Source organism: Paenibacillus cineris (assembly GCF_018333335.1).
GTDB classification, from domain to species: Bacteria; Bacillota; Bacilli; order Paenibacillales; family Paenibacillaceae; genus Paenibacillus_AQ; species Paenibacillus_AQ favisporus.
Genome location: NZ_BORU01000001.1, coordinates 2,129,408 through 3,052,153, shown reverse-complemented (window position 1 = coordinate 3,052,153; position 922,746 = coordinate 2,129,408). Strand labels below are relative to the sequence as shown.

The following is a 922,746-nucleotide window of genomic DNA, read 5'->3' as shown; positions in this document are numbered from 1 at the left end:
TCAGAGTTTATTGTAGGAAAAGCCTTAGCCAATGTAAGAAAACAGTGCGTAATCGCAACGAAGGTAAGCGCTCATCATCTACGGCCCAAAGACATCCGTACGGCCCTGTGGCAAAGCTTGTTCCGGCTGAATACGGACTATATCGACTTGTATTACATCCATACGCCCAGTAACGACATCCCAATCGAGGAAACTATGGGAGAGCTGAGCAAGTTGAAAGAAGAAGGCGTAATTCGTGCAATCGGTGTCTCCAATTTCTCTCTGGCTCAACTGAAAGAAGCCATGCAATATGGACGGGTTGACGCGATCCAGCCGGAGTATCATATGCTCCAGCGCAGCATTGAAGACGAATTGCTTGACTATTGTTTGCAAAACGACATCAGCATCATGAGCTACAACTCCCTCGCTAAGGGGATTTTGACCGGAATTTTCCACAAAGGCAAAGAGGTTACGGATTTTCGCAAGGAGAGGCCTTTATTCCAATCAGAAAACCTGCGGAAGACGGAGGACCTCATCCGTCTCTTAGGGGAAATCGCAGCAGCCAAAGGTGCCACTCTCTCGCAAATCGCAATTAGCTGGTTGCTAGGCCGGAAGGGCCTGACCTCGGCCATCGTGGGCACACAGAACGAGAAGCATTTCTTTGAGAACCTGCATTCCACTGACATAGAATTGACCGAAGAGGAAGCGACCAAGCTGGACGACTTAAGTAAACAGACACTAAAAAATCTCGACTAAACATCTAACCATTTGTTCAACGTAGGCATCGGATTTTCTTATAACTGCTGAATGTATTAATAAGGCGACCAGGGGTTGGTTGCCTTTTTTTTATTATGGAATGAAGATCTAGATTTAAATCAAGCATTGAAATTAATTAAAGGCTAAGGGAGATGTTTGAGAAAGCAAACAAGCAGCCACCAAGGGAGAGGAGAGGACACGCTGATTAAAGTAGATTCGTAAAACGACAAGAACATACACTCTTAATAGCCGCGTAGACGCGGCTTTTTTGTTTTAACTGATATATGTTCTTGAAAAATTATTATTATCAGGTTAATTATTTGTCGATCTCACGATCGTCGTTGATCAAGAAATGAGGGTGTTAAGAACACAAGTCACCGAGATGATCGAACAAGAACTCATGGAGAGGCTCCGTTAATTTCGAGCTGCTTATGCTGCTGATTTTTAAGGAAATAAAAAAACACCTCTTCAGCATATTGGAACAAGCAAACGCCATATATTCTGCGTATAATCCGATTCATTGGCCTCTAAGAAGGAGGGATATATTTGCCAGACGTATTTGTAGAACGGTCATTAGACGAAATTCGATTCTGGTCACGTATCATGAAGGAACATTCGTTTTTCCTTCGATTAGGTTTTAGAAGTGAAGATACACAACTAATTAACGAAGCTAACCAATTCCAAGCCATTTTTGAAGATATCGAAAGAAGAGCGTATTCATTTTCTGTAAACACAGATCCTCAAACCATTAGGGAATTCAACGTAGAGGTACACAATGCAGCGGCTCATATTTGGGCTTTTAAAAGAAAGGTATTGGGGCTAATCCTGCAGTGCAAGTTGCCAGGACAGAATAATTTTCCTTTACTTGTTGATCATATTAGCCGGGAAGCCAACTATTTTAGAAACCGACTGGAAGAACTGAATTCCGGAAAGCTTGAGCCTTTACATGATGCCATTATTGATGAGAATGTTTTCTTCCTCAAAATCATGGCTGATCACGCTAAATTTATAGGACACCTTCTAGATCCTTCGGAAAGAAAGCTTGTTGAACAAGCTAGAGAGTTCAGCCATGAATTTGATACCCTTATGTACCAAGCGATCGATTTAAGTTCAATGCGACCCCAATCCCAGACGATTCCATTATTGAGTCAGTTTGTTGATGAGAACCGGGTCTCCGTTAAGTCATTACGGGATTTTAAGAAGACAGCCCGAGATTTAATCGAGGAATGCCGTATAAAAAGTATCATTCATCCCCTGCTGGCAGATCATGTATTTCGGGAAGCTGAGAGGTTTTTGTTCATTCTGGATATGTTTGAACGGTCGCTATCCGGTGAGAAGGTAAACAAAAGGGAAATATTGTTCTAACTCTATTGTTTGATGGCAGCCCTATCGTAAAACAAATCCTTTCATAATATAATCTAAATGGATTTGTTGCTTAGGCGGATCATGAAGCAAAATGTTATAGATAAACACTCGAAAAAGGTCACCGTAATGGTGGCTTTTTTTGCTGACTGTATAATGAAAAGATCATAGTCATCTTATGTTTTCAAAGCGGATTTATGGTTTGAACTTACTATGAAATTATTGCAAGACGACAAGAACATGTATGATTAGCTGTAATTGATATTGTTATCAATTAAAAAGCAAGATGCCATAACCAACTCCATAATATACCAAAAAATCACCGGCACATATGCCGGTGATTTTTTGTTGATACACTTCATTTATTGATTTTTGCCTGGTGTCAAGAGGAGTATACGAAAGTAAAAATCAGTATATAGAACCGCGGGGAGCTTCTTTCTATACTAGGATTATGAAAGCCAGCAGTGCAATTTGCAGCGAAAACTAAAACGAAATATACCGGAGGGGTAAAATGTGAAGAGCAAAAAGGCACTTGCTATCGTCTCCTTGACGCTTGCATTGGCGATGTCAGGCTGCAGCAGCAAAACGTCGTCTGAGACAAACCATTCATCTGGAAATGCCAAGGAACCGATCGAAGCGACAGGCACAGGAAACGGCAATGATATGATAGAAGTTTCAACGGTTTCGCCAAGCGATCCTTACTTGAAATTTGACGAAGGTGAAAGCTTCGACAAAAACTCAGTTTATGATGCTTATGAAAAAGATATCGGTGTCAAAATTACAAACAAATGGGTTGCGGATATAAGCCAATTTAAAGAGAGGGTAAAAATAGCCATCGCATCCAACGATCTTCCGGATTTCTTGCCTGTAAACGCTACACAGCTTAAAGAGCTTACGGAAGCGGATATGATCATGGATTTGACCGAAATTTATGATCAGTATGCTACGGAAGAAACGAAAAAGTTTCTGACCATGGACGGCGGCATGCAAATGAAAACAGCCATGATCGACGGGAAAATGATGGGGATTCCGAGCTCATACAACCCATTCAACTATCAATTTTTGTTCGTTCGTATGGACTGGCTGAAGGAGCTGGGCCTGCCTGAACCTAAAACAATGGATGATTTCTTGAAAATTGCCGAAGCGTTCAAAGCGAAGAACCCTGGCGGCACCAAGGAAGCTTTCGGTATTGCGGTCAGCAAGAGCCCATTTAGTATAGAGACAGGCGTTACCGGTCTGAGAGCTTTCTTGAACGGCTATCATGCTTATGAAAACATTTGGATGGAAGACGGAAACGGCGGTTTGATGAACAGTGATATTCAGCCCGAGATGAAGAAGGCGCTTGCAGCGCTGCAAGACATGTTCAAAAAAGGGTTGATCGATCCTGAGTTTTCGGTCAAAGATACGGAAAAAGCTGCTGAGCTCATCTACGACGGCAGCATCGGCATGGTATTTGGCGCTTCCTGGACACCGGCGCAGCTTGCGAAAGGGGCTGTGAAAGACGGCAAGGTTGTTCAAGAATGGGGTGTGTTCCCGATCCCTTCAATTGATAACAAGCCTACATTAAATCAAATTGGTCTTGGCGTTGATGAATACTATGTTATCTCTAAACAAGCTAAGCATCCGGAAGGCGTGATCCGTTTGTTAAACCAATGGATCGTTGTTGACAATCATCCGACAGAAGAGCAGAAGGTATACACGTATGGCAAAGACCCTGTGGAAAAAGGCAACAACTACTGGCTGCTTAACCCGCTTCGTGTAGGCAAACAGTCTGACAATAACGGCGAAATCCTGCCTAAAGCCATTGAAAACAAAGACGAAAGCATCCTTGAGACAGTAGACCAAAAAACGCGTTATGCACGCGCCATGCAATACGTTGAAGGCGATACAAGCATGTGGTGGGAGTATATAATCTCTGGTCCTAATGGAGCCTTTTCGCATATTCCAGAAATTCAAAAGAACAAGCAATACCTGCAAAACAAATTCTACGGGGCGCCTACTCCGACGATGGCAGACCGTCAAGAAATTTTAACGAAGAAACGTGATGAAATATTCATCAAAATTATAATGAACCAAGTATCCGTAGACGAGTTTGATAAATTCGTTGCAGAGTGGAAGAAGCTTGGCGGCGATGAAATCACGAAAGAAGTTAACGAGTGGTATAAATCGCTTAAATAGGATCTGCAGCGCAGGGAGGGATTGAATCGATGCAATCCCTCTTTTTTTCTGGAATAACCAGGTTCTTGAGCAAGGTATGCACAGCTTGAAAAGTGAATCAGCGAGGTGAAGGTATGTATAGTCTGATGCGAATGTGGAAGAAGGAATGGCCGCTTCATTTGATGCTGTTGCCGGGTTTGGCTCTGATTATTATTTTTAGTTACGTTCCGATGACCGGAATTATGATGGCTTTTCAAAAATATGTGCCGAATAAAGGACTGCTCGGCTCCCCGTTTATCGGGTGGAGGAACTTCCAATTGTTAATGGATTATCCGGATATCGGCCGTATTTTTTTTAACACGGTATATATTGCTGTTATGAAAATCGTAGCCGGTTTGTTCGTGCCGATTGCCATTGCCATTTTGCTTAATGAATTGCGTAGAGAGTGGATGAAAAGAACGTTCCAAACCCTGGTCTATCTGCCCCATTTTTTATCCTGGGTGCTGCTGAGCGGTATTTTGATCGATATTTTGTCTCCTTCCTCCGGCATATTGAACCAGGTGCTTGGATGGTTCGGTATGAAGCCGATCTTCTTTCTTGGCGACAATAACTGGTTCCCCTATGTCATGGTCGTCTCCGATGTATGGAAGGAATTTGGATTTGGCACCATTGTATATTTGGCAGCGCTGACCGGAATTAACCCTACGCTATATGAAGCCGCTGAAATGGATGGCGCGGGACGCTGGAAACAAACGCTTCACGTGACGCTGCCGGGCATGATGCCGATCATCGTTCTGATGCTTACACTTAATATCGGGAATGTGTTGAACGCCGGATTTGATCAAATATTTAACTTGTACAGCGCGCCGGTTTATGAAAGTGCCGATATCATTGATACTTTCGTCTACCGCATGGGGATCCAGCAAGCCCAGTTCGGATTTGCCACAGCTGTCGGCTTATTGAAATCAGTCGTATCTTTTATTTTCATTTCCGTATCCTACGTACTCGCATACCGACTAGCGAATTACCGCATTTTCTAAGAGAATGGAAAAGTCGGTGATTCAGAAAGGAGACAGACCGTGGTCATGAAACCGTCATTTGGAAGAAGGGCTTTTCTAGTTAGCAATCTACTCTTTCTTGTTCTTGTATCTCTCTTATGCTTAATGCCGATTATTCATATTTTGGCGATTTCCTTTAGCTCGGGTTCGGCGGCAGCAGCCGGCAAGGTTGCACTGTGGCCTGTAGAATTTACAACGGCAGCTTATGATAATGTGTTCGGTAAGCCTGAATATTTAAGAGCCTTTGGCGTTTCTATAGAGCGGGTTGTAGCAGGGACGGCATTAAGCATGCTGTTAACGATTGTTACAGCTTATCCTTTATCCAAGGACCGCAATGCGTTTCGTCTAAGAACCGTTTATGCCTGGATCTTTGTGTTTACAATTTTGTTCAACGGAGGGCTTATTCCTACTTATTTGACCATTAAAAGCTTGGGACTTATTGATTCTCTCGGGGCGCTGGTGTTACCTGCGGCGATCAATGTGTTCAACGTCATCCTGCTATTGAACTTTTACCGCAATTTGCCCAAGGAGCTTGAGGATGCTTCGCGGATTGACGGAGCCGGGCATTTTGCAACACTTTGGAAAATCTATGTTCCGCTATCGTTGCCTGCACTGGCGACTACGGGGCTTTTCACGATGGTAGGGCATTGGAATAGCTGGTTTGATGGCATGCTCTATATGAATCATCCGGAAAATTATCCGCTGCAAACCTTTTTGCAAACCGTTATTATTAAGATGGATTTTCGATTTATTAAATCAGAAAATGTGGAACTCATGCTCAAGCTGTCTGACCGTACAAGCAGGGCGGCACAAATCTTCGTTGCGGCTTTCCCGATTCTTATTGTCTATCCATTCTTGCAGCGGTTTTTCATTAAAGGCATTGTAATGGGAAGTGTAAAAGAATAGGCAGGAAGGTCGTAGATCTCGGGCACAGGAGAACAAACGATGAAAAGTATATTCTTTTTACAGGATTCCTCTATATTCAAAAAAATAATGGCCGCCTTTTTGGCGGCCTTGCTGCCGCTTATGGCTATTACCTGGATGATGAATGAGCAAGGGGCCGATCATATCCGCAGTGAAATATCCGATTCGATTTTGAATACGACACGGTTTTATCTAGACTCTCTGGATCAGGAAGCAGACCGGATCAGCCGATATTTACCCAACTACGTCATGGACAGGGACTTAATGGAAGTGGCTGCGACAGGTGAGCAGATGAACTTCTATGAGCGGTCTTATAAAATATTGGATATTCAGCACCGCTTGGATTTAATGAAAAATTCCAGTCCGTTTATTCGTGAGTCGAAGGCGTACATTCCGCAGATCGATCGCACGGTGCTGAGCAACAGCTATGAAACCAAGCTGAATGCGGAAGAATATGAAGCGATGCAGCCAGACAAGAAGCTGTATACGGGGCCTTTTATTTATTGGCAGGACCGGTTGTTTATTACGATGCAGTACCCTGCAGGCAAAAAAGACCCGCTCTATGTGGTAGGCGTAGAGCTCTCAACCGGCAAAATTAAAGAGACCTTAGCGCAAATCGGCAATAGCAGGGGAGGACAGACCGTATTGTTTAATCTGGAGCGCGATTGGGAAATCAATAGCGGCCCCGACCTTGAATTGCATGATCTGATGAAGCAGCTGGCTTTTGAGAAGCAGGCAGCGAACGTGGATGAAGGGTATGATACGATCCATTATAAAAGTAAGCGATTTCTAACTGTATTCAAATATTCCAGTCTCTGGAATTGTTACATGGTAACGAGCATTCCGGAAGAGATGATTCTCGGTTCGCTGCAGGTATATAAAGCTTTATTTTGGTGGGCCTGCGTGCTTGCCGTTATTATTGTATTTTTCTTTACCTACTTTTTAATCCGGTTAATCTACCGTCCATTGATCAAGCTGGTGCGTTCTTTCCGCCGCATGCAGCAAAACGAGCTGGAGCCGATCCTGATCGACCGCAGGAAGGATGAGTTCGGCTATTTATACCAGGCTTTTAACGATACGGTGAAATCTTTGAAAACACTGATTGAGGAAAATTATGAGCAGCAAATTCGCACGCAGCGTTCGGAGCTGAAAAGATTGCAATCGCAAATTAATCCTCATTTTTTATATAACTGCTTTTTCGTGCTTTGCCGTTTGATTAAATCCGATACCCAGAAGGAAAAAGCCTACCAGTTTTGTTTATACATCGGGCAATATTTTCAGTTTATTACTCGCCATAATGATGACGACATTCCGCTGGAGATGGAGCTTGAGCATTCCCGCACTTATGTGGAGATGCAGTCGATCTGTTACGGGGATCGAATACAAGTGCTGTTTGACGTCGATGCCCAGCCGATTGAAGTGCCCCGATTGATTTTGCAGCCTATTATTGAGAATGCTTATAAGTACGCGCTCGGCAATATGCTGGGCACGGGTGAGTTATGGGTGCACAGCAAGCTGCGAAATGATGCTTTGTACATATATGTAGAAGATAACGGCGAGTTCATTACGGACGAGGAGATCGAAGCGCTAGGCAAGAAGCTGCGTTATTCAACAAACCAGATGGAGGAGACAACCGGCCTGTTTAATGTTCATCGCAGAATTCAGCTTCGTTATGGAGAAGAGTTTGGGATTACCGTATCGCGCTCTGAGCTTGGCGGGCTTCAAGCTATTATTAAACTGAGCATGAGCTAAGGAGGAATCGCCATGTACAGGCTTCTAATCGTAGATGATCTGCCGATTATCGTTGATGGTCTTCTGGAGTTGTTCGAGAAGACGGACCATTTGGAGCTTGAAGTCATGAAAGCCTATTCAGGCGATGAGGCATTGGAGGTACTATCTCATCACCGAATGGATATTGTGATTTCGGATATTAAGATGTCTGGCATAGAGGGTATTGAGCTGCTGCAGGAAATAAAATCGCAGTGGCCGAAGTGCAAAGTTATTTTATTGACAGGGTACAATGATTTTCACTATGCGAAGAGCGCCCTAACGTTTGGGGCTTTTGATTATTTGCTGAAAGTGGAAAGCGACGAGAAGATTATTCATACCGTTAAACGGGCGATAGAGGAAATTGAAGAGGAACAGGATCAGGCGCAAATGATCATGCGGGCCCAGTCCAAAATGAGAAAAGCGCTGCCCTCCTTGCAGAAGGAATATATTTGGGGCTTATTTCAAGGCAAGATGATGACAGAGCAGCAGCTTCGGGACGCTTTTGCGGAAATGGACATTCCGCTCGACGCATCGCTGCCGGTCTATTTGCTGATTGGCCGGATCGATGCCTGGAAGGAAATATTCACGGCGCCGGACAAGGCTTTGCTCGCTTACGCTCTTCAAAATATCGCCGATGAGTATTTATCCGCCCATTTGCGCTGCTCCTCCGTCGTATTTGACATGAACAAAATGGTATGGATCTTTCAGCCCAAAGCCAGTCCGGAGCTAACGGCAGATACCGGTACGATGGAATGGACCCGGGCATATCGCTATGTGAGCGGCAATTTGGAGGCAATCCAGGCTACCAGCAAAAAGCTGCTGAGTCTCTCCGTATCTTTTCTCATTGGCAGCGAGGCCGTTCCATGGAATCGGCTGTCGGATCGTTTTCATGCGATGAAATACGGTCTTATGCAAGGCCGTGGCTTGTTCCATGAAATCATTATGACCGATCAAGATATTCAGAAGTCCGAAGAAAAAGAGAGGGCAAAAAGCTATCATGACGGCATGTTCCACGCTCGAGTACAGCTGCTGATGAGCTGTCTGGAAAATAATCACCGGGAGCAGTTCAATAAACTGTTTGTTGAATTGACAGACAGCTGGAAAGATCCGGATACTCCGGATGGTCGAAAGGTTGAGCTGTACCATTCACTATCTGCGGTATTTCTGGCGCATTTGCACAAAAATAAAGAGATGCGAGATTACATCAATACCCAGATGAATTTGGATTTGCTGTTCCGCCAGGAGAAAACCGCTTCATGGACGGAGCTCATTCCTTACTATTGGCAAATTGCGGACTGCTATTTTGAATGGAATGCGATCAGGGGAACAGAGCTGCCCGCAGAGGTCGTCAATAAAGTGCATCGCTATATAGAGGAGCATATTGCGGATGATATATCCCTTACCGCGCTTGGAGATTATGTCAGTTTGAATCCATCCTATTTATCAAGGCTTTACAAGCAGATCACGGGCATTGGACTTTCTACATACGTAAATGATTACCGCAATGTCATGGCAAAGGACATGCTGCTCAATACATCCATGAAGGTTAATGAAATTGCCGCCAAGCTCGGCTACAATTCAGCGCTTGCTTTTATCCGCTTCTTTAAGAAGCAAAATGATATGACACCTCAGGATTTTCGTACGGCCCGTGCCGAAACGATGCAGCAAGGTCAATAAATGTATATGGGATGTAATCAATGATCTCTTTTGATGCGCGGGGTCACCCCTTACAATGAAATCATGATCGATGCCATTGTATAGGCAAGGGGGAAGAACATTGAAAGCATTAACGGCTGTACTATTAGGCGCAGGCAGCAGAGGAAGATACATCTATGGACCATATGCGGAAAAATTCCCGAATGAGCTGAAGTTTGTTGCAGTTGCCGAGCCGGATGATGAACGCAGACAACATTTTGCCGAGACTCATCAAATCGCTGAAGAGCATGTTTATCATTCATGGGAACAAGCATTCGAGCAGGGGAAAATAGCCGACGTAATGATCATCTGCACGCTTGATCGGATGCATTATATACCCGCATTGAAAGCGCTGGAGCTTGGCTACCATGTCATGCTGGAGAAACCGATGTCACCGAATGTGCGGGAATGCATCGAACTGGAGCAAGCTTCCCTTAAGCATAAGCGTTTGCTGGCGGTCACGCATGTACTTCGTTATTCCCCGTTCTGGTCGGGCATCAAGAAATGCATCGAGGATGGGGAGCTGGGGGCAATCGGCACCATTCAGCTGACAGAGAACGTAGGCTATCACCATATGATTCATAGCTACGTACGCGGCAACTGGCGCAATTCCGAGGAAACAAGCCCGATGATTTTGGCTAAATCCTGCCATGACCTGGACCTCATTTCCTGGCTGATGGATGAGCCGTGCACAGCGGTCAGCTCCTTTGGCTCATTGCTTCATTTTAAAGCCGAGAACGCGCCGGAGGGGGCAGCCGACCGCTGCATCGATGGCTGCGAGGGAGAGAGGGAATGTGCCTTTTCAGCGATTAAAATGTATTTGGAGCAGCCTGCCGATCATTGGGCGCGCTATATGACGCACGATTTATCACAGGAAGGCATTATCCGGGCCCTTAAAGAAGGACCGTTCGGCCGCTGCGTTTATCGCTGCGATAACAATGTTGTCGACCATCAGGTCGTCAATATGGAATTTGCCAGCGGTGCCAACGCTAGCTTTATTATGTCAGGATTAACCAAGAGCGCTACACGCCGTGTGCAGATTATGGGCACGCAGGGTGAGATCATTGGCGATATGGATAAAGGCTCATTTACGCTGTACCGCTATACGACGGGAGAAGAGGTTGAAATTAAATGCAGCGTTCAGGGAGACGGACACGGCGGAGGGGATGAGCGCATGGTGAGTTCCTTCCTCCAAAATGTTCATAAGTTTGATCGCAACATGACCCAAGGCCTTACATCGGCTACAGCTTCCTTGCAAAGCCATTTGATGGCCTTCGCTTCCGAACGATCTCGTCTGCAGCAGGGCAGAAGCATCAAGCTGACAGAGATGTATCAGAAGGAAGAAGCGGGCGTTTGATTGTTGAAATCTGTGAGACGATGTAGGAAAGCCTAATATTCAACAGAATCACTCGCTGCGAAGTAATCATGGCGGACATCCGCGGCGTCCGGGCTTGGGAAGTGTGTGCCCCGGATGCTGCGTAAGTTCGCGAGTAAAGAAGGAAATGGGAACGAGAATTTTGTTTTTTTGAAAGCGGTTTCAATAAAAGGCATGTTCCGAACTCCGTGAAAGGGGGGATCCATTCGTTTGACGAGATAATATAAGGCTTTCCATCAAACCAAATCATGCATGGAGGGACCAATGAAGAAAACAAAAATAAAAGCCCTTTCAGTACTGCTAGCTGCTGCCGTTATGCTTACTCCTGTCGTTCAACCGACAGCCGCGCTCGCCATACCCGAAGCTCAGGACATCATGCATGCTTCAGCTGTCGGGCCAAATGATCTGCCGCCTCAACTGCAAGAAGAAAATGGCGATAAGCCCCCAAATGTCACCGATGCCGTTTACGGCGAGGATCCCGGTACGCCCCCACAGGTGCCCCAAGAGGATGAAGCCGCTAGTCTGATGGCTGCATCCTCCACATTCAGCGGAACCAATTTGGCTCTGAATAAACCGGTTTTCGCTTCCGGCAACGAAGTGGACTATTTGAATCCGGAGCTTGCCGTGGACGGGAAAGGAAACACCAGATGGTCTTCCGCAATAGAAGATGACCAGTGGTTTTACGTTGATCTTGGCGAACCGCAGGATATCGACCGCGTCGTCATTCGCTGGCAAACCCCTGCCGACACTTACAAAATCCTCGTGTCAGTTGACGGTGAGAACTGGGAGAACGTCAGGGATAATGACGGCATTATTCAATGCAAAGGCGGCGTCGAAAGTATCGACTTCTCTGTGCGAGAGGCAAGGTACGTAAAATTCCAGGGTGTTAAACGGGCGCCTGTCGAAGGTACGCTGTACGGATACTCTTTTTATGAGTTCGAAGTGTACCAATTACATGATTTGCAAACGCTCATCGACAATGTCTCTGCGTCATTGAAAGTCCAGCCTGGACAAACGAAACTCGATTGGTCGGATGTGGACGTGCCCGAGGGTTATCAAGTCAGTCTGTATGGAAGCGACCGCCAGCCTGTTATCGACCAGGACGGTCAAATCCGTACACCGCTGGTGGATGCCAAAGTCAATCTCATCGTACAAGTGGAAGATGAGAAGGACCCGAACCGGAAGCTGATTTCGGGGAATATTCCCATCGTGGTGCCGGGACTGCATAAGCAAACTCCGGACCGGAACGCCGAACCGGACGTCATTCCGTCCCTGCAGGAATGGTACGGGGATACCGGCGAGTTTAGGTTGAAAAACTCTTCGCGTATCGTCGTGAATCCACAAGACGAATCCGCTTTGCGGAATGCGGCCGAGCTGACCCGCCGGGATTTGCTGGATTTGACCGGGGATGATCTCAAGATTGTGGCCGGCAAACCGAAAGCCGGTGATTTGTACTTGTCCATCGATCCATCCCTGACAAGGCTCGGCGAAGAAGGCAACCGGTTCAAGGTCGGCGATTACGTTTCGATCGCTTCCGTGTCCGCCAAAGGAGCGTTTTACGGTACGAGAACCGCGCTGCAAATCATCAAGCAGCATCCGGACCGGACGATTCCGAGAGGCGAAGCCATGGATTATCCGAAATACGCCCAGCGCGGATTGATGATCGATGTCGCGCGCAAGTTTTATACGATCGATTTTCTCCGAAATTACGTGAAATTGTTGTCCTGGTACAAAATGAACACATTCCAAATCCATTTGAACGATGACGTCGGTACACCGTTTGCGGACGGCACGACGGCCGCCTTCCGTCTCGAAAGCACCACCTATCCAGGGCTGGCAAGTCCGAACGGCCATTATACGAAGCAGGAATTTAAGGATTTGCAGCTGCTGGGCATGGAATACGGCATAAACATCATTCCGGAAATCGATACGCCGGGACATTCCCGAGCATTCACTTCCTACAATCCGGCGCTTGGAAATGACCGGGGGCTCGATATTACCAAACCGGAAACCGTTCAGTTCGTCAAATCTTTATGGGATGAATATGTGGAAGGAAATGATCCGACGTTCATCGGTCCGGACGTCAACATCGGTACAGACGAATACGGCGGAAATACCGAAGTGTTCCGCGGTTATATGGATACGATGATCAAGCATATCAACAGCAAAGGCAAACATCCGCATTTGTGGGGCGAACTTACACAACATAACGGCACGACGCCGATCAGCACCGACGCTACCATGAACATATGGCATGAACCTTATGGTTCTCCGCAGCAGGCAGTGGATCTCGGCTATGACGTCATCAACACCCAAAACGTATTCCTGTACATCGTCCCTACTCTATACGGCGACTATTTGAATTCCCAATTCATCTACAATGAGTGGGAGCCGGTGAAGTGGGAAACGACGACACTTCCTTACGGCCACCCGCGCGTCAAAGGCGGTATGTTCTGCTTATGGAATGACGTGTCCGAAGCCAACGGCCTGTCGATGGACGATTCGCATGAACGTTTGCTTCCGGGAATTCAAGCAGTTTCGGAAAAAATGTGGACCGGAACGAGGGATGACCGATCCTACGAGAAATTCGAGCAGCGGGCGAAGGCAATCGCCGATGCGCCAAACGCCGACATGTCCCACAAAATCACCGTAAGCAACAATGATAACAAAGTCATTTCGTATCTTTTTGAGAACAAATTCAAGGACGAATCCGGAAACCGCTTTGACGGCAAGGGCGTGAACGTCAATATAACGGAAGGAAAATACGGCAATGGTGTTCGACTGAATGGCGGGAAGAGCTACATTCAAACGCCGATCGATGCCTTAGGTTTCGGCTGGACGGTTTCGATGTGGATCAAACCTGACAAAAACAACCCCGATAACGCTGTATTGATGGAATCTCCGGCCGGAACGCTAAAATTGAAACAAGGCAGCAGCGGCAAGCTTGGTTTCACAAAGGAGCATTACGACAGTACGTTTAACTACTCGGTTCCGGAAGGCAATTGGACGCATATCACGCTGAAGGGCGACAAAAAAGGCGTGACACTGTTCGTTAATTTAGACGAATACGTGGAAAGGCTGGAGGAACAATATCCGAAATTAAATACGCTTGTGCTGCCGACGCTGCGGATCGGAAGCGAAACGAATGCGTTTCAGGGCGTATTGGATAACGTCATGATCTACAATAAACCGATCGAGCTGCTGAGCGGCGATAATTTGGCGCTCCATCAGGCCGCGGAGTCGTCCGAACTCGAATTCCCGTATTACTCTTCTGACAAGGCGGTTGACGGGGATATGTCTCCACTGTCCAGATGGTCGAGTGCATACGTGGATGACGCGTGGTTTATCGTCGATCTGGGCAAGCCAAAAGACGTCGGCAAGGTCATCATCAAGTGGCAAGGAGCCTACGCCGAAAAATACCAGCTGCTCGTATCTACGGACAAAACGAATTGGACGAATGTGTCCGGCGGTGACGGAGTGATCACCTCTAAGGGCAATCTTCTGGATATCATTACGTTCGATCAGCAGCAGGCGCGTTACGTCAAATTCCAGGGTGTGAAACGTGCCACCGTATTCGGAAACTCCTTCTTTGAATTCGAGGTGTACGGACCCGATCATATTCAGGAGTATAAGCAGCTGATTGCGCAGGTGGAAGATCTTCTGAAGAAAATGGACGACGGAACGCTGCGTAAACTGCTGCTGCAGGTGCTGAATCGTTATCCGTACGACGCGACAGCCGACCTGGGGCCGCTGCGAGATTTGGTGAACGGCATGCACTCCAAATGATTTTATAGAGTTCTTTGTGAGGGATGAGATACCTTCTTTGACCAACTTGTGCATCATCAGGGAAACGAAAAAACGACAACCGGCATAAAGGCTGTCGTTTTTTCGATTTGCCTATCGTGCTGCTATTGCGGTACCCGCAGCGGGGCGAGCCGTGCATTCCCGACGAACTCCTGCACGACCTCATTAAACTTGTCGCGTTCGTCGTAGAATGAGCCGTGGCCGCTGTACATGAACGGCACAAGCTGCGAATGGGGGATTAACCGCTGCATCTCCTCCGCCTGGCTGAATGGAATGACCTGGTCGTGAATGCCATGAACGATCAGCGTTGGAACCTGGATGTGTGACAGGTCGGCGGTTAAATCAAAGTCCCGCAGCATGACGATGATCGCGGCCGTCGACCACCCGGCAGCCTGCATGCCCATCTGAACAAACCAGTCCGCGAATGGCTTGCTGATGTACCGGAAGAAGAAAATGTCGGTCACGCCGCGCATCATGTTTGCCCGGTCGTTTAACGACTGCTTCAGCAGCTGCGCTGCCGTCTCTTTGGTGAAACCGCGCGGCGCGGCCGCGTCGATCAGTACGAGTTTGGATACGCCGCCGCCATTGTACCGCACGACGTATTTGATCGCGATCGCTCCACCGGTCGAATGCCCGGCGAGCACGAAGTCTTTCAGCTGCAGCGCATCAACGACGGCGCGAATATCGTCCGCAAGTCGTTCTAAATGATATCCACCGTAGGGTCGGTCCGACTTGCCGAAGCCACGCCAGTCGATGCCGATGCAGCGGTAACCCATGCCCGGCAGCACGTTGAACTGATATTCGAACTGGTCATGATTAAGCGGCCAGCCATGAAGAAACACGATTGTTTTGCTTCCTGCGGGGTTGATGTCCTCCACATAGAGTTGTACCCCCGGCTCAACTGTCACATAGTATCCCACTGTCCATGCCTCCGTAAATCAAAATCCTTTCCCGATAGGATACGCGCCCAGCGCCCAAACGTGAATACCCTGTCGTGGTATAGCCGCATGTCGGAAGCATGGCAGAACCGTGCGGTGTATTTTTCGTTCCACTAATGGCTGGATAGACCAATAGCGAGAAGTGGCTGCCTTGCAGGAGACAGCCTTTTTTATGGGCAAAAAAAGGAGCCGCTGAGGGCTCCTTATTCATTATGAAATGTATTCTTGATGAATTCCTGTTCCTCTTTCTCCGTAAGAACGCCTTTCGCTTTCCCGATCGACCCATTTTCGATCATCCAAAAAAAGTTGTGATCCTCATCGACGGTTGAAAAGTCGCCGGCCTCCCATTTCTTCGCGATATCGAGCATCCTTGCGTAATTGATCCAACTCGTCCCCTTGACTTGAATGATCTGTTCCAGCAGCTGCACCCGTTCCGGCGTCATTTCGATTGAGATCCACTTTTCCTTGGCCTTTACCTTTTGATGGGTCATATGGTGCATGATGTTGACGACGTCACTCTCTGCAACAACGATCTCGGGCTTTAAAGCGTCCTTCAGCAGTAGATCAACTTTGTCATTGTCATCTGTGCGAAGGTTCCCAAGGTCGGTTCGGGTTTGCCCAGGTTTCGGAGAAGGTGCAGGAGTCAGATTCTCGGCTTGTTTACGATCATCCGGGTCACTCACTAGAGCATCTATGAAGTGTTTGACAAAAAGGCCAGTTCCAACAATGACGGCAATGGCTGCCACGACAACAACCGTGATAACCCATTTCTTTTTAGTGGACATTTCAAGATTCTCCCGTTAAGTTTGTGTACTTCGTACATAAATACACTATAGATTTCGGACTATATCCCGTCAATAGCCTGGGAACTTAGAAAAGAAGCTGATGATGTAGCTCTTAAAGTCAATGGAGAGCGCTGTAAGAACGCAGATTTGTTGGGTCAGGCAGGTCAGAATTGTGGATTTCGTTATCGGGCTCTCTAAACAGTATCATATTATGACATGATTCATCGTTATGATTAACCCATCAAGAAAAACAAATGATTTGATCAAATCAAAAAAAGGAGCTGGGATGATGGCAGCATTTATTCTTGAGGAGAAAGACCGCTTAATCGTGGTAGGGATTGGAACGGAACTGAAGAGCGAGTACACGGACTATGCGGGCATGAACAAGGAGAAGGAAAACTTCCGGCGAACCGTGGAGCAGGATGGAAGGCTTGACACTTTAAAGGCTGTCGCTGCGAACGACTACATCTTCGCTGTAAACGAACTGGTAAACGGCAAGCGGATGTATTATGTCGGTGTCATGACAGAAGCATCGTTATCGGAAGAACACAGAGAGATCCAATTCCCTAAAGGACCATACCTCGTCATCAAAGGCGAAGGGAAAACGGCAGACGATTTAAGTCGTACGCTTACCGGCATTGCCTTTGGTCAAATCTTACCCGAAGCCGAAAACTTCGCGTATGTCGGCGGGCCCAACGCCACGGTCGAGATGGGGCACCATGACAACCTTGTACATGGGGAAATGTGGATCCCGGTTGTGAAGAAGTAAATAAAACAAAAATAAAACCTTAGGAGGAATGGAAATGAATACGATTACCAGTAATGAAAAAATAACGAAGGTTGAATCCCGTCGGATCGGAAAGACGGCCGCTTATTGGACTGTCACCATCATTCTCGCATTCTCTATTGCATTAAGCGGGATCGGGCAATTGATGCGATTGGGTGGCAATGTCGATTTAGTGACTCATATTGGTTTCCCGTTATATATTACTTACATTCTCGGTACTTGGAAATTGCTTGGAATCCTTGCGATCGTCATACCAGGCTTCCCCCGTCTTAAGGAATGGGCTTATAGCGGTATCTTTTTTCTAATGACAGGTGCGGCCTTGTCTCATGTGTTCGCTCATGATTATGGGGTTGGTGGATTCAATGTAATTCTTCCGCTTTTCTATGCCGCGCTTGGCATGGCCTCCTGGGCGCTGCGTCCGAAAAGCCGCAGACTCTAATAAAGGCGTGACATGACGCAACCCCATTTATGATCCGATAGACTTCCCCTGCCTAATATTAGGTAGGGGAGCTGCGGGAGAGGACAATTGGTTTTCCTCTAAACAGTATCATGTTTTGACATGATTTATGGTTATGATAAATCAAGATTGATCCAATTCCCAAAGGGACAATACCTCGTCGTTAAAGGCGAAGGGAAGTCGGCTGATGAGTTGAGTAATACGCTTACTGGGATTGCCTTTGGTCAAGTTCTGCCAGCAGCCGAACATTACGCTTATGTTGGCGGACCCAATGCAACGGTTGAGATGGGGCAGCGAGACGGATTTGTATATGGGGAAATGTGGATTCCGGTTGTCGAGAAGTAAGGAGATTAGCAAGAGGTATAAAGAGCTTACTTATAACGCTAAAAAACCCCGTTTCTATGTAAAGAAGCGGGGTTAGTTTATTTTTCATTTCTATAAATAATCTCACTAAAAGGTTGAGTAATATCTGTACCGCCTATCAGTTATCGCCAGCTTCTTTACCGGCCTTGCCAGCGGCCAAATCGTCCGCTGACGTATCTTCCGAAATGGAACCATCCTCCGTGGAGGAGGATGAAGCATCCTGCGATACCTCTTCATCCTTGACCGGCTTCAGCGTCAGCTGGACGGAACGCTTACCATTCTTGTCCGTGACGAGCTGTTCGCTGACGTATCCTTCGCCTTGGACGGTAACCGAGCATTTCAGCAAGGTCAAAATATCCAGCGCATCGCGCAGCGATTCGCCTTTTAGGTCCGGCACCGTCATTTTATCTGTCTCCTCCGTGAGCAGATAGATACGCTGACCTGGGCTCATCGGCGTTCCCCCTGCCGGGAACTGCCGGATGACCGAGGCACCATTGCCAATGGACTCAAAATCGACACCGGCGTTCAGCAGCTTTTGTTTGGCGTCCTTCACCGTCAGCTTCGTCAGCGTCGGAGCCGCAGGACGTTCCACCGTCGTTTTGCCATCGGAAGTTTTTTTGGTGTTTGACTTCGGCACACCCATGTAAGGCAGGGCCTGAGACACGATTTTCTTAAAGATCGGCGCCGCCACCACGCCCCCGCCGACATCCGGATCATTCGGCTGGTCCACAATGACAATAAGGGCGATTTTCGGATCGTTCACTGGCGCGAAGCCGATAAAGGAGACGACGGATTTCGAATAATCCGGTAATTTGTCGGGACCGTATTTAACTGCGGTACCTGTTTTACCAGCGACGCGGTAACCTTCAATATATGCGTGTTTTCCGGTACCGATCGCCCGGTCTGCCACAACCTGCTCCAGATAGCTGCTCGTTTCCTTGGCGGCTTCGGGGGAAATAACCTGCCGGACGACCTCGGTATTGGTGGATTTGATAACTTTACCATTATCCGGATCTGTGATTTCTTTAATGATATGAGGTTTTAAAAGCTTTCCACCGTTTGCCACCGCGCTGATCGCCGCCAGCTGTTGAATCGGCGTCACGGACACACCGTGGCCGTAAGAGGCAGTTGCCACTTCGACCGGACCCGGAAGGTTGATCGTTTTGGATATTTCGCCGGGAAGTTCAATTTCTGTCTTCTGGCCGAAACCGAAGTCGTTGATATATTTCAGCAGCCGGTCTTTCCCGAGCATTTCCGAGCCCAGCTTGACGAAGGCGACGTTACTTGAGCGTTTCACGCCCTCCAGGTACGTGATCTGCCCCCAACCCGAGCGGACAATGTCATGAAGGGGCGTATGAGTCCCTTTGACGTAGATTTGTCCGGACTGGTAGAAGGCGTTCGGGTTAAACAGTTTCTCCTGCACCGCACCGGCGAGTGTCACGATCTTAAACGTGGAGCCCGGCTCGTACGTAGCCTTCACGGCATAGTTGAAAAAGTCCTTCTGATCCGTCGATGGGTCCCAATACGTATTCGGGTTGAACGTCGGCAGGTTCGCCATCCCGAGAATTTCCATCGTTTTCGGATCCGCTGCAATGACCGTCATGCTGATCGGCTTGTACTGCTCATACGTTTCTTTCATCGCATCTTCGATATAATACTGGATCGTATCGTCGATCGTCAGCTTTACATTTTTACCATTAACAGCCGGCTTGTACACCATATTTGCTTGGGGAAGCTGGTCTCCATGCCGGTCGCTTTCGTATTTCATTTCTCCGGGGGTACTTTTGAGGTAATCATCTATGGATGCCTCAAGACCGGCGACAGCCATACCGTCCCGGTCGGTATAACCCAAAATATGAGCCGCAAGTGTTCCCTTCGGATAATACCGCTTCTGCTCCTTAAGCAAGCCCAGCCCGGTCTCCATACCTTTTTTTTCTTTCTCAAGCTGGTCCATTAACTCTTTGTTGAAATCAGCGATCTGAGCCTTTTTCGTTTCGTTAATTTTCCACCCTTCATTCCTGACTTCACGGTTTTTATGGTATTTGCCTTTTTCGTCCTTGGCTGTTACAAGTGCCTTAAGCTCGCTTTCATCCTTGCCCAAAATGCTGTGCAGTCCCTCGACAATCTCGTCCTCCAGCCCGTTTTCGTGGATGACAGCGGGATTGACGATGACTGTATAAGCTGGCACATCGGATGCAAGAACGTCGCCGTTCCTGTCCGTGATCATGCCGCGGGTTGCCGGAATCGGGACCTTTTTCGTCCACTGGAATACCGCCCGCTCGTGCCAGTCCTGTCCTTTGACAACCTGCAGCGTAAATACCCGAATCAACAGAACAACAAAGAGAAGGGTAATAAATCCTCCTATGAGCAGCGCGCGAAGCTTTATTCTTTTAATCATACTCAGCCCTCACAAGTTCTGTACCCCCAATGTAAATGTTAAATTTCTCTCCGTGTTTCTTACGAATATCCTTTTGTGCCTTCCACGTCTGGCTTTTGAAATTGCTTTCAGTACGGTTTAATTTCGTCATCATATCACCCCAGGACAATTTTAATAGAAAAACCCCTAATTGGCTATACTTGGAAATCAAGTACTATCAAAGGCGCACGGAGATACAAAGGAAAACTGCCTCCAGGTATGAAGGGATGTAATAGCTTGTATCCGTAAGAACATCAAAGTTTTGGGAATCCTTACTAAATACATGGAGGTTATGGTATACGGAACATTTTAATTCAACAAATAGTATAGAATAGTCTAGTGCTCGCGTATGCGATTGAAACATTCATACTCGCTATAGCGTTGTTAAATGTGAGGTGATGATTCATGATCAAATGGGTGTTAATATTAGCAGCTGGGTTGGTTTTGCTATCGGGCTGCAGTGAGAAGTCGGGCGGATCTATAGACAATACGACCACTCCTTCCACTGCTCCTGCACTAGGGGAGACGACTTCACTGCCATCGAAGCCGAAAGCGTTCCCCGCTGTGTCTGACCCTTATGATGCTGACAAAGCAGCCGCGAATGGTGATATCGTGAACGTTCATGGGAAGATGTACAATTTAGAGAAGTGGAAGCTGTTTCTGGGGAATCTCGACATGGGTGTGCCGAATCAGGTGCGCATTACACAGTACACGGATGAAGGCGACCCAATCTTCTATGAACTGGTCTATGATGGGGCCGAGGCAATTGTGTATACGTATGACAATTCGAGGGACGGGTTTGGCAGTGATGCAGGTCGTCCAAGCACGGTGTGCCGTGGTATTGAACTCGAGAAGAATAAAGAGTACGGGTCTCATTACAAGCTAACCGGGTGCGATAATGAAACTAGCGATACGTTCTGGTTCACGGATGTAGAGGAGGAAGCTGAGCAGGGCAGCCAATAAACACATAAAATACATTACGGACGGAGCCAGATTTGAGTTTAAAAATGGGAGGGGAAAGCATGAAAGATCAGCGTTCAACCTACAATATCCAAAGTGCTGTATTAGGGTTTCAAGAGGAAATCGAGCGGTTGAAAGTACAAGCAACGATGGGTTGGCAGAAAGAGTTACGAGCCTTAAAATGGTACGGATTGCAAAATGGTATGAGTGTATTGGAAGTTGGCAGCGGACCTGGATATATAACTGAGCAATTACTTAATAGCTTACCCGACAGTCATATTACCTCTCTCGAGATCGATAGTACTTTACTCGAACAAGCAAAAAAATTACTAAGTGACGTCCCACCTGAACGAATAAAATTTGTGGAATCGTCGGTTTATCATACGGATCTACCCAATGATTCTTTTGACTTTGTAGTAGCAAGATTAATTTTTCTCCACTTAAACAATCCACTTGAAGCGGCACAAGAGATTTATCGAGTACTAAAGCCTGGTGGGAAACTAGTAATCATTGATATTGACGATGGAGTGTTTGGTACGGTAAACCCAGAAATCCCTTCATTACATAATATATTAAAGAAAATCTCGGATTATATTGCACAGAAAGGTGGAAATCGATTCATAGGCAGAAGTCTACCACGTCTCTTATTAAAGAGTGGATTTATTGATATAGATATTGATTCAGTAATTCAACATAGCGATGTACATGGTATTGATGGGTTTAAACGACAAATGGATAGGAACCGTTTTGTACATTTTTATAAAAATGGTGTAATAAATTCAGATGAATTTGAACAAATGAAACTGGCTTCTGAGGCCATTAATAATAATTCGCCTGATGCATATGTGATGATGAATTTTATTACTGCATGTGGTACAAAGCAGAATTATTAAAAAATGAATAGCAACCAATTGAGCTGAACGGGAACCGAATAGCTTAAGTGGATTTCGCCTGCAGATGATACTGGACATTTGGCTGGCCTCTCCAGCGATTATCAGTCCGGGCAATTCTACCGGCAGTTGAATAAAGCGGATGTGCCCATTCAACCAACGCTTGATAGGATGACGTTTTTGGAAATGTTATGCTGTTATCGACAGTGCGCACTGTACATTTTGTTTAATCGGAGGTAGGTATACGATGCTCGATTTACGTAAAATTGGAGCTTATATTCGAAGCTTCGCAAAGACCGGGATCTGACACAATTGGAACTTGCCGATCAACTGAATGTAAGCCATCAAGCGGTATCGAAATGGGAACGAGGCGACTCGCTACCGGATATCGGAACGCTTCCACAGTTGGCTAGATTATTCGGCAAAACGGTTGACGACATTTTAAATGCAGGAGATCACACAGAAATTCGGGAGCACCAGCACCTGGGAACGATCGTGGAGGAGATCGCAGAGAACAAGCCGGAACAAGTTGCAGAGATGGTTAATGCCGGTGAGGTGGAGCTGGAAGAGCTTGTAGAAGTAGCGCCGTTTGTAAAAGCAAGCGCTTTGCATAAGGTGACTGAACGATTAGACAGCAGCGTCCTTAAGTTAGACGTGATCTTGAGTCTGGCGCCGTTCCTCGGAACAGATACATTGGATGAACTGGTTCGTCAAGTAGAAGGAAGCGAAATTCTGTGGGACGCCATTTCAGGACTTGCTCCGTTCGTTAGCAGTGACACATTAAACCGACTGGTGGATAAATCGATTGACGGCTCCTTAGAAGTGCATCGTCTTGTTGAAATTGCTCCGTTTCTTGGAAGAGAACAAGTAGATCGGTTGGTACAACATGTCGAAGAGGGTGGCTTGAGCTGGCATTTGGTCCAAGAGCTGGCACCTTTCATCAGCAAAGAGACATTAAATCGTTTGGCAGATCGGGTTGTAGACGGCACCATCGATGCGAACCGGATCGTTAGTCTCGCACCTTTTCTGGGCAGGGAAAATCTCGAGAAGTTGATTGCTGGAATCGAAGTTGAACATCTTAGCCCGGATTTGCTGGCGAGTCTTGCTCCTTTTATCGATCAAGGGACATTGAGCAGAATGGTAACAAACTTATTAAATAAAGTAAAATAGCCGCGGAGGTCGGAGCTTATTGATCCAGAGACCGTCGGCGATACCTAGGGGTACCCGCTTGAAATCCAATTTTTTCATCGATTTTGGATCATTGAACCAGCAAGGTGCTGGTTGGTCAACTAGGTAACCACGTTAAGTTAACGGGGAGCAATACGACGGCATCCGGACAAAATCATCGGCTGCCGTCGCAATGTTAAAAAGGCGTGATCGTACAACATTCGGTTGACAAAGATGTCACGCGTTGAATATAACAACTGGTGCTACAACCGCATAAACCAAGGTAGATCCTGCGTCTCAAACAGATCCTAAATCGTTTAACTTTGCTTACTGTCGGTGGATGAAACTACTTGAATTCGGTATTTTATATCCTTGATCGAATCTGGGTATATTGCGGGTTCCATTGCACTACGCAAACCATTTTGAATGGCACGATCCCATTCCATTTCATTCTCCTGTAAGTATTTATATACCTCATTCGGGAGATCAACGACTAACTGGACCTGTTTAGGATCCCGGGCGGGATTGATTTTAGGCAACCACTCAAGCTCGTTTTCAGATGCATTGATATGGACTGGTTTTTTACGGGATTTAGGCAGGGGTGAGACCCTTTTTGATCGGACCTTATCTTTTTTGTTCGCCATAATCCTTTTCCTCCTTACTCACATTGGATAAATCAGTCTATGCATCCGATGGGATTTTGGGCCGGGCGAGAGGGCTCTTATTGTAACCATGGCATGGACGGGGCACATGAGGAAGTTGCGGATGCAGTGTCACATCTAACGAAAGATAATGACATAAAAGGCCTCCCCCTTAAAGGCATAGGAAGAGGAGAGGCCTTCACATTAATTTGAAATCGGATGGATAAAATGGCACAAGTTATAGGTGTGGTTTTGCCTCAGCTTGATTTTGTTATTAAAAGCTCTATAATTATGTTTAATAGATTAAACCAATAAACCTAAGGGGTGAATGGCATGAGCCAGCAAACGGAGGATATTCTACAACAATTTAAAGATTGCATCCCTCTATTGGAAGTGCTGACCGATGTAAACCGTCAAGCTATGATTATGCTGTTAGCACAGAACAAATCGGGACTTAATGTGAATACAATAGCAGGGCATATCAATTTGTCCAGACCGGCGGTATCCCATCATTTAAAGGTATTGAAACAGTCTGGTTTTATTAAATCCGAAAAAAAAGGTGTAGAAAACTACTATGTGTTGACTGTCCGTAAACCACTTGAACAACTCAAGTCATTAATTACGGCCGTTGAAGACGAATGCGATGGTCTCAGTGATTAGCCAAAAGAGTTAAGTTCTAGTGAGCTTTTTTCAGCATTTGGTTCAATCGTTTAAACCAATAATCATAAGGAGTGGTATGAAATGAAGGCTATGACCATTAACAAGTACGGAAAAAATGTTCCATTAGTCATGACAGAACAACCAATGCCGAATATCGGAGAACATGATGTGCTAGTAGAAATACATGCAGCCAGCTTAAATCCTATTGACTATAAAATTAAGGAAGGGAAAATGAAATTATTATTGAATTACAAGTTTCCTCTAATTTTGGGGAATGATTTCTCAGGAGTTGTAGTCAAGGTTGGCAGCAGGGTCAATACTTTTAAACCAGGAGATGAAGTTTTCGGAAGACCACGCAAGAACCGGATCGGAACTTTAGCTGAGTTTATTGCTGTTCATGAGGAAGATATTTGTCTGAAGCCGGAAAATCTCACCTTTGAAGAGGCGGCATCGATACCGCTGATTGGACTTACGACTTACCAAGCATTTGTTGATATTTTAAATCTTCAAAAAGGCCAAAAAATCTTGATTCACGCAGGTTCTGGAGGCGTAGGAACCTTCGCTATCCAACTGGCCAAGCTGATGGGTGCATTTGTAGCTACAACTGCAAGTGAAAAAGGCTATGATTTGGTCAAATCGTTGGGGGCTGATCTAATTATTAATTATAAAAAAGAGAATTTTGAAGAAATCCTTACCGGATATGACGCGGTTTTTGATACTTTAGGTGGAGAAGCTTTGGACAAGTCATTCCGCATACTGAAACCAGGCGGACAAATTGTATCCATTTCCGGCATGCCGAACGCCAGATTTGGAAGAGAGGCGAAACTGGGTTGGGTGAAAACAACCATTTTGTCGATAGCGAGCCGTAAGATCAAAGCCCAAGAGAAAAAGAGCCAATCGGCGTATCACTTCCTATTTATGAAACCGAGTGGAGAACAATTAAAGGTTATAAAGGGGTATATTGAAGGCGGACTTATTAAGCCTATTATTGATAAGGTGTATCTTTTGAAAGATGCAGCGCAAGCATTTCATTACCTGGAAAGCGGAAGGGCCAAGGGGAAAGTAGTTATTAGTTTAAAGTAATGTACGATGACAAGAACTATAAATATCCATGCACAAGTTACAAAAATCCATTCCACGCCTAATCCATTAAACATAAACTATTGCTATGGTTTGACTAGTAAAGTGGAGGGTGTAGATGGATTACATACAACATTTAAGGTCAATGGTAGGGAACGAGAAGGTCATTATGGTTGTTGCGGGTGCAATTGTTTTTGACAAAGAAAACCGAGTCCTGATGCAGAAACGTTCGGATAATGGTCAATGGGGTTTTCCTGGCGGGTTTATGGATTTAGGAGAGAGCGTTCAAGATACAGCAAGAAGAGAAGTTTATGAAGAGACGGGACTTACATTAGAAGAACTTAAGTTATTCGGGATCTATTCTGGCCCTCAGTATGACAAGACATTTTCTAATGGCGACCAAGTCTCACTTGTCCTAATATCATTTGTTTGTGATCAGTATAGTGGCAAGTTAGTTGAAAGTAACGAGGAGTCGATTCAAAATAAATTTTATTCTCTTAAAGAATTACCAGAGAATATATTCACCGAACATAGGATGCTTATTGATGATTTATTATCGAATAAACTGCTACCGATTATTGGTTAAAGTAGGGTAAGCCGAACTAAAAGAAAATTCAGGAGCGAGACGCAGCTTAAGTTCATTGCAGGAGAAATTCAGACATAAGAAGCACTCAATCTGACCACCGGCTTGCAATACACGATAGCTATTGGGATAAATAGCATCCATTTCGTTATTTTTAGAGCCAAAGATTCTTACTAATTTCATTAAAGGGCAGCCTGCCATAGGACTTTTTCGATTTTAGTGCGTTCTATCTTTAGACGATACAGTCTATAGAATTTCTATGGAGGAGTGGCCGATGCATGGCAAAGACGCAATTGGAGGATATCGCCGTACGTTTACGCAACGCCCGTATTAACCGTAAACTAACGCAAATGGAAGTATTTCGTTTGACGCAGATCAACAATAAAACCTTGAGCGCGTATGAAACCGCAAAGACCGAACCGGATCTGGTATCGCTGTCCAGGCTGGCCGACCTGTACAAGGTGTCCACCGATTGGATTATTACCGGATTTGAGTTCAAAGGAACAGGCAGGTCAGAAGATGCAGAGGCCGAAATTGGCCGGCTCAAGGACAAGCTTAAGGCACGGGAGCAGATCATCCGGGGAATCCGGGAACTCGTCTCGGAGTGAAAATCAAATAATAGTTAGCCTTAATTGAAATGAATTACCAATACAAGGTGGGCGGTTATAACACAGAGGTGAGGATAAATTTGCTGCGTACTTTACATCTATTCATAGTATTGGTTCTGATTGCGTCCGTTACCATTATTGCGGGCTGCCAAGGGGAAAGCAATAAGGATACTTTTCCTGAAGTCGGACAAAGTTTGTCCAAAAGTATGAAACAAATGGATAAACAACCTGGCATACTTTTAACGGGGTTCGCTGCCGACCCCAAAGTGAAACAATATAAAGTTGGAATTGAATATGATCCGGGTCAAATAAGCAAAGAACAATTAAAACAGATTGTTACTGATTATCTCAGCCATGCGGCTTCAAATTTGTCGCCTCCCAACAATTGGGAAGAGATGCTTGAACCATATCAATTGCGCATTGAAAAGTTAGGTGATGCTCAAAAAACGCCCGTGATCGCTGAAAAAGAGATCGGCTCAACAGAAATAAAATGGTTTTTTGAATAGAATAACACTGCTTTACAGATTAAACTAAGGGACGATAGCCCGTCGATGGAACTCACCCTCCCAATTGGGCAGACGCATGTGGCATCTTATCATTATGGCTTCCATTATGAAGTATACTCTTGCTGGCAATGGACAACGCTTAAGGTTAAATAACTATTTTCTTACGCGGGAGGTCATCGCTAATTGAAATTTGAACTTGGACGTTGCTTGCTGAATGAACGATTGATGGAATCCGGAAAGTCAGCGGAATGGCTGGCGAAAGACTTGCTTTTTAAACCGGAACGGGTTTATGACTTTATGGAAAACAAAAGAGTGATGCCACTCAAAATTGCCATATCGATCGCAGATTCCATCGGCTGTGATGTTCGTGACTTGTATGAATTAATTCCAAACGAATAAGAAGTAAAGGGAGAATAAGAGGGTCTAGCCATGGGCATTAGGAATGATCTGATTGAAGGTGTTTCTGGCATCGGCAAAACTTCGGTCTGCATAGAATTGCAGCGGCGCGGCTACCATGCCATTCATGGTGACCGTGAATTGGCTTATCAAGGCGATCCGGAAACGGGGATACGGACGGATGGTATCACGCATGAGCACCACATTTGGCATGTCGATAAAGTAAAAGCTCTGGTCACCAATCAGGATGAAGCGGCAACATTTTTCTGCGGTGGTTCTAGGAACTTTTCGGAATTCATAGATCTATTTGACGGCGTGTTTGTCCTTGATGTCGACCTTGACACATTGAACCGGCGGCTTGACGAGCGACCGGAGAATGAGTGGGGTGGAAAGCCATCCGAACGGAAACTCATTACGAGATTGCACCAAACGAAAGAAGACATTCCAAAAAACGGAATTATCATTGACGCCACCGCGCCGATCGAGCACGTCGTTGACGAGATCATCTGTCATGTCAAATAAAATAATCGTCGACGAGAGTAAATTACTAACACTTACGGATTGCCGTAGACCAATACACCGTCGCACCTGGATACGAATTGTCATAACGATTGCATAACGCTGATGGTAGGTTCAACTATAGTTATTCTATTATTGACTGAATCGAGATTAACCGTTGCGCCAATTGGCAAAGCAACTTTATAAAAGCCATGACCTGTGGCAAGGTTCGTTATCAGCGGCTTACCGAGAGGTACAACAAATTCGTTGATTAAATCCTCATAGGATTTACCATAAGCCGCCTGGCAGCCTGAGCACTCGCCCATAATAATGCCGATGCAGTCACGAAATTTTCCGGCAAGCTTTAAATGATTCAAGTACCTGTATACGGTATTGGTAGGTTCGTGTGTTTCTTCAAGTACGAGAATTTTATCCCTTGTATCGATTTCGAAAGGCGTGCCCAACGTATCGACAAAGGAGGTCAGATTACCGCCCACAAGCTGCCCTGTAACGTTGCCCGGAACACGGCTGATCAGTGGCATCCCCGGTGGATTGAAGAGGGTCCGGGTTGATGAATACACGGATGTCGCAGAGAAAAACTGATCGAAATTATAAGCGGGCGTATCGGGTTTGAAGTCAATGAGCAGCAGACTATGGAATGTTATTAAATCTACATATTGATGCATTACGTTTAATAGTACCGTTATATCGCTGTAACCTGTCACAATTTTTGGGTTATTGCGGATCACCGTATAATCAAGGTAAGGAAGAATTCCCGCCACTCCTGTACCGCCTCTGGTGGGTAGGATCATTTTAACCCGGTCGTCTTGGAACATCATCATCAAATCAGAAGCCCGCTGCTCGTCTGTGCCGGCAAGAAACCCGTTTTGTGCATATACATATTGACCTAATACAACATTAAATCCCATTGCTCTCAAAATTTCGATCCGTGCATTAATTACGTCTGCAGCGAGCGGACTCCCCAAAGTAACGACTCCAACAGTATCGCCCCTCTGCAGCATTGGCGGACTTATCGGCATGTGCTGATCTTCCTTCCTGAAAATAGAAGAAGCCATTGTCATATCATATCTTTAGAGTATATTGGCAAAATCCCAAGCACAGTACTAAAAAGGAACATGAATGAACGAGAAACCCTCTTTCTTCATTTCCGGCCATGCTCCTCGAGCACACAGCCTTTCTCCAGAGGCGGCACCTGTTCTTTGTTGGATTGGCCCCCATGCTCTCCCTTATAATTAGAATGATATGGAAGTTGAATTGCGATGAAGGTGGTGGGGAATTCGATGAAAATCGCGGTAGGGTTTGTACACGGTATTGGAAAGCAAAAAGAACATTTTCATGAGGCGATGGCAGGGCTCATTAGCAAGCGGTTAGGTGAAATATGTCCGGCGGTGGAGCTGGTCAGCAAGGGAATTTATTGGGCGGATATCACGGACCGGCTGGAAGATGAGCTCAAGGAAAAGCTTGCGCCTGACCATCTGCACTGGAACAAGTGGATCGATGCTCGGGGGTACACCATCAGCTTTCTAGGTGACGCGATTGCCTATCAACCGCTGCCCCACAAAGCAGGTGACGATGATCGGAACTACATCTACACCGCAATTCACGAACGATTTTATGAAAAGCTGCAGGAGCTCGCGCAGTGCACAGGACCCAGCGCCCCGCTGTGCATCATAAGCCACAGTCTTGGCACGATCATCGCGAGTAACTTCATATACGACCTGCAAAACGGCAGGCTGCCAAGCGGCAAGCTTGCATCAATAAGTGAGAATCCTTCTGCACTCGTTCGTGGCGATACGCTAACACATTTTTACACAATGGGCAGCCCGATCGCGATCTGGACGATGCGGTATAACGACTTTGGGAAGCCGATTTCGTTTCCTTCACCTGCTCTTTTGGCCGAGGGGCTCCCATACGGCGAATGGGTTAATTTCTACGATAAAGATGATGTGATCGCCTATCCGCTCAAGCGTCTAAGCGCGGAGTATGATGCGGCCGTGACAGAAGATGTGGAGGTCAGAAACCCGGGTTTTCTGGCCAGCACCCCACTTAATTCACACGGCGGGTATTACCGTTCGAAGACGGTCATCGAGCGGATTGCCAAGTCGCTTGCAGACCTTTACGACCAAACAACCCGACAACCGATTCGTTAAGTGCCAGCGCCGGCAACCGGTAATGAACGGCTAAGCTATTCTAACGATGGCCAAAGGCGCTATCCATCTCCGCCGGTCCGGCCGTTCATTCGGAATTCCGTCGGCGTGAGACCTGTCTCCTGCTTGAATTGATAACTGAAATAGTGAAGGCTCTTAAAACCGAATCTTTCCGCGATCCATTCCAGCTTCTCGCCCTGCAGAAGCGCGAGCTTCGCCCGTTTGATCCTTTCTCTGATAATAAAATGCTTCGGTGTCACCCCCATTTCATGTTTGAACAGCTTGGTGAAATGTACCGGATGATAGCCGCACAAACTCGCAAGTGCGGCAACCGACCAGTTTATGCCGGGCTCATCCTGCATCGCTTGAATGGCCGGTTCGATCTTGTTCCTCGAACCCTGTACGGAGTCGTTCCCGAGCAGCTGCCGACAGATCAGCGTAATCGCCTGCATCATAAGCGAACGCAGTGTCAGCGTATATCCTGGGAGCTCGGATTCGTATTCATGAACCATTTTAGACAGGATCGGTTCAAGTCCGGCAATGGTTAGCAGGGTTGGAATCTTGACTTCTCCGTAAGACGGTATATGAAAAACGGACAGTTGTGGGGCACTGAACGAACCCGGATCGCCATATTTGATTTGGAGTCCGGGATGGACGGGCAAAGGAGAAGAGGTGTGCCAATGGAAATGGACGCTGATATAATCAGTCGTTCGAATAGCCGTCAGCTTCGTTAGGCATTCCGGACCGTAACAAACGCATTCTCCCGGCCGAATGGCTACTTTTTGTCCTCCAATCTCGAGCTCTGCGCAGCCGGACACGACATAGAAAAGCTGATTGTCGGGGATCTTCCGATACCCCCAGTCCGTTCCCGCCTCTGCCGTTGCCCTGGCAGAAAAATTGACCGTTGGCGTAATCCTGTCTAATGTTCCAGTATACATGACCAATCTCCTCCGTCTGAGGCTTAAACTTGCAAATACTCAAAAAGATGATGGATTTCGGAAAATACAACAATGAGCACACCATCTATGATAAACCTATAGGAAGGCGTTTACATCCATCATTATAAAACGGGCGGGAGCGTGAGGTAAGTTGCTGAATGCAAATCAATTGGCCGAATTCGAGAAAAACGGTTTTGTGAAGGGCGGCATTGTCTTAAACGACGAGGAAGTGGAGCGACTGCGAGAAGAGCTTGATTTAGTCATGGAAGGGAAGTCGGTGAATAAACCGGTACTGAACCGAAACATGCTCGCGGAAAGCAGCGATTCCCTTCATGAGGGGATGAAAATGACGGTCAGTGAGAAAGTGGTGCAAATCGTCAACATTTGGATGGCCAGCGACGCTTTTTTTCAGCACGCCGCTCACCCAGTCATTTGTGAGGAGATCGCCCAGCTGTGCGGCACCGATACGCTGCGGATATGGCATGATCAAATCCAATACAAACCACCTGTCTCCGGCGGTCCGACACTCTGGCACCAGGACCACCCGCTTTGGCCGATCATTCAGCCCGCGGACTTGGTCAGCGCTTGGGTCGCGCTCGACGATGCGGTCATCGAGAACGGCTGCATGTGGATGGTGCCCGGCAGTCATAAGTGGGGGAATCATCAACACGATTTGGCGAACACGCCCGATTTCATGCCTTACCATCGTCAGCCGGAGCTGCTGCCGAAGGAAGCAAGAGTGGAAGCGGTTCCGTTTGAAATCAAGAAGGGGCAGGTTGGCTACCACCATTGCCTCACTTGGCACGGAAGCCCCCACAACCGTTCGGAGCGCAAACGGCGGGCAATCGCCGTTCACTACATGCCGGGACATACCCGTTACGAACCGGACGGCAGCCATCCGATGCTGTCATATGTCACGGTTAACAAAGGGGACATTCTGATGGGCGATCATTTCCCGGTCGTCTATTCATCAGCTGCCAACGGGTGATGAAGGCTTGGTAATAGAGGTTGAAGGGGCACTCGAAATCGGGTGCCCCTTTTCCTTGGAAGATCCGATCTGGCGAGGGTTATTTTTCAATCCATATTGTTTTTATTCTCTAGATAATGGTAAAATATATAGGAACGTGTGTTTGTTTTTTGCGTTTTCCACAGATAGGGGGAATAGGCGTGGTTGGAATCGTTGAAAAAGAGCCATTTTCGGTATTAGGAAGCAGGATTGCAGACGAAGTTCCCGAATGGATTCCGCCATTATGGCAAGAAGTAAATCATGACTATATTGAGATAAGCAACCTCGCCATCCGTCATCTTGTGCAAGCGGCTCCCGAATGTTTCGTTAAGGAGTCGATGCGTTCATGATCGAATTGACAAACCGCCAGGCAAGACAATTTCTGTTATTGAAGCACGGGCTCCTAGGTGAATATCAATTTGCTGGAAAGGAGGGAGTATTGGATTTTGTGCGGCAGGTCGGCTGTATTCAATACGATCCCATCGATGTTTGCGGAAAAAACGCCGAATTGGTGCTGCAGTCGCGAATCAAAGGATTTACCAAGAACATGCTCGACGAGCTGCTGTATAAAGATAGACTCCTGATCGACTATCCTGACAAGAATCTGGCTATTATACCTCTCGAGGACTGGCCGTATTTTGAGCGGTACAGGCAGGCCGCCCGACAACATGCCAAGCGCTACCCCGGAATGGAAGAGTTGACTGAGCAAGTGCGGGTTCACATCCACAATCACGGTGCACTAAGCTCGGATGATCTACAATTGGATGGGAATTTCTCGTGGCAATCGGCCATCCACTGGAGCAGCGGAAACAATACGTCCCGGTCGGTGCTGGAACAGATGTACTCGACAGGCGAGTTGATTATCCATCACAAAAAAGGAACACGTAAATATTACGATATTGCCGAGAAATACATACCGCCAAATCTGTTGAATGCGCCGGAGCCGCTGATGGCCGAGCTTGATCATCACAAGTGGCGGGTACTGCGCCGGATCGGTGCTGTTGGCCTGTTATGGAATCGGGCATCCGATGCTTGGCTGAACATATGGGGATTGAAAGCGGTGCAGCGTAACGAGGTTTTCCGGCAGTTGTTGGACGAAGCTCGTATTGTTGCTATTGCCGTAGAGCAATTGAAGGATACGCTGTACTGCCGCGCAGAGGACTTGCCGCTCATTGAAGCCGTCCTGCAAAATCCGAATCCGAAATTTCGCTGTGAGCTGATTGCCCCGCTGGACAATTTGATTTGGGACAGAAAGCTGATCAGCGAATTGTTTGGCTTCGATTACACCTGGGAGATTTACACGCCCGCAATCAAACGGAAATTCGGATATTATGTGCTGCCTCTATTATACGGAGAAAGCCTAATCGGACGAGCCGAAATCATCGCGGAGCGAAAAACCGGAACACTCGTTGTTAAAAACATATGGTACGAGAACGGCATACAGCCAACAAAGCAGTTGCGAACAGCAATGAACCATTGTTTCCAACGTTTCGCATTTTTCAACGGATGCGGGACGATTAGTGAGGTGGAAATATGAATAACGAAGTGATATTGCGAGACGTGAATAAAGAGGACTTGCCGATCTTTTTTGAGCAGCAATTGGACAAGACTGCCAACCATATGGCTGCCTTTACTGCCAAAGATCCAACGGACAAGATCGCCTTTATGTCTCACTGGCACAAGATATTAGACGACGATCGGATTATAAAAAAGACCGTGCTTTTTAACGATGAAGTTGCGGGGCATGTTTCGAGTTTTGAACAGTTCGGTGAACCAGAAGTCAGTTACTGGATCGGACGAGAGTATTGGGGAAGAGGTATTGCAACTAGATCCCTTTCTCAACTTCTTGAGTATGTAAGCATTCGTCCTTTATTTGCTCGTGCAGCAAAAGATAATACAGCTTCTATTCGGGTATTGGAAAAATGCGGATTTAAGATTTGTGGTGAAGACAAGGGGTTTTCCAATGCACGCGCTGAGGAAGTCGAAGAATATGTTTTAAAGCTGCCTATTAAGGCAGAGTAGCAATCTCAATATTTCTCAGCTAACGGAATACGTTAGCTCAATGAACATTGAAGGCAGCCGCCCCCAAAAGCCGGCTGTCTTTTTTCCTAACTTACAGAAAGATAGAACATGTCTGTTGCCATTAAAAATAACAGCGTTTGCAAAAAAAGACAGATTTGAATTAGCCATTGCAACAGTTGAAAAAAGTGGCTGAAGTTGAACAAAACAAGCGAACCCACAGTATCCATCACGATAGATCAATTTAACAAGAACCAGGCACTACATCAAATTTTCATCATATATAGGTGATATCCGTTTAGATTTGATGAGGAGGATATCATGCAGCCTATGTTACCTATGGAAAAGTATTTTGGACAGTTTGAGCTAGTGCATGCTTTTTATGGGGCTATGCCTACTGGTGTCAGTGTTTCGGAAACCGGTCGTATTTTTGTATGCTTTCCGAAATGGGGAGACGACGTCCAATTTACTGTTGCGGAAATTGTAGAGGGTGAGTTGCAGCCTTATCCCAATTTAGAAACCAATTTGGTTAATACTGCGAATATTACGATGTCTTTTGTCAGTGTCCAAAGCATCGTTGCTGACGGAAGAGGAACCCTTTGGGTACTGGATACAGGGGCACCAAATTTTTCTGAACCTATTCAAGGGGGAGCAAAATTAGTTGCTGTTGATTTAAGCACGAACACAATAAGGAGAGTTTATACCTTTACTGAAGATGTTGTTTTGCCAACAACTTATCTGAATGACGTCCGTTTGGATTTTCGGGTAGGCAGAGCAGGCTATGCATATATAACGGATTCTTCTTCCAGAGGGCCAGGGGCTATTATCGTCGTGGATTTAGATAATGGAAACGCGTTTAGACGATTAAATGGGGCAGTATCAACTTCACCTGATTCTCATTTTTTACCAAAAGTAGAGGGTAGAATTTTGATGAATCGAAACCCGGACGGTTCAACTTCCCCTTTTAGAATGGCTTCCGATAGTTTAGCGATTTCTGTTGATGGTAAGGTTTTATTTTATGCTCCGTTAACCAGCCGTCATCTGTTCTCGATCTCAACAGAAGCCCTAAGAGACAGAAGGATACAGGACATGAATTTATCTCAAAATGTGCAGTATTGGGGAGAAAAAGGTGCGTCTGATGGAATGATCACCGGCTCAAAAGGAACCGTTTATGCAGGAGACTATGAAAATAATAGCATCCGGAAAATCTTACCGAATGGCGCAATGGAAACCATCGCGCATGATCCGAGAATTTTATGGCCGGATACTTTTTCGATTGGCCCCGATCAATACTTATATGTCATTGTGAATCAACTACATCGGCAGGCGAGATTTCATTATGGGAAAGACCTGCGGGAAAAACCATATAGTTTACTTCGGTTCAGAATTGATGAATTCCCTGCTCCTACCTTCTGATAATCATCGTAAACGAGCAAAAGACTGATTTTACTCACAGCATATCCTCATTGTAAAATCTTACCGATGTTTGTAAGGAGTAAGGAGGGGTGGTACATATGTAACAAACAGGGGTAATCCTCTGTATTCACTGAGTGATGAATATATCGAAGCTCCTCATCCGGAATTTTTGGTGTTGTGGCCTCATCGAAGCTTGTTAGCAAGAGAGGGAATAAAAGATTCAGTGCGACGAGAAGGAGAACGCCTATGACGGCCGTTCTCCTTTGAACTGACTTACATATATGCCAATTGAATGTCAATAAACTGAACGACGATTTGGCAAATTTCACCTGCTTGATCGTATCCCCAATAAACCGGATAAGCGCCATCGCCGAAACCGGATTGAAACATGGGGACATGGTACTCGGTATCAGGGATTGTCCAGTTTAGCCAATCGCCACCACTGCGTTGATACTGTGGATTTTCGCGATAACTCTTGGCAAACAGGGCTGCAAAATAATCATCGTAAAGATTGCCATCAGGATGTGCTTGATGCCACCGACTAGCAAAGTCGCAAAAAGCTTGATGCGCCTGCTTATCGCAAATACATGCCAGACCGGCATCTACATTGAAGCCAAAAAACTCTCCGTCCCCCATCCCTGAAATATCTTCATGTCCAATCAGAGCTTCCTCGAACCGGACGGCAGGAACATCGGAAAAACGCAGACGAACAGCGGCATAACGGGCACAGTCACCATCCTCGTCCGGCTTCACCACACAGGCTTCGGCTGAGTACGTTCCAACGGACGCCGTTTGGAAATAAGGCTGCTCCTTTATACTCCCCAAATAACATAGCGGATCGCGGACAAGAATTTGGCCGGTAGGAATGGAGGTGGGACCAAAATCTATAACTGCCAGCTGCTTGCCTGCCATTTCAGGCAAAATAAAATAATCATTCAAATCTACAGGGCATTTCAATTTGTGACGCTGCTGCTCCCACTGGGACAGCCATTCACTTGTTGGGATCATGGGCATTTACCTCCTGATATAGGCTTGTAAAAGTAGGGCGTTTTGAGGGTATTGAAGTTACAGGCATTAACACTAAAGTGGCATCCTCCCTATGTTAGAACAGCAACTCGACTTGAATCAACTGCACTTTGCTAAGATGAAGATGACGATGTGGCTTTTGGGGCTATTCGTCTTAGGTACAGAAAGGCACACAAATTGGATATAGCCGCCACCACGGCAAGCCCCCAGAATAAGTTGGCATACGTCTGGCTAGGCGGAAGATGCTTTTGCCATTCCATTGCACTGGACATCACCGCAATGCTGAATGCGCCGCCGATAAACTGCATCAGTTGGTACAATCCCGTTCCTGAACCCATCTGAGAAGAGGGGAGTATACACGAAATTTCGTTAGATACGCTGCTGCTAATGATAGCAAAGCCTAAATTCATCAGCATGTACACAAAAACATTGGCCACCCAAAATTGGGTGCCCAGTCCTGCGAATAATACAGCCGCCAATAATACGAGCATAGGAGTCGTACGCAGCATTCTGCTGCTTCCCCGCTCGTCGATCATCGCCCCGACCCTCCTTGATAGCAATGTAGACAAAATAGCACCTGAAAAAATAACAAATCCGGCATGACTTGCACTCAAACCAAAATGTTTCAATAGCATTTGCGGTAGCAAAAAAAGCGTTGCAAAGTTGCATAAATAGGCTAAGACCCCGATGAAAGCAAGCATTAGATAGGTTCTGTTAGCTAGTAATGACGGCAGCAAAAACGGATGCTTCGCTCGGCGGATATGCAGAGTAAAGACGATTATCCCTGAAATTCCGATCAACAAGGCAACGGGATGATAGTTGGTGAAAAATAGCAGGAGACCTGCTGTACCTGCACTCAGTGTCACTGCCCCCATTACATCGAAAGACCGTTTGGACATCGACTCTTTTGGAATCAAACACATAAGCAGCGGGGCAATGCACAACAGCGAGGATGTAATGGCAAAAAGATATTTCCATCCGAGATATTGCACCACAAAGCCGCCAATGACCGGGCCAAGTCCAAAACCCAGTGACACGGAGGACATGATGAACGTCATCGATTTCCCTCTGCGTACCTGAGGTATGTAACGGGATAGGAGCACTATGGACAGGGAGAGTGCCGCCCCGGCCCCGGCAGCTTGCACGATGCGGGCAGTTAGCAGCACCCAGAAATGGTTACTCAGCATCGCCCCAACCGAGGCGCCTCCCGTCAAAACCAGACTCATGCCGAACAATCGGTTAAGCGGAACCAAATCAGACAACCGGCTGTAGGTGATCGAGGAGATGGCGAACATAATAGAATAGCCGGTGACGGTCAACGAAACGATAGATGAAGGTAGGTTGTAATCATGGCTTAAATCGCTTAATGCCAAATTAAACATGGCCGTATTCATTGTGACTAACACAACAGTAATGCAAAGCAACGTAATAATAAAGCCTTCACGGGGAAGCAAGAGAACTTCATTTTTCTCGGTCTTCGTATTGTGGAGAGCATCCTCCATGAGATTTCCTTCTTTCCTTCTTATATTGTGAGAGGTTACATATCTAGCGATCTAATGCCTACTTCTACTCATTGAACACTCCTCCTAAAAGGTTTATTTATTCCAAACCCAGCGCTATTTCATTTTGGAATGGCTTGCTGTACAATAAAGAGACCGAACGGTATCTTTTATATTATCAGGATTCTAGTAAATGACAAGGCCAGAATTGTATAATTTATTTAAAACCATTGAAATAAAAGAGGTTCATACGGAGGAGCACATGAAAAAAGGGGATCGAACACGGGAATTTATTATTATGAAATCGGCTGAAATTTTTAACCAGAGAGGATATGCCGGCACATCGCTAAACGATATCATTAACGACACAGGAATTAAGAAGGGGGGCATCTATCGACATTTTGCCAGTAAAGACGAGATCGCGCTGGAAGCTTACAATTACGCTGCCGGCATGGTCAACAGAAAATTTTCTGAGGCGATCGACCAAGAGCAGTCTGCTTCAGGAAAGTTAATGGCTTTTTTTCGTGTCTATGAGGATGTTGTAAACAATCCACCATTTATCGGCGGATGTCCTATGCAGAATACAGCTGTAGAAAGTGACGATACGCATTCAGAGCTTTGTGGTCGGGCAAGACAAGGTTTGCATACGTTCTTGGATATGATGAAAAGTATCATTCGTGACGGCATTCAAGCTGGGGAGTTTAGAGAGGATCTGGATGTGGATGCGCTAGCATCATTTGCATTCTCCTTGTTGGAGGGAGGGATTTTGCTGAGCAAGCTGGATGGAGATAACAAACACATGCTAATGAATACAAAAATCTTCTCGTCCTATTTGCAGCAGTGCTGCTTAAAGACACATTAATCTGGTGTCTGGCACATCGCATTGGAGTAGGCTGCTGTTTTGGGTAAGAAGAAGTGTTAAATAAGCTGTTATAAAAAGGGCGTACCGAAACCGCAACGCAGTGCAGTGGTACGTCCTTTTACTGGGAGATGAAACCTGACTCATGTATGTGATCTAAAACTATTCCTTACTTTTGAGCAATTTTAAGGTAACGATAAATGGTGGCTTCCTGATGTTTTTAGTCAGCATGATCCGTCTCCTATCCTTGCGCTGTGGGGCGGACCACGATTTCACTGACATCCACGTTATGGGGCTGCTCAATTGCGAACGCAATAGCTTTAGCGATAGAGTAGGGGGATAACCCAATATTCTGATAAGCTTCGAGTTTGGCTTTCATCTCTGGGTCCCTTATAGCGTCCAGAGCATCCGATTGCATGGATCCAGGTGTGTTTGTGAATCCGGGTGAAACAATCGTTACGCGAAGCTTATCGCCGGCCTCTTGACGCAGACCTTCTGAGATCGCACGAACGGCAAGCTTTGTCCCTGCATAAACCGACATATTAGGCAAAATCCGATAAGCTGCCGTGGAAGCAATGTTAATAAAATGTCCTGAGCCCTGATTCCGAAAAGTGGGTAGTGCCGCTGCTATCCCATATAGAACTCCTTTAACATTGATGTCAATCATGTCTTCCCACTCCTGGACCCGCAGATCGTCAAAGGGAGACATGGGCATGAAACCCGCATTATTAATAAGAACATCAAGCTTGCCGAATTTCTCGCTTGCCAATTGGACAAGGTTTGAAAGGTCTTCGGACCGCTTCACGTCAGTAACGAGATAAGCAGCCTTACCGCCAGACTTCTCAATCCGGTTAGCTATTGCTTCAAGCTGATCCGATCGCCGCGCGCCAAGTACAACTTGGGCTCCTCTCTCGGCAAGCAGCATTGCAGTTGCTTCACCGATTCCGCCACTTGCGCCTGTTATTACAATGACTTTATCTTGTATTCCGGACACACTCACCACTTCTTTCTTCTATAATATATGTCTCTTACACATTTCATTTTAAGAAAAGTGGCGGTTCAACCGGTAGATCATTCATGCCCGTTCCTTGCCTAATCCCGCCAGAGAAGTATAATGGGTTTAACTGATTTTTGAACAAAAGAGGTTGGTGCATAAACTTGAAAGAGCTCATTTCCGAGTTAGTCCAGTACATGGATCGTCTTACACCGATGGATGGCGTACACAGCATGGCAATTCCTGAGCTTTATTTCAGACGTCAATCTCAGCAGTCACGGCCAGTTTACAGTAGCAGCCATCCTTCCCTTTACATCGTTGTCCAAGGTTCTAAAACGGTGGAATTAGCCGAGGAAAAATATAATGTGGACCCAGGTAGCTATTTGGTCTCTCCGGTTCATCTGCCTGTGATCGGACAAATTACTGAAGCATCGCCAAGCCATCCGTACCTAAGTTTACAACTGACCTTCGATCCGGATCTTCTTCTCGATATATCGAAAACATCCAGTCCTTCGAAGAAGATGACGACTGAACGAGGAATCCTGCTCAATTCGTCAACCTCGGACTTGCTTAAAGCGGTTTTACGCCTTGTAGAACTTCTGGATACCCCCTCTGATATTGAGATGCTGGCTCCCTTGATCGTTAAGGAAATATTTTATAGGGTCCTTCAAGGCGAGAAGGGAGAGCTGCTGAAGCAATTTGCCGTGATCGGAAGCTATGCTCAATGTATATCCGAAGCCATACAATGGATCAGAAATCATTATTCCGAGCCTCTAATCATTGAAGAGCTGGCTAAGACGGTCAAGATGAGTCCGAGGAGCTTGCATAGACATTTCAAGAAAGTAACGGCCATGAGTCCGCTTCAATATCAAAAGATCATTCGCTTGCAAACAGCAAGACGACTGCTGCTTACGGAAAACCTGGATGCAGCTAACGCAGGATTCCGTGTTGGATATGAAAGTCCTTCACAATTTAATCGAGAGTACGCCCGGTTATTTGGACGTCCCCCGATAAGGGATATTCATGATTTACGTGAATTCTCCTTCAAGAACATAAACACTTAACAGCCCAGCCGCATTGATGCGGCTTTTTTTAGTTTCTGTTGAGGTAACGAAGGGTAAGCTCCATCTGTCAGATAACTAGGACTCATGCAGCTGCCCGGACTCCTTGTGACGCCAATTTACGAATACCAAGGACAATGCAATTAACGTGAGGATAATCCCAAGTACTCGAAATCCCTCGAAGCTGAAGTTATCTCCCATTACGCTGCTAATGAGTAATGAGGAGAGAATGGTTCCCAGGTATCTTGAGGTATTAAATATTCCAGATGCTACACCTATAATTTCTTTTGGTGAACTTTGGAATAAGGCCGCTTGCATAGCGACACTGTTTAACCCGTTGCTAATACCGAATGCAGCTAAAGCCACACACACACTGATAACCGGTGAAGTCTGATCCAGTGTCATGATCACGATCCATACGGACCCAAATGTCATCAGCACTCCGGACATAAGCAGTGCTGGTCGAGGTCCTGATTTATCGACCCATCGTCCTGCCATCGGAGAAGCAACGAGCGAGCATAAGCCTAAGCTTAGCATGAGCATCCCGGTATGGAACTCGCTGACATGACGTACGATTTGCAAGTAGGACGGAAGTCCGAAAAAGAGAGAGTAAAAAAGCAAGTTAACGACCATGAATTCGACATTGACCCAAGTCATTGCAGGATATTTAGCGAATGTGCGTAAAGGAATAAAGGGTGCCTTCGCTTTTAACTCATGTCGCACGAAAGCTGCCAGTCCAACGAAGCCAATCAGCCCGACAATAACGTTACTAAATGAAATTTGACCAGATGATTTTGCGGACAATAATCCAACGAGCAGAGCAACCAGACCCACAGTGAATAGCAGAACTCCTGGCGCATCAATCAAATCAGACCATCTGCGAAAGGACATGTTGCGAGCAACGGATGTCATAGACGGAACATCATTAGGAATATGCCTCCAAGCTAATAAAAAGCTTGTCACTACGAAGGGGATATTAACCAAAAAGATAGCAGGCCAGCCCCACCAGTGAATGATGACCCCGCCAATAAAGGGGCCAATCGCTGCCGCTCCGGATAGGAATATGGACAAGACTGACAGTGCAGTCGCTTGTTTCTCCCTAATATGAATTCGCACAATGGCCATTCCAACCGCAACCATCATGCTTGTTCCGATGGATTGCACAATGCGGAACACGATGAGCCAACCAAAGTTTAGGGATAGTGGAGCTAATAATGATGCAACGAAGGATACAACAAGCCCGCTAAGAAATATCCTCCTCCGACCGAATAAATCGCTGGCTTTTCCCATGATAGGTTGAGCGATAGCACTTGCAATGTAGAAAGAAAAAATGATCCAGGATACCACTGTATAGTCGAGTTGGAACACATGTTGTAGCCTTGGGATAGCAACTGAAACCATTGAAGAATTTAATGGGTTCAATAGAATCCCTAGTCCAACGGAGATCATCAACCACCTATTGCGAATACTCATTTTTATCCCTCCGATCTGTATGTTAGTGTCATCATCGTACTTGAAATCATTTATTTATTCCAACGCATTTTATGTTATGATTTCATTGACTCAAAGGAATGAAAGGAGAGTGTGAAATGGAACTTCTTCAACTGAAATATTTTCTCGAGGTAGCTCGTTTGGAACATATGACTGAAGCAGCACGAAGTCTGCATGTCACTCAATCGTCACTAAGCAAAACGATTGGGCGCTTGGAGGAGGATTTGGGGGTCCCGTTATTCGATCGAATAGGGAGGAAACTGCGATTGAATGAGTTTGGAAGCAGATTCTATCGCCGTGCTGAAAGGGCGTTGTTTGAATTGGAACAGGGGAAGCAGGAGATTAGCGATGTGTCCAGACAAGAACATGGCACACTCGAATTGGCGGTGACCACCGCAAGCACATTGCCACAGATCCTTCGAGAGTTTCGGAACAAGCGTCCCGATATCCAATTTCATGTGCAAATGCTCACCACGCAGGAAATGGTTACGCTTCTTCATAGAGGAGAGGTTGATTTTTGCTTGTCCTCACCGCCTATACAAGGGGAAGACATTGAATGTCAAATCATGTTCATCGACCCGATTCTTGTAGCTGTTCCCCAAGGGCATCGGCTTGCTAACCGAAACAGCATATCTTTGACTGAGCTAAGGGATGAATGTTTTGTTGGTGTGAAAAGAGGCTACGGTACTCGTGATCTGGTGGATTCTATATGCAAATCGGTTGGATTTGAACCTACATATGTGTATGAGGGTGACGAACCTGCAAGGCTAAGTTCTTTAGTAGAAGCGGGAATTGGCATAGCCTTTATACCGAGTACGGCAAGGTATTCTGGGGAACATATCAAATATCTCAAAGTAGAGAATCATGAATTGGTACGGGAGATAGCTTTGTTATGGCACAGGAGTCGGTACATTTCGCGGGCTGCTCTCGAATTCCGTGAGGTAGTTGTGGAATATTTCGGGACGTTATCCAAACAGACAAATTAATTATCCTTCATAAAACCCAGAGAAGCAGTTCACCATCATGATCGTCTACTTTTGTTGAACTAGCGGGCAGGTTAGATTAAACAAGAATGCCCAGAAACGTTGATGAATTAGACCGCTACATTGCATATAATGAAGGTACTGCCCTTCGGGGAGATCGTTAAAGGAGGACACGATGAACGAGAAAGCATTTGACGAACCATTATTTGCAAGCTTGAAGCCGGGCTTAACCTCGTTCTGTTACCGAATGCTAGGCTCCATGGACGATGCGGAAGATGCTGTTCAGGAGACGAGTATTCGGGTCTGGCAGAGCTGGAGCACGTTCAGACAGGATTCCTCGTTCAAAACTTGGGTCTATCGGATTGCCTCCAACCTGTGCTTGGACAAGCTGAGGCAATCCAAACGCCGCGCGCTTCCCGTTGACCTGTTCGACCCGGCCGTCGCCATCGTCGAGCCGCGCCACACGCTGCCAGACTCTGCCTGGATCTGGCCGTCTTCCGACTTTGGGGGCAATCCGGAGGATCGACTCGTCCGCAGAGATACCCTTCAACTGTGCTTCATTGCTCTCCTGCAGACCTTGCCTCCGCGGCAGCGTGCGGTACTCATTTTAAAGGATGTATTTGAATGGTCCTCCAAGCAGATCGCAGAAACGTTGGCGATGTCGCCGGCAGCTGTGAACAGCGCCTTACAGAGAGCACGTGAGACGATGGACCGGGCGCAGCTTCGCTCGGATGAGCTCAGCAGCATGGACGTTCAACCGGAGCAAGAGCTGCTGTCCCGGTATGTGGAGGCCTTCGAGCAATTCGATATTGCTGCGCTCGTAGCGCTGTTCCACGAGGAAGGCTGCATGTCGATGCCGCCCTTCGAGATGTGGATCCACGGCAAGGAAGATTTGTCCGCCTTCTATTCGCTTACTCGCTGGCATTGCGAAGGTTCGCGTTTTGTGCCCATTACGGTGAATGGCGGTTATCCGGCGTTGGCCCAGTATATGCCGGACAAAGACGGCTCCGGCCTGGTTCCCTGGGGCATCCACGTCATCGAAATCAAAGAAAATCAAATCCTGCACGTTCAAAACTTCATCAATACAAAATTATTTTCGCGATTTGGGCTGCCTGAGCGACTCGACCGATGAATTTTGTATTTGGCATTCGTCTATATCATTGAGATTAACCAAACGACGAATATGATGAGAGAGGTGTCCAATCCAATGGAAACGAATCAACCAACGAAAGTAACTGTACAAACCGTCATTCAAGCTCCCGTCGAGAAAGTATGGCGCTATTGGTCCGAGCCGGAGCACATCACGAAGTGGAATCAAGCGTCCGAGGACTGGCATGCGCCGAGAGCGGAAAACGATCTACGGGTTGGCGGCAAGTTTTCGACACGGATGGAAGCGAAGGATGGCAGCATGGGCTTTGATTTTGGCGGCGTCTACGATGTTGTGAATCGGCATGAGGCGATCGGCTACACGATGGAAGACGGAAGAAGAGTAGATATTGCTTTCGTCGATCAAGGGAATGAGACGAAGGTCATTGAAACGTTCGACGCGGAAAGCTCCAATCCCGTTGAGTTCCAGCAAGCAGGCTGGCAAGCGATCATGGACAATTTCAAAGCCTATACCGAACAAAACTAATCATCGCGAAGAAGACGCCGGGGAAGATGCCCGCCGTCTTTTCTTTTTAAACCCTGGTATGAGCATGCTCCCCGTTAGCCTTAACCTTGTGCCGCATCCATGTTCATGTAGTTAATGGCCCACAGATGGCCGTCCAAGTCCACGAAGCCCCAATGATACATGATCCCATGATCTTCAGGTTCAGCGTGCAATTTCCCGCCCAAGGAGAGCGCGGTATTCACGATTTCATCGACCTTTTCCCGGCTCTCGAAGGCCAGCGCGATCGTCATCTGCGCATACTTGCTCGTATCGACGATTTCCCTCTCCGTGAGCGTAGTAAAGAATGCTTGATTGATCAGCATGACCTGCAGGTTGTCGCCGATGATGATGGCTGCCGAGTTCTCGTTATCGGGGAATTGCGGATTGAGATCGAATCCGAGTCCAGTGAAGAACGCTTTCGATTGTGCTACGTTTTTTACAGGCAGGTTGAAGCTCGTGAATGCGGACATTAATGCCATTTTTAAAACTCCTCTTCGTCAAATTAGTTTGTGTTCGTTTACGCCTTCGCTTATATAGACGACAGCCGATCCGGGAATTCATCGGTCTGAATACAGACTCATTCTTTAAAATAGGGCGTAATCCCGCTTGAATATAAGTTCTCCACTAGCTTGAAAAATTGTTCTGACGATAAATCCTTTTGACGCTGGATCCAAAGACGAAATAAAGAAAGGGACGTTGTCAGGTAAAACTCAATGAAGTATGGCGTTAAGGTATGGTTTTGCGGAACGTTTAATTCTAATTGCCCCACAATGATTTCTTTTTTTAAGCGTTTTATAAACCGGGCGCTTCCATAATCTCCTAAAAGAGCATTAAGAACCAGGAGATGTTCTCTTTTGTCCAAACAATAGAGCGTATCTTGAAACGTATGCATCGAGAGCTCTTGATTCGCCAATTCTTTTTTCATGTCATTCAATAAGTCATTTTCAACCGAGTCTAACAATTCGTAAATGTCAGTAAAGTATTGATAAAAGGTGCTGCGGTTATAACCTGACTTATTCGCAATTTCCTGAACCGAAATTTTCTCAATCGGCTTTTGGCTATATAACTCACAAAAAACTTCTATAAACGTTTGTCTTGTTTTCTCCGTTATTTGCGGTTGCTTTTTCATGTTACCCTCCTACTAGCCAATAAAAATATCATCCGACAAATTCTAAAATACTGATGGTTGATCAAGGAATAATAAAGATTTATGATCACATCATACAACACGTTGTCTGATTGTCCAAAGGAAATGTTAATAAGTAGGGGTGGTTTTCATGTCAGCAAAACAAGATAGAATTTTAATTTTTGGTGCAGGTGTCATCGGCAGTATGTACGCAATGAAGTTTATTGAAGCAGGGTTTGATGTTACCCTACTTGCCCATTCGAAAAGATTTAAATCATTAAGCGAAAATGGCCTGCAGTATAAAGAACAAGGTTCAGTTAAATCGATACAAGTGCAGGTCATTGATACGCTCGAAAATGATGATATTTACGATTTTATTTTCGTCACCGTTCGTTATGACCGGTCCGAATCAGCGTTGTTAGCGCTAAAAGATAATCAAAGCAAACATATCGTTACGATGACTAGTAATTCAATTGGGTTTTCTTCGTGGCTGGATATCGTAGGGGATCGACTTTTACCCGCTTTTCCCGGCTTTGGCGGACAGATTAAAGATGGAGTATTGCATGCTCGATTTCTACCAAAGATGATAGCGGCAACTGCATTTGGAGAAGTGAATGGTGAAGTGACAGAACGTATCAAAAAACTCGCAAAATTATTTAAAACAGCAAAGCTTCCCTACGTTATTAAAAAGGATATGCAAGCTTATCTCATCACACATTCGGTATCCGACATTGCCATGTTGGGCGTTATACATTCTGAGAATAAAATAATTGACAAAAAAACAGTCAGAACCAGAAAGACGGCACGCCAAATAACAGTCACTTTAAAAGAGTATCTAAGGGCCATACAAAATGCAGGCGTTTCAATTGATCCACCCATGCTTAAAGTGGTGCTTAAATTTCCAAACTTATTATTGGATCTGTTCTTTATGACATGGCTACGAACTAAAATGGTTCGCGATATGATGTTACCGGACTATGCGAATCGTGCTAACCATGAGATTGTGCAGCTGAGTCATGACTTAATGAAATTTTTAAGTCAAAAGGATATCAAATCGGCTGCGCATTTATCTGAATAGATGGAAGACGACAAGAACATGGTTGAAGATAGCAATCCAAAAGAACTTGGAAACTTTTGCTGTGATACTATTAAAAATACCAGTCGTCCGTTGATCGAAACTTGAATGGAATTTCTTACAAATACAACGCTAGGAGGCTTAAGCATGAATGGGAAAAAATGTGGTTACGAGAAAGTAAATGGATTAAACATGTATTATGAAATCCATGGGAGTGGTAAACCACTAATTTTGCTCCATGGCCAGTTTGCGACTGCCAGCATGTTCGATCCCATATTACCGGAGTTGGCTCTTCACCGCCAGGTAGTATTAATTGAACAGCAAGGCCATGGTCATACCGCAGACATTAACCGCCCCTTAAGTTTTGCTCAAATGGGTCGTGACACCGCTGAACTTGTGAGTCAGCTAGGAATCACGGAAGCAGATGTGTTTGGATATAGTGCTGGTGGCACAGTTGCACTGCATCTGGCGAAGTCTAATCCTCACCTTGTTCGCAAGCTGGCACTAGCCTCGACTATTTATAGTATGGATGGCTATTTTCCCTATATCGTCGAAGGCATAAAGCATGCTTCTGCCGAATCTTTTCCATTACAGATGAAGCAAGAATACGAACGTGTAGCCCCCCATCCTGATAACTGGTCCAAACTTATTGCCAAAGGTGCAGAAATGGCGAATAACCCGAATACAGAGGATTTTCTTGAGCCGACGCAATTGCAACAAATTACCGCACCCGTTCTGCTTGTCATTGGAGACAGAGATATTATTCGCCCAGAGTACGCCAATGAAATGGCAGAGCTGCTTCACACCAACCTCATCGTAGTGCCTGGAGATCATGTTTCGTATATTTCTGCTCAACCTCAGATTTTGCTCGGTCATCTAATAAAATTTTTCCAGTTACCCCATAACCAGTAAAGCCTAAAGCCTATGGTATCACCGCAGCGGCTTCTGATATGTCCGGGTTAAATCCGGCGATGGGTAGAGAGCCTTGGTCGTCATTCTTTATTATTTAATCTGCCGATACTCTGAAGGGGAAACACCGGCGATGGATTTAAAGACAGAGGAGAAATAATGTTGATCGGCGAAATTCAGCTTGTTTGAAATTTCGTTAATGCTGAGATGGGTATTCAGTAAATATTGCTCGGCCAATTCAATTTTATGTTTGCGAAAATAGGCGTAAGGCGTGATCCCGTACGTTTCCCGAAACATCTTGATCATATGATTTTTCGAATAGCCGAGTTGTTCACACAGATCGTCCAAATCCACTTTATTCTCGATATTGCCGTCCAGATACGACTTGATCTGCTCGGATATGGTTGGGGCTTTATGTTTTAAATGGTTCTTTAAGCGCAATACGATTTTAAGAAGAAGGACGGTTACTTCGTCTATAAAACTGGGATAGTCCATATGTGTGGCCGACGAAAGACTAATGATTTCATTCATATAGGAGAGAATGTTGCACTCCTTGATGAGATACGTATTTTCAGGGAGATATTGTTTGAATAAAGATTCGGCAAAATCACCATTAAAAATAATCCAAATTTTAATCCAGGGCTGATCTTCGCTGGAATAATAGATATGGTCGCTGTTTTTAGTCAATATGTAAACGTCGTTTTTCTGAGGGTACAGCGTTTGGGAATTGATCTCTAGAACGCCGCTGCCGTCGATGATGTATTCAAACGAATACAGGTTTTCTCCATGGCGTTCGATCCGGTAATTCTTATCACAGTAAGAGATGCCCGACATGAGCACATTGAGTGGAAGCTTGGAATCATTAAGATGCCAAAAATTGAAAATGGTTTCGTTCATCATGATAATCCTCACATTTACAATGATAAATCCTATTAAATTACGTTTTGGAACATGATAAATTATACACTAAGAAACGCATTAATGGGAGGAATCCATATGAATCTTCGTGCACCAGCTGTTCCGCTGATTACGGTTGATCCTTATTTTTCCATCTGGTCGATGGCAGACAAGCTCAATGAATCGGACACCAAGCATTGGACGGGCAAGCCACACCGGATGACCGGCACTGCGCTTGTAGATGGAAAAGAATATGTTTTCATGGGCGTTAAGCCGGATAGCCTGCTCATGGAGCAGACAAAATTGGATATTCATGCATTGTCAAGCCAATACGAATTTGCATGTGATGAGATTCGGTTAACCGTTACGTTCACGACTCCATTGCTGTTGGATGATTTGAAGCTCATGTCCAGACCGGTGTCTTATATTCATGTGACAACCGAGTCGAACGACGGGAAAAAACATGACGTCACAGTTGCCATCACTGTAGATGGAGAGCTATGCCAAAACTTGAAATACGAGTTTCCGACCGTGTACACGGATCTGAGCGAACCTGGTTTTACTTGCGGCAAGGTGGGCAGCAGCATTCAGCATCCGTTAACCAGATGCGGGGATGATCTTCGAATTAACTGGGGCTACGTCTATCTCGCATCCAATCATAGCGGCGCTTCAGTAAGCGCTTCCGAAGATATAAACCTCTACGGAACCGTAAATCATGCCATGGGGCTATCGATCGTTCTGGATACGGAGCAGAATGCAGAAGGGCTTTTTGCAGTCGGCTATGACGATATTAAATCGATTGAATATTTTCACGAAAAGCTGGATGCCTATTGGAGAAAAGACGGAGAGACGATTGAAGAGGCGATAAAGCAGGCGCTAAATGAATATGATACGTTGTATGAAAAATGCGAACGGTTTGCTGAAAAATTGTATCAAGACGCCTCAGCATCGGGAAGCGAAAAGTATGCAGACCTGGTATCCCTCGCTTACCGGCAAGCGATTGCCGCCCACAAAATCGTAGCGGGTCCGGATGGAGAAGTTCTGTTCATTTCCAAGGAGAACTTCAGCAATGGCTGTGCGGCTACGCTTGACGTGACTTACCCATCCATTCCACAATTTTTGCTATACAATCCCGAATTGGTGAAAGGGATGCTTCGGCCGATATTTAAGTACGCATCAACCGATGTTTGGCATTTTGACTTTGCTCCCCACGATGTGGGCACTTACCCGCTTCTGAATGGGCAAGTATACAGCAACGGAACTACGCCCGACTGGCAAATGCCGGTTGAAGAATGCGGCAATATGTTAATATGCGCTGCGGCTGTTGCGATAGCGGAGCAGGATGTTTCATTTGCGCAAGAAAACTGGGGACATCTTGAAACTTGGTGTCAGTACTTGATCCAAAACGGCATCGATCCGGATAACCAGCTGTGTACGGACGATTTTGCAGGGCACCTGGCCCATAACTGCAACTTGTCGCTAAAAGCGATTATGGGTATCGCCAGCTTTTCTATCTTGAATCGCATGGCAGGAAACGAGGAAAAGGCAGAGGAACTCATGGAACTCGCCCGATCGATTGCGGAGCAATGGAAGTCTATGGCTGCAAACGATGACGGTACGTTCCGTCTGGCATTCGATCGCCCCGGCTCTTTTAGCATGAAGTATAATGCCATCTGGGATAAAATCTTCGGCCTGAACTTATTTCCTGAAGATACGTTCAAGGCAGAGACGCAAGCCTATATCGAGAAGCATTCGGGTACCTACGGCCTTATGCTGGACAATCGCAACACCTACACCAAATCCGATTGGATCGTGTGGAGTGCCGCGCTCTGTGAAGACAAGGATGATTTCAATACGATCGTCGATCGGTTATGGCTCGCTTACGATCAATCGGAGAGCCGCGTTCCGATGACCGATTGGTACCAGACGACCGACGCGAAGATGGTTGGTTTCCAGAACAGATCGGTACAAGGCGGGTTATTTATCAAGCTTCTTATGGATAAGGAGATTTGCAAGCTTCAATCGTAGTCAACGACTTGCATTAGAATAGCGAAATAGTCAAATCCCCCTTTGAGTATTTATTCTGAAGGGGGATTTGCTGTCTTCAGATGAAAAGGTAGATATCAGCTGGAAAATCACATTGCGTGCCAAGAAAGCCAATGGTGACAACGTTGATTTGAGTTAGAGATCCGCGTTCCAATAATATAAACTGACCAGACGCTAACCAAAGGTAGCTTGGAATAATAAGAGGCTTTTTTCTAATTTGATGACATGAAGCATAAACATAAACAAAGGCGAACCTTTAATTCTAAGTAACAGATTCATTGGAGGCTGATGGGATGATGACCGAAGGAGATTGGGTATTTGCCAGCTACAGAGGGCAGAAGGTTACCGGCTTCTTGTTGCTGATGCGGGAATCCACGGTTTTGGTTCAAGCCACAATTCCACATGATTTGGGAATTATCGAAGTTTCTGCGGATCGGATTTCTTGGAATAACAACGCTGTAATATGTATCGACGATTTACCGGAACTTATAGATCTCTCCTTGGATTGGAAAGATAAAGAGTGGTTTGAGAAGTGGACACACGAACTATCGTTATGTAAGCGGTTAACGGATCAAAATGTATCGATGAGGTCGTGAATGAGCTGGCCCGGTGTTAAACCGATGCTATATCTGAGCTGCAGGCGTTAAGCTAACGGACAGTTCGTTGAATGAGTTGTAAATTTAACATTTTAAAGGAAGAGCATTTCTTTATAATGAGAAATGCTTTTTTGTTTTTATAAAAACGATATTAATTTATTGTAAAACAATAAATTATGTGGCAAAGTAAAAACTGACATCAAATAAGTGAGGTGCACTTATGAAACGAGGAACAACACTCTTTTTGAAGATGGCTGTTATTATGATTGGGATACCCATTCTCGCATTTTGCATATTTTTAGTGCCTAAGATCGGGAATTTTGCTGGAGAATTGTATCCCAAAATAGCTTATATGAAATCTCTCGTTTTAATGGATATGTACGCAGCAGCGATTCCATTTTACTTTGCTCTGTATCATGCCTTTACACTTTTAAGCTATATTGACAAGAACCAGGCGTTCTCGGAATTATCGGTAAAAGCATTAAAAAATATAAGATACTGTGCCATCACAATCAGTACCCTGTACCTGTTAGGTATGCCACTCTACTATCTCTTGGGAAGGAGAGTTGACCCTCCAAGTTTCATACCAATGGGATGGGTCATTATTTTCGCCTCTTTGGTGATCGCCGTGTTTGCTGCGGTTCTCCAAAGACTTTTACAAGAAGCGATTCATATAAAATCAGAAAATGATTTAACGGTCTGAAGTGGAGCATATGGCGATTTACTTGGGCCCAAATATTAATCCCTTTACTTAAACGATGATCGAGGCGTATAATCCGTTAAGACATCGGAGTAAGGAGAGGGAAATTGATGATGAACAACGGGTTGGTTAATGCGATTATCGCGTATATCATGTGGGGGGTTCTCCCGCTTTATTGGAAGTTGTTTAACGATGTGCCGGCAGGCGAGATACTGTCACATCGGGTTGTCTGGTCGTTCGTCTTTATGGGTATTTTCGTCGCAGTCCAGCGTCGCTGGGGTGACATGAAACGGATTGTGTCTAGCCGCTCGCTCCTGCTGTCGCTCACCGCTAGCGGACTGCTGATCGCTGCCAATTGGCTCATCTTCATCTGGGCGGTCAACAACGACCATGTCGTTGAGACAAGTCTTGGCTATTATTTGAACCCGTTGGTGAACGTGCTGCTTGCGGTTGTCTTCCTTCGTGAGAAGCCAAACCGTGGCCAATGGCTCGCGATTGCCATTGCTGGCGCCGCGGTGCTCATCATCGCCATCGACTACGGACGGTTCCCATGGATTTCAATCTCACTGGCCGCGACGTTTGGCTTGTACGGCCTCGCGAAGAAGAAGATCGGACAAGACGCTTCTGTAGGCTTGCTGTCGGAGACAGCTGTAGTCCTGCCCGTTGCGCTTGGCTACTGGATCTATTTGGCCGCCGTGGGAAAAACGACAGCATGGACGCTGCCTGTGTCCACTTTCGTCGAACTGCTTCTTTCCGGCGTGGTAACAGCGCTACCGCTGCTTTTCTTTGCGCGAGCGGCCGCCCGGATGGCCCTGTCTACACTCGGCTTCGTACAATATATCGGGCCGACGATCATGCTGTTACTGAGCGTATTCGTGTTCAAAGAATCGGTCTCGCCGGTTCTTCTCATCGGCTTTGCGCTCATCTGGACAGCGCTTGTCGTATACGCTACAGCATCGGTTCGCGGCACGAAACTCGCGAAGGCTCGATGACGGCGGCAAAATGTCTACCCGGTAACGTTATATCAGCCATTTCCGTCCGCTGGGGGGGAGATGGCTGTTTTCTGTTCGGGGTTAAACGAACTGCGTACAATTCTTACGTGTTATTGACAAAAATAAATACCCCATATATAGTGTAGTCATCTACATGAATTCAAGGAGAAACCTATGCCAAGCGTTTTCGAAATGTACCCCTATAGCCTATACATCAAAGTCATTGCACAACGGGTCCGGGAAATCATCGACCAGCTTCTGAAAGACCACGGCTTGAATAGCTCGCAAGCGATTCTTCTCTCGCATATTCATCAATCCATAGAGGAGCATATAGAGATCAATCGAAAGTATCTTGAAAAAACAATGGCTTTAAGCGGTCCGTCTGTGACGAATTTATTGAACGGTTTGGAAAAGTCCGGATTCATTACGCGTAATAGCAACCCTAAGGATGGACGCAACCTCCGTATTGACATAACAGATAAAGCCAAACAATTTCTTAGCGAGAGGAGTGATGCCTTCTCGAAATCTGAAGAATTGATCACACAAGGGATGTCTGATGCCGAAAAAGCCATGTTTGTTTCATTGCTGACCCGTGCTTTTGAAAACGTCGAAAAATAGCCGCCGAATGGATGAGTTTACCACATTTGATTATTTTTTTGAACAAATATGTAGACGGCTACATAATTTTATTTTAAAGTTCAGGAGGTTTCCATAATGAATGATCAACCAAGCGGACTGGAGCTATCCAGAATCGGACTCGGCTGCGGCCATATGTCCAATGTCAATGAAGCTGTCAAAAGTGCAGGCGTTGCTGCTATTCATACCGCTTTTGAGAGTGGAATCAATCATCTCAACACTGGGGACTTTTACGGTGCCGGCCGAAGCGAGATGGTCATCGCCGAAGCGCTCAAGGGGTACAAAAGGGATGACTATTTTATATCACTGAAGTTCGGTGCATTGAATACGCCAAGCAGCTCCTTGTACGGACTGGATGTTTCCCCCCAACATGTTAAAAACTATCTTGCCTATTCGCTCGCACGACTCAATCTTGACTATATTGATCTGTATCAGCCCGCAAGAATCGATCTGGGTATTCCTGTAGAAGAAACGATCGGCGCCATCTCCGATTTGGTTAAGGCTGGTTATGTCAGACAGATTGGAGTCAGCCAGGTTGACGCAGAGACGTTGAGAAGAGCGCATGCGACGCATCCGATCAGCTGGGTGGAAGTCGAATACTCGCTTTTTAACCGAAGCATCGAGAAAGAACTTTTGCCGACTGCGAGGGAATTGGGCATCGGCGTTGTTGCTTTTGGGGCATTGGCTCATGGTCTTCTTGCCGGCCAATGGACAGATGAGCGGATCGAAAAGAGCAAGGGCGGCTATGTTCCGTTGTTTTTTGAAGAGAATATAGGAAAGAACGTTGCCCTGGCCAAAAAACTGGAAGAGATCGCCGTAAAAAAACAAATGACGTTATCCCAACTGGCGTTTGCGTGGATATTATCCAAAGGGGAAGACATCATACCGCTTATCGGTACCGTATCGCCGGTTCATCTTCAAGAAGCTTTGCGATCACTCGATATTCATTTGACCGAAGAAGATATCAGGGAAATAGAAGACGCAATACCAGAACAGGAGATCGCCGGCGCTACTTTTCCCAATATACAATTTAGAAACGGGAAGACTGTTTCCGTATAAACACGATCATACAAATGAAAGGATGTTGTTTGTTATGATTATCGTTACCGGAGCCAATGGGAAATTGGGGCGGGCCGTGGTAGAACAACTACTCAAGCGTGTACCAGCCGAGGAGATCGGTGTCAGCGTCCGCGATCCGAATCAATCACAAGAGCTTCGAGAACGTGGAGTTCGTGTCCGTCGGGGCGACTACGACGATGCCGAGAGTCTGCACCATGCTTTTGAGGGGGCGTCACAGGTTCTCATCGTTTCGTCAAGCATCATGGGCGAGGCTGACATCCCGCATGGCATTCAGCAGCATCAAACCGCGATTGACACGGCAAAGAGGGCAGGAGTTACTCGGGTGCTATACACAAGTCATATAGGTTCTTCCCCAACATCACACTTCGCCCCTATGATTCACCATGCGGCTACGGAAAAACTGCTGAAAGCTTCAGGTATGACCTTCACATCGCTCCGTAATGGCTACTATGCCGCATCGGCACTCCTGTTGATCGGTGGAGCCATAAAAACAGGGGAACTGATCGCTCCTGAGGATGGTCCGGTTGCCTGGACAGCCCACTCCGATTTGGCCGAGGCTGCGGCGGCAATCATCAGCGAGCAGAAACTGGATGGCATAACCCCCAATCTTACGGGATCCGAGGCCATTGACATGAAAGGGATTGCGTCAATCGCTTCCGAGGTCTTGGGGCGGACCATCCGCCGAATCGTTGTGTCGGACGAAGAGTTTCGAGACCGCATGATGGCTCAAGGCGTGCCGGAAGCGAGTATAAATATGCGGATGGGGATGTTTCTGGCAAGCCGGCAGGGCGACTTCGCACAAGTCGATCCGGTTCTGGCTGATTTGATCGGCCGGCCTCCGAAAAGTTTTAGAGAGGTTCTGAAAGAGTCGATTTCTCAACAGCAAGTTTGATTGCGTTAAAAATGAAGGAGCAGTTTTGCCGGCGCCGGCGGCAGCTGCTCCTTTATTTAGCTGATGGGCAGAAAAGTTTAAAGATTAGATAGATCATTATTGTAAATGAATTTTGTTCCCAAAGAAAAAACAAAATCGGGATCATGAACTTACTTAAGCAACTCTTCCAACTGTTCTTCGGTTCCCGAGTTTTCAAGTGGCGTGAACACCCTCATTGCAAAAGCGCTGCTTTCAGAAATTGTAAACGTATGGTAACGGAAAGTCAGCTGGCCAGCTTCAGGAAGATGGATTATTTGTTCTCCTTCCAAAATACCGGAAACATCTTGTCGATCCCATAACGTCCTGAACTCCTCGCTCCTGTCATATAACTTGTCGAATAGCTCTTGGAACCACGAATCGTTCATGTACAAGGCAAACCGATTTCTGAAAAAAGCCACCATCGTAGAGGAGACATTCTCCCAGTTAACGATGCGGGACTTGTTGTCTTCGACCTCGAAGACGCGCCAGAGCATATTTCTTTCGAGCTCCGGGGCTCGGTTTAAGTCTCCACACAACGTACCCGATATTCGGTTCCAAGCAAGAACGTTCCAGTGCCTGTCGATAATGTAGGCCGGGTAAGTTCCCATTCTGTCCAGAATCCGCTGAAGGGAAGTGGGAACGGAATCATCCGCTTTCGGCTGAGGAAGTGAGGAATGATTGGCCAATACGAACAGATGGTTACGTTCGTCGCTGCTAAGCCGTAATGTTCGTACCAAGCTTTCCAAGACTTGCTCAGACACATGAATGTCCCGGCCTTGCTCCAGTGCGGTATACCACTGCAAGGAGATGCCTGATAAGCTTGCCACTTCCTCCCGTCTTAAGCCCGTTATGCGACGGCGCGATGTTTCAACCAGCAACCCCGCCTCTCTTGGGGATAAACGCAAGCGGCGTGACCGGAGAAAGTCAGCCAATTGTTTACGTCTTCTTTCATCATTCATCACGAAGTTCCCTCTCCATATGGTGATAGAATTTATAGCAGTATAAATTCAGATCTATTTGTTGGTACTATGACTCATTATAATCTACTTATCTTCCGTCGTGAAGGAGAGTCGGAGATAAGACAAGCTCTATCGAAATTCGCATTGAGCAGCTGTTCGCGGCTGAAGAGAATCATATTGCAAGGTCGGTCCAACTATCGAAAACGAAGGAGAATATTATGGTGAAATCAGAACAGATCGAACGTAGGCATTGTTTCAAGGGAAAGCGTGTTGTTGTTCTTGGAGGAACGTCCGGAATTGGGTTTGCGGCAGCCGAAGCCGCTGCACGGGAAGGGGCATCCTTGGTCGTAGTGTCCAGTCAAAAAGAAAGAGTGGACCGTGCTGTTTCACGTTTGCCTGAAGGTACCCAGGGATATGCGGTTGATATGACAAATGAGGAACAAGTTCGTCAATTTTTCAGCGAAATCGGGGAATTCGATCACTTGGTCTTTACTGCCGGCGATCCATTGATGGTTGAAAGTCTGGACGCCACCGACGTCGACACAGCGCAACGATGGTTTAACGTGCGATACTGGGGAGCGTTTATGGCCGCCAAATACGGCAGCCGAAATATCAGACGGGGAGGGTCAATCACGTTGACTTCCGGTGTTGCCGGAGTTCGTCCACAGAAGGGATTTACTGTCTCAGCCAGCATATGCGGCGCCGTTGAGTCGCTCACCAGGGCGTTGGCCGTCGAGCTGAGCCCGCTTCGCGTCAACGCCGTTTGCTTTGGACTTATGCGCACCGAGTTGTGGGGCGATATTCCTGAGGAACAACGGAACGCAATGTATGAACATACTGGGAAATCATTGCCTGTTGGGCGAGTCGGTGAACCGGAGGACGGCGCTGAGGCGTTTCTCTACTTAATGCGCGAGAAATATTCCACCGGTCAGATCATTGTCGTAGATGGCGGTTCTACGCTGGTTTAAGTTACTTGAAATATGAACGGTGAACGTAAGCCTCTTCCATAAAAACCCACCCGGAAGAGGCTTTACCTCAAATTATCTCCGCTTTACTCTTACACAAATCGTTAATTCCCTACGATGTATCGTTAGCTAGAGGGCTCCTGGAAAGTAATCGGAATAAGCATTCAAGTGTTACTTTAACTTTCAGGCGAGAGCATTGGCTGAAGGGATATAACGGGTCACAACAAGAAGAGCCCCTGGAAAACCGGCTCTTCATCATCACTGCCAATTCCGCTTATAAAGCACAACGTACGCTAACGGGCAGGATAGCGTGATGACTTTCTCGAAATACTTCATCTAAGATTATCTGCCCATACCGTTGAAGCAGAGTGAAACAAGGAGGAAAAGATAATAGAGTTTATGAAAAATCAATTAGAACAAGACATTATTTCAACAGCGGAGAGCTTTGCGGAAAATTTTTCGGATCGGGGTCATTTTGATTTTAGTATTCAAAGTCTACGAAAGCTAGACGATATTCTCGAAGAGTTATGTGATTATAAACTGGATAACGACGCATTGAATTCTGTTTCATCTATGGCTGGAAGCTACATCTTTGAAGTGGCAAGAAGGAATTATGGAGGCCAATACTATTGGGTACAGGATAGAGACCAACCGGTTTTGGTTACCGGTGAGCCTGATTATTCAATTTCTATATTTGCATTCGATAAAGTTAAAGGCAGAATCCAGAACGGTAAAGAAGATGAGATTCCATATTATTTTGACGGCTATATTGAGGCAGTTAAAAAAGGTAAGAAAACCGGATACCGTGCTATTATAGTTTAGAACTCTTGATCCCAATACAGTACAAGAGTTCGTGGTTACATTCGATATGGATGTGCAAGCGAACAGTCGCAGCAATAGGCAGAGAAACTAGTACCTCATTACATTCAGGGCTTTTACACTGACCCCGATTCATGATCGGGGCTTTTTTTGTTTTGTATGGATGATTGCGTAGACAGTAAGCGTCTTACTAATTTGAAAGGGAGATGTAAGGAAAGTCGATAGCTTAGGCCAGCCTCGCAGGATAACATTGGAGCAAACGAAAAGATTTTCTTAATGGAGGAATCGAGATGAGGCTGTTTGAACTGTTGCTTTTGTTGTCAAACATCGGCTTGTTTATCATAACAGTCCTATTGAAAGAAGGACGGCGTAGAGTTCCAGTATTCGTTGTAAGCGGGATCGCCACACTTGTACTGGTCATTCATTGGACGGTGGAAGGATACAGAGTTCAGCTCTTATTCTCATATGGTATAACGGTCATGTTTTTAGCCATATCAGGTTATCGTTATTTTAATAAAAAAGGCCCAAAGAAAATCCCGCAATTCATGTTGAGTTCCGTTTATACCGCAATAGTAATCATGCTGGTCGTCACAACGGGTCTCATGTATGCTTTTCCAGTGTTTAAACTACCTGAGCCGACAGGCAATTTTAAGGTGGGTACTCAAACTTTTCACCTCGTGGATACAAAAAGGGATGAGATTTTCGACGAAGCTAGAGATCGTAAGAGAGAATTGATGGTTCAGGTATGGTATCCAGCTCAAGCAGGTACTGGCAAATACGCTCCCTTTATTCCCAATACCCCGATTTTACGTTATATGGCTGCGAACTATGGCCTTCCCGGGTTTACATTTCAACACCTGAAGTATGTATCCAGTCATGCTTATTCAGATGCTGATATTTCTTCGGCACAGACATCATACCCGCTGATCCTTGCGAATCCCGGCAACGGTTCTTCCAGGTTCCTCCACACGTCGCAAGCCGAAAATCTCGCGAGCCACGGATATATCGTAGCGGTGATCGACCACACCTACAATACATTTGCAACCGAGTTTCCGGACGGTCGAATCACGACCAGCACAACCGACCATTTATTCTCGCCCGACCATGATTACGCGACGGAAAGAGAGAATCGCGACAAGTTGGGAAAAGTGTTAACCGACGATGTGGCTTTTGTGCTGGACCAATTCGAGCTCATCCAATCGGGGCAGATACCAAGTCAACTACATGGGAGGATTGATCTCGGTCATGTCGGAGTGTTCGGTCATTCCATCGGCGGAGCGACGGCCTATGATGCTGCTTACGATCCGCGCATTGCGGTGGGAATAGACCTTGATGGAGGGCTTTATCGTCTGCGTGACAAAGAGGGGCTGCGAAAGCCATTTTTATTCATCAACTCGGAAAGCTATTTCGAACAATTAACAAGGGTGATGAATAACCGGGCCTACACGGATGAAGAGCTTAACCGTATGGGGTCAACAAGAGAGTGGGAGGATCAAGTAGCGGCGGATAAAAAGGTGGAGCTTGAACGGATGCGCGAAACGGTCGAGGAGGGGGGACAAGTCCTCTATATCGAGAATACGGAGCATTTGAATTTTACTGACATACAGTTCATTTCTCCGATTTTTAAGATGCTGGGCATTACAGGGGAAATGGCGCCGGAAAGAGCGAACACCGTTATCAATGCCTATTTGCTGGATTTCTTCGATATGTATTTGAAAAATCAAGGCGGAATCTTAATGAAAGGAGCGGATAGCCGCTTTCCGGAGGTGAACCGGATGCGATAATGAAGAAGGGAAATCCATCTAGGATCTCCCTTCTCTGAACTGCATGTTTTAGACCAGTAGCCTGCTAAACGCAAGGCTTAGAAGTTAATTACCAAGCGTAAATGCCTTTCTCATCCAGAAACTCGCCGTTATGACGTTTGCCATCGATGGCATAACCCACGATAATGGCAGCAGCAGCTTCCTTGGATTTACCGCCTGCGGCATTGCCGTTGAGATCGGTGGTTGTAAACCCTGGCGTTACCGCAAATACTTGAGCGCCGCTGTTTCTAACTTCATATGCCATCGATAAGGTCATGGCATTGTTTGCCGTTTTGGAGGAATTATAATCAAAAGCGTTTAGAGTGGATTCCGCATTTTGCATATGATCCAGGGAGGCCATGTCGGTTGAGACGTTGATGATGGTTCCTTCGTTGTTCTTGATCAACGGGAACAGACGCTGGTTCAAACGGAAAGTACCGAAAAAGTTAACTTCAAAGGCGTTCCGCAAATTCTCCTCTTTAGTATCCGTAAACGAGCGTGAGAATGCACCAGGCATGCCAGCGTTGTTAATCAGCAGCTTCAGGTCAGGATAGTTTTGTTGGATCGTATTGGCAGCTTGTTCGATAGACTCTAAGGATTCCATATCTACTTGTACAAATTCTACGTCGAGCCCTTTGGAAGTCAACTCAGATACGGCTGCTTCGCCGCGTTCGGTGCTGCGGGCACCTAGAATGACTTTCCAGCCGGCTTCACTCAGCTGCTTAACGATTTCAAATCCGATTCCTTTATTGGCTCCGGTTACGAAGGCGGTTTTTTTCATTCAAATCCCTCTTTCTGTATAATGGTTATGCTACCTGATTTATAAGTTACTATGCTACACTTAGTGTAGGTCAACATAAACTTTTTTATAAATGAGGGGTTATATGCTTACAATCGGAGAAGTAGCAAAATCAGTCGGAATCAACATCGGTGCGATCCGTTTTTATGAGAGAAAAGGACTGCTGGAACCGGCTGCGCGCAGCGAGCAGAATAACCGTTTATATACGGAGAACGAGTTGAATTGGCTGGTGTTTATCAAATGTCTGCGTGAAACCGGAATGAGTGTGGAAGATATCAAAATGTATTATGACAAGGTCAAAGAGGGTACCTCGACCCTTCCGGAACGAATTCAGCTGATTCAAGACCAGAAGCAAAAGCTGCTGGATGACATTGAAGCGAAAAAAAACCAGCTCGTCCATTTGGAGCAAAAGCTGGAACGGTATTATCGCGGGGAAAATTATTAGAACTCTGGGGTGAAAACCAGTATAAGAAAGATACCTTTTGAGGGAAATGAATAAGGAATGGATACGAGCTTTTAGATAAACTGCCCCTAGACTTGAACGTAACTGTTCGAGCGCTAGGGGTTTTTTATTAGGGAGAGCTATTCGGAGGGTTCTCAAGAGTTTTCATCATAAGTGGAACATGAAGCAGATCTGTTCAAATATCGACTCGGGCGAAAGGCCGCGGACATCTCTTTGGATAGAATAAAAGTCACGGCTAAGCACCATCTGGAGCATATCGGCTTTAAAAACACTGTCACTGTCTGCACTTAATGTCTCGGAAGCTGCCATCTTATCGAATAACGACACAAAAATTTTGTTCAGCTCATTGTAGATGGGGCTGCTTGTCCGCGACTTGGGTCGGTTTGTCTGCGAGGAGTCCTCGACGCCGATCAAGAGCTGCGATTTCTTCTCCCGGAACCGGATGAACAAACGGATAAAATATTTCAATTGCTCTTGCGCCGGCTCCGTGCGGTGTTGCTCCAGGTAGGACTCGTATTCTTCGAATAGAAGGTCGGCGCTGTCGCGGATCAAATCCAGGCACAATTCACTTTTGTTTTTGTATCGGCGATAGAGCGTTCCAGGCCCGACCTGCGCTTCCGATGCGATCTGGTTCATGCTGACGGCTTCTACACCATGCTGTTCAAACAGCCGAAGCGCCGCATCCAAGATGCGCTGACGATTCGCCGCCGCGTCGCGGCGTTCGAAACGGGGTGGGGATGTATCGGTTTCTTTCATCTGTACATCACGTCCTTGAATTCGATTTCGATCACGGTTGACAAGTGGAGATGTCTCCGCTTAATATGAAGTGGAGGGTTCTCCGCTTAATCATATCATATGGACTAGGAGTGTTCAACGAATGACACAGATCAATTCTGCTTTGTTAGTTATGGACTTGCAGAACGCTATTGCCGGGCACCTTGGCGACAAGCAAGCGCTGTTCCCATACAAGATAGCGCTGGAAGCCGCACGCAATCACAACATTCCGGTCATCTTCGTGCGAGTTGCCTTCCGCGAAGGCTATCCGGAGATCAGCCCGATGAACCGAATGTTCGCGAGAGCGGCTCAATACGGCGGCATGACGGTGAACGACGAGACGACGCAAATTCATCCGGAGCTGGCGCCTCAGCCAGGAGAGCCGATCGTTACTAAGAAGCGCGTCAGTGCCTTCGCTGGCAGCGATCTGGAGATGATTCTTCGCGCTAAGGGCATCAACCAGCTTATTCTGAGCGGCATCTCCACGAGCGGCGTTGTACTGTCGACATTGACGGAAGCAGCGGATAAAGATTATCAGCTTACCGTTCTATCCGATGCTTGCTTCGATCCCGATCCAGAAGTGCACCGCATTCTGCTCGAGAAAGTATTCACCAAACGGGCGGATGTTGTGACGGTAGACGCGTGGGTCGATACTTTGGTGTAAAGAAGGCGCTTTTGTAATGCAGATATGGAAAAGAAATTTATGGGTCTGCTGGTTCGGCATGTTTATGACGGGTGTAGGCATGAGCCAGATCGCGCCTGTTTTACCTCTCTTCATTAAGCAGCTCGGCGTTGAGAACGCATCCTGGATCTCCCAATTGTCCGGCATCGCATTCGGTGTGACTTATATTATCTCCGCCATATTCTCGCCCATCTGGGGACGCGCGGCTGACAAATACGGCCGCAAGCCTATGTTGCTCAGAGCAAGCCTTGGCATGGCGATCGTCATCGGCTGCATGGGCTTCGCGCCGAATGTCTACTGGCTGATCGGCTTAAGGTTGCTGCAAGGCGTCATTACAGGCTATGGCACGGCCTGCACGACGCTGATCGCGACCCAGACAAGCAAGGAACATTCGGGTTGGGCTCTGGGCACGCTATCAACGGCCAACATCGCGGGCTCCCTGCTCGGACCGTTGATCGGCGGCTTAATCGAAGAGCATTTCGGGATGCAGAACATTTTCTACATCACAGGTGGCTTCATGTTCATCGCCTTCCTGACGACCTTATTCTTCGTGAAAGAGACGTTCGTCCGTACGGAAAAAAAGGTGCCGAGCTTCAAGGAAGTCTGGGCTCAAGTTCCGCAGCCAAGCTTAACGATCACCTTGTTCGTTACGTACTTCGTAATGTCGATCGCCACGTATTCGGTCCAACCGGTGCTTACGGTCTTTGTCGATCAGATTGCACATGATCTGGGCCACGTCGCATTGATCTCAGGAGCGATTTTCTCGGCTTCGGGATTGGCTACTATCATTGCTGCTCCTCGGTTGGGGAAGCTGTCAGATAAGATTGGGGCACATCAGATCATGCTTTTCACGCTGCTCGTGGCAGGTATATTGTTCATCCCGCAGGCGTTCGTCCATAATCCTTGGGAACTGATGGCGCTTCGCTTCCTGCTAGGATTGGCGGCAGGCGGGCTAAATCCATCGGTTAACGTCTTACTGAAGAAGATCACGCCGTCCAATCTGACCGGCCGCGTGTTCGGATTGAATATGTCGGCTGCCTATCTCGGCGTCTTTGGCGGTTCGGTACTTGGCGGTCAAATCGCAGGACATCTCGGCGTCCGTTATGTTTTCCTTGTCACTGGCGCATTGCTCTTAATGAATGCCGTTTGGGTTTACTTTAAAGTGTACGGCGAGCTGCAGAGGGAGAAATTGCTAGAATAACGCTAAGAAACAAAGCACAAACAAGGGGCCAGAGTCGCGACCCGATAAACGAAAGGAGCGCATGAAATCATGCAGATCAAGTGGTATGGCCATTCGTCATTCCAGTTCAACTCGGACGCCGGAACCAGGATTCTTATCGATCCTTATTACAAGTTCCTCGGCTACCGCATGCCGGTCCCGATCGAATCGGACATCGTCGTCGTGACCCACGATCACAGCGATCACAATAAGATTCAAGCCGCCTCAGGCGATTATTTGGTCGTGAACGAGCCGAAGGAGTACAGCATAGGAGACGTGGATATTAGCGGTTTCCACACGTTCCACGACAAGGTGAATGGTCAGAAAAGAGGCCCGAACATCGTGTTCCGCTTCCGGATGGACGGATTGACGATCTGCCACTGCGGGGATCTAGGGCATCTGCTAACGGAGGAGCAAGTGAACGCCATCGGCCCGGTGGATGTCCTCTTCGTTCCCGTGGGTGGAAGGATGACGCTGGACGGAGCGGAGGCGGCTCAGGTGATGCGGCAATTGCAGGCGACCGTGGCGATTCCGATGCACTACAGCACGAAGGCGCTCGGCCTACTCGGGCGATTGTTCTTCGCTAAGGAGGATAAATTTCTCCAGGCTGTAGGGGCGAAGACGACTCACGTTCAGACGCTGAACTTGTCCAAGGAGAACGTGCCCCAATATGCCGGGACCGTGACGATGGAGTATAAATAGCAGCCAACCAGCTTCCGCGCGGAAGCTGGTTTTTTCCTTTTCTCCTCAAGCTTGGCTGCTGTCTTCGAATGAACTATGCGAGGTGCTGGACGCCCGTCGACAAGAACATATATGCCTTTAGTTGCTTAGCCATGGTTTTTTTGTGATTTGATATATGTTGTTGTCAAAACCCCATGTAATCATGTAATCCAAGGCACAAAAGTAATAACTAACGTTCTTTACATATGCGTTGTTATTGGGTTAAATTAACTTATCCATATCAGAAATGGAGGTTAATAAATGAGTAATAAAGCAGCTTCAAGATATGATCAGACAGCAGAAGCAATACTAAAGTATAAAGAATTCGATGAACAACGCCTTCTTGAGCCAATAAGTGAAGGGAAGTGGTCAGTCAAGGAAATCATAGGACATCTATATTATTGGGATAAGTTCATTTTACAGAATCATGTCCCCTATATGAATGAGGGTTCCAACTTGAACGCTTTCCCTAATCATGACTCACATAATAGAGAAGCCATCGAATACATAAGTGTTTTTACAACAACTGGTTCTTTAATAGATGAGTTTGTCCTGAATCGAAGAATATTAATTAAAGCGATATCTGGAATCGACAGTAATGCTAAGTTCACAATTGGTTCTGGAAAACGTCAGTTTACAGTGGATAAATACTTGAAGATATTCATTGACCACGATTCTCATCACCTTAAACAAATGAATGAACGACTAAGCTAACGGGATACCACAGTTGAATAACTTACAAGTAAGAAGCTGCCGGAAGCTGATCGGCAGCTTCATTTTTGAGGTATCACATGATCCTGATGTATTTGCCATGCAGAAGTAAAAAACATTTTTGAGGGTGGGGATAATCCGAAAAATGAACCAGCAGCATTAAAGTAAGAAAACAAGAATAAGCGAACAATAAAATTGTCTTACCTGGAAACGATTATTTATATTGTGTTAATCTGGCTAGTAGTGAACTCAATATAGAGAGGGGGATGTTACTTGAAAAGAACCGTCTTATATATAGAAGATAATGAGAAGATAGGCAGTTTGGTGAAAGAAGAATTGGAAAAGCGAGGATTTTCAGTTCAGTGGCTGCTTTCTGGTGAAGGAGCCGAGAAAGAAGTAAATCAGCATGAGATCGTTATATTGGATATCATGTTACCTGGTTTAGATGGTTTTACTGTGGGAAAACGATTAAAAAAGGCAGCTCCTGCTGTTCCTATTTTGCTGTTATCCGCTCGAACATCGATCGATGATAAGGTAGATGGCTTACAATTTGCTGATGACTATTTAACGAAACCATTCCATACGGATGAATTAGTTGCAAGATTGGAAGTATTAATCCGTCGAAGTGGTGTCACACATTCCGAACGCATTTTATTAGGAAATCATATTGAAGTAGATCCGGAAGGCCAAATGGTATTTGACAAACGCACAGGTGAAGAAATTATATTGACGGGGGAACAACATCAAATTTTAATGTATTTCTTACGCCATCCTAATCAAGTTTTACCTAAAGAACAAATTTATGAAGCAATTTGGCAAGAAGCTTATATAACTGGTGATAAAACAGTAATGGTGCATATCCGTCGGCTACGTCAAAAGTTGGAACGTAATCCAGATTCCCCAGAGATTATCGAAACGTTGAAGGGAATAGGCTACCGGGTGAAACTATGAAACAGAACAGATCATTATTTCGTCGGTTTCTAAAAGTACATTTTCTATTTATCTTTCTTCCTCCGATAATGCTGATTTTCATCAGTGCGTTTTTTGGGGTTTCAAATACACATGAAAAAAATGTGAATACGTTAAATCTGTTTTACAATTCCGTGCTATTGTTTGGTTTTATTATGGTCGCATTTGTTATATTATCTTGGCTGTTCTTCTTGAAACTTCAAAAACGTCTCGCTCACTTACAGGAAGTCATGTCATCTTCAGCTAAAAATAACTCATTTCCTAAACCCATATCTGTTCAAGCGGATCGTATGGATGAGATAGACCAGTTAGGAAGTTCTTTTAATTGGATGATTCAGCAGCTTGAAGACAGTCGCAAGCGGGAATATGAAGAGGAGTTATTACGACATCGACTCATTGCGAATTTATCTCACGATTTACGAACACCACTTACTATTTTGAGAGGACACGTCACCAGATTAAATAAAGAATCTATAAGTTTAGAAGGACAGAATTCATTAACAGAGATAAATCATACGATTACTAGAGTCGGAGATCTAATGGATGATTTATTTTCCTACACATTGCTTACATCAGGGAAACATCCTTTTCAATCCACTTCAACAGATATTGGACGTTTAGTAAGAGCATCTGTTGCTGCGTGGTATCCTCTATTTGAAGAAAAAGAAATTCAGCTCGATGTTGATTTACCGACAGAGGAGACTTTTTACTGGGAAGCAGATCCTAAATGGATGACACGAGTTCTGGATAATTTATTTCAGAATATTATTCGCCATGCAGCAGAGGGAAAATATATAAACATTGTGGTCGATGTAGAAAAAGAACAGATTATTATTGCAGACAGAGGTCCAGGTATGGATAACTCATCCTACGAGGGCGGAGCGGGGATTGGTTTATCGACTTCGAATTATATGTTAAAAAAAATGAAGCTGAAAGCTGATTTTACATCCAATGAAAATGGAACAAGAGTAGCTATTGGCAGAGCTTAACCTAGAGTTAACCCAGAAGTAAACAGCATGATAACCGAGATGTAACCTTGCTTCTTTATAATTGGACCATAACAGAAAGGAAGTGTTATGGTTGCTTATCATTAATAACTTAGTCAAACATCGCGGAACTCAAGAAATCTTATCAGGTATCAGTTTTAAAGCTAGACCAGGTAGAGTAACGGGTTTTTTAGGTCCAAATGGGGCAGGTAAAAGTTCTACACTACGGATCCTTCTTGGGTTAGATCGTGCCACCTCAGGAAATGCACTCATTGATGGAAAGCCATTCGCAGAGTTACATAATCCTCTAACAATAGTAGGTGCCGCACTTGATGGATCTGGAGCTCATCGTATGCGAACAGGACGGGCGCACTTGCGTTGGATGGCACATGCCGCAGGATTGTCTCGCTCACGTGTCGAGGAAGTGCTGGATATAGTAGGTCTTACGAATGCAGCCGGAAAAAGAGTCGGGAAGTATTCCCTCGGTATGGGGAGAAGACTTGGTATGGCAGCTGCACTCCTTGGAGATCCAAAAATATTGGTTCTAGATGAGCCCGTAAACGGCCTCGACCCGGAAGGAATTCGCTGGATTCGGACGTTTTTACGTGAACGTGCTGCGTCTGGTAATACGGTGTTACTATCCAGTCATCTCATGGGAGAGCTTGCAGAGACTGTTGATGATGTGGTGATTATTCATCACGGAAAAATCGTTGCAGATGGAACATTGGAAGAAGTAATAGGTAACCATTCAACGCTAGAGGAAGCCTTTTTTGCCCTGACATCTGGACTTGCAGGTGATGTTGTATGAGAGCGTTCAACGCGGAATTATCTAAATTGTTCTCCCTGCCGGGCATTTGGCTTGCCTTACTTATTGGAGCAGTAGCCCCAGCGGTCATTGCTGCTTTGGATAGTACCGCACAAAAAGAAGAGATTATAGCTGGAGTTAGCACACGGCTATCGGAAGTTGGCTACATTGGATTAGGTCTTGGTGTACAAGGCGTCATTATTCTCGGTGTGCTTGCCGTCAGCAGCGAGTATTTGGCAGAGGGCAATGAATCCGGTGGAGGACAGCAGATTACAACAAGTTTAACGGTTGTTTCATCAAAGATTCATTTTTTGTTGGCAAAAGCAGGCGCTGTGACAGTGATCAGCATATTGCTTAGTGTTGTGGCTATTATGACAACGGTGTCTGCTACGCATCTTGTTCTTGGCGAGTACACCCCTGCATTTGAATGGCCTAAACTGCTCGGTGCAGTTTGTTACTGGGCATTCACTGCTCTTTTAGCATTTGGGATTACTGTTCTAACAAAGCATGGCATGATCCCGCTTGCTGTGCTCATCATAAATACATCCTTTGTATCATTCAGTTTCCTGCTTTCTAAGGTTACAAAGTTGGCGTTATACTTACCGGATCGGGCCGGCTTTGAAATGTTTATGTTTCTGAGCAATAGATTTCTCACCCCGTTCACAGGCGGTTTAGTCATGTTTGCCTGGGTCGTCGTTCTTCTCATTGCTGCAGCTATCGTATTCCATAGAAGGGACGTTGCATCATGAGTTTCCCTTCGAGTAAAGAGATAACACGAATCCTAGGCGCTGAACTGGATAAATTAGTTACACTACCTTCAATATGGCTCACTCTTACAGGTACATTCATTCTTAATTTACTGTTAGCTGCAGCTTTTACTTCTGTTGGTCTACAAGGGGCAGCAGGAACGCAAAGTATACTGAATATAGGACTTGCTTCTATGAGATATCTTCAAGCAGGGTTCATTATTCTTGGTATACTAGCTACTTGTTCGGAGTACACTGGTGGACAGATTCGAACTACTTTAACTACGATACCTTGGCGGGGGGTTCAATTATCCACGAAGCATTTCGCATTGGCAATTATAACTATTCCTGCGGCATTTATTATGGCTGCTTCAGGTGTTCTATATACTTTTACGATGATGAGAGACACAGCAGTAGTGATTGAAATAGACACGATGATAAAAATACTATTAGGTGCAACAGGTTATCTAACATGTACCACACTTCTTAGTGCAGCTATAGGTGCTTTATTTAGAAGAACCACTCCTGCTTTAGTTGTGCTGCTTGGTTATTATTTCGTTGTCAGTCCATTGACGAGAGATTTTCCTACTATTAGAAATTACTTTCCAGATACAGCAGGATATTATATGTATATGCCGCCTTCCACTGATGAAATAAATGTCCTTACACCCATGCAAGGGGCAGGTATTTCAATGTTATGGACACTGATCTTTATTACAGTAGCTATTGTACTTTTCCGTAAACGAGATGCCTAAGTTTTAGGTTTAAGATGAAATATGATGAAAGGCAGCCTACTATGAACAAATTTATCGAAATTAAGGGTGCACGGGTTCATAATTTGAAAAATATCGATCTTCGGATTCCACGGGGTAAATTGACCGTGATAACCGGAGTATCCGGCAGCGGGAAATCAAGTCTTGCATTCGACACATTGTATGAGGAGGGCAAGCGCCGATACCTTATGTTTTCGGGTACGCAGTTTATGGTGGATGCCGCACCGACCTTTGATCAAATCACAGGTCTAGCCCCTACCGTCGCAGTGGAACAAAGAATTATTCGCCAATCCAATCCACGTAGCACGGTTGGAACGCGGACAAAGATTGGCAATATGCTCGCCGTTTTATTTGCTACATATGGCAAGAGAGATCCCAATTACGACGATGGGCTTTCCCTAAGCATGGACATGTTCCTGAGGAACTCACCGAAAGGAATGTGCGTAAAGTGCTTAGGTAATGGAAACGTGTATTCCATTGATGAAGATAAAATATTCTCTGATGGAAGAACACAGTTAAAAGATCTATTAGTCGAACGGTTGCTATATCGGGGAGGAGCCAGAAAGAGGTTGGACGAATTTTGTTCATATCATGGACTGACTGTAACGCAACCGCTTCATACTTTGAACCATGAACAACTGTTAGCTTTAAAATATGGAGACCATGGAAAGACAAGTTTTCAGGGTGTCATTCCTTGGCTGTTGAATGGATTTAAATATGGTGAAATTAGCGGTAGGCAAAATGGCATTTTATCTGAAGCGTACGGAAAGAAGGAACCGTGCAACAAATGTGGAGGAGCCGGCTTGGGTGAACAGGCAATGCATACAACAATAGCCGGAAAAACCATAACAGATCTGGAGAATATGTATATTAGAGATTTGAATGATTTTTTAACAAAGGAAAACTCTGAGTTATTCGGTATGACGCTGATCAACGAGATTCATCTTAAGTTGGATTGTATGATTGATGTGGGCCTTCACCATCTTTCATTGTCGCGACCTGTCCCAACCTTGTCGGGTGGCGAAATACAACGTTTGTTCCTCGCTTCCTCTATCATTGCTCAGATGGATTCCATCATCTTTATATTCGATGAGCCAACCATTGGTTTACATGAAATTGAGAAAGCAAAGCTCATTCAAATTATTCAAAATCTGGTTAATCGGGGGAATACGGTAATTGCTGTTGAGCACGATGAAAATTTTATGCGCGCTGCAGATTATATCATTGATCTAGGACCTGATGCTGGAATTTTTGGAGGTCATCGTATCTTTCAAGGCAGCTTCGACGATTTTATGACCAGTGAATTATCGAGAACCTCGCCATATCTAGCCGATCAAAAAAAGCTGCAGGTAAAGCAAACATATTCTAAGGTAAACAAGGAAAAAATGCTGACGATTGAAAATGCATGCCTACATAATCTTCGCCACTTAACTGTACAAATCCCCCTCGGGGTAATGGTAGGGATCGCGGGGGTATCGGGCAGTGGAAAATCGAGTTTAATCTCAGGCACTTTGGTCCCTAAACTAAAAGAGTTTCTTACAATTACAGATGAAGACGAAGAAACGGTATTTTTATCCGATGTAAGGGTAAGTGGAATTGAACATATCAAGAAATGCTTGGTCATTGATCAAAAACCTATAGGAAGGAGCAGAACCTCTTGTCCGGCTACTTACACGGGGATATACGATCGGATACGAAAAATGTTTGCAAGCACGTCTGATTCAATAGAGAGAGGATATGGAGCAGGATTATTTTCACTGAACTCCGAAGGTGGATGCCGTCAATGCAAAGGTGATCAAGTGATTAAATATCATGTGGGCTTTGGAAACTATATCGAACAAAATTGTGACGCTTGCGGGGGAACAGGCTTTATAGAAGAAGCCATGGAAATAACGATTGAAGGCAAAAATATACGGCAAATCCTCGAAATGAGCGTATCGGAAGCGATAGAATTTTTCGGAAATGAGGAAAGTGCCGCATATGATAAGAATATCTGCCATTTACTTTTCACTCTTGAACGAGTAGGACTGGGGTATATTAAGCTGGGGCAGCAAACTCCGACCATTTCCGGCGGGGAGTCTCAAAGAATTAAACTCGCTAAAGAGCTTGGCAAGCAATCGGGTAGGGATCGTTTGTATATTCTCGATGAGCCTACAACCGGCTTATCTTTTTCAGATAGTGAAAAACTAATCAAACTGATGTTGGAATTAACAGAGAATGGGAATTCGGTCATTGTGACTGAACATGACCCCGCTGTGTTAAGCAATTGCGATTATATTATAGAGTTGGGACCAGGAGGCGGCAGTGATGGTGGGTTTATTATTGCACTCGGATCCCCAGAGCAGTTGAAAAGAAACGAAAAATCGATCATCGGCAGGTATTTGAGATGAATATAGAGTGGCAATATTCCACGCCCCAGGCGGAAGGCATGGATGCAGAGATGTTAGGCGACCTTGATTATTTTATTAAACAAAAGCGATATCGGCTTGTCAACAGCGTCCTTGTTGTGAAAAACGGGAAAATTGTTTTTGAACGATATTACAACAAGTATAATGAAAATACCAGAAATCATATTAAATCGATATGGAAAAGCATTCTTTCTTTACTGACGGGGATTTGTCTCGATAAAGGCATGATTCGAAGCCTGGACGAGCCAATCGGCGATTACTTGCCCGCGTTTCAAAGGGGTGTCCATCCTTATCATAAGGCCATAACGATTCGTCATCTTCTCACCATGTCATCAGGGATTTTCTGGAACGGCGGCGTTCATTATCATTGCCCAATGGTCGAGCAAATGAAGCGGACGAGGGATTGGATCGCACATGTCGCAGATGTTGCGATGAAGGACTATCCTGGAAGCAGCTACGTGTATAAAGAATGGGATGTGCTATTGTTATCTGCTATTATTGGAAATGCTTTCGGAAATACATCCTATGAACTGTGTGAGCAGCTTTTATATAAGCCTCTAGGAATATCGAGTGGAAGATGGGCTGAAAGCCCTTGTGGTGTATCGTATACCGTGATAAAAGGAGAGGAACATTCTAATTTATCTGCCAGAGATCTTGCGAAGATAGGACTTCTAGTTCTAAACAAAGGCATTGTAGAAGGCCAACGGATTGTTTCTGAACATTATATTAAGGAAATGCTTAGGCCAAACGACAACAACAGCTCATACGGATATTTGTGGTGGATACTGGAAAATGGCTATGCATGCAGGGGATTCGGCGGTCAAGAGATAAATATCCTCCCTAAGCAAAACATGGTAACAGTTATCCAGGCTACCCCCACTCCATCAAGCAAAACTTATGGAGATATTCATAAGGAGATTCTTGAGAAATCTGTAGTTTGATTTAGCGCAGTATGTGTTAGCAAAATGGGGAAACAACAATCTAAAACAACACTGCAGCAGCCGGCTGCTAAACGGCTGCTGTTTTTGTTGAACTAACGAGCCGGATAGTTATAAAACACGATCTCAACGTTCCGAAAAAACTTGATTTAATAAGTAGATCTTTGCGCTATATAATTAATTATTATTCAAGATTATTGAGGAGAGCAAGAGTATGGATATTTTCCGTTTTGATAAACAGGTCGGAAAGCAAGAATAAGATATTAGTCGAGATGAAATGGTTCTGAAATCCGCATTGAGTTAACCGGAACCGCTAGCTCACTGAAAACATCTGGAGGCTGCTGGCTTTTTGGTCGGCTGCACATCGCTCCCTTTAATCGAACATACATTTTGTGTATATTTAACACACACCAATCAAAGGAGGTTAAATATGAGATCAATTGATTTAACAAGAGTTTCCTTCAACAAGTAATAGTTAGAGGTGTAGAAAATCTATGAACGTATTTTTTAAAGGAACAAAAATGGTATATGTATTGCTCATATTGTTAGTAATGATTACAGGATGCACCACTAATAAGCCTATATCTCCATATGAAAATCAATCTCTATCTAATCAACCTCAAAATACGAAACCTATAGAAGATGCTGTAAATGAAACACCAGCTGCCGAAGTGAAGAACATACCAACTAACAAACCGATTGATTATGATCCTGCCTGGCCGGATCGTTCGGTGAAATCTTCTAACGGGCATCTTGTGAACAGTTGTGTTCCTGAAGAGCTACGGAATAAAGCAACTACATTAACAACCAGTGATGGTGTATATCTGTCGGCACTTGTGCTTGGCAGCGGAGATAAAGGAGTCCTGCTTGCACACGAGCAAGGCTATAACATTTGCTCTTTTCTTGACATGGGAACAGAGCTGGCTGATAGTGGATATCTCGTTGTTATTCCTGAATATCGTAATCATGGTGCTTCACAGAATATTCCGGAGGATAATCAGAATATAGATCGTGATGCAGATGCTGCCTTAAGCGAACTCAAGCGATTGGGGGCAAAAGGAGTGTTTTTGGCAGGAGCATCATGTGGCGGTAGTACAGCAATCATTGCTGGCGTTCGTCAAGCGCTGCCTATTGAGGGGCTGATTGTTCTTTCTTCTCCTGCACAATGTGGACCACTTGATGCCATTCCAAGCGTGGAGAAGATAAAAGCACCATCCGTGTTTGTTTTTTCACCTGGCGATTATGGAGGCTCCATTGAAAAAGAAGTGCGCAAATTATATCAAGCATCCGGAGCAACGGATAAAGAGCTGATTGTGGATGAGAGTGGTTATCACGGAACAGATATGTACCACAGGGGAGAGCACGGTGATGTATTAAAGTCCAGGCTTATTGACTTTGTTAAAAAGGTATTTAATTAAAGTAAATCAGGCGTAGTGTTGTAAGACGACAAAGAACATACATGATTAAAAGCCGCTTAAGAGCGGCTTTTTTTGTTTTAACGGCAGATTTATGATGCTTGTATGGCTAACCCGTTATGTCTCCACACCAGCGAGTGATACCTTCATTTATTTTTTGCATTGGATTCGCCTCAGATAGAGAAATCGCCCAGGCAATATGTCCATCCGGACGAATAAGTGCCGTGTGGACGTCGTTCCAGTCCGCGTCTGCCTCAGCCAAAGATGCATGTAATACTTGAAGGTTGCTGTACGTTTCCCATTGGCCGCTAATCTGTTCATTAGAATGGAACTGCAGCAGAAGAAAAGTACCTTTGTTTAGGAGCGGATAGGAGTTAATCAATTGCCCGTCTTTCAGGTTTAAGCAGAGATCTTTGAACCGTTTCCCGTTTAAAGGATGGGAAGGCGCTTCGGCGTCGGGTGCATAATGTACGTCCATGGCGGAAATCTGTGCAGCGATTTGATAATTAGCCTCCGGTATTTGAATCAGATCAGCCAGCATGCTTCGCAGTTCCGTGATGGGAGGAGTCACGTCCAGAAGCAGGGTTTGGACCTCGGTATTCCGGAGCAAGGCCGTATTCCATGGAAAACGTTCGGTATGATAACTGTCCAATAGCCATTTCGGAGCCCAGCCTTTGATGGCTCCTGCAAGCTTCCAACCTAAGTTCATCGCTTCTTGTAAGCCGACGTTCATTCCTTGTCCACCAGCCGGAAAATGAATGTGCGCCGAATCTCCTGCTAAGAACAATCGACCATTCCGATAGCGACCCGCCTGCCGCGTCGCATTTCCGAAACGGGACATCCATTTTACATCGTTCAATCCCAGGTCGCTTCCGGTCGTACGGATGAGTGATGAACGAAACTCTTCCAGTGTAACCTTCTCATCCTTAGAGATGTTGCGTCTCTCCATATCGATAATCAAGACCCGATAGATACGATCATTGATTGGCATGATGCTGACCAAACCTTTTTCTGTAATTCGGGATATAACACTCATAGGAGCCAAATCAGATAGAACGGCATCTCCCAGAATAGCCGTAAAGGTCGCATCTGTACCTTCAAAGGATATATTTGCAGATTTGCGAACCAAACTTCTGGCTCCATCCGTACCTACCACATAAGCTGATCTTAACGTTGTTTCTCCATGAGGTCCGGCGATCTTAACGTCGACCCCATCCTCATCCTCATGCACAGATAGAGCCTCAAACCCTCTCCAGACCTCTGCGCCAAGGCTAAGAGCCCATTCCTCCAGCGCCTTCTCCGTCTCACTCTGCGGTAAAAAGAGAGTGTGATTGGAAGAAGAATCCAGCACAGAGAAATCCAAAGGGGTTTCTAATCCGGCAAAATGTCCTCTCGAAAGTAAGCGGCCTTTACTGATTAGTTGTGATTTCACTCCACGCATATCTAATATTTCAAGGGTTCGTGGATGTACGGTAAGCGCACGTGAATACGGGGTTGTCTCTTTTAATCGCTCAATGACGCAGACCTTTACACCGGCTAATGCCAATTCTCCAGCTAACATCATGCCGACAGGTCCGCCACCGATAAGGATGACTTCATATTTCATATCAATAACCTCTTTTCTTAAACATTATGGGAAGATTACGATAGCGTCTATTTCGATAAGCCATTCAGGATCGGCTAGTGCTTGAACGCCAATATAGGTACTTGCTGTCTTCGGCCAGTTAGAGCCAAACACATGAAATCCGGCGTCAAAAATAATCGAAATCAATGCCGGGTGGTGGTTTACCACAAAAATGTTCATTTTTGCAATGTACAATGGATCCGCTCGCACGGCTTCCAATGCATACTTAAGATTGGTGAACACTTGAATCGCTTGCGCGTAATAGTCCCTTGAACCGACCAATGCGCCTGTTTCATCTACAGCAACCTGACCTGAGATGAAGGCCAGTTTAGAGGCAGTAGTTACCACGACATGGGAAATGACAGATGTAACTTGATCCGTCAATGTCTTGGGATTCACGATTTCCATAGGCAGGCATGAACCTCCTTCATTAATTATTGTTTCACTTGAATCTTTTTCGGTACTTATAAAACAGGACGTTATAAAAATTATATATAATTATTGTTTCATGTGAAACAAAATAATTGTACATGGTCACTCTTTATCCTGTCAACCCCAATCTCAATATGCGAGTAAGTCTATATTTCTCTGGAAACAATCTGTGATATGATGTGGCAAATAAGTCGAGGAGCCATTGTGAAGGACTTCCTAAAATGCTTGTCGAATGTGTTCCTATTCGAGCCCTTCTGAAGAGGTGTTGAGACCAATGCTTAGGAAACCATCGGACAAGGATCTAGAAAAGTACTTCCAGGATATTGAGGAAATATTACGAGAGCAGCAAGGCATGACCTTCAAATTTATAAATGAAGATGGACGGTTTGTTCATACTTATTGCGCTGGACAATTAATGTCCAAAATGGGTTTGGAGGAAAGAGACGTCATTGGGAAAGAACTTAAGGACTTTCTCCCCGCTGGGAAAGCGGCAGCCAAGGAACGGCACTATGTTAAAGCCTGGGAAGGAAATGAAGGAGTCACGTATGAAGGGGAAGCGAAAGGCATCTATTATTTGGCATCTCTGAGGCCAATTCGACGAGATGGTAAGGTCATTGAGGTTATTGCCTCATGCGTGGATATTACGGAACGGAAAAAGGCGGAACAAGAGCTGGAAAGAACTAAGAAATTGCTGGAATCGATCATTGATGACTCGGCAGATGGTATTTGTATCATAGATACAGGGGGAAATGTGATACGTGTAAACCATTCATTTGAAATGTTATATGGTTGGTCTGAAAATGAGTTGATTGGCAGGCAGTTGCCCATTGTCCCGCCGGAGATGGAAGATGAATTCAAATCCATTACCCAAGAAATCCAAGGTGATATGCTGGCAAAGACTTTTGAGACGGTTCGGCAGAATAAGGCCGGAGAGTTAGTACATGTTTCTATAACCCTTTCTCCAATTAAAAATGGCTACGGCGAAATTATTGCATTGACAGGCATTACCCGGGACATCTCTGAGCGCATAAAATCTGAAGAATTTTTCCGGAAAGCAGATAAATTAAATGTTGTTGGACAATTGGCCGCAGGGCTAGCACACGAAATCCGCAATCCTTTAACATCACTAAAGGGCTTTCTTCAGCTTATGAAGGAATCTGATAAGAGAAGAGTCGAGCACTGTGAGATTATGTTATCTGAGGTCGACCGGATGAATAGTATTATCAATGAGCTATTGATATTCTCCAAGCCGCAGCCGAAGGTTTTAAAAAGGAACGATATAGGTACCCTTTTGTATAGTGTAATAAATTTATTAGAAGCCCAAGCTACAATGAATGGGGTTCAAGTTTACATAGAAATACATGGAGATCTTCCTCCAATTTGTTGTTCGGAAGTGGATATTAAACAAGTGTTCGTCAATGTATTAAAAAATGCAATTGAGGCAACTCCGAATGGTGGCAAAATTCAGATCGTCGCCTTTGAGCAATTGAATGAGCTCATGATCCGTATTAAGGATGAAGGTGTTGGGATACCTACTGACAGCCTTCATCGGTTAGGGGAACCCTTTTATACGACAAAAGAACAGGGGACAGGGCTTGGTTTAATGATGTGCTATAAAATTATTCATGACCACAAAGGGAACTTGAGCATCCGAAGCGCACTTAATCAAGGAACCACGGTCGATATCGAATTACCTGTTACGGACTAACTGCTCTGGAATATCGATACGGTGGTTTGAGTTTAACAGTAAAAATAGTTTAAGGAAAATAGAGGCGAGAACTATAGCTGAAGTGTATTACGATAAGAGCATAAACGATTTTCTTATGTTCCCTTCTTCTCCAGCAGCGCCAATTTATTGTCTAGCATCCGAGCGAGAAGAGATTGCGATTGTTCCAATTCTCTTTTCCTATGGTCCATTTCCTTCATCTTCTTACGCAAAAATTCAATGGCCCGGGAGAGCTCAAGTTTGTTCCCGTCTTCTTCCTTCAAAATAACTTTGATTTCCCTTATCGTAAAACCCGCAGCCTGAACCCTTTTAATCAGTAAAAGGTGTTCGACCGCTTCCTCGGTATATTCACGATAATTATTGTCCCTGCGCTCAACGTGGCGTCTATCCAGCAATCCTTCCTTCTCGTAATAACGAATGGTCGGCGGATTTAACCCGGTCTTCTGCGCCAGCACATGAATTTTCATACTTCCTCCCGCGTAAGGCTTGACCTTCAAGTATACTTTATAGTTTATACTTTAGAGGTCTAATGGAACCTTGTCAAACCTATTGGCACAATAGTCGACCAGAAGGAGGAGCTGTGAATGAACGCTCAGAAAAGGAATTCACCGACCAGAGCTGTAGTTTTGGGGGGCGGTGGCGTGACGGGGATCGCATGGGAGGTTGGTGTCTTAGCGGGTCTGCTCGAATCCGGAGTAGACCTCCATCGAGCTGACGTGATCATCGGAACGTCCGCCGGTGCCTTTGTCGGAGCAGCCTTGGCCAGTGGATACGACATGAATAATCTGTTTGCCGCCCAGTCGGAGGCGAACGCGGCCGAGTTACCGGTCGCCGCTTCCGATGAATTGAGGCAAGCGTGGTATAGGGCATTTGCCACGGGAGGAAGCGATCCGCGAAAAGTCGGGGCAGAATTTGGCCTTATCGCCAAAAATACTCCCTCCCCCGTGTCGCCTGAACAGCGGCGCGCCGTGGTCGAGAGTCGCCTTGTGACCAGAAAATGGCCGGCGAATCTTAAGGTGACCGCCATCGATGCCGATACCGGGCAACTTCATACTTTCGATCATCAATCGGGAGTTTCTTTGCTCGATGCCGTGTCAGCCAGCGGAGCCGTTCCGGGAATTTGGCCGCTTGTATCGATCGGTGACCGCTCCTGGACCGACGGAGGAATGGTGTCCACGACCAATTCAAGGCTGGCTGAAGGTTACGATCGGATCGTGATTCTCTCCCCGATGCCAAATGGTTATGGCTCCATCCCGGGAGCGGCGGAGGATGCGGCAAGCATGCGTACAAACACGGACGTTTATCTCATAACTCCCGATGAACGCAGCGTTGTGGCCATCGGCCCGAATCCATACGACCCGGCCCGCCGCAGCGTAACAGCGATCGCCGGACGGGCGCAGGGATGGTCTATAGCCGAAGCCGTTCTGACTATTTGGTAAGAGGGCGTTTCTTTCTGTCCTAACGGACAAGAGGGTGCAAAAGATGGCGGCGATTTCGCTCGTTCATCTTATTTATAAAGTACAGCTGACAAGGAAAGGTGCTCATCTTGCGAATCCATCGAAGCATTAAGCTATTTCAAGGGCCGATTGATCTGTACGTCTTGTTTACGGGAAATAAGAGGACCTTAACGGCATTTGGGCCAAGCTTGGAAGCGCCGCCGCAAGAAGAACAGAAGACAAGGGGAAAACAAGTGGATACTCGGGAACGATTGGTCGAGGTTTACGAACGTATCCTAATGCTATTCAAATTGAATGGGCAGGAATTCTCTGGGTCACTCAGTGTTATGTCAGTTATTTGATTCGAACTATGGAAAAAGCCAACTCATTCATCTGAGTTGGCTTTTTCCATAGGCATGGTTTGACTACATAATAGTCAAGACATCACGATCCAGCCGTTTTAGCTCTAAGAAGGCTCATTACGCTAACGGGGAGGATAGTTCTACTATAATGTTTTTTTAACTATACATTGCATCCAGATTATGTTGAAATAATGAGTGAATGGGCTTAAATATGATATTTGTGGTTGATGGACTTGGGGGAATGGGAAATGTCATTTATCAAAGGAATAGAATTATGCCGTCGATTTCATATCGAAATCGTTGAGCCTGTAATGACGGACAAATACTCGTTCTTGTCTTATTCATCGGCTCTAATTGGTCCCGGTAGCGAAGTGCTCGGATATGATACAGAAATGTCGACTGATCACGATTGGGTTCCCCGGGTATATCTTTTTCTTAACCAACCAGATATCGGGTATTCCGAACACATACAATCAACACTGCAAGAACGAGCTCCAGAACGGTTCTATGGCTTTCCTGTAGATATAGGGAGGAGCGTACTTACCACGGTGCCGGGGTTCATTGAAAGTTACCTTGCTGTAAGCAATATTGAAGAGTTAGAGCCTGTAGATTGGCTAACCTTTCCTTCGCAGTCACTTCTCGAAATAACACGGGGGGAAGTTTATAGGGATGATAACGGTCAACTTTCCACATTACGCAAACGATTCGAATATTACCCTCACGATATTTGGTTATACCTTATGGCATCCAGTTGGCAGCGAATCGGTCAAGAAGAACATCTGATGCATCGTTCGGGTTTTATAGGGGACGAACTTGGCTCAGCTATTATTGCTTCTCGCCTTGTCCGCGATATTATAAATCTCTGTTTTCTCATGGAGCGTCAATATGCACCTTATCCAAAATGGTTTGGTACGGCATTTAAACGTTTGAAATGTTATGATCAATTACTTCCTTACCTTTGGACTGCTCAAACGGCAGTTACATGGAGAGAACGCGAGTGTGCTTTGAATAATGCTTACAAACATCTATCACATATGCACAACGGACTAAAGATCACTGAAAAGATTCCCGATGAAGTTTCATACTTTTTTGATCGTCCTTTTAAAGTCATGAGGGGTGAAGATGTTGCTTGCCTCATCGCAAATCAAATTGTCGATACAGACATTCGGCAGTTATCCAAAAAACGTTTGATTGGTAACATTGACCAGATCACAGACAACACTGATTTCAGGAACATGAATAAGTGGTCTGAGGGAGAAGGAGTTTACGCAAGAAAAGCTTTGAAAAAACTATTTAAGCCCGGTTTGTAATTTAAATCCAAAAGGCTTCCACGGTGACCGTTAAGAGCCGGGATGAGGCGCTGCAGGCTGTGCTTTCCAGAATCGACCCCTGCGGCACTGTGCAAGAAGTTTTCGAATGGCACGTTGGTCGCTGATTCCATTGAATATTATAAGCAGAATAAAACTTGCCCGATGCCATACGGCCAATCGATGACGCTGCTTATGATGGTGGAGAGTTAGAAGCATGTGTAGCTGTTGTGGCTGCATTGCGGTATTGGCTGGGTGAGAATCCAACCATATGCTTAAACATTTTATTGAAGAAACTTAAGTCCTCGTAGCCGACATCCTGGGCAACTTCCATAATTTTGCGATCGGACTGCTCCAGCAGCTGCTTCGCCACTCGAATGCGTGTCTCGTTGCGGAATTCAGTAAATGTCTTGCCGATATATTGCTTAAATTTGGTTGAGAATCCGGTCTGACTCATCCGGCACATCTCGCTGACCTGAGCAAGCGTTAACGGCTGTGCGTAATGCTTGCGAATAAACTCGCTGATGTGCAGGATGACCTTCTCGTCAGACGATAATTCCTGCAGGGGGGAATGTTTCCGGTCGTGATGGCAGCGGCTCAAAAAAATAAAAAGTTCAATCAGGCGCGTCTTCGTCAAAATACGATATCCAAGCTTTTTCTCTTTGAAATCGAGAATCAAGCGATGGAGAAGGGATTCCATTTCGATCTGTTCATAAGGCTTCAACCGGAGATGCCCTTGAAAACGTACTGTCTTTCGAAGAAAGGGTTCCAAGTAGAAGAAGTCTACGAAGGAGGCGACATCGGCGAGCGGCTCCAATTCGCGCCGTAACAACTCGGGTTGAAAGAGCACGTTATATACGACCGGGAGATGCGTATGGCCCGCTCGATAAGCATGCTCCTCATTCGGCTCGATCATGAAAACGTCGCCTTCCGCAATATTGTAGTACTCTCCCTTATAGTAATGCTCTCCTTGTCCTTGGGCAACGTAAGCAAGCTCGATGAATTCATGCGAATGGGAGGGGACGATCTCCCCCGAGCTGAATCGGTAGAGAGCGGCATGAAACAGGAAATCTTGGCTTTCTAGGAACTTTCCGCTGTCCATTCGTGTCATGTGATCATCTCCAATATTTAACAATAGGGCTGTTCATGACTAAATTATAACGCGTTGCAGGCAAACCGATAAGACAGAAAAGGCGGGCTAGATCGAATGACCCCGCCCGCTTTCGTGTCTATGTCTGTTTGGCGACCAAAGGAAATAAACCGCCCCCGAACGGTTTCCCTCCCTCAAGACCTGCATGGTCTGTTACTAGGTGGCTTTTGCCGCTGTAAATGGTTCCGTCCGGCATGTAAATGATTGCCAATACACGTCTTGGTTCGTCGCTTTGATTCGCGTGTGCGAAGTGGAAGGTGAGACCATGGTGGAACGTGCAGCTGCCTCGTTTCAACGGGACCTTCACCGGCTTCGTCTTCTCCAGCTCTGTTCCTTTGATCTGATCATATAAGTCCTGAGGGTCTGCTAAGTTAATCCCCCGCAGCGTGCCCACCTTATGGGAGCCAGGAACAAACATCATGCAGCCGTTATGTTCGTCGACATCATGCATTGGAATCCAGACAGACAAGGCGCCGGGTTCAGTCATCGGCCAATACGGAAAATCCTGATGCCAGGCCGTCGGCTTGGAATCCTGCGGCATCTTCCATAATCCGTGGTCATGGAAGAGGCGAATGCCGCTCGCGCCGCTTAGCTTCATTGCCATCTTAGCCAACTTGGGGTGAAATGTGTAACGGCTCATACCGCCATGATCGCGCCAAAGGTTTACCTTCTGGTTTAATACCTTGTAGTAGCTTTCGCCTTTGACAGAGGTGGCTACCGAATGATTACTTTCCTGTGACATGGCTTCCTCCAAAAACTCGGATAATTCATTCATTTCTTCTTCCGTTAGGGCATTCTCGATTTCAACGAAACCATTCTCCTGATAAAAATCAATTTTGCTTTGCGGTAACAGTACTTCCATCGCGATAACTCCTTCCAACGTATAGGGTGGTCATCTTTGATAACACATTACCAGAGGAATATGTTCTGATTCTTGGTTTTTTCTACAATACAGTAAGGTTATTTTTCAAATAGCTGCATGTGCAAGCAGAAAAAAACGCTCATTAAATGAGCGTCAACCAATCAATGACTACAACGGTTATTGATAACAAAGATTAGTTACTATCCGTTCGTTCACTTATTTTCTTATTTGCCTGCATATCTTCAAGCAGCTTGTTATATTTTTCGGTTGCCCGCTGGTATGCGTCGGATCCTAGAAATAAGCAGGTCGGTGGATTGTCGGATTCTACCAGCTCGATAAAAACTTCAGCAGCCTTTTCCGGATCACCAAGCTGCTTGCCATGATTTGCAGCAAATTGTTTAATACCTTCGTGGAGAGGAAGATAATCCGCTATTTTATAATCCGCGACAACAAGAGATTCGGCTGAGTTAAACTCAGTTCTAAATCCCCCCGGCGCAACAACCGTTACATTAATGCCCATAGATCTAACATCCTGGGCTAACACATCAGACATCCCAATAATAGCCGACTTTGTGGCAGCATAAATACTCCATCCCGTGTGTGGGGCAACTCCAGCGATGGATGAAATATTAATGATGTGGCCATAGCGTTTCGCCCTCATGTAGGGTAAAACACTTTGGATCACGTAAATACTGCCAAACACATTAACTTCGAAGTTTGACATGATTTCTTGTTGTGAAAGTTCCTCAATTGCTCCTCCAATTCCGTATCCGGCGTTATTGACCGCCACATCGATTTGTCCGAAATATTCGTATGCCAATTTCACGGATTGATCAATAGACTCGGAACTTTTTAGATCCACTTGCAGTGGCAAAAAACGACCCTCGCGGACCTGGCCAACAGCTCGTTTCAGCTCATCTAAGTTTCTTGATGTAGCAGCGACCCGGTAATTGTTACTTAATAACTTTTTTACAAGAGCAAGTCCAAGACCTTTCGAAGCTCCTGTAACATACCATACCTTTTGATCCAGCAATGATATCTCATCCTTTCATTTAAGATGTGTTTATTATGTATCAGCACCTGCTCTGACCTGTATAAGAAAACTTTCAACATGATGCCTATTCTTGTCATACTATTAACAAACACAATGCTTTACTTTATATTTAAAAGCATGAGAGACATCATATTAGAACAGAGGTGTTCCGTGTGACCGAAATCGCTTTGCAACAACAAGAGTTAGCGGGACTCATCAAAAAGTTTACCGGAAAAGATGGGGACCATAAAACCCTGATTCCTTCACTCCATCTCATCCAAGACTCCAAAGCAATGGTCCCAATATGTAGAATTCAAAAGCCCTCCTTATGCATTGTGGCCCAAGGTGAAAAAATAATCATTCTGGGCAATGAAAGTTACAAATACGGGGTTAGCGATTATTTAGCTGTGTCTTTAGACGTGCCTATATCGGGACAGGTGATCAAACCTTCGCCGGAAGCTCCCTTTTTGTCAATCAGGCTTGATCTTGATGCAGGAGAGATTTTTGAAATCATGAAGGAGACCCATCTGTTTCCAGAAAGCATAGAGCATTATCCGAAAAGTTTATTTGTTGGTAAAATGAACATTAATCTTCTTGATGCAGTGATTCGGCTAGTAAGACTATTGGATACTCCAAAAGATATTTTAGCGCTAGCACCATTAATCATTAAGGAAATCATATATAGGTTACTTACTGAAAAGGAGGGGGATGTTTTCAAGCAAATTGCTACATCTGGTAGTCATTTTGCAACGATTGCAGAGGTCGTAGAACGGATTAAAACAAACTTTGACAAACCTTTACGCATTAATGAATTAGCGCAGATCGCCAATATGAGTACTTCATCTCTGTATCGACATTTTAAGCAAGTCACTGCGATGACACCCGTTCAATATCAGAAACAGCTGCGATTACAAGAAGGGCGGCGACTTTTAATAACTGATAAATACAACGTCGCAGATGTCGCATTTCATGTCGGCTACGAAAGTCCTTCTCAATTCAGTCGCGAATATGCCCGATTATTTGGGTGTCCTCCGACTACCGATATTTTACGAATGCAGTCCACAACTAATTTGTCTACTAGTTAAAAGATCAGTTGATTAAATATATTATAAGTTGTTGTATAACAAGTATTCTTCATTGGGCTAATGTAAAAGGCTTTCATCATTGATATATTGGGGAGAGGTTGACGTTCATGTTGGCTGAGCGATTTATTAATGACAATCTTGGAAAGTGTTTGCTTAACAGGGATAATTACCGACCGTTTCCTACAATCGAAGACCGAAATCAATGGAACCAGCTACCATTGAATCTTAGGTCTTTTTGGATCAATGAAGCCACAAGTAAGCTTCATTATGCATGGCCTACTATAACTGCCACTCAATATATGGATTATAGCAGAACGGGTAATCGGGTCGATTTTGACAATGCTTCGTGGAAAAGAAGAGAGGTGCTGGCTTCTTTAGTCATCGCCGAATGTTTTGAAAATCAGGGACGCTTCATGGATGATATCATAAACGGAATATGGTGTATATGTGAAGAAACATTCTGGGGGATCCCTGGCCACGGTTATATGATGAAGAGGCAGGATCCACTTCCAGACATATCGGATCAGATCATTGAATTATTCTCTGCCGAGACGGCCGCGCTGCTTGCATGGACTTATTATCTGCTGAAAACCAAATTGGATGGAATAAGCATTATGGTAAGCGAGCGTATACAGCACGAGGTGAAAAGGAGGATTCTGGATCCTTATTTACAGCGGAATGATTTTTGGTGGATGGGTTTCAATCAGGAGAAGATGCTGAACAATTGGAATTCATGGTGCAATTCAAACTGCTTAGCGGCGTTTTTGCTGTTGGAAGACGACCCCAATCGACGGGAAGCAGCGGTGGTCAAGGCGATGCGAAGCTTAGATATGTATCTACATAGACTCCCTTCAGACGGCGGTTGTGAGGAAGGCCCGAAGTATTGGATGTATGCCGGAGGAACGATTTTTGATAGTCTGGAACTTCTTCACGGCGTTTCCGGCGGTAAAATTGATGTATACCAAGAACCTCAAATTAGGCAATTAGGATGTTATATTTACAAAGCTTTTATCGATGATTCGTATTTTGTCAACTTCGCTGACAGCCAGGCACAAGTCCATATCCCCGCGGAACTTACATATCGGTATGGACGCCGCATTGGAGATTCGAGGTTGTGTGAGCTTGGAGCAAGGGTCCAGAGAATGAAGCGGGAAGAAGGGACCCGCTTAGAGTTTTCATCCATGTTTCGCCTTTTGCCGGCTTTATTTAATTATACGGAAGTAGAGCAATATTCCGGAAAATCTCCTTATATTCGAGATGCATGGTTTGACAGCATTCAAGTCATGGTGGCACGAGAGCAGGAGGGTTCGTCCAAAGGGTTATTCCTAGCTGCCAAGGGCGGGCATAATGGTGAAAGCCATAATCACAATGACATTGGACAATTCATTGTATATTGTAATGGCTCCCCGATGATAATTGATCCCGGATTATTGGCCTATACATCTAAATCGTTTTTCTCGGAGCGGTATACCCTATGGGCGATGCAATCCGGATATCACAATCTCCCTATGGTAAATGGCGTTCATCAACAGGACGGAAGACAATTTAGGGCCGATGAAGTCGAGTATAACCTGAATGATAAAGTTACATCGTTATCCATGAATCTCGCGGGAGCCTACCCCGAACTCGCCGGAATAAGAAGCTGGATACGATCAGTTCATTTCTATCGTGATTTGTCCCCGAATATTGAAATCAGTGATAATTTTCTTCTAAATCAAGTGACGGATGATATCACACAGATTCTAATAACGCCTCACCCTCCTCAGAGCAAAGAAAATGGATATATTATCCTTCAAGATAAAAATTACAATAGGGTAAAAATACAATATGACAGCGAAATGTATGCGTACTCAGTAGAGAAAATTTTACTCGAGGACGAAATCATGAGAGAGATATGGGGAGATGCCTTGTATCGGATGAAGCTTACAGCCATTATACCCGCCGATCGGGGTGAGTGTGTAATCAGGATAAGCAGATAGTGGCATGAAGTAATCTCACTATACTAACGGAGACTTTAGTTAAACAATAGAGGAGCATATCGCCGTCGGCGACTGCTCCATTTTTTATTACGCTAATAGGTTTTTTGATGATCCTGTAGTGCTTATCTTCGTCAGACGCTGCCTACCAAATTGGCCAAAAGAGCCAGTCCAGAGAACAACTACGATCGATTGCCGTCGTTTGCCCTCCAAAGCCCTATCGTCGAGCAGATGGTTCCTCATAGCTTTGCAAACCAGCATCGCGTAAAGTTCTTCCGACATAGCCTAACTCTCGACGTGCAGCGGTATCGTTGACGGTGAACTCACGCCCAATCATGCGTATCATCGATTGCGAGATCGGCGGATCGCCGTCTTTCCGATTGACGGCCCAGATCGTGTCGAACAGCCGGCCAATGGCAGAGACGAGCCAGTAGGGCATCGAACGCACCTTATCGATGGACAGGCCCTGCAAGTTCGCAAGCGAGGCGACGAACTCACGGAAAGTGTGCCCTTCCTGGTCTTTGATGAAGAAGGCACGGCCGCCTTCTCCGCGTTCAAGAGCGCATTGTATGGCTTCAATCACATTGTCCACATGGCAGGTTGAAAAAGGGTAATCGCCACGGTCGATGAACGCGAACTGTCCAGATCCGACTGCTTCGGAAAGCGCTCGGCTAAACGGATCACCAGGCCCCCAGATAGCCGGTGGGCGAAGCGCGATCGTGCGAAAGCCGGGTTTGTTGGCTGCCAGAACCAATGAATCGGCCCGTGCCTTGCTCGCCAGGTAGGCGGAGAAGTGGTTCGGGAAAGTCGGCGCGCTTTCATCGGTGTCGCGGATGAGCGTACCGCCGTTATCCATGTGGATCCCCGCCGCGCTGATGTAGACGAATGTCTTCGCACAGGCGGACTCGGCTGCCTTCAGCAAGGCTGCGGTGCCATCGATGTTGGTACGGAAGAAGGGTTCGCGAGGCCCTGAAAAGCGGAAAAGGGCGGCAGCATGCACAACCGCATCGATCATCGGTAACACGATTGGCGTGCTGCTTTCGAGATCGGCATCGACCGGCCTCGCACCCATGGCCTTGAGTATGGCGTGAGATGATACAGAGTGTGTGAGGGCGAATATCTGGTGACCATCCTCCACGAGCTTCGGGATCATGCGGCTGCCGAGCAAGCCGGTGCCTCCCGTGACGAGAATTTTCATTGTGAGTGATCATCCTTTCGGTTCGGAATTCAGGAGAGACCGCATGGCGCCGCCGCGGATTTGCTCAAGAACCGCAGAAGTGGGAGGTTCCACCTTGCGCAGCGATCTGTAACGTGAAGCAGGGATGCAGCGTCCCAGCCTTCGCAGAGCGCTATCACCGAATCGGCATCATCGTATTGTGGGGTGCATCCTTCATAGAATTTTCCTTCTCTCCATCTTTTGAATATTTATCTAGCGATCTTAGCGAAGTGCTCCAGCGTACGAACCAATTGGGCTGTATAAGACATTTCGTTATCGTACCAAGCTACGGTTTTCACCAATTGCTGGTCACCGACGGTCAGAACATTCGTCTGCGTGGCGTCGAAGAGCGAACCGAATGTGATGCCTTTGATATCGGAAGATACAATTTCGTCTTCCGTGTAACCGAAAGTTTCTGGATCGGAAGCTTCTTTCATCGCATCGTTAACTTGCTCAACCGTTACCTTGGTATTCAAAACGGCAACGAGTTCAGTCACGGAACCTGTTGGTACAGGTACACGTTGAGATGCCCCATCCAGTTTGCCCTTCAGTTCTGGAAGAACCAGGCCAATGGCTCTTGCAGCACCGGTGGAGTAGGGAACGATGTTCTCCGCTGAGGCGCGAGCAGCTCGGAAATCGCCTTTTGGATCCGGAGCGTCAAGCGTGTTCTGGTTACCCGTGTATGCGTGAATGGTCGTCATCAGCCCGGATTGGATACCGAACTTGTCGTGCAGAGCTTTAGCCATAGGGGCCAGGCAGTTGGTTGTGCAGGAAGCGCCGGAAATGACGGTTTCCGTTCCGTCCAGGGTGTCATGGTTCACGTTGTATACGATCGTCTTCATGTCGCCTGTAGCAGGGGCGGAAATGACGACTTTCTTCGCTCCGCCTTTCAGGTGAAGCTCGGCTTTTTCTTTTGTGGTGAAGAAGCCTGTACATTCGAGAACAATATCAACGCCAAGCTCACCCCAAGGAAGATCTTCAGGATTCCGCTTAGCAAAACCTTAACCTCTTTGCCGTTTACTTTGAAGGTTCCGTCATGGACTTCAATGTCACCGTGAAAAGTGCCTTGCGTCGTATCATATCTGAGCAGATGTGCTAACATTTTAGCGTTCGTAAGGTCGTTAATTGCTACAACCTCGACGCCTTCCACATCTTGAATTCGGCGAAAAGCGAGTCGTCCGATTCGTCCAAAACCGTTTATACCTACTTTTACAGTCACTGAAAAATCCCCCTATAAGTTTTATTTATTCCAACAAGCCGATGCCTGCAATGGAATAAAAATGACCCAGCGCTATTTCATTCTGGAATGGCTTACTGTATAATGCGAAAAGAGACCGATCGGTATTTTTTATATTAGCATGATATGAGTGAATTGCAAGGACGAATTGGGTAATTCGTTTAAAACAAATGAAATAAAATACGGTTCATACGGAGGAGCTCATGAAAAAAGGGGACAGAACAAGGGAACACATCATTATGAAATCGGCTGAAATTTTTAACCAGAGAGGATATGCCGGTACATCGCTAAACGATATTATTGCCGACACAAGAATTAAGAAGGGGGGCATCTATCGACATTTTGCCAGTAAAGACGAGATCGCGCTTGAAGCCTACAATTATGCTGCCAGTATGGTCGCCAGTAAATTTTCTGAAGCGGTCGATCAAGAGCAGTCTGCGTCAGGAAAGTTGGTTGCTTTTTTTCGTGTCTATGAGAATGTCGTCGACGATCCGCCATTTATTGGCGGATGTCCCATGCAGAATACAGCTGTAGAAAGTGACGATACTCATTCGGAGCTTTGTGGTCAGGCAAGGCAAGGGATGCATACCTTCTTGGATATGATGAAAAGTATTATTCGGGACGGCATTCAAGCTGGGGAGTTTAGGGAGGATCTGGATGTGGATGCGCTAGCATCATTTACATTTTCCTTGTTGGAAGGAGGGATTTTACTCAGCAAGTTGGATGGGGATAACAAGCACATGCTAATGAATACACAAATCTTCTCATCCTATTTGCAGCAATGCTGCCTAAAGACCTGTTAATCTGGTGTACTGGCACATCGGAAGGGAATTGGGCAGCTGTCTTATGCAATAGCCCAAACGGGTGGTTTTTGTATTTTTCACGGAGTTGTAAGAAAGAATTGATTTTTACTTGAACGTTTAGAGGAGAAGGTGTGACCACGATTGCAAGGCTAAACGTCGAATATATAATAAATTTTAAATATCAGGTTTTGTAATCTTTCAACTGCATTTCTCACACATTTGGGGAAATGCCAACTTACTATGTGAAAAAGTTCTCTTTTTATTCACGAAGGAGCAGAGCATAAGTTAGCCCCCGTAGGTCGTAAGGTTTTACGTCTAAACCTGATGTTTTCATTTTTTATTTTGTGTACAGGAACAGCGTGGAAGGGAGGAAGTTAATATGGGAATCGATACGGTGCTATGGAGTAAACTCGTGACTGGAATGACACTAGGATTCCACGCTATTTTCGCGACACTTGGCGTGGGTATTCCATTAATGATTTCACTCGCCGAGTTTATCGGTATTCGTAAGAAAGATGTTCATTATATTCTAATGGCAAAGAGGTGGTCACGAGGGTTCGTTATCTCTGTTGCAGTAGGCGTAGTCACAGGAACAGCAATTTCGTTACAACTCTCCTTGGTATGGCCCAATTTCATGAAACTTGCGGGAAATGTTATTGCGCTTCCGTTGTTTATGGAAGTGTTCGCCTTCTTTTTTGAAGCCATTTTCCTTGGGATATATCTGTACACGTGGGAACGGTTTAAAAACCCGATGATGCATTGGTTACTAACGATTCCTGTTGTCGTCGGTGCAGGGATGTCAGCAGTATTTATCACGACGGTTAACGGATTTATGAATCAACCAGGGGGATTTACGTTTGAAGCTGGACAATTCACGGCCGTTGACCCCGTTCAAGCCATGCTGAGTACGGCAACATTCTCCAAGGTGTTTCATGTATTAAGTTCGGCCTATTTAACAGGAGCTGCTCTGCTGGCAGGTGTTGCTGCATTCGCAATACTTCGAAAAGGGGTTTCAGCATACCACAAAAAAGCCTTAAAGCTGATGATGGCTGTCGTTTTATTGTTCAGTTTAGTAAACACATTAGCCGGAGACGTATCCGCTAAGTTTTTGGCCGAACATCAACCTGAAAAACTCGCGGCTGCCGAATGGCATTTTGAAACGGAAAGCGGCGCAGATTTGATATTTTTAGGGTGGCTTAATGCTGAGCATGAAATTATAGGAGCACTCCACCTTCCCAAATTTCTGAGTTTCTTGGCTTTTGGAGATTTCAATGCAGAAGTAACGGGTCTTAATGAGTTTCCTATCGATGAACAACCATCACTCGTGGTTCATTATTTTTTCGATTTAATGGCAACCATTGGATTTTTATTCTTAGGCATTTCCTTTCTGTATTTCCTATTTGTATTTTGGAAAAAGCGTAACGAACTCAACAAGTGGATACTGCGAATGATTGCATTAGGAGCACCGCTTGCTTTTTTAGGGGTTGAACTGGGGTGGTTTTACGCAGAACTCGGCAGGCAGCCTTGGATTATCCGAGGATATATGCGTGTAGAGGAAGCGGCTACGACATCCCCAAGCGTCAGGATCCTTTTTTTCTTTTTCCTTCTACTATACATCGTATTGGGAACCGTTAGTGTTCTTGTGCTTCGTCGCATGTTCTATAACAATCCGGCTGAAGTTGAGATGGAGACGTGGACGCAGCGTGCAAGCGACAAATCAACATTGAAGGGTGAGCACACATGATGAATTACGAATTGATTGGAATTTCCGTGCTCTGGTTGTTTTTGTACGGATATATCATCATCGCTTCCATTGATTTTGGCGCAGGTTTCTTTGCCTTTTATGCTCGTTTAACCAAACAGGATCATGTCATCAATAAACTGATTTCTCGTTACTTATCGCCAGTTTGGGAAATCACGAATGTATTTTTCGTTTTTTTCTACATTGGCATCATCGGCTTTTTCCCGGAAACCTCCTATTATTATGGATCAGCCATGCTTGTCCCAGGAAGTCTTGCGGTCATTTTGCTCGCTATACGCGGTTCATTCTATGCATTTGAAAATTATGGCTCCAAACATAATATGGTTTATCTGTTTCTGTATGGAGCAACCGGAGTGCTTATTCCTGCTTCCTTGTCAGTGGCGCTGACATTATCCGAAGGCGGATTTATCTTGAAACAAGGAGAGACGGCCTCGTTGGATTACTGGGCACTCTTGAGCAGTCCACTGTCTTGGAGCATCGTTGGACTGGCTATCGTATCTGTTTTATTCATTAGCGCTGCTTTTCTCGCTTTTTACGCTTCGCGTGCTGAAGATCATGCTGCATTAAAATTGATGCGAACCTATGCGCTTTTTTGGAGCACGCCTACAATCGTTATCGCACTGACAGCATTTATTTTTTTGGGTCAGCACAATGAGCGGCATTTCCAAAATATGATGGATTTATGGTGGCTGCTCGCGCTCTCCGTTGCCTTTTTCATGATTGCCATGTGGTTATTATACCGAGGAGGCCGTTACGGGATGACGTTTATATGCATCATGCTGCAATTCTTCTGTGCTTTTTTTGCTTACGGCATTGGGCAATATCCTTACATTCTTGATCCATACATCACCATTCAAAGTAGTGTCACCTCTTCGTCTATGGGCTTCGCACTGGTTGTGGCATTTATCGGTGGTATGTGTCTCTTAGTTCCTTCATTGATCTTGGTCTTCAGGCTTTTTCTGTTTGATGCGGATTATGTGAAAGGAAACAAATAGAGTAGTACATTGTTTCTTACGGGAATATTCCCTCAAGGCCACTTTCCGGAAGGAGGAGAGTTTTTACGTGAAGAGAAATAAAAACCTCATTGCTCAACACATGTCTGCACAACGAAAATATGTTGTTCTTCTTGGCATCATATCCTTTGCACTTGGTACAGCCATTGTTGGTCAGGCTGCGTTGCTTGCAGAAGCCATTCAGCGAATCTTCGTGGAAAAAGCCTCTTTCTCATCCGTGGCTATGATCCTTGGCATGCTTTTGGCGATGATGGCATTACGCACATTGTTATCATTTGTCAATGGGAGAATTGGTCTTCATATGGCTGCCACGGCAAAGACCAAGATGCGTGAATCTGTTTTGCAAAACTTGACCCGTGTTTCCATGGGTTTAAGTCTTCAGGGACAGACGGGAGAGAGGGTCAGCGTAGCATTGGATGCAGTAGATGAGGCGGATAGTTATTTCAGTCAATACATCCCGAAAATGGTGGAAGCGATGATCATTCCCATTTTGGTCCTGATCGTTACATTTACTCAACATGCCAACTCAGGTTGGATCATGATGTTTACGGCTCCGTTTATTCCGATATTCATGATCCTGGTGGGGCTAAAGACGAAAAATAAATCGGAAGAAAAATATGCGCAGCTGGCCAACTTTTCCGGTACGTTTTTGGATTCCCTTCAAGGGTTGGTTACATTGAAAATATTCGGGAGAACTCAGCGTCAGCAACAGGAGATAGAGCGCAGTAGTCTCAACTATCGTGACACAACCATGGATATTTTGAAAATCGCATTCATGAATACGTTCATGTTGGAATCCATTGTGATGCTTAGTATCGGTATTGTCGCCCTTGAGTTGGCCATTCAGTTGGTTGTTTTCAAATCAATGGCGTTTCACACGGCTTTACTCGTTCTGTTACTCGTTCCAGAATTTTATAATCTCTTAAAAAATACAGGCACCGCTTTCCATAGCGGGCAGACAAGCATGGGAGCGATCCGTAAGGTTGAGAGTATGCTTGAGAAGAATAGAGTAGACGCGCATGTAAGCGATAGTAACGATCGGATGCCAAAATTTCAATTGTCCCATGCAAAGCCACTTCAAGTCCCCCCTTCGATAGAACTGAAAAATGTACGATTTCAGTATGCTCCTGATTCATTTGAATTCCACTCGGGAAGTGTGTTTATTAAACCGGGGGACAACATTGCCATTGTTGGTAAGAGTGGAGCCGGTAAAACGACACTGCTTCATCTTATTGCCGGTTTGCTGAAACCGGATTCGGGGATCATTCTGGTTAATGGAAACCCACTCTCTCATGATCATGAAGAAGAATGGTTTAAACATGTTAGCTCCATCACACAGCACCCTTACATTTTTGCTGGTACATTCGCAGAAAATATTGCGATCGGTGCGGGTAGGGAAGTTTCTAGGGCAGAAATCGAGAAGGCCGCAGAGGAAGCCGGACTTACAGCGGTTGCAGCACAATTGGATAAGGGGTTTGATACATTCGTTGGCGAAGGCGGACGTGGACTATCGGGTGGCGAAAAGCAACGTCTTGCCCTGGCACGCGCATTTTTGAAGCGGCCTGCCATCATATTGTTCGATGAGCCTACAGTAGGGCTCGATTGGCGCACCGAAAGCATACTGCAACGTTCCATTTCCACATTGTCGAAAACGTCTACCATGATTACTGTGGCACATCGTTTATATACGATTCAACACGCCACCAACATTTTGTTTGTAGACCATGGATCGATCGTGGGTTCAGGGTGTCACGACGAACTTCTGAAACGCTTGCCCCAATATGCTGAAATGGTCGCTGTTCAACAAAAAGGAGAATTAGCATGAGTGAGCTGGCTATGTTATCGAAAGCGATGTTTCAAGAGCGGAAGGATATTATCTTTTCGATAATAGGAGGGTTTATTGCTGGAATAGCCGGTGTAGCTCTCTTTTCCGCAAGCGGGTATCTGATTTCTCAAACGGTATTTGCGCCACCGCTCTATACATTGATTATCCTTACCTCTCTTGTGAAATTTCTAGGTTTTCTCCGGTCGGTGAGCCGTTATGGAGAACGATTGTATACCCACCGGGCGACGTTCTCCATCCTCAGCCGTTTGCGAACTTCCTTTTTTGCTAAGCTCATCCCTTTGACACCTGGAATACTGAATAAAAATCGAAGTGGGGACTTACTTGCACGGATCGTTGGAGATGTAGAAAGTTTACAACACTACTTTCTGCGCGTTGCATATCCGCCGCTTATTGTAATTATGGTGTTTTTGGCAACGGTGCTTTTTACAGCTTCCTATTCCTTCTGGATAGCTGGTTTGCTGGTATTGGGAATGTTGATGACTTCACTGGTCGTCCCTGGAATCGTTCTGTTGGGACAACGAAAAATTCATGAGCGGGTCCGTGAGCAGCGATCGAAACTGTCCACGGAAATCACAGAAACACTTTATGGATTTCGTGATTTAAAGATCTATGGGCAGTTGGCACAGCGGGAGGAGCAGCTTCAGCGCTATTCAGCTTCATTGGCAGCTGAACAGCAACGAGCTGCTGTCCAATTGTTACGGGGACAATCCATGCATGTTTTTGTTACATTTTTTGTTGCTTGGGGTGTGCTGACGCTCAGTGCCTATTTGATTCTGGACGGAAGACTTGCTGGCGTATTTCTTGCCATGCTGGTCATGGCCACGCAAACCGTTTTCGAAGAGGCAGCTCCTTTGGCCGTATTACCTGCATATAAGCAAGATAGCGAACATGCAGCCAATCGGCTGACGGAAACAATACCATCTCAAGCTGCAACATTACGATCAAGTAAGTCTGAGTCTTTGCCAACCGATATACCTGTATCCATTGAAATAAGCAATGCTACTTTTCAATACGAGGGGGAGTGGCGGCCAGCACTATTGAATTTCTCACTGCATCTTGCTGCAGGTTCTAAAACAGCGATTGTTGGGCCGAGCGGGTCAGGAAAATCTACATTAATCGAGTTGTTGCTCAAACTGCGAACAACAACATCGGGGAATATACGCATAAACAAAGTCTTGATTAACGAATTGGATGAGGAAAACATCTGGGAATTGACAAATGTAGTGTTGCAACAAAGCCATTTTTTCAAAGGGACGCTTCGTGAAAATCTGTTGGAGAATGCAGATGAACATTCTGACGAGGAGCTAATGGAGGTACTTGCTAAAGCCCAATTACCAAATGTTTCGCTAAACCAGGTGGTTTATGAGAAAGGTGAAAACTTATCCGATGGAGAAAAACAGCGTCTTGCCTTAGCACGAGCCATGCTGCGCAAAAGACATCTGTGGTTGCTGGACGAACCAACGTCTTCTCTGGACTATGTAACCGAGCAGCGCGTTCTAAAGCAATTGTACGAGCAAGCGAGCGGAGATACACTTCTTCTCATTTGTCATCGCCTGACCGGTTTAGAGAAGATGGATCAGATTGTCGTCATGGAGCAGGGCGAAATTGTGGAGATCGGTTCATTTAAGGAATTGATGGAACAGAAGGGATACTTTTATAAATTGAAACAGATTGAACTACAGATGATTGGTGAATCTGGGGTTTAAACCGCTTGAGCTCCTGTAAGCTAACTGGTTGATTCCGTTCACTCAGGCGTAGGAGGGCGATTAAAAATGATAACAAACCATAGAAGAGTTTTACTGGTTGATGACGAGACACGCATTCGCAACATTCTACGAATGTATTTGGAGTTCGAAGGATTCATAGTCGAAGAAGCATCGAATGGTACACAAGCCATCGAAAGATATGGTGAGAACCACGCAAATTATGATTTGATCGTGCTGGATTGGTTACTGCCTGACATGAATGGGATCGAGATTTGCAAGTGTATGAAACAAACACAACCTGATATTCCGATTCTGTTGTTATCTGGGCGATCGGAAGAAAAGGACCGCATTGAAGGTTTTGAAGCCGGAGCAGACGATTACGTCATCAAGCCATTTAGCCCGAGGGAAATTGTGCTGCGTATCCAAAACATGATAACCCGTGTATATTCTCCCAGTCCCTATGTTTCTGAAACCGGTGATTTGCTAAATAACGGTTTTAAGATTGGTGAAATTGTGCTTTATCCTTCAGCACGCCGTGTTATGGTGAAACAAAATGAGGTCCATCTGACTCCGAAAGAATATGATCTGCTCTATTTCCTGATCACACATCAAGAAAAAGTTTATTCTCGTGAAGTATTGCATACTGAAATTTGGAAGTCATCGCACAGAGAGATTTACGACCGGCGTACAGTAGATACCCACATTAAACGCCTGCGTGATAAGCTATTCTCCTATTACCCGGAAGGAAATGGATGGATTCAGACATTATGGGGACATGGGTATATGTTCAAAAAAATTTAATTTTTGGGATATCAAATATAAAAAATGCATAAAAAATGTTTGCCGAAAAAGACAAGAACATGTATGGTTAACTTAATTATTAATTACCAAATGCGGTGAAGAGGACAAGTAGATCAGGAAACGCCGTTCAGAGAACTGCCGGTTGGTGCGAGGCAGCGGATATCCGAATCAAAAATCACCTCAGAGCTGGCCTCCGAATTATAGTAGATGGGCCCGGGATTCTACCGTTACAAAGAAGCATCGTTGTTGGACGATGGCTAAGAGGGCGCTTATTATAAACGTCAATCAGGGTGGTAACGCGGAGCAACTCCGTCCCTAATGGGATGGGGTTTTTTTGCGTCTTCATAGAATATTTATTAAATTGGAGGGTTATCGAATGAGTAAATTGATGTTACAGTACGTATGACATTACGGCAACTTGAATTTGATGATGCTGAAGCATTGGGTAGGGATTGGTGTAGTTTAACAGGCTGGGTTAAAGATCAGGAATTGAGCAGATGAAAGGGTGATATTGCAATGCAATTCAAGTTGTATACGGATGTGCATGAGTTTTACAATGACACCTATGATGTGCTGATGCGTCATGAAGCACAAAATTTGATTCCTCTTGGCAATATCATCATTGGGCATGAAGGAAAAGACAAAACAGACTGGCGTGACCCTGTAAATTGGCTTATGGCAACTATTTCGGATGCTAAGGGCGTACAGCTTACCGCCATAATGACTCCGCCACACAATATTACGCTTTATGCAACAGACAACATCGTTAACCCGGATGCGATAAACTGTCTGATAGACGGGCTGAAAGACCGTGAAATTCCAGGTGTGATAACTGAAAAAACCTTGGCAGAATATTTTGCCAAAGAATATACCTTGCGCAAGGGAATAACCTTTAAAACCACCATGAGCCAACGTATCTATGAACTTACGGCAGTAAACCCAGACATTCAAAAGGTTGGTATCGTTCGATTGCTAAATGAAAAGGACATTCACTTTTTCCCATACTGGGCTGAAGCATTTTATGCAGCGGGGAGTTATGGCAAAACAGAAATGTCCATCCCGCAAAATGCAGACCCTTACCTCTACCGAATAGCATCAAAAAAGCTCTATATTTTAGAGGACAACGGGATACCCGTTTCTATGGCAGGATATACAAGGGAATTGCAGACGGCTATTGGCGTGGCATTTGTATATACCCCTCCATATGAACGCAGGAAGGGTTACGCTACTTCAATTGTGGCACAAATAAGCCAACTTGCATTGGATAAAGGATTTACTAAGTGCGTCTTATATACAGACCTAGCAAATCCAACGTCTAATAGCATCTATCAAAAGATAGGCTATATGCCAATTTGTGATTCGCTCCAGTTAAAATTTGAATAGTACAATGATGCGGACAGAACTTCTGCTACCTTAGAAAATAAGAGCATCATATAGAGTTATCATGAAATCACTTGGAGTTATAGGGGGAAACACATTCTATGTTAGGCGCTGAGATCAGCATAATGGAGTATTTTACGGAGCAAAACATCGAACTCCTTTTGGAGCGTTTCCGCTCGCTGGGGCCGCTGCCCGGCATTCTGCTAACTTTTCTAAAGTCTTTCGTTCCGCCGCTGCCTACTATCATGATTGTCGGCGCCAATGCCGCCATCTATGGATTGTGGCTGGGTTTTTTATATTCGTGGATCGGCCTTGTAACGGGCAGTTTTCTTACGTTTTGGCTTTTTCGCAAAGCGTCGGATACACCATTTATTCAACGCTGGGCGGTCAGGCCCAAAGTACGGATGGCCATGGTATGGGCGCAGAGGAACGGGTTTAGCTTCGTTTTTCTCTTAAGCATGCTCCCGATAGGACCGTTCGTAGTTATAAACATGGCCGCGGGATTAACGCGAATGCCGACATTTTCCTTTGCGGCAGCCGTAACTCTAGGCAAAGGTGTCATGGTATTCTGCGTTTCCTATATCGGAATGCATCTGTCCGATTTTATTGCCCAGCCCGTCAAGTTAATCGGAGTAGCGTTGTTTATTGCGGCTTCCATATGGTTGAACCGGAGGCTGCAGGCCTATTTTACGTCCTCGGCAGCTGTGGCATCCGAGCCCTCAAACACTATGGAATAAAGCGGGGAGAGAACTTGGAGATAGATTATAAATATTAGAACAATGAAGGGGTATGCTGCCAGATTGATTTGGTCATGTAAGACGCAAGAACATACACGCTTATTAGCCGCGTACCGCGGCTATTTTTATTCAAACGATAAATGTTCATGTCAGCTTCACTTGTTCTAAAATGTTGTATCGAAGCCGCAGATCGCGCTAAAATGGCTTTACATGTAATGCTAAAAAAACGGGGGCTTCGCCGTGACGATGAAATGGATCGACTTGTCCAGGAATGCGATAGATTTATACGAGCAGAAGCATACAGGCGGACATCTCGTGTCCGAGCATTATCACCAGACGTACCAGCTGCTATTTGTGCTGGAGGGAGAAGGCGCTATCCGGTTGGAAGGGGGAGTTCGGAAGCTGGCGGTCGACGATACGGCGCTGATCGTTCCGTATTCCGTCCACTCCGTCATGTCCGACTTCAGGCTGACCTTGTTAGTGTTGGCGTTTGACGAGGCAGTGCTCGATCCGGATATGAGGGCGCAGCTGCTCCACGCATACTTTCCGGCCTCCTGCCTGATGAAGCCGGGATTGTTTGCTGCGAGCGAACTGCGTCAGCTGCTGAGGAAAATGCTGTTCGAGCAGTCCAGGGAGCTGTCGCCGCTCGTCCGGCTTTCGCTCAAAGTCCAGCTGTCTCAGTTGCTGCTCTTGCTGGTTCGATCGGCCGGAACGGAGGCTGCCGGAGCGGGCACCAGCTCCAACAAGCTGCGTGCCGAGAAAATTCGCAGCTATATCGATTCGAAGTATTTTGATCCGCTGACCGCGGGGGACATCGCCTCCAAGCTGGACATCAGCACGCGGCATGTGAACAACATCTTCAAGGAACGGTATAACATGACACCGATGCAATATTTGACCGAGGTACGCATCCGCGTCGCCCAGAAGCTGCTGGTGGAAACCGGTAAGGACATTATATCGATCTGCTTCGAAGTCGGCTACGATTCCGTGTCTACGTTTTACCGGTCTTTCAAAGCGGTCGCCAAGCTGTCGCCAAAAACGTACAGGGAGCTGAACGCGCCCACGCAAGCTGAGTAGGCAGGGAGCTTTATTGAAACATATTTTCCCCTTCATCCCCCATCGGATAAGCGCCGGCGGGGGTTTTGTTTTTTGCTCGAATAATTCGCTTCCAAAATTGAGAATCGTGTTCCCGTAATCGTAAGAAAAGTGGTTTCGCATCGACTACAATACGGTTATACGAAGCGAAGGGAGCGATGAATGTGACAGTTCGCAACATCGGCATTATTATGAACGGCGTTACCGGACGGATGGGAACCAACCAGCATTTGATCCGTTCGATTCTTGCGATTCGCAAGCAAGGGGGCGTCGCGCTGCCGGGCGGAGACGTCATCATGCCCGACCCGATTCTGGTCGGCCGGCAGGAGAGCAAGCTGCAGGCGCTGGCCGCCGCCCACGGCGTCGAACGTTGGAGTACCGATCTTGAAGCATGCCTCGCCGATCCGTACTATGAAATCTATTTCGACAGCCAGACGACGGTGCGCCGCGCCGAAAGCATCAAGCAGGCGATCGCCGCGGGAAAGCATATTTATTGCGAGAAGCCGACGGCCGTTGACATTGAAGGGGCGCTCGAACTGGCCCGCATCGCCGCCGAGGCCGGGGTGAGAAACGGCGTCGTGCAAGACAAGCTGTTTTTGCCGGGATTGCTCAAGCTGAAACGCTTAAACGACTCTGGCTTCTTCGGGCGAATTCTGTCCGTGCGGATGGAGTTCGGCTATTGGGTGTTCGAGGGCGACTGGCAGCAGGGTCAGCGGCCATCGTGGAACTACCGCAAAGAAGACGGCGGCGGTATTATCGTCGACATGTTTGCACACTGGCGCTATGTTCTCGAGAATTTGTTCGGGGAAGTGAAGGCTGTTTCCTGTCTTGCCGCTACACATATTCCGAAACGTCTTGATGAGCAGGGCGTTCCGTACGAATGCACGGCGGACGATTCGGCGTACGCCACATTTGAACTGGAAGGCGGCATTATCGTGCAGGCCAACTCGTCCTGGGCGGTGCGCGTAGACCGCGACGATCTGCTCACGGTTACGGTCGACGGCACCGAAGGCAGCGCCGTGGCGGGTTTGCGGGACTGCAAGACGCAGCATCGGGTCAATACGCCGAAGCCGGTATGGAATCCGGACATTCCGAACCCGTTCCAGTTCCGTGACCTATGGGTGGAGGTGCCGGACAACGCGTCATACGACAACGCGTTCAAGGTGCAATGGGAACTCTTCTTGAAGCATGTCGTCATCGGCACGCCGTTTCCGTGGGATTTGCTCGAAGGCGCGAAGGGCACCCAGCTTGCCGATCTCAGCTTGCAGTCGTGGCAGGAACGCCGCTGGATCGACGTGCCGAAGCTGAGCCTACGTGAGTAGCGGAAGGCCCGGCTGAATTCAAGATTCGACGTCGAGTAAGCTTCATAGCTATACTTCGTGATCAAAAGCCGATTTTTTAATTACCTCTTAAGGAGGGGAATACAGATGACCCAATCGCTGCTCCTCCCCCGCGCAGGGGGAGCGTTGTATGAATATACTCCGGGCAAAGCAGGCTCGTTCTCCGTGCCGGCCAAGCCGTTTACGGGCCGCATTGCCTTCTCGGCCGCCCATGTCGTCTGCGATCCATTTGCGGACGCAGATCCGCTGTATCATTCGCAGATTGATTGGAACTCGACGCTCGCCTACCGGCACCATTTGTGGTCGCTCGGTCTGGCCGTGGCGGAAGCGATGGATACCGCGCAGCGCGGCATGGGCCTTGACTGGAACAGCTCGAAAGAGCTTATCCGCGCTTCGATCGCGGAAGCGCGCTCAGTCGGCGGCAAAATCTCCTGCGGCGCGGGAACCGACCATCTGTTTCCGGGACCGTCGGTCACGATCGCCGACGTGGAAGCCGCCTATGAAGAGCAAGTCGGCTTCATCGAAGGCGAGGGCGGTCAAGTCATTCTGATGGCGAGCCGCGCACTTGCCGCTTGCGCAAAAGGGCCCGAGGATTACGAGCGGGTGTATGGTCGCATTTTGGGACAGGTAAAACAGCCGGTCATTCTGCATTGGCTTGGCGACATGTTCGATCCCGCTCTGGCCGGCTATTGGGGATGCAAGGACGATCTGGACGACGCGATGGACGTTTGTTTGCGCGTCATTCGGTCAAACGCGGACAAGGTCGACGGGATTAAAATCTCGCTGCTCGATGCCGGTAAAGAAATCAAGATGCGCCGGCTGCTGCCGGAAGGCGTCAAAATGTACACCGGGGACGACTTCAACTACCCTGAACTGATCAAGGGTGATGAGCAGGGCTACAGCCATGCGCTGCTCGGCATATTCGACGCGATTGCGCCGGCCGCCGCCCAGGCGCTTCATGCGCTAGACGCAGACGATCTGGTCAGTTATGAGGCGATAATGGAGCCTACCGTTGCCTTGTCGCGTCATATTTTCCAGAAGCCGACGTACGCCTATAAGACGGGAATTGTGTTCATGGCCTATCTGAACGGCCACCAACCGCATTTCCGCATGATCGGGGGAGCGGAGGGATCTCGCTCGATCGTCCATTTGGCCGAGCTGTTCGTGCTTGCCGACCGGGCCGGGCTATTGGCCGATCCGGAGCTTGCCGCCGAACGGATGAAGCCTGTCTTGGCGTTGGCGGGTATTCGGCCGTAATCATTTATAGAGATGTTTGAAAATCCGGGAGGGATCAGTATGGAACCGCTTCGTTCCATAGACAGACTCAGCTTGAACCAGATTACGACCGATCGGCTGAATATGCGTGAGGCCGTGGAAGCATGCGTTCGCGCCGAAGTGCCTTGGATCGCGCTGTGGCGGCATAAATTGGCCGAGACTGGCCTGGCCGAGAGCAAGCGGCTTGTGCGGGACGCGGGCCTGCGCGTCTCCAGCCTGTGCCGTGGGGGTTATTTTCCGGCGGCCACCGCGCCTGCGCGCAAAGAGCGGATGGACGACAATCGCCGCGCTGTCGAGGAAGCGGCCGAGCTCGGCACCGATGTGCTCGTGCTCGTTTGCGGACCGGCGCCAGACCGGGATATCGATTTCGCCCGCAAGACGGTCGAAGAAGCGATCGCAGAACTTGTGCCGTTCGCCCGCTCGCACGGAGTCAAGCTCGGCATCGAACCTTTGCATCCGATGTACGCCGCTGAACGCTCCGTCATCAATACGCTGGCGCAAGCCAATACGCTCGCGGAGCAGCACGACCCGCAAGACGTCGGCGTCGTCGTCGATGCGTTCCATGTCTGGTGGGACCCCGAGCTGTACGCGCAAATTGAGCGGGCCAGGGGGCGTATACTCGGCTTCCACGTCTCCGATTGGATCGTGCCGGTACCCGACCTGCTGATGGGCAGAGGAATGATGGGGGACGGCTTTATCGAGTTGCGCCGGATGCGTCATGCCGTTGAAGCGGCCGGTTACGTGGGGGCGATCGAGGTGGAAATCTTCAACCGGCAGGTATGGGATATGCCGGGAGACGAGGCGCTGACGCTCATCAAGGAACGTTATTTGCAGCATGTATGAATGATAAATTTGCAGCTTTGGCGGGCCGGGAGAATCGTTCCCGGCTCGTCAAGGCATAGCTTTGGAGGGAAGGAATGTGAAGATTTGTCGCACCGCGCTGATCGGGATCGGGGGATTCGGCGCTGAACATGTGAAAGTCATGCAGAAGCTGGTCGAAGAGGGTAGCCTGCAGGTTGCTGCTTTTGCGGAGCCGAATGTCGACGCTCATCAGGAGTCTTACGACAAGCTGACCGCGCTTGGGGCCGTCCATTATATGGATTACTTGCAGATGCTCACGCTGCATCCGGATATCGATTTCGTCGTCATCGTCACACCGATCTCCTCCCACAAGCCGATGTGCATCCAGGTGATGCGGATGGGCTTTCACGTGCTGGTGGAGAAGCCCCCGGCGGTAACGATTCAGGACTTGGACGAGATGATCGCGGTGCAGAGGGAGACCGGGCGCTTGTGCCAGGTGAACTTCCAGAATACGTCGGGCCAGGCGTTCCGAACGCTGCTGGAAAGGATCGGCTCCGGTGTGCTCGGGCAGGTGGAGCATGTAGTCGGCATTGGCATGTGGAAACGGCTTCGCTCTTACTACGATCGAACCCGCTGGGCTGGCAAACTGGTCAGCGACGGCCAGTATGTGCTGGACGGGACGTTCAACAATCCGTTCGCCCACTTGCTGCACCATAGCTTGCTGGCGGCCGGAGGAGGCGCCGCAGACTTGTACCCGGAATCGGTGCAGGCCGAGCTTTACCACGTCAATGACATCGATGGGGACGATGTTTCCTGTATTCGCGCCGTTATGGCTAACGGTGTGAGCGTTCATTTTTACGCCATGCTTTGTCACGAAGTCAGCGAAGTGCCTTCGATTGCCGTGTATGGAACGCGAGGGGAAGCGCATTGGAATTACCAGAACAAGCTGACCATTCGCGCACAGGACGCCGAAGAGGATTTGGCGTTTGGTCCGACCGATTTGATGTGCAGCATGTATCTGAACCTGATGGAAGCGATTGAAACCCCGGGGAAATCACTCTTCTCGCCGCTCAAGGCAAGCCGAGGCTTCGTGCTGGTATCCAACGGCGCCTATGAGTCGGCTCGCGCCGTTCGTGCCATTCCCGGCCGATTCGTGACCGAGCGGGAGGATGGAGATTCCACGGTGCGCTTGCTGCCCAGCTTGTCCGAAAAGATGAGAGACGCGGCAGCAAAGCGGCAACTATACAGTGAATATCCGCTTCCTTGGGCGACACCGACCCGGCTGTTCCGGATGGAGGGCTACAGCCGATTCGAGCTGCCTGCCAATATGCGCACAAATAACGGTGAACCGACCAATTAGAGGCGTTCCTCTAGGGTTCTTTTTACAATGTCGAGGTTTAATCTAAAGATAAACCCTAAATCAATAGTTTCACGAGGCAACTCCACTTTTCATTGTTTTTTAGATTCCAAAACAGTTAAAGATGGGGGTTCTTGTTGCGAGGGGAAGCCGATAAATGTTACATATATTAAAAATTCATTTTATGTATTTTGGAGGCATGATATCTATTTAAATGAACCAGGACCAAATGGTCTCTGGTTCTTTATTTTTTTACCTGACTAATTGCTCACTCTACAGTTTACATACAACTACCTTTTTAAGTTATTACCAAATTGATTTAAGGGAGTACATTTTTTTATTTAATCCTGAAGGTAAAATGATAAACATGAGAGCTCCTTATTACAGGCGGAGGGATGGGAAAAATGAAAGCGGTTTTAGACAGCTCCCGAAAGTATGGCGCAGCAAAAAGGAAAAATAACTTTCTGTACTACATCAGAAGAGACGGTCTGTTATATTTTCTTTTGCTGCTGCCTATGGCGTATATCCTGATTTTCAAGTATGCACCCATCTATGGCCTTGTGATGGCATTCCAAGATTACAACATTTTTGAAGGAATTAGAGGGAGCGAATGGGTAGGACTGGATGTGTTCCGGTTTATTTTTGAGCAGGACAGCTTCTACCGTGCATTGAAGAATACGCTGGTCCTGAATGTTCTGGACTTGATCGCAGGTTTTCCAGCGCCCATTCTTCTGGCGATTTTGCTAAATGAAGTAAGACAGGCAAAATTCAAGAAAATGACCCAGACCGTGTTGTATCTGCCCCACTTTTTGTCCTGGGTTATTATTGGCGGTATGGTCTACCTGATGTTTTCTAACGGCGGCATGATCAACAATTTCCTGTCGAGCTTTGGTTTGGAGAAGATTGAGTTTCTGTCGCGGAAAATACCTTGGCTGATTACTTATATTGCCGTTGGCGTATGGCAAAATATCGGATGGGGCACCATCATTTATTTGGCGGCCATTACCGGAATCAATAGGGAGTTATATGAGGCCTCCGATATTGATGGTTGCAGCAGGCTTCGCAAAATGTGGCATATTACACTGCCTGGCATTAAATCAACCATCAATATTTTGCTGATTCTCCAAATAGGCAGAATGGTTTCTATCGGGTTTGACCGTCCCTTTGTGATGGGGAATTCACTGGTTAGCGATTACTCTGATGTTATCAGTACTTTCGTGTATAGAGTTGGTATTAGTTCGGGTGATTTCTCCCAGGCAACGGCGGTAGGATTGTTCCAATCCGTGGTCGGCCTGATCCTGCTGTTATCTGCAAACTTTGTTGCGAAAAAACTAGGCGAGGATGGGATATGGTGAGGGTGGCGAGCAATAGGGGCAAGATGAAAAAAATGACTGTAGCGGATATTGCCATCATTGTATTTATCGTGGCATTGTCCTTCACATGTATCGTACCGTTTCTGTACATGATTGCGCTTTCTTTCAGTTCCAACGAAGCGATTATTTCTCAAAAGGTAGGACTGTGGCCAGTAGACTTCACAGCAGAAACGTACAAAACCATATTGAGCGATATGGATATGCTTTATACGCTTGGATACAGTATTGTGCTAACGATATTTTACACTTTGGTATGCATGTTCCTGACCATATGTGCAGCGTATCCGTTAACGAAGAAGCGGCTGAAGGGAAGAAACTTTATTTTGACGGCGTTGGTCTTCACTATGTATTTCAGCGGCGGTTTAATTCCCTCCTATATTCTGGTTAAAAACCTGGGCATGATGAATTCGGTTTGGAGCCTGGTTTTGCCGGGTGCCATGAGCGTGTTTAATCTGATCATCCTGAAAACCTTCTTCAGCAATCTTCCTGAGAGCCTGGAGGAATCGGCAGCCATTGACGGGTGTTCGGATCTGGGCATTCTCATCAAGATTGTGCTCCCCCTTTCGTTGCCATCGATCGCCACATTAAGCCTTTTCTATGCGGTGGACAGATGGAATGGATTCCAGGATGCGTTGTTCTACATTACGAAAAAAGAGCTGTACCCTATGCAGATGAAGCTATACCAGATCATTTCGGCCAATCAGCAGTTGGATAGCCAACAAGGAGGAGAAGGAAGTGTCGGCTCCTATATTGTCCCTGAGTCTTTGAAAGCGGCCAGTGTCATGTTTACAACGATTCCGATTTTGCTGATCTATCCTAAACTGCAGAAGTATTTCGTGGATGGTGTGATGACCGGGGCTATCAAGGGTTGATGGGGAAACAGATTATGATGAAGGGGGGATCCAGGCCTCGCGGATGATTTAAGAGAATCAATCACAAGAACGAAAGGGTGGTTAAAGTGTATAAGGGCATAAAGAAGAAAGCAGCAATTCTATTTAGCACAGTGCTTCTAGCCGTAGGAGTGGCAGGCTGTGGTGGCGCAGGCAATAACAATGGGGAGACGGTATCAAAAGGGTCCAACGCATCGGAAACGGGCTCCGGTTCCCCGGTAACCTTGACAGTGGAAGTGTTTGACAGAGGTATTCAGGGACAACCGGACTTGAACAACAACGCGTGGACCAAATATGTCAATGAAAAATTCGGGAAGCCTAATAACGCCATTGTAAAATTTGTTCCTGTCCCCCGTTCCCAAGAAGTCGACAAGCTGAATGTGTTGATGGCTGCCAACGAGGCCCCTGATATTTCCTTCACTTATGACGGGAATACCGTAACCCGTTTCGCAAAAAGCGGTGGCCTCTATACACTGGATGAATTGTTGGAGAAGCATGGCCAGCAATTAAAGTCTTATCTGGGCGAGAAAGTTCTTTCCTACGGGAAATATGAGGGCAAACAAATCTCGATCCCAGGCAAGCGGACTCTGATCGCTTGGAACGGCATGTTTATCCGCAAGGATTGGCTAGATAAGCTGGGAATGCCTGTTCCAACGAATCGGGATGAATTATATAATACCCTCGTTGCTTTCCGTGACAAGAACCCGGGTAATGTGGATGGTGTCATTCCGTGGGCAACTGCGGCTTCCGGCATGAACTACACCTTTGGCAACCTGATTCCTTCGTTCTGGGGTCCGATGTCGGAGGAGGAATTCGTTACCACCACCAATTGGCTGAAGCCCGGCACCAAGGATGCTTATAAATGGCTGAACAAACTGTATAATGAAAAGCTGATCAGCCCCGACTTTGCACTGGATAAAACAACCAAACAAGCGGATGCCGATGTGACCAATGGCAAAGTAGGCTTCTACGCTGCCAACTGGGATTATCCACTTTCACAAAAAATTCGTGAACCACTGAAGCAAAATGCACCTGATGCCAACTATGTTGCTGTAGATACCTTCAAAAACGATGAGGGGAAATACCTGAAAGAGATGTACAATGAAAACGGGATTTTCTCCTTCATCCCGAAAAGCAGCAAAAATGCGGAGCTGGCCATAAAGTATCTGAACTGGATGGCTGATCCGGAGGTGATGTACTTCCTTCAGTTTGGTGAAGAAGGCGTCAACCATAAGCTTGTAAACGGCATCCCGCAAGGGATTGCGCAAACCGGCGAAAATATGCAAACGAGCAATCTGAATATGGATTATACTCTAATTGTAAACGGTGCAGAGCTGGGCGATACCGAAAAGAATGTCCGAACGTATGCAGCAGCCTTAGCAGCCGGAGATCAGAGCTATGAAAAACTGGCTGTCGATTCGTACAAGATCAACACGACGGATGGTTATACAGGCTTCTATTACGGTGTCTCGAACGAAGCTAGTATCAAGTACGGCAAAACGTTGGGTGACATGAACAAGCAGATGAGTGACAGGCTGGTCGTTGCCAAGCCGGCAGAGTTCGACGCCTTGTATGACAAGCTCGTGAAAGAATATATGGACGCCGGCGGTCAGGCTGTTCAGGATGAAAATATAAAGAATTATAGAGATGTCAAAGCACAGAGCAAGTAATCCATGGCATAAGGATAAACCAGTCTGTGGTTTATCCTTTTTTCGTTGCTGTTCCCGAATAATTTTGCTATTATTCGGGAGAATCCATATGTTCAGGAGGATACCCATGTACAAGGTCATGATTGTAGATGATGAGCCGTGGGCAATTAAAGGAATCCGCAACGCCTTCGATTGGGATAAATATGGATTTGAAATTATCGGACAATTTAAAAGCGCTTACACAGCATGGGATGCCATAAAAGCGAATGAACCCGATTTGGTATTTACGGATATCCGTATGCCTGAAATATCCGGACTGGATCTGATGAAGAGGGCCAAAGTAGAAGGGATGGACATTGAGTTTGTCATCGTAAGCGGATATGCGGAATTTGAATATGCCCAGGAGGCGCTGCGCTATGGCGCGCTGGATTATTTCCTGAAACCCTTGGATATCGATAAGGCTGACCCTTTCATTGCGAAGCTGGCCATGCACTTCTCCCGAAGAAGCACAGCACGAAACCAACTCCTTCTGGATGCACTGACCTCGGCGAATGAGGGCGAGATAAAGACCTTCCTACCGCTTCCCGATGATGCAGCTGTGTACTATTATCAGGTGTTGTCCATCTATTTCGAGGGAGAACATAAAAATATGAGGAACCTGCTTTCTTTGGAGGGAAAGCCTGTTCATGTTGTGGAAGTTGAAGCTGGAGCCCGAAAAATGCTAGTTGTCCTGATGACGGAGCATAGCGATTGTCTGGAAGGACTGTCGGGTAAGTGGGTTCTGAATAAGACGGGCATCCATGTTATGGGCGTCAGCAGCATCTCTAATCAACTAAAGCACATGAGCAAGCTCATAAAAGAAGCAGACCTGTCCGCTTCCCAGGTTTTTCTTGAAGAAGCTGGGGGCGTCGTTCACTACGAGCCGAAGCTTCATCTGGTGAAGCCATGTATCGATGAAATCCACCACATCCTTCAGGGAAATCAATTTGACGATGTGGATGCGTACATTAAAGGGCTGCAGGCATACTTCAGGGATCATCATCTGGGCATGTCTGAGGTTGTCTACCTGTGGAATCAAGCCGTCGGGATCCTTATAAAAGCATATTCAGAGGAATTGAAGGATATGGAACTGGAATTCCTGAATTATTCCGAGATCAAGGAACGATTTGAACACTTTGAGTCGCTATGCAGCTTTTTACATGAGGTTCTCGACTCCATCAGGATAGGAAACAGCCGCTCTGTACAGGAAGGGGACATCCAGTCCTGCTTCAACCGGATGATCCATTATATCAACCATCATTTTGAGCAGAAATTGTATTTGAAGGATTTATCTGCCCAGTTCTTCATTAACCAGGTGTATTGCTGTCAATTATTCAGAAAAAATCTGGGCAAAACCTTCTCTGAATATGTGTCGGAGCTGAGAATCAAGAAAGCCCGTGAGCTCCTGAAGCGGACGGATCTCTCCATTGAAGAAGTGGCCATTAAGGCCGGGTATGTCGATTATTATTATTTCAATAAAGTGTTCAAGAAGCATTGCGGGATGACCCCCACCAAATTCAGAAAAAGTTGATATGAACGGAGCGGCGGGCCATGAAGATCAGTAAACTGAAATTGAAGCATCAGATATGGCTTATCTTTTTCTTCTCAATCATCATTTTTACTGTGATGGAATTTTATTATTATTATAGTTTCTCTAATTTAACCCAGAAGAGAGCCGCCCATTACAGTAACCAGATGATAGAACAAACACGCCGCAAAATTGATTCTGCATTTAGTGATATCAGGGTCAGCACCAGCATTGCGGTCAATAGCAGACGGGTTCAGGAATTTTCTGTAGTGGATGATGATTACAAAAGGGCGTTTAATAGCGGTCCAAATGCATTGGATCTCATGGAATATATGAGATCCTTTAATTCGTATGTGGACGGAATTGTAATTAATGATATTCGGGGAAGACGGCTTTACAGTTTGGCATCGGCAAGCGGAGATATTTTTTTTCTCAATCGTTATGATACCTTTATCCAGAAGTATAAGGAAGATCCTTCGCTGCGGGACAAGGGGATGTTCACCTCAATTCTAAAAGACGACAGAACAGGAACGGAACAGTTCTTTTATATCGCGCCGATTGTGGAGGCCATCGGGGGAATCTATTTCTCCCAAATTACGGGTTACTGTACCGTTTTGGTCAATATGGACAAAATGCAGGGGCTAGTGGAAAATACGGAATTAACGCCCAACTCTACCTTGTACATTCTGAATAACCGGGATGAGGTGATTGCTTCCACCAATTCCAATGCCCGGGGTGCGTTATTCAGGGAAGTTCTGTCTATGGATAAGGGCATCCTGCTTAACGGGGTCAAAACAACGATCGATGGGGAAGATATTCTCGTCCAGGTTAAGGGTTTGGAGCAGGCAGACGGGTGGCGGGTTGTGAGTATGATTCCAGTGCAAGAGCTCACTGCAGACATGAACCCTATACGGAAAGTCAGCATTACCGTGGGGATTGGGATGATTCTAAGCATGCTTATCATGGGCAGTTTCTTAATGAACAATCTGATGCGTCCGGTGATGGGACTTGTTCTGGATATGAAGAGAGTGGGGAGCCGGGACATGGGCTTCCGCATTAAAGTCCGGTCTACCAATGAAGTAGGCATGCTGGCCTGTGACATTAACCGGGTAATCAATGAAAGGGAACAGATGGCTAGAGATATGATCAATACCCAGGCCAGATTATATGAATCTGAGCTGAGCCAGAAACAGGCGGAGTTTGCTGCCCTGCAAAGCCAGATCAACCCCCATTTTCTCTATAATACGCTCAATTGCATCAGCAGCATCGGATTGGAGTACGGAAGCAGGGAGATCGCGCAAATTGCATCATGCATGTCCAAAATATTCCGGTACAGCATAAGAAATGATGATCTTGTGCGGATAAGGGAAGAGCTGGACTGTATTCAGGCTTATATGAACATTATCGCCATCCGGTATGAAAATAAATTTATCATCGAGATCGATGTGGACGAGGGACTCTTGGAGATGCAAACCCCTAAGATGATTCTTCAACCCATTGTGGAGAATGCGGTCTATCATGGGCTTGAGCGGATGGATCAAGGGGGCCGGCTTCAAGTTACCGGCACCATAGATGCGCATGGGGACGTGTGCTTCCAAATCACGGATACCGGGAAGGGAATGGACCCGGAGCAATTGGCTTCCTTTCAGGCTAAGCTGGGCATGGCATCCCCGGAACCTGTACCAGATGGCCAACAGGCTGCAAGCATCGGACTTTCCAATATCCATAACAGGCTCCGGCTATTGTTTGGAGATGGTTACGGGATCGCCATACAAAGCCAGTTCGGCCATGGGACGACAGTGACCGTGAGGATTCCAAAGCTGTTAAACAACCGCAAACCTTCGGAAGAGTAAGGTTATGTCGATATCCGGACACACTACAATGTAATGTTTTTCTTCAGGACACATCCCTTAATCGGGGATTGTGTCCTTTTTTTCTTCGAATTTCCGGCGATAACCATCAGACGCTGAGAGGGTTAAGTATAATCCGAAGGTCAAGACACTTTTTCTAAAACGGTTACCAAAACAATTTAAGATAGTACATTTTTTAAATTTTCTCTAAAAGTAGAATGAGGACATGGCTGAAAAAATCAATGACAGGGGGATGGATGAAGTTGAAAGCGGTTTTATGGGATAGGAAAAGATTCAGGTATTTGCTGTTTTGTCTCGCCGTGCTGCTGATGCTGCCGCAATGGAACGGAGCGGCTATGGCGGCAGAGCAAACGCCAGATAGGGCGGATTTGGCATCCCGGCAGGAGGGAAAGGATGTGTCTGATTTCTACAATGTTATCATGCAAACAGGGGCCGACCCTTGGGTTTACAAGCATACGGACGGCTACTACTACAATGTCTTTGTCAATGCCAGCGGCATCATGATCCGCAGAGCGAAGACGATTACCGGCATTGAAGCGGGCGAGAGAAGCCTAGCCTGGACACCGGTTAAAGGGTCCATGTACAGTTCCGATGTTTGGGCGCCTGAAATGCACTATCTCAAAGATAACGATGGCCAATTCAAATGGTATATTTACTTCGCAGCCGACAACGGAACCAACGCAAACCACCGCATGTACGTGCTGGAGAACACCAGTGATAATCCGATGACGGGAACCTGGGAGTTCAAAGGAAAAATTACCGATTCCACCGACCGTTGGGCAATTGACGGCACAGTGCTGACTGTAAATGAGGATCACTATTTTATTTGGTCCGGCTGGGAGGAAACCGACGGAAGCTTTCAAAATTTATATATCGCAAAGATGAGCGATCCGCGGACCATCAGTTCGGAACGGGTCCTGATTTCAACGCCTGAATATGACTGGGAAACTTCCCCGGGGAGGATCAATGAAGGGCCCGAGGTCACTATAAAGGGCGACACCATCAATCTGATCTATTCGGCCAACGGAAGCTGGACAGACAGTTACTCCCTCGGATTGATCACGGCCAAGATTAGCGACGATTTAATGAACCCTGGCTCCTGGGTAAAGCGGGATAAGCCGATCTTTTCTAGCGCCAATGGTGTTTACGGCCCTGGCCACCATAGTATCGTCTCATCTCCTGATGGTGCGGAGGACTGGATCATTTACCATGCTGCCCGCTGGCCGGGGTCTGGCTGGACCCGCAAAGTCTACGCACAGAAATTCACTTGGAATGACGACAATACGCCGAACCTGGGAGCGCCGGTAGATCCAAACATACCGATTGCCATACCTTCCGGCGAGCCGATGCGGAAGCGGTATGAAGCGGAAAATGCGTTCCTGGTGAAGGATCCGAATGGAGAAACTTCTCCGGCTGTCCTGCGGGAAAGCACTGCATCAGGCGGTATGAAAATCGCGGGTATCAAGAACGCCAATGATTATGCCCAGATTACAGTAAATGTGCCGGAGGCGGGATTCTATAACATGTCCGTGCGCAATGCCAACGGCTCCCCCAATGCGGCGGATGCCTCCCATATATTGTCGGTCAACGGCAGCTCCGGTGCCAAATTGAACATCGTGTATTCTGGTCCGAATCGTTGGGGAGCCTCCACGGCGAAAGTCTTCCTTAAGGAAGGCGACAACATCATACGCTTCTCGAAAGGGAGCAATCTGGCCGAAATCGACAGTATGGATCTATTTAAGCTGGATACATCGGAAATTTTATTTGAATCCCCAGGATTCACCCTGGGGTTGAACGAAACCCGCAGCTTGCCCCTGTATACGGTAACGGGCGCTACCTATACCGCTATCGATACAGGAGCTACCTTCAGTTCTTCCGACACGAAGGTAGCCATTATTGATGAAGGGGATCAGATTCAGGCTGTCGGGGCGGGCAGTACGACGATTACCGCGACATATCATGGGAAAACAACAACGGCCGCGGTAACCGTAGTCGCAGAGCCCAGATCAGTGCAGTCTCTTGACATGAGCGGATTGGACCGCGTCCTGACCAGCGGACAGCGAAGCCTTCCATTGCAGTTAACTGCTCGCTATAACAACTATGAAATGAAGAATGTGACAGCTGATGCTCAGTATACCAGCAGCGATCCCGGGGTGGCCCGGATTGATACTGTCTCGGTCACCCCATCAGTATACGCAGATAAACCGGGTACAGCTCTTATTACAGCCGAATACAACGGCAGCAAAACGGCAATCCAATTGACGGTAATCGACGCTTCTGATGCGGTTCAGGTGGTTTCCGAAGTGAAGACTCCTTCGGGAGTGACTCCTGATCCGCCCAGCGTTGTGGATGTTGTATACAATAGCGAGTCGATGACGGCGGAAGTTGTCAGCTGGAAGCCGGAGGGGATGGACTTCAGCTCTCTTGGTACGGTTCAGGTGCCAGTCATTCTGAAGGTGGATGGCCGAGATATTCCTTCCACTGTACCCGTAGAAGTCGTTGCAGGATGGGGCCTTGATGACATTGTGAATCAGCACCGCAATAGACTGGCGAATTTCTCTTATCCGTTGGGCACTGGGTTAGGCAACTATAGCCAATCCAAGTATGACGCTTTTGTGGCCGAGGTGGATAAAGCAGAAGAGATGGCCTCCAACCCGGATCTGAGCAAAGAGCAGTTTGACGGGGTACTGGATAATCTCGCTCAGGCGGAAGAGGCTCTGTTAGGTTCGCTTAACAGCGTGCAGGATGGCGTTGTCTATAACGCTTACCGGGATTTCTCCGGCGATACGGTAGGCAAATACCCTTACGGTATCACCATTGAAGATCTGACCAATGGAGCTACCGCAACGGTAAAGGAAGAGGACGGTAATAAATTTCTTCGACTGACCACGACCGCTACCTCGGGCAAGGCAAACCTGTTCCTGCCATATACAGGGGAGGTAAAAGCGGAGGGGGATCAGCGCATCGTCATCGAGTATCGCGCCAGATTAAACAGCAGCTTCCAGTACGCCAATGGCGCCATGATGAGAAACGACAGCGGTACCGGCAATTATTCGATGGTCACTGCTTTTGATACCGGTAAGTTTATTGTACAGAACGGTGGATCCAAGAAAGCAGTCCAAAACGTGTCCTACAATACATGGTACAAAATCAAAATGGTGGCCAACTGGAATAACAAGACCTACACCGTCTACCTCGACGATGTTCCGGTAGCTACGGATTACAATTTCCGCCATACAGGCGGTGACAAGCTGATCGGACAACTGTTCGGGATCGACGGATACGCCAATGCCTCCATCGATTTTGATGATTTCAAAGCTATGGTCATAGGAGGACCAAAGGCCGCGCCAGAGGGTCTTGGGAAAGTCGATGAAACAGCGTCTGGCGCCAATGATGGACGCATCACCGGGGTGAATGATTCCATGGAATGGTCTTCAGATCATGGGGGCACCTGGTTAAATGTAGAAGGTGATACACTTGCCAATCTGCAGCCCGGAACGTACTGGGTTCGATACCGCGAAACGGACACGCATAAAGCAAGTCCTTATGTGGAGTTCACTATTACGGCTTTTAATCAATCGATTCCTGTCACCGGTGTGAGCCTGAACCAAACCAGTGCGCAATTGTATACCAACTATGGGAGCCCCTCTGTCCAGCTCACTGCACATGTAGAACCCGCTGAAGCATCTAATAAGACCGTGATTTGGAGCACATCAAACCCGGCTGTAGCTTCTGTGGATGAGCACGGACTTGTGAGTGCCCACGCCTCCGGCACGACTGTGATAAAGGCGACCACTGCAGACGGCAGTTACACAGCGTCTTGTGTTGTGACTGTCGGTGTATATGCGACCAGTGGCGGCAGCAATTCTGGCAACGAGCCTGCCAGTTCGACTGCCCCGCCTACGCCTGCCCCGATCACTAAGAATGGGGACGGCAGCACAACGACTATCGTCACAGAACAGAATACCGGAACAGTTACGGAGACCACCGTCTGGCCGAATGGCGACCGTAAAGTCATCACGAAGGAACGCAGTGGCACTCTGACCGAAGTAGTCACGAAGCAAGACGGCAGCAAAAGCGAGACCGTGAGCAAGCCGGACGGAAGCAGCCGTTCTGTCGTCACCGATTCGCAGGGTGTGAAGGTTGAGACAATTACGACGTCGCTAGGGGAAGTAACGGCCGAAGTTCATCTGCCCGAAGGCGTGGCACAAGCACGGATTACAATTCCCGTCAAGAAAGCCTCCGCCTCCACTGTAGCCTATACGGTCAGGGGTGACCGCTCCAGAACAATCATCGGGACCTCCGTAATGACGGAGAATGGATTGAGTATCCTGGTCAGGGGCGATGTAACAGTGAAGCTGGTAGACAACAAGATCACCTTTAAGGATGTGCCTGACCACCATTGGGCTGCGGAGTCGATTGCTTTTACTGCCAGCCGTGAACTGTTCCTAGGGACAGATAACGAGAATTTTGCCCCCAATGCATCCATGAGCCGCGCCATGCTCTTCACCGTGATGGCCCGGCTGGACGGTGCCGAGACCGAAGGGGGCTTGTATTGGTACAGCAAGGCGCAGGACTGGGCAGTGGCTACGGGGATCAGCGACGGCAGCGTTCCGGAGGCTGCTATTACCCGTGAGCAGCTGATCACGCTCCTGTACCGGTACGGGGGTCAACCTGCTGTGGGCGGCATCGGCAAGAGCTTTGCGGACAGCGGCGAGATTTCCGCTTGGGCAAAGGACGCTATGAGCTGGGCTACGGAGGCGGGAATCCTGAATGGCAAGCCAGGGAACCTTCTGGACCCTGCCAGTGTTGTCTCGCGGGCTGAAGTATCCACCATGCTCGCGCGCTTTATAGCTTGGCTAAAGTAATGCATCTTGTTATAAATCCGATTCACGGAAGTGTTGTTCCGATTGAACTGCGGATCTTGAGCGATCGCGACTCGAATATGTTGCTCAAGATCCGCTAAGGTTGTAAGACGACAAGAACATACATGCTTATAAGCCGCTAAACAGCGGCTTTTTTTGTTTTAAAGATATTTGGTCTTGTCCAAACCCGACGACAACAACATATATCTTCAGCCGAAAAAGATAAGAACAAATATGGTTAACAGTGGTTGAAGAGGATTCTCATTACAGATGTAGTTTTTAGCATTTTATAATACGTGGCTGAGCAGGCTCCAAAGAAGAACCGAGTACGATAAGCTGATGCCCGGAAAAACGGAGTAACAAATCTATAACTGGCTTCAGACATTAAGCTAACGGGCAGGATAGTGCTAATTAGTCTACAGGAATATCGACAAATTCAACCCCTAACTTTTATCGAAATTTTAATTTATATTGAATTTATGAACAATTAAAATACGGATAGGAGGGCGAGAAAATGAGTCAAGTCCGGAACTACTACGAGAATTCACAAAATAAAGAAAGCATAAAATCAATTTATAATACAGGTAATAATCTTAGTGCTAAGTATGAGGTCATGGGTAAATACGGAATATCAACAGAAATGTTTGAAACTTGGACCATAGATAAGCTTAACTTGTTGGGCAGTGAACGCGTTCTTGATATTGGAACAGGGAATGGGAGGTTCTCGATCCCCACCAGTAAAATTTTGAAGAATAATGGCGGGTTTATGGTTTGTTGTGACTTAACAGAGGGAGTTATGAATTCAGCACGTATTCAGGCAGAACAGGAAGGGCTACCTATCCTCCACATGATTGCTGACGCTGAAAAATTGCCGTTTCTTTCTGATGAGTTTGATGTCGTCATGGCTAATCACATGCTTTACCATCTACCTGATTTGAAAAAAGGATTGAAGGAAATTTGCAGAGTTTTAAGAAATACAGGACAATTTTTAGCTACGACTAATAGCAGCCGGGGGATGCCTGAATTCTTCGCACTGCATCAGGAGACAATGCATCAGTTACATATCCCATTTGAAATTAAAGACGATCCGATTCCTTTTTCCTTAGAAAATGGAGAGGCCATACTGTTAGAGCACTTTAATCGAGTAAAACTACTAACTTATGAGGCAGGATTCAAGGTAACAGATCCAGAGCCTGTGTTAAAATACTATATGGCAACTCAACTCTATCAAGGTCCTTTTCATGACATATCATTAAGCCGCGAACAACGGGAAGCAATTTCACACACTTTCCTTACTCTAACTAGACAAAAAATTGAATCCTGTGGTGGAGAATTGATCATTTCAAAACAAGTTGCGGCTTTTATTTGTGAATTGAATTAACTAACAGGAACGATAGCTCAATCGAAGACTTTTTCTCTAACAGGCAGTTTTCTTGATTCGTGATCATTAAAAAGTAAAAACACCAGCTTTTTAGTTTCAGTTCATAGGTCTCTCGCCGGAACCCCGGCGTACGTCGGAGGCTTCATGCACTTCAAGCAATGCCGACATCAGCGGCGACGGGGCGATTCACGAGGCTGGCCCTGACCAAGTCGATGCAGGTCGATTTCGCACCGTACGTACAACATCCTTTATATTTGCGCCAGACGTAGGCCGATCCGGAGGAAAATTATGAGGCACTGTTCCTTGCCTCCAACGAATCGAAGTTCATGATGGACTCGCCACTCTACATCGATGGCGTCATCGTCTTCAGAAAAAATGCTTAGGGAGGACCATAACCTATGAAACTGCTAACCTATCTTGAAGGCAATACATACCGCCTCGGTGTCGCTACCGAGGTAGGCATCGTCGACGTTGCGGCGGCACTTGGTGACGGCCCGGGACCGCGCACCGTGCACGAAGTGATCGAGGGCGGGGAGGATGCGATACGGACGCTGCAGCAAGCAGTTAACCGCACACTGGCGTCTTGCAGCGACGTCCTGCTCGGAAAATCGGGTCTCAAGCTCGGACCATGTGTTACACACCCGAACAAAATCATTTGCGTCGGCCTTAATTACCGCAAACACGCCGAGGAGACAAACGCGCCAATCCCGGAGTATCCGATTCTGTTCAGCAAATTCAGCAACACGTTGGCTGCTGACGGCGAAGACGTGCCGCTGCCGCGCACATCGCAGAAGGTTGATTACGAAGCTGAGCTTGTCATCGTGATTGGTAAGACGGCCAAATATGTCGCCAAGGAAGAGGCGCTGGACTACGTTTTCGGCTATTGCGCCGCCAACGATTTGTCCGCGCGTGACCTGCAGATGCGCACTCAGCAGTGGCTGCTCGGGAAGTCGTGCGACAAATTTTCGCCGATCGGGCCGTACCTCGTTACCGCGGACGAGGTCGGCGATCCGAACGCATTAGACATCAAGTGCATAGTAAACGGCGAAGTGCGACAGCATTCCAACACGTCGGACATGATTTTCCGCTGCGACGAAATCGTCAGCTACATTTCGCACCATATGACGCTCGTGCCCGGCGACATTATTTTGACCGGGACGCCGGAAGGCGTCGTGCTCGGCAAACCGCCGGAGAATCAGGTCTACTTAAAGGCCGGCGACATCGTCACGATTAATATCGAGAAGCTGGGCAGCCTCACGAACCGCATGATATCCGAATAAGCGCGCTACCAAGTTATGATGTAATCGCCAGTCACATTGCCTCACAGAGAGTAGCTCATCGATTAGGGTATTTTCCCGCATGGGTTTCTGATTGGCGATGCAATTTTGTAGGACTTGAACAGTAATTGTTTCTTTAAAAAGTTAAGCTGACGGGGAACGATAGCTGAATGAAGACATTTAAAAGGCAGCCGGCTTTTTGGATAGCTTGTGAATGGGGGGATTTCTTTGGTAGATGCATATTTGCCGCCAAAACATCAGATTTCAGTGTCGGCATTCATTGAGAATAATAAAGGTGAAGTTCTGTTAGTAAAGACTCATTGGCGCTCGGATACGTGGGAATTCCCTGGTGGAAATGTAGAAGAAGGTGAATCACTTGATGATGCAATTACTCGTGAAGTCCTTGAAGAGACTGGAATTCTGATACGTCCCATTGGTGTAACGGGAGTTTATTACAAGGAAACAAGCAATCTATTATCGGTGGTATTTAAAGCAGAACTCATTGATGGCCAATTAAAAATTCAGCCCGAAGAGATAATGGAAGCTATGTTTGTAAGGCTGACGGTGAGCAACATAGAACAGTACATTACTCGTCCTCATATGAAGTCACGATCATTAGATGCAATTCGGAGTAAGGGGTTCGTACCGTATGAATTTTGGAAGACAAAGCCGTTTCAACGGATTTCTCGCTTAGACCCTCACGGTGTACAACCTGAAGTGAAGCAAGCTAACGGGAAATGATAGCTCAATGAAGATAATTGAGGGCAGTCGACCTAAAAACTGGCTGCTTTCTCCTCAACTAACGGGCAGGATAACGGGGAGTAGGGGGCTGCTGTTTATTTTGTAAGCGACAGGAACATAGACGCTTAATTGCCGCGTAGGGGCGGGCTCATTAAGCTAGTGGTAGATTACATCAATGTCATTGGAACCTTATGGGACACCTGGTCGTTATAATGGATTGAGATGAAGGGAGTGATTAATGTGAAATTTTTTTGTACTAGCATATTAATCGTTGGATTGCTAATTTTATTTGGTTGTTCAAATACTTCAGAAAAAGATGCAGAAATCAGCCCAAAGTTTGTAAGTGAAGGAATCGAAATGCAAGGCATAGAAGGGAAAATCGGTATCTTGGGACCGGATTTCGTGGCGAATCAGGCTAATAAACATATGTGGCACTTATGGGGAAGTAAAACTGATTTGGCCGGGGAATTTAAAGTCGATGCCATGAATTAAAATCCGGTGAGAAGATAAATCCGTTTACTGCTGATATTCCTACATCCTTGTTCGGTCCAAATAACGGTGCAGATGCACATTTACCATCCTCAATGAGGCTACCGAAACCTGGCATTTGGCAGCTTAACGCTTATATTGATGAGAAGTTGTTCGGCAGTATTAATGTCGAAGTCAAATGATTATTGAAACTAAAGGGAAACGTTAGCCTCAATAAACCGCCTTTTCACCAAGGCGATTTTGCAAGGGATATCAGACTACCTCTGGGAATTCCAGGATCTGGAGCAGGCGCTCATCTTTTTCTGCGAACAATTTGTAGCTTCTGCGAACGGTTCGTCCGATTACAGCGCTCTGATCCGTCTGGTTACAATGGAAGCCGCCAATCTGCCAGCCTCGTTTTTAGAAAAGCTGGATAACGCAACGGAAGAGGGGATTACCAGGAGGTTTACCGAGTTTGGACAAACCGGACTGCTCGATGTGCCAGATCCTGTAATGGCTACAAAGCATTTCGCTGCTTTAACATTTTTATTGGTATTTGATCAACCGAGAAAAAACGGGACATTAGAGGAGGAACAAACCAAACGTATCATCACTGAAGGCGTGCGCGTCTTTCTTTGCGCTTATGGAAAACGCACCGTACAAAATGAAAATCAACCATCAAACTGATAACTTGCTAACATTCCCGACTAAGAACTTGGTTACATTCCCCATGATTTCATTGAAGTAAAAATTTAGTATGTGTGACTGGCGTAAACGTAGAGACCCACGAGGGAGCACAAATTGTCATATGCCGTACGCCTAGGCAGACGTAAAGGTTAGGTCTCCCTGGTTAAGCAGGATGGTCCAGAGAGAATGGCTCGATCTGATTTTTAAAAAGTCGAAACAGATGTGTGCTGGATTACCAATCAGATTCATTCAGGGAGGAAATAACATGCTATATGAGTTGCGAATCTATACGATTTACGAAGGTCGAATGGATGCCATTCAGGACAGATTTAAGGAGCATACGTTTAGAATTTTCACAAGACTGGGAATGAAGGTCGTGAATTTCTGGATAGATGCAACGGGCCAGAATAAAATATATTATGTGATGGAATATGAGGATATGGCGCAGCGTCAAAGGCTATGGGAGCAGTTTAAGAAAGACATCGAATGGATTCAAGTAAAACGCAATTCGGAAGAAAACGGAGGGCTCATCGTCGAAAAAATTGATGAATATTTTATGAATCAAGCTGAATTTTTCAGATTGGGAAATTGAACTATCGGGTAACGATAGTCGAATAAACGAACAGGAAGAGTTGCCGGTGCTAATTGGCAGCTTTATTACGCTAATGGGCAGTTTAGTTCATTTGTTATACTTGATCAATATAATTAGTGGGGCGAGAAGGAATGGGAATAAGAATAGCAACTAAAAATGAACTCCAATGGGTAAATGAACAGTATCAGAAAATAGGCTTTATGCCGAGTAATTTAGAAAATGAAAAAATTGCAATAGTTACACATCAGGATGAATTTGCAGGCGTTGGAAGGATTGTTTATCTTAATGCAGAAGAAGCTGAAATTGGCGGTATATATATATTGGATGAGTTCAGAGGATTATCGCTTGCAAATGAGTTAGTTGATTACTTGGTAAAGGAAACTAAAAAAGATAATTTAAAAGAAGTGTATTGTCTACCGTTTGAAGAGTTAAAGCATTTTTATCAAAAATTTGGTTTTAAAGAATTTGACTATGAGGGCAAACCAATTAACAATCATATCCTAAAGAAGTTTCAATGGTGTTTAGACACCTATGAGAAGAAGGTTTTATTACTTAAATTATAAATAATACAAAAGCCAGCTGTAAGACGACAAGAACATATACGCTTAAAAGCCGCATGGCAGCGGCTTTTTTTTGTTTTTAACGATAATGAGCCAAGATTGGCTCGTAATTTCTCTGAGACTCCGATCAGCGCAGCGGCCGCCCGGTATACTCCCAGCCCGCACAACGCGCTTGCAAGCCACTCGACTCCTCGCGCGAGGAACCACGTTCCCGGATACGTTTGGCAGATGGCGATGCCTCTCTTGAAAAGTTGCCAATGATTCTGTGGGCTTCTGCCGGTTTAAAGCAATATATCCCAAGGCCCGAAAAGTTCCCGACAACTCCAAGTCGTCTTTGTTGCTTTCTCAAATAGCGTGGCACTTTGGACCCAAGTGCTTTTTTATTATTGGGCTTTGATATATCAGTAATATTGTAGATTTGCGTAACGCTGTTCTTAAGTAACTTTGTAATGTAAAATTATACTAGTTATTAATGTATTGGAGCGCTCCTATGCGGACTGCGAACTTTACAACGAGGAGGAGAGACCGATGATCAAATCAAAAGCTCCCAAGAGACCGACAAGGGATGAATTTGTATTAGAGGAGATAGGCAATCAGCTTACAGAGGCTTATCAAGAAGGGTCAGAAATTCTACTTACTGTGTGGGGTTGGGATGAGCCAGTAAGGGGTCAAATAGATCAAATGGACTCTCGGACTGGAAAAGTACACATCAAAAAGGATGGAGTTATTACCAAGGTCCCTTTTATGGATATCATGGAAATTAACTATCCTAGAGATTAGATTTAGTGAAAGGGAAGATTTGATTTGATTGTAGATTTTAAATTTAGATTTCCATGCTTAAGCTTCATAGTCATTTTGTTAGGTACCATTACTTGTTTCATTGGATTATGCAGAAAAGATTTACAACTGAAAAGATAAATATAAAGACAAGTGCGGTCCAATGAAAAGGTTAATTGTTACTTTTAGAGTGAGTCGGATAGAGTTGATGAAATGTCAGTACCAATCAGCTATAAGGGTTCAATAGAACAAATGGTGAGAGTCGAATTGACATATTTTGATGGGATGGTTTTTAAAAGTGAAATCCATAGCCAGAAGAGGAGTAAGATAAATAAGTAGGTGTCCTGCGTAGGCTATCGCCGCATTAAGAATTGCCAAATGGAAGTTTACTTACGACGCTGAAAGATTGTTCGAAGCTTCGCGGATGCTAAAGCTCTCCATGGGTTTCGCTATTGCCGTTTGCGCGGACTCTCCAACGTCACGGAACAAGCGTTGATAACGGCCGCCGTGCAGAATATGAAGAAGATGATGATCCACCTGGATCGCCTGGAAAAGAGGGGGTAACCCTTCTTTTTTAGGCTTTTTAGCAACTGCAAATGAAAAAAGAGAAACCCAACGTCTCAAAGACATGGGTTTCTCGACAATCTGAGGAGCTCTCAATGAGCTCTTTTATTTCGCTATACGCCTACCTCTACATTCTTGACAACGTATCAATCATATTGCCCACTGGTTCTATCGTGCCAAGCGCTCCTTCCGGCTTCGTCGACAGCTCGCGGGCGAAATCGAAGCTGAAGACGTTTTACATCACGTAGATCAGCGCAATCGGCGACAAAATTGTCGGTCTCTATTAATAAAACATACGATAAAGGCAACCTCTAGAGGGTGCCTTTATTTACATGCTGAGCGAAGAATCGGGAAGCTTCGGGAGCGCACGATGCTTGTACAGTAGAACAATGGACTAAGGCTTCCTTTGAAGCGATTCGCTGAAAATGGCTATTGACAAATAATTTCAGGTTCCAATATGATGGTAGTGAAAACGTTTAACGTATATCGATTGCATTAAGGAGGGGATCTTACTTATTCGATTGCTGAAAGTGTGTGGGTTTATTGGTGCAAGCCAAAACGACAATAAGAAATACCGAGTTGAGCATGGAGAGGTTGAAGTGAATGGCGATTCAATATGGAATTCTTGCACTCTCCTGGATTGGCGGAATGGTCAAACGAGTCTGGACTGCTTGCGATCCAGCGCGCTTCACGGGCAGGCTACGATCTATTGGAGGTCTCACCGGTAAAGCCTGACACTTTCGACTCGATTTTCGCATATGGGTTGACTTTGCGACAAAAAGGAAGCGGTCTAATGTTTGCAACGACTTGACAGATCAATATTTTGAGGTGATCCCAAATGAGTGAAGTGAAAGTGAAAACGGTTCGAACGCCGCAGTTGGAAATTGCTTACGAAGAGGAGGGGGCGCCAGACGGCTTCCCTGTTATCCTGATGCATGGTTTCCCCGATGACGTTCGTGTTTGGGATGGGACGGCGTCAATATTGTCTTCGGCAGGCTACCGGGTATTGATGCCGTACTTGAGGGGTTATGGTCCGACTCGATTTATCGATCCGGATACGCCAAGGGTTGGGCAGCAGGCTGCATTGGGGTTAGATTTATTGCAATTCATGGATGCCTTGTGGCTCGAACGGGCGTCTATAGCCGGCTATGATTGGGGATGTCGAGCCTGTTGCGTCGCCGCGATCCTGAACCCGAAACGAATTCGAGCTCTGGTAGCAATCGGCGGTTATGATGTCCACGATGTGATGTCTCCTCCTAAGCCGGCTCCTCCGGCCCTGGAAGCAGAATGCTGGTATCAATGGTACTTTAATACGGAGCGTGGAAAAGCGGGACTGGAAGCTTATCGAAGAGAGATCTGTCGAAAGTTGTGGGAACGCTGGTCGCCTAGCTGGCATTTTGACGATCTTACCTTCGAGCGAACGGCCCATTCATTCGAGAATCCGGATTTTGTACAAGTGGTGATTCAGGAGTACAGGCATGTTCATCGAAATGATAACGGTGATCCTGCATTCGTCGAGACTGAAAAGTATCTATCGACATTACCGCAAATTGAAGTTCCGGCAATGGTGCTGCACGGAGATGAAGATACGGTCCACCCTCTCTTCCGATCGGAGGAACTGATGTCCAAATTTATCGAAGGCACGGAAAGAAGAGTCGTCCGCGGAGCAGGACATTTTCTGCCACGGCAGCGCCCTGATGCGGTTGCGGAAGCGTTAGAATCGCTGCATCTTCATCATCCCTCACTTGTAAAATCTCGGAGGTATCCGCATGTTTAAAGCAATTGCATTTGATATGGATGGAGTTCTTATCGACACACAATCTTCCGTCAAGGAATTTTGGAACCAGGTCGCCACTGGATGTGGCATCCGCTTGGAACCTTCGGATTTTGATCAATTTATCTATGGGTGTCAAGCTTCCTATACACTGGACCGTCTATTCCCTAAGCTGACTTCTATCGAACGTGCTGTGGTTCTTTCCAAACTTGAATCGTATGAAGCAACGATGACCTATCAGGAAATCATCGGCGTATCAACATTTTTGGCATCCGTACGCGAGGCGGGTGTAAAGACCGCGCTCGTAACGAGTGCTTCTCCGTCAAAGGTGAACGAGGTCATTTACCAGATGAAATGGCAGACTTACTTTGATGTAATCGTTACAGCCGAGCACATCGCTCAAGGAAAACCTGCTCCGGACTGCTATCTTCTGGCTGCCGAACGGTTGAACGTCGACCCCGGCAGTTGCATTGTGTTCGAAGATGCCAGAAGCGGTGTCCGTTCAGCGGTGGCGGCAGGAATGTATGTTGCAGGTGTTGGTCTGGATCGATTATTGAAGGGCGAGGGAGCGGCGGTTGTCGTCGATAACTTCAAATCCGTCAAGCTGGTGAGCAAGAATGGCGGGTCAAGTAAGAGCCATATTCATATTGGGGAAGTCAGCGTGCCAATTCGGACTTCTTATAACCGTACACTGGGTTCCGGAAAGGAATGACTGGATGACTACCATACTTACTGCGTAATGGCGATTCAAACACATGGGGTTATAGTCCCCATACAAATAACAGGTATCCCCGATCAGTCAGATGGCCTGACATTTTACAACAGTTACTGGGGCCTGATTTCTTAAGAGTAAATTCGGAATGACCGCTGAAGCCATCGCTAAGGGAGCCGGCGAGTTGGCGGACATCATCAAGGCAACCCCCGTTTGGAGCTTATGACAACCCTCCGGCCTTGATTCTCGTGGTTCCACTGTCTATCGGAAAATTGTGCGAGTCAACCAAATTGTTTTTTAGGTGCTCAGTTCCGATGGAGCGATTTGGTGAAGTGTTACAAATTGCGATCGAAATGTTGCGTATCATGGAAGCATCTTAAGAGTCATCCGCAAGCGGACGGACCAAACTTCTCAGCTAGACTCGGGTAGCAGTAGTTTGCCGGATGATTAGTTGCGGCTCGACAACGGATTCGCTTTGCGCAATCGTATCAAGCGTTCCATCGATAAAGCCGGTGAGCAGGTCGATTGCCGTAATGGCAAGTTCTCGCGCTGGCTGCTTCACGGTTGTTAGCGGCGGAAAGGAATCAGCCGCTTCTTCAATATCGTCAAATCCAATAATGGACAGGTCGTCTGGTATTCGCTTGTTTAGATACCAAGCCGCACGGATTGCGCTCAAGGCGTACTGATCCGACGCGCAGAACAGGGCCGAGGGAGCTTTGCGACATTCAAAGAGCGCTTTGGAACGTTCGAAAGCGGTAAACCGGTCGCGAGCGTCTAGAATATGGCTTTCGTCTGGCTCAAAACCACAGTGCTGCAAGTAATCTTTAAAGGCTCTCAATCGTGTTCTTACTCCACCGTGCTCTAGATTCCCAAGGAAACCTATACTGTGGTGACCCAGCTCGATTAAATGATCGAGAGCTAGATGAACGCCTTTGGCGTCATCTGTTCTTACCTGCGGAATTGGTAGTGAACTGTCCCCGGTAATCGATACAATGGGGGGACCGCTTTGTTTGCTGCGTTCCAGAAGAGAATGGGTGGACAGATTTCCAATTAGAACGAGACCATCGAACCAATGGTTTATCATGAAATGCAGCTGACGCTCTGCAGTATGCGCATCGTAATCGGCGTGTCCCATAAGCATCTCCATTCCTTTATCGTGAGCGGCTTTTTGCACTTCACGTACAAGAAGCGATAGGAAGGGGTCATGAATGTCGCGAATGATCGCACCGATGACTCCTGAGCGCTTTGATCGGAGAGCAGCGGCGAAGGGATTGATCTGATAACCGAGTTCTTGGGCCGACTGCAGCACTTTTTGCTTTGTCTTTTCACTGATCTTTATACTTCCATCGCGGCTGTTTAGCACTCGAGATACTGTCGCAAGCGAAACGCCGGCTTTGGCCGCCACATCGGCAATCGTAATATTAACCATTCATCTCAACCTTCCCGTGTATTCTACTTCTTTAGGATATCAAAAAGCTTTTAGATTGCAACATTATACGTATAACGTTTTCATTATTGTTCGGATATCTTTTTGATGTACAAGTAAAATGAAGCGAAAGAGCGAAAAAATGCGCAGAACAGGACAATATTGTAGGGGATTTTATGCTTATCGGAGCGATTGAAGCTGGAGGGACAAAGTTTGTATGCGGTATCCGTAATAAGCATGGAGTCATATTGGATAGTGCTGTTTTCCCAACAGAAACCCCGGATCTAACCATGAAGAAAGTGATCGAGTGCTTCCGACTGATTATTCGGTGTTGGATGAGTTTCTGCCGCACCATCATTATGCACGTAAACATGTTGCTTGCATCCTTGATATAGTTGGAGAACATGCCGGGGGGCCGTTGACGGGGGTGATTCAATGTAACTATAATGGTTTTATTGAAAGGGGGTGCATCGCATGATCATCGTCAGCCGTTATACGATCGCGCTTCATATTTTGACTTGGCAGGCTTTTTGGGTGGAGAAGGACGAACCGAGGAGAGCCGCTCACCAGAGGGGATCGGAGAAGCACAGGCCGGGAACAGCTTCTGGCTCGGAGAAGCCGAACGACCGAAGGACCTGAGTCATCGGAAAAGGGAATCGGTCGCAGGAGCCGTCCGAGGAAGCCGGTCTGCCGTTTGAATAAGCCGATTGGTGTTATTTTCTGCGGCGATCAATGCAACTGATTCAGTATCATTGAAGGGTAAGTGACAGTGGGATCCCCAGGCCGCTGTATTTGTTTTATAGGCCGACGGAGGGGGCGCATCTCGGTGTTCAATGCAACTGATTTGGTTATGTTGACGTTGAGAAGACCTCTGGTTCCAGCCGCGAATGAACCTGGTTATAGTTTTCATTGCGATGGCTTGAGAAGGGTCATGATCGGCGGCGTTGCATGTGTCGACGGCGATTGCCGGACAGCTGGTGACGGTGTTCTCGCTTGGTTATCAGTGTCGTCGCCGTTGCTGACGACACTGACCGGGAGGATAGAACGCAGGAGATTGTTGTTCGGTTTGCTGCTACTGCTTGCTGTTGGAAACGTGGTCTGCGGATTCGCTTCCTCGTACAGCCTGATGCTGACCGGACGGATCGTAGCCGCGTTGGGGACGGGCCTGTTCTCACAGGTGGCCGTCCCCACGCCTCCACTCTGGCCGGGCCCGCAAAGTGGGGGAGCGCGGTGGCGATCGTCATTGCTGGGCAGATCATCTCGCTGATCCTGGGCGTCCTATTCGGGACGTGGGTTACCATGACGTTCGACTGGCGCACGACGTTCTGGATCGTCTGAGGGGTTGTCCTGCACGCCGCGCTGGCCATCCGGCTGCTGTTCCCACATGTAGCGCCGAAATGCGTTATAGCGTATTTTTTGGACATTATAACAAACTAGCAGAGGAGATCCAAGATGCCTGTATTTTCGTTTTTAGTCTATATTTTAGTGAGCACCTTTACCCCGGGCCCCAACAATTTCATGGCGATGTTGTTTGCCCACCAGTACGGTTTTCGACGAACGATCCCATTTTGTCTAGGTGTTGGCGCCGGTTTTTTTGTCGTTGCGCTGCTGTGCAGTTACTGCAATCTGTTGCTTAAACATCTCATTCCCGGCATCCGGTGGTGGATGACGATTCTGGGAGCGGCCTATATGCTGTTTCTCGCCGTTAAAATCGTGTTCCACCGCAAGAAAGCTACGAGCAGCAGAGAGGACAAAAACAACCGCTTTCTGACGGCGGTGCTTCTGCAGTTTATCAATCCCAAAGGCATTTTGTACGCCTTAACGTCCGTATCGACCTTTATTCTCCCGTACCATTCTTCCCATCTGGCCTTGATCAGCGTCTCTTTGTTTCTGGCACTATTAAGCGTGATAAGCACCTTCTGTTGGAGCATGTTCGGCTCCATATTTCAGCGATTGCTGTCGGCGTACCAAACCCCGTTTAACGTCGCGATGGGCCTGCTTCTCGCATACAGCGCGGTTTCCATCTTAATCGAATAAAAGGCACAGTGCCCTGCATACCATCCACAGAAACTAGCAACACAGAGACTAGCACGCATAATGCGCCACTTTACTCAGCAGGATCAGGTAACGGCCCACTCTCCATTCTTATGTAAAAAGGAGGCGTCCCCGGCTCCTTCTCTATGTACGTTTTGATCCGCTTTACAGTGTTTCGCTCCAGTCATGCACCATGCTGCCATCCAGGAACTTCTCGTAGTCCATGGCGGCCATGCTTACGGTCCCGGCAGCGGAAATCGCTTGACGGAAGCGCACGTCCTGCACGTCGCCGCAGGCGAATACGCCCGGAATGTTCGTTTCGGTCGTTCCTGGCTTCACCTGGACGTAGCCGTTTTCGTCCGTCCGTCGAGGAACTTGGTGTTCGACGTGTGGCCGATCACCGCGAAGACGCCGGCTGGGTAACTGGACGTATATCATCCATGCTTGGCGGTTCCCATGCGGCGTGACGATAGAGAAGGCTTCACAGCTCATTGGTCATGCAAAACGGTATCGGAAATCGAACCGCTGTGGTCAGAATTTTTTGCACCGTCCAGGAGGTCTAGTGCTTGTTTGAAGATGAGCTTTAATATAGCGAAAAGGAGTGTTGATATGAACTTCCATATGCATGAAGCCTTTGAGATTTTGGAGCGCACGCCGGAAACCTTGGAGTGCTTCTTATCCGGTCTATCCAGGAATGGCTGTATGGCAATGAAGGGGAGGAAACCTGGAACACGCTTGAAGTCGTTGAGCACCTCGTTGAAGCGGAGAAGCATAACTGGATCCCGCGGATGGAATTCATTCTTGCGGAAGGGGAGAACAATCCGTTTCCCGTATTCGACCGCTATTCCCATTTGAAAGACACGTCCGAGAGAACCATTGAAGAGGCATTATCAGAGTTCCATACCCTCAGAATGGCGAACATACCCAAACTGAGGGCAGTCGTCAATCCTCACGATCTGGAAAAGACCGGTCTGCATCCGGAATTCGGTGTCGTGAAGTTAAGGGAACTCCTCTCTGCATGGGTTGTTCATGATTTTACGCATATGGCGCAAATGGTTCGGGTGATGGCGGAGAGATACCGGGCTGACGTTGGACCGTGGAGTGCATACTTAGGCATTTTAAAAAGGAGCTGATTTCTTCTGCTTTCGAAAAGTCAGGAAATTCATTGATAGATGGGTTCGACAGGGTCGAATTGCCTGATACCGGACGGAAGCAGTTGGAGGATTAGCTTTACTACAAAGATGCAGGAGGGAATATAGGTATGAACAAAATTCAGGAGTTTAAAGTACTACATCAATCAAACGAGCTTTTATTGTTAGGAGTCGCGTGGGACTTGTTTTCTGCGTTGTCTCTGGAGAAAGCCGGATTCAAAGCTATCGGTACAACCAGCTGGGGAATAGCGAAAAGCTTGGGTTATCCGGATGGTGAAAGAATTGAATTTGATACAATACTAAATCGCGTAAAAACGATATTGGATCATGTGAACATCCCTGTTTCTGCCGATATAGAGTCGGGTTATGGAAAAGATGAGAATACGATCGTCGAGAATGTATTGAGACTTGCCGATATAGGGGTTGCGGGGATCAACATAGAGGATTCTCGCAAGAATCAAGCAGGACTTAAACCATTGAACGAACAATGCAGGCTTTTGTCGAAAATCAGAGGGGCCCTAGAGAAGAGTGGATATAAAGATTTTTATATTAATGCAAGAACAGATACCTATTTGCTGAGTATGGATCCGTACAACGAAATGATAGTCCAGGCGCAAGCCTATGTGGAAGCCGGCGCAAGTGGAATTTTTGTTCCTGGATTGAAGGACGATAACGAAATTAAAGCGGCTGCAGAGCAAATTGCCGCGCCTCTAAACCTTATGTCTGTGCCAGGGCTTACAAGTTGTAAAAAGCTCCAAGAACTTGGCGTCAAGCGGCTAAGTCTCGGCGGCGCCTTATATCGGAAGCTTCAATCATTACTGGATACGTGCGCGGCTCAAATTTATGAATCTCAGGATACGTCTTTGCTATTCGATTAACTGAAGAAAGGATAACGTAAAAGTTCCACAACGATTTACTGATTGTGTGCGGCGGCTCACGAACGGCGCGAGCATCGTGCGGGCGTTCCATACGTCGACGTGGGAAGCTAAAATAGAGGGCTCGTGAAAGGCACTTCATTAGGTGCCTTTTCTATTCACTCTATAGATGATTCCTCCTATAGATGATTCCTCATCACAGATGTAGTTTTAAGCATTTTATAAACTGAGTGCGATAAGCTGATACCCGCATAAATGGAGTTACAAAGCCAAAATGCCTTCAGCATTAGGCTAAAGGGCAGGATAGTTCATATAAAGTAACGAATTGTTGATAATTCACATTTCTTCGAGAAAGGGATTCATTAAATGAAAAGAGTAGATGTTGCCTACGTGCTTCTCTTTGATGAACAAGAAAAAAATGTATTGATGGTCAAAAACAAGGGTATGAAATCTTCCTACTATACACTTCCTGATGGAACAGTTGAACGTGGAGAAACACTTGAAGAAGCTGCTATTCGTGAGGTAAAAGAAGAAACGGGCTTAGAGGTTGAAATAAATGGTATTTTCAGTGTAAGCGAAGCGTTTTTTGTAGATAGGGAACATCACACAATTTTCTTTACCTTTAGGGGGAATGTAATTGGTGGAGAAATAAATATCTCATTTCCAGAAGAAATTGAGGAAGTTACTTGGATGGAACCACAAAGAGCAGAGGAATACATACATATACCAAGTGAGTTAAAGGAACTTATAATTGGTAAATCATCAGCACCATATGTACTCAGAGGAACTATCAATCACAATTCTTAATACGGTTTGTTGAAGTAAGGGGAAACGATAGTTGAATAAACGAACAGGAAGAAGCTGCCGATCAGCACCAGGTACGTTAAATATCCAACTGGATGAACCTTACGATTTACCGAATAACGTAATCCACTTAGAAAAAAGGGAATACTGCAGAACAGTTTCAGTTAGTATTCAAGAATGTTCGATATTCGGAAGGATGGCAGTTATTTTAAGAACAGACGGGAACGCATCAGATAACGGTGACCATCCTGTAAGACGACAAAAACATACATCTTTAGTACCGCTTAGCTGCTGCTTTTTTTTCTTTTATATATAAAGGGATATGATTTAAAAATGTGAGTATGTCGAGGTGAAAAATGGAGACAGACTCGTATTTTGGATTCAATAGATGCTGAAATATATCGTGACTTAAAGTTAAAGCCTCTGAAGGAAAATCCAGAGGCAATAACGGTCAAGTACATAGTCACCCACTAGGCGCATCAGTAGCCGTGTTGTTCAATCCGTGGCAGGCCATACCCTACCACTTCTTTCCATATCAAGACGGTAGTCGGTATATTTGCGCACGAATAAGTCGCGCCCAAGCTGCTCTGCAGCCTGCATGGGTAAACCCGGATCGTGGATCACTTCTCCACGGCTATTGCTGACCCCGCGGACGACGCCGACGAACTCGGAGTGAGTGTATCGGGAAAATTCCTGAAGTTGATGAATGATTCCGAGCGTAGCTCCCGGGTACGTCTCCTCGGAAGATAACACAAGTCCAATGCGTTTGCCGGACATGCGCTGGATGATCTGCGCCGAATCGGGATGGGAAGCCGCATTGTAACAAAACGTGCGGTCAAAGAATGATTTCGTTTGGGCGGATAATCCGTACCAATAAACCGGGGAGCAGAACACGACTCCGTCAGCAGACAAATAGTCGTCGATAAACAACGAACGAAAGTCGTCAGCGATTGAACATTCTCCGTCAGGCTTCCGGCATATCCTGCAGTCGCGTAGAAAACTCGAAATGTAATCGTCTATAAACCTTATTGCCACCGTAGCTCCGGCTTTCTCCGCACCCCGACGGACCGCATCAGCCAGCTCGGAAGAGTTGCCGTTCCGTCGGGGACTTCCTATAAGAACAAGCACCTTTTGATTCTCTGTCGTTGAAGTCATCTTTTACTCCTTTCCACCTCCGGGTGTAAAGTCATTTTCCATAAGCAAATTGTAATCTAAATAATCCATACCGTATAATGATTGGTATTGATATATCCATCTTTAATATTGATGGGCTTTCGGAGGAATATAGATATGGAAATGATGGACCTTAAAGTGTTCATAAGCGTGGCAGAGGAAGGCGGGATTTCCCGCGCGGCGAAAAAACTGGATTATGTCCAGTCTAACGTGACGGCCCGGATTCAGAAGCTGGAGTCGGAAATCGGAGCCGATTTATTCCATAGATATCCCAAAGGGGTCCGACTGACGGAAAAAGGTGCCCAGTTTCGCGATTATGCGCTCGCGATCTTGAGCCTTGCCGACGAAGCAATTAGAGCGGTGCAGGAGAAGTCGCATCCCAGTGGACCTCTTGTTATTGGGGTGGTGGAAACCGTGACCTGCGGCAATTTCATGAATGTGTTGTCGGATTTTCAATCCTGCTATCCTGAAGTGTCGTTGTCATTGGTAACCGGATCCTCATCTGAGCTGCTGTCAATGGTGATGGACTGTAGGCTTGACGGAGCATTCGTGACGGGCGATATAGCGCCATCGCAGTTGATTTTCGAATATACGGTAAAAGATGAAATTATGCTTTTGACCAGCGGGATGGCTGGCGCGTACCCAGATTTATCGAGCGCAAGATGGGCGGTTTCTCCAATAGGTTGCCCTTTCCGAAGGGTGCTTGAGGAGCAGTGCGGGAATTTTGCGAAAGAACTTCATTGAAATTGGTTCGCTGGAAACGCTGATGAGCTGTGTCAAGTCGGGGCTTGCCTGCACACTGCTGCCGGCATCCGTCCTTAAAGGGGAGTACCGGTCGTTAGGGTCTTACCAGATACCGGAACGCCTTCGCTTTACGAGCACGAGTCTCGTTCGCCGAAACGACCGATTCAGCAGCAAAGCGTTTGCGGCTTTTGCCGAAATGGTACGCTTGAAAGGGCTGTAATTGAACGCGTCTTGACGAAAATGAGTTAATCTGCGGAGTTGTCGGCACACCTGTTTAAGGATCGCGCTCGGTTTAAATGATCTTTTCCCCATTGTTCGAGACAATCCAGAACGGGTCCAAGACTTTTCCCATGATCTGTAAGTGAGTATTCAACCTTAGGCGGAATTTCCGGAAAGACGGTCCGGTGAACGAGTCCGTGATTTTCCAACTCACGCAGGTGCTTTGTCAATATTTTTTGTGTAAGTCCGGGAATAAGCTTCGGAAATTCGCAAAAACGGACAGTCCTTTTTCGTAAATGACACAAAATTAGTAGACTCCACTTGCCGCCGATCATGTTCAGTGTGACGTAAGCGGCATAGTCGTTTTCCTCGTTTTTCACGGTTCTCCCTCCTGTTTAATACTTTCTTATTGGAAACTAACGCAATTAAAAGTGCCTACTTAACAAGCATGCATGTTCCCTTTATGGTAAGGATTGAAATTAATTTTATTTTTTATTATATAGGGAGGCTTCTCAAATGAACAAGAAGGTGTTCGTGACCGGTGCGACGGGCTATATCGGCGGGTCGGTCGCGCTCAAGTTGCGTCAGGCAGGTTTTCAAGTAACAGGGTTGACCCGAACAGACGAGGGAGCTGCCAAGTTAAGGGAATTAGGTATTTCACCATATATCGGCACTCTAAACGATTTCGAACCGCTCATACAGGCGGCAAAGGAAGCTGACATCGTGGTTAACGCTGCGGACTCGGATAACATCTTCGCGGTGACGACGCTATTAACGGCGCTTGAAGGAAGCGGCAAAACGTTCGTTCATACGAGCGGTTCCAGTATTGTCGGGGATAAGGCGGCGGGAGAATACGCCAGTAAGGTGTATCATGAAGAAATCATCGAACCACTTCCCGAAAAATTGGCGCGCGTCATGATCGACCGGACAGTGCTCGCGGCCGCCAATCGCGGCATACGTTCGATGGTCATTTGCCCTTCGCTGATTTATGGCACAGGTTATGGTATCCATAAGGATAGCATACAAGTTCCTTGGCTGATCGAGCTTGCATTGAAGCGTGGGGCAGCGTGTCATATCGGAAAAGGCGAGAATGTCTGGTCGAACGTTCACATCGACGACCTTGTCGAGCTATATCTATTAGCGATAGAGCGCGCGCCGGCCGGTTCTTTCTTTTTTGCCGAGCACGGCGAAGCCTCCATGAAAGAGATTGGTGAGGCGATCAATCGGGCATTCGAATTAGGGCCGGAAACGGAAATGATGAGTCTTGATGAGGCGATTAAGCAATGGGGCCCTGAAGCTGCTCATTTTGCTTTCGGTTCCAATAGCCGCATTCGTTCGACAAAAGCACGAAAAATGCTGGGATGGAATCCGAAAGGGACTGCGCTGCTCGAAGAAATTGAAAATGGGTGCTATAAAAAGTGACGTTCTGATATGAGCATAGGAGTCAAAAACGTTCAACATGCCAGGCATTCAGACTGCAAAGTTTGAATGCCATTTTTTTGTCAAAATGCATAGTTAGACGCAAATTTACTGTAAGATGACAAGATCATGCACACTTAAAGCCGCGTAACAGCGGCTTTGTTTGTTGTAACGATCTATGTTCTTGTAAAAAACCGACGACAAGAACATATATGGTTAATCGTGCTTGATAAGAAGTATCAACCACGGATGTGCTTGCCTGGGTAAATGCACGTTGTTCGGTTACCAGAAATATAAGGCATAAGGCAATGGGTTATTTCGTGCAGGTATTGGGGGATAGTTCTAAGCTTCCAAATATGCGTGGCTGAGCAGGGCGAAAGAAGAACCAACAGCGATAAGCTGCTGTCCGCGCTGACGGAGTTATATAGCTTATAGCTTTATCTGGGCTGCGTTCCGACAGATTGAATATATTGTAGATTTGTTTGCATTTCGAGAGCGGGGCGTGAGGATAGGTGTATGTCCATTGACAATATACCTCATCATCCAGTTGATGGAGGAATCTAAAGTGTCTGTGCTAAGATGAGTGTAAATTATGATTCAAGCTGGGGAACAAGGCTAGAAGGGGTGCACATTGAAGAAAATACTTGTCATTGACGATGAAGTCGCAATCAGAGATTTAATTGAGCTTGTACTGAGAAGAGAAAACTACGTCGTTCAAACGGCTGAAAACGGTAAAGTAGCCCTGCAGCTGCTCGATGCTTTTGGGCCGGACCTGGTGGTGCTTGACTTGATGCTGCCTGACTGCTCCGGATATGACCTGTGCAAGGAAATCACCGGGAAACGTGCTGTTCCTGTGATCATGCTCTCTGCCAAAAATGAAGTAATCGACAAGGTGTTGGGACTAGAGCTAGGGGCGGAAGATTACATGACCAAACCCTTTGACAATCGTGAATTGCTCGCTCGGATCAAGGTGATTCTGAGAAGAAACGAGAGCAGGGAGGAATCAAGTGAAGGAACAGAAGTGAAAGCTACACGCATCATTCATGAAGAGCTGACATTTGATCTGGAAAGCCGAAGGGTGCTGAAAAACGGTGTACCCGTGTCTTTAACGGCAAAAGAGTTTAAAATTCTGGAAACGTTACTCAAAAGACCAGACAAAATCTTTACCCGGGATGAGCTGCTGCAGATCGGATGGGGATATGACTTTATGGGAGACAGTCGAAGTGTGGATATGACCATCATGCGATTACGGAAGAAGCTGGAGGATAACGCAGACGAACCGAAATATGTCAGGACGATCTATGGATTTGGCTATCAGCTTGGAGGTGGCGAGGCCTGAAGTATGCAACCCGGTTACTGCTGAATTATTTATTTTTCTCCGTGCTGTCCTTTGGCATCATCATTTTTGCGGTGAATAAAGCCATCGATTACTACAGCTTCATTACCATTGAAAAACAGATGATGGAGAAGGCGGATCTGTCCGAGTTATCCTTTCGTGAGGTGTTGGCACAGCATAGATCATCGACAGGAGAGCCGCAGACAAAAGAAATCGTCAGACTTGCTCTGGAGAAGCTGAAAGCTTCAGGCAAGGAAGTACGTATATATGACAGCTCCAAGAAGTTGCTGGGCTTGGCTGTGGATGGCATCATCATTCATGATGGCAAACCTCTTATTTTTGAAAAGAATATTGAGAAAGCCCTGAGCGGCAGTTACGCCTACACCGTAACGGAAAATCATCTGCTTTATTTTGCCACTCCCATTCAGGATCAATACTACCAAAACGCTTATGTGTATGAGTTCGTGGAGGACATTTCCTACTTCTATGCGATTATGGATCAAATCCGTTATATCCTGTTTGCGGGTGCAGGCGGATTTATTGTACTGATTACGTTATCCAGTCTGTGGATTGCCCGCAACACAACCAAGCCGATTAAGCTGTTGCTTGGCGCCGCGCAAAGTTTCTCTAGACAGGAGTTTCGGAGAGTTCATCTAAATCGGAAGGATGAGCTGGGCATGCTGGCAGATGGGCTGGATTCCATGGGTCGGCAGCTTCATGATTACATTCAGTACCAGAAACAATTTGTCTCTAACGTATCTCACGAGTTAAAAACACCATTGGCAGCCATTCGTGGTTTCTCTCAATACTTGGTTGAAGGGGAGAACGAGAACAAGGAGCTGCAAAAAATCTATGCTCATCTGCTTCAGGAATCGGATCGGCTGACGCGCTTGATTAATGAATTGTTGTTGCTATCCCGATTCGACAAGGCTGGTTCTAACGAACTGGAAGTCGAGAGGACGGAAATGAACGGACTGATTCAGCAAGTCGCAACGAATATGGGTGCCAAGGCCAAAGACAAAGGAATCAAGATTATGTTCAGGGAGGCGGAAGCGGAACCGGAGGATAAGCTTCTGACGAGAGTCCACGCCGACGTGAATCCCATGCTGATGTCCCATGCGATCGCCAACCTTGTGGACAATGCCATCAAATATTCAGGCAGTCCATCGCTAATCGAATTGAAGTTGGAACATACGCCAAGCGAGGTAGTTATACGGATACGTGATCAAGGTATCGGTATCGCGGGTGATGAGCTGGAGAGAGTGCAGGAACGCTTTTACCGGGCGAAAAATGCAAGCACAGCGAACGGTTCAGGTCTTGGACTTTCGATTTGCAAAGAGATTGTAGAGCGGTTTAATGGATATATCGACTTGGAAAGTCAAGTCGGGGAAGGAACGACCGTTACGATTGTGTTACCCCGTGCGTAAAGACGCGCATAAATAGTTACGTTACAAGATTGATACAATTCTGTTATGAGACTAACAAATGCCTTTTTTATAATCACTTCATAAGAAGAAATCACACATTTATGGAGGGATCATGATGAAATGGATAAATAAAGCTGCAGCTGGTATCCTGCTGAGTATTTTACTAACGATGGCACTGACGGGCTGTCAGTCCAATGGTGCTAAGTCGCCAGAAGCGGCGCAGAACTCGGCTGAAAAAAACACGTCGAACGAACAGGCCGAAGGCGAAGGAGCATCAAATTCTACTGCGCCTGCTTCAGGAAATTCGGGAGGACAGAGTGCTGAAGCGATTAAGGAAGGTTCGATGGAGAAGGAAGGCAATGTGGTGCTGAAGGAGCTTGCTTTTGTCTATAATGAGCACACCATTGCAATTTCGGATACAGCGAATGAAGATCAGATGGAACAGATGCTGGGCAAACCCGATAATCTGAAATCTCATACGTACAGTGCCGGCGATGGAACAAACATGGATACGTTAATCGGTTTTACAGAAAAGGTGTATACGTATCCTGGTCTGGAGATTAAAACAATCAGTATACCGGAGGGGAAACAAGACTCCATCTTTCATATCGAAATGAAAGATCCTAAGTACGCGACAGTGCGAAACATTAAAGCAGGGGATAGCCTGGATATACTCAAAAACGCCTACCCTGAGGGGAAACTGCTTGGTGACGGAGCCCCTAATGAGGAGGATGAATTCCGTTACGAGCCATCCAATTATGTGGATGTGATGTCGTTTCATATCAAGGATGCTAAGGTGGAGAGCATTCAGATCTATAGCCTTCTGGATTAATATTTAGTGATCGATGTTGGTAAGCCATTCATACGATTCACCTTTAATACCTGCCCGGGAGAGGGGCAGGTATTTTCTCGTGTATAGACTCGCACATGTCGAAGGACAAGAACATAGCCCCATTGAGAGTCGCTATTATAGCGGCTTTTTTGATCCGATTACCGATTAGATAAGCATTGAACTATTAATTAAATTTATTAAGCTAACAGGCAGGGGAGTTTATTGATTTCACGAATACTGTACATATGAAGTTATTTACGAAGTTCGTAGATTAGACGTTATAAGAAACCGGCGCAAAGACGAATAACCAAGGTGCTTTTCCCGAAGGAGATGAGTTCAATGCTTTACATATTTAGTGGACTGCCGGGCACCGGAAAAACCACATTATCATCGGCTTTAGCAAGAGAACTAAAGGCTACGTATCTTCGGGTCGATGTCGTGGAGCAGGCTATGCGAGATGCTGGAAAGACCATCGAAGGGCCTGAGGGTTACATTGTGTGTTATGCCATTGCATCACAGAATCTTCAACTGGGCCTAGATGTGATTGCAGATACAGTTAACCCTATCCAAATTACGCGCCAGGCATGGCGCAACGTGGCCGATTCTCTCGGAATACCTTATGTGGAAATTGAAGTACTTTGCTCTGATTATATCGAGCACAGGAATCGAATCGAAATGCGTACAGCTGATATTCCAGGTTTTATACTTCCGACGTGGGAGCAGGTCAGAAATAGAGAGTATGATGTTTGGGATCGGGACCACATAGTCATAGATACAGCTCATCAAACTGTAGAAGAAAGTTTAAATACATTATTTAAACAATTGGAAGATAGAAGACTTTCTTGAACTAACGAATATCAGGTGGACAACCCTGCACCGTAACCGCATCGCGGCCGTTCCCTTCGGTCACTTAAGTCGGTGAGGGTTCGTGAACGCCTGAACGTTAGCCGAAAGAAGTTTTTAGTTTAGGAGGAGTCGATATGATATTAGAAAAAGTTATAAAAAGAATTGAAATACAAAGTGAATATAAGGATTTTGTTGATAAGTATGTGGATCATATCCTTAACGAATTTAAAGATAAGATTCATAGCATTTATATGTGTGGCTCGATTCCCAAAGGAAAGGCTACACCTTTTAAGTCAGATGCAGACTTTACTATTGTATGTGCAAATCCTGAAGATATTGATTACGAAAGATTGTCAAATATGAAAGACAGGCTTTTAGATGAATATCCCGTAGTAACTAAGATTGATACGACTATTTGCTCGATTGACGATGTATTAAGTAAACCAAATGAGTGGGGTTTTTGGGTAAAGATTATTTGTGTTTGCATATATGGTGATGACGTTGGTGAAAAAGTACCCCCGATTATGATTTCTCCAGAGTTCATTTTAGATTTAAATACAGAGACCAAGAAGGAAGTAGATCGTGTACATCGTTCACTTTCTAATGCTAGTGATAACACAATGAAGAATAGATATATTAAAGGTTACTCTAAGAGATTAATTCGTGCATTATACTCTTTAGTTTTAGAAGATACAGGTGTATGGCAAGATGACATTATTATGATGAAGAATGCCATATTAAACTATTGTGACATTGACTCCGCTTTAGTTGATTATCTGTATGCTTGTTACTTGGATAGTCATAATGTACTTGTTGAAGAGTTTCTGGGAATTGCAGATGAAGTATATAGCTATTTTGAGAACGCGTTAAATGCTATGGCTGCTTCCAGAAATTCCTTCGACTATCATGATATTGACGTTCCTGGTCACTCTGAGAAGTGAGTGACCACATCCAGTCCCCTGAGCCCGTCTGGACGTCACTGCATTAGTTGTTCGGCAAGCCTCACAACGATAAGCAGCGACTCTAAGGGGCCAGGACGTCGTCAATACAAAACGTTATCATAGTCCCATTGAGAGCCTCTATTATAGCGGCTTTTTTGTTTACCGTAATCGAATCATAATGTAACTTGCTCGTTCAAGCATACATCAAGAATCCATGGCCACGGACCGTAGCCCGCTTCAACGTTGATATGTCCCATTTTAGGCAACATCACGCAAGGAACCCCTAGGTCAAAGTACTGTGAAGCATCTTCCACCGAGCAATAAGGATCTGTTGACGATAAAACCAACAACGTTTTTTTCGCACCCATTCCGATCTCATGCATGTTTTCCGGTACAGGAAAAAAAGTCATCACTGGTTCATATTCCAAAAATGGCGAGGGTGGGGCTATAAGAATGGCTCGCTGAATTTTTCGGTTCGGAGTTGAAGCCGCGTAGTGGAACCACATGATGCACGCTAGACTATGAGCCACGACGATGACTTCTTCATCGTTTGGAATTTCTTCAAAGACAGAAGATAAATGATCGAGCCAAACATCCCTGTCAGGTTGATCTTTATCTGGAAAGTCAGGAAATCGGACGGTTTCACCTCTTTTTACTAGCTCTTGATGTAACCAAGTTTGCCAATGATCGGGGTCACTGCCGCCGACCCCATATAATAGTAGAAAACTTCTGCTCATGATGAGAGACACCTCCAAAATGGTCGTTGTGATCATTGTACACGATTCCTATCACTTTAATCTTCTTGTTCAAAGTGGCTTGTATGAGTTCCCACCCAACGTATGATTCAAAAACCATGCTCACACATTTGGAGGTAGCCAAACGGCATCCCCCTTTTTTGCATGACCTGGATCGACTGGACAGCATTCCGGGGATTGCCCGGCGACCCGCTGAGCAGATTCTTGCCGAGGGTGTCCCCACTGTATTCTACACTTGCCAGATGAAATCCTATGTTTTTTAGCATTCCCTCCAAAATCCACCCGAATGTTGAATATTCATCCCTGACATGTGCGCAAAATCGGCTTGATGAAAAATCAACGATTCGAGATCCTGAACAAGTTCGTTTGGTTTGTTTGAATCAGAAACGAGCGATATGAGTAACTGGTTAACTGAAAAAATAATGATGGATAAACATGATATTCAAAACCTAAATGATCAATGAAACTGGCTTACTGGCGTTATTGCTCCATTGTTTTGCTCACGGCTTATGAGGCCGTATCATTCCAAATTTCATCAGGTATCGTGGGCTTGGCGGACATCGGATCCACTATTCCCTAGAGCAGCAAACAGGGCTTTACAACACCTTATGTCGAATAAGAGAGGAAGTAGATCACTTTCTGAAAGGAGTCATTTGGTATGATTGTAATCCCTGATACGTTTATTAAAAGAATGCACGAACTCAACGGTAAGCAAGGCGTAACATGGGCGGAAGCGTTGCCTGGATTGATTGCCGACTGTGCAAGCCGTTTCGACTTTATCCCAGAAGCTCCATTTTCCGATTTATCCTATAACTTCGTGATCCGTGTAAAGCGCAGCAATGGGAAGCCCGCCGTCCTCAAATCATCTTTCAGGAAAGATGAGCTTTCTAGGGAAGTTAGTGTGCTTCGGGCTTATGAGGGCCGGGGGGCGATTCATGTCCTAGATGCAGACGATGAATGGGGCGTGGCCCTGCTAGAAGGTGCCGACCCTGGCACACCGTTGTCATCAATTGAGGATGATGCGCGTGCGACGGGTCTCTTTTGCGAAGTATTTCGCCGCCTTCATCTTCCTGCACCAACCAGTAGTCGGTACCCATCCATGAGGGAGCATTTTGCGGCAATCGAGCGATACCGCGAGCGATTCAACGACGTGAACATTGCCGGGCCACTGCCTAAGAACTGGGTGGAAAATGCTGAAGAATGTCTGTCGTATCTCATATCGACCACGAGTGAGAATCTTCTACTGCACGGCGATCTGCATCATGAAAACATCCTTCGCCATGGCGAGGAACAATGGGCTGTCATTGATCCCAAAGGCATCATGGGTGACATCCATTTTGATACTATCCAGTATCTGCTAAATTATGAGGATCGAGGTGGTGACTGCGAGCAGGTTCTGCGGAGCCGGATTGCAATCATAGCCGATCGTCTTGACCTGGACCCTCACCGAATCGCAATGTGGGGTGTGGCGCGAGGCGTGCTTGAGGCGTGCTGGGCGATTGAAAACGGAGGAACGGATTGGTACAGAGGGATACAAATAACGGAACGCTTTGCCAAGTGCCTGCATTGAGATCTATACAAAGTGGGGGGGTTACGCTAACGGGCAGGATAACGCAAAAGCAGGTTATATAGGACATCATGAGGAATATAACGTACATACCGTAAATTTTGGAGTTGGTCAAATGGAGACGATGTTATCAGAAGAAATGATCCGAGATGACTTAATAAAAACATTTCAACGCCTTTTCGATTTGGATGTGCTTGAATCTACTGTGATAAGACGAGGTTGGTTAAACTTAAAATGGAAAGTTACAACTGATTCAGGTCAATTTCTACTTAAACAATACAACAAAAACAGATATAGGATGTATAAACCAGAGGAGCTATTGCTTGCATTCTCTCAACAGGTTAGATTATTTGACAAAGGTCTTGCGTGTCCCAATTTGTTATCACACCATAAAAGTATATTACTTGAATCTGATAACGGAGAACTCTTCACGGTGATGGAATATTGCCAGGGCAAACTAATTCCACCAGGTAAAGCTAATGTACATCAAATATACGATTTAGGTCGAGAAACAGGAAAAATGCATCGATTATTAAACGATGGGACACTTAGTATTCAAAATAAACCACAATTTATCCCTCCAAGGCGTGAGGAACGCTTAGCACATTGGAACTCAGTTTGGGAACAGACAAAGGAAGCTGGTAAAACTGAATTGCTTTCTGATATAGAGACTCAACGAAGGGCAACTGAAGATATAGATATAGAAATACTCGAATTACTTCAATCAGGGTGGGCTCATCGTGACCTTTGGGTCGATAATCTATTATTTAATGATAGTCGACTAACTGCAATCCTTGATTTTGATCGGCTAAAATATGACTATCCGCAGTTAGATGTTGCTCGTGCTGTTATATCATGTGCGTTAGATGATAATTTAGATGTCTCCCTAGCCTCAGCATTTATGGAAGGATACAGCGAAGAACACACCGTAGTAAAGGGTTACTTAACAAACTCATTAAAGTTGTTGTGGTATATGGAAAGCACCTGGTGGATAAATGCTAACATGGATGAACATAGTATACCTCCCGCTCGCTTCGCAAAGGAAATGATTTGGCTTGCTGAAAATCAAAAGAATATGTCCGATTTGTTAGGGAATATTTAGATAATACCATTTTCTGTTAAGCTAACGGAATACAATAGTTCAAAACAACTCACAGCAGCCGGCAAGTAATCGGCTGCTGTTCTTGTTAAGCTAACGGGCAGGTTAACACAAATGAGATCGATCTCAAATTGATTAGGAAGCCAAGTTCCCCGACTAGGTGGCGCAGCGAGGCGCCGCTTCCTTCAAAAAAACAGCCAGCTGTGCGCCGGCTGTTTTTTTTGCCGAATAGTCCGCCGCAGAGGGTTTTTCGGGCCCCCGCAAGAATGGTCAACGCCAGGAAACGGGCGAACAAGAATGGGCATTTGCCAGAAATGGGCAGGGCATGTACCCTTGCCTTAAGACGCATGAAAGCGTTGACAATCACCTTTACCGATTCGAAGGAGGAATCCATGATGGACGTGCCTGCGGATAAGGTTACCGCGGCCGCCGAGGGCAAAAAAGCCGTCGGCTCCCCGCCCAGCCTCGTCTGGGGGGGCCTGAAGAGAGACAAGTATTTGTATTTGCTGGCACTTCCGGGACTGATTTATTTCATCGTTTTCCGGTACGTGCCGATGTGGGGGGTGATCATTTCATTCCAGGAGTATTCGCCCTATCAAGGAGTCCTAAACAGCCCGTGGGTCGGATTCGATCATTTCGCACGGTTTTTCTCGAATCCGGATTTTCTTCTGCTGTTCCGTAATACGATGGCGATCAATCTGCTAAGCCTGATCTTTTTCTTCCCCCTGCCGATTCTGCTCGCCGTGCTACTAAACGAAATTCGCGTTTCGTCTTACAAAAAAGTCGTGCAATCGATCATTTATTTACCTCATTTTCTGTCCTGGGTCATCATCGTCGGCATCACGTTTCTGCTTCTGTCCACCGGCGACGGCGTCGTGAACAAGCTGCTCGTCGCCTTCGGCTTCGATAAGGTCGATTTTCTAACGAACAAGAACTATTTCTGGGGACTGCTGACGCTCCAGTCCATCTGGAAGGACGCAGGATGGGGCACGATCATTTTCCTTGCCGCCATCGCGGGAGTCGATCCGCAGTTGTACGAAGCAGCCAAGATGGACGGAGCGAGCCGACTTAGGCAAATCTGGCACGTGACGCTGACGGCCATCCGTCCCGTCATCGTCATTCTGCTCATTCTGCGGATCGGTCATATGATGGACGTCGGCTTCGAGCAGGTGTTTCTGATGATGAACGGCGCCGTCTCCGATGTCGCGGACGTCTTTGATACCTACGTATACCGTCTCGGTGTCCGGCAAGGCCAGTTCAGCTTCAGCACCGCCGTCGGCTTGTTCAAGTCCGTCGTCGGCCTGCTCCTCGTCATCGGCGCCAACCGATTGGCCAAGAAGTTCGGCGAGGAAGGCGTCTACTAACCCATTTCACCTGCTGGAGGCGAACGTTCCAATGAGAGAAAGCTTGGGAGATCGCGCGTTCGGTGTCATCAACGTCATCGCGCTCGGCTTAATCAGCCTGATCACTTTCTTCCCGTTCTATTATGTATTCGTCGTGTCATTCACCGATCCGTCGGAATTTATCCGGAGAGGGCTGGTGCTGTTCCCGCAGCATTGGAGCCTCGTATCCTACAAATATTTGCTCTCCACCGATGCTTTCATGAGAGCTATCGGGAACAGCGCGTTCTTGGCGATCGTCGGTACCGCGCTGAGCCTCATCGTTACTTCAGGACTATCCTACGCGATATCCCGCAGAAGGCTGCAGGGAAGGCGGTTCATCATGCTGGCCATCCTGCTGACAACACTATTCAATCCGGGCATCATTCCACCGTATCTGCTTGTGCGGGATCTGCATCTGATCAACAGCATCTGGTCGCTTATCTTGCCGGTGCTGACAAGCGGCTGGTACGTGCTGCTGATGAAGGGCTTCTTCGACAGCATCCCGTCCAGCCTGGAGGAAGCAGCGCGGATTGACGGCTGCAACGATCTCAGCGTCTGGTACCGGGTCATCCTGCCACTGTCGCTTCCATCCATGGCGGCGTTCGGACTGTTCTACGCCGTCGCGTACTGGAACACCTTCTTCACGGCGCTACTGTATATTAACGATTTCGCGAAGCATCCGCTTCAGGTGCTGCTGCAGAACATGCTGATCGACGCATCCACCGCGGCGGGAGGGTCGGCCGCGGCTGAGATGATGTCGGAGCAGCGCATTCCGCCAGAGACGCTCAAGATGGCCGCCGTCGTTATCGCCACGGTACCTATCCTACTCGTTTATCCTTTCTTGCAGAAGCATTTCGCGAAAGGAGCTTTGGTCGGTTCCGTCAAGGAATAGACGAAGGCCAGACGATTAGAAGCAAAATAAAAAGGGGAGGTTCGCGTATGCGAAAAAGAAGGTTCAAGCTTGACAAAACGAAGATTACCGTTTCCTTGCTGTTCATCGCAGCCCTGCTGGTCGGCTGCAGCGGCGGAGGAGGCGGGGGAGGAGCTTCCGGCGACGGTCCGCTGAATGTCAGCATCATGACGATGTATTACACGCCGGAACCGCCGGGCAAGGATAACGTCGTCATCAAGGAAATCGAGAAGCGGACCAACACCAAGCTGAACATTACATGGGTCTCGCCGAACAACTATGCCGACAAGGTGAACGTAACGCTCGCCTCGGGGGACATTCCCGATCTGATGCTGCTGGATAACGCCTTCACCGCCCAGGTTCGGACGATGGTGGCGCAGGGAGCGTTGTGGGATCTCACCCCATATATTAAGGACTACCCAAATTTGATGAAATTTCCGAAGGAAACCTGGACCAATACAAAGCAGGCTGACGGCAAAAACTACGGAATTCCCCGGGTCCGTCCGGTCGAAGGCGGCGGCTTCGTTTACCTACGCAAGGACTGGATGGACAAGCTGAATCTCGAGGTTCCAAAAACAATCGACGAATTTTACGATGTCCTTAAAGCATTCGTTGAAAAGGATCCGGACGGCAACGGCAAGGACGACACGATCGGGTACGCCAGCTTCGTCGACCAATCCGGCATGGCCTCCCTCGGCCAGCTGCAGAACGTCTTCACAAAGACGAACGGCGATTGGTCGCTGGTAGACGGCAAGCTTGTGAACGTCAATCTGCTACCTGGTGTCCGAGACGCTCTCGTCTGGATGAACAAGGCGTACCGGGAGAAGCTCCTTCCCGAAGATCTTGCGACGCTAAAAAACTCGCAGGCGAAGGATTTGCTCAAGGCGGGCCGGGCGGGAGGCTTCCAGGATACGGTCGAAGCCGCCTGGGAACCGACGGAGGAGCTGCGGAAGACCGATCCAAAGGCGGACTTCCTTCCGCTTGTCTCTCTGAACGGCTACGTCAACCGTGATTCCGGCTTCTTCGGAATGTACGCGATTCCGAAGACCGTGCCCGAAGCGAAGATGAAGAAGCTGCTCGAGCTGATGGACTACGGCGCTTCTGACGAGGGCAGTGATTTGGCAAGCTTCGGCATCAAGGATGTACATTACAAGGAAGAGAACGGCGTGAAGGTGCCGACCGAACAGGCTAAGACCGATATCGTCGCACAGCAGGCGCTCGGCCAAATTTTCATCAAATACGACAAGTATTTGCGCGCCTACCGTTCGGGTATGCCAAGCGACATACTGGAGCGGAACAAGCAAATTATTGACGAGCGGGCCAAGCTGAGCGTGCCGGAGGTTGCGGTCGGTCTCAATTCCGATACGAATACCAAGGTCGGCACCGAGCTGGGCAAGAAAATTCAGGACATGAAGACGAAGGTCATTTTGGGGAAAGCGCCGATCGAAGAGTGGGACAGATTCGTTGGAGAACTTAAGAACGATCCCGACCTGCTTAAAATCACCGAGGAAATCAATGCGTCCTATCAGCAGCGGATATCCAGCTCCGAATAAAGGTTTGGAAAGCACCACCCTCTTTTTTCTAATTTGGAAAAAGAGGGTTTTTCCCTTTCATCCCACGAGAACCGTTTATTTTCGGGAGTAGGCCAGTTAAGGCGTTTCAGTCGGCAAGGGAAGGTTATCGGACCACGGTCCGGGCAGCTATTGAAAAAAAGAAAGGCAGGGAGCGTCATGAACCATTTCGTCCAAAGGGACTGGCCGGATCGGCCGCCGGCGATCAAAGGCCGTTTCTACCGAAAAAGCCTATTGATCGTGCTGAGTATCACATGCCTACCGACGGCAATTATTGGAATAACACTCTATCTACTCGGCAGCTCGCATATCGGCAAGGAGGTGACGAGTTCGAACGAGGCGCTACTCCTGAATGCGGTAAAGCGCATTAACGGCGATTTGAACCAGCTCGAACTGACGGCGACGCAGTGGGCGTTCGACCCGCGGTTCGACGGAAGTCTCAGGAACGTCGATCTGAAGGACCAATATACCGTTACACAAAACCTGTACCGCACCTTGACGGTTATGAAGGGCTTCTATCCGCTGGTCGATCAGGTGCATCTGTTCGTCGACGGCAAGTCGCCCGTCGTTGTCTCCGACTTCGACGGGATCGAAGCCGTCTCCAGCCCAGACGATCTCGCCGGCTACCGGGCGGTCATGTCCAGCAAGCAAGGCGCGTTCTGGCTGAACGGCTTCCCACGGGTCAACCGGTCGGACGATCATACGGTGGCGCTCGTACATAAGGTTCCGGGCATCGGCCAGCCTTACGGTACCCTGATTTTCTATTTGGACCGGGATAAGCTCGTAAGCCTGGTGCATGAGCTGTCGCTCGGCAAGGCCGGCAGCTCCTTCATTATCGACGAGAAGGGCCGCTTCGTCGTGACCGAAAAAGGGGCGGGCCTTCCCGAAGGAACGCCGTTCGAGACTGCGCTGGCTGCCGAAATCAAGCGGCGTGAAACGGGTTCCGGCACGTTCCTGTACAACTTTCAGGGCGAAACATATACCGTTACGTTCGGCGATTTTACCCGGCTGGGTCTGCATTGGACCTACGTCACTGCCGCTTCGCTTTCCTCGATGACGGCTCCGGTCAAAATGATGTCCAGGATGATTGTCGGTGTCAGTCTGTTCGGCTTTGTCGTTGCGCTTCTTCTGTCGTGGCTTGCCTCCAAGCGGATCTATCATCCAATCCACCGGCTCGTCGGTTTGTTCCATGACGAGAGACGTGCGCCCGATCCGCCCAGCGACGAGATCGGCTTTCTCGAGAAGCAGTGGCGCCACCTGAACCGGGAAAGCCGCGAGCTGCGGGAGAAGCTGGAGCAGGCGCAGCCCTGGATGCGTTCAAGCTTTTTGCTTCATCTCATACAGGGACATTATTATTCCTTCACGGAAGAGGAACTGCGAGAGAGGATGAACGCCTACGGCTGGAGCATGGACGGCAAGCGGTTTCTGCTCGTGCTCCTCCAGGTTACTGGGCTCAGCCGGCTGCAGGGGCGCTTCACGGACGGCGATGCTCAGCTCGTCTCCTTCGCGGCAGCGAATATTGCGCAGGAGTTGACCGCCGCTCGCGGCGAACAGGCGGATATCGTCAATTTCCAGGATCTATCCGTAGGCATCCTGTTGTCCTTCGGGCGGGAGGAGCCGGAGGAGGCGGCACGAGGCAGCGCCTTCCAGCTGGCGGCTTCGCTCGCGGAAACGATCTGCGCCGTGCTGAAGGTGCAAAGCACAATCCTGATAGGTCGGCCTCTGCCGAGAATTGCGGATTTGCCGGAATCATTGCGGCACCTTCGGCAAGCCGCCCGCTACCGCGATGTTCAGGAGGAGACGCAGATTCTTTCCCTGGAGGACCTTCTTCCCAGCATGGGAAGGGAGGCCGTGCCGTATCCGTTTGGCGCGGAGAAGGAGGTGAAGCAGGCAATCCGGATGGGGCTCCCCGAGGAGGCGGCCGCCGCCGTACAGTCTTTCGTGGAAATTCTCGTGCAGGAGGGAGGCAAGGAAATGTTCGTCCAGGACGGCGCGCTCCAGCTGCTCGGCAGCATCCAGCACGCAATTCTGGAAGCCGGCTACCAGCCGCGCGGACTGTACGGTGACGATGATCTGTACGCCGAGCTTCGCGGAATGCGGGATCCCGAGAGGATGACCGAATGGTTTCGTGTCCGCGTAATCAAACCATACGGGAAAGCGCTGGCCTGCGACAAGGCTTTGCATCAACGACGGCTCGTCGAGCGGGCGATGGAGTACGTCAAAGAGAATTACGACTCTGACGTCTCGCTGGAGCGCTGCGCCGAGGATTTGGGGACAAGCCCGTTCACGCTGAGTAAGGCGTTCAAACATATCGCCGACATCAATTTCATCGATTACTTGATCCAGCTGCGGATCGAGAAGGCGAAGGAGCTGCTGGACGACACCGACATGAAGGTTGGCGAGATTGCCTTGCAGATCGGCTATCAACCCTCTTATTTGAACCGGCTGTTCAAGAAGCTGGTGGGCGTTACACCGGGGCAATACCGTGAGCGGAAGGCGAATCTCGAGTGAACGCTTGCGATAAATAACGGCGATCCACCCCGCGGCTGCGCCCTTTTCCGAACAGTACGGGCGATGGGAGTTCGAATGCGTAGAGCTTGAGAAGTTCGCCATTTCATCAACAACGGGTGAAATATAGCTTAATGATGACCCGAAGACAGCAGACCACAAAGATCGGCACGGCAAGTCTCAATCGATTGCCTGCACCGTCTCTTTCCGCAGCCTTTTGATGTCACTGATCGGTGGGAGACCAAACAGCCTTGCGTATTCACGGCTGAAATGCGTAGGGCTCTCGTAACCGACACGATAAGCCGCCTCGGCGGAATCGGGGGATTCGGCTAAATAGCAGACGGCGCGCCTCTTGAAGGCGAATTCGTTTCAGGTACTGCAGCGGGCTCAGTGCAGTCAATTGCTTGAAGTAACGATGCAGCGACGAGGGTCCCATATGGGCCGTTCTCGCGAGATCATCGATATGAAGCGGCTGGGCATCCTCCAACTTGATGCGGGCGATGACTTTGGCGATCCGACACGTACCGCTGCCGGCGAGGGCAAGCTGCTTAAAGGCTCCGCCTTGGCTTCCCCTCATGATCCGGTAATAAATTTCACGGACGACCAGCGGCGCCAGAGAGGAATGTGCGAAAAATGGCTTGAACCGGTTCTTAGCTAACGGGCGGCGTAGTGACAGATTACAAACTCTTGTAAAAATACATGAAACAATACGAATCAAAATAATAATATAATATTTGTGTGAAATCGCTTTCGAAACGATGTGATACGGTATTCAAAAGAGAAGCATTCAACTCACAAGCCTAGAGGAAGCACCTAAGATCCGGTAAGTTTTTTGGTGGAAACATGCAAGGAACTTTACAAGCGTGTCAACTGGCATGGGTTTGGATTAGGCTACTGGCTGTCGAAATGTCAGCATAGGTACGATTGCAAAGGTAAATGTGTAAAGGAGGTTCTGCTTTGGGAAATGACTATACACCTATGGCATTCCAGTTGAAAACTGAACGACTCGAACTGAATATGTGGGAGGAATCCGATGCAGACTGGCTGAGGCATCTTATTCGTGAGCGTGGAATGGACATGCCTACACTCGAAGCCACTCGAAGCCTAATCATCGATATGCGCAAGAAAGCACTCGAAAATGGGATTTCCCTGCTCACTATTCGTCGCCGTGACGAGGGCGATTTCATCGGATACTGTGGCCTTATTATCGGTCGTACTACACTTGAAGAGCCTGAGATCGCATACGAACTGTTCCGCAGTGCTCACGGTAAAGGCTATGCGACTGAAGCAGCGTCCGCGGTCTTGGACGCCGCGATAGCCACCAAGCGCAGTCGGCTCTGGTCTACTGTGGGTGCATGGAATGCTGCATCCTTCCGAGTTCTCGAAAAACTAGGCTTTGAGCGGCAACATAGTACCTGGAAAGAGAATGGAGAAGAAATTGTTTGGAACAAGCGTGAACTTTAGAGAGATGGACAATTTAGGGCTTTGCTGTGAAAAAACTAATCGTATCTCATTGATCTCATTGTTTTCACGTTGGCTTCACTAACGGGATTGTAAAAACAAGATCAAAGGGCCATCCCTCAAAGGATAGCCCTAAAACTTGCCGTTACAGACAGTGCGGTGAACCGTATCACAGTAAATCATTAAGCTAACGGGAAACGATAGCTGAATAAACGATCAGGGAGAAGGCTGCCGATGCTGAGCGGCAGCTTTATTAAGCTAATGAGCAGTTTAATATATTGTGCTTATACAGTTGAATGGAGGGTCTGCCATGGGCATTAGAAATTATCTGATTGGAGGCGTTTCCGGCGCTGGCAAAACTACGGTCTGCAACGAATTGCAGCGGCGCGGCTACCATGCTATTCATGGTGACCGTGAATTGGCTTATCAAGGCGATCCGGAAACGGGTACCCCGACGGATGGCTTTAAACCCGAACACCACATTTGGCATGTTGATAAAGTAAAAGCATTGGTCGACAATCAGGATGAGGCGGTAACATTTTTCTGCGGTGGTTCGCGGAATTACCCCAAATTCATCAACCTCTTCGACGGCGTGTTTGTCCTTGAGGTCGACCTGGAAACCTCTCTCCGGCGGATTGATGAGCGAGTGGCGCTGGACCCAACTGAATGGGGTGGCAGACCAGAAGAACGGGAAATAAGTGCGCGCTTGCATCAAACGAAAGAAGGCGTTCCTACAAACGGGATTATAATCGACGTCACCGCACCGATTGCGCACGTCGTTGACGAAATCCTCCGTCAAATCGAGTAAATGAACGCCAACGACAGTAACTTACGGGCGCTCAAGGACAACCCGATACATCAGTGCACCCCGATACGAATAGCATCATCCACTTACGTAACGGGAAACGATAGCTCAATAAAGAATTTGAAGGCAGCCGGTTACTTAGATCGGCTGTCTTTTCTCAACTAATGGGTAGTTTTCAGAAGCAGGTGAAAAGGACCATTGATAAAGATGGTATCTCTACATTCGGTTATCAACGCGCTGGAAATCTAAGTTCAGATGAAAGGGAAAAACATGGACAGTACAAAAATCAAGCTGAGTGGGCACCAACACGAGCTTTTGAAGTCATAATGAAAGGGTGTCCCAAAAGTAAACTTGGAACCTAATGCAGCCCAAGACGAGAACTTGTACCGATTACCGATTAGATAAGCATCAAACTACATTTCACTGCACTCATTCATAAAGCTAACGGGCAGTTTATCACAGCAAATATTACGAAACCGGACAACGTCCTGCGAGTTATGACTAGATTAATTGCCAATCCCTAAGGGGCTCTTTTTTATTAAATCTTTTTTCTTGACCTTTACATTAATGTGAAGCTTTATAATTAAGCTAACGTTCCCAATCGATGAGGTGATTGTTTTGAAGATCGGAAAAATAAGAAAAATAACTGGAGTTAGTGCCCGTTCGATTCGTTATTATGAGGAGAAAGGATTGATCAAAACATCTCGTCAAGAAAATAATTATAGAGAATATGACGAAAAGACAATCGAATCCATTAACACAATTCAACTTTATTTAGGATTAGGACTGACAACTGACCAAATTCGGGACATTATCTTCTGTAGATTTCCTGAGCAACAAGAGCATAAAGAGAAAGACGTCTATTGTGAGGAATTGCTGCTTATGTATCAGTCGAAAATGCACGAGATTGACCAACAATTAGATGCTTTAACCAAAGCGAAGTTCAATTTGGCTGAAAAAATCGATCAGATGGTGCAAAAACGGGAGGAGGATAATAAATGACGATATTAATTGCTGGGGCAACGGGAACCGTAGGGCGGCATGTCGTGGATCAACTCCTTCAAAGGGGACAAAAGGTACGTGCATTGACACGTAATCCGCAGCAAGCCAATCTTCCTCATGGTGTAGAGGTTGTCGCGGGAGATTTAAGTGATCCAAGTACGCTAGTTTCTGCGTTGGTTGGCATCAGCGGCATGCATTTAATTACAACAGGTGCCGAATATGCCCCGTTACAAACAGGACCAGAAATCGTTGAGCTTGCTGAGAAGGCCGGGGTGCGAAGGGTTACAGTTTTGTGGAACGGAGAGAAGGGCCCTTTTGAGAAAGCGGTTGAGTCAAGCCGTCTGGAGTGGACTCAGCTTCAAGCTTTTGAATTTATGGCAAACGCACGGAAATGGGCGAACTCTATACGCTCCGAGGGGGTTGTTCGAGACCTGTTCGGAGGATCACGGATTGCTCCTGTTCATGAAGCCGATATTGGAAGAGTCGCAGCAGTTGCACTAACTGGGGAAGGTCATGCAGGTCAAATCTATACATTAACAGGGCCTGAGAGTTTATCGGTTCAAGATAAAGTTCGGATAATCAGTGAGGTTATTGGACGTGAAATTCAATTTATCGAAAGCTCTGAAGAAGAAGAACGTGAACAGATGAGGAAAATGGGTGTACAGGAGGATGCAATAGATTATGTGATTCGTTGGCACCTTAATCCGCCTAAATCTGCCTATACCGTTATGTCGACAGTGGAGAAAGTAACAGGACACAAACCGTATACGTTCGCAGAGTGGGTTAAGGAGAATGCAGAATTTTTTATCAATTCGGATAACGCTTGAATCTATTATTTTATTAGACAGATGTGTCAGAGCACACATCGCTGGTAGCGATACGTTCAACGATTCGTTCTGAATTGTTAAGCTAACGGGAAACGATAGCTCAGGCGGACTCCCGTATCCCGCATTAGCCTTGCATCCTGCTCCCACATCGACCGCTCCCAGTGCTGCGGGTAATAGTCAACACCCATTCTCATTTCATATCCACCCCTATATCCCAATACTGTCACATTAAATTATAGAGCACGCTTTCATTGTGAACCATGGTTATCAAGTCATGGAATAGCACGAAATAGACACTAGTGTGCACAAAAAAATGACGCACCAATCGTGCGTCATTTACGTTTTCATTCGTAGTTATTGATGGACTGTTGATAGAAAACACGTTCTCTCCATTGCGTGGGGGTCATATTAAAGTGTTTTTTAAACTGCTTTGAAAATTCCATCTGATTGTCATATCCGACACTATTGGCAACTTCTTTTATGGTCATGCTGCTCTTTTTAAGAGATTGCGAAGCCATCTCCATTTTAAGAGAAATAATAAATTGCTGCGTACTTATGCCGCAAATGCTTTTGAAGATGCGTGCCAGGTGACTGCGGTCTATGTTTAAAAAATGGGCAATTTCGGAAACGGCTATCCGTTTGTGCACATTGCTTCTTATATAGTTTTTGGCATAAGAGACATAGGTTTCTGCCGTATTCTCATCTTTCGTCAACAATTTGCCCTTCGTAAGCGCCGCGATAAACGGCCAAAAATGGCTCATGATCGTTTCAAAGTCGGTCCAGCCTAAATCGATTATATTCTTCAGCGCGTTTCCGACGCCGTTATCATCATTGATGACGTGGTTCTCGTTCGAGAAGCCTGTCACGGACATCATCTTCTCCGAGAAGCTGCCGTCAAACTCTATCCAGCGATACAGCCACGGATCATGGTCATCCGCCTTATAATAAGCCGTTTGTTTCGGATAGATCAGGAAAAACTGTCCCGCGTGTACTTGATAAACTTTTTTATTAATATGCAACTCGCCATGCCCGCTGTAAATGTAATGGATGAGATAGAAGTTACGCGCCGCGGGCCCGAAGGAATATCCGTTATCGCACTGCTGTTCCCCATATTGCATGGGATAAATATCGGATGAGATTAAAGGACTTTTAGCATAATAGAGTTTCATTGCATTCAGCTCCCGGAACTACTATATCACATTTCCCCATAATCACTCGATAAAAACACATTTATCTACTCCACTATTTATCCTATCATAACAATAAAAATGCAACTAGCGAGGAGGATTTCTTATGGAGAAAGTATCAGCTAAGGTTACGTCAAGGACAGCGCCGGACAAGATCACGGATCCCGACTACATGTTTCCGGCTTTCTCGAACGGCAAGGTGCTTCTGAATAAAAAGCAAGGACGCCTCCCTGCCATGGGCTGGAACAGCTGGAATGCCTTCGGCAGCAAGAACAACGAGGCTCTCACAAAGACGATGGCGGACACGATCGTCGATTTGGGACTTGCGGAGTTGGGATACCAGTATGTCGTGCTTGATGACGGCTGCTATAAATCCGAACGCGTCAACGGATTGCTTTCTAACGAATCGATTAAATTTCCAAGCGGCTTTAAGGCGCTATCCGATTACATCCACGGCAAGGGACTTAAATTCGGTATGTACAACGATATAGGGACACATCTTTGCGCAGGCTCCGCGGTAGGCACTTGCGGCTATGAGGATGTCGACACGAGGTCTTATATAGAATGGGGGGTTGACTTTATCAAGGTTGACAATTGCTACTACCTTTGGGATAACGCCACGTTCTCGGACTCTGCAAATGCCAAATATTCCTATGCCCCGAATATCAGAAGCATAACGGTTATGGGCGACAAACTGAATATTACTTTTAATGCGGTGAAGGACGGTGTGCTTCTAGGCCAGGGCGCATCCAAAAACAGTGGCGACTATGTAACAAACATCGGTACCTTCGATGGAACAAACGTGGGGACAACACCTGTGGGCGACCGCTGGGGAGAGCTGGCGTTTACCGTGAACGCGCCAGCTGGCGGAAACTACGCCATAACCGTCAATTACGCAAGCGGCGAGGAGAATGGCATGGGACGCTGGCTTCAGCTTGCGGTTGGAAGCGCAGAGAATGAAACCCGATATTTTGATGATTTGCTTCCCCTTACCGAAAGTACGGCTGCCTTTTCAGATTCGGAAGAAATAACGGTTTCCCTAAATGAGGGAGAAAACATCATCCGTCTTATGAACCATAGAAGGCAGGAAAATACCCTTAATTCCTATGCAGTTTTGCTGGAAGGCTTGAACAAGGTTGACCCTAACCATGATATTGTATTCTCCATCTGCGAATGGGGGAAAACGCAGCCGCAAAACTGGGGATATAAGGTTGGAGACTCCTGGCGCATTCTTAACGATATAACCTTCAGCGTCGGCTCCGATGGCAATCCGGGCTCCGCCGAATGGAGTTCAAACCATACCGCAAGCATAACCTCGCAATATAGCAAGGCGGTCATTATGGATGAGTTTGCCGGGCTTGATAAGGGGTGGAACGATCCCGATATGCTTGTCATCGGTATGAACGGGATCACGACGACCATGAGCAAAACGCATATGACGATGTGGTGCATGATGAATTCTCCGATTATGCTTGGAATGGATTTAAGACGGATTGCAAAGGGCGACGAGCTATGGAGGATTATTGCGAACAAAGAGGTCATCGCCTTGAATCAGGATCCCCTCGGTGTCCAGGCCAAAAGAATTTACTGCTCGATCGACTATGACAATCCCGATACGGCCTATATTGCGAATATCAACCGGGTTGATATTCTTGCTAAGCCTCTTGCGAACGGAGATATGGCCATATCCTTTATCAATCTCAGCGACTCGAAAGATACGAAAATGCACTCCGTTGATGTAAGCCGCATTATCGATTATCTTGGGCATAAAATGGTTGATGCTGAAAAATTCAAACATGCTACAAGCTATTGCCTAAAAGATTTATGGACAGGCGAGGTTACAACGAGGATATCAGAGACCTTTTCTGTTACAGGCATTGACGCCTATGACAATGTTACCCTAAGAGTTACCCCTGTATAGTAAGCTGATGATTGAGGATCTTGTTACTACCGAACAGTTTGTGACCATGGTCATTAGAAGCATAAAAGGCCATATAGAGCCAACGCGCGGCAGTTGGTCGTCAGGCTATATGGATTACGCGTTGTATAAGGGAATAATCGAGGACTATGATCTAACCAACATAAGCAAACCCATTGAGCGCCGTTCCGCTGCAAGAATCGTTCACGAGACCCTGCTGACAGAATTCGGAGAAAGAGACGAGCATGATTGGTCGGCGGCAGAATATCTTAGGGACTTGTATTCCTGCCGTACCTGCGTCATGCATATCGCGCAGATGTATGTAAAAGGTATAATGCACGGACGTGACCCATACCTGTTCGATACAGCGGGCAGCTTAAATCGTGTGGAAGCCGAGGAAGTTGTTGCGAGAATGCTTGATAGGGAGCAGCGTATGCCTCACACAGGGGGCAGAGTATTTCAAAGTAAACATCTGACCCCCGATGAAGCATGGGAGCTTATGGTGAATGACCCTACGACTATGCTAGTAGATGTGCGGACGAATGAGGATTATCGAACAGGGCATATCCGGGGAAGCATTTGTATACCGTTACAGGATATCTCCAATAACCCGTTCTCGGTATGCGTGCGAAAGGATACTCCATTAATCCTTTACTGTCAAATGGGGTATAAAAGTTCTATAGCGGCACAAGCCCTTATAGATGCAGGTTATAGCAGAGTTTATACGATTCCAGGAATAGAGCAGTATTCGTATCCTTTAATATAGGAGACCGGCTGCTTCCGCTGTCCTCATAATAACCCCCGTCTTTGTTTCGGGGGAATAGCATGGCAGGCTTCGAGGGTGCGGGATATGTGACGGGCTACGGCACGAATGCCGACGCTAATACTCGCTTCGTTGTCAGCGTGCTTGACGATGGTATGTATGGCGGGACGATTCGTTACGCTTCCGGCTATGGCGCCATCTTCTCTATTGAAGCGGAGGACGCCGTTGTCGCGGGTACTCCCGCAGGAGCCGAGCTTCCGTTGATTCGTGACGACGCGTTCGCGAAATATGCATCAAACGGGAAGTATGTCAACGGAATGAACTCTTACGACGGTGCGGAAAGATATCTCGAAATTGACGATATCGTAGTACCCGAGGACGGAATCTACAAGTTGGTTGTCCGATATGCCAATGGGGAAAGCGCGGGAACGCATGCCTATAACAACGATGTTGTGGAGAGATACGCTACGCGTAAATTAGCGTCAATGGCGGCGAGGCGGAGACCGTATTCTTCAAAAACACAATATCCTGGCAGCAATTTGCTACTCAAACGATAGACGTGGAATTGAAGAAAGGCGCCAATTCGATCAGATTCTCGAATAACAATACGTATAATGGCGGGTCTAATCCATATGGCGGCAATATTACGGGCTCGGTATACGCAAACGGACGATCGTTAGGGACATTCACGGCAGTCGATTCAGGAAATCGTAAAGTGGGACTCGAAACGGTGCCAATCAAACAAGCCCAATATGGCATTGCTTCGTACTTCGATAATTTAAAACTGACGAATACGAGTTCTAACGCAGTCATTTTCTCGGATACCTTCGAAAGTGCGGCATACAGCGGAGAACCCCAGTATTATAGGGCGTCGGAAAACAATTGGAGCGTCATGTCACGCCTGAAGAGACCGAAATTTCCCGCAAAGTAGGAGGCAACCGCAATCAAGCATTGCAAGGAATGACAACTGTGAGTTCCAGTTCATCCGGCAGAGATATTACTCTCACCTGGAGCGATACTTCCGTTCGCGAAGCCGGCTTTATCATTGAGAGGCAGAAAGTTGGAACTTCAGCTTGGACAGAGATGTGGCGCACGGAACCTAATGCTACGCAAGCGGTATTTCCTGATACAACAGAAGGCTCCGCTTACAGCTACCGCTTCAAGCCCATGCATTGGAATCCGGCTTTGGATTAACTAAAGGAATGGTTTCGGACCCCTCGGCATTCTTATTTGAGGGGTCCATTTTTGTGGAAATTGTTAAGCGCAAAATGCGGAAACATAAAATTGTTTCCATGCAATCTCATTAAGCTAACGGGCAGGATTGCGTGGCAGCAACACAGAATCAGTGAAGAAATAATAAAAAGGTGATTTATTTAAAGGGTACGTTTATGCAATTACTTTTTCAGTACAATTGGCAAGTCCGTGATGAATGATTTCAATTATTGAAGAGAATAGCAGAGGCAAAATTAATTTAGGAACGTGCAGGTGGGATGAGCAGTATTTTTTCGAACACTTTTTCTCATCGAACCTTGTGTCCGTCGTGTACGTTCCGGAGAGCATCCCTGAAGCAACGGACTGTAGGCAATTACCCTGATGAAGTAGCACAACTTGCCCACATCGGAACATCATGGTATACCTCTCTGAAGCTAAAATGTTATTTCAATCATATATGGAAATGAGTGATCGGCGAATGGAAGCGAACAAGGAACTGAGTATCAGCCAAGTTGCCAAGTATACCGGACTGAGCCCACACGCCCTGCGATTCTATGAGCGTGAAGGACTTCTGCTGTCCGCGCAGGTTATGCGCGGCGACAGAGGGCACAGGCGCTACAGTCAGTCAGATGTCGAATGGCTCGACATCTGTATCAAGCTTCGAGCTTCAGGAATGCCTCTTGCCCAGATCAAACGATTCGCAGAACTGGTTCGCCGAGGGCAAGGAAACGAACAGCAGCGTTTGGAAATCCTTCGGGAGCACCAACGGCGGGTAGTCGCTCAAATGGATCAATTAAAGGACTGCCTGGATCTCATAAACTGGAAAGTCGGTGTTTACGAAGAACATCTCAAGCAAGGCACCGCGCAGCACCTTTGGACTGGAAGTGATTCGGATGATGCGCCTTCTGATGCTTGATCTGGATTGACTCTTGACATAGAGTTCGCTCTAAGTTGTACGATCCAGATATGTCAAGTTAAGAAAGGAATGGTAACCATTAATCAACAACAGGATTCAAGAACGGCGCAGCATTCAATCGGCTCAGGATTCGGCTATCGCAGCACCGCTGAAGAGGCGCTGCTCAATCTCGATTTATCGGGGCATACGGCACTTGTGACTGGGGGATATTCGGGGTTGGGCTTGGAAACGACGCGGGCGCTTGTCAAGGCAGGAGCGCGCGTCATCGTGCCAGCTCGCAGGGCGGACACCGCAGAACAAGCTCTCTCTGGCTTACAAAACGTAGAGATCGAGGAGTTGGACCTCTCGGATCTTGCAAGCGTCCAAGCGTTCAGTCGTCGGATTCTCGGCAGGGACCGGGGTCTGGACATGGCTATTCTTAGCGCCGGGATCATGGCTTGTCCAGAAACGAGAGTAGGACTCGGCTGGGAGGCGCAATTCGCGATCAACCATCTCGGGCACTTCGCCTTAATCAACTCGATATGGCCAGCGTTAGTTGCCGAAGGAGGAGCGCGTATTGTATCCGTGTCATCGGGCGCCCATCACATTACCCCGATCCGATGGCATGACGTTCAGTTCGAGCAAGGTTATGACAGGTGGCAGGCGTACGGGCAATCCAAAACCGCCAACATCTTGTTCGCCGTTGAACTCGACAAGCGCGGTGCAAGTCAAGGGGTTCGTGCCTTTGCTGTTCATCCAGGCTCCATTCTGACTCCGCTCCAGCGCCATTTTTCGAAGGATGAATTGGTCTCGTTCGGCTGGATTGACGAGCATGGAGCGCCTGCGGATCCAAGCTTCAAGACACCTCAGCAAGGCGCTGCTACACAAGTATGGGCTGCAACTTCTCTCCAGCTCATAGGTCTAGGAGGGGTCTATTGCGAGGATTGTGACATCGCAGAAATCGCTCAAGAAGGAGTTCCGAACGGTGTCAAGGACTACGCTATTGATCCTGAGGAGGCTTTGCGATTGTGGAATCTCTCTGTAGAACTCACATCAGTCAACATTTCGGGATCATGAGAACGTCACTGTTCGAATGAAGAGCTGGAAGGCACGTATAGATGTAAAAGAGGCACGTTTGTTATTAAAGTCAAACGCTCCGCTCTGCATCTTCTGATGTATACCATCAACAAGAAATTTAGCGGTTTAACATAGAGCCTCTCGTAAAGGGGGGCTCTAAAAGTTGCCGTTACAGACAGTGCGGAAGACCGTATCACAAATAGTGGTAAAGCGGAGGGCGGATTTCCGATCGCAATGGGGAACGCGATAATTGAACTAAAAAAAATGTGCAGCCCGCGTAACCGATTCAAATGATAACGATGGTGTTGTTGTTCCAATTGAGAGAAGACGAATGGCCACACCAACTTATACGTTATGCGGTTAAGAAGCTTGCAGCTCGTGAAGAGGTTCGGTTAACGTTTATCCTCATCGCTTTCGTCATACATATGCTTGCCATTTACTTGATAATGGTGCCCCATTAGATTTTATTCAAGGAATGTTGGGATCACGAGAAGGCATCAACGACACAGATCTACGTTCAGTTATGCGGGGAACGTCGGCGGGAATTATATAGGCGGTACTTCTAGGGCCAGAGGCCCGCTGAACTAAAGGGTAGATTTGCGACGTACCGAATGAAAGCAGTGTTCTTCTCAATTGCTAGGAAAATGGTACAAGTGTAAAAATAAGTTTTAATGAGGTGATCTTGCCTGTGAATTATATAAGTCCGAATTGGAACACATCCGTACTCATTACCATTGATACGCAAAACGACTTTACATTGCCGAATGCTCCTGCCCAAATTAAGGGTACTATTGAAGTGTTACCGAAAATGAGGTCTTTGCTAGAAAAGTATCGTGAAAAAGGACTACCGATTGTCCATGTAATTCGTTTGTATAAAGAAGATGGTTCAAACGTCGATATTTGCAGAAAAAAAATGGTTGAGGAAGGTGCCAAGTTTGTCGCTCCAAATTCAGATGGTGCCGAGTTAGTCAGTGAAATCCGCCCATTAAACTATAATTCTTTGGATGCTGACAAGCTGTTGAATGGCGAGTTTCAGTCGATTGGGGAAAATGAATGGGTTATGTATAAATCACGTTGGGGTGCTTTTTACAAAACAGACCTGGAAGGTTTCCTCAAACAGCGTAATATCGACACCATTGTATTTACAGGGTGTAACTTTCCTAACTGTCCACGAACATCAATTTACGAAGCCAGTGAACGTGATTTTCGTGTTGTGATGGTAGCAGATTCCATGTCACAAGTTTACGAAAAGGGTATTCAAGAAATGAAGAATATTGGTGTTTATGTTTGTAATTTAAATGATGTTATGAGTTCATTAAAATAATCCATAGTTGAACTATCGGATACTTTTTCGTAATGAGCGGTTGCTTCGGCAGCTGCTTTTAACGCTTCATTTTATTGGTCGCAATGAATATTTCGCTGGGGAGGTTGTTTTGATGAATGTTGTGGTTACAGAATACAACGATAATTGGAGACAGCAGTTTAGCGAGGAATCTCATATTTAAAACGTTCCAGATCACGAAGGACGGAACGATCCATTTCGACGACCGTGAGGTTGCGCGGAATGCAATTCGGGAGCGGGGAAGTTCGCCCGCTAATATTGCCGATCGCGCTCTCGGTCTAGGGATGACTTCTTCCTAGCGCGGATAGCGTATTGCTGTAGGGTTACGACGGAGACGATAGTTCCATGACACAGGCTATATGAGTCTAATTTTCATCATCTATGGTGCCCAGCAGGGCAGGGGAGGCTAACGGGCAGGATTCAAACAAAAAATGTTCATGTATTCCCAATATCTGGTACTCTATTTAAACAAACAAATATTAGAGGTGTCGAAATGAACATAGATGTCAATAAAGCACTTGTAAAACGTTACTTGAAGATATGGAATACGGGGGATGTGACGATCGCCGACGAAGTTCTTTCCCCTACTTGGATGGATCATGCGCATCCAGAAGTAATTGGAACAGAAAGTGTCAAACAAGCAGTGCTGAAAGTTCGAGAAGTATACCCGGAATTCCGAATTACAATTGAAAGCATCTTGAGCGAAGGAGACCTTGTGGCAGTACGTGGCATCGTTGAGAGAGAATCCACATCACGAGTTATGTGGTTTGTGAGAATAGAGGATGGTAAAATGAAGGAAATGTGGACAGGTTCTGAGATGTAATGCCAGATTATCACTACGCTAACGGGATACGATAGCTCAATAAAAACAAGAAGCCAGCCGATCACTTTGACTGGCAGGCTTTACTCAACTAACGGGCAATTTATAGCGGACAGAATGTGGATTATGATCAAAAAAACCAGCTTCACTACTCGGAAGTATATCAACTGGAACTGTAGTCCATTTGAAATGGATAAAATAAGCTCGTCAATAAGCACAGAGGATGGCGAATTGAAAACATTGTCTAGATTGTACTTTGTGCTGATCCTGTCATTGTAGAGGGAACAAGACACACAAACGAACCTAAATCACCAGTCGCCGATTGGTTTCCGGCGACTGGCTACCTAATTTGAAAGGTGATTTGATCCCTGTCTCACAATTGGGGGTCAGTCCCCAACCGATGTAAGCAGGCTTTTTTAATTGTAATTACCGTGGTACAGCACAGCAATCGATTTATTTCTTGATAGGCTTTTTGCTGTCTATTTGATGGGGCTGCTTGGGTTGTAGGGAGAGTAGCCTAAGAAGTTCCAGTCAAAAGGAATGACATTTTCAGCTTGGATCACGCCATTAATTCGAAATTCGACCAGACGCTGTGCTCCAGGAAATCTCAACTTTTCTTCCCCACTAACCTCCCAAACAATTGATGATCGTCCAGTAAGTTGGAGCGTTCTGCCCATATTGAAATCGAGAAACAAGATTCCTGTATTGGGATTAATCTGAATATTGCCAAGCGTATTGAACAACATGTTCCCTCTGTAGTCGGGAAAAACCAATGCGTCATCATCCAACATTTTTATAAAGCCCGGATTGCCCCCGCGATGCGAAGCATCCGTTTTTCCTTCGGGGCCGCTGCTGGCAATAAAAAACGTATCTGCTTCGCGAATCCATCGGTTTTGTTCCGGGGTCAGTATCCCCAGTCTTCCGAATGTTTGCACAGGTCCGAGTCGACGATCAATCGGTGTCAGGCTCCTCATTTGAATATGTTTCGGACAATTTCCATAAATTTGTTCGACATCAACTCGTAGAGCATTTTCATCCGTAAACTCGGCATTCCCGTTAACCCGAACCCGAATTTGGTGTTCAAAGTCAATAACGATGAGACCTACATTGCCATTGTGTTTAATGTTTGAGATAAATGGATCTTGTAGCATAAATTGGGTACAAATCTCTATCGTCTTCGGATCCTTCACTTGGATCATGCCCGGGTATCCAGTGATCAGAGACGCCCACAATGAACCTGTCGAGTCCGTTGATGCTATAACCACAATAGATTGCTGCTCCAAGAACAAATCGAATCCTTGAGGAATAAAAGGTTGAATCATTCTCCCAATCGAATCGGCGGTCGCCTGCACACCAATTCTTTGCTGAACCATACGTTCACCCTCATGGAATACGCTCATCGACTTACTCCTCCTTCGCGGATTGCAGAATCATTGAATAACATCTAGGCCTGTGCTTTCTTTGGGCTGTAACGAACTGCACGGACAGCGATAAACACAAAACTTAGGACCATGAACAAGATACCTGCCCAGATAATCGATCTCGTCCCGAAATCGTTGATGAATGCCGCGCCAACAAAAGTACCGAAAGATATTCCAAGATTCCCGAACGCTATGAAGAGGCCGTTCGCAAATGTGGGCGCTTCGTATGCTGCGGTAGTAATCGAATTCTGGCAGAGGTTGAGCCCCAGCGTATACAACATTCCCCATACGGCAATCAATAGGGTCATTGGGATAGAGTAATCTCCTAACACATAGATCAGCAGGTAGAGGATCCCGAAGATAATCGGGTAAACCAATGCCGTTAGCATCGCACGCTTGTGCAGCAAGACGCCCGATAATATATTTCCAATGAATCCCGTTGCTCCAAAAACCAGCAGCATAAGGCTGATTTGTTTTCCGGACATGCCAGTGATTCCGTCTAGAAACTCTGCAAAAAAGCTGAAAGTCGCGTACATTCCGGCATTTAATATAATCATGGTGATGATACTGATCCATACAACAGGTTTGCGTAATACCCCTAATTGAGAACCATACCTCAGTTTTTCTTTTACAGGCATAGACGGAACAAAGATCAGTATGGCAATAAACGTAATCGCATTAATGATGGCAAAGAAATAAAGGGATGCTTGCAGTGTTAGAACGTCCGCGAGCAAAGTAGCGATGGGAGATCCGATGACCATTCCGGCAGTGACACCCATGAATATTCTGGAGTTTGCGCGCGTAACGTACTCTTTGCTTACGGAATTAGCCGCAGCAACGAAAGCAACAGAGAAGAATACGGGGTGCAAAAAAGCCGGGATAATTCTCGCGACGAGGAGCACCTCGAAGGTCGGTGCATAAACGGAAACAAACCCAGCAATTGAAAATAGTCCCATGACGAGTAACATGGACGTTTTGCTGTTTATTCCCGAGAGAAGCAAAGGCATAAACAGTCCGGAAATCGCCACCGCCAGAGCAAATAAGCTGACGAGTAAACCCGCTTGCGATAATGGAACGTCAAAACGGTTAGCCAGCTGAGGCAGAATACCAATAAAGCCCATTTCGGTGTTAATGATACCAAATACACCGAATGCAAGAATGAAGATAATAAATGATTTGTAACGAGACATGTTCCCACTCCTATGTTTTGTATTTATGTACCAATATATTAGTACAATAGAAATAAAACATAATGGCATGCTTGTTGTCAACAAAAAACTATTGTACTAATCTTTTAGGATATTGATAATAAGATCTTCCTGTGATATGCTTTGGCTATGAGAAAACCTTATCAACCTAATGTGAGCGATATTCGATTGTTGCCGGTCTTGAATGCGCTAAGTGACCCTCGGCGTATACAAATGGTTTTAACGCTAAATGATCTCGGCGAGCAGAATTGTGCAGTTTTTAAAGATTTAATGCCAAAATCCACATTAACTCATCATCTCAAAATCCTTCGGGAGGCAGGTGTGACTAAACTGAGGATCGATGGGACACAACATTTCTATTCGATCCGTATGGAGGAGCTAGAACAACTATTCCCTGGTTTGATGGGGATCGTCCTCAATGTGAAGCCTGAGCTCATTGAGTAGGAGGAGACAGGAAATCACAAAAAAGCTCAATGGAACAGCGGAAGGACACTACAACTGTTCCATTGAGCTTTTTGTATTGGATTTAATAGCCGCGGGAATCAACATTCCAAGCGATGTGTCGGGGGACAAGAACATAGTCCCATTGAAAGTCGCTAATTTAGCGACTTTTTTGTTTTATCGGTACAAGTTCTTGTCCCGAGTCGAGGACAGAACTTGTACCGATTACCGTAATGGACAAGAACATGAGCCGATTACCGATTAGATGAATATCTAAGTAATCCCAATGCAACTTCATTAAGCTAACGGGCAGGATACTTCGATAATAAGGAGGACATTTTAGGGTTAATATAGAATCTCCATTTAGGTGACATATGGTTTGATCGGGTTACTCCAATGGAGGTCAACTATGGTAATGATAAGGAAATGCACAATGTATGATGTGCCCCAAATAGCTGAATTATCTCGGTTATGGGCGGAAGAGGCTGTTACGTTCGCTTATCCTGCATCTAATGTTGAAAAGATCTCTAATCAATTAGGAGATTATTTTTGGGTTGCCGAACAGAAAAATCGAATAATCGGATATACGCACGGAGTAATTCAAACTTCCCAATATCCTATATTCCCTTTGAACTCTCAGTTTCTTGAGATTCACGAAGTTTATGTTCACCCCGACTACAGGGCAGATGGTATAGGGCATCAATTGGTCGACCGCATTACTGATGAAGCTGAAGCCAAGGGTGTAACTCATGCACTTGTAGGTTCATCGAATCTGGATTGGCAACGTATTGTCGGTTTTTATGAGCGGCACGGGTTCAAAATGTGGTATGTACAAATGTATCGTTAGACATGTATCTAAATTATGCTTTATAAGCCGTTAAGCTAACGGGAACAATAGCTCAATAAACAAGAAGCCAGCCGATCACTTTGATCGGCTGGTTTTTTCAACTAAAGGCACACATAGTTACATATGAAGGTCCCAAATATCCATTTATCCCCAATAGGGTTTTTGCTACAATTCGCTATAAAGGGGGATGAGCTTGAGTGAGGGGACAAAACAAAGACATACGAGTTGTTATTGGTGCAGGCGGATATAACAATAATCCCGAGTGGACGCAAACCGAAGAGACAGAGCTTAATTTATTACGAAGAGAACAGTGGTCTGACCGTTTTCAACCCAATACCATTACTGCAGTTTTAGCCGAACATGTATGGGAGCACCTAGACTTCGAAGAAGGTGTTAAAGCTGCAAAGGTTTGTTTTGAGTTCTTAAAACCTGGCGGGTATGTTCGATGCGCTGTTCCGGATGGTTATTTCCCTGATGAAGAGTACCAAAAAGGAGTACGAATCGGCGGACCAGGTCCTGCTGCAAGCCATAAAATAGTACATACCTATAAAACCCTTTCGGCGATGTTTGAAGAAGCTGGTTTTGAAGTGAATCTTCTAGAGTATTGCGATGAAAGTGGAGAATTTCTTTACACCGATTGGGATGAAAAAGAGGGTTTCATTTACCGATCGAAACGCTTTGATCACCGCAACAATGAAAACTCTTTGGGATTTGTTTCCCTAATTGTGGATGCTGTTAAGCCTACTTAAGCCGAGAATCGACACATCCCTTACAGAAGAATAGAAAAACCATGAGCAGTTTTCCAGTTCAGTTAAATTATAGATCAGTCATTCCATATATTAAGTTGAACCGTGCCCCCTTGTCAAGGACTTTTGGATCGACTAGTATATAATTAATAAAGATGGCCGCCAAGAGGTATGGTAAGTGGTAAGATAGAGGTAAACCATGAGATATTGGATGTGACAAGACCGTGATGAAGATAGTTCAACCCAAGTCCTTCTTCCTAAAAGGAGGAGATCAAGCGGTATTATTATTACATTCCTTTACAAGCAATACTCGTGATGTAAAAGAACTGGGGAAATTCTTAAACCTTCATGATTTTTCATGTTATGCCCCTGTTTATGAAGGTCATGGATTAACTCCTGAAGAATTAATTTCCACCAGTCCGATGGAATGGTGGAGGAGTGTAGAAAAAGGGTATCACTTCTTGATCAAGGAGGGTCATGCGCAAATTGCGGTTATAGGTATATCTTTAGGTGGAATACTTGCTTTAGACGTAGGAAAAACATTCAATGTTAATGGTATCGTAACCATGTCTGTACCATATAAAAAAGAAATGAGTTCCTTAAAAGATCGGCTAATCAAATACGCAAGAGCTTTTAAGCAATTTGAAGGAAAAGATGAAAAAGAAATATCCAGAGAAGTGGACGAATTGGAAAAGTCTTCAACTCCATGTTTAATCCATTTTAAAAGTTATATTGACAAGACCATGAAAGAGTTAGATAGAATTAATCAACCAATAAGGATCTTGTACGGAGAGTTAGACGAATCTTTGTATAAAGAAAGTGCACATTATATACATGATAGAGTGTCTACAAATAATAAATCAATTCACGGTTATCCTAATTCTGAGCATTTGATGACACTAGGAAGTGACCAGAAATTAATTCATGAAGACATACTATCTTTCCTCAAGCAATTAAATTGGTAAAAGAGGCCTCTCTTGCCGCCTGAAGTTCATTCTTCAGAGCGGAAAGAGGGGCCTTTTGTGCTGCAGTTGCACCTACGGCAGCACGATTTTGACCGGCAGCGGGAAGGGATCCCCGGTGATCTGCAGAATCGTATAAGATGCTGTCGGGGGACAAGAACATGGTCCCATTGGAAGTCGCTATTTTAGCGGCTTTTTTGTTTTATCGATACAAGTTCTTGTCCCGAACCAAAGACAAGAACTTGTACCGATTGCCGTAAAGGACAAGAACATAATCCGATTACCGATTAGATAAGCTTCAAACTACATTTCACTGCACTATAGTTCATTAAGCTAACGGGCAGGATAATTTGGTAAATGTTACAATTGGTTTAGGAAAAGTCCGAATATGGGAGGGTAAGAATGGTTCTCTTAATAATAATTGTATTAGTAATTGGACTCGCTGGTATTATCGGGAATTAATATTCGATGTTAAGGAAGATGGAGAGAATAATTGAAAAAACTCTTCGTGAGATAAGAGATAGAAAATAGGCAAAATTTGTTCCGCTAACGGGAATAGCTCAATTTTTTCGTTACGTTTATACTTCTGTAGTCGATATCATAATACGGTAGAACAAAGCTTCTATTTGCCTCATTTTTAAGGAAGATGGTGGTCTAGTTATGACGATTTTCTTATTTATTGGAATATATTTCATACCTATTTTGGGTTTTTTGTTTGTGGTTGCCTTGTTAAGAGCAATAAAAAAGATTGTGAAGGGAGAAGCCTATACTGCGGAAGTTTTCTGGAGTGGTTTGACTTTCGCACTCATAGTCTGGACGATCACATGCTGTATTTTACTTAGTAGCAGTTAGTTTTAAACTACCTGGGAACAATAGTTCAAAACAACAAACAGCAGCCGGGAAGTAATTGGCTGCCGCGGCTGGCGTTTGAGGCTTTTTTGTTTTATCGGTACAAGTTCTTGTCCCGATTGCCGTAATGGACAAGAACATAGTCCGATTACCGATTAGATAAGTATCTAACTGGGTTTCCATGCAAATTCATTAAGCTAACGGGCAGGTTAGTTTAATTTCCTTGTGAAAACAAGTGGAACATAATGTATTCATTTTACGTCTGCCTTATTAAAGGGAGGGATTCGATGTCTCGAAAAATTCTGCCGATTGTTTTCTCTATCGTAATGTTATTGAGTGCTTGCAGGTCAAATGAAGGCTCTTCGGAACCACAAATGGGTAATACTCCTCCTCAGCCAGAAGTCAACGTTAATGGAGAATCCATTCGGGTGTATCAAAGCTCATACTGTTGGGGAAACACTTGTGCCGATTATATAGGTCCAGAAGAAATGCTTAGGGATAAGGAAAAAGAAACAGTACTTGCGAATGCAACTATTAAGTTTAGATTTGAAGGAAAACAGCCAACTGAGATAAGCCTTTCCAAATATCATAATGGCGCACATTCTCAAGAAACAATAAATGAGAACTCCTTCCATGCTCCTGAAGAAAAAGGTGCTTATTACTATTCTCTTTCTGCAACTTGGCTAAAAGATAAGGAAAAGAGAATTTCTGAAGGTAGTTCAAGCTACGTATTTGTTATCGAAGTGCAAGATTAATTTGTTATTGTCGTTAAAGTGGCACTGTTCTCCAATTAAAAAATTCCATTAAACTATCGGGAGACGATAGCTCAATAAATAAACTAAACACGGTTGGTCCCCTTATAAGTCGCTTAGACTAGCGGCTTTTTTTGTATTTAACGAAAACTAAATAAATTTCTGCACAAACCGTATTGACATTAATTAACTACAGTTGTAGTATTAATTTGCAACTACAACTGTAGTTTGTAAAAATAAATAAAAATTTAATTATAGGAGAGGAGCATTACCAAGTGAAAGCAGCAACGAAAGTAGCAATCGCGACACTAAGCAGCATTTTATTAATGGGTTCTTCCGTCAGCCTCGCGGCGAAGACGCAATCCTCCGAGAAAGTCCAAGAAGCTGCTGTTAAAAAAACGGCCGAAGCAGCTAAGACTATATCTGCAGAGGAGAAAAAGTTTATCGAAAATGAGATCCAAAGAGTGAAGAAGTTGAGCCAAGAGTCTGGCGATATGTATGTCTTGTATTATAAATACCCCCAATTAAATAGCGGATTTGATATTAGTTATTGGGGAGGGATACATGAATTCACAACATACGAGGACTACTTGAAAAAAGCCTCTACCCTGAAGGGATCGATCTTGAAGCAGCCTGCGAACCTGCCAAAAGGATACAAGTTCTTAACAGCAGTCATTGAAGCTCCGATCGAAGGAAAGTTCGTTGATGAAGTAAGGGCCGAAGGTAAGAAGAGCGGAAAGCCCATCTATGTGAAAAAGATCGACTGGAAAGAGGCGGCAACGATCGGACTTAAATATACGAACGGAAAAGACACGCTGGGCTTTTCCAAGTATGCGGTAGATTCGAAGGGAAACATGAAGAAAGGCTTTTATAACGATACGCTGCCGGCACATGTCTTTCCAAAATACGTCTTTTGGAATGATGGCGGCAAATTCGAATACAGCATTTCAACCTCATCTGTGGATATGTCCAGGAAACAGAAGATTGAAATTTTAAAAGCAGCCGTGAAAAAATAACATATTAATTCAGCTATAGGTCTTCTCGAACAGGTGCTCCAAAATACGATTACATGGGTTCTTTTGGAGATCGTCATGACCGCAGACGTGCGAAACATTTTTGTGTGTAACAAAAACGAGAATATTACGCTCTCACATACAAGTTGACATTACTAAACTACAATTGTAGCATGTGTATTGTAACTACATATGTAGTTTGAGTACATTGACTTTGGAGGTTTTATGCATGAATCAAATACCACCGATTACGGATGCAGAACTGGAAGTTATGCGTGTATTATGGGCCAATCGCGACTGCCCTTCCAGCGAGGTCGTAAAGCAAATGACGGATCGAATGGGGTGGAGCCCCAATACGACCCGGACGCTCCTAACTCGTCTGGTGCAGAAGGAAGCAGCGGGTGCGAAACTGGAAAAGGGTTCAAAGCGCACCCAACTATTTTTTCCGATCATCAGCGAGCAGGAGTATCTGCAATCCGAAACCAAATCCTTCATGAAAAAACTCTATGGGGGAGCTTTAAAGCCGATGCTGGCTAACTTTCTGCAGGATAAGAAACTAAATGCACAAGAAATCGAGGATTTAAAGGCTCTGTTTGACGAAAACCGCAGCGACGGGGAAACAGAAGAGAGAGAGCCCTGATGAGTCTTACATTGCTTGAGAATGTATCGTCTTTTTTCGGCTGGGTGATTCGCGGATCGTTCATGGCCTTCATCCTGATTGTACTTGTCCTGATCCTGCAGTTTCTATTGAGAAACAAGATTGGAGCCAGATGGAAATATTGGCTTTGGCTTCCCGTGGCCATTCGTCTGCTGCTCCCTTGGGCCCCGGAATCCTCGCTTAGCCTATACAATGTTTTGTCCCTGGAGGCCATAGCGCCCGGTATTCATCAACAAACTCAAGCTTCATCGGGTTGGAAGGAAGCGGGGAGAAGAGGCGAGGCAATGGTTCATGTTGAGCGCTCTACAAACCCGGAAGCAAGCGGAACTTCGGAAGTACCTGTATTTGAATCGGGACCTGTGCAGGAGGGCGGATTTTGGTGGAATGGGTTCAAGCAAATAGGCTTCGCCAATACGTTGATGTCGGTCTGGCTGGCAGGTGTGCTGCTTTTTTCGGCGAAAACGGTATGCGACCAGCTTCGATTGAAACAAGCTCTGCGCACGGGTCGAAAAATAGATACGCCTCTTCTATCGGCCGTGTTTCACGAGACGAAACAGCAAATAGGCGTAAAGCGTAACGTGCAGTTTGTGGCCAGCGAGCGAATTCCCGGGCCTGCCGTGGTCGGTTTTCGCAATCCGGCGATCGTTATTTCGCCCAGTCTGCTCATTACGCTGAAAAAAGATCAACTTCAATATATTCTGGCGCATGAGTTCGCGCATATTCAGCGGCGGGACGTCGCCGTGAACTGGTTGATGCATATCATCCTGATCATTCATTGGTTTAATCCGTTATTATGGCTAGCCGTACGTAAAGCAAGACAGGATCAGGAGATGGCCTGCGATGCATGCGCCTTGAATCGGATGAGCCCGCAGCAAAACAATGCATACGGACAAACGATCATCCATGTGTTGGAGCATTATTCAGGAAACCAACGCCAACCGGGGCTTGCCGGCTTGTCCGCCACACATAAACAAATGAAAAGGAGACTTACGATGATTAAACATTTTCACAAAAAATCATACCGCCTGTCCATTCTGGCTATGGGGATGATTATTGCGCTTGGCAGCGTGACATTGGTTAATGCTAAGGAAAGCGATTCAGGGAGCGTAACACCGAAGGCTCCCGTGCAATCGGAACAGGATTCAAAAGCTGTTGTGAATCATGTGCCGGATATGATCTATCCCGAGGGAAATATAGACAGCGAGCTTTACAAGACAGAACTGGAGAAGGCGCGAAATAAAGCAGTAGCTGCAGCCAAGGCTCTAACTCCAGAGGAAAAAAAGTATATCGAAGATGAGACCAATAGAGTGAAGAAACTTAGTGAAGAGACAGGCGATATGTACGTTCTGTATCATAAATATAAGGATCCTAACAGCGGATTCGACCTAAGTTATTGGGGAGGGATAGAAACATTCTCTGCTTACGAGGACTACTTGAAAAGTGCTGCTACGCTCGAGGGCTCCATTCTGAAGCAGCCCGCCAACTTGCCGGAGGGATATAAGTTTTCCAAAGCAAGAATTGAAGGTCCAACCGAAGGAAAATTCCTTGATGAAGTAAGGGCCGAAGGCAAGAAGAGCGGTAAACCCGTCTATGCGAAAAAGATAGACTGGAAAGAGGCGGCAACCATCCGTCTTGAATATACGAACGGGAAAGATACGCTGGCCATTTCGAAATATACGTTGGACTCAGAAGGAAGCAAGAAAAAAGGTTTCTTTGAGGATGAATTACCGGCACATATCTATCCAAAATACGTTTTTTGGCATGAAGGTGGCTTCGAATACAGCATTTCAACCACATGGGATATGTCCAAGGATCAGAAGGTCGAAATTCTGAAAGAAGCGGTGCAGAAGTAATATTTTGAGCAAGCTTCGATCTTGCGCGGGAAAGCCCATGCAGTCTGGAAATTGGATTGCATGGGTTATTTTATAATGCTGTTCGAGTTATGTCGAGGGACAAGAACATAGAAAGTCGCTAATTTAGCGGCTTTTTTGTCTTATCGGTACAAGTTCTTGTCCCGAGCCCAGGACAAGAACTTGTACCGATTGCCGTAATGGACAAGAACATGAGCCGATTACCGATTAGAGAAGTATCTAACTATATCACCTACGACAGTACATTCATACGTTTATGTATTTTCTACCCATTTAGCATTTTCCACACAATATTTTCCTCTTTATAGATTCATGCGCAGGGTTAGGTAATTGTCAGCAGCAGAAAATCAACAGCCTATGGAAATATGTAGCTTTACTAAAAAGTAAAGCAGTTTTTATACTAAAGAGCCTACGAAGTCTGATGCTCGCTTGGAGTTGGTGAATTGCACAATAAACTAACCAACCACAGAGCGAATGACCGTAATGGCAATAAAATGAGGATCATGGTGATAGCAATCGTGATGGCCGTGATCAAGAGGGGGGGATTGAGCAGTAACCTGGCATCGATCGAGTTTTACGTATGATCTTTACTGTACCAGGCAAAGGAACTAGAGCATGAGCAGTTTTAAAGATGTATAGTCCCATCCTTTGACGAATCAATTTAAAGCGCTTTCAATAATCATAAGAAACGGGGGATTACATTAATGTCAAAAAGGATTGTTTACGCAAAAAGAAGCGCTATATCCATTCTTTCACTCATGTTGGTTATGGTATCGCAATGGTGGATCGCGGCTCCGGCAGATGCACGAGTGGACAAAGCGTTCGGAGAGCCGTTCTCCATCGGTTCCCCGATTGAGAACGTAGCTGTTTTTGACGCGGCTTTCGGAAACGAAGATGGCCGAGATGTCATGTATACGACTGTAACTGGCAAGCCGGCCATATTCCAGGTGGTAGATCTGGTGAGCAGGGAGGTGCTGCGCAAATTCACGCTTGAAGGAACCGAAAGCTCCTGGACGCATATCACTCTGCCGGACGGTACGGTCTATATTGGCGGTAACGGTAAGCTGTATACGTATTCGCCTGTAACGAAGGGGCTGCGCGACCTGGGCGGGATTGGAGAAAGTGTCGTATACGGACTGACGTATGACGAACAGGGCCGGGTATATTTTGGTTCTTATCCAAATGCAAAGGTTGGACGCTACGATCCCTCCACCGGCGAGATGAAGGATTACGGCAACGTAATGCCTGGTCAAAGTTATACCCGGGCCACAGCCTATCATAATGGATATCTGTATGCAGGTATCGGTATTCAGGGAAGCCTTGTAAAGGTGAACGTGGACACGGGGGAAAAGGAACAAATTCCGCTGCCGACATATGGTGGTGCGGTGGAGACTGCGCAAGTGTATCAGCTTGATGCAGCAGGTAAGTATATCGTAGCTGGCCTGAGCGGAGGGAATAACGCTCTGCTGTTCTATGACACGGAAGCCGGGGATTGGAGTGATACCTACTTTTTGGACAATAAGGGAATTCGATTATCGTTTGGCGAGCCGGGCAGCAACAAAGTATATTTCGTACAGAACAACCGGTTGATGGAGCTCGATCTCATCACAATGGACGCGGTCGACACCGGAATCGAATATACCACCTACCTTCGCAATACCGCGTGGGTCGAGATGACGAACGATCCGGAGCTCCCGGGAAAATCGCTGGCTACCGTCATGTGGTCGGGAGCGGTGGCTTACATGAATATGGAGACGAAGAAGGTCAAGTCGGTTACCTACCCGTTCTCCGGTAATCCGATTCCGATTCAGACGCTGGAGAAAGGGCCGGACGGCAAGCTGTACATGAGCGGTTATCCGGGTGGGAAAGGGGCTTCATATTCCCCGATTTCCGGTGAAATTGAAACCTTCTCTTTAGGACAGGCGGAAGGCATGGCTGCACTCGGTGACAAAATGTACTTCGGTCTTTATCCGGGAGGTTACATCCGGGAGCTGGATGTGAACCAGCCGATTCAGGATGGAGTCAATCCGAAGGAGATATATAAAATTCCTCACGAGGACAGACCGTTCGCCATGACGTCTGGCGAAGGTAAGCTGTTTATTGGCACGATTCCGGACTACGGAGAACTCGGCGGCTCGCTGACCGTATATGATCCGTCACGCGGTCCTGAACAAGGATTTACTGTCTATGAAGACTTTGTACACAACCAGTCGATCGTCGGCCTTGCCGTCCACAACGGAAAGCTTTACGGTTCGACTACCATAGCTGGCGGCCTTGGAATCGATCCGACGGAAACAGCGGCCAAAATATTTGTATGGGATATCGCCAGTGGAAGGAAGCTTCAAGAATTCATTCCCGCCATCCCGGGTGCATCCGTTCAACCTAACATGATTGGTGGACTAAGTATCGGTCCTGACGGATTGCTCTGGGCAGCGGCGGATGGAACGATCTTCGCCATGGATCCGGAGACAATGGATATCGTGAAAAGCGCCAATATTTATCCGTCCGTATCCAATTATGGAAGATGGCGTCCGGTTCACATCCGGTGGAGCGAAGACGGCTACATGTTCACGACGCTTGCGGGCAGGATAACCGTAGTTGATCCAAAAGATCCCGAAGCTGCGGTCACGCTCTCGTCAACGCAATTGATGACACTTGGCGAAGACGGGCATATCTATTATTCAGATGATACATTACTTAAAAAAATCGAAGTGACGAAGGGAAGCGGAGCTGTTCACATCCCGATCGAGCTCCCTCTATTGAACAGAAGCTTTGACCAGCCTCTTGATTCCGGCGTGATCCCGGGCTGGAGCTCCTTGTTTAAAATAACGCCAAACGTGTCTTTTGGGCAGAGTGATGAGCAGACCGTAAGCGGGCCGAGTAGCCTGAAGATAACGGATACTTCCACGACGGAAACGGTCGCGGTCGCATCCGATTCCGTTCCCGTGAAACCGGGTACGGCGTATTCGGCGAGATTCCATGTTTACTTGCAGGAAGGACGTACCCTCGCTTCATTGAATTACTATGATGCCAACCATAAGCAAGTCGGCGGGACTTCGCTTCAAATTACCGCAGGAAACGGAAAATGGCAGCAGCTTGAGATGAGCACCGTTGCTCCGGAGAATGCAGCTTACGTCAGGCTGGTCTTTTTCTGTTCCCAGTTATGGATGACGAAGGCGTATTATGATGATGCATCCATAACCTATATGGAGACGGTCACGCCGGATCAGCTGCCGGAATTAATCGAATCTCGAATCGATCAAGGTGAGATACAATACCCGCTGTCGAAGCAGCTTTCTAATGCAATTCGTCAAGCACTGTTTCACTATGGAGAGGGCCGCCTCGAACAAGCGGTTCATCAGTTGGAGAATGCATTGAAGCATCTGGATCGTTCGGGGGAAGGAAACATCGAGGAAGGAACCCGGATATACGTTCAAAGCGTAATTCGCGCGTTCATCCAATCATGGCGTTAAATAGATAAACGGATCAATTATCGTTGATCTAATGAAGAGAGCTGGAATTCACCCTTCCATGCTCTCTTTTTTGTACGAGCTCAGTTGGCATTCAACTAACGGGTAACGGGCAATTTATAGCGGACAGAATGTTATGCGAGGCGCCATTTCGCCAACTACTCCTCCTAAGGTGCGTACGCTAGCTCAACCTAAGACAATTCGATACCAAAATGCAGCAGATCATCAAAACGCTATTTCCCGATATGCAGCCTCACTTATTCAGAAGAATGACACTGTTTTTATTGGTGGAGCCGGGATTCAATTTGGAATGCTAAAATACCTTCCAAGTGACATTCCTTTTACGATCGTTACAAATTCACTGACAATTGCTGAATCAATTCGCAACTTTAGTCATATTGAAGCATATTTGGTTGGAGGTAAATTACGAGCTGTTGGCGACAGCATGATCGACACCATAGCTTTCGAGATGATTAAAAAATTTAATTTCGATATTGGATTTATTACCGGAGGGGGCATTGCACTAAACGGAATCAGCACGGCTACACCGGAGGGGGCAGCTTTGACTCGTGCAGTCTCCGAAGTGTCACGTCTCTCAGTATGCCTTGCCCCGCACGAGAAAATGGGTGTTCAAATGTTTGCAACATCAATCCCTCTTCAATCAATTGATTTATTAATTACAGATCAGGGAGCACCTGAAAAGACTATACGTGAAATAGAAAGTAGAAACGTCAAAATTATGATTGCGGATGAAGAGTATCCAGAAAAAGGAGCTAATCATGAAGCTGATTAATGTTGAACGCTCCAATCCATTAGAAGGCACAATAAAAATTCCTGGTTCTAAAAATAGTTCACTCGCTTTGATCGCTGCAGCATGTCTAACCGATGAGCCGGTTACGCTCCTAGGTATTCCGAATATATCCGATATAAGGGTTATCTATGAATTAACATCTAAAATTGGCCTAAAAATCGAGCAGAGTGATCAGGGAAATGTATTTCTCGACCCAAGAAAAATTTATAGCTCCAATTTGGATCCAGTTAAATCATCTTCATTCAGATCTGCTTATTATTTCGTCGGTTCTTTATTAGCCAAATTTGGTAAAGTATCTATTGGCTTTCCGGGCGGAGATGACTTTTCTAGTCGACCGATCGACCAGCATATCAAGGCCTTAAAAATGATGGGGGCATCATTCACTTTTTTCGATCGCTACTATACGGCAGAGGCCAAGGAATTGAAGGGTGCAACGATTTACTTTGATGTCATTACTTGTGGTGCAACAATCAATGTTATGCTTGCTGCTGTTCGTGCAAAAGGAACCACCACTTTGCTTAATGCCGCCCGTGACCCAGAAGTAACAGATACTGCGAGCTTTCTGAATAAAATGGGGGCTAAAATAACGGGAGCCGGAACTGATATGATCCGTATTGAAGGTGTGACTACATTAAGAGGGTGCACTCACACGGTTATACCTGACCGATTGATTGCTGGAGCATTTTTAATGGGGGCCGGCATTACGGAGGGTTCAGTTACTGTAGAGGACGTGATTCCAAAGCATCTGTCTTCATGCATAGCAAAATTGCGTGATATCGGTATGGACATACATGAAGTTGAGAATTCCATAACAGCACAATCTACTGGCATTCTACGGGCAACACGAGTACGGACTTCAATGTATCCCGGATTCGCTACGGATTTGCAACAACAAAAAGCATTATAGGAGAGAGAGTCTATCCCGCAAGATTTAACCATGTATACCAACTTAATCGAATGGGGGCTGATATAAAGGTTCGATCCGGAGTAGCCTTTATTAAAGGTGGGAGCAACTTGCAAGGTTTGCCTTATTCTTGCAGGACTTTGTCACGACGGCATTTCAAGATCAAAAAATACATAGACATATGTACAAAATACGAGTTTTGTGAAAAAGCACCAAAGAAATGGCCGATGACGGCCAATTTTTCTACTATTATATATTCACACTACTTCATCACTTATCCATATTGTTAACGGCTTTTCTCATCTCTTCATCCGTTAAATGCGTATAGATCATCGTCGTCTGGATCGATGAATGCCCCAGCTGGTTCTTCAGCCTCGGCACATCGTTGTTCTCCAGGTGGTAGCGGGTTGCGAAGGAATGTCTCAAGGAATGCACCGTCAGTGCCGGTTTACCAAACGCTGCAGCGTATTTTTCGATCAGTTTTTCAATCGATCTCGGTGTTAACCGCCGGCTTTTGCCTTTGCGGCCGATTGGCGCTGCTATAAATAAGTAATTTTCCGATTTTTCTGGTACATATCGCGTTTCCCGGATCTTCAAGTAGCTTTCCAGGTCTAATAAGGCTTGCTGGCTAAAATATACATATTGTTCTTTGTTGCCTTTACGCAGTACGCGCACTTGGCCTTTGTTCATATCCAAATCCTCAATATTGATTCCCGCTACCTCGGATAAACGCAGTCCTGACCCGAGGATCAGCGATACGATGGCCGTATCCCGCTCACGGTTAAATTCGTGGAACCGGACCATACGTTTGTTGCTTTTGTTCAGTTCACCGAAATCATGTGCCACAAACTGCCGGAACTTCTCAAAATCGTCTTCACGTAAAATTTTGCCCTCAATGCGGTTCGCCACAGTTTCTTGGCTTTCCTTAATGGAATTAAAGTCGATCTTAGCCATCACATTTCGTTGAATATACGGCTTGAGGTCCGACGTTTCAGCCTTGTTTTGCAGGTAATCAAACAACGACTTTAACGCCGACAATTTCCGGTTGATCGTGTATTTGTTGTTGCCCAGCTGATACTCCAGAAATGACAGAAAATTTTCGACTTCGCGCACGGTCAGTGATTCCAGAACATTCAATTCAACGTCTTTGCGATCATCCGCAGCCTGTTTCTCAGCCACAAGCCAATCAAAAAAGATAAGGTAATCGTGGCAGTAATTCAGCAGCGTCGTGTGCGACAGCTTGCGTTTGCGGCTATCGATGTATTCGGTCACGTACCAAGGAAGCTCCGCACATTTATCGTCAACGCGTTTCATGTAATGCAGCTTCGTGTTTTTATCCATTTATTGCTAAAACCTCCTTAAGTACAGAATAACTTATATTTATTTATTCGTCAAATTATTATTTTACGTAATTATAAATTATAAAGATGGCACGCACCTCCTTACAGATTCATCTAGTCATCTTAGTCACTAGTCACTATTCAGTATGCGGCGCTTATTCCATCACATCCTCTAGCTCCGCGATAAGATACTTATTTTCAATTAGACTCATCATTTTCGTTACGAATGATCTTCATTGTACATTAGTGTTAGTGTCAGTTGGCTTAGCTTGTTAATTTAAATCTTACGTCATCGAACAATCGCCCAGTTATAGATTTGCACCGCTGATACTCATGGACAGCATCTTATCTAAACCGTTCCTATAATAATGAGCCTGATCATTTATATCCGTCCACTTAAAAAAGTACAATAAAACCGCGCTTATGCGCGGCTAAAATATTGCTAAGTTGTTCTTATTTAACCAACCATTTAAAACCGGTTAGGCCAAATAACCACCATCTTGATACAAATTACTTCATTGTCACCGGCAGCACCCCGCCGGCTTTCAGTTGGCCTAGCAGCACTTTGATCCCGGCGGCTGTATTTGGCTCCTGCTTACCATAAACTGCGATCCCCGAACGTATGTTCTTAATGTAGATCATTTCATATGGATTGCCCAGCGATAACAGCGTATAACGCTTGTTACGTTTGTTCATCTCATCGATCAACGTTTGATAATCAGCCCAGCCAAATTGACTGGCCACGTTACGGAACTGATATGAAGCCAGGATGACGTAATCCGCTTGATCCACCGCCTGAAGCGCCTCATTCGTTTTTCCTTGCCCGACTAGGGCTGTTACTGTTTTCAGCGACAGGTTATTTGCGGCTTGCTTCAGCTGTCTCTCGAGCTGCTTCGCCTGCTCCCCATCGGCTGCGACAATCGCAACCCGATCGCCTTGACGAATGGAATCCGGCTGCGCACCGTCACGGCCGGCTAACAAGGTGACCGCTCGCTCTGCGATGTCCCGCTCCACTGTACGATGTTTCTCGGAACCAATGACACCATTAAGCGCAGCCAATTGCTCTGTAAGGCTTTCGCTGCGGTCAAACAAACCGTATTTCGCTTTCAGCTCCAAAATCCGTTTCACTGACGAATGGATGGTTTCGATCGGTATCGCCCCGCTCTTCACCGCGTTCACCAGCGTTTGGTGCGCGGCTGCCGGGTCTTGCGGCATGAGGATGATATCCACACCTGCGGAAACGGCACGTACCACCGCTTGATTTTCGCCAAAATGCTCCGCGATCGCATTCATCGTGAAGGCATCGGAAATGATGACGCCTTTATATCCAAGCTCCCCCCGGAGCAGCCCGGTCAGCACCTTCTTGGATAACGTAGCAGGGATCGGTACGCTGCTTCCGTCCTTAAGTGATGTGACGTGTTCGTTGTCTACTGCTGGAAACGCAATATGTGCGGTCATGATCATCTCTACTCCGTTATCGATGGCAGACCGAAACGGTTTGAGCTCAACGGCATCGAGCCGCTCCCGATCATGCGAAAGCACCGGCATTCCCAAGTGGGAGTCTACTACCGTATCACCATGGCCTGGAAAATGCTTGACCGCCGCGATCACTCCCGATTGACGCAGTCCTTGGATTTCTGCGAGACCCAGTCGTGTCACCAAATCCGGATCCGAGCTAAACGACCGCATTCCGATAATCGGATTATCCGGGTTGCTGTTAATGTCGAGCACCGGCGCAAAATTGACCTGAAGCCCGAGCGCCTTTAGCTCTTCCCCGGTCAGCCGTCCGGCCGCTTCGGCGAGCGTTGTATCTCCGGTTGCGCCGAGCGCCATTTGACCCGGCAGATTCGTACCTCCGGGGATTCGTTTAACGACGCCGCCTTCCTGGTCGATGCCAAGGAACAGCGGAATGTCGCCTGCCTCCATCTGCAGATCATGCGTCAGAGTGGTGACCTGCCGAGCGTCTACGATATTTTTATCAAAAAGAATAAGTCCGCCCAAATCCTGATCATGGATGCTGCGTTTGACTCCTTCATTTACCGTAGTCGTCACTTGCCCGTTCCATTGCCTGATGTCAGGCATAAGCATTTGGCCGACCTGCTCGCTGACCGTCATATAGGACATCAGCTTATCCCAATCCTGTGCCTGAATGGCCCCTTGACGTTCGAAGCGAATGACCCGTGACATAAATACGGCAAACTCCGCACGCGTCACAGATCGGTCCGGACGAAAGGTGCTATCTGAATATCCGCCGATCAATCCGTTGGAGCTCATGATGAGAATAGGCGCTGCCGCCCAATGCTTTGCTGTATCCGTTATTGTTACGGGTTGCTGGCCTTTTACGAGTGAATAGGCCCGTGTAAGAAACGCCGCCGTTTCGGCACGGCTCATCGGTGCATCTGGATGGAATGTGCTGTCAGGAAATCCGCTGGCCAGCCCATGTTTTGCGGCAATGGCAATTTCAAGATAAAAAGGATGGTTCTTAGGCACATCTGTATAGGTCATGACGCCGCCCGCTTCTTGCTGCAGCTCCTGCGGATAAAGCTCCCGCACCATGAAAGTAACGGCCTGCGCTCTTGTGACTTGCCTTTCGGGCATAAACTTCCCGTTACCGTATCCAGCGACGGTTCCCCGTTCGGCCATATAGGTGATGCCGTCTTCCGCCCACTTCGAGTGCTGCAAATCGCTAAATCGTTCTTCCGCAGCCGCGCTTCCTGCCCATACGAGCACAGAACCGAGTACGGCACCGAATATCGTTATTAGTTTCCCATTCATCTGTTCCACCCCTGTTGCCGTTCTATATACGTTGATTAGACGCAATGGATGAATATTTGTTGCGTTAATCCTATGACACACTGCACAGAGTGTAAAAATACGGATCCCCTACTCTGCAGGAAATAAGCCCTTACTCATAAGCCATTACGCTCAAGCTATTATTCCCACGGGATTATTCTTTCCCTTCCTATATATCCGCTGCTTTTACGCTAAAAAAAGACCGCCGGCACAGATGCCGGGGCCTCATTACGAATGGTTTGAACCATCTGAATCGCTATTTTTTTAAATGATACGGTACCGTTGTCACAACAACATCTTTGCGGAATAAAAGATAAGTCCGGATCATCAAACTCGTCTGGTTGTGCAGCAGATTGTGCCAGCTCCGCTTTGGAATAAATTGCGGAATGATCACCGTGACCTGGTAGTTGGATTCGCTCGCTTTCCGGTGCACCGTATCGATAAATTTGCTAAGCGGATGAATGATGCTCCGGTACGGAGAATGCAGCGTCACAAGGCGCACGTCGGGCCGCCATTTTTGCCATTTTTCCTCAAACCGGTTCTCTTCTTCCCGTTCAAACGGAATATATACCGCAATGATCTGATCCGCCGCCAGCGACTTCGCATAATTCAGGGAATGCTCCACGACATGCGTAATGCCCGAGACGGGGAGAATGATCACATTGCCTTCAATCGGTACCGCCGGCTCACACGTCGACAGCCGCAGCTGCTCGCCAACCGCCTCATAATGCTTCTTGATCCGGTGGAACAGATACACGATCAGCGGCAAAAAGATCAGAACCGGCCAGATCTGCGTAAACTTGGTTGCAAAGAACATCACCGACACCGTAAAGCTGATCAGCGCGCCGATCGTATTGATGACGAGCTTCGTCACCCAACCCTGCGGTTTTTCCCGGATCCATTTGACGATCATTCCCGTTTGCGAGAGCGTGAAAGGGATAAATACCCCTACCGCGTACAGTGGGATCAAATGTTCCGTCTGTCCGTGGAAAGCGACGATCAGCACGATGGACAGTAGCCCCAGGATGATGATTCCGTTCGAATATCCCAAACGGTCACCGCGGACAGTAAACATCCGGGGAATAAACCGGTCTTTGGCTAAATTGACCGCCAGCAGCGGAAACGCCGAATATCCGGTGTTGGCCGCCAGGATCAAGATCAGTGCCGTCGTGCCCTGGATGAAAAAGTACATAAAATTCCGTCCGAACGTCTGATTGGCAATCTGGGATACGACCGTCTCCTGGGGATTTGGGGATATACCCAAATAATAAGCAAGAAATACGATGCCCGAGAAGAGTACAGCCAGCAGAATCCCCATTGCCATCAAGGTTTTGGCCGCATTGTTCGGAGCCGGATCCTTGAAGTTCGGGATGGCGTTCGAGATCGCTTCGACCCCGGTCAGAGCGGAGCTGCCCGAGGCAAAAGCTTTTAAGAGCAGGAACAGGCTGATTCCCGCCACCGGCGTCCCGACCGGTGTATGCAAATGCGGTGAAACGTGACCGGTCACGATGTTGTACATACCGACGCCGATCAAAATGAACAGCGCTAAGGCGAACAGATACACCGGATAAGCCAGGATGGAGGCGGACTCGGTGACGCCCCGCAAATTCAGCAGCGTGATGAGAATGACGAAGGTGACGGCAATCCCCACCGTATGCTCATGCAGCGCCGGAAACGCCGAAGTCAGCGCGTCCGTGCCCGCCGAAACGCTGACCGCAACAGTCAGAATGTAATCTACCAGCAGCGATCCGCCGGCCACCAGCCCGGGATAGATTCCCAGATTCTGTTTGGAGACGACGTAAGCGCCGCCGCCATGCGGATAAGCGAAGATGATCTGCCGGTAGGATAAAATGAGTGCAGCCAGCAAAATCAGTACCCCGATTCCGATCGGTATCGAATACCAGAACGCCGCCGTGCTGACCGTAACCAGAACCAGCAAAATTTGCTCCGGCCCATACGCTACGGACGAAAGCGCATCGGAGGATAGAATGGCCAAAGCTTTTTTCTTATTCAGTTTTTGTTCTCCCAATTCGGTAGACTTCAGCGGCCGTCCGATCAAAAGTCTTTTCAATGCTGCCATAAAATGTTTGTCACCGCCAGTGTTAGAGTTGAAATGCTCATGATGTACCCGTTAGACACGTGTTCAACCCTTTTTGGGCACAACAAAAAAAGCCGCAGGAAAGCTGGACCTTCCCGTGGCTTTACGCGCACGACAAATCCCTCTTTCATAACGCTTACGAGGTTAGCTGACGGATTCGGGACCGAAAGTATCCCTACACTCAATAAATGAACATCAAGTGATTCACCCCTGGGACGAAGGCTTAGCTTCCTCCCTTTGGTTCCCCCGCTCCTGATTTCAGAATTCAGCGATCAAGGAGTACTACGTTTCAGGTTCACAAGTTCACGATTACGAATTGAATCTTACTCCTTCCGGATGCCTGCTGTAAAGAAGCAAACGGTTTGAGATACGTATGAAAAAATTCAAAAGAACTTCATGTCAACGCTTACATTGGCGGCAATCTATTAATTTCTGGCTGTAGCTGTGCATATCGCTTGTTTACGCTATTCAATTCATAGCGGCTTCTAAATATTTCGATCCGCCGCATTCCTCAGCGAAGCCTCTACGGTATCCAACCGGTTCAAGCAGTGATACCGGACCATTTCGAGGTCGTTATCCACCTGGTCTGGCTCCAGGTCACGCTGCAAAATATTCATGCACCAATGGGTCAGGTTTCTCAAATGATGGCGGTATGCATAATAACGCAGTAAATCCGGGTTCAGCTCCATCTGTTGACCTAGTTCCTGCTCATACCCTTTGAGAAAATGACCCAGTCCGTCCCCGATATACCCCACGATATCCAGCTCCGCTGGCGCAAGTATGGCCGCTTCCCAGTCCAGGACGACAAGCCGGCCGTCCGCGGTCTCCATCAGATTCCCTCCCCACAGATCACCGTGGCAGAGCACATTGGGGGCCGGGTCAAGCACGAGACGTTCACGAACCCCTGTGATCTGGTGCAGCAGATCGGTTATGCGCGTTTGCTGAGGGATAACAAGCTCACGCAGCAGCTGGCTAGCGGGACTTGCGCCGGGCTGAAGATGCTCAAGCTGCTGCAGGAATTCGAACAAATGTTCGTAAAAAGAGACATCATACGTTTCACTCGCAAGGCCGGATGTGGTAGTGAAAGGAGTCAACTGCCGAATCCGCGCCGCCAGCCGTCCAACACGCTCCAAGTTATGCTTGGAAAAAGGGTAAGCCTCAGCTAAGGTCTCTCCTTCGATAAATTGAAACAGCACCGCTGTGCAATCAGGAAGGGAAAGCAGAAAAGCACCGCTTAAGGTTCGGAATGGACAAGGCAATTCCATAAATCGGCCGGTCTGATGCAATTCCCACATAAACGGAACATATCGCCTGCACCGAAGGATACCTTGGCGGTGGCTGTCATTGCCATGGTCAAACAGTTTCAGATAGTATCGCGTCCCGTTTTCTCCCTCCACCCGGTAAGAATAGGCCGAATCCCCATAGGGGATAAAAATGAGCCTCCGGGCAGCAATTCCGTAAGCTTCGTTCAAGTGATGCACAAAAGCCCCTTCGTCCATTCGATAAGACTGCCTCACTTCGCTCTCCCCTTTACATCACGTAGTGCGGTTAAAAGCAATCAAGCCCGGTGTCTGTGTAACCCGGACTTGATCGCACTCACCTCTTAGGAGATTAAAACAATCTTTCATTCATTCACCAATGTTAACAGGCAATGTTAACCGATGTAGACCACCGCACCGCCGCGCCTGTACGCCTTTGGCAGTTCCGTCTCCAGCAGCTCGAGTCTGCGTAACATGTGGTCGAGGTCGTCCCCATGCATGTGGCTTCGCGCCCATTCTTTAAGCTGGGACACTTCGCCCAAGACAGACGGGATGTCCTCGGACTCCACGTCCGTACCGTCCTGGAAAAGTGCGACCCACTGCAAGTTCAGCTCTTCCACCGCCGGCACCCAATATTTCTGGAAAAAGGATTCCGTCGCCACCGGAAGCATAAAGGACCGTTCAAATTCGTCTTCCGGGTCCACAATAATGGCGCTGATTGACATGTTATTTCACCCCAAATCGAATGTTGAATGTATAATCCGGGAATTCTTGACGCAGCTTGTTCAAGCTGTTCTCCGCGGCTGCCCGTAACGCCGGCGAGTCCCCGTCCAGCTGAAACTCAAAATGCCGGATTCCTTTGATTTGCTCCAATGTCGGGATCTCCGACGTTCCATCAGGCGTTGTTCGCGTCCCAACCGCCTTCTCCATCAGGTTGTTGATCCGCACCTTCGTTTTCTGGTACAACTGCTTATCTGTAAATTGCTGCGGCGTCTGCTGCGGCTTACCCGTTTTTGGATGGATGCGGTCGAGCCCTTGCGCCGACTTGGCTTCATAGAAGATGCCCTTCTCCAGATCGACGCCGTCAAACTCCCCAAGCGCTCCGTTCTTGGCATCGTGGAGCTCCACCCCACGGTACTTCGCTTTGCTCCAATGTACGTAATCGTCTGCATCGTTCTTCGGCGGCTGCTCCTCGGGATCTTTTTCCTTCTTTGGCGGTGGATCCTCTCCATCTGGCTTATGCGGCTTCTTGGGCAGGTCAGGTTCCGGCTTCGGCTCCTTTCGCCGTTTAAGCAGCTTCTCCAGCCAATCCTTCAGCCTGCTGCCGCCCTTCTTTCCGAAGCGTTCGGCCAGCCTGCCGAACGGAACACGGCTCAGTGCCAGCGCAAGCAGCGTAGAGATCACATTTTCGGGGGTGAGCAGCCTTTTTGGATCGCGGATATCCTTAGCGATTTCGTGGCCGCTCGCCGGTATGCTCGCCGCCGTTAAGGCAATACCGAGTGCCGGCCAGAAGCTGACGAACATGAAGGACAAAGCGAACGCTCCGAGCACGATGGCGCTTTTTTCCCAAAAACCGAGGCGGTCCCACCAGTTCTGCAGCGAATCGAACATGCATGAGAAGCAAGCCGGATCGGCGGGATGGACGTGCGCCTGGCAATAAGCGGCGAAGCCCGCCAGCCCGGCGACCATCAGAAGGACCGCGGTTACACCGGCGGCGGCACGGAAGTGCTTCAGCATTCTCGTCTGCAGGTCACCCTGCAGCGCGGCGGCTTCTTGATTGCCGTATAGGAGCGAGAAGCCCAGCTCCCTGCGTTCCCGGGTCCAGGACATGACGCTCGCCAGCCGTTCCCTGCGGGTCAAGAGAGACTCCAGCATATACCACAGCTCTGACACCGGGTTGATCCATCCTTCGCCTTCCATTCTCGGCAGCCGGCTTTTCACCCGATTCAACGAGACGTAATCCAGCACGAGCCCAATTGCCAGCATCAGGAGGAACACGCCTTTCGTGCGGTATCCGCTCCCCGTCAGGTCGCTGATTTTCATAAACCAGTCCGGCAGTGAGCCCTGACCGTTATAAGCGGCATGATCGATGATCGACCAGACGAGCAGCAGTGTGGGCAGGGCGAAGATGGCGTCGCTCAGCCGCTTGCGCAAACGCACGGCCAAACCGAGCCCTAAGGTTATCATGCCGGTGTGCACCGGATGACTGACCGACATGATGGTCGGAAAGATGCTTTCTTCAAACCGGCCGGGGAACAGCGTCCAAAAATCCCAATGGATGGTTTCCCCACCAAGCATCGTCACACTGTAGCCGTACGTCCGCCCGATGATGCCGGAGTTCAGCCAGCGGCGCGTCAGCTCTTCCATCAATTGAAAGCCCACGCCCGCCCCGGCTCCGGCCAGCGTATAATCGGCAAGGCTCATGGAAGAGGCGCGCCGTGAAAAGAGCAGAAACAGCCCGAGCGGCAGCAGCTTCCACACTTCCTCGAAGATCGGAGTCAGGACAGCCTGGGACCAGGTGTCCCGCGTATCCCCGCCAAACAGGCCGTGAGCCGCGAGCAGCGTCAGCGCCGTAACCGGGATGACGAGAAAGATGCCCAGCAGCATAAACATGGCCGCCTGCTTCCAGGTAAATGTTTTGCTCCGGCAAAGAAACCAAAACTGCAGCATGACATAAAAGGACCATAAATACTGGACGAGCATCGTGCGTGAATCCCGGTACAGGAACAGGCCCAGGATAAAAAACAAAAGGGATACCCAGCACCAAATCGTATATAAGGTTTTGAGCCACGGGAGGCGCCGGAGCGTTCCCTGCACCCACCGATACACCCCTTCAGCGATATCCCTGATTCCGTTTCGGATGTTCCAGATTGTATCCGTTTCCATCTCCTCCTTCATGGCATCACCCTGATTCTGAGGGGCTGTCCTGACAAGAGCTGTGAAGATATAAGATCCGCTTCCTCCCCAATATACCTTATATTCGTCTTGGGTTGGGCAGTGAATATGGGGATGCAAACCAAAACTGGACCATTTTCCCCCTCCAAGGGGACTAAGGTCAGCCGAAAGGCCGCCGTTAACCGGCACGAGTGGTGCATAGCTCCTATAATCAATCCGTCCTGTTCACTCGTTTCTGAAGATCTGCAGGACCGTTTCCGAGATAACCTGCTCCAGGACGTCCCCGTGCAGCGTATACAAAAAATCATCCTTCACGAAACGATACACCACTTTCTCCGTTCGGTCATCACGAAGCTCCTTCATGGATGGAACGGCTTTCTGGTGAGACAGAACCGGATAAGGTGACGGACTACGCAGACGGGTAACGGACAAGCGTAATCCATTTGGGTAACGGATTCGGATCTCCGGTTCCATAAATTTATCGTCATACACCTCGACCGTGCGAATCTGATCTTCATCCGGAAAACGAAGCTCGCTTCGAAGAAGCACCCTCGCCTCCTGCATCGTACTTGGGCGCACGTTTCGGTCCAAAAAAAGGCCAGCTCTCAAAATCATCAGTATGACCAAGGCTGTAACGGACATTGCACTGATCAGTATAAAAAGAAGCTGTCTGCTTTCCTTTTCCAACGGTCTGCTCCTTCCCGCTACGGTTTGAATATACGTGTGTATATTAACGAAGCGAGAACACAGGCAAGGGTTACGGGGGTTAACCCGATACGAAATATAAATTTAATGAATTTGGACGCGGTTACTCCTGAAGGATCAGTTACATTTGATTTCAACTTGATATTAACCTGTATATGCGGGGCAAAATTCTGCCGGGACATGGCGGAGAACGATACTTATTAATGAGATTTATAATTTATATGATTAAATAAAAATGGTAACCCCCTCTTTTTCCTTTAACATCGTGCCTATGAAACCGAAAAGCACGCTCCCCACAGCGGGAATCGTGCTTTTTAAGGGTGATTCGCTAATTAATTCATGCCGTTAATTATTGGATGTCCGTCCTGTAGTTCCGAAGTCATTTCCCATCGGACTCCTGCGCCTCTTCCAACCTGCGGCGCTTGGCATCCCGCATTTTCCGCCAGACGGAAACGAGGATGATGCAGCCGGAGAGAATGATATTGATCCAGACCGACAGAACAACCACGACATACGGCCCGGTGCCGGGCTTTACCGCCGTCAGGGAGACGAAACAGAGCAGCAGCAGGACTAGTGACATCGAAAGAACGATTCTGGACAGTGCTCCGAAGTCCCCCATCACACGCTTTTGATGGCGCCGATGTCAGCCATCTTGCGCTGCCACAGCTCATGCGCCTCCTCCGCGTAATGACAAGCCGTCTGCTCCGAGCCCACCAAGCGGAGCTGGGGCTCTTCCGAGGAGCAGCGGTCCGTGGCCATCGGGCACCGCGGATGGAAGCGGCAGCCAGACGGCGGTTTGGCCGCGTTCGGCATCTCCAGACTGCGCAGTGGCAGATCCGCCATCGCTTTGGCGATTTCGGGATCGGGCGTCGGAACGGCGGACAGCAGCGCCTGCAAATAAGGATGCTTTGGATGGCTGAGGACATCGTTGACCCCGCCAAGCTCCATCACACGTCCGAGGTACATGACGGCCATGCGGCCCCTTCCGGCGATGTAGCGGGCCGTTGCCAGGTCGTGCGTAATATAGATGATGGCGATGTCCAGCTTGCGGTTCAGCTCTGACATCAGGTTCAGGATCGAGATGCGAAGCGACACGTCGATCATGGAGACAGGCTCGTCGGCCACGATGATCTTCGGATTCAGCGAGATGGCGCGGGCCATCAGAATCCGCTGACGCTGGCCGCCTGACAGCTGGTGCGGGTATTTATCGAGGAAGCGTTCCGGCGGTGTCAGGCCGACGGTCTGCAGCAGCTCGATGACCCGTGACCGGGCCGCCTTGCGGCCGCGGACGATTTTACGCTGCAGGATGGGGGCCGACAGCGACTGGTAAATGGTCCGCATCGGATTCAGCGCGGCATAGGAATCCTGCTGCACCAGCTGAACGTCGCCGCGGAATTGGTTCGCCTTCTCGCCGCTGAGTTTCGTTACCTCCTGCCCCTTGTACAGCACCTTGCCTGAAGTCGGCTTTTGCAGGCCCGTGATGATGCTGCCAAGCGTCGTCTTTCCGCATCCGCTCTCGCCAACAAGTGCGATGATTTCGCCGGGATGAATGTCCAGGCTGACATCGACGACAGCCCCCACTTTCTGGGGGGGACCAAACATGCCCTGGCTCCGTTCAAAGTACATGCTTACGCTATCGAGCCGCATCAGCGCTTCGGAACTATCCGTTCTGGCCGCTTCCCGCAGCCGCTGTCTGGGCTCTACCTCAAATTCGATATTTCTGGCATTCATGACGTACGCACCTCCGCAACCGACTCGGGATTCGGATATAAATGACAAGCGACTTCATGCCCAGCGGGCGTATACACCTTGATCGGATTCTGTTCCTTGCATTTCGCGTGCGCATATTCGCACCGCGGATGAAACGGGCATCCCGGCGGCATGTTGAGCAGATCCGGCGGAGATCCGGGGATCCCCTTCCGTTCCGACACGTCTTCATACAAGCTCGGAACAGCTTTCATGAGCTTTGCGGTGTAAGGGTGCTTCGGCCGCTTGAACATATCGTAGACATCGCCGGCTTCGACAACGTTGCCTGCATACATCACGCCGACCCGGTCGGCGGCTTTGGCGACGACGCCGATATCGTGGGTTAGGAGCAGCATGGTTATATTCATGTCTTTGTGGATCTTTTTCAAAATATCAAATATATAAGCTTGAGTGATCACGTCCAGCGCAGTCGTCGGCTCATCAAGGATGACGAGCTGCGGATCGAGCAGCAGGCTGAAGGCGATCATAACCCGCTGCTTCATCCCGCCCGAGAGCTCGTGGGGAAATGAATTCAGTACCCGGTCCGGATCAAGCCGGACATAATCGAGCAGATTCCGCGCTTTATCCACCATCTGCTTCTCCGTATACGATTTAGAATGGGCCCGAAACGTCTCGATGATCTGATCCTTGATTCGGGCGACGGGATTAAGCGCGTTCTGCGCCGCCTGAAACACCATCGACACTTGCTCCCATTTATAAGCCTGCAGTTCTTTTTTCCCCAGGCTCATCACATCCCGGCCATCAAACGTAATCGATCCGCCGGCAACGCGTCCGGGAACCGAAATCGCCCGCATGATGGCGGATGCCATCGTGGATTTGCCGCTTCCGCTCTCCCCGACCAGGGCCGTGATCTGTCCCTTGGGGATGACAAAATCGGCTTCATTGACAGCCCGCAGCAGACCTGCGCGCATCGGGAATTCGATCGTCAGCCCCCTCACTTCCACCAATGGTTCCATCATTTTCTCCTCCTTCATCGCCGGCCCTTACGATCTCAGTCTCGGATTCAGCGCCTCTTCCAGCCCGTTGCTGAAAAAGATGCAGGCCATTTGGAACAGCCCCAGGCACATGATCGGCGAGATCAGATAGATATAGCCTTTGGGGTTGAAGATGCCGCCGGTATTCTGTACGGCCAGCTGGATCATCATCCCCCAGTTGGTCGGGGAATATGGAGCTAGACCGAGCATCATCAGACCGACGCTGGCAACGATGGCCCCTTGGGCCGCCATAATAAAGTTGATCGCCAGATACGGCGTCAAGTTCGGAAGAATCTCCCGGAACAAGATATAGGGCGTTTTCAGGCCCATAATTCGGCAGGCGATAATAAATTCGCGGTTTTTCAACGACAGCAGCTGGGACCGAATCGCCCTGGCGAGCGGCGCCCATGACCATGCCGCCAATATAAAGGAGAACATGACCGGATTCTTGATCTGCACGAGCGCGGCGACGATCATCAGCACGGGAAAGCTCGGAACGGTCAGAAACAGGTTGGTGATGAACATCAGCACCGTGTCAGTTTTGCCTCCGACAAAGCCGGATACCGCCCCAATCACGAATCCGAGCACCAGCGTAAACAGGGCGGCGAACAGCCCGATCGACAGCACATCGCGGGAACCGTATACCAGCTGCAGGAATGTATCCCTGCCGCCATAGTCGGTGCCCAGCCAGTGGGCGAAGGACGGGCTCTTATACCGGCCGTCGAAGTTGACAGTCATGTCCAGCGAGGCCATCATGGGCCCGAAGATGGCCATAAAGATGAAGATCGCCAGGATGATCATGCCTGAGAACGCTTTCTTGTTGCGGTACATCGTCTGCCAGAAATCGATAAATCCTTGACTCATCCGTCAGCCCTCCTCAAGCTTGACGCGCGGATCCAGCTTGGCATAAATGAGGTCCGAGGCCAGGTTGGCCAGAATGACCGCGATGCTGGTCACGAGCAGCAAGCCCTGCATCAAAGTATAGTCGCGCTGCTGTGTTGCCTGCCCGATGTAATAGCCCATACCGGGATAACTGAACACATTTTCGATCAGCGGCGATCCGCCGAGCATAAAGCCGAAATTGACGGCCAGCGTCGTAATCAGCGGCAGCATGGCGTTGCGCTTGACGTAACGGCTCATCAGCGTCCGTTCGGAGACCCCGCGGATGCTGGCGGCGACGATATAATCCTCACCCAGCACGTTGACCGCGCTCCCCTTCATCGTCAATGCCCAGGTGCCGATCGTCGTAATGACGTAAGTCAGAATCGGCAGCGCGCCGTGATACAGCACGTTTAGGATGAACGGAAGGTTGAAGCCGGGCTCCACAATCGGGTCATAAGCCCCGTTGACCGGGAACCAGCCGAATTGAAAGGCGAAAATAACAAGCAGCAGGATGCCGACGATAAAGTTAGGCACCGAAGACGTGAGGATCGCATAGATCGAGATGATCGGATCCAGGACCGTCTTGCGCTTGAACGCCATCATGGCGCCCAGGTTAATGCCGATCAGGAAGCTGATAACGAGCGACACGCTGAGCACAAACAGCGTCCATGGCAGCGCGTTGGCGATAATTTCGTTTACCGAAACGTTCTGATAGATCATGGACATGCCCAGATTGCCGTGCATCAGTCCTCCCAGGTACCGTCCCAGCTGGGTGAAGATCGGCTCCTTCGGATTATAATTGATCATGGCCGTAATCTGACGGTACGCTTCCTCGAGACTCATCCCGCGCTGAGTGGCAAAGTCCCTGGCCCACGTATCGATCGCACTGCCGGGCGTCATCCGCAGCAGGAAAAACGTAAGCAGCATCGCGAGGAAGACCGTGATCAGGGAAACACCGATTCTTTTTAAGACCCCTTTCAGGCTCATTCCTGTCACCTCCAAGTGTTTATCCGGCTTGTGCGGCCATTATCTCGGCCAATACTCTTCCGGCATGTACGTTGAGTTGAAGCCGTGGTTCAGGTGGGTGATGGCCAGCTGCTCATCCGGATCGGTAGCGAGCGGCATATCCCGGTTGTATTGAACGATTTGGTCCATCATCGGGAAGTTCCCGGACATCGTTTTGGTATTCAGCCAGGCGCCTGTGGCGTTCTGGAAGAAGTTCACGCCCCAGCAGTTTTCGTTGGCGATCCAGGCCAGGTTGTCGATGATTTTGCGGCGCTCCTGTTCGTCCTGAACATAAGGGAACCGTTTCATCTCCTTGTCGATATCGTACACTTTCCCGTCAATGCCCTTCAGCTTCAGATCGAGTTTGCCGGTATCGACTTCGTTGCCGTCCGCGTCCTTCTTCTTGACGTTCGGGAAGCCGACCTTCGTTTTCGTTCCTTGCCAGAACAGCACCCGCATCGAGCTCCACGGATTCTGGAAGCCCCAGGACACGTCAACCCAGTCCATGGACATATCGTATTGTCCCTTGTCGGCGTTGGAGAAGTAGATGGTGCTGTCCACAGCCTTCAGCTTCGTCGGAATGCCGAATTTGGTGAACTGCTCCGCAGCGATTTGCGCCGAGTTCACGCCTGGTGCCCAGTTGTTCGGCGCTCCGATGATGAAGGAAGGCACCTTGCCGTCAGGATCGCGCCATAACCCATCGGAGCCTTTGGTCCAGCCGATTTCCTTCAGCAGCTCGGCCGCCTTATCCAGATTCGTCGTATAATCGGTCATCTGATCAAGCACGGATTTGTCGACTTCTTTTTCGAGTGACGAAGGCATGATGCCCGTCATCGATATTTTCGGGTATTCCTGGCCGTAAAAGTTGCCGATTTCGCGCAGCTTTTTCTTATCCAGCACATAGGTCAGCGCCTGCCGGAATTTGAGGTTGTCGAACGGCTTGTTGCGGATGTTGTACATCAGCCCCACGCTCGCCGGATCATACATCCGGTAGTGAACCAGATCTTTGTTCTGCTTCAGCAGCGATTCCAGGATGTCCTTCGGCGGGGTGCCGTCGTACCAGTCGAGCTTGCCGGCTTTGACGAGAGCGTATTGTGCCGAGAGTTCCGGAACGTTTTTGATCCAGATCTTGTCAAAATGGACCGCATCGGGTCTCCAGTAATCTTCAAACTTATCCAACAGCATATCGGTCGTCGTCACTTTTTCAAACTTATACGGTCCGGTGCCGACCGGAATTTTCGGGCCCGCACGGGTGAATTCATTCCAGTTCAGGGCGATTTTTTTGCTGAGCTCGTCCGTAATATCCAAGTTGAACGGTCCGTCCTTGGATTTGTCTGTAAGCGGTTTCGCTTCTTTCAGCAAAGCGTCGGCCTTATCCACGTATTTCTTGTAGATGTGGTAAGGAATTTGGCCCTGGAGATCCTGGGCGAGGAGCAGCTTTCTGAGTTCGGGATACGGCGCAGGGTTCATCCAGTGAAAAACAATGGTGTAGTCATCGGGGGTTTCGATCGAAGTCAAATACTTCGTCACTTCGGCCCCGTTGTTCAGCCGGTAATACGCCCATACATCTTTACTGGTAAAAGGGGCTCCGTCATGCCACTTTACGTTCTGATGCAGATGTACGGTCGTCGTTTGCTCGGTATCCTCGGAGGATTCCGCCAGCCGGTTGTACACATTGTTCATGGACCGGATAAAGAAGAAGAGGCCTTCAAACATGTAGCGGTTGTTCGTATCCCCGGTTCCTCCGGAGCCGAACGGGTTGCCTTGGTACAGCGGTGGCTTGGGCCATCCGCCCAAGACGTGGAAAATCTTGTCCTTGTTGTACTTGATCTGCGCATCCGGAACCGGCTGCTGCATATCTTTCACTTCGCCGGCGCTGAGCCGGTCCACCAGGCCGGGAGCTGAGGTGCCGCAGCCTGAGACGATCATTACGGCTCCGAGCACAATGCTTAAACAAAGGCCTGATAATCTTTTGCGTCCGCTCAAGAGGTTCATGCAGTTCCTCCCGTCTAGGTTATCTTCTCCAGAAGATTGGCTCCTGGAGTATTCCCTATTATAGCGAACGATTTCAGAATCAAGTTCATAAAAACGCTTACATACTCTCCCGAAAATGTATAGAATCGTTTCGTTTTCGACGGTCGAAAACTTTTATATTCATTTTGTACCAGATGCCAGCAAACGGCTGGCACAGCCCCTGTTCACAGCAAAAAGGCCCTTTGGACAAGGACCTTCCGAGTTATTCACAGCATTAACTTTCCCCGCTGCGCCTCCATTCCATCGGCGTCATGCCCACATGCTTGACGAACAAGTCATGAAAACGGCTGGACGAGCTGAAGCCGACTTCGGAGGCGATAAATTCAACGGGCTTGCGCGAGGTGTGCAGCAGCCGCTTGGCTTCGTCAATCCGCAAGGAAATAATGTACTGTTTAGGTGACATGCCGATGCGGTCGGTAAACTTTTTGCGGAAAATGCTTTCCGACAAATAGTGGTTCGCCGCCAGATCCGACACCTTCAGCGATGTATGGTAATTCTGGTGAATTTCCTTCAGCGCGTCCTGAATCATTTGCTCTTCAGGATGCTCCGAGGGGGCTTCAGCCGCTTGAACGCAAGTTCCCGTATGATAAGCAAGCAGCAGTGTCTCCAGAGCATTGCGCAGCAGATCGTAGGAATATTCGGTCTTTTCTTCCCGCCTGCATTCTTCCTCAATCTGGTGCATGGCGGCTAACGCGCGCTCTGCGGCGCCAGGGGTCAAAGAAGCTTTCAGGATCGGACCCGGACGCTGCGAAAACGCATGCGACATCAAATACTGGCAGTAAGGCGGAAGGTTCTGATCGTAGATGTGCAGCGAATAGCCTTCCCAGGCTTTGACACAGACGTAGCTGTGCTTCAGATCCGGCGGAATGAACAGTAGATCACCCGGAAGTGCTTCAACGTTCTGTTCCCCAGCGGCATAATAACCCTCTCCCCTTACGAGGAGGGTAATCTCGGCGGATGGGTGGGAGTGGGATAGAAATAATCCCTCCTTGTGATCCTTGTCGCTCGGATTCGTATGAAAATACACGATGCTGTCCATAAATCCGATATCCATCAGTGATCCCTGTCCTTTTCAACTATAATTGTAAAGACGGTAGCCTTACGATAACACATACCCTAAAGACTGTATGTCAGACGGAAGTATGGGGACGAATGGCCCCTGCCAGCCTTGAAAAAGGGTTCTCTACATGCATTGACGCCCCGTCACGCCTTGCATGCACCTGCAACCTCAGCGCTTGACCCATACATCCTTGTAGTTGATTTTACCCCAGGTATCCAAGGTGATGCCGCCTAAGGATTGATCGTGTCCGATGATGTGGATGCTGTGGTACATAAATAACAGATGATGGTCCCTCTTTAACTGATCTTCAATCCGCCTCAGCAAAATCCTTCTTACGGTGTAATCCGGTTCTGCCAGAACCTCGGACAGCGCCCGGTCTACCCCATCCCTCGCGGCTTCGTCCAAGTGGTTGCGGATATATCCGTAATGGGAACGGTACATTTCGATCAAAGACACGGAAGGCTCGTTACCGAGGACCTCTCCGGCATAAATCATATCGGCTTGTTTCAAGACGGATGGATTCGTGAGCTCACGAATCGGCATCACATGGACTTCCACCTTCACCCCGATGTCTTCGCAGGCCCGACGGATCCATTCGGTATCCAGCTCGTTACTGGTCATTTCGTAAGTATACAGGGTCAGCGTTTCTCCACGGTAGGCGGATTCGGCCAGGCAGGCTCTCGCGAGCATCAGTTCCCCGCCCCGCCCGTACGCCTCGTCATGGTCATACGGATTAAAGCCCGAGGAGGGCTGTTCTCTCTTTCCTCCCAGCTCCTTGACCATCTGTTCGCGGTTAATAGCTAAATGGATAGCCTCCCGAAGCTTAACGTCATGAAGTATTCCGTCCCTCGACAGATTAAAAGTCAGATAAGTACTTCCCTCTTCGAGCCGGGTCAGCAAAGTACTCGTTTTCTTCTTACCCGTCGGTTCAAAATAGAGCACCTGCGTGTCACGTTCCTGAAGTCTGTCGGGCTTCAGATGCTCCAAATAGTTCGGCCAAACCCAAATCTCGATGCGGTCCATCATCGGCCGGCCCTGGAAATACCGCTCGTTCGCTTCGAGGATCATGCCGTTATCACTGTTCTCCTTCATAACAAATGGGCCTGTGCCTACCGGCATCCGCCGTATATCCCGGGTCGCCGCAATGCGGTCCAGATCTTTAGGTACGATGGAGAAGCGTTCTGAAGCCAATAGGTGCAGAAAAAGGGCGTTAGGTTCACGTAGGTGAAAACGTACACTGATATCACTAAGAACCTCAACCCTTGCCACATTCGCCATGAACCAGTCCGGCGGATTCAGCTGCCCAAAGCGCTGGAACGTAAATTGAACGTCTTCGGCCGTCATCACCTTCCCGTGATGAAACAGCACGCCTTTACGCAAATAAAAGGTCCATTCGGTGTACTCGTGATCCGATTCCCAGTAATGGGCGAGCCCCGGCTTGATCACGTGACCGGCCGTGTCGAACTCCACCAGCGTGTTCAAAATCTGTCGAATCAGGTGGGTCTCCGTGCGGCGAATGACGAACAGCGGCTCGAGATCGGGCACCGGCCGGTAAAACGGGAAACGGAGAATGTCCTTATGGTCAGAAGCCTTCTGCGCACCAAACTGCCCGGCCAGCCAATCGGAAAAATGGGATTCGGCCAGGGGGTCCGTATGCGCATGCAGCAGCCCGAACGCCTCGCCGACATGTCCTTTTAAAGCCAGTTCCTTGGCTTTGTCCAATAGCAGCTCCTGTGCATCGGCAACCAGGACGAGCCGCGACGTATTGCCCCGGCCCAAACCGCTCTGCCAATCAATAAGCCCCTGCTCCTTCATTTTCTGCACGAGCAGCTGTGCATTTCGCCGGGTGCATTCCCAAATGTCCTCCAGCTCCTGCATCGTCACCTGGATCGAAGAGCCTCGGGGCTCGGAAGCAAAGTGTTGATTCAGTTTATTGTAGTAATGGACAACGTCCATATGAATTCCCCTCCTTTGCCTTGAAAAGGTGAAAAATAAGCTTGCAGCTTTCGCCTTTCCCTTCGCCTTTTTCAAAATTATAATTTGACTTGTATGAAACGTAAAGAGGATGTATTGAAACATGTATTCGGCAGAGCCCCGGCAAGGTCCGGGCGCCTACTAGTCTTACGGAATACTTCTTACTTGATGCTTTCTTGCATCTGTCGCCATCACGGCTCCGGAGGAAAATGTATGTACTGGCGATGTCCTTCTATGTATGATCTTACATAATCTTCGCTTGTCATGTCTATGTGCGTGGAATTGATGTTCTCCCCCATATCGTTCATTTCCCTGGAAACCGGTCACCGTGGTTGATCAATACAGCCGGGTTTTTGATGATGACCTTCGAACGCTGGGCCGAGCTAGGCTGGGGGCCTGCTGCTGTGAACGTTGAGAATCTTGTTGATCTAACAGCCAATGGTGCTTCCGGAATGATGGTCACAAACATCATCGTGTACGCCAAAGATCACTTGGAGTTCTCGCGCTATTGTATTGGGATTCGTTCTCTCTGCAGCTGGAGCAGGCTGGATTCATGATGCCGCTGGTTCACACACAATAACAAACGCCACTAGTGTACAAATGTTTTGGACGACTTTAAGGGAAATTCCGTTAGCTTCAACTTAAGCTGGCCCCATTTAGGTCAGACGATGAAGTTCGGTGAGATGTTGCGCTTGCTGGTTGCTCCGGCTGCTCCATATACGCCTAGGCTTCATGTTCTTCTTCGCTTAAGCGGTGGCAAGTGAGATGATGAAGCCTACCCAATGAAGCTCTGCCCAAACGGGAAATCCGCGTCCGAATGATCAAATTATTTCTTGGGTAATCGCAAAATGTTCATAGGTTCGACATCCGCTGATGTCCCTCTATGTCGTTCATGCCGTTAAATGATTGAGGCAATCTGTCGAAACAGCACCGATTGAAAACGCTGCAATTTCCGATTATACTAGCTCCGCGGGTAAATCAACGAACAACGAACGATTGCGGAGGATGATGCTGACATGTTCTATTTATTGCCTCTTATGCTGGAAAGAGTCGGCATCCTGATTATCGTCGCCTTTCTGCTGTCCAGGGTGACGTCGTTCCGCCAGACGCTGCATCATGAGGATCGGCTTCCCGCCAAGCTGCTGCTGATCGTCATTTTCGGCGTGTTCGGCATGATCAGTAACTATACCGGTGTAGAAATTCATGGAGGCGCCATTGGCTCCGAAATCTGGCAGGCCGGCGTGCAGGTTGACAGTGCACTGGCCAATACGCGGATTATGGGCGTAGCCATCGGCGGTTTGCTTGGCGGACCGCTGGTCGGACTTGGGGCCGGGCTGATCGCCGGTCTCCATCGGCTGACGCTTGGCGGATATACCGCTGCCGCCTGCTCTATATCTACCATACTGGCAGGTGTGGTCACCGGCTGGATCGGCAGGAGGTTCCGGAGGTCCGATCCCGGTGCGCCATGGCGTGCGGTTGCCATCGGAATCCTGATGGAATGCGTACAGATGGGGATTATTTTGCTGATAGCCCGCCCTTTCGATGCCGCAGTTCAGTTGGTTTCGGTCATCGCCCTGCCGATGATTGTCATGAACGGATTCGGCACCCTGATGTTTATGCTGATCATTCAGTCTATCCTGCAGGAGGAGGAGCGGACTCGCGCCCTGCAGACCAACCAGGTGCTTCATATTGCCGACCGGACGCTGCCCTTTTTCCGTCAGGGCCTGAACCCGGCATCGTGCCGGGAAGCGGCGAGCGTCATTCTGGAGGCCACGGATGCGGATGCGATCTCGATCACGGATCGGGAGCAGGTGCTCACGCATGTAGGTGCCGGCTCGGACCATCATGTCCCGCTCCACAGCCTGGCGACCCAGCTTACCCGGTCCGTACTGGAACAGGGACGAATGTCTGTTGCGACATCGAAGGAAGACATTCAATGCTTCCATGATGGCTGCAGCCTGCAGGCTGCGATCGTGCTTCCGCTGCAGGTGCGGAGCGGCACCGTCGGGACGCTGAAGCTTTATTATACGAACCCGGACCGGCTGGACCGTGTTCAGCGGGAAATGGCGGAAGGGCTTGGCCGCTTGTTCTCCACGCAGCTCGAGCTGGCCGAGGCGGAGATGCAGAGCAGGCTGCTGAAGGATGCCGAAGTCAAAGCGCTCCAGGCGCAGGTGCATCCCCATTTTCTGTTTAATGCGATCAATACCATTTCAGCGCTGTGCCGGACCGATCCAGACAAAGCACGGGAGCTGCTCATTCAGCTCGGAGTCTTTTTCCGGAGCAACCTTCAAGGTGCACGGCAGATCCTGATCCCGCTCAGCCAGGAGCTGAGGCATGTGGAAGCCTACTTGACGTTGGAGAAGGCGCGCTTCCCTGATAAATTCGAGATGACATTCGATATCGAACCGGAGCTTGCGGATTTGGAGATACCGCCGTTTACGCTTCAGCCCTTGGTCGAAAATGCCGTGCGCCATGCCTTCCATGGACTCGGTCCCCACCATAAAGGGAGCGTATGTATTGCCGCGAGCCAGAAAGGCCATGAAGTCATGATTGTAACGGCAGATAACGGCAAAGGAATCCCGGCGGAGCTGCTGGAACAGCTTGGTGAGCAGGCCGTTCATTCGGAAGACGGAACCGGCACGGCGCTGCATAATATCCGTAAGCGGATCGCGGAAATCTACGGCAGTGAGGGCTCGTTCCGGATCGTAAGCGATGCCGATACCCCCGGAACCCGAGTCGTGATTACGCTGCCTTTGCATCTTGCACATAGGAGGGAAATGCATGCTTAAAGGATTCATTGTCGACGATGAGCCGCTCGCCCGGGACGAACTGGCTTATCTGCTCGGGCGTACCAGACAGGTTCATATTGTCGGAGAGGCCGATTCGCTGGAGACGGCGCTGCATTCGATTGCGGAGATGGAGCCGGACGTCGTGTTTCTTGACATCCAGCTGGCGGAGGATAACGGCATGGAGCTGGCCAAGCAGCTCTCCGTTCTGGAGGAGGTTCCGGATATCGTCTTTGCCACGGCTTACGATGAGTATGCACTGCAGGCGTTTGAAGTCAACGCCTTGGACTATATTTTGAAGCCGTTCGAGGAAGAGCGGGTGCGGAAAACCGTCGACAAAGTCATGAAGCTCCGCTCCGCCCGCGAGAAAAGGGCAGCCCCTTCTCCCCCGCTGGGACCCGATCGTACAGGCAAGCTGGCGGTCAGCGCGGAAGAGCGGATACTGCTTATTGATATCGACAACATCGTCTACGTGGGATCCGATGACGGCAAGAGCGAGCTGGTCACAACAGGCGACCGGTACAAGCTGAATGAGCCGCTGGTCAATCTGGAGCGCCGGCTGGCCGGAACTTCCGTCGTCCGGGTGCACCGGTCGTACCTGGCGAACTTGAACGCGGTCACCGAAATTCAGCCGTGGTTCAACTCCGCCTGTATTCTCGTCATGAAAGACGAATCCAAGGTTCCCGTCAGCCGATCCTTCACCAAGGAACTGAAGCAGCTTCTCGGATTGTAGTCTGAGGATCAACAACTTACCGTCTTTTTGAGATCATTCCTTTACCGGCGGCAGATGGCCGGCACTCCCTTTCATGTCTGACTTATCCAGTGGGGGCTCACCCGGAATACATCTGTCTGCCATTCACCGCCTTCTTTTGGCTGTTCATCCTTTCCTCCCGACTTTTCGGCCTGAAAACACCTTGTATCGGTTTTCATCAGGTATAGTACGGATAAAATCTCTTCACCCGTAACAAGCGGGGTGTGAATAAAGGAGGAACTCCAAAAATGAATGCGGTTACAATCGTCATAGCATCCATCTGTATTCTCATGATCGCCTACCGCCTGTATGGGACGTTCATGGCCGCCAAAGTGCTGAAGCTCAGCAACAGTACGCCAACGCCGGCCCATGCCCTTGAGGACGGCAAGGACTATGTACCGACGAACAAATGGGTCACCTTCGGCCATCACTTCGCCGCGATTGCCGCCGCGGGGCCGCTGGTCGGGCCGATCCTGGCCGCCCAGTTCGGCTACTTGCCAGGCCTCTTGTGGCTGCTGATCGGAGCCGTCATCGGCGGTGCGGTTCATGACGCGGTCGTCCTGTACGCGTCCATGCGCAAGCAAGGCAAGTCGCTGTCTGAAGTTGCCAAAGAAGAGCTTGGACCGGTCGCCGGCTTTTGCACGGGTCTGGCCATGCTGTTCATCATCATTATTACGATGGCGGGCTTGTCCATGGTCGTGCTCCATGCGCTCGAAAACAATCCTTGGGGTACCTTCGCCGTCGGCATTACGATTCCGATTGCCATGGGCGTCGGCCTGTACTACAAAAAAACCGGTAAGCTGAAGACCGCGACCACCGCAGGATTTATTCTGCTTATGATCGGCGTATTTGCCGGTCCTTATATTCAGGAAACGGCCATCGCCCAATGGCTGACGCTGGATGCCAAGACGCTGGCCGTGATTTTGCCGATTTACGCTTTCTTTGCAGCGGCGCTGCCGGTATGGCTTCTGCTCGCTCCCCGGGACTATCTGAGCAGCTTTATGAAAATTGGCGTGTTCGTTGCCCTTATTGCCGGCGTGTTTGTCATTAACCCGGTGATCCGCTTTCCGGCTTTTACCGAATTCGCCGGCGGCGGGGGCCCAGTTATTGCAGGTCCTGTCTGGCCTTTTATTTCGATTACGATCGCCTGCGGAGCGATTTCCGGTTTTCATGCGTTCGTCGGCTCCGGAACGACACCGAAAATGATCAATCAATGGACCGACATCAAGGTCATCGGCTTCGGGGCGATGCTCGTCGAGTGCGTGGTCGGCATCATGGCGCTGATCGCCGCAACTGCACTGCACCCAGCCGACTATTTCGCCATCAATTCCGCCCCGGCCGTGTTCCAGACGCTTGGGATGCATGTGGAAAACCTGCCGCAGCTCAGCAAGGAAATCGGAATGGATCTGGAAGGCCGCACTGGCGGAGCGGTTACGCTTGCGGTCGGCATGTCGTATATTTTCACAAAAATTCCGTGGTTCAGCCATCTGGCACCGTTTTTCTTCCAGTTCGTCATCATGTTTGAGGCGGTGTTCATTCTGACCGCGATCGATTCGGGGACCCGCGTCTCCCGTTATCTGATCCAGGACTTTTTCGGCGAGATCTATAAGCCGCTGAAGCGGACCGATTGGCTGCCCGGCAATATTTTTGCGAGTGCACTCGCCTGCTTCATGTGGGGATACTTGCTCTTTTCCGGTGATATCAGTTCGGTATGGGCCTTGTTCGGCGTCTCCAATCAGCTCATGGCTTCCATCGGCCTGATTATCGGAGCAACCGTTATTTTGAAAATCGCGGATAAGCCGATCTACGCTCTGACGTGCATCATTCCGCTCGCGTATCTATACGTCACGGTGAACTACGCAGGTTATTGGATGGTACGTCATGTGTACCTGAATCCGCAAGCTTCGGGATATAACGTTCTCAATGGTGTGCTTTCGATCATTATGCTGATCTTGGGCGTTATTATTTTAATCACAGCCATCAAAAAATGGATGGAGCTGTTAAGCTCGCCGACGTTACACCAGGGATCGCTGATTCCGTGATCTGTCTAAAATATTTTTCATCTGCATACCAACCTGCCGCAAGGTCCTCCACTAAAGGCCTGGCGGCTTTTTTCGATTCATCCCCTGACATGGCAAGCCAATAATTAGCATTTGCTTCCAATATCAAGGAGTGATAATATGTATAGCGGCCATTCTGAGGCTGCATGAAATCATGATCATACAGGAAGAAGGAAGTAATTAACTACATGAATAACTCGATCCGTTTATTTAAGGTGTCCGGCATTGTGCATAAGGATCAGCTTGTCGTTTGCGTCAAGGAATGGAAGCTCCTGAAGGAAACCGGGCGTTATTACGAAATTAAATCAGAAGATGCCAGCGTCAAGAGAGTGTATAAAGAAAAGCTCGGTGTGATCCATGACGACACCAAGGCATATGCGAACGGGCTGATTTCAAGTCACACCTTTTGTGCACATGAGGACATTGAAACCATGAAATCGCTCATTATTACAGAACTGGACTCCAAAATATCTTCCTACCTGCAAGACCTGCTGCTGAACAGAAAAGCACTGGAAAGCGCTGACGAAAACTCGATTTCACTTCATATTACTGAGCTGAAACGTTAACTTATAAATGACATGAATTCTTATGCAAGGGCGTCCATCCACTCGGTTGGCGCCCTTGCTGCTTGTAACGAGAATCATCTGTACCTGCGGTCCGATTCCTGAATCGGATAATCGTTGCCGCTCATATCCCGTCTTCGCATCAGCCCTTCTTCATCAAACTCCCAATGCTCATTCCCATGCGTTCTCATCCACTGTCCCGTGTCAGCGTCCCGCCATTCATACTCGAAACGCACCGAAATGCGATTGTCCGTGTAACACCATAGCTCCTTCATGAGCTTGTAATCCAGTTCTTTCGCCCACTTTCGTTTCAAAAAATCCCGGATGGCCTCCCTTCCCTTAAAAAACTCGGTGCGATTCCTCCACTCCGAATCGGGAGAATAAGCCATCGCCACCTGATCCGGATTTCTTGTATTCCAGGCGTTTTCGGCAGCTTTTACCTTGGCCAGCGCCGACTCATGGTTAAACGGGGGTTTAATAATAGTAGACATGGACTCCACCTCACGATATGAACTAACCACAAAAATGCAGTTGTTATGGTTAGTATGATATAGTGCTTTCCATTAACCTGTCAATCCATTATTATGAGGTTAGTTAAAAAGAATGTCAGTTGGAGGAAATTTCATGACGTTAAATAATACGGGTTCGTTTCCACTGCTCTCCGGTCATCCTTCGCTGGATTTGGTCAATACCGAGTTGGTTCGCAGAGGCATCCGTCATGATCTGCTGATCCGTCCGGAAGATCTAACCGCTTGGCTTGAAGCATTAAATATGAAGGAAAGTCTGCCTTCACTTCAGCATGCATCATCGGAGATCACGAAAGAAGCGCTGAATAAAGTTAAAGAATTTCGAATTGTCGTCAGAGACATGTACGAGCGGCTGGCTGACGGCCAAGAGGTTACCCGCTCATGGATCCGCCTCATGGAAGCGTGCATTGCCAACGCTCCACTGTCCTATCACTTCATCGACGGAAGACTCGTTCCCGTTCCGCTGGGGTCTGATACCGATGCGATCCTGTCCTTGGTTGCCCTGGATGCGCTCCGGCTGCTGGAAGCCGGTGAATTAGCTTATCTTCATCGATGTTCCAATCCCGAATGCGTCCTGCTCTATGTTGACCGTTCGGGACGACGGAAATGGTGCTCAATGAAGATTTGCGGAAACCGGATTAAAGTGGCGCGAAACCAGGCCAAAAAAGACCACAATCAAGATATGTGATCACTAACACCACCACCAATACAAACACCAATACAAACCGAACAAACTTTTTTTGTATTCCATTAAATCTCTAGCGGGACACAATAAAGAAAGTGGTTACGTAATATATATTATGTTAACCATTAATTTCGCGGATGACCAAGGCGCACTTTCAAGATGTCCTGGCTCCACGAGTTTAAACTTACAATAATCATTCTTTCCTCATTAGGAATGCATAAGCTTTTCGTAATAGTCCAATTTGGTCCGTGCTTCCGCGATCGTTTGGTCCAGCGCCTGCCGCTGCTCCTCCAACCGGTCCAATTGAGCCGTTAGAATTGACTTCCGGCTTTGGATTAACTTCATCTCTTCATCGTCCAGAGCTACCTTGTCTCTGAAACACTGCCCATCGGCAATAAAATCCTTAATGTCTTCCAGCGACAAACCGCTCTGTTTTAAGCATTTAATCGATAAAATTTGGTGGACATTTGCATCGCTATAGCTCCTGACACCACCCGTTCCACGTGAAGTTGGTTGGATCAGTCCCATTTTTTCATAATAACGCAGTGTGTCCAGACTAAATCCAGTCATTGTGGAAGCTTCCCGAATGTTATACATAGAAAATCACCGCCTTTCCCCCTTATTGTAAACGCTGGAGCTGACTCCAGGTCAAGGGGAACGTCAACCGAAATGAGGTATACATGTATGGATTTGGAGTGCTGCCCTTTTACTGATAGAATCAAATTAATTTTAATGACATGAAATACTTTCGCTTTCAGAATCGTGTCAGAAAGAGAGGAGAAGTGCAGGATGAAGGTACTACAAGTGTACACACGAGTGTATGTGAATGATATGGAGACGTCCCTTAAATTCTATGAGAACTTGTTGAGTGAAGTTTCAACATTTAGGTTCAAGTATGAAGCAGCGGGATTGGAATTAGCATCTGTGGGCGACATTTTGATTTTGGCTGGATCAAATCAGGCATTGGAGCCATTCCGTAAGACCAAGGCAACATTCAAGGTGGATAGCATTCATGAGTTTTATGACCACCTAAAGAGTTCTGGTTGCCAAATAATCCGGGATCTCACAAAAGTTCCAACTGGCACAAATTTTACGGTACAGCATCCGGATGGCGGGATTTTTGAATACGTTCAACATCATGAGTAGGTAATTGCCCGCCATTGTGCGGGTATCTCTTTTTCCGTGCTTGGTCAATGTTCATGATAACCAGTCAATACCCATAAATGATAAATATTTTTTAAAAAATTGATATTTAAGTTTACATAATAAAAGTTACGTTAACTCATTGCCATCCCAACCTCTTTGATGCCGCCCAGTGGCATTCGTGAATACTTGAATCACACTTGTTTTCATAAAAGACGTCTATCGACGTACCTCTCAAAGATGACAGACCGCGTTTAGCGGAAGTTTTGCTTGCGTGATCAGGAAGCGGAAGCTCCGAAACTTATACTATCTGAACTCTTAAAAAAACCCATCCCCGTATCCGGGAATGGGTTGAAATCGTTCTACGCTATGCTTGCTGTATTCGTCGTATCGTCGTTTGGAGCCGGTCCAGATCTTTTTGAAAAGGACTGAGCACGCTGTATACGTGAGCGCCGGATCCCTGTTTCCACAAATGCTTCGTGAAGTTGGCCAGCGTTCCGGACGGCCCCAGATCAACGCAAATATGCTCCGATGGGTTCATGCGCTGCATCGCTTCCCGAAACCGGATCGGATGCCGAACGGCATCCCAGACATAGTTTGAAGATAATGACGTGATGCCCATTCCGTACAGACCGGAAACCAGCTTCACCTGCGGCCGGTTCACATGGATTCCTGTCAGGGAAGGTTTATACGCCGTCTCCGCAGCGTCAATGGATGCGGAGTGAAAGCCGTAGCGCACAGGCAGCACCTGGTGAGCGATCCGGGTTTGCTTTAAATACGCTTCCGCCTGCCGGATACCCTCGCTTGTGCCGGAAACGACGAAGTGGGACTGATCATTGACGGCCGCCAGCTCGGTATTCGTATGAAGCTCTGCGGCTTGCGTGAACAGCGCGGGATCACTTGCGATGGCGATCATGCCTCCCGGCTCACAAGTATTCCGGACCGCATCGGCTTGATTCGCAACAAGCTCCAGAGCCGTTTCCCAATCGATGACGCCGGCAACGGCGCAGGACGCAAATTCGCCCAAGCTCGTCCCAAGCACGAGATCCGGATAGATTCCGTTTTCCATCATCACCTGCGCCAGTGCATATTCCACCATAAAGATGGCCGGATGGCTGTAGGATAAATGATCCAGCGGTTCCTCTGATTTTCGGTTGCTGCCGTACAATTCCAGGACGACAGACCTGCCTGTCGACTGGTACAGCCGCCGATCCATGCGGTCCATCCATTCCCGGAATCCGGAATGCCGTTCGTAGAGTTCGATTCCCATCCGGTAATATTGAGAGCCTTGACCGGGAAACAAGAAAACGACGGATTTTGCCATAATCGAATTGACCTCCGTAAGGTAGAAAAAGTCTTGATGATGATATTCTTCTACCAACTTACCATTTCATGTTTCCTCCGTCCATCTCTCTTACAAGCGGACCCTTGATCAAACCGCATAACCGGGTTCAAGCCGCACCGTTGCCCCTGTCTCCCCCGCCTTCCGCACTTGATCCAGCAGCTCGTGAACCGCAAGTGCGGTTTGAAAGTCCGGCGCCTCGTGTGTATCATTCGCCAGATCCCGGTGGATCTGTTGGTAAATGCCCGCCACATTGTAAGCGGGTGTTCCCATCAGCTCGGCCGGAGGCAGGTGGAGATGCCCGGGCAGCGTCAGTTCCTTCAGCTCTCCCCTCCCCTGCGTGCCAAGCACGATCAGATCATCGATCTGGAACATAAAGTTTTGCCGTGATCGGATGTGTAAATCCCCTTTCGTGCCGTTGATCTCGATCGCGAAGCTTCCCACGTGCGCATTGCGGATCTGGGAGCTGAAAACGGCCTGGCCCGGCAGAATCCCGCTGACCACGACATGATCAGGTGCCGACGCACGGATGATTTCACCCGTCTCTTCCACAGGGACCTGCCGCGTTTGCGTCTTCAATATGGCCGATATTTCGGAAAATGGTCCAAAGAGATACATGATCCCATCCAGAAGATGGCCGCCGGCGATCGTCAGCTGATTGGCTCCGTTCGCTTCATCCAGCAAATAAACGTGGCTCTGGTCGATCTGCTTGGAACGGATCGGATACGTCGGTATGGCGTAATTAACGTGAACGGCAAGCACATCCCCAACGTAACCCTCTGCCAGAAGTTCCCGGACGTAGCGGATGACGGGATTGGCGCGCGACTGCAGCCCGGCGAAATGGCGAACTCCTCGGTCGCGGGCCGCTTGCAGCAATGCTGCCGATTCTGCGGTCGTCCGTCCGAGCGGGAACTCGCTGTACACATGCTTGCCGGCCTCAAGAGCTGCACGAATCAGCCGGTCATGCTCCGGAACCCGGACGGATACGGTCACCAAATCGACCTCTGGATGCAGGGCCAGCTCAAGCGGATCGGAAAAGGCATGCTCAACGCCAAAGTGATCGGCGCTCGCTTCTGCGCTTTCCTGCCGCGATGTACCGACGGCGGTCACCATAAACTCGGGCAGCGCCTTCAGAGCCGGAAGATGTGCCAGACCTCCCCACGCACCGTTCAAACCGGCACCGATGATTCCGACACGAAGAGGTTGATGATTTATATTCATAAGTAAGCCTCCTAATAAATGGATAAGGGATCCACCCGCCTCCTGGCAAATTGTGGAGGGGTTTTCGGGTTGGTAGACATAGATTAATACAGTGAGTACAATGTGAAAAGAAGGCACTTTTCGGTTCGTTACGAACCCGCGGGTGCGTTAGGAGGTGGATGATGGAAAACATACGAGCAGCGGAACCCGCATTTTCGGTAACGTCCTGCACGGCTCGGCGTGTACTGGAAATCGTTTCGAATAAATGGGCGGTCCTCATCATTTTCGTATTGGAAAAAGGCACCAAACGGTACGGTCAGCTTCAGCGAAGCATCGCCGACATTTCCCAAAAAATGCTGACCCAGACGCTCCGCCAACTGGAGCGGGACGGACTGATTGAGCGCAGCGTCCTTCCGGAGGTTCCGCCTGTGGTGGAATATACCTTGACTCCGATGGGAGAGAGCTTGATCCCCTACCTGCGCCAGCTAAACCATTGGCTGAACGAGCATTATCCTCAGATCGAACAAGCCCGGAAAGATTACGATGCGAGAGAAAAGTTTAAGACAGACAAAAGCACGCAGACCGTTTAAGGTTTGCGTGCTTTTTTAAATGCATGGATGGTGTCAATACGAGTCGGTGCTGTGGCCCTTCCGTTCGGCATCTTCCACCGCTTCATGAGTGTGAGTGGCGCCCAGCGGGCCATGATGGCTGCTCGTGCCATGCTGCTTGATCCCCTCGGCGACGCGCCGGCCGTATTCCTCGTCACACTGGGTCAGATGGTGGATCATCTTCTCCTGTATGACCGGGCTGCAGGAAGACAGCGCATTAACCAGATTGCTGATCAGTTCCTTCTTTTCAAAATCGTCAAACGCACGGTACGTCTCCCCTGCCTGCTTGTAATCGTTGGTTCGTTCAATGCTGGCCCTCATCAGTTTGCCTTCCACATGCGGCATGTAGTCGATTTCCTCCCGGGGGGCTTCCTTCAAACCGTTCAGCGAGGACGGTTCGTAATTGATGTGAGGATTCTGTCCAGGCGCCATATCTACATCATACGTCATCTGGCCGTCACGCTGATTGGTGGCCACCCGCTTCTTCGGCGCGTTGATCGGCAGCTGGAGGTAATTTGGCCCGACGCGGTAGCGCTGGGTATCCGAATACGAAAGTGTCCGTCCCTGAAGCATTTTATCATCGGAAAAATCCATCCCGTCGACGAGCACGCCGGTCCCGAATGCCGCCTGCTCCACCTCGGCAAAATAGTTCTCTGGATTTTTGTTCAGCACCATCCGGCCGACCGGACGCCAAGGAATTTGCTCCTTCGGCCACAGCTTGGTATCGTCCAGCGGGTCGAAATCCAGCTCAGGATGGTCGTCATCGCTCAAAATTTGCACGAACAACTCCCACTCCGGATAATCGCCGCGCTCGATCGCCTCGTACAAGTCCTGGGTCGCATGGTTGAAGTTTTTACCCTGAATGGCTTCCGCCTCGGCTTGGGTCAAGTTTTTGATGCCCTGCTTCGGCTCCCAGTGGTACTTGATCAATACCGCTTCGCCCTCGGCATTTACCCATTTGTAAGTATTGACCCCGGACCCCTGCATCTGCCGGTAGTTGGCCGGGATGCCCCAGGGGGATTGAACGAACGTAACCATATGCATCGTTTCCGGCGAGTTGCAGCAAAAATCGAAAAACCGCTCGTTGTCCTGGATGTTCGTGACCGGATCCGGCTTGAAAGCGTGGATCATATCGGGAAACTTGATGGCGTCGCGGATAAAGAAAATTTTCAGGTTGTTCCCGACCAGGTCCCAGTTTCCGTCTTCGGTGTAAAATTTCACGGCAAAGCCGCGCGGATCACGCAGCGTCTCCGGGGAATGGCCGCCGTGAATAACCGAGGAGAAACGGACGAAGACGGGCGTTCGTTTGCCCGCTTCCTGGAACAATTTCGCCCGCGTATACTTGGATACCGGCTCATCTCCAACCTTGCCGTAGGCCTCGAAGTATCCGTGCGCTCCGGCTCCTCTTGCATGCACGACGCGCTCTGGGATGCGCTCGCGGTCAAAATGCGTAATTTTCTCGATAAATTGATAGTTTTCCAGCGTTGCCGGTCCGCGGGTTCCCACCGTCCGCAAGTTCTGGTTGTTCTTCACCGGATGGCCCTGGCGCGTGGTGAGAGACATTTCGTCTTCGCCCGGAGCCATGCGGCGGTCAAGGACATTGCCGGAACCGGTCACCGAAGTGCCGTGCTCCATAGGCTTTTGTTGTTGGTCCATGCTGCTGTTCTCCTTTTCGTCTTTATGTACAAAGGGCTGGTTAATTTTAGATGGCAAAGATATGAAGTAGCGTTTCCAGCCGATTCCGTTTTTATGCCTTGAGCCTTCCGCGCTGCTAAAGTCTGGACATCAAAAAAATCCATTTTACATCAATTTATTCCGATTGATCCTCCGACTGAAATCGCTTAGCATGATTCTGAGCACGTCCAAGCGTGAGTCTCGAACAGCCCACGCCCGCACTCGACACAAACCAAGTGATGTAAAAGGGATTAGAAATAGGTACATACATTGATCAAAGAGGAGCAATCGAAATGGAGAGGATGTTTCAAAACCACGAAGTCCGCATCAGCCGCACTATAGAAGGCACCTGGGATTTTACCGTCGTCGACGAACCCGAGATGTCCGCACAGGCCAGTCAGTCCTTCCCCTACCGGATGGCAGTGCCATCCTGCTGGGAGACGCATCCCGATTTCAGTATATACCAAGGCGTTGGCGCCTATCGAACGATCGTAAATATCCGGAGGGAAGCATCTGTCCGGCTTATTTTTAAAGGGATAAGCCACACGGCCCACATCTACTGGGACGGGGTGAAAGTTGCGCAGCATTATAACGCCTACACCGCGTTTGATGTGGTCATCCCGGATGTACGGCCGGGTGAGCATACGCTGATCGTTGCAGCCGACAACCGTTTCAGCGAAGCATCCGCCTTACATATTCCAAACGACTATTACACATACGGCGGTATCATCCGCCCAGTGGTCCTTGAGGAGCTGTATAGCCCTTACGTGCGGCAGCTTTATTTCACACCTGAATATAAAAGCGGCGAATGGAGTGCCGAGGTCCGCGCAGTCGTCAGCAATCCGAATGACATGGAGCGAACGGTCCAGGTAACCGGTACTCTCGCAGGAATCGATTTTTCGCTTGGAACCGTCACCTTGGCGCCAGGGGCTGAAAAAAAGCTGCAGAAGTCGTTTGCCTTTCCGGACGTTTCTTCCTGGTCGCCGGAAGAGCCATCGCTGTATCAGCTTCATGTCCGGCTGTACGAAGACAAGGATACGGACAGCCCGCCTCTTGATGATTTGATCGAACGGGTCGGATTCCGGACGGTGACCACCCGAGACGGAAAACTTCAGGTGAACGGAAAAGATGTGGTACTCCAAGGCTTCAACCGGCATGAAGATCATCCGATGGCCGGAGCGGCTCTTCCCGTATCTTTGATGCTGCATGATCTCGACCTGATGCGTGATATGGGTGCCAACGCTGTCCGGACGAGCCACTATCCGAACGACGAACGTTTTCTGGATTTATGCGACGAGCTAGGTTTCCTGGTGTGGGAGGAAAATCATGCGAGAGGCTTGTCCCTGGAGCAAATGCGCAATCCGAATTTCGTCTGGCAGTGCGAACAAGTCAACCGCGAAATGGTGGAACAGCATTACAACCATCCTTCGATTATCCTGTGGGCGATCCTGAACGAATGTGCCAGCGATACCGAGGAAGGACGTGAGCACTACAGCCGGCAGCTAGGGCAGCTGAGAGCGCTGGACGCCAGCCGCCCGCTGACGTTCGCTTCGCATCACAGGGAGCGGGAGCTCTGCTTTGATTTGGCGGATATCGTTTCCTTTAATCTGTATCCCGGCTGGTATACGGACGAGGATCCAAAGGCTCTCTGTGAACAGGCGCGGGCTTGGGCCGACCAGGCCGGTGGCGCCGGCAAGCCGATGATCATGAGCGAGTTCGGCGGGGATGGATATTATGGTTTGCGCGACAAAGCCAGGATGCGCGGCACCGAGGAGCGGCAGGCGGATATCATTGAAGCCAACCTGGCTGCATACACATCAAGCCCCTTCCTGTCCGGCATGTATATTTGGCAGTTTTGCGACTGCCGTGTCACCGATGCGACCGGCTGGCTGTTGTCCCGGGCAGGTGCCCAAAATAGCAAAGGCATCGTCGACCGGTACCGCAGGCCGAAGCTGGCTTACGATGTGGTTAAACGATATTTTAAGGGGTCGCAGAACGTAATATCGAATGAATTATGATGTTTGCACACAAAAAAAGGATGGATACGTCCGGTGCTCCACCGGGCATATCCATCCTTAGCTTTTTTAAGATAATGAGTGGCTGAGCAGCCAGGTATACAATTCCTTGTTAGCGTAAGTCTCGGTCCATGAGTCGTGATTCGCGTCCGGATACACCGTAAATTTCACGTTCCCGCCGATCTCTTCCAGCGCCTTCACGATTTGTTCGGATTCCGACAGCGGAACGACATCATCCTTAGCCCCATGGAAGGCCCAAATCGGGATATCCTTGATCTGCTCGGCATATTTCGGTTCCATTCCTCCGCAAATCGGGACGACAGCCGCCCATTTATCTGGATACATCGCAGCCAGCTGCCATGCACCGTAACCGCCCATACTTAATCCCGTTAAATAAATGCGCTTTGGATCCACGCGATAGTGATCTTCCACTTCCTCCAGGAGAGCCATTAAAGCGTCTTCCTCCATCGCCCAGAACGAGTCTTCCGGGCATTGAGGTGAGATGGCGATGAACGGAAACTGCGGATCCTGATCGGCTAACTTCGGAATGCCATGCACTTTGACCAGCTCCACATCGCTCCCGCGCTCCCCCGAACCGTGAAGGAAGAGGATCAGCGGCCATTTTTTCTCAGGCTCACTTTCATAAGCTTCAGGCAGATGCAGCAGATAGTCCAGTTTGACCCGCTTCGTTATTTCTTTGTCCAGCCTCTTGGCACTTTGGCTCATGTTCTTATTCCCCGCTTTCGATTTATGTATTGGTTCCTCGGCTCCCCGTATGCCCGAACGGTGAACCTGTGCTTTCATCGTGACCGATGTTCCCGACATGCCGACTTCCGTGAACCCGAATCGTTCGTACAGCTTCACCGCACGATTTCTGGGGTCCACGCTTAAGGATACGGACGGTATCCCTGCGGCGTGCAGCTCCTCGAACGCCCGCTGCATGAGCAGGGTTCCAATCCCCTTGCCGCGGTGTTCCGGCTGGATGGCCATGCCCAGTTCCGGCGTATTCTCGTCCACATATCCGTATCCGGGATGTTCCGGATCAAACAATCGGAGCGTGACCGATCCCAGCCGCTCCCCTTCGCTGGAGACGGCAATGAAGGCCATGTCGCCTTCCTTTCCCCAATCGTCCAAGTACTTCGATATTTCAGGGCGTGCAAGGATATCGCGGGATAATGGTGGCTCCCCTTCCGGCGTGTACATGGAAGCGAACAGCATTTCCCACAGAAACGGGAGATCCGCAGCCTCCGCCGGCCGGATGTTGATCGTCTCAGGCATATCTTCACCTCCATCGTTGTACGAGTGATATAAGTCGAAACATCGAAATGGTTTATTGGTACACTCTGTATTCTTTAGTTCAACTTATATAACGCTCGATTTAAGAGATCTGCATTCCAAGTTCAACATAACAGATCGCTGAATTGCTGGTCAATTGTGGAAATGTATCCGCTTTAAATTATGCTTGAAATCCTAAGTGGATGAACTATAATGAACATTATGGAACTAATATAAACCATTATGAACCTATGGAGGTACGAACATGGAAATTAGATACGCATCCCATCCTCAAGAAGTGAAAGCGTTTGATACGGCTCGCCTGCGCCAGGAATTTTTGATTGAGTCGATGTTTGTAGCGGATCAGCTCACGCTCTATTACACGCATGTCGATCGTTTCATCGTCGGCGGCGCGGTTCCGGTAAATCAGAGCGTCAAGCTCGAAGCCGACCCGAAAACGATGGGTGCCGATACGTTCCTGGAGCGCCGCGAGATCGGTATCATCAATGTCGGAGGACCGGGTACAATCAGCGTCGACGGCACGGACTATTCCATCGATTCGAAGGACTGCCTCTACGTGGGACTCGGTGCCAAGGAAGTGGTGTTCAGCAGCAGCGACAAAGCCAATCCGGCTAAATACTACCTGAACTCCACGCCTGCCCACAAAGCTTATCCGACGGTTAAGGCGGCCATCAGCGAAGCTTCACCGAACAACCTGGGTAGCTTGAGCAATTCCAATGAGCGCACCATCTACCGTTATATCCATACCGGCGGAATCCAAAGCTGCCAGCTCGTCATGGGCATGACGCTCTTGAAGCCGGGCAGCATGTGGAACACGATGCCGTGCCATACGCATAACCGCCGTTCCGAGGTTTACTTCTACTTCGACATGCCGGAAGACGGAAACGTCTTCCACTTTATGGGTGAGCCGCAGGAAACCCGCCACCTCGTCGTGCGCAACGAACAGGGCGTTATTTCCCCAAGCTGGTCCATCCACAGCGGCGTTGGAACAAACAGCTATACCTTCATTTGGGGCATGGCCGGCGAGAACCAAATCTTTGAGGATATGGACCCTGTCGGCATGGATGAATTAAAATAAGATAAAACTCGAACGAATGGATGAATAACCAATGAACCCTTTACGCCGCTACGAAAACATTATGGAACTGCTCCTGGCCAAACAGGAGGTGACGGTTGCCGAACTGAGCGAACGGCTGAACGTCACCGGCAAGACGATCCGCGAGGATCTGGCCAAGCTGGAGGACAAAGGTTTGCTTCAGCGGGTGCATGGCGGAGCGATTCTGGCGCAAAGCGACCAGCTCGGCATTTTGTCCACCAAGGAACCGCTGGCGCGCCACGCTGCGGAGAAGGCGGATATCGCCCGCCTTGCCTTATCGCGCATCGAACCGAATGACGTCATCGCCCTGGACGGCGGCAGCACAACGCTTGAAATCGCCAAGGCGCTGGACAACCAGCCCCTGACCGTCGTCACCAACGATGTCCACATCATTTCGGAGCTTGCCCGCAAGGACGCCATCCGACTTGTCGTTCCCGGAGGTTACCGCGTGCGGAACATGCTGGCGGGGCCGGAAGCGGTCACCTATGTTCGGCGGCTGAATATTCACAAGGCGTTTTTGTCGGCAACGGGCCTGCATCCCGAAGACGGGCTGACGATCTACACCGGAGAGCTTCTGGACATCAAACGGGCGCTCCTCGAGACCGCGCGTACCTGTTACGCTGTGGTGGACCATCACAAATTCGGACAAAGCGCCCTGCTGACGTTTGCGAAGCTGAACGAAGTCGAAGCGATCCTTACCGACTCAGGGTGCAGCCCTGAATTCGCTGAAGCCGTTCGCCAAATGGGCGCCCGTCTCGAAGTGGCGAATGCGCAGTGAAGCATCCAACCTATCCCATGCAAAGGACTGATATACGATGTTTGATTTGACGGGTAAAATCGCCCTGGTCACCGGCACCTCCGGCGGCCTGGGACAAGGCATGGCCGTTGGCCTGGCGGAAGCCGGAGCCTCGGTCGTATGCATCTCCTCGACGAACAGTGACCGGACGGTCGAGGAGATCCGCAAGCTTGGCGGGAAGGCGGAGCAAATTTCCGCCGACTTAAGCGACACGGGCGCCTTGGATCAAGTGTTTGCGCAGGCGCTTTCCTTCTATGGCGGCATCGATATTTTGGTGAACAATGCCGGTATCATCCGCCGTACGCCGGCTGCGGATCATGCGCGCCAGGATTGGAACGACGTGATCAATTTGAATCTGAACACCGTGTTCTTCCTAAGCCAGCTCGCCGGACGCCACATGCTCGAGCGCGGCAGCGGCAAAATCATCAATATTGCGTCCATGCTTACTTTTCAAGGAGGCATTAATGTGCCGGGATATACGGCGGCGAAGCATGCGGTTGCCGGGATCACCAAAGCGCTTGCCAACGAGTGGGCTGGCAAAGGCGTCCAGATCAATGCCATTGCCCCCGGGTACATGGAGACGAACAATACGGCGCCGATCCGCTCAGACGAACAGCGTCTGCAATCGATTACGGACCGGATTCCGGCAGGACGCTGGGGCACGCCGGAAGATTTGAAGGGTCCGGTTGTTTTCCTCGCTTCCCAAGCATCCGATTATGTCAACGGCCACGTCCTCTGCGTCGACGGAGGATGGTTGGCCAGATAACGCCATATTCAATAAATGCTGCGCATTACAGAAAGGGAATCGTTCCCTTCTTCTGAAATGCGCAGCTTTTTTATATGCTGAAGTGAAGTCTCCCACTTTAACAGCATGCTCGAATCGTTTCCGAATGGAGCCATTTTCATCATTCTGACCAAAGAAGCTCTTCCGCCCTTCATTTTCATCATATGTGCGGGCATGACATCGCCAAGCTGGCTGAATCATCTGGATTTGTCCGCTTATCAAACGTAACATTGTTTCGAAAAGATGTTATGATGGGGCTAAACAGACGGTTTTTTTATAAAAATGATAGTTTATTGGCGAATCCCCCTCCTCCTACCGTTCGACACATTGCGCAACGAGGGCGCTTTTTATCGACAAAACGACAAACCGTGCTCAAAAAAACTATTAGCCCGTAATGGCTTGTTAAATAGAACATAACAATGTTACGTTATATCTAACAATCCTCCATAAAAAAAGCGATCTGCCGCAGGGAAATTCCCCCAAAGCAAATCGCCTTTTAAACTTTCATATTACGTTCATGTTCATCCTCCAGCCATAGGAGACGTCACTGTCAGCCTAAGTACGGAGTGACTAACTTCCTTACCCGATCAATGCCGTCCCACATGTCACCGGGACCATCATAGACGATCGTAATCGGTCCTTCATACCGATGCTCCTTCACCAGCTCCATGCACGAAATAAATTCCGCATCGTCGAGGTTACCCTGTTCGTCCTGCTGCGCTTTGGCGTGGATGGATTCGCTTCTGGCAATCGTTCTGGACAATTCCTGCAGCTTGGTCGGCCCCTTAAAATTGCCGAAATCCGTTGTTAATCCAAGCTGGTTGCCGCAGTCATCCAGCAGAGCCAGGCAGTTGTCCGCCGTGGAGGTCATTGCATGAAAATTCTCGGTGATGATGCGGACCCCTTTATCCGACGCGTAATCGATCAGCCGCTGGAGCTGGCTGGCGGCGAGTTTGAGTGCTTCGGCATCGCCGGGATCGGCATCGCCGCCGATAATCCGGATCCGTTCTGCACCCGCAGCGGACGCAATATCGATCCAGCGCTGCAGCCATTCCATATCTGCCTCACGGCGCGTTTCATCCGGATTCGTAATATCGCTGTAATCGGCAAGCAGCGTATAAAAACGCATCCCCGCCTGCTGAATCGCCTCGCGAAGCTCTTGAAGATAGCTGCTGCTCGTGTCCTTGAAATGAAAGTGGCAAATTTCCATCGTGGTGAAGCCTTTGTCTCTCAGCACAGCCGGCAGTTCAAGCAGCGAGAGCTTCTCCGGCTGCTCCTCTACCCGGGTGACGTGTTCCTTCCGCTCGTCATCCCACTGCGTCCAGCGCAGCGGTCCCAGATTGCGGTGCAGACTCCACGTCGTCAGCGATAAATTTGGCATCCAATCCCCACACTTTCCTGTAGTTGCTGCCCGTATTGTGAAACCTTGGTACAAGTCCACTAAATCTCTTACTCCATAAGAAATCGGGCAGTTCAATCGCGTTCCTAATGCGGTGTTAGCATAGGGTCTGCCGATAAGACACGTTTGTGGACGATGCCCTGCCGCCCTTAAACCCACCTCACCCTGAAAGCGATTGCATCTCCCCTAATACTGTAACTTCCGATTAGCCTTGTCAATACAGGCTCGCGACATTTCAAAAAAAGGAGGGGATACGCTCAGGTGGCATCATGAAAAATAACACCGAGCGTATACCGAATACCTATCTGTACTGTGCTTACCCCATGACGGAGCGTGGTTCGGTAATAGCCTTTAGTCCCTTGAACGGGCCGGTAGTTCGTCGGAAAAATCAGCCCTTCACCCTGCTCAAGCGTGATCACATGCCCCCGGCTCTGCGCCCGCGGACGCTGCTCTACCAGCAGAAACTCGCCGCCGGTGTAATCCTGCTGCCTTTGATTCAGGGCGAACACGACCTGAAAAGGAAAATACGCTTCGCCGTACAAATCCTGATGCAGGCAGTTGTAGCCCCCGGCTTCGTACTTCAGGATCAGCGGCGTAGGCCGCAGCTGGCCTTGCCGGTGGCATTCTTCCAAAAATTCGTCAAGGGACGCCGGATAGCCCGCATCCATGCCGAGCTGCTCATGCCAACGGTTGGCGGTCCGGGATAGCTCCGGGTACAGATTTTCCCTGAGCTGCTGGACCGCCGCAGGCAGCGGGCGATCATAGTATTTATATTCTCCGCTGCCGAAGCGATACCGGGCCATCGAAATCGTGCTGCGGAACCGTTCTTCGCTTGCGTAGGTTCCAATCAGCTCTTCGCATTCTTCCGGAGTTAGAATGGCAGGCAGCTTGGCATATCCTTGATCGTCTAACGTCTTCCAGAGCGCGCCCCAGTCCACCATCTGAATCCGTTCCCGGATACTAGTTGGCATGGCGCGGTCCCCTAGCCGGGATGGATTGGCGAGCTTCGAGCGCAAGCAGCCGCTCTTTCATTTCTAGGCCGCCACGGTATCCCGTAAGCGCCCCACTCTTTCCGATGACACGGTGGCAGGGCACCATGATCAGCACCGGATTGGCTCCAATCGCCGCGCCAACGGCCCGCACCGCAGCCGGGCGTCCGATCTGGTGAGCGATCTCGGAATAGGTTGTGGTCTGCCCATAAGGAATGGAGCAGAGTGCACGCCATACCTCCCGCTGGAACGGGGTTCCCCGGTCGTCCATTGGAATCGTAAATGCTTCTCTTGTTCCCTGAAGATATTCAGCGATCTCCGTAATGTAAGGAAGCATTGTCACTTCATCCCGAACCCATTGATGGTTCGGATAACGCTGTGCCGCCCAGGCCTCAAGTTCATCAAACGAACCGTCGTGGGAACCGACATAACCAAGCCCTTGGGCCGTAGCGGCTGCATAAAGGCTCCAGCCGTCTCCGTCGAGCCTGTCCCAGTACAGGGTTACCAGGTCAGTTTTGCTTGCTGTGATCATGTTCATATTCATATGTTTGCACCTCCTGGGCAGCGCCGTGCTGCCATATTTGCCGGAATTCCAGCGGCGTTTGACCCGTCATTTTTTTGAACAGCGTAATAAAATACGGGACATTCGCATTCCCGACCTCCGCGGCAATCTCCGTGATGGATTGGTCCGTATGGGCCAGCAGGTGTTTCGCTTCCTGCATCCTTTTGCGCTGGATATATTCAACCGGACTGATACCCTGCACCCGCTTAAAGGTCCGCTGCAGATGAAAAGGACTTCCGTGACAGACATCAGCCAAATGTTCCAAAGACAGCTTATCCCGAAAATGACGGTCGATATAATCGGTGATTTGGTTCACCCATTCCTGATCGGGCAGCTTCTCGCCGGTCGGCTTGCACCGTTTGCACGGCCGGAAGCGGGCCGCCAGCGCCTCCTCCGCATGTTGAAAGATCCGTACGTTCTCCTTGTTAGGCGGTCTGGATTTGCAGGAAGGCCGGCAAAAAATCCCTGTCGTGCTGACCCCGTAAAAGAAACGGAAATCATAATCCGCATCGTTGGAGACAATCGCCCGCCACTTTTCCTCCGGAATATCCTCTTTCATCCGGCGCTTCATCTCGTGGTCTATATCCCGGTCATTCCTGTGATCCTTCATCTGCCTCACCTCCATCCCCAGTATACCCTTCTTTGGATCGCTTGGGATGAACTTGGGAATGTAAAAGCAAGATAACGAAATGAAAGCGTCCAGGTTTCGGTATACACTGGTAAGGTAAGCAAGATGCAAAAGGAGGACCTCTTATGTCTACAACCTGCCGACAAGAGACGATGCATTCGGTCTGGGATGCGCCTTATTTTACGGGCGTCACCACAATGAACATTTATTGCACCCCGTGGTGCAGCGGTCGTCCTAAACCTGAAAATACAATTCGCTTCCATACCCGGGAAGAAGCCGAGCTTGCGGGGTACCGGCCATGCAGAAATTGCTGCTCCACCCTTCCCCGCGGCTCCTGGGAGGACCATAAGCACGAGATCAAGCTCTTCATCCCTGCCGAATTCAATTTCGAGGAAAACGTAAAATATTTGCTGCGCTCCTCCAATGAATGTCTGCACCGGATCGACAACAACCGGATTTACAAAGCGCTGTCCGTCGCAGACGAGACACCGGTGATCGAAATCCGTGCCGGAGACTGCCGGGAGCTGGTGGTCCGTTTTCTTGGCGATACGGCCCCTTCCCGCAAATGGGTACGCGCCGAGGTAGCCCGTTATGTGCGGGAGTGGTTCGATTTGGAGCGGGATATCGTCCCCTTCTATCGTTTGGCCGAATCCGATCCCCTTTTGAAAGGTCCCGTGCAGTCCTTCCGAGGCTTGCGGACCGTCGGCATTCCCGACTTGTTCGAGGCCGTCACCTGGGGAATCCTTGGGCAGCAAATCAACCTGACCTATGCCTATACGCTCAAAAGACGCCTGGTGGAGAACTTCGGAAGAAGTGTGGATTGCGAGGGAGAAACGTACTGGATGTATCCGACACCGGATAAAATCGCGGCATGTTCGGTTGAAGATCTTGCCGTGCTGCGGATGACCGTCAAAAAATGCGAATACCTCATCGATACCGCTAAGCGAATCGCCTCCGGTGAGCTCAGCAAGCTGGGGCTGCTGCAAACCGGAAGCCATCAGGCGGCAGAAAAGATGCTGACGAGCATCCGGGGGATCGGGCCTTGGACGGCAAACTACGTATCCATGCGATGCCTGCGCTTTCCGTCGGCGTTTCCGATCGACGATGTCGGGCTGCACAACGCCATGAAGCATATTTTGGGAAGGGACAGCAAGCCGTCCAAGGCGGAAATCCGGCAGTTGTCCGCAGGCTGGTCGGGCTGGGAGTCATACGCCACCTTTTACCTGTGGAGAGTCTTGTACTAGGGTGCGCCAACAAATTAACGCTATAAAACCGCTAAGCCATCGCAGATGATCGGCTTAACGGTTTTATTTTTATACTCTAAGACCAACGCAGATTGGCTAAAGTTCCTGCCAAAATATCTTACATCATATTTCTAATTTTCGAAAAATTCCTTTGCATATTCTACAACGCCATGGACATCGGTAAGACCACCCTCAATAAGCTCAACAGCCATGAAATGATCGTCAGAAACGTCGAATGGCGCTTTAATGCCATATGAACTGGCTTTCTTATAGCCAAATTTCGGATAATATTTGTCATGACCCATAACGACAGAACCCTTATAACCACGCTGTGCAGCGATTTTGTGGCCTTCCATAATCAGCAACTTCCCAATGCCCTTGCTTTGCATTTCTGGTAATACAGCAACAGGTGCAAGGGCAATCAGCGTATGATTCCCCACTTTTATTTCCGTAAAAAGAATATGACCCACGATTCTGTTCCTGCATTCGGCTACAAGGGACAATTCCGGAACATAGCTCGCCGAATTTCTAAGCCTTTTTACCAAATGATGCTCATCGTGGTCTGAATAGTAAGCATCTTCAAATGCTTTTTGAACGACATCGTAGACTTCGTTAATGTCTTCAAGTTTTTCTTGTCTAATGATAACATTCATTGGATTACCCCCTTGTTCGTGATGATGCCGCTACATGCTGTTAATCATCATTTTAACGCTTTACAAAGAAAAAAGTGAATACGGTCAATAGACTGTACTCACTTCTATGATCGATTATAAACGCTAGACATTCTTGTGAAAAGCAATATACCACTTGAAATGTTCTATGATCAAATTATCTTAAATAGACGGGATTGGTCAGGCAGGTCATCACCTGTGCCCCCAATTCCCCCATATCGCGTCTGGCCTCCATCCGGTAAAAGAGCCGGTCCTGGGGCAGCTCGCAGGTCAAGGTTAACTCCTTATCCGCTGCCGTCCACTGCCGCTCCAATCCCCGGTCGGACCACAGGCTGATTTGATCTCCTTGGGCCCGGCGGATCACGGCTTCAAGAAGAACGGTTCCACGCTCAGAGTTTCGCTGTACCTGATCCCCGGCGCAAGTGCCATTGATCTGAAAATCGATAAACGTGGAGTCCGGATCAAGCGTCAGCACCACATTTCCCCGGCGAATCCCTTCCAGAATTCCGGCTGCGGTTAGTGACTCGGACCGCACGTGCGCGGTCGGCCGTCCATGCTGAACCCACGGATGGGGTCCATGGAAATCGCTCCCTCCCACAGCCACGATCCGCCGGCCTTCGGCCAGCCGTTCCTGCCACCAGCGTACCGCCGTTTCGTTCAGCTCCCGCCACGGGCCGTTCCAAACCTCGATCGCATCGAACGGAACGTCAAAGCCGAATTCCCACGGGCAGTCCGGGCAAAAAGGATGATTCAACACCGCAAGCGCTCCCTTTTCCCTTCCTTTGGCCAGCTGTTCCGAAGCTTGTTCCACCGTATACACCCTGAAGTCCTCCAGCGCATCCAGCTGTCCGAGCAAATTCGCATGCCCCTTATAATTGGTCATCTCGACGCCTGGGATAAGCAGCAGTTCTTCCGTCTTTGCCAAGGTGTTTCGGTTTTGGGAGAACGTATTATGGTCGGTCATGGCCAGAAAGGCAAGCCCTTTATCCAGACATAAGCGGGAAACCTCGCCGACGCTGTGTTTGCCGTCGCTGTAATAGGTGTGGGCATGCAAATCGCCTGGAATCCACCGTTTATGCTTGAGCTGGATCTCGATGGAGACCGCAACCTCCGTTCCTTCATCCGGTACTTTGTAGGCGCCCAGCAGCACGGCCCACTCTCCTTCGGCGATATCGCCCGAGGCATATCCGGGGGTCGCGGTTTCCAATCCGACGAACATTTCGGTTCTGGCACCGCCGCTCCAGCCGACGATCCGCTCCGGGGAACGCAGGCCAAGGTCGATCACCGTCTCCCCGTCAGCGCGGTCGTATCGGTAAGCGACTTGGATCCGTTCGGCATCAGCTGGAACGTGAAAGTGCACTTCCAGGTACGTTTTCTCCTCTTCGGGAGATATGTTCACTTGCCGCCCGATCGTTACGACCGGCAAAGGTTCCGTCTCATTCATATGTGCCTGCATGGCGTGTTCCCCTTCTTTCATCCCATTTATTCTTTCGTGGCGCCCAGCATGATCCCTTTCATAAAGAACCGCTGCACAAATGGATAGATGACGATCAGCGGCAGAATGGCGATCATGATTCCGGCCATTTTCACATTCGTGGTGATGAGGTAGTTGCTGGAAGACGTGCTGGAATCGATAATCATGGCTTTCAGAGCTACCTGCAGCGTATATTTCGAGCTGTCATTAATAAAGATCAGCGGCGCCGTGAACATGTTCCAGCGTCCCACGAACTCAAACAGCGTCACCGTAGCCAATCCGGCGGTCGCCAGCCTCATATAAATGGCCGCGAAGATCCAGAAGTCGCCCGCACCGTCAATTTTGGCGGATTCCGAAATTTCGTAGGGGATGCTCATGAAGAAGTTCCGCATCAGCAGGATCGAAAACCCCGAGACGAGTCCAGAAAGCACCAGCACCGTCAGCGTGTTGATCAGGTGGAAGTCCTTGTTGACCACGTAAAGCGGGATCAGCACCGCCTCCTGTGGAATCATCATCGTAATCAGGATGAAGGTGATCATCAGCCGTTTTCCCGGTACCCGGGGATGGATCAGTACATAGCCCGCCAGCGACGACAGCAGCACATGCAGCAGCGTTCCGAAGACCGTCACGATCGTGCTGTTCAGGAAAGGCCGCCACAAATCCAGACTGTTCCAGATCGTGCGATATCCCTCCAGGCTGAATTCTTTGGGAAACAGGATAATATCCGGCCGCATAGACGCAACCCCGGAGGACAGCGAGAGCGATACGACGTTCAGGAAGGGAATGATCATCGTCAGCATCAGGCAGATAATGAACAAGGCGTTGAGCCAATCGAACACCGTCATCCGCTTGGCGTTCAAACCGTAATTCGCGTGTCTCATCATCTATTCCACCTCGTCAAATCGGGTTAGTGTCCGCACGGCAAGCGTCAAGATCAGCGTAAAGACCAGAACGAAAAAGCTCGCGGCCGCACCCACACCGACCTGCATTTCCATAATGCCCTTCTGAAACGTGTACATCATCAGCACATCGACCTGGGAAGAGGTCGACGGATTGCGGAGGACAAAGACCTGGTCGAAGATCCTCAGCACCCCGAGCGTATTCAGGAGGATAATGACTTTCATCGTTCCTTTCAGTTGGGGAAGTGTCACGAACCGCACAAGCTGCCATCTGGTGGCCCCGTCCATGCGGGCTGCTTCGTACAAGGACGGATTGATCGAAACGATCGCGGCAAGAAACAGGATACAGCTGTAGCCCATGTCCTTCCATGTGGAGACCAGGATCATAACCCATCTCGCCCAGGTGGACTCGGCCAGAAAATGGATAGGTTCGATGCCGGCCACCTTGTGCAGCACCAAATTGACGATTCCTGTGTCGGGTGAAAGGAGGAAGATCCACATTCCCCCGATCACGACCCAGGACAGCAAATGCGGGATGTAGAGCAGCATCTGCGCCGTTTTTTTAAACCATGCCGTCATGACTTCATTCAGGGATAAAGCGATGACCAGGGGGGCCACAAATCCGAAGACCAGAATGCCTCCCCCGATCACCACCGTATTGCCCAGCGCTTTCCAGAAAAACGGATCATGCCACACGGCCGCATAATTCGCAAATCCGATATAGGGGCGCTCCCCCATCAGCTTGTAGTCCTGAAAACTGATCTGCAGACCCCGCGCGAGCGGATAATAACCGTAAATGATAAAGTAAATGACGACAGGAAGCATCATGGCATAGAGTACGCCGTATTTACGAATCGCTCTCATCTTGTCTAACTTCACATCCTATCGGGTAAAATCAAACCGCGGGAGCTATTCGTCGATCAAATTCGCGCTCTTCAGTTCCTCCCGCATTTTCTTGACGGCATCGGCGGCGGGCATTTCCCCGGACATGGCTTTCAGCGCGTAATTTTGCACGATTTTTTCCGCGTCCGGCCAGCCCGGAAGGGCTAGTTCCAGCGTCGCATGCTGTTTGACCAGTTCTTGAGCGGCCTCGACGCCCGGCAGTTTGTCAAACGGGGACTTGACGTTTTCGTTGTACCAGAACGGTACGCCATGGTCCATGTTGTGCTCCTTGCCCTCTGCCGTCAGCGTATATTGGCCGCCGCTCTCGGTATAATCGACGTCTTTAATACCAAGGCTGCCGAGGGTAATGCCGTCCTTGGAGTTCCAGAACTCCAGGAATTTTTCGGCCGCTTCCACATGCGGCGCATTTTGCGGCACGATCCAGAAGTCAGGGTCGCCCCGGCGCATCAAGATCTTGCCGTCCGGACCGGCGGCGCTGGCGATCGCTTCCGCCTGGAACGTTGTATTCGGATCCTGCTCTTTACGCAGGTTGTTGAACATGCCGACCCAGGCATCCCAGTACGTCACCATGCCGACCCGGTCGGTGAGGAACAGGTTGCGCATTTTGCCTGTATCGTTCGTTACGAAGTTTGGATCCATGATGCCTTCCTTGACCAGCTTGGCAAACCATTCATACATCGGAATCGCTTCGTCGGAAGCATACGGGATCGTCCGCTTGCCGTCCTTCATCACGTAGCGGTACTTCAAACCGGCCGCACTCATGAACCCCTGAATGTCATATAAGCCGGACGTGCTCAAGCCGTAGGTGTCGTTTTTGCCGTTGCCATCCGGATCCTGCTCTTTAAAAGCTTTCAGCACCTGATAATAATCGTCCAGTGTTTTCGGCTCCTGCAGATGCAGCTTATCCAGCCAGTCCTTACGGACGATCGGCATCGTGCCGCCCTGGAATTTCGTGAAGACGGCATGGATTTTGCCATCCTTGTCTTTCAGCTGATCCCATTCAGCGGCGGGAATCACCTTCGGATCAGAGAGGGTGCTCGACCCCTTAACAAAATCGCTTAGATCTGTCACCGCACCCTGCCCGACAAATTGATCCAGCTTGCCCAGGTCGCTGAGCTCGATCAGATCGTATTTCTCACCCGAACCCAGCACGGTCAGCACTTTCTGATCGTAGTCGCTCGCCGGCTTTTCGATCGTCACGTCAATGCCGGTTAACCGCTTAATCTCAGCCTCGAACTGTTTCATCTCATCCGGGGTTTTCCCGCCGACATTAGCGGAGAGAATGCGAAGCTTCATTTCCGGCTGCTTGCTGGAATCCACTCCCCCTTCCGCCGCCTTACCCGTCTCGCTTCCACTGCTGCTGCATGCCGAGACCAGGAGTGAACCTGCCAGCAGGGTTGCCATCAAAATGCCTGACTTTCTTTTCATTCAAAACACCTCCAACTATGATTTTTTTTAGATTATAGAATGATAAATTTTCAGCGGAGCTGAACGATTCTATAATCGCAAGAAAAACTTCCACTGGACGCGGTCTGTCTTCTTTGAAAGTACGTCGATAGACGTTTTTCTTATAAATAGCAATGTGTTAACGGTTTAATGGGTGTATGCGCAGGAACCGCGCTCCACCAGTTCGGACGGAAGGAGTATCCGCTTAACCCCGGCTGCGCCGGCAGTCACCTGCTCGATCAGCAGGCGGGCGGCTTCCATGCCGATTGTTCTTGCATCCAGCCTCATCCCGGTTAACGGCGGATGCATTGCGGGCGGTAAATGCTCGCCGCCGCTGAAAGCGATAACCGAAAGATCTCCGGGAATGACAAGTCCAAGCTCTTCCGCCGCTTGATAAATGCCCATAGCCATCGATTCGTTGTCCGCCAGGACGGCGGAAATGCCAGCGTGTTCGCGAAGCATCTGCAGGGTCGTCTCGTATCCGAAGCAGATCGAGGTTCCATCGTCATCCGGCTTGTTCAGGATCAGTCCTGCCAGCGGATCTACACCGGATTCGCGGTGGGCCAAATAATAACCCAACTCCCGATCCTCAGCCACGGTCCGGTCCTTCGCCGAGTTGAGAAACAAAATCCGCCGGTGCCCTTGCGATAGAAGAAGCCTGACCGCTTTGGCGGCCGCCGCGATATTGTCGTTATCGACGGAGCATACCTGTCCGGCCCGTTCACCCGACGGGCGTCCCACCACAACGACGGGGACGTGTCGCTTCAGCCGGTCTTCAATTCGGGGATCGTCATGAATCGGGTCGAGCAAAATTTCTCCGTCCACCGGATCTGAAGCGATTAGCTCCACCTGCTTCAGCAGAGAAGGCTGCAAAATGTTGATCAATATCCGGTAGCCATGTTCATAACAAACCTCCATCATGCCGTCGAGCAGGTCGTGCTGAAACGCGTCCAGCGGCATTTTCTCGCTGCGCATGTTCAGCCCGATAATGTTGGTTTTCCGGTTTACGAGGCTCCTTGCCCAGTAATTCGGCCTGTAGTTCAATTCCTCCGCCGCCTTAAGCACACGCTGCGTGACCTCTTTGCTGATGGGACGTTTCTTGCTGAACACGCTGGATACTGTACCTTTCGAAACCCCCGCAGCTTTTGCTACATCAGCAATCGTAACCACGTTCGCCTGATCCTCTCCTTCATGTCTTGGCTTGGAATTTGTCTCAAGTACAAGTCCTACATTAAACCGGTTTTGTTAAAAACGTTCCATGTTCATGAAATATGTATGTAAAACCTGAACATTCGATGATCAATTCCGGCATTAAACCGTTTTTTCTTGTCCATCGGTTTGGCACAACCCTTACGGTACATCGGATTTCAGCACAAAAAACCCCGTATAGCGGGGTTTTGCATCGTTGCCTTATTCAGATAGGGTGCGGTTTACTCAACAAGCCGAAGCCCGATGACACAGCCGATGACGCCCATGATGCAAAACAGGCGAACCGGCGTTTTCGATTCCTTGAAAAACATCATGCCCACAACGGCCGCTCCAACCGAACCGATCCCCGTCCAGATTGCATAAGCCGTCGCCAGAGGGATCGACTCGATCGCTCTGACCAGCAATGAAAAGCTCGCGATGAAACCGCCGATAAGAATGAGGTTATTGGTCCAGTTATTTTGTTCCGATACCCTTTTGATTCCGATCACGCCGACGATTTCAAGCAATCCGGCAGCAATAAGCAGCACCCAAGCCATTAGCTGTGTTCCTCCCCGCTGGTAAGTTTTAAACCGATGATAAACAGCAATAAGAGCAAAATAATGCCGACTTTCAGTAGGCCAATACCACCGGAATAAACAGCTTCCACAACGACGGTTCCGATCGTGCCGATTCCGGCAAAAACGGCGTAGGTTGTCCCGACCGGCAGAACCTTCGCTGCACGGATGACCAGCTCAAAGCTTGTCAGCAGGGCAATCAGCACGATAATGGAGGGAATCTCCACATATTTGAAGCCTGAAGCCCAGACGATTTCGAGGATTCCTCCGATCGCCACATAAGCCCACGCCTGGTTTTTGCTTAACGGTTTGCGCGGTTTCACGGGTTTCGCTGGCGTCGCGGTTTTTGCTTGCTCATTCATTTCGATCCCTTCCTTTCGTCTTATCCGTTTGCTGTTCTTGCTCGTGCCGCAAATACTCGTCGACGATGCGGTCGATGTAGTTTACCGTATCTTCATCCAGTCCGAGGACCTTTTCGCTTTCACCGGCTTCGGGACGAATCCACTTCCAATACTTCTCCAGCACGTCTTCCCTGCCATCAAACCACCCTTCGCCAATGGTCAGCAGCCGCTGTGCCAACTGTCTGGATGCCGGTGAATCCGGCGGCTCCTCGAGGTGGCGATGAATGTCCCGCAGCAGGCCGATCCATTCATCCGACCGCGGATCATCCTCATCCATCTTCGGCAGCTTCTCGATAATCGGGAGCTCATCGGGAGCAAACTGCCGAACCCTGTTGTTCCGCTGGACGGATTTTGCCGCCGAGTCGGCTTCTCTTGAATGGAGCATCTGGATGAACAGGACCAGTTCTTCCACGGGTACGTCACCACGCAGCTCGATCGTGCGCAGCGTCGTCAGCAGCCGGCGCTCGAGCAGCTCGAGGCGATGCTTTTCATCCTGGAGCAAATCAAGCTGCACCCGAATTGCGTGTGTCCATTTTTCAGCGTGAGACTCCCCGGCTTCCGTCTCTAAGACGTTTCGGATTTGTCCCAGTGTAAACCCAAGCTGCTTCAAAGTCGTAATGTGATGCAGCTTCATGATGTCGTCTTCGTTGTAGTACCGATATCCGGCATCTGATATGAAAGAGGGGGTCAGGATACCCATTTCATCGTAATAGCGCAGCGTGCGGATGGAGATACCGGCCTCCTTGGCCAACTGTCCAATTTTATACATCAACTTAAGCACCTCCCATACCCATACTAAACTCTCACGTATAGGTGAGAGTCAAGCACAAATACCGCTGGTTTCCCCAACAAAAAAAAGCACCCCTTGTAGAGCATTAGAACAGCCCAGGGCTGTCCGATGTCTCTCAAGCGGTGCATTCGTTTATTTCGTCAGCTTTAATGATTCCCTCCGAAACCGGTACGCCACGAGGGGTACAGCGGTTTCCATCCCAGTCCGCGGGCTTTGGCATTTGCCGCACCACGTTCCCAAGGCTGCCCCTCACCTGCAGCTGTGTGCCGCAGGGAAACACCGACCGACTCTGCAAAAATCGGGAGCCAATCGGTGCCCCGAGCCGGCTCGTCATCTACAATATTATAAGCACCGGACGGCCAATCCAGCGCTTGGCATGCGGCATGGGCGGCGTCCTCCACATGTACGAATGAGGAAACTCCTTCATTGGCAGACATTCGTCCCTCACGCACCTCTTCGGCCATATACCCACCGCTTGTATACCATGTTCCGGGACCATAAAACAACCCGTAGCGAAGAATGACATGCTCTGGAATTTCCGCTGCGGTCTCCTCAAGTGCAGCAACGGCATCCACGCTGCGTTTACGGGAAGGATCCGCAGATTCGACATCCAGAGGTACATTTTCTGTCGCCGGACCATTCCCCGGCTGATAAGCCCACGCAATGCTCTGGACAATGATTCGTTTCACGCCGGCTTCACGGGCGGCATCGACCAAATGACGGGTTCCTTCCACCCGAATGCGGGAGTTTTCCGCGAAAACCCGGCTGCCGAGGGATGTCAGCTGGTGGATGACAACTTCCGGCCTTGCTTCGCGGACTGCTGCAAAAGTAGCATCCCGGTCAAATGCATCCGCGACAAGGGCTTTAGCTCCCAATGATTCAATGACTTGTATGTTTTCCGGCCGATGAGTCGTACCTGTCACTGTATGGCCGGCCTGGACCAGCCGCGGCACCAGCAAACGGCCAACCGCTCCGGAAGCGCCTGCGATCAAAATATTCATGTGCCCTCTCCCCTTTCATGCATCGTAAATTCCATGACACGGCTATTGTAGCATGAGTCATTGGCGGGAATAAGGGCCAATCCACAGCGATTTGGAGCAGACCAATTTGTTGATAAACCTAATGTTGAACTCAGATATGCGTATATTTTTTCTAAATAATCTCCCCTTCATCTTCTGACCATTCTTCGGCAAGAGGCCGAACCCGGACGGCGCTGACTTTAAAATCAGGCATTTTGCAGTATGGATCAAGCTCCGGATTGGTGGCCAAATTCACGTTCTGGGCGTCTCCCCAATGCATCGGAATAAATACGGTATCCTTACGAATTTTGTCAGAATACCGGCTGCGTACGGTAACCGTCCCCCGTTTGGAACTGACGCGTACGAGCGCTCCGTCTTCAATCCGGTGCTTACGCGCGGTCAGCGGGTGAATCTCCATGAAGCTCTCCACGAACTTTGCGGCGAGCACCGGGCTGCGCCGGGTTTGAACGCCCGTCAAATAATGTGGAAGCACCCTGCCGTTGGTCATGATGAGCGGATATTCGCCGTTCGTTTCCTCGCCCTGTGAAGCAACAGGTACTGTTTGAAACCGGGCAAGTCCGTCTGCGTGAGCGAAGGAGTGTTCGAACAGCCGCCCTGTCCCCGGGTGGTCGGTTGACGGGCACGGCCAGTAAATGCCTTCTTCCCGCCGCAGGCGTTCGTAAGTGATCCCGAAGTAGTCGGCAATCCCGCCCTGACTGGCTTTCCTCAGCTCATTAAAAATTTCTTCTGCATCCTTAAACGGAAAATAAGCCCCTCTGCCGAGCTTTTCCGCAACCGAGCACAAGATCTGCCAATCATGGCGCGTCTCGCCCGGCGCCGGTCTGGCTGCTTCCCTCAGCAGCACGCGGCCTTCCAGATTCGTCAGTGTCCCTTCGTTTTCCATATAGGAAGTGACCGGCAGGACAACGTCCGCGTATTTTGCCGTTTCGGACAGAAACATATCGGCGACGACCAGAAAATCGAGCTTCCGGATGCCCTCCTCCACCAGCGAAGCATGGGGATTGGAAACAACCGGATTCGAGCCCATGACGAATAACGCTTTGATCTGTTCCTGGTATACGAGCTCCATCATTTCATAGGCGGATACCCCTTTTCCAGGGAGCTCTTCGGGCGGAATTCCCCAAACCTTTGCCACGAATGCGCGGTCGTTTTCATTTTCGATCGAACGGTAGCCGGGCAGCTGATCCGCCTTCTGTCCATGCTCTCTGCCACCCTGTCCATTCCCCTGGCCCGTAACGGCACCGTAGCCGCAGCCTTCCCTGCCGATTTTACCGGTGGCCAGAACCATATTCAGAAAATTCCGGACCGCCATATGGCCATCGGCATGCTGCTCCACGCCGCGCGCAGTAAACACCATGCCGGTGCCCGCTTTGGCGTAAGTCACAGCAGCGGTTCTTATCTGCTCAACGCTTACACCTGTTAACTCGGCAATCCCTTCCAAATCGATTCGGAGCAAATCAGCCTTGAGCTGGTCAAAATCCTTTGTGCGGCTCTGAATAAATGCCGAGTCGATCAAATTTTCGTCCAAGATAACCTTCAGCATACCGCTCACCAAAGCGCTGTCGGTTCCCGGCTTCACCTGGAGATGAAGATCCGCCAGCTCCGCTGTCGCGGTTGCCCGGGGATCAATGACGATGATGAATGCCCCATTCTCTTTTGCCCGGATAAAATAAGGCATGAGGGTCGGCTGGCACTCCGCGATGTTCGTGCCGGCGAGAATAATGCATTCGGCCAGCGGGATTTCCGACAGCTGATTGGTCAGCCCCCGGTCGATCCCGAACGTCTTCACCCCGGCCGATGCCGCAGCCGACATGCAAAATCTTCCATTATAGTCGATATACCGGCTTCGGAGGGCCACTCTCGCAAATTTGCCGAGTGCATACGCCGTTTCGTTCGTCAATGAACCGCCGCCATATACACCGACAGCATCGCGGCCGTACGCCTCCTGAATGGCCGAGAACCGCGCTGCGACGATGTCCAATGCCTCTTCCCAAGAGGCGCGGACCAATTCTCCGTTTTTCCGCACCAGCGGATACAGGAGGCGATCCCGGCTTGAAGCATGCTGGTGTGCGTTCATCCCTTTCACGCACAGCCGCCCCTCGGATGCGGCATTGGGGACTCCCGTCGCCTGAAATCCCGATCGCTGCCTGGCCTCCCCGGGTGTAATCTCTACGGTCATTTTGCACTGCACGCTGCAAAAAGGGCACTGCGTATTCATCGTCAGCGTCATATGCCCACCGTCCTTTCTTCGGATTGAGTATCAAGGTGTGTATTGATCCCCACCGATCGAGCCATGTCCATCGTTTCGAGCAGCGATTCGCGCTCATCGGGATCGAGCAGCTTTTCCCGTAAACGCTGAAGCCCGTACCGTTCCAACCACTCCCACACAGGCTCCCGATAATAGGCGGAATCCCGATACAGCGCAAGGCAGCCGAGAGCCATGTCGATGATGTCCCCGGCATCGGGCAGGACACCAATCAGTTGACCCGGCTTGACCGGATGCTCCATATGTCCGCCGGCGTACAATTCCCATCCGGCCGGGGATGCACCGATACCGAGATCATGTACAAGGACACCCGCCGGGTCGCGCGGACCCGCAGACACCGCGATGCGTATCCGTGCCGGCATGAACCACCCCATGCTTCTTCGCTCCAGTTCGAGTGCGATCCGCCCGGCCTCCGTATGCGGAATTCCTGGTGAGACGACCAGGCTTGCCGACACCCGGATCATAGGCCCTCCGTCGCCGGCCGATCGATGGATGCCGAGATAATAAGCGGCGGCCGATCGGCATACCGGGCAGCCTTCCGGGCGCTTCCAGCCCAGACGCAGCATGGCTGCTTGGACGCTTGCATCGCTGCCCGGGTACAGCGCGGCCCGGACCGCTGCACGGTCCATGTCCGTGCAGCCGCAGATCGGCACCGGAGCAGCGGCCGGAGCCGGCTTCTTCCCTCCCGAGGACTTCGCCAGCTCCAGGATCGCGGCCACCATCGGCTTGCAGCCTCCGCAGGAACCGGACGCCTTGGTCCGCTCCCGGATCTGGTCCACGGTTTGTGCCCCATCCAGACCGGCGGCTTCCATAATGGCAGCTTTTGTGACACTGTTGCAATTGCAAACCGTATCTTGATCCCCCATAGCTTCGGCCGTTTTGGCCAATGAAGAATTCCCCCCGGCAGGCAGCGCCTTCAAGGCGGACACCGGCGCCCGCCGCTTTAAATAGCCCAACAGCTCCGTCCCTTCCGAGGTGTCGCCAAAGAGCACAGCTCCGGCAATCCTGCCGTTTTTCATCGTCACCTTCTTATAGGTCCCTTTCACGCCGTCGTAGTGCTGCAGCGCCGTTTCGCAATCTCCACCCTGGATCAGCCCGGCGGAAAATACCTCCACGCCTGACACCTTAAGCTGTGCATAAGGTACTGAGCCTGGATAGGGCTCCGTGTGCCGTCCGCATAAATGCATGGCGAGTACGCGGGCCTGCTCATATAACGGGGCTACCAGGCCGTAGACAATGCCGCGGTGCTCCGCGCATTCCCCGACAGCATATATATGGTCGGCACTCGTCTGCATATAATCATCCACGACAATCGCCCGGTTTGTGCGAATGCCGCTGGCTTCCGCTACGGAAATGTTCGGACGGATGCCCACTGCCAGAACGATCAAGTCAGCCCCAAGCCGGCTGCCGTCAGAGAACTGAAGGCCTTCCGCACGCTTTCTGCCGAGAATACGCTCTGTACGTTTTTCAACCAAAAAGCGCATCCCCTGCTGGGTCAGCTCCCGCTTCAGCATCTCCGCTGCGGAGGCATCCAGCTGCCGGTTCATCAGATACGAAGCGTTATGAATGACATCGACCTCCATGCCGAGGTTTAGCAGTCCCCTTGCCGCTTCCAATCCGAGCAGTCCTCCGCCGATTACGGCTGCATGCTTATACGTTCGGGAAGCTTCCATCATCCGCTCACAATCCGCGATATTCCGGAAAGCCGTCACTCCCGGCTTATGAATGCCTGGAATTTTGGGCATAAAGGCCGAGGAGCCGGTCGCAATAATCAGCCGGTCATAAGGCTCCACACGCCCGGATTCCGTGTAAATCAGCTGCAGGTCGGGATCGGCGCGAAGTACAGTTTCTCCGGTATACAGGGATATCCCCCGTTCTGTATACCAATCCCAATCATGAATCGTTATATCATCTACATTTGTTCCGCCTTGGAGCACTTTCGACAGCATGATCCGGTTGTAATTGGGATGGGGCTCATTTCCGAACACGGTGATCTCATACCGGTCGGGCGCAAAATCGCATATATGCTCCACGCATCTCATTCCTGCCATCCCGTTGCCGACCACGACAAGCCTGGGCTTCCCCATTGCAGTCACCTCCGCTAAAAAACTGTGTAGGCCAGGCCTAAAAATGAAAAAACCCGTCCCTTGGAGATCAAGAGAACGGGCGTCATTGCCAGTTAGTCAACAGGTACACCGTTGTACCGGATAATGGATTTGAACTGAGCATAATCGAAAACCAAGTTAATGTCAACATATATTACACAACATTCTAATATTCACCAATAACACAATGAATCATGTCCAATAACAATATTTATGTATAGTTTATTGACACGCATTTTACATTGCACTATAATTCATTTCGAAATCACAAAGACGTGATCTTTCATCTGGGAAGAATACTTCCCATGGCAATGAGGCCGCTGGTTGTCCGCTTATGGGCAATCTGCGGCTTTTTGTTTTATATGCGATAAAAGATATGGAGGAGATGGAGATGAAAGAAGGCACGACGTTTTGGAAAAGTGGGCATAAACCGTCTTTATTCAGCGCATTTTTCTATTTTGACATCAGCTTTATGATTTGGGTGCTCCTCGGACCGCTGAGCGTCATTATGATGGAGGACTATCCGATGACCGCGTCCCAAAAAGCGAACCTGGTCGCGCTGCCAGTGCTGGGTGGTTCGGTATTAAGGCTGGTCCTCGGTTTCCTGACCGATTATATCGGGCCGAAGCGCACAGGACAGCTCGGAATGCTGCTGACGATGGTGCCGCTGATCTGGGGCTGGCGGTTCGTGGACTCGCTCGGCGAGCTGCACGTCATCGCCCTGCTGCTCGGCATTGCCGGGGCTTCGTTCTCGGCTGCGCTTCCGCTCGCCAGCCGCTGGTACCCGCCGCAGTATCAAGGCCTGGCGATGGGCATCGCCGGAGCCGGGAACAGCGGCACAGTGCTGAGCACGCTGTTCGCGAACCGGCTGGCACAGCATTTTGGCGGATGGGAAGCCGTATTCGGCATCGCCTTGATCCCGATCGTCATCGTGTTTATATTCTTCAGCATCTTTGCCAAAGACAGCCCGAACCAGCCTGCCCCCAAAAAATTGTCCGAGTACGGCTCAGTGTTAAAGCAAAAGGATACCTGGCTATTTTGCTGGCTGTACTGTGTTACGTTCGGCGGCTTTGTCGGTCTGACCAATTACCTGACGATCTTTTTTCATACGCAATATCATCTTTCGGCTGTGCATGCCGCTGATTTCACGACCGTATGCGTCATTGCCGGCAGCCTCTTCCGTCCGGTGGGCGGATATTTGTCCGATCGGATCGGGGGCGTCCGCATGCTGCTCATCCTGTATACCGGGGCAGCCATCATGCTCGCCTGCGTCTCCTCGCTGCCGCCGCTGTACGTGATCTCCATCCTTCTTTTTGCCGGTATGATGTGCCTGGGTGCCGGCAACGGCTCGGTCTTCCAGCTTGTGCCCCAGCGTTTTCGTAATGAGATCGGCATCGTTACAGGCATCGTCGGCGCTGCCGGCGGGTTCGGCGGTTATCTGCTGCCGCTTGTGCTCGGCGGATTGTACGAGTCTACCGGGTCGTACACGCCCGGGTTTCTGATTCTGAGCGGTGTGGCCATAGCCAGTGTACTGGTAGTCTTGGCGGCGAAAGGCCAATGGAAGAAAACTTGGTTTGCTGCGTCTTCCGCAAAGAAGCTAATAACGGATCCGGTGAATGCCGAATTCAAATCGTAATTCAAGATCGCTGGCGTATAACCAAGCGTCTTCGTGTATTGTGTAGTGTTACGCCCCCGGCTAATCGTTTGGTCTGGGGGCGTTTTTTTCTGTAGCGGTCATCTAGAGGAGTTAGTCCTTTAACTCAATTCATTACCACAGCTTCTCCTATACTGCAGCTTGCCCGATAGGCAGACACATCCAACCGAGCCGGCAGCTGGTTAGTTTATGTCAGCTATCATCTTTTCAACACTTCGTACGCCAGAGATACCATCTGCCCCATCGGTTCGGCTGTGACCAGCTTCAGCCGGGTGAAATCCGTTCCTTCCGGAAACAGCGGGATGCCCTCGCCGAGAATTTTAGGAATGACCGTCATCTCAATTCGATCCAGCAGTCCTTTTTCCAGGAAAGCCTTGGTCAACTGCCCGCCTCCAACCAGCCATACGTCCCCTTTTGCCTCTGCTTTGACCTTCGGGACCAGAGAAGCCAAATCCTCGGCCGTAAACATCACATCGGGGGAAGAAGGCTGCTCCGAGCGGGTCACCACATAGCAAGGTTTCCCCTTGTACGGAAATTGTTCCGACAGCTTAAGCACTTCGTCGTAAGTACGCCTTCCCATCATCAGTGCGCCGATGCGCCCGTAAAACTTCGCATATCCGTTGTCTCCGCCATCGCCTTCAACGTCAAACAGCCAGTCCACCGATCCGTCCGATCGCGCAATATATCCGTCCAGACTAACCGCGAGATACAGCACTACTTTCGAGCTTTCCATGTTTTTATCGCTCCCTTCTATTCATATGTTACAATGTAACTACGACATATATTGACGTAATTAGGAGGATATCATGAATGAGCGGAGATTAGCGATGATGCGGATTATTGACTCACGGAAGAAGTTTACGGCTCGCGAATTGGCCGAGCGTTTTAACGTCTCGGTCCGGACCATCCAGCGCGACCTGGATTACCTGCAGCAAATCGGTTTTCCGCTGTACAGCGAACAAGGGGCTCACGGCGGATACCGCGCGCTGGAGAACCGAATTCTGCCGCCGCTGCAGCTGACCCGAACCGAGGCGCTCGGTTTGTTTCTGATGCTCGAAATGCTGGAGAAGGTGCCCGACTTCCCTTTTGACGCGATCCGCTCCCACTTGGCCGTGCAATATTACGGGTCCCTGCCTTCCGACGTACAGACAAACATCGATCAGATGCGCAGCCATATTTCTTTCCGAATGATGCAGCTGCATGAGCCTGCACCTTGGACGACGGAAATTTTAGAAGCTTCGATCGCCAAACAGGAAATCCGGATCGCGTATAAGTCTGCCAAAGGCGATAAGGAGCACAACGTGTACCCCTTTGGCATTTATTTTGAGAATGGCTATTGGTATATGCCTGCGCGAAACCCGGAGAAGACGCTCCTTTTTCGCGTGGACCGGATCCAACATGTGGAAAAAACCGGTGCGATCGATCCGGAAGTGCCGTCCCTGGCGGAGTGGATGCAGTCAACCGATGATCGGGACAAAGCTGAGGTAGTGCTGCGGTTTACCCCTTTTGGTATGCGGCTTGCCAAAGACGACCCGATTTTGCATACAGCTGCGGACGGACAGTGGAGCGGCCCGGTTCCGCTTGAGGAGTTCCCGTTTACAGCCCGGAGGCTGCTCCGATTTGGCCCGGATGTGCAGGTTGTATCGCCGCCCCGGCTGAGGGATTTGGTGCTCCAGCTGCTGCAAGACAGCATAAACCAGTACAAAGAGTAGGCAAAAAAAACACTCCCCGCAGGGAGTGTTTTTTACTGGTCTCTGACCCAAAAGGAATTGGTATACACATGCCTAAACCCTTGGACCAGCATATGGTTATGACTTGAAGAGCCGAACACCACATCCGTGTACACCGTCGACAGGCCAATCCGCTTGGCCTCCGACAACCGATGGCGGATCAGCGCCGTCTGGCATCCCCTGCCTCTAAACGCGGGCAAGGTATAATCGTTGGCCAAATAGCCTTTCCCCGTATGGATAAACATCGATCCGATCCCGGCCAGCTGTCCATCCGAATAGGCGAGGTAATTCCGAAAAACAGGGAGGGTAAAGTACCGTTTTTTTCTCGCCAAAATATCAGCTGAAACGCCTCCCATCAGCTCACTGACGGCCTCCAGCAAAACGTCGACATTGCCTTCGCCCACCGGTTCAATGGTCATATCCGGATGCACTGTTGCAGCCTCCACCGGCTCTGCCTCCAAAAATGCCAGCTGATCTGTGGGCAGAAATCCTTTGCGGTGCAAAGCCACCGCAACCTGCTCGTTCAGCCGAGTTGGTGCCATATCAAAACAAGGACGGGCATTTCTTTGCTCGTATTCGCTGACGATTTGGTCCAAATGCTCCAGATCCGCGATTCCGAATCCTTTCACCCGATTGTAATAGAGCGAATCCGGACCGGTAGTTTCGATTAGCAGACGGGCACTGCCGATTCGAATTTCTTCCAGACGTTTGTCTTGCGAGGAAAGCGCCCGCCCTGCGTTAAACCGGGTCAGTTCCAGCTCTATTTCCTCGATATCGTTTACTTTCTGATGTACCTTTTGCTGAATCAAACCTATTCCCCCTTACTTGTTCCGGGCTGCCTCATTCCCCCGGTGCTCGTACCAGGCTGCTGCTGGCCTTGTTGCCGGATATCCGAATTGCTCCCGGTATTTTTTTCTTTCTTCGGTAAAATCAGGCCATTCCCGCTCACTGCCCGGATGGTTGGCATGATGCACCAGACAGCGAAGAGCATCCTCCAGGCAAGGATCCTCCCAGTATCCGAGGTGCACCTCCATCCTGTCTATGAAGTCCGCACCGTCCAGGTCTTTAATCTCATCCAGCGAGTAGTATCCCATGCCAACCACCCTTGCGGCCACTTTCGGGCCAATCGAGGGCACGGATTGAAACATGGCCAGCCCCTTTAGCATGTTGGCGCGTTCGCGGGTGATTTCCAGCATTTGCGATAACTGTGCGGTATCGAGGGTGGCAATATCGTTCAGTTTCACTTTAAAGGCTCTTAAATGGGCGCGTTCCTCGGGGGTCAGCGGGAGCTTGGGCGGTGTTTGCTTCAAGTGTATCACCTCATGAATGGACTATCGATTCAGGCAGATCTGTCAATGAACGTCGATTGGACCTCCACTGGAACCCCATTATATACCAGGAAGCTTGGGGCGACAATTTTTCTGACGACAGCCCGCTAAAGCTTAGCAATTCCTCAAATATAAACAAAGCCCGGTATCAACCGATACCAGGCTTCGTTCTCTATTGTCATTTCTGATGATTTACGGGTACACGCTTGATGAACAGTGCAATCACAAATCCGATGACTGCGATAATCATTCCGAACATAAACGCATTTGAAACTCCTGAAGTTAATGCGTCAAGCGGATTGCCGCCGGGGTGCGCCTCAGCGTAATGCTCCTGGCCTGCCGACATCACGCTGACGGCAAGTGCAGTGCCAATGGCACCGGCTACCTGCTGCAGCGTGTTCATGATGGCTGTTCCGTCCGGGTAGTATTCACGCGGAAGCTGATTCAGCCCGTTCGTCTGTGCTGGCATCATAACCATCGAAATGCCGATCATCAGGCAGGTATGAAGCACGATCACGAGGAACGCCGCTGACGCGGCCGTAACGCCCGAGAAGAACCACAGGGATGCGGCAGCCACCAGAAATCCGGGGAACACGAGCCATTTCGGTCCGTATTTGTCAAACAGGCGTCCCATAATCGGTGACATGATCCCGTTGATGATTCCACCCGGCAGCATGAGCAGACCGGCATAAAAGGCCGACTTGCCAAAACCACCTTGAAGGAACAGCGGCAGTACCAGCATCGACGACAGAATGATCATCATGCTGATAAAGATCATCACTACGCCAACGGAAAACATCGGGTATTTAAAAGCGCGCAGGTTAATCATCGGCTGCTTCATCGACAGCTGACGCCATCCGAACAGCAAGAGGCCGACCACGCCAATAACCAGCGACAAGATCACTTTGGTGCTCGTCCATCCACCGCTGCCTTCACCGGCGCTGCTGAAGCCAAACACGATGCCGCCGAACCCGATGGTGGACAGCGCGATGGACAGCAGGTCGATCTTTGGTTTGGTGATGCTGGATACATTTTGCATAAACGCAATGCCGAATAACAGAGCCAGAATCAAAAACGGCAGGGACAGCCAGAAAATCCAGTGCCAGCTGAGGTTCTCGATTAACAGACCCGCGATCGTCGGTCCGACCGCCGGCGCAAACATGATGACCAGCCCGATGATTCCCATCGCGCCTCCCCGTTTCTCCGGTGGAAAAATGACCAAAATCGTGTTAAACATCAGCGGGAGCATAATACCGGTTCCGATCGCCTGCACGACGCGGGCCACCATCAGAAATTCAAACGATGGCGCTAGCGCCGCAATCAGGGTCCCGACAATCGAAAAGCTGAGCGCAGTAATAAACAGCTGCCTTGTGGTAAACCACTGCAGCAGCAATCCCGACACCGGGACCAGAATGCCCAGCGTCAGCAGGTATCCGGTTGTCAGCCATTGCGCTGTCGAAGGCGTAATGTGCATGACCTGCATCAAATCACTAAGCGCGATATTCAGCGCCGTTTCACTGAACATGCCGATAAATCCGGCAATGAGCAGTGAAATCATGATCGGTAAAACTTTAAATTTTTTCTCCGTTTGCATTTGAGCTTGCGTATGCTGTACGGCTGCTTCCACAATCCCATCCTCCTGTCATATGTCCAATGTCTCTCTTATCTCTCTTTATATGTCTCTATCTATTTTCTCTGATATTTGTAATCTCTCTATTCATTCGGCCTTATTTTTCTTTCTGTGCTTCATCCGATGTATTTTTGGCCAAAAGGCGGTCCAGCAATATGCCAACATATTTGGATGCAAGGAATATAGGTCCCGTATCCTTGTTCGTCTGGGCGATCAGCAGCGACCCTTCGAGCAATGAAAGAATGACTGTCGCGGCTTCCTGTGAACGGGACAGCTCTACCCCGGCATCCTGCAGCCGTGTGGTCAGGACTCTCTCCCACTCCTGAAGCACGCCTTGACAAGCATCCCTCAGGGAGTTGCTGATGCAGGAGGTTTCTACCGCATTCCAGAAGCTGAGCGGGATAAACCCTTCGAAATTGGTGGCTTTGGCATCGGCCGCAATCACATCGATACAATGCTGAATGGCCTGAGACGGATCGTCGAACCGGTTAAAAGCCTCTTCCCACTTGTCGGATACCGCGCTTTTAATCCGTAAAATGCATTCTTGGGCAAGCTCCTCCTTGCCCTCTGGGAAATAATAATACAGTGATCCTTTTGGGCAATGGCTTTCCTTGATAATTTGGTTTAATCCCGTTCCGTGATAGCCCTGTTTGGCAAAAAGACGCGTTGCTGTTTCCACGATGGATTCACGGGAATTGGGCTTTTCCGTCATCGCGTTTATGACCTCCTTTCAAAATTATAACGAACGGTCTACATATTATAGTCGATGAAATGCGCTTACTGTCAACTCATTTTTTTATGAAAAATGTGGGTGACCTTAACCTTTGCCGAAGAAAATACAAAAAAGCATTCCGACTGCCGGACAGCCGAAATGCTTTCTTTATACTCGTTTAAAACGTTACAGCGTATTTTGCCGTTTGATCCAGTCCCTTTTGAATAATGTCCTTGGCTTCGGCGGGCATCTGGTTATGTCCCTCAATAATGATTTCTTCCGGTGTAATTCCCCATAGCATCAAATTGGATTTCACGAACCGGATCGCGCCTTCAAAAGGAGCCATGTTCTCCGTGGAGTAAATGCCGCCCCGAGCATTCAGCAGAACCACTTTACGCCCCCCGGCTAGACCGACGGGGCCTTCGGGTGTGTATCGGAACATGGTTCCGGCTTGAGCCAAATAGGACAGATACGTAATCAGCGGGGCAGGCGCAGCGTAGTTCCAGAGCGGGAACGCGATGACCACCTTGTCGGAGGCGAGAAATTGATCAATATGAACGCGTACCAAATCGGCGATATTCGTCTCCTCCGGCGTCAATTCCTGTCCCTGGCTGCGCTTGAATAGCGCGGTAAGTGCCGTGTTCCCATAATTCGGCAGGTTCAAGGCGAACAAATCCAGCTCGGTAACCACGTCATCCGGATGGGTGTCCCGGTACGTTTTGACGAACGTTTCATACATTTGAACCGTAACCGATTGCTCTAACGGACGGTCATTCGCTTTGATCATTAACACATTGGACATGTTGTTGTGTGGCCTCCCATTAACAATATAGGTTTCAGAATAATTAGGCACATGAGTTCGGAGATGAATACATTGCGGACTTGACTAGGTTTCCGCATTTCGCAATTTTTTATGAATGGATTCACTCAAACACTACCTAAATCGTTGTTTTTTATTATTGAGGGGGAGGCTTAATTGGTTTATCGTTGTGTTAAATGATACTAATTATTACTAAATATTGATTTTTTATGTATTTTCTTGATTAAAAATCGACATCCATGTTCCGATATAAGCTCGCCTGCCGAGTTTATATAACCAACATTCCGAAAGCTGACCGATAACAAGGTCGGCCCTGGCCAAGCAAGTTGAATGAATATTCTTATAAGGGGGTGGGACGGCCAAAGCGGTATCTGCAGCCAGAATGACACATGTTGTTTTCATATTCGGATTTGAGGAGGAAATTTGAATGACTACGATTCGGTTACGACAGCATGGAGTGCTTAAATGGCTGTTCGCAGGCAGTTTAGCTTTGATCACGCTGCTGTGCACGTTGATGATTGTGGAGCGTGCTTCCGCGCATGGTTATGTCCAGTCCCCCGGCAGCCGCGCTTACTTATGCAAAACGGGTGCCAACACCAATTGCGGCCCGATTGTCTATGAGCCTCAAAGCTTGGAAGCTCCGAAGGGATTTCCTGCCGCAGGCCCGGCAGACGGTAAAATCGCCAGCGCCAACGGAGCTTTTCCAACGCTGGATGAACAATCTCAGACCCGCTGGAGCAAGGTTAACCTCTCTCCAGGCACAAATACCTTCAGCTGGACTCTGACGGCGAGACACGCGACGACCAGCTGGAAATATTACATCACGAAGCAGAACTGGAATCCCAATGCGCCGCTCACAAGAGATTCTTTTGACCTGACGCCATTCTGTTCGGAAAATTATAACGGTGTGCAGCCTGGAGCAACCTATACCAGCACCTGTAATGTCCCCAGCCGCACCGGATATCAGGTGATCCTCGCCGTTTGGGAAATCGCGGACACCGCCAACGCCTTCTACAATGTCATTGATGTGGACTTCGGCGGCGGCAGCGGCACTCCGGATACCACGGCACCCTCGGCGCCTTCCAGCTTGAAGGCATCTGCTATTACGTCAACAGGAGCAACGCTGACCTGGGGGGCTTCGAGCGATAATGTCGGCGTGACAAGCTACAAGGTCTACAACGGAGGCACGCTTGTTGCAACAACGGGAGGTTCTGTCCTCAGTTATCAGGTCACCGGACTTATACCCAATACATCCTATTCGTTTACGGTTCGGGCTGTAGACGCTGTGGGTAACACTTCGGATGCCAGCAGTGCTGTAACATTCACCACATCTGGCACAAATCCACCGGACACCCAGGCACCTTCCGCTCCAACCGGTCTGCAGGTTGACGGTACACCAACTTCGGGAACGGTTACATTGAAATGGGCGGCTTCGACAGATAACGTTGGCGTAACCGGCTACCGGGTCTACAATGGAAGTACGCTGGCAGGCACCGTATCCGGCACCACGCTGACTTACACGGCCAGCGGACTCGCGGCCGACACGTCTTATACATTTACCGTTCGCGCCGTGGATGCGGCGGGAAATGAATCGTCCGCCAGCAATGCGGTAACCGCTAAGACGGCTTCGTCCTCATCCGCAGCGGCATGGGCACCCAATGTTGCCTACACACCAGGCACGCTCGTTACCTATAACGGAGCGACCTATGAATGCCGGCAGGCCCATACCTCGCTGACAGGCTGGGAACCGCCGAACGTTCCGGCGCTCTGGCTGTTGAAATAACGAAAAAACGGCTTTCTCCCCGAAACCTGGCGGAAAGAAAGCCGTTTTATTTTGTGGCTGTTTCGGCCCGATTACCTTAGTCTACTGGTCTTTTACCAGGATCCATCCCGGAATCAGATACCGTCATCACAGGTCTGACCGTCAGGTCGTTATGTACCCGAATTTGGCAGGACAGACGGACATTCGGCTCGTGAATTCCTTTGGTGGTAAGAATGGCTGCTTCGGCTTCTCCGACAGGGCCAGCATCGCCTTCCAACACTTCCACCCGGCAGGTCGTGCATCTGGCATTCCCTCCGCAGCGGTGCAAAATATCCACCCCGTTGTCCTCCAGGGCCAGGACGAGCTTCTGCCCTTCCTCTGCTCTAATCGCTTCTCTGCCTTCCACTTGAATCGTTGGCATACGATCAACTCCTTTTATAATTTGGATCCAATTAACTGGCATTGCTAGATGACAGCTCCAGCCTTCTATTATTTCTTATCTCAAGTCCGAATACAATGAGAACTTTGTCACGGGTGCATCCTTCACGTTTCATTACCCCAAGGAAGAACTACAGAAGCGTTGCATACCATTCCCGGACCTCTTTTTCCAATCGCTGCGCAATCTCCGGGAACTCGTCCTTCAGATTGATCCGCTCGCCCGGATCCGCCTCCAAATCCGACAAATGAATATCGTCCGGCTGGGTGCGGTCAAAGTCGAGCTTGCCGCCAAGCACAAGCTTCCATTTGCCCTCCCGAACCGCAAGCTGGCTGCCGTACTCCCAGCATATTTGCTGATGTGGAGTGCCTGCCCCTTGCGTCAGCATCGGCACGATGCTGCTTCCGTCGATCTCTTCCGCCGCGGGGACGGGGAGACCGGCGAGATCCAACACGGTCGGCACGATATCGGCCATCATGCCGACGTCATCCTTCGTCTGTCCGGCAGCGATGATGGATGGATAGACGAGGATGGCCGGCTCCCGAATCCCGCCTTCGAACAGGCTGCCCTTATGCCCGCGGAAGATTCCGGCGCTTCCGCCATAGTACACATCTTCTGTTCCGTCCAGGTAATTGCGCGACTCCGAAGACGGCCCATTGTCGCTCGAGAAGAAAATAATGGTGTTTTCGTACGCCCCCACTCGTTTAAGCGCTGCCACAATATCGCCGACTCCGTCATCAACAGCCGAGATCATGGCGGCCATCAGCTGACGGTCCCTTGGGAGGTGACTGTAGCGCTTCATATATTTTTCCGGCGCATGCATCGGGTAATGAGGCGCATTATAAGCGGCATACAGGAAAAACGGCTTATCGGCAGCCCGGCTTGCCTCGATAAACTCAACGGATTTGTCGGTGATCAGATGCGTCAGATATTCGCCGTCCCGCCAGACCTCTTCGCCGTTGCTCCATAAATCGTGCACGGGATTCACACTCGGCATTCCCCAGTAAAAAATGTGGGAATAATAGTCCACGCAACCGGCCTGGAAGCCGAAATATTCATCAAATCCTTTGGCATTGGGCTTGGTGTCCTCTGCCGATCCAAGATGCCATTTCCCGAATAAAGCCGTTCGGTAGCCACGTTCTTTGAGACGCTGTGCAAGAGTTTTGGTGTCGGCTTTTAATCCGCCCGTCCCCCTCTTTCCTCCTAAAATATGGGAGACACCTGTTTTTGCGGGATACTTTCCCGTCAGAAGGGCCGTGCGGGACGGTGAACATACCGGCGAGTTCGAGTACCAGTTGGTGAAACGCGCTCCATCTTGTGCAAGCGCATCCAAGTGCGGCGTGCGAATCGCATCGGAGCCGTAGCAGCCCAAGTCACCGTATCCCAAATCGTCACAATAAATCACGATCACATTCGGTCTCGTCAAAGTTGAGTCACACCTTTTTTGTAGTTTGAGGATGCATTTCGCTCCTTCTTACTCCTTCGCCACAAAATGTAAGATCCCTTGCCTAAGCATGATTTTTAAGCTTTTTTGGTGACAAATCTAAAAATACATCTATATTTATAACGAAATCTATAAGTATCTATTTTCTTTACAGAAACGGGACTTCGTATGAAGCGAAAAAAAAGGACGCAGAACAAACACTGCGCCCTCTTGTTATACCAACCAATTGAATCATATCGATCTTGTTACCTTTGAGAGTTTCGGCATCATCCTCCCCACTCCGTGAATCGGCCGTCGGGGGAATCATAAGCTTGTGCCCAGTAGTACCCGGGCGCCAGGATTCTGCGGGCGGCAAAGCCGGCTTTACCCGCGGCCGCAATGATCGCTTCGGATGAAGCGGTGTACGTACCTGTAGCTGTAGTGGCGCCACCGACATATTTTCCGCCCATAGAGGTAAACCGGCCGTAAACCGTTGCCTGAAGCCCGGCTCCCGTCTCTTTATCGACGACTTGCAGGGATACGGTCGCCTTGGCCCCGTCGTAAGTGACCTGCATTTGCCCCACGATCATCGGCTTCAGATCGGTATGCCCTGTCGTTGCGGAGAACGGCTGGCTTGCAGGCCCTTCATTACCGGAGGAATCGACGGCCGTTACCTTATAGACATATGTCGTATCCGGCAGCAGCCCGACGTCGCGGAAATTCAGTTTGTTAGATATACCGGCAAGGTTGGCTGGATCCGGTTCAAACTGCGCATCCGTGCCGCGATAAATGCGGTACTCTTTCACGGTGGCATTGTCGGACGCCGGCCCGTAGGTGATATCGACCCGCTGATAATCAAAGGCTGTCGCCTGCGGCGTGCCCGTGACGGCTGATGGCGGTTCGCTGTCCTGCGGCGGCTGCCAGAACACGCTTCCCGGTCCCCATGCAGACGGGAATATTCTAAGGTTGCCGTAATGATGGAGCGCGATCCCTCCAAAGGCAGGATTTCCTTCGAAAGCGGCGTACACTTTATTCAGTTCCGACTCCATGTACGTGCGGCCTTCCTCATAGAAGCTGATGGCCTCCGGATCCCCGCCGTCGGCGACATCGATCGTTTCTACGCCAATGACGACCGAATTCGGCTTGCCGATCTGATTCGCATAGTCGATTTCTCCGCGTGCTTGTTCAATGATCCCTGCACTGCCGTCCGCCTGATCCCGGTAGTCCATAATCGAAATGTAATCGAGCGTATCCTGAACGTGCTGGGACATCCATTTGACCGAGCCGTTCCATGAAATGCTGCTGGCGTCCACCGATGTGTCGAACCAGCGCGGGATGGCGGCTCCGACCTGCAGGTTCAGACCGGAAGCCTGCTTACGGTCCATCAATGCCTTGAGCATGTCAAGGTACTGCACCTGAACCGAAGGTTTGGCGCTTTTAAAATCACCGAGGCTGTAAGGCTCCGTATCAATGTTTACACCGTCGAATCTTTCCCTTGGATCCGAGGATAAATTGTAATTCAGGATACCTTCGAACTCGGCCACCGCCTGAGTCCGGTAACGGGCATAGGCTCCGAAATAGGGCGGCGTCGTACCGCCGGCGATCAAAGCCTGCACCTGGTAGCCCTTATCATGAGCCCAGCCGACGAAATCCCTGACCTCCGGCCGTTTGTCCTGCAGCATTCGCATGCCGAAATAGGGTCCGACCGCCAGGTACAGCGTCCGGATCGGTCTCTGCCCGAACGTCGACGTATCGGATGCCATAGCATCCAGCACATTACGTGAACCCGGGTTCATGATCAGGGGGTACGATTCATTTTCCCAGATCCACATGGCCCGATCCTGGCCGTACACCTGCTGGGTAACGGTCGTCGGACTGGATGCTGCTTCAACCTGCTCGGAACCAGGATTTGCATTCATTTGCATCCCCTTATCCGGATTCACTTCATGAACTGTCTCTTCCGAGGGAGGGGCCGTCAGCTCATCTTGTGCCGTGTCGACATCTTGAGCTGTTGGGGCATCTTGAACTGTTGAGGCTTCTTGTGCTTGAGGTACCTCTTGCTCTGTTAAGTTATCTTGTACCGCTGAAGCACCCTGTACTGTTGAGTCATCCTGTACTGTTGAGGCATCCTGTGCGGTTTCGTTATTTTGCAGCGCTTGGGCATTTTGATCGATTTGAGCATTCTGGTCTTTCTGGACATTCAGTTCCGCTTCGGCATTCTGTTGGATATTTCGATCTGTTTGAACATCCTGATCATTCTGGGCATCCTGCTCTGTCCAGCCCTCTTGGTCCTGCTGGTCCTCCTGCAGCATTGCTTGGCTGGATACGTTCGCGACTTTCACATATTTTGCGCTGCTGTATCCTGTATTTCCGTTAGCATCCACGGCTTTCGCTTCAAGACTATTGACCCGTCCGGCATAAGCCGCTGTCTTCCACTTGTATTGGTATCCTGATCCTTTGGGAGGCGCATCCTTCCACTCTCCGCCGTTAATCCGGATTTGCACTTTGCTGACCGGATTTTTGCCCCCTGCTTGAATGAGGACATTGACACTCCCCATCACGGGGCTCGTTTCGCCTGGGCTTGTAATCTGCACTTGCGGGAGGGCGGCGCCCGGATTGTCTACCTCCACCGACATATAGGGAGACCAGGCCACATAGCGGGTCACACTGTCTTTTCCCCTAGCTGCCAGTTCTACCGGACCGTCGTACTTGGAGAAATCGACGTCAGCATACCAGCTTCCGCTGCCGTCCGCTTCCGGATCATCCATGTGGGCACTGACGAGCGAATCGCCGCCTACGGCGAGCTCCACGTCATACACTCCTGAAAACGTTCCGGAAATCCGGGACATCCCCGGCCCCAAGGGGCCTGAAGGTTGGTCTATCGCGATGAGAGGAGCAGCAAAGACAGGCAAAGGAGGAATTCCAAACACCGAAAGAACGACCGTGAGGATCAGACAAATTCCGACGTGACGAACAGCTCGCGGATTTCGGGCACGTCTTTGGGCATGCCCCTGCTTAATTGCCATAAGTCTCTTCACTTCCTTTACATAATGTGTGAATGACCTTGACATCGCAACGGGAAAAAGGGCTAGGAGGAAGGGTACAAGCTGAGGAATGTTAGTTTGAAGCGTTTACTTCTTCTTATTATGGCGGACGTTCGCTTAGAACCACATGTGACAAAAATGTGAACAATAAAAGGGGTTTCAGCAATTTTCCGCGGTTTTTCTACCCGAATTTCATCCTCCCGCCGGGTACCGCGATGTCCCCTGTACCTGGATAAAAATTCAGTGAACAACCGCACGTACGCCGATGGAGGATGAAACTTATAACTTCGAATCCGTGCCCTTTCCCCACATAGCAAAGGCTGCTCTATACACCGCTTTCCCGTTCCGATATAGTGGAAGTTAAGCAGTATGAATTCTTTTCCAGCATATATTTTGGGAGGAATCGGAAATGGAACCTTTTGCGCAGAACTTGTTACAGGACAAAGTGGTGTTGATTACCGGGGGAGCAACGGGTCTGGGCCGGGCTATGGGTGAAAAGTTCGTGCGACTTGGTGCCAAACTGGCGATCGCAGGGCGCCGGGAAGAAGTGCTGAAGCAGACAGCCGAACAATTTCTTGATAGCGGTTACAAAATATTCTATGCTCCTTGCGACGTTCGGGAACCGGCACAGATTGCGGAGTTGGCGGATGCCGTTGAACGGCATTTCGGCCGGATTGACATTCTCGTCAACAATGCCGCCGGCAATTTCATCAGTCCCACCGAAAGGTTGTCCCCTCGAGCCGTAGATGCGGTGCTGAACATCGTGCTGCACGGCACGTTCTATGCGACCCTGGAGATCGGCAAACGCTGGATCGACCGCGGCCAGGGAGGCACCATGCTCAATATCGTGACGACCTATGCTTCGACCGGATCGGCTTTTGTCGTTCCATCCGCTGCGGCCAAAGCCGGCGTGCTGGCACTGACCCGTTCCCTTGCGGTGGAATGGGCACGTTACGGGATTCGCCAGGTGGCGATCGCCCCCGGACCCTTTCCAACCGAAGGCGCATGGTCCCGCCTCTCTCCCACGCCGGAGCTGGAGCAGCAGATGATCGATCGCGTCCCTTTACGCCGGGTCGGGAACAAAGAGGAGCTGGCGAACTTGGCTGCCTACCTGGTTTCTGATTATGCGGGATATATCAATGGGGAAGTGGTCACCATTGACGGTGGAGAATGGCTGCAGGGGGCGGGCGAATTCAATGACCTTCGCTCCGTCACTGAGGAACAATGGGATGCTCTCGCCAAATTAACCCGTAAAGGGAAATAAGAAAAAACGTCTATCGGCGCACCTTCTAAGAAGCCAGACCGCATTTAGCGGAAGTTTTTCTTGCGATATAAGGAAGCCCAATCTCCTAAGCTTATCCTTTCTTATAAATAACAGCACAAATAGGCTGCTCTGCATAAGGCAGCCTATATTTTTGCATTCATCGATGTCGTAAACCAGGCATTCAAACCTGATACTGCTTCAGAATTTCCTGAAGCTTCAGAGCCAGGCCAAGACGGCCGTCGATCCGGAGCGATCCGGTCATGTACGCCATCGTCGTGTTCAAGTCGTTCCGGAGCAGTTTCCGAAGATGGCTCTCAGACATCGTCAGCGTGCAGTCGGCGTCACCCGAAGCGTCCTCCACAACCCGCACGGTTCCGTCATGGAAATATACCTGCAAATGTTTCCCTGTATCCTTAATATGAAAATGGTAGGAGGCGTGCAGCCCATCCAGCGCCCCCGGCTGTTCATTCATTTTTCCGGCCATCGCTTCAAGTTCTTGTACCACGCTCATCCATCGTCCCCCTTTTATCGCTCTCTGTTTGCGCTTCAGGGACATGCCTTTCCAGCACCCTGAAGGTGCCGGTGCCGAAGGCGAGCAGATCCCCGTTCTCTTTGCGCGCATAGGCCTGGGCTGTTATCAGCTTGCGCGAGCTGTGGATGATCTCGGCCGTCACGATGACACGCCCTTCACCCGTGGAAGCCACGTAGTTCATGTTCAAATTCACAGTAACCACATTGGCTTCCGGCCTGGCCAGCATAATGAGTATGCCCATGGCGGAGTCGATGGCTGAAGCATGCATGCCGCCGTGCACGATCCCGATGAGATTGAGATGATGGGGCAAAATATCAAAGGCTACCACGACCTGATCGCCTTTAAGTTCAATCAGTTCGCATCCGATAAAATCCCAAAAGGTATGTTTCGCGGCGTTCTCCAGCTGCTTCAGCTTCAGGTTCATCTTCAGGCTGTCCGTCGTTTCCGGATTCATGTCCTTGCCCTCCTTCTCATTAGGCGTCGCCGGGTATCATCCCCTATAGGTCGACCTTCGATTGATTGACCAGCTTCTCATTCTCTTCTTCGATCAGTTTGCGGCGAAGCACCTTGCCCACCAGCGTCTTGGGCAGCGACTCGCGAAACTCGTAGATCTTGGGCACTTTATACACAGCCAGCCGTTCCTTGCACCACTGCTTCAGCTCCTGCTCGGTAACAGACGAGCCTTTCCGGAGCACGATGTAAGCCTTTACATTTTCGCCGCGGTAAGGGTCGTTCACGCCAGCCACGACGGCTTCCTCCACATCCGGATGCTCGAACAGCACCTCCTCGATTTCCCGCGGGTAGATGTTATAACCGCCGGCGATAATCAGGTCTTTGCGCCGGTCCAAAATGTAAAAAAAGCCCTCTTCATCCATCCTCGCCAGATCCCCGGTGTACAGCCAGCCGTCCCGGAGCGTGCGCTCCGTATCTTCCGGCCGGTTCCAATACCCCTTCATGACCTGTGGGCCGCGGACGACCAGCTCGCCGATTTCGCCAAGCGGCAGCTCTTCACCTGTATCGGGATGCACAACACGGGCTTCGGTATCCGGTAAAGGAATGCCGATCGAGCCGTTTTTGCGTTTCTCCCATATATTGTTGGCATGCGTAACCGGGGACGCTTCGGTCAATCCGTAACCTTCGATCAGCTTGCCTCGCGTGACCTCCTCGAACCGCTCTTGTACCTCCAGGGGCAGCGGAGCCGCTCCGCTGATACATATATTTATGGAAGAAAGGTCGTACTTGTGCACTTCAGGATGGTGAATCACCGCAATATACATGGTCGGCGCCCCGGGAAACACCGTCGGCTTCCGCCGGTCAATGATCTTCAGCACCTGATTGATTTCAAAACGTGGAACCAAGATGAGCGTTCCGGCATTATAAACTGCCTGATTAAGCAGCACCGTAAGCCCGAATACATGAAAAAAAGGCAGCGCAGCCAAGTATTTTTCCTGGCCGATCCGTGCCCGGTAAAACCACAGCTGCGATTGAATCGTATTGGCTACCAGGTTCATATGCGTCAACATGACGCCTTTGGCGAAACCGGTCGTTCCTCCGGTATACTGGATGAGGGCCAGGTCCTGTTCCGCATCGATGTCTACCTTGACCGGGTCGCTGCTTGATTGTTTCATGAGGCGGGTAAAGGATACGATCCGATCGTCATACGTGACGGAGACATTTGTTCCGTCTTTTTTGGCGGCAAGAGGGTATAGGATGTTTTTTGGAAAAGGCAAATAGTCTTTGACCGACGTGACGATCAGCTTACTGAGCGGCCTGTGGGTCATCGCCTGTTCCACGCGCTGCACCAGCGCATCCAACGTCACGATAATACGGACGTCAGCGTCGGATAACTGATGCTGAATTTCCCGCGGCACGTACAGCGGGTTAGTCATGACTACCACGCCGCCCGCAAGGAGCGCACCGTAATACGCAATGACCTCCTGCGGACAGTTAGGCAGCATGATGGCGATCCGGTCCCCTTTGCGGACACCCAGCCGGAGCAGGCCGTTCGCAAACCGGTTTACCGAAACCAGCAGGGATCGGAATGTCATTTTCTTCCCCATAAAATCCAGAGCAATATGCTCTGGATATCGGGAAGCGGAATCCACTAGAAATTGCGCAACATTTTGCTTGGGATACTCGTAACTGTGCGGGACCTCACTAGGATACTGATTTAACCAAGGTTTACTCGACATCCAGGCCACCCCATCTCACGAATTGTTACAGCACGTATTTTTCCGCGGCAATGACCTTTTCAGCGATTTCACGCTTCAATCCAAGCGTATTGACAGGCGACTTTCTCGTCAGCTTTTTCAGAACGGACAGCTGCGTCCGGAGCGTGTCGCCCGATTCCATCGCGGCGAGCACTTCCTTCGCCCACGTTTCGATTTTATTGAATTCGTCATGAACGAATACGGTCGTCATCAGGATCGGCAGGCGAGCCTTGTCTTCGCCGGAGCGGTCGATGATTTTTTGCGTACGCAGCAGCGCACTTTCCATCGCATAGACGGAAATCATCATATCGGACAGATGGCTCAGAATCTCCTGTTCGTCCTCGAGCTTCAATTGATATTTCTGTACGGCCTGGGCGCCGGCCATCAGGAAAATTTTCTTTGCCATCTTGATCAGATGGGCTTCCTGATCCAGCGTTCCCTCGAAAGTTTGCGGAGGAATCGGCTCCAGAAGCTCGGCCTGCAGCGCCACGGCCTTTTGCATCAGCGGCAGCTGGCCCTTCATGGCCCGTTTCACCAAAGTGCCCGGAATGAGCAGACGGTTGATTTCGTTTGTGCCTTCGAATATGCGGTTGATCCGCGAATCCCGATAATTCCGCTCCACCCGGTACTCTTGAATAAAGCCGTATCCGCCATGGATTTGCACACCTTCGTCGACGACGAAATCCAGCGTTTCGGAACCGAACACCTTGTTAATCGAGCATTCGAGCTGATATTCGGCAATGGCTTTGGCCGATTGATAGCCCACTTCCGGACTGGTGTGATCCACTTCGGCAAGGCCAACATCGAACAGACCTGCCGTGCGGTAAACCATGCTCTCGAGCGCGTACGTTTTCGTATTCATATCCGCCAGCTTTTTGCCGATCAGCGGGAAGGTGGAGATTTTCCGGCCAAACTGCGCACGCTCGTTCGCGTACTTGGCAGCCAGCTCAATCGTATCTTTGGAAGCGCCTACACAACCGGCGGCCAGCTTGAAGCGTCCGATGTTCAGGATGTTGAAGGCGATCAAATGCCCCTTGCCTACTTCCCATAACAGATTCTCTACAGGCACTTTCACATCCTCCAGGATGAGCGGACAAGTGGACGATCCTTTTATTCCCATTTTTTTCTCTTCCGGTCCAATGCTGACGCCTTCCATCGTGCGCTCCACGATAAAAGTGCTGAAGTCCTTGCCGTCCACTTTGGCGTACACGATGAATAGGTCAGCGAAACCGGCATTCGTGATAAACTGCTTGCTGCCGTTCAATACATAATATTCACCGTCCTCGGATAAGGTGGCTGTCGTTTTCGCCCCCAGCGCATCCGAACCGGAGGAAGGCTCCGTTAAGCAGTAGGCGGCGATCTTCTCGCCGGTTGCCAGAGCAGGCAGGTATTTCTGCTTTTGCTCCTCAGTGCCGAAATAGACGATCGGCAGCGTGCCGATGCCGACATGGGCCCCGATCGACAAAGCGAATGCGGATGCCTTGGTCAGCCGCTCGCTGATCAGCGTCGAACTGACCTTATCCAGACCAAGCCCGCCATAGGCCTCCGGCACGTCTGCGCCCAGCAACCCCAGCTCACCGGCTTTGCGCATCTTCTCCACCGTAAGCTCATAATTCAGTTTTTCGATCGCTTCGTCATGGGGCACCACTTCACCGGCTACAAAATCCTCCGTCGTCTCGGCGATCATTCGGTGTTCTTCCGTAAAATCTTCCGGGGTCACAATACTGTGAAAGTCCGTGTCTTCAATGATATAACTGCCGCCGATCACCTTATTCATCGTTGTGCTCATCGTTCCCGTCTCCTTTGCGATATGAATTTTTAAGTTAAAAACCAAATCACTGTAGAACGTTTTTTGCTTACGGATGAACCTCAAACACGCCCGCGGCACCCATTCCGCCGCCGATGCACATGGACACCACACCGTAACCGCCGCCGCGCCGCTTCAGCTCGCTGATCAGGGTCGTCGTCAGCTTCGTGCCCGTGCAGCCCAGCGGATGCCCAAGCGCAATCGCGCCGCCGTTGACGTTCACTTTCTCCTCATCGATGCCAAGCTCCCGGATAATGTGGACGCACTGGGAGGCGAACGCCTCGTTGATTTCGAATAAATCCACGTCCTCCAGCGTAATTCCGGCCATCTGCAGCGCCTTTGGAATCGCCTTGACCGGACCGACGCCCATAATTTCCGGCTCGACGCCGCTGAGCGCGAAGGAACGGAACGTGGCAAGCGGCTGCAGGCCAAGCGCCTCGGCTTTTTCCCGGCTCATGACAACGACCGCCGCAGCCCCGTCGCTGACCTGGGACGCATTCCCCGCCGTGACTGATCCGTTCAGCTTGAACGCCGGTTTCAGCTTGCCCAGCACCTCCACTGTCGTGTCGCTCCGCACGCCTTCATCCACCCGGAATTCGAAGGTTTTCGTCTGCACTCTGCCTTTCTCATCCACGCTTTTCAGTTCGGCCTGGACCGGCACAATTTCGTCCTGGAACTTGCCTTCCGCAAGCGCCTGCGCTGCCCTGGCGTGCGATCTCGCAGCGAATCGGTCCTGATCTTCCCGGCTGATGCCGAACCGATCGGCTACCTCTTCCGCCGTATGTCCCATGGCGATGTAGACCTCCGGCATCTGCTCAACGATCTTCGGATTCGGTGACATCTTGAAACCGGTCATCGGCACATGACTCATGCTCTCCACGCCCCCGGCGATAAGGATATCGGCATGCCCCAGCATAACACGCTCCGCCGCGAAGGCGATCGACTGAAGGCCAGAGGAGCAGAACCGGTTGATCGTCAGCGCCGGCACTGTTACCGGGAATCCGGCGTACAACGACATGATCCGGGCGAAATTAAGCCCCTGCTCGCCTTCCGGCATGGCGCAGCCGATGATGATGTCCTCCACGTCTTCTTTTTTAAGGCCCGGCGCGCGTTCCACGACGGCTTCCAGCACCGTTTTCCCGAGATCGTCGGCCCGTGTCTGTGCCAGGCTGCCTTTCTTGGCACGGCCGACTGCGGTACGCGCCATCGATACAATGACTGCTTCTTTCATGGAATATCCCCTCCCGTGGATGTTAGTTGCGGAGCGCCTTACCTTTGGTTAACATGTGGTGCATGCGCTGCTGCGTCTTCGGTTCGCCGCACAGGCTCAAGAAAGCCTCGCGCTCGAGGTCGAGCATATACTCCTCACTGACAAGGGTTCCTGCCGGGACATCACCGCCGGCGAGAACATGGGCCAGTTTTCTGGCGATCAGGTAATCATGGTCGCTGATATAACCGCTTTGCTTCATGCCAAGCGCACCAAGCTGAAGTACGGCCTTACCCTCCGCCCCGACAACCCGGATCTTCTCCTGCGGGATCGGTTCATAGCCGCTGCGATCCAGACCGAGAACAGCCTGCTTCGCCTGATAGATCTGAACATCCTGACTCACCGCGATACGGTCGCTTGGCCGCAAGTACCCGAGACGCTTGGCATCGTGGCCGCTCGTCGATACCGTCGCCGTCCCCACGGTTTGGAAAATGTGATTGATGTACGGCTGCAGATCCGCATCCGGAAGACCGGCCGTTTGGCTTGCTCGCAGCGCCAGTTCCTTGCACCCTCCACCGGCGGGGATCAGGCCGACGCCGACTTCGACAAGACCGTAATACGTCTCCGGCGCTGCGATGACCAGGTCGGCCGGCATACAGGATTCGACCCCGCCGCCGAGGCACATGCGGTGCGGCGCGGCCACGACCGGCTTTTCAAACCGCTTCAGCGCGTACATCGTGTACTGGAATTTCCGGATGATTTCGTTGATTTCGTCCCATTCTTCGTCCTGTGCTTCCATGAGGAGCAGCATAATGTTGGCTCCCACACAGTAGTTGCGTGCCTGGTTCGCAATCACGAGTCCTCTGAAATTGCTGCGCACCTCGTCAATGCTCTGCGTAATCATGGAGAGAATGTCCTCGCCGATCGCATTGTTGGGCGAATGGAATTCCAGGCAGGCGACGCCGTCTCCAAGGTCGATCAGACTGGCGCCGCTGTTTCCTTTCACCACCTTGTTTTGCTCTTTCAGGCTGCGCAGATTGATGACTTCTTCCGGCTGTTCTACCTCATGGTATGCGCCAGACGCCACATGAATTGAATACAGCCGGCCCTCCTCCTGCTTGTAAAAGGACTTGTGTCCCGCAGCGACCCACTCGTTAACCCAGGCGGGAACGGTCAAGCCTTCGGCTTCCATCCGCTCCACGGACCGGGCCAAGCCGATGGCGTCCCAGGTCTCAAACGGCCCGAGTTCCCAGGAGAAGCCCCATTTCATGGCATCGTCGATCTCCTTGACCGAATCGGCGATCTCGCCCACCTTTTCGGCCGAATAGACAAGCACCTGCTTCAGAATGTCCCAGGCCAGATCCGAGTAGCGGTCCTTCGCCCCGAGGAGCGCCTTTGTTTTCGCTCCGGCTCCCTTGGCCATTTTCGCGGCTTCCAACGATGCCGATTTGGGCTTCGTCTGCGGCACGTATTCCAGCGTTTTCAGGTCAAGCGATAAAATCTCGCTGCCGGCCGGCGTTTTCTTTTTCAAATAGAAGCCCTGTCCGCTCTTCTCCCCGAGCCAGCCGCGCGCCACCATGCCCGTCAGCACGTCCGGCGAAGTGAAAACCGCCTGTTCGCGTTCATTCTCGACATTCATCCGGACGTTGTCCGCGACATGAACGAACGTGTCGAGCCCCACCAGATCCAGCGTGCGGAAGGTAGCGCTTTTCGGACGCCCCATCGCCGGTCCGGTCACTGCATCGACCTCTTCCACTGTGAAGCCCTTCTCCATCATTTCCTGCAGAGTCACCAGCAGGCCGTAAGTACCGATCCGGTTCGCAATAAAGTTAGGCGTATCCTTGGCGATGACGACACCCTTGCCGAGCACCCTTTCACAAAAATCCTTCATACGCGCCACGAGCTCCGGCTCCGTGTCCCGTCCGGGGATAATTTCAAGCAGCTTCATATAACGGGGCGGATTAAAGAAATGCGTGCCCAGGAAGTGTTTTCTGAATGATTCGCCGCATTCGGCCGCCATCTCGTTGATCGAGATGCCCGACGTGTTCGAGCTGACCACCGTACCGGGTTTCCAATGCTCCTCTACACGTTTCAGGAGCTGCTGCTTCACTTCCAGATTCTCGACCACCACTTCGATGACCCAGTCGACGTCTGCAATTTGCGGCAGATGATCTTCGAGGTTGCCCGGCGTAATGCGGGAAGCAAACGCAGGATCATACAGCGGAGCCGGCTTGATCTTGCTGAGCTTCTCAATGGCTGAAGTTGCAAGACGACTGCGTACCGCCGGATGCTCCAGCGTCAACCCCTTCTTCGTCTCTTCCTCTGTCAGCTGAGTCGGAACGACGTCCAGCAGTAAGCACGGGATCCCGACATTGGCCAGATGTGCAGCAATGCCGGAACCCATAATTCCTGAGCCGATGACGGCTGCCTTGCGAATGGATTTGTTCATTGTGTGCTTGCCTCCATTTCAAATCCTTTATTGTGAGCAGCGGAATCCCCGAACACGGACAGCTCTAAAATTTCGGCGATATCCTTTGCTTTCACACGCTCTTCCACTTCCTTCATCTTCGTCCCGTCCTCCATCATGGTCAGGCAGTAAGGACAGGCGCTGCTGATGATGCTTGGATTCACTTCCAGTGCCTGCTCTGTGCGGGCAAGGTTCACCCGTTTGCCGGACGTCTCCTCCATCCACATCATGCCGCCCCCGGCGCCGCAGCACATCGCATTCTCCCGCGTGCGCTTCATTTCAACGAGCTCCACGCCGGGAATGGCCCGGAGGACGCTGCGCGGTTGGTCATACACGTTGTTATAGCGTCCCAGATAACACGAGTCGTGATAAGTGATCCGCTCCTTCACTTCATACTGGGGTTTCAGCTTCCCTTCGCGAAGGAGCTGATCCAGCAGCTCGGAGTGATGAAGGACTTCCACCCCTTCGAGCCCGAATTCGGGGTATTCGTTTTTGAACGTGTTGAAGGTGTGCGGACAGGCGGTCACGATTTTCTGAACGCCGTATTTTTCGAAAAGCTCAATGTTCTCCATGCACAGCTGCTGAAACAGCATCTCGTTGCCCATCCGGCGGGGCGTATCCCCTGAATTTTTCTCCTCGTTGCCGAGAATGGCGAAATTGACGCCGGATTCGTTCAAGAGGCGGGCAAACGCCTTGGAGATTTTGCGGCTGCGCAGATCGTATGAGCCCATCGATCCGACGAAGAACAAATATTCAAACTGCGGATTGTCCTTGACGGTCGGCACCCGGATGCCTTCCACCTCGCCGGTCCAGTTGGCCCGGTCGTTGCGGTTCAATCCCCAGGGATTGCTTTGCCGTTCAATATTTTGCAGGGCTCGCTGCCCCTCAGCCGGCATGCTTCCCTCCATCAGCACGAGATGGCGGCGCAAATCGATGATTTTATCGACATGCTCGTTGCCGACCGGGCACTGATCCTCGCAGTTGCGGCAGGTGGTACAGGACCAGATCTCCTCCTCGGTCATGACGTCGCCGATCAAGTTCATGTCCTGCGGACTTGTGTCCTGATGGGTCCAGGTGGCCTTCTGCCATGCCAGCGTCGGGCGAATATCCGTCACGCCGTCCGCTGATGACCAATCGGGATGGGTTTCGGACACGGCTGCATCCAATGCATGCGCCCCACTCCCGGCAAAAGCATATTCGGGAACATACGGCGACTTACCCGTAACGGCTGTACCCTTTTCCGTCAAGTGATCGCGTAGTTTAGTAATAAGATGCATCGGCGATAGTACCTTGCCGGTATTGGAAGCCGGGCAGACGTTCGTGCAGCGGCCGCATTCCACACAAGCGTAGAAGTCGATCATCTGTTTTTGCGTAAAATCTTCGATCCTGCCGACGCCGAACGACTCGGCTTCTTCATCTTCAAGGTCAAGCTTGCTCAGCTTGCCGACAGGCTCGGAGCGGCCCAGCCAAATATTGACCGGTGCGGTAATGAGGTGAAAATGCTTCGATTGAGGAACATAGACGAGAAAAGATAGCAGAATAAGCAAATGGGCCCACCAAAAGATGTAGAACAATACGGATGCCGCCGTTCCGGACATGCCGGTGAAAATGGCCGCAATCGCTGAGGATATAGGTGCGTAAGCGGATGGCTCGAGGTCGAGCCGGATTCTTTCGAAGGTAAGCGACAGCAGCACAGACAGCATCAGGGAGAAGATAAAGAACACGACAATGCTCGGCTTCCACCCTTTCTTGAGGCGCGCAAGCTTCTCGCCATACCGACGGTAAGCGGCATATCCCATCGCTACAAGGACCAGAAACACCGTGATCTCCTGAAGCAGACCGAATACGTCGTACGCGGGAAGCGGTAGGTGACCGCCGTCTGTCAGTCCTTTGATAATGAGGTCCAGCGCGCCGAACTGAAGGATGATGAAGCCGTAAAAGATCACCACATGCATAATGCCGCTCTTCCGGTCCTTCAGCAGCTTTTTCTGGCCGAACACCTGTCCCAGGAACTCGCCCCATCTGCCTTCACGCTGCTTCCGGAAATCCACCGGCTTGCCGAGCTTCACGTACAGCAGTCTGTGATACACCGCTTGGCAGAACAAATAAATACCGTACCCGGTCACAGCGAGAAACAGCAGTAAATTGACGATAGGCCACAACATTTGTCATCCGTCCTTTCTTCGTATTCACCTAAGTTTGGTGACGGGTTACATTTCGTAAGCGGTTACAAAGCTTGTTTAAAAATAAAATCTTACTTTGAAAACATTGACAACTGGCACTGTTTCCCATAAGATTAAGAAAAATGAATGAGGATTCATTCAGTTATTTGAATTCTAACACCGGGGTGGCCTGATGACAAGTAGAAAATTGGAAAAATATGAGTTGATTTTGGATGCAGCCTTAAAAGTAATCGCGGAGAACGGCTATCACGGCTCCCAGATTTCGAGGATCGCCAAGGAGGCAGGCGTCGCGGACGGTACGATTTATTTATATTTTAAAAACAAGGAAGATATCCTTATTTCTCTGTTTCAAGCCCGTCTCGGAAATCTGGTCTCCATGTTCAACAGCAGCGTGAAGGAAACGAATACCGCCGATGAAGCCCTCCGCAAAGTTTGCGAAATTCACTTTACCGAGCTCGAAAACAACATCAATCTGGCTTATGTGACACAGATCGAGCTGCGTCAGAGTTCGTTGGAGCTGCGCAAAGCCATCGGGCTTGTCGTCAAGCCCTACATTCAGCTGATCGAGCATATCATTGAACAGGGGATTGCCGAGAAATCGTTTCGTGCAGACCTCGATGTCAAACTGACACGCCTGCTGATTTTTGGGGCGATGGATGAAGTGGTCACCTCCTGGCTTATCTCCGGCCGAAAGTATTCCCTTTCCGCTCAGGTGGATAAGACAGTTGAGTTTTTCTTAAAAGGTTTAAAATAACGCGTTTGAGAGAGGAGCTTGTCCGCATGAATATCTACGTTATGCTGAAGCAAACCTTCGACACGGAGGAACGAATCGTCATTTCGAATGGACAGATTTCCGACGACGGGGTCAAGTACGTCATCAATCCGTACGACGAATATGCGGTGGAAGAAGCGTTGTTGCAGCGGGATGCGCACGGCGGTACCGTAACCGTCATCTCGGTGGGACCGGAGCGCACGGCCGAGGCGCTGAGAACGGCACTGGCTATGGGCGCCGATGAAGCCGTGCTCATTGACGGCGACAGTATTCCCGGCGACGAGTTCAGCATCGCCACAGCACTGGCGGCCTATTTCGGCCAGCAGTCCGTAGACCTCATTCTCGGCGGCAACTTCTCTGTAGATTCCGGCGGGGGTCAGGTCGCTGTAAGAGTAGCCCACCTGCTGGGCCTGCCTCACACTTCCTCGATCACGAAGCTGGACATTGCCGGCGGAAAAGCATCCGTGCAGCGGGACGCCGAAGGCGATACCGAATCGCTGGAGGTCGCACTTCCTGCGGTATTCACCGCGCAGCAGGGGCTTAACGAGCCGCGGTATCCGTCGCTGCCCGGCATTATGAAGGCGAAGAAGAAGCCGTTCCAGCGTCTCGGGCTTGGCGATCTTGGCCTGAGCGAAGCGGATGTGGCCGCCAAGACGAACCGCCTCTCCCTCACCCTGCCGCCTGAGCGCAAGGCCGGGCAAATCCTGAAGGGAGACCTTGCCCAGCAGGCCGCGGATCTGGTCCAGCTGCTGCGTACCGAAGCCAAGCTGATTTGAAGAAACCGATAAAAGGAGGAATCCCGAATGAGTAAAACGTTTGTGGTGGTAGCCGAGGTTCGCGGTGGCAGCCTGCGTCAGGTTTCCTTGGAAGCGCTTCAGGCGGCCTCCATTGCCAAAAATGAAGGAGACACCGTCGCTGCCGTGTTAATCGGGTCGCAAATTACGACCCTCGCTGCAGATCTGGCGGGCTATGTGGATGGCCGGGTCTACGCCGTGGATCATCCCGAGCTGGAAATCTACAACGCTGAAGCTTATTTTGATGCCGTGCAAAGCGTGTTTGAACAGGTGACGCCTGACGTGGTCTTCCTTGGCCATACGGCACTGGGCCGGGATCTTGCGCCGAAAGTCGCTGCCCATTTGGGTGCCGGACAAATATCAGACGTGACGGCGATCGAGCAGAACGGCGGCGAAGCGGTCTACACCCGCCCGATCTACGCAGGCAAAGCATTCGAGCAAAAATCGTTCACCGGCGGCCCGCAGGTCGTGACGATCCGCCCGAACAATCTGGCCCCAGCACCAAGCGTATCTTCGCCTGGGGAGATCATCGAGATCGATTACGCCCCTTCCGGCTCCCTCCGCTCGATCGTAAAGGACATCGTCCGCAAGACGTCGGGCAAGGTCGACCTGACCGAAGCGAAAATTATCGTTTCGGGCGGCCGCGGCGTCAAGAGTGCCGAAGGGTTCAAGCCGCTCGAAGAGCTGGCGGATGTGCTGCACGGCGCGGTAGGCGCTTCCCGGGCGGCGTGCGATGCAGGCTACTGCGACTATTCGATGCAGATTGGCCAGACTGGCAAGGTCGTGACGCCGGAGATCTATATCGCCTGCGGCATCAGCGGCGCGATCCAGCATTTGGCGGGGATGAGCCAGTCGCGGGTTATCATCGCGATCAATAAGGATCCCGAAGCGCCGATTTTCAAAGTGGCGGATTACGGTATCGTCGGGGACCTGTTCGAGGTCGTGCCGCTCCTCACCCGCGAGTTTCGCAAGGTGCTGGTTTAACGGTTCGTTGGACATGATGAAGCCCCATATTTAAAAAAACAAAAGCATTCGTCAGCCGGTCCACCACCGGCCTGACGAATGCTTTTTCCTTGTCTTGTCGTGTATGAAGCGGTGTTCAAAGGAACAACGCGGCAGCTCAGACGTTTGCCGAAGCTAAAGCTTCTTTAATCTTCCGGTTCACCCATTCGCGCTTAGCGATCAGCCATTCCTCTTCACGCGGGTAGCGGCTGAACGTGATCGGCTCGGGCAAATCTTCCTCCAACGCCTTCAGCACATTCTCCCTGCCGATTTTCGATTCGAGCAGCTGGAGTGCACGCAAATCCTGCAGCGCTTCGTTCATGACCTCAAGCCGGATCGATTCGACCGGCACGCCGCCAGGTCCCGGATACACGATAAACGGATCGCCTGACGGAAAAGCTTTGCCGGCATCGGTCGTCTCGTATGGGTCAATCTCGCCTTTGGAGTATTGCGAATAATAGAAGTTGTAACCCCAATGTAAAAATCCGGCGGCGTCAAATTTGTACAGCTGGTAACCCAGAATCCGATTGCGGGCCGAAGGGAAGCACATGAAGCGGTTAGCCACCTCATTATATTGGGAACAGCAATAGTACGTCCAGAGCGGCTGGACGTTATGCTCCAGAAACGGCTCGATATGGTTACTGGCCGGAATAGGCGTTTTCACCAAACCATTTTCGAAGAAATCATAATCCGACAGGGCGTCGATGATCGGGAATCCTTGCAGCAGACCGCCCAGCAGCTTGCTCGCATAGCCATAAGACTCCAGGTGATCCGCCCCGGGCTCATCGGAAATGTGGAAATAGCTTCGTTCCGACAGGTTATTGGCATGAATCCATTCCGTTAGCGCCGGAACAAACTGCTCCAGGAACAGACGATACGTTTCACCGGTGGCATCGGTCTCCCATCCGAAAATCTTCTGTAGATTTCCGTCTACGGATGCCATAATCTTCGGTGCATGCTTCGCGCCCCACTGCGTGAACAAATGGGAAAATTCTAAATAGCGGATGCCCTTCTCATCGCACAGCTCAACCCATCTTGCGAGCCGGTCAAAGCCGAACGCGTATTGGTCTTCTCCCGTGACGGTCACATCCACAAGCTGAACCGTCGGCCGCTCCCCGCCGACCTCGGTGTCCAGTGGCGGCGTAAAGACGGGCGTCAGAATCATGTTCATGCCATGCTTCACGGCCGTATCCATATACTGACCGATCACCTGCCAGTGCTCTTCGCTGAATACGTCCAGCTTGTAATAGGTCGCCAGGCAGTCGGTATGGAACCATTCGGTATGTATCAGTTTCTGGGGAGGCAGCTCCTCAGGAATCAGCTCCAGCTGAAAAGTCTCCACTCCGGCAACTTCCCCATCCCCGGATGCAAAACGGACGGTGATCGGATAGCTGCCCGCCGGCGTCTGACCATTCGGCTGAAGCGTAATCCACACACTTTGCCACTCTCCCGGTACGGCCGGAATCGTTTGTTCTTCATCCAGCGGATACAGTGGATCCGGAAATAGTCCCGGCTCTGCACGCAGGACATGTTCATCGTGATCCGGATATACAGGAAGTCCGGACGGCACGAGGCCAACGCGGCGTACCGTTACCGGCAGTGCGGCCGGAGCATCTACGATGACCCTGAGATCGTTCACCGGGCCTTCCGTCCGGTAAGCGGCTTGAAAAGCATACGTTTCGTTGCTGAGCATCGACCCGCCGGTCACGGGATTTTCGGTTCCCTGTCCATCCGGAAATACTTTGGATAACGAGCTGAGAAGCCTGGTCTGAAATACTTGATTCTGATTCATTGAGCCAATGATCCCTCGCTTTCAAACGGTATGCTGTATCTTTCGCTGTCCGTCCCCGGCATCCTCTTTAAAAAATCCAAAAATAAATATTTTTTTAATTTACAAAAACTTCCCCATCTTCCGGAATGATTACCCTGCTGCTGTATCCCGCCTTTTCTATCGCATCTCTCAGGTCATCCCTTGTTACAAAGCAGTGATTGATCGCTTCCATGTGAACGGCAGCCACCTGCGTATCCGGATGATGGCGCAGAAGAGCAAGCACGTCATTCTCATCCATGATGATCGGATCTCCCGTCACAAAGCGGGCGCCGCCGGCGTTAACGATCGTCAGATCCGGCTGGTAAGCATCAAGCGCCTCTTCAACATCACGGCACCATATCGTATCGCCTGCAATGTAGACCGTCGGTTCGCCTTCGGCTTGAAGGACAAAGCCGCACACGGGCCCCATTTGTTTCCCGATTTCTCCTGTTCCGTGCTGACCTCCGGTACGGGTCACAGTGATTCCCTGAAACGTAACACTTCTTTCGACCGGCGTCGTGCGGGCAAATCCGGCTGCCCGGATCTCGCCTTCGTCCTCCGGCTGGCAGAATACCGCCGTCTCCTTGCTGATTTGCTTCTGGGCAGGCTCATCCCAGTGATCCGGATGCCGGTGGGTGACCAGCAGCGCATCTGGCTGCACGAGCTTATCCACCTCCACTGGCAGGGGTACCCGCGGGTTGCGCAGTTCGTTGGCGGTATTGATTACCGGCGGGTTGGCCTCCTTCTCGCTGAACATCGGATCGACGAGAAGAGTTACACCGGCATATTCAATAAACAATGTGGCATTGCGGATCAATTGAATTTTCATTTCCATTCACTCCCGGTTTGGTTTATGATTCTGTTATTCACGATACCAGTATAAAACAGGAAAACGTGTTCTTTACATAGCCTGGCGAAACGATATTGGCAGCTATATTTTCACGGTGAAAGGAATGAAGGGCAAGATGAGCAAACAAGATATCGATGAGATCGACCTTAAAATATTGCAGCTGCTGGTGGAAAATTCTCTCCAGTCCAACAAGGAGATCGGAGAAAAGGTACATCTCACCGGTCAGGCGGTGGGTGCCCGCATCCGGAAGCTCCAGGATCTGGAGGTGATCGAGGGTTATACGCTGCGGTGCAATCCGGGCAAGCTCGGACTCCAGGTCAGTGCTTTTATTACGGTCTTCATGAAATCCGCGGATACGCATGCTTCGTTCCAGCATTACATCCAGCGTACCCAGTCCATCGTGGAGGCACACCGGATCAGCGGTGAAGGCTGCTATCTCCTTCGAGTGCAGGTGCCAACCCCTATGGACCTCAATGACCTTCTGGGCGAGATGGTTCAGTTCGGCAATTATAAGGTCAATTTGTCCATCGGCCAGCTAAAATAGCCTATCAAAAAAAGAGCTCCCCATTCCTGTTCGAGATGGAATAAGAGCTCTTTTTTTGCAGAGTTTATAACCTTTTTTAATTTGCTTGTTACTGGACGACCGGAATCGTCATCTCGAGATCTTTATGATAAGTTTTAAGCGGTTCCCCCTTACTGTCGGAAACGATGGTCCAATCCTTTTTCACAGTCAATGTATAAGGCTTGATCGTAATGGAGGTCGGTGTTTTGTCAAACGGCTTGTAAGCCTCATCTTCATGATATTCAGTACCCGGGCTGCTGTTGAAGTATCCGATCATGTTCTGCTTCACCGGATTTCCATCCTGATCCACGATGTCGTAATACATTTTGCTCGGGCTTAAATCTCCTGTTTGCTCTGATGTCACAGGAACGCTGCCTTTGCTGTCCAGTACGAGTCGTGTCGTTATCGGCGTCAGATCCACCTGCTTGACCGTATAGCTGAAACCGCCGCTGCTTTGCGTTTGGTCCGGATGAAGGACGACGGCTCCTTTCGCCAGGTTTTTGACAGGAACGACGAATTCAAACGGTTCCTGGATGCCGGTGACGTTCAGTTTTACGGACATATCAAACGCTTCGGGCAGGTTTAGTTCGGTCAATCCTTTCGTCAATTCATACATGGCCATGTTTCGAATCCATTGGCCACCTTCCGTTTTGCCTACAGCGTCCGTGAACATACCGAAAAATTTGCTGTGTCCTTGGATGTTGACTTCCGGCATGTAGATATACCCTTTTTTCTGCTGTTCCAATGCAACGGTTTGGATCAGGTTCCCCTTCTCATCCTTCGCCCCTGCCGGTGGATAAGGGGAGAGCATCGTATCGTCGTCCACGCCCTGACGTTCAATAGCGAACGCAAGCCGGGTTCCATCAAACATCACCTCTTTAATGCTGAGCGTCACCCCGTCTCTCGTTACACTCAAGTTCGGTGCAGTTGTCAGTCCTGTAGTGCTGGCCTTCTGCAAAGTGCTGTCCGAATTGTATTGGAACACACTGCCGATCCACGGCACGTTTTTTAAGGCATCCGCCATAACTGGGGATACGAAGCCACTTCCCATTACCACGCCTCCAAGCATAGCTGCAGCTGTTACGCTAATCGCCGTCTTTTTCTTCCAGGTTCCTCTTCCGATACGTTCGCTTCTGCTGGATCTACTCATCTCATTCAGCCTCTCCATAATTTGATTGGCGTAGCTTTCTTGCGGCATTTCCTTTTGCTTAACCGTTCTCCGCAAATGCGCCATCAGCTCTTCTTCAGTTAGATCTGACCATTCGTTCATGGGTTACCCCTCCTTTGATCTTCTTTTGCAGAATCAGTTTTTTCCGGACACGTTCGAACTTTTTGCGCAGGGTTGCCGGTTTGCAGTCCATAATCTGTCCGATCTCTTCGAAGCTGTACTGCTCCACTGCCCGCAGAAGCACGAGATGCCTTTCTTCAGGCTTCAAACTCATCAGCAGCTCTTCCACCTCTGGTACGCTGTCCTTTTGGTGCTGATTCTCCAACTGCCGAATCTCTTTTTGGAGAGATAACGTCTTCTTTTGCCGGCTCTTCTTTCTGGCCATGTCCATGCAATGGTAGTAAGCAACTTTATACAACCATGAGGAGAAGGAAACCTGGTGCTCATATTTATGGATGGATTGATACACCTTGATGAAAATTTCCTGCAGCGCATCCTCCGCTTCCTCGCGGTTCTTCAAAATGTAATAACAATACGTATAAATCTGACGCTCAAACGTACGGATGATGTCGGCAAATGCCTGCTTATCTCCTTGTTTGACGCTTTCTACGACGCTCTCGATAGGTTGTGTCGACTCTTCCCCGGGGTTGAGGTATTTCATGGCATCACCTCCCTTGTTGTCCCATCCTCACCCTGTATAACGTTTGGCAGACTGCCGAATGTGACATCGGTCCGAAATAAAAACGTCCCTTATCGGAAAACATGCTTTCCGGAAGGGACGTGAGAAGGATTTGGATCTTTGACGTACTCCTTAGAACATTCCCCCAATTAGATGCATCAGGAGCGAAAAAGGTTATGAAGCTAGAACATTTACCAATCACAGTAACTCAAAGTTAAGTTCCGGTGAATGAGCAGCGGTTATCGGCTCTATTGGTTGCTCCAGATAACCCAATTCCAGAACGGCGACGATCCGCTCCTCTTGGTGAACACCAAAACGATGGGCGGATGCTCGATCATAAATCCAGTCGTTCATCGTCATTCGGACGTGTAGCTTGCTCTCCTGCACGAGCAGGTGAAGGTTTTGCACGAGGCAGCATGCGGCCGCGAAATCTTCTTCCCTTTTATGGGCATCGCGCTCTTCTTTAATCACCAGAATCAAATAAGCCGGCGCCTCCTCCTGTAATCCGGCCATGATGTCTGTGCTGCCTGACCCGATAAATATAAAACGCCACGGCTCCCGCAGTCCGTCGTTCGGAGCCCATACGGCCACATTTAACAGATCCAGGACATGAATTTCAGGAACTGGCCGATTGCTGTAGTTTAACGTATGTCCTGTATTTGTGATATCGGTGATGTTCATGGGTTCGCCTCCTTATCCCGATATGATCGTCCATTTCTTTTCTGCGCGTGTCCTGGCTCTCGCTTTCGGTATTTTGTCAAAATAGCCGAGGTGTAATATTCCCACCAGTTTCTCCGTTGGTTTCATCTGGAAAAGGTGGAATAACTCCCGGCTCTGCATCATCGGCTCCGTGTCCCATAGGGTGCCAAGCTGCCGCTGCCAGGCAAGCAGCTGGAAGTTTTGCATGATCCCGCAAACTGCAGCGTAATTCATGTCATTTGTCCTTCTGTCCTCATTCGTGCTGGCAATAACAGCCAAATGACCGGGTATTTCCGTTACTCTTTTTCGGACAAAATCCCGAATTTTTTCCGGCAGCCATTTGACCAGTTTGTTCTTCACCAAGGGCTCAAGCATGCAGGCAGCAAGACGTTCCCTGGATTCCGCCGTTCCTGCATATACGTACCGGTAACTTGAAGCCTCGCCGGAAGGATAAGGATATAAGCCCTGCGCTTCGCGGAGCAGCTCCCGCACAAGTTCCTGATCCACCTCGGGAGAGGATTTAAACCTGCGGATGCTTCTGCGCTCTTGGATGATTTTCGCCCATTCCATGATTCGACCCCTCCTGTTCATTCAGACTTGAAAACTGCCTATGATGTGATTCTCCACTCCTGACCAACGCATTACAGCCTCGCGAATCACTCGTCGGTTCCAAGTACTGCATCCCGGCTCGCTGTTATGAGTTGATTAAAACCATATGTTTCATTCGAAACAATAAATGTACGTGAAAGGAATGCTCATCGTTCTGCTTTTAGCCTATTCATGGAAAGATGATCTTTTCAGAATCGATCGTTCCTTTTAAAGAGATAAATGTATGCTTCGGATAAAAAAATTTGATTGTAACAGTTAAAATGCTTCCGATACTCTCAATTATTTATTCATATGAAACAATTTTATTGTATAGATTTATCCGGCCTCTGTCAATTCCGTTTTCATGCCTGTATCGGTCATGCAGCTTGGGTACGTTGACGTAAGTCGTTAAAGGCTCTGTTCGACGCGGTTCACACTTACCATGATGTTAGTACCTGTACTAAAAGTGCGTACTTACAGCGTGGCGGGGTATTTTTTATACTCAATACGAAGTCATTATCGAACAAAGGAGGATCAATCCGATGAAAACCTTAGTCATCGTATCGCATCCAAGCATTGAAACGTCTGTCATTAATAAACGGTGGGTCCAAGAGCTCCATAAATACCCGGAAAAATACACGGTCCATGACTTGTACAAAGCTTATCCTGACCAATCCATTGATGTGGAAAAAGAGCAGCGTTTGGTGGAAACGCATGACCATTTGATGCTGCAGTTTCCAATCCAGTGGTTCAACTGTCCGCCTCTCCTGAAACAATGGCTGGACGAAGTGCTGGCATACGGCTGGGCTTATGGTTCGAACGGTGGCGACAAGCTAAAGAACCGCAAAGTCGCTCTTGGCGTCTCTGCAGGGATCAAAAAAGCGGATTACAGCGAAACAGGCAGGTACCGTTATACACTGGAGCAAATATTGGTTCCGTTTGAAACGACCTTCCGGTACTGCAATGCGGATTATCGTTCGGTTTTTGCATTCTACGGTACGGAGAGCGAGCCAGGTGAAAATGTGCCGGGCGCGGAAGCCGATCAGCCTGTGGACGAACTGGAACAAAGCGCGCGGAACTATTTGAAATTTATCGACTCCCTCTAAACCGGCAAATGGATATGGCCATTAAAAAAGAAGTATCTCCCTGTACGGGAAATACTTCTTCTAATGAGCCGAATTACGGGATGCCTATCGCTGAACAGCCTCAACGCCGGGAACAAAGTTATTCTCCCCCCACTCGCACATCAGATTTAGGACAGGGATGAGGGAAAGACCCCGTTCGGACAACGAATATTCGACCTTCGGGGGAACCTGAGGAAATTCCTTGCGTAAGACCAGACCGTCCGCCTCCATCTCTTTTAACATGACGCTAAGTGTTTTAAAGGAAATGGTTCCGATACTCCGCTGGAGTTCATTAAAACGCATCACTTGATGTTCGGACAACCAATACATGATGATCATTTTGTATTTGCCGCCGATTAAGGACAGTGTATATCCAAATCCGGTGTCTTTGAGCTTAACGCCGCCCGGAACACAGGTTTCCCGCACAGGAGCACCTTCCTTTCGCCAAGACGATCTGTCTCCATTATATAGGCTAAGTTCTTCAGCGTAAAAGGATGTGCAGGGAATAACGGCCGCTTGCCCGGTAAACGATGCTTACCCATCAAAAGATGCTTACCTATACATTTCTGCCGTATGCCTCAATCTGCGTCAGGGCCGGAAACGGCGTCTCATCGCCTTTGATCAAGCGCTTGAGCACCAGCCATTGGACCGTGCGGGGAGAGATGTCAAAGTATTGGATGCTGCGGATTTTTGCAGGATGGAGCTGCTCCTCTGACCCGTCGGAAAAAGCAACCGTGACTTCTTTCCACCAGCTGTCATGCGGAAAATCGCCGCGCAATACAAGGCCCAGCCGGTCAAGCTGCACCTTACGACCGAAATCCAGTGTCAGCTCGGCATCCGGCTGCTGGTTAATTCCCCAGGATTGATACGGGTAAGAACCGTGGCTGTAATTGGCATAGACGCCATCGATGGCGTTGCGGGCAAAGAAGGTCGGGTCATTTCGGGTTTCGACATTCGCATGAGCATGCGGGAAAGCGCCAGAGTCGTGCTTCTGGTCATGAGGGTTTAAGGCCAGATTACGGTACTGGCTGATCTCATTCTCCGTCGCATACCGGGCAGTAACATAATGCTTCGATCCGGCAAAAGCGTTCTCGGGATACGCTCGTTTGTACGCCAGCGGAATCTCGTATTCCCATGTGGTTCCCTTGACATAAATGAAAGACGGATTGAGCGTCTCATCCATCTGAACCACGATATACGAATCCGGCTGTTCCATCGTGACTCTAAACTTGTCGCCCTCGGCGTACTCCACACGCTGGCAGGCCAGATGCGTAAACCCTTCTTCTTCCCGTTCTATCAAATGGACATGCATCGTTTGCGAATCGCTGTACTCCTCCGTCCTCACTTCATCTTGACGATTCAATAACTCGAGCTTGATTGTCGGCATCATCGTTCTCTCCCCATTTCAGAGTATCAAATGAACTTGATTGGATTGATATAAACTAATAAGAACATTATATAACGGTTCATATGAACGCTAAAGAGATTTTTTAAGATTATAGAATTTATAAATTTCAGCGAAGCTGAACCATTCTATAATCGCAAGAAAAACTTCAACTAAACGCGGTCTGTCTTCTTTGAAGGTACGTCGATAGACGTTTTTCTTATCATCACCTGGTGATCCTTCAGCTTGATTTGGACAAGAAAATAATTGTAAAAGGTACGACAGACCCTGAATCGGCCTAAAATCCGGTCCCCCGTTTATTTGTGCCAAAAGCGCCCTAATATACAGCGTTTTTTGTTATACTAAAATTGCATTAAATCTATATTTAATGCAATTTATCTTTAAATCGATCAGGTGGGTGCCAAGCTGATGAAATATACGGAAGTTTTTGAGCAATATGAACGCGAAACGAAGCTGTTTGTTTCCTATATGAAGGATCGTGAATATTCACAAGAAACGCAGAATGCTTATTTTCATGATCTCAAGCATTTTTTGACGTCGCTGGACGGCAAAGCCGTTTCGGAAGTTTCAGAGATTGATGTAATGTATTTCCTGACCCGTGTGCGTGAGAGCGGCGCAGGCGCCCGGTACCGCAACCGGTGCCAGTCGGCCATCCGCCTCTTTTATAAAGTCATGATTCGATTCAAGTTAACGGACCATAATCCGGCGATGAATATTGAAAAAGCAAAGGTCGAGAAGAAAAAACAACCTGTGTATCTTCAAAAGCAGTTTCTCGATGCATGCCTGGGACTGGTTGAAGGAAGGTATATGATTCGGGACGTTGCGATCGTCGCCCTGATGGCCTATGCGGGACTTCGTGTCAGTGAGATCGTGAAGTTAAACATTTCGGAATTCGATCAGGAAGGGAACAACATCGGTGTGCTCGGAAAAGGGGGGAAATGGCGCTACATCCCCCTCCCTGCCGAAATGACCAACTTACTGCAAACATGTCTGAGCGAGCGGATCCCTCCCCGGAATGCCAAGGAAACGGCTTTTTTTATTTCCCAATTCCGGCGCCGTATCAGCAAACGAATGGTACAGAGTATCGCGGAAAAAACCTTTCAAGCCCTGTTCGAAAAGTATCCGCATTTATCGGGAAGAACGCTGTCCGCCCATAAGCTGAGACACTCTTTCGCTACGGATTTGCTGCACAACGGAGCCGACCTGCGGACGGTTCAAGAGCTGCTTGGCCATGAGGATATTTCCACGACCCAGATCTACACCCACGTATTGGATGAGGCCAAAGAGCGTGCGATGAATAATATCCGGCCGGCCATTCCAGGGGAGTTGTTGAATGGACAAGCTTAAACGGGCGGCAGAATTTATTTGGGGAACGCAAAAAGCTCCCGAATGACCGACCTGAGATGTGCAGGTCTTTTCATTGGGAGTATGAAGAACATAAGCTAATCTTGAGCCGATGGGGTCATCCGACGCTAATCGTTCAGCTTGGCGCCGCCCAGCAGCTGCTTCTGCATCCACTGGTTCGAGACGAGCGCATCCCCGTCCGCCTTTAGCTGATGATACAGCCGAGCGCGAAGTTCTTGCAGGATGCCGGCATGCTCCGCATCGCTGACTACATTATTCAGCTCGCCGGGATCAGATTGCAGCTGATACAATTCGTCGATATCCGTTGGATTCCAGATGTATTTCCACTGCCTGGTCCGGATCATACGCTGCGTATACAGGCCGAACTGCTGACCGTTGTATGTGGATACAACCGTGTCCCGCCACGGCTCAGTCAGTCCCTCGCCGGCAAGCAGCGGAAGCAGCGATTTCCCCTGCAGATGGCCAGGGTTACATAACTCAAGTCCCAGGATGGACAGTAACGTCGGAGGCAGATCCAGAAAATTATACACGAAATCATCGCAGGTTTGCCCGGGATACCGAGCGCCGGACCAGCGAATGATGAGCGGCACCCGAACGACATCGTCATATAAAATATAGTGCTTATCCATCATGCCATGCGAGCCGCACATATCACCGTGGTCGGCGGTAAAGATGACCATCGTATTCTCTGCGGCCCCTATGCGTTCCAGAGCATCCAGCACTTTGCCAATGGCATCGTCAAGCTGACTGATCAATCCGTAGTACCGGGCAACAATGGGCGCCCAGTTATCCCATGTAAAATGCTCCACGCCCCAGCTGAGCTGCTGCTGCCGCTGGATGTACGGCTTGCCCGCCAATGAGTCCCTGAATCCTTCCCACTCCGGCATGTCAGCGGGATCGTACATGTCATTATACGGCGCGGACGGCCTGCACGGCAGGTGCGGTTCTGAGAAATGCAGCGCCATGTGCCAAGGCTCCCCGCTGGAATGAAGGCGTTCCAGTTCCGCGGCTGCACGGTCTGCAAACCAATGCGTCTTTGCGTCCTCCAGCGGAATGGGATTACTCTCGCCGAAGTATCCGTTTGTAAAATGCACGTCCGGGTACTTCTTCTTGGCATATTCGTCGTACTCCGCTTCACCGAGATACGAATGATATCCATAGGCCGTCGCATCGTAATCGGGATTCACACCCCATTTCCCCAAGTAGGCACAGGAATACCCGTTTTCTGCAAGCGTCCTCGCCCAGGTGTAGGCATCAGGAGGCAGCGCCGCAACAGGAAGCGCCCCGCTGAAGTTCCACAAGGCGCCAAACGTTTCCGGCCGGCTGCCATGGAGCAGGGACTGCCTCGCCGGGCAGCAGACCGGCAACACGGAATACGCATGAGAGAACGCCGCGCCGCCTGCAACCAGCCGGTCCAAATTCGGCGTGCGGACCGGATGCTTACCACTGTAGCCCACGCAGTCGTACCGAAGCTGGTCCGCGGTGATCAGCAGTACATTGGGACGCGGATTACGCATGTGCACCGCTCCTGAACTCGCTCGGTGAGCAGCCGGCATGCCTCACGAAGAGCCTGCTGAAGAATGACGGATCGTCATAGCCGACGCTGGCGGCCACGGCAATCACCTTCTCGTCCGATTCGGCCAGCATCCGCTTGGCCCGTTCAATCCGGATTTCATGGAGGACGTCGAATACGCTCTTGTGGAATTCTTCCCTCATGATGCGGTTAAGCTGGCGGGTACTGACGTTAAATAAACCGGAAAGGGATTGGAGCGTAATTTTTTTATCGAAGCTCCGCTCCAAATAACCGTAGATCCGGCGGGCTGTCATCACCCGGTCCAGCTGGCGCGGCGAAGCATAGCTTTTACGGCTGTGCATAAGCGCGTAATATCGAGAGAGGAGCACCAGCAGCTCCACCAGCTGAAGCTTGATCACCGTCGTATGCCCCAGGACGCGCGCTCCGATTTCCCGGATCATGCTGTCAAGCAGCGTAAGGACGGAAGCCGCTTCCTGTCCGAGCAGGTTTAAATGATGATTGAAACGGACGTCATGCTTCAGGAAAGGATGCACATAGAAGTAATCCATCGAAGTGGTAATCTCCAGCTCCCTGAGCAGGGCGTCCGAAATGAAGGACGGCATGAACAGACAGTTGATGATTTCCATCTTCTCTCCTTGTTCCACGTCATAGGCATGTATCTCGCCCGGGTTGATAATGAACACGTCCCCTGCCCGGATGTCATAACGCGTTCCTTGAAAGATATGACTCCCTTTTCCCTTCACAACGTAGACGAGCTCGACGAATTCATGCCCATGCTCGGCAAGCGATCCCTGCTCGGTCCGTGTGATCCAGAACGGAAATTCTTCCTTCATGTAGCCCCGGCTATTGAGAATTTCCTGCACACAGCAGCACCTCCTTCTGACCGTTAGCCATTAATGGCAGGACGAAGCTGCCTGATCAAACCGCTCCCGCCGCGGATCCCGCTGCCATTCGTCCCAGCTCATGCCGGAAGCGGACAGAATTTGCTCGATCCGTCTCCGGAACGGCAGCCCTGCCTCGACGAGCTGCCGGATCATCGGATCCTCGCGGCCGCCGAGCTTGCTGCTGACCCATTCGCCGATTTCCTGTTCGAATTGATCGGCGAGCTCCGGAAGCTGATCCGCCAGATTGTCTTTTTCGGCGGGGTCGGCGATCAGATCATACAATTCCCTTGGCGGACGGGTGAACGGCCCCGAATCGTACGTTCGGATGAACTTGTACCTCGATGTCCGAATGGCTCTGGCTGCCTGCCAGGCGCATTCGCTCAAAAATATTTTCTCCGCCGTTCCTTCGGCTTCTCCTCGAATCGCCGGCCATAAACTTTTGCCGTCCAACCCGATAGGATCAGTTAGCGTAGCAAGGTTAATATGTGAAGGGTGCTCTTGACGGATCGACTCCAGAACGGTCGGCAGCAGATCTACCTGCTGAACCAGCCCATGCACTCTCTTTCCGGATGGAATTCTGCCCAGCCATCGCATGATGAGTGGAACGTGGACGGTCGGTTCGTACAATCCGCAGTGGTCCCAGTATATATCGTGCTCCGTCAGGCTTTCCCCATGATCCCCGAAAAGAATCAGCAGGGTATCCTCGGCAATTCCCAGTTTCTCCAGATGGTCGTCCAGCTCCTTCAACCGGTCGTCTAAATACCGGATTTCTGCGTCGTAGAGCGCATCATAATAAGCACTGTCCGTTACCGGTCCGACCAAATCGTAGTGGTGGTGTTTAAAAAACGGATATGCCGGGTGATTATACGCCCGCTCCATGCTGCGGTTGGCCGGATCATAGGGATCACGGCCGCTGTCGTAAAATTCGGGAATATAGTCTGCCGGCGGCAAATAAGGCGTGTGAGCATCCCAGTAATGGAGGAACAGAAAAAAATTCTCCTCCCGATGCGCCTCAATCCACGGGAATGCCAGCTCGTTGACCGTCACGCCGTCGATCCAGCGGTTGCCGCCGACGCTGTTCGTATAATAGCGGTAACCTCTGGCGAACCATTCCTTCAATTGATACAAATTGTCTACCGCCGAGGTCGTGAATCCGGCGCTTCGCAGCATTGTCGGCAGCCATGGCACCGACTTCGGCAGGTGAGCCAGCTCGGAACCATGCGATACAACGCCTGTTGTGAGTCCGATTTTGCCCGTGAAAATCCCGGTATGCGCCACTTCCGTCGGAATATCCGCGGCATACGCCCGTTCGAAGAGAACGCCCTGGGCGGCGATCCGGTCCATATGCGGACTTGTCGGCTTGGTGTAACCATACCCGGTTAACCGGGAAGCGCGAAGCGTATCCAGCGAAATCAAAATGATTTTCATCCGTCGTAGTCCTCCTAAGGAGCTGCCTTTTTTAGCGGTGCCCTGCGATTCAGCCAGGATAGAATCTGATCGCTGTTGTGCTGAAGCGAATGGGATGATGTGCAAATCGTGATGTCGGGATCGGAAGGGATGTCGTAAGGATCGGATATTCCGGTGAAATGCTTCACCTCTCCCCGCCTTGCTTTGGCATACAGGCCCTTCACGTCACGCCGCTCGCACTCCTCCAAAGGACATTTAACATACACTTCGACGAAACCCGGAATTTCTTGCCTTGCGTAGTCTCTCATTTCAGCATATGGCGTGATGGCGGATACGAGCACATGGACTCCGTTACGGGCAAGGAGCTTAGAGACGTAGGCGATTCTTTTAATGTTCTCAAACCGCTCCTCACGGCTGAACCCGAGGCCTTTGCAAATCGTTTCCCGCAGCTCGTCGCCGTCCAGCAGTTCTGCGCGGACTCCCCGCTGCAGCAGCTCATTCGCCACATAACGGGCCGTCGTCGTTTTGCCGGCGCCCGAAAGGCCGGTAAACCATAACACCGTTCCTTTCTCTTCCTGCCTTATATTCATCCTTAAGTACCTCCTGCTTATGGGCTGGTCGGCACCTCTACGGGTATTCCGCCGGACTGATGCGATCGGATAGCCGCTTCGATGACTTCCTGTGCGGCGAGCGCATCCGAGCCGGAAGCCTCGATGTCTTCTGGGGTAGCTCCTCCCTTGATCTGTTCGATCAAGCGGTTGATCCGGTGCTTGAACGTGTCGTCAAAACCCTGCATCCCGCCGAACAATGGATTGCGCAGCACCGTAAGTTCATCCGATTGATGCGGATAATACGTCATGCTCTCATAGACGTTGTCGATGACGATCCGGCCTGTAGTGCCGGCCGCTTCACAGAACTCGATCGGGTGGCGCATGGAGGCGTCGTAACTGCCGGTTAGATGACCGACTGCTCCTGAATCGAACTCCATGTTGACGGAAACGGTCGACCACGAATTCCGCCCCGGCGCTTTCGTCATGAATGCCTGCACCCGCTTCACGTCGCCGGCGAAGTAGCGCATGACGTCGATGGAATGCGGATGGAGCGCACGCATGTGCAGCCACTCCGTATCCTCCTGCCGGTTTGAAATGGTTAGCCGCATGTTCATATACAGCATGGAACCGAGCTTCCCTTGTTCGATGAGTTCCTTAGCCTTGTACGCGGCAGGCGTAAAGCGGTGATTCAGGTTGCAGGCGAGTCTTATGCCTTTTTCCCGGGCCAGGGCGACCATGCTGCGGGCCTCTTCGATCCGGTTCGATATGGGTTTCTCGACGAGCACGTCTTTTCCTGCTTCGATCGCGATAACGGCAGGCTCGAAATGATGGCTCCCTTTCTCAACCCCTGCCGTCGCCACGGCCACCATATCCACAGACTCTGCGGCGAGAAGTTCACGCAGATCTGTGTAGAAAGGAACGCCATGCTCGAGTCCCGCCGCTTCAGCGCGTTCCGCTATAAGGTCGCATACGGCGACAAGTTCCGTATCCGGGTGCTGCTTGTATGCCCGGCAGTGAATCTTGCCAATATGATTCACACCGACGACAGCAACCCTGATCATCGGGATTCCGCCTTTTCCTTCGCCTGCAGCGAACGCGCCTTTTTGATGGACCCGATGTGAAGGGAATCATACACTTCCTGGGACGAGGTGAATTTCTTGCCTGTTCCATGCCAATTCAGATTGGTATAGATCGGGTTGACTCTTTGGGTCTCATGCTCTCTCTTGGCGATGTGATCCTCCATCCGTTTCGTAAGCAACGCAACGACATCCGGCTCCTGCTCCGCGACATTATGATTTTCTTCGGGATCAAGAATGAGATTATACAGCTCCACCTCAGGCTTGAAATGGAAGTCCGGTTCAAGCGCCCGGATCAGCTTCCATTCCGGTGTGCGCCAGCCATGCTTGCGCATCCAGGTGCACTCGGTGATATAAAATTCGCTGATCCGGTTCCGCTCCTCACCTGCGATCGTCTTTCGCAGACTGCGACCGTCAAACTTCGTCTCCACCGGAATTTCCAGGAGATCCAGAACCGTAGGCATCACGTCCGAAATGACAGTGACGTCGGATACCCGCTTACCGGCCGGTACGCGGCCAGGAAACTTGATGATGAGCGGGACGACCAACGTGCAGTCGTACATCCCATGATGGTCGAAATAACAATCGTGCTCATACAGCGTCTCACCATGATCGGCGGTGATGATCACAAGCGTGTCATCCTCCAGGCCCATCGCGCTGAGCTTGGCAAAAATGGTTTGAATGCAGGCATCCATATAGGCAACAGCCCCGTCATACTGCGCGGTCACGTATTCCTGGTCGGTGACCCCTTCCGGAATCCAGGATTTCAAAAAATCGGCAAACGGTTTGAATGCGTAGACCGGTTCCATGGAGCGGTTGCCGGGATCTTTTTCGTCACTGCCGTAAAACATCCGTTCGTACGGCGCGGGCGGCAAATAGGGGGAATGCGGATCCATATGCCGCAAAAAGAGGAAAAACGGTTTGTTGTCTGCTGCCAAGCGTTCCAGCTCAGGTACGGCCACTTCGTTCAAATTTTGCGCTTTCGGCGTTCGTCCCGTTTCATCGGGCAGCCAAGCCTCGTAATCCAGATACGTACCGAATCCGCGCGAGGACGGATTGCCGGTAAAACCGATACAAGTCGTGTTATAACCATGATCGCCCAGCGTTTCAGCCAGAGTCTGCACATGATCGCCCAATGGTCCTTCATGGCGGAGTGCCACGACGTCCGTTCCGAACACGTCCATGCCGGTCAGCATAGACGCGTAGGCCGGAGTGGTCGGAATGCTGGGGCTGAAATGCTTCTCGAACAGGACGCCATCCTTTGCCACGCGGTCGATATATGGGGTCGTCAGCTTTTCGTAACCATACGAGCTCATATGATCACGCCGGAGGCTGTCGATGCCGAAAATAATGACGTTTGACTTACGCTTAGGCTCATTCTTACGCTTACGGTTGCTCATGTCGATTGAGTTCACTCCTTACCAAATATGGATTTACCGCGCACCCAAGTTCTTGAGGATCGCGTTCAAGTAGCCGTACGATTCAGCCGCAACGATGGATACCTGCGCCAGCGAATGCTCCGGTGAAGCGCCGATGACCTCTAACACGACCGGGCCGTCATACCCGCCGTCGACCATGGCTTTACAGTAGCCGTACAAATCAATGTCTCCTCTTCCGCACGCCTGCAGCTCGATCGGACCAGGGCCTTGGTCCTTCCCAAGGCAGTCACGGATATGGATGTGATTTACTCGATTTAACACGGCTGGAAGCGCCTCCTCGGCTTGCTCGCCGGCGCGGTGAATATGGCTCGGGTCCATGTCAATGCCGAACGCCGGGGATGGGATAGCCTCCATGGCCCGCAGCGTTGTTGGCGTATTGTGGATCGCGTTGCCTACATGGGCTTTGACACACAGCGTTACGCCAAATGACGCCGCCTTCTCAGACATGCTGGCCAGCTTATCGATCGATGCGGCGAGGTCTTCCTCGACATTCATCTTGCCCCCTGGACCGACGTTCACGATCGGGATCTTCATCTCGGCGGCCGCCTCGAACGCGGGAAGCAGCCGCTGCTCATCGAGCGATGCCACTTCCGTCGAAAGAAGGGACAGGCCGTTCTCTTGTACGATTTCGAGCAGCTCGTTCTTCTGCTCCTTCCAGCGGCTAAGGTCCAGATGTTCGCACATCCCCTGGATGGCGGCAATTTCGACTCCGTCGTAACCGCAGAGCGCGATTTGCTTCGCCGCTTCCGCAAAGCTGAAATGCTTGAATAATACGGAATTGACCCCTAACTTGATCATCTCGGGTTTTCCTCCTTGTTCTTCGAATATTCGAATAATGGATATCATCCGGAATTCTTACTTCAAGTACAGCGGATCTCCATGCAGCGGCGGCAGCGGATGCGGCCGAACGACTTCGCCGCCGAGTTCGTAGGACTCCTGAACCGCATGAACGTATTCCAACACGGCCAGCGCATCGCGGCCGCTGGCGCGCAGCTGGTCCTGTGATACCTTGTTCTCTACATCCTCCAGGAAGGCGTGCAGCCGGTTGTTGAACGTCCGGTTAAAATCGTTTGTGCCAAAATCGGTGACGACCGGCTCCGGTTGAACGCTGATCGCAGCGATGCCCTTCTCCGCTTTCCAAAATGAAACCTTCTCGACGCAATTTTCGATGCAGAATGTTCCCTTGGATCCAGCCACCTCCAGGCTCCACCAGCCGCCGAGCCCATACACCGCATCGCCCCGCTGGCTAAGAAGGTACCCGACGCCGCCATTCGCAAACTTGACATGAATGCTGTTGATGGACACCATCACGTCTCCGGCGCTGCGGCGGAACCCCGGGCGGTCCGAGAACGTTTGGATGTGGGTGATGTCTCCGCAGAAATGCCGCATCACACTGAACGGATGGGTCAGAAACGCCCGCATGTGAAAATACGGATGCCCGCTGATTTTCGCGGAGCCGGCAGGCGCATAATTCGCTTCCCCGCCGTTGAAGCCCATTTTGGCAAGACAATACACAAGCTCGCCGATATCTCCGCCGTCCACGTAAGCCTTCGCCTTCTCTGCAGGAGCGGTGAAATAGTGATTCAGGTTGCATCCGAGATACACCTTCTGCTTCTCCGCGAACGCAACGAGTTCGCGGCCTTCGCGGACATCATTGCAGAGCGGCTTTTCGACGAGCACATGCTTGCCGTAACCGATCGCTTCCATCGCCGGTTCGAAATGCCAGCTCCCGTTATCAATCCCTCCGGTCGTAATGTCCACGACCTGCAAATCCGGCTCGTTCTCGATCATGTCCTTCAAGCTGTAATAGGCTTTGACGCCGTGTCTTTCCGCAGCGGCATTCGCGCGTTCCCGAACGACGTCACATACCGCTACAACATCCGCCAATTCGTCATCCTTATAACAATTGGCGTGGTTATTCCCGATTCCATTCATGCCGACGATTCCGATTTTGACCGCCATGTCCTCATCCCTTTCACCCGTTATTGATTCGCTGCTCCACAATTAGAAGATCTGTAACCGTTTTCTAATAACATCATAATTCCCGTGTTTTTCAGATTCATGGTCGATCGGGACAGAAACCGCACCGATCCGGACGATTTGTGATGCACATTTAGCCGGGTCATTCTTCTAGCCTTTGACCGCCCCTGCCGTCATCCCCGCCACGATTTTCTTGTTAAAGAAAATAAAGAGAATGAGCGGCGGGATCGAGATCAGCACGATGTCCGCAAACAGCAGGTTCCATGATGTCGTGAACCGGCTCATGAAATTGTACAGCGTCAGCTGGATCGTGGCGTTGTCCGCGCCGGGGAAAAAGTAAAGCGGATTGACAAAGTCGTTAAACACATTGATGGACGTCAGCACGATCACAGTCGAGGTCACCGGCTTCAATAGCGGAAAAATGATGCTCAAAAATAACCGGCCGCCGCCGCATCCGTCGATCAAAGCGCTCTCATCGACTTCACGGGGGAGCGTCGCCACAAACGCTTTGTACAGAATCGCCGCAAACGGAAAATGAAGCGCGACTTCGATAAGCGTGATTCCCGCCAGCGTCTTAAACAAGCCGATGGAATCGAGCACCCAGATCGTTGGCACGATGGCCGGCGGGATCATCAGCCCGGCGAGCACAAGAAAATTAATGAAGGAGGACATCCTCCCTCCTTCCCTGCGCTGCAGCACGAAGCCGGCCATCGCCGCCACAATAACGAGGATGCTGATGGACAGGACGGTGAGCAGCGTGCTGTTGATGAATGCGCGGATCAGCATGTAATCCGAGGCGGTCAGGACGGCTTTATAATTGTCCAGGAAATGAAAGCTGGTCGGCCAAGCCATGCTCATATCAGCAGATTCCGCCTGATTCTTAAGCGAATTGATGATGACAAAGTAAAAGGGAATCCAAAAGATCAAGGTACTCAGAAGGAGTGCCACGATACCCAGAGCGATTTTCCTCACCCGTTTAGATAGCCTGCCGTCAGCGCGCTCACTCCTGATTCCGCGGATGCCCCTGATCATGTGATTGCTGCTTATATCTTTGCTCATAAGTTCACCTCGCTTTTCGTCAGGAACTTATAGAGCGGAAACGCCAGCACCGAGACGGCGATGAACAAGATCACGTTACCAGCCGTAGCGAGCCCATAGAAACCGGCCTGGTACTGCTTGTAAATAATGGAGGCGATCAGGTCGGTCGTAAAACCGGGTCCGCCCTTCGTCATCGCCCAAATCAAATCGAAGGAGCGCAGGCCGCCGATGAGTGCAAGAATAATGACGGAGTTCATGGCCGGCCGGCTCAGCGGCAGCGTAATGTTCCAAAAAGCGGAATAGTTGTTCCCTCCGTCAATCTTCAAGGCTTCGTAATATTCCTGGGGAATCGCCGATATCCCTGCGATATAGATGACCGTAGCGACGCCGACGCCCTTCCAGACATCGACCATCGCAACGGACAATAACGCGATTTTTGTATTGCCCAGCCAATCCGGACCGGTGATGCCGAGAGAGGCCAGGACGGTGTTGAACATCCCGTGCGAAGGGTGCATCATCGTGGAAAATGCGATCCCCACAGCGATCGTACTTAACAAGGTCGGAAAGAAAATAACCGAACGCAAATAGTTTTTGAACAGAATCCTGGACGTAAGGAAGGCACCTAGCAGAAGACCAAGCACGACTTTTAACCCGCAGGTCACGACGGCATACACGAGCGTGTTCCGGAATCCGATGCTCAGCGACGTTTCGGAGAAAAACGTGGCATAGTTCTCAAAGCCGATATACGTCCATTTTGTTAAGGTCCATCTCGTCATGCTGAAGAAAAACGAAAGGATGGTAGGGAGCAAATAAAAGACGAAGTAAATGATGCCGGCTGGCAGTAAAAAGAAATACGAATACGTTCTCATCTTGGTTTTGGTCATGAAGTTCTCCTTTCTCGGCGGTTACCAGCCAGGAAGATTCAGCTGCTGCGCCTGTTTCTCCACGTCCTTGTCGTAGTCTTCGGCCCCTTTCTTTCCTGTGCTGATGCCGCTGCCGACAGCGACCGTAATGTTTTCGAGGTTCGGCCCTTTGACCGGGGAAACGAATTCAAGCGCTGGAGCAGTGTGCCCCTCGTCGAAATAATGCTGCATGTCTTTTACGGCACCGTAAGAATCGTCCGGCAGTGTGGCGCCTTTGATCACGTATGGTCCCGCCGCTTTCACCTTGGAAGCGAATACGGCCTGACCTTCCGGAGAGACAAAATAGTCCACCCATTTCTTTGCCGCGTCGGCATTTTTAGTGTCTTTGTTGATATACAGGCCGCTCGGCATCCATATGGTCAGCCCGTTTACGTCCACGCTGTCGCTCGGCTGGGCGAAAAATCCGATGTCGTCGATCTGGTCCGGCGTATTGGCCATGATCGTGTCGAGTCCGCTGGACAGCATCGGGTAATGCACGCCTTCGCCGGTGGCCAGCATTTTCAGCGCCACGTCATAGGTCGTTGCCAGAAAATCCTTATTCATATAGCCCTTCTTGTACACTTCTTCGATCTTTTCGAAGCCGCGAAGCGCCGCAGGCGTGGTTGCATACTTGACCTTGTTGGCCGTGTAATCCGCCGCGAAATTCGGCACTTGCGCCTGAACGTTATAGAAGTCGGCCAGCACAAACAACTGTGAAGTCCAAGTATCCTTGTAGGAAGCGAGAACGGCGGTTTTGCCCGCTGCTTTGATCTTTTCGTTGTTGGCCATGAATTCATCCCATGTTTTCGGTACGGATAAGCCAAGGTCGGCGTAAACCTTTTTGTTGTAGAGAATGCCCCCTGCATTGGTGGATCCCACAGGAGCGCCGTATACTTTTCCGTTGGATGTGACAACCGTCTTGAAGGAATCGAGCACATTCGCCATAAAAGGTTCGCTCGTAACATCCATGAAGTGCTCTTCCGGATTTAGCGCCAGAAAAAGCGATCCGGTGTTATATACGAGCAGATCATCCATATCGCCGGTGGCCAGGCGTGTCTTGACCAGATTGTCGCCTTCCCCGCCGTCCGGTTTAATATCGAATTCGATAGCGATATTCAGCTTTTTCTCGGCCTCTGCCGCCACGGCTTTCAGCGCCTCCAGGGTTGTACCTGTGTTGCCGACCATCAACGTCAGTGTCGTCTTTTTCGAAGTCGAACCGGCGGTTCCGGTATCGCCTTCGGCGGCATTGCCCCCTCCCCCACAGCCTGCAAGCAGCGTCATCATCAACACAATACTGGTAACGAATGCAAGCGGTTTGCTCTTCGTCGTCTTCATGTTTATACAACCTCCCTAACTGATTCCTTCATTGGATCCTGCGGATTGCTCAAAGGTTGAATGCGTTTTCGATGGGAGAAACGATGCAGCATCAAGGGCCCGGGTTCCCTCGTAAATTAAGATTAGATGGATTACGGATGGGTGAACACCTGTGCTTTTGCCCATTTTTAGGGGGTGAATTTTCTTTTTTGCATTTGAACGTATGTTTTAGGGGGGGCGCCGACGATTCGTTTGAATACTTGGCTGAAATGCTTTGGATCCTCATAACCGACAAGTCTGCTGACATCCGTGATGCGGGCTCCCTCACTCAGCAGCGTTTTGGCTGCTTCGATCCGGTGCCTGATCAAATAGTCTGAGAAGGTGTACCCCGTCTGGGTTTTAAACAGGCGTGACAAATAACCGAGGCTTACGTGATGTTCCGCGGCAAACTGCTGAAGTGAAAGATCATGCTCATAATTCGAATGGATATGATTTAACAGAATGGGGACAAGTTCCTTGGGTTTCTGATCTAAAGGTGTCTGCCCGCCGAACAGCCCGAATACTTTACGGGTGAGCCAGCCGGACAATTCATCATACGTAGTGAATTCGTGAAGTACATGCATGTCGTCATGGAGCGCTGCGATCCGGGTGTCCCGCTTGGTAGAAGCATGAAGGTTATATTTGAGCGAATAAAAAAGATCACTAATGAACAGCGTCAGCTGCTTCAAAGTCAGTTGATGATGCTTCAATTCATGAACTATGCTCTGAATCGTATCTTTCCCCTTTTGAATTTCTCCCTGTGCGATAAAATTTTGGAGCAGCCTGGCACGATCCCATATTTCGCCGATTTCAGCCTCTACAGTGCATGTGTCTGGCGTTACGTATGTGGACATCCCGAACTTCTTCTGCTCCTCGATCATTTTGTTCAGTGCCGTATAGCTGGAGTGCAGGGGCTCCCCCTTCTTCTTGATGACGTAACCCATGTGCACTTGAATTCCGGAACGGATCAATTGTTGATAGAGCATTTGAAGGCAGGAAGTGCAATATGCAACAAGCTGTTCATCCTCTAAGGCTGCCAACAGGACCTTCCGCTTCGCGCCAACGTCGATGCCGTAGAGGTCTTGTTCCCGCAGCCGCTTGAGAAATATCGATCGTACGCTGCCGAGCGCTATATCCTTCCCGCCCTCTTCCGAAGCATGGCCATTTATTTGCAGTAATGCTGCGAAATACAGGCTCCCGGTAACCGATGCCATATACTCATTCTCCGGGGTCTCTGGAGACAAAAGCATCTGTGTGACGGCTGCATGCATACGTTCGGTTTTTCTTTTCGTATCGTTTGTAATTTGAAGAAGCGTTTGATCGATGGCCGCGTATAAAACCTCCTTGCGCACAGGCTTCAGCAAATAGTCGATGACTCCCATTTTTATTCCCTGCTGGGCATAGGTAAACTGGTCATGTACGCTCAGCACGATCGCTTTGAGGTCTGGGTGGACGCCGATTAACGCTTTGATCAATTCCAGCCCGTCCATCCCCGGCATCGTGATGTCGGTCACTACCAGGTCGGGCGTGTTCTCATAGGCTGCGGCCAACGCTTCATCTCCGCTGCCAAATGCAAAAATGCGGTGCTGCGCCTCATGGATCCGGAACAATTCGACGAGCTCCGCAAGCGCCCAATGCTCATCCTCCACCAGAAATATATTCATCCGAACCCTCCTCCTTATTCCAGCTGTCGTGATCCCTAAACGGTAACGTAATCCGGACGATCGTCCCTCCACCCTGGCTGCTCTCCAGCTCCATCCCGTATTCAGCCCCATAGAACAACCGAATCCGTTCACGGATATTGCTGAGTCCGATGCCATACGGCTGGTCTTGAATGCGGCGGCTCGAATGTGCAGCATGCTGGAGTGCGCTCCGCAGCCCTTCCAGCTGCTCCTTGTCCATGCCTTTGCCGTTATCGGACACCTCGATGACGAACGAGCTGCCGTTTTGAATCGCCCGAAGGTCAATCCTTCCGCCGGACTTCATGTTACCCAGTCCATGGATGATGGCGTTTTCGATCAGAGGCTGTATCGTTAATTTCAATACCGATGCATGGAGCAGATGCTCAGGGACGGACACGTGAAGCTCGAACCTGCTGCCGAAACGGTGATGCTGGATGTTCATGTAATTTTCGATATGGTTCAGTTCCTCTTGAAGGGGGACCGGGTGCTGCAAATTTTTCATGCTGTATTGGAACAGCTCTGCGAGCGATTCCGACATTTCGGCAACCTCCTCGATACCCCGGACACGGCTGATTGACTTCATGATGTTCAGGGTGTTGTACAAAAAATGAGGATTGATCTGCGCCTGCAGCGCCGATAACTGGGCATTTTTCTCCGCCAATTTGGATTCGTATACTTCGTTGATCAGGCGGGAAATGCTGTCCAGCATGTTGTTGTAAATCCGGCTCAGCCTGCTGATTTCGTGATTTCCTGTAACGGACATGTACTGGCTGAAATCGCCCTGCTCGACCCGCGTCATTTTCTTCATCAAGTTACGCAGCGGAATCGTGATCTGGTGAGACAAAAGATAAGACACGAAGGCGATCAGGACTGTGGCGAGCAGCCCGGCAAGAGCGAGAATATACTGCGACTTCTTCTGTTTGGACAGTAAAAAATCTTTCGGCGTAAGAATGACCGTATTCCATTTGGTATAATCCGAATGTTCGATCGTGTACAGGTAACGCTGCCCCATCCACGTCAGTTCCCCCGAGTGAGGCGATTTCTGAAATGCGGACTTGCCCAGTCCCGAATGGGTGTTTCCGGTCAGTTCGTCCTTGTCGTCGTAAACGATGTCTCCCTGGTCCGTCACAATGAGAACCCTCATGCTCCGTTCAAATTCGTTGGCATCGGACATGACGAGCATGTCGTTAATCACGTTCACATTGATGTTGATCTTCATATACGCGAGGGTGTCCCGATAAGGGATGCGGTTGATGTTCCGCACGAATGAGATGACCTTCTCCCGGCGGTCTCCTCCGGTATTTTCCTCACAGACAGGCAGTAAAACGAACTTGTTTGTCATGATTTCGGCTGTCCGGGGATACCAGATTTCATCTTCCAGATGAAAACTGACTTTAGGTCCGCTGGCTTTCGATACAAAATAAGCATTATGGTCCAAAGTAAACAGGTAAATGCTCTGCAACTGGGATCTCGACTGTAAATGCGTGAACAGCCGATTGTTGATCGTGAGTTCGATTTCGTTCTGCTCCACAGGATCGTGGGAATGGTAATGATCGATCAGGCTGTTTTGGATGATGGAATCCCCGATGATCGACACGGATAATTTTTCAATGTCCTGAACATACAGCTCGAACGTCCTGCTGAACTGCCTCGTAATCGTATCCGATAGTGCGAACGTTTGGCTTTTGATATCGCTTACATTTTTGTAGTCAAACATCAGGCAGGTCAACGTCACGATAAACAGGGATACCGCCGAGAATGCGATAAACATTTTTGTTTTCAGCAAATAGTCGTTCCACCGTTTGATAGGGCTCTCCTCCCTTTATCCATGCCATGTTCTTGAGGAAATCCTTGTGGAAATCCTCCGGTTCAGATCGTTCTGATCAGATCACCACCTTCCTCCAAATACGTCCGGTTGTCTTTCTTTGGATGCCTATGCGCCGGATGATTGTCCTGTATTCGCTAACCGCCGTCTGGAACCCTTGTCACGCAAAAAAACGAATGCCTGGTGGCATCCGTTCCTTATGGAAGCTGTGTGAATGGCAGTAAAAATGACTGCAACCGCCTTTGAAAGTGAAGAGATGATCGTTATGATGCGCTTTTTTTATGGGTAAGGAATAGACCCGGGATGCAGATTACCGCAAGGACAACGGCGGATACCAAAAATCCTGTATGATAACCCTTTACTCCGTTCGCTATCGTTGGCTGCATTCCTTGCAGGGCCGCTGCGACGACAGTTGCGATAACCGCTGAACCAAAGCTTGAACCCAGGTTTTCAATCATATTGATTCCGACACCTGCTTGCGGAAGTTGTTTGCTGTCCAGTCCTGTATAAGCGTCACTCGTAAGCGGAAGCATAATTCCTCCAAAACTGGTACCCCGGATAAACAATACGATGGAAATCCAGATCATGCTTGTATTATCGGTGATAAAGATCAGCGGAATGGAACCAATAAGCGATATGACAAGGCTGACCAGAACTACGTATTTCGCGCCGATCTGATCAATCATTTTTCCGATCAGCGGCCGGGTAATGAGCATCCCGACGCCTTGGGGAATTAACGCAAGCGCGGCCTCAATGGCGGTAAAATGCCGGAAGTTTTGGAAGAACAACGGCAGGATGATCATTGGACCCATGACGGCGATATTCGCCAAGAACAAGCCGATACTCGCAGCCGTAAAGCTCTTGTGTGCGAACAGATTCATTGGAAGCACGGTTTGATTTTTTCGGATCCGATTATATACGAAGTAAAAGACGGCTAAGGCAAGACCCATGCCCACCCACAGGATAGTTTCACGATTGTTAAAGGATGCATGGTCCGCTGCTTTCGTAATGCCGTAAATCAGGGCCGCACTCATGAAGGACAAATCAATAATTCCAAAAATATCGAGTTTACTGTCTTTGTCAAACGGTTCAAAGTCGGGAATCTTTTTCATCATCAGAGGCGCAGCAATCAGAACAATAAACACGTTAATAAAGAATATCCAATGCCAAGAGGCGCCTTGAACGATAAAGCCCCCGATGACTGGCCCTAGAATTGGTCCAAAAATCATAGGCGTGCTGACGATGGCCATCACTTTCCCCACATTTTCAGGACCTGCTGTTTGAACCAACAGGGTGGACATGAGCGTCGTTATGATCCCCGCGCTGAATCCTTGAAGCAGACGAAAAAAGATGAAACTGGAAATATCCCAGCTTACGCCTACTAACACCGAAATGACACCAAAAGCGATGACTGCTCCGATAAAGATTTTCTTTCCGTTACATGTATTCATAAGCCATCCGGATACTGGAACCGCAATCGCAAGGGCTAAAACATACCCTGTAATGGACCACTGAACGATATCCAGCGTCGTATTGAAATCCTTGGTTAGCTGGTCGATGGCGATGTTCACCATCGTTGAGTCCAGCATTGGGGCAATGGCTCCGAGAGCAATCGCCCAGGCGGCAATTAACATTTCTTTGGGCAATCCTGGTTCCTTGGCTTTGACTTTTGCCATGTTCATCACCTCACAGAAGGTTGTTGTTTGTTTCCTTGTCAACAATAACGCAACTTTGTTTCCCTGTCAACAAAATAATCATAACAAAAAAGCAGCCATGCTCCATAGAGCCCGACTGCCTGCGGTTCTCTTATTCATTATTCGAATGGGTCCATCTTAATGAATACTAATACCCTGTTTCATAATTTCGGCATCCAAATGCCTGCTGTACGCTTGGATGAAGCGAAGCATAGCGTCAAATTGCTCCTCGGTTACCTGCTCAAACACGGCTTGATCCCGCTCTTGAAACTCTTGGTGCAGTTCCTCATGGATGTTATAAATGAACTTCCCCTGTTCCGTAAGCCTAAAATAGATTTCTTTCTTGTTCTCCGGCTTCTGGTAGCTTTCGATCAGGCCTTTTTCCATAAGCTTCTTCGTTAATTTACTTAGGGCACCTCTCGTCATATAAAGGGATTCCGCAAGTTTGGTTACGTTGGGATCGTCGTTTTTTCCGATGGCTTCGATGCAATGGACTTCAGAGGGCTTATACCCCTTAAGACTGTCTTCCATCTTGGATTTATTAAGCCAAGCCATCTTGTTAAATAAGTCCCTGAAATCCATCATGACCTGTTCTTGTTTATTCATGGTCTGCCCTCCCGCCCGTTGGTGCATGACCCTATTATATGGAGATTTTGTTTCTATTTCAACAATATCGGCGGCTAAGCAAGCATTTGGCTAACTATTTGATCAGGGAGGCTCTCAATTGAACGCCATATTCCAAATACCCTTTTAAACAAGTCAACATATAGACCCATCCTTCTTTATTATCCACTAAATGACGTATCCAGTCCTGCTCGTTTTCGTTAAACCCTTCTTCCGTCACCTCGACGATACTTTCGGAAATTCCCGATTCAGCAATCGTAATGGTAACTTCATGCCCTTCTCCATCGGCGCCCCATTGAAACACGATTTTTTGGTTTTCTTTGATTTCCATGATCTTGATATCGCCCCGAGCATCGTATTCGTCGTAACTTAATGTAATCGTTTTGCCTTGTTCCCATCTTTCAGAGCTTGAAGTAAACCAGAAATTCCCTATTTTAGCTGGATCAACAAAAGCTTCAAACACCTCACTGACCGGTTTGCCGATCTTCATTTTGGTAACGTTGTTCATGCGACCCATTTCCTTTCATTTTGGAGTTTGTCCACATCATTATAGCCTGATTTCTCATTTCATTCATGATACTCGGGATGTTGATGGCGCTCGCATCCGAACAAGTAACAGCCGGACCGCAACGAAGTATCGTATTTCATGGGAGGAATACAGCCTGCCGAAATACGCTGGAGCAGCCCCTCATACGCCATCTGTTCCTCAGCCAGTTTCTGAATATACTCGGCCTTTTCATCCTCCGTCCAATCGTCGTCAAAGGCCTCTTTGTCTGCGTCGCGGATGTCCTCAGCTTTTTGCTGAATAACTTCACTTAGGACATCATGTGCGCGTGCGACCTTGTTAATTTTCAATAAAGCGTACACAAAGCGGCTGACCCAGTCGAATGTCTTCCAGTATAACTTCCATCCTTTTTCAAACCATTCAACAGCCTGCTCAAAACAGCCCAGTTCAACATACAATTCTGCCATTTCAACCTCGCCGACAAATTCTTCGTCTTCTTCGGAAAAGGCGTCCAGTTTCGCTTTAGCTTCCTCCGTTCTTCCCAGTTCAATCAGGCACTTAAGGTGGCTGTACATCGCATAATCAGAGGGCAGAGCACTACGCTGAAAATAGTCGGCAGCGCTCTGAATATCTCCCAAATGATACCTCGCGATCGCCAGGTTATTGTATGCTTCCTCCGAAGGCTGAATCTCTAAGGATCGGACCAGCATATCCGTTGCTTCCCGCCACTTTTCCATGACGATATAAACTTCACCCAACAAACTATATGGAAAATAAGATGCCGGTTTTAAAGCGATGACCTCTTGGAGCAATGCCAAGGCTGCCTCGTGATCCTCCTCTTCATGCACATAGATCCACGCAAGATTGGTCAAAGACTGAACGTCCCGTGACTCTTCCACAGCTTGTTTGAAAAGCGCTAGCGCCTCGTCGTATTTATTTTGTTCAAGGCACGCGATGGCCCTTTGATTCGTGTTCAATGGGTATTTCTCCTTTGGTCTTAGGTGATAGTCATCACGCAGCAAATCGATCGCTACACAAAAATGTTATGCGCTATGTCTCTCTGTGACAAGCTAAAAAATGATTATAGATAGAATGAACCAAATATAGCCAACAAGGAAAAAAGCTCCCGCTGCCGGAAGCTTTAATCGCCAAGTCCATCCGCTAGCGCGGATGACTCATCATTGTTCAGTTGAAACCGCCGTTAACGCGAATCGTCTGTCCCGTAATCCACCGTGCTTTGTCACTGACCAGCAGCTCGACCGCATTCGCAATGTCGTCCACTTCTCCAAGTCGACCGAAGGCGTTCATGCGGCGAAAGGAATCAATCAGTTCCTCGGATTTTCCGTTCAAGAACAGATCCGTTGCTACCTGTCCAGGGGAAATGGTGTTAATCGTGATTCCTTTAGGGCCGAATTCTTTGGCCAATTGACGGGTGATCTGCTCTACGGCACCCTTGGTTGCCGCGTATATGCTGTAACCCGGGAGCATGGCTCCTGCAATCGAAGTTGAAAAATTGATGATCGTCCCGCCTTGCGCCATATGCAAGTTCGCTTGCTGACAAGCGAAGTACGTTCCTTTCACGTTGATTTCGAAATGCCGGTCAAACATGTCTTCCGTCACTTCCGCGATTGGTGCCAGTCCCATGATTCCGGCATTGTTGACCAGAATGTCCAGGCGTCCAAACCGCTCCAGCGTCTCCGTGAACAGCGCTTCGACTTCATTCAAACGGCCTACATTGGCGCGGATGGCAGCCGCTTCGCCGCCGGCCTGCTCAATCGCCTGTACCACCTCAACCGCTTTTGCCTCATTGGAGGAGTAATTCACGACGACCTTCGCGCCGGCATCTGCCAATTGTAACGCAATTTGTCTCCCGATCCCTCTCGATGCTCCAGTAACGATGGCAACTTTTCCATTCAAACTCATATCCGTTTCTCTCCTTTAGAATGTATTGGCCGTGCCGTTTCTCCCGTGCCCGACCTTATGTACTCATTATAGGAAAAGGGGGCTCGGCATCGTTAGAACATACCTATTCAATTCTTGCCTAATTCTCTTCGAAGAAAGAATGGAGCTCAATGTATCTCATCATTTCGGATATGCCGTTCATTTGGTTTTTCAACTGCTCATTCAGCTTTTGCAGTGCCACTTTGAAAGAGCGTTCAATCGCAGCGAGATCAGATGTCTCTAAAGCGGCGAGCAGCTGCTTCATATTTTCGATAAAATAGACGGTTTTCCTTAGACTGCTCAGTACGATGATCTTTTTTAATTCCCCTGACGTAAAGACCCGATACCCGTTTTCCGGGTTCCTTTTGGAGCGAATAAGCCCCTCCTTTTCCCAATGGCGGATGGCGGAGGGGTTTACACCAGCAATCGCGGCCACTTCCCCGATTTTCATTTCTTCCGTTACATGTACATTTCTGTACTTGGTGAAATCGGTTTTCTGGATCAGGCCCATGATTTCTTCCACGCGTTGTTTCTCTACTTGAATATGGTATTGATGGAGATTGATTGTCCATAGTGCCTGTTCGACGTGCCCTTTTTTTAGCAAACTCATGACATCGTAACTGACCGGTATTTCGAATCCTTTGATTAAGGCGCGTAAAGCAATGAAAGCTTGTACATGCAGCGGCGTGTAATATCTTCGATTACTGGCTGTGCGAGGCACATCCGGCACCAAATCGAGTTCTTCATATCTCCGCAAGGTGGTGGTGCTGACATGAAGTCTCGTGGCCATCTGCTTCGGCGTGTAGTTTTTGTCCATGGACGGTCCCTTTCCTTAATGTAAAACCTTAAACTATAGTAACCATATTATAAGAATTACGGGCCGGACCTACAAGGAAAGTTGGGATATCAGCATACATACGGTATCTGTCGCAACTTGTTTCAAGCCTTGCAGTGCAGAACCATATATTTTACCCCGATGTACGATATAATTAGGGATATGTCTATAAGAGGTGAACCTACATGAGCAAGAACGACTCAACACTGCCCAAGTACCAGTTAGTGAAGGATTATGTGCTTTTGCAAATAGAAAATAAAGAGCTTGGCACCCATGACCGAATTCCGAGCGAATCCGAGTTCTCCAAACTGCTTGACGTCAGCTCGATTACGGTGCGAAAGGCGCTGGCGGAGCTGGTCAATGAAGGGGTCATTTACCGCATTCGGGGAAAAGGGAGCTTTGTCGCCGATCCGGCCGTTTCTGTACATAAAACATCCAGTTACGTCACTTTTATGATTTCCGGCAACGAAATGTATGACGCTTCGTATATGCAGATCATTAAAGGGATTCAGTCGTTCATAAACCAGCAGGACTGCAGGCTCATCATTGAATTTGTGGAAAACGACGTGGATCAGGAGCGTGAGGTCATTCAAAAGCTGATCCAATCCGAGAACCGGGGACTGCTTATTTATTCCGCGCATCCGGAGTTGGCCAAGGGATATCTGAACGAGATTCGCCGACAGTCGATTCCCTTTGTCATGCTCGATCGTATTCCTGCAGGTTATCCCGTCAATTGCATTACGTGCAACAACCACGACGGCGCCTACGAAGCCGTGGAGTATTTGATTGCCCAAGGTCATCGGAAAATCGGATTTGCGGCCTATGATTTTCATCTGAGCACCGAGGTTGACCGGTTCAACGGGTACCGGAATGCCATGACTCACGCCTCCCTTGCCCCGGCTGACGAACTGTTATACCTGGAGCGGGATTTGGACTATACGAAGCTATGCAGACAAATTCAGCAGGGCGAGCTGACTGCACTCTTCTGCGTGAACGACCGGCGGGCGCTCGAAATGATCGGGCAGCTTACCCAGCGGGGAGTCAACATTCCCGAGCAAGTATCCATCATGGGCTTCGACGACATCGAAAGCGCCAAATACGCCAAAGTATCGCTGAGCACCGTCAAGCAGAATTTTGAGGAACTCGGCTACGAGGGGGCAAAGCTTCTGTTCGAGAACAGCAGCAGTGAAACGCTCAACAGGTACAAAAAGATCTTGCTGTCCACTCAGCTTGTCATACGCGAATCGGTCAAAAAGCTATAGTCTTGCCGCGGCCGGGTCCTAAAAAAACAACAACCCGAACGGCTAAAAGCAAGGGTTGTTGTTTTTTGACTTTAAACTCTAGGATTCCATGGAAGACCGTTTGTCTGTATTTCCTCGTTGTCTACTCCAGATACTATAGCCATAGCGAATGGGTTTTTCCAGGTACGTCCAGGATATCGCTGCGATGACCAGAACAGCAGTCATTTGCACGGCTGTATGAAGGAAAGACCGTTCCTCTCCTGTAAATGTAAGCAAGAGTATCGGGTAATGCCAGAGATAAATTCCATAGGAACGAATACCCAACCAGCGAAGCGGCTTCCAGCTTAGGCAGTGCCCGATCCATGTAGAGGGCTGAACGGCCGCGGCGATGACCGCTGCTGTGGCCGTACTTTGCAGTACCATGCCGCCTTGGTACAGGAAGGGTTCGTATTGGCTTGTCCCGCAGATCATCCAAATTAGAACAGCTAGCCCAACAAATCCCGTGAAATCCATTGCGATTGTCGAAAGCCCAGTTCCCCCCTTTCCCTCCTTGCCCAAATTACCAGCGGGCCGGCACAGAGCAAGTCCGGCTCCCATCAACAGCGAGAACGCACGCGTGTCGGTTCCATAATACACCCTGCTCGTATCCAGCAGCCCTGGTACGTAGAGGAAGTACATGGCTAAGGCTGAAGCCAAAGCACCTATAAGAATTATCGCGAACAATAGTTTGCGGTTAGTAACGAAGCGGAGTCCCAGCATGAGTATTACCGGCCAGACCAGATAAAACTGTTCTTCAACGGCTAAAGACCAGAAATGCATAAGCGGCGAAGCTGTATTGAACCGCGAGAAGTACGCTGTGTCGTTAACGATAAACCACCAATTGGTTACATACAGCAAGGACGCTGCAATATCGCCCCATAATTCGGCCAAACGTGTGGTTTGAAATAAGGCGAGCCAGACGATCACAACGAGCAGTACCGAGCACATGGCGGGAAGCAGCCTTCGGGCGCGCCGGACCCAAAAGTCCCGCAAATCGATCCGCCCGGTTCCTTCCCACTGCCGGACGAGCAGATCCGTAATCAAATATCCGGAGAGCACGAAGAAGATGCCGACACCTAAAAAACCGCCGGGAAACCACCCCAAATTCAGATGGTAAGCAACGACTGCACATACAGCCAGCGCTCTGATCCCATCCAGACCGGGGATATAGTGAGCTTGTCCCGGATTACTCATGACTCGGGTGTGTTCAGATGGGCTTCCGCTTTTTGAAGAAACCGCGGATAAAACTCATCCTTGAAGTGAACGCCATCCTCGGTATGAAGATCCGCACCCGTCTGGAAAATGGATGACAAGTCGATATAGTCAACGTTTTCATGGGCGGCCATCTGTTTCAGCGAACGGTTGTAGTCCGGGATTTGTTTGTAGCGCGGTTCTTCTTTTAATACTTGGTCCGTCACTGGCGTAACCGATAGAACGTGGATGTTTACATTCGGTACGGCTTTACGAATCCCCTCGATCAGCTTGGCATAATGGACCATGGAATTGGCGATAGGATCGTCTACCGGCATGAGAAGGTCATTGGATCCAAGCATGATGAACACATGCGCCGGCTGCCTTGCGGCGATTTGATCCACGTCTTCAATGGCAAATTGAGCCGTTGCTCCCGCATTGGCGATGGTTTGACTTTTGTCCAACCATTTAGCGATCTTTTCCACAAACGAATCCCCGACGAACATACTGGATGCAAACGCCGACCGCGCAGCATTTGCTTCGGTGCTCGCTTGCTGATCATTCACCGCACCTGGTGTATCTGTCGATACCGTACTGCCATTTACTCCCAAGCTGCAAGCCGATATGGAACAAGCCATCGCCCCGGCAAGCAAAATAAACCCCATTTTTTTCTTCATGTTGAAGGACCTCCTTGATTTCTGTTCCTTGTGTTCGTAAGTCAGCATAAAAGAACCAAATCAAGATCAGGTAAAGATGAAGTCAACAGGAGCTAAAGAATGGTTCTTCCAAGCTAGACAAAACAAAACGCCCGTCCTGCATCATACAGAACCGGCGTTTCCTTGCGAGGGAATGGTTACATTCATCAAGCCTTGTGGAGGTAAAAGTAAAACAGGACACCATCCTCCGTGTTCATGGCGCGATAACGGGAGCCGTGGAGCTCCAGAATATTTTTGCAAATGGCTAGCCCGAGTCCCGTTCCTCCATCCGACCGCTTCCGTGCAGCATCTCCCCGGTAAAAGCGGTCCCAGATTTTATCCAGCTGGTCTTCAGGGATTCTGGCACCTTTGTTCTCAACGCTGACTTTAACAGCCTCTCCTTCTTCTCTGGCCGAAATATGGATCGACTGGTTTTCCGGTGTATACCGAATGGCATTCGTCAGAAAATTGGCAAGCACCTGCTCGATCCGTTGACGGTTGCCCCATACTCTCGCTTGGTCGACTTGAATCATCAAATTCAAATGTTTATTCTCCATATCCAGCGTCAGCAGCCCGCACGCATCGTGAATGGCTTCATCAATGTCAAACGGCTCTCCCTTCATTTGGTAGGTGCCGGATTCGAATTTAGCCAGCTCGAGCATATCCACGACCAGCAAATTCATGCGGTCCACTTCCTTCTCCAACGCTGCCATGTAGTAATCGTTCTTGTGCCGGGCTACGCCGTCCTTCACGGCGGAGAGACAGCTTTTCATCACGCTGAGCGGATTTTTTAGCTCATGGGACACGCTCGCGATAAACTCTTTGCGTGTGTTTTCCAGCTTCTTTTCTTTTTCGATGTCCTGTTTCAGCTGTTCAATACGGGAGTGCAGGGCGTCAGACAGTGTGTTGATATTTTTGGCCAAATCGCCGATTTCGTCTCTGGACAAGACAGGAACCTTCTCGGAAAAATTCAGGTTGGCAATTTTTTCAGTAACCCGGTTGATCTGCAGTAAGGGACCGGCAATTTTCCTTGAGTAATAGTAGGACGCAAACAGAATCAGCACGATGGCAAAACCAAGGACATAACCGTAATAAGCCTTGACCATATTCAGCGCATCGTCTACAGGCTGCAGGGATACCATAGCGAACAGATATCCCTCTCCGCCCACCGAATCCTTCACCCGCAGGACGACCTGCTTATAGGGAATATCGTTCCGGTGTTCGTCGGTAATCTGCAAGGATGGTTCGTCCGCTATACCAGGGTTCAACAGGAGCTCGGCCTGATAAGCCCGCGCCCGCTCCATAAAGAAAGATTGGGGAGCAAGATACGACAGAGATGTGAAACTATCCTGCGGTACATGAACGGCTTGGACGGTCCCAATGATCATCGTTACCAGTGAAGTTTCCGCTGTGCCGGAATACTTCTCATGAAGATACTGATTCACCTGCTCCTCAAGCTGCCGGTTTTCCCAAAAGGGCTGCCCTTTGACCCCTTCCAGCTGTGCCGGTGTTAAAGCGCCTAGCGTGCCGGGAGGGAAAATTCCGGTTTTTCCGATGATGTAAGGAATAAGCGCGGAATCCTTGACGACACCGTAAATACTGATTCGCATTCCCGGAGATAATTGGGGAGTTTTCCCGCCAAGGATCTCCTCCTGGTTGACTAGATGGTAGAGGGGTATCCGGATTTCTTTGTTCGAGAGCTCCGGGTGCTCTTGGGAAGAGTCCAGTTTGACTTCCATCGCAAAATCGTTCGCTTGATGCATGTTCCCGTATCGATCGAGCGGGGTGATCCATACATGGTACTGGTCGTAGAACTTCTGCTCCAGCTGCAGTATGGCTTTTTCACTACCCGGCGTTTGCTCGTATTCATTGGCGAAATTCCGGATGGATTTAACCGTTTCCTTTACCTTCTGGTTCGCGTAAAACTGTTTAAAAAATACCGTCTGTCCTATGACGACCGCACCCAAAATCAGCATGCACAGCGCGGCCGTAAGCAAAAATAACTTAAAAACGATCCTCGTCCTCATGCCGGATCCTCGAATTTGTAGCCGATCCGAAGAATGGTTGTGATCAAACTTGACTTATCGCCGAGCTTGATGCGCAAATTGCGGATATGGGTATTCAAAGTCCGGTCGTCCCCCGCATCTTCATACCCCCATATTTTGGCGATGAATTGTTCCCTGGTGATGACCATTCCCGGGTTTTTCATCAGCAGGACTAAAATTTCATATTCCGTAAAAGTCAAGTGAAGTGCTCTGCCGTCAACGGCGGCGGATCTTGAAGTGAGATTCAGGCTAATGCCGCCAAGCGACAAGCTCTGATGGACAGCGTTGACCGGTTGCCGACGACGGCTGTCGAGCAGACGCTTCGCTCTAGCCATCAAAATAGGCGGGCTGTAGGGCTTGGTTACGTAATCATCGGCACCCAGTTCAAATCCGAGCAGTGTATCCTCTTCATCCGACCGGGCCGTCAGCATGATGATCGGAACATTTGACGTTTTGCGGATCCGCCGGCATACCGACCATCCATCCAACTCAGGCAGCATGATATCCAGAATAATTAGCGCAGGATCGTTCGTTTGAAATAGATGCAGGGCTTCTTCCCCATCAGCAGCCTCCAGCACTTCATACCCCTCATTCGCAAAATAATCTTTGGCAATTTCCCTTAAAATGGCTTCGTCTTCGGCAATTAATATCGTTTCTTGCATGGAATCTCTCCCGGCTTTCGCATTTCTTAGTTCATAAAATCTTATTGTAAACGAAGCCCATAAAACAAGACAACCTTCCTAGAAAGGTTGTCTTGTTTTATTTGCCGCCTGATACTGTAAACCAACGACTCCGTTGGAATAGGTTTTAGTTTGCGTCAACTGCAGCGACTGCCGCTGTCCGGCCTGTGCGAATAAATGCTCGCCTTGGGATGCGACGACCGGATGAACCAGCAGCCATAATTTGTCGTAAAGCCCGTGCTCGATAAACGTTTGCCACGTCTTCACGCCGCTTTCCACTGAAATTCGCTGCACGGCTTTCTTTCGGGCTTGGAGTTCTTCATTAAGGGAGTGCTCGTCTTTCACCAGCAATAATTCCGAGTTTCTCCAGGATAATTCCACATCGGCGTGCGATACCACCAGTTTAGGAATGTCGTTCATCTTTTTGGCAATGGCCTGCTCCAATGCATCGGATGAGTTCTCCGCCTGCTGCCAGTATTCGGCTAATGAGGCGTACGAGTTTCTGCCGACGATGATCGTGTCGATCGTCTGATAATAGTCCAGATAATCTTCGAGAATTTCCCTGCTAAGCGTCATCCACAGATGCTCATCCGACACAATGCCATCCAGCGAGACCTGCATGGTAAGAATGATTTCACCCATATCAATAACAACCTCCCATAAAAGCGTTGTAATTAAATGCATTATATCAGTGATCCCGGGAGCATGTTTCTCACCGATTGCTCATTCTCCAACTCGGTCAATTGAAGACAGTTGAAGGTGTTGGATGTCAGTATTTTTACTGAAGAAAAACTGTTTCTCAAGATCGTCCAACCGGGGAGTAGGTATACCCGCATTACGCTTCCAATCGCCGAACGCTTCGAAGAAGGCGGCGATTTCCTCGAAAGATCCGTCCACCAATCGGGCTACCGGCACGCTGTGGTAAATTTTCAGCGCCAGGCTGGCCGTCCGTTTATGGTTGCGGAAAAATGCTGCTTGACCGGCAGGCGTAATCGTATATCCCAAGGCTTCAAGCACCCCGAAACCTTCATCAATCGCCGCAATGATCTGCGTACGTATTTCTTTATCCTTGGCTATTTCTTGCAGCCTTCCGCCTTTGGCAAACAAGGCAGCATTCATCGCCAAAATTGGAACGATGTGGCTCTTTAACCAAGCGTCCATATCCTTATGAAACACCAGCTTGTATTTGGTACTTTCGAACGCTTTTTCCAGCAATGACCGAAAAGAAACCGGCACGTCAATCCCGCCCAGTACCATTTGCCCGCCTGCGCGGATACAGACGATGCGTCCATTTTCCCTCCGCCCCGCGCTAATCTGAAAACCAAAGGCGACCTGTTTATCGGTCCGGCTCATTTGCTGCAGTTCATGCTGCATCCTGCGAGAATCCGCATTATTTCCTACCAGAACGATATGACGGCTCTGATTCGCAGCCAGTACAGGCAGCACGGATGGAAAATCCGGATAGGTCATGACGACAAAGATGAGATCGAAGCTCTCCTCTGCGTCCAAAGAACGAATAACCCGGGTCCGGTCGACCGTCGTTTTGCGCTGAAAATAGTGGCGGATGACGAGGCCGCTCTGCTCCAGTTCCTCCGCCCGCTTGCCTCTGGCCAATACAGTCACATCATGGCCTCCGCGCACCAGTACGTGCGCCAAGTAGCTGCCTAAAACGCCTGCCCCGTAAACCAATATGTTCATAAATACTCCTCCGCTCCATTATTTTTAACAAATATTGATTTATCAACAAATGTTGATTAGACTTAGCATATCAATGCGATAAGACGGCATCAATCGGTAATGTTCTTGCTTTTGTCGATAAATCAACAAACACATATTGAGTGTTCAAAAAAAGGAGAAACGATGGATAGACGGATTGCAAAAACGCGGGAAGCGATACTCAAAGCCTTCGTCGAATTATTGGAGGAGAAAAAAATCGAGCATATTACGATCAACGAAATTGCGGATCGGGCTAATGTAAACCGGGGGACCATTTATTTGCATTATGCCGACAAATACGACTTGCTGGATCAGTGTATCGACAGCTACTTGAAGCAATTGTACGAGACCTGCATGCCTGGAAAAGACACAACCTTGTTTGCGTCCGATGGCCCGCTGCTTGAAACGTTTGAATATTTGGAACGGCATGCACACATCTACGAAACGTTGTTGACAAGAAAAGGAACCCACGCGTTCAGAGGCCAAATGATGACTTTCATCATCAGGGGTGTCGAGGAGCAGGTCCAAACTTATGGCCTTCCGCAAGGAGCGAATCGGGAGATCACGGTACAATTTGTGGCGGCTGCAATCACGGGGCTGGTGGAATGGTGGATCGTAAATTCGATGCCGTATCCGCCAGAAGTGATGGTTAAACAATTGGTGATGCTGCTGGAACAGCATCTGCCGACGGTATCCTGATGCAAACCAGACACGCATACAAGCAGCAAAAAAGCCGCCTGATTGGCGGCTCTTCGTGTGTACCTCCTATAAGGACGCTGTCTGATTTTTTCCCCTCCATCATTACACAGCCATGGATTCGAGTATCAACTTGGAGAATGCAACGAAAGCTTTGCTGGAATAACGATCTTTGCGGCGGATAAGACAGGTCTGCGTATATCTGTACTGTTCCGGAATCGGAAATGCCCCAAACGCCGAGTAGTCCCCTGCTAAGACGGAGGCCGGCAGCAGCGTGGCAGCAAGTCCGGAGCGTACGCACCCGATCAGCGTCTCCAGCGAGCTGAATTCGATGATATTATCGAAAGAAACTCCCTCGCTTCGCAGCCAATCCTCCAATGCCCGCCTGAATGGACAACCTGCCGGCGACACGGCCCATCTCGTCTGTGACAAATCCGGGAACCCGCGCATATGTGACGGGGTTACCAAAGTTAACTCTTCGCGCTGGATATGTTCAGATACCAGGTGCGGAGAAGCAAATTCGCCGGTCACGAACGCTCCATCCAATTGATGGTCCAGCACTTTAGTCAGAAGATCCGGTGACGTCCCGGACCAAATGGACAGCGAAACATCGGGATACCGGCGTTGAAATTCTGCCAGGGTATCCATGAAATCCAGACAAGTTACGCTGTCCACCACGCCGATCGCAAGCGGTCCGCTGGGAAATTCCGTTTCTTTAACGACTTGCACCGCTTCTTCCGACAAATTCAGAATACTCTTCGCGTATTCACTGAAGGTCACTCCTTTATCGGTCAACGTTACTCCTTTAGGATGTCTGTAAAATAAGGGAAGACCGAGCTCTTCTTCCAACTTGCGAATCCTTGCCGTCACATTCGATTGTACATAGCCCAATCGTTCGGCAGCCCGGGAAATGTTCCCTTCTTCTGCGATGGCCAGAAACACCTTCAGATCCGATAGCTCCATTTACGACCAACCCTCATTTCGGTATCAATAATAATGATGCTTGTATGATTTTCAATCATTATACGCCAAATCGATCCTGCCTTACAATGAAATAGCCGAGGGATTACAAACACGAATAACGGCAAAAAATCATGGGGAGGAATGAACAAACATGAGTGATATAACGGTTATTGGGGCGGGTCCTATGGGTTCAGCGTTAGCCCGGACCTTACTGCGCAGCGGCAAGAAGGTGACGGTCTGGAACCGGACAAGCGAGAAGGCAGAGGCTCTCGTTCAGGAAGGAGCGGTTTTTGAGCCCAATGCCGCATTTGCTGTGAATGCCAGCCCAATCATTATCGTATGCGTGGCAACCTATGAGATATCGCGGAGCATCTTGGGATCAGAGGATGTCGCCGCTAGAATGGCCGGTAAGTTAGTGGTGGAGCTCAGCACGGGGACTCCTCAAGATGCAAGGAACAGCGAGGCGTGGGCACATGAACAGGGTGCCGATTATCTGGACGGTGCCATTATGGCAACACCTCCTCAGATAGGAATGCCTGATACACCTATATTCCTGTCAGGCTCGGAAAGCGCATATCGGCGAAGTGAGCCGGTTCTTAGAGTATTGGCTGGAAACCTTATATATCTGGGCGAATCGGTTGGATCCGCCTCTGCATGGGATTTGGCTGCCCTTTCCACGTTATTCGGATCGATGTTCGGCTTCTTTCACGGCGCGCGCATTCTTGAATCCGAAGGTCACCGGGTCGATACGTTCGGTTCTATGATAGCCGACATCTCCCCTGTTTTCGGGCAAATGATCAAGCATGAAGGAGAACTGATTCAGTCGGAGACTTATGATCAGCCCCAAAGCTCGGTCAAAACCTGCATGTCAACGGCAGAGTTATGGGTGAAGCAGGCAAGCGAAGCACGGATCAATCCGGATTTCCCCAATTTCGCCAAGGGATTATACGAAAAGGCGATACAAGCCGGATACGAAAACGAAGAGCTTGCTGCGGTCATTAAAGTTCTCCGGACGGACAATGAATGAGGCAAACGGAAACCCTCGAGTGCAAATGAAATTTTATTTACATCGACACCTAAGTCATATTGTCTGCAGAAATTCGGCGTGATAGAATATGTACACTTACAATCGGTAAAAAGGGGAATCGACAGGATATGCTCCTCACTGGTCGTTCTGAAGTGCAGGCTTAATCGCATACGAAAGCAGGAAATCTCCATCTTTGACGTTCTGTCAATCCGCAGAGCTTTGATTCGATGCGCCTTTTTCCTGCTTCCCACTTCAGAACATCAGCACAACAAGCAGCACTTTGGTCGGAGGCAGGCGCTCTTTCGCGCTCCTCAGTTCCGAAGTTACAAGCTTCCGTGGATCTGTAGTTCCATGGGAGCTTTTTTGCTGCCATAAAAGGAGAATAGCCATGTACCCTTCTAAAGCCTTACCTTACGTTTTTTTCGGTTTGCAGGGTTTTTCCATGTTGGGAAGCCGCATGACCTCCATTGCGATCGGGCTCAAATTATACCATGAAACGGGTCAATCGACCCCCTTGCTGCTGCTGGCACTTTTCAATGAGCTTCCCCTCTTGTTCTTGGGCGGCTGGATCGGCATCGCTGCTGACCGCTGGAAGCGCAAAACGGCCATTATTGCCGGAGATACAGGCCAGGCGGTCTGTACGCTGCTGCTCGTGATATGCCTGATGAACATCCATTCCACGCTGTGGCCGGTCTATGTTATTGCTGCCGTGCAGGGATTGTTTGTAGCGCTGCAGAGCACGGCAACCTCCGCCATGATCCCGCTTATGGTGAGGGATGAAGAGCTGGATCGCATAAATGCCATGAAAGAGCTGCTCTTTCCGCTTGCAGGGGTGATCGCCCCTTCGTTGACTGGTTTACTCTACGAACCGTATGGAATTAGCATCATCTTGGCGGCGGATCTGTTCACCTTCCTGATAGGAACCGGCGTGGTCGCTTTTCTCCCGCTGCCTGAAATGAAGCACGAAGAAAGACCGCTGGAGAAAATTCGCATATGGAACGATGCCATTCAAGGTTTCCGATTTTTGTGGAAAAACAAACCGCTGCTCTATCTGCTTCTGTATTTTGGATGGTGGAATTTTATTCTGAACGGGCCGCTTGAGCTGGCTATCCCTTTTTTCCTGCAGCGCACAGGGAGCAGCGATGCTTTGACCTTGCTGTTGGGAGCAATGAATGCCGGTGCTTTGGCCGGTGCGGCTGCCGCTGTATGGTGGGGACATTTTCGGTATAAAATCAGGTTCATCTTCAGCGGCTCAATCCTCACCTCCTTGATGTTTGTCCTGCTCGGAACGAGCACTCATGTCATCGTGCTGGGAGCCGCCGTATTTTTGCTTATGCTTCCACTCGCGATGACAGGGGCTTTGTTTTACTCCATTTTGCAGCGTAAAACGCCCCTTTCCCTTCAAGGACGAGTATTTGCCGCATATGGCCAGTTATGTGCCCTCATGGCGCCCATGTCCTTCCTTATTACGGGACCGATGGCCGATCAATGGCTCGAAAGGTTCCTCCTTGGGACGAAGCTGTCCCCTTGGCTTACCTGGATCATCGGTTCAGAAAATGCGACCTCGATTGGGCTCATCTTCGTCGTAAGTGGTCTTCTGCTGCTCCTCGGGGCGATGTGGACGCTATCTTCCCGCCAGGTTCGCCGTTTAGATTCAGACATCGACCTATAGGATAGAAAATTTAACGCCGCCGGTATATTACCGGCGGCGTTAAGGTTTTAATCGGATTCGATTAATCAAATTATAACTCCTATTGTGACTTGCCGTACTTTGTTTTATCACTGATCCATGGTTGAACCTTCGGCCAAGAAGTAAACGTGGTAGCTCTCGTTGTGGACATCTGCCAGCGGAATAAATGTTACATCGTCCTTTATATAGCGGAATTGGAGCCCTTGCGGTCCGGTTTCCTTGACGAATTGATTGTCCAGATCTCCTTCCTGAAGCGGAAGCCGCAGGTACTCTTTCGAGTCCGATACCGCAGCCAAAATATAAGGCCCGTAAGCAAGCGATACGCATTCTTTCCGGTCAGGAGCCGATTCCAGACGAATCCGGCAGTCGAGCCTCAAATAAATCACATCACCGTCCTTCCAATCCCGATCCAGGGACCAATAACCGTCTGGCCCCAGCATGTAATCGACCTGGCGGCCGTTGATCGCCACGACGCCGCCTTCCGGGCTCCAGTAAGGTCGGCGGATTTTCAAAATAAACCTACCATCACCCTGTATCCGCAGTGTAATCTGCCCCGGTTCATGCTTCTGCGCAGAAAGTGCTATGGTTATCCCCTGCTCCGCCCAATCCAAGGTGGAAGACACAAAGAGATTGACGAACAGCGACTGCTCATCGTAAAAATAGATCGCTTCAGGATACTTAAAATGATTTTCCAAGCCGGTGCCATGGCAGCAAGTGTTGCTTGTCGAATCGAATGACTTTCTGCCTCCTGGCTCTAGCGGCATGAAGTACGTGCTTCCTCCCGTTGGTTTGCTGTCGCCCGAAGCCAGGATATGATTAAACATCGTCCGTTCGTAATAATCCATATATTTCGCCGCAGGTTCATAGCCGAACAATTCCTTCGTCAGCTTTAACATATTATAGGAAGCGCAGGTTTCAGCGGTTTTATCGCTGAGGTATTCCCCGATCTTGCCCGCCTGCCGAAACATTTCGCCTTCACCCGTTCCTCCGATCGAATAGATGTGGGCATTCGTCACCGCATGCCAAAAGAAATGCGCGATCTCATAATATTTCTTCTCGCCGGTAGCCCGGAATATGTTCAGGGCACCGATAACCTGTGGTATATGCTGATTGGCGTGAAGCCCACCGAGCGCATCGATGCGCTCCAGCATCGGAACGAACAGCCGGTCATTGTCAAACCATTTAGCCGCCGCCAGATGGCTTGGTTTACGCGTCAATTGGTACAGCTCCGCAAGCGAATCGTTCATGCCGCCGAACTCGCCGGCGATGTACATGCTCCACATCGTTTTCAGCACGTGGTTGGGCAGCCTGCCTAATCGGTGATATACCCAGTCGCCGAGACGGCCGGCGATCCCGAGTGCGGTGTCGCTGTCAAGAAGACGATGAACGTCAAGCAATCCGGCGAGGATTTTATGCAGCGTATAATAAGGCGCCCAAATTTCCGGATATCTCGTAAATGATTCCAAGCGGTCAAATTGCTCCTCGGAGTAACCGCTCAGAAATCCCTCATGATAACCGGGTTTTGCAGAAAAAGCCTGCTGGCATTCCTCTAACGAGCCGATCATATATTCCGCCTTTTTTTTGATGTCTCTATCCCCTGTTGCCGCGTAGCAGAGTGCCAGGGCGGACAGGTAATGCCCTGTCGTATGTCCTCTGAGCAAACAATCCGGCGAATCCCAGCCGAGCATTTCCGGGGCATCCTTCGTATCCAATCCGGCAGCAGCCCGGAAATTATACAGCATCTGATCGTCATTGACGGATTTCAGAAATGCCAAGCTTCGGTTTTGTGCAGCCTGAAAGGCTGTTTCGCCGCCAAGCCGGACTGCACCTGGAGAAAAGCTTAGTACAGTCGGAAGCGGATCCATCTTTTCCTGTTCAATTTTGGCTTGAACCAAAATTTCCGCAGTGACCGGAATTTCCGTATCCTTGAGAAAGCCTCGTGCGGCTGCAGGTCCGGTTTCTTGAAACACGCGTTCTTCCCCGCCTACCCAATTCACAGCATGGGTTATGACCTCGTGCTCTTCGGTTTCAACCACCGCGACGGAAGGCAAATATACCACCTCACCGAGTTCAGCCCTCAGGGATATGGGATAAATCCGGGACACTTTGATGTTATTTTCTTCTTCCAAAATGGTCACATGATACACTTGTTCCTTTACGGTTTCTCCATGGCGGAACGTCGCAATAAGCGGAACGGTCCGTGTGCCGAGACCGTATTTTGGACGGGCCACCTTGCCGTCATCCTTGATGAACCGGCTGTCTCCCGACTGCCAGGAGATCTCCGATCCGTACTTTCCTTCCCTGGGCAGGTTGATGTCGAATTCGACTGTGCCGAGATTACCCAGATACAGGGCTTCCATGTCTTTTAAGACGATCATTTCGTCATCGTGATTGGAACTCATGTCATCCCTCCTTCTTTATCCCGTGCTTCTCCCTCTGAAACCTGCCCCACTTCCGGTAAAATTGATCCCTGGCCTCCTGGATGCCCGGCCGGAATTGAATGAGCGCGGAGGCGCGCACGCGTCGCACATCCTGCACGGCTTCCAGTACTTCGCGCTCATGATGTTGACCGGGAAGGCCAGTGTCACCGCAAATCGTGGCGGCCGCAAGGCGCCCTTGAGCCATGGCCACCAGCGCGCTCTCGATTCCGGTAATATTTCCGGCTACGTACAGCCCTTCCACCGGAGTCCGCATTTGCTCATCGTGAACCGGTACGTGGCCCCCCAGCTCTTCCGCATACACAAACGGACAGCCGGCTACCGACGCCAATTCGGCCAAAGGGTATAACCCTCCGGCAATCGCCACAAAATCAACAAGCTCCTCCCGCTGGCTTCCCGGAATAACGGCGCCTTCTCCGTTGACATCCGCAAGGGTGACCGATTGAACCTGGCTGCGCCCGTTAATGGATACGGCAACGGTTCGCAAACGTAAGGGGATTTCCCAAATCTTGATCCCGCTCCTTGGAATGAACCTCGATACGAAACCCGCCATCCCCAAAGCGTTTGCAGCTTTTCCTCCGATCCTCATCAGCGGTGACGGCGCCAAATGGGCCATCCCCATCAGTTCCTTCAGGCTCTCTTTTGGCGATGCTTCTTTGCCGGTTATCGGCCCAATCCTGGGCAGGACAATGCCTGCGATCGAAACGCCGCTCACCGACAGCTCGCGGGAGATCGCCATGGCGAGCACATTGACGCCTATGATCAAGCCTCGGCGTCCCGGTTTGACGTAATGGACATTGGCCATCACCTGTGCGGCGCCGATCGACATGACTCCCGGCAGCGTCCACCCCGGCAGGGGGTGGGGAATTTCAGCGCTGCCTGTGGCGAGCAGTACGTTCCTTGCCTGCATGGATCCTTCGGAGGTCTTCAGGACCCAAACGGCGCCGCTTCGCAGGATGCTGTGGACGGATACTCCGCACCGAATCTTTACTCCTAGCGCGGAGCACTTGTCGAGAAGCTGCTCGGCCACCTGTCTTCCGACCCACCAATGTCCTTTCTCCTCGTGAAACTGCCCTAACATGCGGCCTCCTGGTTCGGGAAATTCGTCCACCACGGCAACGCGGAGACCTCGGCTGGCAGCTTCCGCAGCCGCCGACAATCCTGCCGGACCGGCACCGACGATCAACAGATCAAAAGGAATCGCCTGCGTCATGGAAGCCTCCTCCCCGTAATCTCATTGGGAAGACGCTCCCCTTCCGAGATGCACATCCCCGCTTCCAAAGGAGTCAGGCAGGCTCTCACCGAACCTTTGCCCTGCACGTTCACCCGGCACTCCATGCAGTGGCCGATGGAGCAGTACAGACCGCGGGGGCTGCCCGACTCCTCATGCCGACGCAGTGTTCGTAGGCCCAAGGCGAGCAGCGCAGCCGCAATCGGCTCGCCTTTCAGCCCGGCCCATTTCTCCCCGTTAAACGTGAAATCTACGGGTTCCCGCTTTGTTTTCCTCGGTCCCAAGATCGGATGATTTTCAATTCTGTCCATTACACCTCTCCCTTCGCCAGCTGCCCGAACGTGACGGGACGGATCGGCGGACGGTAAGACAGCTGCTCCGCATCCCGGGGTAACTGCGGGTTCTTCATATGAACCCAGGCGTCGAGCATCTGTCTGCATACCCGGCCCTGGCAGGCTCCCATTGTCGCTCTCGTCTTCATTTTGATCTGCCTGGCTGTACAGCAGCCCGATTGGTAGGCTTGCTCCAATTGTTCCAAGGTCACTTCTTCACAACGGCAAACGATCAGGTTTGATGTACTCATAGCCGGCCTCCTACCAATACCGGATTGCGCAGGTTTTCAGCTCGGTATAAAAATCGAGCGCAGCTTGCCCCTGCTCGCGCGAATGTGAGCTCGACAGCTTCAAGCCGCCGAACGGGGATTGATATTCCACGCCCGCCGTTTCCTGGTTGACGCGGACCATTCCGGCCTGAGCCTCATCCAGGAAACGATGCGCATAAGCCAAATCCCGGGTAAACAACGAAGCGCTGAGTCCGTATAGAGATTGATTGCATAATGCGATCGCCTCGTCGAAATCGGCTGCCTTCATCATCACGGTAACCGGTCCGAAAATTTCTTCCTGAATCAATGGATGGCCTGGATCCACGCCGGCTGCTGCGATCGGCGGAATATAATATCCTTCTTCGTTCGCCTCGGCAGAGCGGCCTTCGGCTACGATTTCAGCCTGCTCCCGCGCAAGCTTCACATAGGACCTCACCGTTTCATACTGGCTTGCGGAAGCAACAGGTCCAAGATAGGCCGACGGATCCAGCGACGGAGCGAGCTTAATTCCGTCGATCGCCTTCTTCATCGCTTCAACAAAAGCGTCATAAATTCCGGATTCAATGATGATTCGGCTGGTTGCCGTACATTTCTGGCCGGCCGAACGATACGCGCCGCTCACAATCATCGGGACCGTCTTCTCCAGGTCGGCGTCATTCAGGATCACCGCCGCATTCTTTCCGCCCATTTCGGTCTGATACTTGATGTTTCGTTTCGCACAAATTTGGGCGATGCGGGTTCCTGTCGCCGTGGAGCCAGTAAAGCTTACGGCGTCGAGGGAAATCTGCTCCAGAAGGGCGTCGCCGATCCTGCTTCCTTTGCCGACCACCAGGTTCAGGACGCCTGGCGGAAGAGCTGCTGCCGCAAAAACTTCGCACAGCAGGGTGGCGGTCAAAGAGGCGTTTTCCGCTGGCTTCCAGACCACCGTATTGCCGCAAATGAGCGCAGGTGCGATTTTCCATAAAGGGATCGCCACCGGGAAATTCCATGGCGTAATGACACCTACCACGCCCAAAGGAACCTTCTTCGTATGCTGGAGCACGTTCGGCTCGCTTGCGGGGATGACCACTCCGTTAGAGCGGACGCCTTCCGCCGCATAATACCGAAGCAGGTTGACTCCCCGGATGACTTCGCCTTGCATTTCGGTAATTGGCTTCCCCATTTCCATGCTGGCGAGGCGGGCGACATCCGCGGAGGCGGACTCGAGCGCTGCCGCCATGCGATACAAATACTCACTTCGGGCGGCACCGGTCAAACGGGACCAGGAACGATATGCGGCTCGGGCTGCCTGCTCCGCCTGAACGATATGCGATGCATCCGACAGATGAAGCACCCCGATCTCCTCATGAATGTTGGACGGGTTCTTCACGGCCAGCTCATCCGACGCGGGGGTGATCCACTCTCCGCCAACCCAATTTCGGCTGTGTACCATACGCTAACCCTCCTTTTTCAATCTCTTCTTATGAGCTCTTCGCTTCACCGGCAGGATGACGGTTAACGGCATGTTCAAATGCCCTTTGAATCGCTTCATACTCAGCTTCCGGAAGCGGAAGACGCGGAGGTCTGGTCGGACCGACCGGGAATCCGGCAAGCTCCATCATGTACTTGATCGACTGCACTAACTGGGGACTCGCATCATAATGGAACAATGGGAGCAGGCGGCGGTACAGCGTGGTCGCTTCCTGAACCTTCCCTTGTCTAGCTAGATTAAAAAGCTCCACGCCTTCCTTAGGCAGCGCATTTGGCACCCCGGAAATCCAGCCCACGGCCCCCATCAGCGGACCTTCCATGGCTAAGTCGTCGACACCGATCATCACATCCAGATCGGTATATTCGAGGATGTCATGCACCCTGCGGATATCTCCCGAAAACTCCTTCACCGCCACGAGATGCTCCAGTCTCGAAAGCTTGGCGAGCAGCTGCGGCGTCAAATCAACCTTATAATCATGCGGATTATTGTAGGCGATCATCGGCAGGCCGACTTCATTCAGCGCTTCATAATGGGCAATGACCTCATGCTCCAGCGGACGGTACTGGATCGGCGGCAGGGCCATAACGCCTGCAGCGCCCGAATCCTTGGCATGCCGGACCCACTCGGCGGCTTGCTTCGTGGACGGCGCGGCTGAACCGACGACAACCGGTACGCGTCCCGCCGTGGCTTCTATGACGGTATGAACGACCTTCGCCCGCTCCTCATTCGTCAACGTGGCATATTCTCCTAGCGATCCTGTCGGAACCAAGCCGTTGACGTCCTGCGTGATGAGCCAGTCACACAGCTCAGTTAGACGCTTGTAGTCCACATCAAATGTGGCCGTAAACGGTGTAACGATCGCCACATAAACCCCTTCAAATTTTGGCATACCAAGATGTCTCCTCTCATGATCAAGTTGATATTTGTAAGGCTAATTCAGTACGAACCCATCCGGTAGCGGATCGTCCGGATCCAATACGAAATTCATAAAACCAAGTACATAGGCGGTTCCCGTTAGCTGTGGAATGACGGTTTTATTGCCGGCCAGCAGGGTGTCCCCGGCGATGCTTCCTATGACCTGAACCCCGCTGATCCCTTGATACACGGCCTGCTGTCCGGGTTCGAGCCGTCCGCGGGAGCCAAGGACCGCCAAATGAGCGCATACTCCGGCACCGCCCGGCGACCGGTCAAGCTGCTCTCCGGCAAAGACGCATGCGCTGCGGAAGGACAGTCGATCACGCTCATCCCGCCGATAAAAGAACACGCCGTGAATACCGGTTATCCAATCCAGCTGCGGATGCTGAAGTTCAAGCCGCCTTTCAGCTTCACTGCGGATCATACCTGCCCATTCCCTAAGCTGATGGGGCTCAAAGGACGTCGCTCCGAACTCGCCTATATCCACCACGGCAAAAAATTCACCGCTGAAAGCGACGTCCACCCGGATTTCCCTTCCTTGGATCGTCACAGGAAGTCGCTCCGTGTGCACATAACTGGGCACATTCCGGTACGACACCTCCCGAACCTCGTCTCCCTCCATATCAGCGATCACCCGGACGGTTCCCGCCGGACAATCGATCAATATACCCGCTGCCGCATCGGACGGGGCAATCTGCCCCGTCGCGGTCCAAGCCGTAGCCGCGGCGATGATTCCGTGTCCGCTGACGGATGCAAGACCTTGCTGGTTCAGGAACAGCAAACCGAATCGTGCTTCCGGCGTCACCGGCGCTGTGACGATGGCACCGGTCATTGCATAGTGGCCGCGCGGCTCCGACATCAGCAGCTTCCTTGCGTCATCCTCATGCCGCTGGAAAAATACAGCCTTGTCGCGCATCGTCGAACCGGCCAATGGCGGCAAGCCGCCCGTAATGATCCGAAGCGGCTGTCCGCAGGAATGCACATCGATTGCCGCATACCATTTTTTTGTTTCCATCGTGCTGGCCCCCCGTCGTAGTGATGTTTAGAGCAGGAAGAAACCAGACTTCAGTTCATCCCGTTCCTGAAGAATAAATTGGTGAAAGCCCATCACCCAAGCCGAGCCGGAAATCTGCGGAATCACGGCCGGCAGATGGCCGACCATCGTATCTTCCAGAACACGGGCGCGAAACATCGAACCCACGATGCTCTCATGGACGAATTCCTCTCCGATTGCCAGCTCGCCCTTCGCACGCAGCACAGCTACTTTGGCGGATGTGCCCGTTCCGCAGGGGGAGCGGTCAATCCCCCCGGGAGGGACGACGACCGTATTCCGGCAGTGGGCGACTGGCGATACCGGATCGCTGAAGAACTCGATATGGGTTAGTCCACGAATGACGGGAATTTCGGGATGTACAATTTCAAAGCTGTCATTCACCGCGTCGCGGATCCGGACGGCGGTGCGGACGATCTCGGAAGCCCGCTGGGGAACCAGCGGCAAATGCAGGGATCGGGCATCGACGAGCCCGTAAAAATTGCCGCCGTAGGCCAGATCCAAGGAGACCTCTCCAAGGTCGCCGACCTGCACCCGGACATCCTGCTTGTAGAGAAAAGACGGAATATTCGTAAAGGTGACCTGTCGGACCTTTCCTCTCTCGATCTCGAGCCTGGCTTCCACAAGACCGGCTGGTGTATCGAGCCGGATGACGTCCTTGCTTGCCGGATAATACCCCGATTCGATCAGCGCCGTGCACAGCCCAATCGTATCGTGACCGCACATTGGCAAATACCCGCCGGTTTCGATAAACACGACCCCCATGTCAGCCTTCTCATCGCATGGCGAAGTTAAGATGCAGCCGGACATGACCTCGTGCCCGCGGGGTTCGAACATCAGAGCTTGGCGGAAATCGTCATGATGCTCGGACATGTAGACCATCTTTTCGGTCATCGTTTTTCCGAAGAGCTCCGGAGCCCCGGACATGATGGTCCGGGTCGGATTCCCGCCGGTATGCGTGTCGATCGTGGTGACCATCTTGGACCATCTCATCGAATCACCTCCTGGGGGTGCGGCATGCCATGGAAGCGGTCATACCGAAGACGGTTCAACGGAATGCAGGTCGCCGCCCCGCTCAGCATTTCGCTGATCACCTTCCCGGTTACGGCGGCCAGGCTGATCCCATCCCCTTCATGCCCCGCGGCCACATAGAATCCGGGGACTTCGTCGATTGCGGAAACGATCGGCAGATGATCCGCCGTCCACGGTCTCAGTCCCGCATAGGTTCTCAGGAGCGGAATCTGTTCCAGCACGGGAAAAAAACGAATGGCTCTTTCCGCAATCAAGCTGATGACCTGCTGATCTACGCCGCTGTCCATCCCGACAAATTGGCGGCTGGAGCCGATCAGGAAGTTTTGCGAAGCGGTAGGCTCGAAGACGAGTGCAACGCCATATCGGTCGAATTTGGGGTCCACGGAACGGGTGCCGCCGAATTTACTCATCAAGTATCCGAACTCCATCACCTTCCGTTTCCCGATGTTCGCCCACCGCGATGCGACAAGGATATGTCCCTTGCGGGGCTCGATCGGAATATCGATGCCCACCATCCGTCCGATATGCTTTGCCCATACCCCGGCCGCATTAATGACGATGCTCGTGCGGATTCTGCCCTCCGAGGTTTCAACGGCGCATACTTTCCTTCCCTCGTCAAGCTGAATGCCGGTGACGGGCGAATGGGTTCGAAGCCTTGCTCCATAGCGCCGGGCTGTGGACGCCAGCGAGTAGGTCAGCAGCACAGGATTGACCGTTGAATCCGTCGCACATTCCAATCCGCCTGGCAGGTCTTCGGCCATGTATGGCCATTCGTCCCTTAGATCCTTTTGATCAAGCATGCGGAAGGGCAGGCCGGCTTCCCGCTGGCGCGCGACCCAGGATTCGGCGGCTATCATCTCTTCGTCCGTCTCGCAGACCAGAATGCTTCCGGGAGCCCGATATTCGAACTCCTCATCGAGATCCCGTACCCACTCCTTGACCAATTCCTGAGACTTCAGTGACATCTGGCTGTCGAAGCCCGGATCCTTGTCGATGGCGAGGATGTTTCCGTCGCATTTGGAAGAAGTACCGCCGGCGATTTCCCCCTGTTCCACGACGAGTACGTCCATGCCGGCTTTCGCGGTATAGTAGGCAATGGACATGCCGATGATCCCTCCCCCGATGATGACAACTTCTGCGGTTTCATCACGCATGGATGCAATCACTTCTTTCGTTTTATAGGACAATCAGCTCTTTGTTTGATTTCGTCAGCACTTCAATCCCGGTGTCCGTCACGAGTATGTCATCCTCAATGCGGACGCCTCCAAAGCCGGGCAAATAGATGCCGGGTTCCACGGTCAAAACCATGCCGGGCTCCAGCAAATCCTCCGTTTTTTCGGAAAGGCGCATCAGTTCATGGATCTCCAGGCCAAATGCATGACCGAGCCCGTGTCCAAAATACTCCGCATACCCATAGCCGGCAATGCAGTCTCTAGCCAAAGCGTCCCCTTCCTTTCCGGTCATCCCCGGCTTTAAGCCTTCCAAGGTCTTTCGATTGGCTTCAAGTACAATCCGGTAAATCTCTTGATGCCGCTCCGTCGGATCACCAATAAAAACCGTCCGCGTCAGATCGGAACAATATCCCTCGTAGCTCGCGCCGAAATCGAGCGTCACAAATTCGTCCCTTCCCAGCGGCTTGGAGCTGGCCAGACCATGCGGCAGCGCCGAACGGACGCCGGAAGCCACGATCGTCGGGTACGCGGACGAGGCGGCACCGTTTTTGCGCATAAAGTATTCAAGCTCCGTGGCAACGTCCAATTCGGTAACACCCGGCTTCATGAAGCCCAGAATGTGCTCAAAGGCCAAGTCTGTAATTTCGATCGCCTTTCGAATGTGCTCCTGCTCCCGCTCATCTTTGATTCCGCGCAGCTTTTCCACAATATTTTGCGTCGGGATCAGTTCAAAGCCCTGAAAGGTTTCAACATAGGTTTGATATGACTCGTAAGTGAGATGATTTTGCTCAAAGCCGAGCTTCCGCACTCCTGCGGCACTCAGCTTCTCCCGGATCATTTCAAGCGGCTGGCCCGTATGCTGTTCAACCTGGTATTCTTTGGCCTGTTCCGCCGCTTGACGGGTATAACGAAAGTCGGTGATCAGCAAGGCTTGATTTTTCGTAATGGCGACAAAGCCGGCTGTACCCGTAAATCCGGTCACATATCTACGGTTATACGGGCTTGAAATCAAAAGTCCATCAATACCTTGACGCTCAAGCTCTTCCCTTACCTTGGTGAGGCGCTGTGCTTCCATGTTAGGTTCACGCTCCTTATTCATCCTCGCAGCTGCAAAGGATGCAATGGTTTCTTGATAATCAATCTAATGTAACGAGATTCAACCCTGTTGAATGACGGCTGCACAAATCTGCAAATTTGCTTCCTTATCCTTTCATGCCAGTCAGCGTAATCCCTTCGATAAAATACCGCTGGCCGATGAAAAACACGATAATGACCGGCAGGATGACCACGGTGGAGGCTGCCATAAGCAGATGCCACTGCGCGCTGTGAAGCGACTGGAACATTTGCAGCCCAAGGGCCAGCGTAAACTTGCTTTCTTCGTTCAAGTACACAAGCGGTCCCATGAAATCGTTCCACGAGTTCATGAACGAGAATAAGCCGATGACGATCAGAGGCGGTTTGGATAATGGGATGATGATCCGCCAGAAAATCGTCCATGGGCCCGCACCATCCACATAAGCCGCTTCATCGAGATCTCTCGGGATGCCGGCATAAAACTGCCGCAGCAAAAAGATGTCGAATGCGGAACCGAACCAAACCGGCAATATCAAAGGTACGTAAGTGTTAATCAGGTCGGCAAGCCTCCACCCGATAAAAGTGGGTATCAGCGTGACCGCGCCGGGAAGCATCATACTGGCGAGCAGCAGTCCGAAGAAAAACTTCTTCCCCGGCCAGTCAAGCCTTGCGTAGCTGTATGCCCCGAGCGAGCTGCTGATGAGCGCTCCGATCAGGCAGCTGGCGGTAATGGTCAAGGTGTTCCGAAAAAAACGGAGAAAATCGATGGTCGTCAGCGCCTCCGCATAGTTTTGAAACTTAAACGGCGAGGGAATCCATTTGGGCGGCATCTCGAAGATCTGCATCGACGACATCATGGAGCTGCGAACTAACCAGAACAATGGCAGCAAACAGAAAACACTCCCCAGGATGAGAATGGCGTATACGATGATCTGCGAGACCCGGCGGCTTTTCCTCATGGGCGCTACACCTCACTTTCGTAAAATACCCAGGACTTGGATGTCCGGAAAAAGATCGCCGTGACGATCAGGATGATGATAAAGAGGATCCAGGCAATGGCTGAGGCCTGCCCCATTTCGCCGAACTGAAAAGCCTGACGGTAAATATAGTAGTTGTAGAACAAGCTGGCGTTATTCGGTCCTCCCTGCGTCATAATTAAGGCTTCCGTGAATACTTGGAAAGCCCCGATCGACCCCATGATCAGGTTGAAGAAAATGATCGGCGTCATCATCGGAATGGTGATATGGCGGAACTTCCGGACCGCCCCTGCCCCATCCACGATGGCCGCTTCATACAGGGATCTGGGTACACCCTGGAGGCCGGCCAGGAAAATAATGATCGTGCTCCCCATTCCCCACAGGCTCATGATCACAATGGAAGGAACCACCGTATTTTCAGAGTACAGCCAATTTAGAGTAGGCAGGTTCAGCGCTTCGAGGAAGCTGTTGAACAGCCCGAGGTCCGGGCTGAACAGCCAGATCCAGATCATCGAGGACGCAACGGCAGGCACGATCGCCGGCAGATAGAAGATCGTGCGGAACACCGATTTGCCGCGGATAAATTCCATGTTCAGCAGGAAAGCGGCGATAAATGAGACGATCAGTCCGAGCGGTACGCGGAGAATAACGTATTTAAAAGTCACCCACAGCGAATTGTAAAAATAGGGATCCGTCCCGTCGAAAAGCCGTTTATAATTCGTAAACCCGATGAATTTGGGCGTATTCACGATCCGGTAATCCGTAAAGCTGAGCAATAAGCTGGTGAGCATGGGCAGAACGACAAACAGCATAATCCCAAAGATGCTGGGCAGGGCGAAGAGAATGCCCGCCACGGCGATACGGCGTTTGTGCAGCACTGGTATCCCTCCTTTCTGGATCGGTTCGTTCGGACGGGGTTATTTGCCGTAATAGCCTTCAATCAGCGGCTGTACTTTAGGTTCGATCTCTTTCAGTGCTTCCTCCGCTGACTTCTTGCCGGTCCAGACCAAGTCAAGGGCAGGGGTCACCAGCGCATTGATTTTATCCAGGTTCTTCACTTCAAAGCCCGGGGTCCGGATGCCGTTTTCAATTGTCTGTTTCATGTAAGCATCTGTGTACCCCTCCGGGTGAGCCTTGTTCCCCGACGCCCATTTATTGATGAGGTCCGGATTCGTATACCACTCTTTCTTGAGCGGCATCCACAAGCCGCCTTCGATCAGCGGCAGCACCGATTCCGGATCCGCCATGTACTTATACAGCATCCATGCCTCTTTCGGATGCTTGGTCGATTTGAAAATGACCGTCGGCGCGCCGTCCAGCAGCGTATTGCTTTTCATTAATTTAGGCAGGACACCGACGCCAAGATTGAAATCCTGTTCTGCAAAAGCCTGAAGCGCCCAGTTGCCGGATACGGTCATGGCGACCTTCTTGGTTTGGAGCGCCATATCAGGCAGGCTCTTGGTCTGCAGCGGCGTCGGCGATACGTGGTGCACATACATCAAGTCCGCCAGCTTTTGAATCGCGTCGATCGCCTCCGGCTTCGCCAGGCCGAATCCCTTTCCGTCTTCCGTCAGGAAATTGCCGCCGTTTGAGACCACCGCTGCCATCATGTTGTACGGGTCGTATTGGAGGCCGAACTGCTTGATCTTATTCGGATTAAAATTAGGGTCGAGCGCATTTCGTCCCTGATCGTCCAAGGTCAGCTTCTTTGCGTACTGAATGAACGTGTCCCAGTCCCATGCCTTATCTGCCTGCGTTGGAGGAAGCTCCACACCTGCTTCAAGAAGCATATCCTTGTTGTACATGAGTCCGTAACCTTCTACAGCCGTACTCATGCCGATCGTGTTGCCCGGTTCGATTTCATACCAAACTTGATCCAGGTAATCTTCCTTCTTGAATTCTTTGTCCTCCTCGATCAGCGGAGCCAGGTTCAGCAGCTTCCCGTCTTTCCCCCAGCTTAATGCCGCTCCGGATGATAAATATCCGAGGTCGGGTGCGACATTGCCTGCGACCATTGTCGTCAGCTTGGTCAAATAGTCCGCCGGAATGTGCATAGGCTCCACCTGAATCCCGGTTTTTTGCTCAAAGCTTTCGAGCGCTTCCGTGACCGTCTTCTTTTCGATCGTGTCTCCCCAGAAAGCAAACTTTAGCGTGACCTTTTCTTCCCCGTTGCCACCATCCTTGGTGCCACCTTCACTTTGGTCTGATCCTCCACTGCCCGAACAGCCCGAAAGGGAAACGGTTATAGCCAGTAAAGCGGGTAAAGCGATCCCAGCGAGAAATTTGGAAATTCTCATTCTTTTACCCTCCAATCACATGGAATTGATGTTTGTAAATTCATTGTAAAAAGGCGGAGGTTCAAAGAAAATTCGAACATTTTTGGAATGGTGGACAATTTTTATGTGTTGTTCATTTCGGCAGTTTGATGATGACGGTTGTCCCCTTGCGTTCTTCTGAGGTTACGGTCACGCCGTAGGAATCACCGTAGATGAGTTTGATTCGCTGATCAACGTTGCGGATGCCGATGGAGCGGCTCTCTTCCCGTGTCAAACCAGCCAATTTGTGATGGGGGATGCCGATTCCGTTATCCTCCACCATGAAGATCCGCTCGTCCCCAATAAGCCGCCCCCGGATCACAATCTTTCCACCGCTGTGCAGGCGGGCGAAGCCATGAACGATGGCGTTCTCAACAAAGGGCTGCAGGAACAGCTTCGGGACTTTGAAGGCATACAGCTCAGGCGAGAGGTCATAGGTCACTGTGAATTTGCCTTCAAACCGCTGCTCGGTAATCGAAAAATAATGCTTCAACCAATTCAGGTCTTCCTCCAGGTAGCCGATGTCCTGATTGCTTGCAGAAGTATACTGCAGCATGGAAGACAGGCTGACGATCATGGCACTCAATTCGTTTTGCTCGTTTTCGAGCGCAGTCCAGTTCATGATGTTGAGCGTGTTATACAGAAAATGCGGATTCAGCTGAATGTTCAGGGACATAATCTGGGTTTCTTTTTCTCTCAGCTTCACTTTATAGTTCTCTTCGATCAGGTTGTTGATTTTAACATTCATTTGATTGTACTTGTGGATGAGCAGTCCCATCTCGTTATAGGATTTGACCGGGATGCGGGTATCGAATTCCCCTTCTCCCGTTTTTTTGATCGCTCGAAGCAGCTGTTGAATGGGCTTGGTGATGGAGCTGGCCAGAAAAAATGCCAAGAGAAGCGAGAGCAGCAGAAGGATCAGCGTCAAATAGAACGTGTACGACTTTACCTCCGGCAAAAAGGCACTGCCGAGCGCCTCCGGCGAGATCGTGACACCGGAAATCCAGCCGGTCACATCGGAAGTGTCGAAGCATACGATGAGCGGTTTACCGTTTCTTGTGATCGTGAGCGTGCCGCTTTTCATCTCCGCCATTCTTTTCAATGAGGTTTCATCCATCGTGGAATCCTTTTCCTGCGAATCGGCTACCCTCTGACCGTCCCGGCTCATGATAAAAAAAGAAGCCCCGGTGGATGGGAGCACGCTGGCGAAGCGGGAACGGTAATAATCGGGCTGATAGGTAATGACCAGCACGGGAAGCTCGGCTGCACCCTGCAGCTCGATCACTTCCCCGTTATTGATCCGAAACAATTTTAGCAGACGGACGCCGGCCAGAAGCTGAACGTTCTCAGAGGGCACGGGAGAACCGGCATCTCGATGAAACATGTCACCAAACGAAAACGTCGGGACCCAAGCCATTCCCCCATCTGCTTGTGCGGCAGCCTGATACAGGGCTGTTTGGTTAAACCCTTCATAAGGGATGAAGGTCGTAGCACCGGTAGGCCCGATGTCTGAATAGCTGGTGATTAAGTGGATGGAGTACATGTGCTTCAAGTCTGGAAAATATGTATTCAGCGCCCGGCTTACCTTTTTCTCCATCGTGAACATTTGGTATTCGTCTTTCGGATCGGCGGTGAGGTATTGTTCGTACAGAACCTGCTCCGCGATTAAAGCGAGGCTGCTGTCTTCGACCCTGGCGAGCTCGGCGTCCATAATTTCGTTGTTCTGCTTCACAATGGAGTACAGGTTCTGTCTGGCAAAGTCGGAAATAAACCCGCTGCTCGACACAAAATATCTATAGCTAAGTATCGTTAGGGGAATTGTGACGATGAGGGCATAGGACAACATCAGCTTGGTTCGATAGCTCAGATCCTGAAATCGCGGCATCCATCGGCGGCTTCTCAATGAACATCCCTTCCTTATATGCGGGTAGCGGATAAATGGCGGTATTCATCCGGACTTGTGCCGTACTCCTTCCGAAACAGCCGGATAAAATATTTCACGTCCCTGTAGCCTACGTTCTCGGCCACTTGATAAACTTTCTGGGAGGTATGCAGCAGCTGGCTGGCCGCCGCCCTCATTCGGATATGGGTGATGTATTGGTGGATGGTCATACGGGTGTGGTTTTTAAACAGAATACAAAAATACGAAGGGTTAAAATGAAACTTCACGGCCAGCGTGCTCAGGGACAAATCCTCCTCACCATAGTTGGCTTCAATATAGGCTTTGCAGCTGTCCACCACGGTCTCACTTTTACACTGTCTCCGTTGGTCTATATGATTGGCCATCTCTAGAATCCACTGGAAGGCTGTCTCCCGTAATTCGTCCATGCGGCTGCAGCGCATCAGTGCTCCTTCAAAAGCGGCATCGGGGAGATGAGAAACTCCCTTTTCCCTTAAAAGTGAAGTGATATGGTAAATCGAGGCGGCGACGGAATACTTCAATCTGGAAGGATCGGGATAACCCTGGGCCAACGTACGATCCAGTTCGGTCTTCAGACAGGCATGAATATCATCCTTTTTGCCGGATAGAATCGCTTTGGCCAGTTTGCCTGCATTTAAATGGATGATCGCGGACGGATCTTTAGGGTTCTGTTGGTCAGACTTATACAATTTCCCCGGCCCGTCGTAAAATAAGCTTTGAAGTGCAATTCGGGCCTGCTGATTAGATGAATGTGCTTCTTGCCCCCACTCCGTAAAATACTTGCCAAAGCCAAATGTTAGTTCCCTCTCATGGTCATTTCGAAAATGATCGATCAGTTCCTGCAGTTGCGCTTCAAGCGAATAGGTGATGTCAAAAGATACGTCGGCGCTAAGGATCACCCCCGTCAACCATTGATCCGTAACGTAAAAGGCATGGGCAAGTCCGGCTTCCTCCATGATGTGGGCAAGCATGCGTTTAAGCAGGGACAACATCCGCTTCCGGTCCGCTCCGCTTGTGGGGATCACGGCACCCAGCGAGATTCCGCGTCTCCAGCCTGAAAAGGATCTCTGCAGCAAAGTGATGTCTGCTTCGGCAGGACTTCCCTCCAGCAATTCGGACAAAGCCGATTCGATGGTCGCCTCACGCAGGGCTCCCGCCTTATGTTCGGCTTTCTGAAGGAGAGGCGTAACCTTCTGGGCTTCCACCGGCTTGAGCAGGTAATCGCTTGCCCCGAGCTGCAGCGCGCGCTGTGCATAGGCGAAATCCGAGTAGGCGCTCAAAATCACCACGCTTTCGCTCCCCCCGCGGCGGGTCAAATGTTCCACGAATTCGAGGCCGTCCATGATCGGCATCTGGATATCGGTAAATACCAAATCGATCGGATGGAGCTCCATCCTTTCCAGCGCTTCCGCACCATCCCGGGCATTAAAGATGTGATACTCCGGCCTCAGATTTTTCAGCATCCGCGACAACCCTTGTCTGTGCTTTGGTTCGTCGTCAACGACTAAGACGTTCAGCATATCCAATCCCCCTTGCGTATGAATGGTACAAAAAATGCCCATCCGGGTTTCAAGTAAATTGAAGGTGATGGCGCTGCCAACCGTTTACAAGAATCCTGTATGAGCATGTTACAACAAGGACAGACATCAACTTACCGGGCATTGTCGGTTAGACGGACTCAAGCTTTGGAATCCGAACAGAAAACCGACAAGTACTTTACTTCATCCGTGATGGGCGTATATTTATGATTTTCGTAGGAGTCGAAATACAAGCTGTCGCCGGCATGCAGTGTATAAGCTTCCTGGCCGACATAATAAATCATGGTCCCTTCGAGCACATAAATGAATTCCTGCCCGACATGGGAGACCGTCCGCTTCTCCGTCTTCCCTTTCTTCGCTACAAAATAAAAGGGCTGCATCAACTTCTCGGGCCGCTCGGCCGCGATGGCCGAGAACGAATACCCTTTCTCCGACGTGACCATCTTATCCAGGGTCCCCGACATTGTGGTATACACCGTCCCGTTTTGGTCGCTGTCATCAAGCAAGATGGATATTTTGGTTCCAAGCGCCTCGGCGATTTTGATCAGCGTGCCGATGGGCGGCACCGTTTTTCCGTTTTCGATTTTGGACAGCAGGCTTTTGGTAAAGCCGCAGGCATGGGCGATTTCGTCCAGGGTCCGATTTTGGTCCTTGCGAATTTTTCGGATCTTACTCCCCAATTCCATCAGATTGATCTCCTAAATAGAATGAAATTCAACTTAGTTTAATAAAATGAAACAATATTTAATGACGATTGTCAATAAAATTTTCCAATGTATTCAGGCATTTTTGCTGTGTGCGAAAGGACGGAAAACCACCATTTACAGCAAAAAACAGGGAATATCCGCAGCAAGGACGCTCCCTGTTCTCGTTAATTAATCTCATAAATAATTAATATGATGAATCATAAACTTTCGCGCAGCAACAAGCACTAATTCCAGAAATACTTCATTTCCCTGTAACCGAGATCCCACAATCTCGCATTTCCCTTAATGGTGATTGTAAGTTTATTCGCTTTTTCAATTGGAATTTCGTACGTTTCAGCAGCCCCCTCTTGATAGGTTGGTGCTTCTGTGTGCAGAAGCTGCTGCCCATCGATCGAAATCGCAAGCGTTCCTCCCAGCTTCCCCGTTGGTCCATACTTGAAGTAGAGGATGATATCTCTTCCACTTAGTTCAGAGGTGTAAACTGCTGCAGTTTGCTCATTGAAACTGAACACATTGTACTGAGGCAGCACCTGTTCGCGGCCCAACTCAAAACGATATGGTGCTGTGTGTTGAACTGTATTTCCACTGGTGTCCTTCACTTCGTTGATTGCAATGAACGGTCCTTCTTTTTTTGTCAGAGCCGTTTCGATAACTTCGCAGCAGCCCCATACGGCAGCGAACATGAACAATGCGGAAAATCCGGAAATCACAAGCTGCTTTTTCATTGTTTTTGCGTTTGATCCTAATTTGTAAGCCGCGTATCCGATGGAAGCCCCTATTGAATTCTGAATCGCGTCGTTGATATCGCCGCTGCCCAGAAAGGAGAGCATCTGCACCGTTTCGACCACCATGATGGACAAAAAGAACAATGTAATAAATCGAACGTAGCGCATGGGAAACAACATCGGAATCAAAAAGCCGAAAGGAATAAATGCAGCGAAGTTGCCAAAACCAAACAGAGCCATTAAGGAAAATCGAAACAAATCTGACAAATCCGGTACATGATAAAAATCAAGGGGCGTAAAAATAAATTCGTACTCCGTAATCTGGTGTGATGCCTCGATTCTGCCAAAAGCAAAAAACATAAAATACAAAATGAGAATTGTATAAAGGATGGTGATAATCAGGATAACCTTGCGATTCTTTGCCATAAATTCTGCTCCCTACTGCGAAATGAGTGGATATCTCATGCAAGTTTATCCCAAGATTCATACTTCTCCTAGGGTTCATTCTTACACCAAACTTACAGGGTTGTCATGTAAGGGAACTTTGGGACGCGGCAAAAAGAAGGGCATCAGATGAACCCTCACCCGTTGCCCTTCTTGAATGTTACCTAGGACCAGCAGTCCGCAGTGGACACGAACACTTCAAGCGGCTGTCTACCAGTTTTGCCTAGGCTTGCAAAGCTTTTGTTATAAGTTCTTTAACCGTCGTCTGATGTCCGATCAATTGATGTAAATCGTCGGTCGTTTTCTCCATAGTTCCTTGTGCAATCGAGTTATAAATAAAGGCCGTCGTTTGAGCTAAAGATTCCGATAGGCCTGCTTGAACGAGCATGGCCTTCTCTTCGTCGAAGGAAACCTTTTGATGGATGATGTGCTTACCTGAAACTTCGGATAGAACTTCCGCCAACTCATCGAAACTCCATGGATGATTGGAAACCAGCGTGTATTCCTTGTTTTCGTGCCCTTCCCCGGTCAGTACCGTCGCGGCAGCAAGTGCCAGATCGCTGCGGCTGACCGCATTCACCCTCCCTGTACCCGTATTGGTGACGATCGCCCCGCGTTCTACATTTTCTTGAAGGTGGTCATTGATGAAAAACTCCGCATATCCGCCATTTCGTAAAAAGGTATATGGTATACGGGTCGCGCGGATAGCATATTCGGTCGCCATATGAACGAGTGCAAACGGATTTTCCTCTGCAAACGCAAAGCTGGTGTAGACAATATGCCTGATCCCCGCATCTCTGGCGGCTTTGATTACATTGGCATGCTGAACGATCCGCAGCGGATCATCGGTATCCGGACTGGATACAAACAACAGTTTGATTTCGCCTTCAAAAGCTGCGCGAAGCGTTTCCGGATCGTTGTAATCGCCTTGGCGGACTTCCAGCCCTGCCTCCGTCAGCGAAGCAGCTTGATCCAGTTTACGAACGACTGCAATGATCTGGCTTCCCGGAATCTTTTTCAGTAAATGGTCTATAACGAGCCCGCCTAAGTTTCCCGTGGCTCCTGTGATAACCAGCTTCATCCGATGTGCTTCCTTTCAGAAAGGTATTGTACGTGAGGAATCATTTCGATTCCATATACAATCATCCTACCACAATCAAATGGTAATAAAAGGTTATAGCCGAACTTTCCTCACGCCAATTGATGGAGGGTTATCTCACTAACATTCTGGTATTTACAGCTGATAACCGTTTTAGCCATGCTTCACGATGTTTTCCGAAGTCCGGAATGCCAATGCTAGAATCGTCAGTACCGGATTCACTCCGCCGTTGGTTACATGCACGGATCCGTCGCTCACCCACAGGTTGTCGTAACCGTGTACGCGTCCCATCGGATCGGTGACCGAAGTGGCGGGATCATCCCCCATCCGAAGCGTGCCTGCCTGATGCTGTCCGCCGCTAAGCCCGGTTCCCGGAGTCGTTCGCCAAACCTGGCGCGCACCGGCAGCCCAGAGCCACTTCTCGGCCTGTTCGCCCAGCATCGCTGCCGCCCGAAGCGACTCCGGATGGACCTGGCCCGAGAGCTGGGCGACTGGCATACCGAAACGGTCCTTGACCGTTCGTGAGAGACGTACTCTCGATTCCGAAGTCGGGATCTCTTGAATCGGTCCCTGGATCTGGCTGGTGCGCAAATAGCTGTCACGCATCACTTCTTTGCCTGCCAGCCCCCATCTCGGAGCGTCTGGAGCAAGTGCCCTGTACCAATGGATAAGAGGAAGCCGGGTAAATTCGTTGGCAAGCAGTCCGCCACCGATCACGCCGCCGCCATTGTCATGGGCGAAGCGAAGCGTAGCGATGCTGACACCAGGGCCAAGACCGTCCTGGATCAGATCGTCCATGAGACCGTACGCGCCCGTGTAGACATGCCCCTGCAGATTCCGGCCGACTTGGCCGGAACGGTTGCCGATGCCGTCCGGCTCTGCATCGGTAGCCGAGTTCAGCAGCAAACGCGCGCTTTCGATCGCGCCGGCAGCTACGATGACTTGACCGGCTGCCACCAGTTGACGCCGGATCTTCCCGCCTGCTTCCTGCACCAGCCTTACCCCGGTGGCCCGCTTCCCGCCTTCCGTCTCAATCCGCTCCACCATCGTATCGCAGATGATATCGCAGTTACCGGATGCGGCCGCCCGAACGAGCATCGTGTTATGTCCCCCGTTTTTGCTGTTGGTTGGACAAGCGAAGCCAACGCATTGGCCACACTGTCCGCATGCCGGCCTGCCGTCCCGTTCGACCGAGTTGATCAGCAGCGGGACCGATCCGGCGTCCCATCCCAAACGGGCTGCCGCTTCCGCCAGCCGCCGCGCTTCCGTCGTCAAGGGCATCGCCGGCATCGGGTAAGAACGGCTCCGCTTGGCATGCCCGGTGTGGGCGTTCCCGTCACCGGATACGCCCACCTCCCATTCGGCCCTCACATAATAAGGTTCCAGATCTTCGTACGAGATCGGCCAGTCGCTAAGGGAGCTCCCGTCCGGGATGCCGTAGTGGCTTGCCATGCGAAAATCCTCCGGATGGAACCGCCAGGCCTGAGCGCCATACACCCGCGTACCGCCGCCAACCGTCATGGCATTGTTGTGGTAATCTCCTTCATGCGGAGTAGTGATTCTCTCTTCCCCAGCCCCAGCAAGAAACGTACGCGGACTGCCCTCCAGATCAGGTCCGGTGTTGTGGCCGAATTTGCTCAGCCGGTGGTTGCGCAAATGGTCCCGGCCTACCTGGTCGTACCGAAGCCAACGGCCGCGTTCGATGACGAGAACGCGCATGCCCGACTCAGCCAGCACCGCCGCCGCTACCGATCCGCCCGCTCCGGCTCCGATCACGACGGCATCGTAGCGGTCTTGTAGTTGGTCGAGTGTTCGTAAAGGCAAATCGGCTTCGACTGGTGGTCCCTGTTCGCCGGATACCGGACCCGGCCGAAAACCGATCATTTCCCATGATTTACCCTCGCGATTCCCGCCGGATTCAGGATTTCCATAATAGCCTTCGACGACAAGCTCCAGCAATGCGTTGAAGAACATTGCGGACGAAACAGGCCAATCGCGGACCCGGTCATGCTGGACATCCTGCAGCAATCCATCCTGTTGTTCCTCGGACATTTCTGAAAATGCGTGCCCATACCGGGCCAATGCTTCCGACTCGAGTGCGCGGAGGCCGGGTTCGATCAGCTTGTTCCAAGCTGAAGGATCCTCATCCGCCCTACGTTCCATATAGACGAGTGCTCCTCCGTTGGCCGCAGACGGCCATTCATTTTCCGGGATAAACCGGTTAGAAACCGCTTCCAATATAGAATGCCACTCGACTAACCGGGATGTATGATCGCTCTGATTCATTTGCTGCCACCTTTCTTCTCGTTCGAAATGTCGTTTTTTTGTTTTTCGATACATTCGTAGACTAGAACTGTTCTTCATGCAAAATTGCCGGTTCACCTTCAACGTTCACACTCTAAGAGATGCATCTAGTATTCTCTTTATTCGTCTCTAAACCCTGCTTGCGGCCATGGTCATTCTGTAAATATACCTAATCATCCATTAAAGATTTTGATTTGACTATATCCAAGTTAAGTCATATATTTAATTATATTTAATTAGTACGTAAGTTTAAGTAAGCAGCAATGACAACACTGCAGATATTTATTTAAAAAGGAGAGAAATCGCATATGAGCAACGTTCAATCCATCGTCAATGAAATTTTGCCGGAGGTGCAAGGACAGCGCAAATCCGACTACCCGGTAAGCCCGCTATTTCTAAATCGCTGGTCTACACGGGCTTTTTCCACCCGTAAAGTCAGTGATCAGGACCTTTATACCATCCTTGAAGCCGCACATTGGGCTCCTTCTTCTTATAATGATCAGCCTTGGCGCTTTATCGTCGCTAAAACCGAAGAGCAGCTCAGCACATTTCATTCATTTTTAAACGAATTCAATTTAACATGGGCATCCAGTGCGCCAGTTCTCATTGTAGTCGCTTCCGACAAGCTTAGAGAAAACGGCGACCCGAACGGTGCGCACGCTTTTGATGCCGGCGCAGCCTGGGCTTCCTTGGCGATTCAAGCGACGATCCTCGGTCTGCATACGCATGCCATCGGCGGTTTTGACCGCAATAAAGCCCGTGACATATTGAACGTACCGGATCACATCGAGCTTCACGCCGTGATTGCTCTCGGCTACCTGGGCGATAAATCCGTACTTCCGGAAGCAATCCAGCAGCGCGAAGTGCCAAATGACCGCCGCCCGCTGAACGAACTTGTTTTTGAAGGGAAATTCGAGTAAAGTAAGCCGCTCCATCGCATCTATTTAACCATTATGTATACACCTATTAAAAAGCTGGCCGATCTTGGCCAGCTTTTGTTGTGCTGCATTTAGTCCCGCGAAAAGAGGACAACCCCTTGGAGAACCCAGAGGCTGTTATATCTACATTTTCAAATTAAGCCCTGACGGCAATCACTTCGATCTCCACCAGACCACCCTTTGGCAGCTTGGCTACCTGAACCGCACTGCGTGCCGGATAAGGTTCTGTGAAGAACGTGGCGTACACCTCATTGACTTTCTGAAAATCGTTCATATCCTGCAAAAATACCGTCGTTTTAATCACATCGTTCATGGTAAAGCCCGCTGATTCGAGAATAGCTTTTACATTGAGGAGCGATCGCTGTGTCTGTTCCTCTACGGATGCTGGGAACACGCCTGTTGTGTCCATACCGAGTTGTCCGGATGTAATCAGCATATTACCGATTTGAACTGCCTGGGAGTATGGTCCGATAGCCCCCGGAGCTTCGGTCGTTGCAATAGTTCGTCTCTCTTGTGATGTCATGGTTTCTCTCTCCTTGTCGTGCTTGAAGCACGTTTATATTTATGGGAATTGCAAAAACTTGGCGTGTATCAACCGTATTTTTGCAAGTACCTGAATGGAAATTAAGGTTATCGTTAGTTCGTATGGGCTGCCTTCGTCGGAGCCGTTGTATTCAAATTCAACTCTTCTGCATTCGGACCGTCATATTCTTGCAGCATTTCTTGTTGCTGTTCCGGCGTCAGTTTGGCGATCCCAAAACCAGTGAAGCCCCAGATCATGGCGAAAATGATCCCTGTCCAGCACAGCATGGCCCATGGCAGATAGGAGAGCGTTGCGACGCCCAGCGTACCGGCCATGTAGGCGCCTGCTGCCGTCCATGGCAAGATGGGTTCCGTAATCGCAGCGGAGTCTTCGACGGTCCGACCGAGATTTTTTGGATGCAGTCCACGGCGGATGTATGCTTCGCGCAGCATTTCGCCCGGCATCAGGATGGACACTTGGCCGTTGCTTGTGACGCCGATCATTGTCAATCCGGTCACGATCGTTGCAACGATCATGGACCCTGTCGAGCGTACATGCTTCAGGATTCGGTTCACGATCAGCTCAAGCGATTTGGTGAGCGATATGGTGCCGGCAAACGTAATTGCGCTGAAACAGATTAACAATGTTCCCATCATGGAGTTCATTCCACCGCGGTTCAAAAGCTTCGGTACATCCGGAATGACCGCAGCCGGATCGAATCCTTGGACGTGAACCATCCCGATATCGAACCCGTTCAATACAGAACTTACTACATCATGCAATGTGAAGCCCTGGAATATCAATGCGTTCGCCATGGCAAAGGCTGAAGACAGCAGCATGACCGGCAGCGTAGGCTTTTTCCGGATCGAGCCGTACAACACGATGAGGATCGGGACGATGAGCAGTAAATTCCAGTGGTAAATCGTGCCCAGCGTATCCATAATGGTCCCTACTTTTTCAGGGATACCTGCACCTGCCGTATGTGTATTCAAACCTGTGATGACATAGACGATTCCGGCTACGATAAACGAAGGCAGCGTCGTGTACAGCAAATGACCGATATGCTCATACAAGTTTACGCCTGTGGACAGGGCCGCGATATTCGTCGTATCCGATAGCGGCGACAGCTTGTCGCCGAAGTAGGCACCGGCAACCACCGCACCGGCAACGGCTGCCAGATTCACATCCAGTCCGGCGCCAACGCCCATAAATGCTACCCCGATCGTTCCTGCAGAACCCCAGGACGTACCGGTACAGACCGATACGACCGAAGTCACCAAAAAGGCGGTGATGAGCAAAAACTGCGGGTTGATAATTTTGAGCCCGTAATAAATCATCATCGGAATCGTGCCGCCCACCATCCATGCCCCGATCATCAACCCTACGGCAATCAGGATTAGAATGGCCGGCATCGTTTTGGCTATTTTTTGGGCAATGGAATTCAAAATATCGTTGTAACTGTGCCCCAGCCTAACTGCAATGATCCCCGCGATAACCGTTGAAGCAATAATGAGCGGTTCAGGCGGCAGCTCGAACATGACGTATCCCAAGCACAGCAGTACCACCATCGTTATGATCGGAAGTAAGGCCAAAAACAGCGTCGGTTCTTTGATTTGTTTTCCCTTCGTTTGCTCTGTCATCGTTGTATTCCCCCTGGGATAAATGAATTGTGAACTACTTCTCGTGCAGAGGATAATGATCTGCCATACGCTGCAGCGCATCCCGAAGAAGAGACCTCGGAGTGGCAACGTTCATGCGGATATAGCCTTCGCCAATCGCCCCGAATGAGATTCCGTAGCTGACACTAACCCTGCTCTTGTTTTGAATCCAATCCACTAAATCGCTTTCAACCTTCCCGCAGGCGGTGCAGTCCACCCACAATAAATAGGTACCCTCAGGCTGAATGACTTTAAGTTCGGGCATATGCGTCTGTATAAAATCGATCGTATAGGCGATGTTGTCCGTTATATATGCGCGAAGCTCGTCCAGCCATTCATCGCAAGCCGTATAGGCCACTTCCAGGGCAGGCACGGCAAAAAAGGTCGGATTATGAATCCCTGCCTGCTGCAGCCCATCTTTAAAGCGTTTCCGCAGCTGCTCGTTAGGAATAATGATGTTGGCGATTTCCAGACTCGCGAGATTGAACGTTTTTCCCGGGGATGTGCAAATGATCGAACGGTCTGCCACCTGCTCCGTCAGCTTGGCGATCACGGTATGCTCGTGCCCCTGATGGATGAAATCCGCATGGATGTCATCGGATACGATCAGCGCATCGTATTGGATGCACAGCTCACTGATCCGCTCCAGCTCATGGATCGTCCAGACCCTTCCGGTGGGATTATGCGGGGAGACTAGCATGACCATTTTCACGCCTTCCCTCATTTGCGCTTCCATATCTGCAAAATCGATCTCATATCGTCCGTTCACAAGCAGCAGCGGACTTTCAACCAACTGCCTGCCATTGATCGCTACCGCCTTCGCGACGGGCTGATAAGCAGGTGTATGAATGAGGATGCGGTCCCCCTTCTCCGTCAGGTTCTGAATCAGAACCGAGACGGCTTGTACGATTCGTGGGCAGAATACGATCCATTCCTGCGGCACCTGCCAATCATAAGCTTTGGACAGCCAGCCTTGTACCGCTTCGTAATATGGCGGGAACGGATCGGTGTAACCGTAAATGCCGTGTCTGGCCATTTCCGTTATCCGGTCCACCACGGCCGGCGGCGCCGGCAAATCCATGTCCGCGACGGACAGTGCGATCATGTCATTCCCCTGGGATTGGGCCATTCCGTCCCATTTGGCGCTGTTCGTTCCGTATCTGCTGATGATGTGGTCAAAATTATATTTCATGGATGTCACCTTCCCTTGATCCTGCGTATGCCAGTTCCTGATTACTTAAGCTTTTGCAAATAACGGTAGACAGTAGGCTCGGATATCGCTAATGCTGCGGCGACTTGGGAAACGCCGCCTTTCAGCAAGAATACCCCCTGCTCGTTTAACTCACGCACGAGCTCGATTTTCTCTTGTGAGGATAACCGGTCGACAGGAATGTTTATTTTGCTGATCACGGATGCGATCATATGAGTAAGCAGATCATCCGCGTTGCCCTGCAAATATTCCTTGGACTGTTTGTCTTCCTGTGGAGCCTCAATTGAAGCTGGAGGAAGCGGCGAACCGCCTTGTAAAATATGCTGAATCCATTCTGCGGCAGCCTCCATGTGGGTGATGTCAATGTTCAGACACATCAGCCCGACGAGCTCGTTGTCGTCGTTTTTGATAAAAAAGGTGGACGATCTGAAGCTTTGCCCCATCTTTCCCGAAGCCTTATAGTTGGCGATAAACTGTTCTTCCCGGTATGCTTCCGCTTTCAGCAGTTTCAAGACCAAGTCCGTTGACGCGTCTCCTACCTTACGCCCGCTGATGTGACCGTTCTCAATAAAAATAATCGATCGTTCCGGATCGCTGATGTCATGGACTACGACCTCGCATTTGGGCCCAATAATAGCCGCAATAAATGAGGCAATTGGAAAAAACTTCTCAAGGAACTGCCGGTTATCATTCATGTACGGATGGTCTCCTTCCCTGTAAACCTTATGTGTTGTTATAAAATTTATCAATATAATAATTTATTATCGTGATAAGATTATATTACATTTTTAAAACGGTTTCAATCATTTTTTTGCAAAAGTGCGCGAAACATGTCGGAATTTGTTTTTTTGATAAGGACATGGATTACCCACGCTTTAATTGCGTAAAAAAAGCCGCAAGGCAGGCGGCTTCAGCATGATAAATTTTTATCAAATTAATTAAAGTTTACATAATATATCTTACGTTAATCAATCTGAAAGTTCCTCTTCTTTCAAAGCCACAAGCTCGGCAATCTGCCCAACCTCGGCATCCATTGCACGTTTAAACATCCTTTCATCCCCTTTGTGCGTGTTCTTCAGCTTCCGTATAATGGTGATAATTGGTCATCATAAGTGCCGAAAAATTGTATATAAGAAGAACCAATGTAAAGGAGACATGGCTATGTTCGGATTTAGAGCTGCTGCAGGGGCAGGTTCGGTCACCAAGCAGCTATGCAGTTACCTGCGTCAGGAAATTGAGAGTGGTGCACTCACACCCGGTCTCCAGCTGCCGCCGACGCGCCGGGCCGCCTTGGACCTTGGGATAGCGCGCAACATCGTGATCGAAGTGTATGAGCAATTGACCGCCGAAGGGTATTTGACGTCCAGAGCCGGCTCCGGAACGTTTGTCGCTGAGGGCATCGAAACCCGCAAAGCTATGAAAATCGACCCTATGCCTTCTTCAGCATCAACCGCTCGATCCGAGTCCGTCCCTAAGAAACCGAAGCTCATTGACTTTGACGGAGGTCTGCCTGATTTGTCTCATTTCCCCCGCAGGCTCTGGAGCAAATACGTACGGGAGATGACCGATTCGGCGGTGGAAAACATATTTTCGTATGGCAATATTCAAGGGCTGCCTGCACTGCGTGAGGCCATTGCCGATTATTTGTACCGGGTCAAAGGCATGGCGTGCAGCATGGACCAAATCGTCATTACGTCGGGAACCTCCGAAGGAATCCTGCTGCTGGCGTCTACCTTCTCGGACCGTTTTCATACGGTTTACACCGAAGAGCCGACGATCGGGTTTGTCGGTGATATTTTCCAAAGATTAAACTATACTGTCCATCCGATCGAGGTTGATCATCAAGGTATGCAGATCCAACGGATCGAGCATAACTTTCCTGCCGGTCTGATCGTGCTGACGCCTTCCCACCAATACCCTACAGGTAGCATTCTTTCGATTCAACGGAGGCAGATGGCTATTGCGCTGGCTGAAAAAGCTGGACACTATATCATAGAGGACGACTATGACAGCGAGTTCCGGCATAAAGGCGGGCCGGTCCCTCCGCTGCAGCTTCTTGCCCCGAGCAAGGTCATCTATGCAGGCACGTTTAGCAAAACGCTGTCGCCCGCCCTGCGGATCGGATTCCTCGTTGTCCCCCCGGAACTGATCGAGCAGGTCATTCGCACCAAAACGGAGCTAAACCTGACAACTTCCGGTATCATGCAATCGGCACTTGCGCGTTTTATATTGGACGGGCATTTTGACAGGCATATTCACAAAATGAGAGCGATATACAAACGAAAACGCCTCTTTATCGCGGAACAATGCCGCCGCTTATTCGGCGACCGCGTTGAACTGCTGGGTGACGAAGCAGGAATGCATGTCCAGCTCCATTTTAAGCAGGATGCTTACGGGCCGATGGACTGGCACAACATGGAAGGGCTCGGCGTCCGCCTCTCATCTTTTGAAGACTATGCGGTGTTAAAAGGCCGCTCCCCCGGCAAGGTGGTACTCGGATACGGGAATCTGACAGAGAGGGAAATCGCTGAAGGGCTGCGTAGAATCCAGCAATTTACGGATTCTTGGAGAAGGATCTGAGATATAGTTTAAAGTTGAACCTTCAAGTGCTACAACAATATAGTTTTGCCATTAGTTCAAGTATATCAGGATAGTTAATTCGCGAAACCGAAAGATTGCATGAATGTTATATGATGACTGTATAAACCATTGGGGAGTGAAATAAATGGAAAAAGTCATCAGGCTCAAGGATTCATCCGAAATCAAAGTTGGTTTGGCAGGACGATCCAGAGGCAAAACAATCATACTGCCTGTCGCCAAAGAATCCGTGTACGGCCAAGAAGCTGAAAGCCTGAAGCTGTGGGGGGTCGACCCCGAATCCGGACAGCATTTCGTCGAGGGACTGGCTGATATGTTCCAAGTCTTGTACTTTGACTATGAAGGCCATCGCATGAAGCACCCCAATCCCGACCATCTGACACCAGACCAGATCGTAGAAGATCTGCTGTTCATCGCCAACGACATGAATGTCCTCCATTTTAGCTATTATGGTTACTCCTGGCTGGCGCTGGTCGGTCTGCAGCTGGCTATCCGTACGGAGCGGCTGGAGAGCTTGATCATGGGCGGATTTCCGCCATTGGACGGGCCCTATAAAGAAATGATGGTGGTGACCCGCAGCACTTATGAACAAGCTGCACGCAATCAATATACCCCTATAATGAAAGATTGGCAGGATTCGAGCAGTCCGGAAAAGGTGGATTGGGACCAGGTTCAGGTCAAGATCGACACGAATCAGACCAAACAGTTTATGACGCTATACCAGCATTTGATGGATTTTGACGATCGGGCGGTGAGTCTGAACCCGGCCGTTCCGAAGCTGGCTTTTGCCGGAGAGAAAGATACGATCGTGTATGGGGAAAACTTCGGCGGCGTCACTGTGGACATTGCCGGGATATTGCAGCGAAACCAACAAGCTTTAGAAGAAATGGGCTGGGACGTTCGTATCTTAAAGGGAGATGGGATGGACCATACCAAAGCCATGCACCCGGAGACCGTTCTTCCGGTCATCAAGCCCTGGTTCGTGTCTAATTTGTTGGACGGTTAGAAGATGTTCGGCTAACGCTTTTTAAGATGATCCCATCGATTATCATTCAAATAAGATTCTTAATTCACTATTTAAAAAAAGGCATCCGGTCGTAGAAACCGGGTGCCTTTATACGTTTATTTCGACAAAAAAATCATAGTCACCTAACGTTTTTTGACTATAGTATCAAGTTTGTTATCTGGAAGCATGGAATCTTCCTTTTATACAATGAATTTACGAAGCGCAAGCTGCAATAGAGAAACCACCGGAAGGAGTGACTAACATGAGTTCAAAAGCCGAGCAAAGCCACAAACGTAAGCGCTTACGTCCGCGTTGGCACAAGCAGGATACAGAACTGACCCTGCTCGCCTTGCCGACGACCATATGGTATATCCTCTTCTGCTTTCTGCCTATGTTTGGGATCATTATCGCCTTTAAAAATTTTAGAATTAGCGGCGGATTCCTGAGCAATGTGTTCAACAGCCCGTGGATCGGCTTCAAAAACTTCGAGTTCCTGTTCAAATCGAACGATGCTTGGATCATTATCCGCAACACGATTGGATACAACCTGATCTTTATCGTTCTAGGCATCGTCCTCCCTGTTCTATTCGCCATTATGGTAGGACTGCTGCACAGCCGGAAGGCCAGCAAAATCTATCAAACGATGATGTTCCTTCCCTATTTTTTATCTTGGGTAGTCGTATCCGCCGTAGGCTGGGCTTTCCTAAGCTTCGATAAGGGGATCGTCAACCAAATGCTCGTCAGTATGGGCAGCGATCCGGTGAACTGGTACATGGAACCGAAATACTGGCCGTTCTTCCTGATTCTCTTAAACGTCTGGAAAGGCCTTGGCTACGGAATGATTATCTACTTGGCCACCATCACGAGCATTGACAGCACGTATTACGAAGCCGCGGTTATCGATGGCGCCTCGATCTGGCAGCAGACGAGATTTATTACGCTGCCGATGCTGAAGCTGGTCATCGTCATGATGTTCATCTTGGCGGTCGGGCGCATTTTCTACACCGATTTCGGCTTGTTCTACCAGGTCACGCGGGACTCCAATTCCTTGTTCAACGTGTCTACGACCATCGATGTCATGGTATACAAGCAGCTGAAAACCGCTACTGTCGGGATGGCCTCCGCTGCTGCATTCGTGCAGTCCGTCCTGGGCTGTGCCACCATTCTGATCGCTAACTGGATTGTCCGCAAAATCGATCCGGAAAGCGCAATGATGTAAGGAGGTAGGGTCGATGTCAACAAGAACGGCTTACGATACGGGCCTGGAGAAATTTAATCGTACCCACAGAGTCGTCGACGTCATTTTCCATCTGATATTTATCGTCTTGGCGCTGATCTGTGTCATTCCTGTCGTTGTGGTTCTGTCCATCTCATTTTCCAGTGAAGACTCGATCCGTGAGACGGGATATCATTTACTGCCGACCGTACTATCGGGTGATGCATACGCCTATATCGCCAAACAGGGGACGACGATTTTGAGGGCGCTCGGTGTGTCGGTTCTTGTCACTGTGATAGGGACCGTGCTCGGCGTCCTGCTGACCGCATCCATGGGTTACGTCATTTCCCGCCCCAACTACAAGCTGAAGGGGTTTCTGACCTGGATCGTATTCATTCCGATGGTGTTCAACGGCGGTTTGGTGTCCAGCTACTTTATCAATACGAATTTATTGGGTCTGAAAGACAGCATCTGGGCTCTGATTCTGCCGCTGGCCGTCTCCTCGTTTAACGTGATCATCTGCAAAACGTTTTTCAAAAGCACGATTCCCGACGGACTCATCGAATCCGCGGAAATCGATGGCGCGAGCCAGCTGCGGATCTTCTTCTCTATCGTCCTCCCGATCTCGCTGCCTGTGATCGCGACGATTGGATTGTTTCTCTGCTTCGCCTACTGGAACGACTGGTTTCAATCGATGCTGTATATCGATAACCAGAACCTGTACTCGCTGCAGGCCCTGCTCAACAGCCTGATGAGCAATGTCGATGCCCTGGCAAAGAATGCCGCAAGCATGGGCGTCAGCTACGCCGTACTTGTTGCGACGATGCCGAAGGAATCCGCGCGGATGGCTGTTGCGATCCTCATCGTTTTGCCTGTAGCCTGCGCCTACCCGTTCTTCCAGAAGTATTTTATCTCCGGGCTTACGGTCGGTGCCGTTAAAGGATAATGACGAAATAAGCCAAGACATCTTGGTTTATGATAAATCACTGCTAATCACGGTGATTCAACATCTATAAGGGGGATTTGGAATGAAAAGATCTTTCAGATTCATCTCGACGCTCTGTTTGCTGACCCTGTTGGCCACAGCTCTGGCGGCCTGCGGCGGTTCGAAGCCTTCTTCTACAGCCGATGGATCGGAAACAACCAAGGAGCCGACGAAGGAAACTTCGACAACGACCAAGGATGTTCCGACGCTGGTCTGGTGGACGATCGGCGGCCAGGTGCCGAGCAACTTCAGTAAGGCGGTTGACGCCATGAATGCCTACACGGCCGAAAAGATCGGCGTGAAAGTGGACATCAAGGTCGCCAGCTGGGGCGAATGGGATACGAAGATGAACACCATCGTCAATACCGGCGAGCCTTTCGACATCATGTTCACGAACAGCGGAAAGTACAGCAAGCAGGTTGCGATGGGCGCTTTTGCCGATATTACCGATCTGGTACAAAGCGAAACGCCTGACCTGTACAAACTGATTCCGCAAAACGTATGGGACGGCACCAAAATCGGCGGAAAATATTATTCCGTACCGACCTATAAAGATTCCGCGTTGACGCAGTATTGGGTATTCGATGACAAGTATGTGCAGAAGTACAATATCGACATCAACAACATCAAGACGCTGCAGGATCTGGATAAGCCGCTTCACGATATGAAGGCCGGGGAAGGTAAAAGCTTCTACCCGCTGCCGATGACCCAAGGTGAAGGCCTGAACGGATTCTTTAACGATTATGACGATTTAACGTTGGGCTTCCCTCCGATCGGCGTGAAAGCGGACGATGCATCGCGCAAGGTCGTTTCCGTTCTGGAACAGCCTGACGTTATGGCTAATCTGAAGCTTTTGCATCAATGGTATCAAGACGGCATCATCAATCCGGATGCTCCGACCAAAACCGAAGCTGATAAAGGCAGACCTTTCTTTGCGGCACAAGCCTTCCCTGGCGCCGAAATCAGCTGGCAGATCAATGATAACGTCCAGAAATACGACATGGTTCAGCATTACGGACCGATCTACACCACGAGTACGATTCAAGGTTCTTTGAACGCGATTTCGGCGAATTCGAAATATCAGAAGGAAGCATTGAAGTACCTTGAACTGGTCAACACCGATCCGAAGCTGCGCAACATGCTGGCCTTTGGCGAGCTGGGCGTAGACTACAAGAACGTCGACGGCGAAAAGGTCATCGAGCGTACAACCGATACTTGGCCGCTGGCTGCTTACACCCAAGGCACGTTCTTTAATCTGGCGGTGACGAAAGGCGCTCCGGAAGATCAATGGGAACAAGTTAAAAAGTTGAACGAAGCGGCCTCCTCCTCCACGATCCTTGGCTTCGCGCTGGACATCAGCAATCTGCAGACCGAAGTAGCGAACTGCCAAGCCGTATGGGACAAATACAAGTATGAGCTTATTACCGGCGCATCCGATCCGGAGAAAATGGTGCCGAAGATTACCGCTGAACTGAAGTCGGCCGGCATGGACACGATTATGAAAGCGGCTCAAGAGCAAATCGATAACTACTTCAAGTAAAAGAAATGGAAGCGCATCCCTTAATGAGACTCTCTTAAGGGATGCTTTTTCCTTCCCATCGATGAAGTTTCGTACTAATCGTGGTACCTTTGCACTAATCGTGGTACATTGGGATTAGCATTCATGCTTTCGACGAGTTGCTGTCAATCGAGGTGTATTATGGGCTCTTTTTTGCAAATCAAAATTTACCGCCACAAGTTTATCGCCTATGTCATCTTCGTCGTGAGCATCGGACTCACGCTGGGCACACTGACCTGTGCCATGCTGCTCAACCAATGGGTCGGCAATGCCCGGATCGAGGCGGCGAACGCATTCTCGCGCGTGGAGAATGAACTGCAGTATGACGCCGACCGTATCGAGGCTTACATGCAGCGGATTTACTCCAATCCGGGATTGCTCGACGATGCCAGAAGCTTTGCGAGCAGCAGCGCTGAAGGTTACTTGACCAGCAGGCTGGATCACAGCATCTACTCGCAGCCGCTGGTTTCCTTTCCCGAAGATCTTAAGACCTACTTATACAGCTGGGCGCAGGGCGAGATTACGCAGATCAGCCTGCACACCGGCGAATACGGCAATGTAGTACGCTTTAACGATAACGGTATCGCCAGTTATACGTTCGGACTTCCGAATAAAGATGAGGCTTTTCATGACACGATTACGAAAGGCTTCGTATACCGCAAGAAACTGTCGAATCCTACGCTGGGCTCTCAGGAATTCGGAGAGTTGCGCTTTTTGGTCAGCAGTGAGCAGGTTTTCAGATCGGTCCAAAATTTCCGGGTTGGCGAAGCTGCGGCCGTCAGTGCTGCCGGCGATATCTACCTGATCGGCGGACACGGCGAAGATTTGGAGCAGATGTCCCGCCTGGCTGCGGCAAATGGACGCACACACGGTATTATTTCAAGGGGAATGCTGAAGCCGATATTTTATGTCACCTTCGCCTCCACCAAGTTTAATTTCAAATTCGTCAGCATCATCGATTTGTCCACGCTGATTCGTCAGCATGCCGGGATGCTGATCACCCTCTTCCTGATTGTGCTGGCCGCGATGGTCAGCGTACTGCTTCTCATTGTCTACAATTTACGGGATGATGCCCTCTTCCTTCACCGCATTATCCAGTCGATCGGACGTGTCAAAACGGCCAATTTTACGACGAGCCGCCCGGCCCGGTACCGGAGAAACGAATACGGAATGATCGCCCGTGAGTTGGATGATATGATACAGCAGCTGGATAAGTACATCCGCAATGAATATTTGCTGAAAATAAAGCAGCAGGAAACCGAAATGAAAGCGCTTCAGAACCAGATTAATCCGCACTTCCTGTACAATACGCTGGAGGTGATCCGCTCTACTGCGCTGGTCAACCGGGACACAGATACCGCCGATGCCATTGCGACTTTAGGGACGCTCTACCGCGAAATCGTGAAGAAGGAAAATATCATTTCGATTGCCAGCGAACTGGAACTGCTGCAGAAATACTTGGAGATTATGGAGTTTAAGTATCCGGGACGTTTTTATTATCAGGTCAATGTCGAACCGGCCCTCCTCTCGATCCCGACCGTTAAATTTTGGATGCAGCCGCTCGCGGAAAATTTCTTCATCCACGGCTTCGATGCCGGTCATGAGTTTAATTTGTATGTCGTTAATGGCTGGGAAGCCGATGACGGTTATGTGCTTGAATTTGTGGATAACGGGCAGGGAATCCCGGCGGAGCGTTTAAATACCGTTCGGCGCACGCTGTTTAACCAGGATGACGCTTCCTCCGGAAGTATCGGGCTCCGCAACGTATATACGCGGCTGCATTTCTTCTATGGGGACGGCTGTACGATTGAAATCGCGAATAACGAGGAAGCCGGGGTCAAGATAACGGTACGGATATCAAAAAGAGGTGATTGAACATGTACAAGTTGATGATTGTGGATGACGAGCCTCAAATTTTGGAGGGCATGAAACGGATACTGGACTGGAACCAATACGGGTTTGGCCGCATTGAAACGTGTGAAACGACTGAGGAAGCCATGACCAAAGTGGTTGACCTGCAGCCGGACGTGGCCATCTTTGATGTCTGCATTGGCAAGACACTCGGGTATGAGACCATCAGCAGGCTTAACGAATTTAAGATCCCGACGAAATACATTATAATGAGCGGCTATAGTGAATTCAAATATGCTCAGGAAGCCATCCGCTGCGGTGTCAAAGACTATCTGCTCAAACCGGTGGAGCGCACCAAGCTGCAGCAAGTCATTGAGAAAATCATTGTCGAGGATCTTAACGGTACGATCGGCGATAGGAACAGCGAGAACCTGAACAGGGATCCCGTATTAGGGGTTCAATATGAGCACCTTTCCAAGCTCGTCAACCGCATTTTGCTGATGATCAAGATGGAATACGCCCAGAACATAACGTTAAAATCCGTAGCGGAGCGCTTCCAAATGAACAGTACTTACCTGGGACAGCTGTTTCTTAAAGAAACCGGTATGAAGTTTTCGGAATACCTCATGGCATACCGGATGCTGCTCGCAGAAGACCGAATCCGTTCAACCGAAGAGAAAATATCTTATATCGCGTTTTCCGTCGGCTACAACAATCTCAATTATTTCTATACGCACTTTCATAGCTTTTTCGGAAAGTCTCCTTCCGAGCTCCGTGGAAAAGCTTAAGCTGCGTACTTTTCGGAAAGGAGGCTGCTGGTGGTCATGAATGATAGACGCAAGCCGCTCTTAATGACCCTCTCTCTGATATTGCTGCTCATATCATCGACAGGCTGCTTTCGTCAGTCCGGCCAAAATAGCGACTCCGATGACGGCGCACCGGTCAATCTGATTTATTATACAATTGGAGAACCTGATAAGGATTTGCAGCTCGTCAACGATAAGATTAACGAAATCATGGCACCCAAAATCGGCGTCACCGTCACGTACATCAAGGTCGGTTGGCAGGAATATGAAGATCGGCTGCACACGCTCATATCCGCCGGCAGTCCATTCGACATCGCCTTTGTTCCCGATTACGCCCCCACGGCGATGCGCGGTGCCTGGCTGAGGCTGGATGACTACCTTCAGGGACTGGGCAAGGAGATGTACGACGAGGTTGATCCGATCTTTTGGCAGGGCGTACGCATGAATGACGGCGGTATATACGGCATTCCGACCAATAAAGAGCTGGCGGTGCGCGATCAGTGGATGTACCCTGCTTCCATCGTGGATAAGTACCATATCGATATTTCCAAGTACGATACGCTGCAATCACTTGAGCCTGTTCTCCGGATGATTCAACAGAAAGAACCGGATTACGTACCGATGGAGCTCGATCGGGATTCGCACAATTTCTTCGCACTCGACGGTTATGAGTACATCATGAACAACAAAATTCCATTAATGATCAAATCGCTCGACCCGAACGCTAAGGTGGTCAATATATTTGAAACCAAGGAAGCGCGGCGGATTCTGGATACGCTGCGACGTTATTACAAGGAAGGCTTCATTAACAAGGACGCCGCGCTGCGGGAACCCGGAGGCTTGAAGCGGGGCGCCAAAGTATTCTGGAAATCCTCCGGCGGCGGTCCCCTTTCGGAGACGACCTGGAGCAAGGACCGCGGCTACAAGGTTGTGGCGAATCCCGTCACGCCGAGCGTTGTCACCACGGAATCGGTCCGGGGAGGAATTATGGGGGTCAATGCCAACACCAAGCATCCCGCCGAGAGCATCAAGTTTTTGAATCTGCTGAACACGGATCCGGAAATACGGAACTTATTTAATTACGGTATTGAGGGCGTGCACTACACGCTTGATGCCAAAGGGCAGGTTGTCCCCATCTCCTCAAAAGATAAGGATGGAGCCGATGGCTCGTCCCGTTATGCTGGAGTACAGTATACTCAGGGAAATTGGTTTATCCTGAATACGATGGGCGGCGACTACCCGGATCCCCTCGATAAATGGGAGCAGTTCCGTCAATATAACGCTGGAGTCGTCAAGTCGGCCGTGCTCGGATTTACGCCGGATCTTAGCAAAATGACGGCTCAAACCGATAACATCGAGATGGTCTGGCAGAAATACTACCCCAGCCTGATGACGGGCTCCGTCGATGTGGAAGCGATCCTCCCCAAGTTTAATCATGAACTGAAGCAGGCAGGTATTGAAGACGTGCGAAAAGAAGTGCAGAGACAGCTGGATGCATGGCGTGCAGTCAGCAGGTAGCCGTTTGCGAATTCAACTTTGCGCGATACAATCCGTTCTTTAATTAGTACTTTCCGGCAGCCGATCATGCAGCATGTGACCCGCTGCCGGTCATTTCATCGAAAGATATTCCTCTTTCAACAGTCCATAATACACAAGATCCTCGTATTCCCCCTGCTTTTTAGCATGCTGTCGTAACGTGCCTTCATATTTCATCCCCACCTTAGCCATCACTTTACCCGAGGCGGGATTCCTGCCAAAATGACGCGCAAATACGCGGTTTAACCTCATTTCTTCAAAGGCGTACCGAACGATTCCCTTTGCGGCTTCGGTACAATAACCATGATTGCTATAGGGCTTCCCGATCCAATAAGCAAGTTCGCCATGGTCAAATGGCTGATGGAATGCGATGCAGATGGCACCGATCACATATTGTCCTTCCTTATGTACGATAGCCAGCTCGAGGGATCGTCCCTGCTCAAACTGATCTTGGTGGGATGCAATCCAATTCTCCGCTATGCCATCTTCATAGGGATGAGGAATATATAACGTCATGTCAGCGATGTAGGGATCCCCGGCTAATTCCTGAACAGCCTTGGCATCGTCTAGGCAAAAAGGACGTAACAGCAGCCTGTCTAGTGGAATGGTCGGCAATGCTTTCATGCACCAGTCCCCCTTTCTTCTTACTTACATTTAATTAGATTTTAGTTCAAGCGAAGGATTAAAAAAAGCCGCCGTTTGGCGGCAGCAAATGGGCACATGTTTTCAGCTTCTCCGATGTCCGGCTAGCCCTGTCGATGATCACTGCTGAACGGACCAGCTCAGCCCGCCATCAGCCGTTACGGCAGTTCCCTGCAGGAACTGAATCCAGCCATGCTGCGGATCGGAAAAGCCAATCGATCGGACGTCTACCATCTCGGCATCTGCGGGAAAAGGATGATCCGTCCAGGTGCGGCCCCCGTCAGCAGTCATCAAGAGCCGCGTGATCACACCGTCTGTGGCTTCGAAATCTTCAAAAAGCATATACCCGTGCGTTTCATCGCTAAAATAGACCGCATCCGGATACCAGTCCTTGTCCAGCGTCAATACCGTCTCCTCCGGATGGTCCGCACCGAACCGAATGAGCTCAAGACTTCCCTTGGTGTCCGTCTGCTTCAGCAGCCATCCACTGGTATAGGAGGTCAAGGAGACTTGCATTTCACTAATTTCTTTGCTCACCAGCGTTTTGCCCCAGGTCTTTCCGCCATCCGAAGTGCGATAAATAGTCTTCCCTTCTCCTGTGGCGAACAAGACGCCATGATTTGTGTCAAAAAACCGGAAGGCTGAAACGTCGGATATCCCCAGCTTGTTCAGCGATTCGCTGAAAACTTCATGCCAGGTGAGCCCGCCGTCCTGGGTTTTCAATAAAACATGCTGGGGGTCTTTATCCCGGAAAGCCATCATGAAGCCTTCTTTCCCACTGACAAAGCTGATTTTCTCGAGCCGGATATAAGAATCCAGGGAAGCGATGATCTTCCAGCTCGCCCCTCCGTCGATCGTTTTCAGGACCTTACCGCTGTCCAGCTGGGTCCCGATGCCAAATCCGTGTTGACGATTGATAAAAGCCATGTCCTCCGTCGGACTGCCATACGGCTCGGATATCGGATAAGACTCTTGCCAGCTTATTCCCCCGTCAGTCGAGTGAATGAGAAAATCGGAGCCGTTCATCCCGTCGACGGCGGCCCATATTACCTTAGCGGACACCATCTGTACCTGATTTACTGCCACCGCCTTGCTCACACGGGTAAAGCTGCGGCCGCCGTCCTTCGTCAGCCAAATGCCTCCTTCGATCGGTCCCGCGCCCGGGTGCAGCGAAATTACGCCGGATTTCCCGTCGATCAGCTGAATACCGTTTACATAAGGACGACCCGTCCGCTGTGTGCTCATTTTAGTCCAATGCTTACCACCGTCAACAGTACGGTAAACGTCCCCGCTCAGCATCCCCTTCTCATTTGTCAGCAGCCATCCGGTATTTTCACTCGCAAACTGGATTTGAAAGGCGGACAAAGGCGAATCCTTCGCAGAGAGATCCAGCTGCTTGGACCATGTCCGCCCACCATTATTAGTCTTTACAACAGCAAGCTTGGTATCATCCTTGCCGACCGTACCGACCACATAGCCGGTGCCGGCTTTTGGAAAGCTTGTGCTGATCGGTTTGAAGTCCTGAATTCCAAACACAGCCGTTTGAAAATGATTTCCCCCATCCTGTGTGAGAAGCAGGCGGCCGTTTACGAGCATCGCCCCGCTTTCCTCATTTACGAACGACAATTTCCGCAGAACGGGATTGCCTTGGCTGTGCTCCTCTTGGGATTCGGACTTCCATTTTGTAATCCAGCTGCGGCCGCCGTCTCCGGTTTTCAACAGACGGATCTGTTTGCACTGCAGCTGTCCTGCGCTGCTGGAACAGTTGTCTTCGACCAAAGCATACCCGGTTTTGGCATTGATAAAATCCAGGCTGCGTATATACTTCCCAGGCAAATTCTGTTCCTGCCACTGTGTCCCGCCGTCCTGGGTGGACAGCAGCCTTAGTTGAGCGTCAGTACGCTCTTTGACCGCAAATCCGTTTATGGAATCGACGAAATCGATGACCGGGAGATCATACGGGATATTCCCGTTCCAAATGAGCTCCTTTCCCTGCTGCGGCTGAATAGGGATATCAGCCGAAGACAGCGCGGCCGCTGCTGGTTCCGTCCCTTTAGCACACCCCGTAAGAACGGCTGCCACAATGGACACAAGGACTGCTGCTCTGAAATGCCTGCGTCTTATTCTCATGTTTAACGCCTCCTTCATCCGCGCAAAAAACATTCTGTAAAATAAATCTCCTGTGCTTTAACCGTCCAAGGCTTAAGATTGTTTATGACAAGTTTTATTATAGAGTTTGCTTTAGTGCGATGGGTTAAGGATTGTTCTCGTTTTGGAGTCAACATTTTCATATATTCACGGTTCGATGTATTGTGAGGAGTTGTTGATCCTTTTGTGACTTTTATAGAACGCCGTTTGTGATATTCGCTTGATATGATTCTACTGCGAATAAAAAACGCATGAGCTATATTACCTTGGCTTGGTGCGAAGAGAAAGGAAGATTCAGAAATGAGAAAGATGTTTGCATTATTTTTGTCATTGGCATTGGCACTCAGTCTGGCTGTCCCCGCCGCAAGTGCAAATGCTGCACCAGACAATCAAAACAGGAAGGATAACCTTCATGTTCAAGTCGTGCTGTTCGATGGATTCGATTTGCTCGACGCCTTGGCGCCCTATGAAGTATTTACCGCTGCGGGTATGTATTCCGGTGACAAAGTGACGGTCGAACTGGTGTCCGCAGAAGGCAAGCGTTCTGTTCCGAGCGGGCTGGGTGGACCCTCTCTGGAAGCGAAATCCAAGCTGGACCCCCATCAACCGGGAATTATTGTGGTGCCTGGTGCTGCTGGCAAGCCGGCGGGAAATACTCCTGATACCATTCCGAACCTTCTTTGGAAGGCGAAGCAAACGTCCTTAACCAGCATGATCAAACAGGCAATGAACGATAAAGAAGTGACGGTAGCAACGGTATGCGGAGGTTCCTTATTGCTTGCGATGGATGGACTGCTGAAAGACCGGCATGCCGTGACCAATCCGATTGGCATGGCTGCGTTAAGTGCCGCGGGCGCAATCCCGGTAGAGGCCAGAGTTGTTGAGGATGGACCACGCCTGGTCAGCGGCGGAGGCGTGACTTCGGGATTGGACGTAGCTCTATATTTGGTCGAACGCGAGTTGGGGCCGCAGATCGCTAACGCTGTAGAAAACTTATTCCAGTACGAGCAGCGCGGCACGGTATGGAAAGCCGAAGGCACGGCGCCCATCGACTTTTTCAAGAATACGGCTGTAAAATAAGCGAACGCTGTCCTTTTCAAAAGGTCAAAGATCGGCGTCTGAGCTGAAAATGTAGTTATGAACATAATAAGACACCTCTAAAATGCCATGGCATGTAAGAGGTGTCTTTTAGTTAACGTATCAGGAACGTTTCGGTCGAGACGAGCCTCATCAGCAGGATAGAGGTATGTTCGTACCGAAGGCCGGTAGTTTTTGTATTGCGGTTAGTCGCTGCTAAGTTAGATCTGCTTCAGCTCGAGGTCGCGAGCAATTTCGGCAATAAGGCGGTCGAACCACGGCTTCCCTTGAGGAACCCATTTCCTGGCCGCTTGGGCATACCATGCGAGATGCAGGAAATGATAGATTTGCATAATGCCGATCGGGACGTAACGAACAGGATCAATACCCAGCGAATGTAATAAAGCAGCAGCATCCAGTGATACCGGCCCCCGAATCGGGCGCTGCCAGTCGAGGACCCGGTACCCGTCGTTTGTCACCAGCACATTTTCCGCTTTGAGGTCTGCATGAACATATCCTGAAGGTGAACGGAGTTCGGTAAGCAATGCCGGGGCTTGACTCCACTCGCGCAGTTCGTTGACTTTGCCGATGTCCACTTCCTTGAAGCTTCCTTCGTGAATACATTCGGAAATATCATGAAGAGCAGCCTCGATATATGCGGCCCATCCTTCTTCCGTACTAATGTCGAACATGACAGGCAAATCTCCATGGATCTGTGAGATCATGTCTATCAGATCAGTGGCGATGCTGGCTGCCTCCGAATCTTTTAAAGGAACGTCCTTCAGCCGCGGCGCCTGGATTTCTTCCATGAGCATAGCCGTCATATGGTCCTTCGCTTCGATCACGCGAACCGGTACCAGGAGCGGAGATTGGGCACAAGCATAAAATTTGGCTTCCAGTGTCGGCGGGGCCTGCACTTTATAAATGTAACGGCCTCCCTGCTCCGTAACCATGCGCTGAACACACGATAACGGCCATTCATGAATGGTGATCCGTTGTGAGACCGGGCTGCCTAGATATTCTGCCAGTTCTTCGTCGTCGTGAAGCAGCAAATCAAACGATGGATGACGATGCATATGATCCTCCGCTCCTTTTCAAATTACTCGGCATATTGCTACTAGGTTTACATTGGCGGGAAACAATTCGGAATCTTTCTTATTTCGTGATAACGATCGGTTATCCTCCTTGATCCTTTCGACCTTTGCAACCAATGATCGCTGATGAAACGGAGCGGCAGGGTAGGACATCGCGGCAAAAAGCCGCTTATTCAGCGGCTTCAATCTTATTACGATGTACTTACCGTAACCTGGTTTACCTAGAAATCCCCCTCCGGTCTCTACGGTGTGTTTATAACGCGTTTAACGCTTCCAGGATTGGGGTTTCACCACTAATCATATCAAAAGCTTTACCGATCGTATGAGGATTTTCCAATGATGCTAGTATAGCCTCAGCCACATCTTCGCGGGGAATTTCCCCCCGATCCAAGTCAACCGCCGCGGTGACCTTCCCCGTTCCGGGTTCATTAATCAGCCCTCCTGGGCGAACAATCGTATAATCCAGGCCGCTCTGCTGAAGCCAAATATCCGCATAATGCTTCGCGGCGCTGTAGTAAGGCGCACTCTCCATCCAAAGCTCGCGGTGATGGACCCCGATCGCGCTCACCATGATGAAGCGGCGCACCCCAGATTGTTTGGCAGCCTCCACCGACTTGATTGCACCATCCAAATCAATCATCATCGTTTTATCGGCTCCTGTATGGCCGCCCGAGCCTGCAGTAAATACGACTGCATCCGCCCCCTCGGCAGCGCGGGCAATCTCATCGATACTTCCTTCCAGGTCAGCAAGCACCGCTTGCACGCCCTGCTCTTCAAATGCCGCTTTCTGCTCGTCGCTTCGTACCATTGCGATGGCATTGTGCTTGTCGGATTCCTGCAGCTTTCTTACAATATGCCGGCCAATCTGGCCATTGGCTCCGATAATCAGTACGTTCATAATCAATCCTTCCTTTCTTCTATACTAATTATGGATAAATAAGATTGTTTTTAACGCCTTGCTTTCCATATTTGTTATGGATCAGGGCTATCTTTTGGTATAATCATCCTGAGGTGTTTAACGATGGATGGAAAAAGATTTGTACTGATTATGGTCATTGTTTTAGTGGTAATTGGCGGCTTTTTTATCGCATTTATGCAGCTTTTGAGTTCAATAGGCAAAATCTGATTGGACCTACAGGTTCATGTGTTTGAACCCGTTCCATCATTGCGGGCTACTGTACACAAGATCGGCCAGCACTCCCTCAGCAGCTGCCGCTAAGTCTTGTCCACTTAGAAAAATTTGCAGCCCCCGTCTTCCTCCGCTAATGCTGACGACTTCCATGGAGCTCACGGATGCATTCATATACAGCGGATACTTCTTTTTCATGCCCAGTGGAGACACGCCGCCCCGGATATACCCTGTTAAGGATTGAATGTCTTTCACAGGCACCATCTCCACTTTTTTATTGCCGCTTGCAGCGGCCAGACTTTTCAGATTCAATTCCCGGTCGCCTGGAATACAAGCTGCGATGACCCCTGTCTTATCCCCTTTTAAAATGAGCGTCTTGAACAGCTGGCCGGGCTCCAGCCCTACTTTCGCGGCAACCGTTGCCGCATCCAGCTGATTTTCGTCCCATTCATATTCGTGAAGCGAATACTTGATTTGAAGCGTGTCGAGTATTCGGCAGGCATTCGTCTTGGCTGACAATTTTCTTCACCTTTCCTTTGCAATGACGATTCGTTAAATAACTGGCCGTTGATTAGCTCCGTACTATTTTATCATGGTAACGGACGCCTGGAAAAATCACATCATCGCTGCCAATAGAAAAACAACCTGAACCATGCTCAGGTTGTTTTCTGTCTTTTCAGCGAACCAGCCCACACGATCGCGATTAAAAAATGCTGTCTGGAACGTAATAAATTTTCTGGGTATTCTGCTTACTGTCGGGATTGGTTACGATATTAAAATAAACGTTCCCGTTTTTGTTTTGTACACCCTCAATTTCATGTTTTCCCACGTTGGTGATTTTCACCAGACTCTTATAAGCTCCTGTGTTAGATATCATAGCAATCTGCGGGGTGTTTCCTTCAGCGCCGCCAGACGTATAAATTTCCGTTTTGCCAAGCAGGTCGGCGCCTTGGAAGGAGCCGTTCGGTCTCACGATGGCACTGCCCGACTGGGTAAAGCTGGATACACACGCTGCCTTCGCCGCCGCACTATCCAGACGGACCTGCTCGTTGCTGTCCAGCAGCTTGTTCAGTTTAACCGTATCATAAACGGACCAGGTGACCTTTCCTTGTTTCGTTTGAACCCGGAAAAAGGTATATGTGCTGTTTCCGCCGCCGTCAACACGGTACGTGTCGCCTAGTCTTGTGCCCTTTTTGTTGGCGTAATTCATATACGTGAACCGGTGAAGGTCCGTATAATCCAAGGTCTTGCCGGCCGAATATTGAAGTCTCGCGACCTGGAGCGACCAATAATTGCTTGTTGAAGGATCGGCTTTTGAGCTGAAGTAAAAATAATTGATCCCTTTGTAGGTATACATATCAAGCGTTTGCCCGTGACCGGCATTGGTGATCTTCATTTCATCCTTGTAAGTAGCGGTATTGCCGTTGATAACCAGTCTTGATAGATAGACCGTCCCTTTGGACCGCTGGGTAACATATACGTACTTCGAAGCAATATAAGCTTTCTGAACCGCCAGTTTATGATGAAGTCCTTTGAGGTTGTATGCCAGTTTCGCCGAAGCGTTGACGGTTTTTCCCGGCGATGCCGCAAAGGCGGTCAGACTCGACATCCCAAAGAGCAGGATGGAAAGAGCAACGAAGCAGAATAATTTAAAATGCTTGTTCCTTGAGATCAATGACTGAAATGAATACATCTTGTTGATACCTCCATTTAGAGTTGTTAGCATTATGCTAATAGAAATAACTGGCTATGAAAACCGTTTTTCAAAGAATTAGGGCTAAATACTCACATGATTTTCCCAGCAAAAATAAAAAAGCGCCATATAGGCGCTTCTCTCGCGTAATCCGGTCAATTCGGTATGCAAAAATACCTTAATCGAGCTTCATTTGCCGGGCCAAGGTGGAAGGGATCTCCTCTTTGTCCACGATCACGTCAATCACAAAAGGCTTATTGAGCTGCAGTGCCTGTTTAAACACATGCGTAAATTCGCTGAGCGTCGTGCACCGTGCACTGTCCGCTCCCATGGAAGCCGCATACGCTGCGGCATCCAAAGGCTGCTTAAAGACCGTGCCGTCGGTTCTTCCGGTAAACTCGCGCATCCCTTTTAATGCCATATCCAGCTGTCCGTTATTGATGACGATAAAAATAACCGGAAGCTGCTCGGCGACGCAGGTTGAGATTTCGGAGCCCAGCATAAATAAACAGCCGTCTCCCGTCAAGCAGATGACGTTCTGGTCCCTGTCGGCAAATTTTGTACCAATCGCCATCCCGATCGCATTGGCCATCGAAGCAAAATAGGAATCGAAGAAAAAGGTGACGCCCGGCTTTACATCCAGCCAACGGACCGCATGGTACCCATGTGCGCCATCATCGGCAAAAAGCGTGGTTTGCTCAGGAATGATATCCCCTACCGCCTGGCAGACTTCCGCGACCGAAAGGGACTGAAGCTCGGGCAGCGGATCATGATACCGCTCACCAACACGCACGTCATCACTCACATTGTCATTCGGATACAGGCGCAGCAGCTCCTCCAGATTCGTTGCGATATCGCCGAACACATGCGTATGCTCAGCCTGGATAATTCCGCCCATAAATTCATAAGAGATATCGAACTGAATGATCCTTTGCGGGAAATAAGAACGGTCCAAGCCCGCCAGTGCGGTATCGCTCAACCGCGATCCCATCACCAGCATCAGATCAACACCCGACTCCAGCAGGTGCTTGGCTTTTTGGTGTCCTCCAAGACCAAAAGGTCCGTAATATTGTGCATGCATCGAATGGATGCTCCCCTTGCCACCGGGAGTTGTGACGACGGGAATCTGAAACTGCTCGGCGAACCTGGCAAGGGGCTCCTGAGCTCCGGAGAGGACGACCCCCTTTCCTGCCAGAATGACCGGGTTTCGGGCGGTTCGCACCTGATTCACCACATCCGTCAGATTGGTTGCGGCATAGTTTAGACGGCTTGACGGAATATGGATATTCGTCTCGGCTACCGGCGAAATCATCACATCAAACGGGATGCACAGATGTACCGGACCTTTGCGTCCGGTCATAGCTTCGCGAAGCGCATGATTAAGAATCGCCGGGAAGGTATCGGCGCGGGAAACCATCGTGCTGAACAGCGTAACGGGCTTCATAATTTCCGCCAAATCGATGCCGAATAACGAGGAATCCTGGCATTGCGGGATCCCTGTTTCCGCCGCCGACTGATGTCCCGTGATGAAGAGAACGGGAAGGCAGTTCATTTTCGCATGCGCTGCGGCAGTGACCAGATTGGTCCCTCCCGGTCCTGAAGTTCCGACGACCACCCCCAGCTTTTTCCCCGCAAAAGCATAACCTCCGGCTGCAAAACCCGCCCCGCTTTCATGCCTTCCCAGAATAAATTCGATTCCCTGGTTGCCAAATTCCAGAATCACAGGGGCAACCGATTTGCCCGGAATTCCGAAAGCATGCTGAATATCCAGACTGACCAGCGTTTCAACTAAGAGCTCTACGACATTTTTCACACAGGACACTCCTTTAAAATGCCTGACAAAGGTAATCGGATATTGAATTCCGTTCCTGCACCCAATCTGGAATCGACGATGATCTCTCCGTTATGATTGTTAATAATGCGGTAGGATACGGATAGACCCAGACCCGTTCCGTTCTCTTTGGTCGTAAAAAAAGGATTCTGTATTTTTGTGAGGTTTTCAGGACTAATACCGCTGCCATTGTCAGAAATAGTGATGGTTAGATGTTTGTTTTGTATGGTAGATTTTAAGGTTACGGCTTCTTTAGGCTGAGACGCTTCAACGGCATTTTGTAAAATATTGATCAGTACCTGCTTAATTTGCGAAGCATCGGCATACAGGATGTCCTGGTCGCCGGTATGGTAATCCCGGATAAACCGGATATCGTGCAGCGCGGCCTGTCCTTCCATAAAATCAAGGACGCTGTCAAGGAACAGATTAATTTCGATCGGCTTGACGATTGGAAAAGAAGGCTTGGACATCGTGACAAAATCCGATACGAGATTTTTGACGCGCACCAGCTCCTCGTGTACGAAACCCAAATAACGGGCCGTGTCCGGGTCCAGCGGCCGCTCGCGGATAATTTGCACAAAGCCCATGATGGAGGTAAGCGGGTTGCGGATTTCATGGGCTAAACCGGCGGCCAGCTTGCCGATGGCCGACAGCTTTTCGCTGACGATGATCTGCTGCTCCAGCAAATAACGTTCGGTAATATCCCGCAGCTGAGCATAGGCGCCTTGGATGATCCCATTTTCAAATATCGGAATGATGTCGGCAAGGCAAACCGTGTGTGTCCCGCCGGCGTGAAAATGAACCTCGATTCCTCGCTGCCGCTGGCCGTTAGCGATTGTTTGCAAAAAATGCGGTCCGAGCTCCGTAATTTGATAGGAGGACTGTCCGACGGAAATATAATCGGGGATGATGTTCAATGCGACGTGGTTGAAATCGACTACGGTTCCGGAGCGGTCAGCCAAAAGAATTCCGGTATCCAAATTGTCGACCATGAGATGGTGCAGATCCAGCTGCCGCTGGTTCGTTTTCCTGAGCTTCAGCTCCCTTCCCATAGATTCCACCATATTCACAAGCATGGCGAGCTGGTAATTGCTGAAATCAACGATGCTTGTCATCAGGGAGATCGTTCCTTCGCGCACCCCATGATTTCCTGGAACCGAAAAAGGGACGCTGTGGCAGGCCGATTCGTGCAGAACAAGATGATAATGATCCGTCCCTACCGTTTGAAACGGAATCTTGTTCTCCAGTGTTATCAGCGTCGCACATATCCCCACCTCTCTCTCAATCAGCAAGCTCCCTTCTTTAATATTCAGCTGTGAAAGATGTTCTCTAATAATCCGATCACCGAAGGAATCAATTACCAAACCTTTGTCATCCGTGACGAGGAATGAAACCATTTGCCCGTTTAGTAATTGAATCGTGTTCTCTCCAAATCCCTTGGTAACCTCCAGTATGTCGGCATATACTCTCTTCTGTCTCTGTAGATGCTCTTCGGACACGGTTGTTACGGGTGAGGGAACATCTGTTGGCTGCATTCCATAAGCGATGCAACGTCGTCGAACCTCGGCGAGGTAATTGTTTTCCATGTGGTCGAACCCCCAAATTACGACTGTACTTCCTATATCTTATAGTAAATTTGGCGTAAGGAATATAAATATTTTGGGGATTAGGCAATATTTTCAAAGTTAATGTCGAACAAACAAAGAGACCGTCCCCAGGTCTACGGACCCAGGGGCAGCCTCTTCATGGTGCTAAAGATAATCACAGATCATCTAATCATCCATTGGTTTCAAATCACTAATTTCAAATGGCTTCTTCAACCGAAATCGCTCCGACCGAAGAGGACAGCGTAATGACCGGCCCCCCGCCGTTGAAGTCGGTGGAACCGCTCGATACACCGGAAACAGTTCCGAGTTCGCTCTGAACCTTCAAGGTGCAAGACAAGGAAGTTGCAAGTGCCGCTTGGACTCCGCCTACATCGGTGCCTACCTGAAGTGTGCTGTCCTTCTCCATTTCCTGGATGTCCACACGGACGCTTCCGGCATCCGATTGGATTCTGGAATTCCCTGCAACATGCGCTCCTTCAACGGTTATACGACCAACACTATTTTCAACCTGATACGATCCGTTCAGGTTTTTCATCGTGATGCCGCCGACATCGTTAACAATTTCATAACCGGTAATCCGATCCGGCACGTTGACGACATACTCAATTAACAGCTCGGATTTCCCGAAACGGGACTCTGCCCAATTCCATAAATCTCGTTTGGGATCCCCCTTTGCATGTGTCACGATTTCCATCGTGCCGTAGTTATCCACAATGGAGGTTTCCGCTTGCTCGGCAATATTGCGGTGAGTTTGATCATTTAAAAACCAGATGGTGGTCTCCACGGTGATCTTATTTCCTGTACCCCGTACAAGAGTGATATTCCCTGCTTTATGGTGAATTTGTAGCGATGAATCCGCCCCAACTTCCTGTACGGCTGTAAGCTGAATGCTGTCACCCTTGCTTTCGATGCTTTCTTCGATACCGCTCACTGTATCCATGACCGTTGTTCCGGCAGTCATTGCCGTTTCGTGCGCCCCCTGCTTGAGCTTTTGTGCAGCATCGTCCACGGTTCCGCAGCCTGCGAGCAGCATGACGGCAAGTACGGCGGTCGTCCCTGTGGTTATGTTTTTCATTTGTACCCCCAGTTTCTTCCTGTTTGGTTATGTATAATATTCATTATAAGGAAAATCGCATGGAGCACACCTATCAAAAGGCCAGAGTAATCACTAGACCTTAGTCGAGGATAACGGAATGGACGAGCAGCCCATCTGCCTGCTGGGTATAGATATGAAAGTTTTCACGACAAAAAAACAGCCCGGATCGTTCCAGGCTGTCGTTCGGTATGCTAATGACCCATTCAGCTTTTAGACGGAAGCTGTTTTTCGCTGTTTTTGCCAAAGCCGGACTCATACACGGTAAAAAAGGAAATGTTCGAAGTTTGCACCTGATGCTCATTCAATTCTACCCATTCCTCGCTCTTCAGCCTGGAAATTACACCGCTGACGTCATCGGATATAATATTAAGTGCTTCTCCGCCGACAAAATGAATCGTAATGCTGGTCTCGCTCATCGCTCCCACCTCCCATTCATTTCCTATTGGCATAGTATGGCCCAGGCTGTTACTTCTTATTTACACAAATCAGAAGGAAGGAAATCTGATGGAGGAGCGGCGATTCTATAGGATATGAAACTATTTAAACAAGTCAGGATACATTTCTTTGGCCAGCTTTTCCATCCCGTCGATCGTATTGTAGCCATAGCCAAACATATAGTTGTAGTCCACCGCATAGATTTGCTTGTTTTTGATCGCCTTCATGCTGGACAATTTCGGATTTGCATAAAGCGCCTCTTTGAGCTTATCCTGGGTCGTGCCGCCTGTCGTGCTCCAGTCCGGGATGATGAGTACATCCGGGTCTGCCTGAATCAGCATTTCGACGCTGACCTCGCCTGTTTCATTTTTAAAGACGTTGTCCAGCTTGACCATTTTGAACGCATCATTAAAAAAAGTTTCTTGTTGGGCTGCGTATACGCTCACTTCCTTCGGGTCGCTCATATGGAGATAGGCGAATGTTTTCTCGGCTTGGATCCCCGCGAGTTTGGAAGCGATGCCTTCCTGCTTCCCTTTCAGTTCCTGGATGAACGACTCGGCCTTATCTTGTACGTTAAAAATTTCACCTAGATGTTCAATATCTTTGTAAATCGAGTCATAGGTTCCCCCGGTCACGGACGATTCCAGAACATAGGTTTTGATTCCCATGCCGTTCAAGGTGTCCACGGTACCGACTCCCCAATCGGCGTTATCGAATAAGCCGCCCCGTCCGTAAACCAGGTCAGGATTGGTACCCAGCGTAACCTCTTTGCCGACATACTCGTCGCTAAGGATATTCAGTTTGTTATATTCCGATTCGACCGCTGGATCCGGCGCCCCGAAATTTGCACCGACCCCGGCGATTTTGTCGCCAAGTCCAAGGTGAAGCAGCAGTTCCGCTGCCGGGCGGGTATTGGCCATGATGCGTTCTGGCGCCTTATCGAATACCTGATCTTTTTTCTCCCAGGTCGTTCCGCCTTCCGCCTTCGTGAAATTTTCGATCGTTACCGGATAGTGGCTGGCAGCCTGGGCCTCCGGTTCACTGGTTTTCGCCGCATTTCCGCAGGCGCTGAGCACCAGTATTGCCGCAATCCCGGCAGTCAGCAGCAGATGTTTTTTCACTTGTCTTCCTCCCCTTTTATAGACCATAAGCAAATCCCAACCCGTTCGTAACCGGATTGATATATGTCTTACACTTGATCTGATACAGCGCTTCAATGTTCTCCGGCGTCAGCACCTCTTCAGGCGTGCCATGCGCATATACCTCGCCATGCTTCATCGCATAGAGATAATCGCAGTAATGAGCGGCCATTTCCAAATCGTGAAGCGCGGCCAGCACCCCGATATCCAACCCTTTTACACAAGTTAAAATTTCGAGCTGGTACCGAATGTCGAGATGATTCGTCGGTTCATCCAAAATCATGAATTTAGGCTGCTGCGCGATCGTCCGCGCCAAAATGACCCTCTGCTTTTCCCCGCCGGACAGCGACAAATAGCTGCGCTCTTTATAATCCAGCAAATTCGTTCTCGCCAAAGCTTCTTCCACAATCGCCATATCTTCTGCTTTGTCGGATTCCAGCAGCTTCTTGTGCGGCGTCCTGCCCAGCATGACCATCTGCTGGACCGTTAAATCAAAATTCATCTCATTGAACTGGCCAACGACACCAAGCCGCTGCGACACTTTCTTTTCGTTCGTTTTCAGCACATCCAGGTCGTCTAAATAAACAGTCCCTTTCTGCGGAACCAGGCTCTTGTATATGCTTTTCAACAGTGTGGATTTCCCGCATCCGTTGGGACCGATCAGGCCAACGAACTGCCGGTTTTTGACCTGGATCGAAACGTTCTTGACGATATCTTTTTTGCCGATCCGGACTTGCATTTCCTTTGCGGTCAACTCCATGTCTCACCCTCCGAAATTGTAGCCTTTTTTCACGATCATGTAGATAAACAGCGGCGAGCCGATCACTGACGTAATGATCCCGATGGGCAGTTCCACATTATGAATCAGCGTTCTGGATAAAATATCCGACCAGATCAGGAACAATCCGCCCAGCAGCAGCGTTCCTGCCGTCAGCCGCTTATGATCCGCGCCAAAGATCCCCCTGCCGATATGGGGAATGATTAAACCGACAAAACCGATCATGCCTGCATAAGCGACCATCGTACCGGTAATAAGCGCCGCGGCGATCATATAAAACTTGCGGTAGGCACTCAAGTTAATCCCGAGCGTAATGGCTGACTCGTCCCCGAGCAGCATCGTATTGAGCACACGGTGCTGCAATAGGAACAATGCGCAGCCGAGCAGTACAACCGCCGCCATGATTGGCGTTTTATCCCAGCTGGAGGAAGCCAGACTGCCCATGGACCAAAATGTGACGGTCTTGATGCCCTCCGCGTTGTTGGCAAAATAAATGACCAGGCTGGAAAAAGAACTGCACAAGGCACCGATGACGACGCCGGATAAGACGAGCTTTACCGATGTCGCTTTGCCTCCGATGCTGGATAACACCAGCACGGCAATCGACGTCACCATGGCCCCGGCAAAAGCCCCGAAGGCGACGCCGAACTGAGACAGCAGCGCACCGCTGCCGAATCCGACCAGGATTGCAAAGGTTGCTCCCAAGGATGCGCCAGACGAAATGCCGAGAATATACGGGTCAGCGAGCGGATTTTGCACGACCGCCTGCATGATCGTTCCGCATAAGGAGAGCCCCATGCCGATCAAAAGGGCAAATATAACGCGGGGCATCCGGACTTGCAAAATGATGTTGACGTAGGAGTCGCTCTCGACATGGCTCATGGATCCCCATTTACCGTTGGTCAAGGCATGCACGATGATCTCCCACGCCTGCCTGAAAGGAATATGTACCTGTCCAATCGATACGGAAAAGACAGCGGATAACGCGATTAGAATCATCAAGATTAAAATCACTGCATAATAGCCTCTTCCCAACCTAGTCGTTGTTCCTTCCTTCGTATTCAAGAATTCACCTCCTATCGATGCGTACCGATGTCTGTGTATGTAATGACAATGATAATGATTATCATTATCGAATATATTAAGGCATATTCTTCCGCATGACAATCCCTAGTTGAAAAATAAATTGGGTTTTATGTCCTCACAAAATAATAAAGGCCGGGCACTGTATGCCCGACCTTCGTTTTATTATCGAATTACAATCATGCATTTTTGATAACCTCAAGCGCCTTCTCCAGCGCTCTGTCCCTGCGTTGATACAGATCTTCTCTCCTCACCGGAACTTCGATTTCAGGTACGATACCGATGTCCTCAAAGGGGTCCCCGTTTGGGAAATAGGAGCGGATGGCTCCGACCAGCACAACGATATTGCCGTCATCGAAATGCTGAACGAGCGGCTGACCGGTTGAACCGTAAGTAATCTCTCCGATGATGATTGCTCTTCCGTTGTCAATAAACGGCATGGTAAAGTCTTCGGCTGCAGAACCGGTGAATCGATCCACCAAGATGATGACATTCCCTTGGTAGGAGGTTTCGACCGAAGGTTGCGTATAGTCCGGATCAAATACGGAATACCGATAATCCGTTGTAAACGATATTTCGGCATTCGGATGCCGACGGTATAAAAACTCAGGATGGCGCGCCATCTCTTTCCACCACCGATACGGCCGGTTCATAAGTTTGTGGATTAACCTTCCCGGCGTGCTCCCGCCGCCGTTTCCTCTCACATCGATGATGATCGATGAGGCGTGTTGATATTCCCCGATCAGCTCGAGAGCCTTCTCTTCAAACCTCGAATGGTTAAAGCTTGGAATATGTATATATGCAATTTTGTCTTGCTGCAGCCATTTTCCTGATGTATCGCCATTGTTGTGACTGTTATAATCTATAGGCTGACGAGATAACGTAACCGTTCGAGTATGGCCCTGCTCATTCAACAATTCGATATCTGCTTGCTCCTTCATGTAAAAATGCGAAATATACATAGGTAGGCGGCCAGCCATCATACGCCAATCCGTAATCCTGAGCCACTGGTTCAGCTCATTCAGCCAATCATTTATCGATTTGCCAGCAATGGATACCACCATATCTCCGGGGTGGGTAAGCCCGGTGTCGTCTTCCTTTACAAGCCAAGAGCCATCCGACTCCAGCAGTGATAATGGAAATGCCCCGCCATGCGGGAACGGCGCCGCCCTGTCGATATAATTCGAATGTGCGTTACGAAGCTGTCCAAAATACGCCCACATTACCTTTTGAAAATCAGCCCGGTTCCCGGCCGCTGCGGCTTTGTCGAAAAACTCTTTTGCCGCTTCCCCCAAATCATCAGGTGTAATGGTTGCACTCTCCCAGTGCGCAAATGCCTTTTCGGTCATCCGGATCGTTTCCGATAAAATCAAAAGCCGCTCTTTTAAAGATAATTCCTGCATCCAGCCATTCACTCTCCCTTCGTTTCCATCCGGCTTCGCGTCAGCAAATAAAACTGCTTGGCGAGAAAGGCCGGTGTGTAAGGCATGTCATTGCGCAGCCAGGCCACGATTGTACCAATGAGGGCTGCCGATCCATGCCAGATGGCGATGTCCTTGGGTATGCCTGCTTTGTAACAAAAAGACTCGGTCCCCATCTCTTCGATTCTTGCCGAAATTAACTCGGTCAGCATATTTAACAGCCTTTCACTGAATATTGGCGCCTTCCGCGATCCCAAGATCACCTTGTAGAACTTGTGATGCTCCGCAATATGCTCCAGCAGCCGCAGCATCATGAACCAATCCTCTTCCTCGGTTGCCGGTTTTTCCGGCTCAATGCCCACCGCCTGCTTGAAATCTTCGATCATATCATCGGCCATTTTTTCCAGCATGTCGGGAATATCGCGGTAATGCAAATAGAAAGTGACACGGTTAATGGTGGCACGTTCGGCGATCCGGCTGATGGACATTTTCTCGATATCCATTTCCTGCAGCAGATCGATAAAAGCATCCTTGATGAGCTGCCTTGTACGAAGCACTCTGGGGTCGGTCGGCTGTTTGGAAACGTCGGGCATTTTTTTCCTTCCTTTCTCCTGGCCTGCGTAATAGACAATTTAATAGCAATGTGCAGTAATTCTCATCACTAATCAACATTTAAACAGTTAAACGATAACTAATTTACATTTTCTAGTGAAAACGTTGTTTGTAAGCTCCAACGGTTCTGTCTATAATCTCATTTATACAATGTTAATTATCCAACACATTGTAAATTAAGTCTAGAGAGAAAAGAAAGGAAGGAGTAGATTGAGTCATCCTATGGACACAACCAGTAGTTCGGTCAAGAAGGGCCCGATTCTAATCATTATGATTTTGGGCGCCTTCCTCGCAACACTGAATCAGACGGTCATGAGCGTGGCCACCCCGGAATTGATGATTGATTTCAACATTTCGGCCACCACGGCTCAATGGCTGACCACGGGCTACATGCTGGTCAATGGAATCCTGATTCCGATTACGGCTTATTTTATGCAGAGGTTCACCACCCGCCAGCTGTTCCAAGCTTCGATGATGATCTTCCTCGTCGGAACCATTGTGTCCGCCCTCGCGGTCAACTTCCCGGTTCTGCTCACGGGACGTATGATTCAGGCTGCAGGTGCCGGCATCATCATGCCGCTGTTAACCAACGTAATTTTGGTATTGTTCCCTCCGGAAAAGAGGGGCGCGGCTATGGGGATGATGGGACTCGCCATCATTTTCGCTCCGGCGATCGGCCCGACACTTGCCGGTTACATCCTGGAAAATTTCAAATGGCAAACGATGTTCTATGGCATGATCCCGCTTGCCGTTATCGTCATTATCTGCGGCTTTATTTATTTGAAAAACGTGTCGGAGACCGTCCGCTCCAAGATGGACATCATCAGCGTCGTTCTGTCCACAGTCGCATTCGGCACGCTGCTGTACGGTTTTAGCCAGGCAGGGAGCCAAGGATGGTCCAGCTCCGAAGTACTGGTGTCCATTGCCGTCGGTGTGATTGCCCTCGGGATGTTTGTATGGAGACAGCTGGTTTCCAAGAAACCCCTGCTGGATCTCAGGGCTTTCAAATACAACATGTTCTCCCTGACCACGGTGATCAACATCATGGTTACGATGGTCATGTATGCGGATATGATGCTGCTTCCGTTATACCTGCAAAATGCACGCGGCTATTCCGCCCTGGAATCCGGATTGCTGATGCTCCCGGGTGCGCTTGTGATGGGACTGCTGATGCCCGTCACCGGTCGACTGTTTGACCGCTTTGGCGCCAAATGGCTTGCCGTTGCCGGATTGATCATTACGATCGCAACCACAGCCGGATTCATCAACTTGACGGATCATACCACCTATGCGTATCTGCTGCTCATGTCGACAGGACGCCGGATCGGTATGGCGCTGCTGATGATGCCGATTCAGACCGCAGGTCTCAACCAACTGCCTGCCCGATTAAACGCGCATGGAACAGCCATATCCAACACCGTGCGTCAAGTGGCTGGTGCGGTCGGTACTTCCCTGTTGGTAACGGTCATGTCCGACCGGACGAAAACGCATCTGACGGACATGATGACGTCCGGCGGCGCAGCGGCGAATCAGAAGCAACTGGTGCTTGAAGCGACCATCCAAGGAATTAACGACGCCTACGTTGTCATTATCGGCATCGGTATTGTTGGCCTGCTGCTCTCGTTCTTTATCAAGCGCACGTCCCGGAGTATTGAGATTTCATCCGAAGCTGCGATCCAAAAAGGCGTCGTGAGTGAGGCCTAAGGGTTCGCCCATGGTCAAGATCCAACCGTTACAACCGGTAAGCGGACCTTTAGGCATAGGTCATTCGGTCGTAGTTCCTCTGGAGATTATATGTTAAATTAACATATGTTAATTTATTTATATTCCAAATAATTCAAACCGGGAGGGAGTATTATGCAGAAGGAAATTATCTCCTTAGCTAAAATCACCCAATTTCGATCCGCCGTGGAAGAATTCAGCCCCTTTGAATGGTACAGGCACCACTTGGAACATGATCCGATCAGCTATAATGAGGAAACGAATTCCTGGAATGTCTTCCGGTATGAAGATGTAAAAAGAGTATTGAGCGATTACGAGTACTTCTCCAGCGTGAGAGCACGGACGACGATCAGCGTCGGCGCCGATAATGAGGAGGGTCAGCATAACTCCGGACGGGTCGATCTCAGCTCGGATCCTCCGGAACACCGCAAAAGCCGCAGCCTGCTGTCGGCGGCGTTCACGCCAAGAAGCTTGAAGCTGTGGGAACCGCGCATCCATGAGGTGGTCAGCCAGTTGATCAGGGACATGGGTGACGAACCGGTCATCGACATCGTCAAGAGCTTCTCAAGCGCGCTGCCCACCATCGTGATCGCCGACCTGCTTGGCGTTCCTTCTGAAGACCGCTTCTTGTTTAAGGAATGGGTCGATCATCTGTTCCTCCCTCTTCCGGCCGACAATGTCGAAGATGTTCAGGAGCTGAAGCGGCAGGCGGCTATAAATTACTACAACTATCTCTATCCGCATGTCATTGCCAAAAGAAGCCAGCTCACCGATGATATTATTTCCGATCTGATCCAGGCCGAGGTCGATGGCGAACGTTTGACCGATGACGAAATCGTCCGGATGACCATGTTCATTCTCGGGGCCGGCATTGAGACGACAAGCCATCTGCTGTCCAGCACGTTCTATTCCTTCCTGTATGATAACGACCAGATCTATGGCGAGGTCCAGGCTAACCGCGAGCTTCTTCCGAATACGGTGGAAGAAATGCTTCGCTACCGGTTCCACATGGCGAAGATGGACCGTACGGTGAAGCAGGATAATAACGTGCTCGGCGTGGAGCTAAAAAAAGGTGACGTCGTCGTAGCTTGGATGAGTGCTGCGAATATGGACAAAGAGGTTTTTGAGGACCCGTTCACGCTGAACATCCATCGTTCCAACAATAAACGGCATCTGACCTTCGGCAACGGCCCGCATTTCTGCCTGGGAGCACCGCTGGCCCGGCTGGAAGCCAATATCGGTCTGGGGCTGTTCATGGACCAATTTGAGCGGATCGAGCCCGTTCCAGGATTCAAGCTGGAAGATCACCTGACCCCATCCGCCGCCGGACAGACGCTGATTTCTTTACCGGTACGCGTCATACGCCGGTAGCAAGCATTTCATCGAAAGGGTGAGACCCAATGCCTTATGTGATTACTTCGGGATGTATTGATGAAAAAGCGGCAGAATGTGTGGACGTTTGTCCGGTAGACTGCATTGAGGAAGGCCCGGACCAATTTTTTATCGAGGCGGATATTTGTATTGAGTGCGGTGCTTGTGAGGTAGCTTGCCCGGTCGGAGCCGTTTTTTACGATACGGATGTGCCGGACGAAGAAAAACATATGATCCAAAAAGCGGAGGATTTTTATAAATCGAAATGATGCTATCCTGAGAACAGCCTGCCGATCCAGAAATCGGCAGGCTGCTGCTGTTACGGAGAGTACGCAGAGATCGAGATACCTTCCTGTTACGGCTTACGGCGAAACTTTAAAGTTATCGAAATGCGTATGCTTATTGGCCGTTCTGACGCCTGCTTTGCCATGCGTGAACGGGTTCAGACTGTTGTCCGTATAATCGATCTTCGGTTGGTTCATATCATCCACGTAAACTTTCATATTTGTCCCTTTTGCCACCACTTTCATATGGTACCAGGTATTTGTCGCATAAGTCTGCGGCGCACTTTGGATGAATGTCCAGCTGTAACTCATCTTGCCGAGGTTAACCCCGCTTGTCGTCAAATAGGCGTAGTACCCCTGGAAGGCGTCATAGTTGTTTTGCCCCCGCTCTGTGCCATGGGAAGGATTGGACACCCTGAAGAGCAATCCACCGTCGCCTCCAGCGTCGATCATTTTGACGTCGGCTTCGACCGTGTAATCCGCCCAGTTCGCGTCACCGATCGTGGACTTGGCAGGTCCAGAGCTTCCAGCGCTGTACTCGCCGTTCTCTACGGCCCATGTCCCTTCAAAGCGCGTCCATCCGTTGTCATTCCCATCGTTAAAGTCATCGCTAAGCGCTGGGACTTGTGCGTTCTTATGGAACGTCATCCGCGAGAAATCGGCCTCGCCTTTGACGAATTCGACTCGAAGCTCCCGCTGCCCGGCGTTCAGATAGACTCCCTTCTTCGTTACGGTCTGCCAGTTATCCCAGTCCCCTGTGTTTGGCACGTCGATGATTCCCGTTACGTCCGTCGATCCGTCCCACAGGCGGATTTGCACACCGTTCATCGTCGTGGCCATTCGGAAGTCGATATCGTAATAACCGCTTGATTCCACGTTGACTTTGTATTTATACCATTCTCCCGTTTGATTCCAGCCCAGATTAAACAGCCCTTCGCTATTGAGACGAATATCGCCCGCGTCCGTGCGGTACGCGCCGCCGATATTATTCGCGGTCGTGTCATGATAGGCGACACCCTCGCCTCCTTTCATGTAATGCACCGCTTCGATCGTGCCTGGAACCGGTTTGTAAGCATCCCATGCGCTGCTTCCGTTGACATCGTTACTGACAGCGATATAGCCGAAATCCGCATGCGTATCTTCCGTCAGGACACCGATTTTACCTCCGCCCAAATTGGCCGTCCGCGTCCCTTTCAGCATGCCGTCGACGTAATACTTAAACGTCGTGCCGGACTTCTCGATGCGAATGCTGTGCCATTTCGTGTAATCAAAACCTGCAGGCAAGTCGAACGTTTGCCACGCTTGATCCACACCGTTGATCCGGAAGGACGTCGCAAGGCGGTTATTTTTCGAGCTTAGCAGCGCTACGCCATAATTGTTCTCATCCGTATACGAGAAGGTGGCCCCGTATCTTGGGCTGGCGGAAGTGCCCCGCTTCATTTCTTTCGTATTGAATTCAGCCGTATAATCGGAAGCGCTGGATGCCGACGAAATCTGTTTGTACCAGGTCGTATCCCCGATCGAGTCCTGCCACATCAGCTCCTGATTGTAGATGCCCCAATGGCCGCCGTTGACATTGGTCCACCCGCTGCCGATCGATGTCCGGTCGAAGTAATCGTAGAATGTGGGCATCGCCGGATCCTGCTGCGGCGTTGTTGTCGGTCCCTGAACGATCATCTTGTCGTTGTTCCAAACGATGCGGTCCATATTCAGATGACGGAGCGGACCGACTACGCCTGGCCCCTCCAAGTTGTGATACACGATGTAATGGGTATCGAGATTAGGGCCGACCACCACCGTGTTGTGACCAAGTCCCACGGTCGGGCCTTCCGTGCTGATTAACGCCGGATTCAGGCTGTCGGCAACGTAACCGGACCGCGGACCTGTCGTACTCACCGCATAATCTACCCGGTATCCTTTGCTAAACACGTGATTGCCGGTATAAGTCATATAGTATTTGCCGTTCCGCTTGAAGACGGTCGCCCCTTCGGTCCAGCCTCCCATACCGACACCTGTAGACGAGCTCGCCCCGATCGAGGTCGGGCTGCTCATCGGTGCTGCATCGATGCGTCCCTGACCGGCATGATAGAAGCTAAACGATCCGTCGTCGTCGATAAAGACGTGTCCGTCGATCGTTTTGCCGAGATTGCCGGTAACGACGTTGAACGGACCGGTAGGACTCGTGCTGCTGAGAACGTAATGTCCTTGGCCTGCCGGCGATGTATACATGTAGAACATGCCGTTCCAATAGACGACCTCAGGTGCATAAGCGCCATGCGTAATCGGGTCCGTTGCGGCCAAACCCCGGTAGGACCAGTTCACCAAGTCCTTGGAACTCCACACCTTAACGCCGTCATCCGTATCTCTTGTACTCACATACAAATAGTAATATCCGTTAAATTTCAAAACGTAAGGATCTCCGAGTCCATACTGCCCCCATTCGTCAGGAAGTGTTCTCGGGTTTTGATAAGCAGAGGTTTCGGTGGGTACCGTGATGATCAGGGAAAATGTAACCGCTACCATCATTAGCCATCGCAAGGATTTCACTATGATATTACCTCCCTAATTTGTACGATAGATTACGTTTTTCGTAAATGGATCTGATAACGGCAAGAGCCAAAAGAAATATGATTCTTTCGGCTCTTGGAGTATCGGCGTTCGGTTATGCCATATTGATCTGTTTAATTTTCTCGAGCGGAAATTTTGGCGTACGGTCTTCGTTCAGAATCCCGTTAATCTCCTGCTGTACATCAGTCAGCTGCGTATAGCAGTAGCCAACGATGGAATCCACACTCTTGATCGCCATCGTCAATCCCTCGAACCGGCTCAGAAACTCCTCTTCAGTTAAGACTTGACGTCCGTAACCCCAGCCTTTGTCCGACCGGAACGCAATGCCGCCGTACTCGGTGATCATTATAGGCTGGCCCCGGTATTCATACCCTTCGGCAAAAGCGAATTTCCATTGGTTACAGGTCGTTTCGCATGTTAAGACAGCCTCCAGGTTCGAGTACCGTTTCATGAACCCGTCTCCATTTTCGACATAATCATGCAGTGTCAAAATATCGGATACGGTATGCTCCCAGCCATCATTTGTAATCACCGGCCGGTACGGATCAATCGCTTTGGTCAAATGATAAATGCCCTCGGTGAACTTCTGCTGTCTTGTGTCGCGAAGGATCGATGCAATCCCCCAAGATTCATTGAAAGGAACCCACGTGATAATGCTCGGATGATTGTACTGCTGCCGGACGATCTCCAGCCATTCCTTCGTAAACGCCTCGACCGCCAGATCGTGGAATTCAAAGGTCGCAGCCATTTCAGACCATACCAGCAGACCTTTGACGTCGCACCAATAGAGGAAGCGGGCGTCTTCGATTTTCATATGCTTGCGAACACCGTTATAGCCCATCGCTAACATGCTGTCGATATCTTCGATCAGGGCTTCCTCGCTCGGCGGTGTCAAATGGCTGTCCGTCCAGTACCCCTGATCCAGGATCAGCCTTTGGTAGATCGGCACGTTATTCAGCAGGACCCGGCCATTTTCGATCGAAATTTTTCTCATTCCAAAATAGGAAAAGACGCGGTCCACCACTTGGCCGTCCAAAGTCAGGACAAACTCAACATCGTACAGATTCGGGTGCTGCGGCGACCAAAGGCATTTTTTCCACGGCCCGTTCGCCTCATGAATCAGATCCACTTCCACCGTCAGGCAGGGGCGGTCAATCACTAAGCTCACCCGCTTCACAGGCTTGCCCTTCAATGTAACGATCGCCTCCAGCCTCAAATCGCCTGAAGTTTCCACCCCCTCCACTTGGTAATCGAAACGGACGATCGACCGGTCGACATCCGGTGTGATTTTGACGGTTTCCAGCCGCTGCTCTTCTACATATTCCAGCCATACCGTCTGCCAAATGCCCGTCGTCTGGACATAAAAGCATTCGAAGTTGTCCTTCGTCCAGCGCTGTTTGCCGCGCGGTTGGGTGCAGCTGTCGCTGTCTTCTGCTTTCACCGTAATTTGGTTATCGGCGCCAAAGACCAAATATGGCGTGATATCAAAGGAAAAGGCGGCATACCCGCCCTGGTGGCTGCCGGCCATTTGGCCGTTGATCCACACTTTGGCAACGTGATCGACGGCTTGAAAATGCAGGATGACCCGTTTTCCCCCGGCTTCTTTCGGGATATGTACCTTTTTGTTGTACCAGACGTAAGGGTGGAACTCTTCGATCCCGATTCCGCTCAGCCGGGTTTCGTACGTAAAAGGAACGTTGATCTTATGCGTTTCAGCGAACGTCTCCTGCCAGCGTTCCTGTTCTCCCGCGTTATGGTCGTCGAATCGGAAATCCCACGCTCCGTTCAGGCTCATCCAGTCGCCTCTGACGAACTGCGGCCTGGGATAATCCTTGATATAGCCTCTGGTTGTCATTTTGCCACTCCTGACCTTTGTTCTTTCTTGATTTCTACCGCATACACCGATGTTTTCCGTAAAGGATAACCGTCCTGCCAAGCTGAAACCGGAACGACACGGGGCACGCATTTGATGCGCTCCGGTTCGAAAACGGAGTTAATGTCTTCGAAAGAGTCGCCTGTGATCTCATGTAAAATAGTGTCACCGAAAGGTTCGAATGAAAGCAGATCAAGCTTCGCCTTTACTTCATGCAGGCTGCGGTTCACGATCAACAAAGTGATGACGCTGCCGTCCTCGTTAATACCTGCGGTCACGTCCAAGTCAGGCACCGCATCAAGCCCGATGCGCGTCTGCTTCGGCGACTGCACGGCAAAGGTGCCGCACTCTGCATCCACCGGCAGGATCCGCCGGATGTCCCGGTTGGCGTACAGCTTTAACACTTCATAGGTCGGCGTTCCGTACACTGTAAGCGGCAGGCCGCTCCAGCCGGGCTTCTTGCCGCGGTATTGATCGGCGTAGTAATCGCCCACACGGATGCAGCCGCCAAGCCAACCGTTCACCAGATCGGAGAAGCTGCCGATGTGCACCATATCGCTCCTGCGGAGCATTTCGCTTAGGTTGGCGGCGTTGGCCACGGCGGCCCCCAGCGTGTGCTCATCCGGCAGCCCTTTGCGGACCGTGTTCGGAAAATACATGGTGTTGTACTCGGTGACGGCGAGCTTCACATGGCTGTGCTTCGGGTTCGCGCGTATGAGTTCCTCCGCCTGCCGGATATCTTCACGGGTCCATTCCGGGAACGTTGCGATGGCTTTATATCGTTCCTCCGCCGGCGTATCGCGGTTCATCCCAAAGCGTCCGAAGCCGTGGTATAAATGCATCGTCAAGTAGTCGATCTGTTCGCCCGCAATATCGAGTACCGGCTTGTTCCATTCCGGGTCGGTATGCCCGCAGCCCAAGATGACGATGGACGAGTCAACCGCCTTCATCGCTAGCGCGAACGCCTTGCAGCGCTTGGCGAATTCATCGGCGGAGCAGGTTCCCACCTGCCAGTCGCCCCATACTTCGTTGCCGATTTCCCAATACCGTACGTTGTACGGCTCGGGATGACCGTTCGCCGCCCGCAGCGCTCCCATCGGCGTGTCGATGCTTCCGTTGCAGTATTCCACCCACCGTGCGGCTTCCTCAGCCGTACCGGACCCGTCATTGACGGAGATCAGCGGTTCCACCTGCAGCTCTTGGCAAAAGCGGATAAATTCGTCGGTCCCGAAATACTTGCTGGTCCAACCGCCCCAAGCTTCGTTGTACATCACTGGCCGCTCCAGTACTGGACCCACGCCATGTTCCCAGTGGTAAGCGCTGATGTAATTCCCCGAGAGGCGCATCATGCCCGCATTCAGCGGCCGGGCCATATCGATGACCTCGCGTTTCACCAGGCCGATGTTGTCCTCAGGAAGCAGGGATACGTGATCGAGCCACAGCATGCCGGTGGAAACATGGTCGGTCCAGCGGGGATGGTCTGCCGGAACATAGACACGGATCTCCGCGTCGGCACAGTTTCTGGAGACGGGCAGGCTGGCTTCGTATTCCTGCCAATTGTGGCTTTTGAGCTCCATCTTCACACGCCCAAGAAGCTCCTCTGTCCGCCGGTCCACCGCGTCCAGTATGATATAACGGAGCTCAACGGATGCGCGGGCGACAATCCGGACCGTGTATGTCATCGGTCCCTTTAGCGCAGCGTTCTGTGCGATGCCAGCGTATGCCTCATCGTCGCTCACGATCCGAATGCGCTGAGCGCGGCCTGAATGTCTCAGTGCCGGCGCTTCCAGCGCATATTGCGTATTTCGTCCGTTCGTAAAGGGGAACCAGCTTCCCGACACGGCGCTCTCTCCGGCTTTCTCGCTTTCAAAATCCATATCTCTTAAGGGAAAGGCCAGCATCGCTTCCATATGGTCGCGAATATCTTCCACAAAATGCCCGAAGAGATAAGGGTTAACCGTATGTTCAGCAGGCCGGCTGCAGTCGATTGTTATCATCGCATTCGTTTGCACAATGTACCTCCATAAGTAAGATGTTATTAAACGCCGCCAATAAAGGCGTCTGCCCATGTCTATCCTTTAATGGAGCCAATCATGACGCCTTTGACAAAATGCCGCTGCACAAAAGGGTACATAATCAAAATCGGCAGGCTGGAAATAATGATGACCGCGTACTTGATACTTTCCGCAAGCAGCACCTTACTCTCCAGTCCGACGTTGCCGTCAACGGCGTCGGTCTGGCTGATCAACAGGATTTCCCTCAGGACAAGCTGCAGCGGATACCGTCCCTCGTCGCGGATATAGATCAGGGCATTAAAAAATGAGTTCCAATGGCCGACGGCATAAAACAGCACCATAACGGCCAGTATTGGCTTGGACAGGGGCAGGATGATGTTGATCAACAGCCGCCAGTTCGAGCATCCGTCGATGTGGGCGGCCTCCTGCAGTTCCCAAGGGATGCTGCTTTGAAAATACGTTCTCATAACGATCAGGTTGTACGTGGAGATCGCTCCAGGAACGATCAAGGCCCACATCGTGTCCAGCATGCCCAGATTTTTGACAAGCAAATAAGTAGGGATCAGCCCGCCGCCAAAAAACATCGTAAGCGTAATGATGACCATCAGCATTTTCCGGCCGGGCAGGTCTGGTCTTGACAGCGGATAAGCCGCCAATATGGTCAGGATCATATTGACGATCGTGCCGACTACCGTATAAATGATCGTATTCATGTATCCCGTCCATATTTTTCCGTTATGAAAAATATTCGAGTACGCGTCCAAAGACACGCTTTTCGGCAGCAGCCATACTTCCCCGTTCAGCACTTTCGCCGGGTCGCTGAACGAAGCGCTGACCACGAAAATGAGCGGATAAAGCACGATCAGAATGATGAGCGATGCGATCGTATACACGATCGCATCGAACACCCGCTCATCCCTGGGTCTGCTGATCATAGCAGCAGCTTGTTTAGACATGGCGCATGGTCCTCCTTTACCAAAGGCTCGTTTCCGACGTTTTGCGTGCAAACCGGTTCACCAATAGCAGCAGCACCAGGTTAATGACCGAGTTGAACAGCCCGATGGCCGAGGTGTAGCTGTACTCTCCTTTGAGAATACCGGTCGTGTATACAAACGTGGAAATGACATCGCTCGCCTCAAGGTTCAAATTGTTCTGCATTAGTAATATTTTCTCGAATCCGATGTCCATGAAATGGCCGATGTCCAGGATCAGCATGATCACGATGACGGGAACGATTCCCGGCAAGGAGATATGCCACACGCGCCGCAACCGGGAGGCACCGTCCATCTTCGCCGCTTCGTACAGCTGGGGATTGATCCCGCTGAGCGCCGCGATGTAAATGATGGATTGCCAGCCCATGTTCTGCCATATGTTCGAGCCGATGAAAATCGTTTTAAACCAGCCGGCCTCCTCCAGAAATCGGATCGGCGAACCGCCGAATGCCTCAATCAGCGAATTGATCGGCCCCGTCGTAGGCGAGAGGAATACGTTCAGGATGCCTACGATGACGACGACGGAAATAAAGTGCGGTATGAACGTAATATTTTGCAGCAGCTTACTGAACGACTTGCTGCGAATTTCATTGACAATCAGCGCCAGCACGATGGAAATTGGAAAAGCGATCAGCAGCGAGAACAGATTAATCGATAACGTGTTCCACAGCAGCCGCCCGAAATAATACGAATCGAAAAACCGTTCGAAATGATCGAAGCCGACCCAGCCGCTGCCTATAATTCCTTTGGCGGGGTTGAAATTTTTAAAAGCAATTTGCAGACCGTACAGCGGCCCGTAATGAAAGATCAAATACCAGGCGATCGGCACCAGCAGCATGAGATACAGGTCGTACCGCTTGACCATCTGAATCCATATGCGTCTCCCCCGTCTTGCGGAAACCCGGGATGGAGCGGCCGTCACCTGGACTTGCGCGCTCTTCATAACCATCTACTCCTTACCTCATGAGGAAATATCATCAAATTCGATTACTTTTCCATCTTGTCATAGGCTGCTTGATACATCTCCTGAAGCTTGTCGATCTGCATCTTTTTCAGCGTGGATTGGAATTCATCCCATTTATCGAAGCTGAGCGCACCGGCAATGAATTTCGTGCTTTGCTCTTCGTAATACTTGTCGATATCGTTCCGGAGGATGTTGACTTCCTGTGCCGTCTTCTCGTCGAACATCGGAGCCGCATAACGGACCTTCGGCATGTATGGATCCAGCTTCTTCTGAGCTTCCTGCACCTGAGGAGGATTGATATAAGAGGCTACCTTATCACTAATGAGGTGTGGCGCTCCTCCCCCTGCATAAGGTGTAATTTTTGGCTGGTTATCGGTCTTCAGGAAGTCTTCTTTATAATATGGAATTCCGTCCTTCAGCTCATAGTGCTCGCCTTCTCGCCCGAACCGCAGCAGGGTCGATCCTTCGTCGCTGTAGAAATAGTCGATCCAGCGCATGGTGATTTCCGGATATTTATTGACGGACGAAATGGCGAAGGCACCAAAGTCACGCGGCACCGGCGCTGTCTGGGCCTGCAGCCGATCACCGTGCGGACCTGCCGGAGGCGCAATCCCTACATATTGGTCGGCAATTGGCAGAAAGTTATTGTTCGTCTGATCAAAGAAAAATCCGGCATTGCCCGAGCCCTGTTTGGCCAAATACTGTGCTTCCTTCTGCGAGAACAATTCCGGATCCAGAAGCTTCTCTTTGTACAGCTTGTTCAGGTACATGAGCATCTCTTTGTTCTTCTCGCTGCCCATCCAGATGTTGACCTTGTCGTTCTCCAAATTGATGTTGTAGCCAAGCTGCTGATCGAGACCAAACGATCCGCTCATCAAGTTGACGACAGCCAGGCCCGCCCGGGCGGTCATCGGAATTTCGTCCTTCTTGCCGTTGCCGTTTGGATCCTTATCGCGGAAGGCCACCAGCACATCGTACAATTCGTCCGTCGTTTCGGGCTCTTTCAGGCCCAGCTTCTTCAGCCACGCTTCATTGATCCACTTCTTATCCGTACGGGCGGCTGCAAGCGTCACGATTCCCGGAATCGCGTAAATGTGGCCTTCCGGTGTCGTGATCGCCGAGCGGATTTCCGGGTACTGTTCCATCAGTGATTTCAGGTTCGGCGCATATTTGTCGATCAGGTCTTCCAGCGGAATCAATTGGCCAACGGCACCATACTGCGTCGCTTCAAGCGGCGTAATGCCTGAGCGGTAAAAAGCGTCGGGCAGCTCATTGGACGCGAACAGCAGGTTTTTCTTCTCCTGGAAGCCGTCTGTCGGCGCTTCGGTGAAGTTTACATGCACATTGCTCATTTTTTCATAATCCTGAAACACCGGCATGTCCTTAAAAGGACCATTCAGCGGGGCAATCCGGGTGAACATGTTCAGTGTGACGGGCTCTTTAGTTAGCGGAAACCCGGTCTCATTCACCGTTGCTTCGGACGGCTCCGCCGTCTTGGCTTCGGATCCCGAACCGCTGTTGGAGCTGCAGCCCGAGAGCAGTAAAGCGGAAACGAGCGCTGTGCTCAGCGCATATTTACCCCAAAGTTTGTACATGATTCTATGACCTCCGTTTTTGTATATTTGGGAACAGTTGAAAGCGTTTCCCTGGTGCATGTGAGTATTATAGTTCACCCGGCATGACAGCAAATTCTACTTATTTGACTATTTACTCCACATATTTTACGGTTTCGACCGCTGTCGTTCCGGACGGAGGCTCTCCACATAAGCATGCGGCGTCATCCCGGTCAGCTCCTTAAACACTTTGAAAAAGTAGTTATATGTCGTAAAGCCCACTTGGCTGCTGATTTGTTTGACCGAATATTGATCGCTCTCCAGCAGCTTTTGGGCCGCGTCGATGCGTATGCGGTTCACGTATTCCGAGAAGTTGCACTGCGTCTCCTCTTTGAATAAACGGCTTAAATAAGAGGGATTGAGCCCGATGGAAGCTGCCACCATTTCCAAGTTGATATAACCTTGATACCGCTCCAATATAAAATGAATAGCCTGCGAGACATGCCGGGAATAGCTGCCTCCAGCACGCTGACGCTTCAGTAAATTCAGCAAGGCGGTAAAGTAGGATTTCAGCCATTCCTCAAGCTCATCCATGCTGCCGATCCGCCCCAGATCGCGTCGCGGTGGGAGTTCGGACATGGCGGCTTCTGCTATAGGCGTGGAAATGGACTTTTTCAGAGCTTTGTCGCCGGTTTGAAGCAGCTCGCTGACAATCATCTGCACTGCAGGCGAATGAAGCGGCTGATGGCATACAGAACCGCAGACGGAGGCGATCAACTGCTGCATCCTTTCCTGGTCCAGACTTTCCAGGGCAAGAAGCAGCTGTTTCTGTTCCTCAATGGTCAAGGCAACGCGAAGATGCTGCACGTTTGGTCTTTCTTTTGCAGCAGGCTCCTTATGGGTTACATGTTCGGATGGTATTCCATTCTCCACGGCAGGAGAGGTATCGAGCGCCTTTTCGGCCGATCTGTAGCTCGTCCCCAGCTGCATCAAGCTAGCACATGGATGCCCAAGAGCATAGACAGATTTCAAATTCAGCATCAGCTCCAGCGCATGCTGAACTTTGCCCATCCAACGGTGCGCCTCGCTGCTGCCGGCATGTTCGCTGCGCTCCTTGAACGCAAACACGACCATCAACCGCCCGTTCTCCACATAAGCGGCCGTCCGTTCATGGATATCTCCAAGGCTCTGCTGCATCACATCGACCGCCTGCTGCACCAGACGGTTTGTTTGGCTGTCGCTGAACGATTCCGTCAGCAGCAGGAACGGGATGATCTGCAGTGCCGCTGCCGCATAACGGACAGCACCTGGATACAAGCCTTCCAGCCCGCCTGCAACCTCAAGGCTACCTGTCCCTTCCCCGTTCTCTCTCACCAGCTCGGCAATGCGGCTTCTGATCAATACGGGTTTCATCGTCTCCGCTATTTTTTTGCTCGCCAGCCTTCCTTCCTCCACACGGTCTTCTTCCTGTAAATCCTTAACGGCTTTGCCCAAAACGTTCAGCAGCAGCGCCTCATCAAGCCGGTGCTTGAGCAAATAGTCGACCGCCCCATTCCGCAAGCATTCGCGGACATAATCGTAATCGTCATAACTGCTGAGCATGATCGTCTTAACCGACGGATACCGCTCACGGAGGATGCCTTGGAGCTCTACCCCGTTCATCTCCGGCATGTTCACATCGATAATGGCGATGTGGGGCTGCGACTCCTCCATCATCCCCAATGCTTCCGTCCCGCTGTATGCTTCGCCGACGAACTCGAACCCGTGCTTCTTCCAGTTGAATAACGTTCGAATGACATTGCCAATCAACGGCTCGTCGTCGATCAACAGTACTTTAAACATCATCAGACCACCTCTTCATCAGATTGATCGCTGTTACGAATTTGCGGAAAACGAATTTCTACCTTTGTATATAGTCCCGGCTCGCTGTATAAGCTCAAACCGTACGAATCGCCGAACATTCTTACGATCCGTTCGTTCGCATTGCGTACGCCCATGCTGCTGAAGCGTGACGGCGTATCCTCACGTCCCGCTGCTTCAAGAAGAGCGTCGATCTGGTCCTGCGTCATGCCCCGGCCGTTGTCCGTGACTTCGATTCTCAGTTCTTGATGCTCCGCATAGACCCGAATCAGGACGAAGCCCCCTTCCCCGGATGGGCAGATGCCATGCATAATTGCATTCTCGACGAGAGGCTGGAGCATCAGCTTCAGCACACGGCAATCCAGCAAAGCGTCGTCTTCGATCTGCGTGTGCACCTCGATGGGTTCCAAATATTTGTATTTCACGATGGATATGTAGCTGTTCACATAGTCAAGCTCTTCGCGCAATGTTAAAAATTCGTTGGAGTTCCCAAGTAAACCCCGCATGAGCTCAATGAGCGAGCCGGATACTTCCTCGATATTGGGCACCCCGTTCAGCTTGGCCAAGTACTTGATCGTATTCAGCGAATTGTACAAAAAATGCGGACGAATTTGCGCCTGAAGGGCGGTCAGCTCGGCCTCCCGCTTCTTCTTCTCGCTTAATCGGATGCCCTCCATCAGCCGTTTCAATTCGTCTACCATGCTGATGAACACGCGGTACAGCTGTCCGATTTCGTCCTTGGAGTGAATTTCCGTTCGGGGAAACGACAGATTCCCGTCCTTCACCTGCATCATCATCGATCTGAGCCGCCGGATATTTATTGTGGTCCGCGAAGAAACCTGATGGGAACCGATCAGGATGACGATAAAGACGATGATCGATACCTCGGTCATCAAATTACGGATTCGCGTCGATTCGCTAAGTAACGAATCAAGCGGAATCAGTGCCAGCGTGCTCCAGCCCGTATATTCGGAATGGCGGCTGACCACGATGTAGGACCTGCCGTTGATCTTCTGCTCCACGACGTCGTTATCTCCGGCAAGCTTCCCTTTGATCTGGACGATTCTGTCCAGCGGAGGCGCATAAGAAGACGGCCCAGACTCGGATTGATACACATAGCCGTTTTGCTCATCAAGAACATACAGCATGCTGTCCGCGGTCGGTTTGACTCCGTACGTTTTTTTAATAAAGTCATAGTCCAAGTCAACCATGACGATGCCGACCGTCTCGCGGTTATAGCGAATCTCGCGGCCGACGGTAATGGCATCCGCCGTTCCTTCCGGCTTAAAATACGCATGACGCGATCCGTTGTGCAGCATGTAGTTGAGCATCGGAGTACCCAGAACGCTCCGGTCCATCCAGGGACCGCCGGTAAAAAATACTTTTCCGTTCAGCCCGACGACCGCCATGCGGGAAATATAAGGCTTATATTGAATCAATCCGGATAAATACTCCGTAATTCGTTTCTGTTCCAGGAACCATTCATAACTGGGCTCTTCGTTTGGGCTCATGATCGTATTGATCACCGTGTTTTTATTGGTTACGACAACCGTGTTCAGCCGGTCGATCTCCTCGAGCATCACATTAAGTGATTCATCTGCCTGCCGGATGCTGTCCGAGACGGAAGTGACCGCGTTATGCTTGATCGTCTCGCGCATATTCATATAGACGATGGCAGTGACGGAGACGATGGACAGAAATGTGATCAGGCCGAAGGCCATAAAGATTTTTCCCTGGAAACTCGTTTGCGGCCACAGCCATCTTCGCAGCGTTGATAAATTCATATTATACCACCCTTATTAGTCTGCTTTAAATTTGTTTTATATGGCGTTGGACTGGCAATTTATATGCAAGCGCTTCCCAATCCTCAGAAAAAAATATTCGCTTGTTTCTCTAAGGTTACTGCTGGAAGAGATGGTAACACTTTGTACTTGCGCAACAAAATGACAAATTTCCAATTGGTACGGGGCTGCTTCTTAACGGGGGAAATTTATACATATTATATAAAGGAAAATAAAAAATTGTCGAGTCAACCTGACATATTGCCAAATCAGGACCAACTGAACGAAATAGAAGCAGCTGCTTAAACACAAAAAAAGCCGGCCGCCGAATGGCAGTGACCAGCCTATTTCAAAGTGTTATCCGCAGTAAGTTCCATCAAGAAAGATGTGAGTCTGCAGCTGGAATCCAGCCCGTCAGCCTTGCGCCTCCCTGCGGATCGTTGCTTGCCGTGAGTTCGCCTCCATGCTGCCGGATAATTCGCTGCGAGATGGTTAACCCCAGGCCGCTGCCTCCGGTCGAACGGTTTCTGGATGCTTCCCCGCGGTACAGCGGTTCGAACACGCGCTCCAGCTCTTCCGCCGTGAACCCCGGCCCGTTGTCTCGGATCATAAACGCGATTTTGCCTTCTTCCTTGTTACATCGGACATCGATCGTACCGCCTTGCGGGGTGTGCCTCACCGCATTATCCAGCAGGTTGCTCAGTGCGCGTTCCAGCAGATGCGCATCTCCGCTAACGATGCAATCGGCGGCCAGATGGCTGTTGATTACAATACTTTTATGCCCGGCACCGGGACTCAAGCTGTCGATGGATTGCTGGAACACGACCGGTAAATCGATTGGCGCCTTGTTCAATGGACGATCCCAATATTCCATTTTTGTAAAAGTAAACAGGTCTTCCACCAACCGATCCAACTGGGCCGATTTCTCCTTACAAACCGCCACATACTTTGAAATTTTCTCCGGCGTTTGGGCAATGCCTTGCTCCAAGCCGTCCAAATATCCCCTCAGGGCGAACAGCGGAGTGCGCAAATCATGCGCGACTGCGGATATGACAAAGCGCCGTTCTTCCTCCAGCTTTACCTGCTTCTGGTATGACGTTCGCAGCCCTTTTACCATCACATCAAATCCGTCCCCTACTTCAGCGATTTCCGTAATTCTGGACTTCGGTAACCGCACCTCCCAATCGCCTGAAGCAATCTGCCTGGCGGCCCGGCTCATCTTCTCCAGGGGCTTCAGCAGGAACTTCCGCATCTCTACGCCAACGATGAAAAATGCGAGCAGCAATCCGGCAAACGCCGATATCATCGGAAGCGTATTGGACTTGGGCAGGTAAAGAACCACCCTTCCAAGCAAATGACCATTCTCGATGACGGAGAACCGCTCGGTTGACCGCAAACCACCTTCACGCTCGGTAGACCGATAAATCTCCTCATCAGAACCTGATAATATGACCGCGTCCAGCTTGGTTTGACGCAGTTCGCTTTGCAGCTGGCCTTGCCAGTTCGGATCCTGCCATTGGCCCGAGCCCATCTCAATCATGTGAATGGCCTCGTTTATATCTTTCTGCAGACTTTCATCGTACGGCTGGTTTGAGCCGATTTTTAGCGAATGGGTTTCCAGAAAGTTGGCTGCAACGAAAAATACCCAAGGCACGAGCGTGATCATAAATAGGCAGAGTATCGTAAATGTGCGAATGCGAAGTGTTTTCATCTTATCCTCCCTCGAAGCGATACCCTACTCCCCACACGTTGACCAGGAATTGCGGATGATTTGCATCAACCTCTATTTTCTCCCGGAGCCGGCTGAGATGGACCCGAATCGTATGCCGGTCGCCGATCCCTTCCCAAAACTTGGCGAGCAGCTGCTCGTAGGAAAATACATGCCTTGGATGTTCGGCAAACAATCGCAGCAAATCGTATTCCTTCGGGGTGAGCACGATGCCGACCCCATCCACAAAAACTTCCCTGGTGGACAAGTTTAATTGGATCCGGCCGTAGTCAAGGATCCTTTCCTTCGTATGCTCCCGCGAAGCGGTGCGCCGCAGGACGGCTTTTACCCTGGCGACAATTTCTCCCGGAGAAGCCGTCTTCACGATATAATCGTCGCCGCCGAGCGTCAGCCCCCGGATCTTGTCCACGTCATCGCTGCGCGCGCTCAGAAAAAGGATTGGAACGTCGCTATCCGCACGAATCCGGCGGCATAAATCAAACCCGTTTTGTCCCGGCATCATAATATCCAGAATGATGGCGTGAACCGTATTCCGTTCGAACATGTCCCACGCCTCTGCCGTATCGCAGGCCGTGATCACACGAAAATTGTCATTCTCCAAAAAGTCTTTCAACAGTTCGACGATGCTGGGATCGTCGTCTACAACGAGAATCGTATGGCCTCCGCTCATGTACATCCCACCTTCGCATCTAGTTTATCATCTTTTTAGGGAAGAGCTAACTGCCCTACCCATTTTGTGATGCAATGTTTATCGTTTTGTGACACTTTTATTTCTTCATTCGAGATATTCATTTGATAGGATGTTGTTCGTGAAGGAGGTTGACCATGGATAACAGCAGTGTATACGTGTTTAGCGCTTTGTTTTGTATCACGCTTTTTTGTTTTTTGGCGGTTCGGATTTATTCCATTCGTCACAAGTCCGGTATCAGCCCCCGCCGGGAGGATGACATTGCCTGGATTCTCAAAAACCGGATGGCCAAAGGTGAAATGGACGAACAGGAATATAGCCGGCTTAAGGACTTGCTGACCAAATAACGATGATGACCCATAATGTACCGTTCGGTGATCGTGTCCCGCGGAAAAAACACAAGGGGCTGATGTTGAACGTACGGGCTTCGTCTTCAATGAAGGAGGATGTATCGATGTTAACCGTTCAAATCGTTCTTTTTGATGGCTTCGACCTGCTGGATGCCTTGGCACCTTATGAAGTTTTCTGTGCCGCGGCGATGATGTCCAATGATGCGTTGGAGGTGAAGCTTGTCACCGCCGAAGGAGCAAGAGCTGTGGCCAGCGGCACCCAGGGCCTGCCTATTGCAGCAGCCGGCAAACTAGATCCAAATCGAGCGGGGATTATTCTCGTTCCCGGCGCAGCCGGGGATGTCGAAGGCGACGGTCCCGATTCCGTCCCAGCCATATTGGCACGAACCGCAAATACCGAATTGACCGGCATGATCAGGGAAGCGCTCGGAAGGAAAGACATCATTGTCTCCACCGTATGCGGCGGATCCTTGGTTTTGGCCATGGGAGGCTTGCTGGAAGGCAGACGGGCCGTTACGCATCATTTCGGCATGGACGTTCTTGGCGCAACCGGCGCTCTGCCGGTTAAGGCACGTGTCGTGGATGACGGCAATTTGGTTAGTGGCGGAGGCGTAACGTCCGGGCTCGATGTTGCCCTGCATCTGGTGGAACGTGAGCTTGGCCCTCGGATCGCCCATGCGATCGAGGAGCTGTTCGAATACGAGCGGAGAGGTATCGCGTGGCGGGCACAGGGGATGGTGCCGAACTCGGAAAAGACCAAAACAGACAAGGAATCGAACCTTGTGCTGAGTACTGAAGCTGTGAGTCCACTGTCCCCTCCCCTTCAAAACACATTCGAACAAACAGAGTCCGTTTTCGACGGAGACTGGGATGTGACCATTGCAACGCCCGTGGGCAAAATGGATGTCAAGCTCTCGATCGCAACAAGCCATGGTGAAGTCCACGGAACGGCCACCCAAGGGGATGAAACGGTCAAATTTATGAGTCCCGTCATTCAAGGCAACAAGCTGACCTGGTCCCAGCAAGTGACCAAGCCAATGCGTTTAAACCTGAAATTTGATGTAACCGTCGATGGCGGCGAGCTGCACGGCACCGCCAAAGCCGGCGTGCTTCCGGCCTCCAGGGTCGTCGGTAAGCGCTTGAAATCAACTTTTTAACAATGAAATGAAGTGCTAACGGGGGTTGTGAATGAAGTGAACAAACGAAATATCTTATATGGTGTGTTGGTTTGTGTCAGTATTTTGTTTATCCTTTACGCTTTATTGGATAATTTTATAATTGATCCCGGTGCGGAAGGCTTTTTAAGCCATAAAACCGGTCTTAAACGTGAAATTCACCTCCCGGCGTGGTTAAGTGTCATGCGCATACATGTTGCTTTTGCGTGCATCGCCATGGCGGCTGGGCTTGTCAATTTTTCCAAACGCATTTTTCAAAAAAGCCGCAAATTCCACCGGATCAACGGATACCTATATATGGTGTCGGTGCTGCTTGTCGTTATCACTTCCGGGTATATGGCCCCTTACGCCACCGGAGGAAAGGTGACGAGCATGACGTTTAACGCGCTGAATTTAATCTGGCTGTTCATTACGGTGACGGCACTCGTTCAAATTAAGAAGAAACGGGTCATTCGGCACCGCAACTGGATGATTCGAAGTTATGCGTTTTGTTTTACGAACCTGCTCATTCATCTGATCACATCCGTCCTTCAACAGGGCTTTGGGTTGGAATATGCTTTGAGTTATACCGTCGGCGTCTACGGCGCGATCGTGCTGCTGCTGATTGTTCCAAATATTCTGATCAAAACGATGGGGATATCGCGAAAAATTACTGTAGAACTGTAATAAAAATTGTGCTGAGATGAGAAGCGCTAATGTTCCTCCTGTAGAACTGCGAAAGGCTGCCGTGCGTACGGCAGCCTTTTAGTAATCCGCTGAAACGACCAGCAGAATCTGCCGGCTATTGTTGCTCTATCACATGTTCTACGACGATTTCTCCTTCCCCCTGAGGCTCTTCAAACGAGTTAAGAAAATGGTTCAACGTCTCCTCGGTAATAGGAAAGGCGGCGTTCGCATCGAAACGTTGGCTCCGGACCTTGAGGCGCTTTCGCAATTCATCAGGGTGTACTTTTAAATAAATTAACTTCCACTTTCCTCCCGAATGTTCAATAAGCCGTTTATAGTCATCTCTCGCGGAACGGCTCCAAAAGCTGGAGTCGACCACAACCTGCTTTTTGTCTTGAACGAATGTTACTAGCTTTTTTCGCAAGCTTGCATGCGCTTCATCCAGGTAGGCTCTGTATTTCTCAACCGGATAATCGATTCCGTAACGGCCATGCGTGTTCCACACCTCCTCGTCAATAGAAAGACGGATGAATCCTTGTTCCTCCAATCTCTGGGAAAATGTAGTTTTCCCAGAACCGGCGATCCCGCACATGAGCACGACTAGAGCAGTGTCACGATCCCGTTCCCGCTCCAACCATTCCTCGATATTTAACGTATCGGTCATTTATCTATCACACTCCATGTTTTTTATGTATTAACTTTACTCTCTAACGGTCGTGTTCAGCCAGCAAGTCATTTGAAATGACTTCCTTCGTTGACGCGATTTTGATATAGTGGATAGGAACAAACATTCGGATATTTGGAGGAAACCTAATTTGCCTACTACCTTGGATACAACGACCATCATGATCGCCGGGCTTGTTGCCCTGCTCCTCGTCCTATTCGTCATACGTTTGGTCAGAAACCGCAGAAAAAGGATCCGCCGGGAGGCGAATCCGCGCAAGATTACGATCAAGGATATCGATTTAATGGCAGACGGCTCTGAATTTGAGCTGTATCTCTTCCGGCTGTTTCACGAGCTCGGATATAGAGAAGTGTATCAAACGACAGCCAGCCGTGATTTTGGAGCCGACTTGGTATTTACGGATCAGAACGGACTAAGGAACGTCTTACAGGCCAAGCGCTACGGCAACAGCAACCCGGTCAGCATCGGAGCGGTTCAGGAGGTATATACCTCGATGCGTTACTATGAAGCTGAACGGGCCATCGTGCTGACCTCCGGCAGATACACCGAAGCCTGCCGCATCCTGGCGGGCGTGAACGGGGTCAAGCTGTTGGACAGGGAAGATCTCGAGGAACTGATCATTCTATTCAAAAGCCGCCGTTATGATGAAGCCATGGCTATCATTGAGGAGCCTGCTGAGACGGAAGCGCCAACGTGGAAGCCAAAAGCCAAGAAAGCGACCTGATGGGGCGTACCGCGCTTTCTTGGTTTTCATTCGGGCTGCACCCCTGGGGCTCTATAAAGGAAGGCTCACGGCGTTTGACTATTTCACATCATTAACTTGCAGACCTTTTGCTTTGCGGCAGAGTTTCGATCTCCACCTTCTCTTTATCTTTCGTCATATACCAATAAGCCAGGCCTACGAATACGCTGCCGCCGACCATATTACCGAGGGTAACCGGAATCAGGTTTGCGGCCAGCCCTCCCCAGGTTACCGTGTCTGGATGCGGGATGAAGAGCGAGACCGAGAGCAGCGTCATGTTCGCCACACTGTGCTCGAACCCGGAGGTAATAAAGGCGAACAGACACCAGAAAATCATGACCAGCTTGGCAGTCTCGTCCTTCAGCTTCATGGAGCACCAGACGGCAAGACAGACGAGCGTGTTACATAAAATTCCCCGCATGAACAATTCCATAAACGGTGCATTCATTTTAACAGCAGCCGTGCTGTTGATGAATTCGGCCGTTCCCCCTTTCGCCAGTCCCGTCCATACGAAGATCGCCGCGACCAGCAAGGATCCGGCAAAATTGCCGAGGTAGCTGTACAGCCATATTTTAAGCGTATCGAGCCAGGTCGTCTTCTTGTTCAGCGTGCTGACCACCATGACCATATTGTTGCCTGTAAACAAGTCCGATCCTGCCATCAGGACCAGACTCAAGGCGATACCAAAGCTGGCTCCCATGACGATCTTCATGGCGGGTGCGTGAACCGGCGCGAGCAGTCCGCCGATCGTAAAGATCAGTATGATGCCGAGACCAACGAACAAACCGGCAAGCATCGAGGATACAAAGTATTTGCCTATACTCCGGTTCATGAGGCTAACCTTGTTTACCCCGGCGGTTTCAACGATCTGAATGGTGTTTTTCATGCTCTTTCAGTCCTCCAATATAGACGTAACCGTCGATGACCGCGGTTTCGTAGGTCTGGATGCAGCCGTCGTCCGGCTTTTGCACTTCCCCTGTCGTCAGCGAAATTTTCCAGTCGTGCAGCGGACAAAAGACAAATTCACCCGACACAATCCCCTCAGCAAGCGGACCGTTCTTGTGGGGACACCGGTTGCTTACCGCCCGCACCTCCCCGTTTGACAGCTGGAACAACGCAACCGACTCATCGCCAACGCGTACCTCCTTGCCAATCTGCGGCTTCAGCTCCTCCAGCTTCATCACTTTCAACATTTCTCTCGTCGCGCTCATGCCCTTCCCTCCCCTTATGGTCTCTCCACGGTATACATCCGGCGGCGTTCTTCGTCTTCCAGCGCGGCTGACCATGCTTCGCGATACGTTGTTTTCGCATGCTCGAAGCGGCTGGCTAAACCGGCAATCTCCTGCTCATTGCCCAGCATTTGGCGCACCCAATCCGTGCCCATGCGCTTCACCCATGGAGCTGTGCGTTCGCCGTAAATGCCGGTTTCCCGGTATAGCTGTACGTAGGCTTTAGCCAACAGGATCACCTCATCCGCTGTCGCCACCGTCGTCAGGCTGTCGCATTCCCGGACCTCGGTGCCGCCGTTTCCGCCAAAATACAGCTGGTATCCGTTCTCCACGCAGACGACGCCAAAATCCTTCGTCAATACTTCGGCACAGTTTCGAGGACAGCCGGTCACGCCCATTTTCATTTTGTGCGGCGTATCGACCATCTCGATCTCCTGTTCCAGCCGGATGCCAAGCCCTAACGAGTCCTGGGTGCCGAACCGGCAAAATCTCGAACCGACACACGATTTGACGTTACGCAGCGACTTGGAGTAGGCGTACCCCGAACGCATCTCCAGCTCCTCCCAAACGTTCGGGACGTCTTCCTTCTGTACGCCGTACAGCCCGATGCGGCTTGCGCCCGTAATTTTCACCAGGGGAACGTTGTATTTCTTCGCGACTTCGCCGATGCGGATCAAATCCTCCGGTGTCGTCGTTCCGCCATACATCCGCGGAATGACGGAGAATGTGCCGTCCTTCTGCATGTTGCCTTCCATTCGTTCGTTGACATATCTGGATGCCTTATCGTCGGCATACGTCTCCGGATGCAGCATCCGCAAATAATAATTCAGTGCCGGACGGCACTTCGAGCAGCCTTCCTCGGATGCAAACCCGAGCACGATACGTGTCTCCCGAGGCGACTGCAGACCTTTCTCGCGAATGGCGGCCACCACCTCATCGCGGGTAAGCGTCGTGCAGGCGCACATGCCTGCCGCCTTCTGCGCCGATGCGTCGAATTTGTCGCCCAGCGTATGCGCGAGGATCGCTTCAACCATGCCGCGGCATTTGCCGCATGAGCCTCCGGCTTTGGTTACAGCTTTCACTTCGTCGAACGTGGTCAGTCCGTTCTCGAGAATGGCGCCGACGATGCGTCCCTTGGTTACGCCGTTGCACCCGCAAATCGTTTCGTCCGCGCTGATCGACGCGACATCGAGTCCGCTGTCTCCCCCGGCTTTATGAAGAACGGAGGCACTCGTATATTCCTGAATGTCGCTGCCCTTCTTCAGCAGGCTGAACAGCCGGGTTCCGTCGGATACGTCCCCGTACAGCACGACACCGACGATGCGGTTCTCGCGAACCAGGATCTTTTTGTAGGATCCGGCGACCTCGTCCTGCACAACGATCGCTTTCGTGTCCGCATCCGCATGGATTTCTCCGCCGGAAAACAGATCGCATCCCGCTACCTTAAGCTGCGTGGACAACACGCTGCCCGCGTAACCTTCCGTTGGCCGGCCCGTAAGGTGGTCCGCAAGCACGATGCCCTGTTCATACAATGGCGCCACCAGACCATAGGCTATGCCGCGGTGTTCAGCGCATTCGCCTACGGCATAAATTGACGGGTCCGTCGTCTGCATCAGTTCGTTGACTTGAATCGCCCGGCCAACCGCCAGTCCCGCGTCCCGCGCCAGCGCTGCATTGGGACGAATGCCGACGGCCATGACGACAAGATCGCATTCGACGTTCGTTCCGTCTTCAAACCGAAGCCCTTGTACTCTCCCATCACCGTAAATTTCCGTTGTTTTCTTTTCCATCAGAAACTTCATGCCCTGGGCTTCCAAGTCCTGCTGAAGCAGCTTTGCCGCTGCCGCGTCGAGCTGCATTTCCATCAGATGCGGCAGCAAATGAACGACATGGACCTCCATCCCCTGGTTCATCAATCCGCGAGCTGCTTCCAGGCCGAGCAGTCCGCCGCCGATCACGACCGCCTTTTTGTATTGTTTAGCCGTTTCCAGCATCACTTTCGTGTCTTCAATGGTGCGGAAACCGACGACGCCTTCCAGGTCATGTCCTGGTACAGGTAAAATAAACGCGCTGGATCCGGTCGCGATAATGAGCTCGTCGTAGGGGACGACGGTTCCCCGGTCGGTTCGGACTTCCTTCGACGCCCGGTTAATCTCTACAGCCCGTTCCTTGGACAGCAATTGTATGTTATTGGACTGATACCAGTCCCAATCGTTAATCGTGATTTCTTCAAACGTTGTTTTCCCTTGCAGCACAGGGGACAGCATAATTCGGTTATAGTTGGGATACGGCTCATCCCCGATCATCGTTATCTCGTAGCGGTCGCGGTCCCGGCGGAGAATTTCCTCGATACACCGCGCCCCCGCCATCCCGTTGCCTATCATCACCAATCGTCTGCTCATAAACACGCCTCCCGTGCAACCTTGTGAAATTAATTACATTGATATCGTAACGGATATGGGAGGCTTTGCCTGTGAAGTAAATCACAGTGGCTTTGTTAAAACAAAAAATTTGTGAAGGCCAGGAATTTTACGGCGTTATTGAGATGACCTCCAACGGTGAGACGCAAAAGTGCAAAAGGCCACCCTGATGGATGGCCTTGATTTCGAACCTTTGTATTTTACTCGGGTAAGAACTCTAATTGTCGTAAGCTTGGTGCAGCGCCTTTATGTCGATTTTCTTTTTCGTCTGAAGTATGGCTTGCATGACTCGCCCTGCTCTTGCCGGGTCGGGGTCACAGATCATCTCCGTTAAATGGCTGGGGATGATTTGCCAGGATACGCCGAATGGATCTTTTAACCATCCGCAAACCTGCGCCTTTTCGTCTCCTCCTTCGGAGAGCTTATCCCAATAATAGTCCAGCTCCGCCTGATCATCGCAATGAACGATAAAAGATATGGCCTCATTGAACTTAAAATGCGGACCCCCATTCAGCGCGACGAATGACTGCCCTTCCAATTGAAATTCCACGGTCATCACCGTTCCTTCTACACCCCGGCTTTCCGGACCGTAGCGGGCAATTCTGCCGATTTTGGAATCATGGAAAATGGACGTATAAAAATTCGCCGCCTCTTCTGCTTGAGAATCGAACCACAGGTTTGGGGTAATCTTGTGCAATTTCATTCGTGTCATACCTCCCGGCTATAATCATTCTATGATGATTGTAGCCGATCAAGGGAACCTGCGTTTCTTTTCGATTGCTTTGTTTCTAGTTTTCATGGCAGCTAATCGTGAGGTATACGCCATCCCCTTTGCACCCAGCTGCTGATCGATCGAACAACAGCAATGATGAATGAGATGAATAACAACCCGGAAGCTATATACCAAAGAACGGCTTGAAAACGCTCAGGTTCAGGAGGCTCACCCACAGGACCTGTCTCGGGGATCATCGGATGCAGGCACAGATATCCTGCCCGTAACGAGCAGACTGCCGAGATTAACGATGAGATCGCAAGCAGCACCCATTTCATTTTTTCCATACCTTGTCCCCTTTCCGAAAAATGTACAGAACTACAGTTTCTGATCTCTTCAGTCCCAAGTTAACTCGCCTTTTCTCATTTTGGCAATATATATGATCTGTCCCGTATGGTAGTGCACTTCTCTGAACATCGCCATCATCAGATTTAGGGCTGTCGTTTCGTTGTTCACTTGGCTGTATGTAAGCGGCGGCAGATGGAGGAAAGGCTGGGACATCAATTGCTCCGGCTCGGATTGAAGCTGTTCAAGATACTGAAGAATGATATCAAACGCTTCTTTTGTATGCTGATATGCCTCTTCTTTCGTCATCATCAGTCCACGTTCGAATTCCTTCTCCCTGGCCCGCTTGTCCGGAATGTTATACAAGATCGTCTCGACCCGAGAGTGGGCAGCGCCCCGAATATGCGCAACCAAATTAGCAATACTGTTGCTTTCCGGAGTCGGGTGCCAGGTAATATCTTCTTCCGACACTTGTTCAATGGCTTTAAGCGTCCCTCTTTGTTCGGATATCAACTTGACCTTCATGCTTTGGATAAACTCGAGTGCTAGTTCCATGTTCACACCCCTTCCTTTATTAGCCCGAACATTATGGATCCCCTACTGATCACTATTCGATCCATTGTCTTGGCCCCACTTTGTGAAACAGCTCATGATTTGGGTTATTGCGAAGTGCATCTTCGATCCGTCTGCATGTGAAATCACTAATGGGTCTAGGCAGTTCGTCTCTTGAATAAAATCCGCATTCCATAATTTCAGGCGAGCTTGGCTGAGGCGCACGGGTATCTTTACTCGTCGCAAGGAACACAAAGTGATGAATGTCATAATCCGGATCGTAATATATGCCTGTTAGGTTCCCGATAAGCACTTCCATGCCGACTTCCTCAAATACTTCCCTTTTTGCAGTTTCCTGAGCCGACTCGTTCTCTTCCGCCTTACCGCCGGGAAGGTCCCAATTGTGTTTGCCATAGCTGTGTTTTACCAGCAGCACTCTTCCCTCAGCATCCAAAATTATAGCCGCGGAGCCAATTAACTTTGGCATGGCTAGTCCTCCTTATGGGTATTGAAAGATATTTAATCGACTTCAATTCATGAAGGTCTTGTTGTTTTCCCAAAATTCTCCTGCTTATTATACCAGAACATATATTCTGAATCATCCCTGAAAATAACTTAACCCTCAACAGATTTCTGCTTTCTCAAATCCACATAAAAAAAGAAGCCGCTCAGGCTCCCTTATCACTCTCATTTGTTAAATCATTCGATTTTCAGCAAACGAACAACCTCACCATCCCAAAGGTCATCGCTAACTTTCTAAAACCTCAAAGATTCGTATAAATGACCTGCGGTTATTCACCTGAATCACTTAATTCACATCACCGAGATACCGTATGTTCATTTCATTATTCACTAATTGATGTCCAAGCGCTTTCGGATACAGCCTGATGTGGCCGAGTTGACGAATATCCACCCATTCTACGCCGATCTGATCCTGGTCGGGCTGGGTTCCATTCATCCGTGCCGGCGCCTCCTGTGCAAGCGAGCAGACAAAATAAAACTCCACTTGATGAACGTCATGATCCCATGCTGCGAACTCATGATTTTTCCCGATGTACTCGCGCACGTAAACAAGGTCCTGCACCTCAACTTGTACTCCAAGTTCTTCGATGCATTCCCTCTTGAGGGTCTCTTTCAGTACTTCTCCGTGCTCCTGGCCGCCGCCGGGGAACAGGTAGAAAAAACCGTCGTTATCCTTGTTTTTGGTCAGTAACAATTTTCCTTGCTGAATGATGATCGCTTTCGCAGAGTTTCTAATTGGCTTCATGCTAACCTCACGATTCCTAGATTTCTATGTGGTATGGATCAGTCTTTAAAATCCGTTATGTTGGACAAGGTCCAGCCGATTTCCATAGAGATCCTCGAAGACCGCCTCAATGCCCCATGGGACCTCTTTCGGTTCACTGAGAAAATGAACACCGTTTGCCTTCATTTGTTCGTAATCGCGATAGAAGTCATCGGTTTGGACGACGAGGAATACGTGGTTCGCTGCTTGGGTTCCAACCCTGTCCTGCTTAGCCTCCGTGTCTGCCACCACAAATACGATGGCGGTTTGCGCATCGGTGACCCATCTCATGCCGTTCCCGAAATGGTTGTCCGTTAACAGAACGAACCCTGCCTTTTCTGTGTAAAATTCAATCGCTTCGTCAAAATTGTTAACCAGCAGCGTAACATGTCCTATTTTTTGCTGCATAAATGCTCACTCCTCGTTGGTATATGAAAAAGCTCATTGGTCCTGAACCTTTTTTATATTTTTCCTTCGGCCATCTCCATGGTAACATTTCCGCATAACAGAAAAAAAGAAGAAGTTGACGGAATGAATCGGCTTCTACATCCGTAAAAGGAGGTTCTTATGATGATTCAGGAAAATGATCTGAAGCATCTCAGACGCTGTGTAGCGTTGGCCAAAGCCGCTCTAGAGGAAGGCGATGAGCCCTTTGGCTCCATACTTGTCTCTGCCGATGGTGAGGTACTGGCGGAAGACCATAACCGCGTAGCCGGCGGCGATCATACCCGGCATCCGGAATTTGAGCTGGCACGTTGGGCGGCCCTGAACATGACGACTGAAGAACGAAGCAAGGCGACGGTCTATACTTCAGGCGAGCATTGCCCGATGTGCGCTGCGGCCCACGGCTGGGTTGGATTAGGCCGAATTGTTTATGCCAGTTCGTCCAAGCAGCTGATGCAATGGCTGGAGGAAATCGGAGCTTCCCCACCACGTGTACGAAGCCTCCCGATCCAGGATGTAATTCGTGACACGGTCATCGACGGCCCTGTTCCTGAACTTGCTGAGCAAGTTCGCGATCTTCATCGCCAATTTTATGCGCAGATTCGATAACCCCATAGCCCCGATATGATATACGGCTGTTCAGAACATCTATCCATTCTTGCCTGATGTCAGCTCCTTTGTTATTCTTACCGTATGTTTGAACAAGGAGGCGTTCTGAAAATGGATCGAGAAATGCAACCCAACGGACTCGAACCCTATTTGTCTGAATTATCCGGGCGGCTAAATCAGCTGTTGCAGACGGATGGATTACATATAACAGAGATCCCGTCGCTGCACATGATGCGGGCCACGGCGACGTCCGAACCTATTCATAGCATGTACGCGCCTTCTTTATGCTTCATTGTCCAGGGCGCCAAATCCGCAGCGCTTGGTCAAGAGATTTACCATTACAATCCGACCACGTACCTCGTAACATCCGTCCATCTCCCGATCAAAAGTGAGATCACCGAGGCATCACCTGAGGTTCCGTTCATTGGGCTTCACTTGGAGTTTACGCCGGATCAAATTCTGGATATACTGCAGCATACAGATCTGGCCTGGCCTGAAGAATCCGAGCCGGGAAGCGGCATATTTGTCGGCAAGACGAATTCGCAACTGCTTGATGCCCTGCTGAGGCTGGTAAAATTGTTCGACCAACCTGCCGAAATCCCTATCCTGGCTCCCTTGATTACACGGGAAATTCTCTTCCGCGTTCTGCAGGGCGAGCAAGGCCATTTGGTCAAACAGTTTGCGGTGATCGGCAGCCAAGCGCACGCCATTGCGAAGGCCATTCAGCTCATCCATCGTGATTATTCCAAACCGCTTCGCGTTGAGGAGCTGGCCAAAGAAGTAAATATGGCCGCGTCGTCTTTTCATAAACATTTCAAACAGGTCACGGCTCTGAGCCCGCTGCAATATCAGAAGCGGATTCGACTCCAGGAAGCGAGACATCTCATGATCAGTGAAAAAATGGGGGCAGCCGATGCAGCTTTCCAGGTTGGATATGAAAGTCCTTCCCAATTCAGCCGCGAGTATGCCCGATTGTATGGTCTGCCGCCTAAAAGTGATTTGAAGCAAGCCTCTATCCAGTAAGGGGGTTCCCTCATTTCAATAGGTGAAACACAAGCCGCGCCACAAGAACAGCAAGCCCCGATCTCAGTGAGATTGGGGCTTGTTCTCTTTATGATGATCAAATTTAATTAATTATGTTAAGGATTTGTTCACTAGTGCGTAACTTCCCGATTCGGTGAAAAATCGTACAACACACATAATCATGTTCTTTCTTGGTGGATGGGCATCGCATCTTCTGCAAACACTTATTGATATCCATGCTGATAGGCTTCACGGGCCGTCGTATCCACACCAATGGATGTCGAAATGCCGCACAGGACGATCATATCAATGCCGCGCCGACGAAACTTCAGGTCGAGAACAGCTTAAAGTACAACCAAGCGCTGTTCAGCAGAAGCAAAGATCACCGTTTTTAATTAATATTATTAATTATTCATGATATAAATCACAAGGACATTGGTACCGGATCACTGCAAAAAGCCGCTAATTTAGCGGCTTTTTGGTATATGAACCCTCCACTTTCCTAAAACGGATCATGTCAAAAACTCAAAATATCGGAAAAATCGAATACGATCGACGCAATTAATAACAAAGTCAGAAGTGATACGATCACAACAAATCGGATCATCCACAGCCGGAATCTTGGGAGCATCACCCCGGAAGCATGAGCATAGTGCGCGGCAGCCAGCCCGCTCATTATGCCCATGATCAGAAACCATGGTTCATAAAAAATTAGATCCCATATAGCTAGCCGTTCTTTGTCAATGACTGCCCACCCTTTCAGCTCCAGAGGAATAGCCCCAACCAGGAACAGCGTCTTGGTAACGATCCCAGTTGTCCCATGAGCTATGAGGATAGAGGTGCTGAACAGAGTGGGGATCAAAATCAACTGGCGGGGAATTCTTTTGCGCCTGAAATGGGGGACCCATGCGGGAACCGTAAGCCCCCATGGCTTGACAAGACCAAGCAGAATAAAACCGCAGATTATGATTAGAACTCCCGCTCCATAACTAGCCATGCTGAACCCTTTCGGATTGGAAAGCTGTCCATAACCGCCAATGATGCCGGCAGCCGCTTCATAAAAGCGCACAAAAACGGCATAAAGCAGCGCCCAACAGAAACCTGCATATGCTGGCCAAACCGACCGCATAGTAAAACGTTCAAAGGCATTCATCACCTGCGTGGTTGAAGTAACGCTCGTGTGATCTTTGTTCATGGCCTCCCCCTATTAAGCCCGGTTACAAAAACCGCAACCGCCTCGCCGACGGTAATAGTAAGTAACGGCTGCAATGGCAAGCGCCACACCCCAAGGCACCCATAATATCATCGGGCCGATGCCCCCTTGAACAGCATTCAGCGGGAAACCATCGAGTGGGATGAAGTTAAAGCGGATACCCAAATAAGCAAAACTGAACACAACGCCAGCTGCAGTGACCGGGACGGCTACGAACAATGCAGGAATGACCGCCAGTGAAATGGGCACCCTTTTGCCCCCTACAAATGGAAACCAACGCGGAAACACTTCTCCCCATTTCTGGATCAACCCAAGAGTCAACAGACCACCTCCAATGCATAACGAGCCAAACACCCATTCCGTTACATAAGCCATCGGATTCATCCTAGGGAAGTCCCGTACGAAGCTTGGGTCGACCCCCATAGGAATATGAAGTGCCCAAGCAAACCGAGATATCGCATACGGAACGGGGGCTACAGCGGCAATGACCGCTGCGATGCGACCAACTCTATTCAGCAACCGGTGATTCCCACTTTCCTTTCGCCCGCAATGCATGCAGGCATGTAACGATTTACGCCGGTATCCTAATCCGGCAAAAGCCCACAGGCAAGCGCCTAATATACAGACCAATTGATAAAACATTTGCCCGGTAAAAGTGAACTTAAATAAAAAGGCGTAAGCCATACTCATGATCAAACTGATATCCGGAATAAACAAAATTAACGCGATTGCGAATCCCCAAGCATAGCTTTGTATAAGCCAACGAGAAAGAATGCCGATCCGGACGTTATGCATAGCAATGCCGACAAGTATGCTGACAAAACAGATCATCATGGAAATCAGACCGGCCGTTTGTTGGGGAATATAGGTAATTAAGGCCGAAAATATTCCCATGTTTCCCTGCTTATAAGGATATCCTTCTCCGCCTAGCAGCCAGTAAAGCTGAAGCCCCTCATAGATCAGCGACCAGATGATCGCTGCGCTGCTGATCCAAGCTGGCCATCGATTCAAAAATCCGCTGGTCCCCTTTTCCCGTTGTACAATCGCAGTCATCGCACTCACCCTTATCATGTATTATTTGCAGAAGCGAAGATCTGCAAGCTTCGGCTTCGTTAAAAATGATACATTAGAGTACATGGTTTGAAACGCTTCTTGAGGACCGTTTAGACACCCGACTGGAGATCCGTTTAGCGGCAGGACCTAAAGTTCGTTCAGTGGCCTAATTCGGCTCCATCAACCCTTTCTGCCAGGCAAATACGGCAGCTTTGGTCCGATCCAGCATATGGAGTTTGCTTAAAATATTGCTTACGTGGCCCTTCACCGTTTTTTCGCTGATGATGAGCTTCTCGGCAATTTCGGCATTCGACAGTCCTTCGGCGATCCGGCGAAGCACCTCAAGCTCACGATCGCTCAACTCGGCAAAAGGGTTGGCATCCTCATGCCGTGATTCGCGAATTTCCTGAACTACGCGAGCGGCCACCTGCGGATGCATCATCGATTCTCCGCGAACGGATCTTCGTACGGTCTCGACCAATTGGCCTGGTTCGATATCCTTCAGAACATAAGAGACCGCACCAGCCCGAAGGGCAGGAAAAATATGCTGATCATCGTGAAATGAGGTCAATACAATGATCTGCGATCTTGGACTGACCTGCTTTACCCTCTGGGTTGCTTCTACGCCCCCGATGCCGGGCATGACCAAATCCATAAGCACGATATCGGGCACCAGTTCCTCGGCTATCCGAACGGCTTGTTCTCCTGAATCCGCCTCCCCAACGACAAGGCAATCCGGCTGTATTTTGAATAATGCGTGCAATCCCTGCCTTACAATCGCGTGATCATCGACGATCAGAATGGTGATCTGTTCCAATTCTGTCACTACGGCTCACTCCCACACTAGAAATCTATCAATACCAGTAACCTCAGCTTATTTCCTTTTGGTTTTCACGGGTATAGCACTGTGCTGTTATCAAGGTACCTTTGCCAGGTTCACTCCAAATATCTAGCTTTCCGCCCAGGGCTGCCATACGCTCCCTCATGGATGAAAGCCCGACGCCGGGACGGATATGCAGTTCATCAAAACCGCGGCCGTTATCCCGAATCATGAGCGTTATGGAATCGCTGCACTCCAAACGAACCGTCACTTCTCTGGCCCCGCTGTGACGGGCCGCATTAGATAAGGCTTCCTGCGCAATCCTGTAGAATGCTTCCTCGATGGCCGGCAGCGCCATATCGTCGCCAAATGATTCAAATGCAGCCGCAATGCCTGTCTGCCCCTGCCAAGCCCGTACATACTCCGAGAGAGCCTTGGGCAGATCTTTACCTTCCAATGCAATCGGTCGCAGTGCCAATATAAGAGCATTCAGCTCCCTCTGCATATGGCCAATCAGCTTTTCCGCTTCCGCCAAATGCGATTTGGCAGTTTCTTTATCCTGTTCAATCAAGGATCTTCCGGTATTTACCCAAATAGAGACTGCAAACATTTGCTGCTTGATGCTGTCGTGCAGCTCCCGTGCCAAACGATTGCGCTCTTCGACCGCCGCCAAATCCTGCCGTGTCCGCAGCAGCTGTTGGAGCTGTCCGGCCATATGATTTAGCCTGTGACCCAGTTGTCCCAACTCGTCACCGGAACGGTCCTGTACAAACACGGAGAAATCACCTTCACTCCAGCGGTTCGCCGATGTGAGAAACTTCTGAATCCGGCGGACAAGACTCCGAGATGTTACAATGCCGAATGCAATACCGACAATTGTGGCACCAACCAGAAATCCCAACAGACTGATCCCGAAGAAACTAGCCGCATTCGGAATAAACTGGCTGAAGGTTTGGGATGCCAGATGGATATGGCTCGCCTTGACCACAAGAACCGCCCGAACTTCCACGTTATTAGCAATCGGCGCTACGATATATACCGTATCTTGGACCTTAGCTGTATAAGTCCTTAATGTCTTGGCCACTGTGGGCACTAGTGCAAAGGTTGACTGGATGTTCAGCCGGACTTTATCAGGTATGTGAAGCATTCGGCTGTCAGGCATAGAATCACCTGAGAAGGCCAGAATCTCGCCGTCTGGGTCAACCACGGCCGAATAACCTTGGAATTCAGCACCGAATTCGGCCGGCCACTCCCGTAGAGCTTGATTGAGTTTGTTTTGGTTGATATAAGGCCCGCTGATGCTTGAAGCAGCATTTTGGGCAACGGTCCCAACCTGCATGGCAAGGACTTTGTTCGTATTGAGATTCACAAAAGCATAATAACCCAAAACGGCAATCATCTCGAGCAGAATCATGACGATAATCGTAGTGAGGATATAAAATAAGGTCAATTTCCACTGCAGCCGGTGAAATCGTCCGGATTTGTTCGCTAACACGGTGAATCCCCTCTTTTTCTGATCAAATCATACCGCCCCATCCGCTTGTAATAGGCGATTCGATTATAGCATGGAAACATTAACCAAAGACAAACGGAAATATGAGACTTCTTGACGAAAATGACTGCCTACTAAGCTCAAATGTCATTCCCATCGGCATATTGCGCTTTGAACAGAAAGTTCTAATCGTTACCGATAACGGAATACCACTGAATGGCCTGATAAACAAGCTTTCAAGGATTGTCTTGATGTCATGCTCCGTGACTTTGAGGCGGCCAACCCATTGCTCAGATCCTGGAAAAGGAAACAAAAATGGACCGGAACAGTACTCGAGAGCGAAGTAAACCGTGCTAATTCTGTCTAAATCAAACACTTTAACCCGCCTTCAATTGAAGGCGGGTTAAAAACATTACCCAATATATATAGGGCATCCTGCATTATAAAATGAGATGCTCTTCGATTAAGCGAATTGGAATTGGCTAATTGCCAGGTTCCCTTTCAAAATAAAATACACATTCTGGCTTCCGTGTATTCCGCTAAGCTTGCAGGAATAATCCTGCCATGTCTGTAAGTCGCCTGAAGTTAGAGTGATACGGCCCACAGGCAGCCCTTCAGGATGATCCAGCCGCACTTCAACAACGGCATCCGCCGCTCCGGCCGCCCGGATCCGCAGCGTATCCGCACCGTCCTCGAACTTGGCATCACGGAAAGTGATCCATCCGGATTGATCCTTCACGATCACGGCGCTGCCGCCTTCCGTACACTCACCAATCAGAACGCCTTCGTAATCGTCGTAATTGATGGCTTTCGTTGATTGCGTCAGGTCACGCGGCGGAATGGTCTCCCCGTCTACAACCAGCTCGGCTGTCAGCGGCAGGTTCTCCGAAGAAGCGCCGGCCATCATCATATAGGTGCCGGTCTCGATGCAGTAGCGCTCGCGGGTGACATCCCAGATCGCCAGCTGATCGAGCGGAACTTCAAAGGACACATCGGCTGTCTCGCCCGGTTGAAGCATCACTCTGCGGAATCCAAGCAGCTGCTTGCGCGGACGCTTGACGCGGGACTGATTTGCCCGGCCGTACAGCTGCACCACTTCCTCCCCTGCCACTTCACCGATGTTGGTTACCCTGCATGTCAGACGAACCGTTTGATCCGTGCCTGCCGTAAGCTTTTCCTTCTCAAGCTGCAGCCCATCGTACCGGAAGCTGGCGTAGGACAAGCCGTGTCCAAACGGATACAGAGCCTCGCCCTCGAAGTATTGGTACGTTCTGCCGTGCTTAATGACATCATAGTCCATAAATTCCGGCAGCTGGTCGACGGATTTATACCACGTCATATTCAGTCGTCCCGCCGGGTTGGTGTCCCCGAACAGCACGTCTGCCAAAGCATGGCCCAGTTCCTGGCCGGCATGGGACGTGTACAGGACGGACGGTACATTCGCGTCCACCCAGTTTAGCGCGTACGGGTAACTGCCTACGATGACGACCACCGTGTTCGGATTGGCTGCATAAACCTCCTGAATCAGCTTCTCCTGCGATTCCGGAAGCGTAATGTCCGGACGGTCGATCGTCTCCTTGCCGTTAATCAGCGGATGATTGCCGACGAACACAACCGCCAGGTCCGCTTCCGCAGCTGCTTCTTTGGCAGTCTGAAGCTTGTCCGTGACGATTTCCAGCTCGAACAGATCGGCATGGACGATCGGGGCATCCTCACCGGATACCTCGGCAGCACCTGCAACGTTGATCTCATTCGCGGTCTCCGCGGCTTGGCCGTCGCCAACCAGCAGCTGACCTGATTCGGCATGCACTGTCACCGGTGTACCGTTCCATGTTGAGAAGGTTACGCACCCTTGCTCATGTTCGGCAGGATGGATGAGGAAGACTTCTTTGGTGAACCACTCCCAAATTTGTTCGGACGACGCTTTAACGATCTTATCGTCAGTTGTCAGGTAGCGGCCGTTGTCTTCAGAGATTAAGGTGTGGCTTCCCCAGCCCCAATCCGTCATTTCAAACACAGACGCATCCATAGCATTTTCGGTCGTTGCAGCCAGCGCGGCCTCTTCTCCGGCCTGAATTCGCACATACCGCCCCGTCTTTTTGGATTTAAGCCGAATCCGGTCCGTTCCCCCGCTGTAACTTGTCTTGCCGTTCGTTCCTGCCCCGGAAAGCTTCTCTTGGATGCCCTGAAGCGGCGTGACGGCATAAGGGAGCGAACCGCTGTACCAATCCCGGTACACCATTCCGGCGAGCGGCCCGATCACGGCCACTTTGTTCAGCTTGTCTGCATTGAGCGGGAGAAGCCCACGGTCATTCTTCAGCAGCACCATTGCCTTACGGGCGGCCTCCCGGGACAGCTCCGCATGCTCTGGCCGCAGGATTACGGATTCATCGATCGCAGCATACGGGTTGCCCTCTTCAGGATCGAATTCGCCGAGCCGGAAGCGGACGCGGAAGGTATTCGTCAGTGCGGCGTCAAGATCGCTCTCGGCCAGCAGTCCCTCACGCAGCGCTTCACGCAGCGCCTCCTTGATCACAGCCGAATCGTCCGTGATGCTGTCAATCCCGCCTTCTTTAACGGAGCAGGCGACGGCCTCCTTATACGTATCCAGGTATCCATGATCGCGGACGGTACCGGTCACGTCGAAGGCATCGCTTACAACAAAACCGTCCATGCCCCACTCGTCCTTAACGATGGCTTTGACGTCAGGACTCAGGTTCGCCGGCACGCCGTTGATGGCGTTGTAAGCCGTCATCATGGACTGGGCGCCGCCTTCCTTGAACGGAATCTCAAACGCTTTCAAATAATATTCCCTCATGTTGCGCGGATCAATGCTGACCGAAGCGTCACCCCGGCCAACTTCGTTATTATTCGCAATAAAGTGCTTCAAAGTGGCAACCGCTTTCAAGTATACAGGATGGTCGCCTTGAATGCCCTGAATGAGCGCGGAGGCCAATTTCCCGGTCAGGATCGGGTCTTCTCCATAGGCTTCTTCTGTTCTGCCCCAGCGCGGGTCGCGTTCCAAATCGACGGTCGGAGCCCAGAGGGTCAATCCGTTCACTTCGGGATTACGGCGGTAGAACCCTCTGGCCTCGTCACCGATGACGCTGCCGATTCGTTTCATGAGTTCCGTGTCCCACGTACAGCCAAGGCCGATCGGCTGCGGAAATCCGGTCGCTTCTCCCAGCCACGCCATGCCGTGGGCTGCTTCCGTACCGTGTTTATACGCTTTCACACCGAGCCGCTCGACGGCAGCTTGATATTGAACCATCAGCTCCACTTTTTCTTCCAGTGTAAATCGGGAGACCAGGTCTCTCACTCGTTCTTCTAGAGGTAAGGATGTATTCTGAAATGGATAGTCGGTCTGTGTTGGCATCGTTATCATCTCCTTCAGGCGTATTTTAAGCCATATCGGTTTCAGGAGATACCCGGATAATTAGAGGCGTTTTCATATAGAATTCATAGAAAGCCGGTCCGTTAGATCACGCTGAGGAAAGATTCGTATGTTCCTAGTTCATTGGTGCGTATTCGGCAAACCCCGTCGTCAAAGTTCTTATGCGGATGTCGACGCGCTCCGCCTTCCAAGCCCCTCCTATCCAGATGAGCGTAACGGCCCGATCCTCAATGTATTGATCCTCTCCCGTCAGCCCGTTCCCTAACGGAGCCGATTGTGTAAACGTGGCGGCAGTTTTGCCGGTATATTCGGGCAGGGTTACCGGATCTTTATAGCGGCCGGCTGCCTGCAGCCCTCGATCATGAATCAGCGTACGGATGAAGCGATCGGTAAAATAGGGTTTGTAGTGTGCGCTCACGTATTTAGCGTCCGGGTTTTGGACTTCGTTTAATTTATCCGACAACATCTTCATGCGGGCGGAGGTCAGTTTTTGGGTACCCGGCATAGAAACAGGAGATGGTGACGGTTTAATTTGGATCCGGATTCCTTCCAGCTTCGCCGTGGCAAGCTTGGACGGCCCATCCCACTCAACTGTAGCTCCCAATGCTGCTGCGACAAATTTTAATGGAACATAGACACTCCCATTCAACACTTGGACGGGAGCTCCCATATCGGCATACTCGCGATGCGGCAGGTCCGGATATTCAGGAAATTCTCCTCTTGATGGGGTCTCCACGATGGCCCGCTTGAAATTTGCAGCCAGCCGAATGGTAAGATCGTTTTTGCGGATAACCAATTCCTTTTCTGCAGGAAACCATTCTAAACGGGCTCCCAACGGTTCGATTAGAGGCCGGACCGGGACGAGGAGATGTCCTTGGTTCCATTCTGCATGTTGAACTGCTACCGACGGTGGTCCTGCCGCGGCTAGTGCAGATTCATTCATCGCAAATCCCGTCATTTCCAATCCCGTTGTGGCCATCGTGATCCATAATAATAATTTCAGCTTTTTCATATGAAACAGGTCACCTCTGCTGCTTTTTAAGATATAAACGCTGACCAACAGGAAATGTCACGAAAAATGCAGAACCCGGCTGCGGAACATGGCATTCCTACCTGGCCGCGTGGTATAGTGAAACGAAGAACAAGCGATGGAGTGTAGAACGAACATGAATGAACGAAAACATCCCAATAACAAACGACAGTCCCAAGCAGGGACTCATTTATATCGAAAGGATACAGCTGCTCGCAAAGGCTTCCGCAAAAATGAGCCGATGAAGCAGACGCCTGGCTCTGCCCGCGATCATGCCGATGAGCTTCGGACCGGCGACCGCATCGTCGTGACCATCAAACGTTTGGGCATTAACGGTGAAGGCGTAGGTTATTATCGGCGGAAGGCGGTTTTTATCGACGGAGCGCTGTCCGGTGAAGTCGTCAAGGCCGAGGTAACCGAAGTGCAGCCTAAGTTTATCAAAGCGCAGCTTACAGAGGTGGAGAAACGATCTCCCCACCGGATCGAACCTCCCTGCCCGGTTTTCGGCGTATGCGGCGGCTGCCAGATTCAGCATATCTCGTATGAAGGACAGCTGCAGGCCAAAACGGACATTGTCCGCGAAGCGTTCAATCGGTATGCCGGTATCGACCAGCTCAAGCTTAAGCCGATCCTGGGCATGGACCACCCTTGGGGATACCGCAACAAAGCCCAGCTGCAAGTGGAACGCCGGAACGGCGAAATCATAGCGGGGCTGTACGAAGCCGACAGCCACAGCATCGTGGATATCAGCGGCTGTCCAATCCAGCATCCAAAGGTGAATGAGGCCGTGGAAAAAGTGAAATCCGTGCTGGAAGAACTGCGTATCCCGCTGGCCAAAGAAAACGGCAGTAAAGAAGGCGTGCGTACGATCGTGGTGCGTCACGGCTTTCAATCCGACCAGCTGCAGGTGACGTTGGTTTGCGCAAACAGCGGCCTGCCGCGTCAGGACGATCTCATCCGTCTGCTCAGATTGTCTATCGACGGATTGGCAGGAATCGCCCTGAACGTCAATCCGAAGCGGACCTCGCTGATCTTCGGCGACCGGACCATCACCATATGGGGGGCCGAATCCATGCAGGAATCCTTGAGCGATTTGGAATTCTCCTTATCGCCGCGAGCGTTCTTTCAGCTCAATCCGCAGCAGACCGTAAAGCTGTACGAATCGGTCCGGGCAGCCGCCGGTCTGACCGGCCGCGAGACGGTCATTGATGCTTACTGCGGCACCGGCACGATCGGACTCTGGCTGGCCCCGCACGCCAAGGAAGTCCGTGGTATCGAGACGATCGCAGAAGCTGTAGAGGATGCCAACCGGAATGCCGAGCGCAACGGCCGTCATAACGCCAGCTTCCATGTAGGCGAAGCGGAGGATTTGCTCCCGCGATGGGTCAAAGCGGGACTTCGCCCGGACGTCATCGTCGCCGACCCGCCGCGAACCGGACTGGACCGCCGCTTCCTGGAAACCGTTCTGAAAACGAAGCCCAACCGTTTCGTGTATGTATCCTGTAACCCTTCCACGTTGGCCAAGGACAGCAAGGTGCTCATCGACGGCGGTTATGAGCTCCAGTGGGCCCAGCCCGTGGACATGTTTCCTCAGACGAGCCATGTGGAGTGCTGTTCGCTGTTCGTTTGGAACGGCAAAAGCGGAAAATAAATACGGCAACAATTTGAAGAAGGCGGTGTCAAAGCATGGATTTTGAACAGGTCATGCAGGAGCTCGAAGCTCTCGGCAAGGAACGGCTCAAGAAGCAGTATATGTCCAATGGAGCACACGAACCGCTTTTTGGCGTAGCGACAGGTGCCATGAAACCCATGGCCAAGAAAATCAAAATCGATCAATCGTTGGCTGAGCAGCTGTACGCCACAGGAAATTATGACGCCATGTACTTTGCCGGCATCATTGCCGATCCGAAAGCGATGACCGAAGCGGATTTTGAGCGTTGGATTCAGGGGGCCTATTTTTATATGCTGTCCGATTACGTGGTGGCGGTAACCTTGGCAGAAACCGATATTGCGCAACAAGTCGCCGATCAATGGATCGCAAGCGGTGAGGAGCTGAAAATGTCGGCGGGCTGGAGCTGTTATTGCTGGCTTCTAGGCAGCCGGCCGGACACTCAATTTGACGAAAGCAAACTCGCGGATATGCTGGAATTGGTGACAAAGACAATCCACGAATCTCCGGAACGCACAAAATCGGCGATGAACAATTTTATATACACGGTTGCCGTATCCTATCTGCCGCTTCATGATAAAGCGGTCGAGACTGCAAAAGCAGTCGGTCCGGTAGAAATGAAACGCGATCATAAAAAAAGCAGCATCCTAAATGCTTCGGAAAACATTCAAAAAGCGGTGGACAAGCAGCAGCTTGGTTTTAAACGCAAATATGTAAGATGTTAATTGCAGATATGTAATCTATTAAAAGAAAAGAAGATGCACAGAAGGAGCTAAAGACTCCTTTTGTGCATCTTTTTATGCGCGTTTATTTACCGCTCCACAGCTCCACTCTCGCTTTGACCAGCTCTGTATATTGCTTTTCCATCTCCACGGCGCCCGCGTCGTCGAGCTCCTTCAGCATACCGTCAAAGATCGCATCGAACTGCTCCGGTTTTGCCAGAATGGCTTCCGGAATCCGTTTACGGATAATATCCTGCGTTTTCTGATAAATCACGTTATAATTACCGTCCTGCGGAGCTGCAATATTCCAGGCAGCACCCCACGGCTTGACCGGAAATTCCTTGCTCGATGGGAACAGGTCTTTCCAGGTGGTTGCTCCGTATGCCTCAAGCGTTTCCTTTTCCGGCTTGGTGTATGAGGCGATAATTTGTTCCGGAAAATTCGTCGTGTAATAGTTTCCTGTGGCGTCCTTGACACCGTCTCCGTAGTGAGCCGACATGTTTCCGTACAAGCCGATCCCGGTAGTTTTCGTAAAGTTGGCGTTATCATTCACTTTCTTATCCAGCACTTCTTGGGGAATGACCCGTTTGCCATCCACCACATTATAGTGCTTGCCTTCAATCCCCCAGTTGATCAGGACCTGGCCTTCATCGGATGCAAGGAAGTCGAGGAACTTGATCGCCCGTACAGGATCTTTGCACGCGGTCGTAATGCCAACGCCCCAGCCGGACATAAATCCGGTATCCTGGAAGTTATGATCCTTGTACTCTTCCGACATGGTCACCGGAAAATGGGCGTAGGTGCGCTCCGCCTTCCCGCTGGACTTCAGGGCATTCTCCGCTTCCGCATATCCCCATTTGGCGTCAATCAGGCCGAGGACGCGGCCGCTGGCGATTTTGGACTTATACTGATCGCTTTTTTGGACAAACGTTTCTTTATCCAGCAGACCCACATTGTACATATGGTTCAGCCAGCGGAAGTATTCTTTTTCCTCCGGCCGCTTATAGTGCAGCTTGGCTTCAAAGGTGTCCGGATTAATGTAGTATTCACCGTCGTCCTTAAGTCCGGTAGTATACACTGCGGGGTTCGTAACCGTGATCATGATTCTCCAGTCATCGGCGTCCAAAGTTAACGGAATGGTCGGCTTGCCGTCAATTGTCGGATGCTTATCTTTGTACTGCTGGAGAACGTTTTCAAAATCCTTGACGGTTCTGACTTTCGGGTAACCCAGCTCCTTCAGCACCGCATTTTGGATTTCAAAGCCGCTGCCGGCGTCAAAGTCCTGCTGATCAACAGCCGCGTTACTTGGTATGACATAGATAGATTTATCGTCGTTGCTGTATGGCAGGCGGTTCATATACTTGCCGTATACCTTTTTCAGATTCGGTGCATACTTGTCGATCAAATCGGTCAGGTCGATCATAGCCCCGGCTTCCACCAATTTATCGACATCGCCTTTGCCGTAAATCAGATCCGGGTAATCACCGCTCGCCGCCATAAGCGATATTTTATCCGCTCCCGCGCCGGATACGGCGAATTCCGCATCCAGGGTCACCCCTGTCCTTTTGGTGATCTCTTGGCCAACCTCATCCTGCATTTTGTTCCAGTTCGAGCTCGCGTCCGCCCCAAAAAACGAAAATGTGATGGGGCTCGTATCGTCCGCTTTGGAGTCCTGCGTGCTGCCGGCCGAATCGGCTGGCTTGCCATCCCCTGAACTGCTGCACCCTGCCGAAATGAACAGCATGCCGGCAAGAAGAAGCAGCCCGAATTTTTTCCCAACTGTACCTGTCATGGTCATGTTCCCCCTTATTTCTGTTAAGAATGCGTTTGCATTTTTGGGTTTAGCATAGCTGATTGATTTTAGCTCTCCCGGTTATCCTTCCGTTTGTGCGTGCAGTAAAAACGTTTTCGGAAATATCCTCGACAAACATCCCTCCTCTACCGGTTTCCGGTTTGGTTAATAGCCATTGTAATTCGTAATCTACAAGCAAACCTTGATTTTTAAGTCGCAATTATAGGATGATATAGACATCAAACCATACTTTATCGGGTGGGATCCTCCATGAGCATCAACGTGTATTTAAACTGGTTTACGACCGATGAGCAGTTTCCGTTTTTCATCCAGTATGGAGGTCATGACGAAGACATGCAGCTGCATAAGCACATCGACTTTTGCGAGCTGGTGATCGTACTGAACGGACATGCTACGCATATCGTCAACAACGAGGCTTCTTTTATCAAAAAAGGCAACGCGTTTGTTATTAATGGCGCCACGCAGCATGCCTACAAGGATCCGTACGATTTTAAAATTTGCAACATCATGTTCAAGCCCGATATGCTGAAATATGCCGGACCGGATTTAAGGGCATCTCAAGGATTTCAGGCGCTTTTTATTTTGGAACCGCTTTATCGCCATCTGCATCCTTATGAAAGTAAACTCAATATTCCGCTGTCCAATCTCGAACATGTGGCTTCGGTCATTTCCGATATGATTGACGAATACCACCATCGGCACCAAGGTTATCAAACGATGCTGGCGTCACGGTTTATGGAGCTTGCCGTATACTTGTCCAGGCTGTATGAGCACCAGGATCAGGGCGTCGAAAGCAATCTGATGCATTTGGCAAATGCAGTATCCTATATCGAAGACCACTATCTCGAACCGGTGACCCTGGAAGAAATCGCGGATAAGTCCCGGATTTCCGTACGGCACCTGAACCGGATCTTTCGGGCATATTATCAGACGTCGCCGATGGCGTATCTTCAGCGGCTTCGCCTGGAACGGGCATGCATCCTGCTCAAGCAGACGAACCTTTCGATCACCGAAATCTCATACGAATGCGGCTATAACGACAGCAATTATTTGACACGCCAGTTTAGAAAAACTTACGGCATGACGCCCAAAGCATTCCGGAAAAGCGTGCAGCCGTAAGGGCCGGAGCACCAGCGTCAGCCAACCGGATCGTACTCGAACCAATCGAACGACGCGGGAGCAGGCTCCTCATAGGCAGATACCGCGTACATCGCCACGAATACCCCGGTGAATCCCCCGGCCACTTCCGTGGAAAGCAGGTGGGTCTCCCCCCAGCCGATTTCCGTCAGTTCTGCTCCCGGCTGCCCGTAATAAAACACGAATTTGTCAGGGTGTACCTCGATCTTCAATTCCAGCGGCCCTGCCGGACATGCATGTTCTTTCTCCACGCTTAAGGAACCGACAGTGCGCCGAAGCCGTATCTTCTTGACTCCATTTCTTGACGTAACGGCAAGATCATAGTGATACTTCTCATTCATATAAACGGTTAACCCGGCTTCTTCCCCGTCGCCGACTGGTTCATATTCCATGGCTGCCGAAATATTGCAGGTAAAATGGCACAAACGGCGGCCAACAAACGCCGGAGAGCCGGTGTCTGACAGCGTCGTCCGATTTCCGCGAAGTTCCAGGTGCCCAGGCCGCCGCTCCAAAGACCAGCTACCAGGAGCGGGATTACGCAAGAAGGTCCACTCCAGCTGAAGCTGTGATGCGTCAAAGTCATCCCTAGCCGGCTTATCGTCCCAGCGGACGGCAGGCAAATTCGGCGAGTCCATAACGGGTTCGATGTGTCCGCCTGCTCCGATGACCGGCCAACCGTCCGTCGTCCAGGTTACCGGCGCAAGCATCACTTCCCGGCCCAGGTGGTGGCGCATCGGATAGGACGGTGGCCGGATCCCCAAACAAACCGCCCACCAGCTTCCATCATGAGCTTGTACCAGATCGGCATGACCTGTCGCATGGATGGTGCTCTTTATGCTCCGGTTCGACAGAATCGGATTATGCGGGCAAGAATCATAAGGTCCGTAGGGATCGGTGCTTCTGGCGATCGTCACCATATGTCCGAACTCCGTCCCGCCTTCGGCGATCATCAAGTAATAATAATCCCCGATTTTGTAGAGATGCGGCGCCTCGGGATGCGCCCCTCCGGTTCCCTGCCAGATCAACCGGCTTTCTGTGAGCATCTCACCGGTTTCCTTATCGATCTCGCATTGATAAATCCCGTCTCCCTCGTCTCCCATTCGGGTCGACTGGAAATACACACGGCCGTCCTCATCGAAAAACAAGGATGGATCGATCCCGCCCTGCGCAACGGGTATCGGATCGGACCAGGGGCCGGCTGCCTCTACACTGGTCACATAAAAATTCCCGATCCCGCTAACATTGGTCGTTGTCATATAAAACATACCGTCATGGTAGCGAAGGGTTGGCGCGTAAATGCCGCCTGAACTGCCTGCACCCGCCAGCCGCAGCTGCTGCTCGTTAGTCAGGCAATGCCCGATTTGCCGCCAATGCACCAAATCTTTGCTGTGAAAAATAGGCACCCCCGGAAAATACTCGAATGTGCTGGTGACCAGATAATAATCTTCACCGACCCGGCAGATGCTGGGATCCGGATGAAACCCGGGAATGACGGGGTTGGTATACTGCATCGATACTCAGCTCCTAATCGTGATGATTCCACATTTGACTCTATGAGAGCGGTTACGCCAATTTGGTCTGGGTTCAACCGACTCTGTCCATATTCTAAACGGTTGCCTGCAGTCAAACCTTGATGATCAAGTCAGGAAAATAGCATGATCTAGACATTCAAGCCATAAGATATGGCACATTTGACACCCAACCATCCATCCGGATTCGTGCAGCCCAACACAAAAAAGCCCGCATTCTGCGGACTTTTCAAATATCTTAATGCTAGCGATTACGAAAACTCATTCAAATGCTCCGGCGTCCAATTTTTCACACCGTTATCTTCGATGATGCCCAATACAACATCCGATATATCCGGATCCGAGCTGAGCTGGTCCTGAACGCGGAACTTAATATCATCGGCATCGGCAAGTGACAGGCCGCTCCGAAGTTCGATCATCGTATCCACATGATAGTACCGGCCTTCCTGGACAATCCGCAGACCGTTGATATCGGTGACGTCCTGATCGGACAAGATGATGGAAGACACCTTCTCCGCCACGTCGCGCGGCGCAGCCACACCGATTAGTCCGACCATATTATCATAGCCTACACGAAAAGCCACGGCCACCATCAGCACACCGATGATGACGGTCACGATGCCGTCCAGTGCTTTAAAGGCGGTAAATGTCGTGACGACAACAGCGACAAGAGCCAGAAACGCACCGGTGACCGCTACCAAATCCTCATAAAAGACCAGCCGCGTCGGAGGTGCTGAGCGTGATACATGCTTGAAGGACATAGGGATGAGTGAGATCCCGGAGGCCTCAATCCTTGCTTCTCGGGCAATTTCCTTCATCACCTTAAATAAAATCGCGCCATCGATCACCAGGTTCAGGATAAGCGCACCCACGTTAATCCAAAAAGCTCCGCCCGCTTTGGCCGGATGATGAATCAAATGCCATCCTTCCCGAATCGTTTCATAAGCCATAATCGTCACCACAATGACGGCGACCATGCAGAAAATGTTGATCACCCGGCCGAATCCGGTCGGAAATTTACGGTTGGGCTTTCTTTCCGCAAGCACGCTACCGGCAAACACAAACCCTTGGTTTACACAGTCCGCAAGCGAGTGCATCGCCGATGCAAACATCGCCCCGCTACCGCTCAAAGCCGCCCCCACCCCTTTGGCTGCAGCGATGACCGCATTGCCGAGCATCGCGATCGCCGATGATTTGTTTCCCTTTTTGATGAGTGCCAGCCAATGCTCCCGTTCCTGCTGCTGCGCCATCTTTTGCCTCCTGCTTAAGAATCCGACATGTTTGAATATGTTCTTACGATGGGAAAAATAGCCGGATTTTATGCAGTGTAATGGGAAATAGACGATGTTTATTGGTTGCCGGGCAAACGATAAACCAAGAAAAAAAGCCCGCTATCAAGCGAGCTTTCGAATAATCCCTAATTCGAGCCGATCATGAGCCCGGTATCTCCTGGATCTTTCAGCCAAATGGACGAGATCGCCCATTGGTCATCAGCAGGTCCAGTCCCCTTCTCAATCGTGAGCATCGCTTTGCCCGTGCCTTCCACGCCTGCGGAGGTCACCAAAGGGTAATCAAAGGAGATTTGCACTTTGCCGTCCGATAACGTCTTGGTAGTCATGTTGGTGACCGTGCCCATATGAGGGCTGGAGCCCCCGGTAACCCAGAAATTGTCCTCAAACTGCTGTTTGGTTTTGGCCTGCAGCGCGGGAGACATCACCGCGTACTGCATCGGTCCGCTGCGTTTCTGAACGCCGTGGATCCAGGTTTTGGCGGCATCTTCCGGCGTATCGGCCTGCAGGGCGTTCATGAAGCCGTTCACCTGCTGAGCCAGCTTGCTCGCCTCGGGCAACGACACATGAATGCCGTCGCTTTTGTACTCCACTTCGCCTTTCAGCTGCTCCACGATGGCCCGCAGCGAGACCATGGCGGTTCCGTTTTCGATTTTCAATTTCATAAAAGTGTTGGCGAATTCCGCCCCATTGATAAAAATCCGCGGCCCGGCCGACGCCGCCAGCGCAGAGCCCGACAGAATGACAAACGCCGAACTCGCCACAATGAACACCTTCAACCGTTTCTTCATGGATCATTCTCCTTTATATACGCCATTGGAGACGTATTTATATGTATAGATGTCATTTCTATTGTAGAAGAATGGCGATCCATGAAGGGTTACGTTCGGGTTACGATTCGGTTAACGAACCCTCATCAATGGCTTTGCGGATATCGTAATCGTCTATGTCGATATCAAGGTCCATGCCTTGCGCCAGCTTAGCTAACTGATAGCCGATATAAGGCCCCATCGTCAAGCCGGATGCACCGAGCCCGTTCGCCGCGAGCAGGCCGCTCCAGCCCGGAACGGCACCAAGTACCGGCAAAAAGTCGGAGGTAAACGGACGGAATCCGACCCTGACCTCCTGAAAGGTGCCGTCCGCCAATCCGGGCGCCAAGGCTAATCCTTTATTCAAGATTTCCTGCATACCACCCGCTGTTGTTCTTGTATCATAGCCTTCCACGTCATTTTCATGCGTTGCCCCGATCACAATCTTCTGCTTCTCGAAAGCAAGCAAGTATTGATCCGAAGGCGGCATGACAACTGGCCATGTGCCTGTATCCTCATGATTTTCGAGCTGGAGGTGCATGATTTGCGCCTTTTGGTAACGGACGTTAAAGCGGACACCGAGCGGCTGCAGAAGCTGTCCGGCCCACGCCCCTGCACAGACGATCGTGCGGTCCGCTGCATATTCGTCGGGTCCGACCGATACTCCGCTTGCCCGGTTCCCATCCACCAGAAGCTTCGCATCCCCGTGAATCACAACGGCCCCGTGCCTCTGGGCAGACCGAATCAAAGCGTCGCGCAGGGCACGGCCGTCGACCCGGGCGGCGCCGCTGATCCGAACCGATTGATAACCTCTCTCCAGAAGCGGAAAGCATTGATGGGTTTCTTCTTCCGAAAGCCGGGTAATACTGCCGATTTCCGGTGCATCCGCTTTGCGCTGCAAAGCCCGCTCCTCCATCTTCCGGATTTTCTCCGGGTCCTGAAGAACGCTGAGGGCACCGACCTGCGCATAGCCCGTCTCGGTCTCGCCTTCTCCTTCCAGTTCCTTGATTAACCCGGGATAAAAAGCCGCCCCTGCCTTGGCGAGCCTATACCAAGCCTGATTGCGGCGCTGCGACAGCCATGGGCAAATGATGCCCGCGGCGGCATCCGTCGCCTGTCCTGGATCTTTGCGGTCGATGAGAAGGACATCCGCTCCCATTTTTGCCAGCTGATAGGCCGTCGATGCTCCCAGGATGCCTGATCCGATGATGATATATTTCTTCATAATTACATTCCTTTCTTGATGCCTGTTACCCCATTATAGCGGACACTTCTCTTACAGAGGAAATTCGTGCTGATCTTTAGGTTTTCCTGAATGTACGGTTACAAATATTTTTTAAAGCCTTTGCTGACTGAGCCGTCATATCCTTCGCGTTCAAAAAATTGATGGGCCCGGACACGTTTGGAATGGCTGAGCAGCATGATTTTGTGACAATGCAGCGATCTGCAATATTCTTCGGCATATTTCAGAAGGGATTGGCCGATATTGCTGCTGCGGTGGTCCTCATGAACGACGATGTTCTCGATCAATCCATAGGGTCTGGTCCCATGCATGGCTTGAAGGCAGATGTTCAGCGTAAGCGTTCCCAGCAATGCCCCTTCCTCTTCATAGACCAGCAGAAAATTGGCGGGATCCATTCTGATTTTTTCGATCTGCTCTTCCAGCACACTCATTTTCTTGCTGTTCGGCACCAGCATTCTGTACAAGTTACTCAGTTGTTCCCTATCTTTGGATTCCGCTTCACGGATCATAATATATTCTCCCTCCGATCTATCTGACGGCTCTATTTTTAATATGTTTGACCCCTGTCGTATGATCTAAATGTCTGATTTCCGAAGCAACAAATTCAGGAATGACGGTATACTGATCAAGTTCATCGATATCGATCCACCGGTTGACAAATCCCTCTTCCATGCCTTGAAATTCTTCAACATGATGATATATGGAATGATCTCTTGGCAAATTTACAAGAAAAAACATCCCCAGCTCGTGAACCTTACGATCCGGAAAGTCTATAAAATTCTCGATTATCCAGAAGAGCTTACGGTCATAGATTGGCGCCCCATATTCTTCCATCATTTCACGTTCTATCGTTTCCTCTGCGGTTTCACCGAATTCCACTCTGCCGCCGGGTATAAACCACTATTGATTATGTTCTGCTCTTTGCATCAGTATCTTATCTCTATGGAGGATAATGCAAGCAGCCCTAAACTGAAATGTATTTGTACCGGTCTCATAAGATATCATCATGTTATTTCATTCCCCACCCTCGATAATAATTTTCTTTTGAGAGGCTTATTTATGACATTCCAGCTAACCTATAAGCGACTATATTTCGATACACAGCGCCGCGAAACCTGCAGTGACATATGGATGTCCACTCATATTTTCATTGGTAGTCCGCATAAACCATATAGGAGAGAAGTCATGAATATGGAGGTTAAGGAATGAACGATTCCCATCACAACGGTGCTGCCCCTCAGGCTGGCAATACAGCGAACCGTGAACACAATTCAGCGGTTCCAAATGAGGGGAACGACAGGCCGCAAAGCGTAAACCAGTCCTTACCATGGGCAGAGGATCTGCCGGCCGCGATGCACTCGCAGACGGTTGGCGAACGCGGGCCTGTCCTGGAACAGGATAACATTTTGCATGAAACGCTGGAAACCTTTGTACATAGCAAAATCATTGAGCGTCCCGTCCACGTAAAAGGCTTTGGCGCATTCGGTTATTTTGAGACAGTGCATTCCATGACCGACTATACGATGCTCAGCTTTTTGCAGACGCCCGGTCAGCAGGTTCCCGTCACGGTTCGCTTTTCCCTCGCGGTCAGCAATAAAGGCACACCGGATACTTCGCGCAATGTGCGCGGGTTTTCCACCAAGTTTTACACGGAACAGGGGGTATTTGATTTGTTATGCAATCATATCCCCGTCTTTTTGGTTCGAGATGCCGTCCGGTTTCCGGAATCAATCAAGGCCTTTCTCCCCTCGCCGAAGAACAATTTGATCGATCCCGAACGATTCTGGAGCTTTGTAGCCAGGGCGCCGGAATCCACCCATTTCCTCGTTTGGCTCTACTCGGACGTGGGCACGGTGAAGAGTCTCCGTCATATCAAGGGTCACAGCGTGAGCACTTACGTATGGAAAAATGCAAAGGGCATGCGTTTTTATGTAAAGTACCACTGGATGCCATTAGCCGGCGAGCAGTATATCGATCGGCAGGAAGCAGCCCGGCTGGCGGGTGAGAACCCGGATATTGCCGGCCAGGATCTGTACGATACCATTGCCGCAGGCAAGACCGTGGAGTACGGGCTGTATGTGCAGCTGATGAATCCCGATGATGCGGCGCATCTTCCGTTCGACCCGTTGGATGATACCAAGGTATGGGACCAGCAGCAGTACCCTCTTCGTCCGGTCGGCCGCCTCGTATTGAACCGCAATACGGACAATTATATGGGACAGGTCGAAAAGATTGCCTTTTCCCCGTCCAATCTGCTGGAGGGTGCCGAGCTGTCGGATGATAAAATGCTGCAGGGCCGCGCCAACATTTACTGGGATTCCCAGCGCCGGCGGTTAGGCCCTAGTTTTCGCAGCATACCGATCAATCACCAGGAGAATTGGTCTCCGGCTTCCCTGGTGACCAGCGGAAATGGCAGATACGTGGAGGGCAAGCTCGAACGGACCGACATCTCCAAACCGGATAATTTCACCCAGGCCGGGGAGTTTTACCGCGCCATTTCACCAGTACAGCAGGAGCACTTGGTAGATAACTTAGCAGCTGATTTAAAAGGAATATCCCATGAAACGCAGCGGATCGTATTAAGTTACTTGTACGAAGCATCTCCGGAGCTGGGTGAAAGGGTTGCGCGGCACATCGGATTGAAAGGAAAAGGCTGAGACTGAACAAGGAATCTTTTCGAGGATCATTTCAGGTATGCCATACGTCTGAGCTTGGTAGACGGGAGGAGGGATACGTTCTTTAACGTGTCCCTTCTTTTTGTGCTCAGCAGTCTATCTCAGCGAACTTTTGTCGTTCAGCGGAAACAGGAAACAGGAAACAGCATGAACAATGGCAAAAGGCGGCACAATGGCCGCCACCTTAGATCATACTCCATTAACGTTTACATTGACTTCGACCCAGCGTTTAGAGCGACCTTTCGTACCAATACCCGGGCGAACGGCCATCCAGACGCATCAGTGCTTCAAGGAAAAAATAATCGCCCCAAATGACGAAATCATCCGGCGAAATTCCCCCTCTGACAAAGTAGGAGCCATGCCGCAGGAACCCCTCTTCCTCCGTGCTGCCGGCCGTAAAGTAACTGTTTGCCATGGAAATGACGGATTGCTCCGCGAATTCTTGAAAAGATGCTCGCTCGGGATCCGATTCGTCCAGATGCTGCGCCAGCTCCAGCATTCCGCATGCCGCAATGGCCGAAGCTGAGCTGTCCCTCGGTTCACCCGGCTGCTGCGGGGCGTCAAAATCCCAATAAGCCACAAGATCCTCCGGTACGTGATCCATGAAATACCGGGCCAGCTGCTTGGCTGTATCCAAAAAATACGGCTCCCTCAAATAACGATAGGCAAGCGCGAAACCGTAAATGCCCCAAGCCTGCCCGCGGGACCAAGTGGAACCGTCCCTGAAGCCCTGATGCGTACCCCCGCGGATCGAATCACCCGTTTGCGGATCGAAGTAGAACGTATGGTAGGATGATCCGTCCCCCCGTACGAGAAATCTCCGGCTCTTGTCCGCATGAATGCGGGCGATCGCGGCATAGTGAGGGTCCCCGGTCTGCTCGGACGCCCAATACAGAAGCGGAAGATTCATCAGGCAGTCGATGATGATACGCCCGCCGTTTTCCGGGTCTCCTTCCGGACCCCACGCCTGAATGATTTGCGCGGACGGTCTCCATCGTTTTAAGAGCAGGTCGGCTGCCTGTAAGGCGGTTTGCCGGGCATCTTCATTCTGCTCGACAATCCAGCCTGCCATGGCGGACAGAGAATACAGGAAGCCGATATCGTGGTGCTGCAAGTGGCTCTCCTGCTGCAGCCTCTCCTGAAAAGAACGGACGCTTTGGACTGCTGCATCGTGGATATCCGGATCTTTACTGTATTCGTAACTCAACCATAAAATGCCGGCCCAGAAGCCTTCCGTCCAATCGGTATGATTCACCAGCTGATATTTGCCATCTCCGTGGCTGACATGCGGAAATTGGCCTTGAAAGCGGGCGATGTTGGCTTTCGTGGTTAACAGCGTTTGCTCGATCGTTGCGCTCCAGTTCATAACAACCTCCTGAAAAATGATGAAGTAGGGTCTCTGTGTTGGAACTATGGGATGAAGCCCCCTATAAAGTTGCAGTTAAACCTAATCGGCAGCACGCCTGTGTACCTGCCTATTTCGGCTCGACTTCGTCCAGCGTCAGGCGGAACGCCAGATCCTTCATGTACGTACCGTCCCGATTCAGGAAGGTCATGCCGAAAAGAAGGTCTCCCGCTGTCCCGCGAACGATGGCGATGAGCCGGTTCAGCCCGCCCTTCAGGATGATTTCCTGCTCAGGCCTCGAGACCTTTTCCCCGTTTATATAAATCTCGAACCACGCCTCGGTGTTGATCCGCAGCTTTCCCTGCCGCATCTCGTTTTCCTTCCCGGGCACCAGGATGAAACAGCTAAGGAACCATGGCGTGTCTCCAGCGTCCGCTATGCGAAGCATGCCGTCATCCGGGCGCCGTTCCTTCTTCTGCATCCATCCGTACAAGCCTTCGCCCAAATTGTTCAACGAAAATTCGGGGTCCGTGTGATAAGCTTTCATCGCTTCGTAATCGACATGCGGCGGACAAGGCAGGGCCATCACCGCTTCCACAGCCCACTGTGCATCTCCCTTCTCGCTCGCAAGCAAGCCGTCATCGAAGGCCGCACCAAGATTGGCGAGCAGGCGCGAATACAGACGCAGCGCCTTGTCGCTGCCGGGATCGGGCAGCAGCTGAGAGCATACCACGCTTCCCCCGCCAATCTGGGCTTCGATCACGAATGCCCCTGCGGGCACGATCTTAGCGCGATTCAGTTCCACCAGCGCCAAACGGCTGTACTCCGCCGTGTAGCCGTTCACGAAGTAGTCCTTCCAGGCGGTGCTTTCGACGCTGCGGCACAGCACCTCCGTGCCGGGTGCTTCGATCTTGTGGCTGGCCAGCACCCGGTTGACCACGTCGCGCGGCGACAAGAATACCTTGTCGTAGCCGAACAGGTCAACCGGGCTGATGCCGCGCATGGCGGCGCCGTCATCCGCCGCCAAGTGATACGCCTCGTGCGGCGCCACCCGCACAGGGCGGTCCAGCAGGCGCGCCAGCGCCGCCTGCTGCGGGCCCTCCGCCGGCAGGACGAGCACGCGTCCGCCGGCTTCGGCGTGGCGCCGGACGGCCTCGGCCGCGCCCGGCGCCTCAAGCAGGCAGGCTTCGGCCACCAGCAGGCCGAAGCCCTGCCCGGGCGGCATGGCGGCATGCCGGCCATGCCCGCCTGCGTCCGGCGCCGGGGCGATGCCCTGCGCCGGCATCCCTGGCGCGGCGGCTGCGCCCGCCAGCGCGAGAAGCGGCGCCGCTTCGCCAAGCGCCGTGTAGTTCAACCGCAGCTTGTCGAGGAAAGCTGCGGCCGCTCCGCCGGCGCGCACCAGCGCGGCCGTGCGGGCGGTTTCGCCTGCGCCCGCGTCATCGGCGCGCCCGGCGTATGCGAGCAGGTTCCGCAGCAGCAGGCAGGCCACCGGAACGCGCGCGACGTTCGCCATAAGATCGAGCTGGCTCGCGATAAACATGCCTGTGCCGCTGCGGTATTCCAGCAGCGGCGACCACAAGTCTCCACCGTCTCCGAAATCGCCTGCACCGCATTCGAGCAGCAGCGTAACGTCGCCGATGACCGGCTTTTCAAAGGCCGCCTGGATGATCGGCAGCGGTCCTTCTTCCCGCAGCTCCTCATGCCAGAACATTAAATCCTCGTCACTGATTCCCTTCAGAACCGGATGGCTGTAGCTGCCAGCATGGGCACGGATGAAAGGCCTCCGTGACAGCGTCAGCTTGCCGAGCGAGAGCTGGTTTTGCTCCAGCAGAATGAGACGGCCGCCGCGTTCCACGAATGCCTTCAGCTGCGCTTCCAGCCCACCGTCCGCATCCTCGGCATAGGTGCCGAGGATGAGTAAGCTGTCCGCCGGCAGTCCGGCCAAGCTTTCCCGCTCTATTGCTGCGCATTCTGGGATCATCCTGCAGATCATGTCATATTCGCCGGCCGGACCACAAAAGAAAGCTTCCCGGCCGACTTCCACCGCTTCGCTGCGCAGCCTGCCGGAAACCAATCTGTATTCGATACGCAGTTCATGCACAAGCTGCCCGTCATGCATCAGCTGCGCGGTCAGCTCAGCCCGTTCTTCTGCATTCACAGATTCCGGAGTCCATTGCAGCGAGATGATTTGGTGCTCAGCCGGAGCTTGGCGGAAGTCAAAGCTTTGCTCGTGAACCAGCCTCCCTCCCAGCCTGATCTTGCATTCCACCCGGACGTCCTGCGCGGCAAACGTATCGTTGTACACGTCGAAGCTGCGGTGAACCGGCGCATCATCGTAAAAACAGCGGTTGTATTCGGCCGCGATGATGGTGGCCGGCTTGAAAGCTCTGGCCATGATGGCAAAGGCCGGATTTGGAGAATAAGCCGGATACTCTTCAGGCAGCAGACCGTTGTTCAAGGTCAGTGAATAAGCGGGGATCCGCTTCGGCTTGACGCCAGGCTGGCCGAGTTCGCCGGGACCGGCCGGCGGTAAGATCACGTCTCGGTCAGGCATAGCCCGCATGAAATAATGCGCAAAGTTAAAGGTCGAAATGCCGGATACGCCTTGGCGCCGGGCGTATTCCACAAACAGCCGCTCCTTCTCGGCAAGTCCGGCCGTGCTCTCATCTGTCCCGCAGTAGGCTCGCAGTCCGACATACATACTGCTGTTCTGCGGACAGATGTACCACCACCCGCCATGCTCGCCGAACGTCAGCGGAACGTCGCGGTCCCATTGGCCGATCGTGCCATCGATATTGTAATGGCGGCTCTCCACCTCCGTATCTTCTTTCGACAGAAGACGGTTGTCTCCTTCAGCAAGAATCGGCCGCGTCGGATCCAGCTCGCGGATGGCGGCCATCAGGCCGGGAATATGTGTTTTGAAACCGTCGCGCCCGTCGACCCAACGCATCTCATTCTGTACGCTCCACAAGATGACGGACGGGTGGTTTTTGTCCCGCTGCACAAGGCGGCGGACATGGTTCCGGCAGTGATCCAGGTAAGCCGGATGGTCGGCCTGCATCGATTTGCCCGAGCCGTATATCGCGGTTTCATCCACGATGAGCATGCCTTCTTCATCGGCGATGCGCACGTAGTCCTCAGGGTACGGCTCGGCATGCAGCCGGATGCTGTTCACGCCGACGGAGCGGCACATCCGGTACCAGTTCCGGATGTAGGCTTCCGTCTGCTGCACCCCGCCTTGAAAATGCCAGGAATCTCCGCGCAGATTGATCGGAATGCCATTCAGGACAAACTGGGGTCCTTCGCACCAAAACTCCCGGAACCCGAACGTCATATGACGGCGGTCGATGACCCGCTCATTCTCCAGCAGCTCAAGCTCCGCCCGATACAGGAACGGGGAATCCGGACTCCACCAGTGTGCTTCCGGCCATTCCAGATTGAAGGAGGCGCGGTATGCCGTCCCGTCCCGCTCGTTTTCGCACAGCCTAGGCAGCTGGACAACGGCACCGTCAACAGAAACGGCCGCTGCACTTGCTGCAAGAACCGGGTTTGGAGCCGGATGAGTCGAGGATGCTTGAGCGTGCTCCAAAGGCTGCGGATCCCCGCTCAGCACACCAAGCTCCCGTACGACAAGCCTGACCTGAACCGTATTCTGCTCCATCTCTCGCGAATTGTGCTCTATCTCGGTGGAAGCTCCTCCGGCAATCGCATGCACTTCCAGTTTCCCATCCCGGACAGACGTGCGGATGGTGACGTCTTCCAGAGATAATTCCGGATAGCTCTCCAAGTAAACATCCTGCCAAATGCCGCGGCAAACGGTGCCGAACCAGGAACCGGTAAGGCCGGTCACTTTTTGCGATCCGGACGGAAGGGTCACGCGGTCAAAGCTCCCGCAAACGACGTGCAGGTGGTGCTCATGATCCGCCTGCACCCGGGACGTAATATCCAGCCTGAGCGGCAGGTAGCCGTCCTCCCATACGGCGATTTCCTCCCGGTCCAAATAGATAACGGCCTTCTGCATGATGCCGTCCAGGCGCAGCACAATCCGCTGGCCGGCCATGTGGTCCGGAAGCCGGAAGCTCCGGTGCAGCACGCCCGCCTCGGCGGCGTCCCATTCCTTCGGATAATCGTACAGGTCCATCGGAACGTATCCGTATTCGGGAATGTTCCCGAACGACCGGCCGGTGCCCTGCTTGTAGGTCCTTCTCCAGCTGGATGGGACCTGAACTTTGTGCTGATCGTATACAATGTTCTCCGGCAGCTTGCGGGATTGGGGCTGATCGTACAGCGGCATGAAATCCCAATCTCCGTTCAGACATAGCGAGTTACGCATGTTGTGCACCTCTTCTTTCGGCCGGGCAGCGCACTTCTAGCACAAGCATCAGCTTGCGCCAAATGTCCTGCCCGTCCGGAGCCCCCCCCCACTGGATAAAATGGGGCTCCATCACCTCGGCCCAGTTTTCGGGCTTCAACGACGTTTTCAATCGACTCTCATAGAGCACGGGCGTGATCGTCTCCGGCAGCTCCGAATAGAAAAACAAAACGTTCTCGTGCATGCCGATCATGCCGTACTTATCGCCGTCCCCCGGCTTTTCCTCCTGGTATTGGTAGTGATAATATACATAGCTTGCCGTTTGCTCCGGCTTTAGCAGAGCGATCCTTCCGTATGGTGTGCGTTCCTTATGGACTCGGGCCCACTGCGAATTCGACACAGGGTGCTGGTAATGAAAAATATCAGTCATCGGTACCCAACGTCTTCCCGGTGCGCCTCCCGGCCATTCAGCCAGCCGCTCTCCGGTTTCAGCCAGCAAGCTTTCCGGGAGAACCGGCGTGTCCAGACATTCATAATATAGAAACAGCTGTTCTTGATCGGCAAATAGACTTAGATTGGCGACCTGTAGCCGCTCCATCGCATCAGCAAGCGAATGCTCTCTTTCCTGGGCTTGAAAAAAAGAGCGCGGACTGCCTTCTCCGTTCCAGACGGCTCGAAATAAACATCGAATCATATTGTCCCTCCTTGAGGTGGTTTTTGGTTTTGCGCTGCTCACTGTTAGCACGATTTTGCCATGGAAGGTATACCGTGTTGTCCTTGAATAGATTTGAATTGAACCTCTTGATTGCTGCACCGGACCTGGAATTGTAAAAGCGCCCCCTCCATGCAGGGAGAGAGCGCCGAAGAAACCCTTAAACACCAGTAAGCTTTAAGGCACTACCGAGAAACGAATGTCGTCGAACAGCATGTAATCGAATCCGCTCACATAGAAACCGACTTTGCCGGAAGGTTTATGTCCCGGATCGGTGCCGGACAGTTTCAACTCCCAGTTCACATAGAGCTGGATGTCGCCGTCTTTGACGACCGCCTTGACGTCATATTCCGTATCCGGCTGCAGGTCTTGCGCGGGCAGCGTCTCTTCCTTGATCTTCTGCCAGGCGGTGTCGTACAGCATCCATGCCGACGTGCCGTCGGCTCTTGTTTTGTAGCCGATTCGCGTCGATGCAGTGGCATCCTGGCGGTCAAAAATGTACAGCACTCCGTCATTTGGCATAACCGCAGGCGTCTTCAGCTTGAATTCAAGCTGGTAGGATGAGAAGTTTCGGTCGAGCAGGCCGGTGGCGCCGTTTAAGATTTTATAGCGGCGGTTCCCGTCCGGATCGGCTGCAATGCTGCGATTGGGATCGACAGGCCAGCCGTTTCCTCCGGTTTCAAAATCGGTCTCATGCATGACGTTCGAGACGGTGACCGCGATATCCGCATTGATCAGCGGGTTTACCTTGGATACGGCCGTGATGACTGTTTCGCCCTCGTACACGGCGCTCACGACGCCCATATCGTTCACTTCGGCCACCGCAGGATTCGCGGATTGCCAGGTCACATCCGTATCCGGTGTATCCGCGGGATCAAATGTCAGCTGGAGCTGCTTGCTCTCTCCGGCAGCCAGCCGAATCTGGTTATCCGCCGGGATCATGCCAGCCAGATCTGTAGTCAGCGCCTTGAACTGGATGTCATCGAACATCATGTCGCTGACGTTGTTAACGTAGAACCCGACTTGACCCTCCGCGTTATGGCCCGGATCGGTGCCTTTCAGCCGGAACCCGCCGTTCACGTACACGCTGATGTCGCCGCCCTTGACGAGCATTTTGACGGCATATTCCGTGTCCGGCTTTAAATCATGATCAGGCATCTTGACTTCCTTCAGCACGGACCACGCCGAGTTGTACAGCAGCCATGACGATGTTCCGTCCGCTCGGGTTTTATATCCGATACGGCTAGAACCGCTGCCCGCCTGGCGATCGAAAATATACAGCGTTGCGTTTTCGCCGATGGTCGCCGGCGTCTTCAGCTTGAAGGTCAGCTCATAATCGGAGAACTTTTTGCTGCTCAGCGCGGACGCGCCGTTAAGTAACTTGTACCAGCGGTTTTCATCCACTTTAACGATGCTCCGGTTAGCATCCACCGGCCATCCATTTGCACCGGATTCGAAATCGGTGTAGTCCATAATGCCGTCGCCGGCTTCAACGGTTACATGTACTGAAGCTGTCAACTGCGGATTTTCCACAGATGCTACAGTGATCTCGGTTTGGCCGACAGACTGCCCGGTAATAACGCCAGCGTTATCGACCGTCGCGATTCCCGGATCGGCGGATGTGAAAGACAGAGCCGGATGATCTGCGTTCCACGGCAGGACCGCGGTTTGCAGTTTGACCGTTTTCCAGCGGTCAACCGTCACATCGTCGTTGTACACGGCAACCCCCTGGACAGGATGGCTGTCCTGACTTGTGCTGGTGCCAGCTCTGCCATTAATGCCGATTTCTCCAAACGGGATGTTGGGAAAGCCGGGTATGGCGCTGAATACAGCCGCATCCTGCCGCAGGGACAAATCTCCGTTCGCCAGATCCACAAAGCCCGGATCCTCCGTCGTAACGAAGTTATTGGCATACTGAACCAGCCCGAATTTGTCATACGCTCCGTTGGCATTGGTCGTCGTACTGCGTGGAATGGTCGGGTTGTAGATGACATTGCCCTGGAACGTGTTCGTATCGGGATAATAACGGTTTTCTGTAAAGAAGTTGGCCAGCTCTGGATACTTTGTCAAATAAGGCGTGCCTACAAAATCGTTGTTGGCAGCGAACAGCGCCTGCCATTTTGGCATGTAGTTTTTCGGGATTTGATTGTCCGGCTGATCCCCAAGGTAGATGTCCGCGTAATCATACGGAACTTTACTGTCTACGAAAATATTGTTGCGGGACAAAATATGTGCGCCGCCGTTGTTTTTGATCGCCGAGTTGCCCATTTTGTAGAAAATGTTTTCGTCGATCTGAAGCCCCATGGTGAAGTTGTCGGGATAGACGCCCTCCACGCCGGCCTTGCTTTCTCCAATATTGTGAAAATAATTTCTGCGGATGACGGTACCCCGCTGCTGCGGTGTTTCGCCCGCGTTCATGTAAATAGCCCCGAGATCCGAGAAGGTTTTGCACACATCGTATATGTTGTTGTACTCTACGACATGGTCGTTGCCGAAGATCAGCACGCCAGGATGAGGCGCGTCGTGCAGCTCGTTATGTGCCATGCGGTTGCCGACCCCGGAGAGAAGAACGCCCGGATTGTAAGCTTTATGGTAATAAGCAAAATCATGAATGTGCGAATTTTCAACGACATTGTTTCCCGGCTGCAGGGTCGTTTTGTTGCCGCCCGTCAGCGTAACCGCGGTCCCGCCGATATGGTGGATATGCGTGCTGACGATGGCATGATCCGTTCCCGGCACGCCCTGAAAATCATTGTAGTAGAACCGGCTTTGCGTATTGACCAGCACGCCGCTGTTCGTGAAGTTGCGGATTTCGCTGTTCAGAATACGCACGTGGCTGCCGCCCATAATCACCGCTGCCGAGTCGCGTCCATCTTCCATGACCAGCTCGGAAAAGTCGATGTACGAAGCGTTCAGCGCATTGATCATCGGCGTTTTCAGCATCGTAACCTCTATCGTCGGATTCGCAGCTGTAAATTCGGCGTTCGGCAAAAAGTACAGCTTTCCCGCCTGGCGGTCGATGTAATACTCGCCCGGCATATCGATTTCTTCCAGCAGGTTTTGCGCAAAATGAAAATCCGGATACCAGTTTTTGAGCAGGCCGCTCATCTCTCCGTAGCGGAGGGTGATGGTTTTGGCGGCTGTGTCAATGGAGGCGATTTTGTTGTAGGACCATTCCCAGCTGTAGCCGAATATTCCGTCCAGCCAAATATCGTCCGCCTGGGTCCAGTACTGGGGCCGGTCATACGAATAGGAAAAGGTTCCTCCGCGCGTATGTACCTCCCCGTTCGGATCTTTCCGCGTCGGACCCGGATCGATGATTTCATCCATCTGTACTGTCCCTTGGTTCGGCCATCTCGCTAAAGTCATTCCCTGCCCGTTGACGTACAGCTCCATCGGCGGAACTTTGCTCAGATCGTTGGCAAGATAGTAGCCGTGGCGGCTTTGCTCGCCGTAATCGGTAATCCCCTGGCCTGCCAAGTCGGCCACCAGCACTTTTGGTCTCGCCTCGGGACTGATGATCCGGTTAAGAATCGCTTGATCGGTGACTGGTGTGAAGGCGGATTTTTCAATGCGTTTCGATCCGGACAAAGTCACCTTTTCGCCCGGATAAGCCGTATACCTAATCGGCTTCCCGGCTTCGCCGGAGTCCTGCTCGTTCAAATCAAAGCTGCCTGATCGTTCGTACCGCCCCTCACGCAGATACACCGTCACGCCGCCGGCGGGCAGGCCATCTTTCGCTTTCAGCTTCCGGATGGCATCCCTTGCCTTCTCCAGCGTTTTAAACGGGTGGTTCTCGGATCCATTATTCGTGTCGCTGCCAGTTGTGGCTACATACAGCGATTTTCCCGTTGGTTTGGCGACGGCTTCATCCGCTGCAGCTGGCGGCGGAGACGGGGTAAACGTGATCAGCACGATGGCTGCGAGAAACGCGAGCAACCGTTTTTTTGCCATGGCTTCTCTTTCCTTTCAGCATGGATTAGGGCCGGCCTCGGTCCCGTTGTATGCTTCCAATGAAGCCGCCCATGACAGCAGGTTTCTCCCCGTTATCCGTGCGCCGCTTGCGCTTCTCTGCCTTTAAATGAAATTCTTACTTTTTCAACCCCTTGTCTTTCAGGAATTGTTCAAACTGTTTCTTCACCTCCTCCACATACTTATCCTCGCCCGCTTCCTTCAGCTTGCCGTAAAGCACCGGCCAGGTTTCGTCAAAATCAAGCGTCCCGGTCACAAGTCCGCGTTTGTATTCGCCCCATACCGCGTTCAGGTTGGCGATCTCCGTGCTGACCGGCTCCGAATTGAATTTGAACGCCCCGACCGGATTGATTTCGGCTGTTTCGTTGATCTTTTTCGTTTCCTCCCAGACGTTCTCCGGCTGGCCTTCCTTCAGATAAGAATTGAATACGCTGCCGAACACCCAGTCCATATTCGGTTTATATCGGGAATCCGGGAGTGCGCTAATGTATTCGCCGGACTGCTTCTCGTAATGAACGCCTTCCAGGCCGTTGCAGAGCAGATTGTACAGCTCCTTGTCGGTGTTCACGAGATTCAGCAGCATCATGGCCCGGTCCGGATTCGGCGAAGTGCGGCTGATCGATTGGTTGGTGGTCGCCGAATAACCGTTGGAGAACCAGTTGCTGAGCGGGATGATGACCACATCGTGTCCGCCGTTTCTCGCCTTGACTTCAGCTTCGACGCCCGGTTTCAGGACGATATGATAATCCACCGCGATCTTGCCTTTGAAGTCGCCCGATTTCACGGTCGCCGCATCCTTGTAAATGTAACCTTCCTTGTACCATTTGCTGGCCAGGCGGAAATTGTTCAGCTCTTCTTCCGGATAACGTTGAAGCGTATAGGTCGGGTCATCCGTCTTGATGTAGAAGTGGTCATCGAGCCCCGGCACGATCCAATATTTGTCGTCATGCACCTGCGGATTGATAAAATCAGTGCCGAAGATACCGAACGGGATCATATCCGGTTCGTTGTCCTTGATCTGCTTCAGGAACGGTTCAATGTCCTCGATCTTTTTAATCTTCGTGGTGTCCAGTTTATACTTGTCGGCAAGCTCCTTCAGCACGATAAATCCGTAGCGGGAACCGTTGATCTGCTGGTTGGGGATGCCGTAAATCTTGCCGTCGACGGACAGGCCGTCCCACATCACCTGCGGCACATCGGATTTCAGCTCCGGCGCGTATTGATTCAGCAGATCGTCAAGCGGCTGTATGGCTCCTTTGCGTACCAGCTCCTCCGGCTTCAGCATATAGCCGGTCCAGAGAATGTCGAACTTCTCGCCTGCTGCCAGCACGGTGTTCATTTTTTGCACATAGTCGCCGATAGAAACCGGCATCAGCTTGACGGTAGCGTTGATCTTTTCTTTGACGATTTTGTTGACTTCGTCCTGCACTTTCTGCTGATCGGGCTGGAGCTGGGACAGCGGATAATACCAGGTCAGCTCGACGGGTTTCAATCCGCTTTCGTTCTTCACATCCGTTGATCCGGCCGATTCTCCGCCGCCGTCCGCGCTTTTTCCTCCGCCGCATCCGGCAAGGACGGTCGCGGCCAGCAGGATAAACGCCAGCACGCCAAACCACTTTTTCTTCATCTGTGTGACCTCCTGTTTTTATAATTGCTTGCGTGTATGTTAACCCTTGAGGGAGCCAACCGTAAGCCCTTTCACAAAAAACCGCTGGAAGAACGGGAAGATGATCAGCATCGGTCCACCGGCCAGCACGGCGATCGCCATCCGGGCGGAATTGTTCGGGAAGCTCGCCAGGTCGATACCCAGCTGCGTCGCAAACTCGGTATTCGTCGTGAGAAATTCAATGCTGTTCAGCGTCCGGACCAGCAGCAGCTGCAGCGGTACCTTACCCGGATCGTCGATGTACAGCATCGCGTTAAACCAGTCGTTCCAATAAGAGAACGAGATCAGCAGGCCCAGCGTTGCCAATGCCGGCGTGGACAAAGGGAGAATGATGCGGAAGAAAATCCGGAATTCCCTCGCCCCATCCATTTTCGCCGATTCGATGATCTCAAGCGGTATCTTGGACATGAACCCTTTCATGACCATGATGTTGAACGGCGACAGCAGCACCGGCAAAATGAGTGCGAGCAGGCTGTCTTTGAGGTGCAGGTACTGGGTCATTAGAATATAGGAAGGAACGAGTCCCCCGCTGAACAGCATCGTGAAAAATACGTAAAAGGTCGTCATCCGGTTGTAACGATAATCCGGCCGGGAAATGACGTAAGCGGTCATCGCGGTCAGCAGCAGGCCGACGAGCGATCCGATCACCGTGACGGTGATCGTAACCCCGTATGCCTGGATCATCACATCCGGGGCTTCCAGCAGATAGCGGTACGCCTCCAGGCTGAACGATTTGGGGATGAATTGATAGCCGTCCCGGGACAATGCCTTCTCATCCGTAAGCGATACGGCGATGACGAGCAGAAACGGCAGCACGACTAAGACGGACAGGATGATAAACAGCAGGTTGATTAATACTTTCGACAGTTCCAATGTTTTTGTCACCTTTACGTCACCTCCTTACCATAAAGAATGGTCGGGATTGATTTTGCGCACAATGCCGTTAGCCAGCAGTACCAGTACGAAACCGACAACCGATTGGTAAAAGCCCGTTGCCGCCGACATGCTCACGTTCCCGATTTCCCGCAGCGCGCGGTACACGTAAGTATCGATAATATCGGTGGATCCATACAGGAAACCTGAGTTGTTCGGAATGAAGTAGTGCAGGCCGAAATCACCGCGGAACATGTTGCCGATGGACAAAATCAGCAGTATGATGACGAGCGGCGACAGCAGCGGAATGGTGATCTTGCGGGCCATCTGCCACTTGGTCGCCCCGTCGATCCGCGCCGCTTCGTAATATTCTCCGTTGATCCCCAAAATTCCCGCGAAATAGATGAGCGTATTGAAACCTACGGCCTTCCATAAATGAACCAGAATGAGAATGACCGGCCATGGCGCCGCGTTCTGATACCAGCTGACCGGATCCATCCCAAACGCTTGCAGCGTCCGGTTGATCAGCCCGTCCGCATGGTTCAAAAAAGCATACGCGACGTAACCGACCAGAACCCAGGACAGGAAATGCGGCAGAAACAAGGCGGTCTGATAGAACTTGCTCCATTTCTGCTTGATTTCGTTCATCAGGATCGCAAGCAGCAGTGCAGCCACGGTGGTCACCAAGATGTAGGCGGCATTGTACAGCACCGTGTTGCGCGTAATCCGCCAAGCCGTATCAGTAGAAAACAAATACCGGAAATTATCGAGTCCCACCCATTTGCTGCCGAAGATGCCCAGATCGTACCGATAATTTTTGAAGGCGATGATGAGCCCCACCATCGGAATATAGGCGAATATCAGCTTATACAATATTCCCGGCAATGAGAGCAGGAACAGCTCCCGGTTGTTACGGAAATGGCGCAGCTCCTTCCGGATGATCGATTTTTGCTTGCGCTGCTTTGGCGGCACGTCCGGCGAGGGTAGCAATCCGTTTTGTCCAGGTTCTGGTGCCACCCGTCTGTTTTCTGCGTCACCCGCCAGAGAAACCTTATTCAACATATCGTAAGCCCCTTTCCTCCTTTGCGCTCTGCCTGGTGTCAGGCTTTGCACGTCTAACGATAACGTAAAACCCTTGCTGCTGCGTACTGTACAATTGCAGGATCACTGTACTGGCGGGCTGTATAGATGCCGGATTCCTGTATTTACGGGCTTGCAGCCGCTCTTGGACATGCAAAAGACCCGCCAGGGAAACGGTTCTCCCGTGCGGGTCTTTATCAGGTTCATATGCTTTTCTCTATGGCTGATTTCAGGCGGTACTCCTTGGGTGTGGTTCCGTATCGGCGTTTGAACAAGCGGTAAAAATAGCTTTCGTTGCCGAAGCCCACCTTTTCCATAATTTCCGCTACGGTCAGCTCCTGCTGCTCCAAATACGTTCGGGCACGGGCCAGGCGGGTGGCATTAATCTGATCGACGACCGTCGTTCCTTCCTGTGCCTTGAACACCTGCCCGATGTAGACCGAGCTCATCTTCAGCATGTCGGCGATCCGCTGCACGTTGAGATCCGGATCGGCAAAATGCTTGTCGATGATTTCTTTCACGGTATCGGCAAGCAGCCTATTTTTGTCTTCACGCCCGTTCCGCCGCTGTTCGAATACCTCGCGGACGACCTCGAGCAGTACCGTTTCGATTTCATCCAACGTTTCTTTCTCGAGAATGCGCCGGTTGATGGCCTGAACGTTGACCGATACCGGGTTCAAATTGTGATGGTTCATCTCTCCCAGCGTATTGCTGAGCGTAACCGCCAGATGCAGCAGTGCAGAGTACATATTCTCGAAGCTGAATCCGCCGATCAGCTCTCTCCAGCTCCGGATCGCCTGCTCCGTCTCTTCCAGATCGCCGCTCTTTAATCCTTCCGTCAAGCGCCGCTCCAATTCCTGCGGAATGCGGAACGTATCGTTTGCCTCGCAGCTTCGGACCCGTTCCGGCTCTAGCACCGCACCTTTGCCAAAAACCATGCGGTAATTGGCGTGGCGGACAGCCAGGTTATAATGTGCCGTGATTTCGCGGTAGTCTTCAAACGGGTCGCTGAGCGTTACCGTGAAGGTAACCCGATAATATTGAAGGATGGTGTGCTGAAGCTCCCGAAAGCGGTCGGCAAGCATGGCTAGATCCCTGGATTCGCCGCCGACGATAAAGACGAGATGCCCGCTTTTCATATCTGCGGCTTCGCAGGATCCGTGTTTGTGGAGCAGTTCCTGGCCAATATTGGCTATGGCGAAATACAGCAGCGATTCTGCTTGCGATCCCTGGCCGGGGGCAAGGCTCTGTACGTCGTCAATCTGGACCAGAGCCAGCCGGAGTCTTGATGGATACGCGATATCGAGCCCGTACTGCTCCCTGATCCGCCGAAACTCCAGTTCATGTAAGCCTTCGCTGAGACCGATCAGGCTGCGCAGGTGATAGACCTTGGCGATGTTCCACTGGGATGCCCTCTCCTGCTCGAGCCCTTTCAGCTTTCCGATCATTTCCGTAACGTTGGCGGCAATGACCGACAGCTCATCCTTCGCTGGGGGAGCATCACGCCGCTGCGGCGGAACGAGCGTCAGGAGCTGCCCGACCGGTTTATACAGCCGAAGCGAAAAAAACACGGACAGCAGCACAGCCAGGACCGCAACGGACAGCGTCACGGCCATCTCGGTCCATTTCATCTGCCGGACGCTGCCGAGCACGTCGTTATAATTCTGGAGGCTGACGATTTGCCAGTTGTTCAATCCTTTGCTCAAATACGTCACCTTGTATTTATGCGAACCGTGCTTATAGATAAAAGAGTCCAGTGTACTGCCGGTAGATTGGATTCGCGGAAGCAAATCCTTTTTGACGCTCAGCCCCTCCGGCAGCAACCGGTCGTTGGAGATCAGCATGCGCCCGTCACTGTCAGTCACGAACAGCATGTCGTTCTCCCGCTCCGCGACACGATTAAGCGCTTTCACGTTATCCAGCATCCATCCCGGCTTGACGGTCAAAATCAGGACATTATCATTTACGGAACCTAAGGACGGTCCGTCATAAATGAAGAAGGCGAATACGTCGATCCCTTCATTTCCGCCGTCCAGATCCATCGGAATCAACTGGAGCTTCGGCAGGTCGCTGCGGGACGACATATAATCCCCCAGCCTTTGATACAGCAGCCTGTTGTCCATATCATGGTTGAGCGATGAGAAAAACCGGTGCTGCGCCCCGTTGTAAAAAACAGCAGCGTGGAGATACGGAGACGCTGCGACGGTCTGATTCAGCCGCTCGATCTTCAGAATGCTCTGCTTGTAATCCGCTCCGGATTTCAGTGCGATCAGCTCTTCATCGTTGTACATGGATACCGCCAGGTCCTTGACGATGCCGTTCATGTTTTCGATGTTATAGTTGATTTGGGTCAGCAGCTTGCGGTCGGCTTCGTTCTGAAGGCTGAGCACTTTGTCGCGTGCGAAGGCGTTCATAAATAGGGAGGCCACCGCCAGTGTGGCGACTACGAGCATAAAGCTGAGCAAGATCCGCTGTAAATATTTCCGCGTTCGCAGCATTTGCAGCAAGTTCATCGTACCTCTCTCCCTCCCAATTGTTGGAGTGACCTAACTATAATCCGGTTGATTTTTAGGTGTCAATCCGTTTCTTCCGCAAGCGATTTCGAAATCGCATCCACATCGGGAATAACACCGGGTGCCGCGCCGAACATTTCCTTGAGAAGCGTACGCGCCATAACCCAGTGCCCAGCACGGTTCGGATGAATACCGTCCCCCGAACGATAAGCAGGATCCAGTGCTCTGTGTTCCTTTGTATGGTCCAGCAGCGGACTGCGCAAGTCGATGATCTGGTCTGCCACATCACCCGCAGACAGAAGCCATGCGGAATATTGCTCGAGGACGCGGTCATATTCCTGGAATGGTGCGAGATAGCTGAAATCAGGTGCGCTTTCGGGCAGAAGCTCGGCGTTCATTGAGAGTGGGTCAAACGGCGGTGGCGTCATGAGCACCACCTTGGCTCCAGCCCCTCTGCTGCGTTCAACTAGACGAAATACCCCCTCTTGATAGGCAGCAAAACGATCCTCGGAGTAAGGATGGTAAATCCCGTCGTTCATACCGTAACAGGCGGCCACGATCCCGGGCGATACTGTATCCAGCGCGTTCTGAAGCCGATCGTGCACGCAGGGGCGCGGAAATGGGTGTGCCGCCTCACTGAGTCCCGACACGGTTTCGCTGGGCACACCGCATGGAACCAGCTTCATCTCCATCGTCGGCCGGTGCTGACGGAGCCAAGCTTCGGTATACCGGATATAATGACCGCTGGCCGTAATGCTGTCCCCCAGAAAAAGAATAACCGGCTTCACGGGCTGATTCGTCCTTTCATTCCACCATAAATCCATAGGTACCTCCCCATTGACATTCTATAAGCCGATGACATTTCGATCTGCCATGCGTCGGCCCGTAAACTTAATGGTAGCGCGGTACGCCGTTCTTCGCCTTGACGATGCCGACATTGTTTAGCATAATATGGACATGATGACCAGACTGTTTGCCACGGACATCGGACTCGAACCGGGATTTACGTTCCGCATCCAGAAATGTCCGCTAACGCACGAATATTTTGTACATAGCCACGATTTTTCCGAACTCGTCGTCATTTTGCAGGGCAGCGCCATTCATATCATTGAAGGGAGGGAATACTCCGTTACAGCCGGCCAGATATTCTTGATTCACAGCGGCGTATCCCATGGCTACAAAAACGTCGACGGGATTGAATACATCAACGTCATGTTCCAGCCCGAGCAGCTTCTGCAGCTGTCCGAGCTTAGGCTGCTTCCGGGCTTCCAAGCGCTCTTCTACATCGAACCATTTTACCGCAAGGAAATGAACTTCAAGGGCATGCTTACGCTGAACGAAGCGCAGCTGCAGGAAGCGACAAAGCTGCTTGACCTGATTTTAACCGAGTATGAGCTGCAGCCGCAGGGCTATCGTCTGATGATTCGCTCTTATTTTACCGCTCTGGTCGGCCTGCTCTCCCGCTATTATCAGATCGGTAGCGGACATGAAGACAACAAGGCGCTGCGGATCGGTGAAGCCGTCACTTACATTGAAGAACACTTTCTCCAGCCGATCACCCTGCACGCGATGGCCGACAAAGCCTACCTCTCCACCCGCCAGTTTCAGCGCGTCTTTACGCGCAACTATCACACCACACCGATGGATTACGTCATACGCAAGCGTCTGGACTATTCCTGCACGCTGCTTCGCTATCCAAACCTGTCCATTTCCCAGGTTGCGCTCGAAAGCGGCTTTCGGGACCAGAACTATTACGCCCGCCAGTTCCGCAAGGTGTACAACTGTACGCCATCCGAGTATCGGGAGAAGCTGCAGGATTCATAAATACGGGGGAAAAGCCATGGTTTAAGCAGGCCGATTGGGCGGGCGATCCGAATCCAGCCGAAAGGCCCTGCTGTTAATCAGCGGGTTACTTCAAACGGTTGTACAGGTAAGTTAATACCGCTGCCAGTACAGCAGCCCATAACAAAATAATCAGGACACCCGCAGCCCAATTCACCGGTTTCCCTTGGTTCATGCGAGCATCCGCTTTCTTTTTGGCATCCTCAATGACCTCACCAGGCATCATTTTTATAGCAGCCAATACTCCCAGCGGTATCAAAACCAAATCGTCCGCATAGCCAATGACAGGTATGAAGTCCGGTATTAAATCTATGGGGCTGAATGCATAGGCAACGACGCACATGGAAAACAGCTTTGCATACCACGGCGAACGTTTGTCCCGATAAGCATAATAGAGTACAAATACCTGCCTTTTTAATTGTTTGGCCCAAGCTTTCAGCTGTTCCATCATGTCTTCCATTCTCCCCTTGGCTTGTTATGGCTCATTGTATGATCTTCATATTAACTTGCTGCAAGACTTGCCTTATGTATTCTTCGCCGCCTTAAACTGACAAACCTTCCTGCACTTATTTACGATTCGACACGATGAGAAGGAGACTCTCAGCAGCAGCAGCCGTCCTCTATGCTATCATCATTTCCAGTCATACGAATTGGAATCACTGCGGGATATGTACGTTATATTTTCGTGATCATGGGCACCTGCGGAATATGGACATGAATCATTCAGCCTCAGCGATCAACGCAGCGACAGCAGGAAATCGCTGAATTCTTCGGCGTTCCGAAACCGGTTGATTTGTACTCCGCGGCTCTGAAGATGCTGCTCCAGCTGCGAATCAAGCTGTTCAACCGCCACTTTCAGGGGGATGAAATCTTCCTGATTCAGTATTCCGATTACATCTGGAAAGCCAAGTTCCTTATACAAGGTTAGCTCTTCCTCTCCGGCGCACAAAGGCGACGGCCAATACCCTTTCTCGGTGAAATAGAGAAAACGGGATACTTCTTTCTGCACGCCGACCGCCCAGAAATAGGCTGTATGGTAGTCGCTTGATTCACAAGCGCTCACCACCTTATCCATAATTCCTTTTACTTCTTCATAGAAGCCCTTCATCCGGCCAGGATAATCTGGACCGCTGACGTCTTTCTCTTTCTGCTGCAAAATGAGACGAAGCGTATCCTTGGTCAATCGTTCGCAGGCTTCCCGGATTTGAAATCCCGAACAGGAAGACAGAATCGTCTCCATCGTCTGCTCCAATGTGTCCGGTTGTATAGGGAAGTTTCGGATTTGCTCCCTGTTTTTGCCCCAGCCTTTGGTGTAGTATGTATGATTAATTAATGAAAGGCTCTCAAGGTTTAAGATCAGGATCTCTTGGGCTTCATAGCGAAAAGAAACCAGATCATCCATAGAGCTCATTTTGCTTAAGTTGTAAAGGTGTATATAAGCTTCTTTCAGCCTCGATTCGGCTTTATGGAGCCATTCCAAGCGTGCCCGGGCTTGGTCAGCAATTTTGCTGCGAAGCCGGAGAAACCGTTCATGGTCTTCTTCGGACCGCACATACAGTAGCTTGCAATCCGCGATGATCGATACATTCAGTTCTTCGAAAGCGGCGATTCTCTCCGCACGTTCCCAGCTGATCGGCCAAAAATCAAAGCTGATCCCGTTCACTACAAACTGCAAACTATGACGGAAAGCTTCCGCGTTCGCCGGTATAAAGAAAAAATCGAGATCGGAACGCTCCGTCGCCGTTCCTTGAGCGCGTGATCCATAATATCCGATCAGAGAGACGTCGTCTGGAAAATTCGTTGAGATATGTTGGACCATAAGCTCGGCTACTTCAAATGGATTGAACATCTGAAATCCTCCTTGTTCAGGGCTTGCGTTGCATACTCCCTTCTTGTGAAAAGAGCGACGGTTCGTTACCATCGCCCCTTCTTCCGCCCGTGAGCGGCCGTTATTTTTTTTCCATGACCGCAAAGTAATTCGCTTCGTCATCCGCAAAGTTAAACACCCTGCCGGTAGGCAGCTCAACGATTTCACCGACGGTGATCTGTTTATCGGTCAAATCGCGATACAACGCATCCACGTCCTCTGTGAAAAACATTAAAGAAGGCGTGCCGAGATTTAAGCCCTCGGACATCTTCGCGACAGTCTCTTTATCATGCAGTACGATGCTGGAGCCTGCATCCTTGGCCGGGGCGACTTCAATCCATCTCATGTGTTCATTGTTTTCTTCAGAAATGACACGAAAACCTAATTTCTCCGTCCAAAATTGTACCGCCTGATCCTGGTTGTTGACGTACAGCATCACTTGACCGAGCTTGTTGATCATTTGCCGTAACTCTCCTTTAATTTGAAAATAGTAGATGACAGTTCATTCATGGTCTTCTCAAATTATAGCACGCCCAGCCACCGGAGTTTCTCATCGATTGCCAAGACCTTAGCATTTGTTCAGCTTCAGACTCGTATACACAAACAAGCAGCCCATATGTGGACTGCTTGTTTGTGCCTTAATTGATTTTGGTCAAGGCCCATTTCTGGGCGTCCGTTCCGTTATCCGTCCACTGCTGAACGGCCGCGCCATCCGCCGTGGATGAACCGGACACGTCAACGACAAGTCCGTTTGCTTTGGAGACCAGCTTATAATACCCTCCGCCTACGTCGACAATGCTCCATCTTTGCGCGTTCGTCCCGTTATCATCCCACTGCTGCAGCTGGACGCCGGCTGCTGTTGACGAATTCGGCACATCCAATACTTTGCCGCTGTGCACGGCAGTAAGCTTGTAATAACCGTCACCCGTGCTTTCGATCCGGAATTGCTGGTTGCTGGCGGTATAATTCGTCCACTGCTGGATTTTAGCTCCGCTGGCCATGGACACGTCAATGACATCCATTACTTTTCCACTCGCCTTGGAGGCCAATGTATAAACTCCGTTGCTGATTGCGCTGGACTGGCCATTGTCCTGATATACACGGACGTAGTCCACGAGCATTTGAGCTGGAAACGGCGTCGAATCGTTCGGAGCCCCCGGCCAGTTGCCGCCGACCGCCAAGTTCAGGAGCAGAAAGAACGGCCGCTGAAATTCCTCGGTATTTCCGGTGCCATTCTCAATATAAAATTCATTGAACTGCTGTCCGTCAACGAACCAGCGGATATACTTTGAATCCCATTCGGCGCTGTACACATGGTATTGGGAAAAATCGAGGTTACCCGAAACTCTTCCGTATTCCGCATGCCCTCCCGCATCCCAGTGAACCGTGCCGTTAACATAAGGGTTGTTATTAACCCGCTCCATGATGTCCGTTTCCCCGCTGTACGGCCATCCGACCGTGCTGATGTTGCTGCCCAGCATCCAGAACGCCGGCCACAGCCCTTGTCCGGAAGGCAGCTTGATCCTAGCTTCTATTTTGCCATAGGTAAAGGATTTCAGGTTTTGCGTTTTGATACGTGCCGAAGTATAGTTCATTCCGCCGTATGACTCTCTTCTCGCCGTAATCACCAGATTTCCTCCGGTAACCTGCAAATTCTGCGACCGGTCCGTATAGTATTGAAGCTCGTTGTTTCCCCATCCGCCGCTGCCCGTGCCGATCTCCGGAGTCCAATTGGAACGGTTCAGTGCGGTTCCGTCAAATTCATCGCTCCACACCAGCTTCCAGTTTGGAGCCGCACTCACCTGTTTGACAGGAAATAAAGCAATCAAAAGACTGACCATGATGATTCCGCATAATCCTTTTTTCAGCATCTTGTTCCCTCCTCATCAAATTGGGAAAACGTCACAGACACTATAAGGAAAATCAGACCTGCATCATTAAAGAGCCCGCCTTTGGGTCGTTAATCACCTCGCTTTATGCATGGAATGGGACAGCGGCAGGGAAATCTAGAAGTCTCAATCTACTAAAGCAAGCGCTTACATTGCTAGTATATCCGGTTTGGATAACATTAACAACCTTTATTTATATTTATTTACAATTAATTCATCATTTACCTCTCTTTATTCACTTGATCAAAATCACAATCATGATAGCTGCCGCAACGATGCTAATTAAGTAAAAGCCTAGAAGCCTAAACCATTTTTTGCCCGTATCCTGGAAGTATTGCGGATTTTGTTCTTTATTGCTTTGGGATTGTCCAATTCTCATCGTTGCGAAGAGTCCCCATATTAATACGATCACGGCAAAAACCATCAGCCAGACCATGCTGTTCACCCGCCCGTCAAGTAGATTTGTTGCAGCTTTATTATAATCACCATCGGACGTGAACACACCAGCCATTGCAATCGTTCCCTGACCATCCATTTCACTAAATGAAACGGGCCGTGTTCATGAAAACGCAAAACTTTCAGTGAGAAAAAGACGGAAATCGTTAAGCGAATAAGATATATTGGAAAGGATGATAAAAATGTGTCGTAATTGTTGTTCGAGGAAGTGAAAACGTATGTGGGGTCTTGACCGAGAAAGTAAAAAACCATTATATCAGCAAATCGCCGACCACATCGAGCGGCGAATTTCGTTTGGGGAATTTCCGCCCGGCAGCCTGCTCCCTTCAGAAAGGAAATTGGCTGAGCAGATCGGCGTAAACCGGAGCACGGTCGTGCAAGCTTTTGCGGAACTCCGTTCGCTCGGGATCATCGAAAGCCGTTCCGGCAGCGGAACTCGGGTGAGCCAGTTTAAGTGGGGTGCTTCACCGAAACATACACCAAACTGGAACAGGTATGCAGAAGGCGGGAGCTTTCTTCCGAACCTTCCGTTTCTCCGGAGAATTCGGGAAGCTCTGAGCCAGGATCCCTCCCTGGTGGATTTTGCAAGTGGAGAACTTGCGGCCGACCTGGCCCCGACAAGCGAAATCAGTGAAATCATGAGCAGCCATCAGTACGCATCGTACTTGGGATACGACAACCCGCAGGGATATATCCCGCTCCGGCAAGCTCTGGTTCGATATTTGGCCGAATACCGCGGGCTTCAGGCGACGGAATCATCCATCCTGATTACATCCGGGTCTCAGCAGTCCTTATTTTTAATTACGCAATGCCTGCTGTCCCCTGGCGACGCCGTTGCTATAGAGGATCCATCCTATTATTATTCGCTGCCGATGTTCCAGTCGGCGGGACTGCGGATCTTCCGGCTCCCCGTAGATCAGAACGGCATGAGGCCGGAAGAAATTCGTGGACTGTACAAAAAACACCGCATCAAGATGATATTTACGAATCCGAATTTTCAAAATCCTACCGGTACGCTGCTTGCCGACGAACGGCGTCACCAGCTCCTTCAAACCGCAAGCGAGCTCGGACTGCCGATCATCGAAGACGATCCTTACAGCCTAACCGATTACGAAGGCTTACCACGCATGCCTTTAAAATCAATAGATACGTCCGGCTCTGTCATTTACATCGGATCCTTCTCCAAAATCGCCGCTTCGGGACTGCGGATCGGTTGGATGGTTGCTCCGAATTCCGTCGTGCTGAGACTGGCGGATGCCAGGCAGCAGATGGATTTTGGACTTAGCGTCATTCCCCAGCAGGTGGCGGCGCAGTTTTTGGAATCGGACTTTTTTGAGCCTCATCTCAGCCGCCTGCGGACAAATCTGATGTATAAGCGCGATCTTCTGATCGAAGCGCTGCGGAAGGAACTGCCGGGAGAGATTCAATTCCATATTCCCAAAGGGGGGCATCATTTGTGGTGCAAGCTGTCCGAGCCAGTCAATGACGCAAAGCTGCTGGAAGCAGCGATCCGGAACGGCGTCGTATTCGTGCCTGGCAGCGTGTACGGTTCGGATGCCGGATTCGTCCGGTTTACGTTTGCGCGTGCAAAATCGGAATGCATTGGACAAGGCATCGCCGGATTTGCCCGTGCGCTGCACAGCTTAAGGAATTAATTTGTTCCTTGTTTGGACTGTGAAAGCTGCTTCAAGCAAGCCTGTGGTCTAATTTTTCTTATGATGGCCGGGGCTTTGGCTTGCGGTGATGTCGCGCACCTCTTCCGGCAGTTGATGAGATATGCTGGGGACCTTTTTCGGGAAGTATTCGATCACGTCAGACGACAAAATGGACACAGCCATGCTGCCGCCGCCCGCAAACGCGCGAAGAAGGACCGGCTGGTTGTACGCGTTATCAAAAACAAAATCCGGTCCGCCCCAGCTTACGGTTGCATCTCTGCCCGATGGCACATAGGGAACGTGACGGCTGTGGGAATATCGCTGAACGATCTTCAGCCCTGCGCGATCGGCGGCATTAAACAAGGTGGAGGATACCTGACAGATGCCGCCTCCTACGCCTTCAGATAATTCGCCCCGCACAATGACGGCAGCCCGGCGGTATCCTCTGCCGGTCGTTCGTATGCCGACCACCCGGTTAAATGAGAACCGTTCACCAGGAAAGATGACCGTACCGTCAATCGCTTCGGCCGCCAGAGCAATATTATGCGAGCGGTCTCGGTTGCCGGAGTTGTAGTAAGTAATATAATAACCGATTTGCTTCGAACGCAAAGACGCGAGCAGTTCCGTATCGACCTTCGGATATACCGGGTACGTCGGAACCTCAATCGTGGCCGGCCCGCTCGTTTCGTACAGATACGCATAATATTTCATTAAAAAAGCCCTGCGGTCGAGCTTGTATCCGTTCTTCCCCTCGACAATGCGCCCCCCGGCGTCAAAACTGGCGTTGTGCGCTTCCTTATAGGTTTTCCGGTCCAGTTCGTTGACCCACGCATTATATTGTTCCTTGTCCAGTAAAGGAAACACCCCTAAGCTGTGCGCGTCGCGATTGAGCACGGAGATGGTTTTTCCTTCATGGGTGACCGTAAGCTTGTCCTGTACCTGTTCTTGATCTGCGGTCGGATTATGCAGCAGCATGAACAGGAGGCATGCCGCGGATGTCCATCTCAAGCCTCATCACTCGTTTCATCTTGGTGTTTGGAGCAGATCCTGCTTTCATCCTGCTATTATGATGCGATTCCACAAAAATCATTCACCTCCAATTCTCATCCATTCCCAATTTATATTAGACATTTATATAAGTTTCTAATATATTAGTGACATGAAACCTAAACATCTATCCAAAGAATTGGATGTCGCCGATTTTGTTCAAGTGATCGAAAATCTGACCAGGATTAATATTCGACTGCCGTCCATTGAAAAACTCAGCTTCACCGCCCTGTCGGTCCTGCACACGCTAACCCACAACAGTCCGATGCGCCTGACAGAACTGACTGCCACGGAGCAGGTAACCCAGTCGGCGATCACGCAAATTGTAATCAAGCTGGAGAGGGACGGGCTCGTGGAACGAAGATCCGATCCGCATGACGGCCGCGCTGTTCTCGTGCATATTACCCCCCAGGGAGCTAACGTGATCGATTCCCGGCGCCTGGAACGGATCGGTCGGATTGCCGGTTTTGCGGATCATCTCACGCCGGAAGAGAGACAGGCGATAGCTGACGCCATCCCGGCATTGAGACGGCTGGTCGAAATTGCTGGCGAAGCTTAGCGGATTTTTCTCGCTTGAAACGTTCACCTTTTCGTCGGCTCCAAATCACGTCAGAGGAGGATCACTATGTCCCATGCCGAATTTCCGTTTAAAGCAAGTCCCATCCATGTTTCCGAAGAGGTACTGAACGATCTGAACCGTCGTCTTACCTCCGTCAGATGGCCCCTGGATGCAGGGAACGAAGACGGTTACTACGGCGTTCGCCGCGATGAACTGAAAGCGCTCGTCGACTACTGGATTCACGAATTCGACTGGCGTAAATCCGAGCAGGCGATCAACGCCTATGAGCATTATCAAGTCCAAGTCAACGGTGTGCCTGTCCATTTTATGCGCAAGCCCGGAGTGGGGCCAAACCCGGTTCCCCTCATTTTGTCCCATGGCTGGCCATGGACGTTCTGGCATTGGTCCAAGGTGGTGGATCCGCTCGCTGACCCGAGGGCGCATGGAGGTGACCCCGCTGATGCTTTTGATGTCATCGTCCCTTCGCTGCCGGGCTTCGGCTTCTCTGCTCCGCTTCCCGACCATCCGGACATGAACTTCTGGAAGATGGCCGATCTGTGGCACACCCTCATGACGGACATGCTCGGATACGAGAAGTATGCTGCTGCCGGATGCGATGTCGGCGCGCTGGTCACCGGTCAGCTCGGGCATAAATACGGAGCCGAGCTGTATGGTATTCATATCGGTTCGGCTCTCAAATTGGACTTCTTTAACGGGGAGCGTGCCTGGGATTATGCCGGCGGACGTCCGATTCCGGAAGACCTGCCTGAGGAGATCCGGAATCAATTGTTGGAGCTGGACCGCCGCTTTGCTTCGCATCTTGCCGTGCACGTTCTGGATCCCGGCACGCTCGCTTACGGGCTCAGCGATTCACCTGTCGGCATGCTGGCCTGGATTCTTGAACGCTGGATCAAGTGGAGCGACAACAAAGGCAGCATTGAACAGGTGTTCTCCAAGGATGACCTGCTGACGCACGCCACGATTTTCTGGGTCAATAACGCCATCGAAACGTCTATGCGCGTATATGCCAATAACAACCGGTATCCTTGGGAGCCCTCCCATTCACGCCAGCCTGTTATTGAAGCACCGACCGGCATCACTTTCGTGGGATACGAAAATCCACCGGGGGTGACGACCGATCAACGCGTGGAGCATTTTCTCAAGACTGACCGCGCAGCGTGGTATAACCACGTCAATATTACTGCCCACGAAGAAGGAGGCCACTTTATACCGTGGGAAGTGCCGGAGCTGTGGGTTCAAGATTTACGGCGGACCTTTCACGGCCGCCGGTAACGGAAGAAGGACCACCCTTAGCGGGTGGTCCTTCTCTTAGGATTTAAATAGGATAGGCAGTTTATCCGAATGACCGATGCCCATCTCCGTTATGGGAGAAAATCGAGCGGGCCAGGCGAAATCCGAGATCGTCGATCTGAAACGTCGGATGGCTGCGCCGGCGGCATGTCGCTCCGCAGCCCCTTGCTTCTTCCGCCCAGCTTCCTCCCCTGAATATGCGATAGGATCCATATACCTCTTCGTCATACAGATCCCAGCACCATTCCCACACATTTCCCAGCATGTCGTATAGCCCCCACGCATTCGGCAGTTTGCCTCCGACTTCATGCGTCATGCCATCGGAATTCTCCTTGAACCAGGCGACTTCTTCTAATTCGCCGTACCTGTAGCCTTGAGAGCCTGCTTTACATGCATGCTGCCATTCGGCCTCTGTAGGCAGACGATAGCCGTCCGCTTCCCGATTCCAGACGACACGCTCGCCCTCAGCGGCAATCTCATAACAAGGCTCCAGTCCCGCTTGCCGGGACAGCGCATTACAGAATGAGACTGCTTCGTACCATGATACCCCTGTGACTGGTGCTTTCAAACGTCCGTGCGTGCGGGTTTTATGCTGCAGCACGGCGTCGTAGAATGCATTCGTTACCGGGACGGGTGCCATGAAAAAGGCATCCAGCTTGACATTCCATGATCTTTTAACCCTGTCATCCCTAAGCGCAACGTCTCCCTCTGGAATACGTATCATCGGATATTCGCCTAGACTCGTCATCCATTCAGCCAACTTCAAACTCTGCCTCCCATGAATCTTGATTCTTTATCATCCATCAAATGATATAGGAAACTTTATCTTATAGGATCTCATCGGTTTTGTGAACTTCTGGAAGCGAATGAAGTCTAATCTCGATCTTCGTTCCTTGATGGAGCTCGCTGGTGACGCGGATCTCTCCCCCATGTGCTTCCACGATATCATGCGCGATGGCCATCCCCAGTCCTGAACCTTTATGCTTCTCGCCCGTATGGGTCCCGCGGTAATAGCGGTCAAAAATCCGGTCCAATTCCTCTTTGCGGATGCCTTTCCCATGATCCTCTATGATCATCGTTACCGAATCCGCCGTTTTCTCAACCCCAACCTCAATGACCGTATCCTCTGCATTGTGAACCATCGCGTTGTATATTAAATTGCTGACTGCCCTGCGAATGAGGAGGTCGTCCACTTTTACCGGAATGGTCTCTTCGTTGTAGCCGAAATCGATGTTCCTGCCGCTGTATCGGGGATCATTCAGCACGTCGATAATTACGCTGCGCACCAGGCTGACCAGATTGACGCTCTTCAGGTTAAGCGTAATATTTTTGTTTTTAAGGCGGGTGGACAAGTTCAAATCTTCAATGACGTCTTTCAAGTAGTGGGATTTCTGTTCGATGATTTCCGCGTAATCGCGCATTTCTCCGGTCGTAAACTCATAATCCTTGTCCCTCATCATTTCGGCGTATCCTTGGATCGAAGCCAGCGGCGTTTTGATGTCATGCGTGATATTCGCGATCCACTCTTCCTTCATGCGGTCCAGTTTTTTGCGTTCGGCCTCGCTGGCTTCCAGCTCTGCGCTCAGCAGGTTGACATGATGGAACACGTCTTTGTAAACCCCTTGGGGCTCGTAATGAACCCCATATTTTTTGTGGGCGAGCTGCTTGATTCCATCGATCAGCGTATGAAGCGGCCGGGTCAATTTTTTGCTGAACAGATAAGCGATGCACAGCGCAATAAATCCGTCGACCCCCATGACGGCCAGGCTTCCGATTTTGAAAAAATGCACCACGGAGCGAATATCGTACGTTAAGACGTTACGCTCCAGATAAGTATTTTTAAAACCGATTAAGTAGCTGTAGCGCTGCTGTTTGCCCTGCTTTTCCCCTACAAAAACGGTCGACATGAGCTCTTTTTCTATATACTTGTAGGTCTGAACCATATCCATCGGCGTATATTTGGTCCTTGCATCCGGGGGGACGTGGTAACCGTAGACCTCCTGACCATTCTCATCCAAAACTTGGATCCAGGCCTGGTTACGGTCAAGAAGTTCCTTCCCTTCACCTGTAATCGTCATCCCCGAATCGGAGAGGATCACTTCTTTGCCGAACGACCGGGTAATCAAATCCGGATTATTCTGTTTGCTTTGAAAAGAAAAATGGGGAAAGGCAAACTGGTTTAAATAAAGACCGGTCACAACGACGATGTTCATGAAAATGACAATCACGACGATGAGAACTACAGATACCAGGTATCTTCCGGTGAGCCTCCATTTCATCGCTTCGCGCCCTCCAGCGCCAGCTTGTACCCCAGACCCTTGACTGTGATCAAATACTGCGGATTAGAGGGATCGTCTTCGATTTTTTCCCGGAGTCTCCTAATGTGGACCATCACGGTATTGTCGTAGCCGAAAGAATCTTCGCCCCATACCTGGTCATACAGGCTTTCTTTGCTGATAATTTGGTTCGGGTGTCTCAGCAAGTGGGTGAACAATCCCAGCTCTTTCGGTTTCAGTTCGATGATTTCACCGTTTTTCTTCAGTTCGATCTTTTGCTCGTCAAACACAAACGGACCTGCTTGCACAATATGCGCTTTGTCCACATCTTCAGAGGCAGCCTCCTGCCTCCGAAAGCGGGCTTTAATCCGGTATGCTACTTCCTTCGGACTGAACGGTTTGGTGATGTAGTCGTCGCCTCCGATGGCAAACCCGAGTATTTTGTCGATTTCCTCCGTCTTGGCCGATAGGAAGAAAATCGGTACGTTCGAAACGCTGCGGATTTGCTTGCAGACGTCATAGCCTTCTCCGTCCGGCAGCATAATATCCAGGATGACGACGTCAGGGCGCTGGTCCTGAAACTGCTGCCAACCCTCTTTCGCGGAAAAAGCGGCAAATACATGCTCGAAGCCTTCCTTCAGAAGAACGGTTTTCAAAAGCTTGACGATATCTTCTTCATCATCCACGATCAGCACTTTCTGACTTTGCAGCATACGATCAGTACCTCCTTTCTTCATCATTTCCACCCTGACATCTACTATAACTCTATTTTCAAGTCCACGTCCTCATTTGAAACGCTGCCCGTCTTATTCCTGCGCGAAAAACTTAGCTAATGGATTGGCGGTTTTTCGGTCTGACGTGATTTTGCCTGACGCATTCATAACATAATATTGGTAGTAATCCGTGCTGAAGCTGAGTGCATTTAACATCTGAGCAGGAAAAACCTTCATAGCCGGTTCGCTGAGCGCCTTACCGTTCCAGAAAAAGTGCAGCAGCAGGCGGTTTTGGTTGTAAGGATGCTTGACGATATAAGCGCCTGAAGCTGCTTTTTGTCCCATCAAGCTCGTCCAGTTCAGACCGATCGACTTTGCGTTTATCATGATACCGGGCTTCAGCGCCTGGATCAAGCCGTTCGACCCGGCGCTGCCGATGGCGATAATGTTGCTGGCGGCCAGCTCCTTCTCCATTTGCTTCTTGAGTACTTGACGCTCTGTAATGACGTCGGCATGAATTCCCATCAATTGCAGGGAACCTTGCAGCTGCTCAAGTATCGATTGCTCCTGCTTGTGGGCAGCACCGTCGGCCTGGTCGCTCAACACGATCGTAAGAGGTTCGCCTTGAAGTGCATTATCCACGATGCGGCTCATCGTTTCCTCCTCAAGATCGGGAATCTGGGTCAGGGACGAGTGATAGATGCTCTTGAACTGCTCATGCCAATACGCGGCTTCTTCCGCCTCGGACAACCGGTATTCAGGCTTTAATGTAAAATTCGGGTCATGCAGCGCGCTGTCCATTTCTTTCCGCGCTTCCGTACCGAGCGTATCCTGAATCGTCTGCAGCAGACCGTCGATGGTCGCGTTTTTATATTCAAAGCGCTTGAAGTATTCCCTCATGAACGCATCGAATTTCTCCTCGCCCACCATACGGTACAGCTGGTAGATCGCCTGACGTCCTTTTCCGTAAAAGACCGGATTCTCTTCGTCCCCCGCATCTGCATTGGTTGAAGCAATCGGCTTATCTATGGACGACAAGTCATCGATTTGGATCGATTGGAATCCGCCCAGAACATCGCCTCGTTTTTCCGCAAAATATACTTTGGAGAAATCCGCAAATCCTTCATCCAAAAACGACTCTTTCTCCGAATTGTTGCCGATTAAGCCGTGGAACCATTGATGGGCGATTTCATGCACGAATACGTCATTATGCGCCGGATCGCTGTTCTCCGCGATTTGCCCCATTTGGATGACCCGGGAGAATTCGACAGCAACCCCTTCTACATAGGATTCCGCAATTCGGAATTCCGGATAAGGGTACTTGCCGTATTTGTCGTTAAAAAAACGGATCGCCTCGAAAGCAGCGTCGATGTACTCATCCACGAGTTTTTTCTTGTCCGGCATATTATCGAAATAATAATATTCAACGGTCAGGCCGTCGCGCGTCACGCTCTCCACCTTGTAATTCGGGCTGGCAAAAAAGACGAGCTCCCGGGTATGATCCGCTGTCGAGCTAACTATTTTCCGTCCCGGCTCCTCGGGAACTTCCTGTGAAGTGATGGTCCCTGGCATCAGGATTTGATAAGATTCGGGTACATTCAAATGTACTTCAAAATCCGAGATGTCATAATAATCGGTTTCGAAGGTTTTGCTGTACGGCGTCTTGTCCCATTGATGCTTGCTTTCGTCATAGACCGAAGCGGCCGGGAACCAATGCGCGCCGTTCACGATATCTTTGTAATACGACAGGCGCTGCATCCCGTACGGGATTTTGACGTCAAAGACGATTTGAATTGTCACCGATTCGCCTGGCTTCAAACCCTGCTTCAGCCGAACGGTCAAAGCCTGGTTGCTGTTCGTAAACTCCGCGGATTGGCCGTTGACTGCAGCGCTCCGGATGTCAATCCCGCCCAGAAAGTCTTCCGCCTTCTTCTGCGGATTCTCTTTCCGGATCTCCTCATTGTTGCGCTCAAACATCGACGTTTGGGTCGCTGTGGACCGGTTCGCATCGGCAAATGTATGGAATACGATCTCCTGGAGCGTATCTTTGGACAAGTTCCGGTAGGTGACCGATTCGCTCCCCGTAATGCGCATCTTTTTCTCATCCAGCCGCGCGTTGATCCGGTACTGAACCGGAGCCTGAACCTGTGCAGATTCAGTGGATAGGAGCGTTGGTACCGCCGGGGCGGCCAGCACATGGGAAGAGCCTGCGATTGGACAAGCTGCCAGCGTCAAAGCCAGCGAATACGCCAACGCTTTTTGGGATACGGTTTTTAAAGTTGTGCGATACATCGGATTCTCTCCCTTTAGTAAGTTTTACTGAATAAATCGTGGTTCACGCAGAGAGATTAGTTCCCTGCACCGTCCAGCTTCTGCTTTGCTCCTTCCGGCAGCTCATCGGCCTTCACTTCTTGATAGGAACTGACCCCATCCCCTTTTACATAAATCCGCAAATAAGCGTCCCTGCGAAGTTCCTTATGTGCCGTAAAAGTCAGAGCTTTTTGTTTCCCGCTTGGATCAAAGCCATCCAAGTTGTATTGGTAATAGACATATTTCTCACCATTGTCCGTTTTGTCTTCCATTCGTTTTCCGTCTTGGTTAATCTGCACATAATACTGCTGCGCACCGAGGCGGTTCAAATTCACGTTTTGGATAAATACGACGAATCCGACCAGAACGATCAAAATAACCGCTATTGAGATAAGTCCTTTTTTCACTTCAATCCACTCCTCACTTTACATTCGTAACGATTTTGTAGTAGCTGTTGACGGTCAGGAAATAATAAACGAGATAAATGCAAATATAAATGCCCATGCAGCTGACGACGGGAACAACCAGACTGGTCATCATCAGGTTCGATAAAGCCGATAAGGCCACGGCGCAGTGGGCAATGCCGGCCGCAAGGGGCAGCGCGAATACAAACAGCACCTGCTTGGCGACCGATTTGCGGATTTCGCTTTTTTTAACGCCGATTTTATGCAAAATCAAATAACGGGCTTTGTCGCTGCTTGCTTCCGTCAGCTGCTTGAAGTAAATAATGCTGCCTGTCGCCGCCAGGAATACGAGCCCAAGGAACCCGCCCATAAAGATCATCAGTCCGGTTGACTCCATTCCCCGTGCATAATCACTATAGAAACTCGCCAGGCCTGTGGTCTCGGGCAGAATGCTGCTCAGCTGCTTGGTCAGTTCCTTGGCCTTGTCCTGATGCGTGATCTCGTATGCTTGGACGGTCAAGGATTTGGCTTTGGGTTGAAGCGACGCGAACAAATCGTCGCTGACGACCAAGGTGGAATAGACGGTCCCGAGGTTCAGCACGCTGTACGTTTTCAATTCGGTAAAATGGATCTGTTCATGGATTCCCTTTCCAGTCAGCAAGATGGTAGAACCTTCGTATGCCGGTGAAATCCCCTTCATATACCCAGGCTCCAGAGCCGCGGCATCGCTGCCTTGAAGGCTGAGCACTTCGTCCCGTCCTTGCAGCTTGGCCAGCTTGTTGAAGGTGTGGTTCGACATCACCGTAAACGTCTGATCATTGGAGCCGTCTGTTTGCCCCAGTCCCGTTGTGTCGGCATCCACTTCAAGCAATGGAATGGACTCATGATAGATCACTTTGTGACCTGGAGCTTGTTCGATCGCCTGATCTGCTTTGTTATCTGTCGCTTTGTCCCCTCCAATAAACATGTAGCTGTTCGGGTTCGCCAGCGCCACATTGATCCGGTTATTGTAATACAGGCTGTATGCTGTTCCGACCGCCGTCAGCGTCGTTGCGCTCAGCACGGCGATGATCGTCAGCGTGCGTGCATTCCCTTTCATCCGGTACAAAAGCTGGGAAGTTCCAATCAGGTTCAGCCCCCGCCAATAGCTTCTTTTGCGTTTGCGGGCCAGCTTCAGCAGTGTAACGGTCAATGTGTTAAACAGCAGATACGTGCCGAGAATAACCGAGACCAGAATAACCAGCGGGGTCACCAGCACACCAATCGTTTTCCATGCCTGTGACGTCAGCATGTTTTGCAGCGCAAGCCAGTAGCCGAAACCAACAAGCAAGACTGATAGAAGAGCAATCCACACCGATGACCGAGGTTCCTTCTCCCGCTCCTGGTCCGCCCGGAACAACTCAATCAGCTTGAACCGGTAAATCAGGCGGTAGCCTTGCACCGAAGTGATCAGCGTAATGATTAAGAACACGGTAATCGTGTTCAGGACGGCGGCCGGGGAAATGGCAAAGTTCGGCATGGCATCGTAACCCATCACGTTCATCAGAAGCATGACAAAAAAACGGCTGAGCACGGCTCCAAGCGCAATGCCGACCAGCAGTGCCAACACACCCATCAGGAAATTTTCATAAAAGAGCATGCGGCCGATCTGCTTTTTTCGGACGCCGAGTAATGAGTACAGTCCGACCTCCTTTTTGCGCTTACGCGTAAAAAATGAATTCGAATACCAGATAAAGATGGCGACGAAGATGATCAGGACGACGGCCGCTCCGCTGAACGCCGAGTTGATTTTATCTGACCCTTCCGATGCCGATTGAATGGTATGATCGTACTTCAACGACACAAACGTAAAATAAATAACGATGCTGAAAATCATTGATGCAAAATACAGAAAATAATGTTTGAAGTTATTCCGGATATTTTTGCCGGCGATATTAAACAATGTCATCTTCCTCACCTCCAAGCGTCGCCAGAACCTCGAGTATTTGACCAAAAAACTGTTTTCGCGAGAGACTATCCTTCCGGAGTTCCATGAACAGCCGGCCGTCGTTGATGAAAATGACCCGCTTGCAGTAACTCGCCGCATTTGCATCATGCGTAACCATCATAATGGTAGAGCGATTTGCCTGATTCAGCCGGCTCAAGCTTTCCAGAAGACGGGTCGCCGACTTCGAATCGAGCGCGCCGGTCGGCTCATCCGCCAAAATCAGGCTCGGATTGGCCACGATCGCCCGGGAAGCCGCTGCCCGCTGCTTTTGTCCGCCCGAGATATGGTACGGGTACTTATCAAGGATCTCACGGATTCCAAACGTGTCGGCAATCTCGTTAACCCGCTGTTCGATCTCTGCCGCCGATACTTTGGACAGGGCCAGCGGGAGCAGAATGTTTTCCTTGACCGTGAGTGTATCGAGCAGGTTGTAGTCCTGAAAAATAAAGCCGAGCTTATTCCGTCGGAAATCGGACAGCTTTTCTTCATTCATAGTCACGATGTTGTGCCCATCAATGATGATTTCCCCGGAAGTCGGCGTGTCGATCGTCGAAAAAATGTTCAACAGGGTGGATTTCCCCGCACCGGAAGGTCCCATGATGCCGACATATTCGCCCTCTTCGATGCTAAGGCTGATATTGTGCAGTGCCGTATATTGGTTTCCTTTGGTGCCAAAGGTTTTATTGACGTTCTCCGCTTGCAGTATCGTTTTCATGAGTATCTCCTTCAACTGGGTTGTATTCATTCCTTATCGCCTACATCACTTATGTTAAATCCCGAACCTTTCAGCATGTTAATCCCAACCTTACAGGAACCTTAAATTGATGGAAGGTGCAACAAAACGGAGAACGCTTGTCGCGTCCTCTGTTGGAGGCATGCATATGAAAACCTTGTTGATTGGAAGAAGCCTTTACCGATAAAATATATAGAGATCAACTTCGGGGTGAAGAATATGCACAGCAGAATGGCCGAGCTGCAACAAATTTTCCGTTTCGCACATGATTACTCGAATATGGATACGGTATTTACCGATCCGTCCCGCGGGATTTGCTGGGAGTTCATGTACAGTCAAATCCCCGATGCCCTTCAGCCTTATTTCAACAGCATAAGACCGAACCTCAATCCAGGCGATTCCGGTCCCGAGCCCAGCATTAAACTCCATTCAACTTCTTTTCGATTGAACTTCATTTCGGTTCATTTCTATGCGGACGGGACAAGCTTTGGTAGCCTCATCGTGGGCCCTTTCCTTCTGGACGAGCCGTCCGCATCCAGTTTGAATACCGTATTACTTGAACATCATCTGCCTATCACCTTTATGCCCCTGATCGAGCAGTATTACTTGTCCCTGCCATTAATCAGCTCGGACAAGACCGATCGTCTCGTTGAGTTTCTCAGTTTTCTTTCATCCCATTTTCATCAAAGGAAACAGCAAAGCCCACTGAAAACGATCCAAATCGATGTTCAAAACGAATTCGTTAGGCTGCCGGATACCGTCAAAGAGAAAACCGATGAGGCTATCCTGACGATCAATGATCGATACCGGACCGAAAACAAGCTGCTGTCCGTCATCGAGAACGGCAGTATCGAGAAGTTGGAAGCGATGCAGGAAGAACTGGCGATCTTCAGCAAACTGCCGGACCGTATCCCCAATAATCCCTTACGCTCGCGCAAAAACCTTGCCTTCGTCACCAATACGCTGCTGCGGAAAGCTGCGGAGCAAGGCGGCGTTCATCCGGTGTATATCGACAGCATTTCCGAGAAGTTTGCCATCCAAATTGAAAAAACAACCTCCATACAGCAATTGTCAAACTTGCACGACAAGATGCTCTACGAATACTGCGAAACCGTCCGTAAACTCTCTCTGAAATATTACAGTCCGGTGATCCGCACAGCGATCGAATATATAAGGCTGCATCTCGCCGAGCCCCTCCGGCTAGAGGCAATTGCGACTGCGGTTCATGTTAGCCCATCCGATCTGTCAAGGCAGTTCAAGAAAGAGACCGGGCAGCCCCTTACCTCATACATCAACAGCCTGCGAATCCGGGAGGCGCTGCAAATCATCCGCAGCGAGCCGATCTCCATCACGGACATTGCGCAGATGGTCGGTTTCAGCGACGTCAATTACTTCACGAAAGTGTTCAAGCAATTGCAAGGGGTTACGCCGAGCGATTACCGTAAAACGCTGCAGTGCAAAGCAGCAAAAAAGCCACAGACTTGAATCTAAGTCTGCGGCGTTTTTCCTTTTTTGGAGCATGCTATTTCGGCAGGGCTTCCTTTTTCTTCTTCAGATCGGCTGCAAGCTGCAGTGTCCGTGTTTTATTCAGCGGATACAAAAACACCACAATCAGGAAAATAGCCGATAAAATGACTGCCGGAACCAAAGTGGACAGCGTGTAGATGCCATGCAGGGTGGCTGGACTCTGGACGTTGAGCTTGGCATCGTATCCGACGGCCGCAATGGCAAAACCACCGAGTCCGCCGGCAATCGCCTGCCCGACCTTACGGGCGAAGGAGTATATGGAATAGATCGTTCCGTCCTCGCGAAGTCCCGTCAGGAACTCATGATAATCGATCACATCCGTAACAAAAGCCCAAATGACCAGATTAAAAAACGCGTAACCGAACATGGCGACGGCAAGGAGAGCGATAAACGCTTGAACGCTCAAACCCGGCATCGCATACATGACTGCATAGACTGCAGCTGCAAGCAGTATTCCGGCCGATGCGGTTTCCTTTTTGCCGAATTTGGATACCAGCGGTTTGACAAGAGGCATCGCCACAAAGACGGTAGCTGCTTGGAGGAATCCCACCAGGCTTAGAGCCGCCGCGCTGTGAAACACATTTTTGAACAAATACACGTTGACAGCACCGACCAGCATGAAGCAAATCATAAAAGACAGGGAAGCCGCCAGAATGACGACAAGCGGTTTATTGCGAATCAGCCCTTTTAGCGTCCTGGCGAGATTGGCTTTATCCCCCTGAACATCGGGATCCACAATCCGCTCGACCGATAAACGATAGCAGGCCATGTAGCAAGAAAGCGAGAGGATGCCGAAAATGACCGCCGCCAGCAGAAAGCGGTTGGCATTGGCTTGATTATCCACAAATATGATGAGCGGACCGGCGACATTAATGATCAACCCCGCGAGGGAAGCACCCAGCGTCCTGAAGGTGGATAAGCTCGTGCGTTCCACCGGATCGTTCGTAATGACGGATGCCATAGAGCCGTATGGAATGTTGACCGTGCTGTAGAATGTCCCCCACAGGATATAGGTCACAAACGCATATGCTTCGTAGAATCCGGTGGACATGCCCGGGAGATGAATGAACATAAGCACGCCCGTTGCCACGAGCGGAAAGGACATTCTCAAAACCCACGGCCTGAACTTTCCCTGATTTCCCGGTTTTCGGGTATCGATAAATCTCCCCCAGGTCACGTCGGCTACAGCATCCCACAGCCTTGCAATGAGGAACAGGCCCCCGACCAAAGCCGCACTCATGCCGAAAATATCCGTGTAATAGACCATCAAGAATGAGCTGACTAGAATAAAGAAAAAATCATTGCCGAAATCACCGAACAAATACCCGAGCTTGTCTCGAATTCCGAATTTTCGCGTTTCCTCCCGGACGATTAGTTTCTCTGCCGTCTTCAGTCCAAATTGTGGTTCCATGTGATCCCCCCGAAACAAAATGTTCAGTATGATCCAATCTCCAAATTCGTATACTGGGCAAACGAATCCCGCCCTCTACATCTTTTCTTTATAGTAGAAATCGGGGATGTCTAACCAGCGTTTGCGCAGTTCGTGCGCCGCAATTTTAGGCTTGCGGTCACGGGTAAAAATGCCCTTTTTGTTACCTTGTACACGAATGATGCCCTGGCTGGTGGCGAAATCGGCAAAGCTCCAGACTTGTTCGCCGGCAAAATGACGGAACTCGTCAAAGACTTCATGGTATGCCTTATAAAATTCCGCTTGAAACTCTTCCGTAAACATAACCGGCTCAACGTCGTGAAAACCGGTCACCGTGTCGGCGCCATATTCGGTCATCAGAATCGGCACGTCCGGACAACGCTGCGTCCAGGCGTTCAATTCGGCCCGAAGTTTCGCTTGTGCTGCGTTCAGGTCGCCGCCGTCCACATACCAGCCGTAATAGCGGTTCAAGCAGATCACATCCAAGAGATTGGCGACCTTGTCCTTGTCAGGCGTGGCGCCTAAATGTGTGACCAGTGTTACTGGACGGTGTTGCGGGTCCAGCTCTTTCAGCAGACGGATCAATGGTTCGAAATATTCATTCGCCCCTTCCTCTTCGGATGCCGGCTCGTTAGCGACGTTCCACATAACGATCGAAGGGTGGTTTTTATCCCGTGCGATCAACTCCCGAATGACTTCTTGATGGTGCTCAAAAGTTTGCAGCTCCTGCCAGGTGCTTCTGCTTCGCGGGGCGCCAGACAACATCACCATGAAATTCAAGTGCAGCCCTACCGCAGGCACTTCATTGATCACGACCAGCCCTTCTCGGTCCGCAAGGCGTATTAGCTCCTCCGAATATGGGTAATGGGCCGTGCGGAACGAGTTCGCGCCGATCCATTTCATTAAATGAACGTCCATGGCGTTTACGGCTTCGTCAAAACCGCGGCCATGGATCGGAGCATCCTCGTGTTTGCCAAAACCCTTAAAGTAAAAAGGCTTATTATTGATCAGGAATTTCCCGTCCTTCACCGCGACGGTTCGGACTCCGAAAGGCTGATCGTATACATCCATGATCTTGTCATCATCCAGCAGTTCGATGCGAAGCGTATACAGATACGCATGTAAGGGCTCCCAAAGGTTTACGCGGGATATCGACAAAGTTCCTGATGCACCGTCTCCGGCAGCGGCAACCTCACCTTCTTCATCAACGATTTTCACTCGGGTCTTTAGTCCGCAGGATGCCTTGACCTCATATTTCACAAGTCCAGAATCGCCATTCGTTTCGGTGACAATGTCTACATCTTGGATGTACAGCTGCGGAGTCGTATAAATTTTGACCGGACGCTGGATTCCGGCGTAATTAAAAAAGTCAAAATTGGGCTCATTGCACGCTTTTTTCCCTATTCCCGGAATTTCTTTTTCATAATGGAATCCAACCGGGAGTGTGGACTGATCAACGATATTGTTGACAGCCACGTTTAAACGGTTAGGGCCTGCCTGAATGAAACGGTTGATCTCTGCTTCAAAGGGTAGGAAGCCTCCCTTATGCTCCATGACGAGTTCTCCGTTCAGGTATACCTTCGCCGCATGCGTAACCGATCCAAAGCGCAGTACGATCCGCTCGGATGCAAGCAGGTTCGGCACGACGATATCCCGTTCGTACCATACCCAACCAATATGATTCCTGATCTCAGCCAAAACGCCGATATCGTTATAAGAGGCGGGTACGGGCATGGTCATCGCTTCGAATAGTCCGGACCGATACCACTCCTCCTGGAATCCGGTGCCGTGGTCCAGCTTGAACTTCCAAATTCCGTTTAAGTCGATGATACTTCGGGTTGACGTTACGATTGGATACAACATATCTAGTGATCACTCCTTTTCAGAACCATCCTAAATGAAAGCGCTTTTTATTTCTCGTAAAAAATTGCTCATAATCGTAATATTCTAAAACAAGTTTGTATGGTACGCTGGATTGTTGAATGAATAATAGGATGATCACTGTGGTATTACAGTTGATTCAGTGCCTTACGGATAACAAATTGAACCACTAGAAAGGCAATGCATGAGAATCGGATTCCAAAATATAAAAAGTCCGCATTTCGCGGACTTTTCCTCTAACATGAATATGAAGAAGCTTTAAAAGCTGACGGGAAGGCTCACCAATGATCGGAGCGTACTGTAGTGATATGCCAGGTCTTCCGGTTTCACGTCGAGACGCAGGTTGGGAAAGCGCCGCAATAGCGAGCCGAACGCGATTTGTCCCTCCATGCGGGCAAGGGGTGCTCCCAAGCAAAGATGGATTCCTCTGCCAAACGCCAAATGATCGGTTTCTTGTCTTGTGATGTCCAGCCGCTCTGGCCCGTCAAATCGGCTTGCATCCATATCCGCTCCGGCCAGCGAAACCATAACCATCTCGCCTTTTCGAATGAGTGTACCATGGATCTCGATATCTTCATCTGCAACCCGGCCTGTAATCATAACCGGCCCCGCATACCGGAGCAGCTCTTCAACCGCACCCGGCAGAAGGGTCGGATCCTCACGTAGCAGCTGCATTTGTTCTGGATGCTGAAGCAGTGCCAGGGTTCCGTTGCCGATCAGATTCACGGTCGTTTCATGTCCTGCCGTAATGAGCAGCCAAATGGTAGAGAGCAGCTCGTTCTCGTTAAGTTTATCGCCCTCGTCATATGCCTGCAGCAAACCGCTGATAACATCGTTACCGGGCCGCACCCTCTTTTCGGAAATCAAAGATTGAATGTAATCAATAAACTCCTGTAGGGCTTCTTGAACCAAGTTTGCTTGGCCGGGGTTCAGCGCGCCTTCGGCCAGCTTGTGGGTCCACTCGCGAAATCGCGCCTGATGATGGCCGGGGATTCCCAGCATCTCCGAGATTACGATGATAGGCAGCGGATAAGCAAATTCAGAAATGAGTTCCATCTTGCCCCGGCTGACCACCTTATCCAGCAGCTCATCGGCGATTTGTTGGATGCGCGGGCGCAGATCCTCAATCATTCGGGGCGTAAATGCTTTGGAGACCAAACGCCGGAGCCGGGTATGATCGGGTGGATCCACCATGAGCATATTAGGCATGCTTTTGAACCATTCGAGCAATTCATTGACGGAGCTTTTCTCAGGTGAAGATTGTTGCTGTGAAGCGAACTTTCGCCGGTCCGAAAGGAACCGGGGATCTTTCAAAATCGCTGAGACATCCTCATACCGAAAAGCTATCCAAGCTTTGCCCATGCCAAAAAAGTCGTCAAGCCGGTAAAGTCTTTCCTGTCGATTGACCAGTTTTTGGTAAAACGCATTGAAATCACGCATCGTTTCCGGTGCCACTAAATCACTGCTGGTGATGTCTTTCACGGCCGCTCACCTCTTCACTTTAGTTTTCCATACCGTATCGGATCATGTCACAAAAAGCTTCCAATTCCTCCATAAGGCTGCGGGTATAGGCTCCGTCAATATGGCTCATCCCCTTCGTCTCATCCAGAAACTTCGTTTCGAAATGTCTGGTTACAGTCATGACGAGCTCGAATGCATACTTTTGATTTACGCCTTCGCGAAGGGGAACCTTGTCAAAAAGCTGTGCCAACAGCGCATTCCGGGCTTCGCTCACCTGGCCGTACTTATCCTCGATTTCCTCCTTCAAGCCATCCGGTGTGGCATAAAATGCCTCATATACCAACTTCCATTCATCCGGATGCTCGCGAAAATAGCCGAGTTTCGCACGGCTTAACTCCGTGATGGCTGTAAAAAAATCAGCATGTTCCGTAGTCCGCTCATCAAAATGGATACCCGTTCGGACCTTCTCAAAGCAGTGGTCCACTAAGTTAAGATACAGTTTCTTCTTACTTGTGAAATGATGAAAGATCAAAGCTTTGGAGATCCCGGCAGCAGCCGCCAGCATTTCCGTTGAAGTGTTCTTGTAGCCGTTGCGGGCAAACACAGTTAAGCAGGCTTGCAAAATTTTCTCCTGTTCGTAGAGCTGTATCGGCAGTCTCATCACCTCTTCCCTAGTATGCTGACCAATTGGTTAGTAAAATCATACAGGATGCTGACCTGCTGGTCAATATAAATGACAAAAAAATCCACCTGCAGAAAGCAGATGAATTTTTTGAAGGTAAAGATGTACAGGTTTCCTAGTCTCCTCCCCCTCCACAGGAACTGCAGGATGAGGAGCTGCACGAGGACGAGCTGCAGGAAGAATCGCTGGACGAACTGCAGGACGAACTGCAAGAAGAATTGCCGGAATCATCGCCGCTAGGGCTGTCACTGTCCGGAGATAGGCCTGAATCGTCCACCCCAGGATTTGTCGAAGGATCGCTGTCAGAAGGATTCCAATCGCCCGAAGGGTCGTCATCATTCCACGGATCCGTATCCATGGCCGTCAGAAACAGAATGGAGCTGAACGGATCTACCGTCACCCCGTTCTCCTCACTTCGGCGGATGCCGGTGGATTGACCTCGGCCGCTTCTGGGAGGCAAAGGACGGCTTGCCCTCAATGTGCCGGGTTTTGCTGACTTGACGTCACGATAATGTTTTCGGATCGAGCCAATGATGGCCAGTTGAATGGCTTCGATTGCGGCATCGGAACTGCTCTGAAAATATCGGCTGCGGATCTCTTGATCGTTTAGATTGTCGAAGGTTTGAAAGAACTCTTCGTCGATTTTAAATTGGAAAAACGGATTCAGAAGTGCCTCGTTTGCCGGATAAATGTGAAACAGCATGCTGTAGATCAAATCATACCGTGCCCTCTCTTCTTCCGGCAATTTTTTATTATTCGTGTAGGCCACGTTAGGTTGATGATGAATAAACCGTCCTGCGAACGTGGTGCAGAAGCGATCATAATCGCGGGTAAACATCAGCATTTCATGCCAGATCAGGTCGGCATCTTTACTGAACATGGGAACCTGCTTGAGAATCGCGCACATGAGAAAGAACCTCTTCACTTCCAGAAGCATCCATTGATATTGGGTTTGGCTGATGGGATGGCGCTCCATAACCCGCTGCTTTACGTGCTCCATATAGTCCGTTCCCAGCGCGTTCTCCAATCGTATGACGAGATCGGATAAACCTTGTATCTCTTTATTGATGCCTATGTATGGTGGTATGGGTATATCAAACCCGTGACCCTTATTCCCTTCTTTTGAGTTATCCCCGGAAGCCGAACCGGAACCCAGCAATCTTTTCAAAAATGACAGCAAACTCATGTTTCTCCTCCTTATGCCGTGGATTTCGGTCCCCAATGGAAATGAATCCCCTTCAATGAGATTACCATATCACGGGAAGGAAGCAATGACACTTTCGTTACTGGAAATCCGTTTCCTATAAAAAGGCAAACCCCCGCTTCTCTAAGAAACAGGGGTTCACCATACACCATTCACTTCCAGGATTAAGAGCTTTGTTTGGCTGACTTCAGTCTGGCCAGTTCTTCCTGAACTTCCTGCTGACGCGACCAATCGGTTAATTTGTCAGCTGCTTGATAAGCCAGCGTCCCTGCTTCTACGTGCATCAGCTTCTGCTCCATGCGCTCAAAACCGCGGGGGATTTTGCTGATATCGGAGACAGGAGCGGTTCTTGCCGTATCCCGCATCGTATTCACCGCATTGGCACGTACTAGCAAAAATGCCAGCTTGTCCGTTAGCTCTTTGTGCACGTCCTGCAGCCGTTGAATTTCACCGCGAAGCGATTGGGCCTGTTTTCTGACCGTATCACGCTGCTCCGTATAGGTCTGCTCCAGCTTGGCGTGATGCAGCTTCTCTTGAATGGCCATCGCCGCGATATCGTCTTCATTGCGTTCGACGGCTAGCTGAGCTTGGCGCTCCCGCTTTCTGACGATTTCAGCGGTTGATGCCAGCAGCAGATCATACCGCTGCTCCGCGGCAATCTGGGTTTGCAGCGCCCCGCGTGCTTGATCGATCTGTTCTTCAAGCTGTCTGATATAATGTTTGGCCATGCTGACGGGATCTTCGACCTGATCCAAGAGACGGTGCACGTCTGCTGCGGCTATATCTTTGATTCTCGTAAAAATTCCCATATATTAATCCTCCTTATGTTGTCTGCGTTCCCATTCATCCAGGAATTGTCCTCGGCTAGAACTATGCTCATACGATAACGGCGTCACGTCGGAAAAGCCCGGATCGGAAAGCAATTTACGCTGGCTGACAATCCTTTTATACAGCAGGAAAACGGCGATCAGAATGATCGTGCCCCACAGCGGGGTGAATAAACTGAGTGTACCCAGGGCAGCCAGGATGGCTCCGGCCCATTTCAGCCCTCCCCTGCTTTTCAGGAAGAGGAGCATCCCGCCGATCATCAGAGTCATCTGAAGCAGTGCCGTCCACACAGGTTTCATCCCCGTTTCTGAGCGCTCTCCCGGTCTCGTAAATCCCGGATACCCATGATGCCCCTGTTCGACAAGACCGTGCCAGGTTTTTCCCGGAACATCATGCCCGATAAAGAGGCTCCATTTCATAAGCAGCACAAGGAGAAGGACAGAAACCGATCCGATGACAATACCGGTAAGTAACGAAGTTTTTTTCAAGGAACTCACCTCCTTTCCCGCATCCGTTTTGGTTGTGTATGTTATACCTTGTCCCTTGCGTATGAATAGCTTAAGAGAACAAGCTTTAGCGAATCTTAATTGTGAAAAGAGGATGTTGACCGGCCCGATTCCCGGGTCCGGGACGCTGTGGAAATATGGACGTGCCAATGCTGAGAGAGCACTGCAAACTCCAATGGCTTAACCATTCTGAGCAAACGAAAAAGTCCGCGGTTTTCGCGGACTTTTGACCTGTTCAGATGAACTTGCTTTTCGATTTGCAATTGGTCTTGCTACGATGTTCGTTGACGTTACGTAAATAAAGACTATTTGCTTTGCAGAGTCTGAAGCCTCTTGAATAATTTTCGGATCCACCCGACGATCACGGGGACCAAAAACAGCATGACGAATCCGGCAGCGATGAGAACCCCGGTTTGCGTTTCCTTTTCACTGGAGAGCATTTCCTCTACACTGCTCCCAATCAAAATTATACGCTGATCTTCTCCCTCGCCGGGCAGATGAATGGGCTCCAGATATCCGTTAACGGCCCGGCCGATCACCGTGATCCTTTGCCCTGGGCTAAGCGCGTGATAACCGTAGGCCGTTTCCTTAGGGCTCTCCACAAGCAGCGGGCGGGATGTTTCCCCCTCATGGACAAAGGGGAGTTGGCTCGTTTCTACTGTTTCGAAATCCAGAGGCAGCCAGCCGGAGTAGAATTTGAAACGTTCACTTTCCACTTTAACGCCTTGAATGCTTAAATTCCCCCATACTTGCGGGACGGCGTCTTCATTCCACATATAGTTACATCCGCTTTTGCTGCAATGCCAATTAAACTTTTCCTTTTGAAGGAGCAGGTAACGCTGCCGTAACTTGCCTTGATCCGCTGCAGCGGTCTCCCCCTCAGCTTCTCCTTCGATCCGGACGATCCCGTTCGTGTCTGCTGTCAGCTGCTGAACCGGAGCCGCATGTGAGATTAATGAGGCCAACCTGGCCGAGTCCCAATACAGCAGCAGTAAGCCGGCTAATATGAAAAAGCCCAGGAATTTTAATAAACCCAGCCAAAAACGGGAAGCCCGGCTTCCGGCCGGTTTCCCTTTCCGCTTGGATTTACCTTTGCGATCCCCTTGATGAGTCTTCGTGCTGCTGTGCTTTGTTTGACTTTTCGAATGCCTGGCCACGCGCTCGTTCCCCCTGTGAGCTCAAAAATATTGTCCTTGTAACATTACGGAGCCGTACTAGATCGGGTTTCAGCAGCGTGCACCTGTACACCTGATGAATTCACGTTCGTTTCCTGTTCCTGATATTCAGGCTTGCAATTTGCAGGATCTTCCATTATTTTTTGAATGATGCCGGTGAGTGCTGCGTCCTGCTTGCAAATGTCGGCTTTGATAAGTCCAAATATGATCGAATGACGAAAGGAGATGCCCATGAAGGAGTTGGGAGCTCTAGTTTCTCCACCAAGGGTCTGGTACCAAAAGAAAAGAAACATCCTGCGGATCGTCCTGCTATTGCTATGCCTGGTAGAACTGGCTATTGTCGGGGTGAAGTATGATGGTCATGTCCGCCAATTTTTGTGGATTGGAATCGCCGGATACAGCGCGGCATTGATATTTTTCAGCTATATTTTTACATACGTGGTGCTTCGGTACGGCAAACGGCAACCGGTTACGCGAAGAGCAGACTTGCTATTAGCCATTTTTATATTCTTCCTATCGTTATTCCCTCTAGTTATGCTGGGGAGAGTAACAGCAGATATCGTTCAGGGGCCAGTGGTCAAAACCGTGAACGTCGTCGAAATATGGGATCCTAGACGTGGCGGGGACCGCGTACGAACAGAGGACGGTAAGGAATACGAGCTCGGGTACAAGCAAATTGTCATAGAGAGTGGCGGCACTTACCGAATCGAGGCTCTGGAATATTCGGGAATGATTCTGGCAGCCGAGAAGCAGAACTAAATAAAAGATTCGATAAACTGAGAGCTGAGAGCATAACGAGCCCGCTGCAAAGCGGGCTTTCTCTTTATATGCCTTGCTAAACCGCCGCTTCCGATAAATTTGTTTGAACTCAGCCCAGATTTCTTTTCATTTGCACCGTAATGATTTTGCGGCCGTCATCTAACTGTGAAATTTTCAAATCGTTCCTAAAGCGGCGTAGAGTGGATCAAATGCAATAAAGATCGTTAGCCTACGCACTGATACGGAATTAAATCAGTTCAGGGAGCGCAAAGACGCCATGGTTCGTAAAGTCGCTGATGATCTCCTCAGGCAAATATTGAACGAGCTCCGACTTCGTAGCCCATCTATACTCGTCGTGCTCATGCGACAGGGTTACACGCGGTTCGTCGGTTCTGCACAGATAAGATAAAAGCACAATTTGCCTCCCCGGATCCGTAAAAAATGTCGTTGCAAGCAGCAATCGATCGATACTTGCGTGAATCCCCGCTTCTTCTTTAATTTCGCGAATCAAAGCGGTATCCAAATCCTCGCCAAACTCCAGATTCCCACCGGCTGTTTCCCAGCCTCCCGCGCCTACTTCGTCTGAACTGGATCGTTTGAGGATCAGAATACGGCCTTGATGGATGATTACAGCTTTTAATACGACAACGATCTTACCCGTCATGATATGGTCCTCCCCACATGCAGCGTCTCTCATTGTGATTGACGATACATGAAATGGGGATGGTTTTCAATTCATGAAATCGAATCTTCCGCAATCCATGAAGCTGCCTCTTGAACAAAACGGCTCGGTTTCCCGATGCTGTACAGTTGCAGTTCATGCATGGCCCGGGTACAGGCGGTATAGAACAGCCGACGCAAGCTCTCTTCTCCGTATTCTTCGTCCGAAGCGTTATAGACGATCACTGCATCGAACTCGATTCCTTTGGCCAAATATACCGGAATGACGACGATCCCCTGTTTATATTCGATCGAACCGCTGGTAACGAGCTTGATATCCTCCAGATCGTGAAGGGATTCAAATACGGATGCGCTTTGGGCTGCGGATTTGCAAATAATCGCAACGGTCCGGTGCCCCTGTCCTCGGAATTGTTTGACTTTTTCCCTAATGGACTGATGTAATTGCCCCACGTCGGCAGCTCTCGTGAGTACGGGGCGGCTTCCGTTCCGGTCAAAAGGAATGATCTCTTCCCCATTCGGGATAAGCGCCCGTGTAAATTCGACGATCGGTCTGGTGGACCGGTAGCTTCGGTTCAAAATAATGGCATCGGTTTGTTCCTCTCCGTACAATTCGGCCAGCATGCCGAAATCATCCGTACCGTCGGCGTGCGCGAAGACTGCCTGGTTGAAGTCACCAAGCACCGTCATTTTCGCCGCCGGGAACAGCCTTTTTATAAATTCGAATTGAAACGGCGAATAATCCTGCGCCTCATCCACGAGGACATGCCGGATCGAAACATTGGTCTGGAAGCCTTCGATCAGCTCTTTTAACAGCAAATAAGGTGTCGCGTCCTCATATAAAAGCTTCCCTTGGTCCATCTGTCGGGACGTCATTTCGCTGATTTCGTTCCATTCGGAAGGAAGTTCTGCTCCTTCAACCTCGCCGTCAGCCGGATGGGAAACCAGCATTTGCTTATAGATGGCCGGCGTATCGATAAAGCCCAAATCTTTAATTTGTTGCCGAATACGTTTGAATTTCCTGCTGACGATCCGGCGCGCGAGCTCCTTACGGACAAGTTCCAGATCCACATCCTCTTCCGATTCTTCGGTTAACCCGTGTTTTTTTCGAAGATGCGCATAAGCCTGCTGGTATTCATCATTGTCGACCAGCTCAACGGCGTCCTGCACCCAAGGCTTTCTTCTCTCGGCCTTCTCCGCTTCTTTGACCAGCTCCTTCAACCAATCCGACAACTTTTCCAATCTGTTGTTAAAGCGAAGCGTCGTGTGCTCACTGTAAAATCTATCCAGAATTTCCTCGGCGGAAACGAGCGTTTTGCCTTTAAAGGATATATCCTTGAATACCATTCCGGATTGTTCCAGCGCCTGGCGGCAGGATTGGATCCGATCAAAAAACGTCTTTGTCGCCTTAAAGCGGATACCCGCCATCCGTACCCGGTAATCCGGGTCTTCCGAAGCCGTAAGGACGTATTCCAGCTGCGTGTAAGGATCTTCAACGTCGAAGAAGCCGCTCAGCCGGTGATTCAGGTACTCCTGAAACGTGACCTGCTGCATATTCTCTTCCCCAAGCTCTGGCAGCACGCTGGAGACATAACTCTTGAACATGGCGTTTGGCGAAAATAAAAGCATTTGGTCTGCCGTCAAACGGTTCCGGTATTTGTACAGCAAATAAGCGATCCGCTGCAATGCCGCCGACGTCTTGCCGCTCCCGGCCGCCCCCTGAACAATGAGCAGACGTGCGCTGTCATGGCGGATAATCCGGTTCTGTTCCTGCTGGATCGTCGCCACGATGCTTCGCATGTGCGTGTCTGCGGATTGACCGAGCACCTGCTGGAGAATTTCGTCACCGATGGTGAGCCGGGTATCAAACATCGACTGAATAACTCCGCTGCGGATGATGTACTGCCATTTTTGCTCCAGCGTGCCCTGAATCGGCCCGCCGGGCGTGATGTATTCAGCCGGACCCGGTGTGCAGTCATAATACATGCTTGAGACCGGGGCTCTCCAGTCATAAATCAGGAACTTTTCACCGGTAGCATCCGTGAGTGAAGAAACGCCGATGTACACGCGCTCTGTCTCGTTCATTCCCTCTTCGGCAAAATCAATCCGCCCGAAATACGGCACATCCTGCATGCGCTGAAGCTGGGACAGCCGCTTGGAGGACTGGCGGTGGCTGCCCTGGCTTAAGGAGAGAACCTCGGACTGCTGCCTTAAGCTGATAATCGTTTCTAGAAAATCGTCAAAGTTGTCCGTGTTCACCGTAACGTCTTCCCAGAAATGCTTACGGATGTCCACAACCTCTTGCCGGCGGCGGGCCGTTGCTTCCTCATATTCGTTGATCTGATCTTGGATGATGCCAATCACCTGATCCACCCGCTGCTGCTCCTGTTGAAGTTCTTGACTCATGAAGAAACACTCCTTTACACAAATGATTGTGAGTTTCTGAAAAATAGGGGTTGACGGAACCGACGCTAGGGTGTAAGATATAATTAGGGAATAATGATTAAATCAATAGAGATCGCATGACGCATATTTAAATTTAACATGTTGCTTTCATTTTGGCAACTCTATTTTTGTTTACTTTCTAACTCCGCCTTTCACGGGATAACTTCCGTATGGCGGAGTTTTTTTAAGATTATAGAATTTATAAATTTCAGCGAAGCTGAACCATTCTATAATCGCAAGAAAAACTTCGGCTAAATGCGGTCTGTCTTCTTTGAAGGTACGTCGATAGACGTTTTTCTTATGTTCCAATGCAAGCTTTTTGTGCCGAGCTCATTGATCAAAGTCAACAAGAAAAGGAGCTACACCGCCTGCAGACGACATAACTCCTTCGCAACTTTTTATAAAAGCAATTCCCGCTTTTCTCGGGAACATATTCAGAACCATTATTTCTATGCCTATTCCTTCTTTACCCCTGGACCGCCTTGGTATACTCCTTCCTCCTGCTTGATGTCGTCTTCGTCCAGCCCCTGCCGTGCCAGCACGTCCGCCGCGTTGTCCTTTGGCACATAGCCGATTTTTTCGCGCAGATATCCAATATCATAATAATTGTCGTCATTCGCTGAGGTTCCGTACATGGTCAAAAACTTAAGGGATGGATCTGCCTCAATGCAGCATTCGGCCAACTGCACCATATCGCGCCGGGAGATCCAAATATGGGCAGTACGGTCCGAGTGCGGACGGTCGTCGCCCGGAAAATTGCCGATCCGGATGTTCACGGAGGAAACTCCATACTTATCAGAATAATAACGGCCCAGCAGCTCGATATAGCTTTTGCTGAGCCCATAAAAGCTGTCGGGCCGGTGATCCTCGGGCTTGATATGCTCTCCTACTTTATAAAAACCGGTGGCATGATTGGAACTGGCGAAAATAACCCTCGATACGCCGCCTTTACGGGCGCCTTCATAAATGTGATAAGCACCTGTTACGTTAATCGGGAGCACCTTCCCGAGGAAATCGTCTTCGTCTTTAGCCCAGCCAAAATGAAGCACCGTATCGATACCCTCCAGCGCTGTCGCCACAGCCTCTCCATCCGTGATGTCCAGCTTGCCGACTCCGTGCTCCGGATCGGGACGAATATCTGTTGCGACCACTTCATACTTGCCTGTAGACCGGAGTCCATCCGCTACACAGCTTCCGATCCGTCCGGCTGCACCGGTAACGAGTATTTTCCGTTTCACAGCTCCCACCTCATTTCTTTTTGGTCGATCAGCGTTCTTCCTGCTTCCACACATCCTTATAGTCTTTATGCCGCTTGAATTGAACATGGGCAAATGAGCAGGCGGGAATAATCTTCTTGCCTTCCTTCCTGGCCTTATCCACCACCGCTTTGACCAGTTCATCCCCGATCCGCTGCCCTCGCAGCTCTTCGGACACATACGTATGGTCTATGACGATGGTTCTGTCGTCTACGGGCTGAAAAGTGATTTCCGCCACCTCCCGGTCATCCTCTACCATCACGAACCCTTGACCCGCTTCACGGATTTCTCTCAACATTCCCACGCTCCTTGTGCAAAGTTGTTCCATCTTTGTTCTATCTTCTTTATTCTTCCCCGCCGAATGGACAAGCGAAACCTACAGAAGGCGTAACGTCATAAAATTGGCTCCCCTAAATTTTACTCTGGTGCTTTACCAGAAGAAAGTGTATGATTAATACTTGTCAGTGTTTTTTCAACAAGTCGATGCATTATTCATTCAAAAGGAGTTTGACATCATGACCAGACACAAACTGGGATTCTGGATTTTGACCGCTCTCGTCGTGGGGAATATGGTCGGTTCCGGAATTTTTATGCTGCCCCGCTCGCTGTCCGAAGCGGCCAGCCCTGCGGGCGTCATTCTGGCCTGGCTGGCGACTGGGCTCGGGGTTCTTATGCTGGCGCTGGTTTTCGGAAGCCTGGCTGTCCGTAAGCCGGAGCTGAGCGGCGGGCCGCAAATTTATGCGAAGGAGCTGTTCCGGGAAGGCTCACATGGCTCCCGCCTGGCCGGCTTCATGTCCACTTGGGGGTACTGGGTAGGCAATATAGCCGGGTTTGTGGCGGTGATTACGACCTTCGCCAGTTACCTGTCGACCTTTTTTCCCGTGTTGACCAGCGATAAGGTGTGGGTGGATACCGGAATATTGACGTTAAAGGCCGGCAATGTGCTGACATTTATCGTCTGCTCGCTTCTGCTGTGGGGCACGCACGCCATCTGCATGAAAGGCATGAACGGTGCGGGCCGATTAAATTTTATCGCGACGGCTACCAAAGTGGTTGGCTTTGCCTTGTTTATTATCATTGCATTATTCGCTTTTCAAAAAAGCAACATCGGCCCCTTCCTGGCTCCACGGACCAATGACAGCGGCGAAACGCTCAGCCTGCTGTCCCAGGTCAATGCAGCCGCCGTTGGAACGCTGTGGGCTTTTATCGGCGTCGAATCCGCCATGGTCTTTGCCGCCCGCGCCCGCCGCAAGCAGGACATCCGCCGCGCAACCATTGCCGGGCTGCTCATCTCCATCGTCCTGTATGTGGGCATCAGCATCCTGACGATGGGACTGCTGACACAGCATCAGCTGATGGCTTCCCAGAATCCGCTGGTGGACGGCATCACAGCGGTAATCGGCCCGATCGGCGGCAAGCTCCTAGCTGCGCTGGGCTTGATCAGCCTGCTTGGATCGACGATCGGCTGGGTGCTGCTGAGCGCCGAGGTGCCGTTTCAGGCCGCCAAGCTGGGCGTGTTTCTCCCTTCCTTTTCCAAGGAAAACGGAAAGGGCATGCCGAAGACGTCGCTATGGATTTCGAACGCGGTCGGTCAGGTTCTGCTGCTGTCGACGATCTCCGGCTCGATCTCGGCGGCGTTCGATTTTATCATTTACATTGCCACGCTTGCCTATCTGGTCCCTTATTTGATTGCTTCACTCTATCATATAAAGCTGATTTGGACCGGAGAAACCTTTACGACTCGCAAAGAACGGGTAACCGAGGGCATGATCGCGGGGCTCGCGGCGTTGTATTCGCTTTGGGTCATCATCGCGGGAACAGCGGATTTAAAAACCTTCCTGCTGGGCATCGTGTTGATCGTCAGCGGCATTCTGTTTTATCCGCTGCTGTTCAAGAAAGGCAAGGTACGCGGCACATCAAACTGATCATTACTGTATGAAACACAAAAAGGCGGCCATCTTGGATGGGCGCCTTTTTCATAGGATTCCGTTGCGTCGACGGCTTCAACTTCTATGGCTTACCGATATACAGCTTTCCGTTCGCAAAAATCGACGAATATCCGAGCTTGTACAGCTCGAAATACGGAGCAAGCGGGTCTCCTTCAAGCCCGTATCGGTGCCATTGAAGGTAGTACGAAATCCAGTAGTCACAGGCAATGGAATAATAAGCCTCGCTCAACATTTGAACAGGTTCCTGGTCATCCGTATGCTCACTCACCAGTTCAAACAACGATTCGTGTACGACGGGATCATATTCCTCCCGGAATTTTTCGAATTCGCTGCCGGATACGATGACTACTTCGGAGACCGTTCCGAGATACGCCGATGCCTCAACCGCTTCCTCCAGCTTGGCATGATCGTCCATCAGCTGCTTCAAACCGAGGATATGCCTTTTGCCCAGATCCCTGAGCTCCTCTTCGGATACATGATCGGATTTTCCGTTAAAATACCCGGGCACCCATTCCCCTTGAAGGTCCTGCGGATCCAGCATTTCATAGATCGGGAGGATGCGTTGTAAAAAGATATCACCGTCTTCCAAGGGTGCGAACGTAGCTTCCACCCCTTTTCCGCTGGGCATATAGATTTGAAAATAGCCGTAAAACATCTCTTCTTCAATGGGCCCTACAGTTTCTTCAGCCTCTTCTTCATCCATCAATCCAAGCACGTATTTTCCATACTCCTGCTGATCGATCATATCCGCCTCCTGTCTCTAGATTCTACTAAATAGAATTATAAAGCGGAGAGAGCGGCCGGGGCAACGGTTGGCCGGGCACGGAGCTTGTCCGATTAAGATTATGCTTGGGCCGCGCAACTTCCCGCATGATGCTTGCGTCTTGATTAGTAGATTCAAGTAAAAGAACACGGAGGATGATCATGAAATATTCCCACTTCATGCAAGGGGTGCTGCTATCTGCAGTGGTTGTGACGGCGGTATCACCCCATTCGCTTGCGGCAGCATCCACTCAACCGGGAGATCGAATGAATTCTGCAGCACGGTTATCGGTTTCCAGCTCTGCAGAGTCACCAGCCGCGTCAGCTTCCAGCACCGCCGCTTTGGGAACGGCTTTCGTTCAGGTAGCAGCCGGGAATTATTATTCGGTCGGACTCCGGGCAGACGGCTCGGTGTGGACCTGGGGAAGAAACTTATTGGGCGAACTCGGGATTCCCGATACTACGGCCGTTTCCAGCATGGTGGCACCTGTTCGTCTCAACACACTGCCACCATTGAACTCGATAGCTACCGACGGGTATGGTTACCAATTGGGCGTCGCACGCGACGGTACGGTATGGGAATGGGGATCACGACCGGGCTACGTCCGGGAAACCCAGGTTCCGCGAGCACTCCGGGGTTTATCCGGAATCTCGCAAGTAACGACATTGCAAAAATACAGCTTTGGTCTCGGAAGCGATGGGTCCGTTAAAGCGTGGATGAAAGATCAGAAGAGCGGCGATTCGAGCCAGCCGATTTCAGTTAAGGGCTTGAGAAATATCGTCCAGCTGCAGTCAGCTTCCGATTATATCTGTGCGCTGGATTCCGCCGGATCTGTCTGGAGGTTTACGGTGAACACTTCAGACAATCAGCTTCACTTCTCCGTACCGGTCCGAATACAGGGTTTGCCGGCATTGAAGCAAATTTCCACGCAGCATGCCTATGACGCTTATGGAGTAGACAGATCCGGCAAGGTTTGGAAATGGTCGTCTATCCAAGCTTCTTCCGGCACAGAAAAGCTGTATGTAAAGCCAGTGAGCATTCAGCCGTCCCTTCAGGTTCAAAATGTGTATGCTTCCATCGGTTATATGTTGCTGGTGAGCCGGCAAGGCGAAGTGTGGATGTACGACGGCAAACCGGGCCGATCGGCCGTTAAAGTCAAAGGACTGCAGCGGATCGTATCGGCATCGGCCGGGGATACCCATCGCTTGGCCGTTGATGCCAAAGGCCAGGTGTACGGCTGGGGGGCGAACAATTGGAACGAGGTTGGCGTCCCGCGAAATGCGGGTGACGGCATGGAATACGCACCGGTTCCCATTCAGCGGCCGATTACCATTCGTATCAACGGCAGCCTGCTCCCCGCCTCCTTCCCGGCAGTCAATAAGAATAACTCGATCATCGTGCCTGTAAAAAGCATAGCGAAGCAGCTCGGAGGCTCACTCGAGGCCACTACAACTCAGGAAGGGACCGCTTACAGGCTGCAATACGGCCAAACTACGGTGACTTTCCGTCCCGGCTCGGCCGAAGCCGCCATACAGGGGCGGTCCATGGCATTGTCCGGCCCGGTAAGTATGATAAACGGCGCCGTTATGGTGCCATCCTCCCTGTTCAAACAGCTGGGATGCCAGGTCGATTGGAATCCGTCTCTTGCCGAGCTGAGCATTCAAGGCAAGTAACAGGCTGTTCATGCGCTGTAAGCACACGCCGCTAAATGCGGTGTGTGCTTTTTTTATAGCGTAATTGCCTAACGATAATTGTAGCTAAATTTCATTCAGCGGTGATATGCTTAAGCAAAGCCAACAGCTCTCTGATCCTGGGAGCAAGGTCCTCGTTTCCGTTCATGATCCGGATGAACTCCGCTTCACCCTGTTTTAGCAGCACACCGCTGAAATAATAATATCCGTAAAAAGGATCCGGCTCGTAGCCGCGAGGTTCTTCTTCCTCCCACTCCTCCTCGTCTCCGTCTTCTTGCTCGGGCCAGAGGTACTTGTCATCCAGCAGCTCTTTCAAGGATTTTATCGAGCCCACTTCTTGAATATCCTGATCTGCTAATGCAGAAGCTACAGCAAGGAATAAATCGATCTCTTCGATGGAAACCTGTACCGGTTCCTCTGTTCTTAGTTTCTCCATCAGTTCAAGAATGGTCCATGGGGTCACCTGCCACAAGGTCCCTTGATGTTCGATCAATCCCGCTAGGGAAGCGTACTGTTTTTCTTTAATGAACCGGGGAATGTCCGTGCCTCTCCCATAGGCCGTCGTCAACCGATGCCATGGAACGTCCGGAATTTGAATATCGGTATTAGCCTTCATCGTATGACCTCACCTTTCGCTCTCTATCTTACTTGTCTGCTTTTATTTACTTCTACGCCGCAGTACATGCTTCCTTTTTCCTGAGGTTAGCACCTTAGTTACTTAAATAAAGTTTTTATGTTGACAATATTAAATTTAAAAAATATAATAACTTACGTTAAGTAACTTACTGATGAATTCAGACTGCAGTCGGTTCATAATCCAAATACATCATAGATGGTTCAGGTGGTGCAAACATGTCGTTTTTCAAAAAATTATTTGGCACAGCAGCCAAGGAGGAAGTTACAATGAGCAAATTGAACATCGGTATTATTTTGGGAAGCACGCGTCAAGGCCGGGTAAGCCCGCAAGTGGGACAATGGATCAAAGAGATTGCCGACCAACGCGGTGACGCTAACTACGAAATCGTGGATATCAGCGATTATAATCTGCCTTTCCTCGGAACTACAGACGGATCCGAACCTGGCATCGCTGCCTGGAACCAGAAGCTCGGAGAACTGGACGGCTTCGTGTTCATCGTTCAGGAATACAACCACAGCATTACCGGCGCGCTGAAAAATGCGATTGACTTCGCCCGTGAAGCGTGGAACAACAAGGCAGCAGGCATCGTGAGCTACGGCTCTACCGGTGGCGCCCGCGCAGCGGAACATCTCCGCGGTATCCTGGGAGAACTGTTGGTTGCCGACGTTCGCGTTCATCCAACGCTGTCTCTGTTCACCGATTTTGAAAACGGATCGGTCTTTAAACCGCAAGCCCTTCATCTGGACAATGTCAATGCGATGCTGGATCAAGTCGTAGCTTGGAGCGGAGCTCTCAAGACTTTAAGATAATTGTATAGTCAATCCAAATACATGCAAAAAAGCTGCCGAATTCCCGGCAGCTTTTTTGATATTTTCCTGCATGCTTGCTTTCCCTCACTTGCTTCAATCCCCCGCGGTGACCAGCCTATTAGTTTCCTGCACCAGCTTGCGCAGAATATCAAGCGCCTCCTGTAACCGTCCAGCATTTGCCGATACCAAGGTGAATATTTGATGGACCCGCTCTGCATAGGCTGGCGGTACGATTTCGAAAGCGTCGGCGATGGCTGTCGCTCCCTTTTCGTTCATGCAATACTGATGATTTATGGCGAACAGCACCTGGTTCAAGCAGGATATCGACCTGAAGCAGCATCCGCTCACATAAGAGATGTCTTTCTTGGCGACCCCTTTCATCCCGATGTCAAGCGAAAATTCGGCTTCCCACAAAAACTTGCCGATGACCGCTTGCCGATATACGGCTGGGAAAGGCGACGTTTTGGACTTCAGTGCGGTAATGATGTCCGCAGGATCCCATAGCACTTGGCACAACGCGACTTCCGCCATGTAAATGGCGTTAATAAAGCCGTGAGGATGGCCTGGCTGATAATCAATCGTGACGTTTCCCTCGAGGCATTCTTCTATCACCATGGAGACTTTGCGGATATCGCGGTACAAAAAATCAACGGGGATTTGTTCGACGTGCAGCCAGCCCCCGCCATTGATCCAAGGTCCCCATCCGCCAATCTCCGTGATCAGGTCCGTTCGGCCGTCATCATCGAGGACAGCAGCGATCCGACGGAGTTCTTTGATGTCCAATCCTTCCCTTGAATCATAATAGATGCCGATATCGATATCGGATCCGGGATGATGCGTCCCTCTGGCTCTGGAACCACCAAGTACGATGGCCCTGACCCCATCAACCTGACCAAGATCCTGTGTTATTCGATGGATTATGGACTGAATATCCATGCCGGCTCACCTCATTCGACTCTTTTCATTTATTATAGCAGCCGCACAAACCGGATTTACGGTAGAAAACGATTTAACGTAAAAAAGCACCGGCTAAAGCCGGCGCCTTGCCTTATTTCCACCATTCATCAAAAGGAGTCACGGGAAGCTCACGTTTATGCTGCGAACGGTCATAACGCTGCTCAATCTTGAGCTGTTCCTGCGGGTCAACCTGCTGCCCGGTCAAATACTGGTCGATCACTTCGTATTCCATGCCCAGCTCGGTTTCATCCGGCTGCTGCGGCTTGTTGTCCAGCAGATCGGCCGTAGGCGTCTTCAGATACAACCTCGCTTCGGCGTCCAAAGCTTTAAGCAGCTGACGGCCCTGCTCTTTGGTCAGCCCCGTCAGCGGCAGAATATCCGCTCCTCCGTCACCGAATTTCGTGAAAAATCCGGTGAGCGCTTCGGCGGCATGGTCCGTCCCGATCACCAAACACTGCCGCTCACCGGCGATGGCGTACTGGGCGATCATCCGCATTCTCGCTTTGACGTTTCCTTTATGGTAATCGGGAAGCCCGTTTCCTGTAGTTTCAGAATACGTAAGGGCAAAAGCGTTGACGGCATTCATAATGTTGAAATCATAGCTCTCGTCCGGCTTGATAAAATCCAGCGCCTTCTGCGCATCGTCCTCATCCTTCTGAATGCCGAAAGGGAGCCGAACCGCGTAAAATTTGGCCTCATATCCTTCCGAACGCAGCTCCTGGACCGCAAGCTGGGCAAGGCGTCCTGCCAGGGTCGAGTCCTGCCCGCCGCTGATGCCAAGCACGAACCCTTTGGCCCCTGCCTTTTTGCAGTAATCCTTGAGGAAACCGATTCGTCTGCGAATTTCCTCCTCCGGCTTAATTTCAGGCTTTACATGAAGTTCTTGAATAATTTGTTGTTGGTTTTTCATATCAATGACTCCCTTCTATCGGTACAGTTTATGTTGGCACATATAAGCATAGCAGTTGTCGGGAACCAGATAACGCGGCTCACCGCCTCGTTGAAATTCATCCCGGATATACGTCGAGCTGATTTCCATCGCGAGCCCTTTGTCGATCAAATGAAACGTCTGTCCGTCGTCGGCATTCCGCAGAATCGGCGATTTGCTGATGGCCGCCAGCATGTTGATCCCGTCCCGAGCCATCACGATGAACTTGTTTTCCTGGATGAGCTCCTCGGATTTTTTCCATTTCCCTTCCCCGATATCAAGCAGCAGATCCGCACCCATAATAAAATAAATGTCGTCGTCCGGGAAAGCCTCCTTGTAATGCTTCAGCGTCAGATAGGTGGCAATTTCCCATCCTGCTTGCTTCATTTCATAATCGTCAGCGACAAATTTATCATTGCCATCTATCGCAAGTTGAATCATGTTCCACCGGTGCTCGTCGCTGGCATGCAGCGATTTATCCGGCCTTTTGCTTGAACAGGGCAGGAAGATCACCCGGTCCAGCCGGCAGCGGTGGGCCACGGTGCTGGCCGTCCACAGATGCACGTTGGTAATAGGATCGAACGAGGATCCGTATATTCCGATTTTCGCCATGTTCCCCTCCTTAAGGCTGCAGCTGCCGCTGGATGTCCCGCTGAATTTCGTCGATCAGCCTCATTTTGTTATCCCAGCATGCCTGGCTCAGGTTCACCGGATACTCTGCCGGATTCAAGATCCGCTGGTATTCCTCCCAAAGCACCTGTAGGTTATCACGCGCAAACGCTCTGATGTCTTTCAAGTCTGGCAGTTCATACACCAGCTCTCCGCTGTCAAAAACCAGATGATGGAGCTCCCTTGCCTCAAAACCGGTCACGAACTTGGCAATATACGTATGCACCGGATGAAACATTTTAAGACGCTCCTCTTTCTGTGGTTCTTCATGCTCCAGCGCAATATAATCGCCTTCCGATTTGCCGTTGTTCCGGTTGATGATGCGATAAACCCGCTTTCTGCCCGGGGTTGTAATCTTTTCGGGATTCGAGCTGATTTTAATGGTGTCGACCATATCACCAGTTTCATTCTCAATGGAAATCAGCTTGTAAACGGCTCCCAGTGCGGGCTGATCGTAAGCGGTAATGAGCTTGGTTCCGACACCCCACACATCGATCTGCGCCCCCTGGGCTTTTAGGCTCATGATCGTCTGTTCATCGAGATCGTTGGAGGCATAAATTCGGGCTTGCGGAAAACCGGCATCGTCGAGCATTTTTCTGGCCTCTTTAGATAAATAAGCCAGATCGCCGCTATCCAAACGTATACCTTTGAAGGTGATCCGATCGCCGTACGCTTTGGCCGCCTTAATCGCGTTCGGTACTCCGGACTTCAACGTATCATACGTATCGACAAGAAATACGCAGTCCCGGTGGGACTCTGCATACTTACAGAAAGCGGTATACTCATCCCTGTAAGCCTGAACCATCGCATGGGCATGCGTTCCTGCCGTCGGAATGCCGAACAGCTTGCCGGCCCGCACGTTCGATGTCGCATCAAACCCTCCAATGTACGCCGCGCGCGTTCCCCATATGGCCGCATCCATTTCCTGGGCCCGTCTGGATCCGAATTCCATCGTGACGTCGTTTCCGGTAACCTGCTTCATGCGGGAAGCCTTCGTCGCGATCAAAGTCTGATAGTTGACGATATTCAGCACAGCCGTCTCGATTAACTGAGCTTCCGCCAATGGTGCCTCAATCCGCATCAGCGGTTCATTGGCGAACGCCAGCTCCCCCTCCCTCATTGACTTCACTGTTCCCGTGAAGCGGATCCCGGAGAGATATTTTAAAAATTCGTCGTTGTATCCATCTTCCTTCAGGTAGGACAGATCGGATTCCGTAAAACGAAATTGCTGCAGATAGCGCACCGCCCGTTCCAGTCCGGCGAAGACGGCATAACCGTGGTGAAACGGGATTTTACGAAAATAAACCTCGAACACGGCCCGCCGTTCATGAATTCCATCCTGCCAGTAGGACTGCGTCATATTGATCTGATATTTATCCGTATGCAGCGCAAGGCTGTCATCTGCATGAAGATTGGCATCCGGATTCGGTTGCTGATTCATACGTTGGTCCTCCTTTTGTAAAATAACAATTAACCAAATGTTAAATCAGATTTCGAAAAAAATAAGATCTTTATTTTCGCACAATGGATTTACTTCTTGCTGTGATATATGGAGCTGCTGATATCCGCATCCACAAAGCGGTACAGCTGCGTCGGTTTCTTCGACGTTCGGCTCGTCTTCTTGCCGGCCACCTCCTGGATAAACGGGAGGGACTTGATCTTTCTGGCAAAAGCCGCATCCAGGGCAATCGCCGAATCTTTCGTTACGGTGAGCAGTACGCTCTGCAGCTCCGAATAGGTGAACTCTTCAGGCAGAAAATCCTTGGCCGCCGTCGTCTCCAGCAGCTTCCGCCGGATGACGGCAATGGCGTCCTGGATGATGACTTCATGGTCAAACGCCAAGTCCAGCGACAGGACGTCGTCAACCGGAAACAGCTCAACCTCGCTCGCGTCATCATTGGCTGCTCTCTGGGACAGATGGTGTTCGGGCACGATCGCATAATGCGCGTTCGATATGATCCAGCCACGCGGGTCCCGGCCCGGCGTATCGTATACGCCAAAATGCTCCAGATGAATATGCTCGACCCCAGTCTCTTCCTTCAGTTCCCGCTCCGCCGTTTGAAAAGCGGATTCCGTTGGTTCGACAAAGCCGCCCGGCAGCGCCCATTTCCCTGCTTCGATGTTGGAGCGGCCCTCACTGTCCGTCATACTCCGTTTGATGAGCATGATTTGCAGCTCCATTACCGGCGGTTTAAATGCTTCCGTCTTCTCCGAACGGATTGTAAAGACCGCGATGTCGGACGTATAGCCGTCAGGTGTGCGGTACTTTCGGACATCGTATTGCTGAAGTGCTTGTTCGTTGGACATATTTGCCTGCGCCTTTCCTGTTTTGATTTACAATTAACATTTTGTTAATTAATAATATACCCGGGTTGGTTTTTTGTGTCAAGGGTTATGTTGCCAAAATAATAAAAAACAAGCCGACTTCTGCGTCGGCCTGTTCAAATGTTTCGGTCAGGAAGCAGTTAGACAAAATAGGCGGTTCCAAGACTGACCTAATTATTGGAACTTACTTTTAAGCGCTCGAAAGTCTTGACCATTTCGGCATCCTCCAGAAAAATATTTTTACCTCCTAATTGGTTACCCATGCCCAGCTTGTTTCCTCCAGCCAAGTAAATGCTGACGGAATCCCCGGCAGTGAACTCTACCGACATGCCGTGGAAAAACGTTACTGGAAAGGTCTTCGGCAGCGTCACTTCTGTGCCTTCCGAGGAAACTTTTTTAAGGATCCGGCAAACCGTACGAATCCCCTCCTGATCCTTCTTGTTCGCTCCAATCAGAGGTTTGTAAATGAGGTCCCCATCCTGCATATGAACAGACTTTACGGTGTCGACGGCACATGAAGCGGCCATCTCCTGAAAGCTGCGTTCTTTAGGCAGTGCCTTCCGTTCTTCGGCATAAGAAGGCCGTTCATAAGTTAACCGCTCGGAGCTGGCGTTCTTTTGGAACGGACTGAGATAAGCAAAATCTACAATTCCATGCCCCATATCCCCGGCGAAGCTCAGCGTATCTCCAGGATACGGCGTCTGGTTGTTACGGGCGTATGCCAAATCTTTTCCCGTTAAAAGCTTGTCGGCGAGTACTGTGGTCGTGTTATCCTTCAGATCGACCAGCGTCAGCAATCCCGTGCGGCCCGGCCGGACGACTAGATAATCCGCTCCAACAAACTGAACGCCGAACACATCATCCTCCTTGGTCAGCTCCTGCAAATCATGCGTGGCAACGATTTTCCCTTCGTCGTTATATAACCACACGATCTTTCCGTCCGTCAGCACCGTATATTCGATCCAGCCTTTGGGATCATATACCTGATAGTATGACGTATTCGGTTCGTACCGGCGGTCATAAGCCGCATGCTTCTGCTCGACGATTCGGTTATTGCGGATAAGTAGGGCGTAGACATCATAATGGGGCTCAGGGTTCGCGTACTTGTCCACAAAGGTTAGCACCGTATTTTTCCCATTTCGAACCGCTCCATCGGTCGTAACGGTCCCTTTAAATTCAGCATCCAGTTTACCGATCGAGGTTACATCAGTTTGTTCATCTTTGGTTAGATACAGGTCATGGGTAACCTGATTCAACCAAATCGCATAGGGCGTTAATCTCAGGTAATCGTCCGACTTCATCATATGTACGGTTTGCGTAGCCTTATCCCACTTCACTTCCGTTCCCATAGCCTCGGAGAAAAAGCGCAGTGGAGCATACACCCGCCCGTCGACCATTCGAAGTGGCGAGGACAGGGCGACAAGCTGTCCATTGACGCTAGCGCTTTTCGAGCCAAAAGGCAGTTTCACGGTGAGCTTTGGATACCTCATGGTTACCGTTTTGGCCTGAACGTTCCAAGAGACCAGGGTACCGAGCACATCTCCCATATCCCGGACCGGCAGATAAACCGTACCTTTGTCCAGGAAAGGGGGTGTTTTCGGATTTGCAGCTTTACCGTTCATCGTCAAGTTAATGCCAGTATTGGCCGCCGCTTTGGTTGACGCGGAATTGTCGGCGCTAACAGGCAGTGTAATTGCAAATGCAGCAGCGGCGGCCAGAAAAGCAGCCGGCAGAAATGAATTCCATCGTAGTTTGAAGCGCATCAGATAGGATCCTCCCGTTATAAAAAGAATGAGTGCCTAATCAATAAACGCCGGAAATCAGCTGTTGGTTGCTGCCCTGAGAAATTTCCTCGCAAATAATTCACCAGCTACAGTGCCGCATGTGATGGTTCTCGCCTTACCGCCAAGCGCTGACCCGCTCGGATTTGCGGACAAACATCGCCGTCAGGGACTTCGCTCTCGCATCAAGCAGCTTCTTGCGACCCTCGGGAGTCCGGGTATAGACCAGCTCAGCCGGTCCGATATGCTTGCGCCACAGAACGGCAAAACGCTCGGCAATGTCCTTGCGGCGTCCGATCTCCTCCGGGACGGCATGATAATCATGCGACTGGCCAAACCACCGCCGCGATGTGCGATAGACTAAATAGCGGGGATTATCGATCGGATCGAGCAGCTGCTGCAGAGCATTCAGAAACAGCGTCTTTTCATGCGTACTCCCATCCCTCAGCCAGCATACGAAGGTACCTCCTTCCTCCTGGGTACCGATCAGATGAATGCTCGGAGCGGGTTGGACCAGCTTCATTTCATACAGCACGGTGTATACGGCTAATCCGACTTCGCGAATACTTCGATCCAGCGACTGGTGCTTGATCGTCATTTTTGCAGCCTTGTAGATCCAGGGACTGGCACAGACGGCCGCCAAGACGGCTGCGATGCTGAATTTGAACCATCCCGGTGCATCCGAATGCAGCATTTGAGGCGATGAGGCCGCATCAAAAAAGGTCTCCAAACCGAGCACCAGCGCAAAAATAAGAACTGCTTTGATCGTATAGGGATAAACCACCGGCCTTGGAACGCTCTTGCCTTCCGCCTTCAACTCCTCGGTCATCGAACCCTGCAGGGCGACAGCTGATGCCCAGCGCTCCTTAAGCAAATGCCGCTCCTTTGCCCTCTCCAATGTTTGTGCGTTGTACTGCTCAATATCCCTTACCGCTAACTGTCCCTGCCCCAATCCCATTCGCTCCATGCCGGATTCGATCGTCTCTTTTGTAATGGACAAGCCCACCAACGAGCGGAAACGTCTGGTAAGAGACGCCATATCTTCTCCACCATCCGCAAGCTCCGTATCGACGCAGGCCAAATGCCAGATCGCCCCAGTTTTGTCCGGATTTCCGCGCTGCGAACGGATCGCACGGCCCCGCATCTGATTGGACAGCATAAATGAGCCTACGTAGGAGGCCATGATCATCGAATTGATCCTCGGCGCATCCCATCCTTCGCCCAGCAGCGCAGCCGTACCAACGAGTACGCGGACACCGCCTTGGTCAAAGAGCTCTGTGACCCATTCGACGATAACGGAACGATTCGAATCGCGCACATCGATCGTCACGTAGTCGGAATCGTGGGCGAGCGGCCGCTCCGTGAGCGTAATACCGCGCTGACCGGCCGTCTCCCGCACCCATGCCGCCGCAGCGACTGGCAGGATCACAAGGGAGCCGGTCAGAACGCCGATGGGGAGCTCTCGACCACTCGGTTCTTTTTCTTTAAGCCGTCTGCGGATGGTTTCGAAAATCGGGACCACCCCGAGGCGTTGAATCGGCTGTTCATCCCCCGCTTGCTTAGGCATGTCTTCCTTCCGGATATAATCGGTCAGGATGACCATTCGCAGGCCTTCGCCAAGGACCGATCTCTCAAAATCGAGGATATGCCCGATTTGCTTCAGCTTCGAAACGCTGTGAATCAGCATTTTGTCCAGTGCCGGAGTGGACCGCAAGTACAGCTTGCGCCGCTCAATCATGCCGAGTTGGCTGAGCCGTCTGCGAAGTTCCTTCAGCTCAGGCCGATCTGAATCCACATGGGCATCTTTAAACAATACCCCGCTCAACAGCTCCTCCAGCCATTCGTCGCTTAGATTTGGCGTATCTGCTTCTTTGAGCCCCAGCAGCTTGACCGCATCGCGCCACACTGGCTGATTCGCCGCCCGTAAGAAAATGACCATGCTGGAGTAATAACCAGGGGAAGATAATATCTCTTCCATATGGGATTCCGCGTTCGTGATCCAAGGGTGGCCGGCGATCAGCTCGGTTATGAACTTGTCCCGGATGAGCTCGCCCCGCAGCCTGGCCGCATGCATGCGAAACTCGCGGAGCTGCGCCGCTTCCTTCTCCTCAGGCGGGGTCAGCATGATGTAATCCTGATGCGGGCATAATTCGCCATGACGGACAAGCTCCGGCACGCTGATCTCCTCATCAATCGGCCCGCACAGCTCGATATACCGCTGCCATTCGTTCGGATTCACGTCATACGGCGGCGTTGCTGTCAGCGCAATTTTGGTCGGCCGCTCCAGCAGGCCGCACAGCTGAACCGCGCTCCTCCACCAGGACACGCGCAAATGATGGGCTTCATCAAAAATGACGGTGTGCAGTCCCAGCTTCTTCAGCTTTTCAATGATCTCTATCGCTGCTGAAGGCTGGCCCACCTCGTCTTCCTTTTCCGCCTCATCCGTGTCTTCTGGAATCTCCTGCTCCTCCGGAGCCGATCCATGATCAGTCGCAGCATCTTCCGTATCATCGACCGCAGTTTTCATACCGTGGTCACGTAGAACAGTAGACTGCTTGTCTCCCTGCTCCTCATCCTTTTTCCCGGCGGCAGTAAGAACGGTATGTAAGGCCTGATATGTTGTAATTGTGACCATGGCCGGATGATGAATGGAAGTCGACAACCAGTCCGGGCGTATGTCTGTATCCAAAAAAAGCTCCATGAAGCGGTTTGCCCACTGCTCCTTGATCGTCAAGGTCGGTGCCAAAATGATCGTCGGCCGGTTGATGCGCAGCATGACTTCCAGGCCCAGAACGGTTTTGCCGGATCCGGGAGGCGCAACAAGATGCAGGTGCCGATTGCGCAAATGCTCGTCCAACCGGTCCAGTATCCGCTTTTGATAGGAACGCCACGGATAGCTAAATTTGATATGGTCAGGAAAATGCTTGGTCTGATTCTCCATGGCAGTTCACCTCTTTTCATCTATTTCCTTTCGTCCATACCCCTCTTTACGCCGAAAAACGTGCCAGGGATTCGGGGAATGGATATTTTGTAAAATCATTCATGATTTGAGCCCGTGATGAACAATACTATAATAGGGAATCTTTGCCGCCGTTGAAAAGTCATTTATGAAAAAAGGGGGATGCTTATGGCTGCATGGCTTATTTACGCGCTGCTTTCAGCCGCGGCGGCTGCGCTGGTGTCCATTTTCGGGAAAATCGGTCTGCAAAACATCGATGCCAACGCCGCCACGGCGATCCGGGCCGTCATTATGGCCTTATTTCTGCTCGGCGTCATTGCCGTACAGGGAAAGTTCGGCCAACTGGGAAGCATTTTGGCACAAAAAAAAGCACTCAGCTTCATCGTGCTCAGCGGAGTGGCAGGTGCAACGTCGTGGCTGTTCTATTTTTTGGCCCTCAAGTACGGCAAGGTGTCGCAGGTAGGCCCCATCGACAAGTTAAGTGTGGTGATCGCCGTCATTCTGGCCTTTCTGTTCCTCGGCGAAAAAATATCCTGGCTGAACTCGGCCGGCGTCGTGCTGATCGCGATCGGCGCACTGCTGGTTGCCGTGAAATAACCACACGGATTAAGCATCTTTGCTGCCACTGCCTTTTCCTGGAGCCGTGCCGAGTTCCGACTCCTTGAATTTGCGCATAATTTCCAGCAGCATCACATGCAGACTGACCCAGACACCGCCAAAAATGTATCCGGCAAACACATCGCTTGGGAACTGCACGTGAAAATAAACCCGGCTGATCCCGACGGCCAAACAGATCAGGATCACCGCCAAAACGATGGGGATCCGGACGTAACGGAAGTGATAATGCCGCAGCAGTAAAAAGGCCGAAAAACCGCATACCGTCAGTGTAACTAACGTCTCCTCACTCGGAAAAGTATTGAACAGCTGCACGCCAGCTGCCACCGGGCCAGGACGATGGAACAACAGGCGAAGCGCCCTGTCCAAGAGCTCTCCGCCGGCCACGACCCATACCAGGAACGTCAAGTCCAGCCTGCGGTCCCGGCTGTGCAGAACGATCCACAAGCCTGTCAGGCATAGAACCGGCCCATACAAATCCAAAGTCCCGAACCTCGCAAATACGTGCATCCAGCCCGCCCACTCTGGACCGAACAGAACCGATACTAAATAAGAGGCAATTTGGTCGAATTGTCCGTACTCATGCGACAAAAAATCTTGAATGACGCCGAGCATTAACGAAAAAAACAATACAAATGCGGCAAACGAGGACAGCAGCAATAGACGGACCTTTCCGAACGACTGAAAGTGCCGCACGCCGCTTGCCAGCAAATCCATCAATCGCTCGATCACTTGATGTTTATACTTGCGGTAGACATAAATAGCCGCTGTGACCAGTGCCGAACCGATCCCGAAAATAACCATGTAACGATTGACCGTAGAGTGATAGGCTTCCCATTTCGGGCCGAGCACTTTACCAAGCGAAATGAACAGGCCTACCCAGAAAAGCGCGCCGGTATAGGCAAATAGCGCATAACGCCGGAAGGGCATACGCGTTACGCCGCAAAAGTAGCCGGTAATATGACGGACCCCCGGTATAAAATATGCGGCAAACAGAAGCTTGTCCCCGTAGCGCTCAAACCAGCCCGTAATTTGATCCATCCTCTCTTCGGTGAGATGGACCTTGCTGCCATGGCGCGAAATAAATGGGCGTCCCAGCCGGTACCCGATCCAATAAGATAAAGTCACGCCGGTCAAGACGCCGGCTCCGGCCGACGCCATGCTCAGCAGCCAGTTCAGTTTCCCTTCATACACAAACAAACCGGTATAGCTCATCATCATTTCACCGGGAAGAGGCAGAGCAAGCATTTCCAGGCACAAAAATAGATAGATCAATGCGTAACCATAGTGCTCCAGCAAATTCGTCAGCATACGTACTTCCAGCTCCCTCTACACATAACCGCTGTAACTTATATAGTCGTATAACTTTTACATAATCGGCTTTATAATAGCTACCTTCTTTATATTTCCCCTTCATTTCACGCTTTTAACATGCGCTGATCCGGTCTTGAATAATACGCCGTGTAAAAAGACTTTATCTTCTTGTCAAACCGAAGGCTCCAAGCCGAAATAACCAACCCCAACGAGAAATCCGCCGGGCTTGGTTGGAGTTACCTGTCATCCTATGAAACGCCAAGTTATTTTGCATGGATCCCAATTAACGGCAACCGTTTCTTGGCTGCTCTCTTCTTGTCTACATTACTCCGCCGTCACCCTGCTTTTTCGGGACTTACCGGACGTCCGCTTCTTTACATACCATGACAAACCGGCAAGGATCATGAAGACCATGCAGCCGATCACAGCCCAGAGCAGTGAACCTTTCCGTACACCGGCGTACAGTGCGCTCATAGCCACAGTATGCGGAAACACACCGATCGCCGTCGTCAGCATGTAACGAAATAGGTTAACCTTTAAAAGCCCGGCGGCATAGTTGACGGCATGATAGGGGATAAATGGAACGAACCGTGCGATCAGAAGGCCTTTAAATTCACTGGCTCTCAGCCAATCCTCCATTTTGGCAAGATACGGTTCAAACCGCGTACCTGCAAAATAAGAAGAGAACGACCAGGCAAGCCAATATCCCCCAAAAGCTCCGATGATCCCTGAAGTCCACAAGCAGAGACCTCCCCAATATGGCCCGTAGACTTCCAGAACCATCACGGCGGTGATTTCGCCTGGCAGCGGAAGCATATTTAGCAGGGTTTGAAACAGAAACACAGCGACGAAGCCAATGAAACGATAGTGGCGTATCCACGCGACAATTGATTCCGCATCCCCTGTTTGCAGCACATAAACGGTATATATCGCAAAGGCGGTCAGGAGCAGCATTCCAATCCATTTCATCATATGCTTCATCGTTTAGGGACGAAGCATCAGCTCATAATCATGGTTTGCATCTTGATAGTTTTGCAGCGTCTTCAAAATATCGTTCACGATCAGCTCGCCTGCCGCTCCTTTATGAAATTCTGCCATTTTTCCGCGGATCCGATCGGCTGTCGTCGGCGCCCCGAGAAAATCCCGAAGCTGCTCCGCGAGCTGGCGGACATTGGATGAAATCTGGGCCATGCCGTTGGTTTTAAAATAGCGGGCGTTTTCCCTCTCCTGACCGCCATACGGACTCAGAATAAAAATCGGCAGCTTCAGAATGACGGCTTCGGACAAAGTTATGCCTCCAGCCTTCGTTACGATGCAGGAGGACGCGGCCATCAGATCATGAATGTTTTTGACGTATCCAACAATATTCACCTGCAGCTGACCCGAAAACAGTGTCGTCAATTTTTCATAGGCTTGCTGTTTGCGTCCGCATACGACTGTAATTTCGCAAACTTCCTGGTCAACCAGCAAATGAATGAGCTCCACCAGCTGCTGGAACACCGTAAATGTGCCTGCCATAATCAAAATACGTTTCCCCTTGGCCGCTCCTTGTGCAGCACGGCGCAGCGGGGCTTCAACGGCTGCTGTATAGAATTGGGGCCTCACAGGGATACCCGTAACGCTGATTTTCTCCGCTGCGGCGTCATAGTTTTGGACCATTTGGTTCTTAATCTCGTTAGTAGCCACGTAATACGCGAACGTATCCGGATGAATCCAGCGGGAATGCAGGGCATAATCGGTAATGACCGTAAACGTACGCGCGGCGTGAACGCATTCTCGCTCCGAAATGACGCCGAAAGGGAATGTATTGATGATCGCATCGGGCCGGAAACGGCTGATCGTCTCCAGCATTTTGCCTTTCACGAGTCCGTTCAGGTACCGCATCACCGGCCCGGATGGATTGGAATCTCGGGTCATGTAATAGCTCCAGCCATAATAATCGAAGCCCAATTGGGACGTAAATGTGCTCATTTGATACACTTTCGAGAACAAGGAATTGATTACCGGATGAGCTTCCTTCATGAGGTCAATGATTTGCACCTGGTTGACCTGCTGCGCATGAAAATAGTGCAATAACGCCGAAGATACTTGAAGATGGCCGTCTCCAAAGCCGGCTGTCAAAATCAAAATACGCGGGCGACGGTTAGACATGCTTGTTCCCTCCCTTTGGTCTCATCGGATTGCCAGGCGACACAAGTTGATGCCTGATCCGGTCAGGATGATCTGCCAAGAGTTAACCGTAGTTACGCTGATACGAAAAATCCTTGCCGGGGATGACCAATATATGGTCCAAAATAAACTGCTGCTCTTTCTCGGAAAGGCCGGACCGTTGAATCATATGGCGGATACGTGTTTCCAACTCATGCATGGACTGCAAAAACAAATCCATATCCTGAAGCTTCTCATACATGCCTCTCACTCCCCATCTATATTCAAATTCCATGGCTTCAATTTCATTTAGGACGGTTTCCACAGATTTCGGATCGGTTCGCTGCCCGATGTACGGCCAAGATGTGACAAACCGTACAGGTCTTCCATTGTCCGCAGGACATTTAAATGGGTGATGTTCTGATCAAATACGGCTTGACGAATATGATCCCCCACGATGATCGTCGGGATATGATTCCGGCTGCCGTAATCGTCTTCGTCCCAGGTTAAAATCAGGACGCTGTTGTGGCTTTTCGCCCATTCGACATAAGGGCCCATGTTCTGTTTAAGCCACTTGTCTGCCGACTGGATCGTTCCGTCATGCATATCATGATCCAGGTTAGGGATCACAAAGGAAACGGTCGGAAGCTGGGTGTAATCAGCCGGGAAATCTGTGAATCTCCGGTTTGCCGATTTCGGAATGTTCGTAAAGTTCACCCAGGGACTATGCTTTCTTCCGTACGACTTGTTGGTGCACACGGTCGATCCGACGGAAGGAAGATCTTCGGAGTATCCGGCAAAAGTAAACTTGTGTTTGAACAGCTCGCTTGCCAGATTGGGCACGGTAAACGTATGTCCGCAGGAATCATTGTGAACGCCTTGATCGGACCCGGAAAACAGGATTAAATAATTCGGCTGGCTTGGATGAGCATTGGCATACGATTCGGTGAAATACGCCCCTTGCTTAGTCAGGCTGTTCATATAGGGTGCCGCCCGATTCCCGATGATGTTTTGGCGGGAATGGTTCTCCTCCACGACGATGACGACATGATCGGGAACCTTTGCCGTTTTTCCGCTTTGAGCTGCATTTTGGCCAACGGGTTTCATCGTCTGGGGCTTTGATACTCTTTCCCCAGCCTCCGCTTGCCCAGTTCCCTTGGGCCCGGCACAAGAACACAAAATACTGAGGAGAACAAACAGTATTGAAAATTTACGCATATGCATTAACATTTCACTTCCCTGCTGGCAGTTGATCTTCTTTGTTCACATGCCGGGGCAAAATCTTTGATTCGTATTTTTCATACCATCCGAGACCCGCTTTAAATGAACGGGATACGAACGTGAAGCGTGCCGCAAGATGGTGCACGCCTGCTGCAACAATGATACCGATCAACGCCCCACCCAATACGTCGAACGGATAATGTACACCCGTCCATACCCTGGAGAACGCAATACACGCAGCCAAGATCAGCCAGATGACCCCTTCGCTTCGGCGATATATCACGAAAATCGCGGCAATGGCAAATGTTCCAATAGAGTGATCACTTGGAAATGATGCATTAGCAGGATGCGGGATCAACTGGAGCACCGAATGGGCGACAAACGGACGGTTCCGGTAAAATATGTGGCCGATCACCCAACTGATTCCAAGCCCGATGGCAGCGGAGACGACGGACTCCACCACCATTCTCCGGTTGCTCTCCTTACGGGTGAACCAATAAACCAGCAGACCGGCAAAAAACAAATAAAACGCTCGTTCAGCCAGGATACGCATAACAGGATTCAGGGAGGAAACGGATCTTCCCCACTCGTTAATGACATGAAATAGTTGATAATCGATTTGGCCCATACTCATTCTCATACTCCTTCTGCTTGTTCTGATCTGATAACGATCCGTAGAGATCAGCTTAACGCAGGAATATGAAAATTTAATGAGAATCAACCCATCAATGGCATCGGCTTAGGAGGATACCGCCGGGAACGACAAGGTTACCCGTGTTCCTTCGTCTTCGACGCTCGTCATGACGATCTCGCCTTGATAATGCGAAATGAGATTTTTGGCGATCGCAAGGCCCAGGCCCGTTCCTCCAATCTCCCTGCTGCGGGCCCGGTCCACGCGGTAAAACCGGTCGAAAACATGCTGGATCTCGGCCGTCGGTATGCCGATTCCATAATCTTGAATCGATATGCATACCCGTTTGTTTTCTTCATAGCAGCGAATGTCGATTTCTTTATGTTCCGCTGAATACTTGACTGCATTTTCAATGACGATCAACAGCATCTGCTCCAGGTGAAGCGGGTTGATCCTCAACATTTTACCGGTACCCTCTGCTTTCATACGAAAAGCGAATTCCGGATACAAATCCTCCATCCGCTGAATGGTTTGGGCCATAAACGGTTCGATCCGAATCCGTTCGATATGATCGGTCAATGCCGCTGAATCTGACCTGGACAGTGCCAGGAGCCCTTGTACGAGCCCCTTCAGCCTTCGGACTTCCTGAAGGGACGCATTCAGCGACTCCTCCAGGATGGCCGGATCCTTTTTCCCCCATCGGTTCAGCATGTTCAAGTGACCTTCCAGAATGGTGATGGGCGTGCGCAGCTCATGCGAAGCATCGTCCACGAACTGCTTTTGCTGGCGGAATGACACTTCCAGTTGGTCCATCAGCTCGTTGAACAGGCTGGCCAACTGTGATAATTCATCCCCGTTTCCGATGTTTCCGACGCGTTCCTGAAGCCCGTTTTGCTTCACATTTTGGATGGTAACAGCAAGCGCCTTAACCGGCCGCAAAAACTGTTTCGCGATCGCCCAGCCGCTGGCAGCGCTGATGCATACGGCCAGAAAGCCCCCGATGACCATGACCCACAGCAGCGTCGCGTTAAAATGGTCGAAAGTTTCGAGATTCGTCGCCATTTCGACCGTTCCCGATTCGTTCTTGATCGCAAAGGGTGTCCGGTAAATGAGAATGTGATCCTCTCCATGCCACGCATCCTGCAATGAGCTGGTCGTACTCGGAAGCGGGGTGATCCACTTCGGATTAAAATGGTTCGTGACGAGCAGCAGATTCGCCCCTTTATCGTCAATCAGGCGGATCATTTGATTTTTACCGAGAATATTGCGAATGAAAGAGCTCGCTTCCGGTGATTCCAATGATTCCTTCGTTGCCTGCTGTTCCTGCAAATAGCCCTGGACCTGCGACATCATGACGTGAAGCGCGTCCCGTTCCTGCTTCAGCATCCAGTGCTTCAATACCAGATACTGGGCAAAATTGTACGTAGCGAACAGCAGAAAAATGAGCAGTGTAGCGCCAATCATCAGCTTCCATATGACAGGCAGCCGCTTGAGCCAATCAGTTATTCGCCTCATGTCCGCATCACGTATCCCATGCCGCGTACGGTTTGGATGACGCTTTCTTCTCCGGCAGAATCTAATTTATTTCGCAAATACCGGACATACACATCAACCACATTCGTCTCCACCTGCGAATCGTAGCCCCATACCAAGTCCAGCAGCATATCCCTGGTCTGGACCAGGTTTGGATGCTTCATAAACACGGCCAACAGATCGAATTCACGCTTCGTCAGCTCGATGGGGGTACCGCCCCGGGTAGCTACTCTGGCATCCAGATCCACCGTGATGTCCCTGAATGTCAGAACTGCCCGGTTCGGTTGATCCTGAAGCTCAATCCTGCGGAAAATCGCGCGCATGCGGGCCAGAAGCTCCTCGATGTCAAAAGGTTTGGCGATATAGTCATCGGCACCGCTGTCAAGGCCCTGCACCCGGTCTTCGAGACCGTCTCTCGCCGTGAGCATGATGACCGGGGTACTTTTCGCATTCCGGAGCCTGCGGCACACCTCTACTCCGTCCAAATGAGGCAGCATGATGTCCAGCAGGATCATATCCCATTCCTCCGCCAAAGCGAGCTGAAGTCCACTGGATCCGTCATAGGCGGCCTTCACAAAGAATTGCTCATGCTCGAGTTCGAGCTGGATGAAACGCACCAAGCTCTTTTCGTCTTCTATAATAAGTATCCGTTTCATTGATATCTCCTCCAGGTTACTGCTGCGAAGACAAGTATATTGGAATTTCATGAGAAAATGATGAGAAGATAGGCACTGTTGCCATCAACAATCAGTACTAGTTTGATCATACCTTGGAATTGTAAACAAATGATAATCCTTCCTAACATTTTCTGTATACAAAAAGCAGAGCCTCACAAGAGACCCTGCCTTGAATGCTTTTTATTTTTGGCTGCCTGCATTTTGTCCGTTACTACTCTGTTCATTCGAAGCCTGACTGCTTGCTGTCTGCCCGCCGGAAGCCTGTCCATTGTCGGAAATGACGCGACGAGCGGTTACAAAGGTATGATCCCAGGTGCTTCCTGCAAAATCGGACACCGTCACGCCAATACCAACTCTGTAGGTATGCAGCAGTTGTCCGTTGCCTATATAAATGCTAACGTGATTGATGTCGCCGTCATGATTCGTATCAGAGAAAACCAAGTCCCCTGGCTGTAATTGATCCTTGGACACCGGCGTGCCTACCTGCGATTGCTCTCTTGATGAGCGTGGCAGATCGATGCCGTTTTGCTTGAACACATATTGCGTGAATGAAGAACAATCGAATCCATCCGTTCGGCCGGATGGTGCCCCAAACTGATAACGAACGCCTAGAAATTGTTTGCCTGTCGCGATGACCCGATCCGCCACGGAGCTGTCAGATACCGAGGCTGCGTGAACCGGATGGGCCGGCAGCAGCATGCTTCCGGAAAAAGCAACGGAGAGGCACACGCCGATTCCCATAAAAGTTTTGACGATACGGCTCTTTCTGTTGAGGTTCGTGTTGTTGTTCATAAAGACCCTCCCTAGAAGTCGTATTGGATAAGTGAAATTCATGCGGATTAGTGCTTTACCTTTCACAAACAGTTATAGGCGATAGAAATTAAAAAATGATGAGAATGTCCAATATCCTCCTCAAGCAATTTTATCCAAGCCCATGCCTGCAAAGTAGAAACAAAGTACCGCTTGCTATCACCTTTTATAGGATCCAAATCAACATAGCAACGACTTATGTATCCGAACGCATAAATTGGCCCAGCTTACCGAACCATAACCGATAGCTCATCAATGCCAGCAAAATGCTGGTGAGCGCCGCCGACGAAGCGAACGCAAACATGATCAAAATTTGATAACGGACCGCCTCCAGCGGACTGGCGCCGGCCACGATCATGCCCGTCATCATGCCGGGCAGTTGGACGAGCCCGACGGTCTTCATCCCGTCGATCGTCGGGATCATGCTGGAACGCGCCGAGCGGTTCAGCATGCGATGGATCGCCTGCCGCGGGCTCGCGCCGAGGGACAGCAGCGTTTCCACTTCTCCCCTCGAGGTCACCGCTTCCCGCTTCATTTGGTTCAAAAACAAACTGGACACGACCATGGCGTTGCCGATGGTCATGCCGCTGATCGGGATAACATAACGCGCTGTGAGCGGGATAATGCTTAGAGCGAGCAGCAACCCCATCGTCACAACTTCCGTAATCGTAATGGTCAAACCAACGTACAAATAGATGCGCTTGAGCCCTTTTCCGCGCTTGCCCGCATTCCAGGTAGCTACCGCAATCATAATGACCAGGATGAAGGCAACAAGCAGGAAATGGTGTGTGCCAAATATGTATTGAAGAACAAACCCGACAGCGAGCAGCTGTATCGCGGAGCGAATCGTTCCATATAGAATATCCCGTTCCAGTCCGAGCTTTTGCCATATGGATATGCCGACGGATACCGCAATAAATACAAGCGTAGAAGCCAGTGCGATCAAAGACATGATATTCCTCCCTCGGACAAAGTCCCATTGGAGAGCGACCATACCCTTTCCCCGATCCGTGCCGCTTGGTCGCGATCATGGGATATCCAGGCATAGCCCGTTCCCTCCTGCCGATTGATGTCCGTAATCAAACGCTCAACCGCATATTTACTGACATCATCGAGCGAGGAAGTGATCTCATCCAGCAGCAAAAGCTTGGGGCGCAGCAATAAGGACCGCACTAGAGCCACCCGCTGCTTTTCACCGCCCGAAAGGGTGGAAGCTTCTTTGGACAAGCCCATATCTCCAAGCCCAACGCTTGACATCAGATGAGCCGCATAGGCTGGATCATATTCCGTATGATGCAGCCTGCTCACCGTACGCAGATTATCTTCGATGGAACCCTCAAGCATGACGGGCGTTTGACTGACGTAGCAGACGTTCATCCGCCAGGCTTGTGGATTCCACTCATGCAGTGGCTTTCCGAGCAGAAGCATTTCCCCGCTGTCCGCTTCATCGAGCAGGCCAAGAATGCGCAGCAGGGTGCTTTTGCCTTGGCCGGACGGCCCGACGAATACAATTTTCTCCCCTGCGGGGACGGTGCCGGCGATTTTCGAAAAAATGATTTGATTAGAGACCGAGGATATCGTTTTGCTTAAATTCGTAAATGACAAGATGTTATCGATCATTCATATAAATCTCCTCTGCGTGTGGCTTACTATCGTCGATTACCATCCATTTTAAACATTCGCAGTCGGCTTGTCATGGCTTAAGGATCGATCGGTCTTCACTCATTTGCCTAGTTGTCGTGAGCAAATCGAGCATGCAGAAGCAAATGGAACAAACCGGGAAATAAAAAAGCCGCGAAGATCGCGGCTTATCGAGTATTCAATTCGTTGAGGCAGCGTACCGCCAGATGGCTGTAATATTCCGCAGCCGGGAGCAGCGCGTCCTCTTCCGGATTAAACTTCGGATGATGCAGCGCATAGGGCGAGTTAGACCCTACATATACAAATGCGCCTGGGATGTGCTGGAGATAGTAGGAGAAATCCTCCCCTCCCATGCTTGGTCCAAGCACTTTGGTGACATAGCCGGATTCCTCCGCCGCATCGCTGGCGAACTTGGCCCAATATGCGTCGTTGATCGTGGCTAGCGGTCCGGGATACCATTTCAGCTCGGCCGACACCCCTGCCGATGCTCCGATTCCGTCAATAATTTGCCGGATCGTGTCCGGAATGCGTTTCTGAACCTCCACATCGAGCGTTCTTACCGTTCCTTCGAGCTCCACTGTCCCAGGAAGGACGTTCCATGTGTTCCCACCAGAGATTCGGGTGACGCTGACCACGACGGCATCGAGTGCACTGACCCGGCGGCTGGTGATCGTTTGCAGAGCCAGGATGATTTGGGAGGCGGCGACGATCGCATCGGTCCCTTTCTCAGGCGTTGCCGCATGGGCACCGATTCCGTTAATGACGATTTCGAACCGGTCAACGCCGGCGGTGATGGCGCCTTCGCATGTGCCCAGTTCCCCTACCGCAAGCTCCGGCGAATTGTGAAGGCCGAAGATCGCCGATACGCCCTCCAACCCACCGGAGTCCACCACGTCTTTAGCTCCGTGTCCAGTTTCTTCGGCCGGCTGGAAAATGATCCGTACGGTTCCTTGAAGCTCTTGCTCCTTTTCCTTCAACAGATAGGCGGCTCCCAAGGCGACGGTTGTATGAAAATCGTGGCCGCAAGCATGCATTTTTCCTGCAAACTTGGATCGGAACGGAACGTCCGTCTCTTCATCGATCGGCAGCGCGTCGATATCCGCCCGCAAGGCCATGATCGGTTCCCTGCCAGTGCCGATTTGGGCGATGACCCCCGTCTTAAGGTTGGGTAAATCCAGAATTTCAATATTGGCTTCCTTCAGCCACGCTTTGATTTTGCGCGTCGTTTCGAACTCTTCATTGGATAATTCGGGTTCCAGATGCAGATTGCGGCGGATGTCCACCAAGCGTTCCTGCAGCTTCGCAGCGGAACCGGTATTCGTTATACCGGGATTGGCCATACGAATTCCTCCTTCTAACTCCGATGATGTAGTATACATTGTCATTCTTCAAGGTACCGGCTTAATTCTTCGGTATAGCGCTCAATAAAGTGCAATATCAGCTTCTGCTCGTCCGGGGAATAACTGTCGAAGTCCCGGTCGATATCCGAGCTTCGGGACTCGTGATACCGGTAATGGCCTTCGAATGCAAGCTGTCCAAGCTCCGTCAGCCGGAAATGGACCTCTTTCTTGTTATCCTCCCGCTGGAACTTGCAGATGAGTCCCTTTGAGCCCAATTTGGCGATCGTCTTGGAGGCGGTTCCCTTGGTGATGTTCAATATGCCGGCAAGCTCCGTCAGATTGGAGTCCTGATGCCTTCCAATGGCTTCAATCATATGGATTTCCGAATAATACAGCAGCATGCCGGACACATATTCTTTTGGTTTTTTATTCAGGAGATTATAAATTTCAAACATCCGTCCCAAGGCCAGGTCCACTTGAATATGAAACTGATCCAATACAAACGCTCCTCTAAATTGTTGTGTTCGTCAGAAACATTCACCTCATCTTATCCATTCTTCCAAAATCCGTCAACCAAACGCAAGGACCCATCGTGAAATTATGAAATGAACCTTTTCCAATGCCAGCTAGTATCGTCTAAAAAGTGTCGCCCAGCATCGGTCGGACCGTTAGCTCTTCGACGACCGCCTGCGGACTTAAAGACAAGATGGCTGCAACCAGCAAACCGATGTCGCTGCCTTCCAGCAGTCGGTCCGGGGCTGTTCGCTCATTGGGAACGCGTCGCTCGGTAAAGGTACCGCCGGGATGGATCAGCGTCACACCGACTCCGGCAGGCTTCAGTTCCTCCCGCAGACCGAGCGTGTAATTTCGGAGCGCCGCTTTGGAAATGCCGTACAGCGAGGTATCCGCCCGCAGTCCGGCCGTCGACCCGATGACCAGAATGCGTGGGTATTCACCTTGGCGGATCAGCGGAAGCAAAGTTCGCACCCAATTGTAGTTGGATACGACATTGGCCAGAAGGATGCGTTCCAGCTCTTCACCCTTTGGCTCTGTAACAGAACGGGTGTCATCGAAGAAAGCTGCAGCGTTTAAGACGAGAACGTCCGGTTGGAATTGATGTTCCTTCATATATATAATGAGCCGATCCGGAGTTTCCTCGCTCGTCTGGTCTGCCGTGAAAACCAGTGCATTTCCACCAAGCGAGGTTCGCGCTTCGGCCAATGATTCCCCGTTCCGCCCCACCAGCAGCAGTTCATGACCGGCGATGGACAGCTGCCGGGCAATCTCAAGTCCGATCCCCCGGCTGCCCCCCGTAATGATGACTCTCATCGAAATCCCCCATATCATCCGGTCTTTAGTCCCTTTGATTCGGTTAAATAAAATACTCCGTGTCATGGCTCTGGACCGGGTTGTTGATCGCCATATAAATCTTTTCCACAATACTCAAGAGCTCCATATCGTTCCGGTTACGAGGCCGATCGAACGGAACGTCGAAGATTTGCTGGATGCGGCCGGGACGCGGACTGAGAAGGACAATCCTTGTCGCCAAATAGACGGCTTCAGCTACATCATGCGTAATAAAAAAGATCGTCTTCTTCTCTTTCTCCCAAATACGTATCATTTCGTCCTGCAAGGTCAACCGTGTCAAATGATCCACCGCGCTGAAAGGCTCGTCCATAAGGATAACCCGCGGATCGGCTACCAGCGTCCGGGCAAGCCCGGCGCGCTGCCTCATGCCCCCGGAGAGCTGATGTGGATACTTGTCCTCGAAACCAGCCAAGCCTACAAGCTCGATCGTCTTTTGAACTTTGGCGCGCCGCTCCTCGCGGCTGACGCCGGCAATCTCCAAGCCGAATTCGATATTGCGGCGGATGCTCCGCCAAGGGAACAACGCGGAATCCTGAAACACGACGCCGATGTCACGGCTGGTTCCGGCTTGCGGAACCTGATCCAGCAGCACCTCTCCGCTCGTCTGGGATAGCAGGCCCGCGGTAATTTCCAGGAGCGTGCTTTTTCCGCAACCGCTTGGACCAAGCACGCACACAAATTCCCCGTCCTGCACCGTCAGGTTAATGTCGTGCAGCGCATAGGTTTGCTCTTCATCGATGTTTTCGTATTCCTTGGTAATATGCCGAAGCTCGATAGTCGGCATGACATCAGCTCCTTTCCCGCTTCCCCATTTAATTGTTCGCCTTGTATTTCCCCAGCTTCAGCCTTTTGGCGACGCGCTCCGCAAACGTGTTGTCGAATGTGCCGTCGACCGAAATTTTGTCCCGCTGCATGCCGTATTGATTCAGCAGATCCTCGGTCACTTGCAGGCGGTTTTTATCAACGATCGGATCGTTCTCCCAGAGGACGATTTCCGATTCGATTGCAGTACGTGCCGTCTTCTCATCAAGGTTCAAATACTTGGCTGCCCAAGGCAGGAATTCATCCAGATGCGTCTTGGCGTATTCGTTGGCATAGAAATACACTTCGAGCACGCGTTCGACTACTTCTGGCTGCTCATTGATCAGCTTCTCGCTGGCTACCAGCACGCCGGTTTGGTATTTCGGCATAAACTCCCAAGTCTTGGCCAGCACATTGCCCTTACCGGCTTGCTCCGCCATCGTTGCGAACGGCTGGTGAATAATCGTGGCATCGACTTCACCCGACTCAAACGTCGCGTAGGCGGATTGATACACGCCGTTCGGCACAAGCTGAACATCCTTTTTCGGATCGATGCCGTTCTGCGAGAGCACCTCCATCAAGGTGAGCGGCATACCTCCGATCGGCTGCGCAGAACCTATTTTTTTGCCTTTCAAGTCGGCGAACGACTTGATTTCGGGCTTGGCGATAATCCAGTAAGCCCCGCGGCTTCTCCACATATTGCTGACGACTTTAATTTTCACCCCGTTCACAATGGCAGGGATATAGGTTCCGGGATCCCCGTCGGCGATGTCGACCTCTCCGGCACCGAAAGCCGCAACCGGGTTAATCGTATCGACAAAGTTTAAATGAATGCCGGCATCCTCATACCAGCCTTTATCAATGGCAAACTGATTGGCAATTCCGGTCATCCCTTTGGAAAAACCGGCCGTAAGGTTGACTTCCTTGTTATCCCGCCCTTTCCATGGCGGAACCCCTGAAGCGATATCCACAGTTGTATTGTCCAGTGTACTTGAAGCTGCCTCCGTGCCGTTTCCAGCTTCGGCAGAACCAGTGGAGCTGGAGGAAGCGGGAGCATTCTTGGAAGGCGAGCCGCAAGCGGCGAGCGTGAAAACCAGGGACAATGAGATAACACCGCTAATTGATTTGCGTAACCATTGATTTGAGTACATGTTCCTCTTTCCCACCCTTTGTACAATGTATAATTTTATAATCAGGCGATCCGGCTCGGCATCCATCGGCGGCATACCAATCTCTCGATCAGGTTGATCAGCCCGACGAACAGAACGGATAACACCGTCACCACAATGATAACTAAATATAATCTTGGCGTATTCAGCACAGCCTGAGACTCATTCAGCAGGAAACCAAGCCCATTCTTCGCTGCTGCCATCTCGGCAAATACGACGCCGGTGATCGCCGTCGCCGCCGTCACACGCAGCCCGTTGAAAATGGAAGGAAGCGCCGAAGGCAGCAAAACCTTGAATACCGTTTGCGCCCGGCTCGCCTTAAACACTTTGGCCAGCTTCAAATGCTCCGTTCGGGTCTGCTTGGAACCCGTAACGGTGTTATACAAAATGTTAAAAAAACAGAAAAGAATGACCAGGACGACCTTGCTCTTGAAGCCGATGCCGAACCATACAATGAGCAGCGGCATGATAGCCGTCTTTGGAATGGCCATGATCGCCGCCATCAGCGGGTCGATCAGCTTTTCCAATAACGGGAATGAGACGAACAGCACTCCAAGCCCGATGCCCGCCACCGCCGAAATGAGATACCCTACCGCAACCTCTTGCAGGGAAACGGACAAATGCGGCCAAAGTGTGTTTTCTTTGAGCATATATACGAACTCCTGTACGATCTGGGAAGGGGAAGCCAAGAATACCCGGCTCACCCACTCCTTGGACACCGCCAGCTGCATGCCCGCCAGCAGTACGGCAATAAATGCGATTTGAACAAATCGGATCCATAGGTTTTTCGCTTTAGTGTCTTTTCTGGTACGTAACGCCATGCGATGACTCTCCTTTCCTTCAGGCGTCCCCTACGACTACTTCAAATGATAGAAAGAACCGTGAATGTTGACGTACTGCTCAGGTGAGCCTTCCTGACCGCTGTTCAGTCCGACTAGAAACGGACGCTCTCCCCTTGATTGCAAGTACTCCCTTGCGGGTCCCTCTTGATCGGGCTCCAGAAAAACCAGTTGGAACGTACCCAGAAAAATGACTTGTTTCTTGCCCTTCCAATAGTCGTCATAGACGGCTTCCCCGGCCTCTAAGTGGAGCCATTTCGTCCATCTGCCGACCGTCTTTCCCAAGTCGCGAACCGTAAACGCCACATAATCCAGAGTTATGGGACCCCGGGCATGATCCGTAATGGTGCCGTTTGCCGTCAGTTCGGCCCTTCTGTCTTCATCGGAATCGTTCCATTGGATGAAGAATGGCAGCGGCAGTCCTTCGTCAGGCAATCCTGCGAACAACAGCTTCCATTCCAGCAGTTTTCCGTCCGGCCTTCTGCGGGAACAATCTACAGGACCGATCACCTGATTGCCCTCGGCGGCCAGCTGCTCCGCCAACTCATCAATTTGCTCCGTCCGCAGCGCGATCCGGCTGAGCCCTTCGACATAACCGTCACCTGCCAGCGTATCCACGAGCCCGTAACGTTGGGTATCCTGGTGGGGAGGCAGCAGCTTCGGGTCAAAAATGCCGATCCATTCAATATAGCGAAGATCAAAATACGTTAGCGCGTTGTACGTTCCTACCGATTCGTGCCTCCCGCCGTTCACCGTATGAATCCCCAGCCCTGCAAGTTCTTCCGGCGCTTGCTCAGGTTTATTCACAAAATGTACGGCATGATCAAACGTTAATTGGACTCCCATGGTTCGCTCCTCCTTGGCTTGTTTAAGGATGAATGATAATCTTGCCGAAAAATTCCCGTTCTTCGATCAAACGGTGCGCTTCCCTGATCTCTTCCAGCGGCAGTACGCGGTCGATGACAGGCTTCAGTTTTTTACGGCTTACCAAATCCAGCAGCGTATGCAGATCTCCCTCTCCCCAGCCGTTGGAGCCGATGATCGAAATCTCACGGACCCATACGTACCGGAGGTCCGTAACGGCCTCGAATCCCGTCGTCGCTCCGCAGGTCAGAATCCGTCCTCCTTTGCGCGTCGCTTTGATGCTCTGCGGCCAGGTGGCTTTGCCGGTATAGTCAACGACAATATCCGCGCCTTGCTTGTCCGTCAAAGCCCATACTTCCTTGGAAAAATCGGTTTTGCTGTAATTGATCACATGATCCGCTCCAAGCTCCTTCAACTTCTCCGCCTTGCTGTCCGATCCGGCTGCCGCAATAATGCGTGCCCCTGCCAGCTTAGCGATCAGCACCGCGGCATTCCCTACGCCGCCGCTAGCCCCCAAGATGACGATCGTTTCGTTGGCCTGAAGCCTGCCCTGCGTAATCAGCATCCGCCAGGCCGTTCCATAAGCGATCGGAAGTGCAGCCGCCTCGTCAAAGGAGATGTCTTCCGGTAGAGGAATCAAATTGATTGCCGGAACCTTTACGTATTCCGCCAGTCCACCCGTCGTATCCTCACCGAGTGCCCCTTTGCCCGGGATATGCGGATCGATCAGGACCCGGTCACCGGGATTAACGTTCGTGACCCCGGATCCGATCTCTTCGACGACGCCGGCGACATCTCCACCTGAAATATGGGGCAGCTCCAGTTTTCTTCCTGGAATCCCTCTCCTGACGAATATATCCAAATGGTTCAGGGATACCGCCTTAACTCTGACTAGAACTTCTCCATGACCGGCTTCTGGTTTCGGATAATCCCCCACCACCACATTGTTTCGATCTCCATGTTCAAGAATCAGCGCTGCTTTCATATCGATTTGCCCACTCCTTTTTGTAATTGTTCGGCCAACATTTGTTTGAGCCGCGTCCGATCCACTTTCCCCGGACCGGTCAGCGGAAAAGCGTCCAATTCGTAAATCTCGCGAGGATGCGCATAGGCCGGTCCCCGCTCGATGAAGAAGCGCTTGATTTCCTCACGATCGGTGGGATGATTCAACACGACATATGCTACCGGCACCTCACCCTTGAGTTCGTGAGGGACCGGAAGAACACAGGCATCCTCGACATGCGGGTGCTGGAGCAGGATGTTTTCGACTTCCTTCGGATAGACGTTTTCGCCGCCTACGTTGATCATGTCGTCCTTGCGTCCAACAATGTAGACATAACCCTCATCGTCCTGCCACGCCATATCTCCTGTTTTGAGCCAGCCGTCTGAGGTGATCCGTTTGCGCGTCACGTCCGGCAGATTCCAATAGCCGTCCGCTACGCCGGGGTTACTCACCCACAATTCGCCTATCGTTCCTTCCAGGACATCTGCTTCTGTCTCATTCACGATCCGAATCGAACATCCCGGCAGCGGAAAGCCGGCCGATCCCGGCTTGTGCAGACCTTTACGCGATTCCAGCACAACCGGTCCTCCTTCGGTAAGGCCGTAACCTTCATACACCTCGATGCCCATCCACTGCTTGATGTCCTCCAAGAGTTCAACCGGCGTATCGGACGACCCGCATATCGCATACTTCAGTGAGCTGAGATCATAAGAAGCGGATGACTCTTTCAGGTGAGTCACAAGCATGCGGTACAGGGCTGGAACGCCGGAAATATAAGTGGCCCGATGCGTCCCGATCGCATGAAAAATAGCCGCTGGCTCAGGCGCCGGTAGGATAACGGCAGATGACCCGGAATAAAACACCGCCTTCATGGACAGCATGGCATTCTTATGATAAAGAGGCAGGGATATCACGATCCGGTCTTCCGGCTGCAAGTCGCGGATTTCGGCAATCGACGTTACGTTCCACAGCTGACCGCTGTGAGTGAGGCGGCACCCTTTGGGATTTCCCGTAGATCCGGAAGTGTACGGAAGCAGGCATAAATCGCCTCCGCGGGTCGGATACAGGTCCAACTGGGTATCCTGTGACGATAGTATTTCATCATACACCAATGAATTCAGCCCGTGATCGTCCGGATGTGATTCCGTCGTGCAGATGACGCTTGCCGCGACATCAGCCTCCTGATGAATGATCTTTGCCTTGTCCCCCATAGATGAGTGGTAGACCAGCAAGCGGCTGCCGCTATCCCTGTAAATATAAGCAAGCGTATCTGCGCCCAGCTTCGAATTCATCGGCACCGGAACCGCTCCTATGGTCATCAGTCCGAAGCAGATTTCCAAAAACCTGAAGTCATTGATGAATAGCACGGCCACCCGGTCTCCGGGCTCAACACCGAGTCCGGCAAACAAATTGCCCGCCTGGTTTGTACGGCTCCGAAGCTCATCGTAGTTTATCGTTCTCCCTTGGGCAATGATCGCAGGACTTAAAGGAGCACGGGCTGCCGAGGAACGAATGATTTCTGCAAAATTGTAAGAGTTCATCGCTGCTCCACCTTTGTATTCTGAATATTGTTGGCTTCTTACTCCTGTTTTGAGCTAAACAATCCTCTTCCAATAGCAATCGCTTTACCGTTTGTATCGGCAGCCACGATGTCTGCGATGCTGACGGTCCTCCCCAGCTTGACTACGGAAGCGGTAAACAGCAGATCCCCTGCCCTCCCGGGACGCAGGTAGTCAATTTTGAGATCGACCGTCGGTACCGGCTGATTCAGCTGGCTGAACACGGCAAAATATCCGGCGATGTCGATGACAGTGGCAAGAATCCCCCCGTGGATATATCCGTCGGCGGATGTATAAAAAAGCTCGTTATAGGGCAGCCGAATCGTAACGGACTGTTCGTTCACTTCTTCGAGCTGGATGCCCAGAAATTGATGAAACTTCGTACCGGTCAGAACCGGCTCAATTGCTTCTCGAGTTAAAACGGCGGCCATTTGAGGTTCACCTCCTTTTTGTTTGCCTGTGAAACATTTTTATTCATACTAAACCGGTAGGAATTAAAAGTCTAATTGAACTTTTCTATAAAAAATCAAATAAAATCTATATGTCATTGACGCAGGGCTCGACATTGATCTATAGTTCTCACTAAACTTCGACAAAGAGGAGATCAATTCATGGAGACGCCGCTGAAGCAAATCTATCAGATTCGCATCCCGCTTCCCTTTCGACTCAATCACGTGAACAGCTATCTCGTTCAGGACGGGTCTTTTTGGAGCGTCATCGATCCCGGGCTGGACACCTTAGTTACCGAGAAATCATGGGTGCAGACGCTGCATCAGCTCAATGTAAAGCCCTCTGATATCCGCAATATTTACATCACGCATTTCCATCCTGACCATTATGGGTTTGCCGGTAAGATGCAGCGCTGGACGGAAGCCGACGTTATCGCAAGTCCCGAAACATTTACCTTGGCCGAGCGTTATTTCAGCAAAGAGCAGGGGGTGCGAAATCTCCATTTTTATTTAAAAAGCGGCATGCCGGAGACGCTAGCTCAGGATGTAGCTGAGCTGGACTCGCGGCTGCTCCATCAAATTTCCCCAATTACGGGTACAAGGGTAAACCTGCTCGAAGGTGACTCGCTCGTGCTCGCCGGGGAGCTGTATGAAATCGTACTTGGCGGCGGTCATGCCGAGGGCAGCGTGGGGTTTTGGAATGCGGAGAGGCAGGCGCTGATTGGCGGGGATCTGCTGCTGCAGAAAATCACGCCCAACATCACCTATCAGTTCGAAGAGGATGAGGGGAATCCGCTTGCGTCATATTTCGAGACATTGAACGCGCTGCAAAGACGGATGGTTCGCACCGTTCTGCCCGGACACGGACCGGTGTTTCAGCCGCAAACGGACTATTTTGAATCGGTGATCGCCCACCATAAGGAACGGCTCGATCATGTCCTGGGCATTGTACATGAGGCTGGAAGCGCTGGTACTACGATATATGACATTAGCATGAGTCTGTTCTCCAAAGTTTTTGACAACGACAGCGCACGGTTTGCGCTTGGGGAAACTGCAGCACACGTACGTTACCTGGAACGACAAAAACTCTTGCGGGTGCAAGAGTCCGGGGGAAAGTATTCCATATATGAAAATGTACAGTATTAGCTTCACATAGCCGTGATTCCACACATCCAGCAAAAATAGTACGATTCTCAAACCATCTCGATCTAAAAAAAAGAAAGGTCCGGTAAATCCGGACCTTTCGTCTCTTTCATGAAAAAAATCAATACAAACTTTCAAGCTCATCGATCAGAGAACCGACATAAGCGGCCGCACTCCGGATCGGATCGGGCTGAGACATATCCACCCCGGCCAGCTTCATCAGTTCCAGTGGGCTCATAGAGCCACCGGCTTTTAACACTTCGAGCCAGCGGTCCACTGCAGGCTGTCCTTCCTCCCGGATCAGCTTGGCAACGGCAGTAGATGCAGAGAGGCCGGCTGCATAGGTGTAAGGATACAAGCTCATATAATAATGCGGCTGGCGCATCCAAGTTAACTTGGCTTCTTCATCGATGACCACGTCCGCTCCCCAGAACGATGACAGGATATCGCCTTTCAGCTCGCACAAGGTTACCGCAGTGATTGGCACATTCTTCATGGCCAGATCGTAAACTCTACGCTGAAGCTCGCCTTCCAGTAAATGCGTCACAAAGTTATGGAAGTACGTACCGAGCAGTTGCGAAATCACCCAGCGGCGCATTCTAGGTTCATTGGACCGCGTAAGCAAATGATCCGCCAGCAAGAGCTCGTTCATCGTCGACGGTGCCTCGATAAAATACAGGGACGGACGGGCATTCGTCAGCCGCTGGTATTTCCCTGCGAGCATCAAATGGCCGGCATGCCCTACTTCGTGAGCGAGCGTAAACGCCCCGCGCATGCTGTCGGACCAACTGATCAGAATGTACGAGTGAACGCCCGGAATCGACGAGCAGAAAGCCCCCGTGCGTTTGCCGGCGTTGTCCGCGTAATCCACCCAGCGGTTGCGGAAGGCATCCGATACGATTTCCCCGTACTCCGGTCCGAGGATAGCCAGAGCTTCCTTGATCAGTTCACCGGCTTCTTGAAAGGATATTTCCGGGTTGTAATCGGGATCGAGCGGCGCTTTCAGGTCGGCAAACGTCATCTCATCCAACTGGAGCACCTTTTTCTTCAGAGCGGCATATCTGCGCATATGCGGCGCCAGCTCCTCCTGCAAAATATCCAGGACGTTATTGTACATCTCCTTGGTGACCTGCTGTGGCTGCAAAAGCATATCAGTCACGGACTCGTAACCGCGCAGACGGGATTCAATGACCTGTCGCTTGACTTCGGTGCCGTATGCCTCGGCAAACGTATTCCGGTATTTGTGCAGCGTGTCGCTGAACGCTTTAAATGAGTTGCGGCGCAGTTTCGTATCAGGCGATTCGCAGTACTTATTCTCGTACAGGGCAAACGAGACCGGTACTTCTTCCCCTTGGCCGTTCACCGCCTGCTTGAAGGTCATATCGGCCAGCTTGCTCCGTTCATAAATCCGGTAAGGGGCATCCAATACCTCGCCCAGCGAGGCCAGCACCTTCTCCGTTTCCGCCGTCAAGCGGTGAGGTTTCGTTTGCAGGAGCAGGCGAAGGCTGCGCTCGAATTCCTTCAGTTCGGGCCGATCTGCTATGTACTGGTCAATCGTACCGTCCGGAAGCGCAATGATTTCGGATTTGATAAAAGACAACGCCGAGCTGACCTGCGAAGCAAGGTCGCGCGCTTTCGAAGCGTTCGTCTGATTCTCCGGATTGATGCTGTCGCCGGACTGATGCAGGTAGGCGTACGCTCCTGCCCGGCTCATTCTGCCGGAAAGCTCTTCCTGGGCCTGCAGGCAGGCCAGCAAAGTGTCAGCGCCCTGACTTAGTTCGCCCTCATATTTCGTCACCGTGCCGATATCCCGCTGAATATCATTTAACTCTTGTTCCCATGCTTCTTTGGATGGAAAGATATCATCCAAGTTCCAGGTGGTTTCCACCGGCACTTCAGCCCGTGTTAAAATTTTCGACATGTGCAAAGCCCCTCTCCCAAGTACTAGAATTGACCATTGTATAAATACCAATATGCTCCATTGTAACATAGATGGATACTGTAACGGTAAGCGTTTTATTGATACAACGAATTGTTCTTCCGGTAGTGTGAAGGGGACATGCCGACGATTTTGCGGAAGGTGGCCAGGAAGTGGCTGTACTCCTCGAACCCGACTTCAGCGGCGATATCCGCAAGCGGCCTGTTTGTGGCCAGCAGCAGTTCCTGCGCTTTCCCGATTCTTACCTGCAGCAAATATTGGTAAGGAGACACCATTAAATGTGTGCGGAACAGAAGACGCAGATGGCCCTCGCTTGTATTGGCTACCTTAGCCAAATCTCCAAGTCTAATGGGAGCAGCATACGATCTTTGAATAAAAGCGCAAACTTCGCGCACCCTCTCGTCGATGACCGGTTCCGGGGTCATCAGATGCGGCTCCAGAACGCGGATCATTTCGGCAAACCAGTTCAGGCAAACTGCCTGTGTCTGCAGTTGCCTTGCGGCCTGGGAGATGGATAGCATACCGTCTCCTCTGCTGGAAGCCTTCTCCGAATCACGCGGCTGCCAGGCACGAACAAGATTATACCAGCTGTCCTTAAGCCTTTGCCCATCCTCAATGTTTTGAATCCGGAAGCGGGGAGGCAGCCCGTACAATTCGGACCACTCGATCCCATGCATGTAGGCAGACACACTGGCTGACAAATAATGGATCGCTCCTCTTTCCCCCTCCCCTCCTTCCGTCATAAAAGTGGTGTTTGGCGGAATCAGGACTACTTCTCCCGGCTGCAGGTCAAAGGCTTGTGCTCCAGCGAGCAGCCTGCGGCGGCCGGCCAGAATATACCACAGTGTAACGCCTGGGTTGCGGTACCCCGGAGCGTTCCATTCCGGGCTGCGGATCCATTCAAACGCAAACTGCAGCACCACTTTGTAGGGTTCATGAACGATTCCAATCGGATCAGGGAACATGTTTCAACAGCCACCTCGGGTTCGGTATGACAATGCCATGTTGTTCGTTTTTTATGAGAAAATCATCGTTCTTTTCTACTGGATCATCTTTCGTTTATTTTAACATAGATCTATGAAAGAGGACCTGGTCCAAGAAAGGGATGATGGAATGAAGGCCATTATGGTCATGTTTGATACGTTAAACCGGCGCATGCTTCCTTCCTATGGCTGCGATTGGACGCATCTTCCCAACTTTCGCCGATTGGAAGAGCGGACGGCGGTTTTTGACCGCAGCTTTGTCGGCAGCATGCCATGCGTGCCTGCACGCCGGGAGCTGCATACCGGGCGCTACAATTTCCTGCATCGGAGCTGGGGACCGCTTGAGCCTTACGACGATTCCATGCCGGAGATTTTGAAAAACGAAGGTGTACATATGCATCTGGTCACGGATCATCAGCATTATTGGGAGGATGGCGGGGCGACGTACCACAGCCGCTATACGACCTACGAGTTCATCCGCGGTCAGGAAGGCGACGCCTGGAAAGGCCGGCTGAAGGACCCGGTCATTCCGCCGCAAGCCGTCGACCGTCCGCTGACGGGCATGTTCCGCCAGGACTGGATCAACCGCGAGTTTGCCAAGGAAGAAGAACGATATCCGCAAGCGTTAACCTTTGAGGCGGGTTTGGAATTTATCCGGGCGAATGCGGATCAGGACCGCTGGTTTCTGCAGCTCGAGACCTTTGACCCCCATGAGCCGTTTCGGGCTCCGGAACGGTTTCGAAAGCTGTACCCTCATGCATATGAAGGCAAGCATTTCGACTGGCCGCCGTATGAAGAGGTCCGGCAGTCCCCGGAAGAAGTGGAGCATTTGCGGTATGAATATGCCGCCCTGCTGTCGATGTGCGATCACTACCTCGGTCAGGTGCTCGACTTGATGGATCAGAACGCCATGTGGCAGGATACGATGCTGATCGTGAACACGGATCACGGATTTCTGCTGGGCGAGCATGATTGGTGGGCGAAATGCATCCAGCCTTTCTACAACGAGGTGGCCCATACACCGCTCTATATTTGGGATCCGCGTTCGGGCGTTCAGGGGGAGCGCAGACAAAGCCTGGTGCAGACGATCGATTTAGCGCCAACCCTGCTGGAGTTTTTTGATGTTGAAATCCCTGGGGATATGACCGGGCGCCCCCTCCGAGACACCATTGAGTTGGATACGCCGGTGCGCAAAGCCGCATTATTCGGCTTGCACGGTGGCCATGTGAACTGTACGGACGGACGGTATGTGTACATGCGTGCCCCAGCAGGCCCAGAGAACGGACCACTCTACAACTACACGCTCATGCCAACGCATATGCGCACACGCTTTTCGGTCGAGGAGCTGCAAAACATCGAGCTGGCACCTCCGTTTGCATTTACCAAAGGCGTGTCCCAGATGAAAATCCCCTCGGAATCGTTGGAACGTTACCATGGATTCGGCACGATGCTGTTCGATATGGAGAAGGATCCCGGGCAGAAGCATCCGTTCCGGGATGAGGACATCGAGCAGAAATTAACCGGGTACATGCTGGAACTGATGACTGCCCACGATGCGCCAGAAGAGCAATACGTTCGGCTCGGCTTGGAGGGATACAGACGTAAGGCGCAGTGATATTTTACAAAAACTTTATAAAACAAAATACGGCAATCTCCTCATAAACTGAGTTGGGGATTGCCGTTTGTTCCATTTAGACCTTCGCCGCTGTTCGGGTAGATCCCAGGCTTATATCGTATATTTTACCTTATTTATCGAATGTCACACCGGATGCTCAGTCAGCTTTCCTTTATCCAGATAAAATACCCGGTCGCAATATGGGAGCACCCTGTCGTCATGCGTAACCATCACCGCGCTTTTCCGCTGCTCCTTGACCTGCTTCGCAATCATGGCGACAACTTCCAACCCGCGCGAAGCATCCAGGCTTGCTGTCGGCTCATCGGCGAACAATACGGCGGGGTCATTCATCAGCGCCCTGGCGATCGCCACCCGCTGCCGTTCACCCCCGGAAAGCTTATGCGGATAAGCATTTTTCCGATGCGTCAGCCCCATCTTCTGAAGCAGTTCGTCAGCTCTCGCCGCGCAAGCCTCCTTGCTGCTCCCCGCCAGCTTAGCCACGAGCATCAGTTGCTCCTCCACCTTGAGATACGGTATCAGATTGGCATTCTGAAAAATAAAACCCATCTTCCGCAGGCGCAGCTCTGAAAGGGCTTGTTTGTCCCGGCCAATGATGGACTTGCCGTCAATCAAAACCTCTCCCCCGGTCGGCTCCAGCAGCCCCCCAGCGATCGACAAAAATGTGCTCTTACCGGAGCCCGACGGTCCCATGACGGCGACCAGTTCCCCTTCCGCCACCTTCAGGTTGAGACGGTCCAGAATCGTCCGCTGAAATCCACCGTCTGCAAAAGTGCGTGTGATGTCGTGCAGTTCCAAGCGATTGTTCATGCTGCTGCCCTCCCTATTGCGTCCAATGCTTCGATGCGGGCTACCTTCCACACCGAAAACAGCGAGCCGGCCAACGACATCGCGATAAACGCAGCGCAGGTAAGCGCCAGCATGTTTGCCCCTAACTGAAACGGCATGGTCCCGGGAAGCGCCATCTCCAACACTTTCACCAGGAAAATGCTGACTGCCAAGCTGAATACGGACAAGAGCAGTACTTGAAGCGTCACGCTTCCGGCCAGATACGCGGTGCGCGTGCCAATCGCTTTGAGAATACCGAATTGGCTCGTTTTTTGAATCGTGATGACGTAAAAGAAGACAGCCAGCACGAACGCCGAGATAACAAACAGGAACGCAATCATCATCAGCAGCGAACCCTGTTCCTCTTTGTATCCGGGAATCGCCGACACAGCATCCGCCTTCTTAATGATCTCTGTGTTCGGAACCGCACTTTGAAGCTTAGAGACCTGAACCTCCGTTGCTTTAACCGCAACCGCGTTATATACGGCCTGCCCTTCGGCACTGCCGGAACCTGATTGCGCAGACGATAGCGAATGAAGCCCCATCCACTCCTCCTTGCTCAAGAACACGGCCGGGGCGTGGCTGAACGACTCATTTTTGACAAAACCGGTTACGGTCCACCGGATTCCCGAAGCTTGATCGACCAGAATGGATCCTAATCTGACGCCGTGCTCCGCCAGCTTCTCATCCACGACGACACCGCCTGTTTCCTGTTTCTCCGCAGCCCCCATAGTTAGATCCGGTGCCAGCCATCCTTTGGGATTAACGGCTAACAGCGCAACGTCGATTTTTTGAATGTCACCGGAAAGAACGACGCTCGTCATTTGCACCCCCAGCGGCTCCGCATTCGTTTCGCCCACGACGGACCGGGTCTGTTCGAGCTTCTCCCCACTGATCTGTGATCGGGTAAAGCGATGATCGGATCCTTGCTCCAGCACGAAATGGGTGGCGGGCATATTTTGGATCGATGCTGCATTATCATAGGCCAAGCCCTGGGCCAGACCCGTGACGAACAGCACGAGAAACGAAATCAGCAGCATGATGGCTGCAATCAACGTATACCGGGCCTTGGCGAATCTGATTTCCCGTAAAGCTAAGTACATCCTGCTTCCCTCCTTTGGAATGAGTCCAGTATAGGAAGCGAATGTGAACGGCGCATGAATGGCAAATTACAACGCAGGCAGCGTAACGGTAAAGCTGGTTCCTTCGGGTGAACTGGTTACCTCGATGTGGCCTTCGTGAAGCTGTACGATCCTTTTGACAATGGCCAGTCCAAGGCCTGTGCTTCCGGAACCCCGTTCATGCGCCCGGTCTGCGCGATAGAAACGGTCGAACAAGAAGGGCAAATGCTCTGCGGCAATGCCGTCGCCCGTATCCCGGATTTCCACCTTGATGTCGGCATGCGTTTGTTCGGCATGAACGGTAATGGTCCTCCCGGCAGGAATATGTTGAGCAGCGTTTCCGATCAGGTTCATCCACACCTGAATAAGGAGCACGTCGTCTCCAGTTAACGTTATTGATTCGGGTATAGATATTTTCAGCAGAAGCTCTTTCTCCTCGATACGCCACTGGAGCATCTGAACCGCCTGACGAATCTGATCCCGCAGGGAAAATGTTTTCCGGTTAACTGCAACCTGTCCTTGTTCCAAGGATGAAAGCAGGAGCAGCTGCTTGCTGAGCATCGAAAGATGGCGGCTTTCCTGTTCGATGATAGATGCATAGTGCGCAGATTCCTCAGAAGATAGACGGGACCCGCCAAGCAGTTTGGCAAACCCCTGAATCGACGTCAGCGGCGACTGGATTTCGTGCGAAACGTTGGACACAAACTGCTGTCTGGCCGCGTCCGTACGCTCCAGTTCCCGGCTCATGACCATAAAATGCTCGGCGAGCCTGCCGATTTCGTCCCTCCGTTTGGTCGGCAGCACGATATTGTAATTCCCCTGCGCGATACGCTTCGTTGCCTCCGACAACCGGGTCACCGGCTTAACGAGATAGCGTGTGCTGATCAAAAACAAGACGACGCTGATGGCTACCGTTAAGATCCCGACCAAAGCGAAAAAAATCCGCAGCTCCCCAAATTGCAAAATGACGTCAGGATGCATAAACAAAGCGAATTGACCGCCGCCTGCCGCGACGGGTACCCCGACCGTATTGCTTAACCGGTTATCGAAGAACCCGGAGATAAAAGGCTTGTTCGGGAATTGGGCTACCCCGTGATAGATGTCTCCCTGCAGAACCCCCGATATGGTACTTTCACTCAAGTCCATTTTGCGAAAACTGCGGCCGTAATCGCGGTCATCCTTGTCCCCGTCCGTCAAATAAATCTGATATCCAAGCGCTGCCGCATTCTGCAGGTAGGCATCGACGTCCGCAGGCTCATTCTCCAAGAACTGCTTCATTTGGCTGGCGATTCCGACGAGCTTCTCGTCGTTGAACGGTTTGAGTTTGACATGGTAATACATATTGGAAGCCAAAAAGCCGAGCGTGCTGCTGACAACAATCACAATGAGGGTGATAAGAAACACACGCGAGTACAGCGATTTCATCGTTTGGGCACCTCTAATTTGTACCCGATGCCCCTTACTGTTTGAATGAAGAAATCGTCTGTATAGTCCGCAAACCGCTGACGAAGCCGCTTGATATGGACATCGACCGTTCGGTCATCCCCCTCATAATCGGCTCCCCATACCAGCCGGATCAGCTCGTCCCGCGAAAACAGCCTTCCCGGATACTGGGCAAGCTGCGAGAGCAGCTCAAATTCCTTCATCGGCAGCAAAAAGACGCTCTGACCATCGGTGACCTCCACGTTGTTCCGGTCGATCACAATTCGGTTCAAATAAAGCGTATCGCTTGAGGTGCGCTGATAGCGGCGGAACAGCGCCTTGACGCGAAATACGAGTTCCTCCGGTTCAAACGGCTTGGTCAGGTAATCATCTGTTCCCCGGGAGTAAGCCTCTTCCTTGTCGGTTAGCTGATCCTTTGCCGTCAGCATAACGATGGGAATATCGTAATTTTCCCGAATATATTCGCACAGCTCGTACCCGTCCATATATGGCATCATGATATCCACGACGGCGAGGTCAATGTCATGCCTATCCATCATTTTGGCTGCTTCCATACCGTTCTCGGCTTCATAGACTTGATAGCCCTCTCTCGTCATGACGAACCTCAGCAATTCACGGATATGGCTGTCATCGTCCACAATCAGCAGTTGTCTCATCAAAACTCCCCCACTTTATACAACATTCATAACGATCAATATATCAAAAGGAGATGAACGGCATATGAACAAAACAATACAAAACTTTTCTCTCCGATTAGTTCCCATTGTTCCCCGCTCTGTCTGCATCTAAAAAACAGGCTTAAACAACAAAAAGAGAAGCCCCATTGGGCTTCCGGCTTCCGCTCACAGCTTACACTTTGGAAAAGATCCGCTCACCCTGCAGGAACGGCTTGCAATATTCTGCGCACAAGCGCGGCATCCTCTCCCGCATCCACCCATGAACCGCTTCATTCGGCATTTGAAATGCATAATATCCGATGATTGCCACGAGCGCAAAGCCATCCAGCAAGACCCTATCGTCTGGGCTAATGCTGCGTCCTATCGCTTCATAATACCCATCCAACAGCACGTCCCTGTGTTCGGGCGGCACCATCATGGCCCCCATCGCCACGTCAAGCAGCTCGTAGCCTTGTCCGAAAAAACCAAAATCGATAAAGCTCATGATCCCTTCGGGTGAAATAATTACGTTCCCTAATCCCAGATCTCCATGAACGAGCTTTTGCCTGCCGGAAGGAGACTCAGCTGACGCAGCTAAAAGCTTGTTGATTTCCCGCAAGGTTTCATCAATGATGTCGACATCGGATGCTGTAAACAGGCCGAGGTTGAGTCCTTTCCGGACCGTTTCCGCCAACCAATGATTGTAATCCATCCCCTGGCTGGGCCGGTTCTCCAACGTTTCGTGACGGTAACCGCGAAAAAAAGTGTGCAGCTCGCCGATTTGGCTGCCGAGCCTGCGTACCAATCCGGGTTGGCTGACATCCGTTTTATTGAGGTCCCTCCCCTCTAACCATGAGAGCATGGAGCAATTCAGCTGACGCCCATTATGCTCCATCACAGTGATCAAGCTCCCTTCCGTATTACGGATCGGGGTCTGGACTTTAAAGCCGCTGTTATGGGATAGCTCCTCCAGCATATGCAGTTCACCCAGCAGTCCTTCATAGGTGTGCTGCTTACCGGTCATCCCTTCTTGGAAAGGCTGATGGATTCGCAGAACATATTTGCGGCCGTCGCCCGCATTTACCTTGTATGTTTCGTTTTCGTTATGCCGGAGAAAATCGAATGATGCTCCCTTAATGCCAAACCTTTGTGCCAACCGCTTCAGATCTTCGTTTGTCATGGATTGTACCTCGTTCAATTGGGATGAATGGCCTCTAATACCAAAAGACTATCATACATCCAGCTGAATTTATAGATTGTTACTCGTAGTCCCTGCGAGTGTGTGTGCCCTATTTTTTTCGAACTATACTCTCCGGCTTCGCGAATTCCGATATATTCTATAGCTAAATAGAATGAACTATCGAAATGAAGTTTACAGACTGCTAACAGAAGGCACGATGCTCAGCTTTAGTTCAATCTATATAGAAACAGCACGACTTATTTCATGACGCAAATAGGAGGAATTTTATGAACAACCGCTCGAAGTACGCGGCAATCATTACCCTGATCTGGGCATTTCAAATGGTAACCTCTTCGGTTCTCCCCGAATCCGCATCCGCTGCGGACGACCCTCAACCTGCTGCCATCGTTAGCGAAGGAGGTGCGGCAGATGATTCATCCCCAAATACCAACCAAATGACGAATGCCAGCACACAGCCGCAGATTGCCACCAGTGACGGAACAACCAGCTTTAGAGCAGGGAATAATACAATAGCCACTCCCGTTACCGTGGATTCAAATATTTCCATCAACGACGCCAACACTTTAGTTTCGGCTACAGTTCAAATTTCGAACGGTTTTCATCCCGGAGAAGATTTGCTTCAGTTTGTGAATACCAGCTCGGTCGTATTTAAGGATATTACTGCAAGTTATGATTCAGAGACCGGGATCCTGTCCCTGACATCTGCGAGTCATACCGCGACAGTCGATCAATGGATTCATGCTCTTCAGGCGGTAACCTACACGAATACGGCCATCACCCCCGATACGGCGAATCGCATCATCACATTTACGGTGAGTGACGGTACCGTTTCAAGCAATCCCGCAGACAAAACGGTGACAGTGACAACGGTCAACCAGGCGCCGATTTTGACAACAACGGGTGGCACCTCTACCTTCAAAGGGATCCCCGTTGCCATCGATTCCGGCCTTACCCTTTCAGACTTGGATAACAAGACGATGTCAGCGGCCTCGGTCTCGATTTCGGGAAACTTTTTTTCAAATCAGGATATCCTTGCCTTTATAAACGACGGCTCGACCATGGGTAACATTACAGGGAGCTATAATGCAGAGACAGGGACATTAACTCTGACGTCATCCGGAGCATCGGCTACGATTGCCCAGTGGCAGCAAGCGCTGCGAGCGGTGACTTACTCCAATACATCCACCGATCCGTATACGGCCGCGATAAGAACCATCACGTTCACGGTGAATGACGGTATCGCAAGCAGCAATTCCGTCACCAAGACGGTAAAGGTATCCGCTCCTGGAGCCAACGAGCCACCCGTTGTGACAACAAGCGCCGGTTTAACCTCCTACACAGCCGGGACCGTCCCTGTCGATCCAGCACTGTCCATCTCGGATCCCGATGATCAGACTTTGGCTTCCGGCCGCGTGTCTTTCGTCAGCCCGTATCATGCCGGTAAGGAGGATCTTCAGTTCACCAACGATGGAAAGACGATGGGCAACATCAGCGGCCTCTTCGATCCCGTTTCTGGTATGTTGACCCTGACATCAGAAAATGGAACAGCCACTGTTTCTGAGTGGGAGTCAGCTTTAAGAAGCGTAACTTACATAAGTTCTGAAAATGCATCGGAGCCATCAAATCGAAGCATCCTCTTTGTGGTAAGCGACGGCAACGACGAAAGCAATCAAGCCGATAAAGGCTTAACGGTTCAGGGCTTGACACGCTTGAGCGTCAACGCAAGCAGCTTACATATGGAGGTTGGCCAGAGTTCATCAGTCTTGTTGAAAGCTCTGTATTCGAATCAGTCTGAAACTGACGTTACAAAGTCAGCAGTATGGACTACTGCCGATCCAGCGGTTGCCGAGGTTACCAACGGCGAGATAAACGGTAAGAGTGCGGGCACGACTGTGATCACAGCCGTCTACGGGGGCAAGAGCGAATCATTGAACCTAACGGTCACAGCCAAGCCGGTCGTTTCTATCCCTTCCCAACCGGCAGATACACCATCTGCACCAAGTCCGGCCCCTGTAACGACGCCTACACCGACTCCAACTCCTACGCCAATACCGGAAATGCCGGAATCTTCATTCCGGAAGTTTATTCGCGCAGAGGATATTGCTGCTTCGTTCCGCCACGCCTTGGCGATGAACCATCCGGAGAGATTTGCCGATACATACACGCATTGGGCGGCAAAAGACATCGCGGTGGCTTCCCGGCTTGGATTGGTCAACGGATATGGTGACGGAAGCTTCAAGCCGGACCTTCCGATTAGCCGGGCGGAAATCAGTGAACTGCTTGTCAGAGCTTTCGCGCTTCGGCAAGGGAATGAGGTCGTTACCTTCAGGGATATGCATGATCATTGGGCGGCTGAGTCCATAGGCATTCTGGCTTCCAATGGAATTGTCAAGGGCAATGCAGACGGGCTTTTCCAAGCCGGGCGCAGCCTGACCCGGGCCGAAATGGCTCAAATGATGGCCAATCTGGCGGATTTATCTGAACTGGCCACCGGTGAAGCACGCCATTTTACGGATATTGCCGATTCATATTGGGCTAAGGATATCATCGGGCAAGCCGCAGCAGCCGGACTTCTCGAAGGCAGAGACGAGTCCCGTTTTGCCCCAAATGAACCCGTGACCCGGGCTGAAGCCATCACGATGATTCTTCGGCTGTTAGGAACCAATTCAGACCTCCGTTCGCTGCTGGAGCAAAGCTCCAAGTAACGGATACACACAGCTTTAAACTTGATAGCCAGCTAACCGGAAATCGCCTTGAGAGTATAAGAGCGTGTTTGGAACAAGTCCAAACACGCTCTCTTCAGTTCATCGATCTTCTTGAATTCCACAATCGTGTCCGCGAAACAACTAACGCCCTAATCACGTTTATTAATAAATCGAAAAATTCACGCCATAGAAAGAAAGTCCCATTTTCCCCGCGACGCGCTGAGAAGATAGATTATCCGATGAGGTGCTGTATAGCGGAATACAGCCGAGCTCCCGGACGGCTTCAGCCCATCCCGCCGTCGCTGCAGCAGCGTATCCCCTGCTTCGGAATTGTTCTAACGTTTCCAGCCCGGCTTCATGTGCCTTCGTACCGACGCGGACGCTGCGGCACACGGAGACGGCTCGGCCCTCCTGTACCACCGCAACGCAGGGCAGCGCATAGCTGATCTCGTCATCGAGCCATTCGAATCCTTCCCGCGCAAGCTGCCTTACATTTTCCGGCGTGATTCGCTGCACATCCACGGATGGCTCTATCGTTTCATTTTCAATAGAAAAGCAAGGCCCCATCGTCATCTTTTTACCTTGCAGCAGGTTCCAATAATCCTTCTCATGCTTCGGCCTGTCTTGAAAGTCAACGACCGCAGCCTCTTCGGCACACCATCTCTCCAGCTGTTTCACCAGTTGGTCAGGAACGTCGTGACGGAAACGCCAAACGCTCCCTCCCTCCGTGGTTCTTCCCAGGAACAATCGTGGAGCCGGGTCTGAACCAGGCCAAGGTTCATTGACCAGATGCAGGCGTCCGCTGCGGTCATGGGTAAACATAGCCTCCGCATGATATTCCATTAGATCCCGGGCGGAGGGTTTGTTACTAAGGCCATCATTCAAGATTTCATGCCCCCTTTGAGCGTTCTTAGAATCTCACTGATCGGATGGTTTAAGGGAATGCGCGAGTTCCGTAAAAATCACGCCTAATGCGTAGGCTCCCGCATCCGGGTAACCGATACTCCGGTCGCCAACCGTTCCGGCTCTCCCCATCCGGGCTGCAATGTGCTCGGTTTGCTTGGCCCCCTCAACAGCCGCCTCTGCCGCGGACAGGCCTGCGCCGATCAGATCGGTGCCCTCCTTGGCCGCCTTCGCCCAGGCTTCGGCATAGGGGACAAGCGCATCGATAAGTGTTTTGTCACCCACAACGGCACCCCGTCCAAAGGAACGCTCACCCGTATCCTGAATTCCCTTCACGGCAGCACTCATCATACCGGCGATGTCCGTAACGTACAGCTCGCTCCGGTTCCCCGCAAATTTACCGGCCGCCCGGAAGGCCGAACCCCAGATCGGACCGGAGGCACCGCCGCAATGCTCCATAATGATTAGAGAGCAGGCATCAAGAAATCCTCCGATATCTTGCGCCTGGGAGGTGAGTTCCTCCCACTCGGATTTGAGCTGCTTAAACCCTTTGGCCACGCTCATCCCAAAGTCACCGTCACCGGCATGAGCATCCAAATCGCAGAACGGAATTTCGTTTTCGATAATGACGCCGCTCATGCGATCAACCAGATAAACCAGGTTTTCCAGTGTAAGCTTATTGTTGTGTATGACTCCATGCGCTTCATCGGTGGTGGCGCCGATGGATGCCGGGTGTCGGACGGCCCCTTCATCTGGTACGTACTGTACCGGCTCGAATGGTCCGCGGACGGTCAGCGCCGGCGTCTCGCAATCCTCGCTGAGCAGCTGCTTCAGCTGGGGATTCAGCTTCATGATCGACAACGACGCGCCGGCCATATCAATACTTGTCATATAGTTGCCCACGAATACTTTATACACAGTGACGTTCCGTGCGGCAAGCTCACGTATGACCGCATGGTTCAGCAGGTACAGCTCCTGCAGCGGCGTGCCGCCGAATCCGTTTACCAGGACGGCCACCTCCGCGGGTGCACTGTCGGTGATACGCAAGCTTTCCAGCAGCTCGGCAACCATTCGGGAAGCCAGTTCGTCAGCCGTGATCAGCTTCTCCCGCCGGATGCCGGGCTCGCCATGGATGCCGACGCCGTATTCCATTTCCTGATCGCCGATCTCAAACGTCGGACTGCCTTTGGCCGGCACTGTACAGGACGTGAGCGCAAACCCGATGCTTTTCACGTTATCGACTGCATTCTGGGCGGCCTGCTTGACTTCTTCCAGCGGTAAGCCTGCTTCCGCTGCAGCTCCTGCGATTTTATGTACGAGCACCGTTCCGGCAACGCCTCTTTTGCCGACAGTATACAAACTGTCTTCAACGGCGATATCGTCATCCACCTTCACGTAGTCGACTTGAATGCCGTCTTCGGCAGCGAGATGGGCTGCATTTTTAAAGTTCATGATGTCGCCGCTATAGTTTTTAATAATCAGCAGCGTCCCCTTCTTGCTCGCAGAGGAGCGGATCGCCTGGTACACCTGAATCTGGGACGGGGAAGCAAACACGTCGCCGCAGACGGCCACATCCAGCATGCCTTTGCCGACGAAACCCGCATGTGCCGGTTCGTGGCCGCTGCCGCCGCCGCTGATCAGCGTCACCTTATCCTGCTGGATCACTTTTTTCTTGATGATGTTGTATTTACGGATAAACTCAAGCTCAGGGTGGGCCAATACGAGACCGCTGCACATTTCCGCAACGAGCGTCTCCGGTCTGTTCATGATTTTCTTCATGAGATCACATCCTTTCTTTAAACACTCCAACACGCTATAACCATTATACCGTTGCTGACACCGATTTTAATGGATACGTCGTACGATTTCATCGGCCACCCCCGAATATCCTGCTTCTTCAACATGAATTGCCGCAACCAAACATCTGTAATAAATGCAAAAAAGCCCGGCGCATGCCAGACTTTTCAAAACATATTAAAGCTTATTCGTTACACGCCTTCAGACGCTATCCGAATCGCCCGGTTCATCAAGACCGGCATGGCCGATCTATGATTCTCGCCACGGATTTCCTCGTAACGGGTCTTGAGGCCCTGCGAGGCTTACTGCGACAAACGCCGGCCATTCCGATCAGGGATTCAGCTCTCAGTAGTTTTTCAGCGGCATCCCGACAAATTCATGGAAGGACCTAATCCGTTCGTCTTCAAATTCAAACACGACGGTAAGTACGTTGTGATAAGGTTGGTTACTGAGCAGACCCTCTGCTCGAAAAACGACCACTCCGTACTGAGAATCAAAGAGCTGAAACTGCGGGGTTAACGCTACTTGCAGCACTTCCCTTTCAAATTGGACCAACTCGATGAACCGCTGCCTTCCGAACTGCGGCTCTTTCCAATCGTCATACGGCAAGGGTACGGAAAAACGGAAATCGTCAGTCACAAGCCCGAGAAAATCCGCCGTTTCACCGTATTCAAATGCGGTACGAAACGCTTCAAATGCCCTTCCGCAGGTCGTGTTGGCATCCCAAGCAGCTGTAAGGGGCTTCCCGAAATCAATATCCATTCTCATCATTATTTCTCCTTATTGGCAGTATTATCGTCTCGTCGAATCAAATGAGAAGACACGCTCAGGATACGAAATAAACAAGACAGATGCTGGCTTATTTACCCGGAAAAGATGGAGCAGCTGTAAAACATTTTGCAAATGCAGCTCTGCCAATTTTAAATGAACATGTGTGAGGTTACGTAATATTTATTATGTTAACTGTAAAGAGTTCACTCCCTAAACCTCCGCCACATCGGTTACAATATGGGAAAGGAGCTGTGGATATGAACATCGAAACAAAGGAAATCACGGCCAAAACCATCCTCACCGAAGTAAAAGGATACTTGGATGTGGGGTTCACCCACTCGTTAAATTCATACAGCGGCTGTGCCTTTGCCTGCAAATACTGTTATGTAAGGGAAATGCCCATCCAGAAATTTAAAGACATGCCCTGGGGAACCTGGCTGGAGGTCAAAACGAACGCGGCGGAAAATTACCGAAAGGAGATATTAAAGCTGCGGAAGAAAAACAAACCCGTTCATATCTTTATGTCATCCGCCACCGATCCTTATCAGCCTATAGAACGCAAAGCGGGCATAACCCGGGGGATTCTCGAGGAAATGATCAGCTATCCACCGGATTCGCTGCAAATTCAAACGCGCGGACCGCTCATCACAAGGGACATTGACTTGTTGACTCAGCTTAAGGACAAATGTGAACTGCTGGTATCCATAACCGTGGAGACCGACCGGGAGGATATGAAGCGGATTTTTGCCCCTCAGGCACCTGGTATTCGCCTCCGTCTTAGTGCTTTGCAGGAAATTCGTGAAGCAGGAATCCGAACGCAGGCCTCCATCTCGCCGGTACTGCCGTTCACACCTGATTTCCCCAAAACTTTAAGCGGAATTGCAGATTACGTATGGATCGATACATTACTGATAGGAGACGGTATGCTTGGTAAGCGTTCAGCCAGACTGGGTATGCCAGCTCTTTTTGAGGAGCACGGATTAACCCCTTGGTACGACAGAGATATCCATCTTCGGGTGTTGAAGTACTTCAAAAAACACTTTCCGCCGGACCGGATTCGCGTTTCCAAAGAAGAAGCTTTCCCGATGAAACAGACGGAAACTAAGAGAGATGGACACGAGTGAGACCACTAGATTTCACACCAGTAAAAAAGCTGCAGACCGGGTCATAAAAGACCTGTTGGTTCTGCAGTTTTCTTCATGCCATATCAAGATCTAGGCCAACGATCAAAGCTCACTTAGTTAAGCCCGCTTACAATCTGATCCAGTGCTTTTGCTATAGGCGTTAAAGGACGTCCAAGCAGCTTCTCAAAATCCTGGCTTTCGATCTCAAGCTGCCCCTCACGGATCCCCTGCTGAATGCCTACAACGATCGGGAGGGCAAACTCTGGAACCCCTGCTTGTTTCATGATGTCAGCATATTGTTCGTCGTCGACCTGCTGGAGCGGTACCTCTTTACCCAACACATCGCCCAGCGCAGTCACCAGTTCCGCTTGTGTCAGCAGTTTGCCTGACAGCTCGTACACGGTGTTCTCATGACCTTCCCCCGCTAAAACAGCTGCAGCTGCTTCGGCATACTCCTGCTGCAGCGCCCAGCCTACCTTGCCGGATTCTGCGGACGTCACCCATGGTGCTCCGGCTAGAACCCCCTGAACGCTCGGAATCTCATTCTCCAGGTACCAGTTGTTCCGCAGGAACGAATACGGAATGCCCGTCTTCAAAATCGCTTGCTCTGCTGCTTGATGAGGTGGCGCAAGAAACAGCTTGCTCTCAGCTGCATTTCCCAAGCTCGTGTAGGCGATGAAACCAACTTTGGCTCGTGCGGCAGCTTCCACCGCATTCGTGTGCTGCCGAATCCGGGTTTCGTTGTCTCCATCCGCGGAAATGATCAGCAGCCGGTCAATCCCGGCAAAGGCCTTATCCAATGTTTCCGGCACGTCAAAATCACCATGGCGGACGTCAATACCCCGGGCCCGAAGATCTTCAGCCTTGTCCGGGTTGCGCACGCTGACCGCCAATTGACTGGCAGGGACAGTCTGCAAAAGGGTCTCCACTACTTTTCTGCCCAGCTTCCCTGTGGCACCGGTAACTAATAATTTCATCCTGATTCCTCCATTGTAACGTTATGATCTTATTGTCCCATTATGATCTTAATTGTAACCATATTAGTAACAAATTAGTTATGTAACTATTATAGTTACAGGATTATCATGTGTCAACTGACTAACCCTTTGCTCGTTATCTGTGTTCATAACTAGCAGTGATCCTATTAAACTTAAGCGTTAAAGAAAAGTAAAAAGCTGCCGGACATCCGGCAGCCGAAACGAGCAAAAAGCGTATAAGATTTAATTCGCTGTCAATGGAGTCCGGGAAGAACCGGCCCATTCACCCACCGGCGTGACGGTGTAGGTCGTGCCTTTCACAAGTTTGCTGTCTGGTGCAAGATCGAAGATACCCACGGCCCCTTTGCGGCTGGAGTATTTATAGGCGGCGGTCAGCTTATGCCCTTCCGCATCCGTCAGCTCGACACTGCGGCCCGAGAACAGCTCGTCTCCCGGGTCTTCCGACAGCGTAACCGTAATGGAAGTCTCGCTCACGGCTTCGGCACCGACGATGTCAAGTGGTGCGATGCTCTGCGCCACGAAAGATGGGCGTTCCATCTGCGCCCAATCCGAAGTCACGGTATAGGTGACGCCCGGAGTCAGGGTTTTGCCCTCAGGCAGGCGGAATTTCGGTTCCTGTCTGCCATCGGTCGACTGCGTGAATGGTACATATTTAGCGACCATCGGTTGTCCGCCCTCCGGCGTGATCGTTACCTCCCTGGCTTGTCCGGAGGAAATGATCTGATAGGTTTTGCCATTGGCGCGGTTGTTTTCGTCGAGGACGAAGGCAGCCGCTCCCCGGCCGGTGCTGTACGCGGAAATGACATATCCGTAGTCTACCACACCGTTCGCCTGTAGGGATTCCAGCTCAAACGTATCATTTGTTACCTGTCTGGCCTCGGTCATGTTCAGCTTGTCTGCATTCCCGGTAAAAGTCCCCGCGTGTGTTCCTCTGTAGGTCAGGGAGTATTGGACACCCGGCTGCTGAACGGAGGTTGGTACAATATAAGTAGCGATGGAACCCGTTTTCAGCCGCGGAAGATTGGTTAACGTAAGACCGCCGGTGAAGGCAAAGTCTTCTTTCGCTTTCGTAAATGCCTCGTTGTCCGCCGTTAAAGGCGCATCGAACGTCACGATCAGCGTAATCGCATTTAAGGAACGAATGCTGGTGATTTTGGCTTTGTCCGACGGGATCGCCCGCTGCGCCATATTCAGTAAATACGCAGTTTCTCCGCGAGTGACCGGACCGCTGCCTGGATCAAGGCTTTCAGCCCAGTATTCCACGGATTTCGCATCCCGCTTCAGTGCTTTGGTTACAATCTGTACAAGTTCCGTTTTCGTTACGGTTCCCCGGGGCTCGAAACGGCCATCATTTGCCGGCATGATCCCTTGTGCTGCCGCTTCAGCGGCATATTTCGAATACCATGCCTGCGGATTGACATCCGTGAATCCCTGCTGTGCCTGATCCGCACCTTGCAGACTAAACGTCAGGGTAAGCAATTTGGCCAGCTCCGCACGTGTGACTGGCTGTTCTAAGGCGAGTGAACCGTCCTCGTACCCCTGCATAATATGAAGCTGCGATAACTGACGGACTGCTTGGCTGATATCTCCTTCTCCGAGCGCCCTTGAATCGTCTGCGGCATGCACGGCACCGATAGGCAAGGTGGCTGTTCCCAAAGCTGCGGCCAGCATCAAGCCGGCCAGTTTGTTAGCATGTTTATTCATCGATGGTTCCTCCTTCAATCCCATAAATGGATTGGTGTTTGTCATGTCCCTATCGTAAACGAAACGGATAAACGGCCAAGAAACCCGGCATAAACAAAATCGAAACTTTATATTAACAATTTATTAAATCGGTTAGACGGTGAACCGGTATCCCGCTCCCCATACCGTTTCGATATACTGCGGGTTGGACGGATCGACCTCCATCTTCTCCCGCAGTCTCCGTACGTGTACGGTGACGGTCGCGATATCCCCGTTCGAGTCCATGCCCCAAATCCGTTCAAACAGCTCGCTTTTGCTGAATACCCGGTTCGGATGACTGGCCAAAAATTCGAGCAGGCTGAATTCACGGGAAGTAAATATAACCTCCTTATTGCGGACGTACACCCGGCGTGCCGCCTGGTCAATGACCAGGCCGCGGATATGGATTTCGGTTTTGTGGGCCGCTTCATGCCTGCTCATGAGCCGTTCATACCGGGTCAAATGCGCCTTTGCCCTGGCTACCAGTTCGCTCGGGCTGAATGGCTTCGTAATATAATCGTCGGCCCCCAGGTTAAATGCGCGTATCTTATCGATTTCTTCATTTTTGGCGGAGACGATCAGGATCGGAACTTCCTTTGCCTGCCTGATCCTGCTGCATAATTCAAAACCGTTCAATCCCGGCAGCTGCAGGTCGACAATGATAAGATGGTAATCCGTTTCAAGAGCAAGCTGCAGCCCTTCGTCTCCATGATGGCACAAATCCACATGAAATCCGTTCAATTCAAAATAATCCCGTTCCAACTGCGCGATAGTCGTCTCGTCTTCAATAATCAGAATGCTGCCGGCCATCTCTGCCTTCCCCTCCTTCGTATGTGGTACGCCGCAGCGTGAAGAACACGCGTGTACCCACACCTACCTCGCTTTCCACCCAGATCCTGCCCCCGTGCCCCTCAATGATCTGGCTGGCTATGGCCAGTCCCAGACCGCTGCCTCCGGTTGAAGAATTCCGCGAAGCTTCGGCGCGGTAGAATCGTTCGAAAATATGCGGCAGTGCTTCTTGCGGAATCCCCGTCCCGTTATCGCTGATTTCGACGGTTACCCATTCCCGTTCGGGATGTACGGAAATATGAATGTTCTTATGTTCTTTATCCATGTAGTTCTGAGCGTTCCCGATTATATTAAGCACGGTACGCTTTATTTTTTCCAGGTCGGCAAATACGTTGACCGGCGGAATGGGCCGATGAGCCCATCCGATGACCACTCCCTTCTCTTCCAGAACGTATCGCTGCTCCTCGATGCAGTCGTCCAGAAAATCGACGATATCAACCGCCACAAGCGTGAACGGCACCTGTTTCAGATCCAGTTTGGAGTACAGGAACAGCTCATCCACAAGCTTGTCCAGGTCAACGGCTTTGGAATAAATGATGTTGACATACTTGTTCATTTTCTCGGGTGTATCCGCCACTCCATCTCGAATGCCTTCAATATAGCCTTTAATATTGGTGATCGGTGTCCGCAGGTCATGTGAAATGTTCGAGATGAGCTCCTTCCGGTTCGCCTCATCCTCCAGCCGCAGCTGAACCGACTCCTGAAGCCTTTTCCGCATGTTTTCAAAAGCTGCATTCAGCTGTCCGATCTCATCCTTTGTATTCGGTTCAAGCGAAAACTGCAAATTGCCCCTCTGAATGTGCTCTGCCGAGTGACGAAGCCGGTCCAGCGGCTTAACAACGCTGCGCGTAATCCAGCGAAAGAGCAGTGCATTGAATATCACGATAATGCCTGCCAAACTAATGACGAATGCCGGGAGAAGCTTTCTCGTGACTTCGCCAAACGGACTCCGCTCGCGAATGACGAACACACTGCCTTTCTGGCCGTCCGAGTAAGGGAAGTCGTATTTGGCGTACGCATAAAAACGCTCACCGATATTAAACGTACTGCGAATTTGGTTGTTGTTCAGGTCATAAGGCGGAAGATGGCGTCCCAGCTCAGGCTGGTTGAACGTATACGACTGGTAGATGCGTCCGCTCTCACGGCGTACATACAGCCCGGCTCTGACCGTTTTGAGCTTGAAATCGAAATCCTTCAGCAGCTGCTGATCCTGTAATCGATCCGGCTCATTTTTGGCAAGATACTTCAATTCCAAAAAAATAGATTCTTCTTGTTCCGTCAGCGGATTGAGCTGATAGTGGACTTTGTAAAAATCGCGCAGGCTGTGCACGTCGCCCGTCGCCGCGATCGTAAACAGGCTCGCCGTCATGGCAAAGACCAACAGGCTGATGAGCAGCATGCCGGTATAGGACAATAAAAGCTTGATGCGGATGGACATTTGCTCACCTCCATCTTTGATAGGTACAGAAAAAGCGAACGGTACTGACCGTTCGCTCTTTAGCGCATGGAATATCACATGCATTATTTTAGCGGATTTGCTGAAAGTTACGAACCTGCTCGTTCCAGTATTGCGGCGATTTCGTGATAACCTTTGCTTTTGGCATGCTGCAGCGGAGTGATGCCTTCCGCATCCGCGATCTCCCGATCCGCGCCATGATCGACCAGCAGCCGGACGATTTGCTGATGCTTCTCCCCGCCGTTTCCCAAAATGACCGCTTCCAGCAAAGCCGTCCAGTGCAGGCGGTTGATATGATTGACATCGATATCGGTGCGGGTCAACAGCTCCCGGACCACTTCAACATGCCCCCGTTCAGAAGCGGGGATCAGCGCCGTCCCGCCATAGCGGTTAGTCAGTTTGGTATCTGCATCTGCGTCGATCGCCAGTTGGACGATATCCAGCATTCCCTCAGCTCCGGCATACAGAAATACATTGTTGAGCAGATGATCCCTGATGTTGATGTCCGCCCCTTTGCTGATCAGCAGCCGGACCATCTCCGTCTGATGGTTGTACGTCGCAGCCATGACGGCCGTTCTGCCCCGCTCATCCTGTGCGTTCATTTCGATTCCGTCCTGAAGCAGGTTCTGTACCGCCTCAAGATCACCTGCTTCCGCCGCTTGTATGAATTGCTGAGTCACCGTTTCCACCCCCGATTGTTCCTTCGCTTGTTCTCTTGAAGAGCCCGGCATGATGTCGCATGAGCTGAGCCAAAGTATGCAAACGATACACAAAAAGAGACGAATCATAGATCAAATCCCCTTTTTCCTACTCAACGACATGCTAACACGCCCTACTCCATATGCAAAATATTTAAAACCTTTGTTTCGCTTACTTTTTTCATATAGCAAAATCTATGCCCCATCATTACACATATGAAGCATAAGTGAAGCATAAGTTTGCCAAACATCGAGGCGGGTAATAATAAGAAAGTGAATTTGAATTCGAGGAGGCTTTCCCCATGACAACCCAAGATCCGAAAAAGATACTGAAACAAAAGCATGAGCAAGATGAGCAGAAGGCGGAATTCACTGAATTCGCCCGCAGCCAGTCGGGACACACTGAAATGGAAGCCGGCCAGGAATTCGGCCATGACCGCGCGCCCGACGAACAAAACCGCATGAAATCTGTTGAGAATCGTCAGAGCAGCCGTTAAGGAGTTATCGTCCAGCCCAGCTATCCATTGAATATAGATTAACAAACAAGCCGCTTCCGGCATATCCGGAAGCGGCTTGTTTCATGATTCTTTCATCATTCGAACAAACTCCATGGACGCTGGTGAAATCTCCGCAAATGAGAGCGCGATGATCCCGATCTCCCTGGTGATGACCGGCGTAATGGGCTTTACAATCAGTTCATGGGACACGGAAGACAGCGTAAAATCGAAAACAAGACCGATCCCGAGTCGTCTGCGGACCATCTGGATCAGGGTTTCGGCGGTTTGGACGGTCAAGCTGCTTTCGAGATTAAAATGGTGCTGTTGTACTGCACTGTTCAACGCCGCCTCATGTCCGCCTTTACAATAAATCATGTCTTGCTCATATTTTCCGAGATCCACAATCTCTATATTGTGCAGCTCATGATCGTCCGGAATGACGGCCACCATGTGATCCTGAACCAGGCTATGATGCTCAAAGCCCGCAAACGGAGAAGCGACGAGCCCGATTTCCACGGTACGGTCGGTAACCCATTCCTTGATCTGGTCGGATACCCCCTCACACAGCTCGATTTGAACTTGTGGGTACTTGGCCCGGAACCTGGAGATCGCCTCCGGGAGCAACAGGGTCGACGCCGCAGGAAACGAGCCGATTTTGACTTTTCCGGTCAACAGCTGGTTCTCTCGGCTGGCTGCCTGGAAAATACGATTTTCAATGGACTGCATCTGCCTGGCCAATATCAGAATCTCCCTGCCCACATCGGTCAGCATGATCCCCTTCTGCTTATCCCTGACAAACAGCCTCACTTGCAGCGCATCTTCCAGCTGTTTAATCGTTTTGCTCACAGCCGGTTGGGATATAAACAACGCTTTCGCCGCTTCGGTAATGTTCATTTTCTCGGCGGCTGCCACAAAGACATTCAGATGATTCAAGTTTAAATTCATCACTCAACATCATAACCTAATGGTTATCTCCTCTATTACTAATGTGTATTTCAGTTATAAACTATTATAACGTATTCTAAATGCATGACAACAAGGATGCCCTGCACACATTCAAGGGTTGGTTGAATAGGAGGAGATTACCTTGATCGATCATGCAAAAAACGCGGAAATTCCTCAGGCATCGGAGGATTCCCGCGTATCAACACGCCGCATCTGGATTACCGCCTGGATCGTAACCGCCGTATTTATGCTGTCCAATTCAGCAACGCCGTTGTATGTGGAGTGGCAGACGGCGATGGGATTTTCGAATGGAACGTTGACGGTTATTTTTGCCGCTTATATTCTGGGTCTGCTCGGCACTCTGCTCGCGGCCGGCCAATTATCGGACCGCTTCGGACGCAAGGCCGTACTGTATCCGGGTCTATTAGCAGCGGTGGCGGCTTGTGTGCTGTTTGCTTCGGCCGATTCGGTCGGCATGCTGATGGCGGCGCGGTTGCTGACAGGCATAGCCGTCGGCGTCATCGTCTCCGCAGGCATGGCTGCTGTAGTGGACACTGGCGGACACAGTAAAAAACAGCTGGCATCCCTTGCCGCCTCCGTGGCCATGGTCCTCGGAGCCGGGCTGGGGCCTTTGCTGGCTGGAATGATGGCCCAATTTGTTGCGCATCATGTTGTCACGGTGTTTACCACTCAGCTGATCATTTTGGCAACAGCCTTCATGGTGGCAGCCCGCCTCCCCTCCCGACAGCACCCTGCACGCGAAGGATGGAAACTGCGCTTCCCAACAGTTCCTAAGCAAAATCGCCTGCATTTAGCTTTAGGAATATCCGCGTTTGCTCCAGGCATTACCTCGACTTCCTTTGTGCTGTCGCTGGGTCCGTCACTGCTGTCCAAACTGCTTCATGTGACCAGTCCCTTGGTAGCTGGAGGAACGGCCTGTATCATGTTCTTGGCGGCGACGGGAATACAATTCGCTGTCAAAAGGCTGCCGGTTCGGAGCCTGTTTCTCCTGGGAAGTGCGGCAACCCTTTTGTCCATGATATGCCTGGTTGCTGCTGTCATTGAGTCGGCACCCGTGTTGCTGGTTATAGCCGCTGTATTTGCCGGTGCAGGACAGGGATTAGGGCAGCTCGGAGGCCTGACGCTGATCAGCCTGCATGTCCCGGTACACCGCCGCGCCGAAGCCAACGCGGTACTGAATATCGGAGGTTATGTACCTGCCGCACTGCTGCCGATCGGAACAGGATTTGTGATCGATATGACCAGCATCTCCCTGGGTGCCTCGCTGTTTGCAGCGGTTTTGGCGGCGGCTTCGGTCGCGGGCGCCGTTTTTGTAAAAGTGAAGTTAAGTAAATAAATGAAATCGAAAGTTATCCCTCTGGACTGAACAATTCAAAATGATGTACCGGGCGAATTTCGATGCGCCAGCCAAACGATTCGCCCGCGCTCACCTGAACGGCCGGATGAAGAGATGCCACACGGACCGCATCTTCAAGATCCTCAGCTTCGATCAGAAACGCGCTGCCAATCAGCTCCTTTGATTCGGTAAATGGGCCATCCATCATTCTCAGCTTTCCGTTCTTGCGCTGCAGGGTCGTCGCGGCCTTGTCCAGGCCGGCGTCGAGAAGCACCTTCCCGCTGTGATACAACTGTTCAAGATGGGGCTTGCATTCCTGCATCACTCTGTCGATTTCATCCTGGGGTTTGGCATCCATCAGATCCGGTTCCAGGTAACCCAAACACAAATACTTCATAACTTCATCTCCTCATCGTCATATACAGCATTATAACGCTGCCTATATAAGACGACGAGAGAGATATTCCCGGATCGACATTTCTTTGCGAAGGACGAAGAAAAAAGTTTATTTCCGAGCTCCGCTTCCGCGGACAAGGCTGACCAAGAGTATAAGGATCGGCAGCAGCAGCAAAGCGATGATGGAACTGCCCGTTCCCCCAGTGGGAAAATAATGAAGCATTTGCTGGAAATTTTTGGCCACCCAGATACTGAACACACCGATCAGCAGCCCAACCGGAAATACCAGTGGACGGAAATCCGTCATCTTTAACCATTGGGCAGTTCCCAAAGCAAGCGTGTAATACCACATCGAAATTTGCGCAAAGCCCCCGAGGATCCACAGCGCCATCACGATGGCTTCCACATGCGAAAAGAAATCAGCGATATTCACAAAGCGCGAAGCAGACAGGAACGGGAAGGTGAGATTGGCAGTCGATTCCCCAAACAAAAACAAACAAGTAAAATTCGTGATGACCATCGTGATCATCATTAGAAATACGGCAAACAGCCCACCCTTGAGGCCGTTGTCTCCTTTTCGGACGGACGGGTAGACCGATGAAATAAAGATGAATTCCATAAACCAAACCGAAGGCTCTAAAGAGCCTTTTAGCGAAGGCTTGATTCCGGTCCCCAGAATGGGGAGCATGTTGGAAAAGCGATATTCCGGTAGAAGAAACAGAAAAATCGCCAGGACAAAGCACAAAAAAATCGGACCGAATATTTGCGCGAATCGTCCAATCACTTCGACGCCGGACCGGACGGCAAAAGAACATGTCAATACAATACACCCGATAATCATGACCAGCGGAGTTTTGGGCAGAAACGCCTGTACGATGAATTCGGCGTATTCCCGGGTAATCAAGCCGATCGCGTCGATTTGGAATAAGAGGAAAACGATGCCCAGAATGCTTCCGGCCCACTTCCCAAAAAGGCGCTGCGTCTGCTCGATCATCGTAAGCCCCGGATTTCTCCGATACAGCAGCCAAGCGACCGTCACGCTGAAGAAACCGAAGAAAGAGCCGATGACCGGCGAAATCCACATATCCTGCTTGGCATACATCGCGGTAAAAGAAGGCACGACGAGTATGGAGGTCCCGCCGATCATCAGGTACATCATCAAACACAGTTGAAGATTCGAAACTTTCTCCTTATCCATTCCGCCGTCCCCCTCCTAACCTTCGGGATAAAAGATAACCCAGATCGGTTTGGTTACTTGATTGATCCATTCGGTCGGACCGGGCAAGCCGGGAGCAAATAACAGCATGACCGCTACTACCCACCCGGCGAAGGTAATGACGGCAATGGCTGCCCGTTCCTTTTTCTTGTTCGGCTCCACACTCGAAAAATCATATATAAACACGGCCACAAAGAGCAGCGTAATGCCGAGCAGTTTGAGAACAATCATCGCTTATCCCTCATTTAAAGGTTTTACCGGAAAAACCAGGCGAAATAATATGTACACCGGAATGGGCGTAAACGCTGATTTCCGGGAATATTTCATCCCATCGAGCCTGTTCCTTGGTCCAACGTGTAGGATACTTATGCCAAAACGCATCGGCCGTTCCGAAAACATCGGCGCCAGTCTCATCCTGGATCTGCCGAAACGTCTCTTTCACCTTGGACTCGATTTCCTTGTTCAGCTGCTGTTCCAATCGGGGCATTTCTTGGGGCAGCATCACATTGACATGGGTTTCATTCTGAAGCACACTTGCTTCACCTTCAATCCGGATCATAACACTCCATTGATTTCTGCGAATCAACGGAATCAGCTTCGTATGGCATTTGATCAGCCGGACGGACATGATACCCCCATCATCGCCTTTACTTTCCTGTACAGGAAATGTTACCGTCGTTGATTCCAGCTCGTTACGGATGATCTGAACGTATCGCTTGACTTCTCCTTGATATTGACCCGCCATTTTCCCCTTCATTAAAACCGCCCCCCCGTTAATGTACGGGTAAGCATTACTTTGTCCAGATTCCTCCTTTTTCCCGATGAGTGGAACGATAATTGCCTTCGACCGACCTGCCAGCATCCCTCCCAAATCTTTAAGCGTAACTCCCATGCCTCCGGCTAGAACGGTCAATTCGCGAAGGGTTTCCGCGCTGTCCCGCTCCATTCGCGTGTTTATGCTCAAAATGCTCTTAGCCCTTCCTTTGCTGATAAAAAAATAAGCATGCTCCCTCGGCTGGGGATGGCGAAAGAGAAAATCGACCTGATCCATGATCCCCCTCTTGGCGAGCTCCTCCCCCACGATAAATACTTCGCTGTGGCCCCAAAAGACTTTGCGGGGCATTTCCTCCTGCAGCCGCTGGGCCGCATCCGCCAAATCCGTCCCGACTGCGCTTTTCACGATAACCATGTCTCCTTGGTTTCCACTGCTCGTCATCTCGCCGTCGCTGCTCATGCTGGACTGGTTGGGTGTGTAGACTTGAACGGACAGCTCTACTTTCCCGTTTGGCGCAGCATCCATCCCAGCTCCCATAATTAAAGCCAGATCGTTCACCTCGGTGCGGTCCCAGCACCCTGTAACGAGCGGGATGATCGTAAACAGAAAAAACGCAGCGGCAAGTCTTGCGCTTTTCATTTTCTTCGGCCTCCCCTTCCGGGTCCCGGACGCTGGTTAGCACCCTGGCGATACCTGTTCCAAACGCCGATTCGCGGTCTTGTATTCATTTTCCAAGTTGGGACGCGGACCAGGATGTCCTTCAGCTGGCTGAGATTGGTAGCTGTTGACAACGAAACATAAGGAACGCCAAAAGAACGAAGCGCGAACAGATGGGTCAAAATTAAGGTGATCCCCATCATCAGTCCGAAAAAGCCCAGAAAGCCTGCCAGCAGCATCATCGGAAAACGAAGCAGCCGGACCGTGATGCCAAAGGCAAAATGGGGGATCAGAAACGAGGCGATCCCAGTGAGCGCAACGACCATGACCATCGGCGAAGAGACGAGGCCGGCCGCTATGGCCGCCTGACCGATGACCAGCGCTCCGACGATACTGACTGCAGCACCAATCTGTTTGGGAAGTCGAACCCCCGCTTCCCTTAAAGCTTCGAACGTAATTTCCATTAGCAGCGCTTCAACAAGGGCCGGGAAAGGGATTTGCTCCCTCGATTTGGTCATATTAAGCAGCAGCGTCGTTGGAATCATTTCCTGATGATAGGTAACGATAGCGACATAGAATGAAGGCCCGATGAGAGCAATAAACGCGAAAAAATAACGCAGCCAGCGGATGGCTGTGCCGATGTAATAACGCTGATAATGATCTTCCGGCGATTGCAGAAAGGTAAAAATCGTTGCTGGAGCAATCAAGGCAATGGGAGTTCCTTCTACGAGTATGGCCGCTCTGCCCTCAAGAAGATTGGCTGCCACCACGTCCGGCCGCTCCGTCGTCTGTAATTGCGGAAAGGGCGAATATGGATTATCCTCGATGAGCTCTTCAATCATCCCGCTTTCCAAAATCCCGTCGATGTTGATGCGGGAAAGACGGCTTTCGATTTCAGTAACCAGCGAGGATTCTATGATACCGCTGACGAAAGCGACGACAACTTCGGTCTGGGAAAAACGTCCGATCCGGATCGACTTCATCTTCAAATCGGGCGACTTCAGCTTGCGGCGGATCATGGACACATTGACCATCAGCGTCTCGATAAACCCTTCACGCGGGCCTCTGACGACGGATTCCGCCTCGGGTTCCGTGATCGAGCGCTGCTCCCACTTTGCCAGGTACAGAGAGATAGCCCTTTCTTCCCCATCCATGAGCAGGACGACATTGCCGTCACCAATCTCGATCACCGCCTGTTCCATCGTTTGGATCAGGGTATAGGAGGACACCGGCAAGCACTTGCAAAAATCCTCTAAGGTGTTGCCCCCATCTTCTGACAACTGTTTCAGAGTGGGTTCGAGAATGTAACGGTTAATCATGTCGCTGTCGGTCAAACCCATAAAGTAGACGATGACCGCAGGTGTTTGGCCGCAGCTGAAATCGTGGAACACGACATCAAAGCAATCCGCATACCGCTCTTTGAGATGAGAGATATTTTCTTGTAAGCGAGCTGAGAAGATCACATCTTCATTGGTTTGCATGTCCACACCCCCAACCGGCAAAAGTCCATACTGGTGGCAAAATATACTTTTTTTAATATCGCAATAAAAATTTCCGCTAAACTCGTTCTGGCTACTTTGAAGTTTCTTCGATACAGTTTTAGTTAGATATAAGAATGTGTAGGCTTCTGAGACTCGGCTTCCTTATATCGCACTAAAGACTTCCTCTAAACGCGGTCTGGCTTCTTTGAAGTTACATCGATCATGTTTTTATTTAGATATAAGGAAGAAATAGCATCGAAGAGCCCGCTTCCTTATATCGCACTAAAAACTTCCTCTAAACGCGGTCTGGCTACTTTGAAGTTTCATCGATACAGTTTTAGTTAGATATAAGAATGTGTAGGCATCAGAGACTCGGCATCCTTATATCGCACTAAAAACTTCCTCTAAACGCGGTCTGGCTACATTTGAAATTTCATCGATACAGTTTTTAGTTAGATATAAGGAAGAAATATCATCGAAGAGCCTGCTTCCTTATATCGCAATAAAAATTTCCGCTAAACGTGGTCTGGCTTCTTAGATGGTACATCAATATACATTTTTATTATGGTCAGAACAGCTTGAAAAATTCGGTAAACGAGAGATTTCTAATATTTCCGGAATTACGGATGAACAGAAAATAAGAAAAACGTCTATCGACGTACCTTCTAAGAAGATAGACCGCGTTTAGCTGAAGTTTTTCTTGCGAGATCCGGAAGCGGAGGCTCCGAATCTTATACTTTCTGATCTCTTAAGAAAGGAACACCGCTGCACGGCAGTGCAGACAGTGTTCCCTCAAGTGCTTGATTAGTATCCTGCGCAGATTTGATCCCGGAGACGGTAGAATTCCTTCAGCTGGTCCTGCTCATAAGCGTATCCGGCGCGAATCAGCAGATCTTCCCGCTCCTTTCGGGCCACAAGCTGCAGTCCCACGGGAAGCCCTTCGCTGGTCAGCCCGCAAGGAATGGACAGAGCCGGAACCTCCACCATGTTGAACAGGCCAGTATAACGGGTCATCGCGTCAAAGACACTTTCCGTATAATCGCCAAAATGGACTTCGTCCACGCCGATTTTCCGCGCAGGGATCGGGATCGTCGGTGTGGCCAGCACATCAATGCGTTCGCGGAACAATTTATCGAACATGTTCATATACATTTCTTTTGTCTTAAGCGCTTCGATATACTGTAGTGAGGTGATATCCCGGGACGATTCCAAAAAGGCTCTGGCATCCGCTCCGTATTGCGATAAGCAGCATTCCATCCGGCTTTTGTGGACATAACCGGCCTCAGAAGCGGCGATGGTCAACGAAACCTCGCTGTTCCCCTCCACAAAGGAGACGTCCGTATCAATGAGAATGGCACCGAGCGACTCCAGCGCCTCCAGTGATTGAAGATACAATGCATAGGTTTCCGGGTCGATGTGTTCGTTAAAGTAGCTGGACGGCACGCCGACACGAAGCCCCCGGATGTCTTGATTCAGATATGGCAGGTAGGACTGCTTCGTCATGGCACTGAACAGGACTGCCAAGTCGGTCATATTGGCCGTGATCGGCCCAACATGATCTAGAGTCCAAGAAACGTAAAATACGCCCTCAGTAGGTACTTTGTTATACGTAGGTTTTAACCCGACAACGCCACAGGATGCCGCCGGAATCCGAACGGAGCCGCCCGTATCGGTCCCGATGGAAGCTGCCGTCAAATCAGCGGCTACCGCCGCAGCCGATCCGCCGCTGGAGCCTCCCGGCGTGTACTCATGATTCCATGGATTGTGCACAGGTCCATAATGCGGGTTATTTGAGGTGACACCAAGGGCATATTCATGCAGATTGTTTTTTCCCAGCAGGATCGAATCCTGCAGCAGCAGCCGCTGGACGATAGCAGCGTTCTCGTCTGGTATGTGATTAGCGTCAATCGAGGAGCCGTAAGTGGTGCGGATACCTTTCGTATCGATATTATCCTTATAGGAAAGCGGAATTCCGTACAGGAGACCGGTCTGCTCTCCCGATGAGGATTTGGCTTCGAGCCGCTTGGCTTCTCCCGTGGCCCGATCCTTGGCTATCGTAATATATGAATTGAGTGCAGGATCTTTCTTTTTAATCCGTTTCAAATAATGCTTCGTAATGTCCAGCGTCGTCCAAGAGCCTGTTTTGTACCCGGATTGAATTTCCTGAATCGTTTTTCTCCCCATCATTCATTCTCCTTTCTTAGTCAGACAAACGAAAACTTCCCTTTCGGGAAGCTTTCATGTCCAGTTCTCTACTAAGCTATGCGGAAATGCTAGAGAACGTATGGGGTTTTTGACAATAAAAGGTAATTCTAAAACATCACGAATTGGTAGGCAGGAGTCCGACGGATTTCCATACTTGCTCGTAAACAGACTTGATCGGGATCCTGTTCTCTTGGGCTATTCGTTTGCAATCCTCAAACTCCGGGGCGCATTGAACGGTCTCCCCGTGATGAATACCCAATTTTACGGTAACGGCTCCCCATTCTGTTGGGACCTGAGTAAATGTTCGTTCCAGACGGTGCACCGTGAGCGGATAATACCGGATGCCAAGCGTGGTTGTCTCGCGAAAAATGATTTCTTTCATCCGGTCGATCTTTTCTTTGGCGCATAGCAGCTGAAGCATCGTACCCGGCCGGTTTTTCTTCATGTAAATGGGCGTATAGAACACGTCGTTTGCACCGTTTTCGAGCAGAAGGTCCATCACGTAGCCCAGCCATTCACCCGAAATGTCGTCGTAGTTGACTTCCATCTTCACCATGGCATGATCGACATGTTCATGATTTGGGGGCAGCTCGGATTTCATAAGACAAACTCCTTTCGGATCAAGAGCGTTATTCGCCCACGATGACACGCAGCACGTTCGGCCGGTCGGCAAACGTTTTGGTCCCTGCTCCGTAACCGACGGCGATCACTTTGATAGACGGAATGGGCCCGTACTGCTGCGCCAGCACCGATACGATCGCCGCACCCGTCGGTGTCGTCAGCTCAAAGCGGACATCCGACGCTTCCAGCGGCACGCCCTTCAGAATCTCCAGCGTCGCAGGCGCAGGCACCGGGTAAATGCCGTGGTCGATCCGGATTTTGCCCATACCGACGGGCACGGGCGAGGAATGGATCGCTTCGATACCCATTTGATGAATTAAAATCGAGGCGCCGACAATATCGACGATGGAGTCTACTGCGCCTACTTCGTGAAAATGAACGTCGTCTAACGGAACGCCATGTATCTTTCCCTCAGCCTCCCCAATGATCTTGAAAATACGGAGCGCTGTGTCGCGTACCGGCTCCTCAAAACCGGCCGCTTCAATCATATGGACGATATCCTTGTATGCCCGGTGATGATGGTGATGATGGCTGTGACTATGCGAATGATCATGGCTGTGATGGTGATGTGCATGGTCGTGAGGATGGTGCGCATGAAGATGGTGGTCATGGGCATGATGATCGTGCGCGTGGTCGTGATGGTGCGCGTGGTCGTGATGGTGATCGTGGCTGTGGTCATGTCCATGATGATGTTCGTGACTGTGGTCGTGATCATGCTTGTGGCTATGGCTGTGAAGATGCGCTTCATGCTCGTGGAGAGATTCGCCTGAACCTTCCTCTGCCTCAAGATTCGCTTGGGAATGTTCATGCATGTGTTGATGATCATCGTGATCTTTCTCATGCACTTCTTGCAGATGCACGTCAAATTTGGTCGCGGTGATCCCGTTCTTGTTCACCTTGCTCCACTGCAGCGTATATTCTTCTTCGATGTTTAATTTCTGCAGCTCCGTCTGCATCCGCTGCGCATCACCGCCGGCATCCAGCAGCGCACCGATGAACATATCTCCGCTGATGCCGGAAAAGCAGTCAAGGTATAGCGTTTTCAAGTTCGTGTTCCCCCTCTATGTACAAGCTGATGAATCAGCGCGGCGTTATAACCTCCGCCGAATCCGTTGTCGATGTTCACCACGCTGATGCCTGAGGCGCACGAATTCAGCATCGTAAGCAGCGCCGACAAGCCTTGAAAATGAGCCCCATACCCGACACTGGTCGGTACTGCGATGACCGGGTGGGAGACCAGGCCGCCCACGACGCTGGGGAGCGCCCCTTCCATCCCGGCCACCACGACAGAAACCGTCGCCTGCTGGATTTCCTCCAAATGGCTGAGCAAGCGGTGGATCCCCGCAACACCCACATCATATATCCGGTGGACTGTGCTGCCTAGCACTTCAGCCGTCACGGCCGCCTCCTCCGCCACGCGCAAATCCGAGGTTCCCGCCGCAATCACCGCGACATACCCTTGCGAATCATCAGCGGGCATCTGCTCCTTTTTCCAGTACAAGACCCTTGCCGTCTCGTGATAACTGTAATCCGGACACGCCCGCAGCACCGTCTCTGCTTTTTCCTTGTCCACGCGTGTGACCAGGACGCTGCTGCCACGGGCTTGCAGAGCACAGGCGATCGAAATGATATGATCCGCCGTTTTGCCTTCCCCATAGACGATCTCAGGGAAACCCTGCCGTTTACTGCGCTGGTGGTCAACCTTGGCAAAGCCGAGATCCTCAAATGCCGCCAGCCGCGCTTTGGCTTCCGCCACGCTCAAGGCCCCGCTGCGTACTTGCTCCAGAACGTCGTCCAACAAAGTTCTCATCCCCTTCCAGAGCTTTCGTTATGCCAACACCTTGTTCATGCTTCCGCTCTGATAGCCCACCAGGTCAAGCGTTACGTACTTGTATCCGTACTCCTGCAGCCTGCCGGAAATTTGTGAGTGCTGCTCCAGAACAGTCTGCATATCCTTCGGTTCCACTTCGATCCGCGCCGTGTCCTGGTTCGTGCGTACCCGTACCTGACGGATGCCGAGCGATTTCAAATAGGCTTCCGCTTTTTCGACCTTGCTCAGCTTCTCCTTGGTAATCCGTTCCCCATAAGCGATTCTCGAGGACAAGCAGGCAAAAGAAGGCTTATCCCAAGTGGGCAGGCCGTAGCCTCTGGACAGCTCGCGGATTTCTTCCTTATACAATCCGGCTTCCAGCAGCGGTCCGCGAATGCCCCTTTCCTTTGCCGCCTGCATGCCGGGCCGAAACTCATTCATGTCGTCGGCAATGACGCCGTAAACGATATTTTTATAGGATTGCTCCGTCAACACGGGAACCAAATGGTCGAAAAGACTGCTTTTGCAAAAATAGCAGCGATTTTTCGTGTTTTCGGCATATCCGGGAATCGCCAGCTCGGAGGTTTCAATGACCTGATGCCGCGCTCCGATCCATTCGGCCAGCTCCCTCGCCTCTGCAAGCTCGGTCGACGGATACGTTTCCGAATCCGCGGTCACTGCCAGTACTTGATCCGAGCCGAGTGTATCGACAGCCGCCTTAAGCAAAAAGGTGCTGTCCACCCCTCCTGAAAATGCCACGACAACTGAGTTTAGTTCCCGCAGGATGGACTGCAGTTTCTCGTATTTTTCGGTTAGCATTGTCCTGCCTCCTTCCCGTATGGCCATTAAATCGTCATACTGCCGAACCCGCCATCCACCCGGATCATCGAGCCGGTGATAAAGCTCGACGCCTGATCCGAAGCAAGCAGGATCGCCGCCCCTTTTAATTCATCCGGCGTACCGAAGCGATTCATTGGCGTATGCCGCATGATCGATTCGACCCGTTCCGGGCTTAATATTTTCTGGTTCTGCACAGCCGGGAAAAATCCCGGAATGATCGCGTTCACGCGGATTCCCTCCGGCGCAAGCTCTCGTGCTAGAAATTGGGTGACGCTGTTCAATCCGGCTTTGGACACCGAATACGTAAACACTTTGGAGAGCGGCGTCGTTGAGGACACCGACGAGATGTTGATGATGCTCCCCTTCCGATTCTGCTCGACCATGCGTTTGGCGAAAATTTGGCAGGTAAGCACGATGCCCTTCAAATTCACGTCCATAATGCGGTCCCATTCTTCCATCTCCAGCTCGAAAAAGGGAGTGGTGCTGTTCGTACCCGGAGCGTTGAGCAGAATGTCCCATCCGCCTGACCATGCTTCGATGTCCGCGGCCGCTTGGACCAGGGACTCGCGCGAGCCCACATCCGCCTGAAATGCTTTCGCTTCCCCGCCTTGGTTCCGGATGACGCTTACGACTTCCTCCGCTTTGTCCAGATTCCGCCCGACGATTGCCACCTTGGCGCCGTGTTCGGCAAAGCCCTCGGCAATCGCCGAGCCGAGCACGCTGTTGCCGCCGACCGCTACCGCCGTTTTTCCCGTTAAATCAAACAAACTCGTCGTCATCTAGTGACTCTCCTCCGTTTTCGGTAAATTTCCGTGCTCGTCAAAAGGCAGATCATACGGCTCCGAGGCCAGCTCCATCTGCGGGTGCTGCTTCACATATTCAAACAGCGCTTCGGACACCTCAATTTGGCTCAGAACGAGCGTATTTTTGATCCGGACGATTTTCGCCTGGTTAAAATCCAGCACATTGCTCGTTTTCACCGCCGCCTGAATCGCTTCCTTGTCATTCGGCAGCGTCGTGGCGATCTTCGTCGGGGCGACGACGGTGGATGTCAGCCCGTTGGCGTAAGTAACCTCCAAATCCATCTTGTCGACAAGCCGCTGCGTCGTAAAGTCCGCCGTGCCCACCCCGTTTGCATTCCCTTCGGTTTGCGGCGTTAAATCCAGGACGACCATTTTGTTCACATCCGGCCCTCCGTGCGCATATGGCGTCGGATATCGGCCCGTGATGTTCGGATCCATGCCGTCGCCGCTGATGTTTTTGCCGATCTCGTCAATGATCAGCACTTCCAGCTGGTCAAAAAACAGCTTCGGCAGCAGTTCCTTCGCCTGAAGCTGCAGCTGCGGTTCCTTGTCGATAATCTCCTCCGGCGTAAGCACCTCAACGACTGCAACCTTGTCGAACGCATTTTCGATCGTCGCTACCCCGAACAGGACCGGTTTCTTCTCCATGATCATTTTGGCCATGGCCGGAACATTCTCGGCCATATATTTAAACCCTAGCTGGTGGCAGGCCTCTGCCCCTTTCTGCTTGCCAAGGCCGATGCTGATCATTTTCATGATGCCGCTCTCTACCGGTCCCCGAAAAGCCGTATGCGGCTTGATCCGGTTAATGACGACGATGCCGTCCGCAGCGGCGGCGTATTTATCCAAATACACCGGAAGGCCGTTCGGCAGCGCGCCGAGCTGAACGACTTCCATCGAGGAGCGGATTTCGCAGCCAGCGCTCTCTTCCGTGACGCCCAGATGCGCCAGTACCTCCCGCTGCCCTTCCGCCGTGGCACCTCCGTGGCTACCCATGCTCGGCACAATAAACGGTTTGGCCCCCGCTTCCTTTAATGCTTTGACGGTCACGGCGGTTAGCTCCACGATGCGGTCAAGCCCCCTGCTGCCGACAGCGATCGCGATTTCCATGCCGGGCTTGACCTTCTCCATAATGTGCGGCTGACGCAGCTTGGCCCCAAGGTCGCCGCCCAGGTCCACGATCTGTTCGTCGTTGAACCGCACGTTGACCTTGGCCATTTTCGGAATCGGAATATCCTTCAGAAGCTCCTGCAAAATACCCATGCGCTTTCCCCTCCCCCGTTATCGTTTCAAGAAATAGGCTTCAGCGTTGCCGTAACCGATGTTTCGAACCATCCGTTCCAGAGCCTCCATATCATCCGGCACGAGCCCCTTCTCCACCCAAGCTCCGAGAAGATTGCAAAGAATGCGCCGGAAATATTCGTGCCGGGCATAGGACAGGAAACTGCGCGAATCGGTCAGCATGCCGATAAAATGACTGAGCAGACCAACATTCGCCAGGTCCTTCATCTGCTTTTCCATACCATCTATATGATCGTTGAACCACCAGCCAGACCCAAACTGGACTTTACCCGGCACACCTTCCTCATAAAAGTTGCCCGTCATCGCGGCCAGGACGGCGTTGTCTTTCGGATTCAGATTGAACAGCACCGTTCTCGGCAGGGCGTCTTCCTGATCCAAAGCATCAAGGAAGCGAGCCAGACCCTGCGCAAGGTTCGTTTCTCCAACTGAGTCAAAACCGGTATCGGCACCGATACGGTTTTTCATCTTTGTGTTGGTGTTGCGGAGCGCGCCCATATGCAGCTGCATGACCCACTGCTTGCCGGCGTACATTTTGCCGAGCTCCTTCAGCAGGAAAGAGCGATATGCGTTAATCTCAGCGCCTGACAATTCTTCACCGTTCAATCTTTTATTAAAAATAGGCACGATTTCTTCCCTTGTGACGTCTGCAAAATCAAGGTACGGGATATCATGGTCGGACGCACGTCCGCCATGCTCATCGAAGTAATCCACGCGCCGTTGAAGCGCATTCAGGAAGGCGTCCAGGGAATCGATGGTTTGGCCTGTAATCTCCCCGAGTTTATGTACCCATTCGGTGTAAGTGGGGCGCTCGATATATAATGCTCCATCCGGTCTGAACGTCGGCGCGATGATGGTTTGAAAGCTGTCATCGGCAGCCAGCCGCTCATGATATTCCAGCGGGGACAGCGGGTCGTCGGTCGTGCCGATAAATTTCACCCGGGCTCTGGCAATCAGCGCCCTCGGTAGGAAATCGGGCTGCTGCAGCTTGGCGTTGCATGCCTCCCATATATCGCGGGCCGTGGCTGGGCTCAGAATTTGTTCGATGCCGAACACGTTCTTGAGCTCCAAATGTGTCCAATGGTACAGCGGGTTGCCGATCAGGTGAGGAACCGTCTCCGCCCAGGCCATAAATTTATCCCAATCCTCCGCATCGCCTGTAATCAGCTGCTCACCGATGCCGTGCATCCGCATCGTACGCCACTTATAATGGTCGCCTCCCAGCCACAGCTGCGTAATATTGGCCCATGGCTTGTTCTCCCATACTTCCTTCGGGTCCAAATGGCAGTGAAAATCAAAGATCGGTAAATCGGCAGCCGCCTTTTCATATAACCGAACCGCCGCAGGGGTATCCAGCAAAAATTCCGAATCGAGAAATTGGCTCATCCTGTTCTCCTCTCCAAGGATCGATAAGTGGTATGAAACCCTTTACAATTTTTAATTTGTTTATTAAACTTACAAAATATATTCGTACTGTACCAACTCCCCACGCCTTTGTCAATCGGGTAATTTCTTAGCGGGCGAGGCGGGTTCGTGCTACAATATGGTTTATGCTGAATTTTTATTACGTTCTAAAATTGGAGGAAACAAATGGTAACCGGAGACGCCTCTTATATTAAAAAGATCAACCGGGCGTTGATTATACGGGAAATTATAAAAGAAGGAAAAATTTCCAGAGCGGATCTGTCCAAAATTACAGCCCTAACCCGGGCGACGATCTCCGCGCAGGTAGCAGATTTGCTGGAAGAAGAACTGGTTGTCGAAACCGAGCTGGAGCACAACCCCGTCGGACGCAAACCGATTATGCTCTCCCTGAACGCCCAGGCAGGATATGCGCTCGGCATTGACCTGGACGCAGGACATGCGACATTTATGCTATCCGATTTAACTGGCCATCCGGTCACAACGGAAATCATTCCAATTCAATCGGAAGCCTATGAGGATATCGTACAGCTGCTGGTTTCCGCGATCGGACGTTATCAAAGCCGATGCGCGGGCAGTCGCTACGGCATGGTCGGCATCGTATTGGCGATCCACGGACTCGTCTCCAATGAAGAGACCATCAAATTCGTGCCCCGGTTCCAATGGCAGGACGTTGACTTGAAGCAGGATCTGGAACGTGCAGTCGGTACAGCTGTCCATTTGGAAAACAACGCGAACCTCAGCGCTTTTGCCGAGCGGGCATACGCTCACCATACGACCGACAACCTGCTCTGCGTAACGCTGTATTCCGGCATTGGGCTCGGCATGATCATGGACGGCAAGTTTTTTCGCGGCCATGAAGGCTTTGCCGGTGAAATCGGCCATATGATCGTCGTTCCCGGCGGAGAGCCCTGCGCATGCGGCAACCTCGGCTGCTGGGAGAAGTATGCTTCGGAGACAAGCGTGCTCCGGAACATCCTTGCGGCCGAACCTGGTGACGCCTCGGATATGGAGTGGATCAGCCGGCGCATTGCCGATGGCGATGAACAAGTGCTTGACGCGCTGAATCAATTCGTCTATTACCTGTCGATCGGGCTGAACAATGTCATCAATATGTACAATCCGGACGTTGTCGTCATCGACAGTGAGCTTCTGCGAATGGTTCCCGATGCACTGCAGAGGATCCATCATCAGCTCCACTCCCAAATCAGCCATTACCGGGAGATCACACTGTCGGGCATGGGGCGGAAATCCTGCGTCATGGGTGCCTGCGCACTGGCGATTTCCCGTTTTCTGAACGTGCCTGTGCTTAGCTTGCCCTCCGGAGACGACCTTGCTGATTGATTACGGGTATGAAAATCTAACTGATGCTCGCTCCCACTCCCTTTTCACAAGCCCGGATACAAGGACGCTGCCTATACAAAAAAACAAGCCCGGATCCATCGCGGCTTGTTTTGGGTTTTCGGTAATTTGATTTCTCGTTTTTTTTACTTGCCTATAACCCCAGCCGTCTGCCTAAAGGAGTCGGCATTCCGTCGATCGTGCTCCTGTTTTTCTCCTGCCAGTAGTCGTGAAGCCCTTGTTCGCCTTTATGCTCTGCCCACCGATTCAGCGTATCCCTTTCCTTTTCATAGGTCATGAAGGGAACCGCATAACCGCAGGACGTCTGCACTTTATGCACATCGATCGTGATGATCTGTCTGGCTCCGGGCATCGGATCAAACAAAGGGTATAATGTCTCCCACTCCCTGCTCTCCGGTAAAATCACCGTCCCGGTTCCGTACAGGCGCATAATGTTCGCCGGCCCTTCAAACGCGCAGAACATGATCGTGATGCGGCCGTTTTCTTCCAGGTGGGCACTCGTTTCATTGCCGCTTCCGGTCAAATCCAGGTATGCGACTCGGTTCTCGGACAAGATTCGGAACGTGTCATAACCTTTTGGCGACAAGTTGACGTGCCCCTCCTGCGATAACGGCGCCGTACCAACGAAAAACATATGCTGCTTCCGGATAAAGTCCATATGCTCAGGCAGCATAGCCGGAAATTGTTTCCCCATTTGAATCCCCCCATTCGTACTCTGCCGATTAATTAAATTCATTGTATGTTCATCCGCTGCATATTAAAAATATATTTTTACCGCGTAATCATACATTATAGTTATGAGTGTTTGTGCAATGGGGCTGCCATTCAGACCGGGTTAATTACAGCTTACATATTCATAAAATCGTCCCTCTCGACCTTACTCACCCGCAGACCGAACTTTACGTACCACTCGCTCTTCCCTTTGTCCTGAGCCACCCTATGCAGGGAATTCTCCTTCCAGGCCTTGATCGCCTCAAGTGACTCCCAATACGAGACGGTAATTCCGACTCCATCCGTTCCACGAACGCTTTCGACTCCGAGAAAACCCGGCTGTATCGAAGCAAGCTCGACCATCTTATCTCCCATTTTCCCGTACCCTCTGTTCTCTCCTTCAGACATTTCCGAAGTAAAAATGACCGCATAATACGGCGGCTGCGGCGTATTTGCTATAGCTCCCATCCCTATTCTCCCCTTATCCGTTTTTCTATCTGAATTATACCGAGCCTCTTACAATAAATAAAATGAATGTTTAAAATGGTTGTAATGATTATTTTTCATGGCGGGAGTGTTTGAAAATGACCTTGGCGAAGTACGAAATTCTCGGAAAAGTCGTCGAAACCGGAAACCTGACCAAAGCGGCGGAACAGCTGAGTTTAACACAATCGGCGGTGAGCCGTGCCATCATCAGCCTGGAGCAGGAATTGGGCATCCAAATCCTTGCCCGGGGCCGGTCTGGCGTCCGGCTGTCCCATGACGGAGAACGGTTGTGGGGATATATGAAGGAAATGCTCCAACTGCATGAAAACATGCTGCAGGAGGCGGATCAGATCAAGGGGCTGATGCGGGGAACAGTCACTATCGGAACGTTTACCAGCGTATCGATCCATTGGCTGCCGGATATTCTTCACCGTTTCCAGCAGAAGTACCCGCAGATCGAAATCCGGCTGCTCGACGGGCATTATCACGATATCGAGCGCTGGATTGCCGATGGGACTGCAGACTTTGGATTCGTGAATTTGCCATCTTCGCATGGCCTGGAAACGAGGATGCTCATACAGGATCGGATGATGTGCGTTATGCCGGCTGATCATAAACACAGCGTTAAATCCACGATATCACTGGAGGATATTGCGGATGAACCGTTTATTATGCCTGCGAAAGGCTGCGATACGGATGTAAGAGCGTGGTTTGACGGTCAAGCAGCGGTTCCCCATGTGCGATTTGAACTTGAGGACGATCATGCCATCATGGCGATGGTGCGATGCGGACTTGGCGTCAGCATCCTGCCGGAAACGATTCTTGCCTCAGCTCCTTCAGGGCTCGTGGCCCGGCCGCTTGGACCGGAAGCTTCGAGGGCCATTGCTCTGGCGGCGGTTTCCTTTAAGAAATGCTCCCCGGCGGCAGCGAGGGCAATTTCATCTATCGTGGAGTTGATCGGCTTAAAGGAATCGAATTCCTAAAAATATGTAATTCTCGCTCCAACTAAACTGCGAAATACTGCGTTTTACTATTGAAGTGAAAAATGCGTGTTCACTGTGATCTTGGGTTAAGGACGTGACGAATGAAAATCAGATGCATCATACTGTTATGTTTCTTACTGATTACGGGCTGTACAAATTCCTCATCCACAATCGAAGAAGCGATGCACAAATCCAACATCCCTTATGACGACATTTTAAAAACCTTTGATACAGACAATAAGCATACGGTGGTGTTCTATAGTAATGACAATCAATATAACGTCGGCCTTTTGAAGCACAACCGTCAAAGTTGGACTTGGATCGTCGGCACGTACACGGATATCCATCCTGACCAGGATATCGACTGGAGTTACTGCAACCTGAATCAGCTTAGCCCCATGTTTGTCGGGACTGTGAATAACAAAGACATTCGGAGCGTCGCCGTGGAGACACGAAAAGTAAAAACCGAAGCCCAGCTGATCCATTCATCCAACGGCACCGTATACTGGTATGTGCTCGTGGATGAACCGCAAAACCCGCCAATGCGATTCACCGGATATAACGCTCAAGGGCAAGTCGTGTATGATACAGGCTCGCTCGATGATTAAATTCCGCTTCATAGAACAAAAAAAGCGTTCCGATGCTCTCGCATCGGGACGCTTTCTTATGAATTACAGCCGATTATTCTTCGGACTCGATCCATTGGAAATGGAAGGTGCCTTCTTTGTCGACACGCTGGAACGTATGCGCGCCAAAGTAGTCGCGCTGCGCTTGCAGCAGGTTGGCCGGCAGACGGTCCGTACGGTAGCTGTCGTAGTAAGCCAGTGCGGAAGCGAAGGCCGGAACCGGAATGCCGCGCTGCATGGCGACGGACACAACGTTTCTCCAAGCATCCTGGTAGTTGGTAACGACCCAGCCGAAGTAATCGTCCAGAAGCAGGTTTTTCAGCTCCGGATTTTTATCGTAGGCCTGCTTGATGTTTTCCAGGAAGCGGGCGCGGATGATGCAGCCGCCTCGGAAAATCATTGCGATGCTGCCGAAGTTCAGATTCCAGTTAAACTCTTCGGAGGCAGCACGGAGCTGGGCGAAGCCTTGGGCGTACGAACAGATTTTGCTGGCGTACAGCGCCTTGCGTACGGCTTCCACAAACTCCCGCTCATCCCCTTCATACGGAGCTGTGTGCGGCCCTTTCAGGATTTTGCTTGCCTCCACGCGTTCTTCCTTCATTGCGGACAAGAAGCGGGCAAATACCGATTCGGTCACGATGGACAGCGGCACGCCGAGATCCAGCGAGCTTTGGCTCGTCCATTTCCCTGTTCCCTTCTGTCCCGCCGCATCCAGAATGACGTCAACCATCGGTTTGCCGGTGTCCGGATCTTTCTTGGAGAAAATATCAGCGGTAATTTCGATCAGGTAGCTGTCCAGCTCGCCGCGGTTCCACTCGGTGAAAATGTCGTGCAGCTCTTCTGTGCCGAGGCCCAGCACATCCTTCAGCAGGTGATAGGCTTCGCCGATCAGCTGCATGTCGCCGTACTCGATGCCGTTATGGACCATTTTCACGTAATGGCCGGATCCGCCTTCGCCGATATACGTCGAGCAAGGATCTCCGTTGACTTTGGCTGAAATCGCCGTAAGAATCGGTTCAACGAGCTCGTAGGCGTCCTTCTGGCCGCCAGGCATAATCGCCGGTCCTTTCAGGGCTCCTTCTTCGCCGCCGGATACCCCGGCCCCGATAAAGCGGATGCCCTTCGCCTGAAGCTCCCGGTATCTGCGCTCGGTGTCCGGGAAGAAGGCGTTCCCGCCGTCAATCAGGATGTCTCCTTCTTCCAGATGCGGAACGAGCTGCTCGATCAGCGCGTCCGTCGGTCCGCCGGCTTTAACCATCATCATGATTTTGCGCGGGGTTTCCAGCGACTGCACAAACTCCTCGATGCTGAATGTACCGACAAAGTTTTTTCCTTCGGCTTCGGCGAGCAGTTCTTTCGTTTTTTCCGGCGAACGGTTATATAAAGCGACCGCGAAGCCTTTGCTTTCCATATTCAAAGCCAGGTTTTTGCCCATGACGGCAAGACCGGCCACACCGATTTGCTGTTTGCTCATCGTTTCTCTCTCCTCCAGATCTCTCTCTTTTTACTTGACGCTGCTTTTCCAGTCGGCTGCAAATTTAACTAAACCTTGGTCCGTCAACGGGTGCTTGGCGATTTGTGCAATCACGCCGAACGGAACGGTCGCAATGTGCGCGCCGGCCATGGCGACGCGGGTGACGTGGTCCGGGTGGCGTACCGAGGCTGCGATAATTTGCGTATCCAGGTTATGCGTGCGGAACAGCTGCGCAATTTTGTCCACCAGCAGGACGCCGTCTTCAGAAATATCGTCCAGACGACCCAGGAACGGCGATACGTATGTTGCCCCGGCACGGGCGGCCAGCAGCGCCTGGTTCACGGTAAAGATCAGGGTCACGTTTGTTTTGACCCCTTTTTGGGACAAATAACGGCAGGCTTCAAGACCCGCAAGGGTCATCGGCAGCTTGATCGTGATTTTCTCATCGTTATTGTTGATCTTAATCAGCTCATTTGCCTGGGCAATCATTTCCTCAGCGGTTTCCGCATCCGGCGTCACTTCGGCCGACACGGACTCCACTTCCGGCACAGCCTGGCAAATCTCGGCGATCCGGTCTTCGAATTTCACGCCTTCCTTGGCAACCAGGGACGGGTTCGTGGTGACTCCGGACAGAACCCCGATTTTGTAGGCGGATTGAATATCCTGCAGATTGGCGGTATCAATAAAAAATTTCATCTTACAACCTCCTGTGAATGTTCAATATATGATTGGCTCGGTAAACCGAGCATAGAACCCAAAATCAGCTGGCGGTAACTTGCTCGACAAGCGGCTCGGAAGCAGCCTTTCCGGCTTCGTCTTCCTCATCGAACCACCAGTGGAATCCGTCTGCGGCAAGCAGCTCATGGGCCGCTTCCGGACCGTGCGAACCGGCAGCATAAGGATGCAGCGGCACCTCATTAGCGGCGAAGGCTTCCAGGATCGGCTGCACCCACTGCCAGGACAGGTCGACCTCATCCCAATGGACGAAGAACGTCGAATCTCCGTTCAGTGCATCGTGAATCAGCGTTTCGTACGCTTCCTGGGCTTCTTTGCGGTCCGGATACATATCGATGTATACCGGTTTAAAGCCGGTCGGATGATCCGGGTCCTTCGCATTCAGCTGAAGCGTGATGCCTTCTTTCGGCCCGATCTCGATGACCAGCAGGTTCGGTACGGTTGCCTGCTCTGCTTGCGTCGCCGTGGTGAGCGGTTCCTTGAATTCGATCACGATGCGTGTGCTCTTCGACGCCAGACGTTTACCTGTCCGAATGTAGAACGGAACGCCGCGCCAGTAGTAATTATCGATATGCAGCTTGGCCGCGATAAACGTATCGTTCATCGAACCTTCGGAAATACCGGGTTCAGCTGTGTATGCGGGAACCGGTTTGCCTTGAATGGATCCGGCAGTATATTGTCCGCGCACGATGTTGGTAAGCACATCCTGCTTTTGCAGCGGATCCAGTGCTTCAAGCACCTGCTTCTTCTTGAGCTGGACGTTCTCCGCCGAAGCCATGTTGTGCGGCGCGTGAATGGTCAGCATCATGAGCAGCTGCATCATGTGGTTCTGGAACATATCCCGCAGGGCCCCGGCTTTGTCGTAGTATCCAGCGCGCTCCTCTACGCCTACGGTCTCGTCAGCCGTAATTTGGACGTTGGCGATAAAGCGGTTCGTCCACAGCGCCTGAATCACAGGATTCGCCTGCTTCAATGCTTCAAGCCGCTGCACCATAGATTTGCCGAGGTAATGGTCGATCCGGTAAATTTCTTCTTCCGCAAAAGCTTGGCTCAGCTGGTCGTTTAGCTCGCGGGCCGAAGCGACGTCATGGCCGAACGGCTTCTCGATCACGAGGCGCTTCCAGCCCGTTACGCTGCCAAGTCCGCTGTTTTCGATTTGGGAGGCGATAGTGCCGAAGAAGTTCGGCGCAACGGACAAGTAGAACAAGCGGTTCGATGTTCCGCCGATTCCTTGCTCCCAGGCTTCCACCCGATCTTTTAACCGGACGAAGTGATCCGTGTCATCGATGTGCAGAATGTTGAAGCCAAAGAGTCCCAGGAAGGACTGCAGGGAGTCATCCTCTTTCACATTCAGCCGGTAAAAATCGTACAGCGACTGCTTGACGTGAGCCTTAAACGTTTCATCCGTCATTTCTTTACGGCCGAGGCCGATTACAGAGAAAGCTTCCGGAAGCTTTCCGTGGATATATAAATGATACAGAGCAGGGTATATTTTGCGCTTGGCCAAATCGCCAGTCGCTCCAAACAATACAAAAGTTGTAGGATTCATCTCAATTGCTCCTTCCTTTCAAAGCTCCGCGACTTCCACTTCTCATTCTGTCGAAAAAGCTCTGGTTTCTGTGTCTTGGATTCACTATAATACAAATATGTGCCATACATGTAATCAATATATTTCTGAGGAGATATAGACCATATCTATGACTAACAATTACGAGTTGTATAAAGTGTTTTATTGGGCCGCAAAGACGGGAAGTTTAACGCAGGCCGCCAAGGCGCTGTACCTGACCCAGCCCAGCGTCAGCCATGCCATCAAGCAGCTGGAGGAGCGGATCGGGGTTACGTTGTTTTACCGCACCTCCAAAGGCGTGAGCTTGACGCAGGAAGGCAAAATTTTATTTTCCTATATAGAGCAATCGCAAATTCTCATTACGCTCGCTGAAGAAAAAATGGTGGCGCTCAAAAATTTGGACAGCGGCGAGCTGCGGATCGGCGGAAGCGATTCGTTGTTCAAGCACTACCTGCTTCCTTTTCTCGAAGACTTTCACGTAAAATATCCGGGTATCAAGCTGCACCTGAATCACGGAACGACACCGGAAGTGATCTCCTATCTAAAGGAAGGGCGGATCGACCTTGGCGTTGTAAGGATGCCGATCTTCGACTCGCAGCTGGAGGTAACGGAAAGCATTGAGCTGCAGGACTGCTTTGTGGCGGGCGAACGGTATGCGGAGCTGAAGGGGCAGGCGCTGTCCATGGAACAGCTGATGGAATATCCCGTGATTCTGTTCTCACGGAACAGCCGGGTGCGTATGGCCATTACAGAGCTGTTTGAAAAATACGGACACGAGCTGAAACCCGACATCGAGGTGGGAAGCGTCGATTTGCTGATCGAATTCGCCAAGCGTGGGCTGGGCATTTCGTATGTCACGCGCGAATTCGTAGCCAAGGAGCTGAAGGAAGGCTCTCTCTTTGAAATTGAGCTGGATGTGGAGATCCCCCCTTCCAAGGTGGGCCTTATGGTAATGCGAAACATGCCGATTTCGGCGGCGGCGACGAGATTTATCGAGGTGGTTCATTAGTCGGACGCACATCTTTCAAGGTAGGCAAAATCAAAAGGACGCCAACACAATGGCGTCCTTTAACGCATCATCCGTTCTTAGATTCAGTGCTGCTTCCGGTACGCTGACGGTGACATCGAACAGTAGTTTTTAAAAGCACGGGTAAATGCGAACAGGGTCGGATACCCAAGGGAGTATGCGATCTCCGTAACGGCAGCCGACGTCCCGGACAGCATTTGCTTGGCCTTGTCCATCTTGACCTTGGCAATATACTCGGCCGGTGTCATGCCTACAAACTTCGTAAACTGTGTCGAAAAATAGGTGCGGTTCAGGCCGGCATATTCGGCTACTTGCTGTACGGTGATCCCCTCGGCGGCATGCCATTCGATGTACTCGGTCCACTGGGATGCTTTGCTTTTCTTTATCGTTGTTGCACCTGGACGCTGGGGCTCGTCCACGGCTTTCGCGCTTGCGATCAGCTGGGATAACGCCTGGTACAGCAGTCCTTTCAGGTTCAGGGCGGCGGCGACCTGATCCGTCTTACCATCCTTCCACTCCGCAAACAGACGCCGGATCAAGTTCGCTACCTCTGGACTCCACAGCCCCCTGGAGCAAGGTACATCCGGATGAAAGCCTGCCAGATTCAGCATCGGTTCCATGCCGGATCCATCCATGGCCAGCCATGTTAACTGCAGAGAATGATCGTCGTCCGGCTTGTAATACATATAGGTACGGTTCGGATACATGCAAAAGGCATCCCCTGTCTGGAGCCTGTACGTGTGACCCTCATATTCAACCATCAGACTGCCCGCCCTGACAAAATGAATACTGTAGCATTCAATTCTGCGCGGACCGATCCGGTATCCCGGCTTTGCTGTACTCTGACCCGCCCTGACCAGCCAGAACGGGGTATCTTTGTCGATCCTGGTCGGCGTGTAATATAAAAATTCCGCGAATTCGTGATCATACTCCTGCAGCATGCGTTCTCATCCTCCCCATCATCCTTACATGAACTGACAAAATGATAAATCTATCATACAATACGCCATTCTCTTTGGGCACCCCTTTACATATAATCAGTTCGAGGAGGTTGACGGATGAAGAAACCTAATATTTTGTTAATTACCAGCGATCAGCAGCACTGGAATACGATTGGCGCCTTTAATCCTGAAATACATACCCCGAATCTGGACCGGCTTGTCCGGGAAGGGACGACGTTCGATCGGGCGTATTGCCCCAATCCGACCTGCACGCCGAGCCGTGCCTCGATCATTACCGGCATGTACCCGAGCCAGCATGGCGCGTGGACGCTCGGCACCAAATTGCTGGAGGATCGCCATACGGTAGGCGAAGATTTCAAGCAAGCCGGTTACCGGACCGGGCTGATCGGCAAAGCACATTTTCAGCCGCTCACTTCGACCGAGGAATTTCCGTCGCTTGAAGCCTATCCCATTCTTCAGGATTTGGAGTTTTGGAAAAATTACAAAGATGGGTTCTACGGTTTTGAGCACGTGGAGCTGGCGCGGAATCACACCAATGAAGCCCATGTCGGGCAGCATTATGCGCTGTGGATGGAAGAGAAAGGCTGCCATAACTGGAGAGACTATTTCCTGCCGCCTACAGGTACCATGGACCGGGATCAAACATATAAATGGCCGATTCCCGAAGAGTACCATTACAATACCTGGATCGCCGAACGGACCAATGCTTTACTGGAACAATATCATGAAAACGACGAAAGCTTTTTCCTGTGGTCCAGCTTCTTCGACCCGCACCCGGAATACCTCGTTCCCGAGCCATGGGATACGATGTACGATCCCGAGCAGCTCACCATTCCCGAGATGATTCCGGGCGAGCATGACCGCAATCCGCCGCATTTTGCCAAAACGCAGGAAGAGCAACCCGACTTCACAAACCTGCAGGAAACGGGACATGGCATTCACGGTTACCGTTCGCATCATTATTACGAGTACGGCAGCAGGAAGCGATTGACGGAGTATGATAAGAAAAAGCTGGTCGCCGTCTATTACGGCATGATCAGCATGATGGATAAGTACATCGGGCATATTCTCGATAAGCTGGAGGAACTGGGAATGGCCGATAACACGATCGTCGTCTTTACGACGGATCACGGGCATTTCTTCGGACAGCACGGTCTGCAGGCCAAGGGCGGGTTTCATTACGAGGACTTGATCAAGCTGCCGTTTATCGTCCGGTATCCCGGTGAAGTGCCGGCCGGCAAGCGGAGCAGCGCCATTCAATCTTTGGTGGACCTGGCTCCGACCTTCTTGTCCCTGTGCGATCTGCCGGTTCCTTATGCGATGACGGGCATCGACCAGAAAAAGGTATGGCTCGGCGAAGCCGTGCAGGCGCGGGATCATGCTATCTGCGAGTTCAGGCATGAACCGACCACCATCCACCAAAAAACTTACGTCGACGAGCGCTATAAAATCACGGTCTACTACAATCAGACCTACGGTGAAATCTTCGATCTGCAGGAAGACCCCGGAGAGCTGAACAATTTATGGGACGATCCGGAGCATGCGCCGCTCAAAACCGAACTACTGCTAAAATATGCCTGGGCGGAGCTCGGCAAAGAGTCTATGCCGATGCCGAGAATTACCGGAGCATAAGGCTTGTCAGGCCCGATCCACACGATGGGAATGCTTGTCCCGGCGTAATGAAATTCATGAACCTATGAACGTTCGATCGTAAAAGTAACAGCAGCACATCCAAAAAGGCCGATTCACATCGCTGTGAATCAGCCTTTTCCAACTCATTTATCGATTCGGATACAGTTTGAATTCATCACCTGACTCCGTCTCAAACTGGAGCAGTGAACCTTCCAGCATGTGGACCTCGCCTCCTACCATCTGCAGGCGTACTTCGCCTTCTTCCCATGGATTCCGGATCCGGCATGTTCCTCCCAGGGAGGACGTGATCGTTACATATTGTATATCGCCACCCCGAACAGCCGATTTGACGTTAAATCCACCAGGACACCATAGCGAAAATTCAGCGTCCCAATCCACAGGACATGCAGGGAAAAGACGGATAACCGAATCCTGGCCTGGGCCCGCTGGCTGGCTTTGGCACAGCGCCGATTGCAGCGCAGCTGCAGCGTTCCCAAGACGCTGAATGCTGATGCAGTTCACCCCTTCCCTGACGGTTAAGCGGTTTTCAAACGATTTGATTCGGCCTGTATCGTTGAAATAGCAGTAATCCCGCTCCGCGTTGACACATTCCAACTGGGCCAGCACGACCTGCTTAAAAGGCTCGGCAAGCCCCATATTGGCCAAGACGCGTGCCATCCCCGACATTTCAGAGGCAGCACGGCTCCAGTCGTGATCGAGAAGCTCCTCCTGGTACCGAATCGTCGCCATAGTCGTCTTAAACATGTCTGGGTTACTCCCGGCGGTCTCGAGGGAACATAAGCTGCCAAAATAAGCTGGCTTCACGTCGATATGGCTCTTCTGATCCAACACCGGACCGAGTGCGCCGACCCATACGGCCGCTTCCCCTTCTCCCGTTTTCAGGACGGCGTCTGCTTGGTCGCTCCGCGGAAGCGGGGCAAGATGCTCGTAAAGTTCCTGCCACGCCGGCCGTATATCGCGATCCAATCCGAGTATGTCCGAAGCCCGGAGGACGATCGGAAAGATCGTATGCATGCCCGCCATCGAATCCATCGTGTCTTTGCCGCCGTAATATTTTTCGTCGCTGGTCGTGTGATACATGTGATACAGTCCGTCCTCATCCTTCCGCAGGTTGGGGTTGTGGCGGAAAAACTCGGCGACGCCCCGGATGACCGGATATGCGCGCTCACGCAGCCATTCTTCATCCTTGGTGAACTCATAGTACAACCAGTAGTGGTAAGCAATTCCGACCTGGGTGGCGAACATGTGCGTCGTGAATCCAAATGGGCCATAACCTCGTTCCTTGTACGTAAACCTGCCGTCCACATATTTTTCGTGATACTTCCAGTTCCAGCGGCTCTCATGCGGCCGCTTGGAGTAAGCATATTCGCGAAACCGGTCGGACATCTGCTCCCACGGCTTGCGCAGCAAATAGAGGTCCCTCATTTCCTCGGCAATGTCTTCCGGCAGCTCCTCCACCCCGTCAAAGGACACGACTTCCGGGATATAAATGCCTTGGCTTCCCCACTGCTGCCTTGCTGCGGCTGCACACGAATCGTACATGGCTGAATACATGTTGAAATACGGATGGAACAGTTCATCATGCCCGGTTGGCAGTACGGCGTTATAATACAAATTCATGTTGTTCCACCAATGCATGGCCCCCCAGTGCCGAAGATCTCCGCGCGGGCTGAGCAGCATGCCGCCGAAATTCGGAGGAAATTGTGAACCACGCGAATTGGATGCCATCAGGTATACATAATACGTGTAATGCTGCTCGACGAATTCGGCGTGCCCGTCCCGGCTATGAAGGCGGATATACGATTTGTCCCAAAAGGATTGCCACCACTTGCGATGCTCCGCCAGCAGCACGTCATATCCCGACTGCATGGCATGCCGCACCGTTCGGATCGCTTCCCCGATGACATCTTCCTGTTCATCAAAGCTGGCTGCACTGCTCATAAAGATGTCAAAACTGCCGTTTCCCGGTTGAACACACAGGCGCATTTCCGTCTCATTCGGCTGCCCGATCACCAGACTTTCCCGATAAGCGCCGACTGGCTTCCGGCCGCCGTACTCGTCGTTCATCCTTACCTGCGCGTCCCTTCCCGTTATCGCAATAACGACCGCTGAAGCGCAGAAATAGTCTCCTTCGCGGAATTGCTGATGAAGCACCATCATGCCGTCCCTTATTATGAAGCGTGATACGGCCGAGTGGTTTTTGGTCACGACCTCTGCAGGGCGCAGCATTTTGAGCTTAATGTTAACCACCTGAGGCGCCGGCCGGCGATCATGGATCCGGACGCCGAACACATCATGCCCGGACGCAGCAAAGGCTTCCGCCGCCACCCCAATCCCCGATATCGATGCCGTCGCGTCATACAGACTTAGATGCTGACGAATTCCTTTGTCATTAAATACATCCTCGCCATAATCCACCAGGTCGATATCGACAAAACCGCAGCCGTAAGCATAATCCGAGTGCCGCTGGTTGAAGCTGTTGGTACGGCTGTCATTCGCATACACATCGGCCCGGTTGATTTGAAACTTGAGCGCCGAGGGGGAAGTCCAAATGAGACTGCCCATCCGGCCATTTCCGAGCGGAAGGCCGCCCTCACTTCGCTCCACGGTATGACGGTAATGCAAATCCGCCCGTGAGACATGCTCGCGCATGTTGATGTTTGGAGATTCCACTGCTTTTTTCACTGGCCTGCACTCCCTGCGTGTGTGATGAAAAAGCTTTAGACGATCACGTATAATGGTGAATCCAAGTCTATCTTAATCGTGTGCGGGATGCTGCCAGTATGAATAAGTTACGATGGACATGGAATTTGTTACGAAACGACAATTCAGGCGAACCTGGAGTGGAAACAAAAAAAGAAAGCCGCACTAAACGGCTTCCTCGTATAAAGGGCAGGACTCATATGGTCAGTTTATAAACGTACGATTTCTCCGGATCGGACTTCGATCGGATCCCCATCTACGCTGACCCATACCGATTGGGCCGACGGATTATGAATGAGGTGTGAATCGGCTGAGTAACGGAGTCCTTCCACGGCCTTGCAGTAGGCGTAAATTTCCGCATTGGTTGCGTACCAAATGTCGTCCTTGCCGCCGATCATCTCACCGAACCTCTCTACCAAATCCCAGTTATTGTCGTTATCGAATTCATAGCTGTGGCCCCAGACGTAAAAAAGCGACATTCTCGAATATCGTTGCTGCATATCAATCCATTGCTCAGCGTATTCGACCATTTGCTTATGATGGCAGGTCGGATGCCAGCGGAGCCAGTCGTCCGGCTTATGAAAGCCGCCATGACTGTTCACTGTACGGGCGTATTCGATACCTATGGACCGCAATATGTTCACAACCTGATCGCTGTAGGTGCCAAACGGATAGCTCATCCCTTTGACCGGATAGCTGACGAGCTCCTCCAATGCCTTGCGGTCCGCCACCACCTGCTCCAGCACTTGATCCGGCGGCGTCTGTTCCAGAAAGGGATGGTCCACCGTATGAACCGAAACCTCATGCCCCTGAAACAATGTCGCGACTTCCGTTTTGTCGATATATCCTGCTTTGCCGAGATTCCCGCTGTTCAGATGAAACGTCCCCTTGAGGCCATAGTCGTTCAGCAGACTGACTAATTTGCGGTCATGGTCCCGCCCGTCGTCAAAGCTGAGCGTCACCGCCTTGTTCACACCGTTCGGAAAACGGTCCAGTTGGATGCGCATATGTCGTCTCTCCTCTTTTGTAAGCATAGTGATAATCGTTTACCGGTATATATGAATTCGCTTCTGTTGATCCATCTTTAATTTCATAGCCGCCAGCGTTTTGCGTATCCAAGGAATTTTGTTCATGGTCATCACATTCAGAACGTAAATCAACACAAGCTTGATCCCTGTAAAATCCGGTTGTAGTTGATCCTGAAAGGCTTCCATTGACTTCCCTTCCCTCCACTTCATTTCATGACCCGTTTACCCAAGCGAACGGTTTGCGCTTTCAATTACACGTTCTATGTAAGCTTGTAATGCCTCAATGAATATGCGGCCTGCCTTACCCAGATATTTATCCGTCCGGTAAATGATGCAGATCTCCTGGCTCGGTGTTGGATGCAGAAGCGTGACTGCGGTGATTTGTTCCCGGCCAAGGTTGTCGAGCAGCAGCCGGGGAAGAATGCATGCTCCAATTCCCTGCTCTACCATGGAGAGAAGCGTCGATAGCGTCGAGGTCACCATAGGGTGATGCAGCTCCATACCTTTTTCCTGGCAGCAGGCCCGAATCAGCTTCGTGATCTGGTGATCGGGGCCGAAGGTGACCATATCCAGCTCCTTCAGCTGTTCAAAGGGGATGGCCTTTAATCGGGCAGCGGGATGATCCGATCGGACGGCAAGCGCAAACTCCTCATGAAACAGTGGGATGATGGCCATACGATCGTCGGGCCGCTCAGGCATCGTCGTGACGCCCAAGTCTCTGTTCCCGGCCAAAACCTCTTCATATACGTTCGTCGTTTCGCTGACCGAAATGGACAGCTTGGGGTAAGCCCGGTGAAAATCAAGCAGCAGCGCGTCAAACAGCAGGTCCCCATCCCCTGGCAGTATGCCGATGTCCAGCTTGCCGCCCTCCACTTTTTTAAGATCCGAGATGGCCCCCTGAATGTAATCCACCCTCTCAAAGATCAGCTGGCTCTGTTCGAGCAGGATCCGGCCGGCATCGGTTAAAGCAATCTTTTTGCCGATTCGATCAAACAGAGGCATCCCCAGCTCCTTTTCCAGAAACTTGATTTGCTGGCTCAAATTCGACTGTGTCGTACAGAGATTCTCGGCGGCCCGGGAGAAATGCATTTCTTTACATATCGCTGCAAAGTATTCAAGCTGTCGAAGTTCCATGGACGTCTCCTTCCCATTGTTTCGTATGCTGCCATGTTAAGTTCTATATCCAGTATAACGGAGGACGGAAGGATTTCCCATAAGATGAAAGATCCATTAGTGAAAACGATTCATACCATCGGAATTACGTGATTGTTGCTTATGGTCTGGACCGGTAAACTTGGTAACAAGAACGAAATAAACCATCCCACAAACCACTAAGGAGGAATTACAAATGAGTACACAATCTATCGTGAATACAGGCAAGGTGCTGCATCAACTGGTGATCGGTCAGGTTCAGGGCATACCGGAGTCACTCTTCGATATTACGCCGGCAGGCTTCAGAAATACGATCCGCTGGAACGTCGGGCATATCGTATTTTGGCTCGATCGATATCAGCAGCTGTGCTTCGGATCAGCGTCGACTATTCCGGCATCCTACGAAACGTTGTTCAACAGCGGTACAAAGCCGGCCGACTGGACGATTGCTCCGCCATCCCAAGAAGAATTGGTGCAGCAGCTTGCCAATCAGCTGTCCCAGATTTCAGAGATTACGCCGGATATGCTTCAGCAGGATCTGAAGTCCCCGTTCGTGTTGGGACCCTTTGAATTCACGACCGCTGCTGAGTTGTTCAACTTCGCCTTGATGCACGAAGCTATCCACCTGGGAACGATTACGAGCCAGCAAAAAGCGGTACAATAGCCGGCTTCCTTGTAACACGGATTGCATTCGCGCGAAAATGTGCCTCATAGCGGAAGTTCTACCAGCTAAACGAAAGAAGCCCCTTCACAGCAGCGCTTGGCGCCTGGAAGGGGCTTTAACTTATGCGTGAGAACTAAACTTTTACCGTGTTAAGCACTTGTTGTGCCTGATAAGGCTTTCTCGCCTTCTACATAGTCCGCGTATTCTGCGGCATACTTCTCCAGCTGCTCATCGCTGACTTCGCGGATTCGGCCAATAACAAACGGCGACCGATAGATCATCCCGGTCAGGTTTGCCGTCTGTTGGAACGGACGGAGCAGCTCGCCATAAGAGTAATTGTGAAAGCCGCCGGCTTGGTACATGCTCGGAGAACCTCCGGAAGAGATGGCGATGATCAGCTCTTTTCCATTCAACTTGACCCCGCCTGGTCCATGGGCCCATCCAAACTCGAACACTTCATCCATCCATTTCTTCAGCAGGGAAGGCGAGCTGTACCAGAAAAAAGGAAATTGAAGCACGATTCGGTCGTGCGCCAGAAGCAGCGCCTGCTCGCTTGCAATATCGATCTTTTCGTCCGGATAGGCTTCATAGAGCCGATGTACGGTCACATTGCCCCGCAATACCAACTCTTCCGCCAGCCGCCTGTTGATCCGGGAATGCTCCAAATCGGGATGAGCAACAATCACAAGTGTGGCGGTCGGCTACCCTCATTTGATTTCCGCCGAAATCGTCATTTCGTCAACCATCGTGCTCCGCAATCGGCGTAGGTCCCGGACCGGCGGCATCCCAAACATCCGGGCATATTCCCTGCTAAAATGGGACGGACTCTCGTATCCGACCTGAAACGCAGCTTCCGCCGCATCGATCGATTCGGAGAAGAGCAGCCGGCGCGCCTCTTGCAACCGGATCTGCTTTTGGTACTGGATTGGGCTCATCCCTGTGACTTCCTTGAAATAATCGTACAAAGACGAAGTGCTCATACGGGCCTCCGCAGCCAAATCTTCTACGCGCAGAGGCAGGGCGAAATCGCGGTTAATCTTCTCAACCACCCCCGCGATTCGCTGGGCGTGGCTTCCGATCACGGCAAATTGCATCAGAGATGCGCTGTGCTCGTTCTGAAGCACCCGGTAAATGGTTTCCCGCATGGCATACGGCGCAAGCACCGGAATATCACGCGGTGTTTCAACCAGTTTCACAAGCCGCAGCACGGCATCCAGAAGCGTATCGTTGAGCTGGCTTACCTTCAACCCCCGGCTGGTCTCATTCCCAGCTCGGATAGCATCATCAGATGCTTGAATCACATCAAGAATTTGGTTCATATCAAAAAGGACTTGCAGGCTTAAATACGGCGTTTCATTCGATGCCTCCATCACTTGCCCAGTAATCGGTAATTGGACTGAAGCGGTTAGGTAACTGCTCGGGTCATACTGATACACCTCTTGTCCCAGCATAACCACCTTGGAACCCTGCGCTACGACGCAAAGGGATGGCTCATAGACAGAATATACCGGTTCAGATAACCGGGAAGAGCGAATGAAGCGCAAACCGGGAACTTCCGTCTCATGCGTACCGTCTTCCGGTGTGAACTTCTCGATGATCCGGAGCAGTTCTTTTCTTTGTTTCTCGAACCATTCATCCATCCTCTTCTTCCCCCTTTGATCTATATGATTAGCTTAACTTTATCTGCTTCTGGAGGATTAGGCAATCATCTTGTATGATCCGGCTACCGTCTCTCTTTCCGAAGGAACGATAATGAACATGTAAGAAATGCGAAACATGGTCCGGATCACATAACTGTAGAAAACGATGACATGTCAGGATTCGATCCGGCTTTCGCAAAGGAAAGGAGAATATTCAATGACTACGCAAAACGAACAATCCCATCCGTATGTCGGCATGTGGGTGACAAAGGACGGTTACATCCGGCATGAGCTGCTGCCGAACGGGAGGTATGACGAAGCGCGCGGTAATCGGAAGAGCGCTTATCAAGGCAGGTACACCATTGTAGGCGACCATATCGAATATGTGGATGATACAGGGTTTACAGCGGACGGCGACTTCCGCGATTCGGTGCTCTACCACGCGGGCATGATTCTCTATCGTGAAAATTAGCGGGGAGATGCCCCTTTTGTATCACAAGAGTTCGAATCGAGCAACTTAGCATAAATCAAATCCAAAGGAGAAATGTTCAATGTCCGAAATCAATGGAAAAGTCGTTGTGATTACAGGTGCAAGCAGCGGGATCGGCGAAGCTACAGCGAAGCTTCTCGCCAGCCGGGGCGCCCATGTTGTCATGGGGGCCAGACGCGTAGAAAGACTGGAAGCACTGGCTTCCCTCATTGAGGCAGAAGGAGGGTCCGCCTTATATCAACAGCTTGATGTGACAAGTATCGAGCAAATGCAGTCCATCATCCACTTGGCGCAAAGCCGGTTCGGACGGGTCGATGTCATCGTGAACAATGCCGGCGTGATGCCGCTATCACCGTTGGAAGCTTTGAAAATCGACGAATGGAACCGGATGATCGATGTCAATATCCGCGGGGTTCTGCACGGTATTGCCGCAGGTCTCCCCGTAATGAAGGAGCAGCAATTTGGCCATATGATTAACGTGGCTTCCATCGGGGCTTATTCGGTCACGCCGACGGCGGCGGTATACTGTGCAACCAAATACGCTGTTCGCGCCATCACGGAAGGTTTGCGGCAGGAAATTGATGCAAACATCCGGGTAACGCTCGTTTCTCCCGGCGTAACGGAATCCGAGCTCGCTGAGAGCATTACGGATGACGGGGCAAGGGATTTTATGAAAACGTACCGGCGCAACGCTCTTCCTGCTTCCGCTATTGCCCGAGCCATCGCCTATGCGATCGAGCAGCCGGCGGACGTCGATGTGAACGAGCTGGTGGTTCGCCCCACAGCCCGGCTTGCATGATACGATGAATAAATAAATTAAGCATCCGAAGGACGAATCAGGCAGCCGGTCGACAAAACGATCCGGCTGCCTGATTGTTTTTTAATGGTTACAAGTCCCGCTCATACCGTACTTCCTCCGATACCTCTTTGAACCCCACGGCATGATACAAGGATAAAGCCGATGAATTGGCCGTTTCAACCTGCAGTACGGCACACTCACATCCGATATTTTTGAGATAGGTCAGCGCCTGGTGCAGCAAATGCTTGGCAATGCCCTGTTGTCGCCAAGGTTCTCTGACAAAAACGTCCTCGATGACGCCATCCCCCTCTGCATCCACCCATGCCATCACGCTGCCGACCAGCGTATCATTCTCCCGGACGACAAAAGAAGTCCAAGCTTGATTCTTCCGGTTTTCCATGAGCCGCTCCATCCCAATTGGAGCCCCCGGCCAAATTTCCATGTCTGCTGCCAAGTATTCATGGATGCCGGCTCCCGACGGCATGTCCCACTGGATACAGCGATATGGTGCGGAAAGAGCGGATGGGTCCATTTCTCCAACCAGATGTCGCTGCATGGTATACAGACTTTTACTGTAGCTGAATCCTTTCGCTATAAAATATTGGGTGTTGTTCACTTCAGTGGACTGGTTACCGATCCCAACCAACGTCTGGTGAGCCGGGGGCAGGGCTGCTTTCAACTCGTATGCCCTGTTCAGCAAAGGTTCGTATAGCAGATCATAGAGATGATAGTCATTCTCCCTTTCCGGACGCGTCTTCAAGTTGAGATAAATTTGGTGTTTATGGTCCTGCGCGCTGCCAGCCGGGATTTCCGAAATGACGCTGACCTGCCCTTTTCCGATCATTCGTTCTCCCTCCACCGCAATGAACACATTCGGCCAATTGACTTCGTCTCCAACCCACCAGAACACCGTTTCTCCCCTTGAAGTTACGGCAGCATACAAATCTCCCAGCATCTGAAAATCTTCTTTCGTAAAATGGCGGACTTCAATCAGTGTCATTCACAAACCTCTCTTTTTATGATCTGTAGCTCTTCACTAACAGGTTGATTTTACCATTTTACGTTTCAGTTGTTTGGTAACATTCGTTTATATTCGTTTTGGAGGTCACCGAAGATCAGGCGGTCAATTAGGACATGGCTTGCTGGTCTAACCACTCCTGTTGTGTAAGACCGTAAATGACCCTGTCTAAATATTGGTCATGTAAACGTTCGTAATTCCGGATAATCCCTTCCTGCGTGAAGCCCAATCGTTCCGGAATCGCTCGGCTCCTGATATTGCCTACCGCCGCGCCGATCTCGACTTTACGAAGCCGCAGATCATGGAACGCATGAGCGACAAACGTTCTGCATGCAGAAGTCATTAACCCCTTCCCCTCAAATGGGGAGCCTAGCCAGTAGCCTATTTCTGTTCGACCCGCTTCCCAATCGATCCCTAGAAAACCTATGGACCCTGCAATCTGTTCCTTATACCATATCCCTGCCCAGTACCCATCGTTATTGGCGAATCTTTTTAATGACCTGCTTATAAAGGCTCTTGTGTCCTCGACTTTATGTGTAAGATCAGGAAACTGCAGCCACTGCCGTATAGATTCACGACTGCTGTCAATTAAATGATAAAGCTCGTTAGCATGTCTGTCTTCCAGAATCGAAATGTATGTATCATCATTGACTATAGCCTTGTACATCGAATGACTCCTCCTTTGTCAAACATTAACGTTCTTTAATTAAGATCTTAGTCTCTCGTATCAAAATTATGAAGGGATATGGCCCGCTATACAATGAATTTTTCTGAAGTAGGCATTGCAAATCCTTGGAGTATAATTTATTATGGACATTGTAGGTCTACAATATTTCCAAACAGAAAGGAGGATCTCACTTGAACCATCCCTCTTCGCTATAGGTGCTTTGGTGTGAGGTTTACGATGGTTTCGGTCAAGCAAGAGCCTTTATGTTTAAACATACTGACAAATTTTTTTGTTTCAATTATGGATATAACAGATCTATGGAGGTTTAAAAGATCATGAGCGATTTTTTTAAGGAAGCCAGCTGGGAAAAAGCGTGGAAAGAAGATCCCGACACCTATATAAACAGGTCCAAACAGGCCGGCATCGACCCTTCTCGAGACTTTGATCATAAAGCCAAGGCTTTCCATGAGCAGTCATTTAGCCCGGAGGGAAGAAAACGAACGAATCGGATCCTGAACTGGATTGAGGGACAAGGGGTATCATTTAAGAATGCCTCTGTGCTGGACATCGGCGCCGCATCGGGCGTATTTACGGTGCCGTTTGCAGAGCGGGGAGCCCGTGTAACGGCCGTCGAGTCCTCTCCTCCACAAGTTGAATTGCTGAAGGAAAACATAGCCAAGTTTGATGAAGGCCAAATGAAGATTATCCCCGTACCGTTTGAGGAAATCGACGTTCAAGCCAATGGCTTGAGCCAGGCTTTCGATCTCGTCTTCGTTTCGATGTGCCCGGTCATTCGCGACTGGGAGAGCGTAGAGAAAGTGCTCCAATGTGCCCGAAAATTCTGTTATATCAGTCTGCCTGTTTCTTCCGCAGAACATAGTCTGGTCAATGAAATTTGGCCGCTCGTCACCGGCGAACCTTACAAGTCCAAACCAGCGGAAATGGGATATTTGCTCCATTTGCTGTATCTCAAAGGCTATTCCTATGAGTCCCTGGTCACCCGGGAAACGAAAACGGTGGAGATGTCGAAGGAAGAAGCGCTGCAGGAGATGATGAGCTGGCTTCGCAGACATGGTCTTCCTGTCGATGAGCGCAACCAAACAATCGTTGCAGACTATCTGAACCAGGCATATCCGTCTGGACAAGTATCCTTCCAACAGGGCGGTCGTTTTGGCAAGGTACTGATTCGACTGCAGGATCAGAACATGTATACCAGAGAGATTTGAGTAGGGAAATTAAGAATTGAAAGGAAGATAACGATGGCAATTCAGCATGCAACAGACGCGACGTTTAAAAAAATGATGCAGACAGAAGGCGTAACAGTCGTGAATTTTTGGGCATCATGGTGCGGTCCTTGTAAAATATTTGCTCCCATTCTGGAGGATTTTGAAAGGGAAACAAGCGGTTCGGTTAACGTGATTAAAGTGAATGTAGATGAGAACCCGGTGACCTCTTCCCAATTTCAGATTATGAGCATACCAACCACCCTTATATTCAAAGATGGCAAGCTCGTTTACCAGGAATCGGGGATTCTGCCGAAACAAATTTTGAAGGAGCTCACAGCTTAAACATAAATCAAGGCAGCAAAACAAAGCCGGAATTCCTTCAACGGGAATCTCCGGCTTTTGCTTATCGTTCAATCTTGTACTTGAAGGTGGCCGATCTATCGCCGATTCTGAATCCAAAGGTTTACTGCAAATGAATACCCGTGACCTTCCAGTCGCCTTTACGGACGTACACGTCAACTTTCCTGTCGTCTAGGGTTGTCACATAATAATATTCCGAATCACGATTCATCCCTTGGATGTCGGATGTTCTCTTGCATTGAATCGTCGGGCTTAGGCGTGCCATAAACTGATATGTCTGTTCATTTTGCGAAAGGGACTTGATTTGATCAACAGCGTGGTTAGCAATGATCGTGTTCAATTGCTTTTCAAGAGATACTCGTCCTCTGGTTTGGGGATTATTGTATTCGATCAAAATAAAGAACAACAACAAAGCGATCCCGATACACGCAAGTGCAAAGATGCCTTTCTTAAGATTCAAGCGTACTCCCCTTTCCATGCAGTGAAGCTCATTCAGGAGCCCGGCCCTGACGCTTTGAAATTGGTAAAGCTACATTTCAATCTCACAGCCGTCAAAGGAGCGGCCATCCGCGATCATTTTCACCGCCTCTGTTATTGCATTTTTCTGAAAATCATTCAGTTTACGTTCATCACCATCCCAATCCTGCAGCCACCAGAAGAAGGAACATATATTTCGGTAATCCATAAACAAGGGAATCCGCTGAATCCAATGAGAGTCCAGCTGATGATGCTTGGAGTACCCTGCAAGAAAATCATCCAAAAATCTCCGGGCAAATTCATTTTTTGACTTCCGGTCTTCTCCAGGGGACCCCCACCAAACCGCATGTGCTGCCGCAATGGCAATGTCCAGTGCATACCAGCCATAAATGCAATCGTCAAAATCAAATACGGTAATCGTATCCCCGTCGATCATGAAATTGTAGGGATGAAAGTCATTGTGAATCAGCCCATAAGCATTTTCCTCCCGAGGGAGCGAATCGATTTGATCTTCAAGGCTTTGTAATTTATCGAGAAGCACCCTGTACTTCCCATGCTGCAAATTCGGATTGCTGAACTCGCTCTTGCTCCAATGATCTCTATGCCTGCCCTTCACCACAGGTATATAGGACTTCGAATGCTTGTGCATCTTCCCCATGGTTTCTCCCCATGTATGATAGATGTTTGTCCCCCATAAGTGAGGGTTGCCTTTATCGAAAAATTTTCCCGGTGCCATGCGAAAAACAGCAGCAATAAAACATTGCCCGTCTTCTTCATACAAGGCGGTTAACTGTTGATCCTTCGTTAAGACCGGCAGAGAGGCGTTCACGCCATGGTGTACCAAATCGTGAACCCATTCCAATTCGGCGTGTATTTTTTCTGCGTAGGCGAGAGGCTTAACCGATATCCGCAGGAAATAAAATTCATTGTTTTTCGAAAACCGGTAAACCTCATTCGTTGAATGGCTAACAAACTCCAGCGTATTCACATCAAAGTCAAACGATGCGGCCGCTTTGGACAAAATATCCGCTGTGACCATTTGAAACCTCCGTGTCTTCATGTTTGCGAACCGAGGTACTGCCCGCTATGGATATCATTATTATTTCTGTAACAGGAGTCCCTGAAAATAGGGCTCACCCTCTTTTAAAGGAACGGTTTGAAAGCTGATTTCCTTGAAATATTGCCCCGTTAGCGCTCGGACGGAACGATCTGAATAAGAAGCGAAAAAACGTTTTGGCTCACACCAGTCGTTTTCCCAAACTCCCTCGGAATCATTACCACCATATAACCCCATATAAAATAATCCATCAGGCTTCATCACTCGTTTGATTTCCGACAGCACGCCGCCTATTTCATTTTTAGGCACATGCAGCAGACAGTTTAAGGCGTAGACAGCATCAAACGAATCGTCCTCAAATGTTAGATGATAGAAATCCATCACATACGCCTGCAGCCCCCTTTCTCTGCAGTAACGCACCATTTCACTGGATAAATCAATGCTGGTTACCTTTAGACCATGATCTTTAAAGTATAGGCTGTCTATCCCTGTCCCGGCACCGATTTCCAGAAGTTTCCTTTGACCTGAATTCTGCAGGCGGGTAAGAAACCTGTCCCTCTCGATCACCTTCCAATCCGCCGGATGCGCGTTTGCTCTTCGGTGTGAATCGATATCATACGACTTCGCCAGATTTGTTTTATCCATGTCTTTATCCCGCCTTATTCACGATTTAAACCCTGCAGCTCATCCAATACAAATCGTCCGTTCTCCCGGACCAAGACGTCATCAAACCAAAGCCGGCCCCCGCCCCACTCCCCGCAGTGATTCAGCACGATATCCCAGTGGATGGAGGACAGATTGGCATGTTCTTTTCGTCAAACGCTTTACTTTCTTACTCGTATCAGTTGGCGCTCTTTCCACTCAAAATTGTCCCCCAATTGGAAAGTGGACAAATCAATTATAAGATCATCTTGGTTAGGCAAGTCCCAGGATCGATCAAATCCGTAATCCGTGCATGAGTACAGCTCCAGCTCTTCACCAATCTCTAAATGACGTCCCATATACTCGAACAGCTCGGTTATGCATTTTCTACTGCATTGGTAGTATTCAGGCGAAGACAGCTTCTTCTCGTCATTCATTTCGAAAGATCCTCCATCAGGGTCTACCTGATAAATGTATGGCTGCCGGAACGGGCACGTAGCGTCTACTGATTTCATAGGACCCGCTACATACAAGCCGGCTGCATCTAATTCCGTTTCAAAGATATCCATCAGCTGATCCCCCTCCGGGTCCTTTTCCAGTAGCGCTTGCATAACAATCTGATCTTTCGCCGAAGGGTTCACTTTTTCAATATAATCCCGAATGGTCATTACCGTTTTGTTCTTACCGAAGGAGCCGGTAGGAAGCCCACGGCTTGAAGCGATATAGTATTGTTGGGTCATGAGGCTTACTCCTCGAATTCATTTGGAAGGTCGTCAGTTAATCCGAAATGATGGGCAATAATATGTACGATTCTTTTGGAGGCGAGCCCGTCACCAAATGGGTTTCTCGCATTTGCCATCTGTTGATAGAGATCCGGGTCCGTTAATAGTTGATTAGCTATGTTAAAAATAGAATCCTCTTGGGTTCCGGACAGGTGAACGGCATTCGCCGCAACAGCCTCTGGCCGTTCTGTAGTATCTCGCATCAGGATCAACGGCTTATTAAAAACGGGTGTTTCTTCTTGAAGTCCGCCTGAATCGCTTAATACAAGATGAGAACGGGATAACAGATTGATCATATCAGGGTATTCAATGGGATCAAGCAAATGGATCCGATCATGACCGGACAGCATAGAAAATGCGGTATCTTGGACATATGGACTCAAGTGAACCGGATAAACGATATGTACATCTCGATGTTCATCAGCCACACGTCGGATCGCCTTGAACATTTGCTGCATGGATTCTCCATAATTTTCACGGCGGTGAGCCGTTACAGTAATCAATCTTCCTTGAAGTTGGACAAGATCGTTTAATTGTTCATTATGAAATTTATAATCAGCTTTGTTGGTTTGAATTGCTGCATCGACGGCAGTTTGACCGGTAATAAAAATATGTTCGGAATCATAACCCTCTCTATTCAAATTGTTCTTGCTAACAGATGTCGGCGCAAATAGTAAATCTGTAATAACATCGACAATTCTGCGATTTACTTCTTCGGGCCAAGGCGAATATTTTTGATGAGAACGTAAGCCTGCTTCGACATGCCCAACCGGTATTTTATGAAAGAACGCTGCCAAACTGCCACACATGGCGGTTTGCGTATCGCCATGAACCAGTATCATGTCAGGCTTGTCCTCATTTATGATGTTGTCGAGGCCAACAATCGCAGCCGAAGTTAAGTAAGCCAGTGATTGATTTTCTTTCATCAAAGCCAAGTCGACATCGGGTTGAATATTAAAATGTGAAAGAGCTTGAGATAATTGTTCTCGGTGCTGGCCGGTAACAACCACCTTCGTCTCAAACCATTCATGATGATGGCGCAATTCTTGAATCACCGGGCACATTTTCGTCGCTTCAGGCCGAGTGCCGAATATAATCATTATTTTTTTCTTCATTGTCGATTCTCTCCTTTGGTAAATCCATTCTCTGCCACGATTTTATACCGTTTCCATAATATTACTTCGTTGCGAAGCACCACATCTCCTTTTGTTCAGGAATGACTCCCTTTATAACCCAAACAGGCCGCCGTTGTTCGGCAGCCTGTAGCTTGTTTCACCTGGTGTGTATTATTGTGCTTATTCGTCCAACGCCTTCAAAATTTGATTCGCATAATCATCCCACACTGCTTTGCCGGTGTTGATTTCCATTGCAGGAATGAGCGATTGTTTCATACATGTGCGCAGCCTTTCCTGATCCTCAACAAACTTGCAGCAAGCTTCGTCTGCAGACGGATGATTCGCCATGACATAGGACCGCCAGGCATCACCTCGGCTTTCAACAAATCGGGTCGGAACAGCTTCCGGAGACAAGGTCAAAAGAACGCATTTTGCATTGAGACTCAGCAATCGCTGTTCCAAAGCTTCGATTTTAGTATGATCTGCGAATGCCGCACGATGATTAAGATGAAATCTCTCCAAGATGAAAAAAATTCCGTTAGACGGTTTCGTTTGACCCAGAGATTCAATCCAACCGTGCAGCTGTTCAAGATAAGCGATATGCTGATTCAACAGCTGGATGTGTTCATTTTGATCCAAGGACCTCAGCACGCCGTGATCGGAATGCAGGATTTGCGAATAATGTTCACTTAGCGCGATCATCGTTCGCTCGGCATGCGAACTTAAACTATGTACTCTTTTTATTGCAGATAATACGGATGTTTTCCCTGTTGTGGATAAGCCTTCGAGTATGATGCCCCGAATCAAGCCGTTCACCTCTTTCGATAACCATTCGATACGGTAGGTAAGAGCCGGTCTGCCGGACCGGCCCCATGCAACCGTTTACCAGATCTCAATCATCGCGCTTCAGCTGGTGACTTCCAGCCGCCCTTTAAAAAACAATTCGGAAGGCTCGGTTGTATCCATTTCGCCGTCCAAGATTCGTTTTACATCAGCCAGTGTATCATAAAGCGTCAACCATTCACCCGGTTTCTTAGTATAGGGCTCGGATACGTAGAAAGGCTGTGCAAGATAAGCTTCGAGCCTTTCACCACGTTGGTACAGCTGTAAATCACTATCGGAAATTTTTTCCGCGCCCAGTGCGGTTACCAGCGATCTCAGTTCTCTGTAACGGCGGAGCAGTTTCCGTGCCGCTTGCTGGGTGGTCAGATGTACGGCATCCAGATGCGCTCCCTCCAGAACGGTCGAGGTCGACCCGATCGGATCAATAGCCGGATAAATGCCTCTGCTGATTAGATCGGTGTCAAATCTCCATAGGGTGTCCAAAGGTCCATACGCATTATCGTCGTCAGCCGCTTCACACTTAATATCTACAAGGGCGATCGTGATGGGCCGGGCTCCAACCTCTTTAAGACGATCTCGCAAGGATAATAACTCGCCGGATAAAACTTTGCTCCGATCAACGCCGAGGAGGATATCTTTTTCCCCGCGCAGCTGCACAATTTGCTGATAAACGTCCTCTTTGGCCGAATGGGAAAACTCGGATTGCTCCTGAACCAGCTCGACGCCCGAAATGTCCGATTGCGGGTCCCAGAACACGGTTGCGAATCCCCGTTTCTTCATGCGGAGCATCAGCTCTGCGAGCATAACGAGCTGCCCCATGTTCGGCCGTGCCACAAATCCAACCGTTCCCCCGCGAACTACCGGGGCGAGCAAATCCAACGCTTTTACACCTGTCTCGATCATACGAACACCACTCCCTCTAATAATGAGTTCATCAAGACTGCATCCCGCCAAAGAAGCAAGAGCCACCAACGTTCTTACTTCAGCGCGGCCGACGGGGATTTTCCCTGTACACAGATTGGAAACCGTCGCCGCTCTTAGACCAGCCTCCCGTGCCGCCGTCGTTAGATTGGGTACGCGTCGGCGCAGCAGCGGAACGTTAAGCTGTAACTCCTCATCCATTTTTTAGCACCTCCTTACTTTGTATAGTAATTTATTTTACTCTATAGCGCAATAGATAATGAGGAAAAATTTGTGATTGTGTGTTACCTTGCACCAAAGAAATATTTAAAGGCTCAACATTTGAGTGAAAACTGAGGACTTTTAAAAACAAATTTGAAACTCACCCATCCACCGGCAGCCGACTGCACGCAAAAAAAGCCACCTTTATTTGAAATCAGGGTGGCTTTACGCATCCATATGCTTCAGTACGTGACATTAGCTTTCCTTTGGTCGATTAGCCTTCTTTTGGCCGGTGGGTTTTCGTAAATTGTTCAAAAAACGGCGTAGTATCCCGGGCGGCCATCGTCGTTTCACTGCCCGTGGTCCATCCGATTTCTGCCCTCCAGCTGCCGAGCATTCCCTGGTGCAGCAACGCCTCTTCGCTGACCTCCACGGATCGGTCCGCATAAGGCGCTACATACAAAGCATCAACTGGACAATACGCTTCGCACATAAAGCATGTCTGGCAGTCTTCCTGCCTGGCGATCACAAGCTGTCCATCCTGCATATCAAACACGTTGGTTGGACAGACCTTTACGCAAATGGAACAACCGATGCACCGCTCCCCGCTGACCAGCTCGATCATAAGACCATCCCCTCCTTCGGCGTGAGTTCGGACGCATGAGGGACTTTTTCCGCCCGGATGTGAATCCTATCGACTCCCGACACCAGAAGGCGGTGGGTCTGACGGGGATCCAACTGGGGGTATTCCGCAAAGGCATGCAGCCCGCGGCTCTCTTTGCGCGCAAGGGCGGCCGAGTACATCCATCTCGCCGTAGCCACCATGCCTGCCGCTTCCCGGGCACGCACACGATGACGGTGATCGTCAGATACGCTGTCATGCAAAAAAGGAACAAGCCCGTGCAAACGCTCGAGAGACGCCCTGATGACCGGTTCGCTGCGAAAAAAGTTAATCGACAAGGGGAACACCTCGTGCTGAACGGCCGAGATGATTTGCGGGACGTCCATCAGCCGGTCGGCGTCGGAGTGCTGCACCAAACCGTATCGTCCTGCAGGCGTCAGATCCCGCTTACAAGCATCCTTGGATTGGGATAATGCATACTCCGCAGCACCTTCGCCCGCCCAGTTTCCGCTGCATATCGCCCAGGAAGCGTTATACGCTCCTCCGCCTGAAATGGCGCCCGTTACTTTCTCCCGCGAGGCGGCATCGCCTGCTGCATATAAACCCGGAACGCTCGTAAGGCATTCGTTCCCAGTGAGCCGCAGCCCGCCCGTCCCGCGCATCGTCCCTTCGTACCGGAGCGTGAGCGGAAACTTATCTCGGAACGGATCGATGCCCGCGCGCTCGAGCGGCATAAAGAAGATCGGATGCGCGTGACGAAGAAATCGCCGCTTCTCCTCTGTGTCGGCCAAATTGATCGAAGCGTACACCGGTCCTTTCAGGAGATGCTGCTGCATACTGCCGAAGGCGCGGTCTCCCCGGCCGATCACGCGTCCTTCTTGATCATAGAGCGTAGACCAAGCCAGCATTCTCCCCCGGGTCACACTGCCAAAGGCGGCGCTCGGCGCATATTGGCGGCTGAATTCCATCCCGGAAAGCTCGGCTCCCGTTTCGGCGGCCATAAGCAATCCCTCGCCGGTAAGTACGTTGCAGCCCAATCCATTGCTCAGAAACGCGCAGCCGCCGGTAGCCAGAACGACCGCATTGGAGCGTACTTCCCATTCTTGGCCCGTCAGCCGGTTCACGCCTCTTGCTCCCCCGACGCCATTCGCATCGTGCAGCAGCTCCAGCGCAGGGGACTGATCCAATATACGCACACCGGCCTGCCGGACCGCCCGGCGCATCAGCTTCATATATTCGGGGCCGTGCAAATGCGTGCGGAGCGGATCCCCGTTATGATCTTTCGGAAAGGGATATCCCCATTCTCCTACTTTCTCCAAATAGGTCTCCACCTCATCCAGAACCCGGTGAATCCAGGCATTCTCCGACAGGTAGCCGCCTGCCTTGAGCCTGCTCTGCACGGCATCTTCCCGCAGCTCGGCAACGGGAGGAATCACCAGCAGGGTTGTTCCTCCAGGTGCCGTCGCACCGCTGCTGCCCAAGAAGCCTTTATCCGCAAGCACAACCCTCGCTCCCTTGGACGCGGCTCTCCATGCCGCCCAAGCGCCAGCTGGCCCGCCACCAAGAACCAGTACATCCGTGGTTAATTGAATATCCATGTTGGGTGCCATCCGCTGCAATCCCCCCTGTCGTCCTGAACGTGGTTATTTCAGCACCCAGTCGTTTAGATCAAAATCTTTTTTCGCAAGCTTCTCTTGAACCAGAAAATCTTTCGTTCCTTCGATCAACTTTAAGCCGTCATCGGTAAACGGCGTATCCTTGATCTCGCTGATCGGGCTGATCTTCTTGATAACTTCCGGAGTCGTTCCCTGCGCATCCGCGACAAATTGGTAGTACTCGTCTTCGTGCTGCTTTAAGTCATCCAGCGCCTTTTTGCGCGCTTCGTTCCATATTTTCGGAAAGTCGGGGAATTTGGCCAGAAAAGCGTCCGACACGACGGTAGCACTCGTACCGATCAGATCGGGATGTTTGGTGGCATCGTCAAGCAGCGGATAACCTTCGTCAATCTGCTTCATCGCCTGCACGCCGTTGTTGGTCAACGCGTCGACATCCCCCCTTGCCAAAGCAGCCTGCGCATCGGGAATCAGCATGTGAACCAGCTTATAATCCTTTACGCCCTCCTGCTTGAGCAGGCCAACGACATAGCGGTGCATAAAAGATCCCTTTTGAATGGCAATCGTTTTGCCTTCCAAATCTTTGATGGACTTAGCTCCGCCTTTTTTGGCAAACAAGTCGCCGATGGAATAGGTCGCTGGCTGGGAAATCAAACGTGTTTTCGCACCGGAGGCGTAAGCGATGATCGCCGGTGTATCGCCAAGGCTGCCCGCGTCCAGCCGGCCGCTGACTAATGATTCCGTTTGGTCGGGTCCGTTAGGGAAGCCGGTCAGGTTCACCTGCGTAATCCCATGCTTCTTCAGCTCCTCCTGAATAATCCCTTTATGGAATCCCCAGCCTTCAGCTCCGCTTGACGGCACATTTAATTTATTGATCCCGATGTAGCCATAATTGAGCACCGTCGGCTTATCCGCGGCAGCTTCGGCAGCATCCCCGGTGCGCTTGGACGGCGAGCAGCCCTGAACCACGATGACGGCTAGCAGACCTGCAAGAATGACAGCTGACTTCCAAAAGCGGCCGTGTTTGGTGTTTTTATGATGCGTTGTCTTCATGATTGGCTCCCCCACTTCAGTCGATAATTAAAATCCGCTTCGCTTCGACAGCTGATACATATATTCGTGACTGGCGACAGGCTTGCGGCCTTTCCCCCAGCCAACCTTCTCCCGGTATCCTCCCATTAGACCTTGTTCTGACAGCTCGCTTTCCGTGACACCGATGACCGACTCGGATTCCGGAGCGACATACAAGGCGTCGACAGGGCAGTACAGCTCGCACATAAAACAGGTCTGGCAATCGCTTTGCCGGGCGATCACGGGAATCCCGTCAGCAACGCGATCGAATACGTTGGTAGGACATACGGACACGCATTGATTGCAGGCAATGCATTTGCTTTCACTGATAACTTCAATCAATGGACGACGACCTCCTTACGGACTTGTTCCGGACGAACCCACAATTGGTCCAATCCGCCAGTGATCAGGCGGTAGTGCTGATTGTCGTCCATCCCGGCAAAATCGCTGCGCTTATGCATGCCCCTGGATTCCGTCCGGGCCAAGGCGGATGTGTACATCCAACGGGCCGTTGCCGTCATGGCGGCCGCTTCCCTTGCTTTGACGCCATCCACCGTGTGCTCAATAGCCTGTTCCCGCTGCTCGTTCCATAAGCCGTTCAGCCTGTTCAAAGACTGGGTCATCACCTCACCGGTCCGGAACAGGTTGCGGTCATAAGGTTTGACCTCATCCTGAACGGCCTGCACCCATTCCGCTGCCCGGCTTGGTTTAACGCTGCCCTTGCCTTCCTCCACGATGGGCTGGGTAGACTTTCGCTCTAAATTGCGGCTTCCATCATGGGCACCCAGCTTCTTGACGTAGGCCGCCGCACCTTCTCCGGCGAAGGAGCCGGAGGACATAGCCCAAGCCGCATTGTGGCTCCCTCCCCCGGTAAACCCGCCGCAAATCAGCTCCCGGGTAGCGGCATCGCCCGCCGCATAGAGCCCGGGCACATCGGTTGCGCAGAGCTCATCCGCCAGCCGGATGCCGCCGGTACCACGGACCGTCCCTTCCAGGCGAAGCGTAACCGGGAACGGGTCCGTAAACGGATCGATGCCGCGGCGGTCGAACGGCAAGAAGAAGTTGGTCTGGCCCACCCGGAGCAGCGGCTTCAAGTGCTCTGGCGCCTGATCCAGGACGGCAAAGACCTGCCGGCCTTCCATAAGATTACGAGCAATCACGGAACGCCCCCGCTTGGAACCGGCGCCTTCAACAATCGTGCCGTCTTCATAATAGAAGCTGGCATAGCTGTAATAAGCCGTCTTCGTCACGGACGAGAATGTCGGGCAAATCGCGTAAGCGTTGGAAAATTCCATGCCGGACAAATTTGCCCCGGCCTCAGCGGCCATTAGATATCCGTCGCCTGTGAGGACGTTGCAGCCGAGCGCTTTGCTGAGAAAGGCGCAGCCGCCTGTGGCGATCACAACCGCTCCGGCCTCCACCGTCCACGGAATACCCGTCTGCGTATTGACTCCTGCAGCACCTCCCACGCCATGCTCGTCGGCCAGCAGCTCCAGCGCCGGGCTGTGGTCCAGAATCGTCACGCCCGCCTTCCTGACGACCTTGCGCATGAGGCGCATATATTCGGGCCCCTGCAGGCTGCGCCGGTGCTGATTGCCCTCATCATCCAGCGGGAACGGATACCCCCAGCCTGCGAGCTGATTCATATTGGCATAGGTGCGGTCGAGCACCCGGTTCATCCAGCGGTGTTCCGCCAGTCTTCCGCCCATGTCATAGCGGCTGGCTTTGGCTTCTTCCCTCAGCCGTTCATCCGGCTTCACATACCACACTCCCGTGCCTGAAGGCGCCGTTGCCCCGCTGGATCCGCAATACCCTTTATCGGCAAGCACCACTCTGGCTCCCTTGGCGGCTGCCGTAACGGCGGCCCAAGTGCCCGCCGGTCCCCCGCCGATCACCAATACGTCCGTTTTCAAATGCTGCGCCTGTTCCTGAATTGCCATTTGCCACGCCTCCTATATTTTCGGAATTGGATTTAACCACGATAGGAATCACGCCAATGAAGCCACCTGCGCTCCAGCAGGCGAACCAGCGAATCGATCAGCTTGCCTACAACCGCGAAAATCAGAATGCCGACAAAAATAACCGGGGTATCCGAGTTTTGCTTGGCTTCATTGATCATAAAACCGATCCCGGCCGTAGAACCTACGAGTTCCGCAACGACAAGGCTGATCCACGATACAGCCAGCGACAATCTGACGCCAAGCAGGATGCTCGGCAGTGCCCCAGGAACAATCAGCCGCGTGAACCGTTGATACGGCTTGAATTCGAGGACCCTGCCCACTTCGAACCATTTACCGTCCACTTGGCGAATCCCAGCGTATGTATTGATATACATGGGAAAAAAAGAACCGGAAATGATGATGGCAATCTTGGAGGTTTCGCCAAAGCCAAACCACAATATGATCAAGGGTGCGATGGCCAAATGTGGAACCAGCCGCAGCACCTGGATGCTGGGATCGAGCAAATACTCCGCCTTGCGGAACATACCGGTAAAACATCCAAACACCAGTCCAAGCAGGCCTCCGATCGCAAATCCGAGGAGCGTGCGCTGTATACTCACTCCAATCTGGTAGGTAAGATCACCCGAGGCAATAAGATGAATCAACGATTTCAGAATGACCCACGGCGTCGGCATGAATTCGGGCGATATCCAGCCTGCGACGCCTGCCCATTGCCATAACACCACCACCATAACCGGTATAATAGATGCCCATAACAGATCGGCCCACCATCTCTTGGAGCTCCTCGGCTGCCTGTTCGTTTGAACGATATCCGCTGTAACCTTAACTGCATCCTCCCCACCCGCGGGATTTGAATGTGGAGGTGAATGGATACCAAGATCTTGTTTAACCGTTGTTTGGGGAATCGGTATTTCGCTTTGCAGGCTCATTTGAATACCTCCTTACCTGGAATAGCTTTCCTTCCATCTTAACAACCTGCGCTCCCCCAGCCGAACGATATAATCCGTAATGAGTCCCGCGGCCGCAAAAACGATAATGCCTACGAAAACGACCGGCGTATCGGCAAACTGGCGGGCATCGGACATCATATAACCGACCCCGGAAGTCGAAGCGATCAATTCGGCTACCACCAGACCCAGCCACGATAACCCGATCGATAACCGGGTTCCAAGGAGAATGTTAGGAAGCGCCGCCGGGATCACCAGCCTTCTGATCTGCTGGATGCGGCTGTACCCGAGTACACGGATCACTTCGAACCATTTGTTATCCACATTACGGATACCGAGATAAGTATTGATATAGAGTGGGAAGAAGGCCCCTTTGGCGATCAACAGAATTTTGGATTCCTCGCCAATTCCGAACCAAAGAATAAACAGCGGCACGACAGCAAGGCTCGGAATCATGCGGATCATTTGAAGCGTAGGATCAAACATCTTTTCGACTTTCGCAAACAGACCGACCAGTATTCCGAACAAGAGTCCCAAGCTCCCCCCGAGCGCAAATCCTGCAAGTGCCCGCACGGCGCTGATCCGGAAATGATCCCATAAATCACCGGATTGAGCGAGACCGACAAAGGCCTTCAGAATCACAAGAGGCGTCGGGAACAACAAATCGGATATATACCCCAGCTGTCCGAAGATCTGCCACAAAACAAGAACAGTTCCCGGCAGAATCAGTCCCAGCCCGAGAAGCTTCCACCTTCCGAGGCCCGCTCTCAGGGATGGTCCTGCTGCTGAAATTTCATGACTCATACAATCACCTGCCTTCCTGACATGAGTACAAGATTTTTATATACCTGCCCCATCCGTAAGCTCTAACTCATCCAGGGAATCCAGCAGTTTAAGCACGCGGAGCCGAAGCTCTTGAAAGGATGAAGTCGTTTTCTTCCGGGGATAGGGAAGATCGATCGGCACGATGCTCTTGATTTGACCCGGCCGCGGCTTGAGAATGACGACCCGGTTGGCCAGAAATACAGCTTCATCAATGTCATGGGTGACAAAAATCATCGTCGTCTGATTTCTGCGCCAAATGTCCAGCAGCACATCCTGCATATGCGCCCTGGTGAACGCGTCCAATGCGCCAAACGGTTCATCCAGCAGCAGCACCCGGGGATTACGCAGCAGCGCCCTTGCGATCGCCACCCGTTGGGCCATCCCTCCGGACAGCTCTTTGGGATAGGCTTTTTCAAAGCCCCCAAGTTTGACCAGTTCGATGAGTTCATCGACCTTGCGCCTAACCCCGGGATCACGCAGTGACAGATCCGCGGCAATATTTTTCTCCACCGTCAGCCAAGGAAATAGACGATGCTCCTGAAAAATAAATCCTTTGTCGATTCCCGGTCCCGTAATGTTCTGGCCGCCAAGTGTAATGGTGCCGGAATACTGTCCGTCCAGCCCGGCGATGATGCGCAGCAGCGTGCTTTTCCCGCAGCCGCTCGGACCGATGACCGTGATGAACTCTCCTTCCCGGATGTTCAAATCCACTTTGTGCAGTGCTTCAACACGTCCTTTGGCTGTTTCAAAGCTTTTACTCAGCGCCGTGATGTTTAGCAAAGTCTCCGCCATATGCTCTGCCTCCCTTTAGAAATCAAATGATGCGACAAGCCAAATTGATATTTTCCTACCCGTTTACTTGGATATATGACAGCACTTTATCATTCTAAATCCGATTCAACAAGTAGGGATTAATAAATTCAATTGCTAATTCAAAATTCTGATCCACTCTTTTTAGCGGGGTATACAAAATCTCCAGTTAGGTCGTATGATAGTACGGTAGATTGGTTTTCAGTAATGGAGGTTGTCATCATGATCATCCGAGAAATCGAGGAAAAAGACAATAAGCCGGTCGAGCAGCTAATCCGGACATGCTTGATTGAGTTTGGTGCGAACAAGCCCGGAACCGCCTGGGCCGACCCCGATTTAGGTAACTTTTATCACGTATATCGCCCTGAAGGATCAAAATATTGGGTGGCCGAAGATGAGGGCCGTATTGCCGCCGGATGCGGCATTGGACCTGTGCCAGGTTTCCCGCACATTTGCGAGCTGCAGAAAATGTACGCCTGCCAAGAAGCCAGGGGAACGGGGATCGCGGCGGAGCTGCTGCGGGTTGCGCTCGATTTTGCCAAAGAGCATTACGAGCAGTGCTACCTGGAAACATTCCACAACATGACGGCGGCCAACAAATTTTATCTCAAGCACGGGTTTGTTCCGATGGACAAGCCGCTGAGCGCGACCGAACATTTTGCCTGTGACGCCTGGTATATCAAGACGCTGTGAACAGCAAAAAAGCACCCCGCAGGGTGCTTTCATTCGTTTTACACGATCGGCTTTTCCATCACATAATCGTCCATGACAAAACCGTTTCCGATATCGGCCACTTGCGTGCGCACGGTTTTAAACCCTTTTTTCTCATAGACCGCAATCGTCGAGTCGTTATGCCGGTTCACGGTAAGCCAAATGGCGCTTAAGCTCCGGTCTTTGCATAGAGTTGTCAGAAACTCCATAGCCCGGCTTGCGTACCCATGCCCCCTGTACTCCTTGGCAATGTACAATTTGCTCAGGAACAGCTTGCCCTCTTCCTGCTTGACTCCGATATATCCAGCATGAGCCCCGTCAACATTGATAAAGAAATACTCGTTTCCTTGATGTTGAATTTGGTCGGTTATCGCGGGAACCGATTGAATTTTGTCGACCATGTACTTGATTTGATCCCGTGTAATGATGCGGATAAAGTATTCGTGCCAAATCCCATAGGCCAGATCAGCCAGTGCCGCAATCTCCTCTTCGGTGTTTACTTGAGTTAACATAACTTCCACTCACGCTGCCCCCTCATTCACAGTGCTTAAAGCTGCTGCCATTCTAGCACATCCGATCTTCTCGTGACAAACGTGGGCGTGTTATACACCGCACCGATCTCTATTCGGAGGGATACTGCTTGACCCTTACCGTTAGACCCTCTAAGTCAAGTCTGGGAAAACCCGTTAATGCATACTCCTCACCGTATAATTCGACACCGCTTTCAATCCATTCGGCATCTTGCTCCGAACTGCGGAACAAGACCTCGACGGCAGAACCTGCAGTTAACATGATACCCGTGTTTCCGATGGCATACTGTCCATCAGCGGTCTTTATCAAGGCACCTTGGGCAATCACGCGTGCCCCAATACCTTGAATCAGGCGGCGGACGGCGGATAGCTCGTCTTCCACTTTGGCGAATGTCGAACACAGATACATATCGTCCGGATCAGCCGGGTCAAAATGGTCACTCCACGTGCCGTCAATCTGCCGAAGGCCATGGGTAATTTCTTTCAGATGGGCTTCCAAGTTTAATAGTTCCTGTAGCATCGTATCCTTTGTCATGCGAACCCCTTATCCATAAAATATTTATTGACGCTGTCTCACCAAAAACGTTTTCTGAACATGACAAGCCCGGCAAGCAACCGCAGCAAGCCTGAGAGCTAAACGATTCGGTAATCGCTTACAAAAACGGTTTGAACCGAACGCACCATTCATGATATGGTACTCAAGTATGCTCCACTAAACTATAATAAAGTTTGTAACAAGTAAACAGGAATTTTCACATTCATAAGCCTGTAATCCGGCTTGCAATAACTAATGATGACTGAATTTCTTTATTACAACTATGCTTATTATAAAAGTAAACCATTTTTAGAATCCATAGAGCAACTAAATATTATTTGTAATTATTAAATATAGTTTTCATCATGCCGTCCGAATGTGGATAAAACGGAACAAGGGGGATTCCGCATGGATTTGAAAAGGCTGCAAAATCTCGTTCCAGACGTTGTTTTCTTCGTGGACAGGCGCTGTTTCCCACAATGGGAAATTATTCGCCAGACGATCAATTTTCAGGATTTGACGTTTGTTGTCGAAGGGAAATCCAATTATTTTATTAATGGCGTTAAATATACGGTGGAAGCCGGGGATGTGATTTATATACCCGTTGGCAGCGTTCGCGAAGCTTACACCTTTACGGACTGTCCCATGCACTCTTACGCATTCAACTTCAAATGGCTTGCTCCCGGCAGATCGGAAGCGCTTCCACTTCAGACCGTTACGAAAAACCTCATCACGAGCGAAATCCTGGGTTACATCAAGCAGTTCACCCAGGTGTGGATGCGCAAGCATCCGGGCTATATCATGCATGCAAGAGCGCTGTTTATGCTTATAGTCCATCATGTCCTCATCACCAATACCTACCGCAGCGCCGGACATCACCCTGTTGATCCACGCGTCAACAAGGTGCTCGAATATATTATCGACCATTATCCGGAGGATCTGCATTTAAGTGGGATGGCGGATATCGTCAACCTGAACCCCGTTTATTTCGGCAAATTGTTCAAACAAGTCACAGGATATTCCTTCAAGGAATATGTGAACCAGATCCGGATTAATCAAGCGGAAATGCTCTTATCCACCGGAGGCTTCACCGTGACCCAGGTTGCGGACCGCTGCGGATTCCATGATATATCGTATTTCAGCAACGTATTTAAGTCGATCAAAGGATATCCTCCTTCAGCCGTTTCGAAGTCATGACAAAGGTCAGAAATCCGGAATGCTGAACCGCCTCCTGGGTGGAATATATTACCTCTGTCCCCCCCGGTTTCTCCACTAAATAAACGAGTGCATGGTACCGATATATTGGTTATTCCAATCCGAGAGGGTGCACAAACGTGAAATCAAAGAAGATATTTAGATTCCGGAGTTTAATGGCGCTGAGCACGCTGCTGCTGGCCGTTCTGTTCGTCGTCGTGATCAGCGCTCAAACGTGGATCTCCTATAATGAGCAGAAAAGTCTGTTCCAGGAACGGTTTGAAGGGCTCGGAAGCGTTCTTGAGTCCCAGCTGGATACCAATATAAGCCAAGTGAAGCAGATTGCCAAAGCGGTAGCTAATCATGAGCCGACGGATACGGAGCCTTTTCAGGTCATTCGCAGTCAGCTGAAGGCGATGGTTAGCAAAGACCAAGGCATTGGCAACGCCTATATTCTGACTACAGAAAAAATGGAACGCAACGGTAACAGAGCCGTTATGAATTTGCAGGGCCCGGATGATCAAATGCTGCAGCCGGGAACGGAATACGTGATGCCTGCTTATTTTGAACATGCTTTTGATCAGACGATAAAAGAAGGCTCGGCCGTAACCGTTCCTTACGACGACGAGTTGGGGACCTGGGTGACCTATCTTTCAGCCGTGACAGATGAACAAGGGAACATCGTCTCGGTCTTCGGCATCGATTTCGACTATGACGGAATTCAGACGCGCCTCTCCGAAATCCTTTGGACAAGCCTGGCGGGTGGAGCCGTGTTCCTCGTCGCAGCCATCATTATCGTATCGGTTGCTGTCCGATATGCCCTTAAACCCCTTCGCCGACTGGCGGAAGTGTCCCAATTGGCTGCCGAAGGCGATTTGACCGTCAGTATCCCGGTCAAAAGCAGAAACGAGATCGGCCAAGCGGCAGATGCGTTTAATAGTATGGTTTCGAGTTTGCGTGAGCTGGCTGGCAATGTTCAGCATACTTCCCGCGAAGTTACCGATGAAGCCAAGCTGATGCAGGAAAGTGCCCAGCAAACGGCGCAGGCCACTAACGAAATTACCGAAGCGATCAGCCAGGTCGCGGCCGATTCGGAGACGCAGCTTCATAGCTCGACGGAATGCCAGCGGGCCATGTCTGAAATGGCCGTGGGCATCCAGCGCATCGCCGAGTCCTCCAGCGTTGTCTCGGATCTTGCTGCGAATACGACCGAGCGCGCGGTTGAAGGCGAATCCGTCATGAAGAAATCACTGGAGCAGATGCAGACGATTGAGAACAATTTGTCTGATCCCGTTGGAACCATGCGGGAGCTGGAAGAGCTGAGTCGGCAAATCGGGGGAATTCTGGCCCTCATTGCGGATGTGGCCAACCAGACGAACCTGCTGGCCCTTAACGCTTCCATCGAAGCGGCCCGGGCTGGCGAGCACGGCCGCGGATTTGCTGTGGTCGCCCAGCAAATCCGCAAGCTTGCAGAGCAGTCGAAAAATTCGTCCGAGCAGGTGAAAGAAATCCTCGAAGGCATCGGAGACCGGACGAATGAGGCGGTAGCTTCCCTCCAGCGTTCTTCCGACGAGGCCCGCATGGGTACGCAGATCGCGCTGCAGGCCGGCGACAGTTTCCGGGCCATCGTGCAGGCCATCCGCGAAGTATCCGCCCAGGTCCAGGAAGTATCTGCCGCTTCGGAGCAGATGTCCGCGGGCAGCGAGGAAATTGCGGCTTCGCTGGAAGAGCTGGAGCGCATCACCACCTCCTCCGCCATGCAAACACAGCGCGTTGCGGCTTCTTCCGAGGAGCAGCTCGCATCGATGGAAGAAATCGCGAGCTCTTCCGAGCAGCTTCTGACGATGGCGCGCAACCTGTCGCAAATCATCAGCAAGTTCCGGGTATAACTCGAATCATCTGCAAAAAGGGTAAGCCTAATGGCTTACCCTTTTTTAACGGAGATGTCGTGCCCTGCTGACCCCCGTTTCTATTTCCCCAATCCCTATTCCACCTTAAAATGATCTGCACAAAAAAGCTGCGACAGTTCGCAGTTATAGATTATTGATTCAAATGATTCAATCTCTAGGACTCAAAAGGATAAAATTCGTTCCATGATTCGTACCAGCATACCTAGAGCATTCTCAGCAAAGTAGACCGAGTGATCGATCAGCCGCCCGAAGCAGGAAATCAGAATGATAAAAAGCATGACGTAAAGTGCGATATTTAGTAGATGGTTTTCTTGTTTGTCTTCCATTACGGTTCACCTTCACTTTCCCTTTCCTTATTTAATCAAAGTATACATGTGAACCGGCTTGCCACCTATTGATTTCACTTACACCTATCTTACAGACTTGTAAGTTCCGGGGATGATCCGTTACCTACAAAGTTGAAAATTTAGCTGCATTTAACCGACTTGCCCTTCGTTTCTGTGATATATTGAGGTTAAAGCTGGAAGTCCAAATCATGCAGTGGAGAATAGGAGGACGTAAAGCGTGACCACATTTCCTCAGATCACAGACGATGAGCGAATCAGGCGGCTGCAGCATCCCGGAAGACCGGTAAGAATCGTTTTGGATACGGACACCTTTAACGAAATCGATGATCAGTTCGCTGTCATCTATGCCATGAAATCAGGCACCAGCGTTACTGTTGAGGCCTTGTATGCCGCGCCTTTTTACAACGAACTGTCGGAAAGCCCATTGGACGGTATGGAAAAAAGCTACCAGGAGATCTTGAAAATCCGGCAGCTTGCCCAGCGGGAGGATATCCCCGTTCACCGGGGATCAGCGAGCTATCTTCCCGGCGCTGATGTGCCTGTGGACAGCGATGCGGCACGGGATTTGGTCCAACGGGCTCTGGCCTCTTCACCGGACGATCCGCTGTATGTCGTTGCGATCGGAGCCATCACGAATGTGGCCTCGGCCATTCTGCTGGAACCGGAGATTATCAACCGGATCGTCGTCGTATGGCTGGGCGGCCATTCGCTGCATTGGCCGGATACGCGCGAGTTCAACCTCGCGCAGGATCTGCATGGCTCAAGGCTGCTGCTCGGCTGCGGTGTCCCTCTTGTTCTCGTCCCATGCATGGGAACAGCATCTCATCTCCTGACGACCCTCTCGGAACTGGAAACCCATATGAAGCATAAGGGAGTATTGGGACAATATCTCTATGACACGTACCGGAATTGTTCGCCGGATCATTACGCGTATTCCCGCGTCATTTGGGACATCTCTGTCATCGCCTGGCTGGCTGTTCCGGAAGCCTGCCCCAGCATTTGGGTTCCCAGCCCGCGAATTTCCGAAGATTTCCGTTGGGTGAATGACCCTACGCGGCATCAGATCCGTTATATTTACCATGTGAACCGGGATGCCGTATTCCGCGATCTGTTCAACAAGATTGCCGAAGTGAAGTAATTTCTTATGAGCTGCTGCTCCCTTGATAGGAAGTAGTCGGCTCTTTTTTTGAAATATATGAAAGTACATGTATCCGGGACTTGACTGCCTCTGGTCACAAGATTCGCCAGAAAAACACCTGCTAAATGCGGTCTGGCTCCGTTGAATGTACATTGTACAAAGATTTTCTGATAATTCGACAAAAATCTTGATTAATTTCCGGAATTCTGTTTAATTATAGTTGATTAACGATTGTGTATGGGGGTGACCATTCCAATTTGAATAAGGAAATGATTCTTTCTGCAGCTGAAACGAATACAGAAATTACGATTCATCTGGTGAGCGGAGAGTTCTATACCGGAGTTTGCCATAGAACCGACGACCCCCGGACATTCGTTATCGTTTCTAATGACCGTAAACCTGTCATCGTCCCCTTTTGGACCGTCAAACGCGTTCAATGGGTTCATTCATAAAGACTCTGCCAGCATGACTGGCGGAGTCTTTCTTTCATATGATTGAATTCATCAATTTTCAGCGATGCTGAATGAATCCCTCTGCTTCCTCAATCCGCAGAAATAACGGGCGCTCGTCAGGTGTACGGTTGGGAGCATGGAGGGTCAATACAAGCTTACCGTCAAACCTCCGGAATACCATGCCATGTCCTCCGTCATTCCGATACAGTGCTTCCGGCTGATGTATCCATGGTCCGGTGACGCCCCCTGTCGCCGAGCGCGCAACACCCAGCGCATACCGGTTGTCGATAAAGCTGGCCCACAGCATGTATATATGGCCGGATTCGCCGCGGAACAAAAAGGGGCCGTCCGTGACATAATTGACCGTTTCCTTATATCGCGGCGACTCGTAGGGCGTCGTCCACGGCGCTTCAGATGCCCGAAACAGCGTGATTGGTTCTCCGGCCGGCTCGGATAAATCGCTGCTCAATCGCATCGCACACACTTCACCGTCCCCGACCTGCTGCCATTCGTGGCAGAAGATCATCCATGGCTGCCCTTCTGGGTCCATAAATAGGCTCCCATCCAGTGAACTCCAGGCTTCCGGAGTGACAGGGCCGCTGCTGTGAGGCATGAATGGCCCCAGCGGACCGGGTGACGACAGAACTGACGTGCCAAGACGCCCGTTGTCGCGCCGGCGAAACGTGGCAAACATATAGAATTTATCGTGCAATGCATAAACCTCAGGCGCCCAAAAATTCGTATCGGAATAAAAATCGGCTCCGGGCCTGAATACAGGGTACGGCCCGTCCCAATCCTCCAGATCGTTGCTGATATAGGCGTCGAATCCGGTTCCACGCCCCCAAATGTTAGCATCCGTACTCCCGTATAAATAATATCTGCCTTCCTCTGGGAGGGGTAATACAAACGGGTCCCGAATCTGAATCTCTTTCCTTTTCATGGCAAGACCTCCTTAAGAATATGTCGGATAAATGATGCCAACATCTCTGGCTTGTTTCAGTTCTCCATCGCCGTACTTGAGATACTCATTACCTTTGACCGAAAAAGGGATGCTCCGGCCTTCCCATTCCAATCGGCCATCAACCGTCCGCACACTCATTCCAAGAATACCCCGCAGGCTTCCCTCCCGGTCCGTAACGACCCGGACGCCGGAAGGGAATTTCATATAGGCTTGACCCTCCCGGTAAATGACCGACTTGTCACGCAGATTGACCAGCTCATAGAGCACCCTGTCTATGGATCGTGCATAAGCCGTCTCACCGGCGACCTCCTCTCCATGATCCATCGCAGACGGGAGAAGCCCTGTGAACCAGACTTCCCCATCGGGTCTAGGCAGGATTCCGCTAAGCCGTTCCACGTAGTCGAGCAGGCACAAGATGGCAGGCGAATAGGCTTCGGTAAAACCCTCTTTCCCTGTCCAGGGACTGACGGTCTGCGCGAAACGCTCGGCCCTGGCCAATGAACACAAGATCGGCTGCATGGCCCATGTCAGCTCGACATGCCGGTGATGATGCTCAAAAGCATGCGGTGCCCGGATCAGGCTGAGAAAGTTGGACGGCCCCGCCCAGCTGTTGTAGCTGGAGAACGGGTCGAACCGCGGATCATCCATCGCAATGGAGGTGAACGGATATTTGGCAAAAAACTTGCGCGTATTCAGCAAGTAACGCGACAGCATCGCATCAAAAAATTCACGGTCACCGACTTCACAGGCGAGTACGCGCAGCAGAACATCGGACTGAACGCGGACAAATCGGTTCTGACGGTCACGGTCGTAGAAAAAGGCGTCTTCCTCGTCAAAACAGTACCCGAAGAGGCTGTCAGCGCTCTGCTTAGCTTTGGAAATCCACCCCTCGCCAAGCAAGCCCAGCTCCTCGGCGATTTTGGCCAAATACAAACGCTGACAATATACGTTTGCCGTAAGGTCCGGCGCCAGAAACGGTAAAACTGGCGAATCGGAATCGAACCGGCTCGGATCGCCATGGTGTGGCGTGTCCGGCACATGCCAGAAGCGAGGCGACAGATCATGGCCCGTATCGAAAGCCGAAAATGCCTCGACACAGCCGGTCCCCCGGGTATTACGTTGAGCAGACAACCAGACATCATAACGTTCCATCGCCTGGTACATCATCCGCAGAAACGCATGGTCCCGCCCTTGCAGCAAATAATGATTCCAGACGCTGCGGGCAAGCGGGGTAACAAGCTGGATTTGACGGTAAGCCGGCCCGTCGCCCGTAATTTTGTAAGGGAGCAGACCATCGGCCCGCTGGTGCAGCGCAAAGGAGCGGAACGTCGATTGCGCCACGCTCGGCAGGAAACGTGACAGCAGCTCCGCGTTGATCGTGCCGGTGCTTTCGAGCCAGCAGCCAAGATATATCCCTCCTTCCTGCAGCATCGGTACGCCGCCAACAATAGCGATGCAGTCAAGCAGCCTGCGAACCGCCTTGTAATAGACACTTTCAAGCTTGCCTTCGGATGCGGCAAACCGGACACCGCTCCGCTTCCACTCGGCAGCAACATCTAAGTCCGGCGCTTTCCCGGGCTCTCCAATCCGATGTTCCACGTTCACCGCCCTTAATTTTTCTAACAGCGCCTTCTCATCCACGATCATTCTCCTCGCTTTCCGTGTTTCTTCTATCAGAAAAAAGCCCCGCCAAGTCTCTGCCGCAGCGGATGACCTTTCGGGGCCATTGATTATGGGATCGGCGTCATCGCCAGATATGCCGGATACTGCCGAATACTTATTGATTGCTTTGGAAAATTTTTACTGTTCCCGCATAAAAATCAGACACCGCTTTTTCCACGCCTTCTTTCCCGAAGCCGATCAGCTGGACCGTATTATCCGCAAGCTTGATAAACTCGGCGTTCCCCGGTGGGTTGTAGCTGATCGCAAAAGGCTCCTTCTTGTTCGCTTCGGACACGCGGCTCGTGAAGTCATAGACGATCTTGTCGGCAGCGCTGGCCTCGGCCTCCAGCGTCTTGCGGCCTTCCTCCGTCACTGGAACGCCCCGGTTGCTGCCGAGTATTTTCACAGCCTCCGGATCGTTAATCCAAAAGTCCATCAGCTCGGCCACTTCCTTCGGATGCTGGGTCTTCGCGTAGCCGGACATGCCCTGGCTGGATTCGAACACCACGCCGGTTCCTTTCGGACCGCGCGGTACCTGCACCATCGTCAATTCATCTTGGGTCAGGCTTTGGTACGAGGCCAGCATATTGGACGGAAGCAGGGTCATTGCTACTTTTCCTTTGATGATCAGAGACTTGCTCGCATCATTCGCCGGATTGGAAACCTGAAGCTCAGGCGTGACTACGCCTCCTGCCTTCGACGTTTGATCCCAGTACTGGAACCATGGCAGAATATCGGCTTCCTCAAAACCAAGCTTGTTGTTTGTCATGTCATACAGCTGCTTGCCGTTCTGCTTCAAATAAATGTCCATGCCGTCGGTTGTGAAATTGTAAGTCCCATAGTAGCCTTTACCCAGCTTGTCGGAAATTTCCTTGCTGATCCGGGCGTAATCTTCCCAGTTCCAGCCATCCTGCGGCACTCCGATGCCGGCTTTCTCAAAGAGCGTCTTGTTGATAACGATGCCGCGGGCGTTGGCGCCTGCTGAAATATGAACCAGCTTGCCGTTGATCGTTCCGTACTGCACCATCGTCGTGTCCATATCGTCAAGCTTCAGCTCATTGCCTTTATAAGGTTGGAGATCCAGCAGAACGCCCTTGTTGGCGTAGTCCACCACATTGCCTCCCAGAAAAAATACGTCCGGAGCTGTTCCCGAAGCCAGCTGCGTGTTCAGCTTGTCAAAATAACCGTCCTGCGGCGAGAACTCGCCCACGACTTTAATATCCGGATGCTTCTGCTCGAACAGCTCAAGCGCCTTATTCGTCAAATCCGCCCGAGCCTGGTCCCCCCACCACATCATCCTGAGCTCGACCTGGTCGCCTCCGGAATTCGCTTCCCCGCCGGATCCGCTGGAAGCCGCCGGGCCGCCCGAACTGCCGCATGCCGACAGCATCACGGTCATGGTCGCCAGCACAGAGATGAACCATCTTTTTTTCATGTTCCATTTCTCCTTCATCGCTATAAGTTTTATGAAGCGTTTGCACAATTGTCATTCCTGTCGCAGACTGCTGCTCTCCTCTTTCGGTGTCTTCAGAACTGCGCAGGGGTTATTTCAGCCCTGTCGTCGCGATGCCTTCCAGGAAGTACCGCTGGAACATCAGAAAAATCAGCGTGATCGGGAGCAGCGACAGCACGGAAATGGCGAGCAGTGCCCCCCAATCGGATGAGCCCGATGGATCGTACAGCGCCCGGATGCCGAGCTGCACGGTAAACAGCTTGATATCGCTGATGTAAATCATCTGGCTGAAGAAATCGTCCCACGTCCAGATAAACGTAAAGATCGCAGTTGAGATCAGCGCCGGGGTTAACAGGGGCAGAATGATCCGCAGGTACAGCTTGCCCTGGCCGCAGCCGTCGATCGTCGCGCTCTCGTCCAGCTCGCGCGGGATGCCGCGAATGAACTGAACCATCAGCAGGATAAAGAAAGAGTCGTGAGCCAGCCATTTGGGCAGGATCAGCGGTGCAAACGTGTTAATCCAGCCTAACTTGCTGAAAATGATATACTGCGGCACAAGCGTCACATGATAAGGCAGCATGATCGTCACCAGCATCAGTGCAAACCATATTTTTTTCAGCTTGAATTCCAGCCGGGCAAAGGCGTAAGCCGCAAGCGAGCAGGTCACGATGTTACCCAGCACGCAGAGGATGGAGATGAGCGCCGAGTTGCCGAAAAAGCGGCTGAAGGATACGCCTTGAAAGCCCTTCCAACCATTTTTGTAATTATCGAACGTAAAGCTGTGCGACCATAAACCGGTATCGGTAAAAATCGCTTGATTTGGCTTAAAGGAGCTGCTGAGCAGCCACAATACAGGATACAGCATAGCCAGTCCGACCAGGAGGATCAGCACATGCCTGATGGCCTTTGAGTAAGTTCCTTTCATCGTCAGCATGGCTTATCTCCCCTCTTTCCCGTCGCCGTAGAAAACCCAGAAGCGCGACGTGGCAAAGATAATGCCCGTAAAGACGGCAATAATGAGCAGCATGATCCAGGCCAGCGCCGATGCATATCCCATATCGAAATAGGAGAAGCCTTTCAAATACAGGTATAACGTGTAGAACATCGAGGCATCCAGCGGTCCTCCGTGACCGTCGCCGATGACGTAAGCCGGCGTAAACGCCTGAAACGAGTTGATAATGCTCATGATCAGATTAAAAAAGAGAACAGGCGTCAGCATCGGCAGCGATATGCTGAAAAACTGGCGTATTTTCCCGGCGCCATCTACTTGGGACGCTTCATACAGATCGGCCGGCACCTGCTTCAGGCCTGCTAAAAAGATGACCATCGCCGAGCCGAACTGCCAAACCGACAGCGTGACGATCGGATAAATCAGATAATCGGGGTTGGCGATCCATGCTGGCCCTTCCAGGCCAAACCACCCAAGGAACGCATTCATAACGCCTTCGCTGTCAAAGATTTGCCGCCAAACGATGGAGATGGCAACACTTCCTCCGAGAAGTGACGGAATGTAATAGACGGTCCGGTAGATGCCCAGTCCACGAATCCCCTTGTTCAGTGCCAGCGCCACGACCAGCGCAAAAATGATACGGAGCGGTACGGACAGCAGCACGTACACGAATGTCAGCTGCAGCGAATGCGTAAACGTCGCGTCATTCGTAAAAATCTGCTTGAAATTGGCGAAACCGATCCATTCGGGTGGACGCAGCAAGTTGTATTTGGTCAGCGACAAATACAGCGAGCCGAGCATCGGTCCGAGCGTGAGGCAAAAAAAGCCGATAAGCCATGGCAGCAAAAAAGCGTACGCCGTACGGTTGTGCGAATGGATCGGCAGCCTGCGTGATGTTCGCATCGCGAATCCTCCTTCTGATGTTGGTAAGAACATCATAAGCAAGATGCGGCACGCGCTGAATTCTATTTCTTCGGCACTTCGCTATCAATTTTTTCAGGTAACTCTCTCGGTCATCTCTCGCGGTAATCGGAAGGAGAAATGCCGTAAATCTTTTTGAATTTCGAGCTGAAGTAGCTGGCATTGCTGAAGCCCGTAAGTTCGGCTATATCCCACAGGCTGAGCTGGGTCTCCTCCAGCAGCCGGATCGCCTGCGTCATCCGCACATCGGTCAAGTACTGAATGAAGGTTCGCCCGACCCGTTTCTTGAACAATTCCGAGAAATAAGAAGGATGATAGTTAAAACGGGCAGCCATATCGCTCAAGTTCAAGTCTGATGCATAGTGGTCATCAATATAGCGGCGGACGGATTCAATCAGGTTGACATCGGCAGCGTCAGCGCCTTCTTCGCGCTGTCTGGCGATTTTCCGGGCGATCCCTGCAAGGTACGAGTACGCCTTATCCACCGAATCCAATGAATAGGCCAACTCCGGCCGGAGCCACAGTTGTTCTGCATTCTCGACCCTGATGAGCAAATCGCTCGCGGCTGACTCCAGAGCCAGGTACAACTGAAAAATGACTTTCACCCTACTGGCCGCAGGCCCTGTAAAAGCCAGCCGGAGAATGGGGCGGACGGCCTGATCAAACGCAGCATATTCACCTTTGGCCAGGTACCGTTCGATGACTTTGATTTCATCTGCGATTATGGACGTTTTGTCGATGGATTGGAGACGGATCTCGGCCGGCAAACGGCTGTCAGCATAGTTCCAGGCCACAAGCGATGAGAGGTAGCCGTCCTTCCAAGCCTTGAAGCCTGCTACGGATTGGCCGATGCCGAAGCCCAGCTCAAACCCAAGCATACGCTTCACTTCTGACCGGAGGTGATCTGCAAAAGAGTACAGCCAGTCCACGGACTCCGCGGTGACCACATGAATCAGCCCCGGATAATGCCCGTCCCGGAACGCCTCGCATTTTCCAGCTGCGTCTTCTGCCTTTTCACGGCAGATCATTTCCAGCGGGAGGAGGAATTGATCGGGTGCCCGATCCGGCGCATGTCCGATATCCATCACCTTCAGGCCGAGGGTCATAAAGCGCACTTGACGCTCATCCCAACCGCCAAGCCGAATCTACGGGCGTGGTCCGTAACTTTGCTCTCCGACCCGGTTTCCCAGTGGACGAGCCGAAGGATAAATTGCTCCTTCATCTCCCTGTAATATTGCGACAGCTCCCACAGCGTTTTGGCCTCTAGCTGCGCTTTATCCCGTTCCCGGTTCAGCTCGGCGGTGACGTTTTTCAGAACGGAATTCAGCTCATCGCGGGCGACCGGCTTCAGCAGGTATTCGCTCGCCTGGAAGCGGAGTGCAGCCCGAGCGTACTGAAAATCCTCATAGCCGGTAATGACGATGACCCTGACGTTCGGGCAGCGTTCCCTGCACACTTCCATAAACTGCACACCGCCCATGAGCGGCATGTTCATGTCGGTAAGGACGATCTCGATATCACCGTTCTCCAGAAGGGACAGCGCCTCCGCCCCGTTCGACGCTTCGCCGGCCAGCGCAATGCCAAGACCGTCTACATCCACCTTGAGCCGCAGACCTTGGCGGATCTCCGGTTCGTCATCCACGATCAATAAGCGATACATCGTTATACACCTCCCTAATCGGTAACATCAGTTCAATTCGCATTCCCCCACCGGGCTTTGAATCCAGATGAGCCTCGAACAACGAGCCATAGTACAGCCGGCACCTCGCAAGTACATTCCCGAGTCCGATCTGCCGTTCCCGGCTGGCCAGAATTTGGTCCGGGCGGGCGGCCGCTGCTTCTTCCAGCACCTCGCGGATCTGTTCCTCCGTCATTCCGGGCCCGTTGTCCGTGACGGACATGACCACATGGCTGTCCCTTCGGTACACCCTGACGGATACACGCGCTTCAGTCCGATGCGCGAAACTGTATTTTACGGCGTTCTCGAGCAGAGGCTGAAGGACAAACTTGACACATGCGGCTTGCTCCGGCAGGCCGTCCTCTTCCACGGACAGCCAGAGCCGGTCCCCGAAGCGGATGCGCAGAATGGAAGCATAATCATGAACGTATTTCAGCTCCTCTTTCAAGGCGACCAAATCGTCGCTGATCCGCAAGCCGAAGCGCAGCATTTTTCCGAGCGACTCGATAACCTTTACGGTATCGTCCGTACGCCTCTGCATCGCCAGGCTGCTGAGCAGCTCCAGCGTATTGAACAAAAAATGAGGATTAATCTGCATCAGCAGCGCCTTATATTCGGCCTGCTGCCGGAGCAGCTTCAGTTCGAATTCGGTTTTGATATGCTGCCGCAGCCTGCCGATCATGTTGCGGAATGTCACTGTGGCAAACCCGACCTCATTTCGGACGGTGCCTTCCAGAGGCAGCCGGCTCTCCGCGCTGTCAAAATCCCCCCGCTGCACATGCCGCATGGCGGAGACGAGCCTTGACAGGGGCCGCGTAATCCCGTTCGACAGCCAGAAGGCGACGAAGAGCGAGATCAGCAGCAGCGCCGCCGCCAGCACCATAATACTGTTGCGCAGCTTAAGCAGCGGAGCGTACAGATCGCTCTCCGGGACGATGCCAACAAGCATCCAACCGTTTTGAGCCAGCTTTTTGTAAACGAGGATTTGCGCTTCACCCTGGTTGTTCTTGAAATAGACGACGCCCTGCTTGCTTCGCCCTGCCTGCGCCCTGGCGACCTCGTTCTTGGCAAGATTGGCGCTCGTTTCATAATCCGCTTGGGTCAGGAGCGGGCTCCCATGCTGATCGATTAAATACATCGTCCCGCTCTCACCCAAATGGATCCTGCTCAGCGGTTCCAGAAAATAATCGGCGCTTACGTTGACCTTCAGAAGCGTTTTCGCCTGCTTCGGTTCAAATGCCCCGATCGGCATCAGCATGCTGACGACCGGATGGTCGCTGCGGCGGATTTTCAATTCCACATCGTCGGTGTGCGCCGGTACCCAGCGGACCGTCTCGTCCCGAAACTGCTTGTACCAGGACTGATCCAGAAAGGAGCTTTCCTTGATGACCTGGTTATCCATACTGACCCACAAGCCTTCCCTGCGGTACAGCGCGACCGATGAGATGCTGGTATAACTGTTGGTCGTCTGCGTCAGAAACTTGCTCATCTGGATATGGGCAAGCATCTTCTCCCCTTCCGTTGCCGACGTGTCCGATGCGATGTTATCCCAGGTATCGGTCTGGTCGCTGTTAAAGATCAGGGAAGCCAAGTCGTAAATTTGCGTCTGCACCATGTCGATGTAGGAACCGTATTCATTCATTTTCTCGAGCGCGGACGATTCAATATAGGAACGGATAATCGTTCGTGATTCGTTAAAAATGAGAAGAGACAATGCACTGAACGACAAAACAAACAACAACACAAAAAATAAGATCAGCCTGCTTCTGAGCGAGTAGAACATGACGAACCTTCCTCCCGTTAATTTGACAGCGCTTTCGCGATACTGATGAACACATCATACCAAATCAGGTTCAACCCTGTGTGCCATGCCCTTCCAGCACTCCATTTCCGGCAGCAGTGAGTCCCCGGACCATTGGCGAAAATGACAAAGACACTGATCTATACCGGTCAGTGTCTTTGTAACTCTTACCGCATCAGGAAGCCAAAGGCCACCATGGCTGCCGCTCAGGTGGCCTCGATCCTTATCCGTGGCGCATGTTACTTTGCCCCGTAAAACCTTACCAGATCGTCGACTTTCACCGGAAGTCCGGTGGAGATCGATTGATTGGCGGCAATGCCCGTCAGGATCGATCGTGCGCCGTCAATATGGTTCGCCGCCCGATGGAATTTATCTTCCACAGGCACGCCGAAAATATCGTTCAGCAGCACAGGATCGCCGCCGCCGTGCCCGCCGGCCCCTTCCTCGAAGTCCGCCTTGTAAGGCTCGCCGAACATGGGGAATACCAGGATATTGACCCCCTTGACCGCTCCTTCCAGCGCTTTGTCTCCGCCGGAATTGACATAGGATTGCTCGATCACCGTCATTTCGATCCGGCCCTTGGTGCCGTTAAAGGCGATCCGGTATCCTTCCCACGGCATGTAAGCATTCAGCGAATAGGTCAGCTGCGCTTTATTTTTGTACCGGACCATAACGCTCATCGTATCCTCGATCGAAATCCCGTCGCCAAATACGCTTTGATCCCGGCGGTAGCCGTCCTCCCACTCCGCGTCGAGGTACATCGCTTTCAGATGCGCGTTGCTGTCCAGTGAGAGCGCAAACGGATCGTCCTTCGCGTTCGGATGGCCTGTTGCCCGGTCATAAAACTTGGTGATTCCGCGCTTCTCAGCATTTTCCCGTCCGTAAAACAGCAGGTTTCCCATCGCATAGACGGTTTCCGGCTCAGATCCGATCCAGAAATTAACCAGGTCGAAGTGGTGAGTCGACTTATGTACGAGCAGACCGCCGCTGTTGCGCTTGTCCCGATGCCATCTGCGGAAGTAATCCGCGCCATGCTGCGTATTAAGCAGCCACTCGAAGTGAACCGACGTCACATCCCCGATGGTTCCGTCTGCAATCAGCTCCCGGGCTTTCGTATGATGAGGCGCATAACGGTAGTTGAAGGTAACCCGCACGTTACGTCCTGTTCTTTCCACCGCGTCGAGAATGTCCTGGCATTTGGCCGCGTCGACCGTCATCGGCTTTTCCGTGATCACGTCGCAGCCGAGCTCCATCGCCCGGATAATATAGCGGTGATGGGTACGGTCCACGCTGGTTACGATGACGAAGTCCGGCTTTTCGGTCCGGATCATCTCGTCAAAAGCTTCGGTTTTATACGTTCGTACCGCGTCATAATCGTACTTCTCCGTCAGCAGCTTGTTGGCATAATCCATGCGAGTCTGGTTCACGTCGCAAAAAGCGAGCAGCTCCGCCGAATCCCGGAAACGCTGGGCAATCGCACCGTAAAAAAATTCCGCTCTTCCGCCTGCTCCGACCTGCACATATGTTTTTTTGGCCATATTATTCCCTCTCCTTCTATGAACCTGTTTATTTGCAGATTACTGCAAAATTCGCTTATTGTCCCCGCATTTTATGCTAGAATGATGAAAACCCCGCATTTATTGCGCTTGTGGAGGAACGATTATGGCTTTACACCAAGAGCTGCGGTACGGAGACGCGTCCGATCCCTTTTCTGTTGAATATAACCGCCGCAAGGGACACTTCTCCATGTCGGAGGATCATATGCACAAACATTACGAGCTGTATTATTTGTTTGGCGGCGAACGCTTTTACTTCATTAAAGACCGGGTGTATCGGGTCCGATCCGGAGATTTGGTGTTCATCCCGGGGAATGAAGTGCATAAAACCTCGGACACCGGTGTGCCGAACCATGAACGCATCGTCATTTATGTCAACGATTCGTATTTCGAGCCGCTCCAGCAGGATGAGACCGAGCTGCTGCTTGCTCCGTTTCACGGTCCCCACCGCGTGGTGCATCTGCCGGATCAGGACAAGCTTCGGATCGAACAGCTGCTCTATGAAATGCTGCGGGAGATTCAGGAAGAGGCTCCCGGTTACCGGATGGCCGTCCGGCATGCTGCGGGACAGGCATTGCTGTTTGCGGCCAGACAGTCCGCAGCATACAAGCAAGGGGTCCCCGAAGACTCGGTCTCTCCCGCTGCAGCCCGTATGAACGACATCGCCAGCTACATCTCGGAGCATTACCGGGAATCCTTGACGCTGAGCGGCCTGAGTGAACTGTTCTACTTGAGCCCCAGCCATCTGAGCCGGTCGTTCAAGAAGTATACCGGTTTTGGCCTGATCGAATATATCGGCATTACCCGGATCAAGGAGGCCCAGCGTCTGCTGCGCGAAACCGATGAACGCATCATTCGGGTGTCGGAGGACGTGGGGTTCGAGAACTTTTCGCATTTTGAAAAAGTATTCAAGTCGGTCACGCGGATGTCTGCCCGCAGCTACCGCGCCGGTTTTCGGCGCAGGGAATGAAGCAGACTGGCTCTCCAGACGTTCTAACGAACGTGACCCTCGCGTGACCATCCCCATGCCAAATGAAAAAGCCCTGCCGAAGATTCGGCAGGGCTTCAACAATCAGAGCCTTCCTTGCTGAACGGATGGCTCAAGCAATAAGCGGTACGTCATACCCGCAGTCGTAGGGAATGAGTACAAGTTCTCTCCAGTCTGTTGAACAGGAATGCTGTTTTCATCCGCCAAGATCGTCAGCGGATTCAGCGAATAGATTGACAGGGACGATCCGGCATGGGAGACAATCTCAGCCTCCGCAAGCCTTCCCTCTTTCCATTCCAGGCTGACCTCGAACCCTCCGCGTGCGCGAAGGCCCTTCACAAATCCGTTCGGCCAGGAAGCAGGCAGAGCCGGAAGGAATTCCAAATATCCCTGATGCGACTGAAGCAGCATTTCAGCAATGCCGGCCGTCGCCGCAAAATTGCCGTCAATTTGGAACGGCGGATGGGCGTCGAACAAATTCGCATACACCCCTCCATGGTGATAATTATCCGGTTCATCTTCGCGGACGAGGCGCAGCAGGTTGGAGAGCAGAGCAAGCGAACGGTCGCCTTCGCCGAACCGGGCCCACAGGGCGACCTTCCAGCCAAGACTCCAGCCTGTTCCGTCGTCGCCCCGCCGTTCCAGGGAACGGCGGGCGGCCTCGAATAAATCCGGCGACTGCCGCTTGGTGAGCTGCCGGCCCGGATATACGCCGAACATATGGGACGCGTGACGGTGGTGGACATCCTCGTCTTCGAAATCCTTGGACCATTCCTGAAGCTGTCCGTACTTCCCGACCTGCAGCGGCAGGAGACGCTCCCTGGCCTCCAGCCACTCCTGGCGCAGCGCTTCGTCTTCTTCCAGCGTCTCGGACGCTTCAATTAGATTGGTGAGCAGGTCCCAGATCAGCATCAGATCCATCGTCGATGCTTCGCTGACCGCAGCCAGACCGCCCGCCGGCGTTCTGAATTTATGCTCCGGCGAGGTCGACGGCGAAGTGATCAGGCGGCCGCTGCCGTCGTCCTGCAGCCAATCCAGGCAGAACAGAGCCGCTTCCTTCATCACCGGGTAGGCATGTTCCCGCAAATACTTCTCGTCCCGGCTGAACGCAAAATGCTCCCACAAGTGCTGGCACAGCCAGACACCGCCCATCGGCCACATGCACCATACCGGATCGCCATGCCCGTAATCGCCTACGGGATTGGACATCGCCCAAATGTCCGAATTGTGGTGGGCGGTCCAGCCGCGGGCGCCATAGTGAGTCTGTGCCGTTGTCCCGCCATTCCGGGCCAAGTCGCCGATAAAGCGAAGCAGCGGCTCATGCAGCTCGGACAGATTCGCCGTTTCGGCCGGCCAGTAATTCATTTCTGCATTGATATTCAGCGTCCAGTTGCTGCTCCAAGGCGGACGCATCTCCTGGTTCCAAATTCCCTGCAGATTCGCCGGCTGGGTGCCGGGCCGAGAACTAGCGATCATCAGGTAACGGCCATAATGAAACAGCAGTTCCACCAGCCCCGGATCGCCGGCTCCATAGCGGACAATCCGGTCCTCTGTCGATAGTTCTTCTCCTGCCTTGCTTGCCCCAAGCGACAACTGGACCCGGTCGAACAGCGAGCGGTGATCGGCAATATGCGTTTGGCGCTGGCCCTCATAATTGCCTTGAACAGCTCTGTCCAAATCGTCCTTGGCGGCCCGTTTCTCATCTTTGCCTTGGCTTCCGGGCAGTTTATCAAAGCCGCTAAAACTTGTCGCGGCACTGAAATAAAGGGTTGCCGCCGTCGCGCCTTGAACGCGGATGTCCGTTTCGCTGACCGCTGCGCTGCCTCCCTCCGTTACAGCCGTCAGGCGTCCTTGAAAACGCACCGCTTCCGTCGTATCCGGGTCGCCGTAAATAATGGGATCATCGCTGCGGTAATAATTAGGCCAAACCTGTTCCGGCGCGGTACCCCGGAGGACTAAGGTGCCTTTCTCCGCCTCCGTCACGCTGCGCAGCGGACTGCTGAGCGCTGCCCGAAAATTCAGCTTCCCTGCCTCGCTGGAAGTCAGACGGACGACCAGCACCTGGTCCGGATGGGATACGAACATCTCCCTCGTATACACCACGCCGCCAACCGTGTATTCAACACGAGTAATGCCCTCAGCGAGATCCAGCTCTCTTTTGTAACCCGTGAACGAAGCTTCTCCCTCCTGCTCCAACTCGATATGCAGATCTCCGAGCGGAAGATAGGACTGGCTGTAGGCACCCATCATCCCTTTCGCCGCACGGTCGGCTTCCTCGTATTGCCCGCTGCGGATCAGCTCACGCACGCGGGGCAATACCTTCAAAGCCTCCGGATTATTCGTGTCCCGCGGATATCCCGACCACAGCGTGTCTTCGTTCAGCTGGATCCGCTCTTCGGCCACGCCTCCGAACACCATGGCACCAATCCGGCCGTTGCCGATCGGAAGCGCTTCCGTCCATACTGTAGCAGGTTTGTCATATTGAAGTTTCATGCTTCCCCTCCGGTTCAATAAAAAGGTTCATATTATTCTGCTTTTTTGGTCGTGTCATAAGCCTGCTGCATGATTTCCAAATACCGCTTCAGATTTAATGCATCCAACCCTTTGACGTAGGCATCCCAGTCTTTGTCCAGGTTTTTGGCGCCGGTGACAAACTGCAGGGCATTTTGATCCACGTAGTCCTTTATATTTTGCTGAAGCATGCTTTGCTCATCGGCAGCCGCTGGATCGATCCAGACCGACCAATTGGGATAGACCTCCTTAGGTTGTTTATTCTCGTACAGGTAGGTCGCTTCCTGCAATCTGCGCTCATAACCCGAATTTTTATAAATATCGGTTTCCTGAATCCAGCCATCGCGGAATTCCCGGGTATGGTTGTACTGGGCGGTGGCTCCCCACGCACTGTTTCGCGGCTCGGAGCCTGCCGGCTGCTCCAGCGTCTTGAAGATCGGTTTCGCTTTTTCGTTCAATGGCACGTCTCCGTCTTTCGGCTTCACCCAATCCTTGCCCTCCTCGCCGTAGTTGCCCAGCAGCTGTCCCTCTTCGGTATAAATGTAATCCAGCATTTTGATGGCGGCGATTTGTACTTCTTTGCTTGCCTTGTTGGTCAGGACGAAAGTAGCGCCAGGATCGACCGGGTAATTGAACGTAGCATATGCGGCATGTGGCCCCTGCAGTGGCGGAATGGCGTCGTAATGGGAGCTGTACTTGTTGCCTTCCCCGGTATCCGTAAATATCGCCGGATGCATCGATGCTCCCGCACCCAGAAGCTCGGTTGCGGTATTGTTGCCGATCAGCTTGAACGCGTCGGCGTTCTGTGTGAATGCGCCCGGGTCAATCAAGCCTTCGGCATACAGCGACCTGGCATAGGCAAGTCCTTCCTTCCATTCCGGCTTGTTGGCCGCGATGTCTACTTTATCGCCATTCACCGTCAGATAGTATTTATCGTCATCATAGATAAAGCCGTTCATTAGAAAAGGCAGAATGTGCACGCCAAAATTTTCAATGGAACCGCTCAGAGGAACCTCGTCGGCTTTACCGTTGCCGTTTGGATCTTTGGTCTTGAAGGCTTCCAGCACCTTCTTGAAATCTTCCGTCGTTTTTGGGACCTCCAAATTGAGCTTCTTCAGCCAGCTGGTGTTAACCCACATTTTGTTGGGGTATGAGCAGTGAAAACATTCGTTCAGCATGGTCAGCCCGTAGATGTTGCCGTCCGGAGCGATGGACATCGATTTGTAATCCGGGTGGTCGTCCAGCGCCTTCTTGATATTGGGAGCATATTGATCGATCAAATCATTCAGGGGAAGGATCACGCCCTGCTGCCCGAACTTCACCAGATCCGATTGGGAGAACTTGTCGACCCACGGGATCAGCATGTACAAATCAGGGTAGTCGCCGCTGGCGAGGGAAATTTGGCGTTTCTCCGCCGCGCCGTCATAAGGTACCTCGGTAAACTGCAGCTTGACGTTTGCTTTTTTCTCCAGCACTTTGGTGAACAGGTTTGTTTTATAGTCGATGTTGCCGTCGGTATTGACGAACACGCTGATCGGAACGGTTCCGGTTTCCCCGCCTGTACTCGCAGATCCGCCCTCTGCTCCCGAATCATTCGGTGATGCCCCCCCGGAACAGCCTGCAAGGACCAGCACCAGTGCAATCAAGCTGAACCAGCCTCGGTAAACACGTTTCTTCATGAACACGACACGCCCCTTTTTCATCAAAAATTGAAAAGCTCCCCTGCTAAGTCATCCACTGTTATGCGGTTTAGCCTTTAATCGAACCAATCAGCATCCCTTGAACGAAATACCGTTGAATAAAGGGATACAGGATCAGCACAGGCAGACTTGCGACCACGATGAGAGAATATTTCATCAAATAGGCAAGCTCCTGCCGCTTGACCTGCTCGCTTGCGTCCATATTGCCGCCTGAGAAATTTTGAATCAGAATGCTGCGCAGCGTTAGCTGGAGCGGATACAAATGCTGCGACTTCAGATAGATCAGCGCGTCGAAAAAGGCGTTCCACTGCGCGACCGCATACACCAGCGTCAGCACGGCCAGGATCGGCTTGGACAGCGGAATGACGACGCTGAGTAAAAAGCGGATGTCGCTGCAGCCGTCGATTTCGGCGGCATCGTTCAGCTCTTCCGGAATGGACGCTTTAAAAAAAGTGCGGGCAATAATGACCTGGAACACGAAGATCGCATTCGGCAGCAGCAGCGCCCACCTTGTATCGATCAGATGCAGGCCTTTGACGACGAGATACGTCGGAATCAAGCCCCCGGAAAACAGAAAGGTGAACGTGATGAACATCATGAGCACATTGCGTCCAAAAAACGTCTTTTTCGATAACGGATAGGCGATCGCCACCGTTAAGATGACGCTGATCAAGGTCCCGCAGCAGGTATAGAACAGCGAGTTTCCGTAGCCGACCAGTATCTGGTCGTTGCTGAAGACCGTTTTATACCCGGCAAAAGAGATATCGACCGGCCACAGCCAGACTTTGCCGGATGCAACCGCCTGCGGGCTGCTGATCGATGAGCTGACAATATAGATGAGCGGGTAAAGTACGGCAACAAGGATTAAACTGAGCAGGATGTAGGTGATACCGAGGAAAACGCGGTCCCCCGCCGATTCGCGGATTTTTCCCCTTGTCGATATGGAAGCGGTCGTCTGTACAGCAGCCATAGCCTCCCCTCCTTGTTCATTGGAATTACCATAGGCTGTTCTCGGATATCCGGCGCGAGACGGCATTGACCGCCACGAGCAGAATCAGGTTGATCACCGAATTGAACAAGCCCACGGCTGTGGCAAAGCTGTAATTGGCGTTCAGCAAACCGATTTTGTAGACATACGTGGAAATGATCTCTGAAGATTGCAGGTTTAACGGGTTCTGCATGAGATATACTTTCTCAAAGCCCAGCGACATGATATTGCCGACGCTTAGGATCAGGATGATGACGGCGGCCGGCAGAATGCCCGGAATGTCCACATGGATGATTTTTTGCAGCCTGGAAGCCCCGTCCACTTTGGCCGCTTCATAGAGCGACGGGTCCACGCCAGCCAATGCCGCCAAATAAATGACACAGGAGTATCCGGTGGTTTGCCACACTTCCGACCATACGTAAACGGATCTGAACTTCGTCGGATCGCCGAGAAAATTCGTGGATTCCATACCCATTGCATTTAAAATCACGTTCAGCAGTCCGAGCCGCGGTGCCAGAAAGATCATAATAATGGAGACCATGACGACGGTCGAAATAAAAAACGGTGCATACGTAATCAGCTGTACCGCTTTTTTGAAACGGAGGCTTCGCACCTCATTGAGCAGCAGGGCCAGAATGATCGGGATCGGAAAAGTGGCTGCCAGCTGATACAGAGACAGAAACAACGTGTTCTTGATCAGCGTCCAGAATTGCGGATTGTTAAACAGCATGTCGAAGTACTTCGTCCCAACCCAGGGGCTTCCCCATATTCCCTTGGTCACCTGGTAATTCTTGAATGCAAGCACCGCGTTCGCCATCGGGAGGTATTTGAAAAGAATAAAGAACAGGACCGGCGGTATCACCAGTAAATACAGCTGCCAGTGCTTCCTCAGACTTTTCTTGGCTTCCTTCCAATAATTTTTGGAAGTGCTCCTCTCCCGAGTCTCCGTCTGCGGCTGAACCGATACAGCCTTCACAAGCATATTCCCCCTTCACGTTACGACTCCGGAGCCGTTTGTAATGGTAGCGCTTACAGAATTCATGGTAAAATCTCCGCGCCACGACCGTAAAGGTACAATTGCAGCGAATGCATCCACAACCCGACCGTACAATCCGCGATAAAGCGTACATTTTTCGATGAAAGCGCATTCTATCGGTACTTGATCAACGAGCGTCCCCTAATTCGGCCGCCTCCCGGAACATGCTTGGGGAGATCCCCCGGACCCGCTTGAATGCCCGCCGGAATGAATGTGCGCTGTTATAGCCGACCCTTTCGGCAATATCGTCGATTTTTAAAGCCCGGTTCAGCAGCAGCTCGGACGCTTTATCGATGCGCAGCCGTTCCAGGTAATCGAACCAATGCTCCCCCTCGCTTTCCTTGAATACCGTGGAGACATACTTTTCCGGCCTTCCAACCTGCTTGGCGATGTGGTACAGCGTCAAGTCCGCATCCCCGTACGCAGATTCAAGATAATCCTTCACCTGCTGTACCGTCTGATGATGCAGGGCATTCCTTTTCTCCTCGATCATCGAACAATAGAGGCCGATCATTTCGCCCATTTGCCCGAGAAGCCTGTCAATCCCTTCAAACGGCTGGATTTGAGCGATCCGGCACTGGAGATTCTCTGTGAACTCTGGATCATCTCCCGCCTTTTGATCCAGCAGCTTGAGCATCGTCCCCTTAAGTTCGCCGATCAGCTGCTCTGTCATTTCACGGGACAGCTCCCTCTCCTGAAAATTCCGTACGGCAATGTGTTCGAGGATCCGCATCGCTTCCCTGCCATCTCCTGACTTGATCGTGTTCAGCAGCCGCGTTTCCGTTTCGATCGGATAATAAAATAGCGACGCGTCCCTGCTTGAGTCCTCATACCGAATGACGCCGCCCTCATCGGTGAATGCCGCATAGTCCAGAGCCTCCGCCGCTTCTCCGAACGAACGCCCGACATCCGCCAGCGCTTCGAAGGGCCTCCCCATTCCGAACTGGACTGGCATGTGATAATGGCTGAACAGCGTGCCCGCCAGATCCTGCAGTCTTTGTATTACCAAAGCCTCATCCGGGGCCAGCTTGCTTGTGCGCAGCAGCAAAAAGGCAAGCTTGTCCTGCCCCCAATCCGTTACCAGCATATCGGGCTCGGCCTCCATGAGGGACTGACGCACAATAAGTCGGGCCACATTGGATTCCGCAAGCGATTCGCGGCTGTCTGAACCGCCATAGGTGTTGATTTTAGCCAGGCCGGCGTAACCTGCTTCACCCTTAATGGAGACACCCGCTTGCGCGGAAGCAGCGGCCAGCTCTTCTCCGTTGTAAAATTCTCCGACCAACAGCCGTTTGATGAAAGCGTCGCGGATCAACGGCACCTGGTTGTGGAGATCTTGTACCAGCTGTCTGTTGCTCGCAATCAAGCTTGAAATGTTTCCCGCGATAAAATCGTAATCTTGGATCCCTGTACCGAGTTCCAATCCAAGCTGTTTCTTGAGTGAATTTATCAGATTGTTGATTGGAGCGCTGCTCCGGTATGCCAGCACAAGTCCGATGACAAGTCCTGAAATCAATGAAATCGCGGTAAGTATTCCGGTGATGTTCTTGATTCGGTTCGCGTTGATCATCAGGGCGGATTTCGGGACGCCGGCCGTGTAGACCCAGCCGCTTAATTCATCCCGGATGGATATGAGCAGCATGTCATCCGCCGCACGGCTGATATCACCGGGTTTACCTGAAGGAATATTTCGGATTTTGGCTATGTCGTTGCCAGTGATCCCCTCAGACAGGACTGTTTCTCCATCATGGTTCCTGACGAATGCCCATCCTCCATACTGATTGGTTATCCCTGATAGGTATGTGGACATTTTCTTCGTATCGATCAGCACCACAACGGAGGCGAGAGGTGTATCGAAGCTGTTCAGGGGCAGGGCTTGCACGAAGGTAACCACCGTTTGCTGATGTGTCTTCGTCACGTAATCGTGCTGGGGAACGACCATGCTGAGGTTGCTCTTCTCGAGAAAGTTCTTTTTCCAAGTCTCAAAGGTCATGCCTTCATAATGGTTCGATTCGTAAAACAGCTCCGGCCGGTAATAGACCGTGCTTGGCGTAAGCACCAGATGGCTGTTGCGGAGGTAGATGTAAAAATTCGAAAGGAAATCGTTGGTCTGGCTGTAGCTTGCGATATCCCGCATCATTTTCCACAGACCGTATACGTCGTAATTCTGCTCGTCCGAATGCGAAGTCATGAGCCTGGCTAAATCCTGATTAATGGCGAGCTGTTTGGTAAAGCCCTGAACTTCAGCGAGCCTGCGCTCCATCAGATCCTTGCTCTGCTGCAGCGTCATAATGCTGGTCTTCAGGGAACTTTGCTCCGCTACATCGATCGATGTCCGGTAAGACACATATCCCGCAATCAGCGGGATCATCAGCACGATCAGATAAGACATAAGGAATCTGCGAAATACCGGCGAAATGTTCAGCCACACCTGTTTCATGGAACCACCTGACCTTTCATGAATATCGAATGAGTCAGCCGCCTGCGGCTTGTTCCTGCCAAGCACCGCTAAGTTGAGAAAAACGACCGTCTTTGAAGACGGCCGTTCTCTTTAATACTCCATCCAGCTATAAGCCTACATATCTACCATCGCTTTGATGACCTTGGCAGCCGGGTCCAGCCAATGGTTAAATTGTTCAATCATATCGTCAAACGCGGACCGGTGCGTGACGTATGGAGCGACATCGATCCCGCCGGACCGGATCGTATGCAGCACGTGCATGAAGTCTTCGTGCGTTGCGTTGCGGCTGGCCAGCAGCGTCAGCTCCCGTTTATGGAATTCCGGATCGTGGAACCGGATATCCGCTTTGACCAATCCGACATAGACCAATCTTCCGCCATGGGCGGTATAACGGAACGCGTCAGTCATCGACTGTGCGTTTCCCGTAGCGTCAAACACCACCGAAGGCAGCTCTCCGCCGCAGGCCGCCGCAATTTGTTCATCGGGATTCTGCAATGCGTTAACAAGCGCATCCGCCTCAATCCATTGCTTGCAGAAAGCCAAGCGTTCGTCGTTCACATCCATCGCGAGCACATGGGCACCGCTGGCCTTTGCAAAGGCCATGACCCCGAGCCCAATCGGCCCGCCCCCAATGACGAGCGCCGTCTCGCCGGCCGCCAGCCCCGATCTACGCACGGCATGGGCACCTATGGCCAGCGGTTCAATGACCGCAGTCTGGTCCAGCGTCAGCCCGTTCGTGCGAATCAAGTGGGTCACCGGAACGGCAATCCGCTCACGCATGCCGCCGTCCGTATGAACGCCAAGGACCTGCATATCCGTACAGCAGTTGGTCTTCCCGCTTCGGCAGGCAATGCATGTCCCGCAGTGCAAATAAGGGATGATGCTCACCTGATCGCCGGCTTCAAGCCCATCACTGTTAGGGCCGACTTCCTTAATGATACCTGCCAGCTCATGGCCAAGGATTCTCGGATAAGTAAAAAACGGCTGGTTGCCGCGGAATGCGTGCAGATCGGTTCCGCAAATCCCGACCCGCTTGATCTCGACCACCGCATGCCCCGGCTCCATCACGGGCTCCGGGAGATCCAGCACCATGTCAAATCGGCCGACGGCTGAACATATGATGCCTTTCATCTCACGCCTCCCCTATTTTTGTGTTATATTCGGGCCTTCCGCTAGTCCAGGTCCGGTTATGCACAGGTTCCAAAATGGCGAGCACTTCGCTTAGCAGACGTTCATCCACCGGCTCCTCCACCCAGGAAGCATTCCTGCGGATATTTTCCGGATTGGCTGTGCTAACCAACGTGGTGGGAATGCGCTCATTTGAAGTGGAAAACTGCACCGCGAGCTTCGCGATATCCTCCCCTTGGTCCGCGCAGAACTGTGCCGCCTTCAAACAGGCCTCCTTGATTTCCGGATCGGCCGGATGCCAGGCAGGCGTTCCCCGGGTGCTCAGCAGTCCCATGGAGATAGGTGAGGCGTTAACGAGTCCCGTATTCCTTTCCTCAAGAAGCGGCAGCAAGTCCAGCAGACTGGTGTCATTCAGCGAATAATGGCAGTAGGAAATGATCGCGTCGACATCGATTTGCGGCAGCAGCGTTTCAAACAGCGATAGCGGCAGTCCGCATATGCCGGCAAACCGGATTTTGCCCGACTGCTTGAGCTTTTCAAGCGCAGGTATGGCTTCCTCCAGGATCATTTGCGCCGGGACGAACTCGATATCATGGAGGAACAGAAAATCCACTTCATCCACGTTCAGCCGCTTCAGGCTTTCATCCAGACTCGTAAGAATCCGGTTATGGGAAAAATCGAATTCGTGCTCCCCGTAGCGTCCGGCCTTGGTTGACAGCAGGTACCGGTCGCGCGGAATGTCCTTAAGCGCCTTGCCGAGTACCGTTTCGGCTTTAGTCAATCCGTAATAAGGCGAGACGTCAATGTAATTGATCCCGCTGTCAATCGCCTCGTAGACGGTTCGTACGCTCTCCTGCTCATCCGTGTCGCGGAATACGGAGCCTAACGAGGAGGCGCCAAAGCTGAGCGCCGATACTTCCAGACCTGTTTTTCCTAGTTTCCGGTATTTCATTTCGGTTTCACCCAACCCTTCTATTCAGTCATTTCCCCCGCAGCGTGTCATCTTGTCTCATTCTTCAGCCGGTAAAATGCTGCGGCGTTGCCCCCGAACAACTTCAAACTCTCATCTGCCCCCCAAGTAGGTGGAAGCGTCTTCATAAGAGCATCCACGACACCGTCGTAGCTCGAAGCCATCAGGCATACCGGCCAGTCGCTGCCGAACATCACCCGGTCTGCGCCAAAACAGTCCAGAACATGACGGACATAAGGCGTAAGCTGATCCGGCTTCCAGCCATCATGGTCCGCCTCGGTCACCATGCCGGACAGCTTGCAGTACAGGTTCGGGTGAGACGCCAGCTTTTTCATGTAACCGGCCCATGGTTCCATTTCCCCAGCAGCGATTCGCGGTTTCGCCAGATGGTCGATCACCGCATGCAGATCCGGAATTTGCTCGATCAGCCGGACCAGCGTATCCAATTGATCGGAACGGACGAGCAGATCGACCGGAACGCCAAGGCTCGCATAGTGTTTGAGCGAAGCTGCGTATGAAGGTTCCAGGATCGCATCTGCATCCTCCATATCCTGGATCATGAGGCGGAAGCCGACGAATTTGGGATGCTGCGCAAAGCGCTGGAAATGGTCCTTGTGATCATCATCCGCGAGATCCATATATCCGACCACACCCAGAACCCGATCATCCTGTGCCGCGAGTTCAAGAATATAATCGGTTTCTTCATACGTTGGTGCGGCTTGCACGAGGATCGTCCCGTCGAGATGATGTTCTGCCAGATGCGGAAGCAGATCCAACGGCTGATAATCCCGGTACAGGACAGGAATGGACGGCGTAATCCAGCCGTAGTCGTCCCGGGCGATACTCCAGTAATGCTGGTGAGCGTCTATTCGCATTGCAATTCCCTCCATTCTTGTACGCCGATGTTCTTTTCTCAATATAACAACTATGGATCGGTTCTAAAAGAGCGAAATCTTGCACAATCATATCCGATTTTGATATCTTCAAGACAACGAGCCCATTTGCTGACCCTCCTCTTCTGTTATGAATCGTTTACGGAAGGTGAAGGCTCGGCTGATGGTTCCCAATACACTCAAGGGGCAATGCTATGAATCCCATTCGCAAGCAATTTGACGCGCAGCCGGAATTTCCTTTCTCATTCAATTACCGCGACCGCAAAACGGCACAGCTGGAGCTGCCGCATCACCTTCACGATTGGCATGAGCTGGTGTATGTCCACTCAGGCATGGGCTCCTTTTTTATCGACCGGACGATTTACGAAATGCGCCGCGGGGATCTGTTTATTATCCCCGGCAGCACGATCCACCAGGCGTTCCCGGACAAAGACGATCCGGTCACATCCACTGCCGTGTTTTTTAGTCCCGAACTCGTCCGGCAGTCTTCTTTGGGAGAAACCTTTTCTTACTTACAGTGCTTTGACAGCTGCAGTTCGAACCATGCTTATAAACTGGAATGCCCCGCCGCGCTGGAGTCGCAGCTCGAAGACAAGCTGGCCGCCATTCAGTCCGAGCTGAGTGGTCAACCCCCGGGCTACCGCCACTCGATCGTACTGTACGTTCAGTACCTATTGCTGCTGATCCACCGGGAACAAAGTGATGGGAGCAGCGGCTCCCGCAGCCCGTTCGTTGGTCCGAACTGGATGCGGCAAAGCTTGCTGTATATCGATGGGCATTACTGCGAGCAGATCAGCCTAAGCTCTTTAAGCCGGCTCGCTTCCGTTAGCTCCGCCCATTTCAGCCGCGTGTTCAAACAGTTGACCGGGATGAGCGTAACGGATTACATCAACGTCAAACGGGTGATCCGGGCTAAAGAGCTGCTGCTTCACACCGACGACAGCATCAGCAGCATCGCCCCGGCCTGCGGGTTTGACAGTATGCCTCATTTTCACAGGAAATTCAAACAGATTGTCGGCCTGACTCCTTCACATTACAGGCATAACTCTACAGCCCGATAAAGAGCTCCGTTCATTGAAATAACAGAAGCACCCACCAGCGGGAATTTGCCGGAACAAACAAAATAACCCCTGCTTAAACCTAAGGTTCAAGCGGGGTTTCCGGATACGACCTATTGAATTGGAGAACGCTTAGGATTGGGTAGATACGGACGGTGCAGTAATCATCCAACGGACACCAAACCGGTCCGTAAGTTCGCCCAGGTACAACCCGAACGGCTGCTGTTCAAACGGATAGATGACGTGACCTCCGTCGGCAAGCTTCGAGAATGCCTCGCGGGCTTCCTCCGACGAAGGGTAGTCGATATTCAGCGACATATTGTTGCCTTGAAGATTCGATTCCATGGAGTCCGACATAAAAATATAGTTGCCTCCGGCGACCGATAAGCACATATGAATCACTTTATCCTGCAAGTCATTTTGGACTCCCATCGACTCCCCATGAGTGATAACGGATTCCAGATTGCCGCCAAGCGAACGGATATAGAAATCCGCCTGACTTCTTGCATCTTCCGAGTAAATAAAAGGTTTCAATACGCCCATCTTGAATACTTCCTTTCCCTGTGGATTGTTAACTCTTCCAGATCAGCGTATCACAGCGGATCACCTTCCGTTTCTTACTGATTGCTAACTTGGGATATAGCGGTGCGGTGCTTAGACGCAATGCCGGAAACTAAATAAAATGCTGCAAAATAAAAAGGAACACTTCGAAGGTGATTCGAAGTGTTCCTTTTGAACATTACAAACAGCTATACATTCCGATGTTCTTCGCTCATTGAATAGCGGACTTCATGATCGATAAACTCGTGGGACCGGTCTGCCGCCATAATGCCGTGATAACTGATGTCGAGGCCGATTTCCTCTTCCTCCTCGCTGGAACGAACAGGGACGAGGAGACCGATCAGCTTAAGGCCGACCCAAGTAAGGACAAAACCCCATACCGCCAGCGCAGCCAGTCCGAGCGCCTGGACGCCAAGCAAATGCCAGCTGCCGCTGTAAAAGAGGCCGCCGTCTGTCGCGAACAGACCAACGGCAAGGGTTCCCCACGCACCGGATACGGCGTGGACCGGGAAGGCGCCGACGGGATCGTCAATCCGGCGTCCCTCCAGCCAGCTCGTTGCCGCCATCATAAGCAGTCCCGAGATCGCACCGATCAGGATGGCAGCGCTGTCGCTGACAAAAGCGCATCCGGCCGTAATTCCGACCAGACCTGCCAAGGAGCCGTTAATCACGGATGGTGCGTCGGAGCGCTGGTAGCGGAACAGCGTATACACCAGTGTGACCGCTCCGCCGGATGCGGCAGACAGCATCGTTGTCAGCGCAATATGTCCGATGCGGACATCGGTTGCACTGAGCGTGCTGCCCGCATTGAAGCCAAACCAGCCAAACCAGAGAAGGAAAGCCCCTACCGAAGCGAGTGGCAGGTTGCTGGGCAGGGAGATCGTGCTGGCACCCGCTTTATTGAATTTCCCTTTCCGGGGACCCACGATCAGCGCAGCCGCCAGGGCCGAGAAGCCGCCGAGCGCGTGAATGACGGCAGAGCCGGCAAAATCCTGCATGCCGAGCTTCGTCAGCCATCCGCCGCCCCAGGCCCAGTGGCCGCCGATCGGATAGATCAGACCCGTCATCAGGACAATATACAGCAAATAGGCTCTAAAATTGATCCGCTCGGCCACAGCACCCGAAACGATCGAAATAACGGCGATGGTGAAGGCCGCTTGGAACAGCCAATACGTATCCAGCGATACCGGCAGCTGGAGGTGGGATAAATCGCCCCCAAGGACAAATCCGCTCGTCCCGATGATTCCTCCGGCGTCCTTTCCGTACATGAGCGCAAATCCGAATACATAAAAAACCAAGGTGCCGATCGTGATATCGGCGAACACCTTCATAATAATGTTGACGCTGTTCTTGTAGCGTACAAATCCTGCCTCAAGCAGGGCAAACCCGCCCTCCATCAACAGAATCATAGCGGCGCTGAGAACGACCCATACGGTATCCATTCCCGTACCTAAAGATTCAAGCGTTAAATTCATTCCTGTGAAGCCTCCATTTCCTGAAGCAGTCTGATTTCCCGGATCAGCTCAGGAGACAGAAATACCTCGTTCGAATCCCTTATCGGTAAACGCAGCTTATCAAGCACCTGATCCAGTTCCCGAATACTGCGCTTTATCGCGTCGATCTTCTTGAACCGTTCTTTGACATGGACCATATACTCAACTGCCTGATGATGGCTGGCTGGCCGCCCTGTAAACAAGCGCCGGATCGGGGACATGGATTGATACAACGCCTCTTCCGCCCGGCGTTTCTGCTCGTATTTATCGATTTTGTTTTTTAACTCTTCTACGTCTTCTTCTTTCTTCGCTTTAACGCGTTCAAGTAAAATGAATAATTCCTGTTCCGGCATATCAAAACTGATATTGCGGTACACTTCATCGATAATAACCATGTTAGGTCTCCTTACACGTCGGGTCACTTTAGTTGATTATATGGTCATTAAACGTAGAAGTCAATAGATTGATAGAGAAAAACACCTTTGCTGGCAAAAAAGCTTTCATGAAGTATTTCTACTCGTTTTGTCCGATAGTTACCACTTATATCAATAAACTTTATCGTTTAAACGCCCCTCTAAGACACGACCTCGATCAGCAAAAAACAGCTGCATCAGCAGCTGTTCCCTGTTCATTTCGATTTATAAAAAGCGGGGGATTGCCTTCTTACATTTGGCGCTAAACTTGGCAAAAATCCTCGATGATTTGCCGCTTCATAGCCTCGACCGGAAATTGATCCGGATAAGTCGAGATCATGAGCATGATTCCCTGCAGTGCCGAGGAAAAGTACAATGACCTCGCCACCGGGTCGGATGCTCCCAGTTTTTCGAACATGCGGCACTGGATTTGAAACTGGCGGGCACTTTCCTCAATCAGGAGCTTTCCGTATTTGGCGACGGTTTCATCGGCTTCCGGCTGGGTCTGCAGGTGCAGATAGAACCGGAACACCTCGGGAGAACGCCATACATTATCGACGGCCCCTTCTACGATATGTTTCAGCTGCTCTGCCGGCGTCTCCAATGCCTCTGCCTTCTCCATGACCTGTATCAATTCCCCGATTCTGGCTTCGACCATGGCACTAAGCAATTCTTCTTTCCCTTTGTAGTAGTTGTATAGAAGCCCTTTGGACACGCCGGCGTGTTTGGAGACGTCATCGATCGAGGTGGCATGGTAACCTTTTCTCATAAAAAGGTCTATGGCTGCTTCCCGGATCTTCGCCTTGGCCTGCTGACGTATTCGTTCATTCTCTTCCTGGGTGCGCGGCATTTAACGTCTCTCCTCCAAAAACTCGGTAATATAGCTGTACATCATCTCCGGATGGGTTAAGGGCATCATATGGTCCGCCCCCGGAATTTGGACATAACGAACATTCGGCAAGCTCCGGAACAGCTCTGCGACGCGTTCATTATCCGGGATCTCATTATCACCGATCATAAACAGGGTTCTTACGTGAAGGTCTTCCAATCGACCGATGGCCGGGGGCTGCGGCCAAACGGATTCGAAGCTCCCCCACTCGGCTGTTTTGGCCAGGTGATGCCTGAACATGTCAATCATTAAGCGGCGCTGCGGACTGGACATCACGATCCGGTACAGCGGAGCGCTGAACGCGAGCTCCATAATTTTATCGGCATCCGGGGCGGCCGCGTTCACCTCACTCATCCAGCGCTCAAACTCCGGTGATGGCTTATAACCCGTCAATGATGGTCCGATGAGCACCAAGCCCGAAACACGATTCGGGTATTGAAGGCTGAAATCGGTGGCAATTTGGCCACCTCCTGAATGGCCGATGAGGACGGCGGTATCCAGGTGAAGGTCATCCATCAGCTCGCGCAAGTCCTCAACGTAGTTCGCCGGTTCCTTGGGAGAAGGAGATTTGCCTGCACCCCGGCCGTCATAAGTAATAGTCTGGTATTCTTTGGCGACTAATGGCGCCAGGAATGACCACAGCCTGCTGTCCGTCCCGCCGCTGTGTATAAAAATGACGGGTTTTCCACTACCATGAATCTCATAATACAAATCCATCCCGGATCCCTCCATCCATCATTTACCTGATCTTGCCATCATATTACTATTGGTTGAACGGTTAGTCAATGAAAAAAACGCCGACCCATTGGGTTCAGCGTATGAGGTTCAGCATATCATCATCTCTGAGCTTTATTCGTCATTCCCAGCTCCCTGCAATCCATATCCTGAGGAATCAACGCAGCTCCTGCGCGATTTCCCAGATGTGTCCGCCCGGATCCTGGAAACTTGCCGTACGTATTCCCCATGGGCGGTCCATCGGACCGTTCAGCAGCGCAACGCCGGCTGAATTCAGCTCTGTACACAACGCATCCACGTCATCAACACGGATCGTGAACACAAACCTCGCTCCCACCCCGCGGTCTGCTACTGGAGCCGGATGAGTAAGCTCGTCCGCTTCGGTTATTTTCAGCAGATTGACGCTCATGTTCCCGAAGTTATAAACTGCAGAGTTGTCGTCCTCGTAGACGGAGGAAAGGCCGAATACCCGCTCATAGAATGATTTGGCCTCCGGAAGATCTTCCACAAACAACGTGATGACATCGATGTTTTTGGCTCCCCATTGATTCATCGTCCATCTCTCCCTTTTGAAATGTGATCAGAAACACTCGTTCTCATGCTGATTCTATCAAATCATCATGAGCCGGATTTATTCTCGCTTGCTATTCTTGCGTAAAAAGTGAATACATTCGATCGGGAACAACAATAAAGCGCACAGGCTCGCCTGTACGCTTTAAGAGCTTTATCGTTATTTTTCCTCCAGCTCATCGGGCACATCATACTTATTAATATGCGAAGTCATGGCCGCGACGGCATCACTGGCATCGGTAGTAGCAGGCACTTCGCGAACCACATCATCGGTGACGTCATAGTCGTTCAGCCGATCTGCCTCTTTTTCATTTTGTTTTGGCACTTCTTTCATCGCAATTCTCTCCTTTTTATCCCAGAAAATGATCCTGCTCCTCTAACGAATACAGAGGTACTTCCCGCTCAGCTTCCGGATTGTCGAGCGGATAGACACGTGCGGTTTCGCTCAGCTCGTCCACATGCTGTATATAGATGGGGGTTCCATCCAGCAGTACGTTTGCCATGACTGGCGAGGACGCGATTTCCTGCGCTCTTTGAACGTTCATGTTGTGTAATGCCTCCAAATGTTGAGTAGAGTTCGCTTATACTATGTACGGGGGCATGCGGTGTTATGCATCGCGCTCCCCGGAAACAAAAAAACCGCGGCATCCGCGGTTTGCTGTCATACATGGTTTGTATCAGAAATCAGAATCCTTTGCCTCCGATCGGCCGGACCTTGATGCCGCCGGCTTCAGCAATGAGATGCCTGCAGCGTCCGATGAGCTCAAGCACCTTCTCATTCTTCAACGAGGCCGCGTGAGCCTCCTTGCTTTCCCATAGTTCCGTAATCCAAAGATCGTCCGGATTGTCCTCCGCTTCATGCAGGATATAATAGATGCAGCCTTCCATATCCTCCAGCGTCCCGCTGGACTCCAGCATCATTCTCGCGAGCTCATCGCGCTGCCCCGGCTTTGCCGTAAGTTTGCCGAACATGGCGTATTTTTCCATTCTTGTCCTCCCCTTCATCACAACTCGTACATGTGATTCATTCACTCTCAGCTATCATCAGTATAGACGATAATGACTGACAGATACGGTCAGGGATTTTGAGAACTTGTCCTAATGTTCGTAAAAACCAATAGAAAAGGACCGGATACACCGATCCGATCCCTGTACTTGTTACTTGGCTTGAATATATCCTTCTTCCTTCAGCAGTTCGGCAATCAGCACAGCCCCGCCTGCGGCGCCGCGCAGCGTATTATGCGAAAGACCCACGAATTTGAAATCATAAATGGAATCCTCGCGCAGTCTGCCTGCCGAAACGCCCATGCCGCGTTCAATATCGCGATCCAGCTTCGTCTGCGGCCGGTTTTCTTCCTCAAAATACGTAATGAACTGCTTCGGTGCGCTTGGAAGGCCCAATTCCTGCGGTCTTCCTTGATACGCGCGCCAGCGCTCAATAATTTCTTCCTTCGACGTCTTTTTCTCAAAAGAGACGAACACGGTCGCCAAATGCCCGTCTGTCACAGGAACGCGGATGCACTGGGTCGTGATGATCGGAGAGGACGCCTTCACGATTTGCCCGTTGTCGATGCTGCCCCAAATGCGCAGCGGCTCCTGCTCGCTCTTCTCTTCCTCACCGCCGATGTAAGGAATGACATTATCCAGCATTTCCGGCCAGTCCGTAAAGTTTTTGCCTGCGCCGGAGATCGCCTGGTAAGTCGACGCAACCACCTGAGTCGGTTTAAAATCAAGCAGCGCGTTCAGCTGCGGCACATAACTCTGAATCGAGCAGTTCGGTTTGACCGCGATAAACCCGGTTTTGGTACCGAGCCGCTGTCTTTGCGCTTCAATGACGCCGATGTGACCGGGATTGATTTCCGGAATCACCATAGGCACGTCAGGCGTCCACCGATGTGCGGAGTTGTTTGATATAACAGGCGTACCCGTTTTGGCATACGCTTCTTCAAGCGCTTTGATTTCGTCCTTCTTCATATCTACGGCGCAGAAAACAAAGTCAACTCCCGAAGCAACTTCTTCGACCTTCGAAGCGTCCTGAACGACAATTTGCTTGACGTCCTCGGGAATCGGTGTTGCCAGTTTCCATCTTCCCTGCACCGATTCTTCATAGGTTTTACCGGCGGAACTGCTGCTTGCCGCAATCGCGGTCACCTGGAACCAAGGATGCTGATCCAAGAGCTGTACGAAACGCTGGCCAACCATACCGGTTCCACCGACAATACCGACTTTAAGTTTTTGTGACATGAGTGATTCCAATCCTTTCGAAGTAGAGTATGAGAAGTTGTCTGCTAAACAAATACTATGGTGACAGGCGTGGCTCATTAAACCGTCTATTAGACACTATTCAAACCGATTGAATTGGTGTGCCCATCCGCCTGTGAGCAGCGATATTTACAGGATCATGACGAAAAAATAAAAAATCCCACCCCCAAGACTGCCGTCTTAGGGACGAGATATCATACTCGTGGTACCACCCCAGATTCGCTAAAATGTCGCCATTTTAGCCTCTTCGAGTACGGCATCAGTCAACTGATGCATATACTCTAGCTCTGTAACAGGAGCTCCTGGCACACCATCCTCTCATTGAACATCAGGTTCCGGCGTGCTGCTCAGAGGCTTTATTCAATAAAGGACTCAATGCTCCTTTTCAGCGGACGGAGCTCTCTGGGAAATGCTTCCTTTACCTACTCTTCTCTTCATCGCATTTCAAATTAACGGTTCTTACATTACGCTTATAATATCGGAAGTTACGCCTGACGTAAACCTTTTTTCGCAAAAAAATTCCGATTTCACAAACCTGGCAAAAGAATGGATCCATCGGCTGCGATTCAGCGAACCGATTTCCATGCCTCATCCAGCAGTTCCGCATTGATGCCCATGCCTGCCAACGCGCCCATGGAAGCCGCAGCAATGGCTTGATACATGTCAGAAGCGGCATCTCCGGCACTGAATACACCGGGGATATTGGTCTTGCCGATCCGATCGGCCACAATGCTTCCGGATTCCGACACTTCGCAGCCCAGATACTGCGGCAGGTCAGTGGCAGCGGCCAGTTTCGGCGCAAAGAAAATTCCGGTGCAGGCAACGGATTCGCCGTTCTCCAGGAGGACCTGCTTTACGTTGCCTTCTTCAGACTCAATCTTGTGAATCGGCGAGTCCTTAACGGTAATGCCGTGGCGCCCTAGCTCTTCACGCTGCTCCGCATTCAATTCATCCGGGCCGTTCGTGCATAACGTTAAATTCGCAGACCATCCAATCAACACTTTGGATAAATGCATCGCTCCTTCGCCCTTGGCAATCATCACGAGCTGCTGGTCCTGCAGTTCCCAGCCGTCGCAATAAGGGCAGACAAACGCGGTTTTACCGTATACCTCGTCCAACCCGGAAATGTCCAGAGGCAGGTCTCGTTTGCCGGTTGCAAACAACAGCTTCTTGCTGCGGAACACCTTTCCGTCAACCGTGCGGATACGGAAGTCGCCGTCACTTCCTTCCACGGATTCCGTCTTCCCTTGAACAAACTTGATTGCAGGGTACTGACTGATTTGTTCTCTGGCGATCCGACGGAACTCCGCGGGAGCGATGCCGTCCCGAGACAGGAAGTTATGCATCTCATGGGTTACCCGATTCCGCGGTCGGCCTTCGTCAATGACCACCGCGGAACGTCTTGATCTGCCCAGCGCAAGCGCTGCGCTCATGCCGGCTGGCCCGCCTCCGATAATAACCGCATCCAACAATACTTCTGACATTTTAATTCCTCCCTTTATAGATCCTTTTTATCCATAATAAACGCGCAAGAAGTCTATTACTTCTTGCCTGCTGCATGGGCATCACATGAGCCCGCCTGGTTCAGTGCCGATTGAATCGTATGCTGCTGGAGATAACGGTTCATCTGCTGTTCCGCGGCATCCATCACTTGTTTGACCGGGCATCCTTCGCCGAAAGCAAATTCCGGCGTTTCCGGTTCGTCCCCCGCAGCTTCCAGAGCCGGCAGCGGATGGTTGCTCCCATGGAAGCATTCGTACAAGTGCTGACGTCCTTCGAGAACTTGAACCACATCCAGAAAAGTAATTTCACTGGCGGCCCGGGCAAGCTCATAGCCGCCGTTCACACCGGTAACTGCGCGAACAAGCCCATCCTGCCGCAGCTTGGACATAATTTTGGATAAATAGCTCTCGGAAGCGCCCAGGGATGAGGACAGTTCTTTAATGCCCACGTTGCGGCCCCGTTCCGATTTCGCCAGCAGCATCAAGGCGTGTAAACCGTATGCAGTACTTTTTGAAAATTGCATGCTGGATTCCTCCTTTTCAAGCAGCAAACCATAACAGCGCATTTATTATGGACCTGTAATGTCCATTATATGCAGAACATGATGATAAATCAAGCTTACTTTATGTTAGTTGGTCCAGGTATTTGGATTATATCCAAAGATTTTGCGTTCTTACGGGATGCTGCTGCTCCTCTTATAATCATAACAAGTTCAATAAAAGAATCGTTACGAAGGAGTTGTCACCTCATGAAGAAATCGTATTCCCCCCTTTTTGATCCATTTCATTTTCCGTCAGCCAACATTTCTTTAAAAAACCGGATCGTGATGTCTCCGATGACCCATATGAGTTCCAATGCGGACGGCTCCATTTCCGAACAGGAAATTCAATACTACAATCGGCGTTCTCACGGCGCTGCCATGGTCATCACAGCCGCAACATATGTCATGCAGCAAGGAGGAATGCCTGGTGCGCCCGGCGCCGACAACGACGCCCTCATTCCCGGACTCCGCCGGCTTGCCTCGACGATTCAGGGGAACGGAGCCAAGGCCGTGCTGCAAATTTTTCACGCAGGCAGACAAGGCTCCAAGACAGGCGATTATGTCAGCGCCGGAAACATCCCGGAAGATCGGGAAGGAGCCCCCGTCCCGCGCAGTCTCTCCGAGCAGGAAATGGAAGGCATCATTCATGCTTATGCAGAAGCAGCCCGAAGAGCGGTTGACGCCGGATTTGACGGGGTGGAAATTCACGGCGGCAACGGGAATTTGCTGCATCAATTTTTATCCCCGATGACGAACCGCCGCACGGACCGTTATGGAGGGAGCTTGGAGAATCGAATGACGCTGGCCTTAGCCATTATTCGCGAGGTCTTACGGACCGTTCGCAAAGAGTCTGAACAACCTTTCCTGGTCGGCTTCCGGTTTTCGCCTGAAGAGGCGGGAACGCCAGGCATTACGATGGCCGATACCCTCTCGTTCGTCGATGCATTGTCGGGCACCGGGGTCGATTACCTTCATGTATCGTTGACCAGCTTCCGTTCCGTGCCGCGAAGGGGGATTCAGGACAGCCGGTCACGATTGGCGATTCTTCAGGAGCGCGTCGGCTCGCGTATCCCCATTATTGGCGTCGGCAGCATTTACACGCCCGATGATGCGCTGGAGGCGCTGTCCTCCGGCATCCCGCTCATCGCCCTGGGACGCGAACTCATCATGGAACCGGATTGGGTACAGTTCGTATTGGAAGGCCGTGAACAGCAGATCCGAACGTCCATCTCCCCTCTGGACCTGCAGGAGTTATCGATTCCCGAACCGCTGTGGAACCTCATGATGAGTATTCCCGGCTGGTTCCCGCTGCGCAGCGACCCGCAAGTTGCGGACGCCGAAAGGTAATGATTTCCCCTCAGTCTATTGCTTGTTTATAAATCGCGACAGACGGCCGCCAGCCGTCTGTTTTGCTTTTTCCGGCACGTTTTCTGAAGAGCAATCCTCTTTCGATGCCCCTAGTTTAAGTTCCTCCGAAAAAGGCAACGATGAAGCAGAATATAAATTTCAAGGTGAGGATTAGGATGCGGCCTTTTTTCAAATCCAAACATGATTCCAGCGGTGATTCCAACCAAAATCAAGACAAAAATGAGCAGCCATCGGAATTTAATAGGCCTGAAACGCCTCTTTCCAAATACTTGGATGTTAACGTCCAAATGATCAAGGAAATGACGGGCGACAGTTCCGATATCATCATCCGTCGGTTGGACCAGGCCCTGGGGAAACCTGTCCATGTCGCCGTCATCTACACCGACGGATTGGCCGATGAGCAGATTATCAACAATTCCATATTGAAATCTTTGACGCAAATCCAGGCGGATGCGGATTGTTCGCTGGACCCGCCAAAACAGGTGCTGGGCTGGATCAAACACCGGTTTTTAGCCATTGGCCAAGTCACGGACATCGATACCATGAAGAAACTGTTTGACGCCATTCTTGCCGGCAATACAGTCATTCTGGTAGATGGCACAGCCAAGGGAATATCAGCATCCTCTGCCGGTGGGGAACAGCGCGGTGTAGACGAACCCCAGTCTCAAACCGTCATCCGGGGACCAAGGGAAGGCTTTACGGAGAACCTTCGGATCAATACGTCATTAATCCGCCGCAAAATCAAAAATCCGAATCTATGGATCGTCGACCGAACGATCGGCCGCGTAACCCAAACGGACGTAGCCGTGATGTACATTCATGGTATCGCTAGTGAAGACGTGGTGCAGGAAATTTTAAGAAGGCTTGACCGGATTGACATCGACAGCGTTCTGGAGAGCGGATATATCGAGGAATTTATCCAGGACGCCACCTTTACGCCTTTTCCGACCCTTACGAATTCAGAACGTCCTGACGCCATTGCCGGAGCTATTTTGGAAGGAAAAGTAGCCATTCTCGTAGACGGGAGCCCCTTTGTGCTCATTGCCCCCATTACGATTTTTAAGCTGTTCCAGTCCAGCGAGGATTATTACCAAAAATTCGATATCGCGACATTTCTACGGTTGATGCGTATTATCGCATTTGTGTTTTCCATGCTCCTGCCCTCGATGTACATCGCGATCACAACATTTCATCAGCAGATGCTGCCGACAACCCTGCTTATCAGCCTCGCGGCCCAGCGGGAAGGCGTCCCCTTTCCGGCCTTTGTCGAAGCGCTTGCCATGGAAATCACTTTCGAAGTTTTGCGGGAAGCCGGGGTGCGGATGCCAAGGGCGATCGGGTCCGCGATTTCGATCGTCGGTGCGCTCGTGCTGGGGCAAGCGGCAGTTCAGGCAGGTTTGGTATCCGCCGCGATGGTTATTATCGTGGCTTTTACCGCCATTGCCGGCTTCGTCGCTCCATCAGTCAGCTTATCCAATTCGGCTAGGCTGCTTCGTTTCGGATTCATGCTGCTTGCGGCTACGCTGGGATTGTTCGGGATCATTGCAGGATTAATGGCGATGCTTATCCATTTGGCAGGGCTGCGGTCCTTCGGAATCCCTTATTTGATTCCGCTTGCGCCCTTCTCTCCTTCCGATCAAAAGGATGCGTTGGTACGTGTGCCTTGGTGGGCCATGCTGAAACGTCCAACCTTAATCAGTCAAAAAAATATCAAACGCCAAAAATCAATCCAAAAGCCGTCGCCATCGAAAGATGAACAATAGCTGTATACATCCAGGTCAAACAAAGAGGTGGAAAAGATGCTCCGGAGACTGGGCCTTATGATTCTCTCGCTGTCGGTCGCGCTGCTGACGGGCGGATGCTGGGACAGCCAGGAATTGAATACGCTGAGCATCATTTCGGCGACGTCCATCGACCGGAGCAACGGGAAATGGGAAATTTCGTTCCAGGTCGTCATTCCGCAGTCGATTGCCACCCAGACAGGCGGCGGCAGTGCAGGAAGCCAGTCTCCGACGACCATTTTCTCAACCAAGGGGCGCTCTATTGCCGAGGCGATGCAGAATGCCAGCCTGGAAACATCAAGGAAGCTTTTTTTCGCCCATAACTCCGTCCTTATTCTTAGCGAAGATGTGGCACGGAAAGAAGGTGTCGGAGAAATTCTTGATTTTTTCCTTCGTCCGTTCGAGAGCAGGGAGACCATGTCCGTCCTCTTGACCAAGGGCAAAGCTTCCAATTTGCTGGAAGTGCTGATCCCTTTGGAGAAAATATCCGGCAATGCCATCCAGCGGATCATCGATCAAAGCCAGAAAAATCTGTCCCAAGCTCAAAACATGCGGCTCATCGATTTCGCCAGAATGATAGCCAGCCCGGATGAAAGCGCCATGGCGCCCGAGCTCGAGGTATCCGGAGATCTGAGCAAGCAGTCCTCCCTCGATGCCCTGAAATCGACGCGAAATGATGCGGTCATTAAGCTCGGGGAGCTGGGCGTATTCCGTAAGGACAAGCTGGTGGGATGGATCGATCAAAAAGATAGCCGATCTGTCGCATGGCTTTCCAATCGTGTCAGCAGCATGATGGTTGTGTTTCCGTGCAGCGCAAAAGGCCAAGAAAATCAGCTGCTCAGCTATCGAGTGCTGAAATCGTCCACCAAACTGGAACCGAAGGTCATCCATGGAAAATCGATCATTCTCGCCAAGATTCAAGCAACGGGAGCGATCGACGAATCCGGCTGCAATCTGGACTTAAAGAATCCGGGGGTCATTCGGGACATAGAACGTACGATAAGTAAACAAATCGGCGGCGAAATCATGGAGACCTGGAGCCATCTGCAGGAAATGAACGTGGATCTGGCCGGATTCATGAACGCGATACACCGTAAAGATCCCTCTACTTGGAGAAAACTGATGAGAACGAAGCGTCCCATCGAGGAAATCAGCCTGCGCGTGCAGGTCAAGATTAACATTGAGCATACGAACATGATTACCAAGCCGTACTCCAGCTTGCTCAAAGACCAAAAATTCTAGCGAAAGGAGTGCCCCCAACTTGCAAAAAATAGACAAATACGAGCTGATTGCGATGATGATCCTGTTTTTGATCGGAACTTCCCCATTATACGAATTGGGCGTAGGAGCCAAGCAGGACGCCTGGCTGGTCGTCATTGTTGCGATGCTGGCCGGACTGCTGCTGCTCCTGGTTTACCTTTTCATCCAAAAGGGGGACGAGGAACGCAATCTCTTCGAAATCCTGAACCAACATCTGGGTCGTATTCTCGGAACGATCGTCACCATCGCTTATATTTTCTATTTTTCCTATGAGTCCATGAGAAACACCAGGGAGTTTGGGGACATTATCAACATTTCCTTTCTTCCCAAAACGCCTCTGTCCGTCCTGATGCTGATCATGATTCTGCTGTCCGCCTATGCGATTTCCAAGGGAACGGAAGTTTTTTTCCGCGTCGTCGAATTTCTGCTCCCCTTTACCATCTTGGGCTATTTCCTGATTTTCTTGATGTTCATCGTCTCTAAAAATATTCATCTGGAGCGGCTTCAGCCGGTGCTCGAGCATGGCATCATGCCTGTGATCAGGGAAGCCATTCCGAAAGTCATCAGCTTCCCGTTTGGCGAGGTTGTCGTGTTTCTTGCATTTTGGAAGCATTTGAACAACAAAAAAAACCTGTCCAAGCTGTCGATCTTTTCCTACCTGTTCGTGGGAATCCTGCTGCTGATCTTCAACTTGTTGAATTTAACGATATTGAGCCCCCAAATCTTAAGCATTACCACCCTCCCCATGCTCAGATCGGTTCGCTTGATCGAAATCGCTGATTTTCTCGAACGGCTCGATCCGGTCATTATTTTGCTGATTTATATCGGCATCTTTGTGAAAATGACGGCATTTTACTTGGGGGCGGTCATCGGCCTTTCCTATCTGGTAAAGATGAGCCACAAAAAATTAACAGTCATCGTCGGTGCGTTTATTTATACCATTTCTTTTGCCGCGCCCAATTTTATTTACCATACCTGGATCGGATTCACGCGAAATCTGATGTACGACTTTCCGGTTTTCCAAATCTGGATTCCCCTTGCTTTGGCAGCCGTTGTCCTAATGAAGAAGCTTTTTTCCCGGAAAGGAAAACAGACGGGAGGATCTTGAGAGAAACACCGACCGAAGTACATTCTAGGAAGACAGACCGCTTAAAGCGGCAGTTTCTCTTGCGATATAAGGAAGCCAAGTCAAGAAAAAAGGAACCGCTGCTTGCAGAGGCAATGGTTCCTTTTCCGTAATTCAACACAATCCGGTTCGGATTAACGCTGCAGCTTCAAGCATCTGGGCTGCATTAAATATTGGCCCGTAATTCTTTCCGCCTGAAGACGGATCGAATACTCCCCTGCTTCCGGAAAATGCAGCTTCCCTACGTAAAACTCACGGAAGTCATACGGTCCGCCGGTCGGCTGCACCTGAGCACGCAGTGTCTGGTCTCCGGTGGTCACCAGGTAGGTCCCGCCTCCTCCCTCGGCGTCACCGCTGCCATATTCGATGCGCACGTCGAAATCTGCGGCCCCCAAGGTCCGGACAGACCAGACCGCCTCGGCACTTTCGTCTGTCCAATCAAGGAGGTTGTCACGGCCCTTTTTCCCGGTATCATACTTCAATCCGGCTCCGGATATTTCGGCATCGAATACGCCTAATTCAAGGATGCTGCCTTCCCGTGAGTCCAATAGTCCCACCGGATTGCCATCGACTGGACCGGAACAGAGAACGGCGATGACTTGTGGTTTGGAAAATTCGTTCACTTCGGAAAGCACCGATTCAGGCAGCTCAATCTCTAAATCCTGTTCCGATAATCGGGTCAATTTCAGTTCCCTGCCGTCTTCCAGCATATAGGCCCGCAGAACGTCCGTCTTCAGGCCGGGAACGACCAGCTTCCGGTCCGTTGGCCAATCGAAGACATGCAGATACAGCATGTTTCCTTTCACGGTGCACCTGCCCCAGGACGGCTTTGCCGTCGGGGATGCCCCCGCTCCGTAAATGCTGTCTCCGTATGTATCTAACCAACCGCCGATTTCCAGCAAAATCGATTCGGATACCGGATCCCACTCTCCCGTCTCTGTCGGTCCGATATTGATGACCAAATTGCCACTTTTGCTGACGACATCGATCATCTGCCGGATGATGGATGCGGGTGATTTCCAGTTGTGATCCGATTTTTTGTACCCCCATGAATCGTTCAGCGTGATGATGTTCTCCCAGTCCTGGCGCAAAGTCCGCGTGGTCAGCTGATTATCGGACGTGTTGGAGTAATCCCCAAGGGGAGCCTTCCACACCCGGCTGTTCACCAGACAGTCCGGCTGAAGCGAGTATACGGCGTCCAGAAACTGCTCCCCCTGCTCGCGGGTCAGCTTGCCGCCGCAGTCGAACCACATGAGGCCGACCTTCCCGTAATCCGTCAGCAGCTCGCGAACCTGAGGAAGTGATTTATTATTCAGATAACGCTCAAAGCGGCTTCGCTTATCCGGATCGTGCACCCAGCTCTCCACGTCGTCATAAGCACCGATATTGCCGGGGTAGTCCCAGGTGTTCCCCTGGGAATCGGGATCATGCCAGTCCATAGCGTGCGAGTAGTAAATACCCAGCACCATTTCTTCCTGCTCGCATGCTTCCGCCAGCTCCCGGAGCGGATCTCTTCGAAAGACCGCATGCTGGACGATGGAGTAATTGGACACATGCGAATCATACATGGCGAATCCGTCATGATGCTTGGCCGTGAAAATGATATATTTCAAGCCAGCCCTTTTAGCGGTACGCACCCACTTCAGCGCGTCAAAAGAAGAAGGATTCCAGCCTGCGGCCATCTCTTCATATTCGGCGGCCGGAATCTTTGCGCGCAGCATGATGTGCTCACTGTAGGAAGCTTGGATCTCCTCCCCTTTCCACTCGCCTGCCGGCCGCGCGTAGGGTCCCCAATGGATGAACAGGCCCAGCCGGGCTTCCCTCCACCATTCCATCCGGTGATTTTGCACTTCAGACTGAGGGCCATCAGGGACTGTCTCTATAGGAAAAGGTTCATCGAGCAGGTTCTCCGGCGCGGACCCTGCTGCTGTCTGTTGGGCCTGTTGTTCAGCCTGTCGTTTCATTCGTCATATCTCCTTTCGCGCTGAATTATTGCCTCAACGCTGATACACATTACCACAGTCTCAGCGCTGAGCCGCGCAGCTTGGATACCGCCTCAACAAAGAAATAATCGCCGTAAATCAGCGGTGTATCGATATGCACTCCACCCGGCAGATTGGATGTGCCGGACAGGATCAGGCCTTCTTCCCCCGGCATATCCCATGTCCCGTAATGTTCATGCAGAGAGCGCACGATGCGTTCCGCAGAACGGAGATACAGCCGCGCTTCGGCCTCGGGTACCAGACGGGACATCTCGATCAGCCCGCATGCCGCGCAGGCCCCGGCCGAAGTATCCCGCGGCTTGCCCCCTTCATCAGGCGCCCGGAAATCCCAGTGCGGCACATGGTCCTCCGGCAGATTCGCCAGAAAAAAATGGGCGGCCCGCTTGGCGCCAGTCAAAAAGCGTTCTTCTCCCGTGTAAATATAAGACAGGGTGAGGCCGTAGATGGTCCAGGCACTGCCTCGGGACCAGGCGGATTCTTCCGCAAACCCCTGACCGGACATGGCACCGATTCGTTCACCCGACTCGGGATCAAATTCGAGGATATGATAACTGGACCCGTCCGGACGCAGAAAATGCGCCAGCACCGTATCTGCATGCGCCGCGGCGATATGGCGGAACCGGGGATCCTCCGTTACTTCAGAGGCCCAATACAGCAGCGGCAGATTCATCACCGTGTCGATGATGGACCAGCCTGCCCGGTTCACCTGCTCCAGGTCATGCCAGGCGCGGATGAAGCTGCCTTTTACATTAAAGCGGCTTGCCAGCTGGGCGGCGGCCATCAGCCCACGGTGTTTGGAACGCTCGCTGCCGGTAATCCGGTAGTCGGCCACGGCCGAAAGTGTCCATATAAATCCGGCATCATGATGCACAGCGAGCGAATACAGCGGTTCGTCTAGCTTCTCCTCGATCAGCTCGGCAATCCCCTGCAGCCCCGGATGGTGCCCGTCTTCGGCAATCTGCCACAAGATCCCCGGCCAAAAGCCGGCGGTCCACCAGGACGGGCGCATGTTGTCATAGACCCCGTTAACGGATGCATGCGGAAAACTGACGCCAATCCGCTGACTGGTGCGCTCCACTTTGTTTACGATTTGCTGCCAAGCCCCTTCCGCCCACTGCTGAACGGATTCCGAAATAAGCGCCGAGCTCCCTTCGCTACCCATTTGTTTCGATACGGTTTCTCCCATATAATCTCCTCCTGTAATTGATTGTTCCATTCTAAATTCAAGGTGAAGTCCGCAGCGGAATAACCATGTTCCAGGTATGTTCGGCTTGCCGGAAGCCCCCCGGTCCGTCCGCAACCGCGGCGAACAGATGCGTCGGCAGTCCATCCTGAAACAGCAGGAAGGGCCGTTCGAAGCTGCCCATCCAACGTTCCGATCCGTCCTCCCATCGGACGCGCCGGGAATAGGATTTGGGCTGGTCTGCGAGCCTCCAGTCCCTGCCATCCGGAGAAAGTGCCAGAATGCCGCCGTGCTTCTCTCCGCACAGCTTTCCATCCATGTCTTTCGCGATCATGGCGTACCCTTCCGCCGTGCGCCAAATGAACGGGTCTTCGATATGAAACCGTTCCGGCGGAAACAGCGGCGTATCCTGAGTTACGCGATAAGGCCCTTCATATCCTGCTGCCTCTGCCGCACCCAGCGTCATTTGCCCATGGGCTGTGCCCTCATACCGCCGGGCTTTATAAACCAGCAGCACGGAGCCATCCTCCCGGATACTTGGCGCCGGATTCGAGGTCAGGAAGCTGTCGAACTTGCCCGGCCTCGTCGGCAGAATCGGCGTATCGAGGCGCTTCCACGGCCCATAGACGCTGTCGGCGACGGCCAGGCCGACACGCTTGTTCGCCCTTGCCGCAATGACGCGGCAGTCGTCCGCCTCCACCGTCTCTCCTGGCCGCGGCTCAGGGAAGGGATGCGTCGATCCCATGTAATACAGCAAATATTTGTCTCCATACCGGATGATGTGCGGGTTATGGGTGCTCCTTCCGTCCCAATACTCCGCTCCCCGCGCTGGGAACACGGTTTCTTCGTAGGTATAGGGCCCTTCCGGGGTATCGGACGAGGCTCGGACGATTTCCGAACGGAGCAGCCAGCCCGGGTGCATCGGCATCCACTTCGGCCACCGGGACGCAAACATATGAAAGCGTCCGTCCTCTCCGCGAACGACCGACCCGCACCATACCCACCAGCCTTCCATCCGGAAGCCCCCTTCCATGGGGGCAGGCAGCATCCGGTCAAACAGTGAAAATGTCACGTTCTCCCTCCGTTCATCATTAAGTTTCTCGACCATCTGTCTTTGCCAAATGGCACGCGTCATTCACAATTCAGCGGTCCCGGTTTCACGATCAGACCGTCGATTCCGCCAACCCGTATCGTTTTGCCGCGCTGCCATGCAGCCATTCCGCGGCCAGTGCCAGCGCATCCTCACGGCTCAGCCATTCATCCCTGACCTGCTCATCGAGAAAACGAACAAGCAGCTGCTTCACGATCAGCAGCTTGCCGTACGTCCATTCGATGCAGCGCGCATCCGAGACGATCAGCGAGCTTTTGAGCGGAGATAACGCCTCGAGCCGGTACTGCATGCTCTGCGTGTATGTGCTGGCACGGAAGTTATACCACCACATGCCGCCTACGTGAACATTGGCAAAATTCCAGGCCGCCTGTACGACGTCCAAATTGTTCAGTTCCGATGCAACCACCAGCTCAAACGGGATATTGTAACGCTCAAACAAGCCATACAGCTTTACGATCCGGAGCGGATCGTTCACAGGGGCAGCCGAACTGCTCCCCCATCTTCGTTCCACGCCGAGGAACAGCTGAAGGAACATCCCCCGCTCCTGCAGGCCGGAGCAGATTTCATGGAGCAGCACCATCATGATCTCATCGGTCCGCTTTGCGGTTTCAAGCGTATAATCCTCATGCGCCGCTGCCTCATAATGGGGGAGCGTCGTCATGATCCCCGGACAGCCCATCTCATGATAGGACTTCAATTGCTCGGAAATGAACGCTTTCGCCTGCGCGAAACGGTCCTGGCGTTCATGGGCTGCGGAGGAGACGATCCCGGCGGCAAGCTCCGGCAACCATCCGTCGATCCGGGGCAGCAGCACGGCATCCTCGCGCATACCGTCAAATACGGCATGTTCAGGGCGGTTCACGACAAACCGCTTCACATGCAGCCGGTCGGCCACGCTTTGAGCCCAGCCTGAAGTATTTCTCTGCGTGCGTACAGCTTCGTCCGCCTGAAGCACAGACGCCGTGTCATGGATAGTGATTCCGTATAAATCCCCCATGATCGCCGTAAAAGCACGATTCATCATCGTATTACGGGTAGCCTTGTATGCTCTGACGAAGGCTTCCGCCCGCTCCGAAACCGGCAGCTGTGCCGCATCCTTCGGATATCCCGCCGTCTGCAGTTCTTGGTTCAACCAGAAATAATCGGCGATCTCCCAAAAGTCGGCCGCGCACAGCTTATCGCCTATCAAATGCGTATGCGTATCGATCACAGGCAGACGCATAATTTCTTCTAATAATGAAGATATATTCATGATCCTTGTCTCTCCCCTCTCATTAGCTGAACGTCAACTGCAAGGTTAGGGATTCTCCCTGTTCAAGCAAGATGTGGATTTGCCGATTCTCAGGCAGTCTGCCCCCGTCCCGGAAGCCGCTGCAAGCTTCGGGGAGCGCGAGGGTAACGGAGCCTCCAGCTCTCAAAGATTGGAGCCGAACATCAAGGGTGCCATTCTTTCTGTCCCAGGCGATGTCTACCTCGTAGCCTCCGCATGCCAGCATTCCAGCGGCGCTTCCGGAGAGGAACCGCTCCGGCAGGGCTGGGAGGATTCGGATCATGTTGGGATCGGAGTACAGCAGCATTTCCTGAAGCGCAGCCGTCATGCCCATATTCGCATCAATCTGAAACGGAGCCCACTCCATATCCAGGCCGATGCCCATGCCGCGCCAATCGTTGTGAAGCGTAAAGAAATTATTGATCACGGCTGATCTGGCCAGCAGATCCAAACACTCCAGCGCCTTATCCGCTTCGCCCATGCGGGCGTACAAATTGGACATATGAGCAAGTGACCATCCCGTCTGCTCCTTTAATCCAACGACCAGCCTCTTTCTTAACGCGGTCTCGAAGGCTGCGAACAGACCGGGATCGGTCTCCCGCGTTACCTCTTTGCCCGGAAACACCGGATAGAGGTGCGACTGGTGCCGGTGATGGTATTGATCCTCATAGGCAGGATGCATCCATTCGCGGACTGCTCCGTCTGCATTAACCTGATACGCCGGGATTTTGGCGATCATGTCTTTCCAGCCCGCGACTTCCTCAGCATACATACCTTCCTGAGCGGCACCTTCAACCAGCCGGGTCAGCACTTCCTTGGCGATGGCAAAATCCATCGTCGCGTTCATTGCCGTTCCCTTTGGCCCACCCGCGCCGTTACCCGGCCGGTTCTCGGGTGAATTGGATGGGCAGCTGATGTACAGACCATCGTCCCCGGTAATCAGGAAGTCTTCATAGAACAAAGCGGCCTCCCGCAGGAACGGCAGGGCCCGGTTTCTTAAAAATTCCCTGTCGCCCGTGTACAGGTAATAATCATAATAGTGCTGTGCGATCCAGCCCGCCGCCCCGGTCCAGTGGACAATGTGGGGCGCGATCGTCTTCAGCAGGCCGGAGTCCGGCGCGGTCGGCGCAGGGATCCAGATGCCCCTGCAGCCATAGATGCAGCGCGCGTTGCGGCGATAATCGTCCATCTGCCGCTCCACGTAATCGAATACGGGCAGCAGCAGCTCGGGCATATGTCCCGCAAGCGCCTGCCAATACATCATCTGCAGGTTCTCGTTGGCCATATGGAACGCCCAGAAGCCGCGATATTCCCCGCACCATAAGCCGTATAAATGGCATGGATCCCCGCCTTCGCGCGAGCTTGCAATCAGAAGATAACGCCCGTAGGCCCACATCTTCTCCAGCATGGCCAGCGGGGCTTCGCCGCGGTAGGCTTTTAGCAGCAGCTCTTCGTTCGATGCCTCTCGTCCGGGAGCATCCAGATTCAGCGTCATCCGCTGAAACAATCGTTCATGCTCCTCAATGTGAGGCTGCAGCAGTTCGGTGTAAGACCGATGTTCTGCGGCCAGCTCGTGTTTCAACCGTGTCCAAGCCGCTTGACGCGGCTCATGAACGAACAGTTTAACCAAGATCAATGCCTGCGTGGCGCCTTCAAGAACGGACTCATTGAACATGCTGCTTATCCTGCCATCGATCGTGACCACCCGGGCGACGGCACCGAAATCGCTGCCTTCGTCATGGCATGCGGCATACCATATGAACTCACCGTCGGACCCTGATTCGCTTCCAGTCGGCAATGGAGCGTCAGGTCTGCCAGGGGGACGCCTGACATCCCCGCGATGATGCAGGTCAAGGGCGATCTTCGCCGAAATCGGGCCTGGCCCTGACGACCGCAGCTCATAGACGATCAAATCGTCCGCCCGGGATACGAACAACGCCCGCTCATAACGCGTATGCCCGTCCTGCCAGCGCACTGTTATTTCACCGGTTTCCATGTCCAGTTCCCGGCTGTAGTCCTTAAAGCCTTCACTCACGTCCATGTTCAAGTTCAGGTCGCCAAGCGGCAGCGGAACGGCCATGACCGGATCGTAGCCTTGCTCCTTCAAACCGTCGACCAATACATTTTCGGCCAGCGCCTCCTTCCCCTCCATCATCAACCGGCGCATCTCTCCAAGCCGGCCGCTCACGTCAGGCAGATCCGGCGTGCGGCTCTGCCACCACAAGCCGCCGTGCGTCAGCATAACCGTTTCCAAATGGACGCCGCCATACACGGCTGCTCCGGTTATTCCGTTGCCTGCCGGAAGCGCCTCCCTCCACTTGGCTCCCCACCAGGATGAAGGGGTCAAAAGCTTCAGCTTATTTCTCCCGTCTCCGGTTTTCCTGACCATTTATTCCCCTCCTAACAGGAGGAAGCCCTTCGCGTGAAAGGCTTCCCCAAAATCAACCTATTTGCGGCTTTGCTGATCGATAATTCCGTCTTTGTTGTTGTAACGCTCCGTGGCTTCTTTCACGATCTCATCGCCGCCCTTTTGCTTATACTCCTCGATGACTTTAGGAAAATCGCTGATCGGCTCTTTGCCGTAGATCATTTTAACCATGTGGTCGATGATGAGCTTCGGCGCCTGGTCCGGACGCTTGGAAGCCAAGTCAGGGAACTGGCTGAAGGATTCCAGGTCCGGCACAAATCCGATCCCGCCCACGCCTTCTTTGGCCAGCGTATCATCGAGCGCCTTCAGCACGTCTTGTCCGCCTGGGAGCAACTCCGTCCGTTCACGGTTAATCGTTCCGTCACCGACCCAGCGAAGCAGCGAGCGGAATCCGGCTTCGTCCTGAGCGGCTTTGCCTTCCGGCAGCTTGTAATCGATTTTTCCGTCTTTCACCGTGTAATCCTCGCCTTCGATGCCAAAGCTGTAGAAGTTTTTCGCTTCCGGCGTCTGCATCCACTCGAACATCTGGATGATCCGGGCCGCTTTCTCTTTGCTGACCTTGCTGTTGATATAGAGCGAGGTGTTAACCGAGCTGTACAATCCATAACCCTTCTGTCCGTTGTCCCCTATCGGTGACGGGATGATATCGACCTTGGCGCCGGGAACCGCCGCACCGATCTTCGTGCGGAAATCGAGAAGGCTGGCGGCGTTGGCCGTCCACATGCCGGCATTGCCTGCTTCGATATTTTCGCTGTACTGAGGCGCCTGGATCGTCGCGAAATCTTTCTGGATCAGGCCTTCGTCATACATCGTTTTGTAGACGGTCAGCGCCTTTTCCATATTTTCAGCGTTAAAAAACTTCGGTACGACCTGGCCGTTCATTTCGGTAAACTGATAGCCCAGGGCGTCATACGCACCAAATACGATGTCCGCGTATTTAAAATTCTCCCTCATCTGATACGGCGCGCTGAGGCCAAGTTTTTTAAACGCACGCAGGACGTTGAGGAAATCGTCCATCGTTTGGGGCGCCGGCAGGCCCGTTTTTTCCAGCAGGTCGGTCCGGATATAAGTGGCGCGGCGGGAAGGGTTGCTGAGCCAGGTTGGCACGCCGTAGATTTTCCCCTTGTAGCTCACCTCGTCCCACGCTTCCTTCGGAACGGCTTTCATCAAGTTCGGAGCATACTCTTTCAGCAAGTCATCCAGCGGCATAAACACGCCAGCCTGAACCGAACCGGCCATAGACTTATCCGTTGCCCCGCCGACGTTTTGCACGACGTCCGGAATATCGCCGCCGGCGAACATGACGGCCATCTTCGCATCGAAGTCTTTCAAGGGAATCAGCCTGATGTCCAAATCCACGTTGGCTCTCTTCTCGACCTCCTTGACCCATTGCTCGTTGTTGATGTCCTTGGAGCCTTCCGCGTAAGCGTTTCCACTTGTGGTTAAAGAAATGCTGAATTTCACCGGTTTCGATGCGTCGGCCGCATCGTCACTGCCGCTCGAGGCGCTTTTGTTTCCACAGCCTGCGGTCAGACCCGTGACAAGCGACGCCGCGAGGATCAGACTGACCCATTTTTTCATCTTATAATCCCCTCTCTTCATGCAAAGTGCAAAAGGTATTCTCTTTGCTGCTGTCCCCATCATAAGGCTTAACCAGGGAAGCTCCCATGGGGCGGATTATTGTCGTGATGTGTTTTTTTGCGGTTTTTTACGGCTGTCTGAACATAAAAAGATCCCGTATTCCATGCTCCGGAATACAGGATTTGCTTAACGTTCTCATTTGTTTGCGCCTAGCCGCTGCCCGCCAAGGGCAGGGTCAGAATAGGCGCGACTGCCTCTTGCCCCGCTGGACTGCTCAGTTCTTTGACGCCGGAAATCGGCATCCGCATGATCATCCGGGTTCCCCACTCGGGGCTGCTTTCCACAGTTACGCCGTAGTCCTCGCCGAACACCAGCTGAATCCGCCGGTGCACATTGGGTACGCCGATCCCGCCCGCGCTGCCCCGGTCCTCCTCGTCGGCAAGCCGGTTCTCGCTCAGCTTGGCGCGAAGCTCCTCAAGCCGCTCTAGTGCCATGCCGCAGCCGTTGTCTTGCACGCTGACCCAGAAGGAATCTCCCTCTTCACCAGCATCAATGATGATCGTATGATGATCCTCCACCCCTTGCCTGAAGGCGTGCTGGAACACATTTTCCACCAGCGGCTGAAGCGTGAGCCGGACCATCTTCCGCAGAAGCAGCTCCGGCCTTACCCGCACATCAATCTCGAACGTCCGGCCGATCCGGTGATTGATAATAACCATGAAGTACATGACGTGCTTGAGCTCATTCGCTACCGTGATCTCTTCCAGATTGGTCCGTACCGAATAGTGCAGCATATAAGACAGAGCCCCGACGATCTCCGTAATTTCGTCCGAGTCCTGAATAACCGCGTAACATACGACCGTTTCCAGTGTATTGTACAGAAAATGCGGGTTGATCTGCAGCTGGAGCGACTGGAACTCGGCCTTCTGCCGTTCGGCCTGCATTTCCTTGTTCCTGAGCTCCGCACGATACACCGTATCGACCATCTCCGATAAGCGGTTCACCATCAGGTTGTAGCGGATCATCAGCTCGGTAATTTCGTCCCGGTGCTTCGGAAGCGGAATGAACTTCCAGTTTCCCTTTTCCGTCTGGCTCATCCCCTTCATCAGCGTCCGGATCGGGGTAGTAATCGACTTGCCGAACCGGCTCGCCAGGAACAACGCCGTCAGGAACGTAATGACCGCAACGACGATAATGGAGCTGCGAATCGTGTTAAGCGGTTTTTGCAGCTGGCTGTACGGAATGGACACCACCAGATTCCACCCGGAGTATTCGGCTTTGCGGCTGATATATACCCGGTCCATTCCCTCCGACGAACTGCGGAACATCTCGGTGCCGGCCTCGCTGATTTGCTTGCCCAGGCTGGCCGGAACGATCGATCCTACCTTGGTCTGATCGTTGTGGTATTGTATCCTGCCTTCGCCGTCCACAATGAAAAAATAGCTGTCCTTCCCCAAATCGATCCCCTTCCACAGGGTGGACAGCTCCTCGGCCTTGACTTCGATCCCCACAAAACCTTTCATGTCCGTGGAACGAAGTCCGCGGATGCGGCGGATCAGCGTCATCATCGGCGTCTTTTCGCCCAAAATGCTGTAATTCATAATGGTCAACCGGCCGCTTTCATCCGTGTTCTCCTTAAAATATCGGATCTGTTTGGCGGTATCTTCCGGCTTAAAGGATGGCTCCGATCCGCCGTTATAATAATAGAGCGCATTCCCGGAGTAACCGATGATATACAGTGCTTCGATCTCGGGATTGCGGATCCACACCGGATCCACGATCGCATCCCGGATATCGGTCATGTAGCGGTAATTTTCGTACTCCTCCCGATCAGCCGGCAGATCGATGTACCGTTTGACCCTGAGGTCGGTCAGCAGCGCCACCATCGACCGCTGATAAGACGACAAATACAGGTTGGTATGATGTACGGCATTGTCCACGATCTGGACCATTTGGCTCTTTGCGCTTTTTTGCAGCTGCTTGGCTGAAATGCTGTAGAAGGCGATGCCAACCGCAGACAGGGAAAGAAGAATCACGATGGTAAAATACAAAAGCAGCTTCAGCCTCAGGGATACTCTCATCATTCAATGCCAAAGGAAGACCGGTACTCCGACGGGGATACGCCGACGAAATTTTTAAAGGTCTTCGTGAAATGGGGATAATCCTCGTACCCCACCTTGACCGCGATATCGGTGATCGTCAGGGTCGGTACGGCAAGCAGCCTGCGCGCTTCTTCCATTCGTTTCTTGATCCGGTAATGCACAAAGGTCTCCCCTGTCATTTTCTTAAAAAGAGCGCTGAAATAGGTCCTGGCGAGCCCCACCCGCTTGGCCACTTCCTCCAGTGTGATGTCCTCCGACAGATGCTGGTCGATAAAGGCTTTGGCCTCTTCGATCGGATCCTTGAAATTGCCTTTCCGTGTCAGCTGAAGCTCTTCGAGAATCCGGTCCATACTGGCGGTAAAAGCGATCATGACTTCCTTCTTCGTATTCGACGCGCCTTGTGTTCCCCGGCATCCGGAACGCGGCTTCCAGCCGCGGCTCTCCAGCCGTTCTGTGATCATGCCAAGGCAGTCGCTCAGCACCGCTTCCATGTTGATCACATTCAGCCCATCGAACAAGCCCGACCGTTCGCCCTCTTCGATGAGGCGAATCGTTTCGTCCCGCTGCAGCAGCCAGATGCTCTGCTCGAGCTGATGCGCCCACTCCACATATTTTTGCACAGGAATAATGCTGCCGGTCATCCCTGATATCAGCTCCTTCAGCGTATCGTGTATGTCCTGCTGGGTCACCGGCTTCAACAAATAGCGCTTGACCCCGTACGCCATAGCCCGCTGTGCATACTGAAAGTCATTATAACCGGATATGACGACAACCTGGACATGGCTGAATTCCCGGTGTATCCGTTCGCACAGCTCCAGTCCGTCCATCCGCTTCATCCGCAAATCCGTCAGCACCAGGTGCGGTTCCAGATTCCGGATCGTCTCGAAAGCGGCCTCCCCGTCATCGGCGGTATAAATCGCGGAGAAGGAAGCCGGATAACGCTGAACCATCTTCACCAGTCCTTTTTGAATGACAGGCTCATCTTCCACAATCAAAACTCGCACTTGTATCAAACCCCTTCCTAGAACGGATAGAAAAAGCGCAGCTGCATTATCGACAAGAGAAAGAAATGTCGCATCCCTATCGGTTGTGCTGGATCAGCACCCCCTGCTTGGCCCGATACCTCGCCGTCGCTTCCTGAATAATCGCATTTCCGCCGCGTTCCCGGTATTCCCGGACGACCTTCGGCCAATCCGAGATCGGTTCCTTGCCGTAAATCATTTTGACCATATGGTCAACGATCACGGGCGGGGCCTGGTTCGGCCGCTCCGAAGCAAGATCGGGATAAGCGCTGAAGGACTCCAGCTCGGGAACAAAGACGATGCTTCCCAGCCCTTCCTTCGGCAGCGTCACGTCCAAAGCATGGAGCAGATCCTTCCCGCCCGGCACCAGTTCCGTTCTGGCCCGGTTGATCGTCAGATCATGCGTCAGCCACAGCAGTTCGCGGAAGGTCTCCTCGTCCTGCTCCTCCCTTGTCTTCGGAAAATGATACGCAACCGTCCCATGGTCTTCCGTGTAGGTGTCTCCCTCGATCCCGAACGAAAAAAAACGCTGAGCTTCGTCCGAGACCATCCAATCAAAAAATTGGAGAATGCCGATCAATTTTTCCTTGGGAACACCCTTATTAATATAGAACGAATTGATGACGGAGCTGTACAAGCCGTAGCCTTTCGTCCCTTCCGGCCCTTCCGGTGAGGGGATGATATCGATTTGTGCCCCGGGAACCGATGCCCTGAGCTTGGTGCGGAAGTCCAGCAATCCGGCGGCGTTCGCCGTCCAGCTTCCCACTCGGCCTGCTTCGATGTCATGGGTATATTCGGTTGACGAGACTGTCGCAAAATCCTCCGGGATGAGTCCCTCCATCAGCATTGTCCGGTATACCTGCAGCGCCTTCATCATATGCTTTTCATCCAAAAATTTCGGAACCACCTCACCGTTTCGGACTTCAAACTGGTAACCCAGCACGTCGTACGCGCCGAAAATGACATCCGCATACTTGAAATTCTCCCGCATCTCATATGGAATTTCGACTCCCAGCTTCTTGAAGGCGCGGAGCACGTCCAGAAATTCGTCTACGGTTCTCGGTATGTTCAGACCCGTTTGTGCCAGCAGGTCCGATCGGATATACGTTGCCCGGCGCGACGGATTGCCGAGCCAGGCCGGAATTCCATAAATATGCCCCTCAAAGCTGGTTTCCTTCCAGGCTTCTGGCGGCACCGCTTTCCACAAATTCGGAGCATAAGTCTTGATCCAGTCGTCTAGCGGAAGGAACAGTCCCGCCTGGACCGATCCGGCCATGGCAGCCGAGCTTGCCCCGCCAATCATCTGCACGACATCCGGATAGGTATCTCCTGCAAGAATAACCGGCATGCGCCGGTCGAAATCCTTCAGCGAGATCAAAGAGATGGACAGCTTCGTGTTTGTCAGCGCTTCCAATTGTTTGACCCAGCGGTCCTCGGATGGATGCGCCATATTCACCGCATAAGGACTGGCACCGTTGGATATCGCCAAGCTGAAGGCCGTCGGCTGCGGAGAGGAGTCTTTCACACCTTCCTGAGCAGGCTGCGGCGAAGGAAAGGCTAATCGGTCCGAGCTTCCAGCCAGATAACAGAACAGGAGAATAACGGCTGCTGCCAGAACGAAATAAGCTGCTCTTTTCATGCCGTCTCTCCTCCCTGCATCCATTTGACTCCTGTTTGATTCGGCTTCGCTCTCTTGTTTTGCGCTGCGCGCAAAGCCAAATTCACTCACCATTCCAAACCCTTGTCTGCCAGCCTATACTTGAGCGCCGCGCTAATCGCATGACACTGATGTTTAATATCTTATCACATTTCACATCTATGAAAACGTATACTTTTCTAGCTGTAATAAGATAGTGTCAGGCCTTGATCGACCCGATCAGCATTCCTTTGATAAAGTACTTCTGCAGGAACGGGTACACGATAATGATCGGTACGACGGAAACGACGATGACCGCCATTTGCACGCCAGCCGGAGAGATCTGGTTCACATTTTCAAGCAGGTTGCCGGCCTGACCGAGGTCATTGCTCAGAACGATTTCCCGGAGGCGAAGCTGCAGCGGGTAAAGCGCCCGGTTGTTGATAAAATACAGCGCCGACGAATACGAATTCCAGTGGGATACCGCATAGAACAGCCCCATGGTTGCCATGGCCGGTTTGGACAGCGGAAGAATGACACTCCACATCGTGCGCAGCTCTCCTGCCCCGTCGATCCGGGCGCTGTCGATGAGCTCCGACGGAAGGGCAACGAAGAAGGAGCGCATGATGAACAGGTTGTACGCGCTGATGGCCGACGGAATGATCAAGGCCCATAACGAGTCGATCAGATGCAGGTTTTTGATCACCATGTAGTTAGGGATCAGCGGCGCCTGAAAGATCATCGTGATCAGTATAAAAATCAGCACGACTTTGCGCATCGAATACTCGGGTCTGGACAACGGATACGCCAGTGATGCGGTCAGGATCAAGTTGATCAGCGTCCCGACGACCGTGATGAATACGCTTACCATAAACGCTCGCCAGATGGAGCTGTCACCCAAAATTACATGGTAGTTTGTCAGCGTCCAATCGACCGGGATCAGCTTGACCTTGCCCGCATTGATCGCCTGGCTGCTGCTGAACGACTTGGCGAGCACATGAAGAAGAGGGAACACCATCAAGCATCCGACCAGCGTTAAGAAAATATAATTAAATCCGTCAAATAAGCTGCCTTTGTTTTTCATTGTGCCATCCTTCTCCTTTCTAGTATAGTCCTTCGCCCGAAGCCCGCTTGCTCAGCGTATTCCCGATCATGACGAGCACCAGTCCGACCACCGATTTGAAGAGGCCGATCGCCGTCGTGTAGCTGTACTGCTGATCAATGAGGCCGACCCGGTAAATGTAGGTGTCGAGGATGTCGCCCTTGCTTTCATTCAGCGAATTAACGAAGACGAATACGCGTTCGAAGCCGAAATCAAGGAAGTTGCCGATATGGAGCAGGAACATGATGGTGATGGTCGGCAGGATGGCCGGAATCGTGATCGACAGGGTTTGTCTCCAGCGGCTGGCACCGTCGATGCGCGCGGCTTCATACAGCTCAGGATTGACGCTGGCCAGTGCGGCCAAATACACGATTGTGCCCCAGCCGCTGTCTTTCCAGATCCCCGTTCCGACCAGGATGCTCCGGATATACGAATCCTCGCCCAGAAAATAAATCGATTTGAGTCCGAACGCATTCAATACCTGGTTCACGATTCCAGTAGTCGGCGATAATATGCCGATCATGATCCCTCCGATAATGACCCAGGAGAGGAAGTGCGGCAGATAGACGACCGTTTGGAGAATCCGCTTGTATACGACTTTCCTCAGTTCGTTCAGGAGCAGCGCAAAGATAATCGGAACCGGAAAGGCAAAAATCAGGTCATAAAATCCGATCAGAACCGTATTTTCAAGAATCCGCAGAAACTCCGGGTAAGTGAACATCCGGCGGAACTGATCGAGTCCGACCCACGGGCTGCCTGTAAAGCCCTTGAAAATGTTGTAGTTTTGAAACGCCATGACGGACCCCAGCAGGGGCAGGTATTTAAACACGATAAAATAAATGATTCCAGGCAGTGAGATCAGGTACAGCGCCTTGTATTTGCGCAGATTGCTCATCCGCCTTTTTGGTGCGGGCAAGGCCGGACTGGAGGCTGAGATGGCGGCTGGCGCTTGTTCTGGCATAAATATCGCTCCTTTTTGTATAGATCGCTTCATCGCTAATGTTAATCTTTTTGTCCGGACCCTCGGAATGGGGATTTGTCGCTTCACTTGTGTTTTATTACGGTCGCGTTCATCCTTTGCGTACCCGAATGCCGCAGCTTTCCCCAACTGCCAAGGTGATCACATATTCAAAACCGGAACGGTCATCGTCAGACTTATCGCCTGAGGCACCAGCTTCCAGGTGACCGGAAACAGCGAGCTCCAAGGGGACGGGCGACCACAGGCGGCACAAGCCCGCCTTGGAGGAGCGGATCGTCACCTCATCAAGCGTCCCTTTACTCCAAGACAGACCTACGGTATACCCCCCTCTTGCCCGAAGGCCTTCAACACGGCCGGAGCGCCACGCTTTTGGCAGGGCCGGCAGCAGCCGGATTTCCCCCGCATGGGATTGCAGCAGCATTTCCGCCGCTCCCGCTGTTCCGCCAAAATTGCCATCGATTTGAAAAGGCGGATGGCAGTCCAGCAAATTCGGATACGTGGAAACCGCAAGCAGCTTCATCAGATGCCCGTAAGCCTCCTCCCCCATGCCAAGCCGGGCATAGAAATTGACGATCCAGGCCCGGCTCCAACCCGTATGGCCGCCGCCTGCGGCGAGGCGCCGCGCGAGCGTCCGCTCGGCAGCAGCCGCCAGCTCCGGCGTGCGACGGACATCAATCAGCTCACCCGGATGCAGGGCGAACAGCTGCGAAATATGCCGGTGTCCGGGATCGGCTTCCTCATCATCGCGCAGCCATTCCATAATTTGCCCGTGTTTACCAACAGACGGCCGTGGAATGCGTTCGAGCGTCTCCCGCAACGCGCCGAGAAACGCCTGATCCTCCTCGCCGATGATCGCCGCCGCTTCCAAGCAGGCGGACAGCAGCGTCAGCGCGATTTGCGAATCCATTGCCGGACCGATGCACAGGCTGCCGCTGCCGCCGTCCGGGAGAAGAAACCGGTTCTCTGGAGAAACCGACGGTCCCGTAACCCGATAACCGTCCTCCTCGATCATGTAATCAAGAAGAAATAGCGCCGCTTCCTTCATCGCCGGGTATGCCCGTTCGGCAAGAAAAGCCGGATCACCCCCGAAACGGTAGTGCTCCCATAAATGGAGGCACAGCCACGCGGCGCCCATCGGCCACACCGTGCAGGTCATCAAAATCCCTTCCGGCCGGGTTTCAGCCCACAGATTCGTGTTGTGGTGGGCGGTAAAGCCCCGGCAGCCGTACATCTCGCGAGCGGTAGCCTGTCCGTTAGGCAGCATCCGGTCGATCAAATCGAACAGCGGTTCATGGCACTCGGATAAATGGAGCACTTCTGCCGGCCAGTAATTCATCTGGACGTTGATGTTGATCGTATACTTGGATTCCCACGGCGGGGTATAACTGTCGTTCCAAATCCCCTGCAGATTGGCCGCTAAGGTGCCCGGCCGGGAGCAGGATATCAGCAAATAGCGCCCATATTGAACGTAGAGGGCCACCAGACCGGGATCTTCAATATCCGCTTCATTAGGCAGCCAATCGTTTCTGTTTCCTTCGCCGCTTTCATGTCCCAACGCATTCTGCAGCCGGAGCAGCCGCTGGTCTGTAGGAAGTGCGGCAAGCGGATTCCCGTCCTGCGTCAGATCGATCGCAAAGCGGCCGAACCGGAACGCGTACTCGTCTATATGCCGTTTCAGCAGCGTTTCAAACGGTTTGGCCGCCGCCTGCTCCAGCTGCTTCAGGCAAACCTCTGCCGGCTGCTTCACCCGAAACGTGCTGTGCGCCGCCAACAGCAGGGTCACGGCATCCGCTCCTTCGATCGAAAGGTAATCACCGATAATCCGCTGCCGTCCACCCTGAATTACGGAACGAAATGCTGCACTAAACCGGACGCCGTCCGTTCCGCATTCCCCGTCCATGACGATGGCTCCCGAAGGGTCGGCCCGGCAGCCATAATCGAGCGGACGGCGCATGAGATTGACGGCCAGCGTAAGCTGTCCCGGCTGGTCCGCGGTCAATCGGATGACCAGAACCCCATCCGGTTCGCTGGCGAAATAGCTCCGCCGAAACCGGACGCCCTTGTGCCTGTATCGAACGTCCACAACGGCTTGCTCCAAATCCAGCTGCCGCTCGTAGTCTTCCGCAGGCCCTTCCTGATCAAGGAATTTGATCATCAGATCCCCTAGAGGCTGGTATGGCTGCTCATATTTTGGGGAAGCCGTCATCGCCATTCTCGCCAAGTGTTCCGCCTCTGCCTGCTTTCCTTCCCTAAGCAGCGTCCGGATCTCAGCCAAATAGGGCTGGGACCGGGGATTGGCCGCCCGTCCCGGACCGCCGTACCAAATCGAATCCTCGTTGAGCTGGACTTTTTCCAGCCCCGGCGTGCCGAACACCATTGCACCCAGCCGCCCGTTCCCTATGGGCAGCGCTTCGTTCCACCCGGCTGCTGGCCGGGTGTACCATAATCGAAGGTCCTTCGTAGTTGCAGACGTATGCTCTTGCAAGCTGACATCCTGTTTGACCACATGCTTCACCTCTCCTCATCCTCCGGCTTTTGCTGCAGACACATCTATTTGGGTATACCCACCTCAAAAATGATCGCTTTCATCGGCACATCCCCGTCATTCCGAAGGCCGTGCCTCCACCAAGGCTTGTTCAGGACGATGTCCCCGGCTTCCACCCGGTACGTTCTTCCGTTCACCGTCATCAAGCCGCTTCCTTCGAGCAGAACGTACAGTTCCTCATCCTCGCGGTGACCATGAAGGCCGATGGATGACCCCGGCGGGATGACCGTGTAATGCAAAAATTTCAGCGGCGTATCGAAATCGCCGCTCCCGAACAGCTTGCTGCCATACACCAAGCCTTCCCCCCCATGGCTCACGGAGCCTGTAAGTTCGGCCCGAAGAAAATTGCGGATGACGGCCGGCCCATATCCCCAGCTGTCCGAAGGATCCACAGGGACACCTGTCCGGAGAGACCTTCTCGTGTAATCCGCCAAAGCCTGATTTTTTAAATAATCCCTGGCATTCGTTTCACCCGGGCGGTGCTCCTCCAGTGACCGCAAAAACTCGGTGAACGGTCCCGGGGCGTCTACATCACTAAAATCCTCCATCCGCCGGACGCCATCCGCCGTCACGAGCTCGAGCACGCCGCCCGCAAAGGTCAAGCTGCCCAGCGATCCCTCGATCCGCCAATCGCCGGCCCACTGCGTTTCCCGCCCCTGGCTGGTCAAGGAACAGCGAAACGAGGCCTGGATTCCGGCCTGCAGGTCCATAACAATATGAAACACATGCCTGCGTGAAGCATACAGCCTGCTCACTTCGCGGCCGGACAAATACCGCAGCAGGTCAAAATGGTGAATGATGACTTCTTCCAGCACCTCGTCCCGTTCCAGCGTTATTTTTTGGCGCTGCCTGAAAAAATCGCATTCCATGGACCGCAGCTCTCCGATCGCCCCTTCGTCCAGGAGCTGCTTCAGCTTCCGGACCGCTGGAAACGTCCGGTAGTTTTCCGCGATCATAAACGGAATTTGCTCCTGTTCAGCACGCTGCACCATCGCGGCGGCATCCTCATAATTGTCAGCGATCGGCTTTTCGCAAAATACCGGCAGTTTATGATCGAACGCCAGCTCGTTAATGCGCTTGTGAACCTCCCTTGGGGTAACGTTGATCAATAGATCTGGCCGCTCCCTCTCGATGGCTTCCCGCACATTTTCGTAAAAAGGGATTCCATCTGCCTCTACCGCCGTCCTTTTACCAGAGTCTGTATCTGCAACGGCGAGTTCTATATCCGCGTACTGAGACCGGAGCTTCCGGTACCAGCCGCCTCCAAAACCTCCCAACCCAACGAGAAGCGCTTTCATAATTTGGCCTCCTTTTATTGAACAGCATCTTTCAGATTTATTCCGTTCACTGCGTGATTCCAGCCTCCATGCTACTCCTGATCCGCCTGTCTCTCCATGGCATAGATTCCTGGCGGTTGTGTTTTTTTATGCTTACATAAAAAAGAACCATGATTCCGCCCGCCGTACTCTAAAGAGAATAGGATGGGAATCATGGCTTCATCGCTTGGCTTCATTCAACAAATTGTGGATGCTGCTCAACCGGAACTAGCTGTTGGTTACTTTTGTATGTTGTTCAGCGCTTTTTTGCCCAGCCGCTCCTCCAGCTGCTGCTTATACAAGCTCTCAACGGTCACATGCTGGCCGTAATTGTCCCAGTATCCGTCGCTGCGCGGGCGGGGATCATAGTCGCTCGGAACCAGTCCGGCAACCTTCTCGCCGACATGTCCGATGGCATAGTTCTGTGCTGTCGGCGGCTGCTGGGAGGTGAGCTCTCCTTCCGTGTTCCAGCTCACATAGTTGGCCCCGGCCCAGCCATGGCCGCTGCCGAGCCAGGCTCTGTCCCGGATGGAAATCGGAGCCTTGATGTTATCGAACAGTCCGCCTACGGACCAGCGGTGATGCGGTTCGCTGGTGTTATAATTTTTGACCGCTTCACCGTCCAGAAACACGTTTGGCCCCTGCACCCTGCTGTCAACGACAAACGCATGCCGCGCGGTCTCCGTGTAGATCCGCTGCACAAAATTCAGCTGGCCCATCTGATGGATCACGTACCGGCGGCCGCCGGTGATGATACTGACCATATCGTACATCTTGCTGTCCTGAACGGTGATCCATTTGGAGTTGCGGCTCATCTGAACGAGAGAGTACGACAGATGATACCCCGTCACATCCCGGACCCAGCCGTTTTTAACACTGTTAAACACGACAAAGCGCTCGGCATGCTTCTCGTCCGCATAATACGGGTCGGTCGTATCGTTATCCATGACGGTATCGATGACGCTCGGATCGAAGTCCGAATCCACCCGCATATTTTCGACGCCTACCTGCTGAATGCGGGCCTCATCCGTGTATTTGTAGATTTCACCGCCGCCCCACTGGCGCTCAATCGCGCTTGCCAGCGGCGCATCGACCGTAATCGAATTGCCGTCGATGGCCGTGATGATCCGGTCAAAATCCAGGTTGAACGGAGACCACTGGGTTGCCGTGCCGCCCGGACGGTTGTAAATGTAATCCATGCCGATCGCATGAATCCAGTTTTTATCCCCGATCCGGCGGACGACGATTTGGTCGCCTACATGATAGGCACTGGCGTCTTCCACATGAAAGGTTCGCGCACCCGATGGCACGTACAAATCGGAGATCGTCTGCTTAGAGCCACTGTCCAAAGTAAGGCCGACATTCTCCCCGATTTCGATCAAATTGCGCGGATTTGCCCCGGTGCCATAAATAAGCGTCCCGTTTTCGTCCTGACCCATACCCCGCAGCACGATTCCGCTGGCTTTTACGGTCAGTGTGCCGCCGACGTCATATCTGCCTTTTTTCAGCAGGACCGTGCCGCGGAACCCGTCCTTGCCGAGCGGAAGCCGGCCCACCTCGTCGATCGCCGCCTGGATGCGTGCGGTATCATCTCCCTCTCCCGGAGATACGGTGGCTTTTACAGGCACGTTCGGTATCTTTACACCGCCGCCCATATAGCCGACATTCGAGAAGTCGAGAATTTGGTTGCCGCGGTAATCGCCGACGTATACCATTTTCCCGTCTTTACCCCGGAAAGCGATTTGGCTTTGTCCCGCAGGAACGCTTTTGGGATCAAGTACGGTAAAATAATATGATTCGTACACGGGTTCTTTGCCGCTCTGTTCAATCGTCAACCGCAGCTGATAGGACCCTTGCCGGTCCGCTTTCCCTACAGGCGTCCATTCCACCGCTTCTCCTTTAGTCAACGCTGTCTTTGGCAAGGCATTAACTGTCTCGTTTCCGTTATAAATCAATTCGCCTGTGACATTTCCGTTTACGGTAGGCGTCAGGGACACGGTCGGATAAACGTCCTGCGGTTCGATAACGGCCGGCTGTCCGATTTCCGTCTTCATCCGCGGATGCGTCAGCTTGGAGTTGACGACATAGGCTTCGCCTTGAAAGGCTGCGGGATCATCAACGACCACCCATAGGTCGCTTGTCTTCAAATCTTCCGTTGTATGTACGACCGCCTGCATCAGCGAAGCCCCGATCTGGTTCGCCGTCACGGTTCCCGAAGGGGATACGGACACGTCCATGGTGGAAGATTTAAAGGTTTTCGCCACTTCACTTAAATCCACGACGCTGCCGGATTTCAGTTCACCTTTCAAAAACAGCGCTGCTTCTTCTCCTTTGTTCAGCCGGATTTCGCTGTTGTTCGGGTATTCCTTTCCGGCCGCATCGGTAAAATAGATCCGCTGAAGGTCCGCCGGTGCCGGTGCCTCCGAACTGTTATACACGGACAGCTCGGACAGCTGCACGTTCAGGTCTTTGCTGAGATTCAGGCTCAGCTTCAAATACCGTGCGCTGACCGCCTCAAAGCTGGCGGTTTCCGATGCGCTTAAATCTTTGTTTTTGCTGAATGCTTCGTTCCAATTCGTCTGGTCGTTCGAATAGAGCAGCCGGTAATCCTTCAGATTGTCTGCCCGGTTCAGGTTGAACATCACCTTGTTGAAGGTTTCCTCCTTACCCAAGTCGATGGAAAGCCACACGTTCATATCATCCTTTCTGTCGGCGGCTAATGGCTGCCATACGGTTTCGCCTTTGCCGTCCACCGCGTTCGCTGCGCTGCCCGAGCTTGCCGTCGCCGTACTGCCAACCGCCAAGTTCACGTCCCCGTCCGCAGCAGCGTCAACTGCCTGCTTCCCCCCGGCCATTGCCGCTTGGGAGCAGATCATCAATACGATCAGACTTGCGCTGACCTTTTTCCTCCAACCCGTCAAATTATATCCCACCTTTCTTGTTTTGAAATCGCTTACATAATAACAAGGCTCTTCACCGTTTAACATGTCGTTTTTATCGATCGGTTTGTGTTTTCTTATTCCTTCCTCCAAACAGACAAAGACGGCGCCCGGCCAACATGTGAACCATGCTTCCGGAACCGCCGTCTATTGATGACTTCATACTATTTATCAAATCTCACCGTGAAGGCGACAATCCACCCTTCTTACCGGGAAAATCGTCCAGCTTCGCTTACAGCTTAATCCCCATGTCAGCTATGCTTGGATACAACCTGCTCGTAAACGCTCTTCGGCCGAAGACCAACCAGCTTCTCGACAGCCTCACCATCGCGGAACACGATGACCGTCGGAACGGACATCACCTGATATTGGCTGGCGGTAGCAGGAGACTCATCGCAGTCCACCTTCAAAAAATGCACCTGATCCCCCATCTCTTCAGACAATTCATCCAGCATGGGGAGCAGCTTCTTGCAGGGAGGGCACCATACCGCTCCAAATTCCACCAATGTGGTTCCCTGGGATCTTATTTGCGACGTAAACGTCGTATCGTTAACCGCTTGAATACTCATTTAACCTTCCTCCTGACCGGATAGGGATCGTTCGAGCAGGATGGAATCGATGCGCTCGGTCAAATTGGCCCGGATGCTGGTCAGCACTTGAATCTGTTTATCGATCTCCTGAAGCTTTTGCTGGTAGATCGGCAGCACGTCTTTACAAAAGGCTTCTTTATTCTGCAAGACACACTGCAATATTCCGGATATTTCGTCTGTAGACAATCCAAGGTTCAAATACAGCTGAATGGCCTGCACCTGCTCGACCGCAAACGGGGTATATTCCCTGTACCCGTTCTCCTTTCGCAGCGGCGTAAGCAGCCCCTTTTGTTCATAATAACGAAGGGAGCGAATGCTAGCACCGGTCCGCTCCGCCAATTCTCCAATGTTCAAGGCTCCATCTCCTCCTTCCTGCACGGTTGGTCTTTATTGTAAACCCTGACACTAATGTGAGGGTCAAGAGGCAGGCCAATTAATTTTTTATAAAAAGCTTTCGTATGCGTTCGGAAAATTCCTGTAAATTAATGTTCAACGGATCGAGATGGTTATAAGCCGTCTTCACGGCTTCAATCAGCCATAAGGGGATCCTTTTGCCTTCCAGCAGCGGATACACGTTGTCATACGCCCATTCCAGATGCTCCCACCGCTTATCGTTTCCGCTCTGGACATATTCAGACACGTCAATGACTTTCCCGCGCCCGTCCTGAAGCAGCACATTTTTCAGATGAATGTCCCTTGGGTTAAGCCCTTTGCTCCTTACAAATGCACGAGCGGCATCCACATCGTCGATGACCTGCCTTGGCACCGGGATCCCATACAGGAGGCAATCATACAGAGTCATACCTTCTTCCCGGCTGATGACGACATAGCGTTCTCCTGACCCGTAAAACACAGGAAAAAACGGACTGTCTTCCAGCCGGCTGTAGACATGAATTTCCGCCTGCTTCTTTGGAAGCGCAGCTTCCGTGTATAGCTTATATGCATACGCTGGAAGCGGTTCGTATACAAACACAGCCGCGTCGGTTCCGATGCCGATACAGACTAAATCCTCCGATTCACCGGTTATCGCCACCGGCTCGTTGCTGCCTTGTTTCAGCACTTCCATTCGGGATAGAGCATGTTCGGCCTGCTTCCACTCTTCACTGTTGTTCATTGTTCGACCGCCCCCTGCGAGCTTAGGTTTTACTTATTCTACTGTATTTGAGCCGGGTAATCCAAGTGAATGGCAGCTTGTTGGTTACAGCCAGGATTTTGCTCCCTCTGTAATATAAAACCACCGCCCCTAAGTAGATGAAGGATGCGGTGGTTCTGCATTCAATGGCTTTGAAATGATGAATGGTGATAGCAGGTTACGTATTATACCTTACTTTTTATCAATTTTGACGTTGAACGAAGATCCGGCGTCTCCTGCGAAAACAACGGTTCCGTCCTTAGGCAGGACAACTTGGTTAGATCCGCTGACTTCACTCATATTTACGAGCTTGCCTTCGGCGTCATAAACGACGAATCCTCCTTCAACCGGAAGCTTCACCGTCATCGTTTTTCCGGCGGCTTGCTTCGGAACCGTGAACCATCTTGCATAACCATCGGCCTTGATGCTGACGGTCGATTGTTTGCCATGGTACAGCGGCTTCACCAGATCTTCGCTGACGAACACGCTGCCCGCGGCTTCCAGGTATTCGGCCCCGTCTTTTTTATAGAAGCTGTATTCCGACGTGTCCCGGCCGCCCATGCCCGGAACCTGAAGAACGCTGGCTGCCGTATTCGGTCCGGTAATTTTTTTGTCGTTCAAATACCCTTGGAAATCTTGGGCCCGCTTGATCTCCAGCGTAGGCTTCATCAAATACATGACCGACGTGTATTTTTCGTTCACCGGATAATAGGTTTTACCTTCACGCTGATCCCAAGCTTTGGCCGCGTCTTTCGTCAGCGGGTTGCTGTCCAGCTTTTGAGCCAGATAATGGGACAACGCGATTTGCCCAAGCTCAGGAACGCTGCTGTATTCCTGGACCCATAGGTAAGTCAAACCATTCTTTTCCTTCACAATGCTGACTTTCGCGGTACCCGCTTCGTTCACGAACGTTCCGTCCGAAGTGTACACATATTTCTCCGCAGGATACTCAGGTACATTCGGAACTGTGACGGACATCATTCCATCCTTCAAATCAACCTTGACCAGTTGATTGGTCGAGCCGTAATATCCGGCTTCCTTCTTCAGATCTTCCGGCATGCTGGCCGGAACCGGTTTACCGAATGATTTGTCCGGCTTAATCTCTTTGATCGTCCCTTTTTCTTTCAGCGCTTCCAGCAGAATCTGTGTCGCAAGGAGCTGGTTCGTCGAGCTGCTTCCGCCTGATGATACGACAGCCGCAGCCATATTCTGCTCCGGAAGGGCGATCAGCGAAGCGTGGTACAGAATCGTGTCCCCGCCTTTGACGACCGCTTTGATGCCATAATCGTTAAACGGATACAGCCTTACACTGTCCCAGCCCAGGCCATAATCAAAGGAATTGTCCGCATCTTTTGGCCACAATCCTTTTTTGTATTCAGGCTGACCCATAGCTTCAACCGACTTGGCGGACAGGATGCCCTGCTGTTGTCCGGTAAAGATTTGCGAGAACCGCGCCAAATCCTCCGCTGTGGAATAAATGCCTCCCGTTCCGATCACGTTCACCGTTTCGTTCGGCAGCTGCTGCTGAATGCCGGGATAATAGAGACCTGCCGTTTGGGAAGGATCCACCATATCCTGCGAAGTTTTGGTATTCTTCATGTCCAGCGGTCCGGTGAAATATTGATGAACGAAGGCAGTAAATTTCATACCGCTTACACGTTCCACCAAGATCTCTGCCAGCGTAAAGCCGTCGTTGCAATACACCGAGAAAGCGCCAGGATCGGCCTTTAAGCTTTGTTTGGACAGCTGCTCAAGCAGAGTGTCGTGCGCATAAGGGTCCGAGTCTTCAAACAAAAACGCATTATTCAGGCTGGAACCTTGAATCCCGGAGGAATGGTTCAGCAGCATGCGCGGGGTAATTTGCTTGTAACGCTCATCCTTCATTTTGAAATCCGGTATGTACTGTACAAGCGGGGTATCCAGGTTGATTTTCCCCTCGTCAACCAGTTTCATGACGGCGGCGGTCGTAAACATTTTACTCGTTGAGCCGATGCCGTACATCGTGCCGCTCGTTAGCGGAACCTTGCCCCCTTGATCATTCGTTCCGGTTTGGCCGGAAACTTGAATCTTCCCTTGGTCGATGAGCGCGTACTGCACGCTGATCGTCCCGTATTGCTTCGTGAGCAGTTCCGCTTTCTCTGCGGCGATTTGTTGAAGCCCTTTGGCGGCTGGAACCGTCGCTTCCGTGCCGGACGCCATTGCAGCGGTTGGAACCAGCGGGGTCAATGTCAGTGCGGCGGCCAGAAGCCATGCCATCCTTTTTTTCATGAATGAACCTCCTTTTGTTGGACTACTCGGTACTACGTTCATCACCCCGAATTTGGTTCAGTTTTCCAACAAAAAGGGAACATCGTCTCATACTGCGGTTCGACATAGGACCAACTATCTAGCTTGCGCTAACTCGAAAAGGCAGCCATCTTGGTGGATGGCTGCCTCAAACCGTACTTTTGCGATAATTGGTTCCGTTAACCTTCCAATCAATATACCCGAATCTCCACGAGTTCGGCGGCAGGGGCACCGTTCGTTTCTTCGATCACGAGGCGCAGCGCGTCGGCGGAAATGCGCTCATTCAAAGCGATCCGATTGCTTCTTCGCCGATTATCCTGAACACTGGCGATCGTGCTCCATTCCCCACGGATGCGTGCCTCGAGCCGGTATGACTTGACCAGTTCAGGAATGATTTCGAACGGTGTACGGTGATGATGCAGATTGATCAGGTCTTCGTTGACGTCATCGTTCCATGTCAGTCGCACCTCCTGCAGGGTGATTTCACTCTCCCATGTCAACTGCAGCCATACCTCGTCTTCCGGCCCAATCGAATCCGACGCCCACAGATTGGGTCCGCCGAATGGCCGCTTGTATCCGCCGATTGCCTTCGCCGGCGAATAGGCAGCGGTCGTACCCAGAACCTTGAAGCAGAACGGCTGCCGGACCAGCGCCTTCATGCTCCAGGCCACGACGGGCTGATTCTCGTCATGGTCCTCCAAATTAGCTGAAGCGTTCGGGACCGCCCCCTTTTCAAAAGCAAGAACGCCGGTAAGGGGTTCAGCCGCCCGGTACAGGCTAATGTCCGGATTCCCGCGGATGATGACAAAAGCATTCTGCGGCGTGTCCGGTGCCCAAGCCAGCGGAAGGGATATCCACTGCGCTTCGCCCTTGGAAACAGCTGCTTCGGCTTCAGCCACCTTTGTGCCGGGCACGTAGTTTTCCGGACGGCCGGTGTCCCACAACTCCACGGTCAGCCGGGTATCCCCGCTCGCGTCTACGAGCAGCTCCAGTCCCTGCATCCCCGGCTCCACCGGAAACAAAATTGCGGCATCCCGCTCCAGCCGGTAGGCTGAATGCGGTTTGGTGACGCCGATGCTGGCGCGGACCGACGAGGCCGATACCTTTGCCTGGCGGACGAGGTCCCGGTCGTCTTCATGCCGCAGGCCGATGACGGACGCATCCTGGCGCAGCAGCGTCTGCTGCAGCTCGTGCAGATGCGAGCGGTAAATGGCCCGCGGCGGCACGCCCTTCGCCGCGCAGAGCGCAGCGGCGGTTCCGGCCGCTTCCCCCATCACCGCGCATGTAGCCATGACGCGCGTTGTGCCAAAAGCCACGTGGGAAGCGCTGATGTTGCGGCCGGCGAACAGCAGGTTGGAGACGTTCGCCGAATACAGGCTGCGGAACGGAATATGGTAGATGCCGTCCGCGTGCATATGCTTGGAGCCGCTGGCTTCGGCATACATCCCCTGCGGCGGGTGCAGATCGATGGACCAGCCGCCGAAGGCGATGCGGTCAGGGAACGGTTCCTGCGCGATGATGTCATTCTGGTTCAGCACATAGTCGCCGACAAAGCGGCGATATTCCCTTTTTCCCGGAATGGAACCGACCCATTCCAGCGTCATGGCGTCGGCATCAAACCGCCCTGAATTTTTAATATAATCCCAGATCCCATAGATAACCGACCATAGTTCATCCCGGATGACCTCGTTGTCATGGACCGTGTCCAGTTCGCCTCCCCACTCGATCCACCAGTAATGGCAGCCCGAGTCGCCGCTGCGGATGACCCGCTTGATCGGAATCGGCGTCTGCGTAATGTCCTTGGCGAAAGAAGGCGGTACGAACCGGACGGGATGACCCGCGTCCTTCGTGTAAAACAACAGCGTACTGCCCAAGGTGATGCCGTCCGCCTCCTCCGGCGCCCACGCTTCCCCGTATTCACGGGAGGCTTCCCGGCCGATACGGCAGCGGGCGCCCGCCATAAAGCCGACAAGACCGTCGCCGGTACAATCGAGAAAGACGGGGCTTTCCATGCGGATGCGCCGCTCGGAGCCCATCATCCAGCCGGTCACCGACCGGATCGTCCGGTTCTCCTCCGGACCGTCCGCCTCGACTTCATGCACATCGGTGTTCAGCAGCAGCGTAATGTTCGGCTCCGCCCGCACCGCTTCCAGGATCACCAAATCCCACAGGTACGGATTGCCTTCCGGATTGCGGTACTGGTTCTCGACGAACAGTTCGCCCATGATGCCGGTCTCCCTAGCGTACCGGTTAATGCCATGCGCGGTCGCCCCGCACACCCACACCCGCACCTCACTGCTTGAATTGCCGCCGAGTACCGGGCGGTTGTTCACAAGCACGACCTGGCTGCCGAGCCTTGCCGCCGCAATAGCAGCACATACCCCGGCCAGCCCGCCGCCAATGACGGTTACGTCGCTTCGTATCGTCTCGGTTTTCATCCTCTCACCCTTTCACCGCAGAGTTGGTCAACCCTTGAATAATGTAGCGCTGGCCGATCGCAAACACGACGATCATCGGGATAATGCCTGCAGACGCCGCGGCCATCATGCCGTTATAGTCCACCGTATTTTCCAGGATAAAGTTCTGAAGTCCAAGAGGAATGGTGTACAGCCGCTCGTCGATCAAAAAGACCAGCGCGTTCTCGTAATCGTTCCACTGCCAGGAGAAATCGATAATGGCCAAGGTGGCCAGCGCCGGTTTGGCGAGGGGCAGTATGAGCCGGAAGAAGATCCGGAAATGCCCCGCCCCGTCGATAAAAGCCGACTCGGAAATCTCATGGGGAATGGAAAGGAAGAACTGGCGCAGCATGAATACACCGAAAATCGTAAACAGGCCGGGCAGAATCAGGGCGAGATGCGTATTATAAATGCCGGCCCACTCAAACATGATGAACTTGGGTACGAACAGTACCTGCGGGGGAATCATCATCATGGATAAATATAGCATGAACAACGCGTTCCTTCCCTTGAATTCGATCCGGGCAAAACCGTAAGCCGCAAACGCGGACAGGAACGTGGCGCCCGCCATGCCGATCAGGGCAATTTTTAGCGAATTCAGGTAGTAAGTACCGAAGCTTTTCGGTCCGGTCCACACTTTGAGGTGGTGTTCCCATGTCGGATGCGCGGGAATCCACTCGATCGGGTATTTGAATACTTCGGTCGGTGTTTTCAAAGACGTGCTGATCATCCATAGAAAAGGCATAACCATCACGATGGCCAGCGCCAGCATAATCAGCGTCACCAGCAGCCTGCCCGGCGTGCCGGCCAGCAGTCGTTTTTGGAGTTCCATGATGCTTCAGGCCTCTCTTTCTCTTAGTAATGAACCCATCGTTTTTGGCCGATCCATTGCATCACCGTAATGATCAGGATGATGATGAACAGCGCCCACGATATCGTGGCGGCGTAGCCCATGTCGTAGTACCGGAAAGCGTTCTGGTAGACGTACAGGGACAAGATGGTCGTGCTGTTCCCAGGGCCGCCCTGGGTCGTCGCCTGAATAATGCCGAACGTCTTGATCGTCATGATCATTCCGGTCACCAGCAGCAAAAACGTGGTGGGGCTGACGAGCGGCCAGATGATTTTGCGGAGCAGCTGTCCCGGCCGGGCGCCGTCAATCTTCGCGGCTTCCAGCAGCTCCGGCGATACCTCCTGCAGCGCGGCTAAATAAATGATCATGTTATACCCCATCAGGAACCAGATCCAAATGATGTCGATCGCAAACATGGAGGAGGTGGTCGTCGACAGCCATCCGGGAGGATGATCGATTCCGATGCCGCGGAGAAATCCGTTGATCGGCCCCTGTTTCGGCTGGAACAGCAGCATCCACACAAACGCGACGGCCACCCCGCTCGTAATGTACGGCATAAAGTACAGGGCGCGCAGAAGCTTTTTCAAGTAGATCCGCTGGTTCAGGATGACCGCGACGACAAAGCCGAGCGCGATGGACACCGGCACCGCCACGAGGAACAGTACGGTGTTCTTCAAGGACAGGTAAAACAGCTTGTCGTGCAGCATCCGGGTTACATTATCGAGACCGACGAACCCGACCTTGGGATTCATGAATTTATAATCCGTGAAGACCAAGCCCAGGGAGTATACGGCCGGTATGAGAAAGAACAGCAGCACGCCGATCATGCTGGGCCCGATGAAGACGTAACCCAGCCTGCGCTGCCTTCTCATCCAATGGTTGTTCATGCGTTTCGCCTACTTTCATATTTTTGATGTCCTCAGTCTAGCAAGCCGGGACGTTTCGCAGAAGGAACAAAACCATCGTCTTCATATCACAAAATGATGCAAAAAAAAGCGCCTCGAGGACGACTCGCTGCGCTTGTTCATCAAATCGTTCTATCGATAATCGGGAAATCGGATCCATGTAGGGGCAATTGCATGAAGTTTCCACCGATCGCTGTTGTTCGCCGTTTTTGTTCTCCCTTGCCTCGGCACTTTTTTTGCTTTGATCCAAGTATCCAGAATGCGCAAGGGACAGCCAATAGACTTGGCCATCCCTTGTGTTCAAATAGCGTACCACCTTCGAGGCAATAGGTCACTGCTGCGGATTGGATTTTAAATATTCGTCATGGCGTTTCACCATGGCCGCCACCGTCGCGTCCAGGTCCTGGGACCCCAGGAAGTACTTCTCATATTCCTGCGAGCGCAGATCCATAACCTCCTGCGGAACAGTACGGACGAAGGTCGGCGTCTTGTTGTCAAACATGACGTACATCAAGGATTCCTGATCGTAGGTGTCCCCCTTGTCTCCCAGCATACTCTTCAGCGCCGTATCCTGATCCGCATCCTTGGATGCAGGCAGACGCCCGCCCGCTGCCATCGGTGCCATACCGCCGTCCGCGTACCATTTCAGGAACTCCCACGCTTCCTTCTGATACTTGGACTTGGCGTTAATCGATATATAATCGCCCAGTCCGCCGCGGGTCACGTAGTTTGCGGCGTCTTCTTCCAGCCGCGGTACCGGTGCAAACGCAATTTTGAAATCGCGCGGATAATCGGTAAAGTTGTTGGAGCTGCGGAGCAGCCAGGCCCCGATGTTCAGCATCGGCACTTCACCGCTGAGGAACATTTGCTCGACCGGCATTTTGGACGTCAGCTGCTCGCCGAGCGGAGGCGTCGTCTTGTCATCCTTCATCATGCCATACAAGCTTTCCAGCCATTTGCGCACGAGCGGATGATCCAGGTTGGAGCTGCCGTCCGCCTTGGTATAGCCTTCTTTGGCAAGCACGGAGTCGATCGGATCGACAAACGGCTCGGTATTCTGGATAAAACCGTAGCCTTCGCCTTTCTTCAGCTTCTTGGCGTATTCCCTCATCTCATCCCAGGTCCAGTCCTTCGGAACCGGGAGGTTGGCTGCATCCAGGGCATCCTTGTTCAGCGCGACGAAAAAGGAGCTTTTTGTCGTCGGTACGCCATAATATTTGCCGTCGATCTTCCAGCCGGCCGCTTCGGGCCCCATTTTCTCATCGATATTATAGTCCGTGAATGCGCTCAGGTCAGCCGCAGCCCCCGAAGCAACCCGTTTTGACGCCTGGGAAGCGGAATAGTTGACGAAGAGATCGACATCCTGTCCGGTCATAATCGCCGTATCCAGCTTCAAGTTGCCTTCATCGTCATTGACAAAGCGCACATACTCCACTTGAATATCCGGGTGATCCTTATTCCAGGCATCCACCACCTCTTGCGGACCGGCCTCCGGCGGAACCCCGCCCCACATTTTCAGTTTGACGGCGCCGCCTGAAGCGGACGAAGCGGCTTTTGTACTGCCCGCCGCCCCCTCGGCATCCCCCTTACTGCCGCCGCCGGAGCAGCCCGATACCACGCCCGCGATCAGCGCCAGCGATACGAATCCCGCAAGCCAACCTTTTTTTCTCAATTGAAGCCCCCCGTATCAAAATGAATTGTTTGTTGCAGCTCAAGGATAGCAAAGCGGCGGGCCCCGCCGTAAGTAACAGAATCATGATTCCCATGGAACAGAAATACGCAGTTCGGCGGCTCGCGACAGATACTGAATATGCATTTTGTTCTATTGCTTCATCCGGTATTGGCTCGGGGTCATCCCCGTCATCCGTTTAAAAATTTTAATAAAATAGTTGTCGTTCATAAAACCAACGTTCTGGCAGATCCGATTGACCGGAAGGTCCGTCGTCGTCAAGTATTCGATGGCCTTCTCGACCCTCGTCCGGTGCAGATAATGGATCAAGGTCTCCCCGGTTTTCTTTTTAAACAAGGCGCTGACGTAGTTTTCCCCCATCATGACATAACGGGCGAGCGATTTGAGCGTGATGTCCTGATCGTAGTTTTGTTCGATATACTCCATAATTTTGTTCACTTCCGGGTGCGTAATCTTCTCCCGGGCCGCCGGCTGCCGAACCGGACGTTCAACTTGCGGCTGCCGGGCAGACAGCTCCCTGCTCACTTTGGACAGCGTCTCCCGTAGATCCTTCACACTCATCGACAGCTTCAAAATATAGTTGGAGGCACCGTATTCCATCGCTCGGCGCATGGATTCAAAGTCCCCGATGCAGGTCAGCATGACGAACTTGGACCCGATGCCGGCTTTCCGCGTTTCCTGCAGAAGTTCAAGGCCGTCCATCTGCGGCATAACGATATCGCACAGCACCAGATCCGGCGGGTCGTTCATGATTATCGGTAACGCTTCCAACCCATTGCTCGCCTCGCCCGCAAGCGTAAAGCCCATCTCCTCCCACCGGATGATCTCCTTGACCGACTCCCTCACGAAGGTTTCGTCTTCAACCAGCAGCACTTTCCACATGCGCGTTCACTCCTTAACAGCTAGATAGAAGGAACCAAAGAAAGTCACAGCTCAGACTTAGAACAATTGCACATTCCAAGAAATCAGCCGGACCAACATTTTAGTTCCATTTAGATCGTTCATGATATCGATTGACGCGTATTCTCGTAGGGCTCGGACAGCAGCACGGGCAGGTGCATCCGGCACAGCGTACCCTGCTCAAGCGGGATGACCTCAAGCTCCCCTTTGTCCTTGAACAAAAGGCGCAGCCGCTCCCTCACATTTTGCAATCCGATGCTCGGACGCTTGCGGGCTTCGCCCTGATTTTTGCTGGACTGATCGATGCCGATGCCATTGTCTTCGACTTCCAGAGTGAGCCGGTCCTGCAGCAGCGGGCTGCGCCCCATCCGGATCAGAATCCGTCCGCCTTCGGCCATATTGCCGATGCCGTGCTTGATTGCATTGTCCACCAAGGGCTGCAGGCTCAGCTTCGGCACCAGCGCATACACCAGCTCCTCATCATAGCTGAACTCCACTTGAAAGCGGTTCCCATATCGCACCTGCTGAATATAAAGAAAGGCGCGCGTAAGCTCGATTTCATCCCGGAGATGAATCAGGTCCACGTCGGAGTTGAGGCTCGTTTCGAGCAGCTTTCCGAGCGACAGGCAGATCTCGACGGTTTCTTCGCTACCGCTCCGCAGGCCGATCCACTTGATCGTATTCAGCGTATTCAGCAGGAAATGGGGGTTCATCTGCGCCAGCAGCATCTGAAAATGCACCGCATCCTTCTGCCGTTCTTCGGCCCGCAGCCGCTGGACCAAACCATTCATATCGACCATCATCGTGTTAAACGTCCGGGTCAGTTCCAAAATTTCTCCCTTGTACCGCTTCTCAGGCAGCCGGATCCGCAAATCCTTGCGGACTGCTTCCTTCATCTTGATCTGCATATGCGACAACGGCCTTGTAAACGCATGGGCAATCATGAACGCAACCGCAATAAACGCGGCGGTAATGGCATAAAAGGTTACAAAGTATTGCTTCTTCAGCGTTTCGATTTCCCGGAACAGCAGATGAAGCGGTATTCGATCCACCAGATACCAATCCAGGGAAGACAAATAGCTGTAATTCACCAGCGTGTCGGACTGCTGATCCGTCCAATGACCGCTCTGCGGCATGTCTGCGATTTCTTTGACGGCTGCGGCAGACAATGACGAATCGGGAATCGACCTTGCGATCACCTCACCGGTACGGGTCATGATAAAGTAGGCTTGATCGCTTTCGGATTTTTGCAGCATGGATTGAAACCAGAAGGAAAAATCGATGCTGATGCGTGCCAAGCCGTAAGCCTTGTTGCTCCGGTCGCGCAGTTCGGCGTACAAAGACAGCAGGCTCGGGCTCTTACTGATGTCACGTGACACGTAATTGGCCTCGTCGGACACCCAGAGATAAGAGGACTTGGATTCCTTAAGCGCCTTAAAAGATGCGTTAGATGCAATCTGGTTGTAATTCAGGGAAGTATTCGGCGGATAGGATGTATACACATGGCCGCTGTTGTCGAGAAGCGTGAAATAAACGGACGGATTGTACAGGAAAAAGCTGTTGTTGAGCCCTTTGAACTTGTCCTCCATGATCTCTTTGTTATCCAGGACCGACCGTTCCTCCGGCTTCTGCAGAATGCGCCTCACCTCGGTGTCCTGTTCCAGGAAAATCAGCGTCTTGAACGCAATGCTGAGCTGATCCTCGAGTGACCGGTGCAGATTGTCCAGCTGCTCGTGGCTCTGCTCGCTGATTTTATTTTGGACAAGCGATTCGATTTTCTGGTAATTGTACAAATTCAGCACGCTGAACGGAAGCAAAATGACGAGCGCAAACAGGGCAAACAACCGGTATTTCAGCTTGTGGGGAATGAGGTGACCGAGCCATTTCCGCATAACGAGAACTCCTTTTTTACACTTGGTGCTCCCATTATATCTCACACGATGTCCCTAGATAACAAGGTTTGTTTAAGAGCGTAAATTTGTAGTGTGCAGCCCTGAAAAAAGCATCAAATCGTTCTATTGACACGCCGCTGTTGGTCCTGCCGGTTAACGAAAAAAGAACCGCACCCTCATGCGGTCCTTCAGGAGATTTATACGTATAATTTGATCTCGCTTTCAGCAAGATCGCAGGCTCAGTTTCTACCGTAATACAGCTTGCGGTTCGTGACGTCCACAAGGTACATAATATCGACGCCGTTTTCATTGCGCTCCACGCTAAGCCGCTCGATCGGCTTGCCTGGCGCGATGGACGTTTGGCTCCAGCCCCCGCCCGTCGGTGCGGCCATAAATGCGCGGTCCGTACCGCTGCTCTTGGCGTAGTACACCCGCGGCACCGAGCCGGCCCATGTAATATCAATGGCTGCCTTGGTCTCGGAAGCGTTATACACGGTTTGCAGGTTCCAGCCGTCGACTCCATAGGATGCATACTTCACGGAAAAGGTCGTGCTGCCTTCCTCCCGGTAGCGGTAGGCTGCGACGGGATTGCCGGACGAATCGACGGCCAGTTTGGCGCTCTGCACACCGGGGCCACCGGGGTCACTTCCCGTCTGAACATACGCTTCGGTCGGGGCGAGCGGCTGGATGATATCGGCGGTTCCCGGCGTCAGCGGCAGGGAAACGGCGCTGCCGTCGGCCTTGGTGAAGCTGCCTGTCGATGGGCTGTATTTGACGTAAGACAATTCATGCCGCAGCGGACTGGCTGCAAATGCGGACCACTCGAACAAAATGTGAAGGTCGCCGTTCGCATCAAAAACAAGATCATCAGGGTAGAACGATTTGTTCAAGGACGAGCCGATCACGGCCACCTTGGACCATGTGGAAGCCGCGTTATCCCACCGGAACAGCTGCCCTGACCGGTAGCCGGCGGCGTCTTCGCCGGACCGGATCAACAGGTATACGTCTCCGTTCGGTGCCGTGGTCAAGACGGGATAGGTGCCTTTAAACGTGGAAGGCGTTGGCATATCGGCGGAATGGTTTTGCGGCGCGCCCCCTACCGTGTCGGACCGGAAATAATGCCATGCTTCGTGGTGCATCGAAGCGAACACGTGAAACCTGCCGCTCCCGTCCCGCGCGATCGAGGGCTGATTATGTCCCAAATCATCGCTGTATTCTGCAACCGAGCTTCCGTTCATGACTGGAATATTGGACCATCCTCCGTTCCCGTCCCGCCTCGCGATATATACTTTATGCGTTGACTCGGCGCTTCCCGGCGCGTTATACGCCATGTAGGCGTACTCCAATCCCGTTCCATACGTTTCGAGGGGCGTCCACCAACCCGCTTGGTTGCTTGAATCCATGGCATATGGCACCTCGGTCAATGCCGCGTCAGCGCTGCCCATCCCGGACGGCAGGAGTGTAGCCAGCATCAACGCCGCCGCTCCGGTTTTCCACGGTCTTCCTTTTTTCATATCTTCAGCCTCCTTTAGGTAAAGTAACCCCTTCATATGCCTGAAGCATGAGACTATATCCTGCCCACAATATAAAGCGCTTTCAAATTGTCAGAACGCTCATGCGCACGGTTATCGTAGCACGAGGCCCAACCCCCGTGTCATACACAAATTGATGCATCCCATAGAACAAATTCACGTCTTTTCATCCAGCCGGAAACAGATACAGAACGAATTAGCAGTGCGCGGATATCCCATTAATACGGTCAAGCCGCTTGTAGGACTAAACTTAGCAAGATGTATGATGCGAAAATAATTCTGCCCTGCCAGGCCAGACGATACGGTTATTGCCGACGTAAAAAAACGTCTATCGACGTACTTTCAAAGAAGACAGACCGCGTTTAAAGGTAATTTTTCTTGCAATATCAGGAAGCCATCGCCCTGGAGTTTATACTTTCTGGTATTATAAAAAAACGACGCCGGATGCGGCGTCGCTACTGTTATTTAAAGCACTTCATTCTAAGCAATGCCAGAAATTAAGAGTTCTGAACCAGGCTGTATCTAGCGGATAACACTTGCTCCTCATAGCGTTTCACTTCATGCAGCCACTGCTCACGTACAGGCACGCCCTGCGAAGCGCAGTAGTAATCCCACACGGCCCCGAAAGGGTAGGATTTGAACTCCTCGGTCAAAGCCAGCCGTGAGGTGAAATCGCCTGCAAGCTCGATCCTTTTCAGCTCATCCACCGGTTCCAGCATGGCCCGGAGGAGCGCTTTGATCGTATTGCGGGTGCCGATGACCCATGCTGCAATATGATTGATGCTGCCGTCAAAGAAATCCAGGCCGATGCTCGTTCTCGGCAGCAAATCACCCCGGACCAGCTCGCGGGCGATTTCGAGCAGCTCATCATCCATCGTTACGACATGATCGCTGTCCCAGCGCACGGGACGGCTGACATGCAGCAGCAAATGTTCGCTGAACATCAGGATGGACGTCAGCTTGTTGCTGATCACTTCAGTCGGATGAAAATGCCCGGCATCGAGGCAGACCGCTTTCCCCCGCGACAGCGCGTAGCCCATATAAAATTCGTGCGAACCCACAACGTAGCTCTCGGAGCCCAAACCAAACAACTTGCTCTCCACCGCGTCGATGTTATACGACGGATCGATCTCTTCGCTGAAAATCTCGTCAAGCGAATCGCGCAGCCGCTGGCGCGGTGACAGGCGGTCGACCGGCGTATCCTTGTACCCGTCAGGTACCCAGCTATTGGTCACGCAGGGCTGACCCAGCTCGCGGCCGAAATGCTCGGCAATCTTGCGGGATGCCTTGCCGTGGCGGATCCAGAACTGGCGGATTTCCTCATCCGCATGGCTGAGTGTAAAACCGTCGGCCGCTTTCGGATGGGAGAAATACGTAGGATTGAAATCCAGACCGAGTCCCTGATCTTTGGCCCAATCGACCCAACGCTGAAAATGGCGGGGCTCGAGCTCGTCAAGGTCAACCTTCTCTTCAGTGTCCGCATATATCGCATGGAGATTTACTTTATGCTTGCCGGGGATCAAGGACAAGGCTTTCTCCAGATCGTCTCTCAGCTGATCCGGTGTGGCGGCGCGTCCCGGATAACTGCCGGTTACCGCAATTCCTCCGCTAAGCTCCGCGTCTCTGAACAGAAAACCTCGCACATCGTCCCCCTGCCAGCAGTGGAGCGAAATTTTAATTTGCGCCAGCTTTTCCAGCGCCTGGTCGACGTCGATCCCATGCTGGGAATATAGCGTTTTGGCATCCTCATAGCTCTTCCGAATTTGTTGATCCATGTTACTTGCCTCCCGAAAATTGGATTTGGTAAATGATCATTTCTTCACGATCCTATTCCAGCGTTCCTTCACGCCGGCCGCGAGTGTGCCCGGTATATAGCGGGTCACTTCAAAAGATTCGGCAACGGTTCTTCTGGCTTCGTGAATATCGCTGAACACTCCAGTTTGGATCATTTGGACCATCAGGTTGCCGAGCGCCGTGGATTCGACGGGGCCTGCGCAGACCTCCCGGCCGGTGGCGTCCGCCGTCAGCTGGCAGAGCAGTTCGTTTTTCGCTCCGCCGCCCACAATGTGCAGGACTTCGACGGGTTCTCCGGTCAGCGTTTCCAGCTCATCCAAGTACGTGCCGTAGCTTAAAGCCAAGCTGTCGAAGATGCAGCGTGCCACCTGGGCCACCGACTCCGGAACCTTCTGCCCGGTGTCCCTGCAAAAGCGGCGGATCTCCTCCGCCATATCCGGCGGATTTAGGAACCGGTCGTCATTGCAGTCGATCAGACTGCGGTAAGGCTCGCTCTGCTCCGCCATTTGAACCAGCTCAGCAAAGCTGTACCGGTCTCCGCTCTGCCGGCGGACTTCCTGTATTAACCAGAGGCCAGTAATATTTTTCAAAAAACGATATGTTCCGTAAGCGCCCCATTCATTGGTGTAGTTCGCTGCCATCGTTTCCTTCGTGTTCAGGGGCTGATCCCGCTCCACGCCCAGAAGGGACCATGTACCGCTGCTCAAGTAGGCCCAGGAACTCCCCTCACGGGCGGGCACTCCAAGCACCGCGGAAGCGGTATCATGGGTTGCCGCAACGACTAGGCTGCATAACGGCAAATCGTACCGCTGCTGAAGTGCCGGGTCCAGCCCTCCAAGGGGGGTTCCCGGCTCGGTCAGCGCGGCAAACTGTTCCCGCCGCATCCCGAGAATGGACAACAGCTCTGCATCATAATCCCGGCTCTGCAAGTTCAGCAGCTGGGTGGTGGACGCGTTGGTCACTTCGTTGATCCGCCTGCCTGACAGACGGAAATACAAATAATCCGGTACGAGCAGAACCTGGTCTGCCCGTGCCCGTTCTTCCCGGTCATGTGCAAACAGCTGGTAGATCGTGTTGAACGTCAGCTGCTGGATGCCTGTCTTCTCATACAGGGCTTCGCGGGAAATCAGCTTTTCCAGCTCCGCCGGGGCCGAATCCGTCCGCCGGTCACGGTACGCATAGACTTCCCTAAGCCTCCTGCCTTCCCGGTCGACCAGTGCATAATCCACCGCCCAGGTATCGATCCCCAAAGTACAGGAATCGACGCCGGCCTTTTTGGCTGCCTGCAGCCCTGCAACGATTTGCTCCAGCAAATGCTCGATATCCCAATACAGAGAGCCGTCCAGCTCACGGAAGCCGTTGTCGAATCGGTGGATTTCCTCCAGCGTCAGCTTGGAATCCTTCAGCCTTCCGAGAACGAGGCGCCCGCTTGATGCCCCGATGTCAACGGCGATATGAGCATCCATACCTCCATCCCCTTTCTGTACCAAGTTCGTCCTCTTTCATGGAAACGCTTTCGAATCACACTGCCATATCAGGAATAGATTCTGCCGCCAGCCTTTCGGCTGCTTCCATACACCTTGTCGCGGAACATTTCCAGCGTTCCATAACCAGATCTTGTTCTATCCTCCTATTTATCATAAAATGATTAACACCCCGGGTAACTTAGGTGAAAGCGACATTTTACCCGGTAATTCCGACATAGCGAGGATAATCATCATGCCTAAGCGTACGGTAAGGCTGCTGAGCGGAAGGGAGTATTTCAACAATTGGGATGACTTCTCGATTTTCGTAAACCGCAACGCCGAGTCCTATGAGTTAACCGAACATCACCATGATTTTCTGGAAATGAGTTATGTCAGTGAAGGAACCGGGTATCACCATACAGGCGATGAGGTCATGTCCGTATCTGCGGGGGACCTGTTCGTCATTCCGATCGGCGCTTCGCATGTGTTCCGGCCGGGGTCAACGGCCAAGGACCGTCAGCTGATCGTGTATAACTGCCTGACTTCCATGGAGAATGCCACCAAGATTTTGGAAATGGTGCCTGGAGGCGATGAGCTTGGAAGGCTTCTGGCTTTTAACGAAATCATGCACTACCGCGACCGTGACGGCGAAGCCAAAGGCTGGTTTGAACGGCTCTATCGTGAGTATTCGGTGGAACGTACCGGAAGGGAAACCGCCTTGTACGCAGGCATGCTTCAGCTGATGATCTGCATCATCCGGATTCACGAAGCCGCGGTGGAAGGGGCAGCGCCGCCTACCGTAGGTATGGACCATGTGCTGTCTATGCTTCATGGCCATTACAGCCGTCCGTTTACCGTAGAGGAGCTTGCCGGTGAGCTCGGGATTGGGGAGCGGCAGTTTCAGAGGCTGTTCGTCAAACATACCGGACTCACACCCATCAAGTATCTGCAGCGGATCCGGATTCAGGAGGCTTGCCGCCTGCTCCGGTCAAGTCACCGCCGGATTCACGATATCTCAGGCGCCGTAGGGTATACGGACATCGCGTTTTTCAACGGGCTCTTCAAGAAGATTACCGGCATGACGCCAAGGGAATACCGGCAGTCACACGCATCCATAACGAGGACGGCCGCCGGAACGGAAGATTAGTGTAACCATGTAATATTCATATACACTATGCATATACACAAATAAAGCCAGCCCCAAGGGGCTGGCTTCCTTCATGCAATATTGTTCAGGACATTTCCGCGGCAATCCGCACCGTGTCTCTTCCGGCCCGCTTGGCATCGTACAGCGCCCGGTCGGCCATCTTCAGCAGCCGCCGCAGCTCGGCATCCGGCCAATTGCCTCCTCCTATAGGGAGCACTCCCGCGGATGTGTCTTCCATCCCCGCTGTAAGACCTCCATCACGGACCCAAGCTGACGACGGGCCAGTCTCGCCCGCCTCCGCGCTCGCCGCTGCTTCCATTCTCGCCAAGCCCGCCGCAGGCAAGCCGGCGGCACCAAAGCTTGCCGTCATCGACAGTGGGCCGCCCACTGTCTCAAGCGGCTGCAGGGCAAGGCTGGCGCGTATGCGCTCCGCTGCTCCGGCAGCCTCTACCGGGCTGAGCCCCGGAAGGGCGACCACAAACTCCTCGCCCCCGTACCTGCCAAACACATCCTCGGGTCGCAGCTGCTCACGGCATACCTCGACGATGTGCATCAGGGCGTCATCGCCCGTATCATGCCCGAACTCATCGTTGATCCGCTTGAAGTGATCGATGTCGAACAGCAGCAGCGACATTGGCTCCTCCTGTTTCAGGCAGTCGTACAGCAGGCCGCTGGCCAGCTTCATAAAATGGGCACGATTGTAAATCCGCGTCAACCCGTCATAGTAAGCCAGCTGGCGAAGCTCTTCCTGAAGACGCGCTTTCTCGGTGACATCGATCAGCACGATCAGCCGTCCGGCCGGCTGCCCGCCCTGATTGCGGATGACAGACGTCCGGATTTGATAGTTGAAGTCCCTCTCTCCAATATGCCAGTTCAATTCCTGAATATCCGCTGCTGAACCGCTATCCGTATCCGGATCGTAATGAAGCAGCGGTCCACCGGCGTGCTTTTCCCACAGCCCTTCCAGCGGCTCCCCGATGGACGAGACGCCGAGCTCTGGAATCATGGCGCCGGCGGCAGGGTTGTAATCGACCAGCCGGTTGTCCCTGTCGAGTACCAGCACCCCGTCACGCATGCTGGCAAACAGCTTGTCCCGGGCAATCGGAGCGACGTGAAATAATCCTTTGGACACAAGCGCCCATAAGTAAAGCGCTGAAGTCACCGTCATGATCACCGGGATCGGATCCATCCCTTCAGGGGTTAGACCGCCCAGGTAAAGAAAGTCTCCGGCTAGCGGCAGCACCAGGCCGATCAGCATCGTGCCGAGCTGAAAGCGGTAAGAAGGCATTCTCCGCCAGTGCCTCAGCAGAAGCACGACACCGCCGATCATGCAGCCGAACGTGTAAGCACCTTGAATAATATACCAGGGACCCCCCACCACGTCCGCCTTAAGGCTGGACCCGCCTGCCCGCAGGACAATGTCGCGGTAATAGAGGTGATGCCAATCGTTCGTCATGACCAGCAGCAGTGTGACCGCGGGAATGATGAACATGGTTATCTTGAGGCGCCTTCCCAAATAACGCTCCATACCGAGATAGGACATAATGATGAGCAGATTCAGCGGAGGCAGAAACGGCATGCCCAAGTATTCGAACTTGATCCAGAACTTGATTTCTTCGAGCGAACCGCTGGCAAGTTCAAGCGCGGACCCGAACGTATAAATGGCTGCCAAAAGGCTGAACGCAAAAAAGGTTCTCACCATGGTGAGCTTGGACCTTCCCGACAAGGCATATAAACCCATCAGAAGATTTAACACACCGGCGGATACGATCAGAGTCAGGACAGCGGAGTAAGGTGTTCCCATAAGGTTGCAGGCTCCAAATCATGTGTGGTTAGCCGGAGCCGTCGCGGTCCGGTCATTGTTATCCCGATGTTACCACAGGAAATAAGGGCAAGGATACAGAAAAATAATCATCCCGCCATACGAGATGGCGGGATGATGACGGGATTGAATCCCCTGGATGCCTTTCATTCAAGACAGCCATATATATATGCCGGTCCAAATCATTTAAAATACTGAGCCAAATGTTCGGCAGCTTTCACGATCCCCTGCCGCTCCGCCTCGATCGATCCCCAGAACCGGTGATCTTCGAGCTCGATACTTACCGCTCCCTGATAACCAAGCCGGTCAAGCCTTACGGCAACCTTGCTCCATTCCACTTCACCATGCCCAGGGATCGTATAGCGCCATGACCCTTCGGAGAAGCCATACTTCTCCCCAAAGGTTGCGGGGATGACGCCGCACTCGTACAGTTCATCGTGCAAAATTTCCGTATCCTTGCCGTGGCAGTGAACGACTCGGTCACCGAATTCGCTTAAAGCGCGGAGATAATCAATGCCCAGCCGGACCAGGTGGGAAGGATCATAGTTGAGCCCGAAATGCCGCGAAGGGATCGCTTCGAACATCGCTCTCCACATTTCCGGCGTACATCCCAGCGTCGGATAATACGGCGCCGGGCCGGGCCAGCCCTCGATCGCCATATAAACGCCCTTCTCCTCAGCATGGCGGACCAGTTCCGGAAACGTATCCTTCCAGATAGCGAAGCCCTCCCTGCGTGGGAGCGTATGGTCTTCCGGGACGAGACACATAAACATGACGCTGCCGCCGAGTTCCGAAATTCCTTCCATTTGCTGTTTTACTGAGGTCACAGCCGCCTCTCTTACAGAGTCGTCGCGGCTGAGAAGCTTTGCCGTCTGCTGGGCATCGACCGATCCGATCCCGATGCCGGCCTCCTCGCACGCCTGCTTTACTTCCGGAGTCAGCTGCGGAACATCCAGAATATCGAGTCCGGCTTCTGCTGCCCACAGAGCCGTTTGCCGGATACCTTCCGCACCGATTTTGGGTGGTATCCGCATTCCGATAGGATTGCTCATTAGACGTTTTCCTCCTCTGTTATCGATGCGGCCTGCGGGACATAGCCTGCCGCCTGGTAGATCATCTCGGACAGCTTAACAACCTTCAGGGCGAATTCTCCAGGCACCAATACTTCATGCCGTCCCAAAATCGCGTCGATGAAGCTTTTGTCCTGATTCGTCGTCTGCTCCGGCAGATCAGGGACGATCGGTTCCTGCTTCAGCCGCCGCAGCGTGATTTTTCCGTTGTCATAGAAGATACCGCCGTCCTCGCCGCAGAACACAAAGGTTTCATGCCAGCAAGGTGCATAGCCGACCAGATTCAATCCAGCCACAGCGCCTTCCGCAAACCGGATCGAGGTAAAGGTATCGATCTCGACCGGCGCACCATGCATATGCAGCTGCGGTTTGACGTCTACCGGCGTCAGCCCGGTGGTCCAGAGCAGCACGTCGATAATGTGGCTGCCGGAATCCATCAGGAAGCCGCCCCCGGAGAGCGCCGGGTCTTGCCGCCAGGAACCGGGCGTCCCCTGTCTCCATTCCTGATACAGCGAAGCGGTAACCGAGGTGACCTTGCCGATGACGCCGCTCGCAATGGCATCCCTTATGTACAGGAACTCAGGTTGAAAGTGGCGCTGATACGATACCTGCAAAATTTTCCCCGCCTGCTCGGCGGTATGAATCAGCAGCTCGGCCTCGGCCGAAGAGCAGGTCATCGGCTTCTCGATCAGAACATGCAGACCGCTGCTGAGCACATCCTGCGCCTGCTGAAAATGCTGGGTGTGCGGTGAACAGATCACGACCGCGTCCAGCTCTGCCTGTGCCAGCATGTCCTCGTAATTCGAATACTGGCGGGCTTCGCGAAGCTCGAATTTTTCCACAAATGCATTCCGATTTTTGTCACTGGTGTCCGTCAAAGCTGTAATTTGAACCTCCGGTAGTTCCAGCAGTTGTCTGGCATGCCAAGCGGCGATGCCTCCCGTGCCGATGATGCCTACGCGAACTTTGCTCATGTACACAGCCTCCTCAATAAAATACGGTACAGTAAGGATACTTCCATACGGCTTGCCGGCTTCATCTCAGCAGTATTTTATGTCATCCCCATTATAGAAATGAAAGCGCATCCGAACAATGCAATATAACGACAACTTGACGGCCGTCCTGTCACGATTTCACAGAAAGGCGGCACTTTTGAAACTGAAGCTATTACTTCTGTCAGCCGCTTATTTTCTAAACGCTCGATGATAAGCGGATATAATAGCTCCGATATGGAAAAAGCTGAATTATACTCATTACAAGGACAAAGGAAGCTGGCCCATGGATATACATGCGATTAACAGCTGGATCAGGCAGCTCGCCCACAATTACTTTTTGATCGTCATCGCCGCGGTCGTCTTTTTTCTGTTCAAAGCGGTGCTCGGTTATTTAACCTACCGCCATTACGATAAGAAGCTGGAAGCATTAAATCGTAAGCTGGACAGGTTAACGGATGAGCTGGGCAAAATCAAACGCGATTGACGGCAAAGCACCGCCAGCTTCTAAACGAGAGCTGACGGTGTTGAACGGTTCACGCGAGGTTAGCGGTTTACGGATACAGGCCAATTTCGGCGATCTGCAGCTCCGCGCCACCATTGTTCGCCGTCACGTTGAGCCGGTAATACGAATAAGCGGTCGTGTTGCTAAAGGTATACGTTTTCGTCAGGAAGCGGCTTGCAAAGGTTTGGCCTGTACGGGTATCCAGCGTCGTCCAGCTCGTGCCGTTATTCGATCCCTGAAGTGACCAATTCTTCGGATCCCTTGCTGGAAAATCATTAGCTGACGTTACCGAGTAGGAAGTGGCGATATGGGATGCCCCCCCGCCGAATTGATACTGAATCCATCCCGCATTCGTAAAAATCAGCCATTTCGTTGAGCTGCTCCCGTCAAACGCCTTCTCCTTCTCTTCGCCGGATGGACTACCCATTGCGCTCGCGGATACCGTGCCGCCCGTCGTCAACGATCCGTTAGCGGGTGCGCTCAGCGCACTGTTGATCGCCGCCGCGTAGTCCGCCGCCGACCCTCCGCCCGGATTGTTCAAAATGGCGTCATAATACCAGATAAAACCTCCCTGGATGCCCGCCGACGACTTCCACGCGCTCATCCGGCTGTTGACTTGAGCCGGGGTGTTGCCGCCGCTGGACGTTTTGCTGTCCAATCCCGGCATTACCGTCATCCCGAGCTGGCTGCTCCAGGCTGCCGGATCATTCCCCGCTCCTCCGTCGTATACCTGCAAATACACACGGTCCACGCTGGATCCCAGTTGGGATTTGACGCTCTGCCAATAGCTGACGTTGGTATAAGGACACAGCGTGATCTTCAAGCCCATCCCGGACAGCATCTTGCCAAAGGCGACCGCCGAATTAACGTCGTATATGTCCTCGTTGTCAAAGCTCACCGCATCAACCCCAAGCGCCGACTTGAGCGCAGCAAAGTTTTTGTACAAAATGCTTCCGGTTCCCGTCCCTTGAGTGGCGACGAGATTTTTGATGTTCTGGAAATCGCTCACACCCCATGAACCAACGCTGATCTCAAGGCGCTTCACCGAGGTGGGCGCCTGCTTGAGCGAAGCCAGCTCGGCAGGCCATGATGCTTTGCCGACATAGGTGCCGTTAGATACCACCGGTTGATCGTTATACACCAGATCCCCGTTGCTGTTGACATGGATAGTCCACAGCATGACCGTCGTGAAACCGGAAGCTTTCAGCGTGTTCATCGTGTCGGTTCCCCCTGCATAGAACGGACCGCCGCCGTAAATCACGGATTCGGGTACCGTCTCTGCCGATGCGCTCCAGGGCAGCAGTCCAAGGAGCAGAAGGCAGCTCATGAGCGCTTTGAATGCTTTTCCTTTCAAACCAGTTCACCTCTCTACACAAAATGGATGGTTTCGGCTAATATACCGCAGATGAAACGTGGTGCCATCTAACGATATGTGTCATATTCGGCGTTCAGAATCAGATCTTGCATGACGGCTTCCGGGCATGCCAACAATCCGACGTTCGCCCGGAACCTCGGATTGTGGATGTACCATTTATTTTATTTTGTTGATATGCAGCATGTATTCACCGCGCTGGAGCGGATTCAGCTGCCTCCGTTGATTGACGGGGATCGGCGAGGCAGCAGTGATGTATCCGCCCGGCTTAACCGACATCACGCCTTCTCCCCCTGTGAGCCCGTGCAGCTCGGTTTTTAAGATGTCGGCATTTCGCACCGGAATCGTTCCCGTGACATATACGCTGCCGTGATCGAACTTCGGTTCTTCAAACGTCCCGTCCAGCGCCGTGACCCGAAACAGCACTTTGCTGATGCTCGATTCGGGAAGGCTGATCTGCAGCTCGCTGACCGGTTCGTACACCTGGGTCCCCGCTCTTTCCAGCGCTTTCATCAGAACAAGCGGTGTCAGCAGGCGGAAATCCTTTGCCGTAGATACGGGACTGCTGTAACCGCTATGGGTCAGGGTAACCGTGATATCGGTAACGCCCCACCCGTACAGCCCTTCCTGGAGGACCTCCGTTACGGTTTCCCGGATCGCCTTTTGAAACGACAGCGGAAGCGATCCCAGTTCAACCTCCAGGCGGTATACCAATCCGGAATCTACAGGCCCCGGATCGACGCGGAAGCCGACCGTTGCCCAGAACGGGTTGTCCGGCTCGCCCATGCTTTCCGCCGCCTCCCCGGAAGATACCGGCTTTTCGATGCAGATCACTTGCGGTGCCGAGAAAGCAGCCTCAATCGCATACCTCTCTCTCAGCGTTTCGAGCAGCACTTCTTGCTGCACCTTGCCGAAGACATGGATGATATTTTCGTGGGTATGAGAGTCATATACATACTGCAGAAACGGGTCTTCCAGGGTCAGTTCACTCAGCGCCTGATGAAGCGGGTGTCCATCTTCCGGCCGGACGGCGGATACCTGCACTTGAATTGGAGGCTTCTGAAAACGAAATACCTTCATGCTCTCTGACACGCAGCCGATCACGTCCCCTACTTTCACCTGCTCGCTGCCAAAAATCGCAATATCCCCGGCATCGACCTGTTGAACCGGTTTCCTTTCGCCATCTTTCAGCCCGTACAGCTGCTTGATTTTAATCCGTTCCGACAGGCCATCCTGCGTCATGACCGTCACATCAGCCCGGGTCTGCAGCTGTCCGCCAAACAATCGGACAAAAACGAGCCGTTCCCCGCCCGCCTGGACAACCACTTTGAAGACCAATCCTGACAACGGCAGAGCGGACAGCGCCTGCGATGCTTGGACAGGAAAATAACGGGCCAGCCCGGAGAGCAGCTCCCGAACCCCCAAACCTCTCGCCGCCGATCCGGCAAACAGCGGAAACGCAAGTCCCTGCCGGCTTTGTCTGCCCAGCTCTTGCCTCAGCCGCTCTTCAGTTATAACCTCATTATTTGCGAAATCCTCCATCAGCGCTTCGCTGCCCAAAGCCAGCACTTCGATCCAGCCGGAACCTCCGGGATCCGCCGGAACCACTTGAACAGACTCGGTTCCCTCTTGCTGGGCAACTGACACCTCACATATGCGTTCATCCAGCAGCTTGCGGATTAATTCCCGCACCCGAATGAAATCCGCACCCAGCCGATCGATTTTATTAATAAAGAAAATAACCGGGATTCCGTGCTCCTTGAGTGTCTGCATCAGCACCCGTGTCTGTGCCTGAACTCCCTCAACCGCGGATACGACCAGAATCACGCCGTCCAGAACGCCAAGGGAATGTTCGACTTCGGAGATGAAGTCCGCATGCCCCGGTGTATCGATTACATTCACCTTCAGATCGCCCAGCATAAACGACACGGCTGCCGCTTTGATGGTGATCCCCCTTCTCCGTTCCATGTCCAAAGAGTCGGTGATCGTACTGCCTTGGTCGACCGATCCCGCTTCCTCGATTACCCCTGCCTGATACAGAATTTGCTCCGTCAAAGTCGTTTTGCCGGCGTCAACATGGGCCAAAACTCCAATATTTATCGTATCGTTCATATCGCTCTAACCTCACAGGTTTCATTAGATTGGATCCTTTCGGTTTCGTGTCGATATAGCGTTGCCGCATGCGTACCGCCTCCTGTATCATTTGTAAACTTATTGTATCCCTCTTCCGGACATCCGGAACGGGTATAAAATGCTTATAGCTAAAAAATATCCGGCCATGCATTTTAAATAGCGCCAAAAAAAGACCGCTCCCATCAGGCCGGTAACCGGCTTGATGGGGCGATCCCAACAAAATTGCAGCAATTCAGTGATATTATATTTTGAACGAGATGGATATATCCTCGACTTTTCGGGACCAGATCATATGATGCTGCCCCTCTCCCCAATGGTTGTCCAGCACATAGTCCGCCTCGCCAAATTTCCGGGTCCAGATCCGCTGGGCGTTCCGATACCCGCTGTCCAGGCAGAATTGCGAGATGCCTTTTGCCTGCAGCGTGAGCAGCATGGTGCTCCAGAGCGTGCTGCCGATACCTTGGCCATGGAGCTCGGGGTGAACCAGAACGGTCCCGACTTCGATCACATCCCTTAGCGCATGGCCGGTGGATTCATCAATCAGGGAGCTGGAAGGCCCATACTCGATCGTTCCGGCGATCTTGCCTTCCAACCATGCGATGAGAAAATAACGCTGGCGGCCTTGCGATTCCAAATCCTGTCTGAGGTAATCATGCTTAGAGGCGATTTCATGTTCGATATCATCGTGCAGGTCGGCTATGCCTTCCTTCTCAAACGTATCCGTGATAACCAGCCTAAAAAACGTATGTATTGCCTCGACATCCGCTGCCTTTGGTCTTCTGATCTCCAATTTCCCCATATGCCAACCCCCAAACCGGCTTCAGTATTCTATTAATATATCATGAAAGGGGATAACGGATGGATGAAAAAAACCGCCCGGAAGAATCCGGACGATTCATTGCACTGCGCTTGCATCGTGATAACCGTTAGGAGACGACGAACTGAACGACGAGAGGAGTTCCTCCGTCCAGTGCATCACCTCCTGGAATGGTGATGGCGGTCGTCGTGACCGAGGACGTGTCCGCCGTCTGGAGCATTCCGTTGATAAAAAGATTGTAATATTTATACGCTCCAGGAAAAGCCGTGGCCGCCGTGCCTGCATCATTCGTAAATGCCGTAGCGGCCACAGTGAACGCAGCCCCTGTTCCGGTCCCCGAACCGATCGTGGACGTATACCGCAGGCTGTTCTGGTATGGTGTTACAATAGGCATCCTTGCTCACCTCCCTTCTCTATCAATAGATGCGATAGGATCAGAGAAGTGAGGGCAAGTCTATAAAAATGGATGAAAACAGCGGTAGATTCATAGCCGGCTTTACCGCGCCTATTGGCTTCGCAGCAACAAAGGCGATTAACGCATTTTGGGTTATATCAATTTACACTTGCAAAGCGTATTTTTCACGGGCAAGGCGCGTAGCTTCAACCATGTTCCGGAGCGAGGCTACGGTCTCTCCGATTCCCCGGGTTTTGAGTCCGCAGTCCGGGTTGATCCAGAAGAGCTTCGGATCCAGCACCCGCAGAGCCCGGTCGATCATCCGGGTCATCTCCTCTACGTCCGGAACGCGGGGACTATGAATGTCATAAACGCCGAGGCCGATACCCAGCGGGTAGGTATTCTCTTCGAAGCTCTGAATAAGCTCCCCGTGGCTCCGCGAGGTTTCAATGGAGATGACGTCCGCGTCCATGTCAATGATGGAATCGATCATGTCATGGAATTCGCAATAGCACATATGGGTATGGATTTGCGTCGAATTCTGCACCGTGCACGTGGTCAGCCGGAACGCCTTCACCGCCCATTCGAGATAGCCTTTCTGGTCCTGTTCCTTCAGAGGGAGCCCTTCACGAACGGCCGGCTCATCCACCTGGATCATGCCAATCCCCGCACTCTCCAGCGCCTCGACCTCTTGCCGTAATGCATAAGCCAATTGGTAGGCGATTTGCTCGCGGCTGATGTCATCGCGGACGAATGACCAGTTCATTATGGTGATCGGCCCGGTGAGCATGCCCTTGACCGGCAGCTTCGTCTTGGATTGGGCATACGCGGTCTCCTTGACCGTCATCGGCTTCTCCCAAGCGACGTCGCCGAAAATAATCGGCGGTTTGACGCAGCGGGAGCCGTAGGATTGAACCCAGCCGTTCTGCGTAAAGGCAAATCCCGCCAGCTTTTCCCCGAAAAATTCGACCATGTCCGTCCGTTCAAATTCGCCGTGAACGAGCACATCAAGTCCGATTTCCTCCTGCAGCTGTATCCAGAGATCGATTTGTTCCCGGATAAAATTCGTGTACTGCTCGGCGTTCCATTCGCCTTTGCGCCACAGCTGGCGTGCCTTGCGCACTTCCGCCGACTGCGGGAAGCTGCCGATAGTCGTCGTTGGCAGAATAGGCAGCTGCCACCGTTCCTGCTGCACGTCGAGGCGCTTCGCAAAAGCAGCTTCACGCTGCGCAGGCTCCGCGCTGACAGCGGCCACCGCCTGCTGGATATCGGTGCGGTTGCGTTCGCCGGAACGCTTGAGCGCGGTTACCGCCGCTTCACTCTTTTCCAGCTCAGCAGAAATCACCGATGCTCCGGATTGAACGGCCTTGCTCAGCAGCACGATTTCTTCCAGCTTCTCATCGGCAAAAGCCAGCGCACCCAGAAGTTCGGGCTGAAGCTTCGTTTCTGCCTGAACCGTGACGGGTACGTGCAGCAGGCTGCAGGAGGACTGAATCACCAGCCGTTCAGACGGCACGGTCGCCGTGATCTCGTTCAGCAGATCGAGCTTTTCGCGCAGGGATGCTTTCCAAATGCCGCGTCCATCGATGACACCCGCTCCAAGCACTTTATCCTGCGGAAACCCGAAGTCACGGATGGATTGCCGGTTCCCTGCCCCTCCGTGGACCAGATCCAGCCCGATACCGTCGACCGGCAGCTGTGTAACCTCTTGATAACGTTCGACTGCTTCAAAATAGGTCTGCAGCATGACTTTGACGCCTGGCGCCGCAGCTTTGAGCGTTTGGTAAATCTTCTGCAGCCGGCTGACGTCTGTATCGCTTAGCTTCGTTACGAGAATCGGCTCATCCACCTGCACCCAGTTGACGCCTTCCTGTTCCAGCTCCTTCAGAACCTGCACGTACAGCGGCAGCAGACGATCAAGCCAGGCGTCCGTTTCCGATGCGGCATACCCTTTGGACAGCTTCAGAAAAGTGAGCGGTCCGAGGATGACCGGTTTTCCTTCGATGCCAAGCTTGTCCTTGGCCTCACGGTAAGCCGCAAGTGGTTTGTTCTCGGTAAGGACAGGCGTGATGCGGCCCAGTTCCGGCACGATGTAGTGGTAGTTCGTATTGAACCATTTGGTCATTTCGCAGGCGGTGGCGTCTTTGCTTCCTCTCGCCATCGCGAAGTAGACGGATACGGGAACGGGCCCGCCGTTGTATTCAAAACGTTCCGGAATCATCCCGAACATGGCTGCTGTGTCCAACACATGATCATAATAGCTGAAATCGTTGACCGGGATCAGATCGATTCCTTTGTCCCGCTGATTGCTCAGATGATTCAAACGAATGTCCTGCAGCTGCGCGTGCAGCTCCGCTTCTTCGATTTTACCGGACCAAAACGCCTCCAGCGCCTTCTTCCATTCCCGGTTTGCGCCGATGCGCGGATATCCCAAACTGCTGCTGTATGCCATCTTCGTTACCCCTTTGCAAATTGTTACCAAAAAGATAACACGTGACGTCTGCTGCCGTATAACTGGAAATAACTATATCTAGTTATAGCCGCAAACTATAACGACCGCTCTTGTTCTAACCAAAATAAGCTCCACAGGCGGCTTGTTTACCCGCAACTGCAGAGCTTTATCCATACTTTATTTAACGGACAGCAGACTGTCCGATATGAACGTCAGCTGAGCTTCCAATGATACTGGATCGTTGTATGTGTCCGCCTTCGGATTCAGCTGAAATACATGACCTGCTTTAACCGCAGGCAAGCTTTTCCATACCGGGTTGTCATAGACGATATTCGGGTCGCTTGTGTCTCCTGACCACGGACATGTGAAAATGATATCTCCGGCAAATTCCGGGAGCTTCTCCATAGAGATGGTAGCCCAGCCGGTCCCGCTGTCAATCGCTTCCTTCTGTGCTTCCGGCGGCGCCTTCAAGCCGAATTCGTCATATATGATTTCTCCGCCGCGGCCGAAATTATGTCCAAACACGTACAGCCCTTTGGCATAAGGGTTCAGGATGGACACCGTTTTGCTGCCTACCGCTTCCTGAATCTTGGGCTTCAGTTCATTGATCTTGTTTTCCCACTGCTCGACCCAAGCCTTCGCTTCTGCTTCTTTACCGGTTAGTTTTCCGAAGTCGATCATCTGATCCTTGTAATTCTTTTTACCGTATTCGATGGCGACAACCGGTGCAATCTGCTCCAGCTGATCGATTCCGTCCGTCCCGGTATAGGTGATGATCAGATCCGGTTTCAGCGACAGAATTTTTTCGGGCGATGGCTCGCTGCCGACGCTTTCGACGCCGTCCAGCATGCCCTCGAAATACGGATTCTCCATAGCGCCTTCCAACACGCCGACCGGCTTGACGCCTAGCGCCAGAAAGTACCCTGTATAGAAATTCGTCAAATCGACGATCCGCTGCGGATGCTCGGGTACCTGAACATCGCCGTTGCCCGCTTGGAACGTAACCGTTTTACCCGTTCCGGAAGACTCATTCCCCCCGGCTTGGGATGAAGGCGTGTCAGACGATGATCCTGCTGAAGCAGTTCCAGCGGCCTCACCTCCGCTTCCCGACGTCCCCGACCCTGCATTGGATCCGTTCCCGCCGCAGGCCGCCAGCAGCAGGGCTATTCCTAACACACAGACCATCAGCGTGTATGGTCTTATAAATTTAAACAACTGAATCCACCCCTATGTATTTGATATTGAGAATCATTATCAATATAACATGACACTTCGGAGGTGGCAATCCATTTTTTAAGTCATCTGTATTATCTGTTTCACAGTGGCTTCCCAGATGTTTCTTTGTCCATCCCCGCTCTCGTTTGTATCCCCCTTCGTTCAGAAAGAACCAGTCCGGCGACGGTTAACAATGCGCCCCAGACCGCGGCTGCTGTGATCTCCTCGTTGAGAATCAAGGCCGCCGCTGCCACGGTGATGACCGGCACGAGATAGATATATACACTGGTCTGTACGGGCCCAAGAACACCAACGCTCCAGTTCCAGGTGACAAAGCATACCGCGGATGCACCCAGCCCAAGAAACAGCAGATTGGCAATATTGGTGCCATCGGACAAACGCTCGAGGTTACCGGGCAGACCCTCAGTAAGCAAGACCGGAAGCATAAACAGAAGACCATAGAAAAAGATCCGCCGCGTACAACCAATGGTATGATACCCCAGCCGGCTTATTTTGCGCGTGAGGATCGAATAGATTCCCCAAAACACGCATGCAAGTGCTGCCAGGGAATCCCCGATCGGATTCAGCTTCAGCACAGCGCTTCCTTGCAGCGTGAGCAGCACCACTCCACTCATGGCCACCGCGAAGCCCACGAAAAACAGCCCATCCAGCCTCCCTTCTTTTAAGATAAGCCTGGACGTTACCGCGGTGACAAAAGGGGCGACCGAAACGATGATGCCAACGTTGGAAGCAAGCGTATAGGTTAGCGCCACATTTTCCAGCAAGAAATACAAGGTTACCCCGCAAAGGCCCGCCCCCGCAAACAGCAGCTCTTCCCGGATCCGCCGGAATGGAATCATTCGGGGATGAACGGCAAGCAGTGCCACATATCCGATTGCGAAACGCAGCAGCAAAATGGCGAAGGGTTCAAAATCGTCCAGAAGCACTTTGGTCGATATGAACGTCGTCCCCCAAATCAGAATCGTCAACAAGGCGGTCATATGGCCAGCGTTCCGGCTTTCGGACAGCTTCATACGCCTTTTGCCCCCTTAGTTGGCAGGACAGGCTCCATCTGCCGTTCATTCCCGAAAATTCGCATATACTGGCGCGGCGTTAGCCCGATAAATCGCTTGAAAAAGTTGCTGAAATGGCTTTGATCACTGAACCCGGTCAGCAGTGCCGTATCCGCCGGAGGCGTTCCCTGTTCCAGCAGTTTCTTGGCGTGTCCGATCCGCACCGTCTCCAGGTAGCTGTATGGCGATATGCCCCGTTCCCGGGTAAACGAGCGTAAAAAGTGGTACTTGCTGAGCCCTGCCAAAGCGCTTAAGTTATCCAGTGAAATGGCCCCTGCGAAGTTCGTCTCCATGTAATCACACACATCCTGAAAGCCCGCTCCCCCCTCATAAGCCTCGCAGGCCGAGACATCCGTATATTCATGAATCAGCTGTCCCATCAGCAAAAAGAACTGTTCTTCCTTGATAAAATCAGACTCTCCCTCACAGATCATGGCATGAATTTCCCTCAGCGAAGGGGCAAGCTCGCTCTGGTACAGGACGGTTTGCGCAAACGCCGGCAAATAGCTTCGGCCCGTAATTTCCTGCGCGATTTCCATCATCCGCTGAGACTGGACATTTATGCAGCGGTAATCCAGGGCACGGCCGTCCACTTGCTCGCAGGCATGAACATCACGCGGATTAAAAATGATGATATCGCCAGGATTGATGATATATTCCCGCTGCTGGCATTCCAAGTAGCGCTGCCCACCTTCTATAAATCCAATTACGTAATAGTCGTGAAAATGAGGGGGAAATTTCTGTTTGACACCCACAAATCGGTATGCCTCGACCTGCAGGCCGGCGTCATAATAAACGGTTCGAATTTCGTCCGGCATGCCGTCACCTCCTTCTTGGTTTCTCTGTAAGGGTAACCGATGGCTCACCCGTAAGGATTGCATGATATTGCTCTAGGTACGGCCAAGCCGTGAACGCCATGGCGTAACGATCGGTCAAAGGGAAAAAGCCCGCCAACATCCAGATTGGCGAGCTTCGTATCCCTTTCTATATGGTCCGAGGTCGGCCGAACTAAATGCTGAAATGTATTACCAGACGGCAACGCCCCCATCAGTACGGGGGTCGGTTCCTCCGCACAGCACTCCGGTATTCGGATCTCTCCAGATGACCTGCCCTCGCCCAAACGAGCCGAAGTCGTGTGCAACCTGAACGTCATGTCCCATACGCTGGAGACGTCTGACCATATGCATCGGAAAGTGAGGCTCGACCGTCACCGTCTTGCCCTTTACCCATTGCCATCTAGGGGCATCGAGAGCTGCCTGCGGATGAAGGCCGTAATCAATCAGGTTCATCGCCACCTGAACATGTCCCTGTGGCTGCATATACCCGCCCATTACGCCAAAAGGCCCCACCGGCTGTTCTCCTTTGGTGATAAAACCCGGGATGATCGTGTGGTACGTCCGTTTTCCCGGCACCAGGCGGTTGGCATGATCCTCCTCCAGCGAAAATTCCAGCCCGCGGTTTTGCAGGGCGATCCCTGTACCGGGAACGACGATCCCTGATCCGAAGCCGGTATAGTTGCTCTGAATAAAAGAAACCATGTTGCCTTCTCCATCTGCGGCCGCCAAGTACACCGTTCCGCTTGCGCGCGGCTCGCCTGCCGCCGGAACCATCGCCTCGGCGCCGATCAGCCCTCTTCTCAGCTCCCCGTACTCTTCCGTCAATAATACATGCGGATCGACGGACATATGCGCAGCATCCGTTATGTAACGGGCACCGTCTGCAAACGCCAGCTTCATCGCTTCGATCTGACGGTGATATGATTCGGCCGATTCCTGGGATGCCTCCGGAAATCCCTTTAAAATATTGAGCGCAATCAAGGCGATCAAGCCTTGCCCGTTCGGTGGGATCTCCCAAATGTCGTAGCCGCGGTACGGTACCGACATCGGCTTCACCCACTCCGGCTTGAAGGCAGCCAGATCTTCTTCGCTCAAAAAGCCGCCGGATTGGGATATAAATCCGGCGATCCGCTCGGCCAGCTCCCCGTGGTAGAACGCTTCCGCTTCCGTCGAGCCGATCAGGCGGAGCGTCCGCGCATGGTCGGGCCAGCGCCATATCTCGCCGGCCGCCGGCGGCCTGCCCCACGGCGCAAACACGCTCAGCCACGGCGAAAATTCCTCGCCTTCGAGCGTGCTGTAGCGCCGGAAGGCGGCGTGCCAGTTGGCTGCGGCCGTTGGCGATACCGGGTAGCCATCCTCCGCGTAGCGGATGGCCGGCTCCAGCGACTCGGCCAGCGGCAGCCGGCCGAACTTGCGCGATAGCTCCGCCCAGGCGGCCGGCGTGCCCGGCACGGTCACCGGAATCGCGCCGTAGCGCGGCATCTCGTGATGCCCCAGCGCTTTCACCGCCTCGATCGAGATCGAGGCCGGCGCCGGGCCGCTGCTGTTCAGCCCGTGCAGCTGGCCTTTCATCCAAACGAGGGCAAAGGCGTCACCGCCGATTCCGTTCGAGCACGGCTCCACTACCGTCAGCGCCGCAGCCGTAGCGATCGCCGCATCGACGGCGTTGCCCCCGCGCTTCAGAATGTCCAAGCCTGCCGCTGAGGCAAGCGCCTGCGAAGTGGCCACCATGCCTTTATTCGCGTAAACCGGCAGCCGGTAAGAAGGATACGGATGATATAGAGGATCAAAGGACATGAATGCTTCAGCCTCCTGATTTCTTCGGTTTTGCCGGTAAACATATCATCCGGGTTTTAAACTGTCAATCATCTTTTCATAAGCCACGTGCAGGATTCTGGCAGCGGGGCTGCTGTTCTTACTCCCTATTTTCAGTCATATACTGAACTAGAAGAATGAACCAGAACCTTGCGGATCTACGGGCCGCAGCGGCTCCGACTCTTATCAGAAGCGATTCTGATCAGGGTCTTTTTTGATCCCTGCCCTATTAAAATTTTGAAGGAGTGATCGAGAATGAATATGCTGACCAGATTTCTCCTCTATTTCGGCAAAGGCCTGCTGATCGCGGTCATCGCCGTTCCATTCCTTGTGTTCGTCATTATCGGCAGTTATGAAGACACGACGGCGATTGATGAATTTATGTCCCGCTTTTTTTAGGTAAACCTGCAGGCATCTGGGTCTGCCTTACAAGCTTGGATTCCCAATCCATGCCGATCAGAACCATGCCGGCAATGACAAGCAGGCCCCCTGCCCACTGCGGCCATCCGGCCTGTTCGTGCAGCAGCCACACGGAGAGTGTCAGGGAAGTGAACGGCATCATGCCCGAAAAGGCGGCCGCGGTCGAAGCTCTGCAGTGCCGGATGCTGGCATACCAGCAAATAAACGCCAGGGCGGTCACCACAGGACCATACCATACAAGAGCCAGCCACCCTTGCCATCCCATTCCGGAGAGAGCCGCTAAAGGCTGCTCCGCCAAACAAGGGACCAGGCCGATCAGCCATGCCATCGCGGAGACGAGCGTCGTCTGCACGACAGGATGTATAGCTTCGTGTTTCCCGCTGCTTTGGACTGCCGCTGCGCGGGACAGAACGTTGAACAGCGACTCGCAGCCGGCGGCACCCAGGACCAGAATGTTTCCAACCATATGTTCATTGCTGAAACGGCTTTCCGGCATAAACACGCCCTGGATCAGCAATATGCCGCAGACCGTGCCGGCGACGCCTAGTAAATGGGCGGCTCTCATCTTTTCGCGCAGGAACAGCACGGCCAACAATACCGTCATCGCGGGAGTCGCGCCGGTTAATATACCGGCCTCCACCGAGCTTGTACGGGTGAGACCGTAAAGCAAAAACATACGGAACAGCAGGACGCCGAACATCGCCTGGCAGAACAGCAGCAGCCACTGCCTGGCAGACAGGGCCCGGATCGTTCTCAGCAGCTGCCCCATACAGAACGGCAGCAGGCAGACCAGCGAGAACAAAAGGCCCATGGAAGTAATCGTAAACGTTCCAAGCTTACCGTTTACAAACGAAGCCGCCACGACAGAGGTGCCGGCAAGCCCAAATGCGCATAGCAGATACACATATCCTTTGATTCGTTCCATTTTCAGCATCATCCCCGGTTCAGTAGTTTCGTTTCCAAAAGGCTGTTACAATCATAGTGGAACAAACTGGTACGGAAAAGGACCAGTTCATCCCGAAATGATACCAACCAGTTGGAGGATGCCATGTGGGGAATCGAGTTGGACCGGAGCTTGGACATTTCATTGAAACGTCAGATTTATCAGAGGCTGAGGGATCAAATGATAAACGGGATTCTGAAGGAGGGCTCGCCCCTCCCTTCGACCCGTGAATTGGCCCAGTCGCTGGCCGTGTCACGGAATACCGTGAATGAAGCATATGACATGCTGATCGCCGAAGGGTACGCGGAAAGCCGACAGGGGGCGCCTACCCGGGTTGTTGGAGGGTTAATTCTGGATCAAGCGAAGCAGAGCGCATTCCAGCAGCATCAAGAAGCGATCCCTGTTCCTTCCTTTCGGGCGGACTTCAAAACAGGCCAGCCGGATCTTCGCGAGTTTCCGCGTTACGCTTGGCAGAGGGTATTCCAGAAGGCCTTGGGCGAAATGCCGGTGGAGCTTCTGGGATATGGCGGCCCTCAAGGCCTGGTACAGCTGCGCGAAGAGATTGCCGCCTGGCTTTTGCGCAGCAAAGGACTGACTGTTGACGCCGGTGATATTTATATTACCGCTGGCGCCACGCAGGCGCTTCACTTGGTTGCCGACCTGCTCCATACGGACCATCCGGAAATATTGGCCGAGGATCCCTGTAATATTGAGATGATCCAGACTTTTATTCAAAAAGGTTACAAGGTGACGCCGGTTCCCGTCGATGCCCATGGGATTGAGACCAATGCCTTATCCCTGGATCACCGCGGGCCGATATACGTTACACCGTCCCATCAATTTCCTCTTGGGGGTATTTTGCCTGCAGCCAGGCGAGCCGAGCTGATCCGCTTTGCGCGCCGCTGCGGCAGCTATGTCATTGAGGACGACTATGACAGCGAATACAGATATTACGGGGAACCGGCAGCACCAATGTATGCGATGGCCCGGGACCGGGTCATTTATATCGGCACGTTCAGTAAAGTTCTGTTTCCTGCGCTCCGGATCGGGTATGTTCTAGTTCCCCGCGAGCTGCAAAGCCGCTGGAGAAGGCTGCGCACCTATACGGACGTGCAAAATCCGCCATTTGAACAGGCGGCGCTGGCCGAGTTTTTGCGTACCCGCAAATTCGACCGGCATATCGCAAGGATGAAGAAGCTGTACAGAGAACGGCGCCAGGTTCTCCTCGATGCGCTGGCGGACTGTTTTGGGGAGCAATGGCGTCCTTGGGGCGATGCGGCAGGGCTGCATTTGGCCGTTGAGTTTGCCGGCATGGCCTTCGATGATTCGTTTCGGGATCATGCACGCCGGAGCGGGATACGCACGGTCCCCGTGGAGCATCACTGCATACGGAAAGGAAGGCACACCGACAAGCTGCTGCTTGGCTACGGTCATCTGGAACCCGGTGAAATCCGCTACAGCGTGCAATATCTTCAGCAGTTTGCAGCCGAGTATTTTAAGGAACATGCCCGTCATCGTTAGAGCTGCAATAAATCATCATACGTGAGGACATCCGATGTCATTCGCTCAAACGAGCCGTGCTCCAGCATTTCGCCGCCGATCCTGTGGAGCATCGATATCACAGCACGGAAAGGGCCGGAGCCGGTGCTGATCCGTTCAATCCCCAGCGACTGCAGCTCCTGAAGGGACGGTATGCCGGCGCCGGCCAGCAGGTTGACCGGACCTCCGATTTCTTTCCGGAGGATGCGGATCGCAGCAATATCTGTAACGCCGGGCACAAAGACGCCGTCTGCCCCTGCTTCTCTGTAAGCCTTAGTTCGTTTAAGCGTGTCCTCCAGCATGTCCTCCGGCGTTCCCTTTCGAATCCAATAAGGATCCGTCCTGGCATTCATAAACACCGGGATGCCCAACCGGTTTATGGACTGCCGGATGGCGGCTATTTTCTGCTGCTGCTCGGAGATGTCATACAGACCGTCTCGGGGATTCATCTTGCTGTCTTCCAGGTTGATCCCAACTGCGCCTGATTCGATCACTTGCCTAACCGAATTCGCGACTTCTTCCGGCGTCGATCCATACCCGTCTTCCATATCTACGGTAACCGGGATGTTCACAGCCTGAACGATCTCCCGGACCGCGTCTAACATCGAGTCAAACGGCATGCTCCGGTCCGTGTAACCATGGGCGGCGGCAATGCCTGCGCTGGTCGTGCCTACGGCCTTGAATCCGCACTGCTCGAAGACCTTGGCGCTTGCCGGATCCCAAGCGTTGGGCAAAACGAAGGTCTGCTTATGAAACTGTCTGAAATCCAGTGCTTTGCGGATGTGCTGCTCAATATCCACCATTCACCCATCCTTTCTTCTTTCACTTTTTGATCAACCTGACTCCATGATAAACCGGAAACCCTTCGGTCATCATCGAAATATGGATTGCATTCACCGGAAGGCCTTCACTACATAACAAAGACCTCTATCCGCCGCTCTGTGCGGAGAGATAGAGGTCAGAATCAGTTCAACGGCTTTCCCCTCATATACTGCTCCAACCGTTGTTCCAGTATGGACTGTTTCTCCAAAATATCCGTTAACAATTCGTATAGCATGTCGTTGGTGACTTCCACTTTCTTCAGACTGCGCTGGCTTCTCCCTTCATGGCGGGCTTGTATCTCTTCCGACTTGACCCGAAGCGGGTCCTTCGGAATGTGAAAATGGGTTTTTGAAGACACTGCCTTCTTAGCCGGCATCGGCAACCACCACCTTCAGCTCCGCATTTCGGTCCAATCCGTGTGTCTTTAAAACGAACGCGCCGGGCTCATCACTGGTAACCGTGATATGAGCCACGCCTTTTTCTGTTTTCACGGACTGCAGCACCCCGTTCAGCTCCACCTGGATCACTTCATTGTATTGGTCCTGCACGTTCCCCTCCCAATCGGTTATGATGATCTGGGCAGACAGGGTATCTTCACCTGTTGCCGCAATGGAGGATTTATCCGCTTCGATCCGCGCAAAGGCTCCTTGGAACTTGCCTTCGACGAAGCGGGTAAACAGGAGCCGCCGATCTTGATATTGCTCGAAAGTAATCGGGATCATAAGCGGAGAATCCACAACGCCAGCCAGTTCGCTAACCGCAAACACCTTGTCATCCCCATCCAATTCCGCGTAGTAATTAGGCAAATTCGATCACCTCCCAGGAAATTTCCGCATATGCCTCGTAAAATCCGTCCATGAAATTAAATTTGACCTTGTTATTTCCCACAAGGGTTGCACATACCGAGCCGTCCATCATCGGCGAGGTTTGAGACCAATGCGACAAGCCGGTTGTGGTGATATTAACAAAGCTTTTTTGTGGATTAACTGCCGTAATGGTCACTTCTTTAACCAATGAGCCGTTTCCATTCGGATAGAAAAAAGAAATATTCGTCGTTCCGCGCTGTACGCTTTTAATTCCCACGCCCTTCCACCCCGATCCGTCATGAAATTTCAAAACACCATTCTCGACTTTAAAATCGGGACTGCTCTCCGGACAAGCCCTGCTGAGCACACCGAAACCGGCGATGATCGTATTGCCCGAGCTGTCTGGAGCGGTCACCGTTAACCGGATGTAAGAACCGGCTGACGCTTGATCAAAGGGATGATACCTTGGGAATTCGTCCGTTACGCTGCGCGAATAGGTGTAAACCTTTCTCCAATTGGTGTTGTCGCTGCTGGTTTCGATATAGAAGCTGACGGGATCCGCGTTCCAACCCTTTTCAAAAGAAACGCCTTCGATATCCGAATATTCGTCGCCCAGCATCACTGTCATGGATTGAGGAAACTTGTTATAGGCTGAATACAAAGCCCAAAAATGTTCGCCGGATTGGAAATACGGCACCGTCGGCAGCCCGCTGAGCTGTCCGGCAGTTACGGTAACCGGCTTGTATTTGGCAGCATTCCTGCTGATCCGGCCGGATTTCAGATGCCTGCGGCACAATGTGTAGCGTGCCACTTTGTCTCCAGTGACAGCTGTGGATGCGATCTTATCACCTGTGACAGCGCCGCCGGCGATGCCTTCGGCGCCGATGAGCGGCGCATCCCCTGCTTTTCCCGTATGCCGGTGCCCGCCTGTTCCGTGAAACAGCGCATCGGTCGCTTCAATATTTTCATTTTGCGCGATCCTCCTGACCGTATCAGAAGGCTCGTAAGTCTGCAGTCCGCTTGGCAGTTTTGCCATGTCTACTCCCCCTTACATTTCAAGCTCTGTTCCTGGATGATCCGGCTTCCAGACCTCCAGTTCGTCCCATGTCATTCCAAGCGCTTCTAGCTCCTCCCAGGTTAAATCTGCGGCATCCAGTTCCTCCCACCTCAAGTAGGTAAACTGGAAGTTCAGGTGCAGATGCGCCGGGACGATCTCCCGCAGCGCCTTCTGGACGTCATTCAAATTCGGCGGCACGCCGCGCTTGCCGATAAAGGTGACGACAACTTCATAACCTCCGAAGTTTTCCTGGATGTCGACTTCTCCGTTTTCAAACGAGTCGACGACGCTGCGAATGACAGCCAGAGTGACTGTTCCGGCACCGCGCAGCTTCGTCTTGATGACGGATCGCCGTTGATCGTCGGGTTTGCCCGGCGTATGCGGAATGCCGCAAATGTTCTCCCATGTATCCAGCCCCCATGTGGCCGTATCAATAAAAAATTGTTTAAGGACGTCTTGAATGCCTTCATGCAGGCGGTTCACTTCATCCGCTTCACGGCCGGTCAGATTACCAACGATCCGGGAATCCGAATAATACTTGGGGAGATACTCCAGCATATCCGACGAAATGTTACGCAACAACGAAATTCACCGTCCCTGCCACAGCAACCTGCTCTTCGGCGAGTTCCAGATTCCCGGAAGTACCATTGATTGTTAGCTGGCTGAAATCCAATATTTCTTCAACGTCCAGCAGCAGACCAAACACCCGGTTATAGGGAACCAGCGTTTGGTGAAAAGCAAGACCCGCCAAAAATGCCGCCAACTGCCGCTGAAATTTGGTTTTAACGTCTTCAAGCACCGCACCCGGCATCAGCTTGATCGCCGCCGACACATCAATCTTCACCTCCACCGCAGGAGTCACCGTGACCTGAGCCCCAACCGGACGCCGTTCTTCCACGGCCGCACGCACACGCTCAATAATGGTGGGGACTGGGGCACGTTTGTCGTCGGACAAAACGGACAGTTTGACCGTCCCGCCCCCGTTCCATACCGGGAATACTTTGACGTCGCCTACGCCTGGAACTTCGAGAGCCCATTCCCGATAATGCCACGCATTGCCGCTCGTCGCCGGTCTTCTGACGCGGTCGAAATACCGTCCAAGAAGCGATTCGTCCGACTCCGTGTCAGCCCCATTGACAAAAGGCTGTGGATTGGTCACCGTCAGGACGCCGGATAAGTTGCCTCGTACTAGCGTAATTCGGCCTGCAGCCACGTTCCCACTCCTGCCTCCCACAGCCGCGGCGGCTTTCACGACAGCGCTCCCCTGCTTGATGGTCGCCTCATCGACTGTGACGAACACAACAGGATCCTCGTCTTCCGTTGAAACGGCGGTTCCCCGTGGAATCACAGTATGGTCGTCACCCTTAAAGCGAAGCTCGCCTTCCGCCTTCACGCTCGGACGGCGAGCCAGGCCAAATTCGGCGGCCCGGAGATCCAGAAACTCGGAGGGCTGCTGCGGGCCGGCAAAGCCAAACTTCAGCACATTGTCGAGTTCAATATAGGCATGCGCCAGCTCGATGGCCGCTGGCGACAGCAGGTCATACGTTACCGAACCTTGGCGCTTGTCGAGATCGGCAGGCGAAGCATCCAGCATCCGCTGCAAGATGGCCCCTTTCGTCTGCTGTTCATACATATCAGATCGTCACCTCTTGTTCTAAGATCCCTTCACTGGTCCGAACGGTAAATGTCACAAACAACCGGTCACCGTCACGCACGATGGCAAACTGCTCCACCGATGTGACGCGGTCATCCGCCAAAATCGCCTCGGTAATTACTCTCGTAATTTCGCTCTTCAGCAGCTGATGGGAAATATCCTGGCCCAGCAAACTTTCAAGCTCGCAGCCGTACTGACTGTCGTAAATAAGATATCGGTACCTGGCCGTGAGAATGGCCTTCCGGATCCATTGTCGAAGCGCCTCCTGCCCGTCGATGATCCGCCCTCCGACATCTCCTGTATCAAAATCAAGGCTATAAGTCCGCGACGGTGCGGAGAGATGCTTCACTTCAACAAATCGCTCCTCGCGGTTGCGCAATGGTGATAGTGCCATCAGTACATCACCGCCCGGTCCAAAATAATATAAATTTGTCCTTGCTGTATCCCTGCCACGACCACGCGGTCGCCTTCCTCCAGTTCGTCGATAAATTCCAGCTCGGCTTCCTCGGTGGAGAAATCGGCGGACGACACATTTATTCCGGTAAACGATATCTTGCCTTGGCCCACAAACACGGCGCCAGGATCGAAGTTGAAAGGAGGCACCTCCGGATTCATGTTCGTTGCGGACACTTTCGTCTTGCTTTCACTCTTCAGATTCACTTTTCGCTTATATTTGGTTAGAGACTGGGCCACGATGAGATCATCTTTTTCCAGCTCGACATTCATGTGATCGACTTTGATTTTGAGCTCGGGAGGCGCAGCCGTCACGGTCGCAAGTTCAATGGACATATCGGAATTGTATCCGATCGCACGAATCAGCTGCACAAGCTGGCTGGCTCCCGATCCTTCGATTCGTTCCATCGTTTAGCCTCCCTTCGCTTCCTTGTATTCCATCCTGGGGATGTCGTCCGTCGCCGACAGCGTGAGCGACATCGTATGGTTGCCCCGTTCGAACCGATGATCGTCCGCAGATACGTAATAGCCTCCCAGGATGCCGGTGACGCTTTCCTTTACATATACGCAGGAACCCGAAATGACCTCAGGGATACCCAGACAATCGATCCGTGCCTGATCCTCAATGGTGCCCAAATCGGCAAGGAGCTGCTTCGCCCGCTGCTCCATTTGGGATTTGGTCATGCTTTGTTCGGGCTTTTCCAAGTGCTGCATGACACCGAACCTCCGTATTAATTCCCCATCCTTGGCTGCAGCCGATATTTCTTTTTTGGCTGCATCCCCTCCAGCCACTTTAATTTGGGTCTTTGTGTCTTCGATGGATTGGGAATAACTCGCGTCCAGCACATTTACCCCGTTTTCCAGCACCCATTTGACCGGCTGCTCTTTACGGGCAAGCAGCTGGAGTTTGCCCTCCCGTGAAGTCAGATGATACCACTCCCCGTTTTGCTTCTGGGACTCGGTCAGCGACATGACCATCATCTCAAACAACGTTTTGTCGCGGAACACGAGCTTAGGGATTACATAACCGGTATCCTGGATTTCACCGGTAGAAATTGAAAATTCGCCGCACAGTTTCTTGATCACAGAGGAAGCGGTCATGTTCCGAAATATTTTGGTATCCTTGCTTTTGGTCAGGTAAATGTTCTCATCATACGCTGTCAGCGTCATCTGTCCTTTAGAGTTAAGCTGATCCGCAAACAGCACACCCCGGAACAATTCCAGCTTCTCATCCCAGATCAGGCGAAGCTCGCCGCCCTTCTTATAGGTCATGAATATCTCCCGCTGATCACCGGTGTTGGACAGCTCCACAACCAGCTTGCGGGCAGCCTGCTTAATATCGCCGGACCAGCTGACCGATTTGACGATCGGGTCCAAATGAACGTTCTGTTGATCATCTTGGTACTCCACGCTCCAGCTCATGATGGAATCACCAGCTTCTGGCCTGGGACAATCCGGTTTGGATTTTTTCCAATGACCGTTTCATTTGCCGCATAAACCTCTCTCCACCGATCCCCGTTTCCCAGCGTTCTTTGGGATATTTTCCACAGGGTATCGCCGGGAACCACAACATACGCTGCGGGTCTGACTCTGGCATCTGGACGCTGTTCTCCAGAAATGATCGTTGCTTTACCCGAACCGGTGGTTTCAACCTGACGGAACCGGACTTCGGCATACTCTTTTAACTCCAGCTCGTAAAAAACGTCCCCTGGATTACCTGCCCGTTCCGTGTACTGGAAGGAACGGATGGTAACCAGCCCTTTGATTTTCGTCCCCGTTATATCCAGCCGTACAGGGCGCCTGCTTTTGATCCATTTCTCGATCATCTCCACCGTTTCCCAAGGATTCCGAATATCTTCGTACTCGCAGAACCCGGGGTGGTAATCGCGCGGAAAAAAGGACGAAAGCGAATATTCTTTAAGTAGCGCCTCACCGATGACCGTGTATTCCCCCAGCTGCGTGACCTGGACATCCTCATAACCATGCGAGGTTTTGACCGATATTTGCTCAGGATTTACAGGCAGCTGCAGCCATTCCGTCTCATCCATCGTTTTCAGCCAAAATTCCAATGAGGCCATTACGCCATCAAACCTCCTGCCGCTTTGATTTCCCTGGCAAGTGCCCGCGCAATCGCATCGATGTCCGACTCTTGGCGAACATGAAAAGTGTTGCCTGTGATAGATATCGACCCGCTTCCGGCAGATCCGCCGGTAAATTCACGGTTGTCGCTGGCCGTCATAATTCGTTCCCCTTTATGAAGCCTGGCGATCATTCCGTCATATGGCACATAATCCATACCATGATAATGTCCCGGAACAGGTCCGCCGTTTGCGGTGATCTGCCCCGCGCTTTTCCGGTTTACATCGATGGAGACTTTTTTCTCCTCATCTCCAAAACCAAAAAACGACCCGATGGCATTGGCTACTTTTGTGACGGACTCCATGATCGCATCCATATGGTATTTGAACAGGTACGCTAGCCCCGCGACGGCAGCGCCGACGAGCAGGACCGCAGCGATGATCGGCAGGAACGGCGCGACTAGTGCCCACCCGGCCACTGCCGAAGCCCACAATGCAGGGGCGAACACGCCAAGAAGCAGAGCTGCCATCGAACCGATGGTGGCCAGCACGATATCCGAATCTCTGGCAAGCACTTCGATGACGGAAGCCATCGCTTCACCAAATGGAAGAAGTGCCTCCCCGAGCGGAGCCAGGGCAATCGTAATCCGGTTCTGAAGCTGATCCCATTGATCACCGAACGTCTTCACCTGACCGGATTGCTGTTGGATGGCTCCATTGGCCGAATTCATCGCGGCTATGACACCCGCAAACTCTACTTGCCCGCCCCTTAGGGCCGTGACCAGATTGGAACTCACCTTTTCGCCGAAATATTTGGTGGCGATGCTTGCTGCATCCGCCGCTGTCGCGGCATCCTTGATGTCGCTCGCGATCTTCGCAATCCCCCCGTTGGGGAGATCCTTCTTCAAAGCATCCTGTATGGGCGTAAGGCCTTGGGCCTGCCACTGGGCGAGAAGAGCCATCGACTGTTCAAATCCGAGGCCCATTGACTGGAGCGGTGCACCGATCTGGGTCATGTTTTTCATTAAGTCGCCCATTCCCACGCCGCTTGCTCGGCTGGCCGCGTAGAACTGGTCCATCATTCCGGTTCCCTCGTTCGCTTTTTTGCCCCAAATGTCCATCACTTTGGCTGCCGATTCCGCCGCTTCCCCGCTGCCCGCACCGGCTAACCTGGAGGCGTCAAGCACCGCTTTGGACATAGCCTCCAACTGAGAGCCCGACATTTTTGCCTTTCCGCTGAGGGTTCCCATCACTTTTGCGACCTCGTTCAGGTTCTGCGGCACCTGACCGCCGACTTTCTTCAGCGATTCCGTCAGCCCCTGGATTTGACCGGGCCCCGCACCTGAGGAAGCGCGCAGCGTGCCCATGGCGGTACTGAACACCTTGGCTGCTTCGAAAGATTTGTCTTTTAGCGCACCGAGCATGCTGCTGGCTGTACCCGTGACCGTAGAGAGCATCTTCATCTGCTTCTCCGAATCCTGGATCGGGCTTGATCCGACGATCTTCTGCAGCCGCTTGATCCCTTTCTTCTTCGGAATCGGCGTGCCGTACAAATAATTCGCCCTTTCCGCGGCGGCATCTTCATCCGCTTCCTTCTGATCGGCTGCTGCTTTCATCGCTTTTACCTTACTCCAGACCGCAGCAAACGGTTTGGCTGCCGTCCTGGCACCAACCGAGATTCCCTTGGACACACCCTGGCCAATTTTCGAGAATGCCCCGGAAATTCCGCTGTAGATCGTCGAGGCCGCTCCGGAAACCCCTTTCGTCACCGTCGTGACCGCGTCGCCGGCCGCCATTTTGACCGCAAACAGCTGCCTCGTGACCTGAGCGCTCAAATCGCCTGCCTTCCACATTTCCTCGCTCATTTGGGCGATTCCGTTAAACTGCTCCAGGCTGATCGTCGTTGTCTGCAGCTGTTTCATCATTTTGTTATATTGCTTGAGGCTGTTCATGCTTTTACCCGATATCTGAACGCCGCCTCCGCTGTTGTTCGAAGACGAAGCCAATCGTCCCCACCTCCACGCCTGCCTTAATTCCCCGTAAAGGGTCCTACGGTGTTTTCCTGCGGGCAGCCCTCGCTTCTTCCCGCCGTATCTTCTCCTCTTCCTCCAGCTGCAGCATCATCGAAGCATACATAAACCGCTTCGTCCCTTCATCCTTGTTGAATACCTCGTCAGGCGGAAGATGATGCCGCTGAAAGATCAGATGCAGCAGAAAAGCCTCGCCGCCCGCCTTAATCAGTTTTTTATTTCGTCTTCGTCACTGTCAAAACCGCTGATCTCCAGAATTTCGGAGGACAGCTTTGCAATCTCGCCGGCCAGCAGTACTCCCAAGATGGCTTCCGTTGGCGACCCGTATTTGTCGGTAAGCTCTCTGGCGCTCCAGTCCGGGATTAGACAGGCCCGTTGAATCACCAGGGCGCCGAACTGTTCCTCGTCGAGTACTTTTTCCCGTTTTGCTCCTTTGCCGGTATAATGCGTGCATTGTTCCTGGATTTTATGGATCGTTTTCCCGTCCAGCGCCTGGATTTGGAAGTCCACCCCGAGCCTTTTCATCGGGATGTCGCGCTTCGGCTTGCTGTCCGCGCTGAGCAGCGCCTGCAGCACACTGATTTGTCGGTTATCCGTTATCGTCATGGTTCATACATCTCCTTTATATATCGTCGTTGTATATGTTTCCGCAGCGGGTGAAGCCGAGAGCCCTGCGGCGTAGATGTGCCCGCCTTCTTCGCCAGGTCCCTTCCGGCTTCGTGTCTCCACCGCTTTCCGAGCAGGTTTTACTCAGCCGTTATTTTGTCTAGAAGCTCATAGCCTGTGAAATTAAAGGGAAGCTCCTCCTCCACGATGGCTCCGACTTCAAAATGCATCAGCGGGATTTTATCGAATGTCACGCCTTTGAGCCGAACACGGTATGCTCCATACGATTCGGGATCCTCCAGCTTCAGAATCAGCTCGGTAATGAACGTGCCTTGGCTGTCATCAGCGATCTTGCCAATCCGTTCGACGAACTCGGAAGTCACCTTGTAACCGGAAATGGTGCCTGTTCCGCTAAGTCCGGTCACCTTGTGCGCTGTCCAGCGGGTTCCTGCCCTTTTAATCTCTTCCTTCGTAATTTCTACGTTTGCCTCGGCTGATTTGATGTTGGTCAGCCAGGTTCCATCATGGTACACATATCCATAAGTCCCGTTAATTACGCGGGTCGAATCCAGCACAATAATCCCTCCCAGTTATATTAGGCATTTATCGTTGTCTACACCTTAATCGTTAAGAATATCCGCTCCATACTGTCAATTTCCGTAAAGCCGATCAGAAGAAATACGCTGTCTCCTTCAGACTTGCGGTCCGGATCCAAGGTGACGACGATATCGGTCAGCACGTTGTTCAGTTCCAGACGCTCCAGATAGGCTTTCACGGCGGAGATTAGCGCAGCCTGACCGTCCGCATTGTTGTCGAGCCTGCCGATATAAGCCTCCGCCGCCGCTTTCGGAATATCGGTCGAAATCGCCTGGCGTGCGCGCATGGCCCGGATCTTTTTCTTGCCTGTCACGAGCCCCTGCTCGACCTTTACTTTCTCCCCGTCGTGGACAAGAACGAGCGAACCTTTCTGCAGTGACGCGTTGATTTCGCTGTTTTTAAGGCGTTTAACGACATCCGCCGCCATGACCGGCGTATATGTTATCGATTTGTTGATGCCTGTTCCGGCGATCAGTCCGGCAATGTATGGGGCATAGCGGGCCGAGCTGTACGCTATTCCGCCAATCTCTACGCCCGTAATCAAGTTCACCGCGTATTCGTCGGCGAGGTCCGTGCTGCGCTTGTTTCCCACAGCCGGATCCAGATCATCTTCGAGTGACCCGCCGAACACGGTCATAAAATGCTTGCCTTCGTCTTCACGGTTGTCCTTACACCACAGCTGGGTCGCTTTGCGCTCTTCGGCAGGAACTTCATCCGGATACACAAACACGTTAAACGGCCGTGATCCAAAGACGTCCCGAATGGATGTGTATACAGCCGGCGTGACGTTGCCCTCTACCGGAGGCACCGTATATACCAATACTTCTTTGGCACCGCCCTGCAAAATCAGCCGGATGGGGCCCACCGCTTCCGCACCGAACAGCTGAATGGCTTCAGCCTCTTTCTCAATTGTGTAAAATTTACCCGCTTCGGCTCCTGCATATTGGAACAACGGAAGGGCGACCGTTCCGCGAGCCCCTCCTTTGATTTGTGCGGCAGCCGCCTCCACAAAGTTAATGTACAGCCCCGGCCTAACCGGTAAACTGATCGGATCCCATGCTCCACCCATTTTCTACATGCCACCTTCCTATAAATTGTTTGTGCGTACTTCGACGTGTCTTACTTTCTCGAACATCGGGCCGGCCACAGTTTCCCGTGACTGGATTTGTATCGTTCCAGGGCACCGAAACACCCCGTTATCCAGCTTTTCGGGCGCGGTCAGCGTCATCGTGTCGATTCTAAACTGGGATGATCCAGCTTCCGGGGGAGCGGCAGGATATTCATTCATCAAAAACTTGCTTAAGGCTTCCATTGCCTGTACCGCCTGCTCCGCATCACGGCCAAACCCATGGATCACATACTCCCGATCGACCAGCGTGTGGTCCCGGTTCACCGCTTTCCTCGTTTCCTGTTTGAACAAAACGGTAAAATCGCCCGGCGATGCTGCGGCTGGCTCCTGATACCGGTGGATCCCCGCTCCCGGAAATTTGGCCAGAATCAGCGCCGACATTCGGTTGATGCTGTCGCTTACCGACACATGTTTTCACCTCTTCCGGGCGGGACCGGACACAAAGCATAGAGCAGTGTATCCTTTACCGAGCATAATTCCATTATCAAATCATCCGTTCCCCACTTCCTTCAGTCAGCTTCTGCACGGGTTCTCCGACCCGCTGCATTTCGGATTATAGGCGGAAGGAGCGCATGACGAACAGGATGAACTTTTTTCACCTGGGGGTGAGAAGAATTCATCCTCCTGCGGACTCGTAGGTTCTGCTATACTTTATGCAACTGTAATCTTCTGTAAGGGGGTTTGAAATGGAGCGGATTCGAGTGATGCTGGTCGAGGACGATCCTTTTTGGCGGGATCACATCAGCAGCGATTTGTCCGATGAGCCTGATATTGAGATGATTGCCGCTTGTGCAACCAAAGAAGAGGCTGTCGAGACCGCTGCAAAATCAAGGATCGACATCGTCCTGATGGACATCAATCTGACCGGCAACAACCTGGACGGGCTGGAAGCGGCCGAGCTTATTTTGCGCCTGTCCGGAAATGAGCCCGTGAAGATCATCATGCTCACCTCCATTACGGAAGCGGAAGTCGTCATGAAATCTTTCAGGCTCGGCGCGCTGAATTATATCAATAAGTCGAGTTATCAGGATATCGTTCACGCGATTAGGGAAGCGCATCATGGCCGGGCAGCGATCCATTCCGATGCCGCCCGGATCATGCGGAGCGAGGTTCAGCTCATGGAGCTGACGCCCATGGAGAGAGAAGTGTTTGATCTGAGGAAGAACGGATTAAGCAAGCGGGAAATTTCCGAGAAGCTGCACAAATCGACGAATACGATCAAGTCCCAGCTGCGCAGCATCAAAAACAAACTGACCCATTTCAAAATGGATTGACCTGGTCAAGCGTCCGGGAATCCGCTTGCCGTTTGAATGCAGGCGCCAATGGCTTGAACCTGGCGTAAGGAAAATGCAGGACGATCGTCGTGCCCTTCCCGGGTTCGCTTGCGGCAACGGATAACCTCCCGCCGTGTTTGGACATGACGCTGGTGCAATAGGACAGACCCAGTCCATAGTTCAGAGCATGTTTTTTTGTCGTAAAGAACGGCTCAAATATTTTGGCCAGATGTTCGGGAGGAATGCCTGCGCCGTTATCCTGTACGGTAATCCGGAACTCCCGTCTGGTGGAAGCCGTATGGAGTTCAATACCTCCGCCGGAGGCAGGCAGCGCGTCAAGCGCGTTGCGGATCAGGTTGGACAGCGTCTCTGCGACGTGAACGGAATCGCAGTATAGCCGCCCTTCTGCGTCGTAACGCGAGGTTATCGTGGCCGGACGGCGCTCGATCAGCGAGCCGGCGGACGCGACGACGGAATCGATCAGCTGCCGGATATCGTGCTCCCCCTCATGCAGGACGACGTCCTCCGCTTTATCTTTGATCCGGTTGACCATGTGCAGTAAATGGGCGGTTAAGCCATGAACCTGTGCGATCGTATGCGCTGCCTTATCCGATTGTCCCGATTCCAGCTGAACCCGGCTTTTCTCGGCCAAATAATCGATTTTCTGGATTTCGTTCTTGATGGAATGGTTCAGGATGGAGACGCCCATGGTCAGCGTCCGGATGGAATAGTCAATGCGCTCCCGTTCGATTCTCAGCTTGATGCCGAGAAACCCGGATCTGGCGATATAAAAAATAATAAACCCCACCGTCCCCAAGATCATGATAAAGTTGGCCTCCCACATTCCATTGCTCTCCAAGTGAAACGACCACCAGCCCAGCTCCAAATGCTCAAAGCCGATGTAATCGCTCGTATACGCCCACAGCATTGCCAGCGGCAGCACGAATGTCCGCCACTGTCTGCGTCTCGCTGCTTCGCTCTTCTCCTTAAAATAGGCAAGGATGTAGCCAAAGCTTCCGGCGGCGACATAGATTCCGTCCCACCAGCGAAAACGGGCGACTTCAAACTGATTCCAAGGTTCATGGGCCCAATGGTCCGCCATCAGCAACCATGGACCAGGCAGCAGCGCGAGCGTCAGCACCTTTTTAACAAAACCGGTAACGCTCTCATTCAGCCATAACCCTCCCATACAGTAAACGTACGGCAGGACGTAAAAATAAATATGCATGGCGGCTACCGTAAGCCAATAAAGAAAGTAACTCAGCCCGGGGGATAACCAATCGGCTGGAATGTAGGGGATGATAGACAGATGCAACGCAAATGCGAAGCTGGCAGATCCGCCAAGCAGTATAGTCAAGCCGATCCATACCGTCGAGCGGGTGCGGTTGGCCAAAAAAAACAGGCCTAAAGACCATAAAGAAACAAACATGAGTATGTATATTATTTTCATGGGTTGGGTGCTAACCCATCCACCTCCGTGCCAGAATCACAGACCTCCATGCCATGTTCGCAAAAGTATTACACTTACTTTCTGACCTTCTATTCCCCTCCTTTTTTACAATATCCAAGCTCTTGGATAAGCTATTCGGCATATGCTATGATTCGGACTTTAACATATATGTCACTGCCCTCTTCCCCATGCTTGCGGGTCCAAAACAGGCTCACCCATTCAGCAAGACCATTGACATCTTGATGGCAAAAAAAACGGATTCCGGCCTATTCTCTTTCAGGTTACCTTTCATGGCAATAGGGTATCCTTTCGGTCACTTCTCGGGGAATCAACATATTGCCGTATTGCCGGATACATATACATAATCGGGCTGCACTGCACAATCTTACCAGATCCCAATCAAAAAAAGTATCCTTCCCGATACCTTAATTTATAATGGAATAGTATACCGCAAGCGGGATCCCCCAGCCATATACATAAGCATCCGCAATACTATGGATTTCTTCAAAACCCATACTGTGTCGAGCGTATCCCTAAAATTTTCCGAGCTGCGGCTGCTACGCAAATCTGCCCGAACCGGTGAAACGGCGATGAGTCCGGCTTAACAGAATAAAGGGCAGCAAAGAACGAATTTCATCGTCCTTGCTGCCCTTTTCATTTGCTTATTCTTCCACCTTAATCCGCAGTTCACCCTCAGCCAGACCGTCTCCAGCTGCGCGGATCACCACTTCGCCGGCCTCCAGGCCCGACTGAACGACCAGGAGGCATCGGCCCCCGCGGGTTTCCCTGCGGCTGCTCTTATAAGGCTCGTGGTCGCGCAAATCCCCGTTATCAGCGCCAATGATCTCGCCTTTACCTTGAATGTCGAAGCTTAACTCGAAGTCCAAATTCGGGACGACGATCCCCTGCTCATCCACGACGCTGACTTCGATATGTGCGATATCATGGGCGTCCGCCCTCAGCAGGGAGCGGTCGGTGTCCAGCACGATCCGATGCGGCGCCCCTGCCGTTTTCATCTCATACTCGGATACTATCGCATCGCCGTTACGGCCGACCGCACGAATGGTGCCGGCATGGTAGGGCACATGCCATTCCATGAGGCGGTTCGGGTAATCCGTCAGCTTCCGCACGCCATACGATTCGTTGTTAACGATTAGCTCCACGCTCTCGCAATTGGTGAACGTAACAAGCCTCATCAATCTGCCCGCCTGCTCGGGAAAGGTCCAGTGGCTCGCGAGCCCAGGTGATTTCCAATGCAGCGTCCACTGCGCGCCGGCATCCTCTTGTGCCGGATCGAACACGGCGATATGAACCATCGGCTCTTCCGACCAGAAGCTTTGCTGCAAATAAGAGATCGGTTTGCGGAAGCCGCAGGTATCGATCAGTCCAGATGCCCAGCCTTTGTACGCGTATGAAGCCTCTCCCAGATAATCAATCCCGGCCCAGACGAATTGCCCGATAACATAGTCATGCTTCTCGACATCAAACCAAGGATTGACCGGAAGGTAGCCCTTCACGCGGTTGCCTTCCCCCCGGTAGTAGGGAAACGTCTCGGTGCCGACGATCAGCGTATCCGGCATCGCTTCCCGGTAATGCTCGTACCACTGCTCCTGATAATTAAGCCCCAAAATATCGACCAGCTCCGCCATCTTTTTCGTGTGCAGGACCTTGTCTTCAATCGGACCTTCGCGCAGGCTGATCGGCACGTTATGCGGTTCGAGCGCGCAGGTGACAGGGCGTGTTGGATCCAGCTTGCGGCAGTAGTCGGTAAGCTGCTTCAGCATAACCAGCATGGATGGCTGTCCCTGGTTTTCGACCTCATTGCCGACACTCCACAGGAAAATGCTCGGATGGTTCCGGTCCCGGATCAGCATCGCCTCCAGATCCTTCTCCCACCAATCATCATACAGGTGCTCATAATACAGCGACTTCCACTTGTCGAACGCTTCATCAATGACCAGAAAGCCCATGCGGTCGCATAAATCAAGCAGCTCCGGGGCCATCGGGTTATGGGCGAAGCGAATTGCATTGCAGCCCATTTCCTTCAGTCTCTCCAGCCTGCGCTTCATGGCCTGATTATTGTAGGCCGCACCCAGGCAGCCCAGATCGTGATGGATGCACACTCCCTTCAGCTTCAAAGGCACCCCGTTGAGAATGAGGCCCCGGTTCGGGTCCAGAACGACTTCACGGATGCCAAACGGCGTTATATATTCATCGGTTTCAGATCCATCCCGAACAATCGTTGTCCGGGCATAATACATGTCCGGCTGGTCCGGCGACCACAAATGCGGAGAGGGGATCACCGTTTCCTGATCGACCGTAACCTCCTCGGAAGGAGATACGGTCACCGGAGACTCACATTTCCCCAAGACTACACCACGGCTGTCCACGAATTCGGTAATAACCGTACAATCCGCAGGCTCTTCGCCATGATGGTTAACCCGGATTTGCGCCTGGACCGTTGCTTTATCCGGATGGATCTCCGGTGCTGTTATGAAAGTTCCCCACGCTGCAACATGCAGCTCATCCGTCCGAATTATCCATACGTTGCGGTAAATACCCGAGCCCGAATACCACCGGTCGGATGGCATCGGCGTATTGTCCACCTTGACCGCGATCACATTGTCTTGATCCCACTTGATATAAGGGGTCAGATCGTATTGGAAGCTGACATATCCGTATGGCCGTTTTCCGGCGAAATGACCGTTGATCCATACTTCGCTGTTATGATGAACCCCATCAAACTGAATATAGACGCGCTCCTTGTTGGATGACGACTTGATATGGAAATGCTTTCTGTACCATCCCACGTTCCATCGCGGCAGATAAGCCTGCATGCCACCGAATGCCATGGCGGGATCCACCTGCTGCTCGATGCTCCAGTCATGCGGAACCTGCAGCTTACGCCACTCCTGATCTTTAAAATCCGGCTGCTGGGCGCCTGCGTAGTTTCCCAGGGCGAACAACCAGCCCGTATTCAACGAGCTCATCTTCCTGCTTCGGGTTCCCGCTTCCATTGTCAGTTCTGTCATGAGCCTACCTCCTGCTCTACTCGTAAGGGATATGATCGTTGAATGACTAATAGATGGTTCGGCCGGCTGCATCCGGAATACCGGATTTCCGGTAAAAATACGTATTGATGACATCCCGCCATTCTTTGGCATGGTCCAATTGAATATGCAGCCGCTCCCAGACATTCCGGTAGCGCCATTCATCGATATGACCTTCCAGCTTGCTCCAACGCCCGATCAGCTGCTCCACACCCTCCACACCGTCGAAATGGGTGTCATAGATATGCTGGATCACCGTCTTGCCGGAATGAAGCACATGGCTGTACGGAACATGATGGAAGAACAGCAGCAGCTCATCCGGGCACGATTCCAGCGATTCATACCGCTGTGCATTTTCGGGGAAATATTGGGAGACAAAGCCGGTTCCGTCCTTGACCGTCCGGTTTACGCCGATGCCGTGACAATCGGCAAAATGATACGTCCCCCACACCGAATACTCATAACCGTCGACATTCGGTCCGTAGTGATGCCCCGGGTTGACCATCCAGCCGACGCCAAGCGGTGAAGTGTAGCTCTCGTAAACATGCCAGGAATCTGCAAGCATAGGTTCAATTTCTGCGGAAACCAAAGAATCGCCGCCGAATGTAAGGCGAATCCATTCCCCCGTGATATCCTCTTCAGTCAGATCCGGATTCCAGGCAAGGCGGCCGTACCCGTAAAGGTTGGCCTGCGCCAGCGTATGCCCGGTCCAATTGTGGTCGTCTCCCACGTTGATGACGGCGGCGATCCCGCAGGCTCGATAAGGATAGATCCCCCCGGAGACCACTTTTTTGACCTCGGTGCCCTGGCCTTGGGCGAACGTATCAAAATCCAGAATTTCTTTCCACTGGGGAACAAGATAGCACAGATGCTTCTGCTGTCCCGTATACTCCTGCGTGATTTGAAACTCCAGCATCTGATTCGTGCCCGGCATGGCTCCAAGGAGCGGGGATACGGCTTCACGGACCTGAAAGTCCATCGGACCGTTTTTGATTTGGAGAATGACGTTAGGTTTGAACTGCCCATCGAGCGGCTTAAAATGGTCGTAAGCTGCGCGTGCCCGGTCCGTTGACCGGTCTCTCCAATTCTGAAGGCAGTTGTACACGAAGCATCTCCAAATGACGAGCCCGCCGAACGGCTCCAGCGCTTCCGCCAGCATGTTCGAACCGTCTGCATGCGTACGGTCATATGTAAAGGGGCCCGGACGATGCTCCGAATCCGCTTTTACGACAAATCCGCCGAAATCGGGAATATATTCGTATATTTCCTTTGCTTTTTCCTTCCACCAATCGCCCACCCGGGAATCCAGCGGATCGGCCGTGTCCAGTCCGCCAAGCTCCATCGGGCTTGCATAGTTGACACTGAGAAACAATCGGATGCCGTAACGGCGGAAGATCCCGGCCACATTCGCCACGTCCGGCAGAAACTGCCGTGTAATCAACTGCGTTTCCGTCCGGTGGACATTGACGTTGTTTATCGCGATGCCGTTGATGCCGATGGACGCCATCAGCCTGGCATAGTCCCGGATACGGGCGTCATCCTCAACAAACCGGTTATCCTGAAAAAAGATCGATCTGCCTGCATACCCCCGCTCAATGGAACCGTCCATATTGTCCCAATGGTTCATCATGCGCAGCGGATTCCGCGGTCTGTCCGTCACATCCAATCGGTCCAGTTCCTGTCCGGTCCGCAGAATCCGCAGCAGATGAAATGTGCCGTACAAGAGGCCCCTGTCCGTATTCGCCATCACATACAGCGAACCGCCGCCGTTCTCGGGATGACGCCGGATGGCATACCCTTCTTCCCCAAGATCCTTAATTCGTGCTGCATCCATCCATTCTTCCGGTACACCGATCTCCTCGAGTAAAGCAAGCCGGATCAGGTTCGACGCCTGCCGATCCGGGTCTGACACGATGGCAGGAAGGGTGCCTGTCATTTCACGAATGCCGTGCGTGAGTTCGGCGAGCGCGGAATCGATTACATCCGAATTGCCATATACCGCGATTTGGGTCAGTTCCTTCATCCCGGCGAGTGATTCATTATTCGTATAGCTGAGCCAGCCCTGATCGGCTGACGAGTATGGAAGCCTTGCCTCTTGCGCCATGAGCTTCTCGTCCCTCCCGATGATCTTTATATAAAATAATGCGGATATTTCTCTTTTAAAAAGTCCTGCTCCACGACGACAAGGCGGAGATGCTGCTCCATCACCTTCATCGCGTGTTCTTTATCCTGCTGAATGATCAGCTGGTAGATTTCCTTATGTTGACGAATAATATTTTCCCAGTTGGAGTCTTTGGAGAGCCGGAGCAGCCGCAGCCTGTTAAAATGAATGTTCAGCTGCTGCAGCATTTTCCACGTCCGCTGTTTGCCGGTAGCGTCAAACAGGATTTGATGGTACTCTTCATCCAGCTCAAACAGCCTGTAGAAATTGTTCTGCCCGGCACAAACATCCTGCATGGCAATGTTCGCTTCAATCTTGAACCGGGCGTCTTTATCCAATTGGTCGCAGGCAAGCGCCACGATTTCTTTTTCCAGCTTCTCGCGGATAAACCGGCCTTCCTCCACATGCTTCAGGTTAATGCGGGACACAATGGTGCCGCTCTGCGGGATGATGTCCAGCAGTTCTTCTTCCGCCAGCTTCATAAACGCTTCCCTGACGGGCGTTCTGCTGACGTTCAGCTCGTCCGCGATTTCCTTCTCCGAAATTTTGGTGCCGGGTTCGAGCTCCAAATGAAGAATTCTTTCCCTCAGCAGGTTATAGGAATAAGCCCTGGTGGAACCCTTGATTTTCTGCTCTGTCGACATTACGGTTACCTCTTTCTCCTTGCTTTCATTTCACAACACGCGAAGGTCGAAATGACTGCCAAACATTCTTTTTTTAGTAAATAATTTAGTCGGACAACGCTGCGGACACTTACAGGATTTCAATCATCGAACCGGTTGGAATAAAGTGGACCGGAAGTCCAGGAAATCTGCCGGCAAGCCGTTCGCTGATCAGCTTCATCCCCGGTTCCTCGCTGGCTGCATGACCCAGCATCAGCAGCGCTTTGGCTCGTCCCTGCGCGGCTGCATCCCGGACATATTCGAGCGTTTCCCATTCCGGCCCTTCACCGATGATCATCAAATCCAGACGTTCTTGCTCGAATAACGGGATCGCGTGCTGTCCACCTCCCCTGTACCCGACAGCAACTCCGATTTGTCCGCAGACCGTCTCGGGATCGCCGACGGCACGCAGGTAGGGCAGGTTCAGCTTCTGTTTTACATGCTCGGCGATGTCGGATAACCTACGGCTCTGCGGTAGCCGCACAACGGAAGCCGTTCCGAGATCCCGGTGCTCCTCTTCCTCCCATCCCAATGCTTCGATCAGTCCCGCCGTAATGATATCCGGCCGATAACTGTGTGGATGATCGTGAAACCGGTAAATGATCATATCATCCGATTCGATCAGCTTCCGCTTTGCCGCATGAACGGGATCCTCCGGAGCGAAGCCCTGCTCTTCCTGATGACTGTAAAAAGCCCCTTCGTGAGTAACCAGCAGGTTCACCCCAAGCCGGATGGCCTCAAGGACAACATCATGGGAAGCGATGAAAGCGACCCCGATTCCGCGGACTTCCGCTTCGGGAGTTCCGGCGATGATCCGGTCGATCCGGGATTCCAAATCCCCGGCGGGTTCCGTTAAATACGTTACAACCTCCTGAGCAGTAACACGCAAACCATTCACTCCTTCGGACTATGAAAAGCATGGATGTTCGTGGTGGATGTTATGCTATTACGGCATAACGCCCGGTGAGTTGAAAACAGGCTGCCATTTCGCTGGCGAAACGGCAACCCGATTCGTGTAACTTCAGATAAGTTCGTGTTTATGACGACTTACCGACCTACTTCTTCTCTTTATAAGCTTTATACGTCTTGTTGGCAAGCTTAACATAATTATCCAGACCTTGTCCCTTGAGCTCGTTCACGAATGCGTCGAACTGGGACAACGGTCGCTCGCCGAGGATAAATTTGAGCGTGTTTTGATCCGAGTAGTCTTTCAGCGGCGTGCTCAGCAGGGTCGCCTGCTCACGGTCTTCCACGGAATACGGGATCGGCGGCTCGGCCGGTACGACGGTTTTCGTCTTTTTCATATCTTCCTGGAACTTTTTCTCTTCGTCGCTGAACATCGATTGCAGCAGCTCCGTTGTACCGCCGTAGGCGAACACCCCTCCGGAGAAGCCATAATCGATACGCAGGTCCTTCGTTCCTTTCGGGTTCAGGCCGTTATAGTTGATATCGTCGACCAGCTTCCGGACGCCGTTCTCTTTGGTATACGTTACCCCTTCAACACCCCACTTGGCAAACTCTTCGCCTTCGTCACTGTAGTAGAGCCAGTCAATGAACTGAAGGATCGCCTTAAAGTTCGGGTTTTCCTTGGCTTTGGCCAGAATCATCACGCCGTTCTCCAGACGGGAGCCTGACATCAGCTGACCTGCAGGTCCTCCTGGCACCGTAATTTTGGCGATGGAGAATTTGCCCTCTCCGAGCGATTTGTTCATGTCCGTACGATGCAGCACGACGGTCTGGGAGTTGCCGTTGATCACAAACGATTTACCGGATACGAACTTCTGAGTCGCCTGATCGTCCGTTTGCGTAAAGCTTTCTTTGTCCAGCAGGCCTTCGGATACAAGCTTGTTAAAATACGTCAGCATATTTTTGTATTCCGGCGTCGTGGACGTGTACACGAACTCGTCCTTGTCCGCTTTGTAAGTGAGTCCGTTGCCGAAGCCCCAGCCAGCCTTCGTTCCGAATCCGGTCGCCGCAATGTTCAGCGTACTGTTGAACTGGAACCGGTCGGAGAACGGAATCGAGTCCGGATAAATTTCCTTCAGTTTCTTGAGAGCGGTATACAGCTCATCCCAGGTCGCAGGAATCGGAATGTTGTTCTTCTCAAAAATGTCGGTCCGCACAAGCAGCGTATAATCCGGCCATACCTCTTCATGCATGCCAGGGAGCACATAGTATTTACCGTCCTCCTGCCGGAGTCCGTCCAGCTCCTTTTCCATGCCCCACTTTTCGACTTTATCCTTAAAATTCGGCATCATATCAATGTAATCGCTTACCGGCAGAATCGCACCGGATGACACAAAGGAAGCCTCTTCCCCGGGATACGTTTTCGGAATGACCAGCGGAGCGTCTCCCGAGCTGATCAGCAGCGAGCGCTTCTGGCTGTAATCGCTCATCGGAACGATGGTTGGTTGAAGCGTGACGCCCGTTCTTTTCGTGATTTCCTGGAACAGCATCCAGTCCTTCTTGTAAGGGTAGGCCGGCTGGTCGCTGAAAAGAATCGGCAGGTTAAACGGCTCGGTTGCCTTGAAAGAAACGTTAACACCGTAATTTTCCATCGCGCCTTTGGATTGGTCCTTGGCTTCTCCGCCTCCGCCGCTGCTGCCAAGATTGTTGCTGCAGGCAGCCACGGACAGGCTCATTACTGCGGCCATCAGCGTCATGCCCCATTTTTTACGAGAACGCTTGAACATTTGTTTACTCCCCCCATGAATGAATGTCGGAACTGCAAAGAAATGTAAAGCTATGAAATGAATGCGGCGATCCGGACCGGATTTATCCTTTCACGGAACCCAGCATAACACCCGATACAAAGTACTTCTGGACAAAAGGGTAAATCAGCAGAATTGGCAGAATCGTCAGAACCATCGTGACCGATTTAATGTTCGCAGAGATTTGGGTCAGGTTATCCGCTGACGTCGCTCCCGCAGAAGCGCCACCTGTTGCCCCGGCAATGAGGTTCCGCAAGTATACGGTGACTGGGAACAGTTCCTTCTGGTCCATGTACAGGAAAGCGGAAAACCATGAGTTCCAATGTCCCACCGCATAGAACAGCATCATCGTGGCCATGATCGCCTTACTGAGCGGAAGAATAATGCGGAACAGAATCCCGTACGTATTCAAACCGTCGATCGAAGCCGCTTCTTCCAGCTCCTCCGGCATATTCTCGAAAAATGATTTCATGATCAGCATGTTGTAGATGCTGATGGCACCCGGAACGACGATCGCCCAGATCGAATTGGCAAAGCCAAGGCTGTTAATGAGCACATAGTTCGGGATCAGCCCGCCGTTAAAGAACATGGTGAACACCGCGAACATCGTCAAAAATTTGCGTCCAATCAGCCTTTTCTTGGACAAGGCGTAGGCAAAGATCGTCGTCATGAACATCGAAATGGCCGTTCCGACCACCGTATACACGACGGTGTTTTTGTAGTTCGTCCAGAACATCGCGTCCTTGGCCACCGTCCGGTACGTGTCGATATTGAAGCCTCTCGGAATCAGGTTGACCTTCCCCGCATTGATATAAGCCTCGCTGCTGAAGGACTGGGCAAGTACGTTAATGAAAGGAAATACCGTAATGAAGACAATCAGCAGCAAAATGATCGTGTTGACGACTTTGAACACTTTATAAGAAACGGAATCTTTCACTTGAGGCACCTCCTTACCATAGGCTTCTTTCCGTTACTTTTCTGGAAATCGCATTGACTGAGAACACCAGAATGAGCCCGATGATCGATTCGAACAATCCGATGGCCGTGGCGTAGCTGAAGCTGCTGGATTGCAGACCGACCCGGTACAAATATGTAGAAATGACGTCGGACGTTTCGTAGATGACCGGATTGTAGAGGAGCAGTATCTTTTCAAAACCGATGGCCAGGAAGCTGCCCATGTTCAGGATCAGTAGGGTTACGATGGTCGGCAGGATCCCTGGGATCGTCACGTGCAGCGTCTGCTTCCACCGGTTGGCGCCGTCAATTTTCGCAGCTTCGTACAGGGACTCGTCAATCGTCGTCAGTGCGGCCAGATACAGAATCGCTCCCCAGCCCATGCCCTGCCATACCTCGGAGGTCACGTAAATCGCCCGGAACCACTCGGCCCGCTGCATGAAATTAATACCGTCTCCGCCGAAGAAACGGATGAGCGCATTGATCGACCCGCTCGCCGAAGTCATCTGCAGAATCATGCCGGCCACGATGACGATCGACAAAAAGTGCGGCATGTAAGAGGCGGTTTGAACGAATTTCTTGAATTTCTTGTTCTTTACTTCATTAAGCAGTAACGCAAAGATAATCGGAATCGGGAACGTGAACAGCAGGGTCAACGCGCCGAGAATCAGCGTGTTCGTAAATACCTTCCAGAAGTTCGGATCCTGGATAAACATCTGGAAGTAGTGAAACCCTACCCATTTCTCTCCAAAGATGCTCCCCCCGGGAACAAAACGGCGAAAAGCGATGACGTTACCGATCATCGGCCCGTATTTGAAAATGAGCAGGTAAATGACCGGTAATACCAAGAGCGAATACAACTGCCAATCTTTGCGAAAAAGCCTTCCTACAGAACGCTGCTTCTGTTTTTTGACGGCTCTCTCCTGGGGCAAGACGGGGCTTGCGGCCTTCGTTTCCATTCTTCAGATCACTCCAATCCGCGCAGAACATGTCGCTGTTATTTTTGCACTTCTCGTACCAATCCGTCTGATGTCTCGCGCAACCATTTCACATATGAGCATTCATCCCGGTCCGGGCAAACGGATAAACCGCTTACAATTCGTGTGGCTCAACTGCGGTCGTCGAACCCTGAAAAAGACCTCCCCTTTCTTAAAGCGCTTACAAATAACCTTCAAAAAATTCACTACATCTGTTCTCCAAAGCTTTTTTGAACCTAGAAAAACAACAGACCGGAATAAAAATGGTGAGGCAGTTCAGAAGAAAATTGGAATACTAGTATAACTAGTATGGTAGTTGAGCTGTTTTTATTGTAATGGACCTTTTCCTGGATTTCAATATTTTTCTTTCGAGAACTTTAAAAAAGTTACGCCCTCTGCGAACAAGCGGAATACGAAAACAGTCATCCCAACCGCAAAAAAGCGCCAGCCGTGACCTATCACAGCTGACGCTTCATATGAAACATTCGCATATCCCTGCTTCACTTCGGCATGATTGCATGATCGCAAACATGGAATTCCATTCCATATAGAGACTATGGATTTGTTTTCAAATGTCCATAGATTTAAATGTTCAGCATCTCGGCACGCTTTTCTAATTCGTCTCGGCCACAATGCAACTCGGCATACATATACTCTGTCAGCAAAAAAGAAATCGTGGATTCCGCCCCCTTGTTCCGGTTCGGCCCGTTCGGCGTCAGTCCGTCGCAGCAGCTGCCGTCTGAAGGATCGGCGAGCGGCCGGCGGCAGTCATTTTCACCGTGGAACCACTCCCGGCAGCGCCGGATTAGCTCCTTATATTCCTGACTGCCTTCCACACGATATGCCTCCCTGGCGGCCAGAGCCAGCTTCATCACTTCGAGCGGCTGCTGATCCCACCGGCTGCGGTGGCCGCGGTCGGCCCAGCCCCGGTTGCCGATCGGCCGGATCCATCCTTCCTTTGCCGTCATTTGTTCGGCCAGAAAATCCAGGGATTCCTTGGCCACCCGCCGGACGGTTTCGCGTCCCGTGGCTTGATAGGAGGAATAGAGTGCCCATGGAAGTACGCCGTTTCCGTAGGTCATCTGCGGCTCGAACCAGTGCCAGCCCGGCTCAGCCGACGTGGAGTAGAGGTCCATCAAATTTCCCTCTAAACGCTCGATCAGCGTCCACACCTGAAGCTTCTCGAGCAGCTCCGGCCTTGTCATTTGGAGCGGATAGCATTCCTCTACTGTCCAGAGCCGGGAGTAGGCCGCAAGCGTATACGCCCATCCCCGCGGGAACTGCAGCTGCTGCGCGGCAGCGGCCGACCGGAGCAGGATCGTTTCGGCAGCCCACCTGCTTCCCTCATCCGGCAGCTCTGCCCATGCATTCACAGCAGCCCATACGGCGCGGCCGTGGCAGTCATCCGATGCCATTTCCGGTTCTGGAGAACGGTCATAAGCAACATTGTTATGGAACGTTCCGTCCTCTTTTTGAAGCCACAGCAGAAAAGCCAGGTAGATGTCTGCCAGCTTCAGCCAGCGTTCGCTGGCATCCGGATCCATGCGCTGAATAACCGAACAAGCCCAAAGGGCACGGGCATTGTCGTCTGTTGTATATCCTTCCTGTCTCCGGGGAGCCGAACCTAAGGCATGCTCGAGCAAACCTGTATCATCAGTCATTCTTTCCAAATGTCTAGGACAGATGCGGTAACTGTTCAAGGGTCCCCCCCCCTCAGTTCGCTTTCATGATTTCCGGAACGGAAGCGGCCAATCCGTTGAACAGCTCCAGATGGAGCTGACCGACCTTGGACCAATGCATGTCCGCTCCAATCCGCCCCATTTCCCGTTCCCATCTTTTCGCCGTTTCCTCTTCGGAAAGAATAGCTCCCATTTGCTCCGACCATCCCTGCGTATCATCAAAAGGAATCAGCAGCTCCGGATAATCCCCCAGCAAGTCCTTGGCATAGGCATACGGCGTCGTCAGAACCGGCCGGCCCAAACCGACCGCATAAGCGAGCGTTCCGCTCGTAATTTGCTGCATGCCCGGATAAGGCGTAACGTACAAGTCGGCGGCCGATAACAGCCCGGCCAGTTCGTTCTCTTCCACGAACCTGTCGATCATGACGACATGGCCATCCACCCCCAGCTCACGGGCGAGTAATTCGAGCTCCTGACGGTACGCTTCGCCTTCCCATTTGCGCACTTCAGGATGCGTCTGCCCCACGATGGCATACAAGGCGTTCGGAACTTTTCGAACGACATCCGGAAGAGCACGAAGGATCAACTCAAAACCTTTCCCCCGGCTGAGAAGGCCAAAGGACATCATGACCTTACGTCCGTCCCACCCCATGAATTGCCGCGTCCGTTCGCGTAAACCGGCTGCAGGCTCCGGTGTTCCATGAGGCACGCAGCGGATTTTATCCATCGGCACACCCATCGATCGGTGGAGGTAGCCGGCAGCCAGCCGGTTCATAACCAATATCAAATCGCTCCGCTGGGCAATCCGCTTCTGAATGCTTAAATACGGCTCTTCCGGATGTTCAAATACGGTATGAAAGGTAACGGCAAACGGCTTATCGAGATGATCGACCAAATCAAGCACATACTCGCCGGCCTCCCCGCCGAAAATTCCGAATTCGTGCTGAAGCGAAACGACGGAGACGTCGCTCCGGTTCAACCGCTCGGCAAGCTTTCGGTATGCTTTGCGGTCCTCCTTCTCGACTTCATGGATCATCGGATCCGTGTCTCCCAACAAACTGAACGCCGGCTTGACGGCGTAAACCTCATCTTGGCCCTTCCAGCCTCTGGCTCCGTTCACGCTTTGCCGCAAGTGATGCGTATAGGTGGCAATCCCGCATTTTTGAGGCACATAAGTGCCTATATAAGCGATCCGATTCATACGGTAATCTCCTCCTCCTCCTCTTTGATGCGGTGTGCAAAAGCTTCGTAAAGGATGTGCCGGGATCCGATTTCCGAGCCGAATCCGAATACGCATTGGTACAGCTGTGCACCTTCCCTTACGTGACAGCCGTCCCACAGAATCGTCTCTGATAATCGGGTGTTATTGGCAATCCGGCAGTCGTCCCCGATGACCGTATACGGTCCGATGATGGCTTTATCGCCGATTTGCACGCGGTTCCCGATCACGACCGGCGGGATCAAAAGGGCACCGTCGCCGATCCGGCAGCTGTTCCCTGTCCAGATTCCCGAAGTCTTCTCTTTACCCGGCAGAGGCAGCTTCAATTTGCGATCCAGAAGGTCCCAATGCACCTGCCGATAACGTTCCCGGGTGCCCATATCGAGCCAATATCCGGTCATCGTGAAGCCATACACGCCTTCCCCTGCTTCAATGAGTAGAGGGAAGGTTTCCCTTTCGATCGATACCTCGCGGCCTGCCGGTATGTAGCTCAAGGCTTCTTTGTTCATGACATAGATTCCGGCATTGATCAGTTTCGAAGGTGCTTCCCCCGATTTCGGTTTTTCCACAAACCGGGCTATGCGGCCTGTTTCCGAGATGTCTACAACGCCAAAAGAACTGGGATCCTCTACCTCGGTCAGCCCGATGGTAACGGTCGCCTGCCGTTCCTGATGATATTGAATGAGCGGTTTAATATTCATATGCTGTACGATATCGGCGTTAAACACCAGGAAGCAGTCGCCAAGCAGCGATTCCGCGTTTTTAATGGCGCCGGCAGTACCCAGCGTCTCGTCCTCTATAACATACTCGATAGAGACCCCCCATTTTTTGCCGTCTCCCAAATGGTTTCGAATCAGGTCCGGGTAATGCTTGAGCGCCAGGACAAATTCCCTCACCCCTTGATCTCTAAGCTGCCTTACCAAGTGTTCGATCCAGGGACGATTTCCTACCGGCGCCATCGGTTTCGGCATTTGTTCAGTTAACGGCCGCAGGCGTGTGCCCAGTCCCCCGGCCAACAGCAACGCTTTCATCGGTTGATCACCCTCCAGTTCGGTTTTCGGTCATAAAAAAAGAAGCCGGCGCATGGCGAACCTTTTCTCGATCATGGCACCATGAGCGTAAAAAATTCATTCATCAACGACTTCTGTTTTGGAGTTGTCTGGTCTTCAGCCCCTATACGCTAAAGTCCGTCCACTATGACCTTTTGCCCCTCGGCGGGATCAAGTGCCGCATCATCGAACAGAATGGTCATATAAATATAACCCCCTCCCGTTTCTGATTATTAGCACTCACCTAAATAGGCTGCTATTAATACTAATAACGAATTCCTCCCTGGCTTTCAATAGCGATTACACGCGGAAGTGAATGAATATTCGTCATGAAAGCCAATACACGGGATACTTTCGCCAGTTTTTTCAAATTTCCTCATTCATACGCCAGAAATTGTAAACTCGATAAAGACCGAGCATTATGATTCTACGATGGCCCTATTTTTTACGCTTAATGTGTCCTCAAGCCTGCTGAGGACACTGTCCGTAACCGGAAGTCCCAGCTTCTCCATGGCATACAAGAACGAGCCTACAACGGGAGGAAAATGCGGCTCCATCAAACCGAATGGCCTTCCCGGATCATCTGTGGAGATACGCTTAAGCTTTCCTTGAAAATAAGTGCTGTTCGCCACGCTCCCGATGCACGCAACCCGCAGCGTTTCGGCCTGAAAATGCCGTCCGAGCAAGCGGATGCCAACCACGATCTGGTGAATGGACCGGTCGCAAACCACTTGGGCTAATGAACTGCCTGCCGCTGCCGCCTCCGTAACATAAGGAGCAAAGGCTCCAAATACCCGGTCCCTTTCGCGGCGGTCATCATGGAAACCATTCCTGCCCAGGAGTGCAAGTTCCCCAAGGTCGGCTGCATTCCAATGCGAGAGCATATCATGAACCAGACGCCCGTCAGTATCGTCCGTATGTCCGGCAATTGCTTCATAAACGGCGTCATAGGCCAGAAACCTGGCTGCGCTTGCGGCATAGTGATGATAGTCGTAATTACGTAAGTATTGCCCTTCTTCATTGATACCGAAAATAATTGAGCCTGTACCGGAAATCACCACGATGCCTGGCTTTGCCATCAACGCACCATAATGGGCGGCGACCGCATCGTTTACGTGCCACTTGGGGCATGTCATTTCCGGTAAATGAGTCAGTTCCTTCACCCATTCTAAATCCTGATCCCGGTCGTAACCGGCGATGCCTGCGGCCATGCCGCAAATTTCCCCGGGAGAACACCCCACGACGGAAAGGGCTTTGCGGATCGCCGTTTTGACATTATCCGTAGCCTGGTTATCCCGATGCTGCGATGCCGCTTTCTGATCCTCGATGTACGCAGCGATGTTTCCTTCCGGACTTGCGATGATTACTCTGGTATTGGAGCCCCCTCCGTCGATACCCATAATCAGTTTCCTTCCAGCCATATCATCCCCTGCCCCTTATCTCTACCATCCAATAACTAACCCGAGAAGAACTTCTGCCTTCTTGGAAGTTATTTACTTGTTAGGTTTAATTCGACAAAGTTCTCTTCATATCCTCCTCCAAAAACTCCCTCAGAACGACGCAGGACTCCGAAACATTCGGGGGTCCTTGACCGCTTCCTCCAAAGCATCTTGGTTTGCGGCTGCCTTTTATCCTTCGGGGAGAATGGGAATACTTCGATTCGTACCCCTGTTGATCCAAATCCTTCTCATGTCCATGCCGGGTACGATCTATCGAGTACAGTTCGGGTAAGTATATATGATGCGGTTTATTAGTAAAAGGAGGTTGCACTCATGTTGGAAGAAAACAGACCGATGCCGGCAGAAGAAGGCTTGGATCATAGTTTAGCTTTTCTTAAAGAAGGCTATTTGTACATCACGAACCGAACCCTCGGATTTCAATCGGATGTATTCGAGACGCGTTTGCTTGGCGAACGGGCCATTTGCATGCGCGGGGAAGAAGCCGCCAGGCTGTTTTATGACGAGGACAAATTTATCCGGTTCGGTGCGGCACCCAAACGCGTGATCAAAACGCTGTTCGGTGAAAACGGGGTTCAAACGCTGGACGGCGAAGCCCATCGCCACCGGAAAGCGATGTTCATGTCTCTCATGTCCGACGAAGCGATGCAGCGAATGCGGGGGCTGACCCGAAAATATTGGGAGATTGCAGCGAAAAACTTTGAAACGCGGAAAGAAGTCGAGATTTACGAGGAAGCCAAGGAATTGTTATGCCGGGTTGCCTGTGAATGGGTTGGAGTTCCGCTTGAACCGGAAGAGGTACGAGAGAAGACGGGCTGGTTCGGCGCGTTGTTCGAATCTCCCGCCTCCATTGGAATCACTTATATGAAAGGCCGGAACGCCAGAACCAAGGCGGAGTCCTGGATCAGCGGCCTGATTGAGGACGTGCGCGCCAACCGTTTCACAGCGCCGGAACATTCGGCACTGGCCGTGATCTCTTTTCACCGGGATCTGAATGGCCAGCTGCTCGACTTAAAAACCGCCGCCGTGGAAATGCTGAACATTATTCGTCCGATCGTCGCCGTTTCCATTTACATCGCCTTTACCGCACTGGCCGTCATTCAGCAGCCAGAAGAGCGGGAAAAGCTGGCCGGATCGGATGAAATGCGGCTTGGACATTTTATCCAGGAGGTCCGCCGCTTCTATCCTTTCTTCCCCGTGACGGCAGCACGGGTGGCAGAGGATTTTGTCTGGAACGGTTATCGGTTTGAGCAAGGGACGTTAACCATGCTGGACTTGTACGGCACCAATCACCACCCGGACCTGTGGGACAAGCCGGAGAAGTTTATGCCGGACCGTTTTCAACATTGGAGAGGATCCCCTTTCAGGTTTATTCCTCAAGGCGGAGGAGATCATGATACAGGGCACCGGTGCGCCGGCGAATGGATAACCCTGGAAATCATGAAGGAGAGCCTCGACTTCCTGGCCAACCGGATGAGCTATGACGTGCCACAGCAGGATTTAAGCTACAGCTTCAGCGATATTCCGTCGCTGCCCCACAGCAACATTGTCATTCAGAACGTCCGAAGTGTTTAGATATTTATTTGCTTATGTTCAACAGCCCATGCTTTCCCTGCACAGAGAAAAAGCCGCAGCAATGCGGCTTTTTAACTTGCGTCAGAATGATCATTATCGGGGTCCATCGCCAAGGACCTGGATTCACATGGCAGCCAGACCTCTTTTTTGCGTAATGACTTAGCGCTGTTTCCAATCGATTTTGCCCAGAATGCGCAGCACGCTGCGGACAAGCATTTGGCAGCTGCCCATGATGAACAGCCACACGCCCGCCGTTTGCGTCGACTCCTGAAAAAACAGCATGCTGCCGCTGATGTAGCACAGCGAAATGATGATGTCGCTTGCGATCCGCAGAACCTTGCCGGGTTCATGGACCACAAGCCGGTGGTGCCGGAACTTGACCACCCAATGCCAATGATGTTCATCCGTCTTAAGCTGCTCAAACTCCATGAGATGATGCCGGATAATAAATCAGCTCCTTTCGTAACACAAAGAGGACTGACTGCACAGGAGCCCGCATCTTTTTATAAGAAAGTGCGTTTTATTTCATTACCCGCCCCATCCTTCATGAATCAATCCCATAAGCCGTTAATAAAACGTACCCACACCGCAGTAATTTTTAGATATAGGCAAATTTTACTCCTAAATGGAAATCTGTTCGGATATGATGAAAGTAATTCTTATGGAAAGGGTGTTTTCTATGAAAAAAATCGCCGTCTTACCTACAAACGGGAGGGCGACTATACTTTAACCCTCCTGCATTACGGGAGGAATCCAATTGAATTCCAGAATCAAAAAATTCATTTCCTACTATAGACCCTACAAGGGACTGTTTGCCGCCGATATGGCATGCGCTTTTATTTTGTCGGCGATTACGCTTGTTCTTCCGCTCGGCGTCCGCTACATTACCTCCGAGCTGCTTGACGGTGCTCATTCTGACTCGCTTTCCCAAATCTATGAGGTCGGTGCAGGGATGCTCGCATTGGTCATTCTCCATATTGCCTGCGAGGTGTTCGTGGATTACAAAGGCCACATGATGGGCGCGATGATGGAAGGCGACATGCGAAGCGAACTGTTCGAGCATCTGCAGAAGCTTTCGTTCCGTTTTTACGACGAACAAAAAACCGGCCAGCTGATGACCCGGACCACAAACGATATTTTATCCCTTGCCGAGCTGTACCATCACGGACCGGAGGACCTGCTCATCTCGATCTTGAAATTTACCGGTGCGTTTATCATTTTGATCGCGATCGACGTTAAGCTGACCTTAATTGTCTTTGTATTTTTGCCGGTGATGGCTGCGTACGCGTTTTATTTTAACCGGAAAATGAATGCGGCCCTGCGAATCAGCCGGGACCGGATCGGGGACATCAACGAGCAGGTGGAAGACTCCCTCGCCGGTATCCGTGTGGTCAAATCGTTTACGAACGAGCACGTGGAGATCCGCAAATTTGCCCGGGCCAATGCCCGCTTTCTCCAGAGCCGGAGCGACGGGTACAAGAGCGAAGCCATTTTCTCCGGCGGAATGATCGGCTTTACACAGCTGATTACCGTGGCCGTTATCGTCTTCGGCGGTGCCGCTATCCTCCACTCGTCGATGCAGCTTCCGGACTTGCTGACCTTCTTTTTATGCATCGGCATTCTGATCGAGCCCATTCAGCGGATGGTGAATTTCGCAAGGCTGTATCAGGAAGGTATGACGGGGTTTGACCGGTTCATGGAGATTTTGGAGGTAGAGCCGGATATCTGCGACGCGCCAGGGGCGGCAGAACTCGGCCATGCCGAAGGCAAGGTGGAATTCCGGCAGGTCTCCTTCAAGTATAAAGATGATCACCGGGAAGTGCTGACCGACCTGTCTCTTACCATCGAAGCCGGCGAATACGTAGCCATCGTCGGTCCGTCCGGCGTCGGGAAAACGACGCTGTGCTCCTTGATCCCCCGGTTTTATGAAGTCAGCGGAGGAACCATTCTTTTGGATGGCAAAGACATCCGTGGATTAACTTTGCGGTCCCTCCGGCGGAACATTGGCATCGTCCAGCAGGATATCTATTTATTTGCTGGCACAGTTATGGATAATATCCGTTACGGCAACGTGGAGGCGACCCGCGAGGAAGTTATCGAGGCGGCGAAAAAGGCCCATGCCCATGATTTCATTATGGGGCTGCCGGACGGCTATGATACCGACATCGGCCAGCGCGGAATCAAGTTATCCGGCGGTCAGAAGCAGCGGCTCAGCATTGCACGCGTGTTTCTCAAAAATCCGCCCGTGATCATCTTTGATGAGGCCACCAGTTCGCTTGACAACGACAGCGAGCAGGCGGTACAGTCGTCGCTGGAGAGGCTGTCCGACAACCGTACGACGTTGGTGATCGCCCACCGGCTGTCTACGGTCCGGAATGCACAGCGGATCATCGTGCTGACCGATGACGGGATTGCGGAACAGGGAACGCATGAAGAGCTTTTGGCACAGGGCGGCACCTATGCGCATTTATATAACATGCAGCTTAAGTTGTGACCGGCTGCTCCCCTACAAAAAAACCATCCAGTCCAACAGGGATTTCTCCCTGAGGCTTTGGATGGTTTTTGCTGCTTCAGACTATTCTTCGTAAATTTTGGTGAGCATTTGGCCCAGCTCCTGCAGCGCCTGCTCTTCCTGCTCACCGTCGGCTTCCAGCCGGATTTCATCGCCGGCGGCAATGCCCAGGGTCAACAGCCCGAGGGAGCTTTTGCCGTTGGCTTTTTTCTCGCCTTTGAACAGCGTAACTTTACAAGGAAACGTATTTGCCTTCTCTACGAACAGTTTCGAAGGGCGGGCATGAAAACCTTGCGGGTGGATGACGGTAAAAGTTTGGGATACCATAGCTTATGCTTCACTCCTTAGTTGTTGGTTGACAAAATCAAGCACCTCTTGCTGGGTGCTCATGCCGATCGCCTGCTCGGCCAAACCTGCCCATTCCTCTCTGGACAAGCGGGAAATCAGTTCTCTGGCCGGGAGTACGGACGAGGCGCTCATGCTGAATTCATACAGTCCGAGGCCGAGAAGAAGCGGAATCGCTGCCGAATCTCCGGCCATTTCGCCGCACATGCCGGCCCATTTGCCGTGGCGGTTAGCTGCCTGGATCACAAGCTGCACCAGACGGAGAATCGACGGATGATGAGGCTGATACAGATAAGCGACCGATTCGTTCATCCGGTCCGCCGCCATCGTGTACTGAATCAGGTCGTTCGTGCCTATGCTGAAAAAGTCCACTTCCTTCGCCAACACATCGGCGGCGATCGCTGCAGCGGGAATTTCGATCATAATGCCGACTTCAAGCGTATCGGACACCTTCGTGCCCTCCTGCTCGAGCTTGGCGCGTTCTTCCGCCAGAATCCGCTTCGCCTCACGAAGCTCGCCCAGGACGGCGATCATCGGGAACATAATGGCTAGCTTGCCGTGCATGCTGGCCCGGAGCAGCGCCCGAAGCTGGGTGCGGAACAAATCCTCCTTATCCAGGCATAAACGGATGGCCCGCTGGCCCAGAAACGGATTCATCTCTTTCGGCAGCTGCAGGTAAGGCAGCTCTTTATCGCCGCCGATATCCAGTGTACGGATGACGACGCGCTTGCCGTTCATTTTCTCCAATACATGCTTGTAGACGGAATACTGCTCTTCTTCGGAAGGGAACGAGCTGCGTCCCATATACAGAAATTCGGTACGGAACAAGCCAATGCCGTCCGCCCCGTTCGCCAGTACCTTCTCCAGATCGTCAATGCCGCCGATATTGCTGGCCAGCTCCACCTCAACGCCGTCTGCGGTGACCGACGGCCGGTCCACATAGCTGCGCATGCGGGTCTTATACTCTTCATATTCTGCCTTACGAGTGGTATATTCGCGGAGCTGCTCATCCGACGGATTGACGATGACCTGCCCGGCCGTAGCGTCAAGAATGATCATATCCCCCGTCCGAATCGCAGAAGCATCCGCACCGGTCCCGACGACGGCAGCCAACTCCAGGGAGCGGGCCATGATGGCGGAATGCGACGTCCGGCTTCCGATCTCCGTGACGAAGCCCCGGACGAATTCCAGATTTAACTGGGCCGTATCCGACGGGGTCAAGTCTTTGGCAATCAGAATCGTTTCGGCGCTCAGCTCGGACAGCGCGCTGTGCTCCCGTCCCTCCAGCTTGCTGATGACCCGTCCCGTGATATCCTTAACGTCTGCCGCGCGTTCCCGCAGCATCTCGTTATCCATGGACTGCAGCGCTTCGATGATGCTGGAAGCCACTTCGTACAGGGCATATTCCGCGTTGACGCCGTCGCTCTCAATCTGGTCCAGTGTCGTGTCGATCAGGTCCGGGTCGTCCAATAGAAACAGGTGAGCTTCAAAAATCTCGGCCTTCTGCGGTCCAAGCCGCTCCAGCGTCGTTTCACGGATCCGGTCGATATCAGCCTTGGCCGCATCCACGGCGCTGCGAAGACGCTGTTGCTCAGCAGCAGGATCGTCGACCTTTCTCTGCTGCGGGATGGACTCCTCCGCTTCCAGCCGGTACGCTTTGGCAATGGCGATGCCCGGTGATGCGGGCACGCCGGTCAGCAGTTGGCTCATGGGCCATACCTCCTTATTTTACGTTGGAATTCATCTATCGTGAACATGCTAGTTTCGATCGATTATTGATGATTGTAAGCCTTCAACACTTTCTCGGTCAGCATATGGTCTGGATCCAGACCGCTTACTTCGGCAAAAGCCTGGCGGACGCCTTGATCCGCGATCATGCCCTGCAGCTTGACGGCCTCCGGATCTTCCGCGAAGTCGAATTTTAGAGCCAGCGCCATAACCTCGGTCAAATGCTCGAAAGCACCGCCCTGCTCCCAGGCACGAAGCGCCGGCCGGACCAAGCGGTCATCCGGGGACAGCTTACGGATCGGCGACCGGCCGACCCGGACAACCTCGTCGCTCAAATACGGATTACGGAAGCGGTCCATGATCGTGCGGATATAGTTCTCATGCTCCGCAGGATCAAAGCCGTAAGCACGCACGAGCATGCTTCCCGTTTCCTGAAGGGCACCGGTAACCAGCCCGGCGACTTCCTCGTCCTTCATCGCTTCCTGGATGGTCGAATACCCTTTCCGGTATCCGGCATAAGCCGCGCTGCAGTGACCGGTATTTACTGTGAAAAGCTTGCGCTCAATATACGGAATCAAGTCGTCAACGTAATGAACGCCTTGGATTTCCTGGGAGCCGGAGAACATTTGGGATCGATTGATCACCCATTCGTAGAACGGCTCCACCGTGACAGCTAGCGGATCCTCATGATGCTGCAGCGGCACGATACGGTCTACCGCAGAATCCGGGAAGGCTGCAAAAGAAGCCGCTTTTTGCTGCTCTTCGAGCGACAAATGGCCCATGACATGTTCTCTCAGCTGGGTGCTTGCGCCGATGGCGTTCTCGCAGGCAATGACATGCAGCGGAGCTGCTCCGCGTTCCATCCGAAGCTTCAAACCAGCTGCAATCCCCGGGGCGATATGTTTCAGAATGTTCACTCCTACAGCCGTCGTAACCATATCGGCGGAAGCCACTGCTTCTGCCACCGCTGCGGGATCCCGGCCGTCAATGGCGTTAACGCCCTCTACCGGGATTTGCTTCCCGCTCTCGTCGGCAATGGTAACCGTGTAAGAACCGCGCTGCTGGATCGTTTGCATCAACGACTCGTTCACATCGGAAAATACGACCTCGTAACCCGACTGCGACAGCAGCAAGCCGATAAATCCCCTTCCGATATTGCCTGCGCCGAAATGTAGAGCCTTCATTCTTCCATCCCGCTTTCAAAGATGCTCAAAATTTCCTCGGCGGTCTTCGCCGTACGGATGCCTTCCATGCTGTCCTCATCCGAGCAAACCATGGCGACGCTGGTCAAAATGTCCATATGCTCACCGTTCTGGGCGGCAATCCCGACGACGAGTACCGCCGGCTCATCCCCGCCAAAATCGACCCCATCCGGAATTTGAAGCACGGCCAATCCGGTCGACTTGATCATTCCTTTGGCTTCGTTGGTCCCATGGGGAATGGCCAGGCCTGCGCCCATATAAGTGGACAAGGCATTTTCGCGTTCAATCATCTTATCGACATATTCCTGTTCCGCATGTCCGGCATCAACCAGCATTTGTCCGGCAAGGCGAATGGCCTCATACTTGTCGGATACTTTAACGTTCACTCGAATTTGATCTGCGGATAAAATACTCATGATGATCACTCTCTTTCCAATTTGTTTTTTAAGTATGCGCGGAGATGGGCGGACAATAGTTCCCTGATGCGCCCTTCATCCCCCTCCGCAAGGGCTTCAATCATATCCGTGTCCAGCAGTGTTGCGCTGATTTCGCTCAGCACCTCCAGGGTTTCCCGCTCGAGCTGCCGCGGAGCCAGCATCAGTAAAAAGCGCGACAGCTCAACGTCACCTGAGTCATCCAGCCTGAGCCGCTGATCCAGTTCAAAGAGCATCAATGCCGGCCGTTTCACCGCATCGCTGCGCGTATGAAACAGCGCCAGCTCCGTGCCGGGAATCAGCTGGGTCCCGTGCTGTTCCCGCTGCAGCAGCAGAGCTGCGACTGCTTCCGGATCCAGAATCACGTCCCTGAGCACCGGCGCTGAGCAGGCGGCAAGCAGCCATTGATCAAGGCTCGGCTGCCCTTCGATCCGCAGCGGCAGCACGCGAAAAGCTTCCAGGAGCTCAATGCTTTGCTGGAGGGTTTGGTGCAATGAACGCAAGCCGTCAATATCGGCTGTGCCGGCCGCTTCCCGGCGTCCGGCAGGCCAATCTCTCAGCTCAGGTGCCAAATCCTCCAGTAATCCCGGCAGCGGCTCGGCATCCGCTGATAACGCGTCCGGCAGGGGCTTCACGCCGCGGTGCCGGATATAATCCCGGAGCTTCTCCGCTTCAGATGGGGTAAGCAGCGGGCTCAGCTTCAAATATTGTTCCTCCGGCAGCGGCAAGTCGACGGTACTGATGATCAAATCATAGTCCGTTCTCGGTATCCTTGCGGCCTCATACCATGAAGCCTGTTCGACGATTTGGAGCTGCGGAAATTCTTTACGCAGCCGAACTGCCAGCATTTTCGAAGAACCGATCCCGCTCGTGCATACGATCACCGCTCGCATATGCTGAGGGATCTGGCCGATCCGCTCCCGCGCGGCTCCAAAATGCATCACCAGAAAAGCGATCTCCTCGTCCGGGATGCGGACAGAAGGAAAAACGGCGTCAGCTGCCTGCCGGACCCGGCCGAACAGCTCGGCATAGTCCTTGCGGATCGTATCCAGCAGAGGATTCCGGATCCGCTGCCCTGCTGTGATTCGTTCCATCGCCGCTTTCAGATGCATGAACAAACCGTCCCGAAGGGAGCGGTCAGCGGTGTAGTCGTTCGCATCCAGTTCCCTCATTTTACGGATGAGCGACCGGACGGTCCCGGCAAGCTCCAAATCGTCCGCCGGCAGCATTCCTGTCGAATGAGCCAGAGCTCTTTCAAGAAGTTCTGCGGTATACCTCACTTCAGCAAGCGGATATTCCATTTTCAGAACTTGACCCAGCTCATCGCATAAAAGTTTGGCAGACTTTAATTTATGGTCTTGAGCCGGCATAGCGGATGGCCGGTCAAACCGCCGCAGATTGATGAGGCGGTCGGCTTCCGCTTCAGTGACCGTGATGCCCTTGCGAATGCGGGCTGCCGCGATGGACAACCGGATCAGCAGATCGGTATAGGCTTCCTCACTGAAGGATTCTTCCTGATGCCGCTCCTCCCACTTCCATAAGGTTTCTTCGATCACCGAAATGCGGTCCGCCCCGGCCATTGAGACGATTCGGGCATCCACAGGATGATGCGGATTCTGCTCCGAGTACCCGATAAGCGACAAGTCATCCAGCCGGAAGCGGACGAGCGTACGAATCGCCTCGCGGATCAGAGGCTCCGAGCCGGTAATTTCCACTCCATAGCCTCGCCGGCGGATCAGCAGCAAGCCTTGTTTGCCGATCCAGTCGGTCAAATCGTCCAGATCTGCTCCTACAGTCGGTACCGTGACCTTCATCTCGTGGGCAAGCGTAAACAGCTTCACCGGTTCCCGCGAACCAAGCAGCCGGGCAAGGAGGTATACCTGCCGCTCATCCGCCGAATATTCGATCTCGGCGGGCATGAGCAGCTCCGAGCGGACTTGTTCCATTTGAGAAGGGTCACCTTCTACACTGAGGCCGGAACCGGCTTTCCGGTGAAGCGTAATCCCGTGCCGATGCAGATAGCTCTCGACCGTGTCCAGCTCCCTGTGCACCGTCCGCGGGCTGACCCGAATGCTGCTGGCGATTTCGGCAACCGTACTCTCCGAAGGGCTGCGCAGCAGCAAATCCAAGATCTGTCTTACACGGTGTGACAATTCCATGCCCCTTAGCCTCCATAACGACCGCAAAAGGCGCTTGGATGCCGGCCCATATGCCCGCATCCATTCGCCTCAAGCGTTTTTATAGTTATTTCAAGCGTTCGACAAGCTCGTCATATTCCGGACTCTTCAGGAAGTTGTCGATGGAAATATGCTCTGCTTGCGGCGCTACGCCGCGAGCACGGTCTGTCAACGTTTTATGCGTGACAACGATATCCGCGTCGGACGGAATGTCGCTGATCGCCGTGTTCGTGACCTCGATCGGCGATCCGGCGGCTTTCATCTTCTTGCGAAGGATGGAAGCGCCCATGGCGCTGGAGCCCATGCCAGCGTCGCAGGCGAAGACGATTTTGTGAACCTCGTCTTTGCTCTTCTGCCCTTCAGCCGTGCTTGCCGCCGAAGGAGCCGTTGCTTCTTTCGCCCCTTCTGCCGCAGCGGCCGCCGCAGCAGCCGGAGTTCCTGCAGCTTTCATGTCTTTCATACGTTTCGTTGCTTCTTCAAGATCGTCCTGGTCTTCTTCCGTCTTCTTGCTGGTTTTCAGCAGAAGCGCAGCCACGACGAAGGATACGATCGCAGCGGTGATGACCCCGCTCAGTACGGGTAGGATTTCTCCCCGCGGCGCCATGGCCAGGTAAGCGATGATGCTGCCCGGAGATGGCGGGCCAACGAGTCCCGCGTTCAGCAGCGAGAACGTAAATGTGCCTGTCACGCCGCCGGCCATTGCCGCCAGAATGAGGCGTGGGTTCATCAGAATGTACGGGAAGTAAATTTCATGAATCCCGCCAAAGAAGTGAATAATCGCCGCACCCGGTGCAGATTGACGGGCGGATCCGCGGCCTACGATCATGTATGCGAGCAGGATACCGAGTCCGGGACCCGGGTTCGATTCAAGCATGAACAGGATGGATTTGCCTGCGGTCTGCGCTTGTTCAATCGCGATCGGGCTCAATACCCCGTGATTGATAGCATTGTTCAGGAACAGCACCTTCGCCGGCTCGATCAAAATGTTGACGAGCGGAATCAGGTGGTGGTGAACCAGAAACTCAACGCCGGAGGAAAGCACGTTGGTGACGGCTTCGATGATGCGTCCCACGATCGAATATGCGATCAGGACGAGCACGCCGCCGATAATGCCGAGCGAGAAGTTGTTGACCAGCATTTCGAAGCCGGACTTGATTTTGCCTTCGACGGCTCTGTCAAACTGTTTGAGCACCCAGGCAGCTCCTGGACCGACGGCCATCGCGCCGAGGAACATCGGAATGTCGGTTCCGATAATGACGCCCATCGTGACCAGGGCGCCGATCACGCCGCCGCGCTGCTTGTGCACCATCGTACCGCCGGTGTATCCGATCAGCAGCGGGAGCAGGTACTTGATCATCGGGTCGACCAGCTTCGCGAGATACTCGTTCGGAATCCAGCCGGTCGGTATGAACAGAGCCGTGATCAAGCCCCACGCGATGAACGCTCCGATGTTCGGCATGACCATGCCGCTCAGGAAGCGCCCGAATTTTTGAACTCCGACCCGGGCGGCACCGGATGCGGAGGAAGATGTGGATTGGGCCATGAGGATAACCTCCTTGTAAACTTTTGTCGAACGGTATTTTACAATACGTCGTTCGTCCTATATCCATCCTAGCCGACATCAACCTGACACTCAATAAAATGAAAACGCTATATTGTCAGGAGCCCTGATGACAAAACTTTATGAATCCCGCCTAAACCCTTGATGTATCAGGCTTTTGCAGACCCGGTGGGGATGACATGCAGGGGAAACATACGGGCTAAGTTCACTCCGGTCAGCTAAGACTGCATTTGTTTAATCTGTAATTTTCCAAGATTAAGTTTTCCTTTCTGGAACCTGATCATGGGTAGCTTTTCCCATTAAGTGGACCTGATTCAGAAATTACCGATTTTTCACAAAATAAGAAAAACGTCTATCGACGTACCTTCACAGAAGACAGACCGCGTCTAAAGGAAGTTTTTCTTGCAATATCAGGAAGCCATGGCTCTGGAGTTTATACATTCTGATATTATAAAAAAAACGTCTATCGACGTACCTTCACAGAAGACAGACCGCGTCTAAAGGAAGTTTTTCTTGCAATATCAGGGAGCCATGGCTCTGGAGTTTATACATTCTGATATTATAAAAAAACGTCTATCGACGTACCTTCACAGAAAACAGACCGCCTCTAAAGGAAGTTTTTCTTGCAATATCGAAACCATGGCTCTGGAGTTTATACTTTCTGATATTAAAAAAAGCGCCCTGGTATAGGGCGCTAGCGTGCGTATGTGTTGGCCATATCCGGCATGAAAGATGTCATCTCCCAAAAAGCCATCCGCCATTGACGTTCAGAATTTCTCCAGTGACATAAGATGCATCCGACGAAATCAAGTATAAGACCGCGGCAGCTACCTCGTCCGGCGTCCCCGGACGCCCGGCAGGAATATTCGGGATCAGCTGCTGCAGTTTATCCTCACGGTGGCCAAAACCGGTATCCGTAATCAAGCCTGGAGCCACGGCATTCACCGTTATCCCTTTGACGCTCAGCTCTCGGGCTGCAGCGTACGTAAGGCCATGGAGCCCGGATTTCGAGGCGGCGTATGCCAGGGACCCGGGGCCGCTTCCACCTGTAAACGCCCCGATCGAGCTGATATTGACGATCCTGCCGCCCGGACTTGCCAAATATGGCGCTGCGGCAGCCGTCATCAAAAATGCCCCCTTCAAGTTCACGCCAATAATGTCATCCCAGAACCGTTCGGAATCTTCAAGAGGCACTCCGGTAGAAACGGCCTCACCCGTGAATCCCGCATTGTTAATCACGATATCTAAACGTCCGTTTTGGTGGACTACCTCCTCGACGGCCCGCTGTACATCTTCACGGCAGCGTACATCTGCTTGTACCCATGAAGCGCCTTCGCCAAGCCGCTTACATGCTTCCCTCAGAGAAGTTTCGTGTCTCCCAAGGATCATGACACCGATTTCTTCTTGTATGAGTCGTTGAGCAATCGAGAATCCGATTCCACTGCTGCCGCCAGTTACGATCGCTGTACGTTTCATTGGAGTCATCTTGATCACCTTTCCTTTCGCCATGTGTGTGACATTGGATGAATTCTATTGTAATATCAATCCGATCATAAGCGAAATATCGGTTTTATATTTCTGTAATAAGTTTTACTTATTAAAAAAGGGACTTGGAGGATCGTTATGGAACTGCGGCAGCTCAAATATTTCGTCACTTTGGCCGAAGAACTGCACTTCGGACGTGCAGCCGATCGGGTGGGAATCGCCCAGCCTGCACTTAGTCAGCAGATTCGCCAGCTCGAACAGGAGCTAGGCGGGGCCTTGTTTATCCGTACCAAACGAAGTGTTTCGCTGACAGCGGCCGGAAGTTTATTTTATGAGGAAGCCAGAAACTTGCTCCACCACGCGGATCGTGCCGTGGATAAGGTTAGCCGCGCATTTTCGGGGATGATCGGAGAACTCAGGATCGGATTCGTGGAATCCGCAACTTGGGACATTCTTCCTCAGGTCATTTCGGCGTACCGTCAAAAATATCCCGAAGTCCAAATCACACCATGCCATTTACATTCATCTTCCCAAATCGAAGCTCTGTTGGATGGCACGCTAAGCATCGGTATTACAGGCATTCCCGTGAACGAGCCGCTTCTTATGTCCTACTCCATCCGGAGCGAGCCTTTCTGGGTCGCATTCCCTCCCGAACATCCTTTGGGTAACCGCCATACTGTGCATATCGGCGAATTAAGCAGGGAATCGTTTATTACTACCAACCGGGAAGTAGGAAAGGTTTATTACGATACCATGATTCAAGTATGCATGGAGGCAGGGTTCAGTCCAGCCATTGTTCAAACGGCCGACGAAATGCATACGTTGTTGTCGCTCGTTTCATCGGGTCTCGGCATTGCCCTGATTCATGAATCTGCCCGGCATTTGCGCACCGATCTCGCATATAAGCCAGTACTTGGAGTTAGCCAATCCGCATACAGGATGTCTTTTGTATGGAAAAAGGACCCCATCTCTCCTCTTCTCCGAGGCTTCCTGGATACCATGCAAAAGCTCTACCCGCAGCAGGATCACTAATTTGGAAAAAAATAGTTTGCAGCGCTTTACATCGATAACTGTTTTTGTTACAGTTTATTTGAAAATATACAACTAATTCGGGAAAGGAAGTCGGAATAAATGAAAATTGCGATTATCGGTGCTGGAAATATCGGCGGAAATCTCGCCCGCCGCCTGACCAAACTCGGACATGAGGTGTCCATCGCCAATTCGAGAGGCCCACAAACCTTGGCTGCACTTGCCGAAGAAACAGGAGCAGCACCCAAGGAAGTCACGGAAGTGGCGAAGGGCGCAGAAGTGGTCATTGTGACGATTCCACAGAAAAACATTCCTAACCTTCCTGCCGGAATCCTCGACCATACCGCACCGAATGCCGCGATTATCGATACGGGGAACTATTACCCTCGCCAGCGCGACGGTCTCATTGCAGAAATTGAAGCAGGCCTGCCGGAGAGCCGCTGGGTGGAACAGCATCTGAAGCGGCCCGTAAATAAAGCTTTTAACGGCATATCCGCCCAAAATCTGCTGGAACGCGGCCTGCCGAAGGGCAGCCCTGGACGTTTGGCGCTGCCGGTGGCTGGAGACGATCCCGCCTCTAAGCAGGTGGTGCTTGACCTGATTGAAGAACTTGGCTTTGACGCCATCGACGCCGGGGGACTGGATGAGTCCTGGCGACAGCAGCCGGGTACGCCAAGCTACCGCGAGCACGACGCCGACAGCCTTCGCCAAGCGCTCGCGGAAGCCAGCCCTGAGCGCCCGGCGGAGTTTAAAGCTTGATCGCCATATAAACAGAACAAAAATCCCCTTAGTCTCCAACGTACGGAGAAAAGGGGATTTTTTCTTTTATACTGGTATCGGATTACCTTGCCGAAGACTATACAAACACTTTTTCAAAAGCCGGAAAGCCCGCTTCCCGTCCCGGATAGTTCACTTCGCCCCGCTGATCGTAGCCGAGGCCCCGGTACAGCTTGAGGGCCGGCGCGTTTTTGGCGTATGTATCAAGCCGGATGCTCTTGTATCCATTCTCTTGGGCAAACTGTTCCGCAAAAGCAACCAGCTTACGCGCGATTCCTTGTCCCTGGGCCATCGGATCCACAGCGATCCGGTGCATCATCAGATGCGGCCCTTCCGTCTCCGTCCAAGGTATCTTGTCATACTGCTCATCTTGATGTTGATCCAGCACCATGATGCCAAGGATCCGTCCGTCGCCTTCCGCTGCGAACAGCGTCCCCCGGCTCAGATCTTCCCCGATGACATCCCGGTTCGGATACTCGTCGTCCCATTGGTCGCTGCCGCCTTCTTGCATGACCTGAACGCATCTGGAGATCAATTGCATGATCTCTTCCATCTCATCTCTCCGGCCTGTTCGAATTTGAATATTCAAAGCTTGCACCATCCACGTCCTTTCGAAAATCTAACCTCAATGCTCATATCCGGCATAATCGATTTCGAGGAACTGGCTCACTTCCTGATCCCAACGGTCCCTCACAAATGCCACGTGCTGCGGATGAGCGTTATAGGCTTCATAATCCGCCCGGCTGTCAAACTTCATGGAAAAACCAAAGTCATATGTATTCTTGGGGCTGATTTCCCGGAATACTTGAAATTCCTTTACCGTAGGAATCGAGCTGAGCGCAGCCCTGCCGTCCTCCAGAAATCGCTGTTCAGCTGACGAACCCTTCTCATGGTTGAGCGAAAAGATGACCGAATGGATGATTGCGTCGTCTTTCACGTTATAACACTCCTTTTTTCATCGAAATGACAAACGAGCCTTTTACTATTATAAAGGCTAACCAAAGAGATGGACAGCTTCAAAGCATCCCGGTTCATGGGGATTCACAACCTTCACAGAGGTCTGCAGCTGTCGCGCACCGCTAACCGATGACCCAAAATGATATCTTCGGCTGTTCGCTTTTCTCCTGCAATGAACTGAAGCAGCGTTTCGACCGTCACCTCGCCCATTCGCTGAATGGGCTGCTCCATAGACGTGATCCGCGGCCGGACGAGCTCGGTCATCTGGCTTCCGTCAAAGCCGACCACCGAAATATCCTCAGGAACTTTCAGGCCGTGATCGATAATGCAGTTGACTGCCCCGATCGCCATATCGTCGCTGACGGCAAAGACCGCCGTCGGTTTATGTTTGTATCGAAGGAACTCACCCATCAGTGCATAGCCGCTGTTCACCTTGTAATCGCCGAAACGGACAAGTTCATGGACAAATTTAATTCCATGGTCCGCCAAAGCATTCCGGTACCCGCTGTACCGGTTTTGGCCGGAAGTCATATCCCGCATGTCCCCGCCGATAAAAGCAATCTGCTTATGCCCGAGTCCGATTAAATATGTCGTTGCGTCATAAGCTGCGGCATAATCGTCCACGATGACCGATACGAAGGATTGGTCCATCGGCTTCACGCTAGAGAAGATGACGGGAATTTTTAATTTCTCGATAAAATTCCGGATATCCTCATTGATCTTCTCGTGCATGATAATGATGCCTTCCACGCGCATTTCCTTGAAAATGTTCAGGTATTTGAACTCCTTGTCAATGTCCTCGCTGATATTGCAGACGAGCAGATTATAATGATTGGAAGCAGCGGTCTGCTCGATGGAGCTCAGAATGGTCGAATAAAAGCTGGAGGTCAGATCCGGCACGATGACCCCCAGCAGATTGGTTTTGTTCCTGACCAGGCTTCTGGCAATATGGCTTGGCGCATAACCCAGGTCTTCAATGGCCTGGTTGACGCGGTCCTTCAGTTCTTCCCTGACGTATTTTTCCCCGTTTAAAACACGGGAGACCGTTGTCGTAGAGACACCGGCCCGTTTGGCAACATCCTTGATTTTAACGCTCATACCCATCTCATCCCTAACGCTGATTAATGAACAAGGGTTGAGAGAACGCCGCATAGCCTCCTTCAATATAGGCGCTGACGCGGACATACCCTTCGTCTCCCATACACGAATAAGTCACTTCCGTAATCCGTCCCGTTTCCTCATGCAGCACCCTGCCGTCTTTCCCAAACAAGGTCACGTATTTATACATCCGGTCCAGCAGTTTGTTCGACTTCAGGCGGATGCAGATCTGACGATCTTCGGTCTGAATCGATTCAAAACCAAAACCAGTGGAGACATAAAAACTGCCGCTTCGGATCGCGCTGAGAATGGACTGCTGCGAATTTTCTTCGGCAAGCACGATGTTCCAGGCCTGCTTCTCTTGTCCGTACACATGGGAATCGTCGTTTCCGAAGCCCCATACCCGTCGACCAGCCGAAAGCATCGCATCCCATTTATCAAACGCGATATCGTATTCGATGTTCCCGTCCCCGTTGTAAACCTCGATTCCGGTCACCCGCTCCATCTGCAGCATGTCCTCCAGGTTCCAGTAATTCGAAAAATACCGGTTCGGATGCACGAGAACGCAGATTCCGCCATTATCCAAGGTCGCATCAGCAAGCCTTTGGTAATTTCCTATCGAAAACTCACTGCTGTAGCCCTCCATTATGGAACGTGGAGGTGCAACGAGAAGCATGTGAGGCTGGCGGCTGCTGACCTCGATCGCTTCAAAAACCGTGGGGATGCTGCATTCTCCAGCCAAATCAGTCATTTTGTCATGATCCGAAATCGCTAGAAAATCATAATCGGCATACATCCGATATACCGTTTCCAGCGGAAACCAGCCGTCGCTGTTGTTGGTATGATTATGAAAACTCCCGCGAAGCCATGTTCCTCTTTTATCATAAGGGTTTTCGATGCGCATGCCAAATCCTCCCTGGTTAATCATCGTTCTGCAATTATTCCTTAATCGAACCGATCATGACGCCTTGGGCGAAATACTTTTGAATAAACGGATAGATGATGATGATTGGCGCTACGACTATGATGATCGTTGCCATCTTCATGGAATCGCCCGTTACCTGCATTTTCTCCAGCGCGTCATATTGGTTCATGCCTGCGGCGGATTCCAGCTTGCTGCGCATCGCTTCCGCCCGCGTGAGCATCTCTTGCAGCAGTGTCGATAGCGGCCGCAATTTTGCCGATCGGACATAAAAAGCGCCCGTAAACCAGTCGTTCCAGTGACCGACGGCGTTGAACAACGCGATGACAGCGATCACCGGCTTGCTGAGCGGCAGTATGATCCGCATAAAGATGGCGAAGTCATTGTAACCGTCCATCCGCGCAGACTCTTCCAGGCTGGGATGAATTTGCTGAAAGAACGTCCGCATGATGATCAGGTTCCAGGCGCTGTACAAGCTCGGGATAATATATACCCAGATCGTATTGGTCAAATGCAGCGATTTCAGCAGCATATAATACGGGATCATTCCCCCGCTGAACAGCATCGTAAAGAAGATCAGCAGCGTGAAGAAGCGTACTCCGGGCATCGTTCTGCTCTTCAGCGCATAGGCGCCCATCGCGGTCAGAAATACGCTCGCGACCGTGCCGACCACGGTTCGAAACAGCGAGATGCCGAAAGCCGTTACGATATTCGAGGAGGCGAACACCTCCTTGAAATTTTGGATCGACCATACCCGGGGCCAGAAGTAAATCCCGCCGCGCTCCGCATCCTTCCCTGCGTTGAAGGAGAGCGCCAATATGTTCAAAAACGGCAGGACGATGGACAGGCACAGCAGCGTGATCAGCAGGTAGATTACGAAGATATATACTCTTTCACCCAGCGGCGTCCGGTAAAATGGCTTCATCCGCATGATCCTCCCATTTAGAATTTCAAATGCGTTTTAGCGTCGGCATTTTTCTGCTTCAGCAGATCAAGGAACGCCTGCAGTCCGGAGGCATCCAGCTGCTTGGAAGCGGAGTCCAGGATCTTCTTCGCCTCATCCAGGTTTTTTGCATAATACGCCCGAATCAGACTGTCGTCATAATTTTCGAACGCCGCCTTCAGCTCGGTTCCCTGATCAAATTCTCCGATGAAAGATAAAGGTGTGTAGCCGTCCACAACATTCGCTTGTTTGCGTTTGTCATCCCAGCCCCAGTAATCGGCGATTTTCAGCGCCCCCGCATTCACTTCCGGAGCAACCGCGTCGCCGTACTCCATTTCCCCGAAGTCGGCCATCCGGTCAATATCCGTCGATCCCAGCAGCTCACCCCAATAGTTGCCGACACCCGCAAAGCCAAGCTTCTTCGCTTCCTCGGGATTGTTTTGCTTCAAATCCAAAATATCTTTGTTGGCCAGAGGGTTCCCCTTGGCATCCAGGGTGTAATCCCTTCCTTCAATCCCGTACTGCCACAGCAGCTTTCCTTCCCGGCTTGCCAGGAAGTCCGCCAGCTTCATGATGTCTTCCGGATCTTTGGTCGTTGCCGGAATCGCCCAGGCCGAGTATCCGGATTTATAATCGACCTGCATTTGGTACGGACGGTCAACGTAATTGATCGGTCCCAGCGGCAGGTAATGCATATCGCGGTTAAATTCCTGATAATTATGCATATCTCCGATAATTCCCCACGTTCCATTCAGGGCGCCTTCCGTCGCCCGGCTTTCGTCCATCGTGAAAAATTCGGGATGCAGCAGTTTCTCGCTAAGGAGCTTTTGCACATACTCAACTTTTTTCAATGCATATTCGGTCTGGCTTTCATGCAAAATGTTACCTCCTGCATCCTTATTGATCCGCTGGTCGGCGCTGCCCCACTCCAGGTCGTTAAACAAGGCACCGACCTCCTTGCCTCCCCAGTAAGAAGGACCGATCGGAACGACGTCCTTGCCGTTCTTGTCCTTGAACCCGCCTGCCTTGATCTTTTGCGCCAGCTCATACAGCTTCTGGGTCGTATCAATCGTGCGCGGATCCACGTGCAGAGCGTCGGCAATATCCTTGCGGATATAAGGACCACCGGCATATTTACGCGTCGAGTACCCGCCTTGCCTGGCGATGTTCATATGGACGAAATAGGACGATCCGCCGAACTCCGGCCGGAACATGACCCCATACTTCGTATCAAGCGGTAGGTAGTCGTCCTGCAGATATTTGCTGTAGATCTTCGTGTCCTTCATCAGCGGCGTGAGGTCCGTAAACATTTGCTCTCTGGCCGCTTTCAGCACGACCTGCATTTCGGGCCGGCCGCTGTTGTTAAGATAGAACGTTATAAAATCGGGCAGGTCGTTCGACGCCAGCCCTGCAATGAGTCCGTCGATGGAATGGTCCGCCACCATGATTTCGATTTCCAGGTCAATGCCTGTCATCTCTTTCAGCTTGGCCTTGATTTCCGCATTCATATCCTCCGTGTAGTCATCCGTCCCCATAAAGACCAGCCCTTTTACTTTGCGGTCCGCAATCCAGGTCGCAGGGTGATTAGCCGTACCCGCATCCTGATTAGCCGCCGTCGGTTCGCTGTTTGGACCGCTTGAATCATTTCCGCTGCACCCAACTAGAAGCATGGAGGCGATCAGCGGCATGGACAACATTTTGAACCACGTTTTCCCTTTCAGCATTTCGGCATCCCTCTTTTCAAATCATTAGTTAATGGCCTTTCCCCTGTCTTTACATGGATGTAATCATGGATGTAATCATAGTTGGCAATCATGGATGCAAGAATGCTGTTACAAAGCATATGGTATCGCTACCATACTGACGTGTCAGAAACTCTTCTTGAGATACGGTTGGCAGTAACGACCAGGATCAATCCGATCAAGCCCTGCATTAATCCTACGGCGGTTGCATATCCGTATTGGCCGCCTTGAAGACCGATGCGAATGACATAAGTATCCAAAATTTCAGAGAGCTGCATGTTTCCCGGGGTTCTCAGGAGGTACAGCTGATCGAATCCGGCGGACAAAATATTACCCAGTGATAGAATGAACAAAATGAGAATCGTTGGACGGATGGAAGGGAGTGTGATGTACCAATGCTCCTTCCACTTGTTCGCCCCGTCGATTTTGGCCGCCTCGTACATATCCGGGTTGACGCCTGCGATCGCCGCCAGATAGATAATGGAGTCCCATCCGATGGTCTTCCATAAATGGCTGCCGAACATAATGGAATAGAAATAATTCGGTTCCATCATATAAAAGGTGCTTCCGTCCCCGCCGAAATAAGACACGACCTGGTTGAGCAATCCGTTATCCGGAGCTAGCAGGCGTTGAGCAAGCCCCACGACCACGACCCAGGACAAAAAGTGCGGGAGATAGGCGATACTCTGGGCGATGCTGCGAAAATAACGGTTGCGGATCTCGTTGAACATCAAGGCAAGAAGGATCGGAAAAGGCAGGCCGATAAACAGCTTCATGCAGGAGATGATCAAGGTGTTCTTGATGAGCATTGCGCTCTGATAATCATTGAAAAAACGCTCAAAGTACTTCAGACCGACCCACGGGCTTCCGAGGATTCCCGTATTGAACTTGTATTCCTTGAAGGCTAAGATCAGGCCGACCATCGGTATGTAGGAAAATACGATAAAAAAAGCGAGGCAAGGAAGCAGCATGATGTAGAGGTATTTATGCAGAAGAATGTTTTTCCATCGTTTGCCGGGTGTCTTTCCAGGTACAGCTGCTGTTTTCACCTGGGTTTGCATGGACTGGGATCACCTTCTTTTTTGTGGATGATTGCTGATGAACCGAAGCGGTGTCTTGCATGCCGCCCGTCACTCTTAACCGATGTCATGATCACTGCACATATCTGTTATCCTAAGGCTCAATCCCCCCTTTTTACTATAAGAATGGCTTTTCATTTCGGCTATAATTGGAATATAGTCTCTCAAGATGAGGTGTAAATCAAAAATGGTTGCACATTTTGTAAAATATTACATTTCCTTGGTTGAATTCAAGCTCCGAATATGATCCTGATACGATTGTTGGCATCGATACTTAAATCGTTATTCAGTGTGTATGGTATCGATACCATATTGAAACTCTTCACCCCTTCTTAAAGCCAAGTAACATAAGCTTGAAGCGAAACGGGCTTTGGACTCTCCCCCTAGGAACAGTGTCGTAACCTGGGACTGGAAATGTGAGGTAAGCGCTTTACCTTGAGGAAATTATAATCTACTCCGGCATGAAAGCGCAATCATTATTTTTGTAATAAAATGTCTATGTTTGTAAAATGGTTGGAACTGCCTCCTTAGTCGGGGAAATGCGATGGGATCATCGCGAGCACAAAGGGGATTCAACAACAAAAAAAGCGCCGTTACACGGCGCTGGTTGTTCCACGGACCACGAGTTCCGGCAGCAGAACCAGGCGCTGCTTGGAGGGCTTGCTTCCGTCGATTTCTCCAGTGATCAGCTGGACGATTTCTTTTCCCATTTGCTGAACGGGCTGGGCCACCGAAGTGAGCGGCGGATCGATAATCGTCGCCAGCACCGTGTTGTCAAAGCCAACGACCGAAACATCCTCAGGTACGCGCAGGCCAAGCTCCCGGGCAGCCTGCACGACTCCGATCGCCAGCAGATCGTTGCATCCGAAGATGGCGCTTGGCGGGTTGGACCCGCTGAGCAGCTCCTTGGCTGTCGCCTTTCCTCCCTCTACATGAAACGGACTGACCGCCACCAAATTCTCGTCATAGGGAATCCCTGCTTCTTCAAGGGCTTTCCGGTAACCGCGAACCCGTTCCTTCGAGCTCATCACAGCCAAGTCCTCCGCAATCACGGCAATGTTCCGGTGTCCGAGCCCAGTCAAGTGAGACGCAGCCAGATAGCCGCCTAAGTAATCGTCCACGAGCACTGTATCCACTGCAAGCAGCGGCATCTCCCGCGCGATGACGGCAACCGGAAGCTTGTATTTCATCAGCTGCTTCATCATGGCGTCGTTGCGGGCGCCAGTGGCGATGATGATCCCGTCGGCGCTCTTTTGCCGGAGAACGTTGATGTACCTTTCTTCCCGGGTCAAGTCGTTGTCGGTGCTGCAAATGACCAGGCTGTATCCAAGCTCGTGGGCATGATCTTCAATGCTGCGGGCCAGCTCGGCAAAAAACGGGTTCGCGATATCCGGGATCAGGAGCCCGAGCGAATACGTCCTTTTCTTGGTCAATGCGGATGCGACGACGCTCGGCTGGTAGTCAATCCGTTTCATCACGTCCTGCACATGCTTTCTTGTCTTGTCGCTGATCCGGCCGGTCTGGTTGATGACCTTGGATACCGTGGCAATGGACACGCCGGCTTCCCGGGCGATATCGTATATCGTCGCCACCCTCGTCCCCCCTTCCTTAACGCTGCTCTGTACTCTAAGTATAGGGAAAGTTCCAGTCTGTGGCAATTTGCTCCATGATCAATAGCGGGCCACAACCATTTTCTTTCGGGTGTAGAATTCCACCCCGTCTTTGCCGTTGGCGTGAAGGTCTCCGTAAAAGGATTTTTTGTAGCCGGAGAACGGAAAAAATGCCATGGGTGCCGGTACGCCTACATTGACCCCGAGCATGCCGGCGTCGATCGATTCCCTAAACTCTCGAATCGCTTTGGCGCTGTCCGTGTAGATACAGGCCCCATTGGCAAACTCGGACTTGTTGGCAATCGCTACGGCTTCCTGAAGGCTGTTTACCCGAACGACCTGAAGTACAGGCGCAAAGATTTCGTCCGTCCAAATGTTCATACCGGGAGCGGCGTGGTCAAAGATGGTCGGGCCAAGAAAATAACCTTCTGCGTTGGCCAAGGCATGATCCCTTCCGTCCAATACAAGTTGCGCCCCCTCCTGTACTCCCTTCTCAATATATCCAATGGTCCGGTTCTTATGGGCGTCCCGGATCACGGGTCCCAGGAAGGCATCCGGTTCCATACCGTCGCCTACGGGGAGATTCTTGGCGGCTTCGGCAAGTCCGCTCACCAGCTCATCGGCGATATCGCCGACGGCCACGACGACCGAGCAGGCCATGCAGCGTTCGCCTGCGGAGCCGAAAGCCGCGCTTGTGATCTCTTTGACCGCCAGCTTGAGATCGGCATCCGGCATGACGATGGAATGATTTTTTGCTCCGCCGAGCGCTTGTACCCGTTTACCGTGAGCTGCTGCCGTCTTGTACACGTACTCGGCCACAGGCTGGGATCCGACAAACGAAATCGCCTTGACGTCTTTGTGCTCAAGCAGGCCGTTAACGACGTCGTGCGCACCGTGAACGATGTTGAACACACCATCCGGGAGCCCGGCTTCCTGGAGCAGCTCCGCCAGCCGGTTCGCGAGCAGCGGCGTCCGTTCGGACGGCTTCAGCACGAAGGTGTTGCCGCATACGATCGCTAGCGGGAACATCCAGCTCGGCACCATCATCGGAAAGTTAAACGGCGTGATGCCGCCGACGACGCCGATCGGATAACGGTACATGGCCGACTCCAGTCCAGAGGCAATATCAGGCAGGTTGCTGCCCATCAGCAGCGTCGGAGCGCCGGCGGCGAACTCTACACATTCGATACCGCGCAGCACCTCGCCGTATGCTTCCTGGTAGCTCTTGCCGTTTTCCAGCGTAATCATCCGGGCAAGCTCTTCCCAGTGTTCCGTCAAGAGCTGCTGGAACTTGAACATGATCCGTGCCCGGCGCGGCACCGGGGTGCCGCTCCAGGACGGAAACGCCTCCGCCGCCGAGGAAACGGCGCGGTTCAGATCGTCCAGGGTGGATAAGGGAACGCGGGCGATCTCTTCCCCGGTGGCCGGATTATAGACCGGCTCCGATCTTCCTCCGTTCGAAGGAACCCACCGGCCCCCGACGTAGTTGTGAAGCTGCTGCACTTGATCTTGCACTTGATCCGTCATGTAGATACCTCCATCGTTTGGTCAGATTCCTTGCTGCACAAAGCGGTCGATCCGCTCCTGGATTTGCGAGGCTGTCGGCATCGCATCGGAGCAGCTGTGGCTGGAGACCACGATCGATGCTGAGGCACTGCCGAACCGCTGGCACCGGTCGATACTCCATCCCTGCATCAGGCCGTAAATAAAGGCACCAGCAAAGGAGTCCCCTGCGCCAAAGGTTTTCACTACCTGTGCCGGAAAAACGGCACCTATGTGCTTCTGTCCGTCCGCCGAAAATGCCGTCGACCCATCGCCGCCCCGTTTGACGACCACCAGCTTGGCCCGGTGCTTGAACCACTGCTTCGCGGTGGCTTCATCGTCCTGCATAAGCGGGCCGTCCAGCGCTTCGATCAGGTCGAACTCTTCGCGTCCGCCCATAATAATATCCGATTTCTCGGCGGCCAGACGGTAATACGTGCCGATCTCATCGGCCGAGGTCCATGTATACGGACGGTAATCGATATCAAAAACAATGACGACTCCGTGTCTTATGGCCAGTTCCATCGCTTTAAAAGCCGCTTCTCTGGACGGGCTCTTTGCAAGGGCTGTACCTGAAATGAGCAGCGCTCTGGCACTTTGGATATAATCCTCGCTTACGTCGCCAGGCTCCAGTTTGAGGTCCGCTACGTTATCCCGGTACATCAGGATGCTGCAGTCCGTCGGCGACTTGATTTCCGTAAACGTGAGTCCGGTGACGCTGCCCGACCGGTCGACGATAACGTGTGTGGTGTCGATGCCTGCGTCCTGCAGGTACCGGGTGATGAAACGGCCGTGGGCGTCGTCGGACACCCTGCCGATGAAACCGGTCCGCAGCCCCAGCTTCGCCATGGCGATCGTAATGTTGGCCGGGGAGCCGCCGACATATTTGGTAAAGGTGACCGTGTCCTCCATCGGGCGATGGATTTCGTTGGCGTTCAGATCGATGCACAGCCGGCCCAGCCCGATAAAGTCCAGGGAACGATGGTCTGGAAATGAAATCGTGGTCAACGCTTTGGCACCTCCTGTCCAGGGGTCATCAGCCATTCATGCTGAGGGTCGTTATGGAACTTCCAGGTGCGCACGGGCCCGGCCATGACGTTGAGGTAATACACGTCGTACCCGGGAGGCGCCGATACCGGATGGTAACCGCGGGGAACGAGGACGGCGTCCCCGCTCTTCACGGCCAGCGTTTCATTCAGCGACAGGTCGTCGGTATATACGCGCTGCAGGGCAAACCCCTGACCCGGGGACACCTTGTGATAATAGGTTTCTTCCAGCAGAGACTCATGCGGGAGATCGAGTTGGTCATGCTTATGCGGCGGATAGCTGGACCAGTGCCCGGCCGGCGTAAAGACTTCCACGACGAGCAGACTTTCCGCTTCCTCCTGCTCCGGCAAAATATTGCGGACGGTCCGCTCCGTATAACCGGAGCCACGCTGCTCCACCCCAATCTTCTCCGGCGGGATGAGCCTTGCTTCGAGCCGCCCTTGGCCGGGTGCGCTGCACACGGCCACCTCCGTTAAGGTAACGGCTTCCAGCCGGAAACGGTCGTGCGCAGGAACGTATACCGCATAAGGGGCAAGCGGCTCAAACACGCTCATCCGGCGGCCGATCCGCTCATAGCTTTGTCCGCCTGCTTCCACATTCGCCAGCCCGCTGAGCAGCACGAGGCAGACTTCACGGTCTCCCGTCTCCTGCTCGATCGTTTGACCGGGTTCCAGCCGGTACGCTTCAAAGCCTACGTACTCCCACCCCGCCAATTCGGGCGTGATGCTGAGCAATCTGCCGTTCTCGTCCGGCTGTCCGCCGGGAACGATAAGCTTGGACATATTCCTTCCTCCTTTCAGGCGTTCAATTCCTGAACAATTTGAGCGAGATATTGCTTGGACTTGCTGGCATATTCGTAAGGATTCGCTTGGCCGGGATCCTGCTCCGCCTCCAGAATCATCCAGTCGTCATAACCATGCCGTACGAAGCTGCGGAAAATCGGCGCAAAGTCGATGCATCCGTCGCCAGGTACGGTAAACACGCCCTGGATTACCGCTTGCTGAAAAGGGATCCCCTCCCTTTTCACCCGCTCCAGCACATCGTTCCGTACATCCTTCAAATGAACGTAGGCAACGCGATCCGCATAGCGTTCATACAGCTCCAGCGGGTCGGACCCGCCGTAATAGGCATGCCCCGTATCCAGCAGCAAATGAACCAGCTCGGGATCCGTCGTCTCCATCAGCCTTTGAATTTCATCCGGCCGTTCGACCACCGTTCCAATGTGATAGTGGTAGACGAGCTTCATCCCGTTTCGTTTGCAGATTTCTCCGGCTTGATGCAGCCCCTCGACCATGTGGTTCCATTCCTCGTCCGTCAGGGGATGCACGTCCTGGACGCCTTTCGGTCTTCTCGGGTCGCCGATGATCGAACCCCCAAGCTCGCAGGTGACGACATGGCGGCTGCCCATCGACTTTAAAAATTCAACATGCTGCCGGTACGATTCCAGCTCGGACGCCCTGCGGCGCGGCTCGGAGAACAAGACGCCCTTCCACTGTGAAGCCATCTGGAGTCCATGCTGAGCCAGAGCCTTCTTGAGAACGGCGGCGTCTTTCGGGAATTTCCGGCTGTTTTCCGTTCCGGTGAACCCCAGCTGCGTGAAATCCCGCATCAAGTCGTCGAACGTATAATGGTCGCCCAGTTCAAGCACATCTTCATTAACCCAATTGATCGGTGAAATGCCCAATTTAATCGATCGGATATCCGTCATCTTCGTGTATCCTCCCTTTGGACTTAAATTTTCAGCGCCTGCTGTACATGTTCGTTCATCGTTTCCCTCGCGGCCCGCACCTTATCGCTGGTCGACACTTCCGGAACATCCACCCTCCACCAGGATTCGTATCCGCCCGACTGGGTGCCCGGCAGCACCTTGATTTCGATCAGGGTAGAGCCCTTCTCCTCCCCGGCCTGCCGGAGGGCTTCCTTCAGCTCATCCACACGGGTGGCGGAAAATGCCTTGATTCCCATGCTTCGCGCATGGGCCGCATAGTCGACCGGCACGTAGTCCCCCGTCAGGCGCCCCGTTTCCGGGCTGCGCAGACGGAATTCGTTGCCGAAGCCGTCGCTCCCGTTTTCACGCTGCAGGCTGTGTATGCACTGGTATCCGTGATTGTCCAGCAGGATCACGTTCACCTTTGCGCCTTCCTGAATGCTGGTTAAAATCTCCGAATGAAGCATGAGGTAGCTTCCGTCGCCGACGAGCGCATAGACTTCCTTGTCCGGCTCGGCGAGCTTCACGCCGAAGGCCCCGGCAATTTCGTACCCCATACAGGAAAAGCCGTATTCCATGTGATAGGATTTGGGCGCTTCCGATCTCCACAGCCGGTGTAAATCGCCGGGAAGACTCCCGGACGCCGCAACGATCACTTCGTTTGCCATGGAACGGTTCAGCTCACCGAGCACGCGGGTTTGCGCCAAGCCTTCTTCCGACTCCAAGCCGTACAGCCTGTCGACCTCCCGGGTCCATTCGGCTTTCAGTTTGGCAAGCTCTGATTCGTTATGAGCAGACTTGTAGCTCCTTGCCTGAAGTGCGGAAGTCAATTCTTTTAACCCCGCTCCAGCATCTGCCACCACCTGGCACGCATTCAGCTTCGACGCGTCATAACCGCTCACATTGATATGAATAAATTCTGCTTCAGGACTCGTAAAAGCGGTTTTGGATGCGGTCGGAAAATCACCCAGCCGGGTACCCACGCAAATGACGGCATCCGCTTCTCTGGCAAGCCGGTTCGCGGCAAGGGATCCGGTCGCGCCGATCGCTCCCATATTCAGCGGATGGTCCCATGGGATTGCGCTCTTCCCTGCCTGGGTCTCGGCCACAGGAATGCCGAACGCTTCCGCGAACTGCCGCAGCTCTTCATAGGCCAAGGAATAATGAACGCCGCCGCCGGCGATCAGTATCGGCTTTTGCTTGCGCGAAATCAGCTCCGCAGCCCGCTCGATCGCTGCCTGGCTTGCCGGCTTGCGGTCAAGGTAATGCACTCTTTTGCGGAAAAAATCCTCAGGATAATCGTACGCCTCTGTCTGCACGTCCTGCGGCAGGCAGATGGTGACCGCGCCGGTTTCGGCAGGGTCAGTCAGTACCCGCATCGCCTGGATCATCGAGCTCATCAGCTGTTCGGGACGCGTAATCCGGTCCCAGTACCGGCTGACCGGCTTGAAGGCATCGTTGACGGACACGGTATAATCCATCGGATGCTCCAGCTGCTGCAGGACCGGGTCCGGCTGCCGGCAGGCGAAAATATCGCCTGGAAGCAGCAGCACGGGTATCCGGTTGACCGTCGCCGTCGCGGCGGCCGTGACCATATTCAGCGCCCCCGGGCCAATGGAGGAAGTACAGGCGAAGATTTCCAGCCGGTTCTTCTGCTTCGCGTACGCAACGGCGGCATGCGTCATACCCTGCTCATTTTTTCCCTGGATGAATCTGAGGCTGCCCGGCTCCCGCTCCAATGCTTCGCCGATGCCCAGTACGTTGCCGTGACCGAAAATACCCATGACTCCCTTAACGAACTTGTGCTCCTTTCCGTCCAGCTGCACATACTGCTGGTCCAGGAAACGGAGCAAGGCCTGAGCCATCGTTAATCGAAGTACGCCCATTCATAACCATCCTTTCACAGAATATTTCATTAGGTTAATCGCTTACCCTAAAGACAAACAAAAACCTCATGATGTTGACATCGAATACTCGGACAAGCTGACAGGTCTCTTCTCCAGCCATGACTTCCTGGCTGCATCCGCCAGCAGTTCCGCCTCATACCCGTCCTCTCCGCTGACAGGTACGTCCTCATTGTTCAAGATCGCATTGATAAAGCTCTCGATTTCAAGCCGATACGCCGCTTCATAACGTTCCAGGAAAAAATGCTTCGGCTTATCCCGGTACACGCCGCCGGCCGTGCTGATTTCCGCCGAGTTCGGAAAATCGTTCTGCACATTGACCTGGCCCAGCGAGCCGAACACTTCAACGCGCTGATCGTACCCGTAAGCAGCCTGCCTCGAGTTGTCGATGACACCGATCGCGCCGTTCCGGAATCTCAGCATGATGACCGCCGTGTCCACGTCTCCGAGCTCTCCGATGACCGGATCCACCAGGACTGCCCCTTGGACATACACCTCATCCACTTCGCTGCCGCTCAAAAACCGGGCCATGTCAAAATCGTGAATCGCCATGTCCATAAACAGCCCGCCGGATACCTTGATATAGTCATGCGGAGGGGGGCTGGGGTCGCGGGAAGTGATCTTGATCAGATGGGGATCTCCGATCTGGCCGGAAGCGACAATCTCCCTGACTCTGCGAAAATTCGGGTCAAATCTGCGGTTGAAGCCAAGCTGAAATTTGACGCCGCTGTCGGAAGCGGCTTGCAGCGCAAGGCGGGTTCCACGGACATCGAAGGAGATCGGCTTTTCGCAGAAAATGTGTTTGCCCGCCTTGGCGGAGCGCTCGATCATGTCAATATGGGTATTGGTCGACGTGCAAATAAAAACGGCATCGATGCCCGGATCACTGATGATCTGTTCCGCATCCTGGGTCAACAAAGGGATCCCCAGCCCATTGGCCCATGCCCTGGCATGATCGATTTGAAGATCTGCAATCGCTTTCACATTAACCTGAGGATGCTTGAGCAGATTTTCGGTATGCAGCCTGCCGATCCTCCCTGCTCCGATCACGCCGATATTCAGTTGTTTACTCATGGACATTCCACCTTGTTCTCACGATATCATTTCAATGAAACATTTCAGGGTAACCGCTTTCCTTGATCGGATTATAACACCGCACCGGACCTTTGCAAACCCTTTTTTGTTATTTAATCCCACATTTTTTGCCGGTCACTATAAGATTGGCTCTACACCCTGCGTACTGTCAGGTCATCCGAATCACGGTTTCCATGACATATATATGAGTTTCCGCAAGTCAACATTCTATTTCCAGCGAATTGGAAAAGCAAAAAAAGCGGCCTGCCGCAGACGGCGAGACCGCAAAATATCGTTCATTACCGCATCCCGTACGGCATGGACATCAGCTGTTATTGAATGACCCCGGTATCGATAATGGACACCTGAACCTGGGTATGAAACTGCACGTTACGGTACTCCTTGTTCCAATCGATCCGCTTCCACAGTTTGGGATGATAGGCCATCAGCTGACGGCCTACCCCAAAAATGTCGCAGTTCGCCTTTTGCAGCTCCCGCACGACTCCCTTGGCTTCCTCGGTCATGATGGACGACAGCTCCCGGTTCACCCGCGTCACGGCCTTGTCATCCAGCAGCTGCGGTCCGGTGAATTCCTCGATGACCGCTTGAAGCTTTAGGCTCAGTGTCACGTGAACATCACCGTTCCGGGCGACGCTTACGTGAAACTCACGCTTCCTTTTCTTACTGCCGACGTTGTAGCTGATCGATCCGCGAATCGGCTTGGTTGTATCCAGATTCACGGTTTTGGTAAACCGGGCATTGCCTCCCGACTTTCCTTTCATCAGAACCAGCAGGATTGACTGATCCTTGCCTAACGATCCGCTATAGCTCTGATCGTGGAACAAGGCAACGCCTTTGGCAACGATCTCGGAGCCTTGTACCCCGATGTAAGGCAGCGCGAAATCCTGGCCTGGATCTGTCAAGGAACGGAAAACCGTATTCACGGTCTCCGGCGGGTAGAACAGGCTCATTTTCTCCAAGCTGCTGATTTTCTGCGACAGGAATTCGCCGATTTGCAGCTCTCCTACTTTTTTCATACCGATAATGTCTGAGGCGTCATTCTCTGTCACGATCAAGCGGACGTCGGAAGAAGGGTTCTTAGGGTCCCTGAAATTGACGTCCATGGGTGCCTTAATCCCTTCTTCAGCCAAGGATCTGCCGATCAGCTGCACGCTGTTCTTGATCACCCTCATATTCCCTCTTACGCGAGCCCGGAGGATGTTGCTCGCCCCGCGTGTTGACAAGCCCACAGCCGAATGGATTTCATTTCTCGTGGCGCTCTGTTCGGTTTTCGGAGGAATGATCAGCTCAACGGTTTCCTTGATTTTATGATCCTTGGTCAGATCAAAACCTGCGCTGTAGGCCAAATTCAAGTCTTTCAAATATTCACGGTCCCAGCATCCGGTCAGCAGCGCCGTGCTCAGACCCAGCATAACCAAGAAAAGTGCCCCGCGGCATCGTTTCATACAGCTCCACCCGCTTTCTTTTTGACAAATAAAGAGAACAGCATTAGCAGGAAGGGAACGCCCGCAATGAACACGTACGCGGCATATTCGGAAATCTTGTTGATCCGGTCGATCGCCATCGGCGTGGTCGGCAGAAGAGCGATTAAAAAAAAGGCTACACTAACAAAGGGGTCAAACATTTGATGGTTCTTTTTTCTAAACAGGACCGCAAGCCCATCGGTAGCCGCATAAAAGTAGCTGGCGATGGAACATACCAAGGTAATCGACCAAATCGACAAGAATAGAATGTCCGCCCGGTCGATGATATAAAAATTCAGCGATTTGACCAGGTAAATGACAGGTTCCGGGATCATCGCTAGCTGCGTCTGGTTAAACACCATGAGACAGGTACACACGACAAACACGTAGAACAGCGTAACGAACAGATTCGACAAGCTGATCATTTTCAATTTCTTGGCGTCAGATGCATTAATGAACGGAAAGATGATCATGAACATTTCGAACCCGTACATCGAGATGGTCGTATCCTTGGTTCCTTTCAGGATGTTGATCAGGCCTGCTTCGGTTAACGGGAGCATATATTCAATCCTTGCCTGCGTTAAGCCATAGCTGACAAAAATGATCAACGGAATGAACAGCATGGACGAAAGACTGTAAAATCGGGCCAATACGGTCAGCTTTTCTTTAGCCAGATAATAAGTCATGATACAGAAAAGGAGCAGTACCACCCACTTGGGGGTGGATTGCAGAATCCAGCGCTGGAGTACCATGTAGGCATTGAGCAAAACATTGCTGCCCAGCAAAATAAAATATCCGACGTAGCATGCGATCAGCAGCCTGCCTATAACCGGTCCGCCAAACCGGATACAGATTTGAAAAAGGTTCATCCCAGGAAACTTGCGCAGAAGAGTCCACATCATCAAAATGATGATTTGGGTAATCGCTCCGGCGATCACAACCGATATGCCCCCGCCGCCTTTTGCCGTCTTACTAAGGTCATAGGGAATCGAAAGCACGCCGACTCCGATTTGGGCTTGGATAATGAACAAAAACAGCTGTTTCGGGGACATCTTTTTCTCAGCCTGTTCCACCTTGGCCACCCCTCCCGGATCCGTGTCAACTGATGTTAGTTATGCTTTTTCTCGCCATGTCTGCCGCGGATCGTCCAGATCGGAAACCGAAGAAACGCATCCTTGAAGCCCTTTATTTTCAATGGGGCCAGCGGCGACAGGTAAGGCTTCCCGAACGACTCCAGCTTGCACAGATGAATGAACAGGATCGTCAGTCCGAAAGCAATGCCGATTAAACCGAAAATGGATGCGCATATCATCAGGGGGAACCGCAATATCCGGATCGCCGAGCTCATCTCATTGGACGGTATCAAAAACGACGAAATCGCGGTCAAAGCCACAACGATAATCATCGTGTACGACACGAAGCCCGCCTTGACGATCGCATCCCCGATGACCAGACCCCCGACAATGCCGATCGTTTGCCCTACTCGGCTTGGCAGCCGGAGCCCTGCCTCCCTCAGCAGTTCGAAGATCAACTCGAGCAGCATCGCTTCAACGAGCGGGGGATATGGTACCCGGGTCAATGAACCCTGCACGGTAAAGAACAGCTGAATGGGCAAAATGTTCGAATGAAATGCCACGATGGCGATATAGAATGCCGGCAGCTGAAAGGCGGTAATGAAGCTGAGCAGCCGGATAAACCGCACAAACGATGCGATCATCCAACGGTTGCTGTAATCGTCAGGGGTTTGATAAAAGCAGAAAAAGCTCACCGGGACGATCAATGCCGTCGGATCACCTTCGAGCATAATGACCACATGCCCGTCGAGCAAATACGCGCCCGTATGGTCCGGCCGTTCCGTATTCAAAAACTGGGGAAAGATCGAAAACGGCTGATCCTCCATGAATTCTTGGATAAAGCCGGTCGAAATGACGGAATCGATCGTGATGCCCTTCAGCCTGCTTTCCACTTTTTTGATTACGGTTGGGTCCGCCAGGTTATTCATGTACATGACCGCCACTTTGCGGGGAGCTGTACTGCCTATATTGTGATAATGCACCTTCAGGTCCGTCGAGTTGATCTGCTGGCGGATCTGATACAAATTGACCGTTAAATCCTCGATAAAACCGTTGTGTGCCCCGCGGATAATGCCTTCGTTTTCCGGCTCCGTAATGCTGCGTTCGTATTTGGCCGGCGTGGTCAAAACGTAGAACTGCTTCATGTCATTCTTGGTGAAAAACAAGCAATTGCCCGACAAAAGGGATTGTGTGCCCTGATCCAGCTTGTGTTCGGTTTCGAGCCGGAGCGTCAGGAACAGCTGGGACAAGTCCTCGTCTCCTCCCTGCCGCAGCGGACGGATGACGTTACGCTCGATCAGGGTTGGGTCCACCGTAGATTCCAGATATATCAGCGCCGATGATTGTCCACGGTAGGTTAGGTGCCTGACCTTCAGATCGTCGGTGTGACACAGTTTGTCCCGGATGTAAGATATGTTTCCGTCAAGTGAAGGATAGATCGTTTGCTCGGATGAGGTCACAGCCTGCCCTCCTGCCATAACTAGTTAGACTGCGGTTAATATCCCCCGTCTCATGTAAAATTATTCCCAACCGATCCTGAACCTTCCAATCCAAAAAACCGCTTGCCTTCAAGGCAGCGGTTCGTCGAATTCAAGGTTTATTGTGATTGGCGGGCTGAGTCATTTGGGAGGCTCCTGGTCCCGCCAAATGGTTCTTCCGTCACGAGTTACATACGACATCCGCCGGTCAACTTGGACTTCAATTAGGCCGTCTCCCTTCAAAGTCAGGCTGCCGCTGCCTTCCACCTTTGGATATCCGGGCGCGGCTGCACCGCTACAATCGATTAAGAAGGTGTTCTGCCCATCCGTGACCGATGCCAGACCATCTTGATAGGCCGACACGCGGGTATACGCAAAGTCTGTCAGCAGCCTGCCCTCCCAATCCGCAATCGCATAGTTCAAGTCGATGGACGGCTGCTCCGGATTCACGGCGTGTGCGAGTGCCAGCCTTTCCTCACCGAGATCACGAATCTCGTCATATACAGGTGGAACGACGAATTGACCTGATTCATCGATGACGCCGTATCTCTTCGTGCCGCCCTCCCCCATGTTCACGATCGCCCGCTGACGGCGGAAGGGGGATGCCGAGGTAAAAGCGGGCTGTATACGGACTTGGCCGCGCAGATCGATATAGCCGTATTTTCCGCCGGCCTGCTGCTGACAAACGAGCAATCCGCCGCCGGGAGGACCGGCATACTCAAACTCATATTCGTATAGATTGCGGCCGTCCAGCCCGATTAGTGCGTACGCACCGTCCTTCATTTTGACCCAGGCTCTTCCACCGCCAAAATCGCCGGCTTCCTCATATCTTGCCGGGATGATCTCGTATCCCTGGGAATCCAGATAGCCGGAACGGCCGATATGTACCGTTTCACCCTGATTGCCCTCTACACGAAATACAGATCTGCCTTCCCGCATATCGGCGATATACGAGTACCCGCTTTTCGTTACCACCTTACCTTGTTCATCGATCAGCTTGCAGTCGCCGCCGCCCGTGACGACGGCCCGGTGTTCCGAAAACGGTGAAATCGAATCATACACCGGGGGAACGACCCACATCCCGGCTTGATCGATCAATCCGTATTTTCCTCGTTCCCGGACAATGGCAAGGCCGTTCTTCTGAAATTCCGCCGCCTCTTCGTATCTGGCCGGAAGTACCATCGAACCGCTCGAGTTGATATACCCCCACCGAATCCCTTCGGCGGTTCGGTCCGAAAACCGCAGCAGCTCCGCCACGCGGGGCAGCTGCAGGATCTTCCTCTCCAGCGTCAAAAGGGTTTCCCGGGAAGGATACGGCTGGGCAAATCCTAATGCTCTTCGTACCGAATGCAGTGCCGCCTGCGGGACCCCGGCCCGATATTGCGCCTCGGCCAGATAGTACCAGTAAAACGGATAATCCGGATAGGATTCGGTCATCCGTTCATAGTAGCGGGCTACTTCAGGGTAATAGGCGGGGTAAACATCTTCTGCCGGGTGAAAACTCCCGTCCCGCCAGCGCAGCACCTCCGTCCGGTAGGCTTCGCCCGTATCGTGGATCCAGAGTGCGAGCTCGGATCTGCCGTCTGGACCTCCAGGCCCGGGCCAATCCGCCACGTCAATATAGCTGTAGCTCATTTCTGCAGGCGCCACATCCGTCAAACCATACTCCGTCCACTCATACACGGACAGCTTCGACCAAATGGAACCGATCTGCCAGCCTACGAGCAGGTTGTTCCGCCCAGGCTTGGTTACCGGTGCAGCGGTCAAGAGCGTGACTCCATAGCCTGGGCCTTGGATCCTGGCCATCGTTCTCCATGCCCCTTCGCTAAACTGAAGCACAAGTAAGTACAACGCATCATTCAACCGATAGACGGCGGAAATCTCCGGGACCCGATCCCCAGTTAAATCCTCGGCAATCACGGCAGGTTGTCCGGCTGGAGTATTCATCGTAACCAGCTCAGCCCCTTCCGGCAGATGCGTGCTGACCAGCTGTACCGGACTTTGCGGTTCAATTACGTTCACCCGTATCCTCCCTCTCTCTTTGCTTTTGCCTAATGGTATGCCGAGAGTGGGAAGATATGCCAGGACTGAGACAGAAAGCCGGCGAACTTGTTCTTTATCATATCCCCGGCATGGATGATATACAAAGAAAGCCTAGCCCATACCGGGTTAGGCTTTTTATTTTGGCTCTGTTCTCTTCGAAGAATCAATTTATTGATGCAGCAGTGTGCGCGAATAACGCTGCGTCTAAGGCGCCGTCCTAACTGGTTCTAGGCAGTTCTTGCGACCTGCCATGCCAGAATCCGATCCATCCGGAAGGTTCTTGGGGCACCTGTCTTCAGGCATACTGCCCTGACGGTGTTCCCGCGCATCTCTTTCACTTCGATTTTACGCTGTGTAATGTTACCGGCCTGGTCTAAATAAACGATCTCCACGGTTTGCCCAACATATTTTTCTGACATGACAGCCCCTCCTAACCGAACGTATGTTTTTATTATATGCGAACACCCGTTCTTTATACCATGTAAATTTTACCCAATTATATCGAATTTCGCTGTCCAGGCTGGAAGGGTTTTATGAACCTAAAAAAAAATTTCATCATCGGGTAACATTTCGATAATATGTCAGCTTCGCGGAAGGGATTTGAGGGGAATTTAGCGAAAAATGTAGTATCATTCTTTTTCAAAAAACATGTGCTGGATCGAAAAAAGTGTTGACGCATCTGTCGTTGCGGCATGCTGCGAACGCAAAGAGGATGCAAAATTTCTAAGGAGCTGTTCAACCATGGATAAAATTATTCGTAAAATTGAAGAGCTTCGGTTGGAATTGAATAAACTGTCCGTATGCAGATGTCTCACCGATCCGGAGCTGATCAAGGCCAGTCAGAAATTAGACCGGGCATTAAACGACTACGACAAATTTTTAAAAGAAAACATGTAACCCAAAGAGGACCTGCTGATCCTGTCAGCAGGTCCTCTTCCTGTTCTGCATCCTGTGCAAGATGTTATGTACCTGATCGGAAGCCATCGTACATCCGGGCTGCCGTCTCTCTTGCCTGTATCGCCGACAGATGCAGCCTCTCCTCCGTACCGCCATAACCAATCTCCTCTTTACCGGTTTGCAGATCCCTGAATACCGAGTCAGCAAACTCGTCAAGAGGCGCGCCGAACGTGTGAAGTCCCGCCCCGCCAAGATCGGTGTTGACCGCAGGCGGCAGCACTTCGATCACCTTGGCGTTCGATTTAGCCAGCTGAATCCGGAGACTAACGGTAAAGGAATGGAGCGCGGCCTTGGTAGAGCTGTAAATCGGAACCCAGGCTCCCGGCGTAATGGACAACCCCGAGGTGACATTGATGATGACCGGATCCGGTTGTTTTAACAAGTGAGGCATAAACAACAGCGTTAAATGAATCGGCGCATCTACATTAATTGAAATTTCCTGACGGTAATACTCCCACTCTTTCTCCGCTTCGAGCAAATGAACCCGCTGTTGAATGCCTGCATTGTTGATGAGAACGTTCAAACCCGGAAACTCGGACGTCACATTTCGGAACAATTCGAGCCGGTGGGACTCCACAGAAAGGTCACATGCCACCGTATGGATATCCGGGTAACGTTCCTTCAGCTCCTGAAGCTTGTCTGCGCGGCGCCCGCAAATGATCACGGTGTTACCCGCCTGAACGAACCGCTCCGCCAAGGCCAGCCCGATTCCGGATCCGCCGCCGGTAATGAGTATCGTATTTCCGCTAATCTTCATTTCTCCATCACTCCCGCTGGATAAATTAGTTCACGATGATAAGTTGTCCAATCTCCGCTCGATTCCATGTATCCATAAATCTGGCGAAAGCTTCAGGCTGATAAGCATCACGTCATCGATAAATGCTTCAATTTATTGTAAGATAACGATAGGTAAAAAGAAAACCGGACTGATTTGACATGAAGGAGATATCAACATTGAGTGAACCAAACCCTTATCATTTTGAAGACTTAGGAGACTTCGGACGAGCTGCCCTGAAGGCAGACTGCGAGAAATGCTTCGGCCTGTGCTGCGTTTCCCTCCCTTTTGCTGCCTCATCCGACTTTGCCATGGACAAGCAGGCGGGAGAGCCCTGCCGCCATTTGCAATCCGATTTCCGCTGCGGTATTCATAACAGCCTGCGCCAAAAGGGATTTCGCGGATGTACCGTTTATGACTGTTTCGGGGCCGGACAAAAAGTTTCCCAGTTTACTTATAGCGGCATAGACTGGCGCCAAGCGCCGGAGACGGCGAAGCAAATGTTCGAAGTGTTTCCCGTCATGCGTCAGCTGCACGAGCTTCTGGCCTATTTAAGCGAAGCGCTAAGCCATGCAGACGCCCACCTGATCCACGAGGAGCTTCGAACGCAGCTGCACGAAACGCAGCGTCTCACCGAACTTCCGCCAAAAGAAATATTGAAGCTGGATATTCCCGCTCACCGGGCCGAAGTAAACCTCCTGCTCCTTAAGACCAGTGAACTCGTTCGGGAGGAGGCACGCCGACGTTACAAGGGACCGTCTTCTCGTAAGAACCTGAAGGGACGCGGGGCGGATCTGATCGGCGCCAAGCTGAAAGGCGCCGATCTCAAATTCCAGAGCTTTAGAGGCGCATATTTGATCGCGGCGGACCTTCGGGACGCAGACCTCCGGATCACGGATCTCATCGGCGCCGACTTCCGGGACGCAGACATCCGCGGCGCGGACTTGAGCGGAAGCCTTTTTCTGACCCAGTTCCAGATCAATGCTGCCAAAGGGAACGCAGCTACGAAAATTCCGGCAGCTTTGGAGCGACCTTTTCACTGGACCTAGAGCCTGCCAAGAGTGCACAAAATAAAACAACCGCTGGAACCTCGTTGTCCCAGCGGTTAATTATTATTGGATATTAGGCGCGTTCTCCACGCAAATCGGGGAGGGACGGCTCAAAGGAACTGATAAATACGTCCTTCTGCTTCTTCTTGTTGTTCTTCTTCATGACACCAAACAGCGTAATGACAGCATACATCGGCACCACGTAGTAGAAAATCAGAATCAGATAGAACAAGCCGCCAGAGCTCAAATGCATTCCGGACGCAATCGCAAGACCCGTGAGCAGCAATGTATTCATGACGTTGGCAATCAACACCTCGTGCTTCTTCCCGAAGAACAACACACCGATCAACGCAGCGGTAAACACACTCAGCAGTAAAAAGGTCATGATGAATTCCTCCTTAAAAACATTGGATGCTATATCATACGCTATGGATCAGCGATGATTCACAATTTCGACAAATTGCTTTCACAATTTAGACACAATTAGATTACCTCAAAGATAACATATTTAAACACAGTTGAAAAGGCTTTCACAAAAATATTTGGAAAAAGAAGCAAAAAAGACGCCGGAACCCTTGTTCCAGCGCCTTTTTTAGATGTATATATTTCATAACGAAATCCTTATTTCCTTAACGTGTCGGATCTGAATCGGACAGCTGATCGTGGATGGCCGACTGCTCCTCATGCCACCACAGCGCTTCCTCCGGCTCTTGAAGCACCTCATGAACTTCGTGCGGCTTCTCCACCGCGGGCGCAGAACCGCGCAGTGACCGGCCCGAGGTCTCGGTGAACCACATGGTCACGATGACGAAGCCGATAAGCGACACCGCGATCAAATAATACGCCGGAACCAGGGGCTCCCCGGTCAGATTGATCAGCCAAGCCATGACAAGTGGAGTGGTCCCGCCGAACAGGGATGCTGAAATATTATAAGTAATCGCCAGGGCTCCATATCGGACCTTGGTAAAAAACAAAGCCGGAAGCACGGACGGCATGGTGCCTTCAAAGCAGGTCAGCAGCACGGCGAGGCACAGCAGACCGAGAAAGACCATCCCTCCCTTACCGCTGCCGATCCACCAAAACGCCGGCAGCGAGAGCACGATCAGCCCCAGCAGACCGCCTTGGATGATGCGCTTGTTCCCGATCCGGTCGCTGAAGTAACCCATGAACAGCACAATCGGGATCATGATGAACATGACAATAAGGATGAGCAGCAGCCCTTCCGTTTCCCCATAACCGAGCACCGCGGTAAGATGCGATGGCATGTATGACAATACCATATAGTCAACGACATTGAAGGAACACACCATGACGATGCAAAGCAGGACGACTCTCCACTGAACCTTTAGCAGTTCCCGGAAAGGTACCTTCTGCCTCCCTTCATCCTGGGCTGCTTTCTCCATCGCCTCAAAGGCGGGGGTTTCTTCGAGATGATTCCGCAGGTACAGGCCGACCAAGCCGATCGGAGCCGCGATAAAAAAAGGAATCCTCCAGCCCCATGCCAGCATCCGGTCGGGTCCAAGCAGGTAGCTAAGCAGCGTCACCAACCCGGATCCGGCAATGTACCCCACCAGGGTGCCCACTTCCAGACCGCTCGCCATAAATCCGCGGCGCTTGTCGGGCGTGGATTCGGCAATGAAGGTCATGGCGCCCGAATACTCTCCCCCGGTGGAGAAGCCCTGGACCAGGCGGGCCAGCAGCAGCAGCACCGAAGCGGTAATGCCGATCGATGCGTAGCTCGGGATGAGGCCGATGCACAGCGTCGACACCGCCATCATGACCAACGTGATGGTGAGCACCTTTTTCCGGCCAAGCCTGTCCCCCAGCCTCCCAAAAAACAAACCGCCGAACGGCCTGACGAGAAAGGCGATGGAAAACGTGGCAAAGGTATAAATCAGTTGGATGGAACCCGTCATCTCCGGGAAAAACACCTTGCCCATAATGACGGCCAAATAAGAGTAGATCCCGAAGTCGAACCATTCCATGGCATTTCCCAATGCGGTGGCGACGACGGCCTTCTTGGCGTTGCCGGTGTCCACGACCGTGATATCGTCCTTATGAAGCCGGGGTCCGGATTTTTTTCGGAAAGGCAGCGCCCATTTACTTTTCTCGTGATTGTTGCTGTCCATAATCGAAGACTCCTCTGCAAGCGAAAATACCTTGACCAAACTAGTATTCGCCCGAAGCCTTACACCAATTCATCGATGAGCCGGCCAGCCCCCTTCGTTAACGTAGTCAGTCTTCTTGGCCTCAATACAGGCTACTCACGAGACCGGCTGATAATGAACCGTCATTCCTTCCATTCAATATGGAACAGCTCACGCAGCACCTGCCCAATCTGTTCCGGCTCGACATCCTCTTTAGATTTCATCTCTCCGTTTACCAGGGTTAAAGAGTTTCCGCTCAGCGTAACGCGTCCCTGCTCCGTCTGAATCATTGCCACCCGTATTTTATTGAATTTCGATTCGTGCCCGTACTGCGTCATATCGAACACCGCTTTGAAATCTTCCAGCAGCCGCGGCTCCCTGTCCAACTGGTACAGCATCTCCCACTCCTCTGGGGTTTCCTTCTCCAAAACAAATCGGTCCTGCTCTTCTGAATATGGACGTATGCGCCATTTTCCATCCCAGTCCTCAGTCCATTCGCCGTTCAGCGGAACCGGCACTCGGGGGCTTCGGCCGCCAAAACCAACATCCACGAGGTAATCTCCACCCGGAAGGTGAACGACATTTACGGCATGGGTTCCGTCGATAAACCAACCTTCCTCCTGCTTGACGGTACAGGCAGCCATCGATACGCTGAATCCAAGCGCTTTGAGAAGGTTGTGAATCAACCCGTTCAATTCGTAGCATACGCCTCCGCGCCGGCCTTCAATGATCTTGTTGAAGAGAATGTCCGGATTCATCGATAATGGGACCCCATCCATGATATCTAGGTTTTCAAAAGGAATATGCATGACGTGCCGATATTGCAGTTCACGCAGGAGCTTCAGATCGGGAATGATGTCGATGTGATAGGTCATACCCAGTTTGCTCATGTATTTTTGCAGGTTAAACATTCTTCTCTCCTCATTTCGGAATGTGAAATCTTGATTAGAAACGGGCTGATTTATGTGCGATTACAAAAAATCCATTACTAATAAGGTACAGGGAGCGATCTCCCGGGACAATGCGAATTTATCACAGCTGTACCGGTACAGCTTGCCTATCCGTCAACGCAATGAAGCCCAGCGAACCGCTGGACTAATTGGGAGATGAACCTGCATGCGCTATTTTTTAAAATTGAATGTGATGAGCTGTATTTACGCTTTCCTCTTTTTCCTCCATGCGGAAAGTTTGGTCAACGTGTACAGGCTGGAAAGAATCACGAATTGGACTGGCATCTATCATGCATTGAGCTGGGCGAATCTGGCCCTGCTCGCTATCTCACTATTCCTTTGCTATTGGCTGAGCAAGCGCCTCGTTTCCGGCCGTAAATCCGCTTATGCCGCTGCCGTTCTGTGGATCCCGTATTTCATCCTGTGGATTTGGGGCTTCAGCATGGTGTTTCCGCTGACGAATCCGGGAGATGACCCCGCTCCGGTCACCGGCTTGATATTCATGTTCGAAATGATTGTGTTTCCGTTCTATATTGCCTTTAACACGTTCTTGTCAGCGCAGTTGCCGGCTATCAGGAAAGGCATAAAATCGTAGGTTTCGGGACAGCCCGTTCCACGGTCAACCGGAGGTGTTCCCGCCTGTTTTGGATACGGATGCGCGATAACGGTCCAGCGCCTGCTGCTCAATACCGATGGCACGCTGGATATCCATCAGCCGGATTTTTTTCACGTATTCATCAAAAGCGGATACCGGCTCCATGCCCATAATGATCTTCAACGACATTTCGGTTACGGCCTTGTTGACTTCCTGCATGATCACCGCCAGCTCGGTGCTCTCCTTCTCCGTGGTCGGAAGCGCAGGCAGTGTATGAAGCGCCGCATCCGTGTCGGACCACACCCGGACCGCCTCCTTCTGCTCCGGAAGGGAATAATACTGTTCCATGTAACGGATATCCTGGACGAAAGGTCCGAAATAACTTGCCCTGGTGTACATCGCCAGCGCCTGTGACGGCGCCAGCTTATCCGGGTTGTGCAAAATAACGTCCGTATACACCGGATACCCGTCCTTCATTTCGTAGCTGACCCCTTCGATGCCGAAATTAAAGAGCAGATGTCCTTCCGGTCCGTACCCGTAGTCCAACATCTTGACCGCTTCTTCGACATGCTTGCTCTTCGCGGAAATCGCCACCCCGCTGGATCCGACAGCCGGGGCCAGCTGCCCGAATTCGGGTCGGTCCCCGCGTTGAAGCACCGGATAGGGCGCCGGAACGAGCTCCACCGACGGATCCTGCGCTTTCATAACAGGCAGCCACGTGCCGATGCCGGCGCCCGCATTCCAAATACCAGCACCGCTCCGGCTCAGGATCATGCTCGTGTCCTGCGTTTCAGAGTCCACGGCAGCAAAGTTCGGGTCGATCAGCCCTTCCGCGTACCACTGCCGGAACAGTGTCAGAAATTGTTTATACCCCGGCTCAACCGGGCCGAACTTGACTTTTCCCTCCTCTTGGTAAAAGCCTTTCTTAATTCCGAATGCGCCGATAAACCCTCCGCCCTCGATGCCAAAGAGCGGATTCGGTACGCCAAGGAAAGTAAGCGGCGCTTCGGCGCCTTTTTTTTCCTTGAACGCCTTGAGCACCGTATGCCAATCGTCGATCGTCACAGGCACGTCCAGGCCCAGCTCATCCAGCCAATCCTTGCGGATAATCGGTCCCTGGTAAGTCCGCAGCTTGTCGTCTCCCTGGATAAACGGGAATGCGTAGTAGCTGCCCCCGGCTGTACGGATTTGCATATCGATATCGGGATGCGCCTTCAGGTACCGCTTCAAGTTCGGGGCGTACTGATCGATGGCTTCGTTCAGGCGTATAATATAGCCGTCGTTGATCGCCTTCTCCGGTCCCCCCGGATAATTGATCCATTCATACTCCATCATATCCGGCAGATCGCCTGATGCCAGCAGCACGCTGATCGCTTCCTTCGCCTGGTTGGCCGGAGGCTGGATGAACGTCAGCTGGACGCCGGTTCTCCGCTGCCATTCCTGAAAAAACGGCACCTGGTTAAAGGTGGACTTGATCCCCGCCGCGTTGCCGTTCAGTTCAGCCCAATAGGTCAGCTTGGCATCCGAGGCGGACGAACCTTTGCCTCCTCCCGCCATCAGCGTTGTTTCGGCAGTCGGCAGTGAACTTGCCGTCTGCGTCATCCGCTCACGATCGCAAGCCGGCAGTACCGCCATCAGCAGGACCATGAAAGCCAGCCATCCCCACACCGCCGCTCTCCCTTTACCTTTCCACTTCATAGGTACCTCCCGAAAATAAAACATCAAATAATTTCTTTGTACTTGCCTGGCGTAATACCTTCGTATTTTTTGAACACCCGGATGAAGGTCGCGGGGTCGTTGTACCCGATCTGCCTGGATATCTCGCTGACCGACTCGGGCTTGGTCCGCATCAGCCGTTTCGCCTGCTCGATCCGGTATTTATGAATGCTGTCCAGTATGCCTTCGCCCGTCTGGGTCTTATACAGCTTCGACAGATAGCTCCCCTTCAGCTGAAAATGCTCGCCGATCGCGTTGACGTTTAAGTTCATGTCCATGTAATTCGCTTGGATATACTGGTGGACTTCCTCAATCAGGTTCCGCAGGGAATCCTCCCGCTCCCTGGATACGTGGGACGAACGTTTAGCTGATGCGTAGGCACACACTTCCTGAAGGAGGGACTGCAGCTTCTCCTGCATTTCCCGAAGCGTGCCGCATGCCATAATATCGTCGATCCAGCGCGGGTTGTCAGCAAGCGTGATGCCGCCGCTCCCTTCGCCCAGCTCGTTGATCGCCTTGATCATCGTCCCGACGAGATTGAACATCAGGCATCTTGCCAGTGTGAGCGGCATGACAGGCTTGTCCAGATTTTTCTCAATGATCTCGTTCATACACGATGCGGCTTCATCCAGGTCCCCCGCCTTGATCACATTAATCAGCTGCTGCTCGATTTGAAGCGGATAATAATAGCCGTAACCGATGTCTGCTGTGCTGTCGGCACGGATGTCCTCGTATGCGATGATCCCTTTTTTGCCGAGGACCATTTTGTATTCCATCGCGTCGACCGCCTCCCGGTACGCCTCGGAGATGCCGATCCAGGAAGCATGGCGTCCGCTCAGTGAGATGGTCAGTTCCATGTCATACCGTTCCAGAAACCGCTGCGCCTCGGCCGCGATCTCATGAAGATCGTGCTCCCACCCGGAAGTATCCGCTTTCAAATTGACAAGGCAGGCCATCATGTCATCCGTTTCGACCACATACCCTGCATGTCCCTGCTTTTCCGCCAGCTCTTCCACAACATTGGATATGATCAGATGGATCAGCTTACTCCGTTCATTCATGTCGATGCCCGGCAAAAATTCGTACAGCTTGTCTTCGTTCTCGATCACGAACAGAATGACGGCAAATTCCGTGGATACCTGCTTCATCTGAAATGAGCGAAATGCCTCCTCATAGGGTACCAGCGTATCCGGTTTGCCTTTCAGCAGCCGGTTGAGCATGTTAGACCTCAGTACCTGCTGGTGCTTCTGCAGCTGCATGGAAATCTCGTCATTTTCAGTGCGGGTGCGGGTGACGACTTTCTGGATGAACCGGAACTCGTTCGCATCGGCATAACTACGGTCGGTGTTCTCATCCTTGAGGGACTCGACCAGCTGCTGTACAGGCGAATAGTTGCGGCGCATAAAAAACCAGGTCAGAACGCCGGCACCCGCCAGGCTTACGAGTATGCTGACATACGTAAAATTACGGACATATTCCGCCTTTTCCCAATAGATTCCGCTCGGGATGATCAGGGCGTACTTCAGGTCCGAGACAGAGGAGTTGATTGAGAACAGTTCCGACGTTCCAGCCTGCGCGGAATCCGTTTGAATCCGCTTACCATTCAGAAATGGCGACAGCTCCTCCGAATCCGGATGGTTGGACATCAGAATCTCGTTGTTATGGTTTAAAATGAGCAGCGTCGCTCCGCTGAAACCCGAAATGCCCTCCACCGCTTTCTGGAACCGGCGGGTATCGGACATGACCACTACGCTGCCTGTGCTCCGTCCGTTCATGTCTTTCGGCAGCTGCGTAATATAGGCGATTGACGTGTGTTCATCAGCCGCATTGGCATGGGGAAGCACGATGAAGGAATTGCTTACCCCATTCAATACTTCGCTCTTCCATTCGTCGAATGTGAGCGCACCGGTTTGGTGAATTGTATAGAAGGCGGATTTCAAGTCGCGGATATTGCCGGACCTGTACACCGAGCCGTCCCGTCTGGAAACAACGTAAAACTCGTCAATGGAAGCATACGACGTTTTAAACAGCCTGAATTCATTCACCAGCTGGTATGCCGTGTACGGCACTTCCTGAGCCGGGATGCTGGAATACATCAGATGCTGCAAATTCGGGCTCCATGTCATTTCCATATTCAACCGCTTCATCAGATCGATCTGATTATCGATCGTGTACCTCATCTGCTTCAGGAGCGAATCGTTGGCCCGGTGGATTTCGCTCTTCAGCGCATGGCTGGCCTGGGCATAGATCACCAGGCTGATGACGATCGGAACAAACAGCACCGCGCTGTATGATACGAGCCAGGTGACAATGATGCTCTCCCGTTTCCGCCATAGGTTTTGAATGTTCAGCAAAAGACCATCACCCATACTTCAATAGTTTGTCTCGATTGATTAGACACCCATTATATCGAATATCGCCCGGGATGCGTATAGATAAAAAGTGCAATCCGGTTGATAAAAAGCGTAAAATCACCTGACTGGATGCGGAATTAACGCGAAAAAGCCTCGGGAGACCTCACGGTCTACCCAGGCTCATGCGGATGAATGGACAGGCGGTCATGCATCCTGCATCAACTCGCTATTCGTATCTTTTTAAAAGATCCGGTGCTTCCATCCGTTCAGTTTGGCGGCCGCCTCAATAAAAAAGTAGTCGCCGTAAATGAGAGAGACGTCCACGTTTTGTGATACCGGCTTATGGCCGGTTCCGTGCAGCAGGACGGCCTCATGATCCGGATCATTCCATGTTCCGTACGCCGTGTACAGGGAATGCAGAATCCGCTGCGCGGCATCAAGATATCCCCTTCCCCGGATATCGCCAAGCACCTCCGCGAGCTCCAGCAATCCGGACGCTGCGATGGCGCCGGCCGAGCTGTCTCGCACGATGCCGCCCTCGGCCTCCACGGCTTCCGCACGAAAATCCCAGTACGGCACGGCATCCTCGGGCAGATGCGCGATAAAAAAGTTCGCCACCCGCTGGGCTGCCGCAAGGTAATCCGGACGGTCCGTATAACGATACGCATTCGTTAGACCGTATAGTGCCCAGGCCGCCCCCCGGCTCCAGGCCGAATCCGGCGTAAAGCCCTGTCCGCCGATCGCTTCCGCGGCTTCGCCGGTTTCAGCATCAAACCGGATGATATGATGCACGGACCCGTCCGCTCGGACGAAATGGCGGACGACCGTATCCGCATGCTGCCCTGCGATATGTGCATACCGCGGGTCTCCGCTCTCTTCCGATGCCCAGAACAACAGCGACAGATTCATCATCGTATCGATGATCGACCAGCCGGTCTTGTCGCCGTTCCAAGCGCGGATGAACCGGCCGGCAGGGTTGAAGCGCCCTGCCAGGAAACCGGCGGCAAGGAGCGCGCGTCTTGCCGCGTCTTCGTCTCCGGTCAGCTTATGCTTGATGACTGCGGTCGGCAAAAACTGAAAACCGACGTCATGATCATAATGATTAGGGGCGAGCCACAGCTCCGACAACCGTTCATCCCAGTTCCAGGCAGCCTCCCGGTATTTATCCTCACCGGTCATGTCGTACATCAGCCACAGCATCCCCGGCCAAAAGCCCGAAGTCCACCAATCGATCCGCATATCATCGTATTTTCCGTCTTGGCCTGCGGCATGCGGCGATTTGTCTCCGATTCGTTCCAGCATTTGTCCCGCCTTGCGGACGATCTGCCGCCACATCTCCTGCTTAACTGTTTCACAGTCCTTCATGCGAAGACCTCCTTGATCTGAACAACATCTGTTTCGCAGTTACATGCATCAGCCCTTCAGCGAGCCGACCATGACTCCTTTCACGAAAAACCGCTGCAGGAACGGATACACGCACAGAATAGGCACGGTCGCCACCATAATCGTTGCGTATTTGATCGTTTCCCCGATTTGGAACCGGTCTCCCGCCGAAGCGCCCGATGACATGCTGTCGGTCGAGTTGGAGATCAGAATTTCGCGCAGCACCAGCTGCAGGGGAAACAGGTTTCTGTCTTTGATAAACACCGACGCGTAGAACCATCCGTTCCACTTGTCCACCGCATAATAGAGAATCATGACAGCGATGACTGGCATGGACAACGGGATGATAATCCGGAACAAAATGGTGAAATGATTCGCGCCGTCGATTTTGGCCGATTCCTCCAGGCTGTCCGGAATGCCCATGAAGGCCGTGCGCATGATGATCAGGTTAAACGTGCTGACGGCGAACGGAACGATCGTGGACCACAGCGTGTCCAGCAGTCCCACGCCTTTGACGACGAGATACAACGGGATCAGACCGCCGCTGAAGAACATGGTGAACACGATAATGAACATGAACACCTTGTTCCACATCACGTTTTTGCGCGACAGGACATAAGCGCCCATCGAGGTGAGCAGCAGATTTACCGCTACCCCGAATACCAGAATGAACAGTGTATTGCGAAAACCGATGCCGATGCCCGGGTTGTCCAGCACGCTCTTATAGGCGTCGAGGCTGAAGCCGAGCGGACGCCACAGAAAGCCCTTGTGGCCGAGCAGCCGGGCCGAATCGCTGAACGAAGCGAACAATACATACACCAGCGGATACAAGGTCACGACGACCAGAAAAATCATCAGGGCATAATTGATGACATTGAATATGCGGTCACCCCAACCGCTCTCTGTTTTCAAGCTTACCACCTCACCATAGGCTGTTTTGGCTCACCCTCCGGCTGATGGCGTTGGCCGTAATCAGGAGGACGAGATTGATGACCGAGTTGAACAAACCGACGGCGGAACTGTAGCTCCAGCCGAACTCCAGCAGGCCCTTGCGGTATACGAAGGAGGAGATGACGTCCGCCGTTTCGTACGTAACCGGGTTATATAGAAGAATGATCTTTTCAAACCCGACGTTGAGCAGGTTCCCCATCCGGAGAATGAACATGATCATAATGGTCGGCAGCAGCCCGGGCAGCGTAATGTACAGCATCTGCTTCAAACGGCTGGCCCCGTCGATCCGGGCTGCTTCGTACTGCTCCAGATCAATGCTCATGAGCGCAGCGATATAAATGATCGATTCCCAGCCGATCCGCTGCCAGATTTCAGACAGCACGTAAATGGGCCGGAACAGATCGGGCTTTTGCAGCATGGCCTGGCCATCATAGCCCAGGAACATGAACAGGCGGTTGATGAGCCCATCCGCGTTCGTAAAATCGGTGATGATGCCGCAAATGACGACGAGCGAAATAAAATACGGCATATACGTGATCGTCTGGACGACGCGTTTGAATTTCTTCTTGCGTACTTCGTTGATCAGGAGTGCCAGTATGATCGGCGCCGGAAACTCAAAAACCAGCGTATAGAGGCTGATCAAGATCGTATTTTTTAAAATTCTCCAAAAATAGTAGCTGCCGAAAAAGTCATGAAAATGCTTCAATCCGACCCAGTCGCTGCCCAGAATGCCCTTCATGGGCGAATAATCTTTGAACGCGATCAGCGCCCCGTACATAGGTGCATAATGAAAGACCAAATAATAGGCGATCACCGGCAGCATCATGATGTATAAATACTTGTTGAGCACAAAATCACGAACGAGCCGGCTTCGAAACGATTGCCGATTTGCCATGCCTGAAGTTCACCTCGATTATATTAGGGGGAGAGCAAGCTCTCCCCTTCCCTTGTGCTTACCGGCTGTTGTAACGCTGCAGCGCCGCCGTTTGAATTTCGATCGCCCGGTCCAATCCCAGCGACTTCATCTTGGCGACATAACTGTCATATTGATCGACCGGCTCGGAGCCGAGAATGATCTTGATCGTCATTTCATCCACCAGCGTGTTGATATCATTCATGATGGTGGCATACTCGGAGCTTTCATCCGGCGTCGGCGTAATGGATGGCAGGTTGTACTTCGCCGCATCGGTGTTTTTCCAAACCTCCACCGCATCCCTCTGCGTCTGGAGCGCAAAAAACTGCTCCGCGTAACGCTTATCCTGCACGAACGGCCCGTTATAGCTGCTGCGAGCATACAGGGATATCGCCTGTGCGGGAGCGAGCTTGTCCGGATTTTTCATCAAGAGATCGGTGAATTTCGGATAGCCGTTCTCCATGTTGTAGCTGACGCCTTCCTCACCGAAGTTGAAGAACATATGTCCTTCCTCGCTGTACCCGTAATCGAGCATACGCACCGCGAGCGCGGGATCTTTCGCTGCGGTCGTGACCGCTACCGTTCCTTCGGACGCGTAGGCCTGGTTCAGCTGTCCGAATTTGGGCTTGTCCCCTTTGTTCAGCACCGGATAAGGCGCCGCAACAAGCACGGCTTTCGGATCGTTTGCCTCAACGAGCGGCTGCCATTTGCCGATGCCTCCTCCGGCGTTGCCGATCGTGGCCCCGGTAGCGCCGGATGCCATGTTGCCGTCGACTGCCTTCGTGTCCGCCGTCGCGATGTTTTTGTCGATCAAGCCTTCTTTATACCAGTCATGGAACAGTTTCAAATACTCTTTAAAGCCGGGCTCAGCGGGGCCGAATTTGACCTTCCCGTCTTCCTGATAGAACCCGCGGTTCACACCGAAGGCACCAATAAATGCGCCGTTGCCGGATTCATTGAAAAAGCGCGGCTTGCTCACTACCGAAAACGGTGCGGCCGCCCCTTTTTTCTCTTTGAAGGCTCTCAGCGTCGCCGTCCATTCATCGATCGTTTCCGGCACCGGCAGACCCAGCTCATCCAGCCAGTCCTTCCGGATAATCGGTCCCTGGAATACGCGCAGGTATTCGTCGCCCCGGATGAACGGGAAAGCGTAATAGCTGCCGCTGTCCGTTTTGACCATTTTGTCGATGTCGGGATGCTCCTGAAGGTACTTTTTCAGGTTTGGAGCATACTTGTCGATCAGATCGTTCAGCTTCAAAATGTAACCGTCCTTGATCGCCTTTTCCGGTCCGCCGGGAAAATCGCCGATAAAGTTGTATTCGATCATATCCGGCAAATCCCCCGAGGCCAGCATGACGTTGAAGGCTTCCTTAACTTGGCCGGTCGGCGGCGCGGTGAACTCGAGCGGTATCCCGGTTTTTTCCTGCCATTTCTGAAAGAAAGGAATTTCGTCATGCGTCGCCTTGATTCCGACCAGGTTGCCGTTGATCTCACCCCAGTAGGACAGCTTCTCATCGGTTTTTAATGGGTAGGTGGCCGATTCGGCCGCTCCTCCCGGACTTGCCCCCTTTGCCGCATCTTCGCCGCTCTTGCCGCCGGATGAACAGCCCGCCAGCACACTGCCCAGCATCGCGATGATCAGACCCGCAGCTGCGATTTTTCTCATGCCTACAACCTCCATTTGATATGTGGTGAATCTTGCCCTTTCAGACTATCGAAGCAGCGTTCCACCGGATATGAGCAGAAAATACAAAACGATGTTCTTTTTTCATGCGGCTGATGACGATTTCTCCAATCGAATGAACAAAAACGGGAAACATTGTCGAAAAACTACCGTTTTGATGTTGTTATCCGAAGAAATACAGGAAGGGCTGCATAGGTTGATATAGAGGCTAAAACGCGATTTTGGATATCGTTCCCATATTCTTTTATAATGAAAGGGCAATCTATCATTTTTTCGAGAGGAGTCCATTGTCTATGCATGCAAGCGAAACTCCGAAAAATGCGTTGTTTACAAGCGACTTTACCCGCAATCCTTACCCCGTGTACGAGAAACTGCGTCAAAGCGATCCCGTTGTGAAAGTCATGCTTCCGAACGGGCAAACCGGCTGGCTCATCAGCACCTACGAGGATGCGGCGGCCGTGCTGAAAGATCCGAGGTTCATCAAGGACATGACCAAATTCGTCGGGCAGGAGCATCCAAGCGTGTTCTCCAAAAACATGCTGTTCTCCGACCCGCCGGATCACAAACGTCTTCGCGGTCTGGTGCAAAAGGGCTTCACGCCTCAGCGAATCGAAAGCATGCGGGATCATATCCAGGAAATTGCGGACAGGCTTCTGGATGCGGTCTCCGGCAAGGATCGTCTGAACCTTATTGACGATTACGCTTTTCCGCTGCCGATCATCGTCATCAGTGAAATTTTGGGCGTGCCCACGGAGGATCAGGACAAGTTTCGGGTGTGGTCGAACTCTATTATTGAAGCCTCGAATCAGAAAATGGGCGAGGATGTCACCCGTCACATGAACGAATTTATCGCGTATCTAAAAGAATGGTTCGCGAAGGTCCGCGAACAGCCAGGCGACGACATGATCAGCGAGCTGGTGATCGCGGAAAACCAAGGGGACCGGTTAACGGAGGAAGAGCTGTACGGGGTGGTCACGCTAATGATCATCGCCGGTCATGAGACGACGGTCAATTTGATCGGCAACGGCGTGCTGGCCCTGCTCGAATATCCGGAGCAGCGCAAGCTCCTTCAGGACCGGCCGGAACTCATCCAGGGAGCCGTTGAGGAAATGCTCCGGTACAACGGCCCCGTGGAATTCAGCACCTCCCGCTGGGCGTCCGAGGATCTGGAATTCAGGGGCCAGCTATTCCAGCGGGGCGACCTCGTGATCGTCGCGCTCGATGCAGCCAACCGGGATCCGGCCCAGTTTGAGGACCCGGACCTGTTTGACATTACCCGCGGCAAGAGCCCGCATCTGGCGTTCGGCAAAGGAATACACCTGTGCCTTGGCGCCCCGCTCGCCCGCCTGGAGGGAGAGATTGCGGTCAATACGCTGCTGCGGCGTTTTCCCGACTTTGCGCTTGAAGGAGAGATCGGGGATCTGGAATGGAGACCCGGCATGATCGTGCGCGGGGTGAAAGAAATCCCGCTTCGTCTGAGCTAAAATTAGTCAATTGTTCCCTGTTGGTCCATCCGGGCTCGAAGGTATGCTTTTTAAATAGCCCCCAAGATCAAGGAGGAGATCACTCATGAGAACAATCGGCATTATCGGAAGCGGAACGGCTGGACTGCAGCTGGCCTATGCGCTGAAGGACGATTTTGACGTCACGGTGCTTCATCATGAAGAGCCTGATGAGGTCCGCAGCGGAAGAGTCCGTTCGACACAGGTTCATTTCCAGCCGACACTTGCGCGCGAGCGGCGTGTGCACATGCCCGCGAACAGCGATGCGCCGCAGATCCGGACCATTCACTTTCAGCTCGGCGGACAAAAACTGTTTACCGGGCAGTTGACGGGCATCGCCACTTCTACCGATCAGCGCATCCGGTTTGCGGATGCCATGGAGGATTTGGCCAAAGATGGCGTTCGGTTCCGGCATGGACGCATTTCGGCTGGTGATCTGGATGCGCTCGCCGCCTCATTCGATCTGATCATCGACGCAGCCGGCAAAGCGGGACCTGTCGCCTCTTTTCCCGTCGATGAGAGCCTGACGCCCTTCCGGACGCCGCAGCGAAAATGCATCGTCGGTTATTTCTCCGGTATACGTCCGGTCGAGCCCGAAGGCATTTCCATTACGGTGATGCCCGGCACCGGTGAAATGTTCGAGATTCCTGCCGTTACATCAAACGGACGGGCCACAATACTGTTTATTGAAGCGGTTCCGGGCGGAGCACTGGATGCTTTTGTCGGCGTGAAGGGACCGGATGCTTTTGCCGAGCGAATGCTTGGCGTGGTGGAGGAACACCTACCGGAGATTGCCGGGCGGATCGATCCGGCCAAATTCGCGCTGATTGACGACAACGCATATCTGCTCACGGCCGTCACTCCTGCGGTTCACCGCCCGTATGTCATGCATAATGGCACGCTCATCCTGGGTTGCGGAGACAGCGTATTCCTTGCCGACCCGATCACCGGGCAGGGCTGCAATACGGCTTCGTACGCTGCCGAGCAGCTGTACGAGACGCTGCTGGCCCATGCGGATGCCGATTGGGACGAGTCTATCGGCAGCGAATATTGGAACCGGACGCAGCCTTATATCAAGGCCGTGACCGAATGGACCAACGCCATGACCCAGCCGCTGCCGGGACATATTGCCGAGCTTCTGATGCAAGCGGCAGCAGACCAGAATACGGCGGACCGCATAGCCCATTGGTTTGAAGATCCGACGCAAGCGTACCGCAGCTTCTTTGAACAACACAACAGCCAGCCTTTTCCCCGCTAGGGGAAGGCTGGCTGTTTATTTTACCATACCGCTGCGAAGCGCAATGACCACGACCTGCGTTCGGTCTTGGCAGCCGAATTTTTGCAGGACCCGGTGAACATGTGATTTGACCGTGCCTTCGGAAATGACCAATTTACGGGCAATCTCATCATTCCGTAGGCCATACGCCATCTCCTGTAATATCTCACGCTCCCGTTCAGTGAGTGGCTCCGCCAGATTCACGCCCGCTTCATCGGGCTGCGGGCACTTCTCGGGGGATGCAACGCGCAGCATGGCGCTCGCAGCCCACGCCGTTCTGTACACCGCTTCCCCCCGATGCGCAGACCGGACGGCCCCCAGCATGTCTTCCACTTCTGCATCCTTCAGCAAGTAGCCGACTGCCCCTGCTCGAATTCCCTGGTAGATGTACTCTTGGTCATCAAACGTCGTCAGGATAACGATCTTCATCTTTGGCAGCCGTCTCATAATTTCCCTAGTCGCTTCAATTCCCGACATGACAGGCATCTGAACATCCATTAAAATGACGTCCGGACCAAGCCGAGTGGCCATTTCAACGGCTTCACCCCCGTCCGACGCCTCACCAACCAGCGTCATATCGGGCTGAAGCCCGATCAAATACCCAAATCCCTGGCGGATCATCGTCTGGTCATCGGCCAGCAAAACCTTAATGTTTTCGTTCATCCTTATCCCTTCTTTCTGCCTCAGGCCGTGGCCGGTCTTCAGCCGGCAGAGCCGCAACGATTTCAAATCCGCCGCTTTCCGGAATGCGGTACTGTAAGCTACCGCCTTTCTCCTTCAGCCGATCCCTCATGACTTTCAGGCCAAAGCCCTCGTTGATGCCGTGTTCCCCATTCAGCGTGCCATTGTCTCGAATGATCATCGTGATTTGATGGTTTTCCCTTGAAAGATTCACTTCCACCTGCGTCGCATTCGAATGACGAATAACGTTCGTGACGGATTCCTGCAGCACGCGGAACAACGTTTCATACGTCTCCGCAGGCAGATCTTCATCATTGATATCCGCTTGAAAGTTATAACTAATGGATGCTGTTGCTTCCATCCGGATAAGCAATGATTTCAGTGCTGTCATGCCGGAAAAAGATAGATCCCCTGCCAAAGCGTGGACAGACTCGCGGATATTTTGCAGCCCTTGGCGGGCCACAGACAGCATCTCTTCCAGTGTCTCCCCTGCATGGACCGGATCCTGCTTAATCATATAACGCAGTGCCTGCATCTGCACGATAAGCGACGTCAGACTGTGACCTACCGCATCATGAATGTCGCGGGCGATCCGGGCCCTCTCCTCCAGCACAGCGTACTGCATTGCCGTTGCAGAGGCGTCCTGAAGTTGTTCATAAGCTTCTTGAAGCTCCTTCAAGTGGCGCTCATTCAATTCGTGGATGCGCCTTCTTTCCATACGACTGCGAATAAAGAAGTAGAGGACAAGTCCAAGCAGTACAAAGGAGAGAAAGTCAAACACATCCTTTTCACCAAAACGGATGTACAATCCGGCTGATACGACCATGGCGATAATCAAGGGGACATAAGCTTTGGAAGCCGTCAACCGCATCACCCAGGCGAACAGCAGAATCACCAGAAAATACAGCATCTTGATTTCATGAAACCATAAGATCCCGATCAAACACTCCACGGAAATCAGAGAAGCGGCTAGGACTGCCCGTGTTACCGTCCACCATGATCTCCTGATTAGAAGAATACTCGAAAAGGTTATCCAAATCATCAGATGCAGCATTATTTTCTCCGGAGGATCGCTAAACAGCTGCTGCCGGTCAAGCAGAAAGAGCAGGACAGCCGCAATAGACAGGATTCTGCCATAAAAGTTGCTTTTCACCGACCGTCTTCCTCCTTTAGCGTCTGCGTAATTTCTAACATTGTAGCTCGGTCCGTGGACAAAATCCAACATTTAAGCCGGATGGCAGCAAATCTCTATCTGCAGATATAGGCGAGCGATCGTGAAGATCCATCCCCAGATAGTCGAATCATCGGGCGAAAACGGGATATGATGATGACAGGCTAAATGATGAAGGAGGCAATCGAAGATGAGTGTACAAATGCTCATTTGGATCGTATTAGGTTTATTTGTTATATACCGCATATATTTACGTTTCCGCCGCACATTCGGCTGGCAGGAGTTGAAACATCGCCGGGTCCGGACGATGACCATCATTCTGAGTATTGTCGGACTGATCTTTTTTGCTGAGGGAGTAATGCATCCCGTCAGTCTTGTTTCCGATGTCGCCGGGATTGTACTTGGTACCGCCCTGGCATGGTACAGCTCTACGGTGACCGCGTTTGAGCATCGCAACGGCAAGGTGCTGTACCGCTCCAGCGCCTGGATCGCCGGTACCGTAACCCTGCTGTTTTTTGTCCGGCTGATCTACAGAATTATCGATATGGTCCAATCGGGTTATTTTCAGCAAGGAGCACAGATGTCCGACCAGCTGGCCGTGATGGGCAGCAGTTGGTCTGCGGGCTTGATGCTGATCATGTTCGCCTACTACGTAACTTACAATGTAATCCTGCTGAACAAGCAGAAAGGTTTGCAGCGATCCTAGCTGCAGGAATGTCCCCCGTAAATAAGCTTGAAACGCAGAAGAACCCCCCGAAAAATCGGGCGGGTTCTTTCCGCTTCTCTATTTACTCTCGTTTCATCTGCTAACCGCAGAATCCGCATCTTGATGCTCCCGTTTCATATATACTCCTTTTTTGTACACCGACTTGATGACGAAATATCCTTGCAGTTTCTTGTTCGTCCGGTAAATCAGTGAATTGACCTCGTCAATGCCAACCAGCTCAGTATCATCGATACAGCGCTCGGGCCATACATATCTCATAATTTCGTCCCTGGTCACAAAATGGTCCAGCCGGCTGTGCATCAGCTTAAACAGCTGGTATTCCTTCTTAGATAGCGGGACCGTCTCCTCATCAATTTGAACGCTCTGCATATCGTCATTCAAGCGCACATTGTCTTCAGGCCACCCCGAAAACACATACTCTCTTGTTTCCTCCAGGTCCATGACCGTCTCCAGCTCCAAAGCAACCAGTCCGTTCACCAAAGTTAGGCGGTCTCCCGGAGACACTGCAGCGGGTTCATGGGGGTCCAAGCGGTGGCCGTTCAGCTCGGTCCCGTTCTTGCTCCCCAAATCCTCGACCAGGAGCCCCTCTTCGGTCCACGCGATCCGGCAGTGCTGTTTAGATACCAGCAGGTTGTATATCTCGAGCATCCCTTGTTCCGAGCCGGTATGTCTGCCAACCGTCACGGTTTCTCCTTCTTCCAAGTAAATAAACGATCCATGGCCTTTCTGGCCGGCGGTATCAATCATGATTTTGATTTTGTCCGGCATATCTACCTCTCACTTTCCTTTGTCTCTTTCTCCCGTCAATGATAAATTCGTCAGATTTGTTCCATTGTTTGCCTACCCGGCTGATTTTATAGTTAGCCTATACCCGTTTCCATGTTTACTTGTGAATTATATTTCAAAAGCGAGGTTTATAGCAATGAAGCGATTGAAGCGAAAACAATTTTTTACATACGTGCTGTTAGCTTTTCTGGTTGCCAGTGGCATGGCGATATACGTGTTTATTCAGGGGCGGGATGAACCCGGTCCCGAACAGACGCTGCAGTCTTACTTCAACAGTCTGAAAGAAATGAAATTTGACAGGCTCTACGACCTCATGACGCCTGAATCCCTTGAGCAATCGGGAATGAGCCGCGAGCAGTTCGTCGATAAATACCAATCGATCTTCAGCGGAATGGGCGTTACCGGCGTTAAAGTGACGCAGGGGCCTGCCTTCCAGTCCGAAGAGGATCATCATTATTCCATGGACTATACCGCCACCTGGCATACCCCAATCGGTGATGTTGATGGGGATTACCATATGAAGCTGGTTCAGGTTGAACAAGACCACGATAAGGTCTGGGCCATCGAGTGGCATCCTTCTCTGATTCTACCAGAGATGTCCGCCGGCGACAAAGTAAGGGTCCGCGTATTGACGCCTCAGCGTGGTGAAATCACGGACCGGGATGGGAACCCGCTGGCCACCCGCGGCACCGCATACGAATGGGGGATTACCCCTTCCGAGCTCGGCGACCATCCGGATCAGACGATCTCCAGCATCGCCGCCTACTTCGAACTTTCGGTGGAATATATCCAAAAAAAGCTGGCGCAAAAATGGGTCAAACCGGATTATTTTGTACCAATGGCCAACGTTCCCAATACCGATCTGTCCCAGAAACTGCCGGGCGTCTCGGTCAGACCGAAGGAAGTGAGGTACTATCCGCTGGGCCAAGCCGCCGCCCACCTCACCGGTTATGTCCGTCAGGTGACGCAGGAAGATTTGCAGAACGATAAAGACGGCTATTATGCTGCTGGGGACTGGATTGGCAAGGCCGGACTGGAGCAATCGCTGGAAAAGCAGCTGCGGGGACGGAAAGGGGGATTGATCGAAATTACCGACGCGAAGGGGAACCGTAAACGCATCGTTGCCCAGAAGCCCGCGGTGAACGGCGAGAACATCCGCCTTACGGTCGCCTCCGCTCTTCAGCAGGACCTGTACCGTACGCTGTCCGGCGATACCGGCGCGGCAGTGTTGATGAACCCGAAGCATGGAGATCTGCTGGCCCTGGTCAGCACCCCTTCGTATGACCCGAACCAAATGGTCACCGGCCTGTCACAGCAGGAATGGGACGCTTATTCAAAGGATCCGGAGCTTCCTTTCTTTAACCGGTTCGCGGCCCGGTATGCGCCGGGTTCGGTGTTTAAAGCGGTGACGGCCGCAGCCGGCCTGACCGAAGGCATAACCAAAGCGGATAAAACCCGCCGCATTGACGGGCTGCATTGGAAAAAAGACGCGGGCTGGGGCGGGTACTATGTCACGCGGGTGAAGGACGTCAGCTCCGTAAATATGGTGGATGCCCTCGTGTATTCTGACAACATTTATTTTGCACAAGAAGCGCTGGAAATGGGCAGCGGCAAATTTATCGAAGGCATATCCAAATTCGGCTTCGGCGAGAATTGGGGGCTGGACATGATCAACCTGAAGCCAAGCCAGTATGCCAACGCCTCCCACCGGGACCTGGCTTCGGAAGTTCTGCTCGCGGATACGTCCTATGGACAAGGAGAAATGCTGTTGTCCCCGATCCATGTGGCGGTCGCATTCACACCCTTCACCCAGCAAGGCAAACTTGTCCCCCCTATCCTCTTTCTACGGCAGGAAGATCAAGAATCTCCTCAAGCGATCCAAATCATTACTCCAAAGGTTGCCGGAACGGTCAAAGATGCACTGACGCAGGTCGTCAGCCGAAGCGGCGGCACCGCTCACGCGCTGTCTTCTGCAGAGCTGAAGCTGGCGGCAAAAACCGGTACAGCCGAGCTGAAAGTCAAAAAAGGCGAACAGGGCGAGGAGAATGGATTTGTAGTCGCCTTTGACGCGGAGCAATCTTCTTTCCTGATATCCGCACTGATCGAAAATGTACATGCACGCGGCGGCAGCCACTACGTCGTGAATAAGCTGAAGCCTTTTCTAAATACACTGAATTTACAAACAAAATAACGGTCAAGAAATCCGTCAACTTGCATTGCAGCCATCGCTGCAGATTGAGACCCTCATGTGATACGATGAGGACAAGAATCAGCGAATCCTACGCAAAGGCGGTATCCCATGTTTGACCTTCTGCTACCCGAGCATTCCGGCTCTCCGTTATATCTTCAACTTTATCATTTGATCCGCGAGCAAATCCGCTTAGGGAAAGTTGCGGCTGGGACCCGGCTGCCGTCCGTACGGGCGCTGCAGCAGCAGCTCGATATCAGCAAGACGCCTGTCGAAACCGCATATCACATGCTGGTGGTCGAAGGCTATGTCGTCAACAAACCTAAGTCGGGCTTTTACGTGGTGGACGACCCTGAATTTATACAAAATGTCGTGACAACGTCTCCGGCTCGGCGTATGCAGCTTAAGCATACCGTGCCAGGATTTCACGAGTGTTTACGCGAAGAAGGCATGGACTGGATCGATTTTAACCCTACCCATATGGATGGAGATTCGTTTCCACTCAGGACATGGAACAAAATGCTAAAAGAAGCCATACAGCCATTGGCCGCACAGCTGGGTCGATATGGGGATTCCCGCGGCGAACCGGGACTGCGGGCTGCCATCTCGGAGTATCTGGCTCATTCCAGAGGCGTCCTCTGTTCACCGGAGCAAGTCATCATTGGCAGCGGCATGTCGTACAGCATCGGAATTCTGGTTAAACTTCTGGACGGGATACGGCGGGTGGCATTTGAAGAGCCTGGCTTCGATCTCGTAAGGAACCTATTGAACGGATACGGCTGGGAGGCGGTTCCGGTCCCGGTTAGCGGCCAAGGGCTGCATGTGGATGAGTTGGCAAAAGTTCCTTTTCAGGCCGTATATGTCACACCTTCGCATCAGTTCCCGACAGGAAGCATCATGCCGTATTCGCAGCGGGTGCGTCTGCTCGCATGGGCCGAAACGGCGGGCGCTTATATTATCGAGGATGACTATGATGGAGAATTCCGGTATCAGGGAAAGCCGATCCCCTCCCTTCAAGGGCTTGATAACAAAGGCAGGGTTATCTATATCGGTACCTTCTCGAAGACATTGTCGCCTGCGCTCCGCATCAATTATATGGTCGTTCCTCCCGCACTCTTGCTCAACTTATCCAACCTCCACCCTGATCTGCTGCATGCACCTTCGCGCCTGGAACAGTGGGCGCTGGAGCGGTTCATACGGGAGGGTCACTGGTACAGACATTTGCGGAAGACACGCAGCTTGTACCGCAAGAAGCATCATCATTTGATAGACCTGATACGCATTCACTTTGGTGAGCAAGTCCATATTACCGGTCAGCATGCGGGGCTTCACCTTCAGCTGAGCGTCCGCCGCCATGGTACCGCTCAAGAGCTGATCCAGCGGGCTGAACAGCAGCGGGTCAGGGTGTATGATTTCCGCAGTATGTGGGCTGACCCGCCCGATGCCCCCCTTCCTGTCGTTTATTTGGGCTTTGCCGGCCTTCCGCTTCCGGTTATGGAGGAAGGTATCCTTCGTTTAAAAAAGGCTTGGTTCGGCACCTAATCTCTTTCTATCTCTACGGTGTTTGAACAAAACGATGAAACAGCACGTCCAGCTCTTGCAAAATGACATCCTGGTAGCGGTCGCCTTCAAGGTAAAGAGCTCCGATGTCCCGGTAAACTTGGTTAAGCTGTTCTTGATAGGAAGGGGACTGCCGGTCCGGCCGGCTGGTTTTAAAGTTGTCCATCACTTGCTGAATGTAGGCTGGGCGCGCCCCCCACCTGCCGAGCACGTTGCCACCCCGGTCAACAAAAATCGCCACAGGCTGGGCTCTTCCGCCGTCCGTCAGAAATAAATCCATCGTATCCAGATGTTCTTCCATGATCAGCGCTTCAACCGGGATGCCGGACTGCTCCATGATCCGAAACAGCACGGGGACGTTCCATATGACATCCGGACACCAGTCCGTGCATAAGATCAGGCAGCGAATGCCTAAACGCTCACCTGAAGATGCAAACAAACTCCGTCTGTCCGAATCGAGCGTACGGAATCCATGATATTTGTCATAAAACCTTTCAACGGTATTCGGTATCCCGCTGTTAACCATTTCTCTGACCTGCATACGTTCCATAAATTGCCGCGGAGTAATCCCTTGTCCGACTTTATGCATTAGATTGACCGCTTCTGTCATCGCCGCTTCCAACCTTTCTTATTCGTATATCTACCAACATAAAACAAAACTGACCCTATAGAAATGGTCAGTTTCCTTTTTTTAAAAAAGCCAATTTTACGAAATGGCCGGGGACGAAGCGGTCTTGTGCCTTTTGCCAGGCCGTGCCGACTTGTACCACTGCAGACAAAACAGAAAGATGAGGATCAGGTCGACGGCATCTCCCCCGTAATACATGAGCTGTGCTCCCGATTCAGCCTGGACTATGGAGACGCCTCCCGGCGGATATGCATATAGAACCTTGGCCAAGATTCCATGTCCGGCAAGAGATAACACGAGGATGCCTGCACGAAATCTGTACCCTGCCCGGTGAGGACTGGGATCAATACAGAGCAGTGCTGCGGCGTATAAGTACCCTGCGACAAACATATGTGCATGCACCAAAACGTGAAGAACCGGATGGTGCTGCATCGCCGAGTACAAGCCGGTATAATACAGCACCCATAGTCCTCCGACGTTCAAAAGAGATGCCGTAACTGGATGGCTCAGCAGACGAACTGGCCGGGTTTTCAGCCAGGCTGCCATCCTGCGCGCCGACGAAATCGTTAAGCTGCGCAGCAATAAGGTTATGGGAGCAGAGCATGCGAGCAATAAAGGGGAGAGCATGCCAAGCAGCAGATGCCCCAGCATATGATAGAAAAAATCGTCATGTGCCCTTGTCGCCAGTGGTCCCGTTAACGCTGCTGCCGCAGCAGTGACACCAAGGATCCAGCAGATCGTACGCATGGCGGGCCATCTGTTAAACCGGCGATTCGCAGCTTTCACTGCCACGGTATAGAGGCCGATAAGCACGAGAAATAAGAGGATGAAGAGCGTATCATGGAGAATCCCAGTCCCGGGATCATGGTGACCTCCGGCAGCATGACCTGCGTGATGTCCTGTCATGTTCATTTAACCGTCCCTCTCCGTTTCCCGCTTCGCTAATCTGCCCGTTTGAACGATCAGCATGATGCCGATGATCAGAATGACGGCTGCGCTGACATTCCAAACGACGTCGTATACGAAGACGTTGTCAACGTACCGGATCTGATGAATCCGCATCCACTTGTGCTGGATCGTCCCGTCATACAGCTGAAATCCGCCGACGCCGAGGAGCATGCCGCCCCACCAGCGTTTCGGCCACATGGCGTTTCTCCGCCGGAGATCCGATACCAAAAACATGCCGGCAATCGTCGCGAACCAATTGAGCGCATGAAACAGGCCATCCGACACAAGCCCCACGGCCGAAGTGGATTTGTCATAAAAATGATGCCAATGCAGCAGCTGATGAAACACGACCTCATCCACAAAAGCGATAAATCCGATGCCGGCCAGAAATCCCGACCAGAGGTTGCGGCTGGCATACGTGATCCGGGCTGAAAGATTGGAAGACTCCGTTGCGTTAGAACTCATGGTTTTTCCACCTTTTGTAAGACTTGTTTCTTCTCAATATACCCAGTCGATGCCGGGTTATAACATGTCCTGAATCTCAGCATCAACTTGACCCCGAAGTCATGCCCAATTTATAGTTAGTGGATCAGAGAGAGCAAGATTAAACGTTTAATATCCCAAACAAAGGAGTGCATCGGTTATGAAACAAAACAAGTATGACGACTCCGCTTTTTTCGCGGCGTATAAAGAGATGCCCCGGTCCATCGGCGGGCTTGGGGCTGCAGGGGAATGGCATGAATTTAAAGCACTGCTTCCGGATCTGCAGGGCAAATCGGTTCTCGACCTCGGCTGCGGCTTTGGCTGGCACTGCCGGTATGCGCGGGAACAGCATGCAGCTGAGGTGGTCGGCGTAGACATTTCGGCTAAAATGCTGGAATCCGCACGGGAACAAACAGATGATCCGGCAATCACCTATCTGCAGGCACCGATCGAAGATATCGACTTTCCCGACGGCCATTTCGACGTCGTCCTCAGCTCGCTCGCTTTCCATTACGTGCAGTCGTTTGATGCCGTATGCCAAAAAGTACACAGCTGCTTAAAGCAGGGCGGCACCTTCGTCTTCTCGGTGGAGCATCCTATTTTTACGTCCCGGCCCGAGCAGGAATGGATTCTGGACGACAAGGGCAGCCCGCTGTACTGGCCGGTGGATCACTATCAGGATGAAGGTGTTCGCAACACGGCGTTTTTAACGGACCATGTCATTAAATATCACCGTACCCTTTCCACTTACATCAACGATTTAATTCGCACCGGGTTTGCCATCACGGCGGTTCGCGAGCCGCTTCCCGACCCGAAATTGATGCACCACCCTGGCATGAAGGACGAAACCCGCCGGCCGATGTTCCTCATTCTGTCTGCTGAGAAAAAATAAAACCAACAAGGACAGGCTTCCCGCCTGTCCTTGTTGGTTCGATGCCGGTGCTCACTGCAAGGCACCCAGCGTTACATTGCCGCCCCTTGAACCAACGCCTCCTGCACCGGAAGCTCATGAATCGTCCGCAGATAGCTGATCGTCTTGTTGGCCGAGTGCATGACGACCGAATAGGTTTCGGCTTTGTCCTCCTGCAGGTACCGCACGCCATTCAAGAATGATCCGGATGTGACGCCCGTGGCAACGAACAGCACTTCTTTTGTACCTACGAGATCGTCCATCGTCAGCAGCTTGTGTGGATCCGGAATCCCCATCCGCAGGCAGCGCTCGAAATCCGGCGGGCCGGCCGGAAGCAGTCTTCCCTGCATCTCCCCGCCGAGGCAGCGGAGGGCGGCGGCGGCCAATACACCCTCAGGCGCACCACCTGAGCCGACATACAGATCCACTTCGCTCTCCATCGCCGCCTCAATCGCTCCCATGACGTCGCCGTGGCTGAGCAGCTTGATCCGCGCCCCCATCGTCCGGAGCTCGGCAATGATGTCCTGATGTCGTTCCCGGTCCAGAATCGATACCGTTATATCCGATACCGGCTTGTTCAGTATGGCCGATGCTTTGGATAGCGTCGTTTCGATCGGATCATCGAGGGACAGCCGGCCGGCCAGCTTCGGACCTGCCGCCAGCTTGGCCATGTACATATCCGGCGCATGCAGAAGCTGGCCTGCCGGAGCGGCGGCGATGACCGATATGGCATTGTTCAAACCGCTGGCTACCGTTTCGGTCCCCTCAAGCGGATCCACCGCGATGTCGACCTTCGGACCCCGGCGGTCCCCCACTTGTTCTCCGATATAGAGCATGGGAGCTTCGTCCATTTCCCCCTCGCCAATCACGACCGTTCCATCTATGGGCATCGAATGGAATTGCTTCCTGATCGCTGCCGTTGCTGCCTGATCTGCGCTGTTTTTGTCCCCTCTTCCCGTCCAGCGTCCGGCGGCAAGCGCCGCTGCCTCTGTCACTCTTACCATATCCATAGCAATATGACGTTCCATTTCTTTACCTCTCCTCCTATTCCATGCCCCGTTAATCCGGTAATTCTGCCGTGTGCTGCTGAGTGAAAACCCAAGCCTCCTCCCGCTTCGTTTTATTGTGTTTTATATATTACGTCATAATAAGCTATTTATCAATATTTATGACATCATTAATTTTTAATGCAGCTATAGACGGGATGAATATCGTATCCAAGTCCTATAAATAATCTAAAAAAGCGTACTCCCCTCCATTATCGCAAGAGGTAAGTACGCTATTATTACGTCATATATACTATTGTAAAAGCTCGCGTGCCAGCAGCTTATATACCTGCAGCCGCTTTTCCTGGGAATGCGGGATGCTGCAGATCATGGCCTCATCAAATCCATACAGCTCCTGCTCTTCCTTCAGGCGGTCGGCAATTTCCTTAACCGGGCCAACCAAATGCAGCCTCCGGTTGTCCTGGATCAGCATCCGGTCCATTTCGGTTAACGGGTAATTATGCGCTTCTTCCGGAGTGAGCAGCTGCGTGATCTGCCGCCCTTTAGCCATCATAAGCCGAAACAGATCCTGCGGCAGAGCTTCATATTCGGCCTCTTCCCTAGTCTCAGCGGCGGTCACCAAATAGGTCACGCTGATCTGCGGTTTCTCCATAAAAGCCGAAGGCTTGAACTGGTCTTTATAGATATCCAGAATTTCGCGGCTCATCGCTCCGTTGAAAAATTGCGCAAACGAATACCCAACACCCATCTCTCCGGCCTTAAGCGCACTGTCGCCGCTTGATCCGAGCAGCCATGCCTCAGGCAGAGTGACGTGAGCCGGGGATGCGGCGTTTTTGGCGTACAGGCTATCTTCCGGAACCTCATCATTCATCAGCTGCAGCGTCGTCTTCAGTTTCTCATACATATTGTGCAGCATCAGCTGCCGCCCTTCCGACAAGGCATACATGGAGCTTGTATCTCCGCCGGGTGCCCGGCCGACGCCGAAGTCGATCCGGCCAGGCGTGAATGCGCTCAGCGTCTTGAACACCTCGGCCAGCTTCAAAGGGGAATAATGCATCATCATGACACCACCGGTGCCGATCCGAATGGACTGCGTTTTGGCCGCAAGTCGGGCGGCGGTCACTTCAGGCGCCGAACTCGCAAACGTGCGCGCCCCATGGTGTTCGGCCATCCACATGCGGGTGTATCCCAGCTCGTCGGCCAGAACGGCCAATTCTTCCGCCTTGTGAAGCGCTCCTTCCGCTGTATTTCCTATCGTAACGGGTGCTTGATCCAATACACTTAATTTCATGAGGTTACCTTCCCTTCCAGGTTAAACATCATCCTGAACGCTATCTCTTTATCCTGCATCAAAGAGGATAAACATTATCCACGTTATCGTAATATATCCTGGTCGAAAAGTAAAGACTGGCATCAAATCAATTCGCAGATACTCTGACCCGCTGTCAGCATGACAAAATCCGGTGACAGACCGTTTTTCGTTTCTGGCCAGAGCGCCAAACTTCAGCGTTATTCAAGCTATTATTCAGCAGTATGCTCCAACCACGGGCGAAGAAAGTCCTCAATATCCTGCCTGGTTTTATGAAAATAGGTGTTGTTATGCCGGCCATAATTAAAAAAGCCATGCTCCATGCCATCATAAGTTTTAAACGTAATCGGGTTACCGGCATCCTGCATTTCTTGAACAAAGCCGCGGTTCTGCTCATACAAATCGTCCCCGCTTCCGCATATCCAGAGCGTCTGCGGCAGGCAGCGCCGCACATGATGGATGGGCGAAATCTCTTCGGCAATAGGCAGCAGCTCGGGGTATCGGCGGGACATAATGTCCACCCCGTCCATCCCGGCTGCAAAGATGACAAGCTTATCGGGAACGGCCTTCACGCTCACATCGTCCAAATCGTCGTTCAAGTGGTCGAACATGATAGAGGATACGGAAATATACCCGCCCGCCGAAGCTCCGCATATGGCCAGCTTCTCCGGATCGACACCGAGCTCCTCTGCATGCTGACGCACCCACCGCACGGCCGATTTAATATCCATAATCGCCTGCAGCGGGGTAAATCCAGTATCACGTCCTGTCCTGTAGTCCACGCAGATCGAAACGACGCCTAAGGATGCCAAAGCATGGGCCTGGTGCTGAAATTGGGCCGGCGAGAACTTCGGATTGGGCTGAAAGCTCCCCCCTTGGAAAAACAAAATCACCGGCCTGTTTGCCGCTGCAAGGTCCGGTTCGGACACATACAAACGCAGCTTCCGGTCTTGTACCTCTTTGTAGGTGATTTCGCGGACAGGATAATCAAAAGGGAATTGCATGGCATTCATCCTTTCAACGAATAGAGTGGGATAGATATTGCCAAAATTATACATGATCCGGTCGATCTTGTCGCTCGTTTTCACCGATCACCTGGGAATGTCCAGTACTGAAGCCGTATCCGTTTTGATTCTTCCCCTGCCTTCAACAGATCGATACGGTACTGTTCACGATCTGCCCATCACGGTCCTCCAAAATATGCGTTCCGCTCTCGCAGTTGCTCTTACGCTCCCAAGTTACCTGATATTGATGCCCGGTGTGCTCCACGGCGACGATTTTGAGCTCACCGAACCTGTTGTTGCGCTCCTCATATTGCTGAACGATTTGAACCGCCTGCTCCTCGGAAATAATGGCTGGCTTGGTATCCTCTGAATGCTCGCATCCGCTGAGCAAAGCCGTTGTCAGCAGCAGCATGATCATGGCATATTTAATCATAACGCCGTCTTCCCCTTTCGCCTGGATGGGCTGGAACTTTTGATTGAGCCTTCATTCTGTTGTTAAAAGAACGAGAAAATGTTGCACCCTTCCCTTATTTCCGTGTTCAAGCATACTCCATTTTAAAGTTCTATGAGCCGACGGGACAAAAAAAGGCTGACCTTATAAATAAGGCCAACCTTTCTCAATCACGTTGATTTACACGAGTCATATGCGATTCATAGCTGTCACTTTTTCATACCGGTGACTTCGGCCACGATTTCGTACGAACGCAGGCGGGCCGCCGGGTCGTAGACCATCGAGTTGACGATCATTTCGTCCGCCTGGGTCTCATTCAGGAAGGCCTGCAGCTGCTGCTTGACTTCTTCCGGATTGCCGATGACCGAGGAACGGATCTGTTTCATCACATGCGCCTTCTCGAACTCGTTCCAGTTGCCTTCCAGCGATTTAACCGGCGGGGCGAGCTGGCCGGGCGTATTCCGGATCAGGCTCAGAAATTGCTGCTGATGCGATGTGGCGATAAACTCCGCCTCTTCCGTTGTATCGGCCGCGTACACGTTTACTCCAACCATGGCGTAAGGTTTGTCCAGAACCGCAGACGGCTGAAACTGTCTCCGGTAAATAGCCAGCGCCTGCAGCGTATGATCCGGCGAAAAATGACTGGCGAAGGAGAACGGCAGGCCCATCTTAGCAGCCAAAGCAGCGCTGAAATCGCTGGAGCCGAGCAGCCAGATCGGAACTTGCTGTCCTTCCCCCGGAATGGCCCGGACGCGGTTATATTTGGACTTCTCGTCGAAATAGCCCATCAATTCCTGAACATGCTGCGGAAAATAATGCCCGTTGCTCGGGTCGCGGCGCAGCGCTTCCGCGGTCAGCTGGTCGGAACCCGGAGCGCGTCCGAGTCCAAGGTCAATCCGCCCCGGATACATGGCTTCCAGCGTACCGAACTGTTCCGCAATGACCAGCGGCGCATGGTTAGGCAGCATGATGCCTCCGGAACCGACGCGGATCGACTGGGTCCCTCCGGCTACGTACCCGATGACGACGGACGTTGCCGAACTGGCGATGCCGGGCATGTTGTGATGCTCAGCCAGCCAATAACGGTTATAACCCCAGCGTTCGGCGTGCTGAGCCAGGTTCAATGTATTTTTAAACGATTCGGCCGCGGTTCCACCCCTGACGATGGGTGCCAAATCAAGAACGGAAAACTTGATCTGATCCAGCGTTTTCGTATCGTGGTTGCTCATAGGTATCAGCTTCTTTCCTGCAAATTTATATGAATGTCGGTAGGACAATGGAATCGTAAGTTGTCATGTAAATGAATGATATTGATCGATAAAAGTGCAGATGCGTAAGGCTCTGTCGCCGGCCGTTAATCCAAATAGCGGCGAATCCGGTTTACAACGCCGGGGGCTTCCTCTTCCGTCTCCTCCTGCTCGGCCTTCACTTTGCGGACCTTCTCGGGCGTAACGTCATTGCCCAGCGGGTCAACCACCGTCAAACGGGAGAACGTGCCCAGCACCTGCCCGCGGATTTCGCGGAGATAATCCTCGCGTAGCGATTGCTGTTCCACGCGCTCAGCGTTAGTGAGCCCTTCTTCTTTTTCCTTTTTGGCAAGCTCATTGATTCGGCTTAAAATCGAAATCATGCTTTTCCCTCTTTTCTCGTTTGTATGTTAGTTATACGACCATTTTTTCGTGAACCCAATCCTTTAGCGATTCAATCTTCTGTCTGTAACGCTCCCGATGTGCATCGTCATAAATGGATGCTACCGTCTCCCGCTGAAGCACGGTCTTCCAGGCGGATTCTGCTTCTTCCATCAAATTGGCCAGAAGGCAGCACGGATCGGGATCGTCCCGCAGCTCCAGCATATCCCGGAAAATGCCGCTGGAGGAATAAAGGGACTGCTGCCCCTCGATGGCGATGTAAATATCGTAGATACGGATATCTTCTGTTTTTTTCTTCAATTTAAACCCGCCTTTTACCCCGGGCACGGAGGTGATCAGATCCGCGCTGACCAGCTTACGCAAAAGCTTCTGGAAATACGTCGGGGAAGTGCCAAGCTGCTGGCTGATTGCCTCGCCGGGCAGAACCGCCTTGTCCGGAAGCATGCTCAGCAGAAAAATCGCATAAACGCACTGCTCCACGCCGGTCTTCATATGCATAGGTCATCACCTCCAATATTAATGTGGTCTCCATCAATCCCATTTGAGCATAACAAATTGGTTATGCCAACTAAAGCGGATAATCATTGTCCGTATTAGATTATATGAAATCGCACCAAATGTAAACCATTAGTTTTACATTGAAAAATTTGCTGCAATTTTCAGTAGCACAACAAAAACGGATACCCGACAGGAATGTGTCTTCCTGTGAATATCCGTTACTTTTCGCGGCACACCTGATCAGATCCATTGACGCTCGTGCAGATGGTCAAAAATTCGCTGGCACACCGGCGATACGCGGCTGCGATCCGCATAGGTCAGCCAGGCAAACTCCTCGATTTCCGCCGATGGACGGAGCTCGCCAGAATAGGCCCCGGTGTAGCAGCTCATTTGAACCGTCACATTTTCCGCTTTGCCATGTGCCTGAGCTTCAAACGTTCCCACGAATGCAAGGGTCTCCGGATCGATCGCTACCGTAAGCTCTTCCCTGATTTCACGGATCAGCGTCTGCTCATCGGTTTCACCGGGCTCCCTCTTTCCCCCAGGCAAATAATAGGTGTCCTTTCCTTTGGAACGTGCGGACAGTACCCGTCCGTCCTGAATCTGAATCCAGGCAACCTTATCAATCATGGTCGTCATATTCAACTTCACTCCTTATCTATTTCCTTGCTCAAACGCAGCAGTCTCTTTTTGAACGGCAGCAGATTTTCCCGCTGGAAGCCGCCCTTCGCCGATTTTGAAAACAACGATTCCGGCCACGATAACGAGCACGCCGATCACTTTGTTCGCAGTCAGCGGGACTTTCTCCAGTCCCATCCAGCCAAGCGAGTCCCAAATCAGCGCAAACCCAAGCTGGGCCGTCATAACTACGGCGATGGCAAAAGTGGGCGCAAGCAGCTTCATGCTCTGCATTAGACAGAACACAACCCCCACCCCGATCATGCCGCTGAACCAGTACCAGGGCTGCATATGCTGGAGTGTCAGCATGCCTTTGCCTTCAACCGCCAGGCCGATGCCGAACGATGCGACAAACCCGAGGAACAGCACCCACGTGGTTGTGGCCCAGGAGCCGATCCGCTGATTCATTTTACTGTTAAAAATGTTCTGCATGCTCACCAGGGAGCCGGCGATCAGTGATAACACAAGACCAAGCATCATTGGTTTGCCCCTCCTTTCGTTACGACTTCATAAATATTTTGTCCAGCCAGATCGCTGAGCCCTATCCTGTCTATTACGCGGATACATCCTTTATCCCGCTCCACGAGTCCGTCTTTGCAGAACTTCTGGATCACCCGGTTGACGTGGCGATAGCTGGTCCCGATTAAGTTGGCCGCATCCACCAGGTTGATCGCTGTCCGCTGTTCCTCCCCGGACGTGTCCGCATCGTCGAAAGAGATCGACAGCAAGTAGCTGGCCAGCCGGACTTCAACCGGATACATCAGATTAAGGCTTAGAAAATTGGATTTTATATAAAACTTATTAGTGATCATATCCAGCAGAAACTGGAGCATAGGAGCGTAATCCTGTCCAAATTTCCGCAGCCAGCGATGGTGGATGCCGATCATATGCACGGTCGTGACCGCTTCAACGGTATTGACCGTATCCGTTTCCTTGAGATATTCGATATCCCCGATAATCTCCAGCGGTTTCATAAAGTTAAGGATCAGCGTTTTCCCTTCGGGTGAGGTGGTATAGATTTTAATTTTCCCGCTGACGAGCACGTATAAATATTCCGCAGGTGCTCCCTGCGAGCAGATGAATTCTCCCTGGTCAAAGCAATACAGCGATAAATGCGGTCTAAACGGTTCGTAAAATATCGTCTCCAGCTCATATTGACGCAAGTAATCCGCCAGCAGCCCGCGGTCCTGAATCTCTCTCATCTTGAACGTCCCCCTCTAACTTAGGCCCATCATAATGGCGTACGGCAACGATGTCAAAATTTAAGAATGACGACGCCCGCAATCATCATCCCGATCCCAATAAACTGTGCGGGGCTGATCTTTCGTTTTTTCATGCCAAACCAGCCATTCAGATCGACAATAAATGTCAGGCAGAGCTGGGCGATCAATAATGCGGAAATCGTAAAGGTCACTCCGATCGTCTGAATCGACGTCACTTCGCTGAAAATGATGACTGCTCCCAAGGCCCCGCCGATGCGGTACAACGGCTTGACGCTTGTAAAGCCCTCCCGGCTGCCGTCCCGTGCAAACAGCAGGATGATCAAAGCGAGAATACAGCCGGTCAGTTGGGTTACCGCCGCTGCCTGCCACGTCCCGATATCCCCGCTGATCCGCGAGTTGGCGACACCCTGCAGCGTAATGCAGGCGCCCCCCAGCAGTGCAAATATAATGCCTTTCATAGGTCCTCTCCTTCTGTATTGTTCTGTCATTATTAAAAGGCAATCGCGGCGGTATAAGATAGGACATATGTCCTCAGCATGAGTGGAAAGGATCCTAGTCCATGATGAGTCAGTGTTCAAAGTGTCTATACATTCTTGGCAAGCACGAAAAAACCGCCCTTTCAGGCGGCTGTCATGATATATTCATTAATCTGCGCAAGTGTTAGCTGGATATTCCCGTCTGAACCAAAACGGGTGACGATGCATAAAATTCAGCTATTTCTGCTTTTTGTGCATCAGTCAACTGCTGCAGCGGCTGCCGTACCGCAGGACAGCGAATGACACCTTGAAGATATAAAATGTGCTTTTCATAAGGTATCACATCGAAGCGTAGCATATGGGCAATGACCAAATTGGCCTGTTCCTGCAGCGCTTTAACGTTCATCCAATCGTTGGCAGACCGGGCTTGATACATACGGAGGAATATTTTCGGCATCATATTAAATGTACTGCCTATGGCACCGTTGCTGCCCATGAGAAAACCTGCTGCACAGACCTCATCATGGCCGTTCCAAATGATCCAATCTCCCCCGCATCGGCTGCGAATTTGCTGCATTTCGAACAGGTTCATGGATGTAAATTTTACGCCAATACATTGGGCACTGCGAGCCATGTCCTCGTAAAAATCCAAAGACAGCTGCACCCCGGTTGCTCCCGGATAGTGGTACATAATCATCGGAAGGCTGACCGACGACATGATGGAACGATAGTGATCCCTGATTTCCTGTGGTCCCGCCTTATAATAAAAGGGTACGACAGCGGAAACCGCATCCGCGCCTGCTGATTCCGCATGCCGGGCCAGCTTGATGCTCTCAAGCGTGCTGATACAGCCAACATGCGCCAGAACCGTCACCCGCCCTTTGGCCGCGTGAATGACGGTTTCCAGCACCTTCATCCGTTCCTCAGAGGTCAGAATAAATCCTTCAGCCGTGCTTCCGCCCACATAGAATCCCTGAATTCCCTGCGCGATTTGGTATTCTACCAGTCGTTCCAGTGATTCGGTATCCACTTCAAGATGCTTATCCATCGGTGTTACGAGTGCGGTAAAGATCCCATGAAACTTGTTATGGTCCATCGGTACCCCTCTCCCGTCGTCGAATAGTGGTTCGCTAATTTTTGCTGCCTTCCAATGTTTCGCGGTCCATCCGGCATATCCTGCAATCTGTACAAATAAGACCCTTTAATCTGGAAATTAGTCAATCTGTGTTTTAATATTAGTGATTAATCAATAACAAATACTCAAACTATTCTAGAGTTAGCCGTCTGTGATGCCTGGACCGATGCTGTGGTGTTTGCCTGCTGCAGTGCTTTGACCGTCGCGGTGATGCCTTTCTCGAACGGTGTTGCGATAATCGGGCCGATCCACTTTTCGTACTTGGCTCCGCTCAGCGTCAGCGGTTCCTCGGTCAAGTAAAGCATCTCTACGATCTCTTTCATCACGGGCACGCCTAATCCTAGCAGAGATAACCCTATTTTCTTCAGCGGAATGACCGGTTTGCTGCTTCCACTGGCCGCTCTAGCGATCCGCACGATCTCCCGTCCCGATATCAGCCCGCCCCCTGGAATATTCCAGTTTTGACCGTAGGCGTTGTCATGGCCCGCCACTTCGGCAATCATAGCGGCGGCGTCCGGCAAGTAGACATATTCGCGGGGAACGGTCATATTGCCGATGAAAAAGGCCATTTTGCCCGCTGCAATCGCTTCGAGCGTTGAACCCAGATAGGACGCTTCATTCGCTGTTGGCCCATAATAATCCGGCAGACGGACGATCATAACCCTTACCTTTTTCCAGCGCTTGTCGAACAACATCCGTTCAAAGTCCAAACGAACCTTCCCTTTCTTCGTATGCGGCTGTTTCGAATGTTCTTCGGTGACCGGGTCGGACTGCCTTCTTCCATAAGGATAGATCCCGTCAATCGCAACCACTTTGACCGCGAGCTGTTCCGCCGCCTCCATTACGGATTCACCCAGCGGGATCAGCTTGCTGGCCATCTCATGGTACGGTACGTTCGCGCAATGAAACATGACGTCAGCGTTCCCAGCTTGCGCGACGATCTCCTCAGGCCGCATGGCATCTCCCATGGCTAGCTTCAAATGCGCCGGGTTTCCCAATCTGCCGGCGAGCTGCTCCAGCTTGTGGCGTGATCTTCCGAACGCAATCGTAGGGATTCCCCGTTTTACCAATTCCTCTGTAATGGCTGCACCCGTTCCACCTGTGGCTCCAACGACCATCGCTTTGTTTATCGTCATATGAAATCGTCCTCTCTGCTTTGTTTTGTGATTGATCAATCACTAACCTGGGTTCATCATAACATTCAGTTAGTGATTGGTCAATAACTAATCATGAAAAAAATTCATTTCGATAAGGAGACCTCTCTCACGTCCCCTTATCTTTCCTTTAATTCGGGCAGACTGATCGCATCCGCTACGTTGCACAGCATCCCTCTGGCCAAAAAGAGCATCGTTCTTTCTTCGGGATGTGGAATCCCCGCCTCGCGAAATGCCTGCAGTACGATTTGACGAACCTCCCGGAATCCGTTTCTCATCGCTTCCTGGATCGCTTCTTCCTGAATCGTTTGGGACTGCATCTGCAGCAGAATCTCGTTCCGGTGGTTCTCCATGATCTTCTCGTATTCCGTAATCAGCTCCGCTTCAAGCCGCTCCGGCGACGCCGACTTCACGACTTGCTGAAACGACTCGATCATCCGGGACCAGGACACTTCCAGAGCCGCAAGCAGCAGCGCTTCCTTCGTTGAGAAAAAACGAAAGACATAAGGCTGCGAAATGTGGGCCCGCTGTGCAACCTGTGCCGTGGTGGCCCGGTAATAGCCGGTTTCGGCAAAAACCTCGATGGCGGCCGATATAATATCTGTTCTTCGGTTGACCGAAGTAGACGCATCTCTTGCCATGGCGCATAACTCCTTTTCAAAACGCAGATTAGTAAGTAATTGATCACTATCTAAGAAGTATAGGGGATAACGAAGCGGAATGCAATTCGCTTCCTCTTGCTGAGCGGTGATAAAACCAAAGAGACGGACCGCCGCTGCGGTTCGCCTCGTATTACGATGATATTTAAAATCTTTGTCCTATGACTACTCCATCCTGTCCCCTACCGCTTCAAAGACGTCGTACTTACCACACCGTATCTCGCTAGCAGTCTGCGCCCGAGCAGTCCAACTGCCCGATCCGTCAGGAAGCCCATTAGCCCTAAGCAAATCAGACCTACGAAAATCCAATCCGTCCGGAAAAACAGGCGGGAGTTCCAGATCAGATACCCGACTCCTTCATTGGAGGCGATCATTTCGGCTCCGATGATGGCCATAAAGGATGTGCCCATGGCCAGCCGGATGCCGGTAAAGATGTACGGAACCGTTGCCGGGATGATGACATGAACGACGATCTGCCATTCGGAGGCTCCCATGCTGCGGGCCGAACGAATTTTATCCTCCTCGACGGAGAGAACGCCGGTGAACGTATTCAGAATGACGATAAAAAATGTGGCGTACATGATCAGCATAACTTTAGACGTTTCGCCGATACCGAACCAGACCAGGAACAGCGTAATGAATGCGATCGGCGGAATAAAGCGGATAAAGTTCAAAAACGGCTCAGCGAAGGTACGGATGAATCCGACCTTCCCGATGATGATCCCGATAGGCACCGCCACCAAACTGCCGAGCGTCCATCCGAGAAGGACTCGATAGGCGCTGATGCCAATGTACTGCAGAAGTGTGCCGTCCATCAGCAGCTCGTATCCGCCTTTCGCCGTGTAAATCGGCCCCGGCAGAATCTCCGGCCCGTATACGAGCGAGACCAGCTGCCAGATGACGATCAAAGCGATCCAGAACAGCACTTGGAGCGGTCCTTTCTTTAATTTGTTGCTCATGGTGATCCCTCCGATCGGTTTCTATTCGTCAAAATGGGCCTGAATGCGGTTGTACAGTTCATGGAATTCCGGCGCGGCCAGGTCTCTCGGGTACGCCAGCGGCACCTCGTAAATATCGGTGATCCGCGAAGAGGGTCCGGCGGACATAATACCGATCCTTTCACCGAGAAGCAGCGCTTCCTGTATGTCGTGGGTGACGAAGATTACCGTCTTGTCGGTTTCCTGCCAAATCTTTACCAGTTCACGCTGCATCGTTCGTCGGGTCATCGCATCGAGCGCGCCAAACGGCTCATCCATCAGCAGAATGCCGGGATCGTTGGACAGCACCCTCGCCAACTGCACCCGCTGCTTCATCCCGCCGGAGAGCTCACGGGGGAATTTATTTTCATGCCCTTTGAGCCCAACCATGCCGATAAAACGATCGGAGATTTCCTTGCGCCGGGCGGAGGGAATGCGCTTCATCCGCAGTCCGAACTCCACGTTCTCCCTGACGGTCAGCCAAGGGAAAAGCGAGGAATCGGCCTGCTGGAAGACGACGGCCCGATCCTGGCCAGGCCGATCCACCTCTTTCTCGCCCACCCGCAAATGCCCCGAGGTTTTCGACACGAACCCGGCGATCAGGCTGAGCAGCGTCGACTTGCCGCAGCCGCTAGGGCCGAGGAGAACGAAAAATTCTCCTCCCTTCACGACCAGGTCGACATCCTGGATAATATAATGCAGATCGCCTGCCGTCTGCTGTTGACTATAGCTTTTATTCAAGCGCTCAATATAAATCTCGTTTGGTCTGGTTACTGCCCCCATCATCCCAGCCTCCTTATTTCAACTCAATCACACGGTCCGGGAACGCTTTGCGCACCAGGTCCAAATTCAGCTTGTCGTTCAGGTTAAAATCCTTTTCAATAATACCGGTATCCACCATATATTTTTTCTGGCCGGCCAGCCCGTCGTAGGCCTGCTGGGTGAAGCCGATCTTCCACGGATTTTTCGGCAGATCCTTAAGCGTGGCCTCTTTCGGCTGCTTCACTTCGTCATACATAATGTCAGCCGTTTCGTCCGGATGTGCCTGGACGTAGTCGGATGTTTCGTCAAGCGCCTTCAGCAGTTCGACCAATTCATCAGGGTGATCCTGGATCAGTTTGGTGCCGGTGATCAAACCTGTGCCGAGCCGGACAGGCGTCTGGGACATATCCGACAGCTCATGCGCTTCGGACAGCGCGGCGAACTTGTCGTTCAGCACCGAGCCGTACACCCAGGCCGCGTCGATCTCGCCCTTTTTCAGCGCCACATACGTTTCGTCAAATCCTCCCTGCCCGACCAGCGTGACGTCTTTCAAGGCAATGCCGTTCTGCTGCAAATAAACGTCCCACAAATAAGGAATAAACGTTCCACGCGAGTAGCTCAGTTTCTTACCCTTCAAGTCGGCGGGGCCGGCAATCTCTTTACGGGCGAACATCTTCCATTCGCTTGCGCTCAGATCCGTTGCCGTTCCGGAGGAAGCGAAGATCGCATAATCGCCTTTGCTGACGGCATTCAACAGCGGGAAGTCTGCGCCAAAGGCAATATCCACCTGCTTGATAAACAGGGCGTTGACCCCTTCGGCCGGCGTGGCGAAGTTGACCAGCTCCGCATCAATGCCGTGTTTTTCGAAAAATCCTTTTTTCGCGGCGACCCGGAAAATCGGGTTGGTGGAAATATCGGCGATTTTCACCTTAAGCTGGTGCCCGCTGTCTTTTCCCGAGGCGGTTCCGCATGCGGTGAGCAGCACAGAAACCAGCAGGACGGCTGCGGTCATTACGCTGATGCGTCGAAACACATGCCTACTCATCTTGATCCCGCTCCTTCCTGACGACTTCGTCCGTGGTCGCTACGCAGAAGGCTCCATCGCCATAGGATACGGTACCCTCAATTTCGACTGCGGTTACGGCACCACGCGGCGCCGCGCCCGGCAGCCGGTAATCGGCTACATCAAGCGGAGCGATTTCCGTCTCCACCGGCTTCTCCAGCTGCGGAATCCATTCATAAGGTACGCGGTAAGCACGGTAAACCATATTCGCGTTTCTGGAGTTTTTATAAGGAGAGATGTATTCCCACACCAGTTCATGCTCCCGCGTGACTTCGAAAATTCTTCCGTCCGCTCCTTCGGTAATCAGCGTATTGCCGTTAGGCAGCCGCTGCGCCGAGCTGATATAAGGGCTATAAAAGCGGTAAGAGTCCAATGGCGCCTGGAATCCGGCTTCGGTCGGCGTGTACTGCCATTCGATCTCCAGCGTTATCGGATGAATCTCCAGAATCCGGGAATGGTCGCGGCGCGCCACCTTCACGCCATCCGGCGATTCGGGGTTCGGGCTGCCATAGCCGCCCCAGCCTCCGTTATCGAATACCAGAATATTGCCTTCTCCCGGCAGTCCCTTCGGAATCAAATGGGCATGGTGCTGGCCGATAATCCAGCCGATATGTTTGGTGTCTTCGCCGGAATAGTCCGGGCCGAGTTTCCATACGATGTTCCCGGTCCGTTTATCGATGATCGCGATAATGTTGGATTCCCGCGCGTCCCATATCAGATTGTCCGGATGAAAGCGCTCGTCGCCTGCATCATAGTGCTTATTCGGACCCAGCACCGATACAGAGTTGATATGCATCCAGTCTCCGGAATGGGTGCCGAACGCCCGGGTATTCGGGTCCCGGTACAGCGCCTCCTTCGCCGCTTCGTCAAATCCAAGCTCTTCAAAGTGATCGCTGACGGCCCATTCCCAGACGACATTGCCCTCCCAATCCACTTCGATGATCGTGTCGTCCAGCAGCTCGACGTCCGAAATTTCGGGACGGTTGACGTTTTTATGCGCGAGAATGATCGTATTGCCTGAACCGACTTTCGGATCGGCTCCAGGCACATAATATCCGACCGGATTGCCTTCCCGTTGGTAATCATGATGCTGGCGTGCCATCCACTGCGCGGGATGACCCGGATCCTCGATCCATTCGTACCGGTCGAATTTCCAGACGACATTGCCATCCCAATCGACCTGTACCAGATTGGCTTCGTCCTGAAAACCATATTTGGGATCCCGCTCGGCAGTGCTGCCCAGCACATAGCCTCCAGGGAATATTTTGTTCGGGAAACCGCGCAGCCCCTTCCACAAATGCACCTCTCTGCCGTTCATGTCGATCAGCAGTGCCCCGGTGTCAGCTGCCTGGTAGATGGTATAACCGCTCCATGCCTTTCCTGGTTGGTAAACGGTCGTTCCTGTCGGATAAATGGTTGGATGTCCCATATGATCTGTCTCCCTTCCCTGCTCACAATGATTTTAATATGAAATAAATCGGTTCGGTCTCTGCGCTGCCTTCCGGTGGCTGGGAGGCTGCTCCTCGGCGTTCTCCGGCGGATGCGCCTGTTTCAGCACGGCTTCGGCAAAGCCTTCCAAATGCTCGTAGAGTTTTTTGAAATTCACGATTTGTTCCTCTAGTTCCTTGGCCGTAAAGCCTTCAAAGATGCGTTCAATCATGTATGTACCTGCGTCCCGGTTGCGTGCAAGCATGTCCCTGCCCTTATCCGTAATGTCCAGGACAACCGATCTGCGGTCGGTCTCCAGGCGCTTTCGCTGCGCGAAACCGAGCGATTCCAGCTTGTCGCAAACAGCGGTCACCGCGCCTGTGGTGAAATCCAGCCGTTCGGCCAGATCCCCGAGCTTCTGCTCGCCTTCATGCAGAATCGCGTTCAGCACGAGCATCCCGGGAAGGGACACGCCTTCAATCGATACTTTGTCACGTTCCTTGACGAATCTCCGAACCAGCCTGCGAAAATGCCAATCGGCTTCCTCCATCAGAAGCCACTGCTTCTCTTCCATATCTCTCCTTTCACCGTTCATCAACCACCACCATTGCTCTCCCCATGGAGTAGCGGTCATCCGCATCAACGTGCCTGTTGATATACAAAAAGGCCCCCGAATGCCATTGCCGCAAGAAGCGGTATGGATTACAGGAGCCTTTGGTGGACCAATCGGCTGATATTTAGTTTAATGTTAAAATAATGACCATTCATTAAATGAATGCTAATCGATTTCCTTGACGTAAGATTAAACCAATTATTCTCACCTGTCAAGTAGGAATTAAAAATCAATTTTTGTTTTTCATCAATAAACAAATACACCCTGCTCACAAGAGCAGGGTTGTTCTGTCATGGCCCGGTATGCCACATGCTATTTCGTGTTTCCATGCATCGTAATAAATTGTCCGATCCGGGCGGCCGCTTCACGCAGACGCGCTTCCTCCTGAACAAGGGCGATCCGCACATAACCTTCTCCTTCCGAACCAAATCCGTCCCCGGGGATCACGGCCACCCCTGTGGCGATCAGCAGCTCCCGGGCAAACTGCCGGGAACTCCAAGGCTCAGCGCCTTCCAGGAAAGCTGCCGGCAGCTTCGCCCAGGCAAACATCGTCGCCTTCGGCTTGGGTACGACCCAGCCCTCCCGCGCGAGCGCATCGATCAGTGCGTCCCGGCGGCGTTCGTACAAACCGGCCACCCCGGCAGTGGACTGAGAGGGGTCCATCGCCTGCTCCAGCGCGGCGATCGCTGCCGTCTGGATCGGTCCGAAGACGCCGTAATCGATGTTGTTCTTCAGCTCCAGCAGCGAAGCGAGGACATCGCGGTTCCCGGCAAGAAATCCGATCCGGCAGCCCGCCATATTAAAGCTCTTGGAGAACGAATGGAACTCGACTGCCGTTTCGATTGCACCTGGAGTTTCCAGAATGCTTGGCGGCCGGTAACCGTCAAAGCCCATTTCCGAATAGGCCAGGTCATGAACGATCAGCACGTTCCATTTTCGAGCCAAGGCGACAAGCCGTTCAAAGTACGACCGGTCCGCCGCTGCCGCAATCGGATTACCTGGGAAGTTCAATAGGATAAATACCGCCTGCTCCCAAATTTCGTCCGGGATGCTCTCCAAATCGGGAAGGAAATCATGCTCCTCCCGGAGCGGCAATTCATATGCCTTCACGCCTGCAATGGCCAGCGAACCGGCATAAATCGGATATCCCGGATTCGGGACGATCGCCAGGTCGCCGGGATTGCAGATCGCCTGGGCCAAATGCGCCAGCCCGTCCTGCGAACCCATAAGGGACAGCACTTCCGCCTTCGGATCCAGGCGCACATTGAAGCGATACTCCATCCATGCGACACATTTCTCCCGGAACGCATCGCTGCCCGCCGAGCCGGGATACGTATAGTTTTTTTCGTTAAGCACAGCTTCGCTTAGGGCCCGGCGCACCGCCTCCGTGGGTCCGAGATCCGGGCTGCCGATGCTTAGGTCAATCAGGTCACGACCGGCCATTTCGGCTTCTTTCTTCCAAGCGGAAACCTCTGCAAAAATAGAGGAACCTAAACGCGACAGCTTATCGGCGCGCCAAGGTCTGGTTGCATGATTCATCAAATCCGTCCACCTGCTTTTTCCTTTCATTATAGCATGGTTTTTAAGCGAGGCTCCCCTACCTTCTAGCACCGTTCGACAATTTTTTTATTGACTTGAAAAGCCTTTCATCCTGTAAGATCAAAGAAAAAAACAGACATCCAGGAGAAGAGAGAACCATGACAACTAAAAAAGAAACCATTCTGATCTTTGCCTTCACCTTTGCCGCGTTCGTGCTGGGGACGACCGAATACGTTATCGTCGGCCTGCTGAAGGACATCAGCGTCAGTTTGGGCGTATCCCTGGCGGCCGCCGGCATCCTCGTATCCAGCTTCGCCATCGCTTATGCGGTCGGCACACCGTTTGCCGTCAGCCTCTTGGGACGCATCCCCCGGCATGTGACCATATTGTCGGGCTATACTGCCCTGCTGGTGCTGAACGCCATGACGATTTTCGCCGGCAATTTCGCCCTGATGTTTGTGATCCGGGTCATCACAGCTATTTTGTGCGGGTTGACCTTGTCACTGTCCATTGCCGCGGCCAGCGAACACATCCAGGCTTCCCGCCGAGCAGGCGCTGTCGCATGGATCATCGGCGGCTTCTCGATCGCCAACGTCCTGGGCGTGCCGGTCGGCACCTATATCGTCCAGCTGCTCGGATGGCGGGCGGCATTCATCGTCACCTCCGCGGTGGGCATCATTCCGCTGTTCATCATCGCTTCGGTTCTGCCGAAAAGCGATACCGTCAGCGTCAGCTCCATGAAACAGCAGTTCGCCTTGTTCGCAAACCGCCGCATCCGGATGGCTTTCTTGATTCCGGTGCTCGGCGTGGGCTCAGTCTTTATCGTCTATACCTATATCACACCGATTCTTGAGAACGTACTCGGCATTCCAAAGCAGTGGACAAGCGCGGTGCTGCTCGGTTATGGCGGCCTGACGATCCTGAGCAATTGGATCGGAGCCAAGGTAGCCGAAGGGGATTCGAGGTCCAAGCTCAAAATTGTATTTATCGTTCAGAGCCTGATGATGCTGGCTCTTGCCCTGACCCTGAGCTTCACCTGGGCTGCCGTTCTCTGCCTGATGCTCATCGCCTTGTTCTCCTACGCCCTGAGCGCCGCCGTTCAGCTGTATCTAATCGATCTCGCAGACGCATCGGCCGGCGGGTCCAAGGACTTTGCCTCGACCCTGATGCCGGTGGCCTCCAACCTAGGCATCGCCTGCGGATCCCTGCTCGGCAGCCTGGTCGTCGACAGCATCGGTCTGGCTTATTTACCGTGGGCGGCACTGGCTTTTTCGATCGGTGCTTTTGCCGTAACGGCCCGCTGCCATCAGCTGGATCAAGAGCATTTGAGCATCGGAGCTGCCGCCCGGATTCACACCATGTAGCCAACTTAAAAACGCCGCAGCCGGTCGTCCGGCTACGGCGTTTTTTGTGCGTCCAGATCCAGCTTCTCCTCAGTTCCGGTTCCGGCCAGCGGAGAATAGACGCAGCAGTGCAGGTCTTCATTGCCATTAATATGGGCAAACGTGTTGATTTCAAAGGATAACGGACCAAGGTCCGGATGGTTCAGCACAAATGGCTGCACCTGCTTCTCCCGAACATCGTGTGAATCCCAGAGCGCCGCAAATTCCGGGCTTTCTTCGGACAACTTCTGGGCAAACGCCTCATACCACGGGTCCCCCTTTGATTGACCATGGTAGGCGCGGAGAATGGCGGCGCTGTATGCGGCAAACTCCTCCCAGTTCACGACGCGTTCTTGTAAATACCGATTCATAAAGATGGACCAGACCATGTTGCGGCCCATGACCGGATCTTCAAGAAAGTCATACAACAGCCGGGGAGCCTGGCGGTTCCAAGCCATAATTTCGGTCCGGCGGTTGACCAAGATGGCGGGATAGTGCAGCTGATCAATGATTTTCTGCAGTCCCGACTCCAGTGGCGGAACGGCAGCCGGCGCGGACCAGTCCGGAAGATCGCCGAATCCCGCCAGCCGCATGACATGCAGCTTCTCGTCAGGAGACAGGAGCAGCGCCCTGGCGATGTTCTCCATGACTTCCCGTGAAGCAGCCACGTCTCTCCCCTGCTCCAGCCAGGTGTACCAGGTAGTGCTGACATTAGCGATTTCCGCCACCTCTTCACGGCGAAGTCCGGGAGTTCTTCTTCTGCCGTATCCCCCGCTAATCCCGACGTCCGCCGGCTGAAGCTTTTCCCTGCGCGATTTTAAAAATTCCCCGAGCAGATTCCGGGTTTGCATCATTGAAGCAGCACCTCCGAGATGTACATCGTTCCATAAACTCCACGATTCAAATGATACCATCCCTCCCGCCGTAAAAGAAAGCCTCCGCTCCGCGTTCAAGCGGGCAAGAGGCTCATATAAAAAGCTGGGGCTCATCCCATCTGCAGCACCAGTTTGCCCGTCGTTTGGCCGCTTTCGAGCAGACGATGCGCCTCGGAGGCGTCCTCCATCGGGTAAATGCCGTGCACCTCCGAGCGGACCTCTCTGCTGGCGAGCAGCTGCAGCGCTTCCCTGGCCGCCTGCCCGACGGCAACCGGATCATACATGGCATACGCCCCCAAGTTAAAGCCGGCGATGCTCTGGTTGCCGAGCCAAATCTCGTTGCTCTGATGCGCCAGTTCGCCGCCGCTGGCGTTGCCCAGAGCGACGATTTGCCCCAGCGGTCGCAGGAGCTCCAGGCTGCGTGCCCTCGTCTCGCCCCCAACCGGGTCAAATACGGCGTCGACCCCCTGTACTCCCGCGATCCGCTTCACTTCGTTCACAAAATCGGAGCGCAGCAGCAGTTCGTCGTATCCGAGTGATGCGGCCAGCTTGATTTTATCCGGCGAACCCACCGTCCCCAGCACCTTCCCAGCGCCAAACCGCTTGGCGATTTGCCCCAGAAAGCTGCCGAGTCCGCCTGCGGCGGCGTGAACCAGCACCGTGTCTCCCTGCCTCATCCGGTTCACCTGCTTGACCGCGAAATAGGCAGTCGTCAAGTTGACAATGGAGGCTGCCGCTTCGGCCATATCGAGGTCTCCTCCAAGCGAATCGAGCGGAACCGTAAGCTGCGGCGTCACTCTGGCCTGTGTAGCGTATCCGCCAAGCTCAAGCAGCTTCATGGAAGCGACCGGCTGGCCGATTCGGAACCCTTCAACGCCGTCCCCGATTGAGCGGACGTATCCGGACACCTCAAGCCCCGGAATCACCGGAAACGGAAACAGCTCCGTAAACCCGCCTTTGCGGATCAAAATATCCACGAGCCCTACGCCTGCATACGCCACGTCCACGATCATTTCCCCGTATCTTGGCTCAAGATCCGGCATTTCCCTGACCTTAAGCACTTCAGTTCCGCCTGCTCTTTCAATGACCATTGATTTCATATAAAGAACCTCCCTGGTAGATGGTTTATGCCGTTATCTTACCAAGGAGGGTCTGAGGCAGACAGGTTCAGATTATACGGGTATAAAAAATAACAGGCTACACGCGCGGTTGGATGCGGCTTTTAATGTTCTCGGACAACCGGCTTACGATTTGATGAATCTCCTGGTCCTCACGAATAACCGAGGCGATTTTTTCATGGGCGTGGATGACGGTCGTATGGTCCCTGCCGCCAAAAGCTTCCCCGATTTTGGGCAGCGAGTAATCGGTCAGCTCCCTGGACAGATACATGGCGATTTGCCGGGGAAAAGCTACTGCCCTTGTCCGTTTCCGTGCTTTAAAATCCTCGATGCGCAGACCATAATAATCTCCCACCCGCTCCTGGATGTCCTGGATCGAGATCATTTGGGGACGCGACTGCGAGATCATATTTTTTAATGCTTCGGCTGTCATATGCACGGTGATGTCCTGATTCACAAGCGAGGAATAAGCGATGACGCGGATGAGAGCCCCTTCGAGCTCACGGACGTTCGTATGAATATGGCTGGCGATGTATACCATCGCTTCGTTCGGAATGTCAAGATGCTCCGCCTTCGCCTTCTTGCGCAGAATAGCGATCCGGGTCTCCAGATCCGGGGGCTGAATATCCGTGATGAGTCCCCATTCAAAGCGGGAACGCAGCCGTTCCTCCAGGGTGGGGATTTCCTTGGGCGGACGGTCGCTGGAAATGATGATCGCCTTCCCCATTTCTTTCAGGGCGTTGAAGGTATGAAAAAATTCTTCCTGTGTCTGCTCCTTGCCGGCGATAAACTGGATGTCGTCGATCAGAAGCACGTCGATGTTGCGATACTTGTTACGGAAAGCTTCGCCGCGGTTGTTCATGATGGCATTGATAAACTGGTTGGTGAACTTTTCGGAGGATAAATAGAGCACCTTCGCCTGCGGATTGTGCTCCAGCACGTAGTGGCCGATCGCCTGCATCAAGTGGGTTTTACCCAGGCCGACGCCGCCGTACAAAAACAGCGGGTTGTACGCCTTGCCCGGCGCCTCCGCTACAGCCAGTGCAGCTGCATGGGCAAAACGGTTGCCGAGTCCGACGACGAACGTTTCGAAGGTGTATTTTGGGTTCAGCATGGCGGCAAAAGCCGGATCGTTCAGGATATTATCCTCTATAAGGGCAGCCGGTTCGGGTGATGCGGATCTTCTCTCGGTCTCCAGCTCATCCTGGGTAATGATATGAAGCTCCGGCTGAGCATCCATGCATTCGCGAACCGCTGTCAAAATGAGCTTGGTATACCGGTTCTCCAGCCATTCCTGCGTAAACGTGTTGGGCGTGCTGATCGTCAGGACGTTATCCTGCAGACTGACGGCCTTCGTCGATTTCAGCCACGTATCATAGCTGGGCTTGCTGATCTTCTTTTGAATCATGGTCAGGACCTGGTGCCACAATTCTTCGACTTGCCTTTCCACGGGCGCTCAACTCCTTATACTTCGGTAAAACGAAATGATCATCCCGGCGGGCTTACGCAAAAAGGCATCCGTTCTTCCCTGCAAATGCTGTTCCTGGAACCATCGCAGTAAAGGGATGCCTTAGATCATCATGCTTATGTACAAGCTGCTATTTTCTATTCTAGCATATCCGGGAGCCTCCAAGAAATATGGACAACTCCCGAAAATGGGAATCCGTCAGTTCCCTATGCCGGTTATGCTCTCTGAAACAATGCAGGAGCACTCCTAAGGATACCTGACTCTATCTGCGGCTCATCTCAATCGGATAATTTTTGACGCCGAAGACAAAGGAGCTTTGGATCGGCTGAAGTTCAGCGTCCGCCGCTCTGCGTAGATCCTTGAACCTGTCGAGGAGCGCCTGAAACGCAATTTTCCCTTCCAGCCTGGCCAGTGGAGCCCCAAGACAGAAGTGGATACCGAAGCCGAACGTCATATGCGGGTTCGGTTTGCGGTCCAGACGGAAGCCGTCCGGGTCGTCGAACCGGGACTCGTCTCGGTTGGCGGCCCCAACCCAGGAAATGACCTGCGCTCCCTGCTTAATCGTATGCTCTTCGATTTGTACCGTCTCCGCAGCTTTGCGACCGATCGCGATGATCGGCGGGTAATAGCGAAGTACTTCTTCTATAAAGGAAGGTATGAGGTCCGGCGCTTGATACAGCTGCTCCTGCAGCTCTGGTCTTTCGGTCAACACGCGCACGCCATTCGTGATCAGGTTCGTCGTCGTCTCGTTTCCTGCAGCCAGCAGCAGCACGCAGAAGCTGATGATATCCCTTTCCGACAGCTTCTCTCCTTCGATTTCAGCGTTCAGCAGTGCAGTTACGAGATCCTCCTGCGGCTCCGCAGCCCGCTGCGCCATAATTCCCTTAAAATACTCGGACAGCTCTCCCATCGCTTTCATCCGCTTGTCGGTAATCCGCTGGAATGCTTCATCCGTGAGGTCGTCGGCACTTTCCACCAGAATATCGGACCAGTGCTTGAACTTGTTCCGGTCTTCTTTCGGAGCACCCAGCAGTTCGGCAATGACGATGACCGGCAGCGGAGTGGCGAATTCGCTGGAAATATCCATAGATCCATCCGTTACCGAATCTAGCAGCTGCTCGGCGATGGCCTGGATGCGGGGGGTCAGCTCTTGGATCGCCTTGGGCGTAAACGCTTTGCTGACCAGGTCGCGCATTTGCTTATGCTTGGGCGGATCCATAAACAGAATGGAGCCGCCTGCGCCTGCTCCACGCTCGGAGGAGAATGTTTTCGGATCCTTCAAAATGCGCTGCACATCTTCATAGCGGAAGACGTCCCAGCAGTTTCGGCTGCTGTCGTAGCGCACCGGCGTTTCTAGTCTAAGCTGGCGGAGGGTATCAAAGGGATATAACATTCGGTCCGGGGTCGAAACCTCGGCCATGTTCAGCATGTTGGCGTATTTTTCCTGGATCATCGAGTTCAAATCCTTTCCTCAAGTATCGTGCAATCGTGTGCAAATTCTGCTGCATATACTTATGCAGGTTCTTCTGAAGGCCGTCGTTCACGATGTTTCGCAGTTTACAAACAACGGTCTAAAAAAATGATAGCACGATTCAAATGGGAGTCTCGACTTACCCAGGATGTATTTTTGGGAGGTACTAAAGCATTACATGCAGCTCTATTCGTACGGATGATCCGGATGCAGACACGGCCAAAAGGGCCAAATAGTTTGTGTTACCCAAAAAAACAGAGTCCGGAAGAATCAATTTCCCCGCGAAGCCCTATTGGCCGGCATCCAGGGGACCGATGTCATCGATCCCTACGTCTTGTTCAGACGCGTTGCCGAAAACGCCTGACGGTACTCCGTCGGAGTAACGCCGGACAGACGCTTGAACCATTTAATAAACTGCTTGTCGTCTTCGATGCCGACCCTGTCCGCAATTTCCTTGATATGCAGCTTGCTCGACACAAGCAGCTCCCTTGCCGCTTCCAGCCGGATCCGGTGAATATAATCCCTGAGCCCCGTACCGAATCTCTGCTTGAACATCCGCGACAAATAGTTGCGGTTATACCCCATGTGCATCGCGACCCGGTCGACGGACATATGCCTCTCGAGGGCATGAAGCCGGGTCCATTCCAGCAGCTCCGACAGCCGGGGGTCCATCGCTTCGGATGCGCCCGCATCCTGCAGCTGCTCCGCCAATTCAATCAGCAGCGACGTCAGAAAATAGTCTCCCGCCTGCTTCAGCCGGTATCCTCCGCTCGCCGCGTGCAGAAGCTGTCTGGCCAAAATGTGAACGCGGCTCGGTTCCGGGCAGTGTGCATAATGAGGTATGGCCCCGTCCGGCTCTCCGCCCGTCTCCGGAGGAAGCAAAAAATGAAACCAGTAAAATGAAACGCCGGGGGAAGACAGCCTGTATCCGCGATGCTTCTCCCCAGGCCGCAGCAGGAGCATGTCCCCTGCCTTCACTTCGTACAGCTGGCCGCCGGCTTCGAGAAAAACCACTCCCGCTACACCGATAATCAGCTCATAATCGGAAATGGTCCGTTCCATATGGGACCAATCCTCATCGCTGACAAATTGTCCACCCATCTGGAGCTTGTAAGGTTGTTGTAGATAAATAGGCAGCATGACAATCCTCCTGCTCGTCTGTAAAAATCAATTTAGTGGGCTAATGACACTTTTTATGCACGTTCCACTACCGACAATCCTTGGCTTGATTCGATATGATAAAGCTGCAGATGATGATGTTAGGAGTGAACGAAAACTTGTCTACCAAAAATGCGCCAACCCATCCACAGCCGCTTGATTTGAAATCCGTCCGCATCACCGACTCCTATTGGTCCAATCATGTGGATCTTATCAAGCATACCGTGATTCCCTACCAGTGGGAAGCCCTGAATGACCGTGTTCCCGATGCTGAACCCAGCCATGCGATCCGCAACTTCCGGATTGCCGCAGGACTCGAGGAAGGAAGCTTTGCCGGATTCGTGTTTCAGGACACCGACCTGTATAAATGGCTGGAAGCGGTCGGGTATTCGCTCGCCCAATCCCCGGACTCCGATCTGGAAAAAGTCGCCGATGAAGCGATCGATCTGATCGGAGCCGCACAGCTGGAAGATGGTTACCTGAACACATACTTTACGATTGACAAGCTCGACCAGCGCTGGACCAATCTGATGGACTGCCACGAAATGTATACGGCCGGCCACCTGATCGAAGCAGCGGTCGCCTATTTTTACGGAACAGGCAAAACCAAGCTTCTCGACATTGCACGCAAGATTGCCGACCATATCGATGACCGTTTTGGGCCGGAAGAAGGCAAAATCCGGGGTTACGACGGTCACCAGGAAATTGAGCTTGCCCTGGTCAAGCTGTACCATGCTACAAGCGAAGTTAGATACCTGAATCTAGCCGGCTTTTTGATCGATGAGCGCGGGCAGAAGCCGAATTTCTTTGAGGAGGAATTTGAACGGCGGGGCCGGATTTCGCACTGGGCACCCGGTGTCGTTCAGAAGGATCCTGTAAATCTTGCATACCACCAGGCGCATAAGCCGGTGAGGGAACACGAGGTCGCGACAGGCCATGCGGTGAGAGCCGTCTATATGTATACGGCCATGGCCGACCTGGCTCTGCTTAAGGGAGACAACGCTTTGCTGGAAGCCTGCCGCTGCTTGTGGGACAACATCGTGCAGAAGCAAATGTATGTCACAGGCAGTATCGGATCCACGCATCACGGTGAGGCTTTTACGTTTGACTACGACCTGCCGAACGACACAAACTACAGTGAGACCTGCGCATCGATCGGCCTGATCTTTTTTGCCCAGCGGCTGCTTCAGAATGAAGTGAAGGGCGAATACGCCGATGTGATGGAGCGTGCGCTGTATAACACCGTAACCGCAGGAATTGCCGGCGACGGCAAGCATTATTTTTACGTGAACCCGATGGAAGTGTGGCCGGCGGCCAGCGAAGGCAATCCCGGCAAGCGTCATATCAAGCCGGTCCGGCAAAAATGGTACGGCTGCGCCTGCTGCCCGCCAAACGTGTCACGCCTCCTGTCTTCACTCGGTCAATACATTTATTCGGCGAGCGACGAGGCACTCTTTGTGCATCTGTATATTGGCAGCCAAATCAGCCACGAGGTGGCCGGCCGCAGCGTTCAGCTGGACATGGAAAGCCGTTTGCCTTGGGAAGGCCAGGTTCGCCTGAAAGTGCAGGAAGCGGACGGCGCGGGTGACTTCACGATTGCACTTCGTCTTCCCGGCTGGTCTGCTGAAAGCGCGGTCCGCGTGAATGGCCAGCCTGCCCAGTATGAGCTGCGTGACGGCTATGCCTATATTCACCGGGACTGGCAGGCCGGTGACGTAGTTGAGCTTGAGCTTGATATGCAGCCGCGGCGAATCTACGCCCACCCGAACCTGCGCGCCAGCAGCGGAAAGGTTGCGCTGCAGCGCGGCCCGCTCGTCTACTGCCTGGAGGAGACCGACAATGGAGCACCGCTCGCTTCTCTAAGTCTGCCGGCAGATGCCGAGCTGCAGGTCGTCACGGACGAATGGCGCGGCGGCGTCGCCGTAATCGAGGCGGATGGCCTTCGCAACGGCACGCCGGCGGAAGCGCCGAACGATCTCTACAGCACGGTGCGGCCGCAGCTGGAACAGCAGCGCCTTCGGGCCGTCCCATATACGCTATGGGGCAACAGGGAGCCGGGCGAAATGACGGTTTGGATTCGCGAAAGCTGATGTTCATCAACTTGCCGCAAGAAGGCAATGCAGCATAAAAAAAACGCTCCAGATACGAATCTGGGGCGTATTTTTCTTTTATATACCGTTTCCGGAATATGTGAAAAACATAGTTAAACCAAACTTGCGGCAAGTTTGTCGAGAGACTGGTTCATGCCGGTAACCGCGTTATCGGCCATTGGACCCGGGCTCCAATTGGACTCTCTAATGATCAGCTCGGTTTGATCGCCCTTCGAGATGAAATCAATGACGAAATCGACCACAGCCGGGAAGTCCTCCGGCATGCCGACATCGGAAGGCTTAACTGCGTTTCCTTCCGCATCGGACAGAATCTGCGTAAATTCAAGGCGCTGCTGCGGAACGATTCGTTTGTACACACCTGCGGAGTAATAATCCTGTCCGCCGAAGGATTCCGGCGCCCGCATACAGAACAGGTAGCTTCCCCCTTCGCGAAGATCGATCTTGCACGATGGTGAGCTGAAATGGGCAGGGCCCCACCATTTCATGACCAGACTCGGATCCGTCCAGGCATCCCAGACCAAATCGACCGGATAATCAAACACACGGGTAATGACGAGCTCCTGCTTGCTGGCATGATGATTCATTTATTCATTCTCCTTTATTTTCATGATTCGCCTGATTGGCTTTTCGTTTGGCCATCTCTTCAGCGAGCACGCGGTCCATGGCATTGAGCCTTCCATCCCACTGCTGCCGGATGGCTTGCGCCCAATGCTCGAGTTCTTTGACAGGATCGATGTTCAATGAGTAGATGCGCTGCTGCGCCCTTTTCTCAACCCGGACGAGCTGTGTTTCCCGAAGGATCTTCAAATGCTGCGAAATGGCCTGCGGGCTTACATCAAAACGTTCGTAGATCTGTGTGGCGGATAGTTCGGGATTCCCGGCCAGCAATTCGAGGATGCCGCGACGTGTTGGATCTGCCAGTGCGGAAAACGTATCATTTGCCATAAGATGAAGCTGTCTCCCCTCCCTCTTCTCGAATCCGCCCTGCGGCGGTCTGCCTCTGTGTTGAGCGTTTGTTCATGTAGTTATCTGGATTGTTAAGTTGGTGAACCTAAGGATCATCAGGTAAAAGATGGTTCAGCTCTCTCTGTTGTTATAATAAACCATCTCCTTAATAAAGTAAATACTTAAATAAAAAAATGACCTTGGCTAATCCCAGTCTTGTTTCCTTGAAAAAGGGGCATTGATAAGAGAAAAAGCCTGGACATCCAGGCTTTCAATCTGCTACCTTGTTGTTTTTTTCTCAGAAAAGGAGCATTCTACAGTTCGCCTTGGCCACGAAAATACTCGATAATAAATGAGCGAAACAGGTCGGCGGAAGGAGGAAGCTTCCGGTCCGCGATCCAGGCCAGTCCAATTTCCCTCCGGCAGTAAGGCTCCGTCACGCGCAGCCGCCTGACCTTTCCATGTTCAATACCTGAAAAAGCCGGGATGATCGTAACTCCAAGTCCAGCGGAGACAAGCCCTGCGGCCGTCATAATATCATCGCCTTCAAACCGGATGTTCGGCTCAAAACCGGCTTCACCGCAAAACCGTTCCATCAGCGTCCGGACGCCATAACCCGGCTTAAACGATATAAACGGTTCGCCCGCTACCTCTTCCAGCCGGATGAATTCACGCTTTGCAAGCCGGTGATCTGCAGGCACGTAGACGTACATTTCTTCCTCAACGAGCTTGTGCCAGACAACACCTGGCTCTTCGCCGAACGGACCGATAATGCACAGGTCCACCTCGCTTCGAAGCAACTGCGGCAGAATAACCGTCGTCGGGTTTTGATACAGCGCGAATTCAACGTCCGGGTATTTGCGGTTGAAGCTTGCGATGACATCCGGCAGCATGTGAACGCCGAACGACATCAAAAATGCAATCGAGACCTTGCCAGCAAACGGATCGTGGAACTGCCGGATCTCTTCGATCCCATCCTCAATCTCCTGCATAGCCCGCTCTACCCTAGCCAAAAACAGCTTTCCCGTTTCATTCAGCTGAACGGATCGGCCATGCCGGTCAAACAGCTGTACGCCAAGCTCTTTTTCCAGCTTCGTCATCGACCGGCTTAGCGCCGGCTGGGAAATAGCCAGCTGCTCCGCCGATTTAATGAAATGCTCCAGCCTGGCCACGACGCGGAAGTACTCCAGCTGCTGCCATTCCATGATTGCCAGCCCTCTTTCCAAACCCTCATAACTCAGAGGCATTAATTTGATAATTTTAATTCATTATACAACATAAGCGAACCAGGCGTATACTTAGGGGCGTCACCGAAAGAGTCGTTCACAGAACTTAACAAAGAGAGGCGTTTGCCGTGCAGTACATTCAAATCGGTACCCGTGCCTATTTCCGGGTACTGGTCAGCATGCTGTTGGGCAGTCTGGTCACCTTTGCGATCCTGTACAGCCCGCAGCCTTTGATCGGCACGTTTGCGAAGGAATTCCACGTATCTCCTTCCAGTGCCAGCTTCATCATTTCTTTCTCAACGATTACATTAGCGGTCACCATGCTGTTTGTCTCCCTGCTGTCCAATGCCTGGGGGCGCAGAGGCGTCATGAGCGTGTCGCTGTTCGTTACATCCGTGCTGGCTATGGCTTCTTCGTTCAGCACTAACTTTCATCTGCTGCTGGCTGCCAGGCTGCTCGAAGGCGTCAGCCTTGCGGGCTTTCCGGCCATCGCCATGACTTATCTCAACGAGGAGATCGAACCGCGCAGCATCGGGCAGGTCATGGGATTCTATGTGGCAGGCACTGCGGTAGGCGGTTTTGCCGGAAGGGTTATCATCAGTCTGATCACCGATTTTTTCAATTGGCATATTGCGATGTTTGTTCTAGGCTTGGTCAGCCTTCTATGCAGTGTGATGTTTTGGCTCTACCTGCCCAGATCAAACCACTTCAAACCGGTCAGCATTTCGCTGCACCACTGGGTCGACGGCTTCCGGAACGGATTTGCAAACGCCCGGCTCCTGTGCCTGTACCTGATCGGTTTTCTGCTGCTTGGCGCGTACGTTACGCTGTTTAACTATATCGACTTCCCGCTGTCCCAGCCGCCTTATGAGCTGAGTCAAACGTTGATCGGCTGCCTGTTCGTCTTCCAGTTGATCGGCTCCTGGTCCTCCGTCTGGTTCGGTAAGCTGGCTGACCGGTATTCACGTGCCGGCTTGATTGCCAGCGGCCTGGGCATGCTTCTTGCCGGTGCCCTGCTCATGCTGGCGGGCAACGTGGTCTTTATGATCGCAGGCATGATTCTGTTCGCTTGCGGCTTCTTCGCGGGACACACCGTTGCCAGCGGCTGGGTGGGCAAAGCGGCACCGATGCGCTATAAAGCTTACGCTTCATCCCTTTACCTGCTCTTCTACTACACGGGGTCCAGTCTGGTCGGCTGGTCCGGCGGATTCTTCCTGTCCGGCTTCGGCTGGAACGGGGTGATCGGGATGATCATGGCGTTAATTGTGGTCACCGCGCTGCTGCTTCTGTACGTAAGCCGGTCTTCCCGACAGGAGCGGCACGGCAGCGAAGCCAAGCCAACTGCCCTGTAATCAAACCAACTGTTTTGTAAGCAAATCCAACCGATTGTAATGAAAACGGCATGCCTCCCATGTAGACCACGGGAAAGCATGCCGTTATTTTTATGATAGGGCCGTGGTCTTGCTTACGGATTCCAATTCATCCCCTGGATAGGCAACCCAATCCGCTTCAAAACATTAGATCCAACATAGAGCCGGTCCCCGATCATCATGCTGTCAGCAGCCGTGACCGTCTCGGTTCCTCCCGGACCATTTAGGGTAAAAGAACTGCTGTTTACCTTCCCAGCCACCTTCTGCTGTATCACTTCCAGGCCCGCCTGTTCCATCAGTTCCCGTGCCGGAATCATCGTGCGTCCATTTTGAATAAAGGCAAAACTGAGATATACCACCTTACCGCCAATGATGGCTCTGGCTGTGATCTGGTCATGAATTTGAATATGCGTCACCGGCAAGTTTTGTGGTTGTAAATCGGCAGGGGGCTTGGTCGATTCGTTTGGCATAGGTGCCTGGTAGCTCTGATTCGCCAGGTTGGAAAACTCCTTGAAATCCTGTTCCGTTGCCTGGCGTGCTTTTCCATTGGACAGCGTTATGACTTCGCTCAGACGATTCGGCTGATTATATCTGACAAGTAGTCGTCCACCTTCGACATCATAATAGTCGAGGCTCGCGTAGACAAGATGCTTCCTAATCCCCGTTGCAGGATTTATGATCAAAATTTCATTCATTTTGGCTGAGGAGCTATACTGAACGGCGAGCACACGTCCGTCCGGCATCGAGAAAAATCCTGGACGAAATGGTGCACCATCCACTTCCTTAATCACTCCGTCTCCGGTGCGCAAAAATACACTAAAAAAAGAAGTGGAGTACCAATTCTGCTGTGCGTCCTGACCTATCTCATAATTTTTGATATAATGCAGACCGCTCCGGTTATCCTTACCGCCAATAAAAAACACTCCGGTTGTTCCTGTCTCTTGGGCTGGATCAAATACAGTCGAAAACAGCCCATTCAAATAATCACCGAGACCTTTGCCAATCAAAATCGGCTTCTTCAAACCATAGCTCCAGGTTACGGATATTCCTTCTTCCAGTGCATTCCACTTTCCATTAGGATCGCGGAATACGGTGCGGTTATCATATTGCTCACCGTCATAAGCGGACGCATCGTAATAGGCACGCCCCGTGCCCTTATCATAAAATTCAGCCCTGAAATCCCATTTGAGTTCGGGTGTCTGAGTTGCTTGGGAATTGGAAACTCCTTTACTCTGTGCACGATCCGCTTGTACTGCAGCCGCAGGTGCCTCCTCCGCCTGTACGCTGGGGCTTGGCACCACGGCCGTACCCGCCGCAGTCAGCAGCGCTGCAAACAACAATGAAGCCTTCCGTTTGTGCTTCTTGTTCATCATTGATTTTCTCCTTTCACTATGTAATTCCTAGTTTTTCGGTTGGAGTAACCATTAGTTGGATCTATGATCATCCCTTGTTCCAAAGATGAACCAATTTCCAAATCCGCCCTCATCTAATTAGGGATTCCAATTCATCCCCTGCACCGGCAACCCAATCCGCTTCAAGATATCAGAGCCAATAAAGAGCTGGCCGCCGATCATCATAGGGTCAGTTGGCGTTAAACTTTCGCTCCCCCCAGGTCCTTTCAAGGTAAAGGATGTGCCCCCCGCTTTTCCAGACAGCTTCGTTTGCTTAACCTCCAGGCCTGTCTGCTCCGCCAATTCGCGAACGGGGAACAGAGTCCGGCCGTTTTGGACAAAAGCAAGGGATAAATTCACCGCACGACCGCCAATCGCAGCTCGGACCAAGATTTGATCTTGAGTTTGGACCGATGTCACCGGCAAATCCTGTGGCTGCAAATCAGTCGAGGGCACAGTAGTAGAGTCGGGCATCTTAACGCGATTACCTTCGGCTATGCTGATGCTCTCAAATTCTTTCCAATCCTGTTCAGTGGCCGGGCGCTGCTTACCGTCGGCTAGCGTATACACGATGCTTGGATTTCCCGTTTTATTGAGGGTGATGAGAAGCCGCCCCCCTTTTGCGTCATAGTATTCTGGTCGGCCATATGTCAGGTGCTTCTTCTTCCCCGTTTCGGTGTTGATGATCAGTATTTCATCCGGTTTATGGGGAACGCTGTACTGAACCGCAAGCGCATTTCCGTCCGGCATCGGCTTAAAACGCAGACGGTTAGGCACGCGCTCGATCTCGCGGATCACTCCGGAACGGGTTCGAAGGAGCAGGCTGAAATCGGAAGCAGTATACTCCTTTCCCTGCGTGTCCTGCCGCTTGTAATAGTTTTTTACGTAACGAAATCCATGCTGGAGGTCCGAGCCGCCTGCAAAATATACCCCTCTCGTCGCAGTCTCCTTGGATGGGTCGTATACGGTCGAGTAGAGCCCTTCCATAGGATCACCGTATTTTGTCCTGTCCACGACCGGTGTTTCCAATGTGTAGTCCCGATGTATCGTTACTCCTTCTGCAAACGCATGCCACTCCCCCTTCGGATCCAGATAGATGGTGCGACTGCTCATTTGGTCGGCGGTGGCGGAGTAGTAGGAATAACCGGTTGCCTGATCGTAAAACGAAGGGCTAAATTTCCATTTGATTGCCGCCTTCTGGGCAGGTACCTGCGCCGCCTGTCCAGTTGCGGATGGGTTCTGAAGGCTCAGAACCTTAGCCGGAACTGCTAAATCCTCTGCCGCCACAAGCGGGCTGGGTATCACCGTGGCTCCCAAAATCGTCAGCATCACGGCAGACCGTGCTACGGTGCCAAAGTGGCGCTTTTTATCCATAACTATTTCATCTCCCTGCCCCTTGTATCAAATATGTATCCTCTTTGTCCGGTTTTCGATCCGGATCAAACTACATGTTAAACGCTTTTTTGTTTGGGAAAGTTGCCGATTTTTGCAAACACTGGTAACCTCGCCGGTTCTAAAGATTCGGAATCGTTCAGAAAAGGAAAAGGAGCCTGCGCTTGCTCGCAGACTCCTCATTCGACGTCGCTTAACACGACTATTCTTTTCGATATCTTTCTATTTCAGCGTTTTCACCCACTTCAGCAGCACCGCTGCCTGATCCGCCGTCAGCTTCTTGCCGCTTTGGGCGGTAACCTCCTGCTCGAACGCGGACAGCTGTCCCTGCACCGCCTGAGCCTGATCACGTCCGGCCGAAGCCTTGGCCGCCAGCAGCTTCGCGTTCAGCGACTCGGCAAAGTCGGCATCCGTAGGCAGGAACGAACGCACAAGCATGCCCAGACTGTCGTACGTTGCCGTAACTTCGAATGAAAACTCCTTTGTGCTTTCATTGCCTGCGGCATCTTTAGCCGAAGCCGTGATCACATTGATGCCGGGCTCCAGCTCATATGCGAGTCGGTCTGTCCCGATGCACGGTTCCGATGTGACACCGGATAAGCTGTCGGACGCCGCGCACTGAATGGACACCTTCTGATCTACCGTATAGGCTGCTTCCCCGGTAAACGTAATTTCAGGCGCCGTTTTATCGATCTTGACCGTAAGCTCCCGCGCTTCCTCCTTGTTGCCGGCCTGGTCCTCGGCCGAATAGGTCACCGTGGTGACTCCTTCGGCAGTCACGTTGAAGGATGCGGATGCTCCTTCCACTCGAACCGGTTCAAGCAAACCCGCTCCGCTGGCCGCATAAGTTATGGCGGCCACGCCGCTGCCCTCGTCCTCCGCCTGGATTTGCACGGATGCGTCACGGTTCAGCCAGCCGCTCTCGCCTGCAGCGGGCGATACCTCGGCCGCAGACACAGGCGCTGCCTGATCCACCGGTTCAGGCGTCCCTTCAACGGACAGGGAGAAGTCGTCATAATATGCCGACGCCATGTTGTAGCGGCTGACCACTGCGATCAAGCGGGCGTAGGCCGCATTGTTGGGAGCTGTGCCGTTCAGCGTCACGGTCTGCCACTGGGCCAGCCGGCTCTCGTCCAGATGGATCTCCTGCGTAGCCAGCGTTTGATTGCTGCTGTCAAAGAAGCGCAGCATCGTTCCCGGCTGTCCCGACTCGATATACACCTGGACTTTGGACGTGTATTTCTTGCCTGGTTCGACGGTGATCTTATCGCTCTGCAAGGCGACGGATCCCGTACGGGTATTATCCGTCAGCTTCAGGCTGGCACTGCCGGTGGAGCTCCGGTCCGTGCTGACCGCGTAGCTCAAATCGGAACTGGCTGCAAACAAGGGCGTCCATCCTGGGATCGCAGTGCCGCTCATGGCATCCTCAAATCCCGGATTTTTAACCGGAAGCGGAATGCCAGGTGGCTGCTCGACAATTTCCCCATCGACCTCAATCCGGTACATGATCGTATTCGTGGCATTGTCGGTAAAGTAGATGTCGCCGTCCTTGCCGAGCTCGAACCGGGCGGCATTGGTAATCGTGCGCGATTCCAGCGTTTGCGGATCAATGACCGTCAGTTTGTTGTTGAACAAAACGTACATCAGGCCGTCTTCCGACCAGCGGATCGTGTGATGAGCCCACTGCGTATAGCTAACGCCAGACTGCACCTTTTTGCTCTTTACAACCTGATACGTATTTGGATCCAGCGCAAATACGTATTCATACGCCGCGCCCCAGATCAGTCCGTCCGGACCTACGCTCAAATCCCCGATGAAGACCGGTTTATCGAGTCCGGCGATCCGCAGCGGGAATTCTGTGATCTTCTGCTCGGTCTGGGTGTCCCATACGAATATTTTCGCTTCATCCGCCGATGGCTCCGAACCGAGTCCCCCGCGAATCGTCGTCGATCCGAACAATTTGCAGTCTTTATAGGCAAGGCTCAGGACGCTTTGATCCTGCACGACGTTGCGGTGAACGCGGCTGTCCCCCGTAGCGGGATCATATACCGTAACCGATCCGCCAAGGGTACCGTAACCCGGGATGGTCGCGATATAGAGCTTGCCGCCTCCCGATGTCATATTCACCAGGCGTTCCTGCCCATTTTCCAGGACGAACGTCTTCTTCGGGTTTTCTGTCCCCGGCGGCTTGGTCATGTCGTATTCGAACAGCGCTCCTTCAGGATAGACGCCCATATACATTTTATCGCCGAGCGGATACACGCTGTCCGCCTGACCAATGGAGAATGCCGAGGAAGTCAGGGTATTCGGGTCGATAATCGAACCCCGGCTCGTTTGTACCCCGGTGACGAACAGATTCCCGTCCGGAGCAGACTGGATCCGGTTCACCACGCCCGGCAAACCCGGAACGACGGATGGCATCAGGTGCACTTGCTTGGTCTCGATGTTCATGATCGCCACTCCGCCGTCATAGCGGACGGTAACCAGGTTTTTACCCGGGAGGTCGGGGTTGTTCGGAAACTCTACCCAATCGGCTCCCCGGAATCCGCTGTTGTACTCCATTCCTGTTTCACTGACTTCATGCGTGGAAAGATCGAAGGTCTTCAATTTTTTGTCGGACATAAAATAAATTTTACCGTCCAAGGAATCGGTCTCGTGCAGTCCGGTCACGTTGTCCAGCACCGTATCGAGCCAGGAACCGGTTTGTGTATCATAAATGTACGCCGGACCCGGCACACCACTGCCATCCGTATAACGGGCGAACAGGTAGCGGTTGTCGATGGTGTCCAAATCGTATACCGTATCGTCCCCCTCCGGAACATTCAGTGACGCGGCAATGTCCGTCTTCTCGCCGGTCTCCAGGTTAACGCGGACAATCTGATGATGCGCCGTTCCCGCATAAATGTTACCGCCCTGATATGCGATGGAGCGGACATATTCTTGGGCAATGTTACCGATCACGCGGCCATAGTCCTTCGTTTGACCGGTGGCTGGATCGTACTGAATCACCTTGCCTCCAGGATACGTACCGACGTATACCCGGCCCGCCTCATCCGTTGTGATACAGATTGGCCACGATTCGCCGGCAAAGGAGGCGGCCTGTTCAACGGTATGCGTCACCGGAGAATATTTCCACAACCTGGCCCCGCTGCCGTCGGCCGCGACGTACAGCGTGCCGTCCGGCGCAACCGTATGCGCCCATGAACTCTCCGAGGGCGGGATCGGAATGCTGCGCAGCAGCTTGTAATCCTCCAGGTCAATGACATTCAGCTGGCCTGGTTTCCCTTTAGACACGGTATACATGACCGGCCGTCCTTCTTCATAGCCTACGGTCCCGTTAAAAATCGAAACGGTGTAGTTCAGCGGCGGCAGCAGCTCTTCCGGGCTGCCATACACTTTCTGCGACAGACGGCTGTCTTCCGCCTTTGCCGTGCCGCTGCCCCCCATTCCAGTCCAGCCTGTTAACAATACAACACATGCCAATAGTGCAAACCATGACTTTCGCATTCACACATCCTCCTTCAGGATTCGTATTCGAGAATCGTTCCCAGACAATCCGTAGGATTCAAATAGTTGGCGTAAGCCGCTTCCGCTTCACCTAGCGGGTAGCGGTGCGATATGAGCGGCAGTACCGATATCCGTCCTTCTGCGAGGAGGCGGACGTATTCCGCTACATTTCTGCCCTCGGTCCACCGCACATAACCGATCGGATAATCCCGGTTATCCTTCTCATATCCGCTGTCATATCTGCCGGGTCCGCCGGCCCGGGAGATGAGCACCTGTGCCTCCTTGCCGAACATCTGACCACGGGAAAACGTAGTGGTCAAGTCACCGACAACCACGATATTGCCGCGGTCGCGAATCCAGGTGAGCGACCGGTTGATCAGCTCCTCCCCCGGCCCCCCTGCGCACAAGATGACACTGTCCGCCCCATGGCCGTCCGTGAGGATCTGCAACTGCTCCTCAAGCTGTTCATGCCGGTTATACGCATGACGGATTCCTTGTTCCTGCAGCATCAGTACGCGCTGCGCGTTCAAATCGAGCGCTGCGACGCGAACTGCAGCCGCTGAAGCGATTTGGGCAATGATCTGGCCCAGAATGCCAAGTCCTACGACCACCGCCGACTCCCCGAACCGCAGATCCGCCGTCCGCAGGGCATGAATGGCTATCGCCCCAAGGCCCGCAAAAGCGGCTTCCTCCGGCAGGACGTGGTCCGGTACCGCGGCCACCAAATTGGACGGAACCGTGAGACGTTCCGCATGCCGGACGTAAGGGGCTCCATAGCAGGCCACCCTTTGACCGGGCAGCAGGCCGGTCACGCCTTCGCCGATTTCCTCGACGATGCCGGCCGCGCTGTACCCGAGCAGGGACGGATGATCGCCTCCCTTTTTCAGAAAAGACAGCTCCGTGCCGGGACTAATGGCCGAATATTCGGTCCGGATCCGGACATGCCCCCTCTCCAGAGGCAGGTCTTCCGTATCCGTGACTACAATGCTTCCTCGTAATGCGGCAACGGCTTTCATGACGATGGTTCGCTCCTTCTACCCCTCCCCCGCCATTTTCCGGTATTCGCTGGGAGAGATGCCGTAGTATTTTTTGAACGTCGTGGTAAAGGTTGACGCGTTCATGTACCCCGTCTTTTCCCCGATTTCCGATATGTTGTAATCGGTGTTCTTCAGAAATTCGCGGGCGTGCGCCAGCCGCACCTTGTTCAGGTATTCGACGTAGTTGATGCCGAACGTTTTCTTGAAATAATTCGAAAAGTATTTCGGGCTCGTATCCAGCACCTCCGCCATATGGTCGAGGTACAGGTTGTTCATATAATGAAGTTCGATGTACTGCGAAATAAAGGCAGGATTCAGCTTGCTTTTCGGCTCGCCGCCGCGGCTGCCGGCAACCTTCTTCACCACTTCCAGGAGCGCCTCCGTGATTTCGCGGTGATCATATGCCTGCTCTACCCGCCGGATGAACCGGGACTCCAGCTGCATCAGTTCCTGATCGCCTTCCGCCGTAGCTTTGGCCGGCTTGATCAGATAGAGGAACATGCTTTTGGCCACATGGGCCAGATGGTAATGATGAATGTTCCGGCGTGCATTTTCGTGAATAATGTCCGTCACGATTTGGATGCTCTCCTCGGTCAGTCCGGCCGTCAGGCAGCGGGCCAAATGATCCATTTTCTCCAGTGGAAAATAAACGTCACCCACATACTGTACCGCCGCGGTATCGATCACGGTCTGCGCCTCATCCTGTACGTTCCGGTAAAGCATCCCGTTCAAGATGTCCTGATAAGCGGACAGAAGATTCGGGACATGAGCCTCATAATCCTTGCTGACAAAGGAACGGAGCACATATCCAGGCAGCACATCGCGGTTCGCTTCCTGAATGAAGGTAGCCCAGCCGGATATCACCGTCTGCCGGTCGCCGCCTTGCGGTATGCCCAGCAGGATAAGAAACTGCATCTCCCGCTGGTGAAACACTGCCGTATAGCCCGTACCCGCCATGCTGCCAAGTTCCTTGCGCAGCAGCTCAGTCATTTGCCGGGGCTCCATCGCGGGATGAGAACGATCCCCCTTCTGGGAAAGCCTCAAATCAAGGGATGCCATCACAAAGCTGCGGTCCCGGAAGAAAAACGGCTCATACTTGAGCACATCCCGCGCGATGTCGCTGGAGCGTTGGCTTTCCAGCACCCGAAAGAACGCGTTCCTGCACATATCGGCCTCGGCTCTCTCCATCCGCTGCCTTAGCGCCTCGTTCTCGCGCTGGACTTTGACGATGCCGCTGTAGATTTTCCGAAAGTCATTCCCTTTGACGCGGCCCTCTCCGAACAGCTGAAGAATGCCTTTGACCGGCAGGTACAGATAGACGCTGAGCAGCCCTGACAGCAGCACCGCGCTCACAATGGCGATCACCATAATGATCCGGCTGCCGCTGGCCACGGTATCGATATTCTGGAATTGATAAGGCATCTTATCAATGTAAATGAAATCGTTATAATCCGACTGGTACACATGATACTCGAAGTCACCGCGGGTCAGCGAGTCTTCCTGAGACTGGTTAAAATAGACGTCGTTCAGCACTTCGACAAGGTCCCAGTTTTTTTCCGTGCTGAGCACGATTTTCCGGTCGCCGTCCAGCACGATCATGGACGATCCCGGAATCATGGAGGACATGTTCACATGCTGCAGCAGCTTTTCCGCATTGATCAGAATAATCACGTTTTTATCCGACAGCTTGTATTTGTTGCCGTCCATGACGGCGATGAGCTGCCGGCTTTGCGGTTTGGACCCTTCCGTCTGCATCATGTAATCGGAAGAAGGAAATACCGTAAACGGACGTTTGGATTTGGAAAAGCTGCGCCAGTACGAGGCATTGTACGTATCGTGCCTGTACTTGTTCTGGAAGAGCAGCTTCATGTCGCTCGTTCCATTAGCCGTAATGGCCAGATCCTGGTTGTCGTAAAAAACGATGACATCTTCGATATAATCGACAGAAGAAATCAGCGATGCCAGATTATCCTGCAAATTATAGACCTGCGCCATATCCATGCGGCCGCCGTCTCCGGATTTGACCGGATCAAATGGCAGTCCGTGGATCGTAAAAATCAGGTTGTTGACCGTCGTAAAGCTGCTGTCGAACGCCTGGATGATATTTTTAACGACGAGCCGATTGTTTTGCGTAACTTTGTCATAGATGCCGGAAATGGATTTTTTGTAAACGACATAGCTTGATGCAGACATGATCATGATGACTAACAGCAGAGAGCAGAAGATTTGCAGTAGTCCCCGGTTTGCAAGCAGCCGATTCATTGGCGTCACCTCTCATGATGACAACTATTCCACATCCGTCCGCTTAACCCTTCTCGGAACCTAACATGACCCCTTTGGCAAAATACTTTTGGGCAAAAGGATAGATCAGCAGCACCGGAATCATCGACAGCACGATTGTGGCGTTCTTGACCGCCTGCGGTGCGAGGGCCGCCCGGTCCACGAGTCCGGCATCATTTTCGCTGTTAAAAATGAGCATATCGCGCAGAACCACCTGAAGCGGATACATCTCCTTGTCGTTCAAATAAATGAGCGGAAGGAAGAAGCTGTTCCAGTGGCCCATGAAAAAGAACAGGCCGATGGATGCCAGCGCCGGCTTGGAAAGCGGAATGACGATACTGAACAGAATCCGCGTCTCCGATGCGCCGTCGATGAGGGCTGCCTCACGGATCTGCGACGACATATTTTCATAGAAGCTCTTCAGTATGATCAGCTCCATCGTCCAGATCGCGTTTGGCAGCACAAGCGACCAGACCGTATCTGTCAGTCCCAGCTTCTGAACGACGATGTATGTGGGGATAATGCCGGGATTGAGAAACATCGTGACAATGATCCCCAGCATGAACACCCTCCGCCCGAAGAAATTGGGCTGGGACAGCGGATACGCAGCCACCGCCGTAAACAGCAGATTGATGAAGGTACCCAATGCCGTATAGTAAATGGAATTCAGATAAGCTCTGGGAATCGTGTTGTTGCTCAGCACTTCTTTGTAGGCATCGAGATTAAAGCCTTTGGGAAACAGGAATACCTTGCCCTGAATGACCGAAGCCGTGTCGCTGAACGAAATGACCGTGATGTAGAGCACCGGATAGAGCGTCGCAACCGCGATGCAGGCCAGGATCAGGGCGTTGACGATGCTGAAGACCGATATTTTGCGTTCTCCTACCATAGCCCTTTCCCTCCGATCTTCCGGCTGATTGCGTTTGCGCCAAGGAGCATCGTCATGGCCACCAGCGCTTCAAACATGCCGACCGCGGCTGCATAGCTGTAATTGGATTCGAGCAGTCCTTTCCGGTACACATATGTCGAGAAGACGTCGGCCACGTTGTAGGTCATCGGATTGTACAGCAGCAGTACCTTTTCGTAGCCGATTCGGATCATCGAGCCTGTTTTCAGGATGAACATAATGAGCATCGTCGGCATGAGACCTGGAATCGTAATGTGCCGGATCATGTGAAACCGGGATGCGCCGTCAACACGGGCCGCTTCATACAGCGTCGGATTGATTCCCGCAATCGCGGCCAGGTAGATGATCGACTCGTAGCCGATCGTGCCCCAGATCTCGGAGATCACATAGATCGGACGGAACCAGGCGGGATCGACGAGAAAGTACTTTTTCTCAAAGCCGAACGCAGCCAGCAGCTGGTTCAGCAGTCCGTTCGTCGGCGACAGGAAATCGATGATCATGCTGCTGATAATGACGACTGACAAAAACGCCGGCAGGTAACTGAGCGTCTGCACCGATTTTTTAAACCACTTGGTCCGGACCTCGTTCAGCAGGATCGCCAGCAGAATCGGAAACGGAAAGCCGAAGATCAGCGTGTAAAATCCGAGCAGCAGCGTATTGCGGAACAGCATCCAAAAGTCCTGATTGCTGAAAAATTTAATAAAATGCTTCAGGCCGACCCAATCGCTGCCCATCACCCCGGAGAATACGCTGTAGTCCTTAAAAGCGATAATCAAGCCGTACAGGGGACCGTAGCGAAAAATGATATAAAAGAGAATACACGGGATAAAGAGCAGCAGCAGTTCACGGTCCCGCCGGATGTGCTTCAGCGTTTCGGTCAAACGTCCCTTGTTCGGTTTCTTCATAAGTCTTCAAATCCTCATTGATTTATTTCGCCGCGTCGTAACGTTTTTGGGCATCATTATAAATTTTCATCAGGTCGTCCAGGCCCTGCTTGGCGATTTGCTTCTTGAAATTTTCGAACTGTGCGTCGCCGTAAGATTTATCCAGAATATATTTGGCGTTGAATTCCTCCGCCGCTTTCTGAAGCGACGTCTGCAGCTCCGCCATCGTGGAAATTTCATCATCGGTGAAGTTCAGGATCGGATCCATCGGTTCTCTCTTGTCCTCTTTCATGATTTTGTCCTGGGCTTCCTGTTCTTTTTCGGAGAACTTATAGTACACGCTGCGTTTATCCGGTCTGAGGTAAGCTCCTTCCAGCCACATGCCGTAGCGGTCTTCCAGCACGCCGATATCGACAAGCGGGAGATCCTTGAGCTCCGGATACACCGGACGGCCGTCCTGCCCCCATTCGAAGTTGACGCCCTCCACACCGACGGTCATCAGCTCGCCGCCCGAAGGACTGGTGAGGTAATCGAGAAGTTTAAGCGCCGCTTCCTTGTTCTTGTTGTTGGCGACCGCAATGCTGAAGTCGGATACTTTCGGAAGGGTTCTGACATGGCCCGTTGGGCCGACCGGGTTGGCGTATCTTAAATCATAATCCGGATTTTTGTCCTTCACCTGGTTGTAGAACAAGTCGAGTCTGCCGATCCAATCCCAGGTCACAAACGATTTGTCGGTCGTCATTTTCGTCGTCCAGGAATCCTGCGTATCCGTCAGGAACTCGGGATCCATCAGCCCTTCGTTGTACAGCTTTTTCATAAAATCAAGCATATCCTTGTGCTCCGGCTGAACCGTCGCATATTTCCACGTTCCGTCCTTTTCGTCGTAATACGCCGGATAGTTGTCGCCATTGCCGATGCCCCATCCGAAGGACCAATCTCTGAAGATGTTGGCCAAACCTTTGGAAGCATACGGATAAGAATCCGGGTAAATTTCCTTGAGCTTCTTCAGAGCCTGGTAGAATTCTTCTGTATTTGTCCATTCCTTGATGCCGTTCTTGTCAAAAATGTCTTTCCGGTACAGGAAGCCGTGATTGACATCCCGGTTAAGGTCGTAGATGGGCCACGTATAAATGTTGCCTTTTTCGTCGCCAAACGATTTAATGACCCAGTTGTTTTCCTGCAAATACAATTTGGAGAAGTTCGGCAGCATGTCGGCATATTCGTTGATCGCGACTACGCCTTTTTGTTGGCCGATTTTTTTCAGTTCAGCCGGCTTCAGCCCGATGAAAATGTCCGGAAGTTTGCCGGAGGCCACCACAACCTTCAATTTGTCCTGATACGTTTGCGGGGAATACGTTTGGAACTCGACCTTGATCCCCGTACGCTTCTCCAGCTCCTGGACGATCAGCTTGTCGTCGCCGATTTTGGCCGAGTTGCTCGACAACATAAATTTAATCGTCGTCGGCTTATCAACCAGCGGCAGCTTTAATCCGCCGGTGTCGCCATACTGCTCGGTGCTACTTCCGGCTCCGGCGCCTCCGGTTGTTGCAGGTTCCGCTGCAGGTGCTGCTCCTTCATTGGAAGTTTTGCTTCCACCGCTGCAAGCGCTGAGTACGAAGATGAGCATCGTGACTGCCGCAACCATACAGATCCACTTCTTTGCCATACTCTTTCCTCCTTCATGTTTTGGGGCTCATCTTGGGGGGTGATACGATTTTCGGTGTTCGTGATTCACCGGTAATCCCATCATAAAAACGCTTCCACCTGCGGTAAACAGCGTGATTTCCTTGAGCTTGGAATTTACCGAACCACGAGCACCGAAATGGCTAAAAATGCTGCTGCATCAAGCTTTTGAGCGGTGTGGAAAATGCTAAATCGGTAGAAATATATCAAATTCTCCGCTTTCGGGATGTCAGGTTTTTATCATTTTCTACGCGTGATTGGATTTCGTTTCCAGCCACAGGTTCAGTTGCTCGCGGACAAAATCGTCGTCGTTCAAATGGGGATAATCCCGATATATCCGGTCGATTTCTTCCGCCTGCCCAGGAGAAAGCGTCTCTTCCGAATTCAGGCACCAGATCCCTCGCATCAGCCCCTGCCTCCGCAGCACTTCGTGAATGCCCGGAATACAACCGGCGAATTGGTGGGCGGGATCGAAAAATGCAGCATTGGTGTCGGTCACTTCCACATTCCGTCTCAGCCATTCTTCCGAAATGGTGCCTCCATCGCGAACCTGCTTGATTTCCTCCAGCAGCTCTACGGCTTTCCGCGTCCATACCGCCCAATGGCCGAGCAGTCCGCCGACAACCTTCTTCTCCACGAGCTCACCGTCCACCCGGAACCGGTAAGTCGTGAGTAGATCAACAATGATGTTGTCGTCGTTGCCCGTGTACAGGGCGATTTCGTCGCGGCGGCTGGAATAACAGACGGCCCTGGCAACATCGAGGGTTTGATACCGGTTAAACGGCGCCATCTTGATGGCGACGACGTTGGGAATTTCGGCGAATTCCCGCCAGAAGTCAAAGCTGAAAATTCGCCCGCCCACGGAGGGTTGGAGATAGAAACCGATGACGGGTATCCTTTGAGCCACTTCCCGTGTGCGCTGCAGCAGCTCTTCCTCGCTCCAATTCGCTAGTCCTCCCATGCTGAGCAGACCTGCATCATAGCCGAGCTTCCGCGCAGTTTCCGCCTCCCTGAGCGCTTGGGCGGTCGGACCGCATATGCCAGCCACCAAAATGAAGGGGCGCTGAAGCTGTGCGCGCTGGACCTCCTCGGCTGCCATCCGAAGGACAGGCTCGAACAAATCGACGCCGGGGTCCCGGATTTCAAACTGGGTGGAATGGACGCCTACGGCGATTCCTCCTGCGCCTGAATCTATATAGTAACGCGTCAATGCCCGCTGATGCCGCTCATCCAGCTTCCGGTTTTCATCCAGTGCCAGAGGGTGGGCCGGGATGACCAGGCCGTCGTGCAGCGCTGCGATTTGCTCTGCGGTTAGCGAATGCTCCGGATTTTTCATATCAGAACTTCCCCTTTCTTTCCTGAAAATGCGTAGGTTTGCTCCATGTCGCCCCTCCCTGCCGAACCCAGTCCGCGATCCAGTCGATCATTTGCAGGAGGGATACCCGCGGATAGCTGAACAGCTGATGGGACTTCGACGCGTTGCTGAGCAGCGCAGTATCCGCCTCCGTCCCCGTAAACACCGCTTCTTTGCCTAAACGGCGCGCCAACTCTTCCGCCGCCCAGCGGATCGACATCGTTTCCGGTCCCGTCACGTTGATGATCTGCGGCGGGTTGGCGCATTGGGTCAGGCAGCGCAGCGCCATTTCGTTCGCATCCCCCTGCCAAATGACATTGGCGTAGCCCATCGTCACATCGACCGGCCTTCCTTCGTTGACGGACTTCGCCAGCTCCAACAACACGCCGTACCGCATGTCGATCGCATAGTTCAGCCGGTAAATCGCCATCGGCGTACCATTCTGATGTGAGAAATACTCGAAGATCCGCTCCCTGCCGAGGCAGGACTGCGCATATTCTCCGACCGGTTCCGGTGGAGTATGCTCACTGGCTCCACCGCTGGCGACCGGGGTGAAGGGATACACGTTGCCGGAAGAAAACACAACGATCCTGGAATCGCGGTATTTCTCGGCGACCCTGCCGGGCAAATAGCTGTTCATCGCCCATGTAAAATGCTCCCTTCCCGTCGTTCCGAATTTATGTCCGGCCATGAAAATGACGTTCGGCACGTCGGGCAGCTGCCGGAGCTCCTGATCGTTCAGCAAATCGCACGAAATCGTAGTCACCCCGGCATCCTCCAGTTCCTTGCGGGTCTCTTCATTCGAGAAGCGCGATACCCCGATGACCTTCTTGTTCATGCCGCCCATTCGTATCGCATTCGCGGCCAGTCTGGCAAGACTCGGCCCCATTTTGCCACCAACGCCCAGTACGAGAATATCCCCTTCGACAGACATGAGGTCGGCAATGAGCGCTTCAGACGGCTGGGCCAGCCGTGCTTCCAATTCAGCTACACTTTTCATCCTTGTTCTTCCTCCCATTCAATCGTTTTCCACTTCATCATAAAGACTCGGCCTATATAAAGACAAATCTTTTAATTGTCTTTAAATTAGCGGGATTCTGGCGTAAAAAAAAGCGATACAGGTTCATTGCCTGTACCGCTAAGGTTCTGAATATTTAGCTGTTTGCTAAAGATTTTCTTTATAGAAGGCACCTAATTTTTCAACGGCTTTATTCACTGCCTCTGGTCTGTCGTACAGGTCATAGTGGCTTGCCCCTTCAATAACGAACAGATCTTTTTTCTCTGAAGCTGCTCGGTTATAAAGCTCGTGGCCATCCTTATATGATCCAAACGCTCCTTGCACACCACCGACAATGATTTGCAAAGGTTGAGTCAGTAAAGTTTCTGCCAAATGGAAAGCATCAAAGGCAATGATTGAATCAACACTGGTGAATTTCAATTTGTTTGGAGAGTTAGGGCTCTGACCTCTTGGTGTTCTATAGTAATCAACCGCTTGTACAAGATCCAGTTCAGTCATTCCCGCTTCTTCTCTTTCAGCATGACTGTCAGGAATCCATTGAATAACCAGAGGCTCGGCTCCACGTGCTTCGGCCGTACGTTGCAGGGCAACCTGCTCTAACATTTGGATTGGATCGTTTTCACGATATCCTCGACCTATATTCGCAACGGAAACTGCACCTACAGCTTTGATGCGCCGTTCTGTCATCGAAGCATTTACAGCATACCCGCCTCCTGCACAAATGCCTAACACGCCAATACGATCTTCATCGACATCATCCAGAGTCGTTAAGTAATCAACCGCAGACCGGATATCCTCAACACGTGAAGCCGGGTATTCAGCATAACGAGGCTCGCCATCGCTTTCTCCTTGATAGGATGCATCGAATACAATCGTTACGTACCCAAGCTCAGCAAGTTTCTCCGCATAAATGCCCGCCGTTTGTTCTTTACAGCTGCTGCCCGGATGAACGCAAACTATAGCTGGATTTTGTTTCTTGTCTTCAGCAAGTTCAGGTACATTTAAAATCGCGGCTATTTGCAGCCCATGTGCATGAAATTTCACATTCCTTTTGGTGACTGTCACCGTTAAAACCACCTTTATTCATATTTAATATACACTTGTGCGTATTAATCACCTCGTGTATATTTACTTTAAAATAAGGGGTCTGTTGATTCAATGACCACATCGCGCAATATGCGTGTTAATACACAAGTTGTTTTCATTGTGTACTATTAATGAAGGAGGACTGCTGCATGGTTAAAATAGATCGAAGAATTTTAAAGTCTCGGGAAGCTATTCAATCGACTTTTTTGCAAATGTTACTTCAGGAAGGGTTTGACGAAATTACGGTTAAAAAACTTACGGAAAAAGCTGACATTGGCCGAAAAACATTCTACCTGCATTATACTGATAAATATGATTTGTTAGACAAGATGGTGGACGACCATATAGCACAATTGCGAGTAATATGTGATCAAAAACAAGACATCGGGCTTATCGAAGGTTCGATATTATGGTTTTCTTATTTTGAGCAGCATAAACCATTTTTTGCAGCATTGTTTAAAAGTGAAGGTGCCTCAACATTTCGCAAAAAGCTATTGTCTTTTACTATGGCGGAGATAGACAAAAAACTTAATGAGGATTCGCTTCCGATTATTGATAAGCATATTTTTTTGAAGTTTTTAGGAACGGCAACCATGGGAGTTTTGGAATCCTACGTATTAGAAGAATTAGACAGTGATATTGAAGCTGTAGCAACGCAAGTTGTGCAGCTATATAAAACGCAGTTAACAGGCTAACAAGATCGTTCATATGGTCAAATACGCTACCTTGGCATCCCCAAACAAAAAGGAGAATCTTCTTTAAAAGATTCCCCGCAGATAAAATCATTTATCGTTCTGGTGTTCGTTAGGCATTCAATCTTCTTTCTCGTTTAGAGAAAGCTTATTGATCTCATAACCATTTTCTCGAAAAAATTCAATCAGGCGCGTCTCCTGCTTCAGGCGAAGTCCTGTCCAAACAGATAAACCTGAATATTTGCCGCGGCCGCCCGCGCGGCACCTTCTCCATGCCGGCAATGGCCACCAGCCCATGATCGATCCACTGCAGCAGCAGCCGATGCGCGCTTCGTACCGTAATGCCGAGCAATGACGCCAGCTCATGGACCTTATAATCGGTTTGGCCGTACTTGGCCCGGTTATGAAGCAGCCGGCTCAAATACGCGCTGGTCATGCCGGCATCCACCGCATGCTTCATCAGCTCCGCATCGGTGAAAGACAGCACCTCCCGGACCGGATCGGCCATCTCGAGCGGTCCGATCAGCGTCTCGTCCTCCCTGACGATAAAACAGGCATTCCCTCCTGCCTCCTTCGCCTTCCGCATCGCGGTTCGGGCATGGGTGCCGGCCAGACTGGCCGAACGGCCGAAGCCGATCCCGATGCTCAGCGAGATGCCGTGCGTCGTATTCACATCTTTGGCCAGCGGAATCGTCTTGTATCCGCCGCTTTCACGTTCGAAGATGCCCCGCGTCGTAAAAAATAGGTATTCGTCCCCGCCCTGGTGGGCCAGAAATCCGTCCAGCGATTCCACATAGTCGAGCACCATGCGGTGGATGTCCAGCTTCAGCTTCTGGACCTCATGCTCATTGCTCCGCTGCATGGCTACGCGTTCGAAATGGTCGACGTTGATCATCCCGACGACGATTTGGGACTCTTTGCTGCGCCGGGTCTCCGTTGACAGAAGCGCCCGCTCGAGCGCGACGACGATGTCTTGATCGGAGGGAAGCAGCCACTCGGAAGGGATGCCCCTTTCCTCCAAGCGCTGAGCCACTGCCTGCTGTCCTGTAAAAACGACGGAGCATCCGCCGGACTCAAATCCGGCTTGATGGAATGCAATCAGCTTATCCGGCGACGCATATACCGGGCCGTCATACACGTTCCACCGTTCATCCGTCATCCCTAAATCCCTGCACGCTCTGCGAACCATCGTTTCGGTGAGCGTATCCACCGAGATTCCCCGGTCAAGCAGGCCGCGCTGATGCGCCGCGAACAGCGCCTTATAGAGGCCCGCATCGGTTAACGGTACGTAATGGGCTGGAACGGTTACCCGTGGGTTTTCCTTGACCTTCCTATGAGACAACGGGTCGGACAGGAGCAGCACCTCCGTCTCACTGGCTAACCGTTCCGCCAGCATTGACGCCTCCGCCGCATCCTCAAATACCCGGGGAACGGCTTCAAAAGAAGGAAACGTCTCGATCACGCGCAGGATCTGTTCAACCAAACGTTTAGGCCCGATGATTCCGATCGGGATCTGATGAGCGGCCTGCAGACGTTGATAAAAATGATTCTCCTGGTTAGCTGGCAATTCTTGTCCCCCCGTTCGTATCCATTAGGAAGAAAACTCCGCTGGCTCTCCCAATATTCCTTCTCTCAGCCCTTTGAGGTCCAGCCCATCGACGACGAACGCGCGGCGAACCAGATCCGGAGCGACAAATTCATCGTACTTGCCGAGGTACGGGGCTTCTTCCGGAGCGAGGAGCTGTTCTTCGCCGCACCGGGAACATTCGGCCGCGATCTCCTGAATCAGCGTCCCGGCATCGCTGTTGCCGGCGACGACCATGTAATATGGCTCCATCGGCACGATGGATCTCAGGGAGAGGCGATCCGCCAAGTGGTGCTTCAGCATCCGTTCCAGTGTGCGGAACTGCTTGCTGCCGACCCACGGCAGCACAAAGAGCGAATCGCCGCCGGCCGGAATGACGATATCGCGGAGCAGTCCGCTTTCTCTAGCCAGGCGCCGGGCTCGCTCCAAACGATTCACCGCCTGTGGCGACAAGTACGGATAAATCGTGGAATCGGCAAGCACTTCTCTCATTTTCCGCATCACTTTCGTGTGAATATCGCCGCCCGATCCAAGCCACAGTGTGTCCACCTTGCCTTTGGCCGCCTTCACATACACAGCTTTGTGCTTGGTGTCCACCTCCACCACTTTCCACAGCTTCCCGGCCAAGGAGAAGCAATAACCGGGCGGCGGTACCGTCGTGATGGAGCCGATTTCCTCGGAGCCGTTATACACGACGTGGTCCTCGTCATCCTTAAACACCGCATAAAAACGGTAGTTATTCACGATCTTCTCCCCCGTCAGCCCGATGATGAGGGTCTGTTCTTCGGTCCATTGAATGTGGTCGGTCTGGATCAGGTAGCTGAGAAACACTTTGAACTCATCAGGTGTCACATGTTTAAACGAAGGAAGCGTAAGGACCGCACGCGCCAATTCGGCGGGTTCACATTCCCCTATGCTCTTCAGCATGCTCATTGTCTGGTGGTACAGGGTCCCGACAGGCATCCGGCGGATATCATGAGGCTCCACCCATTTATAGCGCACATAGAGTTCAATGACCGCGATGGCCCGAAGCAGGGTCCAGGGCATTCTGGCCGGAAGCGGTGCTTCTTCATCTTCTTCCTCCTGTACGACAAACAGCATTTCCGAAGCGGAGTCGCCCCTGCGTCCGGACCGGCCAAGCCGCTGGACGAAGCTGGAGGCGCTGTACGGCGCGCCGAGCTGTACCACCCGCTCCAGCTCTCCCAGGTCGATGCCCAGCTCCAGCGTCAGCGTTGCCGCCGCCACGGCCGGACCCGGCCCGATCTTCAGCGCGCTCTCGGCTTCCTCCCGCAGCATAGCTGAAATGCTGCCGTGATGCACATAAAAGACGTCCGGCTGGTTGCGTCTGGCCGCGACCCTGCGCATTTCCAGCGTCGTCAGCTCGGCATCGGACCGGCTGTTCGTGAAAATCAGCGCTTTCTTCAGGTGCGTCGTCTCGTAAATATACTCGTAGTACGCTTTGCGTGCGTTTTGCAGCTGCTCCGCCTGCTCCTCGTCCCTCGCATCGGGAAACGAAAAATGGTCGACCCGAAGCCGAAGCTTGCGGCCGCCCGGCGATGTGACCACGGATACTTGCTCGGGACTGCCCGCTCCGAGCCAGGCAGTTGCGGAATCGTAGTCGCTCAAAGTGGCGGACAAGCCCACTCGTCTAGGACGGCAGCCCGCCATCCGCTCTAACCTGGTGATCTGGCTCAGCACTTGAATCCCCCGGTCTGCACCCATAAACGCATGGACCTCATCGATAATGATGTACCTGAGGTCCTGAAATAGCGCCGGGATCGCATTCGGACGGTTCATCAGCAGCCCTTCCAGCGACTCGGGGGTAATTTGCAGAATGCCCGAAGGATTTCGCATCAGCTTCGTTTTCTCCGCCTGAGATACGTCGCCGTGCCAGTGCCATACCGGGATCCGCGATTCGATCAGCAGGTCCTTCATCCGCTCAAACTGGTCGTTAATGAGCGCCTTGAGTGGTCCAATGTACAAAATCCCCACAGATTTCGCCGGCCGCTCGTGCAACTCGGACATGGCCGGAAAGAAGGCCGCCTCCGTCTTGCCGGAAGCCGTACCGGCCGCGATCAGCAGATGATTGCGCGTATCGAAGCAGATGTTGAGCGCTTCGACCTGTGCCGGACGAAGCGTCTCCCACCTTTTTTTGTAAATATACTCCTGAATGAAAGGGGCCAGCTTGTAAAACGGGTTACCGCTCATAGCTCGAACTCCGCCAAAAAGTCGCTGACTTCGTCCGGATCGGCATCCGCCGGCTTCACGCTGCGCTCCCCGACCAGCTGCTCAAAGGTAATTTCCGGATTCTGATGCAGGGTATGAAGCAGATCCATATAATCGCGGATCACTTCGCGCGGGGTCAGCAGCTGATCCGCTCCGAGCCGGCCGGCCGCATTTTCCATAAACGTAATAATTTCTCTGCTGCCGACACCAGGCTCATATCCATAATGCATGGCATGAATCCGCGTCAGCTTTTCCAACAGGATGAAAATTTCTTCACTCGACAGCATCTCCAGCTTAATGATCGGTCCGGAGTAATTGGCGAAGCCGCTTCCCGCATACCGTCCTTCGATCAGGCGGGAGCGCAGCGCTTCGTAGCTGAAGAGTCCCCTGCGCTCATCTTCCACAAACTGGGGCGTTCCCCCGATAAAGATGCCGAGATGCTCGGCTTTCCCCTGCATCGTATCATTGAACATCGTCAGCAGCTTCTCATAGTTACTCTGCCGGGAAACGCTGTTCGTAATTTTGTACAAATTGACCGCTTCGTCGATGAAGAGCAGCAGTCCTTTATATCCGATTTTTGCCGTAAACTCCGCCCACAGCTTCATGTAATCGTACCAGTTGTCGTCATCGATGATCACGCCCACCTCAAGCTCGCGCCTCGCTTCCGTCTTCGTCGGAATTTCACCGCGAAGCCAGCGCAGTGCTGCCTGCTTACGGTCGTCGTCTCCCAGCTTATATCCGTTCCAGTAGACGGACAGTACCTTGGCGAAATCAAATCCGTGCACCAGGCTCTGCATCTGCGAAGTCACCGTGAAAATCCGCTGCTCCACCTCTTCATGGAGTCCAGCGTCATTCGGACGGAGTCCCTTCTCCTGCATCGCGGACTGCTGCAGGCCGGCGATCCACTTCTGGAGGATAGCTTCCAAAGCTCCCCCGTCCGGCCGCGTGCGGGTAGACAAATGGGTCATCAGCTCACGGTACGTAGCCAATCCCTGGCCTTTCGTTCCCACCAGCCGCCGTTCCGGAGACAAATCGGCATCTGCCACGACAAAGTCACGGTCCATGGCATAATTGCGGAAGGTCTGGAGCAGAAAGCTTTTTCCACTGCCATAACGGCCGGTAATAAATTTGAAGCCTGCTCCACCTTCGGCGATGTTGTCCATATCCCTTAGAATGGCGTCCACTTCGGCCCGGCGTCCCACGGCGACATGCTCAAGCCCTACTCGGGGCACGACACCCGCCGTCAATGAATTCACGAGCGCGGTGGTCAGCCTTTTGGGTATCTTCACTTCATTCATTCGTTTCATCCTTTCAAGTTCTCAAAGCAATCCATATATTCCTGGGCGATTCGGTCCCCGTCAATGACCAGGTCGCCGATCGTCTCCATGGCCAAGTCATTAATCTCATCGATGATCAAACCGGGCATCGTCCCGTGACGGTCAGCCACTTGGTTTAAGTCTGCATTCGGAGTTGATCCTGTCAAAATACGCAGCGCCTCCAGCTGGTATGGTGCCAGCATCTCCGCAAAGCGGGCCCATTCCTCATCCAGCCCGGAGGTGTCCCAAGCTGCCCGGTCGGCACTTGTCGCTTCGACGGATTCTGAGGGCCTCGAATCTGTACTTATTGCATGATTATCGTCTGCCAGGAGTTCCGGATCCGGACTGTGATCCGTTTCCGTTACGGAGGCATGTTCCTGATCGGAGCTTACATCTGTATCCGATACTTGGCCAGATCCTAGCTCATGACGGGTATCCATCTCCGGAAAGCTTGCAGGTTCCTTCGCCTCTTCCGAATGAAGCCCAACGACAGGATGGATGGTCGATCCTTCACCAGACGGATTCGAATAGACGGCGCTCGACTTATTTGCAGGGGCAACCGTTTCCTCGTCTTTTTCCTCTGTCGTGCCCGCTTCTTCAACGGTGAGCATGCTCCGGACATATTCGGTGTCCTTTTGCAGTGAAGCGAGCTTGTCCGAATCGATCACAATCGCCGGTCTTTCCTCCTGACGGCCGGTCAGCTCACGCTTCAGATAAAGCTCTACTAGACGCTCGATCGATGGTGCGATTTCTACACCTCGTAGACGTCCCTTAAATCCCCGGTGTTCCCGCAGCTTGTTTTCCGTGTACCGGATAATTTGCGTCACCCAGCTCCGCAGCGGTGCATGGTTGCGGATCGGAATGGTGGTCACCGGAAGTAAACGCCCATACAAACGGGCATCATACACCGCTCTGTGGAACAAATACCTTTCAGTTGTTTTTGGCTGAATATCCGGTGCAAACAATTCCTTCCATTGATCGTTTTCCTTTTCGCGCAAATAACCGGCAGCCAGCGATACGATCCGCGGAATATGATAATCTAAATCCTCTTGGCCCGCTTCCACATAAAACCTGCTGTCCTGGACATCGTAATCGCTTAAAATAAGCAGTAATTCCATCGGAATCTGCAGCGGTTGGTCTTGGAATAATCGCACGAGCTCCAAATCCATCAGCTCATGGGACAGCAAGCTGCCCGCCCTTTGCGTAATGTGAATCAACGGAATATCAAGCTTGTGAATAAGCACAAAGTCGGCGGTCCATTCCTTTAAATAATGATCCAGCCTGGGGAACGTGTCCCGGTAAGCCGTCCAAATCTCATCCAGCAGCCTGTATCCTTCTCTGGGATCGGTCCAGCCGACTTGATGAATCAGCTCATAAACGTATATGAAGATATAGGACAGATCCGTACGATGATAACGACCCTGCCGCACTTCGCTCCTCCAGTAAAAATACCATTTCCGCTGAGCCTCGGTCATCTGCTGATAAGTCGCCCAATAGCTCATAAAAGGAACAAATGGGGCCGGCTCGCCAGCTTCATCCGCTCTTCCAAGCGCTTCCTCAGCAAAGGCCTGCTCCCGGCTCTCCATACTAAACGTTATGGATTTCGACGGAGTGACGGCCGCGGGGTCCCTGGCGGGAATGCGCATGCCTTCACCGGCATCTCCGCCCAGATCGATCTCCGTAAATTCAATGGGTCCTCTTTCGTTATTGTTCACGTATATCCATCCCTAACCGGTGATTTCCAAACTAGATCCGAACCAGTCTATCTAGATTCGCAAGACTAACATCATGAATTAAAAATATTATATCATGGCAGCCCCGAAACTTTATGGAATTTCAATTTCATTGTATGTGTTGATTATAGAACGCACGTTCGCCGGTTTCAAGGGCGGAATCGAAACGCACACAAGCCGGCGCCAAAATTTCTGGCGCCGGCTTGCGGCAGGCAGGAAGGCTTAACCGCCGCTTTCCCCCTCATTTTATACATGCTATTTTTGCGCGATTAACGTGTACATCATTTTCGCTGTTTCTGCGCGGGTGACTTGACCCTGCGGATCGAACTTGCCGCCGCCTTTACCGTTCATCAGACCGAATTGACCGGATTCTGTAACAGCCTGCTTCGCCCATCCGGATACGTTTTGCATATCGGCAAAGCTGTTGGATGCAGCCGATTCGCCGCTCCAGTTCACCGCTTTGGCCAGCTTCACCACAATGGACGCAGCTTCCTCGCGGCTGATCGGATCCTGAGGTCTGAATTTGCCGCCGCTTCCTTGGATGAGTCCGAGTTTTGCAGCCTCAGCCACCGCGCCGGCGTAATAGCTGTCCGCTGGGACATCCGTAAAGGCCGAACTTCCCGAAGCTTGCGAAGTGGTGCCCATCATTCGCATCGCCAGTGTGAGGAAATCCGCACGACTGACGTTCAGCTTAGGCCCGAATCGGTTCTCGTCGATTCCTGTGACCAGATGTTTGGCGGCCAGCTTGCCGATGTATTCGTCCGCCCAGGAGCCGTTCACATCCGCAAATTGCTTATGATACTCAAGCACAGCGAACGGAGCAAGGTGATCTGCCGTAAAGCTGACCGTTCCACCGCTGAAATGCCCGCCAAGATATTTAGGCTGGCCGCTGCCCAGCTCATAAACCCCAGCGTAATCGGTATCCAGTTTTTGCAGCTGCTCAGGGGTTAGCTTACCCTCAACCGTCACGGGGCCGCTCAGATTCTGGATCTCGGCTTCCGCCTGACCATTGACCTTGACCAGCTTAAGTGTGTACACCGGCCCGGCAAGACTATAGTCGGATCGGGATCCAATGGCATCTCGTACAGCCTGGCTGGCTGTACTGTTCATCGTCGCATCCATACGCAGTACCAGCTGCTGTGCATCGGTCAGCGAGCCCGGCCAAGATGCCGCAGGCAACGTAACCGTCATGTCAGGTCCGGCAACGATCAGCGACAGACCGTTTTGTTTGGCTTTGGACACGCTGGCTGCAGGCAGGGACAAGGAAGCCGCCAGTTGTCCTTGACCGCTCGCTCCGTCGAGCGTGACGACGATTTTGCCGTTCGTGCTTTCGGTCATGGCCTGGTCTAATGCCTTCGCATCGACCTGATAGCTTCCGTTCGTGCCCGGCTTCAGCACCACAGTTCCCTTATTGCCGCCTGTTCCCGGATTAGAAGGTGTTTCAAGGGAAGTGGCGTTTCCGTTACCCGGTTGTGACGGCGTTGTTCCACCGACATTTCCGCCACTGTTGCCTCCGCTGCCGCCCCCGTTGTTTCCTCCGTTACCGCCGCCAGGGTTGCCGGAATTGTTCTTCCCGGTATAGAAGCCCCAAATATCGGAGAGCGTGCTGCCGCTGTGCGCGTCTTCCGCTTTTACGTACCACTGCTGGTAGCTGTCCGCAGGCAACCCGTTCCATGAGACAGATGCCTCGGACCCGCTGGCCACTTCACGGCTGCTTCCGATTTCGTTATCGGTGTACACTTTGACGCTGATGTAATCCGTCGCAACCTGCTTGGTTTTCGGCTGGAGATCCAGGTCCAGGTCAAACTCGTCTTTGCCCGGATTTTCCTGCGGATCATAGTAGTTATAATCGTTCAAATATGGCGAATACGTTTTGATGTGAAGCTTGTTGTTCTTCATATCGAACTGCATAAGACGGATGTAACCCAGCCCGCCCTCAGGCGCTCCCTGGTAATCGGCGAGCATCTGATAGACGTTGCGGTCCGGCAGGCCGTCGCCGTTGTCATCAAGCTCATCCACCTTCAGCTCCGCGTCGTGATAATGCCCGGACAGCGCTGCGATGACGTTCTTGTTCGGCTTCACGACCTTTTCGAAAATTTGGTCCGCAATTGGTGCGCGGTTATTCGATACGAGCATGTACTCATGCAGGCACAGGATCGCTTTGCGTTCCGGATACTTGGACACCACTTCGTTCATCCATTCGATTTCGTCGTCCCCGAGACCCCAACCCATGTAGACGATGATAAAGTCGTTTCCGTTCGAAGATACCAGGTCGTAATGACCGCGGTTGTTGTCATAGGAGCCGGCAAACGTCGAGTTGTTCTTAAACCGGTCCTCTCCGAAATACTCTTTGAACTTCGTATAATCGTTATCCTGATGGCCCACGTCGTGGTTACCGGCCAGTACGCCGTAAGGAATGCCGGCATTCTCCAGCACCTTCATGTCCTTGTCGGCTTCGACCCACTGATACTCCTCATAGGATTTGTCGACGACGTCGCCCGTGTGAATGACGTATTGAATATTCATTTTTTCCTTCTGGGCAGCGATCCAGTTGACGATATCCTGATAAATTTTTGGATAGCTCTGCGAATAGTACTGAGTGTCGGACATCCAGACGAACGAGAAGTCGTAAGGATCTTCCTGCTCCGGCGAAGGCTTGGTGCCTGCGGCCGCACCCTCCGCCGCCGCGGCGATTTCGTCCTGCACCATGACGTCGATCGCTCGGCCGGACGCATAATCTCCCGCCTTCACGGTTGCGTTCAGCTCAAAGTCTTCGGTTCCGGCGATCACATGATCAAGCTGGATCCATTTGCTCTGCGAAGGACTCCAGGCATACAAGCTGACCTTGCGGCCTTCGAGCGACTTTCCTTTCCAGTGGATATCCACGCGGTCCGACGATTTCACGGATGGGTCAAGCTTCACTTCGAATCGCTGGTAAGGGAACTTGTCTACCGACTCGTTCACCAAATATTTGCCGTCTTCCGCAGTGATTTTGGCGTAATCTCCCGGATTCATTTGCGTTTCGCCTGTAGGAGCCATTTCCTTCGGAGGCTCGGTCACCGAAGCGTTCAAGTACCCTGTAAAGTCCTCCGTCCGGCTTCCGTCGTATTTATACCCCTTGTAAAAGAGCACATTCATCGGGTCCTGGCTCGGGTCCTGCACCTTGACGGTCAGATTGGCGCTGCTTCCCACGTTCGTCTGCCCTTGCTGCGGGCTGACCAGCTCCGGAGCCAGCGGGTTCTCGTCAGGAACCGTGAATTTCACGTTCTTCGTACTTTCATTGCCCGCCTTATCCACCGCATGAATGGTCAGCGAATGTTCCCCGCCTTTCAGCGATCCGGACGAAGTTTGATACGGAAGCTTGATGCTCTGATCGTCCAGCTTCACGTCAACCTTGTCCACACCCGCATAAGCGTCCTCGATTTCGGCATCCAGCGTAAACTCACCGCGGTATTCCTTGCCGTTTTCGATCGATGGCTTGATCTCCGGAGGCGTATTATCCACGATGACGGTAGCCTTATATTCATCCGTTCCGTCCGTCACTTTGATTTCGTGCGGGCCGTCTGCCGCTTCGAGCGTGTTCCAGGCGTAAGCCTTGGACTTCAGCTGGTCGGCAGTCAGGTTAAACTTGAACCCAACAGACTCGTTTTTCCCGGCGGAATCCCCCATTTTGATCACTTGATCCTTAACGCCATAGGCCGGATCCCAGATTTCGGTTCCGTCCGCCAGCACGAGCCTTACGTTCTTGATCTCAAAATCGTCCTTGTTCTCTTCCGGACGGTCGTCAAACGGGCCCGTTTTGGAACCGGCGCGAACATAAATGATATTGTCCTCGTCCGCCTTGAGGCGATCGGCGCTGATCGGGAACGAAAGCGTCGTATACGTAGTGATCGGGTCCAGGAACGTATACAGGATCGATTTGTCTCCGAGCTCTGCCGGTCCCATCGTCACTGCATTTTTGAAGTAGTAGTCGACATTGACCGCATCGAAAACAAAGTAAGCGTCATGCTCAAGCTGGGTGAACGTGTTTCCAACCGCAACCGGTTTGCCGTCAATGCTCAGCTGCAGTCTGTCCGATCCTAGGGATTCGGCCGTGCCTTTAATGGTGCTTGTCCCCTTAATGATCTGTTGGTCCTTCACGTTCAGCCGCAGCGGAGAAGAATCCGGTCCACCCGTAATGTCTACTTTGACCGGATCGGTTTTCGTTTCGTTTACGCCGTCCGACGCAGCAAAATAATATTCGATGTATTTTCGGCCGATCAATTCTGCAGAGGACAGCTTGTAGTGGTACATCGTATCGTTGAAGTCCTCGGACAGATTATGCAATGTATAATCGCTCTGCTTGTCGGAGCGCACGTACACCTGAACGGACCGGACTTCCTTGTCGTCCTGCGCATCGGCGATCAGCTCGAGGCTCTTCGACTGTTCGATTTCCTTAACCTTCGTTACATCTTCGATCGTCGGAGGATTGTTGTCCTCTTCCTGATGGACCGGCTCGCTTGGAACTTGAGAGGCCGCTACCGATCCTGGGGATGCCGCTTGTGTCCCGGTGCTTGCCTTGATCATCGTCGTGCTGCCGTTCTGTGGGTAAGCATAATGCAGCCCCATATTTTCCTTGGTTTCGTCGCCTTTGGTGCCGTTCTCGTACAAGGTATCCGCGTCATAATAAGACGCCGAAATTTCCTTGCCGGTATTCGTTTTAATGACAATCGCGCGGCGCCCGGAATTGGACATCCCGTCGCTCTGAATCATAAACAGGTTTTGGTTCTCTACCAGATTCGTTTTGTAGAAATCGTTGAATTGTTCCGCCGTGTATGACTGGTTGGCGCTGTTTTTGATCCAGAAAACGACCGTTCCCTTGGCTGGGATGAAAAAGTCCTCCTTCGTCGACGGCCATACGACATCACCGGCCGCCCCTTTATCCGGGTAGCGGTAATACAGCTTATAGTTTTTAAAAGATACCGGCTGGTCCGTATTGTTGTACACTTCAATCGCTTCATATGCGTCTGTCGACGTCCCAGACACGTTCGTAGTATTCGGGACAAGCTCCGTGACCAGCAGCGGAGGTGCCTTAGCCGGGTCAAATTCGGGCAGGTTCACCTTGGCGGAGTATGATTTCTCCGTTTGGCTGGCTGCGATGCGGTAATCGATTTGGGGCTCAACCAGCGCCGCGGCCGGAATGGTCGCCTTATAGTCGCCCGTGCCTTGAGCGTCCGCCATCGGGATCACCGTATATCTCGTTTGGCCAGGCATTTTGTAAAGGAGTTGAACAGGCGCCGGAGTGCCGTCACTGTTCTTGCCCGGATTCTCGACATGCGCCTGAATCTCGAGGTCCTGCACTTCGACGGACGTTGGCGGCGTATGGGTGATGACCGTCTCGCTTCCTTTCGGCACCTCGACCGGAACGAGCTGCGCGGAGTCAACCGTTCCCGGTGTCGCCAGGGCTTGTCCGGAAGCAGGCATCACCGCCATTTGCACGCTGCCTTCCGCCGGATGCTGAAATAGGATGCCCTGATTCGTCTTGACATGCTGGGCTTCATAAGAAGCCGTCACAATGATGCTGCCTGCGCTGTCCTTAATAGACAGCGTTCTGGCTGCCGTGTTGGCCATACCACCGCCACCGTTGATGCGGAACAGATTCTGTCCCTCCACCATGCTCGCCCCGTAATTTTTGTTAAATGCTTCCTGGGTCTCGGTTTTGTTGCTGTCGTTCATAATCCAGAAAACTGCCGGGCTGTGAGCAGGAATGATCATATCTCCGTCGCTGACAGGCGTCCAGTTGTCCTTATTATTATAAAAGAAAGAATAGTCCTTGAAATTGATGTTCTGATCCGTGTTGTTATAAACTTCGACATATTCGTAAGCATCTGCTGAAACACCAGCCACGTTGGCTGTATCCGGAACCATCTCGGTAATCAGCAGCGGCAGCTCGGCTGTAGAAACGTTCGCTACCGTATCCTGCCCGGTGCCTGATTCTGGTTCACTGCCCTTAATAGGCGCGCTATAAGCGATTGTCTGCAGCACCTTGGACTGCTCGTCCAGCAGCGTTATCGAATAATTCAGAATTGTGCCCTTTAGCGCTTCTGCTGGAATGATTGCGTTGTATGTATCCTGCTTGCCCTCGACCTGTACCAACGGTACCGATGCTTCGGTGTTCCCGTCCACGGCATACTTCACGACACCTGACCAACCAGCCGCGGCTGTTCCTGTGATGACTGCGCTCACCGTGAAATCCTGATCGGCCGAAACTTCAGCAGGTGCCTGATGAGCGATCTGCAGCGCATTTTGCGCCTGCTGACCCTCCTGCGGGGTCTCCGTGTTCGTGCTGTTGTCTGCTGCGGGGGCGGTGGGATCGTTCACCGGCTCTGCCGTAACGACAGGCGCCGTTTGATCGCCCAGGCCGTCTGCGTAGCTGACGGGTGCCGCTGCGCTGATCAGCATACTGCCAAGCATCACGGCGGACACGCTGCGCTGCAGCTTACTAGTCCTCTTCAATGGGTAAGTCTCTCCTTCACTCATGAAATGTTGTCTGCATCCTGTTGTATGCATACTTCAGTGTAGTGAGTATTTATTTACGCCATGTCATTGGAATGTAAATGGATCGTTAACCTCATTAAAGCAGTAAAGGCGGGGCTCCCCCCTACACTTAGCGCAGCGAAAAAAGGACTGCGGCAAAAGCCGGCAGTCCTTGTCATGTCACGCAACAGCAAACGAAATGGATGATAAACATTCATCCGCCTTGATAAGTTGGATTCAACGGGTTATGCCTGCACCGCAGGTCCCGCCTCCATCACTTCGTGGATCAGCACCTTGCTGCCCGTCTTGGCGCTTTCCAGCGCAGCCAGCACCATGGCCATGCTGTAGATGTTGTCGCTGCAGTCCGTTTCCGGCTTGCGCCCCGCTTCAAGCGCCGCGAACATTTCGTCCAGGCAGCCGTGATGAAAGGTGTTGCGCATGGTGTCAAGCACGCCGGGTACGCGCGTATACTCGCGGATAAACTTACCGTCCTGATCCCCTTCGGCTACGACTTCGGCATAAGGTTCGCCGTGTCCGTCCCAAACGGCCGTCCCCTTTTCTCCGGTGACGCGCCAGGATGCTTCCCAGGATGTCGGCATTCCCTCGGCGCACCAGGAGCCGCGGTAGTTGAACACCGTGCCGTCGGACATCTCAAAGATACAGATGGCCATGGCATTCCCCTCATACCAGGATCCGGGAGGATTAAACTCATGACAGTATACCGACACCGGATTGGCCCCCGTAATAAGGCGGGCCTGATCAAACGTATGGATTGCCATGTCCAGGAGCAGCGGGCTGGCCATCGCTTCGCGGAAGCCGCCGAAATGGGCGCCGATAAAGAAGTCTGCCCCGATAAATCCCGTCCGTCCGATCGTTCCCTCGGCAATCAGCTTGCGGAAGGCCCGGATGCGCGGGTCGTAACGACGATTCTGCATCACGGCATGCGTGCGCCCGGTCCGCGCCGATCTCCGGACAATGTCCAGACAGTCCTCCATCGTTTCAGCCAGCGGCTTCTCTGCAAATACGTCGCAGCCCAGCTCCAGGGCCGTCGCGCTCACACCATGATGGCTCGAGGGAATAGTCACGTCAAAAACGAGATTCGCTCCCGTGGCCTGAATCGCTTCCTTGACATCTGTAAATACCGGGCAGCTCAGCGACTTGCGCTCAGCCATCGCCAGCGCCGCTTCCTTTTTAATATCCACCAATCCGACGATCTCGGTGTCTTCCCGCCCGGCCGTGTAATCGACCCAGGTATTCGCCATGCCGCCGCAGCCTGCGACGACGACTTTGTACTTCGCAGTCATCCGCTTGTCCTCCTACTCCGGATTCGGGATGAAATCCCCGCCCCGGCACCGTTTTAAATAATTCAATGCGTGAACCTGGCCCGTCATCTCCAGTTCACCCCTGTAAACCGGGTCATGCCAGCCTTCGATGTCGATCGTTCCCTGATATCCGTTCTGCCGCAAAATGGTGATGATGTCCGCCCAGTTGCTGTCGCCGAATCCCGGCGTCCGGTGCCAGACGAACGGCTGATTGCCGTGAACGCCGTGCTCTCTGACGACATCCCATGCGATCGTGGCGTCTTTTCCATGGACATGGAACACTTTCGGAGCCCATTTGCGAAGCTGCGGGATCGGATCGATCAGGCTGACCATTTGGTGGCACGGCTCCCATTCCAGTCCGAGATTGTCCGCCGGCACAGCATTGAACATCATTTCCCACGCAGCCGGACCATGGGCGATATTCCAGTCCCCGGTCTTCCAGGTGCCGTCCATGTCGCAGTTCTCAAACGCCAGTTTGACGCCTTGACCTGCCGCCCGCCGCGCCAGCTCTCCAAATACCTCTGCAAATTTCGGGATGGATTCGTCAATGGGACGTCCCGTTAAACGGCCCGTGAAACCGGATACAATTTCAGTGCCGAACAAGTGGGCATGATCGATCAGCCGCTCCCACGTCGCCAGCGTATCCTCATTGTTGCCTTCTCCAGTTAAAGGATTGCCGAACACACTGATGGCCGAAATGACAAAATCATGTTCATCCGCCAGCTCTCTCACTCGCGCAGCAAGCTCCTTCAGATCGGTGCCCCCCGAGGTTTGCCAAAAAGTCAGATTAAACGATTCAAAGCCGTGCTTGACGATCTGCGGGATCACTCGGACCGCGTCAGCACCGCCGACCAGCGTTCCGATACGCATGATATTGGTATCCAATATTGTGATCACTCCTATATTGACATATAGTATTCGTAACATCACCATTATAGCGGGGAGAACCGCCGTTTTCTCTAACCGATCTTGTTGAATACTAGTCTGATTTTGAGGGGGTGTGGAAATGACCTATCCCAGGGACCTATGGGAAGATACCGCGCTGGAGAATACCGCTTATCCGTTCCAGCTTTTTCAAAACCGCTGCCTTGCCGCCCGCGCCGGCCACTGTATTCTGTACCTGCACTGGCACGAGCATTTTGAGCTGCTTGTCATGAAGCGCGGCAGCGCCGTGTTCCATATCGACAGCCGCCCGTATGCTGCAGCTGAAGGGGATGTCCTCATCATTCCCGGCGGGAGCCTTCACGTAGGCTACTCCCTCGCCGAAGGCGACGTCCATTATGACTGCATTGTCGTCAATGCTTCCCTGTTTAATGACTGGCTGCATGATCCTATACATATTCAATACGTCGCCCCCTATCTGGAAGGCCGGCTTCGGTTCCCTGTAAAAATAAGCTGTTTTGAAGAAGGGCATCCCGCTCATTTGGCCCACTTGGAGGAGATCATCCGGGAACTCAGCTCCAAGCCTCCGGCTTACCAGCTGACCGTGAAATCCAGACTGCATCTCTTCTTGACGCTGTTGGCCAGGGAGAATAATCCGAGCATGCTCGAAGCAGAGGCACATAACGCTTATTTTCCCAACCGGGAGAGGTTTAAACAGCTGATCCGGCATATCGAATCGAACTTTTCGGATAAAATGACCATTGAGCAGGCAGCCAGGCAGGTCAGCCTGAATCCGTACTATTTCTGCAAGCTGTTCAAGCGGCTGACGGGCCGCACTTTTGTTGAATACGTTAACATTTGCAGAGTTAAGGAAGCCCGGCGGCTCCTGACCGAAACCAACGAGTCCGTGACGGAAATCGCTTCGCGTGTAGGGCTTGACAATCCGAATTATTTTACGAAGCTCTATAAAAAGTACATGGGGACGACACCAACCAGGGAAAGAAAAAGCTGAATAGGATTGGCCCCGGTGCCAAAACTTCACTTGGTCCAAAGAAAACAGGTGCAATCCGTTTGCAAATTTACGTAATGAAGATTATGTAAACATCAGGGCAATAACACAGGGTTGTTCGCACAGACTCACTTGTTATGTATACCCCACTTTTCTTCGGGCTTCCATTTCAGCCGCCGTACAAATGCAAAGGGCCTAGCTGATAGCTAAGCCCTTTGAGAGATTAATAGATAAATGCCTTGGTGATAATGACCAGGAGAATAAACAAAACGAGAATGGCAGCTACGCTGTTCCCCCACATTCCGCCGCCGTATCCAGCACCAGCTACTTCACTCATGTGCGAGTCCCTCCTTCGTATCGGAATACATCACATTCTATGATTCGATCCTGGGAGGGGAGCGGGCTAAGAGGAAGGTTCCCGCCAATATGTGCTGTTGTAATGCAGGGCAATTTATCCCTTAACCTGGATAGGCTCCAGCGGCGCCCGGTTGCCATAGACCGGGGCCGCCGCCCCGCTGGGGACAGCCCACTGCACGGCGTTTGTGATGACCCGCTGAATTTCCTCGTTATGATAAGTCGGATAGGTTTCATGACCCGGACGGAAGTAGAAAATTTTGCCCCGGCCACGATAGAATACGGCTCCGCTGCGGAATACTTCTCCGCCCTCAAACCAGGACACGAACACCAGCTCATCGGGCGCCGGGATGTTAAAGTGCTCCCCGTACATCTCCTCTTTCGGCAGCTCGATATACTCGCCGAGACCGACGGCAATGGGATGAGCCGGGTTAATGACCCAGATCCGTTCCTTGTCGTCCGCTTCGCGCCATTTCAGCTGCCCGGTCGGCGTTCCGAGCAGCCGCCCGAATATTTTGGAGGCATGACCGGAGTGAAGCACGATGAGACCCATCCCGTCCATGACCCGGCGGTACACTTTGTCCACGACCGAATCCTGGACTTCATGGTGGGCAAGGTGACCCCACCAGACAAGCACATCCGTCTCCGCTAGTACCTCATCGGTCAATCCGTGCTCCGGTTCATCCAGCGTCGCCGTTGCAACCGTCAATCCGGCCTTCTCCAGAAATCCGGCGATCGTGCCATGGATGCCATCCGGATAAATCTCGCGGACGGCGGCATGCCGCTGCTCATGACGAAACTCATTCCAGACCGTAACTTTCATAATGTTCAGCACTCCTTCGAAAAGCCTATACCGACGGTCGGGATGCGTCCGGCGCGCTATTTTACGCTGTTATAACGCTCATAGGCATCCGTACGGATCGTCACCAGCCGTTCCAGACCCATCTCATTCAGCTTTTTAATGTAAGCGTCCCACTGCTCGTCGATACCGCCCTTTGTAATCCACTGTGCGCGGGTCGTCCGCACATACGTATCGATATCGGTCGTGAGCGTTGGCAGCTCCTGAAATTCCTCAGCGGTATACATGACATTCGGGAACGGGGTCGTAACGTAATCCTTGCCCAGCTTGTCGATGGTCAGCTTGAGGCCGTCCCCGTTGCTCGGGTCGAGGATAATATTTTTCTCAAAGCTCGGGCTCACGTATTTCGGGCCAAAATCACGAACGGAGGACTCCCAATACCACGCATCCGCACTGGTCCCTGCCGGCGGATTCATCAGGGCATAGGTGCCGTCGTCGTTTTTCTTAATGACGGTGTCGATGGCGCCCCAGAAGTTTTGGATGCTGGCTTCGTTCGTATAGAACTGGTCTGCCAAGCGCGCTGCCGCTTCCGGATATTTGCAAGTCGTGGTGATCAGCAGCTCGTTACGCCGGTAGCTGAGCCCGTTCGGATCGCCGACTTGATAACGCTTACCGTCCGGTCCGGATATCGTCGGAATGGTGACATATTCGTCCTTCCATTTGCCGAACACCGCATCCGGCGTCCACTGATGGGTGAAGCCGACCAGCGAAACGTCCGGATTTTGCTGCTTGGCTGTCAGCATAGTGTTGTCCTGGGTAAACAGCTCCTGGTCGATCAGTCCTTCCGAGAACAGCTGATGCGCCCACTTGATCGCTTCCTTGTATTCTTCGGATGTCGGATAATACACCGGTTTGCCGTCTTTGATCATCATGCCGGTACCGTTCAGGTCCGTAATGCCGAATGGATTGAGCAGGTCCATGCTGATGTCGCCGGATCCGCTGTACGGAATTTCGTCCTTTTTACCGTTGCCGTTCGGATCGTTTTCTTTAAAAGCCTTCAGCACTTGATGCAGCTCATCAATCGTCCCGGGAACCTGAAGCCCAAGGCGGTCCAGCCAGGCTTTGTTGATGACCGGCTGATTCTGCGTCACCGGACGGGATGGCAGCCTTGCGGGCAGGGAGTACATTTTGCCGTCCGGGAAAGTGCTGAGCTTCTTCAGCTCCGGCGATTCCTCCATGGCCGCTTTCAAATTCGGCATGTACTTGTCGATATAATCGTCCAGCGGCTGGAAGAGGCTGAGATTATTCACGATATCCGAGTCGGAGAAAGCGATGTCCCCAAAGACAATATCAGGCAGCGTGCCGCTGGCCAGCATGATCGATTTCTGCTCGCCCCAATCGTTGGAAGACATGACCTGCCAGTTGATCTTGATATTCGTTTCTTTTTCCAAATTTTGCAGCCAGGTGTTCTTCGTGAATGTGTCGCCCATATTTCCCCACCGGACAGTCAGCACGTTCAGCGTAATCGGCTCCTTCACGATGGGAAGGCCTGTTTGATTGAAGCTGTCGCTGCTCTCGGCCGTTTTGCCGCCGGAGTCGCCGCCGCTGCACGCCGTCATACCGACCAGCAGCGTGGACACCAGCCCCAAGGTAACCAACAGTTTACCGGCTCTTTTTTTGCCCATTCCAGAAATCCCCCTAATATTTATTAAATGGCCTTGCCGTTTATTCCTTGACCGCTCCGATCATCACCCCTTGGTTGAAGTACTTTTGCACGAACGGGTACAGGCACATAATCGGGAGGGTCGATACGATAATGACCGAATACCGCATCATGTTCGCCAGCCGCAGCGCGATATTGGCCGCTTCCCCGCTGCCGAGGCTCGACTGCATTTGGTTCGTGATCAGGATGTTTCTCAGAATTAACTGCAACGGATACAAATTAGGATTTTTCAAATAAATCAAAGCATTAAAATAGGAGTTCCAGTAACCGACGGCGATCCACAAAGCGAGCACGGAGATGACCGCCTTGGACAGCGGCAGCACGACCAGGACATAATAGCGCAAGTTGCCGCACCCGTCGATCTGGGCCGCCTCCCACAGGTCCCCCGGAATGCTGGTCTGGAAAAAGGTCCGCGCTACGATGATGTCGTAAACGACGACCGAAAATGGCAGCACCATTACCAGGAAAGTATTGTACATGTGAAAGTCCCGGATGGTCAGGAAGGTCGGAATCAAGCCGCCGCTAAAAAACATCGTGAAAATAAAAAACAGGGAAATCGCCTTACGGCCGACCAGGTCTTTACGGGACAATGCGTAAGCGGCCGATACGTTCACGATCAGACCGACCGCTGTGCCGACAACCGTGTAGAGAATGGTATTGCGGTATCCGATCCAAATGTTCTCATGCTTCAGCAGCTCTTTGTAGCCGTCGAGCGTAAAGCCTCGCGGAAACAGCCATACCTGGCCGTTGCCCACGGCCGAGGGGTCGCTGAAGGAGGCGATGACGATAAAATACAGCGGATAGATGAGGACGATCAGCAGCAGCACCGCGACGATGTAGAGCAAAACTTCCAGAACGCGGTCGGATGACCGGCCGCCGGCCCTTCCGGTGGCAGTGCTTGCCGCCTGCATGGCTTCCACGGTGTTATTCCCTCCCTTACCACAGACTGTTGCTGCTGAGCTTTTTGGAAATCTGGTTTACCAGGATCAGCAACACAAAGTTGATCAGCGTATTAAACAGGTTGATGGCCGATGAGAAGCTGTACTGGCTGCTGAGCAGACCGATTTTGTACACGTACGTGGAAATGACTTCGCTGGATGAGATGTTCAGGTTGTTCTGCATCAGATACACCTTCTCAAAGCCGACGCCCAGCAGCCCGCCCATCCGCAAAATAAACAGGGTGACGGCCGTCGGGATCAGCATCGGAATATCGATGTAACGGATTTTCTGCCAGCGGCTGGCCCCGTCTACGGTTGCCGCTTCATAGAGGCTCGGATCTACGGCTGACAGCGCCGCAATGTAGATGATGCTGTCCCATCCCGCATGCTGCCACACATCCGACCAGACATACACGCTGCTGAACATTCCGGCCGATCCCATGATATTGGGTGCCTCCGCACCGAACAGCCGGAAGATGCTGCCGATCAGGCCGCTCCCCGGAGACAGCAGGATCAGCATCAGGCCGACCATGACGACGGTAGAGATAAAATGAGGCATGTACGTCACGGTTTGAAAAAACCGTTTAAACCGGTTCGCCCGCATCTGATTGACCATCAAAGCCAATACGATCGGGATCGGGAAGGTCACGATGCTGTACAGGCTGATGATCAGCGTATTTTTGATCGTGACGTTAAATTGGTAGGAATGAAAAAATTTCTCGAAATACTTCATCCCTGCCCAGGGACTTCCCATAATGCCCAGCGCCGGACTGTAATCCTTGAACGCAATGAGGACGCCGTACATCGGCTTGTAGGAGAACAGCAGCAGCAGGATCGCCGCCGGCAGCAGCAGCACGTACAGCCCCCAATTCCTTTCGATTCTTCCCCAGGTTCGCCGGAAGCCGGATGACTCTGATTTCAACGCAGGTCCCCCCTCTCTCCTTTCTTTCGGAACAAGACTCATTATAAATGGACTTGAGGAGCTTAATCGGACCTCTTGCCGCCGTTATCCGGACTCCCGGGTACGGAAAAGTCTGTCCGCGCAGCCACGCCAACCGTCCGATCCGGACGTAAGGATGTCACTTTCCGGACTTTTGGAGCGGATGCGCAGTATTTCGCATTTTGTTACAGGCCGGGGTTATATATAATGAAAAATAAAGCGCATTCATAAGAGGAGGCGTCAGAACAGAATTTTCATGCGGCTAATCATCCACCGTACCGGCAAACCTTATCCGGTCAAACATTATGTCAACATGCTGATTGTCATTTTATTTACGGCGCTGGTCCTCGATTTTTTGATCAGCTATGCTTCGATCTCCATCGTCAAGCAGCAGTCCGGGCGGAGTCTGCGGGACACAGCAGATCTGTACATCAACCGGATCAACCATGATTTCGCCTACATCAATCACTACATGGGCTGGTCGCTGGCCAATGACCAAATCATCGAGACGATGGATGAGAACGCCTCAGATTCGGCCGAATTTCTAAAGTCCAACACCCAGCTTCATCAGCGATTTACCGAGCTGCAGAGAAATTACGGCCAGGCATATCAATTTTTCATCTATCTGAAAAACAAAGATTTTTTCCTGAACTGCGCTCCCCTAAGCATCGGGTATCCCGATTATTTGGAACTGAAGCGGCAGATCATTTCCTATTCCGAGGACAAAGATGTATACGACAAGTTTTATTCCCGCTGGACGCCGGTCCTTGTCCGGAATAAATACTATATTGTCAATATCGTCCCTTATCATGACCGCTATTTGATCTGCCTGATCTCTGCAGACGAACTGATCCGTCCGCTGCAGAGCATCGACATGGGGAAGAACGGCAGCGTCTCTCTTGTTGATGAACAGGGGATCAATATTTCCACACCGATCCGCGTGGACGAGACCCAGGCGCTGGATACCGCCAAGCCTTCTCCCTTCGGCCTCGCCCACTCCCGGGCCGCCGTGACCAGCCGGTTCTCCGACGCCTCATTCAGCGTTCAAATGATCGCCAGATACGGTACGTTCGAAAAGATTATGATCGCCCAGCTGGTCATCATTCTGCTGGCGCTGATGATCGCAATCGTCCTCTGCATCGTCATGCTCTATTTCAACAAACGGGTGCTGCGGCCGATCCAAAGCTTCTCGGATACGCTCGCCCGGTGGAACGAGGAGAGCGCCGCATTGGATTTTAAAAACAGCAAGATTATCGAACTGGAGCAGGCCAGCCAGCAGTTCAAGCATCTGATCGGACAAATCCGCAGATTCAAGATCGATATGTATGAGCAGGAGCTGGAAAAGCAGCGGATCCAGCTGGATTACATGAAGCTGCAGATCAACCCGCACTTTTTTCTCAACTGTCTGACGAGCATGTACAGCATGGCCCAAATGCAAATGTATGGCGAAATCGAGCGAATGGCCATGTCAACAACCCAATACTTTCGCTACATCTTTCAGAACGGGCACAATTTCGTGCGGCTGCAGGATGAAATCGAACATGTCCGCATTTATCTCGACATCCAGCGTCACCGGTACAGGAACGCTTTCGCCTATCATATTTCCCAAGATGCAGAAACCGGAGATATCCGCATTCCCCCGCTCGTGCTGCAGACCTTCATTGAAAATGCCGTAAAATATGCCGTATCACGCGTCACCGAGGCGAACATTACGTTATCGGTCAGCAGCGAAATGCCGGATGATCTTGCCAAAATCACGATCTCGGATTCGGGACCGGGCTTTCCTCCGGACGTTTTAGAACAGCTCAAGCATGGTGAGCCGCTGAACGCGGAGAATGGCAACCGGATCGGTATGATGAACACGATACAGCGCCTTGAGCTGCTCTACAAGGGTCAAGCGAGCGTCTCCTTTTCTAACCGCGAGGGAGGCGGAGCGGAAGTAACCATCATCATCCCCGTATCCCCGCCGGAAGCCATTGATTAAGGAGGAATCGCATGAACGTTTTACTGGTGGATGACGATTATTTTGTCGTAACGGCGCTCGAAAGCAAAATCGACTGGCAGGCACTCTCCATTGAGCAAATCTACACGGCTTATAACGTTTCCCAGGCGAAGGAAATTTTGCAGCAGCACGCCGTAGACATTCTCATATGCGATATTGAAATGCCGCAAGGCAGCGGCCTGGAGCTGCTGGCCTGGATCCGGGAGGAGCGCTACCGGGTTCAGGCGATATTCCTGACGAATTACGCGGACTTCAACTACGCCCAGAAAGCGATCGAACTGCAGAGCTTTGACTATTTCCTCAAACCGATCGAGTTTGACAAATTAGCCCTGATTATCCGCAAGGCGGCAAACAAAGCGAGCGAGGAACGGTCGATTGAGGAGGCTGCGCGCGAGGGGCTGCTGTGGAAAAAAAACCAGAACCGCCTGCTGGAGCTGTTCTGGCGCAAACTGATCACGGGCAAAAGCTTTCCCTCGGAACCCCGGGCCATTCAGCGTGTTATGGAGGAGCAGCATTTGCCTTATCAGCTGTCCGACCGGTTTACGCCCCTGATCATCAAAGTGTTTCCTCATGACGGGAGTCTTGGCAAAAACGACAAGGACCTGTTTGATTATGCCCTCCTCAACGTGTTGAACGAACTGCTGCGGAGTCCCTTGTACAAGGTCGAAACGGTGCTGGAATACACGGAGAACCACTGGATTGTCATTTTACAATGGAGCGCCGAACCTTCTACCGGTCAGATTGAAAACACATGCGCCTCCCTCATCCCCAAAGCCAACCGGTTCCTGAAGTGCGACGTATACTGTCATTTGGGACTTACTGAGAGCTTGGCGGCGGTGCATCCTATGATCCGGCAGCTGATTCATTTCAATGAAGAAACGATCAACATCCGTAATCAAGTCTTCCGTATCGATCAACGGCCGGTGGGCGAAGCGGCTTATATCCCGCCCGATCTGGAGCTGCTGGAAAGACTGCTGAGCGATGGTGACGCATCCGCATTTAGTGCGGAGACAAGCCGGTATCTGCATGAATTGACAGGGCGGCAGACGCTGAATGTGTCCGCACTGCGGCAGTTCCGGCTTGATTTGATGCAGATGATTTACTCTTTTCTGAAGCAGCGGGAAATCCAGGCCCATAAGCTGTATTCCGGGAGTACCAACGATCAGTTGTTTCAGCAGTCGCTCCAATCGATTGAAGATATGGAGCAGTATATCGCCTATCTGGTCGATACTGCTCTGGCGTACCGGACGTTTGCGGAAAAGCCCAACTCGGTCGTGGAGGAAATCAAGCTGTATATCAGCAAGCATATCGGGGAAGATCTGACGCGGAACAGCCTTGCCGAAACCGTCTATCTCAATCCGGATTATTTGGCGCGTTTGTTTAAAAAGGAAACGGGTGTGCCGTTAGGCAATTACATTATCGAGACCCGAATTCAGATGGCAAAGCATTGGCTCGCCACATCACAAATGCCTGTTCATATGATCGCCGGAAAGGTTGGCTACGCCAACGATTCGTACTTTTCCAGGCTGTTCAAGCAGGAATGCGGCTTGACTCCTTACGAATTTAGGCACAAGCAGCAAAAAGACCGCCTGGGGTAGGCGGTCTTATCAACAGCATGCACGCGGCTGTCTCCTTCAGTCGGATCAAGGGCAGCGGTCAAGTCGCCGGGCTGAACTCCGTCCGTTCTTCTTCCTCGGCTGCTTCGCTTCCCACCCACAGCTCCACCAGCCTGTCTCCATTGTACAGCTCGATGTTCAGTTCATCGGCATACTGGTACGCACCCGCCGTGAATTCCCCGGTCGTTGCTACATATCCGCCGACGGCACCGCGCTTCACCATCTGGGAATGGACCACGGCAATGGGGCCGTAATCCACCGGATTCCGGTCGTCAGTACAAACGGCAAGCCCCAGGTACAAGCCATGGTCGGTGTGCTCCTCGATATCGATTCCGTAATTGCGTGATGCTCGGGTGACATAGGTCCGTCCACCCCTTACCGCTTCCATCATTTCGGCGATAAACACCTCAAATTCCAGGGACCCTTCGTCCTTGCTATCACCTTGTTCCTTTTTATATCGATGATATAAGCCGATTTTTAGCGTTTCTTTCATCTCGTTATGGGTGGTCAGCGTATCGATCGCACTGGATCGGTAATGCATCAACATCCCTTTCTGCCGGAGATAGAGCAGCAGCCAGCAGACATTGGTCACGATTAATATACTGATGATCACAATCTTCCAACCTCCTTCTATGAAAATCAGTGTTACCAGTGCCGATCGTTTTCAGACCTTCAAGCCACGGCCAAACGAGAAAAGCTGCCTGCAGTTAGACCTGCAGACAGCTTTCAAATGAATATGATGACATATGAAATGATTCATGAATTCCAAATCGAATGAATTCGCTTAGACTCTATCGTTTACTCGATATAATCCTTCAAGCGTTTGCTCCGGCTGGGGTGTCTCAGCTTCCGCAGCGCTTTCGCCTCAATCTGACGGATGCGCTCACGGGTTACGCCGAATACCTTGCCGACCTCTTCCAGTGTGCGCGTGCGGCCGTCTTCGAGGCCAAAGCGCAGACGGAGCACGTTCTCTTCCCGCTCTGTCAGCGTGTCGAGCACATCGCCCAGCTGCTCCTTCAGGAAGGTGAACGCCGCAGAGTCAACCGGTGCCGGGGCGTCATGATCCTCAATAAAGTCACCCAGCTTGGAATCATGCTCGTCCCCGATTGGGGTTTCGAGCGAAACCGGATCCTGCGAAATTTTCATAATTTCACGGACCTTCTCTACGCTGAGCTCCATCGCAGCAGCGATTTCTTCCACTTCGGGTTCGCGTCCAAGCTCTTGCACCAGCTGCCGCGATATACGTGCCAGCTTGTTAATCGTTTCGATCATATGGACCGGAATCCGGATCGTTCTTCCCTGATCGGCTATAGCCCGCGTAATCGCCTGTCTGATCCACCATGTAGCATAGGTGCTGAACTTAAAGCCTTTCGTGTAATCGAATTTATCTACGGCTTTGATGAGCCCCATGTTGCCTTCTTGGATCAGATCCAACAGCTGCATGCCGCGGCCCGCATATCTCCGGGCAATGCTGACAACCAGCCGCAGGTTCGCCTCGACCATAATTTTTTTGGCTTCCTCGTCCCCTTCAGCGACGCGCTTGGCCAGTTTGATTTCTTCTTCCGTGCTCAGCAGGCCGACACGGCCAATTCCCTTCAAGTACATACGCACAGAATCATCGTTCTTCATGCCCGTCGGCAGCAGCTCGACGTCAGCATAGGGCTGGTCTTGCTCCTGTTGATTCGACTCGGCTTGATTTCTCATCACTTCATCGCGTTCACGTTCTTCCATCATCCTGTACGTTCCTCCCCCTGAAAATAATCTCTCTGTATCGCTTGATACGGCTTTCTGAGGTGTAAAAAATATTGACAATCACCAATCGTTGTGATACGATAAATGGTAATAATGTGATTAATTTTGGAGTACACATTATAATATCATATACGCACTTACATTTCAATATGTTTCATAGAATTTAGCCTTTTGGATTAAATTACATAAAAATCACATAATATAGACCCGCCGGAGTAACGCTGATGTTCTCCTGCGGGTCTTTTTTGTTGGCTTTATCCGGATGAAGAACGGTATATGATCCGGTACGGGATCTGCACCTTATCCCTGGAACCACGGGTCACTAGCCTTAAAGCCTCCTCACCTGCCCGGAAGAGCTGATGGTCTACCGTGGTAAGCTGAAGGACTTGGCCAATCGGCTGATTTTCCTGTCCGATGATGGCGATATCGTCCGGAATACGCAGCCCGGCAGAGAGAACAAATTGGTGGATTCCGGCTGCCACATCGTCCCCGTTGGCATACACGGCGGTCGGCCGGACTTTTCCTTCAAGAAAGTGGCGGGCTGCATCCATACCATCCTTCAATGTGGTGCAGCCATCCAGGCACCGGCATGGCCGGACTTCCCCAAAAACGTCCCGGTAAGCCTGCATCGTCAGCCGGGTGCTGATGCTGGTCTCCCCTCTTGCCGTCGTGAACGCAACATCGGCGTGCCCCATGCTTTTCAGGAAGGAAAACACCTCGAGCGTCGCGGCATACCGGTCAATGTAGGCGCAGCCGATATCCTCCAGTTCCGTATATTCGCACGCTACGATGTGACCATATCCCGCAAAGGGGACGATGGACGACCAATCGTTGGCACGGGACGTGATGATGATGCCGTCGAGCAGTTTAGTTTTCAGCATGGTCAAATACTCCAGCTCTTTCTCCGGATCATATCGGGTTGGAAGCACAGTCACGGTGTAATCTTCTTCAACCGATTTGTTCAATACACCGCTTAGCATCCGGTCGAAAGCCGGGTTGTTGTTGTACGGGATGATCACGCCGATGCTGCGGGTCCGGCCGCGGATCAAATCAACCGCATTGCGGTTTGGCGTGTAATCCAGTTCGTCGATGGCTCGCTGCACGGCGGCTCTTTTCTCAGCGGAAACGTACGGATGCTGGTTGAGAACCCGGGATACGGTGGATACCGAAACACCGGCTCGTCTGGCGATTTCGTGAATGTTGGCCATAACTCCCTGCCTTCTGACTTTTTACACTTCGAATAGTTCCTTTATTATATCACGCTGACTCCGATCCTCATTACGATCGTGGACCAGCCGAAGCGGATTCTTCATCCCGGGACTGGATGTCGTACTGATCTGCCTGCAGCAAAAGCTGCTCGCTGCCTTGTGCCTGAATGACAACCCGTGTCCCGCTGACAATCGGTGCTCTCCCATCCGGAAACCAAGGCCGTTCGCGGTCCACCACGATCAACAAGCCCTCGGCGTCGCCCATCGCCGCAAATTGCCGCCCGTCACCGCTCCACATGGACATTCCCAGCGTCGTTTGAATCTGTTCCACGGCAGCGGCCACTTCATCAACAGGGAGCCCGATTTCACTGATCCGCAGCAGCTGGCTGCTTGTGAAGTCTTCATTTTCGGCGTTATCAAACGAATGGTGGGCAATGAATTCAATCAGATTCTCATCCGGATCGTAAAAATACAGGGCGTCGGCATTCCAGTTCCCGAAATGAAATTGATCCCCGTCCTGATCGCGGAACAGCGTAATTCCACGCTGAGCTGCCCATTTTTTGGCAGATTCGAGCTGATTCGTCGGAATCGTAAAAGCAATATGGTACATCGATTTTTCGCCGGGCACTGCTGCCTTCTGAAGAATGAGCTGGCTGCCGCCGGCTTGAATGGTGACGTTATCCGACTGTTCTTCGGCCACTGGGAGACCGAGCTTCCCGGCGTAAAATTGCTTCATCTCCGCAAAATGCCGGGTATTTATCGTAAGTTGTTGGATTTTCATCGTAAAAGACCTCCATGTGCTTTTGGTTTTCAAGGAATTTCTCTGCGGCAGCGTAGCAGCATTTCTAAAATGCGGCATACCCCATTCACCGTGGGGTACATGACCTGGTCCACTTCCGTCGTAGGTCAACGCGATGCTTCCCTCTTCCACGAATCTTTCAGCGAAACGATCCGGTTAAATACCGGTACCGGCCCGGACAGATCTTTGTGATCCAAGCAGAAATAGCCTTGGCGGATAAACTGGTATCTGGCATCCGGTGAAGCTTTTTTCATCCATGGCTCCATGATCGCTTGCCTGTAAATGATTCGGGAATCGGGAGATACCAGCTCTGCCCAATCATTGTCCGATTCCGCCACGGACGCGGCATCTTTCAGCAGGCTGCCGTACAAGCGGACCTCGGCGGGAACACCGTGTGCGGCGGACACCCAATGGATCGTCGACTTCACCTTTCTGCCGCTGAACCCGGTTCCGCTTTTCGTCTCGGGATCGTACGTGCAGTGCAGCTCGATCACTTCACCGGTCACCGGATCCTTGACGGCATGATGGCATTTTAAATAATACGCCCCCTTCAATCGAACTTCGCTTCCCGGAAACAGACGATGAAAGCCCGGTACCGGATGTTCCATAAAATCGTCCCGCTCGATATACAATTCTCCGGAAAAGGGGACATCCCTGCCGCCAAGCGTCGGATCGGCATCGCTGTGGTTGAGATGCAGCATTTCCACCTCACCCTTCGGATAATTCGTGATGACGACTTTAAGCGGATCAAGCACAGCCATCACAGCGACAGACTTATCCTTTAAGTCCTGGCGGATGAAGTGGTCGAGCATCGCGGCATCCACCGTGCTGCTCCCCCTCAGCATGCCCACTTCCTGCATGAACCTCCGGAGGCCTTCCGGCGTAACGCCTCTTCGCCGCAGCCCCTTCAAGGTCGGAAGGCGGGGATCATCCCATCCGTCAACGAATCCGCCTTCGACCAGCTGCCTGATGTACCTTTTGCTCGTGACCATTCCGGAAACGTTCAGACGTCCGAATTCCCGCTGCTTCGGGGGTTCCGTTACTTCCAGCTCGCGCAGCACCCATTCGTACAAGGGGCGGTGATCCCTAAATTCCGCAGAGCACAGCGAATGCGTAATGCCTTCGATCGCATCCTGGATCGGATGGGCAAAATCATACATCGGATACACGCACTCCTCACTCCCTGTCCGGTAATGCTCGGCGTGGATGATGCGGTACAAGGCCGGGTCCCTCAAGTTGATGTTGGGCGAAGACATGTCAATTTTGGCCCGCAGCACCTTGGCGCCGTCCGGGAACCGGCCTTCCTTCATTTGACGGAACAGGGATAGATTCTCCTCCACCGTCCGTTCGCGATAAGGACTGTTTCTTCCAGACTCCGTGAGCGTTCCGCGGTATTCCGTCATTTCCTCCGCCGACAAATCGCAGACATAGGCCTTTCCTTTACGGATGAGCTTCAAAGCCGCTTCGAAGATCTCTTCCGAATAATCCGAGCCAAAGTACACCGGCAGGTCCAGACCAAGCCACCGGACATCCTCCCGGATCGCGTCCACGTATTTCATGTCTTCCTTTAGTGGATTCGTATCGTCAAAGCGCAGATTCATCTTCCCGTGAAATGCTTCGGCAATGGCTGCGTTCACGTGAATTGCATAGGCGCTTCCGATGTGCAAATAGCCGTTCGGCTCCGGCGGAAACCGGGTCGCGATCGGTCTGGAATACGTTTCGTTCTCCACATCCTCCATCACGGTTTTCGTTAGAAAATCCACGGCTTCTTCTTTCCTTACCTTTCCTTCCATCAACTGTCCCCTCCTGCTCTTATATCAATCAAAAAGAAAACAAAAAAATCCCGCCTCCAAGACGCTGACGTCTTGGGGACGAGATTGTATTTCGCGGTGCCACCCCGGTTCGCGGATCTATCGCTACATCCGCCTCTTCGGGTACGGCATGCACGCATGCTTATACCCTAGCTCTGTAACAGGAGCTCCTGTCGCACCATCCGAAGGAATGAGGACCCCTCTTCCAATGCGCCGCTCGGAGGCTTGCTTCAATGACGGGCGGCCTGCTCCTTCACAGCTGCCGGAGCTCTCTGCAAGGCTGCCCATTCATCTACTCTTCTCTTCACCGCGTTTTCGTTCCGTTTTGATTTTGACCATATTAACATCATTTTCGGCCAATGTAAACCGCATTATGCATACTTTAACCGGAAAGGGCGGGGATTAAATAACCTCCAGGCCATCGTTATCCGGCAGCGGCGGATGCGTGGTGTGCGGCTCGGATTGATACCAGAAAGCGACGGAGGCGATATCGTCCTGCAGCGGCAAATAGCGGCCGCCGGAACGCCAACCGAGCGCCTGGATCGTTACCTTCAAGTCCTGTTCAAACCGGATCGGGTCCATCACATGCCAGCGGTACATCCCGAATCGCTGCTGGCTCCGGTATAGGCCGTCCGGTCTGATTTGCTGGTGAAAGCCCAAATAGGCAGTGGAAAACGCACCGTACTGTCCCTGTGGATGCTCAAAATTCCAGGCGCCGCCAAAATAGTCTTCGGTCCCGGTGCCGCAAATCGTCGGGAAATCGCGGTCGCCGTCCATATAGAACTTGATCTCGCCTTCTCCCCACCACCCCGTGTTGTTCACCTGCCAGGCGATGTACGTGCCGACGTACTGTCCCCTCCCCTTCACGCCATCCAGAAGCACATGGTCCTGCTTATACGGCAAGGGGTTGCTCCGACGCCATTGGGCGTGAAAATAGGCCGCATCCTCCGGCACCTCGGTCAGCGTATAGGTGAACTGGTAATACAGCACTACGGGTTTGTCCATCCGGTTCTCTACCGTAACCCGGGCCTTCTTGCGAAACGGCATCACCCAATAGCTGTTCATCCCGCCGGCGGGATTGACCGCCACAGGCAGGGAGTTGACATTGCTCCGCTCGCACCATCCGTTGCAGAAGAAGTCGCCGACAGGCACTTCTACGGATGGCTCCTGCTCATCATCCCAATAAAAGCGCAGAATCATATGACGCCAGCTGTCCGGAAAGCAGGTCAGCCAAATATGCTGAATGGCTCCGGGACCGTCGATTGCTGCGGCGGTAAACACCTCACCCGGTTTGATATCCACTGATGGCGATATTTTCCATCCTTGACCCAAATCCCGGCCGGCATTCGCTCCGGTTCCCTGGGTGGCCATGCCGCCTTTTCCTTTAGCTCCCGTCACATTTTCCGCGCTGATCGATCTCGTCTGTGCAGAGGACATCCGGAATAGATTGCCGAGGCCCATGTTCAGCCCGTTAAAAGGTTCCATACTCATCTCTCCTGTCATTGGTCAAATCGGATATGCATTAAAGCGGTTACAAGTCATTCTACAGGCGTTTCCCCTCTTTATCGATGTTGGGACTTGTTATTTGTTATCCATTCTTGCTATTGTCAGAATAAAGAACCGCCGAGCCGCTGAAAGGGCGGAAACCCGGATACGGGACCAATAGTGGAGGGAGCTGTCAAAGCGTATGGACCGGCAACAGCTGCTGCAAGCCTTGTCCCCCTACGTGCGAAGGGCGTGGCATCACAAAGTTGACCGTATGAAACTGGCGCCGCGGATCATTTTTGATTACGAACTGCTGTATGTTGAACAAGGCGAGCTCGATATCCGGATTGGCGAGGATTCACTGACTGTGTATCCAGGCGACCTGCTGCTGTTCAAGCCCGGTATTGAGCATGAATTTGTCCGTTCCAGGGGACCCTGCTGGATGCCCCATATCCATTTCGACGCCCTGTATTATGAAGACTACGAGGAGGTGCCGATCAACTTTAAGCTGCGGGCGGAATGCAGCCAACAAGAGCTTTCGTGGCTCCGGCCGGATTGGCTGGGTTCCTTGCTGGAAATCCCCCATTTGATCCGGGTACAGAACCATGCGGAAATTCATCAGGAGCTGATGCGGCTCATCCACGCCTACGAGCGCCGGGATGCCGAATTTCCGCTGCTTCAGAAATCGCTCGTGCTGGATATTCTGTATTTGGTCATCAAGGGCCTGAAATCAGCCGAACATGGGCAGCTCTCGCTTCATCAGGCTGCGATGGAGCGGGCGGTGACCCACATCATGGAACATTACAATGGCATCATTCGGCTGGAGGACTTATCCAAAACGGCCTGCCTGAGCCTGTATCACTTCTCGCGCGTATTCAAGCAAACGTATGACGTGTCCCCGCACCAATTCCAGATCCGGTACCGGATGGAGCGGGCCAAGGAGCTGATGATGTACAGCCGGTTATCCTTGTCCGCGATCGCCGAGCAGGTTGGCTACAGCAGCATTTACGCTTTCAGTAAAGCGTTTAAGTCCGCCTGCGGCATCTCCCCGAAAAAATACATGAGCACCCATGCCTCCATGGGTGCTCCGGAAATCCATCATTAAGCCGCTGACGCATAAACGCGCAGCGGCCTTTGATTTACTTTGCCGTTGTGGCAGCTTGAACCAGCTTGTCCAAAGTTCCGCTTCCGAGTTCCCCAAGCCTCCATACGGCCACATGGGTAATCCCGGCTTGGCGCAGCGTGTCGATCCAGGAAGTCAGCGTTGAACCGTCCGCATACCACACCGTATGTTTTACGTTCTTATCATCGGTGTACTGATAGTGGAGACTTCCGCTGGCCGCGTCCCGCTTGAGCTCCGAGCCGTTCGTGTACCGTATCTTTACGGCCTGCTGTTCAGTAATGGCAGTCACTTGATCCCCATGCCAGTCAAAGCCCCCGGCCGCAATCGCGATTGCTTTATCACCCGGAACAGCTGTCATCCGCTTGGCTAACTTTTTCAGAAAAGCTTTGTCCGCTTTGGGTCCCGGACCGCTGTGCGTACCGTACAAATTGTAGGCCATCATCACATATTCAGGCCCTTCGGGCAGCTTCAGCGTTTCGACGGGAGCCCTTGACTCCAACACGATACGGAGCGATTTCCCCTTGGCATGCAGCCGCTCATACAATTCGCGGTAAAAAGCGGTCATATGGCCCCAGTCCTTGTCCGGGATGCGCTCATAATCGATCTCCACCCCTTGAAACAAGTATTGATCGAGCAGGGCTTCAATCTCGGCGATATGCTTCTCCCGCGCTACCTTCGTGGATACCAGCCGCGAGACCAGCTCCGAGTCTTTGGGGGACTCGCTGCCGTCCTGCCGCACGATATCGTTAACAAGGGTCAAGTTCAGCTCGCCGATGCCGGCAGCCTCCGCCGTTTCCCGGATTTGCGGCAGCGCTTCTTTGAACGCCTTCGTAAAATAGGGCTGATCCGATTCGTCAAAATAGGCGGCAAACGCCTGAACACGGCTCAGAGCCTTGCCCAGCTCCCCTGCATCCGCAAGCCCCGACTCCCACTGCCAATCCACCACCCACGCGGTGAGGTTCACAGGAGTTCTTGCCGGCGGAGCCGCCGCTTGCATTGCCGGCTGCCTCATCCAAATGCTGAAACCGACCCCTACGGCGACGATGACAAGCACCAAAGTCATCCATCCGGATTGAGCCACTTGTCTCATACCCATCTTCTCATTACACCGCCATTTCGCCTTTGAAATTGCTCTTTCGTCAGAACGTATCGATGGCCCAATCGATCGTCGCGTCCATGGCATGCTCAACCTGCGCCGCGACTTTTTTCCAGCCGAGCAGCTTATTCGTATACCACACCGAGGTTTTTCCATCCGCCGCATTTTCCGTAGTCACCGTGACATCCTCAAAGATTCCGTCATAGATATCGTCCTTGGTGTTTTGCGGACTATAGGCTGATCCCAGTCCCACGTCACCGCCCTTCAGCGAAGGATCGATCGAGGTTTGGAGGACCGGCTTCCCGTCCACGATGACCTCCAGCCGATTTCCCGACACCTTCATTTCAATCTGCCGGGTATTTTTGATGTTGACGGGATATACATCCTCGTCATTTGTATTGGCGCCGGCCTGCGCTTCTTCTGCGGAATACACCGTTGCCTTGTCAAAGGCGAGATCCTCCGAAGACCACTTGACCGGATCCAGCTTTTGTGTGCCCAAGACAGTCACAGAGGATCCAGACAGCTTCTGCTCCACCTGGATTACGTTGCGGTTCAGCGTGACGCGCACGTACTGCTGACCATCTCCACGGTCCTTCAAGTAAAAAGACTGCTTGCCGACCACGTTGCCGGAAACCTTCGCGCTTAAAGTGAAATCTTCAGGCGCCTGTTCTCCTTGATCCAGCAAAAGCTTGCCTTCCCCGGCAGGCGGTGACGTCAGAACGATCCGGTTATCCTTGAATTCGGCAGCGCCTCCAGCCTGCTTCCACTGCCCCGACTGCTTCCGGTCCCCGGTCACGTACGTCATTTGCTGGCCGCTGTCCTTGCCGATTTTCATCAAAAGATGGTTGGTTGACCAGTAGGGCTCAGGCTGGATGCGGGTCAGGTTGTACACATCCTGTGACGGCCCGTTGAACGCATTGCCCTCCAGGTTAAAATGCATCTGGAACAGAGAACGGATATTGCGATCATTTACATCCGTCACAAGCGGGTTCATGCTCCCGTACATCGCGTTGGCATGCATGATCATATAGACGCCGGGCACGAAGCCGAGTTTGTCGGTATAGACCGTATCCATCAGCTGATAATCCTTGCTGATCCGCGCCTGCATCGTATCCCGGTCCTCGAGCGGAATCATATTTTCATCGCGGATAAAATCCATAAGGTAGTGATTATAATGCTCGATGTCCTCTTTGCTGTCCAGCTTGTTTTCGTCCTTGACGCCGATGTAGCCACCGTTTTTATCGAAAATATTGATGTAGGTCAAACGGTACCCGTTGGTCCCCATTTCCCAATACCCGCTTTTCATCATGCTGCGGAGTTCCTTGGGCTGCACGAATTTATGATCCCCGTTCCCCATCTTGTTGGCATAGGTGAGGAAGGTCGCCTTATCATTGTACCTCTCCAGCAAAGGCTGGGCATAAAGACTGGAGTCATTGCGCCCGTCCTCAAAGGACAAAAACAGCGCCTTGTCCGGCAGCGCCTTCCCCTTATGGTAGAAATCGAGGATGTCCTGCTGTGACACAGTGACATAACCTTGGTCATGGAGGGTTTGTAGCTGGGCTTTGAGCTGGGATTTATCAATCAGAAGCGGTGTTCCGGTTCGGCTGACCCCAAAATAAGACAGCGCGACAAACCCGCTTCGATTATGCCACGTCGACTTGTCCGGTTCGGCGTAGCGGTCGGTTCTTGCGACGGCTTGGTAGATCAGAAAGATGACCATGATCACCAGGAAGAGCTGGATCCAGGTTTTGATCCACTTCCGCCGGTTTTTGCGCTTCACATCAAGCGCTTCGCTGCGTTTTCCTTTTTTCATCCTGCATCCTCATTTAAATTCCGCGGTTCCGCCGGGTTACAGCGGCACTTCCGTCTTCGTATTTTTTCGGTTTTTTCTTGCGGCTTTTTTATTTCTCGCCTCGATGTCCTGCGGCGTTTCCCTTGTCCCCCAGGTTGATTTCCAGAAGGTGAACCAGGCGACCGGCATTTGCCAGAGCAGCACCATTTCGTAGAAAAAGCAAAAGACGAAGCCGAATACCCACAGCTTGCTTTTACGGAATAATAGATGGGCCAGACTCATCAACAGGGACATCAGCAGAAGCCCCATCAAGAAGGTTCCCGGAAACACATGGTGGAAAATGGGCACATACAGCAGGTTATAGAGCACAATCAGCGGCGCAGCGATCGGAACGATGACACCGATGTAGAAAAAGAGGGCCATAAACGGTTCCTTGCGCCAAATAAATCCGGCCGCCCTAAGGGATTCCCGCAGCCAGGAACGCTTCCATCGCATCTGCTGCTTCAGGAAGACATTCATCTCCGAAGGAACGATCGTGGAGCAAATCGCTTTATCCTGGTACGCCGTCCGGTGTGTCTTCAGGATAAAGTTGGTCATGCTGCGGTCGTCTCCGAACGTAGCGGGCTGCCCCAGAAACTTCTGGTTGAGCCAGGCGTCCGCATGCTTCAGCACAAGCCTCTTTTTATAACAGGATAACGGCCCGGACAGGCAGGTGACGCTGTCAAACCAGGACTCGGCCGCTTTCATAATCCGGAACGCGATATAATAGCGCACGGTCTGGAGCTTCGTGATGGAGTTGGTGTACTTGTTCTCCACGTCCGTCCGCCCGGCAACCCCGCCCATACGCGGATCCTGGAAGGGCTGCACCAAGTGCTTGATGGCGAGCGGATCGAGGAAGCTGTCCGAATCCACGAACACGACCAGATCATGCTTGGCCATCCGTACCCCCTGCACCAAGGCTTCCCGTTTCCCCCCGTTCTCAGGGAGGATATGCATCCGAAGCCGTTCTTTGGTTTGAAAGCGGTCGGCTTCCTGATGAAGCAGGTCGATCGTTTTCTGAATCTGCTCCGCGGACCGGTCGGTAGAGCGGTCATCAACGACGATGACCTCCAGCTTGTCCACCGGGTAATCCTGGTTGATGCAGCTGATAATCGTCCGATGGATCCACTTCTCTTCATTAAAGCACGGAATAATGATCGATACGCCCGGCGTAAAATCCGGATTGACCGGCACGTCACGGTATAGAGATCCGAACAAGTATCTCGTCAACAGAAATGCCGCGGCGATCAGGCTGTATAAATACAGCAGGAAATTGTACTTAAAATAAATGATGCTCTCCGCCCGAAGCAGCAGCACAAAAACGGCGGCAAGCAGCAGCAGGCCGCTGGCCGTATACACGGAGTATCCCCAGCGTCTGCGCTGAAAATATTCATGCAGCGGGTTGGTGAACTCAAAAGCAGCCATCATAACAGTCTCTCTGCCGGTTCCGCGCTCAAAGGTCCGTACGACGACTCCTTCGATATCCACTTTGGATTCAAAGCCTTCCGGCATCGTGCCTGCCGGAATTTCAAAGTGCATGGACACTTTGCTCCCCGGCTGGATGTGGTCCGTCGTGAAGGGCAGCTCGAGCAGGAGGCCTGTTGAAGATACATCAACAGCCTTCGTTTTCAGTTTTCTCCGGTTCTTTCCTTTGCCCCAAGTCAGAAGCACGGGAAAATCCGCCTCGTAACGCAGGCTGAATTTCCGCATCCTTTCCAAATAATCCGAGCTGAACTGGTCCGCATCGTTATCCCGCGAGCCTCTCCGGTCGACTGAACGGCGAATTTGTTCCGGGTCAGGAACATTTGATAAGATCCGCCGATCCGAACGGGGTAAGGTCAGAACCTCATCGGTTTGTTTTTTCTTTCGTCTGAACACGGTTCTTATTTCTCCCATCTGCTCTCGTTACAGCCGCCAATAAATGTAACCCTGACGCTCGAACTCTGCTTTGTCATATATTCCCTTAACGTCCAGCAAGATCTTTACCGAGTCCTTTCTGAACATCGGATCCATATCCGCATAGCCCATGCCCGCAAAGCATTGATGCGGGACGGCCGTGACCAGCACATGCAGGTCCAGCAGCTCCTCCACCCGGGACAGCTCCAGACCGTATTCGGCATAAGCCGCTTTCGGGTCTACCAGCGGGTCAACGATTTGGGGTTGAATACCGTAATCCTGAAGCTCTTTGATGATATCCACCACTTTGGAATTCCGGATATCGGCGCAGTCCTCCTTGTATGCCAGGCCGAGAACGGCGACCTTCACGTCACGCAGGTCCAGCCGTTGCCGGACAAGCAGCTTGATCAACTGCTCGGCGACATATTTGCCCATCCCGTCGTTGATATGCCGTGCCGCCAGAATGATCCGTGAACGGATGCCGGTATCCTCCGCTTTATACGTCAAGTAGTACGGATCGATTCCAATGCAGTGCCCGCCAACCAAACCGGGAACGAAGTTCAGGAAATTCCACTTTGTCCCTGCGGCGCGCAGCACTTCCCGGGTATCGATGCCCATCTGGTGGAACAGCATGGACAGTTCGTTCATAAAGGCGATGTTAATGTCCCGCTGGGCATTTTCAATAACCTTTGCCGCTTCGGCCACCTTGATGCTTTCCGCCCGGTATACGCCGGCATCGATGATCTGTTCGTACATGCCGGCAATGATCCCAAGCGATTCCTCATCCATTCCCGACACGATCTTGACGATATTGTCTAGCCGGTGAACCTCATCGCCTGGATTGATCCGCTCCGGCGAATATCCTACTTTAAAATCCGTCCCGCAGCGCAGGCCTGACTCCGCCTCCAGGATCGGAACGCAAATCTCTTCAGTGACGCCAGGGTACACGGTCGATTCATAAACCACGACAGCACCTTGGCGCAATCTCCTGCCGACCATGCGGCTCGCTTCTTCCACAAACCGTAAATCCGGCACGTTACCGCTCTGCACCGGGGTCGGTACGGCAATCACATAAAACACGGCTTCGCCAAGCCGGTCCGCCTCAGATGTATATTCCAATCCCGCAGACGCTGGGTCTGCGTCATACACGGACGTCTGCGCATTAGAAGAAGCTTCCTCCTGCAGCCGGCTGACCTTGTCCGGGTTGACATCAAAGCCGATCACCCGCATCTTTTTCGAGAACGCCTGTGCCAGGGGAAGGCCTACATACCCGAGTCCAATGACCGCGACCGGGCTGTATGCATACAGCACTTCTTTAGTTGGTGTTGACATATTCCATCTCCATCTATCTTTCTTTACCTGACGGATTCCCATCATCAGAAATCCAGTCGGACAGTTTCACGAACGTGTATCCTTGTTTCCGTAAGTTTTGAATAATGCCAGGCAGTGCTTCCGCCGTGTGGGTATCGTCCAGCGAATGCAGCAAAATAATCCCGCCGCTGTGGCTTTGCTGGATAACCGAGTTCACGATCTGTGAAGCGGTGCGCTCCCGGTTCCAATCATTCGGATCGATATCGAAATCGACAATATTCCGGTAACCGGCCGCCGCGATAATCCGGGCTGTCCGGTCGTCAATATCGCCGGTCGGCGGCCGGAACAGCATGGCCGGCTGCTGCTGGATCGCATCCGTAATGATACGGTGTGCCTTGACCACTTCATCCTGCAGCTGCTTGACGCTGAGCTTGGTCAGTACCGGATGGCTGTAAGTATGATTTCCGACATCATGCCCTGCTTGCGCGATCGCCCGCGCCAGGTTCGGATTTTTCTCAACCCCGTCCGCACGCAAAAAAAACGTACCCTTCACGTGGTACTGGTCCAAAATATCGAGCAGCTTCGTGATCGTTTCATCTGTGCCCCAGTCGTCAAAGGTAAGGGCGATTTCCTTCTTGGCGGTCTTGTGGCTGTACACGAGATTGTAATCCGCTTTGGCGTAATCGGCGTTATACTTCGCAGCCTGATACCCTTGAACCGTGTCGGCCGGTTTACGTACGCCGCCTGTGGCGACCAGCTTGTCTAAAGTAACGAAATGATAACCGGCTGCCGAAGCTTCCGCAGCGATCAGGTTCACCGATTCATTCAAAGTCCGGTTCTCCGCCAGGTCAATCGCCACGATCCCACCGCGGTTAATGTATTTCCGGATATAGTTCTTTTTTTGCTGAGGGGTCTCCGCCTTCCAATTATGTAAAAACAGACTGTAGGATATGACCGCCTGCTGTCCGCTCTGCGCCGCTGCCAGCCGGATATCGTCGCTGATCGCCCCCGTTTGCGTTCGGACGAACTTCGGAGTGACCCCCGTTTGTTTACGGATGACATCGTTGGCCAAATGGATTTCCTTGTAGATCTGTCCGTAGTCCATCCGGCTCATGTCGACCGCATTCAGCGTGTTGTTTTCAATCTCATGTCCCCGGGACAAAATCTGCCGGGCGATATCCGGTTCCTCCGCAACCCGCATCCCGGGCAAAAAGAAGGTTGCTTTTATGCCTAAGGCATCCAGCTGATCAAAAAGCTTGTCCATCGTTTGGACGTCTGCCATCCCGTTAAACGTTAAGGCAAGGTTCCGGCTTGTCGTGTAAGCCAGAGAAACAGCCTGGCTCATCTCACCGGTATAACGCTGGACCGGCTTGTCAGCCTCAGCCGTTTTTATGCCGCCGTCCGTATCGTCTCCCCCCATCCAAGTACATCCTGACAGCATGCTTATTGCCAGAACCGCGAGCACCAGCCATCCGGCCGGTTTTCTGGGCGAGAAGTCTTTCATCACTTTCATAGATATCTCCTTTGACACACTCTTAAGTCCTACCAAAAGAATAACGTGTAACTCCTATTCAACAAATGACAAAAAGATGTCAATTTTTCGACATTCAAACTTTAATCCCAGGTCCCGGGCTGGATCGATTCGGACTGCCGGCATCTTCTCCATCGGTGAAATCCTTTAGAGCTCTCCGACTTCCGCTGCTCCAGCAGCAGTTTAACCCCTCTGATCAAATAGCGGTAACGTAATTCATCCTCATGACTAAGCTTACGCATTTCTGTAAAATAACGTTCGAACATCCTAATAACCACTCCATTTATCTATGTGTATAGAGCTAACTTACTAGATTCAACTGTACAAATTCTGAACATGCCCATAAACCGGTCAAAATCAGCGATTTTACCTCATCTTACCGGAATCGATACATACACAAAAAAAGTGCTGCTGGAAAGTTCATCAAGAACCTTCCGGCAGCACGGATTCCATGCTTTATTTCTGCCCTTTTTTCGCCTGCTCCTCCATGTAATTGCGCATCCGCTTCATATATTCCGGCGCATCCATCGGGTCGGCGGCGATCATTTCAATGATGCAGAGCTTTCCGGCCCGCTCCTGATCCGCCTGAGCGAACGCCTGCTCAAGCTCCCCGTTTGTCCGCACCGTCGCCGTAAACGCCTCTCCGCCGAAGGCTTCGGCCAGCTTCGTGTACGACCAGAGCGGAATCTGGTTGTAGCGCTGATTCTCTGTTTTCACGTTCAAGTATTTTTCGATGGTGTATCCGTCATTATTCAGAACGAAAATGATCGGCTTGCAGCCGTAATACATCATCGAGCTGATCTCCTGCGCGGTCAGCTGCAGCGAGCCGTCCCCCGTAAACAGCAGCACCCTGCGGTCCGGAGCGGCAATACAGGCACCATACGCTGACGGCGTGGCATAGCCGATCGACTGCCACCCTCCTTGCGTAATATACGTGACGTTCCGGGGCAGCCGAACATAAGCCATGCCGTTATAGAACGTTCCCGTCTCGGCGACGACGATGTCGCCTTCCTTCAGCATGCGCTGAATCCTTGGATAATAAGTCGAGGCGAGCAGCGGTGCTTCGGGTTCACCCGTAACTTGATCATACGGAAACGCCCCCTTGCCGGCGGCGCCGCTGCCTTTATAACCGATCTTTTGCAGCTCAAGCAGCATGTCGGCAGCCAGCACATTCGGGAATTCAGCCCCTCCCACCTTGATCATCTTGGGCTGAATATCGACGGTAACGAGCGGATTCAATTTGGCGGTGTACGTGCCCGTATTGCTGTCGGCCCATACCATCCCGACCGCGATGACGCAGTCGGCTTGTTCCACCGCCGTTTGTACTTCAGACGAACCAAACGAGCCGCCGTACACCCCGATATAGTTGGGATGTGACTCATCGAAAGCACCTTTACCGAACATCATCGTCGCCACCGGAATATTCATGGCATCTGCCAACTGGCGCACCGCCGTTTGAAGTCCAAAACGCATCGCATTCACGTCAACCAGCAAAACCGGCTTGCGGGCCCGGTCAAGCAGCTGGCGCACCTGGTCCGCCGCTGCTTGAAGAGTCGTCAGGTTGGATGACGGTTTTGGCGGTGTCGGTTCTCCCCTTCCCATAACAGGCTTTGAGACCAAGTCGTCGGCGATCACCAGATAGACCGGCTTTTTCTTCTCCTTGGCGATCCGGATAGCCGTCGGAATTTCGATCTCGGCATTCTCCGGCGTGACGACGGCCGAATAGGCCGTAATTGGCTCATACACCTTGCGAAAGACGTCAAAATTGCCGTCCATCAAGGTGTGGTGCATCAGCTTATGCTCCTTCTGATCCTTGTCCGGAGGGGATCCGACGATATGAATCAGCGGAATGTGCTCGCTGTTTGCCCCGGCGATCGCGTTGCAGGCACTGAGTTCACCGACGCCGAACGTCGTAATCAGCGCCGAAATGCCTTTGATCCTGGCGTAAGCGTCCGCCGCGTATCCCGAGTTCAATTCATTTCTTCCATTGATAAATTCAATGCCGTTATACTTCTCCAGCGTATCGAGCAGGGTAAAATTATAGTCTCCGGGCACGCCGAAAATTTCGGTAATTCCCTCAAGCTTTAAGCAGTCAAACAAATACTGGCCGAGACTTTTCCCTGTGGTGCCAGATTTCTGATCGGTACTTCCCGTCGCCGTCATGTTACCCATTCTTCGCTCACTCCTTATCCATTTCTTGGGCTGTTTCTGTATAACATTACCCTTTCCGTGGACAGGTTATTCTACACGAGGATTCAAATCGTCCCCAAGAGTGGAATATAAGGAAGTTCTGTCTTGAAGCCGATGTTTTTTTTCATTTACAAAAAAAGACCTCGGCATAGGTCGTATGCCTCGGTCTGCATTACAAGGTTGCACATCCTCAGGTTATGCGTTGTTCTTCAGCGGGAGCCAGGCGAGCACGTCTTGAATTTTGGCGTCCCAATATCCCCATTCATGGCTTCCCGGGCCCTCTTCGTATGTATAATCCAGACCCGACTGCTTGCACGCTTCGCGGAACATAACGTTGTCCTCGTACAAAAAGTCCTCGGTACCGCAGCACTGGTACAGCATCGGTTTCGGCCCTTCCGACTTCGCACACTGTTCCATCAGCCAGAACAAGTCCTCCTCGCGGTTCTTTTCCGGCTTGTCGCCATAGATCAGCTTGTAGTCCGTGAAAAGGTCCATATTTTCCGGAACATGGAGACCATTCATCGCACCTGACAATGAAGCGGCGGCCGCAAAGCTCTCCGGTTTGCTTAGCGCCCATTTGAACGCCCCGTAACCTCCCATGGACAGCCCTGCAACGAAATTGTCCTCCCTTTCCGCCGATAGCGGGAAGAAAGAACGGGCAATGCTTGGGAGTTCCTCGCTGATAAACGTCCAGTACTTGTTCCCGTAAGCCATGTCCGCGTAGAAGCTGCGGTGCACCTGGGGCATAACGACCGCCAGTCCCGTCGATGCGACATAACGCTCGATCGACGTTCTGCGCAGCCAGATGGAATCGTCATCCGACAATCCGTGGAGCAGATACAGCGTCGGATGCTTGTCCGCAAATGTGTTATTCTGCATCCCGATCTGATGGCGGGTCTGCTGCGGAAGAATGACCGTCATGGAAGTACTGAGCTGCAGCACGTCCGAAAAAAAGTGACATTGAATCAAAGCCATGATATAAGTCCACCTCTCTATAATCGATCCATTGGATCGGCTGCCGTTTCTTCCCGCCTGCTCCATTGCCTGCTGCAAGCGGGTACCGGTTGTTCGGCCTCCATCATTATTGTAACGCGTCATGGCAAAAAGTTCATGATGATTTTTGGGTGTAACGAAGGTGGGATCGAGGCTATCTATTGTCCATGCTGCCCGCCAAGTTTGTCAGAAGCCGCATGCCGGTCCGAATCTGCTCCTCATTGACAAAGCTGTAGCTGAGCCTGAACCAGGACCGCATTTCGCGCTTCGGGTCAAACACCGCGCCTGGAACGAACGAAACCGCCTCCGCGGTGGCGCGCTGCCATAACATGTCCACAGAAAGTTGATCCGGGAGCTTCACCCACAGGTTGAGACCGCCTTCAGGCACAGTCCACTGCCAGCCGGTGTCCCGGAGTGACTCGATCATCAGATCCCGCCGGATCTGAAGGGCAATCCGCAGCTTTTCCAGGTGATTCTGCATCCGCTCTGATCCGAAATAGTGCAGAAACAGCTTCTGATTGACGAGCGGCGAGCCGTTATCCGCAAGCGACTTCAAGGTTAACAGCGGCTGGATGACCGAGCTTCGGCCCACCACAGCACAGATCCGAAGACCTGGAGCTACGTATTTGCTGAAGCTGCTCAAATAGATAACCCATCCCTCCGTGTCATAGGTAAACAGCGGTAACGACGGAGGCTCTCCGAAATAAATGTCCCGAAACGTATCGTCCTCAACGAGCAGGCACTGATATTTCTCGGCCAAGGCGACCAGCTCTTTCCGCTGACCGGCAGGGACCGAATAGCCCGTTGGGTTATGAAAGGTCGGATTCATATAAAAAAAGCGGGGCTTGTGCCGTTTCATCATCTCCTCGACCTGGACAAGGTCGTATCCGCCGGGCGAAATGTCGACGGGGAGAAAACGCGCCCCCTGAGCGCGAAAAATATCCAGTGCCGCGCTGTAAGTCGGACGCTCCACCATCACGGCGTCCAGCGGACGAATATAGAGCCGGGCTAACAGATCAATAGCCTGCTGCGCACCGGATGTAATGATCAACTCGTCCGCCGATATACTCACCTTGAGCCTTCCTGTCATGTAATCGCCCAGAAAATCCCTCAGCTCGGCATCCCCCTGCAAATCGGAATAAGTGCCGATCATTTTCGGATAGCGGTCAAACACCTCTTTGACATATTGGGACAGATACAAATTGGGCAGCAGATTGGGATCAATCAGCGCCTGCGAAAATTGATAAACGGAAGGCACACGCTGAATGTCGGACATCTCGTTCCGATAGGTCCGGGCAGCAGGTGAGCTTTTTTCATAGGTTGGCAGTCCCGTGATTTCATGCATCGGAGCAACATAATACCCCGATTTTTCCTTTACGTAAGCCTTCCCCTCTTCCTTCAGCAGCTGGTAAGCGCGAAAAACGGTGAGCCGATGAACCTGCAGCTCCCCGGCCAGCATCCGGATCGAAGGAAGCTTGTCATGGGCAACAAGTTCTCCCCGCTGAATCCTGGCGACAATATGATCATAGACCTGCCGGTACAGCAGCGGATGATCCTTCTGTGTCGTCTGCAATTTCATTTTCCCTCCGGACATCAAATGGGTTGTAGACTCATTGTACTATAAACCCGCGTCCATCTGTTCTGTGATCATGCATCTGTTCTGTAAGCCTCCTTGTATGATGGGAAGACAACCAAAGGAGGATTTAGCATGATACTTGTCAACTACTTGCTAATGTGTCTTATTTTTGGCACCACGTTTCTGGCCATTAAAATCGGGGTGGACGCGTCCGCTCCGCCCTTTTTCTCGGCGGGACTGCGCTTTTTTGCGGCCGGCTTGGCGCTGTTTTTGTGGATGGTTTGGCGCAAAAAGTCCCGTTTCCGTCTTCTGCTGCGCAAAGAAATGCTGCTGAGCGGCATCCTGCTGACCTTCGGCACGTTTGCGCCGCTCTATTGGGCCGAGCAGCACGTTTCTTCCGGATCCGCCGCCGTCTTCTCGGCTACAGGTCCGCTGATCATTTTACTCATCCAAATGCTGGTCTTCAAAGCAAAGAGCACGACGAGGACCGTCGCCGGCTGCCTTCTAGGTTTCGCGGGCGTCCTGCTGCTGCTGCTCTCGGACCTCTCTCCCTCCTCCAGAGGCGCCTGGATCATCGGCGGACTGGTCATCCTTGCCGGGGAAATCTGCTACGCCGCAGGAACGCTGTATTCACGAAAGGTGATCCAACGCTTTCCCGAAGCATCGCCCATTGCGCTGAATGCGGCGCAGATGATGCATGGCGGATTCCTTCTGCTTGTGCTATCTCTGCTGACTGAGCCTATACATGCCGCCGGGCTGCCCGCCGGTGCCGCACTCGGTTCACTCGTTTATCTGATCGTTATGGGATCCATGGTCGCCCACAGTCTCTATTATTGGCTGGTTGCCAAGACGAATCCCGTTTTTCCGTCGACTTGGCTGTACATCTCGCCCATGATCGCCATGGCGGCAGGGGCCGTGCTGTATCATGAACGCATCACCTGGCTCTCGGTCGCCGGCATGATTACGATTATTACCGGAACGCTGATCACCAATCTGGACAGCATTCTGCGGGTGATCCGCAGGCCGGTACAACTGACGACAGACGGAACGACGGTCCGGGACTAGCAGCATTTCTTTTCACCATTGCCAATCAACATCCGGCACATCTGCAACCGTGGCAAACCGTGTGCAGATATGCAAATTTTTTTCTTCTTTTCGACCTATAACGTATATGTAAAAAAAAGGAACTATGGACCTCACTTGCACATCCAAATCGAACTATAATCGGAAGCGTCCGGGAATAATCGGCCATTTTACACATACACATGGTTGTCGTCGCCGAAATGTCGTATCTGTAACTTATTTGGGAAAAGGAGAGGAAAGATGATTCAAACCGTAAAATCGAAAACCGGAGCAGCTGCGCTCATCATGGCGTTCATTTCCTTGCTCTTGACGGGGATTTGGAGTGGCACATCGGCTCATGCTGAAGCCGCCTCACCAATCAAAGTCGCCGTGGATACAAAGTGGGTCAACTTTTCAGTGGACCCAGTGGTGGATGGGGGAACTATGTTGGTGCAAATGCGCCCGCTGTTCGAGTCGATGGGAATTTCCCTGAACTGGGACCCGCGTAATCAAACCATCACAGGCCAGAAAGATTCGCTGTCTTTTACCCTGCAGCTGAACAGCAAGGAAGCTACTGTGAACGGAAAAAAAGTATCCCTGGATAAACCCGCGCGGAGCGTCCGTGGAAACACGCTTGTACCTCTAAGATTTGTCGGCGAGGCGACTGGCGGATTTGTCGTATGGGATGCCAAAAATCGCGAAATCACAATATTTTCGGAACAAATGCTGAAACAGCTTGGACTGACCAAAGAACAGGCGGCGGAGATTCTTGCGCACGCAGGAGATACGACAGCAAATCCGCCGGCTGGCACGGAACCAACGGAAAACGACGGCGATGAATCAGCACCGGCCGTACCGGTACAGCTTGATAAGCTTCAAGGAATGTATGTTGGCATGCGCTTGGACCCAGGCGGTTATGAGTGCGGAGGAGCTTGCTGGGATTATTACACCAGAGATTATTCCATTACCAATGGTAAGCTGGTTTTGGGTAACGGAACAACCCACACGATTCGGGTATCGTCCTTAGGAAACCTGTACATTGACGATGTGCTTCTCGAGAGAGTAACGCCGGTTGCGTCCAACCATAAACTAAACGGCAGTTACGTGTATAGGGGTTATTCGGGAATGGCTGGAGTAAATTCGGCCTCCTCGGCATGGGAGGAACGATTGACTTTCCAAACCGACGGTACGTTCAAAGCCGACAACTTCACCCTTGGTACACAGGAGGCTGGTTCCGGAACAACCAATAGCTCCGCGGGGTCTAGCGGAACGGGTACGTACAGCATTTCGGGAAATACGATTACCCTCAAGTTTACTGGCGGTACAGTTGAACGTTACGTCTTTTTTATCCACACCGGCAAAGATGGAAAACCAAATGTTCAGGATGTTCAAATCGGCAGCCGGAATTTCTTCGTTGATGCGGAATAAGCTCTATCCAGCTGCTTTTGCATAAAATCACACAATCAAAAACGGCCGATCAGGAGTCATCCTGACCGGTCGTTTGCCGTCTAACGATGTTTTGCGTTAAACCATCTCTTAAATTAAGCCCGCCTCCCGAAGAAATGATCGTACCACCTCGGTTTGGTAGTTGATCCGTATGTTCATGTCGAGGCTCCAGCACGTTTCAACGGTTACCGCTTTGGCCTTTAGCCGATCTGCCGCGGCTGTCCGGGAAGAGCCTTTCAGCTTGTGCATCCGGATATGAAAACGATGAGAACGGCGGACCACCCTCCCGTTCATATGCTTGATCACCCTCCGGACAGCGGGTACAGCCGGGCTACCTGAATCCGTAATCAGCGTCTGTCCCAGCACGTCTGTGCTCGCGGACGACAGGCCGTTGGCTTCGTGAAGATCCAGGTACCAGGCAGGTTTATACTTTCGCATGATTTTATACAAAGCACGCGACATTTCATGCGTTGTACGGCCTGACGGACCGCGCGGGAACGTCCGGTTCAAATCCGGCTTGCCCCGGATTCGCTTTTTGAAAGCAGGCCGGTTGGCAATAGGGACTACGATCAGCGTGCCCCGTTCAATCGTCCAATCGCCGTTTTTCAGCTGTCTAACCAGCTTCTGCGCGGCGCGAATGCTCCCCACTTCCCTGCCATGAATGCCTGCCACGATCATGAAAACAGTACCAGGAGCATCACCGTCAAAAATGTGCATCGTTGTTTCAAACGAGGTTCCTTGGGCGAGTTTGCGACTTTCGTACAACATAGCCTTCACCACCTCCGATACGGTATCCTATGCTAGATTGATAGGAGGTGTACAGGCAGGTGTTGTCCGGAAGTTATGATTTTATCCCTATTCCATTACGATCACCTTTTCAGCATCCTCATCAGCATTTCCGCCGACGGTGTTCCATACGGCTTCTCATCCGCTTCCTCGACGATCAAGGCGTTCACGATGTAAAAATACCAGTGAAGCAGCTCGCGAGGATCGCCTTCGGCAAACTCCCCGGCCTCTTGCCCCTGCACGAACAAAGGAATCAGCGGCTCGATCATGGCATCCGCCGAGTGCTCCTTCAGAATGTCTGCGGCGTCCTTGGGAATGGCGTCAAGGCTGCGGACGGCGCGGAGAATGAGCATAAAAGCAAATTTGTTCTCGCTGAGCATATTTTCCGTCAGCGCTTGAATCTGCTCATATGGCGTGCCCGGCAGGCTCGGCACATTCCCCGTCTCTCTCCGCCCTTCCTCCATCAGCTCCTGGACGATGCTGGTAAACAGCTCATCCTTGGACGTGAAATAACGATAAATCAGCCCCTCGCTGACGCCGGCTTCCGCCGCGATCATGCTGGTCTTCGTTCCTGTAAAGCCGCTGCGGGCAAAAAGCTTTGTCGCGGCCTGCTTGATTTGATTTTTCCTCTCATCCCGGATATGGGCCAGCTGTTCCTTATTTAATGGCGACAATAGACTCCGAACTCCAATCTCTCAAAAAATAATGTATCCCTATTGTACCATGACGTTCCTTTTGGATCACCGTGCTTGCTTCATTTCCCCAGCCACCGCCAAGGGGAGGACTTTATTCTGCAGAAATGCGTAAAACTGTTGCGGCCGGGAAAAGCACGCCAAATGGCCGGCCTGATGGATGAGCACGAATTCTTTGTAAGGGGCATCAATGCGGCCGCAATACGCTTTGGCCGTTGCCGTCGGCGTAATAAAGTCCGAATCCCCTTGAACAATAAACACAGGCAGCTCGAAGCGATATCCGATCTTGTCAAAATCAAAATGGACCATGTCTTCATGAAGAGCTTCAGCGGAAAATTTCATACCTTTAAACATATCCGACATGTCCCTCATCGTGTGTTCCGGAGATGACAGCATCGAAGGCATGATCAAATCCGTGATCATATTAGGCACACCACGTATTGCCTTCACCATAAGCCGGTTGCGTGTATCGACATCCCTGCTGTTCCAGGTAGAAGGATCGGTCCCCATACGCTCGAGCAGTTCGGCTCCCTTCTTGTTGCCCGAAGTTCGGAATGCCTCCAGCAGCAATCGATGCCCGACGTGTTCGGGATCGGGAGCGTTCTGATCCGTCCCTACATAAGCGTGGTATAAATCCGGACGGTGCGCAGCCATCATGATGCCGGTAAGGCTGCCGACCGAACTGCCAACCAGAATTAGCTTTGTCTGCTGGAGCTTGCCGCATAGATATTCGGATAACTCGATCCCGTCCTCCACCAATCGGTCGAAGGTCAACAATCCGCTGCCTTGTTTGCCATTGCGCCGGAAGGTCTTCCCCGCACCCCGCTGATCCCACTGCACGATCGTAAAATCCTTTTCCCAGGAACGCAGCAGTGGACTGAAGATGGAGTACACCGATCCCGGTCCTCCATGAATAAACAGCAGTATCGGATTGCGCCGGTTTTCTCCCCGGATGGTCACCCATTGTTCAATCCCGCCAATACGCACAAAGCCGGATTCAGCGATTCCTTCGGAAGCTGTTATACGAAGCAGCCGCGCATTTTTTTGTTGATTTCTTTTCCGCATCACGATATGAACCAAAGCATTGCTCATATGAATTCCCCGCTTTCGTTTTATAATGAGTGAGTTACTCACTCATCTTTAATCATAAAGATAATGGATTCCCGGATCCATTGTCAATAGTTATATGAAATTTTATCCCTGATGAAATGCCAAAAGCGGCCAACGCCTTTTCGCATTGACCGCTTTTATTATTGTCCTTGATTTACGGCTTTTTGGGCAGATGATTCGCCTCCCGAATGAGGGAGAAGTATTGGTCCGCCAGCACCGGCTGGTATTCCGGCCCGAGCGAATCCGTCAGCTTCACCACATCGGTCGGCGTCATATTCCAGGCCAGCAGCCCGAGGGATACGAACAACGGAGATTTGCCATCCCACTTTGCTTTGGCGTCCGCCAGAATCTTTTGTCCGTCCTGTACGGTACTAATGCCCTGGATCGTCGATACCGGCAGGTTTCCATTCAGGATTTCCACACCGAAATGATCTTCCCAGCTCAGGAGCAGTCCGTTTGGACGGTAGTTATCCTCATAAGCTTTGACGACCGAGTCGCTTAGCGGAACGTTTTGGTTCGCAACGCGGTTCAGTACGTAGGGTACGGTCATTCCGGTCTTTTTCAGGTAGGAGGACGTCTTCTTCAGGAATGCAGGCAGCGTATTCTCCGGCCAAGCGTTCGGGTAGAAGTACCCGCCGCCGGAAGGTCCGGCGATCAGCTGGTCATTCGCCGTTGCCGTGCTTCTGTAGTAGTTCAGCATAGCCGGTGCCCCGTCGTACAGCATCGGACTGGACGTCCAGTTGATCGGCACTTTACCGCGGTTCGGATCATCCCACAAATTGCGCATCCGGTGCTGGTTATACTGGAAGTTGTCGCCTTCGCTGAAGGTGTACGTCACATAAATTTTATTTTCGAGCTTTGGTGTCTTGACCTTGTCGGACGGAAGCGGCCCTTGGCCTTTGTTCTCCGTACCGGAAAATACGGTCAGATTACTGAACCAGTCGGCAGCGAGAACGTAGATGCTGTGGTTCGATAACAGCTCTACCCCGTTGAACTCGCCTTCAGTATCGTTGCTAAACCAGCCGAGGTAGGGTGTTCCTGCAGGAACATCGGCAAGGATCTTATCAAACAATGCCTTTTGCTCAGGCGTATTGGTGCCCAGCCAGAATACCATCGCCTTGTTGGCGACCGCATAATCGCGGAGATAGCCGTACGGCTCTTTCTGTTCCGATGAAGGCGGAGCTTCGTTGCCCGCAAGCACCTTAAATTGGTTCCACATGTCCACCGAAGCGGTCAACGACTTCGTACCAGCAGGTACTTTAAATTCGTAGACAAAGTACCGCCCGTTGTCTGCGAACCGGTGTCCACCGCTTCCCTCGGAAAGCTGCGAGCTTTGAGCGTCGTACAGGAACGGCTTCTCATCGTCGGTTCCGGGCACGAACTGGGCGATCGTCTGGCCATCAGCCTTCACGGTCACTTCATGAACGGCCGATCCCCATCCGTCCTGCTGGAACGCATCCTCAAAGCGGAGGTATACCGCATCCGTACCCAGGAAAGACGTCAAATCCAGGTCATAGATCTTGCGGTTCTTCGCATCCCGCTCCTGCGTCTTCTCTTCAGCCACCACTTTGAACGACTGCGGGAGTCCCGGAGGCAGCTTCACCGACACATCCGGGCTCAGCCCGATCAGCATCCGGTGCGTCGTCTGCTTCCACAAATTTTCGTACTGCCAGGTGTAGGCATCCAATTTATCCTTAAACTTGCCCTGCAAATCATCGAGCACTTTCAAGCCGTAAGGAGCTGCGGTCAGCTTGGCGCTGAGCTCCGGGCTGGCGACCACCGCATCCTTCAGCCCGGCAAGCGTTGTCGCCACATTAATGCTGTCCGGCACTTTCGGATCATAGACGATGATTCCCTTCACTTCTTTTTTAAAATCGCTTACCAGTTCCCAAGGATCGTCATGCACCGTATAAGGCACCTTGAGATCGTTCAGCCAAGTCATTTTGCCTTCTTCCTGGCTCTCCAGCAAATAAATTCGAGGCTGGTTTCGGTTGACGATGCCCTGGAGGGTCGCCAGCATGATCTTGACGTCTCCGGGGGCGTCATAAACGTCCGCAACGTCCAGATGCTTCACCTTAGCAAAGCTTGGAAGCGCTTGCGATTCCGGCCATTTGATGCCGCTGGATGAGGATGAGGGGTTTGCCGCCGATTCGGCGGACGCGCCCATGGAGATGGACAGTGCACAGACCGCAGCGAGACAAACCGTGGTGAACTTTCGAAGCATGAACAATACACCTCAACTTTACGCTGATTTGGTTGGCAATTGAAAGAAACACCCTACTCCCGGCCCGTATTCGAAACCTCGCCATGCTGAACGCCGAACGGAATCGAGGTTCTCCATTGCTGTTATACAATCTATATTTAATATATCTAATATTGCTTTACAAGGCTTTCGACAAAAATAGTTAAAAAATTAGTACTCGTGGAGCATCCACTTAGTCCATTATTCCGAATAAACGGACAGAAAAAGATATGTCATTTTCATACCAAAAAGCCTCAGGTCACGGATGATCCTGAGACTTTTGCTTCGCACTCTTTACTTGATCGTCAATCGTCCAAGACGATTGCATTCTTCGGCAAACCACACCGTGCCGTCCGCGGCCACAGTGATGCCATGCGGTTCCGACCCCTGTGTCGGAATGTCATATTCGGTCAGTTTACCGTCCACGGTGATGCGGCCGATCCGGTTCGCACCCCATTCCGTGAACCAAAGGTCCTGGCCGATTCCGGACGTGATCGCGTGAGGCTTCGCCCCTTCGGTAGACAGCGAATACTCGCTTATCTCACCGTCCGTCGTGATTCTGCCGACCCGATTCCCGGCGATCTCCACAAACCACAGCGCGCCGTCTGGGCCCGCCGTAATCCCCACCGGTGCGGAACCTGGCGTTGGAAGCGCATAGTGAGTCACTGAACCGTCTGTGTCGATGGTGCCGATCCGATTCCCTTGGTTTTCCGTAAACCACAGCTTCCCGTCACTGCCTGTGGTGATGAACGATGGAAAAGCACCCTCATGGGGAAGCTTGTACTCGGTCACTTCACCCCCAGGGCTGAGCCTGCCGATCCGACCGGTCATCATCTCGGTGAACCAGATCGCCCCGTCAGGCCCTTCAGCGAGACCAAACGGCGCACAGCCCGGGTCGGGCAGCTTATACTCCTTGAACTCTCCGCCTGGCGTCATCCGGCCGATTTGCCCGGCATGATATTCATTAAACCAAAGATCCCCGTTTCGGTCGCACAGGATCGACATCACCCCCGCATTTGGTGTCGGCACGTCAAACGCGGTAAACTCGCCACGCTCATTCCGGACTCCGATCCGGTTCCTTTTCTGCTCCGTAAACCACACAGTCCCATCTCTGCCGGCCGCAATACCGTACGGCCCCGAGTCCGGCAAAGGCAAGGCGAATTCCACCAATTCAATTCTCATTTGACATGCCTCCTTCCGGCAGCATTGGCTTGCCCATCTGCCGCAGCAGATCCATGTCGCCGCTGGCAATGGCGCCCATGAACCGCTCGATTTCTTCGATGTCGTGATCCCACCAGCGGATCTCCAGCAGCTCGGCGATCACCTCGGGTGCGTAGCGCTTGCGGATTTCCTTCGCGGGGTTGCCGCCGACGATGGTGTAAGGCTCGACGTCCCTTGTCACAACGGCTTCGGCCGCGATGATCGCTCCGTCGCCAATCTTCACGCCCGGCAGGATCGTTGCCCTTCGTCCGATCCAGACGTCGTTTCCCACAATGGTATCCCCCTTGATCGGGAGCTGATCTAGTGTTGGCGTGTGGGCCTCCCAGCCGTTTCCGAAAATATTAAAAGGAAACGTAGAGCCGTCCATCCGATGGTTGCATCCATCCATCATAAAACGCGCCTCACCGGCAATCGAGCAAAACTTGCCGATAATTAGCTTGGTTCCGAGAAATTCGTAATGATATAGCACCTGATCTTCAAACGACTCTCCATTGATCGCATAGTAGTAAGAATAATCTCCCGCGATCAGGTTCGGCATCGTGATCACGTTTTTGATAAACTGCATATTGTTGTCCCCGGGTATCGGATACTTCGCGTTCGGATTAGGACCTGGCATGCAAGTCACTCCTTTCGATTGTTCAGCAGATTGGATAGCGTATTCGGTAGCCTCATTGCCACACAAAAAAGCCCCCTGTCCCGATGTTCAGGACAGGAGGCTGTATACGCATGGAAATCCGCTGAATCCTCTCGTCAAGAGAATGCGCCATGATCCCGCATTTAAGAAGCACATGCCTAACAGGCATGACAACTTAAAAAAGCCCGCACGAATCCTATCCTAAACATCGTTTCAAACGATTGTTTTGTGTGGATAGGATTAGTAGATCATTGGCCTAAGGTCACCCTTTCATGACTTGAATGCCCTTAATTTACCATACCGCAGGCACAGGTTCAACCTTTTTTCCATAAAGCGCTGCACGATTACTAGTTTAAGTTTTGGCTATGTACACCACATCCGGCTCGACGTTCCGCGGCTGCTCGATGCGAATTTCTTCCACGCCGGCAAAACGGGACTCGAGGAGCGCCTTAAATGCCGGAGACGCCGAGGCACTCCAGAAAGACATGACGCCTCCGGGATTCAGCAGGCGGGTAAGCGCCTTCAACCCTTCCGGAGAATACAGGCTTTCGTTGTCCTGAAACACCGTCCAATCCGGCCCGTTATCGATGTCGAAACATAGCGCATCGAACGTCTCGTCAGTCTCGGATATCCATTTCAGCAGGTCGGCGCATACGACCCTCGTCTTTGGGTGGGACAGCGCGTTTCCGGAAAATGGCGCCAAATAAGTCCGGTTCCAGGCGATGACCTGGTCTTCGATTTCCACGACAGTGACTTGACCGGTTTGCGGATGATGCACCGCCTCTCCCAAAGAATAGCCGACACCTAAGCCTCCGATCAGCAGAGTCATCCCGTCTTTGGCGCAGGCATCGATGGCCGAACGGACAAGCCCTTTTTCCGACTCGCCGTTATAGGTGGCCATGAGAAACGTACCGTTACTGATCAATTCGTATTCGCAGCCCCGGCGCTGGAGCTGAATTTCGCCGCGCGGGGTATCGCAGCGTTCCACAACTTCCAATGGGTCTACTAGCACGTAACCGCCTCCCTAGAGATACTCCCATTTCTCCCACATTTCCACCGGATTCAACTCATAGATTTCTTTTTCACGATACAGGTAGTGATGCATAATGAATTCCCTGCGGATCGTGGCAAAATCGGGATGATACGTTTTAATGAACTCGTTGATTTCCTTCTCCGTATATTTTCGTCCCATATCCAGGTTTCGCACCATAAACTCAAGCACAATCAGCTTTTTCTTGAGCTGTGCCGGGATGTTCTTCAGCCGGCCGTCATCCATGATGAAGCTTTTGAGCACGGTGTCCCGAAGCTTCTCGTTCTTAGCGGACAACTGCGGCCCGGGCTGATCCTCCTGGGGCTCATAATTGCGGATCAGCTTCAGCAGCTGTCCTTCCGTACGCTCGATCATGTCCTGCGAAATCCGGTAGTACGACACGTTCTTTTCCCGGCGCTCCATGACAACCCCGACTTCCTTTAATTTGGCGATATGATGCGTGATCGTCGCAGGGGTGACACCCAGCTTCTCCGCAAGGGTCATTCCGTTGATTTCTTCTTGAGACAGGAGCACCAGAATCCGAATCCGGTTCCGGTCGGCTAAAGCCTTATAATAATTGACCAGTTTATCGAGCTGCAGAAAAACCACCCTTTATATGCGTATTAAATTTAATGTTTATTAAATATAAGGATAATCAATATTTTCGCTTCCGTCAAGAAAAGCGCTGGGGAAGCTCCTCTGTCCATAAAGCTTGCAACGGTTATTTATCAGGATCGGGCTATTGCTGGAAAAGGTACCTTCCAGAAAAAAAGACCCCCTATCGGGAGTTTGGTCATTGTGAAAATATGCTGTGTTGAAAAAAATCTAGTTTGAACGCATCCTGGTTACGCTCTTCTGTGCTTGGCTTCCTGCTCTTCGGTTACCCGATCAAGCCATTCTTCCACCAGGACGTGGAATAACCTGCTTTGTTCGATCTGCAGATTATGGCCAGCCCGATCAAGCATGACGAAGCTTGCCCGCGGATACTCGTTCGCAAACGCCCACTGATTCCGGTAACCGACGATATGATCCTGCCGGCCGGCCAGAATAAGCACGGGCTTCACATAAGGGGTGTCCAGCTTCTCCATTTCAGGCGAGAAATCATAACGCTGGCGTAAACGCTCCAGAAACGGCCGATTAGCTTTTTTGAGCCCGGTCACAATTTCCCGTTCAAACCGGCTCCAATTGTACTCGTCCTGTACCGTATGCATTCCGCTAAATTCACCCGCGTACGGATGGTTCAACTGCGACATAAACTCTTCATCCTGGGCAATGAGCTGAAATGCCGGCGCGTCGTGCTTCGCCTGTCCCGCTGTTGGACAGATCAGGAGCAGACCCTCGATTTGATGCTGACGCTTCTTGAGCAGTCCTCTGGACAAATAGCCGCCGTAAGATTCTCCAGCCAAAATAAAAGGCTCATCCCCCAAAATTTCTCCAACAAACTCATCGAGCGCCTCCAGCATATCATCCGTACTCTGGATACCGTCTGTAACGGTGCTGTCCCCCATTCCCGGCAAATCCGGATATACCCTTTTCCAGCCGGATTGGCTCTTGAACACCGGTTCCATACATCCCGTCATGAGGTGATGATCACAGGAAAACCCATGCAGCAGCAAAACCGGCTTGCCGTTGCCGTGAATCTCGTAGTGAATCGTCGTATGTTTTTGCTCGCATTTCATAAAGAATACCTCCTCACTATTTACATAGATATCTATATATTACAGTGTACCGAATAATTACATAGATGTCTATATATTTGCGGACGAAGCATTAGAACCTCTTGAATATTTGCTCCAACAGGGATTCAAGCTGAACCTGCTCCTTGTCGGAAAGTCCGCCGTATATGGTCTCGTTGAGACGGGCGGATACTTCCTGGAACACCGGCTCCAATTCTTTTCCTTTTGGCGTCAGCGAAACCAGCGTCATGCGGCTGTCTCCCTTGCTCTTTACTTTACGGACGTATCCCAGCTTCTCCAGTTTGTTTACGAGCACAGTGACCGTCGGCTGCGTCCGGTCGATTTTTTCGCTCAACACGGTTATGGGCTGCATGTCTTGGATATACAGCGCCCACAAAATATCCCCGTGTGAGGAGACAATGCCCTCGATGCCGCGCTGTTCCAGCTCGGACACGATCGTGGTGTTAATGGCGTTACGGATTTTGCTGAACATGGTGGCTGCGTTTTTTTTCATCCTAATCCCATCCTGTTTCCCAAATTATATTAAAGCTCTACGAGAAAACTTATGAATAACCGGCTATATATGTCCGCTATTCCTGCTTAAATTTATGAAAATGCAGCGTAAACGCAGTCGACTCACCTTCGGCAGAATCAACCGTCAGGCGGTGGCTGAGCTTCAGGGCCATCTGACGGGCCAAATAGAGCCCCATACCCGTGGATTTGGCTTCGGTTCTGCCCGTTCCGCCCGTAAAGCCTCTATCAAAAACACGCGGCAGATCCTCCGCCTTGATACCAATCCCCGTGTCTTCAATAACGAGCCGCTTCTCAGCGGCATCCTCCTCACAACGGAACAGGATGCGGCCGTTCTCGCCGGTATATTTGAGCGCGTTGGACACGATCTGGTCGATCATATAACCCAGCCATTTGCCGTCGGTATGAACGAAAAGTGGCTTGCCGGCCATCTGAAACTGGATTCGCTTGTTTATAAACAGCTTGGCGTATTTCTTGACGCTTGCTTTAATCAGAGGCTCCAGCGCGGTTTCGGTAATCAAGTAATCCCGGTTGAACGAGTCGATCCGTGAATAATAAAGTGCTTGCTCCACATAATGATCGATTTTGTCGATCTCGTCCTCCAGCTTGTCCATGACAGCTTCCGCATTGTGAGTCATACCGTTCTCCAGCAGGAGCCTGGACGCGGTAATCGGCAGCTTTACTTCATGAATCCATGACATGATAAAGTCTTGATGATCCTTCTTCTCATGAAGCTGCTGCTGCAGCTGGTCAGAGTGCAGGCGCTGAAGCCGCCTGGCCCATTCATTAACGATTGCTTGCTGCGGATGCTGCGGTTCGGGAAGGAGGGCTGTTACTTCCTCCATTTTACTGATCTTCATTTGCTGAAGCATCCGATAGTAAGGTCTCCGGTAATAGTAGCCGATCACCACGTACAGCGCGGCACCGGCGAAACAGATAACATTCAAGTATACCATGTTTCCTATTCCGGAAGAGCCGTCCGAATCCAAATACATAAACAGCGTCACAACGGTCATCAGCAGGATGTAGAACGCGATAAACCCGATTTTGACCTTTACATAGTCCACAAATTTCATGGTATCAGATACCCTTGCCCCTTCTTGGTCACAATATAATCCTTCTTCCCGAGGTCAGCCAGCTTCTTCCGGATTCGGACAATATTCACGGTAAGCGTATTATCGTCAATAAAACTTTCGTCCGCCCACAAGCTCCGCATCATCTTCGTTCGTCCGACGATCGTGCCTGCATGCCGCATCAGCATGTTCAGGATGATAAATTCAGTTTTGGTCAGCTCGGCCCGGTGCTCTCCGACGGACACATCCCCATCGTTCAGGTTCAGCAGTACGCCTTGATGCTCGATAACATGGGTTTGTACATCAAGGTAGGAGTACACTCTTCGCAGCATTGCATTGATCTTGGCCATCAGCACATCCATATGAAAAGGCTTCTGGATAAAATCGTCCCCTCCCATATTCATTGCCATCACCATATCCATCGGCGTCGTCCGCGAGGACAAAAAGAGGATCGGTACCTTGGACACCTCCCTGATCCGGCTGCACCAATAGTAACCGTCGAACTTTGGAAGGTTGATATCCAGAATGACCAGTCCAGGGGCTTGTTCACTGAACAAAGACATCACTTGTTCGAAATCGCTGACCAGGATCGGTTCGAATCCCCATTTCGCAAGCGAGTCCCCGATTATCTCCCGGATTACGGGTTCGTCCTCCACGACCAAAATTTTCATGTTCATCCGGTTCATCCTTTGCTCACGCACTTTATATCGTATCCTTATTGTAAACGACATCCTCCCCTGCCTCCAGCTTTTCCGCCCAATGTGACAAAATCGTTAGGTTCTTCCTGATACCGTAAGCTTTGATGCATTTTGACTCCTTTATAATGAACACTACCGGGCTTGGTAACAGCAAAGAACAAGGAGAGATTTTATGCAAGGACATGGTAAAATAGCGCTGACCTCAGCAGTGGCGAAGCAGAGATTTCCCGGACCGTGGGCCGGGGGAATCGCCTTGATCGTTTCGCCTATACTGCTTCTGGCGGGCATCCTGCTCCGCTCACCGTATCACTTTTTCTTTCCCGACCAATTGGCAGCTTATGACGAGCATCCGCTGCAAATGACGGCTTCGTACAGCCTGTTCGGGGCCGGGATTATCATGCTTTGGCCGGCCGTCCTGCTGCTGGTCCAGTCGATCGGCGTTTCGAAACCGCGCTTCGCGCTTTGGGGCGGATTATTCGCCATTTCAGGCCTGTTTGCCCGCACCTTCCATGCAGGAGTCGACCATCTGGCTTTTCAGCTGGTGAAAACGGGCGGCGTTGGTCAGGCGGTGAACACGGTCGGAGATGCGTACGGTGCCTTCCACATCTACAGCACTTTTAATCTGGCTATCATCTTAGGATGGATCGTGCTGGCCATCGGCTCTTACCGTTCCGGAACGCTCGGCTTGTTCCAATCCGCAGCACTGGCACTGGCCAGCGCACTCCCGCTCGGCGTTTTGAAAGGAACGACGCCATGGTCCATCGCGGCAGCCGGAGGGCTTGCCGTCGCTTTTATTCCGTTCGGATGGACCATACTGCGCAGCATCCCTTTTCCCGGATGGTTGAAAATAGGAACTTGGACGCTGATCGTTTGCGCCGGGATTTCCGTGTTCACTTTGTTCGGCCGCATGGGTTAATGAAGTCTAATACAGACCCCCATTAAGGAGGAGACACAATCAATGAATGTCGTCATCGAAGGCAAACAAATCTCCAAAGTATACGGCTCGGGAGACAGCGTCATATCCGCCCTGCAACACATCGACCTAACCGTCAAGGAAGGCGACAGCGTGGCTGTTATGGGACCGTCAGGCTCAGGAAAGACGACGCTGCTCAATATTTTGGCCACCATTGATTCCCCGACCTCGGGCGAGGTAGTGATCGACGGACACAACATCCTGAACATGAACGAAGACCAGCTGTCTTCGTTTCGCCGAGACCGGCTTGGCTTCGTTTTTCAGGATTACAACCTGCTCGATACGCTGACAGTTAAGGAAAATATCGTGCTTCCGCTGGCCATTGCCAAAATGAATGTCGGGCAGCTGGAGCAGCGGGCAAGCGAGGTTGCGGTCCGGTTCGGGATCCAGTCGATTCTGGACAAGTATCCGTACCAGATATCGGGCGGGCAGAAGCAGCGCACGGCCGCTTCCCGGGCAATCGTGACGAAACCCGCGCTGCTGCTGGCCGACGAGCCTACCGGGGCGCTCGATTCCAAATCGGCAACCGACTTTCTGGAGAGCCTGAAGGAACTGAACGAACAGGAAGGAACTACAGTTCTGATGGTTACCCACGACGCCTATGCCGCCAGCTACTGCAAGCGGGTGATTTTCATCAAGGATGGAAGCCTGTTCACCGAATTGGTCAAGGGAAGCCAGTCACGAAGGGACATGTTCAAAAAAGTGCTGGATGTACTGGCCGTACTGGGAGGCGGAGCCATTGACGCTGTTTGACGTAGCGAAGAAAAATATTCAGGGGAACGTCAAAAACTATTTAATCTATCTGCTGTCCATGATCTTCAGTGTCATGATTTACTATATTTTCGTGTCGCTTCAATATAGCCAGGCTATCGCTGAAGGACTTCAGTCCTCCGAAAGCCTCAGGGCCGTTCTGTCCCAGGCATCCGTCATCCTGATCTTATTCACAGCCATATTCGTATGGGGCTCGAATGCCTTCTTTACCCGAAAAAGAAAGAAGGAGGTTGGTTTATATGCTCTGCTCGGTATGCGAAGACAAACGATCGCCCGGATGCTGTTCTATGAAAACCTGATCATGAGTCTGGTTGCCTTGATCTTGGGCGTCTTTCTCGGCACCCTTTTATCGAAGCTGTTCACAATGATTTTACTGAAGCTGCTGGATAACCCGGTCCGAGCCGGGTTTGAAATTCACATTGAGGCCATTGGTCAAGTTTCATTGGTATTTGCGGTCCTGATTTTGATCACTTCCATGCAGGGCTACAGGTTGATCTATAAGTTCAAGCTCGTGGAGCTATTCCAAGCCGAGCGAAAAGGCGAGCATGCGCCCCAAATTTCTCGGCTCGCTGCAGGGCTGTCCGTCATCCTCATTGCTCTGGGTTACTGGACTGCTTTTAAACCTGTAAGTACGACCCAAGGTATTCTTGTCAACTTCTCCATCATTTTTATTGGACTAGGCGCAGGCACCTATCTGTTGTTCCGCTCCCTTGTCATTGTGCTCTTACAGCTGTCATCACATCATAAAAAAAGGTATTACCGCGGCATCAACATGATCGGCACTTCCCACCTGCTCTACCGGATCCGCAGCAATACGGTCATGCTGACCACGATCGCGCTGCTCAGTTCCTTGACCTTGTGCGCGGTAAGCGTTGGCTACAGCTTTTTTTATACCCAAAAGCAGAGCGCCGAACAGGAGATGCCGTTCAGCTACACCTACGCCGCTTCGGAAAACGGGCTTGATGCAACGGCCAGACAACTCATTCTCTCGGACGCCAAGCATTCGGTTATCGCCGAAATCGACCTTCCTGTGATTGCGACCGATGCCGATCTGACCCGGTTTGCCTATCATCCGGGAAATTACGAGCCAAATGAGGTTCCCGTAAAGCTGATATCTGCATCAACGTATAATCAGGCCGCTTCGACACTGAGCTATAAAGAACGCCTTCAGCCCGCAGGTCGGGATGTTGTCCTCGTTCGCCCATTGTACACGAACCTATCGGCTGATGAGGTACAAGGAAATCGAATATCCGTCACCACAGGGAATGAACAGGTGAGCTTAGAGGTGACTGGGGTTGCTGAAGGACGCATCCTTCCTTGGGGCTATCCGGATCTGTGCATCGTCATGAGCGACAGCCTGTTCAGCCAGTTGAGCAAGAGCCTCGAAGCCAGCACCTATAAAGCCTTTAAAGTCAGAGGCCAGGAAACGACGAAGGAAACGGCAACGGCGCTCATCAAGCTTTCTGGAGACGGAAGCGGAATGGCAACATTCTATCAGCAGTACCGCCAGAATGTGGAGAACGCCGGCATCAACGTCTTTACGCTCGGATTTCTCGGGCTGGTCTTTCTGGCAGCCACCGGGAGCATCATCTACTTTAATCAGTTGACCGAAGCGGAAGCCAGCAAAGGAAGCTATGGCATTTTGCGAAAAATAGGCGTAAGCCGTAAAGATATCCGCCGGTCTGTCGCCAAGCAGGTGCTGTTCGTGTTTGGACTCCCGCTGATTGTCGGACTGGTGCACAGCATCATGATGCTAAAGGCACTTGCCGGCATTAACCTGATCAGCGGCCTCTTCGCCGTTCCGATCCTTCTCTCCGGCGGGGCTTATCTTCTGATCTATCTCGCCTATTATGCGTTTACGGTCAAAACCTATTATCGGACCGTATCGGCACAGCTATAAATATAGCAAAGGGGATGCCCGAGGTGTATAACCACGGGACATCCCCTTTTTCAATCGGTGAGGGCAGCAGGCAATTCTTACCTAGTACAGCAAATCCTTGCCGTACTGCTCTCCCTCCAGCATATCGTAAACCACAAGCTTGTAATCGTTCAGCAGCGACTGCTGCTCCGGCGTCAAGGCTGAGATCACGGCGTTATCCTTGCCGATTAATACGCTTTTGTTCAAGCCGGGAATTTCGGACTTTACTTTCTCCAGCAGCTTGTAATACGCCGGCATACTCTGGCCGGACAGCTCGAACACGGTCGGCCCGATAAAAGCGGGACTCATCGTGCCCGGAGACTTGCTGCCGATATCAAAGTTGGCCAAGTAGATCAGCTTCGTCTCATGCTTCAGGCGCGGGTTGTCGTTAAATCCGGCCTGGGCATACACCCCGGAGGACAATGCCGGCAGGTGATCGCCCCAGAACGCGACGATCGTCGGCCGCTGAATCGTCTTCAGCTGCTGGCTCAAGTAAGCCACCGCCTCATCCGTCAGCTTGGTATCATGCGTATACGTTTCCAGCTCGTCTTTGTATTCCGGTTTGACGCCGGAAACCGTAATCGTGTTCGAACCGTTCAGTCCCTTGGTAAACGGAAAATGGTTCTGCATCGTCACCAGGTGCAGGAACGTCGGCTTGCTCGCCGACTTCAGCTCACGGACCGCTTCCTGTACGGCAGCCATGTCGGAAATGTAGCCATTCGGCGTATACCGCTTGGCGTTCGGCAGGTCCTTCTCGCTCGTGAATTGGTCGAAGCCGAGAATCGGATACACCCGATTGCGGTTGTAGAACGTGTCATCGAACGGATGCAGCGCCAGCGCCTCGTACCCCCGGTCCTTCAGAATGCTGACGATGGAAGGCAGTGAGGACATTTTGACAATTCGCTGCTGGTACGGAATCGACCCGTCCTTCAAAAAATACATCGACAGGCCGGTCAGCGCCTCGAATTCCACGTTAGCCGTGTTGCCTCCAAACTCAGGGGACAGCAGAAAACCATCCGGCGTCGATTGGGCATTCTGGTGAATAAACTTCAGCGGATCCTCGCTGAACGTATAGGACGGCATCCGGGTCGGATCAAAAAAGGCCTCGTCCATCATATACATAATATTCGGCTGCTCTACCGCTTTGGTTGGCGGCGTATCGGTAGATGTCCCGTATTTTTGCGCGATGGCTTCGATCGCTTCTTTGCTGTAACCCTCAGGTTTTTCGATCAGGTTCTGCATCAGGTTGCCGGCGAAGGCGTACACGAACCCGTTCTGGGCGTAGTTGACCTTCTGGTTCCACGGAATGTTCTGATACTTCAGCGATGTGGCCAGCGCATGCTGGCCTCCGACCATTTGAATAAATCCGCCGACTGCCACCAGCGAGATAATGCCGAGCGTGATCCGCAGCGGAAGACGGACCTTGACCTTTGGCAGCTTCAGCATCAGATAGATTAATGCCGCAACGAGCAGCACCGAGACAATGACCGCTGTAGGCGAAATCATGCCCTTCGTAATTTTCGTCATTTCCTGGGCGTTCTTGATCTGCATCAAATCCCATGGGAATAAAGGCTCGCCCGTTGTGGACAGCTTCTCATAATTGGCGATCCCGAGAACAACGCATACGATAAAAGCGATCAACGCCCCCGTATAGACGTTCGGAATAATCATGGCACAGACCAGTAGTACGAAAAAGAAAAACAAACTGCCGGACAAATAGAGCCAGTAATATTGGGAAATCCAGTTCAGCACGCTTCCGATATTCATTCCGAGCGAAGCCGCCTGCATGAAGAAGTTTAAAATAAAACCGCCGAGCAGCAAGGAGAAAAGGGTTATCCCCACCCGCCTGGACGGCACAAATAATTGGCGCACGGTATCACTCCCATCTGTTCTCAAGCGAACAGTATACGCCAATTATCTTAAAAAAACATTAAAATCATACGAAAATTTAACATTGTCTTCATATTGACAATACAATTCTGTGAATTAACAAACCCCCACGGAAATACCGTGAGGGTCCATTCATACATATATCTGCTTGCTAACTTTGCTAGAAGCTGTTCACCATTGCATCGATTTCTTGCATTTGTTTAGCAGATAATGGGCCAAGGGATACAGCACCTGCCAGTTCCTCCACCTGCCGTCTCGTTTTAAAGCCCGGAATCGGGATCGCGGCATCGCTTCTCGCCCACAACCAGGCAAGGGCTCCCTGAACCAGCGTCCGCTCGCCGCTCGTCAAAATTTCTTTGATGGCGTCAAGCTTCTCAATGAACTCGGGAAGGGGGCTGCCGTCTTTAAAGTACCTCACCCAGTCATGCCCGCTGCCCCTGACATCGGTATTCGGCAGGCTTGTCTCCGGCCGGAATTTGCCGCTCAAAAGCCCCATCGCCAGCGGCGTGTTGTTAATGCTTGCAAGTCCCAACCGCTCGCAAACGGCCACGACGTCACGGTTGTCATGGAACACATTTTGCTCATGCTGAATGGCGGCTGCATGCGACCGGCTGGCGAAAAATTCGGCGTTCTCCGCATCACCCGTGCTCCACCCGTATGCCCGGATAAGCCCCTCCCCGCGCAGACGTTCCAGCGGATCGATCACGGACTCCATCTCTTCGCGGGTCAATGAACCCGGATGAATTTGCAGCAAATCGATGTAATCGGTCCCCAGCCGTCGGAGCGAACGCTCGCAGGCAAAGCGGACATAGGAAGGCGAGACATCGTAACGCAAATGTACTTCCCTGTTCGCGGCGTCCTGCAAAAATCCGAATTTAGTGGCGATGACCACTTGATGGCGGCGCCCCTTGACCGCGCGCCCCAGCACTTCTTCACTATGTCCGGTTCCATATGCGTCGGCCGTATCAAAGAAGGTTACTCCCATGTCCAGCGCCGTATGAATGGCCGCCTCCGATTCCGCATCGTCCACCTCGCCCCATCCGTCGGGCAGGCCGCCGAGCGTAAAGTTTCCGCCAATCGCCCAGCAGCCGAGCCCCAACGGACTTACAGGAATACCGGATGATCCCAAGGTTCTGTTCATCAACATTTCCTCCCTTTTCGCTTGTGTACGGCTTCATTATAATAAGGAAAATGGCTTGTGATCAGAGCCAATACAGGCGATTTTGGAAGAACCAATTCAAATGCAAACTGCCGACAAGGTTTGTCGACAGTTTGAGCCGGGAATGTCCGAGTCATTCGTTTGTAAAGTAGTTCTGATCGATGTCAGCAATCAATCCAGGCTGCACGGGAGACCATCCCAATTGCTCTTGAGTCCGGGTGCTTGAGGCCGGGTTGTCCATCTTTACCATGGCCGCAAGAAAACCAAAATGTTCATCAGCCTTCTCGGGGGAAATGGCTTTTACCGGCACTTCAAGGCGTTGGCCAATGACATTGGCGATATTTTGGAACGGGATTGCTTCTTCGCCGACACCGTGCAGCCGTGCGCCGGCAGGAGCCTTTTCCAAGGCCAACCGGAACAGATGCGAGAGGTCAAGAAGGTGCACAGCCGACCATCGATTAGAACCATTGCCTAAGTATGCCGAGACACCTTTGGTCTTGGCTAGATGGATGAGTGCCGGGATGAATCCATGATCGCCTTTGCCGTGTACGGACAACGGGGGCCGCACCACCGATACGCGCACACCTCGTTGGGCGAATGACAGTGCCGTCTCTTCGGATGGGATCCGAAGCGCTGCGAACGACTGTGAATCCAGCGGGTCCTCTTCCATCGCGAGACGCCCCGGTCTAAGAAGGGCCGTACCGGATGTGACAACGAGGGGCCGATTCGTTCCCGCGAGCGCTTCGCCCAACGTCTCGATCGCTCGCCGGTCCGCTTCGGCGGTGTCTATAAAGTTCGTGGTTTCGTCAAAGTTGTTAAAATCCGTGTTAAAAGCCGTGTGAATGACACCTTCCGATGCCTCCACGCCAGCTGTAAGGCTGTCGAGATCGTGGAGGTTGCCCGGATGCACCTCAACCCCGGCGGCAGCCAATGCTTCAGCCGATTTGTCTGAGCGAGCAAGCCCCACCACATGATGTCCGGCACCCAAGAGTTCGCGGACGACAGCGGAACCGATAAAGCCTGTTGCTCCTGTAACAAAAACACGCATAGTAAAGTCCTCCTAAAGCTGTAGAGTAGTTTAGCTGCTTGCATCTCTTGCGGTGGTGATCTCTTATCCCCCTCGCCGCTGATCCAACGCTAAACTTAGCATACTCCACAGCTCACCCCGATCTTTGCCTGATCCTCGCTACTCTTTGCCTGATATTCTGGAATGCTTCCCGAATCTGATCGAACCCTGGCCTCACCCACACCATACCGTTCGGTCAGTCCATGATTCGTTCTCTTTGACGCAATCTGGAAACGTCCCTTCTTGGCGGGTGTCCGAAATAAGCGCTGTAATCCCGGCTGAACTGGGAGTCGCTTACATACCCTACAAGCCGGCATGCAGTGGTCGCGTCCATTTGGCGAGATAACATCAGATGCCGGGCTTCTTGAAGGCGCAGCGCCTTTTGGTATTGCAGCGGGCTCATCGACGTGACTGACTTAAAATGCTTGTAAAAAGTGGACACACTCATATGCTCCAATTCCGCTAAGTTTTCAACCTTTATTTGCTGAGAAAAATGGTCGCGGAGCCAAGCAATGGCCTTCACCACAGGCTGCATTTCCGAGTCAGCAATACCCATTTCGGCAACATGAACGCCGACGGGGCTGCGCAGAAGCCGTATTAAAATCTCATCCACTGCGAGTGGAGCCAGCAATTCGGCATCCCCGGGGTGAAATAGATACTCTATCAGTCTTGACATCGTCCTTACTATGCCTAAGTCTGCGTTAGTGACGTAGCATGCGCTCCGTTCATGAATTGGAGGCAGTCCCTGGGGATACACTTTCAGGACCAACTCGGCGATTCTTTGCGGATCCAGATCCAGTCTGACACCGAGCAGCGGCTCGGAATGACTTGCTTGTGTGGTCTGAACAGCAACCGGCAGGGCCGCGGGTGTCACAAACATATCCGATTGGCCGATTCGATGAACCTCCTTCCCGACCGTGATGTCCTTGGCTCCTTGCACAACGATTCCCAAAGAAGGCGAGTAAAAGGTTTTAACGTTGTCCATATCTACTCTTGAATAGCGGCCGATGAACAAACCAGGGATGCGCTGATCAAAGGCACCGTCATGTGGAGCATACAGGTAGATCAGCTGTATCAGCCGGGCTGTTTCGGCTTCAAGCGTCCCCCCGGCGTCAGGATATGCCGATGGAACCGCATGTTCATTCATTAGCTGCACCGTTTTTAACAACTCCTCATATCATATACTTCCTCCCTTAACGATAGCTTCGATACTCTTTCATCTCAAGGCTCAATTAGAATGAACACCGACGGCTTCTGTCTCGGACGTGAAAAAGGTGCTGCGAATAAACTCCGGATTGCCCAGCAGCGGCCGTCCTATGGCGATAAAGTCCGCCAGTCGATCCGTTAGGATGAACTCGGCAAGCTCTTTGGAGTAAATTTTACCCACGGCAATGATGGGAATACTCACGTATTGCTTTATAATGGAGGCATAGGGTACCTGATACCCGTCGGGCGTCGCGGCGGGATTGACCGGGAGCAGGCCTCCGGAAGACACGTCAACGGCATCGATCAGTGGCTCCAGGGAAGCGGAGATTTTCGCCACATCTACGGGCGTAAGGCCCCCTTCGGTAAAATCGGACGCGGATACGCGGATCAGTACCGGATAGTCGCGTCCTACCTCCGAGCGGACGGCTTCCAAAATGTCACGGAGAAACCGGGTTCGTTTTTCCGGCGAGCCGCCATATGCATCTGTCCGGTGGTTGGACAGCGGGGAGAGGAACTGATGCACCAAATGGCCGTGTGCCGCGTGCACTTCGATGCCATCAAAGCCGGCTTCCAGGCTTCTTCTGGCAGCTTGCCGGAAATTTTCGATCTCGCTCTGGATATCCAACAAGCTCATTTCTTCCGGAATCCCGTATTCGTCGTCGTAGGCAATCGGACTCGGTGCTAGCAGACGAGCCCCCCCGTTTCTCCACGACTTTCTGCCGCCATGCGTAAGCTGAATGAAAACCGGCGTGTTTTTGGCGTGAACGGCTTCGACCACTTTTTTCAAAGGGGCGACATGCTCATCCGTAAAAATGCCGATGTCGTTGCTGAACAGCCTGCCGTTCGGCGATACCCCGGTCGATTCCAGCATGACCATCGCGGCTCCGCCGGCAAGCCGTCCGTAGTGGTTCACGTGATAATCAGTGGCGAACGCTTCGGGCGTCCCCTGGTTCTGCTGCATGGGGGAAACGATCAATCTGTTGCTCAGCTTCAGACGACCGATATGTTTTTCGCTATATATGATGGTTTTCATGGTAAACTCCTCCTAAGACTCTTGTATATGGATTTCTTAACTCCATTGTAAGAATCACAGGGGCAGCGTTACATACAAAAACCAAGTTATTCCTACCCATATACTTTGAATTTGAAGTTATTCACCGATCCGGAATTTATAATTTGAAGGTTCTGTCCGGAATCTTAATCAAGAGGCTTGCTCTACCTGGATATTTTCAAATGACGAAAGGAGTTCACTTTATGGACCAAATTGACCTGCGTATTTTAGATATTCTGCAAAAGGATGCCCGTATTTCCATTTCCGAGCTGGGCCGCATGATCAACATGTCCGGTCCGGCCGTGACCGAGCGGATCCGCAAGCTGGAGGATAAAGGCGTCATAGCATCCTACCGGGCGGTGCTGTCTCCTGATAAAATAGGCAAACCGATCACCGCGTTTATTCTCGTGCAGGCCGATCATTGCAACGCATTGACCGAATTCTGCTCCCAGTCTCCCGACGTGCTTGAGCTGCATCAAATCAGCGGTCAATATAATTTTATCCTGAAGGTGGTTGCGGCTTCGATGCAATCGCTGGAGGAGTTCCGGATGGCCTGCAGCAAGTACGGCTTCACGCAGACGATTACCGTGCTGTCAACGACGTTTGATTCCAAAGCTTTTGCGCTGGACGAACCATAAGCATCCGCATGAAACTTGTGCACCGCTTGTACGGCGTTTCGCCTGAACTATAATTGGGGGATGACAGAACATGAAGGATGATGGAAACAAGCCTGCGCCATTTTTCGAGCTTGTAACCCAAGGTACGGGCAATGGATTGAAGCAGCACGACTTGTCCGGTTTGATCTGGCACGATGAAGTAATGACGTTTGATTCGATGTATGAAGCCCAAGTATGGGCATTGGACGAACCCTATAACAAACTCGGCTGGGAGTATGACGGGTACCGGACGGCCGATCCGAAGATCGCCGGCGCCCTGGTATGGGAGCTGATGAAAGCGAAGACCGCGGGTTACGGCAGGCGTGAGGTGTTTGCCGACGAGCAGCACGTCGATAAAACAACGATCTATCGGGTATGGGTCAAATGGACCCGCCCCGAGCCCGGGGCGTTACATTCGGATTAAAGCGTTCTTTGCAGCTTAACCTCAAATTCCGGTCTCGTGATGTACTCCATATATTGGATTTTACCGTTAAAGTCCAGGTAAGCCTGATAGCGGAGCCGGATGGCCGGGGCAGTTACGAGGTCGAGCACCTGACTTTTCGGCACCCAGCGGCTGTCTGAAGTCTCTTCAGATGTGCACAGCTCCCCTCCCGTCGGTGTACATACAAAGTCCAGCATCAGCTTGGTCGGAACCGGGGTTTGTCCGTCATGCCACAGGTAGCTGCCCGTATTGGAATAAATCCCGATCAGATGCGTCACTTCGGTATCAATTCCGCTCTCTTCCTTGATTTCTCTGGTCAGGGCATCCATCAGGTTCTCACCATTCTCCACCTGGCCGCCGGGAAAAACCCAACCACCGTGTCGTGTCTTGACCAAGAGGATATCCCCGCGGCCATTCTCAACAAAACCTCCGACGGCTCCGATATGCGTAGGCATCATCATGCAATCAACCTCCAAGTAAATGATTATGTTTCTGCAAAAAACAAGGCTGCCGGGCAGGCCCGGCAGCCGCTTCCCTATCGAAGTGCTTTAGACTTCGTCCCAGATCCGCTTCAGGTTTTCAAGGCCAAGCTTCGTGCCCTCGCGGCACTCCTCCATGCCCTCGAACTCCAGCGTAATGTAACCGTCGTAGCCGGATTCCTTGATCAAACGGAGCACCCGCCGAACGTCAATATCGCCCTGCCCGAAGATAGCTCCCCGCAAATAGTTGCCATGTGAGGTAAGAAACCAGGCGCCGCCTCCCGGATTTTGGTCCGCCGGACGGATATAGAAATCCTTCACGTGCACAAGCGATGCATAAGGGAGATTCCGCTTAACGCCGACAAGCGGCTGCTCATCGACACAGAGGAAGTTACCGACATCGAGCGTTGTTTTGAAATTGGTACGGTCCACGGCCTGCAGCACGCGCTGAACGCGGTCACTGGCCTGAACGCTCATGCCGTGATTCTCGACGGTGGTCGTGATGCCGAACCCCGCCGCATAATCGGCGATCCGCCGGCAGCCTTCGACGATCTGGTCCAGGTTGGCTTCGAGATAATCGATGCCCCGCTTCTCCGGCGGCAGCGTAAATGCTGTCACGTCATGACGCATATGCTTCATGCCCAATCGGTGAACGGTGTCCACATGCCGCTTGATGCGTTCAATTTCCTCTTCAAAGGCTTCCGGCGTATCCTGCACGAAGTTGGCCGGCATCGAATAATTGGACAGCTCGATTCCTTTGGCAGCGGCCCGCTCACGAACCGCATCGGCCAGCTCCGGCTGATCCTCCAGCGTAAATCCGTACGGTACGATCTCCATATGTTCCCCGCCCTGCTCCGAAATCCAGTCGATGACGTCCAGTACGGTCATCTCTCCCGCCTTAATCGCTTGCAAAAGGCTGTATGTACTTACTCCAGGCTTCATTCGCGTAATCCCTCCGGTCTGTTGTTAAATTTCTTCTGTCAGTTCCAGTTCGATGACCGTATCCAGTTCATCCGGCAGATCGCCGCCGGCCAGGTGAATAAACGCACCGCTGTCCGTATCCGAATATTGATCGGCCATCCAAGGCGTTTCCACGTGCAGCTCGCTGCCGTCCGACAGCAGGCGGGCTTTCTTGATCTTCCCCTTCAGTCCCTGGAAGTAGATCGGGCCGATGCCGCGGTCAAAAATATGGGCGTACAGCTTATTGCCTTTTTGCGTATACCGCCCCCACTCCGGCTTGGGAAGTGCCGCAATCCCGCAGCCGTAAATGCTGTCCCCGTTCCGGCGCAGCCATTCACCGACAACGGACAAAATGGCCAGGGACTCCTTCGGAATTTCCCCTTTGGCGTCCGGTCCGACGTTCAGGAGCAAATTGCCGTTTTTGCTGACGCATTCCACCAGCGCACGGATGACCTGTCTCGGAGACTTATAGTTTTTGTCCGTCGCATGGTAGCCCCAATGGTCGTTTAGGGTAATACATGCCTCCCACGGAATCGGCTCGCCCAGATCATTCACGATGCCGCGCGGCGGAATAATCTGTTCAGGCGAGAAGAAGTCGCCCGCGTATTCCTCCGGCTCCGCCGCCATAATATTGCCGCCCAAGCGGTTGTCGATGACGATGTCCGGCTGCAGGGAGCGGATCATCCGGATCAGCTCGGTGGCGCGCCACTTTTCGCCGGTCATATCATCATATGAGAAATCGAACCACATAATATCGATTTTTCCGTAGTTGGTCAGCAGTTCCCGGACCTGTCCGTGCATGTACTCCAAATACCGGTCGAATTTCTCCTCCCGGTTTTTGTACGATTCTTCTGCACGCATCGGGTGCTGGCGGTCGCCGAAGGCAGGATAATCCGAATGGTACCAATCGATCAACGAATAATAGAAACCGACCTGCAGCCCCTCTTCGCGAAACGCATCGACATACTCGCGGATCAGGTCTCTTCCAGCCGGCGTATTCGTTGCTTTGTAATCCGTCAGCTCGCTGTCAAACAAGCAGAAGCCGTCATGATGCTTGGTCGTCAGCACGGCGTAGCGCTGTCCTGCCGCTTTGGCCGCCTTGGCCCATGCACGCGGATCATACAGAGTCGGATTAAAGTCCTCAAAATAGGCTTGGTACTGTTCATTCGTGATGCGCTCCTGGCTCCGTACCCATTCGCCTCTGGCCGGAATCGCATACAATCCCCAATGAATAAACAGGCCAAAGCGGTCGTTCATTAATGTTGCCGTTCTTTCAAAACGCGGATTCATGCCCTATTCGCCCTCCAATAGCTGTATTCTTGACTTGTGCCGCAGCAAAATTCGACAGCGTTGCTTACTGCACTGCCGGACGACACTCCCTTATTCTTCGTTCCGGCATCCGGGATACCCTTTTATTCAAACTCGCTTTTTTCCCACGAAATCTAGTCATCCGAAATTGTTAAAATTTGAAAAATACAAACAAACGTTCTATAATGGATGAAACAAGACGCCTTGAAACCGAATCGATGCGGAAAACGGAGGGAAATCAATGAAACTGCACCTGATCAACAGCACGCGGACGAATAATTTTAATGACCCCGGTATGATGGGAAAAATCCAGGCCATTTGGGACGAAGCCTCGGGCAAGGTCGAGCGGCATCGCGACATAGTATACGGTATTTATTATGATTATGAGAGCAATTACAAGGGAGACTATTCGTTAAGCGTCGCAACCGAGAATGACTCAGGCGATGCTTGGATAGAAATCCCGGATGACGCGACATACGAGGTTTTTACGGTAGACACCGCTGATGAAATGGGCATCGTGAAAACGTGGAGAAGCATCTGGGAGAAAGAAGAAGCAGGCGAGTTACGTCGGACTTATACTTATGATTATGAGAAATACCACCCCGGCGGAGAAATAGAAATATACATAGCCGTAATGTAACCAAACCGCTAAGTAACGAAGTGTAATGAATACCGTCATGGTTTATGATAAAAAGGTCACACCTGGATTCCCAGGCGTGACCTTTTGGCATAGGAAGTTTAAGTTGTTCTCCTGTCAGACCCGCCGGTCAGCATCCGCCGTTTGTCCGCGTCCGGATCACGGGTAACCTCGCTGTGTGCACCGAACACCATCGTCCAGCGTTCCTCCGCATCGTACGCAGGCCACGGCAGAGAAGGCGTTGAGGGCTGTCCGCGCTTGGCAAAAGACGTCCAGGCCTCCTGCATGCGTTCCGCCACGCCCCTCATCTCTTCGTTCACCGGCATACCTGCGCCTGCAAGCAAGTCTAGATTGTTAAACACAAACGGAATTTCGGCGGAATGAAAGGCCGTTCCCAGCAGCGGATCGCCCGGCACCATCGCATAATCGTAACGGTACATCCATACCGCCGCATGCGGCAGCTGGGCTTCTGCGAACTGAAGGGCCGACCTCCAGAAGAACAGCTCGGTCATCGCCTGTCGCTGTCCCTCCACCGTGGCCGGATACGCTTCGATCCAGCTCGCCGCTTCCTTCGACCCGGTCACCGCTGTATACGCCCGGGCGTTCTGTTCCTTGGTCAGCATCGGCATGCCTTCCGGTATAAAAAGCGCCCCCTCATCCCGGTTCGTACCAATGATGATTTCGATGCCGGCCGCGGAACCGGCGGCCACCGCTTCCAAAGGCGTGACGGGCAGCAGCTTCCCGTCGACGACCGGCTGGAACAGCATGACGGCACTCGCTCCGGCCGCCTGTTTTAACTCGTCTGCCGCTCTTAGGATATCCTCAGCAGGCACTTCTTGCATCCGCTCCAGCTGATCTTCCGGAATGCCAAGGATATCCAGCAGTCCCTTCGTAAGCAGCCTGCCATGGGAGTCCGAGATCGCCTGGGAAGCCCCGCTCTGCATAATCGCCCGGGTGAACAAGCCTTGTGCCGCAGGCATTGCGAGCAGCGCCGCGATGCTCATGCTTCCCGCCGACTCACCAAATACGGTCACCTGCTGAGGATCTCCACCGAAAGCGGCGATGTTTTGCTTCACCCAGCGCAGCGCTTCGATTTGGTCCAGCAGACCGGCGTTGCTTAAATAACCGTCTTCGGTCTCTCCGGAAAATGGGGAAAAATGCGTAAAACCGAGAGGACCCAGCCGGTAGCTGAGGCTGACGACAATCAAGCCTCCCCGGCGCGCCAGCTCGGAGCCGTCGTAAATGGGCAGTCCGCCGCCGCCCGTCACGAAGGCGCCGCCATGGATCCACACCATGACCGGAAGCGGCTGCGGTGCCGGCTCGTCAGGGGCCCACACATTGACGTACAGGCAGTCCTCGGACTGCGGGATCTGATCCCGTTTCAGTCTAAAAGCGCCACCCGTAGGGTTGACGCGCTGCGGGGCGAGCGGTACCGTCATGTCCCCGGATCTGACGCCTGCCCACGGCCGTGCAGGAAGCGGTTTCCGGAAACGCCGCTCGCCGACGGGGGGCTCGGCGTAAGGAATCGCCTTCCAGGTCCGGACGCCGTTCTGAACATATCCTTGAATCAGGCCATTATGAGTACGGATGAGGAGTTGGTCCAATTTCGTTAACATCCTTTCTAGCGTTGGAATCGTTCTACCATTGTAACACTAAAAATTGGACAAAGCCTAACCGAAGCTCGGTGCAAAAAACCATCTATCGACAACTACTTAAGGAAGCCAGCGCCAAGAAAAAAACCTGTCTATTTAGACAGGTGCTAATCGCTTGTGGTGCAGATAAGGTGTCGGCTGCCTTTATCTTGCCGCCCCTTCCTTTTGGCTGCGGTAGGCCCAATGATTCGTCGGACCGCTCCCGCCGCCAATGCCGAGCGCGTTCTCGATGGCCGCCTGGATGAATTCACGGGCCGTCCGTACGGCCTCGTTGACCGGGCTCCCTTTAGCCAGCTCAGCGGCGATCGCAGCCGAGAAGGTACATCCCGTTCCATGTGTATGACGCGTGTCAATCCGACTTCCTTCCAGGGTCGAAAAGGATTTTCCGTCGAAGGTAAGATCAACCGCCTTGTCAGACGCTTCGTCATGTCCGCCCTTGATCACAACCATCGCCGGACCGTAAGCCGCGATGCGGTAGGCCGCCTCGCAGCGTTCTTCCATCGACCGGATCGCCATCCCCGCGAGCACTTCCGCCTCCGGAATGTTCGGCGTAACGACAGCTGCCAGTGGCAGCAGCTTGTTCTTCAGCGCGTCAACAGCGTCCTGCTGCAGCAGCCGCGCGCCGCCTTTGGCAACCATAACCGGGTCGACCACCACGTTCCTCCAGCCAAAAGCGGCTATACGTCCTGCAACGGCCTCAATAATATCCGCGCTGAACAGCATACCGGTTTTGACCGCATCTACGCCGAGGTCGGTGCCCACGGCATCCATTTGTTCGGCTGCCGCGGCCGCAGGAAGCGGATAAACGCCTTGTACCCCGAGTGTGTTTTGAACAGTAATGGCTGTAATGGCCGACATACCGAATACGCCGAGCTCCTGGAACGTTTTGATATCCGCCTGGATGCCTGCCCCGCCGCCGCTGTCAGAACCGGCTACCGTCAATGCTTTCGGGATGCTCATTGCACAAATCCCCTTCCTGCCGACTCCAGAAGAGCGGTAATGGTTCCTTCCTCCAGCGGATGCCGGTCCATTACAGACAACGCGTCGAGGAAAGCGATTTGGAAGCTTCCCGGCCCCTCAATGCCTGCCCGCTCAAATGCCCGAACGGCCGCTTCACCGTAGTACGCCAAGGCGGCCGCGCCGACGGACAGCAGATCGGATTCGACCGCTCCAAAGGCGGCGATCACCGATGTCAGCAAGCAGCCGGTTCCAGTGACTTGGGTCAGCATCGGATGTCCGCCCCGGATCAAGTATCCTCTCGTTCCGTCGGTGATCACATCTTCTTGCCCGGTAATAGCGACGAGAGTCCCCAGACGGTGTGCAGCCCGTGCCGCCAAGTCGGCGGGAGCGGATTCCCCCGCCTCACCTGCGTCGACGCCTTTAATCGCGCCGGATTCACCAATGAGATGGGCGACCTCCGCTGCGTTGCCCCGAACCAGAGACACGCGGACCTCGCGCAAAATCCGCAGCGCAGCCTCCGTGCGAAATGCGGTCGCTCCCGCGCCGACGGGATCCAGGAACACCGGAACACCATGATCATTTGCCGATCGGCCGGCGATGATCGCCGCTTCCACCAATTCGCTGCTCAGGGTTCCGAGATTGAGGACGACGGCTTGGGCGACCCGAGCCATATCGGCCACCTCCTCTTTGGCATAGGCCATAACCGGGGAGGCGCCAAGGGCAAGCAGGCCGTTGGCCGTAAAGTTGGTCACGACCACATTCGTCATGTTGTGAATGAGCGGACGCTGCTCTTTTATCCGTAAAGGAAGCTGGATGAGTCCGGACGGAAACATATTGGCGGTCATCGTCCCACCCCTTCCGCCGCAGCCAGGGAAACCGGCCAATCCTCAAGCGTAAACGCCATATCCCAGAACATGTACTCCAGCTGACAGCTGGTCAGAAAATGCTCCATCAGCCGTTTTTTTCTTGCGGGAGGAAGGCCCTCCGCCCATTCGTCGAGCAGCCGCCGCAGCTGTACCGTCACGCCGCTTTCCCGGTCCCCGTAAAAGTGCATCCATTCATAAAACGGATGGGATTTCTCCGGCTGGACTTCCTCCAGAAGACGTTGGCCGATTTCCGTATAGGTCCACGGGCAAGGTAACAGGGCAGCTACAATATCCTCAAGTCCCCCCTCGTGGGCGACGTTCAGCATATGCCGGATGTAATGATTGGCCGATGGAGCCAGCGGATAGCCTTGCAGTTCCTCATATGCAACACCGGCGACATCACAAAAGTTTTGGTGGGGATGCGTTTCGCTGTTCAAAATAAACGAGATCTGTTCGTTAAAAAGTGCGGTCGTCTGCCGGCAATCGCATCGGGATATGGCAATGCCATAGATCCGGATATAGGCGTTCAGGTATTCAAAATCCTGCTTCACATAGTGAATCAGCTGTTCCTTGGACAAGGTACCTTCCGCAATCCCCCGTACAAACGGATGTTGGAAGATCGCTTGATAAATGGGATCTGCCGCGTGTCTCAATTCTTCGGTAAACCGGGTCATAATAATGCACCTCCGTAAATTTTGACGAAAATCGCATGTTCGAGCGCGGGGAAGCCAACACAAAAAAGCCGCCCCGAAATGGAGCGGCCGCTATTTGCAGTGTCATCCTGAATGGATCTCATCAAGAAAGTTGCGTATGTAAAGGCCTGCTCCACTTCCCTCCGCCGGTATTAACCGGATCAGGTTCAAAGGGTCCAAGCGATCACTTGTCTCAGCTGCCTCCGCAGCTCCCCTAGTGGATTTTCGTATGATATTTTACAAGTTCATGAATAACTGTAGCTCCGTTTGCCGGTGTTGTCAAACAAAAAAAGCTGCAGGCGGGATACCGGGAAAAAGCTTGTCGATCGTTTATGCGGATCTCCTTCCACCTTCAAGTGTTTATCTTTTCAACGCGTAAGAAAGGATCATCTCGACGATGACGACAGCGGCATAAATGACAGCGGCCGTTCGATAACCCGATCCGTACAGCGCAGCCGCGGCCAGACCGAATACAATCAGCTGCAGCACAGCCCGGACGGGAAGCGTCACCGGAAAGGTCGCTTTCGGTGCGACATACATGCCCCAAAAAACAGCAACGACAATCGGCGAACCTATTCCTGCCACGATACGGATCCACAAGGCGGTATCCAGCTTAAATCCCCACAGGCAAAAGGCTGCCAGTGCACACAGCTCCATTAGAAAAAAGATAAGGTCGATCACAATCATTGCCAAACCCTCCGTTTTGGGCCGGTCAGGGCCTTTGGAATGAAGCCATTCTCAGAGTAAAATTATGCCGATTGTTTCTTGCCTACCGCAGCGACTCTTCCTCTCTCACTCCGGCTTGTGGGCTTTCACAATTAAAAAATGCGGGTGATGCAGAATCCGCTGGTAGAAGTCGGCCGACTCCGGCAGCCGCTCCAGAAACTCGGGAACCGGCCTTGGTTCGACAAGCCGGTCCAGTACAAACCAGCTTGACGTCGTATTGACGATTTCCTGCAGGGGTCTACGGAAGAACGTCACTTCAACGCTGCCTGCCTCCTTCTTCGTCCACCGGTCTACAAGCAGCTCCCGTACAAAATAATCCGGTCTCTTAAAAACAGTAAAGTCCATAAACGGATGATGCACCGAAAACAATAACGTTCCTCCGGGCTTCAAAACCCGCTGAAACTCACGGAACAGGGGATCCCAGTCTTCGATGTAATGCAGCGTTAGCGAACTAAGAATCAAGTCGAACTTATTCGCACTGTACGGCAGCGGTTCGCTTAGATCGTGAACCCGAATCTCCGCTTGACTGCCGACTCTCCGTTTGGCCGCCTCCACCATATCAGGGCTGAAATCGATCGCCGATACCGATGCCCCGCGGGAAACGAACTGCTCGGTATACCATCCTGCTGCGCAGCCTGCATCAAGGACATGAAGTCCGGACATATCCGTTGGCAGCAGTTCCAGCATGGCCGGACGCTCGTAGTATGCGTTGGCGCCGCTGTCCGAATCGGTATGCAGTTCATAGTCCTTGGCGAGCTTGGTATAAGCCTCGAGCACCCTCTCTTTCATGCAACCACCTCCGTAGACTCGCTCTTCTCCACCATATTATACCAACCAACAGAATGGTTGGATATAAATAAACCAGCTTCTTGTAAGCTGTGCATAACTTAATTGCAGCAGGATGCGTTATAAATGACAAGAACAAGTTTGAAGGCGGGGATGTCTTTGTTAAAAAGCGTTTCTTTTTGGCTCACGTTATGTATGATCCTCACCTGCATACTGGATGCCTCCGGACAGGGCTTGGCCAACATCATACTGATCCGGCTGAATCCCTTGCTTGAAGCCTTGCTGCATGACCCGGTGTATTCGGGCTGGCTGTCCGATAAACACGCTTTCGTAACGAACAGCTACTTTATCCCCTTACGGTTCCCGGCATATCTTCTCTCCATCGTCATGGCAGCCATCATCGGTGCGGCGGTTGATCTCCTCATTTACGGGATGAGGCGTGGAATGGCTCGCCGTGGCCATCCGAGGTCGACATCATGATCCCTAAATTCTGGTTGGATGCTTAGCATCACTAATCCTCATTGCTTGTCCAGTAACGGTAAAAGGCTGCCACACGGCAGCCTTTTACGCTTGAATTATTTGCTTTCAGCGGATTTCACGCCTCTGAAGGGCAATGCCTTCTGCTACAGGATGCCCATCGTCCCAGCTTGCTGCAGACACTGCAGGAGGGCGTTATTGAAAAGATTCTGGTCGTCTTCATAACGGCTCGTATACTTATTGAGCATTCTGACACCTACGGCCTGATGCTCCGGGTAGACAACCACATGGCATCCTGCCGCTCCGGTAGCGTACAGCCAATCCGAGCGATGATACCACCCCAGTATACGGCGATCCGGATTCATTGCTTTCAACTCGTCGCTGAGCTGATAAAATGCTGACGGAATCAGCTGACGACCTCCCGCGCTTCCCCGTTTCAAATACAGGTACCCCCACTTGGCCAAATCCCTGGTGCTCGTATACATGTTTCTTTCATGTCCTTCATGGGATTCCAGACGAACCGTAGCATAGGCTGGATTCGTTGCATAGTCGCAGACAAGACTGGCCGTTGGCGCGGTAGCCCATATGGTTTCCTTGCAGCTGAGCGGCTTTAAAACGCGCTCCTCCAGAAACGCCGCAATAGACTTCCCTGACAAGGCTCTCACTACCTGCCCTTGAATCCCTTCCCTCTCCCATTGCATATCATGAAAAAATTTAGGGCCGGAAGCAGTCGCCAAATCGCATAATGTCAGCTGCCCCAAATCTTTACCGGGGTAATCGCTCAACACTTCTGCAACCGGGGTGGATATCGGTACTCCGTTGTCCAGCGCCGCCATAGCCATTGCACAGGAGATATACGTTTTTCTGGTGGAGTAAATGTTGAACATGGAGGACTTCATAACGGGAACCGCTCCTCCTTTATGATGATGAAATCCATGATATTGCTCATAGACGATCCTGTCGTTATGTATGACCAGAATGGATGAAGCTGACGCACCGTATTCGGTGCGTGCCTTTCGGACGACTTCATCCAATGGCTCAAATGCTGCTTGGTTAGCAACGCTGTCCAGATTCACATACACTCCTCCTAATGATAATCATGATAGGAATATATGTTCGCCGACATCATCTAATTTTCCTGCTGCCCGTTACCTTTTTTATTCGCTTCGTTCCCGGTTTTCAAACCAACACATAACAGCAAGTCAGGAGCCGCCAGCCGGTCTCGGGGGTTCACCTCCGCCCTAACGCCTCCTGCTGCGAGCGGTATTCGAGCGGCGCAACGCCTTCCATTTCCTTGAAGACCTTGGTAAAATGCTTCACGTTCTCGAACCCGGCCCGCTCGCTGATTTCGTACACTTTCAGGTCCGTGCTGCCAAGCAGCTCCTTGGCTTTACGGATCCGCAGCTTCCGCAAGTAGCTGACAAACGTCTCCCCCGTATACTCCTTGAAAGCTTGGCTGAAATACGAATAATTCAATGAGACGTGATTGGAAACGACGGCCATATTCAAGTTTTCATGAAAATGCTCCTCGATATATACGATGGCCCGCTGAATCTCGCTCTGGTCAAAATGCATCGACCGCATCCGTTTCACATAATCACTCAGCAGGAAGAGCAGGCTCTCGAGACTATGAAAATAATCATGAAAATGGTTGAAGTTGTACAGATTCCCCACCTGCTTGTGGAGTTTTAAAATGTCGACGGATTCCTCGCCATAGGTTTGAAACACCTGGTCGAATACATGCTCGTTAAAAGCATGGCTGATCCCTTCCAGATACCTGATATCATACTGAAGAATCGTCCGGATATCGAAAATATGCTGCAGCAGCCGGCTCAGCTCGGCATCCCGATCCAATCCGAGCAGGTTGGCCGTTTTTCGGATGTCTTCCAGCGGGATGCGGTAATCCGTCCGTTTGCCGGACAGTTCAGTGCTTCGAATGAGTCCCGGCATGTTTTGGAACAGAAAGTACTTCAACGCCCGGCCGGCCTGCTGGTAAGCTTTCTTCACCTCCCCTGCTCCCGCCATCCGTTCGCTGATGCCGGCCTGGATGGCGCTGGACGACTGGCGGATGATCTCCTCTCCCAGACGGTTGAACGGAGCAGCGGTGTCGGTAAACAATACGAGTTTGCCGTCTTTGTCATAAAAACGGATATAACGTTCACCCGGCAGCCAGCCGATCATCTGGTCCACATAAGCGGTGAATTCGTCCCAGCCGGCTTCCCGGTAGCGTTCCGGGACGAGGACCAGCCCGGCGTATCCGCCCGCATCCAGCCAATCCAGTCCCGCCTGAAGGACCACATCCCGAATGGCGTGCTCGTCCATGCCTTCCTGCAAAAACAAATACTGCAGCCGGCTCACCGCATAATTTTCCTTCAGCGCCTTCGTTCCGCGCAGCTGATCGGCGATTTCCCCCTTCCGGATGCGCTCTTCGTCAAGGCGCCGCAGCGTCCGGAACAGCTCGTCACGCACGATCGGCTTCAGCAAGTATTCCTTCACATTGCAGCGGATCGCCGCTTTGGCATACTGGAAGTCGTCATGACCGCTTAGAATAACCAGATCCGGCCGCGCCTCCTGATCCTGTATACGGTTAATGAGCTCGATTCCGTCCATCACCGGCATGCGGATGTCGGTAATGACCAAGTCCATTTCCGTCTCGTCCATGACTTGAAGCGCCTGCTCCCCATTCGCGGCAAAGTACAGTGCGTAGTCGTCGCCGAATTCGCGGCGAATCATCGCTTTCAGGCCATCCCGGATATTTTTCTCATCATCAACGATTAGCAGATTGCACATGGGCAGGCACACCTCCCGCTAGAATTAGATAAGGCAGCGTCATCGTGACTCGCGTAAAACTTCCTTCGGCGCTCTCCACCCGGATCCCGTGTGACTTCCCGTAAAACATGACGATCCGCTGATCGACATTCCGCAATCCGATGCCGCTGCTTTCCCCGTCGTTGAGCTCCTTCCGCATTTGCTGATAGTCCGCGTCTTCCAGCCGGATCATCAGGTTGATCTTCTTCAGCTTGGATTCGGGAATCCCGTCGCCATTGTCACAGACCTCGATAATGATGCTGTCCCCCGATACAAAAGCATGTATAGCGATTTCCAGCTTTTCGCCCTCGGAACGGGAACCCATCCCATGCTTAACGGCGTTTTCGACGATGGGCTGGAGCGACATCTTCAGCACTTCCTGTTCCATATGGACCGGCGGAACGTTGATGTTAAGCACCAGATTGTTGTCGTAGCGTATGTTCATGATGGCGATGTAGTTTTGGATATGCTCCAGTTCATCCCTCAGCCGCACATGGTTGCTGGTCCACTGCAGGTTGTAGCGCATCATACGCCCGAGTGAGGTGAGCGAATCGGATATCGTGTACTGGCCCTCGATTTCGGCAAGCATCTTTAAGTTTTCGAGGGTATTGTACAAAAAATGGGAGTCGATCTGGTTTTTCAGCGACTTCAGCTCCGCTTCCTTGGTTGCCGCCTGGCGGTTCACCGCCTCGACGATCAGCTCATTCATCCGTTTGAGCATCTGGCGGAAATGATGCGCCAATTCCCCGATCTCATCCATGCTCGTAATATCAATTTCGAAATTAAAGTCGCCTTTGCGTACTTTTTTCATCGAATCGCGCAAAATGTTCAGCTTTTTCAAAATCAAGGAATGCAGCATATAGGACGTGGCCGACAGCAGAGCGATCAGAATAATCGTGGCAATGATAATCGTATTCCGCCGTTTGCTGACGTCCGACAAAGCGCTTTTTAGCGAAA

Annotated in this window: 798 protein-coding genes, 10 pseudogenes, 3 riboswitches and 3 other annotated features (2 of these 814 only partly in view); of the genes and pseudogenes, 257 read left to right on the top strand and 551 right to left on the bottom strand. The window is 51.4% G+C overall.

Annotated features, from left to right (window positions below; genetic code table 11):
• The 9 genes from KI379_RS14205 to KI379_RS14165 form a co-directional block, all read left to right on the top strand.
• A protein-coding gene (locus tag KI379_RS14205; RefSeq protein WP_212983960.1) for an aldo/keto reductase crosses the window boundary here: on the top strand, window positions 1-735 show its 3' portion. It extends 207 nt beyond the left edge of the window; only the last 735 of its 942 coding nucleotides appear in the window; its start codon lies beyond the left edge, outside the window; the stop codon is at window positions 733-735.
• 546 nt (window positions 736-1,281) lie between these two features.
• On the top strand, window positions 1,282-2,100 hold the full coding sequence (locus tag KI379_RS14200; RefSeq protein WP_212983959.1) for a DUF2935 domain-containing protein: 819 nt from the start codon (window positions 1,282-1,284) through the stop codon (window positions 2,098-2,100).
• 510 nt (window positions 2,101-2,610) lie between these two features.
• Window positions 2,611-4,275 (top strand): extracellular solute-binding protein, encoded by a 1,665-nt coding sequence (locus KI379_RS14195; RefSeq protein ID WP_244879287.1) that lies wholly within the window; start codon window positions 2,611-2,613, stop codon window positions 4,273-4,275.
• 113 nt (window positions 4,276-4,388) lie between these two features.
• Complete coding sequence (locus KI379_RS14190; RefSeq protein ID WP_212983958.1) at window positions 4,389-5,294, top strand: ABC transporter permease; 906 nt, start codon at window positions 4,389-4,391, stop codon at window positions 5,292-5,294.
• Window positions 5,295-5,339: 45 nt separating this feature from the next.
• Window positions 5,340-6,218 carry a carbohydrate ABC transporter permease gene (locus tag KI379_RS14185; RefSeq protein WP_076164971.1) on the top strand — a complete coding sequence of 293 codons (879 nt, stop codon included), beginning with the start codon at window positions 5,340-5,342 and terminating at the stop codon, window positions 6,216-6,218.
• A 39-nt stretch (window positions 6,219-6,257) separates the two neighbouring features.
• A complete protein-coding gene (locus KI379_RS14180) occupies window positions 6,258-7,988 on the top strand; it encodes a sensor histidine kinase (protein ID WP_076164973.1) in 1,731 nt (576 codons plus the stop codon).
• Window positions 7,989-8,000: 12 nt separating this feature from the next.
• Window positions 8,001-9,683: a response regulator gene (locus KI379_RS14175; protein WP_212983957.1), complete on the top strand. Its 1,683-nt coding sequence runs from the start codon at window positions 8,001-8,003 to the stop codon at window positions 9,681-9,683.
• Between the two features lie 100 nt (window positions 9,684-9,783).
• Window positions 9,784-11,058, top strand: coding sequence for a Gfo/Idh/MocA family protein (locus KI379_RS14170; RefSeq protein ID WP_212983956.1), 1,275 nt, complete (start codon window positions 9,784-9,786; stop codon window positions 11,056-11,058).
• 282 nt (window positions 11,059-11,340) lie between these two features.
• A complete protein-coding gene (locus tag KI379_RS14165; protein WP_212983955.1) occupies window positions 11,341-14,862 on the top strand; it encodes a discoidin domain-containing protein in 3,522 nt (1,173 codons plus the stop codon).
• A 122-nt stretch (window positions 14,863-14,984) separates the two neighbouring features.
• Here the strand turns inward: KI379_RS14165 and KI379_RS14160 are convergent, their stop codons facing one another.
• Complete coding sequence (locus tag KI379_RS14160) at window positions 14,985-15,800, bottom strand: alpha/beta fold hydrolase (RefSeq protein ID WP_212983954.1); 816 nt, start codon at window positions 15,798-15,800, stop codon at window positions 14,985-14,987.
• A 221-nt stretch (window positions 15,801-16,021) separates the two neighbouring features.
• Window positions 16,022-16,603, bottom strand: coding sequence for a DUF6241 domain-containing protein (locus KI379_RS14155; protein ID WP_212983953.1), 582 nt, complete (start codon window positions 16,601-16,603; stop codon window positions 16,022-16,024).
• Window positions 16,604-16,892: 289 nt separating this feature from the next.
• On the opposite strand from KI379_RS14155, the gene KI379_RS14150 reads away from it, so the two are divergent.
• From KI379_RS14150 to KI379_RS14140, 3 genes and pseudogenes are all read left to right on the top strand, one after another.
• The gene (locus KI379_RS14150) at window positions 16,893-17,372 is read left to right on the top strand and encodes a GyrI-like domain-containing protein (RefSeq protein WP_212984732.1); all 480 of its coding nucleotides are present in this window, start codon (window positions 16,893-16,895) and stop codon (window positions 17,370-17,372) included.
• 34 nt (window positions 17,373-17,406) lie between these two features.
• Entirely contained in the window at window positions 17,407-17,829 is a 423-nt protein-coding gene (locus tag KI379_RS14145; RefSeq protein ID WP_076164992.1) for a DoxX family protein, read from the top strand.
• 135 nt (window positions 17,830-17,964) lie between these two features.
• Window positions 17,965-18,192 (top strand): annotated as a pseudogene (locus KI379_RS14140) (effector binding domain-containing protein); the annotation flags it as partial.
• Window positions 18,193-18,328: 136 nt separating this feature from the next.
• On the opposite strand, the gene KI379_RS14135 reads toward KI379_RS14140, so the two are convergent.
• Entirely contained in the window at window positions 18,329-20,608 is a 2,280-nt protein-coding gene (locus KI379_RS14135; RefSeq protein WP_212983952.1) for a penicillin-binding transpeptidase domain-containing protein, read from the bottom strand.
• A 456-nt stretch (window positions 20,609-21,064) separates the two neighbouring features.
• Here KI379_RS14135 and KI379_RS14130 point away from each other — a divergent pair, with 456 nt between their 5' ends.
• The 3 genes and pseudogenes from KI379_RS14130 to KI379_RS14120 all read left to right on the top strand — a co-directional run.
• A complete protein-coding gene (locus KI379_RS14130) occupies window positions 21,065-21,589 on the top strand; it encodes a DUF4362 domain-containing protein (protein WP_212983951.1) in 525 nt (174 codons plus the stop codon).
• Between the two features lie 59 nt (window positions 21,590-21,648).
• Window positions 21,649-22,479: a class I SAM-dependent methyltransferase gene (locus tag KI379_RS14125; protein ID WP_212983950.1), complete on the top strand. Its 831-nt coding sequence runs from the start codon at window positions 21,649-21,651 to the stop codon at window positions 22,477-22,479.
• 291 nt (window positions 22,480-22,770) lie between these two features.
• Window positions 22,771-23,646, top strand: a pseudogene (locus KI379_RS14120) (helix-turn-helix transcriptional regulator); the annotation flags it as partial.
• Window positions 23,647-23,960: 314 nt separating this feature from the next.
• Here KI379_RS14120 and KI379_RS14115 read toward each other — a convergent pair.
• Window positions 23,961-24,287, bottom strand: coding sequence for a hypothetical protein (locus tag KI379_RS14115; protein WP_212983948.1), 327 nt, complete (start codon window positions 24,285-24,287; stop codon window positions 23,961-23,963).
• A 330-nt stretch (window positions 24,288-24,617) separates the two neighbouring features.
• Between KI379_RS14115 and KI379_RS14110 the strand changes: the two genes are divergently transcribed.
• The 7 genes from KI379_RS14110 to KI379_RS14080 all read left to right on the top strand — a co-directional run bounded on the left by KI379_RS14110 (window position 24,618) and on the right by KI379_RS14080 (window position 28,639).
• Complete coding sequence (locus tag KI379_RS14110) at window positions 24,618-24,944, top strand: ArsR/SmtB family transcription factor (protein WP_212983947.1); 327 nt, start codon at window positions 24,618-24,620, stop codon at window positions 24,942-24,944.
• A gap of 81 nt (window positions 24,945-25,025) precedes the next feature.
• Complete coding sequence (locus tag KI379_RS14105; RefSeq protein ID WP_212983946.1) at window positions 25,026-26,027, top strand: NADP-dependent oxidoreductase; 1,002 nt, start codon at window positions 25,026-25,028, stop codon at window positions 26,025-26,027.
• A 115-nt stretch (window positions 26,028-26,142) separates the two neighbouring features.
• The gene (locus KI379_RS14100) at window positions 26,143-26,610 is read left to right on the top strand and encodes an NUDIX hydrolase (RefSeq protein WP_212983945.1); all 468 of its coding nucleotides are present in this window, start codon (window positions 26,143-26,145) and stop codon (window positions 26,608-26,610) included.
• A 275-nt stretch (window positions 26,611-26,885) separates the two neighbouring features.
• Entirely contained in the window at window positions 26,886-27,215 is a 330-nt protein-coding gene (locus KI379_RS14095; protein ID WP_105442747.1) for a helix-turn-helix domain-containing protein, read from the top strand.
• An 80-nt stretch (window positions 27,216-27,295) separates the two neighbouring features.
• On the top strand, window positions 27,296-27,721 hold the full coding sequence (locus KI379_RS14090; protein ID WP_212983944.1) for a hypothetical protein: 426 nt from the start codon (window positions 27,296-27,298) through the stop codon (window positions 27,719-27,721).
• A gap of 183 nt (window positions 27,722-27,904) precedes the next feature.
• Window positions 27,905-28,120, top strand: a complete 216-nt coding sequence (locus KI379_RS14085; RefSeq protein ID WP_076165021.1) for a transcriptional regulator — start codon at window positions 27,905-27,907, stop codon at window positions 28,118-28,120.
• A gap of 30 nt (window positions 28,121-28,150) precedes the next feature.
• Entirely contained in the window at window positions 28,151-28,639 is a 489-nt protein-coding gene (locus KI379_RS14080; protein ID WP_212983943.1) for an AAA family ATPase, read from the top strand.
• Between the two features lie 80 nt (window positions 28,640-28,719).
• On the opposite strand, the gene KI379_RS14075 is transcribed toward KI379_RS14080, so the two are convergent.
• Entirely contained in the window at window positions 28,720-29,655 is a 936-nt protein-coding gene (locus KI379_RS14075) for a S66 peptidase family protein (protein WP_212983942.1), read from the bottom strand.
• A gap of 261 nt (window positions 29,656-29,916) precedes the next feature.
• On the opposite strand from KI379_RS14075, the gene KI379_RS14070 reads away from it, so the two are divergent.
• A complete protein-coding gene (locus tag KI379_RS14070) occupies window positions 29,917-30,786 on the top strand; it encodes a chemotaxis protein (RefSeq protein WP_212983941.1) in 870 nt (289 codons plus the stop codon).
• Between the two features lie 59 nt (window positions 30,787-30,845).
• Here KI379_RS14070 and KI379_RS14065 read toward each other — a convergent pair whose 3' ends face one another.
• The gene (locus KI379_RS14065) at window positions 30,846-31,721 is read right to left on the bottom strand and encodes an AraC family transcriptional regulator (RefSeq protein ID WP_212983940.1); all 876 of its coding nucleotides are present in this window, start codon (window positions 31,719-31,721) and stop codon (window positions 30,846-30,848) included.
• Between the two features lie 151 nt (window positions 31,722-31,872).
• On the opposite strand from KI379_RS14065, the gene KI379_RS14060 reads away from it, so the two are divergent.
• The 5 genes from KI379_RS14060 to KI379_RS14040 all read left to right on the top strand — a co-directional run bounded on the left by KI379_RS14060 (window position 31,873) and on the right by KI379_RS14040 (window position 36,162).
• Window positions 31,873-32,709 (top strand): phytanoyl-CoA dioxygenase family protein, encoded by an 837-nt coding sequence (locus KI379_RS14060; RefSeq protein WP_212983939.1) that lies wholly within the window; start codon window positions 31,873-31,875, stop codon window positions 32,707-32,709.
• 179 nt (window positions 32,710-32,888) lie between these two features.
• On the top strand, window positions 32,889-33,077 hold the full coding sequence (locus KI379_RS14055) for a hypothetical protein (protein WP_212983938.1): 189 nt from the start codon (window positions 32,889-32,891) through the stop codon (window positions 33,075-33,077).
• Complete coding sequence (locus KI379_RS14050; RefSeq protein WP_212983937.1) at window positions 33,074-34,264, top strand: winged helix-turn-helix domain-containing protein; 1,191 nt, start codon at window positions 33,074-33,076, stop codon at window positions 34,262-34,264. The genes KI379_RS14055 and KI379_RS14050 overlap by 4 nt, the downstream gene beginning before the upstream one ends.
• Window positions 34,261-34,749: a GNAT family N-acetyltransferase gene (locus KI379_RS14045; protein WP_212983936.1), complete on the top strand. Its 489-nt coding sequence runs from the start codon at window positions 34,261-34,263 to the stop codon at window positions 34,747-34,749. Before KI379_RS14050 ends, KI379_RS14045 begins: the two co-directional genes overlap by 4 nt.
• 318 nt (window positions 34,750-35,067) lie before the next feature.
• Entirely contained in the window at window positions 35,068-36,162 is a 1,095-nt protein-coding gene (locus KI379_RS14040) for an L-dopachrome tautomerase-related protein (protein ID WP_212983935.1), read from the top strand.
• Between the two features lie 273 nt (window positions 36,163-36,435).
• On the opposite strand, the gene KI379_RS14035 is transcribed toward KI379_RS14040, so the two are convergent.
• Both KI379_RS14035 and KI379_RS14030 read right to left on the bottom strand, forming a co-directional pair.
• Window positions 36,436-37,170, bottom strand: a complete 735-nt coding sequence (locus tag KI379_RS14035; RefSeq protein ID WP_244879286.1) for a DUF4241 domain-containing protein — start codon at window positions 37,168-37,170, stop codon at window positions 36,436-36,438.
• 131 nt (window positions 37,171-37,301) lie between these two features.
• Window positions 37,302-38,690 (bottom strand): MFS transporter, encoded by a 1,389-nt coding sequence (locus KI379_RS14030; protein ID WP_212983933.1) that lies wholly within the window; start codon window positions 38,688-38,690, stop codon window positions 37,302-37,304.
• Window positions 38,691-38,880: 190 nt separating this feature from the next.
• On the opposite strand from KI379_RS14030, the gene KI379_RS14025 reads away from it, so the two are divergent.
• Window positions 38,881-39,549: a TetR/AcrR family transcriptional regulator gene (locus KI379_RS14025; protein WP_444544275.1), complete on the top strand. Its 669-nt coding sequence runs from the start codon at window positions 38,881-38,883 to the stop codon at window positions 39,547-39,549.
• Window positions 39,550-39,787: 238 nt separating this feature from the next.
• On the opposite strand, the gene KI379_RS14020 is transcribed toward KI379_RS14025, so the two are convergent.
• Window positions 39,788-40,540: an SDR family oxidoreductase gene (locus tag KI379_RS14020; protein ID WP_212984730.1), complete on the bottom strand. Its 753-nt coding sequence runs from the start codon at window positions 40,538-40,540 to the stop codon at window positions 39,788-39,790.
• A gap of 164 nt (window positions 40,541-40,704) precedes the next feature.
• Between KI379_RS14020 and KI379_RS14015 the strand changes: the two genes are divergently transcribed.
• Entirely contained in the window at window positions 40,705-41,604 is a 900-nt protein-coding gene (locus KI379_RS14015; RefSeq protein ID WP_212983932.1) for an AraC family transcriptional regulator, read from the top strand.
• Between the two features lie 75 nt (window positions 41,605-41,679).
• Here the strand turns inward: KI379_RS14015 and KI379_RS14010 are convergent, their stop codons facing one another.
• A complete protein-coding gene (locus tag KI379_RS14010; RefSeq protein ID WP_212983931.1) occupies window positions 41,680-43,074 on the bottom strand; it encodes an MFS transporter in 1,395 nt (464 codons plus the stop codon).
• Between the two features lie 116 nt (window positions 43,075-43,190).
• Between KI379_RS14010 and KI379_RS14005 the strand changes: the two genes are divergently transcribed.
• The 3 genes from KI379_RS14005 (at window position 43,191) to KI379_RS13995 (ending at window position 45,708) form a co-directional block, all read left to right on the top strand.
• Window positions 43,191-44,078 carry a LysR family transcriptional regulator gene (locus KI379_RS14005; protein ID WP_212983930.1) on the top strand — a complete coding sequence of 296 codons (888 nt, stop codon included), beginning with the start codon at window positions 43,191-43,193 and terminating at the stop codon, window positions 44,076-44,078.
• A gap of 172 nt (window positions 44,079-44,250) precedes the next feature.
• The gene (locus KI379_RS14000) at window positions 44,251-45,207 is read left to right on the top strand and encodes a sigma-70 family RNA polymerase sigma factor (RefSeq protein WP_076165059.1); all 957 of its coding nucleotides are present in this window, start codon (window positions 44,251-44,253) and stop codon (window positions 45,205-45,207) included.
• Between the two features lie 75 nt (window positions 45,208-45,282).
• Window positions 45,283-45,708, top strand: a complete 426-nt coding sequence (locus tag KI379_RS13995) for an SRPBCC family protein (protein WP_076165061.1) — start codon at window positions 45,283-45,285, stop codon at window positions 45,706-45,708.
• A gap of 80 nt (window positions 45,709-45,788) precedes the next feature.
• Here the strand turns inward: KI379_RS13995 and KI379_RS13990 are convergent, their stop codons facing one another.
• Together KI379_RS13990 and KI379_RS13985 are read right to left on the bottom strand one after the other, a co-directional pair.
• Window positions 45,789-46,205, bottom strand: a complete 417-nt coding sequence (locus KI379_RS13990) for a VOC family protein (RefSeq protein ID WP_076165064.1) — start codon at window positions 46,203-46,205, stop codon at window positions 45,789-45,791.
• A 98-nt stretch (window positions 46,206-46,303) separates the two neighbouring features.
• A complete protein-coding gene (locus tag KI379_RS13985) occupies window positions 46,304-46,855 on the bottom strand; it encodes a TetR/AcrR family transcriptional regulator (protein WP_076165067.1) in 552 nt (183 codons plus the stop codon).
• Between the two features lie 148 nt (window positions 46,856-47,003).
• On the opposite strand from KI379_RS13985, the gene KI379_RS13980 reads away from it, so the two are divergent.
• Window positions 47,004-47,930 (top strand): ketopantoate reductase family protein, encoded by a 927-nt coding sequence (locus KI379_RS13980; protein WP_212983929.1) that lies wholly within the window; start codon window positions 47,004-47,006, stop codon window positions 47,928-47,930.
• A gap of 144 nt (window positions 47,931-48,074) precedes the next feature.
• Entirely contained in the window at window positions 48,075-48,839 is a 765-nt protein-coding gene (locus KI379_RS13975) for an alpha/beta fold hydrolase (RefSeq protein WP_212983928.1), read from the top strand.
• Between the two features lie 90 nt (window positions 48,840-48,929).
• Here the strand turns inward: KI379_RS13975 and KI379_RS13970 are convergent, their stop codons facing one another.
• Window positions 48,930-49,736, bottom strand: coding sequence for an AraC family transcriptional regulator (locus KI379_RS13970; protein ID WP_212968288.1), 807 nt, complete (start codon window positions 49,734-49,736; stop codon window positions 48,930-48,932).
• 96 nt (window positions 49,737-49,832) lie between these two features.
• On the opposite strand from KI379_RS13970, the gene KI379_RS13965 reads away from it, so the two are divergent.
• The 7 genes from KI379_RS13965 to KI379_RS13935 all read left to right on the top strand — a co-directional run bounded on the left by KI379_RS13965 (window position 49,833) and on the right by KI379_RS13935 (window position 56,675).
• Complete coding sequence (locus KI379_RS13965; protein ID WP_212983927.1) at window positions 49,833-51,761, top strand: glutaminase domain-containing protein; 1,929 nt, start codon at window positions 49,833-49,835, stop codon at window positions 51,759-51,761.
• Window positions 51,762-52,072: 311 nt separating this feature from the next.
• Complete coding sequence (locus tag KI379_RS13960) at window positions 52,073-52,375, top strand: IDEAL domain-containing protein (protein WP_212983926.1); 303 nt, start codon at window positions 52,073-52,075, stop codon at window positions 52,373-52,375.
• A gap of 220 nt (window positions 52,376-52,595) precedes the next feature.
• Window positions 52,596-53,078: a DUF2975 domain-containing protein gene (locus KI379_RS13955; protein ID WP_076165082.1), complete on the top strand. Its 483-nt coding sequence runs from the start codon at window positions 52,596-52,598 to the stop codon at window positions 53,076-53,078.
• Between the two features lie 110 nt (window positions 53,079-53,188).
• Complete coding sequence (gene rarD, locus KI379_RS13950; RefSeq protein ID WP_212984729.1) at window positions 53,189-54,067, top strand: EamA family transporter RarD; 879 nt, start codon at window positions 53,189-53,191, stop codon at window positions 54,065-54,067.
• Between the two features lie 174 nt (window positions 54,068-54,241).
• The gene (locus tag KI379_RS13945) at window positions 54,242-54,685 is read left to right on the top strand and encodes a MarR family winged helix-turn-helix transcriptional regulator (protein ID WP_076165084.1); all 444 of its coding nucleotides are present in this window, start codon (window positions 54,242-54,244) and stop codon (window positions 54,683-54,685) included.
• Window positions 54,686-54,781: 96 nt separating this feature from the next.
• Complete coding sequence (locus KI379_RS13940; RefSeq protein WP_212983925.1) at window positions 54,782-55,762, top strand: aldo/keto reductase; 981 nt, start codon at window positions 54,782-54,784, stop codon at window positions 55,760-55,762.
• Between the two features lie 34 nt (window positions 55,763-55,796).
• Complete coding sequence (locus tag KI379_RS13935) at window positions 55,797-56,675, top strand: SDR family oxidoreductase (protein WP_212983924.1); 879 nt, start codon at window positions 55,797-55,799, stop codon at window positions 56,673-56,675.
• Window positions 56,676-56,824: 149 nt separating this feature from the next.
• On the opposite strand, the gene KI379_RS13930 is transcribed toward KI379_RS13935, so the two are convergent.
• Window positions 56,825-57,652: a helix-turn-helix transcriptional regulator gene (locus KI379_RS13930; RefSeq protein WP_212984728.1), complete on the bottom strand. Its 828-nt coding sequence runs from the start codon at window positions 57,650-57,652 to the stop codon at window positions 56,825-56,827.
• Window positions 57,653-57,870: 218 nt separating this feature from the next.
• Here KI379_RS13930 and KI379_RS13925 point away from each other — a divergent pair, with 218 nt between their 5' ends.
• The 3 genes from KI379_RS13925 (at window position 57,871) to KI379_RS13915 (ending at window position 61,220) form a co-directional block, all read left to right on the top strand.
• Window positions 57,871-58,620, top strand: coding sequence for an SDR family oxidoreductase (locus KI379_RS13925; RefSeq protein WP_212983923.1), 750 nt, complete (start codon window positions 57,871-57,873; stop codon window positions 58,618-58,620).
• Between the two features lie 396 nt (window positions 58,621-59,016).
• Window positions 59,017-59,439, top strand: a complete 423-nt coding sequence (locus tag KI379_RS13920) for a hypothetical protein (RefSeq protein WP_212983922.1) — start codon at window positions 59,017-59,019, stop codon at window positions 59,437-59,439.
• Between the two features lie 287 nt (window positions 59,440-59,726).
• Window positions 59,727-61,220, top strand: coding sequence for an alpha/beta hydrolase family protein (locus KI379_RS13915; protein WP_212983921.1), 1,494 nt, complete (start codon window positions 59,727-59,729; stop codon window positions 61,218-61,220).
• A gap of 88 nt (window positions 61,221-61,308) precedes the next feature.
• Here the strand turns inward: KI379_RS13915 and KI379_RS13910 are convergent, their stop codons facing one another.
• Window positions 61,309-62,019: an SDR family NAD(P)-dependent oxidoreductase gene (locus KI379_RS13910; RefSeq protein WP_212983920.1), complete on the bottom strand. Its 711-nt coding sequence runs from the start codon at window positions 62,017-62,019 to the stop codon at window positions 61,309-61,311.
• Between the two features lie 103 nt (window positions 62,020-62,122).
• Here KI379_RS13910 and KI379_RS13905 point away from each other — a divergent pair, with 103 nt between their 5' ends.
• Window positions 62,123-62,482 (top strand): MerR family transcriptional regulator, encoded by a 360-nt coding sequence (locus KI379_RS13905; RefSeq protein ID WP_076165102.1) that lies wholly within the window; start codon window positions 62,123-62,125, stop codon window positions 62,480-62,482.
• A 165-nt stretch (window positions 62,483-62,647) separates the two neighbouring features.
• Here the strand turns inward: KI379_RS13905 and KI379_RS13900 are convergent, their stop codons facing one another.
• A complete protein-coding gene (locus KI379_RS13900; protein ID WP_212983919.1) occupies window positions 62,648-63,256 on the bottom strand; it encodes a TetR/AcrR family transcriptional regulator in 609 nt (202 codons plus the stop codon).
• A gap of 121 nt (window positions 63,257-63,377) precedes the next feature.
• Here KI379_RS13900 and KI379_RS13895 point away from each other — a divergent pair, with 121 nt between their 5' ends.
• The 12 genes from KI379_RS13895 (at window position 63,378) to KI379_RS13840 (ending at window position 75,649) form a co-directional block, all read left to right on the top strand.
• Complete coding sequence (locus KI379_RS13895) at window positions 63,378-63,938, top strand: cysteine hydrolase family protein (RefSeq protein ID WP_212983918.1); 561 nt, start codon at window positions 63,378-63,380, stop codon at window positions 63,936-63,938.
• A 16-nt stretch (window positions 63,939-63,954) separates the two neighbouring features.
• On the top strand, window positions 63,955-65,157 hold the full coding sequence (locus KI379_RS13890) for a multidrug efflux MFS transporter (protein ID WP_212983917.1): 1,203 nt from the start codon (window positions 63,955-63,957) through the stop codon (window positions 65,155-65,157).
• 69 nt (window positions 65,158-65,226) lie between these two features.
• Window positions 65,227-65,877, top strand: coding sequence for an MBL fold metallo-hydrolase (locus KI379_RS13885; RefSeq protein WP_212983916.1), 651 nt, complete (start codon window positions 65,227-65,229; stop codon window positions 65,875-65,877).
• Window positions 65,878-66,156: 279 nt separating this feature from the next.
• On the top strand, window positions 66,157-66,609 hold the full coding sequence (locus tag KI379_RS13880) for a DinB family protein (protein ID WP_212983915.1): 453 nt from the start codon (window positions 66,157-66,159) through the stop codon (window positions 66,607-66,609).
• Window positions 66,610-66,879: 270 nt separating this feature from the next.
• On the top strand, window positions 66,880-67,557 hold the full coding sequence (locus tag KI379_RS13875; protein WP_212983914.1) for a response regulator transcription factor: 678 nt from the start codon (window positions 66,880-66,882) through the stop codon (window positions 67,555-67,557).
• Window positions 67,554-68,564: a HAMP domain-containing sensor histidine kinase gene (locus tag KI379_RS13870; RefSeq protein WP_212983913.1), complete on the top strand. Its 1,011-nt coding sequence runs from the start codon at window positions 67,554-67,556 to the stop codon at window positions 68,562-68,564. The genes KI379_RS13875 and KI379_RS13870 overlap by 4 nt, the downstream gene beginning before the upstream one ends.
• A 91-nt stretch (window positions 68,565-68,655) precedes the next feature.
• On the top strand, window positions 68,656-69,369 hold the full coding sequence (locus tag KI379_RS13865) for an ABC transporter ATP-binding protein (protein WP_212983912.1): 714 nt from the start codon (window positions 68,656-68,658) through the stop codon (window positions 69,367-69,369).
• A complete protein-coding gene (locus tag KI379_RS13860; protein WP_212983911.1) occupies window positions 69,366-70,115 on the top strand; it encodes an ABC transporter permease in 750 nt (249 codons plus the stop codon). The genes KI379_RS13865 and KI379_RS13860 overlap by 4 nt, the downstream gene beginning before the upstream one ends.
• Window positions 70,112-70,867: an ABC transporter permease gene (locus KI379_RS13855; protein WP_212983910.1), complete on the top strand. Its 756-nt coding sequence runs from the start codon at window positions 70,112-70,114 to the stop codon at window positions 70,865-70,867. Before KI379_RS13860 ends, KI379_RS13855 begins: the two co-directional genes overlap by 4 nt.
• A gap of 41 nt (window positions 70,868-70,908) precedes the next feature.
• Window positions 70,909-73,275 carry an excinuclease ABC subunit UvrA gene (locus tag KI379_RS13850; RefSeq protein ID WP_212983909.1) on the top strand — a complete coding sequence of 789 codons (2,367 nt, stop codon included), beginning with the start codon at window positions 70,909-70,911 and terminating at the stop codon, window positions 73,273-73,275.
• A complete protein-coding gene (locus KI379_RS13845) occupies window positions 73,272-74,234 on the top strand; it encodes a serine hydrolase domain-containing protein (protein WP_212983908.1) in 963 nt (320 codons plus the stop codon). Before KI379_RS13850 ends, KI379_RS13845 begins: the two co-directional genes overlap by 4 nt.
• A 491-nt stretch (window positions 74,235-74,725) precedes the next feature.
• The gene (locus KI379_RS13840) at window positions 74,726-75,649 is read left to right on the top strand and encodes an alpha/beta hydrolase (protein WP_212983907.1); all 924 of its coding nucleotides are present in this window, start codon (window positions 74,726-74,728) and stop codon (window positions 75,647-75,649) included.
• A gap of 106 nt (window positions 75,650-75,755) precedes the next feature.
• Here KI379_RS13840 and KI379_RS13835 read toward each other — a convergent pair whose 3' ends face one another.
• Window positions 75,756-77,252 carry a monooxygenase gene (locus tag KI379_RS13835; RefSeq protein WP_212983906.1) on the bottom strand — a complete coding sequence of 499 codons (1,497 nt, stop codon included), beginning with the start codon at window positions 77,250-77,252 and terminating at the stop codon, window positions 75,756-75,758.
• A gap of 24 nt (window positions 77,253-77,276) precedes the next feature.
• On the bottom strand, window positions 77,277-77,678 hold the full coding sequence (locus tag KI379_RS13830) for a RidA family protein (protein WP_212983905.1): 402 nt from the start codon (window positions 77,676-77,678) through the stop codon (window positions 77,277-77,279).
• Between the two features lie 298 nt (window positions 77,679-77,976).
• On the opposite strand from KI379_RS13830, the gene KI379_RS13825 reads away from it, so the two are divergent.
• The gene (locus KI379_RS13825) at window positions 77,977-79,410 is read left to right on the top strand and encodes a PAS domain S-box protein (protein ID WP_212983904.1); all 1,434 of its coding nucleotides are present in this window, start codon (window positions 77,977-77,979) and stop codon (window positions 79,408-79,410) included.
• Window positions 79,411-79,523: 113 nt separating this feature from the next.
• Here KI379_RS13825 and KI379_RS13820 read toward each other — a convergent pair whose 3' ends face one another.
• A complete protein-coding gene (locus KI379_RS13820) occupies window positions 79,524-79,895 on the bottom strand; it encodes a MerR family transcriptional regulator (protein WP_192713979.1) in 372 nt (123 codons plus the stop codon).
• Between the two features lie 117 nt (window positions 79,896-80,012).
• Here KI379_RS13820 and KI379_RS13815 point away from each other — a divergent pair, with 117 nt between their 5' ends.
• Both KI379_RS13815 and KI379_RS13810 read left to right on the top strand, forming a co-directional pair.
• Window positions 80,013-80,867, top strand: a complete 855-nt coding sequence (locus KI379_RS13815; protein ID WP_212983903.1) for a patatin-like phospholipase family protein — start codon at window positions 80,013-80,015, stop codon at window positions 80,865-80,867.
• A gap of 607 nt (window positions 80,868-81,474) precedes the next feature.
• A complete protein-coding gene (locus tag KI379_RS13810; RefSeq protein ID WP_212983902.1) occupies window positions 81,475-82,536 on the top strand; it encodes a DUF4037 domain-containing protein in 1,062 nt (353 codons plus the stop codon).
• 190 nt (window positions 82,537-82,726) lie between these two features.
• On the opposite strand, the gene KI379_RS13805 is transcribed toward KI379_RS13810, so the two are convergent.
• The 3 genes from KI379_RS13805 to KI379_RS13795 all read right to left on the bottom strand — a co-directional run bounded on the left by KI379_RS13805 (window position 82,727) and on the right by KI379_RS13795 (window position 85,578).
• Entirely contained in the window at window positions 82,727-83,644 is a 918-nt protein-coding gene (locus KI379_RS13805; RefSeq protein WP_212983901.1) for an AraC family transcriptional regulator, read from the bottom strand.
• Between the two features lie 118 nt (window positions 83,645-83,762).
• Window positions 83,763-84,545: a phytanoyl-CoA dioxygenase family protein gene (locus KI379_RS13800; RefSeq protein WP_212983900.1), complete on the bottom strand. Its 783-nt coding sequence runs from the start codon at window positions 84,543-84,545 to the stop codon at window positions 83,763-83,765.
• 193 nt (window positions 84,546-84,738) lie between these two features.
• Window positions 84,739-85,578: an SDR family NAD(P)-dependent oxidoreductase gene (locus tag KI379_RS13795; RefSeq protein ID WP_163875083.1), complete on the bottom strand. Its 840-nt coding sequence runs from the start codon at window positions 85,576-85,578 to the stop codon at window positions 84,739-84,741.
• Window positions 85,579-85,751: 173 nt separating this feature from the next.
• On the opposite strand from KI379_RS13795, the gene KI379_RS13790 reads away from it, so the two are divergent.
• Both KI379_RS13790 and KI379_RS13785 read left to right on the top strand, forming a co-directional pair.
• Window positions 85,752-86,663, top strand: coding sequence for an AraC family transcriptional regulator (locus KI379_RS13790; protein WP_145133188.1), 912 nt, complete (start codon window positions 85,752-85,754; stop codon window positions 86,661-86,663).
• A gap of 107 nt (window positions 86,664-86,770) precedes the next feature.
• Window positions 86,771-88,642 carry a heparinase II/III domain-containing protein gene (locus tag KI379_RS13785; RefSeq protein ID WP_212983899.1) on the top strand — a complete coding sequence of 624 codons (1,872 nt, stop codon included), beginning with the start codon at window positions 86,771-86,773 and terminating at the stop codon, window positions 88,640-88,642.
• 214 nt (window positions 88,643-88,856) lie between these two features.
• Here KI379_RS13785 and KI379_RS13780 read toward each other — a convergent pair whose 3' ends face one another.
• Window positions 88,857-89,837 carry an NAD-dependent epimerase/dehydratase family protein gene (locus tag KI379_RS13780; RefSeq protein ID WP_212983898.1) on the bottom strand — a complete coding sequence of 327 codons (981 nt, stop codon included), beginning with the start codon at window positions 89,835-89,837 and terminating at the stop codon, window positions 88,857-88,859.
• Between the two features lie 227 nt (window positions 89,838-90,064).
• Window positions 90,065-91,074, bottom strand: a pseudogene (gap, locus tag KI379_RS13775) (type I glyceraldehyde-3-phosphate dehydrogenase).
• Window positions 91,075-91,295: 221 nt separating this feature from the next.
• Here gap and KI379_RS13770 point away from each other — a divergent pair.
• The 32 genes and pseudogenes from KI379_RS13770 (at window position 91,296) to KI379_RS13620 (ending at window position 128,756) form a co-directional block, all read left to right on the top strand.
• On the top strand, window positions 91,296-91,895 hold the full coding sequence (locus KI379_RS13770; RefSeq protein ID WP_076165166.1) for a TetR/AcrR family transcriptional regulator: 600 nt from the start codon (window positions 91,296-91,298) through the stop codon (window positions 91,893-91,895).
• A gap of 379 nt (window positions 91,896-92,274) precedes the next feature.
• Window positions 92,275-93,639, top strand: coding sequence for a cytochrome ubiquinol oxidase subunit I (locus KI379_RS13765; protein WP_212983897.1), 1,365 nt, complete (start codon window positions 92,275-92,277; stop codon window positions 93,637-93,639).
• Window positions 93,636-94,652: a cytochrome d ubiquinol oxidase subunit II gene (locus tag KI379_RS13760; RefSeq protein ID WP_244879285.1), complete on the top strand. Its 1,017-nt coding sequence runs from the start codon at window positions 93,636-93,638 to the stop codon at window positions 94,650-94,652. The genes KI379_RS13765 and KI379_RS13760 overlap by 4 nt, the downstream gene beginning before the upstream one ends.
• Window positions 94,653-94,719: 67 nt before the next feature.
• Entirely contained in the window at window positions 94,720-96,495 is a 1,776-nt protein-coding gene (gene cydD / locus KI379_RS13755) for a thiol reductant ABC exporter subunit CydD (RefSeq protein ID WP_212983896.1), read from the top strand.
• Entirely contained in the window at window positions 96,492-98,222 is a 1,731-nt protein-coding gene (gene cydC / locus KI379_RS13750) for a thiol reductant ABC exporter subunit CydC (RefSeq protein ID WP_212983895.1), read from the top strand. The genes cydD and cydC overlap by 4 nt, the downstream gene beginning before the upstream one ends.
• 66 nt (window positions 98,223-98,288) lie before the next feature.
• A complete protein-coding gene (locus KI379_RS13745) occupies window positions 98,289-99,023 on the top strand; it encodes a response regulator transcription factor (protein WP_076165176.1) in 735 nt (244 codons plus the stop codon).
• Between the two features lie 86 nt (window positions 99,024-99,109).
• Window positions 99,110-99,343, top strand: a binding site (T-box leader).
• Between the two features lie 196 nt (window positions 99,344-99,539).
• Window positions 99,540-100,406, top strand: coding sequence for a GNAT family N-acetyltransferase (locus tag KI379_RS13740; RefSeq protein WP_212983894.1), 867 nt, complete (start codon window positions 99,540-99,542; stop codon window positions 100,404-100,406).
• A 98-nt stretch (window positions 100,407-100,504) separates the two neighbouring features.
• Window positions 100,505-101,140, top strand: coding sequence for a TVP38/TMEM64 family protein (locus KI379_RS13735; protein ID WP_076165180.1), 636 nt, complete (start codon window positions 100,505-100,507; stop codon window positions 101,138-101,140).
• 246 nt (window positions 101,141-101,386) lie between these two features.
• Window positions 101,387-102,217, top strand: coding sequence for a helix-turn-helix transcriptional regulator (locus tag KI379_RS13730; protein ID WP_244169225.1), 831 nt, complete (start codon window positions 101,387-101,389; stop codon window positions 102,215-102,217).
• A gap of 182 nt (window positions 102,218-102,399) precedes the next feature.
• Entirely contained in the window at window positions 102,400-103,557 is a 1,158-nt protein-coding gene (locus tag KI379_RS13725; RefSeq protein WP_212983893.1) for a Gfo/Idh/MocA family protein, read from the top strand.
• Window positions 103,558-103,662: 105 nt separating this feature from the next.
• On the top strand, window positions 103,663-104,832 hold the full coding sequence (locus tag KI379_RS13720; protein WP_212983892.1) for a dihydrodipicolinate synthase family protein: 1,170 nt from the start codon (window positions 103,663-103,665) through the stop codon (window positions 104,830-104,832).
• Between the two features lie 39 nt (window positions 104,833-104,871).
• Complete coding sequence (locus tag KI379_RS13715; RefSeq protein WP_212983891.1) at window positions 104,872-105,693, top strand: sugar phosphate isomerase/epimerase family protein; 822 nt, start codon at window positions 104,872-104,874, stop codon at window positions 105,691-105,693.
• Between the two features lie 76 nt (window positions 105,694-105,769).
• Window positions 105,770-107,011: a Gfo/Idh/MocA family protein gene (locus KI379_RS13710; RefSeq protein ID WP_212983890.1), complete on the top strand. Its 1,242-nt coding sequence runs from the start codon at window positions 105,770-105,772 to the stop codon at window positions 107,009-107,011.
• 401 nt (window positions 107,012-107,412) lie between these two features.
• The gene (locus KI379_RS13705; protein WP_212983889.1) at window positions 107,413-108,363 is read left to right on the top strand and encodes an ABC transporter permease; all 951 of its coding nucleotides are present in this window, start codon (window positions 107,413-107,415) and stop codon (window positions 108,361-108,363) included.
• Entirely contained in the window at window positions 108,357-109,253 is an 897-nt protein-coding gene (locus KI379_RS13700) for a carbohydrate ABC transporter permease (protein WP_212968345.1), read from the top strand. The genes KI379_RS13705 and KI379_RS13700 overlap by 7 nt, the downstream gene beginning before the upstream one ends.
• An 86-nt stretch (window positions 109,254-109,339) precedes the next feature.
• Entirely contained in the window at window positions 109,340-110,941 is a 1,602-nt protein-coding gene (locus KI379_RS13695; RefSeq protein ID WP_212983888.1) for an extracellular solute-binding protein, read from the top strand.
• 106 nt (window positions 110,942-111,047) lie between these two features.
• Entirely contained in the window at window positions 111,048-112,490 is a 1,443-nt protein-coding gene (locus KI379_RS13690; RefSeq protein ID WP_212983887.1) for a response regulator, read from the top strand.
• A gap of 398 nt (window positions 112,491-112,888) precedes the next feature.
• On the top strand, window positions 112,889-114,340 hold the full coding sequence (locus KI379_RS13685) for a sensor histidine kinase (RefSeq protein WP_244879284.1): 1,452 nt from the start codon (window positions 112,889-112,891) through the stop codon (window positions 114,338-114,340).
• 254 nt (window positions 114,341-114,594) lie between these two features.
• Complete coding sequence (locus KI379_RS13680) at window positions 114,595-119,226, top strand: family 43 glycosylhydrolase (RefSeq protein WP_212983885.1); 4,632 nt, start codon at window positions 114,595-114,597, stop codon at window positions 119,224-119,226.
• A gap of 511 nt (window positions 119,227-119,737) precedes the next feature.
• Window positions 119,738-120,604 carry a class I SAM-dependent methyltransferase gene (locus KI379_RS13675; protein ID WP_212983884.1) on the top strand — a complete coding sequence of 289 codons (867 nt, stop codon included), beginning with the start codon at window positions 119,738-119,740 and terminating at the stop codon, window positions 120,602-120,604.
• Window positions 120,605-120,798: 194 nt separating this feature from the next.
• Window positions 120,799-120,987, top strand: a pseudogene (locus KI379_RS34055) (short-chain dehydrogenase); the annotation flags it as partial.
• Between the two features lie 15 nt (window positions 120,988-121,002).
• Window positions 121,003-121,884, top strand: a complete 882-nt coding sequence (locus KI379_RS13670; RefSeq protein WP_212983883.1) for a fumarylacetoacetate hydrolase family protein — start codon at window positions 121,003-121,005, stop codon at window positions 121,882-121,884.
• Window positions 121,885-122,109: 225 nt separating this feature from the next.
• On the top strand, window positions 122,110-122,622 hold the full coding sequence (locus tag KI379_RS13665; RefSeq protein WP_373309555.1) for an NUDIX hydrolase: 513 nt from the start codon (window positions 122,110-122,112) through the stop codon (window positions 122,620-122,622).
• A 240-nt stretch (window positions 122,623-122,862) separates the two neighbouring features.
• Window positions 122,863-123,114 (top strand): DUF4871 domain-containing protein, encoded by a 252-nt coding sequence (locus KI379_RS13660; RefSeq protein WP_212983882.1) that lies wholly within the window; start codon window positions 122,863-122,865, stop codon window positions 123,112-123,114.
• A gap of 237 nt (window positions 123,115-123,351) precedes the next feature.
• Window positions 123,352-123,777, top strand: coding sequence for a TetR/AcrR family transcriptional regulator C-terminal domain-containing protein (locus KI379_RS13655; protein WP_244879283.1), 426 nt, complete (start codon window positions 123,352-123,354; stop codon window positions 123,775-123,777).
• A gap of 64 nt (window positions 123,778-123,841) precedes the next feature.
• Window positions 123,842-123,922, top strand: a riboswitch (ZMP/ZTP riboswitch).
• A gap of 120 nt (window positions 123,923-124,042) precedes the next feature.
• Window positions 124,043-124,369, top strand: a complete 327-nt coding sequence (locus KI379_RS13650; RefSeq protein WP_076165196.1) for an NIPSNAP family protein — start codon at window positions 124,043-124,045, stop codon at window positions 124,367-124,369.
• A 131-nt stretch (window positions 124,370-124,500) separates the two neighbouring features.
• Window positions 124,501-124,932, top strand: coding sequence for a GNAT family N-acetyltransferase (locus KI379_RS13645; RefSeq protein ID WP_212983881.1), 432 nt, complete (start codon window positions 124,501-124,503; stop codon window positions 124,930-124,932).
• 525 nt (window positions 124,933-125,457) lie between these two features.
• Complete coding sequence (locus tag KI379_RS13640) at window positions 125,458-125,709, top strand: YolD-like family protein (RefSeq protein ID WP_076165200.1); 252 nt, start codon at window positions 125,458-125,460, stop codon at window positions 125,707-125,709.
• 402 nt (window positions 125,710-126,111) lie between these two features.
• Window positions 126,112-126,270 (top strand): annotated as a pseudogene (locus KI379_RS13635) (transposase); the annotation flags it as partial.
• Between the two features lie 95 nt (window positions 126,271-126,365).
• Entirely contained in the window at window positions 126,366-126,518 is a 153-nt protein-coding gene (locus tag KI379_RS13630; protein ID WP_212983880.1) for a hypothetical protein, read from the top strand.
• 590 nt (window positions 126,519-127,108) lie between these two features.
• Window positions 127,109-128,047 (top strand): alpha/beta fold hydrolase, encoded by a 939-nt coding sequence (locus KI379_RS13625; RefSeq protein WP_212983879.1) that lies wholly within the window; start codon window positions 127,109-127,111, stop codon window positions 128,045-128,047.
• Complete coding sequence (locus tag KI379_RS13620) at window positions 128,040-128,756, top strand: HAD family hydrolase (RefSeq protein ID WP_212983878.1); 717 nt, start codon at window positions 128,040-128,042, stop codon at window positions 128,754-128,756. Before KI379_RS13625 ends, KI379_RS13620 begins: the two co-directional genes overlap by 8 nt.
• 415 nt (window positions 128,757-129,171) lie before the next feature.
• Here KI379_RS13620 and KI379_RS13615 read toward each other — a convergent pair whose 3' ends face one another.
• On the bottom strand, window positions 129,172-130,185 hold the full coding sequence (locus tag KI379_RS13615) for a LacI family DNA-binding transcriptional regulator (RefSeq protein WP_212983877.1): 1,014 nt from the start codon (window positions 130,183-130,185) through the stop codon (window positions 129,172-129,174).
• Between the two features lie 471 nt (window positions 130,186-130,656).
• Here KI379_RS13615 and KI379_RS13610 point away from each other — a divergent pair, with 471 nt between their 5' ends.
• Both KI379_RS13610 and KI379_RS13600 read left to right on the top strand, forming a co-directional pair.
• Window positions 130,657-130,821 (top strand): hypothetical protein, encoded by a 165-nt coding sequence (locus KI379_RS13610; protein ID WP_208629230.1) that lies wholly within the window; start codon window positions 130,657-130,659, stop codon window positions 130,819-130,821.
• An 813-nt stretch (window positions 130,822-131,634) separates the two neighbouring features.
• On the top strand, window positions 131,635-132,219 hold the full coding sequence (locus tag KI379_RS13600) for a LysE family transporter (protein WP_212983875.1): 585 nt from the start codon (window positions 131,635-131,637) through the stop codon (window positions 132,217-132,219).
• Window positions 132,220-132,381: 162 nt separating this feature from the next.
• Here KI379_RS13600 and KI379_RS13595 read toward each other — a convergent pair.
• A pseudogene (locus KI379_RS13595) lies at window positions 132,382-132,629 on the bottom strand (NAD(P)/FAD-dependent oxidoreductase); the annotation flags it as partial.
• A 196-nt stretch (window positions 132,630-132,825) separates the two neighbouring features.
• Here KI379_RS13595 and KI379_RS13590 point away from each other — a divergent pair.
• The 3 genes and pseudogenes from KI379_RS13590 (at window position 132,826) to KI379_RS13580 (ending at window position 135,049) form a co-directional block, all read left to right on the top strand.
• Window positions 132,826-133,349, top strand: a pseudogene (locus tag KI379_RS13590) (DinB family protein).
• 128 nt (window positions 133,350-133,477) lie between these two features.
• The gene (locus KI379_RS13585) at window positions 133,478-134,245 is read left to right on the top strand and encodes an isocitrate lyase/PEP mutase family protein (RefSeq protein ID WP_212983874.1); all 768 of its coding nucleotides are present in this window, start codon (window positions 133,478-133,480) and stop codon (window positions 134,243-134,245) included.
• Between the two features lie 363 nt (window positions 134,246-134,608).
• The gene (locus tag KI379_RS13580) at window positions 134,609-135,049 is read left to right on the top strand and encodes an NUDIX hydrolase (RefSeq protein WP_212983873.1); all 441 of its coding nucleotides are present in this window, start codon (window positions 134,609-134,611) and stop codon (window positions 135,047-135,049) included.
• A gap of 492 nt (window positions 135,050-135,541) precedes the next feature.
• On the opposite strand, the gene KI379_RS13575 is transcribed toward KI379_RS13580, so the two are convergent.
• Complete coding sequence (locus tag KI379_RS13575; protein ID WP_076165221.1) at window positions 135,542-136,201, bottom strand: flavodoxin family protein; 660 nt, start codon at window positions 136,199-136,201, stop codon at window positions 135,542-135,544.
• Between the two features lie 111 nt (window positions 136,202-136,312).
• Between KI379_RS13575 and KI379_RS13570 the strand changes: the two are divergent.
• A pseudogene (locus tag KI379_RS13570) lies at window positions 136,313-137,183 on the top strand (LysR family transcriptional regulator).
• 25 nt (window positions 137,184-137,208) lie between these two features.
• Here KI379_RS13570 and KI379_RS13565 read toward each other — a convergent pair.
• Window positions 137,209-137,517: a winged helix-turn-helix transcriptional regulator gene (locus KI379_RS13565; protein WP_076169262.1), complete on the bottom strand. Its 309-nt coding sequence runs from the start codon at window positions 137,515-137,517 to the stop codon at window positions 137,209-137,211.
• A gap of 181 nt (window positions 137,518-137,698) precedes the next feature.
• Between KI379_RS13565 and KI379_RS13560 the strand changes: the two genes are divergently transcribed.
• The 6 genes from KI379_RS13560 (at window position 137,699) to KI379_RS13535 (ending at window position 143,983) form a co-directional block, all read left to right on the top strand.
• On the top strand, window positions 137,699-138,604 hold the full coding sequence (locus KI379_RS13560) for an NAD-dependent epimerase/dehydratase family protein (protein ID WP_076165225.1): 906 nt from the start codon (window positions 137,699-137,701) through the stop codon (window positions 138,602-138,604).
• 628 nt (window positions 138,605-139,232) lie between these two features.
• Window positions 139,233-139,940: a response regulator transcription factor gene (locus KI379_RS13555; protein WP_076165228.1), complete on the top strand. Its 708-nt coding sequence runs from the start codon at window positions 139,233-139,235 to the stop codon at window positions 139,938-139,940.
• Window positions 139,941-140,011: 71 nt separating this feature from the next.
• Window positions 140,012-141,364, top strand: coding sequence for a sensor histidine kinase (locus KI379_RS13550; protein ID WP_244169138.1), 1,353 nt, complete (start codon window positions 140,012-140,014; stop codon window positions 141,362-141,364).
• Between the two features lie 112 nt (window positions 141,365-141,476).
• Window positions 141,477-142,196 carry a hypothetical protein gene (locus tag KI379_RS13545; protein ID WP_244169139.1) on the top strand — a complete coding sequence of 240 codons (720 nt, stop codon included), beginning with the start codon at window positions 141,477-141,479 and terminating at the stop codon, window positions 142,194-142,196.
• 339 nt (window positions 142,197-142,535) lie between these two features.
• The gene (locus KI379_RS13540) at window positions 142,536-143,042 is read left to right on the top strand and encodes an AAA family ATPase (RefSeq protein WP_076165236.1); all 507 of its coding nucleotides are present in this window, start codon (window positions 142,536-142,538) and stop codon (window positions 143,040-143,042) included.
• Window positions 143,043-143,176: 134 nt separating this feature from the next.
• Window positions 143,177-143,983, top strand: a complete 807-nt coding sequence (locus tag KI379_RS13535) for a nucleotidyltransferase domain-containing protein (protein WP_076165237.1) — start codon at window positions 143,177-143,179, stop codon at window positions 143,981-143,983.
• Window positions 143,984-144,156: 173 nt separating this feature from the next.
• Here KI379_RS13535 and KI379_RS13530 read toward each other — a convergent pair whose 3' ends face one another.
• Together KI379_RS13530 and KI379_RS13525 are read right to left on the bottom strand one after the other, a co-directional pair.
• Entirely contained in the window at window positions 144,157-144,720 is a 564-nt protein-coding gene (locus KI379_RS13530) for an RBBP9/YdeN family alpha/beta hydrolase (RefSeq protein ID WP_212983872.1), read from the bottom strand.
• 107 nt (window positions 144,721-144,827) lie between these two features.
• Window positions 144,828-145,004 carry a hypothetical protein gene (locus KI379_RS13525; RefSeq protein ID WP_212983871.1) on the bottom strand — a complete coding sequence of 59 codons (177 nt, stop codon included), beginning with the start codon at window positions 145,002-145,004 and terminating at the stop codon, window positions 144,828-144,830.
• A 392-nt stretch (window positions 145,005-145,396) separates the two neighbouring features.
• Between KI379_RS13525 and KI379_RS13520 the strand changes: the two genes are divergently transcribed.
• The 6 genes from KI379_RS13520 (at window position 145,397) to KI379_RS13495 (ending at window position 153,778) form a co-directional block, all read left to right on the top strand.
• On the top strand, window positions 145,397-146,308 hold the full coding sequence (locus KI379_RS13520; RefSeq protein ID WP_212983870.1) for an aminoglycoside phosphotransferase family protein: 912 nt from the start codon (window positions 145,397-145,399) through the stop codon (window positions 146,306-146,308).
• Window positions 146,309-146,420: 112 nt separating this feature from the next.
• The gene (locus KI379_RS13515) at window positions 146,421-147,407 is read left to right on the top strand and encodes a phosphotransferase (RefSeq protein ID WP_212983869.1); all 987 of its coding nucleotides are present in this window, start codon (window positions 146,421-146,423) and stop codon (window positions 147,405-147,407) included.
• Window positions 147,408-147,796: 389 nt separating this feature from the next.
• Entirely contained in the window at window positions 147,797-148,768 is a 972-nt protein-coding gene (locus tag KI379_RS13510; protein WP_089547420.1) for an ABC transporter permease, read from the top strand.
• 31 nt (window positions 148,769-148,799) lie between these two features.
• Window positions 148,800-149,678: a carbohydrate ABC transporter permease gene (locus KI379_RS13505; RefSeq protein ID WP_076165251.1), complete on the top strand. Its 879-nt coding sequence runs from the start codon at window positions 148,800-148,802 to the stop codon at window positions 149,676-149,678.
• A gap of 47 nt (window positions 149,679-149,725) precedes the next feature.
• Window positions 149,726-151,249: an extracellular solute-binding protein gene (locus KI379_RS13500; RefSeq protein ID WP_212983868.1), complete on the top strand. Its 1,524-nt coding sequence runs from the start codon at window positions 149,726-149,728 to the stop codon at window positions 151,247-151,249.
• Between the two features lie 177 nt (window positions 151,250-151,426).
• Window positions 151,427-153,778 (top strand): helix-turn-helix domain-containing protein, encoded by a 2,352-nt coding sequence (locus tag KI379_RS13495; protein WP_212983867.1) that lies wholly within the window; start codon window positions 151,427-151,429, stop codon window positions 153,776-153,778.
• A 256-nt stretch (window positions 153,779-154,034) separates the two neighbouring features.
• Here the strand turns inward: KI379_RS13495 and KI379_RS34300 are convergent, their stop codons facing one another.
• A complete protein-coding gene (locus KI379_RS34300; protein WP_306433687.1) occupies window positions 154,035-154,211 on the bottom strand; it encodes a helix-turn-helix domain-containing protein in 177 nt (58 codons plus the stop codon).
• Between KI379_RS34300 and KI379_RS34295 the strand changes: the two genes are divergently transcribed.
• From KI379_RS34295 to KI379_RS13470, 5 genes are all read left to right on the top strand, one after another.
• Window positions 154,212-154,433 carry a hypothetical protein gene (locus tag KI379_RS34295; protein ID WP_306433690.1) on the top strand — a complete coding sequence of 74 codons (222 nt, stop codon included), beginning with the start codon at window positions 154,212-154,214 and terminating at the stop codon, window positions 154,431-154,433.
• 320 nt (window positions 154,434-154,753) lie between these two features.
• On the top strand, window positions 154,754-155,239 hold the full coding sequence (locus KI379_RS13485; protein WP_212984723.1) for a GNAT family N-acetyltransferase: 486 nt from the start codon (window positions 154,754-154,756) through the stop codon (window positions 155,237-155,239).
• A 307-nt stretch (window positions 155,240-155,546) separates the two neighbouring features.
• Entirely contained in the window at window positions 155,547-156,044 is a 498-nt protein-coding gene (locus tag KI379_RS13480; RefSeq protein ID WP_212983866.1) for an AAA family ATPase, read from the top strand.
• 615 nt (window positions 156,045-156,659) lie between these two features.
• Window positions 156,660-157,043, top strand: coding sequence for a MerR family transcriptional regulator (locus KI379_RS13475; RefSeq protein ID WP_212983865.1), 384 nt, complete (start codon window positions 156,660-156,662; stop codon window positions 157,041-157,043).
• Window positions 157,040-157,870 (top strand): SDR family oxidoreductase, encoded by an 831-nt coding sequence (locus KI379_RS13470; protein ID WP_212983864.1) that lies wholly within the window; start codon window positions 157,040-157,042, stop codon window positions 157,868-157,870. The genes KI379_RS13475 and KI379_RS13470 overlap by 4 nt, the downstream gene beginning before the upstream one ends.
• A gap of 77 nt (window positions 157,871-157,947) precedes the next feature.
• Here KI379_RS13470 and KI379_RS13465 read toward each other — a convergent pair whose 3' ends face one another.
• Both KI379_RS13465 and KI379_RS13460 read right to left on the bottom strand, forming a co-directional pair.
• Entirely contained in the window at window positions 157,948-158,064 is a 117-nt protein-coding gene (locus KI379_RS13465; protein ID WP_212983863.1) for a beta-galactosidase, read from the bottom strand.
• A 150-nt stretch (window positions 158,065-158,214) separates the two neighbouring features.
• Window positions 158,215-159,039: an AraC family transcriptional regulator gene (locus KI379_RS13460; RefSeq protein ID WP_076165266.1), complete on the bottom strand. Its 825-nt coding sequence runs from the start codon at window positions 159,037-159,039 to the stop codon at window positions 158,215-158,217.
• A gap of 124 nt (window positions 159,040-159,163) precedes the next feature.
• Here KI379_RS13460 and KI379_RS13455 point away from each other — a divergent pair, with 124 nt between their 5' ends.
• The 9 genes and pseudogenes from KI379_RS13455 to KI379_RS13415 all read left to right on the top strand — a co-directional run bounded on the left by KI379_RS13455 (window position 159,164) and on the right by KI379_RS13415 (window position 167,087).
• The gene (locus tag KI379_RS13455) at window positions 159,164-160,978 is read left to right on the top strand and encodes an alpha-galactosidase (protein WP_212983862.1); all 1,815 of its coding nucleotides are present in this window, start codon (window positions 159,164-159,166) and stop codon (window positions 160,976-160,978) included.
• A 109-nt stretch (window positions 160,979-161,087) separates the two neighbouring features.
• On the top strand, window positions 161,088-161,741 hold the full coding sequence (locus KI379_RS13450) for a rhodanese-like domain-containing protein (RefSeq protein WP_212983861.1): 654 nt from the start codon (window positions 161,088-161,090) through the stop codon (window positions 161,739-161,741).
• A gap of 59 nt (window positions 161,742-161,800) precedes the next feature.
• Entirely contained in the window at window positions 161,801-162,295 is a 495-nt protein-coding gene (locus KI379_RS13445) for a hypothetical protein (RefSeq protein ID WP_212983860.1), read from the top strand.
• Between the two features lie 325 nt (window positions 162,296-162,620).
• Complete coding sequence (locus KI379_RS13440) at window positions 162,621-162,932, top strand: fibronectin type III domain-containing protein (RefSeq protein WP_144025324.1); 312 nt, start codon at window positions 162,621-162,623, stop codon at window positions 162,930-162,932.
• A 496-nt stretch (window positions 162,933-163,428) separates the two neighbouring features.
• On the top strand, window positions 163,429-163,866 hold the full coding sequence (locus tag KI379_RS13435; RefSeq protein ID WP_144025325.1) for a MerR family transcriptional regulator: 438 nt from the start codon (window positions 163,429-163,431) through the stop codon (window positions 163,864-163,866).
• Between the two features lie 69 nt (window positions 163,867-163,935).
• The gene (locus KI379_RS13430) at window positions 163,936-164,922 is read left to right on the top strand and encodes an SDR family NAD(P)-dependent oxidoreductase (RefSeq protein WP_076165277.1); all 987 of its coding nucleotides are present in this window, start codon (window positions 163,936-163,938) and stop codon (window positions 164,920-164,922) included.
• A 436-nt stretch (window positions 164,923-165,358) separates the two neighbouring features.
• Window positions 165,359-165,475, top strand: a pseudogene (locus KI379_RS13425) (hypothetical protein); the annotation flags it as partial.
• 135 nt (window positions 165,476-165,610) lie between these two features.
• Window positions 165,611-166,246 (top strand): cysteine hydrolase family protein, encoded by a 636-nt coding sequence (locus tag KI379_RS13420; protein ID WP_076165279.1) that lies wholly within the window; start codon window positions 165,611-165,613, stop codon window positions 166,244-166,246.
• Between the two features lie 511 nt (window positions 166,247-166,757).
• Window positions 166,758-167,087 carry an ester cyclase gene (locus KI379_RS13415; protein ID WP_212983859.1) on the top strand — a complete coding sequence of 110 codons (330 nt, stop codon included), beginning with the start codon at window positions 166,758-166,760 and terminating at the stop codon, window positions 167,085-167,087.
• A 476-nt stretch (window positions 167,088-167,563) separates the two neighbouring features.
• Here the strand turns inward: KI379_RS13415 and KI379_RS13410 are convergent, their stop codons facing one another.
• Window positions 167,564-168,484, bottom strand: a complete 921-nt coding sequence (locus tag KI379_RS13410; protein ID WP_212983858.1) for a pyridoxamine 5'-phosphate oxidase family protein — start codon at window positions 168,482-168,484, stop codon at window positions 167,564-167,566.
• A gap of 44 nt (window positions 168,485-168,528) precedes the next feature.
• The gene (locus KI379_RS13405) at window positions 168,529-169,695 is read right to left on the bottom strand and encodes an MFS transporter (protein ID WP_212983857.1); all 1,167 of its coding nucleotides are present in this window, start codon (window positions 169,693-169,695) and stop codon (window positions 168,529-168,531) included.
• A gap of 868 nt (window positions 169,696-170,563) precedes the next feature.
• Between KI379_RS13405 and KI379_RS13395 the strand changes: the two genes are divergently transcribed.
• From KI379_RS13395 to KI379_RS13350, 10 genes are all read left to right on the top strand, one after another.
• The gene (locus KI379_RS13395) at window positions 170,564-171,001 is read left to right on the top strand and encodes a GNAT family N-acetyltransferase (RefSeq protein WP_212983855.1); all 438 of its coding nucleotides are present in this window, start codon (window positions 170,564-170,566) and stop codon (window positions 170,999-171,001) included.
• A gap of 197 nt (window positions 171,002-171,198) precedes the next feature.
• Window positions 171,199-171,750, top strand: a complete 552-nt coding sequence (locus tag KI379_RS13390) for a class I SAM-dependent methyltransferase (protein ID WP_212983854.1) — start codon at window positions 171,199-171,201, stop codon at window positions 171,748-171,750.
• 224 nt (window positions 171,751-171,974) lie between these two features.
• Window positions 171,975-172,712, top strand: a complete 738-nt coding sequence (locus KI379_RS13385) for an alpha/beta hydrolase (protein WP_244879374.1) — start codon at window positions 171,975-171,977, stop codon at window positions 172,710-172,712.
• A 1,133-nt stretch (window positions 172,713-173,845) separates the two neighbouring features.
• Entirely contained in the window at window positions 173,846-174,313 is a 468-nt protein-coding gene (locus KI379_RS13380; protein WP_212983852.1) for a hypothetical protein, read from the top strand.
• 272 nt (window positions 174,314-174,585) lie between these two features.
• Window positions 174,586-175,326, top strand: a complete 741-nt coding sequence (locus KI379_RS13375) for a hypothetical protein (RefSeq protein WP_212983851.1) — start codon at window positions 174,586-174,588, stop codon at window positions 175,324-175,326.
• Window positions 175,327-175,552: 226 nt separating this feature from the next.
• Complete coding sequence (locus KI379_RS13370; RefSeq protein ID WP_212983850.1) at window positions 175,553-175,963, top strand: BlaI/MecI/CopY family transcriptional regulator; 411 nt, start codon at window positions 175,553-175,555, stop codon at window positions 175,961-175,963.
• A complete protein-coding gene (locus KI379_RS13365; RefSeq protein ID WP_212983849.1) occupies window positions 175,963-177,834 on the top strand; it encodes a M56 family metallopeptidase in 1,872 nt (623 codons plus the stop codon). Before KI379_RS13370 ends, KI379_RS13365 begins: the two co-directional genes overlap by 1 nt.
• 722 nt (window positions 177,835-178,556) lie before the next feature.
• Entirely contained in the window at window positions 178,557-181,325 is a 2,769-nt protein-coding gene (locus KI379_RS13360) for an FIMAH domain-containing protein (RefSeq protein WP_089547397.1), read from the top strand.
• A gap of 133 nt (window positions 181,326-181,458) precedes the next feature.
• On the top strand, window positions 181,459-182,115 hold the full coding sequence (locus KI379_RS13355) for a DeoR/GlpR family DNA-binding transcription regulator (protein WP_212983848.1): 657 nt from the start codon (window positions 181,459-181,461) through the stop codon (window positions 182,113-182,115).
• Window positions 182,102-183,040, top strand: a complete 939-nt coding sequence (locus tag KI379_RS13350) for a UDP-N-acetylglucosamine 1-carboxyvinyltransferase (protein ID WP_306433671.1) — start codon at window positions 182,102-182,104, stop codon at window positions 183,038-183,040. The genes KI379_RS13355 and KI379_RS13350 overlap by 14 nt, the downstream gene beginning before the upstream one ends.
• Window positions 183,041-183,307: 267 nt before the next feature.
• Here KI379_RS13350 and xerS read toward each other — a convergent pair whose 3' ends face one another.
• From xerS to KI379_RS13275, 15 genes are all read right to left on the bottom strand, one after another.
• Window positions 183,308-184,378, bottom strand: a complete 1,071-nt coding sequence (gene xerS / locus KI379_RS13345) for a tyrosine recombinase XerS (protein ID WP_076165288.1) — start codon at window positions 184,376-184,378, stop codon at window positions 183,308-183,310.
• A gap of 509 nt (window positions 184,379-184,887) precedes the next feature.
• Complete coding sequence (locus KI379_RS13340; protein WP_212983847.1) at window positions 184,888-187,152, bottom strand: glycoside hydrolase family 3 N-terminal domain-containing protein; 2,265 nt, start codon at window positions 187,150-187,152, stop codon at window positions 184,888-184,890.
• A 274-nt stretch (window positions 187,153-187,426) separates the two neighbouring features.
• Window positions 187,427-189,250: an APC family permease gene (locus KI379_RS13335; protein WP_212983846.1), complete on the bottom strand. Its 1,824-nt coding sequence runs from the start codon at window positions 189,248-189,250 to the stop codon at window positions 187,427-187,429.
• Between the two features lie 135 nt (window positions 189,251-189,385).
• Window positions 189,386-189,549: riboswitch (cyclic di-AMP (ydaO/yuaA leader) on the bottom strand.
• A gap of 204 nt (window positions 189,550-189,753) precedes the next feature.
• Window positions 189,754-190,785, bottom strand: a complete 1,032-nt coding sequence (locus KI379_RS13330; RefSeq protein ID WP_212983845.1) for a phosphotransferase enzyme family protein — start codon at window positions 190,783-190,785, stop codon at window positions 189,754-189,756.
• A gap of 137 nt (window positions 190,786-190,922) precedes the next feature.
• Entirely contained in the window at window positions 190,923-191,252 is a 330-nt protein-coding gene (locus tag KI379_RS13325; protein ID WP_076165296.1) for a hypothetical protein, read from the bottom strand.
• Window position 191,253: 1 nt separating this feature from the next.
• Complete coding sequence (locus KI379_RS13320; RefSeq protein WP_212983844.1) at window positions 191,254-193,413, bottom strand: PrsW family glutamic-type intramembrane protease; 2,160 nt, start codon at window positions 193,411-193,413, stop codon at window positions 191,254-191,256.
• A gap of 234 nt (window positions 193,414-193,647) precedes the next feature.
• Window positions 193,648-193,971 (bottom strand): hypothetical protein, encoded by a 324-nt coding sequence (locus KI379_RS13315; protein WP_212983843.1) that lies wholly within the window; start codon window positions 193,969-193,971, stop codon window positions 193,648-193,650.
• A gap of 535 nt (window positions 193,972-194,506) precedes the next feature.
• A complete protein-coding gene (locus KI379_RS13310; RefSeq protein ID WP_212983842.1) occupies window positions 194,507-194,746 on the bottom strand; it encodes a hypothetical protein in 240 nt (79 codons plus the stop codon).
• A complete protein-coding gene (locus tag KI379_RS13305; protein ID WP_212983841.1) occupies window positions 194,746-195,858 on the bottom strand; it encodes an oligopeptide/dipeptide ABC transporter ATP-binding protein in 1,113 nt (370 codons plus the stop codon). The genes KI379_RS13310 and KI379_RS13305 overlap by 1 nt, the downstream gene beginning before the upstream one ends.
• Complete coding sequence (locus tag KI379_RS13300; protein ID WP_084203673.1) at window positions 195,855-196,853, bottom strand: ABC transporter ATP-binding protein; 999 nt, start codon at window positions 196,851-196,853, stop codon at window positions 195,855-195,857. The genes KI379_RS13305 and KI379_RS13300 overlap by 4 nt, the downstream gene beginning before the upstream one ends.
• Before the next feature lie 24 nt (window positions 196,854-196,877).
• Complete coding sequence (locus KI379_RS13295; protein WP_076165305.1) at window positions 196,878-197,732, bottom strand: ABC transporter permease; 855 nt, start codon at window positions 197,730-197,732, stop codon at window positions 196,878-196,880.
• Between the two features lie 3 nt (window positions 197,733-197,735).
• Complete coding sequence (locus tag KI379_RS13290) at window positions 197,736-198,737, bottom strand: ABC transporter permease (protein WP_212983840.1); 1,002 nt, start codon at window positions 198,735-198,737, stop codon at window positions 197,736-197,738.
• A 39-nt stretch (window positions 198,738-198,776) separates the two neighbouring features.
• The gene (locus KI379_RS13285) at window positions 198,777-200,750 is read right to left on the bottom strand and encodes an ABC transporter substrate-binding protein (RefSeq protein WP_076165309.1); all 1,974 of its coding nucleotides are present in this window, start codon (window positions 200,748-200,750) and stop codon (window positions 198,777-198,779) included.
• Window positions 200,751-201,003: 253 nt separating this feature from the next.
• The gene (locus KI379_RS13280) at window positions 201,004-201,843 is read right to left on the bottom strand and encodes an AraC family transcriptional regulator (RefSeq protein ID WP_212983839.1); all 840 of its coding nucleotides are present in this window, start codon (window positions 201,841-201,843) and stop codon (window positions 201,004-201,006) included.
• Window positions 201,844-202,017: 174 nt separating this feature from the next.
• Complete coding sequence (locus tag KI379_RS13275) at window positions 202,018-203,805, bottom strand: SgrR family transcriptional regulator (RefSeq protein WP_179231982.1); 1,788 nt, start codon at window positions 203,803-203,805, stop codon at window positions 202,018-202,020.
• 1,034 nt (window positions 203,806-204,839) lie between these two features.
• Between KI379_RS13275 and KI379_RS13270 the strand changes: the two genes are divergently transcribed.
• The 4 genes from KI379_RS13270 to KI379_RS13255 all read left to right on the top strand — a co-directional run bounded on the left by KI379_RS13270 (window position 204,840) and on the right by KI379_RS13255 (window position 209,986).
• A complete protein-coding gene (locus KI379_RS13270; RefSeq protein ID WP_212983838.1) occupies window positions 204,840-206,612 on the top strand; it encodes a sensor histidine kinase in 1,773 nt (590 codons plus the stop codon).
• Window positions 206,605-207,342, top strand: coding sequence for a LytR/AlgR family response regulator transcription factor (locus KI379_RS13265; protein ID WP_212983837.1), 738 nt, complete (start codon window positions 206,605-206,607; stop codon window positions 207,340-207,342). The genes KI379_RS13270 and KI379_RS13265 overlap by 8 nt, the downstream gene beginning before the upstream one ends.
• Window positions 207,343-207,608: 266 nt before the next feature.
• Window positions 207,609-209,402, top strand: coding sequence for a carbon starvation protein CstA (cstA, locus tag KI379_RS13260; RefSeq protein ID WP_212983836.1), 1,794 nt, complete (start codon window positions 207,609-207,611; stop codon window positions 209,400-209,402).
• A 206-nt stretch (window positions 209,403-209,608) separates the two neighbouring features.
• Window positions 209,609-209,986, top strand: coding sequence for a UDP-3-O-acyl-N-acetylglucosamine deacetylase (locus KI379_RS13255; RefSeq protein WP_076165322.1), 378 nt, complete (start codon window positions 209,609-209,611; stop codon window positions 209,984-209,986).
• 74 nt (window positions 209,987-210,060) lie between these two features.
• Here the strand turns inward: KI379_RS13255 and KI379_RS13250 are convergent, their stop codons facing one another.
• Window positions 210,061-210,474: a nuclear transport factor 2 family protein gene (locus tag KI379_RS13250; RefSeq protein ID WP_212983835.1), complete on the bottom strand. Its 414-nt coding sequence runs from the start codon at window positions 210,472-210,474 to the stop codon at window positions 210,061-210,063.
• A gap of 133 nt (window positions 210,475-210,607) precedes the next feature.
• Here KI379_RS13250 and KI379_RS13245 point away from each other — a divergent pair, with 133 nt between their 5' ends.
• Window positions 210,608-211,198, top strand: a complete 591-nt coding sequence (locus KI379_RS13245; protein WP_212983834.1) for a CGNR zinc finger domain-containing protein — start codon at window positions 210,608-210,610, stop codon at window positions 211,196-211,198.
• A gap of 204 nt (window positions 211,199-211,402) precedes the next feature.
• On the opposite strand, the gene KI379_RS13240 is transcribed toward KI379_RS13245, so the two are convergent.
• On the bottom strand, window positions 211,403-211,792 hold the full coding sequence (locus KI379_RS13240) for a MerR family transcriptional regulator (protein WP_212983833.1): 390 nt from the start codon (window positions 211,790-211,792) through the stop codon (window positions 211,403-211,405).
• Window positions 211,793-211,984: 192 nt separating this feature from the next.
• On the opposite strand from KI379_RS13240, the gene KI379_RS13235 reads away from it, so the two are divergent.
• The gene (locus KI379_RS13235; protein ID WP_076165330.1) at window positions 211,985-212,341 is read left to right on the top strand and encodes a VOC family protein; all 357 of its coding nucleotides are present in this window, start codon (window positions 211,985-211,987) and stop codon (window positions 212,339-212,341) included.
• Window positions 212,342-212,705: 364 nt separating this feature from the next.
• On the opposite strand, the gene KI379_RS13230 is transcribed toward KI379_RS13235, so the two are convergent.
• The gene (locus tag KI379_RS13230) at window positions 212,706-213,662 is read right to left on the bottom strand and encodes an acyltransferase domain-containing protein (protein ID WP_212983832.1); all 957 of its coding nucleotides are present in this window, start codon (window positions 213,660-213,662) and stop codon (window positions 212,706-212,708) included.
• A 108-nt stretch (window positions 213,663-213,770) separates the two neighbouring features.
• Window positions 213,771-214,901 carry a Gfo/Idh/MocA family protein gene (locus KI379_RS13225; RefSeq protein ID WP_244879282.1) on the bottom strand — a complete coding sequence of 377 codons (1,131 nt, stop codon included), beginning with the start codon at window positions 214,899-214,901 and terminating at the stop codon, window positions 213,771-213,773.
• Window positions 214,902-215,062: 161 nt separating this feature from the next.
• Here KI379_RS13225 and KI379_RS13220 point away from each other — a divergent pair, with 161 nt between their 5' ends.
• Window positions 215,063-215,470, top strand: a complete 408-nt coding sequence (locus KI379_RS13220; protein WP_089547376.1) for a winged helix-turn-helix transcriptional regulator — start codon at window positions 215,063-215,065, stop codon at window positions 215,468-215,470.
• 33 nt (window positions 215,471-215,503) lie between these two features.
• Here the strand turns inward: KI379_RS13220 and KI379_RS13215 are convergent, their stop codons facing one another.
• Window positions 215,504-217,123: a catalase gene (locus tag KI379_RS13215; protein ID WP_373309590.1), complete on the bottom strand. Its 1,620-nt coding sequence runs from the start codon at window positions 217,121-217,123 to the stop codon at window positions 215,504-215,506.
• Window positions 217,124-217,455: 332 nt separating this feature from the next.
• Here KI379_RS13215 and KI379_RS13210 point away from each other — a divergent pair, with 332 nt between their 5' ends.
• Window positions 217,456-219,180: a glycoside hydrolase family 2 protein gene (locus tag KI379_RS13210; protein WP_212983830.1), complete on the top strand. Its 1,725-nt coding sequence runs from the start codon at window positions 217,456-217,458 to the stop codon at window positions 219,178-219,180.
• Between the two features lie 66 nt (window positions 219,181-219,246).
• Here KI379_RS13210 and KI379_RS34045 read toward each other — a convergent pair whose 3' ends face one another.
• The gene (locus tag KI379_RS34045) at window positions 219,247-220,455 is read right to left on the bottom strand and encodes a GNAT family N-acetyltransferase (RefSeq protein WP_244879281.1); all 1,209 of its coding nucleotides are present in this window, start codon (window positions 220,453-220,455) and stop codon (window positions 219,247-219,249) included.
• 262 nt (window positions 220,456-220,717) lie between these two features.
• Between KI379_RS34045 and kduI the strand changes: the two genes are divergently transcribed.
• Genes kduI through kduD form a run of 3 tightly spaced genes read left to right on the top strand, consistent with a single transcriptional unit; the run spans window position 220,718 to window position 223,131 of the window.
• Entirely contained in the window at window positions 220,718-221,551 is an 834-nt protein-coding gene (gene kduI / locus KI379_RS13195) for a 5-dehydro-4-deoxy-D-glucuronate isomerase (RefSeq protein WP_076165337.1), read from the top strand.
• Between the two features lie 31 nt (window positions 221,552-221,582).
• Window positions 221,583-222,347, top strand: a complete 765-nt coding sequence (locus KI379_RS13190; protein WP_212983829.1) for a DeoR/GlpR family DNA-binding transcription regulator — start codon at window positions 221,583-221,585, stop codon at window positions 222,345-222,347.
• Window positions 222,348-222,384: 37 nt separating this feature from the next.
• Window positions 222,385-223,131 (top strand): 2-dehydro-3-deoxy-D-gluconate 5-dehydrogenase KduD, encoded by a 747-nt coding sequence (kduD, locus tag KI379_RS13185; protein WP_212983828.1) that lies wholly within the window; start codon window positions 222,385-222,387, stop codon window positions 223,129-223,131.
• A gap of 568 nt (window positions 223,132-223,699) precedes the next feature.
• On the opposite strand, the gene KI379_RS13180 is transcribed toward kduD, so the two are convergent.
• The 4 genes from KI379_RS13180 to KI379_RS13165 all read right to left on the bottom strand — a co-directional run bounded on the left by KI379_RS13180 (window position 223,700) and on the right by KI379_RS13165 (window position 226,658).
• On the bottom strand, window positions 223,700-224,530 hold the full coding sequence (locus KI379_RS13180; RefSeq protein WP_212983827.1) for a sugar phosphate isomerase/epimerase family protein: 831 nt from the start codon (window positions 224,528-224,530) through the stop codon (window positions 223,700-223,702).
• A gap of 275 nt (window positions 224,531-224,805) precedes the next feature.
• The gene (locus tag KI379_RS13175) at window positions 224,806-225,519 is read right to left on the bottom strand and encodes a 2OG-Fe(II) oxygenase (protein ID WP_212983826.1); all 714 of its coding nucleotides are present in this window, start codon (window positions 225,517-225,519) and stop codon (window positions 224,806-224,808) included.
• Window positions 225,509-226,081 (bottom strand): methylated-DNA--[protein]-cysteine S-methyltransferase, encoded by a 573-nt coding sequence (locus tag KI379_RS13170; RefSeq protein ID WP_280518755.1) that lies wholly within the window; start codon window positions 226,079-226,081, stop codon window positions 225,509-225,511. The genes KI379_RS13175 and KI379_RS13170 overlap by 11 nt, the downstream gene beginning before the upstream one ends.
• On the bottom strand, window positions 226,047-226,658 hold the full coding sequence (locus KI379_RS13165; RefSeq protein WP_212984719.1) for a bifunctional transcriptional activator/DNA repair enzyme AdaA: 612 nt from the start codon (window positions 226,656-226,658) through the stop codon (window positions 226,047-226,049). The genes KI379_RS13170 and KI379_RS13165 overlap by 35 nt, the downstream gene beginning before the upstream one ends.
• A gap of 194 nt (window positions 226,659-226,852) precedes the next feature.
• Between KI379_RS13165 and KI379_RS13160 the strand changes: the two genes are divergently transcribed.
• Window positions 226,853-227,971: an Ada metal-binding domain-containing protein gene (locus KI379_RS13160; protein WP_244879280.1), complete on the top strand. Its 1,119-nt coding sequence runs from the start codon at window positions 226,853-226,855 to the stop codon at window positions 227,969-227,971.
• Between the two features lie 131 nt (window positions 227,972-228,102).
• Here KI379_RS13160 and KI379_RS13155 read toward each other — a convergent pair whose 3' ends face one another.
• The 12 genes from KI379_RS13155 to nirB (KI379_RS13100) form a co-directional block, all read right to left on the bottom strand.
• Window positions 228,103-228,624, bottom strand: coding sequence for a GNAT family N-acetyltransferase (locus KI379_RS13155; protein WP_212983825.1), 522 nt, complete (start codon window positions 228,622-228,624; stop codon window positions 228,103-228,105).
• A 175-nt stretch (window positions 228,625-228,799) separates the two neighbouring features.
• The gene (locus KI379_RS13150; RefSeq protein WP_212983824.1) at window positions 228,800-230,098 is read right to left on the bottom strand and encodes a CehA/McbA family metallohydrolase; all 1,299 of its coding nucleotides are present in this window, start codon (window positions 230,096-230,098) and stop codon (window positions 228,800-228,802) included.
• 26 nt (window positions 230,099-230,124) lie between these two features.
• Window positions 230,125-231,000 (bottom strand): carbohydrate ABC transporter permease, encoded by an 876-nt coding sequence (locus tag KI379_RS13145; RefSeq protein ID WP_244879279.1) that lies wholly within the window; start codon window positions 230,998-231,000, stop codon window positions 230,125-230,127.
• Entirely contained in the window at window positions 231,001-231,879 is an 879-nt protein-coding gene (locus KI379_RS13140; RefSeq protein WP_089547368.1) for an ABC transporter permease subunit, read from the bottom strand.
• Window positions 231,880-231,924: 45 nt separating this feature from the next.
• Complete coding sequence (locus KI379_RS13135; RefSeq protein WP_212983823.1) at window positions 231,925-233,346, bottom strand: extracellular solute-binding protein; 1,422 nt, start codon at window positions 233,344-233,346, stop codon at window positions 231,925-231,927.
• A 165-nt stretch (window positions 233,347-233,511) separates the two neighbouring features.
• A complete protein-coding gene (locus KI379_RS13130) occupies window positions 233,512-234,534 on the bottom strand; it encodes a LacI family DNA-binding transcriptional regulator (protein ID WP_212983822.1) in 1,023 nt (340 codons plus the stop codon).
• Window positions 234,535-234,794: 260 nt separating this feature from the next.
• Window positions 234,795-235,109, bottom strand: a complete 315-nt coding sequence (locus KI379_RS13125) for a DMT family transporter (RefSeq protein ID WP_212983821.1) — start codon at window positions 235,107-235,109, stop codon at window positions 234,795-234,797.
• Window positions 235,109-235,489: a DMT family transporter gene (locus tag KI379_RS13120; protein ID WP_212983820.1), complete on the bottom strand. Its 381-nt coding sequence runs from the start codon at window positions 235,487-235,489 to the stop codon at window positions 235,109-235,111. Before KI379_RS13120 ends, KI379_RS13125 begins: the two co-directional genes overlap by 1 nt.
• Window positions 235,482-236,297 carry a MerR family transcriptional regulator gene (locus KI379_RS13115; protein WP_244879371.1) on the bottom strand — a complete coding sequence of 272 codons (816 nt, stop codon included), beginning with the start codon at window positions 236,295-236,297 and terminating at the stop codon, window positions 235,482-235,484. Before KI379_RS13115 ends, KI379_RS13120 begins: the two co-directional genes overlap by 8 nt.
• A 167-nt stretch (window positions 236,298-236,464) precedes the next feature.
• Window positions 236,465-237,319, bottom strand: a complete 855-nt coding sequence (locus KI379_RS13110) for an NAD-dependent epimerase/dehydratase family protein (RefSeq protein ID WP_089547362.1) — start codon at window positions 237,317-237,319, stop codon at window positions 236,465-236,467.
• Between the two features lie 151 nt (window positions 237,320-237,470).
• Window positions 237,471-239,588 carry an assimilatory nitrate reductase catalytic subunit NasC gene (gene nasC / locus KI379_RS13105; protein WP_244879278.1) on the bottom strand — a complete coding sequence of 706 codons (2,118 nt, stop codon included), beginning with the start codon at window positions 239,586-239,588 and terminating at the stop codon, window positions 237,471-237,473.
• Window positions 239,585-241,711: a nitrite reductase large subunit NirB gene (gene nirB, locus KI379_RS13100; RefSeq protein ID WP_212983818.1), complete on the bottom strand. Its 2,127-nt coding sequence runs from the start codon at window positions 241,709-241,711 to the stop codon at window positions 239,585-239,587. The genes nasC and nirB (KI379_RS13100) overlap by 4 nt, the downstream gene beginning before the upstream one ends.
• Window positions 241,712-242,120: 409 nt before the next feature.
• Here nirB (KI379_RS13100) and KI379_RS13095 point away from each other — a divergent pair, with 409 nt between their 5' ends.
• Window positions 242,121-243,365 (top strand): nitrate/nitrite transporter, encoded by a 1,245-nt coding sequence (locus KI379_RS13095; RefSeq protein ID WP_212983817.1) that lies wholly within the window; start codon window positions 242,121-242,123, stop codon window positions 243,363-243,365.
• 217 nt (window positions 243,366-243,582) lie between these two features.
• On the opposite strand, the gene KI379_RS13090 is transcribed toward KI379_RS13095, so the two are convergent.
• Entirely contained in the window at window positions 243,583-244,116 is a 534-nt protein-coding gene (locus KI379_RS13090) for a dihydrofolate reductase family protein (RefSeq protein ID WP_212983816.1), read from the bottom strand.
• Between the two features lie 73 nt (window positions 244,117-244,189).
• Here KI379_RS13090 and KI379_RS13085 point away from each other — a divergent pair, with 73 nt between their 5' ends.
• Window positions 244,190-245,095 carry a helix-turn-helix transcriptional regulator gene (locus KI379_RS13085; protein ID WP_212983815.1) on the top strand — a complete coding sequence of 302 codons (906 nt, stop codon included), beginning with the start codon at window positions 244,190-244,192 and terminating at the stop codon, window positions 245,093-245,095.
• A gap of 32 nt (window positions 245,096-245,127) precedes the next feature.
• Here the strand turns inward: KI379_RS13085 and KI379_RS13080 are convergent, their stop codons facing one another.
• From KI379_RS13080 to KI379_RS13060, 5 genes are all read right to left on the bottom strand, one after another.
• Window positions 245,128-245,922, bottom strand: coding sequence for a GNAT family N-acetyltransferase (locus KI379_RS13080; RefSeq protein ID WP_212983814.1), 795 nt, complete (start codon window positions 245,920-245,922; stop codon window positions 245,128-245,130).
• Between the two features lie 12 nt (window positions 245,923-245,934).
• Window positions 245,935-246,432, bottom strand: coding sequence for a helix-hairpin-helix domain-containing protein (locus KI379_RS13075; protein ID WP_306433670.1), 498 nt, complete (start codon window positions 246,430-246,432; stop codon window positions 245,935-245,937).
• Window positions 246,433-246,619: 187 nt separating this feature from the next.
• Window positions 246,620-248,035, bottom strand: a complete 1,416-nt coding sequence (locus KI379_RS13070) for a DHA2 family efflux MFS transporter permease subunit (RefSeq protein ID WP_212984715.1) — start codon at window positions 248,033-248,035, stop codon at window positions 246,620-246,622.
• A gap of 133 nt (window positions 248,036-248,168) precedes the next feature.
• Window positions 248,169-248,783 carry a TetR/AcrR family transcriptional regulator gene (locus KI379_RS13065; RefSeq protein ID WP_089547356.1) on the bottom strand — a complete coding sequence of 205 codons (615 nt, stop codon included), beginning with the start codon at window positions 248,781-248,783 and terminating at the stop codon, window positions 248,169-248,171.
• 178 nt (window positions 248,784-248,961) lie between these two features.
• Complete coding sequence (locus tag KI379_RS13060; protein ID WP_212983812.1) at window positions 248,962-249,585, bottom strand: FMN-dependent NADH-azoreductase; 624 nt, start codon at window positions 249,583-249,585, stop codon at window positions 248,962-248,964.
• A 445-nt stretch (window positions 249,586-250,030) separates the two neighbouring features.
• On the opposite strand from KI379_RS13060, the gene KI379_RS13055 reads away from it, so the two are divergent.
• Entirely contained in the window at window positions 250,031-251,386 is a 1,356-nt protein-coding gene (locus KI379_RS13055) for a lytic polysaccharide monooxygenase (RefSeq protein WP_212983811.1), read from the top strand.
• 76 nt (window positions 251,387-251,462) lie between these two features.
• On the opposite strand, the gene KI379_RS13050 is transcribed toward KI379_RS13055, so the two are convergent.
• The 3 genes from KI379_RS13050 to KI379_RS13040 form a co-directional block, all read right to left on the bottom strand.
• Window positions 251,463-251,786 carry a 2Fe-2S iron-sulfur cluster-binding protein gene (locus KI379_RS13050; protein ID WP_089547353.1) on the bottom strand — a complete coding sequence of 108 codons (324 nt, stop codon included), beginning with the start codon at window positions 251,784-251,786 and terminating at the stop codon, window positions 251,463-251,465.
• Window positions 251,787-251,934: 148 nt separating this feature from the next.
• Window positions 251,935-253,227 (bottom strand): sulfatase-like hydrolase/transferase, encoded by a 1,293-nt coding sequence (locus KI379_RS13045; protein ID WP_212983810.1) that lies wholly within the window; start codon window positions 253,225-253,227, stop codon window positions 251,935-251,937.
• Between the two features lie 284 nt (window positions 253,228-253,511).
• Window positions 253,512-256,034, bottom strand: coding sequence for an Ig-like domain-containing protein (locus KI379_RS13040; RefSeq protein ID WP_212983809.1), 2,523 nt, complete (start codon window positions 256,032-256,034; stop codon window positions 253,512-253,514).
• Between the two features lie 643 nt (window positions 256,035-256,677).
• Between KI379_RS13040 and KI379_RS13035 the strand changes: the two genes are divergently transcribed.
• The gene (locus tag KI379_RS13035; RefSeq protein ID WP_212983808.1) at window positions 256,678-257,532 is read left to right on the top strand and encodes an SDR family oxidoreductase; all 855 of its coding nucleotides are present in this window, start codon (window positions 256,678-256,680) and stop codon (window positions 257,530-257,532) included.
• A gap of 181 nt (window positions 257,533-257,713) precedes the next feature.
• On the opposite strand, the gene KI379_RS13030 is transcribed toward KI379_RS13035, so the two are convergent.
• From KI379_RS13030 to KI379_RS13000, 7 genes are all read right to left on the bottom strand, one after another.
• Window positions 257,714-258,043, bottom strand: coding sequence for an SCP2 sterol-binding domain-containing protein (locus KI379_RS13030; protein ID WP_105442909.1), 330 nt, complete (start codon window positions 258,041-258,043; stop codon window positions 257,714-257,716).
• Window positions 258,021-258,518, bottom strand: a complete 498-nt coding sequence (locus tag KI379_RS13025) for a PaaI family thioesterase (RefSeq protein ID WP_179231980.1) — start codon at window positions 258,516-258,518, stop codon at window positions 258,021-258,023. Before KI379_RS13025 ends, KI379_RS13030 begins: the two co-directional genes overlap by 23 nt.
• Window positions 258,519-258,561: 43 nt before the next feature.
• Window positions 258,562-260,256 carry a long-chain-fatty-acid--CoA ligase gene (locus KI379_RS13020; RefSeq protein ID WP_212983807.1) on the bottom strand — a complete coding sequence of 565 codons (1,695 nt, stop codon included), beginning with the start codon at window positions 260,254-260,256 and terminating at the stop codon, window positions 258,562-258,564.
• 25 nt (window positions 260,257-260,281) lie between these two features.
• Entirely contained in the window at window positions 260,282-262,063 is a 1,782-nt protein-coding gene (locus KI379_RS13015; RefSeq protein ID WP_089547347.1) for an acyl-CoA dehydrogenase family protein, read from the bottom strand.
• A 67-nt stretch (window positions 262,064-262,130) separates the two neighbouring features.
• On the bottom strand, window positions 262,131-263,312 hold the full coding sequence (locus tag KI379_RS13010) for an acetyl-CoA C-acetyltransferase (protein ID WP_212983806.1): 1,182 nt from the start codon (window positions 263,310-263,312) through the stop codon (window positions 262,131-262,133).
• A gap of 22 nt (window positions 263,313-263,334) precedes the next feature.
• Window positions 263,335-265,737 (bottom strand): 3-hydroxyacyl-CoA dehydrogenase/enoyl-CoA hydratase family protein, encoded by a 2,403-nt coding sequence (locus KI379_RS13005; protein ID WP_212983805.1) that lies wholly within the window; start codon window positions 265,735-265,737, stop codon window positions 263,335-263,337.
• Window positions 265,734-267,920 carry a (Fe-S)-binding protein gene (locus KI379_RS13000; protein ID WP_212983804.1) on the bottom strand — a complete coding sequence of 729 codons (2,187 nt, stop codon included), beginning with the start codon at window positions 267,918-267,920 and terminating at the stop codon, window positions 265,734-265,736. The genes KI379_RS13005 and KI379_RS13000 overlap by 4 nt, the downstream gene beginning before the upstream one ends.
• Window positions 267,921-268,110: 190 nt before the next feature.
• Here KI379_RS13000 and KI379_RS12995 point away from each other — a divergent pair, with 190 nt between their 5' ends.
• From KI379_RS12995 to KI379_RS12985, 3 genes are read left to right on the top strand one after another with little or no spacing between them, the layout of a single operon-like run.
• Window positions 268,111-268,692: a TetR/AcrR family transcriptional regulator gene (locus KI379_RS12995; protein WP_076165412.1), complete on the top strand. Its 582-nt coding sequence runs from the start codon at window positions 268,111-268,113 to the stop codon at window positions 268,690-268,692.
• A 26-nt stretch (window positions 268,693-268,718) separates the two neighbouring features.
• On the top strand, window positions 268,719-269,486 hold the full coding sequence (locus KI379_RS12990) for an electron transfer flavoprotein subunit beta/FixA family protein (RefSeq protein WP_212983803.1): 768 nt from the start codon (window positions 268,719-268,721) through the stop codon (window positions 269,484-269,486).
• Window positions 269,487-269,513: 27 nt separating this feature from the next.
• Window positions 269,514-270,488, top strand: a complete 975-nt coding sequence (locus KI379_RS12985) for an electron transfer flavoprotein subunit alpha/FixB family protein (protein ID WP_212983802.1) — start codon at window positions 269,514-269,516, stop codon at window positions 270,486-270,488.
• Window positions 270,489-270,624: 136 nt separating this feature from the next.
• Here the strand turns inward: KI379_RS12985 and KI379_RS12980 are convergent, their stop codons facing one another.
• Window positions 270,625-272,298, bottom strand: a complete 1,674-nt coding sequence (locus KI379_RS12980; protein ID WP_212983801.1) for a DUF4091 domain-containing protein — start codon at window positions 272,296-272,298, stop codon at window positions 270,625-270,627.
• A 94-nt stretch (window positions 272,299-272,392) separates the two neighbouring features.
• Complete coding sequence (locus KI379_RS12975) at window positions 272,393-273,145, bottom strand: MBL fold metallo-hydrolase (protein WP_212983800.1); 753 nt, start codon at window positions 273,143-273,145, stop codon at window positions 272,393-272,395.
• Between the two features lie 136 nt (window positions 273,146-273,281).
• Between KI379_RS12975 and KI379_RS12970 the strand changes: the two genes are divergently transcribed.
• Complete coding sequence (locus KI379_RS12970; RefSeq protein WP_076165425.1) at window positions 273,282-273,710, top strand: Lrp/AsnC family transcriptional regulator; 429 nt, start codon at window positions 273,282-273,284, stop codon at window positions 273,708-273,710.
• Between the two features lie 88 nt (window positions 273,711-273,798).
• Here KI379_RS12970 and KI379_RS12965 read toward each other — a convergent pair whose 3' ends face one another.
• The 4 genes from KI379_RS12965 to KI379_RS12950 all read right to left on the bottom strand — a co-directional run bounded on the left by KI379_RS12965 (window position 273,799) and on the right by KI379_RS12950 (window position 276,844).
• Window positions 273,799-274,998: a DUF4179 domain-containing protein gene (locus KI379_RS12965; protein ID WP_244879277.1), complete on the bottom strand. Its 1,200-nt coding sequence runs from the start codon at window positions 274,996-274,998 to the stop codon at window positions 273,799-273,801.
• Window positions 274,973-275,557 carry an RNA polymerase sigma factor gene (locus tag KI379_RS12960; protein ID WP_076165431.1) on the bottom strand — a complete coding sequence of 195 codons (585 nt, stop codon included), beginning with the start codon at window positions 275,555-275,557 and terminating at the stop codon, window positions 274,973-274,975. Before KI379_RS12960 ends, KI379_RS12965 begins: the two co-directional genes overlap by 26 nt.
• A 216-nt stretch (window positions 275,558-275,773) precedes the next feature.
• Window positions 275,774-276,256 carry a nitroreductase family protein gene (locus KI379_RS12955; RefSeq protein WP_212983799.1) on the bottom strand — a complete coding sequence of 161 codons (483 nt, stop codon included), beginning with the start codon at window positions 276,254-276,256 and terminating at the stop codon, window positions 275,774-275,776.
• Window positions 276,257-276,268: 12 nt separating this feature from the next.
• Complete coding sequence (locus KI379_RS12950; protein WP_212983798.1) at window positions 276,269-276,844, bottom strand: nitroreductase family protein; 576 nt, start codon at window positions 276,842-276,844, stop codon at window positions 276,269-276,271.
• Between the two features lie 560 nt (window positions 276,845-277,404).
• On the opposite strand from KI379_RS12950, the gene KI379_RS12945 reads away from it, so the two are divergent.
• Window positions 277,405-277,968 carry an NAD(P)H-dependent oxidoreductase gene (locus KI379_RS12945; protein ID WP_076165436.1) on the top strand — a complete coding sequence of 188 codons (564 nt, stop codon included), beginning with the start codon at window positions 277,405-277,407 and terminating at the stop codon, window positions 277,966-277,968.
• A gap of 84 nt (window positions 277,969-278,052) precedes the next feature.
• On the opposite strand, the gene KI379_RS12940 is transcribed toward KI379_RS12945, so the two are convergent.
• Both KI379_RS12940 and KI379_RS12935 read right to left on the bottom strand, forming a co-directional pair.
• Complete coding sequence (locus KI379_RS12940; protein ID WP_105442922.1) at window positions 278,053-278,412, bottom strand: winged helix-turn-helix transcriptional regulator; 360 nt, start codon at window positions 278,410-278,412, stop codon at window positions 278,053-278,055.
• A 130-nt stretch (window positions 278,413-278,542) separates the two neighbouring features.
• Window positions 278,543-279,376, bottom strand: coding sequence for a discoidin domain-containing protein (locus tag KI379_RS12935; RefSeq protein ID WP_244879276.1), 834 nt, complete (start codon window positions 279,374-279,376; stop codon window positions 278,543-278,545).
• Window positions 279,377-279,799: 423 nt separating this feature from the next.
• On the opposite strand from KI379_RS12935, the gene KI379_RS12930 reads away from it, so the two are divergent.
• Window positions 279,800-280,738: a tyrosine-type recombinase/integrase gene (locus KI379_RS12930; RefSeq protein WP_212983797.1), complete on the top strand. Its 939-nt coding sequence runs from the start codon at window positions 279,800-279,802 to the stop codon at window positions 280,736-280,738.
• Between the two features lie 125 nt (window positions 280,739-280,863).
• On the opposite strand, the gene KI379_RS12925 is transcribed toward KI379_RS12930, so the two are convergent.
• The 19 genes from KI379_RS12925 to KI379_RS12835 form a co-directional block, all read right to left on the bottom strand.
• A complete protein-coding gene (locus KI379_RS12925; RefSeq protein ID WP_212983796.1) occupies window positions 280,864-282,273 on the bottom strand; it encodes a sulfatase-like hydrolase/transferase in 1,410 nt (469 codons plus the stop codon).
• Complete coding sequence (locus KI379_RS12920; RefSeq protein WP_076165449.1) at window positions 282,266-283,153, bottom strand: AraC family transcriptional regulator; 888 nt, start codon at window positions 283,151-283,153, stop codon at window positions 282,266-282,268. The genes KI379_RS12925 and KI379_RS12920 overlap by 8 nt, the downstream gene beginning before the upstream one ends.
• 30 nt (window positions 283,154-283,183) lie before the next feature.
• The gene (locus KI379_RS12915; protein WP_212983795.1) at window positions 283,184-284,602 is read right to left on the bottom strand and encodes a sulfatase family protein; all 1,419 of its coding nucleotides are present in this window, start codon (window positions 284,600-284,602) and stop codon (window positions 283,184-283,186) included.
• 14 nt (window positions 284,603-284,616) lie between these two features.
• Window positions 284,617-285,171 (bottom strand): adenylyl-sulfate kinase, encoded by a 555-nt coding sequence (gene cysC / locus KI379_RS12910; protein ID WP_076165454.1) that lies wholly within the window; start codon window positions 285,169-285,171, stop codon window positions 284,617-284,619.
• 17 nt (window positions 285,172-285,188) lie between these two features.
• Window positions 285,189-286,193: a Gfo/Idh/MocA family protein gene (locus KI379_RS12905; RefSeq protein WP_089547330.1), complete on the bottom strand. Its 1,005-nt coding sequence runs from the start codon at window positions 286,191-286,193 to the stop codon at window positions 285,189-285,191.
• On the bottom strand, window positions 286,190-287,608 hold the full coding sequence (locus KI379_RS12900) for a sulfatase family protein (RefSeq protein WP_076165459.1): 1,419 nt from the start codon (window positions 287,606-287,608) through the stop codon (window positions 286,190-286,192). The genes KI379_RS12905 and KI379_RS12900 overlap by 4 nt, the downstream gene beginning before the upstream one ends.
• Before the next feature lie 33 nt (window positions 287,609-287,641).
• Window positions 287,642-288,445 carry a sugar phosphate isomerase/epimerase family protein gene (locus KI379_RS12895; protein WP_212983794.1) on the bottom strand — a complete coding sequence of 268 codons (804 nt, stop codon included), beginning with the start codon at window positions 288,443-288,445 and terminating at the stop codon, window positions 287,642-287,644.
• Between the two features lie 57 nt (window positions 288,446-288,502).
• The gene (locus tag KI379_RS12890) at window positions 288,503-289,609 is read right to left on the bottom strand and encodes a Gfo/Idh/MocA family protein (RefSeq protein WP_212983793.1); all 1,107 of its coding nucleotides are present in this window, start codon (window positions 289,607-289,609) and stop codon (window positions 288,503-288,505) included.
• A 168-nt stretch (window positions 289,610-289,777) separates the two neighbouring features.
• The gene (locus KI379_RS12885) at window positions 289,778-290,485 is read right to left on the bottom strand and encodes a carbohydrate ABC transporter permease (protein WP_244879275.1); all 708 of its coding nucleotides are present in this window, start codon (window positions 290,483-290,485) and stop codon (window positions 289,778-289,780) included.
• A 197-nt stretch (window positions 290,486-290,682) separates the two neighbouring features.
• A complete protein-coding gene (locus tag KI379_RS12880) occupies window positions 290,683-291,549 on the bottom strand; it encodes a carbohydrate ABC transporter permease (protein WP_212983792.1) in 867 nt (288 codons plus the stop codon).
• Window positions 291,550-291,570: 21 nt separating this feature from the next.
• A complete protein-coding gene (locus KI379_RS12875; protein WP_212983791.1) occupies window positions 291,571-292,902 on the bottom strand; it encodes an ABC transporter substrate-binding protein in 1,332 nt (443 codons plus the stop codon).
• Window positions 292,903-293,069: 167 nt separating this feature from the next.
• The gene (locus KI379_RS12870) at window positions 293,070-294,584 is read right to left on the bottom strand and encodes a response regulator transcription factor (protein WP_212983790.1); all 1,515 of its coding nucleotides are present in this window, start codon (window positions 294,582-294,584) and stop codon (window positions 293,070-293,072) included.
• Window positions 294,559-296,388, bottom strand: coding sequence for a cache domain-containing sensor histidine kinase (locus KI379_RS12865; protein WP_212983789.1), 1,830 nt, complete (start codon window positions 296,386-296,388; stop codon window positions 294,559-294,561). Before KI379_RS12865 ends, KI379_RS12870 begins: the two co-directional genes overlap by 26 nt.
• Before the next feature lie 302 nt (window positions 296,389-296,690).
• Complete coding sequence (locus tag KI379_RS12860) at window positions 296,691-298,103, bottom strand: MDR family MFS transporter (protein WP_212983788.1); 1,413 nt, start codon at window positions 298,101-298,103, stop codon at window positions 296,691-296,693.
• Window positions 298,104-298,259: 156 nt separating this feature from the next.
• On the bottom strand, window positions 298,260-298,727 hold the full coding sequence (locus KI379_RS12855) for a MarR family transcriptional regulator (protein WP_212968474.1): 468 nt from the start codon (window positions 298,725-298,727) through the stop codon (window positions 298,260-298,262).
• Window positions 298,728-298,821: 94 nt separating this feature from the next.
• Window positions 298,822-299,253: an SRPBCC family protein gene (locus KI379_RS12850; protein ID WP_212983787.1), complete on the bottom strand. Its 432-nt coding sequence runs from the start codon at window positions 299,251-299,253 to the stop codon at window positions 298,822-298,824.
• Between the two features lie 59 nt (window positions 299,254-299,312).
• A complete protein-coding gene (locus KI379_RS12845) occupies window positions 299,313-300,227 on the bottom strand; it encodes a tetratricopeptide repeat protein (protein ID WP_212983786.1) in 915 nt (304 codons plus the stop codon).
• Between the two features lie 208 nt (window positions 300,228-300,435).
• Window positions 300,436-301,173 carry an SDR family oxidoreductase gene (locus KI379_RS12840; RefSeq protein ID WP_076165482.1) on the bottom strand — a complete coding sequence of 246 codons (738 nt, stop codon included), beginning with the start codon at window positions 301,171-301,173 and terminating at the stop codon, window positions 300,436-300,438.
• A 118-nt stretch (window positions 301,174-301,291) separates the two neighbouring features.
• Entirely contained in the window at window positions 301,292-302,008 is a 717-nt protein-coding gene (locus KI379_RS12835) for a MerR family DNA-binding transcriptional regulator (protein WP_076165484.1), read from the bottom strand.
• Window positions 302,009-302,211: 203 nt separating this feature from the next.
• On the opposite strand from KI379_RS12835, the gene KI379_RS12830 reads away from it, so the two are divergent.
• The gene (locus KI379_RS12830; protein WP_212983785.1) at window positions 302,212-303,288 is read left to right on the top strand and encodes a GntR family transcriptional regulator; all 1,077 of its coding nucleotides are present in this window, start codon (window positions 302,212-302,214) and stop codon (window positions 303,286-303,288) included.
• Window positions 303,289-303,366: 78 nt separating this feature from the next.
• Here the strand turns inward: KI379_RS12830 and KI379_RS12825 are convergent, their stop codons facing one another.
• The 6 genes from KI379_RS12825 to KI379_RS12800 all read right to left on the bottom strand — a co-directional run bounded on the left by KI379_RS12825 (window position 303,367) and on the right by KI379_RS12800 (window position 309,615).
• Entirely contained in the window at window positions 303,367-304,500 is a 1,134-nt protein-coding gene (locus tag KI379_RS12825; RefSeq protein WP_212983784.1) for an acyltransferase family protein, read from the bottom strand.
• Entirely contained in the window at window positions 304,497-305,174 is a 678-nt protein-coding gene (locus tag KI379_RS12820) for a GDSL-type esterase/lipase family protein (protein ID WP_212983783.1), read from the bottom strand. The genes KI379_RS12825 and KI379_RS12820 overlap by 4 nt, the downstream gene beginning before the upstream one ends.
• Before the next feature lie 185 nt (window positions 305,175-305,359).
• Window positions 305,360-307,219: a sensor histidine kinase gene (locus KI379_RS12815; protein ID WP_212983782.1), complete on the bottom strand. Its 1,860-nt coding sequence runs from the start codon at window positions 307,217-307,219 to the stop codon at window positions 305,360-305,362.
• Entirely contained in the window at window positions 307,216-307,899 is a 684-nt protein-coding gene (locus KI379_RS12810) for a response regulator transcription factor (protein ID WP_076165495.1), read from the bottom strand. The genes KI379_RS12815 and KI379_RS12810 overlap by 4 nt, the downstream gene beginning before the upstream one ends.
• Before the next feature lie 78 nt (window positions 307,900-307,977).
• Window positions 307,978-308,559 carry a dihydrofolate reductase family protein gene (locus KI379_RS12805; protein WP_076165497.1) on the bottom strand — a complete coding sequence of 194 codons (582 nt, stop codon included), beginning with the start codon at window positions 308,557-308,559 and terminating at the stop codon, window positions 307,978-307,980.
• An 81-nt stretch (window positions 308,560-308,640) separates the two neighbouring features.
• Complete coding sequence (locus KI379_RS12800) at window positions 308,641-309,615, bottom strand: ketopantoate reductase family protein (RefSeq protein WP_076165499.1); 975 nt, start codon at window positions 309,613-309,615, stop codon at window positions 308,641-308,643.
• Between the two features lie 162 nt (window positions 309,616-309,777).
• Here KI379_RS12800 and KI379_RS12795 point away from each other — a divergent pair, with 162 nt between their 5' ends.
• Window positions 309,778-310,332: a TetR/AcrR family transcriptional regulator gene (locus tag KI379_RS12795; RefSeq protein WP_076165501.1), complete on the top strand. Its 555-nt coding sequence runs from the start codon at window positions 309,778-309,780 to the stop codon at window positions 310,330-310,332.
• A 102-nt stretch (window positions 310,333-310,434) separates the two neighbouring features.
• Here the strand turns inward: KI379_RS12795 and KI379_RS12790 are convergent, their stop codons facing one another.
• Complete coding sequence (locus KI379_RS12790; protein WP_076165503.1) at window positions 310,435-311,292, bottom strand: LysR family transcriptional regulator; 858 nt, start codon at window positions 311,290-311,292, stop codon at window positions 310,435-310,437.
• Between the two features lie 151 nt (window positions 311,293-311,443).
• On the opposite strand from KI379_RS12790, the gene KI379_RS12785 reads away from it, so the two are divergent.
• On the top strand, window positions 311,444-312,319 hold the full coding sequence (locus KI379_RS12785; RefSeq protein ID WP_076165504.1) for an NAD(P)-dependent oxidoreductase: 876 nt from the start codon (window positions 311,444-311,446) through the stop codon (window positions 312,317-312,319).
• Window positions 312,320-312,707: 388 nt separating this feature from the next.
• Window positions 312,708-313,991, top strand: a complete 1,284-nt coding sequence (locus KI379_RS12780) for an MFS transporter (RefSeq protein ID WP_076165506.1) — start codon at window positions 312,708-312,710, stop codon at window positions 313,989-313,991.
• Window positions 313,992-314,098: 107 nt separating this feature from the next.
• Here KI379_RS12780 and KI379_RS12775 read toward each other — a convergent pair whose 3' ends face one another.
• The 19 genes from KI379_RS12775 to KI379_RS12685 form a co-directional block, all read right to left on the bottom strand.
• A complete protein-coding gene (locus KI379_RS12775) occupies window positions 314,099-316,411 on the bottom strand; it encodes a beta-L-arabinofuranosidase domain-containing protein (protein WP_076165507.1) in 2,313 nt (770 codons plus the stop codon).
• 1 nt (window position 316,412) lies between these two features.
• Entirely contained in the window at window positions 316,413-317,660 is a 1,248-nt protein-coding gene (locus KI379_RS12770) for an NAD(P)/FAD-dependent oxidoreductase (protein WP_076165510.1), read from the bottom strand.
• Window positions 317,657-317,989: a 2Fe-2S iron-sulfur cluster-binding protein gene (locus KI379_RS12765; RefSeq protein WP_076165512.1), complete on the bottom strand. Its 333-nt coding sequence runs from the start codon at window positions 317,987-317,989 to the stop codon at window positions 317,657-317,659. Before KI379_RS12765 ends, KI379_RS12770 begins: the two co-directional genes overlap by 4 nt.
• Window positions 317,989-318,261: a (2Fe-2S)-binding protein gene (locus tag KI379_RS12760; RefSeq protein ID WP_212983781.1), complete on the bottom strand. Its 273-nt coding sequence runs from the start codon at window positions 318,259-318,261 to the stop codon at window positions 317,989-317,991. The genes KI379_RS12765 and KI379_RS12760 overlap by 1 nt, the downstream gene beginning before the upstream one ends.
• Window positions 318,262-318,271: 10 nt before the next feature.
• Window positions 318,272-319,711, bottom strand: a complete 1,440-nt coding sequence (locus KI379_RS12755) for an aldehyde dehydrogenase family protein (RefSeq protein WP_212983780.1) — start codon at window positions 319,709-319,711, stop codon at window positions 318,272-318,274.
• A 28-nt stretch (window positions 319,712-319,739) separates the two neighbouring features.
• A complete protein-coding gene (locus tag KI379_RS12750; RefSeq protein WP_212983779.1) occupies window positions 319,740-320,639 on the bottom strand; it encodes a dihydrodipicolinate synthase family protein in 900 nt (299 codons plus the stop codon).
• Between the two features lie 42 nt (window positions 320,640-320,681).
• Window positions 320,682-321,680: a proline racemase family protein gene (locus KI379_RS12745; protein WP_212983778.1), complete on the bottom strand. Its 999-nt coding sequence runs from the start codon at window positions 321,678-321,680 to the stop codon at window positions 320,682-320,684.
• A gap of 27 nt (window positions 321,681-321,707) precedes the next feature.
• On the bottom strand, window positions 321,708-322,709 hold the full coding sequence (locus KI379_RS12740; RefSeq protein ID WP_212983777.1) for a proline racemase family protein: 1,002 nt from the start codon (window positions 322,707-322,709) through the stop codon (window positions 321,708-321,710).
• Complete coding sequence (locus KI379_RS12735) at window positions 322,706-323,902, bottom strand: NAD(P)/FAD-dependent oxidoreductase (RefSeq protein WP_212983776.1); 1,197 nt, start codon at window positions 323,900-323,902, stop codon at window positions 322,706-322,708. Before KI379_RS12735 ends, KI379_RS12740 begins: the two co-directional genes overlap by 4 nt.
• Window positions 323,903-323,924: 22 nt before the next feature.
• Window positions 323,925-324,995 (bottom strand): M24 family metallopeptidase, encoded by a 1,071-nt coding sequence (locus KI379_RS12730; protein WP_212983775.1) that lies wholly within the window; start codon window positions 324,993-324,995, stop codon window positions 323,925-323,927.
• A 127-nt stretch (window positions 324,996-325,122) separates the two neighbouring features.
• The gene (locus KI379_RS12725; protein WP_076165525.1) at window positions 325,123-325,953 is read right to left on the bottom strand and encodes a carbohydrate ABC transporter permease; all 831 of its coding nucleotides are present in this window, start codon (window positions 325,951-325,953) and stop codon (window positions 325,123-325,125) included.
• Between the two features lie 5 nt (window positions 325,954-325,958).
• Entirely contained in the window at window positions 325,959-326,762 is an 804-nt protein-coding gene (locus tag KI379_RS12720; RefSeq protein ID WP_084203829.1) for a carbohydrate ABC transporter permease, read from the bottom strand.
• A 126-nt stretch (window positions 326,763-326,888) separates the two neighbouring features.
• Window positions 326,889-328,268 (bottom strand): ABC transporter substrate-binding protein, encoded by a 1,380-nt coding sequence (locus tag KI379_RS12715; protein WP_089547305.1) that lies wholly within the window; start codon window positions 328,266-328,268, stop codon window positions 326,889-326,891.
• Window positions 328,269-328,380: 112 nt separating this feature from the next.
• Entirely contained in the window at window positions 328,381-330,171 is a 1,791-nt protein-coding gene (locus tag KI379_RS12710; RefSeq protein ID WP_212983774.1) for a cache domain-containing sensor histidine kinase, read from the bottom strand.
• A gap of 32 nt (window positions 330,172-330,203) precedes the next feature.
• Window positions 330,204-331,727: a response regulator transcription factor gene (locus KI379_RS12705; protein ID WP_212983773.1), complete on the bottom strand. Its 1,524-nt coding sequence runs from the start codon at window positions 331,725-331,727 to the stop codon at window positions 330,204-330,206.
• Between the two features lie 158 nt (window positions 331,728-331,885).
• Window positions 331,886-332,431: a helix-turn-helix domain-containing protein gene (locus KI379_RS12700; RefSeq protein WP_076165536.1), complete on the bottom strand. Its 546-nt coding sequence runs from the start codon at window positions 332,429-332,431 to the stop codon at window positions 331,886-331,888.
• Between the two features lie 245 nt (window positions 332,432-332,676).
• Window positions 332,677-333,603, bottom strand: a complete 927-nt coding sequence (locus KI379_RS12695; protein WP_212983772.1) for a VanZ family protein — start codon at window positions 333,601-333,603, stop codon at window positions 332,677-332,679.
• Window positions 333,604-333,844: 241 nt separating this feature from the next.
• Window positions 333,845-334,702, bottom strand: coding sequence for an SDR family oxidoreductase (locus KI379_RS12690; protein ID WP_212983771.1), 858 nt, complete (start codon window positions 334,700-334,702; stop codon window positions 333,845-333,847).
• A 171-nt stretch (window positions 334,703-334,873) separates the two neighbouring features.
• Window positions 334,874-337,006 carry a GMC family oxidoreductase gene (locus tag KI379_RS12685; protein ID WP_212983770.1) on the bottom strand — a complete coding sequence of 711 codons (2,133 nt, stop codon included), beginning with the start codon at window positions 337,004-337,006 and terminating at the stop codon, window positions 334,874-334,876.
• A 326-nt stretch (window positions 337,007-337,332) separates the two neighbouring features.
• Here KI379_RS12685 and KI379_RS12680 point away from each other — a divergent pair, with 326 nt between their 5' ends.
• Window positions 337,333-337,944 carry a nitroreductase family protein gene (locus KI379_RS12680; RefSeq protein WP_212983769.1) on the top strand — a complete coding sequence of 204 codons (612 nt, stop codon included), beginning with the start codon at window positions 337,333-337,335 and terminating at the stop codon, window positions 337,942-337,944.
• 154 nt (window positions 337,945-338,098) lie between these two features.
• Here the strand turns inward: KI379_RS12680 and KI379_RS12675 are convergent, their stop codons facing one another.
• The 4 genes from KI379_RS12675 to KI379_RS12660 form a co-directional block, all read right to left on the bottom strand.
• The gene (locus KI379_RS12675) at window positions 338,099-338,485 is read right to left on the bottom strand and encodes a RidA family protein (protein WP_212983768.1); all 387 of its coding nucleotides are present in this window, start codon (window positions 338,483-338,485) and stop codon (window positions 338,099-338,101) included.
• A gap of 113 nt (window positions 338,486-338,598) precedes the next feature.
• Entirely contained in the window at window positions 338,599-340,125 is a 1,527-nt protein-coding gene (nhaC, locus tag KI379_RS12670; protein WP_212983767.1) for a Na+/H+ antiporter NhaC, read from the bottom strand.
• Between the two features lie 34 nt (window positions 340,126-340,159).
• On the bottom strand, window positions 340,160-341,335 hold the full coding sequence (locus tag KI379_RS12665; protein WP_212983766.1) for a MalY/PatB family protein: 1,176 nt from the start codon (window positions 341,333-341,335) through the stop codon (window positions 340,160-340,162).
• Between the two features lie 41 nt (window positions 341,336-341,376).
• Window positions 341,377-342,048, bottom strand: a complete 672-nt coding sequence (locus KI379_RS12660) for a helix-turn-helix transcriptional regulator (protein ID WP_089547296.1) — start codon at window positions 342,046-342,048, stop codon at window positions 341,377-341,379.
• Window positions 342,049-342,514: 466 nt separating this feature from the next.
• Between KI379_RS12660 and pdxR (KI379_RS12655) the strand changes: the two genes are divergently transcribed.
• The 8 genes from pdxR (KI379_RS12655) (at window position 342,515) to KI379_RS12620 (ending at window position 352,891) form a co-directional block, all read left to right on the top strand.
• Complete coding sequence (gene pdxR / locus KI379_RS12655; protein WP_212983765.1) at window positions 342,515-343,933, top strand: MocR-like pyridoxine biosynthesis transcription factor PdxR; 1,419 nt, start codon at window positions 342,515-342,517, stop codon at window positions 343,931-343,933.
• A 145-nt stretch (window positions 343,934-344,078) separates the two neighbouring features.
• Window positions 344,079-344,957: an alpha/beta fold hydrolase gene (locus KI379_RS12650; protein ID WP_212983764.1), complete on the top strand. Its 879-nt coding sequence runs from the start codon at window positions 344,079-344,081 to the stop codon at window positions 344,955-344,957.
• A gap of 262 nt (window positions 344,958-345,219) precedes the next feature.
• Window positions 345,220-346,176: an ABC transporter permease gene (locus KI379_RS12645; protein WP_076165559.1), complete on the top strand. Its 957-nt coding sequence runs from the start codon at window positions 345,220-345,222 to the stop codon at window positions 346,174-346,176.
• 13 nt (window positions 346,177-346,189) lie between these two features.
• Window positions 346,190-347,119 (top strand): carbohydrate ABC transporter permease, encoded by a 930-nt coding sequence (locus tag KI379_RS12640; protein ID WP_076165561.1) that lies wholly within the window; start codon window positions 346,190-346,192, stop codon window positions 347,117-347,119.
• A gap of 82 nt (window positions 347,120-347,201) precedes the next feature.
• Window positions 347,202-348,698, top strand: coding sequence for an ABC transporter substrate-binding protein (locus KI379_RS12635; protein ID WP_076165563.1), 1,497 nt, complete (start codon window positions 347,202-347,204; stop codon window positions 348,696-348,698).
• Between the two features lie 159 nt (window positions 348,699-348,857).
• Window positions 348,858-350,591 (top strand): sensor histidine kinase, encoded by a 1,734-nt coding sequence (locus KI379_RS12630; RefSeq protein ID WP_212983763.1) that lies wholly within the window; start codon window positions 348,858-348,860, stop codon window positions 350,589-350,591.
• Window positions 350,592-350,593: 2 nt separating this feature from the next.
• Window positions 350,594-351,355 carry a response regulator transcription factor gene (locus KI379_RS12625; protein WP_076165565.1) on the top strand — a complete coding sequence of 254 codons (762 nt, stop codon included), beginning with the start codon at window positions 350,594-350,596 and terminating at the stop codon, window positions 351,353-351,355.
• 36 nt (window positions 351,356-351,391) lie between these two features.
• The gene (locus tag KI379_RS12620) at window positions 351,392-352,891 is read left to right on the top strand and encodes an ABC transporter substrate-binding protein (protein ID WP_144025333.1); all 1,500 of its coding nucleotides are present in this window, start codon (window positions 351,392-351,394) and stop codon (window positions 352,889-352,891) included.
• Window positions 352,892-352,981: 90 nt separating this feature from the next.
• Here KI379_RS12620 and KI379_RS12615 read toward each other — a convergent pair whose 3' ends face one another.
• Entirely contained in the window at window positions 352,982-353,533 is a 552-nt protein-coding gene (locus tag KI379_RS12615) for a GNAT family N-acetyltransferase (RefSeq protein ID WP_076165569.1), read from the bottom strand.
• A gap of 138 nt (window positions 353,534-353,671) precedes the next feature.
• Window positions 353,672-355,681 (bottom strand): WD40/YVTN/BNR-like repeat-containing protein, encoded by a 2,010-nt coding sequence (locus KI379_RS12610; protein WP_212983762.1) that lies wholly within the window; start codon window positions 355,679-355,681, stop codon window positions 353,672-353,674.
• 318 nt (window positions 355,682-355,999) lie between these two features.
• On the opposite strand from KI379_RS12610, the gene KI379_RS12605 reads away from it, so the two are divergent.
• Window positions 356,000-356,779: a DJ-1/PfpI family protein gene (locus tag KI379_RS12605; protein ID WP_076165573.1), complete on the top strand. Its 780-nt coding sequence runs from the start codon at window positions 356,000-356,002 to the stop codon at window positions 356,777-356,779.
• A gap of 218 nt (window positions 356,780-356,997) precedes the next feature.
• On the opposite strand, the gene KI379_RS12600 is transcribed toward KI379_RS12605, so the two are convergent.
• From KI379_RS12600 to KI379_RS12540, 13 genes are all read right to left on the bottom strand, one after another.
• Window positions 356,998-357,852 carry a phosphotransferase gene (locus KI379_RS12600; RefSeq protein ID WP_076165575.1) on the bottom strand — a complete coding sequence of 285 codons (855 nt, stop codon included), beginning with the start codon at window positions 357,850-357,852 and terminating at the stop codon, window positions 356,998-357,000.
• Window positions 357,853-358,123: 271 nt separating this feature from the next.
• Complete coding sequence (locus tag KI379_RS12595) at window positions 358,124-358,768, bottom strand: SDR family oxidoreductase (RefSeq protein ID WP_076165576.1); 645 nt, start codon at window positions 358,766-358,768, stop codon at window positions 358,124-358,126.
• A 264-nt stretch (window positions 358,769-359,032) separates the two neighbouring features.
• A complete protein-coding gene (ybaK, locus tag KI379_RS12590; RefSeq protein WP_076165578.1) occupies window positions 359,033-359,518 on the bottom strand; it encodes a Cys-tRNA(Pro) deacylase in 486 nt (161 codons plus the stop codon).
• Between the two features lie 184 nt (window positions 359,519-359,702).
• Entirely contained in the window at window positions 359,703-360,692 is a 990-nt protein-coding gene (locus KI379_RS12585) for a phage baseplate protein (RefSeq protein ID WP_076165580.1), read from the bottom strand.
• Between the two features lie 178 nt (window positions 360,693-360,870).
• Window positions 360,871-362,505, bottom strand: coding sequence for a thiamine pyrophosphate-binding protein (locus KI379_RS12580; protein ID WP_212983761.1), 1,635 nt, complete (start codon window positions 362,503-362,505; stop codon window positions 360,871-360,873).
• Window positions 362,502-363,815, bottom strand: coding sequence for a two-component system sensor histidine kinase NtrB (locus KI379_RS12575; RefSeq protein WP_212983760.1), 1,314 nt, complete (start codon window positions 363,813-363,815; stop codon window positions 362,502-362,504). The genes KI379_RS12580 and KI379_RS12575 overlap by 4 nt, the downstream gene beginning before the upstream one ends.
• A 511-nt stretch (window positions 363,816-364,326) precedes the next feature.
• Window positions 364,327-365,205, bottom strand: coding sequence for a hypothetical protein (locus tag KI379_RS12570; RefSeq protein ID WP_212983759.1), 879 nt, complete (start codon window positions 365,203-365,205; stop codon window positions 364,327-364,329).
• A 224-nt stretch (window positions 365,206-365,429) separates the two neighbouring features.
• Complete coding sequence (locus tag KI379_RS12565; protein WP_076165586.1) at window positions 365,430-365,642, bottom strand: hypothetical protein; 213 nt, start codon at window positions 365,640-365,642, stop codon at window positions 365,430-365,432.
• Between the two features lie 120 nt (window positions 365,643-365,762).
• Window positions 365,763-366,782: an ABC transporter substrate-binding protein gene (locus KI379_RS12560; RefSeq protein ID WP_212983758.1), complete on the bottom strand. Its 1,020-nt coding sequence runs from the start codon at window positions 366,780-366,782 to the stop codon at window positions 365,763-365,765.
• A gap of 16 nt (window positions 366,783-366,798) precedes the next feature.
• A complete protein-coding gene (locus KI379_RS12555) occupies window positions 366,799-367,560 on the bottom strand; it encodes an ABC transporter ATP-binding protein (protein ID WP_076165590.1) in 762 nt (253 codons plus the stop codon).
• Window positions 367,561-367,563: 3 nt separating this feature from the next.
• Window positions 367,564-368,643 carry a FecCD family ABC transporter permease gene (locus tag KI379_RS12550; RefSeq protein ID WP_244879274.1) on the bottom strand — a complete coding sequence of 360 codons (1,080 nt, stop codon included), beginning with the start codon at window positions 368,641-368,643 and terminating at the stop codon, window positions 367,564-367,566.
• A 197-nt stretch (window positions 368,644-368,840) separates the two neighbouring features.
• Window positions 368,841-370,064 (bottom strand): S41 family peptidase, encoded by a 1,224-nt coding sequence (locus KI379_RS12545; RefSeq protein WP_212983757.1) that lies wholly within the window; start codon window positions 370,062-370,064, stop codon window positions 368,841-368,843.
• Window positions 370,065-370,072: 8 nt separating this feature from the next.
• Complete coding sequence (locus KI379_RS12540) at window positions 370,073-370,675, bottom strand: TetR/AcrR family transcriptional regulator (RefSeq protein ID WP_089547278.1); 603 nt, start codon at window positions 370,673-370,675, stop codon at window positions 370,073-370,075.
• A gap of 241 nt (window positions 370,676-370,916) precedes the next feature.
• Here KI379_RS12540 and KI379_RS12535 point away from each other — a divergent pair, with 241 nt between their 5' ends.
• The 3 genes from KI379_RS12535 to KI379_RS12525 all read left to right on the top strand — a co-directional run bounded on the left by KI379_RS12535 (window position 370,917) and on the right by KI379_RS12525 (window position 374,056).
• A complete protein-coding gene (locus tag KI379_RS12535; protein WP_212984711.1) occupies window positions 370,917-372,398 on the top strand; it encodes a DHA2 family efflux MFS transporter permease subunit in 1,482 nt (493 codons plus the stop codon).
• 153 nt (window positions 372,399-372,551) lie between these two features.
• Window positions 372,552-373,787, top strand: coding sequence for a cytochrome P450 (locus KI379_RS12530; protein ID WP_212983756.1), 1,236 nt, complete (start codon window positions 372,552-372,554; stop codon window positions 373,785-373,787).
• 29 nt (window positions 373,788-373,816) lie between these two features.
• The gene (locus KI379_RS12525; protein ID WP_116230504.1) at window positions 373,817-374,056 is read left to right on the top strand and encodes a DUF362 domain-containing protein; all 240 of its coding nucleotides are present in this window, start codon (window positions 373,817-373,819) and stop codon (window positions 374,054-374,056) included.
• Window positions 374,057-374,149: 93 nt separating this feature from the next.
• Here the strand turns inward: KI379_RS12525 and KI379_RS12520 are convergent, their stop codons facing one another.
• From KI379_RS12520 to KI379_RS12475, 10 genes are all read right to left on the bottom strand, one after another.
• Complete coding sequence (locus KI379_RS12520) at window positions 374,150-376,618, bottom strand: family 43 glycosylhydrolase (RefSeq protein ID WP_244879273.1); 2,469 nt, start codon at window positions 376,616-376,618, stop codon at window positions 374,150-374,152.
• Between the two features lie 115 nt (window positions 376,619-376,733).
• Window positions 376,734-378,494: a glycoside hydrolase family 2 protein gene (locus KI379_RS12515; protein WP_212983755.1), complete on the bottom strand. Its 1,761-nt coding sequence runs from the start codon at window positions 378,492-378,494 to the stop codon at window positions 376,734-376,736.
• Entirely contained in the window at window positions 378,491-380,524 is a 2,034-nt protein-coding gene (locus tag KI379_RS12510) for an alpha-L-arabinofuranosidase C-terminal domain-containing protein (protein WP_212983754.1), read from the bottom strand. Before KI379_RS12510 ends, KI379_RS12515 begins: the two co-directional genes overlap by 4 nt.
• Before the next feature lie 59 nt (window positions 380,525-380,583).
• Entirely contained in the window at window positions 380,584-381,483 is a 900-nt protein-coding gene (locus tag KI379_RS12505) for a carbohydrate ABC transporter permease (RefSeq protein WP_076165610.1), read from the bottom strand.
• A 16-nt stretch (window positions 381,484-381,499) separates the two neighbouring features.
• The gene (locus KI379_RS12500; protein ID WP_244879272.1) at window positions 381,500-382,462 is read right to left on the bottom strand and encodes an ABC transporter permease; all 963 of its coding nucleotides are present in this window, start codon (window positions 382,460-382,462) and stop codon (window positions 381,500-381,502) included.
• Window positions 382,463-382,506: 44 nt separating this feature from the next.
• Window positions 382,507-384,078: an extracellular solute-binding protein gene (locus tag KI379_RS12495; RefSeq protein WP_076165616.1), complete on the bottom strand. Its 1,572-nt coding sequence runs from the start codon at window positions 384,076-384,078 to the stop codon at window positions 382,507-382,509.
• A gap of 126 nt (window positions 384,079-384,204) precedes the next feature.
• Window positions 384,205-385,881, bottom strand: a complete 1,677-nt coding sequence (locus tag KI379_RS12490; protein WP_244879271.1) for a response regulator transcription factor — start codon at window positions 385,879-385,881, stop codon at window positions 384,205-384,207.
• Window positions 385,881-387,680: a cache domain-containing sensor histidine kinase gene (locus tag KI379_RS12485; protein ID WP_212983752.1), complete on the bottom strand. Its 1,800-nt coding sequence runs from the start codon at window positions 387,678-387,680 to the stop codon at window positions 385,881-385,883. Before KI379_RS12485 ends, KI379_RS12490 begins: the two co-directional genes overlap by 1 nt.
• Before the next feature lie 373 nt (window positions 387,681-388,053).
• Window positions 388,054-389,388 carry a sensor histidine kinase gene (locus tag KI379_RS12480; protein ID WP_212983751.1) on the bottom strand — a complete coding sequence of 445 codons (1,335 nt, stop codon included), beginning with the start codon at window positions 389,386-389,388 and terminating at the stop codon, window positions 388,054-388,056.
• 1 nt (window position 389,389) lies between these two features.
• Window positions 389,390-390,076, bottom strand: a complete 687-nt coding sequence (locus KI379_RS12475) for a response regulator transcription factor (RefSeq protein WP_089547271.1) — start codon at window positions 390,074-390,076, stop codon at window positions 389,390-389,392.
• 155 nt (window positions 390,077-390,231) lie between these two features.
• Between KI379_RS12475 and KI379_RS12470 the strand changes: the two genes are divergently transcribed.
• From KI379_RS12470 to KI379_RS12460, 3 genes are all read left to right on the top strand, one after another.
• Window positions 390,232-390,441: a hypothetical protein gene (locus KI379_RS12470; protein WP_089547270.1), complete on the top strand. Its 210-nt coding sequence runs from the start codon at window positions 390,232-390,234 to the stop codon at window positions 390,439-390,441.
• 107 nt (window positions 390,442-390,548) lie between these two features.
• A complete protein-coding gene (locus KI379_RS12465; RefSeq protein WP_212983750.1) occupies window positions 390,549-391,601 on the top strand; it encodes a DJ-1/PfpI family protein in 1,053 nt (350 codons plus the stop codon).
• A gap of 36 nt (window positions 391,602-391,637) precedes the next feature.
• Entirely contained in the window at window positions 391,638-392,285 is a 648-nt protein-coding gene (locus KI379_RS12460) for a DUF2306 domain-containing protein (protein WP_212983749.1), read from the top strand.
• A 115-nt stretch (window positions 392,286-392,400) separates the two neighbouring features.
• On the opposite strand, the gene KI379_RS12455 is transcribed toward KI379_RS12460, so the two are convergent.
• A complete protein-coding gene (locus KI379_RS12455) occupies window positions 392,401-392,949 on the bottom strand; it encodes an AAA family ATPase (protein WP_089547267.1) in 549 nt (182 codons plus the stop codon).
• A gap of 181 nt (window positions 392,950-393,130) precedes the next feature.
• On the opposite strand from KI379_RS12455, the gene KI379_RS12450 reads away from it, so the two are divergent.
• Window positions 393,131-393,694: a restriction endonuclease gene (locus tag KI379_RS12450; RefSeq protein WP_212984708.1), complete on the top strand. Its 564-nt coding sequence runs from the start codon at window positions 393,131-393,133 to the stop codon at window positions 393,692-393,694.
• 91 nt (window positions 393,695-393,785) lie between these two features.
• On the opposite strand, the gene KI379_RS12445 is transcribed toward KI379_RS12450, so the two are convergent.
• The 9 genes from KI379_RS12445 to KI379_RS12405 form a co-directional block, all read right to left on the bottom strand.
• Window positions 393,786-394,598 carry a formate/nitrite transporter family protein gene (locus KI379_RS12445; protein ID WP_212983748.1) on the bottom strand — a complete coding sequence of 271 codons (813 nt, stop codon included), beginning with the start codon at window positions 394,596-394,598 and terminating at the stop codon, window positions 393,786-393,788.
• On the bottom strand, window positions 394,573-394,923 hold the full coding sequence (gene nirD, locus KI379_RS12440; RefSeq protein ID WP_212983747.1) for a nitrite reductase small subunit NirD: 351 nt from the start codon (window positions 394,921-394,923) through the stop codon (window positions 394,573-394,575). Before nirD ends, KI379_RS12445 begins: the two co-directional genes overlap by 26 nt.
• 14 nt (window positions 394,924-394,937) lie before the next feature.
• Complete coding sequence (gene nirB, locus KI379_RS12435; RefSeq protein ID WP_212983746.1) at window positions 394,938-397,343, bottom strand: nitrite reductase large subunit NirB; 2,406 nt, start codon at window positions 397,341-397,343, stop codon at window positions 394,938-394,940.
• 235 nt (window positions 397,344-397,578) lie between these two features.
• Window positions 397,579-398,064, bottom strand: coding sequence for a VOC family protein (locus KI379_RS12430; RefSeq protein WP_373309554.1), 486 nt, complete (start codon window positions 398,062-398,064; stop codon window positions 397,579-397,581).
• 101 nt (window positions 398,065-398,165) lie between these two features.
• Window positions 398,166-398,420: a hypothetical protein gene (locus KI379_RS12425; RefSeq protein WP_152404404.1), complete on the bottom strand. Its 255-nt coding sequence runs from the start codon at window positions 398,418-398,420 to the stop codon at window positions 398,166-398,168.
• Between the two features lie 49 nt (window positions 398,421-398,469).
• Window positions 398,470-398,973, bottom strand: a complete 504-nt coding sequence (locus tag KI379_RS12420; RefSeq protein WP_212983745.1) for a DUF1572 family protein — start codon at window positions 398,971-398,973, stop codon at window positions 398,470-398,472.
• 52 nt (window positions 398,974-399,025) lie between these two features.
• Complete coding sequence (locus KI379_RS12415) at window positions 399,026-399,457, bottom strand: NUDIX hydrolase (protein WP_212983744.1); 432 nt, start codon at window positions 399,455-399,457, stop codon at window positions 399,026-399,028.
• A gap of 321 nt (window positions 399,458-399,778) precedes the next feature.
• Window positions 399,779-400,237 carry an NUDIX domain-containing protein gene (locus tag KI379_RS12410; RefSeq protein WP_212983743.1) on the bottom strand — a complete coding sequence of 153 codons (459 nt, stop codon included), beginning with the start codon at window positions 400,235-400,237 and terminating at the stop codon, window positions 399,779-399,781.
• A 45-nt stretch (window positions 400,238-400,282) separates the two neighbouring features.
• On the bottom strand, window positions 400,283-400,663 hold the full coding sequence (locus KI379_RS12405; protein WP_212983742.1) for a VOC family protein: 381 nt from the start codon (window positions 400,661-400,663) through the stop codon (window positions 400,283-400,285).
• Between the two features lie 162 nt (window positions 400,664-400,825).
• On the opposite strand from KI379_RS12405, the gene KI379_RS12400 reads away from it, so the two are divergent.
• Window positions 400,826-401,308, top strand: a complete 483-nt coding sequence (locus KI379_RS12400; RefSeq protein WP_076165668.1) for a nucleoside deaminase — start codon at window positions 400,826-400,828, stop codon at window positions 401,306-401,308.
• A gap of 111 nt (window positions 401,309-401,419) precedes the next feature.
• On the top strand, window positions 401,420-402,331 hold the full coding sequence (locus KI379_RS12395) for an AraC family transcriptional regulator (protein WP_089547259.1): 912 nt from the start codon (window positions 401,420-401,422) through the stop codon (window positions 402,329-402,331).
• A gap of 103 nt (window positions 402,332-402,434) precedes the next feature.
• Here KI379_RS12395 and KI379_RS12390 read toward each other — a convergent pair.
• The 7 genes and pseudogenes from KI379_RS12390 to KI379_RS12360 all read right to left on the bottom strand — a co-directional run.
• Window positions 402,435-402,669 (bottom strand): annotated as a pseudogene (locus KI379_RS12390) (isochorismatase family protein); the annotation flags it as partial.
• A 179-nt stretch (window positions 402,670-402,848) separates the two neighbouring features.
• Window positions 402,849-403,526 carry a DUF3995 domain-containing protein gene (locus KI379_RS12385; RefSeq protein ID WP_212983741.1) on the bottom strand — a complete coding sequence of 226 codons (678 nt, stop codon included), beginning with the start codon at window positions 403,524-403,526 and terminating at the stop codon, window positions 402,849-402,851.
• Between the two features lie 12 nt (window positions 403,527-403,538).
• Window positions 403,539-404,597 carry a hypothetical protein gene (locus KI379_RS12380; protein ID WP_212983740.1) on the bottom strand — a complete coding sequence of 353 codons (1,059 nt, stop codon included), beginning with the start codon at window positions 404,595-404,597 and terminating at the stop codon, window positions 403,539-403,541.
• Window positions 404,598-404,763: 166 nt separating this feature from the next.
• The gene (locus KI379_RS12375; RefSeq protein WP_212983739.1) at window positions 404,764-405,423 is read right to left on the bottom strand and encodes a response regulator; all 660 of its coding nucleotides are present in this window, start codon (window positions 405,421-405,423) and stop codon (window positions 404,764-404,766) included.
• A 43-nt stretch (window positions 405,424-405,466) separates the two neighbouring features.
• Window positions 405,467-406,912 carry a sensor histidine kinase gene (locus KI379_RS12370; RefSeq protein ID WP_244879270.1) on the bottom strand — a complete coding sequence of 482 codons (1,446 nt, stop codon included), beginning with the start codon at window positions 406,910-406,912 and terminating at the stop codon, window positions 405,467-405,469.
• Window positions 406,913-407,372: 460 nt separating this feature from the next.
• Complete coding sequence (locus KI379_RS12365; protein WP_212983738.1) at window positions 407,373-410,285, bottom strand: glycoside hydrolase family 3 protein; 2,913 nt, start codon at window positions 410,283-410,285, stop codon at window positions 407,373-407,375.
• A gap of 133 nt (window positions 410,286-410,418) precedes the next feature.
• A complete protein-coding gene (locus KI379_RS12360; RefSeq protein WP_212983737.1) occupies window positions 410,419-411,315 on the bottom strand; it encodes a copper amine oxidase N-terminal domain-containing protein in 897 nt (298 codons plus the stop codon).
• Between the two features lie 259 nt (window positions 411,316-411,574).
• On the opposite strand from KI379_RS12360, the gene rlmD reads away from it, so the two are divergent.
• Window positions 411,575-412,984, top strand: a complete 1,410-nt coding sequence (gene rlmD / locus KI379_RS12355; protein ID WP_212984706.1) for a 23S rRNA (uracil(1939)-C(5))-methyltransferase RlmD — start codon at window positions 411,575-411,577, stop codon at window positions 412,982-412,984.
• Window positions 412,985-413,019: 35 nt separating this feature from the next.
• Window positions 413,020-413,727 (top strand): DNA alkylation repair protein, encoded by a 708-nt coding sequence (locus tag KI379_RS12350; RefSeq protein ID WP_145133657.1) that lies wholly within the window; start codon window positions 413,020-413,022, stop codon window positions 413,725-413,727.
• 82 nt (window positions 413,728-413,809) lie between these two features.
• Here the strand turns inward: KI379_RS12350 and KI379_RS12345 are convergent, their stop codons facing one another.
• Window positions 413,810-415,522, bottom strand: coding sequence for an ABC transporter substrate-binding protein (locus KI379_RS12345; protein WP_373309553.1), 1,713 nt, complete (start codon window positions 415,520-415,522; stop codon window positions 413,810-413,812).
• Between the two features lie 264 nt (window positions 415,523-415,786).
• Between KI379_RS12345 and KI379_RS12340 the strand changes: the two genes are divergently transcribed.
• Complete coding sequence (locus tag KI379_RS12340) at window positions 415,787-416,656, top strand: AraC family transcriptional regulator (RefSeq protein ID WP_089547251.1); 870 nt, start codon at window positions 415,787-415,789, stop codon at window positions 416,654-416,656.
• 17 nt (window positions 416,657-416,673) lie between these two features.
• Here the strand turns inward: KI379_RS12340 and KI379_RS12335 are convergent, their stop codons facing one another.
• The 6 genes from KI379_RS12335 to KI379_RS12310 all read right to left on the bottom strand — a co-directional run bounded on the left by KI379_RS12335 (window position 416,674) and on the right by KI379_RS12310 (window position 422,438).
• The gene (locus KI379_RS12335; RefSeq protein ID WP_212983735.1) at window positions 416,674-418,185 is read right to left on the bottom strand and encodes a glycoside hydrolase family 43 protein; all 1,512 of its coding nucleotides are present in this window, start codon (window positions 418,183-418,185) and stop codon (window positions 416,674-416,676) included.
• Between the two features lie 269 nt (window positions 418,186-418,454).
• On the bottom strand, window positions 418,455-419,453 hold the full coding sequence (locus tag KI379_RS12330; protein WP_212983734.1) for a cation diffusion facilitator family transporter: 999 nt from the start codon (window positions 419,451-419,453) through the stop codon (window positions 418,455-418,457).
• Between the two features lie 167 nt (window positions 419,454-419,620).
• Window positions 419,621-420,283, bottom strand: a complete 663-nt coding sequence (locus KI379_RS12325; protein ID WP_212983733.1) for a hypothetical protein — start codon at window positions 420,281-420,283, stop codon at window positions 419,621-419,623.
• A 100-nt stretch (window positions 420,284-420,383) separates the two neighbouring features.
• Complete coding sequence (locus KI379_RS12320) at window positions 420,384-421,526, bottom strand: NAD(P)/FAD-dependent oxidoreductase (RefSeq protein ID WP_212983732.1); 1,143 nt, start codon at window positions 421,524-421,526, stop codon at window positions 420,384-420,386.
• 98 nt (window positions 421,527-421,624) lie between these two features.
• The gene (locus tag KI379_RS12315) at window positions 421,625-422,053 is read right to left on the bottom strand and encodes a GNAT family N-acetyltransferase (RefSeq protein WP_212983731.1); all 429 of its coding nucleotides are present in this window, start codon (window positions 422,051-422,053) and stop codon (window positions 421,625-421,627) included.
• 19 nt (window positions 422,054-422,072) lie between these two features.
• Window positions 422,073-422,438: an NUDIX domain-containing protein gene (locus KI379_RS12310; RefSeq protein ID WP_280518776.1), complete on the bottom strand. Its 366-nt coding sequence runs from the start codon at window positions 422,436-422,438 to the stop codon at window positions 422,073-422,075.
• 458 nt (window positions 422,439-422,896) lie between these two features.
• Between KI379_RS12310 and KI379_RS12305 the strand changes: the two genes are divergently transcribed.
• A complete protein-coding gene (locus KI379_RS12305) occupies window positions 422,897-424,201 on the top strand; it encodes a catalase (RefSeq protein WP_244879370.1) in 1,305 nt (434 codons plus the stop codon).
• Window positions 424,202-424,448: 247 nt separating this feature from the next.
• On the opposite strand, the gene KI379_RS12300 is transcribed toward KI379_RS12305, so the two are convergent.
• From KI379_RS12300 to KI379_RS12260, 9 genes are all read right to left on the bottom strand, one after another.
• On the bottom strand, window positions 424,449-425,585 hold the full coding sequence (locus KI379_RS12300; protein ID WP_212983728.1) for a glycoside hydrolase family 88 protein: 1,137 nt from the start codon (window positions 425,583-425,585) through the stop codon (window positions 424,449-424,451).
• Between the two features lie 109 nt (window positions 425,586-425,694).
• The gene (locus KI379_RS12295) at window positions 425,695-429,897 is read right to left on the bottom strand and encodes a glycoside hydrolase family 2 protein (protein WP_212983727.1); all 4,203 of its coding nucleotides are present in this window, start codon (window positions 429,895-429,897) and stop codon (window positions 425,695-425,697) included.
• On the bottom strand, window positions 429,890-430,570 hold the full coding sequence (locus KI379_RS12290) for a hypothetical protein (RefSeq protein ID WP_212983726.1): 681 nt from the start codon (window positions 430,568-430,570) through the stop codon (window positions 429,890-429,892). The genes KI379_RS12295 and KI379_RS12290 overlap by 8 nt, the downstream gene beginning before the upstream one ends.
• Before the next feature lie 195 nt (window positions 430,571-430,765).
• Complete coding sequence (locus KI379_RS12285) at window positions 430,766-434,542, bottom strand: Ig-like domain-containing protein (RefSeq protein ID WP_212983725.1); 3,777 nt, start codon at window positions 434,540-434,542, stop codon at window positions 430,766-430,768.
• Window positions 434,543-434,678: 136 nt separating this feature from the next.
• Entirely contained in the window at window positions 434,679-436,187 is a 1,509-nt protein-coding gene (locus KI379_RS12280) for an ABC transporter substrate-binding protein (RefSeq protein WP_089547240.1), read from the bottom strand.
• 39 nt (window positions 436,188-436,226) lie between these two features.
• Window positions 436,227-437,111 carry a carbohydrate ABC transporter permease gene (locus KI379_RS12275; protein ID WP_212983724.1) on the bottom strand — a complete coding sequence of 295 codons (885 nt, stop codon included), beginning with the start codon at window positions 437,109-437,111 and terminating at the stop codon, window positions 436,227-436,229.
• Between the two features lie 15 nt (window positions 437,112-437,126).
• The gene (locus tag KI379_RS12270) at window positions 437,127-438,161 is read right to left on the bottom strand and encodes an ABC transporter permease (protein WP_145133685.1); all 1,035 of its coding nucleotides are present in this window, start codon (window positions 438,159-438,161) and stop codon (window positions 437,127-437,129) included.
• A 221-nt stretch (window positions 438,162-438,382) separates the two neighbouring features.
• Entirely contained in the window at window positions 438,383-440,692 is a 2,310-nt protein-coding gene (locus KI379_RS12265; protein ID WP_212983723.1) for a helix-turn-helix domain-containing protein, read from the bottom strand.
• Between the two features lie 62 nt (window positions 440,693-440,754).
• Window positions 440,755-441,516: an SGNH/GDSL hydrolase family protein gene (locus tag KI379_RS12260; protein WP_212983722.1), complete on the bottom strand. Its 762-nt coding sequence runs from the start codon at window positions 441,514-441,516 to the stop codon at window positions 440,755-440,757.
• A 133-nt stretch (window positions 441,517-441,649) separates the two neighbouring features.
• On the opposite strand from KI379_RS12260, the gene KI379_RS12255 reads away from it, so the two are divergent.
• Entirely contained in the window at window positions 441,650-442,516 is an 867-nt protein-coding gene (locus tag KI379_RS12255) for a helix-turn-helix domain-containing protein (protein WP_212983721.1), read from the top strand.
• A gap of 85 nt (window positions 442,517-442,601) precedes the next feature.
• On the opposite strand, the gene KI379_RS12250 is transcribed toward KI379_RS12255, so the two are convergent.
• The 5 genes from KI379_RS12250 to KI379_RS12230 all read right to left on the bottom strand — a co-directional run bounded on the left by KI379_RS12250 (window position 442,602) and on the right by KI379_RS12230 (window position 446,801).
• A complete protein-coding gene (locus KI379_RS12250) occupies window positions 442,602-442,985 on the bottom strand; it encodes a YkvA family protein (RefSeq protein ID WP_076165743.1) in 384 nt (127 codons plus the stop codon).
• A gap of 285 nt (window positions 442,986-443,270) precedes the next feature.
• Window positions 443,271-444,383, bottom strand: a complete 1,113-nt coding sequence (locus KI379_RS12245) for a hypothetical protein (protein ID WP_212983720.1) — start codon at window positions 444,381-444,383, stop codon at window positions 443,271-443,273.
• Window positions 444,384-444,483: 100 nt separating this feature from the next.
• Window positions 444,484-444,861, bottom strand: coding sequence for a VOC family protein (locus tag KI379_RS12240; protein ID WP_076165749.1), 378 nt, complete (start codon window positions 444,859-444,861; stop codon window positions 444,484-444,486).
• Window positions 444,862-445,039: 178 nt separating this feature from the next.
• Window positions 445,040-446,272: an RICIN domain-containing protein gene (locus KI379_RS12235; protein WP_212983719.1), complete on the bottom strand. Its 1,233-nt coding sequence runs from the start codon at window positions 446,270-446,272 to the stop codon at window positions 445,040-445,042.
• A 253-nt stretch (window positions 446,273-446,525) separates the two neighbouring features.
• The gene (locus tag KI379_RS12230) at window positions 446,526-446,801 is read right to left on the bottom strand and encodes a hypothetical protein (RefSeq protein ID WP_089547232.1); all 276 of its coding nucleotides are present in this window, start codon (window positions 446,799-446,801) and stop codon (window positions 446,526-446,528) included.
• 163 nt (window positions 446,802-446,964) lie between these two features.
• On the opposite strand from KI379_RS12230, the gene pdxR (KI379_RS12225) reads away from it, so the two are divergent.
• Window positions 446,965-448,401 (top strand): MocR-like pyridoxine biosynthesis transcription factor PdxR, encoded by a 1,437-nt coding sequence (pdxR, locus tag KI379_RS12225; protein ID WP_212983718.1) that lies wholly within the window; start codon window positions 446,965-446,967, stop codon window positions 448,399-448,401.
• A 48-nt stretch (window positions 448,402-448,449) separates the two neighbouring features.
• Here pdxR (KI379_RS12225) and KI379_RS12220 read toward each other — a convergent pair whose 3' ends face one another.
• Window positions 448,450-449,376 (bottom strand): VanW family protein, encoded by a 927-nt coding sequence (locus KI379_RS12220; RefSeq protein ID WP_212984705.1) that lies wholly within the window; start codon window positions 449,374-449,376, stop codon window positions 448,450-448,452.
• Window positions 449,377-449,560: 184 nt separating this feature from the next.
• Here KI379_RS12220 and KI379_RS12215 point away from each other — a divergent pair, with 184 nt between their 5' ends.
• Together KI379_RS12215 and KI379_RS12210 are read left to right on the top strand one after the other, a co-directional pair.
• Window positions 449,561-450,007: a MarR family winged helix-turn-helix transcriptional regulator gene (locus KI379_RS12215; protein WP_212983717.1), complete on the top strand. Its 447-nt coding sequence runs from the start codon at window positions 449,561-449,563 to the stop codon at window positions 450,005-450,007.
• A 66-nt stretch (window positions 450,008-450,073) separates the two neighbouring features.
• Complete coding sequence (locus KI379_RS12210; RefSeq protein WP_212983716.1) at window positions 450,074-451,300, top strand: epoxide hydrolase family protein; 1,227 nt, start codon at window positions 450,074-450,076, stop codon at window positions 451,298-451,300.
• 61 nt (window positions 451,301-451,361) lie between these two features.
• On the opposite strand, the gene KI379_RS12205 is transcribed toward KI379_RS12210, so the two are convergent.
• The 7 genes from KI379_RS12205 to KI379_RS12175 all read right to left on the bottom strand — a co-directional run bounded on the left by KI379_RS12205 (window position 451,362) and on the right by KI379_RS12175 (window position 459,723).
• Complete coding sequence (locus tag KI379_RS12205; RefSeq protein ID WP_212984704.1) at window positions 451,362-452,042, bottom strand: formylglycine-generating enzyme family protein; 681 nt, start codon at window positions 452,040-452,042, stop codon at window positions 451,362-451,364.
• 103 nt (window positions 452,043-452,145) lie between these two features.
• Window positions 452,146-453,597, bottom strand: a complete 1,452-nt coding sequence (locus KI379_RS12200) for a sensor histidine kinase (RefSeq protein WP_212983715.1) — start codon at window positions 453,595-453,597, stop codon at window positions 452,146-452,148.
• Window positions 453,594-454,307 (bottom strand): response regulator transcription factor, encoded by a 714-nt coding sequence (locus KI379_RS12195; RefSeq protein WP_212983714.1) that lies wholly within the window; start codon window positions 454,305-454,307, stop codon window positions 453,594-453,596. The genes KI379_RS12200 and KI379_RS12195 overlap by 4 nt, the downstream gene beginning before the upstream one ends.
• 93 nt (window positions 454,308-454,400) lie before the next feature.
• Window positions 454,401-456,599 (bottom strand): M1 family metallopeptidase, encoded by a 2,199-nt coding sequence (locus KI379_RS12190; RefSeq protein WP_212983713.1) that lies wholly within the window; start codon window positions 456,597-456,599, stop codon window positions 454,401-454,403.
• A 56-nt stretch (window positions 456,600-456,655) separates the two neighbouring features.
• Window positions 456,656-457,024, bottom strand: a complete 369-nt coding sequence (locus tag KI379_RS12185) for a YxeA family protein (protein WP_212983712.1) — start codon at window positions 457,022-457,024, stop codon at window positions 456,656-456,658.
• 13 nt (window positions 457,025-457,037) lie between these two features.
• Window positions 457,038-458,969: an ABC transporter permease gene (locus tag KI379_RS12180; RefSeq protein ID WP_212983711.1), complete on the bottom strand. Its 1,932-nt coding sequence runs from the start codon at window positions 458,967-458,969 to the stop codon at window positions 457,038-457,040.
• A complete protein-coding gene (locus KI379_RS12175; protein ID WP_089547223.1) occupies window positions 458,956-459,723 on the bottom strand; it encodes an ABC transporter ATP-binding protein in 768 nt (255 codons plus the stop codon). The genes KI379_RS12180 and KI379_RS12175 overlap by 14 nt, the downstream gene beginning before the upstream one ends.
• A 237-nt stretch (window positions 459,724-459,960) precedes the next feature.
• Here KI379_RS12175 and KI379_RS12170 point away from each other — a divergent pair, with 237 nt between their 5' ends.
• Window positions 459,961-461,226: a helix-turn-helix domain-containing protein gene (locus tag KI379_RS12170; protein WP_212983710.1), complete on the top strand. Its 1,266-nt coding sequence runs from the start codon at window positions 459,961-459,963 to the stop codon at window positions 461,224-461,226.
• Between the two features lie 37 nt (window positions 461,227-461,263).
• Here KI379_RS12170 and KI379_RS12165 read toward each other — a convergent pair whose 3' ends face one another.
• From KI379_RS12165 to KI379_RS12130, 8 genes are all read right to left on the bottom strand, one after another.
• Window positions 461,264-462,679: an MFS transporter gene (locus KI379_RS12165; RefSeq protein WP_212983709.1), complete on the bottom strand. Its 1,416-nt coding sequence runs from the start codon at window positions 462,677-462,679 to the stop codon at window positions 461,264-461,266.
• 75 nt (window positions 462,680-462,754) lie between these two features.
• Window positions 462,755-464,560, bottom strand: a complete 1,806-nt coding sequence (gene uidA, locus KI379_RS12160; protein WP_212983708.1) for a beta-glucuronidase — start codon at window positions 464,558-464,560, stop codon at window positions 462,755-462,757.
• A gap of 276 nt (window positions 464,561-464,836) precedes the next feature.
• Window positions 464,837-466,060: a cytochrome P450 family protein gene (locus KI379_RS12155; protein ID WP_212983707.1), complete on the bottom strand. Its 1,224-nt coding sequence runs from the start codon at window positions 466,058-466,060 to the stop codon at window positions 464,837-464,839.
• Between the two features lie 19 nt (window positions 466,061-466,079).
• Window positions 466,080-466,700: a TetR/AcrR family transcriptional regulator gene (locus tag KI379_RS12150; RefSeq protein ID WP_244879269.1), complete on the bottom strand. Its 621-nt coding sequence runs from the start codon at window positions 466,698-466,700 to the stop codon at window positions 466,080-466,082.
• A gap of 136 nt (window positions 466,701-466,836) precedes the next feature.
• Complete coding sequence (locus KI379_RS12145) at window positions 466,837-467,907, bottom strand: hypothetical protein (protein ID WP_089547218.1); 1,071 nt, start codon at window positions 467,905-467,907, stop codon at window positions 466,837-466,839.
• A gap of 182 nt (window positions 467,908-468,089) precedes the next feature.
• Window positions 468,090-468,734 (bottom strand): PspA/IM30 family protein, encoded by a 645-nt coding sequence (locus KI379_RS12140; protein ID WP_089547217.1) that lies wholly within the window; start codon window positions 468,732-468,734, stop codon window positions 468,090-468,092.
• A 3-nt stretch (window positions 468,735-468,737) separates the two neighbouring features.
• Window positions 468,738-469,241, bottom strand: coding sequence for a hypothetical protein (locus KI379_RS12135; protein ID WP_089547216.1), 504 nt, complete (start codon window positions 469,239-469,241; stop codon window positions 468,738-468,740).
• A gap of 323 nt (window positions 469,242-469,564) precedes the next feature.
• A complete protein-coding gene (locus KI379_RS12130) occupies window positions 469,565-470,416 on the bottom strand; it encodes a hypothetical protein (protein ID WP_212983706.1) in 852 nt (283 codons plus the stop codon).
• A gap of 249 nt (window positions 470,417-470,665) precedes the next feature.
• Here KI379_RS12130 and KI379_RS12125 point away from each other — a divergent pair, with 249 nt between their 5' ends.
• Window positions 470,666-471,193: a hypothetical protein gene (locus KI379_RS12125; protein ID WP_212983705.1), complete on the top strand. Its 528-nt coding sequence runs from the start codon at window positions 470,666-470,668 to the stop codon at window positions 471,191-471,193.
• 247 nt (window positions 471,194-471,440) lie between these two features.
• On the opposite strand, the gene KI379_RS12120 is transcribed toward KI379_RS12125, so the two are convergent.
• From KI379_RS12120 to KI379_RS12105, 4 genes are all read right to left on the bottom strand, one after another.
• Entirely contained in the window at window positions 471,441-471,857 is a 417-nt protein-coding gene (locus KI379_RS12120) for an NUDIX hydrolase (protein ID WP_212983704.1), read from the bottom strand.
• A gap of 71 nt (window positions 471,858-471,928) precedes the next feature.
• Window positions 471,929-474,277: an RNA polymerase recycling motor HelD gene (gene helD / locus KI379_RS12115; RefSeq protein ID WP_212983703.1), complete on the bottom strand. Its 2,349-nt coding sequence runs from the start codon at window positions 474,275-474,277 to the stop codon at window positions 471,929-471,931.
• 494 nt (window positions 474,278-474,771) lie between these two features.
• A complete protein-coding gene (locus tag KI379_RS12110; protein WP_212983702.1) occupies window positions 474,772-475,554 on the bottom strand; it encodes an NAD-dependent epimerase/dehydratase family protein in 783 nt (260 codons plus the stop codon).
• Window positions 475,555-475,582: 28 nt separating this feature from the next.
• Complete coding sequence (locus KI379_RS12105) at window positions 475,583-475,867, bottom strand: GNAT family N-acetyltransferase (protein WP_212984703.1); 285 nt, start codon at window positions 475,865-475,867, stop codon at window positions 475,583-475,585.
• Between the two features lie 220 nt (window positions 475,868-476,087).
• Between KI379_RS12105 and KI379_RS12100 the strand changes: the two genes are divergently transcribed.
• The gene (locus KI379_RS12100; RefSeq protein ID WP_212983701.1) at window positions 476,088-477,497 is read left to right on the top strand and encodes an amino acid permease; all 1,410 of its coding nucleotides are present in this window, start codon (window positions 476,088-476,090) and stop codon (window positions 477,495-477,497) included.
• An 85-nt stretch (window positions 477,498-477,582) separates the two neighbouring features.
• Here KI379_RS12100 and KI379_RS12095 read toward each other — a convergent pair whose 3' ends face one another.
• The gene (locus KI379_RS12095) at window positions 477,583-478,266 is read right to left on the bottom strand and encodes a hypothetical protein (protein WP_244879268.1); all 684 of its coding nucleotides are present in this window, start codon (window positions 478,264-478,266) and stop codon (window positions 477,583-477,585) included.
• A 179-nt stretch (window positions 478,267-478,445) separates the two neighbouring features.
• On the opposite strand from KI379_RS12095, the gene KI379_RS12090 reads away from it, so the two are divergent.
• Window positions 478,446-479,957, top strand: a complete 1,512-nt coding sequence (locus KI379_RS12090; RefSeq protein ID WP_212983700.1) for a stalk domain-containing protein — start codon at window positions 478,446-478,448, stop codon at window positions 479,955-479,957.
• Between the two features lie 91 nt (window positions 479,958-480,048).
• Here KI379_RS12090 and KI379_RS12085 read toward each other — a convergent pair whose 3' ends face one another.
• Window positions 480,049-480,591: a hypothetical protein gene (locus tag KI379_RS12085; protein ID WP_212983699.1), complete on the bottom strand. Its 543-nt coding sequence runs from the start codon at window positions 480,589-480,591 to the stop codon at window positions 480,049-480,051.
• Window positions 480,592-480,827: 236 nt separating this feature from the next.
• Here KI379_RS12085 and KI379_RS12080 point away from each other — a divergent pair, with 236 nt between their 5' ends.
• Window positions 480,828-481,421, top strand: a complete 594-nt coding sequence (locus tag KI379_RS12080; RefSeq protein WP_076165832.1) for an NADPH-dependent FMN reductase — start codon at window positions 480,828-480,830, stop codon at window positions 481,419-481,421.
• A gap of 93 nt (window positions 481,422-481,514) precedes the next feature.
• Here KI379_RS12080 and KI379_RS12075 read toward each other — a convergent pair whose 3' ends face one another.
• From KI379_RS12075 to KI379_RS12045, 7 genes are all read right to left on the bottom strand, one after another.
• The gene (locus KI379_RS12075; protein WP_212983698.1) at window positions 481,515-482,357 is read right to left on the bottom strand and encodes a nucleotidyltransferase domain-containing protein; all 843 of its coding nucleotides are present in this window, start codon (window positions 482,355-482,357) and stop codon (window positions 481,515-481,517) included.
• 112 nt (window positions 482,358-482,469) lie between these two features.
• Complete coding sequence (nadE, locus tag KI379_RS12070) at window positions 482,470-483,288, bottom strand: ammonia-dependent NAD(+) synthetase (protein ID WP_076165839.1); 819 nt, start codon at window positions 483,286-483,288, stop codon at window positions 482,470-482,472.
• Between the two features lie 15 nt (window positions 483,289-483,303).
• Window positions 483,304-483,918, bottom strand: coding sequence for a nicotinate (nicotinamide) nucleotide adenylyltransferase (gene nadD, locus KI379_RS12065; RefSeq protein WP_076165843.1), 615 nt, complete (start codon window positions 483,916-483,918; stop codon window positions 483,304-483,306).
• A gap of 10 nt (window positions 483,919-483,928) precedes the next feature.
• The gene (locus KI379_RS12060; protein ID WP_212983697.1) at window positions 483,929-485,416 is read right to left on the bottom strand and encodes a nicotinate phosphoribosyltransferase; all 1,488 of its coding nucleotides are present in this window, start codon (window positions 485,414-485,416) and stop codon (window positions 483,929-483,931) included.
• Window positions 485,417-485,505: 89 nt separating this feature from the next.
• Window positions 485,506-486,282 (bottom strand): NUDIX hydrolase, encoded by a 777-nt coding sequence (locus KI379_RS12055; RefSeq protein ID WP_212983696.1) that lies wholly within the window; start codon window positions 486,280-486,282, stop codon window positions 485,506-485,508.
• 188 nt (window positions 486,283-486,470) lie between these two features.
• Window positions 486,471-488,063: a copper amine oxidase N-terminal domain-containing protein gene (locus KI379_RS12050; protein ID WP_212983695.1), complete on the bottom strand. Its 1,593-nt coding sequence runs from the start codon at window positions 488,061-488,063 to the stop codon at window positions 486,471-486,473.
• Window positions 488,064-488,199: 136 nt separating this feature from the next.
• Window positions 488,200-491,022, bottom strand: coding sequence for a DEAD/DEAH box helicase family protein (locus tag KI379_RS12045; RefSeq protein WP_212983694.1), 2,823 nt, complete (start codon window positions 491,020-491,022; stop codon window positions 488,200-488,202).
• Window positions 491,023-491,208: 186 nt separating this feature from the next.
• Between KI379_RS12045 and KI379_RS12040 the strand changes: the two genes are divergently transcribed.
• The gene (locus KI379_RS12040) at window positions 491,209-491,637 is read left to right on the top strand and encodes an EamA family transporter (protein WP_089547203.1); all 429 of its coding nucleotides are present in this window, start codon (window positions 491,209-491,211) and stop codon (window positions 491,635-491,637) included.
• Between the two features lie 9 nt (window positions 491,638-491,646).
• Here the strand turns inward: KI379_RS12040 and KI379_RS12035 are convergent, their stop codons facing one another.
• The 21 genes from KI379_RS12035 to KI379_RS11935 form a co-directional block, all read right to left on the bottom strand.
• Window positions 491,647-492,966, bottom strand: a complete 1,320-nt coding sequence (locus tag KI379_RS12035; RefSeq protein WP_212983693.1) for a bifunctional DedA family/phosphatase PAP2 family protein — start codon at window positions 492,964-492,966, stop codon at window positions 491,647-491,649.
• A 327-nt stretch (window positions 492,967-493,293) separates the two neighbouring features.
• Window positions 493,294-493,941 carry a TVP38/TMEM64 family protein gene (locus KI379_RS12030; protein WP_212983692.1) on the bottom strand — a complete coding sequence of 216 codons (648 nt, stop codon included), beginning with the start codon at window positions 493,939-493,941 and terminating at the stop codon, window positions 493,294-493,296.
• A 12-nt stretch (window positions 493,942-493,953) separates the two neighbouring features.
• Window positions 493,954-495,120, bottom strand: a complete 1,167-nt coding sequence (locus tag KI379_RS12025) for an MGDG synthase family glycosyltransferase (RefSeq protein ID WP_212983691.1) — start codon at window positions 495,118-495,120, stop codon at window positions 493,954-493,956.
• An 82-nt stretch (window positions 495,121-495,202) separates the two neighbouring features.
• The gene (locus KI379_RS12020) at window positions 495,203-495,379 is read right to left on the bottom strand and encodes a hypothetical protein (protein ID WP_179231966.1); all 177 of its coding nucleotides are present in this window, start codon (window positions 495,377-495,379) and stop codon (window positions 495,203-495,205) included.
• Between the two features lie 47 nt (window positions 495,380-495,426).
• Window positions 495,427-496,224, bottom strand: coding sequence for an alkaline phosphatase family protein (locus KI379_RS12015; protein ID WP_212983690.1), 798 nt, complete (start codon window positions 496,222-496,224; stop codon window positions 495,427-495,429).
• Window positions 496,225-496,348: 124 nt separating this feature from the next.
• Entirely contained in the window at window positions 496,349-496,972 is a 624-nt protein-coding gene (locus tag KI379_RS12010) for an undecaprenyl-diphosphatase (protein ID WP_244879267.1), read from the bottom strand.
• A gap of 105 nt (window positions 496,973-497,077) precedes the next feature.
• Window positions 497,078-498,484, bottom strand: coding sequence for a HAMP domain-containing sensor histidine kinase (locus KI379_RS12005; RefSeq protein ID WP_212983689.1), 1,407 nt, complete (start codon window positions 498,482-498,484; stop codon window positions 497,078-497,080).
• Entirely contained in the window at window positions 498,481-499,158 is a 678-nt protein-coding gene (locus tag KI379_RS12000; RefSeq protein WP_145133766.1) for a response regulator transcription factor, read from the bottom strand. Before KI379_RS12000 ends, KI379_RS12005 begins: the two co-directional genes overlap by 4 nt.
• A gap of 201 nt (window positions 499,159-499,359) precedes the next feature.
• Window positions 499,360-499,971 (bottom strand): C40 family peptidase, encoded by a 612-nt coding sequence (locus tag KI379_RS11995; RefSeq protein WP_212983688.1) that lies wholly within the window; start codon window positions 499,969-499,971, stop codon window positions 499,360-499,362.
• Window positions 499,972-500,185: 214 nt separating this feature from the next.
• Entirely contained in the window at window positions 500,186-500,941 is a 756-nt protein-coding gene (locus KI379_RS11990) for an ABC transporter permease (RefSeq protein WP_076165886.1), read from the bottom strand.
• Window positions 500,932-501,609 (bottom strand): ABC transporter ATP-binding protein, encoded by a 678-nt coding sequence (locus tag KI379_RS11985; RefSeq protein ID WP_076165889.1) that lies wholly within the window; start codon window positions 501,607-501,609, stop codon window positions 500,932-500,934. The genes KI379_RS11990 and KI379_RS11985 overlap by 10 nt, the downstream gene beginning before the upstream one ends.
• A gap of 188 nt (window positions 501,610-501,797) precedes the next feature.
• Window positions 501,798-502,970: an amidohydrolase gene (locus KI379_RS11980; protein ID WP_076165892.1), complete on the bottom strand. Its 1,173-nt coding sequence runs from the start codon at window positions 502,968-502,970 to the stop codon at window positions 501,798-501,800.
• Window positions 502,971-503,011: 41 nt separating this feature from the next.
• Entirely contained in the window at window positions 503,012-503,467 is a 456-nt protein-coding gene (locus KI379_RS11975) for a MarR family winged helix-turn-helix transcriptional regulator (RefSeq protein WP_145133775.1), read from the bottom strand.
• A 139-nt stretch (window positions 503,468-503,606) separates the two neighbouring features.
• The gene (locus KI379_RS11970; protein ID WP_212983687.1) at window positions 503,607-504,299 is read right to left on the bottom strand and encodes an SDR family oxidoreductase; all 693 of its coding nucleotides are present in this window, start codon (window positions 504,297-504,299) and stop codon (window positions 503,607-503,609) included.
• A 43-nt stretch (window positions 504,300-504,342) separates the two neighbouring features.
• On the bottom strand, window positions 504,343-505,122 hold the full coding sequence (locus tag KI379_RS11965) for an ABC transporter ATP-binding protein (RefSeq protein WP_076165900.1): 780 nt from the start codon (window positions 505,120-505,122) through the stop codon (window positions 504,343-504,345).
• Between the two features lie 28 nt (window positions 505,123-505,150).
• Window positions 505,151-506,242, bottom strand: coding sequence for an ABC transporter substrate-binding protein (locus KI379_RS11960; protein ID WP_212983686.1), 1,092 nt, complete (start codon window positions 506,240-506,242; stop codon window positions 505,151-505,153).
• Between the two features lie 89 nt (window positions 506,243-506,331).
• The gene (locus KI379_RS11955; protein WP_212983685.1) at window positions 506,332-507,129 is read right to left on the bottom strand and encodes an ABC transporter permease; all 798 of its coding nucleotides are present in this window, start codon (window positions 507,127-507,129) and stop codon (window positions 506,332-506,334) included.
• A 36-nt stretch (window positions 507,130-507,165) separates the two neighbouring features.
• Entirely contained in the window at window positions 507,166-507,993 is an 828-nt protein-coding gene (locus KI379_RS11950) for a VOC family protein (RefSeq protein ID WP_212983684.1), read from the bottom strand.
• Window positions 507,994-508,015: 22 nt separating this feature from the next.
• Window positions 508,016-508,996 carry a zinc-binding dehydrogenase gene (locus tag KI379_RS11945; protein WP_076165914.1) on the bottom strand — a complete coding sequence of 327 codons (981 nt, stop codon included), beginning with the start codon at window positions 508,994-508,996 and terminating at the stop codon, window positions 508,016-508,018.
• Entirely contained in the window at window positions 508,993-510,555 is a 1,563-nt protein-coding gene (locus KI379_RS11940; protein ID WP_212983683.1) for a class I adenylate-forming enzyme family protein, read from the bottom strand. The genes KI379_RS11945 and KI379_RS11940 overlap by 4 nt, the downstream gene beginning before the upstream one ends.
• Window positions 510,556-510,593: 38 nt before the next feature.
• On the bottom strand, window positions 510,594-511,004 hold the full coding sequence (locus KI379_RS11935) for a PaaI family thioesterase (protein WP_212983682.1): 411 nt from the start codon (window positions 511,002-511,004) through the stop codon (window positions 510,594-510,596).
• A gap of 180 nt (window positions 511,005-511,184) precedes the next feature.
• Here KI379_RS11935 and KI379_RS11930 point away from each other — a divergent pair, with 180 nt between their 5' ends.
• Window positions 511,185-512,168 (top strand): MBL fold metallo-hydrolase, encoded by a 984-nt coding sequence (locus KI379_RS11930; RefSeq protein ID WP_212983681.1) that lies wholly within the window; start codon window positions 511,185-511,187, stop codon window positions 512,166-512,168.
• A 118-nt stretch (window positions 512,169-512,286) separates the two neighbouring features.
• Here KI379_RS11930 and pepF read toward each other — a convergent pair whose 3' ends face one another.
• Complete coding sequence (pepF, locus tag KI379_RS11925) at window positions 512,287-514,086, bottom strand: oligoendopeptidase F (protein WP_212983680.1); 1,800 nt, start codon at window positions 514,084-514,086, stop codon at window positions 512,287-512,289.
• Window positions 514,087-514,181: 95 nt separating this feature from the next.
• Window positions 514,182-515,069 carry a helix-turn-helix domain-containing protein gene (locus KI379_RS11920; RefSeq protein WP_212983679.1) on the bottom strand — a complete coding sequence of 296 codons (888 nt, stop codon included), beginning with the start codon at window positions 515,067-515,069 and terminating at the stop codon, window positions 514,182-514,184.
• A 148-nt stretch (window positions 515,070-515,217) separates the two neighbouring features.
• Here KI379_RS11920 and KI379_RS11915 point away from each other — a divergent pair, with 148 nt between their 5' ends.
• Window positions 515,218-516,702 (top strand): sulfatase, encoded by a 1,485-nt coding sequence (locus KI379_RS11915; protein ID WP_212983678.1) that lies wholly within the window; start codon window positions 515,218-515,220, stop codon window positions 516,700-516,702.
• Window positions 516,703-516,846: 144 nt separating this feature from the next.
• Here the strand turns inward: KI379_RS11915 and KI379_RS11910 are convergent, their stop codons facing one another.
• From KI379_RS11910 to KI379_RS11890, 5 genes are all read right to left on the bottom strand, one after another.
• The gene (locus KI379_RS11910) at window positions 516,847-517,530 is read right to left on the bottom strand and encodes an ABC transporter ATP-binding protein (RefSeq protein WP_212983677.1); all 684 of its coding nucleotides are present in this window, start codon (window positions 517,528-517,530) and stop codon (window positions 516,847-516,849) included.
• The gene (locus tag KI379_RS11905) at window positions 517,527-518,651 is read right to left on the bottom strand and encodes an ABC transporter permease (protein ID WP_212983676.1); all 1,125 of its coding nucleotides are present in this window, start codon (window positions 518,649-518,651) and stop codon (window positions 517,527-517,529) included. The genes KI379_RS11910 and KI379_RS11905 overlap by 4 nt, the downstream gene beginning before the upstream one ends.
• Window positions 518,652-518,717: 66 nt before the next feature.
• Window positions 518,718-520,094, bottom strand: a complete 1,377-nt coding sequence (locus tag KI379_RS11900) for a sensor histidine kinase (protein WP_212983675.1) — start codon at window positions 520,092-520,094, stop codon at window positions 518,718-518,720.
• On the bottom strand, window positions 520,091-520,768 hold the full coding sequence (locus tag KI379_RS11895) for a response regulator transcription factor (protein WP_089547176.1): 678 nt from the start codon (window positions 520,766-520,768) through the stop codon (window positions 520,091-520,093). The genes KI379_RS11900 and KI379_RS11895 overlap by 4 nt, the downstream gene beginning before the upstream one ends.
• 193 nt (window positions 520,769-520,961) lie before the next feature.
• Window positions 520,962-521,948: a phosphotransferase enzyme family protein gene (locus KI379_RS11890; protein WP_212983674.1), complete on the bottom strand. Its 987-nt coding sequence runs from the start codon at window positions 521,946-521,948 to the stop codon at window positions 520,962-520,964.
• A gap of 287 nt (window positions 521,949-522,235) precedes the next feature.
• Between KI379_RS11890 and KI379_RS11885 the strand changes: the two genes are divergently transcribed.
• Window positions 522,236-524,674 carry an S-layer homology domain-containing protein gene (locus KI379_RS11885; protein WP_212983673.1) on the top strand — a complete coding sequence of 813 codons (2,439 nt, stop codon included), beginning with the start codon at window positions 522,236-522,238 and terminating at the stop codon, window positions 524,672-524,674.
• 162 nt (window positions 524,675-524,836) lie between these two features.
• Here KI379_RS11885 and KI379_RS11880 read toward each other — a convergent pair whose 3' ends face one another.
• The 3 genes from KI379_RS11880 to KI379_RS11870 form a co-directional block, all read right to left on the bottom strand.
• Window positions 524,837-525,559, bottom strand: a complete 723-nt coding sequence (locus KI379_RS11880; protein ID WP_244879266.1) for a GNAT family N-acetyltransferase — start codon at window positions 525,557-525,559, stop codon at window positions 524,837-524,839.
• A gap of 33 nt (window positions 525,560-525,592) precedes the next feature.
• Window positions 525,593-527,356 (bottom strand): dihydroxyacetone kinase subunit DhaK, encoded by a 1,764-nt coding sequence (dhaK, locus tag KI379_RS11875; protein ID WP_212983672.1) that lies wholly within the window; start codon window positions 527,354-527,356, stop codon window positions 525,593-525,595.
• 363 nt (window positions 527,357-527,719) lie between these two features.
• The gene (locus tag KI379_RS11870) at window positions 527,720-528,136 is read right to left on the bottom strand and encodes a nuclear transport factor 2 family protein (protein ID WP_244879265.1); all 417 of its coding nucleotides are present in this window, start codon (window positions 528,134-528,136) and stop codon (window positions 527,720-527,722) included.
• A gap of 266 nt (window positions 528,137-528,402) precedes the next feature.
• On the opposite strand from KI379_RS11870, the gene KI379_RS11865 reads away from it, so the two are divergent.
• Entirely contained in the window at window positions 528,403-529,269 is an 867-nt protein-coding gene (locus KI379_RS11865) for an SPL family radical SAM protein (protein ID WP_212984698.1), read from the top strand.
• A 113-nt stretch (window positions 529,270-529,382) separates the two neighbouring features.
• Here KI379_RS11865 and KI379_RS11860 read toward each other — a convergent pair whose 3' ends face one another.
• From KI379_RS11860 to KI379_RS11840, 5 genes are all read right to left on the bottom strand, one after another.
• Window positions 529,383-530,246 (bottom strand): SDR family oxidoreductase, encoded by an 864-nt coding sequence (locus KI379_RS11860; protein WP_212983671.1) that lies wholly within the window; start codon window positions 530,244-530,246, stop codon window positions 529,383-529,385.
• Between the two features lie 243 nt (window positions 530,247-530,489).
• A complete protein-coding gene (locus KI379_RS11855; RefSeq protein ID WP_212983670.1) occupies window positions 530,490-531,971 on the bottom strand; it encodes an S-layer homology domain-containing protein in 1,482 nt (493 codons plus the stop codon).
• Window positions 531,972-532,103: 132 nt separating this feature from the next.
• Window positions 532,104-532,799 (bottom strand): response regulator transcription factor, encoded by a 696-nt coding sequence (locus tag KI379_RS11850; protein ID WP_076165977.1) that lies wholly within the window; start codon window positions 532,797-532,799, stop codon window positions 532,104-532,106.
• Window positions 532,774-534,276, bottom strand: a complete 1,503-nt coding sequence (locus KI379_RS11845) for a sensor histidine kinase (protein ID WP_212983669.1) — start codon at window positions 534,274-534,276, stop codon at window positions 532,774-532,776. Before KI379_RS11845 ends, KI379_RS11850 begins: the two co-directional genes overlap by 26 nt.
• 107 nt (window positions 534,277-534,383) lie before the next feature.
• Entirely contained in the window at window positions 534,384-534,974 is a 591-nt protein-coding gene (locus tag KI379_RS11840) for an ankyrin repeat domain-containing protein (protein WP_089550202.1), read from the bottom strand.
• 320 nt (window positions 534,975-535,294) lie between these two features.
• On the opposite strand from KI379_RS11840, the gene KI379_RS11835 reads away from it, so the two are divergent.
• Window positions 535,295-535,489: a hypothetical protein gene (locus KI379_RS11835; RefSeq protein ID WP_105443075.1), complete on the top strand. Its 195-nt coding sequence runs from the start codon at window positions 535,295-535,297 to the stop codon at window positions 535,487-535,489.
• Window positions 535,490-535,570: 81 nt separating this feature from the next.
• Here KI379_RS11835 and KI379_RS11830 read toward each other — a convergent pair whose 3' ends face one another.
• Entirely contained in the window at window positions 535,571-536,434 is an 864-nt protein-coding gene (locus tag KI379_RS11830) for a LysR family transcriptional regulator (protein WP_076165990.1), read from the bottom strand.
• A 142-nt stretch (window positions 536,435-536,576) separates the two neighbouring features.
• Between KI379_RS11830 and KI379_RS11825 the strand changes: the two genes are divergently transcribed.
• On the top strand, window positions 536,577-537,791 hold the full coding sequence (locus tag KI379_RS11825; protein ID WP_084203692.1) for an MFS transporter: 1,215 nt from the start codon (window positions 536,577-536,579) through the stop codon (window positions 537,789-537,791).
• 13 nt (window positions 537,792-537,804) lie between these two features.
• Here KI379_RS11825 and KI379_RS11820 read toward each other — a convergent pair whose 3' ends face one another.
• The 13 genes from KI379_RS11820 to uxaC form a co-directional block, all read right to left on the bottom strand.
• Window positions 537,805-538,188 (bottom strand): YciI family protein, encoded by a 384-nt coding sequence (locus KI379_RS11820; RefSeq protein ID WP_076165995.1) that lies wholly within the window; start codon window positions 538,186-538,188, stop codon window positions 537,805-537,807.
• A gap of 108 nt (window positions 538,189-538,296) precedes the next feature.
• On the bottom strand, window positions 538,297-539,385 hold the full coding sequence (locus KI379_RS11815) for a GerAB/ArcD/ProY family transporter (protein WP_212983668.1): 1,089 nt from the start codon (window positions 539,383-539,385) through the stop codon (window positions 538,297-538,299).
• A 15-nt stretch (window positions 539,386-539,400) separates the two neighbouring features.
• A complete protein-coding gene (locus KI379_RS11810) occupies window positions 539,401-539,634 on the bottom strand; it encodes a hypothetical protein (RefSeq protein ID WP_089547164.1) in 234 nt (77 codons plus the stop codon).
• A 10-nt stretch (window positions 539,635-539,644) separates the two neighbouring features.
• Window positions 539,645-540,817: a Ger(x)C family spore germination protein gene (locus KI379_RS11805; protein WP_089547163.1), complete on the bottom strand. Its 1,173-nt coding sequence runs from the start codon at window positions 540,815-540,817 to the stop codon at window positions 539,645-539,647.
• Window positions 540,814-542,316: a spore germination protein gene (locus tag KI379_RS11800; RefSeq protein ID WP_076166011.1), complete on the bottom strand. Its 1,503-nt coding sequence runs from the start codon at window positions 542,314-542,316 to the stop codon at window positions 540,814-540,816. The genes KI379_RS11805 and KI379_RS11800 overlap by 4 nt, the downstream gene beginning before the upstream one ends.
• 804 nt (window positions 542,317-543,120) lie before the next feature.
• Window positions 543,121-544,503, bottom strand: coding sequence for an amidase (locus KI379_RS11795; RefSeq protein WP_244879264.1), 1,383 nt, complete (start codon window positions 544,501-544,503; stop codon window positions 543,121-543,123).
• Window positions 544,504-544,636: 133 nt separating this feature from the next.
• Window positions 544,637-545,122 (bottom strand): nickel insertion protein, encoded by a 486-nt coding sequence (gene larC, locus KI379_RS34240; RefSeq protein ID WP_212983667.1) that lies wholly within the window; start codon window positions 545,120-545,122, stop codon window positions 544,637-544,639.
• Between the two features lie 28 nt (window positions 545,123-545,150).
• The gene (locus tag KI379_RS34235) at window positions 545,151-546,188 is read right to left on the bottom strand and encodes a LarC family nickel insertion protein (RefSeq protein ID WP_212983666.1); all 1,038 of its coding nucleotides are present in this window, start codon (window positions 546,186-546,188) and stop codon (window positions 545,151-545,153) included.
• On the bottom strand, window positions 546,185-546,952 hold the full coding sequence (larB, locus tag KI379_RS11780) for a nickel pincer cofactor biosynthesis protein LarB (protein WP_373309552.1): 768 nt from the start codon (window positions 546,950-546,952) through the stop codon (window positions 546,185-546,187). The genes KI379_RS34235 and larB overlap by 4 nt, the downstream gene beginning before the upstream one ends.
• 18 nt (window positions 546,953-546,970) lie before the next feature.
• Window positions 546,971-547,771, bottom strand: coding sequence for an ATP-dependent sacrificial sulfur transferase LarE (larE, locus tag KI379_RS11775; RefSeq protein ID WP_212983665.1), 801 nt, complete (start codon window positions 547,769-547,771; stop codon window positions 546,971-546,973).
• Between the two features lie 26 nt (window positions 547,772-547,797).
• Window positions 547,798-548,571 (bottom strand): SDR family oxidoreductase, encoded by a 774-nt coding sequence (locus KI379_RS11770; protein WP_089547157.1) that lies wholly within the window; start codon window positions 548,569-548,571, stop codon window positions 547,798-547,800.
• Window positions 548,572-549,858 (bottom strand): lactate racemase domain-containing protein, encoded by a 1,287-nt coding sequence (locus KI379_RS11765; protein WP_212983664.1) that lies wholly within the window; start codon window positions 549,856-549,858, stop codon window positions 548,572-548,574. It lies immediately after the preceding gene.
• 18 nt (window positions 549,859-549,876) lie between these two features.
• Entirely contained in the window at window positions 549,877-551,280 is a 1,404-nt protein-coding gene (gene uxaC, locus KI379_RS11760) for a glucuronate isomerase (RefSeq protein WP_212983663.1), read from the bottom strand.
• 204 nt (window positions 551,281-551,484) lie between these two features.
• Here uxaC and KI379_RS11755 point away from each other — a divergent pair, with 204 nt between their 5' ends.
• Window positions 551,485-552,660 carry an ROK family protein gene (locus tag KI379_RS11755; RefSeq protein ID WP_212983662.1) on the top strand — a complete coding sequence of 392 codons (1,176 nt, stop codon included), beginning with the start codon at window positions 551,485-551,487 and terminating at the stop codon, window positions 552,658-552,660.
• A 151-nt stretch (window positions 552,661-552,811) separates the two neighbouring features.
• On the opposite strand, the gene KI379_RS11750 is transcribed toward KI379_RS11755, so the two are convergent.
• Window positions 552,812-553,372, bottom strand: coding sequence for a pyridoxamine 5'-phosphate oxidase family protein (locus tag KI379_RS11750; protein ID WP_076166047.1), 561 nt, complete (start codon window positions 553,370-553,372; stop codon window positions 552,812-552,814).
• Window positions 553,373-553,524: 152 nt separating this feature from the next.
• On the bottom strand, window positions 553,525-553,857 hold the full coding sequence (locus KI379_RS11745; protein ID WP_212983661.1) for an antibiotic biosynthesis monooxygenase family protein: 333 nt from the start codon (window positions 553,855-553,857) through the stop codon (window positions 553,525-553,527).
• Window positions 553,858-553,973: 116 nt separating this feature from the next.
• Here KI379_RS11745 and KI379_RS11740 point away from each other — a divergent pair, with 116 nt between their 5' ends.
• Window positions 553,974-554,858 (top strand): LysR family transcriptional regulator, encoded by an 885-nt coding sequence (locus KI379_RS11740; RefSeq protein WP_212983660.1) that lies wholly within the window; start codon window positions 553,974-553,976, stop codon window positions 554,856-554,858.
• A gap of 182 nt (window positions 554,859-555,040) precedes the next feature.
• Window positions 555,041-555,466, top strand: a complete 426-nt coding sequence (locus KI379_RS11735; RefSeq protein WP_212983659.1) for a hypothetical protein — start codon at window positions 555,041-555,043, stop codon at window positions 555,464-555,466.
• A 73-nt stretch (window positions 555,467-555,539) separates the two neighbouring features.
• Here KI379_RS11735 and gndA read toward each other — a convergent pair whose 3' ends face one another.
• From gndA to zwf, 3 genes are all read right to left on the bottom strand, one after another.
• The gene (gndA, locus tag KI379_RS11730) at window positions 555,540-556,958 is read right to left on the bottom strand and encodes an NADP-dependent phosphogluconate dehydrogenase (RefSeq protein WP_089547150.1); all 1,419 of its coding nucleotides are present in this window, start codon (window positions 556,956-556,958) and stop codon (window positions 555,540-555,542) included.
• Between the two features lie 30 nt (window positions 556,959-556,988).
• Window positions 556,989-557,654 carry a fructose-6-phosphate aldolase gene (fsa, locus tag KI379_RS11725; protein ID WP_076166067.1) on the bottom strand — a complete coding sequence of 222 codons (666 nt, stop codon included), beginning with the start codon at window positions 557,652-557,654 and terminating at the stop codon, window positions 556,989-556,991.
• A gap of 64 nt (window positions 557,655-557,718) precedes the next feature.
• Window positions 557,719-559,242, bottom strand: a complete 1,524-nt coding sequence (gene zwf / locus KI379_RS11720; protein ID WP_076166070.1) for a glucose-6-phosphate dehydrogenase — start codon at window positions 559,240-559,242, stop codon at window positions 557,719-557,721.
• A gap of 148 nt (window positions 559,243-559,390) precedes the next feature.
• On the opposite strand from zwf, the gene KI379_RS11715 reads away from it, so the two are divergent.
• Window positions 559,391-560,269, top strand: a complete 879-nt coding sequence (locus tag KI379_RS11715; RefSeq protein ID WP_076166074.1) for a LysR family transcriptional regulator — start codon at window positions 559,391-559,393, stop codon at window positions 560,267-560,269.
• A gap of 83 nt (window positions 560,270-560,352) precedes the next feature.
• Here the strand turns inward: KI379_RS11715 and KI379_RS11710 are convergent, their stop codons facing one another.
• Complete coding sequence (locus KI379_RS11710) at window positions 560,353-561,228, bottom strand: AraC family transcriptional regulator (protein ID WP_212983658.1); 876 nt, start codon at window positions 561,226-561,228, stop codon at window positions 560,353-560,355.
• A 117-nt stretch (window positions 561,229-561,345) separates the two neighbouring features.
• Here KI379_RS11710 and KI379_RS11705 point away from each other — a divergent pair, with 117 nt between their 5' ends.
• On the top strand, window positions 561,346-562,881 hold the full coding sequence (locus KI379_RS11705; RefSeq protein ID WP_212983657.1) for a sulfatase family protein: 1,536 nt from the start codon (window positions 561,346-561,348) through the stop codon (window positions 562,879-562,881).
• A gap of 147 nt (window positions 562,882-563,028) precedes the next feature.
• On the opposite strand, the gene KI379_RS11700 is transcribed toward KI379_RS11705, so the two are convergent.
• The 3 genes from KI379_RS11700 to KI379_RS11690 all read right to left on the bottom strand — a co-directional run bounded on the left by KI379_RS11700 (window position 563,029) and on the right by KI379_RS11690 (window position 567,767).
• On the bottom strand, window positions 563,029-565,587 hold the full coding sequence (locus tag KI379_RS11700; protein WP_212983656.1) for a glycosyl hydrolase family 95 catalytic domain-containing protein: 2,559 nt from the start codon (window positions 565,585-565,587) through the stop codon (window positions 563,029-563,031).
• A 227-nt stretch (window positions 565,588-565,814) separates the two neighbouring features.
• Window positions 565,815-566,612: a polysaccharide deacetylase family protein gene (locus KI379_RS11695; RefSeq protein WP_212983655.1), complete on the bottom strand. Its 798-nt coding sequence runs from the start codon at window positions 566,610-566,612 to the stop codon at window positions 565,815-565,817.
• Between the two features lie 243 nt (window positions 566,613-566,855).
• A complete protein-coding gene (locus KI379_RS11690) occupies window positions 566,856-567,767 on the bottom strand; it encodes a LysR family transcriptional regulator (protein WP_076166088.1) in 912 nt (303 codons plus the stop codon).
• A 214-nt stretch (window positions 567,768-567,981) separates the two neighbouring features.
• On the opposite strand from KI379_RS11690, the gene KI379_RS11685 reads away from it, so the two are divergent.
• Window positions 567,982-568,449 (top strand): DinB family protein, encoded by a 468-nt coding sequence (locus KI379_RS11685; protein WP_076166093.1) that lies wholly within the window; start codon window positions 567,982-567,984, stop codon window positions 568,447-568,449.
• A 149-nt stretch (window positions 568,450-568,598) separates the two neighbouring features.
• On the opposite strand, the gene KI379_RS11680 is transcribed toward KI379_RS11685, so the two are convergent.
• Complete coding sequence (locus KI379_RS11680; RefSeq protein WP_089547144.1) at window positions 568,599-569,135, bottom strand: NAD(P)H-dependent oxidoreductase; 537 nt, start codon at window positions 569,133-569,135, stop codon at window positions 568,599-568,601.
• 21 nt (window positions 569,136-569,156) lie between these two features.
• Entirely contained in the window at window positions 569,157-570,089 is a 933-nt protein-coding gene (locus KI379_RS11675; RefSeq protein WP_089547143.1) for an AraC family transcriptional regulator, read from the bottom strand.
• 217 nt (window positions 570,090-570,306) lie between these two features.
• Between KI379_RS11675 and KI379_RS11670 the strand changes: the two genes are divergently transcribed.
• Window positions 570,307-570,561: an Atu4866 domain-containing protein gene (locus KI379_RS11670; RefSeq protein ID WP_076166104.1), complete on the top strand. Its 255-nt coding sequence runs from the start codon at window positions 570,307-570,309 to the stop codon at window positions 570,559-570,561.
• 79 nt (window positions 570,562-570,640) lie between these two features.
• Window positions 570,641-571,378 carry an SDR family oxidoreductase gene (locus KI379_RS11665; protein WP_089547142.1) on the top strand — a complete coding sequence of 246 codons (738 nt, stop codon included), beginning with the start codon at window positions 570,641-570,643 and terminating at the stop codon, window positions 571,376-571,378.
• 88 nt (window positions 571,379-571,466) lie between these two features.
• Here the strand turns inward: KI379_RS11665 and KI379_RS11660 are convergent, their stop codons facing one another.
• Together KI379_RS11660 and KI379_RS11655 are read right to left on the bottom strand one after the other, a co-directional pair.
• Window positions 571,467-572,378: a GNAT family N-acetyltransferase gene (locus tag KI379_RS11660; RefSeq protein WP_212983654.1), complete on the bottom strand. Its 912-nt coding sequence runs from the start codon at window positions 572,376-572,378 to the stop codon at window positions 571,467-571,469.
• Window positions 572,379-572,505: 127 nt separating this feature from the next.
• The gene (locus KI379_RS11655; protein ID WP_089547140.1) at window positions 572,506-573,063 is read right to left on the bottom strand and encodes a GNAT family N-acetyltransferase; all 558 of its coding nucleotides are present in this window, start codon (window positions 573,061-573,063) and stop codon (window positions 572,506-572,508) included.
• A 335-nt stretch (window positions 573,064-573,398) separates the two neighbouring features.
• Between KI379_RS11655 and KI379_RS11650 the strand changes: the two genes are divergently transcribed.
• Window positions 573,399-574,289 (top strand): class I SAM-dependent methyltransferase, encoded by an 891-nt coding sequence (locus KI379_RS11650; RefSeq protein ID WP_212983653.1) that lies wholly within the window; start codon window positions 573,399-573,401, stop codon window positions 574,287-574,289.
• Window positions 574,290-574,322: 33 nt separating this feature from the next.
• Window positions 574,323-574,631, top strand: coding sequence for a thioredoxin (trxA, locus tag KI379_RS11645; protein ID WP_089547138.1), 309 nt, complete (start codon window positions 574,323-574,325; stop codon window positions 574,629-574,631).
• Between the two features lie 121 nt (window positions 574,632-574,752).
• On the opposite strand, the gene KI379_RS11640 is transcribed toward trxA (KI379_RS11645), so the two are convergent.
• From KI379_RS11640 to KI379_RS11570, 15 genes are all read right to left on the bottom strand, one after another.
• Window positions 574,753-575,109, bottom strand: coding sequence for a hypothetical protein (locus KI379_RS11640; RefSeq protein ID WP_212983652.1), 357 nt, complete (start codon window positions 575,107-575,109; stop codon window positions 574,753-574,755).
• Between the two features lie 69 nt (window positions 575,110-575,178).
• Window positions 575,179-576,165 (bottom strand): phosphotransferase enzyme family protein, encoded by a 987-nt coding sequence (locus tag KI379_RS11635; RefSeq protein ID WP_212983651.1) that lies wholly within the window; start codon window positions 576,163-576,165, stop codon window positions 575,179-575,181.
• Between the two features lie 60 nt (window positions 576,166-576,225).
• Complete coding sequence (locus KI379_RS11630; RefSeq protein ID WP_212983650.1) at window positions 576,226-576,828, bottom strand: class I SAM-dependent methyltransferase; 603 nt, start codon at window positions 576,826-576,828, stop codon at window positions 576,226-576,228.
• Window positions 576,829-577,007: 179 nt separating this feature from the next.
• Window positions 577,008-577,565 (bottom strand): hypothetical protein, encoded by a 558-nt coding sequence (locus KI379_RS11625; RefSeq protein WP_212983649.1) that lies wholly within the window; start codon window positions 577,563-577,565, stop codon window positions 577,008-577,010.
• A 5-nt stretch (window positions 577,566-577,570) separates the two neighbouring features.
• Window positions 577,571-578,722: a non-hydrolyzing UDP-N-acetylglucosamine 2-epimerase gene (gene wecB, locus KI379_RS11620; RefSeq protein ID WP_212983648.1), complete on the bottom strand. Its 1,152-nt coding sequence runs from the start codon at window positions 578,720-578,722 to the stop codon at window positions 577,571-577,573.
• A 180-nt stretch (window positions 578,723-578,902) separates the two neighbouring features.
• A complete protein-coding gene (locus tag KI379_RS11615) occupies window positions 578,903-579,529 on the bottom strand; it encodes a hypothetical protein (protein WP_212983647.1) in 627 nt (208 codons plus the stop codon).
• A 99-nt stretch (window positions 579,530-579,628) separates the two neighbouring features.
• Entirely contained in the window at window positions 579,629-580,687 is a 1,059-nt protein-coding gene (locus KI379_RS11610; RefSeq protein WP_212983646.1) for an ATP synthase beta subunit C-terminal domain-containing protein, read from the bottom strand.
• 274 nt (window positions 580,688-580,961) lie between these two features.
• Entirely contained in the window at window positions 580,962-581,312 is a 351-nt protein-coding gene (locus tag KI379_RS11605) for a 4Fe-4S binding protein (protein WP_089547131.1), read from the bottom strand.
• On the bottom strand, window positions 581,309-582,919 hold the full coding sequence (locus KI379_RS11600) for an FAD-dependent oxidoreductase (RefSeq protein WP_212983645.1): 1,611 nt from the start codon (window positions 582,917-582,919) through the stop codon (window positions 581,309-581,311). Before KI379_RS11600 ends, KI379_RS11605 begins: the two co-directional genes overlap by 4 nt.
• A 33-nt stretch (window positions 582,920-582,952) precedes the next feature.
• Window positions 582,953-583,975: an ABC transporter substrate-binding protein gene (locus KI379_RS11595; RefSeq protein ID WP_212983644.1), complete on the bottom strand. Its 1,023-nt coding sequence runs from the start codon at window positions 583,973-583,975 to the stop codon at window positions 582,953-582,955.
• Window positions 583,976-584,002: 27 nt separating this feature from the next.
• Window positions 584,003-584,335, bottom strand: a complete 333-nt coding sequence (locus KI379_RS11590) for a 4Fe-4S dicluster domain-containing protein (RefSeq protein WP_076166160.1) — start codon at window positions 584,333-584,335, stop codon at window positions 584,003-584,005.
• Window positions 584,332-585,933: an FAD-dependent oxidoreductase gene (locus KI379_RS11585; protein ID WP_212983643.1), complete on the bottom strand. Its 1,602-nt coding sequence runs from the start codon at window positions 585,931-585,933 to the stop codon at window positions 584,332-584,334. Before KI379_RS11585 ends, KI379_RS11590 begins: the two co-directional genes overlap by 4 nt.
• A gap of 32 nt (window positions 585,934-585,965) precedes the next feature.
• Window positions 585,966-586,883, bottom strand: a complete 918-nt coding sequence (locus KI379_RS11580; RefSeq protein ID WP_212983642.1) for an ABC transporter permease — start codon at window positions 586,881-586,883, stop codon at window positions 585,966-585,968.
• Window positions 586,884-586,895: 12 nt separating this feature from the next.
• Window positions 586,896-587,705, bottom strand: coding sequence for an ABC transporter permease (locus KI379_RS11575; protein WP_212983641.1), 810 nt, complete (start codon window positions 587,703-587,705; stop codon window positions 586,896-586,898).
• A gap of 36 nt (window positions 587,706-587,741) precedes the next feature.
• A complete protein-coding gene (locus KI379_RS11570; protein ID WP_212983640.1) occupies window positions 587,742-588,518 on the bottom strand; it encodes an ABC transporter ATP-binding protein in 777 nt (258 codons plus the stop codon).
• 240 nt (window positions 588,519-588,758) lie between these two features.
• Between KI379_RS11570 and KI379_RS11565 the strand changes: the two genes are divergently transcribed.
• Window positions 588,759-589,229: a GNAT family N-acetyltransferase gene (locus tag KI379_RS11565; protein WP_076166176.1), complete on the top strand. Its 471-nt coding sequence runs from the start codon at window positions 588,759-588,761 to the stop codon at window positions 589,227-589,229.
• A gap of 38 nt (window positions 589,230-589,267) precedes the next feature.
• Here the strand turns inward: KI379_RS11565 and KI379_RS11560 are convergent, their stop codons facing one another.
• Both KI379_RS11560 and KI379_RS11555 read right to left on the bottom strand, forming a co-directional pair.
• The gene (locus KI379_RS11560) at window positions 589,268-589,759 is read right to left on the bottom strand and encodes a GNAT family N-acetyltransferase (protein WP_306433686.1); all 492 of its coding nucleotides are present in this window, start codon (window positions 589,757-589,759) and stop codon (window positions 589,268-589,270) included.
• 109 nt (window positions 589,760-589,868) lie between these two features.
• Window positions 589,869-590,312 carry a DUF5348 domain-containing protein gene (locus KI379_RS11555; RefSeq protein WP_212983638.1) on the bottom strand — a complete coding sequence of 148 codons (444 nt, stop codon included), beginning with the start codon at window positions 590,310-590,312 and terminating at the stop codon, window positions 589,869-589,871.
• 408 nt (window positions 590,313-590,720) lie between these two features.
• On the opposite strand from KI379_RS11555, the gene KI379_RS11550 reads away from it, so the two are divergent.
• The 3 genes from KI379_RS11550 (at window position 590,721) to KI379_RS11540 (ending at window position 594,901) form a co-directional block, all read left to right on the top strand.
• Complete coding sequence (locus KI379_RS11550; RefSeq protein ID WP_179231958.1) at window positions 590,721-591,509, top strand: AraC family transcriptional regulator; 789 nt, start codon at window positions 590,721-590,723, stop codon at window positions 591,507-591,509.
• 137 nt (window positions 591,510-591,646) lie between these two features.
• A complete protein-coding gene (locus tag KI379_RS11545) occupies window positions 591,647-593,395 on the top strand; it encodes a methyl-accepting chemotaxis protein (protein WP_212983637.1) in 1,749 nt (582 codons plus the stop codon).
• A gap of 585 nt (window positions 593,396-593,980) precedes the next feature.
• Window positions 593,981-594,901 (top strand): nucleoside hydrolase, encoded by a 921-nt coding sequence (locus KI379_RS11540; protein WP_212983636.1) that lies wholly within the window; start codon window positions 593,981-593,983, stop codon window positions 594,899-594,901.
• A 510-nt stretch (window positions 594,902-595,411) separates the two neighbouring features.
• On the opposite strand, the gene KI379_RS11535 is transcribed toward KI379_RS11540, so the two are convergent.
• The 9 genes from KI379_RS11535 to KI379_RS11500 form a co-directional block, all read right to left on the bottom strand.
• Window positions 595,412-596,293 carry a glycoside hydrolase family 43 protein gene (locus KI379_RS11535; protein WP_212983635.1) on the bottom strand — a complete coding sequence of 294 codons (882 nt, stop codon included), beginning with the start codon at window positions 596,291-596,293 and terminating at the stop codon, window positions 595,412-595,414.
• 12 nt (window positions 596,294-596,305) lie between these two features.
• Entirely contained in the window at window positions 596,306-597,961 is a 1,656-nt protein-coding gene (locus tag KI379_RS11530) for an MGH1-like glycoside hydrolase domain-containing protein (RefSeq protein WP_212983634.1), read from the bottom strand.
• Between the two features lie 130 nt (window positions 597,962-598,091).
• Window positions 598,092-599,411: an ABC transporter substrate-binding protein gene (locus KI379_RS11525; protein ID WP_212983633.1), complete on the bottom strand. Its 1,320-nt coding sequence runs from the start codon at window positions 599,409-599,411 to the stop codon at window positions 598,092-598,094.
• A gap of 109 nt (window positions 599,412-599,520) precedes the next feature.
• Window positions 599,521-600,354: a carbohydrate ABC transporter permease gene (locus KI379_RS11520; protein ID WP_373309589.1), complete on the bottom strand. Its 834-nt coding sequence runs from the start codon at window positions 600,352-600,354 to the stop codon at window positions 599,521-599,523.
• A 12-nt stretch (window positions 600,355-600,366) separates the two neighbouring features.
• On the bottom strand, window positions 600,367-601,281 hold the full coding sequence (locus tag KI379_RS11515) for a carbohydrate ABC transporter permease (RefSeq protein ID WP_076166202.1): 915 nt from the start codon (window positions 601,279-601,281) through the stop codon (window positions 600,367-600,369).
• Between the two features lie 110 nt (window positions 601,282-601,391).
• Window positions 601,392-602,405, bottom strand: a complete 1,014-nt coding sequence (locus tag KI379_RS34040) for a helix-turn-helix transcriptional regulator (protein ID WP_244879368.1) — start codon at window positions 602,403-602,405, stop codon at window positions 601,392-601,394.
• Window positions 602,402-602,959, bottom strand: a complete 558-nt coding sequence (locus KI379_RS34035; RefSeq protein WP_244879263.1) for a response regulator — start codon at window positions 602,957-602,959, stop codon at window positions 602,402-602,404. The genes KI379_RS34040 and KI379_RS34035 overlap by 4 nt, the downstream gene beginning before the upstream one ends.
• Complete coding sequence (locus KI379_RS11505) at window positions 602,934-604,760, bottom strand: cache domain-containing sensor histidine kinase (RefSeq protein ID WP_212983632.1); 1,827 nt, start codon at window positions 604,758-604,760, stop codon at window positions 602,934-602,936. The genes KI379_RS34035 and KI379_RS11505 overlap by 26 nt, the downstream gene beginning before the upstream one ends.
• Window positions 604,761-605,017: 257 nt before the next feature.
• A complete protein-coding gene (locus tag KI379_RS11500) occupies window positions 605,018-606,316 on the bottom strand; it encodes a Gfo/Idh/MocA family oxidoreductase (RefSeq protein WP_076166212.1) in 1,299 nt (432 codons plus the stop codon).
• Between the two features lie 124 nt (window positions 606,317-606,440).
• On the opposite strand from KI379_RS11500, the gene KI379_RS11495 reads away from it, so the two are divergent.
• Window positions 606,441-607,304, top strand: a complete 864-nt coding sequence (locus tag KI379_RS11495) for a helix-turn-helix domain-containing protein (RefSeq protein ID WP_212983631.1) — start codon at window positions 606,441-606,443, stop codon at window positions 607,302-607,304.
• Between the two features lie 102 nt (window positions 607,305-607,406).
• Here KI379_RS11495 and KI379_RS11490 read toward each other — a convergent pair whose 3' ends face one another.
• The 8 genes from KI379_RS11490 to KI379_RS11455 form a co-directional block, all read right to left on the bottom strand.
• Window positions 607,407-609,815 (bottom strand): glycoside hydrolase family 95 protein, encoded by a 2,409-nt coding sequence (locus KI379_RS11490; RefSeq protein ID WP_212983630.1) that lies wholly within the window; start codon window positions 609,813-609,815, stop codon window positions 607,407-607,409.
• Between the two features lie 32 nt (window positions 609,816-609,847).
• On the bottom strand, window positions 609,848-611,512 hold the full coding sequence (locus KI379_RS11485; RefSeq protein ID WP_212983629.1) for an ABC transporter substrate-binding protein: 1,665 nt from the start codon (window positions 611,510-611,512) through the stop codon (window positions 609,848-609,850).
• Window positions 611,513-611,582: 70 nt separating this feature from the next.
• Window positions 611,583-612,503 (bottom strand): carbohydrate ABC transporter permease, encoded by a 921-nt coding sequence (locus KI379_RS11480; RefSeq protein WP_076166224.1) that lies wholly within the window; start codon window positions 612,501-612,503, stop codon window positions 611,583-611,585.
• A gap of 25 nt (window positions 612,504-612,528) precedes the next feature.
• Complete coding sequence (locus KI379_RS11475) at window positions 612,529-613,383, bottom strand: ABC transporter permease (RefSeq protein ID WP_076169336.1); 855 nt, start codon at window positions 613,381-613,383, stop codon at window positions 612,529-612,531.
• A 301-nt stretch (window positions 613,384-613,684) separates the two neighbouring features.
• Window positions 613,685-615,997, bottom strand: coding sequence for a helix-turn-helix domain-containing protein (locus KI379_RS11470; protein ID WP_212983628.1), 2,313 nt, complete (start codon window positions 615,995-615,997; stop codon window positions 613,685-613,687).
• A 135-nt stretch (window positions 615,998-616,132) separates the two neighbouring features.
• A complete protein-coding gene (locus KI379_RS11465) occupies window positions 616,133-617,149 on the bottom strand; it encodes a zinc-binding alcohol dehydrogenase family protein (RefSeq protein ID WP_212983627.1) in 1,017 nt (338 codons plus the stop codon).
• 1 nt (window position 617,150) lies between these two features.
• On the bottom strand, window positions 617,151-618,098 hold the full coding sequence (locus tag KI379_RS11460) for an aldo/keto reductase (RefSeq protein WP_212983626.1): 948 nt from the start codon (window positions 618,096-618,098) through the stop codon (window positions 617,151-617,153).
• Window positions 618,099-618,145: 47 nt separating this feature from the next.
• The gene (locus KI379_RS11455) at window positions 618,146-618,991 is read right to left on the bottom strand and encodes an amidohydrolase family protein (RefSeq protein WP_212983625.1); all 846 of its coding nucleotides are present in this window, start codon (window positions 618,989-618,991) and stop codon (window positions 618,146-618,148) included.
• 212 nt (window positions 618,992-619,203) lie between these two features.
• On the opposite strand from KI379_RS11455, the gene KI379_RS11450 reads away from it, so the two are divergent.
• Window positions 619,204-620,070, top strand: a complete 867-nt coding sequence (locus KI379_RS11450) for an AraC family transcriptional regulator (RefSeq protein WP_145133916.1) — start codon at window positions 619,204-619,206, stop codon at window positions 620,068-620,070.
• A gap of 129 nt (window positions 620,071-620,199) precedes the next feature.
• Here the strand turns inward: KI379_RS11450 and KI379_RS11445 are convergent, their stop codons facing one another.
• The 12 genes from KI379_RS11445 to KI379_RS11390 form a co-directional block, all read right to left on the bottom strand.
• Window positions 620,200-620,610 (bottom strand): VOC family protein, encoded by a 411-nt coding sequence (locus KI379_RS11445; protein ID WP_145020195.1) that lies wholly within the window; start codon window positions 620,608-620,610, stop codon window positions 620,200-620,202.
• 206 nt (window positions 620,611-620,816) lie between these two features.
• Window positions 620,817-622,103: an ammonium transporter gene (locus KI379_RS11440; RefSeq protein ID WP_212983624.1), complete on the bottom strand. Its 1,287-nt coding sequence runs from the start codon at window positions 622,101-622,103 to the stop codon at window positions 620,817-620,819.
• Window positions 622,100-622,516, bottom strand: coding sequence for a hypothetical protein (locus KI379_RS11435; RefSeq protein WP_076166245.1), 417 nt, complete (start codon window positions 622,514-622,516; stop codon window positions 622,100-622,102). The genes KI379_RS11440 and KI379_RS11435 overlap by 4 nt, the downstream gene beginning before the upstream one ends.
• Window positions 622,517-622,796: 280 nt before the next feature.
• The gene (locus KI379_RS11430) at window positions 622,797-623,384 is read right to left on the bottom strand and encodes a TetR/AcrR family transcriptional regulator (RefSeq protein ID WP_076166250.1); all 588 of its coding nucleotides are present in this window, start codon (window positions 623,382-623,384) and stop codon (window positions 622,797-622,799) included.
• Window positions 623,385-624,140 carry an alpha/beta fold hydrolase gene (locus tag KI379_RS11425; protein WP_212983623.1) on the bottom strand — a complete coding sequence of 252 codons (756 nt, stop codon included), beginning with the start codon at window positions 624,138-624,140 and terminating at the stop codon, window positions 623,385-623,387.
• A gap of 175 nt (window positions 624,141-624,315) precedes the next feature.
• Complete coding sequence (locus KI379_RS11420; protein WP_212983622.1) at window positions 624,316-624,711, bottom strand: VOC family protein; 396 nt, start codon at window positions 624,709-624,711, stop codon at window positions 624,316-624,318.
• 177 nt (window positions 624,712-624,888) lie between these two features.
• A complete protein-coding gene (locus KI379_RS11415) occupies window positions 624,889-625,062 on the bottom strand; it encodes a hypothetical protein (RefSeq protein WP_167372827.1) in 174 nt (57 codons plus the stop codon).
• Between the two features lie 16 nt (window positions 625,063-625,078).
• Window positions 625,079-625,273, bottom strand: coding sequence for a small acid-soluble spore protein H (locus tag KI379_RS11410; protein WP_076166259.1), 195 nt, complete (start codon window positions 625,271-625,273; stop codon window positions 625,079-625,081).
• A 139-nt stretch (window positions 625,274-625,412) separates the two neighbouring features.
• The gene (locus KI379_RS11405) at window positions 625,413-625,715 is read right to left on the bottom strand and encodes a putative quinol monooxygenase (protein WP_076166262.1); all 303 of its coding nucleotides are present in this window, start codon (window positions 625,713-625,715) and stop codon (window positions 625,413-625,415) included.
• A 171-nt stretch (window positions 625,716-625,886) separates the two neighbouring features.
• Window positions 625,887-626,972 (bottom strand): aspartate-semialdehyde dehydrogenase, encoded by a 1,086-nt coding sequence (asd, locus tag KI379_RS11400; protein ID WP_076166265.1) that lies wholly within the window; start codon window positions 626,970-626,972, stop codon window positions 625,887-625,889.
• A 197-nt stretch (window positions 626,973-627,169) separates the two neighbouring features.
• Window positions 627,170-627,437 (bottom strand) — a binding site (T-box leader).
• A 119-nt stretch (window positions 627,438-627,556) separates the two neighbouring features.
• Window positions 627,557-628,474 carry an NAD(P)/FAD-dependent oxidoreductase gene (locus KI379_RS11395; protein WP_212983621.1) on the bottom strand — a complete coding sequence of 306 codons (918 nt, stop codon included), beginning with the start codon at window positions 628,472-628,474 and terminating at the stop codon, window positions 627,557-627,559.
• Between the two features lie 56 nt (window positions 628,475-628,530).
• Window positions 628,531-629,016 carry an RrF2 family transcriptional regulator gene (locus tag KI379_RS11390; protein ID WP_076166272.1) on the bottom strand — a complete coding sequence of 162 codons (486 nt, stop codon included), beginning with the start codon at window positions 629,014-629,016 and terminating at the stop codon, window positions 628,531-628,533.
• A 225-nt stretch (window positions 629,017-629,241) separates the two neighbouring features.
• Here KI379_RS11390 and KI379_RS11385 point away from each other — a divergent pair, with 225 nt between their 5' ends.
• From KI379_RS11385 to KI379_RS11370, 4 genes are all read left to right on the top strand, one after another.
• Window positions 629,242-630,381, top strand: a complete 1,140-nt coding sequence (locus KI379_RS11385) for an NADH-dependent flavin oxidoreductase (RefSeq protein WP_212983620.1) — start codon at window positions 629,242-629,244, stop codon at window positions 630,379-630,381.
• 176 nt (window positions 630,382-630,557) lie between these two features.
• Window positions 630,558-632,165 carry a spore germination protein gene (locus KI379_RS11380; protein ID WP_089547106.1) on the top strand — a complete coding sequence of 536 codons (1,608 nt, stop codon included), beginning with the start codon at window positions 630,558-630,560 and terminating at the stop codon, window positions 632,163-632,165.
• A 36-nt stretch (window positions 632,166-632,201) separates the two neighbouring features.
• Window positions 632,202-633,425: a Ger(x)C family spore germination protein gene (locus KI379_RS11375; RefSeq protein ID WP_212983619.1), complete on the top strand. Its 1,224-nt coding sequence runs from the start codon at window positions 632,202-632,204 to the stop codon at window positions 633,423-633,425.
• Between the two features lie 19 nt (window positions 633,426-633,444).
• Complete coding sequence (locus KI379_RS11370) at window positions 633,445-634,551, top strand: GerAB/ArcD/ProY family transporter (protein ID WP_212983618.1); 1,107 nt, start codon at window positions 633,445-633,447, stop codon at window positions 634,549-634,551.
• 152 nt (window positions 634,552-634,703) lie between these two features.
• Here the strand turns inward: KI379_RS11370 and KI379_RS11365 are convergent, their stop codons facing one another.
• From KI379_RS11365 to rhaB, 27 genes are all read right to left on the bottom strand, one after another.
• On the bottom strand, window positions 634,704-636,533 hold the full coding sequence (locus tag KI379_RS11365) for an alpha-L-fucosidase (protein WP_212983617.1): 1,830 nt from the start codon (window positions 636,531-636,533) through the stop codon (window positions 634,704-634,706).
• 49 nt (window positions 636,534-636,582) lie between these two features.
• On the bottom strand, window positions 636,583-637,758 hold the full coding sequence (locus KI379_RS11360) for a glycoside hydrolase family 88 protein (protein ID WP_244879261.1): 1,176 nt from the start codon (window positions 637,756-637,758) through the stop codon (window positions 636,583-636,585).
• A gap of 37 nt (window positions 637,759-637,795) precedes the next feature.
• Entirely contained in the window at window positions 637,796-638,827 is a 1,032-nt protein-coding gene (locus KI379_RS11355; protein WP_244879260.1) for a glycoside hydrolase family protein, read from the bottom strand.
• 91 nt (window positions 638,828-638,918) lie between these two features.
• Window positions 638,919-640,118 carry a glucuronate isomerase gene (locus KI379_RS11350; RefSeq protein WP_212983616.1) on the bottom strand — a complete coding sequence of 400 codons (1,200 nt, stop codon included), beginning with the start codon at window positions 640,116-640,118 and terminating at the stop codon, window positions 638,919-638,921.
• A gap of 22 nt (window positions 640,119-640,140) precedes the next feature.
• Window positions 640,141-642,525, bottom strand: a complete 2,385-nt coding sequence (locus KI379_RS11345; protein WP_212983615.1) for a glycosyl hydrolase family 95 catalytic domain-containing protein — start codon at window positions 642,523-642,525, stop codon at window positions 640,141-640,143.
• A gap of 57 nt (window positions 642,526-642,582) precedes the next feature.
• A complete protein-coding gene (locus tag KI379_RS11340) occupies window positions 642,583-644,145 on the bottom strand; it encodes an extracellular solute-binding protein (RefSeq protein WP_212983614.1) in 1,563 nt (520 codons plus the stop codon).
• A gap of 209 nt (window positions 644,146-644,354) precedes the next feature.
• Window positions 644,355-646,196, bottom strand: a complete 1,842-nt coding sequence (locus KI379_RS11335; RefSeq protein ID WP_244879259.1) for a cache domain-containing sensor histidine kinase — start codon at window positions 646,194-646,196, stop codon at window positions 644,355-644,357.
• A 29-nt stretch (window positions 646,197-646,225) separates the two neighbouring features.
• Window positions 646,226-647,251: a response regulator transcription factor gene (locus tag KI379_RS11330; RefSeq protein ID WP_212983612.1), complete on the bottom strand. Its 1,026-nt coding sequence runs from the start codon at window positions 647,249-647,251 to the stop codon at window positions 646,226-646,228.
• A 76-nt stretch (window positions 647,252-647,327) separates the two neighbouring features.
• The gene (locus tag KI379_RS11325) at window positions 647,328-648,908 is read right to left on the bottom strand and encodes an extracellular solute-binding protein (protein ID WP_212983611.1); all 1,581 of its coding nucleotides are present in this window, start codon (window positions 648,906-648,908) and stop codon (window positions 647,328-647,330) included.
• Between the two features lie 217 nt (window positions 648,909-649,125).
• On the bottom strand, window positions 649,126-649,989 hold the full coding sequence (locus KI379_RS11320) for a carbohydrate ABC transporter permease (RefSeq protein WP_076166310.1): 864 nt from the start codon (window positions 649,987-649,989) through the stop codon (window positions 649,126-649,128).
• 19 nt (window positions 649,990-650,008) lie between these two features.
• Complete coding sequence (locus KI379_RS11315) at window positions 650,009-650,968, bottom strand: ABC transporter permease (RefSeq protein WP_084203699.1); 960 nt, start codon at window positions 650,966-650,968, stop codon at window positions 650,009-650,011.
• A 109-nt stretch (window positions 650,969-651,077) separates the two neighbouring features.
• Window positions 651,078-653,492, bottom strand: a complete 2,415-nt coding sequence (locus KI379_RS11310; protein WP_244879258.1) for a glycoside hydrolase family 95 protein — start codon at window positions 653,490-653,492, stop codon at window positions 651,078-651,080.
• Window positions 653,493-653,536: 44 nt separating this feature from the next.
• Entirely contained in the window at window positions 653,537-654,829 is a 1,293-nt protein-coding gene (locus KI379_RS11305) for a cupin domain-containing protein (protein WP_212983609.1), read from the bottom strand.
• Window positions 654,830-655,086: 257 nt separating this feature from the next.
• Complete coding sequence (locus tag KI379_RS11300) at window positions 655,087-657,768, bottom strand: discoidin domain-containing protein (protein WP_212983608.1); 2,682 nt, start codon at window positions 657,766-657,768, stop codon at window positions 655,087-655,089.
• Window positions 657,769-658,037: 269 nt separating this feature from the next.
• A complete protein-coding gene (gene trxA / locus KI379_RS11295; RefSeq protein ID WP_212968687.1) occupies window positions 658,038-658,355 on the bottom strand; it encodes a thioredoxin in 318 nt (105 codons plus the stop codon).
• Window positions 658,356-658,730: a MerR family transcriptional regulator gene (locus KI379_RS11290; RefSeq protein WP_145020275.1), complete on the bottom strand. Its 375-nt coding sequence runs from the start codon at window positions 658,728-658,730 to the stop codon at window positions 658,356-658,358.
• A 79-nt stretch (window positions 658,731-658,809) separates the two neighbouring features.
• The gene (locus tag KI379_RS11285) at window positions 658,810-659,490 is read right to left on the bottom strand and encodes a serine/threonine protein kinase (protein WP_212983607.1); all 681 of its coding nucleotides are present in this window, start codon (window positions 659,488-659,490) and stop codon (window positions 658,810-658,812) included.
• A gap of 210 nt (window positions 659,491-659,700) precedes the next feature.
• Entirely contained in the window at window positions 659,701-661,776 is a 2,076-nt protein-coding gene (locus tag KI379_RS11280; RefSeq protein ID WP_212983606.1) for a serine hydrolase domain-containing protein, read from the bottom strand.
• 209 nt (window positions 661,777-661,985) lie between these two features.
• Window positions 661,986-664,232: an FAD-dependent oxidoreductase gene (locus tag KI379_RS11275; RefSeq protein ID WP_212983605.1), complete on the bottom strand. Its 2,247-nt coding sequence runs from the start codon at window positions 664,230-664,232 to the stop codon at window positions 661,986-661,988.
• Between the two features lie 4 nt (window positions 664,233-664,236).
• Window positions 664,237-665,082, bottom strand: coding sequence for a carbohydrate ABC transporter permease (locus tag KI379_RS11270; RefSeq protein ID WP_076166330.1), 846 nt, complete (start codon window positions 665,080-665,082; stop codon window positions 664,237-664,239).
• A gap of 23 nt (window positions 665,083-665,105) precedes the next feature.
• Complete coding sequence (locus KI379_RS11265) at window positions 665,106-665,987, bottom strand: carbohydrate ABC transporter permease (RefSeq protein ID WP_212983604.1); 882 nt, start codon at window positions 665,985-665,987, stop codon at window positions 665,106-665,108.
• A gap of 349 nt (window positions 665,988-666,336) precedes the next feature.
• The gene (locus KI379_RS11260) at window positions 666,337-667,677 is read right to left on the bottom strand and encodes an ABC transporter substrate-binding protein (protein ID WP_212983603.1); all 1,341 of its coding nucleotides are present in this window, start codon (window positions 667,675-667,677) and stop codon (window positions 666,337-666,339) included.
• 150 nt (window positions 667,678-667,827) lie between these two features.
• Window positions 667,828-668,577 carry a helix-turn-helix domain-containing protein gene (locus KI379_RS11255; RefSeq protein ID WP_212983602.1) on the bottom strand — a complete coding sequence of 250 codons (750 nt, stop codon included), beginning with the start codon at window positions 668,575-668,577 and terminating at the stop codon, window positions 667,828-667,830.
• Between the two features lie 119 nt (window positions 668,578-668,696).
• Window positions 668,697-670,487, bottom strand: coding sequence for a sensor histidine kinase (locus KI379_RS11250; protein WP_212983601.1), 1,791 nt, complete (start codon window positions 670,485-670,487; stop codon window positions 668,697-668,699).
• A gap of 239 nt (window positions 670,488-670,726) precedes the next feature.
• Window positions 670,727-672,001: a BNR-4 repeat-containing protein gene (locus tag KI379_RS11245; protein WP_212983600.1), complete on the bottom strand. Its 1,275-nt coding sequence runs from the start codon at window positions 671,999-672,001 to the stop codon at window positions 670,727-670,729.
• A 515-nt stretch (window positions 672,002-672,516) separates the two neighbouring features.
• Entirely contained in the window at window positions 672,517-673,794 is a 1,278-nt protein-coding gene (gene rhaA / locus KI379_RS11240) for an L-rhamnose isomerase (protein ID WP_212983599.1), read from the bottom strand.
• 36 nt (window positions 673,795-673,830) lie between these two features.
• Window positions 673,831-675,279, bottom strand: a complete 1,449-nt coding sequence (gene rhaB / locus KI379_RS11235) for a rhamnulokinase (RefSeq protein ID WP_212983598.1) — start codon at window positions 675,277-675,279, stop codon at window positions 673,831-673,833.
• A 253-nt stretch (window positions 675,280-675,532) separates the two neighbouring features.
• On the opposite strand from rhaB, the gene KI379_RS11230 reads away from it, so the two are divergent.
• Window positions 675,533-676,426, top strand: a complete 894-nt coding sequence (locus KI379_RS11230; RefSeq protein WP_212983597.1) for an AraC family transcriptional regulator — start codon at window positions 675,533-675,535, stop codon at window positions 676,424-676,426.
• An 85-nt stretch (window positions 676,427-676,511) separates the two neighbouring features.
• Here KI379_RS11230 and KI379_RS11225 read toward each other — a convergent pair whose 3' ends face one another.
• The 3 genes from KI379_RS11225 to KI379_RS11215 form a co-directional block, all read right to left on the bottom strand.
• Window positions 676,512-678,230: a histidine kinase N-terminal 7TM domain-containing diguanylate cyclase gene (locus tag KI379_RS11225; protein WP_212983596.1), complete on the bottom strand. Its 1,719-nt coding sequence runs from the start codon at window positions 678,228-678,230 to the stop codon at window positions 676,512-676,514.
• A gap of 200 nt (window positions 678,231-678,430) precedes the next feature.
• Window positions 678,431-679,300 (bottom strand): sugar phosphate isomerase/epimerase family protein, encoded by an 870-nt coding sequence (locus KI379_RS11220; protein WP_076166370.1) that lies wholly within the window; start codon window positions 679,298-679,300, stop codon window positions 678,431-678,433.
• Window positions 679,300-680,292, bottom strand: coding sequence for a Gfo/Idh/MocA family protein (locus KI379_RS11215; RefSeq protein ID WP_076166373.1), 993 nt, complete (start codon window positions 680,290-680,292; stop codon window positions 679,300-679,302). The genes KI379_RS11220 and KI379_RS11215 overlap by 1 nt, the downstream gene beginning before the upstream one ends.
• Window positions 680,293-680,596: 304 nt before the next feature.
• On the opposite strand from KI379_RS11215, the gene KI379_RS11210 reads away from it, so the two are divergent.
• Window positions 680,597-680,797, top strand: a complete 201-nt coding sequence (locus tag KI379_RS11210; RefSeq protein ID WP_076166375.1) for a hypothetical protein — start codon at window positions 680,597-680,599, stop codon at window positions 680,795-680,797.
• Between the two features lie 67 nt (window positions 680,798-680,864).
• On the opposite strand, the gene KI379_RS11205 is transcribed toward KI379_RS11210, so the two are convergent.
• The 9 genes from KI379_RS11205 to KI379_RS11165 all read right to left on the bottom strand — a co-directional run bounded on the left by KI379_RS11205 (window position 680,865) and on the right by KI379_RS11165 (window position 692,904).
• Window positions 680,865-682,169: a discoidin domain-containing protein gene (locus tag KI379_RS11205; protein WP_244879257.1), complete on the bottom strand. Its 1,305-nt coding sequence runs from the start codon at window positions 682,167-682,169 to the stop codon at window positions 680,865-680,867.
• A gap of 177 nt (window positions 682,170-682,346) precedes the next feature.
• Entirely contained in the window at window positions 682,347-684,299 is a 1,953-nt protein-coding gene (locus KI379_RS11200) for an elongation factor G (protein ID WP_212983595.1), read from the bottom strand.
• A gap of 262 nt (window positions 684,300-684,561) precedes the next feature.
• Window positions 684,562-685,119, bottom strand: coding sequence for a GNAT family N-acetyltransferase (locus tag KI379_RS11195; RefSeq protein WP_212983594.1), 558 nt, complete (start codon window positions 685,117-685,119; stop codon window positions 684,562-684,564).
• Between the two features lie 127 nt (window positions 685,120-685,246).
• Window positions 685,247-685,531, bottom strand: coding sequence for a DUF4183 domain-containing protein (locus KI379_RS11190; protein WP_076166384.1), 285 nt, complete (start codon window positions 685,529-685,531; stop codon window positions 685,247-685,249).
• 163 nt (window positions 685,532-685,694) lie between these two features.
• Complete coding sequence (gene metE / locus KI379_RS11185) at window positions 685,695-687,983, bottom strand: 5-methyltetrahydropteroyltriglutamate--homocysteine S-methyltransferase (protein WP_212983593.1); 2,289 nt, start codon at window positions 687,981-687,983, stop codon at window positions 685,695-685,697.
• A 177-nt stretch (window positions 687,984-688,160) separates the two neighbouring features.
• Window positions 688,161-689,198 (bottom strand): iron-hydroxamate ABC transporter substrate-binding protein, encoded by a 1,038-nt coding sequence (locus KI379_RS11180; RefSeq protein ID WP_244867260.1) that lies wholly within the window; start codon window positions 689,196-689,198, stop codon window positions 688,161-688,163.
• A gap of 101 nt (window positions 689,199-689,299) precedes the next feature.
• On the bottom strand, window positions 689,300-690,232 hold the full coding sequence (locus tag KI379_RS11175; RefSeq protein WP_212983592.1) for a DMT family transporter: 933 nt from the start codon (window positions 690,230-690,232) through the stop codon (window positions 689,300-689,302).
• Entirely contained in the window at window positions 690,229-691,089 is an 861-nt protein-coding gene (locus tag KI379_RS11170) for an AraC family ligand binding domain-containing protein (RefSeq protein WP_212983591.1), read from the bottom strand. Before KI379_RS11170 ends, KI379_RS11175 begins: the two co-directional genes overlap by 4 nt.
• A gap of 207 nt (window positions 691,090-691,296) precedes the next feature.
• The gene (locus tag KI379_RS11165; protein WP_212983590.1) at window positions 691,297-692,904 is read right to left on the bottom strand and encodes a gamma-glutamyltransferase family protein; all 1,608 of its coding nucleotides are present in this window, start codon (window positions 692,902-692,904) and stop codon (window positions 691,297-691,299) included.
• A gap of 273 nt (window positions 692,905-693,177) precedes the next feature.
• Between KI379_RS11165 and KI379_RS11160 the strand changes: the two genes are divergently transcribed.
• Window positions 693,178-693,321 carry a hypothetical protein gene (locus KI379_RS11160; RefSeq protein WP_179231952.1) on the top strand — a complete coding sequence of 48 codons (144 nt, stop codon included), beginning with the start codon at window positions 693,178-693,180 and terminating at the stop codon, window positions 693,319-693,321.
• On the opposite strand, the gene KI379_RS11155 is transcribed toward KI379_RS11160, so the two are convergent.
• Window positions 693,302-694,267 carry a DMT family transporter gene (locus tag KI379_RS11155; RefSeq protein ID WP_212983589.1) on the bottom strand — a complete coding sequence of 322 codons (966 nt, stop codon included), beginning with the start codon at window positions 694,265-694,267 and terminating at the stop codon, window positions 693,302-693,304. The genes KI379_RS11160 and KI379_RS11155 overlap by 20 nt on opposite strands.
• A gap of 123 nt (window positions 694,268-694,390) precedes the next feature.
• On the opposite strand from KI379_RS11155, the gene pdxR (KI379_RS11150) reads away from it, so the two are divergent.
• On the top strand, window positions 694,391-695,806 hold the full coding sequence (gene pdxR, locus KI379_RS11150) for a MocR-like pyridoxine biosynthesis transcription factor PdxR (RefSeq protein WP_212983588.1): 1,416 nt from the start codon (window positions 694,391-694,393) through the stop codon (window positions 695,804-695,806).
• Here the strand turns inward: pdxR (KI379_RS11150) and KI379_RS11145 are convergent.
• From KI379_RS11145 to KI379_RS11075, 15 genes are all read right to left on the bottom strand, one after another.
• The gene (locus KI379_RS11145) at window positions 695,803-696,627 is read right to left on the bottom strand and encodes an isocitrate lyase/PEP mutase family protein (protein WP_212983587.1); all 825 of its coding nucleotides are present in this window, start codon (window positions 696,625-696,627) and stop codon (window positions 695,803-695,805) included. The two genes, pdxR (KI379_RS11150) and KI379_RS11145, sit on opposite strands and share 4 nt — an antisense overlap.
• A gap of 161 nt (window positions 696,628-696,788) precedes the next feature.
• Window positions 696,789-697,022, bottom strand: a complete 234-nt coding sequence (locus KI379_RS11140; protein ID WP_076166411.1) for a hypothetical protein — start codon at window positions 697,020-697,022, stop codon at window positions 696,789-696,791.
• A complete protein-coding gene (locus KI379_RS11135) occupies window positions 697,012-697,452 on the bottom strand; it encodes a hypothetical protein (RefSeq protein ID WP_212983586.1) in 441 nt (146 codons plus the stop codon). Before KI379_RS11135 ends, KI379_RS11140 begins: the two co-directional genes overlap by 11 nt.
• Window positions 697,445-698,488 carry a discoidin domain-containing protein gene (locus tag KI379_RS11130; protein WP_089547075.1) on the bottom strand — a complete coding sequence of 348 codons (1,044 nt, stop codon included), beginning with the start codon at window positions 698,486-698,488 and terminating at the stop codon, window positions 697,445-697,447. Before KI379_RS11130 ends, KI379_RS11135 begins: the two co-directional genes overlap by 8 nt.
• Before the next feature lie 12 nt (window positions 698,489-698,500).
• The gene (locus KI379_RS11125; RefSeq protein ID WP_244879256.1) at window positions 698,501-699,091 is read right to left on the bottom strand and encodes a putative phage tail protein; all 591 of its coding nucleotides are present in this window, start codon (window positions 699,089-699,091) and stop codon (window positions 698,501-698,503) included.
• Window positions 699,081-700,142 carry a baseplate J/gp47 family protein gene (locus tag KI379_RS11120; protein WP_076166422.1) on the bottom strand — a complete coding sequence of 354 codons (1,062 nt, stop codon included), beginning with the start codon at window positions 700,140-700,142 and terminating at the stop codon, window positions 699,081-699,083. The genes KI379_RS11125 and KI379_RS11120 overlap by 11 nt, the downstream gene beginning before the upstream one ends.
• A gap of 1 nt (window position 700,143) precedes the next feature.
• A complete protein-coding gene (locus KI379_RS11115; RefSeq protein ID WP_212983585.1) occupies window positions 700,144-700,557 on the bottom strand; it encodes a DUF2634 domain-containing protein in 414 nt (137 codons plus the stop codon).
• On the bottom strand, window positions 700,557-701,024 hold the full coding sequence (locus tag KI379_RS11110; RefSeq protein ID WP_076166430.1) for a DUF2577 family protein: 468 nt from the start codon (window positions 701,022-701,024) through the stop codon (window positions 700,557-700,559). The genes KI379_RS11115 and KI379_RS11110 overlap by 1 nt, the downstream gene beginning before the upstream one ends.
• Window positions 701,025-701,027: 3 nt before the next feature.
• On the bottom strand, window positions 701,028-702,038 hold the full coding sequence (locus tag KI379_RS11105; protein ID WP_212983584.1) for an XkdQ/YqbQ family protein: 1,011 nt from the start codon (window positions 702,036-702,038) through the stop codon (window positions 701,028-701,030).
• Window positions 702,035-702,694, bottom strand: coding sequence for a LysM peptidoglycan-binding domain-containing protein (locus tag KI379_RS11100; protein ID WP_212983583.1), 660 nt, complete (start codon window positions 702,692-702,694; stop codon window positions 702,035-702,037). Before KI379_RS11100 ends, KI379_RS11105 begins: the two co-directional genes overlap by 4 nt.
• Window positions 702,694-704,700: a phage tail tape measure protein gene (locus KI379_RS11095; RefSeq protein ID WP_212983582.1), complete on the bottom strand. Its 2,007-nt coding sequence runs from the start codon at window positions 704,698-704,700 to the stop codon at window positions 702,694-702,696. The genes KI379_RS11100 and KI379_RS11095 overlap by 1 nt, the downstream gene beginning before the upstream one ends.
• A gap of 231 nt (window positions 704,701-704,931) precedes the next feature.
• Window positions 704,932-705,330 carry a phage tail assembly chaperone gene (locus KI379_RS11090; protein WP_212983581.1) on the bottom strand — a complete coding sequence of 133 codons (399 nt, stop codon included), beginning with the start codon at window positions 705,328-705,330 and terminating at the stop codon, window positions 704,932-704,934.
• Window positions 705,331-705,470: 140 nt separating this feature from the next.
• Window positions 705,471-705,905 carry a phage tail tube protein gene (locus KI379_RS11085; RefSeq protein WP_306433663.1) on the bottom strand — a complete coding sequence of 145 codons (435 nt, stop codon included), beginning with the start codon at window positions 705,903-705,905 and terminating at the stop codon, window positions 705,471-705,473.
• Between the two features lie 38 nt (window positions 705,906-705,943).
• Window positions 705,944-706,996: a phage tail sheath subtilisin-like domain-containing protein gene (locus KI379_RS11080; protein WP_212983580.1), complete on the bottom strand. Its 1,053-nt coding sequence runs from the start codon at window positions 706,994-706,996 to the stop codon at window positions 705,944-705,946.
• Window positions 706,997-707,014: 18 nt separating this feature from the next.
• On the bottom strand, window positions 707,015-707,464 hold the full coding sequence (locus tag KI379_RS11075; protein ID WP_212983579.1) for a hypothetical protein: 450 nt from the start codon (window positions 707,462-707,464) through the stop codon (window positions 707,015-707,017).
• A 278-nt stretch (window positions 707,465-707,742) separates the two neighbouring features.
• Here KI379_RS11075 and KI379_RS11070 point away from each other — a divergent pair, with 278 nt between their 5' ends.
• Entirely contained in the window at window positions 707,743-708,330 is a 588-nt protein-coding gene (locus tag KI379_RS11070; RefSeq protein WP_212983578.1) for a response regulator transcription factor, read from the top strand.
• Here the strand turns inward: KI379_RS11070 and KI379_RS11065 are convergent.
• From KI379_RS11065 to KI379_RS11010, 12 genes are all read right to left on the bottom strand, one after another.
• Window positions 708,317-709,723 (bottom strand): sensor histidine kinase, encoded by a 1,407-nt coding sequence (locus KI379_RS11065; protein ID WP_212983577.1) that lies wholly within the window; start codon window positions 709,721-709,723, stop codon window positions 708,317-708,319. The genes KI379_RS11070 and KI379_RS11065 overlap by 14 nt on opposite strands.
• Window positions 709,724-710,442: 719 nt before the next feature.
• Window positions 710,443-712,812: a glycoside hydrolase family 2 TIM barrel-domain containing protein gene (locus KI379_RS11060; RefSeq protein ID WP_212983576.1), complete on the bottom strand. Its 2,370-nt coding sequence runs from the start codon at window positions 712,810-712,812 to the stop codon at window positions 710,443-710,445.
• Between the two features lie 46 nt (window positions 712,813-712,858).
• Window positions 712,859-714,934 (bottom strand): alpha-glucuronidase family glycosyl hydrolase, encoded by a 2,076-nt coding sequence (locus tag KI379_RS11055; RefSeq protein ID WP_212983575.1) that lies wholly within the window; start codon window positions 714,932-714,934, stop codon window positions 712,859-712,861.
• Between the two features lie 26 nt (window positions 714,935-714,960).
• The gene (locus KI379_RS11050) at window positions 714,961-715,635 is read right to left on the bottom strand and encodes a GntR family transcriptional regulator (RefSeq protein WP_076166482.1); all 675 of its coding nucleotides are present in this window, start codon (window positions 715,633-715,635) and stop codon (window positions 714,961-714,963) included.
• Window positions 715,636-715,744: 109 nt separating this feature from the next.
• The gene (locus KI379_RS11045; protein WP_306433661.1) at window positions 715,745-716,551 is read right to left on the bottom strand and encodes a Nif3-like dinuclear metal center hexameric protein; all 807 of its coding nucleotides are present in this window, start codon (window positions 716,549-716,551) and stop codon (window positions 715,745-715,747) included.
• 157 nt (window positions 716,552-716,708) lie between these two features.
• Window positions 716,709-718,346 carry an ABC transporter substrate-binding protein gene (locus KI379_RS11040; protein ID WP_212983574.1) on the bottom strand — a complete coding sequence of 546 codons (1,638 nt, stop codon included), beginning with the start codon at window positions 718,344-718,346 and terminating at the stop codon, window positions 716,709-716,711.
• Between the two features lie 82 nt (window positions 718,347-718,428).
• Window positions 718,429-719,301, bottom strand: coding sequence for a carbohydrate ABC transporter permease (locus KI379_RS11035; RefSeq protein ID WP_212983573.1), 873 nt, complete (start codon window positions 719,299-719,301; stop codon window positions 718,429-718,431).
• A 13-nt stretch (window positions 719,302-719,314) separates the two neighbouring features.
• Window positions 719,315-720,277, bottom strand: coding sequence for an ABC transporter permease (locus KI379_RS11030; RefSeq protein WP_212983572.1), 963 nt, complete (start codon window positions 720,275-720,277; stop codon window positions 719,315-719,317).
• Window positions 720,278-720,879: 602 nt separating this feature from the next.
• Window positions 720,880-721,995 (bottom strand): glycosyl transferase, encoded by a 1,116-nt coding sequence (locus tag KI379_RS11025; protein WP_244879255.1) that lies wholly within the window; start codon window positions 721,993-721,995, stop codon window positions 720,880-720,882.
• A gap of 13 nt (window positions 721,996-722,008) precedes the next feature.
• Complete coding sequence (locus tag KI379_RS11020; RefSeq protein WP_212983571.1) at window positions 722,009-723,175, bottom strand: glycosyltransferase family 4 protein; 1,167 nt, start codon at window positions 723,173-723,175, stop codon at window positions 722,009-722,011.
• Window positions 723,172-724,224 (bottom strand): nucleotidyltransferase family protein, encoded by a 1,053-nt coding sequence (locus tag KI379_RS11015; RefSeq protein WP_212983570.1) that lies wholly within the window; start codon window positions 724,222-724,224, stop codon window positions 723,172-723,174. Before KI379_RS11015 ends, KI379_RS11020 begins: the two co-directional genes overlap by 4 nt.
• 437 nt (window positions 724,225-724,661) lie before the next feature.
• Window positions 724,662-725,663 (bottom strand): BadF/BadG/BcrA/BcrD ATPase family protein, encoded by a 1,002-nt coding sequence (locus KI379_RS11010; RefSeq protein WP_212983569.1) that lies wholly within the window; start codon window positions 725,661-725,663, stop codon window positions 724,662-724,664.
• 354 nt (window positions 725,664-726,017) lie between these two features.
• Here KI379_RS11010 and KI379_RS11005 point away from each other — a divergent pair, with 354 nt between their 5' ends.
• Window positions 726,018-727,274, top strand: a complete 1,257-nt coding sequence (locus KI379_RS11005; protein WP_373309588.1) for a cytochrome P450 — start codon at window positions 726,018-726,020, stop codon at window positions 727,272-727,274.
• Between the two features lie 159 nt (window positions 727,275-727,433).
• Here the strand turns inward: KI379_RS11005 and KI379_RS11000 are convergent, their stop codons facing one another.
• Window positions 727,434-727,703, bottom strand: a complete 270-nt coding sequence (locus KI379_RS11000; protein ID WP_076166513.1) for a YrhK family protein — start codon at window positions 727,701-727,703, stop codon at window positions 727,434-727,436.
• A gap of 328 nt (window positions 727,704-728,031) precedes the next feature.
• Here KI379_RS11000 and KI379_RS10995 point away from each other — a divergent pair, with 328 nt between their 5' ends.
• Entirely contained in the window at window positions 728,032-729,768 is a 1,737-nt protein-coding gene (locus tag KI379_RS10995) for an ABC transporter ATP-binding protein (RefSeq protein ID WP_212983567.1), read from the top strand.
• Between the two features lie 81 nt (window positions 729,769-729,849).
• On the opposite strand, the gene KI379_RS10990 is transcribed toward KI379_RS10995, so the two are convergent.
• The 7 genes from KI379_RS10990 to KI379_RS10960 all read right to left on the bottom strand — a co-directional run bounded on the left by KI379_RS10990 (window position 729,850) and on the right by KI379_RS10960 (window position 738,718).
• Complete coding sequence (locus KI379_RS10990) at window positions 729,850-730,113, bottom strand: HPr family phosphocarrier protein (RefSeq protein WP_076166519.1); 264 nt, start codon at window positions 730,111-730,113, stop codon at window positions 729,850-729,852.
• 3 nt (window positions 730,114-730,116) lie between these two features.
• Complete coding sequence (gene ptsP / locus KI379_RS10985; RefSeq protein WP_212983566.1) at window positions 730,117-731,841, bottom strand: phosphoenolpyruvate--protein phosphotransferase; 1,725 nt, start codon at window positions 731,839-731,841, stop codon at window positions 730,117-730,119.
• Between the two features lie 62 nt (window positions 731,842-731,903).
• The gene (locus KI379_RS10980; RefSeq protein WP_212983565.1) at window positions 731,904-733,043 is read right to left on the bottom strand and encodes a mannitol-1-phosphate 5-dehydrogenase; all 1,140 of its coding nucleotides are present in this window, start codon (window positions 733,041-733,043) and stop codon (window positions 731,904-731,906) included.
• Window positions 733,040-733,477 (bottom strand): PTS sugar transporter subunit IIA, encoded by a 438-nt coding sequence (locus KI379_RS10975; RefSeq protein WP_212983564.1) that lies wholly within the window; start codon window positions 733,475-733,477, stop codon window positions 733,040-733,042. The genes KI379_RS10980 and KI379_RS10975 overlap by 4 nt, the downstream gene beginning before the upstream one ends.
• A 5-nt stretch (window positions 733,478-733,482) precedes the next feature.
• Window positions 733,483-735,654: a BglG family transcription antiterminator gene (locus KI379_RS10970; RefSeq protein WP_212983563.1), complete on the bottom strand. Its 2,172-nt coding sequence runs from the start codon at window positions 735,652-735,654 to the stop codon at window positions 733,483-733,485.
• A gap of 85 nt (window positions 735,655-735,739) precedes the next feature.
• On the bottom strand, window positions 735,740-737,215 hold the full coding sequence (locus KI379_RS10965) for a PTS mannitol transporter subunit IICB (RefSeq protein WP_089547050.1): 1,476 nt from the start codon (window positions 737,213-737,215) through the stop codon (window positions 735,740-735,742).
• A 753-nt stretch (window positions 737,216-737,968) separates the two neighbouring features.
• Window positions 737,969-738,718 carry an SDR family NAD(P)-dependent oxidoreductase gene (locus KI379_RS10960; RefSeq protein ID WP_212983562.1) on the bottom strand — a complete coding sequence of 250 codons (750 nt, stop codon included), beginning with the start codon at window positions 738,716-738,718 and terminating at the stop codon, window positions 737,969-737,971.
• A 138-nt stretch (window positions 738,719-738,856) separates the two neighbouring features.
• Between KI379_RS10960 and KI379_RS10955 the strand changes: the two genes are divergently transcribed.
• On the top strand, window positions 738,857-739,750 hold the full coding sequence (locus tag KI379_RS10955) for a LysR family transcriptional regulator (protein WP_212983561.1): 894 nt from the start codon (window positions 738,857-738,859) through the stop codon (window positions 739,748-739,750).
• A 99-nt stretch (window positions 739,751-739,849) separates the two neighbouring features.
• Window positions 739,850-740,506 (top strand): NADPH-dependent F420 reductase, encoded by a 657-nt coding sequence (locus tag KI379_RS10950; RefSeq protein WP_212983560.1) that lies wholly within the window; start codon window positions 739,850-739,852, stop codon window positions 740,504-740,506.
• Window positions 740,507-740,603: 97 nt separating this feature from the next.
• On the opposite strand, the gene KI379_RS10945 is transcribed toward KI379_RS10950, so the two are convergent.
• From KI379_RS10945 to KI379_RS10855, 19 genes are all read right to left on the bottom strand, one after another.
• Window positions 740,604-741,077, bottom strand: a complete 474-nt coding sequence (locus tag KI379_RS10945; RefSeq protein WP_244879254.1) for a GNAT family N-acetyltransferase — start codon at window positions 741,075-741,077, stop codon at window positions 740,604-740,606.
• Window positions 741,078-741,149: 72 nt separating this feature from the next.
• Window positions 741,150-741,461, bottom strand: coding sequence for a Dabb family protein (locus tag KI379_RS10940; RefSeq protein ID WP_212983559.1), 312 nt, complete (start codon window positions 741,459-741,461; stop codon window positions 741,150-741,152).
• A gap of 113 nt (window positions 741,462-741,574) precedes the next feature.
• Window positions 741,575-742,579, bottom strand: coding sequence for a LacI family DNA-binding transcriptional regulator (locus tag KI379_RS10935; protein WP_244879253.1), 1,005 nt, complete (start codon window positions 742,577-742,579; stop codon window positions 741,575-741,577).
• Window positions 742,580-742,592: 13 nt separating this feature from the next.
• Window positions 742,593-743,483 carry a CehA/McbA family metallohydrolase gene (locus tag KI379_RS10930; protein WP_212983557.1) on the bottom strand — a complete coding sequence of 297 codons (891 nt, stop codon included), beginning with the start codon at window positions 743,481-743,483 and terminating at the stop codon, window positions 742,593-742,595.
• A gap of 34 nt (window positions 743,484-743,517) precedes the next feature.
• Window positions 743,518-744,426 carry a carbohydrate ABC transporter permease gene (locus KI379_RS10925; protein ID WP_089547042.1) on the bottom strand — a complete coding sequence of 303 codons (909 nt, stop codon included), beginning with the start codon at window positions 744,424-744,426 and terminating at the stop codon, window positions 743,518-743,520.
• A 17-nt stretch (window positions 744,427-744,443) separates the two neighbouring features.
• Complete coding sequence (locus KI379_RS10920; protein WP_212983556.1) at window positions 744,444-746,168, bottom strand: extracellular solute-binding protein; 1,725 nt, start codon at window positions 746,166-746,168, stop codon at window positions 744,444-744,446.
• Between the two features lie 128 nt (window positions 746,169-746,296).
• Window positions 746,297-747,247 carry an ABC transporter permease gene (locus tag KI379_RS10915; RefSeq protein WP_105443214.1) on the bottom strand — a complete coding sequence of 317 codons (951 nt, stop codon included), beginning with the start codon at window positions 747,245-747,247 and terminating at the stop codon, window positions 746,297-746,299.
• Between the two features lie 611 nt (window positions 747,248-747,858).
• Window positions 747,859-748,857, bottom strand: a complete 999-nt coding sequence (locus KI379_RS10910; RefSeq protein ID WP_152403917.1) for a LacI family DNA-binding transcriptional regulator — start codon at window positions 748,855-748,857, stop codon at window positions 747,859-747,861.
• Window positions 748,858-748,935: 78 nt separating this feature from the next.
• Window positions 748,936-750,402 (bottom strand): CoA-acylating methylmalonate-semialdehyde dehydrogenase, encoded by a 1,467-nt coding sequence (locus KI379_RS10905; RefSeq protein WP_089547039.1) that lies wholly within the window; start codon window positions 750,400-750,402, stop codon window positions 748,936-748,938.
• Between the two features lie 21 nt (window positions 750,403-750,423).
• Complete coding sequence (gene iolC, locus KI379_RS10900; RefSeq protein ID WP_244879252.1) at window positions 750,424-751,425, bottom strand: 5-dehydro-2-deoxygluconokinase; 1,002 nt, start codon at window positions 751,423-751,425, stop codon at window positions 750,424-750,426.
• The gene (gene iolB, locus KI379_RS10895; RefSeq protein WP_212983555.1) at window positions 751,422-752,246 is read right to left on the bottom strand and encodes a 5-deoxy-glucuronate isomerase; all 825 of its coding nucleotides are present in this window, start codon (window positions 752,244-752,246) and stop codon (window positions 751,422-751,424) included. The genes iolC and iolB overlap by 4 nt, the downstream gene beginning before the upstream one ends.
• 14 nt (window positions 752,247-752,260) lie before the next feature.
• The gene (gene iolE, locus KI379_RS10890) at window positions 752,261-753,172 is read right to left on the bottom strand and encodes a myo-inosose-2 dehydratase (RefSeq protein ID WP_212983554.1); all 912 of its coding nucleotides are present in this window, start codon (window positions 753,170-753,172) and stop codon (window positions 752,261-752,263) included.
• A gap of 23 nt (window positions 753,173-753,195) precedes the next feature.
• Window positions 753,196-755,058, bottom strand: coding sequence for a 3D-(3,5/4)-trihydroxycyclohexane-1,2-dione acylhydrolase (decyclizing) (gene iolD / locus KI379_RS10885; RefSeq protein ID WP_212983553.1), 1,863 nt, complete (start codon window positions 755,056-755,058; stop codon window positions 753,196-753,198).
• Between the two features lie 66 nt (window positions 755,059-755,124).
• Window positions 755,125-756,150, bottom strand: a complete 1,026-nt coding sequence (gene iolG, locus KI379_RS10880; RefSeq protein ID WP_212983552.1) for an inositol 2-dehydrogenase — start codon at window positions 756,148-756,150, stop codon at window positions 755,125-755,127.
• A 332-nt stretch (window positions 756,151-756,482) separates the two neighbouring features.
• Window positions 756,483-757,616 (bottom strand): Ger(x)C family spore germination protein, encoded by a 1,134-nt coding sequence (locus tag KI379_RS10875; RefSeq protein ID WP_212983551.1) that lies wholly within the window; start codon window positions 757,614-757,616, stop codon window positions 756,483-756,485.
• Complete coding sequence (locus tag KI379_RS10870; protein ID WP_212983550.1) at window positions 757,613-758,707, bottom strand: GerAB/ArcD/ProY family transporter; 1,095 nt, start codon at window positions 758,705-758,707, stop codon at window positions 757,613-757,615. Before KI379_RS10870 ends, KI379_RS10875 begins: the two co-directional genes overlap by 4 nt.
• Window positions 758,708-758,742: 35 nt before the next feature.
• A complete protein-coding gene (locus KI379_RS10865; protein ID WP_212983549.1) occupies window positions 758,743-760,167 on the bottom strand; it encodes a spore germination protein in 1,425 nt (474 codons plus the stop codon).
• A gap of 159 nt (window positions 760,168-760,326) precedes the next feature.
• Window positions 760,327-762,207 (bottom strand): WG repeat-containing protein, encoded by a 1,881-nt coding sequence (locus tag KI379_RS10860; RefSeq protein ID WP_212983548.1) that lies wholly within the window; start codon window positions 762,205-762,207, stop codon window positions 760,327-760,329.
• Between the two features lie 248 nt (window positions 762,208-762,455).
• The gene (locus KI379_RS10855) at window positions 762,456-762,647 is read right to left on the bottom strand and encodes a hypothetical protein (RefSeq protein WP_089547029.1); all 192 of its coding nucleotides are present in this window, start codon (window positions 762,645-762,647) and stop codon (window positions 762,456-762,458) included.
• 322 nt (window positions 762,648-762,969) lie between these two features.
• On the opposite strand from KI379_RS10855, the gene KI379_RS10850 reads away from it, so the two are divergent.
• On the top strand, window positions 762,970-763,125 hold the full coding sequence (locus tag KI379_RS10850; protein WP_076166611.1) for an aspartyl-phosphate phosphatase Spo0E family protein: 156 nt from the start codon (window positions 762,970-762,972) through the stop codon (window positions 763,123-763,125).
• A gap of 64 nt (window positions 763,126-763,189) precedes the next feature.
• On the opposite strand, the gene KI379_RS10845 is transcribed toward KI379_RS10850, so the two are convergent.
• Window positions 763,190-763,942, bottom strand: a complete 753-nt coding sequence (locus KI379_RS10845) for an SDR family oxidoreductase (RefSeq protein WP_212983547.1) — start codon at window positions 763,940-763,942, stop codon at window positions 763,190-763,192.
• 197 nt (window positions 763,943-764,139) lie between these two features.
• Here KI379_RS10845 and KI379_RS10840 point away from each other — a divergent pair, with 197 nt between their 5' ends.
• Complete coding sequence (locus KI379_RS10840; protein WP_076166617.1) at window positions 764,140-765,009, top strand: pentapeptide repeat-containing protein; 870 nt, start codon at window positions 764,140-764,142, stop codon at window positions 765,007-765,009.
• Between the two features lie 73 nt (window positions 765,010-765,082).
• Here the strand turns inward: KI379_RS10840 and KI379_RS10835 are convergent, their stop codons facing one another.
• The 3 genes from KI379_RS10835 to KI379_RS10825 form a co-directional block, all read right to left on the bottom strand.
• Entirely contained in the window at window positions 765,083-765,394 is a 312-nt protein-coding gene (locus KI379_RS10835; protein WP_076166622.1) for a hypothetical protein, read from the bottom strand.
• 244 nt (window positions 765,395-765,638) lie between these two features.
• Window positions 765,639-767,138: a glycine betaine/L-proline transporter ProP gene (proP, locus tag KI379_RS10830; protein WP_076166626.1), complete on the bottom strand. Its 1,500-nt coding sequence runs from the start codon at window positions 767,136-767,138 to the stop codon at window positions 765,639-765,641.
• Between the two features lie 161 nt (window positions 767,139-767,299).
• A complete protein-coding gene (locus KI379_RS10825; protein WP_212983546.1) occupies window positions 767,300-768,067 on the bottom strand; it encodes an arylamine N-acetyltransferase family protein in 768 nt (255 codons plus the stop codon).
• Between the two features lie 205 nt (window positions 768,068-768,272).
• Between KI379_RS10825 and KI379_RS10820 the strand changes: the two genes are divergently transcribed.
• Window positions 768,273-768,701, top strand: coding sequence for a hypothetical protein (locus tag KI379_RS10820; protein ID WP_212983545.1), 429 nt, complete (start codon window positions 768,273-768,275; stop codon window positions 768,699-768,701).
• Window positions 768,702-768,725: 24 nt separating this feature from the next.
• On the opposite strand, the gene KI379_RS10815 is transcribed toward KI379_RS10820, so the two are convergent.
• The 6 genes from KI379_RS10815 to KI379_RS10790 form a co-directional block, all read right to left on the bottom strand.
• Window positions 768,726-770,399: an extracellular solute-binding protein gene (locus KI379_RS10815; protein WP_306433660.1), complete on the bottom strand. Its 1,674-nt coding sequence runs from the start codon at window positions 770,397-770,399 to the stop codon at window positions 768,726-768,728.
• 23 nt (window positions 770,400-770,422) lie between these two features.
• Window positions 770,423-772,771 carry a helix-turn-helix domain-containing protein gene (locus KI379_RS10810; RefSeq protein WP_244879251.1) on the bottom strand — a complete coding sequence of 783 codons (2,349 nt, stop codon included), beginning with the start codon at window positions 772,769-772,771 and terminating at the stop codon, window positions 770,423-770,425.
• Window positions 772,772-773,011: 240 nt separating this feature from the next.
• A complete protein-coding gene (locus KI379_RS10805; RefSeq protein WP_212983543.1) occupies window positions 773,012-774,136 on the bottom strand; it encodes a glycoside hydrolase family 88 protein in 1,125 nt (374 codons plus the stop codon).
• Window positions 774,137-774,184: 48 nt separating this feature from the next.
• Window positions 774,185-775,009: a carbohydrate ABC transporter permease gene (locus KI379_RS10800; protein WP_076169368.1), complete on the bottom strand. Its 825-nt coding sequence runs from the start codon at window positions 775,007-775,009 to the stop codon at window positions 774,185-774,187.
• A 67-nt stretch (window positions 775,010-775,076) separates the two neighbouring features.
• Window positions 775,077-776,000 carry an ABC transporter permease gene (locus tag KI379_RS10795; protein ID WP_076166645.1) on the bottom strand — a complete coding sequence of 308 codons (924 nt, stop codon included), beginning with the start codon at window positions 775,998-776,000 and terminating at the stop codon, window positions 775,077-775,079.
• A gap of 58 nt (window positions 776,001-776,058) precedes the next feature.
• Window positions 776,059-777,684 (bottom strand): extracellular solute-binding protein, encoded by a 1,626-nt coding sequence (locus KI379_RS10790; protein ID WP_212983542.1) that lies wholly within the window; start codon window positions 777,682-777,684, stop codon window positions 776,059-776,061.
• 311 nt (window positions 777,685-777,995) lie between these two features.
• On the opposite strand from KI379_RS10790, the gene KI379_RS10785 reads away from it, so the two are divergent.
• Both KI379_RS10785 and KI379_RS10780 read left to right on the top strand, forming a co-directional pair.
• Window positions 777,996-779,186, top strand: a complete 1,191-nt coding sequence (locus KI379_RS10785; RefSeq protein WP_212983541.1) for a cytochrome P450 family protein — start codon at window positions 777,996-777,998, stop codon at window positions 779,184-779,186.
• Between the two features lie 85 nt (window positions 779,187-779,271).
• A complete protein-coding gene (locus KI379_RS10780; RefSeq protein WP_076166655.1) occupies window positions 779,272-780,462 on the top strand; it encodes a styrene monooxygenase/indole monooxygenase family protein in 1,191 nt (396 codons plus the stop codon).
• Window positions 780,463-780,477: 15 nt separating this feature from the next.
• Here KI379_RS10780 and KI379_RS10775 read toward each other — a convergent pair whose 3' ends face one another.
• Window positions 780,478-781,143, bottom strand: a complete 666-nt coding sequence (locus KI379_RS10775) for a response regulator (RefSeq protein WP_212983540.1) — start codon at window positions 781,141-781,143, stop codon at window positions 780,478-780,480.
• On the bottom strand, window positions 781,127-782,314 hold the full coding sequence (locus KI379_RS10770; RefSeq protein ID WP_179231946.1) for a sensor histidine kinase: 1,188 nt from the start codon (window positions 782,312-782,314) through the stop codon (window positions 781,127-781,129). Before KI379_RS10770 ends, KI379_RS10775 begins: the two co-directional genes overlap by 17 nt.
• Before the next feature lie 208 nt (window positions 782,315-782,522).
• Here KI379_RS10770 and KI379_RS10765 point away from each other — a divergent pair, with 208 nt between their 5' ends.
• Entirely contained in the window at window positions 782,523-783,038 is a 516-nt protein-coding gene (locus KI379_RS10765; protein ID WP_212983539.1) for a hypothetical protein, read from the top strand.
• A 93-nt stretch (window positions 783,039-783,131) separates the two neighbouring features.
• On the opposite strand, the gene KI379_RS10760 is transcribed toward KI379_RS10765, so the two are convergent.
• Complete coding sequence (locus KI379_RS10760; RefSeq protein ID WP_212983538.1) at window positions 783,132-783,827, bottom strand: FHA domain-containing protein; 696 nt, start codon at window positions 783,825-783,827, stop codon at window positions 783,132-783,134.
• A gap of 154 nt (window positions 783,828-783,981) precedes the next feature.
• On the opposite strand from KI379_RS10760, the gene pbp4 reads away from it, so the two are divergent.
• Entirely contained in the window at window positions 783,982-786,036 is a 2,055-nt protein-coding gene (gene pbp4 / locus KI379_RS10755; RefSeq protein WP_212983537.1) for a penicillin-binding protein PBP4(5), read from the top strand.
• A 108-nt stretch (window positions 786,037-786,144) separates the two neighbouring features.
• Window positions 786,145-787,575 carry a MocR-like pyridoxine biosynthesis transcription factor PdxR gene (gene pdxR / locus KI379_RS10750; protein WP_212983536.1) on the top strand — a complete coding sequence of 477 codons (1,431 nt, stop codon included), beginning with the start codon at window positions 786,145-786,147 and terminating at the stop codon, window positions 787,573-787,575.
• Between the two features lie 13 nt (window positions 787,576-787,588).
• On the opposite strand, the gene KI379_RS10745 is transcribed toward pdxR (KI379_RS10750), so the two are convergent.
• The 3 genes from KI379_RS10745 to KI379_RS10735 all read right to left on the bottom strand — a co-directional run bounded on the left by KI379_RS10745 (window position 787,589) and on the right by KI379_RS10735 (window position 789,634).
• Window positions 787,589-788,203 carry a thioredoxin family protein gene (locus KI379_RS10745; RefSeq protein ID WP_212983535.1) on the bottom strand — a complete coding sequence of 205 codons (615 nt, stop codon included), beginning with the start codon at window positions 788,201-788,203 and terminating at the stop codon, window positions 787,589-787,591.
• A gap of 96 nt (window positions 788,204-788,299) precedes the next feature.
• Window positions 788,300-789,133 (bottom strand): cytochrome c oxidase assembly protein, encoded by an 834-nt coding sequence (locus tag KI379_RS10740; RefSeq protein WP_244879250.1) that lies wholly within the window; start codon window positions 789,131-789,133, stop codon window positions 788,300-788,302.
• Window positions 789,134-789,634, bottom strand: coding sequence for a DUF2243 domain-containing protein (locus KI379_RS10735; protein ID WP_089547011.1), 501 nt, complete (start codon window positions 789,632-789,634; stop codon window positions 789,134-789,136). It lies immediately after the preceding gene.
• 178 nt (window positions 789,635-789,812) lie between these two features.
• Here KI379_RS10735 and KI379_RS10730 point away from each other — a divergent pair, with 178 nt between their 5' ends.
• Window positions 789,813-790,544, top strand: a complete 732-nt coding sequence (locus tag KI379_RS10730; protein WP_212983534.1) for a class I SAM-dependent methyltransferase — start codon at window positions 789,813-789,815, stop codon at window positions 790,542-790,544.
• Window positions 790,545-790,615: 71 nt separating this feature from the next.
• Here the strand turns inward: KI379_RS10730 and glpX are convergent, their stop codons facing one another.
• The 20 genes from glpX to KI379_RS10630 form a co-directional block, all read right to left on the bottom strand.
• Complete coding sequence (gene glpX / locus KI379_RS10725) at window positions 790,616-791,590, bottom strand: class II fructose-bisphosphatase (RefSeq protein ID WP_212983533.1); 975 nt, start codon at window positions 791,588-791,590, stop codon at window positions 790,616-790,618.
• A 271-nt stretch (window positions 791,591-791,861) separates the two neighbouring features.
• Window positions 791,862-792,860 (bottom strand): LLM class flavin-dependent oxidoreductase, encoded by a 999-nt coding sequence (locus KI379_RS10720; RefSeq protein ID WP_089547008.1) that lies wholly within the window; start codon window positions 792,858-792,860, stop codon window positions 791,862-791,864.
• 230 nt (window positions 792,861-793,090) lie between these two features.
• Window positions 793,091-793,882 (bottom strand): alpha/beta hydrolase, encoded by a 792-nt coding sequence (locus KI379_RS10715; protein WP_244879249.1) that lies wholly within the window; start codon window positions 793,880-793,882, stop codon window positions 793,091-793,093.
• 142 nt (window positions 793,883-794,024) lie between these two features.
• Window positions 794,025-794,315 (bottom strand): hypothetical protein, encoded by a 291-nt coding sequence (locus KI379_RS10710; RefSeq protein WP_163873670.1) that lies wholly within the window; start codon window positions 794,313-794,315, stop codon window positions 794,025-794,027.
• 227 nt (window positions 794,316-794,542) lie between these two features.
• The gene (locus KI379_RS10705) at window positions 794,543-795,562 is read right to left on the bottom strand and encodes an LLM class flavin-dependent oxidoreductase (RefSeq protein WP_089547006.1); all 1,020 of its coding nucleotides are present in this window, start codon (window positions 795,560-795,562) and stop codon (window positions 794,543-794,545) included.
• A 125-nt stretch (window positions 795,563-795,687) separates the two neighbouring features.
• A complete protein-coding gene (locus tag KI379_RS10700; protein WP_076166701.1) occupies window positions 795,688-795,963 on the bottom strand; it encodes a DUF896 domain-containing protein in 276 nt (91 codons plus the stop codon).
• Window positions 795,964-795,994: 31 nt separating this feature from the next.
• The gene (locus KI379_RS10695) at window positions 795,995-796,480 is read right to left on the bottom strand and encodes an RrF2 family transcriptional regulator (RefSeq protein WP_089547005.1); all 486 of its coding nucleotides are present in this window, start codon (window positions 796,478-796,480) and stop codon (window positions 795,995-795,997) included.
• A gap of 240 nt (window positions 796,481-796,720) precedes the next feature.
• Window positions 796,721-797,119: an NUDIX hydrolase gene (locus KI379_RS10690; protein ID WP_076166708.1), complete on the bottom strand. Its 399-nt coding sequence runs from the start codon at window positions 797,117-797,119 to the stop codon at window positions 796,721-796,723.
• A gap of 15 nt (window positions 797,120-797,134) precedes the next feature.
• A complete protein-coding gene (locus KI379_RS10685; protein WP_212983532.1) occupies window positions 797,135-797,638 on the bottom strand; it encodes a DMT family transporter in 504 nt (167 codons plus the stop codon).
• Window positions 797,635-798,360, bottom strand: a complete 726-nt coding sequence (locus KI379_RS10680) for a Crp/Fnr family transcriptional regulator (protein ID WP_212983531.1) — start codon at window positions 798,358-798,360, stop codon at window positions 797,635-797,637. Before KI379_RS10680 ends, KI379_RS10685 begins: the two co-directional genes overlap by 4 nt.
• Before the next feature lie 53 nt (window positions 798,361-798,413).
• Window positions 798,414-798,839 carry a DMT family transporter gene (locus tag KI379_RS10675; RefSeq protein ID WP_076166721.1) on the bottom strand — a complete coding sequence of 142 codons (426 nt, stop codon included), beginning with the start codon at window positions 798,837-798,839 and terminating at the stop codon, window positions 798,414-798,416.
• Window positions 798,840-799,041: 202 nt separating this feature from the next.
• The gene (locus KI379_RS10670; protein WP_212983530.1) at window positions 799,042-799,953 is read right to left on the bottom strand and encodes an N-acetylneuraminate lyase; all 912 of its coding nucleotides are present in this window, start codon (window positions 799,951-799,953) and stop codon (window positions 799,042-799,044) included.
• Window positions 799,954-800,117: 164 nt separating this feature from the next.
• Window positions 800,118-801,128, bottom strand: a complete 1,011-nt coding sequence (locus KI379_RS10665; protein ID WP_212983529.1) for an NAD-dependent epimerase/dehydratase family protein — start codon at window positions 801,126-801,128, stop codon at window positions 800,118-800,120.
• A 137-nt stretch (window positions 801,129-801,265) separates the two neighbouring features.
• Window positions 801,266-801,787, bottom strand: a complete 522-nt coding sequence (locus KI379_RS10660) for a TetR/AcrR family transcriptional regulator (RefSeq protein ID WP_145134137.1) — start codon at window positions 801,785-801,787, stop codon at window positions 801,266-801,268.
• A 200-nt stretch (window positions 801,788-801,987) separates the two neighbouring features.
• Window positions 801,988-802,764: an ABC transporter permease gene (locus KI379_RS10655; protein ID WP_163873660.1), complete on the bottom strand. Its 777-nt coding sequence runs from the start codon at window positions 802,762-802,764 to the stop codon at window positions 801,988-801,990.
• A 21-nt stretch (window positions 802,765-802,785) separates the two neighbouring features.
• Window positions 802,786-803,565: an ABC transporter ATP-binding protein gene (locus KI379_RS10650; protein WP_212984689.1), complete on the bottom strand. Its 780-nt coding sequence runs from the start codon at window positions 803,563-803,565 to the stop codon at window positions 802,786-802,788.
• Between the two features lie 13 nt (window positions 803,566-803,578).
• Entirely contained in the window at window positions 803,579-804,589 is a 1,011-nt protein-coding gene (locus tag KI379_RS10645) for an ABC transporter substrate-binding protein (RefSeq protein WP_212983528.1), read from the bottom strand.
• The gene (locus KI379_RS10640) at window positions 804,582-806,036 is read right to left on the bottom strand and encodes an aryl-sulfate sulfotransferase (protein ID WP_212983527.1); all 1,455 of its coding nucleotides are present in this window, start codon (window positions 806,034-806,036) and stop codon (window positions 804,582-804,584) included. Before KI379_RS10640 ends, KI379_RS10645 begins: the two co-directional genes overlap by 8 nt.
• 33 nt (window positions 806,037-806,069) lie before the next feature.
• Window positions 806,070-806,630 carry a MarR family winged helix-turn-helix transcriptional regulator gene (locus tag KI379_RS10635; RefSeq protein ID WP_244879248.1) on the bottom strand — a complete coding sequence of 187 codons (561 nt, stop codon included), beginning with the start codon at window positions 806,628-806,630 and terminating at the stop codon, window positions 806,070-806,072.
• Window positions 806,631-806,960: 330 nt separating this feature from the next.
• Window positions 806,961-808,187, bottom strand: a complete 1,227-nt coding sequence (locus KI379_RS10630) for an aminotransferase class I/II-fold pyridoxal phosphate-dependent enzyme (RefSeq protein WP_212983526.1) — start codon at window positions 808,185-808,187, stop codon at window positions 806,961-806,963.
• Between the two features lie 158 nt (window positions 808,188-808,345).
• On the opposite strand from KI379_RS10630, the gene KI379_RS10625 reads away from it, so the two are divergent.
• Window positions 808,346-809,551 (top strand): MFS transporter, encoded by a 1,206-nt coding sequence (locus KI379_RS10625; RefSeq protein WP_212983525.1) that lies wholly within the window; start codon window positions 808,346-808,348, stop codon window positions 809,549-809,551.
• A gap of 32 nt (window positions 809,552-809,583) precedes the next feature.
• Here the strand turns inward: KI379_RS10625 and KI379_RS10620 are convergent, their stop codons facing one another.
• The 5 genes from KI379_RS10620 to KI379_RS10600 all read right to left on the bottom strand — a co-directional run bounded on the left by KI379_RS10620 (window position 809,584) and on the right by KI379_RS10600 (window position 815,641).
• Window positions 809,584-810,423, bottom strand: a complete 840-nt coding sequence (locus tag KI379_RS10620) for a helix-turn-helix transcriptional regulator (RefSeq protein WP_212983524.1) — start codon at window positions 810,421-810,423, stop codon at window positions 809,584-809,586.
• A 131-nt stretch (window positions 810,424-810,554) separates the two neighbouring features.
• Entirely contained in the window at window positions 810,555-811,544 is a 990-nt protein-coding gene (locus KI379_RS10615) for a quinone oxidoreductase family protein (RefSeq protein ID WP_212983523.1), read from the bottom strand.
• 97 nt (window positions 811,545-811,641) lie between these two features.
• Window positions 811,642-812,970, bottom strand: coding sequence for a chromosomal replication initiator protein DnaA (dnaA, locus tag KI379_RS10610; protein ID WP_244879365.1), 1,329 nt, complete (start codon window positions 812,968-812,970; stop codon window positions 811,642-811,644).
• A 322-nt stretch (window positions 812,971-813,292) separates the two neighbouring features.
• Window positions 813,293-814,483 carry a cytochrome P450 gene (locus KI379_RS10605; protein WP_212983521.1) on the bottom strand — a complete coding sequence of 397 codons (1,191 nt, stop codon included), beginning with the start codon at window positions 814,481-814,483 and terminating at the stop codon, window positions 813,293-813,295.
• Between the two features lie 345 nt (window positions 814,484-814,828).
• Window positions 814,829-815,641: a helix-turn-helix domain-containing protein gene (locus KI379_RS10600; RefSeq protein WP_145134158.1), complete on the bottom strand. Its 813-nt coding sequence runs from the start codon at window positions 815,639-815,641 to the stop codon at window positions 814,829-814,831.
• 137 nt (window positions 815,642-815,778) lie between these two features.
• Here KI379_RS10600 and KI379_RS10595 point away from each other — a divergent pair, with 137 nt between their 5' ends.
• The gene (locus KI379_RS10595; protein WP_244879247.1) at window positions 815,779-817,749 is read left to right on the top strand and encodes a glycoside hydrolase family 127 protein; all 1,971 of its coding nucleotides are present in this window, start codon (window positions 815,779-815,781) and stop codon (window positions 817,747-817,749) included.
• 113 nt (window positions 817,750-817,862) lie between these two features.
• Here the strand turns inward: KI379_RS10595 and KI379_RS10590 are convergent, their stop codons facing one another.
• The 3 genes from KI379_RS10590 to KI379_RS10580 form a co-directional block, all read right to left on the bottom strand.
• Window positions 817,863-818,354, bottom strand: coding sequence for an SRPBCC family protein (locus KI379_RS10590; RefSeq protein WP_076166777.1), 492 nt, complete (start codon window positions 818,352-818,354; stop codon window positions 817,863-817,865).
• A 4-nt stretch (window positions 818,355-818,358) separates the two neighbouring features.
• A complete protein-coding gene (locus KI379_RS10585; protein WP_076166780.1) occupies window positions 818,359-818,715 on the bottom strand; it encodes an ArsR/SmtB family transcription factor in 357 nt (118 codons plus the stop codon).
• A 314-nt stretch (window positions 818,716-819,029) separates the two neighbouring features.
• Window positions 819,030-819,920, bottom strand: coding sequence for a LysR family transcriptional regulator (locus KI379_RS10580; protein WP_244879246.1), 891 nt, complete (start codon window positions 819,918-819,920; stop codon window positions 819,030-819,032).
• A gap of 149 nt (window positions 819,921-820,069) precedes the next feature.
• Between KI379_RS10580 and KI379_RS10575 the strand changes: the two genes are divergently transcribed.
• Window positions 820,070-821,293 carry an MFS transporter gene (locus KI379_RS10575; protein WP_244879245.1) on the top strand — a complete coding sequence of 408 codons (1,224 nt, stop codon included), beginning with the start codon at window positions 820,070-820,072 and terminating at the stop codon, window positions 821,291-821,293.
• Between the two features lie 113 nt (window positions 821,294-821,406).
• Here KI379_RS10575 and KI379_RS10570 read toward each other — a convergent pair whose 3' ends face one another.
• From KI379_RS10570 to KI379_RS10520, 11 genes are all read right to left on the bottom strand, one after another.
• Complete coding sequence (locus KI379_RS10570; protein ID WP_212983519.1) at window positions 821,407-822,684, bottom strand: hypothetical protein; 1,278 nt, start codon at window positions 822,682-822,684, stop codon at window positions 821,407-821,409.
• Window positions 822,685-822,801: 117 nt separating this feature from the next.
• Entirely contained in the window at window positions 822,802-824,076 is a 1,275-nt protein-coding gene (locus KI379_RS10565; RefSeq protein ID WP_212983518.1) for a hypothetical protein, read from the bottom strand.
• A 240-nt stretch (window positions 824,077-824,316) separates the two neighbouring features.
• Window positions 824,317-827,601, bottom strand: coding sequence for an OmpL47-type beta-barrel domain-containing protein (locus KI379_RS10560; protein WP_212983517.1), 3,285 nt, complete (start codon window positions 827,599-827,601; stop codon window positions 824,317-824,319).
• A 14-nt stretch (window positions 827,602-827,615) separates the two neighbouring features.
• The gene (locus KI379_RS10555; RefSeq protein ID WP_089546984.1) at window positions 827,616-828,617 is read right to left on the bottom strand and encodes a zinc-dependent alcohol dehydrogenase; all 1,002 of its coding nucleotides are present in this window, start codon (window positions 828,615-828,617) and stop codon (window positions 827,616-827,618) included.
• Window positions 828,618-828,635: 18 nt separating this feature from the next.
• Window positions 828,636-830,900, bottom strand: a complete 2,265-nt coding sequence (locus KI379_RS10550; protein ID WP_212983516.1) for a helix-turn-helix transcriptional regulator — start codon at window positions 830,898-830,900, stop codon at window positions 828,636-828,638.
• 43 nt (window positions 830,901-830,943) lie between these two features.
• Window positions 830,944-831,807 carry a carbohydrate ABC transporter permease gene (locus KI379_RS10545; RefSeq protein WP_145134176.1) on the bottom strand — a complete coding sequence of 288 codons (864 nt, stop codon included), beginning with the start codon at window positions 831,805-831,807 and terminating at the stop codon, window positions 830,944-830,946.
• Complete coding sequence (locus KI379_RS10540; protein WP_212983515.1) at window positions 831,801-832,730, bottom strand: ABC transporter permease; 930 nt, start codon at window positions 832,728-832,730, stop codon at window positions 831,801-831,803. The genes KI379_RS10545 and KI379_RS10540 overlap by 7 nt, the downstream gene beginning before the upstream one ends.
• 22 nt (window positions 832,731-832,752) lie before the next feature.
• A complete protein-coding gene (locus KI379_RS10535; protein ID WP_212983514.1) occupies window positions 832,753-834,375 on the bottom strand; it encodes an extracellular solute-binding protein in 1,623 nt (540 codons plus the stop codon).
• A 264-nt stretch (window positions 834,376-834,639) separates the two neighbouring features.
• The gene (locus tag KI379_RS10530) at window positions 834,640-835,728 is read right to left on the bottom strand and encodes a dihydrodipicolinate synthase family protein (protein WP_212983513.1); all 1,089 of its coding nucleotides are present in this window, start codon (window positions 835,726-835,728) and stop codon (window positions 834,640-834,642) included.
• 1 nt (window position 835,729) lies between these two features.
• Complete coding sequence (locus KI379_RS10525; RefSeq protein WP_212983512.1) at window positions 835,730-836,746, bottom strand: NAD-dependent epimerase/dehydratase family protein; 1,017 nt, start codon at window positions 836,744-836,746, stop codon at window positions 835,730-835,732.
• 165 nt (window positions 836,747-836,911) lie between these two features.
• The gene (locus tag KI379_RS10520) at window positions 836,912-837,829 is read right to left on the bottom strand and encodes an alpha/beta hydrolase (protein ID WP_212983511.1); all 918 of its coding nucleotides are present in this window, start codon (window positions 837,827-837,829) and stop codon (window positions 836,912-836,914) included.
• A 170-nt stretch (window positions 837,830-837,999) separates the two neighbouring features.
• Between KI379_RS10520 and KI379_RS10515 the strand changes: the two genes are divergently transcribed.
• Window positions 838,000-838,545 carry a TetR/AcrR family transcriptional regulator gene (locus KI379_RS10515; protein WP_212983510.1) on the top strand — a complete coding sequence of 182 codons (546 nt, stop codon included), beginning with the start codon at window positions 838,000-838,002 and terminating at the stop codon, window positions 838,543-838,545.
• A gap of 178 nt (window positions 838,546-838,723) precedes the next feature.
• On the opposite strand, the gene KI379_RS10510 is transcribed toward KI379_RS10515, so the two are convergent.
• The 7 genes from KI379_RS10510 to KI379_RS10480 form a co-directional block, all read right to left on the bottom strand.
• Entirely contained in the window at window positions 838,724-840,109 is a 1,386-nt protein-coding gene (locus tag KI379_RS10510; RefSeq protein WP_244879244.1) for a hypothetical protein, read from the bottom strand.
• A 24-nt stretch (window positions 840,110-840,133) separates the two neighbouring features.
• Window positions 840,134-842,335: a DEAD/DEAH box helicase gene (locus KI379_RS10505; RefSeq protein ID WP_212983509.1), complete on the bottom strand. Its 2,202-nt coding sequence runs from the start codon at window positions 842,333-842,335 to the stop codon at window positions 840,134-840,136.
• Complete coding sequence (locus KI379_RS10500; protein WP_212983508.1) at window positions 842,332-843,651, bottom strand: ATP-binding protein; 1,320 nt, start codon at window positions 843,649-843,651, stop codon at window positions 842,332-842,334. Before KI379_RS10500 ends, KI379_RS10505 begins: the two co-directional genes overlap by 4 nt.
• 5 nt (window positions 843,652-843,656) lie before the next feature.
• Window positions 843,657-845,384 carry a TerB N-terminal domain-containing protein gene (locus tag KI379_RS10495; RefSeq protein WP_212983507.1) on the bottom strand — a complete coding sequence of 576 codons (1,728 nt, stop codon included), beginning with the start codon at window positions 845,382-845,384 and terminating at the stop codon, window positions 843,657-843,659.
• A 273-nt stretch (window positions 845,385-845,657) separates the two neighbouring features.
• Window positions 845,658-851,897, bottom strand: coding sequence for an S-layer homology domain-containing protein (locus KI379_RS10490; RefSeq protein WP_212983506.1), 6,240 nt, complete (start codon window positions 851,895-851,897; stop codon window positions 845,658-845,660).
• A gap of 266 nt (window positions 851,898-852,163) precedes the next feature.
• Complete coding sequence (locus KI379_RS10485) at window positions 852,164-853,222, bottom strand: Gfo/Idh/MocA family protein (protein WP_212983505.1); 1,059 nt, start codon at window positions 853,220-853,222, stop codon at window positions 852,164-852,166.
• Window positions 853,223-853,234: 12 nt separating this feature from the next.
• Window positions 853,235-854,110, bottom strand: a complete 876-nt coding sequence (locus KI379_RS10480; RefSeq protein ID WP_212984684.1) for a sugar phosphate isomerase/epimerase family protein — start codon at window positions 854,108-854,110, stop codon at window positions 853,235-853,237.
• A 136-nt stretch (window positions 854,111-854,246) separates the two neighbouring features.
• On the opposite strand from KI379_RS10480, the gene KI379_RS10475 reads away from it, so the two are divergent.
• Window positions 854,247-855,134, top strand: coding sequence for a helix-turn-helix transcriptional regulator (locus KI379_RS10475; RefSeq protein ID WP_212983504.1), 888 nt, complete (start codon window positions 854,247-854,249; stop codon window positions 855,132-855,134).
• 220 nt (window positions 855,135-855,354) lie between these two features.
• Here the strand turns inward: KI379_RS10475 and yjcZ are convergent, their stop codons facing one another.
• From yjcZ to KI379_RS10450, 5 genes are all read right to left on the bottom strand, one after another.
• Entirely contained in the window at window positions 855,355-855,468 is a 114-nt protein-coding gene (yjcZ, locus tag KI379_RS10470) for a sporulation protein YjcZ (protein ID WP_084203718.1), read from the bottom strand.
• Between the two features lie 114 nt (window positions 855,469-855,582).
• Complete coding sequence (locus KI379_RS10465; protein WP_212984683.1) at window positions 855,583-856,311, bottom strand: ThuA domain-containing protein; 729 nt, start codon at window positions 856,309-856,311, stop codon at window positions 855,583-855,585.
• 53 nt (window positions 856,312-856,364) lie between these two features.
• Window positions 856,365-857,969 (bottom strand): extracellular solute-binding protein, encoded by a 1,605-nt coding sequence (locus tag KI379_RS10460; RefSeq protein WP_212983503.1) that lies wholly within the window; start codon window positions 857,967-857,969, stop codon window positions 856,365-856,367.
• Between the two features lie 40 nt (window positions 857,970-858,009).
• Entirely contained in the window at window positions 858,010-858,918 is a 909-nt protein-coding gene (locus tag KI379_RS10455; RefSeq protein ID WP_076169386.1) for a carbohydrate ABC transporter permease, read from the bottom strand.
• Between the two features lie 25 nt (window positions 858,919-858,943).
• On the bottom strand, window positions 858,944-859,909 hold the full coding sequence (locus KI379_RS10450) for an ABC transporter permease (protein ID WP_145020630.1): 966 nt from the start codon (window positions 859,907-859,909) through the stop codon (window positions 858,944-858,946).
• 232 nt (window positions 859,910-860,141) lie between these two features.
• Here KI379_RS10450 and KI379_RS10445 point away from each other — a divergent pair, with 232 nt between their 5' ends.
• A complete protein-coding gene (locus tag KI379_RS10445) occupies window positions 860,142-861,869 on the top strand; it encodes a sensor histidine kinase (protein WP_212983502.1) in 1,728 nt (575 codons plus the stop codon).
• A gap of 11 nt (window positions 861,870-861,880) precedes the next feature.
• The gene (locus KI379_RS10440) at window positions 861,881-863,485 is read left to right on the top strand and encodes a response regulator (protein ID WP_212983501.1); all 1,605 of its coding nucleotides are present in this window, start codon (window positions 861,881-861,883) and stop codon (window positions 863,483-863,485) included.
• Window positions 863,486-863,543: 58 nt separating this feature from the next.
• Here the strand turns inward: KI379_RS10440 and KI379_RS10435 are convergent, their stop codons facing one another.
• The 6 genes from KI379_RS10435 to KI379_RS10410 form a co-directional block, all read right to left on the bottom strand.
• Window positions 863,544-864,116: a restriction endonuclease gene (locus KI379_RS10435; RefSeq protein WP_244879242.1), complete on the bottom strand. Its 573-nt coding sequence runs from the start codon at window positions 864,114-864,116 to the stop codon at window positions 863,544-863,546.
• Window positions 864,117-864,301: 185 nt separating this feature from the next.
• On the bottom strand, window positions 864,302-865,207 hold the full coding sequence (gene rpoD / locus KI379_RS10430; protein WP_240913186.1) for an RNA polymerase sigma factor RpoD: 906 nt from the start codon (window positions 865,205-865,207) through the stop codon (window positions 864,302-864,304).
• Window positions 865,208-865,509: 302 nt separating this feature from the next.
• Window positions 865,510-866,463, bottom strand: a complete 954-nt coding sequence (locus KI379_RS10425; protein WP_212983500.1) for a LacI family DNA-binding transcriptional regulator — start codon at window positions 866,461-866,463, stop codon at window positions 865,510-865,512.
• Between the two features lie 70 nt (window positions 866,464-866,533).
• Entirely contained in the window at window positions 866,534-867,244 is a 711-nt protein-coding gene (locus KI379_RS10420) for a VOC family protein (RefSeq protein WP_212983499.1), read from the bottom strand.
• 125 nt (window positions 867,245-867,369) lie between these two features.
• On the bottom strand, window positions 867,370-869,055 hold the full coding sequence (locus KI379_RS10415) for a glutamine--tRNA ligase/YqeY domain fusion protein (protein WP_212983498.1): 1,686 nt from the start codon (window positions 869,053-869,055) through the stop codon (window positions 867,370-867,372).
• A gap of 71 nt (window positions 869,056-869,126) precedes the next feature.
• Window positions 869,127-869,390 (bottom strand) — a binding site (T-box leader).
• 85 nt (window positions 869,391-869,475) lie between these two features.
• Window positions 869,476-870,558, bottom strand: coding sequence for a glycoside hydrolase family 172 protein (locus KI379_RS10410; protein ID WP_212983497.1), 1,083 nt, complete (start codon window positions 870,556-870,558; stop codon window positions 869,476-869,478).
• Window positions 870,559-870,760: 202 nt separating this feature from the next.
• On the opposite strand from KI379_RS10410, the gene KI379_RS10405 reads away from it, so the two are divergent.
• Window positions 870,761-871,663: a helix-turn-helix transcriptional regulator gene (locus KI379_RS10405; RefSeq protein WP_076166880.1), complete on the top strand. Its 903-nt coding sequence runs from the start codon at window positions 870,761-870,763 to the stop codon at window positions 871,661-871,663.
• Window positions 871,664-871,697: 34 nt separating this feature from the next.
• On the opposite strand, the gene KI379_RS10400 is transcribed toward KI379_RS10405, so the two are convergent.
• The 9 genes from KI379_RS10400 to KI379_RS10360 all read right to left on the bottom strand — a co-directional run bounded on the left by KI379_RS10400 (window position 871,698) and on the right by KI379_RS10360 (window position 884,108).
• A complete protein-coding gene (locus tag KI379_RS10400; protein WP_212983496.1) occupies window positions 871,698-872,771 on the bottom strand; it encodes a glycosyl hydrolase family 18 protein in 1,074 nt (357 codons plus the stop codon).
• A gap of 49 nt (window positions 872,772-872,820) precedes the next feature.
• Window positions 872,821-874,590, bottom strand: a complete 1,770-nt coding sequence (locus KI379_RS10395; RefSeq protein WP_212983495.1) for a polysaccharide deacetylase family protein — start codon at window positions 874,588-874,590, stop codon at window positions 872,821-872,823.
• Between the two features lie 36 nt (window positions 874,591-874,626).
• The gene (locus KI379_RS10390) at window positions 874,627-876,504 is read right to left on the bottom strand and encodes a glycosyltransferase family 2 protein (RefSeq protein ID WP_212983494.1); all 1,878 of its coding nucleotides are present in this window, start codon (window positions 876,502-876,504) and stop codon (window positions 874,627-874,629) included.
• A gap of 9 nt (window positions 876,505-876,513) precedes the next feature.
• Complete coding sequence (locus KI379_RS10385) at window positions 876,514-877,836, bottom strand: nucleotide sugar dehydrogenase (protein ID WP_076166894.1); 1,323 nt, start codon at window positions 877,834-877,836, stop codon at window positions 876,514-876,516.
• A 13-nt stretch (window positions 877,837-877,849) separates the two neighbouring features.
• Window positions 877,850-879,328 (bottom strand): polysaccharide deacetylase family protein, encoded by a 1,479-nt coding sequence (locus tag KI379_RS10380; protein WP_212983493.1) that lies wholly within the window; start codon window positions 879,326-879,328, stop codon window positions 877,850-877,852.
• 101 nt (window positions 879,329-879,429) lie between these two features.
• A complete protein-coding gene (locus KI379_RS10375; protein ID WP_076166900.1) occupies window positions 879,430-879,612 on the bottom strand; it encodes a hypothetical protein in 183 nt (60 codons plus the stop codon).
• A 190-nt stretch (window positions 879,613-879,802) separates the two neighbouring features.
• Window positions 879,803-881,518 carry an alpha-keto acid decarboxylase family protein gene (locus KI379_RS10370; RefSeq protein WP_212983492.1) on the bottom strand — a complete coding sequence of 572 codons (1,716 nt, stop codon included), beginning with the start codon at window positions 881,516-881,518 and terminating at the stop codon, window positions 879,803-879,805.
• A 213-nt stretch (window positions 881,519-881,731) separates the two neighbouring features.
• Entirely contained in the window at window positions 881,732-882,511 is a 780-nt protein-coding gene (locus KI379_RS10365) for an alpha/beta hydrolase (protein ID WP_076166906.1), read from the bottom strand.
• Between the two features lie 172 nt (window positions 882,512-882,683).
• Window positions 882,684-884,108, bottom strand: a complete 1,425-nt coding sequence (locus KI379_RS10360) for an aminotransferase-like domain-containing protein (RefSeq protein WP_212983491.1) — start codon at window positions 884,106-884,108, stop codon at window positions 882,684-882,686.
• 129 nt (window positions 884,109-884,237) lie between these two features.
• Here KI379_RS10360 and KI379_RS10355 point away from each other — a divergent pair, with 129 nt between their 5' ends.
• Both KI379_RS10355 and KI379_RS10350 read left to right on the top strand, forming a co-directional pair.
• A complete protein-coding gene (locus tag KI379_RS10355) occupies window positions 884,238-885,170 on the top strand; it encodes a DMT family transporter (protein WP_076166912.1) in 933 nt (310 codons plus the stop codon).
• Window positions 885,171-885,428: 258 nt separating this feature from the next.
• Window positions 885,429-886,595, top strand: coding sequence for a stalk domain-containing protein (locus KI379_RS10350; protein WP_212983490.1), 1,167 nt, complete (start codon window positions 885,429-885,431; stop codon window positions 886,593-886,595).
• A 108-nt stretch (window positions 886,596-886,703) separates the two neighbouring features.
• On the opposite strand, the gene KI379_RS10345 is transcribed toward KI379_RS10350, so the two are convergent.
• The 12 genes from KI379_RS10345 to KI379_RS10290 all read right to left on the bottom strand — a co-directional run bounded on the left by KI379_RS10345 (window position 886,704) and on the right by KI379_RS10290 (window position 898,279).
• Window positions 886,704-887,381, bottom strand: a complete 678-nt coding sequence (locus KI379_RS10345) for a succinylglutamate desuccinylase/aspartoacylase family protein (protein ID WP_076166920.1) — start codon at window positions 887,379-887,381, stop codon at window positions 886,704-886,706.
• A gap of 101 nt (window positions 887,382-887,482) precedes the next feature.
• The gene (locus KI379_RS10340; protein ID WP_076166923.1) at window positions 887,483-888,073 is read right to left on the bottom strand and encodes a TetR/AcrR family transcriptional regulator; all 591 of its coding nucleotides are present in this window, start codon (window positions 888,071-888,073) and stop codon (window positions 887,483-887,485) included.
• 66 nt (window positions 888,074-888,139) lie between these two features.
• Window positions 888,140-889,183, bottom strand: coding sequence for an alpha/beta fold hydrolase (locus KI379_RS10335; protein WP_076166926.1), 1,044 nt, complete (start codon window positions 889,181-889,183; stop codon window positions 888,140-888,142).
• 172 nt (window positions 889,184-889,355) lie between these two features.
• On the bottom strand, window positions 889,356-891,425 hold the full coding sequence (locus KI379_RS10330; RefSeq protein ID WP_212983489.1) for a GxGYxYP domain-containing protein: 2,070 nt from the start codon (window positions 891,423-891,425) through the stop codon (window positions 889,356-889,358).
• A gap of 312 nt (window positions 891,426-891,737) precedes the next feature.
• Window positions 891,738-892,625: a Vgb family protein gene (locus KI379_RS10325; RefSeq protein WP_212983488.1), complete on the bottom strand. Its 888-nt coding sequence runs from the start codon at window positions 892,623-892,625 to the stop codon at window positions 891,738-891,740.
• Window positions 892,615-893,280: a streptogramin A O-acetyltransferase Vat(I) gene (gene vat(I), locus KI379_RS10320; protein ID WP_212983487.1), complete on the bottom strand. Its 666-nt coding sequence runs from the start codon at window positions 893,278-893,280 to the stop codon at window positions 892,615-892,617. Before vat(I) ends, KI379_RS10325 begins: the two co-directional genes overlap by 11 nt.
• Window positions 893,281-893,650: 370 nt before the next feature.
• A complete protein-coding gene (locus tag KI379_RS10315) occupies window positions 893,651-894,310 on the bottom strand; it encodes a spermidine synthase (RefSeq protein WP_244879241.1) in 660 nt (219 codons plus the stop codon).
• A gap of 12 nt (window positions 894,311-894,322) precedes the next feature.
• On the bottom strand, window positions 894,323-894,928 hold the full coding sequence (locus tag KI379_RS10310) for a DUF2087 domain-containing protein (protein WP_076169394.1): 606 nt from the start codon (window positions 894,926-894,928) through the stop codon (window positions 894,323-894,325).
• A 245-nt stretch (window positions 894,929-895,173) separates the two neighbouring features.
• A complete protein-coding gene (locus tag KI379_RS10305; RefSeq protein ID WP_089546948.1) occupies window positions 895,174-896,007 on the bottom strand; it encodes an alpha/beta fold hydrolase in 834 nt (277 codons plus the stop codon).
• Between the two features lie 91 nt (window positions 896,008-896,098).
• Window positions 896,099-896,518 carry a MarR family winged helix-turn-helix transcriptional regulator gene (locus KI379_RS10300; protein ID WP_212983486.1) on the bottom strand — a complete coding sequence of 140 codons (420 nt, stop codon included), beginning with the start codon at window positions 896,516-896,518 and terminating at the stop codon, window positions 896,099-896,101.
• Between the two features lie 76 nt (window positions 896,519-896,594).
• Window positions 896,595-897,611 (bottom strand): sensor histidine kinase, encoded by a 1,017-nt coding sequence (locus tag KI379_RS10295; protein WP_212983485.1) that lies wholly within the window; start codon window positions 897,609-897,611, stop codon window positions 896,595-896,597.
• Window positions 897,608-898,279 (bottom strand): response regulator transcription factor, encoded by a 672-nt coding sequence (locus tag KI379_RS10290; protein WP_163873510.1) that lies wholly within the window; start codon window positions 898,277-898,279, stop codon window positions 897,608-897,610. Before KI379_RS10290 ends, KI379_RS10295 begins: the two co-directional genes overlap by 4 nt.
• 199 nt (window positions 898,280-898,478) lie before the next feature.
• On the opposite strand from KI379_RS10290, the gene KI379_RS10285 reads away from it, so the two are divergent.
• Genes KI379_RS10285 through KI379_RS10275 form a run of 3 tightly spaced genes read left to right on the top strand, consistent with a single transcriptional unit; the run spans window position 898,479 to window position 901,950 of the window.
• Complete coding sequence (locus KI379_RS10285) at window positions 898,479-899,222, top strand: hypothetical protein (RefSeq protein WP_212983484.1); 744 nt, start codon at window positions 898,479-898,481, stop codon at window positions 899,220-899,222.
• 42 nt (window positions 899,223-899,264) lie between these two features.
• On the top strand, window positions 899,265-900,032 hold the full coding sequence (locus KI379_RS10280) for an ABC transporter ATP-binding protein (protein ID WP_163873504.1): 768 nt from the start codon (window positions 899,265-899,267) through the stop codon (window positions 900,030-900,032).
• Window positions 900,019-901,950: an ABC transporter permease gene (locus KI379_RS10275; RefSeq protein WP_212983483.1), complete on the top strand. Its 1,932-nt coding sequence runs from the start codon at window positions 900,019-900,021 to the stop codon at window positions 901,948-901,950. The genes KI379_RS10280 and KI379_RS10275 overlap by 14 nt, the downstream gene beginning before the upstream one ends.
• Before the next feature lie 81 nt (window positions 901,951-902,031).
• On the opposite strand, the gene KI379_RS10270 is transcribed toward KI379_RS10275, so the two are convergent.
• From KI379_RS10270 to KI379_RS10250, 5 genes are all read right to left on the bottom strand, one after another.
• Window positions 902,032-903,840 carry an LTA synthase family protein gene (locus KI379_RS10270; RefSeq protein WP_212983482.1) on the bottom strand — a complete coding sequence of 603 codons (1,809 nt, stop codon included), beginning with the start codon at window positions 903,838-903,840 and terminating at the stop codon, window positions 902,032-902,034.
• A gap of 178 nt (window positions 903,841-904,018) precedes the next feature.
• On the bottom strand, window positions 904,019-904,999 hold the full coding sequence (locus tag KI379_RS10265) for an aldo/keto reductase (RefSeq protein WP_212983481.1): 981 nt from the start codon (window positions 904,997-904,999) through the stop codon (window positions 904,019-904,021).
• A gap of 151 nt (window positions 905,000-905,150) precedes the next feature.
• Window positions 905,151-906,065, bottom strand: coding sequence for an SDR family oxidoreductase (locus KI379_RS10260; protein WP_212983480.1), 915 nt, complete (start codon window positions 906,063-906,065; stop codon window positions 905,151-905,153).
• A gap of 214 nt (window positions 906,066-906,279) precedes the next feature.
• Window positions 906,280-907,230: an AraC family transcriptional regulator gene (locus KI379_RS10255; RefSeq protein WP_212969433.1), complete on the bottom strand. Its 951-nt coding sequence runs from the start codon at window positions 907,228-907,230 to the stop codon at window positions 906,280-906,282.
• An 81-nt stretch (window positions 907,231-907,311) separates the two neighbouring features.
• Window positions 907,312-908,322 (bottom strand): oxidoreductase, encoded by a 1,011-nt coding sequence (locus KI379_RS10250; protein ID WP_212983479.1) that lies wholly within the window; start codon window positions 908,320-908,322, stop codon window positions 907,312-907,314.
• Between the two features lie 221 nt (window positions 908,323-908,543).
• On the opposite strand from KI379_RS10250, the gene KI379_RS10245 reads away from it, so the two are divergent.
• Together KI379_RS10245 and KI379_RS10240 are read left to right on the top strand one after the other, a co-directional pair.
• Window positions 908,544-908,978, top strand: coding sequence for an Lrp/AsnC family transcriptional regulator (locus KI379_RS10245; RefSeq protein ID WP_076166974.1), 435 nt, complete (start codon window positions 908,544-908,546; stop codon window positions 908,976-908,978).
• Between the two features lie 70 nt (window positions 908,979-909,048).
• Window positions 909,049-909,420, top strand: a complete 372-nt coding sequence (locus tag KI379_RS10240; protein ID WP_212983478.1) for a hypothetical protein — start codon at window positions 909,049-909,051, stop codon at window positions 909,418-909,420.
• Here the strand turns inward: KI379_RS10240 and KI379_RS10235 are convergent.
• The 3 genes from KI379_RS10235 to KI379_RS10225 all read right to left on the bottom strand — a co-directional run bounded on the left by KI379_RS10235 (window position 909,417) and on the right by KI379_RS10225 (window position 912,167).
• The gene (locus KI379_RS10235) at window positions 909,417-909,899 is read right to left on the bottom strand and encodes an NUDIX hydrolase (RefSeq protein WP_212983477.1); all 483 of its coding nucleotides are present in this window, start codon (window positions 909,897-909,899) and stop codon (window positions 909,417-909,419) included. The genes KI379_RS10240 and KI379_RS10235 overlap by 4 nt on opposite strands.
• 87 nt (window positions 909,900-909,986) lie before the next feature.
• On the bottom strand, window positions 909,987-910,859 hold the full coding sequence (locus tag KI379_RS10230; protein ID WP_212983476.1) for a sugar phosphate isomerase/epimerase family protein: 873 nt from the start codon (window positions 910,857-910,859) through the stop codon (window positions 909,987-909,989).
• A 24-nt stretch (window positions 910,860-910,883) separates the two neighbouring features.
• Window positions 910,884-912,167 (bottom strand): alpha-L-fucosidase, encoded by a 1,284-nt coding sequence (locus KI379_RS10225; RefSeq protein WP_212983475.1) that lies wholly within the window; start codon window positions 912,165-912,167, stop codon window positions 910,884-910,886.
• 259 nt (window positions 912,168-912,426) lie between these two features.
• Here KI379_RS10225 and KI379_RS10220 point away from each other — a divergent pair, with 259 nt between their 5' ends.
• Complete coding sequence (locus KI379_RS10220; protein ID WP_212983474.1) at window positions 912,427-912,825, top strand: effector binding domain-containing protein; 399 nt, start codon at window positions 912,427-912,429, stop codon at window positions 912,823-912,825.
• Between the two features lie 98 nt (window positions 912,826-912,923).
• On the opposite strand, the gene KI379_RS10215 is transcribed toward KI379_RS10220, so the two are convergent.
• The 6 genes from KI379_RS10215 to KI379_RS10190 all read right to left on the bottom strand — a co-directional run bounded on the left by KI379_RS10215 (window position 912,924) and on the right by KI379_RS10190 (window position 918,507).
• Window positions 912,924-914,426, bottom strand: coding sequence for a carboxylesterase/lipase family protein (locus tag KI379_RS10215; protein WP_212983473.1), 1,503 nt, complete (start codon window positions 914,424-914,426; stop codon window positions 912,924-912,926).
• Window positions 914,427-914,618: 192 nt separating this feature from the next.
• Window positions 914,619-915,434: a bifunctional hydroxymethylpyrimidine kinase/phosphomethylpyrimidine kinase gene (gene thiD, locus KI379_RS10210; protein ID WP_145134276.1), complete on the bottom strand. Its 816-nt coding sequence runs from the start codon at window positions 915,432-915,434 to the stop codon at window positions 914,619-914,621.
• Window positions 915,431-916,279: a hydroxyethylthiazole kinase gene (gene thiM / locus KI379_RS10205; RefSeq protein WP_280518754.1), complete on the bottom strand. Its 849-nt coding sequence runs from the start codon at window positions 916,277-916,279 to the stop codon at window positions 915,431-915,433. The genes thiD and thiM overlap by 4 nt, the downstream gene beginning before the upstream one ends.
• Window positions 916,276-916,974 (bottom strand): thiaminase II, encoded by a 699-nt coding sequence (gene tenA / locus KI379_RS10200; RefSeq protein ID WP_212983472.1) that lies wholly within the window; start codon window positions 916,972-916,974, stop codon window positions 916,276-916,278. The genes thiM and tenA overlap by 4 nt, the downstream gene beginning before the upstream one ends.
• 139 nt (window positions 916,975-917,113) lie before the next feature.
• A riboswitch (TPP riboswitch) is annotated at window positions 917,114-917,218 on the bottom strand.
• A 134-nt stretch (window positions 917,219-917,352) separates the two neighbouring features.
• The gene (locus KI379_RS10195; protein ID WP_152403722.1) at window positions 917,353-917,679 is read right to left on the bottom strand and encodes a YrdB family protein; all 327 of its coding nucleotides are present in this window, start codon (window positions 917,677-917,679) and stop codon (window positions 917,353-917,355) included.
• 105 nt (window positions 917,680-917,784) lie between these two features.
• A complete protein-coding gene (locus KI379_RS10190) occupies window positions 917,785-918,507 on the bottom strand; it encodes a class I SAM-dependent methyltransferase (RefSeq protein WP_145134282.1) in 723 nt (240 codons plus the stop codon).
• A gap of 123 nt (window positions 918,508-918,630) precedes the next feature.
• On the opposite strand from KI379_RS10190, the gene KI379_RS10185 reads away from it, so the two are divergent.
• Window positions 918,631-918,984 carry a hypothetical protein gene (locus tag KI379_RS10185; RefSeq protein WP_212983471.1) on the top strand — a complete coding sequence of 118 codons (354 nt, stop codon included), beginning with the start codon at window positions 918,631-918,633 and terminating at the stop codon, window positions 918,982-918,984.
• 143 nt (window positions 918,985-919,127) lie between these two features.
• Here KI379_RS10185 and KI379_RS10180 read toward each other — a convergent pair whose 3' ends face one another.
• The 3 genes from KI379_RS10180 to KI379_RS10170 form a co-directional block, all read right to left on the bottom strand.
• Window positions 919,128-920,057, bottom strand: coding sequence for a serine hydrolase domain-containing protein (locus tag KI379_RS10180; protein WP_212983470.1), 930 nt, complete (start codon window positions 920,055-920,057; stop codon window positions 919,128-919,130).
• Between the two features lie 154 nt (window positions 920,058-920,211).
• Window positions 920,212-921,771, bottom strand: a complete 1,560-nt coding sequence (locus KI379_RS10175) for a response regulator transcription factor (RefSeq protein ID WP_212983469.1) — start codon at window positions 921,769-921,771, stop codon at window positions 920,212-920,214.
• Window positions 921,749-922,746, bottom strand: partial view of a cache domain-containing sensor histidine kinase gene (locus KI379_RS10170; RefSeq protein WP_244879240.1) — the 3' portion only. Its footprint extends 907 nt past the window's final position; the window shows 998 of its 1,905 coding nt (coding positions 908-1,905); the start codon falls outside the window, past its right edge — the gene reads right to left on this strand; the stop codon is at window positions 921,749-921,751. The genes KI379_RS10175 and KI379_RS10170 overlap by 23 nt, the downstream gene beginning before the upstream one ends.

What these genes read in the sequence shown, in the direction of transcription:
- KI379_RS12010 (WP_244879267.1), bottom strand. Translation starts at nt 496,972, where the DNA reads ATGAGTATGGGCCAAATCGATTATCAACTATTTCATGTCATTAACGAG.
- KI379_RS13740 (WP_212983894.1), top strand. Translation starts at nt 99,540, where the DNA reads ATGCAATTCAAGTTGTATACGGATGTGCATGAGTTTTACAATGACACC.
- KI379_RS11060 (WP_212983576.1), bottom strand. Translation starts at nt 712,812, where the DNA reads ATGACAGAACTGACAATGGAAGCGGGAACCCGAAGCAGGAAGATGAGC.
- KI379_RS10240 (WP_212983478.1), top strand. Translation starts at nt 909,049, where the DNA reads ATGAAGGATGATGGAAACAAGCCTGCGCCATTTTTCGAGCTTGTAACC.
- KI379_RS12430 (WP_373309554.1), bottom strand. Translation starts at nt 398,064, where the DNA reads ATGAAATTGCACAAGATTACCCCAAACCTGTGGTTCGATTCTCAAGCA.
- KI379_RS13225 (WP_244879282.1), bottom strand. Translation starts at nt 214,901, where the DNA reads ATGAATATAAATCATCAACCTCTTCGTGTCGGAATCATCGGTGCCGGT.
- KI379_RS14010 (WP_212983931.1), bottom strand. Translation starts at nt 43,074, where the DNA reads ATGAGTATTCGCAATAGGTGGTTGATGATCTCCGTTGGACTAGGGATT.
- KI379_RS12820 (WP_212983783.1), bottom strand. Translation starts at nt 305,174, where the DNA reads ATGAAGAAAAAAATGGGGTTTATTTTGCTTGCCGGGGCGATGGCTTGT.
- KI379_RS12950 (WP_212983798.1), bottom strand. Translation starts at nt 276,844, where the DNA reads ATGGAATGGGCGAAAATCATCCAAGAGCGCAGAAGCATCCGCAGGTTT.
- KI379_RS13095 (WP_212983817.1), top strand. Translation starts at nt 242,121, where the DNA reads ATGAAAGAAGGCACGACGTTTTGGAAAAGTGGGCATAAACCGTCTTTA.
- KI379_RS10220 (WP_212983474.1), top strand. Translation starts at nt 912,427, where the DNA reads ATGAAACTGCACCTGATCAACAGCACGCGGACGAATAATTTTAATGAC.
- KI379_RS12720 (WP_084203829.1), bottom strand. Translation starts at nt 326,762, where the DNA reads ATGCTCACCAGCTTATTGCTCAGCTTTACGGATTACCGGATCGTGAAT.
- nadD (WP_076165843.1), bottom strand. Translation starts at nt 483,918, where the DNA reads ATGGCGAAAATCGGAATATACGGATCCTCGTTCGATCCTATTACCAAC.
- KI379_RS13815 (WP_212983903.1), top strand. Translation starts at nt 80,013, where the DNA reads ATGAACGCTCAGAAAAGGAATTCACCGACCAGAGCTGTAGTTTTGGGG.
- KI379_RS12015 (WP_212983690.1), bottom strand. Translation starts at nt 496,224, where the DNA reads ATGAAACCCGTTGGCCAAAATGCAGCTCAAAGCGGAAAAACGGCAAAG.
- KI379_RS11440 (WP_212983624.1), bottom strand. Translation starts at nt 622,103, where the DNA reads ATGAATTTAACGCTTGAATCTTTAGGTACGGGAATGGATACCGTATGG.
- KI379_RS11175 (WP_212983592.1), bottom strand. Translation starts at nt 690,232, where the DNA reads ATGAAGCTGTCCGAAAGCCGGAACGCTGGCCATATGACCGCCTTGTTG.
- KI379_RS11455 (WP_212983625.1), bottom strand. Translation starts at nt 618,991, where the DNA reads ATGCGAATAGACGCTCACCAGCATTACTGGAGTATCGCCCGGGACGAC.
- nirD (WP_212983747.1), bottom strand. Translation starts at nt 394,923, where the DNA reads ATGAGCGCGACGAGAGAAATGTTGAAAGTGATGAAGCTGGAGGAGCTG.
- KI379_RS12540 (WP_089547278.1), bottom strand. Translation starts at nt 370,675, where the DNA reads ATGCCCGACGTTTCCAAACAGCCGACCGACCCCAGAGTGCTTCGTACA.
- KI379_RS13575 (WP_076165221.1), bottom strand. Translation starts at nt 136,201, where the DNA reads ATGACTTCAACGACAGAGAATCAAAAGGTGCTTGTTCTTATAGGAAGT.
- KI379_RS12400 (WP_076165668.1), top strand. Translation starts at nt 400,826, where the DNA reads ATGATTCAGGAAAATGATCTGAAGCATCTCAGACGCTGTGTAGCGTTG.
- KI379_RS13380 (WP_212983852.1), top strand. Translation starts at nt 173,846, where the DNA reads ATGTCTCGAAAAATTCTGCCGATTGTTTTCTCTATCGTAATGTTATTG.
- KI379_RS13930 (WP_212984728.1), bottom strand. Translation starts at nt 57,652, where the DNA reads ATGAATGATGAAAGAAGACGTAAACAATTGGCTGACTTTCTCCGGTCA.
- KI379_RS10700 (WP_076166701.1), bottom strand. Translation starts at nt 795,963, where the DNA reads ATGATTTCGATTTTAAGCCGAATCAATGAGCTTGCCAAAAAGGAAAAA.
- KI379_RS12165 (WP_212983709.1), bottom strand. Translation starts at nt 462,679, where the DNA reads ATGGAACCACAATTTGGACTGAAGACGGCAGAGAAACTAATCGTCCGG.
- KI379_RS11395 (WP_212983621.1), bottom strand. Translation starts at nt 628,474, where the DNA reads ATGTCAGAAGTATTGTTGGATGCGGTTATTATCGGAGGCGGGCCAGCC.
- KI379_RS12630 (WP_212983763.1), top strand. Translation starts at nt 348,858, where the DNA reads ATGGGCTCTTTTTTGCAAATCAAAATTTACCGCCACAAGTTTATCGCC.
- KI379_RS13190 (WP_212983829.1), top strand. Translation starts at nt 221,583, where the DNA reads ATGAACCCTTTACGCCGCTACGAAAACATTATGGAACTGCTCCTGGCC.
- KI379_RS11535 (WP_212983635.1), bottom strand. Translation starts at nt 596,293, where the DNA reads ATGAAAAGGAAAGAGATTCAGATTCGGGACCCGTTTGTATTACCCCTC.
- KI379_RS13525 (WP_212983871.1), bottom strand. Translation starts at nt 145,004, where the DNA reads ATGCTAAAAAACATAGGATTTCATCTGGCAAGTGTAGAATACAGTGGG.
- KI379_RS10400 (WP_212983496.1), bottom strand. Translation starts at nt 872,771, where the DNA reads ATGAGACAAGTGGCTCAATCCGGATGGATGACTTTGGTGCTTGTCATC.
- KI379_RS11635 (WP_212983651.1), bottom strand. Translation starts at nt 576,165, where the DNA reads ATGGTCACAGCGGATATTTTGTCCAAAGCGGCCGCATCGTTTGACTTT.
- KI379_RS12785 (WP_076165504.1), top strand. Translation starts at nt 311,444, where the DNA reads ATGAGTGATATAACGGTTATTGGGGCGGGTCCTATGGGTTCAGCGTTA.
- rhaB (WP_212983598.1), bottom strand. Translation starts at nt 675,279, where the DNA reads ATGGATGCTCATATCGCCGTTGACATCGGGGCATCAAGCGGGCGCCTC.
- KI379_RS11230 (WP_212983597.1), top strand. Translation starts at nt 675,533, where the DNA reads ATGCCTAAGCGTACGGTAAGGCTGCTGAGCGGAAGGGAGTATTTCAAC.
- KI379_RS10505 (WP_212983509.1), bottom strand. Translation starts at nt 842,335, where the DNA reads ATGAGCGGTAACCCGTTTTACAAGCTGGCCCCTTTCATTCAGGAGTAT.
- KI379_RS13760 (WP_244879285.1), top strand. Translation starts at nt 93,636, where the DNA reads ATGATGAATTACGAATTGATTGGAATTTCCGTGCTCTGGTTGTTTTTG.
- KI379_RS10485 (WP_212983505.1), bottom strand. Translation starts at nt 853,222, where the DNA reads ATGACTGCGAAGTACAAAGTCGTCGTCGCAGGCTGCGGCGGCATGGCG.
- KI379_RS11480 (WP_076166224.1), bottom strand. Translation starts at nt 612,503, where the DNA reads ATGGCTGCTGTACAGACGACCGCTTCCATATCGACAAGGGGAAAAATC.
- KI379_RS11040 (WP_212983574.1), bottom strand. Translation starts at nt 718,346, where the DNA reads ATGTTCAAGCGTTCTCGTAAAAAATGGGGCATGACGCTGATGGCCGCA.
- KI379_RS11795 (WP_244879264.1), bottom strand. Translation starts at nt 544,503, where the DNA reads ATGATGGGGAGAAAAACGATTCAGGAAATTCAATCCGGGTACAAAACA.
- KI379_RS13235 (WP_076165330.1), top strand. Translation starts at nt 211,985, where the DNA reads ATGAAGGTACTACAAGTGTACACACGAGTGTATGTGAATGATATGGAG.
- KI379_RS13995 (WP_076165061.1), top strand. Translation starts at nt 45,283, where the DNA reads ATGGAAACGAATCAACCAACGAAAGTAACTGTACAAACCGTCATTCAA.
- KI379_RS12855 (WP_212968474.1), bottom strand. Translation starts at nt 298,727, where the DNA reads ATGAATAAACAAGAACAGGTCATGATGGATTTCAGGGACTTATTTAAC.
- KI379_RS10285 (WP_212983484.1), top strand. Translation starts at nt 898,479, where the DNA reads ATGCAAGGACATGGTAAAATAGCGCTGACCTCAGCAGTGGCGAAGCAG.
- KI379_RS11470 (WP_212983628.1), bottom strand. Translation starts at nt 615,997, where the DNA reads ATGAAACAGGTGTGGCTGAACATTTCGCCGGTATTTCGCAGATTCCTT.
- KI379_RS13305 (WP_212983841.1), bottom strand. Translation starts at nt 195,858, where the DNA reads ATGAATGCCAGAAATATCGAATTTGAGGTAGAGCCCAGACAGCGGCTG.
- KI379_RS13170 (WP_280518755.1), bottom strand. Translation starts at nt 226,081, where the DNA reads ATGAATATGAACATGATCACAGCAAGCAAAACTGACCTGGTAACCCTG.
- KI379_RS12730 (WP_212983775.1), bottom strand. Translation starts at nt 324,995, where the DNA reads ATGGAAGCACAGCGCCTCACCAAGGTAAGGGAAGAGCTTGAGCGTCAA.
- KI379_RS10385 (WP_076166894.1), bottom strand. Translation starts at nt 877,836, where the DNA reads ATGTCAACACCAACTAAAGAAGTGCTGTATGCATACAGCCCGGTCGCG.
- KI379_RS11255 (WP_212983602.1), bottom strand. Translation starts at nt 668,577, where the DNA reads ATGTGGAAAGTGCTGCTGGTTGAAGACGAAACCTTCGTGAGGGAGTCG.
- KI379_RS11200 (WP_212983595.1), bottom strand. Translation starts at nt 684,299, where the DNA reads ATGAACGATACGATAAATATTGGAGTTTTGGCCCATGTTGACGCCGGC.
- KI379_RS12585 (WP_076165580.1), bottom strand. Translation starts at nt 360,692, where the DNA reads ATGTATTCATTTCAGTCATTGATCTCAAGGAACAAGCATTTTAAATTA.
- KI379_RS11705 (WP_212983657.1), top strand. Translation starts at nt 561,346, where the DNA reads ATGAAGAAACCTAATATTTTGTTAATTACCAGCGATCAGCAGCACTGG.
- KI379_RS11115 (WP_212983585.1), bottom strand. Translation starts at nt 700,557, where the DNA reads ATGGCACTATCACCATTGCGCAACCGCGAGGAGCGATTTGTTGAAGTG.
- iolD (WP_212983553.1), bottom strand. Translation starts at nt 755,058, where the DNA reads ATGGGCGTACTTCGATTAACGATGGCTCAGGCCTTGCTCCGTTTCCTG.
- KI379_RS14075 (WP_212983942.1), bottom strand. Translation starts at nt 29,655, where the DNA reads ATGCCGATAAGTCCGCCAATGCTGCAGAGGGGCGATACTGTTGGAGTC.
- KI379_RS12035 (WP_212983693.1), bottom strand. Translation starts at nt 492,966, where the DNA reads ATGCTGACGAATTTGCTGGAGCACTATGGTTACGCATTGATCTATCTA.
- KI379_RS11845 (WP_212983669.1), bottom strand. Translation starts at nt 534,276, where the DNA reads ATGTCCATCCGCATCAAGCTTTTATTGTCCTATACCGGCATGCTGCTC.
- KI379_RS11375 (WP_212983619.1), top strand. Translation starts at nt 632,202, where the DNA reads ATGCTCCGGAGACTGGGCCTTATGATTCTCTCGCTGTCGGTCGCGCTG.
- KI379_RS11030 (WP_212983572.1), bottom strand. Translation starts at nt 720,277, where the DNA reads ATGGAAACGAAGGCCGCAAGCCCCGTCTTGCCCCAGGAGAGAGCCGTC.
- wecB (WP_212983648.1), bottom strand. Translation starts at nt 578,722, where the DNA reads ATGAAGAAAAAAATAATGATTATATTCGGCACTCGGCCTGAAGCGACG.
- KI379_RS10255 (WP_212969433.1), bottom strand. Translation starts at nt 907,230, where the DNA reads ATGAATGAACATGCGGTTCCATCGGCATATCCTGACGCCGGGGGGACG.
- KI379_RS12790 (WP_076165503.1), bottom strand. Translation starts at nt 311,292, where the DNA reads ATGGAGCTATCGGATCTGAAGGTGTTTCTGGCCATCGCAGAAGAAGGG.
- KI379_RS13030 (WP_105442909.1), bottom strand. Translation starts at nt 258,043, where the DNA reads ATGAGCGTGGTACAAGAACTTGAAGCGATGGCCGGAAAAATGAATGAA.
- KI379_RS12805 (WP_076165497.1), bottom strand. Translation starts at nt 308,559, where the DNA reads ATGGGTGAAATCATTCTTACCATGCAGGTCTCGCTGGATGGCATTGTG.
- KI379_RS10630 (WP_212983526.1), bottom strand. Translation starts at nt 808,187, where the DNA reads ATGAATCATGCAACCAGACCTTGGCGCGCCGATAAGCTGTCGCGTTTA.
- KI379_RS11830 (WP_076165990.1), bottom strand. Translation starts at nt 536,434, where the DNA reads ATGAATTTAAACTTGAATCATCTGAATGTCTTTGTGGCAGCCGCCGAG.
- KI379_RS12395 (WP_089547259.1), top strand. Translation starts at nt 401,420, where the DNA reads ATGGATCGAGAAATGCAACCCAACGGACTCGAACCCTATTTGTCTGAA.
- KI379_RS13435 (WP_144025325.1), top strand. Translation starts at nt 163,429, where the DNA reads ATGGAAGCGAACAAGGAACTGAGTATCAGCCAAGTTGCCAAGTATACC.
- KI379_RS13965 (WP_212983927.1), top strand. Translation starts at nt 49,833, where the DNA reads ATGAATCTTCGTGCACCAGCTGTTCCGCTGATTACGGTTGATCCTTAT.
- KI379_RS12690 (WP_212983771.1), bottom strand. Translation starts at nt 334,702, where the DNA reads ATGAAGCTGGTTATCACAGGAGCCACGGGAAACTTAGGCGGGCTCGTT.
- KI379_RS13485 (WP_212984723.1), top strand. Translation starts at nt 154,754, where the DNA reads ATGGCATTCCAGTTGAAAACTGAACGACTCGAACTGAATATGTGGGAG.
- KI379_RS11120 (WP_076166422.1), bottom strand. Translation starts at nt 700,142, where the DNA reads ATGTATGAACAGCAGACGAAAGGGGCCATCTTGCAGCGGATGCTGGAT.
- KI379_RS12965 (WP_244879277.1), bottom strand. Translation starts at nt 274,998, where the DNA reads ATGAACGAATGGTCAGATCTAACTGAAGAAGAGCTGATGGCGCATTTG.
- nirB (WP_212983746.1), bottom strand. Translation starts at nt 397,343, where the DNA reads ATGAGCAGACGATTGGTGATGATAGGCAACGGGATGGCGGGGGCGCGG.
- KI379_RS13470 (WP_212983864.1), top strand. Translation starts at nt 157,040, where the DNA reads ATGACGATATTAATTGCTGGGGCAACGGGAACCGTAGGGCGGCATGTC.
- KI379_RS11010 (WP_212983569.1), bottom strand. Translation starts at nt 725,663, where the DNA reads ATGGCTGGAAGGAAACTGATTATGGGTATCGACGGAGGGGGCTCCAAT.
- iolG (WP_212983552.1), bottom strand. Translation starts at nt 756,150, where the DNA reads ATGAGTAAACAACTGAATATCGGCGTGATCGGAGCAGGGAGGATCGGC.
- KI379_RS12265 (WP_212983723.1), bottom strand. Translation starts at nt 440,692, where the DNA reads ATGAACTTGCTGCAAATGCTGCGAACGCGGAAATATTTACAGCGGATC.
- KI379_RS12815 (WP_212983782.1), bottom strand. Translation starts at nt 307,219, where the DNA reads ATGAGGACGAGGATCGTTTTTAAGTTATTTTTGCTTACGGCCGCGCTG.
- nasC (WP_244879278.1), bottom strand. Translation starts at nt 239,588, where the DNA reads ATGACGCTGACGATGAATACGCAGTGCCCTTTTTGCAGCGTGCAGTGC.
- KI379_RS10460 (WP_212983503.1), bottom strand. Translation starts at nt 857,969, where the DNA reads ATGGGCAAAAAAAGAGCCGGTAAACTGTTGGTTACCTTGGGGCTGGTG.
- KI379_RS11580 (WP_212983642.1), bottom strand. Translation starts at nt 586,883, where the DNA reads ATGAGCCTGCAAAGCGAAATACCGATTCCCCAAACAACGGTTAAACAA.
- KI379_RS12840 (WP_076165482.1), bottom strand. Translation starts at nt 301,173, where the DNA reads ATGAGTTTGAATGGAAAAGTTGCCATCGTTACTGGAGCATCGAGAGGG.
- KI379_RS12665 (WP_212983766.1), bottom strand. Translation starts at nt 341,335, where the DNA reads ATGAAATATAATTTTGACCACATCATCAGCAGATACGGAACGAACAGC.
- KI379_RS12500 (WP_244879272.1), bottom strand. Translation starts at nt 382,462, where the DNA reads ATGAAGAGCGCGCAAGTCCAGGTGACGGCCGCTCCATCCCGGGTTTCC.
- KI379_RS12530 (WP_212983756.1), top strand. Translation starts at nt 372,552, where the DNA reads ATGCAGAAGGAAATTATCTCCTTAGCTAAAATCACCCAATTTCGATCC.
- KI379_RS10600 (WP_145134158.1), bottom strand. Translation starts at nt 815,641, where the DNA reads ATGCTGCCTATTTATCTACAACAACCTTACAAGCTCCAGATGGGTGGA.
- KI379_RS11465 (WP_212983627.1), bottom strand. Translation starts at nt 617,149, where the DNA reads ATGAAAGGCATCATATGTTCAGCCGTCGGCCGATTTGACATGGTGCTG.
- cydC (WP_212983895.1), top strand. Translation starts at nt 96,492, where the DNA reads ATGAGTGAGCTGGCTATGTTATCGAAAGCGATGTTTCAAGAGCGGAAG.
- KI379_RS10450 (WP_145020630.1), bottom strand. Translation starts at nt 859,909, where the DNA reads ATGAGTCTTGTTCCGAAAGAAAGGAGAGAGGGGGGACCTGCGTTGAAA.
- KI379_RS13220 (WP_089547376.1), top strand. Translation starts at nt 215,063, where the DNA reads ATGGAAAACATACGAGCAGCGGAACCCGCATTTTCGGTAACGTCCTGC.
- pepF (WP_212983680.1), bottom strand. Translation starts at nt 514,086, where the DNA reads ATGTCGAAAATTTTAACACGGGCTGAAGTGCCGGTGGAAACCACCTGG.
- KI379_RS10365 (WP_076166906.1), bottom strand. Translation starts at nt 882,511, where the DNA reads ATGGCTTTGATTCAATGTCACTTTTTTTCGGACGTGCTGCAGCTCAGT.
- KI379_RS11390 (WP_076166272.1), bottom strand. Translation starts at nt 629,016, where the DNA reads ATGCAATTTTCAAAAAGTACTGCATACGGTTTACACGCCTTGATGCTG.
- KI379_RS11165 (WP_212983590.1), bottom strand. Translation starts at nt 692,904, where the DNA reads ATGTCCTTTGATCCTCTATATCATCCGTATCCTTCTTACCGGCTGCCG.
- KI379_RS11195 (WP_212983594.1), bottom strand. Translation starts at nt 685,119, where the DNA reads ATGGGGAAATTGGAGATCAGAAGACCAAAGGCAGCGGATGTCGAGGCA.
- KI379_RS10355 (WP_076166912.1), top strand. Translation starts at nt 884,238, where the DNA reads ATGATACTTGTCAACTACTTGCTAATGTGTCTTATTTTTGGCACCACG.
- KI379_RS12710 (WP_212983774.1), bottom strand. Translation starts at nt 330,171, where the DNA reads ATGCCGCGATTTCAGGATCTGAGCTATCGAACCAAGCTGATGTTGTCC.
- KI379_RS12270 (WP_145133685.1), bottom strand. Translation starts at nt 438,161, where the DNA reads ATGTTGAATAAGGTTTCTCTGGCGGGTGACGCAGAAAACAGACGGGTG.
- KI379_RS13155 (WP_212983825.1), bottom strand. Translation starts at nt 228,624, where the DNA reads ATGAATGTTATCATTAGACAAGAAAAACTTGAAGACATTAACGAAGTC.
- KI379_RS12980 (WP_212983801.1), bottom strand. Translation starts at nt 272,298, where the DNA reads ATGAATCAGAATCAAGTATTTCAGACCAGGCTTCTCAGCTCGTTATCC.
- KI379_RS13915 (WP_212983921.1), top strand. Translation starts at nt 59,727, where the DNA reads ATGAGGCTGTTTGAACTGTTGCTTTTGTTGTCAAACATCGGCTTGTTT.
- KI379_RS10800 (WP_076169368.1), bottom strand. Translation starts at nt 775,009, where the DNA reads ATGATTTTTCTGGTCGTCGTGACCTTGTATCCGCTGGTGTATGTATTG.
- KI379_RS12170 (WP_212983710.1), top strand. Translation starts at nt 459,961, where the DNA reads ATGCACAGCAGAATGGCCGAGCTGCAACAAATTTTCCGTTTCGCACAT.
- KI379_RS13290 (WP_212983840.1), bottom strand. Translation starts at nt 198,737, where the DNA reads ATGAGCCTGAAAGGGGTCTTAAAAAGAATCGGTGTTTCCCTGATCACG.
- KI379_RS12085 (WP_212983699.1), bottom strand. Translation starts at nt 480,591, where the DNA reads ATGAAGGCTAATACCGATATTCAAATTCCGGACGTTCCATGGCATCGG.
- KI379_RS12725 (WP_076165525.1), bottom strand. Translation starts at nt 325,953, where the DNA reads ATGAGGAAAAGCCGCCGGGTCTCGCAGATCATCGTATACGCCATTCTC.
- KI379_RS12780 (WP_076165506.1), top strand. Translation starts at nt 312,708, where the DNA reads ATGTACCCTTCTAAAGCCTTACCTTACGTTTTTTTCGGTTTGCAGGGT.
- KI379_RS10825 (WP_212983546.1), bottom strand. Translation starts at nt 768,067, where the DNA reads ATGTTTAACCTGCAAAAATACATGAGCAAACTGGGTATGACCTATCAC.
- KI379_RS10390 (WP_212983494.1), bottom strand. Translation starts at nt 876,504, where the DNA reads ATGGGAGAAATAAGAACCGTGTTCAGACGAAAGAAAAAACAAACCGAT.
- KI379_RS13840 (WP_212983907.1), top strand. Translation starts at nt 74,726, where the DNA reads ATGAACGTATTTTTTAAAGGAACAAAAATGGTATATGTATTGCTCATA.
- KI379_RS12320 (WP_212983732.1), bottom strand. Translation starts at nt 421,526, where the DNA reads ATGAAGAAATATATCATCATCGGATCAGGCATCCTGGGAGCATCGACG.
- KI379_RS10565 (WP_212983518.1), bottom strand. Translation starts at nt 824,076, where the DNA reads ATGGATAAAAAGCGCCACTTTGGCACCGTAGCACGGTCTGCCGTGATG.
- KI379_RS11450 (WP_145133916.1), top strand. Translation starts at nt 619,204, where the DNA reads ATGAATCCCATTCGCAAGCAATTTGACGCGCAGCCGGAATTTCCTTTC.
- KI379_RS12205 (WP_212984704.1), bottom strand. Translation starts at nt 452,042, where the DNA reads ATGATACGTATTCCAGAGGGAGACGTTGCGCTTAGGGATGACAGGGTT.
- KI379_RS13765 (WP_212983897.1), top strand. Translation starts at nt 92,275, where the DNA reads ATGGGAATCGATACGGTGCTATGGAGTAAACTCGTGACTGGAATGACA.
- KI379_RS11800 (WP_076166011.1), bottom strand. Translation starts at nt 542,316, where the DNA reads ATGCAAACCAATGAAGATGTGATCTTCTCAGCTCGCTTACAAGAAAAT.
- KI379_RS12045 (WP_212983694.1), bottom strand. Translation starts at nt 491,022, where the DNA reads ATGGAGAATCAGACCAAGCATTTTCCTGACCATATCAAATTTAGCTAT.
- KI379_RS13650 (WP_076165196.1), top strand. Translation starts at nt 124,043, where the DNA reads ATGCTATATGAGTTGCGAATCTATACGATTTACGAAGGTCGAATGGAT.
- KI379_RS10570 (WP_212983519.1), bottom strand. Translation starts at nt 822,684, where the DNA reads ATGATGAACAAGAAGCACAAACGGAAGGCTTCATTGTTGTTTGCAGCG.
- KI379_RS14095 (WP_105442747.1), top strand. Translation starts at nt 26,886, where the DNA reads ATGGCAAAGACGCAATTGGAGGATATCGCCGTACGTTTACGCAACGCC.
- proP (WP_076166626.1), bottom strand. Translation starts at nt 767,138, where the DNA reads ATGGACAGCAACAATCACGAGAAAAGTAAATGGGCGCTGCCTTTCCGA.
- KI379_RS10935 (WP_244879253.1), bottom strand. Translation starts at nt 742,579, where the DNA reads ATGAGCGTTAAAATCAAGGATGTTGCCAAACGGGCCGGTGTCTCTACG.
- KI379_RS11610 (WP_212983646.1), bottom strand. Translation starts at nt 580,687, where the DNA reads ATGGATGAGGAGTTACAGCTTAACGTTCCGCTGCTGCGCCGACGCGTA.
- KI379_RS12290 (WP_212983726.1), bottom strand. Translation starts at nt 430,570, where the DNA reads ATGATTCGATGTTTATTTCGAGCCGTCTGGAACGGAGAAGGCAGTCCG.
- KI379_RS13430 (WP_076165277.1), top strand. Translation starts at nt 163,936, where the DNA reads ATGGTAACCATTAATCAACAACAGGATTCAAGAACGGCGCAGCATTCA.
- KI379_RS10545 (WP_145134176.1), bottom strand. Translation starts at nt 831,807, where the DNA reads ATGGTAGGAGAACGCAAAATATCGGTCTTCAGCATCGTCAACGCCCTG.
- KI379_RS10560 (WP_212983517.1), bottom strand. Translation starts at nt 827,601, where the DNA reads ATGCGAAAGTCATGGTTTGCACTATTGGCATGTGTTGTATTGTTAACA.
- KI379_RS13255 (WP_076165322.1), top strand. Translation starts at nt 209,609, where the DNA reads ATGAATAACTCGATCCGTTTATTTAAGGTGTCCGGCATTGTGCATAAG.
- KI379_RS10905 (WP_089547039.1), bottom strand. Translation starts at nt 750,402, where the DNA reads ATGACGGATCAAGTGCAAGATCAAGTGCAGCAGCTTCACAACTACGTC.
- KI379_RS13970 (WP_212968288.1), bottom strand. Translation starts at nt 49,736, where the DNA reads ATGATGAACGAAACCATTTTCAATTTTTGGCATCTTAATGATTCCAAG.
- KI379_RS10280 (WP_163873504.1), top strand. Translation starts at nt 899,265, where the DNA reads ATGAATGTCGTCATCGAAGGCAAACAAATCTCCAAAGTATACGGCTCG.
- KI379_RS14035 (WP_244879286.1), bottom strand. Translation starts at nt 37,170, where the DNA reads ATGATCCCAACAAGTGAATGGCTGTCCCAGTGGGAGCAGCAGCGTCAC.
- KI379_RS12295 (WP_212983727.1), bottom strand. Translation starts at nt 429,897, where the DNA reads ATGCGTAACTCGCTATGTCTGAACGGAGATTGGGATTTCATGCCGCTG.
- KI379_RS10820 (WP_212983545.1), top strand. Translation starts at nt 768,273, where the DNA reads ATGCGCTATTTTTTAAAATTGAATGTGATGAGCTGTATTTACGCTTTC.
- KI379_RS12305 (WP_244879370.1), top strand. Translation starts at nt 422,897, where the DNA reads ATGCACTCGCAGACGGTTGGCGAACGCGGGCCTGTCCTGGAACAGGAT.
- KI379_RS11160 (WP_179231952.1), top strand. Translation starts at nt 693,178, where the DNA reads ATGAATATGCTGACCAGATTTCTCCTCTATTTCGGCAAAGGCCTGCTG.
- KI379_RS10185 (WP_212983471.1), top strand. Translation starts at nt 918,631, where the DNA reads ATGACAAGAACAAGTTTGAAGGCGGGGATGTCTTTGTTAAAAAGCGTT.
- KI379_RS11270 (WP_076166330.1), bottom strand. Translation starts at nt 665,082, where the DNA reads ATGGAACTCCAAAAACGACTGCTGGCCGGCACGCCGGGCAGGCTGCTG.
- zwf (WP_076166070.1), bottom strand. Translation starts at nt 559,242, where the DNA reads ATGAATCCTACAACTTTTGTATTGTTTGGAGCGACTGGCGATTTGGCC.
- KI379_RS11905 (WP_212983676.1), bottom strand. Translation starts at nt 518,651, where the DNA reads ATGTACTTAGCTTTACGGGAAATCAGATTCGCCAAGGCCCGGTATACG.
- KI379_RS12470 (WP_089547270.1), top strand. Translation starts at nt 390,232, where the DNA reads ATGGATAACAGCAGTGTATACGTGTTTAGCGCTTTGTTTTGTATCACG.
- KI379_RS10500 (WP_212983508.1), bottom strand. Translation starts at nt 843,651, where the DNA reads ATGAATGAAGTGAAGATACCCAAAAGGCTGACCACCGCGCTCGTGAAT.
- KI379_RS13565 (WP_076169262.1), bottom strand. Translation starts at nt 137,517, where the DNA reads ATGATCGGCGGCAAGTGGAGTCTACTAATTTTGTGTCATTTACGAAAA.
- ptsP (WP_212983566.1), bottom strand. Translation starts at nt 731,841, where the DNA reads ATGAGCCAACTGCTGACCGGCGTGCCCGCATCACCGGGCATCGCCATT.
- KI379_RS11380 (WP_089547106.1), top strand. Translation starts at nt 630,558, where the DNA reads ATGCGGCCTTTTTTCAAATCCAAACATGATTCCAGCGGTGATTCCAAC.
- KI379_RS13630 (WP_212983880.1), top strand. Translation starts at nt 126,366, where the DNA reads ATGAGCTCTTTTATTTCGCTATACGCCTACCTCTACATTCTTGACAAC.
- KI379_RS11885 (WP_212983673.1), top strand. Translation starts at nt 522,236, where the DNA reads ATGAACAACCGCTCGAAGTACGCGGCAATCATTACCCTGATCTGGGCA.
- KI379_RS12215 (WP_212983717.1), top strand. Translation starts at nt 449,561, where the DNA reads ATGAAACCTAAACATCTATCCAAAGAATTGGATGTCGCCGATTTTGTT.
- KI379_RS13230 (WP_212983832.1), bottom strand. Translation starts at nt 213,662, where the DNA reads ATGGCAAAATCCGTCGTTTTCTTGTTTCCCGGTCAAGGCTCTCAATAT.
- KI379_RS12870 (WP_212983790.1), bottom strand. Translation starts at nt 294,584, where the DNA reads ATGAATATATTTCTGGTGGAGGATGAGCATTGGGCGCTTGCGGAGCTC.
- KI379_RS12695 (WP_212983772.1), bottom strand. Translation starts at nt 333,603, where the DNA reads ATGGCAAAGAATCGCAAGGTTATCCTGATTATCACCATCCTTTATACA.
- KI379_RS11945 (WP_076165914.1), bottom strand. Translation starts at nt 508,996, where the DNA reads ATGAAAGCAGCGCTGATTCTTGAACATGGAGATCGAAACAATGTGGTG.
- KI379_RS10410 (WP_212983497.1), bottom strand. Translation starts at nt 870,558, where the DNA reads ATGGAACCTTTTAACGGGCTGAACATGGGCCTCGGCAATCTATTCCGG.
- KI379_RS11405 (WP_076166262.1), bottom strand. Translation starts at nt 625,715, where the DNA reads ATGGAAAAATACGCCATGTTCGGCAAACTTACGGCAAAGCCGGGGCAG.
- KI379_RS11815 (WP_212983668.1), bottom strand. Translation starts at nt 539,385, where the DNA reads ATGGATAAGGAGAAAGTTTCGAATCTTCAACTGTGTTTGATGATGTAC.
- KI379_RS10780 (WP_076166655.1), top strand. Translation starts at nt 779,272, where the DNA reads ATGAGAACAATCGGCATTATCGGAAGCGGAACGGCTGGACTGCAGCTG.
- KI379_RS11820 (WP_076165995.1), bottom strand. Translation starts at nt 538,188, where the DNA reads ATGAAGTATTTGTGTTTGGGTTACCTGGAACCGGATCTGATGGATGCC.
- KI379_RS11280 (WP_212983606.1), bottom strand. Translation starts at nt 661,776, where the DNA reads ATGAAAAAAAGGATGGCATGGCTTCTGGCCGCCGCACTGACATTGACC.
- metE (WP_212983593.1), bottom strand. Translation starts at nt 687,983, where the DNA reads ATGGCATACAGCAGCAGTTTGGGATATCCGCGCATCGGCGCAAACCGG.
- KI379_RS10795 (WP_076166645.1), bottom strand. Translation starts at nt 776,000, where the DNA reads ATGGCAAATCGGCAATCGTTTCGAAGCCGGCTCGTTCGTGATTTTGTG.
- rpoD (WP_240913186.1), bottom strand. Translation starts at nt 865,207, where the DNA reads ATGAGAAATCAAGCCGAGTCGAATCAACAGGAGCAAGACCAGCCCTAT.
- KI379_RS10235 (WP_212983477.1), bottom strand. Translation starts at nt 909,899, where the DNA reads ATGATGATGCCTACGCATATCGGAGCCGTCGGAGGTTTTGTTGAGAAT.
- KI379_RS13700 (WP_212968345.1), top strand. Translation starts at nt 108,357, where the DNA reads ATGGTGAGGGTGGCGAGCAATAGGGGCAAGATGAAAAAAATGACTGTA.
- KI379_RS12770 (WP_076165510.1), bottom strand. Translation starts at nt 317,660, where the DNA reads ATGACGCAGGCGATTCCTTTTGATCTGTTGATCGTCGGTGCCGGTCCG.
- KI379_RS11485 (WP_212983629.1), bottom strand. Translation starts at nt 611,512, where the DNA reads ATGAAGAAACGTGTTTACCGAGGCTGGTTCAGCTTGATTGCACTGGTG.
- KI379_RS11870 (WP_244879265.1), bottom strand. Translation starts at nt 528,136, where the DNA reads ATGGATATTGATTTCGGGAAGCCCCTTACAGCTGCTTGGGATGCCAAC.
- KI379_RS10620 (WP_212983524.1), bottom strand. Translation starts at nt 810,423, where the DNA reads ATGATGCAAACCCGGAATCTGCTCGGGGAATTTTTAAAATCGCGCAGG.
- KI379_RS10660 (WP_145134137.1), bottom strand. Translation starts at nt 801,787, where the DNA reads ATGGCAAGAGATGCGTCTACTTCGGTCAACCGAAGAACAGATATTATA.
- KI379_RS13705 (WP_212983889.1), top strand. Translation starts at nt 107,413, where the DNA reads ATGAAAGCGGTTTTAGACAGCTCCCGAAAGTATGGCGCAGCAAAAAGG.
- KI379_RS12480 (WP_212983751.1), bottom strand. Translation starts at nt 389,388, where the DNA reads ATGAAAACACTTCGCATTCGCACATTTACGATACTCTGCCTATTTATG.
- KI379_RS11685 (WP_076166093.1), top strand. Translation starts at nt 567,982, where the DNA reads ATGAGTACACAATCTATCGTGAATACAGGCAAGGTGCTGCATCAACTG.
- KI379_RS13275 (WP_179231982.1), bottom strand. Translation starts at nt 203,805, where the DNA reads ATGGACGTTGTCCATTACTACAATAAACTGAATCAACACTTTGCTTCC.
- KI379_RS11915 (WP_212983678.1), top strand. Translation starts at nt 515,218, where the DNA reads ATGAAGGCCATTATGGTCATGTTTGATACGTTAAACCGGCGCATGCTT.
- KI379_RS13900 (WP_212983919.1), bottom strand. Translation starts at nt 63,256, where the DNA reads ATGAAAGAAACCGATACATCCCCACCCCGTTTCGAACGCCGCGACGCG.
- KI379_RS12835 (WP_076165484.1), bottom strand. Translation starts at nt 302,008, where the DNA reads ATGGACAAAAACTACACGCCGAAGCAGATGGCCACGAGACTTCATGTC.
- KI379_RS13270 (WP_212983838.1), top strand. Translation starts at nt 204,840, where the DNA reads ATGTTCTATTTATTGCCTCTTATGCTGGAAAGAGTCGGCATCCTGATT.
- KI379_RS11625 (WP_212983649.1), bottom strand. Translation starts at nt 577,565, where the DNA reads ATGACCCAACAATACTATATCGCTTCAAGCCGTGGGCTTCCTACCGGC.
- KI379_RS11930 (WP_212983681.1), top strand. Translation starts at nt 511,185, where the DNA reads ATGGAGACGCCGCTGAAGCAAATCTATCAGATTCGCATCCCGCTTCCC.
- KI379_RS12490 (WP_244879271.1), bottom strand. Translation starts at nt 385,881, where the DNA reads ATGATGTTTAAAGTACTGTTGATCGACGACGAGCCGTTGATTGGCAAT.
- KI379_RS13715 (WP_212983891.1), top strand. Translation starts at nt 104,872, where the DNA reads ATGGAACCGCTTCGTTCCATAGACAGACTCAGCTTGAACCAGATTACG.
- KI379_RS12190 (WP_212983713.1), bottom strand. Translation starts at nt 456,599, where the DNA reads ATGTATCGCACAACTTTAAAAACCGTATCCCAAAAAGCGTTGGCGTAT.
- KI379_RS13250 (WP_212983835.1), bottom strand. Translation starts at nt 210,474, where the DNA reads ATGTCTACTATTATTAAACCCCCGTTTAACCATGAGTCGGCGCTGGCC.
- KI379_RS12000 (WP_145133766.1), bottom strand. Translation starts at nt 499,158, where the DNA reads ATGAAACGGATACTTATTATAGAAGACGAAAAGAGCTTGGTGCGTTTC.
- KI379_RS12420 (WP_212983745.1), bottom strand. Translation starts at nt 398,973, where the DNA reads ATGGAACTAGCACTCGAGTTTATCCAAAGCATGAAGGTCAAGTTGATA.
- KI379_RS11190 (WP_076166384.1), bottom strand. Translation starts at nt 685,531, where the DNA reads ATGCCTATTGTAACACCATACCAGAACAGCCTGCGGTATACGTCCACG.
- KI379_RS12235 (WP_212983719.1), bottom strand. Translation starts at nt 446,272, where the DNA reads ATGCTGAAAAAAGGATTATGCGGAATCATCATGGTCAGTCTTTTGATT.
- KI379_RS12150 (WP_244879269.1), bottom strand. Translation starts at nt 466,700, where the DNA reads ATGAGACTGCCGATACAGCTCTACGAACAGGAGAAAATTTTGCAAGCC.
- KI379_RS10515 (WP_212983510.1), top strand. Translation starts at nt 838,000, where the DNA reads ATGGTTAAAATAGATCGAAGAATTTTAAAGTCTCGGGAAGCTATTCAA.
- KI379_RS10530 (WP_212983513.1), bottom strand. Translation starts at nt 835,728, where the DNA reads ATGAAAAATCCGGAGCATTCGCTAACCGCAGAGCAAATCGCAGCGCTG.
- KI379_RS12545 (WP_212983757.1), bottom strand. Translation starts at nt 370,064, where the DNA reads ATGCAGGAATTATCTTTAAAAGAGCGGCTTTTGATTTTATCGGAAACG.
- KI379_RS14135 (WP_212983952.1), bottom strand. Translation starts at nt 20,608, where the DNA reads ATGATTAAAAGAATAAAGCTTCGCGCGCTGCTCATAGGAGGATTTATT.
- KI379_RS11325 (WP_212983611.1), bottom strand. Translation starts at nt 648,908, where the DNA reads ATGAAAAGAGCAGCTTATTTCGTTCTGGCAGCAGCCGTTATTCTCCTG.
- KI379_RS11285 (WP_212983607.1), bottom strand. Translation starts at nt 659,490, where the DNA reads ATGAACAACAGTGAAGAGTGGAAGCAGGCCGAACATGCTCTATCCCGA.
- KI379_RS10975 (WP_212983564.1), bottom strand. Translation starts at nt 733,477, where the DNA reads ATGAGTATTTTATCCGCAGATCAAATTCGAGTGAACGTTAAAGTATCC.
- KI379_RS12825 (WP_212983784.1), bottom strand. Translation starts at nt 304,500, where the DNA reads ATGAGTAATCCGGGACAAGCTCACTATATCCCCGGTCTGGATGGGATC.
- KI379_RS12525 (WP_116230504.1), top strand. Translation starts at nt 373,817, where the DNA reads ATGCCTTATGTGATTACTTCGGGATGTATTGATGAAAAAGCGGCAGAA.
- KI379_RS12125 (WP_212983705.1), top strand. Translation starts at nt 470,666, where the DNA reads ATGAAGGAGTTGGGAGCTCTAGTTTCTCCACCAAGGGTCTGGTACCAA.
- KI379_RS12210 (WP_212983716.1), top strand. Translation starts at nt 450,074, where the DNA reads ATGTCCCATGCCGAATTTCCGTTTAAAGCAAGTCCCATCCATGTTTCC.
- KI379_RS11495 (WP_212983631.1), top strand. Translation starts at nt 606,441, where the DNA reads ATGGCTTTACACCAAGAGCTGCGGTACGGAGACGCGTCCGATCCCTTT.
- KI379_RS13135 (WP_212983823.1), bottom strand. Translation starts at nt 233,346, where the DNA reads ATGAAAAGAAAGTCAGGCATTTTGATGGCAACCCTGCTGGCAGGTTCA.
- KI379_RS11955 (WP_212983685.1), bottom strand. Translation starts at nt 507,129, where the DNA reads ATGGCGTTACGTACCAGAAAAGACACTAAAGCGAAAAACCTATGGATC.
- KI379_RS12380 (WP_212983740.1), bottom strand. Translation starts at nt 404,597, where the DNA reads ATGACTGCGATTGTACAACGGGAAAAGGGGACCAGCGGATTTTTGAAT.
- KI379_RS11210 (WP_076166375.1), top strand. Translation starts at nt 680,597, where the DNA reads ATGGATATACATGCGATTAACAGCTGGATCAGGCAGCTCGCCCACAAT.
- larE (WP_212983665.1), bottom strand. Translation starts at nt 547,771, where the DNA reads ATGCTAACCGAAAAATACGAGAAACTGCAGTCCATCCTGCGGGAACTA.
- KI379_RS13065 (WP_089547356.1), bottom strand. Translation starts at nt 248,783, where the DNA reads ATGACGGAAAAGCCCAATTCCCGTGAATCCATCGTGGAAACAGCAACG.
- KI379_RS12405 (WP_212983742.1), bottom strand. Translation starts at nt 400,663, where the DNA reads ATGCAGCAAAAAATAGGACATGTTACGCTGCTGGTTAACAATTTTGAC.
- KI379_RS10330 (WP_212983489.1), bottom strand. Translation starts at nt 891,425, where the DNA reads ATGCTTCGAAAGTTCACCACGGTTTGTCTCGCTGCGGTCTGTGCACTG.
- KI379_RS13810 (WP_212983902.1), top strand. Translation starts at nt 81,475, where the DNA reads ATGTCATTTATCAAAGGAATAGAATTATGCCGTCGATTTCATATCGAA.
- KI379_RS10710 (WP_163873670.1), bottom strand. Translation starts at nt 794,315, where the DNA reads ATGATTAAATATGCCATGATCATGCTGCTGCTGACAACGGCTTTGCTC.
- pdxR (WP_212983718.1), top strand. Translation starts at nt 446,965, where the DNA reads ATGTGGGGTCTTGACCGAGAAAGTAAAAAACCATTATATCAGCAAATC.
- KI379_RS13535 (WP_076165237.1), top strand. Translation starts at nt 143,177, where the DNA reads ATGATATTAGAAAAAGTTATAAAAAGAATTGAAATACAAAGTGAATAT.
- KI379_RS10695 (WP_089547005.1), bottom strand. Translation starts at nt 796,480, where the DNA reads ATGCATATGAAGACCGGCGTGGAGCAGTGCGTTTATGCGATTTTTCTG.
- KI379_RS11660 (WP_212983654.1), bottom strand. Translation starts at nt 572,378, where the DNA reads ATGACACTGATTGAAGTCCGCCATTTTACGAAAGAAGATTTTCAGATG.
- KI379_RS10445 (WP_212983502.1), top strand. Translation starts at nt 860,142, where the DNA reads ATGCGGCTAATCATCCACCGTACCGGCAAACCTTATCCGGTCAAACAT.
- KI379_RS10555 (WP_089546984.1), bottom strand. Translation starts at nt 828,617, where the DNA reads ATGAAAGCCGTTGCCGCATTACGAGGAAGCATTGTAGTCACGGATACG.
- KI379_RS10250 (WP_212983479.1), bottom strand. Translation starts at nt 908,322, where the DNA reads ATGAAAACCATCATATATAGCGAAAAACATATCGGTCGTCTGAAGCTG.
- KI379_RS11560 (WP_306433686.1), bottom strand. Translation starts at nt 589,759, where the DNA reads ATGTTAACTCAAGTAAACACCGAAGAGGAGATTGCGGCACTGGCTGAT.
- KI379_RS12030 (WP_212983692.1), bottom strand. Translation starts at nt 493,941, where the DNA reads ATGATGAAATGGATTGGAATGCTGCTCCTGACCGCCTTTGCGATATAT.
- KI379_RS11090 (WP_212983581.1), bottom strand. Translation starts at nt 705,330, where the DNA reads ATGACGATAACGGATAACCGACAAATCAGTGTGCTGCAGGCGCTGCTC.
- KI379_RS11435 (WP_076166245.1), bottom strand. Translation starts at nt 622,516, where the DNA reads ATGGTTATTATCGATGAAGTGTACCGCAATATCAGTTTTGATATGCCG.
- KI379_RS13680 (WP_212983885.1), top strand. Translation starts at nt 114,595, where the DNA reads ATGAAGTTGAAAGCGGTTTTATGGGATAGGAAAAGATTCAGGTATTTG.
- KI379_RS10605 (WP_212983521.1), bottom strand. Translation starts at nt 814,483, where the DNA reads ATGATCCAGGAAAAATACGCCAACATGCTGAACATGGCCGAGGTTTCG.
- KI379_RS10850 (WP_076166611.1), top strand. Translation starts at nt 762,970, where the DNA reads ATGGATAAAATTATTCGTAAAATTGAAGAGCTTCGGTTGGAATTGAAT.
- KI379_RS10420 (WP_212983499.1), bottom strand. Translation starts at nt 867,244, where the DNA reads ATGAAAATCCAACAACTTACGATAAATACCCGGCATTTTGCGGAGATG.
- KI379_RS13940 (WP_212983925.1), top strand. Translation starts at nt 54,782, where the DNA reads ATGAATGATCAACCAAGCGGACTGGAGCTATCCAGAATCGGACTCGGC.
- dhaK (WP_212983672.1), bottom strand. Translation starts at nt 527,356, where the DNA reads ATGAAGAAAATCATGAACAGACCGGAGACGCTCGTTGCGGAAATGTGC.
- KI379_RS13820 (WP_192713979.1), bottom strand. Translation starts at nt 79,895, where the DNA reads ATGAAAATTCATGTGCTGGCGCAGAAGACCGGGTTAAATCCGCCGACC.
- KI379_RS10440 (WP_212983501.1), top strand. Translation starts at nt 861,881, where the DNA reads ATGAACGTTTTACTGGTGGATGACGATTATTTTGTCGTAACGGCGCTC.
- KI379_RS13320 (WP_212983844.1), bottom strand. Translation starts at nt 193,413, where the DNA reads ATGGAAACGGATACAATCTGGAACATCCGAAACGGAATCAGGGATATC.
- asd (WP_076166265.1), bottom strand. Translation starts at nt 626,972, where the DNA reads ATGTCACAAAAACTTAAAGTCGGTATTGTCGGTGGAACCGGTATGGTT.
- KI379_RS12515 (WP_212983755.1), bottom strand. Translation starts at nt 378,494, where the DNA reads ATGACAACCAGAGGCTATATCAAGGATTATCCCAGGCCGCAGTTCGTC.
- KI379_RS11320 (WP_076166310.1), bottom strand. Translation starts at nt 649,989, where the DNA reads ATGAAAAACAAAGGCAGCTTATTTGACGGATTTAATTATATTTTCTTA.
- KI379_RS13510 (WP_089547420.1), top strand. Translation starts at nt 147,797, where the DNA reads ATGATGGACGTGCCTGCGGATAAGGTTACCGCGGCCGCCGAGGGCAAA.
- KI379_RS13885 (WP_212983916.1), top strand. Translation starts at nt 65,227, where the DNA reads ATGCAGATCAAGTGGTATGGCCATTCGTCATTCCAGTTCAACTCGGAC.
- KI379_RS12140 (WP_089547217.1), bottom strand. Translation starts at nt 468,734, where the DNA reads ATGGGAATTTTTACGAGAATCAAAGATATAGCCGCAGCAGACGTGCAC.
- KI379_RS11515 (WP_076166202.1), bottom strand. Translation starts at nt 601,281, where the DNA reads ATGCGAACATCACGCAGGCTGCCGATCCATTCGCACAACCGTACGGCG.
- KI379_RS11050 (WP_076166482.1), bottom strand. Translation starts at nt 715,635, where the DNA reads ATGTCGACAGAGCAGAAAATCAAGGGTTCCACCAGGGCTTATTCCTAT.
- KI379_RS13830 (WP_212983905.1), bottom strand. Translation starts at nt 77,678, where the DNA reads ATGGAAATCGTGAATCCCAAGACATTGACGGATCAAGTTACATCTGTC.
- KI379_RS10640 (WP_212983527.1), bottom strand. Translation starts at nt 806,036, where the DNA reads ATGGGACATCCAACCATTTATCCGACAGGAACGACCGTTTACCAACCA.
- KI379_RS13600 (WP_212983875.1), top strand. Translation starts at nt 131,635, where the DNA reads ATGCCTGTATTTTCGTTTTTAGTCTATATTTTAGTGAGCACCTTTACC.
- nirB (WP_212983818.1), bottom strand. Translation starts at nt 241,711, where the DNA reads ATGGGGAAGCCCAGGCTTGTCGTGGTCGGCAACGGGATGGCAGGAATG.
- KI379_RS10260 (WP_212983480.1), bottom strand. Translation starts at nt 906,065, where the DNA reads ATGCGTGTTTTTGTTACAGGAGCAACAGGCTTTATCGGTTCCGCTGTC.
- KI379_RS10685 (WP_212983532.1), bottom strand. Translation starts at nt 797,638, where the DNA reads ATGATGCTTGGTCTTGTGTTATCACTGATCGCCGGCTCCCTGGTGAGC.
- KI379_RS13015 (WP_089547347.1), bottom strand. Translation starts at nt 262,063, where the DNA reads ATGAGCACAACGATGAATAAGGTGATCGGCGGCAGTTATATCATTGAA.
- KI379_RS12425 (WP_152404404.1), bottom strand. Translation starts at nt 398,420, where the DNA reads ATGGAAAAAATGAAATGGGTGCTGCTTGCGATCTCATCGTTAATCTCG.
- KI379_RS10730 (WP_212983534.1), top strand. Translation starts at nt 789,813, where the DNA reads ATGAAACAAAACAAGTATGACGACTCCGCTTTTTTCGCGGCGTATAAA.
- KI379_RS11360 (WP_244879261.1), bottom strand. Translation starts at nt 637,758, where the DNA reads ATGGGAGAAACCGTATCGAAACAAATGGGTAGCGAAGGGAGCTCGGCG.
- KI379_RS12415 (WP_212983744.1), bottom strand. Translation starts at nt 399,457, where the DNA reads ATGCCAAAGTTAATTGGCTCCGCGGCTATAATTTTGGATGCTGAGGGA.
- KI379_RS13365 (WP_212983849.1), top strand. Translation starts at nt 175,963, where the DNA reads ATGAGTCTTACATTGCTTGAGAATGTATCGTCTTTTTTCGGCTGGGTG.
- KI379_RS12755 (WP_212983780.1), bottom strand. Translation starts at nt 319,711, where the DNA reads ATGGTACACAGCCGAAATTGGGTTGGCGGAGAGTGGATCACCCCCGCG.
- larC (WP_212983667.1), bottom strand. Translation starts at nt 545,122, where the DNA reads ATGAAATCCGAGCTGCCCCCAAATCATGAACATGTCGATCATGCCATG.
- KI379_RS12975 (WP_212983800.1), bottom strand. Translation starts at nt 273,145, where the DNA reads ATGAAAATTCAATTGATCCGCAATGCCACATTGTTTATTGAATATGCC.
- KI379_RS12410 (WP_212983743.1), bottom strand. Translation starts at nt 400,237, where the DNA reads ATGAAGCCAATTAGAAACTCTGCGAAAGCGATCATCATTCAGCAAGGA.
- KI379_RS11315 (WP_084203699.1), bottom strand. Translation starts at nt 650,968, where the DNA reads ATGCCAGAACAAGCGCCAGCCGCCATCTCAGCCTCCAGTCCGGCCTTG.
- KI379_RS10190 (WP_145134282.1), bottom strand. Translation starts at nt 918,507, where the DNA reads ATGAAAGAGAGGGTGCTCGAGGCTTATACCAAGCTCGCCAAGGACTAT.
- KI379_RS12945 (WP_076165436.1), top strand. Translation starts at nt 277,405, where the DNA reads ATGAAAACCTTAGTCATCGTATCGCATCCAAGCATTGAAACGTCTGTC.
- KI379_RS11080 (WP_212983580.1), bottom strand. Translation starts at nt 706,996, where the DNA reads ATGGGTGGAGCATGGGATCCGATCAGTTTACCGGTTAGGCCGGGGCTG.
- KI379_RS11690 (WP_076166088.1), bottom strand. Translation starts at nt 567,767, where the DNA reads ATGGAACTTCGACAGCTTGAATACTTTGCAGCGATATGTAAAGAAATG.
- KI379_RS11695 (WP_212983655.1), bottom strand. Translation starts at nt 566,612, where the DNA reads ATGCGCATCCAACTGGACCGTTTTCCGAACGGTGTGAACAAGGCGGTG.
- KI379_RS11220 (WP_076166370.1), bottom strand. Translation starts at nt 679,300, where the DNA reads ATGAGCAATCCTATCGGAATGCGGATACCACCCAAAATCGGTGCGGAA.
- KI379_RS10915 (WP_105443214.1), bottom strand. Translation starts at nt 747,247, where the DNA reads ATGCAAACCCAGGTGAAAACAGCAGCTGTACCTGGAAAGACACCCGGC.
- KI379_RS10295 (WP_212983485.1), bottom strand. Translation starts at nt 897,611, where the DNA reads ATGAAATTTGTGGACTATGTAAAGGTCAAAATCGGGTTTATCGCGTTC.
- KI379_RS34295 (WP_306433690.1), top strand. Translation starts at nt 154,212, where the DNA reads ATGGGCCGTTCTCGCGAGATCATCGATATGAAGCGGCTGGGCATCCTC.
- KI379_RS13160 (WP_244879280.1), top strand. Translation starts at nt 226,853, where the DNA reads ATGTCTACAACCTGCCGACAAGAGACGATGCATTCGGTCTGGGATGCG.
- KI379_RS11385 (WP_212983620.1), top strand. Translation starts at nt 629,242, where the DNA reads ATGAAGAAATCGTATTCCCCCCTTTTTGATCCATTTCATTTTCCGTCA.
- KI379_RS10585 (WP_076166780.1), bottom strand. Translation starts at nt 818,715, where the DNA reads ATGGCAAATGATACGTTTTCCGCACTGGCAGATCCAACACGTCGCGGC.
- KI379_RS13265 (WP_212983837.1), top strand. Translation starts at nt 206,605, where the DNA reads ATGCTTAAAGGATTCATTGTCGACGATGAGCCGCTCGCCCGGGACGAA.
- KI379_RS12245 (WP_212983720.1), bottom strand. Translation starts at nt 444,383, where the DNA reads ATGTTCAATCCATTTGAAGTAGCCGAGCTTATGGTCCAACATATCTCA.
- KI379_RS12605 (WP_076165573.1), top strand. Translation starts at nt 356,000, where the DNA reads ATGAGAAAGATGTTTGCATTATTTTTGTCATTGGCATTGGCACTCAGT.
- KI379_RS10925 (WP_089547042.1), bottom strand. Translation starts at nt 744,426, where the DNA reads ATGAAGCCATTTTACCGGACGCCGCTGGGTGAAAGAGTATATATCTTC.
- KI379_RS12900 (WP_076165459.1), bottom strand. Translation starts at nt 287,608, where the DNA reads ATGAGCAACCGTAAGCGTAAGAATGAGCCTAAGCGTAAGTCAAACGTC.
- KI379_RS13990 (WP_076165064.1), bottom strand. Translation starts at nt 46,205, where the DNA reads ATGGCATTAATGTCCGCATTCACGAGCTTCAACCTGCCTGTAAAAAAC.
- KI379_RS13895 (WP_212983918.1), top strand. Translation starts at nt 63,378, where the DNA reads ATGACACAGATCAATTCTGCTTTGTTAGTTATGGACTTGCAGAACGCT.
- KI379_RS12250 (WP_076165743.1), bottom strand. Translation starts at nt 442,985, where the DNA reads ATGATGGAACAGCTGAAAGCTTGGGCCAAACAATTAAAAAGGCAGGTA.
- KI379_RS10920 (WP_212983556.1), bottom strand. Translation starts at nt 746,168, where the DNA reads ATGCTGAAAGGGAAAACGTGGTTCAAAATGTTGTCCATGCCGCTGATC.
- kduI (WP_076165337.1), top strand. Translation starts at nt 220,718, where the DNA reads ATGGAAATTAGATACGCATCCCATCCTCAAGAAGTGAAAGCGTTTGAT.
- KI379_RS12860 (WP_212983788.1), bottom strand. Translation starts at nt 298,103, where the DNA reads ATGGCAAAAGTCAAAGCCAAGGAACCAGGATTGCCCAAAGAAATGTTA.
- KI379_RS10645 (WP_212983528.1), bottom strand. Translation starts at nt 804,589, where the DNA reads ATGAGTAGGCATGTGTTTCGACGCATCAGCGTAATGACCGCAGCCGTC.
- KI379_RS13005 (WP_212983805.1), bottom strand. Translation starts at nt 265,737, where the DNA reads ATGAACAAATCCATTCGCAAGGCAGCCGTCATCGGCTCAGGAATTATG.
- KI379_RS13405 (WP_212983857.1), bottom strand. Translation starts at nt 169,695, where the DNA reads ATGTCTCGTTACAAATCATTTATTATCTTCATTCTTGCATTCGGTGTA.
- KI379_RS10805 (WP_212983543.1), bottom strand. Translation starts at nt 774,136, where the DNA reads ATGAAGGACTGTGAAACAGTTAAGCAGGAGATGTGGCGGCAGATCGTC.
- KI379_RS12315 (WP_212983731.1), bottom strand. Translation starts at nt 422,053, where the DNA reads ATGATCCGTGAAGCGGAATCCAAAGATAGGGAACAACTGAGTAACTTG.
- KI379_RS12450 (WP_212984708.1), top strand. Translation starts at nt 393,131, where the DNA reads ATGATCGCCGGGCTTGTTGCCCTGCTCCTCGTCCTATTCGTCATACGT.
- KI379_RS10715 (WP_244879249.1), bottom strand. Translation starts at nt 793,882, where the DNA reads ATGCAATTCCCTTTTGATTATCCTGTCCGCGAAATCACCTACAAAGAG.
- KI379_RS11675 (WP_089547143.1), bottom strand. Translation starts at nt 570,089, where the DNA reads ATGGATGAATGGTTCGAGAAACAAAGAAAAGAACTGCTCCGGATCATC.
- KI379_RS12880 (WP_212983792.1), bottom strand. Translation starts at nt 291,549, where the DNA reads ATGACCAAAACCAAGATGAGAACGTATTCGTATTTCTTTTTACTGCCA.
- KI379_RS13310 (WP_212983842.1), bottom strand. Translation starts at nt 194,746, where the DNA reads ATGGGGGACTTCGGAGCACTGTCCAGAATCGTTCTTTCGATGTCACTA.
- KI379_RS13735 (WP_076165180.1), top strand. Translation starts at nt 100,505, where the DNA reads ATGTTAGGCGCTGAGATCAGCATAATGGAGTATTTTACGGAGCAAAAC.
- KI379_RS11900 (WP_212983675.1), bottom strand. Translation starts at nt 520,094, where the DNA reads ATGAAATCGCTGTACTCGCGTGTGTTTCTTATCACCCTCATTGTGATT.
- KI379_RS12810 (WP_076165495.1), bottom strand. Translation starts at nt 307,899, where the DNA reads ATGCAAGAAACGATATTAATTGCCGAAGACGAAGCCATTTTAAGGGAA.
- pdxR (WP_212983588.1), top strand. Translation starts at nt 694,391, where the DNA reads ATGTGGGGAATCGAGTTGGACCGGAGCTTGGACATTTCATTGAAACGT.
- KI379_RS13025 (WP_179231980.1), bottom strand. Translation starts at nt 258,518, where the DNA reads ATGAATCCGGAAACGACGGACAGCCTGAAGATGAACCTGAAGCTGAAG.
- KI379_RS12230 (WP_089547232.1), bottom strand. Translation starts at nt 446,801, where the DNA reads ATGGCTGGTGTGTTCACGTCCGATGGTGATTATAATAAAGCTGCAACA.
- KI379_RS10875 (WP_212983551.1), bottom strand. Translation starts at nt 757,616, where the DNA reads ATGAAACGATGCCGCGGGGCACTTTTCTTGGTTATGCTGGGTCTGAGC.
- KI379_RS13870 (WP_212983913.1), top strand. Translation starts at nt 67,554, where the DNA reads ATGAAACAGAACAGATCATTATTTCGTCGGTTTCTAAAAGTACATTTT.
- KI379_RS13800 (WP_212983900.1), bottom strand. Translation starts at nt 84,545, where the DNA reads ATGGAAGTACTGTTACCGCAAAGCAAAATTGATTTTTATCAGGAGAAT.
- KI379_RS13530 (WP_212983872.1), bottom strand. Translation starts at nt 144,720, where the DNA reads ATGAGCAGAAGTTTTCTACTATTATATGGGGTCGGCGGCAGTGACCCC.
- KI379_RS10735 (WP_089547011.1), bottom strand. Translation starts at nt 789,634, where the DNA reads ATGAGTTCTAACGCAACGGAGTCTTCCAATCTTTCAGCCCGGATCACG.
- pbp4 (WP_212983537.1), top strand. Translation starts at nt 783,982, where the DNA reads ATGAAGCGATTGAAGCGAAAACAATTTTTTACATACGTGCTGTTAGCT.
- KI379_RS12625 (WP_076165565.1), top strand. Translation starts at nt 350,594, where the DNA reads ATGTACAAGTTGATGATTGTGGATGACGAGCCTCAAATTTTGGAGGGC.
- KI379_RS12955 (WP_212983799.1), bottom strand. Translation starts at nt 276,256, where the DNA reads ATGAACATCACCGATATCACAAATACAGGACATACGTTAAACTACAGC.
- KI379_RS10665 (WP_212983529.1), bottom strand. Translation starts at nt 801,128, where the DNA reads ATGACGATAAACAAAGCGATGGTCGTTGGAGCCACAGGTGGAACGGGT.
- KI379_RS14190 (WP_212983958.1), top strand. Translation starts at nt 4,389, where the DNA reads ATGTATAGTCTGATGCGAATGTGGAAGAAGGAATGGCCGCTTCATTTG.
- KI379_RS11340 (WP_212983614.1), bottom strand. Translation starts at nt 644,145, where the DNA reads ATGAAAAAATGGGTCAGTCTGATCCTCGCGGCGTCGCTTGTCACGGGT.
- KI379_RS13070 (WP_212984715.1), bottom strand. Translation starts at nt 248,035, where the DNA reads ATGCAAACGGAGAAAAAATTTAAAGTTTTACCGATCATGATTTCACTG.
- KI379_RS12960 (WP_076165431.1), bottom strand. Translation starts at nt 275,557, where the DNA reads ATGAAATACCTCAACCCCGGGGAAGAGTCGACACAACCTATCGAGAGC.
- KI379_RS12455 (WP_089547267.1), bottom strand. Translation starts at nt 392,949, where the DNA reads ATGACCGATACGTTAAATATCGAGGAATGGTTGGAGCGGGAACGGGAT.
- KI379_RS13360 (WP_089547397.1), top strand. Translation starts at nt 178,557, where the DNA reads ATGTCAAAAAGGATTGTTTACGCAAAAAGAAGCGCTATATCCATTCTT.
- KI379_RS13115 (WP_244879371.1), bottom strand. Translation starts at nt 236,297, where the DNA reads ATGTATAAAATTGGACAGTTGGCCAAGGAGGCCGGTATCTCCATCCGC.
- KI379_RS11965 (WP_076165900.1), bottom strand. Translation starts at nt 505,122, where the DNA reads ATGCCGACTATCGAGCTTCGGCATATTACCAAGGAATACGAAAACATC.
- KI379_RS13215 (WP_373309590.1), bottom strand. Translation starts at nt 217,123, where the DNA reads ATGGAGCACGGCACTTCGGTGACCGGTTCCGGCAATGTCCTTGACCGC.
- KI379_RS34045 (WP_244879281.1), bottom strand. Translation starts at nt 220,455, where the DNA reads ATGCCTGAGACGATCAACATCCGGCCGGCGGAGGCTGCGGATCTCCCG.
- KI379_RS13445 (WP_212983860.1), top strand. Translation starts at nt 161,801, where the DNA reads ATGGCAGGCTTCGAGGGTGCGGGATATGTGACGGGCTACGGCACGAAT.
- KI379_RS10230 (WP_212983476.1), bottom strand. Translation starts at nt 910,859, where the DNA reads ATGAAGCCTGGAGTAAGTACATACAGCCTTTTGCAAGCGATTAAGGCG.
- KI379_RS11525 (WP_212983633.1), bottom strand. Translation starts at nt 599,411, where the DNA reads ATGAAAAAAAGATGGTTCATCTCTGTGCTGGCGACCATGACCGTGATG.
- KI379_RS13720 (WP_212983892.1), top strand. Translation starts at nt 103,663, where the DNA reads ATGACCCAATCGCTGCTCCTCCCCCGCGCAGGGGGAGCGTTGTATGAA.
- rlmD (WP_212984706.1), top strand. Translation starts at nt 411,575, where the DNA reads ATGAAGCAGACGCCTGGCTCTGCCCGCGATCATGCCGATGAGCTTCGG.
- KI379_RS12180 (WP_212983711.1), bottom strand. Translation starts at nt 458,969, where the DNA reads ATGACATTGTTTAATATCGCCGGCAAAAATATCCGGAATAACTTCAAA.
- KI379_RS11170 (WP_212983591.1), bottom strand. Translation starts at nt 691,089, where the DNA reads ATGCCGGACGAAATTCGAACCGTTTATTATGACGCCGGCCTGCAGGTC.
- dnaA (WP_244879365.1), bottom strand. Translation starts at nt 812,970, where the DNA reads ATGATTCAAAAGAAGATCAGCAAGCCCAGCTATGATACGTGGCTGAAA.
- KI379_RS13675 (WP_212983884.1), top strand. Translation starts at nt 119,738, where the DNA reads ATGAGTCAAGTCCGGAACTACTACGAGAATTCACAAAATAAAGAAAGC.
- KI379_RS12935 (WP_244879276.1), bottom strand. Translation starts at nt 279,376, where the DNA reads ATGATGCCGACAATCAAGCTCGAGTTATTGAATCGTCAAGATGAAGTG.
- KI379_RS34040 (WP_244879368.1), bottom strand. Translation starts at nt 602,405, where the DNA reads ATGACCCTCGGCCTGAAGGTGATGGATATCGGACATGCGCCGGATCGG.
- KI379_RS11460 (WP_212983626.1), bottom strand. Translation starts at nt 618,098, where the DNA reads ATGAAATACCGGAAACTAGGAAAAACAGGTCTGGAAGTATCGGCGCTC.
- KI379_RS12080 (WP_076165832.1), top strand. Translation starts at nt 480,828, where the DNA reads ATGTCGTTTTTCAAAAAATTATTTGGCACAGCAGCCAAGGAGGAAGTT.
- KI379_RS10835 (WP_076166622.1), bottom strand. Translation starts at nt 765,394, where the DNA reads ATGACCTTTTTACTGCTGAGTGTGTTTACCGCTGCGTTGATCGGTGTG.
- KI379_RS13580 (WP_212983873.1), top strand. Translation starts at nt 134,609, where the DNA reads ATGAAAAGAGTAGATGTTGCCTACGTGCTTCTCTTTGATGAACAAGAA.
- KI379_RS12915 (WP_212983795.1), bottom strand. Translation starts at nt 284,602, where the DNA reads ATGAAAATCATTTTGATTTCGCTGGATACGCTTCGCGCTTCCCGGTTA.
- KI379_RS11140 (WP_076166411.1), bottom strand. Translation starts at nt 697,022, where the DNA reads ATGCCGGCTAAGAAGGCAGTGTCTTCAAAAACCCATTTTCACATTCCG.
- KI379_RS13670 (WP_212983883.1), top strand. Translation starts at nt 121,003, where the DNA reads ATGAAACTGCTAACCTATCTTGAAGGCAATACATACCGCCTCGGTGTC.
- KI379_RS13920 (WP_212983922.1), top strand. Translation starts at nt 59,017, where the DNA reads ATGAAAAATCAATTAGAACAAGACATTATTTCAACAGCGGAGAGCTTT.
- KI379_RS13825 (WP_212983904.1), top strand. Translation starts at nt 77,977, where the DNA reads ATGCTTAGGAAACCATCGGACAAGGATCTAGAAAAGTACTTCCAGGAT.
- KI379_RS13340 (WP_212983847.1), bottom strand. Translation starts at nt 187,152, where the DNA reads ATGAATGGGAAACTAATAACGATATTCGGTGCCGTACTCGGTTCTGTG.
- KI379_RS14045 (WP_212983936.1), top strand. Translation starts at nt 34,261, where the DNA reads ATGAATAACGAAGTGATATTGCGAGACGTGAATAAAGAGGACTTGCCG.
- KI379_RS13935 (WP_212983924.1), top strand. Translation starts at nt 55,797, where the DNA reads ATGATTATCGTTACCGGAGCCAATGGGAAATTGGGGCGGGCCGTGGTA.
- KI379_RS13495 (WP_212983867.1), top strand. Translation starts at nt 151,427, where the DNA reads ATGAACCATTTCGTCCAAAGGGACTGGCCGGATCGGCCGCCGGCGATC.
- KI379_RS12220 (WP_212984705.1), bottom strand. Translation starts at nt 449,376, where the DNA reads ATGCTGCTGCATAATCCGACCGCAGATCAAGAACAGGTACAGGACAAG.
- KI379_RS12535 (WP_212984711.1), top strand. Translation starts at nt 370,917, where the DNA reads ATGGACACAACCAGTAGTTCGGTCAAGAAGGGCCCGATTCTAATCATT.
- KI379_RS13460 (WP_076165266.1), bottom strand. Translation starts at nt 159,039, where the DNA reads ATGAAACTCTATTATGCTAAAAGTCCTTTAATCTCATCCGATATTTAT.
- KI379_RS11425 (WP_212983623.1), bottom strand. Translation starts at nt 624,140, where the DNA reads ATGGATTTGTATTATGAGATTCATGGTAGTGGAAAACCCGTCATTTTT.
- KI379_RS11430 (WP_076166250.1), bottom strand. Translation starts at nt 623,384, where the DNA reads ATGCCGCGCACCCAGGAAGAGAATGAACGAATACGTCAGCAGGCCAAG.
- KI379_RS13500 (WP_212983868.1), top strand. Translation starts at nt 149,726, where the DNA reads ATGCGAAAAAGAAGGTTCAAGCTTGACAAAACGAAGATTACCGTTTCC.
- KI379_RS11055 (WP_212983575.1), bottom strand. Translation starts at nt 714,934, where the DNA reads ATGGCGCAAGAGGCAAGGCTTCCATACTCGTCAGCCGATCAGGGCTGG.
- KI379_RS12300 (WP_212983728.1), bottom strand. Translation starts at nt 425,585, where the DNA reads ATGAACTGGAGCGCAACGATCGAGCAAACGCTGTTAACCACGAAAGCC.
- KI379_RS14125 (WP_212983950.1), top strand. Translation starts at nt 21,649, where the DNA reads ATGAAAGATCAGCGTTCAACCTACAATATCCAAAGTGCTGTATTAGGG.
- KI379_RS11860 (WP_212983671.1), bottom strand. Translation starts at nt 530,246, where the DNA reads ATGAAATTATTAGTTACCGGTGCCACAGGGAAGCTGGGCAGAAAAGTA.
- KI379_RS12775 (WP_076165507.1), bottom strand. Translation starts at nt 316,411, where the DNA reads ATGAGTTCCAATCACGATGACGAAATGATCGTCTTAAAAGACATGGAA.
- KI379_RS10655 (WP_163873660.1), bottom strand. Translation starts at nt 802,764, where the DNA reads ATGAGCAACAAATTAAAGAAAGGACCGCTCCAAGTGCTGTTCTGGATC.
- KI379_RS12475 (WP_089547271.1), bottom strand. Translation starts at nt 390,076, where the DNA reads ATGAGCGGAGGCCATACGATTCTCGTTGTAGACGACGATCCCAGCATC.
- KI379_RS13560 (WP_076165225.1), top strand. Translation starts at nt 137,699, where the DNA reads ATGAACAAGAAGGTGTTCGTGACCGGTGCGACGGGCTATATCGGCGGG.
- KI379_RS12255 (WP_212983721.1), top strand. Translation starts at nt 441,650, where the DNA reads ATGATGACCAGACTGTTTGCCACGGACATCGGACTCGAACCGGGATTT.
- uidA (WP_212983708.1), bottom strand. Translation starts at nt 464,560, where the DNA reads ATGTTGTATCCAATCGTAACGTCAACCCGAAGTATCATCGACTTAAAC.
- KI379_RS12680 (WP_212983769.1), top strand. Translation starts at nt 337,333, where the DNA reads ATGAGCAACGTTCAATCCATCGTCAATGAAATTTTGCCGGAGGTGCAA.
- KI379_RS11420 (WP_212983622.1), bottom strand. Translation starts at nt 624,711, where the DNA reads ATGAATCAATGGGGAGCCAAAAACATCGATGTCATCACGTTGTTTGTG.
- KI379_RS11225 (WP_212983596.1), bottom strand. Translation starts at nt 678,230, where the DNA reads ATGGGAACACCTTACTCCGCTGTCCTGACTCTGATCGTATCCGCCGGT.
- KI379_RS11750 (WP_076166047.1), bottom strand. Translation starts at nt 553,372, where the DNA reads ATGGGGAAACAATTTCCGGCTATGCTGCCTGAGCATATGGACTTTATC.
- larB (WP_373309552.1), bottom strand. Translation starts at nt 546,952, where the DNA reads ATGAGAACTTTGTTGGACGACGTTCTGGAGCAAGTACGCAGCGGGGCC.
- KI379_RS13955 (WP_076165082.1), top strand. Translation starts at nt 52,596, where the DNA reads ATGAAACGAGGAACAACACTCTTTTTGAAGATGGCTGTTATTATGATT.
- KI379_RS13055 (WP_212983811.1), top strand. Translation starts at nt 250,031, where the DNA reads ATGACTACGATTCGGTTACGACAGCATGGAGTGCTTAAATGGCTGTTC.
- KI379_RS10395 (WP_212983495.1), bottom strand. Translation starts at nt 874,590, where the DNA reads ATGAAAAAAGGAAAACGCAGCGAAGCGCTTGATGTGAAGCGCAAAAAC.
- KI379_RS12570 (WP_212983759.1), bottom strand. Translation starts at nt 365,205, where the DNA reads ATGAAAAACATAACCACAGGGACGACCGCCGTACTTGCCGTCATGCTG.
- KI379_RS10480 (WP_212984684.1), bottom strand. Translation starts at nt 854,110, where the DNA reads ATGCGTATCGGAACGCTGGTCGGCGGTGCTGACGCGGTCCGAGTGATC.
- KI379_RS13690 (WP_212983887.1), top strand. Translation starts at nt 111,048, where the DNA reads ATGTACAAGGTCATGATTGTAGATGATGAGCCGTGGGCAATTAAAGGA.
- KI379_RS10960 (WP_212983562.1), bottom strand. Translation starts at nt 738,718, where the DNA reads ATGACTCCAATGAAACGTACAGCGATCGTAACTGGCGGCAGCAGTGGA.
- KI379_RS12385 (WP_212983741.1), bottom strand. Translation starts at nt 403,526, where the DNA reads ATGAACAAAGATCACACGAGCGTTACTTCAACCACGCAGGTGATGAAT.
- KI379_RS10670 (WP_212983530.1), bottom strand. Translation starts at nt 799,953, where the DNA reads ATGGACCATAACAAGTTTCATGGGATCTTTACCGCACTCGTAACACCG.
- KI379_RS12650 (WP_212983764.1), top strand. Translation starts at nt 344,079, where the DNA reads ATGGAAAAAGTCATCAGGCTCAAGGATTCATCCGAAATCAAAGTTGGT.
- KI379_RS11740 (WP_212983660.1), top strand. Translation starts at nt 553,974, where the DNA reads ATGACCTTGGCGAAGTACGAAATTCTCGGAAAAGTCGTCGAAACCGGA.
- KI379_RS12200 (WP_212983715.1), bottom strand. Translation starts at nt 453,597, where the DNA reads ATGAAATGGAGGCTCACCGGAAGATACCTGGTATCTGTAGTTCTCATC.
- KI379_RS11490 (WP_212983630.1), bottom strand. Translation starts at nt 609,815, where the DNA reads ATGAAACTTCAATATGACAAACCTGCTACAGTATGGACGGAAGCGCTT.
- KI379_RS13505 (WP_076165251.1), top strand. Translation starts at nt 148,800, where the DNA reads ATGAGAGAAAGCTTGGGAGATCGCGCGTTCGGTGTCATCAACGTCATC.
- KI379_RS14100 (WP_212983945.1), top strand. Translation starts at nt 26,143, where the DNA reads ATGGATTACATACAACATTTAAGGTCAATGGTAGGGAACGAGAAGGTC.
- KI379_RS12025 (WP_212983691.1), bottom strand. Translation starts at nt 495,120, where the DNA reads ATGTCTAACCGTCGCCCGCGTATTTTGATTTTGACAGCCGGCTTTGGA.
- KI379_RS12330 (WP_212983734.1), bottom strand. Translation starts at nt 419,453, where the DNA reads ATGGCGCAGCAGCAGGAACGGGAGCATTGGCTGGCACTCATCAAAAAG.
- KI379_RS13905 (WP_076165102.1), top strand. Translation starts at nt 62,123, where the DNA reads ATGCTTACAATCGGAGAAGTAGCAAAATCAGTCGGAATCAACATCGGT.
- KI379_RS12750 (WP_212983779.1), bottom strand. Translation starts at nt 320,639, where the DNA reads ATGCCAAAATTTGAAGGGGTTTATGTGGCGATCGTTACACCGTTTACG.
- KI379_RS34035 (WP_244879263.1), bottom strand. Translation starts at nt 602,959, where the DNA reads ATGTATCGCTTATTGATCGTGGATGACGAACCGGAGATCCGCCAAGGT.
- KI379_RS12830 (WP_212983785.1), top strand. Translation starts at nt 302,212, where the DNA reads ATGAGCAAGAACGACTCAACACTGCCCAAGTACCAGTTAGTGAAGGAT.
- KI379_RS11000 (WP_076166513.1), bottom strand. Translation starts at nt 727,703, where the DNA reads ATGGAGTTTGAGCAGCTTAAGACGGATGAACATCATTGGCATTGGGTG.
- KI379_RS13370 (WP_212983850.1), top strand. Translation starts at nt 175,553, where the DNA reads ATGAATCAAATACCACCGATTACGGATGCAGAACTGGAAGTTATGCGT.
- KI379_RS11770 (WP_089547157.1), bottom strand. Translation starts at nt 548,571, where the DNA reads ATGACGACGAGTTTGTTTGATTTAACGGGAAAAACGGCGGTAGCGGTC.
- KI379_RS14030 (WP_212983933.1), bottom strand. Translation starts at nt 38,690, where the DNA reads ATGGAGGATGCTCTCCACAATACGAAGACCGAGAAAAATGAAGTTCTC.
- KI379_RS10955 (WP_212983561.1), top strand. Translation starts at nt 738,857, where the DNA reads ATGGAACTGCGGCAGCTCAAATATTTCGTCACTTTGGCCGAAGAACTG.
- KI379_RS12095 (WP_244879268.1), bottom strand. Translation starts at nt 478,266, where the DNA reads ATGATCGATCAGCAGGAGTATGGAAAATACGTGCTTGGATTGATGGAT.
- KI379_RS12700 (WP_076165536.1), bottom strand. Translation starts at nt 332,431, where the DNA reads ATGGAATTGGGGAGTAAGATCCGAAAAATTCGCAAGGACCAAAATCGG.
- KI379_RS14110 (WP_212983947.1), top strand. Translation starts at nt 24,618, where the DNA reads ATGAGCCAGCAAACGGAGGATATTCTACAACAATTTAAAGATTGCATC.
- KI379_RS14175 (WP_212983957.1), top strand. Translation starts at nt 8,001, where the DNA reads ATGTACAGGCTTCTAATCGTAGATGATCTGCCGATTATCGTTGATGGT.
- KI379_RS11265 (WP_212983604.1), bottom strand. Translation starts at nt 665,987, where the DNA reads ATGAACAACCATTGGATGAGAAGGCAGCGCAGGCTGGGTTACGTCTTC.
- KI379_RS13455 (WP_212983862.1), top strand. Translation starts at nt 159,164, where the DNA reads ATGGAGAAAGTATCAGCTAAGGTTACGTCAAGGACAGCGCCGGACAAG.
- KI379_RS13540 (WP_076165236.1), top strand. Translation starts at nt 142,536, where the DNA reads ATGCTTTACATATTTAGTGGACTGCCGGGCACCGGAAAAACCACATTA.
- KI379_RS13350 (WP_306433671.1), top strand. Translation starts at nt 182,102, where the DNA reads ATGAAGCTGATTAATGTTGAACGCTCCAATCCATTAGAAGGCACAATA.
- KI379_RS12600 (WP_076165575.1), bottom strand. Translation starts at nt 357,852, where the DNA reads ATGCATCGTCATCCATCGTTTGATTTGCTGCTTCACGACGACGAAGAA.
- KI379_RS11605 (WP_089547131.1), bottom strand. Translation starts at nt 581,312, where the DNA reads ATGATCGAGCTGGTCAGCGGGGAGCGGTGCATCGGTTGTTCCATTTGC.
- KI379_RS12675 (WP_212983768.1), bottom strand. Translation starts at nt 338,485, where the DNA reads ATGACATCACAAGAGAGACGAACTATTGCAACGACCGAAGCTCCGGGG.
- KI379_RS10300 (WP_212983486.1), bottom strand. Translation starts at nt 896,518, where the DNA reads ATGAAAAAAAACGCAGCCACCATGTTCAGCAAAATCCGTAACGCCATT.
- KI379_RS12990 (WP_212983803.1), top strand. Translation starts at nt 268,719, where the DNA reads ATGAATATCTACGTTATGCTGAAGCAAACCTTCGACACGGAGGAACGA.
- KI379_RS11505 (WP_212983632.1), bottom strand. Translation starts at nt 604,760, where the DNA reads ATGTTCTACTCGCTCAGAAGCAGGCTGATCTTATTTTTTGTGTTGTTG.
- KI379_RS11910 (WP_212983677.1), bottom strand. Translation starts at nt 517,530, where the DNA reads ATGAACAATCGCTTGGAACTGCACGACATCACACGCACTTTTGCAGAC.
- KI379_RS11100 (WP_212983583.1), bottom strand. Translation starts at nt 702,694, where the DNA reads ATGGCCTCATTGGAATTTTGGCTGAAAACGATGGATGAGACGGAATGG.
- KI379_RS12895 (WP_212983794.1), bottom strand. Translation starts at nt 288,445, where the DNA reads ATGATCAAGTTAGGGGTCAATTCCGTATTATTCAAGCATTTCAGCTTT.
- KI379_RS11630 (WP_212983650.1), bottom strand. Translation starts at nt 576,828, where the DNA reads ATGGATAAAACAAATCTGGCGAAGTCGTATGATATCGATTCACACCGA.
- KI379_RS10970 (WP_212983563.1), bottom strand. Translation starts at nt 735,654, where the DNA reads ATGGAATTGTCACACCGTGTAAGACAGATCTTGGATTTGCTGCTGCGC.
- KI379_RS12195 (WP_212983714.1), bottom strand. Translation starts at nt 454,307, where the DNA reads ATGCTGCAAAGTCAGAAAGTGCTGATCGTGGATGATGAAGAAGATATC.
- KI379_RS13325 (WP_076165296.1), bottom strand. Translation starts at nt 191,252, where the DNA reads ATGTCAATCAGCGCCATTATTGTGGACCCGGAAGACGAATTTGAACGG.
- KI379_RS10945 (WP_244879254.1), bottom strand. Translation starts at nt 741,077, where the DNA reads ATGGAAGAGATCATGCAATTGATCTCCAGATGCGTTCAGGTCATGCAA.
- KI379_RS12335 (WP_212983735.1), bottom strand. Translation starts at nt 418,185, where the DNA reads ATGCAGTATACCAACCCCGTCATTCCCGGGTTTCATCCGGATCCCAGC.
- KI379_RS10380 (WP_212983493.1), bottom strand. Translation starts at nt 879,328, where the DNA reads ATGAAAGTGATGAAAGACTTCTCGCCCAGAAAACCGGCCGGATGGCTG.
- KI379_RS10785 (WP_212983541.1), top strand. Translation starts at nt 777,996, where the DNA reads ATGCATGCAAGCGAAACTCCGAAAAATGCGTTGTTTACAAGCGACTTT.
- KI379_RS13050 (WP_089547353.1), bottom strand. Translation starts at nt 251,786, where the DNA reads ATGCCAACGATTCAAGTGGAAGGCAGAGAAGCGATTAGAGCAGAGGAA.
- KI379_RS13855 (WP_212983910.1), top strand. Translation starts at nt 70,112, where the DNA reads ATGAGTTTCCCTTCGAGTAAAGAGATAACACGAATCCTAGGCGCTGAA.
- KI379_RS13415 (WP_212983859.1), top strand. Translation starts at nt 166,758, where the DNA reads ATGAACATAGATGTCAATAAAGCACTTGTAAAACGTTACTTGAAGATA.
- KI379_RS11895 (WP_089547176.1), bottom strand. Translation starts at nt 520,768, where the DNA reads ATGAGACAACTGCTGATTGTGGACGATGACAGCCATATCCGTGAATTG.
- KI379_RS11710 (WP_212983658.1), bottom strand. Translation starts at nt 561,228, where the DNA reads ATGCTGCAGGAGTATGATCACGAATTCGCGGAATTTTTATATTACACG.
- KI379_RS10950 (WP_212983560.1), top strand. Translation starts at nt 739,850, where the DNA reads ATGAAAATTGCGATTATCGGTGCTGGAAATATCGGCGGAAATCTCGCC.
- KI379_RS10335 (WP_076166926.1), bottom strand. Translation starts at nt 889,183, where the DNA reads ATGAGCAATGCTTTGGTTCATATCGTGATGCGGAAAAGAAATCAACAA.
- KI379_RS12740 (WP_212983777.1), bottom strand. Translation starts at nt 322,709, where the DNA reads ATGAGATGGTCCAAGATGGTCACCACGATCGACACGCATACCGGCGGG.
- KI379_RS13110 (WP_089547362.1), bottom strand. Translation starts at nt 237,319, where the DNA reads ATGAATATTTTGATCGCAGGCGCTTCCGGAGCGGTTGGCCGTTTGCTG.
- KI379_RS12505 (WP_076165610.1), bottom strand. Translation starts at nt 381,483, where the DNA reads ATGTCTAAACAAGCTGCTGCTATGATCAGCAGACCCAGGGATGAGCGG.
- KI379_RS11110 (WP_076166430.1), bottom strand. Translation starts at nt 701,024, where the DNA reads ATGGAACGAATCGAAGGATCGGGAGCCAGCCAGCTTGTGCAGCTGATT.
- glpX (WP_212983533.1), bottom strand. Translation starts at nt 791,590, where the DNA reads ATGGAACGTCATATTGCTATGGATATGGTAAGAGTGACAGAGGCAGCG.
- KI379_RS10325 (WP_212983488.1), bottom strand. Translation starts at nt 892,625, where the DNA reads ATGAGAATTGAATTGGTGGAATTCGCCTTGCCTTTGCCGGACTCGGGG.
- KI379_RS13060 (WP_212983812.1), bottom strand. Translation starts at nt 249,585, where the DNA reads ATGTCCAATGTGTTAATGATCAAAGCGAATGACCGTCCGTTAGAGCAA.
- KI379_RS10405 (WP_076166880.1), top strand. Translation starts at nt 870,761, where the DNA reads ATGGACCGGCAACAGCTGCTGCAAGCCTTGTCCCCCTACGTGCGAAGG.
- KI379_RS12050 (WP_212983695.1), bottom strand. Translation starts at nt 488,063, where the DNA reads ATGCGCTTCAAACTACGATGGAATTCATTTCTGCCGGCTGCTTTTCTG.
- xerS (WP_076165288.1), bottom strand. Translation starts at nt 184,378, where the DNA reads ATGGATAAAAACACGAAGCTGCATTACATGAAACGCGTTGACGATAAA.
- KI379_RS10525 (WP_212983512.1), bottom strand. Translation starts at nt 836,746, where the DNA reads ATGAAAAGTGTAGCTGAATTGGAAGCACGGCTGGCCCAGCCGTCTGAA.
- KI379_RS12635 (WP_076165563.1), top strand. Translation starts at nt 347,202, where the DNA reads ATGAAAAGATCTTTCAGATTCATCTCGACGCTCTGTTTGCTGACCCTG.
- KI379_RS14105 (WP_212983946.1), top strand. Translation starts at nt 25,026, where the DNA reads ATGAAGGCTATGACCATTAACAAGTACGGAAAAAATGTTCCATTAGTC.
- KI379_RS13745 (WP_076165176.1), top strand. Translation starts at nt 98,289, where the DNA reads ATGATAACAAACCATAGAAGAGTTTTACTGGTTGATGACGAGACACGC.
- KI379_RS11565 (WP_076166176.1), top strand. Translation starts at nt 588,759, where the DNA reads ATGATCATCCGAGAAATCGAGGAAAAAGACAATAAGCCGGTCGAGCAG.
- KI379_RS13285 (WP_076165309.1), bottom strand. Translation starts at nt 200,750, where the DNA reads ATGAACCTCTTGAGCGGACGCAAAAGATTATCAGGCCTTTGTTTAAGC.
- KI379_RS12875 (WP_212983791.1), bottom strand. Translation starts at nt 292,902, where the DNA reads ATGAAGACGACGAAGAGCAAACCGCTTGCATTCGTTACCAGTATTGTG.
- fsa (WP_076166067.1), bottom strand. Translation starts at nt 557,654, where the DNA reads ATGAAATTTTTTATTGATACCGCCAATCTGCAGGATATTCAATCCGCC.
- KI379_RS12060 (WP_212983697.1), bottom strand. Translation starts at nt 485,416, where the DNA reads ATGAATCAGCAACCGAATCCGGATGCCAATCTTCATGCAGATGACAGC.
- KI379_RS12615 (WP_076165569.1), bottom strand. Translation starts at nt 353,533, where the DNA reads ATGAAAGCATTGCCGACCATTCCACTAGACAGGCTGCTGTTACGTCCT.
- KI379_RS13035 (WP_212983808.1), top strand. Translation starts at nt 256,678, where the DNA reads ATGGAACCTTTTGCGCAGAACTTGTTACAGGACAAAGTGGTGTTGATT.
- KI379_RS11890 (WP_212983674.1), bottom strand. Translation starts at nt 521,948, where the DNA reads ATGACAAACGAAGATCTGAAGCGGTTGGCACAAAGGTTTGGCATTAAG.
- KI379_RS11305 (WP_212983609.1), bottom strand. Translation starts at nt 654,829, where the DNA reads ATGAAAGCGCTTCTCGTTGGGTTGGGAGGTTTTGGAGGCGGCTGGTAC.
- KI379_RS11990 (WP_076165886.1), bottom strand. Translation starts at nt 500,941, where the DNA reads ATGTCTTTGATCGCACTGGCTTCTACGCTTGTATTTATTGCGGTATCC.
- KI379_RS13165 (WP_212984719.1), bottom strand. Translation starts at nt 226,658, where the DNA reads ATGAAAGAGGATATTCCGGAGGAAAAGTGGCGGGCGATTGTCTCCAAC.
- KI379_RS12970 (WP_076165425.1), top strand. Translation starts at nt 273,282, where the DNA reads ATGAGCAAACAAGATATCGATGAGATCGACCTTAAAATATTGCAGCTG.
- KI379_RS14165 (WP_212983955.1), top strand. Translation starts at nt 11,341, where the DNA reads ATGAAGAAAACAAAAATAAAAGCCCTTTCAGTACTGCTAGCTGCTGCC.
- KI379_RS12930 (WP_212983797.1), top strand. Translation starts at nt 279,800, where the DNA reads ATGAAATATACGGAAGTTTTTGAGCAATATGAACGCGAAACGAAGCTG.
- KI379_RS13410 (WP_212983858.1), bottom strand. Translation starts at nt 168,484, where the DNA reads ATGAGCGTATTCCATGAGGGTGAACGTATGGTTCAGCAAAGAATTGGT.
- KI379_RS12735 (WP_212983776.1), bottom strand. Translation starts at nt 323,902, where the DNA reads ATGCGTGATGAAACCGCAGAAGTTGTCATCATCGGGGGAGGGATCATC.
- KI379_RS10815 (WP_306433660.1), bottom strand. Translation starts at nt 770,399, where the DNA reads ATGAAGTGGAAAGGTAAAGGGAGAGCGGCGGTGTGGGGATGGCTGGCT.
- KI379_RS12620 (WP_144025333.1), top strand. Translation starts at nt 351,392, where the DNA reads ATGAATGATAGACGCAAGCCGCTCTTAATGACCCTCTCTCTGATATTG.
- KI379_RS11665 (WP_089547142.1), top strand. Translation starts at nt 570,641, where the DNA reads ATGTCCGAAATCAATGGAAAAGTCGTTGTGATTACAGGTGCAAGCAGC.
- KI379_RS13770 (WP_076165166.1), top strand. Translation starts at nt 91,296, where the DNA reads ATGAAAAAAGGGGACAGAACAAGGGAACACATCATTATGAAATCGGCT.
- KI379_RS13280 (WP_212983839.1), bottom strand. Translation starts at nt 201,843, where the DNA reads ATGGATATCGGATTTATGGACAGCATCGTGTATTTTCATACGAATCCG.
- KI379_RS11410 (WP_076166259.1), bottom strand. Translation starts at nt 625,273, where the DNA reads ATGAACGTTCAAAGAGCGCAGGAAATCGCGTCCTCGCCAGTCATGGCA.
- KI379_RS12465 (WP_212983750.1), top strand. Translation starts at nt 390,549, where the DNA reads ATGTTAACCGTTCAAATCGTTCTTTTTGATGGCTTCGACCTGCTGGAT.
- KI379_RS11745 (WP_212983661.1), bottom strand. Translation starts at nt 553,857, where the DNA reads ATGGGAGCTATAGCAAATACGCCGCAGCCGCCGTATTATGCGGTCATT.
- KI379_RS13240 (WP_212983833.1), bottom strand. Translation starts at nt 211,792, where the DNA reads ATGTATAACATTCGGGAAGCTTCCACAATGACTGGATTTAGTCTGGAC.
- KI379_RS10305 (WP_089546948.1), bottom strand. Translation starts at nt 896,007, where the DNA reads ATGAAATGCGAGCAAAAACATACGACGATTCACTACGAGATTCACGGC.
- KI379_RS11950 (WP_212983684.1), bottom strand. Translation starts at nt 507,993, where the DNA reads ATGGGAGTCCAATTAACGTTTGATCATGCCGTACATTTTGTGAATAAA.
- KI379_RS10375 (WP_076166900.1), bottom strand. Translation starts at nt 879,612, where the DNA reads ATGTTCGAACGTTATTTTACAGAAATGCGTAAGCTTAGTCATGAGGAT.
- KI379_RS12055 (WP_212983696.1), bottom strand. Translation starts at nt 486,282, where the DNA reads ATGTCCAACGAACAAGCACTTCAGCAATACGATGTCCGAAAGTACCGC.
- KI379_RS13890 (WP_212983917.1), top strand. Translation starts at nt 63,955, where the DNA reads ATGCAGATATGGAAAAGAAATTTATGGGTCTGCTGGTTCGGCATGTTT.
- KI379_RS11855 (WP_212983670.1), bottom strand. Translation starts at nt 531,971, where the DNA reads ATGAATAAACATGCTAACAAACTGGCCGGCTTGATGCTGGCCGCAGCT.
- KI379_RS11600 (WP_212983645.1), bottom strand. Translation starts at nt 582,919, where the DNA reads ATGGCACCCAACATGGATATTCAATTAACCACGGATGTACTGGTTCTT.
- KI379_RS13090 (WP_212983816.1), bottom strand. Translation starts at nt 244,116, where the DNA reads ATGGAAAGCTCGAAAGTAGTGCTGTATCTCGCGGTTAGTCTGGACGGA.
- KI379_RS12565 (WP_076165586.1), bottom strand. Translation starts at nt 365,642, where the DNA reads ATGAGCGAGACCAGCATTACGATTCATTTTGTCGGCGGAGAAGCACTT.
- KI379_RS10425 (WP_212983500.1), bottom strand. Translation starts at nt 866,463, where the DNA reads ATGGCCAACATTCACGAAATCGCCAGACGAGCCGGTGTTTCGGTATCC.
- KI379_RS13245 (WP_212983834.1), top strand. Translation starts at nt 210,608, where the DNA reads ATGACGTTAAATAATACGGGTTCGTTTCCACTGCTCTCCGGTCATCCT.
- KI379_RS11835 (WP_105443075.1), top strand. Translation starts at nt 535,295, where the DNA reads ATGACAACCCAAGATCCGAAAAAGATACTGAAACAAAAGCATGAGCAA.
- KI379_RS11810 (WP_089547164.1), bottom strand. Translation starts at nt 539,634, where the DNA reads ATGATTGTTCTCAAACTGCTCGGCATTACGCTGCTCTTTGTGGCCGTG.
- KI379_RS11275 (WP_212983605.1), bottom strand. Translation starts at nt 664,232, where the DNA reads ATGAAAACCGAGACGATACGAAGCGACGTAACCGTCATTGGCGGCGGG.
- KI379_RS10990 (WP_076166519.1), bottom strand. Translation starts at nt 730,113, where the DNA reads ATGGTATCCCAAACTTTTACCGTCATCCACCCGCAAGGTTTTCATGCC.
- KI379_RS11105 (WP_212983584.1), bottom strand. Translation starts at nt 702,038, where the DNA reads ATGAGCTGGAGCGTGGAGTACCAAGATGATCAACAGAACGTTCATTTG.
- KI379_RS13465 (WP_212983863.1), bottom strand. Translation starts at nt 158,064, where the DNA reads ATGAGAATGGGTGTTGACTATTACCCGCAGCACTGGGAGCGGTCGATG.
- KI379_RS14185 (WP_076164971.1), top strand. Translation starts at nt 5,340, where the DNA reads ATGAAACCGTCATTTGGAAGAAGGGCTTTTCTAGTTAGCAATCTACTC.
- KI379_RS11365 (WP_212983617.1), bottom strand. Translation starts at nt 636,533, where the DNA reads ATGAAACGACAGGCTGAACAACAGGCCCAACAGACAGCAGCAGGGTCC.
- KI379_RS12705 (WP_212983773.1), bottom strand. Translation starts at nt 331,727, where the DNA reads ATGCTGAACGTCTTAGTCGTTGACGACGAACCAAAGCACAGACAAGGG.
- KI379_RS13980 (WP_212983929.1), top strand. Translation starts at nt 47,004, where the DNA reads ATGTCAGCAAAACAAGATAGAATTTTAATTTTTGGTGCAGGTGTCATC.
- KI379_RS11250 (WP_212983601.1), bottom strand. Translation starts at nt 670,487, where the DNA reads ATGCGGAAATGGCTCGGTCACCTCATTCCCCACAAGCTGAAATACCGG.
- KI379_RS13780 (WP_212983898.1), bottom strand. Translation starts at nt 89,837, where the DNA reads ATGAAAATTCTCGTCACGGGAGGCACCGGCTTGCTCGGCAGCCGCATG.
- KI379_RS13975 (WP_212983928.1), top strand. Translation starts at nt 48,075, where the DNA reads ATGAATGGGAAAAAATGTGGTTACGAGAAAGTAAATGGATTAAACATG.
- KI379_RS13960 (WP_212983926.1), top strand. Translation starts at nt 52,073, where the DNA reads ATGATGACCGAAGGAGATTGGGTATTTGCCAGCTACAGAGGGCAGAAG.
- KI379_RS13335 (WP_212983846.1), bottom strand. Translation starts at nt 189,250, where the DNA reads ATGGCAGCATTGAAAAGACTTTTGATCGGACGGCCGCTGAAGTCTACC.
- thiM (WP_280518754.1), bottom strand. Translation starts at nt 916,279, where the DNA reads ATGACCGCCAATATGTTTCCGTCCGGACTCATCCAGCTTCCTTTACGG.
- KI379_RS13520 (WP_212983870.1), top strand. Translation starts at nt 145,397, where the DNA reads ATGATTGTAATCCCTGATACGTTTATTAAAAGAATGCACGAACTCAAC.
- KI379_RS10540 (WP_212983515.1), bottom strand. Translation starts at nt 832,730, where the DNA reads ATGAAGAAACCGAACAAGGGACGTTTGACCGAAACGCTGAAGCACATC.
- KI379_RS14115 (WP_212983948.1), bottom strand. Translation starts at nt 24,287, where the DNA reads ATGGCGAACAAAAAAGATAAGGTCCGATCAAAAAGGGTCTCACCCCTG.
- KI379_RS10845 (WP_212983547.1), bottom strand. Translation starts at nt 763,942, where the DNA reads ATGAAGATTAGCGGAAATACGATACTCATTACCGGCGGCGGATCCGGA.
- KI379_RS10765 (WP_212983539.1), top strand. Translation starts at nt 782,523, where the DNA reads ATGAGTGTACAAATGCTCATTTGGATCGTATTAGGTTTATTTGTTATA.
- KI379_RS12995 (WP_076165412.1), top strand. Translation starts at nt 268,111, where the DNA reads ATGACAAGTAGAAAATTGGAAAAATATGAGTTGATTTTGGATGCAGCC.
- KI379_RS14040 (WP_212983935.1), top strand. Translation starts at nt 35,068, where the DNA reads ATGCAGCCTATGTTACCTATGGAAAAGTATTTTGGACAGTTTGAGCTA.
- KI379_RS11850 (WP_076165977.1), bottom strand. Translation starts at nt 532,799, where the DNA reads ATGGCCGGCAGCATTCTGATTATTGAAGACGAGACGACTATCGCGCAG.
- KI379_RS13880 (WP_212983915.1), top strand. Translation starts at nt 66,157, where the DNA reads ATGAGTAATAAAGCAGCTTCAAGATATGATCAGACAGCAGAAGCAATA.
- KI379_RS14155 (WP_212983953.1), bottom strand. Translation starts at nt 16,603, where the DNA reads ATGTCCACTAAAAAGAAATGGGTTATCACGGTTGTTGTCGTGGCAGCC.
- KI379_RS13300 (WP_084203673.1), bottom strand. Translation starts at nt 196,853, where the DNA reads ATGATGGAACCATTGGTGGAAGTGAGGGGGCTGACGATCGAATTCCCG.
- KI379_RS14180 (WP_076164973.1), top strand. Translation starts at nt 6,258, where the DNA reads ATGAAAAGTATATTCTTTTTACAGGATTCCTCTATATTCAAAAAAATA.
- KI379_RS13640 (WP_076165200.1), top strand. Translation starts at nt 125,458, where the DNA reads ATGATCAAATCAAAAGCTCCCAAGAGACCGACAAGGGATGAATTTGTA.
- KI379_RS12350 (WP_145133657.1), top strand. Translation starts at nt 413,020, where the DNA reads ATGGATTTTGAACAGGTCATGCAGGAGCTCGAAGCTCTCGGCAAGGAA.
- KI379_RS13620 (WP_212983878.1), top strand. Translation starts at nt 128,040, where the DNA reads ATGTTTAAAGCAATTGCATTTGATATGGATGGAGTTCTTATCGACACA.
- KI379_RS10675 (WP_076166721.1), bottom strand. Translation starts at nt 798,839, where the DNA reads ATGAAAGGCATTATATTTGCACTGCTGGGGGGCGCCTGCATTACGCTG.
- KI379_RS12075 (WP_212983698.1), bottom strand. Translation starts at nt 482,357, where the DNA reads ATGGATATTCAGTCCATAATCCATCGAATAACACAGGATCTTGGTCAG.
- KI379_RS12645 (WP_076165559.1), top strand. Translation starts at nt 345,220, where the DNA reads ATGAGTTCAAAAGCCGAGCAAAGCCACAAACGTAAGCGCTTACGTCCG.
- KI379_RS10415 (WP_212983498.1), bottom strand. Translation starts at nt 869,055, where the DNA reads ATGGAAGGAAAGGTAAGGAAAGAAGAAGCCGTGGATTTTCTAACGAAA.
- KI379_RS10350 (WP_212983490.1), top strand. Translation starts at nt 885,429, where the DNA reads ATGATTCAAACCGTAAAATCGAAAACCGGAGCAGCTGCGCTCATCATG.
- KI379_RS10740 (WP_244879250.1), bottom strand. Translation starts at nt 789,133, where the DNA reads ATGAACATGACAGGACATCACGCAGGTCATGCTGCCGGAGGTCACCAT.
- KI379_RS12020 (WP_179231966.1), bottom strand. Translation starts at nt 495,379, where the DNA reads ATGTATGAGAAGCTTCAGGATATGGATTTGTTTTTGCAGTCCATGCAT.
- KI379_RS14070 (WP_212983941.1), top strand. Translation starts at nt 29,917, where the DNA reads ATGAAAATCGCGGTAGGGTTTGTACACGGTATTGGAAAGCAAAAAGAA.
- KI379_RS10705 (WP_089547006.1), bottom strand. Translation starts at nt 795,562, where the DNA reads ATGAGCAACCACGATACGAAAACGCTGGATCAGATCAAGTTTTCCGTT.
- KI379_RS12360 (WP_212983737.1), bottom strand. Translation starts at nt 411,315, where the DNA reads ATGAAAAAGCTGAAATTATTATTATGGATCACGATGGCCACAACGGGA.
- KI379_RS13355 (WP_212983848.1), top strand. Translation starts at nt 181,459, where the DNA reads ATGCGAGGCGCCATTTCGCCAACTACTCCTCCTAAGGTGCGTACGCTA.
- KI379_RS12100 (WP_212983701.1), top strand. Translation starts at nt 476,088, where the DNA reads ATGACCAGACACAAACTGGGATTCTGGATTTTGACCGCTCTCGTCGTG.
- pdxR (WP_212983765.1), top strand. Translation starts at nt 342,515, where the DNA reads ATGTTCGGATTTAGAGCTGCTGCAGGGGCAGGTTCGGTCACCAAGCAG.
- KI379_RS11445 (WP_145020195.1), bottom strand. Translation starts at nt 620,610, where the DNA reads ATGGGCGTATTGAAACCTTTTATTTACTCGGAAGATGCAAGAAGTCAG.
- KI379_RS34300 (WP_306433687.1), bottom strand. Translation starts at nt 154,211, where the DNA reads ATGGGACCCTCGTCGCTGCATCGTTACTTCAAGCAATTGACTGCACTG.
- KI379_RS13730 (WP_244169225.1), top strand. Translation starts at nt 101,387, where the DNA reads ATGAAATGGATCGACTTGTCCAGGAATGCGATAGATTTATACGAGCAG.
- KI379_RS11215 (WP_076166373.1), bottom strand. Translation starts at nt 680,292, where the DNA reads ATGAGCAAAGTTCGCGTAGGCATCATCGGCACGGGAGGCATCGCCGCT.
- KI379_RS12640 (WP_076165561.1), top strand. Translation starts at nt 346,190, where the DNA reads ATGTCAACAAGAACGGCTTACGATACGGGCCTGGAGAAATTTAATCGT.
- KI379_RS13295 (WP_076165305.1), bottom strand. Translation starts at nt 197,732, where the DNA reads ATGAGTCAAGGATTTATCGATTTCTGGCAGACGATGTACCGCAACAAG.
- KI379_RS10855 (WP_089547029.1), bottom strand. Translation starts at nt 762,647, where the DNA reads ATGTCAGAAAAATATGTTGGGCAAACCGTGGAGATCGTTTATTTAGAC.
- KI379_RS13175 (WP_212983826.1), bottom strand. Translation starts at nt 225,519, where the DNA reads ATGCCAACTAGTATCCGGGAACGGATTCAGATGGTGGACTGGGGCGCG.
- KI379_RS13000 (WP_212983804.1), bottom strand. Translation starts at nt 267,920, where the DNA reads ATGTTGTGGCCTATCGTCAATTTACTGCTGTTTCTCGCTGTGACCGGG.
- KI379_RS12765 (WP_076165512.1), bottom strand. Translation starts at nt 317,989, where the DNA reads ATGGACAGAATTGAAAATCATCCGATCTTGGGACCGAGGAAAACAAAG.
- uxaC (WP_212983663.1), bottom strand. Translation starts at nt 551,280, where the DNA reads ATGAGCCAATTTCTCGATTCGGAATTTTTGCTGGATACCCCTGCGGCG.
- KI379_RS12885 (WP_244879275.1), bottom strand. Translation starts at nt 290,485, where the DNA reads ATGAGCATGGCTTGGCCGACCAGCTTTCATTTCCTGGACAATTATAAA.
- KI379_RS13910 (WP_212983920.1), bottom strand. Translation starts at nt 62,019, where the DNA reads ATGAAAAAAACCGCCTTCGTAACCGGAGCCAATAAAGGAATCGGATTT.
- KI379_RS10535 (WP_212983514.1), bottom strand. Translation starts at nt 834,375, where the DNA reads ATGGCAAAGAAGTGGATCTGTATGGTTGCGGCAGTCACGATGCTCATC.
- cysC (WP_076165454.1), bottom strand. Translation starts at nt 285,171, where the DNA reads ATGAATATAAGGCAGGAAGAGAAAGGAACGGTGTTATGGTTTACCGGC.
- KI379_RS12850 (WP_212983787.1), bottom strand. Translation starts at nt 299,253, where the DNA reads ATGAACAACGTTACCAAAATGAAGATCGGCAAACCGGTCAGTGAGGTG.
- KI379_RS10615 (WP_212983523.1), bottom strand. Translation starts at nt 811,544, where the DNA reads ATGAAATCAATGGTCATTGAAAGAGCAGGCGGAACTGAAGTGCTTAAG.
- KI379_RS11155 (WP_212983589.1), bottom strand. Translation starts at nt 694,267, where the DNA reads ATGGAACGAATCAAAGGATATGTGTATCTGCTATGCGCATTTGGGCTT.
- KI379_RS13645 (WP_212983881.1), top strand. Translation starts at nt 124,501, where the DNA reads ATGGGAATAAGAATAGCAACTAAAAATGAACTCCAATGGGTAAATGAA.
- KI379_RS12345 (WP_373309553.1), bottom strand. Translation starts at nt 415,522, where the DNA reads ATGACCATGACAGGTACAGTTGGGAAAAAATTCGGGCTGCTTCTTCTT.
- KI379_RS13925 (WP_212983923.1), top strand. Translation starts at nt 57,871, where the DNA reads ATGGTGAAATCAGAACAGATCGAACGTAGGCATTGTTTCAAGGGAAAG.
- KI379_RS13860 (WP_212983911.1), top strand. Translation starts at nt 69,366, where the DNA reads ATGAGAGCGTTCAACGCGGAATTATCTAAATTGTTCTCCCTGCCGGGC.
- KI379_RS11765 (WP_212983664.1), bottom strand. Translation starts at nt 549,858, where the DNA reads ATGGGTATTTTGCAGGAGCTTCTGAAGGATATTCCGATTCCGAAAATG.
- KI379_RS13010 (WP_212983806.1), bottom strand. Translation starts at nt 263,312, where the DNA reads ATGAAAGAAGCAGTCATTGTATCGATGGCGCGTACCGCAGTCGGCCGT.
- rhaA (WP_212983599.1), bottom strand. Translation starts at nt 673,794, where the DNA reads ATGGATCAACAAATTCGGAAGAGCTATGAGGATGCCAAAACGCTATAT.
- KI379_RS10360 (WP_212983491.1), bottom strand. Translation starts at nt 884,108, where the DNA reads ATGAAATTGCAGACGACACAGAAGGATCATCCGCTGCTGTACCGGCAG.
- KI379_RS10245 (WP_076166974.1), top strand. Translation starts at nt 908,544, where the DNA reads ATGGACCAAATTGACCTGCGTATTTTAGATATTCTGCAAAAGGATGCC.
- KI379_RS10590 (WP_076166777.1), bottom strand. Translation starts at nt 818,354, where the DNA reads ATGAATCATCATGCCAGCAAGCAGGAGCTCGTCATTACCCGTGTGTTT.
- KI379_RS12610 (WP_212983762.1), bottom strand. Translation starts at nt 355,681, where the DNA reads ATGAGAATAAGACGCAGGCATTTCAGAGCAGCAGTCCTTGTGTCCATT.
- KI379_RS13480 (WP_212983866.1), top strand. Translation starts at nt 155,547, where the DNA reads ATGGGCATTAGAAATTATCTGATTGGAGGCGTTTCCGGCGCTGGCAAA.
- KI379_RS14005 (WP_212983930.1), top strand. Translation starts at nt 43,191, where the DNA reads ATGGAACTTCTTCAACTGAAATATTTTCTCGAGGTAGCTCGTTTGGAA.
- KI379_RS10745 (WP_212983535.1), bottom strand. Translation starts at nt 788,203, where the DNA reads ATGACAGAAGCGGTCAATCTAATGCATAAAGTCGGACAAGGGATTACT.
- KI379_RS10680 (WP_212983531.1), bottom strand. Translation starts at nt 798,360, where the DNA reads ATGAGAGAGATTCAGGACCGCGGGCTGCTGGCGGATTACTTGCGTCAA.
- KI379_RS11670 (WP_076166104.1), top strand. Translation starts at nt 570,307, where the DNA reads ATGACTACGCAAAACGAACAATCCCATCCGTATGTCGGCATGTGGGTG.
- KI379_RS12280 (WP_089547240.1), bottom strand. Translation starts at nt 436,187, where the DNA reads ATGAAGAAAAAGTGGTTTGGCGTGCTGGCGTTTATCCTGCTGGCCGCG.
- KI379_RS11145 (WP_212983587.1), bottom strand. Translation starts at nt 696,627, where the DNA reads ATGGTGGATATTGAGCAGCACATCCGCAAAGCACTGGATTTCAGACAG.
- KI379_RS12985 (WP_212983802.1), top strand. Translation starts at nt 269,514, where the DNA reads ATGAGTAAAACGTTTGTGGTGGTAGCCGAGGTTCGCGGTGGCAGCCTG.
- KI379_RS12890 (WP_212983793.1), bottom strand. Translation starts at nt 289,609, where the DNA reads ATGGCGGTCAAAATCGGAATCGTCGGCATGAATGGAATCGGGAATAAC.
- KI379_RS10980 (WP_212983565.1), bottom strand. Translation starts at nt 733,043, where the DNA reads ATGAAGGCTCTACATTTCGGCGCAGGCAATATCGGAAGGGGATTTATC.
- KI379_RS11980 (WP_076165892.1), bottom strand. Translation starts at nt 502,970, where the DNA reads ATGGCCAATCCCGGTATAACGAATACCGGTTCCGCTGCGAAGCTGCAG.
- KI379_RS11500 (WP_076166212.1), bottom strand. Translation starts at nt 606,316, where the DNA reads ATGGCCAAAAAAACATATGTGCAGGTCGGAGCAGGCGGAAGAGCGGAA.
- KI379_RS11070 (WP_212983578.1), top strand. Translation starts at nt 707,743, where the DNA reads ATGGAGCGGATTCGAGTGATGCTGGTCGAGGACGATCCTTTTTGGCGG.
- KI379_RS10290 (WP_163873510.1), bottom strand. Translation starts at nt 898,279, where the DNA reads ATGAAAATTTTGGTCGTGGAGGACGAACCCGTAATCCGGGAGATAATC.
- KI379_RS13835 (WP_212983906.1), bottom strand. Translation starts at nt 77,252, where the DNA reads ATGAAATATGAAGTCATCCTTATCGGTGGCGGACCTGTCGGCATGATG.
- cstA (WP_212983836.1), top strand. Translation starts at nt 207,609, where the DNA reads ATGAATGCGGTTACAATCGTCATAGCATCCATCTGTATTCTCATGATC.
- KI379_RS13020 (WP_212983807.1), bottom strand. Translation starts at nt 260,256, where the DNA reads ATGTCGAGTAAACCTTGGTTAAATCAGTATCCTAGTGAGGTCCCGCAC.
- KI379_RS11985 (WP_076165889.1), bottom strand. Translation starts at nt 501,609, where the DNA reads ATGATCGATAACATCTTGTCATTTACGAATTTAAGCAAAACGATATCC.
- KI379_RS12120 (WP_212983704.1), bottom strand. Translation starts at nt 471,857, where the DNA reads ATGACGGGTAAGATCGTTGTCGTATTAAAAGCTGTAATCATCCATCAA.
- KI379_RS11130 (WP_089547075.1), bottom strand. Translation starts at nt 698,488, where the DNA reads ATGGCAAAACTGCCAAGCGGACTGCAGACTTACGAGCCTTCTGATACG.
- yjcZ (WP_084203718.1), bottom strand. Translation starts at nt 855,468, where the DNA reads ATGAGTGAAGTAGCTGGTGCTGGATACGGCGGCGGAATGTGGGGGAAC.
- KI379_RS12365 (WP_212983738.1), bottom strand. Translation starts at nt 410,285, where the DNA reads ATGCCAACACAGACCGACTATCCATTTCAGAATACATCCTTACCTCTA.
- KI379_RS12660 (WP_089547296.1), bottom strand. Translation starts at nt 342,048, where the DNA reads ATGAATGATAACCGGCAGTTCCTTGAGAAGTTTTTTCCAATTGCCTCA.
- KI379_RS12285 (WP_212983725.1), bottom strand. Translation starts at nt 434,542, where the DNA reads ATGGCAAAAAAACGGTTGCTCGCGTTTCTCGCAGCCATCGTGCTGATC.
- nhaC (WP_212983767.1), bottom strand. Translation starts at nt 340,125, where the DNA reads ATGACAGAGCAAACGAAGGGAAAACAAATCAAAGAACCGACGCTGTTT.
- KI379_RS10225 (WP_212983475.1), bottom strand. Translation starts at nt 912,167, where the DNA reads ATGAATCCGCGTTTTGAAAGAACGGCAACATTAATGAACGACCGCTTT.
- trxA (WP_089547138.1), top strand. Translation starts at nt 574,323, where the DNA reads ATGGCAATTCAGCATGCAACAGACGCGACGTTTAAAAAAATGATGCAG.
- iolE (WP_212983554.1), bottom strand. Translation starts at nt 753,172, where the DNA reads ATGACGGATATCCGATCGATTAAATTGGGCATTTCACCGATCAATTGG.
- KI379_RS12555 (WP_076165590.1), bottom strand. Translation starts at nt 367,560, where the DNA reads ATGGAGTTGACCGCAAAGGAAATGCAAGTCCGGATCGGCAAAAAAGAT.
- KI379_RS13515 (WP_212983869.1), top strand. Translation starts at nt 146,421, where the DNA reads ATGGAGACGATGTTATCAGAAGAAATGATCCGAGATGACTTAATAAAA.
- KI379_RS14150 (WP_212984732.1), top strand. Translation starts at nt 16,893, where the DNA reads ATGGCAGCATTTATTCTTGAGGAGAAAGACCGCTTAATCGTGGTAGGG.
- KI379_RS12795 (WP_076165501.1), top strand. Translation starts at nt 309,778, where the DNA reads ATGGATAGACGGATTGCAAAAACGCGGGAAGCGATACTCAAAGCCTTC.
- KI379_RS11755 (WP_212983662.1), top strand. Translation starts at nt 551,485, where the DNA reads ATGGTAACCGGAGACGCCTCTTATATTAAAAAGATCAACCGGGCGTTG.
- KI379_RS13585 (WP_212983874.1), top strand. Translation starts at nt 133,478, where the DNA reads ATGAACAAAATTCAGGAGTTTAAAGTACTACATCAATCAAACGAGCTT.
- KI379_RS13450 (WP_212983861.1), top strand. Translation starts at nt 161,088, where the DNA reads ATGGATTACGCGTTGTATAAGGGAATAATCGAGGACTATGATCTAACC.
- KI379_RS10635 (WP_244879248.1), bottom strand. Translation starts at nt 806,630, where the DNA reads ATGAACGGTGAAAGGAGAGATATGGAAGAGAAGCAGTGGCTTCTGATG.
- KI379_RS13385 (WP_244879374.1), top strand. Translation starts at nt 171,975, where the DNA reads ATGAAGATAGTTCAACCCAAGTCCTTCTTCCTAAAAGGAGGAGATCAA.
- helD (WP_212983703.1), bottom strand. Translation starts at nt 474,277, where the DNA reads ATGAGTCAAGAACTTCAACAGGAGCAGCAGCGGGTGGATCAGGTGATT.
- KI379_RS10690 (WP_076166708.1), bottom strand. Translation starts at nt 797,119, where the DNA reads ATGACGACCATGATTGATAAGGTTGCCTGGATTCAGATTCAGGACGGA.
- KI379_RS11920 (WP_212983679.1), bottom strand. Translation starts at nt 515,069, where the DNA reads ATGTTCCCTGATCCGATTGGAATCGTTCATGAACCCTACAAAGTGGTG.
- KI379_RS13850 (WP_212983909.1), top strand. Translation starts at nt 70,909, where the DNA reads ATGAACAAATTTATCGAAATTAAGGGTGCACGGGTTCATAATTTGAAA.
- KI379_RS12325 (WP_212983733.1), bottom strand. Translation starts at nt 420,283, where the DNA reads ATGAAGAAACGGTTGAAGGTGTTCATTGTGGCGAGTTCGGCGTTTGTC.
- KI379_RS14000 (WP_076165059.1), top strand. Translation starts at nt 44,251, where the DNA reads ATGAACGAGAAAGCATTTGACGAACCATTATTTGCAAGCTTGAAGCCG.
- KI379_RS10775 (WP_212983540.1), bottom strand. Translation starts at nt 781,143, where the DNA reads ATGAACGAAAACATTAAGGTTTTGCTGGCCGATGACCAGACGATGATC.
- KI379_RS12925 (WP_212983796.1), bottom strand. Translation starts at nt 282,273, where the DNA reads ATGCGTAATCCGCGTCCCAATGTACTGCTGATCACCGCGGACCAGCTT.
- KI379_RS10455 (WP_076169386.1), bottom strand. Translation starts at nt 858,918, where the DNA reads ATGCAGGCGGCAAGCACTGCCACCGGAAGGGCCGGCGGCCGGTCATCC.
- KI379_RS13945 (WP_076165084.1), top strand. Translation starts at nt 54,242, where the DNA reads ATGCCAAGCGTTTTCGAAATGTACCCCTATAGCCTATACATCAAAGTC.
- KI379_RS11650 (WP_212983653.1), top strand. Translation starts at nt 573,399, where the DNA reads ATGAGCGATTTTTTTAAGGAAGCCAGCTGGGAAAAAGCGTGGAAAGAA.
- KI379_RS11805 (WP_089547163.1), bottom strand. Translation starts at nt 540,817, where the DNA reads ATGAAAAGCGCAAGACTTGCCGCTGCGTTTTTTCTGTTTACGATCATC.
- KI379_RS13985 (WP_076165067.1), bottom strand. Translation starts at nt 46,855, where the DNA reads ATGAAAAAGCAACCGCAAATAACGGAGAAAACAAGACAAACGTTTATA.
- KI379_RS11520 (WP_373309589.1), bottom strand. Translation starts at nt 600,354, where the DNA reads ATGAAAGGAACTTACTCAAAGGCCATCAGGCATGTGCTGATCCTCCTG.
- KI379_RS10195 (WP_152403722.1), bottom strand. Translation starts at nt 917,679, where the DNA reads ATGATTGTGATCGACCTTATCTTTTTTCTAATGGAGCTGTGTGCACTG.
- pdxR (WP_212983536.1), top strand. Translation starts at nt 786,145, where the DNA reads ATGTTTGACCTTCTGCTACCCGAGCATTCCGGCTCTCCGTTATATCTT.
- KI379_RS13785 (WP_212983899.1), top strand. Translation starts at nt 86,771, where the DNA reads ATGTTGGCTGAGCGATTTATTAATGACAATCTTGGAAAGTGTTTGCTT.
- KI379_RS12715 (WP_089547305.1), bottom strand. Translation starts at nt 328,268, where the DNA reads ATGAGAATTTCCAAATTTCTCGCTGGGATCGCTTTACCCGCTTTACTG.
- KI379_RS10370 (WP_212983492.1), bottom strand. Translation starts at nt 881,518, where the DNA reads ATGGGTAACATGACGGCGACGGGAAGTACCGATCAGAAATCTGGCACC.
- KI379_RS10265 (WP_212983481.1), bottom strand. Translation starts at nt 904,999, where the DNA reads ATGAACAGAACCTTGGGATCATCCGGTATTCCTGTAAGTCCGTTGGGG.
- KI379_RS13625 (WP_212983879.1), top strand. Translation starts at nt 127,109, where the DNA reads ATGAGTGAAGTGAAAGTGAAAACGGTTCGAACGCCGCAGTTGGAAATT.
- KI379_RS10625 (WP_212983525.1), top strand. Translation starts at nt 808,346, where the DNA reads ATGACAACTAAAAAAGAAACCATTCTGATCTTTGCCTTCACCTTTGCC.
- KI379_RS12040 (WP_089547203.1), top strand. Translation starts at nt 491,209, where the DNA reads ATGGCTGCATGGCTTATTTACGCGCTGCTTTCAGCCGCGGCGGCTGCG.
- KI379_RS10930 (WP_212983557.1), bottom strand. Translation starts at nt 743,483, where the DNA reads ATGCGCATCGAAAACCCTTATGATAAAAGAGGAACATGGCTTCGCGGG.
- KI379_RS11570 (WP_212983640.1), bottom strand. Translation starts at nt 588,518, where the DNA reads ATGGCGGAGACTTTGCTAAACATCACGGCGCTGAGTAAAAGCTTTGAA.
- KI379_RS11940 (WP_212983683.1), bottom strand. Translation starts at nt 510,555, where the DNA reads ATGAACTCTTACAATTTTGCAGAAATCATTCGTTCCTCGGCAGCCCGT.
- KI379_RS11970 (WP_212983687.1), bottom strand. Translation starts at nt 504,299, where the DNA reads ATGAGAGTCATCATTACGGGGGGCAGCCGGGGGATCGGACTTGAGATT.
- KI379_RS12145 (WP_089547218.1), bottom strand. Translation starts at nt 467,907, where the DNA reads ATGAGTTTGCTGTCATTTTTGAAAAGATTGCTGGGTTCCGGTTCGGCT.
- KI379_RS14025 (WP_444544275.1), top strand. Translation starts at nt 38,881, where the DNA reads ATGACAAGGCCAGAATTGTATAATTTATTTAAAACCATTGAAATAAAA.
- KI379_RS10720 (WP_089547008.1), bottom strand. Translation starts at nt 792,860, where the DNA reads ATGAAATTAAGTGTATTGGATCAAGCACCCGTTACGATAGGAAATACA.
- KI379_RS11865 (WP_212984698.1), top strand. Translation starts at nt 528,403, where the DNA reads ATGAACATCGAAACAAAGGAAATCACGGCCAAAACCATCCTCACCGAA.
- KI379_RS11585 (WP_212983643.1), bottom strand. Translation starts at nt 585,933, where the DNA reads ATGGCAATTCAGGAACAGGCGCAGCATTTGAAAACGGACGTATTGGTG.
- KI379_RS12495 (WP_076165616.1), bottom strand. Translation starts at nt 384,078, where the DNA reads ATGTACAAACTTTGGGGTAAATATGCGCTGAGCACAGCGCTCGTTTCC.
- KI379_RS13120 (WP_212983820.1), bottom strand. Translation starts at nt 235,489, where the DNA reads ATGAATGAGCAAGCAAAAACCGCGACGCCAGCGAAACCCGTGAAACCG.
- tenA (WP_212983472.1), bottom strand. Translation starts at nt 916,974, where the DNA reads ATGACCCGGTTTACCGAAGAATTGAGACACGCGGCAGATCCCATTTAT.
- KI379_RS11655 (WP_089547140.1), bottom strand. Translation starts at nt 573,063, where the DNA reads ATGTACAAGGCTATAGTCAATGATGATACATACATTTCGATTCTGGAA.
- KI379_RS13615 (WP_212983877.1), bottom strand. Translation starts at nt 130,185, where the DNA reads ATGGTTAATATTACGATTGCCGATGTGGCGGCCAAAGCCGGCGTTTCG.
- KI379_RS13150 (WP_212983824.1), bottom strand. Translation starts at nt 230,098, where the DNA reads ATGCAGGCACATATGAATGAGACGGAACCTTTGCCGGTCGTAACGATC.
- KI379_RS12745 (WP_212983778.1), bottom strand. Translation starts at nt 321,680, where the DNA reads ATGGAAACAAAAAAATGGTATGCGGCAATCGATGTGCATTCCTGCGGA.
- nadE (WP_076165839.1), bottom strand. Translation starts at nt 483,288, where the DNA reads ATGAAAAACCAACAACAAATTATTCAAGAACTTCATGTAAAGCCTGAA.
- KI379_RS14065 (WP_212983940.1), bottom strand. Translation starts at nt 31,721, where the DNA reads ATGTATACTGGAACATTAGACAGGATTACGCCAACGGTCAATTTTTCT.
- KI379_RS13085 (WP_212983815.1), top strand. Translation starts at nt 244,190, where the DNA reads ATGAATGAGCGGAGATTAGCGATGATGCGGATTATTGACTCACGGAAG.
- KI379_RS12090 (WP_212983700.1), top strand. Translation starts at nt 478,446, where the DNA reads ATGAAATATTCCCACTTCATGCAAGGGGTGCTGCTATCTGCAGTGGTT.
- KI379_RS11020 (WP_212983571.1), bottom strand. Translation starts at nt 723,175, where the DNA reads ATGAATCGGATCGCTTATATAGGCACTTATGTGCCTCAAAAATGCGGG.
- KI379_RS11575 (WP_212983641.1), bottom strand. Translation starts at nt 587,705, where the DNA reads ATGAGTCATGAAATTTCAGCAGCAGGACCATCCCTGAGAGCGGGCCTC.
- KI379_RS12005 (WP_212983689.1), bottom strand. Translation starts at nt 498,484, where the DNA reads ATGAGGCGAATAACTGATTGGCTCAAGCGGCTGCCTGTCATATGGAAG.
- KI379_RS14050 (WP_212983937.1), top strand. Translation starts at nt 33,074, where the DNA reads ATGATCGAATTGACAAACCGCCAGGCAAGACAATTTCTGTTATTGAAG.
- KI379_RS12240 (WP_076165749.1), bottom strand. Translation starts at nt 444,861, where the DNA reads ATGATCAACAAGCTCGGTCAAGTGATGCTGTACGTCAACAACCAGGAT.
- KI379_RS12800 (WP_076165499.1), bottom strand. Translation starts at nt 309,615, where the DNA reads ATGAACATATTGGTTTACGGGGCAGGCGTTTTAGGCAGCTACTTGGCG.
- KI379_RS10550 (WP_212983516.1), bottom strand. Translation starts at nt 830,900, where the DNA reads ATGAATCGGCTGCTTGCAAACCGGGGACTACTGCAAATCTTCTGCTCT.
- KI379_RS12595 (WP_076165576.1), bottom strand. Translation starts at nt 358,768, where the DNA reads ATGAACGTACTGATTATCGGAGCCAATGGCCAGATTGGCCGGCATATT.
- KI379_RS11345 (WP_212983615.1), bottom strand. Translation starts at nt 642,525, where the DNA reads ATGGTCAGGAAAACCGGAGACGGGAGAAATAAGCTGAAGCTTTTGACC.
- KI379_RS11415 (WP_167372827.1), bottom strand. Translation starts at nt 625,062, where the DNA reads ATGAAAGAAGTGCCAAAACAAAATGAAAAAGAGGCAGATCGGCTGAAC.
- KI379_RS11715 (WP_076166074.1), top strand. Translation starts at nt 559,391, where the DNA reads ATGACTAACAATTACGAGTTGTATAAAGTGTTTTATTGGGCCGCAAAG.
- KI379_RS12260 (WP_212983722.1), bottom strand. Translation starts at nt 441,516, where the DNA reads ATGGATTTATGGTGGAATGAAAGGACGAATCAGCCCGTGAAGCCGGTT.
- KI379_RS13140 (WP_089547368.1), bottom strand. Translation starts at nt 231,879, where the DNA reads ATGAGAGCGATTCGTAAATACGGCGTACTCTATGCCATGATGCTTCCT.
- rarD (WP_212984729.1), top strand. Translation starts at nt 53,189, where the DNA reads ATGAACAACGGGTTGGTTAATGCGATTATCGCGTATATCATGTGGGGG.
- KI379_RS13210 (WP_212983830.1), top strand. Translation starts at nt 217,456, where the DNA reads ATGGAGAGGATGTTTCAAAACCACGAAGTCCGCATCAGCCGCACTATA.
- KI379_RS13395 (WP_212983855.1), top strand. Translation starts at nt 170,564, where the DNA reads ATGGTAATGATAAGGAAATGCACAATGTATGATGTGCCCCAAATAGCT.
- iolB (WP_212983555.1), bottom strand. Translation starts at nt 752,246, where the DNA reads ATGTCCAAGCTTATCGTTCCCGGCGGACAGCCGGACGAGAACGGCAGA.
- KI379_RS12445 (WP_212983748.1), bottom strand. Translation starts at nt 394,598, where the DNA reads ATGAAAAACACCATTCAGATCGTTGAAACCGCCGGGGTAAACAAGGTT.
- KI379_RS12905 (WP_089547330.1), bottom strand. Translation starts at nt 286,193, where the DNA reads ATGATCAGGGTTGCTGTCGTCGGTGTGAATCATATTGGCAAGATTCAC.
- KI379_RS11735 (WP_212983659.1), top strand. Translation starts at nt 555,041, where the DNA reads ATGCACAAATCCAACATCCCTTATGACGACATTTTAAAAACCTTTGAT.
- KI379_RS12485 (WP_212983752.1), bottom strand. Translation starts at nt 387,680, where the DNA reads ATGAATTTATCAACGCTGCGAAGATGGCTGTGGCCGCAAACGAGTTTC.
- KI379_RS10345 (WP_076166920.1), bottom strand. Translation starts at nt 887,381, where the DNA reads ATGTTGTACGAAAGTCGCAAACTCGCCCAAGGAACCTCGTTTGAAACA.
- KI379_RS11995 (WP_212983688.1), bottom strand. Translation starts at nt 499,971, where the DNA reads ATGAACAACAACACGAACCTCAACAGAAAGAGCCGTATCGTCAAAACT.
- KI379_RS13805 (WP_212983901.1), bottom strand. Translation starts at nt 83,644, where the DNA reads ATGACACGAATGGACAGCGGAAAGTTCCTAGAAAGCCAAGATTTCCTG.
- KI379_RS10650 (WP_212984689.1), bottom strand. Translation starts at nt 803,565, where the DNA reads ATGGGGGCAGTAACCAGACCAAACGAGATTTATATTGAGCGCTTGAAT.
- KI379_RS11015 (WP_212983570.1), bottom strand. Translation starts at nt 724,224, where the DNA reads ATGAAAGCGTTGCTGTTGGCCGGGGGACTGGGCACACGCCTGCGGCCG.
- KI379_RS14145 (WP_076164992.1), top strand. Translation starts at nt 17,407, where the DNA reads ATGAATACGATTACCAGTAATGAAAAAATAACGAAGGTTGAATCCCGT.
- KI379_RS11595 (WP_212983644.1), bottom strand. Translation starts at nt 583,975, where the DNA reads ATGAAGACAACGCATCATAAAAACACCAAACACGGCCGCTTTTGGAAG.
- kduD (WP_212983828.1), top strand. Translation starts at nt 222,385, where the DNA reads ATGTTTGATTTGACGGGTAAAATCGCCCTGGTCACCGGCACCTCCGGC.
- KI379_RS13545 (WP_244169139.1), top strand. Translation starts at nt 141,477, where the DNA reads ATGATGAAATGGATAAATAAAGCTGCAGCTGGTATCCTGCTGAGTATT.
- KI379_RS11245 (WP_212983600.1), bottom strand. Translation starts at nt 672,001, where the DNA reads ATGAAAAAAGGAAGACCGTGGAAAACCGGAGCGGCGGCGTTGATGCTG.
- KI379_RS13845 (WP_212983908.1), top strand. Translation starts at nt 73,272, where the DNA reads ATGAATATAGAGTGGCAATATTCCACGCCCCAGGCGGAAGGCATGGAT.
- KI379_RS12685 (WP_212983770.1), bottom strand. Translation starts at nt 337,006, where the DNA reads ATGAATCAGAGCGATCATACATCCCGGTTAGTCGAGTGGCATTCTATA.
- KI379_RS12340 (WP_089547251.1), top strand. Translation starts at nt 415,787, where the DNA reads ATGAGCATCAACGTGTATTTAAACTGGTTTACGACCGATGAGCAGTTT.
- gndA (WP_089547150.1), bottom strand. Translation starts at nt 556,958, where the DNA reads ATGAGCAAACAGCAAATCGGTGTGGCCGGTCTTGCCGTCATGGGCAAA.
- KI379_RS11555 (WP_212983638.1), bottom strand. Translation starts at nt 590,312, where the DNA reads ATGACAAAGGATACGATGCTACAGGAACTATTAAACTTGGAAGCCCAT.
- KI379_RS14080 (WP_212983943.1), top strand. Translation starts at nt 28,151, where the DNA reads ATGGGCATTAGGAATGATCTGATTGAAGGTGTTTCTGGCATCGGCAAA.
- KI379_RS12760 (WP_212983781.1), bottom strand. Translation starts at nt 318,261, where the DNA reads ATGAGTACATCAAACCTGATCGTTTGCCGTTGTGAAGAAGTGACCTTG.
- KI379_RS10760 (WP_212983538.1), bottom strand. Translation starts at nt 783,827, where the DNA reads ATGCCGGACAAAATCAAAATCATGATTGATACCGCCGGCCAGAAAGGC.
- KI379_RS11935 (WP_212983682.1), bottom strand. Translation starts at nt 511,004, where the DNA reads ATGGCCGCCGTTTTAACTCGAGAAGCAATTGAGCCGGTTCTGACCGGT.
- KI379_RS10175 (WP_212983469.1), bottom strand. Translation starts at nt 921,771, where the DNA reads ATGTGCAATCTGCTAATCGTTGATGATGAGAAAAATATCCGGGATGGC.
- KI379_RS10475 (WP_212983504.1), top strand. Translation starts at nt 854,247, where the DNA reads ATGACCTATCCCAGGGACCTATGGGAAGATACCGCGCTGGAGAATACC.
- KI379_RS12175 (WP_089547223.1), bottom strand. Translation starts at nt 459,723, where the DNA reads ATGAAAACGATACTGCAAGCGGAGAACGTCAATAAAACCTTTGGCACC.
- KI379_RS10965 (WP_089547050.1), bottom strand. Translation starts at nt 737,215, where the DNA reads ATGGCCCAATCCACATCTTCCTCCGCATCCGGTGCCGCCCGGGTCGGA.
- KI379_RS10580 (WP_244879246.1), bottom strand. Translation starts at nt 819,920, where the DNA reads ATGGAATGGCAGCAGCTGGAGTACTTCCGCGTCGTGGCCAGGCTGGAG.
- KI379_RS13125 (WP_212983821.1), bottom strand. Translation starts at nt 235,109, where the DNA reads ATGGCTTGGGTGCTGCTTATTGCTGCCGGATTGCTTGAAATCGTCGGC.
- trxA (WP_212968687.1), bottom strand. Translation starts at nt 658,355, where the DNA reads ATGAGTATTCAAGCGGTTAACGATACGACGTTTACGTCGCAAATAAGA.
- KI379_RS13610 (WP_208629230.1), top strand. Translation starts at nt 130,657, where the DNA reads ATGATCATCGTCAGCCGTTATACGATCGCGCTTCATATTTTGACTTGG.
- KI379_RS13180 (WP_212983827.1), bottom strand. Translation starts at nt 224,530, where the DNA reads ATGCCAAATTTATCGCTGACGACGTGGAGTCTGCACCGCAATCTGGGA.
- KI379_RS11550 (WP_179231958.1), top strand. Translation starts at nt 590,721, where the DNA reads ATGGATTTGAAAAGGCTGCAAAATCTCGTTCCAGACGTTGTTTTCTTC.
- KI379_RS11350 (WP_212983616.1), bottom strand. Translation starts at nt 640,118, where the DNA reads ATGAATATATCTTCATTATTAGAAGAAATTATGCGTCTGCCTGTGATC.
- KI379_RS10790 (WP_212983542.1), bottom strand. Translation starts at nt 777,684, where the DNA reads ATGAGAAAAATCGCAGCTGCGGGTCTGATCATCGCGATGCTGGGCAGT.
- thiD (WP_145134276.1), bottom strand. Translation starts at nt 915,434, where the DNA reads ATGAGCATCCCGAAAGCATTGACGGTAGCCGGTTCTGACAGCGGCGGC.
- KI379_RS11530 (WP_212983634.1), bottom strand. Translation starts at nt 597,961, where the DNA reads ATGATCGTGGATGAGAAGGCGCTGTTAGAAAAATTAAGGGCGGTGAAC.
- KI379_RS13145 (WP_244879279.1), bottom strand. Translation starts at nt 231,000, where the DNA reads ATGATGAGACACGCGAATTACGGTTTGAACGCCAAGCGGATGACGGTG.